This window comes from Paraburkholderia sp. 22098 (assembly GCF_052045935.1).
In the GTDB taxonomy this organism is placed as follows: Bacteria; Pseudomonadota; Gammaproteobacteria; order Burkholderiales; family Burkholderiaceae; genus Paraburkholderia; species Paraburkholderia caledonica.
Genome location: NZ_JBQEPV010000001.1, coordinates 1 through 810,353, shown reverse-complemented (window position 1 = coordinate 810,353; position 810,353 = coordinate 1). Strand labels below are relative to the sequence as shown.

At 62.1% G+C, this 810,353-nt stretch carries 698 protein-coding genes, 5 tRNA genes, 1 rRNA gene, 7 pseudogenes and 4 riboswitches; of the genes and pseudogenes, 348 read left to right on the top strand and 363 right to left on the bottom strand.

Annotation, left to right across the window (positions count from 1 at the left end; translation table 11 throughout):
- The 3 genes from ACTJLB_RS03555 to ACTJLB_RS03545 all read right to left on the bottom strand — a co-directional run.
- Positions 1–203 (bottom strand): 16S ribosomal RNA (locus tag ACTJLB_RS03555); the annotation flags it as partial.
- Between the two features lie 457 nt (positions 204–660).
- Positions 661–1,932 (bottom strand): SGNH/GDSL hydrolase family protein, encoded by a 1,272-nt coding sequence (locus ACTJLB_RS03550; RefSeq protein ID WP_440782492.1) that lies wholly within the window; start codon positions 1,930–1,932, stop codon positions 661–663.
- Positions 1,933–2,051: 119 nt separating this feature from the next.
- Positions 2,052–3,677, bottom strand: coding sequence for an NAD(P)/FAD-dependent oxidoreductase (locus ACTJLB_RS03545; RefSeq protein WP_204522502.1), 1,626 nt, complete (start codon positions 3,675–3,677; stop codon positions 2,052–2,054).
- 213 nt (positions 3,678–3,890) lie between these two features.
- Between ACTJLB_RS03545 and paaA the strand changes: the two genes are divergently transcribed.
- The 8 genes from paaA (at position 3,891) to ACTJLB_RS03505 (ending at position 10,169) form a co-directional block, all read left to right on the top strand.
- Positions 3,891–4,889, top strand: a complete 999-nt coding sequence (gene paaA / locus ACTJLB_RS03540; protein ID WP_020070841.1) for a 1,2-phenylacetyl-CoA epoxidase subunit PaaA — start codon at positions 3,891–3,893, stop codon at positions 4,887–4,889.
- 39 nt (positions 4,890–4,928) lie between these two features.
- Positions 4,929–5,213 (top strand): 1,2-phenylacetyl-CoA epoxidase subunit PaaB, encoded by a 285-nt coding sequence (gene paaB, locus ACTJLB_RS03535; protein ID WP_020070840.1) that lies wholly within the window; start codon positions 4,929–4,931, stop codon positions 5,211–5,213.
- Positions 5,214–5,221: 8 nt separating this feature from the next.
- Positions 5,222–6,025, top strand: a complete 804-nt coding sequence (paaC, locus tag ACTJLB_RS03530) for a 1,2-phenylacetyl-CoA epoxidase subunit PaaC (protein ID WP_440782491.1) — start codon at positions 5,222–5,224, stop codon at positions 6,023–6,025.
- A 16-nt stretch (positions 6,026–6,041) separates the two neighbouring features.
- Positions 6,042–6,593: a 1,2-phenylacetyl-CoA epoxidase subunit PaaD gene (gene paaD / locus ACTJLB_RS03525; RefSeq protein ID WP_288828470.1), complete on the top strand. Its 552-nt coding sequence runs from the start codon at positions 6,042–6,044 to the stop codon at positions 6,591–6,593.
- A gap of 1 nt (position 6,594) precedes the next feature.
- Positions 6,595–7,683: a 1,2-phenylacetyl-CoA epoxidase subunit PaaE gene (gene paaE, locus ACTJLB_RS03520; RefSeq protein ID WP_087752438.1), complete on the top strand. Its 1,089-nt coding sequence runs from the start codon at positions 6,595–6,597 to the stop codon at positions 7,681–7,683.
- A 141-nt stretch (positions 7,684–7,824) separates the two neighbouring features.
- The gene (locus tag ACTJLB_RS03515; protein WP_131320007.1) at positions 7,825–8,640 is read left to right on the top strand and encodes a DUF1835 domain-containing protein; all 816 of its coding nucleotides are present in this window, start codon (positions 7,825–7,827) and stop codon (positions 8,638–8,640) included.
- A 10-nt stretch (positions 8,641–8,650) separates the two neighbouring features.
- Complete coding sequence (locus ACTJLB_RS03510) at positions 8,651–9,262, top strand: TetR/AcrR family transcriptional regulator (protein WP_020070835.1); 612 nt, start codon at positions 8,651–8,653, stop codon at positions 9,260–9,262.
- Positions 9,263–9,500: 238 nt separating this feature from the next.
- Positions 9,501–10,169: a GNAT family N-acetyltransferase gene (locus ACTJLB_RS03505; RefSeq protein WP_020070834.1), complete on the top strand. Its 669-nt coding sequence runs from the start codon at positions 9,501–9,503 to the stop codon at positions 10,167–10,169.
- 86 nt (positions 10,170–10,255) lie between these two features.
- Here ACTJLB_RS03505 and ACTJLB_RS03500 read toward each other — a convergent pair whose 3' ends face one another.
- On the bottom strand, positions 10,256–10,753 hold the full coding sequence (locus ACTJLB_RS03500) for an Lrp/AsnC family transcriptional regulator (RefSeq protein ID WP_020070833.1): 498 nt from the start codon (positions 10,751–10,753) through the stop codon (positions 10,256–10,258).
- Between the two features lie 173 nt (positions 10,754–10,926).
- On the opposite strand from ACTJLB_RS03500, the gene hppD reads away from it, so the two are divergent.
- Positions 10,927–12,024, top strand: coding sequence for a 4-hydroxyphenylpyruvate dioxygenase (gene hppD, locus ACTJLB_RS03495; RefSeq protein WP_020070832.1), 1,098 nt, complete (start codon positions 10,927–10,929; stop codon positions 12,022–12,024).
- Between the two features lie 158 nt (positions 12,025–12,182).
- On the opposite strand, the gene ACTJLB_RS03490 is transcribed toward hppD, so the two are convergent.
- Complete coding sequence (locus tag ACTJLB_RS03490; protein ID WP_027805065.1) at positions 12,183–12,380, bottom strand: hypothetical protein; 198 nt, start codon at positions 12,378–12,380, stop codon at positions 12,183–12,185.
- 347 nt (positions 12,381–12,727) lie between these two features.
- On the opposite strand from ACTJLB_RS03490, the gene ACTJLB_RS03485 reads away from it, so the two are divergent.
- Positions 12,728–16,327 (top strand): indolepyruvate ferredoxin oxidoreductase family protein, encoded by a 3,600-nt coding sequence (locus ACTJLB_RS03485; RefSeq protein WP_440782490.1) that lies wholly within the window; start codon positions 12,728–12,730, stop codon positions 16,325–16,327.
- Between the two features lie 148 nt (positions 16,328–16,475).
- Here the strand turns inward: ACTJLB_RS03485 and ACTJLB_RS03480 are convergent, their stop codons facing one another.
- Positions 16,476–18,758 carry an NADP-dependent malic enzyme gene (locus tag ACTJLB_RS03480; protein ID WP_440782489.1) on the bottom strand — a complete coding sequence of 761 codons (2,283 nt, stop codon included), beginning with the start codon at positions 18,756–18,758 and terminating at the stop codon, positions 16,476–16,478.
- 277 nt (positions 18,759–19,035) lie between these two features.
- The gene (locus ACTJLB_RS03475) at positions 19,036–20,268 is read right to left on the bottom strand and encodes an MFS transporter (RefSeq protein ID WP_440782488.1); all 1,233 of its coding nucleotides are present in this window, start codon (positions 20,266–20,268) and stop codon (positions 19,036–19,038) included.
- Positions 20,269–20,678: 410 nt separating this feature from the next.
- On the opposite strand from ACTJLB_RS03475, the gene ACTJLB_RS03470 reads away from it, so the two are divergent.
- Complete coding sequence (locus ACTJLB_RS03470; protein ID WP_020070827.1) at positions 20,679–21,365, top strand: orotate phosphoribosyltransferase; 687 nt, start codon at positions 20,679–20,681, stop codon at positions 21,363–21,365.
- Positions 21,366–21,455: 90 nt separating this feature from the next.
- Here ACTJLB_RS03470 and ACTJLB_RS03465 read toward each other — a convergent pair whose 3' ends face one another.
- Positions 21,456–22,145 (bottom strand): response regulator, encoded by a 690-nt coding sequence (locus tag ACTJLB_RS03465; RefSeq protein WP_020070826.1) that lies wholly within the window; start codon positions 22,143–22,145, stop codon positions 21,456–21,458.
- 366 nt (positions 22,146–22,511) lie between these two features.
- Between ACTJLB_RS03465 and ACTJLB_RS03460 the strand changes: the two genes are divergently transcribed.
- From ACTJLB_RS03460 to ACTJLB_RS03435, 6 genes are all read left to right on the top strand, one after another.
- Positions 22,512–23,114 (top strand): YbhB/YbcL family Raf kinase inhibitor-like protein, encoded by a 603-nt coding sequence (locus ACTJLB_RS03460; RefSeq protein ID WP_087752442.1) that lies wholly within the window; start codon positions 22,512–22,514, stop codon positions 23,112–23,114.
- A gap of 207 nt (positions 23,115–23,321) precedes the next feature.
- Positions 23,322–23,894, top strand: a complete 573-nt coding sequence (locus tag ACTJLB_RS03455) for a flavodoxin family protein (RefSeq protein ID WP_204522512.1) — start codon at positions 23,322–23,324, stop codon at positions 23,892–23,894.
- A gap of 207 nt (positions 23,895–24,101) precedes the next feature.
- Positions 24,102–25,049 (top strand): N-acetyl-gamma-glutamyl-phosphate reductase, encoded by a 948-nt coding sequence (gene argC, locus ACTJLB_RS03450; RefSeq protein WP_408126941.1) that lies wholly within the window; start codon positions 24,102–24,104, stop codon positions 25,047–25,049.
- Positions 25,050–25,538: 489 nt separating this feature from the next.
- Entirely contained in the window at positions 25,539–26,960 is a 1,422-nt protein-coding gene (locus ACTJLB_RS03445) for a DUF2957 domain-containing protein (RefSeq protein ID WP_440782487.1), read from the top strand.
- 98 nt (positions 26,961–27,058) lie between these two features.
- The gene (locus ACTJLB_RS03440; protein WP_440782486.1) at positions 27,059–28,303 is read left to right on the top strand and encodes a DUF2957 domain-containing protein; all 1,245 of its coding nucleotides are present in this window, start codon (positions 27,059–27,061) and stop codon (positions 28,301–28,303) included.
- 167 nt (positions 28,304–28,470) lie between these two features.
- Positions 28,471–29,295 (top strand): OmpW/AlkL family protein, encoded by an 825-nt coding sequence (locus ACTJLB_RS03435; protein WP_440782485.1) that lies wholly within the window; start codon positions 28,471–28,473, stop codon positions 29,293–29,295.
- Positions 29,296–29,545: 250 nt separating this feature from the next.
- Here the strand turns inward: ACTJLB_RS03435 and ACTJLB_RS03430 are convergent, their stop codons facing one another.
- Both ACTJLB_RS03430 and ACTJLB_RS03425 read right to left on the bottom strand, forming a co-directional pair.
- Positions 29,546–30,193: a LysE family translocator gene (locus tag ACTJLB_RS03430; protein WP_440782484.1), complete on the bottom strand. Its 648-nt coding sequence runs from the start codon at positions 30,191–30,193 to the stop codon at positions 29,546–29,548.
- Positions 30,194–30,260: 67 nt separating this feature from the next.
- Positions 30,261–31,130, bottom strand: coding sequence for an NAD(P)-dependent oxidoreductase (locus ACTJLB_RS03425; RefSeq protein ID WP_020070818.1), 870 nt, complete (start codon positions 31,128–31,130; stop codon positions 30,261–30,263).
- 133 nt (positions 31,131–31,263) lie between these two features.
- On the opposite strand from ACTJLB_RS03425, the gene ACTJLB_RS03420 reads away from it, so the two are divergent.
- Complete coding sequence (locus tag ACTJLB_RS03420) at positions 31,264–32,052, top strand: Mut7-C RNAse domain-containing protein (RefSeq protein ID WP_131320026.1); 789 nt, start codon at positions 31,264–31,266, stop codon at positions 32,050–32,052.
- A gap of 79 nt (positions 32,053–32,131) precedes the next feature.
- Positions 32,132–32,410, top strand: coding sequence for a hypothetical protein (locus tag ACTJLB_RS03415; protein WP_020070816.1), 279 nt, complete (start codon positions 32,132–32,134; stop codon positions 32,408–32,410).
- A gap of 219 nt (positions 32,411–32,629) precedes the next feature.
- On the opposite strand, the gene ACTJLB_RS03410 is transcribed toward ACTJLB_RS03415, so the two are convergent.
- From ACTJLB_RS03410 to ACTJLB_RS03385, 6 genes are all read right to left on the bottom strand, one after another.
- Positions 32,630–32,842 carry a hypothetical protein gene (locus ACTJLB_RS03410; RefSeq protein ID WP_020070814.1) on the bottom strand — a complete coding sequence of 71 codons (213 nt, stop codon included), beginning with the start codon at positions 32,840–32,842 and terminating at the stop codon, positions 32,630–32,632.
- Positions 32,843–33,065: 223 nt separating this feature from the next.
- Complete coding sequence (locus ACTJLB_RS03405; RefSeq protein WP_020070813.1) at positions 33,066–33,818, bottom strand: IclR family transcriptional regulator domain-containing protein; 753 nt, start codon at positions 33,816–33,818, stop codon at positions 33,066–33,068.
- Positions 33,819–34,056: 238 nt separating this feature from the next.
- Positions 34,057–34,308: a hypothetical protein gene (locus tag ACTJLB_RS03400; RefSeq protein WP_087752449.1), complete on the bottom strand. Its 252-nt coding sequence runs from the start codon at positions 34,306–34,308 to the stop codon at positions 34,057–34,059.
- A complete protein-coding gene (locus ACTJLB_RS03395) occupies positions 34,305–34,529 on the bottom strand; it encodes a hypothetical protein (protein WP_440782483.1) in 225 nt (74 codons plus the stop codon). The genes ACTJLB_RS03400 and ACTJLB_RS03395 overlap by 4 nt, the downstream gene beginning before the upstream one ends.
- A 576-nt stretch (positions 34,530–35,105) precedes the next feature.
- A complete protein-coding gene (locus tag ACTJLB_RS03390) occupies positions 35,106–35,798 on the bottom strand; it encodes a DUF2242 domain-containing protein (RefSeq protein WP_310066071.1) in 693 nt (230 codons plus the stop codon).
- Positions 35,799–35,991: 193 nt separating this feature from the next.
- Entirely contained in the window at positions 35,992–36,645 is a 654-nt protein-coding gene (locus ACTJLB_RS03385; RefSeq protein WP_440782482.1) for a lytic transglycosylase domain-containing protein, read from the bottom strand.
- A gap of 323 nt (positions 36,646–36,968) precedes the next feature.
- Between ACTJLB_RS03385 and ACTJLB_RS03380 the strand changes: the two genes are divergently transcribed.
- A complete protein-coding gene (locus ACTJLB_RS03380) occupies positions 36,969–37,229 on the top strand; it encodes a DUF6723 family protein (RefSeq protein WP_027777025.1) in 261 nt (86 codons plus the stop codon).
- Between the two features lie 140 nt (positions 37,230–37,369).
- Here ACTJLB_RS03380 and glmS read toward each other — a convergent pair whose 3' ends face one another.
- The 5 genes from glmS to ACTJLB_RS03355 all read right to left on the bottom strand — a co-directional run bounded on the left by glmS (position 37,370) and on the right by ACTJLB_RS03355 (position 42,998).
- Positions 37,370–39,187 (bottom strand): glutamine--fructose-6-phosphate transaminase (isomerizing), encoded by a 1,818-nt coding sequence (glmS, locus tag ACTJLB_RS03375; protein WP_020070807.1) that lies wholly within the window; start codon positions 39,185–39,187, stop codon positions 37,370–37,372.
- A 61-nt stretch (positions 39,188–39,248) separates the two neighbouring features.
- A complete protein-coding gene (glmU, locus tag ACTJLB_RS03370; RefSeq protein WP_440782481.1) occupies positions 39,249–40,610 on the bottom strand; it encodes a bifunctional UDP-N-acetylglucosamine diphosphorylase/glucosamine-1-phosphate N-acetyltransferase GlmU in 1,362 nt (453 codons plus the stop codon).
- Positions 40,611–40,739: 129 nt separating this feature from the next.
- Positions 40,740–41,714: a tRNA 2-thiocytidine(32) synthetase TtcA gene (gene ttcA, locus ACTJLB_RS03365; RefSeq protein WP_131320034.1), complete on the bottom strand. Its 975-nt coding sequence runs from the start codon at positions 41,712–41,714 to the stop codon at positions 40,740–40,742.
- A 3-nt stretch (positions 41,715–41,717) separates the two neighbouring features.
- A complete protein-coding gene (locus ACTJLB_RS03360) occupies positions 41,718–42,113 on the bottom strand; it encodes a dihydroneopterin aldolase (protein WP_408413534.1) in 396 nt (131 codons plus the stop codon).
- Between the two features lie 66 nt (positions 42,114–42,179).
- Positions 42,180–42,998, bottom strand: a complete 819-nt coding sequence (locus ACTJLB_RS03355) for an SDR family oxidoreductase (protein WP_440782480.1) — start codon at positions 42,996–42,998, stop codon at positions 42,180–42,182.
- A gap of 13 nt (positions 42,999–43,011) precedes the next feature.
- Between ACTJLB_RS03355 and ACTJLB_RS03350 the strand changes: the two genes are divergently transcribed.
- Together ACTJLB_RS03350 and ACTJLB_RS03345 are read left to right on the top strand one after the other, a co-directional pair.
- Positions 43,012–44,202: a class I SAM-dependent methyltransferase gene (locus ACTJLB_RS03350; RefSeq protein WP_440782479.1), complete on the top strand. Its 1,191-nt coding sequence runs from the start codon at positions 43,012–43,014 to the stop codon at positions 44,200–44,202.
- Positions 44,203–44,218: 16 nt separating this feature from the next.
- Complete coding sequence (locus ACTJLB_RS03345) at positions 44,219–44,413, top strand: DUF2905 domain-containing protein (protein WP_020070801.1); 195 nt, start codon at positions 44,219–44,221, stop codon at positions 44,411–44,413.
- 76 nt (positions 44,414–44,489) lie between these two features.
- Here ACTJLB_RS03345 and ACTJLB_RS03340 read toward each other — a convergent pair whose 3' ends face one another.
- The 4 genes from ACTJLB_RS03340 to ACTJLB_RS03325 form a co-directional block, all read right to left on the bottom strand.
- Entirely contained in the window at positions 44,490–45,722 is a 1,233-nt protein-coding gene (locus ACTJLB_RS03340; RefSeq protein ID WP_440782478.1) for a multifunctional CCA addition/repair protein, read from the bottom strand.
- The gene (locus tag ACTJLB_RS03335; protein ID WP_440782477.1) at positions 45,719–46,372 is read right to left on the bottom strand and encodes a glutathione S-transferase family protein; all 654 of its coding nucleotides are present in this window, start codon (positions 46,370–46,372) and stop codon (positions 45,719–45,721) included. The genes ACTJLB_RS03340 and ACTJLB_RS03335 overlap by 4 nt, the downstream gene beginning before the upstream one ends.
- Before the next feature lie 31 nt (positions 46,373–46,403).
- Positions 46,404–47,357, bottom strand: a complete 954-nt coding sequence (locus tag ACTJLB_RS03330; RefSeq protein WP_440782476.1) for a complex I NDUFA9 subunit family protein — start codon at positions 47,355–47,357, stop codon at positions 46,404–46,406.
- 81 nt (positions 47,358–47,438) lie between these two features.
- Positions 47,439–49,406 carry a transglycosylase SLT domain-containing protein gene (locus ACTJLB_RS03325; protein ID WP_440782475.1) on the bottom strand — a complete coding sequence of 656 codons (1,968 nt, stop codon included), beginning with the start codon at positions 49,404–49,406 and terminating at the stop codon, positions 47,439–47,441.
- 77 nt (positions 49,407–49,483) lie between these two features.
- Here ACTJLB_RS03325 and ACTJLB_RS03320 point away from each other — a divergent pair, with 77 nt between their 5' ends.
- Positions 49,484–50,026: a 5-formyltetrahydrofolate cyclo-ligase gene (locus ACTJLB_RS03320; RefSeq protein ID WP_440782474.1), complete on the top strand. Its 543-nt coding sequence runs from the start codon at positions 49,484–49,486 to the stop codon at positions 50,024–50,026.
- Positions 50,027–50,123: 97 nt separating this feature from the next.
- Here the strand turns inward: ACTJLB_RS03320 and ACTJLB_RS03315 are convergent, their stop codons facing one another.
- Positions 50,124–50,636 (bottom strand): winged helix DNA-binding protein, encoded by a 513-nt coding sequence (locus ACTJLB_RS03315; protein ID WP_027777014.1) that lies wholly within the window; start codon positions 50,634–50,636, stop codon positions 50,124–50,126.
- A gap of 201 nt (positions 50,637–50,837) precedes the next feature.
- On the opposite strand from ACTJLB_RS03315, the gene pxpB reads away from it, so the two are divergent.
- The 6 genes from pxpB to ACTJLB_RS03285 all read left to right on the top strand — a co-directional run bounded on the left by pxpB (position 50,838) and on the right by ACTJLB_RS03285 (position 57,374).
- Positions 50,838–51,491, top strand: a complete 654-nt coding sequence (gene pxpB, locus ACTJLB_RS03310) for a 5-oxoprolinase subunit PxpB (RefSeq protein ID WP_440782473.1) — start codon at positions 50,838–50,840, stop codon at positions 51,489–51,491.
- Complete coding sequence (locus ACTJLB_RS03305; RefSeq protein WP_440782472.1) at positions 51,488–52,540, top strand: biotin-dependent carboxyltransferase family protein; 1,053 nt, start codon at positions 51,488–51,490, stop codon at positions 52,538–52,540. The genes pxpB and ACTJLB_RS03305 overlap by 4 nt, the downstream gene beginning before the upstream one ends.
- 97 nt (positions 52,541–52,637) lie before the next feature.
- Positions 52,638–53,390 (top strand): 5-oxoprolinase subunit PxpA, encoded by a 753-nt coding sequence (gene pxpA, locus ACTJLB_RS03300; RefSeq protein ID WP_440782471.1) that lies wholly within the window; start codon positions 52,638–52,640, stop codon positions 53,388–53,390.
- A gap of 244 nt (positions 53,391–53,634) precedes the next feature.
- Positions 53,635–54,384, top strand: coding sequence for a DUF969 domain-containing protein (locus tag ACTJLB_RS03295; protein WP_020070791.1), 750 nt, complete (start codon positions 53,635–53,637; stop codon positions 54,382–54,384).
- Positions 54,381–55,337: a DUF979 domain-containing protein gene (locus ACTJLB_RS03290; protein ID WP_440782470.1), complete on the top strand. Its 957-nt coding sequence runs from the start codon at positions 54,381–54,383 to the stop codon at positions 55,335–55,337. Before ACTJLB_RS03295 ends, ACTJLB_RS03290 begins: the two co-directional genes overlap by 4 nt.
- A 222-nt stretch (positions 55,338–55,559) precedes the next feature.
- A complete protein-coding gene (locus ACTJLB_RS03285) occupies positions 55,560–57,374 on the top strand; it encodes a tetratricopeptide repeat protein (RefSeq protein ID WP_440782469.1) in 1,815 nt (604 codons plus the stop codon).
- 13 nt (positions 57,375–57,387) lie between these two features.
- Here the strand turns inward: ACTJLB_RS03285 and ACTJLB_RS03280 are convergent, their stop codons facing one another.
- The 10 genes from ACTJLB_RS03280 to ACTJLB_RS03235 all read right to left on the bottom strand — a co-directional run bounded on the left by ACTJLB_RS03280 (position 57,388) and on the right by ACTJLB_RS03235 (position 68,502).
- Complete coding sequence (locus tag ACTJLB_RS03280) at positions 57,388–58,560, bottom strand: TraB/GumN family protein (RefSeq protein ID WP_440782468.1); 1,173 nt, start codon at positions 58,558–58,560, stop codon at positions 57,388–57,390.
- Entirely contained in the window at positions 58,553–59,572 is a 1,020-nt protein-coding gene (locus tag ACTJLB_RS03275; RefSeq protein ID WP_020070787.1) for a peptide ABC transporter ATP-binding protein, read from the bottom strand. The genes ACTJLB_RS03280 and ACTJLB_RS03275 overlap by 8 nt, the downstream gene beginning before the upstream one ends.
- On the bottom strand, positions 59,569–60,573 hold the full coding sequence (locus tag ACTJLB_RS03270; RefSeq protein WP_027777007.1) for an ABC transporter ATP-binding protein: 1,005 nt from the start codon (positions 60,571–60,573) through the stop codon (positions 59,569–59,571). Before ACTJLB_RS03270 ends, ACTJLB_RS03275 begins: the two co-directional genes overlap by 4 nt.
- Complete coding sequence (locus ACTJLB_RS03265) at positions 60,574–61,491, bottom strand: ABC transporter permease subunit (RefSeq protein WP_440782467.1); 918 nt, start codon at positions 61,489–61,491, stop codon at positions 60,574–60,576.
- Between the two features lie 6 nt (positions 61,492–61,497).
- Entirely contained in the window at positions 61,498–62,508 is a 1,011-nt protein-coding gene (locus tag ACTJLB_RS03260) for an ABC transporter permease subunit (RefSeq protein WP_006052552.1), read from the bottom strand.
- A 150-nt stretch (positions 62,509–62,658) separates the two neighbouring features.
- Positions 62,659–64,287, bottom strand: coding sequence for an ABC transporter substrate-binding protein (locus tag ACTJLB_RS03255; protein ID WP_440782466.1), 1,629 nt, complete (start codon positions 64,285–64,287; stop codon positions 62,659–62,661).
- Between the two features lie 317 nt (positions 64,288–64,604).
- A complete protein-coding gene (metF, locus tag ACTJLB_RS03250) occupies positions 64,605–65,435 on the bottom strand; it encodes a methylenetetrahydrofolate reductase [NAD(P)H] (RefSeq protein ID WP_027777004.1) in 831 nt (276 codons plus the stop codon).
- 11 nt (positions 65,436–65,446) lie between these two features.
- Positions 65,447–65,800, bottom strand: a complete 354-nt coding sequence (locus tag ACTJLB_RS03245) for a phage holin family protein (RefSeq protein ID WP_006052549.1) — start codon at positions 65,798–65,800, stop codon at positions 65,447–65,449.
- Between the two features lie 147 nt (positions 65,801–65,947).
- Complete coding sequence (ahcY, locus tag ACTJLB_RS03240) at positions 65,948–67,369, bottom strand: adenosylhomocysteinase (RefSeq protein ID WP_020070781.1); 1,422 nt, start codon at positions 67,367–67,369, stop codon at positions 65,948–65,950.
- A gap of 32 nt (positions 67,370–67,401) precedes the next feature.
- A riboswitch (S-adenosyl-L-homocysteine riboswitch) is annotated at positions 67,402–67,539 on the bottom strand.
- 153 nt (positions 67,540–67,692) lie between these two features.
- Positions 67,693–68,502 carry a glycosyltransferase family 2 protein gene (locus ACTJLB_RS03235; RefSeq protein WP_440782465.1) on the bottom strand — a complete coding sequence of 270 codons (810 nt, stop codon included), beginning with the start codon at positions 68,500–68,502 and terminating at the stop codon, positions 67,693–67,695.
- Positions 68,503–68,689: 187 nt separating this feature from the next.
- Between ACTJLB_RS03235 and ACTJLB_RS03230 the strand changes: the two genes are divergently transcribed.
- Complete coding sequence (locus ACTJLB_RS03230) at positions 68,690–69,640, top strand: LysR substrate-binding domain-containing protein (protein WP_440782464.1); 951 nt, start codon at positions 68,690–68,692, stop codon at positions 69,638–69,640.
- A 66-nt stretch (positions 69,641–69,706) separates the two neighbouring features.
- Here ACTJLB_RS03230 and ACTJLB_RS03225 read toward each other — a convergent pair whose 3' ends face one another.
- The gene (locus tag ACTJLB_RS03225; RefSeq protein ID WP_440782463.1) at positions 69,707–71,569 is read right to left on the bottom strand and encodes an OmpA family protein; all 1,863 of its coding nucleotides are present in this window, start codon (positions 71,567–71,569) and stop codon (positions 69,707–69,709) included.
- A 195-nt stretch (positions 71,570–71,764) separates the two neighbouring features.
- Positions 71,765–73,417: a GMC family oxidoreductase gene (locus tag ACTJLB_RS03220; protein WP_440782462.1), complete on the bottom strand. Its 1,653-nt coding sequence runs from the start codon at positions 73,415–73,417 to the stop codon at positions 71,765–71,767.
- Between the two features lie 475 nt (positions 73,418–73,892).
- Between ACTJLB_RS03220 and ACTJLB_RS03215 the strand changes: the two genes are divergently transcribed.
- Positions 73,893–75,602 (top strand): isovaleryl-CoA dehydrogenase, encoded by a 1,710-nt coding sequence (locus ACTJLB_RS03215; protein ID WP_440782461.1) that lies wholly within the window; start codon positions 73,893–73,895, stop codon positions 75,600–75,602.
- Between the two features lie 94 nt (positions 75,603–75,696).
- Positions 75,697–77,115 carry a coniferyl aldehyde dehydrogenase gene (locus ACTJLB_RS03210; protein WP_440782460.1) on the top strand — a complete coding sequence of 473 codons (1,419 nt, stop codon included), beginning with the start codon at positions 75,697–75,699 and terminating at the stop codon, positions 77,113–77,115.
- Positions 77,116–77,149: 34 nt separating this feature from the next.
- Here the strand turns inward: ACTJLB_RS03210 and ACTJLB_RS03205 are convergent, their stop codons facing one another.
- The 5 genes from ACTJLB_RS03205 to fliE form a co-directional block, all read right to left on the bottom strand.
- Positions 77,150–77,509, bottom strand: a complete 360-nt coding sequence (locus ACTJLB_RS03205; protein WP_440782459.1) for an EscU/YscU/HrcU family type III secretion system export apparatus switch protein — start codon at positions 77,507–77,509, stop codon at positions 77,150–77,152.
- Complete coding sequence (gene fliK / locus ACTJLB_RS03200) at positions 77,509–78,981, bottom strand: flagellar hook-length control protein FliK (RefSeq protein WP_440782458.1); 1,473 nt, start codon at positions 78,979–78,981, stop codon at positions 77,509–77,511. Before fliK ends, ACTJLB_RS03205 begins: the two co-directional genes overlap by 1 nt.
- A gap of 67 nt (positions 78,982–79,048) precedes the next feature.
- Entirely contained in the window at positions 79,049–79,375 is a 327-nt protein-coding gene (locus tag ACTJLB_RS03195; protein WP_013589910.1) for a flagellar protein FliT, read from the bottom strand.
- Positions 79,372–79,806: a flagellar export chaperone FliS gene (gene fliS / locus ACTJLB_RS03190; protein WP_027805060.1), complete on the bottom strand. Its 435-nt coding sequence runs from the start codon at positions 79,804–79,806 to the stop codon at positions 79,372–79,374. Before fliS ends, ACTJLB_RS03195 begins: the two co-directional genes overlap by 4 nt.
- 239 nt (positions 79,807–80,045) lie before the next feature.
- A complete protein-coding gene (gene fliE / locus ACTJLB_RS03185) occupies positions 80,046–80,396 on the bottom strand; it encodes a flagellar hook-basal body complex protein FliE (protein ID WP_027776992.1) in 351 nt (116 codons plus the stop codon).
- A gap of 236 nt (positions 80,397–80,632) precedes the next feature.
- On the opposite strand from fliE, the gene fliF reads away from it, so the two are divergent.
- The 14 genes from fliF to ACTJLB_RS03115 all read left to right on the top strand — a co-directional run bounded on the left by fliF (position 80,633) and on the right by ACTJLB_RS03115 (position 94,465).
- A complete protein-coding gene (gene fliF, locus ACTJLB_RS03180) occupies positions 80,633–82,432 on the top strand; it encodes a flagellar basal-body MS-ring/collar protein FliF (RefSeq protein ID WP_440782457.1) in 1,800 nt (599 codons plus the stop codon).
- Positions 82,422–83,417 carry a flagellar motor switch protein FliG gene (gene fliG, locus ACTJLB_RS03175; RefSeq protein ID WP_027776990.1) on the top strand — a complete coding sequence of 332 codons (996 nt, stop codon included), beginning with the start codon at positions 82,422–82,424 and terminating at the stop codon, positions 83,415–83,417. Before fliF ends, fliG begins: the two co-directional genes overlap by 11 nt.
- Entirely contained in the window at positions 83,404–84,087 is a 684-nt protein-coding gene (gene fliH, locus ACTJLB_RS03170) for a flagellar assembly protein FliH (RefSeq protein ID WP_440782456.1), read from the top strand. Before fliG ends, fliH begins: the two co-directional genes overlap by 14 nt.
- Positions 84,081–85,745, top strand: coding sequence for a flagellar protein export ATPase FliI (gene fliI, locus ACTJLB_RS03165; protein ID WP_440782455.1), 1,665 nt, complete (start codon positions 84,081–84,083; stop codon positions 85,743–85,745). The genes fliH and fliI overlap by 7 nt, the downstream gene beginning before the upstream one ends.
- 2 nt (positions 85,746–85,747) lie before the next feature.
- Positions 85,748–86,197, top strand: coding sequence for a flagellar export protein FliJ (gene fliJ, locus ACTJLB_RS03160; RefSeq protein WP_027776987.1), 450 nt, complete (start codon positions 85,748–85,750; stop codon positions 86,195–86,197).
- Positions 86,198–86,257: 60 nt separating this feature from the next.
- Entirely contained in the window at positions 86,258–87,823 is a 1,566-nt protein-coding gene (locus ACTJLB_RS03155; RefSeq protein ID WP_440782454.1) for a flagellar hook-length control protein FliK, read from the top strand.
- Between the two features lie 790 nt (positions 87,824–88,613).
- Positions 88,614–89,111 carry a flagellar basal body-associated protein FliL gene (gene fliL, locus ACTJLB_RS03150; protein WP_020070763.1) on the top strand — a complete coding sequence of 166 codons (498 nt, stop codon included), beginning with the start codon at positions 88,614–88,616 and terminating at the stop codon, positions 89,109–89,111.
- Positions 89,112–89,175: 64 nt separating this feature from the next.
- Positions 89,176–90,174: a flagellar motor switch protein FliM gene (fliM, locus tag ACTJLB_RS03145; RefSeq protein WP_006050937.1), complete on the top strand. Its 999-nt coding sequence runs from the start codon at positions 89,176–89,178 to the stop codon at positions 90,172–90,174.
- Entirely contained in the window at positions 90,167–90,634 is a 468-nt protein-coding gene (gene fliN / locus ACTJLB_RS03140) for a flagellar motor switch protein FliN (protein ID WP_440782452.1), read from the top strand. The genes fliM and fliN overlap by 8 nt, the downstream gene beginning before the upstream one ends.
- A complete protein-coding gene (gene fliO, locus ACTJLB_RS03135; protein WP_440782451.1) occupies positions 90,631–91,242 on the top strand; it encodes a flagellar biosynthetic protein FliO in 612 nt (203 codons plus the stop codon). Before fliN ends, fliO begins: the two co-directional genes overlap by 4 nt.
- Positions 91,242–92,075, top strand: coding sequence for a flagellar type III secretion system pore protein FliP (gene fliP, locus ACTJLB_RS03130; RefSeq protein WP_020070759.1), 834 nt, complete (start codon positions 91,242–91,244; stop codon positions 92,073–92,075). Before fliO ends, fliP begins: the two co-directional genes overlap by 1 nt.
- Before the next feature lie 58 nt (positions 92,076–92,133).
- Entirely contained in the window at positions 92,134–92,403 is a 270-nt protein-coding gene (fliQ, locus tag ACTJLB_RS03125) for a flagellar biosynthesis protein FliQ (protein ID WP_011490196.1), read from the top strand.
- A gap of 40 nt (positions 92,404–92,443) precedes the next feature.
- On the top strand, positions 92,444–93,226 hold the full coding sequence (gene fliR / locus ACTJLB_RS03120) for a flagellar biosynthetic protein FliR (RefSeq protein ID WP_020070758.1): 783 nt from the start codon (positions 92,444–92,446) through the stop codon (positions 93,224–93,226).
- A gap of 657 nt (positions 93,227–93,883) precedes the next feature.
- A complete protein-coding gene (locus ACTJLB_RS03115) occupies positions 93,884–94,465 on the top strand; it encodes a type VI secretion system amidase effector protein Tae4 (protein ID WP_440782450.1) in 582 nt (193 codons plus the stop codon).
- 480 nt (positions 94,466–94,945) lie between these two features.
- Here the strand turns inward: ACTJLB_RS03115 and flgL are convergent, their stop codons facing one another.
- The 12 genes from flgL to flgB form a co-directional block, all read right to left on the bottom strand.
- Positions 94,946–96,169 carry a flagellar hook-associated protein FlgL gene (gene flgL / locus ACTJLB_RS03110; RefSeq protein ID WP_440782449.1) on the bottom strand — a complete coding sequence of 408 codons (1,224 nt, stop codon included), beginning with the start codon at positions 96,167–96,169 and terminating at the stop codon, positions 94,946–94,948.
- Positions 96,170–96,179: 10 nt separating this feature from the next.
- On the bottom strand, positions 96,180–98,153 hold the full coding sequence (gene flgK / locus ACTJLB_RS03105; RefSeq protein ID WP_440782448.1) for a flagellar hook-associated protein FlgK: 1,974 nt from the start codon (positions 98,151–98,153) through the stop codon (positions 96,180–96,182).
- Positions 98,154–98,328: 175 nt separating this feature from the next.
- On the bottom strand, positions 98,329–99,099 hold the full coding sequence (locus ACTJLB_RS03100; protein ID WP_440782505.1) for a flagellar brake protein: 771 nt from the start codon (positions 99,097–99,099) through the stop codon (positions 98,329–98,331).
- Positions 99,100–99,461: 362 nt separating this feature from the next.
- Entirely contained in the window at positions 99,462–100,466 is a 1,005-nt protein-coding gene (gene flgJ / locus ACTJLB_RS03095) for a flagellar assembly peptidoglycan hydrolase FlgJ (protein WP_020070754.1), read from the bottom strand.
- A 12-nt stretch (positions 100,467–100,478) separates the two neighbouring features.
- Positions 100,479–101,660 (bottom strand): flagellar basal body P-ring protein FlgI, encoded by a 1,182-nt coding sequence (locus tag ACTJLB_RS03090; RefSeq protein ID WP_027776978.1) that lies wholly within the window; start codon positions 101,658–101,660, stop codon positions 100,479–100,481.
- A gap of 2 nt (positions 101,661–101,662) precedes the next feature.
- Positions 101,663–102,361 (bottom strand): flagellar basal body L-ring protein FlgH, encoded by a 699-nt coding sequence (gene flgH / locus ACTJLB_RS03085; RefSeq protein WP_027776977.1) that lies wholly within the window; start codon positions 102,359–102,361, stop codon positions 101,663–101,665.
- A gap of 49 nt (positions 102,362–102,410) precedes the next feature.
- A complete protein-coding gene (flgG, locus tag ACTJLB_RS03080) occupies positions 102,411–103,199 on the bottom strand; it encodes a flagellar basal-body rod protein FlgG (protein ID WP_102636020.1) in 789 nt (262 codons plus the stop codon).
- Between the two features lie 101 nt (positions 103,200–103,300).
- The gene (flgF, locus tag ACTJLB_RS03075) at positions 103,301–104,059 is read right to left on the bottom strand and encodes a flagellar basal-body rod protein FlgF (protein WP_020070750.1); all 759 of its coding nucleotides are present in this window, start codon (positions 104,057–104,059) and stop codon (positions 103,301–103,303) included.
- 20 nt (positions 104,060–104,079) lie between these two features.
- On the bottom strand, positions 104,080–105,588 hold the full coding sequence (locus ACTJLB_RS03070; RefSeq protein WP_440782447.1) for a flagellar hook-basal body complex protein: 1,509 nt from the start codon (positions 105,586–105,588) through the stop codon (positions 104,080–104,082).
- Positions 105,589–105,630: 42 nt separating this feature from the next.
- On the bottom strand, positions 105,631–106,362 hold the full coding sequence (gene flgD / locus ACTJLB_RS03065; RefSeq protein WP_440782446.1) for a flagellar hook assembly protein FlgD: 732 nt from the start codon (positions 106,360–106,362) through the stop codon (positions 105,631–105,633).
- A gap of 11 nt (positions 106,363–106,373) precedes the next feature.
- Positions 106,374–106,799 carry a flagellar basal body rod protein FlgC gene (gene flgC / locus ACTJLB_RS03060; RefSeq protein ID WP_027805057.1) on the bottom strand — a complete coding sequence of 142 codons (426 nt, stop codon included), beginning with the start codon at positions 106,797–106,799 and terminating at the stop codon, positions 106,374–106,376.
- Positions 106,800–106,901: 102 nt separating this feature from the next.
- A complete protein-coding gene (flgB, locus tag ACTJLB_RS03055; RefSeq protein WP_027776972.1) occupies positions 106,902–107,393 on the bottom strand; it encodes a flagellar basal body rod protein FlgB in 492 nt (163 codons plus the stop codon).
- Between the two features lie 216 nt (positions 107,394–107,609).
- On the opposite strand from flgB, the gene flgA reads away from it, so the two are divergent.
- The 4 genes from flgA (at position 107,610) to ACTJLB_RS03035 (ending at position 111,076) form a co-directional block, all read left to right on the top strand.
- The gene (flgA, locus tag ACTJLB_RS03050; protein WP_440782445.1) at positions 107,610–109,187 is read left to right on the top strand and encodes a flagellar basal body P-ring formation chaperone FlgA; all 1,578 of its coding nucleotides are present in this window, start codon (positions 107,610–107,612) and stop codon (positions 109,185–109,187) included.
- A gap of 153 nt (positions 109,188–109,340) precedes the next feature.
- Positions 109,341–109,694: a flagellar biosynthesis anti-sigma factor FlgM gene (gene flgM / locus ACTJLB_RS03045; RefSeq protein ID WP_440782444.1), complete on the top strand. Its 354-nt coding sequence runs from the start codon at positions 109,341–109,343 to the stop codon at positions 109,692–109,694.
- A 94-nt stretch (positions 109,695–109,788) separates the two neighbouring features.
- The gene (locus tag ACTJLB_RS03040) at positions 109,789–110,235 is read left to right on the top strand and encodes a flagella synthesis protein FlgN (RefSeq protein WP_440782443.1); all 447 of its coding nucleotides are present in this window, start codon (positions 109,789–109,791) and stop codon (positions 110,233–110,235) included.
- Between the two features lie 430 nt (positions 110,236–110,665).
- Positions 110,666–111,076, top strand: coding sequence for a type II toxin-antitoxin system HicB family antitoxin (locus ACTJLB_RS03035; RefSeq protein WP_027776967.1), 411 nt, complete (start codon positions 110,666–110,668; stop codon positions 111,074–111,076).
- A 72-nt stretch (positions 111,077–111,148) separates the two neighbouring features.
- Here ACTJLB_RS03035 and ACTJLB_RS03030 read toward each other — a convergent pair whose 3' ends face one another.
- The 20 genes from ACTJLB_RS03030 to flhD all read right to left on the bottom strand — a co-directional run bounded on the left by ACTJLB_RS03030 (position 111,149) and on the right by flhD (position 133,363).
- Positions 111,149–111,883, bottom strand: a complete 735-nt coding sequence (locus tag ACTJLB_RS03030) for an RNA polymerase sigma factor FliA (RefSeq protein WP_020070741.1) — start codon at positions 111,881–111,883, stop codon at positions 111,149–111,151.
- Between the two features lie 28 nt (positions 111,884–111,911).
- Positions 111,912–112,781 carry a MinD/ParA family ATP-binding protein gene (locus ACTJLB_RS03025; RefSeq protein WP_440782442.1) on the bottom strand — a complete coding sequence of 290 codons (870 nt, stop codon included), beginning with the start codon at positions 112,779–112,781 and terminating at the stop codon, positions 111,912–111,914.
- Positions 112,774–114,765, bottom strand: a complete 1,992-nt coding sequence (flhF, locus tag ACTJLB_RS03020; protein WP_440782441.1) for a flagellar biosynthesis protein FlhF — start codon at positions 114,763–114,765, stop codon at positions 112,774–112,776. The genes ACTJLB_RS03025 and flhF overlap by 8 nt, the downstream gene beginning before the upstream one ends.
- A gap of 360 nt (positions 114,766–115,125) precedes the next feature.
- Complete coding sequence (flhA, locus tag ACTJLB_RS03015; RefSeq protein ID WP_027776964.1) at positions 115,126–117,228, bottom strand: flagellar biosynthesis protein FlhA; 2,103 nt, start codon at positions 117,226–117,228, stop codon at positions 115,126–115,128.
- On the bottom strand, positions 117,225–118,430 hold the full coding sequence (gene flhB, locus ACTJLB_RS03010) for a flagellar biosynthesis protein FlhB (RefSeq protein ID WP_087754259.1): 1,206 nt from the start codon (positions 118,428–118,430) through the stop codon (positions 117,225–117,227). Before flhB ends, flhA begins: the two co-directional genes overlap by 4 nt.
- Positions 118,431–118,647: 217 nt before the next feature.
- A complete protein-coding gene (locus tag ACTJLB_RS03005; protein ID WP_440782440.1) occupies positions 118,648–119,964 on the bottom strand; it encodes a DUF3443 domain-containing protein in 1,317 nt (438 codons plus the stop codon).
- A 15-nt stretch (positions 119,965–119,979) separates the two neighbouring features.
- Positions 119,980–120,516, bottom strand: a complete 537-nt coding sequence (locus ACTJLB_RS03000; RefSeq protein ID WP_204522551.1) for a DUF2844 domain-containing protein — start codon at positions 120,514–120,516, stop codon at positions 119,980–119,982.
- Positions 120,517–120,776: 260 nt separating this feature from the next.
- Positions 120,777–121,487 carry a protein phosphatase CheZ gene (gene cheZ, locus ACTJLB_RS02995; protein ID WP_440782439.1) on the bottom strand — a complete coding sequence of 237 codons (711 nt, stop codon included), beginning with the start codon at positions 121,485–121,487 and terminating at the stop codon, positions 120,777–120,779.
- 1 nt (position 121,488) lies between these two features.
- Entirely contained in the window at positions 121,489–121,884 is a 396-nt protein-coding gene (gene cheY / locus ACTJLB_RS02990; RefSeq protein ID WP_006050905.1) for a chemotaxis response regulator CheY, read from the bottom strand.
- A 59-nt stretch (positions 121,885–121,943) separates the two neighbouring features.
- A complete protein-coding gene (locus ACTJLB_RS02985; RefSeq protein WP_027776958.1) occupies positions 121,944–123,032 on the bottom strand; it encodes a protein-glutamate methylesterase/protein-glutamine glutaminase in 1,089 nt (362 codons plus the stop codon).
- Positions 123,033–123,037: 5 nt separating this feature from the next.
- Entirely contained in the window at positions 123,038–123,835 is a 798-nt protein-coding gene (cheD, locus tag ACTJLB_RS02980; RefSeq protein WP_440782438.1) for a chemoreceptor glutamine deamidase CheD, read from the bottom strand.
- Positions 123,832–124,764 carry a CheR family methyltransferase gene (locus ACTJLB_RS02975; protein ID WP_020070729.1) on the bottom strand — a complete coding sequence of 311 codons (933 nt, stop codon included), beginning with the start codon at positions 124,762–124,764 and terminating at the stop codon, positions 123,832–123,834. The genes cheD and ACTJLB_RS02975 overlap by 4 nt, the downstream gene beginning before the upstream one ends.
- 201 nt (positions 124,765–124,965) lie before the next feature.
- Positions 124,966–126,852 (bottom strand): methyl-accepting chemotaxis protein, encoded by a 1,887-nt coding sequence (locus tag ACTJLB_RS02970; protein WP_440782437.1) that lies wholly within the window; start codon positions 126,850–126,852, stop codon positions 124,966–124,968.
- Between the two features lie 42 nt (positions 126,853–126,894).
- Entirely contained in the window at positions 126,895–127,425 is a 531-nt protein-coding gene (locus tag ACTJLB_RS02965; RefSeq protein WP_020070727.1) for a chemotaxis protein CheW, read from the bottom strand.
- Between the two features lie 63 nt (positions 127,426–127,488).
- A complete protein-coding gene (cheA, locus tag ACTJLB_RS02960; RefSeq protein ID WP_440782436.1) occupies positions 127,489–129,771 on the bottom strand; it encodes a chemotaxis protein CheA in 2,283 nt (760 codons plus the stop codon).
- An 87-nt stretch (positions 129,772–129,858) separates the two neighbouring features.
- Positions 129,859–130,236 (bottom strand): response regulator, encoded by a 378-nt coding sequence (locus ACTJLB_RS02955; RefSeq protein WP_020070725.1) that lies wholly within the window; start codon positions 130,234–130,236, stop codon positions 129,859–129,861.
- Positions 130,237–130,321: 85 nt separating this feature from the next.
- Positions 130,322–131,329, bottom strand: a complete 1,008-nt coding sequence (gene motB, locus ACTJLB_RS02950) for a flagellar motor protein MotB (RefSeq protein WP_440782435.1) — start codon at positions 131,327–131,329, stop codon at positions 130,322–130,324.
- Positions 131,330–131,348: 19 nt separating this feature from the next.
- Positions 131,349–132,209: a flagellar motor stator protein MotA gene (gene motA, locus ACTJLB_RS02945; protein WP_006050895.1), complete on the bottom strand. Its 861-nt coding sequence runs from the start codon at positions 132,207–132,209 to the stop codon at positions 131,349–131,351.
- A gap of 227 nt (positions 132,210–132,436) precedes the next feature.
- Positions 132,437–132,997 carry a flagellar transcriptional regulator FlhC gene (gene flhC / locus ACTJLB_RS02940; RefSeq protein ID WP_440782434.1) on the bottom strand — a complete coding sequence of 187 codons (561 nt, stop codon included), beginning with the start codon at positions 132,995–132,997 and terminating at the stop codon, positions 132,437–132,439.
- Between the two features lie 45 nt (positions 132,998–133,042).
- Positions 133,043–133,363: a flagellar transcriptional regulator FlhD gene (gene flhD / locus ACTJLB_RS02935; protein ID WP_006050893.1), complete on the bottom strand. Its 321-nt coding sequence runs from the start codon at positions 133,361–133,363 to the stop codon at positions 133,043–133,045.
- Positions 133,364–134,065: 702 nt separating this feature from the next.
- Between flhD and ACTJLB_RS02930 the strand changes: the two genes are divergently transcribed.
- Positions 134,066–135,130, top strand: a complete 1,065-nt coding sequence (locus ACTJLB_RS02930; protein ID WP_440782433.1) for a glycosyltransferase family 4 protein — start codon at positions 134,066–134,068, stop codon at positions 135,128–135,130.
- A 313-nt stretch (positions 135,131–135,443) separates the two neighbouring features.
- On the opposite strand, the gene ACTJLB_RS02925 is transcribed toward ACTJLB_RS02930, so the two are convergent.
- Positions 135,444–135,746, bottom strand: a complete 303-nt coding sequence (locus ACTJLB_RS02925; protein ID WP_006050891.1) for an H-NS histone family protein — start codon at positions 135,744–135,746, stop codon at positions 135,444–135,446.
- 294 nt (positions 135,747–136,040) lie between these two features.
- Here ACTJLB_RS02925 and aqpZ (ACTJLB_RS02920) point away from each other — a divergent pair, with 294 nt between their 5' ends.
- Together aqpZ (ACTJLB_RS02920) and ACTJLB_RS02915 are read left to right on the top strand one after the other, a co-directional pair.
- Positions 136,041–136,781, top strand: a complete 741-nt coding sequence (gene aqpZ, locus ACTJLB_RS02920; protein WP_440782432.1) for an aquaporin Z — start codon at positions 136,041–136,043, stop codon at positions 136,779–136,781.
- 465 nt (positions 136,782–137,246) lie between these two features.
- Positions 137,247–137,558 carry a PXPV repeat protein gene (locus tag ACTJLB_RS02915; RefSeq protein ID WP_440782431.1) on the top strand — a complete coding sequence of 104 codons (312 nt, stop codon included), beginning with the start codon at positions 137,247–137,249 and terminating at the stop codon, positions 137,556–137,558.
- Positions 137,559–137,687: 129 nt separating this feature from the next.
- On the opposite strand, the gene ACTJLB_RS02910 is transcribed toward ACTJLB_RS02915, so the two are convergent.
- Positions 137,688–138,509, bottom strand: a complete 822-nt coding sequence (locus tag ACTJLB_RS02910) for a Cof-type HAD-IIB family hydrolase (RefSeq protein ID WP_408421229.1) — start codon at positions 138,507–138,509, stop codon at positions 137,688–137,690.
- Positions 138,510–138,635: 126 nt separating this feature from the next.
- On the bottom strand, positions 138,636–139,526 hold the full coding sequence (locus ACTJLB_RS02905) for a BadF/BadG/BcrA/BcrD ATPase family protein (protein ID WP_440782429.1): 891 nt from the start codon (positions 139,524–139,526) through the stop codon (positions 138,636–138,638).
- 136 nt (positions 139,527–139,662) lie between these two features.
- Here ACTJLB_RS02905 and ACTJLB_RS02900 point away from each other — a divergent pair, with 136 nt between their 5' ends.
- Positions 139,663–140,259 carry a DNA-3-methyladenine glycosylase I gene (locus ACTJLB_RS02900; protein ID WP_440782428.1) on the top strand — a complete coding sequence of 199 codons (597 nt, stop codon included), beginning with the start codon at positions 139,663–139,665 and terminating at the stop codon, positions 140,257–140,259.
- 373 nt (positions 140,260–140,632) lie between these two features.
- Entirely contained in the window at positions 140,633–141,058 is a 426-nt protein-coding gene (locus ACTJLB_RS02895) for a hypothetical protein (protein ID WP_440782427.1), read from the top strand.
- A gap of 162 nt (positions 141,059–141,220) precedes the next feature.
- Here ACTJLB_RS02895 and rpsU read toward each other — a convergent pair whose 3' ends face one another.
- A complete protein-coding gene (rpsU, locus tag ACTJLB_RS02890; protein WP_006050883.1) occupies positions 141,221–141,433 on the bottom strand; it encodes a 30S ribosomal protein S21 in 213 nt (70 codons plus the stop codon).
- 359 nt (positions 141,434–141,792) lie between these two features.
- The gene (locus tag ACTJLB_RS02885) at positions 141,793–142,734 is read right to left on the bottom strand and encodes an aldo/keto reductase (protein WP_440782426.1); all 942 of its coding nucleotides are present in this window, start codon (positions 142,732–142,734) and stop codon (positions 141,793–141,795) included.
- A 267-nt stretch (positions 142,735–143,001) separates the two neighbouring features.
- On the opposite strand from ACTJLB_RS02885, the gene ACTJLB_RS02880 reads away from it, so the two are divergent.
- The 13 genes from ACTJLB_RS02880 (at position 143,002) to ACTJLB_RS02820 (ending at position 156,156) form a co-directional block, all read left to right on the top strand.
- A complete protein-coding gene (locus tag ACTJLB_RS02880) occupies positions 143,002–144,147 on the top strand; it encodes a flagellin (RefSeq protein ID WP_440782425.1) in 1,146 nt (381 codons plus the stop codon).
- A gap of 156 nt (positions 144,148–144,303) precedes the next feature.
- Positions 144,304–145,809: a flagellar filament capping protein FliD gene (gene fliD / locus ACTJLB_RS02875; protein ID WP_440782424.1), complete on the top strand. Its 1,506-nt coding sequence runs from the start codon at positions 144,304–144,306 to the stop codon at positions 145,807–145,809.
- Positions 145,810–145,812: 3 nt separating this feature from the next.
- Positions 145,813–146,127: a flagellar protein FliT gene (locus tag ACTJLB_RS02870; protein ID WP_440782423.1), complete on the top strand. Its 315-nt coding sequence runs from the start codon at positions 145,813–145,815 to the stop codon at positions 146,125–146,127.
- A 263-nt stretch (positions 146,128–146,390) separates the two neighbouring features.
- Positions 146,391–148,754 (top strand): O-linked N-acetylglucosamine transferase family protein, encoded by a 2,364-nt coding sequence (locus ACTJLB_RS02865; RefSeq protein ID WP_440782422.1) that lies wholly within the window; start codon positions 146,391–146,393, stop codon positions 148,752–148,754.
- Complete coding sequence (locus ACTJLB_RS02860; protein ID WP_440782421.1) at positions 148,751–149,902, top strand: DegT/DnrJ/EryC1/StrS family aminotransferase; 1,152 nt, start codon at positions 148,751–148,753, stop codon at positions 149,900–149,902. The genes ACTJLB_RS02865 and ACTJLB_RS02860 overlap by 4 nt, the downstream gene beginning before the upstream one ends.
- Positions 149,899–150,939: a ketoacyl-ACP synthase III gene (locus ACTJLB_RS02855; RefSeq protein ID WP_440782420.1), complete on the top strand. Its 1,041-nt coding sequence runs from the start codon at positions 149,899–149,901 to the stop codon at positions 150,937–150,939. The genes ACTJLB_RS02860 and ACTJLB_RS02855 overlap by 4 nt, the downstream gene beginning before the upstream one ends.
- Positions 150,940–150,950: 11 nt before the next feature.
- Complete coding sequence (locus tag ACTJLB_RS02850) at positions 150,951–151,178, top strand: acyl carrier protein (RefSeq protein WP_440782419.1); 228 nt, start codon at positions 150,951–150,953, stop codon at positions 151,176–151,178.
- A gap of 10 nt (positions 151,179–151,188) precedes the next feature.
- Positions 151,189–152,253 carry a ketoacyl-ACP synthase III gene (locus ACTJLB_RS02845; protein ID WP_440782418.1) on the top strand — a complete coding sequence of 355 codons (1,065 nt, stop codon included), beginning with the start codon at positions 151,189–151,191 and terminating at the stop codon, positions 152,251–152,253.
- Positions 152,250–153,014: an SDR family NAD(P)-dependent oxidoreductase gene (locus ACTJLB_RS02840; protein ID WP_440782417.1), complete on the top strand. Its 765-nt coding sequence runs from the start codon at positions 152,250–152,252 to the stop codon at positions 153,012–153,014. The genes ACTJLB_RS02845 and ACTJLB_RS02840 overlap by 4 nt, the downstream gene beginning before the upstream one ends.
- Positions 153,014–153,646 (top strand): acetyltransferase, encoded by a 633-nt coding sequence (locus tag ACTJLB_RS02835; RefSeq protein WP_440782416.1) that lies wholly within the window; start codon positions 153,014–153,016, stop codon positions 153,644–153,646. The genes ACTJLB_RS02840 and ACTJLB_RS02835 overlap by 1 nt, the downstream gene beginning before the upstream one ends.
- Before the next feature lies 1 nt (position 153,647).
- Complete coding sequence (locus ACTJLB_RS02830; protein ID WP_440782415.1) at positions 153,648–154,739, top strand: aromatic ring-hydroxylating oxygenase subunit alpha; 1,092 nt, start codon at positions 153,648–153,650, stop codon at positions 154,737–154,739.
- A 25-nt stretch (positions 154,740–154,764) separates the two neighbouring features.
- Positions 154,765–155,343 (top strand): class I SAM-dependent methyltransferase, encoded by a 579-nt coding sequence (locus ACTJLB_RS02825; protein WP_440782414.1) that lies wholly within the window; start codon positions 154,765–154,767, stop codon positions 155,341–155,343.
- A gap of 9 nt (positions 155,344–155,352) precedes the next feature.
- The gene (locus tag ACTJLB_RS02820; RefSeq protein WP_440782413.1) at positions 155,353–156,156 is read left to right on the top strand and encodes a phytanoyl-CoA dioxygenase family protein; all 804 of its coding nucleotides are present in this window, start codon (positions 155,353–155,355) and stop codon (positions 156,154–156,156) included.
- Positions 156,157–156,263: 107 nt separating this feature from the next.
- Here ACTJLB_RS02820 and ACTJLB_RS02815 read toward each other — a convergent pair whose 3' ends face one another.
- Positions 156,264–157,274, bottom strand: coding sequence for a sodium:calcium antiporter (locus ACTJLB_RS02815; protein ID WP_440782412.1), 1,011 nt, complete (start codon positions 157,272–157,274; stop codon positions 156,264–156,266).
- A gap of 89 nt (positions 157,275–157,363) precedes the next feature.
- A riboswitch (yybP-ykoY riboswitch) is annotated at positions 157,364–157,544 on the bottom strand.
- Between the two features lie 311 nt (positions 157,545–157,855).
- Between ACTJLB_RS02815 and ACTJLB_RS02810 the strand changes: the two genes are divergently transcribed.
- Entirely contained in the window at positions 157,856–158,995 is a 1,140-nt protein-coding gene (locus tag ACTJLB_RS02810) for a tyrosine-type recombinase/integrase (protein ID WP_440782411.1), read from the top strand.
- Positions 158,996–159,081: 86 nt separating this feature from the next.
- Here ACTJLB_RS02810 and pglZ read toward each other — a convergent pair whose 3' ends face one another.
- From pglZ to ACTJLB_RS02750, 12 genes are all read right to left on the bottom strand, one after another.
- Positions 159,082–161,277 (bottom strand): BREX-2 system phosphatase PglZ, encoded by a 2,196-nt coding sequence (pglZ, locus tag ACTJLB_RS02805; RefSeq protein WP_440782410.1) that lies wholly within the window; start codon positions 161,275–161,277, stop codon positions 159,082–159,084.
- Positions 161,274–164,972: a hypothetical protein gene (locus tag ACTJLB_RS02800; RefSeq protein ID WP_440782409.1), complete on the bottom strand. Its 3,699-nt coding sequence runs from the start codon at positions 164,970–164,972 to the stop codon at positions 161,274–161,276. The genes pglZ and ACTJLB_RS02800 overlap by 4 nt, the downstream gene beginning before the upstream one ends.
- A 40-nt stretch (positions 164,973–165,012) precedes the next feature.
- Positions 165,013–168,693: a BREX-2 system adenine-specific DNA-methyltransferase PglX gene (pglX, locus tag ACTJLB_RS02795; RefSeq protein WP_440782408.1), complete on the bottom strand. Its 3,681-nt coding sequence runs from the start codon at positions 168,691–168,693 to the stop codon at positions 165,013–165,015.
- Entirely contained in the window at positions 168,690–172,892 is a 4,203-nt protein-coding gene (pglW, locus tag ACTJLB_RS02790; protein ID WP_440782407.1) for a BREX system serine/threonine kinase PglW, read from the bottom strand. The genes pglX and pglW overlap by 4 nt, the downstream gene beginning before the upstream one ends.
- A gap of 90 nt (positions 172,893–172,982) precedes the next feature.
- Entirely contained in the window at positions 172,983–173,897 is a 915-nt protein-coding gene (locus tag ACTJLB_RS02785) for a WYL domain-containing protein (protein ID WP_440782406.1), read from the bottom strand.
- Positions 173,898–174,082: 185 nt separating this feature from the next.
- On the bottom strand, positions 174,083–174,403 hold the full coding sequence (locus tag ACTJLB_RS02780; RefSeq protein WP_440782405.1) for a hypothetical protein: 321 nt from the start codon (positions 174,401–174,403) through the stop codon (positions 174,083–174,085).
- Between the two features lie 108 nt (positions 174,404–174,511).
- Complete coding sequence (locus tag ACTJLB_RS02775; RefSeq protein ID WP_440782404.1) at positions 174,512–175,543, bottom strand: hypothetical protein; 1,032 nt, start codon at positions 175,541–175,543, stop codon at positions 174,512–174,514.
- Positions 175,540–176,493 (bottom strand): recombination directionality factor, encoded by a 954-nt coding sequence (locus ACTJLB_RS02770; protein WP_440782403.1) that lies wholly within the window; start codon positions 176,491–176,493, stop codon positions 175,540–175,542. Before ACTJLB_RS02770 ends, ACTJLB_RS02775 begins: the two co-directional genes overlap by 4 nt.
- Positions 176,494–176,520: 27 nt before the next feature.
- Positions 176,521–177,519, bottom strand: coding sequence for a YqaJ viral recombinase family protein (locus ACTJLB_RS02765; RefSeq protein ID WP_440782402.1), 999 nt, complete (start codon positions 177,517–177,519; stop codon positions 176,521–176,523).
- A gap of 104 nt (positions 177,520–177,623) precedes the next feature.
- The gene (locus ACTJLB_RS02760) at positions 177,624–178,595 is read right to left on the bottom strand and encodes a DUF932 domain-containing protein (RefSeq protein ID WP_440782401.1); all 972 of its coding nucleotides are present in this window, start codon (positions 178,593–178,595) and stop codon (positions 177,624–177,626) included.
- Positions 178,596–178,743: 148 nt separating this feature from the next.
- Positions 178,744–179,085, bottom strand: coding sequence for a hypothetical protein (locus ACTJLB_RS02755; protein ID WP_440782399.1), 342 nt, complete (start codon positions 179,083–179,085; stop codon positions 178,744–178,746).
- Positions 179,086–179,115: 30 nt separating this feature from the next.
- Positions 179,116–179,274 carry a hypothetical protein gene (locus ACTJLB_RS02750; RefSeq protein WP_440782398.1) on the bottom strand — a complete coding sequence of 53 codons (159 nt, stop codon included), beginning with the start codon at positions 179,272–179,274 and terminating at the stop codon, positions 179,116–179,118.
- 411 nt (positions 179,275–179,685) lie between these two features.
- Here ACTJLB_RS02750 and ACTJLB_RS02745 point away from each other — a divergent pair, with 411 nt between their 5' ends.
- The 3 genes from ACTJLB_RS02745 (at position 179,686) to ACTJLB_RS02735 (ending at position 183,035) form a co-directional block, all read left to right on the top strand.
- The gene (locus ACTJLB_RS02745; RefSeq protein ID WP_440782397.1) at positions 179,686–181,707 is read left to right on the top strand and encodes an AAA family ATPase; all 2,022 of its coding nucleotides are present in this window, start codon (positions 179,686–179,688) and stop codon (positions 181,705–181,707) included.
- Positions 181,708–181,818: 111 nt separating this feature from the next.
- The gene (locus ACTJLB_RS02740) at positions 181,819–182,163 is read left to right on the top strand and encodes a hypothetical protein (RefSeq protein WP_440782396.1); all 345 of its coding nucleotides are present in this window, start codon (positions 181,819–181,821) and stop codon (positions 182,161–182,163) included.
- Positions 182,160–183,035 carry a hypothetical protein gene (locus ACTJLB_RS02735; protein ID WP_440782395.1) on the top strand — a complete coding sequence of 292 codons (876 nt, stop codon included), beginning with the start codon at positions 182,160–182,162 and terminating at the stop codon, positions 183,033–183,035. Before ACTJLB_RS02740 ends, ACTJLB_RS02735 begins: the two co-directional genes overlap by 4 nt.
- On the opposite strand, the gene ACTJLB_RS02730 is transcribed toward ACTJLB_RS02735, so the two are convergent.
- From ACTJLB_RS02730 to ACTJLB_RS02705, 6 genes are all read right to left on the bottom strand, one after another.
- Complete coding sequence (locus tag ACTJLB_RS02730) at positions 182,978–183,484, bottom strand: hypothetical protein (protein WP_440782394.1); 507 nt, start codon at positions 183,482–183,484, stop codon at positions 182,978–182,980. The two genes, ACTJLB_RS02735 and ACTJLB_RS02730, sit on opposite strands and share 58 nt — an antisense overlap.
- A gap of 45 nt (positions 183,485–183,529) precedes the next feature.
- Positions 183,530–184,741 (bottom strand): SIR2 family protein, encoded by a 1,212-nt coding sequence (locus ACTJLB_RS02725; protein ID WP_440782393.1) that lies wholly within the window; start codon positions 184,739–184,741, stop codon positions 183,530–183,532.
- Between the two features lie 120 nt (positions 184,742–184,861).
- Positions 184,862–186,025: a hypothetical protein gene (locus tag ACTJLB_RS02720; RefSeq protein ID WP_440782392.1), complete on the bottom strand. Its 1,164-nt coding sequence runs from the start codon at positions 186,023–186,025 to the stop codon at positions 184,862–184,864.
- Between the two features lie 923 nt (positions 186,026–186,948).
- A complete protein-coding gene (locus ACTJLB_RS02715) occupies positions 186,949–188,811 on the bottom strand; it encodes a DUF3987 domain-containing protein (protein WP_440782391.1) in 1,863 nt (620 codons plus the stop codon).
- Between the two features lie 46 nt (positions 188,812–188,857).
- Entirely contained in the window at positions 188,858–190,021 is a 1,164-nt protein-coding gene (locus ACTJLB_RS02710; RefSeq protein ID WP_440782390.1) for a hypothetical protein, read from the bottom strand.
- Positions 190,022–190,071: 50 nt separating this feature from the next.
- Positions 190,072–190,296: an AlpA family phage regulatory protein gene (locus ACTJLB_RS02705; protein WP_440782389.1), complete on the bottom strand. Its 225-nt coding sequence runs from the start codon at positions 190,294–190,296 to the stop codon at positions 190,072–190,074.
- Between the two features lie 257 nt (positions 190,297–190,553).
- On the opposite strand from ACTJLB_RS02705, the gene ACTJLB_RS02700 reads away from it, so the two are divergent.
- From ACTJLB_RS02700 to ACTJLB_RS02670, 7 genes are all read left to right on the top strand, one after another.
- Positions 190,554–192,716 carry a KAP family P-loop NTPase fold protein gene (locus tag ACTJLB_RS02700; RefSeq protein ID WP_440782388.1) on the top strand — a complete coding sequence of 721 codons (2,163 nt, stop codon included), beginning with the start codon at positions 190,554–190,556 and terminating at the stop codon, positions 192,714–192,716.
- A 624-nt stretch (positions 192,717–193,340) separates the two neighbouring features.
- Entirely contained in the window at positions 193,341–193,970 is a 630-nt protein-coding gene (locus ACTJLB_RS02695) for a cysteine hydrolase family protein (protein ID WP_338943897.1), read from the top strand.
- 45 nt (positions 193,971–194,015) lie between these two features.
- Positions 194,016–194,642: a cysteine hydrolase gene (locus tag ACTJLB_RS02690; RefSeq protein WP_440782387.1), complete on the top strand. Its 627-nt coding sequence runs from the start codon at positions 194,016–194,018 to the stop codon at positions 194,640–194,642.
- Between the two features lie 230 nt (positions 194,643–194,872).
- A complete protein-coding gene (locus tag ACTJLB_RS02685; protein WP_338943901.1) occupies positions 194,873–195,385 on the top strand; it encodes a winged helix-turn-helix transcriptional regulator in 513 nt (170 codons plus the stop codon).
- A 786-nt stretch (positions 195,386–196,171) separates the two neighbouring features.
- The gene (locus ACTJLB_RS02680) at positions 196,172–199,993 is read left to right on the top strand and encodes a hypothetical protein (RefSeq protein WP_440782386.1); all 3,822 of its coding nucleotides are present in this window, start codon (positions 196,172–196,174) and stop codon (positions 199,991–199,993) included.
- 15 nt (positions 199,994–200,008) lie between these two features.
- Positions 200,009–201,712 (top strand): phospholipase D-like domain-containing protein, encoded by a 1,704-nt coding sequence (locus ACTJLB_RS02675; RefSeq protein ID WP_440782384.1) that lies wholly within the window; start codon positions 200,009–200,011, stop codon positions 201,710–201,712.
- Position 201,713: 1 nt separating this feature from the next.
- Positions 201,714–209,159: a hypothetical protein gene (locus ACTJLB_RS02670; RefSeq protein WP_440782383.1), complete on the top strand. Its 7,446-nt coding sequence runs from the start codon at positions 201,714–201,716 to the stop codon at positions 209,157–209,159.
- A 706-nt stretch (positions 209,160–209,865) separates the two neighbouring features.
- Here the strand turns inward: ACTJLB_RS02670 and ACTJLB_RS02665 are convergent.
- Positions 209,866–210,606, bottom strand: coding sequence for a hypothetical protein (locus tag ACTJLB_RS02665; RefSeq protein WP_440782382.1), 741 nt, complete (start codon positions 210,604–210,606; stop codon positions 209,866–209,868).
- Positions 210,607–210,956: 350 nt separating this feature from the next.
- A tRNA-Arg gene (locus tag ACTJLB_RS02660) sits at positions 210,957–211,032 on the bottom strand.
- Positions 211,033–211,325: 293 nt separating this feature from the next.
- On the opposite strand from ACTJLB_RS02660, the gene ACTJLB_RS02655 reads away from it, so the two are divergent.
- The gene (locus ACTJLB_RS02655; RefSeq protein WP_440782380.1) at positions 211,326–212,252 is read left to right on the top strand and encodes a c-type cytochrome; all 927 of its coding nucleotides are present in this window, start codon (positions 211,326–211,328) and stop codon (positions 212,250–212,252) included.
- A gap of 132 nt (positions 212,253–212,384) precedes the next feature.
- On the opposite strand, the gene ACTJLB_RS02650 is transcribed toward ACTJLB_RS02655, so the two are convergent.
- Positions 212,385–212,954: a hypothetical protein gene (locus ACTJLB_RS02650; protein ID WP_440782379.1), complete on the bottom strand. Its 570-nt coding sequence runs from the start codon at positions 212,952–212,954 to the stop codon at positions 212,385–212,387.
- Positions 212,955–213,115: 161 nt separating this feature from the next.
- Entirely contained in the window at positions 213,116–215,224 is a 2,109-nt protein-coding gene (locus ACTJLB_RS02645; RefSeq protein WP_440782378.1) for a UvrD-helicase domain-containing protein, read from the bottom strand.
- A gap of 406 nt (positions 215,225–215,630) precedes the next feature.
- Between ACTJLB_RS02645 and ACTJLB_RS02640 the strand changes: the two genes are divergently transcribed.
- From ACTJLB_RS02640 to ACTJLB_RS02605, 8 genes are all read left to right on the top strand, one after another.
- Positions 215,631–216,680, top strand: a complete 1,050-nt coding sequence (locus ACTJLB_RS02640; RefSeq protein ID WP_440782377.1) for an oxidoreductase — start codon at positions 215,631–215,633, stop codon at positions 216,678–216,680.
- 182 nt (positions 216,681–216,862) lie between these two features.
- A complete protein-coding gene (locus ACTJLB_RS02635) occupies positions 216,863–217,213 on the top strand; it encodes a hypothetical protein (RefSeq protein ID WP_440782376.1) in 351 nt (116 codons plus the stop codon).
- A gap of 81 nt (positions 217,214–217,294) precedes the next feature.
- A riboswitch (glycine riboswitch) is annotated at positions 217,295–217,394 on the top strand.
- A 42-nt stretch (positions 217,395–217,436) separates the two neighbouring features.
- Positions 217,437–217,589: riboswitch (glycine riboswitch) on the top strand.
- Between the two features lie 80 nt (positions 217,590–217,669).
- Positions 217,670–218,788, top strand: a complete 1,119-nt coding sequence (gene gcvT, locus ACTJLB_RS02630) for a glycine cleavage system aminomethyltransferase GcvT (protein ID WP_440782375.1) — start codon at positions 217,670–217,672, stop codon at positions 218,786–218,788.
- A 78-nt stretch (positions 218,789–218,866) separates the two neighbouring features.
- On the top strand, positions 218,867–219,247 hold the full coding sequence (gene gcvH, locus ACTJLB_RS02625) for a glycine cleavage system protein GcvH (RefSeq protein ID WP_020067442.1): 381 nt from the start codon (positions 218,867–218,869) through the stop codon (positions 219,245–219,247).
- 159 nt (positions 219,248–219,406) lie between these two features.
- Positions 219,407–222,343, top strand: a complete 2,937-nt coding sequence (gene gcvP / locus ACTJLB_RS02620; protein ID WP_204522575.1) for an aminomethyl-transferring glycine dehydrogenase — start codon at positions 219,407–219,409, stop codon at positions 222,341–222,343.
- 116 nt (positions 222,344–222,459) lie between these two features.
- Entirely contained in the window at positions 222,460–223,590 is a 1,131-nt protein-coding gene (locus ACTJLB_RS02615; RefSeq protein WP_440782374.1) for an alginate lyase family protein, read from the top strand.
- 27 nt (positions 223,591–223,617) lie between these two features.
- Positions 223,618–225,006 carry an L-serine ammonia-lyase gene (locus ACTJLB_RS02610; protein WP_440782373.1) on the top strand — a complete coding sequence of 463 codons (1,389 nt, stop codon included), beginning with the start codon at positions 223,618–223,620 and terminating at the stop codon, positions 225,004–225,006.
- A gap of 278 nt (positions 225,007–225,284) precedes the next feature.
- Positions 225,285–227,003 (top strand): thiamine pyrophosphate-binding protein, encoded by a 1,719-nt coding sequence (locus ACTJLB_RS02605; RefSeq protein ID WP_440782372.1) that lies wholly within the window; start codon positions 225,285–225,287, stop codon positions 227,001–227,003.
- Between the two features lie 96 nt (positions 227,004–227,099).
- Here ACTJLB_RS02605 and ACTJLB_RS02600 read toward each other — a convergent pair whose 3' ends face one another.
- Complete coding sequence (locus ACTJLB_RS02600; protein WP_027776926.1) at positions 227,100–228,248, bottom strand: branched-chain amino acid ABC transporter substrate-binding protein; 1,149 nt, start codon at positions 228,246–228,248, stop codon at positions 227,100–227,102.
- A 170-nt stretch (positions 228,249–228,418) separates the two neighbouring features.
- On the bottom strand, positions 228,419–232,357 hold the full coding sequence (gene putA / locus ACTJLB_RS02595; protein ID WP_440782371.1) for a trifunctional transcriptional regulator/proline dehydrogenase/L-glutamate gamma-semialdehyde dehydrogenase: 3,939 nt from the start codon (positions 232,355–232,357) through the stop codon (positions 228,419–228,421).
- A 303-nt stretch (positions 232,358–232,660) separates the two neighbouring features.
- On the opposite strand from putA, the gene ACTJLB_RS02590 reads away from it, so the two are divergent.
- Entirely contained in the window at positions 232,661–232,831 is a 171-nt protein-coding gene (locus ACTJLB_RS02590) for a hypothetical protein (RefSeq protein ID WP_167455745.1), read from the top strand.
- Positions 232,832–233,221: 390 nt separating this feature from the next.
- Here the strand turns inward: ACTJLB_RS02590 and ACTJLB_RS02585 are convergent, their stop codons facing one another.
- Entirely contained in the window at positions 233,222–235,468 is a 2,247-nt protein-coding gene (locus tag ACTJLB_RS02585; RefSeq protein ID WP_440782370.1) for a primosomal protein N', read from the bottom strand.
- Between the two features lie 475 nt (positions 235,469–235,943).
- Positions 235,944–237,044, bottom strand: a complete 1,101-nt coding sequence (gene hemE / locus ACTJLB_RS02580) for a uroporphyrinogen decarboxylase (RefSeq protein ID WP_440782369.1) — start codon at positions 237,042–237,044, stop codon at positions 235,944–235,946.
- 217 nt (positions 237,045–237,261) lie between these two features.
- Here hemE and ACTJLB_RS02575 point away from each other — a divergent pair, with 217 nt between their 5' ends.
- Positions 237,262–238,059: a transporter substrate-binding domain-containing protein gene (locus ACTJLB_RS02575; RefSeq protein ID WP_440782368.1), complete on the top strand. Its 798-nt coding sequence runs from the start codon at positions 237,262–237,264 to the stop codon at positions 238,057–238,059.
- Positions 238,060–238,960: 901 nt separating this feature from the next.
- On the opposite strand, the gene ACTJLB_RS02570 is transcribed toward ACTJLB_RS02575, so the two are convergent.
- The 26 genes from ACTJLB_RS02570 to ACTJLB_RS02445 form a co-directional block, all read right to left on the bottom strand.
- Positions 238,961–240,691 (bottom strand): AMP-binding protein, encoded by a 1,731-nt coding sequence (locus ACTJLB_RS02570; RefSeq protein WP_440782367.1) that lies wholly within the window; start codon positions 240,689–240,691, stop codon positions 238,961–238,963.
- Positions 240,692–240,926: 235 nt separating this feature from the next.
- On the bottom strand, positions 240,927–241,352 hold the full coding sequence (locus tag ACTJLB_RS02565; RefSeq protein ID WP_020067428.1) for a F0F1 ATP synthase subunit epsilon: 426 nt from the start codon (positions 241,350–241,352) through the stop codon (positions 240,927–240,929).
- A gap of 160 nt (positions 241,353–241,512) precedes the next feature.
- Positions 241,513–242,907, bottom strand: coding sequence for a F0F1 ATP synthase subunit beta (atpD, locus tag ACTJLB_RS02560; protein WP_020067427.1), 1,395 nt, complete (start codon positions 242,905–242,907; stop codon positions 241,513–241,515).
- 126 nt (positions 242,908–243,033) lie between these two features.
- Positions 243,034–243,918, bottom strand: coding sequence for a F0F1 ATP synthase subunit gamma (gene atpG / locus ACTJLB_RS02555; RefSeq protein WP_020067426.1), 885 nt, complete (start codon positions 243,916–243,918; stop codon positions 243,034–243,036).
- Between the two features lie 139 nt (positions 243,919–244,057).
- Positions 244,058–245,599 carry a F0F1 ATP synthase subunit alpha gene (gene atpA, locus ACTJLB_RS02550; protein WP_020067425.1) on the bottom strand — a complete coding sequence of 514 codons (1,542 nt, stop codon included), beginning with the start codon at positions 245,597–245,599 and terminating at the stop codon, positions 244,058–244,060.
- Between the two features lie 56 nt (positions 245,600–245,655).
- Positions 245,656–246,195, bottom strand: coding sequence for a F0F1 ATP synthase subunit delta (locus tag ACTJLB_RS02545; RefSeq protein WP_027776918.1), 540 nt, complete (start codon positions 246,193–246,195; stop codon positions 245,656–245,658).
- Between the two features lie 2 nt (positions 246,196–246,197).
- On the bottom strand, positions 246,198–246,668 hold the full coding sequence (locus ACTJLB_RS02540) for a F0F1 ATP synthase subunit B (RefSeq protein WP_027776917.1): 471 nt from the start codon (positions 246,666–246,668) through the stop codon (positions 246,198–246,200).
- A 139-nt stretch (positions 246,669–246,807) separates the two neighbouring features.
- The gene (atpE, locus tag ACTJLB_RS02535) at positions 246,808–247,077 is read right to left on the bottom strand and encodes a F0F1 ATP synthase subunit C (protein ID WP_007180033.1); all 270 of its coding nucleotides are present in this window, start codon (positions 247,075–247,077) and stop codon (positions 246,808–246,810) included.
- Between the two features lie 81 nt (positions 247,078–247,158).
- Entirely contained in the window at positions 247,159–248,010 is an 852-nt protein-coding gene (gene atpB / locus ACTJLB_RS02530) for a F0F1 ATP synthase subunit A (RefSeq protein ID WP_440782366.1), read from the bottom strand.
- Between the two features lie 156 nt (positions 248,011–248,166).
- Positions 248,167–248,706 carry an ATP synthase subunit I gene (locus ACTJLB_RS02525; protein ID WP_440782365.1) on the bottom strand — a complete coding sequence of 180 codons (540 nt, stop codon included), beginning with the start codon at positions 248,704–248,706 and terminating at the stop codon, positions 248,167–248,169.
- Positions 248,707–249,289: 583 nt separating this feature from the next.
- Positions 249,290–250,177 carry a ParB/RepB/Spo0J family partition protein gene (locus ACTJLB_RS02520; protein ID WP_128596046.1) on the bottom strand — a complete coding sequence of 296 codons (888 nt, stop codon included), beginning with the start codon at positions 250,175–250,177 and terminating at the stop codon, positions 249,290–249,292.
- 18 nt (positions 250,178–250,195) lie between these two features.
- Positions 250,196–250,987 carry a ParA family protein gene (locus ACTJLB_RS02515; protein WP_020067419.1) on the bottom strand — a complete coding sequence of 264 codons (792 nt, stop codon included), beginning with the start codon at positions 250,985–250,987 and terminating at the stop codon, positions 250,196–250,198.
- Between the two features lie 78 nt (positions 250,988–251,065).
- A complete protein-coding gene (gene rsmG, locus ACTJLB_RS02510) occupies positions 251,066–251,749 on the bottom strand; it encodes a 16S rRNA (guanine(527)-N(7))-methyltransferase RsmG (RefSeq protein WP_440782364.1) in 684 nt (227 codons plus the stop codon).
- Positions 251,746–253,704 carry a tRNA uridine-5-carboxymethylaminomethyl(34) synthesis enzyme MnmG gene (gene mnmG, locus ACTJLB_RS02505; protein WP_440782363.1) on the bottom strand — a complete coding sequence of 653 codons (1,959 nt, stop codon included), beginning with the start codon at positions 253,702–253,704 and terminating at the stop codon, positions 251,746–251,748. Before mnmG ends, rsmG begins: the two co-directional genes overlap by 4 nt.
- A 161-nt stretch (positions 253,705–253,865) precedes the next feature.
- A complete protein-coding gene (locus tag ACTJLB_RS02500) occupies positions 253,866–254,618 on the bottom strand; it encodes an ABC transporter ATP-binding protein (RefSeq protein WP_440782362.1) in 753 nt (250 codons plus the stop codon).
- An 11-nt stretch (positions 254,619–254,629) separates the two neighbouring features.
- Positions 254,630–256,414 (bottom strand): branched-chain amino acid ABC transporter ATP-binding protein/permease, encoded by a 1,785-nt coding sequence (locus tag ACTJLB_RS02495; RefSeq protein WP_440782361.1) that lies wholly within the window; start codon positions 256,412–256,414, stop codon positions 254,630–254,632.
- Positions 256,415–256,418: 4 nt separating this feature from the next.
- Positions 256,419–257,474: a branched-chain amino acid ABC transporter permease gene (locus ACTJLB_RS02490; protein ID WP_027776909.1), complete on the bottom strand. Its 1,056-nt coding sequence runs from the start codon at positions 257,472–257,474 to the stop codon at positions 256,419–256,421.
- A 200-nt stretch (positions 257,475–257,674) separates the two neighbouring features.
- Entirely contained in the window at positions 257,675–258,835 is a 1,161-nt protein-coding gene (locus ACTJLB_RS02485; protein ID WP_440782360.1) for an ABC transporter substrate-binding protein, read from the bottom strand.
- A 397-nt stretch (positions 258,836–259,232) separates the two neighbouring features.
- Positions 259,233–260,399: an ABC transporter substrate-binding protein gene (locus tag ACTJLB_RS02480; RefSeq protein ID WP_440782359.1), complete on the bottom strand. Its 1,167-nt coding sequence runs from the start codon at positions 260,397–260,399 to the stop codon at positions 259,233–259,235.
- Between the two features lie 516 nt (positions 260,400–260,915).
- Complete coding sequence (locus tag ACTJLB_RS02475) at positions 260,916–261,887, bottom strand: branched-chain amino acid ABC transporter permease (protein ID WP_440782358.1); 972 nt, start codon at positions 261,885–261,887, stop codon at positions 260,916–260,918.
- Positions 261,887–262,771, bottom strand: a complete 885-nt coding sequence (locus ACTJLB_RS02470; protein WP_020067410.1) for a branched-chain amino acid ABC transporter permease — start codon at positions 262,769–262,771, stop codon at positions 261,887–261,889. The genes ACTJLB_RS02475 and ACTJLB_RS02470 overlap by 1 nt, the downstream gene beginning before the upstream one ends.
- 166 nt (positions 262,772–262,937) lie before the next feature.
- Positions 262,938–264,152 carry an ABC transporter substrate-binding protein gene (locus ACTJLB_RS02465; protein ID WP_214878014.1) on the bottom strand — a complete coding sequence of 405 codons (1,215 nt, stop codon included), beginning with the start codon at positions 264,150–264,152 and terminating at the stop codon, positions 262,938–262,940.
- A 55-nt stretch (positions 264,153–264,207) separates the two neighbouring features.
- A complete protein-coding gene (locus ACTJLB_RS02460; protein WP_087752410.1) occupies positions 264,208–264,966 on the bottom strand; it encodes an ABC transporter ATP-binding protein in 759 nt (252 codons plus the stop codon).
- A complete protein-coding gene (locus ACTJLB_RS02455; protein WP_020067407.1) occupies positions 264,963–265,742 on the bottom strand; it encodes an ABC transporter ATP-binding protein in 780 nt (259 codons plus the stop codon). The genes ACTJLB_RS02460 and ACTJLB_RS02455 overlap by 4 nt, the downstream gene beginning before the upstream one ends.
- A 323-nt stretch (positions 265,743–266,065) precedes the next feature.
- The gene (locus ACTJLB_RS02450; protein ID WP_440782357.1) at positions 266,066–267,778 is read right to left on the bottom strand and encodes a GMC family oxidoreductase; all 1,713 of its coding nucleotides are present in this window, start codon (positions 267,776–267,778) and stop codon (positions 266,066–266,068) included.
- A 101-nt stretch (positions 267,779–267,879) separates the two neighbouring features.
- A complete protein-coding gene (locus tag ACTJLB_RS02445; RefSeq protein ID WP_440782356.1) occupies positions 267,880–269,418 on the bottom strand; it encodes a CoA-acylating methylmalonate-semialdehyde dehydrogenase in 1,539 nt (512 codons plus the stop codon).
- Positions 269,419–269,572: 154 nt separating this feature from the next.
- Here ACTJLB_RS02445 and ACTJLB_RS02440 point away from each other — a divergent pair, with 154 nt between their 5' ends.
- Entirely contained in the window at positions 269,573–270,472 is a 900-nt protein-coding gene (locus tag ACTJLB_RS02440) for a LysR family transcriptional regulator (protein ID WP_440782355.1), read from the top strand.
- Positions 270,473–270,714: 242 nt separating this feature from the next.
- Positions 270,715–271,251: a class IV adenylate cyclase gene (locus ACTJLB_RS02435; protein WP_440782354.1), complete on the top strand. Its 537-nt coding sequence runs from the start codon at positions 270,715–270,717 to the stop codon at positions 271,249–271,251.
- Between the two features lie 27 nt (positions 271,252–271,278).
- Here the strand turns inward: ACTJLB_RS02435 and ACTJLB_RS02430 are convergent, their stop codons facing one another.
- On the bottom strand, positions 271,279–271,770 hold the full coding sequence (locus ACTJLB_RS02430) for an Lrp/AsnC family transcriptional regulator (RefSeq protein WP_020067402.1): 492 nt from the start codon (positions 271,768–271,770) through the stop codon (positions 271,279–271,281).
- Positions 271,771–271,862: 92 nt separating this feature from the next.
- A complete protein-coding gene (locus tag ACTJLB_RS02425) occupies positions 271,863–272,087 on the bottom strand; it encodes a DUF3717 domain-containing protein (protein ID WP_020067401.1) in 225 nt (74 codons plus the stop codon).
- 170 nt (positions 272,088–272,257) lie between these two features.
- Here ACTJLB_RS02425 and ACTJLB_RS02420 point away from each other — a divergent pair, with 170 nt between their 5' ends.
- Together ACTJLB_RS02420 and ACTJLB_RS02415 are read left to right on the top strand one after the other, a co-directional pair.
- Positions 272,258–272,944, top strand: coding sequence for a response regulator (locus tag ACTJLB_RS02420; RefSeq protein WP_013590077.1), 687 nt, complete (start codon positions 272,258–272,260; stop codon positions 272,942–272,944).
- A 132-nt stretch (positions 272,945–273,076) separates the two neighbouring features.
- A complete protein-coding gene (locus tag ACTJLB_RS02415) occupies positions 273,077–274,579 on the top strand; it encodes a sensor histidine kinase (protein ID WP_440782353.1) in 1,503 nt (500 codons plus the stop codon).
- A 62-nt stretch (positions 274,580–274,641) separates the two neighbouring features.
- On the opposite strand, the gene ACTJLB_RS02410 is transcribed toward ACTJLB_RS02415, so the two are convergent.
- The 7 genes from ACTJLB_RS02410 to mnmC form a co-directional block, all read right to left on the bottom strand.
- Positions 274,642–275,172 (bottom strand): SET domain-containing protein, encoded by a 531-nt coding sequence (locus ACTJLB_RS02410; RefSeq protein ID WP_027804522.1) that lies wholly within the window; start codon positions 275,170–275,172, stop codon positions 274,642–274,644.
- 276 nt (positions 275,173–275,448) lie between these two features.
- Positions 275,449–276,561, bottom strand: coding sequence for an NADH:flavin oxidoreductase/NADH oxidase (locus tag ACTJLB_RS02405; protein WP_027776895.1), 1,113 nt, complete (start codon positions 276,559–276,561; stop codon positions 275,449–275,451).
- A 195-nt stretch (positions 276,562–276,756) separates the two neighbouring features.
- The gene (locus ACTJLB_RS02400) at positions 276,757–277,470 is read right to left on the bottom strand and encodes a glutamine amidotransferase (protein WP_088176207.1); all 714 of its coding nucleotides are present in this window, start codon (positions 277,468–277,470) and stop codon (positions 276,757–276,759) included.
- Positions 277,471–277,596: 126 nt separating this feature from the next.
- Complete coding sequence (locus tag ACTJLB_RS02395) at positions 277,597–278,235, bottom strand: MarR family winged helix-turn-helix transcriptional regulator (RefSeq protein ID WP_027776893.1); 639 nt, start codon at positions 278,233–278,235, stop codon at positions 277,597–277,599.
- A 537-nt stretch (positions 278,236–278,772) separates the two neighbouring features.
- Positions 278,773–279,888 carry a YbdK family carboxylate-amine ligase gene (locus tag ACTJLB_RS02390; protein ID WP_020067395.1) on the bottom strand — a complete coding sequence of 372 codons (1,116 nt, stop codon included), beginning with the start codon at positions 279,886–279,888 and terminating at the stop codon, positions 278,773–278,775.
- A gap of 98 nt (positions 279,889–279,986) precedes the next feature.
- Positions 279,987–281,192 (bottom strand): cation:proton antiporter, encoded by a 1,206-nt coding sequence (locus ACTJLB_RS02385; protein WP_440782351.1) that lies wholly within the window; start codon positions 281,190–281,192, stop codon positions 279,987–279,989.
- Between the two features lie 875 nt (positions 281,193–282,067).
- Positions 282,068–284,047 (bottom strand): bifunctional tRNA (5-methylaminomethyl-2-thiouridine)(34)-methyltransferase MnmD/FAD-dependent 5-carboxymethylaminomethyl-2-thiouridine(34) oxidoreductase MnmC, encoded by a 1,980-nt coding sequence (mnmC, locus tag ACTJLB_RS02380; RefSeq protein ID WP_440782350.1) that lies wholly within the window; start codon positions 284,045–284,047, stop codon positions 282,068–282,070.
- Between the two features lie 413 nt (positions 284,048–284,460).
- Here mnmC and ACTJLB_RS02375 point away from each other — a divergent pair, with 413 nt between their 5' ends.
- Positions 284,461–284,739 carry an HU family DNA-binding protein gene (locus tag ACTJLB_RS02375; RefSeq protein WP_006050811.1) on the top strand — a complete coding sequence of 93 codons (279 nt, stop codon included), beginning with the start codon at positions 284,461–284,463 and terminating at the stop codon, positions 284,737–284,739.
- A gap of 140 nt (positions 284,740–284,879) precedes the next feature.
- On the opposite strand, the gene ACTJLB_RS02370 is transcribed toward ACTJLB_RS02375, so the two are convergent.
- On the bottom strand, positions 284,880–286,205 hold the full coding sequence (locus ACTJLB_RS02370; RefSeq protein WP_440782349.1) for a GTP-binding protein: 1,326 nt from the start codon (positions 286,203–286,205) through the stop codon (positions 284,880–284,882).
- Between the two features lie 242 nt (positions 286,206–286,447).
- Entirely contained in the window at positions 286,448–286,894 is a 447-nt protein-coding gene (locus ACTJLB_RS02365; RefSeq protein WP_087752400.1) for a lytic transglycosylase domain-containing protein, read from the bottom strand.
- A 516-nt stretch (positions 286,895–287,410) separates the two neighbouring features.
- Between ACTJLB_RS02365 and gspD the strand changes: the two genes are divergently transcribed.
- The 3 genes from gspD to gspF are packed head-to-tail and all read left to right on the top strand — an operon-like array spanning position 287,411 to position 292,540.
- Positions 287,411–289,762 (top strand): type II secretion system secretin GspD, encoded by a 2,352-nt coding sequence (gspD, locus tag ACTJLB_RS02360; RefSeq protein ID WP_440782348.1) that lies wholly within the window; start codon positions 287,411–287,413, stop codon positions 289,760–289,762.
- Entirely contained in the window at positions 289,759–291,318 is a 1,560-nt protein-coding gene (gene gspE / locus ACTJLB_RS02355; protein ID WP_440782347.1) for a type II secretion system ATPase GspE, read from the top strand. Before gspD ends, gspE begins: the two co-directional genes overlap by 4 nt.
- Positions 291,319–291,322: 4 nt before the next feature.
- The gene (gspF, locus tag ACTJLB_RS02350; RefSeq protein WP_027776886.1) at positions 291,323–292,540 is read left to right on the top strand and encodes a type II secretion system inner membrane protein GspF; all 1,218 of its coding nucleotides are present in this window, start codon (positions 291,323–291,325) and stop codon (positions 292,538–292,540) included.
- A gap of 77 nt (positions 292,541–292,617) precedes the next feature.
- Here the strand turns inward: gspF and ACTJLB_RS02345 are convergent, their stop codons facing one another.
- Positions 292,618–293,031: a type II secretion system protein N gene (locus ACTJLB_RS02345; RefSeq protein WP_440782346.1), complete on the bottom strand. Its 414-nt coding sequence runs from the start codon at positions 293,029–293,031 to the stop codon at positions 292,618–292,620.
- 157 nt (positions 293,032–293,188) lie between these two features.
- Here ACTJLB_RS02345 and gspG point away from each other — a divergent pair, with 157 nt between their 5' ends.
- The 8 genes from gspG to ACTJLB_RS02305 all read left to right on the top strand — a co-directional run bounded on the left by gspG (position 293,189) and on the right by ACTJLB_RS02305 (position 299,227).
- Positions 293,189–293,653, top strand: coding sequence for a type II secretion system major pseudopilin GspG (gene gspG / locus ACTJLB_RS02340; protein WP_020067385.1), 465 nt, complete (start codon positions 293,189–293,191; stop codon positions 293,651–293,653).
- A gap of 89 nt (positions 293,654–293,742) precedes the next feature.
- Complete coding sequence (locus tag ACTJLB_RS02335) at positions 293,743–294,234, top strand: GspH/FimT family pseudopilin (RefSeq protein ID WP_440782504.1); 492 nt, start codon at positions 293,743–293,745, stop codon at positions 294,232–294,234.
- 1 nt (position 294,235) lies between these two features.
- Positions 294,236–294,649: a type II secretion system minor pseudopilin GspI gene (gspI, locus tag ACTJLB_RS02330; RefSeq protein WP_020067383.1), complete on the top strand. Its 414-nt coding sequence runs from the start codon at positions 294,236–294,238 to the stop codon at positions 294,647–294,649.
- Positions 294,627–295,304 (top strand): prepilin-type N-terminal cleavage/methylation domain-containing protein, encoded by a 678-nt coding sequence (locus ACTJLB_RS02325; protein ID WP_440782344.1) that lies wholly within the window; start codon positions 294,627–294,629, stop codon positions 295,302–295,304. The genes gspI and ACTJLB_RS02325 overlap by 23 nt, the downstream gene beginning before the upstream one ends.
- A gap of 1 nt (position 295,305) precedes the next feature.
- On the top strand, positions 295,306–296,484 hold the full coding sequence (gene gspK / locus ACTJLB_RS02320; protein WP_440782343.1) for a type II secretion system minor pseudopilin GspK: 1,179 nt from the start codon (positions 295,306–295,308) through the stop codon (positions 296,482–296,484).
- A 28-nt stretch (positions 296,485–296,512) separates the two neighbouring features.
- The gene (gspL, locus tag ACTJLB_RS02315; RefSeq protein WP_440782342.1) at positions 296,513–297,925 is read left to right on the top strand and encodes a type II secretion system protein GspL; all 1,413 of its coding nucleotides are present in this window, start codon (positions 296,513–296,515) and stop codon (positions 297,923–297,925) included.
- Complete coding sequence (locus ACTJLB_RS02310; protein WP_440782341.1) at positions 297,922–298,425, top strand: type II secretion system protein M; 504 nt, start codon at positions 297,922–297,924, stop codon at positions 298,423–298,425. The genes gspL and ACTJLB_RS02310 overlap by 4 nt, the downstream gene beginning before the upstream one ends.
- Positions 298,426–298,447: 22 nt before the next feature.
- Positions 298,448–299,227 (top strand): type II secretion system protein N, encoded by a 780-nt coding sequence (locus ACTJLB_RS02305; RefSeq protein WP_440782340.1) that lies wholly within the window; start codon positions 298,448–298,450, stop codon positions 299,225–299,227.
- 152 nt (positions 299,228–299,379) lie between these two features.
- On the opposite strand, the gene ACTJLB_RS02300 is transcribed toward ACTJLB_RS02305, so the two are convergent.
- Together ACTJLB_RS02300 and ACTJLB_RS02295 are read right to left on the bottom strand one after the other, a co-directional pair.
- A complete protein-coding gene (locus ACTJLB_RS02300; RefSeq protein WP_440782339.1) occupies positions 299,380–300,981 on the bottom strand; it encodes an efflux transporter outer membrane subunit in 1,602 nt (533 codons plus the stop codon).
- A gap of 213 nt (positions 300,982–301,194) precedes the next feature.
- Positions 301,195–301,560, bottom strand: coding sequence for a hypothetical protein (locus ACTJLB_RS02295; protein ID WP_440782338.1), 366 nt, complete (start codon positions 301,558–301,560; stop codon positions 301,195–301,197).
- 259 nt (positions 301,561–301,819) lie between these two features.
- Between ACTJLB_RS02295 and ACTJLB_RS02290 the strand changes: the two genes are divergently transcribed.
- Together ACTJLB_RS02290 and ACTJLB_RS02285 are read left to right on the top strand one after the other, a co-directional pair.
- A complete protein-coding gene (locus ACTJLB_RS02290) occupies positions 301,820–302,362 on the top strand; it encodes a MarR family winged helix-turn-helix transcriptional regulator (RefSeq protein WP_440782336.1) in 543 nt (180 codons plus the stop codon).
- A gap of 136 nt (positions 302,363–302,498) precedes the next feature.
- Positions 302,499–304,085, top strand: a complete 1,587-nt coding sequence (locus ACTJLB_RS02285) for a DHA2 family efflux MFS transporter permease subunit (protein ID WP_440782335.1) — start codon at positions 302,499–302,501, stop codon at positions 304,083–304,085.
- A gap of 19 nt (positions 304,086–304,104) precedes the next feature.
- Here the strand turns inward: ACTJLB_RS02285 and ACTJLB_RS02280 are convergent, their stop codons facing one another.
- The 4 genes from ACTJLB_RS02280 to ada all read right to left on the bottom strand — a co-directional run bounded on the left by ACTJLB_RS02280 (position 304,105) and on the right by ada (position 308,883).
- Positions 304,105–304,617 (bottom strand): hypothetical protein, encoded by a 513-nt coding sequence (locus tag ACTJLB_RS02280; RefSeq protein WP_440782334.1) that lies wholly within the window; start codon positions 304,615–304,617, stop codon positions 304,105–304,107.
- Positions 304,618–304,843: 226 nt separating this feature from the next.
- Positions 304,844–306,460, bottom strand: coding sequence for a glutamate--cysteine ligase (gene gshA / locus ACTJLB_RS02275; RefSeq protein ID WP_440782333.1), 1,617 nt, complete (start codon positions 306,458–306,460; stop codon positions 304,844–304,846).
- Between the two features lie 333 nt (positions 306,461–306,793).
- Positions 306,794–307,711, bottom strand: a complete 918-nt coding sequence (locus ACTJLB_RS02270; RefSeq protein ID WP_440782332.1) for a DNA-3-methyladenine glycosylase family protein — start codon at positions 307,709–307,711, stop codon at positions 306,794–306,796.
- The gene (ada, locus tag ACTJLB_RS02265) at positions 307,708–308,883 is read right to left on the bottom strand and encodes a bifunctional DNA-binding transcriptional regulator/O6-methylguanine-DNA methyltransferase Ada (protein ID WP_440782331.1); all 1,176 of its coding nucleotides are present in this window, start codon (positions 308,881–308,883) and stop codon (positions 307,708–307,710) included. The genes ACTJLB_RS02270 and ada overlap by 4 nt, the downstream gene beginning before the upstream one ends.
- Before the next feature lie 392 nt (positions 308,884–309,275).
- Here ada and ACTJLB_RS02260 point away from each other — a divergent pair, with 392 nt between their 5' ends.
- Positions 309,276–309,701, top strand: coding sequence for a VOC family protein (locus tag ACTJLB_RS02260; RefSeq protein WP_440782329.1), 426 nt, complete (start codon positions 309,276–309,278; stop codon positions 309,699–309,701).
- A gap of 46 nt (positions 309,702–309,747) precedes the next feature.
- Here the strand turns inward: ACTJLB_RS02260 and ACTJLB_RS02255 are convergent, their stop codons facing one another.
- Positions 309,748–310,302 (bottom strand): YaeQ family protein, encoded by a 555-nt coding sequence (locus ACTJLB_RS02255; RefSeq protein WP_027776868.1) that lies wholly within the window; start codon positions 310,300–310,302, stop codon positions 309,748–309,750.
- A gap of 143 nt (positions 310,303–310,445) precedes the next feature.
- Positions 310,446–311,423, bottom strand: coding sequence for a LysR family transcriptional regulator (locus ACTJLB_RS02250; RefSeq protein WP_440782328.1), 978 nt, complete (start codon positions 311,421–311,423; stop codon positions 310,446–310,448).
- Between the two features lie 149 nt (positions 311,424–311,572).
- Here ACTJLB_RS02250 and ACTJLB_RS02245 point away from each other — a divergent pair, with 149 nt between their 5' ends.
- From ACTJLB_RS02245 to ACTJLB_RS02225, 5 genes are all read left to right on the top strand, one after another.
- Complete coding sequence (locus ACTJLB_RS02245) at positions 311,573–313,021, top strand: aldehyde dehydrogenase family protein (protein ID WP_440782327.1); 1,449 nt, start codon at positions 311,573–311,575, stop codon at positions 313,019–313,021.
- Between the two features lie 136 nt (positions 313,022–313,157).
- The gene (locus ACTJLB_RS02240) at positions 313,158–314,162 is read left to right on the top strand and encodes an arabinose ABC transporter substrate-binding protein (protein ID WP_204522603.1); all 1,005 of its coding nucleotides are present in this window, start codon (positions 313,158–313,160) and stop codon (positions 314,160–314,162) included.
- Positions 314,163–314,255: 93 nt separating this feature from the next.
- A complete protein-coding gene (araG, locus tag ACTJLB_RS02235) occupies positions 314,256–315,818 on the top strand; it encodes an L-arabinose ABC transporter ATP-binding protein AraG (RefSeq protein WP_440782326.1) in 1,563 nt (520 codons plus the stop codon).
- 119 nt (positions 315,819–315,937) lie between these two features.
- Positions 315,938–316,942 (top strand): L-arabinose ABC transporter permease AraH, encoded by a 1,005-nt coding sequence (gene araH, locus ACTJLB_RS02230; RefSeq protein ID WP_020067363.1) that lies wholly within the window; start codon positions 315,938–315,940, stop codon positions 316,940–316,942.
- Between the two features lie 50 nt (positions 316,943–316,992).
- Entirely contained in the window at positions 316,993–318,726 is a 1,734-nt protein-coding gene (locus ACTJLB_RS02225; protein WP_440782325.1) for an IlvD/Edd family dehydratase, read from the top strand.
- Positions 318,727–318,996: 270 nt separating this feature from the next.
- Here ACTJLB_RS02225 and sap1 read toward each other — a convergent pair whose 3' ends face one another.
- The gene (gene sap1 / locus ACTJLB_RS02220) at positions 318,997–319,335 is read right to left on the bottom strand and encodes a surface attachment protein Sap1 (RefSeq protein WP_020067361.1); all 339 of its coding nucleotides are present in this window, start codon (positions 319,333–319,335) and stop codon (positions 318,997–318,999) included.
- A gap of 502 nt (positions 319,336–319,837) precedes the next feature.
- On the opposite strand from sap1, the gene ACTJLB_RS02215 reads away from it, so the two are divergent.
- The gene (locus tag ACTJLB_RS02215) at positions 319,838–320,017 is read left to right on the top strand and encodes a hypothetical protein (RefSeq protein WP_088176051.1); all 180 of its coding nucleotides are present in this window, start codon (positions 319,838–319,840) and stop codon (positions 320,015–320,017) included.
- Between the two features lie 96 nt (positions 320,018–320,113).
- Here the strand turns inward: ACTJLB_RS02215 and ACTJLB_RS02210 are convergent, their stop codons facing one another.
- Positions 320,114–320,539 carry an HIT family protein gene (locus ACTJLB_RS02210; protein ID WP_440782324.1) on the bottom strand — a complete coding sequence of 142 codons (426 nt, stop codon included), beginning with the start codon at positions 320,537–320,539 and terminating at the stop codon, positions 320,114–320,116.
- 138 nt (positions 320,540–320,677) lie between these two features.
- A complete protein-coding gene (locus ACTJLB_RS02205) occupies positions 320,678–321,205 on the bottom strand; it encodes an Lrp/AsnC family transcriptional regulator (protein ID WP_027776864.1) in 528 nt (175 codons plus the stop codon).
- Positions 321,206–321,354: 149 nt separating this feature from the next.
- On the opposite strand from ACTJLB_RS02205, the gene mdeB reads away from it, so the two are divergent.
- Both mdeB and ACTJLB_RS02195 read left to right on the top strand, forming a co-directional pair.
- Positions 321,355–324,090 carry an alpha-ketoglutarate dehydrogenase gene (gene mdeB / locus ACTJLB_RS02200; protein ID WP_440782323.1) on the top strand — a complete coding sequence of 912 codons (2,736 nt, stop codon included), beginning with the start codon at positions 321,355–321,357 and terminating at the stop codon, positions 324,088–324,090.
- Between the two features lie 114 nt (positions 324,091–324,204).
- Positions 324,205–324,549 (top strand): ecotin precursor, encoded by a 345-nt coding sequence (locus tag ACTJLB_RS02195; protein WP_440782322.1) that lies wholly within the window; start codon positions 324,205–324,207, stop codon positions 324,547–324,549.
- 91 nt (positions 324,550–324,640) lie between these two features.
- Here ACTJLB_RS02195 and ACTJLB_RS02190 read toward each other — a convergent pair whose 3' ends face one another.
- The 3 genes from ACTJLB_RS02190 to mnmE form a co-directional block, all read right to left on the bottom strand.
- Complete coding sequence (locus tag ACTJLB_RS02190) at positions 324,641–324,802, bottom strand: hypothetical protein (RefSeq protein WP_020067355.1); 162 nt, start codon at positions 324,800–324,802, stop codon at positions 324,641–324,643.
- Positions 324,803–325,045: 243 nt separating this feature from the next.
- Complete coding sequence (locus tag ACTJLB_RS02185; RefSeq protein WP_440782321.1) at positions 325,046–326,257, bottom strand: tyrosine-type recombinase/integrase; 1,212 nt, start codon at positions 326,255–326,257, stop codon at positions 325,046–325,048.
- 169 nt (positions 326,258–326,426) lie between these two features.
- Positions 326,427–327,821 (bottom strand): tRNA uridine-5-carboxymethylaminomethyl(34) synthesis GTPase MnmE, encoded by a 1,395-nt coding sequence (gene mnmE, locus ACTJLB_RS02180; protein WP_440782320.1) that lies wholly within the window; start codon positions 327,819–327,821, stop codon positions 326,427–326,429.
- 369 nt (positions 327,822–328,190) lie between these two features.
- Here mnmE and ACTJLB_RS02175 point away from each other — a divergent pair, with 369 nt between their 5' ends.
- Positions 328,191–328,598, top strand: a complete 408-nt coding sequence (locus tag ACTJLB_RS02175; protein ID WP_027804514.1) for a transcriptional regulator — start codon at positions 328,191–328,193, stop codon at positions 328,596–328,598.
- Positions 328,599–328,712: 114 nt separating this feature from the next.
- Here ACTJLB_RS02175 and yidC read toward each other — a convergent pair whose 3' ends face one another.
- The 4 genes from yidC to rpmH form a co-directional block, all read right to left on the bottom strand.
- A complete protein-coding gene (gene yidC, locus ACTJLB_RS02170) occupies positions 328,713–330,371 on the bottom strand; it encodes a membrane protein insertase YidC (protein WP_440782319.1) in 1,659 nt (552 codons plus the stop codon).
- 30 nt (positions 330,372–330,401) lie between these two features.
- A complete protein-coding gene (yidD, locus tag ACTJLB_RS02165) occupies positions 330,402–330,632 on the bottom strand; it encodes a membrane protein insertion efficiency factor YidD (protein WP_440782318.1) in 231 nt (76 codons plus the stop codon).
- 112 nt (positions 330,633–330,744) lie between these two features.
- Positions 330,745–331,242, bottom strand: a complete 498-nt coding sequence (locus tag ACTJLB_RS02160) for a ribonuclease P protein component (protein WP_440782317.1) — start codon at positions 331,240–331,242, stop codon at positions 330,745–330,747.
- A gap of 14 nt (positions 331,243–331,256) precedes the next feature.
- Positions 331,257–331,391: a 50S ribosomal protein L34 gene (gene rpmH / locus ACTJLB_RS02155; RefSeq protein WP_004198824.1), complete on the bottom strand. Its 135-nt coding sequence runs from the start codon at positions 331,389–331,391 to the stop codon at positions 331,257–331,259.
- 383 nt (positions 331,392–331,774) lie between these two features.
- Here rpmH and dnaA point away from each other — a divergent pair, with 383 nt between their 5' ends.
- From dnaA to ACTJLB_RS02100, 11 genes are all read left to right on the top strand, one after another.
- The gene (gene dnaA, locus ACTJLB_RS02150) at positions 331,775–333,394 is read left to right on the top strand and encodes a chromosomal replication initiator protein DnaA (protein ID WP_440782316.1); all 1,620 of its coding nucleotides are present in this window, start codon (positions 331,775–331,777) and stop codon (positions 333,392–333,394) included.
- A 227-nt stretch (positions 333,395–333,621) separates the two neighbouring features.
- Positions 333,622–334,725, top strand: coding sequence for a DNA polymerase III subunit beta (gene dnaN, locus ACTJLB_RS02145; protein ID WP_020067348.1), 1,104 nt, complete (start codon positions 333,622–333,624; stop codon positions 334,723–334,725).
- Between the two features lie 113 nt (positions 334,726–334,838).
- Positions 334,839–337,310, top strand: coding sequence for a DNA topoisomerase (ATP-hydrolyzing) subunit B (gyrB, locus tag ACTJLB_RS02140; protein ID WP_440782315.1), 2,472 nt, complete (start codon positions 334,839–334,841; stop codon positions 337,308–337,310).
- A 488-nt stretch (positions 337,311–337,798) separates the two neighbouring features.
- Positions 337,799–340,903, top strand: a complete 3,105-nt coding sequence (locus tag ACTJLB_RS02135) for a type VI secretion system Vgr family protein (protein WP_440782314.1) — start codon at positions 337,799–337,801, stop codon at positions 340,901–340,903.
- Between the two features lie 42 nt (positions 340,904–340,945).
- Positions 340,946–341,308 (top strand): hypothetical protein, encoded by a 363-nt coding sequence (locus ACTJLB_RS02130; protein ID WP_440782313.1) that lies wholly within the window; start codon positions 340,946–340,948, stop codon positions 341,306–341,308.
- 7 nt (positions 341,309–341,315) lie between these two features.
- Entirely contained in the window at positions 341,316–341,852 is a 537-nt protein-coding gene (locus ACTJLB_RS02125) for a hypothetical protein (protein WP_440782312.1), read from the top strand.
- Between the two features lie 16 nt (positions 341,853–341,868).
- Positions 341,869–346,608 (top strand): RHS repeat-associated core domain-containing protein, encoded by a 4,740-nt coding sequence (locus ACTJLB_RS02120; RefSeq protein WP_440782311.1) that lies wholly within the window; start codon positions 341,869–341,871, stop codon positions 346,606–346,608.
- A gap of 2 nt (positions 346,609–346,610) precedes the next feature.
- Positions 346,611–347,060: a hypothetical protein gene (locus tag ACTJLB_RS02115; protein ID WP_440782309.1), complete on the top strand. Its 450-nt coding sequence runs from the start codon at positions 346,611–346,613 to the stop codon at positions 347,058–347,060.
- Positions 347,061–347,076: 16 nt separating this feature from the next.
- On the top strand, positions 347,077–347,364 hold the full coding sequence (locus ACTJLB_RS02110) for a PAAR domain-containing protein (protein WP_392392803.1): 288 nt from the start codon (positions 347,077–347,079) through the stop codon (positions 347,362–347,364).
- 248 nt (positions 347,365–347,612) lie between these two features.
- The gene (locus tag ACTJLB_RS02105) at positions 347,613–350,297 is read left to right on the top strand and encodes a type VI secretion system Vgr family protein (protein WP_440782308.1); all 2,685 of its coding nucleotides are present in this window, start codon (positions 347,613–347,615) and stop codon (positions 350,295–350,297) included.
- A gap of 70 nt (positions 350,298–350,367) precedes the next feature.
- Complete coding sequence (locus tag ACTJLB_RS02100) at positions 350,368–352,620, top strand: hypothetical protein (RefSeq protein WP_440782307.1); 2,253 nt, start codon at positions 350,368–350,370, stop codon at positions 352,618–352,620.
- A gap of 16 nt (positions 352,621–352,636) precedes the next feature.
- Here ACTJLB_RS02100 and ACTJLB_RS02095 read toward each other — a convergent pair whose 3' ends face one another.
- Positions 352,637–353,623 (bottom strand): formylglycine-generating enzyme family protein, encoded by a 987-nt coding sequence (locus tag ACTJLB_RS02095; protein ID WP_440782306.1) that lies wholly within the window; start codon positions 353,621–353,623, stop codon positions 352,637–352,639.
- Positions 353,624–354,420: 797 nt separating this feature from the next.
- On the opposite strand from ACTJLB_RS02095, the gene eat reads away from it, so the two are divergent.
- The 3 genes from eat to eutC are packed head-to-tail and all read left to right on the top strand — an operon-like array spanning position 354,421 to position 358,080.
- A complete protein-coding gene (gene eat / locus ACTJLB_RS02090; protein WP_440782305.1) occupies positions 354,421–355,824 on the top strand; it encodes an ethanolamine permease in 1,404 nt (467 codons plus the stop codon).
- 43 nt (positions 355,825–355,867) lie between these two features.
- A complete protein-coding gene (locus ACTJLB_RS02085; RefSeq protein ID WP_020067336.1) occupies positions 355,868–357,262 on the top strand; it encodes an ethanolamine ammonia-lyase subunit EutB in 1,395 nt (464 codons plus the stop codon).
- Entirely contained in the window at positions 357,259–358,080 is an 822-nt protein-coding gene (gene eutC, locus ACTJLB_RS02080) for an ethanolamine ammonia-lyase subunit EutC (RefSeq protein WP_440782304.1), read from the top strand. The genes ACTJLB_RS02085 and eutC overlap by 4 nt, the downstream gene beginning before the upstream one ends.
- Before the next feature lies 1 nt (position 358,081).
- Here eutC and ACTJLB_RS02075 read toward each other — a convergent pair whose 3' ends face one another.
- Positions 358,082–358,477 carry a DUF779 domain-containing protein gene (locus tag ACTJLB_RS02075; protein ID WP_440782303.1) on the bottom strand — a complete coding sequence of 132 codons (396 nt, stop codon included), beginning with the start codon at positions 358,475–358,477 and terminating at the stop codon, positions 358,082–358,084.
- A gap of 71 nt (positions 358,478–358,548) precedes the next feature.
- Positions 358,549–360,069 (bottom strand): aldehyde dehydrogenase, encoded by a 1,521-nt coding sequence (adh, locus tag ACTJLB_RS02070; RefSeq protein ID WP_020067333.1) that lies wholly within the window; start codon positions 360,067–360,069, stop codon positions 358,549–358,551.
- 344 nt (positions 360,070–360,413) lie between these two features.
- Here adh and ACTJLB_RS02065 point away from each other — a divergent pair, with 344 nt between their 5' ends.
- Positions 360,414–361,475 (top strand): helix-turn-helix domain-containing protein, encoded by a 1,062-nt coding sequence (locus ACTJLB_RS02065; RefSeq protein WP_440782302.1) that lies wholly within the window; start codon positions 360,414–360,416, stop codon positions 361,473–361,475.
- Between the two features lie 38 nt (positions 361,476–361,513).
- Here the strand turns inward: ACTJLB_RS02065 and ACTJLB_RS02060 are convergent, their stop codons facing one another.
- Entirely contained in the window at positions 361,514–363,895 is a 2,382-nt protein-coding gene (locus ACTJLB_RS02060) for a heavy metal translocating P-type ATPase (protein WP_440782301.1), read from the bottom strand.
- On the opposite strand from ACTJLB_RS02060, the gene cadR reads away from it, so the two are divergent.
- The 5 genes and pseudogenes from cadR to ACTJLB_RS02035 all read left to right on the top strand — a co-directional run bounded on the left by cadR (position 363,894) and on the right by ACTJLB_RS02035 (position 368,480).
- Positions 363,894–364,325 (top strand): Cd(II)/Pb(II)-responsive transcriptional regulator, encoded by a 432-nt coding sequence (cadR, locus tag ACTJLB_RS02055; RefSeq protein ID WP_440782300.1) that lies wholly within the window; start codon positions 363,894–363,896, stop codon positions 364,323–364,325. The genes ACTJLB_RS02060 and cadR overlap by 2 nt on opposite strands.
- A gap of 44 nt (positions 364,326–364,369) precedes the next feature.
- Positions 364,370–364,570 (top strand): hypothetical protein, encoded by a 201-nt coding sequence (locus ACTJLB_RS02050; protein ID WP_020067328.1) that lies wholly within the window; start codon positions 364,370–364,372, stop codon positions 364,568–364,570.
- 35 nt (positions 364,571–364,605) lie between these two features.
- Positions 364,606–366,009, top strand: coding sequence for an ATP-dependent RNA helicase DbpA (dbpA, locus tag ACTJLB_RS02045; protein WP_440782299.1), 1,404 nt, complete (start codon positions 364,606–364,608; stop codon positions 366,007–366,009).
- A gap of 401 nt (positions 366,010–366,410) precedes the next feature.
- Positions 366,411–367,565, top strand: coding sequence for a pyridoxal phosphate-dependent aminotransferase (locus tag ACTJLB_RS02040; protein WP_440782298.1), 1,155 nt, complete (start codon positions 366,411–366,413; stop codon positions 367,563–367,565).
- A gap of 120 nt (positions 367,566–367,685) precedes the next feature.
- Positions 367,686–368,480, top strand: a pseudogene (locus tag ACTJLB_RS02035) (ABC transporter substrate-binding protein).
- 87 nt (positions 368,481–368,567) lie between these two features.
- On the opposite strand, the gene ACTJLB_RS02030 reads toward ACTJLB_RS02035, so the two are convergent.
- The 5 genes from ACTJLB_RS02030 to ACTJLB_RS02010 form a co-directional block, all read right to left on the bottom strand.
- Entirely contained in the window at positions 368,568–369,638 is a 1,071-nt protein-coding gene (locus ACTJLB_RS02030) for an MBL fold metallo-hydrolase (RefSeq protein ID WP_440782503.1), read from the bottom strand.
- A gap of 77 nt (positions 369,639–369,715) precedes the next feature.
- Complete coding sequence (locus tag ACTJLB_RS02025; RefSeq protein WP_440782297.1) at positions 369,716–370,369, bottom strand: peroxiredoxin; 654 nt, start codon at positions 370,367–370,369, stop codon at positions 369,716–369,718.
- A 285-nt stretch (positions 370,370–370,654) separates the two neighbouring features.
- A complete protein-coding gene (locus ACTJLB_RS02020) occupies positions 370,655–371,341 on the bottom strand; it encodes a Fe2+-dependent dioxygenase (protein WP_440782296.1) in 687 nt (228 codons plus the stop codon).
- Between the two features lie 94 nt (positions 371,342–371,435).
- Positions 371,436–373,649: a TonB-dependent receptor gene (locus ACTJLB_RS02015; protein WP_440782295.1), complete on the bottom strand. Its 2,214-nt coding sequence runs from the start codon at positions 373,647–373,649 to the stop codon at positions 371,436–371,438.
- Positions 373,650–374,015: 366 nt separating this feature from the next.
- Positions 374,016–374,091, bottom strand: a tRNA-Lys gene (locus tag ACTJLB_RS02010).
- Between the two features lie 199 nt (positions 374,092–374,290).
- Between ACTJLB_RS02010 and ACTJLB_RS02005 the strand changes: the two genes are divergently transcribed.
- Positions 374,291–374,695: a PaaI family thioesterase gene (locus tag ACTJLB_RS02005; protein WP_020067285.1), complete on the top strand. Its 405-nt coding sequence runs from the start codon at positions 374,291–374,293 to the stop codon at positions 374,693–374,695.
- Between the two features lie 33 nt (positions 374,696–374,728).
- Complete coding sequence (locus ACTJLB_RS02000) at positions 374,729–375,592, top strand: patatin-like phospholipase family protein (protein WP_440782294.1); 864 nt, start codon at positions 374,729–374,731, stop codon at positions 375,590–375,592.
- Here ACTJLB_RS02000 and ACTJLB_RS01995 read toward each other — a convergent pair.
- Positions 375,589–376,602, bottom strand: coding sequence for a D-2-hydroxyacid dehydrogenase family protein (locus tag ACTJLB_RS01995; protein WP_087752321.1), 1,014 nt, complete (start codon positions 376,600–376,602; stop codon positions 375,589–375,591). The two genes, ACTJLB_RS02000 and ACTJLB_RS01995, sit on opposite strands and share 4 nt — an antisense overlap.
- A 373-nt stretch (positions 376,603–376,975) precedes the next feature.
- Between ACTJLB_RS01995 and ACTJLB_RS01990 the strand changes: the two genes are divergently transcribed.
- Positions 376,976–378,844 carry a phosphoenolpyruvate carboxykinase (GTP) gene (locus ACTJLB_RS01990; RefSeq protein WP_440782293.1) on the top strand — a complete coding sequence of 623 codons (1,869 nt, stop codon included), beginning with the start codon at positions 376,976–376,978 and terminating at the stop codon, positions 378,842–378,844.
- A gap of 343 nt (positions 378,845–379,187) precedes the next feature.
- The gene (locus ACTJLB_RS01985; protein WP_440782292.1) at positions 379,188–380,291 is read left to right on the top strand and encodes a LysR family transcriptional regulator; all 1,104 of its coding nucleotides are present in this window, start codon (positions 379,188–379,190) and stop codon (positions 380,289–380,291) included.
- A 155-nt stretch (positions 380,292–380,446) separates the two neighbouring features.
- On the opposite strand, the gene ACTJLB_RS01980 is transcribed toward ACTJLB_RS01985, so the two are convergent.
- The 3 genes from ACTJLB_RS01980 to dprA all read right to left on the bottom strand — a co-directional run bounded on the left by ACTJLB_RS01980 (position 380,447) and on the right by dprA (position 385,073).
- Entirely contained in the window at positions 380,447–383,116 is a 2,670-nt protein-coding gene (locus tag ACTJLB_RS01980; protein WP_110405524.1) for a DNA topoisomerase III, read from the bottom strand.
- A gap of 249 nt (positions 383,117–383,365) precedes the next feature.
- A complete protein-coding gene (locus ACTJLB_RS01975; protein ID WP_020067279.1) occupies positions 383,366–383,743 on the bottom strand; it encodes a thioredoxin family protein in 378 nt (125 codons plus the stop codon).
- Between the two features lie 67 nt (positions 383,744–383,810).
- Positions 383,811–385,073 carry a DNA-processing protein DprA gene (gene dprA, locus ACTJLB_RS01970; protein WP_440782502.1) on the bottom strand — a complete coding sequence of 421 codons (1,263 nt, stop codon included), beginning with the start codon at positions 385,071–385,073 and terminating at the stop codon, positions 383,811–383,813.
- A 245-nt stretch (positions 385,074–385,318) separates the two neighbouring features.
- Between dprA and def the strand changes: the two genes are divergently transcribed.
- The 14 genes from def (at position 385,319) to ACTJLB_RS01900 (ending at position 398,002) form a co-directional block, all read left to right on the top strand.
- Positions 385,319–385,822 (top strand): peptide deformylase, encoded by a 504-nt coding sequence (def, locus tag ACTJLB_RS01965; RefSeq protein WP_214878176.1) that lies wholly within the window; start codon positions 385,319–385,321, stop codon positions 385,820–385,822.
- A gap of 37 nt (positions 385,823–385,859) precedes the next feature.
- Positions 385,860–386,846 carry a methionyl-tRNA formyltransferase gene (gene fmt / locus ACTJLB_RS01960; RefSeq protein WP_440782291.1) on the top strand — a complete coding sequence of 329 codons (987 nt, stop codon included), beginning with the start codon at positions 385,860–385,862 and terminating at the stop codon, positions 386,844–386,846.
- Positions 386,847–386,959: 113 nt separating this feature from the next.
- Positions 386,960–387,601 carry a LysE family translocator gene (locus ACTJLB_RS01955; RefSeq protein WP_440782501.1) on the top strand — a complete coding sequence of 214 codons (642 nt, stop codon included), beginning with the start codon at positions 386,960–386,962 and terminating at the stop codon, positions 387,599–387,601.
- Between the two features lie 104 nt (positions 387,602–387,705).
- On the top strand, positions 387,706–388,563 hold the full coding sequence (htpX, locus tag ACTJLB_RS01950) for a zinc metalloprotease HtpX (RefSeq protein ID WP_440782290.1): 858 nt from the start codon (positions 387,706–387,708) through the stop codon (positions 388,561–388,563).
- A gap of 182 nt (positions 388,564–388,745) precedes the next feature.
- The gene (gene rsmB, locus ACTJLB_RS01945) at positions 388,746–390,185 is read left to right on the top strand and encodes a 16S rRNA (cytosine(967)-C(5))-methyltransferase RsmB (protein WP_440782289.1); all 1,440 of its coding nucleotides are present in this window, start codon (positions 388,746–388,748) and stop codon (positions 390,183–390,185) included.
- Positions 390,182–390,781, top strand: coding sequence for a DUF4390 domain-containing protein (locus ACTJLB_RS01940; RefSeq protein WP_020067272.1), 600 nt, complete (start codon positions 390,182–390,184; stop codon positions 390,779–390,781). Before rsmB ends, ACTJLB_RS01940 begins: the two co-directional genes overlap by 4 nt.
- On the top strand, positions 390,771–393,185 hold the full coding sequence (locus tag ACTJLB_RS01935; protein ID WP_440782288.1) for an ATP-binding protein: 2,415 nt from the start codon (positions 390,771–390,773) through the stop codon (positions 393,183–393,185). Before ACTJLB_RS01940 ends, ACTJLB_RS01935 begins: the two co-directional genes overlap by 11 nt.
- Positions 393,186–393,878: a response regulator transcription factor EsaR gene (esaR, locus tag ACTJLB_RS01930; RefSeq protein WP_440782287.1), complete on the top strand. Its 693-nt coding sequence runs from the start codon at positions 393,186–393,188 to the stop codon at positions 393,876–393,878.
- Between the two features lie 95 nt (positions 393,879–393,973).
- Positions 393,974–394,049, top strand: a tRNA-Phe gene (locus tag ACTJLB_RS01925).
- Positions 394,050–394,429: 380 nt separating this feature from the next.
- On the top strand, positions 394,430–395,161 hold the full coding sequence (gene queC, locus ACTJLB_RS01920; protein WP_440782286.1) for a 7-cyano-7-deazaguanine synthase QueC: 732 nt from the start codon (positions 394,430–394,432) through the stop codon (positions 395,159–395,161).
- Positions 395,162–395,232: 71 nt separating this feature from the next.
- Positions 395,233–395,865, top strand: a complete 633-nt coding sequence (queE, locus tag ACTJLB_RS01915; RefSeq protein WP_020067267.1) for a 7-carboxy-7-deazaguanine synthase — start codon at positions 395,233–395,235, stop codon at positions 395,863–395,865.
- A 9-nt stretch (positions 395,866–395,874) separates the two neighbouring features.
- Complete coding sequence (queD, locus tag ACTJLB_RS01910) at positions 395,875–396,318, top strand: 6-carboxytetrahydropterin synthase QueD (protein WP_027776811.1); 444 nt, start codon at positions 395,875–395,877, stop codon at positions 396,316–396,318.
- A gap of 203 nt (positions 396,319–396,521) precedes the next feature.
- Positions 396,522–397,304, top strand: coding sequence for an HpcH/HpaI aldolase family protein (locus ACTJLB_RS01905; RefSeq protein ID WP_440782285.1), 783 nt, complete (start codon positions 396,522–396,524; stop codon positions 397,302–397,304).
- Positions 397,301–398,002, top strand: coding sequence for a tetratricopeptide repeat protein (locus ACTJLB_RS01900; protein ID WP_020067264.1), 702 nt, complete (start codon positions 397,301–397,303; stop codon positions 398,000–398,002). Before ACTJLB_RS01905 ends, ACTJLB_RS01900 begins: the two co-directional genes overlap by 4 nt.
- A 125-nt stretch (positions 398,003–398,127) precedes the next feature.
- Here the strand turns inward: ACTJLB_RS01900 and rodA are convergent, their stop codons facing one another.
- The 5 genes from rodA to ACTJLB_RS01875 all read right to left on the bottom strand — a co-directional run bounded on the left by rodA (position 398,128) and on the right by ACTJLB_RS01875 (position 404,642).
- Complete coding sequence (rodA, locus tag ACTJLB_RS01895; protein WP_020067263.1) at positions 398,128–399,276, bottom strand: rod shape-determining protein RodA; 1,149 nt, start codon at positions 399,274–399,276, stop codon at positions 398,128–398,130.
- A gap of 10 nt (positions 399,277–399,286) precedes the next feature.
- Positions 399,287–401,689: a penicillin-binding protein 2 gene (gene mrdA, locus ACTJLB_RS01890; protein WP_440782284.1), complete on the bottom strand. Its 2,403-nt coding sequence runs from the start codon at positions 401,687–401,689 to the stop codon at positions 399,287–399,289.
- 141 nt (positions 401,690–401,830) lie between these two features.
- Complete coding sequence (mreD, locus tag ACTJLB_RS01885; protein WP_020067261.1) at positions 401,831–402,343, bottom strand: rod shape-determining protein MreD; 513 nt, start codon at positions 402,341–402,343, stop codon at positions 401,831–401,833.
- Positions 402,340–403,446: a rod shape-determining protein MreC gene (gene mreC / locus ACTJLB_RS01880; RefSeq protein ID WP_087752310.1), complete on the bottom strand. Its 1,107-nt coding sequence runs from the start codon at positions 403,444–403,446 to the stop codon at positions 402,340–402,342. The genes mreD and mreC overlap by 4 nt, the downstream gene beginning before the upstream one ends.
- Before the next feature lie 152 nt (positions 403,447–403,598).
- Positions 403,599–404,642 carry a rod shape-determining protein gene (locus tag ACTJLB_RS01875; protein ID WP_004189550.1) on the bottom strand — a complete coding sequence of 348 codons (1,044 nt, stop codon included), beginning with the start codon at positions 404,640–404,642 and terminating at the stop codon, positions 403,599–403,601.
- 376 nt (positions 404,643–405,018) lie between these two features.
- Here ACTJLB_RS01875 and gatC point away from each other — a divergent pair, with 376 nt between their 5' ends.
- From gatC to ACTJLB_RS01850, 5 genes are all read left to right on the top strand, one after another.
- Positions 405,019–405,318, top strand: coding sequence for an Asp-tRNA(Asn)/Glu-tRNA(Gln) amidotransferase subunit GatC (gatC, locus tag ACTJLB_RS01870; protein ID WP_027776807.1), 300 nt, complete (start codon positions 405,019–405,021; stop codon positions 405,316–405,318).
- A gap of 180 nt (positions 405,319–405,498) precedes the next feature.
- Positions 405,499–406,986, top strand: a complete 1,488-nt coding sequence (gatA, locus tag ACTJLB_RS01865) for an Asp-tRNA(Asn)/Glu-tRNA(Gln) amidotransferase subunit GatA (RefSeq protein WP_440782283.1) — start codon at positions 405,499–405,501, stop codon at positions 406,984–406,986.
- A 5-nt stretch (positions 406,987–406,991) separates the two neighbouring features.
- Positions 406,992–408,467 carry an Asp-tRNA(Asn)/Glu-tRNA(Gln) amidotransferase subunit GatB gene (gatB, locus tag ACTJLB_RS01860; protein WP_440782282.1) on the top strand — a complete coding sequence of 492 codons (1,476 nt, stop codon included), beginning with the start codon at positions 406,992–406,994 and terminating at the stop codon, positions 408,465–408,467.
- Positions 408,468–408,641: 174 nt separating this feature from the next.
- Positions 408,642–409,478 carry a PPK2 family polyphosphate kinase gene (locus tag ACTJLB_RS01855; protein ID WP_440782281.1) on the top strand — a complete coding sequence of 279 codons (837 nt, stop codon included), beginning with the start codon at positions 408,642–408,644 and terminating at the stop codon, positions 409,476–409,478.
- Positions 409,479–409,534: 56 nt separating this feature from the next.
- Positions 409,535–410,314, top strand: coding sequence for an exodeoxyribonuclease III (locus tag ACTJLB_RS01850; protein WP_440782280.1), 780 nt, complete (start codon positions 409,535–409,537; stop codon positions 410,312–410,314).
- Positions 410,315–410,404: 90 nt separating this feature from the next.
- Here ACTJLB_RS01850 and ACTJLB_RS01845 read toward each other — a convergent pair whose 3' ends face one another.
- From ACTJLB_RS01845 to argB, 7 genes are all read right to left on the bottom strand, one after another.
- The gene (locus ACTJLB_RS01845; protein ID WP_440782279.1) at positions 410,405–411,682 is read right to left on the bottom strand and encodes a M48 family metalloprotease; all 1,278 of its coding nucleotides are present in this window, start codon (positions 411,680–411,682) and stop codon (positions 410,405–410,407) included.
- A complete protein-coding gene (locus tag ACTJLB_RS01840) occupies positions 411,679–413,073 on the bottom strand; it encodes an AmpG family muropeptide MFS transporter (protein ID WP_440782278.1) in 1,395 nt (464 codons plus the stop codon). Before ACTJLB_RS01840 ends, ACTJLB_RS01845 begins: the two co-directional genes overlap by 4 nt.
- 14 nt (positions 413,074–413,087) lie before the next feature.
- On the bottom strand, positions 413,088–413,696 hold the full coding sequence (gene metW, locus ACTJLB_RS01835; protein ID WP_020067251.1) for a methionine biosynthesis protein MetW: 609 nt from the start codon (positions 413,694–413,696) through the stop codon (positions 413,088–413,090).
- The gene (metX, locus tag ACTJLB_RS01830; protein WP_027776801.1) at positions 413,693–414,838 is read right to left on the bottom strand and encodes a homoserine O-succinyltransferase MetX; all 1,146 of its coding nucleotides are present in this window, start codon (positions 414,836–414,838) and stop codon (positions 413,693–413,695) included. The genes metW and metX overlap by 4 nt, the downstream gene beginning before the upstream one ends.
- A 336-nt stretch (positions 414,839–415,174) precedes the next feature.
- The gene (gene slmA, locus ACTJLB_RS01825) at positions 415,175–415,843 is read right to left on the bottom strand and encodes a nucleoid occlusion factor SlmA (protein ID WP_440782277.1); all 669 of its coding nucleotides are present in this window, start codon (positions 415,841–415,843) and stop codon (positions 415,175–415,177) included.
- Complete coding sequence (locus tag ACTJLB_RS01820) at positions 415,810–416,613, bottom strand: pyrimidine 5'-nucleotidase (RefSeq protein ID WP_440782276.1); 804 nt, start codon at positions 416,611–416,613, stop codon at positions 415,810–415,812. Before ACTJLB_RS01820 ends, slmA begins: the two co-directional genes overlap by 34 nt.
- A 125-nt stretch (positions 416,614–416,738) precedes the next feature.
- Positions 416,739–417,638, bottom strand: a complete 900-nt coding sequence (gene argB, locus ACTJLB_RS01815; protein WP_013337747.1) for an acetylglutamate kinase — start codon at positions 417,636–417,638, stop codon at positions 416,739–416,741.
- Between the two features lie 261 nt (positions 417,639–417,899).
- Here argB and ACTJLB_RS01810 point away from each other — a divergent pair, with 261 nt between their 5' ends.
- The gene (locus ACTJLB_RS01810; protein ID WP_033379526.1) at positions 417,900–418,124 is read left to right on the top strand and encodes a cysteine-rich CWC family protein; all 225 of its coding nucleotides are present in this window, start codon (positions 417,900–417,902) and stop codon (positions 418,122–418,124) included.
- Between the two features lie 68 nt (positions 418,125–418,192).
- On the opposite strand, the gene ACTJLB_RS01805 is transcribed toward ACTJLB_RS01810, so the two are convergent.
- Positions 418,193–419,815: a tetratricopeptide repeat protein gene (locus tag ACTJLB_RS01805; protein ID WP_440782275.1), complete on the bottom strand. Its 1,623-nt coding sequence runs from the start codon at positions 419,813–419,815 to the stop codon at positions 418,193–418,195.
- Positions 419,816–419,924: 109 nt separating this feature from the next.
- On the opposite strand from ACTJLB_RS01805, the gene ACTJLB_RS01800 reads away from it, so the two are divergent.
- On the top strand, positions 419,925–421,235 hold the full coding sequence (locus tag ACTJLB_RS01800; RefSeq protein WP_087752299.1) for an ATP-binding protein: 1,311 nt from the start codon (positions 419,925–419,927) through the stop codon (positions 421,233–421,235).
- Positions 421,232–421,774 (top strand): response regulator transcription factor, encoded by a 543-nt coding sequence (locus ACTJLB_RS01795; RefSeq protein ID WP_007179684.1) that lies wholly within the window; start codon positions 421,232–421,234, stop codon positions 421,772–421,774. Before ACTJLB_RS01800 ends, ACTJLB_RS01795 begins: the two co-directional genes overlap by 4 nt.
- Positions 421,775–421,877: 103 nt before the next feature.
- Here ACTJLB_RS01795 and hslU read toward each other — a convergent pair whose 3' ends face one another.
- From hslU to ACTJLB_RS01750, 9 genes are all read right to left on the bottom strand, one after another.
- Positions 421,878–423,224 carry an ATP-dependent protease ATPase subunit HslU gene (hslU, locus tag ACTJLB_RS01790; protein ID WP_020067244.1) on the bottom strand — a complete coding sequence of 449 codons (1,347 nt, stop codon included), beginning with the start codon at positions 423,222–423,224 and terminating at the stop codon, positions 421,878–421,880.
- Positions 423,225–423,233: 9 nt separating this feature from the next.
- Positions 423,234–423,770: an ATP-dependent protease subunit HslV gene (gene hslV / locus ACTJLB_RS01785; protein WP_020067243.1), complete on the bottom strand. Its 537-nt coding sequence runs from the start codon at positions 423,768–423,770 to the stop codon at positions 423,234–423,236.
- Between the two features lie 319 nt (positions 423,771–424,089).
- Positions 424,090–424,509 (bottom strand): RNA polymerase-binding protein DksA, encoded by a 420-nt coding sequence (dksA, locus tag ACTJLB_RS01780; RefSeq protein WP_012431412.1) that lies wholly within the window; start codon positions 424,507–424,509, stop codon positions 424,090–424,092.
- Between the two features lie 594 nt (positions 424,510–425,103).
- A complete protein-coding gene (locus tag ACTJLB_RS01775) occupies positions 425,104–426,201 on the bottom strand; it encodes a CobW family GTP-binding protein (protein ID WP_020067242.1) in 1,098 nt (365 codons plus the stop codon).
- A gap of 179 nt (positions 426,202–426,380) precedes the next feature.
- Positions 426,381–427,583 carry a class I SAM-dependent rRNA methyltransferase gene (locus ACTJLB_RS01770; RefSeq protein WP_440782274.1) on the bottom strand — a complete coding sequence of 401 codons (1,203 nt, stop codon included), beginning with the start codon at positions 427,581–427,583 and terminating at the stop codon, positions 426,381–426,383.
- A 91-nt stretch (positions 427,584–427,674) separates the two neighbouring features.
- Entirely contained in the window at positions 427,675–428,598 is a 924-nt protein-coding gene (gene xerC, locus ACTJLB_RS01765; protein ID WP_440782273.1) for a tyrosine recombinase XerC, read from the bottom strand.
- Positions 428,599–428,641: 43 nt separating this feature from the next.
- A complete protein-coding gene (locus ACTJLB_RS01760; RefSeq protein WP_440782272.1) occupies positions 428,642–429,370 on the bottom strand; it encodes a DUF484 family protein in 729 nt (242 codons plus the stop codon).
- Positions 429,371–429,464: 94 nt separating this feature from the next.
- On the bottom strand, positions 429,465–430,328 hold the full coding sequence (gene dapF / locus ACTJLB_RS01755; protein WP_440782271.1) for a diaminopimelate epimerase: 864 nt from the start codon (positions 430,326–430,328) through the stop codon (positions 429,465–429,467).
- A gap of 129 nt (positions 430,329–430,457) precedes the next feature.
- Positions 430,458–431,342: a lipid A biosynthesis lauroyl acyltransferase gene (locus tag ACTJLB_RS01750; protein ID WP_214878101.1), complete on the bottom strand. Its 885-nt coding sequence runs from the start codon at positions 431,340–431,342 to the stop codon at positions 430,458–430,460.
- A gap of 273 nt (positions 431,343–431,615) precedes the next feature.
- On the opposite strand from ACTJLB_RS01750, the gene metK reads away from it, so the two are divergent.
- Entirely contained in the window at positions 431,616–432,806 is a 1,191-nt protein-coding gene (gene metK / locus ACTJLB_RS01745; RefSeq protein WP_020067236.1) for a methionine adenosyltransferase, read from the top strand.
- A 212-nt stretch (positions 432,807–433,018) separates the two neighbouring features.
- Here the strand turns inward: metK and ACTJLB_RS01740 are convergent, their stop codons facing one another.
- Complete coding sequence (locus tag ACTJLB_RS01740; RefSeq protein WP_440782270.1) at positions 433,019–433,390, bottom strand: hypothetical protein; 372 nt, start codon at positions 433,388–433,390, stop codon at positions 433,019–433,021.
- Here ACTJLB_RS01740 and ACTJLB_RS01735 point away from each other — a divergent pair.
- Together ACTJLB_RS01735 and ACTJLB_RS01730 are read left to right on the top strand one after the other, a co-directional pair.
- Positions 433,389–433,610: a hypothetical protein gene (locus tag ACTJLB_RS01735; protein WP_440782269.1), complete on the top strand. Its 222-nt coding sequence runs from the start codon at positions 433,389–433,391 to the stop codon at positions 433,608–433,610. The two genes, ACTJLB_RS01740 and ACTJLB_RS01735, sit on opposite strands and share 2 nt — an antisense overlap.
- A gap of 260 nt (positions 433,611–433,870) precedes the next feature.
- On the top strand, positions 433,871–434,632 hold the full coding sequence (locus ACTJLB_RS01730) for a phytanoyl-CoA dioxygenase family protein (protein WP_440782268.1): 762 nt from the start codon (positions 433,871–433,873) through the stop codon (positions 434,630–434,632).
- Positions 434,633–434,710: 78 nt separating this feature from the next.
- Here the strand turns inward: ACTJLB_RS01730 and ACTJLB_RS01725 are convergent, their stop codons facing one another.
- The gene (locus tag ACTJLB_RS01725; RefSeq protein WP_027776789.1) at positions 434,711–434,917 is read right to left on the bottom strand and encodes a DUF3185 family protein; all 207 of its coding nucleotides are present in this window, start codon (positions 434,915–434,917) and stop codon (positions 434,711–434,713) included.
- A 212-nt stretch (positions 434,918–435,129) separates the two neighbouring features.
- Here ACTJLB_RS01725 and mgrA point away from each other — a divergent pair, with 212 nt between their 5' ends.
- The gene (gene mgrA, locus ACTJLB_RS01720) at positions 435,130–436,173 is read left to right on the top strand and encodes an L-glyceraldehyde 3-phosphate reductase (RefSeq protein ID WP_440782267.1); all 1,044 of its coding nucleotides are present in this window, start codon (positions 435,130–435,132) and stop codon (positions 436,171–436,173) included.
- Between the two features lie 61 nt (positions 436,174–436,234).
- Here the strand turns inward: mgrA and ACTJLB_RS01715 are convergent, their stop codons facing one another.
- A complete protein-coding gene (locus tag ACTJLB_RS01715; RefSeq protein ID WP_020067230.1) occupies positions 436,235–436,420 on the bottom strand; it encodes a hypothetical protein in 186 nt (61 codons plus the stop codon).
- A gap of 308 nt (positions 436,421–436,728) precedes the next feature.
- Positions 436,729–437,934 carry an MFS transporter gene (locus ACTJLB_RS01710; RefSeq protein ID WP_440782266.1) on the bottom strand — a complete coding sequence of 402 codons (1,206 nt, stop codon included), beginning with the start codon at positions 437,932–437,934 and terminating at the stop codon, positions 436,729–436,731.
- A 445-nt stretch (positions 437,935–438,379) separates the two neighbouring features.
- Between ACTJLB_RS01710 and ACTJLB_RS01705 the strand changes: the two genes are divergently transcribed.
- The 3 genes from ACTJLB_RS01705 (at position 438,380) to ACTJLB_RS01695 (ending at position 440,706) form a co-directional block, all read left to right on the top strand.
- Positions 438,380–438,592, top strand: coding sequence for a hypothetical protein (locus ACTJLB_RS01705; RefSeq protein ID WP_006050502.1), 213 nt, complete (start codon positions 438,380–438,382; stop codon positions 438,590–438,592).
- Positions 438,593–438,690: 98 nt separating this feature from the next.
- Positions 438,691–439,716 (top strand): serine/threonine protein kinase, encoded by a 1,026-nt coding sequence (locus tag ACTJLB_RS01700; protein ID WP_440782265.1) that lies wholly within the window; start codon positions 438,691–438,693, stop codon positions 439,714–439,716.
- 249 nt (positions 439,717–439,965) lie between these two features.
- Positions 439,966–440,706 (top strand): PepSY-associated TM helix domain-containing protein, encoded by a 741-nt coding sequence (locus tag ACTJLB_RS01695; RefSeq protein WP_020067226.1) that lies wholly within the window; start codon positions 439,966–439,968, stop codon positions 440,704–440,706.
- A 53-nt stretch (positions 440,707–440,759) separates the two neighbouring features.
- Here ACTJLB_RS01695 and ACTJLB_RS01690 read toward each other — a convergent pair whose 3' ends face one another.
- The 16 genes from ACTJLB_RS01690 to ACTJLB_RS01615 form a co-directional block, all read right to left on the bottom strand.
- Positions 440,760–441,782: an XdhC family protein gene (locus tag ACTJLB_RS01690; protein WP_020067225.1), complete on the bottom strand. Its 1,023-nt coding sequence runs from the start codon at positions 441,780–441,782 to the stop codon at positions 440,760–440,762.
- A complete protein-coding gene (locus tag ACTJLB_RS01685) occupies positions 441,755–442,363 on the bottom strand; it encodes a CoxG family protein (RefSeq protein WP_087751722.1) in 609 nt (202 codons plus the stop codon). The genes ACTJLB_RS01690 and ACTJLB_RS01685 overlap by 28 nt, the downstream gene beginning before the upstream one ends.
- Positions 442,354–443,616, bottom strand: coding sequence for a vWA domain-containing protein (locus ACTJLB_RS01680; protein WP_440782263.1), 1,263 nt, complete (start codon positions 443,614–443,616; stop codon positions 442,354–442,356). Before ACTJLB_RS01680 ends, ACTJLB_RS01685 begins: the two co-directional genes overlap by 10 nt.
- Before the next feature lie 5 nt (positions 443,617–443,621).
- Entirely contained in the window at positions 443,622–444,509 is an 888-nt protein-coding gene (locus ACTJLB_RS01675; protein ID WP_440782262.1) for an AAA family ATPase, read from the bottom strand.
- 173 nt (positions 444,510–444,682) lie between these two features.
- On the bottom strand, positions 444,683–445,480 hold the full coding sequence (locus tag ACTJLB_RS01670; protein ID WP_440782261.1) for an FAD binding domain-containing protein: 798 nt from the start codon (positions 445,478–445,480) through the stop codon (positions 444,683–444,685).
- 22 nt (positions 445,481–445,502) lie between these two features.
- Positions 445,503–447,890 (bottom strand): xanthine dehydrogenase family protein molybdopterin-binding subunit, encoded by a 2,388-nt coding sequence (locus tag ACTJLB_RS01665; protein ID WP_440782260.1) that lies wholly within the window; start codon positions 447,888–447,890, stop codon positions 445,503–445,505.
- Between the two features lie 10 nt (positions 447,891–447,900).
- Positions 447,901–448,443 (bottom strand): (2Fe-2S)-binding protein, encoded by a 543-nt coding sequence (locus tag ACTJLB_RS01660; protein ID WP_440782259.1) that lies wholly within the window; start codon positions 448,441–448,443, stop codon positions 447,901–447,903.
- Between the two features lie 168 nt (positions 448,444–448,611).
- A complete protein-coding gene (locus ACTJLB_RS01655) occupies positions 448,612–450,003 on the bottom strand; it encodes an amino acid permease (RefSeq protein ID WP_020067217.1) in 1,392 nt (463 codons plus the stop codon).
- Positions 450,004–450,195: 192 nt separating this feature from the next.
- A complete protein-coding gene (gene rqpR / locus ACTJLB_RS01650) occupies positions 450,196–450,852 on the bottom strand; it encodes a response regulator transcription factor RqpR (RefSeq protein ID WP_088176113.1) in 657 nt (218 codons plus the stop codon).
- Positions 450,853–450,862: 10 nt separating this feature from the next.
- Positions 450,863–451,723: a sensor histidine kinase gene (locus ACTJLB_RS01645; protein WP_440782258.1), complete on the bottom strand. Its 861-nt coding sequence runs from the start codon at positions 451,721–451,723 to the stop codon at positions 450,863–450,865.
- 417 nt (positions 451,724–452,140) lie between these two features.
- On the bottom strand, positions 452,141–452,911 hold the full coding sequence (locus ACTJLB_RS01640; RefSeq protein ID WP_020067214.1) for a ferredoxin--NADP reductase: 771 nt from the start codon (positions 452,909–452,911) through the stop codon (positions 452,141–452,143).
- 578 nt (positions 452,912–453,489) lie between these two features.
- Positions 453,490–454,455: an ABC transporter permease gene (locus tag ACTJLB_RS01635; RefSeq protein WP_020067213.1), complete on the bottom strand. Its 966-nt coding sequence runs from the start codon at positions 454,453–454,455 to the stop codon at positions 453,490–453,492.
- Between the two features lie 19 nt (positions 454,456–454,474).
- Positions 454,475–455,551, bottom strand: a complete 1,077-nt coding sequence (locus tag ACTJLB_RS01630; RefSeq protein WP_440782257.1) for an ABC transporter permease — start codon at positions 455,549–455,551, stop codon at positions 454,475–454,477.
- On the bottom strand, positions 455,541–457,193 hold the full coding sequence (locus ACTJLB_RS01625) for a sugar ABC transporter ATP-binding protein (protein WP_440782256.1): 1,653 nt from the start codon (positions 457,191–457,193) through the stop codon (positions 455,541–455,543). Before ACTJLB_RS01625 ends, ACTJLB_RS01630 begins: the two co-directional genes overlap by 11 nt.
- Positions 457,194–457,385: 192 nt before the next feature.
- Entirely contained in the window at positions 457,386–458,417 is a 1,032-nt protein-coding gene (locus ACTJLB_RS01620) for an ABC transporter substrate-binding protein (RefSeq protein WP_087751714.1), read from the bottom strand.
- Between the two features lie 109 nt (positions 458,418–458,526).
- Positions 458,527–459,579 carry a LacI family DNA-binding transcriptional regulator gene (locus ACTJLB_RS01615; protein WP_087751713.1) on the bottom strand — a complete coding sequence of 351 codons (1,053 nt, stop codon included), beginning with the start codon at positions 459,577–459,579 and terminating at the stop codon, positions 458,527–458,529.
- A 342-nt stretch (positions 459,580–459,921) separates the two neighbouring features.
- On the opposite strand from ACTJLB_RS01615, the gene ACTJLB_RS01610 reads away from it, so the two are divergent.
- Positions 459,922–460,905 (top strand): aldose 1-epimerase, encoded by a 984-nt coding sequence (locus ACTJLB_RS01610; RefSeq protein WP_440782255.1) that lies wholly within the window; start codon positions 459,922–459,924, stop codon positions 460,903–460,905.
- Between the two features lie 84 nt (positions 460,906–460,989).
- Here ACTJLB_RS01610 and ACTJLB_RS01605 read toward each other — a convergent pair whose 3' ends face one another.
- Together ACTJLB_RS01605 and ACTJLB_RS01600 are read right to left on the bottom strand one after the other, a co-directional pair.
- Positions 460,990–461,787 (bottom strand): endonuclease/exonuclease/phosphatase family protein, encoded by a 798-nt coding sequence (locus ACTJLB_RS01605; RefSeq protein WP_020067207.1) that lies wholly within the window; start codon positions 461,785–461,787, stop codon positions 460,990–460,992.
- Between the two features lie 109 nt (positions 461,788–461,896).
- Positions 461,897–462,454 (bottom strand): hypothetical protein, encoded by a 558-nt coding sequence (locus tag ACTJLB_RS01600; protein WP_440782254.1) that lies wholly within the window; start codon positions 462,452–462,454, stop codon positions 461,897–461,899.
- Positions 462,455–462,745: 291 nt separating this feature from the next.
- On the opposite strand from ACTJLB_RS01600, the gene ACTJLB_RS01595 reads away from it, so the two are divergent.
- The 3 genes from ACTJLB_RS01595 (at position 462,746) to ACTJLB_RS01585 (ending at position 465,536) form a co-directional block, all read left to right on the top strand.
- Entirely contained in the window at positions 462,746–463,723 is a 978-nt protein-coding gene (locus ACTJLB_RS01595) for an AAA family ATPase (protein WP_440782253.1), read from the top strand.
- A 242-nt stretch (positions 463,724–463,965) separates the two neighbouring features.
- Positions 463,966–465,072 carry an NAD(P)/FAD-dependent oxidoreductase gene (locus ACTJLB_RS01590; RefSeq protein WP_020067204.1) on the top strand — a complete coding sequence of 369 codons (1,107 nt, stop codon included), beginning with the start codon at positions 463,966–463,968 and terminating at the stop codon, positions 465,070–465,072.
- Between the two features lie 152 nt (positions 465,073–465,224).
- Positions 465,225–465,536, top strand: a complete 312-nt coding sequence (locus ACTJLB_RS01585; RefSeq protein ID WP_020067203.1) for a high-potential iron-sulfur protein — start codon at positions 465,225–465,227, stop codon at positions 465,534–465,536.
- A 256-nt stretch (positions 465,537–465,792) separates the two neighbouring features.
- Here the strand turns inward: ACTJLB_RS01585 and ACTJLB_RS01580 are convergent, their stop codons facing one another.
- Entirely contained in the window at positions 465,793–467,331 is a 1,539-nt protein-coding gene (locus tag ACTJLB_RS01580) for an amidase (RefSeq protein ID WP_193611000.1), read from the bottom strand.
- Between the two features lie 207 nt (positions 467,332–467,538).
- Positions 467,539–468,237: a dienelactone hydrolase family protein gene (locus tag ACTJLB_RS01575; protein WP_440782252.1), complete on the bottom strand. Its 699-nt coding sequence runs from the start codon at positions 468,235–468,237 to the stop codon at positions 467,539–467,541.
- Between the two features lie 305 nt (positions 468,238–468,542).
- Between ACTJLB_RS01575 and ACTJLB_RS01570 the strand changes: the two genes are divergently transcribed.
- Positions 468,543–469,643, top strand: a complete 1,101-nt coding sequence (locus ACTJLB_RS01570) for an NAD(P)H-dependent flavin oxidoreductase (RefSeq protein WP_440782251.1) — start codon at positions 468,543–468,545, stop codon at positions 469,641–469,643.
- Positions 469,644–470,087: 444 nt separating this feature from the next.
- Positions 470,088–471,233 carry a branched-chain amino acid ABC transporter substrate-binding protein gene (locus ACTJLB_RS01565; protein ID WP_020067198.1) on the top strand — a complete coding sequence of 382 codons (1,146 nt, stop codon included), beginning with the start codon at positions 470,088–470,090 and terminating at the stop codon, positions 471,231–471,233.
- Positions 471,234–471,338: 105 nt separating this feature from the next.
- Here ACTJLB_RS01565 and ACTJLB_RS01560 read toward each other — a convergent pair whose 3' ends face one another.
- On the bottom strand, positions 471,339–472,550 hold the full coding sequence (locus ACTJLB_RS01560; protein ID WP_440782250.1) for an MFS transporter: 1,212 nt from the start codon (positions 472,548–472,550) through the stop codon (positions 471,339–471,341).
- Between the two features lie 235 nt (positions 472,551–472,785).
- On the opposite strand from ACTJLB_RS01560, the gene ACTJLB_RS01555 reads away from it, so the two are divergent.
- The 3 genes from ACTJLB_RS01555 (at position 472,786) to ACTJLB_RS01545 (ending at position 475,685) form a co-directional block, all read left to right on the top strand.
- A complete protein-coding gene (locus tag ACTJLB_RS01555; protein ID WP_440782249.1) occupies positions 472,786–473,448 on the top strand; it encodes a HugZ family protein in 663 nt (220 codons plus the stop codon).
- A 397-nt stretch (positions 473,449–473,845) separates the two neighbouring features.
- Positions 473,846–474,148 (top strand): H-NS histone family protein, encoded by a 303-nt coding sequence (locus ACTJLB_RS01550; RefSeq protein WP_020067195.1) that lies wholly within the window; start codon positions 473,846–473,848, stop codon positions 474,146–474,148.
- 298 nt (positions 474,149–474,446) lie between these two features.
- Positions 474,447–475,685: a cation diffusion facilitator family transporter gene (locus ACTJLB_RS01545; protein ID WP_440782248.1), complete on the top strand. Its 1,239-nt coding sequence runs from the start codon at positions 474,447–474,449 to the stop codon at positions 475,683–475,685.
- Positions 475,686–475,835: 150 nt separating this feature from the next.
- Here ACTJLB_RS01545 and ACTJLB_RS01540 read toward each other — a convergent pair whose 3' ends face one another.
- From ACTJLB_RS01540 to ACTJLB_RS01530, 3 genes are all read right to left on the bottom strand, one after another.
- Positions 475,836–476,294, bottom strand: a complete 459-nt coding sequence (locus ACTJLB_RS01540) for an Lrp/AsnC family transcriptional regulator (RefSeq protein ID WP_006050474.1) — start codon at positions 476,292–476,294, stop codon at positions 475,836–475,838.
- Between the two features lie 90 nt (positions 476,295–476,384).
- On the bottom strand, positions 476,385–477,014 hold the full coding sequence (locus ACTJLB_RS01535) for an exonuclease (protein WP_440782247.1): 630 nt from the start codon (positions 477,012–477,014) through the stop codon (positions 476,385–476,387).
- The gene (locus ACTJLB_RS01530) at positions 477,011–477,655 is read right to left on the bottom strand and encodes an MBL fold metallo-hydrolase (protein ID WP_027776755.1); all 645 of its coding nucleotides are present in this window, start codon (positions 477,653–477,655) and stop codon (positions 477,011–477,013) included. The genes ACTJLB_RS01535 and ACTJLB_RS01530 overlap by 4 nt, the downstream gene beginning before the upstream one ends.
- A gap of 644 nt (positions 477,656–478,299) precedes the next feature.
- On the opposite strand from ACTJLB_RS01530, the gene ACTJLB_RS01525 reads away from it, so the two are divergent.
- Positions 478,300–478,905: a septal ring lytic transglycosylase RlpA family protein gene (locus ACTJLB_RS01525; protein ID WP_408413667.1), complete on the top strand. Its 606-nt coding sequence runs from the start codon at positions 478,300–478,302 to the stop codon at positions 478,903–478,905.
- Positions 478,906–479,041: 136 nt separating this feature from the next.
- Here ACTJLB_RS01525 and rsmI read toward each other — a convergent pair whose 3' ends face one another.
- Positions 479,042–479,920, bottom strand: a complete 879-nt coding sequence (rsmI, locus tag ACTJLB_RS01520) for a 16S rRNA (cytidine(1402)-2'-O)-methyltransferase (RefSeq protein ID WP_440782246.1) — start codon at positions 479,918–479,920, stop codon at positions 479,042–479,044.
- Between the two features lie 25 nt (positions 479,921–479,945).
- Between rsmI and ACTJLB_RS01515 the strand changes: the two genes are divergently transcribed.
- The 6 genes from ACTJLB_RS01515 (at position 479,946) to ACTJLB_RS01490 (ending at position 483,742) form a co-directional block, all read left to right on the top strand.
- On the top strand, positions 479,946–480,428 hold the full coding sequence (locus tag ACTJLB_RS01515) for a YraN family protein (RefSeq protein ID WP_440782245.1): 483 nt from the start codon (positions 479,946–479,948) through the stop codon (positions 480,426–480,428).
- A 238-nt stretch (positions 480,429–480,666) separates the two neighbouring features.
- The gene (locus tag ACTJLB_RS01510; protein ID WP_020067187.1) at positions 480,667–481,254 is read left to right on the top strand and encodes a phosphoheptose isomerase; all 588 of its coding nucleotides are present in this window, start codon (positions 480,667–480,669) and stop codon (positions 481,252–481,254) included.
- A 25-nt stretch (positions 481,255–481,279) separates the two neighbouring features.
- Positions 481,280–482,071 carry a BON domain-containing protein gene (locus ACTJLB_RS01505; protein WP_440782244.1) on the top strand — a complete coding sequence of 264 codons (792 nt, stop codon included), beginning with the start codon at positions 481,280–481,282 and terminating at the stop codon, positions 482,069–482,071.
- Complete coding sequence (locus tag ACTJLB_RS01500; RefSeq protein ID WP_088176127.1) at positions 482,068–482,418, top strand: c-type cytochrome; 351 nt, start codon at positions 482,068–482,070, stop codon at positions 482,416–482,418. Before ACTJLB_RS01505 ends, ACTJLB_RS01500 begins: the two co-directional genes overlap by 4 nt.
- A 63-nt stretch (positions 482,419–482,481) precedes the next feature.
- A tRNA-Ala gene (locus ACTJLB_RS01495) sits at positions 482,482–482,554 on the top strand.
- A gap of 432 nt (positions 482,555–482,986) precedes the next feature.
- Positions 482,987–483,742, top strand: coding sequence for a hypothetical protein (locus tag ACTJLB_RS01490; RefSeq protein ID WP_440782243.1), 756 nt, complete (start codon positions 482,987–482,989; stop codon positions 483,740–483,742).
- Between the two features lie 41 nt (positions 483,743–483,783).
- Here ACTJLB_RS01490 and ACTJLB_RS01485 read toward each other — a convergent pair whose 3' ends face one another.
- The gene (locus tag ACTJLB_RS01485; protein WP_440782242.1) at positions 483,784–484,392 is read right to left on the bottom strand and encodes a Tar ligand binding domain-containing protein; all 609 of its coding nucleotides are present in this window, start codon (positions 484,390–484,392) and stop codon (positions 483,784–483,786) included.
- A 1,270-nt stretch (positions 484,393–485,662) separates the two neighbouring features.
- Here ACTJLB_RS01485 and ACTJLB_RS01480 point away from each other — a divergent pair.
- Complete coding sequence (locus tag ACTJLB_RS01480) at positions 485,663–486,412, top strand: glucose 1-dehydrogenase (RefSeq protein ID WP_440782241.1); 750 nt, start codon at positions 485,663–485,665, stop codon at positions 486,410–486,412.
- Positions 486,413–486,775: 363 nt separating this feature from the next.
- On the opposite strand, the gene ACTJLB_RS01475 is transcribed toward ACTJLB_RS01480, so the two are convergent.
- Positions 486,776–488,590 carry an L-lactate permease gene (locus tag ACTJLB_RS01475; RefSeq protein WP_440782240.1) on the bottom strand — a complete coding sequence of 605 codons (1,815 nt, stop codon included), beginning with the start codon at positions 488,588–488,590 and terminating at the stop codon, positions 486,776–486,778.
- Positions 488,591–490,336: 1,746 nt separating this feature from the next.
- Here ACTJLB_RS01475 and ACTJLB_RS01470 point away from each other — a divergent pair.
- The 5 genes from ACTJLB_RS01470 to ACTJLB_RS01450 all read left to right on the top strand — a co-directional run bounded on the left by ACTJLB_RS01470 (position 490,337) and on the right by ACTJLB_RS01450 (position 496,595).
- A complete protein-coding gene (locus ACTJLB_RS01470; RefSeq protein ID WP_408285300.1) occupies positions 490,337–490,570 on the top strand; it encodes a hypothetical protein in 234 nt (77 codons plus the stop codon).
- Between the two features lie 302 nt (positions 490,571–490,872).
- Entirely contained in the window at positions 490,873–492,411 is a 1,539-nt protein-coding gene (locus ACTJLB_RS01465) for a sensor domain-containing diguanylate cyclase (RefSeq protein ID WP_440782239.1), read from the top strand.
- 84 nt (positions 492,412–492,495) lie between these two features.
- Positions 492,496–493,158, top strand: a complete 663-nt coding sequence (locus ACTJLB_RS01460; protein WP_440782238.1) for a DUF2239 family protein — start codon at positions 492,496–492,498, stop codon at positions 493,156–493,158.
- 397 nt (positions 493,159–493,555) lie between these two features.
- Entirely contained in the window at positions 493,556–495,121 is a 1,566-nt protein-coding gene (locus ACTJLB_RS01455) for a methyl-accepting chemotaxis protein (RefSeq protein ID WP_440782237.1), read from the top strand.
- A gap of 166 nt (positions 495,122–495,287) precedes the next feature.
- Positions 495,288–496,595, top strand: a complete 1,308-nt coding sequence (locus ACTJLB_RS01450) for a solute carrier family 23 protein (RefSeq protein ID WP_440782236.1) — start codon at positions 495,288–495,290, stop codon at positions 496,593–496,595.
- Between the two features lie 67 nt (positions 496,596–496,662).
- Here the strand turns inward: ACTJLB_RS01450 and ACTJLB_RS01445 are convergent, their stop codons facing one another.
- Complete coding sequence (locus ACTJLB_RS01445) at positions 496,663–498,312, bottom strand: Na+/H+ antiporter (RefSeq protein WP_088173252.1); 1,650 nt, start codon at positions 498,310–498,312, stop codon at positions 496,663–496,665.
- A 456-nt stretch (positions 498,313–498,768) separates the two neighbouring features.
- Between ACTJLB_RS01445 and ACTJLB_RS01440 the strand changes: the two genes are divergently transcribed.
- Complete coding sequence (locus tag ACTJLB_RS01440; RefSeq protein ID WP_020067163.1) at positions 498,769–500,037, top strand: sensor domain-containing phosphodiesterase; 1,269 nt, start codon at positions 498,769–498,771, stop codon at positions 500,035–500,037.
- A gap of 44 nt (positions 500,038–500,081) precedes the next feature.
- Positions 500,082–500,786, top strand: coding sequence for a copper homeostasis protein CutC (locus ACTJLB_RS01435; RefSeq protein ID WP_440782235.1), 705 nt, complete (start codon positions 500,082–500,084; stop codon positions 500,784–500,786).
- A 97-nt stretch (positions 500,787–500,883) separates the two neighbouring features.
- Here the strand turns inward: ACTJLB_RS01435 and ACTJLB_RS01430 are convergent, their stop codons facing one another.
- The 11 genes from ACTJLB_RS01430 to ACTJLB_RS01380 form a co-directional block, all read right to left on the bottom strand.
- On the bottom strand, positions 500,884–504,471 hold the full coding sequence (locus tag ACTJLB_RS01430) for an indolepyruvate ferredoxin oxidoreductase family protein (RefSeq protein ID WP_440782234.1): 3,588 nt from the start codon (positions 504,469–504,471) through the stop codon (positions 500,884–500,886).
- A gap of 394 nt (positions 504,472–504,865) precedes the next feature.
- The gene (locus ACTJLB_RS01425; RefSeq protein ID WP_440782233.1) at positions 504,866–507,271 is read right to left on the bottom strand and encodes a two-partner secretion domain-containing protein; all 2,406 of its coding nucleotides are present in this window, start codon (positions 507,269–507,271) and stop codon (positions 504,866–504,868) included.
- Positions 507,272–507,323: 52 nt separating this feature from the next.
- Positions 507,324–509,039: a ShlB/FhaC/HecB family hemolysin secretion/activation protein gene (locus ACTJLB_RS01420; RefSeq protein ID WP_440782232.1), complete on the bottom strand. Its 1,716-nt coding sequence runs from the start codon at positions 509,037–509,039 to the stop codon at positions 507,324–507,326.
- Positions 509,040–509,161: 122 nt separating this feature from the next.
- On the bottom strand, positions 509,162–510,121 hold the full coding sequence (locus ACTJLB_RS01415) for an ion channel (protein ID WP_310356462.1): 960 nt from the start codon (positions 510,119–510,121) through the stop codon (positions 509,162–509,164).
- Positions 510,122–510,359: 238 nt separating this feature from the next.
- Complete coding sequence (locus ACTJLB_RS01410; protein ID WP_020067159.1) at positions 510,360–510,605, bottom strand: hypothetical protein; 246 nt, start codon at positions 510,603–510,605, stop codon at positions 510,360–510,362.
- Between the two features lie 59 nt (positions 510,606–510,664).
- A complete protein-coding gene (locus tag ACTJLB_RS01405) occupies positions 510,665–510,895 on the bottom strand; it encodes a hypothetical protein (protein ID WP_020067158.1) in 231 nt (76 codons plus the stop codon).
- 131 nt (positions 510,896–511,026) lie between these two features.
- Positions 511,027–511,938 carry a carbohydrate kinase family protein gene (locus ACTJLB_RS01400; protein ID WP_020067157.1) on the bottom strand — a complete coding sequence of 304 codons (912 nt, stop codon included), beginning with the start codon at positions 511,936–511,938 and terminating at the stop codon, positions 511,027–511,029.
- On the bottom strand, positions 511,935–513,218 hold the full coding sequence (locus ACTJLB_RS01395; RefSeq protein WP_087751691.1) for an AGE family epimerase/isomerase: 1,284 nt from the start codon (positions 513,216–513,218) through the stop codon (positions 511,935–511,937). The genes ACTJLB_RS01400 and ACTJLB_RS01395 overlap by 4 nt, the downstream gene beginning before the upstream one ends.
- The gene (locus ACTJLB_RS01390; RefSeq protein WP_020067155.1) at positions 513,215–514,201 is read right to left on the bottom strand and encodes a LacI family DNA-binding transcriptional regulator; all 987 of its coding nucleotides are present in this window, start codon (positions 514,199–514,201) and stop codon (positions 513,215–513,217) included. Before ACTJLB_RS01390 ends, ACTJLB_RS01395 begins: the two co-directional genes overlap by 4 nt.
- Positions 514,202–514,460: 259 nt before the next feature.
- Entirely contained in the window at positions 514,461–516,317 is a 1,857-nt protein-coding gene (locus ACTJLB_RS01385; protein WP_440782231.1) for an EAL domain-containing protein, read from the bottom strand.
- A gap of 311 nt (positions 516,318–516,628) precedes the next feature.
- Positions 516,629–517,654, bottom strand: a complete 1,026-nt coding sequence (locus tag ACTJLB_RS01380; RefSeq protein ID WP_020067153.1) for a bile acid:sodium symporter family protein — start codon at positions 517,652–517,654, stop codon at positions 516,629–516,631.
- 571 nt (positions 517,655–518,225) lie between these two features.
- On the opposite strand from ACTJLB_RS01380, the gene ACTJLB_RS01375 reads away from it, so the two are divergent.
- The 4 genes from ACTJLB_RS01375 to icmF all read left to right on the top strand — a co-directional run bounded on the left by ACTJLB_RS01375 (position 518,226) and on the right by icmF (position 525,010).
- Complete coding sequence (locus tag ACTJLB_RS01375; RefSeq protein WP_020067151.1) at positions 518,226–518,681, top strand: hypothetical protein; 456 nt, start codon at positions 518,226–518,228, stop codon at positions 518,679–518,681.
- Positions 518,682–519,258: 577 nt separating this feature from the next.
- Entirely contained in the window at positions 519,259–520,344 is a 1,086-nt protein-coding gene (locus ACTJLB_RS01370) for a porin (protein WP_020067150.1), read from the top strand.
- Positions 520,345–520,552: 208 nt separating this feature from the next.
- Positions 520,553–521,488, top strand: coding sequence for a LysR family transcriptional regulator (locus tag ACTJLB_RS01365; protein WP_020067149.1), 936 nt, complete (start codon positions 520,553–520,555; stop codon positions 521,486–521,488).
- 123 nt (positions 521,489–521,611) lie between these two features.
- Positions 521,612–525,010: a fused isobutyryl-CoA mutase/GTPase IcmF gene (icmF, locus tag ACTJLB_RS01360; protein WP_440782230.1), complete on the top strand. Its 3,399-nt coding sequence runs from the start codon at positions 521,612–521,614 to the stop codon at positions 525,008–525,010.
- 87 nt (positions 525,011–525,097) lie between these two features.
- On the opposite strand, the gene ACTJLB_RS01355 is transcribed toward icmF, so the two are convergent.
- Positions 525,098–526,057: an NAD(P)H-dependent flavin oxidoreductase gene (locus ACTJLB_RS01355; protein ID WP_288827027.1), complete on the bottom strand. Its 960-nt coding sequence runs from the start codon at positions 526,055–526,057 to the stop codon at positions 525,098–525,100.
- A 288-nt stretch (positions 526,058–526,345) separates the two neighbouring features.
- Here ACTJLB_RS01355 and ACTJLB_RS01350 point away from each other — a divergent pair, with 288 nt between their 5' ends.
- Positions 526,346–527,236, top strand: coding sequence for an alpha/beta fold hydrolase (locus tag ACTJLB_RS01350; protein ID WP_440782229.1), 891 nt, complete (start codon positions 526,346–526,348; stop codon positions 527,234–527,236).
- Positions 527,237–527,246: 10 nt separating this feature from the next.
- Here ACTJLB_RS01350 and ACTJLB_RS01345 read toward each other — a convergent pair whose 3' ends face one another.
- Positions 527,247–527,717, bottom strand: a complete 471-nt coding sequence (locus ACTJLB_RS01345; RefSeq protein WP_440782228.1) for an Lrp/AsnC family transcriptional regulator — start codon at positions 527,715–527,717, stop codon at positions 527,247–527,249.
- A gap of 113 nt (positions 527,718–527,830) precedes the next feature.
- Here ACTJLB_RS01345 and ACTJLB_RS01340 point away from each other — a divergent pair, with 113 nt between their 5' ends.
- The gene (locus ACTJLB_RS01340) at positions 527,831–528,730 is read left to right on the top strand and encodes a DMT family transporter (RefSeq protein WP_440782227.1); all 900 of its coding nucleotides are present in this window, start codon (positions 527,831–527,833) and stop codon (positions 528,728–528,730) included.
- A 374-nt stretch (positions 528,731–529,104) separates the two neighbouring features.
- Here ACTJLB_RS01340 and ACTJLB_RS01335 read toward each other — a convergent pair whose 3' ends face one another.
- The 6 genes from ACTJLB_RS01335 to ACTJLB_RS01310 form a co-directional block, all read right to left on the bottom strand.
- Positions 529,105–530,034, bottom strand: coding sequence for an MBL fold metallo-hydrolase (locus ACTJLB_RS01335; RefSeq protein ID WP_440782499.1), 930 nt, complete (start codon positions 530,032–530,034; stop codon positions 529,105–529,107).
- 5 nt (positions 530,035–530,039) lie between these two features.
- A complete protein-coding gene (locus ACTJLB_RS01330; protein WP_020067142.1) occupies positions 530,040–530,525 on the bottom strand; it encodes a MaoC family dehydratase in 486 nt (161 codons plus the stop codon).
- Positions 530,522–530,749 (bottom strand): DUF1289 domain-containing protein, encoded by a 228-nt coding sequence (locus ACTJLB_RS01325; protein ID WP_440782226.1) that lies wholly within the window; start codon positions 530,747–530,749, stop codon positions 530,522–530,524. The genes ACTJLB_RS01330 and ACTJLB_RS01325 overlap by 4 nt, the downstream gene beginning before the upstream one ends.
- A gap of 4 nt (positions 530,750–530,753) precedes the next feature.
- Positions 530,754–531,275: a YbaK/EbsC family protein gene (locus tag ACTJLB_RS01320; RefSeq protein ID WP_310065895.1), complete on the bottom strand. Its 522-nt coding sequence runs from the start codon at positions 531,273–531,275 to the stop codon at positions 530,754–530,756.
- 61 nt (positions 531,276–531,336) lie between these two features.
- A complete protein-coding gene (locus ACTJLB_RS01315) occupies positions 531,337–532,263 on the bottom strand; it encodes a hydroxymethylglutaryl-CoA lyase (protein WP_440782225.1) in 927 nt (308 codons plus the stop codon).
- A gap of 76 nt (positions 532,264–532,339) precedes the next feature.
- Positions 532,340–533,281 carry a 2-hydroxyacid dehydrogenase gene (locus ACTJLB_RS01310; RefSeq protein ID WP_440782224.1) on the bottom strand — a complete coding sequence of 314 codons (942 nt, stop codon included), beginning with the start codon at positions 533,279–533,281 and terminating at the stop codon, positions 532,340–532,342.
- A gap of 309 nt (positions 533,282–533,590) precedes the next feature.
- Between ACTJLB_RS01310 and ACTJLB_RS01305 the strand changes: the two genes are divergently transcribed.
- Both ACTJLB_RS01305 and ACTJLB_RS01300 read left to right on the top strand, forming a co-directional pair.
- A complete protein-coding gene (locus tag ACTJLB_RS01305; RefSeq protein WP_408188587.1) occupies positions 533,591–534,193 on the top strand; it encodes an RBBP9/YdeN family alpha/beta hydrolase in 603 nt (200 codons plus the stop codon).
- Between the two features lie 190 nt (positions 534,194–534,383).
- The gene (locus ACTJLB_RS01300; protein ID WP_440782223.1) at positions 534,384–535,409 is read left to right on the top strand and encodes a sulfate ABC transporter substrate-binding protein; all 1,026 of its coding nucleotides are present in this window, start codon (positions 534,384–534,386) and stop codon (positions 535,407–535,409) included.
- A gap of 86 nt (positions 535,410–535,495) precedes the next feature.
- Here the strand turns inward: ACTJLB_RS01300 and bioB are convergent, their stop codons facing one another.
- From bioB to ACTJLB_RS01275, 5 genes are all read right to left on the bottom strand, one after another.
- On the bottom strand, positions 535,496–536,599 hold the full coding sequence (gene bioB, locus ACTJLB_RS01295) for a biotin synthase BioB (protein ID WP_440782222.1): 1,104 nt from the start codon (positions 536,597–536,599) through the stop codon (positions 535,496–535,498).
- A gap of 35 nt (positions 536,600–536,634) precedes the next feature.
- Entirely contained in the window at positions 536,635–537,363 is a 729-nt protein-coding gene (gene bioD / locus ACTJLB_RS01290; RefSeq protein WP_440782221.1) for a dethiobiotin synthase, read from the bottom strand.
- Complete coding sequence (bioF, locus tag ACTJLB_RS01285) at positions 537,360–538,544, bottom strand: 8-amino-7-oxononanoate synthase (RefSeq protein WP_440782220.1); 1,185 nt, start codon at positions 538,542–538,544, stop codon at positions 537,360–537,362. The genes bioD and bioF overlap by 4 nt, the downstream gene beginning before the upstream one ends.
- A complete protein-coding gene (bioA, locus tag ACTJLB_RS01280; RefSeq protein WP_440782219.1) occupies positions 538,544–539,905 on the bottom strand; it encodes an adenosylmethionine--8-amino-7-oxononanoate transaminase in 1,362 nt (453 codons plus the stop codon). The genes bioF and bioA overlap by 1 nt, the downstream gene beginning before the upstream one ends.
- A gap of 558 nt (positions 539,906–540,463) precedes the next feature.
- Entirely contained in the window at positions 540,464–540,829 is a 366-nt protein-coding gene (locus ACTJLB_RS01275) for a hypothetical protein (RefSeq protein ID WP_204522707.1), read from the bottom strand.
- A gap of 326 nt (positions 540,830–541,155) precedes the next feature.
- Here ACTJLB_RS01275 and ACTJLB_RS01270 point away from each other — a divergent pair, with 326 nt between their 5' ends.
- Together ACTJLB_RS01270 and ACTJLB_RS01265 are read left to right on the top strand one after the other, a co-directional pair.
- Complete coding sequence (locus ACTJLB_RS01270) at positions 541,156–541,290, top strand: hypothetical protein (protein WP_310065887.1); 135 nt, start codon at positions 541,156–541,158, stop codon at positions 541,288–541,290.
- 695 nt (positions 541,291–541,985) lie between these two features.
- Positions 541,986–542,573, top strand: a complete 588-nt coding sequence (locus ACTJLB_RS01265) for a M35 family metallo-endopeptidase (protein ID WP_440782218.1) — start codon at positions 541,986–541,988, stop codon at positions 542,571–542,573.
- Between the two features lie 773 nt (positions 542,574–543,346).
- Here ACTJLB_RS01265 and ACTJLB_RS01260 read toward each other — a convergent pair.
- The 8 genes from ACTJLB_RS01260 to ACTJLB_RS01225 all read right to left on the bottom strand — a co-directional run bounded on the left by ACTJLB_RS01260 (position 543,347) and on the right by ACTJLB_RS01225 (position 552,187).
- Positions 543,347–544,636: a dienelactone hydrolase family protein gene (locus ACTJLB_RS01260; protein WP_087751676.1), complete on the bottom strand. Its 1,290-nt coding sequence runs from the start codon at positions 544,634–544,636 to the stop codon at positions 543,347–543,349.
- Positions 544,637–545,277: 641 nt separating this feature from the next.
- On the bottom strand, positions 545,278–545,745 hold the full coding sequence (locus ACTJLB_RS01255) for a YchJ family protein (RefSeq protein WP_440782498.1): 468 nt from the start codon (positions 545,743–545,745) through the stop codon (positions 545,278–545,280).
- 15 nt (positions 545,746–545,760) lie between these two features.
- Complete coding sequence (locus ACTJLB_RS01250; RefSeq protein ID WP_088173228.1) at positions 545,761–546,897, bottom strand: acyl-CoA dehydrogenase family protein; 1,137 nt, start codon at positions 546,895–546,897, stop codon at positions 545,761–545,763.
- 12 nt (positions 546,898–546,909) lie between these two features.
- Positions 546,910–547,587: an SDR family oxidoreductase gene (locus ACTJLB_RS01245; protein WP_440782217.1), complete on the bottom strand. Its 678-nt coding sequence runs from the start codon at positions 547,585–547,587 to the stop codon at positions 546,910–546,912.
- Between the two features lie 46 nt (positions 547,588–547,633).
- A complete protein-coding gene (locus ACTJLB_RS01240) occupies positions 547,634–548,842 on the bottom strand; it encodes an acetyl-CoA C-acetyltransferase (protein WP_440782216.1) in 1,209 nt (402 codons plus the stop codon).
- Positions 548,835–549,611 (bottom strand): carbonate dehydratase, encoded by a 777-nt coding sequence (gene can / locus ACTJLB_RS01235; protein WP_020067124.1) that lies wholly within the window; start codon positions 549,609–549,611, stop codon positions 548,835–548,837. Before can ends, ACTJLB_RS01240 begins: the two co-directional genes overlap by 8 nt.
- Positions 549,612–549,705: 94 nt before the next feature.
- Positions 549,706–551,553 (bottom strand): bifunctional isocitrate dehydrogenase kinase/phosphatase, encoded by a 1,848-nt coding sequence (gene aceK / locus ACTJLB_RS01230; RefSeq protein ID WP_408413692.1) that lies wholly within the window; start codon positions 551,551–551,553, stop codon positions 549,706–549,708.
- A gap of 220 nt (positions 551,554–551,773) precedes the next feature.
- Complete coding sequence (locus ACTJLB_RS01225) at positions 551,774–552,187, bottom strand: MerR family transcriptional regulator (protein ID WP_020067122.1); 414 nt, start codon at positions 552,185–552,187, stop codon at positions 551,774–551,776.
- Between the two features lie 125 nt (positions 552,188–552,312).
- Between ACTJLB_RS01225 and ACTJLB_RS01220 the strand changes: the two genes are divergently transcribed.
- Entirely contained in the window at positions 552,313–553,383 is a 1,071-nt protein-coding gene (locus ACTJLB_RS01220) for an MBL fold metallo-hydrolase (protein ID WP_408419552.1), read from the top strand.
- Between the two features lie 85 nt (positions 553,384–553,468).
- Here ACTJLB_RS01220 and ACTJLB_RS01215 read toward each other — a convergent pair whose 3' ends face one another.
- Positions 553,469–555,055 carry an ABC transporter substrate-binding protein gene (locus tag ACTJLB_RS01215; RefSeq protein ID WP_440782214.1) on the bottom strand — a complete coding sequence of 529 codons (1,587 nt, stop codon included), beginning with the start codon at positions 555,053–555,055 and terminating at the stop codon, positions 553,469–553,471.
- Between the two features lie 30 nt (positions 555,056–555,085).
- Between ACTJLB_RS01215 and ACTJLB_RS01210 the strand changes: the two genes are divergently transcribed.
- A complete protein-coding gene (locus ACTJLB_RS01210; protein WP_440782213.1) occupies positions 555,086–555,211 on the top strand; it encodes a hypothetical protein in 126 nt (41 codons plus the stop codon).
- 98 nt (positions 555,212–555,309) lie between these two features.
- Here ACTJLB_RS01210 and ACTJLB_RS01205 read toward each other — a convergent pair whose 3' ends face one another.
- From ACTJLB_RS01205 to argS, 5 genes are all read right to left on the bottom strand, one after another.
- Positions 555,310–556,128 (bottom strand): cobalamin-binding protein, encoded by an 819-nt coding sequence (locus ACTJLB_RS01205; RefSeq protein ID WP_440782212.1) that lies wholly within the window; start codon positions 556,126–556,128, stop codon positions 555,310–555,312.
- A 3-nt stretch (positions 556,129–556,131) separates the two neighbouring features.
- On the bottom strand, positions 556,132–556,905 hold the full coding sequence (locus ACTJLB_RS01200; protein ID WP_310065880.1) for an SDR family oxidoreductase: 774 nt from the start codon (positions 556,903–556,905) through the stop codon (positions 556,132–556,134).
- A 16-nt stretch (positions 556,906–556,921) separates the two neighbouring features.
- A complete protein-coding gene (locus ACTJLB_RS01195) occupies positions 556,922–557,560 on the bottom strand; it encodes a thiol:disulfide interchange protein DsbA/DsbL (RefSeq protein WP_020067117.1) in 639 nt (212 codons plus the stop codon).
- Between the two features lie 186 nt (positions 557,561–557,746).
- Positions 557,747–558,574: an SPOR domain-containing protein gene (locus tag ACTJLB_RS01190; protein ID WP_087751023.1), complete on the bottom strand. Its 828-nt coding sequence runs from the start codon at positions 558,572–558,574 to the stop codon at positions 557,747–557,749.
- A gap of 61 nt (positions 558,575–558,635) precedes the next feature.
- Positions 558,636–560,438 (bottom strand): arginine--tRNA ligase, encoded by a 1,803-nt coding sequence (argS, locus tag ACTJLB_RS01185; RefSeq protein ID WP_288827055.1) that lies wholly within the window; start codon positions 560,436–560,438, stop codon positions 558,636–558,638.
- Positions 560,439–560,870: 432 nt separating this feature from the next.
- Between argS and ACTJLB_RS01180 the strand changes: the two genes are divergently transcribed.
- The gene (locus ACTJLB_RS01180) at positions 560,871–561,197 is read left to right on the top strand and encodes a DUF1840 domain-containing protein (protein WP_020067113.1); all 327 of its coding nucleotides are present in this window, start codon (positions 560,871–560,873) and stop codon (positions 561,195–561,197) included.
- Between the two features lie 175 nt (positions 561,198–561,372).
- Here the strand turns inward: ACTJLB_RS01180 and ACTJLB_RS01175 are convergent, their stop codons facing one another.
- The 7 genes from ACTJLB_RS01175 to ACTJLB_RS01145 form a co-directional block, all read right to left on the bottom strand.
- Positions 561,373–561,579 (bottom strand): acid-shock protein, encoded by a 207-nt coding sequence (locus tag ACTJLB_RS01175; RefSeq protein WP_440782211.1) that lies wholly within the window; start codon positions 561,577–561,579, stop codon positions 561,373–561,375.
- A 173-nt stretch (positions 561,580–561,752) separates the two neighbouring features.
- Complete coding sequence (metH, locus tag ACTJLB_RS01170; protein ID WP_310066124.1) at positions 561,753–564,479, bottom strand: methionine synthase; 2,727 nt, start codon at positions 564,477–564,479, stop codon at positions 561,753–561,755.
- A 76-nt stretch (positions 564,480–564,555) separates the two neighbouring features.
- A complete protein-coding gene (locus tag ACTJLB_RS01165) occupies positions 564,556–565,626 on the bottom strand; it encodes a homocysteine S-methyltransferase family protein (protein WP_020067110.1) in 1,071 nt (356 codons plus the stop codon).
- Positions 565,627–566,019: 393 nt separating this feature from the next.
- On the bottom strand, positions 566,020–566,277 hold the full coding sequence (locus tag ACTJLB_RS01160) for a BTH_I0359 family protein (RefSeq protein WP_013337859.1): 258 nt from the start codon (positions 566,275–566,277) through the stop codon (positions 566,020–566,022).
- A 118-nt stretch (positions 566,278–566,395) separates the two neighbouring features.
- The gene (locus tag ACTJLB_RS01155; RefSeq protein WP_088173219.1) at positions 566,396–567,184 is read right to left on the bottom strand and encodes an alpha/beta fold hydrolase; all 789 of its coding nucleotides are present in this window, start codon (positions 567,182–567,184) and stop codon (positions 566,396–566,398) included.
- 200 nt (positions 567,185–567,384) lie between these two features.
- The gene (locus tag ACTJLB_RS01150; RefSeq protein ID WP_440782210.1) at positions 567,385–568,659 is read right to left on the bottom strand and encodes a DUF3108 domain-containing protein; all 1,275 of its coding nucleotides are present in this window, start codon (positions 568,657–568,659) and stop codon (positions 567,385–567,387) included.
- A 61-nt stretch (positions 568,660–568,720) separates the two neighbouring features.
- A complete protein-coding gene (locus tag ACTJLB_RS01145) occupies positions 568,721–569,632 on the bottom strand; it encodes an IclR family transcriptional regulator (RefSeq protein ID WP_440782209.1) in 912 nt (303 codons plus the stop codon).
- A 161-nt stretch (positions 569,633–569,793) separates the two neighbouring features.
- Between ACTJLB_RS01145 and ACTJLB_RS01140 the strand changes: the two genes are divergently transcribed.
- The 6 genes from ACTJLB_RS01140 to rfaE2 all read left to right on the top strand — a co-directional run bounded on the left by ACTJLB_RS01140 (position 569,794) and on the right by rfaE2 (position 576,230).
- Positions 569,794–570,777, top strand: a complete 984-nt coding sequence (locus ACTJLB_RS01140; RefSeq protein WP_087751018.1) for a fumarylacetoacetate hydrolase family protein — start codon at positions 569,794–569,796, stop codon at positions 570,775–570,777.
- 123 nt (positions 570,778–570,900) lie between these two features.
- Positions 570,901–572,169, top strand: a complete 1,269-nt coding sequence (locus ACTJLB_RS01135; RefSeq protein WP_440782208.1) for an ABC transporter substrate-binding protein — start codon at positions 570,901–570,903, stop codon at positions 572,167–572,169.
- 36 nt (positions 572,170–572,205) lie between these two features.
- Positions 572,206–573,057 (top strand): enoyl-CoA hydratase/isomerase family protein, encoded by an 852-nt coding sequence (locus ACTJLB_RS01130; RefSeq protein WP_440782207.1) that lies wholly within the window; start codon positions 572,206–572,208, stop codon positions 573,055–573,057.
- A 119-nt stretch (positions 573,058–573,176) separates the two neighbouring features.
- Complete coding sequence (locus ACTJLB_RS01125) at positions 573,177–574,055, top strand: PhaM family polyhydroxyalkanoate granule multifunctional regulatory protein (protein ID WP_440782206.1); 879 nt, start codon at positions 573,177–573,179, stop codon at positions 574,053–574,055.
- 587 nt (positions 574,056–574,642) lie between these two features.
- On the top strand, positions 574,643–575,515 hold the full coding sequence (locus ACTJLB_RS01120; protein WP_027780097.1) for a ferritin: 873 nt from the start codon (positions 574,643–574,645) through the stop codon (positions 575,513–575,515).
- Positions 575,516–575,747: 232 nt separating this feature from the next.
- Positions 575,748–576,230, top strand: coding sequence for a D-glycero-beta-D-manno-heptose 1-phosphate adenylyltransferase (gene rfaE2, locus ACTJLB_RS01115; protein WP_440782205.1), 483 nt, complete (start codon positions 575,748–575,750; stop codon positions 576,228–576,230).
- A gap of 122 nt (positions 576,231–576,352) precedes the next feature.
- Here the strand turns inward: rfaE2 and ACTJLB_RS01110 are convergent, their stop codons facing one another.
- From ACTJLB_RS01110 to ACTJLB_RS01100, 3 genes are all read right to left on the bottom strand, one after another.
- The gene (locus ACTJLB_RS01110) at positions 576,353–576,592 is read right to left on the bottom strand and encodes a hypothetical protein (RefSeq protein ID WP_020067099.1); all 240 of its coding nucleotides are present in this window, start codon (positions 576,590–576,592) and stop codon (positions 576,353–576,355) included.
- Positions 576,593–576,671: 79 nt separating this feature from the next.
- Entirely contained in the window at positions 576,672–577,514 is an 843-nt protein-coding gene (locus tag ACTJLB_RS01105; RefSeq protein ID WP_440782203.1) for a type III pantothenate kinase, read from the bottom strand.
- Positions 577,511–578,425, bottom strand: coding sequence for a biotin--[acetyl-CoA-carboxylase] ligase (locus ACTJLB_RS01100; RefSeq protein ID WP_408484496.1), 915 nt, complete (start codon positions 578,423–578,425; stop codon positions 577,511–577,513). Before ACTJLB_RS01100 ends, ACTJLB_RS01105 begins: the two co-directional genes overlap by 4 nt.
- A 119-nt stretch (positions 578,426–578,544) precedes the next feature.
- Between ACTJLB_RS01100 and ACTJLB_RS01095 the strand changes: the two genes are divergently transcribed.
- From ACTJLB_RS01095 to ACTJLB_RS01050, 10 genes are all read left to right on the top strand, one after another.
- Positions 578,545–579,678: an MlaE family ABC transporter permease gene (locus tag ACTJLB_RS01095; RefSeq protein WP_020067096.1), complete on the top strand. Its 1,134-nt coding sequence runs from the start codon at positions 578,545–578,547 to the stop codon at positions 579,676–579,678.
- A complete protein-coding gene (locus ACTJLB_RS01090; protein ID WP_088173211.1) occupies positions 579,675–580,553 on the top strand; it encodes an ABC transporter ATP-binding protein in 879 nt (292 codons plus the stop codon). Before ACTJLB_RS01095 ends, ACTJLB_RS01090 begins: the two co-directional genes overlap by 4 nt.
- Positions 580,554–580,578: 25 nt before the next feature.
- Positions 580,579–581,541 carry an MlaD family protein gene (locus ACTJLB_RS01085; RefSeq protein WP_020067094.1) on the top strand — a complete coding sequence of 321 codons (963 nt, stop codon included), beginning with the start codon at positions 580,579–580,581 and terminating at the stop codon, positions 581,539–581,541.
- Positions 581,542–581,571: 30 nt separating this feature from the next.
- Positions 581,572–582,213, top strand: coding sequence for an ABC-type transport auxiliary lipoprotein family protein (locus tag ACTJLB_RS01080; RefSeq protein ID WP_020067093.1), 642 nt, complete (start codon positions 581,572–581,574; stop codon positions 582,211–582,213).
- Positions 582,214–582,244: 31 nt separating this feature from the next.
- Positions 582,245–583,408, top strand: coding sequence for a VanZ family protein (locus ACTJLB_RS01075; RefSeq protein ID WP_408198068.1), 1,164 nt, complete (start codon positions 582,245–582,247; stop codon positions 583,406–583,408).
- A gap of 183 nt (positions 583,409–583,591) precedes the next feature.
- Positions 583,592–583,915 carry a (2Fe-2S) ferredoxin domain-containing protein gene (locus ACTJLB_RS01070; RefSeq protein ID WP_027804480.1) on the top strand — a complete coding sequence of 108 codons (324 nt, stop codon included), beginning with the start codon at positions 583,592–583,594 and terminating at the stop codon, positions 583,913–583,915.
- 8 nt (positions 583,916–583,923) lie between these two features.
- On the top strand, positions 583,924–584,568 hold the full coding sequence (locus ACTJLB_RS01065) for an alpha/beta hydrolase (protein WP_020067090.1): 645 nt from the start codon (positions 583,924–583,926) through the stop codon (positions 584,566–584,568).
- Positions 584,569–584,902: 334 nt separating this feature from the next.
- A complete protein-coding gene (locus ACTJLB_RS01060; RefSeq protein WP_440782201.1) occupies positions 584,903–586,132 on the top strand; it encodes a D-alanyl-D-alanine carboxypeptidase family protein in 1,230 nt (409 codons plus the stop codon).
- Positions 586,133–586,144: 12 nt separating this feature from the next.
- Entirely contained in the window at positions 586,145–587,095 is a 951-nt protein-coding gene (locus tag ACTJLB_RS01055; RefSeq protein ID WP_440782199.1) for a D-amino acid aminotransferase, read from the top strand.
- The gene (locus ACTJLB_RS01050) at positions 587,067–587,336 is read left to right on the top strand and encodes an HP0495 family protein (protein ID WP_020067087.1); all 270 of its coding nucleotides are present in this window, start codon (positions 587,067–587,069) and stop codon (positions 587,334–587,336) included. The genes ACTJLB_RS01055 and ACTJLB_RS01050 overlap by 29 nt, the downstream gene beginning before the upstream one ends.
- A 9-nt stretch (positions 587,337–587,345) precedes the next feature.
- Here ACTJLB_RS01050 and ACTJLB_RS01045 read toward each other — a convergent pair whose 3' ends face one another.
- The gene (locus tag ACTJLB_RS01045) at positions 587,346–588,323 is read right to left on the bottom strand and encodes a transcriptional regulator GcvA (protein ID WP_020067086.1); all 978 of its coding nucleotides are present in this window, start codon (positions 588,321–588,323) and stop codon (positions 587,346–587,348) included.
- Between the two features lie 98 nt (positions 588,324–588,421).
- Here ACTJLB_RS01045 and ACTJLB_RS01040 point away from each other — a divergent pair, with 98 nt between their 5' ends.
- The 3 genes from ACTJLB_RS01040 to lipA all read left to right on the top strand — a co-directional run bounded on the left by ACTJLB_RS01040 (position 588,422) and on the right by lipA (position 590,568).
- Entirely contained in the window at positions 588,422–588,748 is a 327-nt protein-coding gene (locus ACTJLB_RS01040; RefSeq protein ID WP_020067085.1) for a DUF2917 domain-containing protein, read from the top strand.
- 73 nt (positions 588,749–588,821) lie between these two features.
- Positions 588,822–589,547 (top strand): lipoyl(octanoyl) transferase LipB, encoded by a 726-nt coding sequence (lipB, locus tag ACTJLB_RS01035; protein ID WP_440782197.1) that lies wholly within the window; start codon positions 588,822–588,824, stop codon positions 589,545–589,547.
- Positions 589,548–589,560: 13 nt separating this feature from the next.
- Complete coding sequence (gene lipA / locus ACTJLB_RS01030) at positions 589,561–590,568, top strand: lipoyl synthase (RefSeq protein WP_020067083.1); 1,008 nt, start codon at positions 589,561–589,563, stop codon at positions 590,566–590,568.
- Positions 590,569–590,781: 213 nt separating this feature from the next.
- Here lipA and ACTJLB_RS01025 read toward each other — a convergent pair whose 3' ends face one another.
- Entirely contained in the window at positions 590,782–591,465 is a 684-nt protein-coding gene (locus ACTJLB_RS01025) for an HAD family hydrolase (RefSeq protein ID WP_440782195.1), read from the bottom strand.
- Between the two features lie 207 nt (positions 591,466–591,672).
- Between ACTJLB_RS01025 and ACTJLB_RS01020 the strand changes: the two genes are divergently transcribed.
- Complete coding sequence (locus ACTJLB_RS01020) at positions 591,673–593,340, top strand: Na/Pi cotransporter family protein (RefSeq protein ID WP_087751008.1); 1,668 nt, start codon at positions 591,673–591,675, stop codon at positions 593,338–593,340.
- A gap of 29 nt (positions 593,341–593,369) precedes the next feature.
- Here ACTJLB_RS01020 and ACTJLB_RS01015 read toward each other — a convergent pair whose 3' ends face one another.
- Entirely contained in the window at positions 593,370–594,140 is a 771-nt protein-coding gene (locus ACTJLB_RS01015) for a DeoR/GlpR family DNA-binding transcription regulator (RefSeq protein WP_087751007.1), read from the bottom strand.
- Between the two features lie 317 nt (positions 594,141–594,457).
- On the opposite strand from ACTJLB_RS01015, the gene ugpQ reads away from it, so the two are divergent.
- The 8 genes from ugpQ (at position 594,458) to ACTJLB_RS00975 (ending at position 604,559) form a co-directional block, all read left to right on the top strand.
- Positions 594,458–595,222: a glycerophosphodiester phosphodiesterase gene (ugpQ, locus tag ACTJLB_RS01010; protein WP_440782192.1), complete on the top strand. Its 765-nt coding sequence runs from the start codon at positions 594,458–594,460 to the stop codon at positions 595,220–595,222.
- Between the two features lie 162 nt (positions 595,223–595,384).
- Positions 595,385–596,497: an ABC transporter substrate-binding protein gene (locus ACTJLB_RS01005; RefSeq protein WP_087751005.1), complete on the top strand. Its 1,113-nt coding sequence runs from the start codon at positions 595,385–595,387 to the stop codon at positions 596,495–596,497.
- A 133-nt stretch (positions 596,498–596,630) separates the two neighbouring features.
- A complete protein-coding gene (locus tag ACTJLB_RS01000) occupies positions 596,631–597,569 on the top strand; it encodes an ABC transporter permease (protein ID WP_440782190.1) in 939 nt (312 codons plus the stop codon).
- The gene (locus ACTJLB_RS00995; RefSeq protein ID WP_020067076.1) at positions 597,566–598,357 is read left to right on the top strand and encodes an ABC transporter permease; all 792 of its coding nucleotides are present in this window, start codon (positions 597,566–597,568) and stop codon (positions 598,355–598,357) included. The genes ACTJLB_RS01000 and ACTJLB_RS00995 overlap by 4 nt, the downstream gene beginning before the upstream one ends.
- 33 nt (positions 598,358–598,390) lie before the next feature.
- Positions 598,391–599,461, top strand: coding sequence for an ABC transporter ATP-binding protein (locus ACTJLB_RS00990; protein WP_020067075.1), 1,071 nt, complete (start codon positions 598,391–598,393; stop codon positions 599,459–599,461).
- A 377-nt stretch (positions 599,462–599,838) separates the two neighbouring features.
- Positions 599,839–601,119: a dicarboxylate/amino acid:cation symporter gene (locus ACTJLB_RS00985; protein WP_027804477.1), complete on the top strand. Its 1,281-nt coding sequence runs from the start codon at positions 599,839–599,841 to the stop codon at positions 601,117–601,119.
- A 61-nt stretch (positions 601,120–601,180) separates the two neighbouring features.
- The gene (locus ACTJLB_RS00980; protein WP_440782187.1) at positions 601,181–603,190 is read left to right on the top strand and encodes a sensor histidine kinase; all 2,010 of its coding nucleotides are present in this window, start codon (positions 601,181–601,183) and stop codon (positions 603,188–603,190) included.
- 16 nt (positions 603,191–603,206) lie between these two features.
- Positions 603,207–604,559 carry a sigma-54-dependent transcriptional regulator gene (locus ACTJLB_RS00975; RefSeq protein WP_440782185.1) on the top strand — a complete coding sequence of 451 codons (1,353 nt, stop codon included), beginning with the start codon at positions 603,207–603,209 and terminating at the stop codon, positions 604,557–604,559.
- Between the two features lie 145 nt (positions 604,560–604,704).
- On the opposite strand, the gene ACTJLB_RS00970 is transcribed toward ACTJLB_RS00975, so the two are convergent.
- A complete protein-coding gene (locus ACTJLB_RS00970; protein ID WP_027780122.1) occupies positions 604,705–605,238 on the bottom strand; it encodes a TlpA disulfide reductase family protein in 534 nt (177 codons plus the stop codon).
- Between the two features lie 216 nt (positions 605,239–605,454).
- Between ACTJLB_RS00970 and ACTJLB_RS00965 the strand changes: the two genes are divergently transcribed.
- The gene (locus ACTJLB_RS00965) at positions 605,455–606,162 is read left to right on the top strand and encodes a hypothetical protein (protein ID WP_440782183.1); all 708 of its coding nucleotides are present in this window, start codon (positions 605,455–605,457) and stop codon (positions 606,160–606,162) included.
- 332 nt (positions 606,163–606,494) lie between these two features.
- On the opposite strand, the pseudogene ACTJLB_RS00960 reads toward ACTJLB_RS00965, so the two are convergent.
- Positions 606,495–606,974: pseudogene (locus ACTJLB_RS00960) on the bottom strand (ATP-binding protein); the annotation flags it as partial.
- A 948-nt stretch (positions 606,975–607,922) separates the two neighbouring features.
- Between ACTJLB_RS00960 and ACTJLB_RS00955 the strand changes: the two are divergent.
- Together ACTJLB_RS00955 and yfcF are read left to right on the top strand one after the other, a co-directional pair.
- Positions 607,923–608,177, top strand: a complete 255-nt coding sequence (locus ACTJLB_RS00955; RefSeq protein ID WP_440782181.1) for a hypothetical protein — start codon at positions 607,923–607,925, stop codon at positions 608,175–608,177.
- A gap of 153 nt (positions 608,178–608,330) precedes the next feature.
- A complete protein-coding gene (yfcF, locus tag ACTJLB_RS00950; protein WP_440782179.1) occupies positions 608,331–608,963 on the top strand; it encodes a glutathione transferase in 633 nt (210 codons plus the stop codon).
- Between the two features lie 749 nt (positions 608,964–609,712).
- On the opposite strand, the gene ACTJLB_RS00945 is transcribed toward yfcF, so the two are convergent.
- Positions 609,713–611,965: a two-partner secretion domain-containing protein gene (locus tag ACTJLB_RS00945; protein ID WP_440782177.1), complete on the bottom strand. Its 2,253-nt coding sequence runs from the start codon at positions 611,963–611,965 to the stop codon at positions 609,713–609,715.
- Between the two features lie 362 nt (positions 611,966–612,327).
- Between ACTJLB_RS00945 and ACTJLB_RS00940 the strand changes: the two genes are divergently transcribed.
- Together ACTJLB_RS00940 and ACTJLB_RS00935 are read left to right on the top strand one after the other, a co-directional pair.
- Positions 612,328–612,483, top strand: a complete 156-nt coding sequence (locus ACTJLB_RS00940) for a hypothetical protein (RefSeq protein WP_440782176.1) — start codon at positions 612,328–612,330, stop codon at positions 612,481–612,483.
- Positions 612,484–612,507: 24 nt separating this feature from the next.
- A pseudogene (locus tag ACTJLB_RS00935) lies at positions 612,508–612,747 on the top strand (Rid family hydrolase); the annotation flags it as partial.
- 929 nt (positions 612,748–613,676) lie between these two features.
- Here the strand turns inward: ACTJLB_RS00935 and ACTJLB_RS00930 are convergent.
- The gene (locus ACTJLB_RS00930) at positions 613,677–616,073 is read right to left on the bottom strand and encodes a PAS domain S-box protein (protein ID WP_440782174.1); all 2,397 of its coding nucleotides are present in this window, start codon (positions 616,071–616,073) and stop codon (positions 613,677–613,679) included.
- 175 nt (positions 616,074–616,248) lie between these two features.
- Here ACTJLB_RS00930 and ACTJLB_RS00925 point away from each other — a divergent pair, with 175 nt between their 5' ends.
- Positions 616,249–616,407, top strand: coding sequence for a hypothetical protein (locus ACTJLB_RS00925; RefSeq protein WP_440782172.1), 159 nt, complete (start codon positions 616,249–616,251; stop codon positions 616,405–616,407).
- Positions 616,408–616,483: 76 nt separating this feature from the next.
- Complete coding sequence (locus ACTJLB_RS00920; RefSeq protein ID WP_440782170.1) at positions 616,484–616,744, top strand: hypothetical protein; 261 nt, start codon at positions 616,484–616,486, stop codon at positions 616,742–616,744.
- A 409-nt stretch (positions 616,745–617,153) separates the two neighbouring features.
- On the opposite strand, the gene ACTJLB_RS00915 is transcribed toward ACTJLB_RS00920, so the two are convergent.
- The 3 genes from ACTJLB_RS00915 to ACTJLB_RS00905 all read right to left on the bottom strand — a co-directional run bounded on the left by ACTJLB_RS00915 (position 617,154) and on the right by ACTJLB_RS00905 (position 619,177).
- Positions 617,154–617,957, bottom strand: a complete 804-nt coding sequence (locus ACTJLB_RS00915) for a transglutaminase-like domain-containing protein (protein WP_440782168.1) — start codon at positions 617,955–617,957, stop codon at positions 617,154–617,156.
- An 81-nt stretch (positions 617,958–618,038) separates the two neighbouring features.
- Positions 618,039–618,275 (bottom strand): hypothetical protein, encoded by a 237-nt coding sequence (locus ACTJLB_RS00910; RefSeq protein ID WP_440782166.1) that lies wholly within the window; start codon positions 618,273–618,275, stop codon positions 618,039–618,041.
- Between the two features lie 446 nt (positions 618,276–618,721).
- Entirely contained in the window at positions 618,722–619,177 is a 456-nt protein-coding gene (locus tag ACTJLB_RS00905) for a DUF2934 domain-containing protein (protein ID WP_440782164.1), read from the bottom strand.
- 400 nt (positions 619,178–619,577) lie between these two features.
- On the opposite strand from ACTJLB_RS00905, the gene ACTJLB_RS00900 reads away from it, so the two are divergent.
- Entirely contained in the window at positions 619,578–619,895 is a 318-nt protein-coding gene (locus ACTJLB_RS00900) for a hypothetical protein (RefSeq protein ID WP_440782162.1), read from the top strand.
- Between the two features lie 390 nt (positions 619,896–620,285).
- Here the strand turns inward: ACTJLB_RS00900 and ACTJLB_RS00895 are convergent, their stop codons facing one another.
- Positions 620,286–620,492 (bottom strand): hypothetical protein, encoded by a 207-nt coding sequence (locus tag ACTJLB_RS00895; RefSeq protein WP_440782160.1) that lies wholly within the window; start codon positions 620,490–620,492, stop codon positions 620,286–620,288.
- A gap of 110 nt (positions 620,493–620,602) precedes the next feature.
- A complete protein-coding gene (locus ACTJLB_RS00890; RefSeq protein ID WP_440782158.1) occupies positions 620,603–621,016 on the bottom strand; it encodes a type II toxin-antitoxin system HicB family antitoxin in 414 nt (137 codons plus the stop codon).
- A gap of 770 nt (positions 621,017–621,786) precedes the next feature.
- Here ACTJLB_RS00890 and ACTJLB_RS00885 point away from each other — a divergent pair.
- A complete protein-coding gene (locus ACTJLB_RS00885; protein ID WP_440782156.1) occupies positions 621,787–622,923 on the top strand; it encodes a sensor histidine kinase in 1,137 nt (378 codons plus the stop codon).
- 70 nt (positions 622,924–622,993) lie between these two features.
- A complete protein-coding gene (locus ACTJLB_RS00880; protein WP_440782155.1) occupies positions 622,994–623,338 on the top strand; it encodes a hypothetical protein in 345 nt (114 codons plus the stop codon).
- A 210-nt stretch (positions 623,339–623,548) separates the two neighbouring features.
- Here the strand turns inward: ACTJLB_RS00880 and ACTJLB_RS00875 are convergent, their stop codons facing one another.
- Complete coding sequence (locus ACTJLB_RS00875) at positions 623,549–623,755, bottom strand: hypothetical protein (RefSeq protein ID WP_440782153.1); 207 nt, start codon at positions 623,753–623,755, stop codon at positions 623,549–623,551.
- 421 nt (positions 623,756–624,176) lie between these two features.
- Positions 624,177–624,365 (bottom strand): hypothetical protein, encoded by a 189-nt coding sequence (locus ACTJLB_RS00870; protein ID WP_440782151.1) that lies wholly within the window; start codon positions 624,363–624,365, stop codon positions 624,177–624,179.
- Positions 624,366–625,049: 684 nt separating this feature from the next.
- Between ACTJLB_RS00870 and ACTJLB_RS00865 the strand changes: the two genes are divergently transcribed.
- Both ACTJLB_RS00865 and ACTJLB_RS00860 read left to right on the top strand, forming a co-directional pair.
- On the top strand, positions 625,050–626,105 hold the full coding sequence (locus ACTJLB_RS00865) for an alpha/beta fold hydrolase (RefSeq protein ID WP_440782150.1): 1,056 nt from the start codon (positions 625,050–625,052) through the stop codon (positions 626,103–626,105).
- A gap of 218 nt (positions 626,106–626,323) precedes the next feature.
- Positions 626,324–626,572, top strand: a complete 249-nt coding sequence (locus ACTJLB_RS00860) for a hypothetical protein (RefSeq protein ID WP_440782148.1) — start codon at positions 626,324–626,326, stop codon at positions 626,570–626,572.
- On the opposite strand, the gene ACTJLB_RS00855 is transcribed toward ACTJLB_RS00860, so the two are convergent.
- Positions 626,569–626,712: a hypothetical protein gene (locus ACTJLB_RS00855; RefSeq protein ID WP_440782146.1), complete on the bottom strand. Its 144-nt coding sequence runs from the start codon at positions 626,710–626,712 to the stop codon at positions 626,569–626,571. The genes ACTJLB_RS00860 and ACTJLB_RS00855 overlap by 4 nt on opposite strands.
- A gap of 515 nt (positions 626,713–627,227) precedes the next feature.
- On the opposite strand from ACTJLB_RS00855, the pseudogene istA (ACTJLB_RS00850) reads away from it, so the two are divergent.
- A pseudogene (istA, locus tag ACTJLB_RS00850) lies at positions 627,228–628,455 on the top strand (IS21 family transposase).
- Positions 628,452–629,318: an IS21-like element helper ATPase IstB gene (gene istB, locus ACTJLB_RS00845; protein ID WP_440782144.1), complete on the top strand. Its 867-nt coding sequence runs from the start codon at positions 628,452–628,454 to the stop codon at positions 629,316–629,318. Before istA (ACTJLB_RS00850) ends, istB (ACTJLB_RS00845) begins: the two are co-directional and overlap by 4 nt.
- A 146-nt stretch (positions 629,319–629,464) precedes the next feature.
- On the opposite strand, the pseudogene ACTJLB_RS00840 reads toward istB (ACTJLB_RS00845), so the two are convergent.
- From ACTJLB_RS00840 to ACTJLB_RS00830, 3 genes and pseudogenes are all read right to left on the bottom strand, one after another.
- Positions 629,465–629,563 (bottom strand): annotated as a pseudogene (locus ACTJLB_RS00840) (integrase); the annotation flags it as partial.
- A gap of 258 nt (positions 629,564–629,821) precedes the next feature.
- Positions 629,822–631,111, bottom strand: coding sequence for a group II intron reverse transcriptase/maturase (gene ltrA, locus ACTJLB_RS00835; protein ID WP_440782142.1), 1,290 nt, complete (start codon positions 631,109–631,111; stop codon positions 629,822–629,824).
- Positions 631,112–631,660: 549 nt separating this feature from the next.
- The gene (locus ACTJLB_RS00830; protein ID WP_440782496.1) at positions 631,661–632,404 is read right to left on the bottom strand and encodes an SDR family NAD(P)-dependent oxidoreductase; all 744 of its coding nucleotides are present in this window, start codon (positions 632,402–632,404) and stop codon (positions 631,661–631,663) included.
- A 159-nt stretch (positions 632,405–632,563) separates the two neighbouring features.
- Between ACTJLB_RS00830 and ACTJLB_RS00825 the strand changes: the two genes are divergently transcribed.
- Both ACTJLB_RS00825 and ACTJLB_RS00820 read left to right on the top strand, forming a co-directional pair.
- Entirely contained in the window at positions 632,564–632,959 is a 396-nt protein-coding gene (locus tag ACTJLB_RS00825; protein ID WP_440782140.1) for a VF_A0006 family four-cysteine protein, read from the top strand.
- A gap of 602 nt (positions 632,960–633,561) precedes the next feature.
- Positions 633,562–633,669, top strand: a complete 108-nt coding sequence (locus ACTJLB_RS00820) for a tannase/feruloyl esterase family alpha/beta hydrolase (RefSeq protein WP_440782138.1) — start codon at positions 633,562–633,564, stop codon at positions 633,667–633,669.
- 1,132 nt (positions 633,670–634,801) lie between these two features.
- Here ACTJLB_RS00820 and ACTJLB_RS00815 read toward each other — a convergent pair.
- Together ACTJLB_RS00815 and ACTJLB_RS00810 are read right to left on the bottom strand one after the other, a co-directional pair.
- Positions 634,802–635,776: pseudogene (locus ACTJLB_RS00815) on the bottom strand (YifB family Mg chelatase-like AAA ATPase); the annotation flags it as partial.
- 126 nt (positions 635,777–635,902) lie between these two features.
- On the bottom strand, positions 635,903–636,157 hold the full coding sequence (locus ACTJLB_RS00810) for an accessory factor UbiK family protein (RefSeq protein WP_020067052.1): 255 nt from the start codon (positions 636,155–636,157) through the stop codon (positions 635,903–635,905).
- 466 nt (positions 636,158–636,623) lie between these two features.
- Between ACTJLB_RS00810 and ACTJLB_RS00805 the strand changes: the two genes are divergently transcribed.
- From ACTJLB_RS00805 to ptsP (ACTJLB_RS00775), 7 genes are all read left to right on the top strand, one after another.
- Positions 636,624–636,962, top strand: a complete 339-nt coding sequence (locus ACTJLB_RS00805) for a P-II family nitrogen regulator (protein WP_006048089.1) — start codon at positions 636,624–636,626, stop codon at positions 636,960–636,962.
- 45 nt (positions 636,963–637,007) lie between these two features.
- The gene (locus ACTJLB_RS00800) at positions 637,008–638,501 is read left to right on the top strand and encodes an ammonium transporter (protein WP_020067051.1); all 1,494 of its coding nucleotides are present in this window, start codon (positions 637,008–637,010) and stop codon (positions 638,499–638,501) included.
- Between the two features lie 248 nt (positions 638,502–638,749).
- Positions 638,750–640,039: a glutamate--cysteine ligase gene (gene gshA / locus ACTJLB_RS00795; protein ID WP_013586995.1), complete on the top strand. Its 1,290-nt coding sequence runs from the start codon at positions 638,750–638,752 to the stop codon at positions 640,037–640,039.
- A 177-nt stretch (positions 640,040–640,216) separates the two neighbouring features.
- Complete coding sequence (gshB, locus tag ACTJLB_RS00790; RefSeq protein WP_087750998.1) at positions 640,217–641,173, top strand: glutathione synthase; 957 nt, start codon at positions 640,217–640,219, stop codon at positions 641,171–641,173.
- A 342-nt stretch (positions 641,174–641,515) separates the two neighbouring features.
- Positions 641,516–642,004 (top strand): PTS sugar transporter subunit IIA, encoded by a 489-nt coding sequence (locus tag ACTJLB_RS00785; RefSeq protein ID WP_440782133.1) that lies wholly within the window; start codon positions 641,516–641,518, stop codon positions 642,002–642,004.
- An 80-nt stretch (positions 642,005–642,084) separates the two neighbouring features.
- Complete coding sequence (locus ACTJLB_RS00780) at positions 642,085–642,354, top strand: HPr family phosphocarrier protein (protein WP_020067048.1); 270 nt, start codon at positions 642,085–642,087, stop codon at positions 642,352–642,354.
- A gap of 248 nt (positions 642,355–642,602) precedes the next feature.
- The gene (ptsP, locus tag ACTJLB_RS00775; protein ID WP_020067047.1) at positions 642,603–644,351 is read left to right on the top strand and encodes a phosphoenolpyruvate--protein phosphotransferase; all 1,749 of its coding nucleotides are present in this window, start codon (positions 642,603–642,605) and stop codon (positions 644,349–644,351) included.
- A 72-nt stretch (positions 644,352–644,423) separates the two neighbouring features.
- Here the strand turns inward: ptsP (ACTJLB_RS00775) and ACTJLB_RS00770 are convergent, their stop codons facing one another.
- The 3 genes from ACTJLB_RS00770 to gpmA all read right to left on the bottom strand — a co-directional run bounded on the left by ACTJLB_RS00770 (position 644,424) and on the right by gpmA (position 647,959).
- Positions 644,424–645,182, bottom strand: a complete 759-nt coding sequence (locus ACTJLB_RS00770) for a HesA/MoeB/ThiF family protein (RefSeq protein ID WP_440782131.1) — start codon at positions 645,180–645,182, stop codon at positions 644,424–644,426.
- Positions 645,183–645,256: 74 nt separating this feature from the next.
- Positions 645,257–646,834: a S41 family peptidase gene (locus ACTJLB_RS00765; protein WP_020067045.1), complete on the bottom strand. Its 1,578-nt coding sequence runs from the start codon at positions 646,832–646,834 to the stop codon at positions 645,257–645,259.
- A 378-nt stretch (positions 646,835–647,212) separates the two neighbouring features.
- On the bottom strand, positions 647,213–647,959 hold the full coding sequence (gene gpmA, locus ACTJLB_RS00760; protein WP_440782128.1) for a 2,3-diphosphoglycerate-dependent phosphoglycerate mutase: 747 nt from the start codon (positions 647,957–647,959) through the stop codon (positions 647,213–647,215).
- A gap of 136 nt (positions 647,960–648,095) precedes the next feature.
- On the opposite strand from gpmA, the gene ACTJLB_RS00755 reads away from it, so the two are divergent.
- From ACTJLB_RS00755 to ACTJLB_RS00735, 5 genes are all read left to right on the top strand, one after another.
- A complete protein-coding gene (locus ACTJLB_RS00755) occupies positions 648,096–648,521 on the top strand; it encodes a rhodanese-like domain-containing protein (protein ID WP_027777762.1) in 426 nt (141 codons plus the stop codon).
- Complete coding sequence (gene grxC, locus ACTJLB_RS00750; RefSeq protein WP_020067042.1) at positions 648,518–648,778, top strand: glutaredoxin 3; 261 nt, start codon at positions 648,518–648,520, stop codon at positions 648,776–648,778. Before ACTJLB_RS00755 ends, grxC begins: the two co-directional genes overlap by 4 nt.
- Before the next feature lie 150 nt (positions 648,779–648,928).
- Positions 648,929–649,399, top strand: a complete 471-nt coding sequence (secB, locus tag ACTJLB_RS00745; protein WP_027804472.1) for a protein-export chaperone SecB — start codon at positions 648,929–648,931, stop codon at positions 649,397–649,399.
- 21 nt (positions 649,400–649,420) lie between these two features.
- Positions 649,421–650,419, top strand: a complete 999-nt coding sequence (locus tag ACTJLB_RS00740; RefSeq protein WP_440782125.1) for an NAD(P)H-dependent glycerol-3-phosphate dehydrogenase — start codon at positions 649,421–649,423, stop codon at positions 650,417–650,419.
- Between the two features lie 115 nt (positions 650,420–650,534).
- Complete coding sequence (locus ACTJLB_RS00735) at positions 650,535–651,083, top strand: O-acetyl-ADP-ribose deacetylase (RefSeq protein WP_027804471.1); 549 nt, start codon at positions 650,535–650,537, stop codon at positions 651,081–651,083.
- Here ACTJLB_RS00735 and trmL read toward each other — a convergent pair.
- Together trmL and ACTJLB_RS00725 are read right to left on the bottom strand one after the other, a co-directional pair.
- Positions 651,056–651,526 carry a tRNA (uridine(34)/cytosine(34)/5-carboxymethylaminomethyluridine(34)-2'-O)-methyltransferase TrmL gene (gene trmL / locus ACTJLB_RS00730; RefSeq protein ID WP_288824647.1) on the bottom strand — a complete coding sequence of 157 codons (471 nt, stop codon included), beginning with the start codon at positions 651,524–651,526 and terminating at the stop codon, positions 651,056–651,058. The two genes, ACTJLB_RS00735 and trmL, sit on opposite strands and share 28 nt — an antisense overlap.
- Before the next feature lie 18 nt (positions 651,527–651,544).
- Positions 651,545–652,330: a ComF family protein gene (locus ACTJLB_RS00725; protein ID WP_440782123.1), complete on the bottom strand. Its 786-nt coding sequence runs from the start codon at positions 652,328–652,330 to the stop codon at positions 651,545–651,547.
- A gap of 83 nt (positions 652,331–652,413) precedes the next feature.
- On the opposite strand from ACTJLB_RS00725, the gene ACTJLB_RS00720 reads away from it, so the two are divergent.
- From ACTJLB_RS00720 to ACTJLB_RS00685, 8 genes are all read left to right on the top strand, one after another.
- On the top strand, positions 652,414–653,379 hold the full coding sequence (locus tag ACTJLB_RS00720; protein ID WP_310065849.1) for a methyltransferase domain-containing protein: 966 nt from the start codon (positions 652,414–652,416) through the stop codon (positions 653,377–653,379).
- A 346-nt stretch (positions 653,380–653,725) separates the two neighbouring features.
- Positions 653,726–654,199: a DUF2244 domain-containing protein gene (locus ACTJLB_RS00715; RefSeq protein ID WP_020067035.1), complete on the top strand. Its 474-nt coding sequence runs from the start codon at positions 653,726–653,728 to the stop codon at positions 654,197–654,199.
- A gap of 73 nt (positions 654,200–654,272) precedes the next feature.
- Positions 654,273–655,907, top strand: a complete 1,635-nt coding sequence (gene coxB, locus ACTJLB_RS00710; protein ID WP_088173191.1) for a cytochrome c oxidase subunit II — start codon at positions 654,273–654,275, stop codon at positions 655,905–655,907.
- Between the two features lie 43 nt (positions 655,908–655,950).
- Complete coding sequence (gene ctaD / locus ACTJLB_RS00705; protein ID WP_020067033.1) at positions 655,951–657,564, top strand: cytochrome c oxidase subunit I; 1,614 nt, start codon at positions 655,951–655,953, stop codon at positions 657,562–657,564.
- Positions 657,565–657,676: 112 nt separating this feature from the next.
- Positions 657,677–657,811 (top strand): cytochrome oxidase small assembly protein, encoded by a 135-nt coding sequence (locus ACTJLB_RS00700; RefSeq protein ID WP_020067032.1) that lies wholly within the window; start codon positions 657,677–657,679, stop codon positions 657,809–657,811.
- 44 nt (positions 657,812–657,855) lie between these two features.
- A complete protein-coding gene (locus tag ACTJLB_RS00695) occupies positions 657,856–658,470 on the top strand; it encodes a cytochrome c oxidase assembly protein (RefSeq protein WP_020067031.1) in 615 nt (204 codons plus the stop codon).
- Positions 658,471–658,501: 31 nt separating this feature from the next.
- A complete protein-coding gene (locus tag ACTJLB_RS00690) occupies positions 658,502–658,711 on the top strand; it encodes a DUF2970 domain-containing protein (RefSeq protein ID WP_087752569.1) in 210 nt (69 codons plus the stop codon).
- 128 nt (positions 658,712–658,839) lie between these two features.
- The gene (locus ACTJLB_RS00685; RefSeq protein ID WP_020067029.1) at positions 658,840–659,697 is read left to right on the top strand and encodes a cytochrome c oxidase subunit 3; all 858 of its coding nucleotides are present in this window, start codon (positions 658,840–658,842) and stop codon (positions 659,695–659,697) included.
- Between the two features lie 166 nt (positions 659,698–659,863).
- Here the strand turns inward: ACTJLB_RS00685 and ACTJLB_RS00680 are convergent, their stop codons facing one another.
- Complete coding sequence (locus tag ACTJLB_RS00680) at positions 659,864–660,073, bottom strand: twin transmembrane helix small protein (RefSeq protein ID WP_020067028.1); 210 nt, start codon at positions 660,071–660,073, stop codon at positions 659,864–659,866.
- A gap of 111 nt (positions 660,074–660,184) precedes the next feature.
- Between ACTJLB_RS00680 and ACTJLB_RS00675 the strand changes: the two genes are divergently transcribed.
- The 5 genes from ACTJLB_RS00675 to ACTJLB_RS00655 all read left to right on the top strand — a co-directional run bounded on the left by ACTJLB_RS00675 (position 660,185) and on the right by ACTJLB_RS00655 (position 664,301).
- Complete coding sequence (locus ACTJLB_RS00675; RefSeq protein ID WP_440782122.1) at positions 660,185–660,901, top strand: SURF1 family protein; 717 nt, start codon at positions 660,185–660,187, stop codon at positions 660,899–660,901.
- Positions 660,902–660,971: 70 nt separating this feature from the next.
- Positions 660,972–661,634, top strand: a complete 663-nt coding sequence (locus ACTJLB_RS00670) for an SCO family protein (protein WP_288824643.1) — start codon at positions 660,972–660,974, stop codon at positions 661,632–661,634.
- Between the two features lie 23 nt (positions 661,635–661,657).
- Positions 661,658–662,767 (top strand): COX15/CtaA family protein, encoded by a 1,110-nt coding sequence (locus tag ACTJLB_RS00665; protein ID WP_440782121.1) that lies wholly within the window; start codon positions 661,658–661,660, stop codon positions 662,765–662,767.
- A 6-nt stretch (positions 662,768–662,773) separates the two neighbouring features.
- Positions 662,774–663,679: a heme o synthase gene (cyoE, locus tag ACTJLB_RS00660; protein WP_020067023.1), complete on the top strand. Its 906-nt coding sequence runs from the start codon at positions 662,774–662,776 to the stop codon at positions 663,677–663,679.
- Positions 663,680–663,683: 4 nt separating this feature from the next.
- The gene (locus ACTJLB_RS00655; RefSeq protein ID WP_020067022.1) at positions 663,684–664,301 is read left to right on the top strand and encodes an SCO family protein; all 618 of its coding nucleotides are present in this window, start codon (positions 663,684–663,686) and stop codon (positions 664,299–664,301) included.
- A 32-nt stretch (positions 664,302–664,333) separates the two neighbouring features.
- Here the strand turns inward: ACTJLB_RS00655 and ACTJLB_RS00650 are convergent, their stop codons facing one another.
- Positions 664,334–664,624, bottom strand: a complete 291-nt coding sequence (locus ACTJLB_RS00650) for a YciI family protein (protein WP_087752564.1) — start codon at positions 664,622–664,624, stop codon at positions 664,334–664,336.
- 269 nt (positions 664,625–664,893) lie between these two features.
- Here ACTJLB_RS00650 and ACTJLB_RS00645 point away from each other — a divergent pair, with 269 nt between their 5' ends.
- Entirely contained in the window at positions 664,894–665,706 is an 813-nt protein-coding gene (locus tag ACTJLB_RS00645; protein WP_440782120.1) for a MetQ/NlpA family ABC transporter substrate-binding protein, read from the top strand.
- Positions 665,707–665,712: 6 nt separating this feature from the next.
- On the opposite strand, the gene ACTJLB_RS00640 is transcribed toward ACTJLB_RS00645, so the two are convergent.
- Positions 665,713–666,639 carry a bifunctional helix-turn-helix transcriptional regulator/GNAT family N-acetyltransferase gene (locus ACTJLB_RS00640; protein ID WP_087752563.1) on the bottom strand — a complete coding sequence of 309 codons (927 nt, stop codon included), beginning with the start codon at positions 666,637–666,639 and terminating at the stop codon, positions 665,713–665,715.
- 369 nt (positions 666,640–667,008) lie between these two features.
- Here ACTJLB_RS00640 and ACTJLB_RS00635 point away from each other — a divergent pair, with 369 nt between their 5' ends.
- The 5 genes from ACTJLB_RS00635 (at position 667,009) to nagE (ending at position 674,434) form a co-directional block, all read left to right on the top strand.
- Positions 667,009–667,743 (top strand): GntR family transcriptional regulator, encoded by a 735-nt coding sequence (locus ACTJLB_RS00635; RefSeq protein ID WP_020067018.1) that lies wholly within the window; start codon positions 667,009–667,011, stop codon positions 667,741–667,743.
- Between the two features lie 112 nt (positions 667,744–667,855).
- Positions 667,856–668,959 carry an N-acetylglucosamine-6-phosphate deacetylase gene (nagA, locus tag ACTJLB_RS00630; RefSeq protein ID WP_440782119.1) on the top strand — a complete coding sequence of 368 codons (1,104 nt, stop codon included), beginning with the start codon at positions 667,856–667,858 and terminating at the stop codon, positions 668,957–668,959.
- Positions 668,952–669,959 carry an SIS domain-containing protein gene (locus ACTJLB_RS00625; RefSeq protein WP_088173184.1) on the top strand — a complete coding sequence of 336 codons (1,008 nt, stop codon included), beginning with the start codon at positions 668,952–668,954 and terminating at the stop codon, positions 669,957–669,959. The genes nagA and ACTJLB_RS00625 overlap by 8 nt, the downstream gene beginning before the upstream one ends.
- A gap of 38 nt (positions 669,960–669,997) precedes the next feature.
- On the top strand, positions 669,998–672,562 hold the full coding sequence (ptsP, locus tag ACTJLB_RS00620; protein ID WP_440782118.1) for a phosphoenolpyruvate--protein phosphotransferase: 2,565 nt from the start codon (positions 669,998–670,000) through the stop codon (positions 672,560–672,562).
- Between the two features lie 72 nt (positions 672,563–672,634).
- Positions 672,635–674,434, top strand: coding sequence for an N-acetylglucosamine-specific PTS transporter subunit IIBC (gene nagE, locus ACTJLB_RS00615; RefSeq protein WP_440782117.1), 1,800 nt, complete (start codon positions 672,635–672,637; stop codon positions 674,432–674,434).
- 341 nt (positions 674,435–674,775) lie between these two features.
- On the opposite strand, the gene rpoH is transcribed toward nagE, so the two are convergent.
- Positions 674,776–675,711 carry an RNA polymerase sigma factor RpoH gene (gene rpoH / locus ACTJLB_RS00610; RefSeq protein ID WP_020067013.1) on the bottom strand — a complete coding sequence of 312 codons (936 nt, stop codon included), beginning with the start codon at positions 675,709–675,711 and terminating at the stop codon, positions 674,776–674,778.
- Positions 675,712–676,070: 359 nt separating this feature from the next.
- Here rpoH and ACTJLB_RS00605 point away from each other — a divergent pair, with 359 nt between their 5' ends.
- Together ACTJLB_RS00605 and ACTJLB_RS00600 are read left to right on the top strand one after the other, a co-directional pair.
- A complete protein-coding gene (locus ACTJLB_RS00605; RefSeq protein WP_440782116.1) occupies positions 676,071–676,634 on the top strand; it encodes an acyloxyacyl hydrolase in 564 nt (187 codons plus the stop codon).
- A 43-nt stretch (positions 676,635–676,677) separates the two neighbouring features.
- Positions 676,678–677,061: a nuclear transport factor 2 family protein gene (locus tag ACTJLB_RS00600; RefSeq protein ID WP_020067011.1), complete on the top strand. Its 384-nt coding sequence runs from the start codon at positions 676,678–676,680 to the stop codon at positions 677,059–677,061.
- Between the two features lie 3 nt (positions 677,062–677,064).
- Here ACTJLB_RS00600 and ybiB read toward each other — a convergent pair whose 3' ends face one another.
- Entirely contained in the window at positions 677,065–678,039 is a 975-nt protein-coding gene (gene ybiB, locus ACTJLB_RS00595; protein ID WP_020067010.1) for a DNA-binding protein YbiB, read from the bottom strand.
- A gap of 226 nt (positions 678,040–678,265) precedes the next feature.
- Between ybiB and ACTJLB_RS00590 the strand changes: the two genes are divergently transcribed.
- Both ACTJLB_RS00590 and maiA read left to right on the top strand, forming a co-directional pair.
- Complete coding sequence (locus ACTJLB_RS00590) at positions 678,266–678,964, top strand: fumarylacetoacetate hydrolase family protein (RefSeq protein WP_408484462.1); 699 nt, start codon at positions 678,266–678,268, stop codon at positions 678,962–678,964.
- A gap of 25 nt (positions 678,965–678,989) precedes the next feature.
- The gene (gene maiA / locus ACTJLB_RS00585) at positions 678,990–679,634 is read left to right on the top strand and encodes a maleylacetoacetate isomerase (protein ID WP_020067008.1); all 645 of its coding nucleotides are present in this window, start codon (positions 678,990–678,992) and stop codon (positions 679,632–679,634) included.
- A gap of 93 nt (positions 679,635–679,727) precedes the next feature.
- On the opposite strand, the gene ftsY is transcribed toward maiA, so the two are convergent.
- Positions 679,728–680,918, bottom strand: a complete 1,191-nt coding sequence (gene ftsY / locus ACTJLB_RS00580; RefSeq protein ID WP_440782115.1) for a signal recognition particle-docking protein FtsY — start codon at positions 680,916–680,918, stop codon at positions 679,728–679,730.
- A 242-nt stretch (positions 680,919–681,160) separates the two neighbouring features.
- Here ftsY and rsmD point away from each other — a divergent pair, with 242 nt between their 5' ends.
- From rsmD to ACTJLB_RS00565, 3 genes are all read left to right on the top strand, one after another.
- The gene (gene rsmD, locus ACTJLB_RS00575) at positions 681,161–681,775 is read left to right on the top strand and encodes a 16S rRNA (guanine(966)-N(2))-methyltransferase RsmD (RefSeq protein ID WP_087754775.1); all 615 of its coding nucleotides are present in this window, start codon (positions 681,161–681,163) and stop codon (positions 681,773–681,775) included.
- A gap of 112 nt (positions 681,776–681,887) precedes the next feature.
- Positions 681,888–682,403: a pantetheine-phosphate adenylyltransferase gene (gene coaD / locus ACTJLB_RS00570; protein WP_288824630.1), complete on the top strand. Its 516-nt coding sequence runs from the start codon at positions 681,888–681,890 to the stop codon at positions 682,401–682,403.
- A gap of 63 nt (positions 682,404–682,466) precedes the next feature.
- The gene (locus ACTJLB_RS00565; protein WP_440782114.1) at positions 682,467–682,724 is read left to right on the top strand and encodes a YfhL family 4Fe-4S dicluster ferredoxin; all 258 of its coding nucleotides are present in this window, start codon (positions 682,467–682,469) and stop codon (positions 682,722–682,724) included.
- Between the two features lie 66 nt (positions 682,725–682,790).
- On the opposite strand, the gene hisC is transcribed toward ACTJLB_RS00565, so the two are convergent.
- The 8 genes from hisC to ACTJLB_RS00525 form a co-directional block, all read right to left on the bottom strand.
- Positions 682,791–683,870, bottom strand: coding sequence for a histidinol-phosphate transaminase (gene hisC, locus ACTJLB_RS00560; RefSeq protein WP_440782113.1), 1,080 nt, complete (start codon positions 683,868–683,870; stop codon positions 682,791–682,793).
- A 115-nt stretch (positions 683,871–683,985) separates the two neighbouring features.
- Entirely contained in the window at positions 683,986–684,588 is a 603-nt protein-coding gene (pth, locus tag ACTJLB_RS00555; protein WP_440782112.1) for an aminoacyl-tRNA hydrolase, read from the bottom strand.
- A 149-nt stretch (positions 684,589–684,737) separates the two neighbouring features.
- Positions 684,738–685,355 carry a 50S ribosomal protein L25/general stress protein Ctc gene (locus ACTJLB_RS00550; protein WP_020066979.1) on the bottom strand — a complete coding sequence of 206 codons (618 nt, stop codon included), beginning with the start codon at positions 685,353–685,355 and terminating at the stop codon, positions 684,738–684,740.
- Positions 685,356–685,518: 163 nt separating this feature from the next.
- On the bottom strand, positions 685,519–686,475 hold the full coding sequence (locus ACTJLB_RS00545) for a ribose-phosphate pyrophosphokinase (protein WP_006048037.1): 957 nt from the start codon (positions 686,473–686,475) through the stop codon (positions 685,519–685,521).
- Positions 686,476–686,522: 47 nt separating this feature from the next.
- A tRNA-Gln gene (locus ACTJLB_RS00540) sits at positions 686,523–686,599 on the bottom strand.
- A gap of 52 nt (positions 686,600–686,651) precedes the next feature.
- Complete coding sequence (gene ispE, locus ACTJLB_RS00535; RefSeq protein ID WP_440782111.1) at positions 686,652–687,533, bottom strand: 4-(cytidine 5'-diphospho)-2-C-methyl-D-erythritol kinase; 882 nt, start codon at positions 687,531–687,533, stop codon at positions 686,652–686,654.
- A gap of 60 nt (positions 687,534–687,593) precedes the next feature.
- Positions 687,594–688,226 carry a lipoprotein insertase outer membrane protein LolB gene (gene lolB, locus ACTJLB_RS00530; RefSeq protein WP_020066976.1) on the bottom strand — a complete coding sequence of 211 codons (633 nt, stop codon included), beginning with the start codon at positions 688,224–688,226 and terminating at the stop codon, positions 687,594–687,596.
- A complete protein-coding gene (locus tag ACTJLB_RS00525; RefSeq protein WP_020066975.1) occupies positions 688,226–690,067 on the bottom strand; it encodes a tetratricopeptide repeat protein in 1,842 nt (613 codons plus the stop codon). Before ACTJLB_RS00525 ends, lolB begins: the two co-directional genes overlap by 1 nt.
- An 87-nt stretch (positions 690,068–690,154) precedes the next feature.
- Between ACTJLB_RS00525 and mutM the strand changes: the two genes are divergently transcribed.
- A complete protein-coding gene (gene mutM, locus ACTJLB_RS00520) occupies positions 690,155–690,985 on the top strand; it encodes a bifunctional DNA-formamidopyrimidine glycosylase/DNA-(apurinic or apyrimidinic site) lyase (RefSeq protein WP_087754768.1) in 831 nt (276 codons plus the stop codon).
- Between the two features lie 6 nt (positions 690,986–690,991).
- The gene (mutY, locus tag ACTJLB_RS00515; RefSeq protein WP_440782110.1) at positions 690,992–692,140 is read left to right on the top strand and encodes an A/G-specific adenine glycosylase; all 1,149 of its coding nucleotides are present in this window, start codon (positions 690,992–690,994) and stop codon (positions 692,138–692,140) included.
- Positions 692,141–692,163: 23 nt separating this feature from the next.
- Here the strand turns inward: mutY and ACTJLB_RS00510 are convergent, their stop codons facing one another.
- The 11 genes from ACTJLB_RS00510 to kdsD all read right to left on the bottom strand — a co-directional run bounded on the left by ACTJLB_RS00510 (position 692,164) and on the right by kdsD (position 701,630).
- The gene (locus ACTJLB_RS00510) at positions 692,164–692,799 is read right to left on the bottom strand and encodes an LON peptidase substrate-binding domain-containing protein (protein ID WP_027804463.1); all 636 of its coding nucleotides are present in this window, start codon (positions 692,797–692,799) and stop codon (positions 692,164–692,166) included.
- A gap of 39 nt (positions 692,800–692,838) precedes the next feature.
- Entirely contained in the window at positions 692,839–693,732 is an 894-nt protein-coding gene (rapZ, locus tag ACTJLB_RS00505; protein ID WP_020066970.1) for an RNase adapter RapZ, read from the bottom strand.
- A gap of 103 nt (positions 693,733–693,835) precedes the next feature.
- Positions 693,836–694,804: an HPr(Ser) kinase/phosphatase gene (gene hprK / locus ACTJLB_RS00500; RefSeq protein ID WP_007179412.1), complete on the bottom strand. Its 969-nt coding sequence runs from the start codon at positions 694,802–694,804 to the stop codon at positions 693,836–693,838.
- Between the two features lie 139 nt (positions 694,805–694,943).
- Entirely contained in the window at positions 694,944–695,459 is a 516-nt protein-coding gene (locus tag ACTJLB_RS00495) for a PTS sugar transporter subunit IIA (protein ID WP_027804462.1), read from the bottom strand.
- Positions 695,460–695,785: 326 nt separating this feature from the next.
- Positions 695,786–696,142, bottom strand: coding sequence for a ribosome hibernation-promoting factor, HPF/YfiA family (gene hpf / locus ACTJLB_RS00490; protein ID WP_020066967.1), 357 nt, complete (start codon positions 696,140–696,142; stop codon positions 695,786–695,788).
- A 171-nt stretch (positions 696,143–696,313) separates the two neighbouring features.
- Complete coding sequence (locus ACTJLB_RS00485; protein ID WP_020066966.1) at positions 696,314–697,828, bottom strand: RNA polymerase factor sigma-54; 1,515 nt, start codon at positions 697,826–697,828, stop codon at positions 696,314–696,316.
- 178 nt (positions 697,829–698,006) lie between these two features.
- The gene (gene lptB / locus ACTJLB_RS00480) at positions 698,007–698,792 is read right to left on the bottom strand and encodes an LPS export ABC transporter ATP-binding protein (protein ID WP_020066965.1); all 786 of its coding nucleotides are present in this window, start codon (positions 698,790–698,792) and stop codon (positions 698,007–698,009) included.
- On the bottom strand, positions 698,789–699,460 hold the full coding sequence (gene lptA / locus ACTJLB_RS00475; RefSeq protein WP_310356667.1) for a lipopolysaccharide transport periplasmic protein LptA: 672 nt from the start codon (positions 699,458–699,460) through the stop codon (positions 698,789–698,791). The genes lptB and lptA overlap by 4 nt, the downstream gene beginning before the upstream one ends.
- Positions 699,461–699,490: 30 nt before the next feature.
- Positions 699,491–700,090 carry an LPS export ABC transporter periplasmic protein LptC gene (lptC, locus tag ACTJLB_RS00470; RefSeq protein ID WP_020066963.1) on the bottom strand — a complete coding sequence of 200 codons (600 nt, stop codon included), beginning with the start codon at positions 700,088–700,090 and terminating at the stop codon, positions 699,491–699,493.
- Positions 700,087–700,647: a KdsC family phosphatase gene (locus ACTJLB_RS00465; protein ID WP_020066962.1), complete on the bottom strand. Its 561-nt coding sequence runs from the start codon at positions 700,645–700,647 to the stop codon at positions 700,087–700,089. The genes lptC and ACTJLB_RS00465 overlap by 4 nt, the downstream gene beginning before the upstream one ends.
- Complete coding sequence (gene kdsD, locus ACTJLB_RS00460; RefSeq protein WP_027804461.1) at positions 700,647–701,630, bottom strand: arabinose 5-phosphate isomerase KdsD; 984 nt, start codon at positions 701,628–701,630, stop codon at positions 700,647–700,649. The genes ACTJLB_RS00465 and kdsD overlap by 1 nt, the downstream gene beginning before the upstream one ends.
- A 185-nt stretch (positions 701,631–701,815) precedes the next feature.
- Here kdsD and ACTJLB_RS00455 point away from each other — a divergent pair, with 185 nt between their 5' ends.
- The 5 genes from ACTJLB_RS00455 (at position 701,816) to purU (ending at position 707,003) form a co-directional block, all read left to right on the top strand.
- Entirely contained in the window at positions 701,816–703,819 is a 2,004-nt protein-coding gene (locus tag ACTJLB_RS00455) for a monovalent cation:proton antiporter family protein (protein ID WP_027804460.1), read from the top strand.
- A gap of 75 nt (positions 703,820–703,894) precedes the next feature.
- A complete protein-coding gene (locus tag ACTJLB_RS00450; RefSeq protein WP_027777807.1) occupies positions 703,895–704,461 on the top strand; it encodes an adenine phosphoribosyltransferase in 567 nt (188 codons plus the stop codon).
- A gap of 58 nt (positions 704,462–704,519) precedes the next feature.
- Entirely contained in the window at positions 704,520–705,134 is a 615-nt protein-coding gene (locus ACTJLB_RS00445) for a LysE family translocator (protein ID WP_027804459.1), read from the top strand.
- Positions 705,135–705,186: 52 nt separating this feature from the next.
- On the top strand, positions 705,187–706,038 hold the full coding sequence (locus ACTJLB_RS00440; protein WP_088173170.1) for an NUDIX hydrolase: 852 nt from the start codon (positions 705,187–705,189) through the stop codon (positions 706,036–706,038).
- 95 nt (positions 706,039–706,133) lie between these two features.
- Positions 706,134–707,003, top strand: a complete 870-nt coding sequence (purU, locus tag ACTJLB_RS00435; RefSeq protein ID WP_020066956.1) for a formyltetrahydrofolate deformylase — start codon at positions 706,134–706,136, stop codon at positions 707,001–707,003.
- 76 nt (positions 707,004–707,079) lie between these two features.
- Here purU and ACTJLB_RS00430 read toward each other — a convergent pair whose 3' ends face one another.
- Positions 707,080–708,345 carry a PepSY-associated TM helix domain-containing protein gene (locus ACTJLB_RS00430; protein WP_440782107.1) on the bottom strand — a complete coding sequence of 422 codons (1,266 nt, stop codon included), beginning with the start codon at positions 708,343–708,345 and terminating at the stop codon, positions 707,080–707,082.
- A gap of 384 nt (positions 708,346–708,729) precedes the next feature.
- On the opposite strand from ACTJLB_RS00430, the gene ACTJLB_RS00425 reads away from it, so the two are divergent.
- Positions 708,730–710,853 carry a TonB-dependent siderophore receptor gene (locus ACTJLB_RS00425; protein ID WP_440782106.1) on the top strand — a complete coding sequence of 708 codons (2,124 nt, stop codon included), beginning with the start codon at positions 708,730–708,732 and terminating at the stop codon, positions 710,851–710,853.
- Positions 710,854–710,911: 58 nt separating this feature from the next.
- Here the strand turns inward: ACTJLB_RS00425 and ACTJLB_RS00420 are convergent, their stop codons facing one another.
- Positions 710,912–711,997: an AI-2E family transporter gene (locus ACTJLB_RS00420; protein ID WP_020066953.1), complete on the bottom strand. Its 1,086-nt coding sequence runs from the start codon at positions 711,995–711,997 to the stop codon at positions 710,912–710,914.
- Positions 711,998–712,030: 33 nt separating this feature from the next.
- The gene (gene uvrA, locus ACTJLB_RS00415; RefSeq protein WP_020066952.1) at positions 712,031–714,904 is read right to left on the bottom strand and encodes an excinuclease ABC subunit UvrA; all 2,874 of its coding nucleotides are present in this window, start codon (positions 714,902–714,904) and stop codon (positions 712,031–712,033) included.
- 392 nt (positions 714,905–715,296) lie between these two features.
- Here uvrA and ACTJLB_RS00410 point away from each other — a divergent pair, with 392 nt between their 5' ends.
- Positions 715,297–716,490 carry an MFS transporter gene (locus tag ACTJLB_RS00410; RefSeq protein WP_440782104.1) on the top strand — a complete coding sequence of 398 codons (1,194 nt, stop codon included), beginning with the start codon at positions 715,297–715,299 and terminating at the stop codon, positions 716,488–716,490.
- A gap of 168 nt (positions 716,491–716,658) precedes the next feature.
- Complete coding sequence (locus tag ACTJLB_RS00405) at positions 716,659–717,192, top strand: single-stranded DNA-binding protein (protein ID WP_425181405.1); 534 nt, start codon at positions 716,659–716,661, stop codon at positions 717,190–717,192.
- Between the two features lie 67 nt (positions 717,193–717,259).
- Here ACTJLB_RS00405 and ACTJLB_RS00400 read toward each other — a convergent pair whose 3' ends face one another.
- Positions 717,260–718,060: a hypothetical protein gene (locus tag ACTJLB_RS00400; RefSeq protein ID WP_087754758.1), complete on the bottom strand. Its 801-nt coding sequence runs from the start codon at positions 718,058–718,060 to the stop codon at positions 717,260–717,262.
- Positions 718,061–718,365: 305 nt separating this feature from the next.
- Between ACTJLB_RS00400 and ACTJLB_RS00395 the strand changes: the two genes are divergently transcribed.
- Positions 718,366–720,018: a methyl-accepting chemotaxis protein gene (locus ACTJLB_RS00395; protein WP_087754757.1), complete on the top strand. Its 1,653-nt coding sequence runs from the start codon at positions 718,366–718,368 to the stop codon at positions 720,016–720,018.
- A 146-nt stretch (positions 720,019–720,164) separates the two neighbouring features.
- Here ACTJLB_RS00395 and ACTJLB_RS00390 read toward each other — a convergent pair whose 3' ends face one another.
- From ACTJLB_RS00390 to ACTJLB_RS00360, 7 genes are all read right to left on the bottom strand, one after another.
- Positions 720,165–720,974, bottom strand: a complete 810-nt coding sequence (locus ACTJLB_RS00390; RefSeq protein ID WP_087754756.1) for a c-type cytochrome — start codon at positions 720,972–720,974, stop codon at positions 720,165–720,167.
- Positions 720,971–722,596, bottom strand: coding sequence for a b(o/a)3-type cytochrome-c oxidase subunit 1 (locus ACTJLB_RS00385; RefSeq protein WP_440782103.1), 1,626 nt, complete (start codon positions 722,594–722,596; stop codon positions 720,971–720,973). The genes ACTJLB_RS00390 and ACTJLB_RS00385 overlap by 4 nt, the downstream gene beginning before the upstream one ends.
- The gene (locus tag ACTJLB_RS00380; protein ID WP_087754754.1) at positions 722,583–723,164 is read right to left on the bottom strand and encodes a cytochrome C oxidase subunit II; all 582 of its coding nucleotides are present in this window, start codon (positions 723,162–723,164) and stop codon (positions 722,583–722,585) included. The genes ACTJLB_RS00385 and ACTJLB_RS00380 overlap by 14 nt, the downstream gene beginning before the upstream one ends.
- Positions 723,165–723,166: 2 nt before the next feature.
- Positions 723,167–723,343: a hypothetical protein gene (locus tag ACTJLB_RS00375; RefSeq protein WP_020066944.1), complete on the bottom strand. Its 177-nt coding sequence runs from the start codon at positions 723,341–723,343 to the stop codon at positions 723,167–723,169.
- Between the two features lie 30 nt (positions 723,344–723,373).
- Positions 723,374–724,708, bottom strand: coding sequence for a c-type cytochrome (locus ACTJLB_RS00370; RefSeq protein ID WP_440782102.1), 1,335 nt, complete (start codon positions 724,706–724,708; stop codon positions 723,374–723,376).
- Positions 724,705–725,406 (bottom strand): c-type cytochrome, encoded by a 702-nt coding sequence (locus tag ACTJLB_RS00365; protein ID WP_392392913.1) that lies wholly within the window; start codon positions 725,404–725,406, stop codon positions 724,705–724,707. The genes ACTJLB_RS00370 and ACTJLB_RS00365 overlap by 4 nt, the downstream gene beginning before the upstream one ends.
- 451 nt (positions 725,407–725,857) lie before the next feature.
- Complete coding sequence (locus tag ACTJLB_RS00360; RefSeq protein ID WP_440782101.1) at positions 725,858–726,745, bottom strand: LysR family transcriptional regulator; 888 nt, start codon at positions 726,743–726,745, stop codon at positions 725,858–725,860.
- 94 nt (positions 726,746–726,839) lie between these two features.
- Between ACTJLB_RS00360 and ACTJLB_RS00355 the strand changes: the two genes are divergently transcribed.
- The 8 genes from ACTJLB_RS00355 (at position 726,840) to ACTJLB_RS00320 (ending at position 738,330) form a co-directional block, all read left to right on the top strand.
- The gene (locus tag ACTJLB_RS00355; RefSeq protein ID WP_440782100.1) at positions 726,840–728,390 is read left to right on the top strand and encodes an MFS transporter; all 1,551 of its coding nucleotides are present in this window, start codon (positions 726,840–726,842) and stop codon (positions 728,388–728,390) included.
- Positions 728,391–728,675: 285 nt separating this feature from the next.
- Positions 728,676–729,398 (top strand): response regulator, encoded by a 723-nt coding sequence (locus tag ACTJLB_RS00350; RefSeq protein ID WP_440782099.1) that lies wholly within the window; start codon positions 728,676–728,678, stop codon positions 729,396–729,398.
- A 138-nt stretch (positions 729,399–729,536) separates the two neighbouring features.
- Complete coding sequence (locus ACTJLB_RS00345) at positions 729,537–730,226, top strand: response regulator (RefSeq protein ID WP_440782098.1); 690 nt, start codon at positions 729,537–729,539, stop codon at positions 730,224–730,226.
- Between the two features lie 110 nt (positions 730,227–730,336).
- On the top strand, positions 730,337–730,981 hold the full coding sequence (locus ACTJLB_RS00340) for a response regulator transcription factor (protein ID WP_204522759.1): 645 nt from the start codon (positions 730,337–730,339) through the stop codon (positions 730,979–730,981).
- Positions 730,982–731,219: 238 nt separating this feature from the next.
- The gene (gene aqpZ / locus ACTJLB_RS00335) at positions 731,220–731,966 is read left to right on the top strand and encodes an aquaporin Z (protein WP_288824572.1); all 747 of its coding nucleotides are present in this window, start codon (positions 731,220–731,222) and stop codon (positions 731,964–731,966) included.
- 53 nt (positions 731,967–732,019) lie between these two features.
- Positions 732,020–736,450, top strand: coding sequence for an ATP-binding protein (locus ACTJLB_RS00330; protein WP_440782495.1), 4,431 nt, complete (start codon positions 732,020–732,022; stop codon positions 736,448–736,450).
- A 351-nt stretch (positions 736,451–736,801) separates the two neighbouring features.
- The gene (locus tag ACTJLB_RS00325; protein ID WP_087754746.1) at positions 736,802–737,236 is read left to right on the top strand and encodes a CHRD domain-containing protein; all 435 of its coding nucleotides are present in this window, start codon (positions 736,802–736,804) and stop codon (positions 737,234–737,236) included.
- A gap of 131 nt (positions 737,237–737,367) precedes the next feature.
- Positions 737,368–738,330, top strand: coding sequence for an alpha/beta hydrolase (locus tag ACTJLB_RS00320; RefSeq protein ID WP_440782097.1), 963 nt, complete (start codon positions 737,368–737,370; stop codon positions 738,328–738,330).
- On the opposite strand, the gene ACTJLB_RS00315 is transcribed toward ACTJLB_RS00320, so the two are convergent.
- A complete protein-coding gene (locus ACTJLB_RS00315) occupies positions 738,300–739,142 on the bottom strand; it encodes an EcsC family protein (RefSeq protein ID WP_440782096.1) in 843 nt (280 codons plus the stop codon). The two genes, ACTJLB_RS00320 and ACTJLB_RS00315, sit on opposite strands and share 31 nt — an antisense overlap.
- Positions 739,143–739,281: 139 nt before the next feature.
- Here ACTJLB_RS00315 and ACTJLB_RS00310 point away from each other — a divergent pair, with 139 nt between their 5' ends.
- Together ACTJLB_RS00310 and ACTJLB_RS00305 are read left to right on the top strand one after the other, a co-directional pair.
- Positions 739,282–740,877: an MDR family MFS transporter gene (locus ACTJLB_RS00310; RefSeq protein ID WP_440782095.1), complete on the top strand. Its 1,596-nt coding sequence runs from the start codon at positions 739,282–739,284 to the stop codon at positions 740,875–740,877.
- 29 nt (positions 740,878–740,906) lie between these two features.
- A complete protein-coding gene (locus tag ACTJLB_RS00305) occupies positions 740,907–741,410 on the top strand; it encodes a MarR family winged helix-turn-helix transcriptional regulator (RefSeq protein WP_440782094.1) in 504 nt (167 codons plus the stop codon).
- A 93-nt stretch (positions 741,411–741,503) separates the two neighbouring features.
- On the opposite strand, the gene ACTJLB_RS00300 is transcribed toward ACTJLB_RS00305, so the two are convergent.
- Positions 741,504–742,781 (bottom strand): amino acid deaminase, encoded by a 1,278-nt coding sequence (locus ACTJLB_RS00300; protein ID WP_440782093.1) that lies wholly within the window; start codon positions 742,779–742,781, stop codon positions 741,504–741,506.
- Between the two features lie 166 nt (positions 742,782–742,947).
- Here ACTJLB_RS00300 and ACTJLB_RS00295 point away from each other — a divergent pair, with 166 nt between their 5' ends.
- The 3 genes from ACTJLB_RS00295 (at position 742,948) to ACTJLB_RS00285 (ending at position 745,783) form a co-directional block, all read left to right on the top strand.
- The gene (locus ACTJLB_RS00295; protein WP_204522763.1) at positions 742,948–743,838 is read left to right on the top strand and encodes a MurR/RpiR family transcriptional regulator; all 891 of its coding nucleotides are present in this window, start codon (positions 742,948–742,950) and stop codon (positions 743,836–743,838) included.
- Positions 743,839–743,841: 3 nt separating this feature from the next.
- Positions 743,842–745,323 carry an N-acyl-D-amino-acid deacylase family protein gene (locus tag ACTJLB_RS00290; protein WP_440782092.1) on the top strand — a complete coding sequence of 494 codons (1,482 nt, stop codon included), beginning with the start codon at positions 743,842–743,844 and terminating at the stop codon, positions 745,321–745,323.
- Positions 745,324–745,396: 73 nt separating this feature from the next.
- Entirely contained in the window at positions 745,397–745,783 is a 387-nt protein-coding gene (locus tag ACTJLB_RS00285; RefSeq protein ID WP_020066927.1) for a RidA family protein, read from the top strand.
- A gap of 56 nt (positions 745,784–745,839) precedes the next feature.
- On the opposite strand, the gene queF is transcribed toward ACTJLB_RS00285, so the two are convergent.
- From queF to ACTJLB_RS00255, 6 genes are all read right to left on the bottom strand, one after another.
- Complete coding sequence (gene queF, locus ACTJLB_RS00280; RefSeq protein WP_310356722.1) at positions 745,840–746,664, bottom strand: NADPH-dependent 7-cyano-7-deazaguanine reductase QueF; 825 nt, start codon at positions 746,662–746,664, stop codon at positions 745,840–745,842.
- A complete protein-coding gene (locus tag ACTJLB_RS00275; RefSeq protein WP_020066925.1) occupies positions 746,661–747,563 on the bottom strand; it encodes a 5'-nucleotidase in 903 nt (300 codons plus the stop codon). The genes queF and ACTJLB_RS00275 overlap by 4 nt, the downstream gene beginning before the upstream one ends.
- 22 nt (positions 747,564–747,585) lie before the next feature.
- On the bottom strand, positions 747,586–749,151 hold the full coding sequence (gene ilvA, locus ACTJLB_RS00270; protein WP_374726862.1) for a threonine ammonia-lyase, biosynthetic: 1,566 nt from the start codon (positions 749,149–749,151) through the stop codon (positions 747,586–747,588).
- A gap of 64 nt (positions 749,152–749,215) precedes the next feature.
- Positions 749,216–749,587, bottom strand: coding sequence for a hypothetical protein (locus ACTJLB_RS00265; RefSeq protein WP_020069618.1), 372 nt, complete (start codon positions 749,585–749,587; stop codon positions 749,216–749,218).
- 37 nt (positions 749,588–749,624) lie between these two features.
- Positions 749,625–749,801 (bottom strand): hypothetical protein, encoded by a 177-nt coding sequence (locus ACTJLB_RS00260; protein WP_165572790.1) that lies wholly within the window; start codon positions 749,799–749,801, stop codon positions 749,625–749,627.
- Positions 749,802–749,839: 38 nt separating this feature from the next.
- Positions 749,840–750,061, bottom strand: coding sequence for an MARCKS-like protein (locus ACTJLB_RS00255; protein WP_408413385.1), 222 nt, complete (start codon positions 750,059–750,061; stop codon positions 749,840–749,842).
- A 491-nt stretch (positions 750,062–750,552) separates the two neighbouring features.
- Between ACTJLB_RS00255 and ACTJLB_RS00250 the strand changes: the two genes are divergently transcribed.
- The 18 genes from ACTJLB_RS00250 (at position 750,553) to ACTJLB_RS00165 (ending at position 773,208) form a co-directional block, all read left to right on the top strand.
- Positions 750,553–754,647, top strand: coding sequence for a DUF3683 domain-containing protein (locus ACTJLB_RS00250; RefSeq protein WP_020069621.1), 4,095 nt, complete (start codon positions 750,553–750,555; stop codon positions 754,645–754,647).
- Between the two features lie 34 nt (positions 754,648–754,681).
- Positions 754,682–755,110, top strand: a complete 429-nt coding sequence (locus ACTJLB_RS00245; protein ID WP_020069622.1) for an HIT family protein — start codon at positions 754,682–754,684, stop codon at positions 755,108–755,110.
- Between the two features lie 78 nt (positions 755,111–755,188).
- On the top strand, positions 755,189–755,602 hold the full coding sequence (locus tag ACTJLB_RS00240) for a gamma-butyrobetaine hydroxylase-like domain-containing protein (RefSeq protein WP_440782091.1): 414 nt from the start codon (positions 755,189–755,191) through the stop codon (positions 755,600–755,602).
- A 67-nt stretch (positions 755,603–755,669) separates the two neighbouring features.
- Positions 755,670–756,401 carry a bifunctional demethylmenaquinone methyltransferase/2-methoxy-6-polyprenyl-1,4-benzoquinol methylase UbiE gene (gene ubiE / locus ACTJLB_RS00235; protein WP_020069624.1) on the top strand — a complete coding sequence of 244 codons (732 nt, stop codon included), beginning with the start codon at positions 755,670–755,672 and terminating at the stop codon, positions 756,399–756,401.
- A gap of 37 nt (positions 756,402–756,438) precedes the next feature.
- The gene (locus ACTJLB_RS00230; protein WP_087750880.1) at positions 756,439–757,428 is read left to right on the top strand and encodes a Tim44 domain-containing protein; all 990 of its coding nucleotides are present in this window, start codon (positions 756,439–756,441) and stop codon (positions 757,426–757,428) included.
- 165 nt (positions 757,429–757,593) lie between these two features.
- A complete protein-coding gene (locus ACTJLB_RS00225; RefSeq protein ID WP_020069626.1) occupies positions 757,594–758,238 on the top strand; it encodes a ubiquinone biosynthesis accessory factor UbiJ in 645 nt (214 codons plus the stop codon).
- 15 nt (positions 758,239–758,253) lie between these two features.
- Positions 758,254–759,831 (top strand): ubiquinone biosynthesis regulatory protein kinase UbiB, encoded by a 1,578-nt coding sequence (ubiB, locus tag ACTJLB_RS00220; RefSeq protein WP_020069627.1) that lies wholly within the window; start codon positions 758,254–758,256, stop codon positions 759,829–759,831.
- A gap of 19 nt (positions 759,832–759,850) precedes the next feature.
- Entirely contained in the window at positions 759,851–760,474 is a 624-nt protein-coding gene (locus tag ACTJLB_RS00215; RefSeq protein ID WP_440782090.1) for a methyltransferase domain-containing protein, read from the top strand.
- Positions 760,475–760,709: 235 nt separating this feature from the next.
- A complete protein-coding gene (locus tag ACTJLB_RS00210; RefSeq protein ID WP_440782089.1) occupies positions 760,710–761,090 on the top strand; it encodes an FmdB family zinc ribbon protein in 381 nt (126 codons plus the stop codon).
- Between the two features lie 72 nt (positions 761,091–761,162).
- Entirely contained in the window at positions 761,163–761,816 is a 654-nt protein-coding gene (locus ACTJLB_RS00205; protein ID WP_020069630.1) for a DUF502 domain-containing protein, read from the top strand.
- A gap of 76 nt (positions 761,817–761,892) precedes the next feature.
- Positions 761,893–763,692, top strand: coding sequence for an aspartate--tRNA ligase (gene aspS / locus ACTJLB_RS00200; protein WP_027777846.1), 1,800 nt, complete (start codon positions 761,893–761,895; stop codon positions 763,690–763,692).
- A gap of 221 nt (positions 763,693–763,913) precedes the next feature.
- Positions 763,914–764,399 (top strand): dihydroneopterin triphosphate diphosphatase, encoded by a 486-nt coding sequence (gene nudB, locus ACTJLB_RS00195; protein ID WP_027804890.1) that lies wholly within the window; start codon positions 763,914–763,916, stop codon positions 764,397–764,399.
- The gene (gene clsB, locus ACTJLB_RS00190) at positions 764,396–765,655 is read left to right on the top strand and encodes a cardiolipin synthase ClsB (RefSeq protein ID WP_440782088.1); all 1,260 of its coding nucleotides are present in this window, start codon (positions 764,396–764,398) and stop codon (positions 765,653–765,655) included. The genes nudB and clsB overlap by 4 nt, the downstream gene beginning before the upstream one ends.
- Before the next feature lie 318 nt (positions 765,656–765,973).
- Entirely contained in the window at positions 765,974–766,573 is a 600-nt protein-coding gene (locus tag ACTJLB_RS00185) for a TetR/AcrR family transcriptional regulator (protein WP_020069634.1), read from the top strand.
- A 117-nt stretch (positions 766,574–766,690) separates the two neighbouring features.
- Positions 766,691–768,478 (top strand): acyl-CoA dehydrogenase C-terminal domain-containing protein, encoded by a 1,788-nt coding sequence (locus ACTJLB_RS00180; protein ID WP_087750875.1) that lies wholly within the window; start codon positions 766,691–766,693, stop codon positions 768,476–768,478.
- Between the two features lie 115 nt (positions 768,479–768,593).
- A complete protein-coding gene (locus ACTJLB_RS00175; RefSeq protein ID WP_408170457.1) occupies positions 768,594–771,029 on the top strand; it encodes a 3-hydroxyacyl-CoA dehydrogenase/enoyl-CoA hydratase family protein in 2,436 nt (811 codons plus the stop codon).
- A gap of 76 nt (positions 771,030–771,105) precedes the next feature.
- Positions 771,106–772,305, top strand: coding sequence for an acetyl-CoA C-acyltransferase (locus ACTJLB_RS00170; RefSeq protein WP_020069637.1), 1,200 nt, complete (start codon positions 771,106–771,108; stop codon positions 772,303–772,305).
- Between the two features lie 132 nt (positions 772,306–772,437).
- Positions 772,438–773,208, top strand: coding sequence for an enoyl-CoA hydratase (locus tag ACTJLB_RS00165; RefSeq protein ID WP_440782087.1), 771 nt, complete (start codon positions 772,438–772,440; stop codon positions 773,206–773,208).
- An 8-nt stretch (positions 773,209–773,216) separates the two neighbouring features.
- Here ACTJLB_RS00165 and fdhD read toward each other — a convergent pair whose 3' ends face one another.
- Complete coding sequence (gene fdhD, locus ACTJLB_RS00160; RefSeq protein WP_440782086.1) at positions 773,217–774,056, bottom strand: formate dehydrogenase accessory sulfurtransferase FdhD; 840 nt, start codon at positions 774,054–774,056, stop codon at positions 773,217–773,219.
- A gap of 124 nt (positions 774,057–774,180) precedes the next feature.
- On the opposite strand from fdhD, the gene ACTJLB_RS00155 reads away from it, so the two are divergent.
- A complete protein-coding gene (locus tag ACTJLB_RS00155) occupies positions 774,181–774,657 on the top strand; it encodes a nitrate reductase associated protein (protein ID WP_392392640.1) in 477 nt (158 codons plus the stop codon).
- Positions 774,658–774,913: 256 nt separating this feature from the next.
- Positions 774,914–778,024 (top strand): sensor domain-containing protein, encoded by a 3,111-nt coding sequence (locus tag ACTJLB_RS00150; RefSeq protein WP_440782085.1) that lies wholly within the window; start codon positions 774,914–774,916, stop codon positions 778,022–778,024.
- 78 nt (positions 778,025–778,102) lie between these two features.
- Here ACTJLB_RS00150 and ACTJLB_RS00145 read toward each other — a convergent pair whose 3' ends face one another.
- Entirely contained in the window at positions 778,103–778,717 is a 615-nt protein-coding gene (locus ACTJLB_RS00145; protein ID WP_408413393.1) for a glutathione S-transferase, read from the bottom strand.
- A gap of 158 nt (positions 778,718–778,875) precedes the next feature.
- Between ACTJLB_RS00145 and ACTJLB_RS00140 the strand changes: the two genes are divergently transcribed.
- A complete protein-coding gene (locus tag ACTJLB_RS00140; protein WP_440782084.1) occupies positions 778,876–779,796 on the top strand; it encodes a LysR substrate-binding domain-containing protein in 921 nt (306 codons plus the stop codon).
- Positions 779,797–779,909: 113 nt separating this feature from the next.
- Here ACTJLB_RS00140 and ACTJLB_RS00135 read toward each other — a convergent pair whose 3' ends face one another.
- Positions 779,910–780,305 (bottom strand): acyl-CoA thioesterase, encoded by a 396-nt coding sequence (locus ACTJLB_RS00135; protein WP_087750867.1) that lies wholly within the window; start codon positions 780,303–780,305, stop codon positions 779,910–779,912.
- Between the two features lie 309 nt (positions 780,306–780,614).
- Between ACTJLB_RS00135 and ACTJLB_RS00130 the strand changes: the two genes are divergently transcribed.
- A complete protein-coding gene (locus tag ACTJLB_RS00130) occupies positions 780,615–782,504 on the top strand; it encodes an ABCB family ABC transporter ATP-binding protein/permease (RefSeq protein WP_087750866.1) in 1,890 nt (629 codons plus the stop codon).
- 60 nt (positions 782,505–782,564) lie between these two features.
- Here the strand turns inward: ACTJLB_RS00130 and murU are convergent, their stop codons facing one another.
- Both murU and ACTJLB_RS00120 read right to left on the bottom strand, forming a co-directional pair.
- A complete protein-coding gene (gene murU, locus ACTJLB_RS00125) occupies positions 782,565–783,272 on the bottom strand; it encodes an N-acetylmuramate alpha-1-phosphate uridylyltransferase MurU (protein ID WP_408484400.1) in 708 nt (235 codons plus the stop codon).
- 9 nt (positions 783,273–783,281) lie between these two features.
- Positions 783,282–784,394 (bottom strand): aminoglycoside phosphotransferase family protein, encoded by a 1,113-nt coding sequence (locus tag ACTJLB_RS00120; protein ID WP_440782083.1) that lies wholly within the window; start codon positions 784,392–784,394, stop codon positions 783,282–783,284.
- Positions 784,395–784,615: 221 nt separating this feature from the next.
- On the opposite strand from ACTJLB_RS00120, the gene ACTJLB_RS00115 reads away from it, so the two are divergent.
- The 4 genes from ACTJLB_RS00115 to rsmA all read left to right on the top strand — a co-directional run bounded on the left by ACTJLB_RS00115 (position 784,616) and on the right by rsmA (position 790,329).
- The gene (locus tag ACTJLB_RS00115) at positions 784,616–786,982 is read left to right on the top strand and encodes an LPS-assembly protein LptD (protein WP_088173135.1); all 2,367 of its coding nucleotides are present in this window, start codon (positions 784,616–784,618) and stop codon (positions 786,980–786,982) included.
- 67 nt (positions 786,983–787,049) lie between these two features.
- Positions 787,050–788,414, top strand: coding sequence for a peptidylprolyl isomerase (locus tag ACTJLB_RS00110; RefSeq protein ID WP_020069649.1), 1,365 nt, complete (start codon positions 787,050–787,052; stop codon positions 788,412–788,414).
- A gap of 5 nt (positions 788,415–788,419) precedes the next feature.
- Entirely contained in the window at positions 788,420–789,430 is a 1,011-nt protein-coding gene (gene pdxA, locus ACTJLB_RS00105) for a 4-hydroxythreonine-4-phosphate dehydrogenase PdxA (protein ID WP_408161733.1), read from the top strand.
- Between the two features lie 68 nt (positions 789,431–789,498).
- Positions 789,499–790,329, top strand: a complete 831-nt coding sequence (gene rsmA, locus ACTJLB_RS00100) for a 16S rRNA (adenine(1518)-N(6)/adenine(1519)-N(6))-dimethyltransferase RsmA (RefSeq protein WP_440782082.1) — start codon at positions 789,499–789,501, stop codon at positions 790,327–790,329.
- Positions 790,330–790,445: 116 nt separating this feature from the next.
- Here the strand turns inward: rsmA and ACTJLB_RS00095 are convergent, their stop codons facing one another.
- Positions 790,446–791,372 (bottom strand): DMT family transporter, encoded by a 927-nt coding sequence (locus ACTJLB_RS00095; protein ID WP_440782081.1) that lies wholly within the window; start codon positions 791,370–791,372, stop codon positions 790,446–790,448.
- Positions 791,373–791,740: 368 nt separating this feature from the next.
- On the opposite strand from ACTJLB_RS00095, the gene ACTJLB_RS00090 reads away from it, so the two are divergent.
- From ACTJLB_RS00090 to ACTJLB_RS00080, 3 genes are all read left to right on the top strand, one after another.
- Positions 791,741–792,853, top strand: coding sequence for a porin (locus tag ACTJLB_RS00090; protein ID WP_204522783.1), 1,113 nt, complete (start codon positions 791,741–791,743; stop codon positions 792,851–792,853).
- A gap of 122 nt (positions 792,854–792,975) precedes the next feature.
- Positions 792,976–793,362, top strand: a complete 387-nt coding sequence (gene gloA / locus ACTJLB_RS00085; RefSeq protein WP_020069654.1) for a lactoylglutathione lyase — start codon at positions 792,976–792,978, stop codon at positions 793,360–793,362.
- Between the two features lie 40 nt (positions 793,363–793,402).
- A complete protein-coding gene (locus ACTJLB_RS00080; protein ID WP_088173131.1) occupies positions 793,403–793,801 on the top strand; it encodes a DUF4440 domain-containing protein in 399 nt (132 codons plus the stop codon).
- A gap of 76 nt (positions 793,802–793,877) precedes the next feature.
- Here the strand turns inward: ACTJLB_RS00080 and ACTJLB_RS00075 are convergent, their stop codons facing one another.
- The 7 genes and pseudogenes from ACTJLB_RS00075 to ACTJLB_RS00045 all read right to left on the bottom strand — a co-directional run bounded on the left by ACTJLB_RS00075 (position 793,878) and on the right by ACTJLB_RS00045 (position 800,837).
- Positions 793,878–794,765, bottom strand: coding sequence for a M48 family metallopeptidase (locus ACTJLB_RS00075; protein WP_204522784.1), 888 nt, complete (start codon positions 794,763–794,765; stop codon positions 793,878–793,880).
- Positions 794,766–794,809: 44 nt separating this feature from the next.
- Complete coding sequence (locus ACTJLB_RS00070) at positions 794,810–795,568, bottom strand: lysophospholipid acyltransferase family protein (protein ID WP_087750857.1); 759 nt, start codon at positions 795,566–795,568, stop codon at positions 794,810–794,812.
- Positions 795,569–795,608: 40 nt separating this feature from the next.
- Positions 795,609–796,163 carry a D-glycero-beta-D-manno-heptose 1,7-bisphosphate 7-phosphatase gene (gmhB, locus tag ACTJLB_RS00065; protein ID WP_027777871.1) on the bottom strand — a complete coding sequence of 185 codons (555 nt, stop codon included), beginning with the start codon at positions 796,161–796,163 and terminating at the stop codon, positions 795,609–795,611.
- A 10-nt stretch (positions 796,164–796,173) separates the two neighbouring features.
- Positions 796,174–798,276: a glycine--tRNA ligase subunit beta gene (gene glyS, locus ACTJLB_RS00060; RefSeq protein WP_408127404.1), complete on the bottom strand. Its 2,103-nt coding sequence runs from the start codon at positions 798,274–798,276 to the stop codon at positions 796,174–796,176.
- Between the two features lie 15 nt (positions 798,277–798,291).
- On the bottom strand, positions 798,292–799,299 hold the full coding sequence (gene glyQ / locus ACTJLB_RS00055; protein WP_084690169.1) for a glycine--tRNA ligase subunit alpha: 1,008 nt from the start codon (positions 799,297–799,299) through the stop codon (positions 798,292–798,294).
- Positions 799,300–799,445: 146 nt separating this feature from the next.
- Positions 799,446–800,447 (bottom strand): annotated as a pseudogene (locus ACTJLB_RS00050) (FMN-binding glutamate synthase family protein); the annotation flags it as partial.
- Between the two features lie 132 nt (positions 800,448–800,579).
- The gene (locus ACTJLB_RS00045) at positions 800,580–800,837 is read right to left on the bottom strand and encodes a helix-turn-helix domain-containing protein (RefSeq protein WP_084465179.1); all 258 of its coding nucleotides are present in this window, start codon (positions 800,835–800,837) and stop codon (positions 800,580–800,582) included.
- Positions 800,838–802,188: 1,351 nt separating this feature from the next.
- On the opposite strand from ACTJLB_RS00045, the gene ACTJLB_RS00040 reads away from it, so the two are divergent.
- The 4 genes from ACTJLB_RS00040 to ACTJLB_RS00025 are packed head-to-tail and all read left to right on the top strand — an operon-like array spanning position 802,189 to position 806,875.
- Positions 802,189–803,742, top strand: a complete 1,554-nt coding sequence (locus ACTJLB_RS00040) for a hypothetical protein (RefSeq protein WP_440782080.1) — start codon at positions 802,189–802,191, stop codon at positions 803,740–803,742.
- Positions 803,743–803,752: 10 nt separating this feature from the next.
- Entirely contained in the window at positions 803,753–805,828 is a 2,076-nt protein-coding gene (locus tag ACTJLB_RS00035; RefSeq protein ID WP_440782079.1) for a hypothetical protein, read from the top strand.
- A complete protein-coding gene (locus ACTJLB_RS00030; protein WP_440782078.1) occupies positions 805,821–806,369 on the top strand; it encodes a hypothetical protein in 549 nt (182 codons plus the stop codon). Before ACTJLB_RS00035 ends, ACTJLB_RS00030 begins: the two co-directional genes overlap by 8 nt.
- Positions 806,366–806,875 carry a hypothetical protein gene (locus ACTJLB_RS00025; RefSeq protein ID WP_440782077.1) on the top strand — a complete coding sequence of 170 codons (510 nt, stop codon included), beginning with the start codon at positions 806,366–806,368 and terminating at the stop codon, positions 806,873–806,875. Before ACTJLB_RS00030 ends, ACTJLB_RS00025 begins: the two co-directional genes overlap by 4 nt.
- 52 nt (positions 806,876–806,927) lie before the next feature.
- Here ACTJLB_RS00025 and istB (ACTJLB_RS00020) read toward each other — a convergent pair whose 3' ends face one another.
- Positions 806,928–807,746, bottom strand: a complete 819-nt coding sequence (istB, locus tag ACTJLB_RS00020) for an IS21-like element helper ATPase IstB (protein WP_440782076.1) — start codon at positions 807,744–807,746, stop codon at positions 806,928–806,930.
- A complete protein-coding gene (gene istA, locus ACTJLB_RS00015; protein ID WP_440782075.1) occupies positions 807,743–808,789 on the bottom strand; it encodes an IS21 family transposase in 1,047 nt (348 codons plus the stop codon). Before istA (ACTJLB_RS00015) ends, istB (ACTJLB_RS00020) begins: the two co-directional genes overlap by 4 nt.
- A gap of 81 nt (positions 808,790–808,870) precedes the next feature.
- On the opposite strand from istA (ACTJLB_RS00015), the gene ACTJLB_RS00010 reads away from it, so the two are divergent.
- Entirely contained in the window at positions 808,871–809,596 is a 726-nt protein-coding gene (locus ACTJLB_RS00010; RefSeq protein ID WP_440782074.1) for a tyrosine-type recombinase/integrase, read from the top strand.
- Positions 809,597–810,239: 643 nt separating this feature from the next.
- On the opposite strand, the gene ACTJLB_RS00005 is transcribed toward ACTJLB_RS00010, so the two are convergent.
- A partial coding sequence (locus ACTJLB_RS00005) for an integrase core domain-containing protein (RefSeq protein ID WP_440782493.1) occupies positions 810,240–810,353 on the bottom strand: 114 nt, incomplete at its 5' end.

Sequence of the window (810,353 nt, the reverse complement as noted above, 5' to 3'; positions counted from 1 at the left end):
AGGATCCCCCGCTTTCCTCCGCAGAGCGTATGCGGTATTAATCCGGCTTTCGCCGGGCTATCCCCCACTACAGGACACGTTCCGATGTATTACTCACCCGTTCGCCACTCGCCACCAGGATTGCTCCCGTGCTGCCGTTCGACTTGCATGTGTAAGGCATGCCGCCAGCGTTCAATCTGAGCCAGGATCAAACTCTTCAGTTCAAACCTGTTACTGTTTTCGGTTGTTTTACCAACCGGTCGCTCACTCAACGTACTGACGAAGTGTTTAACCATCTCTCGATGACCAAACCTTCCTTTCATTACTGTGTGAGACTTGATACTTTCGCTTTGCGCCAGACCCCGAAAGGCCCGGCTCGCGTCGCGCATCAAGCGCCCACACTTATCGGCTGTTAGTTTTTAAAGATCGATCCGCTCACGCCGCGCTGCCCTACCACACCTACCCGGCACCGCTTCGTTCTGCGTCGCTGCATCTGCAGCAGAGAAACGAGATTATGAAGACTCTCTTCTGTTTCGTCAACTAGTTTTTTTCGCTTTCGCTTAAAACCTTGTTGACTCAACCGCCGCTAGTTTCCGCCGCGGCCCCCGTTCACAAACGAGGAGGCGAATCATAGGTCACTCACAGCCTCATGGCAAGGGTGGCGATAACTTTTCGGCGGACTTATTTGCGCGCCGAATTCAGTAGCGCCTCGACAGGCACCGCGCCGGCCATGGCAGCGTATCCGGCGTCGCTCGGATGGATGTGATCGCCGCTATCGAACTTGCCCTGAAGACGATCCGGTTGCGCCGCATCGCGCAGCGCGGCGTCGAAATCGACTACGCCGTCGAAAGCATGGCTCGACCGGATCCATTCGTTCACCGCAAGGCGAATACTTTCCCGCTGCGGTGGGAGCGACGCGGGCGTCAATGTTCCGCCGAACACCTTTACTCCCGCGTGTCGCGCCGCTGCAATCACCCGCTGGTAGCCCGCAATCAGGTCGGCCGCGGTCACCGAAGCATGCGGGGAGTCGCAATCGAGACCGCTACGTGCCGGCATGGCCGCGAAATTGATGTCGTTGATGCCGATCAGCACAATGACTGCCTTGACGCCCGGCCGTTCGAGCACATCGCGGCCAAAACGCGTCATTAGCGCGTCGCCATAGCAGGGCGAATCGTTCAGCAACCGGTTGCCGCTGATGCCCAAATTAACCACCGCCGTCGACCGGTTCCCCGAAGTGGCCAACCGGCGGGCGAAAACGTCGGGCCATCGCCGATTCTGGTTCAGGCTGGAGCGCATGCCGTCTGTGATCGAATCGCCGATTGCCGCAATTGCGGTCGCTTCAGGCGCCGCGTCCACCGACAACGCCGTCGCCCATACATATTGAGTGAAGCGCGCGCGAAACGCCTCTGCGCCCGAGTCCGCCGCATGGTTGCCCGGCGCCGAAACGTAATTGAGCTGGTTGGCAACGCGATGCCATGCCACGATCCGCTGTTCCGGACCCATGAACGCACTGATTGAATATGGGGCGCCCGCGTCGATGTCCATCGCAATCGGATCGCTGTCCAGTTCGCGGCCTGGCGGTACGCTCACGGCGCCCCTTCCATTGAACGTCACGCGCGCGCCGCCGTTTGCGGAAGCCGCCGCGCCGCCAGCGGACCGCGCGATGCGCAGGTCCTCGATCACGAGCGGCGTCTTACCGTACTCGTTACTGAGGTGAATTCGCGCAGACTTTCCGGACAACGTCGGATAAACGATCTGACGGACAGTGCGCCCAGCCACTTCCGGCGCACGGTACAGCGGCGGCAAATCGGACCGCTGCGGAATGGGTTGCAGCGCCGTAGCCCAGGCGGTGACCCAATGCGCCGGGGCATCGCCGGCAGCGGCGGTGGATGAAACGGCAAACTGGCAAAGCAGGGCCGCGCCGCATGCGGCGGCGAAAGAACGAATGGTCATTCCGGTGTCTGGCTCGAAGCAAAACGGGCATTGTGCACGATCGGACCGCCCAACGCGGCGAGCAGTGTCACCGCGGCAACCGCAGCGCGCGCCTCGCAGCCAGCAGCGGCCCGACTCACTTACAACGCCGCTTTCGCCCCGGTCATTTTCAAAGCAAGCGCCTCGGCGACTTCGATCCCGTCGATCGCGGCCGAATAGATGCCGCCGGCATAACCTGCGCCCTCTCCGGCCGGATAAAGACCCTCGACGTTCATGCTCTGGTAGTCATCCCGTCGACGCACCCGAATTGGCGACGAGGTCCGCGTCTCCACCCCCGTCAACACAGCGTCGTGCATCGCAAAACCGGCGATCTTCTTGTCCATTTGCGGCAGCGCTTCGCGAATTGCCTCGATCACGTAGTCCGGCAGAGCCGTGCTGAGATCCGTGGGATGTACGCCAGGCTTATAAGACGGCACCACGGAACCCAGCGACGTGGACGGCCGCCCAGCAATGAAGTCGCCGACCAGTTGGCCCGGCGCCATGTAGTTGCCGCCGCCGAGCTCGAACGCCCGCTCTTCCCACTTGCGCTGGAACGCGATGCCGGCAAGCGGGCCTCCGGGGTAATCGTCCGGAGTAATGCCCACGACGATCCCCGCATTCGCATTGCGCTCAGCGCGCGAGTACTGACTCATACCATTCGTGACCACGCGTCCGGGCTCGGACGTCGCCGCGACCACGGTACCGCCCGGGCACATGCAGAAGCTGTACACCGCACGCCCGTTGCTGCAGTGGTGCACGACCTTGTAGTCCGCGGCGCCCAGCTGCTTGTGGCCCGCAAACTTGCCGAACCGGCTGCGGTCGATCAAACCCTGCGGATGTTCGATCCGGAATCCCAGTGAGAACGGCTTCGCTTCTATATAGACGCCGCGTTCGTGCAGCATGTGGAATGTATCGCGCGCGCTGTGTCCAACGGCCAGCACGACATGATCGCAGCGCAGCGTTTCGCCCGTCGACAGCTTCAGCCCGCGCACTTTCCCCTGGTCGATGTCGATATCGTCCACGCGCGTCTCAAAGCGCACTTCGCCGCCCAGCTCGTGAATGGTCGCGCGCATCTTCTCGACCATGCTCACCAGGCGGAACGTGCCGATATGGGGCCGGCTCAGATACAGGATGTCTTCCGGCGCGCCGGCGCGAACGAACTCGTCCAGCACTTTGCGGCCATAGTGTTTCGGGTCCTTGATCTGGCTGTAGAGCTTGCCGTCGGAGAAAGTGCCCGCACCGCCCTCACCGAACTGCACGTTCGATTCCGGATTCAGCACCGACTTGCGCCACAGTCCGAAAGTGTCTTTGGTGCGCTCGCGCACCGCCTTGCCTCGTTCGAGAATGATCGGCCGGAATCCCATCTGGGCAAGGATCAGCCCCGCGAAAAGTCCGCAAGGGCCCATGCCGATCACCACGGGACGCGGCGTCGCGAGTTGCGCCGGCGCCTTTGCGACAAAACGGTACGTCATATCCGGTGTGAGCCCGCAGTGCGGCACGTCGGCGATTCGCTTGAGCGCGGCCGCTTCGTCCGCGACTTCCACGTCGACTATATAGGTGAGCTTGATGTCGGCCCGCTTGCGCGCGTCGTGAGCCCGCCGGAAAACCGTGTATCGGACGAGCCCGTCGTCAGGCACGCCGAGTTCCGCGAGGCGCGCGCGGACCGCGGCTTCGAGCGCGCTCTCGGGGTGATCGAGCGGGAGTTTGATTTCGCTGAGACGTAACATGAGTACCGAGGATGCAGGAAGGCCGCGAATCGCGGCCAATTCGCAATTTTATAGGTTAAGCGTCGGCCCGGGGACCCGCCGCCCGCCGAAACGTCTTCGTGCAACTACGCCGCCGCCGTGGCGATGCCCCGCTCGTCCCAAAAAAATCTATTAACCGACCGGTCGGTTGGTTTATACTGTTCGCACCAGACAACTCCCGCAAAGAGAGTCCCCATGTACACGCAATCCCTGGATATTCCCGGCAACGTCGCTTCGCTGGACGCTGGCGCGACGTCGCCCGAGCAGACCCAGTTCGACGCCGTGATGGCCGCCGACGGCAAGATCGAGCCGCAAGACTGGATGCCCGAGGCTTACCGCAAGACCCTGGTGCGCCAGATTTCGCAACATGCGCATTCGGAGATCGTCGGCATGCTGCCGGAAGGCAACTGGATCACGCGCGCACCGAGCCTCAAGCGCAAGGCGATCCTGCTCGCCAAAGTGCAGGACGAAGCGGGCCACGGTCTCTATCTATATAGCGCAGCGGAAACGCTCGGCGTCTCGCGCGACCAGCTGGTTGCGGCGCTGCATTCCGGCAAAGCGAAGTATTCGAGCATCTTCAATTACCCAACGCCCACGTGGGCCGACGTCGGCGTGATCGGCTGGCTGGTCGACGGCGCGGCAATCATGAACCAGATTCCGCTGTGCCGTTGCACGTACGGCCCCTACGCCCGCGCGATGATCCGCATCTGCAAGGAAGAGTCGTTTCATCAGCGCCAGGGTTTCGACGCGTTGATGGCGATGATGTCGGGCACCGAAGCTCAGCGCGAGCTCGTCCAGCAGGCGGTGAACCGCTGGTGGTGGCCGGTGCTGATGATGTTCGGGCCGAGCGACAAGGACTCGATCCATAGCAATCAGTCGTCGAAATGGGGCATCAAGCGCATTTCGAACGACGACCTTCGCCAGAAATTCGTCGACGCCACCGTCGATCAGGCCAAGGTCCTCGGCGTCACGCTGCCCGACCCCGACCTCAAATGGAACGAGGCGCGCGGCCATTACGACTATGGCGACATCGACTGGGAAGAATTCTGGCGCGTCGTGAACGGCGACGGCCCGTGCAACCGCGAGCGTCTCGGCACCCGCGTCAAAGCTCATAACGAGGGCGCCTGGGTCCGCGAAGCCGCCCTCGCCCACGCCGAAAAGCAGCGCCAGCGCGCACAACAGCACGCCGCCTGACAAGCGCGGCACGCCCGGCAAAGAATCAGGAGATCAGGAATGAACAAGGAATGGCCAATCTGGGAAGTCTTCGTGCGCAGCAAGCAGGGACTCGACCATAAGCACTGCGGCAGCCTGCACGCCGCCGACGCGCAAATGGCGCTGCGCATGGCGCGCGACGTCTACACGCGCCGTCAGGAAGGCGTGAGCATCTGGGTCGTGCCGTCTTCGGCGATCACGGCGTCCGCACCGCAAGACAAGCCCGAACTGTTCGACCCGGCCGGCGACAAGATCTATCGCCATCCGACGTTCTACACGCTTCCCGACGAAGTCAACCACATGTAAGCGCGGCCATGACCATCACGCCTGAACATCTGCAATACGTGCTGCGCCTCGCGGATACCGCGCTGATACTCGGTCAGCGCAATAGCGAGTGGTGCGGCCACGGCCCGATTCTCGAAGAAGACATCGCGCTGTCGAACATGAGCCTCGATCTGATCGGCCAGGCGCGCCTGCTTTACACGCACGCGGCCTCGCTCGAACAGCAACTCACCGGCAAGACGCGCACGGAAGACGATTACGCGTACTTTCGCGCCGAGCGTGAATTTACGAACTACACGCTCGCCGAACTGCCGCACTGCGGTCCGGTGTCGGCTACCGCGCAAGTCGAGAAGGACTACGCGGTCACGATCGTCCGCAACTTTCTGTACTCCACGCTGATGGCGCATCTGTGGACTGCGCTCACGCAATCGACGGACGCCCAGCTTGCCGCGATCGCGTCGAAGTCGATCAAGGAAGCCAGCTACCACGTGCATCACGCGAGTGAATGGCTGATCCGCTTTGGCGACGGCACAGAGGAATCGCATCGGCGCGCGCAGGCTGCGCTGGACTATCTGCTGCCGTACACGCGTGAGTTCTTCAGCACCGACCCTGTCGAAGAGACCATCGCCACCTTAGGCATCGGCCCGCTGACCGCAGATCTCGAAGCCGCCTGGCTCGACGACGTTCGCGCGACGCTCGAGCAAGCCACGCTCACGCTGCCCGAAGCAGTCAAGCACATCACGACCGGTAAGCACGGCGAGCATTCCGAGCATATGGGCTTCGTGCTGGCCGAAATGCAGAGCCTTGCTCGCCAGCACCCCGGCGCCACCTGGTAATACGGGCCATTCGACGATGACGACCTCGACTACGACGCAACGAGCCGACGCATCCGTCCAACGCGCGTGGGCCGTGCTCGAAGCGGTGCCCGATCCGGAGATTCCGGTGGTGTCGATTCGCGAACTCGGCATATTGCGCGACGTCCGGCGCGCCGAGGACGGCGCACTCGAAGTCGTGATCACGCCGACCTACTCCGGTTGCCCGGCAATGTCGCAGATCGCGGAAGACGTCGCGCATGCGCTCGACGTCGCGGAACTCAAACCGTACCGGATCTCGACCGTCCTCGCGCCCGCATGGACCACCGACTGGATGACGCCCGACGCCCGCGAAAAACTGCGCGCTTACGGCATTGCGCCGCCCACGGGCAATTGCGGGTCGGCGGCCGGACCTGCCGGCGTACAGGAAAAAGTACTGCGCTTCGTGCCGCGCGCGCTGCCCGCGCCGTCCTGCCCAAGGTGCGGCTCGGCGCATACGGAACGACTCGCGCAGTTCGGCTCGACCGCTTGCAAAGCCTTGTACCGCTGCATCGACTGCCGCGAACCCTTCGACTACTTCAAACCATACTGATATGGCCACTCCGCAATTCCATCCGCTGCGTATCCGCGAAGTGCGGCCAGAAACCGCCGACGCCGTCTCGGTCGCGTTCGAAGTTCCCGTGGAACTGCGCGAGCTTTATCGCTTCACGCAGGGCCAGTTCGTCACGCTGAAAACGCATATCGACGGAGAGGAAACGCGCCGGTCGTATTCGATCTGCGTGGGCGTCACCGACTACGACCGCGACGGCGAACTGCGCATCGGCATCAAGCGCGTGCGCGGCGGGCGCTTCTCGAACTTCGCTTTCGATACTTTGCAGCCGGGCCACACGATCGACGTCATGACGCCCGACGGCCGCTTCTTCACCCATCTGAACGCGGATCACGGCCAGCAGTACGTCGCCTTCGCGGGCGGCTCGGGCATCACGCCGGTGCTCGCGATCATCAAGACGACGCTCGAGTTGGAACCGCGCAGCACCTTCACGTTGATCTACGGCAACCGCAGCGTGGACCAGATCATGTTCGCGGAAGAGCTGGAAGACCTGAAGAACCGCTTCATGAACCGCTTCGTGCTCTATCACGTGCTGTCGGACGACCTGCAGGACGTCGAACTGTTCAACGGCGTGCTCGACCAGCAGAAGTGCGCGGCGTTCCTCGACAGCCTCGTGCCGGCGGATTCCGTCGACGAAGCGTTTATCTGCGGTCCCGGGCCGATGATGGACGCCGCCGAAGCCGCGCTGAAAGCTGCGGGTGTGCCGTCCGAAAAGGTGCACGTGGAACGCTTCGGCTCGCCGCTGCCCCAGGCGGGCGTGCCGCCCGTCGAAATCACCGAAGACACGCCCGCTGCGGACCTCGAAATCGTGCTCGACGGCAAGCGCCGCAAGCTGCGTCTGCCGTATCAGGGCGTGAGCGTACTCGACGTCGGTCTGCGCGCCGGCCTTGCGCTGCCGTATGCATGCAAAGGCGGCGTCTGCTGCACGTGCCGCGCCAAAGTGGTTGAAGGCGAAGTGCGGATGGAAAAGAACTACACGCTGGAAGAGCACGAAATCCGCGACGGCTTCGTGCTGACGTGTCAGTGCCATCCAGTCAGCGACCGCGTGGTGGTGAGCTACGACGAGCGTTGAGCGTGATTGGGACTTGATGCCGCGAAGCTTTGAGCCGTTCCGCGATCCGCTTACACTAGGGGCCGCTTGCAACCGGACCGTTGAGTCCGTCTTGCGAGCGGCCCCTTTGGCAATTGCCCAACAAGAATCCACTCACGGCCGATGAGCACCATCCATCTCACCAACGGCGATGTCGCCGCAGAATCATTGCGCACCGCGTTGCGCGAAGTGGGACGCAACGATCGCGTGCACGCACTGCGCGACGATCTGGCGGTCGGGCCGCTACGGGGCATCGACGACGGTCCCGAAGTGCGCGCCGCTTTCTGGGACCGCGTGAGCACCGACACGAAGCGCGACTTCCTTCGCGAGTTCCGTGAGCACGCTGCAGCGCTACAAGCCATTGCGCGCGAAGACGCAAACCTGGTGGTCTGGCATGGCGAAAGCGCATCCGATCAATTGATGCTTCGTCGCGTGTGCTATTACCTGCGCAACAATCCACAGCGACTGAACGAAGTGCGTCTGTCGATTCGCGACCTCACCGACGCCGGCGCCTGGGCGCATAGCCGCAGGGACCGCGCGACGTCCGTCGGCATGTTCGCGCCGGCCGTTTTGCAAGCGCGTTTGCCCGACGCGGCACCCATTTCCGTCTTGCGGATCAGCCGGCTCGCGCTGGAGTGGCAGGAAGCCAAACATGCGAACGGCGAAACGCGACGCTGGCGCGACAACACGTTCACGAGCGGCAGCTTCGCCGATCTCGACGCGCTGATACTCGAGCACGTCACCGTGGACTGGCAACCCGCCGCCCGCGTGGCCGCCGAGGTGATGACCGCTGAGTTGGGGTTTCTTGTCAGCGACAGCATCGTGCTCTGGCGCTTCCGCGAAATGGCCGCGACCCGCCGCATCAGGCTGCGCGGCGACGCCAACGCATGGCGCACGCTGGAACTGTGCGCAGCGCTCGCACCTTGCCCACACCAATAACTAGACCATCATGGCCCGCACCCGAGCCCCCGACCACGAAACGCAGCGCGAACAGATTCTCGAACTGGCGGCAGCGAAGTTCGCACAGACGAGCTATCCGAGCACGTCGATGTCAGATCTCGCCGCAGCGAGCGGCACGTCGAAAGCGCGCCTGTATCACTACTACGCGAGCAAGGAAGCGATCCTGTTCGATCTACTCGACCGTTACACCAAACGGCTGATGCTGATCATTGCGGAGGTCGAAGGCGCGAGCCAGCGCCGCGGCCTGACTGAGCGCGAGACGTTCGCGGAATTGATCCGCGCCTTTCTTTCCGAATACGAAACCTCGCACAGCCGGCATGTTGCGCTTCTGAACGACGTGAAATATCTCGTCGACGCGCAGCGCGAGGTGATCCTCAACCGCCAGCGCGATGTCGTAGCCGCGTTCGCGCGGCAACTGGCGCGCGCTTATCCGGAGCGCGCCACGCGCGAGAACCAGACCGCGCTCACGATGATGGTGTTCGGCATGATCAACTGGACGTTCACCTGGCTTAAACCAGGCGGGCGCATGGGCTACAGGGAATTTGCGGAGCAGGTTGTGGCGATGGTCGATCACGGGCTGGGCTCGGCGGCCGTGAAATAGCGTAGGACAGCGCTCTGCGAACTGAAATCCGCCTAAGTTGCGTAGGTGCGACAACACGCACGAACGCTCGTTCTTTTTAATTTTTTGTTGATTTTCAAATACTTAACAGCCAAGCACAGCAAGTTTAGACAGCAGCCTCCAAGTTTGGTACGGGTTTTCCCTAGTGCCGGATTCGCATATCCGTTACAATCGTTTTTGCGGTGCAACAACGCCGCACGATCACAAGGAGAACCTGACCATGAACCTGATTACACCCCGCGCCGCCGAACCGATCGTCGCGCACGATCGCGCGTCGCTGCCAGCCGGTCGTGCACCTGCTCTGGTTCGTGAACTCACTGCGATCGACCGTGAACGCCTGCTGGCTCACTTTCTCACGCTAGACGAAGACGACCGCCTGTTGCGCTTTGGGCAAATCGTGCCGGACCACGTTATCGAGAATTACGTGCGCGCAATCGATTTCACGCGCGACACCGTATTCGGCGTGTTCGACGATCAGCTGCAGCTCACCGGCGTCGGTCACCTCGCCTACCTGCCCGCCGAAGGCGACAAGCGTACGGCGGAGTTCGGCGTGTCCGTGCTCGAAAGCGTGCGCGGCCAAGGTATCGGCTCCAAGCTGTTTGAGCGCGCTGCAATCCGCAGCCGCAACACGCATGTCACCATGCTGTACATGCACTGCCTGTCGCGCAATTCGACCATGATGCATATCGCGAAGAAAGCGGGCATGAAGATCGAGTACGCATATGGCGAAGCGGACGCCTATCTGACGTTGCCGCCGGCCGATCAGACCAGCATCATTACGGAGATGCTGCAGGAACAGGCCGCTGTGTTTGACTATGCGCTCAAACGTCAAGCTCGGCGTACTTCGAAACTGCTGGAAAGCTTCATGCCGACAGCCGCCGCAGCGTGAATGTTCGGCCGCAGCGGGCGAACATGAAAAAGGGCAGCCTCAGGGCTGCCCTTTTTGCTTCCTGCGTGGAACTGCACTAGCGGGACTTATAAGATCGGCAACGCGGTCGTCTCCTTGATCTTTTCGAGCGAAAAGCTCGTCTTCACGTCAATCACCGACGGGTGATGCAACAGCTGGTCCTGCACGAAGCGCGAAAAGTGCGCCATGTCTTCCACTTGTACGCGCAACAGATAGTCCATGTCGCCAGTCATAGCGTGACAAGCCACCACCTCCGGCCATGCCTGAACGGCCGCACGGAAAAGATCCGCGTGCGTCGCGTCCCCGCGCGGACTCAGCGCCGGCCCGCCGCGCTTTTCCAGCCGCACATTGACGTACGCGAGCAGATCGAGCCCCAGGCGCTTGGCATCCAGCAACGCAACATAGCCGCGGATCACGCCGCTCTCTTCGAGTCGCCGTATGCGTCGCAAACATGGACTCGGCGAGAGATTGATCCGCTCGGCAATTTCCTGATTCGATAGCCGGCCGTTCTCCTGAAGAATCGCCAGAATACGCCGGTCGATCGCGTCTATCTCTATATCGGCCACTTTCTGCCTCGCGCTCCTCATTTGGAGCTAGAAAATAGCGCGAGCGTAGCTCGACGCGATTAAGTTCGCAAGTTTTCGCCGCGAAGCCGCCTTTACACTTGCGTCATTCGGTCGCGGCGCAACATCCGTAGCCGCGATACCGGCGCGACGCGCCCTCGACATGGAGACAGACAATGCAGGTTGCAACTTGGGAAAATCCGGTCGGCACTGACGGCTTCGAGTTCATCGAATACACCGCACCCGATCCGAAGGCGCTGGGCAAGCTTTTCGAGCAGATGGGCTTTACCGCGGTTGCGCGGCATCGCCATAAAGATGTGACGCTATACCGGCAGGGCGACATCAACTTCATCGTCAACGGTGAGCCGGATTCGTTCGCGCAGCGCTTTGCGCGCTTGCACGGCCCGTCGATCTGCGCGATCGCCTTCCGTGTCCAGGACGCGGGGAAAGCCTACCGGCAGGCGGTCGAAAAAGGCGCATGGGGCTTCGACAACAAAACCGGCCCGATGGAACTGAACATCCCCGCGATCAAGGGCATTGGCGACTCGCTGATCTATTTCGTCGACCGTTGGCGCGGCAAGAACGGCGCAGCGCCGGGCAGCGTCGGCGATATCGATATCTACGACGTCGACTTCGAGCCGATTCCCGGCGCGAATCCTAACCCCGTCGGTCACGGCCTGACGTATATCGACCACCTCACCCACAATGTGCACCGCGGCCGCATGCAGGAATGGGCTGAGTTCTACGAACGCCTGTTCAACTTCCGCGAAGTGCGTTACTTCGACATCGAAGGCAAGGTAACGGGCGTGAAGTCCAAGGCAATGACGTCGCCGTGCGGCAAGATCCGCATTCCTATCAACGAGGAAGGCTCCGAAACGTCCGGCCAGATCCAGGAATACCTGGACGCCTACCGCGGCGAAGGCATCCAGCACATTGCGCTCGGCAGCAACGACATTTACCGCACGGTTGATGGGCTGCGGGCGGCGAACATCTCGCTCCTCGACACGATCGACACGTATTACGAACTGGTCGATCGCCGCGTGCCGAATCACGGTGAACCGCTCGACGAATTGCGCAAGCGCAAAATCCTGATCGACGGCGCGCCGGACGACCTGCTGCTGCAAATCTTCACCGAGAACCAGATCGGCCCGATCTTCTTCGAGATCATCCAACGCAAGGGCAATCAGGGTTTCGGCGAGGGCAACTTCAAGGCGCTGTTCGAATCGATCGAGCTGGATCAGATTCGCCGCGGCGTGGTGCAGGACAAAGCGTGACTTCGTGACGCCGAGGCTGTGAACCGGCCGTGAGTCAGATTGCGCACCGATCAAACGAAAAGGGCGAGGATCGTACGATCCTCGCCCTTTTCGTATTCGCCGCCGCTCGACTTCAAGCGACGGCGGGTCAGTCAGCAATACGCCGCATTAGCAGCGCGTCAGGAATTCTGGTCTTTCTTCTCGGATGCGCTTTCGCGCGCGGTGCGATTGATGGCGATGCGCGCGGGCGCAACGACTGCCGTACGGCTAATGACGCTCGACGGCGCTCCCGTGCTCGCGTTCGAGCGAACCGGCGCACTGATTGCGAAAAATGCGGCCGACACCATCAGGAAGGTCTGGATATTTCTAGTGTTCATGCGTACTCCTTTTCTAACTGCCCTGTTGTCCTGAAGCGCCACAACATGCAGCGCGTTACACAGACATTACTCACAGGTGCGCTGTTAGACAGACTTGTCGGCTGCGGTTCCGCGAAATTGTAGCTTTTACAGCTTGTTACACCGGTTCCCTCAAGCGTCGGGTGAAGTTCGCGCAAGCGGGCGCAATGTCGCGAGTCGCAGCACCGCGATCGACCGCTGCGGCGGGTTTTTACCAGTGCTACCATCACTTAAAACAAGTCAATATGGCGACCCCGGCCCTACGCATTCACAAGATGCCGCGGCCCATAAGTTTTGGCGATCCCAAACTGGGTGGAGGAGTACACATAATGAATGCCCCGCTAGACGCAGGTCAGCGAGCCTCGCTCGAAGCCGCTCTATCTTCCGTCACGCTCGACGACAAATACACCCTCGAACGCGGCCGCGCGTACATGAGCGGCATCCAGGCGCTGGTGCGTCTGCCGATGCTGCAGCAGGAACGCGACCGCGCCGCCGGACTCAATACGGCCGGGTTCATCTCCGGCTACCGTGGATCGCCGCTCGGCGGCCTCGACCAATCTCTGTGGAAGGCGAAACAGCATCTCGCCTCACATCAGGTCGTGTTCCAGCCCGGCGTCAACGAAGACCTCGCGGCAACCGCCGTCTGGGGTTCGCAGCAGGTGAATCTGTACCCAAGCGCCAAATACGACGGCGTGTTTTCGATGTGGTACGGCAAAGGCCCGGGCGTCGACCGTTCAGGTGACGTCTTCAAGCACGGCAACTCGGCAGGATCGTCGCGGCACGGCGGTGTGCTGGTGCTCGCCGGCGACGATCACGCAGCCAAATCTTCAACGCTCGCGCATCAGTCGGAACACATCTTCAAGGCCTGCGGCCTGCCGGTGCTCTTCCCGTCGAACGTTCAGGAATATTTGGACTTCGGCCTGCATGGCTGGGCGATGAGCCGTTACTCCGGTCTGTGGGTCGCGATGAAGTGCGTGACCGACGTCGTCGAGTCGTCGGCTTCGGTCGACATAGACCCGCACCGCACGCAGATCATTCTGCCGGAAGACTTCGCGATGCCCGAGGGCGGTCTGAACATCCGCTGGCCCGATCCACCGCTCGTGCAGGAAGCGCGTCTGCTCGACTACAAGTGGTACGCGGCGCTCGCCTACGTGCGTGCAAACAAGCTGGACCGCGTCGAAATCGATTCGCCGCATGCGCGCTTTGGCATCATGACCGGCGGCAAAGCGTATCTGGACGTGCGCCAAGCGCTGACCGACCTGGGTCTCGACGACGAAACGTGCTCGCGCATCGGCATACGGCTATACAAAGTGGGTTGCGTCTGGCCGCTCGAAGCCCAAGGCGCGCAAGCCTTCGCTCGCGGCCTCGACGAAATTCTCGTGGTCGAGGAAAAGCGCCAGATTCTCGAATACGCAATCAAGGAAGAGCTTTACAACTGGCCTGACGCGCAGCGTCCGCGTGTGTTCGGCAAGTTCGACGAAAAAGACGGCGCGGGCGGCGAATGGTCAGTGCCGATGGGCAACTGGCTGCTGCCGGCGCATTACGAACTGTCGCCCGCGATCATCGCAAAGGCGATCGCCACGCGGCTCGACAAGTTCGACCTGCCCTCCGACGTCCGCGCCCGGATTGCCGCGCGCATCGCAGTGATCGAAGCGAAGGAAAAAGCGCTCGCGCGCCCGCGGGTCGAAGTCGAGCGCAAGCCGTGGTTCTGCTCCGGCTGCCCGCACAACACGTCGACCAATGTCCCGGAAGGCTCACGCGCAATGGCCGGCATCGGCTGCCACTACATGACGGTGTGGATGGATCGCAGCACGAGCACCTTCAGTCAGATGGGCGGCGAAGGCGTCGCGTGGATTGGCCAGGCGCCTTTCACGAACGACAAGCACGTGTTCGCCAATCTCGGCGACGGAACCTATTTCCACTCCGGCCTGCTGGCAATTCGCGCGGCGATCGCTTCGAAAGCGAACATTACTTACAAGCTGCTCTATAACGACGCCGTAGCGATGACGGGCGGTCAACCGGTCGACGGCGTGCTGACCGTGCCGCAGATCACCCATCAGCTGGCCGCCGAAGGTGCGACGAAAATCGCGATCGTAACGGACGAGCCTGAAAAATACTCGGGCAACGTGGGCCTCGCGCCGGGCATCGACATCCACCATCGCGACCAGCTCGACGAAGTGCAGCGTCAACTGCGCGAGATTCCGGGCACCACGATTCTGATCTACGACCAGACCTGCGCAACCGAGAAACGCCGCCGCAGGAAACGCGGCGCGTATCCGGACCCGGCACGCCGCGTGGTGATCAACGAAGCGGTGTGCGAAGGTTGCGGCGACTGCTCCGTGAAATCGAACTGCCTGTCAGTCGAGCCGCTCGACACCGAATACGGCACGAAGCGCCAGATCAATCAGTCCACGTGCAACAAGGACTTTTCCTGCGTGAACGGCTTTTGCCCGAGCTTCGTGTCCGTAGAAGGCGGTCAGTTGCGCAAGCCGAAAGCGGCGTCGGGCATCGTCGCTGATGCTATGCCGCCGGTGCCGGAGCCCACACTCCCGTCGATCGCACGGCCCTACGGCGTGCTCGTGACAGGTGTGGGCGGCACGGGCGTCGTAACAATCGGCGCGCTTCTCGGCATGGCCGCGCACCTGGAGAACAAAGGTGTCACCGTGCTCGATGTCACGGGCCTCGCGCAGAAAGGCGGCGCCGTGATGAGCCACGTGCAGATCGCGAACAACCCGGGCGATATCCACGCCACGCGCATTGCAATGGGCGAAGCGAGTCTCGTCATCGGTTGCGATGCAATCGTCACCGCCAGCGACGAATGCGTGTCACGGATGCAAGCCGGCCGGACCCGTGTCGTGCTGAACAGTGCACACACGCCGACCGCCGAACTCATCAAGAACCCCAACTGGCGCTTTCCGGGCAGCAGCACTGAAGCCGACGTTCGCGCGGGCGCGGGCGACGAATGCGTCGATACAGTCGACGCCAATCATTTCGCAGTGGCCTTGCTCGGCGACGCGATCTACACGAACCCGTTCGTGCTCGGTTATGCATGGCAACGTGGCTGGGTGCCGTTGACCTATCAGTCGCTGATGCGAGCTATCGAGCTTAACAATGTGCAGGTCGAGAAGAACCGCGCGGCATTCGAATGGGGTCGGCGCGCGGCGCACGATCCGGTAGCACTGCGCAAGTACGCGCAATCGCAAGGTCAGGCGGGCGCGTCCGACACGCCGAGCGGCAAGATCATTTCCCTGCACACGCCGAAGGCGCTCGACACGCTGATCGACAAACGCGCGACTTACCTGGCAGCATGGCAAAACGACGCGTACGCAGACCGTTACCGCGCGCTCGTATCGCAGGTGCGGGTGGCCGAGTCGGCGCTCGATTCGATCGACGGCCAGTTGCCTCTGACCGAAACGGTCGCGAAGAATCTGCACAAACTGATGGCCTACAAGGACGAATACGAGGTCGCGCGCCTGTACAGCGACCCTGCGTTCATCGAAAAACTCAAGGCCAGCTTCGAAGGCGACTGGAAGCTGCACATTCACCTCGCGCCGCCGATGTTCTCCAAAAAGGACGCCCACGGTCATCTGATCAAGAAGAAGTATGGTCCCTGGGTGTTCGGCGCGATGCACGTGCTGGCGAAGTTCAAGTTCCTGCGCGGCACCGCGCTCGATGTGTTCGGCAAGACAGAGGAGCGTCGCACCGAACGCGCGCTGATCGGCGAGTACGAAGCCCTGGTGCGGGAACTGATCGGCGGGCTGACCGTGCAGAATCGCGACCTGGCGGTGGAACTCGCGAATCTGCCGGACGGCATCCGCGGCTTCGGGCACATCAAGGAGAACAACCTGAAGGGTGTGCGCGTGAAGTGGAACGAGTTGCTGACGCGCTGGCGCTCACCGCAAGCCGGAACGACGCAGCACGCAGCCTGATCGCCGTGTTGACTGCGGCGAGCGCTGCGCTCGCGCTGAACGCATAAAAAAACGCCACGGAATCTCTCTTTCCGTGGCGTTTTTATTTTCGCGGCGCTAGTCACCCACACGCCGCGAGAAGGGAGCGCCCCAACGGGCGCCGCTTCGCTTACTTGCTGTTCACCGACTTGCGCGCGTTTGCCGAAGCCACCGCCGTCATGTTGATGATCCGACGCACGGTTGCGGCCGGCGTCAGCACATGCACCGGCTTCTCAGCTCCAAGCAGGAACGGGCCGACCGTCACGCCGTCGCCGCCGACCATCTTCAACAGGTTGTACGCGATGTTCGCCGCTTCCACGTTCGGCATGATCAGCAGGTTGGCTTCGCCCGAGAGCGTCGTGCCGGGGAACGCAGCCTTGCGGACCATTTCCGACAGCGCCGCGTCGCCGTGCATCTCGCCGTCGATTTCGAGCGTAGGCGCACGTTCCACGATCAGCTTGCGAGCCGCGGCCATGCGTTGCGACGACGCAGACGGCGCGCTGCCGAAGTTCGAGTTCGACAGCAGCGCGACCTTCGGCGTGATGCCGAACTTCTCGATTTCGCGCGAAGCCAGCATGGTCATGTCGGCGAGTTGCTCGGCCGTGGGCGTTTCGTTCACGTACGTATCGCAGATGAACAGATTGCGGCCCGGCAGCATCAGCAGATTCATCGCGGCGAAGTTCTGCACGTTATCCGCCTTGCCCAGCACCTGCTCGATGAACTTCAGATGCGTGTGGTACTGGCCGATCATCCCGCAGATCATGCCGTCGGCTTCGCCGAGGCGCACGAGGATCGCGCCGATCAGCGTGTTGAACTTGCGCATCGCGGCTTTCGCGACGTCCGGCGTTACGCCTTCGCGCGCACCCAACTCGTGGTACGCCTGCCAGCATTGCTGATAGCGCGGATCGTCTTCCGGATCGACGATCTCGAAGTCTTCGCCACACCGGAGCTTCGAACCCATCTTCTTCAGGCGCATCTCGATCACCGACGGACGGCCGACGAGAATCGGTTTGGCGATCTTTTCCAGCAACACGAATTGCGCGGCGCGCAGCACGCGCTCGTCTTCACCTTCGGCGAACACGATGCGGGCCGGCTCCGACTTCGCCGCCGCGAAAACCGGACGCATCACCATGCCCGTGCGGTAGACGGTGGTGCCGAGTTCTTCGCGATATGCGTCCATGTCCTTGATCGGACGGGTCGCGACGCCCGAATCCATTGCCGCTTGCGCGACGGCCGGCGCGATTTTGATGATCAGACGCGGATCGAACGGCTTGGGAATCAGATACTCGGGACCGAATTCGAGCGAGTGGCCTTCGTACGCCTTTGCGACTTCATCGCCCTGATCGGTTTCTTCGGCGAGTTCGGCAATCGCGTGCACGCACGCGAGCTTCATTTCTTCCGTGATCGTGGTCGCGCCCACATCGAGCGCGCCGCGGAAAATGAACGGGAAGCACAGCACGTTGTTGACCTGGTTCGGATAGTCCGAACGGCCCGTCGCGATGATGCAGTCCGGACGCACTTTCTTCGCCTCTTCCGGGCGGATTTCCGGCTCGGGATTGGCCAGCGCGAGGATCAGCGGCTGCGTGCCCATTTCAGCGACCATCTCCGGCTTCAGCACGCCCGCGCTCGAGCAGCCGAGGAACACGTCCGCGCCGCGAATGGCGTCAGCCAGCGTGCGTGCTTCGGTGCTCGCGGCATAACGTTCCTTAGACGGATCGAGATTGCCGCGACCTTCGTAGATCACGCCCTTCGAGTCGACGACGAGAATGTTCTGCTTCGACAACCCGAGGTTCACCAGCAGATCCAGACACGCGATCGCCGCGGCGCCCGCACCGGAACACACCAGTTTCACTTCGTCGAGCTTTTTGCCGACTACCTTCAGGCCGTTCAGAATCGCCGCGGACGCGATGATCGCCGTGCCGTGCTGATCGTCGTGGAAGACCGGAATCTTCATACGCTCGCGCAGTTTCTTCTCGATGTAGAAGCACTCGGGCGCCTTGATGTCTTCCAGGTTGATGCCGCCGAGCGTCGGCTCGAGCATCGCGATGGCTTCCACCAGCTTGTCCGGATCGGACTCGGCGAGTTCGATATCGAACACGTCAATCCCGGCGAACTTCTTGAAGAGGCAGCCCTTGCCTTCCATGACCGGCTTCGCGGCGAGCGGACCGATGTTGCCAAGACCGAGCACGGCTGTGCCGTTCGTGATCACACCGACCAGGTTGCCGCGCGAGGTGTACTTCTGCGCGTCGAGCGGCTCGTCGTAGATTGCCATACAGGCTGCGGCCACGCCCGGCGAGTATGCGAGCGACAGGTCGAGCTGATTGGATAGCGGCTTGGTCGGCGTGACCGAAATCTTGCCGGGCTTCGGGTTCTGGTGATATGCGAGGGCGCTTTGCTTCAGTTGTTCGTCCATTTTTTGCCTGCGAGACGTAAGAAATTGGGCCGGCACACCGCAACGTTGGCGTCGCTTGGATCTATCGAATGGATAATCGACCGAGGCGATTTTCGCGTGCGCCGGTTAGGCGCGGCGTCGGTCCTCGGCGGAGGGCAGGACGGTGCGGAGTGCTACGCGGGTCGGTTAGTGTACACCCCGCAGGTGTCGATGCACTGACTGGTTAACACCGCTCGCCATTGGCGAAACGCCCGCCAGTCATGCTGCGGCGCCGCATTTGCGCAGGCGCGGCAGCCGGCTATTCGAGCTCGGCGCCGCGCCGTTCGGGGATCAGGAACAAAGTTGCGAGCACATCGAGTAGGTAGATCGACGCGAGCGACAGCAGTGCGGCGCCAAACGAATAGCGCGCGGCCAGAGCGCCCACCGCGACCGGCCCAAAGCCGCCAACCGCCCGGCCGACATTGAAGAGCACGTTCTGCGCGGTCGCACGCGCATCGGTGGGATAAAGCTCGGAGATCAACGCGCCGTAGCCGCCAATCATTCCGTTGACGAACACGCCCATCGCCGCGCCGCCGATCAGCAATGCCGCTGGCGTTGTGAGATGCGCGTAGACAAAAACCATGACGACCGCCCCTGCCTGATAGAACAGAAACGCAGGCTTGCGACCGAAACGATCGGCGGCTATGCCGAACAGCCAGATGCCGCACGCCATGCCGATCACCGTGGCCGCCGTCCACACGCCCGATTTCGTCAGCGAATAGCCAAAGGTCTTCGACAGATAGCTCGGCAGCCAGATCATCAGCCCGTAATAGCCGAAGTTCTGCACCGAGCATAGGATCGCCACACCGAGGCTCGCGCGCGCCGTGCGTGTGTCGGCTATCAGCAGCTTCAGCGGCAACTTGCGCATGCCGCGTGCGACCCGCTCGGTGAAGAGCGCCGGCTCTTCGACGCGCCGCCGCACGAAGAACGACACCACGGCAGGCAGCAGCCCGAGCGCGAACATGCCGCGCCAGCCGATAAGCGGCAACAGAAGCGGCGTCAGCAATGCGGCCGCCAGTACACCGAGTTGCCAACCAAGGCCCACATACGACGACACTCGCGCGCGCTGCGACGCCGGCCAAGCTTCGGCCACGAGTGTCATGCCGATGCCGAACTCTCCCCCAAGTCCGATGCCCGCAATGGTCCGGTAAGCGAGCAAGTCGGTATAGCCTTGCGCGAGTGCGCAGAGGCCCGTGAAAACCGCGAACACGAGGATGGTCCAGGTGAGCATGCGCACACGGCCCCAATAGTCGCTCAGCACGCCGAAGATCAAACCGCCGGCTACCGCGCCGATCAACGTCCACGTGACGAGTGAGCCGGCCTGTGCAGAACTGAGGTGGAGGTCCGCCGCGATCACCGGCAGCATGAAACCGAGGATCAGCAGATCGAAGCCGTCCATCGCATAGCCGAGCACCGATGCGATCAACGCACGGGCGGCGTAACCGTTCCGGGCGGTGGCGGGACTGTCGGCGGCAGAGGAGGCGGGCGTCATGGAAGCGATCCGAATTTCGGTGTAAGGACAGCGGCGGCCGGCGGCCGGCGGCCGAGAAATTCGCGTGAGTGTAAAGGCGCGCAAAGCCGCTCACAAGCTAGCCAAAAAGCCAGCCGGTGAAGCGCGAGATCGCGCCGTGACGTCAGGTAGAAAGCCCCGCCAGGCCCTCCCGCTGAACGCCTGCCCAGCGCTTTGGACGCCGCGGTGGCCGTTGCGGTTCTGGACGGCCGCGCCGACGGCCTCCTCGGAAGGGTCCGTTTCGGGTAAAATGTCGGCCTACGCGCGCAGCAAAAACCGGCCGGCATCCACTGGCTGGCTGCATATTCCGCCCAGTACGGCGCGGCATATCCCGCTTGCTGCGCCACCGGGCTTAGCGCCCGCTTCTCCCGCTCATACCCAAGGATCCGCCCATGACAGGCTTCGATCGCCAGACGATCTCCGACACCACCGCCAAGATGCTGCTTGAAGTACAGGCAGTGCACTTCAACGCGGAGAAACCGTACATTTTCACGTCCGGCTGGGCGAGCCCGGTTTATATCGATTGCCGCAAGCTGATTTCCTACCCGCGCGTTCGTCGCGGCCTGATGGAAATGGCGGAAAGCACCATTCTGCGCGACGTGGGTTACGAGCAGATCGACGCGGTGGCGGGCGGTGAAACCGCCGGCATTCCGTTCGCGGCATGGCTGTCCGACCGCCTGATGGTGCCGATGCAATACGTGCGCAAGAAGCCGAAGGGCTTTGGCCGCAATGCGCAGATCGAAGGTTTGTTGACCGAAGGTCAGCGTGTACTGCTCGTCGAAGATCTGACCACCGACAGCCGCAGCAAGATCAACTTCATCAACGCGCTGCGCACTGCGGGCGCGACGGTGAATCACTGCTTCGTGCTGTTCCACTACAACATCTTCAAAGAAAGCGTCTCCGTGCTGAAAGACATCGACGTCGATCTGCACGCGCTCGCTACGTGGTGGGACGTGCTGCGCGTCGCCAAGGAAAACAAGTACTTCGACTCGAAGACGCTCGACGAAGTCGAAAAATTCCTGCACGCACCGGCTGAATGGTCGGCGGCGCACGGCGGCGCCACGTCAACGCCCCAGTAAGCGTCACTGCGCAATACCGCTCGAATAAAAAGGCCGCCTGTTTTTCACAGGCGGCCTTTATCTTTTTGCGGCAAAAATAGCTGCGAATGGTTAAGGCGGGTCGCCCCCATTTCCCGCCGAATGCGACGACAAATTCAGCAAGCCATTGCTTTGCGCGTACTGGAACAACTCCGAATCGCGGTCAATGCCGAGCTTGCGCATCGCCGTGTTCTTCTGTGTACTGATCGTCTTAATGCTGCGATTCAGTTGCTCGGAGATTTCCTTGATGGTCATTCCCGACACGAAGAGCCGCACGACTTCAAGTTCGCGCCTGGATAACATCACCTCGTCGCTCTTGCCGCCGGCATTCATGCGCAACGCGTCGAGCGACGCCTTCACCGACGGGCTCATGTATTCGAGGTTGCGGCTTACGTGCTGCACCGCGAGCCCGATATGGCTCAGATCGTCCGACTTGTTCACAACCGACGTCACGCCGAGCTCTCGCAAGCGTTGCAGCAGCGCGGCGTTCTCCAGCATCGTCAGTACGACGATGGGAACCTTGGCAAAGTTGCGGCGCAGGTAGCCGATCAACGGCAAGCCGTCGCCGAACTGGCCGCCCGGCATCGCGAGGTCGGTCACGAGCACGTCGCACTCAACCGTTTGCAGGATCTTGATCAGTTCCGTCGACTGCCGCGCACGCGCGACCACCTGCATCCCGGGAAACTTGAGCAAGGCCTGTTCTGCGCCGAATAGGATTACTGGATGATCGTCGGCGATGACGACCTTGACTGCCTCTTGCATTGCCCGTACCTCGACAGGAAAACCCCTCTCCAAAACTTCAGACATGCTTTTTATTCTTAATGTTTACGCTACCTAATGGGAACACGGGCCAGTGCACGCGAAAATTCTTCCGACTATAGCCGATTTTTAGGGCCGCAATCCGGTTAGGCACAACAATGATGCATCGTAGAGCTAATGTTAGACTTGATTCGACCTTCGGGCACAAAATAGGGACAATAATCAGCGCGAGTCAGTCAGCTCGCGCCCTCGCAGCAACCTTGTGCTGCATAGGATCCGAGTAAGCGCTTTGCGTAAAGTCGAGCAGGTGCGAAGCGCCAGGCTCACCGACAGCAACAGCCCCTCTGGTCGACACAGGAGAACCGGCACATGCGCTTGCGTTGCCTGGTTGTTTCGTACGCTTCACCGTTTCGCCGCACGCCGTTTTTTGTCTGCGCCACACTGAGCCTCGCGCTCTGGCTTGTGCAGGGGCCACGCGCTTTCGCCCAAGGCGCATTCTCGCTGACCAGCGCCAGCTTCCGGGCCGGGGGCACAGTCAATACTCCGCAAGTTTTCGATCAGGGCGACTGCAAGGGCGGTAACCGCTCCCCGCAATTGACGTGGCATGACGCGCCGGCCGGAACGCGCGGTTTTGCCATCACCATGTTCGATCCCGATGCCCCGGGCCGCGGCTGGTGGCATTGGGCCGTCGCAGGCATCCCGGCGACTGTCGCGAGCCTGCCTGAGAACGCGAGCGCTTCCGGCTTTCTCAGGAAACTCGGCGCGGTGGAATCCCGCAACGACTTCGACACGGACGGCTATGGCGGCCCCTGCCCGCCGCCCGGTAAACCGCACCGCTACGTGATTACGGTGTATGCATTGAACACCGCGGACCTGCGCCTCGCGCAAGGACGACCCGCGCTGATGTTCGATCACGAGATCGGCACGGCGGCGCTCGGCAGCGCGAGGATGGTGGTGAATTACGGTCGATAGCGCGGCGCACGTCGAAGGCTCCTGTCGGCAGGGAGGCCGATTGGCGTATGGCTTGCATGCGCATCCGACGTACCGTGTGCGTTCTGTTATCCACGCGGGTTTATACGCTTTCAGGCTGCACACGTTAGGGCCACCAGCACTGCATCGGGCCGCCAACGCATCGGCATCGTGCGTCGTTCAATTACCTCTTCTTTGCGGGAGCGTCTTATGTCGAAGATCGTCATCGTTTATCACAGCGGCTACGGCCACACGAAGAAAGTCGCCGAGTCCGTGCTCGCCGGCACGCAGGAGGCGGGCGCAGAGGCGAAGCTCCTGCCGGTCGGCGACATCGACGAAGCTGCGTGGGCCGAACTCGCCGCCGCAGACGCGATCATCTTCGGCGCGCCGACGTACATGGGCGGACCGTCCGCCGACTTCAAGAAGTTCGCCGACGCGAGCTCAAAGCCGTGGTTCGGTCAAACCTGGAAGGACAAGATCGCGGCCGGCTTCACCAACTCGGCGACGATGAACGGCGACAAGTTCCTGACCATCCAGTACTTCGTCACGCTCGCGATGCAGCACGGCATGATCTGGGTGGGCACCGGTTTGATGCCGTCCAATACCAAGGCCGCGACGCGCAACGACCTGAATTACGTCGGCGGCTCGACCGGCGTGCTCACGCAGTCTCCGGCGGATGCGTCGCCGGAAGAGGCGCCGCCTGCAGGCGATCTGGAAACGGCGCGCCTGTTCGGCGCACGCGTCGCCCAAGTGACAGCCCGCTGGATATCCGCCGCAGGCTAATACATCGCGTTGGCCGGTTCGTCGCGCGGTGCCTGCTTGCTGCGCCGCGCCTGCGTCATGCCGCTGTCACCTTGAGCGAGCATCGTCGTTTTTCTGCTGTTTTTGCGCCCGTTTCCAGCGCTTTCGCACGCGCGCGGCGATGAGGTTTTAAAATGGCGTTTTCGCGCGGCCTAGCGCGCCGTTTTCAAAGAAGCCAGTGAGATCGAGATGAGCACGAAAGTTTTTGTCGACGGACAGGAAGGCACGACCGGCCTGAAGATTTTTGAATACCTGTCGCAGCGCGCCGACGTGGAGATTCTGCGCATCGACGAAGCGAAGCGCAAAGATATCGAGGAGCGTCGTCGTCTCATCAACGCGTCGGACGTGACGTTCTTGTGCCTGCCCGATGTTGCGTCCCGCGAATCGGCCTCACTCGTTGAGAACGAGCGCACGGTTCTGATCGATGCCAGCACCGCGTTCCGCACGTCCGCAGACTGGGCTTACGGACTGCCGGAACTTGCCCGTTCGCAGCGCGAGCGCCTGCGCACAGCCAAGCGCATCGCCGTTCCCGGCTGTCACGCATCGGCTTTTGTGCTGGCCATGCGCCCGCTCGTGGACGCGGGCGTGGTCGCGCCTGACTTCGACGCGCACGCTTATTCGATCACCGGCTATAGCGGCGGCGGCAAAAAAATGATCGCCGACTACGAAGCCGGCGGTAATGCGAAGCTCAAGAGCCCGCGTCCTTACGCGCTGGGTCTCACGCACAAGCATTTGCCGGAAATGGCGGCGCACACCGGGCTGACGTCGGCGCCGATCTTTACGCCGATCGTCGGCGACTTTTACAAGGGTCTCGCTGTCACCACCTACTTCTCGCCGCGCCAGTTGGCGAGGAAGACCACGCCGCAACAGGTGCAGGCACATCTCGCCGAGTACTACGCCGGTGAAGCGTTCGTGCGCGTCGCGCCGTTCGACGCCGAAGCGAATCTCGACAGCGGTTTCTTCGACGTTCAGGCGAACAACGACACGAACCGCGTCGATCTGTTCGTGTTTGGCACGGCGGAGCGCTTCGTGACCGTGGCTCGCCTCGACAACCTGGGCAAGGGCGCTTCGGGCGCGGCGATTCAATGCATGAATCTGGCAATCGGCGCGGATGAGGAAAGCGGTTTGAAACGCTAACAAGGTTAAATAGCGGCATCGATTTGCCGTTTGTCAGCTTTGCGAAAGCCGGTCTCAAGAGACCGGCTTTTTTTGTTTTAAAAACCCCTCCGCTGAAACATTTATTTACAGTTATTCGAACCGGGCTCCCGTTATTTGAATCCGCGGAATCACGAGTTGAATTTTTCGGGTAACTCTTCCCCGCCCGTCATTCGATCAGCATAGTTTTCCGCATAGGGAAACTCCGGATTTTTTGTCGAACGATCGTTCGCAGATCATAGAGCCATTTTGCTCTCAGGCTTACCTGGCAAGGGTGTGCCGCCGAGCAACGAAGCGTGCTTTCGCGTCCAACTCACGTTTTTGTTTAAAAGCGCCGCTTGCGCCCACTCACTGCGTGCATAGCCAAAATGCCGTTGTTTGAATCGGCTTTTTTAGACGGCTCATTCAATTGACAGGCGTTAATCGCGCAGCGAAATTAGCTCGCACAAATACATGAAGGGAGACAACAGTATGGCGGACGCCATTATTCGAGGCCTGGCAATGGCTATTGCCACGACGCCTTTACTAATAGCTTGCGGCGGCGGCAAAGCCGATAATCCCGGCCCGATCAACTCGCCGCAATGCTCGGATTCCAGTTGCGGCGTGCAGGGCCCGCCTGCTTCGAACAGCACTGCGGCTGCGCTCTGTCCCGCCACCGCCGACATCGTCAAAAGCACGTTCCTCGGCGGGGCCGGCAGCGGCGAGGTGGTGCAGATCAACATTGACGCCACTGCGATGACCTACACGCTCAAGTGGCTCGAGTCGCCGATTCCGCTGCGCACCGGCACAGTGACACCCACGCGAGCCGGCACCCAGATCACCGGCGCGGTGATTCACCCGCCCACCGGCACGCTGCCAACCGCTGAACAAACACGCTGCGCGTTCATTCTCGGCGCGGGCACCGGCACCGCGGCCGGCGACGGCCAGCCCTACACCACGCCCGGCTTTGCTAACAACCCGAATCCGCCGATGATCTTCGTCGGCCAGGGCGTGGCGGGCGGCGGCATCCCGGGCGCGACGGTCCAGTTCGACGGATTGTCGATTCCGCTCATCGGCTCGGGCATCGGCGCGGTGCCGAACCGGCATTTCGACTTTTACCCGTTCCTCGGCTTCGCGAGCACGACCACCGACATCACGAAACTGCCGGGCACGTACAACGGCTTGCTGTATCACCTGGCACCGTCGGGCAATTACTCGACGGTCGCGACCAACACCGTCGAAACGTTCGACGCAAGCGGCACCTGCACGAGCAGCAACACGGCCAATCCGAATTACTCACCCAACGCCGGCGGCTGCCTGACCACCGGCAACCCGTTGACGCTCAACAGCAACGGCTACTTCGACAGCCAGCAGGCGCCGCAGATCGTGCAGCAGTTTCAACTCCCGCTGGTCGGCGCGACCGGCAAGTCGGGGACCGCGCACATGATTCTCGGCCAGGTGAACGGCGCGACCGTGCCGCTCGTCGTGCGCACCGGCTTCATCAACCTGGGGACTGCGCCGCTTCATCTCGACGCCAAGGTCGACGACGAGTCCGGTATCGCGATGCTCGCCGCGGCAACGCCGCTCGCATCCGGCGGCTTCGACGGCGGCTACGTCGGCGCCGATTCGAACTTCAAGTACACGGCGACGCTGATCCAGGGCGCGGTCGGCACGTTCATCAACCCGAGCACTTCGGCGGGCGAAAGCGGCTTCGGCCTCGGCTACGGATTGCCGAGCCCCGGACTCGTCGGCGTGCAGGACGCCAAAGGCAAGACCGGCTTCGCGATCGCCTCGGGCGGTTTATACGCGATCGAGATCCAGGGCGCGGAGAACGACGGCATCGCATCGACGTCGGCGAATGCGGACACGCCCAGCACGCCGTACTTCGGCATAGGAGCGCAAATCAGCAAGTAGCGGGGAAGCAAACCCAGTTGGCAGGACGAGACATAAAAGAGCAAGCGGTGGCTGGACTGGGAGCCGGCCACCTACAACGAAAAAATTCTGGAGGCGATATGAAATGGAGATTCCTGTCGGTGCTCGCACTTGCGGCACCGTTACTGGCGGCATGCGGCGGTGGTGGCGGCGGCGACGGACCAATGACGGAAGTTCGACTGTGCCCCGCGTCGCTCGACTACAGCACGGTGTACACAGGCGGCGGCGGTGACGGCGAACTGGTCAAACTGCAACTCGACACCGCAAAGATGACGTGGCAGGTGACCTACGTCGAATCTCCGATTCCCGCGACCACCGGCACCGTCGTCCCAACGCGTGCGGGTCAGGTCGCGAGCGGCACACTGACCCAGGAAACGCTGCTGCCGACCAACAAGCTGAACCAGTGCGCGTTCCGCCTGAACGGCGCGAGCCTCGATCCGAACCGGCCGGCACGGATCTTCGTCGGCGAGGGCGTTGCGGGCGGCACGATTCCAGGTGCAGAAATTTCATTCGGTGGCATTCTCGGCGTCGGCGCCGTACCGGACACGAAGTTCCCCTACTACCCGTTCATCGGGTTTTCGTCGATCGAAACCGACATCACGAAGGTGGCCGGCTCCTACAACCAGCTTGGCTACCACCAGGTGCCGTCGCAGAATTTTGCGCCCGTCGCCGTGGATACGAAAATCACAATCAACGCCGACAGCACGTGGACCGAGTGCGACAACTCCGGCGTCAACGCGGGCAAATGCCAGCAGCCGGGCAGTAACTTCGCGCCGGCGGCCGACGGCAGCGGCGCATTCCAGACCAATAACTTCCAGGGACAGGCGAAGCCCACGCTCGCCACCACGCCGAAAGCTCGCGGCTACATGATCGTCGGCAGGCTGCGCAACCAGTTGGTGCCGATTCTCGTGCGCACCGGCGCGGCGAACTCGTCGGTCACGGTGCCGCAAAACGGCGCGCTTGGACCGTACGCGGACGACGAATCAGGCATCTCGATTCTCTCGCCGCAGAGTCCGATAGCGGTCAACTCGCAGAACGGCGAGTACATCGGCGTAGACAGCCAGTTCGACTATCGCACGACCGCACTGGCAGGCACTCAGGCGACGCTGCTCGATCCGTTCAACGCGTCGCAGGCCTCGCTTGCTACCGCGCTGAATCTCGACTTCACGCAAACAGTGCCGGGCGTAGTCACAACGACGCATGTCGGCGCATCCACGGGCAATACGGCGACCGGAAAGATGATTTTCACGGGCGGCGTATTCGGCTACCTGGATCTGACCAACGCGGCCTCGCCGTACTTCACGATCGGCGCCTTCGTCCAGTAACGGGCACGCCCGCGCCGTCATTACGCAATGGCCTTTGCGCCGAGGTCGCCGCCCGCTCCTGCAGCGCGGCGGCCCGGTTAGCGACGATCATGCGCGCCGGCCTTGCGGCCTGCGCCATCGCTCGACGCGCGCCTCGCGCCTGACGAGCGCCCTAGAGGAGCAACAACATGAAAAAAATCTGTCTCGCGATGCTGGTCGCGTGCCTGTCCGCCAGTGCGCACGCACAACATGCGGGCGACAACGTCGCCGCGCTCGGCTGGTTTCACGTCATGCCGCAGGATTCGAGCACGCCGCTGACCACCCATGTCGCGCCCACGCCGATCAACACGCCGCTGCGGTTGCCAAGTTCGTTCACCTCAGAAGGCACAAGTCTGTCGACGAACAACGCCGACACCGTCGGCCTTGTGTTCAGCCATTACCTGACCGATCACATTGCCGTGACGACGGTGGCGGGCGTGCCGCCTGTGTTCAAGATCTACGGGCACGGCACGATCAGGCCGCCAGGACCGGCCGGCGCGCTCGGCCAGCAGGACATCGGCGATCCGCAGGTGAATCCGATCGTAAAGAGTGTGCGCCAGTGGAGCCCGGCGCTGCTCTTCCAGTACTACTTCAATGCGCCGACGGCTAAATTCAGGCCGTTTGTGGGCGTCGGCGTGTCGTACAACTGGTTTTCGGACATTCAGCTGAGCCCGAACTTCGTGCAATCGACGCAGGAGAACCTTGGCGCCATCCTCGCCGCGGGCGCGGGCAAACCGGGCAAAACCCAGGTGTCGGCGAAGGCGTCGTCCTCGTGGGCGCCGGTGTTCAACGCGGGCCTCGCGTACAACATCACGGAACATTGGGGCCTGGTGGCCTCAGTGACCTACATTCCGCTGAAGACGACGTCGTCGGTCATTATCAAAGCCGCGGACGGCACGGAACTGGGCGTCTCGAAAGCCGAGCTCAAAGCTGACCCGATCATCTCGTTCCTCGCGGTCTCGTATAAGTTCTGACACAAGCGACGCGCGACCGAGCCGGCCCACTGCGTGCGGAGAGCCGACTTTTTGCTTGTAGGGACAGAAGGAATCCGAGGCAAAAAAAAGCCCGCCTAAGTTGGCGGGCTGAATCCATATCAGAGGAGACATGGAGGAGACAAGACAAACTATAGCAAAAGGTTTGGTGCGACGCAACATCAAAATCAGGGTTGTCCCCTCTTGTTGCAGTTTCGCCACATGTGCTTGGACAGGCCGGAACACGCCGCCGTCAGTGCCGCACTAACGCCATCATCGCGCCAAAACCGACGAAAACACCGCCCGTCAGGCGATTGAACATTCGCGCGACACTGCGGCTCTTCAGACGACTGCCGATGCGCGTGCCGAATCCGGCGTAGACGAAATACCAGCTCACCTCGAGAACGGCGAACGTCGCCACCAGAATGCCGAACTGCGGCAGCTTGGGCAGCGAGGCGTCGATGAATTGCGGCAGCAGCGCCGCGGCGAACAGAATCGCCTTCGGATTGCTGCCCGACACCAGAAAACCGTTGCGAAACAGCGCGAAAGGCGAGCGGACCGGTTTCGCGGTCCGGTCGTCGGCATTGGTCGCAGCTTCGGTCGCCGCGGTTTCGTCGGCGGGCGCGCGCCACGCCTCGATGCCTAAATACACCAGATACGCCGCGCCGATAAAACGCAGCGCGTTGAAGAGAGCCGGCCACGCTTCGAGGAACACGCCGAGCCCCGCCGCCGACACCGCCAGCATCAGCACCAGCGCCGACAGACATCCGGCCATCGTGGCGCCTGTACGGCGCAGGCCGTGCCGGGCGCCGTGCGTCATGACGAGCAACATGTTCGGGCCCGGAATGGCGCACACGACAAAGACAGTGGCGGCAAACAGCCACCAGGTATGCAAACTCATGACATCACCGCAAAAGGTTGGGCAACTAGTGAACGTGAAGCGGCACCGCCTGTGCGGGCCGCGTTGATCAACGGCCGGCGCGGCGGGCCGCCACCTGGCCCAGCACCGCGAAATCTTTCTCGCCGTCGCCATGCGCGACTGCCTCCAGCAGGCTGTCCCGAACGACGCTCGCGATTGGCAGCGGCGTCGTGACTGCGTCGGCTGCGGCAAGCGCCAACCGCAGGTCTTTCAGCCCCAAGCGCGCCTTGAAGAGCGCCGGCTCGTAGCTCTGCTCCGCGATCATCTTGCCGTAGCCTGCGTAGACCGGGCCGGGGAAAATCCCGCTCGTGATCACGTCGAGGAAATCCTGAATCGCGAGGCCATGCCCCGACACCAGCGCGGCCGCTTCGCCCAGCGTCTCGACCGCCGCGCCAAGCATGAAGTTGGCGGCAAGCTTGATGACGTTCGCCTGTTGCGGCAGCGAACCGATGCGCCAGGTTTTCTGCCCGATCGCGTCGAAAACGGGCTGCACGCGATCGATCGACTCCGCAGGCCCGCCGGCCACGATCGTCAGTTTGCCGGCGGTGGCCACGTCCGGCCTGCCGAGCACCGGTGCGGCAACGTAATTGACGCCGCGCGACGCATGCGCGGTCGCGAGTTCTTCGGCGAGCGCAACTGAGATCGTCGCCATGTTCACGTGAATCAGGCCACGCGGCGCATGCTCCAGCAGCGATGCCGTTACGACCTCGCGCAACGCGGCGTCGTCGGCGAGCATTGAAAACACGGCGTCGCCGGCGAACGCTTCGGCAGGCGTCGCGACGAGTCGCGCGCCAGCGTCTACGAGAGGCTGCGCGCGTTCCGGCGAGCGGTTCCATACACGTACCTGATGCCCTGCTTTCAGGATGTTTGCAACCATCGCGGCGCCCATCTCGCCGAGACCGATAAAACCGATGTCCATCTGAGGCTCCGTCTTCTAAAGAACTGGAAGTAAAGCACACCCGTGGGACATATGCAGGAAAACGACGCAACCGCGGCGCGCAACCGGGCATGTCACTGCGGCACGCAACGGCGCACGGTGCGATACTTCTGCGATGGTCACCGCGACTTTCCGCTTCTATGAGGAGTTGAACGATTTTCTCGCCCGGCCGCTGCGCCGGCGAGCGTTCGCCTACGCATGCGCGCGCGACGCCACGACGAAACACGCAATTGAAGCGCTCGGCGTACCGCACACCGAAGTGGAACTGATCCTCGTGAACGGCGAGTCGGTGGGATTCAATCATCCTCTCGCCGAGGGTGATCGCATCGCCGTCTATCCGAAGTTCGAAGCGCTCGACATCCGCCCGCTGCTGCGAGTGCGCGAACGGCCGCTGCGCGTAGTGCGCTTCATCGCCGACGCGCATCTGGGCGGCCTTGCCCCGCTGCTGCGCCTGGCGGGATTCGATACGCTCTACGACAACCACTATCCCGACGCGGATATCGAAGCACTCGCCGCCGCCGAGAACCGCATCGTCCTCACCCGCGACCGCGAGCTATTGAAGCGCCGCTCGATTACGCATGGCTGCTACGTCCGCACGCTCCGTCCGCGCGAGCAGTTGCGCGAAGTGTTCGAACGGCTGGATCTGGCGGGCAGCGCGCAGCCGTTCCGTCTATGTCTGATGTGCAACGCACCGCTGCGGCGCATTCCACGCGACGAAGTCGGCGATCGCGCGCCCGACGGCGTGCTGCAGCGGCATAACCAGTTTGTCACTTGCGACGTGTGCCGCCGCGTATTCTGGGAAGGCACGCACTGGCAAAGAATGCGCGCGCTGATGGACAGCGTGGCCGCAGCGCCGGTCGATGCCGACGCTCGCGATGCAGATGCGTCGGCCGCCTCGCCTTGACGTGCAACGCCGTTCGCTCGCGCGACGCAACGCGCGGTGCGTACAATGCGGGATTACTTATCTGGCAGAGGCCTGACGTATGGCGATGAAAAAGACCGACCTTGAAAAGAACAAGGCACTCAAGCTGAACAATGCAATGAAGCAGTCCACGGCCGAACGCTTCGGCAAGGCTTCGGCTGCGGAGCCGAAACTGGATCGCCGCGAGCAGCGCAAACTGGATCAGGCGCAAGGTCTCGTCGCGTTCGCATGCAAGCTGAACGGCGACCTGGTTGCCGAGCTGAAAGAGCGCGCCGCGACGCATCCCGAAGGGATGACCGGACTACTGAACGAAGTGATCAAACGCGGCCTCGCGGGCTAAACACCGCTACCGCGAATGCGCGGCGCGGTATGCGAGCGCGCTCGGCGAAGATCGCTGCGAAGCGTTGAGACCTGTGACAAACGCGACCTGAATACAAAAAGGCCAGAGCAGAAGCTCTGGCCTTTTTGCTTGCGACGCCTGCATCGAACCCGCATGACAAGCGCCGATCGTGCGGCGCGTGCAGCAGGCGAAGCGGCTCGCCTGACGAAGGGCGCCAGCTTAGTTCTGCGTGCCCTTGTCGTTCGTGCCGGCAGCCGACGCTGCTGCAGCAACCGGAGCGCGCTTGCCGTGCGTCTTCAGCTTCTTCACGTGATGCTTCTTCGGTGCGCTAGCAGCAGCGGCCGGAGCGGCTGCGTCCGATGCTTGTGCGAAAGCTTGAACCGAAACCAGCGCGATCGATGCTGCTGCGAGCGAGACGATAACTTTTTTCATGTGTTGTTCCCCAAACCTCAACGACTGAGTCAGTGTGAATGAAATAACTGCGCGGTGAAGCAGGGAGCGCTACAGGCGCCTTACCGCTTCCCGCGGGAGAGTATTACCTGGCGTAGGCGGTTTGTCATGCGCAAAACGGGATATGTATTTTCCGGGAGACAGCTGGCTTTCGAGCCGCTTTCGCTCATAAACAGCCGATATCAGGGATATCCCTTAGCTCTTCTTACACCAGGTTGCGCAGCAGGCTAGCGGTCTCGAGCAGCGTCGGCAGAACGCGGTGCAGCGCCGCGTTCGCCGACTCCTGACCGATCGGCATGCTCACGCTAATCGCCGCGACGACGGTGCCGTGCCGGTCGCGCAGCGGCACCGCGACGCCGCGCACACCGAGTTCCAGTTGCTGGTCCGTAACCACATAACCGTTGCGCCGAATCTCACCGAGCACTTCGCGCAGCCGTTCGATGGTGGAGTATGTGTGCGGCGTGAACACTTTGATCGGATACGACGCGAGCCATTGTTCGATGTTCTCCGGCGCCTGGAACGCCAACAACACCAACCCCGCGGACGATAACGGCGCCGGCGCGCGCGAGCCGAGAACGAAGCCGACCGCCATCGCCCGGTTCACACCATTACGGGCGACGTAGACAACGTCGTGTTCGTCGAGAATCGCGACGAGCGCCGTCTCCTGAAGCGTCGCCGTAATCCGTTGAAGGAACGGCTGCACCGTGCGCGGTAAGCGCGCGGAGTCGAGATAGGACTGCCCTAGCCGCAACACGCGTGGCGCGAGCCAGAAGAGCTTGCCATCGGTGTCGACGTAGCCGAGTTCGCGCAGTGTCAGCAAATAGCGGCGCGCCGCCGTGCGCGACAAACCGGCGCGTCCGGCTACCGCGGTCGGCGTCATGCGCGCGTGCTCTTCGTCGAATGCCTCGATGATCGCGAGCGCCTTCGCGGCACCGGCGATCCAGTCTTTGTCGTCCATCGGGTTGCCTGGGATTCGGGCTGCGAGCGAAAGCTCTGCCGGCGGCTCATTTCGGTCTAGCCGCTGGCGCCGTTCGTCGCGTGATTGTGCCCGAAGCCGCCGCACTCTCGCGCGATTGGCGCGCGCGAAGCATTGGATCAGACGATGGTGAGCCTTGCGGTTGCATGACCCGGCGCTTCAACGAGCACCGGAACGTGGGATAAACGCGGTGGGAAAAAGCGGCAGGCTAGGTGCGCCGTCAAGCGGCGCGCGGATGCGCGTACAGGTGCCTTGCATCGCCGGTGGGCGGGAATACGCACCAGCAGCCGTCGTCGTGACGAAAGAAGAACAGAGCGCGCGAGCCTGATTCCGCCGATGTCTCCACGCGCACGTAGCGCCGGCCGCCATCGCGGGTACGACTGAATTCGGTGACGTGCACGGCCGCAGACGGAGCGGGCGCCAGCCATTTCTCGACGAGAAAACGCAACGACTGTTCGCTCGAGGCTCTCATGATCCGCTCCGGGCCGGCTTGCTCTCGCGAACCTCGCGGGTCGTATCGGCGCTTTCATTGCCTTCGTCGCGTTCGTGACTCTCTTCCAGCCCCGCATCGCGCTCGGCCGATGCGATCGCGATTTCCCGGTTGGTAGCCGCCGCCCGCAACGTGCTGCAATGGGCCGCATGCCTGATATCCGATAGAAGACGGACCAACTGTCGTGCTGTTTTGCGTTTCATCCGACACCCCCCGCACTGCACCAAGAACCTCAGAAACCACTTTAACTCTATGCCCGGATCGGGCATTTACCAACCTGTTTTGGCTAAATAGCAACGGTCGCGCTGCAGAAAGAGAGACGCAAACTTCGTTCCGCCTGCCTTACTCTGCGCGCGACGGTGCGTGCGATCTGTACGCTCGCGAGCCCTCGGTTGCACTAGAGGCCACGCCTTGCGCACCCCTGATGCGACCGGGCGCTCCACTACTTATCCACAGCGGCCTTTGCATAACGTAGGGATAGCGCATGGAACAGCCTGTGCGCGAAATCTTGATAAAAAGGAGAAGGCGTGGCCGACGTGAAAAGTTATCCCGGCTTTGTAGATTTTCTACAGAGAAGAGCCCCACAGTTATCGCGACCGCATTACTTTGATCTAACGGAAGAATTCGCGGTTATCCACAGAGAGGACTAACCCTTGTTAACTACTACTACATATGTATACGTCTTAAGTAAAAGACCTAGGAGAACTGCGGCTGCGCGCTGGTTTTGCGGGCTGCAGCCGCATTGAGCGGCGACAGCCCGACGACTTATCCGGCCTGACTCAGCGTACTAAGGCCGCTTCGCTCGCCGGTTGCACAGAAGCGGCTTTGCCGATCGGGTCCGCGATGTCGGGCGAAGGCGAAGGGGTAGGCGCCGCTGCCTCGACCGGCACCGGCAGCAGATGTGTCTCGATACGGTCGCTGACGACAGGCTCAGTGCGCACCACGGTCTGCAGATAGTGGCCGACGAGACCAAAGAATCGGTCGTAGAACTTGCCCGAGGGAATCGTCTCGCTAGAGATCTTCACCATCGCGTCGCTGTTCGAGCGGATCGGCAGTGACAGCGAACCGAGCACACTCAATCCGACACTTGCCGACGTGTCGCTCTTCTTCAAAGCGAAGCCGTTCTGCACGGCGTTCACATAGACGATGCTGCTACTGCTCGCCTCTTCGCCCGGCGTGCACACCACGTGAAATTCGACGACCACGTGGGTGTCGCCGGTGGGCTGGAAGTTCTTCGTGCCGTCGACGGTATCGTTGCGGGTCATCGTCGTCAGATAGCCCTGGCTCAACAAGGCTCGACGCGCAGCTTCACATGTGTCCGTGACGCTCGAGTTGAAATTGCGCGCATAGGGGCTCGCGCCGGTTTCGAATAGCTCTTGCTGGAATTTGGGCGTCGGCGCGCTGCTGCAGGCGGCGAGGATCAGCAGGCCGCACAGCGAGGCCGCAGTGGTCTTTAGAAGCGAGGTGGACATGGTCAATCAGAAACGCTGCGTGAATGCGAAAGAAATCGCACAGGAAACGCATTGTAGAGCGGTTGTCGCCGGTGCGTAAAAAGCGTGCAGCGAATCGGCCGACGCGCGACTTGCACCGTCTTTCACCGTGCGTCCAGCGATGCTGCCAACCGTCGTCCCGCGCAACGAGGCTGCGACGAAGAAGAGTGGACGTTCAGTTGGACGTTGTGGGAAGTGCCGCCGACGTTACCGCCCTGCTTGGGCCCGCGCCGCCAGCACTGGACGCTGGAACAGTGAACGCATCGGACCAGTTGCCGGATGCCGGGCAACCGTCGGACGTGCGAGCGTTGCAGGAGGCCGTTCGGCCGTCCGAATTTTTGGCGGAGTCTTGAGGTGTCGCGACGCCGGCAAAATCGCCCGCACGCATGCTGACTTTTTGCGCGTAGGCTTGCGAGCCGCCGTAGCTCTTGAGCGCGGCGTTCATATCGCCGTTAGCCGAGCGCATGTAGCCGTACAGAATCGCGGAGCCGGCTTCGATATTGGCCGTCGGCTCGGTGAGATCCTTCACATTTCTCAGAAGCCCGCGATGAGCGCTCGGCACGACCTGCATCAGCCCGGTCGCGCCGTTGGCGCCCTTGGCCTTTTCCTTGAAGCGCGACTCGATCGAGATAATCGCCAGCAGTAGCGCCGGCGGTAACGAGTATTTCGATGCTGCGGATTGCACGGCGTCGGATATCTTTGCCGCCTTCTCCTTGGCGAGACCGAATTTCTGCGTCAGATAGACGGACATGCGGTCGCCGTTCTCCTCAGCCAGCGCCGATTGGGCGAGGCCGAGCGAAAGCAGTATCAGGCAAAGTAACCGACTCATGGCATAGGTCTGAGGAAAAAGTTTGCGCATTATAACCCTGCCTTAAAAATAGGCATCGGTCGGCTAAATGCGGGCTCTTACGCGTAGACGCTGCCCGGGAGAGCCTATGTCCCGTGGCTGTATGTGCCGGCGGTCCGATTGCACGCTGTGTGTCCAAACGCAAAAGGTGATCCGTTAGTTGCGATTGATGACGTCTGCGTGCTCCTCGTCGCACACGTTGGAACGTGAACAGCCTCGCTTCCGCGGATTTGAGACAATGACGGTCGCCGGCGATCTTCCGTCCGCGACAATCGCAGGTTAATCGAACACGAGATGTCCTCAGCATGAGCAAGACCGCATTTATTCCCAGCGTCCCCGCAGCATCGGAGGACGATTTCGAAATATCGGCGAAGTCCAAGCTCGCGGGCTACCGGCGTTTCTACGGCGTATTGAAAGTCGTTCGAACGACCGACGGCCGTGTGCTGTTCCCGTTCGATGGCGCACCGGAGCTCGGCCCGTATCCAACGAAGCTGGAGGCGGTCGCAGCCGCGCAGGTCTACGGCGAACACATCGCGTTGTCCGACCTCGCCCGGCCGGAGTTGTGAGCCCAAACGGGCGCTGACGAGCCTCGCGGGTCGCCATCAAGGGCAGAGGCTGTGCAAACAAAAAAGCGCCGGCTATATAGCCGGCGCTTTTGTCTGGTGCGCTACCTCAATCTACAACCACAAAGCTCCGCCAACCCCTCTTACTCCACCGTCACCGACTTCGCGAGATTCCGCGGCTTATCCACGTCGGTGCCTCGCGCGCAAGCCGTGTGATACGCCAGCAACTGCAGCGGCACCACGTGCAGAATCGGCGACAACAGACCGTAGTGCTCCGGCATCCGGATTACGTGGATGCCCTCGTCGTTGACGATCTTCGTATCCGCGTCGGCGAAAACATAGAGTTGGCCGCCACGTGCGCGCACTTCCTGGATATTCGACTTGAGCTTTTCGAGCAACGCGTCGTTTGGTGCGACAGTCACGACCGGCATTGCCTCGGTGACGAGGGCAAGCGGCCCGTGCTTCAGTTCGCCAGCCGGATACGCCTCGGCGTGAATGTAGGAAATTTCCTTCAGCTTCAACGCACCTTCGAGCGCGATCGGATAATGCATGCCGCGGCCGAGGAATAGCGCATGTTCCTTGCGCGAAAACTCTTCCGACCACGCGATGATCTGCGGCTCGAGCGCCAACACGCTGTTCAGCGCGGCGGGCAAATGGCGAAGCTGTCGCAAGTATTCGGTTTCCTGCTCCGGGCTCACGCGCCCGCGCTGCTTCGCGAGCGTGACGGCCAGCACGAACAGCGCAACCAGTTGCGTCGTAAACGCCTTGGTCGACGCAACGCCGATCTCGCGGCCCGCATGCGTGAGAAACGCCAATTCGGTTTGGCGCACCATCGCGCTGGTGCCGACGTTGCACACGGCGAGCGTATGCCGATGCCCAAGCGCCTGCGCATGCTTGAGCGCTGCAAGCGTGTCAGCGGTTTCGCCGGACTGCGATATCACGACCACGAGCGACCTGGGATTAGGCACCGACTCGCGGTAGCGATACTCGCTGGCTATTTCCACCTGCGTCGGGATCTTGGCGATCGACTCGAGCCAGTATTTCGCGGTGAGCCCCGAGTAGTAGCTCGTGCCGCACGCGAGGATCAGCAGATTGTCGATATCCGCGAACACGTTCCCGGCACTTTCGCCGAACAGCGAGGCTTCGAACGAATCCGATTGCGGGATCGTGTCGGAGATCGCGCGCGGCTGCTCGAAGATTTCCTTTTGCATGAAGTGACGGTACGGGCCAAGCTCCACGGCGCCGCCGTATGCCGCGACCTGACGCACCTCGCGGCGCACTTCGTTGCCCTCGCGGTCGGCAATACGCACGCCCTCGAGCGTCAATTCGCAGACATCGCCTTCTTCCAGAAAAATGAAGCGCTCCGTGCTGCCCGCGAGCGCAAGCGCGTCGGACGCAAGGAAGTTCTCGCCGTCGCCGAGTCCCACCACGAGCGGCGAGCCCTGCCGCGCGCCCACCACGGTATGCGGCTGGTCTTTATGCAGCACCGCGATCGCATAGGCGCCGTGCAGTTGCGCGACCGCCTCGCGCACAGCCGCAAACAGATCGCCCCGATAAAGGCTGTGAATCAGATGCGCGATAACCTCTGTATCGGTCTGCGAGACGAACGTGTAACCCTTGTCACGCAACGTTTCGCGCAACGATTCGTAGTTTTCGATGATGCCGTTGTGTACCAACGCGAGCGCATCTTTCGAAAAGATCGGGTGAGCATTGTCGGTGACCGGCGCGCCATGCGTAGCCCAGCGCGTATGGGCAATACCGGTGATGCCGCCCAAGTGGCTGTCGCGTACCTGATCGTCGAGATCGGCGACGCGCGCCACGCTGCGAGCGCGCGCCGGGCCGCCCTCACCCAGCACGGCAACGCCGCAAGAGTCGTAGCCGCGATATTCGAGGCGCCGCAGTCCTTCGATCAGGACGGGGACGATATTACGTTGCGCTGCCGCGCCAACAATGCCGCACATGGTCTGTTCCTCGTTCAGTGCTGGAAGCTTGCAGGGCGCACGTCGCCCCGCGGCCGTTCCATCAACTCTTCTTTTTAGTCGGGCGTACGTAGCCCGTCTTGCTGGTTTGCGTCTTGTCGTTCAGGACCAGCGAGTCTGCCTCGACGTCCTTCCAGACCGTGGTGCCCGCCGCGATCGTCGCGCCCCGCTTCACACGCACCGGCGCAACCAGTTGCGTGTCTGAACCGACGAAAACGTCGTCTTCGATGATCGTGCGGGATTTGTTCGCGCCGTCGTAATTGCACGTGATGGTGCCCGCGCCGATATTCACTCGCGCGCCGATATCCGAGTCGCCGATATACGTGAGGTGATTGGCTTTCGAGCCGCGGCCGAGCACCGCGTTTTTCACCTCGACGAAATTGCCGACATGCGATTCGTCGTGCAACGACGCGCCCGGTCGCAACCGCGCATAAGGCCCGAGCACGACATTCGCGCCGACTTCCGCGCCTTCGATATGTGTGAACGCATCGATCCGTGTACCCGCGCCGATGGTCGCGTTGCGGATCACGCAGTTCGGCCCGACCGTCACATTATCAGCCAGCGTTACGCGGCCTTCGAATACGCAGTTCACGTCGATCGACACGTCGCGGCCGCACTCCAGCGTGCCGCGCACGTCTACGCGCGCCGGATCGGCAAGCGTCACGCCGGACACGAGCAGCGCGTCAGCCACGTTGCGCTGATGAATCCGCTCCAGCTCGGCAAGCTGCTGCTTGCTGTTCACGCCCAAGGTTTCCCATTCATCCTGAGGCTGCGTGGTGACGACTTCGAGGCCCGCTTCAATTGCCATTTCGACCGCGTCGGTCAGATAGAACTCGCCTTGTGCGTTGTCGTTCTTCAACGCGGCGAGCCAGCCCGCAAGACGCTCGGTGGGTGCAACGATAATGCCCGTGTTGATCTCGGCAATCAGAAGCTGATCGGCGTTCGCGTCTTTCTGCTCGACGATGCGGGACACCTTGCCCTGCGAATCGCGCACGATGCGGCCGTAGCCGCTCGGGTCGGCAAGCGTCACCGTGAGGACGCCGTAGCCATGCTGCCCGGCGCGTTCTACCAGCGCCCGCAGCGTGTTTGCACGCGTGAGCGGCACGTCGCCGTAGAGCACGAGCGTGGGCACGGACGGATCGAGTAGCGGCAAAGCCTGTTGCACCGCGTGGCCCGTTCCGAGTTGCTGTTCCTGCACGGCGAACTGCACGTCGGGCGCGGCAACGGTTTTGCGGACCAGGTCCGCGCCGTGACCGATCACCACGACGAGCCGCGTGGGCTTCAGTGTGCGTGCAGTCTCGATGACATGGGCGAGAAGCGGCCGGCCGGCCAGGGGATGGAGCACCTTGGGAAGCGCGGACCGCATGCGCTTACCGGTGCCTGCCGCCAAAATCACGATGTTCATGGCGTCGGCATATAGACGGAGTTTGGAGCCGTCGATTCTATCATGCACGCACTTGTCAAAATGACCGCGAAAGCGGCCATTTCGCGAGCGAAAGCCCGCACACAGACGCCATTTTTGCGAGCGTTCGAATCAAAGATCGTCGAACTGGACAATCGAGATCGGCCGCGCGGCGCCAAGCGGCGCGCCGTTATCGGCGTCGGTCGAGCAAGGTTCTTCGTCGAATGCGATGTCGCCTTGCGGATCGGCCTCGCCGGTCGCGCGCAGGCCCGCGAACGGAAACAGCTTGTGATCCATCAAGTGCGACGGCACCACATTCGACAACGCGTTGAACATATTTTCGATGCGTCCCGGAAAGCGCTTTTCCCAATCGCGAATCAGCGCCTTCATCTCAGCGCGTTTCAGATTCGGCTGGCTGCCGCACAAATTGCACGGAATGATCGGAAATTCACGCAATTCCGCATACTTTTCCAGATCGGTTTCCTTCACGTAGGCGAGCGGACGGATCACGATGTTCTTGCCATCGTCCGATTGCAGCTTGGGCGGCATGCCCTTCAGCTTGCCGCCGTAGAACATGTTCAGCAGCAACGTTTGCAGAATGTCGTCGCGATGATGGCCGAGCGCGATCTTGGTCGCGCCCAGTTCGCCCGCCACACGATAGAGAATGCCGCGCCGCAATCGCGAACACAGCGAGCAGGTGGTCTTGCCCTCGGGCACGAGCCGCTTGACGATGCTATACGTGTCCTGATTTTCGATGTGAAACGGTATGTCGAGCTGCTTCAGATACTCGGGCAACACGTGCTCGGGAAAGCCAGGCTGCTTCTGGTCCAGATTCACCGCAACGATGTCGAAGTTGATCGGCGCGCGCTCGCGCAGCCGCATCAGCACGTCGAGCATCGCATAGCTGTCCTTGCCGCCCGACAGGCAGACCATCACCTTGTCGCCGTCCTCGATCATGTTGAAGTCGCCGATTGCCTCGCCGACCTGGCGCGCAAGCCGCTTGAAGAGCTTGTTGTTCTCGTACGCTTCCTTCTGCTCGCGGCGCGTGAGCGGCGACTTTGGACGGGTCGCGGGCGTGGTGTCGTCAATGATTTCCGGAGCATTCATGGCTCAATCCTCTTTGATGCGGAAAACTTCGACGCCCACCGCGTCGCAGTCGGGATAAACATCCGGCTTTTCTGTCGAAACGCGCGCGGCCCGCACTTGCGGATGTGCGAGCATGGCCTTGACGAGGTCATCGCACAGCGTTTCCTGCAAGTGAATGTGGCCTTGCTCGACGCGGCGCGAAATGGTCGAACGCATGAAGTCGTAGTCGACCACTTCATCCAGTTTGTCCTGCACCGGCGTGGAAAGCGCGAGCGGCACGAACAGTTCGACGTTGATGACGACGCGCTGTTCGCCGCGCTTCTCGAAGTCGTGCACGCCAATGTTGATGTGCACTTCGTAATTGCGCAGAAAGAGCCGGCGGCAGTCGGCGAGCCGGGGATGCGAAAGAGCGGCAAACATGTTCGTTCCAGTCCAAAAGAGCGTGGGGGCACGCAAAGGGCGCTTCAGACGCCCATTAGAAACCCATTAAAAACCCGTTAGAAACATCACGTCGCGCGGCAGCGGCACGAGGTGCTGCCCGCCGTCGACCACCAGCGTCGTTCCTGTGACGCCGGTTGCGTCCGCGAGATACAGTGCGGCGGCCACAATATCCTCCGGCCGCGACGCACGGCCCAAAGGCGTAACCCGGTGAGCGGCCGCGAAGCTCTCCGCCGTTTGATCGGCGGATTGCATCGTCAGACCAGGCGCGAGTCCGACTACACGCACTTTCGGCGCCAACGCCTGCGCGAGCGCGATCGTGGCTGTCTGCAATGCCGCCTTCGACAGCGTATACGACAGGTAGTCCGGATTCATGTTGTACAGCTTCTGGTCCAACACATTGATCACGACGCTGCGCTGCGCTTCGTCGACAAGCGCGGCTTGCGGCGTCGCGTCGAACAGCATGCGAGCCAGCACGAGCGGCGCGCCGAGGTTGATCGCGGTCAGCTTCAGCAGCAGTTCGTAGCCGACGTTGCGAGGCGTGTCTTCTTGGAAACTCGACGCATTGTTGACGATGCAAACCGGCCGGCCGAGCGCCGCGGTGCAGGCGGGCAACAGGGCCGCGACCTGAGCCTCGTCGCTCAGTTCCGCATGCAAGGCCACCGCGCGGCGGCCCATGCGTGCGATCTCCGCGACCACTTCTTCGGCTTCCCCTCGCGACGCGCCGTAATGGACGGCCACGTCCCAGCCCCGCGCGGCAAAGCCGAGCGCGAGCGAACGTCCGATGCGGCGCGCGGCGCCGGTAATCAGGACGACACGCGGCGTTTCGGGCTCGCGGGCGGCGGCGGTGTCGATAGAAGCGGTCATTTACAATGCGGGAATGAATCCGAAAGCTCACCAACCCGATAGTTTACCTGCTCCCGGCCCGAGCGCGCTTGCGCAGTCCGAAGCGCTCGTCGCGCTCATTCGAGCGGAGCTTGAAGAGGCCGGCGGCTGGTTGCCGTTCGATCGCTATATGGAGCGCGCGCTGTACGCGCCCGGACTCGGCTACTACAGCGGCGGCGCCCGCAAGTTCGGCTTGCGCGGCGACGACGGCAGCGACTTCGTCACGGCACCCGAACTGTCGCCGCTCTTCGCGACCACGCTGGCGCGTCCCGTCGCCGAAGCGCTGCACGCAAGCGGTACGCGCAACGTGATGGAGTTCGGCGCCGGCACCGGCAAACTCGCGGCCGGGTTACTGAACGCGCTCGCCGCGCTCGGTGCCGAATTCGACAGCTATTCGATCGTCGATCTGTCGGGAGAATTGCGTGAGCGTCAGCGTGAAACCATCGAAGCCGTCGCGCCTTTACACGCGGGCAAAGTGCGCTGGCTAGACGCACTGCCGGAGCGCTTCGAGGGCGTGGTGATCGGCAATGAAGTGTTGGACGCGATGCCGGTGCGGCTTTTTGCTTCCGTGGACGGCGACTGGCGGGAACGCGGCGTTGCGTGGCGCGACCGGTGGTTCGCATTCGAAGACCGCCCGGTTTCCGCAACCGCCGATATGGCATTGCTGTCCGAAATCGACACGACCGGCGGCGACTACCTCGCCGAAACGCACGACGCCGCGCGTGCCTTCACGCGCACCATCTGCACGATGCTCACACGCGGCGCGGCGTTTTTCATCGACTACGGTTTCCCGCGTCACGAGTACTATCATGCGCAGCGCGCGCAGGGTACGCTGATGTGCCACTACCGGCATCGCGCGCATGGCGATCCGTTTGTCTATCCTGGCTTGCAGGACATCACCGCGCACGTGGAGTTCACCGGTATCGCCGAAGCCGGCGTTGAAACCGGAGCCGACCTGCTGGGCTTCACGTCGCATGCCCGCTTTCTGCTGAACGCCGGCATTACGGATGCGTTATCCGAAATCGATCCCGCCGACACAGCGCGCTTTTTGCCCGCGGCGAACGCGGTGCAGAAGCTGTTGTCGGAGGCCGAAATGGGCGAGCTATTCAAGGTGATCGCGTTCTCGCGCGGACTGGAAGACACGCTGCAGGCGTTTTCCAGCGGCGACCGGTCGCACACGCTGTAATGCCGGGGTACGCACGATGATCCGCTGGCTGTTGACTACTTTCGTTGCCCTCGCGGTACTGTCGGCTTGCTGGCCGTGGCTTCGAAAGCTCGGCATTGGACGAATGCCCGGCGACGTCAGCGTGCGTCTGTTCGGACGCGAATATCACTTTCCGTTTATGTCGACGTTGTTGCTGTCGATGTTGCTGTCGCTTATCGCGAGGCTCCTGTAAAGCCGCGCGCGGTTGATTGCGACAGCTCGCAAAGTTTTTTCACGAACGCCGTCGGTACAGTACCGCGCCGTTTCGCTCACTCGAGCGCCGCGGCCACAGCACGCACGCGTTCTTGATGCACGGCGTCCTTGATGCCGGCCGGCGCCTCGGCGAGCCGTTTGGCGACGGCGCCCGCATCCACGCCCCGCGCGGCGACGAGCGCGACTCGCAAGCGCTCCGCCTGCGGATACTCCCGCGCTTCGAAACCGAGCCGGCCACGCGCGTCGGCCTCGCACGCCTGCAACGCTTCTGCGAAACGCGAAGGCTTGCGTATCGCGTCGCAGCGCTCGAGCAGCCTCACGAGCGCTGCGGCGCCCATTTCCGTCACGCGATGGATGTTGCCGTGTTCGCGCGCCACCAGCACCGCGAGGTCGCGACACTCGTTCGGAACACGTAAGCGCTCGCACAGAGGCTTGAGCAGATCCACGCTGCGTCCTTCGTGGCCGATATGCCGCGGCAGAATATCTTCGGGCGTGGTGGCTTTGCCGAGGTCATGCGTGAGCGCGGCAAACCGCACGGGCAGCGCATAACCCTGCTGCGCGGCGTGGTCGAGCACCATCATGACATGCACGCCCGTATCGACTTCGGGGTGATAGTCGGCGCGCTGCGGTACGCCGAACAGCGCGTCGATCTCCGGCAGAATCCGCACCAAAGCGCCGCAATCGCGCAGTACTTCGAACATGCGCGACGGCTTCTTCTCCATCAATCCGCGCGACACCTCCTGCCACACGCGTTCGGCGACGAGCGCGTCCACTTCGCCGTCCGCCACCATCTTTCGCATCAGCGCGAGGGTCTCAGGCGCGACCGTGAAATCGGCAAAACGCGCGGCGAAGCGCGCAATCCGCAAGATGCGCACCGGATCTTCGAGAAACGCGTCGCTGACGTGGCGGAAAAGCTTCGCCTCCAAGTCGCGCTGACCGCCGAACGGATCGATCACCGGGCCTGTGAGTTCGCCTCCCGGACGCACCTCGCGAGCCATTGCGTTGATTGTCAAGTCGCGGCGCGCAAGGTCTTCTTCGAGCGTCACGTCTGGCGCGTAGAAGAACTGGAAGCCGTGATAGCCTGCCGCGGTCTTTCGCTCTGTACGTGCGAGCGCGTACTCCTCGTGCGTCTGCGGATGCAGGAACACGGGGAAGTCCTTGCCTACCGGGCGGTAGCCCTGCGCGACCATTTGCTCGGGTGTCGCGCCGACCACCACGTAATCGCGATCCTGAACCGGCACGCCCAGCAATTCGTCGCGAATGGCGCCGCCCACTGCATAGATATTCATCGGCATTCGTCTAGATACGCAACGGCGTGCGTCTCGCTGAGCGCGTCGTCCATCCAGGCTTTCACGGCGGGCACGGCCATGACCCGTCGCATATATGCCGACGACGTCTCCGACAACGCCGGCTGCCACGTGTTGAAGCGCATGACCACCGGCGCGTACATTGCGTCCGCAATGGTGAACTCGCCGAACAGGAAAGGACCGCCATATGTGTCCAGACAGTCGCGCCAGATCGCCTCGATACGCGCGATGTCGGCCAGCACACCCGGCGTTGCATTCTTGCCGGGGAACGACGCGCGAATGTTCATCCACATATGCGAGCGCAACTCGCCGAAGCCGGAATGCATCTCGGCGCTCACACTGCGGGCATGCGCACGTGCCGCCGTGTCGCGCGGCCAGAGCGCGTGCTGAGGAAAGCGCTCGGCCAGTGTCTCGGCAATTGCCAGAGAATCCCATATGGCAAGGCCCGCGTCGTCGATTAAACAGGGGATCTTGCCGGGGCCCTTCGGCGCATGAGCCAGCACGGCAGCGTTGGTGCCGGGCTGGTTCAGATGAATCAGGATTTCGTCGAACGCAATCCCGAAATGCTTGAACAGCAGCCACGGACGCATCGACCACGACGAATAGTTCTTGTCACCAATAAGCAGCTTCATGCGGGTTCGTATGAGGAAGAAGTAAAGAGGTTCAGCGCCCCGCGCTCGCGCGAAACGCATCGAAACGCGAGCGTGCCGACGCCCCGCTCAGATAGACCGGCGCGATGGTTTCGAGGCTGGCCGGCTCGAGACCCAGCTCGGGTGCGAGCGGCCGGCTCAGCACGTTATCGACTTTCATCGAGTCGAGATTGTCGCGTGTGAGGACAGGTTCACCGGGTGCCATTTCGAAGGTCATTGCCTGCATGCGCGCCAGCATTTGCGGCAAACGGATGATGCTCGCATGCTTGCCGATCACATCGCCGCAATATTTGACCAGCTCTTCGAGCGAATAGACGCTCGGGCCACCAAGCTCGTAGGTCTTGCCGCTGGCCGCATCGAGATCGAGCACGTTCACGATCGCCTTCGCGACGTCGCCGACATAGACCGGCTGGAATTTCGCGTCCGGCATTGCGAGCGGAATCACCGGGAAGATGCGCTGCAAGAAAGCGAACTTGTTGAGAAATTGGTCTTCCGGACCGAACACGACGGACGGCCGAAAAATCGTCCACGCAAGATTCGACGCGTGCACGGCTTTCTCGCCATCGCCCTTCGAGCGCGCGTACATGCTCGGGCCGTTGGAGTCGGCGCCGAGCGCGCTCAGATGAATTAGCCGATGCACGCCCTTACCTTCGCAGGCCGCCGCAATTTTGGTCGGCAGTTCGACATGAGCGCGCGCGAATTCCGGACCGTATGGCGTGCGGCGCTTACCGTGCAGCGTGCCGACGAGATTGATCACACAGTCGGTTTCCTCGACAAAGCGAGCGAGTTGAACTGGATCGAAGACGTCGGTCTCGATCACGTCGATAGGAAGCAGCGTGAGGTGGCGCGCGTTATAGCGTCGGCGTGTGGCGATGCGCACGTCTTTGCCCATTTCAACGAGGGCGTTGACGAGATGGCTTCCGATGAAACCGGAACCGCCAATGATCGCAATGGCTTTGTGTCGCATTTTCGACTCCCTGGTGGAAGCCGCGGCAACGGCTGGCGTGGCGCACCGCTGCCTCGCACCGAGGCAGCGGCGGCACGGCGCTTACGGTGCGATGTAACCCAGACGCGCCTTCAGCGATTGCGGACGGCCTTCGAACAATGCCGCGTAGTAGACCGTGTTGGACAACACATTCTTCACGTAGTCACGCGTTTCCTGGAAGGGAATCGCTTCGGCGAAGATCGCGCCTTCGACCGGATACTGCAACGTCTGCCGCCAGTTACGCGGACGGCCCGGCCCGGCGTTGTAACCTGCGGTGGCCAGCACGGCGGAACCATCGAACTGATTGTAGATCATCGACAGGTAGTTCGTGCCCAGCAGGATGTTGGTGTTGATGTCGTTCATCTGCTCGCGCGAAATCGGGCCGAGGCCGATCTTCTTTGCGACGAGTTGCGCGGTGCCGGGCATCAGCTGCATCAAACCGCCCGCGCCGACTTCGGAGCGCGCGTTAATGATGAAGCGCGATTCCTGGCGGATCAGCCCGTACGCCCATTCCACGTCGAGGCCGCTCGACTGCGCATCCCGTTCGACGATGTCGCGGAACGGCGACAAATAACGCAGCGAGAAATCGTGTTCGGTTTTCGTGCGGTCGGCGGTGTTGACGGTGCGGTCATACAACTGGATACGGCGCGCGTATTCGGCGGCGGCGAGCAGCTGACGGTCGCTCATGGTGCGCAGCGGCCAGTTCCATTCGCGATTGCCTTCGAGCCGCAAGTTCAGCGCGTAGAAGCGCTGCGCCAGATCGAAACCAGGTGTGTTGCCGGCCTGCTGGACTTCGGAATCGGTCACCATGGTTTTCGGCGGCACCGAAATCTTCTGCCCGAGTTCTTCAGCGGCCAGTTGCCCGTAGAAGTTGAAACCCTGGGAGATGGACTCGAATTCCTGGTTGGCCGTGGTCGTGTCGCCGGCCTGCTTGAGCGCACGGGCATGCCAATAGACCCACGACGGCTGATTGCGCAGCGCCACCGGCATCTGCTCGATCGACCAGCGCACCATGTTCCAGTCTCCGGCGAGGAGCGCGGTGCGCGTGCGCCATTCATACGCGGGGTTCGAGAGCGGCGCGTTTGCCGACAGCCTGTACCAGTCGGTTGCGCTCGGCATCTGTTTGGCCGCCGCCTGATAGGCAATGGTGCCCCAGCCGATGGCGCGTTCGGGCGAATTCAGCGACGGCGCGACAGACGCGAACGTGGCCGCGGCCATGGCCGGATCGTTGCGGGCCATGCGCGTGATGGCGAGCAGCGCGAGTTGATGCGATTGCGCATCGGGGCTGACACCACGCGCGAGCAACAACGGCGGCGTACTGGTAGCCTGGCCGAACAGCACCGGATCGGGCGCCTGGTCGCCCAGCGCGTCGACCAGCTTGCTGCCGGTATTCGGATAGTTCTGTTCGTAAGCGAGTCGGATTTGTTGCCAGATGTCGTCGGTGCTGAACTGCTGGTTCACGCCGAGCACCGTGATGAGATCGACGCAGCCGTCGCCGTACCATTTCGGATCGACGAGCAGCGCGCGCGCCGCGTCCGCGACATTCTCGCCGCGCGACGCACGCGATTCGAGCGCGTAGCACTTGACCTGCGTATCGTCGTTCAGCACGAAGCGCGCATATTGCTGGTCGAAGTTGCGCCAATCGTGGCGCGTGCCGAGCACCGTGAGGTAGTCGTTGCGCATGCGGTCGGCGATCGCCTGGCCGTCGTACTTCTGCAGGAACGCGAGCACCGGCGCGTCTGGCGCGTCGACGCGCGCATGGCCGCCGGAATCGAAGAGCTGCGGCTTGATCTGGAAGTACTCCAGATACGAAGGCGCCGGATAGCTCGGGATCATGCTCGCCAACTGCACTGCACGAGCCGCGTCGTTATTGCGGGCGGCCTCGCGCAACTGGACGAAAATCTGATCGTCGTTGGTGAGCTGCGAAATGGGAAGAGGCTTGACGGCTGATGCCGTGCTACATGCGACGAGCGCCGCTGCGGCTAACGCCATGCCGGCCGCGCGATATACTCGATAAAGACTTTTTGACATCGTTGTTTCTGGAGCGCGAATTGAACCCAAGCATAGCATGCAACCCTGTCGCGGAATCGAAAAAGGCGCTGCGTCGAATGCTATTGGAAGCAAGGCTACAAGCGGCTTCCGAGCCGACGAACAATGCCGCGCTCGGACGCTGCATTCTCGATGCGCTCAAGCATTTCGACGTGCAAAGCGTCGGGTTCTACTGGCCGCTCGCAGGGGAATTCGATGCGCGCGCAGCGATCTCCATCTGGCTCACGGGCAGCACGCAACGCGAGGCCAGCCTGCCCATCATCAAGGAACGCGGGCTGCCGCTCGAGTTCCACGCATGGTCGCCGGACACGCCGATGAAGATCGGCCACCACAAGATCGCGGAGCCCACCACAGGGCGAATGGTAACGCCCGAGCTACTGCTCGTTCCCTGCGTGGGTTTCGATGCCGACGGCTACCGGCTCGGTTATGGCGGCGGCTACTACGACCGTACGCTCGCCGGCTGGCCCGGCGCGAAGCGGCCGATCACGGTGGGTGTGGCATATGAAGCATGCCGCACCTCTGCACTGAAGCGCGAGGAGCACGACATCCCGCTCGACATGATCGTGACCGAAGCGGGGCTTCATGCGCGGACCGTCGGCTAGAAGCGTCTGAAGAGCGAGCGGTAACACACCGCCTGGCGCGGCTCGCACACAGCGAGGGAACTCATGCCGCGCGAGTCCGCAACTCAGCGCCTCACGTTTATAACGACGCCGCCGCGCGCGCGGCTGTGTCGTACATCCCAGACGCGTTTCTCATCAATTGCGCCGCGTCGCCGATCTGTTCGTTGGTGAGGCCGCTTTCCTTCAGCGTCGAGATGAGGCAACTCTCGCGCACCTCCCGATACTTCAGACACAGCGCACGGCCCGCTTCCGTCGCCGAAAAAAACACTTCCTTGCCGGTCTTTTCGCTTTTTACATACCCTCTAGCTACGAGCTTCTTCAACGCATAGGTCGCGACGTGCGTATCTTCTATGTTGAGGACGAAGCAGATGTCGGCCAGTTTTTTGCGGCGCTCGCGATGACTCACGTGATGCAGCAGCGAGACCTCGATTGCGGTCATGTCCTTTTCCCCGGCCGCCGACATGCAGCGCACCATCCATCGGTTGAATGCGTTGCCGGCCATGATGAGCGCGTACTCGAGCTCGGACAGTTCCGCGCTCGTGTCCGACACGAGATGTTCGGACGAGACGATCTTGGTGGGATGCCGCGACATGTGAATTTCTCAGGAAAACGGGATGGAGAGTGTCGGGAGTGTACGACGAGCGGCTCACGGCGGCGAGCCTGGCGAAAACTCTTATTGAGAAATTGTTGATATTTTATTGACAATGTATGCTTCAAACGTCGCGTAGCCATGCCTCATGGTTTCTGACGGCGTTCAACGCAGAACTCTTCGACTTCTTCGGGTCTTCAAGCCATGAGCCAACCCAGAATCTTTCCGCTCGGCGACGCCGCGCTTGTCTGCGAGGCGCCCCCGCCCGCGACGCTGGAGTGCCAGCGCCGCGTGTGGGCGGCTGCCGAAATGGCGCAGCACTGGCCTCATGTGCTCGAAGTCGTGCCGGGCATGAACAATCTGACGCTCGTGTTCGATCCCGTCGAAGCCGACCGCGACGCGCTGACGACCCGGTTGCAGGAGGCCTGGCAAGCAGTCAGCGCAACGCCCGCGCCGGGCCGCGAAGTCGAAGTCCCGGTTCAGTACGGCGGAGAGTTCGGCCCCGACCTCGGTGCAGTGGCGAACCACACTGGCTTGAGCGTGCGCGAGGTGATCGAGCGGCATTCGGGTGGCGAGTACGTGGTCTTTTTCCTCGGCTTCCAGCCGGGCTTTGCCTACATGGGCGGACTGGAAGAGGCGCTGCATACGCCGCGCCGCGCGTCGCCCCGACTCGAAGTGCCGGCCGGTTCGGTCGGCATCGGCGGCGAGCAGACGGGCATTTACCCGGCCACGTCGCCCGGCGGCTGGCAACTGATCGGCCGCACTGAACTGCCGCTGTTCGACCCGACGCGCCGCCCGCCCACCTTGTTGCAGCCGGGCGACCGGGTGCGCTTCACGATTGCGGGGATACACGCATGATCGACGTGATTCGCGCAGGTCTGCTGACCACGATTCAGGACCTCGGCCGTCACGGCTACCGGCATCTGGGCGTCGCGATGGGCGGGGCGCTCGACCGCCTGTCGCTGGAAGTCGGCAACCGGCTCGTCGGCAACCGGCCCGACGCCGCAGGTCTCGAAATCACCTTCGGCCCCACCGTGCTGCGCTTCCTGCGCGCGACGCGAGTGGCCATCACCGGCACTGAATTCGGCGCGACGCTCGACGGCAAGCCGGTCTACTCGTGGTGGAGTCTGCCTGTGAAGGCCGGCCAGGAGCTGGTACTGAACGCGGCGAAGCGCGGCATGCGCGGCTACGTGTGCATAGCGGGCGGCATCGACGTATTGCCGATGCTCGGTTCGCGCAGCACCGACCTTGCGGGTCACTTCGGTGGGCTCGGGGGCCGGGCGCTGCGCGACGGCGACCGCCTGCCAGTCGGCGCGCCGCCGCAGCGCGCTCAGGTCGGCTTCTCTCCCGAGGCGCCGGAGTTCGGCGTCAAAGCGCCTGCCTGGTGCAAGTTCGTGCTCGTGGACGAACCGCTGCGGCGCGGCCGTCATCCGACAGGCGTGCCCTGGGCGGTCCCGATTCGCGTGTTGCGCGGCCCCGAGTACGAAAGTTTCACCGAAGAAGCACATGAGTCTTTCTGGTCCGACGAGTGGCTGGTCACGCCGAACAGCAACCGCATGGGCTACCGGCTCGCCGGCACGGAACTGAAGCGCAAAGTCAAAGCGGATCTGCTGTCGCACGCGGTGCTGCCGGGCACGATCCAGGTGCCGCCGAACGGCCAGCCGATCGTGCTGATGAGCGACGCACAGACTACCGGTGGCTATCCGAAGATCGGCGCGGTCATTCAGGCCGACCTGTGGAAGCTCGCCCAGGTGCGGCTGAATGCGGCGGTCCGTTTCATTCCGACCACACCCTACGAAGCGCGCCACGCGTTACTGGAAGAGCGGACCTATTTGCGGCAAATCGACGCCGCCATAGCAATGCATGAAGAACGTTGCGCACGGCAGATGACCGCCGCAGCGTTGTGACAATGACCGCCCCCAAGCCTGGCGCGTCGCGCCCGACCTGTCGAGGGGCAAGAAAACTTGGGGCAGCCCGGCGTTTTCTTGAGAGTAGAGGAACATCATGGAAATCGATCTGAACGCCGACCTCGGCGAAGGCTGCGGCTCCGACGAGGCGCTGCTCGACCTCGTCAGCTCCGCGAATATCGCGTGCGGCTGGCACGCGGGCGGCGCCAACGCCATGCGTGACTGCGTGCGATGGGCGGTACAAAAAGGCGTGTCGATCGGGGCGCATCCGAGCTTCAACGACCCGGAGAATTTCGGCCGCAAGGAGATGGACTTGCCGGCGGCCGACATTTACGCGGGCGTGCTGTATCAACTCGGCGCACTGTCGGCAATCGCGCAGGCCGAGGGCGGGCGCATCGCCCACGTGAAGCCGCACGGCGCTCTTTACAACCAGGCCGCGCGCGACGCGAAGATCGCCGACGCGATCGTTTCGGCCGTGCATGACTTCGATCCGTCGGTCGCGGTTTTCGCGCTTGCCAACAGCGGTCTCGTGACGGCCGCGCGCAACGCGGGGCTGACCGCCATCGAAGAAGTATTCGCCGATCGCGGCTATCGCGCCGACGGTTCGCTCGTGCCGCGCAAGGAGCCCGGCGCGCTGCTCGAAGATGAAGACGAAGTGCTCCAACGCACGCTTGCAATGGTGCGCGAGCAGCGGGTGCGCGCCGTCGACGGTCAATGGGTGCCGCTCAACGCGCAGACCATTTGTCTGCACGGCGACGGCCCGCATGCGCTCGCGTTCGCGCGGCGCATCCGCAGCGCGCTCCAACAGGCCGGTATCGAGGTGCACGCGGCCGGCGCAGCAAGCGTCTGAAGTACGCGCCGCCGCATCCCGGTCATGTCCTGAACGCCCCGCTACATGCGGGGCGTTCGCCAGGTGCGAGAGGTTATGCAGAGATTTGCAGTACCCGCAGTCGATTCATCGCAGTGAATGCAGGTGCAGTGCGTAGCAACGCGGCCATCAAGAGCCGCGGCAACAAAACGGCGCGCGGATCGCCACGCGCCGGCCCATGTTAGCCGTCACAAGCGGCAACGTTGAAACCTGTTTGGAGATCCAGATGCAGACAACAGTCAGTCTATGGCCGCTCATCGGCGTGGCCGTCATCATCGTTGGCTTTTTATTGCGGTTCAATCCGATGCTGATCGTGGCAGTCGCCGCAATCATCACCGGGCTGGCCGCGCATTTTCCAGTCGAAAAAATCCTCGCCGAAATCGGCACTGGCTTTATCAAGACGCGCAACATTCCGTTGATCATTCTTCTGCCGCTCGCGGTAATCGGCCTGCTGGAACGGCATGGCCTTCGCGAGCGCGCGCAGACGTGGATCAGCGGCATCAAGGCTGCCACGGCCGGGCGCCTCCTGATTGTTTATCTGCTCGTGCGCGAGCTGACTGCGGCAGTCGGGCTGACCGGGCTCGGCGGGCATCCGCAGATGGTGCGCCCGCTCATCGCGCCGATGGCCGAAGGTGCAACCGAAACCCGCTTCGGCAAGATCAGCGACGCCGTGCGTTTCAAGCTGCGGGCGTTTTCAGCGGCAACGGATAACGTGGGCCTTTTCTTCGGCGAAGACATTTTCGTTGCGTTCGGTGCAATCGTGCTGATGACCACCTTCCTGAAGGAGGCAGGCATCATCGTCGAGCCGATCCACGTCGCGGTCTGGGGCATTCCCACTGCAATCTGTGCATTCCTGATTCACGGCTTCCGCCTGTATCTGCTTGACCGCAAGCTCGACCGCGAATTGCGCGGCAACGCCCACGCGGGCAATGCCACCGTATCGTCGACGCAATCCGCTGCAGGAGACAAAGCATGACCCTCTCGATTACTTATCTCTTCTGGCTGCTGGGCGTGGTGCTGCTGATCGTCGGCGGCATGATCGTCATGGACAAGGAACATCCGCGCCGTCTGACGGCCGGCGGCTTCTGGATTCTCTATGCACTGATCTTTCTGATCGGCGACAAACTGCCGCCCGCAGTGGTCGGCGTCGCGGTGATCGTGATGGCGCTGATTGCCGGCTTCGGCGGCGTCACTGCGGGCAAGCCGCGAGTGCTGTCGCTCGAAGCGCGCAAGGCGAGCGCCGCGCGCCTTCGCAACAAGCTGTTCGTGCCCGCGCTGACGATTCCCGTGATCACCGTGATCATCACGTTGTCGGCGAGCCACCTCGTGTTCGGCGGCGTTCCGCTGATCGAGAAGGCCAACGTCACGTTGATCGGCTTTGGCATCGGCTGCGTGATCGCGCTCGCGATTGCGTGCGTGCTGACGCGCGACACCGTCGGGCAGTCGATGAAAGAAACGCGCCGCCTCGTCGGCGCGCTCTCCTGGGCCGCCGTGTTGCCGCAAATGCTCGGCATGCTCGGCCTCGTGTTCTCGGACGCGGGTGTCGGTAAAGCCGTCGCTCACGTGACCACCGCGTATATCAGTCTCGACTACCGGTTCATCGCAGTGGCCGTGTATTGCATCGGCATGGCGCTCTTCACGATGGTCATGGGCAACGGCTTCGCCGCGTTTCCGGTCATGACGGGTGGCGTCGGCGTGCCGATTCTCGTCGGCGTGTTCCATGGCAATCCCGCCGTGATGGTGGCAATCGGCATGTTCTCCGGCTACTGCGGCACGCTGATGACGCCGATGGCCGCGAACTTCAACATGGTGCCGGCGGCCTTGCTCGAACTGCCGGATAAGAACGCCGTTATCAAGGTCCAGATACCTACCGCGCTGACCTTGCTGGTGGTGAACATCTTCCTGCTCAACTTCCTGATGTTCATGTAGAAGCGTTCGCAAAAGCGTCCGTAAAAGCAGCAATTTCCGATGTGTCGCGCGACGCTTCCGCGTCACATCGGCGAAGCACCTCAAACAGGAAAAACCTGCAAGGGAAATAGGATGCGTCCGAGCGTCGGTCCGTGATGCCGACCATAAGATGCTGGTCCGTCTCCTATCCACACCGGCCGGCGCGTGCAATGCGCGCCGCCGGAGCCTTTCCCGCAGGTTTCCATGGAACGTCAACCTCAGCGCACCGGCGCGCATACCGCGCCGCCGTCAGCGAGCATTACCTCGCTCCTGAATGCCGCGCTTGGCGCGCATCAGGCCGGCCGGCTCGACGCCGCCGATTCCGTCTACCGCGAAATCCTGGCGCTCTCGCCAACAAATTCGCAGGCTTTGCATTATTTCGGGGTACTGCACTATCAGCGCGGGCAGTACGCGGACGCCGCTGCGCTAATGAGCAACGCGCTCAAATACGACCGTCACGACGCCGCCTGCTGGAGCAACCGCGGACTTGCCGCCGCCGCGCTCGGCCATCTCGACGAAGCCACCATCTGTTACGACCAGGCGTTGCAGCTACAACCCGATTTCGCCGACGCGCGTAACAACTTCGGCACCGCTTTGCAGGCGCAGGGCGCGTTGAACGAAGCGGTCGAGCAGTACCGGCTTGCAATCGCGTCGAACCCGGCACTGGTCGATGCCCATCTGAATCTGGGCACAGCGCTCGGCAAACTCGGGCGTTTCGCGGAAGCCCTGGCGTGCTATCGCGACGCGTTGCGAGTCGATCCTGCTTCAGCGGAAGCGCACTTCAACGCGGGCAATGCCTACACAGCGCAGGGCGAGCGCGAGGCGGCCGTCGCGAGCTTTGAGCGCGCGCTCGCGTTGCGCCCAGATTACGCAGAGGCGCACGTCAACCTCGGTAGCGCGATCGGCAAGCATGGCGACTATGCGGGCGCGGAGTCGCACTACCGTCGCGCGGTTGCAATCGCGCCGAATCCGACCAACCTGGTGTGCCTGGGCGGCTCGCTCGGCGCGCAGGGACGGCTCGACGAAGAGGAGACGTTCTATCGCGAAGCGCTCGCCCGCGATCCGCATTACGCCGACGCCCATCAAAACCTTGCCTGGCTGCTGCTCAAGCGCGGCGATTTCAAGCAGGGTTGGGCCGAGTTTGCGTTGCGCTGGCGTAAGAGCGACCACGAAGCGCTCGCGATTCCGGGCGTGGCCGAATGGCGCGGCGAACCGCTCAACGGGCGTCGTCTGTTGATCGTCGGCGAGCAGGGTTTTGGAGATCATTTCCAGTTCCTGCGTTTTGCGCGCTTGCTGCACGAACGCGGCGCCACAGTAGACGTCTGCGTGCGAGAGCCATTGCTGAGTCTTGTTCAACGCATGCCGGGCGTACACAAAGCGTTCAGCGGAAAACCGGAGCAGAACTACGCGCAGCAGAACTACGACTTCTGGGTGCCCATGACGAGCTTGCCGTCGTGCCTCGGCACCGAGTTGTCCACCATCCCGGCCGAAGTGCCGTATGTGTTCGCGGACCACGCCAAGGTCAAAGCCTGGCGCAAGAAACTGAAGAAAACCGGCGATGCGAAGCGCAGAGCGGGCTTCGTGTGGGCGGGCAGTCCGGCGTTCGGCAACGACCGCTATCGGTCAATGGCGCTGGCCGACTTGCACGCGCTCGCCGATGTCGCCAATGTGGACTGGTATCCGTTGCAGAAGGGTGCGGCGCACGCGCAACTCTCATCTGCTCCACAGGCCTTCCGCACGCACGACTTCAGCGGTGAGTTGAGCGATTTCGAGGACACCGCCGCGCTGATCATGAACCTCGATCTGGTGATCGCTGTCGACACCGCCGTCGCGCATCTGGCCGGCGCGCTCGGCAAGCCGGTGTGGCTGCTGCTGCCGGCGAATTCAGACTGGCGCTGGCTTGAAGAACGGAGCGACTCGCCGTGGTATCCGGGAATGCGGCTGTTTCGGCAAAAGGTACTGGGCGAATGGGCGGAGGTCGTGAAGGAAGTGATCAGCGCGATCGATCCCGCGCCGTAGATCGCGCATCGCTTCATCCCGCGTCCACCACGAACCCATGTTGTCGCAGAAGCTGCAGAACACCTTTGCGGCCACCCAGATGCAACGCGCCAATCGCCACGAACACCGGTTTGTTCGGCGCGGCGATCTGCAGCATGCGCGAGACGAAGCGCCGGTTGCGTGCGTACACGATCCTGTCGTCTATCGAGTTGGACACCTGCTTGTCGCGCGCCAGCTTTTCGGTTTTCGCGGCCTCCCAGGCGGCGATTGCATCGGCGTCGCCAACACGCCACAGGCGGTGCAAGGTCCGCACGTCCTCGACGTTTTGCGCGGGCGTCTGCATCAGATCCTGCGCGAGCATCTCGCGTTGCTGGGCGAGCGTGAGCCCGGTGAAGGCGCGCATCTGCTGCGGCAGGGTTTCGAGGCCGATGATCTTGCCACGCGTGCGCAGATATACGTTCTGCAACTGCGCTTCAGTGCCGTACTCGGTCTGCAAGCCGGCGCTGAGCGAATCGTAGGTTTCGACCAGCAACGAAGCGAGCCAGGGGCGCATCTTTTTGATTTCATCCAACGCCGCGGGATTGCCGCGCAGACGAAACGCGAGCTTGCGCCATAGCGGCTCCGGCAAGAGGCCAGGAAGGCAGTCGCGGCGGCACACGCCGTACTTGGAAACATCGTCTTGCGAAACGAGTAGCTCGTCCGGCGAAAGTTCGAGCGCAAGCGTCGGCGAAGCAGCCAACGCGCCCATGATCGGCGGACGAAACGGCTGAGCCGGCGGATAATCGGCGGGATCGCCCACGTGCAGCGTGCCCAGCACGTAGATGGTGGTAGCACCGCGAGTCGCGACGTAGAACGGCATACGCGCCGGTTGCAGGCGCACGGGTCCGCTCGCAGTCGTGCCTGGCGTGGCAGGCGGGGGGTTGAAGCCAGGCAGCGCGGCGCGCGGCTCCGACGGCGCGTGCGGCACCGGCAATGCGGGACGCACACCTTGCGTGGTTGAATTGACGCCAGCCGTGGGCGTATTGGCGGCGGCGCCGGCAGCATGCGCGCGGTCGATAAGCGCTGCGGAGAAATACAGAACGGAACAAACGCCGACGAGCGCGGCACCGGTCAGTGCACGCGCCCGCAAGCTTCGCATGAAGGCAGCGCGGCGGCCGCCTTCACGCGAGCGGCGCGCAAGACGACGCGCCGCCAGCGCATCAGGCATCCACGTCCCCCACCTCCTCGGCGCGGTGACACGACACCTGACGTCCATCCACTTCACGCAGCTTCGGCTCTTCGCTGCGGCAACGGTCGATCACATAGGGGCAGCGCTGATGAAACGTGCAGCCCGAAGGCGGATTCAGCGGCGAAGGCATCTCTCCCTGCAGTTTGATCTTGATCGTGCGATCCGCCTCGAAGATCGATGGCGTCGCCGACATCAACGCGCGCGTGTAGGGATGCCGCGGCTTCGAGAAAATCCGCTTCTTGTCGCCAAGTTCTGCCACGCCGCCGAAGTACATCACCATCACGTCGTCGGCAATGTGCTCGACCACTGACAGATTGTGCGAGATGAACACATAGCTCGTCTTGAACTCCTGCTGCAGATCCATGAAGAGATTCAGAATCTGCGCCTGGATCGACACGTCGAGCGCCGACACGGGTTCGTCGGCGACAACGATCTGCGGGTCGAGAATCATCGCGCGAGCAATTGCCACGCGTTGACGTTGACCGCCCGAAAACATATGCGGATAGCGCTTCGCATGTTCCGGACGCAGGCCGACGGTGCGCATCATTTGAGCGATACGTTCCGCGCGTTCGGTTACGCTCAGTTGGGAGTTGATCGCGAGCGGTTCGCCGAGCGTCTGCTCCACGGTCTTGCGCGGGTTGAGCGACGCAAACGGGTTCTGAAACACCATCTGCACGCGCCGCCGCAGCGCCGCGATTTTGGCGTGATCCGCGCCAGCCACGTCTTCACCGTCGATCAGCAAACGGCCCGCGCTGGGCGCTTCGATCATGGTCAGCTGGCGCGCGAGCGTCGACTTGCCGCAACCGGATTCGCCGACCACCGCGAGCGTCTTGCCGCGCTCGAGCGCGAACGACACGCCGTTGAGCGCTTTCACCGTGCCCGTTGCAAACATGCCGCGTTTGACCGTGTAATAGCGCGCGAGCTTGTCGGCGACCAGCACGTGATCGCCCGCATGGTCCGACTGGCGCCGCGTTTCAGGTACTGCGTTCATCGTGCGCCTCCATGTGTGTGAACGTTCGCGTCGCCGCTCAGGTTCAAGGGTTTGATGCAGCGCACGCGCGCCACTTCGGCGTGACCTTGCATGGGCGCGAGCGCGGGGCGTCCCTTGTTGCAGTCGTCGACCATGTACTTGCAGCGCGGTGCAAACAGACACCCTTTCGGGCGATCGTCGCGTCCCGGCACCATGCCCGGCAAAGCAGCGAGTCGCACGGCGCCCACGTTATGCTCGGGAATCGCGGCCAGCAACGCTTCCGTGTACGGATGATGAGGCGCGGCGAAGATATCCGGCACCTTGTTCGTCTCGATCACCTCGCCAGCGTACATGACCGCGACGCGCTGCGCGACCTCGGACACCACCGCGAGATCGTGCGAAATCAGCACGAGCGCCATGCCGCGCTCTTTCTGCAAGCGCATCAGCAGTTCCATGATCTGCGCCTGGATCGTAACGTCGAGCGCGGTGGTCGGCTCGTCGGCGATCAGCAGTTTCGGGTTGCAGGCAATGGCCATGGCGATCATCACGCGCTGGTTCATACCGCCCGACATCTGATGCGGAAACGCGCCAATGCGGCTCTTCGCGTCCGGAATGCCGACCTGATCGAGCAGTTCGAGCGCGCGCTTGTCGAGCGCGGCGCCGCGCAGCCCTTCGTGCAGCTTCAGCACTTCCTTGATCTGGTAGCCGACCGTGTAGCTCGGATTCAGACTCGTGAGCGCGTCCTGGAACACCATCGCGATATCTTTGCCGATGATCTTGCGGCGTTCCTTCGCCGATGCCTTCAGCAGATCGCGGCCGTTGAACGTGATTTCGTCCGCCGTGACCTTGCCGGGGGCGTCGATCAGCCCCATCAACGCCATCATCGTTACGCTCTTGCCCGAGCCCGATTCGCCGACAACGCCGAGCACTTCGCCCGGCGCGACGTCCAGATTGATCCGGTCGACCGCCGGTAGTCCGTTGAAGTTGACCGCCAGATTGCGGATGGTCAGTAGATTGTCCATTTATGCCATCCGTTTCAGTTTGGGATCGAGTGCGTCGCGCAGCCCGTCGCCGAGCAGATTGATGGCGAGCACCGAGATCAGGATGGACAAACCAGGCATCGTGACGATCCACCATGCGCTGTCGATATAGTCACGCGCCGAGGCCAGCATGGCGCCCCACTCTGCCGACGGCGGTTGCACGCCGAGGCCGAGGAAGCCGAGCGCGGCCGCATCCAGAATCGCCGACGAGAAGCCGAGCGTTGCCTGCACGATCAGCGGCGCGGTGCAGTTGGGCAGCACTTGCGAGAACATCAAACGCAGCGTGCCGGCGCCCGCCACCCGCGAGGCCGTTACGTATTCCTTCTGCAACTCGCCTTGCGCCGAGGCGCGCGTCAAACGCACATAGCCCGGCAAAGCGACGATCGCGATCGCCAGCATCGTATTGACGAGGCCCGGACCGATGATCGCGACCACCGCAACCGCGAGCAACAGCGACGGCAATGCGAGCAGCACGTCCATGATGCGCATGATCGGGGTGTCGGCCCACTTCTCGAAGAATGCCGCGATGAGGCCGAGCACAATGCCCGGAATCAGCGCGAGCACCACCGACACAAAGCCGATCCAGAACGACAGCCGCGCGCCGTACATCAAACGCGAGAGGATGTCGCGGCCGGCTTCATCGGTGCCGAGAACGAACCGCCAGTTGCCGCCTTCGAGCCACGCAGGCGGAATCTTCACGAAGTCGCGGTACTGTTCGATCGGGCTGTGCGGCGCGATGAGCGGCGCGAAAATCGCCACGACGATAAGCAGCAGAACGACGATGCCGGCGCCAACCGCACCGCGATTGCGCGAGAAATTCGCCCAGAATTCGCGAGCGGCAATCGCGCGGCCGCTGGGCGGCGTCACTGCTGTGGGAACTGTGTTTTGTATGTCTGCCATGCTTGATCACCTCGTATGGCGAATGCGCGGATTGAGCACGCCGTACAACAGATCGACGACGAGGTTCACGAAGATCACCAGAGTGGCGATCATCAGGATACCGCCCTGCACGACCGGATAATCGCGGCGGCCAATCGCATCGATCAGCCACTTGCCGATGCCCGGCCACGAGAAGAGTGTCTCCGTCAATACCGCGCCCGCAAGCAGCGTACCGACCTGCAAACCGATCACCGTCACCACCGGGATCAACGCATTGCGCAATGCATGAACGACGATCACTCGCCCCGGCGACAAACCCTTCGCGCGCGCGGTGCGGATGTAGTCTTCGCGCAGCACTTCGAGCATCGACGAACGAGTCATGCGCGCGACGACCGCGAGCGGGATCGTTCCGAGCACGATGGCGGGAAGAATCAGATGGCTCAGTGCGGACTTGAACGCGCCTTCGTCGGTGGACATCATCGCGTCGATCAGCATGAAGCCGGTCACGTGCGGAATGTCGTATTCAACCGCGATGCGGCCCGACACCGGCGTCCAGCCAAGCTTGACCGAGAACACCATGATGAGGATCAAGCCCCACCAGAAGATCGGCATCGAATAGCCGGTCAGCGCGGTACCCATCACGCCGTGATCGACCGCCGTGCCGCGCCGGAGCGCCGCGAACACGCCTGCCGGCAAGCCGACGATCAGCGCAAACAGCATCGCGCAAATCGACAGTTCAACGGTCGCGGGAAAGCGGGCGAGAAATTCGCCCATGACGCTCGTGTTGGTAATGATGGAAGTGCCGAGATCGCCGTGCAGCGCGCGGCCGATGTAGTGGACGTATTGCATCGGCAGAGGCTCGTCGAGCCCTAACCGGTGCATAGCCGCGGCATGCATCGCCGGATCGACGCCGCGCTCGCCCATCATCACTTCGATGGGGTCGCCCGGTATCAGGTGAATCAGCGCGAATGCAAGGATCGTGATGCCGATGAACGTCGGTATCACCATGCCGATGCGGCGCAAAACAAAGCGGAACATGGTTCGTCCCTATGGTCTTGATGAAGAAAAAACGCAACCGGCGACGAGGGCTTGTGACCCCGGTCGCCGGACCATTTCGACCAGTTTTCTAACCGTGCGAAAAGCGTACTGCGCGAATTTTACGGCTTGCCTGACTCAATATCGGGCGCCTTACTTGACGCTGACGCCGTCGAAGCGAGCGTAGCCGAGCGGCTCGATACGCATGTCGACCACCTTCTTGCTGACCGGCTGGTAGACCGTCGAGTGAGCGATCGGCGAGAACGGCAGTTGCTGCGCGAAGATCTGCTGCGCCTGCGTATATGCCGTCGTGCGCGCGCCCTGGTCGGACGTCGAGCGGCCCTTCTGGATCAGATCGTCGAACGGCTTGTAGCACCACTTCGAGAAGTTGTTGCCGTTCACCGCGTCGCAGCCAAGCAGCGTGCCGAGCCAGTTGTCCGGATCGCCGTTGTCGCCCGTCCAGCCGATCAGCATCGTGTCGTCCTCACCAGCGTGGGCGCGCTTGATGTACTCGCCCCACTCGTACGTGACGATCTTCGCCTTGACGCCGATCTTGGCCCAGTCAGCCTGGATCATTTCCGCCATCAGACGTGCGTTCGGGTTGTATGCGCGTTGCACCGGCATCGCCCACAGCGTGATGTCGAAGCCGTTCGGATAACCGGCCTTTGCGAGCAGCGCCTTGGCCTTATCCGCGTCGTACGATGCGCCCTTCAGGTTCTTGTCATAGGACCATTGGGTCGGCGGCATCGGGTTCGTGGCGGCCTGGCCTGCGCCCTGGTACACGGAGTCGATGATCGCCTTCTTGTTGATCGCCATGTCGAGCGCCTGACGCACTTCGACCTTGTCGACCGGCTTGTGCGTCACGTTGTACGCGAGGTAGCCCAGGTTGAAGCCAGGCTGCGACGGCATCGCGAGGCTCGATTCGGCCTTCAGCGGTGCGATATCGGCAGGGCGCGGATAGCTCATCACCTGGCATTCGTCGCGCTTCAGTTTCTGCACGCGCACGCCGGCGTCCGGCGTGATCGAGAAGATCAGCTTCGAGATCTTGACCGCATTCGGCTTCCAGTATTCGGGGTTGCCGTCGAAACGGATGGTCGCGTCTTTCGTATAGCTGCGGAAGATGAACGGACCCGTGCCGACCGGGAACTGGTTGATGTCGGCGGCCTTGCCGGCCTTCAGCAACTGATCGCCATATTCAGCCGACAGAACCGACGCGTATTCCATGGCCAGGTTCTGGATGAACGGCGCGTTGACTTCTTTCAGCGTGAACTTGACCGTGTACGGATCGACCTTTTCGACCTTCGTGATCAGCTTGTCCAGACCCATGTCGGTGAAGTACGGGAACTGCACCGGGTAGGCCTTGTGGAACGGCTGGTTCGCGTCGAGCATGCGCTCGAAGGTGAAGATGACGTCATCCGCGTTGAATTCGCGCGTCGGCTTGAAGAACGACGTGGTCTGGAACTTCACGCCATGACGCAGATGGAACGTGTACGTCTTGCCGTCCGCGGAAACGTCCCACTTTTCGGCGAGACCCGGCTCGACCTTGGTGCCGCCACGCTCGAACTCCACGAGGCGGTTATAGACGGTGAACGTATTGGCCGTGAAATCGGTGCCCGTGGTGTATTGGGCCGGATCGAAACCCGCAGGGCTGCCTTCTGAGCAGTAAACGAGTGTCTTGTTCGGAATCTCGGCGCGCGCGCTTTGCGCACCCACCATCGATGCCGCTGCAGCTGCGACGAGCGTCGTAACACGCGCGGCGCGCAACAGGTTGTTTTGCTTCATGTTTCCTCCAGGTTCGGGGCTGGCTGACGCCAGCGTAGCGCGATATTACTGAGCTTTCCCCGGTGTCACAAGCAGAGGAAATTATCCGCCACGCCGCAGCCGGCGCGCCTGCGCGGATATTTCGAGACCTCTTTCGAATGACTTTCAGAGTAGGCCATCGCGGCGATTCTTGTGGAATCGTTTCGAGTTGTTTTGATTGGAAATGTGGGAAAAGTGCTGGGAAGAGACAATTCGCCAGAGCCGCCGCGCATGAATCCGCACGGCGGCCTGGGACAACAATCGGCAACAAAAGCCAGCACCGGCGACGACTCAGCGGTTTAACCGCCAAGGCGTTCGCAGATTGCCGTGGTCGCCGCAGCGCCGTTGAGCGTATAGAAATGCAGACCCGGCACCTTCGCGCTGATCAGACGCCTGCACAGGTCCGTCACCACGTCGAGCCCGAATGCGCGAATCGACTCGCGGTCGTCGCCGAAACTCTCCAGCCGGCGCGCGATCCAGCGCGGCACTTCGGCGCCGCACATCTCTGAAAAGCGCATCAGCTGCGAAAAGTTCGTGATCGGCATGATGCCCGGCACGATCGGCACGTCGACGCCGAGTTTCCTGGCGTCATCGACAAAGCGGAAATACGCGTCTGCGTTGAAGAAGTACTGCGTGATTGCCGAATTGGCGCCAGCCTTCACCTTGCGAGCGAAGTTTTCGAGATCGTGACGCGGCGAACGCGACTGCGGATGATATTCCGGGTAGCCTGCCACCTCGATCCAGAACCAGTCGCCGAACTCGGCGCGGATAAAGCTCACCAGTTCAGACGCATAACGCAACTCGCCGACTTCGCCCATGCCGGACGGCAAGTCGCCACGCAGCGCGACGATATGGCGAATGCCATGTGCGCGGTACTCGTTGAGAATCGCGCGCAAGCTCTCTTTGGACGAGCCGATGCACGACAGATGCGGCGCCGCCTCGAGCCCTTCCTTCGCCATATCGACGACGGTATCGAGCGTGCCTTGTTGCGTCGAGCCGCCTGCGCCAAACGTGACGGACACGAACTTTGGCTTGAGTAAAGCGAGTTGCGCACGCGTTGCGCGCAGCTTGTCGACGCCTTCCTGCGTTTTCGGCGGGAAGAATTCGAATGAAAGTTCGATCGGGTTCATGGTTCAGTATGTCAACCGAGACTGCGGTTGCCGAAAATGAGCGCGGACAGCAGCCATGACACGATGCTATACAGAATCGAGCCGAAGAACGCCGACCAGAAACCCGACACTTCGAAGCCCTTCAGCAGCGACGCGCACAGCCAGAAGCACAGCGCATTGACCACCAGAATGAAGAGTCCGAGCGTGACAATCGTGACGGGCAGCGTCAACAGAATCAGCACCGGCCGAAGGACCGTGTTGATCAGTCCGAGCACGACCGCGACGATCAACGCGGTGCCGAAGCTGCGGATATGAATCGACGGAACGAGGTAGGTGATGATCAGCAGCGCCAGTGCGTTGATCAGCCAGGTCAGCAGAACGGTCATGTAAAGCTCCTTGCAGGCAGGATGTCCGTTGAACGAAAAGGCAGGCATGGCGAGCAAAGCGGCGCCTAAGCGCCGCCCGGTCGTCACACCATCATGTTTTCAGGCTGCCCTCGGGCTTACGCGCGAAGGGCATACCGGAACGCGTACTTAGTAGCGGTAGTGGTTCGGCTTGAACGGACCATTCTTGTCGACCCCGATGTAGCCCGCCTGCGCGTCCGACAGCACGGTCAGGTTCGCACCGATGCGCGCCAGATGCAGACGCGCAACCTTCTCGTCCAGATGCTTCGGCAGCACGTACACGCGGTTCTCGTACTTCTTGCCTTGCGTGAACAGTTCGATCTGCGCAAGCGTCTGGTTCGTGAACGAGTTGGACATCACGAACGACGGGTGGCCCGTCGCGCAGCCCAGATTCACGAGGCGGCCCTCAGCCAGCAAAATCACGCGCTTGCCGTCCGGGAAAATGATGTGGTCGACTTGCGGCTTGATGTTGTCCCACTGGTACTGACGCGTCGAGGCTACGTCGATTTCCGAATCGAAGTGACCGATGTTGCACACGATCGCGTTGTGACGCATCGCCTTCATGTGATCGTGGTTGATCACGTGGTAGTTGCCCGTTGCCGTGACGAAGATGTCGGCTTTGTCGGCCGCATATTCCATCGTCACCACGCGGTAGCCTTCCATCGCCGCTTGGAGTGCGCAGATCGGATCGATTTCGGTGACCCACACGGTTGCGCCGAGACCGCGCAGCGACTGTGCGCAGCCCTTGCCCACGTCGCCGTAACCCGCCACCACAGCGATCTTGCCCGCGATCATCACGTCGGTCGCGCGCTTGATGCCGTCGACGAGCGACTCCCGGCAGCCATACAGATTGTCGAACTTCGACTTGGTGACCGAGTCGTTGACGTTAATCGCCGGGAACGGCAGGCGGCCTTCTTTTTCCATCTGATACAGACGATGCACGCCGGTCGTGGTCTCTTCCGTCACGCCCTGGATATGCGCTAGACGCGTGGAGTACCACGTCGGGTCGGCGTCCAGATGACGCTCGATCGACTTGTACAGCGCGACTTCTTCCTCGTTGGTCGGCTTGGCGATCACCGAGCGGTCTTTCTCGGCCTTCGAGCCGAGGATCAGCAGCAACGTCGCGTCGCCACCGTCGTCGAGAATCATGTTCGCGAACTCGCCGTTCGGCCATTCGAAAATGCGGTGCGAGAACTCCCAGTATTCGTCGAGTGACTCGCCCTTGAACGCGAACACCGGCGTGCCGGCCTTGGCGATTGCCGCAGCGGCGTGATCCTGCGTCGAGAAGATATTGCACGATGCCCAGCGCACGTCCGCGCCGAGCGCGGTCAGCGTTTCGATCAGCACGCCGGTCTGGATAGTCATGTGCAGCGAACCTGCGATTCGCGCGCCCTTCAGCGGCTGCTGCGCCTTGTATTCGTCACGCGTTTGCATGAGACCGGGCATTTCCGTCTCTGCAATGGTGAGTTCCTTGCGGCCCCAGTCGGCAAGCGACATGTCGGCAACGATGTAATCCTGGGAAGCTTGGGAATCGATAACTGCGGCGTTCATCACGCCCTCCTTTCTAAATAGTGACTAGAAATTTGACGTGAGCGCGGTTCGATGCGGTGGACAGGAAAGCGCAATGCGCATCCATCCTTCCGATTGAAGCCTTCGAGCCTGGCGGGCGGCCGGCGAATATATGCTGATTCGCGGTACCCGTCGCAACGCTCCTCGAAGACGAACGGCGATTGTAGCAAATCGAGATGGCTTCGGGGCGTGAGGATCGGTTTGCGGTGGGCTCTTGGGGGCGGGCCTATTCGGGTGGCGTTGCCGGGCCGTTGGGTCGTGTCGTCTGTTGCGACGGCGTCAGGCAGCCGGCGTTTCGCGCTGGGTTACAGAGCGGCCGCGCCGCCTGCCGCGTGCGCGCCAGCTTCGGCGGTCATCTGCGCGCCGTGCAACTGGACGATGCCCGCTCGCGCTCTGTCGAGAAACTGCCTTGAAAAGCGGAAAGCATCGGCGACGTCGGCGGGATCGGGCGTCAGCCAGCCGAACGCAATGCGGAAGTAGCGCTCAGCGTGGATGCCCGGGTGGTAATGCATGCGCACGCGCTTCGCGTCCGCGAGCCGTGGATTGCCGAAAAGCTCGCGGAGCGCCCACGAAAATGCGCCGTCCTCGCCACCGATACGGCGAAACGCGTCATCCATAGGAAAGCCGCCGAGCGCCCCGTACGCCGCCCGACGCACGATGAGACTGCTCGGCACCGTATTGCTGAGCGTCGCCGCGTGCTGGGCGAAGTCCCGGTGACCGGTGATTTCGCGAGGAAAACCCATGTACTCGACGTCGAGGCGCACCGACACCTGTTTCGGGTCCCCCGCGAGGAACGCGCTTGCGGCAGCCAACGCGCCGGGCAGGTATTCGTCGTCGGCATCAAGAAAGGCGAGCAGATCGTGCGACGCATGCAGCGCACCCCAATTTCGCGCCTGCGCTGCGCCGCCGTTGCAGGGCATACGCAGCAGCGCGACGCGCGGGTCGGTCCGCGCGTACCGAAGGACGAGGTCGGCGGACGAGTCGGTGGAGGCGTCGTCCACGACGATGATCTGCGCCGCCTCCGGCTGCAGCCGGCAGCTTTCGAGAGCCCGGGCAAGCGTCAAGGCGCCGTTGTAGCAAGGAATAACGACGGAAATCGGTTGAGCGCGTGTCATGGGCAGAAGCTGTGGCGGGCGGCGGGAGCGGCAAAACCGGCGATAGTAGCGCGGGCGCCGGATGGCCCGTCTTGAAATCGAGGGCTGCAGGCGCGCCGTCTGCCAGCCTGCTTCATTGACCTCGCCGCTATAAATTTGATGACTTACAATGTCCGGATTCATTCCAATATGGAATCCGGAGCCGATCGTGGAACTGCGTGCGCTGCGCTATTTCGTCGAAGTCGTTCGTCAGCAGAGCTTCACCGTCGCCGCCGAGCAGATGTTCGTCACCCAACCGACCATCAGCAAGATGGTGAAATCGCTCGAAGACGAGATCGGCTCCCCGCTACTGCTGCGCGACGGCCGGCAGATGGTGCTCACCGACGCCGGCCGCATCGTTTATCAGCGCGGCCAGGAAGTGCTCGCTGCGCACGCGCAGCTGCAGGCCGAACTTAACGACCTCGGCACGCTCGGTCACGGCGAACTCACCATTGGTATTCCGCCGATGGGCGGTTCGCTCTTCACGCCGGCTATCGCCACGTTCCGCCAGCGCTACCCGAAGATCGAACTGAAGCTTTTCGAGCAAGGCTCCCGCGCGATCGAAACCGCGCTGATCAACGGAGAGCTGGAACTCGGGGGCGTTCTCCAGCCGGTGGACCCCGACAATATCGACGTGCTGCCGATCACGCGCCAGTTGCTCTGGCTCGTCGCACGCGCCGGCTCGCGATGGGACGAGCTTCGCGTAGTGCCGCTCGCCCAACTCGCGGACGAACCGTTCGTGTTCTACGGCGAAAGCCTCGCGCTCAACGACGTGGTGCTCGGCGCCTGCCGCAGCGCGGGATTCGCGCCGACTATTGTCGGACGTAGCGGACATTGGGATTTCATGGCGGCGCTCGTGCTGGCCGGCGTCGGCATTGCGTTGCTGCCAGCGCCCTATTGCCGGCGACTGGATGCCGCTCAGTTCACTTGCCGGCCGGTCGCCGAGCCGGAAATTCCCTGGGAAATGGCGATTGGCTGGCGCCGCAATGGGTATCTGTCGCATGCCGCGCGCGCGTGGCTCGACGTGGCGCGCGAGACGCTACCCGGCCGGGCCGGCGACGATCTGATGCTCGGCCTGACAGGCATTGCCGCGCCGCTTCAAACTCCGCGTTCCGGATGACAACGCGCCGCCCGGCGCGTCACGGGGGGCGTGTCGCTCACGCATCTGCAAGCAGCGTCTAACTCATTACTGTGCAACGAACTCGATCCGGCGGTTGGCAAAGCGTCCGCTGGCGGTGTCGTTGGACTGAATCGGATGCGCCTGGCCGTAGCCTTGAGCACTCAGCGAATCTGCCGGAGCGCCGGTTTTGACGAGGTACGTGCGAACCGCCTCGGCGCGCTGCTTCGACAGTTGCAGATTGGCCTGTTCGCCGCCCACGTTGTCCGAGTATCCCGCTACTTCGAGCTTCGCCGCCCGGCCGTTGCGCGCGCACGCGTTCAGCACGCGCGCGGACTGGTTCAGGTCTTCCGCTGCCGACGTGGGCACATGCGCGCTCGCGCTCGTGAAGTTGATCACTTGCAGGTTCAGCACCTTGGCCACATCGGCTGCGGCGCACGTAGCACCGGGTGCGAGCAGTGCCTTGATTGCACTGCGAAAGTTCGCCGCTGCCTGCTGGATCGCGTTGTCTGCGTCGAACGTGCCGATCTCATAGGGAGCACCGAACAGCGATTTCAGCGTATTCAGCCAGCCGAGCTTTGCGTTGGCGGCCGCGCCGCTCAGTTCGACGTGCGTGCCGTCCAGTCTCAGTTCCGCACCCGGCACGCTCATCAGCGGCATCAGGCCGTCGAGGCGCGGGAGCCAGCCAGCGGGCTTCGTTGCCGGATCGACGGCGATGTTTGCGGCGTAGTTGTACTGGCCGAGGCGCTTCGTCAGTTCGTCCACGAGCTGGGTTTTTTCTGCTTCACTGCCGACCGTCGCCGTGAGCGTTGGCTTGCCGCTTTCGCCGACCGCGAAAGCAAGCTGGCTGTCTTTCGTCGGCGGTACGGCCACGGCCGGCTGACGCGCGGCGCTAGTTGCGCTGGCGGCGCTTGCTGTATTCGTGGCACTTGCGCCGCTCAATGAGGCTGAACCCGCACCCGCAGCCGAGGCAGAAACCCCGGCCGTAGAACTCGCGGCACCGAACGCGTCAACCGCACCTGCTGCATTAGACGCTGCGGAATCGCTAGACGCCGCCACCGCAGCAAGCCCACCTGACGCCGCAACCGGCGCGGAAGCCGTTTGCGCGTCGGCAGACCGGTCCGCGCCCGAAACCGCCGACCCACCGCTCCACTGTCCGCGCGGGAAGCCGCCCGGAAACATATAGACGAGCGCCATTGCGGCGGCAATGATCGCCAGCAACGGCCACCACAGCCACGAGTGCGAGCGGCGTTGTTCGCCGACCACCGCGTCCGCCGGTACCTGGACCGCGGCAGTGACTTCCGGCGCGGGCTTTGCCGCTGGCGTGGGCTGCTCGATATGCGCCGACACGGCCTTGAGTTGAGCGAGCACGCTGCCGGCGAAAGCGCCGACGCTGCCCAAGCCGAGCGCGGCAAGCAGACGATCGTTCAGATACGGTGCGATGAGCGGCATCTGATGGCCCAACAGCGCAGGCAACTGACTCACATTGCCCTGGCTTTTGAGCAAGTGCTGTTTCAGCACGCCGAGCATGGTTGCACCGACGATACCCGTAATGGCATGCGTCGCGTGCGCCGGCACGCCGGTTTGTGCGGCGACTTCGTCGCTGAGCGACTCGGCACGGCGGTCGAGCGAACGTTCGAGCAAACCGCGCCCCGCGCTTTCAAGTTCACTGACGCCGCCCGTACTCCCCGTCAGATGCGGCAACTGCTCGGCGATTCTCGCGTTCACGTCGGGCGAGACAACGGTGGCGAACAGGGAGCGTGCGCCTTCGAGCGTCGCAGCCCTCTGCATCAGACCGGCGAGCAGCGCGGGCGCGGCCGTGCTCATCACCGAGCGCGCCGCCTCAGGAGGCAAGCCGATGCGCGCTCCAAGCTGCCCGACTACCTCGTCTGTCAACGCCGACTGAATCGCGTGAATCAAGTTGATGCTCATGCCTTCGCTTCCTTGAGTTTCCGGACTCGCCACCTGACGCGCCCGTTTTTGCGCGGCGATTATAGGCAGCGGGAAATCTCATAAACGGAATGGCACAATTTATGACGATTTAGACGACGTTTGGCCGACTTATCTCCTATTTGACATCGAGATGCTGTTTATTCGACTTGAGCGAGAAAGCCCACGGAGTCGGTTTCATACCGCGTTGCCCGCGGGCGCCACGGCGGCGGCCTGAACTGTCGCCGTCTGCGGCTGTCGACGGCTTGCCGCGATCAAGTCCGCCGCGCGTTCGCCGATCATTACCGTGGGCGCATTCGTATTGCCGCCGATCAGCGTCGGCATCACCGATGCATCGACGATTCGCAGCCCGGTGACGCCTCGCACGCGCAGTTGCGGATCGACCACGGAGCCCGCGTCGCCGCCCATCCGGCAGGTGGCGACCGGGTGATAGATCGTGTCCGCATGGCGTGCGATGGCCTCGCGCAATTGCGAGTCGGTCTGGCCCGGCCGCGTGTAAAGTTCGCGACCGCCGTGCAGCGCGAGCGATGGCGCATCGAGTATGCGCCGCGCCATCTGCACGCCTTCCACAAGCAGATCGAGATCGCGTGAATCGCTGAAAAAACGCGGATCGATCACGGGAGCCGTGCGCGCATCCGCGCTTGCGAGCGTCACGGTGCCCCGGCTGAATGGCCGCAGCACGCATACATGCAGCGAATAGCCGTGCCCCCAATGCATATGACGGTTGTGATCGTCGACGAGCGCCGCGCAGAAATGCAGTTGCAGGTCGGGCCGTTCGAGCGTCGGCTTGCTCTTGAGAAAACCGCCCGCCTCCGCGACGTTGCTCGACAGCATGCCGCGTCCATGCCGGCAAAAGGTGACGAACTGCGGCACCATTCGCGCGATGCCGCGCACCGAAAAGCCCGTCGGCTCGATCGACGACACGCGCTTGTTGATGGTGAAGTCGACGTGATCGATCAGGTTCTGCCCGACTTCCGGCGCATCGTGCAACACCTCGATGCCATGCGCCTGAAGATGTGCGGCCGGCCCGACGCCGGAGCACATCAACAGTTGCGGCGAATTGAAGGCGCCTGCCGCGACGACGACTTCCGCGCGCGCTTTGAGCGTTTCCCGGCGACCGCCGCGCACGACTTCGACGCCGCAGGCGCGCTTCTGCTCGAACACGATGCGCAGCGCCGTGGCATCCGCGATGGCATGCAGATTGGCACGCTCGCGGTCGTAGACATACGCGCGCGCCACGCTGCAACGGCGCCCGTCGCGCTGCGTGACCTGATAGAAGCCGATTCCTTCCTGGTCCGGGCCGTTGAAATCGTCGTTCGGTTTGTAGCCGGCTTCCATCGCGGCCTGTACGAACCGCCTGGAAAACGGATTGCGGTAGCGCAGATCCGACACGGTGAGCGGGCCGCTGTCACCGTGCCACGCGTCGGCGCCGCGTTCGTTGCCCTCGGCCCGGCGGAAATACGGCAGCACGTCGTGCCAGGACCAGCCGTCGCAGCCCAACTCCGCCCATTCGTCGTAATCGAGCGGATGACCGCGCGTGTAGATCATCGCGTTGATCGCACTCGATCCGCCCAAGCCACGCCCGCGCGGCTGATAGCCCTGGCGTCCGGCGAGACCCGGCTGCGGCGTGGTCAGATAGCCGTAGTTCGTTTTGAGCTTGTTCGGCACGACGGCCGCCACGCCAACCGGCATATTGACCAGCAGGTTGCGGTTCGTGTGCGGCCCCGCTTCGACGAGCGCAATCGTCGCGTCGGGACAGTCGTCCGCAAGACGGCTTGCGAGCGCGCAACCGCCCGAGCCGGCGCCTACGATGATGTAGTCGTATTCCATCGCTCCTCCTGATCGCCCACGTTGCTCGCGGACCCTGTCTCGTGCACACTTGTCTACGTGTGTTTCACCGGCATTGTAGGGAGCGTTGTGTGACCGCGGCGGCTTCGCGTCAGAGCGATTACTCTAAACACAGGCGGCGCAGCGACCCTATGATGGAAGTCCCACACGCGCCCGCCGGACGGGCGCGCGGAGCATTCAAACAACGTTCGCGGACGTCGCGCTTTTCCCGCGCGGCAGACACGCAGCGGTCAAACGTCGCAGCGCCGATTTGTGCCGCCGACACGTCCGCGAAGGCGGCGACCGACCGCGACGAACGAGATCAAAAACGTGCCACGAGGGAGCCGCCGATGGGTCATCAATGAGCCGTGGACGACCTTTTAGCGGAACGCGCACGAGCGACGCAAAGGCCACCCACCGCGCGATGACCCGCACACGGGCAAACCGCCGTCGAACTCACGGCGAACGGAGACAGCAGATGCAACGCCATAGCTTCGGCCAGACCCACGAGGTCACCAACCAGGTCCCGCCGCTCGCGGACTACAACCTGTTTTCAAGCGACGCTGCACTCTCGGCCGCGCTCGAACGCGACGGCGCCGCGTGGCATCGCGATACCTTGCTGCGGCACGGCGCGGCACTCACCACGCCCGAGACGCTCGCGCTCGCCGAACTTGCCAACCGGCACACGCCCGAGCTTTCCACGCACAGCCCGCGGGGCGAGCGCATCGACGCGCTCGAGTTTCATCCCGCGTGGCATGAACTACTATCGCTGCTGCGTCGCGAGGGGTTGCACGCGTTGCCTTTTTCCGATCCGCAGCCCGGCGCGATGGTCGCGCGCTGTGCAGGATATTTTCTGCATGCGCAGATCGAATCAGGGTCTCTTTGCCCGTTGACCATGACGTTCGCCAGCATTCCGGTATTGCAGCGCGAACCGCAATTGTTCGAGACCCTTCGCGAGAAGCTCTACGCACGCGAGCACGATCCACGCGACTTGCCGCTCACGCAAAAAATCTCCGCGATGATCGGTATGGGCATGACCGAAAAGCAAGGCGGCTCGGACGTGCGCAGTAATCAGACGCAAGCGCGTGCGATCGCCGCCGGTGGCCGCGGCGGCGCCTACGAACTCGTGGGCCACAAGTGGTTCTTCTCCGCGCCGCAATGCGACGCACATCTCGTACTCGCGCGCACGCACGATCACGCCGGTCTTTCGTGCTTCTTCGTGCCGCGCTTCGCACCCGACGGCAGCAAGAACGCGGTGCAGATCCAGCGTCTGAAAGACAAGCTCGGCAACCGCTCGAACGCCAGCAGCGAAGTCGAATTCCTCGATGCGTTCGGCATCATGATCGGCGACGAAGGACGCGGCGTGCCGACCATCATCGAAATGGCGAATTACACGCGGCTCGATTGCGTGATCGGCAGCGCAGCGCTGATGCGCGCGGCGCTCGTGCAGGCCATTCACCATTCGCGCCATCGCAGTGCATTTGGCCGCAACCTCGTCGATCAGCCGTTGATGCGCAACGTGCTCGCCGACCTCAGCCTGGAATCAGAAGCGGCGACCGTGCTGTTCATGCGGCTCGCCCACGCGTTCGAGCAATCCGCGGATGCAGATTCGGCAACGTCTGCCGCGAACCCGGCGGAAGCATCCGCCGAGCGCGCGTGGCGGCGCATCGTGACGCCCGCGGCAAAGTACTGGGTCTGCAAGCGCACGCTCGAATTTACCGGCGAGGCAATGGAGGTGTGGGGCGGCAACGGCTATGTCGAAACCGGTCCGATGGCGCGCTTTTATCGGGAAGCGCCCGTCAACTCGATCTGGGAAGGCTCAGGCAACGTGATGTGCCTCGACGTGCTGCGCGCGATGGAGCGCGAGCCTGAAGCGGCGCAAGCGCTCTTCGCACAGTGGCAAGCGGATTCCGCCGCGGATCCGGCGTTGAGTGCCGCGCTCGGCAAGCTCGCCGCGACGCTCAATGGTCCTGCCGAAGATCGCGAAGCGTCCGCGCGGCGCATCGCGCAGCAGATCGTATTGATCGCGCAGGCCACGTTGCTCATCAAGCATGCGCCCGCTGCTGTCGCCGAGGCTTTCACCGCCACGCGTCTCGGCAGCGGCTGCGGCGAAAGCGGCCGGGTCTACGGCACGCTGCCGGCCACGTTCGATCATGCGGCCATCATCGAGCGGGCTTTTCCAGGCTGATGCCCGGAAGCCGCAGCAACCGGCAGCAACCGGCAGGCAACGACACAGACAGGCGCGGCGCGACCGCACATCTTTCATCAGGGAGTGGTGAACAATGAAAAACGATCTGCCCGAGGTCGCCGCGCTGGAGGCGTTGCTTCACGATCAGCGTCACGCCTGGTTGCGTGCGCCGTATCCGTCATGGGAAACGCGCGCGGCGCATCTCAAAGCGCTGCGCAAAGTCCTGCTCGAGAACCGCGATGCGCTCGCCGATGCGATGAATGCCGACTTCGGCAATCGCGCGAAACAGGAAGTGTTGCTCGCGGAATTTCTGTTGGTAAAGGAGGAAATCGACGCCGCGCTGCGGTACGGCAAGCGGTGGATGAAGCCGCAGCGCCGCAGCACCAACAAGTGGTTACTCCCGGCCCGCGCGAAGGTGGTGCCGCAGCCGCTCGGCGTGGTCGGCATTATCGTGCCGTGGAATTATCCGGTGCTGCTCGCCGCTGGACCGCTCATCAGCGCGCTGACCGCCGGCAATCGCGCGATCGTCAAGATGTCCGAATTGACGCCGCGCACGTCGGCATTGTTCGAGCAGTTGATCGGCCAGACGTTTGCCCGCGATCACGTTGCTGTAGTGAACGGCGACGCCGCGCTCGCCGCCGCATTCAGCGCGCAGCCCTTCGATCATCTTCTTTTCACCGGCTCGACGAAAATCGGTCACGAAGTGATGCGCGCCGCCGCCGAACATTTGACGCCGGTTACGCTGGAACTCGGCGGCAAGTCGCCGGCGATCATCGGCGAGCATGCGCGGTTCGACAATGCCGTAGACAACCTCGTCGCCGGCAAGACGCTCAATGCCGGGCAAACCTGTATCGCGCCGGATTACGTGCTGGTGCCGCGCGGCAAGGAACAGGCGTTCGTCGAGCGGGCGCGCAAGCGGATGGCGAAGATGTATCCCGGCTTCGCGCACAACCCGGACTACACGTCGATCATTTCGGCGCGCCACTTCGCGCGCCTTCAGCGTCTCGCCGACGAAGCGCAGGCCGCCGGCGCGCAACTGCATCCGCTGACCGACGGCGCGCCCGACGCCGCGAGCCGCCGCTTTCCGCCTATCGCTGTCACTCACGCGCCGCAGGACTGCGAACTGATGCAGGAGGAAATCTTCGGCCCGCTGCTACCTGTCGTGCCGTACGACACGCTCGACGATGCGATCGCGTGGATCAACGCCCGGCCACGCCCGCTCGCGCTTTACCTATATGCGGACGACGCAGCCACCATCGAACGGGTCACGCACGAAACCATTGCGGGCGGTATGGCGGTCAACGAAACGCTGATGCATCTGGCGTGCGAAAGCCTGCCGTTCGGCGGTGTCGGAGCAAGTGGAATGGGCGCGTATCACGGCTACGAAGGCTTCGTGACTTTCTCGAAGATGAAGCCCGTACTGACGCAAGCGCGACTGAACGCGCGTGCATGGATTGCGCCGCCGTACGGCAGGCGCGTCAACGCGATGCTGAAGCTGATGATGCGGTTTTGAGCGACGCCAACTGCGTGGCTTCGCCGGACGGTGCCTAGCGCGTGCCTGTTGCACCCTCGATATCGACCGCGACCACGTCAGTGACATCGTCCGCGCCGGTGCGGCCGCCGCCCGGCGCGGGCTGCGCCGGCTCGCTTTCCAGCCGATGCAGCCACGCCAGCAGTTCCGCCACCGCCTGATAGAGCTGCGGCGGAATGCGCGCGTCGAGGTCCACCTGCATCAGCAGTGAGACCATTTCGGGCGCTTCGTGCACATAAAGCCCGGCTTCCTTCGCGCGCTGCACGATCATCTCGGCGAGCATGCCGTAGCCCTTGGCGATCACGCGTGGCGCCGGATCGCCGCCTTGTGCGTCGTAGACAAGCGCAGCCGCGCTGCGGCGATGTTTGCGGCTCATCACATGTCCCAGTCGAAATCGTCGAGCGGCGCGGTAGAGGCGTTCGACGCGTGCGGTGCGCGGCGGCTCTTTCCGGCGGCAGCACTTCCCGGCGCCCCCGATGCGGCAGACGCAGCAGACGCGGCGGCGTCCGTCCGATTCGCCGCCGAGGCCGAGCGCGCATACGCGGACGCCGCTGCCTGAGCCGCAGCCGCGGCGCCCGCTGCCGCCGCGCCGGTGGCGGGCGCGCCGCCGCCGATCTCGCGAATCGTCAACCCGTTCAGCTGGATGCCCGCCGCCGCGAGCCGCTGGCGAAAACTTTCGCCCTGCATCGCGAGACGCGCCGCGCCGCCGGGGCTCGCCTGCACGCGCGCGACGAGGCGCATGCCGGTCAGCGTCAATTCGGCGTCGACGGTGCCGAGCGTCGGCAGCGACAGCGTAAGGCGCGTCCGCCACGGCTGATCGTCCTCGCTATCCGCGCCGCCGCCGCTGCGGTCCCACTCGTCGCCTTCCTGTTCGATGGTCCAGTCGAGCTTCGCGCCGGGCCATGCTTCGCCGGTCCAGCGGAACTGGCCGGTTGCGAGCAGATCCAGTTGCTGGCGCACGAGCGGCACCGTCGCGGGATGGACCGCGGCGGCCTGCGGATTCTGCTGCGAGCCGGCGTCAGCCGCTGGGGAGGCAGCGTTATGCAGTCCCGCATGGGGCGTCTGGCCGTTCAGGTCGGATAAGGAACTTGCCAGCACTTCACCGGCGACGAAGCGCGCGGCCTGCACAGTGTCGATCGACGGCATCGGGCGGCCGGCGGTGTTGGCTGCATTCGGGTTCGCGGCATTCGCGCTGCCGGCATCGGCCGCGCCGCCTGCGGCGTGCGGCGTGGCGCCCATGCCTTGCCTCGCGGCAGCTTGCGCGGACGACGCGTCGCCCCCGTCGGTTGCCCAGTTCAACGGCAATTGCGCGGAGGCGGCGACGAGCTTGTTCTGTGCTTCGCCCGCGAGTGTCTCAGGGGAGCGCTGGCCGCTCAGCCATTGCGCGAGGTGTGCTTCGTAGAAAAGACCGCTGTCGCCGACCGTGTGTGCGAGCGCGGCCGCCAGCGCCGCCACCGGCACCTGGGCCGCGGCGACATTGGCCGTGGCCGTGGAAGCCGCGGCGTTGGAAGCGGTATTGGAAGGAGCAGGCGCGTCGAAGAGCGGCAAAGCGCCCACCTCGACGTCGAGTGCGGGAGCAGCGGGCCAGATCGGTAACTGCCCGACGATCGCGGGCGTCGCCTCGCCGCCGGAGCGGACGATCGCGTTGAGCGTCAGTGCGACGGCGGACAGCGCGGTCTGCGCGGAAGGCTGCGGCGCAGCAGGAGCGGCCGGAGCCGACGTTGCCGGCGCGGTCTCGACGTCGGCCGCGCCCGTCTGGGCGGTGGCCGCGCTGCCGGGGGCAATGTTGAGCAGGCTGTCGACGCGGGTCGCGAGGAGCGATGCGACGGCCGTGTCGATTCCGTTCATGCCGATTCCTTGATCACATTGGCGTCAACGCGCTCAATTCACACAATCAGACGCCTTGCGGCCACCCTCAGCGCGCCCCGTACAGCTCCTTGAGCACCCGGGACGGCCGGCCGCCGAACAACGCCGACAATTTGGCGAGGCTCGGATTGGCCAGGTCGCGGATCGCGGCGTCGTCGGCGAGGATTTGCCGGATCAGCGCGTATTTGCGCAGGCGTTCCGTCTCGTCGAGTTTGACGCCCGTCTCCGCCTCTTTCAGCGCGTCGACGAGCAGCCGGTATTCATCCTGCAAGTGGACCAGATCGTTCCACAGGGCGCGTCGGGCAGCCATCAGCATGCGGCAGGACAACGCTGCAATGGCCTCGTAGCGGGCAAAGTATTCTGCGTTCGATGTCATCTCATGCTTTCCGCGACCGGCTGAGCAGCCATCCGCGCTATCTCCGGGGCAATCCCGATCCATGCCTCTTCGAGCGTGGCCAGCAGGCCATCGACTTCGACCAGCATGGCCTCGCTCTCTTTTATGTTGGCTTCGAGCAGCCGACGCGACATATAGCTATATAGCGCGTTCAGCCGCTGTGCAATCTCACCGCCCACCTCAAGGTTGAGCGACTGTTGCAGCCCGCTTTCGACGATCTGAATCGCCTTGCCGATCGCCTCTCCACGACCGGGTACATTGGCCTGCTGCAAATGCATCCGCGCTTGCGCGATTGCCTGCCGGGCCCCCTGATACAACATCACGATCAGACGATGCGGACTCGCGCCCATCACCCCTGTCTCGACGCCCACGCGTGCATACGCATTGGCTCCAGAGTGTCCTGGGGAAAACATCGGCGCTCCTCCTCAAATGCAACTACGGTTGGTCGTGGCAGCCCATCGCGATGCGTAAGCGCACCCCGATTCATGCCTGTATCTGGTTATCGGATACGCAGCGAGAAAGCTTTAGGCCGGTGTAAGGAGGATTAAGGGGTGCAGGTTGCGCGCGCCCCCAGGGGCGGCGCGGCGTGGGTCACGCGGGCAGTTGCAGCCGGGCGGGCGGAACATTCTTGCCGCCGTGGCCGCAGCCTCGATCAGACCTGCATCTGCATGATGTCGTTATAGGCGGACACCAGCTTGTTGCGGACCTGCAGGCCGAACTGGAAGCCGACGTTCGCCTTCTGCATGTCGACCATCACGTCGTTCAGCGAAACGTTCGACGCGCCAAGCTCGAACGCCTGCGATTCGCCGACCGCCTTGGTCTGATCGCCGCTGATCTTGTCCAACGAAGCCTTCAGTGCCGACGCAAAACCGCCGGCCGTAGCCGCACCGGACTCACCTGCGGCCGAAGCGCCGGCAGCGGCGGTGCTGCCGCCGGCGGCCTGCGCCGCCATCGACTGCAATTGTTGCAGCGCCGACGAAAGCGCGTTCACGGGCAAAGTCATGTTCTCTCCAGGAATGACGAGCGGCACGACCAAACCGTACCGATCTGGACGAAAGCATAGCAGCGGGCTCTCCTGGAAAGCCCCGAAACTAGGGGGGAAACCCGGCTCTATTCAAGCAATCGGGCGCGCCTGCCGTGCGGATAATTTCAGTCGTGAAAGTATCTGTCCATACTCCCGCCGAGCCTCGGTGCGGTTGAGCGGCAGAACGCAAAAGGCTTCCCGGAGAAACCCGACGCATGGATTCGTCAGCCAACTCTTTGATCAACCCCGACGCCCGCATGGGCCTCGCCGGCGCACAGCCCGGCGCGGCAGCGGCGGGCGCCGGTCAGCCCGGCGGTAACGCAGACCTGGGCGGCCTCGGTGGCGGCCTCGGCGGCAATTTCGGCCAGCGCCTGTCAGGCCTCGCGCAAATGCGCGGCAACCCGCGCGCCCCGTTGATTTTCGCGGTGGCGCTGCTTGTCGCCGTGGTGGCGGCCCTGTTTCTGTGGTCGCGCGCCCCGGACTACAAGGTGCTTTACAGCAACTTGTCCGACCGCGACGGCGGCGCGATCATCACCGCGCTGCAGCAGGCCAACATTCCGTACAAGTTTTCCGAGTCGGGCGGTGCGATCCTCGTGCCGGCCGAACAGGTGCACGAGATGCGGTTGCGCCTCGCATCGCAAGGCCTGCCGAAGAGCGGCTCGGTCGGCTTCGAACTGATGGACAACCAGAAGTTCGGCATCAGCCAGTTCGCCGAGCAGATCAACTATCAGCGCGCGCTGGAAGGCGAGCTGGAACGCACGATCGAATCGGTTTCGTCGGTCAAGTCGGCCCGCGTCCATCTGGCGATTCCGAAGCCTTCCGTGTTCGTACGCGACAAGGAAGCGCCGTCGGCGTCGGTGCTCGTCAATCTCTACCCGGGCCGCGCGCTCGACGAAGGTCAGGTGCTCGCGATCACGCACATGGTGTCGTCCGCGGTGCCGGAAATGCCGGTCAAGGGCGTGACCATTCTCGACCAGGACGGCAACCTGTTGACGCAACCGTCGGTTGGCGGTGGGCTCGACGCGTCGCAACTGAAGTATCGCCAGCAGATCGAGCGCAACACGCAGCAGCGCATCGACGCGATTCTTGCGCCGCTCTTCGGCGCCGGCAATGCGCATTCGCAAGTGAGCGCCGACATCGACTTCTCGCGCACCGAACAAACTTCTGAGAACTACGGCCCGAACGGCAACCCGCAACAGGCGGCGATTCGCAGCCAGCAATCGAGCACCGCGACGGAAATGTCGCAAGGCGGCGCGTCGGGCGTGCCGGGCGCGCTGTCGAATCAGCCGCCGCAGCCCGCCTCCGCGCCGATCAATGCGCCCAATGGCGCGAGCGGCGGCGTGACGACGACGCCCGTCAGCGATCGTAAGGACATGACCACGAACTACGAGCTCGACAAGACCGTGCGTCATCTCGAGCAGCCGATGGGCGGCATCAAGCGTCTGTCGGTGGCCGTGGTGGTCAACTATCTGCGCGTGGTCGACGGCAAGGGTCACGCGACGATGCAGCCGGTCACTGCCGACAAGCTCGCGCAGGTCAACCAGCTCGTGAAGGACGCGATGGGCTTCGACGCGCAGCGCGGCGACTCGGTCAACGTGGTCAACAGTCCGTTCACCGCCGACGTCGACCCGAATGCGGACCTGCCGTGGTGGCGCACGCATGACATGCTGGCTCTGTACAAGCAGATCGCGACGTATCTCGGCATTGGCGCCGTCGCCCTGTTCCTCTACTTCGTGATGGTGAAGCCGGCGCTGCGCCGCGCCTTCCCGCCGCCGGAACCGGTCGTCGCCGCGGCGCTGCCGTCGCCGGACGAGCCGATCCTGCTCGACGGCATCCCGACCGCCGAACGCGCCAACGGCACCGTCGAAATCGACTCCGGCGACAGCGAACTGCTGGCGCTGGAAAACGCGAAACACAAATATGAGCGGAACCTGGAGTTCGCACGCAGCATCGCGCGCCAGGATCCGAAGATTGTTGCAACAGTCGTCAAAAATTGGGTGACCGATGAGCGCTGAAGGCGTAATGAAGAGCGCGCTTCTGCTGATGTCGATCGGCGAGGAAGAAGCCGCGCAAGTGTTCAAGTTCCTTGGACCGCGTGAAGTTCAGAAGATCGGCGTCGCCATGGCCGCGATGAAGGCCGTGACGCGCGACGAGATCGACGTGGTGCTGCACGAGTTCGTGCGCGAGGCGGAAAAGCACACCGGCATGTCGCTGGACTCGAACGAGTACATCCGTTCGGTGCTGACAAAGGCGCTCGGCGACGACAAGGCCGGCGCGATCATCGACCGGATCCTGCAAGGCAGCGACACCAGCGGTATCGAAGGCCTGAAGTGGATGGACTCGCCGGCCGTCGCGGAACTGATCAAGAACGAGCACCCGCAGATCATCGCGACGATTCTCGTTCACCTCGACCGCGATCAGGCGTCGGAAATCGTCGCGTGCTTCACGGAGCGTCTGCGTAACGACGTGCTGTTGCGAATCGCAACGCTCGACGGTATCCAGCCGGCCGCGCTGCGCGAACTCGACGACGTGCTCACACACCTGCTGTCGGGCAGCGACAACCTGAAGCGCAGCCCGATGGGCGGCATTCGCACGGCGGCGGAAATCCTCAACTTCATGTCGAGCAACCACGAGGAAGGCGTCATCGAGAACGTCCGCCAGTACGACGCGGAGCTCGCGCAGAAGATCGTCGATCAGATGTTCGTGTTCGAGAACCTGCTCGACCTGGAAGACCGCGCGATCCAGCTGCTGCTGAAGGAAGTCGAATCGGAGGCGCTGATCATCTCGCTGAAGGGCGCAGCGCCTGCACTGCGTCAGAAGTTCCTGTCGAACATGTCCCAGCGTGCAGCCGAGCTGCTCGCCGAAGACCTCGACGCGCGCGGCCCGGTTCGCGTCTCCGAAGTCGAGACGCAACAGCGCCGCATCCTGCAGATCGTGCGCAATCTGGCAGAAAGCGGCCAGATCGTGATTGGCGGCAAGGCGGAAGATGCATATGTCTAATCGCAACTCCACGGCAAAGGAAAGCCTCTCGGCCTACCAGCGCTGGGAGATGGCCTCATTCGATCCGGTGCCGCCGGCACCGCCCACGTCCGAGATCGACGAAGCGGCTTTCGAGGCCGAGCTCGAGCGCCTGCGCGAAGCCGCGCACGCGCAGGGCATCGCATCCGGCCACGTGGCGGGCCAGGCGCTCGGCTATCAGGCGGGATACGACCAGGGCCACGCGCAAGGCTTTGAACAAGGCCGAAGCGAAGCGCGCGAGGAAGCTGCGCGACTCGCCGCGCTCGCCGAAACCTTCAAGGCCGCGCTCGACGGCGCGCAAGGCGCCATTTCGGAGACGCTCGTCGCGCTCGCGCTCGATATCGCGCAGCAGGTGGTGCGCCAGCACGTGCAGCACGACCCGACCGCGCTGATCGCCGCTGCCCGCGAGGTGCTCGCGGCGGAACCGGCGCTGATCGGCGCGCCCGCGTTGATCGTGAGTCCCGCCGATCTGCCGGTGGTCGAAGCGTATCTGATGGAAGAACTGCAAACGCGCGGCTGGACCGTGCGCACCGATCCGGCCGTCGAGCGCGGCGGCTGCCGCGCGCTGGCCGGCAGCGGCGAGGTGGACGCCGGCATCGATACACGCTGGGAACGCGTTGCCGCGGCGCTTGGCAAAGTGAGTACATGGTGAAACCGACGCTCGAGGAAATCCGCGCAAGCGACCTGACGCCGCTCGAACGCGAGCTGGCGCTGGCGTCGTTCGGCGCCGAGGCGCTCGCGGACGCGCCGTTCGCGGACGCAGTCTCGACCGCCGCGACGGCAGCTGACCCGGGTCATGCTCATCCGGTGACGGGTGCGGCCGCGAGCCGCGAGTCCGCGCCGGCTGCGGGCGCTGGTCTCGGTGCGAGTCCGGCCGCCGCGAAAGCAGCAAGCGCCGTGGCTCCTGCTGCGTACGATCCCGCGCTCGACAGCAATCCGCATATGCAAGCCTGGCGCGGCCGGCTCGACGCACTGCGCGCGCGCAACGCGATCGCAAAGCCGATGCGCGCTTGCGGACGCCTGACGCGCGCCGCCGGTCTCGTGCTCGAAGCGGTTGGATTGCGCCTTTCGGTAGGCGCCGAAGTAATGATCGAACTGCCGTCGGGCAGTTCGCTGCCGATGGCTGAAGCGGAAGTTGTCGGCTTCTCCGGCGACAAGCTGTTCCTGATGCCCACCACCGAAGTGATTGGCCTGCTGCCCGGCGCGCGCGTCTATCCGCTCGAAAGCGCGCCGATCGCCGATCCGATGGCGGGCGCGAAGCGTCTGCCGGTCGGCTGGGAACTTCTCGGCCGCGTGCTCGATGCGTCCGGCCGCCCGCTCGACGGCCTCGGCCCGCTCGGCGCGCATGCCGATGCGCCGCTGTCCGCGCCGGTCATCAATCCGCTGAACCGGGAGCCGATCCATAAGGTGCTCGACGTCGGCGTGCGCGCGATCAACGCGCTTCTGACCGTGGGACGCGGCCAGCGCATGGGACTGTTCGCAGGCTCGGGCGTCGGTAAATCGGTGCTGCTGGGCACGATGGCGCGCTACACCAGCGCCGAAGTGATCGTGATCGGCCTGATCGGCGAACGCGGTCGCGAAGTGAAGGAATTCATCGAGCAGATTCTTGGCGAGGAAGGCCTGGCGCGCTCGGTCGTGATCGCCGCCCCGGCCGACGTTTCACCGCTTCTGCGGATGCAGGCCGCCGCCTATTCGACATCGCTCGCCGAATATTTCCGCGATCAGGGCAAGCACGTGTTGCTGCTGATGGATTCGCTGACCCGCTACGCGATGGCGCAGCGCGAGATCGCGCTGGCGGTGGGCGAACCGCCCGCGACCAAGGGCTACCCGCCTTCTGTGTTCGCGAAGCTGCCGGCGCTCGTCGAACGAACCGGCAACGGCCCGGCGGGCGGCGGCTCGATTACCGCGTTCTACACCGTGCTGACCGAAGGCGACGACCAGCAGGACCCGATTGCGGACTCGGCGCGAGCCATTCTCGACGGCCACATCGTGCTGTCGCGCTCGCTCGCGGAAGCCGGTCACTATCCGGCCATCGACATCGAAGCGTCGATTAGCCGGGCAATGACCGCGCTGATCGACGATAACCATCTGGACAAAACGCGTATGTTCAAGCAGATGCTGTCGCGCTATCAGCGCAACCGCGATCTGATCAACGTTGGTGCTTATTCGAGCGGACGCGACGCGTTGCTCGACCGCGCCATCGCGCTTTATCCGCGGATGGAAGCCTTCCTGCAGCAAGGCTTCCGTGAGTGCGCGAATTTTGAACCGAGTATCGAGATGCTGGACGCGCTGTTTGCCCAAGGAGCCTGACGATGGCGAAACACTTTCCGATCAAAACGTTGATCGGGCTCGCGCAAGACGATGTCGACGCCGCCGCGCAGCGTCTGGGCCGCGCACAGCGCGAGCGTAACGAAGTGGAGGCGCAGCTTCAGTCGCTCGTGCAGTACCGCGACGAATACCACGCGCGTTTCACGGCCACCGCCCAGGCGGGCATGCCCGCCGGCAACATGCGCAATTTCCAGGCGTTCATCGACACCCTCGACGCCGCCATCGAACAGCAGCGCAACCTGCTCGTGACTGCCAATGCGCGAGTCGAGGCGGCGAAGCCCGACTGGCAGCGTCAGAAGCAAAAGCTCGGCTCGTATGAAGTGCTGCAGGCGCGCGGTGAAGCGGCCGAGGCCAAGACCGTGGCGCGGCGCGATCAACGCGACGCCGACGAACACGCTGCACGAATTCTGAGGATGCGCGCCGAAGGCGCCTGACGCCCGCGCGTCCCTCCACTGACTGAACACCGCACCCTTTGACGGATTGACAGGACACTTATGTCGCTTCTTCCACAGATCGGATCGCTGCCAGGTTCTACCGGCAGCACCTCTACCAACGGTTCGAACAGCGCCGCGGCGCTGGCCGCCGCAAGCGCGAAACCGTTCTCGCAAACCCTGCAGCAAAGCATCAGCTTGCAGAACAGTGCGGCTGCAAGTGCGGCTGCAAGCGCGGCTGCAAGTGCGGCTGCAAAATTCAACGCGAGCGCGAGCCAGTCGGTCGCGACGCCGACACCTTCCCCGACGTCGGCGGATGCTTCGCAGGCGTCGTCGTCGAGCGTGCACGACGCGCCGCCGCCGGACGATTCCGCAACTAAAAACGCCGACGACGCGAGCAGCGACACCAAGGACAGCACCGCGTCAGACGCATCGGCGTCTGCGCCGGCGGACAAGCCGCAACAGGCATCGACGGACAAGACGGGGGCCACGCCTGCGAAGTCGACCAACACCGCCAACGCGGCGAGCAGCAGCGACGCAAGCACGGCGGCGGCAGCCGCAGCGGCTCAGGCGCAAGCCCAGGCCCAGGCCGATGCCAGCGCTGCGGCCGATGCGGCCAACGTGAACATTCCCGCAGCGACGGATGCCGGCACGACCGCAGCCGGCGCGGCCACCGACGCCACTACGGTCGGCCTGCCCGGCAAGAAGGCGCCGACCGATCCGCAGTCGCTGCAGGACGCGTTGCAGGCGGCTCTGGCGGCGCTCGCGAACGGCCAGGCCGTGGTGCCATCGCAGGCGCTGGCAAGCGGCGCGGCGGCGGCTGCGGCGGCGAACGGACTGGCGAGCGCGAACGCGTCGCTTAACGACACAGACAGCAAGACGCTGGAAGCCGGTCTCTCCGGCGGCGGCAAAGGCTCCGCAGCCGGCCGCGGCGCATTGACGACGACCGCGACCGCGGCAGATCCGACGGCGGCTGCGTCGGCTGCTTCCGCGGCGGCGGCGGGTGCGTTGGCATCGGCGGGTGCGGCAGGTGCACAGGCCGACGATCTGGCGGCATTCAAGAACGCAGCCGACGCGGCGAGCGCAGCGCTGGCCGCGTCGCAGGCAGCCGCGAACGCAGCCAGCACGACGGCCGCCGTGCAGACGACCGGCAATGCGGGCGCGGCTGCAGCGGCAAATGCATTGGGACCTCAGGTCGGCACGACCGACTGGGAGGAAGCGCTGAGCCAGAAGGTCGTGTTCCTGTCGAACGCCCATTCGCAGAGCGCCGAGCTGACGCTGAACCCGAAGGATCTCGGACCGCTCCAGGTTGTACTGCAGGTCGCCGATAACCATGCGCACGCGTTGTTTGTTTCGCAACATCAGCAGGTACGTGAAGCCGTCGAGGCAGCTTTGCCGAAATTGCGGGAGGCGATGGAAGCCAACGGCATCGGACTCGGCAGCGCGAGCGTCAGCGACGGATTTGGGCGCCAGGGCGGGCAGCAGCAGAATGCCGAGTCGGGGCGCTCGGGCTCTGGAAGCCGCTCTACGGCGGGTAGTGGAGGCGGTATGGGCGGTGCGGCTGGTGCCGGCGTGACGGCGGATGTTGCCGTGCGGCGCAGCGTCGGTTTGGTCGATACCTTCGCCTGACGGTTTTTTTCGCCGGTTGTGGCTTTGTTTCGTGCTTGTTTTCGGGCTGTTGGCCTTTCCTTGATATCGCGGTGGTCTATCGGCGTTGCCCCTGTGCGGGGCGGCACTTACTTTCTTTGCATGCCGCAAAGAAAGTAAGCAAAGAAAGCGGCTTTACACCGCTAGCTCATAAGTGGGTCCCCTGGCTTGGAGGGGGTAGTGGTGCATCTGGAATCCGTGCTCTCGCACACTCCCCGCCGGTGACAAGGCAGTCATACCTCCCGCCTCGCACTCCGTGCTCGCCGGAAAGGCCCGCTTCAAACAACCCGCTCAAGGCTAGCAGTAAGGTCATTGGCTTGCCTCGTTGCGGATTGGGAGTCTTGGGGAAACGCCCGACGGTTTAAAGAACGACCGCTGGGGCGCGCGCAGCGCCGCCGGAAGAACGACTGCCTTGTCACGAGCGCCGAATGTGCGACAGCACGGATTCCAGATGCACCACTACCGGTTGCGGGCCACGGCGCCCGCTTATGAGCTGGCGGTGTGAGCCGCTTTCTTTGCTTACTTTCTTTGCGGCATGCAAAGAAAGTGAGTGCCGCCCCGCACAGGGGCAACGCCAATAGACCACCGCGAATTCAAGGAAAGGCCAAAAAGAAACAAAAACCTATCCACAAAACGCCCCAGCAAAAAGCACCGCCCCGCCGGGCCAAAAACTAGAGATAGCCCGCATTAACCCTTCTGTTCGGCCCATCGCGCCGCAAGCAAATCAACAACAATCACTATCACCAGCACTAACGGCAAGCAAGCAAACCTCATGGCTACCACTCCCGCAAATCAGCAAGCCGCGCCCGCGTCTCCGGGCCCCTTGAAGCGCATCATCCTGATCGCCCTCATCGCTATCGTCGCCGCCGGTGGCGCCGGCGCAGGGGTGTGGTTCTTCATGTCCAAACGCGCTCCGGCCGCCGCCACCGCAGCTGCGCCGGCTCCGGCTCCCGCTCCGACGTTCTTCCCGCTCGAATCGATGACGGTCAACCTGCAGTCGGACGACGGCCAGCAGCACTTCCTGCGTATCGGCCTGACGCTCAAGCTCACCGATCCGAAGACGCCGCAGGAACTCACCGAACACATGCCGGAAATCCGCAGCCGCATTCTGCTTGCGCTGTCGAACCATCATCCGGATGAACTCGCTCCGCTCGAAGGCAAGCACGCGCTTTCCACCGAACTGCGGACGCTGATCGAGCAACCGACCGACAAGGGTGCCGCTCCGATCCATGTCCAGGACGTGCTGTTCACCGAATTCGTCGTGCAGTGACGTCGTTGTGACGCTGTCCCGCACTGCCATCATCAACCGTCACGGTATGCACGAGGAATAAGGAATGGGCCACGAAGAGTTCATGTCCCAGGAGGAGGTCGATGCCCTCCTCAAGGGCGTAACCGGCGAGTCCGACTCTGAAGCCGAGCAGAGCGAACGTGTAGGCGTACGCCCCTACAACATCGCGACGCAGGAACGCATCGTCCGCGGCCGGATGCCCGGCCTCGAAATCATCAACGACCGCTTTGCGCGCCTGTTGCGCGTCGGCATCTTCAACTTCATGCGGCGTTCGGCGGAAATCTCCGTCGGTCCGGTGAAGGTGCAGAAGTACAGCGAGTTCACCCGCAACCTGCCGATCCCGACCAACCTGAACCTGGTCCATATCAAGCCGTTGCGCGGCACGTCGCTGTTCGTGTTCGACCCGAATCTGGTGTTCTTCGTGGTCGACAATCTGTTTGGCGGCGACGGACGTTTTCATACGCGTGTCGAAGGTCGCGATTTCACGCAGACCGAGCAGCGCATCATCATGAAGCTGCTCAACCTGACGTTCGAACACTACGCGGCGTCGTGGAAAAGTGTGCGTCCGCTGCAGTTCGAGTACATGCGCTCGGAAATGCACACGCAGTTCGCCAACGTCGCGACGCCGAACGAAATCGTCATCGTCACGCAGTTCTCGATCGAATTCGGCACGACTGGCGGCACGCTGCACATCTGCATGCCGTATTCGATGATCGAACCGATCCGCGACATTCTGTCGTCGCCGATTCAGGGCGAGGCGCTCGAAGTCGACCGCCGCTGGGTCCGCGTGTTGTCGCAACAGGTCCAGGCGGCGGAAGTCGAACTGACGGCCGACCTCGCGCAAGTACCGATTACGTTCGAACAAATCCTGAACATGCGCAAAGGCGATGTTCTGCCGATCAACATTCCCGAGCACATCACGGCCAAAGTCGACGGCGTGCCGGTGATGGAATGCGGCTACGGAATTTTTAATGGTCAATACGCGTTGCGCGTGCAAAAGATGATCAGCGCAGCCGACACGATGAAGGAAGGTGGATATGAGTGATCTGAACGCAAAGCCCGCGGACGAGCTGACCGCCGCCGCCGCGCAAGTGGCCGCCGACGCGGCGAGCGCGGAAGACGAAGCAGCGCTGGCCGACTGGGCGAGCGCGCTCGCCGAGCAGAACGACAACCCGAGCGAAGTCAGCGCCAGCACGGCCGGCGTGTTCCAGCCGTTGTCGAAAGTCGCGTCGACCTCGACGCGCAACGACATCGAGATGATTCTGGACATTCCTGTCCAGATGACCGTCGAACTCGGCCGCACCAAGCTTGCAATCCGCAACCTGTTGCAACTCGCGCAAGGTTCGGTGGTGGAGCTCGACGGCATGGCCGGCGAACCGATGGACGTGCTGGTCAACGGCTGCCTGATCGCCCAGGGCGAAGTGGTGGTGGTGAACGACAAGTTCGGTATTCGCCTGACCGACATCATTACGCCGTCAGAACGTATCCGGAAGTTGAATCGATGAAAACCGCAGTCCGCCGCGCCGTGTTCTCTGCGTCGCGTCACGTCATCTCCCGCGCAATTGGCGCAGCGCTGTCGGCAACGGCGTCGTTCTGCGCACCGCTCGCTGCACACGCAGCCGACATGAACGCGGTCAATAACGCAGCGAAGATGGCGTCGAGCGTCGGCGCGGGCACTGCGGTTCCGGCGCTTGGCGTCGGCGCGGTATTGCAGACGATCGTCGGCCTCGTCGTAGTGATCGGTCTGGTGTTCGGATGCGCGTGGCTTGCGCGCCGCTTCGGCTTGCAGCCGGGCAGCCGCAGCGGACTGGTGAAGACAATCGGCGGTGCGTCGCTCGGCGGCAAGGAGCGCGTGGCGGTGGTCGAAATCGGCGATACGTGGCTCGTGCTCGGCGCCGCGCCCGGCAACGTGCGTCTGCTTCATACGATGCCCGCGGGATCCGTCGCGGTCGACACGATCGGCAATGCCCAGGCGGGCACGCCAGGCGTAACGGGCAGTAGCAGCGCGGCAGGCAGCACCGGATTGCCGGGCAGCTTCGGCCAGCGGTTTCGCGACGCCTTGAAGGGCGAAGTGAGCAAACGTTTCAACGGGCAAGGCAACGGGGTTCGGTAATGCAGTTCAGTCTTCAATCGGCGCCTGGCGCGCCCTCCACCCGGACCTCGCGCGCCGCCTCTGCAGTGCTTCGCGGTTTGCATCGCGCCGCGCCCGTCGCGTCGCTGGTCGTGCCTGTGGCGCTGTTCGCGCTGCCGACGCTTTCATTCGCGCAAACCGCCGGCTTGCCGGCCTTCAACACGAGCCCGGGCCCGAACGGCGGCACTACGTATTCGCTGAGCGTGCAGACGATGCTGCTGCTCACGATGCTGTCGTTCCTGCCTGCGATGGTGCTGATGATGACGAGCTTCACGCGCATCATCATCGTGTTGTCGTTGCTGCGCCAGGCGCTCGGCACGACGACCACGCCGCCTAACCAGGTGCTCGTCGGTCTTGCGCTTTTTCTGACGCTGTTCGTGATGTCGCCCGTGCTCGACAAGGCCTACACCGACGGCTATAAGCCCTTCTCCGAAGGTACCGTTCCGATGGAGACGGCGGTGAGCCGCGGCCTCGCGCCGTTCAAGACGTTCATGCTGCGTCAGACGCGCGAAAGCGATCTCGCACTGTTTGCGCGAATCTCGCACGCCGCGCCGATGCAAGGCCCGGAAGACGTGCCGCTCTCGCTGCTCGTACCTTCGTTCGTCACGAGCGAACTGAAGACCGGCTTCCAGATCGGCTTCACGATCTTCATTCCGTTTCTCATCATCGACATGGTGGTGGCGAGCGTGCTGATGTCGATGGGCATGATGATGGTTTCGCCCGCAACAATTTCGCTGCCGTTCAAGCTGATGCTGTTCGTGCTCGTCGACGGCTGGCAACTGCTGCTCGGTTCTCTTGCGCAGAGCTTTGTCTAAGTTTGCTCGCGCAGTAGCCCCTGTTTTTAACGTTGTGCCAGTTTCCGGTTGAATCGCCATGAATCAAGAATCCGTCATGACACTCGCGCACCAGGCCATGTACGTCGGCCTGCTGCTCGCCGCGCCGCTTCTTCTCGTGGCGCTGGTGGTCGGACTGGTGGTGAGCCTTTTCCAGGCTGCCACGCAGATCAATGAATCGACGCTGTCGTTCATTCCGAAGCTGCTCGCTATCGCGGTCACGATGGTGATCGCCGGTCCGTGGATGCTCACCACCATGCTCGACTACCTGCGCCAGACGCTCACCAACATTCCGACGCTCGTCAACTGAGCGCCGCGATTTTCTCCCTGCATCGAGCCCCGCCGCCGCCATGTTTTCCGTCACCTACGCGCAACTGAACGCCTGGCTCACCGCGTTTCTGTGGCCGTTCGTGCGGATTCTCGCGCTCGTCGCGACCGCGCCGGTGCTCGGCAACCGCTCGCTGCCGCTGCGCGTGAAGATCGGCCTGGCGGCTTTCGTGACGATCATCGTCGCGCCCACGCTCGGCGCGCTGCCGCAAGTCACGGTGTTTTCCGCTGAAGGCGTGTGGATCATCGTCAACCAGTTTCTGATCGGCATTGCGCTCGGCATGACCATGCAGATCGTTTTTCAGGCGATCAGCGCGACCGGCGACTTCGTCGGCCTCGGCATGGGCCTTGGTTTTGCGACTTTCTTCGACGCGCAGGCGAGCAGCTCGAGCCAGGTGCTGTCGAGCTACATGAATACGATCGCGATGCTCGTGTTCCTCGTGATCGACGGTCATCTTCAGATGGTCAGCGCCCTGCTCGCGTCGTTCAATTCGCTGCCCGTGTCGGCAAATATTCTCGGCTCGCCGGGCTGGCGCACGCTCGCCAATTTCGGCAGCACGATTTTTTCAGCAGGATTGCTGCTCTCTCTGCCGGTCGTCGCCGCCCTGCTGATCACCAACCTCGCGCTCGGCATTCTTAACCGCGCGGCGCCGCAGATCGGCGTGTTTCAGATCGGCTTTCCGCTCACCATGCTGATAGGTATGCTGCTTTTGCAATTGATGATCCCGAACATGATTCCGTTCTTCGGGCGACTCTTCGCGGTGGGCATCGACCAGATGGGGCGGGTCGCGCTGGGATTCAGGTAGCGACACGTGCGCCTCCGTGATCCGCGTCGAAGCGATCGAGGGCGTTGGCCTGGAGTATGTAGCCGCTCCCTTGGGAGAACCAATGACTTTGAAGCCGACCGTGATGGTCGGCTTTTTTTCTGCGAAGGGAATACACGTTGTGAACGTCCGAATCGGTGCGCGTTGAGTAGTAATCCGCAGAAACAGGCGCATGAAACTTTTGAACTTCATCAACCGGATAAGTGTTTTCTCTGTTTTCGGAGTCATCTGATATAGCCGTCGGCCAGTCTTGCCGGGTAATGCGGTGCGGCGTCAACGGGAACTACTGTTGTCTCTCGCTGCAACCAAGACCTATTCCAGACTGGAGACTTGAAGATGCGGGAAAAGCACGATCACACGACGTATCTGTTTGCGACGATTGATGTGACCTTCGTCGCGGTCCGCGACTATAAGCCGCTCATGCTGCATGGCTCGCGTTGTCGCGGCCAAGCGCGGGCCGGCGCCGCTTTGGTGCGTACGACTGACATTGCACACTCTGCAAAATCATGATGCGTCGCATCGCCGTGGTGGGCGACTTGGCAACAATGCGGAGTTGCCGAGGTCCACACCGATACGGCCGACGACTACACCCTCTATTGGGACGACGAAGCTTTGGCGAGGCAGCAGGACATTTGAATAATGCCTAACAACAGAACGGTGGTTACAACTAACTCCACCCCGAATTCGATCAGAGAAGTGCAGTTGAGAGCGCTGACTTTCCAGGAACTATGGTCTGCCTATCCAGACGAAGAAGACCCTTTCATTGACCCGAAAACCGGCAGGGTGCCTGAATACGCTGACAATCAGTGTGCGATCCGGATGAGCATTACGCTTCACAATGTCGGAGTCGAAATGAATTCGTTTCGTGGCGAAGGCCAGATTCGAATAGGCGGTAGGCGAACGGCCCTTCGTGCTCGAGAAATGGCGGACTGGCTTAAGTTACGCCCGATTGCCGGACTACGCTTGCCTGAAGCCATCACGGGAGCGGATTGGCAAGGAAAGGTGAAAGGACGTACCGGTATCGTTTTTTTCTCCGGTTACTGGGCCCGAGATACAGATAGCCTCGGGCAGACGAGCGGTGACCATATCGACCTATGGAACAAGGACACGCTGACATCGCCCGGTCCCGGAGGGCGGATAACTTCATTCTTCAGATTCCGCATCGGGCTTTCTACCGCGTGGTATTCGGATCTTGGAAAGGCCAAGCAGATTCTGTTCTAGGAAATCAAATGAAGCGTGCCGGGTTGTCCTTACTCTATCTCGGCGTTGGCCTTTTATCGTCATGGCAATTCGCTGCGCTCGCTAGCAGGCTCGCGCAAGGATTGTCATGGCCGCTAATATCTACTCGCTGGCACGGATGTTGGGACATTGAACACTGCATTGTCCCGTGGTGGGGCTATGCGATTATTGGGCTATTTATCGTTGGACCCGCAATTGGGTGGAGTATCGTTGGGTTCTTGCTCGGACGAACGATCACCCTTTACCGGTTTGTGGCGTCGGCAATAGTTCTGGCGTTGGCGACCGTCGCTTTCTACGCGGCCTTTTATGCCGCCGTCTGGCCGTAAGGTCAGTTGACATACAAAGCATCAAACGCAGGAACCAGCAGTGCAGACACGGCGGGCCGCAAAGCGACAGATGCTTGCGCGGCCCGCGTTTGATTCTTAACAGATTCGCCCTTCTTTAAACCGACCCACTCGCCAATCAGTTCAAGTACTGAAACAACGACATATTCTGGATCTTCACGAACGCCTGCTGTGCCGCTTGCAACGCGTTCTGTGCCAGCGTGTATTTGCCGACCGTCTTGATCAGGTCTGTCTGCGTCAGGTCTGACAGGTTGCTGGCCGTTTGCAGCGTATTGGTCTGCGTGACCGCCTGCAATGCCTTGACCTCCTGCGAGCGGCCACCCACAGTCGCTTGCGCGGTCGTGATGTTGTTCATCGTGTTCTCGAGCTGCGTCATGCTGGTCGTGAGCGCGCTCTGAAAGCTCGCCGTCGACGCACCGCCCGAGATCGGCGACTGCAGCGTGCTGATCAACTGGCTCAGGTTCGCGAACACATCCATGCTGCCCTGGGTCGCGGGAGTCACCGAGAAGCTGTCGCCCGCGTTCGGCGCGCCGCTGATCGTCACCGACTGGCCGCCGAGCGTGATCGCCGTACCTGCCGTGAAGGCTTGCGGTGCGCTCGTCGTAACTGCGCCGGTCGCCGGATTCGTCTGGCTCACGGTGTAAGTCGTCGACGACGTAAAGTTGATCGCGTATTTGTCGGCGTTCGTCGGATCGGTCGGGTTGTTCAGGCTCACGGTGCTGATGACGCCCGTGCCCGTGTTGCCCGTGGTCGCCGCCGGCACCGCGCTCGTGCCGATAGGCGCGACACTGCTGAAGATCGAAATGCCGGTGTCGCCGGTCTGCACGACGTGCGAGTCGGTGATCTGCACCGCGGGCGTGCCGGTGTCGCCCGAATACGTGACCACGCCGGCTGAAGTCGTCGTGTACGGCTGCGCGCTGCTTTGATAGCCGGCGAACATGTAGTTGCCCTGCGGGTCCGTCGAGTTCGCGAGCGTGATCAACTGGCTGCGCAAGCTTTGCAGTTGCGTCGCGATGGAGCCGCGATCGCCGTTGTTGAGCGAGCCGTCGCCAGCGCGCAGCACGAGCGTGTGGATACTTTGCAGTACGTCGCTGACGCTGCCGAGCGTCGTGTCTTCGAGCTGCAGCGACGCAAGCGCCGTGTTCTGGTTGCTCGTGTACTGCGCGAGACTCGTGGCGGTCGAACTCAACTGCACGGCCTGTGCCGCGCCGAGCGGATTGTCCGACGGCGTCGCAAGGCTCACGCCGCTCGAGATCTGGGCGTAAAGCTGCGACAATTGAGCTTGCTGATCGCTCATCGTCGCCACGTTCATGGTGAAGTACTGCGTGCTGGAGATGCGCATGTTCAACGCCTCACTGGAAGATGCCGAGCAGCGTCTGGAACAGGGTCTGCGCGGTCTGAATGACCTTGCTGTTCGCCTGATAGAGCTGCTGATACTGAAGCAGATTGGCTGCTTCCTCGTTGATGTTGACGCCCGAGACGGACTGCTGCGCCGTGGTGATCTGCGTCACCAGCGAAGCCTGCGCCGTGCTCGAAGTCTGAATCTGATTCGTCTGGTTGCCGATGTCGTTGACGTAGTTCGCGTACGCACCCGTCAGCGTGACCGTACCGCCGTCCATCGATTTCGCCGTCGACAGGTTCGACAGTGCAAGCGCGTTGCGGCCGTCGTTGTTCGCGCCGGTGTTCGGCCCGATGGTGAACTTGTCGCCGGCAGCGGGCACGCCGCTGATCGTCACCGACACCTTGTTCATCTGGCCGGCGGTCGTGTTGTTGATCGTCAGACTCGCGCCGTTGCTCGACGAATACGGCACGACGGTCGTCGCGCTCGTGATCGAATAAGTGGTCGCGGGCGACCCCGCCACGGTCACCGTCGAGCCGACCGGGAAGCCGGTGAGACCAGTGCCGTCGTAGGTCAGCGTGGTCGTCGAGTTCGGCATCGTGTAGCCCGCCGCGACCGTGCCCTTCGTGATAGCGCCGGTGCCGGTGTTGGTCGACGCTGCCGCGCCGAGAACCGGCGTTGCGGCCGCGATCGCCGAGGCGTCGGTCGTTGCAGTTGCAAAGCTGTTCAACGCGCCGCGAGTCGGCTGAACCGTGAACGAGTCACCGGCGTTCATCGTGCCCGTGGTCGAAAAGTTCAGGCCGTTGATCGGCTGGCTCAGATTCGTCGCAGAGCCCACCACGCCGCCCGTCGAATTGTCGGTCAACGTATAGGTGGTGCCGTTGAAGGCGAGCGTGTAGTCGCCGGTGGTCGGCTGCGCAGGATTTGCGAACGACACGTTGAGTGACGCATTGCCGGTGTTCTGCGTGTTCGCATAGACGGTCGGGCCGCCTACCGAGAACAGGGCACCGCCCTGCACGCCCGCGAGCGTGATGCCGAGCGCGTTCTGCGCGTTGACCTGCGACGCGAAGCTCACCGCAATCGCGCCGAGTTGCGCTTCTGCAGGATCGAGCGTCTGGCTGCGGAATGCGACGAGACCGCCGAGCGTGCCGCCCTCGATCTTGCTGTCCGGCAAGTCCTGCGGCGCGGCGGCAGGGTTTGCGCCCGCCTGGCCGAGATACTGCACGGACAGTTCGCTGGAGTCGCCAGTCGAAGGCGTGGTGCCCAGATTGAAGCTGTTGCCGCCCGACACGAGCGGCTGGCCATTGCTCATGAAGACGCCATAGCTGCCATTGCTGTTCACCACCTGCACGCCGATCAGTTGCGACAGATTCGACACGGCGAGATCGCGCTGATCGAGCAACTGGTTCGGCGGCTGGCCTTGCGTGCTCGCGGCGGAAATTTGACCGTTCAACTGCGCGATCTGCTGCGTGTAGCTGTTGATCTGCGAAACGGTGTTGCTCAGTTGCGTGTTGACGCTCTGGCGCAGCGCGTCATATTGCTGGCCGGCGGCGTTGATCTGGTTCGCGAGTGTCTGCGCGCCGCTCATCGCCGTCTGACGCGTAGCGAGGCTCGAAGCGTTGTTCGAGACGTTCTGCATGCCCGTGAAATAACTCGTGACCGCGCTGGCAATACCGGCAGTCGGGCTGCCGATCAGATTGTTCAGTTGCGAGATCAGCGTGTTGTAGGTCGCGAGCGAGCTGCTGGACGACTGCGCGTTGTTAAGCTGGGTCGTCAGATACTGGCTGTATTGGCGAGTCACCGTGACGGTCGAGACGCCGTGCGGCAGATAGCCGGAGCCCGTGTATTGTCCACCCGCTTCCGCGAAGACCGGCGTTTCAATGGTATAGCCGGGCGTCGACGCGTTGCTGATGTTCTGGCCGGTCGTCGTGAGTCCCCACTGGGCTGCATTCAGTCCGCTGAGGCCGAGATTGATGAGATTGGACATGCGTCATCCTGAAGGGCGACACCACACATGCCGCCGTGTTGCTTGAACTTAGTGTTTAACGGCTTTCGCGACGGAAAATTGAGGCCATTCACGACGCTTGCGAGAGTTTGTTTCAACGTTTGCGAGGCCAATGCGCCGGGCCTTCGCCGGCGCGTCATGTCTGGTCCGCGCGCTGTCAGCGAACCAGCGAACGGCGCTTCATTTCGAGTTGCGTGATGAGACGCTGCAGCGTGTTCTCCGCGTTGCCTGGCAACGTCAGAAAGCGGAAACCGAGCTGATACCGCTGGGTGCCGTTCGGCAGCGCGAGCGAGCGATGCGACACGAGCTGCAGATCGAGCGAGAGGCGGCCCAATCCGCCGAGCGACAATTCGCAATCGTCGAGACGCGTGCCCATGGGCAGTTCGGCGACGCGTTCGTCGGAAGTGCGCATGCCGACGCCGCCCAGCGAGAGGTCATGCACCTCGAAACGGAACGAATCGCCTTCCGGCAGACGACCGCTGCACACGTACGGATCGAGAATCGGTGCGTCGACACGGAAATACTCGCGTCGCTGCACGTAGTACAGCACTTGCGGAAAGTCGGCTTCGAATGCCGGCATTCCCTCGTAACGCGTTTCGCGCGGCGTGCTGGTGACGAACTCCATGCGCACGCCCTCGGGCGCCGCGTGGAACTGACAGCTCGACGCCGCAAGCAGACCGCGGTTCTGATCGGACAACGCGCCCCAGTCGAACGTGAAGGTGCGTCCGCGCACGTCGACGTCGAGCAGGCGCGTAACGAGCTGGCCGCCAGCATATTGAACGGTAAGAAAATCGCCCCGATTGACGAGGTTGCGCAATTGAACGCCGATTTCGAGCGGATTGCGGCGGCCAAAATCGAGTGCACTGTCGTCCAGCGGAACGTGCGGCTGAAGCGTGTCGGTTTGGCCGTTCGACTGATTGGTTTCCATGGGCTTGCCGGTATGCATGTTCTTGCGGGTACGTGCCAGAGCTCCTGACGGGGCTTTCACGCGGTCTCTCATTCCCGGCCGCGGCACGCACATTCAACCGGACGTGAACGCTTCCGGTATGGGGTCTAACGGATTAGCGGCAGTATCGAGCCAAAATTTAGGGGCGACTAATAATAAATTTAAAATAATCCGCGCAAACGTTAAAGCCCCGGTAACTCGCCGATAACGCGTCTTTAAATCGCCCGCCGTTTTTTTGCCGTGTGTTTGTCGCGTGTTTGTGGCTTGTACGTCTGTTGTTCGACGCGCCCCGCAAAACCGCTTCACGCGGCCAATCCGCGTCGAGCGGCCACATTCACGCCCGCTTAGCCCATCTTTTGCATGATGGACATCAGTTTTTTCGCGTAGTGCGGATCCGTTGCATAACCGGCGCGCTGCATGCCGGTCGCAAAACCCTTCACGTCGTGCGCGGAATTGATGACCTGCGCGTATCGCGGATTGCCCTTCAGCATGCTCGCGTAGTCGGTCATGGCTTCCTGATACGAATCGTATGCACGGAATTTCTCGACCACGCGCTGCGGCTTGCCGTTCACATACTCGGTGGTGAGCGTGGAAACCGTCTTGCCGGTCCAGTCCTTGGTCGCCTTGATGCCGAATACGTTGTGGCTCGTGCTGCCGTCAGCCTTTTTGATTTCGCTCTTGCCCCAGCCCGATTCCAGCGCCGCCTGGCCGATGATGAAGCGCGCCGGAATGCCGGTCGCCGCGCTGGCAGCCTGCGCAGGAGCGGCGAGCTTGTCGACGAATGCGTCGACCTTCGGCGAGCTGCCGTCACCCTTCAACGGCGGCGTCAGCGCGCTGTTGGCCGAGTAGCCCTTGCCCATCGCGAGCTGGCCGTTCGCCTGCGCATTGCCGTAGGCCTTGGCCAGCGCGTTGAGCGCCGCGGTCTGGCCTTCGTCGCCGCCGCTGCCGCCGCCGAGCGCGTTGGCCATGCCGGCGAGTCCGCCCGCGCCGCCTGCTCCGTTCGGGCCGCTCACTTGCATGCCCTGGTTGCGCATCAACTGCTTGAGCATCGCATCGGCCACACCGATGCCCTTCTGCGACATCTGCTGCGACAACTGCTGATCCATCATCGACGTAAACGTCGCGCTGTCGTGCGAGTCGAACGGGCCGTCCTGCGGCGTCGCATCGCGCATGCTCTTCAGCATCATCTGCGTGAAGACAGCGTCGAACTGCTGCGCAGCCACCTTCATGCCGGCTTGCGGCGACGCCTTCGCCTGCGCGCTCAGCTTCGCGAAACCCTGCACGTCGAGCGCGAAGCGCTGGCTAAGATCGTTCGCCGCGGCGGCGGAATTGGTCGTATCCGAATTCATCTGCTGTCGTCCTTAGATGATTTCCAGGTCGGCGCGCAAAGAGCCCGCCGCTTTCATGGCCTGCAGGATCGACATCAGATCCGCGGGCGTCGCACCCAATGCGTTGAGCGCCTTCACCACGTCGGCGAGGTTCGCGCCGGCGGTTACGAGCTTCAGCGCGCCGTTGTCCTGCTTCACCTGAATCTGCGACTGCTTCGCCACGACCGTCTGGCCGTTCGAGAATGCGCCCGGCTGGCTCACCACCGGCTGCGTATTGATCACGACCGACAGGTTGCCGTGCGCGACCGCGCAGTTCTGCAGCGTGACCATCTGGTTCATCACGATCGAGCCGGTGCGCGCGTTCAGGATCACCTTCGCTGCGGCCTGCGCCGGCTTCACGTCGAGATTCTGCAGTTGCGCCATGAAGGCGACCTGCTGTTCGGGATCGGTCGGCGCGCGCAATTGAATCGTGCGGCCGTCGAGCGCCGTGGCCGTACCGCCGCCGAACGCGTTGTTCACTGCCGCCACCACGCGCTGCGTCGTGTCGTAGTCCATTTCGTTCAGGTCGAGCTGCATCGTGCCGGCTTGCGACACCGACGTCGGCACCGAGCGTTCGACGATCGCGCCGCCGGCAATACGGCCGGCAGCAAGCGTATTGACCTGTACCTTGCTGCCGTTGGCGCTCGCGCCAGCGCCGCCAACGGCGAGATTGCCCTGGCCGAGTGCGTACACCTGGCCGTCCGCGCCCTTGAGCGGCGTGAGCAGAAGCGTGCCGCCGCGCAGGCTCTTCGCATTGCCGAGCGAGGACACGGTCACGTCGATCTGTTCACCGGGGCGTGCGAACGGCGGCAGTACCGCCGTCACCATCACCGCGGCAACGTTCTTCAACTGAACGTTCGACAGCGACGATTGCGAGTTGCTCGAACCGGCGGCCTGGTTGTTGATCGAGATGCCCAGGTTCGCCAGCATGTTGGCGAGCGTCTGCGTGGTGAACGGGGTCTGCGTGGTCTGGTCGCCCGTGCCGTCGAGACCGACGACGAGGCCGTAGCCGATCAGCGGATTGTCACGAACGCCCTGGATCTGCACGAGATCCTTCAGGCGCTCGGCGTGCGCGGGCGTCGCCGCCGGCAGCGCCGCGCAGGCGAGCGCGACGAAAGCCAGCGCCCGGCCGATGCGGCCGGCTCGCGCGAGAAAGCGGAAAGAAACAGTACCCATGATCACCACGGCGACACGTTGAGGAAGAAGCGTTGCAGCCAGCCCATGTTTTCCGCCTCGTCGAGATAGCCTTTTGCCGAATACTCGATCTTTGCGTCGGCCACCTGCGTGGAGTACACGGCATTCAGACTGGAGATCGTGTTCGGATTCACCACGCCCGAGAAGCGCACGAACTCGTTGCCCTGATTGATGAGCATCTGCTTTTCACCGCTTACCATCAGGTTGCCGTTCGGCAGTACACCGGTCACCGTCACGGTGATCGTGCCGTTGAATGTGTTCGACGCGTTGGCGCCGCCGGTGCCGCTGAACACGTTCGCACCCTTGGCGCTCAGACTCGCCCTGCCGAACAGTCCGGCAAGGAAGCCCGCCGTCGGCACCGCCAGGTTGGTACTGCCCGAGCGATTTGCATTGGCACCCGAGGACTTCGTCGCGTTGACGTTTTCCTGGATGACGATGGTCAGGATGTCGCCGACATTTCGCGGACGCTGATCTTCGAACAACGGCCGGCCCGCGTAACCCGGGTTGTAGATCGAGCCGGGCGACTGCGCTTGCGGCGGCATCGGCGGCAGCGCCGTCATCGGCTGCTGCGTGATCGGCTGCTTCGGCACGAGGCCGCAACCGCCGAGCGCCACGAGCAGCGTGAGCTGCGCGAGCGCGACGGCAGTACGCGAATGAACCGGATTACGAGTGAAGTGCGACATCTTGATTACCGCCTGATTTACAGCCTGTTAATTACCCGTGACTTCAGCGTCAGACTTGCATCTGGCTGAGCGTCTGCAGCATCTGGTCGGACGTCGTCACGGCCTTGCTGTTGATTTCGTAAGCACGTTGCGTCTGGATCATGTTCACCAGTTCCTGCACCACGTTCACGTTCGATGCTTCGACGTAGCCCTGATTGAGCGTGCCCGCGCCGTTCAGGCCAGGCTGTGCAACGTTAGGCGCACCCGACGACGCCGTTTCCGCGAACAGGTTCTCGCCCTTCGCATCCAGACCGGCCGGGTTGATGAAGGTCGCGATCTGCATCGAGCCGAGCTGCTGGCTGTTGGTCGAGCCGGCGACGGTAATCGACACCACGCCGTCGCTGCCGATGGTGAGCGAAGTCGCGTTGTTCGGCACCGTGATGGCCGGGATCACCTGATAGCCGCTCGACGTCACGAGCTGGCCCTGCGCGTTGGTCTGGAACGAGCCGTCGCGCGTATAGGCGGTCGTGCCGTCGGGCATCTGCACCTGGAAAAAGCCCTGGCCGTTAATGGCGACGTCTTTCGAATTGCCGGTCTGCTGCAGGTTGCCCTGCGTGTACAGACGCTCGGTGGCCACCTGTTGCACGCCGGTGCCGAGCTGGATGCCCGACGGCAATTCCGTTTGCTGCGTCGAGTTCGCGCCCGGCTGGCGGACGGTCTGATACAGCAGATCCTCGAACACTGCGCGCGATCCCTTGAAGCCGTTGGTGCTGACGTTCGCGAGGTTGTTCGAGATGACGTCCATCTGCGCCTGTTGCGCATTCATGCCGGTGGCGGCGATATAAAGCGAGCGATTCATATTCCTTCTCCTATGTCGACCGGAGTGCCTCCGGTTCCATGCAAGGCACTGACTCTGGTCCCATGCAACATGGTGGCGGGCCGGCACGAGCCGGCGGCCTGTTAGCTAAAGCTGAGCAACTGGTTAGCCGACTGATCGTTCTTGTCGGCGCTTTCCAGCAGCTTGGTCTGCATCTGGAACTGGCGCGCGTTCGTGATCATCGAGACCATCGCGCTGACCGGATTCACGTTGCTCCCTTCGAGCGATGCAGGCGCGACCGTCACGGCCGGGTCGGCGTCGGCGGGATTGCCGTCGGCGGTGCGAAAGAGGCCGTCGTCGCCGCGCGTCATGGTTTTCGGATCCGGGTTGACCAGCTTCAGCTGATCGACCGTCACCACGGCGGTCGGCGGATCACCCGGTGTGAGCGCCGACACGGTGCCGTCCCGACCGATGGTGATCTGCGCACCCGGCGGCACCGAGACCGGCCCGCCGTTGCCGAGCACCACCTGGTTCGTGGCGTTCACCAGCTGGCCGTTCTGGTCGATGTGCAGATTGCCTGCGCGCGTGTAGGCCTCGCCGCCGTCAGTGGTCTGCACCGACAGCCAGCCCGGACCTTCGATAGCGACATCGAGAGGATTGCCCGTCTGCTGGATCGGGCCGGGCGTGTAGTCCGCGCCCGGCGTCGACGACAGCACGAAAGTGCGCGTGGTGTTGTCGTTGATCGAACTGCCGTCGCCGAACGCCATCGGCACGGCGCGGAAAGTCGCCAACTGCGCGCGAAAACCAGTGGTCGATGCGTTCGCGAGATTGTTCGCAACGATTGCCTGCTGTTCGAGCGCTTGCGTGCTGCCCGACATCGCGGTGTAGATCAGCCGATCCATGATGGGTCCGTCCTGCTCGCTTACAGGTTGATGAGCGTCTGGTCGACGGTCTGCTGCGTCTTGATCGTCTGCGCGTTCGCCTGATAGTTGCGTTGCGCGGTGATCAGGTCCACGAGCTGGCTCGTCAGATCGACGTTCGAGTTTTCCACGGCGCCGCCTTGCAGCACGCCGTGATTGGTCGAGCCCGGCGCCGAAATCTGCGCGGCGCCCGATGCGTCGGTCTGCTGGAACTCGTTATTGCCGAGGTTCACGAGACCGTTCTGGTTCGCGAAGTTCGCGAGCGCGATCTGGCCGAGCGCGGCCGTCTGCTGGTTCGAATAGTTGCCGGTCAGCGTGCCGTCGGCGCCGATGCTGAAGCTCGTCAGCGTGCCGGCCGGGAAGCCGTCGGGCTGCAGCGAATTCACGCCGTTCTTGCCGCCGTACTGCGTGGTGCCGCCGATATTCAGCGTCAGTTTCTGAGGCGTCGCCGAACCGTCGGTAGTCGGCACCGAGAAGTTGAAGACGAACGGCGTGGCAGTCGCCGCGCCGGAAGCGTCGGTCGTGCCGAGCAGCGTGCCCGACGAGTTGAAGTTCGCATGGCCGACGAGCGACGCCGTGCCGGTCGAGACGCCGGCATACACGTCCCACGTGCCGGCGGCCGTCTTGGCAAAATACATGTTGACCGTCTGCGAGCCGCCGAGCGTGTCGTACACCGTGGTGCTCGTCGAGTAGTTGTACGTCGTCGAGCTGTTCTGGTTGAACGCCACGGGAGTCGGCGTGACGCTATAGCTGTCGCCCGTCGCCGGCACGCCGTTGAACGTGATCGTCTGGCCGTTGCCGAGCGAAATCGGCGAGCCGGCCGTGTACGTGCCGGTCGTCGACGTGCCGAGCGTCGTGTCGGTCACCGTGTATGCCGTCGCGCTGGTGAACGAGACGGTGTAGTTGTCCTTGTTGGTCCCCGACGCCGTGTTGGTGATCGTCGCGCCGGTCGTGCTGAGCGTACCGGTGTTGGTGCCTCCTGCGGTGACGGTCGGCGTGCCGAGCATCAGCGGGTCCTGCGCATTCAGGTTCAGGCCAGCTGCGATGTTGGTCGTCGCCTTGGGCGCGATGTTCGCGGTCGGCACGCTAAGCGGCACGGTCTGCGCGGTATTGATGATGCCCGAGCTGTTGGCCGCGTAGCCCATCAGTTGCAGGCCTTGCGAGTTCGTAATGAAGCCGTTCTTGTCCAGCTGGAACACGCCGTTACGCGAGTACACGAGCGAACCGTTGTTCGACAGCTGGAAAAAGCCGTTGCCGTTGATGGCGACGTCGAGTGCCTGGTTCGTGCTGGTGATCGTGCCTTGCGAGAACTGCTGCTGCACCTGGGCGAGCTTGGTGCCGATACCGACCTGGTTGCCGACAGCCGTCGCCACCGAATTGGCGTACATGTCGGCGAATTGCGCCGCGCCGCTCTTGAAGCCAACCGTATTCGCGTTGGCAATGTTGTTGCCGATCACGTCGAGATCGCTCGACGATGCGGACAAACCACTCAAACCTTGTTGGTAACCCATGACGGTCTCCCTGTCTGGAAAGTCGTAACTGACTGAATCGAATTAGAGGATCGCGGCCACGCCCGTCAGCCCGACAGTCGAGCCGTTCGAGAGCACGAGGCCCGGCGTACCGTTGTTCTGCATGACGACGCTTTGCACCGTTGCGCCTGTGAGCGTGGTGGCCGTCGCTTGCTGGCCGTTGATCGTGCCGACCGCGCTGATCGTGTACGTGCCGTCGGGCAGCGCATTGCCGGCCGAGTCGGTCGGCGTCCAGCCCACCGGAATCGTGCCCGCCGACTGCTTGCCGAGGTCGATCGTGTTGACGATCTGGCCTGCCGAGTTCTTCACGACCACCTGCAGGTCGCTCACCGAGTTCGCGAGTTGCACGCCGAACGCGCCGGCCTTGCCGCTCGCGACCGACACCGAATTGCCCGGCGCGAGCACGGTCGAGCCGATCAGCAGCGCCGCTTGCGACTGCTGGCCCGCCGACATCTGCGTCGCGAGCGAGCTCAACGTCGTGTTCAACTGGCTGATGCCCGACACGGTGTTGATCTGGGCGAGCTGCGAGGTCATCTGCGAGCTGTCCATCGGATTGGTCGGATCCTGGTTCTTCAACTGCGCGACGAGCAGGCTCAAAAAGGTGTTTTGCAGATCGGTCGCCGAAGTGCCCGACGTGCCCGATGTGCCGCCCGTCGAACTGCTCGAGCCCGAGGCACTGTTCGTGCCGTTCATCGTATCGAGCAGCGTTTGCGACACGGTCGTGCCGTTGTTGCCGATGGTGGTGCCAGTAGTCAAGGGGGCTCTCCTCAGGTTCCGATCGTGAGCGTTTTCAGCATCAGGGTCTTGGCGGTGTTCAGGGTCTCGACGTTGGCCTGGTACGAGCGCGACGCCGAAATCATGTTCACCATTTCCTGCACCGGGTCGACGTTGGGCAGCGTCACATAGCCGTCAGCGTTGGCCGCCGGGTTGCCGGGGTCGTAGGCGGTTTTCATCGGCGTCGGGTCGTCGACCACGCCGGTGACCTGCACGCCGCCAACCTGCTGGCCGGAGCCGCTGCGCGCGCCGCCGAGCGGTGCAACGCCGAACACGACCTGCTTGGCCTTGTACGGCTGGCCGTCCGGGCCGGTGGTGCTGTCCGCGTTGGCGAGATTCGACGCCGTCACGTTGAGCCGTTGCGACTGCGCGGACATCGCGGAGCCTGCAACACCAAATATGTTCATCAAAGAAGGCATGTTTGCTGACCTTTCCCGCCGGTTCGAACCGGCTTCAAGTTAGTTCCCGTAGCGATTGTTCTTGCGTACTGCGTGTTTCTTTGCGTGCAGACCGTTACCCGGTTACGAGCCCGACTGGATCGCCGACAACATCGCCTTGATCTGGCTCGACAGCATCGTCATGCCAGATTCGAAGTGCAGCGTGTTGTCCGCGAACTGAACGCGCTCGGTGTCGATATCGACCGTGTTGCCGTCGAGCGCGGGCTGCGTCGGAACGCGGTATTGCAGGTTGCCGTAGTCGTCGGGCCTGCCGCCCGCCGGGCTCAGCGTCGATTTGCCGGACATGTGGCCCGGCGTGGTCGACGCCATCGACATTCCGCTCGTCACGCCGGCCGGCTGCGCCATCGGCAGCGTCGCGGTGTTCGACGCCGTATGCGCGGCCACACCGGTCTTTTTCAGCGCGCCCGCGAGCGACGACGCGAAGTCGACGTCGCGCGCCTTGTAGCCGGGCGTGTCGGCATTGGCGATATTCGACGACAGGAGCTCCTGGCGATAAGCGCGCACATCGAGCGCTTCACGTCCAAAGGCGAATTCGGCATCGAGTTTGTCCAGCATAAGAATCTCCGGAGAACGGTCCCGAGGCTTCCCGTGCGCCTCGCGTGAGGACCGCATCAGACGGGAAGACCTTTTTGCATGAGGTGCATCTTATGGGCCGAGTGCAAGCAGCAATCGGACGAATAACCGGGAAAGGGGGCTTCTATTCAACGTTTGCGCAAAGGGGGCTCTCAATAGAATGCAAGGCGTACCAAATGCATTCGATGGAGAACCGCAATGGACCAGCACACTTTCGATCCGACGCACCGCGCGCAACGCGCGGCGGCGCATCGCCTGTGTGCGGCTGCGCTGCGCGTCGCCGCGCGGCTCCTGTTGAGTTCGTCGCTGGGCGTGCCTAGTGCCGGCGCCGCCATGCTTTGCGCGCCTGCCGCCGCCATGTTGATCGCCAATGCCGCGCACGCCGGCGAGGCGGACGGTCCCATCGTGATTGCCGGTCCAAACGAAAAGGACCCAGCGGCACTGACCGAGCTTGCCGAGCATATGCAGGCAACGCCCGCGAAACGCGCCGGCTCTGCGGCGACCCTCGCCGCCGCCACCGCGCAATCGCTGACGCGCGGTTCGACTACGCGCGACGCCGATCCCTTCAGCCGCGCCGCCAACGCAAGCGGCTCGATCGTCATTGCGGGCTCGGGCGAAGCGCCGGCCGCGCCGCAAATGATCCGCACCAGTTTCAAGCCCGACGCGAACGGCGTCGTGACCATTCCTGCGCCGGGCCGTGCGGGTTCTGCCGCGATGAACGGAACCAACGCAACGAGCGCAGCCAGCGTCGATGAGATGCCGGCCTCCCGCCGTGTCGTTCCGGTCGTCGTGACACCGGCGCCGCAAGCGAACGGCGTGCGTCAGGCCGCCGGCGTTCAGTCGGTGGCGGCCAACGCGCCGACCAGCGCGGCGGCCAGCGCGACGGGTCGTGCAGCGGCTGCGGCGTCGCAAGCGTTGGGAGCATCGGCAACCGACTCGTTCGACACGCTCGCTTCGCGTGGCGAGCCGCCCCAACTCGGCGCGGACGGCAAGCTCATCCCGGCGCGTTCGAACGCGCCCGCCAATTCAACTCGTGCCGCTGCGGCGTCGCCGACGGCGCGCGTGGCCGCGACGCGGCCCATCGCGGCAGCGCCGGCACCCGCACAGCAGAATCAGCGTGCAGCAGCGCCAGCGCAGCCCGAGCCGCTGCCCGGCCAGCAAGACCCGGAAGCGATCCGCGCGACCGCGCTCGCGTTCCTGCAGCAGCAGTCGGCCGGATTGCCGGGGAAAGTGGACATCACCGTCGCACCCGCGTTTCCACGCGGTCTTGCGGCCTGCATGGTGCTGGAGCCGTTCATGCCCAGCGGCGCCCGCCTGTGGGGCCGCGTAACTGTCGGCGTGCGTTGCGCGGGCCAGCGTCCGTGGACCATCTATCTGCAGGCGCGCATCTCGCTGCACGCCACCTACTACCTCGCCGGCCGCGCGATGTCGCCAGGCGAGGTGCTGACGGCCGCCGACCTCGTCGCGCGCGAGGGCGATCTGACGGGCTTACCGCAAGCCATCGTGACGGACCCGTCGCAAGCGGTCGGCTCTGTCACGTTGACACGCGTTTCCGCAGGCATGCCGCTGCGCCGCGATATGCTCAAGAGTGCGTCGGCGGTGTCGATCGGACAAACGGTGCGCGTGGTCGCCGCCGGTGAAGGATTCGCGATTTCGTCGGAAGGCAGCGCGATGAACAATGCGTCGCCGGGTCAGCAGGTCCGCGTGAAGACGCCCAATGGTCAGGTTATCTCGGGCATCGTCAAGGACGGCGCGACCGTGGAGATTCAACTGTGAGCCGCGGGCCGTCCGGGCTGGCGGCCGGTCCGCATGCGTGCGCCGTTTCAGGGCCGGATCGTATTGACAGACAAGGGAAAAGCAGCAGCGATTGCGCTAAAGTTTTGATCGACGCCTGCCGTTATCAGGATCAAATCGTTCAGGAAGCCAATCGTGAAAGTCGATTCCAAAACCAATTCGAATCTGCCGACGTTGAAAGACGGCGTGTCCCGCTCGCAACAAAGCGACGCGGCGACGGCCCACACCGGCGCGCAGACCGCGAGCACGGCCTCGCAAGCCACTCCCAGCAGTTCGGGCGACGCCAGCGTCAGCCTGTCGGGCCTGTCGCAACACCTGCGCAGCCTCGCGGCGTCCGGGTCGGCCGACATCGATACGGCGCATGTCGAGTCGATCAAGCAAGCCATCAAGGACGGCACGCTGCAAATCGACTCGGGCAAGATCGCCGACGGCGTGCTGAGCACCGCACGCGAACTGTTGCAAAGCAAAACCCCGTCGACCGGCAATTAATCGACGCATCGAAGTACGGTGAATGGCCGGGCGGCGTTCGACAAACCCGACTCGCGGATCATCCGCGAGCCGTCGTTTTCAGCGAGTTGTTGAGATGAAAGACGCCCTGCTTGCCACCCTCATCGAAGAGTATTCCGCCGTCGAGGCGTTTGCCTCCGTTTTGACGCTGGAGACCAAGGCATTGACCGCCTTGTCGCCGGTCGAACTGCTGCCGCCGGTCATCGACAAGAAAACCGAACTGATCGGCGAGCTCGCGCAGCTCGAAATCCGCCGCGACGAACTGCTCGCCGGCATGGGTTTTCCGGCCGGTTGGGCCGGCATGGAACTCGCGGCTAGTACAGACGAGCGGCTCGCCGCACAGTGGTCGCTGCTGCAAAAAGCCGCCGAGCGAGCGCGGCGCTTCAATACGAGCAACGGCGAACTGATTCGCGTGCGCATGGACTACAACCAGCGGGCGCTCACGGCGTTGCAGGTGGCGTTGCCGCAAAAGGCCAACTTCTATGGCCCGGACGGACGCATTCCGGCGCGCGCAGCGGTGTGATGCCGGATGACGCTGGCGCTCAGCTTCAGCGTCTCCTGCTCGCTACTGTGAATCGGCTTATCGCGATGCGGGCCTCGCATTGTTTTGAGGTGTTCGACACCAACGCCTGACTCGCCCGCAACTTCATGACGCCCGGCTAGCTCGGCGCAGCAATGCCGTCGACTCAAGCAGCCTCGCGTGAACAGAAGGGTTCGTCGTCTCGACGAGCCCTTTTTGTTTTCTGCCTCCTCGCCCTGCTCTTTCCGCCTGCCGCAGCCATTCGGCCAGGTGGCGCGAATCCGTCGCGCACGATCAAATCTCCTCTTTCCTAACGAAGTTTTTCCGTGCTAGCAGGCGTGCCGACGCATCGCGGCGAGCGGAAGCTAACTTCATCTAGCGAGAGTGTGTAATCGTGTGTATGATTCGAGGAGTGCAATATGAACAGACTGAAATGAAAAATCTGATCTTCCCGATCGCAATCGAGGCGGGCGACGCACAGCACGCGTTCGGCGTCGTCGTGCCGGATATTCCGGGCTGTCACTCGGCGGGAGATTCGCTGGAAGAAGCTTACGCGAACGCAAAAGAAGCGATCGAGGCGCATCTGGATACGCTGCTCGACGAAGGCTTGCCGATTCCCGAAAGGCTGACGCTAGACGAGCATCGGCGTAATCCGGACTACGCGGGTTTCACGTGGGGTTTCGTGACAACCCGGAATATTCCCGCGCTGAAGAAGGCGGTACGCATCAACATTTCGTTACCCGAAGCGCTGGTGCATGAAATCGACGAATACGCGCAGGCGCGTGGCATGTCGCGTTCCGCTTTTCTCGCGCTCGCGGCCGAGCATGAAATGGCGGACGCATGACGGAAGGCGCGAGTAACGCCCTCGCTTTACAACTCAGTGCCCCGCTGAGCGCCAGCTCACGAGGCAAGCCGCTCAGGTTGCCTCGGCGTTCGCCCACGCCATCTCGCGCAAGCGCGTGCGCAAACGCGCTACCGCCTGGCTGTGCAACTGACACACGCGCGACTCGCTGACTTCCATCACCGCGCCGATTTCACGCAGGTTCATGCCGCGCTCGTAGTAGAGCGACATCAGCAACTTCTCGCGTTCCGGCAAGCGGTCGATCGCCTCGACCAGCGCCGAGCGCAGACTGTCGTCGAGCAGTGCGGAAAGCGGGTCCGAGTGATCGACACAGTAGCGGTCGAGAAACGGCTCGTCGTCTGCAGAGCGGTCGAAGTCTTCGTAGTAGATCAACTGGCTTCCGTGCAGATCCTGCAACATCGACTGATACTCGTCGAGTGGCATGTCCAGGTGTTCGGCAATCTCGGTTTCGCTCGCCGAGCGGCCCAGATTCTGCTCCACCTTGTGCACGGCCGTCTCCACTTCTCGCGACGTGCGTCGCAAGCTACGCGGCAACCAGTCGTTGCTGCGCAGTTCGTCCAGCATCGCGCCGCGAATCCGCTGGCTCGCGTAGGTTTCGAACTGCGCGCCCTGATCTTCCTTGTAGCGACTCGCGGCATCCAGCAAGCCAATCATGCCGGCCTGAATCAGATCGTCGAGATCGACGCTGGCCGGCATTTTTGCAACGAGCTGCAAGCCGAGTCGACGCACCAGCGGTGCGTACTTCGTCAAAACATCGGCTTGGGAAATCTTTCCCTGAGCGTTATACATCGTGCTCCCCTTGTCCTTGTGCCGCCTCTCAGGCGTGCTGCGCAGACGGTTGGTCGGCGTGTTGCGCCGCTGTAACTGCCGCAGGCGCCATCCATGGCGTTTGCGACGACATCGCTGGCCGCATCGGCCAGTACTGCAATTCGGCTGCGAGGTGGCGGAAGTCCCGCGCTGCCGGTGTCGACGGAAATGCGTCGACGACACAACGCGACAACTCCTCGGCTCGCGCCATCCGCGGATCCGCGGCAATGCAACCGGCGTCTTCCAGCGCCACCGCGAGGTAACGCCCGGCCACGCCGGCCAGATTTGCAAAAGCAGTGCGCGCGTCTTCCACGCTCTGCACGTGGTTCACCAGCACGCGGAACTGCGCGATGGCGTGCGCGTAGTGCAGGCGCTTCATGCACGCATACGCGTCGGTGATCGCCTGTGCGGCCATGCGCGTGACGATCATCACGTCATGAGCCTGCATCGCGAGCGCCGAAAGGTGGCCTTGCTGATCCAGTTGCGCGTCGATCAGGACGATGTCGGCCGAACCGTGCAGCACCACGCCGAACTGCGCCGCGCTAAAGCCTTCGCGATGCGCACGTGAGGCGGCGAGCACCGAGAAGCCGAGCGCGTGGCGCAAAGCGGCTTCGTCGAGCGTCATCTCGCCGCGCATCACGGCGGCAAAGTTGCCCGCGCCGCGCACACTGCCGAGCATCGCGCTCACTGACTTGTCGCCCACGCACTCGTCGATCACGAGTACATCCTTGCCCTGCTGCGCGAGCGCCACCGCAAGGTTCATCACTGTCGCCGTACAGCCGGCGCCAAGTGAGCCGCCCGTCACCGCAATCACGCGCGAGCCGCTCCGCGCGAGAAGGCGCCGCAGTCCTTCTGCCTGATCGGAGACGAGCTTATCCAAAGCGGACCTCGTGCAATTCGGCCGTCGAGCGCGCGGACAACGCGGACAACAATGCCGGAACATCGTCGTCATGCGGCACGAATGGCGAGTGATCGCGCGGAATGCAGAACGCGCTCTTGATCAGAAAACGTTTTGTCGCGACGTACAGGTTCTCCGGCACTTTCTGACCGGTCGACACGTAGTGCACCGGCAGCTTGTAGCGGATCACCGTATCGAGCACGCCGCCCAGGTTGGTCGCCTCGTCGAGCTTGGTCAGAATGCAGCCGGCGAGCGGCTGTTGATCCGGTCCGCGCTGATAGGCCTGCACCACTTCATTGAGTGTGTCGCCGTGGCTCGTTGCGTTGAGCAGCAACAGGCGCTGCACGGGCTGGCCCGCACGGCTCAGCATCGCGATCTGCTCGGAAACAAGGCGATCGCGCTGGCTCATACCGATCGTGTCGATCAGCACAATGTGCTTGTTGCGCAGTTCGGAGAGTGCGAGTTGCAGGTCGGCGCTGTCTTTCACCGCGTGAACCGACACGCCGAGAATCTTGCCGAAGATGCGCAGTTGTTCATGGCCGCCGATCCGGTAACTGTCGGTGGTGAGCAGCGCCACTTTGCTGGCGCCAAAACGCATCACACAGCGCGCCGCGAGTTTTGCGGTGGTCGTCGTCTTGCCGACGCCCGTCGGGCCCATCAGCGCAAAGACGCCGCCGCGTTCCATCAACGTGTCTTCGTCTTCCATGACCGGCAGGTTCGATGCGAGCACCGAGCGCACCCAGTCCATGCCGTCGTCCATGTTATCGACTTCGTCGGGCAGGTTTGCGACCATCATCTGCACGAGCTGCGCGGAAAAGCCCGCAGCGAAGAGATGTTTGGTGAGCGACGCGTGCGCCGGATTCCGGCGCTGACGATCGCCCCACATGAGTCCGGCGAACTGTTCCTCCATCATGCCGCGCATCGAAGAAAGCTCGTTCATCACGGTTTCTTTGACGACCTGCTCCATGCGCGCCTTGATCGCTTCAGCGACAGCAGCAGGCGTGCGCGAGTCGTCGGTCGGCGGCAGCGTGGTCGGTGCGGCCTTCTGCGCGGCGCGCCGTGCGGCGACCTGCGCGGCTTCGCGAGCCCAATCTGGCGTGTTGTCTTCCTGCGACGCGGCAGCCTTGCCCGGTTCCACGGCAGCGCCAAGACCCTTGGCCATCGCGGCGGCCGGCGTCATCGCGCCCGGACGTGCGGTGTATTCGCTTTGCGGCTCGTGGTCAGCGGCGATGCGCCGGGCGTGATCGATCAGCCAGGGATTCGATTCGGCCATCGTACGCGGCGCGTGGAGGTCCGAGGCCGGTGCTGTAGAGCCGGACGGCACGCCGGCGGCCTTCAGCAGATCGGCGCGAATGTCTTCGTTCAAACGAGCAACGGCTGCGCGTGCGCTCGGCTGTCCGACGTGAATCTGTTGCGGTTGCGGCGCCGACGCGGGCTTCGTGGCCATGGCCGGGGCACCCGGCAATGCGGTCTTGCGCGAGTCGGCCTGGCCGGCCGACGCCTTGGCTGCGTTCATCGCGGCACTCATGGCGGCGCTCGGAACGACCTTCGCAGCGGGCTGTGCATCGTGACTCGCGGCCAGCGCCGCGTCGGCGAAGCTGCCCGTCGTTTCAGTACCGGCTTCCGGGCTCGCGCCGAACACCGACGAGAACACGTCCGGCATGCCGCTCGCGTACGGATTCACCTGTATCGGCTGCGTGGCGGACATTGCGCGCGGCGCATTCAGCGCACCCGGCGCGGGCTGCGCAGCCGCTGCATTCGTCGATGCGAATTGCGCTGAGCTCGCGTCTGCGCGCGGAGCCTTCGGCGTGATTGCCGCGAGGTCGCTGTCGGCCAGGGCGACGATTTCGACGCTGCCGTCGTCCATCGTTCGATTGGACAGCACGACCGCGTCGGCACCCAGCGCTTCGCGCACGAGACGCAGTGCGTCGCGACTGGTAGCACCGATAAATTTACGAATGTTCAAGCTGGACCCCCGATGAGGTATACGGACTGACGGACCGGCAACACACCGCTTCCCATTGAGATCATTATTGCGAAACGTAACGACCGACGATCGGTGGATAAGGGCTGTTAAACGTGGGTAATTCGAACGATGGACGGATGCCGCGATTCGCAGCTCCTGCATCTATCGAATGACCGCGGCCGGACGAGCGCTTCGGGGTCACGCAGGCGAAGCATGGACGAGCCAATACGTCGGCGGTACGAAAAGTCAGGCGCGGAAATGAAAACCGGCGCCTGGGGCGCCGGTCAATATGCCGGTCGTTGTCGAGCCGGGAAGCGAAACGCAACTTGCCGATCGCAGTCGCGCTCGTCGAACGCGACTTTAACCGTGCGCGCCGATCAGATTCACGACCTTGATGTTGCGTGTGTCGGGCACTTCCGCATACGACAGCACCTTCAGTTGCGGCAGGCTGCGGCGCAGGAAGCGCGCGAGCATCGGCCGCAATGCATGTTGCACGAGCAACACCGGCGCGAGCCCAAGGTTCTGCTGGCGATTCATCGCCTTCTGCGTTTCGTTCATCAGCGTATGCGCGAGGCCAGGCTCGAGACCCGGGTTGGAACCGGTCGAAAGCGCCTGCGAGAGCACGCGTTCGAGATTCGAGTCGAGGCCCATCACCTGCATGTCGCCGGTGCCTGGGAACCACTGCTGCGTGATCGCGCGGCCAAGCGCGAGGCGCACGGCGGCGGTGAGATCGTGTGCATCGGTGATCTTCGGCGTGTGTTCCGACAATGCTTCGAGAATCGTGCGCATGTCGCGGATCGGCACGCCTTCTTCCAGCAGATTTTGCAGCACCTTTTGCAACGTGGTGAGCGGCAACGTCTTCGGCACCAGATCGTCGACGAGCGACGGCGTGTCTTTCTGCATCCGCTCGAGCAGCGCCTGCACTTCGCGGCGACCGAGCAGTTCGGACGCATGCGTGACCACCAGATGATTCAGGTGCGTCGCAACGACCGTGCTCGAATCGACCACCGTGTAGCCGTAGACCTGCGCCTGTTCGCGCAGATTGGTGTCGATCCAGATGGCCGGCAGACCGAATGCAGGGTCTTGCGTCGGCGTGCCCGGCAGCGCAGCGGAAACCTGGCCGGGGTTGATCGCGAGCCATTGACCCGGATACGCCTCGCCGACGCCCACTTCCACGCCCTTGAGCGCGATGCGATAACCGTTCGGACGTAATTCCAGGTTGTCGCGAATGTGAATGACAGGCGGCAAAAAGCCGATTTCCTGCGCAAACTTCTTGCGGATGCTTTTGATCCGCTTGAGCAACTCGCCGTCGGAATTTTTGTCGACGAGCGGAATCAGCCGGTAGCCCACTTCGAGGCCGAGCGTGTCGATCATCGTCACGTCGTCCCAGCTTGCTTCGGCGTTTTCGATCGGCGTTACGGCTGCCGGTGCGACATCCACGAGCGCGGTCGTGTTCTTGCGTTCTTCGGCGCGCTTTTTCATCGTGCGGCCGAGCTGGATCAAACCGCCGCCGAGAATCAGAAACGCGAAGTGCGGCATGCCCGGAATCAGGCCCATCAGCACGAGAATGCAACCCGTGATCGCCAGCACGCGCGGATTCGTGAAGAGCTGCCCGGTGAGCTGTGTGCCGATGTCTTCGTTCGTCGCGACACGCGACACGATCACACCGGCAGCGGTCGAAATCACGAGCGACGGAATCTGCGCGACCAGGCCGTCACCGATGGTCAGCAGCGTGTAGTTCTTGCCCGCCGACGCGAAGTCCATGCCGTGCTGAACCATCCCGACGATCAACCCGCCGAAGATGTTGATCACCATGATCAGCAGGCCGGCAATCGCATCGCCGCGCACGAACTTGCTCGCGCCGTCCATGGAACCGTAGAACTCGGCTTCCTGCGAGACTTCCGCGCGACGCTTGCGCGCCTGTTCTTCGTTGATGAGACCGGCGTTCAGATCGGCGTCGATCGCCATCTGCTTGCCGGGCATCGCGTCGAGCGTAAAGCGCGCGGACACTTCCGCGATACGCCCCGCGCCCTTCGTGATCACCATGAAGTTGATGACCATCAGAATAATAAAGACGACGATACCGACCGCGAAGTTGCCGCCCACGAGGAAGTGGCCGAACGACTCGATCACCTGGCCGGCCGCGTCAGGGCCCGTGTGGCCTTCGAGCAGCACGACTCGCGTCGACGCAACGTTCAGCGACAGCCGCAGCAAGGTCGAGAACAGGAGCACGCTCGGGAAAGCGGCGAAGTCGAGCGGCTTCATCGTGTACATGCTGACGAGCAGCACCATCACGGAAAGCGCGATATTGAAGGTGAACAGCAGATCCAGCAGGAACGGCGGCAACGGCAGAATCATCATGCCGAGGATCATGCAGATCAGCACCGGGCCGGCTAAGGCGCGTAAATTGGTGCCGCTCAAGGCATCGGGCCGTCGAGCGAGGAAACCGGCGCGAGCGTTCATGCGGAGGCTCCGTTATCGTTAGCGGGGTTAAGCGTGTCGGCGGCTTCCTGATCGGCTTCTTCATCCGATACACCGCCCTTGTCGAGTTCAGCGGGCACGTCGAGCTCGGTCGGTGCGACCGGCACGTCGCCGCCGTCGGTTTTGAAGCGCCGCAACTGGTACACCCACGCGAGCACTTCGGCGACCGCGCCATAAAGCTGGCCGGGAATCTCGCGATTCAGTTCGACGTTGTGATACAGCGCGCGGGCAAGCGGCGGCGCTTCGAGCAGCGGCACGTTGTTTTCGGCGGCCAGCTCGCGAATCCGCGCGGCCACCAGGTTCACGCCCTTGGCGACCACCTTCGGTGCGCGCATCTCGCCGTCCGTGTATTGCAGCGCGACCGCGAAGTGCGTCGGGTTCGTGACCACGACGTCGGCCTTCGGCACTTGCGTCATCATGCGGCGGCGGGCAATTGCGCGCTGCTGCTGGCGAATGCGGCCTTTCACGTGCGGATCGCCTTCGCTTTCGCGGTGCTCGCGCTTCACTTCTTCCTTGCTCATGCGCAGCTTCTTGTGGAACTGCCATAGTTGATACGGCACATCCATCGCGGCCACGACGAACATGCCGGCCACCGTCATGCCGCAGCACACGGCGATCAGATGCACGGTGTTCGCAAGCGCAAGGTGCAGCGGCTGCGTGGCCAAGGCGAGAATTTCCTCGCGTCGATTCCAGATCGCGGTGCCGCCGATCACGCCCACCACCAGCGTCTTCGCGAGCGACATGACAAGCTGGATAGGTCCGTTGATCGAAAAGATCTTGCCGAGGCCGGCGATCGGATTGAGACGGTCGAACTTGGGCTCGAGCCCTTTCGCCGATAGTTGCCAGCCGCCCAGCGCCATTGGCGCGAGCAAGGCCGCGGCACCCGTGACCGCGAGAATCGGCAGCAATGCGGCGAGCCCTTCGCGGCTGGCGGCGCCTGCGCCGATCAACATGCGACGCGTCTCGAAAGCGGACGCGTGATCGAAAGTGAAGGCCGCGCGCAGCATGCCCTGCAAATGTTCGCCGATACTGCCGGACATGCCCCACACGCCGAAAAAGCCCGCCGCGAGCAGCGCGAACGTCGACAGCTCCCGCGAACGCACGATCTGCCCTTCCTCGCGCGCTTTCTGCAAGCGCCGGGGAGTGGCTGATTCGGTTTTTTCGAGGTCGCTTTCCTCTGCCACAAAGCTCTCCAGTCGGCCGAGGCACAACGCCTCTTTCCAGTGAGAGCGATTATTCCCGCTCGGCGCAAGCACCGATCGGCGGATAAGGAAGGGGAAACGGGGGCTTTTCGGGGGATGGGCAAGCGCGGCGTGGACCCGCGCGAGGCCGAAAAAAGAAACGCCTGCGGGGGCTCGCGCAGGCGTTGTGGACAGCCGTCAGGCTTTGCGTGGCGGCAGGTTAGCTTGCGTAAGCCACGAAAGGCGCCTGTGTCGCGCCGATCGGTCGCAGGTCGAAGCCGTGATATACGTGGCGTCCGTAGAAGAACGGCAAGCCGAGGTCGAATGCGGCGAGACCGCCGACCTGACCCGCCAGATCGTTGAACGCGTAGTTGGTGCCGTTGCCGAACAGCGTCGACGCACTGACGATGCCGATACTGGCCGTCGCCTTGACGTTGTTCAGGCCGGCCAGCGTGATGGAACGGGTTTGCGCGGTGGACGGGCAGTAGAAGCCCGAGAAGTTGCTGCCGCACAACGTGAGCGAGCTATCGCTGAAGAAGTAGCCGTTCGAGCCCGAATCCAGGAACGCCGTCACCGTGTTGCCGTTGAACACGCTGTTGGTCAGATCGCCGAAGTTATCGGTCGTAAAGGTCTGTGCCGATCCGAGTGCATTGTTCGACTGCGTGCCGATGCCGAACACCAGTGTGCCGGTGGCCGACGGCGCGCCGCTGTTCGATATGGGCGGCATCTGCACGATCACACCGTTGTTGTCGACGGGGAATTTGGCGACCGGATTGGCCACCTGATTCGCCAGCGCAACCGCGGTACGAGTGCAAGACGTGCCGTTCGGACACGCGAAGTAATTGCTGTAGGTCGACGCCGTGGACGCATTCGCGCACGTGGCGCCGCAATCATAAAGCGCGGTGCCGATGCCGATGATGCCGTTCGCGCCGAGGTCGCTCGCCGTGTTTTCCGCCGAGCCACTGCCGCAACCGGCTGACGGCACGGTGCTCGCGTCTTTATCGCCGATCACCTGGATTGGAACCGCCGATGTCGTGGTTTCGCCGCCGATGGTGACGGCCGCGGTACGCACGGTGCCCCACGTATAGCCGTCGGCGAACGTCGCGCATTCGGCAAGCTGAGCGCCGCCCGAGGTTGCGGTGACCGGCAATGCGGCTTGCATCGCCGCATTCAACGCCCCGCCGACGATGCGCAGGCCGAACGAGCCCGTGTCGACCTGAATGTTGTTGATGGTCTGGCAGGTCGTGGTGCCGGGCGCGCACAGCGTCACGCTGATCGTGGGTATGTTGATCACACCCGTGGCGCCGTGGGCGACCGTAATCGGCACGGTGTTCGCGGCGGTCGCGGCGATCGGCTGCTGGGTCGGGCTGGCCGGCAAGGAGCCGCTGATCTGACTGCCTGACGAGCCGCCGCTGGAACTGGAACCGCCGCCGCCGTCGCCGCCGCCACCGCACGCAGCGAGCGCCGATACCAGCGCGACAGTCGCCACAACCTGCATCCAGTTCTTGAGTTTCATCGCAATATGCATGGTTCGCATCGTTCGTCCTCGCCGTTACTGGATGTCTGAGCTGCTGACGCCGGCTGGCAGCGCGGGCGGCAGCCATGCACGGCCGCTGAAAGCGCCCATGTGACCGCCGGACTGCACGACGAGCGTGCTCTGATCCACCGCAACGGGCCCACGAGCGCCGCCGCGCGCAGCGCGCGCCGCCTTCACACCCGCGACGTACTGCGGAAAGTAACTACCGAGCATTTCATTCAGATCGGGCATTTGCGGACCGCTCCACGCAATGCCGAACACGGTGCCGTCAGCGGACAGATACTCGCGCACCACCGTGCCGTTGCCGAGCGTGGTTTCGCGAACGGTATAGGACGCGGAAGCCGAAGCCGAAGATGCCGCACCGGATGCCGAGCGCATCACGGCGTTTGCCGAGGTGTCGGCAGGCTGGAACTTGCGGGACGAAACCGACGCATCTGCCGGAGGCGACATTGGGGCGCCGCCGAGCGCCGCGTGAGCGGACTGCACGGCCGTCAACGAACAGGGCAAAACAAGCGCCGTAACCACACCGGCGCGACGTACACGACTCCACATAACGAGACTCCTCCCTGGCTGCTAGCCGGCGCATGCGCATGCAACCGTCTGCAAATAGGCAAATCATAGGGCACGGACCGGGCCGCAATACCGAGGAATACCTCGTCGTGCAGGCCTCTGGTGATAGCGTTCACCTTCGGCCGCGCCGCTGCTTGACCTCGTAGTATGCCTGTGGTTTGTGTCGATAGACAGCACTCGCGCGCGGGAGCGCGCCTTGCTATTCATACTGGCTGGCCTCGCGCCGCAAGGGCGCGGACCGCTCAGAAACCGAGGCTGGCGAGCAGATCGTCGACCTGCGACTGGTCCTGCACGACGTCGGTCTTGCCTTCCGGATTGATCTGCGGACCGTTCAGCAGATGCTCGGGGCTGCCGGTCGGAGATGCTTCGGCGACCAGCGCCGCAGCATGCGCCGCGAACTGCTCGCGCCGCTCGAGCGCGATGTTTTCGACGAGCACGCCGAGCAACTGCTGCTCGATCAGGTACACGACGTCAGTGATCTTTTTGATCACCTGACCGGTCAGATCCTGGAAATCCTGCGCCAGCATGATCTCCATGAGCTGCGAATTGGTCGCCGTGGTTGCTGCGGGCACGCCGCGCAGGAATTCGCGCGTATCGTTCATCAGCGCGCGCACTTCCGCGCGTTCGATCGGCGCCGCGTACCATTGCTCCCAACGCGCGTCGAGTTCGCCGGCGTCTTTCTGCAACTGTTCCTGGATCGGCTTCGCCACATCGATCGAGCCCAGCACGCGCTCGGCGGCCTGCTCGGTCATGTTCGCGATGTACTTCAGACGGTCGCGTGCATCGGGTACGGCTTCGGCCGCGCGCTCGACATGCTTGTCGAGGCCCAGCTCGCGCATCGAATCACGCAGCGTACGTGTCAGTTGTCCAATGCGGGCAAGAATGCGGTCTGACGCGAAGTCGCCGCTCTCGTTGACCGCTTCAGCGCCTTGTGCATTGGTCGGCAGGTTCACATCAGCTCCCGGTCTTGGCCATCTTTTCGAGAATCTTGTTGAGCTTCTCGTCCAGCGTCGCGGCCGTGAACGGCTTTACGACATAACCGCTCGCGCCGGCCTGAGCCGCCGCGATAATGTTTTCCTTCTTCGACTCGGCCGTCACCATCAGCACCGGCAGGTGCTTGAGGTTGGCGTCGGCGCGGATCTCCTTGAGCATGGCGAGACCATCGAGGTTCGGCATGTTCCAGTCGGAGATCACGAAGTCGTACGTGCCGCCGCGCAAGCGGGCGAGACCGGCCTGGCCGTCTTCGGCTTCGTCCACGTTGCCGTAGCCCAGCTCTTTCAGGAGGTTGCGAACGATCCGGCGCATCGTCGGAAAATCGTCAACAACCAGAAACTTCATTGCCTTATCCATTTGATTCCCTTTACTTGATTCACGGTGCGGCGTGTGACCGCCTCAATTCGAACGGCGCATCATACCCGCTGAACGCGATCGCCCATCGACGCAAGCCGCGCCATTACGCGCCGGCACATATCCGGCAGCGACGCGATTTCGTCGGCCGCGCCCAGCGCAATCGCTTCACGCGGCATGCCGAACACGATGCAGCTCGCCTCGTCCTGCGCAAGGGTGTAAGCCCCTGCCTTTTTCATATCCAGCAGACCTGCGGCGCCATCGCGCCCCATTCCTGTCAGGATCACTCCGACCGCATTCTTGCCCGCGTGCTGCGCGGCGGAACGGAAGAGCACGTCCACCGAAGGACGATGCCGGTTCACCGGCGGATCATCCGACAGATGCGCGATGTAGTTCGCACCGCTACGGGCAAGCAGCAGGTGAGCGTGGCCTGGGGCGATATACGCATGTCCCGGCAGCACACGTTCGCCATGCTCTGCCTCTTTAACGGTAATCCGGCACAAACCATTGAGGCGTTGCGCAAAAGATTTTGTGAAACCCGGCGGCATATGCTGCGCGATCAGCACTGCCGGTGCATCCGGAGGCAGCGGCACGAGCACTTCGCGGATGGCTTCCGTGCCGCCCGTCGACGCGCCGACGATGATCAGCTTCTCGGTACTCAGCAGCGGATTGTTGAAAAGCGGCGCCGCGCCGACAGGCGCATGTCCGGCGGCAGCCGGCGCATGATGCACCGGCGCGGCCTGGCGCACACGAGCGCGCGCCGCGGCGCGAATCTTGTCGGCGAGCTTTTCCGAATAGTCGAGCATGCCGTCGCGAATGCCGACCTTCGGCTTCGTCACGAAATCGACCGCGCCGAGTTCCAGCGCGCGCAGCGTGATTTCGTTGCCGCGCTCGGTCAGCGAGGACACCATCACGACCGGCATCGGACGCAAACGCATCAGCTTCTCGAGGAAATCGAGACCGTCCATGCGCGGCATTTCGACGTCGAGCGTCAACACATCGGGGTTGTGCTGCTTGATGAGCTCGCGCGCGACCAGCGGGTCGGGAGCGGTTGCAACCACGGTCATGTCCGGCTGGCTATTGATGATTTCCGTCATCAAGCTGCGGATCAGCGCCGAATCGTCGACGCACAATACTTTGATCTTTTGCACAGCGCTCACGCCTCCTCTGCGGTTCTGGCGTTTGTTGAATTAGTCGGGCGCGGGGTCGAGCCGAACAGTTCGATGCGCGATCTTGGCGCGCCCGCGCCATTCGCTGTTGTGCTGCCTGAGCCGTTGCCCGAGCCACCGCTTGAGCCAAACAGTTCGATCTTCGGCTTCGTGGCAGCTGGCGCTGAAAACAGTTCGACCCGCTTTCTCGCGGCGGCAAGCCGCTCGGCGCGCGCTTCGGCGGTTTGCCGCACGAGCGCCTGTTCGCGCTCGGCCACACCCGGGTCCTGCTGCAGACGCAGCTTCTTCACCATGACCTGACCGGTGCGCGGCATGAATGCCACCTTGCGCGGATGCGAGCCCTGCAAATCCTCTGCGACGATGCGAATTTTTTCGAGCGCGAGATAGCGGCGCACGAATTCCGAATTGCGATCGCCGATGTTGATCGTCGTCATGCCCGCGAGCACTGCGCCGCCGCCGAACACCTTCGCTTCGAAACGGTCGCGCCGACCGCCCGCCTTGATGAGTTCGTTGATCAGCACTTCCATCGCATAGGCGCCGTAGCGCATCGAATCGGACGCGGGCTGACCGACTTCCGCGCCGTCGTCGGGCAACATGAAGTGATTCATGCCGCCTATGCCGGCCGTGCGGTCCTGAATGCAGGCCGCGACGCACGAACCGAGTACGGTGACGAGCACCATGTCGTCGTGCGTGGTGTAGAACTCGTTCGGCAACAGCTTCACGCCAGGGCGTTGGAAGTGGTTGTCGTAATAGAGATTGGTCGCGATAGGCAAGGCGCTGCTCATACCGTCACCCCGCTCGTCGCCGGCGTGCGTGCCGGTGCGCGCGCGCCTGCAGCATCGCGCGTCAGTTCATAGACGGTCTGGCCGCGCAGCTTGAAAGCCTGCGTGACGTAGGTGAAGTTTTCCGAGTGGCCTGCGAACAGCAGGCCGCCCGACTTCATCAACGGCTCGAAGCGGCTCAGCACCTGAGCTTGCGTCGGCTTGTCGAAATAGATCATCACGTTGCGGCAGAAGATCGCGTCGAACTGCGTGCGCAACTGGTAGTCGCGGTCGGTGAGGTTCAATTGCTCGAAGCGCACCATCGCACGCACTTGCGGACGCACCTTGACCATGCCCGCATGCGCGCCCGTGCCCTTCAGGAAAAAGCGCTTGAGCCGCTCGGGCGAAAGGTGCTTCACCTGGTCGAACTGGTACATACCGGCCTCGGCTTTCGCGAGCACTTGCGTGTCGATGTCGGTCGCGAGCACCGTGGCCTGACGCGCGCCGGTCTCCCCGAGCGCTTCGATCAGCGTCATGGCGATCGAATACGGCTCCTCACCAGTCGAGGCCGCCGAGCACCACACCGAAACCGGCTGCGCGCGGCGCGGCACGAAATCGGCCAGGATCGGAAAGTGATGCGCCTCGCGGAAAAACGCGGTCAGGTTCGTCGTGAGCGCATTCGTGAATGCTTCCCACTCGGCGGGATCGTTTTCCGCTTCGAGCAGATCGAGGTATTGCTTGAACGAGTCGAGGCCACGGGCGCGCAGCCTCCGGGCGAGACGGCTATACGCCATATCGCGCTTGTGATCGGAGAGCGAGATGCCGGCGCTGCGGTGAATCAGCTCGCGAATGCGTGTGAAGTCCGCCGACGTGAAATCGAAATCACGTCCCTGTTCGCCGGATCGGACCGGTTCTGCCCGGTCGGTGCGTTGCTGTGCGCGCGTTGCCATCATGAAAGTTCCTGCCTGCGATACGAGCCATCACGCTTGCGCGACGGAACTGCCGGCGAGCAAGGGACTGTTTTTGCGGGGTCGCGCCCGCCCGCAAGTTTCACTACCCTGCAGTCGGCCCGCGACACGCTGTAGGAGCGTGCTCCGATGATTCGCGCCACATGGAGCGAGATACCGAATGACTGCATGTTTCTTCGTCATTTCTTAAAACGTTTCCCAGTCCGCGTCAGAGCCCGCCGACGCTACGCTGGCGGCAGCCGGCCGTGGTGCGGGTACGAGTGCCGCGGGCGGCGTCTTCGGCTTGAGCGCCGGTTCGACGCGCGCCGCGCCTGCTTCGTGATTGCCCGAAGCGGAAGCGGTGCCGCCTGCCGTTACTGCATTTGCCGTTGCTGCTGCGCTTGTTGCTGCGCTTGCTGCTGGATTTGCTGCGGGCTGCGCCGGTCGCGGTGCGCTCTTCGCGACTGTCTTGCTCTTGCTGACCGCTGCCCGCGCCTTCACCTGCGGCTCGGCCTGCGCGGCGAAACTGCGAGCCGGGCTGCTGGCGACTTTCCAGCCGCTCAGCACCGCTTGCAACTGACGCGTCTGATCTTCGAGCGACCCTGCCGCTGCCGCCGCTTCTTCGACGAGCGCGGCGTTCTGCTGCGTCACCTCGTCCATCTGCACGACCGCGCGATTCACCTGTTCGATGCCGCCCGATTGCTCCTCGGACGCCGCGCTGATTTCGCCCATGATGTCGGTCACGCGGCGCACGGCCTGCACGATCTCGTCCATCGTCGTACCGGCACGTCCGACGAGTGCCGAACCGCTTTGCACCTTGTCGGTCGAGTCGCCGATCAGTTCCTTGATTTCCTTCGCGGCACTCGCGCTGCGTTGGGCAAGGCTGCGCACTTCGCCGGCCACGACCGCAAAGCCGCGGCCCTGTTCGCCGGCACGCGCCGCTTCCACCGCCGCGTTCAGCGCCAGAATGTTGGTCTGGAATGCAATGCCTTCAATCACGCCGATGATGTCGACAACCTTGCTCGAACTGCTCGCGATGTCCTGCATCGTCGTGACGACCTGGCTCACCACCTCGCCGCCGCGCGTCGCGATGTCGGACGCGTTCACAGCGAGCTGACTCGCCTGGCGCGCATTCTCGGCGTTCTGGCGCACGGTCCCCGTGAGTTGCTCCATGCTCGATGCGGTTTCCTGCAACGAGGCGGCTTGCTGCTCGGTACGCTGCGACAGATCGGTGTTGCCCATCGCGATTTCGCGCGCGCCGGTGTCGATCGACTCGGTGCTGCTGCGAACCGCGGTGACCATCGACGCCATGCTTTCCTGCATCCGTTTGATGCCGGCAAAGAGGCGGCCGATTTCGTTGCGGCTTTTAACCTCGATCGCTTCCGACAGATCGCCCGCGGCAATCCGCTCGAAGCATTCGGTTGCGTCCTGAAGCGGCTGCACGATGAGGCCGCGCAGCGCGAAACGCAGACCGATCACGAGCAGCAGCGCGAGTGCGGCGAACGCGACGATCAGCGTCGTCATCAACGAGATGTTCGACTGCGCATCGGCCTGCTGCTCCACCGCCTGTTGCTGCAAGCTCTTGATGACCACCGACGCCGCGTTGTCGTACGAGACGAACATCGGGCTGATCTTCGTATCGGCGATCGCGTGGTACGCGGCCATATCGTTTGCTCGCAACGCCGCGAACTCCGGCTCCATGCCGTCGCCCACGAGCGCCTTGCGGCGCGCGAGCAGTTCGTCCATCTGCGCCTGGTCGACGCCGGTCTTCGGCGCGTCGACGTAGGTCTGCCAGTTTTTGTTGCTGAAGCCGTACAGCTCCACTGCGCGGTCCAGAACCTTCCTGGCCGTTTCAGTGTCGCCAGCGGCTGTCAGCGCGGTAAAGCGGTCCAGCGAAACACGCGAGCGCAGCAGGTATGCCGAAGCGTCGTCGAGCGCATGAATCGCCACCAGATCGCCGCGCGCGATGCGGTCGAGCGACTTGCTCGCGCTGCCGAGCGCCGTCAGCCCAAGCACGCCGACCACCATGGTCAGCGCGACGAGAATGATCCCCACTAGCGTGAGCGATGTGCGAATCGACCACCTGCTTAGCATTTCAATGCTCCCTGTCACTAACTTTTCTGAACGCCGCGGCTATTAGACGCCGAGCGTTTCGATGAGCGCCATCTCGCGGCTCGTCATCAGCTTCTCGATGTCCATCAGGATCAGCATGCGGCCGTCGACGGTGCCGAGACCCGTGAGGTACTCGGTCGTCAGCGTCGCGCCGAATTCCGGCGCCGGCATGATCTGGTCGATGGCAAGCGTCAACACGTCGGACACGCCGTCCACCACCATGCCGACCACGCGATGCGCGACGTTCAGGATGATCACGACGGTCTGATGGTCGTACTCGACGCGGCCCAGATGGAACTTGATGCGCATGTCGACGATCGGCACGATGATGCCGCGCAGATTGATGACGCCCTTGATGAACTCGGGCGCATTCGCGATGCGCGTCACGTTGTCGTAGCCGCGGATTTCCTGCACCTTCAGAATGTCGATGCCGTATTCTTCGGCGCCGAGCGTAAAGACGAGGAATTCCTGACCGCCGGCGTCGGCCTGCTGCGCATCGCGGCGACCATTCGTCGCGTTCGCGACGCTCGAATTGATGGATTGAACTTCTGCCACGTTAGCCCCCAAACGGTTGGGATAAATTAAGTTGAGTGAGTGTTACGGCGAATTTGACGGACATCATGCGAGACTCATTGCGCCGTGCGCATTGCGCGACTCGCGGTTCAGCGCCGCCACGTCCACGATCAGTGCGACGCGGCCGTCGCCGAGAATGGTCGCTGCGGAAATGCCGCGCACCTTGCGGTAGTTCGTTTCGAGGTTCTTCACGACCACTTGCTGCTGTCCCACCAGTTCGTCGATCAGCATCGCAAAGCGACGCCCTTCGGTTTGCATGATGGTGACGATGCCTTGGGTCGGCTCCTGCTTTGCTCCGTCGACGTTGAACACTTCGTGCAACGCGACGAGCGGCAAATATTCACCACGCACGCGCACCACGCGCTCGCCGTTGGCGACCGTGTAAATGTCCTCGGCTTGCGGCTGCAGCGACTCCATCACGAAGTTCAGCGGCAGAATGAAGATCTCGTTGCCGACCTTGACGGACATGCCGTCGAGAATCGCCAGCGTGAGCGGCAGAACAATGCGGGTGGTGCTGCCCTTGCCGGCGTGCGACGTGATTTCCACGTGACCGCCCATCGACTGGATGTTTCGCTTCACCACGTCCATACCGACGCCGCGACCCGACACGTCCGTGACCTGCTCCGCCGTCGAAAAGCCCGGCAGGAAGATGAGGTTCCAGACTTCCTCGTCGGTCATCGTCTCGCTGACCTGCATGCCCTGCTTCGCGGCCTTCGCAAGAATCTTGTCGCGGCGCAGACCGGCGCCGTCGTCGCTGACTTCAATCACGATGTTGCCGCCGTGATGCGCCGCCGACAGCACGAGCTGGCCGGTCGAAGCCTTGCCCGCCGCGCGCCGCGCTTCCACGGTTTCGATGCCGTGGTCGAGACTATTGCGCACGAGGTGGGTCAACGGGTCGATGATCCGCTCGATCAGGCTCTTGTCGAGTTCGGTGGCTTGACCGAAGGTGACGAGTTCCACTTCCTTACCGAGTTTGGCCGCGAGATCGCGCACGAGACGCGGGAAGCGGCTGAACACGTAGTCCATCGGCATCATGCGGATCGACATGACGGCTTCCTGCAGATCGCGCGCGTTGCGCTCGAGCTGCGCCATGCCGTTGAACAGGCGATCGTGCAGCGCCGGATCGAACGTGCTGGTGGTTTCCGCAAGCATCGCCTGCGTGATCACCAGTTCGCCGACCAGGTTGATCAGCTGATCGACCTTTTCGACGCCCACTCGAATCGAGCTGCCTTCCGCGCCGCCTGCCGCCGCTGCCGGACGTGCGGCCTTGCGGTCCTGCTCGCCGGCTGCCGCGGCAGCGGAGGCCGGTGCGCTGGCCGCAGGCGCTTGAGCCGCTGCAGGAGCCGGAGCTGCCTTGGCGGGCTCGGCGGCGGGCGGCGGAGCAGGTTGCGCGACCGTCGCGGCAGGCGCCGCGGGTGCTGCGGTATTTGTGGCGGCCGAAGCCGCCGGTGCTGCTTGCGCCGGAGACGAAGGCTCAGCGTCGGGCGTTCCAGGTTCGCCTTGCTGAGCACCGTCCGCCGGTGCGGTTCCGCGGCCGATCGAGATCTGACTTTCGTCGATCACGAAACAGCACACGGCGATGATGTCGTCGGACGTAACATCGGTCTGAAGCCACAGCGTCAGATCGCCGCCGCTCTTGACCTGCCCGACGATATTGCCCAGGTTACCCAGCTCTTCGGCAAGGAGTTCCTGGTCCTTCTCATCAACGCCCCGTAGCGTAATTTTCAGATGCGGACCGGCGGCGTCGTCCGCGTCGCCGGTTCCTTCGGCTTGCCCGGTCTGTGCCGGTTCGCCGTCATTCCATTCGCCCGCCGCCTGCACCGCCTGTTCGACGACGTGTTCCGGCGGACTGCCTTCTTCTACTGTTGCGAATTCCTCGATCGGCGCGGCCACCGCGACTTCAACCGGCGCTGCAGCAGCCGGCGCAGCCACGCCGCGGCTTTCCGCGTGCAACTGTTCGAGCTTCGCGCAGATCGCCTTCGCAACCGCCGCGTCGGGCTCTGCGCTCGCGCGGTAGTCGGCGAGCTGGCCCGACAACACGTCCTTGGTTTCGAGGAACGTGTCGATCATGTCCTTGCGCAGCACGAGTTCGTTGTTGCGCGCACGGTCGAGCAGCGATTCGAGGATGTGGGTCGTCTCCGTCAAGGCTGTAAAGCCGAACGTCGCCGCGCCGCCCTTGATCGAATGTGCCGCGCGGAAAATTGCCGCGAGGTCTTCGGGGTCTGGGTGCGCGATGTCCAGATTGAGCAGCAACTGCTCCATCTGCGCGAGCAGTTCGTCCGCTTCGTCGAAGAACGTCTGATAGAACTGAGTGATGTCGAGTGTCATGCTTGGGTCACCGCGAGAGTTCCTGTCTAGGCTTGGGCTACCGTGCCGCAGCGTCGAGAGCTTCTATAACTTGTCTAAGGTTGATGCTTATGCCTGATCTGGCTCGGCCAGCGCCGCCACCAGTTCAGTGAGCATGTCGGGATCGAGCGGCTTTTCGATCCAGCCGGTCGCACCTGCTTCGCGCGCCGCGGCTTTGAACGACTCGCCCGATTCCGTCGTCAGGACGAGGATGGGCGTCGCCGTGTAAGCCGGATTGCCGCGCAGTTCGGAGATCAGATCGAGGCCGGTCTTGCCCGGCATGTGCTGATCGGTCAACACCAGGTCGAACCGCACGGCGAGCGCGTTTTCGAGCCCTTCCGCGCCGTCCGCGGCGAGCGTCACCTCATAGCCGGCCGCCGTCAGCGTCGCGGAAAGAATCTGCCGCATCGATGCCGAATCGTCGATTGCCAGGATATGCCTGATCATGAAAACCTCGCTGCACTTACGCTATGTGTCGCCTCGCTTTTCCGCGCCAGTGAGGCGCATGGAGCAGCGGGACGACCGCCTTCTGTTACTGAGCCGCCGGCGCTACCGCCGGTACCTTGGGCGCGGCCGTCGCCGGCGGCGCCAGTTTTTGCAGCAGCGGCTTCGAGCCGGCTGCATCGTCCGACAAGGTCGTCGTAGTAGAGTCGTCGTGGTCGAGCGCCTCCTCTGACTTCCTGTTCAGAACGATGATGCTGATGCGGCGGTTTTCCGGATCCATCGCGTCCGCCTTGTTCAGGTTCTGCGTCGACGCGAGGCCGAGTACACGCATTACCTTTGCTTCGTCCATGCCCCCGGCGATCAGCTCGCGGCGCGACGCATTCGCGCGGTCCGCGGACAGTTCCCAGTTGCTGTAGCCCTTCTCGCCGCCCGCGTACTGCGCGGCGTCGGTGTGTCCTTGCACGATGATGCGGTTCGGCACATCGTTCAGCGTGTGGCCAATTTCGCGCAGAATGTCGCGCATGTACGGCTCGACCTGATCTCTCGCGGTCGCGAACATCGGCCGCTTTTGCGAGTCGACAATTTCGATGCGCAAGCCGGTCAGCGTCGAATCGATTCGTATCTGCTGCTTGAACTGGCGCAGCACGGGATTCGCTTCGATCGCGGCCATCAGCTTCACTTGCAGATCGTGCAACCGGACCTGCTCGCGTCGCTCCAGTTCACCTTGCAACTGCTTCAGCGAGTCTTCGCTGCTGTGCGAGACCGTGCGCTCGGCGCGATTGTTCGTACCGTCCGTTGCGCGCGTCACGCCTTGCGCGTCGGTCGAGATATCGCGGCCGCCGCCCTTCAGAATGCTCGAGTCTTCCGCGCTGCGGTCGCCGCCCCACAGCGTGATCTTCAACGGCTGGTTGAAGTACTCCGCGATGCCTTTCAACTGCACCGTGGACGCCGAGCTCAGCAGCCACATCAGCAGGAAGAACGCCATCATCGCGGTCATGAAGTCCGCATACGCGAGCTTCCAGGCGCCGCCGTGGTGGCCGGCCTTCTTCGGCGCGGCGCGCTTGACGACAATGGCGCGGTCTTTGTCCTTGCTCATCGGTTCGTTCCCGGCGCCCTTACTTGGCCTTCACGCGGCGCACGTGCTCTTCGAGCTCGGCGAACGACGGACGCTCAGTCGAGAAGAGCACCTTGCGGCCGAACTCGACGGCGATCGCCGGTGCATAGCCATTCAGGCTCGCGAGAATCGTCACCTTGATGCACTGGAACATCTTGGTCGACTCGGTCACGCGCTGTTCGGCGACGCTCGCCAGCGGCCCGATCAGCCCGTACGAAAGCAGAATGCCGAGGAACGTGCCGACCAGCGCCTGCGCAATCATCTCGCCGAGTACCGCCGGCGGTTTGTCGGCGGACGCCATGGTGTGCACCACGCCCATCACCGCGGCCACGATACCGAACGCCGGCATTGCGTCGCCCACCTTGTTCAGCGCATGCGCGGGCGCTTCGCCTTCCTGGTGATGCGTCTCGATCTCCTCGTCCATGAGGCTTTCGATTTCGAACGCATTCATGTTGCCGCCCACCATCAGGCGCAGATAGTCGGTCAGAAACTCGATGATGTGATGGTCAGCGAGAATCTTCGGATACTGCGTGAAGATCGGACTCTTCGACGGATCGTCGATGTCCGCTTCCAGCGTCAGCGTGCCTTCCTTGCGCGCTTTGGCAAGCAGGACGTAAAGGAGCGCCATCAGCTCCATATAGACGTCCTTGTTGTACTTCGCGCCCTTGAACAGGGTCGGAATGACGCGCAGCGTTGCCTTGATCGTCTTCATCCCGTTTCCGAGGATGAACGCGCCTACGCCGGCGCCGACGATCATCAGCACTTCAACGGGCTGCAACAGCGCGCCGAGATGGCCGCCTTCCAGCGCGTAACCGCCGAAGACGGACAAAAGCGTCACGAGTGTTCCCACGAAAATCAGCACTGCGGAGCCCTCACAAAGAAGCGACGGTGACCGTCGTTAAACTGGTTTACGGCAACGCACCAGAAAACTTTGACGGAAAAGCGGCTAGCCGCGCCGGTGTAAACCAGAGGCGGGCGCGGCCAGTGAGAGACGTGATGCGCGAGGCCCGGCGCGGTAATCAGCCTGGCGGCAGCGCCCAGTGGGCGGGGAGATGGACGAGGGCCACACTGCGGCGGCCCGCCTGGCGGTCAGGCGGCGAGCGCAGGGAGGCTCTCGCGGGCGCGGGCGTCCGCGACTTTCTTTGTCTTACCGGCGCGCGAAGGCGGCTGGCAAAGCCCGCAGACAAAGCCGTGTTTCGGGTCGTGAGCGTGTGCGACGAAATGTCCGCCGCAGCGGCAGCAAGGCGTGATCTGCAGCATCCCCGAATCGAAGAAACGCACGAGCGTCCATGCGCGCGTGAGGCTGAGCACGGGTTCGTCTTCGTGCAACTGCACGTGTTCGAGATAAAGCCGGTAGCTCTTCACGATCGACTGGATCGTCGCGCAGCCGCCATGGTCGGCCATGAAGCGGTAGATGTTGTAGAACAGCGAGGAGTGAAAGTTCGGCTGCCACGTCATGAACCAGTCGGTCGAGAACGGCAGCATCCCCTTGGGCGGGGAGACCCCTTTCAGTTCCTTGTACAGCTTGATGAGCCGGTCGCGCGACAGGCTGGTTTCCGCCTCGAGCAGTTGCAGACGCGCGCCGAGTTCGATCAGTTCGATGGCCAGGGTGATTTCCCTGACTTCGAGCACCACGCTTTTATAGGCCATCCGCTTACGTTCCCGTCCCGATTGCTTGCCTTGTGCGGACCGCCATCAGCCGAGTTGCTCGACAGGCTGGCTTGCCATCAGGATCGCGGAGTGCGCCTGCGCAACGGCGCTGGATTTGCCCTTGTCCGCGAGCGCGGACAGCACGGCGTGATCGTCGAAACGGAAGCGGCACAGCACCTGATTGGACGCCGCCAGCTTCACGGTCTGCGCCAACGAAAGGTTGGCGAGCACGTCGGCCAACTGGTCCGAAATCCCCATGCGGAACATGCCCATCGGCTTGTCTTCGCGGAGCAGGCGCTGCGCGAGCAGGAGATAAGACAGGTTGACTTCTCTGATCTCATTGAGCATTTCGCTTGTCGCGCTCATGATTCCCCCGGGGTGTATCTGGCTGGTCAGGCCGTTACGGAAACGTTTGCTCGAACGCGCGCAGTCAAACCGCGCCGGTCGGCTCGTTTGTAGTCTTGCGAGCATTGTCTCGAAAGGGGGGGCGAAACGAAATCGGACAGACACCCAGCTTGTTTGACGGATTGATCCGTCACTCATGTAGGAGTTTTTCCTACAGCGCTGTGTTTTAGGGTTCGGTTAAGCAGATTAACGGGCACGGAGTTCAGGGCCGTTATGCGCGGTGAATCGCGACCTCTCCGAGGACGTGCGAAGCGGTGAGCAGGTTAAGCAGTCGAGCCGCACCGTTCAACGGTGAGCCGGATTATAAGGCGTTTTCACCGCCCCGTATTATTTCGGACTTTGCGGTCGCGGGCTCGCCGCTTGCTGTAACGGAGCGCGGCGGCTCGAGGAACGTTCGTCATCCCCCGCCAGAGCCAGTCTGAAAGCGCCGGAAGCCTGCCTGAGCGTGTGTAACGGCTCGTGTTTCGCGCTGTAACAAGGTTAAGCGTTTGAAAAATAACTCGAATTGGCGCGGCCGATCCCGATAATGAACCTAAGGGATAACCCGATGCAGATTCGGAGCACCCCCGGGCGGCGGCTACCGCGCCCAACCGTCCGTCAGGCATTCGCTCCTCGCTCTATCCGAGCGCCGCTGTGCGAAGCCGTACTCAACAGGAGAAACGCATGCGAATCGCACAAATTGCGCCGCTGTATGAAGCAGTCCCGCCGAAACTGTACGGTGGCACCGAACGTGTCGTGTCCTACCTCACCGAGGCACTGGTGGACGAGGGCCACGACGTCACGCTGTTTGCGAGCGGCGACTCGGCGACCTCCGCGAAGCTCGACGCGTGCTGGCCTCGTGCGCTGCGCCTCGATCCGACGATTCGCGACGCGCTGGCCCCCCATATCCTGATGATGGAAAAGGTGCGCCGGGTCGCACACGAGTTCGACGTGCTGCACTTCCACCTCGACTACATGCCGTTCCCGCTGTTTTCGACAATGGACACGCCGTTCGTGACCACGCTGCACGGCCGCCTCGACCTGCCTGAATTGCAGCCGGTGTTCGACGCGTTCCCGGGCGCGCCGGTCGTATCTATTTCCGATTCGCAGCGCCTGCCGCTGCCGCAGGCAAACTGGTTGAGCACGATCTATCACGGACTGCCCGAGCAGTTGCTCACGCCGCAGGCGCACAAGAAGCCGGAATACCTCGCGTTCCTGGGCCGGATCTGTCCGGAGAAGCGTGTCGACACCGCTATCAAGATCGCTGCACAGAGCGGTTTGCCGCTGAAGATCGCGGCCAAGGTGGATAAGGCCGACCAGGACTACTTCAAGCGCGAGATCGAGCCGCTGTTGTCGCAAGCGCATGTCGAGTTCGTCGGCGAGATCAACGAAGCGCAAAAGCCCGAGTTCCTGTCGGGTGCCAAGGCGCTGCTGTTTCCGATCGACTGGTCCGAGCCGTTCGGGCTCGTCATGATCGAGTCGATGGCGTGCGGCACCCCGGTGATCGCGTTCAACCGCGGCTCGGTGCCGGAAGTGATCGACCATGGCGTGACCGGCTATATCGTAGAAGACGTGCAGGGCGCGGTGGCGGCGCTTCAACGTCTCGACGAGTTGTCGCGCAGCGAAATCCGCGCGCAGTTCGAACGCCGTTTCAGTTCGAAGACGATGGCCCGCAACTACGTTGACGCGTACTCGGCGCTGGTCGAGGCCTCGCGTCGGCCGATGCTGCGCCACGTTGCGGTGGGCTGAAGCATGGTGAGCCTGAAGATGGCGGCGCGACCAGGATACTGGTGCTTTTAACGGGCCAGTACTCCGCAGCCATCCAGGTTCACATACCTGAAGCGCTTTTCGATTGACGCGCGGAACGCAGGTATTTTTTCCACGTGAATCGTTTGCGCAAACGGTAACTCGGACTTATCCCGCTTCATTTACAGAAAAGCCGCCTCTCAAAGGCGGCTTTTTTAATGGCGATGTGGATGCGCTTCCATGTCCGATTAGAACAGCCCACTAAACCCGGACTCGCGCCGATCCTTCAATTCGCTTTCGTTCGCTCGCGAACGACTCAGCTTGCACCAATCAAAAAGCGTTCACGGTTCTTGCCGACGATCCACTTGGGCGGTTTTCCGCGGCCGCTCCAGGTATTACCTGTTTTCGGGTCTTGATATTTAGCCGGCAGCGGCGCCTTCTTGGGCGGGCGTCCGCGCTTGGCGGCCACTGCAAAGCCGAGGTCCTGTGCAGTCAGGCCGTATTCGGCGATTTTTTGGCGGATGTCGGCTATCACATTGTCGATTTCCGTACGGCGGGCTTCTTCTGCTTGTGCCTGCAATTTGGCGATCTGCGCCTTGAGGTCTGCATATTGAGACATTCCGGTTCTCCCCTTTTAGATCTCATTCGCTTCGCAGACTAACTGTAATTATAAAAATTCGCAATGGATAACATTACTGATTTAGGACGGTATCTTCTGATAATTATTAAGGTTGATGAATTGCAAAACGGCTTTATCCCGGAATAATCGGTAATGCCGCCCGGCATTGACAATTCTTGACACCCGATTGGCGAGTCTTTCCCTAGAATTGGGCGCTCAAAGGCACGCGCCCGCCCGGAGCGTGCGCCCAGAGTCCGTGCTTTCAGAGCATCAACTATTTTAGGATTACCAATCATGCAGTTGTCAAAGCGCCTTGCTGCCGAGTTGTTCGGTACCTTCTGGCTCGTGCTGGGAGGCTGCGGCAGCGCTGTCCTGGCCGCAAACTTTGCCGGTCCGGTGCATGGCCTCGGCATCGGCTTCGTCGGCGTGTCGCTCGCGTTCGGGCTGACGGTGCTGACCATGGCGTTTGCAATCGGCCACATTTCAGGCTGCCATCTGAACCCGGCAGTCAGCGTCGGCCTGACGGTGGCCGGCCGCTTCCCGGCTCGCGACCTGCTTCCGTACATCGTCGCGCAGGTGGTCGGCGCCGTGCTGGGCGCGGCGGTGCTGGCATTGATCGCCTCGGGCAAGCCCGGCTTCGAACTTGTCGCGAGCGGTTTCGCGAGCAACGGTTATGGCGAGCGCTCGCCGGGCCACTACTCGCTCGCCGCGGCATTCGTCTGCGAGGCGGTTATGACGGGCTTCTTCCTTTTCGTGATCCTCGGAGCGACTGACAAACGCGCACCGGCCGGTTTTGCGCCTATTGCGATCGGCTTATGTCTGACGCTGATTCACCTTGTCTCGATTCCGGTGACGAACACCTCGGTCAACCCGGCGCGCTCGACCGGCCCGGCGCTTTTCGTCGGCGGGGCTGCGGTGGATCAGTTGTGGCTGTTCTGGCTCGCGCCCATCATCGGCGCCGTCATTGCTGGCGTGCTGTATCCGCTGGTGGCAGAAAGCCGCGACGGGAACGCGCGGAAGCTGGCTTTGGACTAGCCGGAACAGGTTGGCTGGGGGTTCGAACGGGCGCTACGGCGCCCGTTTTTTATGAAGGCGCTGTTCCGGGGAGGTCAGGCAGCAGCTTCCGCAGTATTTATAGATGCGATCTTCGCGGACGTTTCACGCCCGGCCATCTCAGCGGATTCGTCGAAAGGTCCAGATTAATCCGTTATACAGATGTAAGCCGGGATTACGCGCCATGCCGGCAAACGCCTGCCTTAGTCGCCGCTAATTCGATGCGCGCGCCGCTTGCCTACCCTAACGCCCCGCTGCGACAGGCTTTCCGTTGGATGAGTGGCGCCGATCCGGCACCGAGCAGCCGCGAGTGGATGCTTTCAAGCCCTGCGACGATGCTTGCAGTCCGTAACATCTGGTCGCAGTACTCATGAGGCGCAATGCGTAGATTGAACCTGTGCGACAAACACTCGTCGCTTCACAGCAGGCTCTTGGATGGAGAACAACATGAAACGCATCGTCACTCAATTGCTGGTTGCCGCAGGTCTCGCAGCAGGCGCATGCGGTGTAGCGCAAGCACACACGGATCTGAACATCGGGCTGTCGCTCGGCGCGCCGGTCTACACGCGCCCGGCGCCGGTCTACGCAGCAGCGCAACCGGTGTACTACGGCAGTAGCGGCTGGGGCCATCGCTACGATCGCGGCGACTATTATCGCGGCGACCGCCGTTACGAGCACGGCTGGAATCGGGACGACCGCCGTTGGGGCCACGACGACCGGCGCGATCACGGCGACCGCCGTGGCGGATGGCGCGACTAATGGTTACGACTAGTGATTCGGACTAGTAGTTAAGTCGGCAACGAGAGCCGGAGAGCCTCCGGCATGCAGTCAACCGGCCCGCATCTGCCATCGTGCGATGCGGGCCGGTCACATTCAAGGCTCCGGTCGTCAGGCCGTCAGTTCGTCGTCGAGTGAAAACAGCTTGCGCAAGTGATGTGCGACGCCCGCCTCGAAATTGTTGCCGATACGCGGCACGTTCGGCAGCCGTGTAATCAGATCGGGATTCGCGTTGTTCATCATGAAAGGATGGCCGGCCGTTTCGAGCAGGTCGATATCGTTCATGTTGTCGCCGAAAGCCACGCAATGCGCAGCGTCCACGCCCACGCGCTCGAGCACGATTTGCAACGCCCGCCCCTTCGAGACATTCGCCGTCATCACCTCCAGGCAGTCCGGCAGCGAATATGTCACATACAGCGCGTCGCCGAACTCGCGTGCGAGATTGTCCGCGACCGTGGCCAGATCCGCCGGATCGCCGATGTAAAGAACCTTGGCGATATCGACGCCGTCGTGCGCGAGAAGTTCGGCGACTTCATAGGTGAAGCCGGAATCCTGATGAAACTTCAGCAGCTCCGGCGCGTCCCGGTCGATCAGCCACGCCTGGTCGGCGAACAGGTTGACGATGACGCGACCGTGCTCGCCGACAATTCCGGGCTGCACGAGACGTTGCACGATGGCGGGCGGCAGGTCGTCGGCGTGGATCACAGTGTTGTCGGGCGCATGGATTCGGGCGCCGTTCGACGTGATCAGGTACGGCTTGATGCCGAGAATGTCGCGAATACCCGCGACGTCGCAGAAATGGCGGCCCGTTGCGATCACGAATTGCACGCCGTCGCTTTCCAGCTTGCGCACGGTGGCGACCGTGAACGGGTCGACCTGATGGTCGGCATTGAGCAGCGTGCCGTCGAGATCCGTGGCGATGACTTTATACATAGTGAGCAGGCGAGCAGCGTGGAAGGCGCTATTTTACCGTCGATGACGAGATGGGCCCCGAACGCGTGCCGCCGGCATTGAAGGCGCGACGCCCGCGCCCACGCCGGACGCCGGTCAGACAATGGCTCACGCGTTGCCCACTAGCCGCGCGGCTTCACGCTGCGCCAGCTGCAAACCACCATGCGCGGAGTCGGACAACGGTTCGCGCAGCCGTGCCTGATAGATCTGCGGCACATACTCGCGCAACGGCGCCCCGAGCCCGCCACACAAGGCTATAGGCAATGCCCCAGATGGATCGAGCGCGGCAATCATCTTGCCGATCTGAAGCCCCGCTTCGCCGAGCAGCCGCGCGGCGAATGGATGCGCGCGGTGCGCCACCACGATTCGTGCGAGGCTCGCATAGGCGGTCTGATTGGCTTCGCAAAGCCACACGACTAGCTCATCGCGATCACGTGCGCCGACATGGGCGAGGAGCGCCTGCGCGAGGTCGTCGTTCGGCCCCCGTCCGTCCAGCGCGTGCTGTGCGTGAACAATGGCTCGCACTCCGAGCCAGGCGCCACTCGCTTCGTCACCCGACGGAAAACCATAACCGCTGACGGTCCGGTATTGGCCGTCGTCCCGGTCGGCCGCCGCAGCGACGCTGCCCGTGCCAAGCGCGACAATCACGCCATACGCGCTGCCATGCGCGCCAAGCAATGTTGTGTACGCGTCGCTTTCCACGGCGAGCGCGGCCAAAGCTGGCGCCTGCGCGAGAAATGCCGCCAGCCAGTCGCGATTGTTCACGCCCGCGAGGCCGCAACCCAGTAAGCAGCGCGACCAGTCGAGCGCGGCGCCCGCCTGCGCGAATGCGTCGGCACAGCCAGCCGCGATTGCCTGCCACGCACGTTCGACGCCCAAGCCCAGACCCGACGGCCCACTTGCCGCCTGCGCCAACTCGCGCCCGTGCGCGTCGGCCAGCACGATGCGTGTGCCGGTGCCGCCGCCGTCAACGCCGATCAGAAATAGGTCTTCGTTCATTGGGAGAGGTGCGTTTCGTGGGAAATGTGCATAGCGTGGCAGGTCTGTTTCGATCCGGCAATTGGCCGAACGGCTAGCTTGCGACGCCCAAGCGTTCCGCTATGCTGGCGAGCGATATGACTACCGGGAGCGCCAAATGACACAACGATGCAATTGGGTATCGAGCGAAGCGCTCGCACAGTATCACGACACCGAATGGGGCGTGCCGTCGCGCGAGGACCAGCATCTTTTCGAAATGCTCGTGCTGGAAGGCGCGCAAGCCGGACTCTCGTGGTCGACGATTCTCAACAAGCGAGCGGGCTACCGGCGCGCGTTTGCCGAGTTCGATATCGACAAGGTCGCGCGCTTCACGCCGCAGCACGTCGACACACTCGTGGCGGACGAAGGCATCGTGCGCCATCGCGGCAAAATCGAGGCTGCCATCATCAATGCGCGCGCCGTGCAGCAGATCCGGGCGGAACACGGATCGCTCGCCGCCTTCATCTGGTCTTTCGTCGACAACACGCCGATTCAGAACGAGTGGGCGTCGTACAAGCACGCGCCGGCATCGACGGAAGTTTCCGATGCACTCAGCAAAGCGTTGAAGCGCTATGGCTGCAAGTTCGTCGGCTCGACCATCTGTTATGCGTTCATGCAGGCGGTCGGCATGGTGAACGATCACGAACTGACCTGTATGTGCCGCGCGCGCTGCGCCGCGCTCGGCAAGAAGGGACGGACTCGCAAGGCCGGTTAGCCGCGGGGACTATCCGATGACGGTGCCGGGCGCGTGGGAGGCGGCGCACGCCTGCCTGCATGGTCCTCGCGCACCGGTCGAAACCGTTATCCGGTAAAGCCCTGCTGCGCTTATCACGGGCGCCGGTCGTTATACGGTTATGAGCGCCGCCGTGTTTGTGGCAGCCAGTTGCGATTAGAGCCTGCTTGTGCCTGCTTGTGCCTGCTTGTGCCTGCTTGAGCGCCGCCTGAGTCACGCTGCAAGGCCGCGGGCAAAGCCCGGAATTGAAGGCTTTTCGCCATGCTAGTCGGGGCTTGGCCAACGAACGCAGGCTGGATACTGGTATCAGACGCTCATCAACGAGTAACCACCGCGCAGCATCGTGAGACCAACCATGAAGACCCTTACCTTTCTCACCCATCAGGATATTTTCGACCGGGCCGTGAGCCACCTTTTCGGCCAGAAGCGCGCAGCACTACTGCCACGCGGAGGTGGCGCCTACCGCGGCTATTGTGGCGGCTGCCCTGTCGGCAACTTCATCAAGCTGCGCGACTATATGACGGCTATGGAAGGCGTGCCCGTGCGCTATATCGGCAAGACGCCCGTGGCGGCGCCTGCGTATATGGACGTCGGCGTGGCAGCGCTGAGGAAAGCGCTGCTGCGTTCCCGCATCAATGTGTACGATCAGGCCACCGTCGATCTGCTCAGTTGCCTGCAAAACGTGCACGACGTTTTTGGCACGTGGGAATGGGACGAGCGCCTGTACTCGATCGCGCGTCAATTCGGGCTCTCCGTACACAAGTTGAAGAGCGCAGCCTGACCACGCGCGAGGTGTCGTCTGGCGACGCCTGAGCGCGGCGCAGGCCTGCTTCAACACGGTAAAGCCGCGTCAATGCGGCCACAAAGTGCGACCACAAAGCAAAACGGCGGTGTGGCTTCTTTCGAAGCTCACACCGCCGTTATGACGTGCCGAGAAGCTTGCTTAGTGCAGCTTCTTCGGCAGCATCTGGCTGCGCAGGCGCTTGTGCAGGCGCTTCACAGCAGCAGCCTTCTTGCGCTTACGTGCCGTAGTCGGCTTTTCGTACGATTGGCGCTCACGCAGTTCTGCGATCAGGCCGTTCTTTTCGATTGCGCGACGAAAGCGGCGAATCGCCACTTCGAACGGCTCGTTTTCCTTCAGAAGAATCGTCGTCATGTAATTCCTAACTCAATCACTTGATATGGGTTGATTGCGTGGCGGAGACCGCTCACGCGCCGGCCCTCCGGTCGTTTCGATTCATGGCCAGTAACAGGCAAACGCGGGAAGAACCCGGCCAAACCACGAATGAAACGAGAGGCAAAGCGGCCACGGAGGCCGGAAAAGAGAGGTGCGGAGCTCACCGCGGAACGCGGACAGACGTACTGCAAAGCCGCGTCTGCTGCCGTTTCGCCAACCTTTCACCAACGGACAACCGATGACGAAACAGGCAAAGATCTCAATTCACTCCCGATGATATCAGGAAACTCTCCATGCTACCAGGGGTTTAGGGATTACGCCAGGCCATTGCGGGCGATTCATGCGCTCGCATCGTCCAGTTCACGGATGTCGGTACTCGTGAGCGTCAGATGAACCGCGGCGACAAGGCTTTCCAGCTGCTGCAGCGACGTCGCACTCGCAATCGGCGCCGTCACGCTCGGGCGCGCGATCAACCATGCCAGCGCGACGCTGGCCGGCGTGCTGCCATGCCGCGCCGCAACGCGGTCGAGCGCCGTGAGAATTTGCAAACCACGTGGGTTCAGATACTTTTCGACGCGGCTACCTCGCGCCTTATTGGCGAGATCCTCCCGCGAACGGTATTTTCCCGAGAGGAATCCGCTCGCGAGACTCCAATATACGACCACCCCCAACTGATGGGCCAGCGCAACCGGCTCGATGTCGGTCTCATATTCAGCCCGGTCGTACAGATTGTATTCCGGTTGCAACACCTGATACTCCGGCAGCCCGTGCTGACGGGACACGGCAAGCGCCTCCTCGACGCGCGCACCGCTGTAGTTGGACGCACCAATCACTCGCACCTTGCCGGCTTCAATCAGCCGCTGGTACGCGCCGAGTGTCTCGGCAAGCGGCGTTTCGGTGTCGTCTTCGTGGGAAAAGTAGACGTCGATGTAATCGGTCTGCAAGCGGCGCAGCGAGTCTTCGACCGCCGCTTGAATGTTCGCCGCCGACAGGCCCTTACGCTGCGGATGCTTCGCCACTTTAGTCGCAAGCACGATTTTGTCGCGCTTGCCGCTTTGCCGGAACCACTTTCCGATGACGGTTTCGGACTCGCCGCCCTGATTGCCGGGCGCCCAGGCGGAATACACGTCGGCCGTATCGATGAAGTCCAGTCCGGCGTCGACGAAGGCATCCAGAATCGAAAACGACGTCGCTTCATCGGCGGTCCAGCCGAATACATTGCCGCCGAACATAAGCGGTGCCACTTGCAATTCCGAGCGTCCAATGCGGCGTGTTTGCATGATTTCTTCCGGCTTTATTCACAAGAGAAAAAGAGAATACGCCGCCTTTTCAAATCGTGCAGCGCACCCATGCATTGCACCGCAAACCCTTGTCGGGCGGGGCACGCAAGCCTCGCCCGCGATAGCGATTGCAGCCCGATAAAAGAAAGTCCCTCAAGTTTTTTTTAGGGGGGCCGTCAACCTTCACTGAGGCGGCCAGCAATGAACGAGTGCTTCCGCCGATGCCAACGTGGCGTATTGGGCTCAGGCTTATTTAGGAGATTTTCCATGCTCGGAATCAATAGCAATATCAACTCGCTGGTTGCACAGCAAAACCTCAACGGCTCGCAAAGCGCCCTGTCGCAAGCTATCACCCGCCTGTCGTCGGGCAAGCGCATCAACAGCGCGGCTGACGATGCAGCAGGTCTGGCGATCTCGACGCGTATGCAGAGCCAGATCAACGGCCTGAACCAGGGCGTGTCGAACGCAAATGACGGCGTGTCGATGATCCAGACCGCATCGAGCGCGTTGTCGTCGCTGACTTCCAGCCTGCAACGTATCCGCCAACTGGCCGTGCAGGCATCCACTGGTTCGCTGTCGTCGAGCGACCAGGCCGCACTGCAGAAGGAAGTGTCGGCGCAGATCGCTGAAGTGAACCGTATCGCGTCGCAGACGACGTACAACGGCACCAACATTCTGGACGGCTCGGCAGGCAGCGTGTCGTTTCAGGTAGGCGCGAACGTCGGTCAGACGATCAGCTTGGACCTGAGCCAATCGATGTCCGCAGGGAAGATCGGTGGCGGTCTCGTGCAAACGGGTCAAACGGTTGGCACGATCGCCGTCAGCCTTTCGGCTGCGGGCGCATATACCAGCTCGGGCGCAACGATCACGTCGATCAACGTGCTGTCGGATGGCAAGGGCGGCTACACGTTCACGGACCAGAACAACACCGCGATCTCGTCTGGCGTGGCAAGCGCGATCTTCAGCGCAGGCACGGCTGCAGGCACGGGCACCGCCGTCACGACGCTGGCACTGAGCTCGGGCGCGCTTCCGACGACCGGCGCTGCATCGTCGGCAGCAATCGCAGCTGTAAACCAGATCAACGCGATCAACGCGCCGCCGACGGTTTCGGGTCTCGACATCAGCACGGTCACGGGTGCAAACGAGGCGATGGTCTCCATCGACAACGCGTTGCAGACGGTCAACACGCTGCAAGCTGCACTCGGCGCGGCGCAAAACCGCTTCTCGTCGATCGCAACCTCGCAGCAAGCGGAATCGACCGACCTGTCGTCGGCACAGTCGCAAATCACGGATGCCAACTTCGCACAAGAAACGGCAAACCTGAGCAAGGCGCAAGTGCTGCAGCAAGCTGGTATCTCGGTGTTGGCGCAAGCTAACTCCAACCCGCAGCAAGTTCTGAAGCTCCTGCAGTAAGGGCAGCCGCGGTAGAGGCGATGCGCCGCGCGCGAGCCGGCGCATCGCCAGATTGAAAACGCCGGGAGGCATGCCTCCCGGCGTGCGTTTCCGCCTTCCAATGATGTAGCATCACGCACCACCTGATACAGATTTCCAGACGCCGGGAGCCTCTGCATGTCCACGATCTCAACCTCGTCTTCTACGGCTAGCGCAAATTCGGCGCTGCAGTCGGCCGCTCAATCGATCATCAGCGGCTCGACGGGCAATTCGTCCATGGACGTGTCCACGCTCGTCACGGCACTCGTGAACGCGAAGATCGCCGGACAAGCTTCGGCTCTCGCGGCAAAACAGACGGCCGACAACACGACCCTCTCCGGATACGGCGCGCTGAGTTCCGCGCTGAGTGCGTTGCAGTCGGGCATTACCAACCTCGCGAACGGCACGACGCTGGGCACGTTCTCGGCAACCGCCAGCGGTACCGGGCTGACCGCGACGGCCGGTGTCGGCGCTGTGGCTGGCGCCTACTCTGTCAACGTCACCCAGATTGCGAGTTCGCAAGCCTTGTCGTCGGCGGCCTTTGGCGCCACGACGCAACTGGGCACCGGCACGCTGTCCATTTCGGTCGGCGGCAAGTCGATGGACATCAACGTCGACAGCAGCAATAACACGCTTTCCGGCATCGCCGCGGCAATCAACGCGAACAGCAGCAACCCGGGCGTGACGGCGACGATCGTCACCGGCACGGACGGCGCTCACCTCGTGCTGCGTGCCGCCAGCTCCGGCGCGGCCAACGTCATCAACGTCTCGACCAGCAACGTCACCAGTGACACCGGTCTGTCGAGCCTCGGCGTCGCGTCGACTGCGAGCACGACGGGCGGCACCTCGACTATCGTGTCGGCCAAGTCGTCCCAGGCCTGGACACAGAGCGGCTACGCGCAAGACGCCGAATTTACGATCGGCGGCATCGCGGCGAGCAGTTCGAGCAATTCGGTGACGAGCGCAATTGCGGGCGTGACAATAAATCTGACGGCCGCATCGGCCGGCACCACGCAGACGCTGACCGTTGCGCAGGACACCACCGCGCAGAACACCGCAATCAATAATTTCGTGAGCCTCTACAACACGGTCGTAACGACGATGTCGGCGCTCACGTCGTACACCAGCGGCGCGTCGTCGCAAGGGCCGTTGCTCGGCGACTCGACGTTGCAGACGGTCAAGAACACACTGGCCACGATCATCGGCGGTTCGGTCGGCTCGGGCAGCACCGGGACGACACTAGCGTCGATCGGGATCACGCTGAAGGACGATCCCGCCGACGGCACGATGGTGGTCGACAATAACGCGCTGAACACGGCGCTGACGAGCAGCCCGGCCACGGTCGCGTCGCTCTTCAACTCGACCAACGGTATCGCCAAGCAACTGAACAGCAGCATCACCACGTTTACGCAGACTGGCGGCATCATCGATACGCGCAACACCGCGCTGAATGCCGACCTCGCCAGCATCACCAAGCAGCAGTCAGCGCTCGCCGACTACACAACGCAGTTGACGAACCAGTATCAGGCTCAGTTCACCGCCCTGAACACGCTGATGGCGACCATGAACAACAACTCGCAATACCTGACCGCGCTATTCGGCGGCACGAACAGCGCCGGCGCGCTGGCGACCAACAAGAGCTAAGCCATGAAGGCGCATGACATGAACCAGATGGAATTGGTCGAACGCGTGCTGTCCATTACGCGGCAAATCGAACAGGCGGCTGCGCTCGCCGACTGGCCAGAAGCGGCCCGTCTGACGGAAATGCGCTCGCCGCTACTCATGACGCTTACCGCCGATCAGGCGCCTGCCGCGCTCGACATGATCCGCCAGATTCAGGCCATCGACGCAGCGCTCGTCGCCGACGCCGCACTCACGCAGCAGGAACTGCACGTCGAGTTCGAAGCGGCGATTGGCCGCGCCAAGGCGGCAGGCGAATATCAGCGGATGGCCCGCCTGTAAGATGCCAGGAAGCGTCCAGCCTGACGCTGCCACGCCCCGAAAAGCCGGCTCCCCCGGCCAGCCCGACAACAACAAGAAGTCCGCGCCGAAGTGAGGCGCGCTTGCTTCCTCAGCCCGCCTCATGCGGGCTTTTTTCTTGCCTGACGGCTTTCCGCACCCTCGTCCATACGCTAAACAGACGGCCTTTTCACCGTCATCTCCGCGCATCGGAAAGCTGTGCCCAGCAGCACAATTTCCTCCATAGACGATTCCGCGCCGAGACCATGACTCTCCTGTACGAACAGCCATCTGCTGAAATTTTGACGCCCGAGCAACAACTCGAGCTGGACATGGCGCTCGTGTTGCAAACCGCGCTCGATCATCACCACAAGGGCGAGTTCGACGATGCGCAAGCGCTTTATCGCGTCATTCTCGACGCCACGCCGAATCGCCCGGATGTGATGTACAACCTGGGCGTGCTGCTCGGTCAGACGAAGCGCGTCGCAGACGCCTTGCCGCTCTTCGAGCAATGTCTCGGTCTGCAACCGCATAACGGCCAGTACTGGGCGGCTTACATCAGCGCGCTGATCGACGCAGGCGAAACTGCCGCTGCGTGGCTAGCGCTCGAGATGGGCCAGAAGCAGGGCTTGAGCGGCCCGGCGGTGGACGGCCTGATCGTTCGCATGGCGAATCCGGATCAGACCGTGCAAATGTTTCCCGTGGCGACGGCAAAATCGCAGTCGCCGGAAGCCGCGCCGCCCCAAGACGCGCCGGCCGCCAGAACGAACATTGCTGCGGGACGTCGCATCAGTCAGCAGGAAACCAGTCGCTTCACGTCGCTGTATAACAAAGGCAATATCGCCGAGGCGGTGAAACTCGCCGAGTCGCTGACCCAGCGTTTCCCAGCCGACGGCAACTCATGGCGCTGGCTGGGCATCGCGCTGCACCGTCAGGGCCGCTACGACGACGCGCTCGTGCCATTGCGCAAAGCCGCCGAACTCATCCCCGAGGAACTGGAAACCCGCACCGTACTCGCGGATACGCTGCGCCTGAAAAACATGCTTGCGGAGTCGGAGCGGGAATGCCGCGCGATCGTCGCGATCAATCCTGACAGCGCCGAAGCGCAGCGCATTCTTGGCATCGTGCTGGTTCACCAGGGACGCGTGGCCGAAGGCCTCGCCGCCTCACGGCGGGCTACCGAACTGGCACCCCACAGCGCCTCCGTGCATAGCTCGCTCGGTGTCCTCCAGCTCGATCTCGGTCTGGTTGAAGAGGCAGAGCAATCGTTCCGCACCGCTCTGCAAAAAGACCCGAAAGACGCCATCGCGGCGAACAACTATCTGTTCGCGCTATCGCACAACCCCGCGATCCAGCATGACAAGCTGTTCGCCGAGCACACCGCTTTTGCGCGTCAACATGAAGATCCTGTCCGCGCGCAGTGGCCGAATCATTCGAACAAGCGTTCGCCGGATCGTAAGCTGAAGATCGGCTTCGTTTCAGGCGACCTGTTCCGCCATGCCGTCGCGTCGTACCTGCTGCCTATCATGGAGCATCTTGCCAAGGACGATAGCCTGTCCTTGCATGTGTACAGCAACCACATCGCTGAAGACGACTATACGCAATTGCTGCGCAACTGCGCCGACTCGTGGCAGCAGATCACTGGCATGCCGGACGCAGAACTGGCCAACAAGATCCGCAACGAACGCATCGACATTCTGTTCGATCTCTCCGGGCACACGGGCCGCAACCGTCTGCTGACCTTCGTGCGCAAACCCGCACCGGTCCAGGTGACGTGGATGGGTTATCCCGGCACCACGGGCCTGAGCGCAATGGACTACTACCTGGTGGACAAATACGGTGTCCCGTTCGGTGCGCCGGAAAGTCAGTTCTCCGAGAAGATCGTCCATCTGCCTTCGAGCGCGACGTTCCTCCCCGAGAAGAGCGCGCCGCCAGTCAACATTCTGCCGGCCATGCATAACGGCCACATTACGTTCGGCAGCTTCAACCGGCTGAACAAACTGCGCCGCGACGTGATCGCCTTGTGGGCTGAATTGCTGCGCGCGTTGCCGAACGCAAAGATGCTGCTCGGCGCCATCGCCAACGATGACGACGAACAGATGCTGATCGACTGGTTCACCGCCGAAGGCATCGACCGCGAGCGTCTCACCTTCCGCCGTCGCTCGAGTATTCCGGTGTATCTGCAACAGCATTTTCATGTCGACATCTGCCTGGACACATTTCCGTACACGGGTTCCACCACGGTGCTGAATTCGTTGTGGATGGGCGTGCCGACGTTGACGATCGCAGGCAGCACGCTGGCAAGCCGCGCCGGCACCACATGGATGTCGCACGTCGGTCTCGAACAATTCGTCGTCGCGAACAAAGAAGAGTTCGTGGCGCGCGGCGCGGCGCTAGCGTCCGACATTCCCGCACTCGCCGAAATCCGCACGAGCCTGCGCGAGCGCTGCGCCGCGTCAGCGGCGTTCCGCCCGGACGTGGTCGCGGCGGGCGTCTCGCGCGCGTTGCGCATCATGTGGCAACGGTGGTGCGCCGGTGAGTCGGCCACTGCCTTTGAAGTTTCGATGGACGACATCGGCGATATGGTCAATCAGGCGCCGGCGTTGGCAGATAAAGGGGACACGAAGTGAACGCACCTTTGCCGCTGCGCGCGGTCGAGCCGCAGGTCGATGAGCGTATTTATGTCACTCAGCCTCATCTTGCGCCGCTCGAAGAGTTCATCCCGTATTTGCGCCAGATCTGGGAGAGCAAGGTACTCACCAACGGCGGGCCGTTTCACCAGCAATTCGAAAACGAGCTGTGCAAGTATCTGGGCGTGCGACACCTTTCGCTGTTCACGAACGGCACGCTCGCGCTACTTACCGCGCTTCAGGCGTTGCGCGTGACGGGCGAGGTGATCACGACGCCCTATTCGTTCGTCGCGACCGCGCATTCGCTAGTGTGGAACGGCATTAAACCGGTTTTTGTCGACGTCGACCCGGACACGCTGAACCTCGATGCCGCGAAGATCGAAGCCGCCATCACGCCGCAGACCACCGCCATCATGCCGGTGCACTGTTACGGCAAGCCGTGCGACGTCGAGGCCATCCAGAAGATCGCCGATAACTACAACCTGAAAGTGATCTACGACGCCGCGCACGCATTCGGCGTGCAGACCGACACGGGCAGCGTGCTCGGGCATGGCGATCTGGCGGTGCTAAGCTTTCACGCCACGAAGGTGTTCAACACCTTTGAAGGCGGCGCGATTGTTTGCCAGGACGCCAAGACGAAGCAGCGCATCGACCATCTCAAGAATTTCGGTTTCGTCGACGAAGTGACCGTGGTGGCATCGGGCATCAACGGCAAGATGAGTGAGATCAACGCCGCGTTTGGCCTGTTGCAGTTGCAGCACATCGACGGAGCACTGGCGCGCCGCGCGCAGATCGACGCGATCTATCGCGAGCGGCTTCGCGACATTCCCGGCATTCGTTGCCTGCCGAAAGGCGGCGAAAAGGTGGCAAATCACTCGTACTTTCCGATTCTCGTCGGGCCGGAATTCCCAGTGAGCCGCGACGTGCTGTACCAGAAGTTCCGCGACCACGACATCTACGCGCGCCGCTACTTCTACCCGCTGATTTCCGATTTTCCGATTTATCGCGGGCTGCCGTCCGCGCGCAGAGAAAATCTGCCTGTCGCTCATGCGGCCGCCCAGCAGGTGCTGTGTCTGCCGATATTCCCGGCACTCACCGACGGCATGCTCGATCGCATCATCGGCATCATCGCGGATTGCCGGTCATGACGCCCTCGGGTCAATCTGGTCGGGTGCAGGCGCGCATCCTCGATATCGCCGGATACCTGCCGGAGCAGGTCCTGACGAACGAAGAGCTTGCGTCGCTTTACCCCGAATGGTCGGCGGACAAGATCCTGGCCAAGACCGGCATTCGCCAGCGGCACATCGCATCGGCCGAACAAACCGCCGCGGACCTCGCGTACGAAGCGGCACGCAACCTCTTCGCCCAGAACGCAGTGAGCGCGCAGGACATCGACTTTGTGATTCTGTGTACGCAGGCGCCTGATTACGTGCTGCCGACTTCCGCCTGCCTGTTGCAGAACCGGCTCGGCATTGCGACCCATGCTGGCGCGCTCGACATCAACCTCGGATGTTCCGGATATGTGTACGGGCTTTCGCTCGCCAAGGGTCTGGTCGAAACCGGCGCTGCCCGGTGCGTGCTGCTGCTGACTGCCGACACCTATTCGAAATATGTCCATCCGCTCGACAAGAGCGTGCGCACTCTGTTCGGCGACGGCGCGAGCGCGACAGCGATCATTGGCTCGACAGACGGCAACGGGTCGATCGGCCCATTCGTGTTCGGCACCGACGGCCGTGGCGCGGGCAACCTGATCGTCAAAGCGGGATTGTTTCGTGAGCCGAAAAGCGTCGGCAGCGCAATGGAGAAAGAAGACGAGTCCGGCAATGTGCGCACGGACGAGCATCTGTACATGAACGGCGCCGAGGTGATGGCCTTCTCGCTTTCGGAGGTGCCCAAAGCAGCGAGGTCGCTTCTCGAGAAGGCCGGCATGGACCGCGAGGAAATCGACTTCTTCGTGCTGCATCAGGCAAACCGTTTCATGCTCGAAGCGCTGCGAAAAAAAATGAAGGTCCCGGAGAGCAAATTTCCGATCGTCATGGAGCAGTGCGGCAACACCGTGTCGTCTACGGTTCCGCTAGCACTGAAACAGATGAAGGACGACGACATGCTGCGGCGTGGCAGTCGATTGATGTTGTTGGGCTTTGGCGTCGGCTACTCATGGGCCGGCTGCCTTGTAAATTACTAGTAGGAGCAGACATGGAACACTTTTACGAAGGTATGGCCGAAATCCTCGAGATCGACGCAAGCCTCGTTACGCCCGAGCTCGATTTGCACGAACACAACTGGGATTCGCTCGCGGTGGTATCGACGATTGCGCTCGTCGACGACTGCTTTAACGTGATGTTGAGCGGCCAGGCGTTGAATAACTGCAACACCATTGCCGATATCGAAGCGCTGATCAGCAGTGCGAAGAAGGCAGCCTAAGGAGTCAAGCATGAGCTCGCCGGACTTCATCGCAGGCCGCGAATTACGCACGCAATGCGCCCGCATTGCCGGTGTGGTGTCGTGCGTGCCGTCAAAGCAGGTGGATAACGACCACTTTGCGGAAAGGTTCGACGCGTCGGCCGTCCGTGATGTCGTCAAGATGATCGGCGTGAACCGGCGCCGTTGGGCAGACGCGCAAACAAGCGCCGGGGACCTGTGCCGCAAGGCCGGCGAAAAGTTGCTGGCCGGCCTCGGCTGGCAGGCGGACTCCATCGACGCGCTGATCTTCGTTTCGCAAACGCCCGATTACCGCTTGCCCGGCACCGCCTTCGCGTTACAGGCGGATCTGGGTTTGCCGGTTTCGTGCCTCGCGCTGGATATCAATCTGGGTTGCTCCGGTTATCCACAGGCGCTGTGGCTTGGCATGAACCTGATTCAAACCGGCGCGGCCAAACGCGTTCTGCTGGCAGTAGGCGACACCATCAGCAAGCTGGTCGATCCGGCCGACCGCTCCACCGCGTTGCTGTTCGGCGACGCCGGCACGATGACCGCGCTGGAAGCATCGCAAAGCGATGCGGCCGCGCATTTCATCATCGGCGCGGACGGCAAGGGCGTGCGCAATCTGATCGTGCCCTCGGGCGGCTTCAAGTCTTACGACACAGCCGCCGACGAACGCATGGCGGGCAAATCGGCGGAATGCCTGTTCATGGACGGCGGCGAAATCTTCAATTTCACGCTAAACGCAGTGCCGAAACTCGTTGCGCGCACACTCGAAATTGCCGGCCGCGACAAGGAAGCTTACGACGCGTTCCTGTTCCATCAGGCCAATCTGTTCATGCTCAAGCATCTGAGCAAAAAGGCGGGGCTGCCGGCCGAACGGGTTCCGACCAATATCGGTGAATACGGCAATACGAGCTGCGCGTCGATTCCGCTGCTGATGACGACAGAGCTGAAAAGCCGCTTGAAAGAAGACACGCTGCAAGTGGGCATGTTCGGCTTTGGCGTCGGCTATTCGTGGGCATCCGCGGCGCTCGAAGTCGGCCCGCTGGCTATCGTGGACACCATAGAAACATGACTCTGTTCTCAAAAGACTGCCTCGCCGGCGGTCTCTACCTCGTCACCGGCGCGTCGTCCGGCATTGGCCAGGCGAGTGCGGTACTGATCGCGAGCCTGGGCGGACGCGTTATTGCGGCTGGACGCGACGAGGCTCGTCTTCAGGCGACGCTCGAGAGGCTCGAAGGAAGTGGTCACGCCACGGCCGCCGCATCGCTCAATGACGCCGATCAGACCGCCGAATGGGTGAGCCAGCTAGCTCAGACGCACGGCACCTTTGCCGGCGCATTTCATGCAGCTGGCGTCGAGTTGATCCGTCCCGCGAAGCTCACGAAGCAGGAACAACTGCAACAGGTGTTCGGCAGCAGCCTTTATGCGGCGTTTGGCATTGCTCGGGCAGCCAGTAAAAAGGATGTGATCGCAAATGGCGGCTCGCTGGTTTTCATGTCGTCGGTGGCGGGGACGACCGGCCAGGCAGGCATGACCGCCTATTCCGCGGCTAAGGCGGCGATCGACGGAATGGTTCGCTCGCTCGCATGCGAAATGGCTCCGCGGGCTATTCGCGTCAACTCGATCGCAGCTGGTGCGGTACATACCGCGATGCATGACCGCCTGACGAGCGGTAGCCCCGACGAAGCGTTGGCCGCTTACGAAAAGAGCCATCTGCTCGGTTTCGGCGAAGCGGGCGACGTTGCGCAATCCGCGTTGTTTCTGCTGAGCGGCGCGAGCCGCTGGATTACTGGCACGACGCTCGTCGTCGACGGCGGATACAAGGTCCGGTGATGACGAAGCGATTGATCGTGGCCGGCTGCGGCGCCTTCGCGCGCGAGCTGATCAACTGGGCGCAAGATGCGGCGAACGCCGGTAGCGGTCCGGCCATCAGCGGGTTTCTCGACGCCAGTCCAGCAGCGCTTGAAGGCTACTCGTACCGGCTCGAATGGCGTGGCGATATCGACGACTACCGCGCACAGGATGGCGAAGCCGTCGTAGTCGCCATCGGCGATCCTGCAGCCAAGCGAGACGTGGTCGCGCGCCTGCGCGAACGTGGCGCCGTGTTTGCGACACTCGTGCATCCACGCGCTGTCGTCGCGCGCTCCGCCGTTTTGGGCGAAGGCGTGGTGGTGTGTCCTCAGGCGGTGATCTCGGCTGACGCCCAGGTGGGCGATTTCGTCGCGATCAACGTGCTGTCGAGCGTCGGCCATGACGTCAAGCTAGGCGCTTACTCGACGCTGAGTTCGCACGTGGATCTGACCGGCTACGTGCAAGTCGGCGGAGGCGTGTTCTTCGGCAGCGGCGCGAAAATCCTGCCCAAGGTCAAGATCGGCGCGCGCGCGAAAGTAGGTGCCGGCGCAATCGTTATGCGCTCTGTGCCGGAAGACGCCGTGGTGTACGCCGCTCCGGCCAGGAGGCTGTGAAATGACACTGGATCGGCAGCTGTTCGATGAATACTGGCATCTGGCGTGTCATCGGCGCGAGCTTGCCAACGACGGCGATTTCATCAAATTCGACAGCGTGTCGGGCGAAGTCGTGCTCTTCAACGATAACGGCGATCTCGTCGCGTTCGACAATGTGTGTCCCCACCGTGGCGCGCGAATCTACACGGACGCGCACGGCAATCGGCCGGCAACCTGCGGCTATCACGGCTGGACTTATAAGAACGGCGGCGTCATCGTGCCAGAAAGGCAACGCTTCAAGTCTTGCGACATCGACCGCGCGCGCTTCGCCACGTTAAAGGTGGATTGGTGCGGCGATTTCGTGTTCTTCGCCATCAAGCCGCGCATGCGCTTATATGAGCAGTTGGGAAAGACCGCCGAAACTCTCGAGAACATTTCTTTCAATGTGGATCGCCGCGTCGATCTGAACCGTTACGACTACGAATGCTATTGGCCGCTCGCGGTGGAGAATGCACTCGAGCCGTATCACATCGCGGCGGTCCACACGGAAACGCTTGCCACATTGCAACTTGCCGACGGCGAAAATGTGTTCGACGGCGCGAACTCGATCTGGTACGCGCCGCTCGGCAATTCGCGCGTGGCGAGCCAATTGAGCCGTCTGCGTAAGCTGTTCGACATCGACTACCAGTACGAGGGATATATGAGCCTGTATATCTTCCCGTTCACGATGATGTCCTCGACGTACGGCTACTCGTATTCGCTGCAAAACTTTTTCCCGTCTTCAGATGGTTTGGACCGTACGCACTTCACGAGCCGTCTGTATGCATCGAATACCGCGAATGCAAATTCCGCGCAAATGCTCGGTTCGTTCTTCGAATCCACTATCCGGATGAACCGACAGGTGTTCCAGGAAGACCACGAAGTCTGCAAGCTGCTTCCAAAAGAAAGCTGGTCGAGCAATGCGCTTCGCTTTCCGTCCGATGCAGAGGCGAAGATCGACCATTTCAGGCAATCGTGCCGGACGTTAAGCAAAGCGCGTCTTGCCGTAGCGCACCCGATTCAAACATCGATCGACGAAGACCTTTTGGCTTGCACGGCCCGCACTGTCGATTGAAGCCTATATCCAGCGAGAGTTCACTATGGCCACGCCATCAAAATTCGACAACGACACGTTCCCGCTCACCCGAGAACATATGGATGCCTTCGTGCGGCGGACCGCCGACCGGCTTCCCGAAGAGACGGGCAAGCTGCTCGAAGTCGGCCCGCAAGACCGCTCACTGGTGCGCCAGTGCTTCACCAATTTCAGCGTCGATACGTTCGACGTAGTCGACACCTACAAGCCGACGATCGTCGGCGACATCACAAAAGTCAATGCGGCGATTCCAGAAAGCGCGTACGACGTCGTGGTGTGCATGGATGTAATCGAACATACACTCAATCCATTCGATACCGTCAAAGAGATTCGTCGCATTCTCAGGCACGAAGGTCACCTGATGATTTCCGCGCCGCTGAACTGGCGCATTCACGGACCGTCGCCGGATTGCTGGCGCATTACCGAGCACGGCTGGAACGTTCTGCTGCGCGACTTCGATATCGTCGAAATAGACATTCTGGAATCGCCGGAGCGAGAACTCTTTCCGCTGAAGTACAACGTGCTCGCGAAGTGCAACAAATTCAAAAACACGCAGGATAACGAACTGACGTTCCGGTTCATCTAGAGTTTGAACATGAAAATAATCCCGGCATCCGTCGAGGCGGTCATCGATCAGATCGCTTCCGAAACGTTCAACCCCGGCGTATTCAAACAGACCGGCGTATTCGTAATGCGCAATGCGATTCCGCAAGCCGTCGTTAAGGAATGGCAAGCGGAATGGCAGGCCTTCTATGATGCGCAACTGGCCGAAAGCCGCGCCGTCAACAAGGCGAATCCCGTTTCGCTCACTGAGCAATTGCCGCCGAAGCTCGCCGTAATGTACAAGGAGCCGGCTTTCTCCAAGGTCTGCAAACAGGTGTTTGGCGAGCATGTGGCGCTCTATAACCACCGCTTTGTGATAAAGGATAAGTTCAGTTCGAACAAGGTGTTCCTGCATCAGGATAGCTGTTATCACCTTGGCAACCTGAACAAATGCAGCCTGTTCGTGCCGCTTAGCGAGGTGAACGCGGATAACGGCGGCATGACGTTTTACGCGGGTTCGCACAAGCTGGGCGTGCTCGGCGACGCCGGAGAGATCAATCCCGAGAGTTTCGATTTTGAATGGCCGAAAATCACACCCGAATTGAATCCGGGCGACTTCGTGATCATGAACAGCGCGCTGTGGCACGAGTCCGGCCCGAACGTATCGGGCATTAACCGCATTATGGCCGACACGATCGTGCAACCCGCCGACGATCCTACCGGCAAGGATCTGCTCTGCGGTGAATGGCAGACCGACATCTTCTATTCGACGACGAACTACATCCGCTTTTTCGCAAATTCGCGCGTGTTAAAGCTCATCAAGTACGAGAAAGAGCGCGCTGCCGCAGCAGCGTGACCGGCGGTTCGCAGTTTGTCGGCTGAAGCGCCGCCCTCGAATGGCGATGACGCGCCGGTGGCGCGGCGCGCGGCGGCCGTCACCACTCGGCGCTCGCCACACGAGGGTCAGCGATTTAGCGTAATCGCCAGATAAGCCACATAAAGCGCACCGCACACGAGCAGCGCCCACACCGGCGCGCCGCGCTCCCGCGCGTTGATCCGCAGCCACGCCGCTGCGCCTAGCGTGATGACGATGCCCGTGACAACCTCGATTCGCGGCGTCCACGGCGTGAGAAGGATGCCGATCGCCGGTAGCAACGTGCCCTGAAACACCATTGCACCGGTGATATTGCCGAACGCCAGCGTGTCCTTGCCGCGGCGAATCCACAAAATGCTGTTCACCTTCTCCGGCAGTTCGGTGGCGATCGGGATGATCAGCAGTGAGAGCAGCAGCGGCGAGACGCCGAACGCCTCGGACACGCCACGAACGCCATGGATGAAACCTTCGGCGCCCCACACCAGCAAGGCAACCGCGAGCGCCAGCTGGATGGCGATCGTCGCCAGGTTGGTCGACACGCCGAGGCGCGCCAGCATCATCTTGCCCGGCGCCTCCGTGCCGTGGCCGGCATCCACGAGACTGTTCGACGCGCGGAAAGTCGCCACCACATAGGCGACGTAGACGCCCACGAGTGCAATGCTGAAGAGCGCGCGGACGATTTTCTGCTCGTGCGGCACATACATGGCCGCGGCCGCCAGCAGGAACGCGAAAAGGAAATAGTTGAGGTCGCGCGTGAAACCCGAGCGTTCGGGTGCGACGCGTCCGCCGATGCCGCGTGAACGCAGAACCGCGAGCGTCATGAGGAAGGTGGACAGCGTGGAAAGCATCAGCGGCGCGCCGAGGATGGCGCCCACACCGATTTCCTCATTGACGGCATGATCAGCCGTGCCGCCGACGATTGCGATCAGCGGCACCAGCGTCTCCGGCAACGCAGTACCCACCGCCGCAAACAGCGAGCCGGTGACGCCTTCCGAGATTTTGAGGCGCTCGCCGAGATGTTCGAGCGCGTTGGTGAAAAGCTCGGCCGCCACCAGAATGACGACCAGCATGACAGCCAGTTCGATGACAAGACCGGTCATGCACGGCTCCCGTCGACGGGAAACGCGCGGCGCGGCGCATGGTGCAGGAGAAAATTGGGTAGGGGACAACGTGATTTCACAGCGGCTCCGCGGTCGGACGTTAGACGAACCAATGACGCACCGCCACCCGTCCGACCAGAACGAAGCAATGCGCCAATGGTCTCGCCAAACCGACCCGGTCGAACGCGCCATGACCTGTCAGGTCAAGTATGTTGACGCGCTCTCCTTCATGCGATGCGTGAAGGAAGGCTACTCCCCAGTGACCGGGGGATTCTAGCGGGAGTGAGCACAACGGACAAGCCTGGGGACGAGGCGCCGAATGGCGCAACATTGCGCGCGCGGGAAATAAAAAAGGGCTTAGGCGTTGTTTGCCTAAACCCTTGATTCGGAGCCAATGTTATTGGCGCGCCCGGCTGGGATCGAACCAGCAACCCCTGCCTTCGGAGGGCGGGAAATGCCATCAAACGGCATCACACCCCGTCCAAAAAAATAATCAACCTATTGATTTTTAACGAAAACATGTCCATTGAAATTCAATCACAACCAAACTAGAATTTCCGTACATTTTCCGTACGAAGATCATGAGCACCTCCATCACGACAAAGACCGCCCGCGAAAAGCTGGCGCCACGGCGCGAACCCTACTTCTCACGTATCCAGTCCGGCCTGTATATTGGTTTCCGTAAGCTTTCTGAAGGTGAAGGAACATGGGTCGCCCGCCGGCGAAGCGAAACGGGGAAGCAGGAATACCGGGCGCTCGGAACCTTCACAAACTACGACGATGCGGTGAAGGCCACGCTCGAATGGGTCTCGTCGTTGGATGCTGGGGTATCGAGCAAGAGCTTCACCGTAAAGGATACGTGCGATCACTACGTCCAGCATCTCGGGCTTCATAAGGGTACCAAGAGCAAGGCCGACGCCGAAGGGCGGTTCAAACGGCTTGTCCATGACAAAAAGATTGCAAAAGTCGATCTCTCTAAACTTCGTACCTCTCACCTGAAGGACTGGTTGACAGAGCAACTTATCGGATGCGAAGAAAATGCCGAGGACGAGGATGACCTGCGTCGGGCAAAAGACACTGCGAATCGGAATCTGGCGTCCTTAAAGGCGGCCCTGAATCTAGCTCTGCGTGATCGGTTAGTCGCGACCGACGCTGGATGGAAGACCGTCGCCAAGTTCAAGGACGTTGGCCGACGACGACAGTCATTCTTGCCGAGCGATCAGCGTGCGGCCTTGGTCGCGGCATGCGCCGAAGACATCCGCCAACTCGTCAAGGCAATGCTCTTTACAGCAGCCCGCCCTGGCGAACTTGCCAACGCTTGCGTCAAACACTTTGACCGGCAACAGGGAACGCTCGCGCTCGACGGAAAGACTGGCTATCGGGTGGTCTCCCTTGCGTCAGTTGCTATACAGTTTTTTGAGGAACAGACTAAGGACAAGATTGCCAACGCCTCGATCTTCGCAACCGAATACGGTCAACCGTGGAACAAGGATTCGTGGAAGAAGCCCTTCAAGAAGGCTGTCGAGGCTGCAAAGCTTCCGCCATCAGTTGTTATGTATTCGCTCCGACACACAGCTATCAGCGAAATGATCGCAAACGGCATCGACAGCTTCGAGGTTGCGAGAATGGCCGGGACGTCTACCGAAATGATCGACAAGCACTATGGTCATCTACGACACGACAGAATGCGCGCGAAGCTTGACGCCATTGCCATTCTGTAACCTGGAAGCGCTCAGTCAGGCGACTGTGGAAGTGGCACCGCCTGATCGCCACCAATCTTGGCGAACATTTCGCACGTCCACCTCGATCATCCCTGCCACCAGTCGGGAGCCACTTCGTCTCGAACGCTCCAACCATCGACAGCTTTGTTTCCATAGCGGTAGGTGGTGATCGGAACTAGCGCTTCAGCCGGCGCGCAGCCACCGTGGTAGCCGTTCCGTTTGCTCGCGTATCGCAACTTGCTGCTCCATGCCAGGACAACTTCATCCATGCCGCTGGCGGCTCTGACTCGATTGCCCTTCAACGCAATCTCCCCTGGGTAGGACTCCAGACTTGGTTCGCGCCATCGGGCATTGGGGCTTGCCCCCTGCATGACCGTATCTTGGTCAAGTACGTGGCCGTGATCACTGGTGAACACTACAGCACGTTCGGAGGAACGTGCTTCTGCTAGCAGTGCATCTAAACCCTTAAACTGCGCAATGTCCCAGCGCAGCCGCAGTTGGTCAGACTTCATCAAATGATCGTCCACTGCATTGATAACGACAGCGACGACTCGTTGCCGAGTGTCGCTCAGGGCGGTTCTGAGATCGTCTGAAAGGGCGACACCAGAAGTATCGAGCAGATCTCTCTTGTGAAAAATCACCGGCGGCTTGCCCGCGACAGACGGGGCAACGAGCGCCGGATAGGCGCTGAACGCCGCCCGTTCCGTTGATGCCGATCCAGCGCAAGCGGTACCACAAAGCAGCGACGTCCTAGAGGCTTCTGTTGTCGACGGCAACATAGCCAGCAAAGTCGAACAGGCCCCTTCTGCGCGCTTGAACTGGACCCAACCCTGCTCCTTTAGACTGTGATGCAGCTCCAGAAAAACAGGGATACTCATTCCGTCCACAACGATGAGCAAGCTCCGCCCGGCCACCGCAACCGGTGCAACGCATTTGTCGAGGGCGTTCTCGATCGAAATCAAGGACGTGCCATTGGGCTGATCAGCCGCCAGCGACTCAGCGAAACGCTGGTCGAATAATTCTCTGCGAGTCCGAGTTTTTTCTCGGAGCAGGCCATAGGCGTTCGCCAAGTCTGCAGAATCGTCGCCTTCCAGCAGCACGGTTTGCGCCCAGTCCACCCAGGCGATCTCATTCCGATACTGCTCAGACAGCGCGTTTAATGATGACGGAAAATCGCTGGCCGTTTGCGTCAGCCAACTGACCAGGCGCACCGCCATCTTGCATCTGAGCTCAGAGCGACTGCTCACGACTGGGCCTCGGTGCGCCATCATGCGCCCGAACTGGAGAATGGCCTCCGGCAAATTGAGGTCGTTCAGCGCGGCAGCAAAAGCCCTAGTCTTCTCGCGCAGGGCAGCATTTCCATACCTTGCGTGCGCGGCCAGTGACTCGGCTTTGAGTTGCGTCACCAACGATTCATAGCGCGCAACCTGCTGTTGTTGGGTGGCTTCGGGGGCGCGATCAAACCAAGCGTCAGCTGCTCTGGCCAGTTGATGACTCGTGTGTGTCGCAATCGTCAATCCATTGAACAAAACTTCCAGCCGGGCTGCGACCTTGGCCCTGCTGGATTCCGAACCAGTGGTCTTGTCTTCCAAGGCTTCACAAAGCATGGCGATTGCGACCAAATCGTCGGCGCTCCCTGTATCGATGGCCGCAAAAACGAAGCTCACCAACTCGCCGAGCGCTTCTCGAAGGCGTTGAACCGTTTCTTGACGCGCAGTATCGTCCAACGCCTTAAATTGCTCACGCCGTTGGGCATCGCCGGCCCACTTCAATAGGTCAAGTTCCGTCGGTGGATACGACTCGAAGCCCAATACAACTCTGAACAGCTCTTTCCAAGCCCGATCCTGGTCCAAAACGAGTGACCGGACAGGGGCATAGCCCTCTGCTGGCATGTAGCGCACAAGCATTTCAGCCAGCCAGCGATGGCGAACCAAACGCGGATCAATGTGCGCCGCCCGGAAGAGAGCCAGCACGGTTTGCCAGAGGTCGTGTGTGATGGCGCGTCGCTTGGCGCAACGTGCCAGTACGTCGGAGCCTAGCTCACTCTCGTCTCCCGCAAATAGCAACACGACCGGCGTCGTGCTGACAGCATGGCGGCGCATCGCGTCGCGAACGGCTAAAGGGGAACTGCAGGCCGAGACTGGCCAGCTCTCAGCGTTCACATCCACCGCTGCGCCATCGAAGGCATCCAAGGGCAGCCGCAAAAGGATGAACCTTGCTGGTGGGTCCGCCTCGTGCGCCTGCTTCGCCTGAAGACTGATCTGATGTGCCGGGACCTTCATTCCTGTTCCCGGATCACGATATGAATGTCCACACTGACGTCGCCGAGCCCCTCAAGTAGCGTCCGCGCGTCGGCCAGTGCCTGCAGGGCATCGGTCTTGATCAATCTGGCGTGCTCAATTCGCTGAGGAGCCTTCATGCCGTGCTCCGGTTCCGGCTCCGGAGTAGGTTGAGGCTGCGGGCTAGGCGGTGTCGCCCGATTGGCGACATCGGCCATCAGTGCTCCCGCATCGCGCTCAAACTGCGCAACAGCAGCTGGCAGTCCGTCGACGTATTCGTAGCGGAGCACCGCATGCGCGAGGCTTTCGAGAATCTGATTGGCCCGTGGCGCAAACTCACTGCCGCCGTTTGCAATCGAATGCAGACTGTTGACTAGATAGTGTTTGGCCTCAACACGCGCCAGCGCCTGGACGCCACCTAGCACGGCCTTTGCTTCGGCGATTTCCTCGGCACTGAAATCAAGCCGGGATACCAGATTGACGAGGTCGATTTCCGAGCCGCGGGACTCCATTGCAGCGAACCAATCCCTGAGCCGCATGGCCCCAGTCTTGCGCAGGGCAGGCTCTCCCTTGGCCACGACATCCGTCTGCACCAAGGTCATTAATTGGTCAACCACGCGCAGATAGTTCAGCAGATGGGCTGCCGTGTCGGCGACGCGCTTGCGCGCGGCACGCGAAAACTCCACCAGCCCGGGTGCTGACCGATAAAGTGTGGCCATCGACGGGTCCAGCATTTCGCCTGCAAGTTTGGTCGCCTTGTCCCATTCCGCCACTGTCGGCAAGGGCTGCTCGCGCACCTCGCATTCGTTCGGCACGTTGCCGATCTCGCCTTTGAACGGTTGACCGAAGCGGTACAAGGAGCGATTGCTCTTGGCCAGCCAGGTCAAGATTACAAGGTCTTGCAGGTCTTCACGGAGGCCGCGTCGATCGGGCAAGTCCAGCCAGCGGCGGAGGTCGGTCACCGTGGGCTCGCGCCCTGCCTGCTGCGCAATCTGTCTAGCAAAATGCTGTGACCAGTCGTCCCGCAGCTGCAGCGCGGCCTCGCCGACCTCGGCCAGATCGAGCCTGGGTGCTATGCGCTTGGCGTCGTCCCGCAGCGAGGCTTCGAGTTCGACACGATGGGCGGGCTTCTGAGCCGCCAGCACCATCAGATCAGCGAGGCGTTTGACCGCGATCGGGCGTGGTTCGGCGTCAAAGTGCGGGTGGGCCGGAAATTCGTAGTCCAGCGCTTGCTCGGCGAGCTTTTCGAACGCATCTTTGAAGTTTGCCGCCACAGGTGGCCGCAAGATCAAGGAGGGGTCCAGGCTGAAGTAATGCTCGTCGACCGTTTGCGCGGGGTCCAGTGCTTCCAGGGCGACGCTGTTGAGCCCATAAGCCGTGTACAGGCAGTTGCGAATAAACTGGCGCAGTTGGTCGCGCTGGTTAGTGAGCAGCACACGCGCTTGCTCGCGATCCGTCTGCGACAGCTGGCTAGCGTATTGGTCCAGGTTGTTGCCACGCAAGACGAAGTTGATGACCACCAAACGGCCCAACTGGTCCTGTGTATTGGGGGAAAGGAACGACGGCAGCCACACCATCGAGCGGCCGACTCTGCCTTCGTTGAGGAATCCGTTGATTTTGGCCACGTCGTCCTGTGGGCCATGCTCGGGTTGGTGGTCAAACGGGAAATCGATCACGACGCGCCACGTTCCTTCACGTCCCTTGAGGGTGTCGAAGGACTGCTCACGGACATTGCCAAACAGAATCTCCGCGCCGCGCCGCGAGCCGCGCCAGCTGATTTCCATCTCAGGCGGCAGCAAGCTGGAACCTGCATCGGCCAAACCCAAGCCATCGGTGATCAACTGTCTGACTTCCGCCTGACGGTTGCCCTGCGTGTCAAACACCATCGCATTGGCTAGGATGGCGTCGGTGTCCACCTTGGCCACTTCGACGGACACGATCGGATTCAGCGAATCGTCCGCAATCTTGATTTCACCGGCCTGACCCGCCCAGCGCTTGAGCTTAGTCAGCACAGTAACGCCCTCGCTGCCGGGCACTGGCGTACGAATCGTGCCATGGTTCAGCGCCGCCAGCTTTGTTGGCGTTAGATTCTTCAGGGCTTCGACTTCGGGCACAAGCGCCGCTAATACCAGAGTCTTCAGCAACCGCGCGTCGTTCTGCAAGGCGGCTGCCTTCCTCGGATCGGCCTTACCAGACTCGATGTCTTCCCAAGCTACGCCGTGCTGGGTCTCCAGAATCGGCAACAACCGCCGCCGCCAGAGCTGCTTGGCCTGTTCGAAAAAGAGCTTGATGCCATGGGTGAAAGGCTCGTCCCCTTCGGCAATCACGTCAAACAGATCGCCGACCGGGATGACGTCGCCAATCTCCAGCGTGTCGGCCTTGTCCACTAGCATCTGCTGCATTAGCTTGAGCGCCGTGCGCTCTCGCTGCAACATCGACGAAACAGCGATCAGTGTCTGAATCAGCGCAGGCGTGAAGGGATAAAGGTCCTGAAGCATCTGCTGATCGCCATCGCGAGTCAACAGGGTTTGCAGCACTTCGGGTTGGCTGCCCAGCAGCTTGTTGATCGCACCCTTGAGCAGCGCATCTTCTGCGGGCCCGCGCGTGCGCAGCAGTCGTTTCTTGGCAATCTCTGGAAGGTTTCGGTCTTCCAGATTCACTTTGTCGAAACGGGCCTCCCAATACTGCAGCGTATCGGCAAACGACAACTGCTCGGCACCAGGCATGTGCTCACCGACCAGTTCGCGCAGATCACGTTGGCGGGCCATGAAGCTGATGATGGGTGTCGGGCGGTCAGCGTTGCTCGACTCGACCAGCTTCGCGACCTTTTGGCCTTCACGGGCAATCCAAGCCACATCTGCCGCGCGGCTAGCCAACCACAGGATGAACTCGTCCAGGAAAAGGATGATGCCGTCGTAGCCGAGTTCCTTAGCGTGGTGCGACATCGCCGATAAGCCGTCGTCCAGCGAGGTATACATCTCGCGCTGCGAGGCGGAATAATGGCTCACGCTGCCGTAGAACGCGCGTGCCAAAGCACCAACAAGTTTGAATCTCTCAGGGCTGCCGGGGGGCACCTTCAGGGCGGCCTCGAAGCGCGCGGCGGCCCAGGTCTGCGTGACACGCCCCCAGCCACCGCCGCCAGTGGCCGCGCCAGTTGCGCCATTCAGAGCGCGAAAAAAGACTTCGTCGCCCATCTGGGTGCGCAGCTTCTGTGCATCGTTGAGCATACCCTCGCTCTGATAGAAACCAGGGCTCGGCGCCTCAGGGTGCAAACGTGCGATGAGATCTGCGTAGCCCGAGAAGAGCGCCGATTCCAGCGTCTCGGCATTGATCATGTGGTATGGCACGACCAAGAACTTTTTGCCCTGCGTCCAGCCGTTGTGCTTGGACACAACCGGGGCCAACTCGGGCTTACCACGGGCCGTGGCGTCGCCGCGCAACACCAGTGACAAGATGGCCATGAAGTGGCTCTTCCCGGAACCGAAACTGCCATGCAGGTACGCGCCCTTGCTCATTCGGCTGTCGATCGCGCCCTTGACCACCCCAAGCGCCTGGTCGAAGCACTTCACCAACTGGGGCGTGGCGATATAGTCGCGCACGGTTTCCGCTGGGGCATTCAAGCCCTCCGTCAGGCGGAGAACAAAGTCGCCCTGATGGACCTGCTCTGGCAGGTCAAATATCTCGCGTAGTTTTGGCACGTTGTTGTGTTTCCCTCGAATTTAGTCAAGCAAATCAGACCTAGGCTGCCGTGCTGGCCCGTCTGCCGCGTGTGCGGCGGATGGGAGCCTGGAGTTGCCAAGCGCGCACTGCGCTCAGCGTCAGCCCGTGCTGCGCCAACTGCGCATCGAGCAAGCCCTGCAAATAGTCGCCGGTGCTCATACCCAGATCATCATCGACCTCTGGGTGCCATTGGTGCACCCACGGCAGAAGCTCGTCTAGACCGGCTAGCGCTCGCATCAAACGCTCCGCATCAGCGCCTTCGCGTTGCAATATCTCGTACAGGTAGCCCGTCAGAGCCAAGGCGCGAGCCTTAGCGTCATAGCCGGCCCAAAGCAGCATCGGGCTTCCGGCGTCGTTACTACGCTCGAAGCCCGGGAAACAAACAAAGCGCTCCTTGGGAACGTCAAGGGCACCGCGCAACTTCCAGTACACACCTTCGCGGTAATCTTCTTGCTTGTACTTCGGCGGAACAGGAATAACGCCCACTTCTGCGGCTTTACGTCGCGCCTGCTCTTCCTTGGTCACCTCCATCGGCTCATCAGCCAATTTCGAGGCCACCTCCGCGTCGATCGCATCTTCGCGCCTCTGCATCAGCCAGGTATTCCGCCAGACGGCGCGCTTGCGCAAACCGCTTTCGCTGTAACGCAGTGCATCCAAGTAGGGCACGCTGGCCTGCTGGACGAGCGCCACGACCGTCGCATGGGCGTCGCTGCCGCTGCCTGCATACAAATCCAAAGCGCGTCGGAATTCCTCGTCACTAGACAAAGCATCGACAAGCTCGCGAACCGCCCGTAGTTTGGGCGCCGGATGTGCATCGCGTCGCCACAGGTCCGGTGCTTCTAGACGATTCAACAGCCATTGTTCGAGAGCGGCCTTTTCCAGCGTTTCCCACTCGTCAGATGCCCAACGACGCTTGCACTCTGGACGCTCGATCAGCGCCAGATCGCGCGAGCGGCGGATTACTGCGATGCGCCTTTCGACCAACGCACGATAGTCGGCAGGCCAATGCGCAGGAACCGACGTAGTGGAGCGTGACCTGTGTCGCTCGAACCAGGTTGTGGTCGCGGTCCCTGCCGCGCAGTCCTGCGCCAGCGCAATTTCAAACGCTCGCTCGCCAAGTTTTACATGAGGAAGATCACCAATAAATCGAAGATCTTCATCGAGAAGACCATAGATCCGATACGTTTCCCAGTCGAGCTCTTCCTGCAAAGCGATCATTTTCGCGCGAGTTTCCTCCAATGAATCACGCACGGCGTCCAAATCTTGACGACTAGGAATCGGCGACCTGATCGTCTCAGTAGGAAGCTGCTTGGTGTATTTGCTGGCCAAATCATCAATTAGCCTCGCGGTCTCAACGGGAAACTCGTCTGGCAGAGGAAATTTGCCAAGCCCAGTTGATGTGAATTCGTAAAAATCTTCAAAGGCATCCGTTCTTTGCCGAGCACCGTGCTGATCAACGGTACTTCCTTTGTTATGAAATACTTGCTTAGCCCAGAAGCACGCCAGCGATGAATTCAAAATCCCCAGTATTCCGAAATAGTGCTCTTCAGTTGCGCTGGATTGAAGTTTAATTACAGGAGCGGACCGATTGAATACTTTTCCGCCACGATCCAATACAAAATGGTTGTGGGTCGCAACGAATGCGTACGTGATGGTTAGCGGAGTTCTTAGTTTTGCCGAATAGAGTTCTTGCCACTCGTACCATGACAAGCCACGCTCAAGCATCGGCGTCCCGAAACGTTTTCGCTTGGACAGGTTGGTTCTATACGACCACAGAAAGCGGTGCGTACTTGGATTACTATCGAGTGACTGCAGATTGAATTCATTGTCATATATCCAAACTGCGGTAAGACCTGAGGAAGTCCAGTCTCGGACAAGATCTCCAGTCACAAGCTGCCGGACGGCTTCAATTCCGTGGCGCTCGGCGACACCCTGTTCTCCGAGCAGGTAAACGTCATCTTCGCCCGTAACGCTGACGATTCCCATTTCGTCCGAGATGGCACTGAGCTTACCAGCGGCAACTTCTTCGATTTGGTTTTTCAGTTCCGACGCCCCTCCGCCACCAATGCTCCAGGGATGTCTCGCAAACGACGAGCGCTCAGTATCGGTGACGCTAATCCATTCGGATTCCGAATCCCGCTGATCTATTTGGTTAAGAATCGCCTGCCAGACTATTCCTTGCGCAGGGTCGACTGGAGTCGACGGTTCTCCCTTGATTCCCATTACCGCACGAATGACGTTACTTGCAGGAGGGCGTGTCCTTCCAAACATAATTACAGTTGGAGTTCCATGTCCCGGGATGTACGCGCCAGCAGTATCAATTACGTGTGTGAGATCCACTACGGGGAAGAATGCTTCAACAAGCTTTTTGCCAAATTCACGCTTCATGAAGGCATTGCCAACAATCAAGCCCACATACCCTGCACGCTGTGCGTTGTCGAGCGGCTTGGCCAAGGCCCAGAATCGTTCGCAAAATGGTGCGACGAGGGCGTACTTACCGTGGCAGCTGGAGAATCGCTCTCGATACAGGGCCGAGACGGCGCGATCCTTAACAGCGATGTACGGTGGATTGCCGACAACCGCCGCATATTTGCGGGCCAGAATCCCATTGGTGGCGGTCAGATCTTCAGCCGCAAACGCGTGACGATATAAGTGGTCAGCGGCCGTAGCCAAGTTCTCTTGCGGGGTGTCCAGCGCGAGAGAAACCTGTGCCCCTGTGTAGTCACGCTGATCGAAACCGTGCAGCAGGCTGTCTCCCGTCTCGATGTGCAAATGGAAATCTGGAGCGAGCCGCAATTTTCGGACGCTCGCCATCTTTAGTGCAGCGATCAACAGGCGGAACCGCGCAATCGCCACTGCGTAGGGGTTGAGGTCAATGCCCGCGATGCGGTCCAGCGCCTCCTGCAGGGCTAGATTGACGTTGTCTGGGCGCTTGCGCAGCCAGCGCGGGGCTAGGCGCTCAAAGGCGCCGAGCAAGAAGTGCCCCGAACCACAAGTGGGGTCGATCAGATCAACTTCTTCCAAGGCGTAGATATCGAGCGCCGGGGTAAGGGTGCGGTCCAGGATGAACGACTCGACAAATTCTGGCGTCTGCAACAGCGCATAGCGTTCGCGGGCGGCCTCGGACAAGTCTTGGTAAAGGTCACCCAAAAAGCGCGTGTTCCAGTCGGAGTCGGCAAAATCGTGCACAAGCGCGCCACTGTCCGCGTTTGTGGCGCGAAAAAAGCGCACCAGTTGTTTGCCCATGTCGGCAGACACCGGGGCAAGCAGCAGGCTGCACTGAACTTTCGAGACGTCCGACAGCCCTGGCAGACGCCCGGCCACGGCAAACACGTCACGCAGGTAGTCGTTGTCGGACGCGGTGGGGTTTTGCAGGTAAAAGGCCTCCTGCCTTGACACTGCGGATTGCCCACGACTGTCGGTTCCGGAAATCAACGGGGCGTCGAGCAGATCATTGTCTTCGCAGAAGCGCACGAACACACAGGCAAGCACCCACGCCACCGCCGATTGCGTGAATTGGGATTCAGCCCAAATGGCCACGTCTTCTGATGTACGCCCGGCGTCACGCGCGGCCTGCCATTCGGCGGTGAGGCGCGACCTGTAGTCGCTGTTGTTGGTAAGAAAGCGTTGCCTTAGGTCAGCCTCAAGGTCTCGAACCTGGAGCTTGAGGTCCGCCAGCAATTTGGGGCGATTGATCATGTTGGTTTTGACTTCGTGCTGGTCGTGGAGGTGGCGCTATCGCGTGTGCGGTGGGCATTGTCAAGCCAAGCGCGCGGGATGCGACCGTAATCGGTAGTGTTGATGGTGACCGGAACGGCTTCACCATCCAGTACGGGACGGTTGTCGGGCGTTAGCGGACTCGCAAGCAAGGCAATCAGCGGCGGGCGCTTGCCAAACATGCAAGCATCGGCGAGCCTGGCGAACAGGGACATCTTCTGCCAGCGTGCCGCCAGACCAAGGTTCACCAATAGGCCTGGTTGGTCGTCTTGGAGTAACTGTGATTCAACCTTGGACCAGACTTCGCCGAGAACGGTGGCGAAGTTCTGCGAATCCACCGAACCTGCGGGCGCGGCATCGGCGGCTAGGAGGGTGTTCCAGTCTACTTCCCATTCCTTGGCTTGCGCCTCAAACTGTGTGAGCACGACCTCGTCGAAATCGATGACTTTCAGTCCAAAGCGCTGCGTTAGCTCACGCTGAGCAATCGCGAGGCCCTTGGGGTCGACGGACAAGGTAAGCAATTTGCCGCTGCTCAAGGCGTGCTTGATGCGCTCGTCGATCTGCAGAGCCGCCTGCACGTCCGGTGCCGTCGCTGTGCGCGGGCGGTTGTTGGTACCAAGGCGGCCGATCTGCGTGGTACCTGAAATGATGCCCGTTGAATAGTGCGTGACGAAGGCGCGCTTGACACCGTCCCACTTCACCTCCAAGCCAGCGTCCTCGAGCAGTCGCTCCAGTTCTGTAGGGCCGGGCAGCGGCGCAGCTTCAGGGTAGCGAGCGAAAATCCGGCGCCTGATTGTCTCCAGATCGAACTGACGCAAACCGAGCAACGAGTTGGTGGCCAATTTGACGGCGCGCGCAGCAGACAGCTGGACTGGGTAGAACTCCAGACGTGAGGACAAAGCCGCCTGTCGGGCACAAGCGGCGGCCAGACGGATCAGTCGCTCGGAGCTCAATCCCGCATCGCCAGCAGGTGGCGGTATGCGGGCCAAGATATCGGCCACCTGTTGCGACGACGGAAGGGGGTCTTGTTGGGCCAGCCGGTCCGCTGCTTCGCCCAAAAGCACGGCGTAGCTGGCTCGGACCTCAGGAGCGGAAGGGAATAGCCCGGCCGCACCGCTACTGGCCAAGGTCGCGACCACGAGATCGTCAACTTGTGGCGTCTCCACTAACGGGCGAACGTGGGCGGCGCGCGTCACCAGTTGCCAGCGAGCTGCTTGCTTGGTGCGCTCGACGGTGATGACGGCCCGTGTCAGGGCTTCGGCCTCGCTGTATCGGGCCGCGCCTGTTTGCACGCTCCCACGTCGGGCCAGCAGTGCGGCAGCAATTTCGGCAACGGTCGCAATGCCGCCCAAACCGGCCAACACGAGGGCCACGTCGTCTCGCAGATGGGTGATCTCTGGCTGACGCGACATCCGCTCAACCATCGACTGCAACAAGTCCTCGTGTAGCGGCGAGGTGCATGGCTGCGAGTTCAAGCCGAGCCATCTCTCCAGTACCTCGAGCTGGGCTTCCTCCCCTTTCTTGGGCACAAGCAAGGCGGCTGCGGCATCCACCGATAGTTTGGCTACTGTGGTATCTGCAGGCTGATCATCCTTGGCTGCGCCACCGCTGAACTGGTGCCGCAGCCGATCGGCAATTTGATGCAGTTCACGTGCTACAGCCAGTGCGATGCCCCGGTGCCTGTAGAGCCGATTGCGAGGTAAATCGGCCAGATCCGCCGCAGTAGCCAGCTCATCGCGGCCGATTCGGTCGAGCAGTTCGAGGTGACGCGAATCCAACTCCAACGATTCGAGGGGCGTGCCCGGCTTGATCCCCCCCGCTGCAGGTTCTTCGCCGAAAGACAGCTGATTTTGTGGAGGTTGCGTCGTATGCGTCGTGACAGGACGCGAGACGTTCTCGAATACCTTGCGCCATTGACGCAACATCTGCTCAGCGTTGTCAAAACGCTTGCGATGATCGCGGGCCAGCGCCCGGCTGAAGAAGTCGAGTGCCTGCTTGCGAATCGACGCGTCAAAGCGCTCGGAGTCGAGAACAATTTCCGACTTCAGGGTCGCCGGGTCGGCGCTGCCATCGCCCCATTCCGGAAGTGTGCCGGTGGCCATCTCGTGCAGGGTGAGCGCGCAGGAGTAGCGCTCGGCATAACCATCCCACATCCCGCGTTTGCGCAAGAACGGGTCCATGTATACCCGTGTGCCTGCGTTCAGATCGGTAGCAGGCACCCCCGCCAGGGAGAAGTCAAACAGCGTGAGGGTAAGTCGCTTGCCTGTTCCCGGGCGAATACCAATGTTGTCTGGCTTGATGTCGCGGTGCGGTACGCCCTCGCGCTCCAAGTATTCCACAACAGAAATCAGCTCTTCGCCAAACCGCTGCAGCAGGTCCAAACCCAATCGACCCTCTTGACGCAGGCGTTCACCCAGCGTTTCATCTCCCGCCGAGGACAGGAACAAGGTCGCCAGACCAGCAATTTCGAAACGCTCAAAACACTGGACGATATTCTGATGGGGCTGAAGTCTGACCAACGTCTCGGCTTCCTGCTTGAGTCGATCGTTGTACTCCGGCTCCAACGCAATCTTGAAGACACCCTGACGCGGTTGTCCCGCGCTCTTCCGCCGTACCTCCAGGGCGAGGCTGGTACCACCCTTGCCCAGTCGACGCAGGACTTCAAAGCCCTTGAGTTCATTACCAGTGTTGGCCTCTAGGGGCGACGCCAAGGGGGACACCGGTGCGGTCAGAGCGTCTTCAAGCGCCTCCTCGGCCTTGTCGAGCGCAGTCAGGAATTCATTGGTCGAGCTGAATCGATCATCGGGCGATGGCCATGTAGCAAACTGGATCAGCTCCTCGATCTCGGCCAAACATCCGTTGACCATCGCCGACAAAGTGAGTCCTGGGCCCTGTTCGCACTTGACGACCAACTCATCGCCGCTGACGGCCGGCGGCTCACCGGCGAGCACGAAATATGCGATGGCACCAAGCGAGAACAGGTCCAGCTTGATGGCATCCGGCCGGGGCGCGTTCCGTGCTTCGGGCGCGAGGTAGATCTCTTGAGCCACTCGGTCTGAGAGCATTTCGACATGGAGTGTGCCCGTCGTCTCGCTCTCGGCCTCTTGCAACTGGCGGGTCGCGATCTGCCAATCGAAGAGCGTGACGTCGAACGAATTGGTACCGACGGTCCTGACCATGATGGTCTGCGGCGACAGGCCCCGGTGGTAGAGCCGATAGCGGTGCGCCGCATCCAGCGCTTCGGCAATCGCGCGCACGAGCTTCAGCCGTTGCGAGAGATCGAGTTGTTCGCCTTGAGCCCGAATGAAGTGGTCGAGCCGTTGAAGCCCTTCCTCGTACTCGAAGATCAGGGCCGGCCCATGTTCACTGTCAATGAAGTCGGACGCGCGCAGGATGCCCGGATGACGTATTCCCTCAAGCAATTGAAACTCTCGGCGAGCCGCGTCGGCCAGCACAGCGCGTTGTGCGGCGTTAAGCGTGCGCTTGGCAGTGTAAAGGCGGACTCGTCGCCTGAGGTTGTTCAGCGATACGTGCTTGGCCAACCAATCCTGGTGAAAGTCCGTCTCTGCGATGACCTGTTCGAGCTGGTAGTCACCCACACGCCGGCTTTGCTGCGGCGGACGAATGCCAACGATTTCCAGCGCCCGGTTGATGGACGTCGCCAGATCGCGATCAATGGGCTGAGCGTTCGCGACCGGGGCCGTCTCATCGAACAGTTTGCGGGCAATGTCTGCACGCAGATGCACGTTCTCGCGCGCGGGACCGGTAAGCTTGCAGCGTTGCGCGGGGTCCGACAAAAAAACCAGAGACTGGATGTAGGGTGTGCGCCGCTTCTGGACAGTCAGTTGCTTGCGCAGAAGCGACGCGAGCTTCTTCGCCTTGCGGTTGGTCAACAGCAGGGGATTATCGTCGAAGTACTCTCTCGCGCCGTCCCGCCAGACCCAGGTATGCGAATCGCCGCCGACTTCGCCTGGTCGGCTCTTTATCTCGACAAGAAAGATGCTATAGCGCGAGACGATTAGTAGATCAACTTCGTTGATGCTCCCGTCGTCGGCGATAAACTCAAAGTTACTGTACGCGCGGAACGGTTCGCGGTTCGGCAGCGCACGCTGAACAAAGTCGAGTGCATCCTGCTCCCAAGGGAACTGAGACGGCGAAATCGTCTTCCAGCGGCCACTCATTGACAAACTCCTTCTACGCTGGAGACCTTAGCGGGACGACCCGGACGTGTCGTGTCGAGCCTTCCTTTGTTGTTTGGTAGACGAGTCATATCAGTCGCAATCTTGTTCTGGCTCGACGGATTCCGGACTTTCATAGCCCGGGGCCAGTACTGCGCTTCGGACGCCATACAGCGCCAAGTGATTTCTGAGCCAGAGTCTGTACTCAGGGCCATTCAATTTGTGGGTCGGGGAACAGTCCACGCCCCACTTGCACAGGAAGTAGCCGGCCATCGCTGCGCGCAACTTCATCTTCAAGACGCCGCGCTCCATGCTGTAGTCCATCTCGGAGATTTCGGGATGCGGCTGATCGGGATGCGGGACAAGATCCAATTCCAGTATCCGGGTCCACTGGATGTCCTGATCGCTGGCCTCGTGGGGTGCTGGCTTCTCGCCCTTTAATACCCGCGGGCTCCTAATACGCGTGATCACGAAGTCGCGGAACTGCTGTGACTTCCGGTCGAAGGCGCGAACGTACCAGCGAAGCCCGTTGTCGATTAGGGCGAAGGGAACGATCTCGCGTTGCGTGCGTCCGCAGGAGATCGAGTGGTACTCAATCTTGAGCCCACATCCCCGATGAATTGCGCGCGTGACGCTAGCCAGAACGTCCAGATCCGGCTGTGTGAGCCGCGAGGCAGGTCCGTTAGTGACCCAAGCCGCGATACACCTTGGCTCGCCATCCCCGAAACCTTGCGTAAGCCATGCCAATACTCGCTCTGTGGGGAAGTCGAATATTGGTCGAAAGCCGTCGCCCAAGACGTACGCCTTCAACTTAGGGTCATAGTCGATGTTGCCGGGTGCCCGCTCTTTGTACAGGGCGAGGTCCCGTGTAGCAGCAGCCGACTGAATGGCGAACCTAGAGGCCAAGTCTTGACGACGAATCTCCCCGATGAAACGGACTCGCAACTCCACAAATGCAAGGCGATCACGCTGCGCTTGGTTCAGACCGGCAAATTGTTCGATCACCATCAGTGGCGACTCATTCGAATTGTGCGCATCGTTGGCAGTGCATTGCTACTTCGGATGCGCATCTTAACTCTTCGAGCGACACTTATCCATCGCATTTTGATTAGGACCAGCCTCAAGCGGGCGAGCCCTGCAAAAAAAAAGAGCCTTAGGCAGCCGCAAGAGCGTGTTCGCTCTTGCTCGCTGCCCTACGTTACGTCCCACCACCATGAAGAGTCGTCGGGCACCAGAATGGACGTGGATGACCGATCCCATTCCGTGATGATGCGGACGCTTTGTCCGGTGGGCAAAGCATAGCTTGACAGTAGCCGGAGGCCTGCTTCAACCGACAGGTCATTCTGTCGACGATCACTGTCAGACAGGTCGCCCCAGTCGCCACTCACGTGCCGTAGCAGCAGCTCGACGGGCGAGACGTTGGCGGCACGCAGGACCCGCAGCGCGGCCTGCGTCACGAAGATGCGACCGGGTAGGAAACGCGGCCGGAAAAAGTGGATGGAAGGTAAATTCATGTTGGTTTCTCCAGAAAACAGGCGTGCGCCAGCCTCCGTCAGAGCCGGATGCGAGGCGGTGGAAACGAGGAAAATGTGGGGAAGGATGAAACCGGCGCGACGCCCTGCCTATGCCGTTGCGCTACGTTCGGCAAGTTGGCGGCGCAATGCCGCCGCTCTCGCCTGCGAACAGCTTAGATGCCGCCGAATGTCAGCCACGGTGGCTCGCACGCGACCTGCGGCAACCTCCATGGCAAGCCGCGCCAACTCAGCATCGGGCGCGTCGTCTACAGCGAGCACATCACAATCATGGACGGCGACGTGAGCAGCAGGGGCCGATTCGTAACTGGCCGTGGCCGGTTCTCTGACCGGCTTCGTGACGGACGCCATGACTGGCGTTGTGACTTGCGGCACGACGGGTACGGCCACCTCCGGTGAAATGATGGACGTCCCCGTGACTGCGTGACGTGACTCAAGCGCGAGCGCCCACAGTAGGCAGGCCACGCCTTCCAGTACGGCCGCGAACATCACGCCTACAAGCAGATCGAGTTGTGCGACGCCCGTACCGAGCAATGCGGCGAGCCGCGCCGTGACGGGATCAGCCCGTAGCCAGTCACGCAGCGCCGCGACTCGGTCATCCGTCGCCTGACGACGGCGGATGTCCTCGGCTTCGGCGTCGAGCGCGCCTAGCCTAGCTGCAAGCATGACGCGCCGCGCGCGGACTGACGAACAGTCACGGGGACAACGTTGCACCAGCGCGAACTGGAGTTGACGCGTCACCGCCACCCGCTCGGCCGTGACAACCGTTAGATTGCGACCGGATGCGGACGGCGCGATCGGCACGGCTGAGGTAGCGGTTTGCGCGCGCGCCTCGCCCGCGTGTTGCTGCGCGAGCAGAAAGAACGTCGCGTGTCCGTAACAGGCACTCGCGATACAGGCCGCCCACAATGCGGCGGCCACGGCACGCACGACAGGCGACGTAGCTCGTACCAACGCTGGCAGTAGGTGCGCGCAGACAACCAGCACGACGCCAAGCGCGATCCAAACTAGGCGCTCCGGCAGCGTGCCGCCGCGCTGCCAGCCCGCCAGCACCGACAGACTCAGCGCCGTTCCTGTCGCCACAACAGCCAGCGCAAACGCCCAGCGAGAAGTGAACGTCATGCGGCCTCTCCGTCCAGCAGGGCCGCCTTTCGCACCAGCCGGTCGCGCAGCGACGGGCGCGAGTCCGCTGCGTCAGCTGCTTCAGACGGTTGTGACTGCGCTGGACCGCCGGCTGGTGGATGGCCGGACGTCGAGCCGTCCAGCTTGTCGCTGCCCGGATAGAACTCCTCGGCCACGGCCATACTTTCCTCGGGGCTGTCCTCAAATGCGCCGTTTGCAAAGCCAAGACGCGCAGCGGTATCGAGCGCCGACTGATCGAAGCCCGCTGCCTTGCGACGCGCGTCCAGTTCACGCGCCTGCGCAATGGCGTCCTCCAGCGTGCTGCCCGCGCGCACACCCAGGTCCACGTAGTAGATCGCCGAGCGGTAGCTCTGTGTCGTGGACTTGCCGCGCAACTTCAGTTCCAGTGGCAAACACGCGAGCAGTCCGCCCGACACTGCACCGAAGTAATGCAGGCGCGCGGCGAGCGTGCGGATTGAGTTGTACGAGGTCGTGCGGAGGATGAAAGAGCCCAGCTCGTCATCGTCACCGATGGTCACATTCAGACGCGCGTAAGGCTTGCAGCCGCCCTGCTTTCCGAATGCACAACCGTCCGGCGATGCGCACGGCTGATGCTGGACGCCCTCTCGGGTCATCCGCATACACGTCTCACCGTTGCCTACACACACCGGTCGTCCGGTGTCGCGATCAAAGAGGCTATAGTCCGCGCGCAGGTTCAGGTCCGGGTCATTGAAGAGCATACGCACGGGAATCGCGCGCAGCTTACCCGTCGTCGCCTTGCGCAGCGTTTCGTTCAGTGGGTGCAGCATCCAGCCATCGCGCCCTTGGACCTGCGTCGTCAATGTGAACTGGTCATCCTTTTCCGGCAGACGCTTGCCGTTTTTCTCGACAACTCTTCCAATCGAGATACGCCCGACAACGGGCGGCGTAATCGCAAGTCCTTTGAGCATGGTAATTCTCCTGTATGTCAACGTGCCTCAGACCGAGACAAGGAACCGGCGTGAGCCGGGTTTCGTGATGGCGTACTGCAAGGCAAAGGCCGGGTGATCGGCAACCAGGCGCTTCACGTCTACTGCAGCGGAATCCCTGCTGCGTTTGAACGAGACCTCGCCCGTCTCAAAGATCGCGCGCGACGCGTCACCCATGGCCTGCAGGATCGTCTGCTTGAGCAATGCTTCTTGCGCCTCCTGCCTGTCGATCGCAGCGCGCACGGCCACCAGATCAGCGAACACGGCTGATAGCCGCCCGTCATCCGTAAAATCCACGGTGCGCGCATCGCCTGGATACAGGCATCGCAATGCGCGATCCGCCGATTCCGATCCGTCCGCCGGCGGCGGTGTGTCGCTCGTGACGTACTGCCAGAACTGCGCTTCAAGCGGGATGAGCCGCGCAATCAGTGCTTCGTCTCGTTCGATGCGATGGATTTCGAGCTTCTGGCCGCATAGCAGCACGGCGACGTGAGCCACACGCTTGCCTGTCACGGCCAGCTGGTGCTGCACTTGAAGCTGTACGTACTCGGGCACGCCCTCGCGCCAGTGACGCGCACCGAACTCGCCAGCCGTCTTGCATTCGAGGATCTGCACGTCCAGCACCCCGATGACTTCCCGATCGAGATTGGCGAGCATCCACGGGATCGTCGGATGCTGAAGCACCGCATTGACCTTGCGTACTCGGTTGCCGGTCTGGTGCGTGTAGGCGGCAGCGACAATTGGTTCGAGCAGCGCGCCCCAGTACACCGGCTCGGTCGTATCGTGCGGATCAGGTTTTGCGAGCGTCGCGTCCCTGCCCGTCTTCTCGAGCCACAGTTCCAGTTGGCTCTTGTACGGATTCAGCCCAACGGCTGCTGCCGCGTCCGAACCGCCAATGCCCGTTCTGCGGACCTGCAACCAGTCGGTGCGGCTCAGGTTGCGGGTCTCAACGAGGCGTAATGCGGGTGACGTCCTCGCGAACTGCTCATCGCGTATCGCTTGTGGCATGTCATGCTCCTGACGGCATAAGGCCCGGCGAGCAACTGCTCAACCGGGCCTGCGTAAATGAACGGAATGGAAAATCGTGAGCGGCGGCAGACGACCGTGCGGAATCAGACAACGAGCTTGAGCGCTTCATCCCACGCCTTCTGCTTGAGCGCAGCGCCTGCGCCGAACCACGCGGCGTCGCGCCTGTGATCGTCGCTGCGTGCGCGCCGCTGGTGATCAACGTACTCGGTGACGCTGTTCAGCAGCCCCCAGGCGGTGTCCGTTGCCGAGGCGTATTCCGCGCCCTTGCCCTGTCCGTTGTAGAGTGCCTGTACGGCTTTCACCGCACTGTCGTTGGTCGCCGCCACGGGACGGTCGGTGGTGCTGCCCGGGTGATAAGTCAGCACACGCTTGAAATACGCTTCCGCCGATTCCGTGCTGACCTTGCGTTCGGAGAGCGCTTTCATGCGCGCCATGAAGCCATCCCACGACGAGATCGCGATGCCCAGTTGCCGCTTGACGGCCTGTGCGTCGAACTGGCTGCGGTGCGGGACTTTGACCGCGCCCGTGCTGTCGCCCAGCGCGATAGCGAGCGTGTTGTTGCAGACGACGCGCACCGACGTGAACTGCGCGGTGGTGGCCAACGTGCCGTCGCAGGCGGTCGCGAGTAGCAGGTAACCGTTCACGCGGTCACGGCCCTTGAGGGTGGCGCTCTGGCCGGTCTTTGCCAGCGCCCAGAACTTGCGCCCTTCCTTGAGCACGCCCGCCGTCTCCAGTTCAAACCCGCCCACTTCCGTGAGGTCGCGGTAGAACTCCAGGATCTCGGACGGCTGCACCACCTGGTAGCGGCTGGAGACGACCGAGAGCGGCGCTTTCGTGTCCGAGCGGTACAGCACCTTCTGTTCGGGAAACGCGTGGATGGAACCCAGGTTCGCTCCGGCGCTACCGGACACAAAGCGCACTTCGGTTTCCTCGATGCGCCAGTTCATGCCGGCCTGCTTCGCCCACACTTCGAGCGGCTGGTTCTGCGCAAGCTGGTTACCCAAGCCATGCCACGGGGTTTCATTGACGTAGGCCATTGTCTGGACGAGATGCATGGTGAACTCCTGTAAATGGATGAACGCACACAGCCCGGTTGCAACCGGGCTGCATGACAAGGTGGAAGATGGACAGACGGGAAAAGAGAGAAACCGGCGTGCAGGGCGCACGCCGATGACAGCACGACAAACGAAATGGCGCGCGTGGCTAGCGATACCCGGGGCTGAACGTGTGCCCACACGAACGGCATCGACAGTTGTCGAGCACGTTCGAGTCGATCACGTCACCAACGGCGACGCCCGTGGCACAACCGGCGGCGGCACCGAGCAAACCGGCGATCACCGCGCCTGCAATGCCGCCCACCACCACACCGGCGGGTCCGGCGAATGCGCCGACCGTCGCACCGACGGTTGCACCGGCCTCCGCGCCCGAGAGTGCAGCGCCCGCGCCACTCGCCGCACCGGCCACCGTGCCGATGGCGCCGCCGACCTTCTTCGCATAGTGACGCGTCTCGACGCGCGTGGATTCACAGATGGGACACTGGATCATTGGAAGCACCTCCGTGCAGGCTGGAGCCGTTCAGGCGGCACGCGCCATCGGTGCACGACCGGCGGCCTTGAGCCGGGCGATGTACGTCAGCATGGCTGCTGTGGACAGCACGGCGGTGGCAAAGACGATGGCAAACGCGATGAGGGTATCGATGGGGGAATTGATGGGGGAATTGATGGGGGGCATCATGACTGGCTCCATGTTAAGTACGCGGTGAAATGGCGTGACGACGGGCAGAACCAGCGACAGGCCTGGTTCTGCTCTTGGAAGTGATATAGGTTTCAGATTTTTTTGAATCGAGGTGCGAACGGCATAAAGCCCGAAGACGTGTGCCTTCGGGACAGGTTGCAAGAAGTAGCAAAAAGCCCGTCAGGAAACAGGCTGTTTTTTAGGGTTCGCAATAGGCCACAAGCGCCGTGAGAAGACAACACCAAAGATTTATTTGAGTCGTCCTGCCATAGCAGTGCGCGCATCACGCTGTGTGCGACGTAACAGCAGCCAACGACGATTACCGGTCGCAGTCGCGGTGTAGACTACGGCGAACATATTTGCTGTATCGCCTTCATCAAACAAACTGAAACCAACAACGGAGGGCTTTCCGTGAAGCTGGAGTCATTTCGGGTTCGCAACTATCGCTCCATCAACGACAGTGGGGAAATTTCAGTCTCCCGGATCACAGCCCTTCTGGGCAGAAACGAAAGCGGCAAGTCAAATCTGTTGCGCGCGCTATACAGTCTGAACCCCGATGAAGGTTTCGAGGCACTGAGCCCTATCAAGGATTTCCCCCGACACCGGCGCCTTGAAGAATGCACGAATGACACGCCGGTTCTTTCGACCACGTGGACGCTGGACGAGGACAACCGAACGGCGCTCCTGGCTGTTTTGCCACGTGCCACTGAAGTAACGAAGGTCAACGTAGAGCGAACCTACCATTCGAGAAACGTCAGCTTTCCGGAGCTTGGGGCAATCACGTTCGATGAATCCCACATCCGTAGCCAGGTGAAAAAGGTCGCGGCGGCCGTTCGTGCCGTCGCCCAGAAGCAGGAAACTCCGGCGACATTGGAAGGCCACGCGGACTCATTTGAAGCGGCCGTCTCCGTGATGAAAGAGTCTAAGGCGTGGGCGGCCGACGCGACGACGGCAGCAAGAGCCCTTCGTACGGCTTTGGCCGGGGCCGATGCTGAACTGACCGATAAGCAGGAGGAGGTGCTCTCCGAACTCGAAGAACTGGCGAAGGACATTACGGGTGATGATGCTGCCAGGCAGAAGGCCCAGGAATGTGTCATTCAGGCGCTGCCCATCTTCATTTACGTTGACGAGTATCCTGAACTCGACGGCCACCAGAACATCGCTGACTACTTGCAGCGCAAGTCGATCAGCCAACGAAGCAACGCTGACAAAAACTTCGAAAAACTTTGCAAGGTGGCGGGACTAAAGCCTGACGAGCTTCAGCGCCTGCTCGGACAGAACGACCACGAAACGCGAAATCAGTTGGCAAACCGCGCCAGCGCTGTCGTCACGGGCGAGATCAAGCGACTGTGGAAGGATCGCGCGCTGAAAATTCGTTTCAATCTCGATGGCAACCACCTGGAAACGCTCATTTCTGACCCGACGGCGACGTACGATGTGGAAGTCAATCTCAGTGACAGAAGCCGTGGCTTCCAGTGGTTTTTCGCCTTCTACATTACGTTCTCCGCAGACACCAACGGTGGGGACGCCGAAAACGCGGTGCTGCTGCTCGACGAACCCGGCCTGTATCTGCACGCGAAATCGCAGTCCGACCTGCTGCGCCACTTTGAGCATGACTTTTCGAACCAGATCCTCTACTCGACGCACTCCCCATTTATGGTGCCAACGCACGCGCTTGACTCGGTGCGTACCGTCAACATCACAGAGAATGCTGGGACAACCGTCACGAATGACCCCACGGGGGACGCCCGAACATTGTTCCCGCTACAGGCGGCATTAGGTTATGACCTCGCGCAAAGCCTGTTTGTCGGCCCCAACAATCTGGTTGTCGAAGGCGTCACGGACTTCTGGATCATCAGTGCCGTCAGCGCCTACCTGAGTGAAACGGGCAAGACAGCACTTAAGGCTGACATCACCTTGACGCCTGCTGGCGGTGCGCAAAAGGTTTCGTACATGGTGGCCCTGTTGACATCGGAATCGCTTAACGTCCTCGTGCTGCTCGACGCCGAGCGTGACGCGAGAGCCACCAGGGATGAACTGCTAAAGAGCAAACTCATTCATAACCACAATGTCGTCTTCGTGTCAGAAGCGTTTTCGGCGCCCCCGAATGAAGCCGACATCGAAGATCTGTTAGACGCTTCCGTATACGAGGCTCTGGTGCGAGAAGCCTATAGCGCCGAACTGAAGGGCAAGACGTTGAAGCTCAATGAGCGCGTTCCGCGAATCGCACGACGCATTGAAGCTGGATTGGACGAACTCGGCATTCCGTTCCACAAGACGCGACCCACGCGCCTGTTTCTCAGGAAAATGGCATCCGAGCCGGACTCCGTTCTGCCGGCAACGAGCGTTGCGCGCTTTGAGGCGCTGTTTGCCCTTATCAATGAGCGGCTGGACAAGCATGTCGCAAAGAGCCCGCAGCCATTTCAGATGTAATTGAAGTTCGCCCCCGGCGATTTCTCTTCCGCATGTTGCAACTTGTCCGCCAGTTCGCCCGAGATATGCTCACGCTACGGTTCAGGCGATGCGCCTTGACCGGCGCTCGCCGTGACGGCACGATTCAAGCACGCCTTCGAAGCTCGTGTAGAAGACGAACTGCCACCGCCCCTCAATATGGATACTGCCGCGCTGCGAGACATCTTGCGTCCGATCATGGGCGAGCTGAAGGATCGAGTCACCCATGACACCCTTCCGGCGCTCTGCACGGATCTCGGCATGCCCGTTGTGGATGCCATTGGATCAAAACGTGACCAGTTGCACGCAAGCTTTGACGCCCTGTCGGATGCCGATCTTCTTGGCACAGCCCAGCAGGTGATCGAGCGTGGCTTCGTCACCCTCACCCACGCAATCGCATCCAGGATCTGCTGTGGATGGACGCTCGATGTCCTGTGATCTCGCTCCGCTTTCGCCGCGAACTTGCCCGATCACTTCAACAGATACCACTGTACGGCGATGCGCGCCGCTTTAACGATTTGTTGCAAAAGTTGTGGATTATTGAGGACGACCCGTGGGCCAGTCTGCTGGAACGACAGGACAACAGCCTGGCGGCCGAGATTGATCGCCACGTCTTTCGTAACCCGGACGACTGGACTGTGGACTACCTCTTCGAACAGTTGGGTGCTTACGACGCGCCCGATCCACGATTCGTGCGATTCATCGAAGGCATGGCGACCGGGGAGGTCCAGCCTGACATCACCGACCAGTGGGGATTCGTCGAATGCGCCAACCGCGTCTTAAGTCAGTGCGGTGCGCAGCTTCGGGAGATCGGTGTCAAGAATGGCTATCCGGAATACTCACTAGTATCGCTGTATGCGCCGTCAGGCAATCGCCCCAAGAACATTATCTTTGCGTCTGCCAGCAAGCCCGATCTGCGCTTTCGCGATGCACTCAATAACGACATCGAGATCGTCACCAATGCGGACCAGGTACTTGTCTACGATCGGCCCATTGGTAATGACGGCCTAAGCTGGCAGGCATTGCAAGCGTGGTGGAGCGAGCTACAGGGCACCGACAACGATGACGAGGCCAAAAGCTCGCTCTACCGGCGACTCAAGAGCATCCTGCCCGACAATTCGCCGCCGCAACGTCTGTTATTCGTCTCGTTTTTCAAGGCGTTCGGCAAGGCGGTCCCCCACCTTCCCGCACTGCTGCCCGAAGTGTGGTTGCATGGGACCCGCAAACGGTGCGAGAGCGGGGCGTGGATGCCCTACTGCGCTTTCGCATGGACTTTCTGCTGCTGCTTCCGCATGGCATACGCATCGTGATTGAGGTCGATGGCATGCACCACTATGGCGACCCCGATACCCATCAGGCTGATCGGCACCGATATGCGCAGATGGCTGCGGGAGACCGGGACCTGAAACTGGCGGGATACGAGGTCTATCGATTTGGCGCGTCCGAGTTGCTTGGAGACCACGCAGAAGCCAGCGCCGTGTCGTTTTTTTACAAGCTGTTTCGGCGATACAACCTGACGTGGTGAAACGATCATCGTCTGCAGCTCGCCCCGCAGGTCGGTCCAGAACGAGCGGAAAATGACGCGGCACGCAGCATTCCAGTGTCCGCCACGCACTCTGACAAGCAGCGAGCGGCGTTGTTGAGCGAGCCGGTCGCCTACGTCGCCAATCACTGCATCGCCATCAAGTCCAGTCCAAACGCTTGGCAAGGCTGAGCAGGCGACTCGCGCAGACGATTGGGCGTTGAATTCGTCGTTCATCACCGTTTGCTCTCCCGTCTCCGCGCTATCGCCCGAACGGTACGCTTATGCGCCGATCGCCTGCATCGCGTCACGCAGGGCTTGTGGCTCATTGAGGAACGACTGAAAGCCGTCGGCCCAGACAGCCGCTGTTTTATTGGCATCCACGGTCCAGCCGCTCAGCGCCTTCAGCGCACTGCCCGGCAAGTCGTAGAGCTTGATGCGCAGATCGTGGATCAGCGAAATCTCCCGATCTTGGTAATCAAAGTGGATGGCGCTATACAGGTCATCCACGTCCCCGTCCCAGTAGCCGACGTAGAGAATGGGCACTTGGGGTTTGGTACGACGCACGGCCTTGAGCCAAGTGTTCAGATGCAGATCCGCCAAACCACTGCCGAGCACAAAAATCACGTCCGCTTCCATCGCATCGCGGCTCAGGGCCGAGTAATAGAACGTGTACGGTGTGCGCTGAAGCCGACCCAGCTTGTCCAGTCCGGTAATGATGGCGCTGCGCGTAATCTGCGTGCCATCCATTCGGGCATCGCCGCTGCTGGTGGACATCGCATACTTGAGCGCGTCCTCGCGTGCTGGATACCAGGCAATGTCGCCGATCTCGTGCTGACCGCCGGAATGAGGAAACCCCATGTGGATCGAGCCGTGCACGTGAAAGAGGGCCGGCGTATTCCAATGAGACCAGAAGGCCGTCGCGTCAAAATCCGCGTGGTCGCCATGCGATTGCGTAAAGCCCGTGAAATATCGATCGTTTGTCGCCTGCCCGACGAAATCGTCGTAATTTGTCGAATAGACGCGCGGCAGGTACGCCATCTCCTCAAGCCCGGCAAAGAACCGTGCCAAGGGCTCAAGCGGCTTCTTGGGTGCTTGACAGACCGCCGACACTTCGCCGTAGATGCAGTCGATCATCGTCCTGGCAGCGGCACGCAACGCCAGCGGCTCGTACGATTGTGTCGCTTCCAGGAACGGCGCCATGACAGGTTTGAACTTAGCGACAGCGCCCGGCGTGACGTGCAGTGCATCCAGCTCGTGCAGCACGTGGTAAATCCGCTCGAAGTGCGCTTCGCCCGGATTGCCGTAGTAGGCGAGCAATTTGCCAGCGACATCCAGGTACGCGTCCGTGCCACCAATTCGCTGACAGTATTCGTCGTTGCGCACTGTCGCTTCAATGATCTTGCCGAAATCGGACGTCACTGGAATGCCGTACTCGACCGATGCCCCTGCGCCAACGACGACCAGTGCCCGGCGCTTGCTATGCTGCTCCATACGCTCCCCGTTACTCGATATGTGGAGCGCGATTATCACTTGCAAGGCCACACACCGACAGGCAACAGCACTCGCGGGAAGGGGCCGAGCTATATGTTGCAATAGGCGTGCGCCCAATGCCTAGCGCCCCGTCGTCAGCGTCCGTGCTCGTGCCGTCGGCTTCGCCCGCACCATCTGGTCATCGCCCGTGGCGAGATACCAGACGACGTAATTGACGAAGGTGGCGACCTGCATCGCATCGGAGCAGTCGAGGGCGTCAATCGCCCACTGCCCACGTGCCCGGATTGCTTCACGGTCGGGCCGCCCGTGGCAATCGTAGGTGAGTCCCTGCCCGCGTGTGACACGCCGCCAGCGTTCACCCAAGCCGACTTTGAGCGCCTCCAAGTGTGCCTGCGTCAAGCCTCTGGCATCCATCAGAAAGACGCAGTGGAAGTGATTAGCACGATGCCAGCCGCCTTGCTCCAGCTTGCAGACGTAGCCGACCATGCGTTCGAACAGATGTTTGTCGGCACCACGCTGGTTGTCGAAAAAACTGTCACGATCGGCCATCGCGCGTGCTGTATCGATGCGTGCGCGTGTCTCAGCTCTGCCATGTACCACCGACGCATCAAAAGGCACCTGTAGCCAGAAGCCCTCCTGGCTGACCGCCCAGCCCATGCGTTGCAGCGCATCGTCGCCATGGAACGCGTATTCGGCGTAGTTCAGATCGAGGCGGATGGGCACCAGCGCCGGATACAGGGCAGTGAGTGCCGTCAGATAGCGGCGGATCGTCGCCTCCTGATCGTCCAGGTTGGACCGCCAGCCGGAGAGCGACTTCTTCACACCCCGACGCACCGCTTCCATACGCAGCCCGTTCACAAAGTTGTTGTAGAGCTTGGCCACCCTCGCCTTGTCGTCCACGCGCGGCTCACCGTACCCGCACACCTGGGCAAACGGATGCTGGCTAAAGCAGTCAAAGAAGAGCTGATAGTCTGCGCGATACGCATAGCCCGGCCAATACAGGTCCATCCAGTCACCGCACTGCTGCACGAAGCCGGCGAGGCTCCGGTAGTCGGAGAGCACTTTGGGATTGCGTACCGCACGCTCCCGGCCCCACTCGTCACGGATGTCAAAGGGCACCTGATCGGTTTCCAGCACGCTGTCGAGAAAGCTCTCCAGCTGTTGCATCAGCGACCGGTGTTCTCCAATCTCCCAATACCTGACAGGACCAACCGATGCCTGATGGCCTTGCCATGCATCAGATCCGAATCCGTACTCCCCAAGGGTTCCCCATGCATTGCTCATTTTGAAATCTCCGTTATTGGACATTTCATTGATGGAGCTGATATTTTTTCACCAAGGAACAGGGAATCTTGTTTTCGCACATTATTGCATGTTCACTGCTGCGAGTTGATCCAGCCTACGCGCTCATGACTTACGCATGAGCGCTGTCTCTAGCAACACTTAAGCATTCGTTCTTTATGCGCAGAGATACCATTCCTTTACAGCCTCTTTGCATCCATTCTCTTATACCATCTTTTTTACCCATCAATATTCCTTTTCCATACTCCCAAATACTTAGAAATATGCCAGACTATCTTAATATAGAGAGATACCAAAAACCAACACAAGACAATCAGGTGATTCGACGTGATTTACACGCTATTCACGACACATGTTTTCACAGAACACACGCAAATCAAGGCTTTTAAACGTAAATCCAGATTACGGAATTATCCCGAATCAATCATTTATTCATTGCCCGCCAGTACGTTGATTGGGGCATTGAGTTATCCCTCGAATTCCATTGATTAATCTGGCCGATTACCTGCCCATTCTTGCGGTTGAGCTTGATGGTTAAACCTTACGTCCGGATGCGACTGTGGACCGTCGGTCACATCGTGAAAAAGCCCGCTAATCAGGTAGTCCGGCCGCCATGACTTCACGGCGCGCCCTCAAAAGCGCACCTAGATGGTGCAAACGCCATCAGTGAATGGATGTGGGTACCGCCGACTACGCGGCTACAACTGCTACGGTAGCAACTGTAGCGAACGTAGCAGGCAAGATTTACCTTCCCTTGTTAAGCAATCTAGCGGTTCGATGAGGGGTTAGAGGAATGTGAGGTAGGACGATCGAGCGGTGATGTGCAGCTGAGGATGGGACGATGGAATAAGAAAAGCGCGTCCGATCATCTCAGAACGCGCCGTTAATTTTGATAATGCTGGGATTCAACCCTGTCTTAATTGAATTGACATACTCACGGGACCCAAACCCGCTTCTTCTGCGCTTTCCAGAAAACGCTGCTTGATTGCGCGAATTTCTAGCGTATCAATTTCCATCACATTGGGCGGCACCTGTGGCACAAACTCGCCAGGCTCTTCTGCCACTAGCGGCGAAACATTATTATCAAAAACTGCCGGCGTGTAGTTCTGGGGAACATCGAACTGGGGTGGAATGGGCGTTCGTGTCATATCAAAGACTGAACGCGGCCCGGGTGCCGGGTAATTCTGCCCATTAAACTGCGCACCCGACCAACCCGGCGGCATGCACGACGGTGCAATATAGCCCGGATTCACGCCCTGCATTGCGCGTTGAGTTTGGAAGTTCGGTTGATGAAAATTGTTTGCCATATACGCCGGATAGAAAATAATACGCCCGCCTTTTTTACCGGGTCGCGTTGCAATCTCCCCTCGATACAGAAGCCGATTAATGGCGGCGCTCAGCAGTTGAGGATCGCTCCGGATCGGCGAGTAATTATTCAGATCACGCTCTGAATAGCGCCCACGCGTGAGCTTCGAGTATTTCCATGCATTCGCGTATGCATCCTGAAGCCATTCCAGCAGCTTTTGCGCGGCCTCGCTGTGCTGTTGCTGCTCCGACGGCGCGAAGCGCGTAAACATCCGCATGAACTCGTCCACATACCACTCGCACAGCACAATCGCGCGCGCCATCGCTTCCGGCGACACATCGCCCGGCTGCCCGTCGAAGTAGTGAAACAGTGCAGCCAGACGCGCGGCGTGCTCGCCGAGCTTCCGGAAAAACGACTTGACGTTGTCAGAGTCCGGGCCACAGATGAGATGGGTATTGACCGCCTCCGTGAACAGCTTCCAGTAGTAGCGGGCGCCTTCTGACAGTTGCAGGTTCTGGCGCTCCTGCGGCGCTGGAACGGGCTGAGTCAGGATGTCCGCGACACGCGCGTTGAACCGGTCGAGCTTCGGTTCCGGCGCATCTTCAACAGCGGTTTGCCGACCCGGACAGTCGAAGCTCACGGGAAAAGCCGGCAGAAAGCGCGCCAGCAGCCCCGTGCCGAACGCTTCTTCGCCACGATTCTTCATATACGCCAGGAAACGTTCCTGCTGGAGCACGACGGAGACGGTCAACCGTGGACTCGTAGGCCGGCGGTTGCCACTGACCAGCGCAACCGGTCTGTCCTCGCCGCTCCAGTAGCCACTCAGCAAGGCGGGCATGCTGAACGTCGGCCCGTTCATCACGGGCCCGGCTTCCGGCGACAGGATGCCGACGGCACTGTGGGCGACCAGCATGTCTCGCAGCCCCTGCGGCGACAAGTCAGCGAAGCGCAACTCACGCTGCGAAGGCGGCACCGGCTTGTTCTTTTCATGCAGGAGGCGCTGCTCCTGAATGACGCGTGAGGCCTCCGTACCCAGGCTCGCGTCAAGATATGCCTTTGACAGCCGACGCTCATCGTCACGCCAGATCTTCATTCTTGCCTGGAAGTCCGGCATGTTGTCCGCCGCCGCTTCCTTCAGCTTGAGTTCGAGCGCAGTGACGGCACGCAGAAAGCGCTGCTCGACCAGTGACTTACCGCCGCTGGAATTACTGACGGCCAGCAGGAAGAGCGCGCATGGTGCCGGAGGAAAGTTCGGGCACTGAACATTGACGAAGTGCTGACCGACCAGTGAAACGGTCGCCAGTGCGGCGTGAGCGGCGAGCTGTACCGACACGTTGAGACCCGTGCTCACCTCCAGCACCGCGTCGCCTATCAGCGACGGCAGCACACGCGCCGGGTAGACGCCTTGCGGGCCTGGTGGCTCGTAGCCGTATTGACCATTCGAGTATTCGACTATCGGCACGCCTTGCCCTCCCATTGAATGACAGTCTTCATGCTTGCACCTGGTCCTATGTCGTACCGAAACGGGCGAGATACAGCCGGTTCAGGTTGCCCGCCTTTGGCTGTCCGCAACGCAGAAACTTGCGGATTGCGTCCTGCGTGGGCTTCAGATGTCCGGTCACGACCGCGTCACGGATCTTCTCGAGCAACTGGTCGTCTTCAGAGACGACAGCGCTGCTCTCGCCATACGCTTCACTCACTGGGGCAACCGTCGACGCGACCGGCGGGCATTCGTTGGTCCGCCCCGGGCTATCGGAAGCCGGGATACCGTTAGTCGGCGCGACAGCTTCGGGCTCCGGCGCGAGCGCCGCCCGGTCGGACGCGACCGGTGCGCGACTCGCGACACGACCCGGTGCGACCGACACCATCAACCAGCCAATGATGGCTGCGCCTTCGAGCACGACCGCACATGCGAACGCCATCAGCAGATCAAGACCGCCTTCGGTCGTGCCAAGCCAGGGCGCAACCTGCGAGGCGACCGGGTCGGCACTTAGCATGGCGCGCATCGCTTCATTGCGATCGGCCTGGTCGTGCAGCCGGTCCTGTTCGGCTTCGCGACGCTTTGCCTCGTCCGCCTCAGTCCTGAGTGCGACCAGTTGGGCAGCGAGGCTCGTCTGACGCACTTTGAGGCTCGGGCAGTCCCCGATGCAGCGACGCGCGTCGGCACGCGCCAGATCGGCGCTCACCTGCGCGACGTCTCGCGCGATATCGGTGAGCGTGCGGCCAGGCGGGCGCACCGGGCTTGCTGGCGTGACGATGACCGGAGCCAATGCCGCCCGCTTCTCGCCCGCGTGCCGCTGCGACACCATGAAGCACGTGAGCTGGGCGTAGAGCACGACAACCAGTGCGATGCCCCAGAGTACGCAGGCACAGACGCGCGCAGGTACCCGCAGGCTGCGCCAGCCGACAGGCAGCAGGTGCACGTAGAGCACGGCCACTGCGCCGAGCGCGATGTTCATCGCGCGTTCGACGGGCAGGCCACCGCGCAGCCAGCCGGCGTAGGTCGCGATGCCGAGCGACACGGCCGTCGCCGCCGTTGCCCCCAGCACAGCGAGCACGCGAAGCGCACAGAGCCAGTGGATCATCTCGTGCACACGCAGCTTGAGACGGGAGCGTTGAGGAGCATGGCGGTATTCGCCCTCTTCGGAGATATAGCGCTTATCGGCGTTCATTTGGTTGGCCTCTGTTTGCGTAGGGTTCACTTCGGGATTTCTCACGCTGCCTATGCCGCGCCGACCAGCGGACGGCTCGTGAGCCACGCATCGAGGTCTGATTCGAGCCAGCCGATCGAGCCTGCGCCAAGACGGATCGGCTTCGGGAAGCTCGCGTCGAAATACTTGCTCGCGGGGTTGATCTTGTAATAGATGGAGCTGCGCGAGAGCCCCGTCTTTTCCGTAACCTTCTTGAGACGCAAGACTGCCGAGCGTTGAACTTGGGTGATAGTCATCGAAAGACTCCTTTGAGAATGTTTGGCTTCGATGACGCGAGTTTAGAAACGCTCGGACGCAGAAAAAACGCGGTTTGATTGCAAACAGGGTATGAGATGTGAACCGGCCCGAGCGTTGATGGACAAGGCTGCGCCGGGGATGATCCCAAACCGCAGCGGTCCTCGCGCCAGAGAGACGACTACGCGGCACGGCGCGGTCACCGGGGCAAGGCACTGCTAATATGGCCAGCTACCGCGTCCCGAACTCAGAGTCGCCAATGGCCGAACAGCCGCTTTACAACGACCACCCGATCGAAAAACCGGGCGAAGATCGCTTCGGTGTTGATCCTTTTGCCTGCGCCCTGGCCGCGAGTGTTCGCAAGATGCAGTCGCCCCAAGGAACGGTGATCGGTCTCAATGGACCGTGGGGTTCTGGCAAGAGCAGCGCGGTCAATCTATGCAAGCATCATCTGGCCGAAGCAGTGACAGCCCAGGAGCTTGTCATCATCGACTTTGCGTGCTGGTGGTTCAGAGGCGAAGATGCACTTGCACTCGCCTTCTTCCGGGAGCTGTACGCTGGCCTTGGTCCGAGTCTCGGCGACAAGGTCAGGAAAAAGCTTCCAAAGCTCGGAGCGCGACTGCTTCGTGCTGGCGCGCTCGTCGGGAAAGTCGCCGAAGCCGCAGGCGCAGTGATTGCCGGGGGCATCGCTGAGAAGGGCATGGAGTGGCTCGCAGGGCTCATCGAGCAAGACGAAAGTGTCGAGGCACTTCACGCCGAGCTGTCGAAGGCCTTGCGAGAACAGAAGAAGCGGTTTCTCATCGTCATCGACGACATCGACCGGCTTTCACCTGACGAGGCCTTGCTGATCTTCCGGCTGGTCAAGTCCGTCGGGCGTTTGCCGAACGTCATTTACCTGCTGGTTTATGACCGCCCGCTTGCCGAGAAGATCGTCAGCGACCGCTACCCTTCGGAAGGCCCTCACTACCTTGAAAAGATCGTGCAGGCTGCATTCGAGATACCCGATCCGTCGGCGCTCGATGTTCAGCAACATCTGCTGTCGCTGATCGAATCGATTTGCGGCGCCCCCGCAGAGGTGGACATGGTCCGCTTCATGAACATCTTCTACGAAAGTATCTCGCCGAAGATGCGAACTCCGCGCGATGTCATACGCTTTACCAATTCGCTGAGCGTGTCATGGCCGGCCGTAGCCGGCGAAGTGGATCGCGCCGATTTCCTCGCGCTGGAGATGCTTCGGCTGTTGCATCCCACGATATATCGCGTCATTCGGCAGAACAAGGAACAACTGAGCGGCAGTGGAACCGGTGAGGATCGCGAACGCAGATCGGCAGCGCAGCACTTCAACGAGCTGTTCTTCGGCCCTGCGTCACCGCCCGAGAACGACCCGGTGCGACGACTGCTGATGCGGCTTTTTCCGGCACTGGAGTCCGCCTGGGCAAATATGGGTTACGGTGAGGGGTTCGCAAGGCAGTGGGCAATGAGCCGCCGTGTGTGTTCCCCCGACCATTTCGACTCGTACTTCCGCTTCTCGATCGGCGACGACGTGCTCACGAGCACCGAGCTTGACGTGTTCCTGGCACGCGCCGATGACATGGGGTACGTGAAGACCACGTTTCGCCACGCCGTAACCGTGGCCCGGCGTTCGGGCGGCACCAAGGCGGCCGTATGGCTGGGCGAGTTGACAACGCATGCTGAGCGCGTCGACCGTGGCAAAGTTGAAGCGCTCCTGACGGCGTTATTCGAGATCGCCGACGAAATCAACGTCGAAGCTGATGCCGCAAAAGGTTTCGGCATGCGCAACAACGAACTGCGTCTGCACTGGCTGCTTCGAGCCTTAACGAAAGAGCGCACGTCGCTCGAAGAACGCTCCGCAATCCTCCGGCGGGCCTGCGATACGGCCTCGCTGGGTTGGCTTGCCGACTTCACACGTTCTGCGTGGACCGACTATCACCCAAGCGAAGACGCGCAACGAGAGCCCCCGGAGAATTGCCTGACCACTGAAGCAGACGCGGAGCATCTGCGCTCCCTCTTGCGTTCGCGAATCGAAGCGGCAGCAGCGGATGGCACCCTGCTCGCGCACCGAGATCTGTCCTTTCTCTTGCATTGGTGGCTAGACCTGACTACCGACGACGGTGCCGCCGTTCGAGCATGGACATCTGCAGCGTTCGCGAGCGATATGGGCGTCCGACAACTCGCCAGGGCGTTCACCTCGTACGGCTGGTCCCAGGGCATGGGCTTTGGAGGGATGGGCGACGTCGTCGCGAAGCGCGTGACAAGCGTCAGACCCACGAGCATGGCCAGATTGATGGACTTGGATGCGTTCCGGATGCGCGTCGAATCCGTTGCCGCCGCAGGCGCGAGTCCTGAAGTCCGGGAATTCCTGGAGGCCTGGCAGCGCGCCGATCAGGGCACGCGCGACTAGACTGCCTGCACGCCCAACAACGCTGAACGACTGTCTCAGAAACGACTGTTGTTCACGACGAGACGAGAGCAGTGCGATTCTCCAGAGCGGGCGTTCGATGCCATCCAGTTGAAAAGCAGTTCCCGCTCAACACCGAGATTGCCGGCGCAAGGTACCTTTGGGTGTATGAGTCCGGCCGTCATCGGATAGACAACGTCAGATCCGGCGAAGGCTGCTCCACCATGCAGGGGCGAAAGTCGGCACCCGACCCGTTTCTGCCACTGAGGCTCTCGCTGACGTTATGGCCGCTTTCAGTCCTACAACGGCCACAAGGGAGATTTTCCCTACGCACTGCCGCGCGCAAGCGCATGAAAACCCGGTCGGACCCTTGGGGCGCCTCCTACATTTCCTACCGGTCGGCGCGCTTGCGCCAGCATGCTTCGGAACGAAAGCCCAGTCGACTATTTTTTTTGTTACTTCAATTTTTGAAGTAACATGCGCCTTACGGATCTGCCGATGACTGGAACGTTGAAGGGCTCAACGTCCGGGAGATCACCCGTCTGATCGTGACACGGGAAAGGCCGCGGCTCCCAAAGAGCGTTCTTCATCGTCGAGCGCACCCTCAACCGCAAGAAGGAGCTTTTTATGGCAATCCGAACCTACCCGACCGATGTGTCCGCACTCGTTCTAGTCGATGTGCTGAACGATTTTCTTGCCGAGGACGGGAAGATCAACAGCCTGATTCGGGACCAGATCGAAAAAGTAGGCTTGATCGAAAATCTGGTACGTCTTTTAGCGGGAGCACGAGCCGCTTCTCTTCCGATCTTCTATGCGCCACATGGCCTGCACGAGCACAGTTTTGATGATGTGAAGTACGTCCCAATGCGAATGCAAGGGGCAATGCAGAATCACATCTTTTGGGAGGGCGAATATGGTTCCGACTTCTATGAACCGTTGCGTCCTCATGACGGCGACATCGTCGTCGGGCGCCATCGCACATTCAACGCGTTCATGGGAACGGACCTCGATGCACAACTGAAAAAGCGCGGCATAGAAAAAGTAATCCTGGCGGGTTTGACGTCGCATACCTGCGTCGAAGGGACGGGCCGACATGCGACCGAGGCTGGCTACCATCTTACGTTCCTGAAGGATGCCGTCGCGGAATTTACCCCCGAGGCGCACAACCTGGCGGTCGAGATTTCATATCCAACTTTTGGGCACGAGGTGCTCACCGTTGAGGAATTCCTCGCGTCAGTGCGCCAATCCGGTCAGTGAAAGCCCGCCGCCCCGTCGTTTCACATTCGCCCTAAAGGAGTTGCCATGTCCGCATCCAGTTACGAACACGACCAGACAGCATTGCTGATCGTAGATCCCTACAATGATTTCATGAGCGAGGGCGGAAAGCTTTTCAACGCAATCAAGGAGACGGCCGACGCGTCGCATATGTTCGACAATCTTCGGCTCATTATTCCGCGTGTGCGTTCGCTGGGAATCCAGGTGTTCATTGTTCCGCATCATCGTTCGTGCCCGGGCGACTTCGATCATTGGCAGCACATCAACATGTTCCAGAAGGCGGGATTGCCGACGAAGGCGTTTGAAGCGGGGAGTTGGGGTGGCGAGTTTCATCCCGAGTTCGGTCCGCAGGAAGGCGATGTCGTCGTCAAGGAACATTGGGCGCAAAGTGGCTTCGCCAACACCGACCTGGATCTTCAACTCAAGCAGCACGGCATCCGGAAAATCATCCTGGTCGGTCTCATTGCGAACAGCTGCATTGAGTCTACTGGTCGTTTCGGCATGGAACTGGGCTATCACGTGACACTTGTAAAGGACGCAACGGCGGCATTCAGCCATGAAGGAATGGTGGCTGCCGAGACGAACGGACCGATGTACGCTCACGCCATTCTGACGACCGAAGAACTGCTGTCGAGGTTGCGGCCGGCGCCGTGACCCGACGAGTCGAACCATTGCCGGCCATCCGTGAACCACGTCGGACCGGATCCGCGCCCGCTTCTGACCCACTTCTCACGGTCGGCACACCGGAACCCCAGATCGGACTGAGCCGCATAGCTTCATTATGAAGGGACATATAATGGAGCAAATGTAGCTTGAAACAGTCGTTGCCTTCGCCGTGACATGCGCGGGCAAGCAGATTCATGCGGTCGATCTAGGGGGCAGCAATGAGTTGGGACGAAGTATGCGACAGCGTTTGCCCAATCGCGCGATCGCTCGCCGTTGTGGGAGATCGTTGGACGCTGCTGATTCTTCGTGAGCTGGCGATGGGCACGCGCCGGTTCGACGAAATTCAGGCGCAAACCGGCATGTCATCCTTCCTCTTGTCAACCCGGCTGAAGCGTCTCGAGAAAGATGGTGTCGTTGAGCGACGGCCATACAGCGACCGCCCACCCCGGTTTGAGTACCATACAACGGAAAAGGGGAAGGACCTCGATGGGGTGCTGCTCCTGCTACGGGCCTGGGATATGAAATGGGGACGTGGTGCGGACGAAGAGCCCGCGGTCCATATGGTCCATAAGCGAACCGGGAAAGTGATCGACGCCGCGTGGCGTCCTCCTGCGACCGGAAAGCCTTTCTCCTTCGACGACGTCAATTCAACCGTCAGTTCAGCGTTCGCGGCTGAACGGGAAGCCAGACAGACGGCGTTTCTTGCGGCGAGGCGCGGTGACGATTCGTGACGGGCCTTTATCGCGGCTTAGCGATCGTTCTTCCAGGGCGCCGCGCGGACCTGCACGATGCGTTTGCTGACATCAAGGTCATCGATGGGCGAACGACAGAATGGACCTGTAGCCGATTATTGGGTTCTTGCGTGAAACGTCAGCGCGGCCCGCTGCCGCCATGCGGATCATTGCTGCCCTCGCGCTCGCTAACGAAGCGGAGCGGTCGCATCATGTCCACGCCACGGACTTGAGAATGGCGGTCATGCCGGTCTCGGAAGTCGGCGGGCGACCTGACCAGCGCCAGCCCGCCCATGCTGAAGTTCCGTAGACGACCCGATCCGGCCAATGGATGCCCCATCCCTGCAATGGTGGCTTCTAAACTTCAAACGGTCATCCGTAACCTCGTGGCGACCCTCTAGCGTACTAACGGACTGAACGATAAAACGACGAATGATCGACTAGGAAACAGATAATCGGATGGCGGTCAGCTTGACTTGATAAATACTTTCACCCTCGCGCGTCCGATTCAATGGTAGCCCCCACTTTAAGCCTGCTAGGAACGGCCATTGTTGGCGACTCCTGCCTACATTGCGCGGTCTCAGACTTCATCATGCGCCTCATCGTCAACCAAACTTGTCTGTGCGCCGTCCCACTGAAGAACGCGATTTTCATCGGTGAAATCACTATGAAAGGTTTCGTCACACATCTCCTAACCTAGCTTGACACGACCGTTCTTCGAGAAGGTTGCCGATGGGACCTGAGCGCGTAGCTATGATGAGTCTCGGCGTTGAGGATGGCACGCCCATGCTCCACGTACAGCCGCCGCTCGCGACGGGCATGCATTTGCGCTGGGCTTTCGAACGCGAGCTGGGTTTTCCTTGGTGGGGCTTCTATCTTTTCCGCCGGCCGTCATCGCGCGAGGGTGAACGGACCTGCCTTTCGCGTTTTCTGGGCGAGGCGCCGCGCGACGGAAACGCGACGGTGCTCACGCTTCCCGCGGGCACCCTTTCCAGCGATCTCCCCCTGCGCGCCACGGACGAATTCCCCGAGCCAGGGCTCTCCGAGATCGATCTCGGTGGTGGACGCGGACGGCTGCAGATGACGCTGCCGCAAGGGAAGGCGGCCACAGAGACGCAGGTCCGTATCGGCATCCGTCGGCAACGTGAGTGCGTTGATTTCCGTCCCGTCCTGCGGGCGCCAGCCGCCAATCCGCTACGCCTGCAGGGTCTCGTGCTGGAGATCGACTTTACGCCGCAGCACCCTTCGCTGATCTTTCCCGCGCTGCGCCTGGAAAATGGCGTCGTGCAGGGCGGCCTCCGCGTGACGCGAGCTGCGGTGGTGCATTTCGATGATCCCGTGACCGAGGCGCGGCTGCTGGTTGCGGCCGAGGCCGGAGGCGCCAAGGCCACCGCGTATGCCACCGACGGCGCGGTGGTGGCGTCGGCCGCGCTCGGGCGGCGCGATGTGGGCACGGTGGAACTGGTGCTCGCCAGCGACCGGCCGATCGTCCGCGTGGTGCTGGAGAGGGGCCGCGGCGCCATGGCCCTGCTCCAAGTCTGTCGCAGCGGCCAGAACGGGGAGGCCGTCAGCCTGAAGGTCGTGGCGCAGCGCGGACCAATGCCAGTGGCGAGCGCACTCGCGACGGGGAAGCGAGGCGAGGTCGTCGACGTTACGCTTGAGGCGGATCAGATCGATCGGGTCCAGTTCCTGCCCGCCGACGGCGCGCACCTGCCCGAAGCGGCGTTGGTCGACCTCTGCTACGTCGTGCCTGTCGCCGACCGGCGTTCTGGATGGCAGCCTCTGCCGGATTGCCCGCAGCCGCTGGCCCTGCCCGTTTTCCATCCGGACTATCCGGCTTCGGGCAAAGCGGCCATCGATCGCGACGCCAGTGAGAACGTCGCTCTGCCCCGGATCCACTATGGCAACCCAGCCGAAAGCGCAGGTCAGCCGTTCACCGATCTGCACGACTGCTTGGTTCGTCTGGTGCAGGGCGGCCCCGTCGGCCCCGGCATGGCCGATCCGTCGCGCGCGCAGGACCTAGCGGCGGACGCGCCGCCGCCAGGAAGTCCGGAGCCGCCCGAGCTCACTGCGATGCACCCGCTTGATCTCGTGCTGCTCGCCTCGCTTAATCCCGCGGCGGCGCAGATGCTGGGGCTTTACTTCATCGATCGCGCGCTGCATGCCGGGGAACGCTTCGATTATCTGGTGATCGGCGATTGGAGCGGCGTGGCGCATGGCGATGCACACGCGGCGCTCGGACAGTGGATCGCCGGCACGGCGGGCTATGAGGGCTACATCCTGCCGAACAAGCAGGTCGGGCCCGTCCCGCCGCTAGCACCGCCGGATGACCCTCGCGCCTATAGCCTGCCGGCGAGCGGGTCGTTTTCCGCGCTCGGCTCGCCGGACGCGCCGCCGGTGGTGGTCGGCCTCGTGGGCCTGCACTGGACGGTGCCGACCGATCCGTCCGGCCCGTTGCTGCCGCAGAGCCCGGTCATGTATCACCTCTGGCGCGAGGCGCTGGGCGACGCCGACGCGCCTGCCGCCGATCCGGCGCTGGGGGATTGGCTGACCGATCATGCGCCCATCTTGGTAGGCACGCCGATCCTCGACGCCTTCGCCACGCCGCAGCGGCCGGCCGACTGGCCCGATCTCGCCATGCACCGGATCGACGCGATCGCAGGCGAAGGCTGGTACGCCTATCGGGTCAGCGGGATGGACATCTTCGGGCGAATCAGCAGCCCGTCGCCGCGCACGCCTTGGCATCAGTGGGCGCCCCCGCCCGACCCGCTGCCCTGGTATTACCAGCAGCCGCCCGGCGACCGTGCGATCCATAGCGAGGCCATACGCATCCTCGACAAGACCCCGCCCCCACCCCCAGCAGGTGTGGAGGCGGCGGCGCTCGATCCGGCCGACCCTTATCTCGTGGCCGATGCATCCTATACGGCGTGGCGCACGGGCTTGCCGCGGGCGGTTCGCGACACGCTGGTGGGGCTGCGCGTGACTTGGCGCTGGACGGTCTCCCAGATCCGTCAGGCTCCCGACACGCGCGAGTTCCGCATCTATTTCAATCCGGGCGGCTCCGCACCGCTCCCCGATGCGGGTGCTGCTGCCAACTGGCAGCAGCGCGTCCATGTCGTAGCATATGAGCAGGTGACCAGCGTCGCACCCAACGGAGACCGGCTCTATCGCCTGTTCCTGCCCGTGCAGAACCCGCAGGTGTTCGCCGATGGGGTGCCGCTGGCGCCCAGCGTGGCCGATCCCATCAGCTATGCGCACGTGGGTGTCTCGGCGGCCGACGGCGCGCCGCACAGCCCGGACGACGTCAGGTGGGCCGCGAGCCCGTTCGGCAATCGCGCAGGCAATGAAGGGCGCTTTGGCGTGCCCGCAAAGATCTTCCGCGTTCTGCGCCAGGCACCTCGGCCGCCGGTGCCGCCGGCCGATGCGGAGAAGGTGTTCGCCACCGCGGCCGACTATCACGGCCAATCCTTCTACACGTACCGATGGGTGCCACAGCCACATCTGAAGGCGCATGTCCTGCGGGCGATGGACAATTCCCTGTTCGCAGCCGACCGCCGGCATCGCCCGCGCCCCCCGCTTGCCCCTGACACGGCCGGCATCTTCCCCGACCAGACGGTGGAACCCCGCTGGGACGCGACAAAGCGCGGCCAAGTCGCGGACGAGCTCAACGCGCTGAACGGCTTGGGCGACCGTGCTGCGGCGACGGCCTATCGCGCGCTCTCCAACGACGCGTTGCGAGTGCTGGCGGGCCTGCCCGGCAATGAGGAGGCCTTCGTCCAAGTGACGGTGCAGCCGCTCGACCCGGGCGATCCGGCGACCGCCAATCACGTCGGGCCCGATAACCCACCGGATTTTCCGATCGATCCTGCGTTGCGCCGCTACCTCGACACTCTGGATGGTCGCGGCACCAACCGCTATTTCTATCGCGCCGTCTATGTCGATGGGGCGCACAACAGATCCGCGCCCTCGCTCTCTGGGCCGCCGATCTGGCTGCCCAACGTCGTGCCACCCCGTGCGCCAGTGCTAACCAGAGCCGTGGGTGGCGAGCGGCGGATCGAGCTGGCTTGGGCCTCCAACCGAGAACAGGACCTCGCCGCCTATCGCGTCTACGGCACCGACGATCCGGCCGCGTCGCGTGACCATCGCGCTATGAGGCTGCTCGCGACGATTGCTGTCGGCGCGGGCGATCCGTCGGCGCGCCCGGCTAGCCTGAACTGGGCGCACGAGGACCTGCCGGGGCTCGTCAACCGCTGGTATGCGATTACGGCCGTCGACGTCGCGGACAATGAGAGTGCGGACTCACGAATCGCCTGCGCCCGCGCGTTCGACGAGGCATTGCCTGTCGTCCCGCCGCTCACCGCCGCCTGGACCGCGGCAGTCCCGCCCGCCCAAGCGCAGGTGAGCTGGTCCGCGATCGACGAGGCGCGGCTGGAACGGCGCGTGGCGGGCAGCCTGCAATGGGATCCGGTGGGCGACTGGCGACCGCCGGGCGCGTACGACGAGGCGATCGCGCTCGATCCATCGCTGTCGTGGCGGCTGCGGCTCAGGGTCAGGAAATATACTGGTGCGCTGGTCGTCGGGCCGACGGTGCCGCTCAACCATCTTTAGCGGGAAGCAAGGACCATGCCTGGTATCGACGCGCTGAGAGCCAAGTATTTCGCCGCACCCGCCGACCTAGCGCCAAATGACGCAGGCTTTCCCTTCGAATCCTCGGGCAATATTGTGAAGACCTTGCCCGACGGCGGCGCCTATTTCGGCGCGCTGCGCACGGAGGTGGATGCGCTGAAGGCCCCCGGCGGCTCGGGCAAGTTCTTCTATTTCAGCAACTGGCTGCTGACCCTATTGGATGGTCAGGGCGGGGAGGTCAAGGCCGGGAGCGGCTTCACCAGCTGGAACACAGCGCTCGTCAAGCCATCCTTCGCCTTCAGGCTCGACGACGGCAGCGGCGCGGTCTTCCCGCCCTTCATCGACGAACTGGCGGAGATGGCCGCGAACGGGACGGACGTGCGTGCGCTCGTCTGGGTCTCACCGCTGCTCCTCTCCTATCAGGATGCGGCCGACCGACAGGCCGACATCTACTCCAACAATGCGCAGGGTGCGCTCAGCATCGACGCGCTGCGCCAGAAGCCGGGCCTCGCCAACAAGGCCTGCCTCAACACTCTGGCCCATCCGCTGGGCGCGATCCACGCCAAGATGGTGGTGTGCGGCGATGCGAACGGCGGCCGCGCCTATGTCTCGGGCCTCGACTTCGACCTCAGCCGCGTTGATATCGACACCCATCCTCATGCGGCTACGGGCGGGTGGCACGATGCCGGCATCCGCATCGATGGCCCCGGCGCGATGGGAGCCTACGGCGCCTATCGCACGATCTGGAACGAGCTCATCTCCTGCAAGCAGGAGACGTTCCGCATCGGCGGCAAGCGTATCGATAATTACGTGGAGGGCACGCCCGCTATCCCGAACTCGCCGCCCTTTGCGGCACCCGGCGGCGGCACGGCCTCGGTCCAGATACTGCGTACCGTGCCGCAGATGAACTTCGCCTTCGGCAGCACCGACCGAGTGCCTGTGGGCTGCTTCAAGCGCCTCGTTTCCGGCTTTCGCCGAGATCCCTGGAAGGCCGCGCCCAACGGTATCTTCGCCTTCAAGGCCTCGCTCGAGAAGGCGATCGGCAACGCCGAAAACTATATCTACGTTGAGGACCAAGGCTTCTGGGGCGCGCCCATCATGGAATGGCTGCGCGACCGGCTGGCGGCACGGCCCCATCTCAAGCTCATCATGGTGCAGCGCGCCGATCCGGCCGACGGGCCGGGCGCGGTCCACTATCTAACCAACGCCATCAACCACCATCTGGGCAGCGCCGGTGTCAACATGGACGGGCAGGTGGCCTTCTACGCGCGCGTCGACAATGTGGTGATGCACAGCAAGTCGTGGATCATCGACGACGAATTTCTGATCGTCGGGTCCGCCAACGCCTTCCGTCGCTCGCTCTACATGGACGGCGAGGTGTCGGTCGGCGTGATCGACGACAATCCGGGGCCGTCCAACGCCGCCGTCACCTATCGCCGGCAGCTGTGGGGCGAATATTGCGGCCTGCATGCGGTTGCGGACCGCGCCGTGCTCAATGACATCGACGCTGCGCTCAAGATCTGGGACCTGAACTGGGGCGGCGCAGGCGCGGCGCCCGCCGCGCTCCAGTCCGTGTTCAAGCGCCGCCGCGTGCCCTTCGAGATCGGCGCCGATCCCGACCAGTGGCCCGCGCTCGACCTCTCGCCCCTGCCGGACGTCCTGTACGACCAGGTCGACGGCGATTCGCGTCTGGAATATTGACGTGACCGAGCAGATCTTCATCCCCGTCCAGCAATATCTGGAGAGCCTCTGGCCGGCATCGATCGTCGAGCTGCCGAAAGTCGAGGCTTTCGAGCATGTCTGGATGGAGCCGCTGAACGTCCAGACAAATCCTGACATCACCGTCGCCACAGGACTGCTGTTCGAGACGAGCGTCGAGCTCGGCGTGCCCGGTCTCGACGCGGTGAAGCTCGTGATCGCGCCATCGGGCACTGCCACGAGCTTCATGCTGAAGTTCCAATCCGCGCCCATGCCGTCCATTTCCCTCGTGTCGGTGCCGGTTGCGCTCCGGCTGCACGGGGACCTGCTGCGCGCCGCGCGGAAGGGCGCACCGGATTCAAACGGGGTCGAGGTGTGGGAGGTCGATCCGACCAGGCCGTTCGTCGACATCCAGCTCGCCGACGTCACGTTGACGTTCGATTTCGACGGCAACATCAGCGTGCAGGCCGGCTTTTCGATCGACCTACCGCCGGTGATGATCGGCGACAGCGGCATCGCCATCGAGGCGCAGGACATCGGCATCTTCCTCGACAGCACGGCTCCGCCCCCCGGCAAGCCCGCCGGATGGAAGGGCGTCCATATCGCACATGGGGCCGTGCACCTGCCGGCCGGCCTCTCCGGCAGCGTGGGCACGCTCTCCATGGACGATGCTTTCATCGGCAACGGCGGCTTCTCCGGCAGCGTGGCGGTGGATTTCGCGCCGGCGCTGTCCACCTCCCTGTTCGGAATGGACGTGACCCTGGTACACGCCGGACTCGCCTTCACCCAGAATGCCCTCACGGGATCGGACATCCGCGGCACGCTAGCCCTGCCCTTCTTCGATGCGCCCGTGGATATCTCAATCGCGCTGGGGCTGGACGGCAGCTTCGCGGTGGCGCTGGGCGGCGGCAACGGGCTGGTGACGCTCACGAAACCAGGCATCATAGAGCTTTCGGTCGACAGCCTTGGCTTCGCGGTCGACAAGGGGCGTTTCGTGGTGCGCCTGAGCGGCGGGGTGCGTCCGCTGCTCGGCGGGCTCGACTGGCCGCAGGTGGAGGTGCGAGAGTTGTCGATCGACAGTGACGGCCATGTCCACATCGACGGCGGCTGGCTCGACCTGCGGGACGGCTATCATCTCAACCTCGCGGGCTTCGGCTTCGAGATCACGCGGCTGGGCTTCGGCAGCACGGACGACGGCGCCCGCTGGTTGGGCTTCAGCGGCGCCCTTAAGCTCGTCGACGGCATGAGCGCGGGGGCGAGCGTTGAAGGTCTCCGCGTCTCCTGGTACGACGACGGCCGGCCTCCCGCGCTCACGCTCAACGGCGTGGGCGTGGAGTTCGTGGTGCCAGACGTACTGCGCTTCCAAGGAGAGGTCTCGATGCGGGACCTACCGGGCGGAGTGCGGCGCTTCGACGGCGCGATCAAGCTACAGCTCACCACGTTGGACATGGAGATCGATGGGCAGTTGGTGGTCGGAACCGCCGGCGGCCGCAGCTTCTTCGCCATCTATCTGGGCGCGGAACTGCCGGTCGGCATCCCTCTCTGGACTACGGGCCTCGGCCTCTACGGAATCGCCGGCCTCTTCGCGCTCGAGATGGAGCCGGACAAGGCGCCGGACGAGCCTTGGTATGGCGTCGCCCCGGGCGAGGGATGGTACAAGAAACCGCAGGTGGGCGTCACCGATCTCGTCAAGTGGCGCAACCAAGCCGGCAGTCTGGGCCTGGGTGCCGGAGTCACCCTCGGCACGCTGCCCGACAACGGCTTCACCTTCGCGGGCCGAATGCTGCTGGCGATTGTCTTCCCTGGACCGATCCTAATGATCGAGGGAAAGGCCAACCTGCTCAAGGAACGCTCCGCGCTCTCGGACGACCCTCTGTTCCGCGCCCTGGCAGTGATCGACGGACGCGAAGGCACATTCCTGGTCGGCCTGGATATCGACTACAAGTTCGCCGACGCCGCCGAGCTGATCGAGATTAGCGGCGGCATGGAGGCCTTTTTCAGCTTCCATGATCCTATGGCTTGGCACCTGTACCTTGGCGAGCGCGACCCACGCGAGCGCCGTATCCGGGCCGAGATCTTCAAGCTGTTTGAATCCAACGCCTACCTGATGCTGGACGCGCACCAGCTTGGAACGGGCGCCTTCGTGGGCTATGACGGCCACTGGACGTTTGGTCCGGTACGCGCCTCGCTGGAGGCGTGGATCGAAGGCAACGCCGGCCTCCCCTTCAAGCCGCCGCATTTCCACGGGGACCTGTGGTTGCACGGCCGGGCCGAATTGCGCGTGTTTGGCTTTGGCTTTGACATCAGCGCGGACGCGCGTGCCGCGTCCGAGGTGTTCGATCCTTTCCTCATCAAGATGGATGTGTCAGCACATCTCGGCCTGCCGTGGCCGCTACCCGATTTCGACGTGAGCATTACGCTCCAGTGGGGGCCCGAGCCGGTTAGGCCGCCGCTGCCAATGCCACTCAAGGACGTGGCGATCGGGCACAACAAGGTCACGACGACATGGCCGCTGCCACGCACCGTCGCGCCGGCCCTGCTGGCTCCCAACTACGATCCGGACAACGACGGCTTCCTGGGCGATCCCGACCAATCGCCTGCCACGGTCGCCGCCGCCCCCCCGCCACCAAACGCGCCGGTGATCCCGCTCGATGCGCGTCCACAGATCAGCTTCGGCCGCAACGTCAACGACGACGCGCTAGTCGGCATCAATCCTCAGCCTGTCTTCCCGGACGCGCACCCCGACCCGGGCTGGGAGTGGATCGGCGATCCTGCCCGCAACGAGGGCCCCGTGCGCATCCGCACTGCGATCCGCGAAGTGGTGCTCGACCGCTGGCAACCCGTCTCCGCCACTTGGGCCGCCGTCGCCCGGAGGGGGCCGGGCAACAACGAGCCGGGCGTGCAGCTGCTCTATGGCGCGTGGGCGCCGATGCCCCAATTGCCTGGCGGCGCTCCCGGCGCCGCGGCTCCGGCAGCCCAAACCAAGCTTTCGCTCTGGTCACGCTCCGCGTTTGACTATCTGCGCCACAGCAGCGCCGAATGGTCCGACTGGTGGACGGCCACCATGGCCGACTACCCCTGCGTGCCGATCCCACCGGACGAGGAGGTCTGCTGCTACCTCAGGGATTTGGCACCTGGATCATATCCCCGGTCACCCTGGCGCTGCCCCGGCCATCCGGAGTTTGCGCTGGGCTGGCCCTACCCCGTCCGGCCGACCGCTCAGGCCAGCGCCGATGACACGATGCTCTGCTTCCCGGAGGACAGCGAGGCCGAGCTTCGTCTCGGGCGGAGCGTGAAGCGCGTTCGCCTGTTCATTGCGACTCAGAGCCGCGGCGACGGCCGACGGCAATGCCTAGACTTCGGCGGCACGCCGCAGCGCACGGCGCCCAACCCCTATGTAGTGGACGGCCTGACCATCACCGTTCGCGATTTTAACGGTGCCACCCCGCCCAACGTCCAGCTGATCCAGACAGGAACCGGCCAGATCGGGCTGGACCTGCGCTACGCCGCCGACGTCGTTCTGCCAGCTACTGCTGATGCCGTCTCCTTGACCATCCGCGTCGGTGGCGGACGGGTGGAGATAACCGCGCTTCGCGACGATGGCGTGACCGTCGACCGAATCGCGTCCGCAGCGACCGGCCAGCAGACGCTGATGCTGTCCGGCGACCGGATCGCCCGAATCGCGATCAGAGCACCGTCTGGCGAGTCGCTGCTCTTTGAGATCTGCGCGATGCGACGGAGTAGCGGGCTGCAGATAGTCGGCATCGATCATGAGGGGCGCGAGTCTGGCTCTGCAACGCTCCAAGGCGGCGTTGCAGAGCTCGACGGGCGCGATCTCGCCTCGGTCCGCATCCGCGGCGAGGGGCTGCCCTTCTGCATCTCCGGCTTCTGCGTGGTGGTCGGCCTGAGCAAGGACGAGCAGCTGCGGCGCGAACAGATGAGCCAGCATCTCCTAGAAGAGACCGCGCACTGGCAGGCCGCCGGCGACGTGCTCCTGCCCTATACACAATATCGGCTGCGTATCGTCACCACTCTGGAGACGCGTGGATTCGCCTACGATCCCACCTTCAACACCACGCGCGAGCACACCGAGTTCAGCTACTTCCGCACGTCCGGACCGCCGGGACTGGCCGCGCTCAGCCAGCCGATCGCGTCGCAGGCGCCCGCGGAAGCCGCTGCCGCCCTTGCCGACCTTACCCTCTATGTCCGGCAGACCACGCCGCCCACCGTGCCCGGCGCGGGGCAGAAGCCGGCTCTGCCCCGGCCCGTCTATCGTGCCTACGATGTCGGAGTGGATTTCAACGAGGATTATGTCGATCTGCTCTACCGGCTGAGCGGGCGGGACCTCAACATCTACCTTTTCGACAGCAACAACCGGCCCGCGCGCGATATCTTCGGCAAGCTGCTGGTCGCACCTACTAGCTGGAGCCGGGCCGAGACGCTGGCCCTGAGCCGGACCGACACGAGTTGGGTCGATCTCGTGAACGCCAGCACCTGCGCCAAGATCGAAGGGAACAAGATCGTCAAGCCGCGCAAGCTGCGGCTGGAAGGGCAGGTGCTGCTGGCGGACACTCGCTACGAGGCGCGACTGATCCCGCTGCTGCTGCACGAGACCTTCGCCGACATGGGCCTCGGCCAGAGCGCGATCGGCACGGGCGCGCCGCTGCCCGGGCCCGGCGGCGGCTGGGTAGTGGCCGACGCCGGCGCTAGCGACGCGCCATCGCACTGGACGATCGTCCAGGATGGCATGCCACCGACGCGTTACGTTGAGCAGCAGTCAAACATCTGGGGCGGCCCGGACATCGCGACCAACCCGACCAATCCGGGTACCATCCTGCTCCGGGCGTCCGATCCGGCGCTACCGCCCGACCATCCCGACCAGCCGGCCAACTGGACCGACTACCGCATCACGGCGGTTCTCCGTCCCGTCGACAATGACGCGATCGGCCTCGCCTTCCGCTACCGCGACGCGGACGAGCACTATCTCTTCGCCATGGATCGCGAGCGATCGTACCGCCGGATCGTCCGGGTGGCGGGCGGCACCTACACGATCGTCGCGGCAGAAGGTACAGGCTACCCGTCCGATGCGGACCTGACGATCACGATCGAGGTGGTCGGCGCCCGCATCCGCGTCTACGAGGACGGCGGCCTGCTGTTCGACGTCGCCGATGGTGCGCACCCGACCGGCGGTATTGGCCTCTATTGCTGGGCAATGCAGGGCGCCCGCTTCGCCGATGTGCGGGTGGACGACCTGCGCGCCGCGGCTCCGGTCGTCTACCACTTCTCCTTCACCACCTCGCGCTTCGCCGACTTCTTCCACCAGATTGGCAGCGGCTCAGGGCGGACGTGGCGCGCGACGCTGGCCGACGATGCCGGGCTCGCCGCGGGCGTCGCCGCCGCCTTGCCCTGCGCGGGCCTACCGGCGGCCATCGCCGATAGCGAGTGGCGCGCCTACGCCACCCTGGCCGAGAAGATCGTCGGGCCCGCAGCCCGCCAGGACACAGATCGAATGGAGGCGACCGCCGGCATGCTGGCGGGCGGCGTCCCCGCGGTGTTGCTCCGCACAGCCGAGCCGATCGACTGGGCGCGCACGACGCTGGCCGTGCACCGCGCGGCCGGGGCCGGGCCGGCCTTCGCCGAGCCGGCCGACGCCGTGCCCGCGACCGCGCCCATCCGCATCGCCGACTGGTCGCCCGCGCCGGCCGGCCCGCCCACACCTGCGGGAGAATCGGTCACCCTGCTGCTGGACGAGGATGCAGATCCGGACGGCTGGCGCGTCCAATACCGCACCCTCGCCAGCGCCGATGCACCGGACCTGCCGGACGGCCAGTTGCTGTTCGAGGATCCTTTCCTGGGCATCGTCGAGTCGGCGGAACATGCGGAAGCACAGCTCTTCGATCCGCCGCTCACAAGCCTCGCCGGCTTTTCGGTCAAGAACCCGCCGGCCAGCCCAATCAACGTTCCGTCGCAATGGTCGGCGGCGGGCGGGATCGTAAAGCAGGTGCGGCTCACCGGGACGCCCGCGGCACTGGGCGGCGCGCCCTTCGCCATGCTGGGCACTCACCTCGTCTCGAACACCGCCTTCCACGATGCGCGCATCGAGGCCGTGCTCCGCAGCGCGCCAACCAGCGGCGCCTTCGGCATGGTCTTCCGCTATGTCGACGAACTCAATTACTACCGCTTCTCGCTCTCCACCACGACCGGCCGCCGGCTGATCCGGCGCAAGGGTGGCGTGATCACGTCGCTTTGGAACGACAATGGCGCGGTCACTGCCGGCGCCGATCATGCGCTGGTGATCGACACCGTCGGCGGCGCGATCCGGGTAACGCTCGACGGCCTCGCCATCTGCGCGGTCCGGGACACGGCGATCGGTGGCGGCCAGGTCGGCTTCTACACCTGGCGCTGCAACGGCGCCTCGTTCCGCGCCTTGGACGTGCATCAACTGAACCAAGTAGTAGGAGGCTGGACGATCGTCGAGTTCGGCAATCTCGCGGTCGGCTCACTCTGGCGGTCGGAAGGCGCGGCGCTGAAGCAGGTGGCGCCGATCGCGCCCACGCCCGTCATCGATCCCACCGTGATGGGCAGCTACGCCGTTGCCGGGGACGGTGCCTGGACGGACGTGCGCGTCAAGCTGCGCATTGTTGCGGACCCTGCCGATGCGTCGGGCGTGGCGCTCCGGTGGCAGGGTCCGGACGACCATGTGCTGCTGCTGCTGGACAGCCGTAGTGGTCACGCCAAGCTGCTGCGCCGATCGGGCGGCATGCTCGCGATCCTCGGCGACAGGGCGGTGCCGTTGGTCGCAGGACAACGGTCCGACGTGGTGCTGGAGGCGATTGGAACGCGCTTGCGCGCCTGGCTCGACGGGGCGCCGCTGTTCGACGTCCATGACGCAAGCCTCGCCTCCGGATCGGTGGCGCTCTTCGCTGCCGCGACCGGCGGCGCGGGCTTCGCGCGGCTGCGGGTGGAGAGCGCACGGCCGGACTGGCTTCCCTATGCGACCCTGACGGGGGTCGGCCTGCGAGCCGCCGGTCGCCGCTTGCGCCTGTTCGCGGGACGGGAGGCAGATGTAACGGCGCCGTCCGTAACCGGTGAGGTGTGTTCCTATCAGAACTTCCTAGCCGGCGACACCGCGGGCATCCGCCTTCCAGCCGAAGGCGTGGACCTGCGCCTGCTTGATCCTTCGGGTGCCATCGCGCATGCACGACGGTTCGCACCCGACGAGGCGTTCGTTCCCGCGAGCGTTTCAACGCTGCGCGCTGCGGATGGAACCGGCCTGATCATGATGGAGAGCGATGCCGCCGCACCTGGCGGCACACAGCTCAGCCCCGGAATCTATCGTCTAACCTGGCTGTATCGCCGAGACAACAGCATTGCCGTTCCCGGTAGCGGCATCCTCAGCGAGCATGGCGACACGGGGTCGGAAACGGCCACACTCGACGTCTATGTGTAATTGTTTGATTTTTTTTGCAGAGCGTCATACGAGTGGTGCCATTGCGCACCTGCCGCATAGCCTCCGTTCAGCGCGAACACGAAAAATTTAAGAATCCCACCGCGGTGACGAAAATCCGGAGTCTACATTTCGCCGCGACGGATGTCGCGACCTCGCCGCCCGGGGCTCGTGTAGAGCACTGCGAGCAGCGGGCTCAGCAGCAGGATCCACATCGGATGGAGCGCCTAGAATTGCGCGGCGCTTCACGTGAACAGCTCGACGCACGCGACCGTGAGTGACGGATCGACATTGTACGGCGCGACAGCGGGAGCGACATCGACATCAGCTGATAAAGTGCAAAGAACGGGAGGGCTTGCAGCGTCAGAATGAGCGCAGCCACGAGGCCTGCGCGCTCGCTCTCGTCACAGCGCGATCGCAAGAATTCCTGCCGCCGACGTCAACACGCACAGGCACGACAATCTGCGCAGACCGCGCACGTGCGGGAAAAACTCGGTGCTTGGGCACACCGAGTCTTAGATCGTGCGGAATGAAAGCGAACAGTTTTGCGATGACTGAATCGATTCGCGTTGACGATCGTGAATGTCGCGTGCCAAACGCGCAGCGGTCACTCATTTGACACTTGCCCCAAGAGCTGGATGTCCGGAACTGGCCGAACTGAGACCGACGACTGACACCGTCTGTCAAATCAAGTCCAGACTTCTACCCGTTAGATCATCTTGCCGGTACTGGCTGTGGCGGCGCCTTTCTTCTTCGAGTTCTTCCTCTGAGGAAAGAACATCGCCGCTTCGGGCATGCCGGCCAGCCACCCGTCAATCGTCTTGCCGGCCTGGTCGGGGCTCATCTGGAGGCCTCGCCTCTTGGCAAACCGCAACGTGACGTCCTTGATGGTCTTCACGGCATGGTTACGCGACTGCCAGCCTTTTTGCGGTGGCTGCTTCTTCTTCACCATCTTGTACGCAAATTGCCTGACGGGCTCAAAGAGCTTGTCCCTGCCGCTCGCCCCGAGCACCCCCGCTGCCCGCTTGACCGAAGCAATGGTACTTTCGCGTGCCTCCTCAATGCCCTTGCTTGAGATCGCCACGCCAGCCCAGTAGCGGGCATCCGCCAACAGGGACCAGGCCAGTTCCGCGTCGCCAGCCTTCATCGCCCGCATCCCGCGCAGACAATAGGCACTTCCGACAATGATGGGACCGTACGGCGTTTGCGCTACCCAATCTGGCCCTTTGGCCCGGTCCTCTGCGCTCGCGCAAGACATGACAATTTCAATCGGCTCCTCGATGGACGGATCGTCGTTCACGGCGACAGGCGTCAGGATCTGGCTAACAAATTCCTCCCCACCGGTTCCCGGTTTGAGGTGCATGTAGCAGTTGCCAATGTTTGAGAGCGTGATGTCGAAATACCATTTGAGATCGCGCTCGCGACGCGGCGGTCGGTATACGGTGTTCATGCGACTTCTTCTACCTGATGGAATCAATGATCGTGTTGCCCGCGCCAAGATCGCGACGGCACCTTGCTCTAAGGGACGCCGGAATCATACGCGTCACTCGTTTATTGGACAGGGTCTGCTGATGTAGCGACATCAGCCTCGTCATTGCAACGTTAGGTCCGAGTCTGAAGTGCGCTCACCCGTGCTGGCAGCCACCGGGGCGGCGACGAGAGAAAAGTAGCTGGGGGGAGGAAGAGCGGAGGCCGGCCTGCTCGAAAGACTGTATTCAGAGGGGTTTTCCGTACAATTTCCGTACGACCGCAGAACAACTTCGAACCGCGATTTTAAGACCTTGTATTTACGGCATTTTTTGGCGCGCCCGGCTGGGATCGAACCAGCAACCCCTGCCTTCGGAGGGCAGTACTCTATCCATTGAGCTACGGGCGCTTTGACACAAGAAACGCGAAAGCGCGGCAAACTGAGCGGATGCGGCGCCAAAGCAAGACCGAAAGGATACCCGGTTTCCGCCATACCGTCCACCGGACGGCCTTCGGGCCCGTCTCCCGTGGTTTCGCGCACCTTTGCAGGACTTCGCGCGATGCGGGTAAACGCCTGCTGAACAGCACGCCGCGGCCCTCGCCGCCGCAGAAAGCTTGCGTCTATAATCGTCCGTGGCCGATCAAGAACAAGAAGTTGCCGTCGCGCTGTACCGCTCACACACCCACGGAGACGAGACAAGCATGAGCGAAGCACCACACGGAGCCCCGATCAAAACCCCAGGACAGCTCATCGCCGCGGTCATCGCCGGGTTTGCTGTGCCGATCATCATCATCGTTCTGCTGGCCTATTACGTCGACAATTCGACGCGCACGGGCGCCGGCACCGACAGTCTCTCCCAAGCCGAGGTCAGTGCCCGCATCAAGCCTATCGCTCAGGTCGACATTCGCGACGCCAACGCGCCGCGCGTCTACAAGACCGGCGAAGAAGTCTACAAGGCGGTGTGCTCGACCTGTCACGCGTCCGGCGCGGCAGGCGCGCCCAAGTTCACCAATACTGCCGACTGGGCACCACGCATCTCGCAAGGCTTCGACACGCTGCTGCATACGGCGCTCGCCGGTAAAGGCGCGATGCCGCCACGCGGCGGCACGAGCCCGGACGACTACAGCGACTTCGAAATCGCTCGCGCCGTGACGTACATGGCGAACAATTCCGGCGCAAGCTTCGCTGAACCGGCGCAACCGGCATCGGGCGCGGCGGCCGCGTCCGGCGCAGCTGCCGCTTCTGTCGCGGCCGGCGCTTCCGGTGCAACGGCTGCCGCCGGCGCTTCCGACGCGGGCGCGGCACAAGCCGCCGCCGCAGTGGCGGCAATGGCGAGCGTCCCGCAAGCTGCAGCGCCCGCATCCGGCGCCACGCAAAGCGCAGATGCATCGCAAGCGGGCAAGGCCTTGTACCAGCAGGTGTGCCAGGCATGTCACGCTGCCGGCGTGCTCAACGCACCCAAGTTCGGCGACAAGGAAGCGTGGGCGCCGCGCCTGAAAGAGCCGATGGACACCGTCTACAACTACGCGCTGCACGGCAAGGGCGCGATGCCGCCCAAAGGCGGTTCGAACGCCTCGGACGCGGACGTAAAGGCCGCCGTCGACTACATGGTCAGTGCCGCGAAGTAACGCCAACCAGCGCGCATTGATCGCGCGCGAAGGCAATTTCGCGCCGCTTATCCGACAACTCAATCCCTGCACCGCAGCCACGCGGGCAGGGATTTTTTCATGCTCGACGGATTCTTGCGCGCGAATGTCGCCTTATTGCTCGCCCACGGGACGAGCGAAGGCGTCGACAAACGAGAGCGCCGGCGTCCTGCGTGCAAGCTCGATGAAACGCGCGTGCAATTCCGCCGGCGGCAGCCACGGATAACTCAAGCCTTCCTGCAACGCGTCGAGCAGCGCGCCATCTACATCGGGCACGACGTCCATGCGTGCGATGTGAATATGAAAGCGGCTGACAGCGGGCGTCTTATCGAAAGTCCAGCGGTAGACGCCGTGGCCCACGCGCAACGCGCCGGCGGCGGGTTCACGCATCAGCACGAGCCACGGCAGCGCATCGATCACACCGTCGCACACCTTCAGCGAGTCGCACAAGTAATACGTGCGGCATCGCGTGTACGTCGCGCCGAAATCGGTGACGAGCGTCTTCGTGATCGCGTCTATGCCGACCGTGCGCGCGGGGAAGGTGATTGTCGACGTCGCAAGAGAAATGGTGAGTTCGGCGTCGGGAGCGAAAGCATCCGGCATGCGTTGCGCGCGCGTGTTGTCTTTCGCGTCGATGTAGGCTTCGAGGGCGCGGGTGTAAGGCGCGAGCGTCGGCGAGGTCATGCGGCGGTCTCCAGTTGGCGGGCTCGAAGGTGCGCAAACATTCGCGAAGGTACACGACCGTGCGACCGACCAGCCGCGCCACTGTAGCGCGCCTCTCCACAAAAACCGGTGAGGCACCTGAGATCAGCGGGGTCTTGCCGCGCACACGCCAACCGCGGTTTTCAAGGCTTCTGCAGCAGCGCCTTCAGACTTGCGAGCCGGTCTTTCGGCGACATCGGTGCCTCTTCGGGCGTCGGCGGCGGCGCGTCGTCGAGCAGCATTTCGGGGATGAATCGCGACGGCTCGCAAACCACCGTCTCCCGTGCGCGCTTGCGCTTTTTGCACCAATTCAGATGCAGACTGCGTTGCGCGCGCGTGATCGCGACATACATCAAACGGCGCTCTTCCTCGATGCGCGCGTCGTCGATCGGCTCGTCGTCCGCGCCGCCTCTGTGCGGCATGATTCCTTCTTCGACGCCCACCAGAAACACGTGCGGATATTCGAGCCCCTTCGATGCGTGCACGGTTGAGAGCCGCACCGCGTCTGGGTCTTCCTCGCGGCCTTCGAGCATGGACATCAGCGCGACCGTCTGGATGAGGCCGAGCAGGTTCTTGCCCGTGTCGCCGAAGCCGTCCGCGGTGTCGTAGCCGGTTGCCTCGTGATTGCCCGAACCAGCGGATTCATCCGAGCCTTGGGGCTCCGCCTTCGTGCCCTTGCGCTTCAGCCATTCGATGAACTCCAGGACGTTCTGCCACTTGGATTGCGCCTGACGTTCGTCGAATGCGTCGTACAGATACGCTTCGTAGTGGATCGCATCCATCAACTCGTCGAGCAGTGTGCCGGCCGCGTCCTTTTCGGCGCGGTCGGTGAGGCGCTGCATGAAGTCGCAGAACACGCGCATCGGTTCGATCTGACGCGGCGACAAGCGCGCTTCAATGCCGCCCATATACACCGCCTCGAACAGCGAGACCTTCGCTTGACCCGCGAACGACCCGAGTGCTTCGAGCGTCGTGTTACCGACACCGCGACGCGGCGTGGTGATCGCGCGGATGAACGCGGGGTCGTCGTTAGCATTCGCAATCAGCCGCAAGTACGCGCAAATGTCCTTGATTTCAGCTTTATCGAAGAATGACTGGCCGCCTGACAGCACATACGGAATCCGCTCGCGGCGCAGCACCTGTTCGAAGATGCGCGCCTGGAAGTTGCCGCGATAGAGAATTGCGTAGTCGCGAAAATTCGCACGTCGCTCGAACTTGTGCGCGGACAGACGAAACACTACGGACTCGGCTTCGTGCTCTTCGTCGTTGCACGGCGTGACGGTGATCGAATCCCCCATGCCGTGCTCGGACCATAGCTTCTTTTCGAAAAGCTTCGGGTTGTTCGCGATCACGTTGTTGGCGGCCGTGAGAATGCGCACGGTCGAACGATAGTTCTGCTCGAGCTTGATCACATGCAGCTTCGGAAAATCCTTGCCGAGCTGCGCGAGGTTCTCGAGCGTCGCGCCGCGCCAGCCGTAAATGGCCTGATCGTCGTCGCCCACCGCCGTGAAAGCCGCGCGCGGGCCGGCCAGTTGCTTGAGCAGTTCATACTGGCAGGCGTTGGTGTCCTGATACTCGTCGATCAGCAGATAACGCAGCTTGTTTTGCCAGCGGTCGCGCACCTGCTCGTTGCTCGCGAAGAGTTCGGCGGGCAGGCGGATCAGATCGTCGAAATCGACCGCCTGGTACGCGTGCAGCGTCGCCACATAATTGCGATAGACGATCGCCGCCTGGTGCTCGTCTTCATTCGCGGCAATCGCGATTGCCTGCTCGGGCATGATGAGCCCGTTCTTCCACAGCGAAATGATCGACTGGATCTTGCGGATAAAGCCCTTGTCCGTCGATCCGACCTGCTCCTGGATCATGCCGAAGCAGTCGTCGGAATCCATGATCGAGAATTGCGGCTTGAGGCCGACGTGTTCGGCTTCCTGCCGCAGAATCTGCACGCCGAGCGAGTGAAACGTGCACACCGTCAACTGATTGACGGGTACTTTGCGGCCTTCCTTGCCGGGCGTGGTCAGCGTCTTGCCTTCGAGCAGTTTTCCCACGCGCTCGCGCATTTCCGCCGCGGCTTTATTCGTGAACGTGACCGCCGCGATGTGGCGCGGCTCGAAGCCCTTTGCCTCGATCAGATGCGCGATTTTCTGCGTAATCACGCGCGTCTTGCCGCTCCCTGCGCCGGCGAGTACGAGACACGGCCCGTCAAGGTAACGGACCGCTTCATTTTGAGCGGGATTCAGGCCTGCGGACATCGTCTGTGGATGGGGTAGTGCGGGTTGAAAAGCGGCTGTTCAGACGGAGCACTCGAACGCGCCGTTTGATCGCGGCGCTTGAGGCGCCGCAGCGCAGTATTGCCGGTCGCGAAGCCGGCGCATGCCGCGCGGCGCGCGCTCAGGGAATAGATGCCACGCGTTGCGAGGCTCGCCCGGCGCGCCTCGGTTGGCGCGAGAGGAGCGATGTTAACACGGATGAAATCGGCGGACAGATTCGCTCGACGAATCGCGCGGATGAACCGGCGGCCGCCGCGCGGCGAGAAGAGGCGGAGCTTCGGCGCCTGGCCCGGCGGCGCAATCCGCGTCCCGGCCATGCCACAATGACGGCGTTGCGCGCCGCCGCCGCGGTGGCAAAGCGGCGCGCCGTTTTTGCAGGAAGACACGCATGTCCGCATCGCTGAAAATTGGATTGATGGGTTACGGATTCGCAGGCGCGACGTTTCATGCGCCGGTGATCGAGCACTGCGGCCGCGCCAGCGTCGCCGCCATCGCGACCGGCAGACCCGAGACCGCGCTCGCCGACTATCCGCACGCGAAAGTGGTGGCCGATCTCGACGCGTTGCTCGCGCTCCCGGAGATCGACTGCGTGGTTATCGCCACGCCGAACGACACGCACTTCGATCTCGCGCGACGTACGCTCGAAGCAGGCAAGCATGTGGTGGTCGACAAGCCGGTCACGCTCAGCGCCGCCGACGCTCGCACGCTCGCGAACATTGCACTCGCGCGGGGCAAGCTGTTCGTGCCGTTTCACAACCGTCGCTGGGACGGCGATTTCATGACCGTCCGCGATCTGCTCGCGAGCGGCGAGTTGGGACGCCTCACGCACTATGAATCGCATTTCGACCGGTTCCGGCCCGAAGTGCGTCAGCGTTGGCGCGAGGAAGCGTCGCGCGGCGGCGGGCTGTTGTTCGATCTCGGACCGCACCTGATCGACCAGGCGCTGGCGTTGTTCGGCGCGCCGCAGACAGTGTCCGCGACCGTGCGCACCCACCGCGACGACGCGAGCGCTCCTGATTACGTACATATCCAGTTGGGCTACGGGGAGTTCGAAGTCGTGTTGCACGCTAGCGCGCTGACGGCGATCGTCGCGCCGAGGTTCGCCATTCACGGCACGCGCGGCAGTTACGTGAAGTACGGGCTCGACACGCAGGAAGACCAGTTGAAAGCCGGCTTGCGTCCGGGCGACGAGGGCTTCGCGGCCGGCAATGCCGCAGGCACGTTGCGCGTGCTGGATGGCGACCGCGAAGTGGAGCGCGAATTGCCGACGCGCAATGGCGATTATGCGGGCTTCTACATCGCGCTCGCCGAGGCGGTCCAGCACGGCGTGAAATTTCCGGTGAGCCCGCAAGATGCCGTCGACGTGATGACCATCATCGAACTCGCGGCGCGCAGTTCCGACGAAGGCGTCCGGCTGCCGTTCCAGCGGGTTCGTTGAACGGCGTTACAGGCTATTCAGCTGTTGCCGGCGCGGCGCAAAATGCTGCGCCGGCAAAACTGACAAACCGGAAAGCAATATAACGTTACAAAAGAGCGGGCCGTCCGGGTCAGCGCTCGTATGCCGTGATCCGTTGCTACGCCTGCAGCACCGCAAAACCACAACGACTTCACGGAGAGTTCATGTCACGTCCCATCCGCGCCCTCGCCGCATGCGCATTGCTGAGTTCGCTCGCCGCCTGCGTGGTAGCGCCGCAGAGCGAGCCGGCGCCGCGCCCGAGCCCGCAACAGATCGCCGATAAACGCCTGCATCAGGTCGACGGCCGCATCGACAATCTGAGCCGCCGTATCGACAATCGCGTCAATCAAGGCTATTACCCGCCGCCGCAAGGCGATGCGTTGCATCATCGGCTGGATGTGATCCGGCGCGAGGCGCACGAAATGGCCGGACAACATGGCGGCGGCTTATCCCCCGACGAACAGCGCGTGCTGAACCAGGAACTGGACGGCGCGGCGCATGCGATCGGCGAATGAGAGCGAATCAGGGCGAACGAGGACGAATGACGGCGAATAAGCCGTTCATTTGACAAGGCTCCGGCCCTCGCGTACATTCGCCGCACGCGTCGGGAGAGCGCGCGGGCCGCTGATTTTCGCAGGCCGCGCCGCCGAAGGGGCACACCCGCAAACTCTCAGGCAAAAGGACCGAACGCGTCGAAAGACCGGCCGGCACGTAACACACGCAACATCAAGGCGCCGTTTTTCGCACTCTGGAGAGCGGCAGTAGCCGTCTGCATCGCAATGTCGTGCAGATCCGGCAAGCTGCCCACCGAAGGGGCGCGCGTTCCGCCGTGACGAATCAACGTCGCCGCGGCAGCGCAATCTCTCAGGTATCGAGGACAGAGGGGCCATGCAGAACCACGCTCGCAGCCAGCAGGCCGCGAGGCGCGGCTCTGCATGGCCTTTTTTGTTTCGCGAGACGCCCGAGGCCCCATGACCGAACTCAAACACACTCCGCTCAACGCCACCCACCGCGCGCTCAACGCTCGCATGGTCGATTTCGGCGGCTGGGACATGCCCGTCAACTACGGCTCGCAGATCGACGAACACCGCGCCGTGCGTACCGACGCCGGCATGTTCGACGTCTCGCACATGTGCGTCATCGACTTCACCGGGGAACGCGTGCGCGCGTTCTTCGAACATGCGCTCGCCAACAACGTCGCGAAGCTGCAAACGCCTGGGCGCGCGCTGTACTCGTGCCTGCTGAACGCCGACGGCGGCGTAATCGACGACCTGATCGTCTATTACTTCAGCGAAGATCATTTCCGCGTGGTGGTCAACGCGGGCACCGCCGACAAAGACATCGCGTGGTTCAAGCAGCTCAACGAAGGCGGCTTTGGTCTGACTATCACGCCGCGGCGCGATCTGGCGATCGTCGCCGTGCAAGGTCCGAACGCGCGTGAGAAGGTTTGGCAAACCGTACCGGCCATCCGCTCTGCCACCGAAACACTCAAGCCTTTCAATGCCGCGCGCGTCGAGGCGACGCCGTTCGGCGAATTGACCGTTGCACGCACCGGGTACACCGGCGAAGACGGTTTCGAGATCATCGTCCCGGCAGATCACGTCGTCGCTTTGTGGGATGCGCTGCAAGCACAAGGCGTGCGTCCCGCGGGTCTCGGCGCGCGAGACACGCTGCGTCTCGAAGCCGGCATGAACCTCTACGGCCAGGATATGGACGACAACATCTCGCCGCTCGACGCCGGCCTCGCATGGACCGTCGACCTGACCTCCGCGCGCGACTTCGTCGGCAAGAACCGGCTGGAGGCGGACGGCTCGCGCGCGGCGTTCGTCGGTCTGATCCTGCTGAAGGAGAACGGCAAGGCCGCAGGCGTGCTGCGCGCGCATCAGAAGGTCGTCACGCCGCACGGCGAAGGCGAAATCACCAGCGGCACCTTCTCCCCGACCATGCAGGAATCCATCGCCTTCGCGCGGGTGCCGAAAGGCGTGCAACCTGGCGACACGGTTCATGTTCAGATTCGTGACAAATCCGTGCCCGCAAGCGTGGTAAAACTGCCGTTCGTGCGCAACGGCAAAGTACTCGCAGTGAGTTGAACCATTGTTAGCAGTCGGCGCGTGCGTCCTTTTCCCAGTCTTTAGTCCATATCGAATCACACCGCATAGGAGCATCCGATGAGCATCCCGGCCGATCTGAAATACACCGAATCGCACGAGTGGGTCCGCACCGAGGCGGACGGCACGCTGACGGTCGGCATCACCGACCACGCGCAGGAAGCGCTTGGCGATATCGTCTTCTTCGAAGTGCAGGAACTGGGCAAGACCGTCACGGCAGGCGACACGGTCGCCGTAATCGAATCGGTGAAAGCCGCTTCGGATATCTACGCGCCGGTTTCCGGCGAAATCATCGAAGCGAACACCGCCGTTGCCGACACGCCCGATTCGGTCAACAGCGCCCCGTATGAAAGCTGGCTCTTCAAGATCAAGCCGGCCTCGGACGCAGCGCAGGATCGTTTGATCGACGCCGACGCGTACTCGAAGTCGATCGGCGCCTGATTCACTTTTATATAACCCGACAGGTGCGGCGCGTCCCTCGTGAAGCACGCAGGACCGCGCCGTGAAGAAAGTCCCTTTGGGACGCTCCTTCAGGAGACCTTGCGCACAGCGCCAGGTTTCGAACGGTCCAGCACGGACAGCCGCACCGCCAGGAACACCATGAAGCTCGAACACCCGGATCGTCTGATGAACCGCACTCCTCTCTCGCTCGCCGCGCTCGAAGTGCATGACGCCTTCGCTGAACGGCATATCGGCCCGGATGCGGCCGACCAGGAAGCGATGCTCGAAGCCTTGGGCTTCGCGTCGCGCGCCGCGCTGATCGACGCCGTCATTCCAAAGACGATCCGCCGCACCGAACCGCTGCCGCTCGGCCCCTTCGCCCAGCCTAAGAGCGAAGCTGAAGCGCTCGCCGCGCTGCGCGAACTCGCGGATAAGAACCAGGTGTTCCGCTCGTACATCGGGCAGGGTTACTACAACGCCCACACACCGACCGTGATTCTGCGTAACGTGCTCGAGAATCCCGCGTGGTACACGGCGTACACGCCGTATCAGCCGGAAATCTCGCAAGGCCGCCTCGAAGCGCTGCTGAACTTCCAGCAAATGATCGTCGACCTGACAGGTCTCGCGATCTCGAACGCGTCGCTGCTCGACGAAGCCACCGCCGCAGCTGAAGCAATGACGCTGCTGCAACGCGTGGGCAAGCCGAAGTCGAACGTATTCTTCGTCGCCGACGACGTGCTGCCGCAAACCATTGAAGTGGTGAAAACGCGCGCCACGCCGGTCGGCATCGAAGTGAAAGTGGGTCCCGCAGCGGAAGCCGCGAACGCAAATGCATTCGGCGTGCTGCTGCAATATCCGGGCGTGAACGGCGACGTGCGGGACTATCGCGCGCTGACCGAGGCGATCCACGCAGCGGGCGGCCATGTGGTGGTTGCCGCCGACCTGCTCGCGCTGACCGTGCTGACGCCGCCGGGCGAGTGGGGCGCGGACGTGGCCGTCGGCAACACGCAGCGTTTCGGCGTGCCGGTCGGCTTCGGCGGCCCGCATGCGGCCTACCTCGCCGTGCGCGACGAATTCAAGCGCCAGATGCCGGGCCGTCTCGTCGGTGTGACCGTCGACGCGCAAGGCAATCCCGCGCTGCGTCTCGCGCTGCAAACGCGCGAACAGCACATTCGCCGCGAGAAAGCGACGTCGAACGTATGTACGGCGCAAGCGCTGCTCGCGATCATGGCCAGCATGTATGCGGTGTACCATGGCCCGCGCGGTCTCAAGACAATCGCGTTGCGCGTGAACCGCATCGCCTCGTTGCTCGCCGAAGGTGCGAAGCAGCTTGGCTATACGCTCGTCAACGAAACGTTCTTCGATACGCTCACTTTCGACACCGGCGCGCGCACGCAAGCGTTGCACGACGCGGCCAAAGCGAAGCGCATCAATCTGCGCCGCGTGAGCGACACCCAAGTGGGCGTGTCGATCGACGAAACAACGTCGCGCCGCGATCTCGGCGATCTGCTGGCTGTGTTCGCCCAGGCCGCAGGTGCGAAAGACGCGCCGCAAGTCGACACGCTGGACGCCGCGATCACGGCGTCCAGCACGGCGTCGGTGCCGGCTGCGCTCGAACGCACGAGCGCGTATCTCACGCACCACGTATTCAACCGTCATCATTCGGAAACGGAAATGCTGCGCTATTTGCGCAGCCTGTCGGATAAGGATCTCGCGCTCGACCGGTCGATGATCCCGCTCGGTTCGTGCACGATGAAGCTGAACGCGACGTCGGAAATGCTGCCAGTCACGTGGCCCGAGTTCGGTCAGATTCATCCGTTCGCACCGGCTGAGCAAACCGTCGGCTACCGCGAAATGATCGATCAGCTCGAAGAGATGCTGGTCGCCGCAACCGGCTACGCAGCGGTTTCTCTGCAACCGAACGCGGGCTCGCAAGGTGAATACGCCGGCCTGTTGATCATCCACGCATATCACGCGTCGCGCGGCGAAGCGCATCGCAACGTCTGCCTGATTCCCGCGTCGGCGCACGGCACGAACCCGGCGTCGGCGCAAATGGCCGGCATGCAGGTCGTGGTCGTCGCGTGCGACGCGCAAGGCAACGTCGACGTCGAAGATCTGAAGAAGAAGGCCGACCAGCACGCCGACAAGCTTGCGGCGATCATGATCACGTATCCGTCCACGCATGGCGTGTTCGAACAGAATGTCCGCGAAATTTGCGAGATCGTGCATGCGCGCGGCGGTCAGGTCTATGTGGACGGCGCGAACATGAACGCGATGGTCGGCTTGACCGCGCCGGGCCAGTTCGGCGGCGACGTGTCGCACCTGAATCTGCACAAGACGTTCTGCATTCCGCACGGCGGCGGCGGACCGGGCGTCGGTCCGGTTGCGGTCGGCGCGCATCTCGCGCCGTTCCTGCCGAACCAGATTTCGTCGGGCTACGAACGCGCGCCGAACGGCATTGGCGCAGTGTCGGGTGCTCCGTACGGCTCGGCGTCGATCCTGCCGATCTCCTGGATGTACATCGCGATGATGGGCGCGAAAAATCTCACCGCCGCGACCGAGACCGCGATCCTCAATGCGAACTACGTCGCGAAGAAACTCGCGCCGCACTATCCGGTGCTGTACTCGGGCCCGGGCGGACTCGTCGCGCACGAGTGCATTCTGGATTTGCGTCCGATCAAGGAAACCAGCGGCATCACTGTAGACGACGTTGCAAAGCGCCTCGCCGACTATGGCTTCCATGCGCCCACCATGAGCTTTCCGGTGCCGGGTACGTTGATGGTCGAGCCGACCGAATCGGAATCGAAAGAAGAACTCGACCGGTTCATCGAAGCGATGATCGCAATCCGTAACGAAATTCGCGCTGTGGAAGAAGGCCGCTCGGACCGGGAAGACAATCCGCTGAAGCACGCCCCGCACACGGCTGCAGTCGTCATCGCGGACGAGTGGAAGCATGCGTACGCGCGCGAAACCGCCGCCTACCCTCTGCCCACGCTGATCGCGAAGAAGTACTGGCCGCCGGTCGGCCGCGCGGACAACGTCTATGGCGATCGCAACCTGTTCTGCTCGTGCGTGCCGGTTGCGGATTACGAGTAACACCCGGCCGCCGCCGCGCGCCGCCCGCAGCCTGTCGCGTGCGGTGCGCGGTTCTGTCGCTGGAGGCCGCAAACGGCTAACATCACACACCGAATCAGCCCAACGAGGAGTTTCGCATGGTGCGAAAGGTGCGATTGATGCAAAGCCCGGCCGGGGCAACGGGAGTCCCAACATGGCGGCACGCATGCGCATGCCTGCTTGCCGGCGCAGCGGTGTTGCTGCCGCTTCGCCATGCGCAGGCGGCAATGAATTTTTGCGCAGCGCCCGCCTGGCAAACGAGCGAGCGCACGAATGCCGATCCCGGCGTCAAGGCATTGGTGAGCAATGTGCTCGCGCATCTGAACGACAAGCCTCACGCGCTAGCCAAAGTGCACACGGAAGGCACGCTGCCGCACGAGGGCATCTACGACCAGAGCGTTGAAGCCGAGAAAGATCTCGACCTGTTGCGAGACGCGGCGCTCGCCTGGCGCGCCACCAGCGACGACCGGTATCTGAAGCTCGTCGATCGTTTGCTGTACGCGTGGGTCACGACCTATCAGCCGAGTTTCAATCCGATCGACGAAACGCACTTCGAAGGGCTGATCCTCGCGTACGACATGACCGCGAGTGCGCTGCCTGTGAAAACGCGTAACGCGTCGATGGCGTTTCTGACGAAGCTCGCGAACGGCTACATCGCCGACATCGACGACCAGCCGCGTCCTTTGAAGGGCACTTACCGGAACAACTGGCAAAGTCACCGGATCAAACTGATAGCCATGGCGGCCTTCACGCTCGACAACCGCAAAATGATCAATGCGGCGCAGCGTCTCTTTGCCGAGCATATTGGCGACAACATCGAGCCGGACGGCTCCACGATCGATTTCAGCGAACGTGACGCGCTGCACTATGTCACTTACGATCTGCAGCCGCTCGTTACCGCAGCGCTCGCCGCCCGCCGGCACAACCGCAACTGGCTGCCGGAGAAGGGTGCGAACGGCGCGTCGCTGCAAGCCGCGCTGAACTGGCTCTCGCCGTACGCGGAGGGCAGCAAGACGCACGAGGAATTCGTGCATTCGAGCGTCGCATTCGACGCAAAACGTCGCGAAGCCGGCTTGCCCGGCTACTCGGGTCAGTGGGATCCGAAGAACGCGACGGAACTGTTTCATCTGGCGGCGCGTCTTGACGGACGCTATACGCCGATTGCGCTGCGGCTCGCGCCGACGCCACCCGCGTGGCTCGCCGTGTGTTTGCCGATGCCGGCGCGCTAAACCAACTTTTATCAGCAGGGAGCAGTAATGGCAGTCAGCGTGTTCGATCTCTTCAAAATCGGCATTGGTCCGTCAAGTTCGCATACGGTCGGGCCGATGCGCGCGGCGCTGATGTTCGCCCAAGGGCTCGAACGCGATGGGCTGCTGCCGAACACCGCGTCGGTGAAAGTCGACCTTTACGGGTCGCTCGGCGCAACAGGCAAAGGGCACGGCACGGATCGCGGCGTAATGCTCGGTCTGATGGGCGACGCACCCGACACGGTCGACCCCGACACGATCGCGCAACGGCTGGAAGCGGTGCGCACCACGCGCAAGCTTGCACTGCTCGGCACGCATGACGTGCCTTTCGTGCAGAAGGATCACATCTCGTTCTACCGGCAAGCGCTGCCCGAACATCCGAACGGGCTCAAGCTGCGCGCGTTCGACGCGCAAGGCGAGACGCTGCGCGAATCGACGTATCTGTCGGTAGGCGGCGGCTTCGTGGTGACGGCCGGCGCACCGAACACCAAGGTTCTTGCCGCCGTCGACCAATTGCCGCACTCGTTTCGCACCGGCAACGAATTGCTCGCGCTGTGCGGATCGACCGGCAAAAGCATTGCGCAATTGATGTGGGAGAACGAGCGGGTCTGGCACACCGAAGAAGAGACGCGTGCGGGCCTCCTGAAAATCTGGGACGTGATGCAGTCATGCGTGTCGCGGGGCTGCGGCATCAACAATCCGGATGCGGACGGCAACTTGCCCGGTCCGTTTCAGGTGAAGCGCCGCGCGCCGCAGTTGTATCGAGCGCTATCGGGCAACCCTGAGCTTGCGCTGCGCGATCCGCTGTCGATGATCGACTGGATCAATCTCTACGCAATCGCGGTCAACGAAGAAAACGCCGCCGGCGGCCGCGTCGTCACCGCGCCCACCAACGGCGCCGCCGGCATCATTCCCGCGGTGCTCCATTACTACACGCGGTTCATGCCCGGCTCGAACCAGCAAGGCGTGATCGACTTCCTGATGACGGCGGCTGCGATCGGCATTCTGTACAAGTTGAACGCGTCGATTTCCGGCGCCGAAGTCGGCTGCCAGGGCGAGGTCGGCGTCGCCTGCTCGATGGCTGCCGGCGCACTCGCCGCCGTGATGGGCGGCACGCCGAAGCAGGTCGAAAACGCGGCGGAAATCGGTATGGAGCACAACCTCGGGCTGACGTGCGATCCGGTCGGCGGCATGGTGCAGATTCCGTGCATCGAGCGCAATGCGATGGCGTCGGTGAAGGCCGTCAACGCGGCGCGCATGGCACTGCGCGGCGACGGCAGTCATTACGTGTCGCTCGATTCGGTCATCAAGACCATGCGCGAAACGGGCGCGGATATGAAGACGAAGTACAAGGAAACGTCGCGCGGCGGTTTGGCGGTGAATATCGTCGAATGTTGATGCTTGACTGCAGGATGTCCGTTGCTGATCGTTGGTCGGCAACGCGGCGTGTTGCGAAGTGAACGAGACGCGGGCCCCAGGGTCCGCGTTTTTATTTGCACGTTTGCACGTTTGCACGTTTGCATGTTTGCTAGCCGCGCCCGCTGTGTGAGCGCCCGTTGCGCTGCGCCGTGACACCGGGTGCGCTCCCAGCGTAAGCTGTCGGGGCGCCGGTCGGCCGATCACGCAGTCGATACCGACGCAACCGCACTCATGCACTGTCTGGAGGCCTCATCGCAATGTCGCAGCCGAATGCTCCCGTTTCCGAAACTGCCGCCGCTCGAACCACTGGCGCGCGCCTCGTTGTCGACGCTTTGCTCACCCACGGTGTCGAACGTGTCTTCTGCGTGCCCGGTGAAAGTTTTCTCGCCGTGCTCGATTCATTGCACGACGAAACGGAGCGCATCCGGACCATTGTCTGCCGTCACGAAGCGGCGGCCGCGAACATGGCGGAAGCGATCGGAAAGCTGACCGGGCGCCCGGGCGTCGCGCTCGTCACGCGAGGACCGGGCGCGACGCACGCATCGATTGGTGTGCACACCGCGTTTCAGGACTCCACGCCGATGATCCTGCTGATTGGTCAGTGCGCGCGCGAGCATCTCGATCGCGAGGCTTTCCAGGAGATCGACTATCGGCGCATGTTCGGTCAGATGGCGAAATGGGTCGCGCAGATCGACGATCCGAAGCGCATTCCCGAATATCTGAGTCACGCGTTCTACACGGCGACTTCCGGTCGGCCGGGGCCCGTGGTGCTGTCTTTGCCCGAAGACGTGTTGAGCGATGAATGCGACGCCGTACCGGGCGCGCCGCGATATCAGCGCGTGGCTGCGTCGCCCTCAACCGCGCAGATCGACAAGCTGCGCGAATTGCTGGAGAGCGCGCAACGGCCCATGGTGATAGCAGGCGGAAGCGGTTGGACGCCCGCGGCCTGCGCGGACTTGCAACGCTTCGTCGAGAACTGGCAATTACCGATCGGCCTTGCGTTCCGCTTCCAGGACACGCTCGACAACGAGCATCCGAACTATGCCGGCGATGTGGGACTCGGCATCAATCCGGCGCTGGCCCAGCGTATCCGCGATGCCGACCTGCTGCTCGCGCTGGGTCCTCGCCTTGGCGAAGCCACGACGAACGGTTATACGTTGCTCGACATTCCGAAGACGAAGCAGACACTGGTTCACGTACACCAAGGCGCGGAAGAGTTGGGGCGGGTGTATGCCGCCGATCTGCCCATCGTCTCCGGCATGCCTGAACTTGCGGCAGCGCTCGCGGCGTTGGAGCCCTCCGCCCGCACGCTGACGTGGGCGGGCGCGGCGGAAGAAGCGCATCGCGCGTATCTGGAGTGGCGCAAACCTCGGCCCATTCCAGGCGACGTACAAATGGGCGAAGTGATCCAGCAACTCCGCGCGCATCTTCCGGATGACGCAATACTCACCAACGGCGCCGGCAATTACGCGACGTGGTTGCACCGGCACTTTTCGTATCGCCAATACCGCTCTCAACTTGCGCCCACGAGTGGCGCGATGGGCTACGGCGTACCGGCGGCGATCGCGGCGAAGTCGCTGTATCCGCAACGCGCGGTGGTGGCGCTGGCGGGCGACGGCTGCTTCATGATGGCCGCGCAGGAACTCGCGACGGCGATGCAATACGACCTGCATGTGCTGTTCATCGTCGTGAACAACGGTCACTTCGGCACGATCCGCATGCATCAGGAGCGCCACTATCCGAATCGCGTACACGGCACGGGGCTCACGAATCCGGACTTCGCGGCATTCGCCCGATCGTTCGGCGCGCACGGCGAAACCGTTGAACGCACCGAAGATTTCCTGCCGGCGTTGCAGCGTTCATTGGCGGCGAAATGCGCGGCGGTGATAGAGATTCGTATGCCGCAGGAGGCAAGCACGCCCGGCGCGACTTTGGAGCAGATTCGGGAGCAGGGGAGGAAGTTGCGCGGTGAATAAGCGCAACGGTGTGGGGCAAAGCGCCTTCTACGACAATCCATAAAAAACCCCGCCGAAGCGGGGTCTTTCAAGATCGGATGATCCGCAAAGAAAGGCTTACTTGCCGCCCACGCTTTGCAGGGTCGTCCACTTGCCGTCGACAACCTTGTACAGCGTGATGCCGCCGTTCTTCAGATCACCCTTCGCGTCGTACGAGAGGTTCGACGACGTCACAGCCGGCATCGACGTCTTGGCTAGCACCGGCAAGTACTTGGCGGGGTCCGTCGAGTTCGCCTTCTTCATTGCTGCGAACATGGCCATTGCGCCGTCATAAGCGTACGGCGAGTACGTTTGCACGTCTTCGTTGAAACGCTTCTTGTACTTGGCGACGTAGTCCTTGCCGCCCGGCATTTCTTCCAGCGGCAGGCCGGCGAGCGATGCCACCGTGCCGTTCGCTGCGTCACCCGCGATCTGGATGAACGTCGGCGTGTGAACCATTTCGCCGCCCATCAGCGGCGCCTTGATGCCGAGCGCCTTCATCTGCTTGACCATGGGTGCTGCTTGCGAATCCGCACCGCCGTAATAGATCAGGTCCGGATTGGCTGCCTTCAGCTTGGTCAGGATCGACTTGAAGTCCACGGCCTTGTCGTTCGTGTATTCACGATCGACGATCGTGCCGCCCGCTGCCTTCGCCGCCTTCTCGAACTGATCCGCCAGACCCTGGCCGTAAGCCGTGCGGTCGTCGACGATCACAATCTTCTTCACGCCAAGCGTCTTGACCGCGAACGTGCCAGCGACCGAACCTTGCTGCGTGTCGGACGTCATCATACGGAACGTGGTCTTGAAACCTTGTTGCGTGTATTCAGGCGCCGTTGCCATTGCGATTTCGGGAATGCCAGCGTTCGCGTAGATGCGCGAAGCCGGGATCGTGGTGCCCGAGTTGAAGTGGCCGAGCATGCCCTTGATGCCGTCGTCCACCAGCTTCTGCGCGACGGTGGTGCCGGTGCGCGGGTCAGCCTGGTCGTCTGCCGAGTCGAGTACGAAGCGAACCGGCTTGCCGCCGATCACCGGCTTCGTCGCGTTCATGTCTTCCACAGCCAGCGTGATGCCGTTCTGGAAGTCTTTGCCGTAGTGCGCCTGCGCGCCCGTCATCGGACCGGCGAAACCGATCTTCACGTCATCCGTCGATTGAGCGTTGGCCGTCCCCGCCAGCGACATCGCCGCAACCAGTGCTGCGCCTGCCAGCTGTGTCATCTTGTGTTGCATATCTTCTCCTTGGTACCAGGTGTGGATGGAGCGGCTTTCGGGATCGCCGTTACCGCTTCCGTTCTAATGACCGCCCCCAAATCCTGGCGCATCGCGCCAGGTCCCCCGAGGGGGCGCAAGAAAACTTGGGGCGGCCCTCCGTTTTCTTGCCACCAATCGATGAGGTTCGCTCAACCGATCGTCATCAAATTCGCATTACCACCAGCAGCTGCCGTATTCACGCTGACCGAGCGCTCCGTCAACAGACGCTCGAGCGCGTAGTCTTCGTCGCCGCTCTCCAGCGCGCGCGACGCGACACCTTGCACCGACACAATCGGTCCGGGACGCTTCGCGACTTCCTTCACGAGCGTCAGCAGTTCGTCGCTGTCGCCTTCGAACAATACGGCGTCGAACGGCGTCTCCGCGTTCTTGCGCACGCTCGCATAAGACTTCAGCGATGCGGGCAACTGCGTCACCAATTGTTCACCAGCCGCGCCTTCGAACAGCGCTCGATTTCCCGTAGCCAGCACGGCCGCAAACTGCGCGCGCGCACCGCTCGCGGTCGATGCGATACACAACACCGTGCCGCGCGCACCCAGCGTGTAAGTGTTGCGCTCGCCAGTCGGCCCCGACAGGACCGCAGTTGCACCAGCCGGCATATGCGACAGATAACCGTCGCAACGCGCAGCAAGTTGCGGCTCGCGCTCGGCAATCAGCCAGTCGCGCAACGCAGTCAACGCGGCGGACGGATTGTCGCCTTTTTCGGCTGCTTGCGGTACATCTACGATCAGCGCCTGTGCGAGCGACTTCGGCAAGCCTGCCGGACGCGTCGCGAGCAGACGCTGCAGATACAACGCGCCGCCAGCCTTCGGCCCGGTGCCCGACAAACCTTCGCCGCCGAACGGCTGCACGCCGACCACCGCGCCGATCACGTTGCGATTCACATAGATGTTGCCGACATGCGCGCGGCTAATCACATGGGCAATCGTTTCGTCGATGCGCGTATGGATACCGAGCGTCAGGCCATAGCCCGTCGTGCGGATCTGCTCGAGCAGCGTGTCGAGCTGGCTGCGGCGGTAACGCACCACATGCAGCACGGGCCCGAACACTTCGCGCTTCAATTCGTCGATGCTGTCGAGCTCGATGAGCGTCGGCGGCACGAACGTGCCTTGCGCGCATCCCTCCGGCATCGGCAGTTGCTCGACCTTGCGACCCTTCTCACGCATTGCCGCGATATGCGCGTCGATGCCCCGCTTCGCGTCAACGTCGATCACCGGGCCGACGTCGGTCGACAAGCGATCCGGATTGCCCACCGTCAGTTCGCGCATCGCCCCCGTCAGCATTTCGAGCGTGCGGTCCGCAACGTCGTCCTGCAAACAGAGAACGCGCAGCGCCGAACAACGTTGACCGGCCGAATCGAACGACGACTGCATCACGTCCGCCACCACCTGTTCGGCGAGCGCCGACGAATCGACGATCATCGCGTTCTGACCACCTGTTTCGGCGATCAGCGGAATCGGTTTGCCTTCCGGATCGAGACGGCCCGAGAGAGTCTTGTTGATGAGACGCGCGACTTCGGTCGAACCGGTGAACATCACCGCACGGGTGCGCGGGTCGGCGACGAGCGCGGCACCGACTGTTTCACCATCGCCCGGCAGCAGTTGCACGGCGCCGGCAGGCACGCCGGCTTCGCGCAGAATGCGCACGGCCTGGGCGGCGATCAGCGGCGTTTGCTCAGCCGGCTTCGCGAGGACGGTGTTGCCGGCTGCGAGCGCGGCGGCCACCTGGCCCATGAAAATCGCGAGCGGGAAATTCCACGGGCTGATACACACGACAGGTCCAAGCGGACGATGCGTGTCGTTTGAAAATTCGCTGCGAATCTGGGTCGAGTAGTAACGCAGGAAGTCGATCGCTTCGCGAATTTCCGACACCGCGTTCGCGAGCGATTTGCCCGCTTCGCGCACCACGAGGCCCATCAGCGTATGCATCTGCGCTTCGAGCAGATCGGCGGCACGCGCGAGGCAATCGGCACGCGCTTCTACGGGAGTTGCCTGCCAGATCGGCGCTGCTGCAACCGCGTGCGTCAATGCGGCGCTCACATGTTCCGCGCTCGCTTCGACCACCGTGCCGACGAGGTCGCGATGGTCCGCCGGATTGCGCACGTCGCGCGCATTGCCCAGGACGATCTGATCGTCGGCCAGCATCGGCGCGGCGCGCCACGGATGATTCGCGCTCGCCAGCAACGCCGACGACAGCGACGCGAGACGATGCTCGTTCGACAGATCGAGACCCATCGAGTTGAGACGCTCCGCGCCGTACAGATTGCGCGGCAGCGGAATCTTTGCGTGCGGCGCGCCGAGCGGAACGATCTTCGACGCTTCTTCGACCGGATCGGCGATCAGATCCTGGATCGCGACGTTTTCATCGGCGATGCGATTGACGAATGACGTGTTCGCGCCATTCTCCAGCAGACGTCGCACGAGATACGCGAGCAGCGTTTCGTGCGTGCCGACCGGTGCATACACGCGGCACGGACGGTTCAGCTTGCCTGCGGACAACGGGCCCGTCACTTCTTCGTAAAGCGGCTCGCCCATGCCGTGCAGACACTGGAACTCGTACTGACCGGGATAGTAGTTGTTGCCCGCGAGGTGATAGATCGCCGACAGCGTGTGCGCGTTGTGCGTGGCGAATTGCGGGTATACCGCGTCGGGCGCGCCGAGCAGCTTCTTCGCGCACGCGAGATACGACACGTCCGTATAGATCTTGCGCGTGTAGACCGGATAGCCTTCGAGGCCGTCCACTTGCGCACGCTTGATTTCGGTGTCCCAGTACGCACCCTTCACGAGGCGCACCATGATGCGGTGACGGCTGCGGCGCGCGAGGTCGACGATGTATTCGATCACGAACGGGCAGCGCTTCTGATAAGCCTGCACCACAAAACCGATACCGTTCCAACCGGCTAGCTCCGGATCGAAGCACAGCGCTTCCAGCAGATCGAGCGAGATTTCGAGGCGGTCGGCTTCTTCGGCGTCGATGTTCAGGCCGATGTCGTAGCGGCGCGCGAGGATCGCAAGCGAACGCACACGCGGCAGCAATTCGCTCATCGTGCGCTCCTGCTGCGAGCGCGAGTAGCGCGGATGCAGCGCGGAGAGCTTGATCGAGATGCCCGGACCTTCGTAGATCCCGCGGCCGCCGGCTGCCTTGCCGATCGCGTGGATCGCCTGCTCATACGACGCGTAGTAACGCTGCGCGTCGGCTTCGGTCGTGGCGGCTTCGCCAAGCATGTCGTACGAGTAGCGGAAACCGCGTGCTTCGTATTTGCGGCTGTTCGCCAGCGCTTCCGAAATGTTCTCGCCGGTGACGAACTGCTCGCCCATCAGGCGCATCGCCATGTCGACGCCCTTGCGAATCAGCGGCTCGCCGCCCTTGCCGATCAGCCGCGTCAGCGCCGACGAAAGGTTCGTCTCGCTGTTGGTCGTGACCAGCTTGCCGGTGATCATCAAGCCCCAGGTCGCGGCGTTGACGAACAGCGACGGCGCCTGACCGACGTGCGATTTCCAGTCGCCCTTGCTGATCTTGTCGCGGATCAGCGCGTCGCGCGTTGCGCGATCGGGAATGCGCAGCAAGGCTTCGGCGAGGCACATCAGTGCGACACCTTCCTGGCTCGACAGCGAGAATTCGTGGATCAGCCCTTCGACGCCGCCGCCCTTACTCTTGCCGCGCAGCGTTTCGACGAGCTTCGCGGCGAGCGCTTGCACGTCGCCCGCCAGGTTGGCCGGCAAGCGCGCCTGACCCAGCAGGAACGGCACGCATTCCGGCTCCGGCCGGCGATAAGCCGCCGTGATTGCCGCGCGCAACACCGATTGCGGTTGCACGTTTTGCGCGAAATCGAGGAACGGGTGCGCCGCACCGTCCTCGTCCGGTTCTACCGATGCGCCGTCAGCCATGTCGGCGGCACCTGCCACGCCCGACAGTTCCGGCGGCAGTTGTCCCTGCTCGATCTTTTCCAGGTACGCAAAAATCGCCTGCTTGATCAGCCAGTGCGGTGTGCGTTCGAGGCGGGTGGCCGCATCTCGCAGCCGGGAACGCAGGAGGTCGTCGACCTTGACGCCAAGGGTGGTGCTAGCCATGTTTCCTTCTTCGGATACCAGACGAAATGCTGGCGAAAGACAAAAGTTGGCCGAATCGTACGCCTCCCAATAAAAAGGTGCAACCGGCACAGCGAAACGGTTGCACCTCGCTCAATCCCTTGCCTGCCGGGGCTTTTCGGCGAGTTCTCGTCAGAGCGCGAACGCCGGTAAGGATCGGTATTTTCCCTGGCCAGATTTCTTTTCTTCGAGCCCTTATCAAACCGGCGGCCGCGCCGTTATAGAGGACATAGCGGCCGCGGGGTCATGCGCGCACAAAAACGGTACGGGGTGAGGACAAGCGAAATGGAAAAGTGGCTGGTCGTATTGGGCATCTGGGCGATGTGCGCAACCTGCGCTGTGCTGTTTATCCGCGGCGCGACCGGCGGCTCAGACAAACGCGATGCGTCCGAAGGTCGGGGACGTGCGACGTCGGCCGCATCATCCGGTGACGCGCAGGCGGCATTGAACGATTGAGCGCAGAGGCGGCGCGATTAGCCGCTCGGTGTGTCCCGATGCCTGGCCTTGGCTGGCTTGCCGCAGGCGGGTGACGGCGGGTTCGCCAAGGTCTGCCGGCCGTTGCTGCCGGGAAGTGAGAAGTGAACACTGTGAGATCGACCATGCTCTGTTCCAGCGACTACAGATCTTCCGCACGCTATCGGCAACTCGCGGCACGCGGCGCGCACGTTTCGTCGCGGGCATCGGCGGTGTTGGGTACGCGGACACGCACGCGCGCCGCGACTTCTGCCGCAAGTTATTCGAACACAGTCCGAGCGCGGGCCCGGAGCGCGCGCAGCCGCTGTCGATAGTAGTGATTGTTGGCTGACCTGAGTTCCGCCGACGCAAACCGGGAGCAGAGACGCCTGCTCAAATATCGAGCGGGTCGACTTCGAGGTTCCAGCGGAGCACACCTTTCAAACCGCGCAATAACGGCTGCCACGCGCGCAACGTGGCCTGCAGCGCCGCGCGCGACGCACTTTCTATCAACAACTGCGCGCGGTGGACGTGCATCACCTTGACGATGGTGAGCGGCACTGCGTCGTACACGGTCACGCGTTCGGCGGCTGCAATGCCCGTCAGTTCAGCCGCGGCCTGCTGCAGAAAAGCCAGCGCAGCCTCGAGCGTGCGGCCTTCCGCCCTCAGCAACGCCTGATACACGAACGGCGGCAAATGCGCGTCGCGCCGCTCGGCCAGCGTCGAATTGGCGAAGCCAACGTAATCATGGCGCCCAAGCGCGTGATAAAGCGCATGGCGCGGATAACGCGTCTGCACCAGCACCTCGCCTGGCAAGCCTGCGCGCCCGGCGCGGCCGCTGACTTGCATCAGTTGAGCGAAGAGGCGTTCGCTTGCTCGAAAGTCATGGGAAAACAGTGCGGTGTCGGCGTTGAGCACGCCAACTAGCGAAACGCGCTGGAAGTCGTGTCCCTTTGCGATCATCTGCGTGCCGACCAGAATGTCGACTTCGCCCGCGTGCACGTCGGAAAAAAGCGCCTGCGCGCTGCCTTTGCGGCGGGTGCTGTCGGCGTCGATGCGCAGCACGCGAGCGCCGGGTACCGCGCTCGCGAGCGTTTCTTCGACGCGCTGGGTGCCGCGCCCCATGGGTGCAATGTCGACATTGCCGCACTCGGGACATGCGCGCGGAATTCGCGACTCCCAACCGCAGTGATGACAGCGTAGCGCGCGCTCAGGTTTATGCAGAACGACATACGCGCTGCAACGCGGACAACCGGCGACCCATCCGCAGGCATCGCAAGCGAGCTGCGGCGCGTAACCACGACGGTTCAGAAACACCAGACTCTGTTCGCCGCGCTCGAGCCGGGTCTTCAGCGCGGCAATTAATGGACCGGACAATCCTTCCACTGAAGCGCGTCCGCGCCGCCGCTCGTCCTCGAGATCGATCAGGCGCACCGTGGGCAGCACTGCATCGGCGACCGCCCGGCGCGACAGGGTAAGCCGCTTGTAGCGCCCCTGATCCGCCTGCCACCAGCTTTCGAGCGACGGCGTGGCCGATCCCAGCACGACCGGCAGGCCAAGCTGCTTTGCACGGTAGATGGCCAGGTCGCGCGCCGAGTAGCGAAGCCCTTCCTGCTGCTTGTAAGCCGGGTCGTGCTCCTCATCCACGACGATGATGGCGAGCCGAGGTAGCGACGCGAGCACCGCGAGGCGCGTGCCCAGTACGATGCGCGCGTGGCCCGCATGTGCTGCGAACCAGTTGCGGGCGCGCTCTCCCTCGGCGAGACCGCTGTGCAACGTGACGATGGCTGAGTCCGCAAGCGCCGCGAAGCGGGCGCGAAAAGCCGCTTCGAACTGCGGCGTCAGGTTGATTTCGGGAACCAGCACCAGCGCCTGCGCGTCTGCATTGGCCGCAAGAATCTCGGCGAGCGCGCGTAGATAGACTTCCGTCTTGCCGCTTCCCGTCACGCCATGCAACAGGAACGGCGCGAAGCCGTGCGCGTGGCGAATGGCTTCGACGGCGTCGGCTTGTTCGTCTGTGAGCGTAGGAAGCTTCTGCGGCGGCGCCGGCGTGGCCGCGGCGGCCGGGGGCGCCGCGGCGGCATCGACCACGTCTAGCGCGACCCAGCCCTCGGCTTGCCATGCGGCGAGCGTGGAGATAGCTTTAGGGTGCAGTCCGCGGGCGTCGGCGGCGCTCAAAAACTCGCCGGCGGATAGCGCCTGCGCCAGGTTCCGCAGCGCCGTTGCGCGCGCCGGCAGAGCGTCGGGCAACGCCGTGCGGCCTTCCGACGTAAGCCTGTAGCGCTCTTCCGGCGCGAGCAGCCGTGACCAGCGCGAGGCGTCGCGCAGCGCCTGCGGCAGCGCCGGTAACGCCACTTCGCCAAGTCCGCGTTGATAGTAATCGGCAGCAAAGGCAGCTAGCGCGAGCCATTCAGCCGACAGCGGCGGGCATGCGGTGCAAACGCCGTTCACCGACCGAAGACGATCGGCGGGAACCTCACTGTGATCGGTCACTTCGCACACGAGGCCTACCACGTCGCGTTTGCCGAACGGCACGCTAACGAGCGTTCCCGGTACGGGCAACTGCGCCGAATCGCAACGATAATCAAACAGGGTCGGCAGTGGATGGTCCAGTGCGACGCGGACGAACGCTTCACTCATTCGGCTGCGCAGAGGCTGGCAAGGGCGGATGGCGTCATTGCGCCGCAGGTGGCAGTCGAGATTGCCCCACTCTGGGGCGAGCCGCCGAAGTTAAAGTAAAGCTTCAATTTCGCCGCTAAGTTTTGGATTCCGCTGAACAATTGCTCTCGACCCCGGCTGCCTGTGGATAACTTTGTTGAGAACTTCGCTTTGAAAGCCCGGAAACCGCGCCGCAGCGGCGTTCTGTGGGGTTCCGCACACTTCTTCGGGAAGCCGCCAAACCCTTGCCACGTAAGGCCGAGATCAAATAAATGCGCGTTCTGCAAGGGTCAGGACAGGACTAAAGCTTCTACCGCGCCGCAGCGTGATAAATGTGTATAAGTCAAGTCTTGACAACTGCGAGACCGCCATCTGACGGCCCGCACGGTGCGAATTTTTCCTGGGTGGCAGAGCCCGGCGCGCTGCATCGCAACATAAAACGGCAAGTATTACAGCATTAAGCCGGTGCGCGCGTGCCGCTGCGAATGGCGCGGCTATGACGATGGACCTCGTCGACGAGTTCCGCTACGTTTTCCGGCGGCGTGAATTGCGAGATGCCATGACCCAAGTTGAAGACGTGGCCCGGATGATTTCCGAAGCTGTCCAGCACGGCGCGCGCTTCCATGCGGATCGCCGCTGGCGGCGCGAACAAGACGGACGGGTCGATGTTGCCTTGCAAAGCCACCTTCGAGCCTACCCGTTCGCGCGCCCTGCGCAGATTGACCGTCCAGTCGAGACCGACGGCGTCCACGCCAATGTCCGCAATCTCATCGAGCCACAGGCCACCGCCCTTCGTGAACGTGATCACCGGCACTTTGTCGCCCTCGTGCTCGCGCTTCAGTTGACTGACGACCTGCTGAATATAGTGCAGGGAGAAGCGCTGATACGCGCCGTCCGCGAGCGCACCGCCCCACGTGTCGAAAATCATGACGGCTTGTGCGCCCGCCTCGATCTGTGCATTCAGATAAGCGGCAACCGAATTCGCGTTGATCTCGAGAATGCGATGCATCAGATCGGGACGTGCGTACAGCATGGACTTGACCGTGCGGAAGTCCGCCGAGCCGCCGCCTTCGACCATGTAGCACGCCAGCGTCCACGGGCTGCCCGAGAATCCGATCAGCGGCACGCGTTGGCGACCTTGAGCATCGGTCAGCGCAGTGCGGATCTCGCGCACTGCGTCGGTCACATAGCGCAATGTAGCGTCGATGTCGGGCACCGCGAGTCGCGCCACATCGTCTTCTGTGCGCACAGGGCGCGCAAACGTCGGCCCCTCGCCCGTGACGAACTCCAGACCCAAGCCCATTGCGTCGGGCACGGTCAGAATGTCGGAAAACAAAATTGCGGCGTCGAGCGGATAGCGCTCGAGGGGCTGCAACGTGACTTCCGTTGCATACGCGGGATTTTTGGCCAGCCCGAGGAAGCTGCCGGCGCGAGCCCGCGTGGCGTTGTATTCCGGCAGGTAACGACCCGCCTGCCGCATCAGCCAGACAGGCGTGTAGTCAGTGGGCTGGCGCAGCAGCGCGCGCAAAAAGGTGTCGTTCAGTAGTTTATGGGCCACGTTGCGTGCGACTAGGAGCAAAGGGGCATTTTACCGGACAGCGCGCGCCGCATCCTGCTTGATGCGGCCAATAACTGTGATTCGTGGACGGTTTGAAGTCCATTTTCCCGGTCGACGGGGAGCGGCGCAACCTGGTCAAACGGCCAATGTTCAAGCGGAAAGCTCCTGGCTATTATCCAGCGGCTTAACCATAACAAAGCACAATCAAGGAGACTCAATGAATAAGGCAGCAGTCGCATTGTTAAGCGTCCTGACAGGCGCGCTCATGTACACCGGCGCGGCGCAGGCGCAAGCATCGGCCACCACATCGACACTTTCCCGGCTCGACGAAATCCCCGCCCGCGGCACGTTGCGCGCATGCACGACCGGCGACTACAAACCGCACTCGTTCTATAGAGCCGACGGTCAGTTCGAGGGGATCGACATCGATATGACCGAATCGCTGGCTAAGTCGCTCGGCGTCAAAGCGGAATTCGTCAAGACTTCGTGGTCGAACCTGATGAACGACTTCGTCGCCAAGTGCGACATCGGCGTGGGCGGCGTTTCGCCGACGCTGGAGCGGCAAAAGCGAGCCTTTTTCACCCAGCCGTTTATGGTGGACGGCAAGACGCCGATTGTCCGATGCGACGACGTCGACAAATACCAGACCGTCGCACAGATCGACCAGCCGGGAACGCGTGTCATCGTTAATCCGGGCGGCACGAACGAACGGTTCGCAAAGCAGTTCTTGTCGCATGCCTCGATGACTGTGTATCCGGACAATGTGACGATCTTCAAGCAGATCCTCGCCGGCAAAGCCGACGTGATGGTGACCGACGCGTCGGAGACCCTGCTGCAGCAAAAGCTGAATCCCGGCCTGTGTGCCGTGCATCCCCAGAAGCCGTTCCAGTACGGGGAGAAAGCGTGGCTGCTGCCCCGCGGCGATGTCGCGTTTCAACAGTACGTTGATCAGTGGCTGCATTTCGCGCGCGCGACGGGCGAATATCAAGCCGTGCTCGACAAGTGGCTCAAGTGAGGTATTCCGCTCGGCCGCGTTTCTTTCCCGCCGTGATTGAGGAAGGTCTGCGGCCGCGCCGCAATATATAGCGACGGTTTGGCGATCGCATCATGTAACGGCGGCTCCGGAAAGCCCGGCAAGAGGTAAACAACGGTGACCGCCGACTGAATTCGTGAACCGGCCCTTACATTTTTGAAGGTTGCGCGGCGGATATTGCGCCGCACTCAACTGCGCCAACCACTGCGCCCGCTATTTTCTGTACCGCGAAGCAGTTGTAACAACAATGGTTTATTGTCAGAAAGATGAAGACGCAACTATTTCATGCGGAATCGACTTAACACTTTATGCGGCGCTATGCTTCGCGAATATCATTAAACGGTCGTATTAAATTGCCGCGTAGTCATCGGTATATATTACTTTCTAAGGCCTTGAATTCCGCAATAAATCCCTCAGCGCCTTATCTGGCGGGCGTTACAACCTGAAACACTTTGTTACGGCGCTTCTTTGTTAATTCGCCCACAATGCCCTCAACGGTTTCAACACGGATGTGGCTGCGTGCATGGTGTGAGCGGATACGATGCACTTGCCGGTCGGCGTATGCCGAAGCCCTGTAAAGGGGCATCCCTGCTGGGACCGTAGTCGACGCCGGGTCGTCGTCTCAGTCGGTTCCTACATTGGTCTCCTCGCGCTAACCCCGTAGCGTGTGGTTTTTAGCGGGCTCCAGGCCCGCTTTTTTTTCGTCCAGCCAAACGTTTGCGCAGTGCAAGATGGCATGTTTTACATGCTTTTAAGCGCAATTTGCTGTTTGGCGGTGTACACGGCGGTTGGCGTCTGCAGCACGTCGCTGCGCGGGCCCGCTCCCAGGCAGGTCACCGCGTATTGCGTACGTAATGCGCACTTATGGCCTGGCCGAGGCACGTCAGGCCGTCTTCCCTTCCTGCAACTTCAGTTCGCTGATCATGCGCTCACGCATGACGAACTTCTGCACTTTGCCTGTCACCGTCATTGGTAGCTCGTCGACGAAGCGGATGTACTTCGGCACCTTGTAGTGCGCTATCTGGCCATTGCAGAACTGCTGGATCTCCTCGGCTGTCGCCTGTTCACCTGGACGCAGGACAATCCACGCGCACACCTCTTCGCCGTATCGGCTGTCCGGCACGCCGAAAACCTGCACGCTCTGAATCTTCGGGTGGCGGAAAAGAAACTCCTCAATCTCGCGCGGATAGATGTTCTCGCCGCCACGAATCAGCATGTCCTTGAGGCGACCGACAATGTTGCAATAGCCCTCAGCGTCGAGCGTAGCGAGGTCGCCTGTGTGCATCCAGCCGTCGACGATACTTTCACGCGTTTTCGCCTCGTCGTCCCAATAGCCTTGCATCACGGAATATCCGCGCGTGCAGAGCTCGCCGGTCTCGCCCACCGGCACGATGTTGCCTACGGGATCGACAATCTTAACTTCGAGGTGCGGCTGAATGCGGCCGACGGTGGTGGTGCGCTTGTCGAGCGGATCGGTGGTCGAACTCTGGAACGACACCGGGCTAGTCTCTGTCATGCCGTACGCGATTGTGATTTCGTTGAGGTGCATCCTCGACACGACTTTCTTCATCGTCTCGATCGGGCACGGCGATCCCGCCATGATTCCAGTGCGCAGGCGTGAGAGGTCGAAGGAGGCAAAGTCCGGGTGATCCAGTTCGGCTATGAACATGGTCGGCACGCCGTGCAGCGCCGTGCACTGCTCTTGCGCGACGGCCGCGAGTGTCGCGGCAGGGTCGAATGCCTCGCCCGGAAACACCATGTTCGCGCCCACAGAGACGCACGCGAGCACCGCGAGCACCATGCCAAAGCAGTGATATAGCGGGACGGGAATGCACAGCGCGTCCTGCTCGCTCAGATTCATGGCCATCGCGATATAGCGCGCGTTGTTGACCACGTTGCTATGCGTGAGCGTCGCCCCTTTCGGATTGCCCGTTGTACCGCTGGTGAACTGGATATTGATCGCCTCGTGGCACGAGAGCGTCGCGCCGATCTCGTCGAGTTTCGCGACATCGAGCGTGGCGCGCCCTTGCTCGATCACGTCCGAGAACGTGAGCATTCCGGGCGTTTCCGTGTCGCACATACGAATCACGTAGCGCAAATCAGGCAGTCGCGCCGCGTGCAGATCGCCGGGCGCGTGCGTAGCAAGCTCGGGCGCGAGTTGCTGCAGCATTTCGAGGTACATCGACGTCTTGAAGCGCTCCGCCGCGACAATCGCCTTGCAGCCCACCTTGTTCAGCGCGTATTCCAACTCCGCCAGGCGGTAAGCCGGGTTGATGTTGACCAGCACCGCACCAATGCGCGCGGTCGCGAACTGTGTCAGCAGCCACTCAACCCGGTTTGGCGACCAGATGCCGACGCGGTCGCCCTTCACAATGCCCAGCGCCAGGAACCCGGCGGCCAATATGTCGACTTCGTCGGCGAACTCCTTCCAGGTCCACCTGATCTGCTGCTCACGAAAAACCACCGCAGGCCGGTCGGGAAAGCGCTCGGCGGTGCTGCGCAAAAACTCGCCGATCGTCGCTTCGCTCAACGGAATCTCTGTCGACCCGCGGACATACGAGAGTCCGTCTTTCGGTTCTATGATTGCGCCTTCGCCTGACACTTGCGTTGCCATGGTGCTGTCTCCGTGAGCAAATCGCCCTATTGAAATGAATTTGAAACCGATTGTGCCACCGGCGGTCGCTCGCGCGGCATCAAGTCTTACCCGCAGCGGCCCGGCGTATTGGATGGCTGTCCCTTGCTTGCGCCGGATTGGACGGCCTTACAATCTCGGTTACCTTTCCGTAAACGTCAAGTGAAGGATAAAAAAAGGCAGCCACGTGGGCTGCCTTTTCTCTGGTACGTGTTGCTTAGCTCTGACCGCGCAGTTTGCGCAGACGCTGGATCGCAGCAAGCTGAGCCGTCGCGTACGCCAGCTCCGCCTGGGCGGTCGCGTATTCGAGGTTCGAGCCCGTGTTCTGCAGCGCTTCTTCCGCACGTTTGCGCGCGTCTTCGGCTTTGGCTTCGTCGAGATCCTTGCCGCGAATTGCCGTGTCAGCGAGAACCGTCACTGCACCCGGCTGGATTTCGAGGATGCCGCCGGCGACGAACACAAACTCTTCTTCGCCGTTCTCAGCTTCGATGCGCACTGCCCCCGGACGGATCCGGGTGATGAGCGGCGTGTGGCCCGGCAGAATGCCGAGTTCACCTGCTTCGCCCGGCAGCGCGACGAACTTCGCCTGGCCCGAGAAGATCTGCTCTTCCGCGCTGACGACGTCTACTTTAATGGTTGCCATAAGTGTCGACTCCTGTGGCGACCAGGGTTAGCGCTTTAGCGCTCGCTCTGGCCCCGTGCAAGGCTGGGTTAAGCGTAGTGAGAGGCACCGGCTTTGCGGATAACCACCGTGTGGAAGTCATCGCGCGCGAGGCCGGCGCCCGCTTCGTTACACCCGACCTTTACTGGATCTTCTTGGCCTTTTCGAAGGCTTCGTCGATCGTGCCGACCATGTAGAAGGCTTGTTCCGGCAGGTGGTCGCATTCGCCTTCAACGATCATCTTGAAGCCGCGGATCGTTTCCTTCAGCGGAACGTACTTGCCCGGCGAACCCGTGAACACTTCAGCAACGTGGAACGGCTGCGACAGGAAACGCTGGATCTTACGAGCGCGCGCCACGGCGAGCTTGTCTTCCGGCGCGAGTTCGTCCATGCCCAGAATCGCGATAATGTCGCGCAGTTCCTTGTAGCGCTGCAGCGTTTGCTGCACGCCGCGCGTGATCGAGTAGTGCTCTTCGCCGATCACGTTCGGGTCGATCTGACGCGAGGTCGAATCGAGCGGGTCCACTGCCGGGTAGATACCCAGCGAAGCGATGTCACGCGACAACACGACGGTAGCGTCCAAGTGGCCGAAAGTCGTAGCCGGCGACGGGTCGGTCAAGTCATCCGCAGGGACGTACACGGCCTGAACCGACGTAATCGAGCCGGTCTTGGTCGACGTAATGCGCTCTTGCAGCTTGCCCATTTCTTCAGCCAGCGTCGGCTGATAGCCCACTGCCGACGGCATACGGCCGAGCAGTGCCGACACTTCAGTACCGGCCAGCGTGAAACGGTAGATGTTGTCAACGAAGAACAGCACGTCGAGGCCTTCGTCACGGAAGTGCTCAGCCATCGTCAGGCCGGTCAGCGCGACGCGCAGACGGTTGCCCGGCGGCTCGTTCATCTGGCCGTACACCAGCGCGACCTTGTCCAGAACGTTCGAGTCCTTCATTTCGTGATAGAAGTCGTTCCCTTCGCGGGTACGCTCGCCAACACCGGCGAACACGGAGTAACCACCGTGTTCCTTAGCGATGTTGTTGATCAGTTCCATCATGTTCACGGTCTTGCCGACGCCGGCGCCACCGAACAGACCCACCTTACCGCCCTTGGCAAACGGGCAGATCAGGTCGATAACCTTGATGCCGGTTTCGAGCAGTTCGGTCGACGGCGACAGTTCGTCGAACGCCGGAGCCTTCTGGTGAATGCCGCGAACCACGTCCGAGTTGATCGGACCGGCTTCGTCGATCGGACGACCGAGAACGTCCATGATACGGCCGAGCGTCGGCTTGCCGACCGGCACGCTGATCGGATTGCCAGTGTTCTTGACGACCGTGCCACGACGCAGACCGTCCGATGCACCCAGACAGATGGTACGGACAACGCCGTCGCCCAGCTGTTGCTGGACTTCGAGGGTCAGTTCCGAACCTTCCAGAATGAGCGCGTCGTAAATCTTCGGCATGTCCGAACGCGGGAATTCCACGTCGATCACCGCGCCGATGCACTGTACGATCTTGCCTTCTACCAAAGCAGTAGTACTCATCGCTTTTCCTTTAGATACTCAATTCTTCACTCGCGCAAAGGCGCTGTTTCGATGGAATCGCCCAGACCGGTTGCCTGGACGGTGCGCCGCACGGGCGCACGCAAGGCGACACGCTGACCATGAAGGTCAGACGGCCGCCGCGCCACCGACGATTTCCGACAGTTCTTTCGTGATCGCGGCCTGACGGCTCTTGTTATACACAAGCTGCAGTTCGTTGATGACCGTCTTCGCATTGTCCGAAGCGGCCTTCATTGCGACCATACGGGCCGACTGCTCCGACGCCATGTTTTCCGCGACGGCCTGATAGACCAGCGCCTCGACATAACGCACCAGCAGTTCGTCCACCACTGCCTGTGCATCCGGCTCGTAGATGTAGTCCCACTGGGTGGTCGGCGTGGCGCTCTGCTCGTCCTTGCGCTCGAACTGATCTGCCGCCAGCGGCAACAGTTGCTCGATCACCGGCTCCTGCTTCATCGTGTTGACGAAGCGCGTGTATGCGAGATACACCGCCGAAACCTTGCCTTCCGAGTACAGGTCGAGCTGGACTTTCACCGCGCCGATCAGCTTTTCCAGATGCGGCGTATCGCCCAGATGCACGACATTCGACACCACCTTGGCGCGCAAGCGGTTCAGGAAGCCCAAGCCCTTGGTGCCGATCGCAGTTGCTTCGATCGTCTTGCCCTGGCCTTCCAGTTCCTTGAACTTCTGCAGCGCTGCACGCAGCACGTTGGTATTCATGCCCCCGCACAGACCTTTGTCGGTCGTGACGAGGATGATGCCCGCCGTCTTCGCGCCTTCGTTCGACACCATGAACGGGTGACGATACTCGGGGTTCGCACGGCTCATGTGCGCAGCGATATCGCGGACCTTGTCGGCATACGGGCGAGCAGCGCGCATGCGCTCCTGAGCGCGGCGCATCTTCGATGCGGCCACCATCTCCATCGCTTTCGTGATCTTGCGCGTGTTTTGCACGCTCTTGATCTTGCCGCGAATTTCCTTCATTCCAGCCATTGCTTGCTCCTTGTCGGCCCGAGTGAGTGCTTCAACGCTTACCCGGGTCCCATGCAAAGCGATCGAAACAGCGCGGGAGCATTCGCATGCGGCCCGCGCCGCTTCAAGGTCCGTTTATGCCTTGCGGATCACTCGCAGATCAATAAGCGCCGGACTTCTTGAAGTCTTTGACGGCCGTGTGCAGCAGGCCTTCGTCGTCCTTCGAGAGTTCCTTGTTGTCTTCGACGCGCTTGACCAGGTCAGCGTGGCTCGACTTCAGATATTCGCGCAGGCCCTTTTCGAACGGCAGAACTTGCGACACTTCCAGATCGTCGAGGTAGCCGTTGTTCGCGGCGAACAGCGAGATAGCGAGTTCCCACACTTGCAGCGGCTGGTATTGCGGCTGCTTCAGCAGTTCCGTCACGCGGCGGCCGCGCTCCAGCTGCTTGCGGGTTGCTTCGTCGAGGTCCGATGCGAACTGCGCGAACGCTGCCAGTTCACGATACTGCGCGAGGTCGGTACGAATACCGCCCGACAGCTTCTTCACCACCTTGGTTTGAGCCGCACCGCCGACGCGCGACACCGACACACCAGCGTTAATTGCCGGGCGGATACCTGCGTTGAAGAGGTCGGTTTCAAGGAAGATCTGACCGTCGGTAATCGAGATCACGTTCGTCGGAACGAATGCGGTCACGTCGCCTGCTTGCGTTTCAATGACCGGCAATGCCGTCAGCGAACCGCTCTTGCCCTTGACTTCGCCATTGGTGAACTTCTCGACGTACTCTTCCGAGACACGAGCAGCACGTTCCAACAGACGCGAGTGCAGATAGAACACGTCGCCCGGATATGCTTCACGGCCCGGCGGACGGCGCAGCAGCAGCGAAATCTGACGGTATGCCCAAGCCTGCTTGGTCAAGTCGTCATAAACGATCAGCGCGTCTTGACCGCGGTCACGGAAATATTCGCCCATCGTGCAGCCGGCGTACGGTGCCAGGTACTGCATGGCAGCCGATTCCGACGCCGAAGCGGCGACGACGATCGTGTATTCGAGCGCGCCGGTTTCTTCCAGCTTGCGGACCACGTTCATGATCGACGAAGCCTTCTGGCCGATCGCGACGTAGATACAGAACAGGTTCTTGCCCTTCTGGTTGATGATCGCGTCGACTGCGACTGCGGTCTTGCCGCACTGGCGGTCGCCAATGATCAGCTCGCGCTGGCCGCGGCCAACCGGCACCATTGCGTCGATCGACTTCAGACCGGTTTGAACCGGTTCCGAAACCGACTTACGCCAGATCACGCCCGGAGCGATCTTTTCGATCGCGTCGGTTTTCTTCGCGTTGATCGGGCCCTTGCCGTCGATCGGGTTACCCAGCGCGTCGACCACCCGGCCGAGCAGTTCCGGGCCGACCGGCACTTCCAGAATGCGGCCCGTCGTCTTGACGATGTCGCCTTCCGAAATGTGCTCGTACTCACCCAGAATCACGGCGCCGACCGAGTCGCGCTCGAGGTTCAGCGCGAGACCGAAGGTGTTGCCCGGGAATTCGAGCATTTCGCCCTGCATCACTTCCGACAGGCCGTGAATACGCACGATACCGTCGGTCACGGAGATCACGGTGCCCTGGTTGCGAACGTCTGCGCTCGCTTCAAGGCCCTGGATCCGGCTCTTGATCAGCTCGCTGATCTCAGAGGGATTGAGTTGCATTATTCGCTCCTGATAGTCAATTCTGTTGCGTGCCAGCCGCTTCAGCGCGAGGCGCTTCAGGCCGTCAGAGCCGTTTGCATGCTGGCAAGCCGCGCGCGGACCGAGGTATCGAGCACTTCGTCGCCGACCGTCACGCGTACGCCGCCGATCAACGACGAGTCGATCTCGACCGTCGGCTTCAGCTTGCGTTTGAACTTGCGTTCGAGACTTGCGACGAGGTCGTTCAACTGCGCGCCCTCAAGCGGGAATGCACTGACGATCAGCACATCGGCCGCCCCTTCGCGGGCGTTCTTCAACTCTTCGAACTGCACGGCGATTTCCGGCATCAATTGCAGGCGATGGTTGTCCACCAGCATTTGCACCAGATTCTTCGCTTGCGCGTTGTCCTTGAGCGGCGACTTGACCGCAGCCAGCAGCAGTTCGCTGACCTGGGCGCGGCTTACTTTCGGGCTCGAGGCGATCGACAGCACTTCGGGCAGACGCGCAACCTGTGCCAGCTCCTGCACGAGCGTGGACCAGGCGGCGATGTCACCAGCTTCGGCCACGCCAAACAGCGCTTCTGCGTACGGACGGGCGATGGTTGCAAGTTCGGCCATGATCAGAGCTCGGCTTTCAGTTGATTCAGCAGGTCAGCATGCGCTGCCTGGTCGACTTCGCGCTTCAGGATCTGTTCAGCGCCCTTCACGGCGAGCGCGGCGACTTCACCACGCAGCGTTTCGCGCGCCTTCACGACTTGCTGCTCAGCGTCGGCCTTCGCTTGCGCGATGATGCGAGCGGCTTCAGCCTGTGCTTGAGCCTTGATTTCGTCAGCGACTGCCACAGCGCGTTTTTCGGCGTCAGCGATACGCTGCTGACCGTCGTTGCGTGCCTGAGCAAGTTCCTGGTCGACGCGCTTGTGAGCGGCTGCCAGTTCTGCCTTGCCCTTTTCTGCAGCCGACAAACCGTCGGCGATCTTCTTCGAGCGCTCGTCGAGGGCGTTGATCAGCGGCGGCCACACGAACTTCATCGTGAACCACGCGAGGATCAGGAACACGACCATTTGCGCAAACAGGGTTGCGTTGAGATTCACGGTGTTTCCTTAAACGTTGCTAGTTCGGAAAAGTGAAACGGCAAGGCGCTCATCGATTCTGTATTCGATCAGCGCCTAAGTGCCCGTTCCGCCCTGCGCCTTTACCAGTTATAGCTCAGGCGCAAACTTCCGAGGAACCTCAGCCTGCCAGCTTCGACAGCAGCGGGTTCGCGAACGCAAACAGCATTGCCACACCAACGCCAATCAGGAACGCCGCATCGATCAGACCAGCCAGCAGGAACATCTTCGTTTGCAGCGGGTTCATCAGTTCCGGCTGACGAGCACATGCTTCGATGTACTTGCCACCCATCAGGCCGATACCGATACAGGCGCCGATTGCACCCAGGCCGATGATGATGCCGATACCGATGGCGGTCAGACCCTGGATGTTGGCGATGAAAGCTTGCATGATCACTCCTTTGTGAAAAGTCTTTTAGAACTGGTTGGAACTGGGATTTGAAAAACTACGATTCTTTAACGACTGCGCGGTTTAGTGCGTGTCGTGTGCCTGGCCGATGTACACCAGCGTCAGCATCATGAAAATGAACGCCTGCAGCAGAACGATCAGGATGTGGAAGATTGCCCACACGCTGCCGGCGATCACGTGGCCGATGAAGCCAAGCACCGTCGTGTCCGCGCCGAAGCTCCAGATGCTGCCGAGCAGGGCAATCAGCAGGAACAACAGTTCGCCCGCGTACATGTTGCCGAACAGCCGCATGCCGAGCGAGACCGTCTTCGCGACGAACTCGATGATGTTCAGTGCAAGGTTCGGGATCCACAGCAGCGGATGCGCGCCGAACGGAGCGGACAGCAGTTCGTGCACGAAGCCGCCGGCGCCCTTGATCTTGAAGTTGTAGTAAATCATCAGCACGAACACACCGAGGGCGATGCCGATCGTGCCGTTCAGGTCGGCGGTCGGAACGATGCGGTGGTGCGGGATGACTTCGGACAGACCAAGCCAGCCGATCACGTGGCCCGGCAGGTCGACAGGAATAAAGTCGAGCGCGTTCATCAGCGCAACCCAGACGAACACCGTCAGTGCCAGCGGCGCGATGAAAGTACGCGTGCCGTGGATCATCGACTTCGATTGATCCTCGACCATCTCGACCAGCATTTCGATCGCACATTGGAAACGGCCGGGTACACCGGACGTTGCCTTGCGTGCAGCCATGTGCAGGATGAAGATGGTGGCCAGACCGCAAACGATCGACCAGAAAAGGGTGTCCAGATTCCACACGTGGATGTCGAAAATCGACGTCTGGTGTCCGGTGGAAAAGTTCTGCAAGTGGTGCGCGATGTACTCGGACGGATCCATTGCGCGCGTGCCTTCGCTAGCTGCCATATCGTTAAAGCCACCCAAATTGTCGAAAATCGTCTGAGGCCGCCCCGCCGCAATGCTGTATTGCGGGAACGCGCCGGGTGCGGACCCTGTCTTATCCGCACGCTGTCGCCGGCGCCTCGCGCCGGCTTTTGAATCTTGCTGTTACCTGTTGCCTCTTCAGCGCCACGCCAAAGCGATCCAATACGTCTTGAGCGCGATGAGATAAGTCACGAGCAGCGGAACCCAGCGTACGTCGTGATACCAGAAGGCGATGGCTACAAACATCGCGATCGTTGTCCCCATCTTGAGCGCTTCGCCGATCATCCAGCTCATTGCTGTTTCGGCGCCGCTCAGCGTTCTCAGCCGCGCCGCGAACAATGCGGCCGGCACCCAGCATATCGCCCCTCCCAGGAACGCGGACAGCGCAGCAGCGCCCGGCGGCTCATAGAACAGCCACCATACCAGCGTTGCGCCTAGGGACAAGACCATTTGCGCTGCCACGACCCTTAAAGGAGTGACGCGCGATGGACGGTTCACACTGGGACCAAACAGCTTTTCAGCCTCAGCCCGCGTGAGCGGAACGATATTTTCCTGCTCGGTGTCCCACGGTTCGTCATGCGCGACTTGCTGAGCGGTAGACGCCTCTGAAACGCTGCGTTTTTCGCGGTGCCCGTCTCGCCCATTTTTCGGCGCTTGATTCGACGTTTTGACCGCCATCGCAGTGTTCCGAAGTCTCGTTCCGGTCAGCCAGCTTTCGCTGCGCTTACGGGGTTGCCGTGCAATTAAATCCGGGCGATTGTAAGCGATAGTTGCAGGCAATTCAAGACTTTAGGCCGTTCAATAAACAGTGCGAAACGACTCCTCGCAATGCGGAAAAGGCTTCCGACGAATGGTCAGCCTGTCAACTGTAAGGCGGTCTTGCAAATGTAAAATGTGCGCGTTCGTTGGACTGCTTTTCGTGTCGTCAAGCTGACGCGCAACGGTCGGAGCAGTCGTGTCGAAAACGCAACAGCGCATCATGAGCCGGCCAGCCAACGCGACGAGTCGCCTCCCCTTGCAGACTGCTCGTTACGCCCACGCTGCAGCTTGCGCGCGTAGAGCGCGTGCTGTGCCATGGCCGACCAAGTGCCTATTGAAGAAACGAAATTAGTTAGGATTCCCTAGATATGAGGTCTGCACTCCGCTGCCCCAAATCGGCGTCCGGCCGAGACCCCGGGTTCAACGCCCAGAAGTGCAATCGAGCGGCGCTCGACCATCTTTTCCGTGCCGCTCACCCGATGGATATCCGACCGTCAGAAGCTCAAGCCGTGGCGTTGCCGCGCAGCCGCACAAGAATACCCTCGAGCGCGTCCAGATCGCCGAAATCGACCAGTACCTGACCGCGGCCGCGTCGGCCGAGCTTGATTTTGACGGTTGCTGCCAGCAGATCGGACAGTTCTTCTTCAAGCCGTCTCGTGTCGCGGCCGCCGTCCGGATTGGCGCGCGCCTTGACCGCGGGAGCCGCCTTCGTGGTCGCCGTCACCAATTTCTCGGTTTCGCGCACGGACATCCGCTTGTTGACGACTTGATTCGCCAGCGTGATCTGCGTCGCTGCGTCGACCGCCAGCAGCGCGCGCGCATGCCCCATGTCGAGGTCGCCGGCGAGTAACATGGTTTGAACCGGTGTCGCGAGGTTGAGCAGACGCAGCAGGTTCGACACGGCACTGCGCGAGCGACCGACCGACTCGGCGGCCTGCTCGTGCGTGAAGTTGAATTCGTCGAGCAAACGCTGAATGCCTTGCGCCTCTTCCAGCGGATTCAGATCCTCGCGCTGGATATTCTCGATCAGCGCCATCGCGGCGGCGGCCTGGTCGGGCACGTCCTTCACGAGTACCGGGACTTCTTCCAGACCGGCAAGTCGAGCCGCGCGGAAACGCCGCTCGCCCGCGATGATCTCGTATTTGTCCGCCGACACCGGCCGCACAAGGATCGGTTGCATCAAGCCTTGTGCACGTATGCTGGCGGCCAACTCCTGCAGCGCGCCTTCGTCCATGCGCGTGCGCGGCTGATATTTGCCCGCCTGCATTTTGCTGAGCGGCAACACATTCGGCGCGCCTTCAATCACCACCGCCTCGGTGATGTCGGCGCTGCCGCCGAGCAACGCTTCCAGGCCGCGGCCCAATCCCTTCTTTCTTGCTACTGCGTTCATCGTGCTTCCTCGATCCACTTAGGATGCTTGGGGCGCGTCATTCAGTGCGCGCACCCGCTCAATCATTTCCGCGCCGAACTGCACGTAGGCTTGCGCGCCACGCGACGCCCTGTCGAACACCACGCCCGGCAGCCCATAGCTGGGCGCCTCGGCGAGGCGCACGTTGCGCGGAATCACCGCGTCGAACACCTTGTCGCCAAAGTGCTCCTTCAATTGATCGGAGACCTGCTGCTGCAGCGTGATCCGCGGGTCGAACATGACGCGCAACAAGCCGATCACTTTGAGGTCGCGATTCAGATTCGCATGCACCTGTTTGATGGTGTTGACCAGGTCGGACAGTCCTTCGAGCGCAAAGTACTCGCACTGCATGGGAATCACGACGCCATGGGCCGCGCAGAGGCCATTGAGCGTCAGCAGCGACAGCGCGGGTGGACAGTCGATCAACACGAAGTCGTATTCGCTTTCAACTGTCGCAAGCGCGACCTTCAACTGTCGCTCGCGGTTCTGCACGCTGACCAACTCGACTTCCGCTCCGGCAAGTTCGCGGTTGGCCGGCAGTACGTCGTAGCCGACGGCTTCGGGACGCATCCTGGCATCAGCCACCGAGACCCCGTCAACCAGCACTTCATAGACGGTGTTGGCGCACGCTGCCTTGTCGATGCCGCTGCCCATTGTGGCGTTGCCCTGCGGGTCCAGGTCGATAAGAAGGACTCGCTGTCCCTGCGCTGCCAGGCTGGCCGCCAGATTGACTGCCGTCGTCGTCTTACCGACTCCGCCTTTCTGGTTCGCAACGCAGAAAATTTTTGCCATCGTTGGAATGTCCCTTTGCTGCTTGAAGAAGTGATTACGTCGTCTATTTGGAATGGCGTCGTGCGCGAGTGAGAGCGGCTAGCCGCCCTCATCCACGAGAACCGTGACGAGGTGGCGCTCGGCGTCGAGGAACGGCACGTCGAGGCGGACGATCTCCTTCACGTGGGCACCCGCGGGCAACCGCCCGATTTCGTCATCGGGCCGCACGCCCTTCATCGCGAGAATGGCGCCCTGCTCTGCCACCAGATGACGGGCCAGTGTAACGAAATCGGCGAGCTCTGCGAATGCTCTGGACACGATTACGTCGAACTTTGCCGACACTTCGGCGCCCGGCCGCAGCGTTTCCACACGCCCGGTCACGACCGAGAGGTTCGTCAGACCAAGTTCAGCCTTCGCCTGAGCCTGGAAGGCCGTTTTCTTGTGGACGATGTCATTGACGGTTACGCCCCAGTCTGGGCGGACGATCGCCAACACAATGCCAGGCAAACCGCCGCCCGAGCCGACGTCCAGCACCGTGCCCGGGTTGCGCTGCGCGAGGTGCGGCACGATCGAAAGGGAGTCGAGTATGTGTTGAATCAACATCTGGCGCGGATCGCGAATGGCCGTCAAGTTGTAGACAGCATTCCACTTCGCGAGCAGCGCCACATAGTCGAGCAGTTTGCCCAGTTGCGTATCGCTTAACTCGAGTCCGAGTTCGCCTACGCCATCGGTGAGAAGTTGGTACAGCGCCTCCCGGTCAGCCCCGCCCCTCTTGACTGTCATTGCACCACCGGCTTGTTATCCGGGTCCGGTGCGGCCGTCTTTGCAGGACGACGACCCAAGCCACGCTTGAGATGAACCATCAGCAGAGAGATGGCCGCCGGAGTGATCCCCGATATGCGCGACGCCTGACCGATGGTTTCAGGACGAAATTGCATCAATTTCTGCCGGGCCTCGAACGACAGACCTCGCACTTCGGCGTAGTCCAGACCTTCCGGGAGACGCGTGCTTTCGTGCGCTTCATTCCGCTCTATTTCGTCCGCCTGCCGGTCAATGTAGCCCTGATACTTGATACCGATCTCGATCTGCTCCTTGATCTGAGCCAGCAGTACGGGATCGTCGGCTAATGTTTCCGGTGCAGCGCACGCGCCGCTTCGCAATGCTGAGACTCCGTCGTAAGTTACGCCGGGTCTGCGCAGCAAGTCGGCGAGGCTGTATTCGTGGTCGATTGGCTTGCCCAGCAACGCCGTCGCTTCATCCGCCGACAGAGTTTTCGGGTTCACCCAAGTCGTGCGGAGCCGCTCTGTTTCACGTGAAACAGCATCGCGCTTGCGGCTGAATGCATCCCAACGCACATCGTCAACGACGCCAAGCTCGCGGCCAATCTCCGTCAGCCGCATATCGGCGTTATCTTCACGGAGACTCAGTCTGTACTCCGCCCGGCTCGTGAACATGCGGTAAGGCTCTGAGACGCCGCGAGTCACGAGATCGTCAACCAGCACGCCCAAGTAGGCTTGGTCCCGACGCGGGCACCACGCTTCCTTGCCCTGAACGAACAGGCCAGCGTTGATACCGGCCAACAGGCCTTGTGCCGCCGCCTCTTCATAGCCGGTGGTGCCGTTGATCTGCCCCGCGAAGAACAAGCCGTTGATCACTTTGGTTTCCAGCGACGCCTTGAGCCCACGCGGATCAAAGTAATCATATTCAATCGCGTAGCCGGGACGCAGGATATGCGCGTGCTCCAAGCCGCGCATGGACCGCACGAGTTCAAGCTGTACATCGAACGGCAGGCTCGTTGAGATCCCGTTCGGATAGAACTCGTTCGTGGTCAGCCCTTCCGGTTCCAGAAAGATCTGGTGCGATTCCTTCGACGCGAAGCGGTGAATCTTGTCCTCGATGGAAGGGCAATAGCGTGGCCCCACCCCTTCGATCACGCCCGTGTACATTGGCGAGCGATCCAGCCCGCCCCGGATAATGTCGTGCGTGCGCTCGTTGGTATGCGTGACCCAGCACGGGACTTGGCGCGGATGCTGTTCAGCGTGGCCGAGAAACGAAAAGACCGGCACTGGGTCGAGATCGCCAGGCTGTTCCTCGAGTTGCGAAAAGTCGATGGTCCGACCGTCAATTCGCGGCGGCGTACCGGTCTTCAGGCGCCCTTGCGGCAGTTTCAATTCCTTCAGACGCGCCGACAACGACACAGCCGCAGGATCACCAGCACGACCGCCGGTGTAGTTGTTCAGTCCTACGTGGATCTTTCCGTCGAGGAAGGTGCCCGCCGTCAGCACCACGGCCCGCGAGCGAAATCGGATTCCCACTTGCGTAACCGCGCCGACCACGCGGTCGCCCTCAACCATCAGATCGTCCACGGCTTGCTGAAAGAGCCACAAATTCGGCTGGTTTTCGAGCCGGTGACGGATCGCTTGCTTGTAGAGCAGCCGGTCAGCTTGCGCGCGAGTCGCGCGCACAGCCGGGCCCTTCGAGGAATTAAGGATACGGAACTGGATTCCGCCCTCGTCCGTCGCTGCGGCCATAGCACCGCCGAGCGCATCGACTTCCTTGACCAGATGACCCTTGCCAATGCCGCCAATGGACGGATTGCAGCTCATCTGACCGAGCGTTTCGATGTTGTGAGTCAGCAGGAGCGTCTTATTGCCCATGCGCGCTGAGGCCAAAGCGGCCTCGGTGCCGGCGTGGCCGCCGCCGACGACGATTACGTCAAATTCTGTGGGAAAAAGCATCGCGGATCTCACGCCAGATCGTCGCGTGAGCCTTCAAAGGAAAAAGTATGGGCGAATTATAACGGGTTCGGTTTCGGCCCGAATTAGGCCGAATCGCCAAGCAATAAAAAAGCGGCGTGTTTCACGTGAAACACGCCGCTGAAAACTGCCGGTGAGTTTGGCTAGGCCGCCTTTTTGGCTAGCCCAAGATAGGTTTCGATAACTCGAGGATTTTGTGCCAAATCCGACGCCGCGCCCTCCAGCGCCAGTTCACCCGTCTCAAGAACGTAACCGTAGTCCGAAATCTGCAGAGCCGCGCGAGCGTTCTGCTCGATTAGAAGCGTCGCCACCCCGGTCTGACGCAAAGCGCTGATGATGTGAAAAATTTCTTTCACGATCAGAGGCGCGAGCCCCAAGCTAGGCTCGTCCAGCATGAGCAAATCCGGCTTGCCCATCAAAGCACGCCCGACCGCGAGCATCTGCCGTTCGCCACCGGACAACGTCCCGGCTGCCTGCTTGCGGCGTTCCTTCAGACGCGGAAACAGCTGGAACACCGGCTCGATCTGGTCAAGAAAGTTACGCTCGCCCGCTCGCTTGCGCCGATAGGCGCCGAGAACCAGGTTGTCCTCCACACTCATGGACGCGAAAAGCTCACGCTTCTCAGGCACCAGGCACATGCCGCGAGCGACGCGCTTCTCCACCGGCACAGCACTGACGTCCTCGCCCTGATACATAACCGCGCCCTTGGCATGACCAGTGGTCGGCAAAGCGCCCATGATGGCGTTGAGCAGCGTGGACTTGCCCGCACCATTCGGGCCGATTACCGAGACAATTTGCCCGGCTCGCACCTTGATGGCAGCGCCGTGGAGCGCCTCGACCTTGCCGTATCGGACAGACAACCCGTTCACGTCGAGAATGGGTGCAGCTGCATTCATGAGGTTCTCCATTACTCCACTCCGCCAAGGTACGCTTCGAGCACCGCCGGGTCCTGCTGCACTTCCTGCGGCAAGCCTTCGGCGATACGCGTGCCGAACTCCATCACAACCAGCCGATCAGTCAGATTCATCACGAAATCCATATCGTGCTCGACGAGCAGCACGCTCATGCCTTCCGCCTTCAAGCGACGCAGCAAGTCGGCCAGTTGGAGTTTTTCCTGATACCGCAGGCCGGCTGCCGGTTCGTCCAGCAGCAGCAAGGTAGGATCGCAGCACAGCGCACGAGCGATTTCCAAGATCCGCTGCTGACCCAACGCCAGGCTTCCGGCTTCGTCGTACATGTGCTGTTCAAGGCCGACGCGGCGAATCTGGCGGGCGGCCTCCGCCATCAAACGCGCTTCTTCCACGCTGTTCAAACGCACGATGCTTCGCCAGACGCCCGCATGCCCACGCAAGTGCGCGCCAATCGCGACGTTCTCCAATACCGTCATGCTGGGCAGCAGCTTGACATGCTGGAAGGTGCGGCCAATTCCCCGTTTGACGATTTCACGTGAACTAAGCGCGTCGATGCGCTCGCCGCGGAACGTGATCTCGCCGCTCGTCGCCTGAAGCACACCGGTCACCAGATTGAACGTGGTCGATTTGCCGGCGCCGTTTGGCCCGATCAGGCCAATGATCTGCCCCGCTTTGACTTCGAAGCTCACGTCGTTCACTGCGACCAAGCCGCCGAATTGCTTGCGTGCCTTGTTGACCGTCAGCAGGTTTTCACCGCCCGTCGGCTTGCTGCGCTGCGGCAAAGCTTCCGCATGATCCGGCAAATGTGCACGCGGGCCGCGCGGAAAAAAGCGCGCGACGAACGGCCACACGCCTTGCCGAGCGTATTGCAGTAACAGCACCATCAAGATGCCGAACACGATCACTTCGAAGTTGCCGTTCTCGCCCAACAGCTTGGGCAGCAGCGTCTGCAGATAGTCCTGTAACACGGTGAGGATTGCCGCCCCGAGCACCGCGCCCCAGACGTGCGATACACCGCCCACCACGGCCATGAACAGGAATTCGATGCCGTGATTCAGACCGAAAGGCGTCGGGTTCACCGCGCGCTGCAGGTGCGCATACAGAAAGCCGGAAACCGACGCCAGCACTGCGGCGTAGACGAAAATGACGACGCGCATCCACGCCGTATTCACACCCATCGCTTCCGCCATCATGCCGCCGCCGCGTAAAGCGCGAATGGCCCGCCCCGGACGGCTATTCAGCAGATTCTGCACAGACACGACCGCGCCGAGCACGACCAGCCAGATCAGGTAATAGATATGACGGCCGGACTCGAGATCGATACCGAAAACATTCAGCACTGGAATTCCGTTGATGCCGTCGTACTTGCCGAGCATCTCCAGGTTACCGAACAGATAGAACAGCGACAGCCCCCAGGCGATCGTGCCAAGCGGCAAAAAGTGGCCGGAGAGGCGCATGGTCACGAGGCCGAGAATCAGCGCGATCAGCGCCGTCACCAGCACTCCGGCGATCAGCGCAAGCCAGGGCGATACACCGAAGCGCGTCGTCAGATATGCAGTTGCATACGCGCCGATGCCGACAAACGCGGCTTGCCCGAAACTCGTCATCCCGCCGATGCCGGTAAGCAGCACCAGCCCGATTGCCACGATCGAATAGAGGCCAATGTAGTTCAGCAGCGTGACCCAGTACTCGGGCACGTGAATCGGCTGCGGCAACACCGGCAAGGCGAACAGAACGACGAGGAATAGCCAGAAGAACTTGTTTTTCATGATCCGTTTCATCGCTTCACTCCTCGTCCTCTTCCGCGTGCGGGCTGGCAAGACTGCGCCATAGCAACACCGGGATAATCAGCGTGAACACGATCACTTCCTTATAGGCGCTCGCCCAGAACGACGAATACGACTCCAGCAGGCCGACGAGGATCGAGCCCGCCGCCGCCAGCGGATAGCTGACGAGCCCGCCGATGATCGCCCCCACGAAGCCCTTCAAACCGATCAGGAAGCCCGAGTCGTAGTAGATGGTAGTCAACGGTGCCACGAGGATTCCGCACAGCGCGCCGAGGCCCGCTGCGAGCGTAAACGCGAGGCGCCCCGCTTGCGTCGTGCCGATGCCGACGAGGCGCGCACCGAGCCGGTTCACCGAGGTGGCACGCAACGCCTTGCCTGAAATCGAGCGGTCGAAGTACAGATACAGCGCGCCGATCAGTACAACCGCCGTCCCAACGACCCACAGGCTTTGCCCCGAAATCGACAGGCTGCCGACGTTGAACGTCGCGTCCGAAAACGCCGTGGTGCGCGAGCCTTCCGCGCCGAACATCACGAGGCCAAGACCGACCATCGCAAAGTGCACCGCCACCGCGACGATCAGAAGCAACAACGTGGTCGCTTCGGCGATCGGTTCATACGCGAGCCGGTAAACGAACGGGCCCATCGGAATCACGATCAGCAGCGTCAACGCGATCTGCGCGATCATCGGCAGTGGATGCAGGAAGACGCCTTGGGTAAGCGCGTACACCGCAACCGGGAACAGCAGATACTTGCCGACCAGCAAAGCCAGCGTGCGAGCCGCATGGCGGCGCCGCTCGGCGTGCCGTACGAGCCCCGCCACTTCGACCACGAAGCACGCAGCTCCCATTGCCATCAACAGCCAGCAGGTGGCCGGAAATTTCTGTGTTTGCAACGCGGCGAGCGTAAGCGCGCCATACGAAACAAACTCGCCCTGCGGGATAAAGATCACCCGCGTCACGGAGAACACCAGCACCAGCGCGAGCGCAAGCAACGCGTAGATAGCGCCCGTGGTGATGCCGTCCTGCGCGAGGATCGCCGCAATTGATAGATCCATACTTCCTCGTCCTGAAGCGTCGAAATCGAAACTGGAAACAGTCGTGGCGGCGCAACCCGCAGCCGTCCATCGAACCGCAATGCCTGAAAGACGACCGCCGCGCTGGAGCACGGCGCGGCGGTCGGTGCCATTGTCGTCGAACACAATGGCAATGCGGCGTCATATGCCGCACTTTGCGAGAGGCGCGTACCGCTTTTGTATTAGTCGTTCTGCAGCTTCCACTTGCCGTCGACGATCTGCACGATCACGCGTGCGCGCTTGTCGAGGCCGTTGTGGTCGGTTGTCGTCGTGTTCATGATGCCGTGCGAGACCGGCAGTTCCTTGATGCTTTCGAGCGCGCCGCGCAGTGCCACACGAAATGCCTCGGTGCCCGGCTGTGCGGTCTTCAGCGCTTCGGGAATGGCACGCTGCAGCATCTGGCCGGCGTCCCATGCGTGACCGCCGAACGTCGCGACCGAACCTGCGCCATACGCTTTCTCGTACGCAGCCTTATAAGCGAGCGAGGACTTCTTCACCGGATTCGATTCGGGCAATTGATCGGCGACGAGGATCGGACCAGCCGGCAGAATCTCGCCTTCGCAGTCCTTGCCGCAAACGCGCAAGAAGTCGTTGTTGGCCACGCCGTGCGTCTGATAAACCTTGCCCTTGTAGCCGCGTTCCTTGAGCGTCTTCGCCGGCAGCGCCGACGGTGTACCCGAGCCCGCAATCAACACTGCGTCGGGATTGGCGCCCATTGTCTTCAGCACCTGGCCGGTCACCGACGCGTCCGTGCGATTGAATCGCTCGTTGGAAACGATCTTCAGATTGTGTGCGTTTGCCGCAGCCGTAAATACGTTGTTCCAGCTGTCGCCGTATGCATCCGCGAAGCCGATGAAGCCCACCGTCTTCACGCCGTGATGCTCCATGTAATCAGCAATCGCGTCGGCCATCAGACTGTCGTTCTGCGGCGGTTTGAAGGCCCACGCACGCTTCGCGTCCATTGGCGAAATGATCGCGGCAGACGCGGCGAGAGAGATCACCGGCGTCTTGCCCTCGGAAGCAGGATCGAGCATGGCCAGAGAATTCGGTGTGACTGTCGAGCCGATAATCGCGTCGACGTGGTCTTCGTCGATCAGCTTGCGCGTGTTCTGCACGGCCTTGCCGGTGTCCGATGCATCGTCGAGGATGATGTACTGCACCGTTTTGCCGCCGATCTCCTTCGGCAGCAACGCGATCGTATTCTTTTCAGGAATCCCGAGCGATGCAGCCGGCCCCGTGGTGGATAGCGTTACGCCGATCTTCACCTGAGCGATGGCGGCGCCCGCGCCGCACATCAACGCCATCGCGATGCCGGTGCGTACCCATTGTTTTGTCTTTGTCATTGCAAGTCTCCAAACGCTGCGAAGCGCGTATCTGTTATCCGACTCGTGGGCCGGGTGTCTGAATCTAGTTATCGGATCCGGGCGTGCCAAGCATGGTTTTCCCTGCCGAACACGCATGCCTTCTCCGTCTTTTATGTCACTCCCTGCTGCCTGCCGTCACTGCCTGCTGCTGTCTGCTGCTGCGATTCCTGAGTGCCACGCCGAACCGGCGGACACGAAACACTAACATGTTAGTAGTATTGCGTTGTGCATCGTTGACGGTCAATAGACTGCAACGCAAATGCGGGTTTGTCCTGAAGCCGCATAGCCACATGTCTCGCGCGACGCGGGCAATAAAAAAGACGCGTCGGACTGCACGCGTCTTTTGTTATGAGGTCCCCTATCGCTTTGCCTTCGCTCAGTCGCCGGACAACTTCCACTTGCCGCCGACAATCTCCACCATGACGCGCGCCCGCTGATCGAGACCGGCATGGTCGTTCGCGCTCATGTTGAAGATACCGTGCGACGCCGGCAGCTCTTTGGTTCCTTCGAGCGCTGCGCGCAGCGCCTCGCGGAACGCCGGCGTACCGGGCTGGCCTTTCTTCAGGGCGAGCGGAATAGCGCGTTGCAGCAGCAGGCCAGCGTCCCATGCGTGACCGCCGAAGGTGGAGACGGAGCCGGCGCCATAGGCGGCTTCATACGCCCGCTTATAGGCGAGCGCGCTCTTCTTCACCGGATTCGAATCGGGCAGTTGCTCAGCAACGAGCAGCGGGCCGGCGGGCAGATAGGTGCCCTCGCAATCCCTGCCGCACACGCGCAGAAAATCGTTATTCGCGACGCCGTGCGTCTGATAGTACTTGCCCTTGTAGCCGCGTTCGCGGAGCGTTTTCTGCGGCAACGCGGCAGGCGTACCCGCGCCGGCGATCAACACCGCGTCCGGGTTCTGCGACACGATCTTCAACACCTGACCCGTGACGGAAGCGTCGTTACGTGCAAAGCGCTCGTTCGCGACAACCTTGATCTTTGCCAGATCCGCGGCCTTGCTGAACTCCTTGAACCAGCTTTCACCGTAACCGTCGGAGAAGCCGATGAACGCCACCGTCTTCACGCCATGGTTGGACATGTGCTGTGCGATGGCGGTAGCCATGAGAATGTCGTTTTGCGGCGTCTTGAACACCCACGCGCGCTTGGCATCCATCGGCTCGACAATGCTGGCCGCAGCCGCGAGCGAGATTACGGGCGTCGTGCTCTCAGCGGCGACGTCTATCATGGCAAGCGAATTCGGCACAACGGTTGAGCCGATCAGCGCGTCGACATGGTCTTCGCTCGTGAGCTTGCGGGCGTTTTTGACGGCCTGAGTCGAATCAGTCGCGTCGTCCAGCACGATGTATTCGATTTTTTGACCGGCCACTTCCTTTGGAAGCAGCGCGACGGTGTTCTTCTCCGGAATGCCTAGCGATGCGGCCGGGCCCGTTGCCGACACGGTGACGCCGATTTTCACATCTGCAAATGCATGGCTGCTCCATGCAGCCGAAATGCCCGTGGCGACCAATGCCGCACTGATCCAACGCAATGCCGACTTCATCCCGCTCCTCTATGCCCCGTTAAAACAATTCAGATTAAATTCGCGATTTAAATCCCGACCCAGCGGTCGGTGAATAAGGAGTGTAGCGGACCCGAGCCGCACGCGGCAAGCACTTTGCAGAGTGGCCGCGTGGGAATTGAGCAGTTATCGGAGACATAAAATTCGTCACCGATTTAGCGAAGGAATTGAACGAGGCAATTCAGAAAATCAAAATAAAAAGCGCTGTTGGATATCAATCCAACAGCGCTTTCGTGTGGGCACTTAGTGCCTCATGTCTCCTCGTTCTCCACCTGCAAATTCGTGGTGCATCAGAACTGCATGAAGGTTAAACGAGCACCCCATGTGCCACAACTAGCAATTACCCTAGTGGTGCACTGCGGCACTGAATTGGGGCAAGTTTAACCGGTGATGCGGCGCGATACGTAAAAATAAGGGCTCAAGCGGTCTGCGGACGTCATACTGCATAGCAGCGAAATTAGATCGGACGCCGAAGCAGTTATTCGTGTGACCGCTTTCTCACGCGCGCAGTGGCCGCACACGCGCGATGATTTCGCCGACAATCCCGCGCCTGAATGCGAGCACGCACGCAATAAAGATCACGCCCGTCACGATCGTTACAGACTCACCCAGCGAACGGAACCACTCGATGCCTGTTGTCGAAGCTAGCGCGCCCCCAATATCGCCGAGCCGATCCTCGAGTGCGACGATCAGTGCCGCGCCGAGCAGCGGTCCGAACAACGTGCCCATTCCGCCGACAAGCGTCATCAGCACCACGAGGCCGGACATGGTCCAGTAAGCGTCGCTCAAAGTCTCGAAGCCTTGCACCACCACCTTCAGCGAGCCCGCGAGTCCCGCGAGTCCGGCCGACAGAATGAACGCCAGCAACTTGAAGCGATCCGTATCGTAGCCAAGCGACACCGCGCGCGGCTCGTTCTCCTTGATTGCGACCAGCACCTGACCGAACGGCGAATGCACGATCCGCACGATCAGCAGGAAGGCGAGCACCATCACCGCCAGCACCACGAAGTACAACGCCACATCCGACGAAAGATCCAGCACGCCAAAGAGCTTGCCGCGCGGCACGCCTTGCAGGCCGTCTTCGCCATGTGTGAACGGCGCTTGCAGGAACACGAAGTAGACCATCTGCGCGAGTGCGAGCGTCACCATCGCGAAATAGATGCCTTGACGCCGGATCGCGAAGATGCCGACGATGAAGCCGAGCAGTGTCGCCGACGCCGTGCCGGCAAGCACACCGAGCTCGGGCGAGAAGCCGAGCGTCTGCATCGCATAGCCCGTGATGTAGCCGGCCGAGGCTAGAAACATGGCGTGCCCGAACGAGAGCAAGCCGGTGTAGCCAATCAACAGATTGAACGCGGCCGCGAAAAGCGCAAAGCACATCACCTTCATTACAAAAAGCGGATAGATGCCGAGCACGGGCACCGCGAGCAGCACCAGCAGCAGCAAACCGTAGAGTACTTTTCTCTGCATCATTTTTCCTTGCCGAAGAGACCCGCCGGACGCACGAGCAACACGAGCGCCATGATGACGAACACGACGGTCGCCGACGCTTCCGGATAGAACACGCGAGTCAGCCCTTCGATTACGCCGAGCATCAGTCCGGTGAGAATCGAACCCATGATCGAACCCATTCCGCCGATCACCACTACCGCGAACACGGTAATGATCATCGGTTGGCCCATCAGCGGCGAAACCTGGATAACCGGCGCGGCCAGTACGCCGGCGAACGCGGCGAGCGCCACGCCGAAGCCGTAAGTGAGCGTGATCATCAGCGGGACGTTGATGCCGAACGCCTCGACCAGCTTGGGGTTTTCAGTCCCGGCGCGCAGATAGGCGCCCAGTCGCGTCTTCTCGATCACGAACCACGTCGCGAAGCAAACAATCAGCGAGGCCACCACCACCCACGCGCGATAGTTCGGCAGGAACATGAAGCCGAGATTGGTCGCGCCCGAAAGCGCGGACGGCACGTCGTAGGGCTGGCCCGACGAACCATAGATAGAACGGAACACGCCCTCGACGACGAGCGTGAGCCCGAACGTAAGCAACAGTCCATACAGATGATCGAGCTTGTAAAGCCAACGCAGCATCGAGCGTTCGATTGCGACGCCGAACAGGCCGACGATCAGCGGTGCGAGCACGAGCATCGCCCAATACGGCACGCCGAAGTATGAGAAGCCCATCCACGCGAGCATCGCGCCGAGCATGAACAACGCGCCGTGCGCGAAGTTGATCACGTTCAGCAAGCCGAAGATCACCGCAAGACCAAGACTCAGAATCGCGTAGAACGAGCCGTTCACGAGCCCGAGCAGCAACTGGCTCAACATCGCGGGAAGCGGAATGCCAAAGATGTCCATTGAAGCCTTAACCCATCGTCAGGGTGAGATCGGTTGTGCACGATCCGGCCGGCACGCGACAAGCGCTCATGACGCCCGCCGCGCACGGCATATGAAAAGAACCGGAACGGACGGCTGCCCGCCCGCGCGCGGACAGCCAGCCGTCAGTCAGCTCTTCAACCCGCGTTTATTTCCACAGTGCGCAGCGGGTTTCCGACTTCGTCGTGAACGCCTGCTCGCCGGGAATCGTCGCGGTGATCTTGTAGTAGTCCCACGGCTCTTTCGACTCTGCCGGCGTCTTCACCTGCATCAGGTACATGTCGTGGATCATGCTGCCGTCCTGACGGATGTAGCCCTTCGCGTAGAAGTCGTCGATCTTGGTCTTTTTCAGCTGTGCCATGACCTTGTCGGCGTCCGTCGAACCGACTGCCTGCACGGCCTTCAGATAATTCATCGTCGCCGAGTAGTCGGCGGCTTGCAGACTGGACGGCATCTTGCGCATTTTGTCGAAGTAGCGCTGTGCCCACTTGCGCGTGTTCGCGTCCTTGTTCCAGTACCAGCTATCCGTCAGCACAAGGCCTTGCGTGGTTTCGAGACCAAGGCTATGCACGTCGTTGATGAACATCAGCAACGCAGCGAGCTTCATGCTCTTCGTAATGCCGAATTCTTTCGCGGCCTTGATCGAGTTGATCGTGTCGCCGCCCGCATTGGCGAGACCGAGAACCTGCGCCTTCGACGACTGCGCCTGCAGCAGGAACGACGAGAAGTCCGACGCCGACAATGGATGACGCACCGTGCCCAGCACCTGCCCGCCGCTCGCCTTCACGACGTCCGACGTGTTCTTTTCGAGCGCCTTGCCGAATGCGTAGTCGGCGGTCAGGAAGTACCACGTCTTGCCGCCCTGCTTCACTACTGCGGAGCCCGTGCCCTTCGCGAGCGCTGTGGTGTCGTACGCATAGTGAATCGTGTACGGCGTGCATTGCTCGTTGGTCAGCGTGTCGGCGCCCGCCCCGATGCTGATGTAGACCTTGTGCTTCTCGCCGGCGACGGTGTTCATCGAAAGACCCGTTGCCGAGTTCGTGCCGCCGACCAGCAGATCGAGACCTTCGCGATCGAACCATTCGCGTGCACGCGAAGCGGCGATATCGGCCTTGTTCTGGTGATCCGCGTACAGCACCGTGATCGGCTTGCCGTTCACCTTGCCGCCGAAGTCCGCGACGGCCATGCGAATGGCTTCAAGGCCACCCTGACCGTCGATATCCGCATACAACCCCGACATATCCGTGATGAAGCCGATCTTTACCGCATCGTCAGCCGCTTGCGCGCTGCTCATCGTGATGGCGGCGCCGGCGGCGACCGCGAAACAAACTGAAGCAAGCCGCGCGAGTGGGTTCTTTTTCATTCCTGTCTCCTGGTTCATCGCTTGTGGTTATCAGAGGCAATCGGGCGCGCGCTGTCTATACGCCCAGTAGATCGTGCAGTGTCGGCATCTTGCTTTCGAGTTCGCTTGCCCCGAAGTGCTCGACGATCGCACCGTGCTCCATCACATAGAAGCGGTCGGCAAGCGGCGCGGCAAAGCGGAAATTCTGTTCGACCATGACGATCGTGTAGCCGCGCGCCTTGAGGGTCACGATCATGCGCGCGAGCGCCTGCACGATGACAGGCGCCAGTCCTTCCGAGATTTCGTCGAGCAGAAGCAGACTCGCGCCGGTGCGCAAGATACGCGCGACAGCGAGCATCTGCTGTTCGCCGCCGGAGAGCCGCGTGCCCTGGCTCATCCGGCGCTCCTGCAAGTTCGGGAACATCGAATAGATTTCTTCGAGCGACATCATGTGCGCCTTGTCGCCAACGGGCGGCGGCAGCAGCAGATTTTCTTCGCACGAGAGGCTCGAAAAAATCCCGCGCTCTTCGGGGCAATAGCCAATGCCGCAATGCGCGATGCGATGCGTGGGCAGGTTGATCGTTTCACGTCCGCCGATGCGTATCGAACCCGTGCGCCGTCCGGTCAGGCCCATGATCGCGCGCAATGTCGTGGTGCGCCCCGCGCCGTTGCGGCCAAGCAGCGTGACAACCTCGCCGCGGTCCACCGTCAGATCGACGCCGTGCAGAATATGGGACTCTCCGTACCACGCCTGCAGACCCGCGATCTCCAGCGCGGGCGCACCCGCTGCGGTGCCGCTCACTTCGAGGCTTTCGCGCTCGGCAATTGTATTCATGCGTGGGCTCCGGCGAGCGCCGCGTCGGCACTGCCCATATAGGCTTGCATCACGAGCGGATTCTTCGACACTTCTGCATAACTGCCTTCGGCGAGCACTTCACCGCGTTGCAGAACAGTGATGGTGTCGGAGATGCCTGCGATCACATTCATGTTGTGCTCGACCATCAGAATCGTGCGGCCGCTCGATACTTTTTTGATCAGCGCCGTGACGCGATCGACGTCTTCATGACCCATGCCTTGCGTCGGCTCGTCGAGCAGCATCAGCTCAGGCTCCATCGCGAGCGTGGTGGCAATTTCCAGCGCGCGCTTACGGCCGTATGAGAGTTCGACGGTCAACACGTCGGCGAAATCAGTCAGGCCGACCTGCGTAAGCAGGTCCATTGCGCGGTCGTCGAGCTGGCGCAGCGTGCGCTCGCTCTTCCAGAAATGGAACGCGGTGCCGAGCGAACGCTGCAACCCGATGCGCACATTCTGCAATGCCGTCAGATGCGGGAACACAGCGGAAATCTGAAAGGAGCGGATGATGCCGCGCCGCGCGATCTGCGCCGGCCGCTCATTCGTGATGTCCTCGCCGTTGAAGACAATCTGGCCCGCTGTCGGCTCCAGGAACTTGGTGAGCAGATTGAAGCAGGTGGTCTTGCCTGCTCCATTGGGGCCGATCAGCGCATGGATCGAGCCACGGCGCACGCGCAGGTTCACGCCGTTCACGGCAATGAAGCCTTTGAACTCACGAGTGAGGCCGCGCGTTTCGAGAATCGTATCGCCGAGAATCATGTTCCCTTCCATACGGAGTAAGGCGAAGCACTACGATCTTACGCGCGAAGCTCTGCGCGACTTTTTGGACGGCGGCACCCCGTGCTCGCTCGTTGGCGTGGTGCACCAATCCGGACGGTAATCCTTGGGGCAACACGCAGCATGGCTGCCATTGTCGCGCCAATGATGCAGCGCATTCATTGGGATTTGCACTTAGTGGATGACGCGTGTGAGCGATTGCGCACCGTCGTCTCCAACTGGAGACAGGCGCGCGCAGATAAACCTGCGACACAAGCACGGCAACGCGAGACCCGCAAAGCGTACCGCGCTCGTCACCACACGTGTTACACAGCGGACATCGACACGGCCTGACCCGCATGCGCGGCAAGCCTGCCCGCCACGCGCGCACGGCGATCCTCGCGGATCATGTCGCTCGCGCGCTCGGCGATCATCAAGGTTGGCGAGTTGGTATTGCCCGATGTGATGGTAGGCATGACCGATGCGTCGACCACGCGCAATCCGTCGACACCGATAACTCGTAGCCTGTTGTCGACGACCGCGCCGGGATCGTCGGTCGTGCCCATTCTGCATGTGCCGACCGGATGGAAGATCGTCGTGCCGACAAGTCCTGCCGCACGCTGCAGTTCTTCCTCGGTTTGATATTCGATGCCCGGCAATATTTCCCGCGGCTGATAACGGGCCAATGCCGGTGCCGCGGCAATGCGACGCGTGAGCCGCAACGCGTTTGACGCGACATGACGATCGTAATCGGTGGATAGATAGTTCGGCGCGATCAACGGCGGCGCAGCGGCGTCTGTCGATTCAATATGAATGCTTCCGCGCGAAGTGGGCCGCAACTGGCACACCGACGCCGTAAATGCATTGAACCGATGCAGCGGTTCGCCGAAGCGATCCAGCGAAAGAGGCTGTACATGATATTCAAGGTCCGGGCGCGTGAGCGAGCGATCGTCTGGGTCCGACTTCGCGAATGCACCGAGTTGCGACGGTGACATCGACATCGGGCCGCTTTGAAAAAGAGCGTACTGCACGCCGATCATGAGCTTGCCCCACCAATGCGCGGATGCGGTATTGAGTGTGCGAACACCGTCGACCTGATACGCCATGCGCAATTGCAAATGGTCCTGAAGATTTTCGCCGACACCGCGCAGATCGTTGACTACCTCGATACCAAGGTTCTGCAACCGCGCACCGTTACCAATGCCGGAGAGCTCCAGCAATTGCGGCGAGTTGACTGCGCCTGAGCTCAATATCACTTCGCAACGGGCTTTGGCAAAGTACTCCGTTTCGTTACCGCGGTATTCGACGCCCGTGCAGCGGCGTCCGTCGAATACCACGCGCTGTGTGTGAGCGCCGGTGATGATGGTGAGGTTTTGGCGTTTCATCGCGGGGCGCAAAAATGCTTTGGAAGCATTCCAGCGAATACCCCGCTTCTGATTGACGTCGAAGTAACCAACGCCCGTGTTGTCGCCGCGATTGAAGTCGTCGGTGGCAGGAATGCCGGTCTCTTGCGCGGCCTTCGAAAACTCTTCGAGAATCTTCCATTTGAGGCGCTGCTTCTCCACGCGCCACGGTCCGCCGGCACCATGCGATTCGCTCTCGCCCGAGTAGTGATCTTCGCTGCGTTTGAAAACCGGCAGCACGGAATTCCACGACCATGACGCGTCGTTCGTGACCCGCGCCCACTCGTCATAATCTTCACGCTGGCCGCGCATATAGATCATTCCGTTGATCGACGAACTCCCACCGAGAACGCGGCCGCGCGGATACGAAAGCGCGCGGCCGTTCAGGCCCGGTTCCGCCTGCGTTTTATAGAGCCAGTCAGTACGCGGATTGCCGATGCAGTACAGATACCCGACCGGCACATGAATCCAGTGATAGTCGTCTTTGCCACCCGCTTCGAGCAGCAACACTTGCACATCCGGATCTTCGGTCAGGCGATTGGCGAGCACGCAGCCCGCTGTCCCAGCGCCGACGATGATGTAGTCGAATTCGCCTTCGAGACGCCGCCCGGAAGACGCGGCTTGCGCGTTGCTCATTGTTCCGTCTCCTAATCATTTTTCCCGGCCTATGTGGGACCGGTTTTTATCGATGCCTTCGGCGCGACAGCATCGCCGCTGCCGAAGGCCAACGTCTCTCATTACTTTGCAACCGGCATGGTGAATTCAGCACCCTTCGCGATACTGTCAGGCCAGCGCTGCATGATGCTCTTGTAGCGTGTGTAGAACCGCACGCCTTCCTCGCCGTAAGCGTGGTGATCGCCGAATAATGACTTCTTCCATCCGCCGAACGAATGCCACGCCATCGGCACGGGAATCGGCACGTTGATGCCGACCATGCCGATCTGAATCTGCCGCGAGAAGGCGCGCGCAATGCCGCCATCCGACGTAAAGAGCGACACGCCGTTGGCAAACTCGTTGGCGTTGATCAATTCCACCGCGGACGCAAAGTCCGGCACGCGTACCACGCATAGCACAGGTCCAAAAATCTCCTCGCGATAAATCTTCATATCGGTCGATACATCGTCGAACAACGTACCGCCGAGAAAGAACCCTTTGTCGTGACCGTCCACTCGATGACCGCGGCCGTCGACCACGAGCTTCGCGCCCGCCTCGATGCCCGCTTCGATATAGCCGATCACTTTCTCACGATGCACGGCGGTCACCAACGGTCCCATTTCGGCGGCCGATTCCATGCCGTTCATAATCTTCAGGCTCTTCACGCGAGGCGTGAGCCGCTCGATCAGTTCGTCAGCGATATGACCCACCGCAACGGCGACGGAAATCGCCATGCAGCGCTCGCCAGCCGATCCGTATGCGGCACCGATCAAGGCGTCGACGGCCTGGTCGAGATCGGCATCCGGCATGACGACCAGGTGATTCTTGGCGCCGCCCAATGCCTGCACGCGCTTGCCGTGCTTCGTGCCTTCCGTGTGAATGTACTCGGCGATCGGCGTGGAGCCGACAAACGAAACAGCACTTACGTCGGGATGCACGAGCAGCGCATCGACCGCGACCTTGTCGCCGTGCACGACGTTAAAGACGCCGTCCGGCAAGCCGGCTTCCTTCAGTAGTTCCGCGAGACGGTTCGACGCCGACGGATCGCGCTCCGAAGGCTTGAGCACGAACGTGTTGCCGCAAGCTATCGCGACCGGGAACATCCAGCACGGCACCATCATCGGGAAATTGAATGGCGTAATGCCGGCGACCACACCGAGCGGTTGACGCAGGTTCCAGTTGTCGATGCCACCGCCGATCTGGTCCGTGAAGTCCGTCTTCAACAGATTCGGAATGCCGCACGCGAACTCGACCACTTCAATGCCGCGCATCACCTCGCCCTTCGCGTCGGAGAACACCTTGCCGTGTTCGCGCGTGATCAGTTCCGCGAGCTCGTCGTGATGGCGGTCGAGCAATTCCTTGAACTTGAATAGCACCCGCGCCCGCTTGATCGGCGCGGTCTCGCTCCAGGCAGGAAACGCGGCGTAAGCGGCGGCGACCGCGGCATCCACTTCGGCGACGCTTGCCAGCGGCACACGTGCCGCAACGTCACCCAGCGCGGGATTGAAAACGTCGCCGAAACGGCCGCTCGTTCCATCAACCGCCTTGCCGTTGATGAAATGGGTCAGCGCGCGTGTGCCGGCGTCCGCGCGGACACCTTCTTCCTGATATGTCTCGCTCATGTTCTGTCCTCTCGGTGGTGGGCCATTCACAGATGGCTGCTGAGACTCTTCCGCCAACACACTGGCGTGCTCAAACGCCAGCGTAAGGCGCTTCGCCCCGCGAAATCCAATGAGTAATGCTCAACCGGACCATAAGCGGCGTTAATATCAGTGGATGGATCTCACTCTGCTACGCGCATTCGTCACGGTTGCACGCGAGGGCAACCTCACGCGTGCTGCGGTGCAACTGCATCTGACCCAGCCGGCCGTTAGTCTGCAAATCAAGCATTTGCAGGAGGCGCTAGGCGTGATGCTGTTCACGCGGACCTCGCACGGACTCTCGCTGACCCGCGACGGCCAGGCGCTTCTGCCACACGCCGAACGTGCGCTGGCCGCGGCGGGCGACGTGCAACGAGCGGCACAATCGCTGCGCCAGGAAGTGCGCGGACGCTTGCGCATCGGCACGATTCTCGACCCCGAATTTCTGCGCCTCGGGGGTTTCCTCAAGCAACTGGTGGAGACGTGGCCGCACATCGAAACTGCTTTGCGGCACGGCATGTCGGGCTGGGTGCTCGATCAGGTCCGCGCAGGCGAACTGGACGTCGGCTACTACATTGGCGTGCCCTCCGAAGACGACGCGCGCGATGGGCCCGCCTTCCACACACTGACGCTTACGCAGTTCCAGTACCGCGTGCTCGCGCCCGCCGGCTGGAGAGACCGCGTGAAAGGCGCGCGCGACTGGCGCTCGCTCGCCGCCTTTCCGTGGATCTGGACGCCGCCCGCTTCCGCCCATAACCGCTTGCTGTCTCGCGCTTTCGGGGAGGCAGGCGTGAAACCGGTGAAGGTCGCGGAGGTGGATCAGGAGCCGTCAATGCTGGATCTCGTCAAATCCGGCGTGGGCCTGACGCTCGCGCGCGACGCAATTGCGATCGCCGAAGCTCACGCGCACGCGTTGACCATCGTCGAAGGCATTACCGTGTCCACGCAACTGAGCTTCATCACGCTCGACGAACGCAAGGACGAGCCGGCGATAGCCGCCGCGCTCAAGCTCATCGAACAGCAATGGACCGGCTGAACGCTTTGCAGCTGCGATATGAGCGGTCCTCATGACAGCATGAGCGCGAATTCCGCCGGAGCATGACGGGCTTAAACCGCGGCGTCACGCAGTTTTTGTTAGATTGACGGTTCTCTCACGCGCGCACGCCGTTGGCAGCCGCCCTCACCGCTTTCGTTCCAACCGACTCTGTCCTTCCCGGCAGCTTGACGCCGCTCGCAGCACAAGCCGCCGACCACTCAATTCTTCGACAGGAGCCTGACATGGCACGCAACATCGAAATAAAAGCCCGCGCGCAACATTTCGAGCAACTGCGCGAACGCGCGGCGCAACTCGCGCCGGACACGCCTTTAATCTTCCGCCAACAGGATTTTTTCTACGACGTACCGCGCGGGCGCCTCAAGCTGCGCCAGTTCGACGACGGCACGCCCGCCGAATTGATCTTCTATCAGCGTGACGACCGCGATGGGCCCAAGGCGTCGTACTACACGCGTAGTCCTGTGACGAATCCCGAAGCCATGCACGCGCTGCTTGCCACTGCGTTGACGACGCGCGGCATCGTGACCAAGGAGCGGCACGTGTATCTGGCAGGGCGCACGCGCATTCATCTGGATCGCGTCGACGGTCTTGGCGATTTCGTGGAACTCGAAGTAGTGCTCGCGCAAGACGACAATGAGGAAGACGGTCAGGCCGAAGCGCACGCGATGTTCGCGAGCCTCGGCGTTCCGGAATCGGACCTGGTTGCGGTCGCGTACGTCGACTTGTTGAGCCCGGACAGCGCGGGGAAGCAAGTCGCGTAAACCGCGCGCGCGGCCACCGTGTGTGCGTCAGGCGGCGGCCGTTCCCGGCGAAAGGTGGCCAAGCGGCAATGGCCCGTTGCGCTTGAACGTGGTGAGTACGATGTTCGAGCGCACGCTGTCGACGCCCGGCACGCGCATCAGCTTCTTCATCACGAAGGTGGACAGATAGTTCAGATCGGGCGCGACGATGCGCAGCAGATAGTCGGCGTCGCCTACCACCGCATGGCATTCGAGCACTTCGGGCAAGGTGTCGATCTGCTGCTGGAATTGCTCGATGATCGAATCGCCATGATGCTTCAGCTTCAGGCTCGTAAAAGCCGTCACGCCAAGGCCCAGTTTCTCCGGCCGCAACACCACCCGATAACCGTCCACCACGCCGATCTGTTCCAGCCGCTGCAATCGCCGTCCGATTTGCGACGGCGACAACGGCACCTGTTCCGCCAGTTGCTGATGCGTTGCGCGCCCGAAGCGCTGCAGTACGTCAAGGAGTGCAAGATCGAAGTGATCGAGTTCTAGCATGTAGGGAATTTCATCGACTGTATTACCGCGTATTAAAGAATTCGTCGTATTGAAAGGGCTTTGCAGGCGACGCGGGGCTCAAACCTTCAGTTCTACAGGCTATTCTTAAGGCGCACGTAAGAATCCCACGCTTGCTGCGCAAACGCGTCCAAACCATCACGCGTGAGCGTGTTCTGACGCTGTACAATCAGGAGCGCATACGGCTTGGAGAGCGCGCTTGCCTCCTTGCACAGAACGAGTTCGTCTCCGCTCGAAGGTGAGCGGGCGCGCCAGAAGTTGATCGCGGCTTCCAGTTCGTGAATGCTGATCTCGGACATGGCTTCGATTACCGGTGTGCGCCAGCAGGCTGCTCGACAACTGCTTCGTGGCCGGTTACGCCAGTTGGGCACAGCCACACCACGCGCGGTCCGTGTAGCAGATCTGTGCAGCAGGCGCCCCGGCGAACCGCTTGCCAAACGCCTAAACCCATTGTACTTGAGCGAAATCCATGCGACTCCTTCTGATCGAAGATGACCGTCCCATCGCGCGCGGCATCCAAAGCAGTCTCGAACAAGCCGGCTTCACCGTCGACATGGTCCACGACGGCATTTTCGCCGAACAGGCCCTCACGCAAAACCGGCACGAACTGGTGATTCTCGACCTCGGCTTGCCGGGCATCGACGGTATGACGCTGCTATCGCGCTTCCGTCAGAGCAATCGCCACACTCCGGTGATCATTCTCACCGCGCGTGACGAACTGAACGACCGTGTGCAAGGCCTGAATTCCGGCGCCGACGACTACATGCTAAAGCCGTTCGAGCCCACCGAACTCGAAGCGCGTATTCGCGCAGTCATGCGCCGCAGCGGCCCGCACGGCGACATGCCGCGTCCGGAAGTGTCGCTGGGCGGCGTGCGTTTGTCGGGCGTCGATCGCCGCATTTTCAACGACGACAAGCCGCTCGAACTGTCGCCGCGCGAATTCGCCGTGCTCGAAATGCTGCTGCTGCGCCACGGCCGCGTGGTCAGCAAGGCGCAACTGCAAGACCACCTCACGCATTTCGGCGGCGATCTCGGCGACACCGCAATCGAGGTCTATGTGCACCGTGTGCGCAAAAAGCTCGAGAACTGCCGTGTCGAAATCGTCACGGTGCGCGGCTTCGGTTATCTGTTGCAGGAAATCCGCCAGGCCGCATAATCGTCGTGACGGCCGCAATTCGATTGCGGCCCGACGGCGCCGGGCCGGCGCAGCGCACTGCTTGCGCGATTCGCCGGCATCCGGCGAAACTTCACGGCGCGTTGCGCCTGCACTCTTCCCGCGCGTTCGATCATGCCCCAGCCGGCCGCCAATAGTCTGCGCCGCACGCTGCTGCGGCGCCTAGCTGCTCCTCTTTCGCTGCTCGCGCTCATGAGCGGCCTGATCGCCTACTGGCTCGCGTGGCAGTACACGCAGCACGTGGTCGACCGCTCGCTCGCCGACCTCGCGACCGCCATCTCCAAGCAGATCCAGATTGCCGGCCCCGAAGCACGGATCACCGTTCCGCCGCTCGCGCAGGCCATGTTCTCGGATCCGGTCGAGCATCTCGTCTATCGGATCAGCAATGGCGAAACCGAAATAGCGGGCGATAAGAGCCTTCCGCTGCAAGGCACGAGCGTTCGGCGCATGCATTACGCGTATGTGTTCGAAACCCAGCACCAGGGCGTCACCGTGCGCGTTGCGCAAGTGCGGGTTGATCAGCCGGTCGGCAATCCGATCGTCGTCGAAGTCGGGCAGCCGGTGCATCACCGTTTTCGTATTGCGGCCGAATTCCTCGTCGCCATCATGATGCCGCTGCTGTTGCTGCTGCTTGCCGGCTGGGTGATCGTGTGGCGAGTGGTCAATCAGCAGCTCAATCCGCTAACGGATCTCGCAGACTCGCTGAACCGGCAAACTCACACGTCGCTAGAACCCGTGGACGAAACCTATGTGCCCGTCGAAATCCGGCCGCTGACTGGCGCTGTGAACGCGTTGCTTGACCGGCTGAAAACCGCGCTCGACGGCCAACGCAAATTTATCGCCGATGCCGCGCATCAGTTGCGCACGCCGCTCACCGCCGTCAAGCTGCATGCGGAGCAGGCGGCCACCGCCCGCGATCCCCGGCAAACGCTCGCAGCGGTGCGCGAATTGCGTGCTGCTGCCGACCGCGCGGTGCGTCTGTCGAATCAGTTGCTGTCTCTGGCGCGCGCCGAACCGGCCGAGCAGGCTGCACGCTTTGTGAACGTGGATATGGCCGCGCTCGCGTTCGACACCGGCGCGGAATGGGTGCCGCGCGCATTGACCTCGCACATCGACCTCGGTTTTCAGCGGCTCGACGACCCGACCAACGACCATCCGTTGATCGCGCGCGGCAATCCGGTTCTGCTTCACGAAGTGATCGCGAACCTGCTGGATAACGCGCTGAAGTATGTGCCGCCGTCGCGCTTCGATGGCGGGCGCATCACGGTCACGGTCTCGCAAACTGTGATCGACGACGTCCGCATGGCCGAAATCGTCGTCGAAGACAACGGGGCGGGCGTGCCTCACACGCAGCAAGCGGATCTCTTCAAGCGGTTCTTTCGCGGCGACGGCCAGAGCGATAACGGTGTTGACGGCGGCGCCGGTCTCGGCCTCGCGATCGTTCACGACATCATGGCGTTACATCACGGCAGCGTGCATTACGAGGACGCATCGGAAGGCGGAGCGCGTTTTATCGTGCGTATTCCGCTCGTGCATGCCGCCGTTCCGGCCGGCCTGAAAGACGACGTGCAGCGCCACGAAAAAAAACCGGCGCATTCAGCGCCGGTCGATATGTAGCAGTGCGTCTGCTGAACGGGTTGCCTCGCCGTCATTCGAATGACGAACGGGCAACTCGGGCGCTACTTCTTTTTGGCCTTCTTCGCCACTTTCGTTGATTTCGCCGATTTAGCAGACTTGGCTGTTTTGGCCGCGCCTTTCTCTTTCTCGGGCGGTGCGAGCATCGTGCCGCGGCATTTGCGCGAGCCGCAACGGCATTCGTATTCCTTCTTGAGCTTCTTGGTCTGACGCGCGTCGATCACGAGGCCGTAGTCGTAGAAAATCTCCTCACCCTCGGCAATGTCGCGCAGTGCGTGCACATACACGTGACCGTCGATCTCTTCGGCTTCGCAGTTCGGCGCGCACGAGTGGTTGATCCAGCGCGCGCTGTTGCCGTTCACCTTGCCGTCGATCACCTTGCCGCTGTCGAGCGCGAAGTAGAACGTGTGGTTCGGTTCGTCAGGATTATGCGGATGACGGCGCAACGCTTCTTTCCAGGAAATCCGCTCGCCCTTGTATTCGATTAGCCGCTCGCCGGCCGCGATCGGTTCGAGCGCAAACACGCCTTTGCCGTGCACACCTGAACGACGCACGGCGATCCTGCGTGAACTCATTGAATGAATCCTTGTGAAGAACTGGGGATGAAGTCCGGCAGCCGTCGGAAAACGCCCGCGTCTGACGCGCTGATTTTTTCTGGCGCTGATAGCAAACGCGGCGCCCTGCGAGCGCCGCGTCGACTTGCGACGCTCATGCGCCACATCCGGCATCCTACACGCTCAAGACGGCTTCGTTCAACCGTCAAAAACGTATGGCCGCATCGTGCACTTGCGGTGGTCTCGTGATGGCCTCGTAATGCCGGCGTTATGCCCGCGTCATGGCGATGTGCGGCTTCATCTTTGTCCAAACGAAATCTCGCCAAACAGCGCCTTTTGCTCTCGCGGTTGTGAGCGCCAGTACTGCGGAGGCGCTTCAACCGTCGCGCCAAGTTGCGCCGCGGCGTGCCACGGCCAGCGCGGGTTATACAGCAGCGCACGGGCCAGCGCGATCAGATCGGCGTCGCCCTCTTCGATCAGTTGCTCGGCATGAAGCGGATCTGTGATGAGTCCGACGCCGATGGTCGTGAGGCCGGTCGCTTTTTTGACGGCCTTCGCGAACGGAATCTGATAGCCGGGTTCAAGCGGGATCTTCTGCAATGGCGACACGCCTCCGGACGATACGTCGATCCAGTCGCAACCACGCTTTTTCAACTCCTGCGCAAACGCGATCGTGTCTTCGAGCGACCAGCCGCCTTCGACCCAATCCGTCGCGGACACGCGCACGCCAACTGGTTTGTCGGCGGGAAACGATGCGCGCACGATGTCGAAGATTTCCAGCGGAAAGCGCATGCGGTTTTCAAGCGAACCGCCGTAGTCGTCGTCGCGTTGGTTCGCAAGCGGTGACAAAAACTGATGCAACAGGTAGCCGTGAGCGGCATGCACTTCCAATGCGTCGATACCGAGGCGCGCCGCGCGGCGGGCCGATGCGGCAAAGGCTTCACGAATGCGGTTGAGCCCCGGTGTGTCGAGCGCCAGCGGCGGCTCTTCGCCCGCCTTGTGCGGCAATGCCGAAGGCGCGTGCGGCAACCAGCCGCCTTGCGATACGGGAATCAACTGACCGCCTTCCCACGGCGCCTGGCTCGACGCCTTGCGACCCGCATGCGAAAGCTGCATTGTCACGTTGATATGCGAATGCTTGCGAATCGCGGCGAGCACCGGCGTGAGCGCAGCTTCAGTGGCGTCGTCCCATAGACCGAGATCCGCCGGCGTAATGCGGCCGTCCGGCTCCACGGCCGTCGCTTCGATGCACAACATGCCGGCACCGGATAACGCAAGACTGCCAAGGTGGATCATGTGCCACGCGGTAGCCTCGCCGCGTTCGGCCGAATACTGGCACATCGGCGACACTACGATGCGATTCGGAAGCGTCACGCTACGCAGCGTGAGTGGAGAAAATAGCGCGCTCATGGATCACCGCCCAGTTAAAACCCGAGAGCGAACGAGCATAGCACCGCAGGTCGTTTGCTGCAGGCAACGAGGTGTCGATAACGGTCGGCGTTGAGACTGCCGATCGTGTACAGGCGGTCAGACAGACGGGACGCTCGAGCCACCGCTCGGACATGGCAACGCGGCGCCAGCTTCAATCCCGAGATCTGCTCCCGCTCAGGGCTTACGTTCCACCTGATCCAGCCATTCGCCGAACATGCGACAAGCGGCGGCTTCCAGAGCCGGGCCGAATTGCGCAGTCTCCGCGCGCAACTGGCGTGCGTCGATGCCATGGCCGACGAGCTCACCGGCGTTGCCGATCAGCCAGGGCTCGAAACGGTCAGCGCGAATCTCGGGATGACATTGCAACGCGAGCACATGGTCGCCCCATGCGAACGCCTGGTTTTCGCACGCGCTCGTGGATGCAAGACGCGTGGCGTTGGCGGGCAGATCGAAGGTGTCGCCATGCCAATGCAGCATGGATGTCTGAGCGCCATCGAGATGACGCACCGGCGATGCGCGTCCGGCATCGGTCAGCGTGAGCGGCTCCCAGCCAAGCTCGACATGACCCGCGGGATAGACCCGCGCCCCGAGCGCACGCGCGATCAATTGCGCGCCGAGACAGATGCCGAGTGTAGGCAGCCCCGCCTCGATGCGTTTTTCGATCATCGAGAGCAGCGGCACAAGGGTGGGATAAAGCGCGTCGTCGGTGGCGCTGATCGGGCCGCCGAGCACCACCATCAGCGATGGCGAGACGGGATTCGGCGCTTCGATGCGCGCAAAGCCGACGTCGAGATAACGGACGGGACGCCCACGCTCGCCGAGCACCAGTTCGAGACTGCCCAGATCTTCGAAGTACACATGGCGAATGGCCAGAACTTCCTGATTCATCAGCCTCTCACTTCGCGGTTGACTGGAGACCTGCCGCTACGCGGCGCCGAACGGCTGGGCGGGCGGCGAAGGCCGCCTGCCGGAGCCGGCTTTGCAGTGTAGCGGATTGTCAGGAAAGCAGCCGCCTTATTGGGCGAAGATCTTCCAGGTCTTTTTCTGCGTAGCGGCGTCAGCGGTTTCATGCACCGCGCAATCGAGACGCAGGTCCGTGTCCGCCATGTTCAGATCGAGAAGCGCGCAGTGATGCGGCGTCTTTTTCGGATTCTTGCTGGGCTCGAAATGCGTGCAGCTCAGGCACATGCGGTGGGGCGGAATGTGGCCTTGCGCTTCCAGTTGATGGACCGTCTTGAGCAACGTGCGGTAGAACATGGCTTGCTCGTCGTCGCGCAAGGTGCCGACTGCCTTGGCCAGAAAGTCCGGCCACTGCGCAGCGCGCTTGGCGGCTGTGCGGCCACGAGCGGTCAGGCGGACAGCGAGCGCGCGGCCGTCGTCGAGTGCACGGCGCTTTTCGACAAGCCCCTTGGTTTCAAGCGTGCTGACGGCGTCGCTCGTGGTAGCGGCGGTCAACGCCGTTTCACGCGCGATTTCTCCGAGCCGCATCGGGCCCTTTCGCTGCATCAACAGAACCAGGATTTCGCCCTGCGTGGGCGTGAGACCCGCGCCCTCCGCCCACTCCCAAGCCTGGCTTCGCATGGCCGTGCTCAGTCGCAAGAGACTGTGGGTGACTCGCCCGGTTGCCTGTTCTCCGTATACGCCTTCGCTCATAATCTTCGATTCGTTTATTTACAGCTTTTGTGCGGTGCCGGCCTTATTTGCCGGGAACGCCCGTAGCCTGTGTGGGGTAGCCCCGCCCAAAACAGGACGAGACGGATTCGACTATCTCAAAAATTCACCGCCTTGCAAGCCAAAGCAGTTAAGACGACATTCTATGCGAGAGCGGCGAATCGTACAGCTAAGTTATCCCATGCAAGTTGTGGATAACCATGGGACAACATGGGGGAATACATGTGCGCCGATTCTTGATAAGCGTCGGCTGCAAGTTTACCGGTCTTAAGTTGTCCTCGTTTACCGCCGCCCGCGCACTGCTCAACGGCCTACTTATGGTTTACGCAGCGCCTTGACTTTGCAGGGAATTATTCAGTTGTCCACAGCCCGTGGCAATGCTTGTTAACTACTACTACGTATGTATACGTACAAATTCGAAAAACCTTAAGGGCCCCGAACTGGAAAATTTAATTACGAAAAAAAACCCGCCGACGGCGGGTTTCTTACGTTTGAATACGAAGCGCGCCCCGCGCCTCGTTATGCTCGCCACTTCAGACACTGCTGGCGAACCGCCTCATGCAGCGACTTTTCCTCTTCGACCACGCCTCTGAGCCACGTTGCGTCGTTGACCTGGCCGCGCGCAATCGTGCCGATCTCGGCCAGCGCATGGCCCGAAGCCAACGCCTCTCCGTGCGGTGCGATCAGATCGAGCGTTTCCAGAATGTCTTCGGCAATCGTCTTGCGTTCGCCGGTTTGCGGATTGATGCAAGTGCCCGCAAGTCCGAAGCGGCATGCCTCGAAACGGTTGAACGTGTAGACGAGGTAGTCGTCTTCGTGCGGAGTGATCGGCTTGTCGAGCAACAGATGGCGCGCGAGCGTCTGGATGTAGCACGCAATTGCCGCCGCGCGATCCACCGACAGCGGCGTATCCATCACGCGTACTTCGATGGTGCCGAAGCCCGGCTTCGGCCGGATGTCCCAGTAGAAATCTTTCATGCTGTTGACGACGCCGGTATGGACCATCTTCGAGAAGTATTCCTCGAAACTGTCCCACGTCAGCACGAACGGCGCGCGGCCCGAGAGCGGAAAAGCGAACACGGAATTCAGGCGTGCCGAATGAAAACCGGTGTCCACGCCCTGCACGAACGGCGACGATGCCGACAATGCAATGAAGTGCGGGATGAAGCGCGACATGGAATGCAGAAGGAACAGCGCGCTGTCCGGATCGGGGCAGCCAATATGTACGTGCTGGCCGAACACCGTGAACTGCTTGGCCAGATAGCCGTACAGCTCCGAAAGATATTGAAAACGCGGCGTGTCCACGATCTGCCGCTCGCTCCATTGCTGGAAAGCGTGCGTGCCGCCGCCGCATAGGCCGACGTTCAGATGATCGGCTGCCGAAACGAGCGTGTCGCGGATCTTGCGCAGATCGGCGAGCGCCTGTTCGTGCGTCGTGCATATGCCGGTGGACAGCTCGATCATGCTCTCGGTGATTTCCGGCGTAATGTTGCCGGGGATCTTCTGATCCTTGACGAGGCGCAGCAGATCCGAGCCGGCTTTGGTCAGATCATAGTCATGCGTATTGACGATCTGCATCTCGAGTTCGACACCGAAAGTAAACGGCTTCGAATCGATGAAGGGTTCGAGTGACATAGCGTCCCCTGAGTGAGGTCGGCCAGGCAGTTGTCAGGTGCCCAGCCGTTTATTTGAGCGAATATGTGGATTAATGCGCGGCCGAAAGCGCTAAACGCTTATTCTTCGCGCCGTTCGGCGACCAGCGCGAGGCTGCGATACACGAGCCATGGCCCGAGAATTTGCAGCACGACGATCGAACACATGACGATCGCCCGGAGTTGCGGATCGAAGTTCGGGTAGAGGTTGTACGTGTCGTCTACGAGCAAATAGGCCAGTGCCGACATCGGCGACAACGACAGACCGAGCGCCACGCCCTGCTTCCAGTTCAGACCGCTCGGCTTCGCAAAGGCGAGCACGCCTACAAGTTTCGCGACAAGACGCGCAACAATCAGGCCCAGCGCGGCCACACCGCCGAGCGCAATATCTTTCCACTCGAACGACGTCAGCGTCAGCACGAACAGAATCACGGTGAGAAGCCACCCGGCGGTGCCGAAATGCTGAGGCCACAATTGCGGCCGCGCCTCCAGATTTTTCACAATAATGCCCGCGGCGAGCAGCGCGAGAATCGTCGACAGCTTGAAGAGATGCGCGACGGCGATCGCGAGCAGCACGAGGCCAAAGAGCGCGACGAACGAATGCTCGTCCTGCATGTTCATCCGGCGATAAAAGAACGTACAGGTGCGCGCGAGCAGATACGCGAGCACCAGCGAGCCTGCGAGCAGATAAAGCGGCTGAAGAATTGTCGCAAAGACGTTGCCGTAGGCTTCCTGATGCAACCAGCTCGATACCAGTTTTTCGATCACCACCGCATACATGCTGTTCAACGCAGTGAGCGTCAGCAAACGCTGCGTGACCTGACCTTCCGCGCGCAGCTCGGTCTTGAGCTGAATCACCATTGCAGGCGACGTCGCCATGGCGATCGCAGCGAGCACGGTCGCGACCATGAGCGGCACGTTCAGGAAAAGCAGCACCGGCAGAACCAATGCGAACGTCAGCGTCGCTTCGGCGACGCTCGACATGACGAGCCACGGGTTACGGCGGATCCAGCGCAAATCGAGCCGGCTCCCCAGTTCGAACAGCAGCAAGCCGAGCGCGACATCGAGCAACGGCCGCGCGGCCTTGGCCGATTCGGCGTCGATCACACCGGATCCCGCCGCGCCGGCAATCAGACCGATGACCGCATAGCCGGAAATACGCGGCAAGCGCCACGCGCGATAACAGAGTTCGCCGCATAAACCCGCGGCAAGCAATGCGAGCCCCGCCCAGAAAATGGCGTCGGGTGCGAGCGGCCACGCGGGGAAAAATGAAAACGCCGAATTCATCGTTATGGGTTCTCCTTTGCAGCAACGGCAGATGACACGAACCGGCGCAAACCGGCGCGAACGCCGGCAAGCGGGTGCGCGCACAAGGCGCTCACTTTCGCAAACGATTCGCGTGATCCGCGTTGCGAGTTTTTCAACGAGCAGATGATTCGAACGCGCCGCAGTCGCAGGGAGCCGGCGCATTCAGGGGTGCGGCCGTAGCAACCAGCACGGCACGGTGAAAGAACGCCGTCGACGTTGAATCAGAGTCTGATTGAACGGCACCGTTCCGTTGTTGCGGGTACTGCGGAAGCAGGCACCACGCGGAAAAGAACGGCGATTGTGCCATAGCTTTTTCAGCTTCAACCGAAAAGACGCCAACATGCAGGCAAAACGGTAAAAACATACTTTATCTTGCCGACGTGTGGAAAAAGCGACCGTTTTTCCCGCTCACTTTGGACTCATCGCCGACGGCGTTGCGACACATGCCGACGAAGTTTGCGCCGTCGGCATGTGTTTTTCAGGACAGTGATTAGACAGAGTCGCAACCGCCCCGGGATGGTTGGGTGTGGGCGTCAGTGCGTGAATCGGCTCGGGCCTTGCTGTTTACGTGTTTACTGTATGTATACGTAGTAACAGTTAACAAGCGCCGCCCGATTCTGTGGATAACCGACGTTTACCGAAGTAAATCAGCGCCTTGCAAACTTCATAACGGCAAGCACAGCGTGTGCGATGGCAGCGCGTATACGAGGGTAACTTTTCGCGGATTTCGACGGCGGTCGAGTTACCCCGTTTACATCCACAACGGTTCCACACGAGTTGCGCAGGTAAACAATGCGGTTATCCACAATTCCCGGTGGATAACCGGCCGCACTCAGACGACTCACTCAGAGCGGTTAACTGGCGATGCTTCCCTGCCGCAACGCGCGCAACAGAAAGCGCGCGGGGTCGATGTCTTCAGCGAGATCGCGCTCCAGCGGCCAAGGCTCGCCTTCTATCTGCGAGGCGATCAGTTCCGCGCCAAGCGCCGCCCACACGAGACCACGCGAGCCATAGGCGAACGCGCTATACAGGCCTTCCATGCGCGGCAAATCGAGCGGCCATGCGCCGCGCAAGCGCTCGGCGTCGCGCGTGGCGAGCGCTTCATCGGCGACGTTGCCGATCATCGGCATGCGGTCGCTCGTCACGCAGCGAAATGCGACTCGACCGGCGAGCGCTGCGGGATCGGCACTCGCGGCAATATTGGCGAACGCGGGCAGCATCTGCGCAACGCGCTCGATATTTTCCAGATGACCGCCTGGCCGAAGCGACGTGTCGGCGTCGTCGAGTTCATACGTGGCGCCCGTCAGCGTGACACCGTTGGGCAGCGGTATCGCGTAGCCGTCGCCGATAACCGGCAACCCGAGCGAGGGCGCCGAGTCCGCGGGCAGCAAAGTGAGTTGCCCGCGTATGCTGCGAGTGGGCGCATGCTGCAACCCGGCGATACGAGCCGCATCGTGTGCGCCGGCGATGACGACAACCGGCGCGCGCACCAGCTCTTCGCCGCTGGAATCGAAGACGGTCCACTTGCTACCCGAGCGCTCGACGCGTCCTACATCCACGCCAAAGCGCCGTTCGAGCAGATCGCCCGCCGCCGCGCACTGCGCGGCACAAAGCGATGCCGGATCGATCCAGCCGCCGTGCGGAAACAGCCAGCCGCCCCGCGCGAACGGCACGCCGGCGAGTTTTTGCGCATCCGCGGCCGAGACCGGCGTGACGAACTCTGGCGGATAGCGCAACGCCGAGATGGCTTCGCTCATGGAACGCGCTTCGTCGTCGTTTTCGGCGATCTGCAGCAGACCCGGCGCGCCGCGCGACGGCGCGTAACTGAGCCGTTCGAGCGCTGCCCAGCGCCTGAGCGCGTAAAGAAAGCCGGCACGCGTGACGCGCGAAGCGACGCTGTCGTCGCGCGAAATCATTGGATGGAACACGCCGGCCGGATTGCCCGACGCGTCTTGCGCGACCGACGCGTGCCGTTCCAGCGACGTCACGCGCCAGCCGCGAGCGGCGAGCCGCTCGATCACCGAGCATCCCGCCAGACCGGCACCGATCACGACCGCATGCCGCTCGCCGTGCGCGAGTGGTCCGACCGGCGACGGCGGTTCATGACGGCGAACGCGCCACCGCGGCGCGAAGTGGCCGACCAGCATGGCCCGTTTCCAGCCGAAGCCTTCGACCTTGCGATACTCGAAGCCGCACTGGGTTAGCGCGCGCTTGATGTCGCCGGCACTGCTGTACGTCGAGAAAGTCGCCCCCTCGCCCGCAACCCGCGCCAGCGACTTGAAGATAGCGGGCGTCCAAAGTTCGGGGTTTTTCGCTGGCGCGAAGCCGTCCAGGTAGAACGCGTCGGCGCGCAAGCGCAGGGTCTGCAAGCTTTGCAGGGCGTCGCCGAAAGCCAATGTGAGGACCACGCGTCCGTCTTCGAACTCGATCCGATGCGTGCCTGGCACGAGCATCGGCCATTCGTCCGCGAGCGATTGCGCGAGCGCTGCTATCGCCGGATCGCCGATGGTCGCGGCGTAAGCCCGACGCAGATCGGCGAGCGTGAACGGATGTTTTTCGGTGGATACGAAATGGAGTCGCTCGCAACGCGACGGATCTGCGCGCCAGGCAGCCCAGGTCACCAGGAAGTTGATGCCCATGCCAAAGCCCGTTTCCAGCACGGTGAAGATGCGCCGTCCTTGCCAGCGTCCGGGCAGCGCATTTCCGCGCAGAAACACATAGTCGGCCTGTTCCAGGCCGCCGACGGCGCTGTGATAGATATCGTCGTAGAGGGGCGAAAACGGCGTGCCGTTGTCCCGGAACGAGAGGACGGCGGGGATTAGCGGATCGGTCATGCGTGACGCAAAGTGACGCCCGCGGCGAGCGGGTCGAACGTTACCGCCGGCGCGCGGCTCGCCGGGCGGCGAAGAAGACGCGCTGAACGTTGGCAAAAACCAACGTCAAAGCCCCGTCCGTGCTGGGTTTCGGCGCTCGCGGCGCGGCCAGATACGCAAAAAGTACCGTTTCCTTGCTGTATCTGTTCTAAAACCGCGTAATTCTTCGAAACCCTTGTCCTGATTGGGTTTGCGCTGCGCTATCATAGCAAGCGCCGCGAGAGGAGCGGCAGCACGGCCGACGGACACTTGCTGTCCGGCGCTTTCGATCCGGAGGGGCTCCGGAGCCGCAGCTGCTTAACGGCGTGGCGCGCGCACGTATAATCGGCGCGTTCGCGCTGTTCGTGTCAACCTAAACTCAGAAAGGAACCTTAATGAACAAACAGGAACTGATCGACGCCGTCGCAGGACAGACGGGCGCCAGCAAGGCTCAAACCGGTGAAACGCTGGACACGTTGCTTGAAGTGATCAAGAAGTCTGTGTCGAAGGGCGACGCGGTCCAGTTGATCGGCTTCGGCAGCTTTGGTTCGGGCAAGCGCGCAGCGCGTACGGGTCGCAATCCGAAGACGGGCGAAACCATCAAGATTCCGGCCGCAAAGACCGTCAAGTTTACGGCTGGCAAGGCGTTCAAAGACGCAGTCAACAAGCGCTAAGCAGATTACTGCCAGGCAGTTGACACCCGCCAACGGCGGGTTTTTTTTCGTCTGCGCTCCGCCTGTAAGGGTTTCGTGAGACGGGCGCGGTGATGTGCCGCGCCCCGCGTCGCGGCTTTCACGCTAATACGAGAGGCCGCTCAGTCGTGGCGATGCTCGTCGTCGCCGTGACCGTGGTCATGGGCATGGTCATGACCGTGGTGGTCATGGTGATCGTGATCGTGATCGTCTTCGTCGAAATCCCACGCTGGGAACGGGTCCGCGAACTGCTGCCAGCGTTGCGGTTCCAGCGCGTACTCGGCGTCGGTGAGAAGGCACGCGTCGAATTTCGCGGACCACAGCGCCGGGTCGATGCCCACACCGATCATCACCAGTTCCTGGCGACGGTCGCCGATGCTTGTATCGTCCGGCGCGCCGTACCAGTCGGCGGCAATTTCAGCGGCCAGCTCGTCGTCGGCTTCGGGCCATTCACTGCGGTACTGGGCCGCCCACCACATGCCTGCGGGACCGTGCCGGCATGCGCCGCCCGCTTGAGACAGCGAACCGGCGATGTCGTTACGCGTCGCGAGCCAGAAAAACCCTTTGCTGCGCAATACGCCTTTCCACTCCTCGTGCAGCAGGGCCCACAGCCGTTCCGGATGAAACGGACGACGCGCGCGATAGACGAAGTTGCCGATGCCGAACTCGTCCGCTTCACTGTGATGGCTATGCGCGTGCTCATGTTCATGGCCGTTAAGCGCCGCGAGCCAGCCAGGCGTGCTCGATGCCTCGTCGAAATCAAAGCGGCCCGTGTTCAATACCAGATCCAGCGGCACGGCGCCGAAGCGGCTGACCACCTGCACCGCCCGCGGATTGATTCGCGCGAGGATGCGTTGCAGCCGTGTGAGTTCGTCGGCGCTGACGAGATCGGCCTTGTTCACCACGAGCACGTCGCAGAATTCAATCTGCTCGACCAGCAACTCGACGAGCGTGCGGTCGTCCTCGTCCGTGGCGGCAATGCCCCGTTCGGCAAGCGCATCTGCGGAGCCGTAATCGCGCAGGAAGTTAAATGCGTCGACCACCGTCACCATCGTATCGAGCCGCGCCACGTCGGATAGCGACGCGCCGTCGTCGTCGACGAACGTGAATGTTTCGGCGATCGGCATGGGTTCGGCCACGCCGGTCGACTCGATCAGAATCGCGTCGAAGCGTTTTTCCGCGGCGAGGCGTTTGATCTCGACCAGCAGATCGTCGCGCAGCGTGCAGCAGATGCAGCCGTTCGACAATTCGACCAGCTTCTCTTCGCTATGCGAAAGCGCGGCGGCGTCTCGTACTAGCGTCGCGTCGATATTGACGGCGGCCAGATCGTTGACGATCACGGCGACCCGCAAGCCGGCGCGATTCGCGAGAATGTGGTTCAGGAGCGTGGTCTTGCCGGCGCCCAGAAAACCGGAGAGCACGGTGACGGGCAATGGCGGCTGGTTCATCGCAGTACGGAAAAGCTGGAAATTGGAGGGCTTGCCGGGCGCAGCATTGCTGAGTGAGCGTCGAAACGGGGACGACGCTCGAGCGCCGACGGCAGCACGAAGCCGCATTGTGCATCAAATCCGGGAAGGTAAGCGGACGGCGGCCGCGAGGCGGCTATGGACCGGGCCGATCTGCTTGCCGCTGAGAGTGCCGATCAACAAGCCGACCAACGTGTTGCTCAGCGCCCTACTCAACAAGCCACTTAACGCGCAGCCGGCATCAGGTTCCATTTGCGCAGAATCGCGGCGATCTGTTGCGCGTACTTGTCGCGCAACGAGGGCGTCTCCGAGTGATACGCACCGATCGCTTGCCACGTATTGCCGTACTTGTTCATCTGACGGCGCAGATGCCAGGCCGCGATATAGACGTTCTTGCACGGCTCCATCAGCGTGCCTTGCGAGATGCCGTATTGCGCAAGCGTGGGCAAGTGAATCGAGTTGATCTGCATGACGCCGTAATCGGTCGAACCATTCGCATTCTTATGCTGCGCGTCCGGCCGATTGTGCGACTCCTGCCACGCGATCGCGCGCAGGATCAGCGGATTGACCTTCTGATATTTCGCTGCCTCGTCGAAACAATCGGCGCGCGCCGGCCCGGCTAGTGCCAACAAGGTAATTCCTGCCAGGGCGGTAACGAGAGATCGATTCATCGGTCAAGCTGACGTGGCAAAACCGCAAGGGTAAGGCTTCGTAATGCATTGCGTCGGCCATTGTTCAGACGCAGGAAGCCGGAAACCGCACTCTGGTCGGGCGTTGACGCAACGTCCGGGAAAACCCGCGTTGGCAACAGCGAACCGGCGGCTCGAACGGCTCGTATGATACCGGCAGGCCGATACCCGTCAAGTTGGCTAACAGACATAAGAGCGCGGATCATGAAGTCCCGGCGCGGTTTCAGTGCTTATCGGTTGCCTTTCAATGTCCCGACGAAGCGAGCGGATCCTGGAGGAAACTCTCGGCGCCTTTCCATTTGTGACAAATCCGACATGAAAAACTGTTACTGTTCACTTTTTTCGGACATTGGATGGCCAGCATTTTAGGGCGGGATTCCGCCCACCTGGCCCGCCAGCAGACCGACAGACCGGCGCTCTGCTCCCATGTCCGCGCTGCATGACCGCCGGCGGCTCGAGCTGCCGGCATCGACATTACATTCCATGAGAAGAAATCGTATGGCTTTGCGTCGCGTCGCAACGGCGTTGCTGGTGGCTGGACTGATCACTGCGCAGACGGCGGACGCACAGGTGACCCTCAACTTCGTCAACGCCGACATCGACCAGGTGGCCAAGGCGATAGGCGCTGCCACCGGCAAGACGATCATCGTCGACCCGCGCGTCAAAGGTCAGTTGAATCTCGTGTCGGAAAACGCAGTGCCCGAGGACCAGGCGCTGAAGACGCTGCAATCCGCGCTGCGCATGCAGGGCTTCGCGCTGGTACAAGACCACGGCGTATTGAAAGTCGTGCCCGAAGCGGACGCCAAATTGCAGGGCGTGCCGACCTATGTTGGCAACGCGCCGACTGCGCGAGGCGACCAGGTCGTCACGCAGGTATTCGTGCTGAAAAACGAGTCGGCCAACAATCTGTTGCCGGTGCTGCGCCCGCTGATTTCGCCGAACAACACGGTGGCCGCTTACCCCGCCAACAATACGATTGTCGTGACCGACTACGCCGACAACGTGCGGCGCATTGCGCAGATCATTGCCGGGGTCGATACGGCAGCCGGCCAGTCTGTGTCGGTCGTGCAACTGAAAAACGCCAACGCACTCGACATTGCCGCGCAGCTGAACAAGATGCTCGACCCGGGCGCGATCGGCAGCACGGACGCGACGCTCAAAGTGTCGATTACCGCCGACCCGCGCACCAACTCGCTGCTGATCCGCGCGTCGAACGGCGCGCGTCTTGCCGCCGCGAAAACGCTCGCGCGTGAACTCGACGCGCCCACCAGCATGCCCGGCAACATGCACGTCGTGCCGTTGCGCAACGCCGAGGCGACCAAGCTCGCGAAGACGTTGCGCGGCATGCTGGGCAAAGGCGGCGAAAGCGGCTCGTCGGGAGGAACGAACGAGGCGAATGCCTTCAATCAGAACGGCGGCGGTGGGCTGGGTGGCAACAATTCGACGGGCACCTCCGGCACTCCTCCGTTGCCGTCGGGCGGGCTCAACAGCAGTTCCATGTCCTCGCCGATGGGCGGCTCCGGTGCGGGCGGCTATGGCTCGAACAGCGGCAATTCTTCGGGCGGGCTGCTCGGCGGAGACAAGGACAAGAACGACGACAATCAGCCGGGCGGCATGATCCAGGCGGACGCCGCGACCAACTCGCTGATCATCACCGCGTCGGAACCTGTGTACCGCAATCTGCGCACTGTGATCGATCAGCTCGACGCGCGCCGCGCGCAGGTCTATATCGAAGCGCTGATCGTGGAACTGAATTCGAACACGAGCGGCAATCTCGGCATTCAGTGGCAGGTCGCGAACAACTCGCTTTTCGCGGGTACCAACCTCGCAACCGGTTCGAGCAACAGCATCATCAACCTGACGGCGGGCGCCGCGGCGGCCGGAGCCACAGGCGGTCTCGCCACGGCGCTGGCAACGCAAGGCGTGCAACAGGGTTTGAACATCGGCTGGCTTCACAACATTTTTGGCGTGCAGGGTCTGGGCGCATTGCTGCAGGCGCTCTCGCAGACCGCCGACGCAAACGTGCTGTCCACGCCTAACCTGATCACGCTCGACAACGAAGAAGCGAAGATCGTCGTCGGCACGAACATACCTATCCAGACGGGTTCGTATTCGAACTTGACGAGCGGAAATGCAAGCTCGGCTTTCAACACCTACGACCGCGTCGATGTGGGCCTGACGCTGCACGTCAAACCGCAGATCACCGACGGCGGCATCCTCAAGCTGCAGCTCTACACGGAAGACTCGGCGATTGTGAACGGCACGACCAACGCATCGACGAACCCGGCCGGCCCGCAGTTCACCAAGCGTTCGATCCAGTCGACGGTGCTCGCGGACAACGGTGAAATCATTGTGCTGGGCGGTCTCATGCAGGATAACTACCAGGTCAGCAACAGCAAGGTGCCGCTGCTTGGCGACATTCCGTGGATCGGCCAGCTGTTCCGCTCGGAGCAGAAGAACCGCAACAAGACGAACCTGATGGTGTTTCTGCGCCCCGTGATCATTAGCGATCGCGACACCGCGCAGGCTGTGACGTCCAACCGTTACGACTATATTCAAGGTGTGCAGGGCGCCTACCGGCAGGACAACAACCTGATGAAGGACAAGGACGACCCGGTGGTTCCGCCGATGCCCGTCGGCCCGAGCCAGGGCGGATCGCCGTTGAATCTGTTCGATCTCGACCAGATGCGCCGTCAGCAGATGCAGCCGCCTCAGCCACATTCGTCCGCGCCGCAGCCGAATAACGGCACGCCCTACCCGGCGCCCGCCGCCCCTGCGGTGAACGGCGCCGTGCAGAGCAACCCGGTGCCGGTTGCGCCGTCCACCGCATCGCCAGGAGTTCAGCCGTGAATACGCCGTCCATGCCGCCGTCAGCCTCAACGTCGCCGGCATCGTCGCGGGCTGCCGGAGTTGCATCGGCGGCAATGACAGAGCACGCCGATCATGGGGAGCGCGCGGCGCCGTCGGCGATCGCCGCGAGGCTCGTGCCCTATGGCTTCGCACGCAGCGGCCAGATCCTGGTCGCGCATCAGCACGCCGACAGCCTCGAAGTGTGGATCAGCGAGCGTACGAGTGAAGCCGCGCTCGCCGAAGTGGCGCGCAATTTCGGCGCGGTGTCCGTGGTGCGTATTCCCGCCGACGAACTCGCACAGGCGATCAACCAGGCCTATGCGCGCCAGGACGGCAGCGCGGCGCAGGTGGTCGGCGAAGTGGAAGGCGAAGTGGATCTGTCTCGCCTCATGCAGGACATTCCCGAGGTGGAAGACCTGCTGGAATCCGAAGACGATGCACCGATCATCCGCATGATCAACGCGCTGCTCACGCAGGCGGCGCGCGAACAGGCGTCGGACATTCACATCGAGCCGTTCGAAACGTCATCGGTGGTGCGTTTTCGCGTGGACGGTACGTTGCGCGACGTCGTGCGTCCGAAGAAAGCACTGCACGGCGCGCTGATTTCGCGGATCAAGATCATGGCGCAGCTCGATATCGCCGAGAAGCGTCTGCCACAAGACGGCCGTATCACGCTGCGCGTGGGCGGCCGTCCGGTCGACGTGCGCGTGTCGACGCTGCCGACTGGCCACGGCGAACGCGCGGTGCTGCGTCTGCTCGAAAAGGACGCGACGCGCCTGAATCTCGAAGCGCTCGGCATGGGAGCCGACACGCTCGGCAAGTTCGACAAGCTGATCGGCAGGCCGCACGGCATCGTGCTGGTAACGGGCCCGACCGGCTCGGGCAAGACAACCACGCTATACGCGTCGATGTCGCGGCTCGAAACGGCGACCACCAACATCATGACGGTGGAAGACCCAATCGAATACGACCTGGCGGGCATCGGCCAGACCCAGGTGAACGAGCGGATCGGCATGAACTTCGCGCGCGCGCTGCGCTCGATTCTGCGTCAGGATCCGGACATCATCATGATCGGTGAAATCCGCGACCTCGAGACCGCGCAGATCGCGGTGCAGGCTTCGCTCACCGGCCACCTCGTGCTGGCTACGCTGCATACCAACGACGCCGCGTCCGCCGTCACGCGTTTGACCGACATGGGTGTCGAGCCGTATCTGCTCGCGTCGTCGCTGCTAGGTGTGCTGGCGCAGCGGCTCGTGCGGCGTTTGTGCCCGGTTTGCCGCGAAAAGCGCGTCGAAGAAGACGGTCGCGTGCATTGGCATCCCGTCGGCTGCGACAAATGCGGCCAGTCCGGTTATGCAGGCCGCCGTGGCGTATATGAACTGCTGCTGATCGACGACGAAATCCGCACGCTGATTCACCGCAATGCATCCGACGCGGACATCCTCGCGGCAGGCCGCGCGCAAGGCATGCTCACGCTGCGCGAGGACGCGGAGCGCTGGCTCGCTTCGGGGCTGACGTCGCTTGAAGAAGTGATCCGCGTGACGGGCGGAGCATAAGCGCATGCCGGCATTTCGTTTTGAAGCGATCGACGCGGCGGGCAAGGCGCAAAAAGGCGTGCTCGACGCCGACAGCGCGCGCGGTGCCCGCACCAACCTGCGCTCGCAGGGGCTCACGCCGCTTGTAGTCGAACCCGCTGCCACACGCACGCGCGGCGAGCGCAATCAACGTCTGTCATTGGGGCGGCGGTTGTCGCAGCGCGAGCAGGCAATTCTCACGCGTCAGCTGGCCAGTCTGCTGATTGCCGGCCTGCCGCTCGACGAAGCGCTTTCGGTGCTCACCGAACAATCGGAGCGCGACTACATCCGCGAGCTGATGGCTGCGATTCGCGCGGAAGTGCTCGGCGGTCACTCGCTTGCGAATGCGCTGACGCAGCATCCGAAAGACTTTCCCGAGATTTATCGCGCGCTGGTTGCAGCCGGGGAACATACCGGCAAGCTCGGACTCGTTCTGTCGCGGCTGGCCGACTACATCGAGCAACGCAACGCGCTCAAGCAAAAAATCGTGCTCGCGTTCACGTACCCGACCATCGTCACGATCATCGCGTTCGGCATCGTCACGTTTCTGTTGAGTTACGTGGTGCCGCAGGTGGTCAACGTGTTTGCGAGCACCAAGCAGCAACTGCCCTTCCTCACCATCATGATGATGGCGCTGTCCGGTTTCGTGCGGAACTGGTGGTGGGCTGTGCTGATCGCGGTGGCGATTCTCTTTTATGCAGTGCGTTCGACGCTGAGACAAGCCGGCCCGCGCCTCGCGTTCGACCGGTGGCTGCTCACCGCCCCGCTACTCGGCAAACTCGTGCGCGGCTACAACACGGTGCGTTTTGCGAGCACGCTCGGCATTCTGACGGCGGCCGGCGTGCCGATTCTGCGCGCGTTGCAGGCCGCGGCTGAAACGCTCAGCAATACGGCCATGCGCGGCAACATCGACGACGCGATCGTGCGTGTTCGTGAAGGTACATCGCTCTCGCGCGCGCTCGGCAATACGAAGACGTTTCCGCCGGTGCTGGTTCACCTGATCCGTTCGGGCGAAGCAACCGGCGACGTCACGACCATGCTCGACCGCGCGGCCGACGGCGAAGCGCGCGAACTCGAACGCCGCACGATGTTTCTGACGAGTTTGCTGGAGCCGCTGCTTATTCTGGCGATGGGCGGCGTGGTGCTGGTGATCGTGCTGGCGGTGATGCTGCCGATCATCGAGTTGAACAATCTGGTGCAGTAAGGGCGGCGCCTTTGTGCCGGCGGCCGTGCTGCGGGTCGATGCGAAGCGGCGTGCGTGTCGCCCCGCTCTGCTCCGTTTTAGCGAACGTAGATCGTAGGACCTGCCGCGTTGGCTGGCAGGAATACTTCGGAATGCGCGCCATTGCGGTCGATAACGATCGAACGGGCGCGGACTTCGGAGAGTTTGGCGCCTTGCATCAGTGTGCTGCCGAGCGATACCGCATGCGGAGGTTCGCCGCCCACGCTGACGATGGCCGCGGCGCCTTCACGCAAAGCAAGAATGCCGAACAGATGCACGTCCTGGTTGGCGGTGCGCGTGAGCTGGCCGCCGAAGAGCGTGGCGGCCTGGTCGGTCGAGACCTGCGCGTGCGCGGCGGCTGCGGGCAACGGTGCGCCCGACGTCGTGGTGAGCGTGATGATCCAGTAGGTCAGCGTCGCGCAGAACACGGCGAACAGCGCAAGCGACAGAAGGCGGATTTGGATGGCGTTCATGCGCATCATTGTACGGACTATTGTGAAAATTGCGTTGGGTTGAAACCCCGCGATTGCATGACATTAAAATGACCGGCCGGGCGTGTTCAATGGCACCGAAAGTGCTGAACGCGAATCCCGCTCAGTCGAAAATTCACCTGAAAAGAGGTAGCAAGCTATGCAACTGTCGACCACTCGCCGCACAGCAATCGCGGGTCCGCGCAGCCGTCGTCAACGCGGCTTTACGCTGATCGAAATCATGGTCGTGATCGCGATTCTCGGCATCCTGGCCGCGTTGATCGTGCCTAAAATCATGAGCCGTCCGGACGAAGCGCGGCGCGTCGCCGCGAAGCAGGACATCGGCACCGTGATGCAGGCGCTCAAGCTTTATCGTCTGGACAACGGCCGTTATCCGACTCAGGAGCAGGGCCTGCGCGCATTGATCGAAAAGCCGGCCACCGATCCGGTCCCGAACAACTGGAAAGACGGCGGCTACCTTGAACGTCTGCCGAACGATCCGTGGGGCAACGGCTACCAGTATCTGAATCCCGGCGTGCACGGCGAGATCGACGTGTTCAGCTACGGCGCGGACGGGAAGGCGGGCGGCGAAGGCAATGACGCCGATGTGGGCTCGTGGCAATAGACGACAGCAACGCACGCGTGACGATCGAGCCGCCGCTCGTCTCGACCCGCACGGCTACGCACGCGTGTAGCCGCCGCAGTTCGGCTGCATTGAGCGAAAAAAGCGGAAGAAACGCGAGCGCCGGCCGTCGACACGCGGCGGGTTTCACACTGCTGGAAATGATGGTGGTGCTGGTGATTGCAGGCTTGCTGGTGTCCTTGACCGCATTGACGATGACGCGCAATCCGCGCACCGATCTGAACGAAGAAGCGCAACGTCTCGCGTTGCTGTTCGAGTCGGCCGGCGACGAAGCGCAGGTGCGCGCGCGTCCCATCGCATGGCAACCATTGGACGGTGGCTTCCGGTTCGACATGCGTACGGAAGACGGCTGGCGTCCGCTGCGCGACGATCTGCTGAAGCCCCGTCAGTGGGAAGGCGGCGTGACCGGCGTGACGATCGACTATCCGGGTTCGAGTTCGCAAGCGAGCCGTGTTGTATTCGGCACCGAGGCGATCGACGTGCCGGTGCGCATCACGCTTTTCTCCGCTGCGGGGCGCGCGACGATCGTCGGCACCGGCAACGGCCGCTACGAGGTTCACTGACATGCGTCGTTGCAGCAGCACGGCGGCGCGCAAGGCCGCTAACCGCCAGCGCGGTTTCACGATGATCGAGGTGCTGGTCGCGCTCGCGATCATCGCAGTGGCCCTCGCCGCATCGTTGCGCGCGGTGGGCAGTCTCGCGAGCGGCGAAGCCGATCTTCATCGGCGCCTCCTGGCTGGCTGGAGCGCGGACAACACGCTCGCGCAATTGCGTCTTACGCATGCATGGCCGAACGTCGGCTCGACGAGCTTCGATTGTTCGCAAGGCAATCTGCAATTGATCTGTACCGAGCATGTAACGTCGACGCCAAACCCGGTGTTTCGTCGCGTGGAAGTCATGGTGACGATGCCTGGGCGTTCCGGCAACCTCGCCCAGATGGTCACGGTGGTCGCGAATGAAAACAACCGTTCGCTCTGAGCACCGCCGCCGTTCAGGCGCGCACGGCTTCACGCTGATCGAGCTGCTGGTCGCGATCGCGATCATGGCGGTGATCGCGGTGTTGTCGTGGCGTGGACTCGACCAGATCATTCGCGGCCGGCAGACCATTACTAATGCAATGGAAGACGAGCGGGTCTTCGCGCAGTTGTTCGACCAGATGCGTATCGACGCACGTCAGGCCGCCTCGGACGACGAATCCGGCCAACCCGCAGTGTCGCTCGCGGGCGGCGGCTTGCAGATCGTGCGGCAATTGACCTTGCCCGGCGCTGCGCCACGTTTGCAGGTCGTGCGTTACCGCGTCACCGAAGGACGCGTGATCCGCTATGCGTCGCCGCCGCTTGCGAGCGTCGGCGATTTGCGCTCGGCGCTGCGCGGCGGCGAAAGCGAAGGATGGACCGGCTTGCCTTTGATGGGCGGCGTCGGCGCGATTTCGGCGCGCCTCTACGTACCGAGAGTCGGCTGGACGACGCAGATGAAAGACGTGCAGGGCGCGATCACGGAGGCCGACAATAACCTGAAGGTGCCGCAGCTCGGCAATGCGCCGTTGCCGCGCTCGGTGACCGGACTTGAAGTGAGCGTGGGCGCGAAGTCGCTCGCGCGCCCCATCACTCGCGTTTTTCTGATCGGAGAATGACATGAGATTCTCCTGGCTTCATGCGCGACGTTCTGCCCTTTATTCGGCCTCGATCGATGCCTCGCGTGGCCTGACGCAACGTCGGGCAATGCGATGCGGACACGGCCGCCAGGCACAGGGACGACAGCGCGGCGCGGCCATCATCAGCGCGTTGCTCGTGGTGGCGCTGTCGGCCATTCTGGTCTCCGGCATGCTGTGGCGCCAACAGGTGCAGGTTCGCCGAATCGAGAATCAGCGCCTGCTCGCGCAGGCCCAATGGGTCTCGCGCGGTGCGCTCGACTGGACGCGTCTGATTCTTCGCTCTGAAGGCGATACTTCCGCAGGCATCACGTATCTGGGCGGCGTGTGGGGCGTGCCGATCGCCAAGACGAGACTTTCCGATTTCCTCGGCCAGATCGGCGAGGTGCGGGCTCAGCAGGGCGCCGCCACCTATCTGTCGGGATCGATTGAAGACGCGCAGGCCAAGTTCAATCTGCGCAACCTGGTTGCGAGCCCCGCGCCCGGGGTCATGCAACTGGACACGGAACAGATCGGCGCATACCAGCGTCTGCTCGTGTCGCTCGGCTTGAGCGGCCAGCTCGCTAAAAATACCGCCGTGCAAGTGCGTGCGAGCCTCGCACAGTCGGCAACGCGTTTTCAGACTGTCACGTCGACGTCCGGTACGACGGCGACGGCGCCCATTCAAGGCGGCGCAACGAGCGGCGGCTTTACGGACAAGCCCGGTATCGAAGAGGGCGACGACAGCGCGGCGCACGCGCCGTTGCAAATGACCAGCGTCGACTCGCTGCTCGACATTCCCGGCTATACGCCGGAGATGGTCGCCCGCTTACGGCCCTTCGTCACCGTGCTGCCGACGGTGTCCGCGGTCAACATGAACACGGCCTCCGCGGAGGTCATCGCCGCGATTGTGCCGGGTATGAGTCTGTCGTCCGCGCAGGCATTCGTCGCGCGCCGGCAGACGGTGTTTTTTCATAATGCCGGCGACGTGCAGCTTGCTTTGCGCGGCGCGGGTGCGCAGATCGTCTCAGTCGATCCGAATCAGTATGACGTCAATACGAACTACTTCCTGATTCACGGGCGCGTGCAGCACGAGCGCGCCGAGGTGGATCGCACGACGCTCGTCTATCGCGATGCTTTGACTCACACTACACGTATCGTGCGGGTGCAAGACCAACTATGAACAACGCCTTTCCAGAAGAGAGTGGCCTTTGAGCACGCTGATCGTCTTATTGCCGCCGCGTGATCCGGCGGTGCCGTCGCAGGAATGGCAACTGCCGGACTTGCCATTCGTGCTGCTCGACAAGTCGGGACGCACGCAGCGCGCCGGCCGCTCGGCGCTTGCGCTGCTGCCGCGCGCCACGTCGACGGTGCTGATGGTTGCCGCGCGCGACCTGCTGATGATGCCCGCCACGCTGCCGCCGCTGCGCGGCCCGAAGCTGCGCCAGGCATTGCCGAATATCGTCGAAGATCAACTGATTCAGGACCCGCAAACCTGCCATATTGCCGTCGATTCGCAATCGGCCGCGGGCGGTCGTCAAATGCTGGCGATCATCGACCGTGGATGGTTCCGCTTCATCTACGAAGCTTTTTCCGCAGCCGGCCACCGGAGTCTGCGCGCCGTGCCGGTTACGCGTTGTCTGCCGGAAGCAACGTTGTCCGCCGTGCCGGCCGAAGTCGCCGAAACCGTGAGTGCGACCGAGACCGCCATGGCGGGCGCGTCGCTCGCAGACGCTGCGCCGGTGCCGGGTGCGGCCGACGTCGCGCCCGACGCTTCACCCGAAATCGTGCCGATGGTAGCGGCGGTGCTCGGCACGGTGGTTCAGACTGCGCCCGCAATGCTGCTGGAAGGCGCCGTCGAAAGCGGCATGCCGCGCCTGGAGCTGGCAATTGCCCGCGGCGCGCAAGGCGAAGGCCTTGCCGTGCCTGCAAATGCGGTTAACGCGACGCTTGCCGCGCTCGCCGGCGCAACGCCGGTTTCGCTCTATATGCTGACTGAGGTTCCGGGCAACGAGCCGAGTCTTGGTGCGAGCAGTCCGGCACGTCTCGGCGCGCTCGTGCACGGCGCGAGTCCCCTGCCCTTCGAGCAGCTTGCGCGCCGCGCGCTCACATGCCGCTTCGATCTCTGCCAGTTCGAATTTGCGTCGCAGCCGTGGCGGCTCGACCGCGCGACGCTGCGCCGTTTGCGCCTGCCGGTGCTGCTCGCGCTCGGCGCGCTGGTGGTCGCCATCGTCGGTGCAAATGTGCAGTGGTTGATGCTTTCGCGTCAGCGCGACGCGATCAGCACGCAGATGACCGAGCTTCTGCTGACCACCTTTCCGAAGACGACGGTCGTGCTCGATGCGCCCGATCAGATGTCGCGTCAGTTGCAGCAACTGCGCGTGGCCGCCGGTGAGCTTTCGCCGGGCGATTTTCTGTCGCTCGCCGATGGCCTCGCGAGGTCGCTCCCGCCTGTGCCGGTCAACGGCATCGCCGCGCTCGATTATCACGACCGGCGTCTCGACGTTACCTTCAAACCCGAAGTGAAGCTCGACCCGGATTTCGCCAAACGCCTTGCGCGTAATGGACTGAGCGGCGCGATCGACAGCAACACCGGCAAGTGGACCATTAGGAACGGACAATGAAAGCTGAACTTGCGCAAACCTGGGCGGGCTTCTGGTACCAGCGAACCGATCGCGAAAAAGCGTTGCTGACGTGGGGCGGCGGCGTGCTCGCAGTGGTGATCGCGTGGTCGGTGTTGTGGGCGCCGGCGCAGGAGGGCCGCGCGCGTCTGCGTGAATCGCTGCCCACCTTGCAGCGGCAGCTTGCGCAGATGACCGCGCAGGCCAACGAAGCGCGACAGCTTTCGGCGGCGGCACAGGGCGTTGCGCCGACCGGCGGTGCGCTGAAGGACGCGCTCACCGCGTCGCTGGGCGATCATGGGCTTGCGGCCACGCAAGTGCAGGTGATCGGCAACGCAGTGCAGGTGCAGATGAAGAACGCGTCGTTTCCCGCGTGGACGGCGTGGGTCGACGACGTGCGCCGCCAGTTCAAGGTGCAGGTTTCCGAGGCGCACGTGACCGCGCTGAAAGAAGACGGCCAGGTGGATGTCACTGCGTCGTTGCAGCCATCCACGGCGAAATGACCGCGCTGTCACGGGATCTCGCATGACTTACTGGATGCGGCGCCTGCGCGCCGTGCTGCCCTGGGTGCTGGTCGCGGTCTTTTCGAACGCCGCCGTGATGCTCGCGCTATTACCCGCTGCGTGGATCACGCCGCAATTTGCCCGCCAGAGCGGCGGCCATGTGAACCTCGTCGATCCGAGCGGTTCGCTGTGGCACGGCTCGGCTACGTTGATGCTGGCGGCCGGCTCCGACATGAGCGCCGCGACGCTGCTGCCGGGACGGATCGAATGGCGCACGGCGTTCTGGCCGCTTTTCACCGGCCGTGTGCGCATGACCATGCGCCATAGCGAGGCGATGCCCGATCCGATTACCATCGACGCGACGCCGCGCAGCGCGAACGTCACGCCGGGCACGATCGGCGTCCCTGCTTCGCTGCTAAGCGGTCTGGGCGCGCCTTTCAACACGCTGGATCTGCAGGGCGACGTGCGGCTTTCGTGGTCCGACTGGCGCAGCTTCAACCGCGAGGCGTTCGGCCAACTGACAGTCGCGCTGAGCGACGTGAGTTCGCGCGTATCGCCGGTGAAGCCGCTCGGCTCGTACCAGCTCGTGTTCCAGGCGGAGGGCGTCTCGTCGACGATCGAGTTGCGCACAATCAAAGGCCCGCTGATGCTGAACGGCCGAGGTGTCGTGTCGCCGGCTTCCACGTCATTTCACGGAACGGCGACGTCCGCGCCCGAGGCTCGCGACAATCTCGCGGGACTGCTGAATTTGCTGGGACGGCCGAGCGGACCGGACACCGTCACGTTGTCTTTCGCTCATTGAGCGCGGTTTGGCGCGGCAACGGGGAAGCCGCGCTTACGTTCAGCCGTGCGAGTTCTCAGACAGAATGAAAAAGAGGCATGCCCGGCTCCGTTAGCCGCTCATGCCTCTTTCGTATTTCAGCGCCCTGTCGCGCTTGCTCACGCCCGCGAGTGCTATTTGCTTTGCGCTTGTATCTGCGCCTGAGCGGGCATTGACGTCTGCGGGTCATCGCGCCGTGCAACCGGCGTCGCCGGTGACGTGGATGGCGCTGGCAATGGCGCTGGTGCGGCTACATCGCCGGTTTCGCGGTTCATCTGGGTGACGTCCCAGCCGCCGCCCAGCGCCTTGACCAGACCGACCGACGACACCATCCGTTGACCTGCGATGGTCTGCAGCTTCTGTTCGGCCGTGAACGCCGTGGTTTGCGCGGTGAGGACGTTCACGAATCCCACCGTGCCGGCCTTGTATTCGTTCGTCACGATGGCAAGCGCCTGGCGCGCGGATTCCACGGCCTGCTGCTGCACCACGATTTCCTGTTCAAGGATGCGCTGCGACGCGAGGTTGTCCTCGACGTCCTGGAACGCGGTCAGCACCGTTTGGCGATAGGTCGCGACGTTCTGGTCATAGGCCGCCCGGGCGGCTTCGGTTTGCGCGCGGCGCAGGCCGGCGTCGAACAGGGTCGCCGCGAGTTGCGGGCCGACGGTCCAGAAGCGTGACGGCGCGGTCAGCAGTTGCGAGAACAACGAACTCTGGAAGCCGCCGCTCGCCGACAAAGTGAGCGACGGGAAGAAGGCGGCAATTGCAATGCCGATCTGTTCGTTGGCCGCCGCAGCCTTGCGCTCCGCCGACGCGATGTCGGGCCGCCGCTCCAGCAGCGCGGACGGCATTTGCGCGGGCACGGCGGGGGGCGTTGCGGTGAGCGGCATCGGCGGAATTGAAAACGTGGAAGCCGGTTCGCCCACGAGCACCGCGATCGCGTGTTCGTCCTGCGCGCGCTGAACGCCGTTGTCGATCGCGGCGGCCTGCGCCGATTGCAGCTGCGTTTGCGCCTGAATGACATCCGAGCGCGCGGCCACGCCCGCGGCGTACTGGTTCTGCGTGAGTTGCAGCGAGCGTTGATAGGCAGCGACGGTTTCGTCGAGCAGCTTCTGGTTCGAATCGAGCGAGCGCAGCGCGAAATACGTCTGCGCGAGCGTGGCCTGCGCGGATAGACGCGCGTTGGCCAGATCGGCGGCGGCGCTTTGTTGGCCCGCCTTCTGCGCATTCACGGAACGACCCACCGAGCCCCATAGATCGGGTTCCCAGCTGGCGTCGAGTTGCAGGTTGTAGCTGTTGATGACGCCCGAGCGGTTGCTCCCGCTCGCTGCTACCGCATTCGACGAAACACCGCTGCCGGAGCGCGTAGCGCCCGCGGACAAGCCGACCGTAGGGAAATATGCCGCGCGCGCCTCACCGACCAGGGCTCGGGCCTGACGGTACGCAGCCGCAAATTGGGCGACGGTCTGATTCGCGGCGTTCAGCTTCTCTTCGAGCGCATCGAGCTGCGGATCCTGATAGACGGTCCACCATGCGCCGCGATCCTGCTGGTCCGATGGTTGCGCGACTTTCCAGCCGGGTGCGGCTTCCTTGTACGAGGCGGGAATCTCGGCGTCTGGACGCTTGTAATCCGGACCGACCGCGCACGCGGCCACGAGGCCCGCGACGGACACAGCTACCGCGAGGGTCAGGACGCGCGGCGCAAAGGTCCGCGCGGACGAGATTCGGTCAGACTGCATGCATTGATTTCCTTCTGGACGCCGCGATGCCGCCGATGACGGCGCCGGCCGGTATGGTTTGCCGGTATGTTAGCGTAAGAGCCCGCTGGGCGCGGGAAACAGAAAGGTTAATGCGGCGAGCGATGTAGGTGTGTTACTGACGGTGTCGCGAAGGTTACGCGCTGTTACTGGCGAGTGGCTTGGCTTTCGATGAAAGCGGCGAAGCGGCCGCTGTCACGCCCGCGAGTCGACTCGCGATTCCGCCGATGCGGGCTTGCGCGCGAGCTTGCCCGCAGCTGCCCGACATGGAGCGTCGCCGCGAGATTGGCAGGCGCTCGCCGGGTTGTGCGCGGGGGCGGCAGTGCCGACCAGGCGCACCGGCTCCGCTGCGATTTCGACAGATGCGCTGCTCGAACTCTTGCGCCCGCGCCGATGCTCGACCCACGCCAGAATCGCGACCCCTACCGATCCGCCGGGCAGTACAAACAACACTGCAAACAGCGCGAGCTTCCACCAGCGATGCGGGCCCTGGAAGCTATGCAAAGCTGAATCGGTCAATGAGCGGCCTAAACCGCCGAGGGTATTTTTCAGGTACAGCATGGGAGGAACATCCTTGGGTCACGCCGCATCGACGGCGGACAAAAAAGCGGTCAGAACATGGTCTCGGGTGGCGCGGAACGCGTAACTCGTTGCTTCGTATAATATTGACTATGCAAGTAAATTTCAAGATACTGATGCGCGATGTGTGGGTGCGCTGTTGTTTTTTGGCTGTTCCTTTGGGGCGGGCTACGAGAATCGCCATTGATCTTCCTGCTTAGGCAGCTAAACTTCGCCTGCCCAGCGATGTTCCGGATACAAGATGACAGACGGCCCCTACAAAGCAGATGAAATCCAGCTCGAGTCCAGTCTCGGCTACTACCTGTCGAAGGCTCGTAACGTGCTGGTTGAGCGCACCGACCGCGCGGTTAAGCCGCTAGGCCTGACCGCGCAGCAGATCGGCGTCATTCTGATGCTGGCGGCGGGCCGGGCGAACACGCCGTTCGAGTTGTCTCGCGTGATGTCGTATGACAGCGGGTCGATGACGCGTCTTCTGGACCGACTTGAAAACAAGGGCTTCGTGTCGCGCACACGCAGTGACGCTGATCGACGCATGATCAAGCTAGAACTGACGCCGCGCGGTCACGACGCGGCGCGGCAGTTGCCGGATATTGGCGCTGCGGTGCTGAACGAACAGTTGCGCGGCTTCACCGCCGCCGACCTTGCCACGCTGATCGATCTGCTTGGCCGTTTTATTGCCAACGGCGTCGATCCGGATTCGAGCGCTGATTGCGGATTGTGCTCGCCGGATGAATTGGCCGACGAGCCGCTTCACGATTCATCGCCGAAAAACGGCAAGCGGTAGCTGGGGCGCGCACTACAGGGCTGTACTGCGCATATATCTCTGTCTGGGCAGAGTGTGATGGTGCATATATGCGCGACGGCTGAAACGACGCGATAAACGTGGCACAACAATCTTTTCCGCGCTGAGGAGAAAACCTATGGACGCTGCGGCTTCCAACGCTACGGGACCGGCGGCCCAACCCGCCACTCCACCCGCAGCCGAACCTGCGCCGCTAACGGGCGGCGCGCTCGCGCTGCTGACGGTGGGCCTCGCGCTCGGCACCTTCATGGAGGTGCTGGACACGTCGATTGCCAACGTGGCCGTGCCGACCATCTCCGGCAGTCTCGGCGTGGCGACCAGCCAGGGCACGTGGGTGATCTCGTCGTATTCGGTGGCCTCGGCGATTGCTGTGCCGCTCACAGGATGGTTGGCGCGGCGCGTCGGCGAAGTGCGGCTCTTCACGCTGTCCGTGCTGCTCTTCACGATCGCCTCGGCGCTGTGCGGTTTCGCGCAGAATTTCGAGTCGCTGATCATGTTTCGGCTGTTTCAAGGCCTTGTGTCCGGGCCGATGGTGCCGCTTTCGCAGACCATTCTGATGCGCTCGTATCCGCCGGAAAAACGCGGGCTCGCACTCGGGCTTTGGGCGATGACCGTCATCTGCGCGCCGATCTTCGGGCCGGTAATGGGCGGCTATATCACCGACAACTACACGTGGCCGTGGATCTTCTACATCAACGTGCCGATCGGCCTTTTCTCCGCGGGCTGCGCGTTCGTGCTGCTGCGCGGCCGGGAAACGAAGACCACGCAGCAGCGTATCGACGCGGTCGGTCTCACCTTGCTCGTAATCGGCGTGGCGTGCCTGCAGATGGTGCTCGACCTCGGCAAGGACCGCGACTGGTTCAACTCGACGTTTATCGTGACGCTTGCAGTGATCGCGGTCGTGTCGATTGCGTTCATGCTGGTGTGGGAGATGACCGAGAAAGAACCCGTGGTCGACCTTTCGCTGTTCAAGGACCGCAACTTCGCGCTTGGCGTGCTGATCATCTCGTTCGGCTTCATGGCGTTCTTCGGCTCGGTGGTGATATTCCCGCTGTGGCTGCAAACCGTGATGGGCTATACGGCAGGCCTCGCCGGTCTCGCCACCGCGCCGGTCGGCTTACTCGCCCTCGTTCTCTCGCCGATGATCGGCAAGAACATGCATCGGTTGAATTTGCGCGTGGTGGCGAGTTTCGCGTTCATCGTGTTCGCGTTCGTGTCGTTCTGGAACTCGACTTTCACGCTCGACGTGCCGTTTAACCACGTCATCTGGCCGCGTATCGTGCAGGGCATCGGCGTGGCGTGCTTCTTTGTGCCGATGACAACCATCACGCTATCGAGCGTATCCGACGAACGGCTCGCAAGCGCGTCGGGTTTATCGAACTTTTTCCGGACCTTGTCGGGGGCGATCGGAACTGCGATCAGTACGACGTATTGGGAAAACGACACGATCCGCCATCATGCGATGCTGGTCGACAACGTGAACGTCTACACGCCGAATACGAATGCGTACACCGATGCACTCGCCGGCGTCGGCTTTTCCGGTGGCAGCATTACCGCGCAGCTCGAGCAGGTGGTGACTGCGCAGGCTTATATGCTCGCCACGAACGACTTCTTCCGCATATCGTGCGCGGCGTTCCTCGTGCTTGCGGTGCTCGTGTGGATCACCAAACCGCGCAAAGGCGTCGGTCCTTCCATGGGACATTGACCGGCGCGCAACGCTTTGCTCATTGACTTACGGCTTCGCCAGTCGTCGGCGCCACCGACTGCCCTTGCAACGCGTCGGGATGCATGGCGGTGGGTGCGGGCTGCGACGGCTTCACATCGGGTTTCTGTGTACCCGCAGCGGCGCCTCGAACGTATTGCTTGAAGTCGGCGCCCGCTTCCCATGGGTTGGGCGTGCAGCCAAGCGATCCATCGCAATGTGCGGCGAAGCCGATCGTCGCGGTGCCGTCGGGGTTTGCGGTCCGGGTGATCTGATATGCCAGCGCGCGTTTGCCGCCATCGGGGCCGGCCGTCTGAATCAGCGTGTCGGTCGCGGATTCGACTTTATATTTTGAGTTGTTCGTGCCCCACGTCTGCGCGCGCTGCCACCAGAGGTCGCACTGAGCTTTGTTCGAACAGGTCAGGGGCGTGGTTGCTATCTGCATAACGTCGGGATCGACTTGTCCTTGCGTTGAACATGCGGTCGCGGCAACCGCCGTCGCAATGCACAGTGCGGGCAACAGACTTTGCTTCATCACGTTGATCCTCCCTCTCGCTAGCATGTCGTAATAGTTTGGACCGTTACGCGCGGAGGGCGTTTCCTCTACGTCAAAGAAACGTCGAAGTCGTGAACGTTTTGCCGACGCGCCCGCTGTTGTCCGCGTCGATGACGTAGCCGTTACCGCGCATGCACCGCGCAATAAAAAAAGCGGCTACTCGAGCCGCTTTCGCACGTTGCTTCGCGCACGTGAGCCGGTTCGCTCAGACGCTGAAACGATTCAACGTATACGCCCGATAAGCGGCAACAAATGCATCGAACGAGCCTACTTCTTCGCGTTCGAGCTTTGCCTGCTCCTCGAGCGATTGTTTGGCCAGTTCTGCAAACTCCTTGGCCTCGCCCGGCTCCAGCGGACGCGCGCGGAAGTAGGCCCCGTGCGCTTCGCTTTGTTCCAGACCGAATTCGAGGAAGCTCTGCTGCTTGTCGCGCATCGTCTGCAACACCCGCGCCGATGGCGTAAGCGACGGATCGGCAAGCTTCGCCCGCTGAACGGCAACCGAGCGCGCGTGCGCGTCGCCGCCCTGCAGTGCGTCGAGCGTGGCTGCCGCGGCTTCGATCTTGACGAATAGCTCTTCGGCCCACTCGACCATCGCGACCGGATGGCCGTCACGGATCAGTTCGAGGCCGGGCTTGCGCCCTTCGGTCGTTACGCGCGCGAAGTTCTGGTTGGCCTCCGCGTAAGGCTGCGGCGGCAATGGCGCGCTGTCGTCGAGCGCGCACACGAGCAGATAGGCGTCCAGAAAGCGTGACGTCTCCAGAGAAATACCAACCGGCTCGAATGGGTCGATGTCCATGCAGCGCACTTCGACGTATTGCACGCCGCGCGCGGCCAGCGCGTGCAAAGGACGCTCGCCGGGGTACGTCACGCGCTTAGGACGGATCGTCGAGTAAAACTCGTTTTCGATCTGCAGCACGTTCGTGTTGATCTGCACCCACTCGCCGTTTCGCTGCGTACCGATTGCCTCGTATGCCGGATACGGTTGGCTGACGGCCTTCGCAAGCGCGTCGAGATAACCGGGCAGCGTGTCGTAGTCGGCATGCAGCGCCGCTTGCGCGGTGGTGTTCGAGTAGCCGAGATCGCTCATGCGCAGGCTGGTTGCATATGGGCGGTACAACGTGTCTGCGTCGAAGGTTTCCAGCGTATGTTTGCGCCCGCGCAAGAAGCGGCGATCGAGCGCCGGCGACGCGCCGAACAGATACATCAGCAGCCAGTTGGTGCGGCGGAAATTTCGGATCAGCGCGAGATAACGATCCGACTGGAAATCGACGGCGCTCGCGGTGGATTGCTGATCCGCATGCAATAGCCGCCAGACTTCCTCGTTCAGCGAATAGTTGTAGTGGATGCCAGCAATGCACTGCATCGTGCGACCGTAACGCAGCGCAAGGCCGATGCGATACACGTACTTCAGCTTGCCAATATTGGAGGTGCCGTAGTTCGCGATTGGAATGCCGTCGTCGGTATCGGGCAAGAGGCCGGGCATCGAGTTGTTCCACAGAATCTCGTCGCCGAGTTCTGCGTACACAAAGCGATGCAGCCGGTCGAGCTTATCGAGCGTCAGCGCGACGTCCTGCTCGGCCGGCGTAATCAGTTCGAGCAGCGCTTCGGAATAGTCGGTGGTCAGCGAAGGATGCGTGAGCGCCGATCCAAGCGCGCGCGGATGCGGCGTCAACGCGAGTTCGCCATTGTGCTTCACGCGCAGGCTTTCTCTTTCTATGCCGCGCAGGCCATGCAGCAGCGCGTCGCGTTGCGGGCCAGAAGTCAGCACGGACAGGCGGTGCGAGAACGCGTCGGTCGTGCGGGATTGTGTGGTGTTTGGCATTGATGCGAGTCGGGCGTTGTCGGCCGCCATGTGCCGCTTTGCTGCTCGCTGGCAGCAGCGTGCGGTCGACAACGTTCGGCGGAATTTTCAGTAGCGGGCACTTTAACATCTCGCCACGGCGCCTGCTTGAGGCCGCCTCGGCGGGATGTTCCGGCCGGTCTGACCGACTGTTTTCACGCCGGATTCGCGAATCTGGCCACGGGAATTCGGGGTATTTCGGTATTGCGGCGGTAGGGTTTGTAACGGGCGGCGTCGCGTGTCGCACGCGCGGTCGATGCGGCGCGACGGAGCGGCCTGGGCGTGTCGCCAACCTCCGCGAACCAGCAAGTGCAGCTAGCCGCCACGCGCGGCACCGGCGCGGTCCGCTACTTCATTCCACAGATGCATCGCCGCGTAAGCGCGCCACGGTCGCCATGCATCGGTGCGTGCGCGTTGCTGCGTCGCCCGAACGAGCGACGGATCGCGCGCCGAGATCGACTGCATCAACACGAGGTCGAGCGCAGGCCACGCGTCGGCATCGCGCCACGCGCGCATCGCGACGTACTCGACCGTCCACGGGCCGATGCCCGGCAAGGCGAGTAATTCCGTGCGCAGGCTGTGCGCGTCGGCGGTCGCGCTGTCGAGCGGCACGTCGCCGCTCGCGACGGCGCGCGCGAAACCCTGCAGCGCCGCGACGCGTTTGCCCGGCATGCCGATTTGCGCAAGATCGACTGTTGCCAGGGCGTCTGGCGTCGGAAAACGCCACGCGGTGCTTGCGTGCGGATGCCCTTCGATACGCTCGCCCGCTCGCTGTACCAATCGTCCGATGATGGTTGTCGCGGCCTTCACGCTGATCTGCTGGCCGACGATCGCACGTACCACGAGTTCGAAGCCGGACCACGCACCCGGCACGCGCAGACCCGGCGCCGCTTCGATCAGCGGCGCGAGCCAAGGGTCGGCGGCCAGGGCGGCGCCGATTTTCTTCGCCTCGGCGTGCAGATCGAAGATCCTCGCGATGGGTGTTGCAAGCGCATCGGCGTGACGGCTCACCGGTCCCTCGATGCTTGCAACGAGACAGCGCTTGCGTGGATGCTGGCGCACGCTGAGCGTGCCACTGTCGCCGTCCCGTTCGATTGCGCGGCGATAGGCGCCGTCTTCAACTGTCTCGACGCCGGGCGTCGCCCGTCCGCCGAAAAAGCGCAGCAGGCGCGGCCAGTCGAACGGCGATTTGTACGGCAGTTCCAGGGTTGCGACTTCGTCAAGCGTGCTCACGCGGCGTGGTCCAGTTTGGTAGCGACGGTTTCAATAGGACCCGTCTGGGAATGGCTGGGTTCATCTGCGGAAACGTTGCGCGCGTGCTCTGCTTCGTTATCGAGAAGAGCAGCCTTGCGCGGCAGGCCCCAGCGATAGCCCGCAAGCGCCCCGCCCTTTTGCACGACGCGATGACACGGAATGGCGAGCGCGACCGGGTTCGTCGCGCACGCGCTCGCCACGGCGCGCACGGCGCGCGGCGCGCCGACCGCCTCGGCGATCTCGGTGTAGCTGCGCGTCTGGCCATACGGGATGCGCCGCAGCGCGTCCCACACACGCTGCCGGAAGGCGGTCGCTGCAATATCGAGCGGCAGGTCGAAGTCCTGACGCGTACCGCGCAGATACGCGTCGATCTGAGCGATGAACGGTGCGAGCCGCTCGGGATCGTCGAGCAGAGCCGCGTTGGCGAATTCGCCGCGCAATTCATCGACGAGGAAGGCGTCGTCGTCGCCAAAACCGATTTTGCAGATGCCTTTGTCGGTCGCGGCCACCAGCACGAAGCCGAGCGATGTTGGCGCGCTCGCGTACCGGACCGTCAGTCCCGCACCCTTGCGGCGATATTCCGACGGCGCCATGCCCAATTCCGCCGATGCGCTGTCGTACATCCGCGAAGGCGAGTTGAAGCCGGCGTCCAGCGTCGCACGCGTGACGTCCGCGCCACTTTTGAGCGCGTCGCGCAACGCGGCGCCGCGTTGCGCGGCCTGGTACTGCCGCGGCGACACGCCCACCACGCGCTTGAACAGCCGCTGAAGATGAAACGGGCTCACGTGCACGGCGTCGCTCAATTGGGCGAGCGTGAGACGTTGCTGCGGATCGGCGTCGAGCGCGGCGCACGCGCGGTTTACGATCTCCAGTTCGCGCGGCAATCCGCCCGGCTGGCAGCGCTTGCAATCGCGGAAGCCCGCAGCGCGTGCGCCGCCGGCGTCTGCGAAGAAGGCGACATTCTCGCGACGCGGCTGGCGCGAAGCGCAGGACGGACGGCAGAACACACCCGTCGTCTTCACGCCGTAGAAGAAAGCGCCGTCCGCGAGCGGATCGCGGCGAGTGACGGCTTCCCAGCGGTCGTCGTCGGAATTCCAGATGGCGGTGTCGGCAGTGAGGCTAGTGTCAACAGGCTTGTCAGCGCGGTTCATGATGGTCCCGGATAGGTGCTCTCGATGCTCACCAATGTAGGCCGCATGCCGACACACTACGCTCCGGTTCTTGCTGTGTCATTGCGGTTCCTCGATGGCGGGCGGCTGCTGAACCCCCGCCAGGCGCTCGTTTCGCCGCAGAGTGCGACAAATTTGCACGATATCGGGTTTTCCCTTAAAAGTTATTGCGTCGCACCAACCCCGTGTGTATATTAGTACCTGTCTCCTCCATGTCTCCTCCTGATATGGATTCAGCCCGCTCCAAGCAGAGCGGGCTTTTTTTCGTCTGTACGTTCTGCATCTGGCCCTCACCGTAAGGCTTCCAGAGCCGCCGCTTTCTCATAAACTGGTGGTTCATCCGTTCCGTAAGCCGGCCAGAGGAAACGTTCCAAATGAAAATCCATATTCGCGAGATCGACCACGTGGTGATTCGGGCGTCGAATGTCGAGGTCATGGCGCGCTTCTACTGCGAGGTACTCGGTTGCAGCCTCGAGAAGGAGCAGCGCGAGCTGGGTCTCACGCAGTTGCGCGCGGGCCGCTCGCTGATCGACCTGCTGCAGGTGGGCGCGAAGCTTGATCGCCCGGAAAACGGTGCGGCCGGCGCAGGGCGAAACATGGATCACGTGTGTTTGCGCGTGGAACCGTTCGAAGTAGACGCGCTCAAGGCGCATCTCAGCGAACACGGCGCACGGCTTGGCGAGCAGGCGCTGCGCTACGGCGCGGACGGCTATGGCCCGTCGCTGTATCTGTTCGACCCGGAGGGCAACATGGTCGAACTGAAAGGGCCGCCGGAAGCGGCGCGGGTTACGTCGCTTTAAAGGTGAGCCCCAAAGTCAGCCGCGAGTCGCTGACGTTGCAGACGTCTCAGCCGTTGGCGGGCGCCTTCAACACCGTCCACTCGATTTTCACCGCGTCGGCTTCCGCGCTGCCGAGCCACGCTTCGCCGTCCTGTACCGTGCATTGCAGCCGCATCGTGCGTTCCGCAAGCGCGCCCAACTCCGCCGCGACGTTCTCGCCAAGCGACCAGACCGTCACATTGCGCATGCGCTCAACCTTGTTGCGCACGCCCTGCCACCAGATATCCGAAGTACGTCCGCCGTACGCGATCACGATCACGTCGTTCGAACGGCCGCTCGCCTTTGCGATGCGCCGCTCGTCGGGCTGGCCGACTTCGATCCACGTTTCGATCGCGCCGGTCAGATCTTTTTGCCACAGATCGGGTTCGTCGACATCCGACAATCCCTTGCAGAACTCGAGCCGTTCCTGCGCAAAGAGCGCGAACGCGGCGACGCGGACCATCATCCGTTCGTCGGTTTCCGACGGATGACGCGCGATGGTGAGCGAATGGTCGGCGTAATAGTGCCGGTCCATATTGGCGATCTGCAATTCCGCCTTGTAAATCGTCGATTTGAGAGCCATGCCGTTGCTAAACCAGACGCTCGCTCCAGCGGAGCGAACCGAAAATGAGTCGTCGACGGCGCGCTGCCGTCTTCCGTGTTTGTTGTACATTTTGTCTCCCTCCCGTGCCGTCCACCGGCCACCACATAGACGGGAAGAAGCATTTAACGAGCCAAGGCCTGCTCTGCGGGTGCGCCATAAACCTCGCCGGCCGCCTCGCGCAACGCGTCGAGCACCACTGAGGCCGCGGGAGAAAGCAGGTGCGACTGGCGCGTGATGATACCGAATGTGTCCATCCTGCACGGTAAATCAATCGGCAAGCGCTTCAACACACCGTACTGTTGGTACTGACGCGCCACTTCGTCGGGCAAAACCGCCAACATGTCGCTCTGGAGCAGCAAACTGGAAATCGCGAGGAAGTTGTTGGTGTTCACCACGTTCTGCGGCGGATTCAGGCCGATCTGCGAAAACATCAGGTCAAAGCGATGCCGCAAAACACTGCCCGGCGGATGCAATACCCAGCTCGCGTTGACAATGCCGCGCAGCGTCAGGCCCGCTTCGTTTTCCAGAGGATGGCCCGGCCGCGCGACCACGCACAGCGGTTCGTCGGCGAGCGGTTCGTAGCGAACTTCGGTTTTGAACTGGTTCTGGCGCTCGAGCACGCGGCCGATCATGATGTCGAGCTCACCTTCGGCAAGCCGCGGCAGCATCACATCTGACGTTTCGACTTCCGCCCAGATCTGCAACTGCGGATAACGCTCCTTCACACTCGAGATGGCGCGCGGCACCATGGTGGCAGCCGCCGCTGCGATCACGCCGATACGCACCTGCCCGGCGAGTCCCGCGCGCAGCGCCGAGATTTCGTCGTGGGCGTGGCTGAGATTGGACAGCACCATGCGTGCGTGACGGATCATGACCTCGCCGTACAGCGTTGCATGCATGCCGTGCGGCGTTCGGTCGAAGAGGCTCACGCCGAGCATGTCTTCGAGTTCTTTCAGCAGGCGGGAAGCCGCCGGCTGCGTCATGCCCAGCACGTCGGCGGCGCGACGCACGTTGCCCTCTTCTTCCATTGCGGCGAGCAGCAACAACTGCCGCGTCTTGAGTCGCGCACGGACGAACCAGTTCGAGTAGCTACGCGTCATCGCCTGTCTCCGAAACCATATTTTTGGATTGGCTCAATCATGCCATACCGAAATTGTTATCGGGGTAGCTCAAAAAGGGATTGGAAAGTTATTGCCCGCACTCATACCATTCGTGGACTTTAAGCTTCTCATGTGGCGCCTTTCCGTCGATGAACCGCGATCCGCTCGTCCCGCTCGTTGCCAGCCCGCTGCGCCATTACATCAATGGCGGATGGGAGACGGGTGCGACCACAGGTGTCTCGCTCAATCCGTCGGATCTGGACGAACCCGTCGGCGAATATGTCCGCGCCGACGTCCGGCAAACCGATAGCGCGATTGACGCAGCAAGCGCCGCCTTCCGCGAGTGGTCGCTCAGTTCGGCGCAGCGTCGCGCGGACGCGCTGGACGCGATCGGCAGCGAAATGCTGGCGCGCCGCGACGAACTCGGCCGACTGCTTGCGCGCGAAGTCGGCAAGACATTGCCCGAGGCGTTGGCCGAGGCCACGCGCGCAGGTCAGACGTTCAAGCTCCTCGCCGCCGATGCACAGCGCGCGTATGCCGAACCGCTTGCGTCGGCGCGCGCGGGCGTCGAAATCGACATGACGCGCGAACCGCTCGGCGTGGTCGGCATCATCGCGCCGTGGAGCGCGCCGCTCGCGATCGCTGCTGCGAAAATCGGCGCAGCGCTGGCGCACGGCAATTGCGTGGTCTACAAGCCGGCTGAATCCACGCCGGCTTGCGCAGCGGCGCTCGCGTCGATCGTGAGCCGCGCCGGTTTGCCGGCGGGCGTCTTCAATCTCGTGATGGGCAGCGGCCGGCAGGTCGGCGCGCGAATCGTCGCTCATCCGCTCGTTGCGGCGATCAGCTTCAGCGGGTCGGCGGAAACCGGCACGCGCGTGCTGCAAGCCGCCGCCGCGCGCCAGGCGCGCGTGCAACTGGAAATGGGCGGCAAGAATCCCTTTGTCGTGCTGGCCGACGCCGATCTCGACAGCGCGGTCGATGCCGCATTGACCGGCGCATACGGGTCGACCGGTCAGCGCAGCACGGCGGCGGCGCGGTTGATCGTCGAACGCTCGATGTTCGAGCCGTTCGTCGACGCATTGCAGACGAAGCTCGCCAGGCTCACCGTGGACCATGCGCTCAAGCACGGCGCGGACATGGGCCCGGTAGCGAACGCCGCGCAACTCGAACGCGATCTCGACTACGTGGAAATCGGCAAGCAGGAAGGCGCGCAATTGCTGCACGGCGGCCGTCAGCTGGAACGTGCCACGCGCGGCTACTTTTTCGAGCCCGCGCTGTTCGTCGGCGAGCCGGAACATCGCATTGCGCGCGAGGAAATCTTCGGGCCGCTCGCGGTCGTACTTCGCGCCGACGACTACGAACACGCGCTGCATCTCGCGAACGACACCGCTTATGGTCTATGCGCCGGCATCTGCACGCGCTCGCTCAGCCGCGCGCGGCATTTTCGCCGTCACGTGCGTAGCGGTCTCGTCACGATCAATCTGCCGACCACGGCCGTGGAGCACCACGCGCCCGGCGGCGGGCGCAAGGCGTCCGCGTATGGCTCGACCGACGCAGCATTCTGGACGGCCGTGAAAACGGCCTACGTCGCGAGCTGATCGTGAAGACCTTTTTGCACGCGGCCGCCCGCCTCGATCCCGTCGCCAAGTTTTTACGCCCCGGCTAACGCCGCCGCGTATCGCCTCGCTGCACATAAACGAAATCAATGCAGCTTTTCAACCTCAGGAGACAGACATGACCAGCAAGCTTCGCCGTTTGACGCTAACCGCGATCGCCGCCGCCGCAATCGCCGCGCCGTTCGCCGCCCAACTTTCCGCGCACGCGGACCAGCCGCTCAAAGTAGGCTTCCTCGTGAAGATGCCGGAGCAGGCGTGGTTTATCAACGAACAGAAGGCCGCGACTGCGCTCGGTCAGAAGGACGGCTTTTCGGTGGTGAACATCGGCACGCCGGACGGCGAGAAAGTGCTGTCCGCGATCGACAATCTCGGCGCCCAGGGCGCGAAGGGTTTCGTGATCTGCGCGCCTGACGTGCGTCTCGGACCGGCCATTCAGGCGCGCGCCAAGCGCTACAACATGAAGTTCGTCACCGTCGACGATCAACTGGTCGATTCCAGCGGCAAGCCGCTCGCCAATGTGCCGCACCTCGGCATGTCCGCGTTCAAGATCGGCAACCAGGTCGGCCAGGCAATCAGCGACGAAATGAAGCGCCGCGGCTGGAAGCCCGAGGAAGTCGGTGCACTGCGCATCACGAACTACGAACTGCCGACCGCGAAACTGCGCACCGACGGCGCGACGGAAACGCTGCTCGCCGGCGGCTTCAAGAAGGAAAACATTTTCGACGCGCCGCAAAAGACGACCGACGACGAAGGCGGTTTCAACGCGTCGTCGCCGGTGTTGGCCAAGCATCCAAACATCAAGAAGTGGGTGATCTTCGCGCTCAACGAGGAAAGCGTGCTAGGCGGCGTGCGTGCTACCGAGCAGCTGCATATTCCGGCGGCGGACGTGATCGGCGTCGGCATCAACGGTGCAGGCGAGGCATTCGCCGAGTTCCAGAAGAAAGAGCCGACGGGCTTCTACGGCACGATCGCCGTCAGCTCGACGATGCACGGCAAGGAGAGCACCGAGAACCTCGTGGAGTGGATCAAGGACGGCAAGCAGCCGCCCGCCGATACGCAGACCACCGGCAAGTTGATGGTGCGCAGCAACTGGCAGGACGTGCGTAAAGAACTCGGCATCTAAGCCGCGTTCGACTTTGCACGCGGCGGGCCGCGCCTCGCATTTGCCTGACGCGAGAGCGGCCCGCACAGCTTGTCCACCATTGAGGTTTTTTTGATGACGTCCTCACACACTGCGACATCCCCTGGCGGTGCCGACGCGCCGCTACAGACGCCCTCGCCTGTGCCCGCTTCGACTGAGCCGTATCTGCAACTCGACGGCATCACCGTGCGCTTTCCCGGCGTGCTCGCGCTCGACCAGGTGTCGCTCGAAGTGCGTCGCGGCGAAGTGCACGGCCTCATGGGCGAAAACGGCGCCGGCAAATCGACGCTGCTCAAGGTCCTGTCCGGCGTGAACCAGCCGGCGGCGGGCACGTTGTCGCTCGATGGCGTGGAGCAGCAGTTCGCCACGACGAAGGCGGCAATCGCAGCGGGTGTCGCGATCATCTATCAGGAACTGCATCTGGTGCCGGAATTGACGGTGGCCGAAAACCTGATGCTCGGCGCGCTGCCCAACCGCTTCGGTGTGCTGGACGAAAAGGCGCTCGTCGCGCGCGCGGTGCGCGAACTCGAACGCCTCGGCGAAAAAATCGATCCGTCGCAGCAGGTGAAAAATCTGTCGATCGGTCAGCGTCAGATGATTGAAATCGGCAAGGCGCTGATGCGCGATGCGCGCGTGATCGCATTCGACGAACCGACCAGTTCGTTGTCGTCGCGCGAGACTACGCAGCTGTTCCGGATCATTCGCGCGTTGCGTGCCGAAGGCCGCGCGATCATCTACGTCACGCATCGGATGGATGAAGTCTACGAACTGTGCGATCGCGTCACCGTGTTTCGCGACGGCCGCCGCATCGACACGTTCGACGCAGGCGAAGGCCTCGACCGCGACCGTCTGATCAGCTGCATGGTGGGCCGTTCGATCGCCGACGTGTACGGCTATCGCACGCGCGATGTCGGCGACGTGCAACTCGACGTCAAGGGATTGATGGGACCGGGCCTGCGCGAGCCCGCTACATTCTCGGCACGCAAAGGCGAAATCGTCGGCTTTTTCGGGCTTGTCGGCGCCGGGCGCTCGGAACTGATGAAGCTCATCTACGGCGCGGTCAAACCCACGGCCGGCGACATCACGCTCAAAGGCAAGCAGGTGCGCTTCGCCACGCCGCGCGACGCAGTGCGCGCAGGCGTCGCGCTGTGCCCCGAAGATCGCAAACAGGAAGGCATTGTTTCGATCGCTTCGGTTTCGGACAACCTCAACATCAGTTGCCGCCGGCACTTCAGCCGCTTCAACGTGCTGAACGGACGCAAGGAAGCGCAGACCGCGAAAGAGTTCATCGGCAAGCTCGCGATCAAGACGCGCAACGGCGAGACGCCGATCGGCACGCTCTCGGGCGGCAATCAGCAGAAGGTGATTCTGTCGCGCTGGCTCGCCGAAGACATCGACGTGTTCCTGATGGACGAACCCACGCGCGGCATCGACGTCGGCGCGCGCAGCGAAATTTACGGTCTGCTGTATGGGCTCGCGGACGCGGGACGTACGGTGATCGTGGTGTCGAGCGATCTTGCCGAAGTAATCGGCGTGACCGACCGCGTGATCGTAATGAAGGAAGGCCGCCTGGTCGGCGATCTGCCGAAAGCACAGGCGACACCCGATGCGCTCATCAAGCTCGCGCTGCCTCGCTAGAACACATGCTGGCCCCAGGCGCCAGACAAATGAAGGCCCCTGAAGAACGCACCTGAACCGAAAGCAACTGAATCGCGCCGTCGAACCGAACCACGCGGCATTGAAACGGAACACACATCATGCACACACCATCGACCGACCCCTCCACGCCAGCCGTCGCTTCCGCGGGCTTGAGCGCGCGCGCCGCGCGGACCTGGGATCTGATCAACAAGTCCGGCATCGTGATGGTCTTCATCATCCTGTTCGCGGTGCTGTCGTTCACCGTGCCCGACTTCTTGAGTTCACGAAACATTCAGGGCCTGCTGCTTTCCGTCACGCTGATCGGCTCGATCTCCGTGACCATGATGTTCGTGCTTGCGCTCGGCGAGGTCGATCTGTCGGTCGCGTCGATCGTGGCGTTCGCGGGGGTCGTGGCATCCACGTTGATCACCGTGACGCATAGCGTACTGCTCGGCGTTGCCGCAGGCGTGCTGGCAGGCGGCGCGGTAGGCCTCGTGAACGGCGTGCTGGTCGCGCGCTACAAGATCAATTCGCTGATCGTCACGCTCGCGATGATGGAAGTCGTGCGCGGCCTCGCCTTCATCACGTCGAGCGGCGACGCGGTGATGATCTCGGAAGAACGCTTCTTCGACCTGGGCGGCGGCTCATTCCTCGGCATTTCGTATCCGATCTGGAGCAACATCATCGGCTTCGTGGTGTTCGGTTTCCTGCTGAAGAAAACCGTGTTCGGCAAGAACGTACTGGCGGTCGGCGGCAACAGCGAGGCGGCGCTGCTCGCAGGGCTGCCCGTCACGCGCATCAAGATCACCGTGTTCGTGCTGCAAGGGCTCGTCACCGGCTTTGCGGGCGTGATGCTTGCGTCGCGTATGAGTCTCGGCGATCCGAAGACGTCGGTCGGTCTCGAACTCGGCGTGATCTCCGCGTGCGTGCTCGGCGGCGTGTCGCTGACGGGCGGCGTCGCGACGATTTCCGGCGTGCTGGTGGGCGTGCTGATCATGGGTTCCGTGCAGGACGCAATGAGCCTGATGAACGTGCCGACTTTTTATCAATACCTGATTCGCGGCGGGATCCTGCTGCTCGCGGTGCTGTTCGACCAGTTCCGTCGCAGCAAGCGCGTGCACTGAGCGTGCAATGACGCGCGCCCTGCCCTACATGTTTGCCAACAGGAGATTTCATGGCTGATTCCAACCAGACAAAAAAGCGGCTGCGCAGCCAGGCGTGGTTTGGCCTCAAGGACCGCGACGGCTTTCTGCATCGCTCGTGGATGAAAAACCAGGGCATTCCGCACGATGAATTCGACGGACGTCCGGTAATCGGCATCTGCAATACATGGTCGGAACTGACGCCCTGCAACGCGCATTTTCGCGAGCTCGCGGAGTACGTGAAAAAAGGCGTGCATGAAGCGGGCGGTTTGCCGCTGGAGTTTCCGGTGATGTCGCTCGGCGAGACCAATTTGCGACCGACGGCCATGCTGTTTCGCAACCTGGCTTCGATGGACGTCGAGGAATCGATTCGCGGCAATCCGATGGACGGCGTGATTCTGCTCGTCGGCTGCGACAAGACTACGCCTGCGCTGCTGATGGGCGCGGCGTCGTGCAACCTGCCCGCGCTCGCGGTGTCGGGTGGCCCCATGTTGAACGGCCGGTTCCGCGGCAAGCATATCGGCTCGGGCACAGGCGTGTGGCAGATGTCCGAGGAAGTGCGCGCCGGTTCGATGACGCAGGAAGAATTCACCGAGGCGGAGTCGTGCATGAACCGCTCGCGCGGCCACTGCATGACGATGGGCACGGCGTCGACGATGGCTTCGATGGTCGAATCGCTCGGCATGGGCTTGCCGCACAACGCCGCCATTCCCGCGGTCGACGCACGACGCCAGGTGCTCGCGCATCTGGCCGGCCGGCGCATCGTCGACATGGTCCGCGAGGATCTGACAATGGACAAGATTCTCACGCGCCAGGCCTTCGAAAACGCAATCCGCACGAACGCGGCGATTGGCGGCTCGACCAACGCCGTCGTGCATCTGATCGCGCTCGCGAAGCGCATTGGCGTGGAGCTTTCGCTGGAAGACTGGGAGCTTGGCTCCAACGTGCCGTGTCTCGTGAATCTGCAACCGTCAGGCGAATACCTGATGGAAGACTTCTACTACGCGGGCGGTTTGCCGGCGGTGCTCAAGCAACTGGGCGATCAAGGTCTGCTGCATCGCGAGGCGCTGACCGTGAACGGCAAGACGATCTGGGACAACGTGCGCAATGCGCCGAACCACGACGAGAAAGTCATCACCACGTTCGCTGAGCCGTTCAAGCCGAAGGCGGGCATTGCGGTCCTCAAGGGCAACCTGGCGCCAAACGGCGCGGTGATCAAGCCGTCGGCGGCCACTGCGGAACTGCTGAAGCACCGAGGCCGAGCGGTCGTGTTCGAAAACATCGAAGAACTGCACGCGAAGATCGACGACGAGTCGCTCGACATCGACGAAAACTGCATCATGGTGCTCAAAGGCGCGGGGCCGAAAGGTTATCCGGGCTTCGCCGAAGTGGGCAATATGCCGTTGCCGAAAAAAGTGCTGCAAAAGGGCATTACTGACATGGTGCGTATTTCCGACGGACGCATGAGCGGCACAGCGTACGGTGCGGTGGTGTTGCACGTGTCGCCCGAAGCAGCCGCGGGCGGTCCGCTGGCGTTCGTGCAGACCGGCGACATGATCGAGCTGGATGTCGAAGCGCGACGCCTGCATCTGGATGTGAGCGACGACGAACTCGCGCGCCGGCGCGCCGCGTGGCAGGCGCCCGAGTCGCCGAAGCGCGGTTACTACAAGCTCTATGTCGAGCACGTCCTGCAGGCGGATCAGGGCGCGGATCTCGATTTCCTGGTGGGCTCCAGCGGCGCGCCGGTGCCGCGCGACTCGCACTGAGCGGCGCGAGTCGTTCGAAGAGTTAAACGGTTGTTCCTGCGCTTTGCGAGAAGGCGTGCTGCCGATGCGGTTCCACATAACCGCATCGGCTTTTTTACGCGTCGCGCGTGCATGTCGCACAAATAAAAATCGGCCGGACATTTTTCAATGTCCCGCCGATTATTTTTAGCACAAGCTCACAGTCTCCGGCGTTTGAAGCCAGAGCACTCACCTGAACGCACGTCGTTCCGGCAATTCGCCGAAAGTGTTCGCACTCAGTGTTCTATAAGATCATTGCTTGATGAAGCGATCGTTCGCCCATAGGCCTTGCGTGTCGCTATTGCTGGCATTCACGAACTCGAAGTCGTGACCGACGACACGCACGACGCGGAAGCTCGAATTCTCCGGCGTCGAAACGCATTGATACCCGGAGAAGAACTCCTGCATTTTCTGCTGTTCACCGGCTTGCGCGTGCTCATTAACGGCGTCTAGCTTGTCTTTTGACAAACAGCCGTACGAGTTGGCTTTGAACTGAATGGTTTGCTGCGGCTTGATCATGACGTCTTGCGCCTGAACACTTGCGGCAGCCAGACTTGCAACGGCGAAAACAAGGGCGAGTCGAGTTTTCATATGTTCCTCCGGGTGCGGGCCGAATGCTCAGGTTAGCTATGTATTTAACTCCATCGTCTAGCCCGCACCTTGCACTTTAGGAGAACGTGCAAGAACCACAAGCACATCTTGTGTGCGGTCGCAACAGTGGCAGATTGTCGCACCGTGCGCGTCGTATGACGGATGGTTCGGCAACGCATCACAGACGCGGGATTAAACGGGATAACTAAGCGACTTTTCCCACGCACGGCTTTAACCAGTAATGCTTTGCGGGCCGCATTAGCGTTAACGCGATAATCGATTTAAGCGATTTATTAGTAACCTTCGGCGCGCTTGGTGCATTGCACACAAAGTCGTTTCGCCGGCTTGTTAGAGCGGTCGATATAACGGTGTAAATGCAGAAGATAAACGATGCCAGGCACCGCTGAGCTTTATGCGCCGCACCTGGACGACGACTGGCCGGCATTGCAGGTACGTGCGGTGCTCTAGAATAAAACCATGCAACGTGAGAACGGAGGCCGCCGTGCTCGAGAACCTGATATTGGGCGTTTTTCTCGTCCTGCCGCTGCTGATCGTCGCGTTTCTTTTCTCCGACGAATTGTGGCAGGAACACCGGCATCTGCACGACACGCGCCCCATGCAAGCAAGACCGCGTCGCGTCGACTGGCGTCATCCGCTGCGCCGCTCGCGGCATCGGCTGTAATGCGGCGCTCGTGCGCTGCCGTCAGCGCACTCTACGAGCGCGCCGCGTGTCACTGAAGATCGAAAACGGACCGAAAACGGACCGAAGACTCGCGGCTCAGTCCGCTCGCCAATGCGCGCGAATGCGTTTGGCCAGCGCTTCGAGCGTGTCCGCGTCCGCGACGTCGCGCGCATGCATGCGTAACGGCTGACCCTTCCAGCGCGGAATCACGTGAAAGTGCACATGCGGCACCGTCTGCCCGGCAGCCGCTCCATTGAACTGGCCGATGAACACGCCGTCCGGACGCAACGCCGCGCGCACGGCGATGGCAAGCTTTTGCGTCATGCGCATGCATGCGACCGTCGCCGCGTCCGACAGGTCGAAGATCTCCGCAGCCGCTTCCTTCGGCACGACGAGCAAATGGCCGTCGGCTTGCGGCATCAGGTCCATGAAGGCGAGCGCGGCATCGGTTTCCGCGACCTTGATGCATGGTAGCTCGCCGCGCAGAATCTTCGCGAAGGGATTGCTGTCGTCGTAGTTCATCGCTTTTTCTCCTGATTTCTGTTGCACGCTTGCCGCGGGGAAGGTTTGACGATCGCCGTCGTGCCTATTGTCGGCCGCCACTATTACAGCAGCCCACCACTTTGGCCGAAGCGAAACGAAGCAAGGCGCGGTGACGCGTCAGCGCCAGTCGGTCGCCACGTCGTCCGGGTCGGTCAGCGTCAATCCAGACGACGGCAGCGGCAGCGCCGTCTTATACCGCACCTGCTTGAGTGCAAAGCTGGAGCGGATGTTGGAAATGCCGGGAATCTTCGTCAAATGATCGACGATGAAGCGCTCCAGAGTCTGCATATCGGGCATCACCACGCGCAGCAGGTAGTCGGCATCGCCCGTCATCAAATAGCACTCCATCACTTCAGGGCGCTCGGAAATGGCCTGCTCGAAACGCAGCAGCGCGTCCTCCACCTGTTTTTCCAGACTTACCTGAATGAACACGTTGATGCGTAGCCCGAGCGGCTCGGGGTTCAGCAGGGTGACCTGTTGTTTGAAGAGACCGAGCTTTTCGAGCGCGCGCACGCGATTGAAGCACGGCGTGGGCGAGAGATTTACCGAGCGCGCCAGGTCGGCGTTAGTGATGCGCGCGTTTTGCTGCAACTGGCTCAGGATACCGATGTCGATACGATCGAGCCGTCTGGTTGGCGTGGTCATAGATGAAATATTCCGTAAGCGAGGCGAAATCCGGAATAACTAGCCTATCGCAGCGCGCGATTGCAAGCAAATGAGACGCTCATTTTGCGGGCTCGTAAGTACCATTGACTCACTCGATCTTGAACCGACGTGTCGATGCGGGAGTGGCCATGACGGATTTGTCCAGCGGTAGTGAGCAGGTGCGGAGCCTCGGCGTTCAGCGCACGGAGGCGGCGGACGCCGATCCGCAGGAAACAGCGGAGTGGCTGGAGGCGCTCGACGCTGTCGTCGAGCACGTGGGCCGCGAGCGCGCGCAGTTTCTGTTCGACCGGCTGGCCAGTCATGCGGTGTCGCTCGGCGTCGAATCGGCGCGTACCAACGTCACGCCATACCGCAACACGATCGCGCCCGAAGATCAGCCGCGCTATCCGGGCAATCTCGAACTTGAGGAGAGGCTTGCCGCCGCGCTGCGCTGGAACGCGCTCGCAATGGTGGTGCGCGCGAACAAGGCGTACGGCGAACTCGGCGGCCACATAGCGAGCTATGCCTCGGCGGCCGATCTGTTCGAAGTCGGCTTCAACCATTTTTTTCGCGCGTCGATGCCGGGGGCGGGCGAGGGCACGGGCGATCTGGTGTATTTCCAGCCGCATTCGTCGCCGGGTGTGTATGCGCGTGCGTATCTGGAGGGTTTTCTCTCCGAGGACAATCTGCGGCATTACCGTCGTGAGATCGGCGGGCCGGGGCTCTGTTCATATCCGCATCCGTGGCTGATGCCGGACTTCTGGCAGTTTCCCACCGGCTCTATGGGCATTGGCCCGATCAATGCGATTTATCAAGCGCGCTTCATGCGCTATCTCGCGAATCGCGGCCTCGCGCTCACTGAAGGCCGCAAGGTGTGGGGCTTTTTCGGCGACGGCGAAATGGATGAGCCGGAGTCGACCGGCGCGTTGTCGCTGGCCGCGCGCGAAGGGCTCGACAATCTGGTGTTCGTCATCAACTGCAACCTGCAGCGTCTGGATGGTCCGGTGCGCAGCAATGGCCGGATCATCGACGAACTGGAGGCGCATTTCGTCGGCGCCGGCTGGAACGTGATCAAGGTGATCTGGGGCTCGGACTGGGATGCGCTGTTCTCGCGCGACCACAGCGGCGCTTTGCTGCGCGCGTTCGCGAATACGGTCGACGGCCAGTTCCAGACTTTCTCGGCGAACGACGGCGCGTACAACCGCGAGCGCTTCTTCGGCCAAAACCCGGAATTGGCCGCGCTCGCCGCACAACTGAGCGACGAGGATATCGACCGCTTGCGGCGCGGCGGTCACGACGTGCGCAAGCTGCATGCGGCTTACGCAAAAGCGCTCGCGCATCGCGGTCAGCCGACCGTGATCCTCGCAAAGACGATGAAAGGCTTCGGCATGGGCACGGCTGGCCAGGGCCGCATGACCACGCATCAGCAGAAGAAGCTGGATTTCGACGACCTGAAGGCGTTTCGCGACCGGTTCCGTTTGCCGCTCACGGACGCGGACGTCGAACAGGTGAAGTTTTACAAACCCGCGGAAGACAGCCCGGAAATGCAATACCTGCATGCTCGCCGGGCCGCTCTCGGAGGCTATCTGCCCAGAAGGCGGAGAGTTGCATCGGAGGGGCTGATCGTTCCTCCGATGTCCTCCTGGAGCCAGTTCGCGCTCGATTGCAACGGCCGCGAAATGTCTACGACGATGGCGCTCGTTCGCATGCTGACCGCGCTGCTGAAAGACGCGGGTCTCGGCCCACGCGTCGTACCGATTGTCGCCGACGAGGCGCGCACCTTCGGCATGGCGAACATGTTTCGTCAGGTCGGCATCTACTCGCCGTTGGGTCAGCTTTACGAGCCGGAAGACCTCGGCTCGATGCTCTACTACCGCGAGGACACGCAAGGACAGATTCTGGAGGAGGGGATTTCGGAAGCGGGCGCGGTGTCGTCGTGGATCGCGGCCGCGACGTCGTACAGCGTGCACGACCTGCCGATGCTGCCGTTCTACATCTACTACTCGATGTTCGGTTTTCAGCGGATCGGCGATCTCATCTGGGCGGCGGCTGACCAGCGCGCACGCGGTTTCCTGATCGGTGCGACGTCGGGCAAGACGACGCTCGGCGGCGAGGGCTTGCAGCATCAGGACGGCACGAGCCATCTGGCGGCATCGACCATTCCGAACTGCCGCGCGTACGATCCCGCGTTCGCTTACGAAGTCGCGGTAATCGTCGACGAAGGGATGCGGGAGATGGTCGAGCGTCAGCGCGACGTTTTCTATTACGTCACGGTGATGAACGAGAACTACGCGCAGCCGTCTGCACCGGGCGGCGATGTAGCTGCAGTGCGCGAAGGCATTCTGAAGGGCATTTACCCGCTCGCCGCCGGTGCAGAAAAAGGCGTGCGGGCGCAGATTCAATTACTCGGCGCCGGAGCCATTCTTGGCGAGGTCATCGCCGCGCAGCGCATGCTGAAGGACGACTGGCAGATCGACGCCGCGGTGTGGAGCGTGACCAGCTTCAGCGAACTGCAGCGCGACGGCATGGCGGCGGAGCGGCTTGCGCGTTACGGCGATGCATCGTCGCCCGCGCCTTACGTCGCGCGAGTGCTGGGCGAGTCCGAGGGGCCGATCGTCGCGGCAACGGATTACGTTCGCGCCGTGCCCGAGCTGATTCGCGCATACGTGCCGCGCCGCTACGTGACGCTCGGCACGGACGGTTTCGGCCGCAGCGATACACGCGAGGCTTTGCGAGAATTTTTCGAGGTGGATCGCAAGGCGATCGTCATGGCCGCGCTCAAAGCGTTGACAGACGAAGGCGTGCTCGAGGGGCGCGTTCTGAGCGATGCGCGCCGGCAGTATTACGGCGATGCGCCGGTGCAAGCGGCGTCGTGGGAGCGTTGACTCGAGCAGCCGATGGTGGTGGTTACACAGGTAATGTGTCGTTACCACTTGCAGCATCTATTTCTGCGCGCGTAGCCGACAATTCGTTCCATGCCTGAACGGCGGGAGCGAAAAATGAAAAAGTTAGCGGTGGCATTGGTGATGGTGGGCAGCCTGAGTGTCGCGGGGCAAGCGTCGGCTCATGGCCATGGGAATGGCGGCGGCGATGTAGTGGGGGCACTGATCGGCGGCGCGGTGCTGGGCGCGGTCGTGACGTCGATATTGAATCCTGCGCCGGCGGTGGCCTATCAACAACCGGTCTATGCGCAGCCTGTCTATGCACAGCCGGTGTACCAGCCGGCACCGGCCTATGCGGGCCCGCCCCCGGGCTACTGCTACGATCAGTACCAGCGCGGCTATGTGGCGTGCGGAGCGCCGCAACAGCAGTACGAATATGGTGAGCCTGCGCCCAGGTGGTAAGTGGTAGGCGCGCCCCAACTGCACGCCTGCAGACGGAAAGGCCGTCGCTCACTGCGACGGCCTTTTGTTTTGACGCTGCAAGGCGCGGGCTTTAGTGCCTGTGATGCAGCCACTCGGCGTAATGCGTATCGAGCCAGCGCTCGAGCTTTTGCGGTCCCGCCTTGTGGTGATAGCGGGAGGCCGCCCAGATTGCCCCGCCGACCAGCAGCATCACAGTCGGCCCAAGCAGGTAAGCGATCAACGATTCAGACATGGCAGCCTCCACGAAAAGGTTGCATCGTTGCTCCAGTGTAGGCGATCAGTCGCAGGAGAGAAGCGCCGCGTGATGCGAGGGCACGGCTTGGCGCTTTTGCGCTAATGGCGATGTATTAATAACCTCGTGAACTGCGCTCGTTTTCTTTCTAGCGTAGCAGCTTGTAGTAAGGTGCCGTGTCTTTGTGTACCTAAAATTGCAGGCCGCGAGCATTTCACCTTTACGTGCGTCCTGCTCCCTCGATCAGCCCGCGCCCACGGCTCTTTTCCGCGCTGCGCCGAGCTCTGCATCGACGAAATCCGCCCATTGCTGCGCGATTTGGCGCTGCTCGGCCGGATCGGATTCGGGCTTGCTTAGCGACTCGCTTTGTCGCGTTTGCGCTGATGTTTTGTCCTGTTGTGCATGCTCGGTCATCTCGCGCAGATGCGCCCACGCCGTTCGACGGAAGTCGTGAAGAACGAAATGTTCGACTTCCAGGCCAAGCGCCTTCACCGCCTGATTGAGCGTGCTCTTTGCAATCGGCCGGTCGTCGCCCCTCACGCTCGGAAAGACGAAGGTTTTGCTTGCTCGCGTGCAATGCAACTGTTGCAGCATCGCCACCGCTTGCTGAGGCAGGTAGACGAGCCGATCCGCATCTTGAGGAAGACGCGCAGCGGAGATGCGCCACAGCGCGCGGTCGAGATCGAACTCGTCCCACGTCGCCTCCACGAGGTCCGATTTGCGTACCATCGTCAGCACCAGCAGGTGCAGCGCTATCTTGAGCGGCTGTCGGATGCTCGACGTTTCGATCGATTGCAGCATGGTGCCGATTTCCTCGCCGGAAAGCACGCGGGTGCGGCTTTCAAAGGTGGCGATGGAGCGCGCCGGCACGACTTCCGCCGGGTTCGCGGTTGCCAGCTGACGAGCAATCAGATACTCGTAGAGTCGCTTGATGACGTTGCGAGTATGCAGCGCCATCTTCGGCGAGCCGCGGCTTTTGATCGCCTCGCAGATGGCGACGACGTGCTCCGCGGTCACCGCCTTGACACGCATGCCGCCGATCGCGGGCAACACGTCTTTGTCGAGCGCGCGGCGCGTGGTGCGTCGATATTCATCCGACTTCCCGGCCATCTCGGTCGCCATATAAAGCTCGGCTGCTTCACGCAGCACGTCGGCTTTCGCTTCGGCCCCGCGGTCGCGGCGCGCGGTGGCGACGGGCGAAATGCCTTGCGCGACGAGCTCCGCGTACTTCTGCGCCTTCGCTCGGGCAACGCGCAGCGAAATCATCCGGTAGTCGCCGATGGTCGCAAGCGGCTGGCGCTTGCCGTTCAACGAATAGCGGAAGCGCCAGACCTTCGTGCCCGTGGTCATCACTTCGATCACGAGGCCGTTGCCGTCGGCGACGCTGTAGCGGGCGGCGCGCGGTTCGAGTGCGCGTATCTGGGATTCGGTGAGCGGGGCGGCTAGGCGAGGCATGCTGTAGTGGCTGGTATGCGACAGGGCGAGTTTAAACTGTCTGCGTTTGTGTACCAAGCCCGAGCGGTTTTATTGGTCTACAAAGTACGTTGATCCGTTTTGGTCGTGCCGCGTTCAAGGGCTCATGGTCGCGGCTTACAGCGTTCTAAGGCGGCATACTTGCCCGCTTCTATTTGCCGATGCAAAACCTGCTGAAAATCACTCCCAGAAGATCGTCGGAACTGAACTCTCCGGTGATCGAGTTGAGCTGGTCCTGCGCGAGTCTCAGTTCTTCGGCGAAAAGATCCAATGCCTGCGAGTTTTGATCGGCATGCGCGGCGGCCGTCGCAAGGTGATCCTGCGCGGCGCGCAACGCAATCAGATGACGCTCGCGCGCGAGGTAGACGCTCTCCGCGCCTGCCTGCCAACCGGCAATGCGCAGGAGTTCGTCGCGCAACAAGCTCACGCCGTCGCCTTGTTTCGCCGACAGCCGGACTTCGCTCAGGTCGAAATCGGCATCGAGCGCGCGAGCCTCCGGCGGCAAGCCGACAAGGTCCGTCTTGTTCAGCACGCGCACGACCGGAACGCCGCTCGGGAAACGCGTGGCGATGGTTTCGTCTTCGACAGTCATGCCCGTGCGCGCGTCCAGCAGATGCAGCACCACGTCCGCGCGCTCGATCTCGCTCCACGTCCGCGCAATGCCGATTTTCTCGACTTCGTCTTCGGTATCGCGCAGGCCGGCGGTGTCGATCACGTGCAGCGGAATGCCCTCGATCTGAATGGTCTGGGCGACCTTGTCACGAGTCGTGCCCGCAATCGGCGTGACGATGGCGAGTTCAGCGCCGGCAAGTGCGTTGAGCAACGACGATTTGCCGACGTTCGGCTGACCGGCCAGCACCACGGACAATCCCTCGCGCAACAGCGCACCTTGCCGTGCCTCGGCGAGCACGTGCGCGAGGCGCTCCCGAATGCGCGTGAGCTTGCCGCGGGCGTCGGCAGCTTCGAGGAAATCGATCTCTTCTTCGGGGAAGTCGAGCGTTGCCTCGACCAGCATGCGCAGCGTGATTACTTCTTCGACCAAAGCGTGGATGTCGCGCGAAAACGTGCCGTCGAGCGAACGGCCTGCTGAGCGCGCAGCGGCCTCGGTGCTCGCTTCGATCAGATCGGCTACCGCTTCAGCCTGCGCGAGGTCCAGCTTGTCGTTCAGGAATGCACGGCGGGTGAACTCGCCTGGCTCGGCGAGCCGCAGGCCAAATCCGCGCCCTGCATCAATGCAACGTTGCAGCAGCAGTTGCAGCACGACGGGGCCGCCATGACCTTGCAACTCCAGCACGTGTTCGCCGGTGTACGAATGCGGCGCCGGAAAGTAAAGGGCAATGCCGCGATCGAGCGCGTTGCCGCCGTCGTCGAAAAAAGGCACATAGCTCGCGTGACGAGGCGTGAGTGCTTGTCCGGTCAGCACCTGCATCAGTGGCTGCGCCGCGGCCTCGCCCGCGCGTCCGAAAGAAATGCGCACGACGCCGATGCCTCCCCGGCCGGGCGCGGTGGCAATGGCGACGATCGGATCGGAGTCGGTGGTCAGCATGAGTGAGGCGGCGAAATCGGAAGAGTGGGGCAGGGCGGCGCGGACATTTCCGGGGCGCCGGGCATTGTAACGCGGGCCATGCGCCGGCCGGTCTCCCCGTCGCCTGACGACCAGAACGGGCCTTCTAGGTCTTCGTTGAGATTGATCCTAAACAAGCTAGGATTTTTACTTGATGAATAGGACGGATCTGGACTCAGCCAAAACACGGCGCCGTGCAAGCGCACGTCCTGTATGGAAAAGTCGCAAAAATTGACATTGCGCTGGATCGCCGATGCGCCGCGGCGCGCAAGCTAAAATTATCTCAAATACGTTCAACATGAGCCTGATCAGTTGTCAACTGGGAGGACGCTGAATTGCACAATCTGGCCCATGCCAACCCCGAAAGAAAAAGCTGCCTTCTCGAAGAGGCTGAAGGAAACATTGGAGCCGCTGAAGATTCGCGGCGGGACCAAGCTCGCCGAACAGTTCAACCTTCGCTATCGCGGTGACCGTCCAGTGACTCCACAAACCGCGCACAAGTGGCTCACGGGTACGACGATCCCAAAGCCCGACAAGTTGCGCACGCTTGCCGAATGGTTGAATGTGAAGGAGCATTGGCTGCACTACGGGCCTTCGCCCGGTGCGAGCGCCAGACCGATGGCCCGCGGCGAGAAGTATCCGCCTTCGCAGGAAACGATCGAACTGGCTTCGAAGATCGAGTCGTTGACGCCGAAAGACCGTTTTCTCGTCGAAGAAATGATTGGGCGCTTCTACGGTGAGGATACCGAAGAAGAGTAGCGCGTGCGCCGTCTGTCCACGCGGATCACATGAAAAAAGCCGCCCGGTTCGTTTGAACCGGGCGGCTTCGTTTTTGCAGATGAGTCGACTTGCCCTCAGCGTTTCATGCAGGTGTCAGGCCGGCTTCGCCTTCGACTGACCCATCATGCGCGTGATGTAGTACTGCTGCGCGATCGACAGCACGTTGTTCACGACATAGTACAGCACCAGACCGGCCGGGAAGAAGAAGAACATGACCGAGAACGCAATCGGCATGAACATCATCATCTTCGCCTGAACGGGGTCCGGCGGCGTCGGGTTGAGCTTCGTCTGCAGGAACATGGAAACAGCCATCAGTACCGGCAGGATGAAGAACGGATCCTGCTGCGACAGATCGTGAATCCACAGAATCCACGGCGCGCCGCGCATTTCGACCGACGACAGCAACACCCAGTACAGCGAGATGAACACCGGAATCTGCACCACGACCGGCAGACAGCCGCCGAACGGATTCACCTTCTCGGTTTTGTACAACTCCATGAGCGCGGCATTCATCTTCTGCGGATCGCCCTTGAAGCGTTCGCGCAGCGCCTGCATACGCGGCGTGATCGCCTTCATGCGCGCCATGGACTTATAGCTTGCGGCCGACAGCGGGAAGAACACCGCCTTGATCAACAGCGTGAGCAGCACGATCGCCCAGCCCCAGTTGCCGACGTAGCTGTGGATCTTTTCGAGCAGCCAGAAAAGCGGCTTCGCGATGATCGTCACCCAGCCGTAGTCCTTCACCAGTTCGAGACCCGGCGCGATGCCTTCGAGCATGCGCTCTTCTTCCGGACCGGCGAAGAGGCGCGCGGACACGTCGACCGTCTGACCCGGCGCGATGGCTGCGACCGGCTGCTTAACGCCGACACGATAGAGCGTCGGATCGATCTTCTCGACGTAGATGTCGCGCTTTACGCCCTGCTGCGGAATCCATGCCGACGCGAAGTAATGCTGCACCATCGCGATCCAGCCGTTGTCGGCTTGCTTCGTGAAATCTTCCTTGTTCTTGTCGATGTCGCCGAACGTCATCTTCTGGAAGTGGTGCTGGTCGGTGTAGACAGCCGGGCCGATGAACGTGTGCGAGAAGCGCGGCGTTTCCACCGGCTGGTCGTCACGCACCAGTTCCATATAAACCGACGGGCTCACCGGCGTGGTGCCGACGTTCTGAATCTTCGTATCGACGCCGATCACGTAGCTGCCGCGGGTGAACGTGTAGGTCTTGATGACCTTCAGTCCGCCCTTAACCGGCGACTCGAAGCTGAGCTGGAACGATTTGGCGTCGCCCGTCAGGTCGTGCGGCTGGTTGGGCAGCGGCGTGTAGATGTCGTTGTGATTCGGGAAATCGCCGCCGAGCAGACCCGTACGCGCCAGATACGTGTGATTCGCGGTGCGGTCGAATAGCGTGATCACGAGATCCGGCTGCTTGCCGTCGCCTTGCTTGACGAGCGACAGCTTCGACAGGGTGCCGCCGCGGGTGTCGATTTCGCCGTTATAGACGTCGGTGCTGAACTTGACGAGTTGCGATTGGGTCGCCGCCGGCGTGTTGGCCGGCGCTGCCGCGTTGGTGGCCGGCAAATCGGCGGGCTGGGTTCCCGGCGTCGTGGTTCCCGGTGCGGCGCTACCGACCGTCTTGGTCGGCGTGGCGCTCGGGAAGAACATCGACGGGCGTCCGTGGTCGCGTTGCCAGTTGTCGAACAGCATGACCGCTGACATGAAGAAGATGACCCATAGGACGGTGCGTTTGATATCCATGCGTTGTCTCAGTGTCGATGGAACGGCGCGTCAGCGCTTTTCAGAAGTGGGAGGCGGGACGAGATCGATGCCGCCCGCGGAAAACGGGTGGCAACGGCAAACACGCCTGGCGGCGAGATAAGTCCCGCGCGCGGCGCCATGATACTGGATTGCTTCGCGCGCGTAATCAGAGCAGGAAGGGTAAAAACGGCACCGATTGCCGAGCATTGGACTCACGGCAAGCTTGTAAAAACGCAGTAAAGCGATGAGTACCGTTTGCATGGCTCGTGCGGCCGGACAGCGCCGCGCAACGTGAAGTACCGGACGACACCCGCTGTTCAAGGCTGCCGGAGCTTCTGCAGCCTGAGCGAAAAAGCGGGCAGTCACCTGAGCGTCATTCCGTCTTGGGCGCGTCCGCGGGCGGCGCCTGACGACGGGCAATTTCGCGTGCTGCCTTGTCGAGCAACGACTCGATTTCACTGCGGCACAGCGCCTTTAGCGGCGGCGACGCGGCACTCGGCAAAGCCTTTTTGTCGAAGCGCGTGTGCAAACGCAGCAGCACGTCCCAACCGCCGAATTCCGCGCGACGCACCCGAAAGGCTTCGCGCGCGACTCGACGTACCAGATTACGCGTGGCCGCGCGCGGCGCATACTTCTTGCCGATCACGAGGCCGAGGCGAGCCTCGTTGCCGGTAGGCCGGCCGTACACGACGAAGTGCGCAGTGCGGCGCCACGGGCGCAAACGAAAAACGGATGAAAATTCATCCGTTTTCAGTAGCCTTGCGGCTTTGGGGAAGGCGGCTTGCGCTCGCAACGGTACCGAGCCCTGCTGCGGCGCCTCTGCCGGTCCCGCTTCGCCACCGGCCTTGCCCGGTACGGACAGAGCGCGCAATCCGCTCGCCTGCCTTAGATGGCGAGGCGCTTGCGGCCCTTCGCGCGACGTGCGTTGATGACCTTGCGGCCGCCAGCGGTCTTCATGCGAACGCGGAAGCCGTGGGTACGCTTGCGACGGGTAACGGAAGGTTGGTAAGTACGTTTCATGTTGCTCTCACTTGATCGAAAAAAAACCGCGCGATCATCGCTGAAAGCGCAATGGCCGGAGGTTTGCTGAATTGGTTTTCGCGGAACCCGCTATTTAAACCCGTTTTTCGTTGACCGTCAATACTTTAGCCCGTGCCGTCCGGGCGCGCGGTGTGTTTGCGGAGTTGATCCGTCCCTGTGGATAACTCACTTCCGGCTCCCGTTTGGCGTTAGAATCTCGCCTTACTTCCCAAAAATGATGCACGCCGCTCCGGCTCGCTTGCCCGCAAATCCTTTGTGGCACAGGCGCCTGGGGCTGTTACGCCTGGCTGCTTCGGGCCTTGTTGCGTGCGCGCGACGGGGGCAGCGGCGAACCTCGTGCACACCATAACGACAGCAACTCGATGAACGAATTCTGGCAACACTGTTCCGCATTGCTGGAGCGTGAACTCACGCCCCAGCAGTACGTGACGTGGATCAAACCGTTGGCCCCGGTCGCCTTCGACGCCGCTGCGAACACGCTCAGCATTGCCGCGCCAAACCGCTTCAAGCTCGACTGGGTCAAGAGCCAGTTCTCCGGCCGCATCGCGGATATGGCCCGCGATTTCTGGCAAACCCCGGTCGACGTGCAATTCGTACTGGACCCCAAAGCCGGCATGCGCGCCCCTGCGGCAGCCGCGCCGGCTGCGCCGCGTCCGGCATCGGCGCCGCACTCAATGGGCGGCAGCGCGGGCAACGGCGCCGCCGTGGACGCGGCCGTTGGCGCCGTACAAGCGGCGCACGCCGCGCGCGCGAACGGCGCTAACAGCGCCATGGCGAACCTCAACGCGAACGCCCGCGCGGCAACTGAGCACAATGCAAACGCTCGAGCCGCTCCCGAAGATTCCGCCGACCTCGACCTGCCGAGCCTCGACGCAAACGAAGCTGCGGCCGCGCGCCGCACATGGCGTCCGGGCCAGAGCGCGAACTCCAATGGCAACGGTGACAACGACTCGATGTACGAGCGTTCCAAGCTGAACCCGGTCCTGACTTTCGACAACTTCGTGACTGGTAAGGCCAACCAGCTGGCGCGTGCAGCGGCGATTCAGGTCGCGGACAATCCCGGCATCTCGTATAACCCGCTGTTCCTGTACGGCGGGGTGGGCCTCGGCAAGACTCACCTGATCCACGCAATCGGTAATCAGCTTCTGATGGACAAAGCCGGCGCGCGGATCCGCTACATCCACGCGGAACAGTACGTGTCGGACGTCGTGAAGGCGTACCAGCGCAAGGCGTTCGACGACTTCAAGCGCTACTACCACTCGCTGGATCTGCTGCTGATCGACGATATCCAGTTCTTTTCGGGCAAGTCGCGCACGCAGGAGGAATTCTTCTACGCGTTCGAGGCGCTGGTCGCGAACAAGGCGCAGGTGATTATTACCAGCGACACGTATCCGAAGGAAATTTCGGGTATCGACGACCGTCTTATTTCGCGATTCGACTCCGGCTTGACGGTGGCGATCGAGCCGCCCGAACTCGAGATGCGTGTCGCGATTCTGATGCGCAAGGCGCAATCGGAATTCGTGAGCCTCAACGAAGACGTGGCGTTTTTCGTCGCCAAGCATCTGCGCTCCAACGTGCGCGAACTCGAAGGCGCGCTGCGCAAAATTCTGGCGTACTCGAAGTTCCACGGCCGCGAAATCACTATCGAACTGACGAAAGAAGCGCTGAAAGATCTGTTGACGGTGCAGAACCGCCAGATCTCCGTGGAGAACATTCAGAAGACCGTGGCGGACTTTTACAGCATCAAGGTTGCGGACATGTATTCGAAAAAGCGGCCAGCGAACATCGCGCGGCCGCGGCAGATCGCCATGTATCTCGCGAAAGAGCTCACGCAGAAGAGCTTGCCGGAAATCGGCGAGTTGTTCGGCGGACGCGACCACACCACGGTGCTGCACGCGGTGCGAAAAATTGCCGACGAGCGCAGCAAGGACGCTCAACTAAACCACGAGCTGCACGTGTTGGAGCAAACGCTGAAAGGCTGAGCGGCGCCGACGGAAAAATCGACCTGTTTATCTCGTAACTCGCCCCCATTTTAGTGAGGCGGTTCCTTTTTCAGGCACAATACAGGTTTAACCGCCCGGCGGCCGCGGGCGGATTTCACGCCGTGACGGGCGCTGCGTGGCGCCGGCGGGGAGCTGCGGTTGCGTGCCGGAAAAATGCCCAAAAGGGCTGAAAGGCGCGTGGGCCGTTATATCAACGAAGGAACTCTATGCAACTGGTCAAGACCGAACGCGATAACCTCCTCAGGCCGCTGCAAACCGTGAGCGGCATCGTCGAACGCCGCCATACGTTGCCGATCCTCGCCAATTTGCTGATTACCAAGAACGGCCCGGACGTGTCGTTCCTGTCGACCGACCTGGAGTTGCAGATCACCACGCGCGCCGATTTCGGCGTGGGCGGCGATTCGGTGGCGACCACGGTGGCAGCACGAAAGCTCCTCGACATTCTGCGCGCCATGCCCGACGGCCAGGTCACGCTTACGCTGAATGACAAGCGTCTGACGGTGCAATCCGGCAAGAGCCGCTTTGCACTGCAAACGCTGGCTGCAGACGAGTTCCCAACGGTCGCGCAAGCTAAAGACTACGGCGCGAGCCTCGTGGTTCCGCAAAAGACGTTTCGCCAGTTGCTCGGCATGGTCCATTTTTCAATGGCGCAGCAGGACATTCGCTACTACCTGAACGGCATGCTGCTGGTAGTAGACGGTGACCAGTTGATGGCGGTGGCAACCGACGGCCATCGCCTCGCGTTTTCGTCGATGAAGATCGAAGGCGCGTTCGCGCGCCAGGAAGTCATCATTCCGCGCAAGACGATTCTCGAGTTGCAGCGTCTCCTGGAAGACATCGACGACACGCTGAACATCGACATCGCGCAAACGCAGGTGAAGTTCACGTTCGGTCAGGTCGAACTGGTGTCGAAGCTGGTTGAAGGAAAATTCCCCGACTTCCAGCGTGTGATTCCGAAGTCGCATAAGAACCAGTTCGTGATCGGCCGTGAAGAACTGCAGCGTTCGCTGCAACGTGCGGCGATTTTGACGTCGGACAAATTCAAGGGCGTGCGCTGCATTATCGAGCCGGGCCAGTTGAAGATCATGTCGACCAACGCCGATCAGGAAGAGGCGCAAGAAGAACTGGAAATCGCGTACGACGGCGACAGCGTCGATATCGGGTTCAACGTCACGTATCTGCTCGACGTGCTCGCGAACCTGAAGGTCGACATGTTGCAAGTGAGCCTTGGCGATGCCAGCTCCAGCGCGTTGATCACGATCCCCGAGAACGACGAATTCAAATACGTCGTGATGCCAATGCGCATCTAACGCGTCCAAAAACCAGAACACACCAAGGGGCGCAGCGCCCCTTTGGCGTTTTTATGGCATTTTGAAAAGTCCCGAGCAGCAACCCAGCAGTAATGCAGAACCGGAAAAAATCCATGACTGAAACGAACAATACGCAACCCGACAACAGCTACGGCGCCTCGTCCATTCAGATCCTCGAAGGTCTGGAGGCGGTGCGCAAGCGGCCGGGGATGTACATCGGGGATACATCGGATGGCACTGGTTTGCACCACCTCGTGTTCGAAGTGCTCGACAACTCGATCGACGAAGCGTTGGCCGGATACTGCAACGACATTCAGGTGATCATTCACGCTGACAACTCCATCTCGATCACCGACAACGGCCGCGGCGTGCCAACCGGCCTGAAGATGGACGACAAGCACGAGCCGAAGCGCAGCGCCGCCGAAATCGTGATGACCGAACTGCATGCCGGCGGCAAGTTCGACCAGAACAGCTACAAGGTGTCGGGCGGCCTGCACGGCGTGGGCGTGTCGTGCGTGAACGCATTGTCCGCATGGCTGCGTCTCACGGTTCGCCGCGACGGCAAGAAGCACTTCATGGAATTCCACCGTGGTGTGCCGCAGAATCGCGTGATCGAAGAGATCGGCGGCGTCGCGGTGTCGCCTATCCAGGTGGTGGGCGAGACCGAAAATCGCGGCACCGAAGTGCATTTCATGGCCGACGAGACGATCTTCGGCAATGTCGAATATCACTACGACATTCTGGCCAAGCGGATTCGCGAGCTGTCGTTCCTGAATAACGGCGTGCGGATTCGCCTGACCGATCAGCGTTCGGGCAAGGAAGACGATTTCGCGTTTGTCGGCGGCGTGAAGGGTTTTGTCGAGTACATCAACAAAACCAAGAGCGTGCTGCACCCGACCATTTTCCACGTGAGCGGCGAGAAGGACGGCGTGGGCGTGGAAGTGGCAATGCAGTGGAACGACAGCTACAACGAAAACGTGCTCTGCTTCACGAACAACATTCCGCAGCGCGACGGCGGCACGCACTTGACCGGCTTGCGCGCAGCGATGACGCGCGTGCTGAACAAGTACATTGCCGATCACGAAGTCGCGAAGAAAGCGAAGGTCGAGACGTCGGGCGACGACATGCGCGAAGGGCTTTCGTGCGTGCTGTCGGTGAAAGTGCCGGAGCCGAAGTTCAGCGCGCAGACGAAGGACAAGCTGGTGTCGTCCGAAGTGCGCGCGCCGGTGGAAGATGTGGTCGCGAAAGCGCTAGAAGAATTTCTCCTCGAGACGCCGAACGACGCGAAGATTATCTGCAGCAAGATCGTCGACGCAGCGCGTGCTCGCGATGCGGCTCGCAAGGCGCGTGAGATGACGCGTCGCAAGGGCGTGCTCGATGGCGTTGGTTTGCCGGGCAAGCTCGCGGATTGTCAGGAAAAGGACCCGGCGAAGTCGGAGATTTACATCGTCGAGGGTGACTCGGCAGGTGGGTCGGCGAAGCAGGGCCGCGACCGGAAGTTTCAGGCGATTTTGCCGCTGCGCGGCAAGGTGCTCAACGTGGAGAAGGCGCGTTACGACAAGCTGCTCTCTTCGGAGCAGATCGTGACGCTGATTACCGCGTTGGGTTGCGGTATCGGCAAAGAGGATTACAACCTCGACAAGCTGCGTTATCACCGCATCATCATCATGACCGACGCTGACGTGGACGGCGCGCACATCCGGACGCTGCTGCTCACGTTCTTTTATCGGCAAATGCCGGAGATGATCGAGCGCGGGTATATCTATATCGCGCAACCGCCGCTGTACAAGATCAAGGCAGGTAAGGACGAGCGGTATCTGAAGGACGAGAACGAGGTGAATGCGCACATTCTGAAGCTCGCGTTGCAGGGCTCGGAATTGTTGCCGTCTGAGAATGGCACGGCAATTACCGGCGATGCATTGGGCGAATTGGCGCGTGCTTATCTGCTTGCGCAGGCGGTGGTCAACCGGTTGAGCAGGCTGTATGACGCGGGCGCGCTTGAGGCTGTGATGGATGGCGTCGTCATCGATCTGTCTAGCGAAGATGCCGCTGAGGCTTCGGCCAAAGCGCTCGAGGCTAAGTTGCGGGACGACGCGCTGAAGCCCGAAGTCACCGTTACGACGATGTATGACCCGGTCCGCGAATTGCGCTCGCTGCGCGTGGCGAGGACGCATCACGGGAATCAGAAGGTGTCGGTGCTGGACGAAGAGTTTCAGCTGACGGCCGATTATCAGCAACTGGTCAATACCGCTAATACATTCAAGGGATTGATTGGTCCTGGTGCTGTTATCAAGCGCGGTGAGCGGAGTATGGCTGTTAGCGACTTCAAGTCTGCGATGAAGTGGTTGCTGGCCGATGCCGAGCGTAACGTTTCCAAACAGCGTTATAAGGGGCTTGGTGAGATGAATCCTGAGCAGCTTTGGGAGACGACTATGGATCCGGCTGTGCGTCGTCTTCTTCGTGTGCAGATTGAGGATGCTATTGCGGCTGATGGGATCTTTACTACGTTGATGGGGGATGATGTGGAGCCGCGGCGGGCTTTCATTGAGTCGAATGCGCTTAGGGCGGGGAATATTGATGTTTGAGGTTGTTTTTGTCCCGTCGTCGTGTGCCACTAAAAGCTGAAACCTGTGCTACGTAAGTAAAAAATCATTGCCACGGAGGGTGAAAAGCTCCGATGGATGTAGAAAGCAAACGCCCGGCTAGTACGGGCGTTTTGCTTTGGTCTGCCGCCCGACGCATCCCGGCTAGTGGCGCCTGTCCTCGAGCGTCAAAAATACGGTTTTTCCATTCTGTATTTGAGCAGCAGACAGCAGTGCTCTGCCAGAAGGCATGACCCTTAGACAAGCTTTGCATTAACTCGCAAACAGACAGCCGCAACAAAAAGCATTTCCAATCGAAGACGACGCCGTTTGTACCGACATTCAACTCAAACCGATGCGCACCAGGAAATTGCTACCTGGACCGCTCGCGATTTAACATTTGTTTTTTAATAAGTGATTGCGACCAACGTAAGGTTCTATGTATTATCGCGCGATAGCGCGGGGGCGCGAATTGCATAAGAAGAGGCAGTATGGGCGCGCAGGACATAATCGCGGCGATAAAAGGCGGGTTGTTGCAAAGTGACCGTCTTCTCAAACTCGATACGTCACTTGGCGAGAATACGCTTTTGCCGCAAAGGCTGGTTGGCCAGTCCCGAATTGGTCGCGATTATGAATTTACGCTCGACGCGGTATCCACGAGCGACAGCATCGAACTCAAAACGCTGATCGCCCAACCCGTAACGCTCTGGATCCAGCAGACTGACCAGTCCTACGCCCCGCACCACGGTTATGTCCATACGGCCCGCCGTTTAGGTTCCGATAGCGCAATTACCAGCTACCAGATCGGGTTTGTCTCATGGATGCATTTCCTGCGATTCCGGAAAGACGCGCGAATCTGGCAGGATAAAGCGGTCGATGAGATTCTCACCGATGTATTCAATATGCATGCGCAGGCGCAAGGCGCTTTCCGTTTTGCGCTCGCCAAGCCATTGCCACCGCATTCCTTCTGCGTTCAATACGAAGACGACTGGAATTTCTGCCACCGCCTGATGGAAACCGAGGGGCTGTTCGGTTATTTCGAGCAGGCCACCGACGGTAAATCCCACACGCTCGTGATTACCGACGATATTGGTAGCCTTCCCGCATTGTCGGCGCAACCGGTGCAGTTCTACCGCTCGGGCACCAACAGCGAAACGGACGCGTTCGTGCAGTGGAGCGGCACGCGCACGCTTCAGAGCACGACACTCACGACGCGCACGTTCGACTACAAGTCACCGTCTTCATCGGCCAATCCGAAGGGCACCACAGTCCCCACGCTGGGTACGCAGGGAGATCTGCCGCAGCAGGCGGAGGTGTACGAGTACACGGGCGCGTACACGTACGCGCAGCAGGAGCGCGGCGACCAGCTCTCGAAGGTCAGGATGGAGGAGTGGGAGTCGCGCGCGAAGCGCTTTCACGGCGCGGGCGCGGTGCGTCGGGTCGATGCGGGCCGCTGGTTCGAGCTGGATAACCATCCGGCGCACGGCAGCGGCAGTGCAGAGGAGCGGCAGTTTGCGGTGATCGCCGTCGAATGGGTGGTCGAGAACAACCTGCCGGTCTCATCGGGAACAACTGACTTTCCGCACAGCCTCAGGCAGCGGATCGCTGCGGCCCGCGCCGCGCATGGCGCGGACAGCACGCTGATCGTCAACGCAAGCGACGGAAGCGAAGGCTTCTTCCTCGCCACCGTCGAGGCGCAACGTCGAACGGTGCCGTTCCGCAGCCCGCAGGAGCACCTCAAGCCGAAGATGCACATGCAGACAGCGACGGTCGTGGGTCCGACGAACGAGGAAGTCTTCACGGACTCGCTGAACCGCATCAAGGTGCAGACGCACTGGGACCGACTGAATCCGGGCGACGAGAACGCGTCGTGCTGGCTTCGGGTGGCACAGTCGGACACCGGGGGAAACTACGGAGCGGTTCACGTTCCGCGCATCGGCGAAGAAGTGATTGTGTCGTTTCTGGACGGCGACTGCGACCGGCCGATTGTCACGGGCCGGGTCTATAACGGCGCCAGGACACCAAGCTGGCATTCGAACGGAATTCTTTCAGGCTACAAGTCAAAGGAATATCAGGGCAGCGGCTACAACCAGCTAGTGATGGACGACGCGACCGGCCAAAATCGCGTGCACCTTTACAGCACGAGCGCAAACTCGCACCTGCACCTGGGCTATCTGATCGCACACAGCGACAATACGCGCGGCGCCTATCTCGGCAGCGGCTTTGACCTAAAGTCAGACGCGTACGGCGCGGTGCGGGCGGCGCAAGGACTGTACGTATCGACGCATCCGACCAACGGCACAGAAAGCCAGCCGTTAGATGCGCACGGGGCCAACACACAGTTGGTCAACTCGGAAAGCGTGATCGAGGCGCTTAGCCAGGCAAGCGAGACGCATCAGGCGGAAAGCCTCAAGGACGGTCACGACTCGCTCAAAAAATTTACCGATGCGACACAAAGCAGCGTGTCGGGCGCAACGGATAGTGGCGGCAATACCGCAGGCGGCGGCACGGGTGCCGCGAACGCATTCAAAGAGCCGATCATGCTGTTCGCGACGCCAGCGGGCATCGCGATGTCGACACAGAAATCCGCGCATATTGCGGCGAACGAGCATGTCAATCTGGTGAGCGGCCAGAGCACGCACGTCGCGACCGGCAAGTCGCTGCTTGCTAGCGTCAGCGAGAAAATTAGCCTGTTCGTTCAGAACGCCGGGATGAAACTATTTGCCGCGAGGGGCAAGGTCGAAGTCAAAGCGCAGTCCGACAACGTCGAATTGACCGCTCAAAAAACACTCAGGTTGTTGTCCGCAACCGAAAAAATCGAAGCGGCCGCGGATCAGGAGATTTTGTTGACCAGCGGCGGTGCGTACATCCGGATTAAAGGCGGGGACATCGACATCCACGCGCCCGGCATGGTCGATGTCAAGGGCGCGCAGCATAGCTTCAATGGACCGACGAGCCAAGGGTATCCGCTGCCGTCGGCGCGTCCCGACCAACCAGGACAGCTTGAATTGCTCCATCAATACGCGAACGGCGAGCCGGTCAAAGGTGGCCAGTTTTCGGTGCTGGACGCCAACGGCGGACTCCTGCGACAAGGTGCGCTGGATGCGAACGGCCGCATGACTGTCAGCGGTTTGCCGCCGGGCGTCGCACAAGTGCAATTTGGCAATGACCCGCGCGATCCATCCCAGCCGGCCAACTATTTCAAAAGCACCAAGTGGCCGATCGAACCGCTTAGCGCTTCGGGCGACAGCGCTGCCGCTTCTCAAATGGCTTCTTTCCTGCCGGGTGCCGCCGATGCCACGGGCACGGCGGCCGGAATCGCCGGTGCGGCGACCAGCGCAATCGGCACGGCCGCAGGCGGTGCATCGCAACTCGGCAGTCTCGCTAGCATGGCTTCACAAGGGACCACCGGGCTTGCATCAATGGCAAAAGGTCAGGCAGCAGGGCTCGCTCAGAGCGCGCTCACAAAGGCATTGCCATCGGAAGCAAGCGCTGCGCTTTCGCAGGCAAGCCAGGCTGCCAGTGCCGCCAAGCAAGTCAGCAGCATTGCGCAATCGGCGCGTAGCGCGCTGCCGGCAATCAAGGGCGTCGTCTGATTCGATGCCGATCGTTCAACTTTGAATAAATACGCTCCGACTATGAAGAGAGCAGTCTATCTCGCACTTGCGTTGATCATCACTTCGACCGCGTTCGGCGCAACCGAACTCAAAACGTCCGCTGCCGCCATGGCCTCGCAATACGCGAGCGACGCCGACGCTGCATCGAAATACACCGATAAACGGCTCGCACTGACCGGCAAGTTGCTGTCGCTCGATTCCGGTCTGACCGACAACGTAATCGGCAAGCTCGGCGAAGATCCGGACACCGCCGTGCGTGTGACTTTTGCCGATAAGGCAGGCATCGATAAGATCCGCTCCCGCATCGGCAAAACGGTGACGCTGCATTGCGTTGGCGCGTTCTCGACCAGCTATCCGGCGGCGACCGACTGCAAGGTGAAGTAAGTCCGCGATGAAAATCATTCAGGCATTCATGTGTGCGGCGTGCAGCGTCGTGATCGCCGCAAGCGCACACGCCCAGTCGACAACCGATTTACGGACAATCGCCCGTTTCGTCGAGTGCAAGCTCGACGCGCGTGAGATCGATAGTTTCATCGGCCGAGTCGACAACGGCGGGGTGCCCGGTCTGACGAGCCAGCCGCCGGAAGAAAAGGCCGTGGATCTGGCGTGGAAAACGCAGAAGCCGATCCAGGCGTGGGGCACAACGTCGAACCTCGTGTCGATTGTCTCGCCAAGGCAAATGCTGCTCGCCATTCCCGCAACTGAAGGCGAAGAAATCAGCATTGCCAGGCAATGGGCTGCGCATATCGGCGGCATGAGCGAAGGAGCCGGCACTATTTCACTGCGCGAGAACGCTCAATGGCGAGGCGTCGACTACCGCAAGACGGTCGGCAAGAAGGAAGTCAGATTGCTTGTCGATCAGCAGGAAAGCCCGGGATGGATTCTGCTCGGATGCGGATACGACAATCTCTTTATCAATTGCAACTAAACGGACCTGATCCAGCATGAGCGCAGCCGCTGCCGAGACCACCGCCGTTGTCCGAACCGAAGTCGCCATCGCACCGCTCGTCACTATCGCGAAGGAGGACGTCGGTTCCGCGCTCGAGCAATTCGATGCGTGGCTCAAGAGCGTCAGCGACGGCTACATTACGCTCGATCGCGTCGAGCAACTGGCGAACTACATTCCCGTCGTCTCGAACATTCTGTCTGCGATCGACGTCGTGATGGACATCAAGCGGCTGATCGAAGCGGAGTCCAAAGACTTCTTCGACTATCTGAATCTGGGCATCGACCTGATCGGCGTCATTCCGCTGCCGCCGGTGATGGGTGAGTTTCGCATGGGTGCGCGACCGCTGATGAAGCTGGCCCGCGAGGAACTCGCGAAAAGCGCAAAGGCCGTTGCAGAAGGCGGAGCACAGATGATCGCCGATACGGTCATCTCGGTGCTGGTGGCGCACATCAGCGCGAAGTTTGCCGGCGACATCGAAAAATTCATTCAGGAGGTGCAGGCCAAGCTCGCGCAGATGCTCAATGATTGTGCGGATCATGCGAAAAAGCTGCTCGAAGGCCTTGCGCAGATTTTTGAAGGTGCGGCGACAGGCAAGCTGTTCGACACGTCCGGCAACTATCGCGCGGCCGACAGACATCTGGAGCAAGTCGGCGACGGCTTTGCCGCCCATGATGCAAGCAAGGTTGCGGAAAACCTGTGGTCGTATCTGAAAGACGGCACCAAGGTACTCGTCAAGGACGCGGCGAACCTCGCCTCCCGCGCAGCAAATGAGATCTCGCCGTCGACCAATCAGCGGCTCAGGCAGATGGCCGCAGACGCACGCCATGCGATTCCGATGGTGACGGAGAAGATCAAAGGGCTGAACAGTGCGGATGTGGGCGGCCTGATCTGGATGCTCGACGCGCTCATGACAGCCGTGCGTAAATGGAAGGAAAAGCAGAAGCATAAGCAGGTTGTCGGCATCAAGCCGGCGGGCAAGGTTGAAGCCGAACTGAAGAAATCCGAAGGCGAACTGGAGACAATCGGCACGCAGGCGAAGGCGAAGCATCCGGGGCCGAGTGACTGCAAGAGCTGTGGTCTGGGCCGCAGCGGCGGTTCGATCGGCTATGCACTTGGCGACGAGCGCTTCGATCACGAAGACTTCGTGTTGCCCGGCGCCATGCCGGTAGTCTGGCGACGTACTTACCGGTCCTTCCTGTCTGCCTACGACGACAGCAATCTCGGCGCGCGCTGGATCACCTCGTACACTACGCGCTTCGATATTCACCCGGCCAAGCTTGTTTATCACGATCCGAGTGGACGTAGTCTCGACTATCCGCTTCTCAAGGCGGGCGAGACACACGACGATCTCGCCGAAGACCTCACGCTCGCGCAACTGGACGACCGATGGCTTACGCTCACGCGCGGACATGAACTGCTCGAAGCATATGAAAAGCGCGGCGACGCTTTTCGTCTCGCTTTCCTGAAGGACCGCAGCGGCAGTCAGGTCACGTTGGACTACGACGATGCACATCGGCTCACGCGGCTGATTACTGCGCAAAACATCGTCGTGTTTTCACACGATGAAGGCGGCCGTCTTGTCGAGGCGGTGGAGGTTGACCAGGAAGGCGAACGGATCGGCACGCTGGTGCGTTATGCGTACGATCAGCATGGCGACCTGATTGCGGCAACCGACCGCCACGGCAATCGTCGTGAATATGCATACACGCATCACCTCGTGACCCGGTACACGGATCGCACCGGCCGCGGCATGAATCTGGAGTGGGAAGGGTCCGGGCCCAAGGCAAAGTGCGTGCGCGAATACGCGGACGACGGGAGCTACGACACTCGCCTCGCGTGGCATCCAGACATTCGTCTCGTCGATGTGACTGATGCCCTCGGCAATGTGACGCGCTATTACTTCGATATCGACGGTTACACGTATCGAATCATTTATGCGGACGGTCTCAATGAATGGTTCTATCGCGACGCCCAACATAATCTGACGCAGCACATTTACCCGGACGGCAGCGTCGAACGGTTCATCTACGACCAACGCGGCAACCTGATCGAGCAGGTTCGTCCGGACGGCAGCGTGATACGCATGGAGTATGACGCGAAGGATCAGATGACAGTCATCATCGATCCGCACGCGTACCGCTGGACGCGGGAATACGACGACAGCGGCAATGTCGTGGTGCAGGTGGATCCGCTGGGCCACAAGACCCAATACAGTTACAACGCTCAAGGCCAACCAGTCACGATCGTCGACGCGAAAGGCGGGGCAAAAGCACTCGCCTATGACGCTGCTGGGCGCCTCGCCAGCTATACCGATTGCTCGGGAAAGACGACGCAGTGGACCTATGATGGACAAGGCCGGCTGCTCGAGAGCAAGGATGCAGGCGGTCGGAGTGTCGTCTATCGTTATGGCAGCAATGGCCAACTGGCTTCGGTTCAATCCGCTGCGGGAATCGAAAAGCTGGAATACGACGCCGAGGGCCGGCTCCTGGTACATACGGATCCGTTGAACCGCGTTACGCGCTACGGATACGACGCAGCCGGGCGGATCGCGAATCGACGCGATGCATCGGGCGAACTCCTGACCTATCGCTATGACCGGGCCGGACGCCTGAGCGCGCTCACTGATTCGAATCACGCGACTTATCAGTTCCATTACGATCCGGTCGGCCGACTCCTCGAAGAAATTGCCTTCGACGGGATGACGACCCGGTACACCTACGACGCGGCGACTGGCCAGCTTCAAACCGTCGATGAAGCGGGACAAACGACGCAACTCGAATACGACAGCGGTGGACGCCTTGCACGACGCGTCGCGGGTGCAAGCGACGAGCGCTTCATGTATGACGGAAGTGGCCGTCTGATCGATGCGCAGAATGCAATCAGTCGGGTGCAGCACTTCTTCGATCCAGTCGGCAATCTGGTCCGCGAACATCACGCGCAGCAGCTGTTCGATGAGCGCCGCAGCTTCGTTTGGCGGCACGAATACGACGAGATCGGCACGCGTGTCAAAACCGTGCGCCCGGATGGTCACGTCGTCGACTGGCTGGTTTATGGCACGGGCCATGTCCACGGCTTGCAGATCGACGGTCAGGAACTGATTCAGTTCGAGCGTGACGACCTGCATCGAGAAACGCAGCGCACGCTATCGAACCGGATCGCGCAGAACACGCGTTACGACCCGGTCGGAAGGATTGAGTCGCAGGCGCTCAGGCGTACCGGCGCACCCGCTCCGATTGTGGCACGCCGATATCAGTATGATGCCGTGGGTCAGCTCAAGGAGATTGACGACAGCCGGCAGGGGCTGACTCGTTACCAGTACGACCCCGTCGGGAGGCTGATCGAAGCGGTAAGCCCTTTTGCGACCGAGCGCTTTGCTTTCGATCCTGCAAGTAACATCGTCGATCCGGGCAACGCTGCACAGGCGCGCACTGCGGGCGGGCAACAACTAAGCACCCTGCCTGCGCTTACCCCCAAGGTCCTGGGCAATCTGCTCAAGGATTATGCCGGCACTCACTTTACCTATGATGCCCGTGGGAATCTCATTACGAAGCGCTCACCCGGCGCCGAACAACGCTATGAGTGGGACGAGTTCAACCGGATGACAGCCGCGAGCGTCGCGGAGCCGGCACGCCGTCACGAGGCACGCTACTTCTACGACGCATTCGGACGCCGTATCGGTAAAGAGGTCGACGGTACACGCACGATGTTCGGCTGGGACGGCGACACGTTGGCGTACGAAAGCGCCGACGAACGTAGCACGCATTATGTTTATGAGGCCGGGTCGTTTGTGCCTCTGGCGCAGTTCGTCTCCGCCCCAATCAAAGGCATTGCTACCCCCGATTGGAAGCAGACCGATCGCTACGCGCCGGAAGACGATCCGCTCCTGAAACATGTGAGTCCGCCTTCCTCGGCGCACGTTCTCTATTACCACTGTGATCAGCTTGGCACGCCGCAGTTGCTCACCGATGAGTTCGGTGAGGTCGTGTGGGAAGCCCGTTACAAGGCGTGGGGCGAGGCTCGTGATGTAATCGCACGCGTTTCACAGGCGACGGCCAATGCCGCTCGCAATCCGATTCGCTTCCAGGGTCAGCACTACGACGAAGAAACGGGCCTCGCATACAACCGGCACCGATACTACGATTCGAGCACGGGACGATTCACGTCCAAAGATCCCATCGGACTGCTGGGCGGTGGGAATGTCTACCAGTACGCGCCGAATCCCACCGGTTGGATCGATCCGCTGGGGCTCAAGAAGAAAGCGCAAACGCCGAACAAGGATTGTTGCCAGAAAGATCCGTGCGCGGGAAAGGATCCCGCCGCGCAGGCGAAAACGTGGCAGGGTTCGGCGCCGTACTACGGGGTCGACTCCTATCAAAACACGGTACTTAAACGGGGCACGGTGCTTTATACGCTCTACCCATACGCTGCTCCTGAAAAAATCGCGACTGCGTTGCCCGGAAATTATTTTTCAGACGCGCGCACCGTATTGAGCAGCAGCGGCTCAGCGCGGGAGTACAACGATCTGACTCAGGTCGCACACTCTGGAAACTGGCCGAAGGGTCGACCGATGAGATCTCAACTCCGCGCCTTTGTGCTGACCAAAGACATTTGTGTCGCGAAAGGCAAGGCAGCCGCCAATTCGAATCTCGGTAAGGGCGGTGGTACGCAATACTTCGTTGCGGATCAGGATAAGAGTAGCCTTGTCGGCGGCAATGTATTGAAATTTGGGAGTTAATAATGTCGGGCACCTTCAATTTTGCAACTGGCGAGCTGGATGTCGGCACGGGCCTGGTGCTCGCGCCTGGCCGTACAACGGTGGCGGATGTGATCGGGGCCGGCTGGAAAGCGCTGGACGCTCGCAATGGCTGGGAAACGTTCAGCGTCGACGAGATAATTATTTGGGGGCACTCCTTTGCGGTGGGGGCGCGTTTTTATGAAGGAAGATTTGCGGCTATCGATTGGCTTTGGAATGACGGAAGCATTCGTAAGCAGGACTGGTCGGCGACTGATGACGACTTGGTCCGCGAAAAAAAGACCTTGGCAAAACTGATCATGAAGGAGGCGCAAACGACGCGCGTTGCAACTTCACAAGGCGTCGATTCGTTCGTCTTCAACTGGGGGACGATATCGGTTCGCGCCGACCCGCGGTCGATGATGGTCACGCTCACCATTGCATATACCGAGTAACGACAACACCCGAACCATGAAACGATATCTGATCCTGAACGGCGATAAAACGACCGCTAACGGCGTCGTTCAAGCCGTGCCAACCACTATCCAATTGAGCGATAAAGACGTCGCCCATGAAGGGGATCCGGTCGCGTGCCCCGCTTGCAATACAACGGGGAAAATCCAATGCGACGGGCCACGTCAGGTTATGACCGCGCCGGACGGAAGGCATGCCGCTTTAAGTGACGATCTATGCATTTGCGGCTGCCATCCGCCGCCGCGACTGGTGTCCTCGCAGCAGATGATGTCTGTCGATGCCTAACCAAACACTCATTCTTTCGCCGTTGACTTAGTGCGCATCGGGCGAGTCATTCCGCAAAAGCCAAGAAGTATCTCTTCCGCCGCATTTACTGGTGTGCATGTTGTTTTTACCGGTTTCTTACGCACCTCAAATTGAGGAAAGAAGCTTCGATTTAACATTTGTCTTTGATTATTTATTGCGACCAGTGCGTAATCTTTGTACTATCGCGCGATAACGCGGGGCGCAAAATTGCATAGATAAGAGGCGGTATGGGCGCGCAGGACATTATCGCGGCAATCAAAGGCGGTTTGTTGCAAAACGACCGTCTGCTAAGACTGGACACGCCATTGGGCGCAAATGTCCTTTTGCCGCAACGGCTGGTGGGACAATCTCGGCTCGGCCGCGATTTTGAATTCACGCTGGACGCTGTTTGCACAAACGACAATATCGAACTCAAGACGCTGATCGCGCAGCCGGTCACGCTGTGGATCCAGCAAACCGATCAGTCGTATGCTCCGCACCACGGTTATGTCCATACTGCTCGCCGTCTAGGGTCCGATAGCGCGATTACCAGCTATCAAATCGGTTTTGTCTCCTGGATGCATTTTTTGCGCTTCAGAAAAGATGCGCGTATCTGGCAGGGCAAACCGGCCGATGAAATCCTTACCGACGTATTCAATATGCATCCTCAGGCGCAGGGCGCATTCCGTTTCTCATTGCGCAATGCCTTGCCGCAGCGCTCGTTTTGCGTCCAATACGAGGACGACTGGAATTTCTGTCATCGACTGATGGAAACGGAAGGGCTCTTCGGCTATTTCGATCAGGCCGCCGACGGCAAATCACATACGCTCGTCATTACCGACGATATCGGCAGTCTGCAACCGCTGTCGCCACAAACCGTCGACTTCTACCGTTCGGGCACAAACAGCGAAACCGATGCCTTCGTTCAATGGAGCGGCACGCGCACGCTGCAAAGCACGACTCTGACGACCCGCACGTTCGACTATAAGGCGCCGTCATCGTCTGCTAATCCGAAGGGTACGACGATCCCGACGCTGACCACGCAGGGGAATCTGCCGCAGCAGGCCGAGGTGTATGAATACACCGGCGCCTACACGTACGGACAACAGGACCGCGGCGATCAACTGTCGAAGATTCGTATGGAAGAGTGGGAGTCGCGCGCGAAGCGTTTCCACGGCGTAGGCGCGGTGCGTCGCATCGGCACCGGCCGCTGGTTCGAACTGCAAAACCATCCGGAGCATGACAGCGGCACTCAGCAGGACCGGCAGTTCGCGGTGGTCGCGGTGGACTGGATCGTCGAGAACAACCTGCCGGTCTCGAGCAGCGCGACGGATTTCCCGCATAGCCTGAAACAGACAATCGCCGCAGCGCGGGCACAGCACGCAAGCGACTCGTCGCTGCTCATCAAGGCGGCAGACGGCAGCGAAGGCTTCTTCATCGCGACCGTCGAAGCACAGCGCAAGGCCATCCCGTTCCGCAGTCCGTTCGAGCATTTCAAGCCCGAAATGAACATGCAGACTGCGACCGTGGTTGGGCCGCAGAATGAAGAGGTCTTCACGGATTCATTGAACCGGGTCAAAGTTCAGATGCACTGGGACCGTCTGAATCCAGGTGACGAGAACGCGTCGTGCTGGATGCGTGTATCGCAATCGAATGCAGGTAGTGGATACGGCGGCGTGCATGTGCCTCGTATCGGTGAAGAGGTGATCGTTTCTTTCCTCGATGGCGACTGCGACAAACCGATCATCACCGGGCGCGTCTACAACGGTGCGAAGACACCAGACTGGCATTCCAACGGCATCCTGTCGGGCTACAAATCGAAGGAGTACCAGGGCAGCGGCTACAACCAGATGGTGATGGACGACGCCACCGGCCAGAACCGTGTCCAGATGTATAGCAGCAGTGCGAACTCGCAGCTCCACCTGGGCTATCTGATCGCGCAGACCGGCAACTCGCGAGGTGCGTACCTTGGCAGCGGCTTCGATCTGAAATCCGATGCATACGGCGCGATCCGGGCGGCGCAAGGCATGTACGTGTCGACGCATCCGTCCACGGGCGCGTCGAGTCAACCTCTGGACGTGCGCGAAGCAAGCAGTCAGTTGGTCAATTCCGAAAGCGTGATCGAGGCGCTCTCGCAGGCAAGCGAAACCCATCAGGCAGAAAGCCTGAAAGACGGTCACGACTCGCTTAAGTCCTTCACGGACGCAACGCAGAACCGCACCATGGGGACCGCCGGCGATGGCGGCAACACAGCCGGGGGCGGCACTGGCAGCGCAAACGCGTTTAAAGAACCGATCATGCTGTTCGCGGCACCGGCTGGCATTGCAATGTCCACGCAGAAGTCGGTGCAGACCGCAGTGAGCCAGCATGTCAACCTCGTGAGCGGCCAGAGCACGCACATTGCAACCGGCAAATCACTCCTGGCAAGCGTCAGCGAGAAAATCAGTCTGTTCGTTCAGAACGCTGGCATGAAACTGTTTGCCGCGAAGGGCAAAGTAGAAATCCAGGCGCAGTCCGACAACATCGAAGTCACCGCCCAAAAAAGCCTAAAGCTGATATCGGCGACGGAGAGGGTCGAGGTAGTCGCCAAACAGGACATTCTCTTGACGAGCGGCGGCGCCTACATTCGGATCAGAGACGGAAACATTGAAATCCACGCGCCGGGGAAGATCGATATCAAGGGCAGCAGCCACGCTTTCGCCGGCCCTACCAGCCTTTCGAGCAAACCGCCGGCACTTCCATCCGGCGAAGGCCCTTACAACGAGCAGTTCAAGATTCACGACAAACACACTGGCGACCCCGCTCCTTATGTGCGCTACCGCGTCGAGACTGCGGAAGGCAAAGTGTTCGAGGGCATGACTGATGAACAAGGCCTGACCTCCCGCATCATGACAAGCGCGCCAAGCGCGCTGAAAGTTTTCCTCGACAGCTGACTCTGGCCGAAGAGCGCGCGCATTCCGTGAACGCGCTCACTCATTTGCCCATTCAAGCAGACCGACATTCATGAACGCTCCGAGCACAAGCCACACACCCGATGGCAACGGCACCACTAACACGACACCCAACAGTCTCGTGCACGTGCCGCACGATCCGGCGCCCATGCTTTACTTCCGGCCCGAGACCGGCGAATTCATTCTCGTGCCGGCGGAGGATGTCAGCGGTCTGCAAAGCGAATGTAATCTGCTGCACGATCGCGTCGACAAATTCCACAAGGCCAATCAAAAGCTCGATGTGGCACTGAAGGCATACGCCACGGATGTGCAGAACCACATGTCCGATCCACGTGCCGGTGAAGCGTATAAGGCCGCCGTCGACGACGCGCTCAAAGAGCGCGAGGCTGCACACAAGGCGCTCAAAAAGGAGCTGGAACCGCTCAGCAAGCTGGATAGCAAAGACCTTACCATGGTCGAGTTGATCCCGATTCATATCGATGGCGATGGAAAGAAATCCGTCAAATTCGCCAAGTACAAGCTTCACTACGTCCGCTCGAATAAGATTAAGCCGGGCTGGCATAAATTCGGTCCGACCGCCTTCGAAGACATGAAGGGGCGCAAGGAAGAAAAAGAAACCGGTGCGAAAAGCTTCATCAAAAAGAATGCGAATGGCAAGTACAAGATCGATGTCGACAAGCTGCAGGAAGGGGTGTTGATCAGCCGCGAGAGCAGCATCAAGTCGCAGTTGTACGAAAAGACCAAGGTGTCCTCCGAGATCGTCGAGAAGCACGTGACCGGGACGCTGTTCGCGTGGGCGGAAGAGTGGAACAAAGATCTCACCTATAGCGCCGGTGCGGAAGAACCGGCTGAACGTGGCGAAGGCGAGAGGAAAGAAGCTGAGAAACCGAAGCAGACCGCCTTCGGCAACAACGTTAGCATCGAGGCCAAAGCGCAATTGATGCGATATCTGGCGGGCGCGGGATTGGACACCGAGTGGCAACCGCAAAAGGGCCGCGTAGCGATCAAGGCGTCGGCGCAAGCCGAATTCGCCATTGCCGAGGGCAAGGTCTCCGGCGCCTTCTATTACCCGGACATCGCCGGCTGGATGTGGAGCCTGGACGGCGATGACGGTAAGCCCTATCCGCTCGGCGCAGTCCGATTCAAGTGCGAATTGGGTTTGTCAGGGATGGTGGGTGCGAGCATGGTCGCGCAGTTAGGTGTGGTCGTTGACTATCGCGATGAAAAGCGTAGGGACTTAGGCCTGTACGGCGCCGCAGTCGATAACCCCACCACCAGGCAACGCGAGATCAAGGTAGGCGGCAAGCCAGTCGATCCAAGCGCAAATGTCGATCTCGACGTGTTTGCCGGTGCACGTGCGGACTTGTCGCTGGAAGGAGCCCTCGAGTGGATGGAGCCCGCAAAGCAAGGCCCCAGTGGCAAATACAAGCCGTTTGCCAAGGTGGGCGATACGGTCACCGCAATGGCGGGCGCCGGACTCACCTGCATGCTTGACGTCAGCTACGCGGCAGGCCGTTTCAGAATTAAAGCGAAAGCAGGACTGTGCCTCGGCGTGGGAGCGAAAGGCGATATCGAGGTTTCGGTCGACGCGCTGCGTATCGCCGAGTTCTTCAAGTGGTTCTTTTATCAGCTATATCACGCGAATTTCAAGCGGTTGAAGTTTGTCGAAACGACCGCCTTTAACGCCTTCTCGCATATTCAGGTGATGGTCATTCAAGGCATTCAGGATCTGTCCTCGACCGTCGGGCAGGAAGTCGATGAGATAAACAGGCTCTTCACCGATCTCATCGAAGAATACGAGAAAGAGGCAGCACGCGTGGAATTGATGAACCGTGTACTCGCCAATCCTTGGATGTTGCAGTACGCGACGCCTGAAGCGAAAGGCATCATGATCTATCAGTTGACTCGCCATTGGTACGCGACTGATGGCATCGATATGTCCAACCACAAATACGGTCGCTGGTATGGGAATCGAAAGGACGCCGTCAAGCAGGTCCTCAGATGGTCACATACCAAACACGATCTGGACAATGTGGTGCAGCACATCCATCCGCAGGGACGCACCGGCGACATTACAGTGCGGCGGCGACAGCTAAAGGAATTCCTCGAGATGTCGCTGACGAGTGCTCCAGCGGGAGACGCAAAAGAAATTGACGACTACTACGACAGCCTGCAGGCGATGCTGAAAGTCGATCCTACACCGGGCTATGCCGTCGCGCAGGTAGACTCGAGCGATTATCGGTTTCAGACCGCCGTGGGCAGACACCCTTTCTATGACAACATGCCCGAAATGCGGGTGGTGTGACCACGTGGCGCGAAACTCATAAAGGGTTTGTCTTTTGCACCGCGCAACGGAACGTCAAAGTGACAGCCGTGGGTCCTAACGTGCGCCCGTCCTTCGTTTTGACCACGTAACCCGCCGGCGGCGCCTTGTAGCGGTAAACCGTCATGGCGGTTTCCGCGTTGTCGCCTTCCGCGCCGCGAATCACTTTCATGGTCCCGCTCGCAGGTCCTGTGGGATTCCTGGCAGGCGAGTGTTCATAGTAGTCGGGCGCAAACCAGTCGTTGACCCAGTCACGACCGTCGACACCGATATCGTAAAGACCCAAGGCGTTGGGCGGATATTTGCCGATCGGGTAAATATATTGCGAGACGGCCGAGTCAGGCGTGTATTTTTGTTCAACCGTATCGGCGGATGGCACGTTGTGATCCGGTTCATACTTGCCGTTGTTCGTTCCGAAAATCACCGGCTTGCCACCTGAACGGGCGGAGTATTCCCATTGCGCTTCCGTGGGCAGGTCGATAGGTACGCCGCTTTGCTTGCCAAGCCACTCGCAGTAGTCCTTTGCCATTTGCCAAGGTACGCCCGCAGGGTTGCCGGCAACCTTATAGGGTTGGTCGGCTTTGTCTTGCGGCCACGATGGTTTGCCGGTCGCTGTGATATAGACATCAAGATCTGCGTACGTGACTTTGTACTTGCTGATCGAAAAACTATCTAGCGTTACGGGGTGAGCTGGTTTGTTTTCCTGCTGCGACGTATAAGGGAGTTTTTCCGCCGTCACTTGTGGGCCGAAGTCTCCCATCGTGAATGTTCCGCCTTTCACGAAAATCATATCGGCAAGCGATTTTTTGACGAGTGCGCTGACTTGGGGAGATTGGCCTGTCTGGCTGCATGCGGGAAAAGAAAATGCAAATACCGTCAGCGGGAGAGCTGTAAGCTTAAAGAACTTTGGCAATGGCAAATGCATGCGGTCAAACTCCGGGCGAATAGTGAATGGATTATAAGTTCGATCTGGGTCCTTCGACATTTTCAATTGCAACAAGTCGGCAAAAGGGGGCCCCCGGTGTCGAAACAGAGCACTGAAAGACTGGCATCCACGGAGCGCTAATGTTTGATGAGGAGTGTTGGTGTTCAGGAGGCTTACTATCGCAGTAGAAGTGAACGTTATTTGCCTGGCTGACGTTGCTCCGCGCCACTACGACACAGCTAAGCCACCGCCACAGCGTCTTTGTACTCTGCTTGAACGTCGTGCCGATCGTCGTAGAAGGCTCAAGCATTTCAGCGGACTCGACTAGAGCGTACGGACACGAGATCGGCCGCCCGGTAGAAGCACACGCATCTGATCGCGTCCGCCTTGAAATTCCTCGCAGTCTCACGAACTGATGCAATGCGCATCAAAGAAGTTATCCCCACCGCCCTCTGCACAACCTATGTAAAAGCCCGTTCACACGTTGTGGGGCGAACTTTGATAAATAGTCCTCGCGGGGAGCCGCACCAAAACTTATCCCCGACTCGAACCCGCGGCCCACGGTTACCGCCCAAGGTTATCGCCCCTGTAACGTCGTGATTCCCAACGCAGTTTCACACTTATCCACAACCATCAACGCGCCTTGTTAACTATTACTACATATACACATACAAAGATTATAAAAACCAGAGACGGCGCGCACTCATCTCCAGCAACCCCCTCCAACCCACCCCCCAACTTTGCCGAATTTCGATACCACCTCGAATAATGGCTCACTACCATCGGCGAAAGCCTGCCTGCCCACACACCGCAAAGCCTTGCGGCGTCGAGCAGGAGGCAAACTCACGGAGCGCCCGATGAAATCAGAGTCCAGCGGTCAGCACGTCGGTAAAGTCACGCATCACGAGTTGAAGCAGACGCTCGGCACCTGGCAGCTATGGGGCATCGCAGTTGGCCTCGTGATCTCCGGCGAATATTTTGGCTGGAGCTATGGATGGGCGAGCGCGGGTACGCTCGGCTTCGTCGTCACGGCGATCTTTATTGCCGCGATGTACACGACCTTCATTTTCAGTTTCACCGAACTCACTACGTCGATTCCACACGCGGGCGGACCGTTCGCATACGCGCGTCACGCGTTCGGTCCGACCGGCGGTTATCTGGCCGGCGCGGCGACGCTCGTCGAATTTGTGTTCGCCCCGCCGGCCATTGCGCTCGCAATCGGCGCCTATCTGCACGTGCAGTTTCCTGGCCTCGAGCCGAAACACGCGGCAATGGGCGCGTATCTCGTCTTCATGGCGCTGAATATCGTTGGCGTGCAGATCGCGGCGGCTTTCGAGTTGTGCGTGACGTTGCTCGCGATTTTCGAACTGCTCGTCTTCATGGGCGTCGTATCGCCGGGCTTCCAGTGGTCTAACTTCACGAAAGGCGGATGGGCCGGCGCGGATACATTCAGCATGGGCTCGTTCAACGGCATGTTCGCGGCCATCCCGTTCGCGATCTGGTTCTTCCTCGCGATCGAAGGCGTTGCAATGGCCGCGGAAGAAGCGAAAAACCCCAAGCGCTCGATCCCCATTGCCTACGTCGCCGGCATCCTGACGCTCGTCGTGCTGGCCATCGGTGTAATGGTGTTCGCAGGCGCGGCCGGCGACTGGACCAAGCTGTCGAATATCAACGATCCGTTGCCTCAAGCGATGAAGTTCATCGTCGGCGAACACAGCGGCTGGATGCACATGCTCGTGTGGCTCGGCCTGTTCGGTCTGGTCGCGTCGTTTCACGGGATCATCCTCGGCTATTCGCGGCAGATCTTCGCGCTGGCGCGCGCGGGCTATCTGCCTGAGTGGCTCTCCAAGGTACATCCGCGTTTCAAGACGCCGCATCGCGCGATTCTGGCCGGCGGCGTGATCGGCATCGCAGCGATCTACAGTGACGAACTGATCCAGTTCGGCGGCCAGACGCTCACGGCGAACATCGTGACGATGTCCGTGTTTGGCGCTATCGTGATGTATATCATCAGTATGTTGTCGCTTTTCAAGCTGCGTCGCACAGAGCCGAACATGGAGCGTCCGTTCCGCGCGCCACTGTTTCCGCTGTTCCCGGCATTCGCGCTGGTCGCCGCGGTGATCTGTCTGGCGACCATGGTGTACTTCAACTTTCTGGTGGCAGTCGTGTTCGCAATCTTCCTGGCGCTAGGCTACGTCTATTTTCTGTTGACGCGCCATCAACGCGAGGCCGCCCCGGCGGACGCATGGCTCGAAGAATGACGGATGAAGCCGCTGCGCGCGCAGCGGCGCTGGAGTCGTAAAAATGAGCTACACGGAGACAATCGGCAGCCGTACCTATCGCTTCGCCGATCTGAAAACACTCATGGCGAAGGCGAGCCCACAACGCTCCGGCGATCAACTCGCAGGCGTCGCGGCGGCGAGCGAAGAGGAGCGCGTGGCCGCGAAGATGGCACTCGCGGAAGTGCCGCTACGCACGTTCCTCAACGAAGCGCTGATTCCGTATGAAAGCGACGAAGTCACGCGTCTCGTCATCGACGATCATTCGCCGCAGGCGTTCGCCGAGATTTCGCATCTGACGGTAGGCGACTTTCGCAACTGGCTCCTGAGCACAACGACGAATGCCGACGCGCTTACGCGCATCGCCGCCGGCCTCACGCCTGAAATGGTCGCGGCCGTGTCAAAGCTAATGCGCAATCAGGACCTGATCGCAGCGGCGCGCAAGCGTCCGGTGATCACGCGCTTTCGCAACACGGTAGGCTTGCCGGGGCACATGTCGGTGCGTTTGCAACCGAATCATCCGACGGATGACGTGAAGGGCATCGCAGCCTCGATGCTCGACGGCCTCATGTACGGCTGTGGCGACGCGATGATCGGCATCAACCCGGCCAGCGACAATCTTGCGGCGATCACCAGACTGCTGGTGATGGTCGATGAATTCCGGCAGCGCTACCAGGTGCCGACACAATCGTGCGTGCTGACGCACGTCACCAATACGATCGCCGCCATCGAAAAAGGCGCGCCCGTCGACCTCGTGTTTCAATCGATTGCAGGCACCGAAAAAGCGAACGCCGGTTTCGGAATTTCGCTCTCGCTGCTTCAGGAAGCGTATGAAGCGGGGCTGTCGCTCAAGCGCGGTACTGTAGGCAACAACCTGATGTACTTCGAAACAGGGCAGGGCAGTGCATTGTCGGCGGACGCGCATTTCGGCGTCGATCAACAGACTTGTGAAGTGCGCGCCTATGCGGTTGCGCGTAAGTTCAATCCGTTTCTCGTGAATACCGTAGTCGGATTTATCGGCCCGGAATATCTGTACGACGGCAAGCAAATCACGCGCGCGGGTCTCGAAGATCACTTCTGCGGCAAGCTGCTGGGCGTGCCGATGGGTTGCGACATCTGCTACACGAATCATGCGGAAGCCGACCAGGACGACATGGACAATTTGCTCACGTTGCTCGGCGTGGCAGGCATCAACTTCATCATGGGCATTCCGGGCGCAGACGACGTGATGCTCAATTATCAGAGCACCTCTTTCCACGATGCACTCTATGTGCGCGATGTTCTCGGCTTGCGCCGCGCACCGGAGTTTGAAGAATGGCTTGAGTCGATGCAGATCGCCGACGCGCGCGGCGCATTGCTGAGCGCGTCGACACAGCAACCGTTGCTGGAAGGCGTGCGCGACTGGATGGGTATCGAATGAGCGACTCTGTCGACAAGAACCCTTGGAATGCGCTGCGCCAGTTCACCAACGCGCGCATTGCATTGGGTCGAGCAGGCAACAGCCTGCCGACCGCGCCTCTACTCGCGTTCAATCTTTCGCATGCGCAAGCGCGCGACGCCGTGCATCATCCGCTCGATACAGACGCATTGCACGCGCAACTGCGTGCGCAGAACTTCAGAACGCTGGATGTGCACAGCGCTGCGCCCGACCGCGAGCACTACTTGCGGCGTCCCGATCTTGGCCGGCGCTTATCCGAAGAGAGTCGCGCAGCGCTCGCGCAATTACCCGACGAGTCGCCCGATGTAGTGTTCGTGATTGGCGATGGTTTGTCGGCGTTTGCCGCGTCGAAACAAGCCGTTCCGTTGCTGCAAGCCGTCACTCCGCAACTCGTGGATTGGACGATCGGTCCAGTCGTCGTCGCGCGGCAGGCACGCGTTGCACTCGGCGACGAGATCGGCCAGTTGCTGAATGCAAAGATCGTCGTAATGCTGATCGGGGAGCGGCCGGGTCTCAGCTCGCCGGATAGTCTCGGCATCTACATTACACACGCGCCGAAAGTGGGCTGCAGCGACGCACAACGCAATTGCATTTCAAACGTGCGTCCCGAAGGACTCGACTATCCGCTTGCCGCCCACAAACTACATTATCTGCTGACACATGCACGGCGGCTGGGTGTCACCGGCGTGGGCCTGAAAGACGATAGCGACGCATCGCTGCCGGGCGCGGCTGCAGCAACCGCAATCAGCGCTGAGGCCACACCAGGCGCAAACCCGAACCCAAATTCAACTGCGAGCTGACTCACGCATCGACGCGCTGTACAGGATGCGCTTCGAGCCACGCATTCTCGTCGTCGTCGAACAAGCGCGAACGCGTCAGAAATCGCAGACCGCTTGGCCGCTCCAGAGAGAACATGCCACCGTTGCCCGGTACCACGTCGATAATCAACTGCGTATGCTGCCAGTACTCGAACTGTGAATCGCTCATGTAAAACGGCACGCCTGCCAGGGTGCCGAGTTTCACGTCGGACGAACCGACCATGAATTCGCTCTGCGGAAACAGCATAGGTGCGCTGCCGTCGCAGCATCCGCCGGATTGATGAAACAGCACCTCGCCATGTTCCGCGCGCAACGAGTCGATCAACTGGATAGCGGCAGGAGTTGCAATCACGCGCGCTGCTTCTTTTCCGTCGGTCATCGTACCCTCGCTTAAACACAGCGAGCCGCACAATGCGGCCCGCTCTGCAATTGACACTTCACCGCGAACGTCTAAAAGAAACCGAGCGGCTTCTCGCTATAGCTGACGAGGAGGTTCTTGGTTTGCTGGTAGTGGTCGAGCATCATCTTGTGATTTTCCCGGCCGATGCCCGATTGCTTGTAGCCACCAAACGCCGCGTGCGCCGGATACGCGTGATAGCAATTGGTCCACACCCGGCCCGCCTGGATCTGCCGGCCAAAACGATAAGCACGCGTGCCGTCGCGAGTCCAAACGCCGGCGCCCAAACCGTAGAGCGTATCGTTGGCGATCTCGAGTGCTTCCTCTTCGGTCTTGAACGTGGTCACTGAAACAACCGGCCCAAAGATCTCTTCCTGGAAGATGCGCATTTTGTTGTGACCGCGAAACACGGTCGGCTTGACGTAATAGCCTTTGCTCAACTCACCGCTCAACGTGTTGCGCTCGCCGCCAATCAGACACTCGGCGCCTTCCTGCTTGCCGAGATCGACATACGACAGAATCTTCTCCAACTGTTCCTGCGAAGCCTGCGCACCAATCATTGTCCGCGTGTCGAGCGGGTGGCCTTGCGTGATGGCCGCGACGCGCTTCAATGCTCGCTCCATGAAACTGTCGTAGATCTTTTCGTCGATCAGCACACGCGACGGACACGTACATACTTCGCCCTGATTGAGCGCAAACATCGCGAAGCCTTCGAGTGCCTTGTCGAAGTAGCTGTCGTCCTGATTCATCACGTCGGCGAAGAAAATATTGGGGCTCTTGCCGCCGAGTTCGAGCGTGACAGGAATGATGTTCTGACTCGCGTATTGCATGATGAGGCGGCCGGTCGTGGTTTCACCGGTGAAGGCGATCTTCGCGATGCGCTTGCTCGATGCCAGCGGCTTGCCCGCTTCCAGACCAAAGCCGTTCACCACATTCAGCACGCCCGCGGGCAGCAGGTCCTGAATCAGCTCCACCAGTACGAGAATCGAGGCGGGCGTTTGCTCTGCCGGCTTGAGCACGACACAGTTGCCCGCCGCGAGCGCAGGCGCGAGTTTCCACACGGCCATGAGGATCGGGAAATTCCACGGGATGATCTGGCCTACCACGCCGAGCGGTTCGTGAAAATGATATGCAACGGTGTCGTCGTCGATCTCGGAGATCGAGCCTTCCTGAGCACGCACCGCGCCGGCGAAATAGCGGAAATGGTCGATGGCAAGCGGAATATCGGCGGCCATCGTTTCGCGCAGTGGCTTGCCGTTGTCGATCGTTTCAGCAACGGCGAGACGCTGCAAGTTCGCTTCCATTCGGTCTGCAATGCGGTTCAGAATGTTCGCGCGATCGGTTGTCGAGGTTTTGCCCCAGGCCGCTTTAGCGCGGTGCGCTGCGTCGAGCGCAAGTTCGACGTCGGCCTCGCGCGAACGTGGGATCGAGGTGAACGGCTCGCCTGTTATCGGCGATACGTTGTCGAAGTACTCGCCCCCTGCGGGCTTCACCCATTCGCCGCCGATAAAGTTCGCATATTGCTTCTTGAAGGGGAATTCGGTCGTCAGAAACTGCATCTCCGCGTGATTCATCTGTGTGCTCCTCACATGTCTGAATGGGCAATAGCCGGCGCGACGTTGCGCTCGGTTGCAATCCGTTGAAATCGGCCGCGTCACCGTAGAGCCAGATCTATGCCAATGCACCTGGCTGGTGAGCCGTGCACGCGCAGCAGGCGCCGGCGCACCGGGGCGCGTGTTTTGGCCTCTAGTCAACGGAGGGTGGCGCGTCGTTTCTGATCAACGCGGTTGTTGCTGTTCACGAATTGAACAGCGGCGCGGTGCATGCCGAGCCAGTTACTGCAGTAAGCGGGCGTGTGCGATCGGCATGGGACTTGCCTTGTTTTTCACTCTTCGATACTCCATTGCGCGGATTCGCCATGACGATCGGAACCCTCAGCAGCAACCCGGCGAGCGCCGTGTGCGCAAGCGCCACGCTCGTGGCGCAGCCAAGCTTTTGCGTGCAGACCCGTGTCGCCCACGACGCAGACGAACAGGCCCGCAATCTCCACGGCTGGCACCAGACGTACGATCAGTTGACGGCGGGAAGCTTTGTCGGCGGTTTGACGGAGTTGTGCCTCGATCATATGCAGGTGTTTGTTGAAACAACGAGTCACACCTTGAGGCAAACGTGCGAAGTGCAGAAAGACGCGTACTGGTTCGGTATTCCGACGTGCCGCGTGGGCTCCGGTCGCATCGACGCGCAAATCATCGGCGGCGACGCGCTCGCCTTTCGTCCTGGTGGAATCGAGTTCGAACTGCTGACGTCGGCAGGCTACGAGATTTTCGGTGTGGTCGTGAAGGGAGAGATGTTGCGTCGCTACGCGGCGGACGTGGAACGCGTGAGTCTTGTCGAGCCAATGCCGGGTACCGAGGTCGTGACGGTCGGCATGGCCCGCAAGGAGCGTATGTGCGCTTTGCTGCGCGAGCTTCTCGCACCTGGTGCGGCGAGCGCTGCGCCGTTGTCGTCGGCGGCGCGGGAGAACCTGCAGGCGTCGGTGCTGGCGGAACTGTTCGACGCTGGCGCGTTGCCGGCTTCTTGTGAACCGACGGCAATGCCGGCACGTGCGCGCCGTCAGTCGATTGTCTCTGACGCGCGCGACTATGTGCTCGCCAATCGCGATCGCGCGGTCGGCGTGCCGGAGCTTTGCGAACGTCTGCATGTGAGCCGGCGTACGCTGCAATACTGCTTTCAGGATGTGCTCGGTATGGCGCCGGCAACCTATGTACGAGCGATCCGCCTGAACGGCGCGCGCCGCGATCTGTGCAATGCGTCGCGGGACTGCCGCTCGGTGCAGGACGTGGCGGCGGCCTGGGGCTTCTGGCATATGAGCCAGTTTGCAACCGATTACCGCAAGCTCTTCGGCATGCGGCCCTCGGATACGTTGAAGGCTGCGATTGGCACTCAATCCGTCGCGAGCAGCCGTTCGTCTGCGCACTAGTTGCGTCACGGCGTCACGGCGTGACGCGTTGCGCGTTGCTATTTGCGCAGCAAGCGCAACCCGTTGGCCACTACAAGCAGACTCGCGCCAACATCGGCGAAAACAGCCATCCACATGGTGCCGAGACCCATCACGGTCAACACCAGGAATACGCTCTTGATGCCGAGCGCGAGCGCGATGTTCTGCACCAGCACGCCATGCGTCGCTTTGGAGAGGCGGATGAAGAGCGGGATCTTGCGCAGGTCGTCGTCCAGCAACGCGACATCGGCGGTTTCAATGGCCGTACCGGTTCCCATCGCGCCCATCGCAAAGCCAATGTCGGCGCGTGCAAGCGCGGGTGCGTCGTTGATGCCGTCGCCCACCATGCCAATCTTCGCGCCCTCGGCCGACCACTGCGCGATGGCGTCGAGTTTGTCTTGCGGCAACTGATTGCCGCGGGCTTCGTCGATACCGACTTGCTTTGCGATTGCAGCAGCGGTATGCGGATTGTCGCCGGTGAGCATGGCCGTGGCGACGCCAGCGCGGTGCAACTCGGCAATGGCGGCGGAGCTTGTCTCCTTTACCGTATCCGCCACTGCGAACAGCCCGAGGACGCGCCCGGCGTCGCTCAACAACACCACCGTCTTGCCTTGACGTTCGAGCGCGCCGAGCCGCGCTTCAAGTGAAGGCGAGCACTGCCCGAGTTCTTCAGCAAGCCGATGATTGCCCAGCCAGTACGTCACGCCGTTTATCTCGCCGCGCACGCCGCGTCCCGGGAGCGCTTCGAACGAATCGACAGTGAGGTTGCCCACGCCGTCGTTCTTTGCCGCCGCCGCGATTGTCATCGACACAGGATGATCCGAGCGCGCCGCAAGACTCGCGGCAACCGTGCGGCAACGTGCGGCATCGGCGTCGGCATCGCCGAGCATCGCGAAATCGGTTTGCACCGGTTTGCCGTGCGTGATCGTGCCGGTTTTGTCGAACGCCACGCGGGTCAGCTTGCGCCCTTGTTCCAGGAAAGTGCCGCCCTTGACGAGAATGCCCTTGCGCGCGGCGGCGGCAAGACCGCTGACGATCGTTACCGGCGTGGAAATCACGAGCGCGCACGGACACGCGATCACCACCATCACCAGCGCCTTGTAGATCCACGCTTGCCACAATCCGCCGAAAAAAAGCGGCGGCACGAGCGCCACCAATAGAGCAACGGCGAGCACACATGGCGTGTAGACGCGCGCGAACTGATCGACGAAACGTTGTGTGGGCGCTTTGGTGCCTTGCGCCGCTTCAACCGCGTGAATGATGCGCGCAAGCGTCGTGTTGCTGGCCGCCGCGGTCACCCGATAGTCGAACGAGCCGGTCTGGTTGACGGTGCCTGCGAATACGGCATCTCCAATGGTCTTGTCCACCGGCAGACTTTCTCCCGTGATGGGCGCCTGATCCACGCTAGAACGCCCTGCAACGATTTCTCCGTCGAGCGCAATCCGTTCGCCCGGCTTCACGCGAACCAGCGCGTCCGTCGCGATCGCGTTGAGATCGGTGAGGCGCCACGTGCCGTCGGGTTGCAGAACGCTCGCCTTTTCGGGCGTGAGCTGCATCAGCCCCTGGATTGCATTGCGGGCGCGGTCGAGCGACTTTGCTTCGATCAGTTCGGCGACGGTGAAGAGCACCATCACCATCGCCGCTTCAGGCCATTGGCGCAGGATCAATGCGCCGGTCACGGCAATGCTCATCAGCGCGTTGATGTTCAGGTTTCCGTGGCGAATGGCGAGCCAGCCCTTGCGGTACGTTGTCAGGCCGCAGGAAGCGATCGCGATGATCGCAAGACTTGCTGCCATCCAGGCGGGCGCGCCGAGCCAGCCTGCGGCCTCTGAAGCTGCCGCGGCGACGCCCGCGAAAGCAAGCGGCCACCAAGGCTTCGGCTGTCGAGGCGCGACCGGTTGAGTGCGCTGTTCAGCGCCTTGCTGCGAAGACCGTGAATCGGGACCCGCGATCTCCGGCGTGAAGTCGAGCGAACGAAGCGCGGTGAGAATCGAGTCGAGCGCGCCGTGCGCGTGCACGACGGTCAATACGCGCTGCATCAGATTGAACTCCATGCTGCGAACGTCCGGCATGCGACTGAATTTCTTGCGGATCAGCGCTTCTTCGGTCGGGCAATCCATTTGCATGATGCGGATCGCGGTGCGCACGTCGTCGCCGATCGCTTCGGACGGCCGCAACTGTGCCTCCAACTGCGCGGGGGCATGGGCCGAGGCGCCGCAACAGCCTCCATCCGCATGGTCATGTCGATGCTTTTCGTGGTTATGGGCGCAAGCGTCGCGCTGTGTGGCGGTTGCGGCATTTGCCTCGTGAGCGTGCGGCATGGTGGCTTCCTCGTTCGATTTGTGGTCTAGTAAACACCTTGAAGCCACTACAAGGTCAAGGCCGGTCTCGGGAGGGTCCATGAAAATCGGCGAATTGGCGAAAATCGCCCATTGCACGACCGAAACGATCCGTTTCTACGAGAAGGAAGGGCTATTGCCCGAAGCGGAGCGCACGGAGGCCAATTACCGCAGCTATACGGCGAAGCATGTCGAGCGGCTGCGCTTCATTCGCAACTGCCGCGCGCTCGACATGACTCACGACGAAATCCGCGCGCTGCTGCGTCTCACCGACGCGCCGGGTCACGGCTGCCGCGGCATCAATGATCTGATCGACGAGCATATTGCCCACGTCGATACTCGCATCGACGAACTGCATCAACTCAAGGCGCAACTGCGCACGCTGCGTGAGCAATGCCACGGCGAACAGGCCGTCGAAGACTGCGGCATCGTTCAAGGTCTCAGCGACATGGACGTGAGCGCGCCGCGTGCGCGGCACACCCATCTCGGTTGATGCGTCCAGTCGAATCAATAATCGAATCCAGTTGGAGAAGCAACGTGTTCACATGTAGAAATCAGTCCTGCGGCGCACAGTGGGATCAGTCGGACGTCGTCATCAAGAACGAGGGACAGGGTCTGCTATTCCGCTGCCCGATGTGCGGCGCGCGCAATTATGTCGAGCGCTTCGAAGGGGACGACGGCTCGGTGCTGTACGAGCAGATGGAAGGCCGCCCCTTTCCCGGCCCCGTCGCCGAATAGTTCCCAGGCCCCAAGCCGATAACGAGTCACCATCTATGAATAGTCCCACCACCGCCGGCGCTCCGTTTAGTGAGTTACCACTGCCGCCCGCCGCGCTCGCGAATCTCACGCAACTCGGCTACGTCGAGATGACGCCGATCCAGGCCGCGAGCTTGCCGATCGCGCTCGCCGGCCACGATCTGATCGCGCAGGCGAAAACCGGCAGCGGCAAGACCGCGGCGTTTTCACTGGCACTGCTCGCGCGTCTGGACGCACGCAACTTCGCCGTGCAGGCCATGGTGCTATGTCCGACGCGCGAACTCGCCGATCAGGTCACGCAGGAGATTCGCCGTCTCGCGCGCGCGGAAGAAAACATCAAGGTGCTGACCTTGTGCGGCGGCACGCCAATGCGTCCGCAAACCGCAAGCCTCGAACACGGCGCGCATATCGTCGTCGGCACGCCGGGCCGCATCATGGATCACCTTGAGCGCGGCAGTCTGCCTTTGCAGTCGCTGAACACACTCGTGCTGGACGAAGCGGACCGCATGCTCGACATGGGTTTCTTCGACGACATCGCAACAGTCGTCAAACAATGCCCTAAAGAGCGGCAGACGCTGCTGTTCTCGGCGACCTACCCTGAGGGCATCGTCAAGCTCAGTCAGCAATTCCTGCGAAATCCGAAGGAAGTGAAGCTCGCCGAGCGGCACGACAATACGAAGATCCGTCAACGCTTCTATGAAGTGACCGAAGACGAACGTTTGCATGCCGTCGGCCTGCTGCTGAACCACTATCGTCCGGTGAGCACGCTGGCGTTCTGCAACACCAAGCAGCAATGCCGCGATCTTCTGGACGTTTTGCGCGCCCAGGGTTTTCATGCGCTCGCGCTGCATGGCGAACTCGATCAGCGCGAACGCAATCAGGTGCTGATCCAGTTCGCGAACCGCAGCTGCTCGGTGCTGGTCGCGACCGACGTCGCCGCGCGCGGCCTCGACATCGCGCAACTGGAGGCGGTAATCAACGTAGACGTCACGCCCGATCCGGAAGTGCATGTGCATCGGATTGGCCGCACGGGGCGCGCCGATCAGGAGGGCTGGGCATTGAGCCTCGCGAGCATGAACGAGATGGGGCGTGTCGGCAGTCTCGAGCAGGCGCAAAAGCGCGAAGTCGAATGGCATAAGCTGTCTGAACTGACCGCGGCCAGCAACGAGCCGCTATTGCCGCCGATGGAAACGCTGCAGATTCTCGGCGGCCGCAAGGAAAAAATCCGCCCCGGCGACGTTCTCGGCGCGCTGACCGGCGAGGCGGGTTTCGCCGGCTCCCAGATCGGCAAGATCAATGTGACCGAGATGTCGACGTATGTAGCGGTCGAACGCAGCGTTGCGCGAGACGCCGTGCGCAAGCTGAGCGCGGGCAAGGTGAAGGGCAAGAAGGTCAAGGTCCGCTTGATGGACGACGCCTGATCCGGCGGCGAGGTGGCGAGGGCGGCGCGTCGGCATAGCGATGCTGACCGCTCCCGCCGTGACCATTGCTGCGGCGCATTCGCTCGAACCAGTTGTCGCGCTGGCCGCTTTCTACGCTGCGCCCGCGACTGCTAGTGCATCACCTCCGGTCATACCTACAGGACGTTCGTCTTCGGCCGCAGGTGGGTCCTTCTCCCGTCGAACATCCTGTGCGGCCGTTTCCGAGGGCTCGCGCGCCTTCGGGCATGCCATGACATAAACGCATGCCGCGCATGACAAAGTTTCGATTGTGACGGTTCTTTGGCTGATGCCTAATCACTCAACCGGCACTCGACTGGATTGTTCGGCCGCGCGATCCGCGCCCGCCAGTCCGCCGCCGGATGGAGACAGGGAGAAGCCTTATGCAGAGCGCTACGCAAGCCCGCTCGAAATTGCCTGACGTTGGCACGACAATCTTCACAGTAATCGGTCAACTGGCCGCACAACACGATGCGCTGAACCTGTCGCAGGGCGCGCCGAACTTCGCGCCGGACGCGAAGCTGGTAGACGGCGTCGCGCAGGCGATGCGCGACGGCCATAACCAATACGCGCCGATGGCCGGCATCGCGGCGTTACGCGAAGCGCTCGCCGACAAAGTGCAAACGCTCTACGGCGTGCGCTACGACCCAGCGAGCGAGGTCACGGTGATCGCGAGCGCGAGCGAAGGCCTTTATTCGACAATCAGTGCGCTGGTGCACCCAGGCGACGAGGTGATTTACTTCGAGCCTTCGTTCGACAGCTATGGGCCGATCGTCCGGTTGCAAGGCGCGACGCCCGTGCCGATCAAACTGTCGCTGAGCGATTTTCGTGTGAACTGGGACGAGGTCGCCGCCGCGATCACGCCGAAGACTCGCATGATCATCATCAACACGCCGCACAATCCAACCGCGACCGTGTTCAGCGAAGCCGACGTCGCGCGATTGAAGGCGATCACGCGCAACACGGACATTGTGATTCTCGCCGACGAGGTCTACGAACACGTAGTGTTCGACGGCGCTAAACATCAGAGCATGGCGTGCCATAGTGAATTGGCGGAACGTAGCGTCATCGTGTCGTCGTTTGGCAAGTCGTATCACGTCACCGGCTGGCGCGTAGGCTATTGCCTCGCCCCCGCCGAACTGATGAACGAGATTCGCAAAGTGCATCAGTTCATGGTGTTTTCCGCCGATACACCAATGCAGTACGCTTTCGTCGACGCCCTGTCCAATCGCGAGAGTTACCTCGGCTTGTCCGCGTTCTATCAGCAAAAGCGCGATCTACTCGCGCACGCGCTTTCCGGATCGCGCTTCGAGTTGTTGCCGAGCGAAGGCAGCTTCTTTATGCTCGCGCGCTTTCGCGGATTCTCCGATGAGAGCGACAGCGATTTCGTGTTGCGCCTGATTCGCGATGCGCGCGTCGCGACGATTCCGCTGTCCGCGTTTTACAGCGACGGCACTGATTCGGGCCTGATTCGCCTGAGCTTTTCGAAAGACGACGCTACGCTGATCGAAGGCGCGCGCCGTTTGTGCGAGATCTGAAACTGCCTGCACATCGGCCGCGCTGGCGGTGTATTTTGAACGCAGTATGATCGTCGCGCCGTATTACATCCACACGAAGCGTGCTTGCACTACAACGAAACTAAAGAGAAGGGACCTGCTATGAAACTGCTCAAGCCTCTTTTGGCGCTGGCCTGCGCATTCGCATCGGTGGCGGCCTCGTCTGCTGCCGTTGCCGCCGATACATCGACGCTGCGTTTCGGGCTCGAAGCGCAGTATCCGCCGTTCGAATCCAAAGGTCCTAACGGCGAATTGCAAGGTCTCGATATCGACGTCGGCAATGCTGTGTGCGTCGCTGCGCATATGACGTGCAAGTGGGTCGAGACGTCGTTCGACGGTTTGATTCCGGCGCTGCAAGGCCGCAAATTCGACGCGATCAATTCGGCGATGAACGCAACGGACCAGCGCCGTCAGACGATCGATTTCACCACGGTTGTCTATCGCGTGCCGACGCAACTGATCGCAAAGCGCGACAGCGGTTTGCTGCCCACGCCCGAAGCGTTGAAAGGCAAACGCGTGGGCGTGTTGCAGGCGTCGATTCAGGAGACGTTCGCGAAGGCGCATTGGGAACCGGCTGGCGTCACCGTCGTCCCGTATCAGGATCAGAACCAGGTGTACACGGACCTCGTCGCGTGACGTCTCGACGCAACGCTCGTGCTGGCGCCCGCGGGCCAAACCGGTTTTCTGTCGAAGCCCAACGGCAAGGACTACGCGTTCGTCGGTCAGCCGGTGCGTGACGACAAGATTCTGGGCAGCGGTATCGCATACGGCATCCGAAAAGGCGATACGGCGCTGCGCGAGCGGCTGAACGCGGCGATTGCAAAGGTGCAGGCCGACGGCACCGTCAAAACACTCGCGGCGAAATACCTGGGCGATATCGACATTTCGGCGAAGTAACCGCTGCGGGTCTTGGCTCGCGTACTGCGACGTAGCGCGTGCGCGAGTCGCAACGCCGGAACGTATAGAAGAAAATTGCTGCGCGAGCTACATCCCGGCGTTTTCAACGACGCGGCCTTCCGCGCGCCAACGCAGCATGCCGCCCGCGAGATTCGCGACGTCGTTGAATCCTGCTTGCCGCAGTATTACCGTGGCTTGCGCAGAACGGCCGCCCGCACGGCACACCGCAACGATCGGACGCTCTTGCTTAAGCTCACTCGCACGCGCGGCGAGATCGCCAAGGGAAATGAGCTGGGCCGCGGGAATGCGGCCGAGTGGTCCGTTGAATTCATCGGGCTCGCGAACGTCGACGATCTGCACAGAGCGGAGATTGTCCTCGAGCCATTGCGGACTGATTTCCCAGATGCCCGCAAAGGTGTAGGCGAGCGGCGCCCACTCCGGTTCGGCGGTCTGTGTCGGGTCGCTCGTGGCGACGCCGCACTTGAGGTTCGCCGGCACCGCAATGTCGATCTGCTTCGGATGCGGCAGACGCAGGTTCGTTACGTACCCCACAAAATCGTCTTCGCATAGCTCACCGCCGAGGCGCGGATTGAAACGCCGCTCTTCGCCGACACTCGTGACCGTTAGGCCGCGATAGTCGTGGGCAGGGTAAAGCAGGCACGTGTCCGGCTGAATGAATATCTGGTTCTGGACGGAGCGGAACATCGCGTGCGCGTCGCCGTGCTGAAAATCGGTGCGGCCCGTGCCTCTTATCAACAGGCAATCGCCGGTGAACATCATGCTGCCGTCGTCGAGCGCGAGGCTGATGCAGCCATTTGTGTGACCAGGCGTCGCGCGAACTTCCAGATGGCGCGAGCCGAACACGCATTGCTCGCCATGGTTCAGATACCGGTCGGCGCCTTGCGCGCCGCTCGCAGCCGATATCGCAATCTGGCTACCTGTGCGCCGTTTGAGTAGCCACGCGCCCGTCACGTGATCGGCGTGCACGTGCGTGTCGATCGTGTACAGCAGATGCAGCCCGAGTTCCTCGATAAGCGCGGTATCGCGGCGCACCTGCTCGAAAACCGGATCGATAAGGATGGCCTCGCGCGTAGCGCCGTCGGCAAGAAGATAGGTGTATGTCGACGATTGCTGGTCGAATAGCTGCCGGAAGATCAACACGATTTTGCTCCGTGGCCCGCGTCGTCGAAAAAGACCAGGCGCATGCAATGCGCCTGGTTCATTGCACTGCAAAACTACTGCGGCTGTGTGACGAATCGCAGATACGGCTTCACGGTCTTGAATCCTTCGGGGTACTTCTTCATTGCGTCATCGTTCGAGACGGATGTCGGAATGATCACATCGTCTCCGGGCTTCCAGTTCACGGGCGTCGCCACCGTATGTTTTGCGTTCAGCTGCAGCGAATCGAGCAGACGCAGTACTTCGTCGAAGTTGCGCCCTGCGCTCATTGGATACACCAGCATCGCCTTGACCTTCTTGTCCGGTCCGATGATGAACACCGAGCGTACCGTTGCGTTGTCGGCTGCGGTGCGCGTGCCGCCGCTCGCGTTCGGGTGAATCATGTCGTAGAGCTTCGCGACATTCAGGTCCGCATCGCCGATGAGCGGGTAGTTGACCGCGTGGCCCTGCGTCTCTTCGATATCCTTCACCCAGTTCTTGTGATCGCTGACGGGGTCGACGCTCAGACCGATGATCTTCGTATTGCGCTTGTCGAATTCGGGTTTGAGGCCGGCCATATAGCCAAGCTCAGTGGTGCATACCGGCGTGAAATCCTTTGGATGCGAAAACAGAATCACCCAATGGTCGCCGATCCATTCGTGGAAATGAATCGTGCCTTCGGTGGTTTCGGCAGTGAAATCGGGGGCTTCTTCTCCAAGTCGAATCGACATCGTCTTCCTCCATGAGGGTGCGCCGGGCACCGATGCCGCTCGTCGAGGAGGCGGTCCCCGGGCTGCCTGAGCGTTCCATCAGGCAATTGCTTGTCTCACATCTGCCTCCTGCCAGTTGGACTGTATTTGCGCGGGAGGACCATGCGAACGCAGCGAATGCAGAGTGTTTCGCTGGATGCTGCGATGCCGAAATACCGATGCGCTACGCGTCGCGCTTAAAGCGTAGGACAAAAATGCGCGCCGCTCTAGCCAGCTTGCAGGACAAATCCGCCGTTTAGTACGACTTTACGTATCGCTCCACATGCGCAGCAGGTTGTGATAACAGCCGACGAGCGTGCGACGCGCGGCATCGTCCGCGTTCGACGCGTTCAGACGCTGGATCGCGCCGTCCATGTCGAACAGCATCGCGCGCCGCGTATCGTCGCGCACGAGGCTTTGCGCCCAGAAGAAGCTCGACACGCGCGCGCCGCGCGTGACGGGCCGCACCTGGTGGAGACTGGTGCCGGGATAGACGATTGCATGACCGGCGGGCAACTTCACTTCCTGTACGCCGAAGGTGTCTTCGATCAGCAGTTCGCCGCCGTCGTACTCGTCGGGCGGCGTGAGGAAGAGCGTGACCGAGACGTCTGTGCGTACGCGCGCGCCGCTGCCGGGCACGAGACGAATGGCGCCGTCCACATGACTGCCGAAATGCATACCGCCTTCATAGCGGTTGAACAGCGGCGGATAGACCTTGTTCGGCAGCACCGCGCTGATAAAGAGCGGGTGCCGCTCGAGCGCCGCGATGATCCGGTCGCCCATTTCCAGCGCAATCGGCGAGCCTTCCGCGATCTGCTGATTACGCTTGACTGGCGCGCCCTGATAGCCGGCCGTCGCGCGGCCGTCCACCCACGCGTCTGTCGACGCTTCGAGATGCGCGCGCATGGCGGCGGCGTCGGCGGGGCTGAATACGTCAGGTATCGAGACAATCATGGTTGGACTTTCCTGCGAAACCGCGCGCTTTCCCGCTGCCTGACGGAGCGGCAAAGCGCGCGGCGTGAGTGACGTTGGTCGCTCGTTCCGGCGATCAGAAGAACCGGTAGTTTAACGTCGCGAGGAACGTGCGGCCGTTGCCTGGCACCGCGCGTCCGCCGTCGGACGGAATCAGCGCGTCGTAGTAGTTTTTGTCCGTGAGATTCAGCACGTTAAACTGGACGTCGTACTTTTTCGCGTGATAAGCGGCCATTGCATCCCAACGCGTGTAGCCGCCGACCTTCACGAAATTGTTGTTCGCGGCATAACGCGACGATGTGTAGATCGGGCCGCCGCCGATTTCCCAATGCGGCGTGAACGCATACGTCGTCCACAACGTCAGCATGTTGCGCGGCGTGTTCGCTGGCGTCTTGCCGGTCGTGCCGTCTAGCGCCTTCAGGATCGTCGCGTCCATGTACGTGTAACCGCCGAACACTTGCCATTTGTCGGTGATGTGGCCCGCAAGGCCAAGCTGATAGCCACGTACGCGGACGTCGCCGTCGAGCGTGTAACTGCCGTCCGCATTGAGCGTGCGCGCGTTCGTCTTCTCGATGTTGAAGAGCGACTGGGTGACGGACAGGCCGCCGCCCAGCAGATCCCACTTGGCGCCGACCTCATACGACTTGTTGTGCTCGGGCGGCAGGCTCTGCGTGTTGTTCGTGAGCGTGAGCGCTTCGAGCGAAGGATTAAACGACGTACCGTACGACACGTAGTAGGACTGCCAGTCGGCCGGCTGCCAGATCACGCCGCCGCGGACGCTCGTGAAGTAGTTCGTTTGGGTGGCGTATGAAGGCGCATTGATCGAGTTATGAATCGACGCTTCGTAACGGTCCCAGCGAAGGCCGCCCACGATCTTCCAATGTTCGCCGATGGACACCGTGTCGTTCGCGTAGATGCCGACGCCGTTCGCGCTCGACTCCGCAAGGTTCGTCGCGACGGTTTTCGCGTTCGACGGGCGCGTCGTATAAGTCGGGTCGACGAGCGGCACGATAGCGATCGTGTTCGCCGGCAGGCCCGGCGTGGTGGTGGCGAAACTCTGATTGCTGTACGTCTCGTGGCTCAGATCGACGCCCGCGACGACATCGTGCTTGATGAAGCCGGTGTTGAACTTGGCCTCGACGTCTGTCGAGTTGTAGACCGAGTGGTCGTTGATGTTGCGGTCCTTGCCCTGCAGCTTCACGAACAGTCGCGATGGATCGATCGTCGTGTAGTTGCCGTTGGTCAACGCCGTCGAGGTGGGCAGCGGACCTGTGAGCACCGACGCCGCGTTCGTCGCGCGTGCTTCCGTGCTGTAGTGGCTGAACTGGGTCTGGTTGCGCAGCTTGAGGTTGTCGTTGAAGCGGTGTTCGATGCGGGCGTTCAGTGTCTGCACGTCCTGGATGGTGCGGTCGTCGGTGAAGCCGTAGAACGTGCCGCGATTCACCGGCGCGGGATGACCGTTGAGCGCTGGAATGCCGTAGTCGGGCTGATCGCGGTTGTGCTGGATCAGCGCGGACAGCGTGATTTCCGTGGGCGTGCCGATGCCGAATTTCACTTCGGGTGCGACGCCGTAGTCCTTGCTCTTCATCACGTCGCGCGACGAGCCCAAGCTTTGGCCGAACGCGTTGATCCGGAATGCGGACGTCGATGTGATCGGCGTGTCCAGGTCGACCGTCGTGCGGTAGCGGTCGTGCGTGCCGCCCTGCAGGGAGACATCGGCGCGTGGTTTGAGCGTCGGTTGCTTGCTGACCTGATTGATGACGCCGCCCGTGGAGCCGCGCCCGAAGTACAGGGACGACGGGCCATACAGCACGTCGATCGATTCGAGGTTGAACGTGTCGCGATAGTACTGGCCACGATCGCGGAAGCCGTCGAGGTAGATGTCGGTGCGCGCCGAAAAGCCGCGCAGGTTGATGTTGTTGCCGATCTGCCCGCCTTCAGCGGCACCGATCGTGATGCCGGGCACGTTGCGTAGCGCGTCGGTGAACGAACTTGCGGCCTGCGATTGCAGCACGGCCTTCGGCACCACGACCGCCGCTTGCGGAATGTCGCGCAGCGCGGTCGGCACTTTTGCGCCGACGCTGGAGACGTCAGGCGCGAAGTCCGCGGACCGACTGTTTTGGCCCGTCACCTTGACGGTGGGCAATGTGGCGCTTTCCGCGCTTACGCTCGACGCGGAGGCGGGAGACCCCGGTTGGGCGCCGGTCGCGGGCGTTGCGGTCGATTGAGCGTAGAGCGGCGTCGCGAACGCGACCAGAACGGCCGCCGCGAGAGGCGTGTTTCGGAACATCGATAACCCTGTCGTTGTCGCTATTTTTCTGATTCGACGGATGCCAGCGCCCGTGCGGCACCGACAGGCGGTCTGCCTGCCCGAGGAGGTGATGGACCCATCGTCTTGTTCTCAAATGAGAATCAGTATCATTACACGGATGATAATAGTTCGCAATAATTCGTTACGCATGGGAAATTTTTTTGCGGGCGGATTTGGGTGCGGCGTTGGGCGCGGCGAGGCGGTGGGCGGGCCGGCCGGTCGGGGAAGTCCTGCTTTCCGGTGTTTTCGACAGAGAGGTGCGAGGCGCTACCGCGGTCTATCCGCGCGCGCCTCAGCAAACGAAAAAGGCCGGTTAGCTTTCGCTAACCGGCCTTTGAAATTCTTTGGTGGGGCGTGAGTGACTCGAACACTCGACCTACGGATTAAGAGTCCGCTGCTCTACCAACTGAGCTAACGCCCCAACAGAAGCGAAATTATGCAGCATGTTCCATCCATTGCCAAGCCCCTTTAGCAGATTTCTTAAAAATACCGCTTCGATCCAATAGAGTCCTCGCTCGCCAAAACGGGCGCCCGCGAGAACGCGCCGCCTTCGGCGTCCCGGTATCATGTCGCGGACACTCGCCGCTTCTGCGCAGCGCGGCTTTCAACGGGGAATTGCCATGGATGACAAAGAGATCACCGAATTGCTCGACCGCGTCCTCGCGCCCTGGGTCCGTTCGCTGACGCTGACCCCCGTCAAAGTCGACGCGGACAGCGCCACGCTTCGCCTGCCTTTTTCGGGCGAACTGCGTCATTCAGGCGGCGTCATCTGCGGGCAGGTGTTCATGGCGGCGGCCGACACGGCGATGATCGTCGCCATTTCGGCCGCGCTCGGCGGCTTTAAGCCGATGACAACCGTGTCGCTCAACATCAGCTTCATGCGTGCTGTGCGCAACGGCGATGTGCTGATCACCGCCCGCGTGCTGCGTCTCGGCCGCAATCTCGTGTTCGGCGAAGTCGAGCTGCTGGACGAGACCGGCAATATGGCCGTTCACGCAACCACGACCTACGCGTTGCTCGCATAAAACGCGCGCCAGACAGCACTAGAGGGTATCGAGATGTTCGATCAGGTTGTGTTCGCGGGCGGCGGCAATCGTTGCTGGTGGCAGGCGGGTTTCTGGGACGTCGTGCAGCCGGAGTTGCGCATTCGTCCACGCGTGATCGCCGGCATTTCCGCTGGCGCCGCGACCGCGTGCATGCTCTACACGCGCGACTCACAGTGGGTCATGCGCTACTACGAAGACGCGCTACGTCACAATTCGCGCAACGCCTATTGGGGCAACCTGCTGCGCGGCGAATCGGTGTTTCCGCATTACCGCATCTACCGTCAGGCGTTGCTCGACATTTACGGTGAGAAGTTTTCATCACTCGCGCAAGCGCCGGAAATTCGCATCGGCGTTTCGCATCTGCCGCGCTGGCTGGGTGCGCGCAGCGCGGTGGTGGCCGGCCTGATCGCGTACAACATCGAAAAATACGTGCGTAAGACGCTGCACCCTACGCTGGGCCAGACGCTTGGTTTTCATCCGGAATTCGTGCGCGCGCAAGATTGCGCGACCGTCGAAGATCTTGCGGACTTGATCCTCCAGTCGTCGAGCACGCCACCCTTCACGCCGGTCTTGCGGCGCAATGGCCGGCCGGTGCTCGACGGCGGATTGGTCGACAACGTGCCCGTCGGCGCGCTCGACGCCGACGCGCCCGGCAACGTACTCGTGATGGTCACGCGTCTCTATCCGCGGCCGCAAATGTTCGTCGTGCCTCACGGCGCGCAACAAAGGCTATACGTGCAGCCATCGCGCAAGGTGCCCATTTCGAGCTGGGACTACACAAGTCCTTCGCAGATGGTGCATGCATACAACCTCGGCCGTGCTGACGGCGAGACGTTTCTCCAACGCATCCCCGATCTGCTGGAAATCGCCGCTTAACGCCGGCGTCCGCCCTGCAATGCTTCGGGATTTGCCACGCTGGCGGTATCGCCGGCGTCGAAAGCCAGGATGTTCTTGAACGCCGCGCTGAAATAAAGCTCGTAGCTTTCGCGCTCGACATAGCCGATGTGCGGCGTGCAGATCACGTTCTCCATGCGCAGCAGGCTGTAGCCCTGCAGAATCGGCTCGCTTTCATACACGTCGATTGCGACCATGCCCGGACGGTTATGCGAAAGCGCATTGACCAGCGCGTTCTCGTCGAGCAGTTCGGCGCGGCTCGTGTTCACGAGCAACGCGGTCGGCTTCATGCGCATCAGGTCTTCCTGCTTGACGATGCCGCGTGTGTCGTCATGCAAACGAAGATGCAGCGACAGCACGTCGCTCTGCTCGAACAGCGCTTCGCGGCTCTCGGCCACGCCATAACCATCCTCGCGAGCGGCTTCGCGCGAATGCTCGCGGCCCCAGATCAATACGTTCATGCCGAACGCCTTGCCGTAGCCGGCGACGAGCCGCCCGATCTTGCCATAGCCCCAGATGCCCAGCGTCTGACCGCGCAACACCTGACCCAGCCCAAAATTCGGCGGCAGTGCCGAGGTCTTCAGCCCCGACTGCTGCCAGGCTCCTTGCTTAAGGTTCGCCACGTATTGCGGAATGCGCCGCTGCGCCGCCATGATGAGAGCCCACGTGAGTTCCGCGGGCGCGATCGGTGAGCCGCTGCCTTCCAGCACGGCAATACCGCGTTCCGTACAAGCGCCGAGATCGATGTGATTGGATACCTTGCCCGTCTGGCTGATCATGCGCAAACGAGGCAGTTTATCGAGGAGTTGTGAGCTAATGCGAGTGCGTTCCCGAATCAGAACAAGCGCGTCGACCTCCGAGAGACGGCTCGCCAGTTGGCCGAGTCCGCGGACGGTGTTATTGAAAACTTTGACCTCATGGTCGGCCAGTAATTGAAAGCAGTCGAGCTTGCGAACGGCGTCCTGATAATCGTCGAGGATGGCAATCTTCATGGTATGTGTCTTGCATGGCACCAGGTTGGTGCGGAACGGAATGTTATGCTGACTGTCCCATCATGTGACCCAGGTCACATGGCGGTCTGGCTGATTGCCTTACCGTAGAAGCTGCCGCATAGAACGACAGCGTGACGGCAAGGCCGATTGACATCGTTTTTAACAGTTTGTTGCGTGTTGAGGCAAGCCGCTTTACAGACGGTTGCAACGCCTGTCCAGCGCGTATCGGCCCAACAGACTGTGTTGAAGCCCGTGATGACCTGCGCAATTGCGCGTCGGTTCGTAGAACTGGCGCAACCAATTAAATGCCTCTCGCATGCAGCATCGCCGGGCTTGTACCGTTTTCCTATTCACTACAAACGGAGACAAGTCGATGAATCATCCATCATTCGAAGGACAACCCACAGTCAAAGCGTCAGTAGAAGCGCCCGCGTGGGTCAAACATCGAAAACTGATCGACTGGGTCCAGCGCGTTGCCGCTATGACCAAGCCGGATAAGATCGTCTGGTGCGACGGATCGCAGGAAGAGTATGACCGTCTGTGCGCACAGATGGTCGAAGCCGGCACGCTCAGAAAGCTCAATCCCGCCAAACGTCCCAACTCATATCTCGCGTGGTCCGATCCTTCCGATGTCGCGCGTGTCGAAGATCGCACGTTCATTTGTGCGCAACGTCCGGAAGACGCAGGACCGACTAACAACTGGGTCGCGCCGCAAGAAATGCGCGAAACGCTCGATGGCCTGTTCGACGGCGCGATGCGTGGCCGCACCATGTATGTGGTTCCGTTCTCCATGGGCCCGCTGGGTTCGCCGATCGCGCATATCGGCGTCGAATTGAGCGACAGTCCGTATGTGGTCACCAACATGCGCATCATGACGCGCATGGGCCGCAAGGTGTACGACGTGCTCGGCGAAGACGGCGAGTTCGTGCCGTGCGTGCATTCGGTCGGCGCGCCGCTCGAGGCAGGTGCGAAAGACGTGCCTTGGCCGTGCAACCCAACCAAGTACATCGTCCATTTTCCCGAGTCACGCGAAATCTGGAGCTATGGCTCCGGTTATGGCGGCAACGCGTTGCTGGGCAAGAAGTGCTTTGCGCTGCGCATTGCATCGACAATGGGCCGCGACGAAGGCTGGCTTGCCGAGCATATGCTGATTCTCGGCGTGACTTCACCTGAGGGACGCAAACATCACGTGGCGGCGGCGTTCCCGTCGGCGTGCGGCAAGACCAACTTCGCGATGCTGATTCCGCCAGAAGGGCTGAACGGCTGGAAGATTTCCACCATCGGCGACGATATCGCGTGGATAAAACCAGGCAAGGACGGCCGTCTGTACGCGATCAATCCGGAGGCAGGCTACTTCGGCGTGGCCCCCGGCACGAGTGAGAAGACCAACTTCAACGCAATGGCCACGTTGAAGGAAAACGTGATTTTCACCAACGTGGCGCTCACCGACGACGGCGACGTCTGGTGGGAAGGCATGACCGACGAACCGCCCGCGCACCTGATCGACTGGCAAGGTAAAGACTGGACGCCGGCGAGCGCGAAAGAGAGCGGGCGCAAGGCCGCCCATCCGAATGCGCGCTTCACGGCGCCGGCGTCGCAATGTCCGTCTATCGACGCGGACTGGGAAAACCCGGCGGGCGTGCCGATCGACGCGTTCATCTTCGGCGGTCGCCGGTCGACCACGGTGCCGCTCGTCACAGAGGCGCGCAACTGGGTCGAGGGCGTCTACATGGCGGCGACCATGGGCTCCGAGACCACCGCCGCGGCCGCCGGGCAACAGGGCGTCGTGCGGCGCGATCCGTTCGCGATGCTGCCGTTCTGCGGCTACAACATGAGCGAGTACTTCGGCCATTGGCTGAAGACGGGCGAGCGCTTGCAGCAGATGAACGCGAAGCTGCCGAAAATCTTTTGCGTCAACTGGTTCCGCAAGGGTGCCGACGGCAAGTTCGTCTGGCCGGGCTTCGGCGAAAACATGCGCGTGCTTGGCTGGATGGTCGGCCGCATCGAGGGCACCGCGCAGGGCGAAGAGCATGCGTTTGGCACGTCGCCGCGGTACGAGGACGTCGACTGGAGCGGTTTGGACTTTAGCCGCGAGCAGTTCGAACAAGTCATCTCCGTCGACGACGCAGCCTGGCGCGCTGAACTCGCGCTTCATGCAGAACTCTTCGACACGTTGCAGCAAGGCTTGCCGCCGGCATTGACGCAAGCCAAGACTCAATTGGAGAGCAAGTTGGCCGCCTAGCCATGTGAGTGGTCACTATCAATTGGAGGCCGCCTTCGGGCGGCTTTTTTGCTTTTTGTCCGTGTCGGCTGCGAAACACGGTGCGCGAACCGGCGCCGCGCGCGAGCCGTGTCTATTCGCACAACCGCCTGTCCCAAGCTGCGCCGCAGCACGTTTGTTTCCGTTTGCGGAACAATCGACATTCGCGCCCCACATTAGGGCGCACAGTCGCACGAAAATTGACGAAATTTCCGCTTTTGCGGGCAACTTCTGCACGATTGCGCGAGTCGTAGGAGAATCCCTAGTTCGCTTCCACTGGTTATCACCAATTGTCAGGAAGCCGTAACACGGCAGGAGTTGTCATATGGACCATTTGCAGTCGATGCGAGTTTTCGTCAAGGTGGCGGATCTCGGCAGTTTTGCCCGCGCCGCGAGCGCGATGGATATTTCCAACGCAGTTGCCACCCGTCACGTTGCCGACCTGGAGGGGCGTCTAGGCACGCGGCTGCTCAACAGAACAACTCGCAGCTTGTCCCTGACCGAGTCGGGTCAGGTTTATCTCGAGCGGGCGCGCCAGATTCTCGACGAACTTGAAGACGTCGAGCAGATGGTGGTCGCGCGAAATCACGAGCCCGTCGGCACCTTGAGGATCGTCGCGCCGGTGGTGTTCGGCCTGCACAATCTGGCTCCGGTGCTGCAGACGTACGCGGAACGGTATCCAAAAGTCATTCCGGACGTGACGCTGGTCGACCGTCAGGTCGATCTGGTGGAAGAAGGCTTCGACGTGGGTGTCGTCATTGCCCGGCAAATGCGCAGCGCGAGCATTGTCACGCGGCGTCTGACCACGGGCTGCATGACCGTGTGCGCAACGCCTGCGTATCTGGAAAAGCACGGCACGCCTACGCGTCCCGAGCATTTGCTGGAGCATCCGTGCCTGAGCCTGCCGTCGGAATATTGGGGCGACGAGCGCGTATTTACTGGCCCGGAAGGCGAAGTGCGGGTGCGTCCGTCGAACGTGATCGTGGCAAACAATACGGAGATGCTGCGTCAGTTTGCGCTGCTCGGCATGGGCATTGCGATTCTGCCGAGTTACCTGATCGGCCGCGACATGACGCGCGGCAGGCTGGTGCGCTTGCTCGGCGACTACCGTTTGCCGCAAGTCGAGATCAATATCGCGTATCCGAGCCGCCGTCACTTGCCCGCGAAGGTGCGCACGTTCATCGATCACCTGGTCGAGCATTTCAGCCAGACGCCGAACAGCTTGCTCGGCGAACAGTGGATCAAAGACGGGGTCGGGCGGCCGGCATCGCAGACGTCATTCGAAGCGGCGGATTCGTCCATGCCGCCCGAAGCCTTCGATGGCGCCGAACCGCTGTCGCGACTGCTGGACAGCGAGCTGTCACCGGTGCCCAAGACGTTGGCGAAGACTTCGAACCGCACGCGGCTCTCGGCGTTGACCCCACTGTAAAGGCGCCGTTCGAGAGTCCAGGCCGCGCAAATACAAGCGCGTTCGGCAAGGCGTGAAAAAAGCGCGGTCACCGTTGGTGATCGCGCTTTTTTATCGTCAACTCGAATCGGGCGGGCAGCGGCGCAGAGACCGTGCACGCCCGCTTCGTCGCCCAATCAGGAGCCCGTCTTTCGAGCCGCCGTCTTTTTGGCTGGCGCCTTCTTTGCCGCAGCGGTTTTGGTTGCCGGCGCTTTCTTCGCCGCGGCCTTTTTCGCCGCCGGCGCTGCCTTTACCGCGACCGTCGCGTCGCCTTCGTCCGATTCGATCTCTGTTCCAGCCTTTGCGGCTGACTTTGCCGCGGCGGTCTTTGCCGCCGTCTTGGCCGAAGGCTCTTTCTTCTCGAATTCGAAGCCGATTTTGCCGTCGTTCTGCTTGACGAGGAACGCCTTGAAGTTACGGCCGGTGCGCGACGACTTGAAGTTGGTCAGCAAGTCGGTGCGGCCTTCTTCGAGCAGCTTCGCCATCTGCTCGCGGGCGATCTCCTGCTGCAGGATCACCTTGCCCGAGCGGAAGTCGCAAGTTTTCGGGCTCGCGACCGAGTTCTCGCAGACGTAGCTCATGCCGTGCTCGAACACGCGGCCCTTGCACTTAGGACATGCGCCTACCGATTCCTGGTCGGAGAAGTCAGGCGGTTCGCCGTCTTCGCCGCCCGCGTCCTGACCAAAGTCGAACTCGAGCTTGTAGTTCTTGATCTCGTCGTCAAGTGAAAGCTTGAGAATCGCCGAGAACGGACGGCCCATCTTGCTGCGGAAACCCGACAGCGGACCGATCGTCTTGTTCTTCAGCAGTTCCTCGACTTCCTCGATCTCGAACTGGCGGCCGCCGGGGATTTTCGAAATCGAGAATTCGCACTTCGAGCACGCGAAGCGACGGTAATTCTCCTTCACCTGGCCGCCGCAGTGCGGACACGGCGTTTGCAATGTCGCGTAATCGCCGGGGATTGTGTCGGAATCGTATTCTTTTGCTCGCTTGACGATGGTCTGCGTCATGCGGGCAATTTCCTGCATGAATGCGTCGCGCGGCAGGTTGCCGCGTTCCATTTGCGACAGCTTGTATTCCCACTCGCCCGTGAGCTCCGGCGCGGTCAATTCCTTCACACCGAGCCCGCGCAGCAGCGTCATCAACTGGAATGCCTTCGCAGTTGGAATCAGATCGCGGCCTTCGCGGATCAGATACTTCTCACCAAGCAGACCTTCAATGATGGCGGCGCGCGTGGCAGGCGTACCGAGCCCCTTTGCGGCCATTGCCTCGCGCAACTCGTCGTCTTCCACGAGCTTGCCCGCGCCCTCCATTGCGGACAGCAACGTGGCTTCGTTGTAGCGTGCAGGCGGTTTCGTCACGAGTTGCTGGGCGGCGATCTTGTCGGTCTTGACCTTCTCGTCCTTCTGCACCGGCACGAGGTTGGCATCTTCACCGCTGATTTCGCGACCGTACACCTGCAACCAGCCCGGCTCGACCAGCACCTTGCCTTCGGTCTTGAAGTGATGACCGACCACTTCGGTAATGCGGGTGGTCACTTTGAATTCCGCTGCCGGGAAAAACACCGACAGGAAGCGCTTCACCACCAGATCGTAGAGCTTCTGTTCCGGCTCTGACAGATTCTTCGGCGCCTGCAGCGTGGGGATGATTGCAAAGTGGTCGCTGATCTTCGAGTTATCGAAGATGCGCTTGTTCGGCTTCACCCAGCCCTTGTCGAGCACCTGCTTGGCGAACGGGAGATAGTTGTTGCTCTCCTTGAGCATGCCGAGCGTCTGCTTGACCGTATCCATATAGTCTTCGGGCAACGCGCGCGCGTCGGTCCGCGGATAGGTCAGCACCTTGTGCTTTTCGTACAGCGCCTGCGCGAGGCCCAGCGTGTTCTTGGCCGAGAAGCCAAAGCGGCCGTTCGCTTCGCGCTGCAAGCTCGTGAGGTCGAAGAGCGCCGGCGACAACTGCGTGGACGGCTTCGATTCCTCGCTCACCGTACCGATCTGGCCGCGACATGCGGCCACGATCGTCTCGGCCGCGGGCAGCGCCCACAGACGCGAGTCGCGCTTTTCCGGGTCGAACTCGTCGCGCTTGAACTTCGGGTCGAACCAGCGGCCCTCGTAGAAACCGGCCGCGCAGACGAACTCCGCTTTCACTTCCCAGTAGTCTCGCGGCACGAAGCGGCGAATTTTCTCTTCGCGTTCGACGACGATAGACAACGTTGGCGTTTGTACCCGACCGACCGTGGTCAGGAAGAAGCCGCCGCCCTTGCTGTTGAACGCGGTCATCGCACGGGTGCCGTTGATGCCGACGAGCCAGTCGGCTTCCGAGCGGCAGCGTGCGGCGTCGGCGAGCGGCTGCATTTCTTCGTCGCTGCGCAGACGCGCGAAGCCGTCACGGATGGCGGCCGGCGTCATGGATTGCAGCCACAGACGCTGAACCGGCTGTTTCGCTTTCGCGTGTTGCGCGATGAGACGGAAAATCAGTTCGCCCTCGCGCCCCGCGTCGCATGCGTTGATGAGGCGGTCGATGTCCTTGCGCTTGAGCAGCTTGGTCAGCACCTTCAGGCGCGACTCGCTCTTGGCGATCGGATTCAGATCGAAATGCGGCGGAATGACGGGCAGGTTGGCGAAGCTCCACTTGCCGCGTTTGACTTCGTACTCGTCGGGCGCGGCGATTTCCAGCAGGTGACCCACTGCCGAAGAGAGCACGTACTCGTCGCTCTCGTAGTATTCGTCATGCTTGGTAAAACCGCCCAAAGCGCGCGCGATGTCGTTCGCGACGGAAGGCTTTTCGGCGATGATCAGTGCTTTGGACATGACTCGATGTGAGGTTGGTATATCCGGGTTGGTGGCCTTGAGCGCGCCCTTCTGGCGCGACCCTCGTTTGCGACCTTGCGACCCATTAACGACCGCTTTATAGCACACGGCGCGAACGCGGCGTGTCAACTGCCATAAAAGCGCGCCATCAAAATTGCGCGCCCGGCAACTGACCGGGCCGCGTCAAACATGCACCGCGCCGGCCGCAATGCCTGCGCCGTAACGGCGCGTACAGGCGGCCGTTCGCTCTTACGCGACGGTCAGCGCGGGCCGCAATTTCGGCGCGCCGCTCACGCCTGGCAAGGCGGTCAAATCCGACAACATCCGCTCCACGATCGCTGCCTGCGGCAAAACGGTGCCGAAGAATCGCGTCGTTACTGAGTCTTCGATCAGGATGGTGGGAAAATTCTCGACATCGAGATCGTCGAAGCGATCAGCATGCGTTTCGATGTCGATCCATGCGAAACAGATTTCCGGATGCCGCTCGGCCAGCTTGTCGAACGCCTCCTGATACTCGCGACAGGTCCCGCACCATTGCGCACACAGGCAGGCAACGAACAGCGTGTCGGGCTCGTTGACGCGCTCGGCGATCCGGTCTTGGTCGGTGTCGAGATTCAGCGCGGGCATGGTGGTTCCTCAGGTGCTTTGTCGGATGCTTTGGCGCGAATGTAGCATGGCCAATCCGGGAAAGTGGTCAAGCTGGGTCAAAGCAGCTCGCGGCGGCCCGGCCTCGGCTCGCACGGGTGTAACGCCCGCCGGGCAGCGCGCTGACCTCGCCGGCCAGTTCCAGCTGCAGCAACGTGGTTTGTAGAACGGCGTAGTCCATCTCGGTGCGCGTGGCCAATATTTCAAGGGGCGTTGGGGCGTAACCGAGGGCGGCGAGCAGCCGCTGGGCGTCCGGGTCCCGGCAGCCGGTCATGTCAGGTGCCCGCGCTGGTGCCGGTGCCTGCGTCGACTCTTCACTCTGCGCACGAGCGGTTGCCGCACTGGCGGATGCAGCGGAGCAGGCTGCCTGCGTTGCCGCCCCATCCCGCCGGGTGCCTGGCCGAACGGGCGCGGTTTTCACGAAGCCCAATTCCTCCAGAACCTCGTCTGGCGTCTCCACGAGCTTCGCCCCCTGCTTGATCATGCGATGACAGCCGCGCGACAGCGGCGCGTGGATCGAGCCCGGCAACGCGAAGATATCGCGGCCCATCTCGTTCGCGAGGCGCGCCGTGATCAGCGAGCCGGAACGCATGGCCGCCTCCACGATCAGCACACCGCTCACGAGCCCGGCGATCAGCCGGTTGCGCTGCGGAAAGTTGGCGGCGCGTGCGGGGGTGCCGAGCGGCCATTCCGACAGAATGGCGCCTTGCATCGCGATTTGCCGGGCGAGAGCGTGGTGCGCAGCCGGGTAGACGAGATCGGCGCCGGTGCCGATTACGGCGACCGTGCTGCCGATGCCCTCGAGCGCGCCCCGGTGAGCTGCTCCGTCAATGCCTTGCGCGAGCCCCGACACGACCGTGACGCCCGCCGCCGCAAACGTCCGCGCGAACCGTTCGGCGTCTTCCATGCCTTGCGGCGTGGCGCTGCGGCTGCCCACCAGCGCGACGGCTCGTGTATGCAACAGTTCCAGCCGGCCCTTTATATATAGCAACGGAGGTGGATCGGGCATGGTGAGGAGGGCCGGCGGATAGGCCGGGTCGTCGAGCGTAACCAGATGGTTGCCCGGAAGCTCGCGCCATGCGATTACCGCGTCGAGCTGAGCGTCGAATTCAGGGCCGGTGGGAGCAAGGGCGGCCCGTGCCGCAGCCTCGCCGGCGATCGCGGCGAGCGTTTCATGGTCCTGCTGGAGAATTGCTTCGGGCAACCCGAAGGCGGTCAGCAGCAGGCGCAGCGCCGCGGGTTTCAGCCCCGCGGCGAGAGAAAGCCGCAGCCACGCGGCGAGTTCGATATGGGTTGCAGGCAAGGTGTGCATTGCGGGGCGATCCTCGTGCAGGGCCAGCGGGCAGGCGGGCGCCATGCTAAAATTTTCATCATCCGAAATAACTGCGGCGCCGCGCCCACCCGCGCGGGCTCGTCGTCTGGCGCATCTGGCGCGTTGAATCGAACCGGTTCGACACCATCTATCGTGTGCGTATTGCGACGGGCCGACAACCTGGCCGAATGGCCAACGTGAGCCCTCACACGGCTAGCGGCGTCGAAAAAATCACACTCGAAATCATGGCTTTACTGAACATTCTCAATTACCCGGACAAGCGCCTGCACAAGGTCGCGAAGCCGGTCGAACAGGTCAACGACCGCATCCGCCGTCTCGTCGCGGACATGGCCGAGACCATGTATGCGGCGCCCGGCGTTGGCCTTGCGGCCACCCAGGTGGACGTGCACGAGCGCGTGATCGTGATCGACGTGTCAGACGCGCATGATCAACTCCTTGCTTTCATCAATCCGGAAATCGTCTGGTCCAGCAGCGAGAAAAAGCTGTCGGAAGAAGGTTGTTTGTCGGTGCCGGGCATTTACGACAACGTCGAGCGCGCCGAGAAAGTGCGCGTGCGTGCCCTGAACGAAAAGGGCGAAACCTTCGAAATGGACTGTGAGGGTTTGCTCGCCGTGTGCATCCAGCACGAAATGGATCACCTGATGGGCCGCGTGTTCGTCGAGTATTTGTCGCCGCTGAAGCAGACGCGCATCAAGAGCAAGATGAAAAAGCTCGCCCACGCAATGTAATGCGCGTTCATTCCGCTTCCTGCTTTCGCCCCCGTTCATGAGCCATTCGTTGCGTGTTGTCTTTGCCGGTACGCCGGAATTTGCGTCGGCCGCGCTGGCCGCAATTCACGACGCCGGTTTTCCGGTGCCGCTCGTGCTGACGCAGCCCGATCGCCCGGCCGGGCGCGGCATGAAACTGCAGGCGAGCCCGGTCAAGCGCTACGCCGAGGAACATGGGCTGGCCATCGCGCAGCCTCCGTCGCTGCGCCGGGAAGGGAAATATCCGGCCGAGGCCGAAGCCGCCATCAACCTCCTGCGCGCCACGCCGCACGACGTGATGGTGGTTGCAGCCTACGGCCTGATCCTGCCGCAGGAAGTGCTCGATATCGCGCCGCTTGGCTGCATCAACATCCACGCGTCGCTGTTGCCGCGTTGGCGCGGCGCGGCGCCGATCCATCGCGCGATCGAAGCAGGCGACGCTGAAACCGGCATCACGTTGATGCAAATGGATGCCGGTCTCGACACCGGCGCCATGATCTCCGAGGTGCGCACGCCGATTTCCGCGAACGAGACCACCGCCACGTTGCACGACCGCCTCGCCGAACACGGCGCGAAGCTGATAGTCGCGGCGCTCGTCGAACTGGAGCGCAATGGCAAGCTGACCTCGACGCCGCAACCCGCTGAGGGCGTGACTTACGCCGAAAAGATCGGCAAGCACGAGGCCGCGCTCGACTGGCGCCGCCCGGCTTCGGTGCTCGCCCGCCAGGTGCGTGCGTTCGATCCCTTTCCAGGCAGCGTGGCCACGCTCGAAGACGGCACGTCGATCAAGATCTGGGCGGCGGCGCCCGAGCCTGCACAAGACGGGAATGCGCCCGGCACGATCACCAGCGTTTCCGCCGAAGGGGTCGTCGTGACCTGCGGCGACGGCGCGCTGCGTCTCACACAATTGCAGAAGCCCGGCGGCAAACGTCTGCCGGTACGCGAATTCCTCGCGGGCTTCGCGCTGGCTGCGGGGCAGCGCTTCCAGCTTCCCGAAGCAAAGTAACACCAGTCGGCGGCCCCTGAACATCGTCCGTTTGGCCGATGCTCAACGGCCCCGCCCGACAGTCGCCGCGCGTTAAAATCCTCCATGCAAACGCTCATGTTCCGAGGATCCTCATGTTCGGCATCACCCATTTCGAATTTTTCGTCGTCGCGGTCTTTCTGCTGAATGTGACGCCCGGGCCTGACACGGCTTATATCGTCGGGCGTAGCGTCGCGCAGGGCCGCGGCGCGGGGCTTATGTCCGCGCTGGGAATATCGGCCGGGTGCTGCATCCATTCGCTAGCGTGTGCGTTCGGCTTGACCGCGCTGCTCGCCGCGTCGGCCACGGCGTTCACTGTCATCAAGTTTGTCGGTGCGATCTATCTGATTTATCTCGGCGTGCGCCTCATCTTCGCGAAACCTGCCGAAGACCAGGCCCGCGGCGAAGCGCGCGGGGCGGGTGCTCCCAAGTCGCTGCGCCAGCTGTTCCTGCAAGGCTTCTGGACAAACGTACTGAACCCCAAGGTCGTGCTTTTCTTCGTCTCTTTCTTTCCGCAGTTCGTTACCGCCGGCACGGATCACAAGGCGCTCGCTTTTCTCACGCTGGGCGCCGTATTCGTCGTGATGAGCATGCTGTGGAACAGCTTTGTCGCCTGGATCGCCGGTAGTGTCACCCGGCGTTTCTCCGGCAAGCCGTCGGTGAAGAAGTGGCTGGACCGCGGCGTCGGCAGCGCCTTTGTCGGCCTGGGAATCAAGCTCGCCACCGCATCGAGGTGATTGAATTTTCCGCGCGCGCCCATATCTAACATTTAGCTTACAATCAGGCGCCGCGGCGATGCGGCATGGAAATGAACCCCGCATTAGGGCAAGGAGTTGCAGACATGTTCAATTGGGTCAAAACCGCGATGTTGATGGCCGCGATCACGGCCCTTTTCATCGTGATCGGCGGAGTGATAGGCGGCACGCGCGGCATGACGATCGCGCTCGTCATTGCTCTCGGCATGAATTTCTTTTCGTATTGGTTCTCGGACAAGATGGTGCTGCGCATGTACAACGCGCAGGAAGTCGACGAAACCAGCGCGCCGCAGTTCTACCGCATGGTGCGCGAGCTTTCCACACGCGCCGGCTTGCCGATGCCGCGCGTGTATCTGATCGACGAAGACGCGCCCAATGCGTTCGCCACCGGCCGCAATCCGGAACATGCAGCGGTTGCCGCGACCACCGGGATTCTGCGGGTGCTGTCCGAGCGCGAAATGCGCGGCGTGATGGCACACGAACTGGCGCACGTGAAGCACCGCGACATTCTGATTTCGACAATTTCGGCCACTATGGCCGGCGCGATTTCCGCGCTCGCGAACTTTGCCATGTTCTTCGGCGGCCGCGACGAAAACGGGCGTCCCACGAACCCGATCGCCGGCATTGCGGTCGCGCTGCTCGCGCCTATTGCCGGTGCGCTGATCCAGATGGCGATCTCGCGTGCGCGCGAATTCGGAGCGGATCGTGGCGGCGCGCAGATTTCCGGCGACCCGCAAGCGCTGGCTTCGGCGCTCGACAAGATTCATCGTTATGCGAGCGGCATCCCGTTTCCTACAGCCGAGCAGCATCCGGCCACCGCGCAGATGATGATCATGAATCCGCTCGCGGGCGGCGGTATCGCGAATCTGTTTTCAACGCACCCGGCCACGGAAGAGCGCATCGCGCGCCTGATGGAAATGGCCCGAACCGGGCGCTTCGAATAACGCGTATGCGCATTGCATGACCAAAAAAGGCGAGTCTCCCGACTCGCCTTTTTTATTTCGCGTCAGCGCGCGCTTCCGCTCCCGCCGTGGTGCAGGGGCCGGTGCCGGGTCCGTTAGCCGCGCCACGCTACAATGTGTGTTCATTGTGTCGCGCGTACCGCACGGCCTGCCTTTGCCTTCCCATGAATCTAAAGCCTTCTTCGCGTTCTGCTTCTTCGTCGGCGCGTCCGCGCGAATCCCGTTTGTCCGTGCTGCATCTCGCGCCGGAATCGCTTGGCTTTGCGCTCGACTGCGCAGCGCAAGCGGTTGGCGCCGTCCGCCTCGGGGCAGCTTTGCCCGCCGCGTTGCAATCTGTTTTCGTGTCTGCGCCCGAGGGTAGTGCGGCCGCTGCGCGCGGCGCGGTGCAGGACATCGCCTATCGCACGATGCGCCGTCTCGGGACTGCCGAATGGTTGATCGCAAAGCTCGTCAAAAAGGCGCCGCCGCCGCACGTCGGTCATGTGCTTGCCTGCGCGATCGCGCTTCTGATCGACGACGAAGCCAGTGCAGCCTACACGCCGTTCACGGTGGTCGACCAGGCCGTGAGCGCGATCTCGGCGCGTCGCGAATTCTCGTTCGCCAAGGGGCTTGTCAACGCCGTTCTGCGCAACTTCCTGCGCGAACGCGAGGCGCTGCTCGAAGCGGCGCAGAACGATGAAGTCGCGCGCTGGAACTACCCGTCATGGTGGATCGACTCGGTCAGACGCGCATGGCCGGACGCATGGCAGGACGTGCTCGCAGCCGGTAACACGCAAGGTCCCTTGACGCTGCGTGTGAACGCCCGTCATTCAACGGTTGATGCGTACCTGCAGGTTCTCGAGCAGCATCATATTGCCGCGAGCAAGGCCGGCGAATACGCGGTGAAGCTCGCCACGCCCATGCCCGTCGACCGCATTCCCGGTTTTAGCGAGGGCGTGGTTTCGGTGCAGGACGCAGGCGCTCAACTCGCCGCGCAACTGCTCGGCGTGCGTGACGGCATGCGCGTGCTCGACGCCTGCGCGGCGCCCGGCGGCAAGACCGGGCATCTGCTGGAACTGGCGAATCTGCAACTGGTCGCGCTCGAAAGCGATGCGACGCGCGCGCGGCGCATCGGCGAAAATTTGCAGCGCCTGAAGCTCCAGGCGGAAGTGCGCATTGGCGACGCGGGCACGCCGTCGAAATGGCATGACGACATCGATCAGCCGTTCGACCGCATTCTCGCCGACGTGCCGTGCTCGGCGTCGGGCATCGTGCGGCGTCATCCGGATATTCGCTGGTTGCGCCGCGCCTCCGATATTCCCGCGCTCGTCGACGAACAGCGGCGCATTCTCGACGCGCTGTGGCCGCTCGTGAAGCCAGGCGGTGAAATGCTCTACGTTACGTGCTCGATCTTTCCCGAAGAAGGCGAGTTGCAGGCGCAGTGGTTTGGAAACAAGCACCAGGATGCGGTACGATTGGACGCGCCGGGGCAACTTTTACCTACGGTCGCCCGCGCGCCCGCCGACACATCGGCCGGTTCCCATGCCGGAGAATTCGCTGACATCAGCACCGGCGCGAACTCAGACCACGACGGATTTTTCTACGCGCGCTTTCAGAAACGGTGACCATCAAACGCTTCTTCCCGCTTCGGCTCGCTGCCGTGCTTTGGGTCGCGCTGGCCGTCTGGCTTGTCGCGCCCGGCGCGGCGTACGCCGACTCGATTGCCGTGCAGCGCGCTTCCCTGCAAGCCGACAACACGGGTTGGAGCCTGGACGCGCGTTTCGACTTCGAGTTGAACAGCAATCTCGAAGACGCCGTGAATAAAGGCATCCCGCTGTACTTCACTACCGACTTCGAGTTGAGCCGGCCGCGCTGGTACTGGTTCGACGAGCAGCCGGTGAACGTGTCGCAAAGCCTTCGCCTGTCGTTTCAGCCGCTCACGCGCGAATATCGCGTGTCGAGCGTGTCGTCTGGCGGTTTGCAACTCGGCTTCACGACGCTTAAAGATGCGCTCGCGGTCATCAAGCACGTGACGTCATGGCACGTGATCGACCGCAACGAAGTGCATGCCGGCGAGACGTACAACGCGTCCGTGCGCATGCAACTCGACATCGCATTGATGCCCAAGCCGTTCCAGATCGACGCGGTCAACAACCGCGACTGGAATCTCGCTTCCGAATGGAAGCGCTTTACTTTTACGGTGACCGAACGTGCTAAATAAAGTGCGCTCCGCCACCAGTGTCAGCAGCATCGTCGTGCGCGTGCTGGTTTCCACCGTCGCCGTGACGGCTGTGTTGCTGCTCGTGCTGCTCGCCGCGGCAAGCGCGAACACCGAATTTTTCGACCGCTATTACCAGTGGCTTTATGCCGCGAATCTCGTGGTCGCGATGATCTTTCTGCTGGTGGTGGCGACGCTCGTCATCATCATCATTGCGCGATTACGAAAGGGTAAGTTCGGCACGCGGCTTCTCGCAAAACTCGCGTTCTTCATGGCGTTAGTCGGCGTGGTGCCGGGCGGCATCATTTATGTCGTCTCGTATCAGTTCGTGTCGCGCAGTATCGAGTCGTGGTTCGACGTGAACGTCGAAACCGCGCTCACGTCCGGTCTGAACCTCGGGCGCGGCATGCTCGACGCGTCGCTGTCCGATCTGCAAACCAAGGGCCGGCTGATGTCCGAGCAGCTCGCGAGCGCCGACGCCGCGGGTACGACGCTCACGCTGCTGCGTCTGCGCGACCAGTTCGGCGTGCAGGACGCGACGATCGTCGAGCCCACGCGCAGCATGTCCGGCGCAACGCCCGACATGCATGTGGTCGCGCAGGCATCCAGCAATTACGCGTCGCTCGTACCGAACGATTTGCCTACGCCGCTCATGCTCGACCAGGCGCGCGGACGCGGCTACGCGGCAATAGAAGGCGAAGTCGACGGCGATCCTCGCGCTCACGGCAGCAAGGGCGCCCTGCGACTACGTGTCGTGCAGCGTATTCCCGACTCGAACGCGTCGCTGTTGCAGCCCACTGAACGCTTCCTGCAACTCACACAGCCAGTGTCGCAATCGCTCGCCCGCAATGCCGATGCTGTGCAGCGCGCGTATCGCGAGTATCAGGAGAAAGCGCTCGGACGAACCGGCTTGCGCAAGATGTATATCGGCACGCTGACGCTCGCGCTCTTTCTAGCCACGTTCATTGCGATGATGCTCGCGCTCGCGCTCGGCAACCAGCTCGCGCGGCCGCTGTTCCTGCTCGCGCAGGGCACGAAGGAAATCACTGAAGGCGACTACACGCCGAAGCGCGAAATCAAATCGCGCGACGAACTCGGCTTTCTCACGCAGTCGTTCAACGCAATGACGCGGCAATTGTCCGAGGCTCGCGCGGCGGTCGAAAACAATCGCATCGCACTCGAGCATTCGAAGGCGTATCTGGAAAGTATTCTCGCGAACCTCACTGCGGGCGTGTTCGTGTTCGACCGCCAGTTCCGGCTCACCACCGCGAATCGTGGCGCCGAGCGCATCTTCCGTCAGCAGTTCCAGGAGGTGCTGGGCTCGGCGCTCGAACAGATCGGCGTGCTGAGCGAATTCGGCGGCATGGTGCGCAAGGCGTTTGCCGATCGCGAAGCGGCAAGCGGCGACGGTCACGACGACGGCGGCCACTGGCAGCAGCAGTTCTCGGTGCAGGTGGCCGGCGAAAGCGAGCCTCTCACATTGCTCGTGCGCGGCGCGCGCCTCGTGTCCGCGACCGATCGCGACGCCCAGGACATGCAAACGTCGGGCTATGTCGTGGTATTCGACGACATCTCGGACGTCATTTCCGCCCAGCGTTCCATTGCATGGGGCGAGGTCGCGCGGCGGCTCGCGCATGAGATCAAGAATCCGCTTACGCCGATCCAACTCTCGGCCGAACGTCTGCAGATGAAGCTCGCCGACAAGCTGTCGCCGTCGGACGCAGATGTACTCAAGCGCGGCGCGACCACAATCGTGAACCAGGTCGCGGCGATGAAGCAGATGGTCGACAATTTCCGGGACTACGCACGCACGCCTCCTGCCGTGCTGGCGCATCTGCAATTAAACGATCTCGTGACCGAAGTGCTGACGCTGTATGGCATAGAGGAAGGCAAGGGTGCGATTCATGTCGAACTCTCCGCGTTGCCCGCGATTCGCGGCGACGCAACGCAATTGCGCCAGGTGATTCACAACCTGCTGCAGAATGCGCAGGACGCGGTGGCGGAGATCGAGCGCCCGCGTGTGGTGCTCGAGACGAGGACAGTAGAATACGGAGACCCCGACGCGGAAGGCAAGGCACGCGTCGCGGTACGTCTGACAGTGTCGGATAACGGACCGGGCTTCCCAACGCGTATCCTCACCCGTGCATTCGAGCCTTACGTCACGACCAAGGCGAAAGGCACGGGCCTGGGTCTTGCGATGGTCAAGAAGATCGTCGACGAACATGGCGCGCGCATCGACATTCGAAACCGCCTGAAAGCGGGCGATGTCATCGAAGGCGCGCAAATTTCGATTCTCTTCCTTCAACTGGCAGACGACGCCGCGGCTCCCGAAGCGGGACCGCGTCCTGCGCACGGCAGTACGTCGCAGGGAAAGACAAAAGCAACAGTGCAGACAAAGGCAGCGTAAATGGCAACCATCCTGGTGGTAGATGATGAAATGGGCATCCGGGAATTGCTCTCGGAGATCCTGAGCGACGAGGGGCATGTCGTGGAGGCAGCGGAAAACGCGCAGCAGGCGCGCGAATTCCGTTTGCGTCAGGCGCCGGACCTGGTGCTGCTCGACATCTGGATGCCCGATACCGACGGCGTGACGCTGCTCAAGGAATGGGCTGCGCAAGGGCAGCTCACGATGCCGGTAATCATGATGTCAGGCCACGCGACGATCGACACCGCAGTCGAAGCGACGAAGATCGGCGCGCTGAATTTTCTCGAGAAGCCGATTGCGTTACAGAAGTTGCTGAAGGCTGTCGAGCAAGGCCTTGCTCGTGGCACTGCGGCAGTTGCGCCGGGCGGCACCGCCGCCAAATTGACGTCGCCGATGAATTCTTCGGCGGTGGCCTCGGCGGCGGCATTGCCAATGCTCTCCTCAGCCGACGGCTCGGGCAGCGGTGTGCTCGCGGCGCAAACGGCATCCATCTCGTTCGACATCCCGCTGCGAGATGCGCGCGATGCGTTCGAGCGCGCGTATTTCGAGTATCACCTCGCGCGCGAAAACGGCAGCATGACGCGCGTCGCGGAAAAGACCGGCTTGGAGCGTACGCACTTGTATCGCAAGCTCAAACAGCTCGGCGTCGATCTCGGGAAGAACAAAGGCGAGTGAGCACCGCGTTACGCGCGCGGATTTCACCTCCCGACATTTTTTCGGGAAGGGGCTTGCCCAGCGAATGACCCTTTGATATCATTTCGTTCTTCGTTGGCCCGGTAGCTCAGTTGGTAGAGCAGCGGATTGAAAATCCGCGTGTCGATGGTTCGATTCCGTCCCAGGCCACCAGGATTCAGCCCCAGGAAATCGCAAGATTCCTGGGGCTTTTCCTTTTGCGGTGAGCTTTCTTTGCGTCAGTGCTCGCCGGTAGTACGTCGGGGCGCGCCGGGCGAGGTTCGGCATCGCGTGATAAAATCGCGCAAGTTCAAGCACTTGCATGCGAGTGCGTCGCCCGCCGAATTCGTTCAAGGGCCCGCGGCCGAGCCGCGATCCGCACCGAACCCCTCGCCCGACGATCAACGGTATAAGCGCCCAGCGACTTTGCAGGCCGAAGGCGCGGCCTATACTGCTTTGGGCCGGCAGCAGTGCCGGCTCGCGTCGCGCCGCGTTGCTTGCATGGCGCACCTCGCGCAGCGCGACGCGGCACTCATCATTCACGGAGTTTCACGGTGATCCGCAAAGACGCTAAACGTAGCGCTCTGGTGCTGTTTTCCGGCGGCCAGGATTCCGCCACGTGCCTCGCATGGGCACTTGAACGTTATGAAACGGTTGAGACGCTCGGCTTCGACTACGGTCAGCGGCACCGCGTCGAACTCGAATGCCGCGAAGGCTTCCGCAATGCAGTAGTGCGTACGTTCCCGGCCTGGAGCGAGCGCCTCGGCGACGATCACATGATCGATCTGTCCGTGCTCGGCGCAATCAGCGACACGGCCATGACGCGCGAGATCGAGATCGAGGCCACGGCCAACGGTTTGCCGAATACGTTCGTGCCCGGCCGCAATCTGATGTTCATGACGATCGCGGCGGCCATCGCTTATCGGCGTGGTTTGCAGGTCTTGGTCGGCGGAATGTGCGAGACGGATTTCTCGGGCTATCCCGATTGCCGGGACGACACCATGAAGGCTTTGCAGGTCGCGCTGAATCTCGGCATGGACACGCGCCTCCTGCTCGAGACTCCGCTGATGTGGCTCGACAAGGCGGACACGTGGCGCCTCGCGCATGAGCTAGGCGGCGAGGAACTGGTGGAACTGGTGCGCATAGAGACGCATACCTGTTATGTCGGCGAACGCGCGGAATTGCACGCATGGGGATTCGGCTGCGGCGAATGCCCGGCCTGCCGCTTGCGCAAGCGTGGCTACGAAGCCTATCTCGCCGGTGAAAAGGTAACCGAGCCGGTTTGAGAAAGTCGCGGCGCGGCGGGCTTCGATAGTAATTTTTAGGTACACAAGTATAAATCTAGGCAGAAGGCAGCATGACGTACGCGGTCAAGGAAATCTTCTATACGTTGCAAGGCGAGGGCGCGAATGCCGGGCGTCCGGCTGTGTTTTGCCGCTTCGCCGGCTGCAATCTGTGGTCGGGCCGCGAGGAAGACCGCGCCGAAGCCGTCTGCCGGTTCTGCGACACGGACTTCGTAGGCACGGACGGTGAAAATGGCGGCAAGTACCGCACGGCCGAAGACCTCGTGCAAATGATCGCGTCGCAATGGCCCGAAGGCGAGGGTCAACGCTTTGTCGTGTGTACGGGCGGCGAGCCGATGTTGCAGATCGACCAGCCGCTGGTAGACGCGCTGCATGCGGCCGGTTTTGAAATTGCGATTGAAACGAACGGCTCGTTGCCGGTGCTCGAAACGATCGACTGGATCTGCGTGAGCCCGAAGGCCGACGCGCCTCTCGTCGTCACGAAGGGGAACGAACTGAAGGTCGTGATCCCGCAGGACAACCAGCGCTTGTCCGACTATGCGAAGCTCGACTTCGAGTATTTCCTCGTCCAGCCAATGGACGGCCCGTCGCGCGACATCAACACCAAGCTCGCGATCGACTGGTGCAAACGCCATCCGCAATGGCGCCTGTCGATGCAGACCCACAAGTATCTGAATATTCCCTGATTTGCCGTGCTGACGATTACACGAAAACTCGAATTCGACGCGGGTCACCGCATTCCCGATCACCGCAGCCAGTGCCGTAATCTGCACGGCCATCGCTATGTGATCGAAATCACGCTGCAAGGCGATCTGGTCGACACGGAGGGCGCGCCCGACCGCGGCATGGTAATGGACTTCGCCGACGTCAAGTCGCTCGCCGTCGAACATCTCGTCGACAAGTGGGATCACGCGTTTCTCGTCTATGAAGGCGACACGCAGGTGCGCGGCTTCCTCGAGACAATGGCGGGCCACAAGACCGTGGTGCTCGACCGCATTCCGACTGTGGAAAACCTCGCGGCTGTAGCGTTCGACATTCTCGCGAACGTTTATGACGCGCACTATGGCGTGAATCTGCGCCTCCACAAGCTGCGTCTGTACGAAACGCCGAATTGTTGGGCCGACGTGGTTCGCGACTAACCCTCACACGCGTTACGCGGGCCAACCGCCGCGTTATTGTCACGGTATGATCGCTCCGATAACCACACGGAGCGAGACATGCCGGTCACCGCAGTGCGTTGCAGCAGCCAAACGAGCCGTCGGCGTTCGAGCCTGGCTCGCCTGACGAGCACGCTTCCCCTTGTGTCAGGCAATCAAGTCGGTCATCGTCACGGAGCGTGGCGATGAGCACCTTCACCAATCCCCTCAAGCAACGTCTTAAAGAAGCCGATCCGCTGTTCGGACTATGGCTGTCGCTCGGCAGCGATTCCGCCGCTGAGGCACTCGCTCACGCCGGCTTTGACTGGCTGCTGATCGATATGGAGCACGCGCCCAACGACAGCGGCGACGTGACTTCGCAATTGCGTGCGATTGCCGCCGCGCATCTGCCGAGCGAACCGGTGGTACGCGTACCGGCGAGCGAGGGCTGGCTCGTCAAGCGCGTAATGGACGCTGGCGCACGCACGCTCATGTTCCCCAATATCGAGTCCGCCGAAGAAGCTGCGCATGCGGTGCGCCTCACGCAATATCCGAGCGCCGAGGCGCTCGATGGTCTGCGCGGCGTCGCTGGTGTCGTGCGGGCCGCCGCCTACGGCATGCGGCGCGATTACGTGCAAACGGCCAACGCGCAAATCGCGACCATCGTGCAGATCGAGTCGGCGCGCGCCCTCGACGAGGTCGACGAGATTGCAGCGACGCCGGGCGTCGACTGCCTGTTTGTCGGACCCGCCGATCTCGCCGCGAGCCTCGGTCATCTCGGCGATTCGAAGCACGCCGATGTACAAGCGGCCATGGCGCGCATCGTCAGCGCCGCGGACAAGGCGGGCATTGCCGCCGGCATTTTTTCAATGGACGTCGCGAGCGCAAGGCAGCATCGCGATGCCGGTTTTCGTTTTGTCGCTCTGGCCGCCGACGTCATGTGGATGTTGCGCGCAACCCGCCAGGCGCTGCAGGAGGTGAGGTCATGAAGTGGATGGTGCAAGGCGTTGTCGCTCGCATGTTGATTACAGCGGCGTTGACCACGGGCGTCGCAGCGCATGCTCAGGATCGTCTCGCGAAGCCGAACGATCCCGAGACGCAAACTGCTGTCGCCGACTACAACGCAGGCAATTTCGGTGCGGCGCTTGCAGAGTTCCGCAAGGCCGCCGAGCGCGGCAGCCGGCTTGCGCAGTTCAATTACGCGATGATGTTGCTCAACGGTGAAGGCACCGCGGTCAACGTCGACGAAGGCAAGAAGTGGTTGCGCAAGGCCGCCGACGCGAACATGTCGCACGCGCAATATGTGTACGGCAAGATGTATGACGATGGCGAGTTCGTCGGCCGCGATCCGGTCGAGGCGCACCGCTGGTTTCTGAAAGCCGCGCAGCAAGGGCACGTGCAGGCCGAGCTTGCGCTCGCTAATCAGTTCCTCGATGGGCGGGGCACCGATCGGGACAACCAGCAGGCGTTCGTCTGGTACAAGAAGGCTGCCGAGGGCGGCGATATGACCGCGCAGTACGTGACAGGCTCTTTCTACGAACGCGGCGGCGACGGCGTCGACAAAAACCTCAACGTGGCGCGGGCTTATTACGCGGCTGCAGCCGCGCAAGGCGATCCGGCGGCGCGCTTGAAGTATCAGCAACTGAGCGCGCAGCTGCGGGACCACAAGGAAGTGAAACCGCAATAACGAGAAAGGGCGCATCTGATGATGCGCCCTTTCTGCATTTCAACTTGCGGTGCGGCTTGCTTGCAGTCCGCTTTGCAGTTTGTCTCGCAGCTAATCGAAGCCGCTTCTTTCCATCAGCTCACCGGCTAGCTCTGCATCAACCGCTTCTGTCGCGCAACGCTCATGATCAGGCCGATGGCGACGCCAAGCGTCGTCAGCGCGGTGCCTCCGTAACTCATGAATGGCAGCGGCACACCGACCACCGGCAAGATGCCACTCACCATACCGATATTGACGAACGCGTAGGTGAAGAACGCCATTGTCAGAGATCCTGCAAGCAGGCGTCCGAATAGCGTCGCGCCGTTGGCGGCGATATACAACCCGCGCGCGATCAGCAACATGTACAGCGTGAGCAGCACGACGCCGCCCGCGAGCCCGAATTCCTCGGAGAACACAGCGAAGATAAAGTCAGTGTGTTTCTCGGGGATGAACTCCAGATGCGCCTGTGTGCCCTTCAGCCAGCCCTTGCCGAGCGGGCCGCCGGAGCCGATCGCGATCACCGCCTGGATGGTGTGGAAGCCCTTGCCGAGCGGGTCGGAAGTCGGGTCGAGCAGCGTGCAGATGCGGTGCTTCTGATAGTCGTGCATGAGCGGCCACTGCACTTCCGGCTGGCAGATCTTGTCCTGAAACGCCGCAATCGAGCCGACCGCGATCACGCCGGCAATCAGCACCGGCACGATTAGTTTGAAGCTCAAACCCGCAAAGTAAATCACGAAGAAGCCGGCTGCGAAAACGAGCACGGCGGTGCCCAGGTCGGGCTGTTTAGCGATCAACCCCACAGGCACGGCAAGAATCACCAGCCCGACCAGAAAGTCGTACCAGCGCATCACGCCTTCGCGCCGCTGATAGTACCAGGCGAGCATCAGCGGCGTCGCGATCTTCATGATCTCCGACGGCTGAATCACCACGCCGACATTGATCCAGCGCTTCGCGCCTTTGCGCGTGAGACCGAAGAGCGCCACGGCAACCAGCAGCGCGATCCCGAATGTATAAAGCGGGACTGCGAAGCGCATCAGCGTGGTTGGCGGAACGTTGGCGAGCGCCCACATCAGCACGAACGTCAGCATGATGTTGCGCAACTGGTCTTCCACGCGGCCCGGTACATCGAGACTCGCGCTGTACAAGGTGACGATGCCCACGCACAGCAGCAGAAACACCACCAGTGCGAGCGGGCGGTCGAAGCCTGCGAACATCCGCTTGATGCGGTCGATCCAGGCGCGCTTGTCGAATTGCATGCCTTTCTCCTTACTCGTCGATGCCGCCGGTAACCGGCTGGCGTGGCGAGGTGGCTTGAGCGCCGTTATCGCGCGATGGATCGCGCAGCGTGCTGGTTCCGGAGCGGGCAGCGACTGGTGCCGGCTCGCTCGCCGGTCGCGGTTGACGTGGGGCCCCCGATTTGCGGGGCGCGGAGCTCTTTGCTGCCGAGGCGGGGGTGCCCGCAGTGGCCGAGGCCGGTAGCTTTGGCGTGGTCGCGGTCGCCGCCGTTGATGCGGACGACTTCGATGTCGACGTGACGGCAGACGCCGCAGCCGCTCCAGACGCAGCACCTGCGCCCGATGCCCGGTTCGCCGCCGCGGCCGCGGTCGACGCAGCAGCTGCGGCTGACGCCGCTCCGGGCATCGGCAGCGCTGTGAAGCCCGCAGCGATCCTGACCGGCTGCCCGGCTTCCTGCGGCGCCGGCGCACCGCCGACTTCCGGCGCGGACGCGTCCTCGGTCGCCGACGCCGCCGCTGCAACTGCCGCAGCCTCCGCGCCCGGCTTGTTCTTGCCGACCAGGTAGTAGTCCAGCACCTTACGCGCGATCGGGCCGGCCGCCTCGGCGCCCCAGCCGCCGTTCTCCACGATCAGGGCGAGCGCGATTTTCGGTTGCTCCGCCGGTGCGAAAGCGATGAAAAGCGCGTGGTCGCGCAAGTGCTCCGCAATCGCATGGCCCTTGTAGTTCGCGCCTTGCAACGAATACACCTGCGCCGTGCCGGTCTTGCCCGCGGCGACATACGGCGCGCCGATGAACAGCTTGGACGCCGTGCCGTTCGTGATGACGCCTTCCATCGCGCGTTTGATGATGTCGATGTCGGACTGCTTCACCGCGATTTTGTCGCTCGGATCGCGCACGACGGGGCGCGTGCCCTTGGTGATCGGATTTTCGATGTCGCGCACGAGGTGCGGCTTCATCACGATGCCGTTGTTGGCGAGCGTGGCCGTGGCGTGCGCGAGTTGCAGGATCGTGAACGAGTTGTAGCCCTGGCCGATGCCGAGGCTGATCGTTTCGCCTTCGTACCAGCGTTGCTGCTCGGGCTTGCGGTAGGCCTTGCGCTTCCATTCCGTCGAAGGCAGGATGCCGCGCGCCTCGCCCGAAATGTCGATACCCGTGATCTGGCCGAAACCCCACGGTTTCATGAAACCGGCAATGGCGTTTACGCCCAGATCGTGAGCGAGCATGTAGAAGTATGTGTCGTTCGACACGACGATCGCGCGGTTCATGTCGACCCAACCCTGACCCGAACGCACGTCGTTGCGGAATGTGTGACCGCCGAAAGTGTAGGAGCCGGGGTCCTGGAAACCCCAACCCGGCGTGCGTTTGTGCAGCGATAGCGCGGCCAGCGCCATGAACGGCTTATACGTCGAGCCTGGCGGATAAGTGCCGTGCAGCGGCCGGTTCAGCAGCGGATGGTCGGGCGAGTTGTTGAGTTCGTCCCAGGTCTGCTGGTCGATGCCGTCGACGAACGAATTCGGGTCGAAGCTTGGCGCGGAGACGAACGCCAGCACGTCTCCGGTGGCCGGCTCGATAGCGACGAGCGCGCCGCGGCGGCCCGCGAAGGCCTGCTCGGCAACCTGCTGCAAACCAATGTCGAGCGACAGCACGAGGTTGTTGCCCGGCGTTGCCTGCGTGCGCGACATTGTCCGCACGGGCCGCCCGCCGGCGGTGACTTCGACTTCCTCGAAACCCGTCTGGCCGTGCAACTCGGTCTCGTAACTTTGCTCGACACCGATCTTGCCGATGTAGTCGGTGCCCTTGTAGTTGTTTGCGTCCAGACGCGGATCGTAGTGTTCGGGATCGCTGTCGTTCTGATCGCTCGCGTCGTCGATACGATCCTGGTCGCGCTGCGAGATGCGGCCAATGTAGCCGATCACGTGCGCCGCTGTCGGCCCGAGCGGATATTGGCGGAACAGGCGGGCGCGCACCTCCACGCCCGGAAAACGGAAGCGCTGCGCGGTGAAGCGCGCGACTTCGTCGTCGGTCAGGCGGGTGCGGATAGGCAGACTCTCGAAGTTTTTCGAGTCTTCCTGCAGCTTCTTGAAGCGGCGCCGGTCACGTGCGTCGATCGACACGACCGAGGCCAGATCGTCGATCACTGTTTCAAGCGGCGCGCCCAGCTTGGACGGCGTGATTTCGAGCGTGTAGGCCGAGTAGTTCTTGGCCAGCACCACGCCGTTACGGTCAGTGATGATGCCGCGGTTCGGTACGATCGGCGCGACTGAAATGCGGTTTTCGTCGGCTTGCAGCGAGTATTTGCTGTAGTGCCACACCTGCAGGAACAGAAAGCGAAAGCCGATCAGCCCGAAGCAGACGAACACGAACAAGCCCGCCGCCGCGACCCGCAGGCGGAACTTCGAGAGCTGTTGCTGAGTGTCCTTGAATTCGGTCATGCGATTCTGCAAAAGGCCGGGCGACGGCCATCATGAGTGTGCGCCTGATCCGGCCTGAACCGGAAGGCATGAAGAGCGATGGGCGTCGAACGGGCAGAAAAGATGAGTTCCATGAGGACCGCCTGCGCGCTCGACGCCTCGTTAAATTGGCCGCGTGTCGTCGGGGTCGGCTGGCCGGCGTTGCGGCATCAACAGCAGCAGGCTCGCGACGGGCCACAGCGCGGCTTCGACGAACCCGTCGATCAGATAACCCCAGCCGGGAAATGCCGCGCCCGTCAGCAGACGGATGACGAACGGCACCAGTTGGGCGATCACCAGCAGCGGCATGACGGCGAAAGTCTGCACACCGAGCGACATCCACAGGACGCGGCGATGGATCGTGATCGCGCCATACGACAGCAGCGTGTACGCGAGCGCATGCTCGCCCAGCAGGCTGGCGTTGTGCACGTCCATTAGCAGACCCAGGAAAAACGCGATGCCCATGCCGACCTTGCGCGGCTGATGCACGTTCCAGAACAGCAGCACGAGCGCGACGAAGTCGGGCACGCCGATCAGGCGCCCCCACGGCATCAGATTCAGCAGAAAGGCCGCAGCGAGGCTGAACGCGATGAAGTATGGATTGACCGGCTGCAGAATATATTGCGGACGGTTCATGGCTTCACCCCCGGCGCGGCTTGGGGTCTGGCTTTTTCGACGGCGGCGGGTTTCTTTGACGCAGCGGGCTTCTGGTCGGCGGGCGCCGCTTTACCTGCCTGGCCAGGCGCGCTCGCCGCGGGCTTAGTGGCGTTCTTGTCAGCGGCCGGCTTTTCCGCTGGTTTGGCGGATTTGTCGGCGGCGGCCTTGCTGTCTGCCGCTTTCGCGCTCTTCTTTGCCTTCGCGTCTTTAGCGGACAACTCCGGCTCTTCGGCTGGACGCGGCGGCACGTCGGCCACGTAGTGCAGCACCAGCAACTGACGCGCGCCGCGTACCGGCGCGATAGGCAGGCAGATGACGCGCGCAAATGCAGTGTCCGCCTGTTTATCGACGCGGACCACCTTGGCAACCGGCAGCCCCGGCGGATACACGCCGTCGAGCCCGCTCGTGACGAGTTCGTCGCCCGTCTGGACGTCGGCGCTGATCGGCACGAAGCGCAGATCGAGCGTGTCGCCCTTCGGCGTGCCGTAGATCACGCTTCGCAAGCCCGTGCGAACGATCTGTACTGGCACAGCCTGGTCTTTGTCGGTGAGCAGCGTCACTTCGGCCTGTAGCGGGAACACGCGGGTAACCTGGCCGATCACGCCGTCTTCGTTGACGACGGGCGAACCGTTCTGAATGCCTTGCTGCGCGCCGCGGTTGATGACGACCTTCTGCGTGAACGGATCGCGTGTGTCGTACTGGATTTCCGCAGGCAACGATTGCGTGGTCGCACGTTGCGAAAGCTGCAGCAACGCGCGCAAATGGGCGTTTTCAGCGGACAGCTCAGCGGCCGTGTTCGCCTGCTGTGCGAGCTGAAGGTTCCTGGTGTGCAATTTTTCGTTGTCGCTGCGCAGCGTGGCGCTGGTCACGGCCAGATCGGCGGCGCCCATGAAGACGTCGCGCGGCACGAGCGCCGCGCGTTGCAACGGATAAAGACCCGCGCCGAGCACGCCCCGAACGATTTCGAGCGTTTTGAAGCGTGCGTCGGAGATCAGCAGAGCCAGCGCGAGCACGACGAAAAACAGCAGTCGGGCGAGAGCAGATGGGCCTTGCTTGAACAGGGGCGGCGGACTGTATTCCATGGTCGGCGCCGGGGGCGTAAGCGGTTGGGTGAGGCGGCGGCGCGCTGGAAACGCGGGTTCAGCGCACGGAGGCTGGTTGGCCCAGCCAACGGCAAATCGGCCCACCAGGGGCCGTTTGCCAGATCCGCGCTACTGACATCGATCTCGCTCGCTTACTCGTACGAGAAGATGCTGCCGAGCTTGTCCATGCGCTCGAGCGCCATGCCCGAGCCGCGCACGACGCACGTTAACGGGTCTTCAGCGACGAGCACCGGCAGACCGGTTTCTTCGGCGAGCAGGCGGTCCAGATCGCGCAGCAGCGCGCCACCGCCCGTCAGCATCATGCCGCGCTCGGCGATGTCCGCGCCCAGTTCCGGCGGCGTTTGTTCGAGCGCAATCTTGACCGACGAGACGATCTGGTTGAGCGGATCGGTCAGTGCTTCGAGAATTTCGTTGCTGGAGATGGTGAAGCTGCGCGGGATGCCTTCCGACAGATTGCGGCCCTTCACTTCCATTTCCTTCACTTCGGAACCCGGGAAGGCCGAGCCGATTTCCTTCTTGATGGCTTCGGCTGTTTGCTCGCCGATCAGCATGCCGTAGTTGCGGCGGATGTAGTTGACGATAGCCTCGTCGAACTTGTCGCCACCCACGCGCACGGAGCCCTTGTACACGATGCCGCCGAGCGAGATCACGCCGACTTCGGTCGTGCCGCCGCCGATGTCGACGACCATGGAGCCGGTCGCTTCCGACACCGGCAAGCCGGCGCCGATTGCGGCGGCCATGGGTTCTTCAATGAGATACACCTGCGAAGCGCCTGCGCCGTGAGCCGCTTCCTTGATGGCGCGGCGCTCGACCTGGGTCGAACCGCACGGCACGCAAATGATGATGCGCGGCGACGGCGAGAACATGCGCGACTCGTGAGCAGTTTTGATGAACTGCTTGATCATCTGCTCGGTCACCGTGAAGTCGGCGATCACGCCGTCCTTCATGGGGCGGATCGCCTCGATATTGCCCGGCACCTTGCCAAGCATCTGCTTGGCTTCCTTGCCGACTGCCTGAATGGTTTTCTTGCCGTTGGGACCGCCTTCCTGGCGGATCGAAACCACCGACGGTTCATCGAGAACGATGCCTTTGCCACGCATGTAGATGAGCGTGTTGGCGGTGCCTAGATCAATCGCCAGATCGTTGGAGAAGTAGCTGCGCAAAAAACCGAACATTCAAAATCCTGTCTCGCTTGGGGCCGGCCCTCGCAACGATGCGCAGGGCGGCAGCGGAAAAAAATAACAGCTTCAACCGGGCGAAGCGGCGCCACCGGAACTTGAAGCTGCGAGGGAGTCTACCGGAGGCCGAAGCAAGGCCGAGTCAGAAATATCCGAACTATCTTTACGAATTGTCCAGAAAGGCCTTGGTAAGTCGGTCCGGGTTTGGGTCGAACGCGTAATGATACCTTATAATTTTGGATGTTTTGAAGGAAACGGACGGCACTTTTTGCCGCCGCTGGCCCCTTTTTCGAGGTCATCCTCCCGCGTCGTAACCCACTGTCGCAGCGCTCTTTTCGCGCTGCGGCGGTCTGCCACTTTTTCCGGTGACTGCATGGCTTTGACCCTGACCGATGTTAAGCGCATCGCGCATCTCGCGCGGCTCGAACTGGCCGACGCCGACGCCGAACACACGCTTGCCCAGCTCAACGACTTTTTTGGCCTCGTCGAGCAGATGCAGGCGGTCGATACCACAGGCATCGCACCGCTTGCCCATCCGATCGAACAGATCGAAGACGTCGCGCTGCGTCTGCGCGACGACGCGGTGACCGAAACGATCGAACGCGAAGCCTTTCAGCGTCCCGCGCCGGCCGTGCAGGACGGTCTGTATCTCGTGCCGAAGGTGATCGAGTAAGACCCGCATGGCGAGCCCCCGCGCAGCCCGCGGGCAGAGCGCCGGGAAACAGCATGCCGTTTCCCGGGCGGCCCTCGCGGTCGCTGCTGGGAGCCCACCCCGGCCGGGCTCGCCGGCGCGCAATCGAACGCCCTTACGGCAGCGTGAACCGCGCTGCCGCGCTTTCCAGGACAAAACGCAATGCATGAAAAAAGTCTGACCGAACTGCGCGCCGCACTGGCGGCGAAGGAATGCTCCGCCGTCGAACTGGCGCAGCTTTATCTGAAGCGCATCGACGCGGCCAATAGCCTGAACGCTTTCATTCAGGTCGACGCGGACCTGACGCTCGCGCAGGCAAAGGCCGCGGACGCGCTGCTTCACGCGGGGCACGGCGGTCCGCTGACCGGCCTGCCCATCGCGCACAAAGACGTGTTCGTCACCAAGGGCTGGCGCTCCACCGCCGGCTCGAAGATGTTGGCGAACTACGAAAGCCCGTTCGACGCAACGGTGGTCGAGCGTCTGCAGAAGGCGGGCATGGTTTGCGTGGGCAAGACCAACATGGACGAATTCGCGATGGGCTCGTCCAACGAAAATTCGTACTTTGGTCCCGTACAGAACCCGTGGGATCGTCAGGCCGTGCCGGGCGGCTCGTCGGGTGGTTCCGCGGCGGCGGTCGCCGCGCGCCTCGCGCCCGCCGCGACCGGCACCGACACCGGCGGCTCGATCCGTCAGCCGGCGTCGTTCTCGGGCATCACCGGCATCAAGCCTACGTACGGCCGCGTGTCGCGCTACGGCATGATCGCGTTTGCATCGTCGCTGGATCAGGGCGGCCCGATGGCGCAGAGCGCCGCCGATTGCGCCACGCTGCTCAACGCTATGGCCGGCTTCGACGAGCGCGATTCGACGAGCCTCGTGCGGGACGACGAAGACTACACGCGCTATCTCGGCCAACCCTGGAAACAGGACGGCGCCGGCAAGCCGCTCGCCGGGCTGCGCATCGGCCTGCCGAAAGAGTATTTCGGCGCGGGTCTCGCCGACGACGTGCGTGCTTCCATCGACGCCGCGTTGAAGGAATACGAAGCTCTCGGCGCAACGCTCGTCGAAGTGTCGTTGCCGAAAACCGAACTGTCGATCCCGGTCTATTACGTGATCGCGCCGGCGGAGGCGTCGTCGAACCTGTCGCGTTTCGACGGCGTGCGCTTTGGCCATCGCGCCGCGGAATATCGCGATCTGCTCGACATGTACAAGAAGTCGCGGGCCGAAGGTTTCGGTCCGGAAGTGAAGCGTCGCATCATGGTCGGCGCTTACGTGTTGTCGCACGGGTATTACGACGCGTACTACCTGCAGGCGCAGAAAATCCGCCGCATCATCGCGCAGGACTTCCAGGAAGCGTTCAAGCAGTGCGACGTGATCATGGGACCGGTCGCGCCTTCGGTGGCGTGGGATTTGGGCGCGAAGGGCGACGACCCGGTGCAGATGTATCTCGCCGACGTCTACACGCTGTCGGTGAGCCTCGCCGGTTTGCCCGGCATGAGCGTGCCGTGCGGCTTCGGCGCGGGCGCGAACGCGCAGCGCCCCGTGGGATTGCAGATCATCGGCAACTATTTCAATGAAGCCCGGATGCTGCAGGTGGCCGACGCGTTCCAGCGCGCGACCGACTGGCACCGTAAAGCACCGGCAGGAGTGTGAGCACCATGACCAAGCAATGGGAAGTCGTGATCGGTCTGGAGACCCACGCGCAGCTGTCCACGCAATCGAAGATTTTCTCGGGCTCTCCGACGCAATTCGGCGCCGCGCCCAACACGCAGGCGAGCCCCGTCGATCTCGCCTTGCCGGGCACGTTGCCGGTGATGAACCGCGGCGCTGTAGAGCGCGCAATCCAGTTCGGCCTCGCAATCGGTGCAACGGTCGCGCCGCGCAGCATCTTCGCGCGCAAGAATTATTTTTATCCCGATCTGCCGAAGGGCTATCAGATCAGCCAGTACGAAATTCCTGTCGTGCAGGGCGGCCAGGTGACGATTCAGGTGCCGGCCAACGAGAAAGCGGGTAAGGAAGCGTATTCGAAGGTCGTCAATCTCACCCGTGCGCATCTGGAAGAAGACGCAGGCAAGTCGCTGCACGAAGACTTCGCGGGCATGACGGGCATCGACCTGAATCGCGCGGGCACGCCGCTGCTCGAAATCGTCACCGAGCCTGAAATGCGAAGCGCGGCAGAAGCCGTCGCATACGCAAAAACGCTGCATACGCTCGTGACCTGGCTCGGCATCTGCGACGGAAACATGCAGGAAGGATCGTTCCGTTGCGACGCGAACGTGTCGGTGCGTCCGGTCGGTCAGGCGGAGTTCGGCACACGCGCCGAGATCAAGAACCTCAACTCGTTCCGCTTCCTGGAAGAAGCGATCCAGTACGAGGTGCGCCGTCAGATCGAACTGATCGAAGACGGCGGGACCGTGGTCCAGGAAACGCGTCTATACGATCCGGACAAGCGTGAAACGCGTTCCATGCGCAGCAAGGAAGACGCGCACGATTACCGTTACTTCCCCGATCCCGATCTCATGCCGCTCGTAGTCGACGCGGCGTGGGTCGCGCGCGTGAAGAGCGAAATGCCGGAGTTGCCCGAAGCGATCCAGCGGCGCTTCGTGTCGCAGTACGGCCTGACGCCGTACGACGCGAACGTGCTCACGTCGAGCAAGGCAATGGCCGCGTACTACGAAGCGGTAGTCGTCAAGCTCGGCGCAGGCAACGCCAAGGTCGCGGCGAACTGGCTGATGGGCGAGGTGTCGTCGCAGCTGAATCGGGAAGGCCTCGATATGGCGGACTGCCCTGTGTCGTCCGCGCAGCTGGCGTTGCTGCTGCAGCGCATTGCAGACGGCACGATCTCCAACAAGATCGCAAAGGAAATTTTCCTCGCGATCTGGGAAGAGACGGCTACAGACGAAGCCGCCGCCGACCGCATCATCGAAGCGAAGGGTTTGAAGCAGATCTCCGACACGGGCGCGCTCGAAGCGATCATCGACGAAGTGCTCGCTGCCAACCAGAAGTCGGTTGAAGAGTTCCGCGCGGGCAAGGAGAAGGCATTTAACGCGCTGATCGGTCAGGCAATGAAAGCGACGAAGGGCAAGGCCAATCCGGCGCAGGTCAACGAGCTGCTGAAGAAAAAGCTGTCGTGAGCCGGAGCGTGGCTGAAGCTGAAGTGAAGTGCAGTTGAAGAGAAAATACGGCTGAAGCGCTCGCGCTTTGGCGACAGCGGGCTGTTGCCGGAAACGAAAGTTGGAGGCAACGGCCCGTTTCATTTCGCGGCCGCGCTTTTGCAAGCCGCTGAACGCAGATCACGGAGTGTGTTGATGGCGAAGCAACCCGAACTCGACGATTTCCGCGTACCTTATTTCGAGACCAAGAAAAACGACAAGTTTTCGCTCGACGATTTCGATCCCGCTGCAAAACCTTTTTCGACGGGATCGAAAGACACCGACCGCGAGCGTCTGTCGGAAATCGGCGCGAAGCTGGACAGCTTGCAGGAATGCCTGCACGCGCAGCAGAAGCGACGCGTGTTGCTCGTCCTTCAAGGCATGGACACGAGCGGCAAGGACGGCACGATTCGCGCGGTGTTTCACGAAGTCGATCCGCTCGGTTTGCGGATTGTGCCGTTCAAGGCGCCGACGCCCGTGGAACTCGCGCATGATTTTCTCTGGCGCGTTCATTCGCAGGCGCCTGCTGCCGGCGAGCTAACTATCTTCAACCGCAGTCACTACGAAGATCTGCTGGTGCCGACCGTCCTCGGCTCGCTCGACGAGGACGCGTTCAACGTACGTTGCCGACACATCCGGCAGTTCGAGGAGCTGCTCGCCGACAGTTGCACGACAATCGTCAAGTGCATGCTGCATATTTCGAAAGACGAACAGCGCGCGCGCCTGCAAGCGCGGATCGACGACCCCACCAAGCACTGGAAATTCGACGTCTCCGATCTCGACGCGCGCAAACAATGGGACAAGTATCAGGCCGTGTATCGCGACGCCCTCGCCGCGACTTCCACCGAATACGCGCCGTGGTACGTGATTCCCGCCGACTCGAAAACGCATCGCAATCTGATGGTCGCCGAACTGCTGTTGCGTACGTTCGAAGGGCTAAAGCTCGAATATCCGCCTGCGAAAGAATCGCTGAAGGGCGTCGAGGTCGAGTGACTTTCGCCGTTCACCCCGAACGAATCTCATAAACGAATTGAAGACAAAGGAACGACATGTTGCGTGTGATTACCGCCAACCTGAACGGCATCCGCTCAGCGGCGAAGAAGGGTTTTTTCGACTGGTTTGGCGAGCAGAATGCCGACGTGCTCTGCGTGCAGGAAATCAAATGTTCGCAAGACGACATGACGCCGGAATTCCTCGCGCCGCACGATTTCACCGGCTATTTCCAGCACGCCGTGAAGAAGGGTTATAGCGGCGCGGGCGTCTATACGCGTCACGAGCCGGACGAAGTCGTGATTGGCTTCGGCAGCGAGGAGTTCGATCCGGAAGGACGCTACGTCGAACTGCGTTTCGGCAAGCTGTCGATCGTGTCGGTGTATGTGCCGTCAGGGTCGAGCGGTGAGGAGCGCCAGCAGGCCAAATACCGTTTCATGGACGAGTTCATGCCGCATCTCGCGGAGCTTGCCCGCGAGCGCGAAGTGATCGTGTGCGGCGACGTGAACATCGTCCACAAGGAAATCGACATCAAGAACTGGAAGAGCAACCAGAAGAATTCGGGTTGCCTGCCGGAAGAGCGCGCATGGCTCACCAAGCTGTTCGACGAAGTCGGTTACGTGGACGTATTCCGCACGCTCGATCAGCGTCCGGAGCAATACACGTGGTGGAGCAATCGCGGACAGGCGTATGCGAAGAACGTGGGGTGGCGGATCGACTACCAGATCGCGACGCCGGGCATTGCGAGCAAGGCGAAACGCACAGACGTGTTTCGCGACATCAAGTTCAGCGACCACGCGCCGCTGACGGTCGACTACGACCACGACGTGAAGAAGTGAATTTCGTGTTCGCCGTCGGGCGGCTGGAACATGCGTGGCTCGATCGTGAGCAACGTCTGACGCGACGCGTGCGGAATTGCTCGAGCCGTCTTAATCGCGTGCGAGCTTGCGGCGCGGGCGGCCCATGCCGGCGTAGTCCGGGAGCGCATCCACGGTCTTGCCAATGGCTTTCGCATAGAGCGGCAGCATATCGGGCAAGCGCTTGATGATGTCCTCGCGGCGGGCCGGCGTGTACGGGTGCACGTAGATGAAGCCCTGCTCGCGATTGCTGCGCGTGGCCTGAGCGAGTTTGTCCCAAAGCGTGACTGCCGCACGCGGATCGAAGCCCGCGCGAGAGGCAATGTCGCTGCCGATCACGTCGGCTTCGGTCTCGTCAGTGTTTTCGTACTTCATTTCGAGCAGGCGCGAGCCGATGCCGAGCGGCGCCATGCCGAGATCCGCAAGACCGAATAATTGTGGAATCGTGCCCGACGAATTGAGCTGGCTCGCCTGCAATTGACCGAGGCGCTCCCGTGCATGTTCACGCAGCGCATGCGCGATCTCGTGGCCAATGAGCATGCCGAGTTCGTTGTCGTTCAGATGCGCGCGGTCGAGCAGCCCACCGTACACGACAATCTTGCCGCCTGGCAGGCAGTACATACGAACGTCGGTTGAGCGCACCACGGCGACGTCCCACTTCCAGCCCTTGGCCCGCTCGTTCCATTTGAGCGAGTACGGCACCATCTTGTCCACAATCGAGCGCACACGTGTCACATGCGCGTCAGTGTCGCCGTACAGGCGGTTTGCATGCTCCGCGCCGTACGCGATCTGGCTGAACTCTTCTGCGGCTTGTGCCTCGAGCACCGGCGACGGCACCAGGTTACGGAACACAAGATAGCCGCCGAAGCGCAATTGATTGTTCGGGCTGTACGGCGCCGACGCGCCCGCTGCGGGTTTCGTCGCGCTAGTGGGCGAAGACGTTGCGGTCGGGGTTCGGGCGATAGCGGGCGGTTGCGCCGATGCGCCGGGCGACGTGCCTGCGGCCTGCCCGCCCCCGGAGGCTGTTGCGTTGGCCGCGCTGCTTGCGGCCGGTGTCGCGGAGGTGGCGCTTTCCGCACCGGCGGACGGTGCTGCGGATTTTGTGACCGGCGCCGGCGATGCCGCCGTTGTTGCATTAGCGGACGTGCCGGCGATGGCACTGCTACCAGTAGCCGGGGCCGCTGCCGCGGGGGACGCTGCCGCGGCAGCATAGGCGCTGGAGGGCGCGGCGGCACTCACCAGGCCCACAAAGCCAAGGCTCAACGCCGCACGCAACGCGCCGCGGCGGGCCTTGCACCACGCAGCGCGCGAGTCCGGCGACGGCAACCGCTTCGGGAGACACGCCTTCACGACCTGTCTCTCCACGGCGCAATGCGCAACAGGAGCAGCATGCCCGGCAGGGCCAGCGCCGTGCAGACAATGAAGTAGTCGAACCAGCCGATCTTTGCCACCACGTAGCCGCTCGCCGCCGAAGCCAGCGTGCGCGGCACCGAAGCGAGACTCGTGAAGAGCGCGAACTGTGTGGCCGTGTAGCGCGGATCCGTGGTGCTGGCGATGTACGCGGTAAAAGCCGCCATCGTGAGACCGGTAGAGAAGGTTTCGAAACCGTAGACCAGCGCGAGCGCGACCGAGCGCGGCTCGAGTTGCACTGACCAGTCGACGCCGATGAAGGCGAGCAGCCGCGTCGTGCCTTCGCTGATCCACACTGCGATGTCATAAACAGCCGTCAAACCGGGCGAGGCGGGTCCGAGATGCGCGAGCCATGCGAAGCCGAGCGTGGACACCATCTGAAGGATGCCGAAGATCCACAAGCCTCGCCCAATGCCTATTTTCATCAGCCAGATGCCGCCGACGATTCCGCCCGCGAGACTCGCGCCGAACGCCGTGGTTTTCGCGATCACGCCGATCTGCGTGCGCGAGAAGCCGGTGTCGAGGAAGAACGACGTGGACAACGTCGTTGCCATCGTGTCGCCGAGCTTGTAGAGGAAGATGAAGCCGAGCACGAACAGCGCGCCGCGCCAGCCGTCACGTTCGAGGAATTCGCGAAACGGCTGCACGATCGCTTCGCGCAGATTTTTGGGCGGCGTGCCGTGCACTTCGGGTTCGCGCACAACGAGCGTCATCACCATACCGGGCACCATGAACGCGGCGGTCACCATGAACACGGTAGTCCACGGCAAATGGTCCGACAGAATGAGCGCGAGCGACCCTGGTACTAGCGCTGCGATCTTGTAGGCATTTACGTGCACCGCGTTGCCAAGGCCTTGCTGCGTGTCGCTTAGCAACTCACGCCGGTATGCGTCGATCGAAATATCCTGACTTGCGCCGAAGAATGCGACCAGCGCCGTCAATGCCGCGACGGTCCAGATCGAGTCGCGCGGCGAAACAAAGCCCAAGGTTGCGATGGCGCCCGCGACCAGAATTTGCGTGACGAGCATCCAGCCGCGCCGTCTGCCCGGGCGCCAGCCCGGAAAGCGCGGGACGTAGCGGTCCATCAACGGGGCCCAGATGAATTTCCAGGTGTACGGGAACTGGATCAGCGCAAAGAGGCCGATTTCCTTCAGATTGACGCCTTCGGAGCGTAGCCACGCCTGCACCAGGTAGACGAGCGTGAACAGCGGCAGTCCCGACGTAAAGCCGAGAAAGACGCAGATCAGCATGCGCGTATTAAAAAACGCGCGCCAGCCGGGATGTTCTTCGTGAGCGGTAAGTGCAGGCGCCTCGTGCGGCGGGTTCGACATGTGGATAACTTGCGTTAGCTTTTCTTGACGCGATAGACCGCAAGACTACCACGCCAGTTCACCCCCCATCGCACCGTCTGACCGTCGTGCAGCACCACGCGGTCCAGAATTTCGATGCCGACTTCGGGCGCGAGCGCCTCGAAGTCCTTGATGGTCAGCACCCGCACGTTCGGCGTGTTGTGCCATTGATAAGGCAGTGACTTCGACACCGGCATGCGTCCCTGCAGCACGGAAAGACGGTGCGCCCAGTAGCCGAAGTTCGGGAACGACACGATACATTCCCGGCCGACCCGCACGGTCTCGCGCAAAATCGCGGCGGTCTGGTGAATGGTTTGCAGTGTCTGCGAAAGAACCGCGAAGTCGAAGCTGCCGTCTTCGAAGAGGCGCAGGCCGTCTTCCAGATTCTGCTGGATCACGTTGACACCGTTTTGCGTCGCGGCCAGCACGCCCGCGTCGTTGATCTCGATGCCGTAGCCTTGTACGTCCAGTTCCTCGGTGAGCAGCGACAACAGCGAGCCGTCGCCGCAGCCGAGATCCAGCACCGTGGCGCGCGGTTCGACCCAGCGGGCGATCGCGCGAAAGTCCGGGCGCAGCGCCAGATAGTCCAGAGCTCGCTGGTTCATGCGTTCACCTCGTTCGCAATGCGTTCGTAGTAGGCGCGCATCAGGTTGTGATAGCGCGCGTCGTCGAGCAGGAAGGCGTCGTGACCATGCGGCGCGTCGATTTCCGCGTAGGTGACGGTTCGCTTGTGATCGAGCAGCGCCTTCACGAGTTCGCGCGAACGGGCCGGCGCGAAACGCCAGTCGGTTGTGAAGCTCGCGATCAGATATTTCGCCGTTGTATGGGCAACGGCCGCTGTCAGATCTCCTTCGAAGGCTTTGGCCGGATCGAAGTAATCGAGCGCGCGCGTGATCAGTAGATAGGTGTTGGCGTCGAAGTAGTCGGCGAACTTGTCGCCCTGATAGCGCAGATACGACTCCACCTCGAACTCAACGTCGAAATTGAAGTTGTATGCGTCGAGCGCGCCCTCGGCGCGGCGCAGCGACCGGCCGAATTTCTCGGCCATGTCGTCGTCCGACAGATACGTGATGTGGCCGATCATCCGTGCGACACGCAAGCCGCGCTTCGGCTTCACGTTATGCGCATAGTAGTTGCCGCCGTGGAAGTCGGGGTCCGACAGGATCGCCGAGCGCGCCACCTCGTTGAACGCAATGTTTTGCGCCGACAACTTGGGCGTCGATGCCACCACGATGCAATGCCCGACCCGCTCCGGATACATCATGCTCCACGCGAGTGCCTGCATGCCGCCCAGGCTGCCGCCCATCACAGCGGCAAAGCGTGTAATGCCGAACTGATCCGCGACGCGCGCCTGCGCGTTCACCCAGTCTTCCACCGTGACCACGGGGAACGTCGCGCCGTATGGATTGCCGGTGGCAGGATCGATGCTCATGGGACCCGTCGAGCCGAAGCACGAGCCGAGGTTGTTCACGCCGATCACGAAGAACCGGTTGGTGTCGAGCGGCTTGCCGGGGCCGACCATGTTGTCCCACCAGCCTATGTCTTTCGGATTGTCCGCATAGACGCCCGCGACGTGATGCGACGCGTTCAGCGCATGACACACGAGTACCGCATTGCTGCGCGCGGCGTTGAGCGTGCCATAGGTCTCGACCATCAGGTCGTAGCTGGCGAGCGAGCTGCCGTTTTGCAGACGCAGCGGCTCGGTGAAATGCATTTTTTGTGGAGCGACGATACCGATCGATTCCATTCATTCCGCCATTTGACAAAGACAGGGCGGCTAGACGGCGTCGGCAAAGCACGGAGGAAGAGACTTGTGCGCGGCTGACGACCTCTTTAGCCGCATTTATAGTGAACCGCGGAAATCTTCCACTGGTTCGCGCGCCCGCAATCGAGTCAGCAAATCGGCGCGTACTAGGCTTTCACAACAGGAATTCACACACGTATTCAGACGTGTTCCGAAGCGCGGCATGAGAAGCTGGGAAGCGATTTCCGGAGACAATCAGGGCCGCGATCAGGCGCAAAGTATAGCGGAAATTCTCACGCGGCAGCGTCTGACTCCCCGTGGCGCGCCTTCTTCAGCGGACTACTGAAGGATCACTCGCAATTGGGAATCCGCGTCGGCGGCCGGCATGCGCACGAAGCCGCTGCGAACGAACCGATGCCAGCGGCCGATGATATAGCTGAGCAGCAGGCTTGCCCTCACGGCCGGATCGTAGTCGGCCGGAAGGGGCACCGGCGGCGCGTCTTGAGCGGACGCATCGGCGTTCGTTGCGGCTAAGCGCAGACATTGCTTTAACGAAGCTTCCACGCGCTCGAGCATCTGATTGACGCGCAGGGTCAGCCGTTCATGTTCGCCGACCAGCGCCTCGCATGTGAGTACCCGGGTCATGCCAGGATTTTTCGCGGAGAAATTCAGCAGCATCAATGCGATTGCGCGCGCCTGCAGCACACCGCTCTCTTCCCTGTCGACAATCTGATTGATCAATCCGAAGATGGTCTGCTCGATGAACTCGATTAGCCCTTCGAACATTTGCGCCTTGCTGGCAAAGTGCCGATAAAGCGCGGCTTCGGACACGCCGAGCCGTGCCGCAAGCGCAGCCGTGGTGATTTTTTCGCTCTTCGGCGCCTCAAGCATGGAGGCGAGCGTCTGGAGAATGTGCACGCGGCGCTCGCCCGGTTTCAGGCGCTGCCCGCGCAGCGCAGCGGGTTCGTGTTCGGCTAGGGCTTCGTCAGGCTTGTCGATCGGCTGCATGGCTGTCGTCCCGTCTGCTGGCGCTTCACTCGAACCGAGCGGGTGCTCAGTCGTAGCGATTTTAACGAACGAATGCTGCGATCAACATAATGCGGCCGGCCTGTACCCGGCAGCCGGGTGGGCACGCCGTCCGCGTGAGGCTTACGCGGCAGATGGCCGGTAATCCACACGGTGCGGATGCCGAGGCGCCGGTAGTTCTTCAGGTGCGAACGCGTGTCTTCGACGAGGATCACGTCTTTCAGCGACACATGAGCGTCGCGCATGGCCTTGCGCAACATCGCGTGGTCGGGTTTTGCGCGCCAGCGGCGCCGGTCGCGCATGTGCTCGATGGCGATCACCTCCTCGAACAGACGCTCGATGCGAAGTTGCGCCAGCACCGCGCGCGCGTACGCTTCGGGCGCATTGGTCAGCACGATCTTGCGGCCGGGCAGCGCCGCAACGAGACGCGCGACGCCGCGCTCGTGACGGACCATAGAGCCGAGGTCGGGGAACGTGTGCACGACCTTCAGGAAGTCGGTTGCGTCGAGTGGATGATGGCGCGTGAGACCCAGGAGCGCAGCGCCGTAGCGCTCGGTGTAGCCGGTGCGCAGACGGTTGGCTTCGTCGAGCTCGACCTGGAGCGCGTCGATGATGTACTGCGTCATCGCCTGATTGATTGCAGGGAAGATGGCGTGCGACGCGTGGTGCAGCGTGTTGTCGAGATCGAACAGCCAGACCGGACGGCCGCCTGCGATGTGCGGACGGCGGCGTCGGGAAGTTGGAGTGCGCATGGTCAGTAGGGCCGTTCAGGCCGCAGCAATCGTCGCGCGGCGGCCGTACGTTGCCGGATTGTTGCCGCAGCGCACATAAGGCGCGCCGGTTTGGCGTGCCTTATGTGCCGGGCGGGGGACCGCAATCAATGCGAGCGGATCATCGTGCCGAACGGCTGCTCGGTGAGAATTTCCAGCAGCACCGAATGCTCGATACGCCCGTCGATAATATGCACCGAGCGCACGCCGCTCTTGGCCGCGTCCAGCGCCGACGAGATTTTCGGCAGCATGCCGCCGGAGATCGTGCCGTCGGCAAACAGGCCGTCGATTTCGCGCGCTGACAGGTCGGTGAGCAGATTACCTTCTTTGTCCATCACGCCGGGGATGTTCGTCATCATCACGAGCTTTTCGGCGTTCAGAACGACCGCCAGTTTGCCCGCGACGAGGTCGGCGTTGATGTTGTACGACAGGCCGTCTTCGCCGAAACCGATTGGCGAGATCACCGGAATGAATGCGTCGTCCTGCAGCGCCTTCACAACCGCGGGGTTGATGGCTTCGACTTCGCCCACCTGGCCGATGTCGACGTACTGACCGGGATTGTCGCGGTCGGGCATCAGCATCTTGCGCGCGTGGATCAGGCCACCGTCTTTGCCGGTCAGACCGACCGCGTGGCCGCCGAAGTGGTTGATCAGCGTAACGATGTCCTGCTGCACTTCGCCGCCGAGCACCCATTCGACGACTTCCATCGTCTCTTCGTCGGTGACGCGCATGCCTTGAATGAACGTGCCCTGCTTGCCGACTTTCTTCAGCGCCTGGTCGATTTGCGGACCGCCGCCGTGAACGATGACCGGATTGATGCCGACCAGCTTCAGCAAAATGACGTCGCGTGCGAATCCCTGCTTCAGCCGCTCCTCCGTCATGGCGTTGCCGCCGTATTTGATGACCACGGTCTTACCGTGATACTGGCGAATGTAAGGCAGCGCCTCGGCTAGGATTTCAGCCTTCAGGGTGGGCGCAATCTGCGAAAGGTCGGGAAGCTCGGACATGGCGGCAGGCTCGGGCACGGAACAGTTAAAACACGGCGAATTGTACAGGACTGGCGCGCTGCAACAGGGTTTTCGACACGCGCGCTCGGGGCACGCAGCCGGTGTCTGCGCACGGCGCGAGTGCTGTTTGCAGCGCCAGCCGACGACCGAGCGTACCGCGCCTCGCGCGCACCTGTGAACTAGCCGAATGGACGACTCACGGCCGGACGCCGGCCGTGGCATTATTGGCTCGTCGATGCTTCGCGAGGCCATCTGCCTGCCATGAAACCATCTGCTTCCCGCCCGCAAGGCAGCGCGCGTTGCCCGCGCTGCGGTAACGCGTTCGACTGCGCGATGCATGCAGAGCCTTTCGACTGCTGGTGCCGCGAAATGCCCGCACTGCCGCGCGACCGGCTGGACCCGGCCGGCCGTTGCCTTTGCCCGGAATGTCTCGTAGCGGAGATTGCGAAAGCGGCCCAAGCCGAGCCTGGTGCCAATCCGCCGTGAGGCTGCCGTGACAGCGCCGCGACCGTCGCCGGGCTGCGGGCGGAGCCGCGGCTGGCTTCAGTGGCCCGTCAGGCCGCGCGGCGCCGGGTAGCGAGCGCATTGAGGTCGCGGGCCACCGCCTGGAGCACCGGATCCCAGTTGCCGAATTCTTCCTGCCGGTACAGCGTCGCGCCGGGATACCACGGACTGTCGCGGCGACCGGTCAGCCAGACCCAGTGGGGATTGACGTCTAGCAGCACCCACGTCCGCTGTCCGAGCGCGCCGCTCAGATGCGCAGCCGACGTGCAAACGCTGATAACAAGATCGAGCCCGCCGACAAAGGCGGCTGTGTCGTCGAAGGTCGAAAATTCGGCGGTGTAGTCGGCGAACGGAAGGCCTGCGGCGTTGGCCGCGCCGACATCCGCAACTGCACCGGGTTGCAGCGAATAGAACGCTACGTTCTGAATGCCGCCGAAGTGTTTCGCATAGCGTTCCCAGCCCACCCGCCGGAACGGATTGCGCTGATGACCCTGGCTGCCGGTCCACGTGAGTCCTACCCTGAGCCTCGACTCGCCGGCAAGCCGTTGCTGCCAGCGCTGCACAGCAGCGGGGTCCGCATACAGGTAAGGCGTGGTGGCGGGAATGGTCGCCTCGCGCGTGCCGAAGATCAACGGCAGGCTCATCAATGGAATCTCGAAGTCGAAAGGCGGCAGCGATTCGACGCCGCCGCCCGCCGAGTAGTGGTCGACATGCCCGCCGAGACTGCGGGCGAGCAAGGCGCCCATTTGCGGAAACGAATTCCATGCGAGGCGGCCGCCTTCGCGATGCACATGCTCGCCCAGCATCGGAATGTAACGGCTGAACTGCAACACATCGCCCATGCCTTGCTCGCCCCACACTAGCAGCGTTTTGCCCGCAAGCGGCTCGCCGCGCCAGGTGGGCGCGGGCAGCGCAGGACGATTGCCGCGCAGTTCGGACGAACCGCTCCAGCGCGCTTCATGCGACTGCCAGCCGTTCGCATAATCGCCGCTCATGAGTTGCAGCATCGCGAGGTTCGAACGCATGCTGGCGTCAGTGGGCGCGAGCGCGCAAGCGGTTTTCGAGGCTTGTGCCGCCTCGGCCCAGCGTTGCGCTTCACGTAGTGCCAGCGCATAGTTGTTGTGGGCGAGGGGACTAAGCGGTGCGCACTGGACGGCTCGCGCGCCCGCTTCAAGCGCGCGAGATGCATCCATATTGTTGCGATAAGCGTTCGACAGGTTGGTCCAGCTGTTGCCGTCGTCAGGTTGATCCTGGAGCGTATCTTCGAGCAACTGAATCTGTTCGCTCAGCTCGCCGTGCGTGACCGCAAGTGCGCCGGCGAGATTGCAGCGGAGCGACGGCAATGAGGGGTTCAGTGCGAGCGCGCGGCGATATGGAGCGATCGCTTCGTCGTGACGGTTCGCCATTTGCAATGCGTAGCCGAGACGAAAATGCGCGTCGGCGTTGCTTGCTTCGAGTTGCGCAATAATGGCGGCCAGTTCGATTGCATCGCCGTGGCGTTGCTGCTCGATCAAAGCGTGGATGTGCGAGGCGAGCGACGCGTTGTCGAGAGAGTGGAGTTGCGCCGCGGCGTCGAGCCATGGCGTTTCGAATTCCGCAGCGCCGTGCTTTCGGGCTGCGGCGGCTTGCCGCATGAAGTTAAGGAAAGCTGACGACATGTCAGAGGTGACCATGGATAATTGGCTGCCGAACGACCGGCTCCGTGCACTAACAAGGAAAGCTATGGTATCGCCGTGCAGCAGCGAGATGATTCGGAAGCGTCCGAACGGGTAAACTGAAGTCATGCATCGTATAACCAACACGGGCCGGGTCAATCTGGGCCATTTGTTCTGGCTGCGCAGCCTCGCGATCATCGGTCAGTTACTGACAATCGCGTTCGTGCAGATATTTATCGGCGTGCATTTGCCGTTGCCGGCCATGCTGCTGGTCATCTCACTCGAAGTGCTCTTCAACGGACTCACGTGGTGGCGCGTCGCGCAGCAGCGCCCTGAGTCGAACATGGAGCTGTTCGGTCAGATCTGGGTCGATCTCGGCGCGTTGTCCGCGTTGCTGTTTTTGTCTGGCGGCACGACCAATCCGTTTGTTTCGCTGTACCTGCCGTCGCTCGCCATTGCTGCGGCTGTTTTGCCGTGGCAACTGATGGCGTGGCTCGCCGCATTCGCCGTGGCCTGTTACGCGGTGCTCGGCTTCGACTCAGTGCCGTTGAATCTCGACAACCCCGCGAACCTGTTCGACTACTATCGCGCCGGCATGTGGGTCAACTTCATGGTGAGCGTCGGTCTGATTGCATGGTTCGTCGCGCGCATGTCGCGAGCCCTGCGGCTACGTGACGCAGCGCTCGGAGAAGCGCAGCAGCGCTTGCTTCACGACGAACGCGCGGTCGCGCTTGGCGTGCAGGCCGCTACCGTCGCTCACGAAATCGGCACGCCTCTGTCTACAATTGCGATGCTGTCCGAAGAACTGCGCGACGCGGCACGAACCGATAAAGGGCTCGCGCCGTACAAGGCCGATCTCGAATTGCTCGAACAGCAAATGGGTTTGTGCACGTCGGCGCTTGCCAGGTTGCGCAGCCGCGCAACGACCGCGACGAACCGTCAGCCTGTCGACGAATGGCTCGAGTCGTTTGCCGAGCAGTGGCGCTTGCGTCATCCGCATGTGAAGTTCGAGCGGATCGGCACGCCGCCCGCCGATGTCAGTCTCGACGACACGGTTGCCGTCAGCCAGATTCTGACGATTTTGCTCGACAACGCCGCGCGTGCGAGCCGCGATCACGTCACGTTGTCGTGCGCGTTGACGGTGCGCGGCGATCAGGTCGAATTCGAAGTATGCGACGCCGGCCCCGGCATTCCGGCCGCGCTGCGCGGCTCGCTCGGCGCGGTGCCGGTCGAGAGCACGCAAGGCGGCCACGGCGTCGGCTTGTATCTGGCTTTTTCGGCGGCGGCGCGCCTCAAAGGCTCGATCGAATTGACCGACGTCAGTTCGATCAAGCCGCGTGGCACGCGTGCGGTTTTGCGGTTGCCGCTCACCGAGCGAAAAATATCCGGCACGGGCCGTCAAGGCGCCGCACCATCCAACACGGAGAAACAGGCATGAGCGAAATGAATTTTCTGGTGATCGACGACGACGAGGTGTTCTCCGGCATCCTCGCACGTGGCCTGACGCGCCGCGGGTACACCGTGAGCGAAGCGCACAACGCGGACGAAGCGATCAAGCTGGCAAACCAGCAAAAATTCAGTCAGATCACGGTGGACCTGCACCTCGGCAACGACTCCGGCCTCACGCTCGTCGCACCGCTACGCGATTTGCAGCCCGACGCTCGCATGCTGGTGCTGACGGGCTATGCGAGCATCGCCACCGCGGTGCAAGCGGTGAAAGACGGTGCGGATAACTATCTGGCAAAGCCTGCCAACGTCGAAACGATTCTGTCGGCGCTGCAAAGCGAGGCGAGCGCGTTGCAGGCGGAAGAGGCGATCGAGCACCCCACGCCGTTGTCTGTCGCGCGGCTCGAGTGGGAGCATATTCAACGCGTGCTCGCCGAGCATGGCGGCAATATCTCGGCCACCGCGCGCGCTTTGAACATGCATCGGCGGACGTTGCAGCGCAAACTCGCGAAGCGGCCAGTCAAGCAGTAAGCGCGGCTTTATCGCTGATATTGTGTAAAAGAAAACGGGCTGCCTTTTTACAGGCAGCCCGTTTTTGCGTTCGTTCAACGCTTCATGTGACTACGTCACTACGTCACAGCACGTAACGCGACAGGTCTTCGTCTTCGGCAACTTCGTTCAGCGCGCGATCCACATAGGCCGCGTCGATTTGCACCGTGTGGCCGGAGTGATTGCCGGCGGAGAACGACACTTCTTCGAGCAGCTTTTCGATAACCGTATATAGACGGCGTGCGCCGATATTCTCGGTCTTTTCGTTCACCGAATAAGCGATTTCGGCGAGGCGGCGAATGCCGTCGTCGGCGAATTCGAGGTGCACGTCTTCTGTGGCGAGCAGTGCCTGATATTGCTTGACGAGGCTCGCGTCCGTCGACACCAGGATCGACTCGAAGTCCTTCACAGACAACGAATCCAGTTCCACGCGAATCGGAAAGCGCCCTTGCAGTTCGGGAATCAGATCGCTCGGCTTCGCCAGATGGAACGCGCCGCTCGCGATGAACAGAATGTGATCCGTCTTCACCATGCCGTACTTGGTGTTGATGGTGGTGCCTTCCACGAGCGGCAGCAAATCGCGCTGCACGCCTTGACGGGACACTTCGCCGCCGCCTGCCTCATTGCGCGACGCGATCTTGTCGATTTCGTCGAGAAACACGATGCCGTTCTGCTCGACGTTCTGAACCGCCTTGGTTTTCACCTCTTCGTCGTTCAGCATCTTGCCGGCTTCTTCGTCGGTGAGGACCTTCAGCGCTTCCTTCACCTTCATCTTGCGGCGCGTTTTTTTGCCTCCGCCGATGTTGGCGAACATCGAACGGATCTGCTCGGTCATGTCTTCCATTCCCGGCGGCCCCATGATGTCCATGCCGACTTGCGGCTGTTCGACGTCGAGTTCGATCTCCTTGTCGTCGAGCAGTCCTTCGCGCAGGCGCTTGCGGAACGTCTGACGAGTGGTGCCGCCTTCGTCGGCGGTATCAGTGGCACTCGAACTGGAGCCGAAGCCAACCGGACGCGCGCTCGGCAGAAGGATGTCGAGAATGCGGTCTTCGGCCTGGTCTTCAGCCTTGGTTCGCACCTTGCGCATTTCCGATTCGCGAGTCTGCTTGACCGATATCTCGATCAGATCGCGCACGATGCTGTCGACGTCGCGGCCCACGTAGCCCACTTCGGTGAATTTGGTGGCTTCGATCTTGATGAACGGCGCGTCCGCGAGCTTGGCCAGCCGCCGCGCAATCTCGGTCTTGCCGACGCCGGTCGGTCCAATCATCAGAATGTTTTTCGGCGTGATTTCCTGACGCAGCGGGTCTTCTACCTGCTGACGGCGCCACCGGTTGCGCAGCGCTACGGCCACCGCTTTTTTCGCGCGGCCTTGGCCGATGATATGTTTGTCGAGTTCCGAGACGATCTCGGCAGGGGTCATGGTGCTCATCGTGGGTCCTTACTCGATCGTCTCGATGACGCGGTTATGGTTCGTGTAGATGCACATGTCGCCGGCTATCTCCAGCGACTTTTCCACGATCTCGCGAGGCGACAACTCGGTGTTGTCGGCGAGGGCTTTGGCGGCGGCTTGCGCATATGCGCCGCCCGAACCGATCGCGCAGATGCCGCCTTCGGGATCCAGCACGTCGCCGTTACCGGTGATGACGAGCGTGGTGGTCGCGTCCGCCGTAATCAGCATGGCTTCGAGACGACGCAGCATGCGGTCGGTGCGCCAGTCTTTTGCGAGCTCCACCGCGGCTCGCGTGAGGTTGCCCTGATGCTTTTCGAGTTTCGCTTCGAAGCGGTCGAGCAGCGAAAATGCGTCGGCCGTGCCGCCTGCGAAGCCGACCAGCACCTTGCCGTTATAAATGCGCCGGACCTTCTTCGCACCGCCCTTCATGACGATGTTGCCAAGCGTCACCTGGCCGTCGCCGCCGAGCGCGACCTTGTCGCCGCGGCGCACGGAGACGATCGTCGTGCCGTGAAATTGCTCCATATGCGTTCCTCTTTGCAAAGCGGGTAGGACGCGGCGGCGGGATGCGCCACCGCATGAATCCTGGAAGCGGACGGCGCGCGACGCCTGTAGTGCTGGCGGTCGGCGCGCTCGTACAGCGCATGTCCGGTTTATTTTAGGGCTTGCGCTGTCATATCAAGAGCCGGCAAACGGCATAAGACAAAAAACGTGACTTCGCAGGATAACGTGCCCGCGTGATGTGCGAGATTCGCGCGCAAAAGAAAAAAGGCGCACGGATCACCGTGCGCCTCTCGACGAAGCAGCGTTTGTTGGCGCGGCGCCGAAGCCGCGCCGCCGGCGTTCAGTCGCCGAACAGCTTCTGGCGCAGTTCGCGGCGCTCCTGCGCCTCGAGCGACAGCGTAGCCGTGGGCCGCGCGAGCAGACGCGGAATGCCGATCGGCTCACCGGTTTCTTCGCACCAGCCGTAGTCGCCAGAGTCGATGCGCGCGATCGACTGCTGCACCTTCTTCAGCAGCTTGCGCTCGCGGTCGCGCGTGCGCAGTTCGAGAGCGTGCTCTTCCTCGATCGTTGCGCGGTCGGCCGGGTCCGGCACGATCACGGTCTCGCGCAAGTTCTCGGTCGTCTGGCCGGCATTGCGGAGAATGTCCGCCTGCAGCTGTTCGAGCTTGTTCTTGAAGAAAGCGAGCTGATCCTCATTCATGTAATCCTTGTCGCTCATCTTCAGGATTTCGGCTTCGGTCAAGAGTCGTTTCGTCGTCATCTGGCTTACTTCTTCAATGTGAGGCAAAACTCTGCATAGTGCCCGCACTTTCGTATTGCCCGCAAGGCGCCTGGGACGCGGAGCGCAGGGCGGACACGGACGATGGGCTGTCGTGACGCCGGAGCGTCTCTCGCCCAACTCGGGCGTCGTAACGCCAATGCGGGGCCGAACTCCTCTGGAAACCGATTCTCAAATGCTCCTGAGGTATTGCTCCCGGGCACCAACCTTGTCAGGCGGCGGCGGGCACTGTCGGCGTGTTCCCCGGATTAGATTTTCCGGCGCCGCTTCAGGCCCGGCGCGCACTATTCACTGACCGCGCACTGACCGGGCAAATCGTTCTCATTCTCCAGTGGGCACGTATTGTAACTGAATCACAATCCGGCACCGCAACTGGTGGAAATCCCTCTGCGGCGCACCGGTATCCCGAAAATATAACGCGCGAACGGTCAAAAAGCGATGGTCGTGCACGCATTAATACAGCAGGGTTTTCACGCGCTTTTCACACGTGTGCGCCAGCGCACATTTCACGGCGGCAATTGCGCCGCCGCGTCATGCTTTTTCTGCTGACTATTGCCTGAATGCCGACAACGTCGTTCAGGCGAGACAGGCGTCCAAACCGTCTGTAATCAGGTCTTGCGGCAATTCGATACCGATAAACACCATCTTGTTGGTTTTCTTCTCGACCGGCTGCCATTTCGCCGCGAGATCGCTGCCCATCATCTGATGCACGCCCTGGAAGACGACTTTGCGATCGACGCCCTTCATGTACAGCACGCCCTTGTAGCGCAGCAGCCGTTCGCCGTAAATCTGCAGAATGCCGCCGAGGAAGTCTTCCAGCTTGTTCGGATCGAACGGACGGTCGTTGCGGTACACGAACGACTTGATTTTGTCGTCGTGATGCGCGTGATGATGGTGCGCGTGATCATGGCCTTCGTGATCGCAATGGCCATGGTCGTGATCGCAGTTCGCATGATCGTCGCCATGAGCGTGCGTATGGCCGTGCTCGTCGTGCGCGTGCGCATGGCTATGCGCGTGTTCGTCTTCAACGAGGAAGTCCGGATCGATCTCGAGCTTCGAATTCAGGTTGAAACCGCGCAGGTCGAAGATCTCCTTGATGTCCGCTTCGCCGAAATTGACGACCTTGATCGCGGCCTTCGGATTCATGTGCAGCAGACGGTGGCGCAGATCGGCAAGGTGCTGCTCGTCGACGAGATCGGCCTTGGTGATGAACAGGCGGTCGGCGAAACCGACCTGGCGTTGCACGACTTCATGCTCGTCCAGCTGATGGTTCGCGTGCTTGGCGTCGACCAGCGTGATGATCGCGTCGAGCAGGAATTCGCTGGCGATCTGATCGTCCATGAAAAAGGTCTGCGCAACGGGGCCCGGATTTGCGAGGCCGGTCGTTTCGATGACCACGCGGTCGAAATCCAGCTTACCCGACTGCTTTTGCGCGGCCAGGTCGCTGAGCACCCGAGACAGGTCGCCGCGGATCGTGCAGCAGATGCAGCCGTTGCTCATCTGGATGATCTGCTCGCTCGTGTCCTGCACGAGAATTTCGTTGTCGATGTTTTCTTCGCCGAACTCGTTCTCGATCACGGCGATCTTCATGCCGTGCTTTTCATTCAGGATGCGCTTGAGCAGGGTGGTTTTGCCGCTGCCGAGAAAGCCGGTCAGGATAGTGACTGGGATCATGTTGTTCGCCTATATGGTCGTGAAACGATGCGTATGCATAAGCGGGCGCGGCAGCCTCGCGGCGCGCGGCCCGTCTAGCCGGTTATTGAAACATATCTGTCAAGCCGGCGCTGGCAGGCGGGATTGAAAGCCCTCGCCGCGCACGCCTCGGCGCGAAATAACCCTGAATCTATAGGCGATCAGGCGATTTGCAACAGCAGGCCTTTCAGGTATTCACCTTCCGGGAATGCTGTGAGCAACGGATGATCCACCCCGGCGCCGAGGCGCTTGAGGATGCGCGCGTCGACGCGTGCATCGGCGGCGGCGCTCGACACGATCTTCTGGAACAACTCGGAATCGATCGCGCCGGAGCACGAATAGGTGAACAGCAGGCCGCCCGGGCGCAGCAATTTGAGGCCGGTCAGGTTGATGTCCTTGTAAGCGCGCGACGCGCGGTCCACGTGTTCACGCGAAGGCGCGAATTTCGGCGGATCGAGCACGATCAGGTCGAAGCGCTCGCCCTCGTCGTGGAGGCGGCGCAGCGTTTTGAACGCGTCGGCGTCGAGCCAGGTCGCGCGTTCGGCGTCGAAACCGTTTGCCGCCACGTTCTGCTGGGCGAGCGCCAACGCTTCGCCGGACGAATCGATCGAGACCACGCGCTTCGCGCCGCCTTTCAGCGCCGCCAGCGAAAAACCGCCGGTGTAGCAGAAGCAGTTCAAGACGTCGCGATCCTGCGCGAGCTGCTGCACGAGCAGGCGGTTGTCGCGCTGATCGACGTAAAAGCCGGTTTTATGGCCATTACGCACGTCGACGTGATAGCGCACGCCGTTCTCGCTCGCGATCAGCGTGTCCGAGGGCGGCTCGCCCGCCAGCACGCCGGTCGTCTGTTCGAGCCCTTCCTTCTGACGAATCGACACGTCCGAACGCTCGTAGACGTTCGGACAGCCGGTCGCGTCGACCAGCGCCGCAACGATCGCCTCCTTCCACGCCTCCACGCCGGCCGCCATGAATTGGCACACGAGCTGGCTGCGCTGGCCTTCGTCTTCGGCGACATAGTGATCGACGATCAGCCCCGGCAGGCCGTCCGCTTCGCCGAAAATGAGCCGCACTGCGCCGGTGTCGTGAACCATGGTTCGACGGTGCGCCAGCGCACGCTGCACGCGGCGCTTGAAAAACGCATGATCGATCGGTTCGCTTTCGTCGAAGCTCCACACGCGGGCGCGGATCTGCGAGTGTGGGCTGTACGCGGCGCGCGCGAGAAACCGGCCGTCATGGGCGCGCACCAGCACAGTCGCGCCGGGCGCGGGATTGCCGTCGACCCGGTCGATCGCGTTCGCATAGACCCACGGGTGGCGGCGCAGCAGCGATTTATCTTTCGACGGTTTGAGCGTAACGATATTCATCAGGATGTCAGCGAGAGCAAAAGGCCGCGCGGCTTGCTGCGCACGCGCGACGGATGAGGCGAAGGCGGAGACCGAAAGCCGCAAAGCGGCGTCAGTCGCGTTTTTTGGCGCGCGGATGCGCCTGATCGTAGACGTGCGCGAGATGCTGGAAGTCGAGCCCGGTGTAGACCTGCGTCGCCGTGATGCTCGCGTGCCCGAGCAATTCCTGCACGGCGCGCAGGTCGCCGCTCGACTGCAGCACGTGCGTGGCGAACGAATGCCGCAGCACGTGCGGATGCACATTAGCGGGAATGCCGGCCACAAGGGCCGCGCGCTTCACGCGCTCGCGCACCGCGTTCGGCGACAGCCGGTTGCCGCGCGCCGACAGAAAAAGCGGATGCGGGTCGTGCTTTACCATCTGGTCGCGCACTGCCAGCCACGCGTTGAGCGCGTCGAGCGCCTTGCTGCCGACCGGCACGATACGGCGCCGGTTGCCCTTGCCGAGCACTTCGACTTCGGCGGAATCGAGCTTGAGCCAGCCCGCCGAGCGATAACCGTCGCCGTCGGCGAAACGGGCGTCCAGACCGACGAGTTCCGCGAGACGCAGCCCCGACGAGTAGAACAGTTCAAGCATGGCGTGATCGCGCAAACCTTCCGCCGATGCGGCGGGCGGGCTTTCCATCAGGCGATTGGCGTCGTCGACGGACAGTGCCTTGGGCAGCGTCTTGGCCTGCTTCGGCGCGCGCACGGTGGCGACCGGATTGGCGGGCAGATCGACGCGGCCGGCGAGCCAGCGGTAAAACGCGCGCCATGCCGACAAGCGGTGACTGATCGAGCGGGCCGTCAGTCCGCCGGCATGCGCGCGCGAAACGGCGCCGCGAATGTCGACGGCGGTAAGGCTTTCCAGCGGCCGGCCCTTGGCCAGCAGCCGGAGTTCTTCGAGTTCGTGCGTGTAGCCGCGCAAGGTATGGGCCGACAGCCGCCGCTCATGTTCGAGATTCGACAGATAGGCGGCGATGGGATCGGCTTCGGTCACGGTTGGCTTTTTAACCGGCGGTTGACGCGTGGCGCTCGCTGAATCAGCGCGGCAGCAGACGGCTGAGCGCCGCGCTCGCGAGCCCGCCGATCTGCGTGAGGAAGTCGGTCGCCATGCCTTCGTGGAAGCGCCGCGCATCCGCCGAGCCCATTACCAGCAGGCCGAAAGCCGGCGCTTCTTCCTTGCCCTCCGGATCGCGCAGCGCGAGAAGTGCAATCGACTCCGTCACATGCGCCGACTCGGGCGCGGCGCCGCCCGACGTGTGTTCGTCGGCCGCGCCGGTTGCGCCGGTCGCAGGCACCAGCCATTGCGCCGCTTCGAAACCCGTGTTCGCGCCGCAATAGGGGGCGGTCAGGCTGTTTGCAAAAATGCGTACTTCCTCGCCGACGTGGCGCGCGAAGTCCGCCTGGGCGTACGGCTCGGCGACGTCCCAAACGCGCAACGCGGCCTGCGGCACGTCGAAGATGTCGCGCAAGCCGTTGGCGATCGTGCGCGGCAGCGCGTACGAGTCGCGCTCGGACATGACGCGGATCGTCCAGCGATTGAAGCGCGAGGCGATGCTGTCGTTTTCGTGGCCGTAGCGCAGCAGTTCGGCAAGCCGGCGCTCGAGATGCTTGTTCTTGTCTCGCAACATTTCCATTTGCCGCTCCTGCAGCGACACCGCGGCTTTGCCGTGCGGGTTCGCGAGGCGAATGGTCGCGAGGATTTCCGCGTGTTCGGCGAAGAATTCGGGGTTGGCGAGCAGGTATTCGGCGACTTCGCGATCGTTCATGGTTTCGGCTGTAGGACTACGGGACGACGCCTTCATGCGACGCGTCGGTCAAAAGAGGTTGTGCACCAGTCATGCGCGATGGAACTGGAGGCGTTCAATCGGCCAGTTCGATCTCGCCCTGAAAAACGGTTGTGGCGGGGCCCGCCATCAGCAAAGGCTCGTTTTGCTGCTTGCTGTCCCATGAGATGGTGAGCTTGCCGCCATGCGTATGGACGAGCACGGGCGCGTCGAGCAGTCCGCGGCGAATGCCCGCTGCGACCGCCGCACAGGCGCCCGTGCCGCATGCCAGCGTTTCACCGGCACCGCGCTCATACACGCGCAGTTTGATTTCGCTGCGACCGACGATTTGCATGAAGCCAGCGTTGACCCGCTGCGGAAAGCGCGCGTGCCGCTCGATCACAGGACCTTCGACGAGCACAGGGAATTGCTCCACGTCGTCGACCACTTGCACGGCGTGCGGATTGCCCATCGACACGACCGAAATCCAGCGCGTGGTGCCGTTGATGTCGAGCGGCCATAGCGTGTCCGCGCCTTCCCGGCGCCCTTCGAGACCTTTGGTAGCGAAAGGCACGCGTTCCGGGTCGAACACCGGCGCGCCCATATCGACCAGCACTTCGCCGTTTTCCTGCATGGTCAGCGTGATCGTGCCGTTCTGCACCTGCACGCGCACGCTGCGCTGATCGGTGAGGCCCGTGTCGCGGACGAACTTCACGAAGCAGCGGGCGCCGTTGCCGCAATGTTCGACTTCGCCGCCGTCGCAATTGAAGATGCGATATCTGAAATCGACGCCTTCTACCGTCGGCTTCTCGACTAGCAGAAGCTGGTCGGCGCCGACGCCAAAATGCCGGTCCGCAAGCGCGCGCACCTGCGCCGGCGTGAGGTTGACCGGTTGGGTGTAGCCGTCGAGCACGACGAAGTCGTTGCCCGCGCCGTGCATTTTGGTGAATTTCAGTTTCATCACGCTATTGTAAGTGACGCGCCCAGAAGTAAGCCAAACCGGTGAGCCAAGTCGGTGAGCCGAACGGGTGAGCCGAACGGGTGAGCCGAACTGCGCGTTGCTTCCGCGCTCACTAGCCGGCAACCGATTTCAATACACGCTCGGCACGCCGGGCGGCCGCGTCTTGAAACGCTTGTGGACCCAGTAGTACTGCTCGGGCATCAACGGAATCTGTTCTTCGAGGAAAGCGTTCATGCGCCGCGCATCCGCTTCGTCGTCGCCGGTCGGATAGTTGTCCCACGGCTTGAACACCTTCAGGCGATAACCCTTGTAATTAGGCAGCACTTCGCCGATGAACGGCACGACTTGCGCATGACCGACTTTCGAAAGACGCCCGACGGCGGTCAGCGTGCAGGTCGGCACGCCGAAAAACGGCACGAACGTTGAATTGCGCGCGCCGTAGTCCATATCGGCGCCGAGCATGACCGGTTTGCGTTCGCGCAACCAGCGCAGCACGATGCGCGCGCTGTCGGCGCGGCTTGCCATGTCCGCGCCGAAACGCGCGCGGGCCGCCTTGGCGACTTCTTCCAGCTCCGGATTCGACATCGGCTGATAAAGCGAGCCGCAACGGCGCTTGAGCGAGTAATTGAGGAAGATCGAGCCAGCCTCGATGCCGACGAAGTGAAAGCCGAGAAAAAGCGTGGGCGGCAGATTCGGGTCGGTCAAATCGATCGCGCTGTCGAGCTGAATGAGCTTTTCGAGTTTCCTGGCGGAGCCGAACCATTGCACGCTGCGTTCGAGGTAACTGCGGATCGCGTGACGGAAATGCTTCTGCGCGACTTCTTCGCGCCGCTCGTCGCTCCATTGGGGGAAGCACAAGCTCAGGTTGATATGGACGATGCGCTTGCGCCGGCTGGGAATCTGATACAGCAGCCAGCCGAGTCCGTCGCCGAGACGGGCGATGAGACCATACGGCAGCAGCGCGAAAAGTTTGAGCAGGCCGATCGCGAGCCGGGCTCCAAGGCGGCTCAGCATGTGGCCTCCGTGGAGGCGCTTTGCGGGACGGGATTCAGGAAAGCGAAGAGGTGGACGTGATACCGCACTCGTGGGCACTCTGTGACAATCAATGGAAGTCGCTATAATAAGGGCTTCGCCGAGTTAATAGACAACTTGCGGGGCGAAGCCGGGCGGTGCGATCCACGTGATATGCGCCTGCCGGTAAGGTAATCCGCTAAAGCGTCGCCGCTTCAGACTCCCGAAGCTGGCTACGTGAAACTCAACCGTAACCACAAAACAGGAGTCTGCAACGTGGCAAACGACTATTTCTTCACCTCCGAATCCGTTTCCGAAGGCCATCCCGACAAAGTCGCTGACCAGATTTCGGACGCGATTCTCGACGCCATCCTGACGCAGGACAAATACTCGCGCGTTGCCGCGGAAACGCTGTGCAACACGGGTCTCGTGGTGCTCGCGGGCGAAATCACCACGACCGCCAACGTCGACTACATCCAGATCGCGCGCAACACGATCAAGCGCATCGGCTACGACAACACCGACTACGGCATCGACTACCGCGGTTGCGCGGTGCTCGTCGCGTACGACAAGCAGTCGCCGGACATCGCTCAGGGCGTGGACCGTGCACACGACAACAACCTCGATCAGGGCGCGGGCGACCAGGGTCTGATGTTCGGTTACGCGTGCGAAGAAACACCTGAATTGATGCCGTTGCCGATCCACCTGTCGCATCGTCTGGTCGAGCGTCAGGCGAACCTGCGCCGTGACGGCCGTCTGCCCTGGCTGCGTCCGGACGCGAAATCGCAAGTCACCGTGCGCTATGTCGACGGCAAGCCGCACTCCATCGACACCGTGGTGCTGTCCACGCAGCATTCGCCGGACATCGACCTCGATACGCTGCGCGAAGCCGTGATCGAAGAAGTCATCAAGCCGACGCTGCCGGCTGAACTCATCAAGGGCGACATCAAGTTTCTCGTGAACCCGACCGGCCGTTTCGTGATCGGCGGTCCGCAAGGCGACTGCGGTTTGACGGGACGCAAGATCATCGTCGATACGTACGGCGGCGCGGCGCCCCACGGCGGCGGCGCGTTCTCGGGCAAGGATCCGTCGAAGGTCGACCGTTCGGCTGCTTACGCTGGCCGTTATGTCGCGAAGAACATCGTGGCGGCCGGTCTTGCATCGCGCTGCCTGATTCAGGTGTCGTACGCAATTGGTGTGGCGCAACCGACTTCGGTCATGGTCAACACGTTCGGCACGGGCCGCGTTTCGGATTCAACGATCACGCGCCTCGTGCAGGAGCATTTCGATCTGCGTCCGAAGGGCATCATCCAGATGCTCGACCTGCTGCGCCCGATCTACGAGAAGAGCGCGGCTTATGGTCACTTCGGCCGCGAAGAGCCGGAATTCACGTGGGAAGCCACCGACAAGGCTCTTGCGCTCGCGGAAGCTGCCGGTACGGAACCGGTCGCCGCGCTGGCCGATTAACGCTAGCTGCACGCGTCTTTAATACGAAAAACCCCGCCGGCTTGCGCCGCGCGGGGTTTTTTATTGGCCGTCGATTGTTCGGCGGTTCGGCGCGGACAAAGGGCGATGCGTCGGCATCGCGCGTGGCTTGAGCGCTGGTGTGCTCTAAACCGTCCGACGCCGCCGCGTTGCAGCTAGCGACGCGTGATGTTTAGCGGCTCGCTAGCGGCGCTTTAGCGGCTCGCAAACGCGAACGCAAACCAGCCCGTGCTGCCGTTCGTCGACATCCGGCGGGGACGGCGGCTCGCGCTTTGCGCCGGCACGGCGACTGGCGCGCGCTGCTTCGAGCTCAGACGCAGCGGTGTCGGTTTGCGCAGGAGAGTGCGCAGTGAGAAGCGGCGCGAACCGCCGCGTGTGCGCAGCGCCGAGAAGAACGTATTGAACCAGGTGCGAATGCCGTCGACCGCTCGGGCATCGCGCCATTGTTCGCCTAAAGCGCGCGTGCGCGTGGCGTGGTGACGCAGAGCGCGCACTACGTGGCGGCGCGCGGGGCGGGCCGCTTTGAGTGCGGCTCGGGTAAAACGGGTGCTCAGAAGAGTATGCATGGCTTCACAGGTAGGCAACGTGTCGCGCGGTCAGATGTGCGCCGATAGCAGCACCAAGCATGCCAATGGCGGCATCGCGATCGACTGCGCGGGAGCCCGGGATTCGATGGAAAACTGCGCGGCGGACAGCCGGGCGGGCCTTGATGGCCGGTGCAGCGCGCAAACAGGCGGGAATAGCGATCAACATGCGAGCAGGCTACACGTGATTCGTGACGTCTGAAAGTCGGTTTTTACCCTGCGGATACGGGTTTTCACGAGGGTGCATGAAGCTTTGAGACGGACATTGCTCCCACCCTTCGCGGACGATTAGCGTGCGCCGCTGCCCGGGAAATGTGCGGCGCCATCGCGAGCCGCATGCAAACAGTGCGCAAATGGCCGGGTTGCATCAAGTTCATCGCAACGTGCGACGTCAAACACCGGGCGATATGATCGCGCCCGTTTTACAATCGAACATCGGTTTGTCGACGGTCACGGAACACCATGTCATTTCATTCGAAGAAAGAGCAGATTCAAGCATTGCGGGAGCAGGGCTTCGTCGTCGTGCCTGGCCTCGTGCCGGTCGAGCGATGCGAGGAGATGAAGCGGGTCGCGCAACGTCAGTTGAACGAAGCCGCGGCGCCGGTCGAGTTCGAAGCGGATTTGCAGTACCCCGGAGCGCCGTCTTCCCGGCATGCGCCCGGCGGCAAGAGCGTGCGGCGATTGCTCGACGCGTATGCCCGCGATCGCAGTTTCGCCGAATGGGCAACTGCGCCGGAAATTCGCGGGTGGATGGAACTGTATTTCGGTGAGGAGCCGCGCCTGTCGCGCGCCCATCACAATTGCATGATGACGAAGCATCCGGCGTACGGCAGCTTGACTGGCTGGCATCGTGATGTGCGCTACTGGTCGTTCGAGCGCGACGATCTCGTTTCGGTATGGCTCGCGCTAGGCAACGAAACCGTCGACAACGGCGCGCTATGGTTCGTACCTGGATCGCACACGGCTGCATTCACGGGTGAACGCTTCGACGACGCGAAGTTCTTCCGCTCCGATCTCGAGGAAAACCAGGCATGGATTCGCGCCGCCGTGTCACCGGAACTGAAAGCCGGGGACGTGGTGTTCTTTCATTGCAATACGCTGCATTCGGCCGGCAAGAACATCAGCGATCAGGTGAAGTTCTCGCTCGTGTACACATATCACGGCGCGAGCAATGTGCCATTGCCGGGCAGCCGGTCAGCGGCGAAGCCTGAAATCGCGTTCTGACTTTTCGGCGCTTTTCAGCGCCTTTTTGTCGTCTTTTGGTCGTTTTTTGTTGCCACCCAGGCCTGCGCCGCTGTTCGCCTAGCGCTTGCGGCCAGACAGGGCGATGCCCGTTATTCCCGCGAGCGTCGCCACCACGCCGCCTACGATCAGCATGATCGCCTTGTTCGACGGTGAACCTGTAAAGACGCGGGACACGTCGCTGCTGACCGAATTAAACGCCTGCCCGCCGAAATACAGCAACAGAATGCCGCCGACAATCAACGCGATTGAAATCGCTTTCGTCATTTAACGCTCCATAAGCTCGAACGGCGAAAGTGTAGGGGACCCGCAAGCAGTCGTCCATCCTGCATATTGGGCGTCTGCACGCATCCCGTCGATTGGCTACCATATCGGTCTGACCGCACATAAAAACAAACCCACAGCAGCACGCCTCCCGCAGCATGCGATTGCCCATGCCCGCAGATTACCGGGCGACATCACCATCAAGGACACCAGCAATGGCTTACGAAGCAGCTTCAGAACGCTATTCGGACATGCAATACCGCGTGTGCGGCAAATCAGGTCTCAAACTTCCCGCGCTGTCGCTCGGCTTGTGGCACAACTTCGGCGATACGACGCCGCTCTCGACTCAACGCGAAATTCTGCGCGCCGCGTTTGATGTTGGCATCACGCATTTCGATCTCGCGAACAACTACGGGCCGCCGTATGGCAGCGCCGAAACCAACTTCGGCCGCCATTTCAAGGACGACTTCAGACCGTATCGCGACGAGCTGCTGATTTCGTCGAAGGCCGGTTGGGACATGTGGCCCGGTCCGTATGGACAAGGCGGCGGTTCGCGCAAATATGTGCTCGCGAGTCTCGACCAAAGTCTGAAGCGTATGGGCCTCGACTACGTGGACATTTTCTATTCGCATCGTTTCGATGCGCGCACGCCGCTCGAGGAAACCGCCGGCGCACTGGCGAGCGCGGTGCAGCAGGGCAAGGCGCTTTACATCGGCATTTCGTCGTACTCGGCGAGCAAGACGCTCGAAATGGCGAAGCTGCTCGCCGAATACAAAGTGCCGTTGCTAATTCATCAGCCCGCGTACAACATGCTCAATCGCTGGATCGAACAGGATCTGCTCGACACGCTCGAACAGGTCGGTGCGGGCACCATTGCGTTCACGCCGCTCGCACAGGGTCTGCTCACCGGCAAGTATCTGAACGGCGTGCCGCAAGACGCGCGGGTCAACAAGCCGGGCGGCGGTTCGCTGAAAGAGGAGCATTTGAGCGCGCAGAACATCGAGCATGTACGCAAGCTGAACGATATCGCTCAGCGTCGCGGACAAAGCCTCGCGCAAATGGCGCTTGCGTGGGCGTTGCGCGATCCGCGCGTGACCTCGGTGCTGATCGGCGCGAGCCGTGCCGAACAGGTGCGCGAGAACGTCGGCGCGCTGAAGAACCTCGCGTTCTCGAAAGAGGAACTCGCGGAGATCGACCGCTATGCGACGGAGGGCGGCGTCAACTTGTGGGAAAAGCCGTCGACGGATCAGGCGGTCTGATTCCGGCGGGGCTGCCGCCATCCAACTGAAAAACGAAAGCCGCCGATCAGGCGGCTTTTTACTATACGAGCGCGGGCAAGCCTTCGACCAGCACGACTGCGAACATTACGCCGAGCAGGGCGCCCAGCACGCGCAGCGCGTTGTGCCGCAATTCCGTCTTGCAAGGAAGCGCGCCTACGAACAATGCCCCGGCGAGCGCCATCGGAATGACCAGAATGAAATCGCCGATCGTGAAATAGGTCGTCATACTCGTCTCCTTTTCTATTGGCGGCGTAATGAGCGGGTCTCGTTCAGAGTCGCACGCTGCAACGCTCGATTTGAGTATAGGTGACGGTGGAGGCGGCGTAGGCGCGTCCGGTACATCCAGGAGGTTTATTCGCAATCCGTAGAACCCAGTCGCCGCAAGGATTCGCGCGATTGTCGCGACGCAGCAAACCCCGTCAGAAACTGTGAAGCGTTTGCTTACGCGCGGCTTACTTTTTCCGGAATTCCAATGCAATGCGAATCACCGGCCGAACTGTGCGATGGAGGCAGTCGCACATTCGCGGAGCAAGCTCAGGCCTGGTCGAGCCGCCGTAACCTCAGCGTCGCCAGCACGCCGATCGCGAGCAGTGCGAAGACCAGTCCAGCAACGCCGTTCCATCCATAACCGGCCCACATGTGGCCGCCGTACGAGCCGACCAGGCTCGAGCCGATGTAGTACGCAAGCAGATACAGCGCGGCCGCCTGGCCTTTCGCCTCTTTGGCAAGTCGCCCGACCCAGCCGCTCGCGACGGCGTGCCCGGCGAAGAAGCCGAACGTCACGCATGCGATCCCGCCGACAATCGCCGAAAGTGGACTCAACATGGTGAGTGCGAGTCCCAGGGCCATCAAAAGCAGGCTTGCCGTCAGCACACGAGCGCGGCCGAACGTGTCAGCCATGCGCCCCGACCACGGCGAGGCGATCACGCCCGTCAGATACACCACGAAGATCGCGCCGATCTCGGTTTGACTCAACCGGTACGGTGGCGCGAGCAACCGGTAGCCAATGTAGTTGTACAGCGTGACGAAGCTGCCCATCAGCACGAAGCCAAGCAGGAACAACATGGGCAGACCCGGCCGCCTGAATTGCCTGACGAGCGCGCTGCGATGATGCGTGAAGCCCAGCCCGCGCCGCGGCACGAAATGGCGCGACGGCGGTAGCAGTGAGCGAAACGCGAGCATCGACAGAATGCCGAGCACGCCAATGGTTCCGATTGCAACGCGCCATGAAAACAGATCGGCGACGATGCCCGTAATCACGCGCCCCGCCATCCCGCCGATTGCCGTGCCGCCGACGTAGAGGCCCATTGCAAGACCGAGGCCGTCCGGGTGCACTTCTTCCGCGAGATAAGCCATCGCGACGGCCGGCACACCGCCGAGCGCGAGACCTTCGAGCGCGCGCAGCACGAGCAATTGGTGCCATTGCGGCGCGATCGACACGCCGATGGTGAGGAGCGCGGAGACGGTGAGCGACATCGTCATCAGCTTGTGACGGCTCCAACCTTCGGAGACGAAGCCGGCCATGAAGATGGCGACTGCTAGCGCTGCTGTCGTGAACGAGACAGTAAGACTGCTTTGCGCGGGCGTCACGTTGAATGCCGCTGAAAACGACGGCAGCAGCGGCTGCACGCAATAGAGCAACGAAAACGTGGCGTAGCCCGCGAACAGCAACGCAATGCTGGCGCGCCAGTAAGCACGGGTGCCGCGTTCGAGATAAGGCGTGTCGGAGGTATTGGGCACGGCAGAAAGCAAAGAGCAGAAGGCGGAACGAAGCAGATGAACAACCGGCAGCGATGTATCAGGCGCGGCGCGATGGCGGCCGTCACGCGCGAGACGACGCTCGTGCAAAACAGTTAAGGATACGCTGAAAATGGCGCCTGCGTGCGCCGCAACGCACGCGTCGCGCAGACGCCGCACGTTTTTGATATCTCTGCCCACGAGGGTTTATGATGGTCTCGTCGCGATGCCGCGCGTCTCGACGAATCAAGCGAAACGACGGGTGAAGCGCCCTCAGTTCCCGCTTTCCAAGGCCCCGCAAAACGGGAACAATGACTCGAAGCTCTCACGCGTATTCACGCGCAGCTGTTTGGGTGCGTACGCAACGTTACCGGCGAAGCGGCGCTTTTATCATCACCTTGACCGGCGCGAACTTATAAAGCCGGCTATGGGAGAACGGGGAAACATCATGCAAATCGGTTCCATTGTCCGATCAGTGCATATCGCCGTGCCGCAGGGCGCGCGCGGAATCGTCATGCGCATTCTCGGCGACATGGCCATGGTGGCGTGGTATGCCGGCGAGCCCGGCGCTTCGCCGCAACTGAACACTGAACCCTTTTTCCTCGAAGACCTTATCGACACCGGCGAACTCGTGCGTCCGTCAAGCGCGCAGATGCATTGAAGCGATTACCGTTTGGCGCGTCTGTCGCGTGACGGCAGACGCGTGCCCCATGTTCACTCGCACTCGTCTTTGACGGCGGCGCGGCGCACAATGCGGGCATGAACGACATTCTCGATACACAGGACGGCGCAGACCGCGCCGTGCCTTTCGCCCGGCTCCAGCCGGAAATCGTGCTCGACGCGCTCGACAGCGTGCTCGCCACAGTCGGCGTACGTACCGACGGCCGTATGTTGCCGCTCAACAGCTACGAGAACCGCGTGTATCAGGTGGGCGTCGAAGACGGCCCGCCCGTCGTTGCGAAGTTCTATCGTCCTGAGCGCTGGAGCGACGCCGCCATTCTCGAAGAACACGCGTTCGTTGCCGAACTGGCCGCGCGGGAGATTCCCGCTGTGCCGGCGCGTGCGTACGAGGGCCGCACGCTGCATACCTTCGATGGTTTCCGTTTCTCGATCTTCGAGCGCCGCGGCGGACGCGCGCCCGATCTCGACCGGCGAGCTACGCTTGAATGGCTTGGGCGTTTCATCGGCCGCATTCACGCGGTTGGGCAGACGCAAGACTACACGGAGCGTCCCACGCTCGACAGTCAAACGTTCGGCTATGAACCGCGCGATTTCCTGCTCGCGCACCGCTTCATACCCGACGACGTGCGCGCTGCCTGGGAAACTGTCGTCAATCTGGCGCTGGAAGGCGTGGAGCGTGCATTTGAGCGGGCCGGCGAGATCCGCATGCTCCGCATGCACGGCGACTGTCATCCGAGCAACGTGTTGTGGACCGACTCGGGCCCGCATTTCGTCGACTTCGACGACAGCCGCATGGGTCCGGCCGTGCAGGACCTGTGGCTGCTGCTGCCCGGCGAGCGCGCTGAGGCATCGCGCGCGCTGGCGGATCTGCTCTCCGGTTACGAAGACTTCTGCGACTTCGAGCCGCGTGAACTGCATCTGGTCGAAGCGCTGCGCACACTGCGGCTGATTCATTACCAGGCGTGGCTCGCGCGCCGTTGGGACGATCCGGCGTTTCCGGCAGCGTTTCCGTGGTTCAACACGCAACGTTATTGGGAAGATCGCATCCTCGAAATGCGCGAGCAACTCGGCGCGATGCAGGAAGGGCCTTTGTGGCCGGTGTGAGCTTTTTGCCGCGATTGAGCAAAAGCGCCAGTTGTGTAATGATAGCCATTCTCAATTGAAGGGCATCGCCAGCTTCCTGTCACATTTCTCCTCCTCTGTGACTGCCAGCCAGCCTTTCAACAGGACGGCTCTGGACCGCAAGCCGGAGCTGTCCGCTCTCTCCCTCAGAAATTCCGTCGCCGCCCGTCTCTGAGCGCGCTCCTGTCTGCGCGCGGTCGGCGGCTCAACCTGCCGTGCCTGGAGCATGATGTGAACGCGCCTGATTCGATCGATATGAAACCTGCTGCCAATGGCGCTTCGCGATATGTCGCCCATGAACAGCGGCCCGGCCATCATCTGATGGACGACGCAGAGCAGGCGGCACGGCGTCAGCGTTCGCGGCGCGCGAACTTCATTAAGTGGCTGCGCAAGGTGCATGGCTGGGTTGGCTTGTGGGGCGCGGTGCTCGGACTCCTGTTCGGCGCAACCGGCTTCCTGCTGAACCATCGCGCGGGGCCGATGAAGGTATCGACCGGACAACCGCAGGTCGAAGAATTGCAAATGGCCGTGCCCGAAAAGCCGTTTCATTCGCCGATGGACATGGCGAAGTGGCTCAAGGGCGAACTGAAGATCGACGGTAAGCCTGGCAGGATGAAGCGCGAGCCGGCGCATCCCGTGGCTTGGGGCGATCGCAGCACGATTCAGCCCGAGTTCTGGCAGATTGCGTTCGCCGCGCCCACGCAGAACGTGCAGGCCGAGTACTGGGTCGGCAACGGCTTCGTCGCGGTCAAACGCACGCAGAATTCCTTCCTCGCGACGATGACCAATCTGCACAAGGGCGTGGGTTTGAGCATCGGATGGATGCTGCTGGTCGATACGATTGCCGGCTCGCTGATCCTGCTTTCGCTGACCGGCGTGCTGTTGTGGACCGAACTGAACAAGCGCCGTGTGGTGGGCGTGGTGCTGATCGGCGGATCGGTGATTGCCGCCGTGGTTTGCGGAATGATGTAAGCCGCCGGGCGTCGCGCCAGCCATGTGGCTGAACGCCCGGGGTGTTCAGACGACTACGCGCTGCAGGCTTCCCCGCCGGACGCCGCAATCTCGCGCGCTGCCTTCGCACCCTCGACCTGAAGCAGTGTGGGCAACGAAACGCCGTTTTTCGCCGCCGTCACTTCGGCGAGAATCGACACAGCAATTTCAGGCGGGGTGCGGCTGCCGATATAAATGCCGACCGGCCCATGCAATCGCGCCAGTTCCGTGTCGCTCAGGTCGAACTCTTTGAGCCGCTCGCGACGCGCCTGATTATTGCGCCTCGAACCCAGCGCGCCGACGTAGAACGCCGGCGTCTTGAGCGCTTCCATCAATGCCAGATCGTCGAGCTTCGGGTCGTGTGTGAGCGCAATGACCGCGCAGCGCTCATCGAGCTTCATGTCGAGCACGGTGTCGTCCGGCATGGTCCGCACGATCTTCGTGCCGGGGATGTTCCACTCTTCGGTGTACTCCTCGCGCGGGTCGCAGACCGTTACCTGATAGTCGAGACCCACTGCAATATTGCACAGATAGCGCGACAACTGTCCCGCGCCGATCACGAGCATGCGGTAACGCGGACCGTGAATCGTCAATAGACGCTCGCCGTCGAAAAGCACGCCGTCTGTCGCGAGCGCTTTGCCGAGCCGCGCCTCACCCGAATTCATGTTCAGTTCGCGCGCCACGAGGCGGCCTTCTTCCACGGCATTGCAGAGTTCGGCGATACCGCTTTGCGGCGTCAACGGTTCGAGCACCAGTTGGATCGTGCCGCCACAAGGCAGTCCGAAGCGATGCGCCTCTTCTGCCGAGATGCCGTATTTCACGGCCTCGGGATGCGCCTGCTCGATGCCCCGCTGCCGCACGCGATCGATCAGGTCGTCTTCGATGCAGCCGCCCGACACCGAGCCGACTACGAGTCCGTCGTCGCGCACCGCGAGCATCGCGCCCTCGGGGCGCGGCGACGAGCCCCACGTTTTCACCACCGTCACCAGTAGCGCGCGATGTCCCTCTTCCAGCCAACGTGCACTGGATTTCAGGACTTCGAGATCCACGCTGTCCATGATTTCTTCCTCTTCGTTGCATCGCCGCCGGACTCGCCGTCCGCGGCCTCGGTCGATGCCGTATTGTGCCCCTCCGCGTCGGCGGCTGCAGCGCCGCCGGCATCTTCAGGGTTTTCATCGCTGACGGCACCGGCGCCTTCGCCATCGAATCGTGCGCCGAAGCGCTTGAAAAACTCGCCGGCGATCTTGCGCGCCGCGCCATCGACGAGCCGCGAGCCGATCTGCGCGAGCTTCCCGCCGACCTGCGCGTTCGCGGTGTAGCTGAGCTTCGTCGCTGCTTCGCCGTCGGCTTCGAGCGTGACTCGCGCGTTGCCCTTCGCGAAGCCAGCCGCGCCGCCCTGGCCTTCGAACACGATGTTGTACGCGTTGGGCGCGTCGATATCGGTCAGTTGCATGCGGCCTTTGAAGCGCGCCTTGACCGGGCCGACCGCGGCGCTCAACGCCACCAGGTACGCATTCTCGCCGTCCGGGTCGATGCTTTCGCAGCCCGGAATGCAGGCGCGCAAAACCTCGGTGTCGTTCAGTGCATCCCACGTACGCTGCTGCGAAACCGGCAGCGTATGAGTTTCGGTCAGTTCCATGGACTTGCTCCTGCGGTTGACGTGGCAGCAACTTCCCGACGCGGCGCGCGCGTGAGTTGCGCGAGGTCGCGGCCGAATGCGGCCAGGCTGTCTAGATTATGAACCGGACGATGCGCGTCGACGTAGGGCAGGATCGCCTGAACGCCGCGCGCCTTCGGAGAAAAGCCGCTGAAACGCAGCAGCGGATTAAGCCATACGATACGGTGCGCGAAGCGACGCAGGCGGGCCATTTCCATCTGGAGGACGTCGATCGCTTCGTGATCGAGGCCGTCGGTCACGAGCAGCACCGTTGCGCGACCAGTCAGCACGCGCCGCGCCCAGCGCCGGTTGAATTCAGCGAGCGCCGCACCGATTCTCGTGCCGCCCGACCAGTCGACGACCTGTTCGGTGAGCGCGGCAATCGCCACATCCGGATCGCGCTCGCGCAATGCGCGGGTCGCGTTGGTAAGGCGTGTGCCGAACAGAAAAACCTGCAGGCGTTCACGCGACTGCACGAGCGCGTGGCAGAAATACAGCACCGCGCGCGAATAACTGCTCATCGAACCGGATATGTCGAGCATCAGAACCAGCGGCGGCTTGCGCTCGACCACCGCGCGATATTTCCACACGGTCCAGTCGCCGCCCGCGCGCACCGCCTGCCGCGCACTCGCGCGCAGGTCCGCATGCGTACCATGCGACGCGGCCTTGAGGCGGCGTGTCGGCTCCTTCGCAAGCGGCAGACGCTGAGCGCGGATCAGATGGCGCAGCGTGCGCCATTCATCGGCGGAGAGGGTGTCGAAATCGCGATGACGCAGCCGCTCTTCCGCGCTGAAGGTGACGTGCGCGCGCAATTCCTGCCGCTCGGTTTCCTGCGGGCTGTGCGTGTGCGGCGAGGGCGGCGCGCGGACCGCCAGCGCGTCGGCGAGACGGTTATTGCGTCTTGGCGGCGGAAGGCCGTCGCGGACCTTCGGCAGAAGCAGCGCACGCAGCTTCCCTTCCCAATCCGGATCCCGCCAGAACAGATCGAATGCGGCATTGAAAAGCTCGCGCTCGTCGGGCGCGGAGACGAGCGACGCGGCTAGCGCTGCGCGCACGTCGTCGCGGCGGCTCAAGTCGATCCAGTGCAGCGCGGCGAGCGCATCGACGGCGTGTGCGGGCGACATCGGTAGGCCCGCGCCGCGCAGCACGCGCACGAAATGCACCACGTTGCGAGCGAGCGTTGCCGGTCCGGCAGGAAGCGGCGCTGTCTCGTCTGCGGAGGGTGGCGTCGTCATGCCCGCTACCCCGGCGCGGCGAGACACTGCGCGATCTGGTCCGCGTCGACACGCGCCAGATCGTCCTGATACTTGAGCAGTACACCTAGCGTGTTCTGCACCGATTGCGGATCGAGTTCCGTGACCGACAGTGCTTCGAGCGCGCGGCACCAGTCGATTGTTTCGGCGATACCCGGCGCCTTGAACAGGTCCATGCCGCGCAGACGGTGCACGAAATCGACCGCGCGCCGCTGCAACTCCGCCGATGTCTTCGGCGCACGCGCCGCGACAATTTCAAGTTCGCGATCGCGCTCCGGATAGCCGATCCACTGATAGAGACAACGGCGTTTCAACGCGTCGTGCACTTCGCGCGTGCGGTTCGACGTCATCACGACGAGCGGCGGTTGCGTTGCGCGCACGGTGCCGTACTCGGGAATCGACACCTGGAAGTCGGAGAGCAGTTCGAGCAGGAACGCTTCGAACGGTTCATCTGCGCGGTCGATTTCGTCGATCAGCAGCACGCGCCGCGCGCCCGGATGATTTTCGTCGGGCATCAGCGCTTGCAACAACGGACGCTTGAGCAGGAATTCGCCGCGATACAGGGTGTCGTTATCGGGCCGTTGACCGGCGGCTTCCGCGAGACGCAACGCCATGATCTGACGCGGATAGTCCCATTCGTATAGCGCGCTGGCCGTGTCGAGCCCTTCATAACATTGCAGCCGCAGCATCGACGTATCGAGCATGCCGGCGGCGGCCTTCGCAAGTTCCGTCTTGCCGACGCCCGGCTCGCCTTCGACGAACAACGGCCGGTCCATACACAGCGCGAGATACAACGCAGTCGCAAGCTCGCGGCTCGCGAAGTAGTTCTGAGCGGCGAGTTGCGCGAGGGTGTCGTCGATTGAAACGGGGTGCATGGCGTTCCTGAATCTGCGCGCTGTCTGCTCGTCAAATGCAGCGTCAATGAAACGTGAAGCGCGTTCGTTGCGCGATATAGCATGCGCTGGCGAATGCGAGCGACTGACGTGTGCGAGCGACTGACGTGCGCGAGCTACACGCTCGACACGTCAGCAGCCAATAGCAAGCAAGACTAAGCGTTTGCCTTCGCTACCGCTCGCGCCGCCAGAACGGGGATCAGATGCGCGCGATACTCGGCGCTCGCGTGCATGTCGTCGTTCAGATTCGCCGACGGCACACTGACCGCTCGCGCCGACTCCGGCGTGAAGTTCGCCGACAACGCGCTTTCCAGTTCGGGCACGCGAAAGACAGACGCCGCCGCGCCCGTCACCGCAACACGCACGCCGCTAGCGAACTTCGCGACGAACACGCCGACGAGCGCGAAATGCGACGCCGGATTGCGGAATTTCTCGTAGGCGGCGCGCTCGGGAACGGGAAATTCAACGGAGACGATCAACTCGTCCGGCTCCAGTGCCGTCTCGTACATGCCGACGAAAAAGTCGCTCGATGCAATGCGCCGACGCTGCGTGACGATGGTTGCGTCCAATCCCATTGCAGCAGCTGGATAGCACGCGGCGGGATCGTTGTTGGCAAGCGAGCCCCCCAGCGTGCCGAGCGCGCGCACCTGACGGTCGCCGATGTGCGCGGCGAGATCCGCGAGCGCCGGCGACACGCGCCGCAACTCGGCGTGATCGGCTACATCGGCATGGCAGACGGCCGCGCCGATCGTGACCAGATTTGCGTCGACGTCGATCGACTTGAGCGCGGGAATGCGCGTCACGTCGATCAGTTGCGAGGGCTGCGCGAGACGCAGCCGCATGGTGGGCAACAGGCTCTGACCGCCGGCGAGAAACTTGGCGTCGCTGTCGGCAGAAATGGCTGCGGCGGCCGCTTGCGGATCCGTCGCGCGTTGATACTCGAATGAATACATGTCGAATGCTCCGCTCAGGGTCTCAATGGGCTGCCTGCTTGGCGGCGTGAATCGCCGACCATACGCGATGTGGCGTTGCCGGCATTTGCAGATCGGTCACGCCCAAGGGCGCGAGCGCGTCGATGATCGCGTTGATCACCGCCGGCGGCGAACCGATCGCGCCCGCTTCGCCACAGCCTTTGACGCCGAGCGGATTGTGTGTGCACGGCGTGCCCTTCGCGGTTTCCACGGTGAAGTCGGGAAGGTCCGACGCATGCGGCATTGCGTAGTCCATATACGAGCCCGACATCAGTTGACCGCTCTCGTTGTCGTACACGCAGCGTTCGAGCATGGCTTGCCCGATGCCTTGACCGAGTCCGCCATGAACCTGGCCTTCCACGATCATCGGATTGATCACGTTGCCGAAATCGTCCACCGCGGTGAACTGCTGGATCCGGCACACGCCGGTATCCGGATCGACTTCCACTTCGCAGATGTACGCGCCCGATGGATAAGTGAAATTGCTCGGATCGTAGAACGCGCTTTCTTCGAGGCCGGGTTCGAGCACGTCGAGCGGATAGTTGTGCGGCACGTAAGCAGCGAGCGAAATTTCGGCGAAGGCCTTGGTGCGATCCGTGCCCGCGACCCGGAACACGCCGTCTTTGAATTCGATGTCTTCCGCCGCGGCTTCGAGCAGATGCGCGGCAATTTTCTTCGCCTTGGTTTCGATCTTGTCGAGCGCCTTCATGATCGCCGAGCCGCCCACCGCGATCGAGCGTGAGCCATACGTGCCCATGCCGAACGGAATGCGGCCGGTGTCGCCGTGCACGATCTCGACGCTTTCGAGCGGAAGACCGAGCCGGTCCGCGACCACTTGCGCGAAGGTCGTTTCGTGACCCTGGCCGTGACTATGCGAGCCGGTGAACACGGTGACCGAACCGGTCGGATGCACGCGAATCTGCCCGACTTCGAAGAGGCCCGCGCGAGCGCCCAACGCGCTGGCAATATTCGACGGTGCGAGTCCGCATGCTTCGATGTAGCACGAGTAACCCAGGCCGCGCCGCTTGCCGTTCCGTTCGGATTCCTGCCTGCGCGCTTCGAAGCCTTTCACATCGGCGAGTTCGAGCGAGCGCGCGAGGATCGTCTCGTAGTCGCCGGTGTCGTAGGTGAGGCCGACCGGCGTCGCATAAGGAAATTCGCGGATGAAATTGCGGCGGCGAATTTCTGCCGGATCGAGCTTCATCTCGCGCGCGGCGGTCTCGACCAGACGCTCGACAACATAGGTCGCTTCCGGACGGCCCGCACCGCGATACGCATCGACGGGAACGGTGTTGGTGAAAACGGCTTTCACTTCCGCGTAGATCGCGGGTGTCGCGTACTGACCCGCGAGCAGCGTCGCGTAGAGGATGGTCGGCACGCTCGAAGCGAACGTAGACAAATACGCACCCATGTTCGCGATCGTGTGAATGCGCATGGCGAGGAACTTGCCGTCGGCATCCATTGCCAGCTCGGCTTTCGTCACGTGGTCGCGGCCATGCGCATCCGACAGGAAAGCTTCCGAGCGTTCGGCGGTCCATTTCACGGGGCGGCGAATTTTCTTCGACGCCCATGTCAGCGCGACGTCTTCCGCATACAGGAAAATTTTCGAACCGAAGCCGCCGCCGACGTCCGGCGCGATCACGCGCAGTTTCGACTCGGGCAACGACAACACGAAAGCGGCCATGAGTAGACGCTCGACGTGCGGATTCTGATTGGCGACGTAAAGCGTGTAGCTGTCGTCCTGCGACGAATAGCTGGCATTCACGGCGCGCGGCTCGATCGCGTTCGGCACGAGGCGGTTGTTCACGATGTCGAGCGTCGTGACGTGCGCTGCTTTGGCGAAGGCGGCGTCGGTCGCGGCTTTGTCGCCGTGGCCCCAGTTGTAGCAGACGTTGTCCGGCACTTCGTCGTGAACGGCCGGCTGGCCTGCATCGGCTGCATGCGCGGTATCGACCACAGCGGGCAGAACGTCGTAATCGACTTCGATCAGTTCGGCGGCATCTTTCGCGGCCTTGATCGAATCGGCGATCACGAGTGCGACCTGATCGCCGACGTGTCGCACTTTCGTATGCGCGATGATCGGATGCGGCGGCTCGTTCATCGGCTTGCCGTCGGTGCTGTGGATCAACCAGCCGCACGGCAGGCCGCCGACGTTTTCCGCGGCCATATCCGCGCCGGTAAAGATCGCGACCACACCCGGCGACTGTTTCGCCGCGGTCGTGTCGATGCTGTTGATCTTTGCGTGCGCGTGCGGCGAGCGCAGGAACACTGCGTAGGTTTGCTGAGGTAGCAGGATGTCGTCGGTGTACTGGCCGTTGCCGGTCAGAAACCGGTAGTCTTCCTTACGTTCGACGGAAGCGCCGATCAGGCTGTGAGTTTCGGGTGCGTTCATCGTCGGCTCCTCAGGCGGTGGCCGCTGCGTTGGCGTTTGTCGATGCATTCGCATCGGCATTTGCGGTGGCGTTGGCTGTGCCGGAGGACTTCATCCCTTCGGCGCCCTCGAGCACTGCCTTGACGATGTTGTGGTAGCCAGTGCAGCGGCAGAGATTGCCGTCGAGTTGCGTGCGGACGTCTTCGCCGGTGAGATCTGGCTGACGCTGCACGAGCGAGATCGCGCTCATCACCATGCCGGGTGTACAGAAGCCGCACTGCAGGCCGTGACAGTGTTTGAAGGCGGCTTGCATTGGATGCAGCGCGCCGTCTTTGGCGAGGCCTTCAATGGTGGTGATCTGCGCGCCGTCCGTCTGGGCCGCGAGGATATTGCAGGATTTGATTGCGCGGCCGTCGAGGTGGACGGTGCATGCGCCGCATTGGGCCGTATCGCAGCCGACGTGCGTGCCGGTGAGCCGGAGTTGATCGCGAAGGAACTGCACAAGCAGGGTGCCGGGCTCGACTGAAGCGCTGATGGGCGCGCCGTTCACCGTCAGACTGATGCTGATCGCCATGAAGTCGTCTCCTTATGGGGTGAAACCGGACCGTTTTGTTTTCGCCTTCAGCCTGCCTTCATGGGCCCGATTAGGGTGCTGCGGTTTTTATGAGTCTGCCGAAAAGTAAAGCACAAATCGGGCGGGCGCGCTATGAGGGGTTTTTTGCCCGCCCTCAGCAACCACCCGTTATCTGGCCAGATGCGACCGACGCCGCGAGTAGCCAAAATAAATCACCATTCCGATCAGAAGCCACACTACAAAGGCGACCCACGTCACAGCTTGCAGATTCGCCATCAAAAACACACACGACGCGACGGCGAGCACCGGCACTACCGGCACACCCGGGCAGCGAAACGCCCGTGGCAATTCAGGATGCGTCTTACGCAAGACGAGAACCGCAATCGACACCATCGAGAATGCGGCGAGCGTGCCAATGTTGATCAATTCGGCCAGCACATTCAGCGGCACGAGCGCCCCGATCAGCCCGAAGAAAATGCCGACGAGCCATGTGGTGAAAAACGGCGTCGCGAAGCGCGGATGCACGCGCGAGAGCCGCGCGGGCAGCAAGCCGTCGCGCGACATCGCGAAGATCACGCGGGTCTGGCCGTAAGCCATCACGAGAATCACTGTGAGCATGCCGAGCACCGCGCCAAGGTCGATAAAGCCCGCCACCCATTTTTGCCCCGCGACCTGCAATGCGTACGACACCGGATGCGAAATGTTCGCGAACTGCGCCGACGGCACGATGCCGGTCACGACCGCCGCGACCGCCACGTACAACACCGCGCACACGCCGAGCGACGCAATGATGCCGATGGGCAGATCGCGCTTCGGGTTCTTGACCTCTTCGGCGGCGGATGACACCGAGTCGAAGCCGATGAACGCGAAGAACATCACCGCCGCCGCGCCGAACACGCCGTTCCAGCCGTTCGGCATAAACGGATGCCAGTTGGCCGGCGTCACGTGAAATACGCCCACGGCGATCACCAGCAGCACCACGACCACCTTGATCGCGACCATGATGTTGTTGATCCGCGCGGATTCGCGCACGCCCACCGACAACAAGGCGGTAATCGCCATCATCACGAGGAACGCGGGCAGATTGAAGAGCGTTTCGTGACCAGGCAGCGCGCCGGGCGCCGCCGTCAGTGCGACGGGCAGCGAGACGCCAAAGCCCGACAGCAGCGATTGCAAGTACCCCGACCAGCCAACGGACACAGCCGAGGTGGCGAGCCCATATTCGAGCATCAAATCCCAGCCGATGATCCACGCGGCCAGTTCGCCGAGCGTCGCGTACGAATAGGTGTAGATGGAGCCCGCGACCGGAATGGTCGACGCGAACTCGGCATATGCCAGCGCGGCAAAGCCGCAGGCCACGGCGGCGATCAGAAACGAGACCATCAGCGCAGGGCCTGCCTGCACGGCGCCCGTGCCCGTGAGCACAAAAATGCCGGTGCCGATGATGGCGCCGACGCCGAGAAACGTGAGGTCGAGCGCGCCGAGCGCTTTTTTGAGGCCGGCATTCTGAGCGCTCGTCGCGATCATGTGCTCGACGCTCTTTTTGCGGAAGAGGGACATTGGCGGGGGTCTCCAGTAGTGCACGCGCGTCGCGCGCCGAATGTCGAGGAAACCCGCAATTTTAGCGGATGCGCGCCCTATGCACCTTTTTGGGACGCGCTATTGGACTGCCGTGATCGCCGGTTAATTGCTCAACGTCGGAGTAGCGACGAAAGCGAGAAAGAACCGGCAAGAACGATAACAAGCCGCGGTTCAGCCCGCCATCGCCGGATTCAGGTCGACGAGGCGGTTGCTCATCACGTAGAAAGTGAGTTCCGCGTTGTTGCGCAGCTTCATCTTCTCGAGCAGACGGGTGCGGTACACGCTCACCGTTTTCACCGACAGCGACAGTGCTTCGGCGATGTCGGTCAGCCGTTTGCCCGAAGCGAGCATGCACAGCGTCTGGTATTCACGATCGGAGAGCTTTTCGTGCGGCAGCTGTTCGCCGTCGAACGAGACGTAATCGGCCAGCGCCTCCGCCATCGCCGGGCTCACATACTTGCGGCCCGCAGCGACCTGCTGGATCGCGCCGATCATCTGCGCGGCGTCGACGGTCTTCGACAGATAGCCCGCAGCGCCGGCCTTCAGCGCGCGCACCGCATATTGGTCCTCGCGGTACATCGAGAACATCAGCACCGCCACGCGCGGCGCCTTGCGCTTCAGGCGCTTGAGTACTTCCACGCCGTTCATGTCCGGCAGCGAAATGTCGAGCAACACCACGTCGTAGCTCTGGCTGGCGACGGCGTCGAGCGCTTCGGCGCCGGTCTGCGCCTCGGTGACCTCGCGCGCCACGCCGCGGTCGAGCAGTAATTGACGCACGCCCTGGCGGACCACGGCGTGATCGTCGGCGAGCAGGATGCGCAGACTCATGACTGCTCGCTCACGATTGCACCGCCCGCAGTCCGGCGGCGTACCCGTCCGCGAGCATTGCGTCCCACGCGAAGCGCGCGCGCACGAGCGTGCCGCGCGAGCTTTCGCCGCTGTTACTGCGCGAACCGTCGTTCTTGTCGCGCCGTGCAGTCACGCGCAGCGTGCCGTCGAATGCGGCGCAACGCGCCTTCATTCCGCTCAGGCCGAAATGGCCGCTGCGCCGCTGGGCGTTGCGCGAAACGCCGATGCCGTCGTCGCTGACTATTAGCGTGAGATGGCGGCGGCTTGTCTCGATGCGTACGTCGGCGGATTGGGCGCGTGCATGTTTGGCGATGTTGTTGAGCGCTTCCTGCGCGACGCGAAACACGGCTAGCGCCGCGTCGCCGGGTAGCCGCGTGAGACGGACGTCGGCCGCGCAGACGAAACTCGTGCGCAACTGCGTGCGCGCGGCGAAATCACCGGTCCATTGCGAAAGCGCGCCGACGATGCCCGCTTCCAACGCCGGTGCGTGCAGTTCCGCCACAGCCTGACGCGTTGCAGTGCAGACGGCGTCGAGCGAACGGTTCGCGACGGCGAGCGCGGCCGAGCATTGTGCGGGAGCGTCGGCGGGCAACCATGTTTCCACGCCGGCGAGCGCGAAGCGCGTGGCGGTCAACTCGGCGCCCACGCCGTCGTGCAGTTCGCGCGCAACGTGCCGGCAGGCCGCTTCCTGAGCCCTGACGAGTTCCGTGGAAAGCTCACGCACTCGAGCGCGCAGCCGCGCCAGTTCGCGCTCAGCCGACGCAGCGGTTTCACCGCTCGCGTCGAAACCGCCGCGCAGCAACGGCGTTGGCGAATGGGCGGTTAATCGGACGACAGTCGACGTATCCATGACTTTCTCTCAGCAAGCGGCGCGGACAACGACAGAGTGGCGCATCGGCGCCGCAAAAACGAAAGAATGCATAAGGTCTCAGTACACCCCGGACGGTCCGTATCGGAAAAAGCGCGAGGCAAATTCACTACCGCAAACGTAACGAAATTTACATTCAGTAACAAGCGGGGCGCACCATGAGCGACAACAAAGTCCACCGCCGGTGCGCCGCGATCATATCTTAAAAAGACGAAAAATACAGGCGCACCAAGGGTTAGCGCGAATATTGACAGCAATGACTGACCTCGGTCACGAGCGCTTTTGTAGGAAGAATTCCGACATTAAACGTCAAATGTGTGACGCCTAATTGTAACCACGAAAAAAAAGGAGCCAGAAGGCTCCTTTTACTCGACTTGCGGCGCGGCCGCGACAGTCGTCTTAACCGACAAACGCTTTTTCAACCACGTAGTGGCCCGGCGCGTTGTTGCTGCCTTCCTGGAAGCCCAAGTCGTCGAGCAGTTTGCGCGTGTCGCGCAGCATGTGCGGGCTGCCGCAGAGCATCACACGGTCGTCTTCGAGCGAGAAGCCGGGCACGCCGAGGTCGGCGAACAGCTTTTCGGTTTCGATCAGTTCGGTAATGCGGCCACGGTTCTGGAACGGCTCACGCGTGACGGTGGGGTAATACAGCAGCTTTTCCTGCACCAGTTCGCCGAGGTGCTCGTGCGCCGGCAGGTGGTCGGTGATGTATTCCTTGTATGCCAGTTCGTCGACGAAACGGCAGGTGTGCGTGAGAACGACGCGCTCGTAACGGTCGTAGATGTCCGGATCTTTGATGATCGACATGAACGGCGCGAGGCCCGTGCCCGTGGACAACAGCCACAGCGTCTTGCCCGGCAGCAGGTTGTCGGCCATCAGCGTACCGACCGGCTTTTTGCCGATCAGCACCTGGTCGCCCACCTTCAAATGCTGCAAACGCGACGTGAGCGGGCCGTCCTGCACCTTGATGCTCAGGAATTCGAGATGTTCTTCGTAGTTCGCACTTGCGAGGCTGTAAGCGCGGATCAGCGGCTTGCCATCGACTTCCAGGCCCACCATCGTGAACTGGCCGTTTTCGAAACGGAACGACGGATCGCGCGTGCAGGTGAAGCTGAAAAGCGTATCGGTCCAGTGATGGACGCTCAGGACGGTTTGTGAATTGAGGTTGCTCATGGCTTCTTGGATAGTGCGAAAACAAAGGCGGCCAGTCGTTCAAGCCGGCCGGCACGGCAAGGGCGATGCTGCGCTCACCCGCGAACGGGAAGTGCGCGCAATCCATTATTTTACCGCGCCCGCAGCCGATGGGCCGTGGCGCGGGCGATAGGGCGCGACAAATACAGAGACAAGCGCCGCCAGAAGCGCGGCCAAAAGCAGTGCGGCTGGCACCGATACAGCAGTCCAGGCGACGGTTATCGGCCTGCGGTCATCGAGCGGATTACTGGTTTGAAAGCGCCCGCGCCTGATCTGGGTGAGATCTAAGTCCAATCGGCGGCGGGAAAACCTGGCGTGATGGCAGCCGCGCTTCACCACGGGTACGGCGATGAGCGAACGCCGCGCAGGGCGGTCGCCATTGGCTGTCGGCTTGCGCCGGGTAGGTGCGCCGCGCGGCCAACATTTTCGGGATAATACCGAAACCTGCCGTGCGGCGCAGCATAGACCCTGCCGATAAAGCAGGCAAACGCGTCAGAAAAAAGCCGCTTGGAGCGGCCTGGCGCCAGCTTGGCGCCGCGCTCTGGCCCGTCGACCGCCGCCTAACTCTGCGCGGCTGCCTCGATCCGCTTGTTGCCCCGCTGCTTCAACACTCTTGCTTGCAAGACGATGACGAGCAGCAGAAACACGCCCCGAATCACCGATTGCCAGTACGCCGACAAGCTGATGAACCCGAGGCCGTTCTCGAAGTTCAGCAGATTGAACACGAGGCCGAGCAGCAACACGCCGGCAATCGTCATCGCAATCGAGCCTTCTCCGCCCGTGAGCAGCGTGCCGCCGAGCACCACTGCGGAGATCGCGAACAACTCCCAGCCGACGCCCTCGTTCGGCTGCCCCGCGCCGAACTGCGCGGCCAGGATCACGCCCGCCATGCCGGCAAGCAGGCCGCTGACCGCGTAGGCCATTACGAGCGTGCGGTCCACGTTCAGGCCCATCAGCCGCGCTGCTTCCTCACTTCCGCCGATAGCGAGCGAATGGCGCCCGAAGCGCGTGCTGCGCAGCGCAAGCCAGCCGGCCACGGCGACCAGCGCGGCGACGATCCCGGGAATCGGCAAGCCGAACAGATCGCCTTGGCCGAAATTCGCGAAATTCGAATCCGACGCGATCGACACTGCATCGTTCTTGCCGAGCAGCAACGCGACGCCGTGCGCGCCGAGGCTCGTCGCGAGCGTCACGATGAAGGGCAGAATCTTCAGCCGCGTGATGATGACTCCATTCAGCACGCCGACGGCAAGCCCGGCCGCGCAACCCGCGACCACGGCGACCCAGCCTCCGTGCGCGCTCGCCAGTGCCGCCACGACGCTCGACATGGCCGCAACCGTTCCCACAGACAAGTCGATGCCGCCCGTGATGATCACGAACGCCATGCCGACCGAGATCAGCGCGAACATCGAGTTGTAGCGCCAGAAGGAAGTGATGTTGTACGCCGACGCGAAATGCTCGTAGCGCACGAGGCCGAGCACGACGAGCGCAACCAGCGCGAGCAGGATAGGCAGATTCTTTTTCATCGCGATAAGGTTCCTGGCGTTAGCGCGAGCGCCGCTGCACGTACACCGCGGCGACGATAATGCCGGCCTTCACCACCAGCGCGGCTGCATCGGGAATGCCGTGCGCGAGCAACGTGTAGCGCAGCAACTGGATGATCAACGCGCCGACCAGCGTGCCGCCGATAAACGCCTTGCCGCCGGTCAGCGCCGTGCCGCCAACCGCCACCGCGGCGATTGCATCGAGTTCGATGCCGAGCCCGACCACGTTCGCATCCGACGAAGAATTAACGGAGATCGAAATCAGCCCGGCCAGTCCGGCCAGCGCCGCACACAGCGTGTAGGCGATCAGCTTGACGTGCGCCGTCGGCACGCCCGACAGATAAGCCACCTTCTCGTTGCCGCCGGTGATCAGCAGATACTGACCGAACAGCGTCTTGCGCACGACCCACGCGAATGCGACCACCAGCGCGAGCATGAGGAGCACCTGGAACGGCACGCCCGCGACCTTGCCAAGCGCAATCCACTGGAAGGCCGGCGTATTGAACGCCTGCAGGCTGCCGTCGGTGACGACCTGGGCAATGCCGCGTCCGGCGATGAAGAGGACGAGCGTCGCGACAATCGGTTGAACGGCGAGCCTTGTTACCAGCAGTCCGTTGAAGACACCGCACAACGCCGCGGCCAGCACCGGCAGCACAAACGCCAGCGCGATGCCGCCGGGTCCGGGTATGTTGAGGAACAGCATCGGTGCGAGCGCGCCCGAGATGGCCATCGAAGCGCCGACCGACAGATCGATGCCGCCTGTCGCAACCACGAGCGTCATGCCGATGCCGACGATCACGATCGTCACCACTTGCGTGAGATTCACGTTGAACGTCTGTAGCGACCAGAAATGCGGCGTGAAGATCAGGTTGAACAGCACCATCGCGAGCAGCACGATCACTTCTCGTTGCATCGCGAGGCGCCGCCAGTTGCGCATGCCGGTGGCTTGGGACGCGCGCGGCGCATTTGCCTGTGAACTTGCCTGCTGAGGCGACGCTTCGCCGCCGGTTTGCGGTCTTGCTTCCTGCCCGGCCTGCGGCTCGCTTTGCAAAGACTCCGTGTCCAGCTTAAACGCCATGACGGTCGCCCTCCAGCGCGGCTTCGATATGAGCGGCACTCGCCGTCTGTGCCGCTTCGGCCAGTTGCGAACTGCTGTCGCCGCCGTACGCGATGGCGTCCATGATCGCGCTCTCGCTCATTTCGGCGCCGTTCAGTTCCGCGACTGTCCGGCCGTCGCGAATCACGACCGCGCGGTCGGCCACCGCCGTCAACTCTTCCAGTTCCGAAGCGGACATGAGCACGGCGAGTCCCGCGTCGCGCAATTCGCGCACGATCTTCGCGACATCCGCCTTCGCACCCACGTCGATGCCGCGCGTCGGTTCGTCGAGCAGCAGAAGCGACGGCTCGGCGGCGAGCCAACGCGCAAGCAGCACTTTCTGCTGATTGCCGCCCGACAGCTCGCGGATAGGTTGATCGGCAGAGCGCAGCTTGATGCCGAGCGACGCAATGAAGCGGTCGACAATCGCCTGCTGTTTCTTTACATCGACTATGCCGTTTTTGGTCAGCGTGCGCAGACAGACGAGCGTGAGGTTGTCGCGCACCGACAGTTCCGGAACGATGCCTTCGGCCTTGCGGTCTTCGGTCAGATACGCGAGACCGCGCGCGATTGCGTCTTGCGGCGATTTCAGCGTCACCGTTGCACCGTCGATCGAGACCGACCCGCGTTCCAGCGGATCGGCGCCGAACATCAGCCGCATGGTTTCCGTACGTCCTGAACCGAGCAGGCCCGCCAGGCCCACGGCTTCGCCCGCATGCACTTCGAGCGAGACGTCGCTCACTTTCGGATGCGCGCCCAGAGCGCGCGCGGCGATGGCCTGCTTGCCGCGTCGTGCGAGATTCGCTTCGCGTGCCGTGGGATCGTCGTGCACGACGGCAGCGAGCGTACGGCCGAGCATCGTCGTCACGAGTTGCAGTTTGTCCATCTCCGCCATCGTGCTTTGCGCAACGGTCTGACCGTCGCGCATCACCGTGACGCGGTCGCACAACGCATACAGTTCGTCCAGCCGATGCGACACGAAGATCACCGCCCGCCCGTCGTCCCGCAGCTTGCGCACCACGGTGAATAGCAACTCCACTTCACGTTCGTCGAGCGAAGAAGTGGATTCGTCCATGATGACCATCTTCGCGTCGGAAGAAACGGCGCGCGCGAGTGCCACCATTTGCTGAATGGCGGTCGAATAGCGACCCACCGGTTTCTTCACATCGATATGCAAGCCGAATGAGTCGAGTAGTGCGGCGGCGCGATGCTGCACGGTGCGCCAATCGATCAGACCGAAGCGGCGCGGCTCGCGGCCAAGAAAAATGTTCTCGGCCACCGAGCGGAACGGCACCAGGTTGATTTCCTGATAGATCGTGCTGATACCGGCTTCGCGTGCCTGCTTCGGCGTGCGGAAATCGACTTCGCGGCCCTCGAAGCGCACGCTGCCCGAGCCGCGCCGATAAGCGCCGGTCAGGATCTTGATCATGGTGGATTTGCCTGCGCCGTTCTGGCCGATCAGCGCATGGACTTCGCCCGCCGCGACGCTGAGATTCGCGCCGCGCAACGCGGGCACGCCACCGAAGCTGATGCCGATGTCCTGCATCTCGAGCAGCAGCGGACGTGTAACTGGAGACTGCGAAGGCTGCGGGGAGTGCGGCTTGTGCATGCCGGATTGCGTCACAGGTGTCCTCCTGATGCGCGTACAACGCTCGGCGCTTTGCGCCTGATCATCTTACGCTGCATAAAAGCGAAGCGACGGTCCGTGCTTCACGGGCGCGTCGCTTCGAACCCTTCCGTCATCGGCTTGCAGAGGAGACTGCTTCAAGCCGGAGACTTCTTGCTGCCTGGTTGGCGAGCACCGCCAGCAACACGGTCAATAGCCGTATTGCATGCTCTGCTGCACGTTGCTCTTGTCGTAGAAACGGTCCGACACCTTGACCCAGGTCGGGATCTTTTCACCTTTCGCATAACGCTGAGCGACGTCGCAGGCGAGCGGCCCGAAGAACGGGCTCGACTGCACGCTCGCGCCCAGTTCGCCGGCGGCGATGGCGTCGAGTCCGCCCTTGGTGCCGTCGATGGTGACGATCTGGATGTCTTTGCCAGGCTGCTTGCCCGCCGCCTTGATCGCGGCGATCGCGCCGAGCGCCATCTCGTCGTTGTGCGCGTAGACGGCGGTGACGTCCGGATGGGCCTGCAGCAACGTTTCCATCACTTGACGGCCTTTGTCGCGCGCGAAGTCGCCGCTCTGCGACGCGATGATCGTCATGCCCGGATTCTTCGCGATGATTTCGTCGAAGCCCTTCTTGCGATCATTCGCTGCGGATGCGCCTGTCGTGCCTTCGAGTTCGATGATCTTCGCCTTGCCGCCCGTTGCCTTGACGAGCCAGTCTGCGGCGCGATGACCCTGATCGATGAAGTCGGAGCCGATGAACGTGATGTAGTCGCGGCCCGCGACGGCCACCGACTGATCGACGTTACGGTCCACCAGAATCACCGGAATGCCGGCCTTTTTCGCCTGAAGCACGACGGGAGCAAGCGGTTTTTCTTCGCGCGGCGGGAACACCAGCAGATCGACGTGCTGCGCGATCATGCTTTGAATGTCGGACACCTGCTTGGAGTTGGAGCCGTTGGCGTCGGTCATCACGAGCTGCCAGCCGCATTTCGCGGCCACTTCCTTGAAGCTGCGTGTTTCCGCGAGACGCCACGGGTTGTTGCTTTCGGTCTGCGCGAAGCCGACCTTGAGCGGAGTCTTGCCGGGCAGTTTCGGCAACGCGTCGTCCGCGTGCGCCGCGATCGCACCAAGACCCGCGCCTAGACCGACTGCCAGAGCCAGCAGCGAACCCGCCAGCGGACGAATCTTCTGCGTGCGCGCATTCCTGCGCGCCTCTTTGTTGAGCAACGCCATGTCTTCCTCCAGTACCTGGTGAGGTGTATTTTGCTTTTTGATTTTGCTTTCGCCCGACAACTTTGCCACGACCGGACGCGTCGATTATTTCACCGTGAATTATTATCGGTCAATCACTAATAATATTAGTCATGGGATTTTTTGCCTCGGTAATTACCCGCACTGAAGCACGTTCGACCAGCGGTCCGTCGAGCTTCACCATGCGGTGCCGCACCGGTGCGCCGGCTGCACGGTTGTGCTCTTCCTGAAGCAGCGTTTCGACGGCCCAACGTCCCAGTTCGTAGTTCGGCAGCACGACCGTGGATAGCGGCGGGTGCGTATGGCGGGCGATTTCCTGGTCGTCGTAACCCAGCACGGAGACGTCGTCGGGAACGCGGAGGCCGAGCTGCTTTAGCGCTTCGATCGCGCCGATCGCGGTCAGGTCGTTCGCACAGAAAATCGCTGTCGGCGGATTGGGTTCGCGCATCAGGGAAAGCGTCAGCTCGAAGCCGAGTCCGGAGCTCCAGTCGCCGTCGCGCACCAGTTCGGGCGCGTACGGCAGATCGGCCGTTGCCAGCGCGGTGCGATAGCCTTTGAGCCGGTCTTTCGATGCATCCTGCCACGGCTCGCCGTTGATATAACCAATTCGCCGATGTCCCGCTTGCAGCAGATAGTCGGTGGCCAGATGACCGCCCGCGACTTCGGCCGGCACGACCGACGAAAAGCCGCTGTCGCCCGTGTAGCAGTTCAGCAGCACGGTCGGCACGCGGGAGAGCGCGGCTGGCGGCGTCACCTTGCGCGTATAGACGGTCGCGTAAATCACGCCGAGTACGTGCGGGTTCGACAACGTTGTGTCCAGCACCTGCTTTTCGATGTCGGCGTTGCCGTGCGTCGAATAGACCGCCAGCATCTTGCCGCTCGCGTAGGCCGCGTCGCGCGCGCCGTCAACATTGACGACCGGATGCGGGCTCGTGGAGATTTCGTCGGCGAGATAGACGATCAGATTGCGTTCGTCGCTCGAAGCCGCGACCGGCGCGCGCGGTGCAAGCCGGTAGCCCAGGTCGTGCGCGGCCTTGAGAATCTTCTTGCGGGTATTCTCGGAAAACTTCGCGCCGGTCGCGTTGTTGAGCACCAGTGAGACAGTCGATTGCGACACGCCAGTGAATTTGGCGATGTCGGTCATGGTGGGACGGCGTTGAGTCGATTTTTTCATTGTGCGGGCCGCGCGGCAGCGGCGCTAAAGCGAAGACATGCTGAACATTCCGTGCTGACGGTACCACTAATAATATGCGCACGGCAACGCGCGCTAACCCGTCACGGTGGGCCCAGGTGGCGGGATGTTTCGAAGTGGCACGCATCCGAATTATTACTAATAATATTGACCGGCGTGTCATGGCATGCGATTCTGCGACGCGCGGACCTTGATCCGCACGGGCCGCGCAGAGTGCGCGGTACATCGACGCCAACAGGGTCCGCGCTGTAGCCGTTAGCCGTCTTCGCGCGATGCCACGTTTTCTCTCTCCACATGCCCGACGTTTCCGCCAATCCCAAGCTGCCTGCTGCAACCGAACTGGCATGGCTCGACGATCCTTCCATCGCGCCGCAGCTTGTCACGCTGACGGCCGGCACGCTACGGCTCGTGATCGCGCCTGCGATTGGCGGCGCGCTGGCTGCTTTCTACGAGAGCACGGCGAACGGCCCCCGGCACTGGATGCGGCCCGCTTCGCACGCCGCATTCACCGAGCGGGACCCGTTGCGCATGGCGAGCTTTCCGCTCTTTCCGTATTGCAACCGGATTCGCAATGCGCGCTTCGAATTCGACGGCGCCATAGTCGATCTCAGCGGTAACGACCCGCGCTTTGCGCACGCGCTGCATGGCAATGCGTGGCGACGTCCGTGGCAGGTTAGCGCGTTGACGCAAAATTCGGTGGACCTGCATTTCGAGCACGAACCCGATTCGCGCATTGCCGGCGATTGGCCATTCCGGTATCGCGCGCGGCAGCGCATCGAACTCAGCGATCAGGCGTTGCGCATCACGCTGTCGGCGCAAAACCTGGCGGGGCGGCCGATGCCGTTCGGCATGGGACATCATCCGTACTATCCGCGCACGCGGCAAACGCGCATCTACGCAGATGTAGCGGCAATGTGGCACGCCGACGCTCACGTGCTGCCGACGCATCTTGGTCCGCATCCGGCTGTCGATGCATTGCGCCGCGACGGTCTCTCGCCGGATGCTTTCGATCTGGACAACAACTTCGCAAACTGGGCGCGCGAAGCAACGATTGCATGGCCCGACGAAAGCCGTCAATTGACGATGACCGCCGAGGCGCCGTTCGACCATATGGTGATTTTTGCGCCCGCCGACGACTCGCAGCTATGCGTGGAACCGGTGACGAACACGACCGATTGCTTCAACGCGTCCGGTCCGCGCGAGCATGTCGGCGGCTGCGTGCTGCAGCCGGGCGAGGAACTCTCGGCTACGGTGACGTGGACGCCTAAACGGATGTAGCTGCTTTGGGCGCGGAGTCTGGCAGGATTAAAGAAAAGGGGCGGTCGCACCGCCCCTTACAACTTCAATTTCACCTTCGCGCCGTCATTCGACGCGCAACCGCGCCATGTACGGCAGGTGATCGGAGAGCCACGCGGTCTCCTGCGTCGGTTGAATCCACTCGATCGGCTTCATGCCGCGAATGAACATTTTGTCCAGCGCGAGGGCCGGCGAAAAGGCCGGGAACGTGCGGCCGGATTCGCCGAGCAGCGTCGCGACTTCGTGCAGGCCGTGTTCGCCGAAAAGCGGCACCGAGTCGTTGCGCCAGTCATTAAAGTCACCGGCCAGCACAAGCGGCCCGTCCGGCGCTTCTTTCGCGATCCAGTGGGCGATCCAGTTCATCTGACGCAAGCGCGCCGAGCGCGTAAGGGCAAGGTGCGCACACAACAAGGTGACCGAGTGCCCGCCGAACGTTGCGCGCGCGACAAGCAGGCCGCGTTTTTCAAAGCGATGCGCGGAGATGTCCCAGCGTCCGCCGAGATCGAGCGGATGCGGCGACAGGATCGCATTGCCGTGTCGCCAGGACGGTTTGAAGACGTTCGGCCCAAGCGCGATTTCGAGTTCGAGCGCCCGCGCGATTTCGGTAGCCTGGCAATGCCAGACATCGCTTAGCGGATCGGCAACCGGTGCGCCGAAACTGCTCCCCAGCACCGGCGACGGCATGCGCCGCGCCATGGCTTCCTGGAGAAAATAGGCGTCGGCCTGGGTCGACTGAACCCAGCGCTGCATGGCCTGCCAGGCCTGAAAGCCGAGCGGCGTTCTCCCTTTGTGAAGGTTCCAGCTCACCGCCACAAAATCTTTGGGTGCTGTGCTTTCGCGGATCAATTCTTCGGGGTTTCGCATGCCGCGTTATCCACGTGTTCTGTTTTCGGGGCTTTGATTATTCGTGCGTTGTTCACACAACGTTCAGGTTGGCTCTTCAGCTTCGCTTTTCAACCCTTTGCCTTGCCGCTCAGTTCGTAGCGTTCGCGCCACTTGCGCCACTCGTGGCACTCGCGGCACTCGCGCCTGCCGCCTCACTTGCCCCGTTAGTCAGGCTCGCGCGGACGCGATAGACCAAGTTCGGATCTTTGGCGACGATCGTCCAGCTTGCCGATTGACCCGCTGCCACTTTCAGACCCGGGTGGCTCGCGCTCACCTGACGCGGCTGCGGCGGCAGTTTGCAGCCGGTGTCCGTTTGCCGCGCGGCGGAGTCCTCGAAAGTTTCCTGCGCCTCGATGGACAGCGTGACCTCGTTACTGTCCGCCTGCAGCGGCGACACGGTTAGCGTCCGGGCGAGGTCGATGCTGCCGGCCGGCCGATCCTTGCAGCCGACGTTATGCTGAACCACCTTGTGATGCGTATCCGTGCGCGCCTGGCCAACCGTGGTCGTGCCTTCGAACGTGTCGATCTGCTGACCGTCGCGCAATACTTGCAACTCCCATTGAACAACCGGCTGCGGCGGCCGTTGTTGCGCGTGTGCGAGCAACGAAGTGCCAAGCAGCACGGCCACGATACTGGTTTTCCACATAAAGCAAATCTCCGGTGACTGCGTCCGGCAGCGTTGTCAGATGGCCATCTTACGCCTGAAGAGCAGAACGCTTTTCTGACAGGTTAAACGGGGCCGGGTTCAGCAACAATGCATTTCCGGTTGGGCCGGTAATCCGGACGGCGCTTCCCGCGCCCGTCTCAAATGACCGGCTGTTAGCAGCAGAGCCGCGCGACTGCTGGCTTGCGTGCCGATTTGTCCTCGTTAAACTGAACCTGAAACGGCGCCCGCCTGGGGTGCCGCCGAGCAAGGCCAGCCAGAACGGGGTGAGCAATGACAACAGCAATGGTCAAACAGGAAATCGCCGTCGCATCGTTCAGTCAGGTGTACGACCTCGATCAGGTCGAGGCCGCTCTGAACGATCTCGGTGAAGGCGCCAACGACGCGCTGCGTACAACCTACGAAAAGATGCTGAAAACCGGCAATCTGCGCTTCTGCGTCAAGCCGAACCGCATGCCGTCTATCGACGATCTGATCGACGCACTGCCGAACTTTGCCGACCCGCTCGACGACATTCGCAAGCAGGTCGCCCTGTGTCTCGAGACGGAAGACCGCCTCGAACTGATGCCGATCCTGCTGCTCGGCGACCCCGGCATCGGCAAGACGCATTTCGCGAAGCAGTTAGCGCGCCTGCTCGGCACGGCCTACCACTACGTCGCGATGAGTTCGTTGACGGCTGGGTGGATTCTTTCCGGCGCGTCGTCGCAATGGAAAAATGCGAAGCCGGGCAAAGTGTTCGACGCGCTTGTGAACGGCAGCTATGCAAACCCTGTTATCACCGTCGACGAAATCGACAAGGCGACCGGCGACTCGCAATACGATCCGCTTGGCGCGCTGTACGCGTTGCTGGAGCACGACACGGCGCAGACTTTCATCGATGAATTCGCTGAAGTTCCCATCAACGCCGGCCATGTAATCTGGATCGCCACAGCCAACGACGAGCGCTCGATTCCCGAGCCGATCATGAACCGGATGAATGTGTATGAAATTCCGCCGCCGGACCGTGACGGCGCGCGCCGGATCGCGCAATCCATCTACGCGGAAATCCGCGGCGCACACAACTGGGGTCTGCGTTTTCCTGAACAGATTGGAGAGGGTGCCTTGGAGGCGTTGAAGAATGCGTCGCCACGCGAAATGCGCCGCGCGATTCTGAACGGCTTCGGCGCTGCGCGGGTCGACGGGCGCGACGAGATCGGCGGCGGCGACATCCGGCTCGACTACGGCAACCGTCGCAGACCGATCGGCTTCTAACGTTCCTGCGCGCTCCTCTGCGCTCCAGTGCGCTAGTTCCGGCGCCGATGTCCGCGTGACGCCGCCTCGGGAACCACGGAGGGCATCAACCTCTGTGCGGCGTCGTACAATTCCACGCAGCGGGTTGCGAAACGGCAGTGCGTTCGCCAGCGAGCGGTGTAAGACGCTCGTTGGCTGCATGCTGGCGTCATCTATATTGGTGAACGAGGCGGCGCGCGGCGAAGTTGGCTGCGTCGAGGGACATGGACCAAATCGAATGTGTCGTAATCGGCGCGGGCGTGGTCGGGCTCGCGGTAGCGCGCGCCCTCGCGGCGCGCGGGCGGGAAGTGATCGTGCTGGAAGCGGCCGAGGCCATTGGCGTAGGCACGAGTTCGCGCAACAGTGAAGTGATTCACGCGGGCATCTACTATCCACGCGGTTCGCTCAAGGCAACGCTATGCGTGCGAGGACGCGAGATGCTCTACGACTACTGTGTCGAGCATAACGTGCCACATTCGCGCTGCGGCAAACTGCTTGTGGCGACGTCGTCCAATCAGATTCCGCAGCTGGAAAGCATCATGCACAAGGGCCGCGAGAACGGCGTGCTCGACCTGATGCGTATTACCGGCGACCAGGCGCAGGCGCTCGAACCGGCGCTCGAATGTGTGGCGGCGGTCTTCTCGCCGCAGACCGGCATTGTGGACAGTCATCAGCTGATGCTTGCGTTGCAGGGCGACGCCGAGCGCGATGGCGCGGTGTTCGCGTTCCACTCGCCGGTGGAGGCAATCGAAGCGAGTAATGGCCGCTTCATCATCAAAGTGGGCGGTGACGCGCCGGCCACCATCAGTTCGGCTTGCGTGATCAACAGTGCGGGCCTGCACGCGAACGCGCTGGCCCGCAAGATCCGCGGACTCGACGCGCGGCACGTGCCGCCGCTTTATCTCGCGCGCGGCAACTACTTCGGTATCTCGGGGCGCGCACCGTTCAGCCGGCTGATTTATCCGATGCCCAACGAAGCGGGACTCGGCGTGCATCTGACAATCGATCTTGGCGGCCAGGCGCGCTTTGGTCCCGACGTCGAATGGGTCGATGCAATCAACTACGACGTCGATCCACGGCGCGCCGAATCTTTCTACGCGGCGATCCGCGCGTACTGGCCCGCGCTTCCCGACAATGCGTTGCAGCCCGCCTATGCGGGCATCCGTCCCAAGCTGTCGGGTCCGGGCGAGCCTGCCGCCGACTTCGTGATTCAGGGGCCCGCCGCGCATGGCGTGCGCGGACTGGTCAATCTGTTCGGCATCGAATCGCCGGGACTGACTGCTTCGCTCGCGATCGCGCAACGGGTCTGCGAGTTGAGCGGGCGCGCGTGAGGGCGGCTGCGTCTGCCGCCATGCTGCGTCAATTCGTACCGATTCGCTTATCTCTATCATTTGAGCCGTCACGCACGGCGGCTTCATTGCTATGCTTGGGGACCGCTGTCGATAGAACGGCGATCAGTTCAATATAAATGGAGTGAGTCCCCATGAAAGCTTCCCGTCGTACGTTTTTGATCACCAGTATCGGTGTTGCCTCATCGCTCGCGCTGTCCCGCCAGGCGCTCGCCGATGCGCCGAAGGTCGCCGAGAGCGATCCGACCGCGCAAGCGCTCGGCTACAAGGAAGACGCCAGCAAGGTCGACAAGGCGAAGTTCGCCAAATACGCGCCGGGCCAGGACTGCGGCAATTGCAGTTTCTATCAGGGCAAGGCGGCAGACCCGTACGCGCCGTGCCCGATGTTCGCCGGCAAGCAGGTCGCGGCCAAGGGTTGGTGCAGCGCATATAACAAGAAGGCGTGAACACGTGCTTCACATGTCGTGCTGACATGTGAAGTGAATAGCGCTGCAAATATTGCGGCGCACGTTCAATGACCTGTCACTTGGGCGTCTGCCGCCATGCGCGGCAGACGCCCTTTTTGTGGCTTCACCGCGCGGACGCATATTGACGCTTACACAGAACATCACGGGACACTTTCCGGAGGTGCGATATCCGCATGGCGTTGGCGCCGGGCGTGTCTCAGCTGCTGAGCCCGAGTCGAACATCAACTGCGCCCGCCTAGCTGCGCGCTTTGATAAGCGGCGGCCGCTTGTCGAACCAGGGACGCGCCGCTTCCAGTTGCGCGGCGAGGCGCAACAGCGTCGCTTCTCCACCGTCGCGCGCGGCAAACTGCACGCCAACCGGGAGCCCACGTGCATTCCAGTAAAGCGGTATCGACATAGCCGGCTGGCCGCTCAGATTGAACAACTCCGTGCAGCCTGCCCACGCAAATGCTTTATTCGACGCTTCGGCAAGCAGCTTCTTGAGTAGCGGCTCAAGCGGCATCGCGCTGACGGCGCGCATTTGCATGCGTTCCGTCGAAGTCGGCTGCATCTCGCCGATCTTGATTGGCGCGCTCGCAAGCGTCGCGCATAGAATCACGTCGTAACGCTGCAGCAGACCCGTCAAACGTTCGGTGATGCGGCGCTGTTCTTCGAGCGCAGCGGGCAAGCCGCGTTCACCGAGCTTGCGGCCCACGTGCGCCATCACCCACGTCGAGATTTCGAACTCGTCGCGCAGCGGTTTGCGCCCGGTGATGCGCTCGGCGTTCAGCACGAGATCTTCCGCGGTGACGGACCAGAGCGTGAGAAACGCGTGTCTGACGGCCGCGAAATCGATGCCAAGCGAAATCGGCTCGATGTTATGACCAAGCGAACTCGCGAGTTGCGCGGCGTCCTCCAGTGCGGCGCGCGCATCGGCGGAGAGGGACGGCGCGAGCATCGGCTCGGTGACGTAAGCGATGTTCAGCGGTTTGCACGGCTCGCGGCTCGCGCCGAGAAACGTGCCGGGCGCGCCGAGCGGACGGTCGGCATTGCCAGCAAGAAGGTCGAGCAATACCGCGCTGTCGCGCACGCTGCGCGATACGCCGTGATCGATGCCGAGTTCGCCGGCCGTCACTGCGGCGGGCATGCGCGGCACGCGTCCGCGCGACGGCTTCAGTCCAAAGAGCCCGCAGCACGATGCAGGAATGCGGATCGAACCGCCGCCGTCCGACGCATGCGCAAGCGGCACGATTCCGGCGGCGACTGCCGCTGCCGCCCCGCCGCTGGAGCCGCCCGGCGTATGGTCGAGATTCCACGGATTGCGGCAGGCGCCAAACAGTTCGGGCTCCGTATAAGGCATCTGGCCCAGCTCGGAAGTGCTCGTCTTGCCGAAGATGTTCAGCCCTGCGGCCCTGGCAAGCGCGACCACTGGCGCGTCGTCGCCGGGAATGAAGTGACGGTAGTGGCGGCTGCCCATTGTCATGCGCAGTCCTGCAACGGGAGCGCCGAGATCTTTGATCAGATACGGCACACCGGCGAGCGCAGTCTGCGCGCTCGGCGTCGTTCCGTTGCTGCCGGCATCTGCGGGATTCGCTCCGTTCGTCATGCTTGCGTCGTAACGCGACGCGCGTTCGCGGGCCGCGTCATAGTCCTTCAGCACGATCGCGTTGATCGCGGGATTGACCGCCTCGGTGCGCGAGATCGCTGTGTCGATCAACTCACGCGCGCTCGCTTCGCGAGTTCGCACCAGTTCGGCGAGGCCGATGGCGTCATGGGCAAGATAGTCTGATAGCACGACGGAAGAGCCCTCGTTGCCGAATGTTGAATACCGGATATTCATGCGCGCCGGCGGCTGCGGCAAACAGGGCGCCGCGATATTCGAGCCGCTCATGGGCGCGCACAAAAGAAGACGGCGCGCTGGCGACGCGCCGTTCTTGACAGGGTAGCCGACTTACGCGCAGACGTGAAAAGCCGCGCGTATCGTGCCGACTATTGGCTTGACTTAAGCACGCTCGCCGAGGAACGTCAGCGTGCGGCCATGTGCGAGCGCCGAAGCGCGCTGGTTATACGACGCACGGTCCCAGCAGTTGAAGCCGTGATCGGCATTCGGATAGATGTGGAACTCGGTATCCGTGCGACCCGCGAAGCGCTCCTGAATCTGTCCGACGGCCGACAGCGGAATGTGCTCGTCGAGTTCGCCGTAGTGAAACTGCATCGGCACCTTGATCTTTGCGGCTTCGTCGAGCTGATTCTGGATGCCGCCGCCGTAATAGGCGACTGCGGCGTCCACGCTGCCTCGCGCCGCCGCCATATATGCAAGGCGTCCGCCGAAGCAGAAGCCGATGGCGGCGATCTTGCCGGTGACTTCGGGCATCCCGCGCAGTGCCGCGGCAGCGGCGCCGATGTCGTCGGCGGCCTCGTTCGCGTCGAGCTTTTGCATCAGTTCGATGCCCTTGGCGCGGTCGGCGCCTTCATACGTCAACTCGACGCGCGGCTGCACCCGCCAGAACACGTCCGGGGCGAGCGCGATATATCCGTCTTGCGCGTACTGATCGGCGACCGAACGAATGTGGCTGTTCACGCCGAAAATTTCCTGGATGATGATGACGGCCGGTCCCTTGCCGCCTTTGGGCAACGCGAGATAGCCGCCGAACGTGTCGTTGCCGGCAGGGATGTCGATCCATCGGGAAGTGGTGCTCATGATGTTCTCCATAGTCGCGCGTTGCGCGCGAGGTGAGTCTGCGGATTGAGTCCAGGTCAACGCAAGAGGCTCGAATGCCTGAAGCGGGCGGTCAGTTTGCCATCAAACGAACGCCGTTGCAGGCAGGGGTCCGGCAGCCTTGCGCGCAGCCTTCGGAAGCCGTGGCGACGCGCCTTCGGATGGCAATCTCGTAAGGCGATTGAAACGTTCTCGATAATTCATTTTTCCGTTGCGCGTGGTGCCGGTAGAGTCCACGGTAGTGGTTCGCCGTAATGAAGAGCGGGTCGCGCGAAGGAGAATCGATCATGGGTGAAGTCAATTTTGTGACGCCGTTTGCCGAGCGTTTTGAAATGCGGGTGCCGGTCGTCCAGGCGCCGATGGCGGGCGCGACCACGCCGGAGCTGGTGGCCGCAGTATCGAATAACGGCGGCCTGGGGACGCTGGCGGGCGCGGCGCTGTCGCCGGAGAAGATTGCAACCGATGTCGCGGCGATTCGCGCGCTCACCGATCGTCCGTTCGGGGTCAACCTGTTTGTACTGGAACCGGCCTCGCCGGACGACTCCACAGTGCGCCGCGCGCTCGAAGCAATCGACCCGGTGCGCGCGGATCTCGGCTTGCCGCCGGGCCGGCCGCTCGAACGCTATGCGCCCGATTTTCGTGCGCAACTGGAGGCGCTGATCGAGTCGCGCGTGCCGGTGGTCAGCTTCACTTTCGGAGTGCTGTCGAGCGAGGACGTCGCGCGGCTTCATGCCAACGGTCAGTATGTAATCGGCACCGCGACGCACGTCGCCGAAGGTGTCGCGTGGCGTGACGCCGGCGCCGATGCAATCGCCGCGCAAGGATCGGAGGCAGGCGCGCATCGCGGTACGTTCATCGGCTCATTTGAAGAAGCGCTGGTCGGCACGATGGCGCTCGTACCGCAACTCGTCGATGCAACCGGGCTGCCGGTGCTGGCTGCGGGCGGCATCATGGACGGACGCGGGATCGTCGCCGCGCTTGCGCTCGGCGCACAAGCCGCCGTGATGGGCACCGCGTTTTTGACGAGCCGCGAGAGCGCTATACCGCAGGCATGGAAAGAGCCGCTGCGTTCTATCACGGACACATCGACTTCAGTGACGCGTGCAATCACAGGCCGTCACGCCCGCGGCATACGTAATCCGCTGATGCAGCGTTTGAGCGATACGCCGCAGAACATCGCGCCGTATCCGGTGCAGAACGCATTGACGCAAGAGTTGCGTCAGACGGCCGCCCGCGCGCAGAACGGCGACTATCTCTCGTTGTGGTCGGGGCAGGGCGCACCGTTGGGCCGTGCGCGACGCGAAGACTTCGGCGCTGCTGAACTGATGGAGCAACTCGAGCAGGAATGGCGTGCGGCAAGCGCGCGTATTGCGGCATTCGGGCGCTGATCGGCATGAGTCAGGCGTGCATCGCCCCCGCTTGCGATGCACGTCGTTTTCACAATCAAAAGCCGCTCGAAACTTATTCGAACCATTAACGGTTTAACCCGCTAAAAGCTTGAGACCGGGTTCCTCAATGAACGCTTTACATAGCGGAAACCCGCATGGGCTGGAGTTCTCCGGCCCGCCATGCAAGCCGGAAACGGTCGCTGTTGGATAAACGCTATTAGTGTTCATCCCACTTCCTCAAAAAAGTCCCACAAATTAATTTGATAGCCTACACTTGCGCGCAAGTACGGGTCGCCGCCTGCCACAAACAGTCCGGCGAACGTGCTGGCCAAGTGCATGAACGATGCAACCGGCGTGGTCGTCCACGGGACTGAGCGACACGTGTAGGGGAAGCGGGGGCACAGGGCGATTACGTTGTTTTTGGGACCGAAACTGGAGACTTACATGAACATCAAGATTCAAAAGCTGTTGCCGATCAGCGCTGCGGCGATGCTGTTCGCGACGTTGGCAACATCGGCTGCGGCTGACACGGTCGTCAAGATCGGTCACGTTGCACCGTTGACTGGCGGTATCGCTCACCTGGGGAAAGACAACGAAAACGGCGCTCGCCTCGCGGTTGAAGAAATCAACGCGAAGGGCCTGACGATTGGCGGCCAGAAAATCACGCTGCAACTCGACGCACAAGACGACGCAGCCGACCCGCGTACCGCTACGCAGGTCGCGCAGAAGCTGGTCGACGATAAAGTCGTCGCAGTGGTCGGCCACCTGAACTCGGGCACGTCGATTCCGGCTTCGAAGATCTACAGCGATGCAGGCATCGTGCAGATCTCGCCGTCGGCAACGAACCCGGCCTACACGCAACAAGGTTTCAAGACGACGTACCGCGTCGTCGCAACTGATGCGCAACAAGGTCCGGCACTGGCTAACTACGCAGCCAAGGGTCTGAAAGTGAAGAGCGTCGCGATCGTCGACGACTCGACCGCTTATGGCCAGGGTCTCGCGAACGAATTCGAAAAGACCGCAAAGTCGCTGGGTCTGAACGTGATGTCGCATGACGCGACGAACGACAAGGCTGTCGACTTCCGCGCAATTCTGACGAAGATCAAGGGTGAGAATCCTGACGCCATCATGTACGGCGGCATGGACGCAACCGGCGGCCCGTTCGCGAAGCAAGCCAAGCAGCTCGGCCTGCGTGCGAAGGTGCTGGCAGGCGACGGCGTGTGTACCGACAAGCTGTCCGATCTGGCCGGCGACGCAACCGACAACATCGTCTGCTCGGAAGCCGGTATGGCGCTCGAGAAGATGGAAGGCGGCCCGGCGTTCCAGGCAAAGTATCTGAAGCGTTTCGGCCAGCCGATCCAGATTTACGCTCCGTTCACGTATGACGCGGTGTACATCATCGTCGACGCAATGAAGCGCGCTGGCTCGACCGATCCGGCGAAGATCCTGGCTGCAATGCCGAACACCGACTACAAGGGTGTGATCGGCCAGACGACCTTCGATTCGAAGGGCGACCTGAAGCACGGCGTGATCTCGCTGTACAACTACAAGTCGGGCAAGAAGACGCTGCTCGACGTGGTGAAGATGTAAGAGCGCATGTACGCGGGCAGCTTGCGCTGCCCGTGAACGCATGATTAAAAAAGGCACGCGTACCGTCAGGTCGCGTGCCTTTTCTTTTGATGCCGCGCGTTGTTGCTAGATTTTCAGGCGTCGCAGTACTTTCGGGCCCGCGAACGCAATCAACGCACAACACACGGCGACAACGGAAAGCCCGATCGACAGATTGGTCACCTGCGCGACTGCACCGATCACCACTGGCCCGAACAGCAGCCCGAAATACGCGAGCCCGGCGACGTGCGCGAGGCCTTCGGCTGCGTGAATGCCCTTTACGCTCGCCGCGGCCGCGAACAGCACTGGCATCATGTTGGCCAAGCCGAGGCCCATCAAAGTGAAGCCGACTAGCGCGGCGACCGGCGTCGGCAGCAGGAGCGCGCCGATCATTCCCGCGAGCGCGAGCGTTGCGCTGCCCATGACGAGTTGCGGAGCGCCGAAGCGTGCGCGCACGGCGTCGCCGGCAAAACGGGCCGCCGCCATGCCGCCGGAAAACGCGGCATACGCAGCGCTCGCGAGCGCGGGCGTGGCGAGGACGACGTCGCGCATATAGACGGTCGCCCAGTCGTACATTGCGCCTTCTGCGATCAGCGCGACGAGCGCCATGGTGCCGAGCGCCCACAACGCCGGCGAGCGCCAACGATTGGCGCGCGGCGTCGCGGAATCCGGATGATCGTCGTGCGGTACATGCGGCAACACTGCCGGACACGCGGCGATCAGCACCAGTGCGCTGACGGTGGCTGCCAACGCCAGATGCACGGCCGGCGCCATGCCGTGCGCGAGCAGCGCGCCGCCCACCGCCGCACCGAACATCCCGCCGACGCTGAACATGCCGTGCAACGACGACATGATCGGCTTGCCCAACGCTTTCTCAACGGCGCTGGCCTCAGCGTTCATGGCGACATCGAGCGTGGCCATGCCCGCGCCGAACGTTGCCAGCACGATCAGCAAAAGCCAGTAATACGGCACCACCAGGATCAATGCGGCGCAGACCGCCATCACGAGGCCGCCGGTCAGGCAGGCGCGGCGTGTGCCGACACGCGCGATCCACGACGCATTGGCGGCCATCGCGCCGATCGAGCCGCCGGCGACGGCGAGAAGCGCCAGCGACAGCAATGCTGGACTAAGCTGGAAACGGTCGCGCACGGTTGGCACGTGCACACCCCACGACCCGTACACCATCCCGGCGATGAAAAACACTGCCATGGTCGCAATGCGGGCTCGCTGACGAACTGTGTAGGACAGGTCTCGGTGAGCGGCGGGGATGGCGGCGAAGTCGGGAGAGCGATCGGACACGGAAGTCTCGTGGAGAAAGATGCTGGGAGAAAGCGCACTGAAAGCGAATTTCCGATTCTAACCAGGCACGCTGTCTTATGCTTGAAGCGCTCAAGACCATGAAAGCTTGCGTCTGGAGGCGATCGACGCCGACTGCAAGCGCTGGCGCCGGCCCTAGGCGATAGCTCAGGCGTCCCCCGTGCAACTGCGCTTTCGGGGTCTCAGGCGAGCAGAGATCATTCAACAAGGAAAGCAATTGAACATTCCCGCACAAGCGCCATTGCACCTGCTGCATACCTCCGCCGTCGGTACCCTCGCGACGCACGCTCGCCAGCCGGAAGGTTTCCCTTATCCCTCCGTGCTGCCATTCGCGCCAGACGCGCGCCACCGGCCTACGATTCTGGTGAGTCGGCTCGCGGAGCATACGCACAACCTGCATGCGGACCCGCGGGCCGGCTTTCTCGTTGTCGACGCGCCCGAGGGCGACGTCCTCAATGGTCAGCGCGTCACCTTGCTGGGAACGTTTGAACCGGTCGATCCGGCGCCGGAGCTCGTCGCGCGCTATCTGCGCTATCACCCTGACGCGGAGCGCTACCTCGTTCTCGGCGACTTTACGTTCTGGACCATGACGCTCGACCGCCTGCGCTATATCGGCGGGTTCGGTGCGATGGGGTGGCTTGGCGGCGACGAACTGGACCCGCTGCCCGCGCTGGAATCCGATCAGGAAGAAGCACTCATAGGTGAATTCACCGATGCGTTTTTAAACCGATCCGGTTATCAGCTCATCGGCGTGGACCGGTATGGCGCTGATTTAAGAAAAGATGGGCTTCGCAAACGTTTTCCATTCGACAGCGGAATGCCAGATCGGGAAACCTTGCACGTGGCGCTAGAAGATTGCATGAGGCGACAAACAAATTAGGCGTTTATTGCCGATTGCCAAAGACCTTATCGCAGAAAAGACGGCGGGAAAGTTCTATCGCAATATGTTACGTGGTCTCATATCAAAGCTTTCATGAAATGACATGTTCGGCCGTTGAAACGTATCTTAATTTTCATCTGCTGATAATTAATCCCATAATTACCGACACGACAAGGCCTTCCGCTGCAAAATGCGGGCATGGCCAAATGAAAGGGAACACGTGGACACCGCGCCAAACGGAAAGTTTTTGAAACGAAGAAGTATTAGTTTCACGCCGATGCATTTGTAGTCTTTCTATTTTGTGTTAATCTCGCGTTCAAATTCCGAGGCATGAACACCTTCAAAGGGCAAGCTGGCTTAAGACTGGCAGTCGTTAATTCAAACCACAAGGGAACCTATGTCTTCCTACAAGGAACTACTCGCGCAGCGAGAGAAGCTTGAAAAGCAGATCGAAGAGGCTAAGTCGCGCGAATACGCGGAAGTGCTGAACGAAATCAAACAGAAAATGGCCGACTACGGCATCTCGCTTAGCGAACTGGGCGGCGGTCGCGCACCTAAAGGCGCCAAAGCCGCGCGTCCGCGCGCGGGCGTTGCACCGAAATATCGTGACCCGGAATCCGGCAGCACGTGGTCCGGACGCGGCAAACCGCCGCGGTGGATCGCCGGTCTCGATCGTGAGAAGTTTCTGATTCAAAAGTAATTCCCTCGGAATTACTCAGATGTAAATGGCTGCCCCATTAAATGTAATACGAATACGAGCCGGACGCCTAAGCGCTCCTGCCTCGTCATGAAAGGTCGCGTGCTGTTCAGAACGCGACCTTTTCATTGTCGCGTCTAAGTCGCCCAAAAAATTGCCGCATGTGGTGGTTCGCGTAATTGGAATGCGAATGGTTTTCGTTTTCATAAGCGGCTGATTTTTATGGATGTTTTTCGAGTCAACGCAGTTTAAGAAGGCCCGGCGGGTAGAATGTAGGCATTGAACTTCTGCTTTCTTCAAGATGCCCTCCGCCGCCGTTGAGTCCGCCGAGAAACACCGCGTCGCGCGCAAAAGTACGTTTGTCAGTATTGCGCTGAATGCCGTATTGATGGCGCTGCAAATCGCCATCGGCGTGTTCGCGCACTCACAGGCACTCGTGGCCGACGGCATCCATTCTCTTGCCGATCTGATTTCAGATTTTGTCGTGCTGTTCGCCAATCGGCACAGCGGCGCAAAGCCGGATGCGGATCACAATTACGGGCATAGCCGTTACGAAACGGTCGCTTCGTTATTTCTTGGCGCGCTGCTCATTGCAGTCGGCGTCGGCATGTTGTGGCGTGCCGGCACTCGCCTCGCCGATGTCGACAACATTCCGGCCGTTCATCTGAGCGCTCTGTTCGTGGCAGTGCTCGTGCTCTTTTCCAAAGAAGGACTGTTCCGCTACATGCTGCGCGAGGCGCAGCGCGTGCGCTCGGCCATGCTGATTGCGAACGCGTGGCATGCGCGCTCGGACGCGGCATCGTCGCTGGTGGTCGCGCTCGGTATTCTCGGCAGTCTCGCCGGCGTGCGGCTGCTCGATCCCATCGCTGCCGCAATCGTCGGTTTCATGGTGGCGCGTATGGGCTGGATGTTCGGGTGGGACGCGCTGCAGGATCTGTCGGACCGCGCGCTGGACGAAGCCGCCACTGCCGACATGCGCGCACTGTTGCTGTCGACGCCGGGCGTGCGCGACGTCCACGAACTAAGAACGCGAAAAATGGGCGACTTCGCGCTCGTCGACGCACATATTCTGGTCGATCCGCTGATCTCGGTGTCCGAAGGGCATTACATCGCAGAGAGTGCACGCCTGCGTGTGTTGAGCGACAACCGTGTGCTCGACGCGCTGATCCACGTCGATCCCGAGAACGATGCGGTTGCGCATCCGCCGGTCGGGTTGCCTTCGCGCGAGCGGATCGTTGCCGACGTGAATGCGGCATTGGCGACGGTCGGTCTCAAGGCCGCGGCGGTCAACATTCATTATCTGAGCACCGGGCTCGACGTCGAAGTCGTACTGCCCGCGCAGTCTTTGCGCGATGACGGCCGGGAGAGCATGGGGGCGCTTCAACGTGTCGACCTCGCCGCGCTCAAGCGCCGCCTTGGCGCGCGCAAGCTCGATTTACTGCGTGAAGTCGACACGCCGTCGGCGCAAAGCGGTTCGCCGACGCAGGCCGGCGCGGGTGCGGATCGTCACAAGAGCACGGTCCCGCACGGCACCAGCTAAGGCGCGAGAGGATGCAACTCGACGCGACGCGTCGAATGCCGTTGCAACCTTCGTTGAACGAGCCACCGCACGCAGCCGCACCGTTTTGTGCTGCAACTAAACGGCTTGCGGCTATCCAACGCAGCGAACCTCAGCGCACGTCCGCGCATATCACAGCGGTAGTTGCGTATCGAATTTGATTTCGCGCAGCACGACGCTCGTGCGTACCTGAGCAACCGCTGGAATCTTGAAGATGCGTTCGTGAAGGAACGTGTCGTACGCCTTGATGTCCGGGGCGACGATCTTGAGGATGTAATCGGACTCGCCGGTGGTGCTGTAGCACTCAGTCACTTCCGGGCAAGTGGCGATTTCCCGCTCGAACTGTTCGACGCCGCCTTCGGTATGACGCGTGAGGTGAATGTGCGCGAGCGCGCACACGTGCAGCCCCAGTTTTTCGCGATCCAGTAGCGCCGTGTAGCGCTGGATCACGCCCGATTGCTCCATGTCCTTGATGCGCCGCCAGCATGGCGTGCTCGACAGACCGACCTGGTCGGATATTTCTTGCACCGAGCGGCGTGCATCCAGCTGCAAAAGGCGCAGGATTTTTTGAGAGAACGTATCGAGTGTCAACTGCGCCTCCGTTGGCGTCGCCGTATCACCGCATGGTAGAGGGCGCGAAAACGAAACGCAATGCAAAACGGCCTGAGCGAGGGAGATTACCTAATTTGCCGGTTCCTCAGCGGGATTTTGTCCTGACGCGTCCCCTTCTACGCCGCCCGCCGAGCCTGCCGCCTGCATTGCGCGCAGATCCTTCAGCATGTTGCAGAAAAGCGCGCCCTGCTCGATAGCGTCGTCTAGCGCCACATGGGTATGCGGATGTTCGTCGAACCAGTGTTTCGGAAAGCGCGGCTTGATGTTCTTGCGATACGGCAAGCCGGTCATTGCGAACGCGAGTGTCTTGATGTCGAGCGCCGACCACGAGAACGGGCAACGGCCGACAAAGCGCATCATGTACCAGAACATGTAGGTGAAGTCGAAGCCGGCCGGCATCGCGACGAACACCGGTTTGCCGGGCAGCGCCTCGACCCAGTCGACATACGCCGCGAGCGCGGCCTCCGGACGCTGCAAGTCCTTCCGGCACGCTGCCCAGGCTTCCGGCTGCGTCTTCCACCACGCTTCTTGCACGGGATGCGGCGCGGCGCCTTCGAGCAACTCCAGATTCGCGGAGAACGTGGCGATGAGTTGCTTGTCTTCCGTATAGGCCGCCGACGCGAAGCTCAGCATCGAATGCGGACCGGGAATCGGGCCGTCCGCTTCGACGTCGGTGCTGACATAGATTTCGCTGCTCATGCGACGACTCCGTCGGCAACATAGGGATTGCTACGCCGCTCCGCGCCGAAGGTCGACGTCGGACCGTGGCCCGGGACAAAGGTGACGTCGTCGCCGAGCGGCCAGAGCTTTTCGCGAATCGAGCGCACCAGATCCGCATGATTGCCGCGCGGAAAATCCGTGCGGCCGATCGAACCCGCGAACAGCACGTCGCCGACCAGCGCTAGCCGATGCGCACGGCTAAAGAACACGACGTGGCCGGGCGTATGCCCGGGGCAGTGATAGACCTCGAGCGTCTCGTCGCCGAATTGCACGGTGTCGCCATTGTCGAGCCAACGATCGGGCTCGAATGCGTCGGCTGCCGGAAAGCCGAACCGCGTGCTCTGATCGGGCAGTTTGTCGAGCCAGAAGCGTTCGTCGGGATGCGGGCCTTCGATCGGCACTCCGTAATGCGTGGCGAGTGTCTTCGCACCTGCGCAGTGGTCGATGTGACCGTGCGTCAGGAAGACTTTCTCGACGCTCACGTTCTGGCGCGCGATCTCAGCCTGAATGACGTCCAGATCGCCGCCCGGATCGACGACGGCCGCGCGCCCGGTTGCCTCACAAACGAGCAACGAGCTGTTTTGCTGGAACGGCGTGACGGGGATCAAAGTGACTTTCATGAATGACGGCGCCGCGGGGAAAACGTTGATTGTACCGGCGTCTCGACGCGCCGCGCCGACGTTCGCCGGCGCCCGCGAATGCTTGCGGCGCAGCGTTTTGTCTGCTCATTCTTGCAGCAATGGTGAAGATTCATCAAGGTTTTCAGTCGCTTAGCAACACAGCATTCTGTTTTGGGTATAATGGACCCCATGCACGAGGAATCGTGCTGCCACAAGGCGATGCGTCCCTATCACAAATAGGAGCGCGGATCGCCACTCAAGTATGGGCTGTCGCGGTTTTGGACGGCCATCAGGTATCGAGCTTTCGATGCACACGTCTTGCCCAGCCAGGCGCCACGCGCCTGCTATGACTCTTACGGTCGTGACGCTGGGTGGGGCCTACGCCGCCGTTCCTGCACGCTGAGTCTCGCGCGCAAGAACGTGTTTGCCACGTTCGATGGCGGCATGTGGGGTCTGGTCAGGCTGCCGGGGACAGGTTGCGCCAGACGTGAAAATTAACCGTGCGGTAGCGGCTGAATGAGCCGCATCCGGGCTTTGACGTTCTGCGCTCGTCTGCGCGGCGCGTTGTCGTCCTTTGCCGCCGGAGTCGCAGGCAACACGCTCAACTACGCGTGATGCGGCTCGACAATTTGATTGCACGTCTTATGAAAACTCGGTTATCCCGTAGTCTGGGGACACTTTTTGCCTTTTTTGTGCTGGCCGGTTGCGCCACGCCGCCGGGCGTCGACAACAGTGTCGCAAGCGCCGTGCCGCTCCGCACAAAGAACACGCAAGCTGCGTCTTTCGGACCGCAAGCCTACGGCAGCGCGCCGGCGTCCGCCGATGCTGCCGCGCAAGGGCCATCGCTGGCAGATGCAAAGCCTCTTTCGGATGACAGTACCGGTGCTTCGGACTTTCATCAGACCGGACGCGCCTCCTGGTACGGCCGCGGCTTTCATGGCCGCCGCACCGCCAATGGCGAGCGTTACGACATGCACGCGCTGACCGCCGCGCATCGCACGCTGCCGCTCGGTTCGTATGTGCGAGTGACGAATCCCGCCACTTCGCGTTCTGTCGTCGTGCGGATCAACGACCGCGGCCCGTACGCTCGCGGCCGCGTGATCGATCTGTCGATGGCGGCAGCGAATGTTCTCGATATGCGCCACGCGGGCACCGCGCGCGTGAAAATCGAAGGTGTGACGCAGGACGAAGCGCGCCAGGCGCGTGACGAAACGCTGGCGTCCGATTCGGGTCCGATCGCGCAGAAGTAATAGGCGCAGGGCGCTGTTTGCGTCGGTCGGTATGGCGAGCTACGTCCGCCTGCAGAAAAAAGAAGGGCCGCTCATGCACATGGGCGGCCCTTTTTGTTTGACCTTTGCTGTTGCGTGTAAGGCGCTGCCGTTTCTCTCAATCGTCTTCTTTCTTGAGCGCCAGTGCGCGCGTGTACAGCGCGTTGCGCGACGCGCCGGTGATCGACGCCGCGATCCTGGCCGCGCTGCTCACCGTCAACTCCTCCAGCAACATCTCGAGCAACGCGTCGTGATCGTGTTCGCCGGCCGTTTCCTGCTGCGCGCCTTCGACCACCAGTACGAACTCACCGCGTTGGCGGTTTGGATCGCCGGCGAGCCACGTTGGCGCTTCGGCCAGGGTGCCGCAATGCAAGGCTTCGTGTAACTTCGTCAGTTCTCGCGCGATGAGCAGCTTGCGCTCGCCGCCCCAGGCATCGGCCAAAGCCTGCACTGTTTCGACGATGCGGTGCGGCGCTTCGTAAAAGACCATCGCGTGCGGATGCTGCGCGAGGGTTTGCAGCGCGGCGGCGCGGGCTTTAGGTTTCGGCGGAAGGAAGCCGAGGAACGAGAACGTCGAGACCCAATCCCCCGCCGCGCTCAGCGCAGTGGCAAGTGCACTCGCGCCCGGCAGCGGAATCACTGCGAAGCCCGCTTCGCGAGCTGCATCGACGAGCTTTGCGCCCGGATCGGAGATTCCAGGTGTGCCCGCGTCGGACACATAGGCCACGCGCTCGCCTGCTTGCAAATGCTCGACGATGCGTTGCGCGGCGGCTCGCTCGTTATGTTGATGAACCGCGATGAGCGGCTTCGAGATGCCATAGCGCGCGAGCAACTGACCGGTGTTGCGCGTGTCTTCCGCGGCGATGCGGTCTACGAGTCCGAGCACATGCAGCGCGCGCAGCGTGATGTCGGCGACGTTGCCGATCGGCGTGGCCACCACATACAGCGCGGCGGCGGGGTACTGCTGTCCTTGCGCGAGTTCAGAGAGAGGAGTCATGAGGCAGAAAACGCAAACGGACGGAATGAGGCCGTCATTGTGCCACGCAGCGCCGCGCGTTCCGCCCGGCGCGAGGAATGCCGACGCGTCGACGAAGAAGCCGAACGCAAGCGTCGCCATAACGAACAACTTTTCCGGACAGGCGGGGTCCAAACTCGTCGGCGCGGCGTTCGAGTTGCGTGCGCAGGAGTTTTTGCAGCGTCAGCGTTTGCGGTTCGTGGCGCGTAATGTGTGCTGCCGCGGCGGGGAAATCGATCTCGTGATGCGCGAGCGCGATGGCGCGCTTGTATTCGTCGAAGTTCGTGCGCGCGCGCAACGCAAGTATGGCGGCGCGGCTGCGAGCATCGGTTGGCAGAAGCGGCAACGAATCGTGCGCGCAGCGCAGCACTATCTTGCGACTCAGCGTTCGGATTCGCGGGATCAGCCTGCTTGCCGCTTTGACGTGATTGCGTTCGAAGCGGGGCGCCTCGTCTGGTTACGCGATGCTTTCCGCGCCGACGAAGTGTGACGCAATTGCGCGGAGAACATGGGTTAGTGCGATAAACTTGCGCTCGCGTGCGAGCTACGGGGCGAAATGGTGAGATTTCAGCGTGCTTCACAGCGCATTTTGCGAGGTGTCGAAACGCACACGGTTCGTTGCGCTCAAAGTTCAGTGGAGCGCTATTGCTTGCAGCAAGACTTCATTCATACAACTTCACAACACGGCCGCATGTCGCGGCTTATTCGCGGTAGAAGATAGAGACTCGATGTCAGTCGAACGCATTCAACAACACTTCCGCGATAGCGCGGCAGTCAAACTCGAAGCTTTGGAAACCTTGTCGATGCCGATTGCCGCAGCAATCGACACGATGTTTGCCGCGCTTGCCAATGGCAACCGTATTCTTGCGTGCGGCAATGGCGGTTCCGCAGCGGACGCGCAGCATTTTGCCGCTGAACTGATCGGCCGCTTCGAACGCGAGCGGCCTGGCTTGCCGGCCGTCGCGCTCAGTACCGATACGTCGGTACTCACCGCCATCGCTAACGATTATTCGTTCGAGCAGATTTACTCGAAGCAGGTGTGGGCATTGGGCCAGCCGGGCGATGTCCTGCTCGCGATCAGCACGTCGGGCAATTCCGCGAATGTGATTGCTGCAATCGAAGCCGCGCACGAGCGCGAGATGATTGTCGTCGCGTTGAGTGGAAAGGGCGGCGGACGCATGCAGGAAGTATTGAGCGATACCGACATCCACGTGTGCGTGCCGTCAGATCGCACCGCGCGCATCCAGGAAGTGCATTTGCTGACCATCCATTGTCTATGCGACGGCATCGATGCCATGTTGCTGGGCGAAGACTGAGATTGATCCGAAGGAGAGCTAGTTGATGAGCGTATTCCGCGTCAAGAAGACACTGGTGAGAACCGTGCTGGTGGTTGGGTTTGCGGCGGGGTTGTCCGCGACGTTGCAGGGTTGTTTTCTCGCCGTTGCGGGCGCGGCGGGCGGCGGCGCGTTGATGGCGACCGACCGGCGCACAATTGGCGCGCAGACCGAGGACCGCGAAATCCAGGTGAAGGCGCTTTCGCAGATCAGTCAGAATCTGCCGGATTCGGCGCACGTCAACGTGACGGTATTCAACCGCCGCGTGCTGCTGACCGGCGAAGTGGCAGGGGATGCGTCCAAGCAGCGCGCCGAGAGTATCGTGCGTGGTTTGAACAACGTGAATACGATCGTCAACGAACTCACGATCATGCCGGCGAGTTCATTCTCCTCGCGCACGAATGACACGTATCTCGAGACGCGCGTGAAAACCGCGCTGATCGCCGAGAAGGATATTTCGGCGAACGATTTCAAGGTCGTCGCCGAGCGCGGTTCCGTGTATCTGATGGGCCTCGTCACGATGGACGAAGGCAATCGCGGCGCGGACGTCGCCAGCCGGGTGCCGGGCGTTACGCAGGTCGTGAAGGTCTTCCAGTACATCCAGCCGCAAGAGGCAGCGGCGGCAAATGCGGCTGCGGCGTCAGCGCCTGTTGCCGCGTCGCAGCCGGACGCTGCCGCGGCGACGGTTGGAACGATTCCTGACTCGTCGGTTAGCGCGAGGCCGCTCGAGCAGCAGGCGCCGGCACCGGTCACGAACTCGAACGCGGTGCATCCTGGCAATCCTAAGGCGCCGCAATGAAGCTCGGGGTAGTTGGCGTTGTTATCGCTTCTTTGATGTTCGGGGCGGCGAGCTTGTTTGTATCGACGGCCTACGCGGCCGATATGCCGAGCGGTCAGCGGGTCGCTAACGCCAATGCCTGCATGGGATGCCATGCGGTGGATCGCAAACTGGTCGGTCCGTCGTTCCAGCAGATCGCCGCGAGGTACAAAGGCGACGCGCAGGCTCCTGCGAAGTTGGCGCGCAAGGTGAAGGACGGCGGCTCGGGTGTGTGGGGCATGATTCCGATGCCCGCGCATCAGTCGATGAGCGATGCGGATATTCGCGCGGTGGTCGATTGGGTGCTTGCTGGGGCGCCTTCCAAGTGAGTTTTTGCCGGGTTGGTGGCTTGGCAAAACGGAAAATGCCTGTGCTAGAATAATTTGCACGTTGGGGGGGTAGCTCAGCTGGGAGAGCGTCGCGTTCGCAATGCGAAGGTCGGGAGTTCGATCCTCCTCCTCTCCACAAATAGAATCAAAGGGTTACAGGTGTTTTGCCTGTAACCCTTTTCTGTTTCTGTGGCCCGTGTAACCGCTGTGTAACCGGATTTGCTCCTACTCGATCCATCTCAATCCATGTGCCGGATGGGGGTGCGTCGGTCTCGTTTGCTGGTCCTCGCGCGGCATGGAGTGGGACGCTGCCGGTGAGCGCGGCTACCGAGTTTTGCGGTCCATGCCGGAACATCGCGTTTGTACTTTCCGTGATGCGCATCGCGTCGACTCGATTACAGGGCGCTGAGGTTGTAACGTGAGGCACGAGTCCGAGTCTGTGTGTATCCATTGTTCCGGCACTTGCCCGCGCGTGTTCGAGGGCTGTCGCCCGCGGCGACGCGATAGAATCGCGCGATCACGGCAGCGGACGGCTGTCGAAGAAAAATCGACGTAGCGCTACGGGGTTATGACGAACGCCAAATCACCACAACAACGCATCGCTGCCGCAAGGCAGCTTTATGTCGTATTGAGGGAGTATCTCGATCGGCCAACCTGGACGCCGATCGAAGGGGCGCTCATTCTGTCGGGCTTGCACGGACCGGCAGGATGTACAGAATTCCCTCGTGAGGCAACGGGCCTTGACGGCAGGCCGTTTAAGGGCGATGTCATCGATCGTTGGATCAAGGCTCGCGAAATCATGCGGCTATGGGAATGGCGCTGCCGGGATGATGAGGAAAGCGGTGCCATTACGCCGACTCAGCTTGAGCCCTACGAGTTCATCGAATGGTGTCAAGATCTCGATGTCGAGACAGATTGGATGCGCCTGATTTTTGACGTCATCAGTCGCGGCAAGGTGCAAGCAGATCAACCGGATTTGATTCCACTTGCTGTTGCCGAATATGCTGCCCAGGCAGTAGAGACGATCGGCGCAATCCACGTCCTTGCAGGACAGGTGCCGAGCGATTCATCAGTGAGCGCGCCGGTACCGACGAAGGTAGATAAGAGCGCGGCGCGCGTTCCGATGCCGATTCCGACAAACCGCGATCACGTGTCCACCGATGAATTAGCGGCCATTCTGGCTATTGCGCCTCAATCGATCCGAAAGCGTTATTCCTCGGACGGCAGCTACCTCGGCATCAGGCCGACGAAGCTTCCAAACCGCCGATTGCTTTGGCCGGTAGCAGATATCAAGAGGCTATTGAGCGGCGGTGGCCTTCTGTAGGGTGATCGTACGGCTTCTTCATCCTGCTTGTGAATGGGGCTTCACACGGGAGCGATTGCCAAGGCACACACCGCCAAGAGCCTGAGGACGATGGTGAGCAGCATCGTCTTCTGCTCCCGGGCGATGCCCTCCTGCACGAGCCTCGCGGAGTCTTCGGCCTGGAACTGGGACAGTTTTGCGGTTGCATCGCTGAACGTCGCATAGAGCTTTGGAAGCGTCACGTAGGCAAGCGCGCTCGACGATTGCGTGTCCGACGACTTAAGAGCGCTCATCAACGGTTCGATGCCTTTGTTCAACAAGTTATCGCGGGCGTGCGCGACGTCTGCGGCAAGACGCTTCTCGTCGTCACCGGCCGGAAAAGCCGTGTAGCTTGTCCATGCGCGGTCGGACTCGCTAATCAATGCGGTGGCGGACGCGAGAGTCGTGGCGCTCGCCACGGCCTGGCCCGCCGTCACGCGGTCCAGTTGCAAGCGTGCCCGCGCGATGTCTTCCTGTTGCGCGAGTACGGCCATCACGGTAGGCACGTTTTCCGACGCGCTTGCGAGGGCATCGTTAGTCGAATGAATGCCATAGATGCCCGCCACGCCGATAACGGCTAGGAGAAAGGCCAATGCGAAAAGGGTGGCAGCGAGGAGGGTGCGGATTTTCATTGTTATGAACCTCAGTTGTGGGGTGGATATGTGACCGCTTAACGGCATCCGTGTGACGCCCCTGAGACAAGAAAGCCAAAAATAGCTTCTTGTGAAACTATTGAAAGCGGCGGTGGGGTGCCCGACCTCAAATGCGCTTATTTCATCGCCTAGGCCCCTGGGAAAACCGCGAACAGCATGGCCAAACACCGCAGGACGCCGGGAATTCGGTTCGGCCTTTCCGTACCGGGAGGACGTGATCAGCGAAAGTGCCTGGAGAGGCGGCAACGGAAACCGCCGGGGACGATTGCAAAGCCGTGACAATGTGATCGGGGGCCCGCGAAGGAAACCCCGGCGGGCAAAAGTGACGATGGGACAGCGTCGGAATTGTCTTCTTGCCCAGGCCTCAAGAATTAACCGCGGCTGCCGTAATCCGTGTCACCAGGTGGGCTGATCCCTACCGGGTGTGTGGTTGGGTCTTGGGCCAACGCCGGCTAGCGGCGTTGGTTTTTTTTGGGCTACGCAGTAGGGGCGTCGGTTCGCTGAGCTGAGACGTTAGACAGGACACGTTACCACCGGTCGCGGTCCGGCTGGCCCATTGGTTAACTAGTTCGTAGTCCTCTGTCGGTCATCTGCGGCGCATTGCATGTAACTGGAACGTCTATCGAGAGACTGATAGCTAGCGCGATTTCCAAGGACCTGCCCCAAGTGTCGAGCGTCTGTTTGCGGCCGACTGCCCCTAGCACGTCAGACCATAGTGACCCTGAAAGGACCTTTGCCATTCCGAACAGCAGGCGTCAAGTGTCAGGGGAGCGCGGCCAGCAGACGTTAAAGAACCAGCTTGATACCCGAGATTGGACCAAGAGATTCGCGGTTTTACGATGGACGCCATTGGTCGCGTTTGCTTGCGTACTCTGTGAACGGGCACAGTCACTTCTGGACTTGTGGGTTAGGAGCCGACTACTCGAATCTGTCGCCGTGAGCGCACGCGTCACGGCGTGTTTCCGGCGAAGAGACCACCTCAGTTACGTTGATTACAAGCGTCGGGCCGTCGCCAACGTATTTGGTTTGGCGCGTGGTCCCTAGCGACATATCGATAGCATTTTGATTATTCGTTTGAGCCGACGAGTGTATTCGTCGCCACCTACTATCTTCCGCAATGCCCCGCGCCTAAAGTCGGTTCTTCCCCACCCAACCGATGTCAACGGTTACGGGAGCCGCTAATCCTTAGCGACTGAACAGAGCTTGAGAACAGGCCTGCTCCAGTCAACACATTCAATCAAGGACTGACATGACGAAACTATCGGGAAAGATCGCCGTAATCACGGGCGGAAACAGCGGCATGGGCTTGGCAACGGCGCAACTCTTCGCTAAGGAAGGAGCGAATGTCATCATCACGGGACGCCGCCAGAAGGAGCTGGATGAAGCGGTGGAAAGCATCGGTGCTAACGCGGAAGGCGTGCTGGGCGATGTCTCCAGGCTGTCGGATCTGGACAAACTTCACGACCACGTGAAAGCGAAATACGGTCGCGTGGATGTCATCTTCGCGAACGCAGGTTTGGGTTCGCTCGCACCGATCGATCAGGTAACGGAGGCGCAATTCGATGAAACCTTCAACGTCAACGTGAAGGGTACTTACTTCACGGTGCAGAAGCTTCTTCCGCTGGTGCCAGACGGTGGATCGATCATTTTGAACGCATCGATTGCATCTTCCAAGGGTATGGAAGCGTTCAGCGTTTATTCGGCTACTAAAGCTGCGGTGCGTTCGTTGGCACGTACGTTGACGACGGACCTCAAGGCACGCAAGATTCGTGTGAATGCGATCAGCCCGGGTCCGATAGATACACCAATCTTCGGCAAGACTGGCCTTACCGAACAAGAAATTGAAGGCTTTAAGTCGGGCATTGCTTCGCAGGTGCCACTAGGCCGCATTGGTCTCCCGGAAGAAATCGCCAAGCCGGCTTTGTTCCTTGCATCCGACGATAGCAGCTATATCTCGGGCATCGAACTAACCGTCGATGGCGGTATGGCACAAGTCTAAGAGTGCGCGGCAGAAGGGCGGCATCGGCTTTAGTCAGCGATGCCGCATATTGCGTTGACGGTGAGATTGCCTTACCCGACGGAAACCGAATAGCGTAGTTAAAGATGGCATGGATGTTGCGTCCGATACGACGAACACTCAGACGATGGCTCTGGCGCAATGGCACATGCGTTCCAGGTAGTCACGGACCGGCTTACCGAAAACCCGGAGAGCGAAGCAAATTTGTCACAAAAAAAGCGAGAGTAATGCCGAAGCGTCGCCCGAAACTGCCGTTCGGGCACTTCCCGGAGCGCCGGATCGACCATGCCCGTCTCCTTGCGATTGTTCGAGAATGAAGACGATCGCTGACTTGGCTCTGGCCATTCATTTGCCGGCGGGCGGTAGGGGAATCATCCCCGGGAAGACATACGCCTGCAACATGGCAATCACACCGATCACCGCCGCGCCACCGATCGAATGAAAGAACACAGTGCGGAAAATCGGTCCAAGCGCAAATGACCGCTCCTTCGGATCGTCGTAGCAGGCGGCGCACGCGACCATGATGGATTGAGCGTCGATCATCTTGCCCATTACGCCGCCCGTCGAGTTTGTCGCTACGATCAGGATGGGGTTAAGGTTGAGTTGCTCCGCCGTGATGCGCTGCAAGCTGCCGAAGAGGGCGTTTGACGCCGTGTCGGAGCCCGTTAGGAATACACCGAGCCAGCCCAGGTACGCCGCGAAGAACGGATAGAGAACCCCGGCACCCGTGAATGCAAGACCGAGGACTGCATCGGTGCCAGAGTAGCGCGTCAAGAATCCAAGGCCCAGCACTTGGGCAATCACCAGCACCGGGATCTTCATCCTGCGCATGGTCTGCATGAAGGCGTCCTTCCATTGCGTTGCGTTTAGCCTGAGTACGAGACCGGAAAGCACTGCTGCGACAAAAACGCCTGTGCCCGCCGCGGACAACCAGTTGATCGTGAATCGGGCCGCCTCCGGTTTGGCGTTGACGGGTACGACGGGCGGCATCCGTTGCACGAGGTTATGCAGCGCGGGCATGTCCCAGACAGGCAGCGACAGCGAACCCTTGAGCGGCGAGCCGAGCAGCGTCGTGGAAAATGTGACTTCGGCAAACAGGTTGTTGAGGAACTTCTTGAACTCCGGTACGCCCCACAGTGCACAACAGGCGATCAGAATCACCCACGGCATCCAAGCATAGGCGGTTTGGGCGGCTGAGTACCTGTACTTCCACTCCGTGCTTTCTGTCGTTCCTATTGCTGTGCTCCTGCCCGCTCGCGCGAGTGCCTCACGTTCGGAGCGGAGCAGGAAGCGTGTCTTCGGGTGCCAGATAAAGCGCAGGAACAGCGCCGTGCAGATTACCGAAAAGACGCCGGATACCACGTCGGTCATCAGGTGGAGCGCGCTGCTCCCGGAAGCGTAAAACTGCATGAGCGCAAACGATCCACCCGCGCACAGCATCGCCGGCCAGACTTCGAAGACTTCCTTCCATGACCCGCCTTCCATCTTCACGAACGTCGCGACCAGCCAGAAGGGCACGAGAACCGATACGAACGGTAACTGATGTCCCGCCATCGCGGAAAGCGTGACCTGATCGAGTTCGCTCACGGCCGCCAGCGTAACGATCGGCGTGCCGATCGCGCCCCAGGCGACGGGCGCGGTATTGGCGAGCAGGTTCAGCACGGCGGACTGAAATGGCTTGAAGCCGAGGCCCACCATCACAGCCCCGGCGATCGCGACCGGAGTCCCGAATCCCGATGTGCCTTCGATGATTGCGCCGAACGAGAACGCGATCAAGACGCACTGCAGCCGCCGGTCGAATGAAATGTGGACGATCGACTCCTTGACGATCTCGAACTTGCCGGTCACGACGCTCATCGTGTACAGAAACATTGCGGCCAGGACGATCCAGATGATTCCCAGAAATCCAGAAAGGGAGCCGAGCGCAAAGGCCGAGGCCGCCGTCACCACTGGCATCCTGAAAACGAGACACGAGATAATGAAAGCGGCGACGACACCGAAAAAAGCCGCGTAGGGTGCCGAGATACCCAAATGCACGTTGCCCTGCGCATCGCGGTGGCGGTGCAAAGCAATGAAATAGAGTAGCGTCAGAATCGGGATCGCGGCAATGACCGTGGAAAGGAATGGATTGCCCAACGGGTCATAGGTCTGCTGGAACATGGTTTTCCTTTTTTATCTGAGGATTCGCGCCTTGCTCCTTGTCCATTCGAGGTTTCACAGCGACTGTGACTTCGAGAGCGCGAGAGGAACACTAATTCCTTACAGATTTACGACTGATATCTGGAGGTATAGCGGGCGCAATCGTCGATTTCAAGTTTCGCGGCTGCCACGACGTGTGCTTATGATGTACATGTACAGGATTTCGGATACCGATGCGCAAGCAATCAATGGCACAAGCCCCTGACGTCGGACCGCGACACAAAGACGCCCCAATGAGTGCCTCCCCGGTTTAGAAGCCGTATGGACTGCAGACGAACTGCTTGAAAGCGTTGCCAGCGTCCCTTTGGCGGTCCCGACGCCGTCAACGGCCCGTGTCAACGGCGAAGCCGATGTTGGCGTTTCAGGAGCGATTGGCGGCAACGGGTCGCAACCAGAAGTCGCAGTAGGATCGGTACCGAGGGCGGGCGGCAGCGCAGGTTAGCTGCCCCGCCACTACCGCTAGTCCACCGGCAGGAGGATACATTGCCCTGGGCGCGGATTTTGGTTCACCGTCGGTAACGGTCTTCCACCCCGACCACGCTCGCACTTGTTGTTGCCTTTACTCGACGATGCCGGCCAGATCCTCGATGTCCTTCTGGACACGCGTCCGTGCCTGTCGTACGGCGGCATCAGGTATGTTGGCAACGAGTGGGGGGCATAAACGCTCAACCCTTGAATCCGGCTTCGAATTGCACCCATGCTGCATGCGCGCAAACACCGGAAGCCTTTCGTACGATGTTCACCGTTACGTCGTTGTGCGTCGCTTGCCATGTTTGCGGGTGTACTGAAAACGGCTTAACAGTGGTTGGTACAGTACGCTTCCTCAGCTTGGGATGCTTCTGGTTTGCCCTCTTTGCTGACGAGGCAGTCGTTCCCGGCCGCAGGGACGTCTGCCGCATGCGGCAGCGTGTCGCTAGCTATTTGCTGGGTCGCCCAAGGTCGGTGATCTGCCGAACGGGGAGCGCGGCATCGGTACACCATCCACAAAAGCACTCGCACAGCGCACAGCGAACTCGTATGCACAGTTTTGGCTTGCGAACTGCCCAAGATCACCCAATGAGGTGGATTCGCCGTCTTCCTTCAAAATACAGGCGCGGGCTACGAACGTGTTTCCGCGCCTTATGGTCGACGCCTGAATCGCTGCGCCACGGTGAAATAGAACCATTGAACGCCCTCCGGTCGTAGAGTATGGAAAGGGTATTGTAATGTTGTCATTTTGCGCGTGGTGACTGTTACCTTTCCGCAGAAGGCGCTTAAGTGTGATGATAGACTATGCGCAAGCTGACAATAGAGACCGCGGCACCCTCAAATCGCACGGTTATGTGCGTCCGGAGGTCTGAAAAGAACTGGAGCAAAATATTTCACACATGAGGGCAGAGTCTATACTGTAAGAAATCTGTAATTTTTTAGCGGTATCAACACTATGCCGCCCGGGGTTAAGTGCGCGTGGAATATGCCGGCACAGGGAGCGAGGGGACTCCCGCACTGTCGATGTGACGGAATCGGACGAAATATTTCGCATAAATTGGGACTCGATTGTCCACGAGCGGAGATGTCGGGCTTCGGATCGACGTCGGTGATCCAAAAATTCTTTTTCGAGGTGAGATATCAGTACAGCCGATTTGCTCGGTTGACAACGCCTCAGCCGTTACTCATGCGCCGCCCGAGTGCCTCTTACAGTCCCTGTGCCATGCTGAAGGTGTAGCCATGCCGAAAATCTATTGGAAGCTGGAGAGGGCCGCGTTCTCGCTCGTCGTGCTGCTGGCACTTGCATGTTTCGGATTCCTCATATGGCAGAAGAATCCCGAAATGACGTTGGCGATTCAGACGGGCAGCGAGATGCTGATGCCGAACAGTGAACATGTGCTCGGTTGCATGGTGCCGGATCAAGGTGGTTGTGAGCGGCTGTTGAACGAACTGAAAACACCGGACAAGAGCTGATTGGCGCGAACAGGAGTGTTCGGCGTGTTGCTTACGGTGACCTGAATACGCAGGGTAATCCCGGGGTGATCCATTACGGACTTCTCATGAAATCCGCATAGAACATAGCGTCGGGTCCGCCGCGTAAGCGATTCACAAGCGCCTCCGCAAGCGAATCGCAAGCGCCTCATAAACGCGCACTAGGCACTAAAAACCCGTCTTTTCGATCCTTTGGGTAAGGATGACCTCTGTTACGCTACGGGTTCGCCATACGCGATCCTCTATGGACGCGTCTCTTCCTCCTTTCGCGCGTGAGACCGCGCATGCCCAAACCGAACTCAATGGTCACGCGTCGTCCGAACATCATCATTGCGATTAGTGGCGTGCTGGCCAGCGCGATCCTCGCCATTGCAGTGTGGGTGCTGGCGCAGATGCACGATGACGCGTTGCGGCGCGCGCAAGACTCTGTGTTCAACGTCTCGCTGCTGGTGGAGCGCGACGTGTCGCGCAATCTGGAGATCTACGACCTGTCGATACGCACGGTGATCGAAGGGCTCAAGCAGCCACGCGTGCTTGAGCTGGAGCCTTCGCTGCGTCAGATGGTGTTGTTCGACGGTTCGGCATCCGCGAAAGACATGGGCTCGATTCTCGTGATCGACGAAACCGGCTATATCAAGTTCGATTCGCAGTCCGTCACGCCGCGCCATGTTTATCTCGCCGACCGCGACTACTTCAAGGTGCATCGCGATTCGCCCAACGTAGGTCTGTACGTGAGTCACCCGTTCATGCCGCGTGCAACGGGCACTGACATGAGCATCGGCTTGAGCCGGCGCATTTCGCGGCCGGACGGTAGCTTCGGCGGCGTGGTGGTCGGCACCATGCGGCTGAAATATTTCCGCAGCCTCTTCAACGGGATGAATCTCGGCGCCGGCGGTTCAATGGCTCTCATGCTAAGCGACGGCACGATGCTGATGCGGCGTCCGTACGATCCAAAGACGATCGGCATCAATCTGACGGGTACCTCCAACTATTCGCGCTTCGCCGCGCAGCCGAGCGGCGACTTCTTCGGCACCGCGGCAATCGACGGCGTCGAACGCTGGTACGCGTTTCGCCATATCGACATGTATCCGCTGATTCTCGATGTCGCGCTGTCCACGCGCGACATCTACGTCGGCTGGCGGCGGCGGGCATGGATCATCGGCTCGCTGATCGGCGCGCTCGATCTCACGCTGATCGCGCTTGCCGTGCTGTTCGCGCAGCAGATGCGGCGCCGTCTTATCGCCGAGGAAGAGTTGCACAGGCTCGCGCGAACGGACGGTCTCACGGGCATGGACAACCGCCGCACCTTCGAGGAAGCCGCAGAGAAAGAATGGCGCCGCGCGCAGCGCAACGACGGATCGCTTGCCATGCTGTTGATCGACGTCGATAGTTTCAAGGGCTTCAACGACCTGTACGGGCACTCGGCCGGCGACGACGCGCTGATCGCGGTAGCTCGCTGCATCACGCACGAGGTGCGGCGTCCCGGCGACACGGCGGCGCGCTACGGCGGCGAAGAGTTCGCCGTTCTGCTGCCGGACACCGACGAAGCGGGCGCCCTCTGCATCGCAGAGAAAATCCGCGCAGCGGTCCAGGCACTCGCGCTCGGGCATGTCGCGAGCTCGCACCATGTGTTGACGATAAGTATCGGCGTAGCCACGACGCAAGGCGAGGCGTTCACGACGAGCCGCGCGCTCGTCAACGCGGCAGACCAGGCTTTGTATGCGGCCAAAGACGGCGGCCGCAACCGCGTCGTGTCGCACCCACCTGTAGGAACCTGCGCGTCGGCAACGAGCCGCGCTTTCACGGTGGTGGCCGGCCATTGAGTTCCTGCAAATATTATCCGGGTAATATGTTGCTTTCTAATTTAACCCGGATATAATTCGACAACTTCCCAATCGGAGTTTGTCGTGACCACGCATCGCCCCACCAGCACTACCAGCACCACTTGCACGGCCTTCGAAGGCCATCGCCTCATCGCCTCGGGCGAGTTGCCCGCAGTCGCGATTGCCGTCAAGGGGGTGATCGAGCGAGGCGAGCAAGCGCCCATTCTCGTTTTCGACGACGCCACGGCCGCCCCGGTCGAATTCGATCTGCGTGGCACTGCCGAAGAAATCGTCGCGCGCCTGGTTCGCGAGTCGTCCGCTGTTCATCCGCACAACGATGCAAGCAACCATGCAAACAGCAACGCAAGCAACGACGACGCCGAGCCCGACACCCCACGCGGTCGCGGGCGCCCCAAGCTGGGCGTCGTCGCGCGCGAAGTCACCTTGTTGCCGCGTCATTGGGACTGGCTGAACGCGCAGCCGGGCGGCGCGTCGGTCGCGTTGCGCAAGCTCGTGGAGACGGCGCGCGGAACTGGCGAGCAGCGCGAGCGCAAACGTGCGGCGCAAGAAGCGGCGTATCGGTTCATGACGGCGGCAGCCGGCAACCTGCCGGATTACGAGGACGCCACTCGCGCGCTCTATGCAGGCGATCAACCACGCTTCGAAAAGAAAATCGCCGGATGGCCCGAAGACGTCCGCGCCTACGCATTGCGGCTCGCCGGCAACGCGTTCGAACGGCCAATGTGACTCGCATCAAACGCGGCGCACAGGCGAAAAAAAACCGCTCACACTCGTTCGAGCGTGAGCGGAAAAGTCGGAGAGTTAAAACAACATCGCATGCGCTACATGAGGTCCACGCAGCAGGAGAAGTCTAAGAGGCGAATGAACACGCTTCTATCGGACGAATCTCAAACGCGCGCCTTTACGTTCATCACGGTGCCGTCTACCAGGCATTCCTTACATTATCCTGTCCCGCTTATTCCAGGCATTTATCGCTTCAGGTCCACGCCGTCAGCGCCGTAAAAGGAAGGTGAGCGCTGCCGCGCCTCCACGTCCTGCATGCATGACTCATCGCAACGAGTCGCCACATGCTTGCGACGGAGCAGCAGCGGGCATTCCGTTGTGACTTCCGAAGGATGTTCAAATGAAGTGGTTCGACCGTATGACCGTGTTCAGGAAACTGCTGCTGGCCTTTGCCGTTGTGATTGGATTTTGCGTGGTGATCGGCGGCACTTCGCTGAAAACGCTGTCGTCGATGCATGACATCACCGATGCGATCTGCGACAAATACATGGACGGCCTTTACTGGCTGGAAGAGGCGAACCGCCACAAGATCGACGCCGACCTCGCCGCCGCAAATCTCGGCTACGTGAAAGACGATGCGGGGCGCCAGAAGCTGAAGGACAGCATCGTCGGCTCGCTCAGGCTGATGCATCAGGGCTACGATCAATACCGCGCGACTATCGTCACCGCAAAAGGCCGCCAGATGTTCGACGACGTGCTGGGCAAGTCGGCGGAGTGGGAAGCTATCGTGCATCAGCAGATCGGACTCGCGCCGATTCCTGCCGGCGTCGACAACGACGAACTCGTGCGCCGCGCGATTGCGTCAAGCGAGGCATTGCGCGATCGCATCACGGCGTTGATCGACTATCGCCGTCAACAAGGCAACGACGCGCAGGCGGAAGCAGCCAGCGAATATCAGCGCATGCGCGTTGCGATGGTCGCGCTGGTGCTGGGTGCGATCGCCGCGGGCGGCCTGCTTGCCGCGATGATCGCGCGGCGTTTGTCGCGTCAGTTGGGCGGCGAGCCGGACTACGCAATGCAACTCGCCAACCGTATCGCCGACGGCGATCTCAGCGTGCGCGTCGAGACCCGTGCCGGCGACACGCACAGCATGCTCTACGCGCTGCGCAACATGCGTGAGCGGCTCGCCACGATCGTGTCGGGCATCAGCGAATCGAGCGAATCCATTCTGACCGCGTCAGGCGAGATTGCACAAGGCAACACCGACCTCTCGCAGCGCACTGAAGAGCAGGCTGCAGCTTTGCAGCAAACGGCGTCGAGCATGCAGCAACTAACTTCGACGGTGAAGCAGAACGCCGAAAACGCGCAGCAAGCGGGCGGCGTCGCGCAGGGTGCATCCGAAGTGGCCGCGCGCGGCAGCGGTCTTGTCGACGATGTCGTGGAAACGATGCGCGAACTGGCGGCCGGCTCCAAACGCATGACCGATATCATCGCGGTGATCGAAGGCATCGCGTTTCAGACCAACATTCTGGCGCTCAACGCAGCGGTCGAAGCGGCACGCGCCGGCGAACAGGGGCGCGGTTTCGCGGTCGTCGCGGGCGAAGTGCGCTCGCTTGCCCAGCGCAGCGCGGTGTCGGCGAAAGAGATCAAGGAACTGATCGAAAGCTCGACGGCACGCGTGGGCAGCGGCGCGGAACTCGCCGAGCGGGCCGGCCAGACGATGGCTGAAGTGACTCAGGCGATCAGACGCGTGACGGACCTGATGGGCGAGATTTCGTCGGCGTCGCAGGAGCAAAGCACGGACATCGAGGGCGTGAACCGCGCCGTCGCACAAATGGACGACGTGACCCAGCAGAACGCCGCGCTCGTCGAGCAGGCTGCGGCGGCGGCCTCGTCGATGGCGGATCAGGCGAGACAGCTGCAGCAAGCGGTGACTGCGTTTTCGCTCGAAGCGACGCGGGGCTGACCGGATTCACGTCATCGCGCGACGTGCCGTTTCAACTGACTGCACGCCATCTTGTTCACGCTTGCCACCTCCAATGGCACTCCGTACACTCGCGCGTAATTCCCGCACGGCGTTTGTTTTTTGCGCCGTCGTCATGAAAAACGCCGACTAGAGGAGAACCCCCGCGATGGCCGATTCCTATTTCCCCCGCTGGCGCGCACAGCCAGACGCCGTCGAGGGGCGCATCGTCGGCACCGACGAGCGCCTCGCGTGGCCGCAGATGTTCGCGATGGGCATTCAGCACGTCGTCGCCATGTTCGGCTCGACGGTGCTCGCGCCGTTGCTGATGGGCTTCGATCCGAACCTCTGCATTTTCATGTCGGGCATCGGCACGCTGTTGTTCTTCGTGCTGGTCGGAGGCCGCGTACCGAGCTATCTCGGTTCGAGCTTCGCGTTCATCGGTCTCGTGATCGCAGTCACGGGTTACGGCGGCCACGGGCCGAATATGAACATTCCGCTCGCGCTGGGCGGCATCATCGCGTGCGGCGTGGTGTACGCGATCATCGGGCTAATCGTGTCGGCGGTCGGCACGCGCTGGATCGAAACGCTGATGCCGCCGGTCGTGACCGGTGCGATCGTCTGCGTGATCGGTCTGAATCTCGCACCTATCGCGGTGCGCGGCGTGAGCGGCAGCAACTTCGATTCGTGGATGGCGCTGGTCACCGTGCTGTGCGTCGGCGCCGTTGCCGTGTTTGGGCGCGGCATGCTGCAGCGTCTGCTGATTCTGGTCGGCTTGCTGATGGCGTATGTGATCTACGCAATCGTGACGAATGGCCTCGGCATGGGCAAGCCCATCGACTTTTCGATCGTGGCCAACGCTGCGTGGTTCGGTATGCCGCACTTCACGGCGCCTGTGTTCGATATGCGGGCCATGACGTTGCTCGCGCCGATCGCGGTGATTCTCGTCGCTGAAAACCTCGGCCATATCAAGGCGGTAAGTGCAATGACGGGGCAGAACCTCGACCGCTATATCGGCCGCGCATTTCTCGGCGACGGGATCGCGACAGTCGTCTCGGGTTTCGCCGGCGGCACGGGCGTGACGACGTACGCTGAAAACATCGGCGTCATGGCGGTGACCAAAATCTATTCGACGCTGGTGTTCGTCATTGCCGCGCTGATTGCGCTGGTGCTGGGCTTTTCGCCGAAGTTCGGCGCGGTCATCCAGACCATTCCCGGTCCGGTGCTCGGCGGCGTTTCGATTGTGGTGTTCGGTCTTATCGCGGTGACGGGCGCGCGCATCTGGGTCGTCAACAAGGTCGACTTCTCGGACAACCGCAATCTGATCGTGGCAGCTGTCACGTTGGTACTCGGCGCAGGCGACTTCTCGCTGAAGCTTGGCGGCTTCGGTCTTGGCGGCATCGGCACTGCGACTTTCGGCGCGATCATTCTCTACGCGCTGCTCAGAAGGAAGCCGGCGCAAGGCCCGGTGGCCTGACGGTTTTGGCGGCGGCGCGCGTACCTTCAGGCGAGGGACGCCGCCGCAACTCGAGCAGTAGCCGACTTCACTTCCTGCGCGCGGTCAGCGCCGTCTCCGACAGATCCACTTCGCGCATGAGCTTGTTGAACGTCTCGTCGTTGATGGCCTGACTGCTGCGCAAGCTAAGGAGCACCTGACGCTCCGCGCGCATCGCCGAGAGCTTCATGCGAAATTCCAATGCGTCGGCGCGCCGTGCCATTTCGCGCGGTTCCCGCTCCTCGCCGAGTGCGGCGAGCCGGCGACGATAAATGTCCATCACGCGCGCGGTGACATCGGCCGCATATGCCGAGGCGGATTCGTCGAGGTTCGCGCACTCCTTATCATGCACGTCGTCAACAGCACGAATGGCGGCTTGCGCGGCCATCACACGTGCCAGCGTTTCTTCCGCAGCATGCGGGTCTTTGCCGCGGCGCCATCCGCGCAATAGCAGCGGCAACGCGAAGACAGCGACGACCAGCGACAACAGGATCACGCCCGATGCGATGAATATCGCGAGGTCGCGCCCAGGCAACGGTGCGCCGTCCGGCAGCATCTCCGGCAGCGACAACACGCCTGCCAATGTCACAGCGCCGCGCACGCCTGCGACTGTCGTGACCCCCACCGTGCGCAATCCCGGCACCGCGTTCGCGACGCCCTGGCGCGCCGCGCCGCGGCTCGCGAACCAGCGCAGCAACCAGACCCACACAAAGCGCATTGTGTAGAGCGCCGCCGCAACGGCCGCGATGTAGCCGATCAGCAGCCCGACTTGCGCGTTGCTCGTTTCATGCGCATCGAGCAGCGCGCGTCCGAGAATGTGCGGGAACTGAAGCCCCAGCAGAATGAACACCATCCCGTTGAAGACGAACTCGATCATGGTCCACGTACTGCTCGCGCGCACTCGCGATGCCACCGGCCCGGACGTCGCAAGCGTCGTGTAGTTCATCATCATGCCGGCCGCGACCGCTGCGAGAATTCCCGACAGTTCAAGGCGTTCTGCGATCAGGTATGCGGCGAATGGAATCAGCAACGTCATGATGACGCCGGGCGCAGGGTCGCCCTCTTCGGCGAGATTCAGAAAGCGCACCGCGATAAAGCTGAAGAGCCAGCTCACCGCTGCGCCCGTTGCGAGACCGCCCGCCGCGATGATCACGAAGCTGATCGACGCGTCGCGCAATGAAAAGACACCGGTGAGCGCGGCGGCAATCGCGAACTTCAGCGCGACAAGGCCGGAGGCGTCGTTCATCAACGCCTCACCTTCCAGGATGTGCATGAGCCTGCCTGGAATCTTGCCCTTGCCCGCGATGCCGGAGAGTGCGACCGCATCGGTCGGCGACAACACGGCGGCAAGTGCAAACGCGACGGGCAGCGACATCGACGGTACCAGCGCATGCACGAAGTAGCCGACGGCGAGCACCGTCATGAACACAAGGCCGAGCGCGAGCATCAGGATCGAGCGGCGCGCCATGAAAAATTCGCGCTTCGGAATGCGCCAACCGTCCGCGAACAGCAGCGGCGGAATGAACAGCATCATGAAGATTTCCGGATCGAACGTGACGTGCAATCCGAGCTTCGGCCAAGCGAGCATCGCGCCGATTGCGATCTGAACCAGCGGCAACGGCAATGGCGCGAGGCGGGTCACGACACCCGACCCGGCCACGGCAAGCAGAAGAATCAATACGGTGAAGACAATTTCCATCGGTACGAGACTTGGGAAGATAACGGAGAGGCGGACAAAGGTTTTTGCGCCGGCGCGTCGCACCTCGTAAGGCCCGCGCGCAAGCGGCATATGGCGCGTCGGCGTGCGCCGCGCGGCGCAGCGCGGGCGCCATGCGTAGACCGCGAGTTTAGCTTGTGAGTTTGACCTGCGCAGCGTGACCGCGCCGCGCAGCGTGCTTAGCGACTCCGCGAGGGCCGCTTCGCGTTCCGCAAGATCAGCTAATCGTCGCTGCACGCTAAAGGTGCGTCCGCGCCCTGCCGTGGCGCACGTGCGATGCCGCCGGTGCAATCTTTCACGCGAGTTACACGGCTATGTGCGCGAGCGCGCGCATGGAGCTTGCTTAAGCCATATCGATGACGCACATTTTGGAGCAATGGCGCCGTGGGTTGTTCGCACCCGCGTTCGACCGGCCCGGCTCTCGCGTGAGAGGATTGCATGACGATTGCGCAACAGGAAAGGACGGCCAGCGCGCGCCACGGTTTCGACGTCGAAATGACGTCCGGCCTGGAACGCTTCTCGGTGCAGCACGGCGAGCTGACGCTCACGAGCGTGTTTCAACCCATCTTCAGTCTGTCGCATATGCGGGCGGTCGGCTATGAAGGCTTGCTGCGCGCGCACGACATGCTCGACCGGCCGGTTTCGCCGCTCGACGTGTTCGGCGAGGCGGCGCGCGTGGGCGATGTGTTGCAGTTGGACCGTCTCGCGCAGACGCTGCACCTGGAAAACTTCAAGGTGCTAGGCGCCGAACGCGAGTGGCTGTTCCTCAACGTGCACCCCGGCGCGCTCACCGATCCGTATCTGTCCGCTGCATTACTGGCTACGCTCAAGCGCCTCGGCTTGTCTCCCAGGCGCATCGTGCTCGAAGTGCTCGAGCAGCGCGCTGAAGATCTGGAGCGTCTCGCGGATGCCGTACGCCAGTTCCGCGAGCGCGGCTTCCTGATCGCACTCGACGATTTCGGCGCGGGACATTCGAACGTCGAGCGCATCTGGCAATTGAATCCGGACATTGTGAAGCTCGACCGCATCATGCTCTCGCACGCGGCGCATCGGGCCGACATGGGAACGATTCTGCCAGGCCTCGTCGCGTTGCTGCATGAAGCAGGCAAGCTTGTGCTTGTCGAAGGCGTGGAAACGGAACACGAGGCGCAAATGGCGCTTGCCTGCAACGCCGACTTCGTTCAAGGGTTTTTCTTCGGACGCCCGAATCCGGGGGCGGCCGACGCAACGCACGCGGCGACCTGCATCGGCGAGCTAACCGAACGTTACCGCGATCAGACGGAAGCACACGAGCGCCGCACCGCGAGCCGCCTCGCTCCCTATCTGCGCGCATTCGAACGCGCGGCCGAGCGGCTTGCTGCAGGCGAGCCGCTCGAAGAAGTGTGCTGGAATTTTCTCGCGCTCGATCACGCCGCGCGCTGCTTTCTGCTCGACGCGAAAGGGCGCCAAGCGGGGCGCAACGTCGTGCTGCGGGCCGATCGCGCGGCGCATGAAACGCGCTTCCTGCCGCTTGCCGATGCGCAAGGCGCGAACTGGCTGCGTCGTCCGTATTTTCGCGATGCAATCAACTCGCCCGAGCGCGTGCATGTGACGCGTCCGTATCTGTCGATCAACGAAGCGTTGCCGTGCGTGACGTTGTCGGTGGCGACGCGCGTCGGGGCGCAGACCTGCGTGCTGTGCGGCGACATCGACTGGATCGACGAATAGCGCTTCTGCGATGATGTCGTTTTCAACGACACCCGGCTGCGCTCATGTCCGTTCTACTCGAAGTCATTGCCACTACTGTTGCCGACGCACGGCTCGCCGCGCAAGCGGGCGCCGACCGGCTCGAACTCGTGACCGCGATGGGCGAGGGCGGGCTGACGCCGAGCATCGGCCTGATCGAAGCGGTGGTCGATGCGGTCAGCATTCCTGTCAACGTGATCGTGCGCCCTCACAGCCGTTCGTTCGTCTACGACGCCGACGACTTCGCGGTGATGCTGCGCGACGTGCAAGCGGTGAAGGCGGCGGGCGCGAACGGTGTGGTGATCGGCATGTTGAACGCGAACGGCGAGATCGACCGCGAACAACTTGCGCGTGCGATCGACGCCGCCGGTGATCTCGCGATCACTTTCCATCGTGCGTTTGACGAAGCTCTCGATCAGCAAAAAGCGCTAGACGTGCTGCTCGGTTTCGATGCAGTGACGAATGTGCTGACCTCGGGCGGCAAGCCCTCGGTGCTCGATGCCGAAGCGACCATTCGCGAACTGGCGCGCCAGGCGGCGGGGTCGCGCTGCACGGTGCTGGCAGGCGCGGGTCTGACTGTCGATGCAGTTGCGGGCTTCGTGAGCAGGACGCGAGTCGAAGCGGTGCACTTCGGGTCGGGCGTCCGCGCGGGCGGTAACGGGCTCGCCCCGGTCGAAAGCGCAAAGGTCGCGCAGGTGAGGGCATTGCTGGATGCCGAGGCGAAAAGCTAGCGCGCGGGCTGAATCGCCAGGCAGAAAAAAAGCCGCTACGTGCATGTGCACGAGCGGCTTTGTTGTAGGCGTCGGCAAGGCCGGTGCCTCGTAGCCCTTACTTCGCCACTACCACGGGAATGCCGCGCAACTGCCCGGCGCCTTTCACTTCCTCCAGCGATTTTTTAACCGACGCTCCCGTCGCCGCTTCGATCTGCAGACGCGCGACGAGATCGCGCTCGCCCCGCTTCACGCCCGCGAGATTCGCGAGCTTTACATGGCCATAACCGCGCACACGGGCATGCAGATCGGCGAGCTTCGCGACGTCGTCGAGATTGTCGGCGTTAAGCTTGGCAAGCGCTCGCTGCAACGTGGTTTCGTAGTCGTCCGCGAGTTCGTGCTCCATTTTGCGCTCGAGCGTGCGGCCAAACGGGTCGAGCATCGTGCCGCGAAGGCCGCGCACCTTGGCGAGTACGCCGAGGACCGGCCACATCCATTGGCCAAAGGTTTTCTTCGTCGGATTCGCACCCGAATGCGCGCGCGTGAGTGCGGGCGGCGCGAGGTTGAAGTTGATGCCGAAGTCCTTGCCGGCCACGCCTTCGAATTGCGCCTCGAGTGCTTCGCGGAACGCGGCATCGGTATGCAGGCGCGCAACTTCGTATTCGTCTTTCACTGCCAGCAGACGATAGAACGTCGTAGCCACCGCACGCGTTACGCGTTCACTGTTTGCGCCGATCGCGCTTTCCGCGCGACGCGCAGCATCGACCAGCGCACGATAGCGCTTCACATAGCTTGCGCCGCCGTAAATCTGCAGACGGCCTTCGCGATGCGCAATCAGTTCGTCGAGCGTATCGACGCGCACCGTCTGCTTCGCGGCGTGCCGCGCCTGCCACAGCGATTCGAGCGCGGCCAGGTCTTCTGCAGCGAGCCGTCCGATGGAGAACGCCAGTTGATTCATCTGCACGGCCACGTTGTTCAATTCGATTGCGCGCATCAACGCGCCGAACGACACGGGCACGAGACCAAGCTGCCACGCATAACCGAGCATCAGAATGTTAGCGCCGATAGTGTCGCCGAGAAAACGCGTGGCGAGCGCCTGCGCGTCGCAAGTCGACATGCGCTCGCTGCCGGCTGCATGGCGCATCTTGTCGATCAACGCGTCGGCATGCAGCGTGGCGTCCGGGTTCTGCACGAACGTCGCGTTCGGAATGGCATGCGTGTTGACGGCGATGCGCGTGCGGCCATGACGCACCGTCTGCAATGCATCGGCGCTCGCGCCGACCACCATGTCGCAGGCGAGCAGCACGTCCGCTTGCTGCGTGTCGATGCGAACCTGGTTGAGCCACTCGTCGCGCGCGGCAAAGCGCACGAACGACAACACCGAGCCGCCCTTTTGCGCAAAGCCCATGAAGTCGAGCACCGACGCGCTCTTGCCTTCCAGATGCGCAGCCATGCTGATCAATGCGCCGACCGTCACGACGCCCGTGCCGCCGACGCCCGTCACCAGGATGTCGTACGGTGCGGCATCGAGCTGCGTCGCAGGCAGCCGCAACGCGTTGATGCGTTCAGCCAATGCTTGCGGATCGAACGCGGCGCCCGCGGCTTTTTTCAGCTTACCGCCTTCGACGGTCACGAAGCTCGGGCAAAAACCGTTCACGCACGAGTAGTCTTTATTGCACGACGATTGATCGATGCGACGCTTGCGTCCCAACGCGGTTTCGACCGGTTCAACCGACAGGCAATTGGACTGCACGCCGCAATCGCCGCAGCCTTCGCAGACTTCTTCGTTGATGAAAAGGCGCTTGTCGGGGTCGGGGAATTCGCCCTTTTTGCGGCGACGCCGTTTTTCTGCGGCGCACGTCTGGTCGTAGATCAGCACGGTCACGCCGTCGGTGTCGCGCAACTCGCGCTGCACGGTGTCCATTTCGCTACGGTGATGGAACGTCGTGCCCTTCGGGAAAAGATCGTGATGGCCGTCGTATTTCTCCGGCTCGTCGCTGACCACCACGAAGCGCGATACGCCTTCCGCTTCCACCTGACGCGCGATCTGCGGCACGGAGATGCTGCCGTCCACGGGCTGGCCGCCCGTCATCGCGACGGCGTCGTTGTAGAGAATCTTGTACGTGATGGTGGCTTTCGCCGCGACCGCCTGACGGATCGCGAGAAAACCGGAGTGAAAGTACGTACCGTCGCCGAGATTCTGGAAGACGTGGCGCGTCTTCGTGAACATCGAATGCGACGCCCAGTCCACGCCTTCTCCGCCCATCTGAATGAGGCCGGTCGTGTCGCGCTCCATCCACGAAGCCATGAAGTGACAGCCAATGCCTGCGTGTGCAATGGAGCCTTCGGGTACTTTCGTCGACGTGTTGTGCGGACAGCCCGAGCAGAAATACGGCGTGCGCTTCACGCTGTCCGCGGCGTTGGAGAGAATTTGCGGCGCGACCAGATCGACTACACGCTCGCGGCGATCCAATGCGGGCTTGTGCTTCGCGAGCCAGTTGGCGAACACGGGCAAGATGCGCGAAGGCCGCAATTCGCCGAGCGACGAGAGCAGCATGCTGCCGTCTTGCGCCTGCTTGCCGATCACGGCCGGCCGCGCGCCTTGCGTGCGGTTGTACAGATAGTCCTTGATCTGCTGCTCGATGACGGGGCCCTTCTCCTCGATCACGAGCACTTCGGAAAGCCCTTCGACGAACGTGTCGATGCGCGTCATTTCCAGCGGGAACGACAGGCCGACTTTGTAGATGCGCACACCGGCCGCGTCGAGATCGGCGACGGTCAGGTCGAGGCGGCGCAACGTTTCCATCAGATCCAGATGCGCCTTGCCGCATGTGACGATGCCCACGTTCGCATGCGGGCTCGGCGCGATCCATTTGTCGATGCTGTTGGTTTTGGCAAAGTGACGCACGGCGTCGAGCTTCGCGTGCATGCGCGATTCGATGGTGAGGCTCGGCAGATCGGGCCAGCGATTGTGCAGGCCGCCCGACGGTGCTTCGAAATCCTCCGGCGCGCTCCAGTCGGTCCGCAGCGCATCCAGATCGACCGTCGAACCGGATTCGACTGTTTCGGAGATCGCCTTGTAGCCGACCCACGCGCCCGAAAACCGCGACAGCGCCCAGCCGTACAGCCCGAATTCGAGCATGTCCGCAATGTTCGACGGATTCACGACCGGCATGTGCCACGCCATCATCGCAAAGTCGCTCTGATGCGGCATCGACGAAGACACGCAGCCGTGATCGTCGCCGGCTACCACCAGTACGCCGCCGTGCGGCGACGAGCCGTACGCGTTGCCGTGCTTCAGCGCGTCGCCCGCGCGATCCACACCGGGGCCCTTGCCGTACCACATGGCGAACACGCCTTCGACGGTGCGCTCCGGGTCCGCTTCCACGCGCTGCGTGCCGAGCACGGCGGTGCCGCCGAGTTCTTCATTGATAGCGGGCAGGAAGCGAATATCGCTCGCGCTGAGCAGTTTCTTCGCTTTCCACAATTGCTGATCGACCATGCCGAGCGGCGAACCCCGATAGCCGCTGATGAAGCCCGCGGTGTTCATGCCGCGCGCGCGGTCGAGCGAGCGTTGCATCAGCGCGAGGCGCACCAGCGCCTGGGTGCCGGTCATGAAAATCCGGCCGCGCGTTGCGGTGAGATTGTCGGACAGCTTGTAGTCGGAAAGAGCGGGCGTGCCGTCGATGGGCAGGCGAGCGGTCATAGGTGAGTCTCCAATCCCATACGTGATGGATGCTGTTTGTATCTTCGGCGCGCGTCCTCGGGCAGACGTGGGGGGCCGCAGCGAAAGAGACTCTATTTTTTAGCGCCAATCGGAGTGGATTTTTTCTACTTTGCTTTGACGTCGGCGAATGAGCGCGAGGAGCGCCCGGTTTTAAGCCTCTTTTGAGATAGATATGCCACGCGAACGGGGGATTCGGGTATGCCCTGGTGCGTCGGGCGGTGTGCTGCACGCATCCAGGCAGACACGCTGATGCATGTTTTGACGGGGTGTCGAAACATATCGGGCGGCGGCACGCATTGCTGCATGACGCCGCCCGTGAGTTAATCGCTCGTGCCTTTGTTAGCGCATGGCGACGCCCAGTCAGATGCGCGGCTTAGACCGGATTGTTGACGAACGCGTAGAAGTAGCCGTCAGGGCCGTAGAAGCCGTTGTACTTGCGCAGGTCCGGCGAGTCGAGCGAGATGCGCACGTAGCCCGGAGGCGGAACGAAGCTCGACGGTTGCGGTTGCGTTTGCGGCTGCGGCTGCGGCTGCGGCTCGACCGGCGGCACGTAGCCACCGTTATTGCCGCCGCCCGCAACGCGAATGTCTGCCGAGACCGGTGCCGAAATCGTACCGCCGACGTTCGACAGGGAGCCTGCCGTGCCGCTCAGCGTGGTGCTCGACGTGATCGAACCGTTGTCGTTGGTCAGTTTCCCGTCGACGTTGATGACCGCCTCGCGCTGCGCCGAGATCGCGCCGCCGGTGTTGTCCAGCGAACCCGACTGAAAGCTCGCAGCGCCCGCCGACTTCATGCGGCCGTTGCCGTTCAGCACCTGTTGTGCGCTGACGTCGAGCATCTGTCCGGCGTTGAAACTGGCGCCCCGATTGTCCAGCGTGCCTGCGCCGACATGCAGCGTGTTCTGCGCGCTCAACGCGCCGTTCGCGTTCGCGAACGTGTCCATGGCATTAACGCGCGCGTCGCCGCCGGAACTCAGCGTGCCCGAGTTATCCACGCGAGTCGCGTTGATATTGAGCAACTGGCCGGCGCTCACAGTCGTGCCCTGGTTGGCGATGGTGCCGCCTTGCAGCGTCACCGTGCCGCCGCTTACGCTGCCGCCTGAGAGCGTTACCTGGTTGCCCGCGAGCATTCCTTCCATCGACGCCTCGACGATGCCCTTATTGGTCAGCGACTGGTCCGCGTTCATGCTCACGCCGCTGCCCGCAATCTTGCCGCTGTTCGACAACGTGCCACGCGTGGTCAGGCTGACGCGCTCGGCGCTGAGCGTGCCCTGATTGTCGAGCGTCTGCATGGCGTTGCCGTTGATGGATTGCGTTGCCGTGACCGAGCCGGCGTTCGTCGCGTTCACGCCGCCGAACTGCACCGTCTGGCCGGTCAGCTTGCCGTTCGCCTGGTTCGTGAACGTGTCTGACGCGTTGACGCTGACCGCGCCGGTGGAAGTCAGCGTGCCGGTGTTGTCAAAGCGGGTCGCGCTCACGTTGAGAGACTTCGCGGCGCTCACCGTGACGCCCTGATTCATGACCGTGCCGCCTTGCAGCGTCACCGTGTCGCCTTTCACACTGCCGCCCGAAAGCGTCAGGCGGTCGCCGGCCAGCGTTGCGTCTTGCGTGGCTTCGACGGTGCCGGTGTTGACGAGCGACTGATCGCCGCCCAGACGCACGCCTGCTCCCGAGATCTTGCCGGTGTTCGATAGCGTGCCGCGCGCGTTCACCGACATGCTGTCGGCCGTCAACGTGCCGCTGTTGGTCAGCGCCTGCATCGCCGAAGCATTGAGCGTGCGCGCAGCTGCGATCGAGCCGTTGTTCGTCAGATTCGCGCCGTTCACGTTGACGTCGGTTGCCGCCTTGATACTGGCGGGCGCGCCGATCGTCACGTCGCCATTGGCCCCCACGCTCACGCTGCCGGTCAGCGAGTTCAGCGCGCCGTTGTCGCGCACGCCGACACCCGCTTCGGTGCCGATCAGACGCACGGCGCCGTCGCCATACATGCTGCCGAGCGATTGCACGTCGATTGCCACTTGCGGCGCGGCGCCCGTGCCCGCTTGCGCGGCTGCCGATTTGGACGCGTAGTCGACGCGATTCGCGCCTGCAATTGCGTCGATCGTCTTGCCTTGCACCTTGCCGTTGATGGTCATCGCGCGTGCAATCAAATCGACCGCGCTTGCCGACCCGCTCAGGCCATTGCCGTCGACGGCAATGGTGCCCTGCTTGACGTCGAGCGTGCCCAGCGAGCCGTCGTCTTTCAGCGTCGGCGTGCCGGTCGCAAGCGTGACCCGCGGCGCGTTGAGAAAGCCGCAGCCCGAGCAGGTGATGCCGGCCGGGTTCGCGATCACGAGGTTGGCGCCCTTGCCGGCGACTTCGGTCGTGCCGAGCAGTTGCGTCGGCGAGCCGGATGTGACCTGCATCAGGACGACGCTCGCGCCTTTCTGACCGAGCGCGGCGTTGGCCTGTACCGCGCCGCCGATCTGCGTCTGCGCGGCTTGCGTAGCGTTATTGATGATCACGCCGCCGGTTCCGACGTTGTACTGCGCGAAGCGGTTGTTCGACACGCCGGCCGCATTGGGCGCGACGATGTTGACGACCTGCGTGCCGTTGCCGGAGGTGCCGAAAGTCGGGCGCGACGCGGCGCTCGAGTCGACGGTTATGGCGAGATTGGCTTGCGCGCTCGCGACGAGCGGTTGCATGCCGAATGTGCACAACGCCGCGAACGCGCTGGCGCGTGCAGCAAACCACAAGTTCCGGTTGTTGCCGTCCACCAGACGAGGGTCAATTTTCTGCATTGTTGTTTCCTCTACATTAACAAAAGTACAACTAACAAATAGGAAGCCTCGTTCAGATCAGCGCGCTGATTTGTACGAGTACGGTGGGCGATCCGCTCGGAAAAGCCTTCGGCTTGTAGAGTGGCCAGCCGACGGAGACGTCGTAGTTGACGCCCGCCGACAGGCGATTCTTCGGCGCAAGGCTGCCTCTCGCGCCCACCGCCATTCCTACCAGGGTGTCACCCGCCAGGTACCGCGTCGTCGGCCCTTGTACGCGTCCGGCGTCGAGCCCCGCGTATAAGGCTTGCACGCCGTAGGACGTCGGCGCGTACCAGTCGAGTTCGTTCGATACGGTCCAGCCGTTTTCGGCCGCGAGCGTTGCCTGCTGGTCGAAGCCCCGTACGGCATAGCGAGTACCGATCGTAAAGTAGTCAGGGGCGGTAACCCGGGTGCGCGCGTTCTGCCTGGTCCAGCCAAACTGGTACGAGAACGGTTGATTGCCGACCCGAAACGGCGCAAGCACGTTGAGCGACGCGGTGACGATCTGCTCGCGGCCGTTGAACGCGCTGTCGCCGAGTACGTAACCCGGCTGACGCGAGATGCCCGGCAGCGTGTCGCGCCAGCCGACCGACGCGTCTATCTGCGCGCGCCCGATGTAATGACGATGCGACGCGCCGACTTCGTAGCCGTATACGTCGCGGTCCTGCACGTCGATCCACGTGTTGTTCACATAGTGATGATTGAACGCGCGGTAAAAGCGCGCGCGCAATTCCGTGCGGGACTTCGCGCCGCGCTGCACGACGCCTGACAGTTTGATGCCCGCGCCTTTCTGCTCGCCCGTGAATTGCGCGGCGCCGGAGGCGAACGCCTGTGTTTGCAGATAACTCGCGCGATAAGCGTCAATCGTGAGCATCGCGTAGCCGAAAGGCACGCTGTACGACGCGGCGGCCTGGTTTTCTCCCTTGCCGGGTGCGCCACGGTTGGCGTTGGTGAGACCCGATACCTGCAACTGGTCGTATTGATAGAAGGGCGAGTCGACAGTCAGCGCGCCGAACAGCTCGTTCTTGCCGGTGGCAGTCTGGCCCGCATTGTCGTAGCCAGCCGCGATGCGCCAGCGTCGCCCGGTGCCGGCGTGCAGTACGAGGTCGGATTCGCCGGCGCCAATGCCCGGCGCGATGTCGAATCGCGCGTCCGCCTGCGACGGCAGACGCCGGATGTTTTCCAGCGCCTGGTCGATCGCGCGCTGGTTCAGGAGCGTACCCTCGCCGGACGGCAACGTACGCGCGATGTCGCCGATCGCTTCGCCCTCGGTGCGTATCGCGCCGACGCGGCCCGGCACGACGTCGAGCTGAAGCGTGCCGGAGGCGAGCGATTGCTCGGGCACGGCGACACGCGTGGTCACATAGCCATAGCCGATCAGTTTATTGGCGACGCTGTCCTGCACGATCTTCAGACCGTCCGCGCCGACACACTGACCCTTGACCGGCTCGACGAGACGGTCGAGCGAATCGAGCGGATTGTTCGTAATCCGGATTTTTTCGATTTCGAAGCAAGGCGACTGCACCGGCAGATGCGCGAGATCGACGCTCGTCGCGCGCGGCGCGTCCTCGTTCAGCGCGTTGCCGAGCGAGCCATTCGTCGCATTGGCTTCAAGCCGTTGCTGTTGTGCGCGCTGCGTGTCGTTGCCCGGCAGGACGTTGATCAGCGATGCGTTGCTTTGGGCGAACGACGGCAGCCCGTAGAGGGCGAGTGAAGCGGCGGCGAAAGTGGCTTTACGGCGATGCTGCATGGCGGCGTTCTTGGGCAACGAAGCCGCGCAGCATAGACAGTATGAATCTGAAAATCTAGCGAAAGGATTCCGAAATGCTTATCTCTTTTTCGGTTTTTATATTTTTAACAGATACGCTGTTTTTATGAACGAATACCCGTCGCAACAGGCGCTTCATCCAGCGGCACGATCTCGTCAAAATGCGAATAGTCGATATGGCTCACGCCGTCCCGTTCGCTCATGATGTCGACAAAACGGTGCTGCCAGTAGATCTGATCGCATGTCCACATGTGGCGCGCCTGCATGGTCTGCGACGTCGATTCGTCGACGCCTTCAAGCGTGAGCAGCAGCGACGTGTCGCTTGCTTTTAGCGTCTCGGCGGTCTCGCCGAAAAGCGGACTTGTTTCGTCGATCACATGCATGATGCTCCAGCCGAGCTTGAAGACCGGATGCTGGTCGCGCACGAGTGTGAGGTCGTAAAGCTTGCGCAGCGTATAACCTTCTGGAGTCGTTTCGCGACGCATAATGCGCAGCCGTGCATGTGCTTCGGCGATCACGTTCTGACGCCCGTTGGCTGAGCGGACCATCAAGGTCATGTGACCGTCGAGCGGCCGGATGATTGCGTAGCGGGCGAACATGATCTTCGCGTGCGGACGCGAGAAGCGCGCGAAAATCAGCCCCGTTGCCAACGCAATGCTCGACATACCCACGAAGATTTCAAGCGTCGCGATCCAGTGCGCGTACACCGTTTGCGGATGCATGTCGCCATAACCGACCGTGGCCAGCGTTTCGACGCTGAAGAAAAACGCGCCGCCGAAGCCCGGCGGATACTGGTTGGCAATGGACGCGTTGCCGAGCATATAGAGCGCGGCGAATGTGGTGTTCAGCAACAGGAAGATCACCGCGAGGCTGACGAAAAACATCGGCCAGCGCACCACCAGCGCGCGGTGATAAAGGTCCTGCCAGAATCGCGTCGGCATGCCGTGCGCGATCACCACGCGGTCGTCGAGGCGCAGTTCGCGGCTGCCGCGCGAAGGGCTATTTTCTGCGCTGACTTTCTCGCGTCCGATGCGGGCAAAACGGTCCGACGGTTCAGTAGCCATCGCGTACTCGTGGAGATGAAAACGGCGCAAGCGTAGCACGCGGCCTCGCTCGCGGAGCGCGATCTTCAGCGCGTCGAACTGGAGCGAAAGAAGGCGTGCGTTTTCTGCGCCGTGGCGGTGCGGCGGGGCGCTTCCGCAGCATTTGGAATCGCGTGAATGCCGCGTTCAAATGCTGTGTGCGATGCCTGCTAGCGGTGACGCAAGCGCTAACGCCGGCACGGACGACCTGCGCTCTGCTTTAAGGAAATGCTCGCGGCTTCGGAATGCCTGCGCCGTGCTCGATGTCGTCGACGGCTTGCTGGTGTGCCGCAGCGATGGCTTGTGCTTCGTCGGCGTAACCGTTGTCGCCGCCGATGGTCGTCCACGGTTTGACCGCTTTCTCCCGATGCCTGATTTCGTATTCCGAGTCCCAGCGCGCGCCGCTGAGTTCGATTGGGCGGACGTGAATCGAGTACACGCCGTAGAGGAAGAGCTGCTCAACCATGATCGCCTCCGACCATTGCGTTCAGGTGGCGCGCCGCAAGATGCGCCGCGCCGGTCTGCCTAGAGTTCGATTTCCCCGAGTATTCGATGAGCAAGCGCCTTCGCTTCTTCCAGCGCCTCGCCCGGTGTGGACGAGGTAGCTTCGACTTCATAGACCGTGGTTTCCTGGTCCTGGCTCGCCTCGCCTTCGTCGCGCGCGAGTGTGACTACGCCCTGCCAGGTGTCCGCGCCGACCTCTCTCACCGTTGCAGTGGCCGTGTAGATGCCTTTGGTGTAGGTGATGTCCTCCATGGCGTCGCTCCTTGTTCCAAAGGTTCCGGTGATTTCATCCTAGCACGGCAATGACGCTTCGGCTGAAGCCCCGTGGCGCGCCGCCTCGCGACGACGCGCGCCTGTCCAACCGGAAAGATAACGCCCGCGCGTTACAGCAGCGCGACGACTTCATCGAGCGACGGCGCATGCGCGCCCGCGTGCCGGCAGGCTGCCGCGCCGGCCGCCAATGCGAACGCCAGATGCTCCGGCCACGCACGCTGCGAAGCGGTCATCAGACTGAACAGCAAGCCGCCGATGGACGCATCGCCGGCGCCGACCGTATCCACCACCTCGACGCGCGGCGGTCGCGCCTCGAAAGTCGCCGCGCCGTCGATCAGCACAGCCGTTTCCGGTCCACGGGTGACGAGTACGGTGGCGGCAGGATTCATCGCGCGCAATTGGGCAAGCGCATGCGCTTCGTCGTCGGTCTTGAAGAGCAGGCGCAGGTCCTCGTCCGATACCTTGATGAGGTCGGCGAGCGCCGCCATTTTGCGTAGCGTGGGTTCGTACCCGTGCTCCATCAGATTCCGGTAGTTCGGGTCGAAACTGATCTTCACGCCGCGCGAGCGCAGTTCGGCGGCCAACGCGGCGAGCGTGTCGCCGAGCGGTTGCCGCACGAGACTGATGCAGCCGAAGTGCGCCCACTTCACCTGCTGCATCCAGCCTGCCGGCAGATGCGCGGGATCGAAGGCGAGATCGGCGCCGTTCTCGCCCATGAAAAAGTAAGCAGGCGGATGCGTGCGATGAACAATCGCGAGCAAAGGCGGGCGCTCCACGCGCTGCATAAAGCGCATGTCGAGCCCTGCCGCGACGCTCGCGTCCCACAGTTCGTCGGAGAAATTGTCGACGCCGAGCGAGCCCGCGCAGGCGGTCGGCAAGCCGAGCCGCGCGACGCAACGCGCCACGTTCCAGCCTGCGCCGCCCGGACGCGATAGCCATTGCGAGGCGCCCGTGCGCACGAGATCGGTGAGGATATCGCCCGCCGAAACGAAGACGGGCAGTTCGTTGGACACGTGGCTCATTTTGCGTGCTCCGTGGAGACGGCCGCGGCGGTCGAGCCGTCGGCCAGCGCGTGCGTCAGCACCTCGTAGCATGCGCCCATGGTGTGATAGTCGGTCTTGCCGGCCGGACTCTTTTCGTCGCTGTATTTGCGGTTGTCGCAGGTGAGGATGCGATACCACGCGCCGTATTTATGATCGACGAAGTGCGCCCAGCTATAGCGCCAGATCTCGTCGTACCAGTCCCAGAAGCGCTCGTTGCCGGTGCGCTTGCCGAGCAGCGCGGCGGTCGCGAAAGTCTCCGCCTGCACCCAGAAGTACTTGTCGTGGTCGCACACAGTGCCGTCCGGGCCGAAGCCGTAATACAGGCCGCCATGGTCTTCGTCCCATGCGTGCGTCATCGCGGCGTCGAACAGTTCGATTGCGCGCGGCAAGAGCCAGGGCAGCGGACGATAGCGCTCGAGGATCAGCAGCAGCTTCGCCCATTCCGTTTGATGCCCGGGCTGGAAACCCCACGGACGGAAAATGTTCGAGCTGTCTTCCTCGTTGTAATGCCAGTCGACCGACCAGTCCGCGTGAAAGTGCTCCCACACGAGCCCTTGCGACAGCTTTGCCTGACGCAGCGTGATGTTCGACGCCACGCGCTCGGCGCGGTCCAGATACACGAGATGGCCGGTCGCTTCGTGCGCGGCGAGCAAGGCCTCGGTGGTGTGCATGTTCGCGTTTTGCCCGCGATACGAACTCACACGCCATTCGGGCGATGCTTCGTCGGCGTAGAGACCGGCGGCGGCGTCCCAGAAGCGATGCTCCATCAATTCGAACGTCGCGCCGATCATCGGCTTGGCTTCCTCGATGCCGGCCATCGCCGCATGCGAGTACGCGAGCAGCACGAACGCGAGGCCATAGCAGTGGCGCGTGGCGTCGAGCGTGCGCTTCCTGCCGTCGCTCCATTCGATTTCCCAGTCGTAACCTTCGTGCTGCCCGTCCCAATGCGCGTCGCGCAGAAATTGCAGGCCGTGGCGCGCGTATTCCAGATGTTTCGGGTCGCCGAACTGCCGATACGCCATCGCGTAGTTGAAGACGTAGCGGCAGCTGCTCACCAGATGCCGCGTGGTTTTGTCGTAGACGGAACCGTCGTCGCGGAAGAAATGGAAAAAGCCGCCGCTCGAATCGAACACATTGGGCGCGTAAAAGCGCAGCGTGTCCTCGACATGGGAGAGCAGAAACTCGCGGCTGCGAAAGCTGGCGACGGCCGGCACGGCAGGCGCGCCGTTGGCGGAAGGAGGCGTAGCGGATAGCGTCATGGCGTTTTCACCAAAGTACTGGCACGGGCAATGAGATGAACGGGCACGCGGACTTCTGTTTCGGCCGGCGCGTCTTCGAGCAGCAATTCCACGCCGCGGCGGCCGAGCGCTTCCTTGTCGACCGCAATGGTGGACAGCGGCGGCGTGGCGTGAGCGGCGGCAGGAATGTCGTCGAAGCCGATAATGGCGATGTCCTCCGGCACGCGCACACCGCGCGCGAAACAGGCGCGCAGCGCCGCGAGCGCGGCAGCGTCGTTGTAGGCAAACACGGCGTCTGGGCGTGGGCCGGGCGCATCGAGGAGTTGCTGCATCGCCCGGGCCGCGCCGCTGTCGGGATCGAGTCCGGCGTCGATCGTGACTTCGAGCGACGGGTCGAATAAAAGTCCCGCTTCGAAAAATGCACGCCGATAACCGAGTGCGCGCTGCGCGATGCTGAAGTGCGCGAGCGATCCGCCGATGAACGCCACCCGCTTGCGCCCCTGTTCGAACAGATGCCGCATGGCAAGCGCGGCGCCGGCCGCGTTGTCGAGATTCACCGAACGCAATCCCGGCGCCCAGAGATCGATCAGCACAAGCGGACGCTGCATGGCGACGAGCGTGGCAAGCGTCTCCGGCTCGACGAAGCCGGCAATCGCTACGGCGTCGGGCGCATGCAGGCGCATCTGCTGGATGACGTCTTCAGTGGGCCCGGCGGTTAGCACCGACGGCACGATTCCGCGCTCCCGGCAGGCGTCTTCCACGCCATGCAAGACGTGCGAAAAGAATGGGCTGACGGCGAAGTTGTTGTGCTGGCGGTGCAGCAGAAACGTTAGACGGCGGATGCGCGGACGCAATTGGCCCGCGTCATAGCCGAGTTCGCGCGCGGCCTCGACCACGCGCACGCGTGTGGCCTCGGACAGGCCCGGCTGGTTTTTCAGTGCGCGGGACACGGTGCCGATCGACACGCTGGCCGCACGCGCGACGTCGCGGATGGTTATCGCCATCGAAGCAGGCAGCCGTGACAGGGCGGCCGCACATGTTTGGGTCCGGGCGATTGTATAGTAAAACGGCCGTCAAACAGCTTTGTAGGGTCGCCAATAGCACCCGTAAATACCCGTAGTTGTTGGTATTTTTTGTATTTTGTTGTTTAGTAAAATTGCTAAACACATGCACTTTTCGCGCGACCCGGTCTGTCCCGAGCGTGCGCAATGGCGTTAGCCGAGCTTCGGAATGCGGTGTTTCAAAACTGTCGGCGCAATGTCGTCAATCGGCGGACGTCGCCGCGGCTTCTGACTGCCCACGCAACAAGGCCACGCTTTCTTCGGCGTCGATCAGCACGAATCCGCTTGGTTCGAGCTTCGCGCGCCGCTTGGCCAGCGCCGCGACCGTGGCAATCTCCTCGCTGTTATAGAGCGACGCGCCGCCGGTCGGCTCAGGCTCCACGCGCACGCAACCAATTGCCATCGTGACGAAGCCGAAGAAGGTCGGGTTGCCACGCCGGTCTTCGCCGTGAATGCCGCCGGCCAGACGGTCGGTTGGCGCGTAGAAGCGCTGCGCGCCCTCGTTGAATACGTGAATCGCGCGCAGCACGCGCTCGCGCCAGTCGTCGCTCTGGAACAGGATGAGGAAGTCGTCGCCGCCCACGTGACCGAGAAAGTCGCGCGTCGGATCGCAGACGTCGGCGAGCACCGCAGCGGCGAACTTCAATACCTCGTCGCCTTGCCAGTAGCCGTATTGATCGTTGAAAGGCTTGAAGTGGTTCAGGTCCACATAGCAGGCGTAGAAGCCGGCGTGATTGCCGACGAGCCGCGCGATGTGCGAACTGATCGGGATGTTGCCCGGCAGGAACGTCAGCGGGTTAGCGTAACGCGCCGCTTCAATGCGGACCTCGGTTACCGCGCGCACGAGGTTCTCGCCAGTGCCGAGTCCCGCGTACTTGCCGTTTTCGGTGATGACGAAGCCATCGGCGAGATAGCGCTGATCGTCGCTTGCGAGGAGCTTGGCCATCTGCTCGACGGTCATCGATTTCTCTATCACCACGGGCGAGGCGTTCGCGAATAGCAGACATGGCCGCTTGCCGAACAATTCGCGGTGATACGGCAACGCGTAACGGTCCATGAAGCTGCGGCGGTTGATCAGCGCAACCGGTTCGTCATGCTCGACCACGGCGACCGCGTGCAGATCGGGCAGACGGTTGAAGAGTTCCAGCACGTCGTTATTGGTTGCCTGGCGCGGCAACGCGGGCGCGTGCACGAGCATCTTCTCCGAAGCCATGCCGCCCGACGGCGACGCGCCGCCGAGCGTGCGGGTCGCCTCGGGAAACACGGCGATGTGGCCTGCGCGCAAGGCGTCGCGGGCGTCGTCAGTGACTTTGCTTGCCGGCTGCGCATGCGGACGGCCAAAGAAAAAGCCTTGCCCGCAGCCGATTCCCATGTCGCGCACGACGATCAGATCCGCCTCGTTCTCGATGCCTTCGGCGACGAGGCGCGCGCCGCTTGCGCTCGCGAAGTGCTGCATTGCGCGAACGGCCTCGAACTTCAGGGGATCGCACGCGATGTCGTGAATGAAGAAGCGGTCGATTTTCACGACGTCCGGTTGGAGTCGCACCCACAGATTCATGCTCGCGTTCGCGGTGCCGTAATCGTCGAGTGCGAACTGCGCGCCTGCCGTGCGTAACGAAGCGATCACCGGCAGAAAACTCCCGACGTCGGGGATCATGCTCTGCTCCGTCAACTCGACCACGATGCGCTGTGGATCGACGCCGCGATGGCGCAGCAGCGCGAGTGTGTCGTCGGGTACGGCGGCCAGACGCCGGAGCGCACCTGCGCTGAAGTTCAGGAACAGCTTGCCGTCGTAGCCGAGTCTCGCAAACGCGTCGATACAGGCGCGCGCGGCGGCCTGTTCGAGTTCGATCGTGCAGCCTTCCACGAGCGCTTGCGAGAAGAGCGCGAATGGCGTCTCGAGCGATGTGCCGGCCGGCCCGCGAATCAGGCCTTCGTAGCCGAGAATCGCGCCGTCCTCGAAGTCGATGATCGGCTGGAATACGGCGGACAGATCACGCCGGGCAATCAGGTCCTCGATGCGCGGCGCAGCGATTCCGGAGGGCGAGCGAAGTTGCATGGCAGGTTGACGTAGCGATGGACCTTCGGCTTATCGACCTGCGCTGCGGAGAATTAAGTGAACTTTTAGTGAAGCGTTGCACTGGTGTGGTGCGTTTGCGCCGTGGTGAGTCATCGCGCGCGGTCGCGCGCGGGTTGGAGGCGCTTCAAGAAGTTGGCCAGGAGGCGCCCAGGAAACCGCCTATGCCATCTGGCCGAGGCGACAACCCTCGCCGATGAGCGTGAAATAACAAAAAGCCGCGCAAGGCGGCTTTTGGAAAACGACGCTCAGGGAGGGCGCTTATGAATGTCCTATTTGCATTGCGCGCGTATTCAACGGCGGGCGACGGCGGCAGCGGCTCGCTCGCGCGAGGCGGCGCGGGTTTCTCCGCTGGTGTCGCGGGCGCCCCAGCGTTGCGCGAGCGCGGCGCAGACCATCAACTGGATCTGGTGGAACAGCATGAGCGGGAGAACGACCGCGCCGACCGCCTGCGAGGCAAAGATGACTTTGGCCATGGGCACGCCGGCGGCGAGGCTTTTCTTCGAGCCGCAAAAGATGATGGTGATCTGGTCCGCGCGACTGAAGCCGAGCCGCTTGCTCACGAAGATCGTCATGCCCAGCGCGAGCGCGAGCAGCACCACGCTGATGAGCAGCACACCGCCCAAAGCGGAGAGCGGGATCTGATGCCACAGGCCTTCGGTCACGGACTCGCTGAACGCGCCATACACGACCAGCAGAATGGAACCTTGATCGACGAACTTCAGCACGCCGCGATGCCGCTCGATCCACTTGCCGATCAGCGGGCGCAGCAGTTGTCCCGCCACGAACGGGACCAGCAACTGCAACACGATATTGCCCACGGTGTGCCAAGGAGAGCTACCGCCCGCCGCCTGGTTCGTGACGAGGACGCTGACGAGTGCGGGGGTGATGAAGATGCCGAGCAGGCTCGAGGCCGACGCACTGCAAACCGCGGCCGGAACGTTGCCTTTGGCGATGGACGTGAAGGCGATAGAGGACTGAACCGTCGACGGCAACGTGCAGAGGAAGAGGATCCCGGCGTAGAGCGCAGGCGTGACAAGTGGCGACAGGAGCGGTTTAAGCGCGAGGCCGAGCAGAGGAAACAGCGCGAACGTGCTGAGCAGTACGACCAGATGCAGACGCCAATGCGTCGCGCCCGCAACAATCGCTTCCCGAGAAAGCTTCGCGCCGTGTAGGAAGAACAGCAGGCCGACCGCAATGTTCGTCACCCAGTCGAACCCCGCGGCGGCCTGACCGTGAACCGGCAGCAGGCTGGCGAGTATCACCGTGCCTACCAGGCACAGGGTGAAGTTATCGGGAAGCAGTTTCGGGCGGGCCATGTCGGATTCTCGAAATCGGTGATGCGGGATTGCACGCAAGGCGCGTGCGCGAAAGCGCTGTGGCGTCGGTGCTATGGAAAACCCCTATTGTCCGTCTAAACCGATTGAAACGGCAAATTCATTTGCCGAATTGATTGATGAGTCCGGTGCATTTTCGCTCGAGCGACGATTGCGGTTGTGAACCACCGGTCGTTGAGTGCGCACACCTCGGAGATGCGTGCTCCAGTGAGTCTGCGCCGCCCACTTATTCATCGCGATTCGGCGACAGTTTGCATCGTTGCTTTTTCGCCTTTCGCGAAGGCGTTCCCATCAATCCACTGCCGCTTTTAAGGCGGTTTTAGCAAGGGTTGTGTCGTAGAAAAACGCCGCAGTAACAACGTGTTACAAGAGCAGGCGAGGCCTAACACTTTTTGGCTCGACACCCTCTGCCGGTGACCATAAATTACCGATCAAAGGCCGTCGGGATGCTCTGCGCTGCGACCTGTCCGCAGCGCCCGCGCCAGTCCCTCAACAAGTCCATCGCAGCTCGAACGGTGGGCTTCAGGCAAGTCTTCGGGCAAGTGAGTCACTGGTGGACGGGTTGTCGAGAACGAAGCACCTGGCGTGGGGCGCGGTAATCGTCGCGCTGTGCTCGTTCGCCTATGCAAAAGGGCCGGGCATGCCACACGGTGGCGCGAGCTTCGGTGCTGACAGCTATGGTCACGGCAATTACGTGAACCGCGACGTTGGTCGCAACGTCGAGCGTGGCCTCGACCCCTCCGGCGCGCCGGGCGCGGGCATGCATCGCGTCGCCGGACCCGGGGCTTATCCAGGCGACGGCCGCGGCGGCATACCGTACATCGGTGTCATTCAACCGGTTAGCGCAGAGTCGCGCCCCGGACAGCGGCCGCAACCCAACGCGCCGGTTCGCTCGGGGTCGATCCGGGCCGACGTCGCCCGCTATAACGAAGAACGCGGTGCACTGCGCGCTGTTCAGCGCCAGGGCGACGACAGCCGCCCGCCCGAAAGTTCTCCGTACCGGAACTAGGCTCGGAACCAAGCCCGCCTGGGCTCCACGTTGAATCAATCTCCCCAGCAGATCCCCGGCGCCGGTTCCCACCGCGTTCACTCCTCGGCAACACCCGTTGCCCCAAGCTCCCTTAATTACGCGCCTTTCAATTGGCTTAGTGCGCGCATTACGTTTTAACTCACCTCAAAACCCCGCGCGGAATGTGACGTTTCGACGCCACACTTTTTTGAAAACACTCGGCAGCAGACCGTCTCCCGTCGTCAAATTTGGGCGGTTATGCGGCGGCGCGTCATCAGCATGTCATTTGAAGCGTTATCGGGCGCCTTGCGCATAGCGCGCGCAGCTTCGCGCGGCCCGACGCGTCTGTCGCGGTGCCGCGAGCATGTGCGAGTGAAGGTCTGTAGCAGGCCGATAAGCGACAAAACTAATCAGACCGATATACCCGCAATAACCAGCGATATTTTTGTTCATAAAAATGGTCCGCAAAGATGGTCCCCGCCCAGATTGGCTCGACGATCGAACGGACAACAACAATGGTTCGCGCGAGCTTGCCCTTTCGCAAGCCACACCCCTTTTGACAAAGACTGGAGAATCCATGAAAACAGGCATCAGCCGTGCGCTGAAGACCACCCTTAAGGCAACCGCGTGTGCCGCTTTGCTGGCCAGTGCATCGTCTGCTTTCGCGCAGTCGAGCGTGCAACTCTACGGTCAGGTGGACGAATGGGTCGGCGCGCAGAAATTTCCCGGCGGCAAGACGTCTGTGCAGGTGTCCGGCGGCGGGATGTCGACGTCGTACTGGGGCTTGAAAGGGGCTGAGGATCTGGGCAACGGCTACAAGGCGATCTTTACGCTGGAAGGCTTCTTCCGCGCGCAGAACGGCCAGTACGGCCGCTTTACCGGCGACACGATGTTTTCGCGTAACGCGTACGTCGGTATCGAATCGCCGTACGGCACGGTTACGGCCGGCCGGCTGACCACCGAACTGTTCGTGTCGACGATCCTGTTCAACCCGTTCATCGACTCCTACGTCTTCTCGCCGATGGTCTATCACGTGTATCTCGGGCTCGGCACGTTCCCGACTTACTCGACCGATCAAGGTGTGACCGGCGACTCGGGCTGGAATAACGCGGTCCAATATCAGTCGCCGAATTTCAACGGCCTGTCGGCGAGCGCAATGTATGCGCTGGGTAACACGACGCAGAACGGCGCGAAGAAGTGGAGCGGCCAGGTTCTGTATTTCCACGGCCCGTTTGCCGCGACCGCGGTTTATCAGTACGTGAACTTCAACAACACGCCGGGAGACCTGGGCAGCTTCGATTCCTCGGGCGTGCCGGGCCTGAAGGCGCAGAGCGTCGCGCAAGTTGGCGTCTCGTATGACCTCAAGTATGTGAAGCTGTTCGGCCAGTACATGTACACGCACAACGACCAGACGCTGACGAGCTGGCACGTGAACACCGCGCAGGGCGGCGTCACGGTGCCGGCGGGTCCGGGCTCGGTGATGGCGTCGTACGCTTATTCGCGCGACGGCGGCGGCTTCGACCAGACGCGCCAGACCGCGGCGATCGGTTACGACTACCCGCTGTCCAAGCGCACCGACGTGTACGCGGCTTACCTGTACGACCACATCAGCAGCCAGTCGAGCGGCAATACGTACGGCGTCGGCTTGCGCGCGAAGTTCTAGGCGTCGCCGCGTAGCTGAACTGGCCGGCGGGCGGCGACTGCCGCGCGCCTCGCCCCATGCTCACAACCTCCAAAGCCCGCGTTCCTCACGGAACACGGGCTTTGGTCTTTTCCGACTTCTGACGCGACTCCGGCCAGTCGTTTCGCCATCGGCTCTTTGATAAACCGGGCAAAATAACGCCGATTAATTCCTATAGCGAGCGATTCGGATGGACACCCTCGTCAGCATGAAAGTGTTCCGGCAAGTGGTCGAGGTGGGCAGCTTCGTGGGCGCGGCTGAACGGATGGAGATGTCTGCGGCAATGGCGAGCAAGCATGTGATGCATCTCGAACAGCAGCTCGGCGCGCGTCTGCTGAACCGCACCACGCGCCGCGTCGCGCCGACCGAGGCGGGCCGCGAATACTACGAGCGCCTGAGTCAGGTGCTCACCGAACTCGAGGAAGCGGAGCAGGTCGTCGGTGCGGCGAGCGTCGTGCCGCAAGGGCGCTTGCGGGTGTCGTCGCTGTCGGCATTCGGGCTGAGTCACGTAATGGCCGCGGTCGCCGACTACGCCGCGCAGTATCCGCAAGTCACCGTCGACATCACGTTGTCGGACCGCGTGGTCGAGCTGATCGACGAAGGCTTCGACGTCGCGATCCGCGCTTCGCCGAGCGGCCTCAAGTCGTCGTCGCTGATCGCGCGGCAGATCGCGATGGCGCATCTGCTGCTGTGCGCGTCGCCGGAGTATCTGCGCCGGCGCGGTACGCCGAAGACGGTCGCCGATCTTGCGCGCCACAACATTCTGCAATACACGGGCGTGTCGGCGCTCGACGTCCTGCAAGCCACCGGCGAAGCCGCGCGCGTGCGCCTGTCCGGCAATCTGATCGTCAATCATCTCGAGGCGCAGCGCGTGATGGTGCTGCACGGTGCGGGCATCGCGCTGCTCGGCACCGAAGTGATCGGCGCCGATCTGGCAGAAGGGCGCCTCGTGCCTGTGCTCGTCGATGAAGTGCCGCCTCGCGAGTTGCCGATCCATGTGGTGTACGCGAGCCGACGCCATTTGTCCGCGAAGGTGCGCTCGTTCGTGGACTTCCTCGCGGAGCGGTTTGCGAACGAGTCGCTGTGGCCGTCGCTCGAACAGATCGAGGCGCTGGCCGTGAGATAGCGCTCTGGCAAAGCCCGTTGGCAAGCGCCCCACGCCGCAAACCGCCGGAGCCGCGCCCATCCGTTTCGTTATACTGGTTGCCAGCACCCACACACGCAAACAGCGTAACGATCTGGGGGAGACATGACCGATCTGTCCACGCCGCAGCGCGCCGCCAGCCACGAGCTGCCCGCCGGCCGGCGCTTGCGCTTCGTCACCGCCGCAGCCCTGTTCGACGGCCACGATGCGTCGATCAACATCATGCGCCGCATCCTGCAAGCGAGCGGCGTCGAAGTCATCCATCTAGGCCATAACCGTTCCGTTGATGAAGTCGCGACCGCCGCGCTCCAGGAAGACGCGGACGGCGTCGCGGTGTCGAGCTACCAGGGCGGCCATAACGAATACTTCCGCTACCTGGTCGATCTGCTGCGAGCGCGCGGCGGTGAGCGCATCAAGGTGTTCGGCGGCGGCGGCGGGGTGATCGTATCCGACGAAATCGTCGCGCTGGAAAACTACGGAGTCGAAAAGATCTATTCGCCGCACGACGGCCAGCGGCTTGGCCTGCAAGGAATGATCGACGACATGATCGCGCGCTGCTCGGCAGCGGCCCGCGAGGACGCCACAGCGCGGACCGGCGCAGTCGGCGAATGGCTCGCCAGCGTGACCGGTCAACCTCTGTTGCACCTGCGTTCGAGCGCGCAGGTAAGGGACGAAACAAGCAGCGCCGGTTCGCGCGACGCGAGTTCGCTCGTGTTCCGCCGGCTCGCTCAACTGATCAGTGCATTCGAGACGGGCGGCGCCGCGTCGTCGAAGCGTGCGGAGTTATCGGCTCTTACTCAGGCAGAGCAGATCCCCGTGCTCGGCATTACCGGCACGGGCGGCGCGGGCAAATCGTCGCTTACCGACGAACTCATCCGCCGTTTCCGGCTCGATTACGGCGACACGCTGACCATCGCCGTGCTCGCCATCGACCCGTCGCGCCGCAAGTCCGGCGGCGCGCTGCTCGGCGATCGCATCCGCATGAACGCAATCGGCGACTGGGGCGGCGGCGCACGCGTCTATATGCGCTCCATGGCGACGCGCGAGGCATCGAGCGAAATCTCCGACGCACTGCCCGACGCGCTGATGCTGTGCAAGGCGGCCGGCTTCGACCTGATCGTCGTGGAAACGTCAGGGATCGGTCAGGGCGACGCGGCCATCGTGCCGTTCGTTGACGAATCGCTGTATGTCATGACGCCCGAATTCGGCGCGGCCAGCCAGTTGGAGAAGATCGACATGCTCGACTTCGCCGACGCCGTCGCGATCAACAAGTTCGACCGCAAGGGCGCGCCAGATGCGTTGCGCGATGTCGCGAAACAGGTGCAGCGTAACCGCGCCGACTTTGCGAAATCGCCCGAGGCAATGCCGGTGTTCGGCACGATCGCTTCGCACTTCAACGACGACGGCGTGACCGCGCTTTACCAGTACATCGCCGAAGCGCTGCGCAAACACGGCCTGCGCTCAGGAGGCGGCCGTTTGTCGGTTGCCGCCGACGTGCGCTTTTCGAGCGGCCGTCATGCGATCGTGCCGCCTGCGCGCGTGCGCTATCTCGCGGAAATCGCACAGACCATCCACGCTTATCGCGAGCGGGTCGATCAGCAAGCCGGCGTTGCGCGCGAGCGCTGGCAACTCGTGGAAGCGCGCCGGATGCTCGGGGAGGCGAGCGCAGACGCGCACGATGCAGACGATGCGCAAGCCTCGCTCGACGCGCTCATCGAGCAACGCACCACTGCGCTCGGCGAGCACGAGCGCAAACTGCTCGACGCGTGGCCGCAAACTGTCGCCGCCTACTCGGGCGATGACCACGTGGTCCGCATTCGTGACCGCGAGATACGCACCGCGCTCACGGCCACGACCTTATCGGGTACACAGCTGCGCAAAGTCGCGCTGCCTAAATTCGTCGACCACGGCGAGATTTTGCGTTGGCTGATGCTCGACAATCTGCCGGGTTACTTTCCGTTCACTGCAGGCGTCTTTCCTTTCCGCCGCGAGAACGAAGACCCGACGCGAATGTTCGCTGGAGAAGGCGATCCGTCGCGCACCAACCGGCGGTTCAAGCTGCTGTCCGAGGGCATGCCGGCCAAGCGTCTTTCGACCGCGTTCGACTCGGTCACGCTCTACGGCGAAGAGCCGGACGAGCGCCCCGACATCTACGGCAAGGTGGGCAACTCGGGCGTATCGGTCGCGACGCTCGACGACATGCATGCGCTCTACGACGGCTTCGATCTGTGCGCGCCGCAGACGTCGGTGTCGATGACGATCAACGGCCCGGCGCCGACCATACTCGCCATGTTCTTCAACGTCGCGATCGATCAGCAGATCGCGCGCCAGGCACAGCAACTGGGCCGTGCGCTGAGCGAGGACGAACTCGCCGAGACGCGCCGCATGGCGTTGGAGAACGTACGCGGCACGGTACAGGCCGACATTCTGAAAGAGGACCAAGGCCAGAACACCTGCATTTTTTCGACCGAGTTTAGCCTCAAGGTGATGGGCGATATTCAGGCGTATTTTGTCGAACACCGCGTGCGCAACTTCTATTCGGTGTCGATCTCCGGCTATCACATTGCCGAAGCCGGCGCGAATCCGATCTCGCAACTCGCCTACACGCTCGCTAACGGCTTCACGTATGTCGAGGCATATCTGGCGCGCGGCATGTCGATTGACGACTTCGCGCCGAATCTGTCGTTCTTCTTTTCCAACGGCATGGACCCGGAATACACGGTGCTCGGCCGCGTTGCCCGGCGCGTGTGGGCGATCGCGATGCGCGAGCGTTACGGCGCGAACGAACGCAGCCAGAAGCTCAAGTATCACGTGCAGACCTCGGGCCGTAGCTTGCATGCGCAAGAAATCGACTTCAACGATATCCGCACCACGCTGCAAGCGCTGATCGCCATTTACGACAACTGCAACTCGCTGCACACGAATGCGTTCGACGAAGCGATCACCACACCCACCGAGGAGTCGGTTCGACGCGCGGTGGCAATCCAGTTGATCATCAACCGCGAATGGGGGCTGGCGAAGAACCAGAATCCGAATCAGGGCAGCTTCGTGATCGACGAACTGACCGATCTCGTTGAAGAAGCGGTGCTCGCCGAATTTGACCGGCTGACCGAGCGCGGCGGCGTGCTCGGCGCAATGGAGACCGGTTATCAGCGCGGGCGCATTCAGGACGAGTCGATGCTGTACGAGCATCGCAAGCATGACGGCTCGTATCCGATTGTCGGCGTAAACACGTTTGTGAGCGCGAAGCCGCACGAAGCGCCGACGCCAATTGCGCTCGCCCGCTCCACCGAAGAAGAGAAGCAAAGCCAGTTAAAACGTCTGCGGGATTTCCAGGCGCGGCATCGCGACGCCGCACCGGCCGCGCTCGAGCGTCTGCAGCGGGCGGTGATCGACGACGAAAACGTCTTTGCGGTGCTGATGGATGTGGTGCGCGTGTGTTCGCTTGGGCAAATCACGCACGCGCTGTTCGAAGTGGGCGGGCAGTATCGTCGGAATATGTAGCGAGAGCGGCGGACTGCAGGCGGGCTGCCGCGGCGTCAGCGAGCGCCTGCAAGCAACCCCCGCAACCGCCCGCAACCCTTGGCGAAGTCAGCGCCGGATACCGAGTCGCGCCTTGGCGTCGTCGTATTCCTTCGACAGACGCTCGACCAGTTCGCTTACGCTCGGCACGTCGTCCATCAGGCCGACGCCCTGGCCCGCGCCCCAGATGTCTTTCCACGCCTTCGCCTTGTCGTTCGCGAAGTTCATCTTGGTTTTGTCCGATTCGGGCAGCGCGTCCGGATCGAGCCCGGCGTTGACGATGCTCTCGCGAATGTAATTGCCGTGCACACCGGTGAACAGGTTCGTGTAGATGATGTCCGACGCGGTGGAGTTGACGATTGCCTGCTTGTAGCTGTCCACCGCGTGCGCCTCTCTCGTCGCGATGAAGCGCGTTCCCATGTACGCAAGGTCGGCGCCCATGGCTTGCGCGGCGAGAATGGAGCCGCCGTTCGCAATCGATCCCGACAGCACGATCGGGCCGTCGAAAATGCGCCGCACTTCGCCGACCAGCGCAAACGGCGAAGTAGTGCCCGCATGGCCGCCCGCGCCCGACGCAACCAGAATCAGACCGTCCACTCCCGCTTCCAGCGCCTTCTGCGCGTGCCGCAGATTGATCACGTCATGCAACACGATTCCGCCGTAGCTGTGCACCGCATCGACAATCTCGCGCGCCGGCGCGCGCAGGCTCGTAATGAAGATGGGCACCTTGTGCTCGACGCAGACCCGCACGTCATGTTCGAGCCGCGTATTCGACTGATGGACGATCTGGTTGACGGCAATCGGTCCGATCACCGAGTCGGGATTCGCCGCCTTATGTTCGGCGAGTTGCGCCTGCAATTGCGTGAGCCATTCGTCGAGCAGTTCGGCAGGGCGCGCATTCAGCGCGGGGAACGAACCGACGATACCGGCCTTGCACTGCGCCAGCACGAGCTCCGGATAGCTGACGATGAACATCGGCGAGGCGACGACAGGCAACGCCAGATTTTGTAGAACGGCGGGCAATGCCATAGTGCGGGTCTCCTGATTGACTACCGGTGCGCAAAGCGCCCGGCTGTTGATGAGTGTAGCGGCATGCGGCTTGCACCGTGGCGAAGCTGACAGCCCGCGCACAGGCCACTTGAACGTTTAAGAACGATCGTTCGATTATAGGGCAAGCGTGTGCTTTGCGTTCGCCGGTTCGTTTAGAACGGTTCGAATGAGTGTTCGGGTTCTATGCTTTGCGTGGGGTGTCCCACGCGGTCCGGACACATTGAGCTTTTACAATGCACTGACTTCAAACGACGAGAGACGCCGGCCATGGCCTTCGAGAATTTCACGCCTTTTCGCGTCGCCGCGGGCGATGCAGATATCTTCGGAGTAAAGGGCGGAGCCGGGCCGCCGCTTCTACTGCTGCACGGCCATCCGCAATCGCATCTGATCTGGGCGCGCTGCGCGGATCAGCTGGCTCAGCACTTCACGGTCATTGCCACCGATCTTCGCGGCTATGGCGCATCGGCAAAACCGCAGAGCGACGCCACGCATGCGCCGTATTCGAAACGCACCATGGCCGCCGATCAGGTCGCAGTGATGCGGCACTTCGGGTTCGAGCGCTTTCTCGTCTGCGCGCATGACCGCGGTGCGCGCGTCGCGCATCGCATGGCGCTCGACCATGCGGACGCCGTCGAACGTCTGATGCTGCTCGACATCGCACCGACACTGGCCATGTACGAAGCGACCGACCGCACCTTCGCCACGCATTATTTCCACTGGTTCTTCCTGATTCAGCCGGAGCCGCTGCCCGAAACGCTGATCGGCGCGAACCCGGCCGCTTATGTCGATGCGGTCATGGGAAGCCGTCACGCAGGTCTCGCGCCGTTCGACCCGGCCTCGCTCGACGCCTACCGCTCGGCGCTCGCGCAACCCGGTGCGGTGCATGCAATGTGCGAGGACTACCGCGCGTCGGCGAGTATCGACCTTGAGCACGACCGCGCGGACATCGAGCGCGGACAGAAGATCGCCTGCCCGTTGCGCGTGTTGTGGGGCGACAAGGGCGTGATCGAAAAGTGCTTCGACGCGCTGGACGAATGGCGTCACGTGGCGCGCGACGTGAGCGGCCGTTCGCTGTCTTGCGGCCACTACATACCCGAAGAGGCGCCTGACGAACTGGTCGCCGAAATGCTGTCCTTCTTCGAAGCGCTCGAAAAGTAGCGTTGCCCGCCTAACCGAGCGGCGGCAGGCGCCGCGCGATGGGCGTCGATTTGACGATCGCGCTGCTGGTCTCCGCCCGCTCGGCGACCTTCGACAGAATCTCGTCGAGGTGCTCAATCGAATGCAGATAGAGGCGGCAGATGAAGCAATCGTCGCCCGTCACTTTGTCGCATTCGACGAACTCCGGAATTCGCCGGATCACTTCTTCCACCAGATGCAACTGGCCGGGTAAAGGCTTCACGCGCACGATGGCTTGCAGCGTGAAGCCCAACGTGCGCGGATCGAGCTGGACGGTGAAGCGTTCGATCACGCCTTGCGCTTCCAGCCGTCGGATGCGCTCGGCCGTACTCGGCGCCGATAGCCCGACGAGGCGAGCAAGTTCGCTGACTGGACGGCGCGCGTCTTCGGCGAGCGCGGCGAGGAGCGCGCGGTCGGTTTCGTCGAGCGCTGCAGGCGCGGGCTGTGCAAGGCGTTTTGACATGACGGCCTTCGATTATTAGGTTTGATCGCGATATTGCTTAAGTTTAGCCATGTATTCGGGACAGCGGATTATCTACACTGCTCGTCAGGCAGAATTGAATCGAGGATCGGATCATGGCTTCAAACGAAATCCGGCGCGGCGCGGCGGAGATGAGCATTGCAATGCTGATGTCGGGCACGATCGGCTGGCTGGTAGTGTCGTCGCAGCAGAGTCCGTTCAACGTCGTGTTTTTCCGCTGTATTTTCGGCGGCGCAACGCTCGCGCTGGTGTGCGCCGTGCTCGGTTTCTTCAGGCGCAAGCTGTTCTCGTGGAAGATGCTCGGGCTCGCGTTGCTCGGCGGCGCGGCGATCGTCGCGAACTGGGTGCTGCTGTTCGCCGCCTATTCGCGCGCATCGATTTCGATGGCGACGGCCGTCTACAACACGCAGCCGTTCATGCTGGTGGCGCTCGGCGCGCTGGTGTTTCGCGAGCGCATCAGCGCGTCCACGGTCGTGTGGCTGCTGATCGCATTTATCGGGCTCGTGTTTGTCGTCAAGGTCGAACCGGCCGTACTGGCGGTGCCGGGGCAATATCTGGTGGGTATCGCCTTTGCGGTGGGCGCGGCAGCAATGTATGCGGTTTCCTCGATTATCACGAAGCGCCTGAAGGGCACGCCGCCGCATCTGATCGCGCTGATCCAGGTCTTGCTCGGCGTGGTCATGCTGGCGCCGTTCGTGCGTTTCGACGCGCTGCCCGCCACTGGCGCGCAATGGGTCGAACTGATCGTGCTGGGCGTCGTGAACACCGGCCTCATGTATGTGTTGCTGTACGGTGCCATCCAGAAGCTGCCAACCTCCATGACCGGTGCGCTGTCATTCATTTATCCGGTGGTGGCGATCATCGTCGATCGCGTTGCGTTTGGTCAGGCATTAGCCTGGATTCAGGTGCTGGGCGCGGTGCTGATCCTCGTTGCGGCTGCGGGCGTCAATCTTGGCTGGCGCATCGTGCCGCAAAGGCGCGTGCCGTCCGTCTGAGCGCCGCGCGTCCGGCCAACGCGGCAAGCCGCAATGCTATGGATTGCAAACCATATGCGTGGACGTTTGGTCATATCAGCGGACCAATCTCGCCAGGCTCGGCGCGGCTGCCGTTGCTTTCAGACCGCATGCGGGTCAACGGCCGGCGTCAAGCGTCTGTAGGGAAATCACCGATGCGGTCAAAAATCGCGCGCGCGTATCATTCGACCAGACGCTGATCACGTCCGACAGAATTTCCGCCGCTCGCCTTTATTGGTCGAGCGGCTTTCTTTTTGTGGCGGCGGTTTTTGACGCGCCAAAGCTGGCGCGCTTGCCAACGCGCATGCTCCGGCTACCAGTGGCCGGACTTCGACCACTTCAAGCAACGTAGGCGCTTACGCCCGTTGCGCCGAGCGCGCGACGATCTGCTCGCCATCCACCATCAGCGGTCCGTTTCCGGCAGCCAGTTCATCGACGATCGTTTTGACGAGTGCGGGCCATTCACCACGCGGCTTCAGCATTGAGGCGGCCGCATGCATGACCGCCGCGTCGTCGAGCATTTGCAGCAGCGTCGCAAAACTCATCGAGCGGACGTCGAGCAGCTTGAAGACAATCAGCACCTTGAGCGCATTCTTCGCATTGCGTGCCGGGTCGGCGCGCAACCACGCCACGCGGGAGAAAGCCCGGTCCAGCGCCTGTCCCACGTTCGTGAACGGTGCGCCATGGCCGGGAATCACAAGGCGCACGTCGAGTGCTGCAATGGTTTCGAGCACCGCCTGCTCCTCCGCGAAGCCGCTTTCGCCTTCGAGTTCCGGAAAGATGACGCCGAAGCCGTTTTCCCACAGCGCGTCGGCACTGATCAGGACGCGTTCGTCAGCGCAGTACAGCATCAGCGAATGAGGATCGTGGCCGGGCGCGCCGAGCACCTGCCAGTCGAGTGCGCCCAGGCGCAGCGTTGCGCCCGGTGCGATGGTGCCTGTGAAACCGAAGCGCTCGCAGGTCTGCGCGGTCGCACGGAAGCTCAGACGCGTCTCGTCCCAGTTGCTCACGGCGCCGGCTTCGGAAGCGGGGATGAGCGTGCGGCACGGCCACGAAGACTGCAGCAGCGCATTGCCGCCGCAATGGTCGGAATGCAGATGTGTATTGACGATCAGATCGAGCGGCCGCTCGCCGAGCGCCTGCTGGACGAGGGCCAACGTTTGCTGCGCATGCGTCGCGTAACCGGTGTCCACGATAGCGGCGCAGTCGTCGTCGACGAGCAGCACGTTGTTCGACGAAAGCCAGCCGCGCTCGAAGACGCGGATCGATGCAGGCAATGCGGGCAATGCGTTCATAGCGTGCCCGTGCCCGAGTCGGCTGCTACGCCTGCGTTCACGGATGCCTCGGCTTTCGGCATCACGAGAATGGTCGACGTGCCGACCACTGCGACTTCACCGCGCTGGTTCCTGACCGAGCCCTCGAGGTGCGTCAGGTCTCCGTTCAGGCTCGGCTTCCAGTAAGCGTCGCGCACGCGCCAGGTCATGGTGAGCGTGTCGCCTGCGTGCGCGGCCTTCTTCAGCTTGATATCGAAGTCGAGTCCGAGTGGCTGCGCGTAGGTCGAAAAATGCGTCGCGAGCAGCGCCATGAAGTGAGCGGTGGGCTGTGTGCCCGACGCGATGAGACCGCCGAAGCGGCTTTGCGCCGCATAGGCTTCGTCGTGATGCAGCGGGTTCATGTCGTTGACGAGCGTTGCGAACGACTTCACCGAATCCACGGACAAGGTGAGCGTCGAGCTGAACGTCTCGCCGATGGTGACAATGCGCGGCGGCGCGTTCATGGCTGCACCTTTGCCTGGCCTGCGATCAACCGGGCGCGGCGGGCCTCCAGTTCGTTCCACACGGCGCGCTTCTCGTGATCGTCGTAGATCGACCAGCCGGCGATTTCGTCGATGGTGCGCAGGCAACCTTCGCACCATCCGGTCGACGCATTCATCCGGCACACGTTGATGCACGGCGACGGCACGCCGCCAGCATCGGTTGCTTTGTTGATTACCACTGTCATCGCGTCAGGCCGTTTCGCGCAGCGCCACGTCGACTACCGGCGCGCCCGTCAATGCAATCAGCTCCTGGGCGCTCAGATTGAACACCGCATGCGGGTGTCCGGCGGCCGCCCACAGGCTGTCCAGCGCGAGCAGGTCTTCATCGATCAGCGTGACCGGCTCGACCGCATGACCGACCGGACACACGCCGCCAATTGCATAGCCGGTCTTTTCGCGGACGAACTTCGCGTCGGCGCGGCCGATGTCGCCGACCTGCGCCGCCACCTTCTTTTCATCGACGCGATTCGCGCCGCTTGCGACCACCAGCACCGGCGCATCGTCTTCGCGACGGCGAAACAGGATCGACTTTGCGATCTGCGCGACTGAACAGCCAAGGCCGGCGGCGGCTTCGGCTGAAGTCTTGCCAGTCTCCGGCAGCATGACGATCCGGCCACTGTGTCCGCGCTCGCGCAGCAGTAGTGCAACGCGGCGTGCAGAGTCCGGTAATGCGGTGAGATCGTCCGGGTCGAGAGAAGCGTGGTCCGTCATCGTGTCAGGTCCTGATAGTCTGGTGTCCGGCAATGTCTTGAGGAAGATGTTCGACGCAGGCTCAAACGCAGTTGGCCGCTTCGCTGCGCGCCTTCGCAAGCAGCGCCTTGCCCGCGCGCGAAACGTTCGGCCGACCGATCGACGTGGAAATGAAATCGCCGATTGCCACGACTTGAGCAAGGTCGATGCCGGTCTCGATACCGAGGCCGTTCATCAAATACAGCACGTCTTCGGTCGCGACGTTGCCGGTTGCGCCCTTCGCATACGGACAGCCGCCGAGCCCCGCCACCGACGCGTGATAGATCTCGATGCCTTCCTGCAGCGCCGCGTAGATGTTGGCCAGCGCCTGGCCATACGTGTCGTGAAAGTGCCCGGACAGACGCTCGCGCGGAAACACCTGCGTCACCGCTTCGAAGACTTCGCGCGTGCGCTTCGGCGTGCCCACGCCAATCGTATCGGCGACGTCGATTTCGTCGCAGCCGAGCGCTGCAAAGCGCTGCACCACGTCGACCACCGACGCGACCGGCACCTCGCCTTGATACGGACAACCGAGCGCACACGACACGCTGCCGCGAATGCGCAGGCCGTGCTCCTTGGCTGCCTGCGCGACCGGCGCGAATCGTTCGATACTTTCCGCGATGCTGCAGTTGATGTTCTTCTGCGAGAACGCTTCGCTCGCGGCGCCGAAGATCACGATCTCGTCCGCGCGCGCGGCAAGCGCGCCTTCGAAGCCGCGCAGATTAGGCGTGAGCACCGAATAGATGGTGCCGGGGCGGCGCTCGATGCCGGACATGACTTCCGCGCCGTCGGCCATCTGCGGCACCCATTTGGGCGACACGAACGACGCCGCTTCGACGTTGCGAAAACCCGCTGCGGAGAGCCGGTTGATCAGTTCGATCTTCGTGGCGGTCGGCACGAACTCCTTCTCGTTCTGCAGGCCGTCGCGCGGGCCCACTTCGACGATCTTCACTTGCTTCGGTACGGCCATGATTGTCTCCTCATACACAGTAGTCGATTGGAGTTGGCGGTTTGGCACCTGCTCCTGCTCATGCAATTCGACGATTTCAATATCCGCGTTCGATGTCCACCACGCCCCCGACCGCTTCCCCACGCTCCAGCGCCAGCATTTTTTCCGCGATCTGCGCGACGCTTTCTTCGCGCAACGTTAGCGCGGAGATGTGCGGCGTAATGGTGATGCGCGGCTCCTGCCAGAACGGGTGATCGGCGGGCAACGGTTCCTCGCGGAACACGTCGAGCGTGGCCGCGGCCAATTGACCGCTTGCCAGCGCGTCGAGCAGATCTGCTTCCACGAGATGCGCACCGCGTGCAACGTTGATCAGATACGCGCCACGTTCAAGCCGCGAAAACGTGCGCGCGCCGAGCATGTCGGCGGTATCCGGCGTATGCGGCAGCAGATTCACGAGCACCTTCACGCCGTCGAGAAACGCGTCGAATTGCGCAGCGCCAGCAAACGTAGTGATGCCTTCGACCTGCCGCACGCTACGGCTATAACCGCGCACCGGCATGCCGAACGCGGCGACAGCTTGTGCGACATGTGCGCCGAGCACGCCGAGACCGAGCACACCCACCGTGAACGTCTCGCGCGGATGCGGATCGAGTACTTGCCAGCGACCCTCGCGTTGCAGCGTCTGATATTCGTCGAAACGCCGCAGATAGCGCAGCACCGCGTGCGTTACGTATTCGGCCATTTGCGGCGCCATGCCGCTGTCTTCGAGACGGATCAACTGCGCGTTAGCGGGCAACGTGCCGGGCTGCTCGCGTTCGAGCGCGAGGATCGCGTCGACGCCCGCACCCAGATTGAAGATCGCCCGCAGATCGGTGCGGCCGGCCAGCATGTCGCGAGGCGGGCGCCATACGACGGCAAAATCGGCGGGCGCGGTGTCGCCGGGCTGCCATTCGCGCAAATCGGCCTCCGGCAGCGCACGGGCGAAGTCGTGCAGCCAGGCGGCGGCTTCGGCGTTCGGCATGTAAAAGAGGATTTTCATGCGGCCTCGCCGCTGGATGCGCGATCGCGCCGTTTCGCGCGAGACGCGCGGCAGCATGGCTGCGAGGCTTCCGGCGGCTGCGGCACGGCGCACGACGCTGGCAACATGAGGGCTCCTCCTTTTATGGATAGGCTTCATTCTACTTTTTCGCCGGCAATCCCGCGCGGTTGCGCACGACCGTGCGCGTCGCAGACCCGTGTGCCGCCCGTTGCTGTGATCCACTCCATAAACAAAGCACAAAAACTTGGTTCGTCCACGCGTCGCACGGCGGGACAATGGCCTCCCGGTTTCCCGTAGCGAGGGACAGACATGCTTTCATGCACGACAGCGCCGTGGCCGCCGCGGCTCGTGACCGTTCCCGGCCTGCACGGCAGCGAGGGCGCACATTGGCAAACCTGGCTTGAGCGTCAGTTCGCGCGGTCGTTGCGCGTCGAGCAGGCCGACTGGGATGCACCGGACGTCGCAGGTTGGGCGAACTCGCTGCGCGAACTGCTCGCGCGTGAACGGGGGCCGTTCGTGCTCGCCGCGCATAGCTTCGGCTGCCTCGCGACTGCGCACGCGTTGCAGCAGGCGTCGTATGCCAACGAGGTAGTCGGCGTGCTGTTCGTTGCTCCCGCGAGCCCGCAGAAATTCGCTTCCGCCGGACCGTTCGAGGCCAGGCGTGTCGGCGTTCCGTCCATTCTGATCGGCAGTGAAACCGATCCGTGGATGCCGCTCGCCGGCGCTCGCGAACTCGCGCAGCGCTTCGGCAGTGCGTTCGTCAATCTCGGCGACGCAGGGCACATCAACACCGCAGCCGGGTTCGGTCCGTGGCCGAGGGCGAAGTATTTCGTCGACACATTGGTGCATTGCGCGGCGCCGCTGCGCTTTCGCGACGAAGCGTTCGAGGTTGGGCAGCAGGCGCTGGTTTGACGCGCTGGTTCTGGCCCGTTTGTTCGGCAGACCTGTTCGGCTTCTCATCGTGCGCCGCTCGATGCCCGGCATGCGACGACCATCGCGCGCCCCGACTTCGGCCTCGGCGCGCACAGGCGATCCGCTAGAATCCCGCTTCACGCTGCGCAATTGCGCGGCCACAGGTTTTATCATCGATAGCGGGGACAACATGGCATACAGGACGGGGACAACGCGCTGGCTGGCGGCCGGTTTTACGGCAGCCGCGCTTGCGCTCGGTAGCGTGTCGGCAGCGCACGCGGAGACGTCGTTGATGAACGTGTCGTACGACGTGACGCGCGAGTTGTACAAGGACATCAATGCCGGCTTCATCGCCGCGTACAAACAGAAGAGCGGCGAGAGCGTATCGATTCGCCAGTCGCATGGCGCGTCGAGCGCGCAGGCGTTGTCGGTATTGCAAGGTTTGCAGGCGGACGTCGTGACGATGAACCAGCCGAACGACATCGACCTGCTCGCGGAAAAGGGCCAACTGGTCCCCGCCAACTGGCGTACGCGTCTGCCGGACGACAGCGCACCGTACACGACCACGATGGTGTTCCTCGTGCGCAAGGGCAATCCGAAGCGCATCAAGGACTGGGATGATCTGGCGAAGCCCGGCGTGCAAGTGGTGATCGCGAATCCGAAAACTTCGGGCAACGGGCGTTATACGTATCTGGCCGCATGGGGATACCGCAAGCAGCATGGCGGCAGCGACGCACAGGCGCTCGACTTCGAAAAAGCGATCTTCAAGAATGTGCCGGTGCTCGACACGGGCGGCCGCGGCGCAACGACGACGTTCACGCAGCGCGGCATCGGCGATGTGCTGGTGACATTCGAAAACGAAGTCGCGCTGATCAATACCGGCGTGGGCGCGGGCAATTTCGAAGCGGTCTATCCGTCGGTGAGCCTGCTTGCGGCGCCGCCGGTATCGATCGTCGACAAAGTGGTCGACAAGCGCGGCACGCGCAAGGAGGCGCAGGCTTACCTGGACTATCTATGGTCGCCGGCCGCGCAGGAGATCATCGCCCAACATCATCTGCGTCCGCGTGACAAGAACGTGCTCGCGAAGCACGCCGCCGAATTCAAGCCGATCAAGACATTCACCGTCGAAGAAATGTTCGGCAGCTGGCAGAAAGCGCAGCAAACGCATTTCTCGGACGGCGGAACGTTCGATCAGATCATCGTCGACAAGAAGTAACTTTTCGGACTGAAGATAAAAAAGGCCGCTTCATATTGAAGCGGCCTTTTTCATTGCGCGGCATTTATAGCGCGCGGTCAGTGTACTTAGTTCGTCGCGGCCTGTGCCGGTTGCTCGTGTTCGCAACCATGCTCGCAGCCGCTTTTATCGAGCGGCATGTGCTGCGCGGCTTCGGCGCGAATGCCGAGGCGTTCGAGTAGCTTGCGGTCTGCTTCCGCTTGCGGATTGCTCGTGGTGAGCAACTGATCGCCGTAGAAAATCGAATTCGCGCCTGCGAGGAAGCACATTGCCTGCAACGCTTCGTCCATCTGCTCGCGACCGGCCGACAGGCGCACCATAGCGCGCGGCATGGTGATGCGCGCAATCGCAATCGTCCGAACGAATTCGAACGGATCGATCGATTCAGTGCCTGTCAGCGGCGTGCCTTCCACTTGCACCAGATTGTTGATGGGCACCGACTCGGGGTACGGGTCCATGTTCGCCAGTTGCGCGATCAGGCCCGCACGTTCGCGGCGCGACTCGCCCAGTCCGACGATGCCGCCGCAGCACACGTTGATGCCGGCGTCGCGCACGCGTTCGAGCGTGTCGAGACGGTCCTGATAAGTGCGCGTCGAAATGATCTGGCCGTAGAACTCCGGCGACGTGTCCAGGTTGTGGTTGTAGTAGTCGAGGCCTGCTTCGCGCAGTTGCTGCGCCTGATGCGTTTCGAGCATGCCGAGCGTCACGCAGGTTTCCAGACCCATCGCCTTCACGCCGCGAATCATCTCCTTGATCGGCTCGAGGTGCCGGTCTTTCGGATTGCGCCACGCGGCGCCCATGCAGAAGCGCGTCGCACCGTTTTCCTTGGCGGCCTTCGCGGCGGCGAGCACTTCGTCGACCGGCATCAGCTTGTCCGCTTGCAGGCCCGTATCGTGATGCACGGACTGCGGGCAGTACGCGCAATCTTCTTCGCAGCCACCGGTCTTGATGGAAAGCAGTGTCGACAGTTGCACCGTGTTCGCATCGAAATGTTCGCGATGCGTTTGCTGCGCGCGAAACATCAGGTCGTTGAACGGCAGTTCATACAACGCGACGATATCGGCAACGCGCCAGCGCGCGAGCTGCTTCCCCGCTGCATCGACATTGGCATTTGCATTGGAGTCGCTGGCGGCCGTTTCAGCACGCGCGGGGGCGATGTTCAGTTGCGTCATGTGTTCAATCCTCATGAATGGATGTGTTGGTTGATTCAGCGCTGCGCGTCACGCAGCGTCTGCAATAGCCGGTTGATGTCGAGTTGATCAGCCGCGAGTTCCGGCGCCGTTGGGCGCAGATGCGGCACGATGCCGAGCAACGGCGCGCCGTGTTCACGTGCGAGATGCTCGCGGATAGACGCGATGTTTTCGTCGGGGAAAGTCATGTCCGGGTCGACGCGATTCGCTACCCAGCCAGCAAGCGTAAGCCCGCGCGCGGCGATGGCCTCAGCGGTGAGCAACGCGTGGCTGATGCAGCCGAGGCGCATGCCGACCACCAGCACGACCGGCAGCTTCAGCGCGACGGCGAGATCGGCGGTGTCATGTGTAGCGGTCAACGGCACGCGGAAACCGCCGACACCTTCCACGACCACCACCTCGGCGCGCGTCAACGCCTGCGCATGGCAAGCGACGATATGGTCGATATCGAGGGCGACGTTCTCCAGCGCAGCCGCGATATGGGGCGCCGCGGGTTCCTTCAGCAGATACGGCGTGCGCATCGCGGGCGGCAGCAGCACGGTCGAAGCGGCGTCGAGCTGATCCGCGTCTTCGTTATGCAGTTCGCCGTTCAGTTCGAACGCGCCCGCAGCGATCGGCTTCATCGCGGCGGCTTGCAGACCTTCGCGCGCGAAACCGCGCAACAGTGCGCAAGAGACGAACGTCTTGCCGATTTCAGTATCGGTGCCGGTGACGAATAGCGACAGGGCAGAGTTCGCGGCGGTCATATGGCTTGCGCTCCTGCATCTTGCAAGCCCGCTTCCAGCCGGTCGAGATCCGCCTGCGAATGCGCGGCCGACAACGATATGCGCAAGCGCGATGTGCCGGTGGGCACGGTCGGCGGACGGATTGCGGGAACCCACAGACCGGCGCGGTCGAGCGAGGCCGCAATATTCAGCGTCGCCTCGTTCGCGCCGATCACGAGCGGCTGCACGGCAGTGTGCGAATCGACGGGAATCCACGGCGTGCTTTTGAGCATCGCGCGCGTGCGTTCGATCAATTGCCGCAAATGCGCGCGGCGTTCATCTCCTTCATTGCCGCCGATTATGCGCAGACTCGCCGAAACCGCATGCGCTGCCGCGGGCACGGATGCCGTGGTGAAAATATAAGGACGCGCGCGCTGTACGAGCCATTCGATCACCGTCTCGTGCGCGGCGACGAACGCGCCCGACACGCCCGCCGCCTTGCCGAGTGTGCCGATGGAAATCAGATTCGGCGAACGCAACGCGGCGTCTGCGACGGCGCCGCGGCCTTGCGGACCGAGCACGCCAAAACCATGCGCGTCGTCGACGATCAGCCATGCGCCATGCTGTTCCGCGAGTTCCAGCAGACGCGGCAGCGGTGCGATGTCGCCGTCCATGCTGAACACCGTGTCGGAGACGATCGCTTTCACATCCGCGTCCGACGCGTCGAGCATCGCGCTCAGCGCTTCCATATCGCAGTGCGGATAGATCTGCACGTCTGCCCGCGATAAACGGGCGCCGTCGATCAGCGACGCGTGATTCAGTGCGTCGGAGAAGAGCGTCGTGCCGCGGCCCGCGAGCGCGGTGAGCGTCGCCAGATTCGCCATGTAGCCAGTGCTGAAGTAGAGCGCACGCGGCGTATCCACGAATCCGCCGACGAATTCGGCAAGGTCGTCTTCGAGCTGCGCATGCGCGCGCGAGTGGCCGCCAAGCAGATGCGAACCGCCGCTGCCCGCGCCGTAGCGTTGCGCGCCTTCGGCAATGGCCGCGATTAGTTGCGGATGCGCGGCGAGCCCGAGATAGTCATTGCTCGCAAAGCCGATGATCTCGCGGCCGTCGACCGTCATGTGCGCGGCGCAGGGCGTGTCGGCCGTGCGGCGTCGACGGCGCAGGCCGCGTTCGTCGATTTCCTTCAGCCCCTCTGAGAGTCTGTCGAGAAGATGCATTAGCAGACCTGCGCGAGCGTTGCTTCGAACGTTTCGCGAGTGCGCGAGGCGAGCAGCGCGAGTTCGTTGTCGTCGAGAATGTATGGAGGCATCAGATAAACCGTGGTCGAAATGGGGCGCAGCAGCAGTTCACGTTGCAACGCGTTTTCGAAGAAGCGGCGCGAGAATGTTTTGGCATGCTGAGGGTTTTCGATTACCGCGTCGAAGGCGACGATGGTGCCGCATTGCCGCAGGTTGCGCACCTGTTCATGCTCCGCGAGCGGCGCGAGCGCAGCCATCAGCTTTGCCGACTTTTGCGCGTTGGCTGCGAGCACGTTGTCGGTCGCGAATAGATCGAGCGTGGCGAGCGCGGCGCGGCACGCGAGCGGATTGCCGGTGTACGAATGCGAGTGCAAGAAGCCGCGAGCGGTGTCGTCGTGATAGAAGGCTTCGAAGATTTCGTCGCGCGAGAGCACGATGGAAAGCGGCAGATAGCCACCGCTTATACCTTTGGAGAGGCACAGAAAGTCCGGCCAGATGCCAGCCTGTTCGCACGCGAAGAAGGTGCCCGTGCGTCCGCAGCCAACGGCGATTTCATCAGCTATTAGATGCACGCCATATTGATCGCACAGCGCGCGTAGGCCGGCGATATACGAAGCGTCGTGCATGGCCATGCCGGCTGCGCACTGCACGAGCGGCTCGACGATCAGCGCCGCGATCTTCGTGGCGCGGGCTTCGAAGAGCGCGCGTACATGGTCGAGCGCGCGACGTGCGACATCCGCAGCCGTCTCACCTGGTTTCGCAAGACGCGCGTCGGGTGACGCGACGACGTGCGCGTTGCGGATCAGCGGGTCGTAGGCGTCTTTGAACAGCGCGACGTCGGTCACGCCGAGCGCGCCGATGGTCTCGCCGTGGTAGCTGTTCGCGATGCAGACGAATTCCTGCTTGTCGGCGAAACCGCGATTGCGCCACGAGTGGAAGCTCATCTTGAGCGCAATTTCGACTGCCGATGCGCCGTCCGACGCGAAGAACGCGTGACCCAGCGTGCCGTGTGTGAGCGCACCGAGGCGCTCCGCGAGTTCGATCGCGGGTTCGTGCGTGCAACCGGCGAGCATGGCGTGCTCGAGCGTATCGAGCTGGTCCTTGAGTGCCGCGTTGATGCGCGGGTTTGCGTGGCCGAAGAGATTCACCCACCACGAACTGATCGCATCCAGATAACGATGGCCGGCGCGGTCGTACAGCCACGCGCCTTGACCGCGCGAGACCGGCACGAGCGGAAGGCGCTCGTGGTGCTTCATCTGCGTGCAGGGGTGCCAGACCGCGCGCAGGCTGCGGGCCACCCAGTCTTCGGTCGATATTGACGGTGTTGCTGAATTTTCCAAGAGGTACTCCAGAGAAGCTTTTCTTGCTGCTGCCGTGATTGGTTTTTATAGTTTTTCCGGGCGCGGCGCGTGCGCGTTGGCGACGCTGCGCGCAGCCCTCGGCTAGCGTGCGGGGTCGAGATTAGCGGTTTATTTGGGCCTTTGCACTAGGCCTTTGACCGTGCTTTTCGCTGGCCGCCGCGGGGTTCAGCGGTGTTCGCGACAGGTGATTTGCGTTTGAATCTGAAGCTGGCAAATCGCCGGAGTTGACGACGGCAAAGTAATTGGGGGTAGTGGGCGAGATTCGGAGGAAGGGGGACGAGCGGGGAGATGTGACGGGCTTGCTGGCAGCTACGAGTGATGGCGGACCCGTGGCCTCACTGATTGCCTTCAGCACGTCAGGCGGTTTCGGCCGCGCGGCCTTTCTGGGTTTGTTGCGTAGGGCGTCTTTGTGGTTCGCGAGCGGTGTCTGCTTCACTTCGCGGGCAACTCCCGTATCCCCGTTCTGCTGCGTCGTCGAAGTCATCGCGTGTGCGCACGCCTGTGACAATTCAGGAGGGGATACATGGCCCCACTTTTTTAACGTCGCGACGCCCGGACGCCCAGGCCGATCTCATCAGCCGATGTGCCAACGGGAGTGCGACAGGTTTGTACCTCTGCGCATTCGTTCCTCCTGATGCGACTCTCGTTGATTTCTGATACGCAAATCACCTTGCCGCATGCATCAAACCAGTCGACATGCAGGCGACCAGTCAGCAGGCCGGAATTGTTGATCGCCGCACCGATGACCTGCGCCTCGAAACCGAGGCGGCAATTTTGATGATCAGCGTCTATTACAAACTGCATAAGGGGCCATGCACACGCATGCGCGCGGCACATGATCGCCAGGCAGTTGCCCGGCGGGATCGAGTTTTGGGGGGAGTCTCTGTGGGTTGGATATGCCATGCACTTTTCGGAGTTATCCGATTCCAGCCGCCTCTAGCGGAGACTAAAGATGTTCGGCGAGTTATAGCCGTAGTTGGCTGACCGAGAGCCGGTTGCGTGGCCGGCCGGGTGTATCCGCACAAAGTAAGGATATTCAAATGTTGCATGAGCAGGAACGTAAAAGCACTAAGTACGCTCTCGGCATGATCGGAGCGCGGACCGAGCGCGGCCGATGTGCCACAAGCGGAAGTAAATTGCGCGTCTGCGAGTGTCCCGCCACAGATGTTGGTGACGCTGTGACGTATGGCGACGGCAGCGACGCAGTCATCCTGGACGGCGGAGGCAGCGTGTCTATCTATGCCGGCAACCCCGTTGCGCTTGATAACGGCGACGTGATTGACGATGGTCCGCATCGCGACATGCGCAGTTCCACCGTGTTCGTTCCCGTGAACGAGCACGGCGCCGAACTGACTCGCCAGTGAGGGGGCAATCATGTTGCGTCGTATTGCAGTCGTTGGCGATCAACTCGACACAGGCGGGCATGTCGTGCATTACGAAGGTCGGATGTGTACGTGCGCCGATGGAGGCCATCAGGTCGCACTTATAGGCGGCGCCGCGTACTGCGAACAATGCAAGAGCATAGGCGCAATTGCAAAAACCGGAGGCCCGCGCCGCGTCAACTTTATGGGCGAAACAGCCGCGCACGGCGACGTTGTTCTGTGTAACTGCGCAACGCCGCCCCGAATCATTGCGACGCTCGCAGGCGAGTCATGGTGCGATGACGGTGCGCCCGACGCATCGCCTTTCCCCGCGCGAGTGTCGGAATCCGTGATTCGGCCACATACGCTGCACGACGAGCAGTTTGCGCTTACCGATTCGACAGGCCGCCCCCTCGTGGGCGTGCGCTATCGTGTTCGCCTCAACGAGGCAACCATTGCGAGTGGTGTCACGGACGCGAGCGGAAAGACGCAGCGCATATCTACTGACGGGATGAAGCGCCTCTATTTCGACGTGGCGCAATCACTTGGAGACGGTGAATATTCTGACCGACAGTAGCGGACCGCGATCAGATCAGCACAGGCCTTCAACTACGAATAGACAATTGAGAATGCCAGAAGACACCAAATGGATAACGGTCCACGATACTGCCTGCACTAATACGAGCCCCGATTCGTGCGTGGACGTGGTTCTTGATCCGACGCCGATCTGCTCGAATATGACCAACAGGGAATTTAGGGACGTGTTTGTTTCGAGCCGCGCCACGGCCGTAACGTTGACTCATAATCGCATTAAGTCGCTTGCCCGATGGGATTACAGCGAGCAAGCGCGCGCAAAGAAATGGTTCGGAAGTTCAAGCGAAGAAGTTCGCGCCGCGATGACGGTCGGCCTGCCCAAATTGCTTGATGTAGTCCGGAATTTGAAGCCCGAGAACGTGATCAGATGGGACCAGCAGAGGCAACGAAACATTACTTGCACGGTATTTCCCGACAATGGTTCGACTGACGCTGCGGTATGCAAGCCAGACAGCGCCAGGCGCATCATTGCAATCTATCCGCACTACTGCACATCGCCGGAGGCGCAATTGTGGAAGGGTAACAAAGTGTTCACACTCATTCACGAGTGTACACATTTCACAGACGTGTTCGACTCAACGGACGACATGTACGGCATCAGTGTGGGATTGTCGCTGTGGGCGCAAACCAACCCTGGAAAAGCGATCAAAAACGCTGACAGTATCACCTGCTATGTCGGCTTTGAAGACTAGGCGAAATATGCGCAAGAGGTTGTCGTTTTCGAAAGCCGCGACTCTTGTGTTCGCGTCCTGGATCGGACTCGCGACTCACTATGGATATGCGTGCACTATCTCGGAAGACATGGCAGATAGCTTGCCACTGAACTCCGTCGAGATACCGAATGCAGATCGCATGAGAATTGCCGACATGGTAATAGCGGCACGTGAATGGCCGGACGTTGAAATTCGCGGAATCGTATATGCCGGAGGGTATATTGAGGAACGCGACCCAAGTACGGTCGCAGATCAGAGGGCGTCGGCGTTGCGGGCTTATCTAATTCAACTTGGAGTTAGGGAAAGCAACGTTTGGGTGGATAAGAGAACCATTAAGCATCCTGACGTTGATCGAGCGGGAAACAAGACACTGAATCAGATCGCCGTGACATTGGTCCCGATATGCGCCGGAGGTTGTGAACGCCTTTGCAACGATCAGCGTGTTTCACCGAACAGCAAGATCATTAAGTAGGCTTGCACCCGAGCAGCGGACGCAACTCCTTTTAGGTCATCGAAAGGTGATGGCACCTCAGCCTGGACGTTTGGTCTTCACGATGGAAAGTGCAGCCACTTCGCTGGGTTGGCAGCACAGAGGAATGCAAGAAAGGCCCACCAAGCGGGCCTTTAAGAAATTCAAACGAGGGGCAGCAAAGAACAGGCAGACGCCTTGAGAACGTTGGCGGTATCTAAAAACCGATACCCTACTTATGCCCTAAACCGCTGCGCATCTGAACCAGAACCCAATCGCAACATCACTCGCGACTGGCAATAGCCCGCCGTGCTTCGTCGGCAGAAGATCCGGACCCGCCGGTGGCACCACTATCCGCCGTCCGCGAACCTTGATCGCCCCAGACGACAGAACTATCGACGGCATACAACCGGCACGGCGCGGAACTCTGTTTCTGGCAATTAGCAATCGCGACCGACATCGGATCGTCGCCGCCCTCGGCCCACGACCATGCGCCCGTGTCGGACACCGCAAATGCGCGGCTCGGATACTGATGCAAGAAGTTGCGATAGCCGTTGCGTCCAGCTTCGTCGACATAGGGCACCGCGTCTACGGCATCTACTGAAGCAAAGCCGCTTGCTTTGGGCGCCGAAGGATCCGATACCCGGTACTGCACGCCCGTGGGCATGCCGACGCGGGCGAGGAAGGCCTCGACGGCCGGCCACCACACATGCACGCCGTCGCGGTCGCCGACGAGCCGATGTGCGTCGTTCTTGTAGCTGCCGTAGTCGACCATCTTCGCGCTTGCGCCGTGCGCTACGTACGCCGAGTACATTCCGGCCACGAGTGGCGCATTCCACACTGAGTCGTTGTCGCCGTACATCCACAGCGACGGCACTTTCGTTTTGTCGCCATACGCGCCGAATGCGCGCGTCAGGTTGCCCTGCCAGTCGCCGCACGCGTCCTGCCGCAAGCCGCCCGAAAAGTTGATCAACGCGCGCACGCCCGGTGCGGCCTCGGTGCCGTAGGCCAATGTCGCGAGACCGCCGTGTGACGTGCCGGCCACCACGATGTGTGACGCGTCGACGTAGGGCTGCTTCGACATGTAGTCGACGGCGGCCGCAACATCGCCGGCCTGTGACATGCCGTTGCGTTCGACGTCGCAACCGTCCTGATGATAGACGCCGCCCGACTGGCCAAAACCCTGGCGGTTCGGTGCTACGACCACATAGCCGCGGCGCACGAATTCGCGCGCGAGCGGCAGCGGGTCGCTGCGCTCCTGCATACGCGGATCGCCGGGAATCTTGCCGTGATTGAAGACGATCATCGGGAACGGGCCTGCGCCGTCCGGCTTGTAGACCGTTGTCTGAAGCGTGATGTCACCGTCGGCATCGACGGGTATGCGGATAATCTGTTGATTCAGGCGCGCGGTGGGCAGATAAACGTCGTCCTGGAGCGCGATGCGCGGCACCTGCGCGCGGGCGAGGGGTCCGGGCTGGGCGTCCGCGAGCGGATTCGCCTGAGCGACTGCGACAGCGCACGTGGCCGCTGCACAAATCACCGCACACTTCGTAAGGACCTTGCTCAACACCATTCACGCACCTGCCTGAAAAGACTGCCTGGACATCTCATGTCCGTTCATCGAAACACGCGGCCGACATTCGCCTTTCGTGCACGTTTGCGACAAACAAAAAGATGCTCACGTACGCATTGCGCGAAGCGCACGCACGTCAATCGAGATCGCACGGGATAAACCCAACGGCCGACGCGACCCCACGCGCCGATGATGAACGCCACGTCTGCCGCCGGGCGCCGCAGCCGTAACCGTTTCTATCTGGTTATCGGCCGAGCGCCGGCGCGGCTTGCGGAACCCTTACCAACTGGTCCTCGCATCGCGGCGTCACGAAGCAACGACCTCATCCTGGCACGACAATTTTGTTTTGTGCAATCAAGGAGAACCCGCGACGAAAAAATTGCTGCATCGCGCGAGGGCTTGCATGGCGGGCGTGGACTCGGCGCGGCGCGCGCTGGGGGCGGCGGCAGATGGGCCCTTGAGGGTCCTTGGGCAGGCGCTGGCAAGCCGTTGCGCGGCACCGCAGCGCGCCAGGTGAGCAAAGGTAAGGCGAGGCCTGTGGCGCCGAGCCAACGGAAGAAAACGACGCTTCTATGGGGCCATATGCGATGGCGCCGCATTATCCGCAGCCGCGCGGCCAGATAATAGAAAGGCGCTGAAAGCTACTCGCTTACATCGCCGTCGACGTAGAGCCAGCGTCCTTCGTCGTTGCAAATGAAGCGGCTCAACTCGTGCAGCCTGTGCGCGCGGCCCGCAACCTTGTATCTGGCGACGAATTCGACCGTCGCGTGACGCGGATCGATCTCCGCGAACGTCTTGATCTGCAGTCCGAGCCAGCGAGGAGCGTCGGGCGCCGACACGTCGTCGTCCAGATCGGCGGGGCAGGTTTGCGGCGCCCAGGTCGCGCGCAAATAGTTCGTTGCGCCGACAACATAAGCGCTGTAACGCGAGCGCATCAGTTCCAGTGCGCGCGGCGCGACCTCGCCGCCGTCGATGTAACGACCGCAGCACTGCTCGAAGCGCGGCGCTCTTGCGGCGCTCGCCTGGCTCGGAACCGCGCCGCCGCATGGGCAGTCGGCGGGCCGCTGCGCGGACGACTTGTGACTGTTTTTCGAACTCATCGAAGTCATCAAACTCATCGAACCCTAGCCGAGACCGCGCGCGATCAATATTTTCTGAATGTCGCTCGTGCCTTCGTAGATCTGGCACACGCGTACGTCGCGATAAATCCGCTCGACCGGAAAGTCGCTGAGATACCCGTAGCCGCCGTGGATCTGCAGCGCCGCCGAACAGATCCGCTCGGCAGCTTCCGACGCAAACAGTTTCGCCATAGCGGCTTCCGTAAGACACGGTTGACCGGCGTCCTTCAGCGACGCCGCGTGCCAGATCAGCTGACGCGCGGCTTCCAGTTGCGTCGCCATGTCGGCGAGGCGGAATTGCACCGCCTGGTGCGAAAAAAGCGGCTGACCGAAGCTCTCACGCTCTCTTGCATAGGTCAGCGCGGCCTCGTACGCGGCGCGAGCCATGCCGACGCTTTGCGCAGCGATGCCGATGCGCCCGCCTTCGAGCCCCGACAGCGCGATGCGATAACCCTCGCCTTCCGCGCCGATCAGATTCGCGGCCGGCACGCGGCAGTCTTCGAAGATGATTTGCGCAGTGTCCGACGAATGCTGGCCGAGCTTGTCTTCGACTCGCGCGACCACGTAACCCTTGCTGTCGGTCGGCACGATAAACGCGCTGATGCCGCGCTTGCCCGCCGCCTTGTCGGTGACTGCCATCACGATCGCAACGTCGCCGTTTTTGCCGCTCGTGATGAACTGCTTGACGCCATTCAGCACGTAGGCGTCGCCGTCTTTGTCCCGTGTAGCGGTGGTGCGCAGCGCCGACGCGTCGGAGCCGGCTTGCGGTTCGGTCAGACAGAATGCGCCGAGCATTTCGCCGCGCGCGAGCGGCGTGAGCCACTCACGCTTTTGCGCGTCGTTGCCGTAAGTCAGCAGGATGCTGCATACGGGGCAATTGTTCACGGAGATCGCCGTGGATGTCCCGCCGTCGCCCGCGGCGATTTCCTCGAGAATCAGCGCGAGCGCGAGCGCGTCCATGCCGGCGCCGCCGTAGGTTTCGGGCACCAGCACGCCGTATGCGCCAAGTTCCGCGAGTTGACGGTGAACGTCCTTCGGGAACGTGCGCTCGCGATCCCACGTCGCCGCGTACGGCGTGACTGCTTCGCGCACGAATGTGCGCAGCGCGTCGCGGACCATCAGGTGGTCCTGATCAAGCACCATGAGCGTGTCTCCTCACCATTCCAGCGGCGTGCCGTCGTATTGATAAAAGCGGCCATTGAACGCTTCGCGCGACGCGGCGGCCTGCTTGAGCACCTCGCGCATGCCGGCGACGCTGCGCGCGGGGTCGATCGCCGCCTGCGCGCCGCCCATGTCGGTTTGCACCCAGCCGGGATGCAATGACACACACGTGGCGCGCTGCGCGTCGAGCGACGCGAGTTTGAGCGCGTCGTTCAACGCCGCCTTGCTCACGCGATACAGCCAGCCGCTCGTGCCGCTCGTTTCACCGATGCTGCCCATCTTGCTCGAAATCACCGCGAGCACGCCGCCTGATTCTTCGACGAGCGGCAGCAGGATCGGCATCAGCTGCATCGGGCCGCGCACGTTGGTGTGCATGACATGGTCGAAGTCTTCGGCGGTGATGGTTTCGATGCCTTCGGTGCGCGGGCCGTACACGCCCGACACAACGATGGCAAGGTCCACATGCTCGCCATCGAGCTTCCAGCCGAGCGCGGCGATATCCTCCGGCTCGGTCACGTCGACGGAATAGGTTTGCGCGCCATGCTGAGTGAGGGTGTCGAGCGCGGCGCCGTCGCGCGCGGTGGCGAGCACCCGCCAGCCACTATGTTTGTACTGCCGGACAAACTCCTGGCCGATGCCGCGCGATGCACCGACGATCAACACTGTCTTCATGATTCACCTCAGACCAAGTGACACGCTTGAACGTACGTACTACGCGTCAAATCAGTTCGATACCCATTGCAGTCGCTTCGCCGCCGCCGATGCACAGCGTCGCGACGCCGCGCTTACCGCCGCGCTGTTTCAGCGCGCCGATCAGCGTGACGAGAATACGTGCGCCCGATGCGCCGATCGGATGGCCGAGCGCGCATGCGCCGCCGTGCACGTTGACCTTGTCGTGCGGCAGCTTGTGCTCTTTCATCGCCGCCATGGTCACCACGGCGAACGCTTCGTTGACTTCGTACAGATCGACTTCGTCGGCGCGCCAGCCGTTCTTCTCGAACAGCTTGCGAATCGCGCCGACCGGCGCAGTGGTGAATTTCGCCGGCTCCTGCGCGAAAGTCGAGTGGCCGACCACGCGCGCAATCGGCGTGACGCCGAGACGCTTGGCCGTCGATTCGCGCATCATCACGAGAGCCGCGGCGCCGTCCGAAATCGACGACGAGTTCGCTGCCGTCACCGTGCCGGTTTTGCTGAATGCGGGCTTGAGCGTCGGGATCTTTTCGAGGTTCGCCTTGAACGGCTGTTCGTCACGATCGATGGTGACTTCGCCTTTGCGGCTCTCAACCTTCACCGGTGCGATTTCCCACGCGAACGATCCGTCTTCGTTCGCGCGCTTCGCGCGGTTCAGCGATTCGACGGCGAATGCGTCCTGCGCGTCGCGCGTGAAGTCGAACGAAGCCGCGCATTCTTCCGCGAACGTGCCCATCAGGCGGCCTTTTTCGTACGCGTCTTCGAGGCCGTCGTAGAACATATGATCGATCACCTGGCCGTGACCCATGCGCATGCCGCCGCGCGCCTTCGGCAACAGGTACGGCGCATTCGTCATGCTCTCCATGCCACCCGCGACGATCACGTCCACCGAGCGGGCGGCCAGCATGTCGTGCGCGAACATCGCCGCGCGCATGCCGGAGCCGCACATCTTGTTGACCGTAGTGCTGCCGGTTGCAAGCGGCAGGCCGGCGCCGAGCGCGGCCTGGCGTGCGGGCGCCTGGCCGAGGCCGGCCGGCAGCACGCAGCCCATCACCACCTCGTCGATCTGCTCGGGCTTGAGGCCCGCGCGTTGAACCGCAGCTTCGATCGCCACCGAGCCGAGTTGCGGCGCCGTCAGCGACGCGAAATCGCCTTGGAACGCGGCCATCGGCGTGCGCGCCGCGCTCACGATTACAACTGGATCAGCCGTTGTGCCGTTCATTTTTGTCTCACTCATGTTTTAGCTCCTTGATCACACCTTCGACGATAGCCGGCACGTCGCCAAGCTGGGCCGCATCGGCGGCGACCACGTCGTTGTCCGCCTGATGCGCGCGGCTTGCCGACACGGCGGCGACGCAGCGCTGGTAAGTTTCATCGAGCGCGGCCGCGTTATTGATCGTCATGCCGAGGTCGCGCACCTTGCCGTCGTGCACGCCGTACGCCCAGCCGTGCACGGTCAGTTCCTGGCCGCGCGCCCATGCATCGTTGATGATGGTCGTGCGGCACACGTTCACCACTTGTTCCAAAGCGTTCAGTTCGACGAGACGCCGGTGACGCGCCTCGCCGAGCGGCCATTCGTCGAGCAGCGCGGCATGCTTCGTCCGCACGTCCTGCACGTGATGCAGCCAGTTATCCGCGAGACCCACGCGGCGGCCGTGCAATGCCGCGCCCACGCCCGAACAGCCATAGTGGCCGACCACCATGATGTGCTTGACCTTCAGCAGATCCACCGCGAACTGGATCACCGACAAACAGTTCAGATCGGTATGCACCACTACGTTTGCGATGTTTCTATGCACGAACACTTCGCCCGGCGGCAAGCCGATGATCTGGTTGGCCGGCACGCGCGAATCGGAGCAGCCGATCCACAGATACTCGGGCGTCTGCTGATGCGCAAGGCGCGAGAAGTACTCGGGATCTTCGGACAGTTTGCGGGCAACCCACGCGTCGTTGTTGTCGAACAGATGAGCGAGCGGGTGAGCGGGGTTGGAAGCGTTAGTGTTCATAAAGCGTCTTGGCGGTTATTCGACCGTTTGAGCGGCCGGGTCGTTACGTTAGATTCGGTGTCGTACGAGCGTCATTCATGCGGCGTGCGAGCCGCTATGCGACTCTTACGCTGCGCTCGTTCTCTGGCGCTTGCGCGGCGTCCTGAGCATTCGGTGCGTTGGATGCCGTATCGGCAAAGCGTTCCGGGTAGCGGATGCAGAAGCGCACGTTGCTGTCGTACGGGAAAAAATCGGGCAGTTCGCCTTTCAGTAGATGGTCCTTATGCTTTTGCCACAGCGCGGGATCGAAGAAGTCGGCGTGATGCTGCAGGAACGAGCGGCGCACGCGTGGGTCGCCGAGCAGGAAAGTGCCATACGTCTCCGGGAAAATGTCGTGCGGGCCGACCGAGTACCACGGCTCGCCTGACATTTCGTCTTCCTCGTTACGCGGCGCGGGCACCGCTCGCACGTTGCAATCGGTCAGATATTCGATCTCGTCGTAGTCGTAAAACACGACACGGCCGTGGCGCGTTACGCCGAAGTTCTTGTACAGCATGTCGCCGGGGAAAATGTTCGCCTGCATCAGTTCTTTTACCGCGTTGCCATATTCCTTGATGCCGTGATCGACGTCGTTGTCGCTGCCGTTTTGCAGGAACAGATTGAGCGGCACCATGCGACGTTCGATGTACATATGGCGAATTACGAGATTGTCGCCGTCGTATTCGAGCAGCGACGGCACTTCCTTTTCCAGTTCGCGCAGGAGCGCTTCGTCGAGTCGCGAAAGGGGCAGCGCAACGCTCGAATATTCGAGCGTGTCCGCCATGCGGCCCAGGCGGTCGTGCCGTTTCACCAGCTGATACTTCTCCTGGATCTTCGCGCGCGTAGTTTCTTTCGGCGGCGGGAAGTTGTCCTTGATCAGCTTGAACACATACGGAAACGAGGGCAGCGTGAACACCAGCATCACGAGCCCTTTGATGCCCGGCGCGATGATGAACTGATCGCTCGAATGCGACAGGTGATGCAGCAAGTCGCGATAGAACAGATTCTTGCCCTGCTTCTGCAAGCCGACTGACGTGTAGATCTCGGCCTTCGGTTTGCCCGGCATGATAGTGCCGAGGAATTCCACATAAGCGGACGGCACTTCCATATCGACCAGGAAGTACGAGTGCGAGAAGCTGAAAATGATCAGCAACTGTTCGCGCTTGAGCAGCACGGTATCCAGCGCGAGCAAGCCCGGCTGCACGTGGCGCAGCGGCACCGCGAACGGCAGCAGCATATCGCCGTTGATAATTCTGCCGACGATATACGCCGACTTGTTTCGGAAGAACAGCGACGAAAGCACATGAATCTGGAAGTTCGGCGCTTCGTCGAATGTACCGAACGAGTCGTGAATGGTCTGCATCACGCAGCCGACGTCGCGCGTCAGATCTTCGAACGGCGGCTCCAGCTGGAAGTTCGTGACGATGCGCTCGAGCGTGGCGGCGAGGCCATCCTTGCCGGGATAGTACGCACGGTAGGTAGGCTTTGCCGCGGGTTCGTCGTTCTCGATGTATTCCGTCGAGATCGCCGGGCGCACGAAGATGAAGTCGTTGTTGAAATACGAGCGATGCAGGATTTTGCAGCAGACGGAATTGAAGAACGTTTCCGCGCACTCGGGCTGACGATGCGTGGTCAGCAACCCAATGTAGTGCAGCTTGATCTGCTGCCATACTTCGCTGTCGATATTCTCCGCGTCGTACTCGTCTTCGAGCAGCGCGACGCATTCTTCCACGCGATCGTCGTATGAAGTAATGCGCTCGCGAGCCAGCTTTTGCAGACCGTGCCAGTCGCCGCTTTCGAACAGCGCCTTGGCGTGGATCGCCGCGTCGCGAAAGATCCGGTAGTGCCGGTTGAATCCTTCGAGCAGCGTTTCCGCGACGTCAAAGCCGATTTGCGACGACAACAGTTTGGGGAAGTGATTCATGTCGACCGTGCATTCGTCTCATGTCGTGAAGACACCCGTGATTGTATCGTTCGAGTGCGCCTTCGACGCATTGCGCCAACCGGTTGATGACCCGCCGCCACCTGAGCGTTGCAGGGCACTCGCCGACTTTTCCGACTAACTCCGCTCAATGCTCCTGTTCCGCATCGTTACACGGCTCAACTTGCGGCAAAAAACTGCTGGGCGGCGGTTCTCCGCCCGCTTACGCGGGCTTGGCTTCACGTGCCTTGTGCGTGCCGTTCTCGAGCAGCGCCCGCGCCTGAGCTTCATATTGCGCGAGGTCTTCGAGCGTCGCGTTCAGGTCTTCCAGTTGACGCTCCAGCACGTCGCGATGACGCGCGACCGTGGCGAGAAACGCTTGCAGTTGCGGCACCGTGTCAGTTGGCGATTCATAGACGTCCAGCAGATCGCGAATCTCGGAGAGCGTGAAACCAAGCCGTTTGCCGCGCAACGTGAGCTTGAGCCGCGTGCGGTCGCGGCCCGAGTAGACGCGCCGCAAGCCGCTCGAACCTTCGCGGCTCGGCGAGAGTAAACCCTGATCTTCGTAGAAGCGGATCGCGCGCGGTGTGACGTCGAACTCCCGCGCGAGCTCGGTGATCGTGTATTGCGTGTTCATCGGGACATTCAGTAACCGGGCAAAAAATCGGATTGAACGATAGAATCGACGTTTACGTTATCGTCAACTTGGGTTGAATGCAACCTGCGGCAAGTACGCGGAACGCGTGGAGGAAGACATCCGAAATGAATGCGCTCGAACATCAACTCGACTATCCGTTCAAAGACACATTGCCCGAACCCGGCCACGCGCAGGAAGTCGTACCCGGCGTCTTCTGGGTGCGGATGCCGCTGCCGTTTGCGCTCGACCATATCAATCTCTGGCTGCTGCGGGATCAGATCGACGGTCAGGACGGATGGACGGTGGTCGACTGCGGAATCGCGTCCGACGCGATCAAGGAGAACTGGGAGACGGTGTTCGAGTCCGTGCTCGGCGGTTTGCCGGTGCTGCGCGTGATCGTCACGCATTGCCACCCGGACCACGTCGGTCTCGCGCACTGGGTTTGCAGCGGCGGTGACAAGAAGCGCTGGGACGCCCGCCTATGGATGACGCTCGGCGAATACATGCAGGCTCGCGTGATGGCGGCGGGCGACGGCTCGAACGCGGGCGGCGAGGGCGCTGCGCGCCACTTCGCGCTGCATGGCGTGACCGACGAGGCGTCGCTCGACAAGCTACGCAGCCGCCAGAGCTATTACGCGAACCTGGTGCCTGAAGTCCCCGACCAATACCGACGCTTGCGCGAAGCGGATGCCGTCAGGATCGGTGGCAAGACGTGGCGCGTGGTGACGGGCTTCGGTCACTCGCCGGAGCACTGCGCGTTGCATTGCGAGGAGATCGGCGTGCTGATCTCCGGCGATATGGTTTTGCCGCGCATATCGACGAATGTGTCGGTCTTCGCGATGGAACCGGAGGGCTCGCCGCTCGCGCTGTATCTGGAATCGCTTGCGCGCTACGAAGCAATGCCCGAGGACACGCTCGCGCTGCCCTCGCATGGCAAGCCGTTTCGCGGCGTGCGTACGCGCGTGAGGCAGCTGCGCGAACATCACGACGCGCGTCTCGCCGAAGTCCGCGAGGCGTGTGCGCAAAAGCCGCAAAGCGCGGCAGATATCGTTCCGCTAATGTTCAAGCGCGAGCTCGATATCCACCAGTTGACGTTCGCGATGGGCGAGGCGCTCGCGCACTTGCATCTGCTGTGGCTGGCGGGCGCGCTAAAGCGCAGGCTGGATGCGGATGGAGTGATGCGCTTTTCGGCGTGATGGTTCGCCAAGTTTGAGACGTCGACAAAAAAGCCCGGGGCTTTCGCCTCCGAGCTTTTTTTACGCTTCAGAGCGCAGCGAGTGACTACTGCACGGCCACCGTTCCAAAGTTCTGTCGTCCAAACGGACTCACGTGATAACCGCTCACGTTGGTTCGCGTGATAGCCGCGGCAGTCGGATAGCCGAGCGGAATCCACAGCGCCTGATCGTGGATGATCTGCTGCGCGGCCTGATACGCTTTCGCGCGTTTGGCCTGATCGGGCGTGGACTTGCCGTCGGCGATGAGCTTGTCGAGATCCTCATTGCAGAAGCGCGCGAAGTTGATGCCCGACTTCACCGCGTTGCAGCTAAAGAGCGGCGACAGGTAATTGTCCGGGTCGCCGTTGTCGCCGGCCCAGCCCATGAATAGCGAATCATGCTGGCCCTGCTTGGCCTGCTTGATCAGTTCGCCCCATTCGATCACTTTCACGTCCGCCTTCACGCCGATCTTGGCGAAGTCCGCCTGAAGCAGTTCGGCGCCGGCCTTCGGACTCGGATTCAGCACGCTGCCGTTCGGGCGTACCCAGATCGTCGTTTCGAAGCCGTTCGGATAGCCCGCGTCGGCGAGCAGCTTTTTGGCCTTCGCGGGATCGTACGGCCACGCCTTCACTGCCTTGTCATAGCTCCACGTATTCGGCGGATACGGATTGACCGCCGGCGTCGCGGTGTTGTCGAAGACGGTCTTCAGATACGTGGTGCGGTCGAACGCCATGTTCAAAGCGGCGCGCACTTTCTGATTGTCGAGCGGCTTTTTCTGCGTGTTCAACGCGACGAACGCGGTCATGAATGCAGGCGTTTGCACAATGGCGAGCGACTTGTCGCCCTTTGCGTCGGCGAGATCCTGCGGCTTCGGCGACAACGCAATCTGGCATTCGCCCGCCTTCACCTTCTGCGCGCGCACCGTGGCGTCTGGCGTAATTGCGTAGATCAGACGGTCGATCTTCGGTTTCGTGCCCCAGTAGGACGGATTCACGTCATAACGGATCACCGCGTCTTTCGTGTAGCTCTTCAGTTCGAACGGACCTGTGCCGATAGGCTTCGAGTTCAGATCGACCTGCTTGCCGGCCTTGAGCAACTGATCCGCGTACTCGGCGGAATAGATCGAGGCGAAGCCCATGGTGAGGATCGACACGAAGGTCGCGTCCGGTGCATTCAGTTCGAACTTGACGGTGTTGTCGTCGACCTTGCTGATCGACTTGATGAGCTTCGGCAATCCCATCGACTGAGCATGCGGGAAGCCGCTCGCGCCCGCCACCTTGTGCCACGGGTTACTGTCGTTCAGCATGCGGTCGAACGTGAAGACGACGTCGTCGGCGTTCAGCGGCCGGCTCGGCTTGAAGTAGTCGGTGGTCTGAAACTGCACGTTCGGGCGCAGGTGGAACGTGTAGGTGAGGCCGTCCGCGCTCACGTCCCATTTGTCGGCCAGCGACGGCACCACTTTCTTTGCGGCTTCGTCGTATGAGACCAGCGAATTGAAAATCACGTCAGCCGACGCATTCGTCGTGACGAGCGAGTTGAACTGCACGACATCGAAGCCGTCGGGGCTCGACTCGGTGCAGACGGTCAGCGGTTTGGCGAGCACGAGCGCGGGCGCTGTGAACAGTACGGCGGCTGCGAGCAGTTTGAAGCGCATAAGATCTCCGATAACAAGCGCAGTCAGGCAGTGCGTCTGGTTTCTGGTTATGTTCCGTTGACGGGCGACGGCGGCGTGGCCGTCGACTTCATTTTGATACGTTTCCAGCGCTCGCGCATGACCGGCATCAGTCGGGACCACCTGGTGATCGACTGACGGACCAGGCGCGCGCCGGCCTTCGCGAAAGCTTATCGAAGGGCCGTTGCGACGACAACAACATAATCCGCATATTCATATGGAGTCGCGCCGCGCGCTCATGCGGACCAGGCCTGCTTCACTAGATAAGCGATGCCGTCGATAGCGCGCGCGCCGTACCACGACACCATCTCGCCATCGATCAACTCAATGCGCTTGCCGGCCATTCGCGGATCGCTTTTGAGCGCATCGCAATGTGCTTGCGTGAAGCGATATGGCTCGCTTGAAAGCAGAATACGGTCGACGCCGGCAAGCCACGGCGAGTGGTCGAAATCGAGCGCCGGATAGCGGGCCGCGCCCGCGGCTCCGCCTTGCAAGTCGGGCAGCGTGTGCCAGTTCACGAGGCGCAGCATCGCGGAAATGTAAGTGTCGCGCGCGACGGTCATCCATGGTTCGCGCCAGATCAGATACAGCACGTTCTGCGCAGCAAACGCGCGTGAGGCGGCCTCGTGCAGACGCGCTTCAAGCATTGCGGCGAGACGCTGCGCTTCTTTATCCCGATCGAAAATCGCGCCCAGCAGCGCGTAGAGCGAAAGGTTATCGTGCGGTGTCTGCGGATGCGTGACGACGACGTGCGGCACGAACGCGCGCAACTGTTCGACGGTGTGGCGCTCGTTCTCGTCGATATTGACGATCAGATGCGTAGGTTGCAGCGCACGAATCGTTTCGATATTCACCGCTTTCGTGCCGCCGACCTTGGGCACGTTGCGAACCTTGTCGCGCGGATGCACGCAGAAGCCGGTGCGTCCGACGATCTGCGGTTCGAGGCCGAGAGCAAACAGCAATTCGGTGATGCTCGGCACCAGCGAGACGATGCGCGCGCCGGCACCCGCTTTCTCGTGCGCGACGCCGGTTGCATCGACTGCACGCAGTGACATGATTTACTCGGCGACGGCGCGCGGCTTGCGCGGCGCGCGTTCGAACACGCGGTCATAGAGCCAGCGCGGCGCTATATGCAGCAGCATTGCCACGACGCGCATCTGCCAGGGGAACACAGCGTAAGCCGTGCGACGCTCGATCGCACGCGCCGCCTTGGCGGCAAAACGATCGGCGTCCATCAGGAAGGGCATGCTGTACGGATTGTGCGCGGTCATCGGCGTGCGGACATAGCCAGGAGCGATCGTGACCACGCCGACGCCGAGCGGACGCATCTCGACGCGCAGCGCTTCGAGATACTTCGCCGCCGCGGTTTTCGACGCGCTGTACGCACCCGAGCCGGGCAAGCCGCGCACGCCTGCTACGCTGGCAATGCCGACCAGCGTTCCGCGCCTGGCCGCGATCATGGGCGCGGCGAACGGCTCGAATGTGGCGACCACGCCGAAGTAGTTGACGTCCATCACTTCGCGGAACGTGCGCAGATCGCCTTGTCCGGTGACCGCGCCGCGGCTCACGCCGGCATTGGCGATTACGATGTCCGGCACGCCGTGCTGCGCGATGAATTGCGCGGCGGCATCGGCGAGCGCCTCGGCGTCACGGACGTCGACGGAATAGATGGAAATGGGGTTCTGCGGATGAGACCGCTGGAAGGCAGCAAGGGCGTCGCCGCGGCGGGCTACCAGGCCGAGAATCGCGCCGCGCCGCGCATATTCGGCGGCGAGCGCGAGGCCGATTCCACTTGACGCGCCGGTAATGAAAACTTTCAACGGTGAGCTCATTCCGGCGCCTCGGGTTTTACATCTTCTTTGCGCGAACCTGCTGGACCAGGTAGTCGAGCACCTGCACGGTGCCAGGCAGGCTGTTGGTGGCGGCCGGGCCGGTTTCATACTTGCCCTGGACTGCGATAGTCGGCACGCCGTCGATCTTGTAGTCCTCGAGCAGCTTCTTGTCTTTCTGCAACGCGCTTTGCGTCGAGAAAGAGTTGTACGCGTCCATGTACTTCTTCGGATCGACGCCGTTTTTGGCGAGGAATTTGGCCTGATCTTCGGGCGTCAGCAGATAGTTTTTATTGACGTGGATTTCGTTGAAGACTTTCGGCGTGAGTTGTGTGGCGAGACCCAGTGCGTCGAGCGCGTGATACATCTTGGAATGCGGAATGAAGTCGTCGCGGAAGGCAACCGGCACGCGCTTGAACACCACGTCGGCACCTTGCTTCTTCACCCATGCTTCAAGGTACGGGTTGAATTCGTTGCAGTGCGGGCAGCCGTACCAGAAGAATTCGGTGACTTCGATCTTGCCGGCGGGCACGTCGGTGGGCTGCGCGCTCGGCAACACCGTGTAGTCCTTGCCCGCGACCGGCGCCGTCGGCGATGCGTGCGCCGTGGCTGCGACGAGCCCCAGCGAGAGGAACAGAATGCTCAGCAGTTTTTTCATGTTTTGTTGACCCAGGTAGGCGTAAAACAGTGGCGCCACGCAAATGCCCGTCACCGTTTTTAAAGTCGGCGTTCGACGGTTCTATCGTCCGTCGTGCTCAATCATGCTTATCTTGCTTGCGATTCCTGTGACAGGCGCCGCACACCGATAGTTTGGCGGCGGCGCAGCCGGCGGATCGCTCGCTGTTTATTGTTTGGTGAAACGGATGACCGCTGTGTCCACGCCCGCGTCCGACAGGCGCTGACGGTTCGCGTTCATGTCCTCGAACTTCGAAAACGGTCCGATACGTACGCGATAGTACGTGACACCGCCCGCATCGCGCTGCGTGACCTTCGACTCGAATCCCTGGAACGCGAGACGCGCGCGTTGCTGTTCGGCGTCGGCAGCGGTCTTGTACGCACCCACTTGCAGGAAGTAGCCGGTGTTCGCGTCGCCCGGCGCCGGGGCTGCGCCCGAACCCGGTTTGCCGTTTGCGGCCGTGGCCGACGACGTGCTTTTCGGCGCCGAACCCGCGGCCGTGGCCGCCGGCGCGCTGGTGGCTTGCGGCTTCTTCGCGGGCGCGGCGGCGGTGGTGCTGCTGCCGTTATCCTGAGCCGGCTTCGGAGCGACCGCGGTGCCGTTCGCGTTGGCGTTCGGATTATTGCCGATGGTCGGCGGCACTTCGATGATCTGAGGCTGTTCCAGCATGCCCGACTGCGTCTGCGAGTTGGTCTGGCCAGGCGCGGTATTGGGCGGCGCGGGTTGTGCCGCTTGCGGCACCGGCTGCCCCGGCGTCTTGCCTTGCAGCGGACGGTTCGGATCGTATTGCGCCTGGCTCGCGCTCGAATCGGATGCAGCAGGCGGCGCCACCTTCGAGACGAACGGCGTAGGCGCACGGGTGATATAAAGCGCCACCACTACCGCGATCGCAAGGCCGACGATCAGGCCCAGCACGATGCCGAGAAAAGTGCCCCCGGTTTGTTTCGATTGCTTTGTTGTGCGGCGTGGTTTTGCCATCGTACGAATTACCTGCAAAAAGAATCCTGGAACGGCCGCCGATTATAACGACGGCCGCATACATGTTGCGCCGGAGGACTTACATCTTGACTGGAGCGGAGACGCCGATGATCGCAAGACCGTTGGCGAGCACCTGACGCGTGGCCGCCAGCAGCGCGACGCGTGCATTGCGTTCGGCGGCATCGTCGACCAGCACGCGCTCGGCTCTGTCATTGTAGAACGAGTGGAATTCCCCGGCGAGGTCGCGCAGATAGAACGCGACCGCGTGCGGCGCGAGTTCGTCGGCGGCATGTTGAAGCATGTCCGGGAACTCGGCGAGCTTGTTCAGCAAGGCCATTGAGCGCTCGCTCGTGAGCGGCGCGAGGTCGACGCTGGCAAGCGCGCTTTCGTCAGTACTTTGATCGCCGCTGTAGCGGGCCTTGCATTCGGCTATCACGGAGCAGATCCGGGCATGTGCATACTGCACGTAGTGCACGGGGTTTTCGTCATTTTGTTTCAACGCGAGGTCGATGTCGAAGACGAACTCCGTATCCGCCTTGCGCGAAATCAGGAAGAAGCGAACAGCGTCGCGGCCACGGCGAATCGTTTCTTCGTCGATCAGATCGACAGCGGCTTCGGAGCCCGGCGTCGCGCCGCCCGACCATTCGATCAGATCGCGCACCGTCACATAGCTGCCCGCGCGCTTCGAGATCTTCACCTCTTCGCCGTTGCGCATGACCGTAACCATCTTGTGCAGCACGTAGTCCGGGTAACCTTTGGGAATGCCGATGCCGAGACCTTGCAGGCCGGCGCGCACACGCGCGATCGTGCCATGGTGATCGGAGCCCTGAATGTTGATGACCTTCGTGAAGCCGCGTTCCCACTTCGCGACGTGATACGCGACGTCAGGCACGAAGTACGTGTACGTGCCGTCGGTTTTGCGCATGACCCGGTCTTTGTCGTCGCCGTCGTCGGTCGTGCGCAGCCAGAGGGCGCCTTCCTGCTCGTAGGTCTTGCCCGCGGCGATCAGCGCCTGCACGGTCTTCTCCACGCGGCCTTCGGTATAAAGCGACGACTCCAGATAGTACTGGTCGAACTTCACGCCGAACGCCTGCAAGTCCATGTCCTGCTCGCGGCGCAGGTACGCGACCGCGAAACGGCGGATCGCGTCGAGGTTTTCGACGTCGCCCGCGCCGGTGACGGGTTCACCGTCGCTCGCCGATACCGTGACGCCGTTCATATAGTCTTTCGCGATGTCGGCAATGTACTCGCCGTTGTACGCCGAAGCGGGCCAGCCTTCGTCGCCCGGAGCGAGACCGCGTGCGCGCGCCTGGGTGGACAGCGCGAGCGTTGCGATCTGCACGCCGGCGTCGTTGTAGTAGAACTCGCGATGCACGTCCCAGCCTTGCGACGCGAGCACGTTCGACAGCGCGTCGCCGAGCGCGGCCTGGCGGCCGTGGCCGACGTGCAGCGGTCCCGTCGGGTTCGCCGACACGAATTCGATGAGCACATGCTTACCGGCGTCGCGTTGCGAGCGGCCATACGTTTCTTTCTCGGCGAGCACGGCGGCAATCACGGCCTGCTTCGCCGTGGCGGCGAGGCGCAGGTTGATGAAGCCGGGACCGGCGACTTCCGCGGCTTCAATGAGTCCGCGCGCTTGCGGCTGCGCGAGCAGCGCGTCGACGATCTGTTGCGCGAGCTGGCGCGGATTGGCGCGCAGCGGCTTGGCGAGTTGCATCGCCACATTGCACGCGACGTCGCCGTGGGCGGCGACTTTGGGTCGCTCCAGCGCGATGGTGGGCGACACGAACGCGGCTTCGGCCGCACCTTGCGTGGCAAGAGCTACCTGCTTCACCGTGTCGGCGAGCAGTGTTTCGAGAGTATGTTTATGTGCGGGCAGCATGCTTGTTGCGAGTCCAGTGAGGCAATCCGGTGATGCGGAAGAGGCGCCGGCCGCGCGGCAGGCACGGCCGATTCGTCAGAAGCGTGGAAAGCGGCGGTTCGCTCGTCAACGCGTCGGCATGACGGACGCGCCATCGGGCACGCTGCCTGCAACACAATAAGCGCGTTGCGCGGCGCCCTGCAACGGCATGGGCGCGGCGGCATGCAGGCGCGAACCGGCCGGGCTGGCTGCGCCGCTTGCACCTGTGCGCGCGGCGCAGCGAGGCGCGCTTTTCCGTCCAGACGGATTTTAGCAGGTGCTAATATGTTCAATCAGATGCCCAGCAAGGGCCGATGCCGCCGCGTCTCTTTGGCGAGCTAACGGAGCGCGCGCTGACGGCTGCATTGAGCGCCGCTCGCGCGTCAATCGAACATAACGAAAAAGGGAACAGTCATGCTGATTACTTTCAAATGTCGCGCTTGCCCAGACGTGATCATGCTCAATAATCTGGCACAGCATCTGGTCGGCATTGTCGGCAAACGTCTGGGTGAACGAGGCGTCATTACTCACGACGAACTCGCAGACGCTATCACCAAACTCGAAGCGGCCATCACCTTCGACAAGCAGGAACGCGCCGAGCACGACGGCCATTTCCACGAAGGCGAAGAGGGCCACGAGCATCACGAGATTCCGCCTGGACTCGCACAGCGCGCTTACCCGTTCCTCGACATGCTGCGCGCCGCGCAAAAAGAGAACGCAGACATTGTCTGGGGACTGTGATTCTCGCGAGCGAGCCACGCCACTGCGATCGGCTCGCGAGGGATATGCGCGTGCTGTATTTGCCGTAGACCTGATGCCCGGCGGCCCGCGCCTCATGTCTGAATGAAAGAAGAGCCCGCTCGACGCGGGCTCTTTTTCGTTGCGAGGCCGAAAGCGCTGTGGCCGTGCAGCCTGCTTACTGACTGGCGGCTGCCGGAGCGACTGCGGGAGCTGACTCACCTTTCTTCATTTTTTGCTTCTTCGGTTTCTTGACGTGTTTGACCGTGGGCGGGGAGTACGAGCTGACCGCGCTCGAACCGCCGGGAGCGGCAGTTTGCGCGAGCGCCGCCGAAGCGCCCGCGGCAAGCGAAACAGCAGTCAATAACAGCACCAGCTTCTTCATAGGATTTTCTCCGTCGACGGTTGCAATTAGTTAAGCCGACGCGTTTTAGCCGCGTCTGGCGGGTCAAGCCGCCTCAGTCTACAAAGCCGAAAATTACGTTGCCGCAAATATTCAGTCTTTCTCGCCGGATATAGTGGGTTTCCCGCCACGCCGGCAGATCGGCTCTCACCGGCTTAGAGCAACGGCGCCAACGCCCGCTCGGCATCCGCCTTCGAAAGAGACATTCGCTGTGCGTAATCTTCCAGCTGGTCCTGGCCGATCTTGCCCACCGAGAAATACGTGCTGTCCGGATGCGCGAGATAGAAGCCGGAGACGCTGGCCGCCGGCAGCATGGCAAGCGATTCGGTCACGCTCATGCCGATGTCGCCCGCTTGCAGCACCTCGAACATGTCACGCTTCACCAGATGGTCCGGGCACGCCGGATAGCCGGGCGCCGGGCGAATGCCGCGATACTTTTCCGCGATCAGGTCGTCGCTCGACAGGTTTTCGGTGTTGGCGTAACCCCACAGGTCGCGCCGCACCCGCGCATGCAGCGCTTCGGCAAAGGCTTCGGCGAAACGGTCGGCAAGCGCCTTCAGCATGATTGCGCTGTAGTCGTCGTGATCCTTTTCGAACTGCTTTTCCTTCACATCGACGCCGAGACCCGCCGTGACCGCGAACATGCCGATGTAGTCCGCCACGCCCGAGTCTTTCGGCGCAATGAAGTCGGCTAGCGAACGGTTCGGACGCATCACGCCGTCTACCACCGGTCGCACGCTTTGCTGCCGCAGGTTGCGCCAGGTGAGCGCGACTTCGGTGCGCGATTCGTCCGTGTAGATTTCGATGTCGTCGTCGTTGACCGTGTTGGCGGGCAGCAGCGCGATCACGCCGTTTGCCTGCAGCCAGCGACCCTGGATCAGACGCGCGAGCATCGACTTGCCGTCGGAAAACACGCGCCGCGCCGATTCGCCGACGATCTCGTCGTTCAGAATCGCCGGATAAGGACCGGCGAGGTCCCAGGTCTGGAAGAACGGCCCCCAGTCGATGTAGTTGGCCAGCTCGTTCAGATCGAAGTTCTTGAACACGCGCCGGCCGATGAACTTCGGCTTGACCGGCTGATAGCCTTTCCAGTCGATCGGCGTTTTGTTCGCGCGGGCTTCGGAGAGCGAGACCATAGGCAGCGCCTTTTTGTTCGCGTGCTGATTGCGAATGCGCTCGTAGTCGGACTTCAATTCGTCGAGATACTTTGTCGCGCCTTCGTCAGACAGCAGACTCGACGCGACGGACACCGAACGCGACGCGTCAGGCACATACACCACGGGGCCTTCGTAATGCGGAGCGATCTTCACTGCGGTGTGCACGCGCGAGGTGGTCGCGCCGCCGATCAGCAGCGGAATCTTCTTCACGCGGAAGTAGTCGTCGCGCTGCATTTCCGACGCGACGTAGGCCATTTCCTCGAGACTCGGCGTGATCAGTCCGGAGAGTCCGATGATGTCCGCGCCTTCGACCTTCGCCTTCGCGAGAATGTCGTTGCACGGAACCATCACGCCCATGTTGACCACTTCGAAGTTATTGCACTGAAGCACCACCGACACGATGTTCTTGCCGATGTCGTGCACGTCGCCCTTGACGGTCGCAATGACGATCTTGCCCTTCGCACGCACGTCGCCGCCCGCAGCCGCGAGTTGCTTCTTTTCTTCTTCGATGAACGGGATCAGATGCGCAACCGCCTGCTTCATTACACGGGCCGACTTCACGACCTGCGGCAGGAACATCTTGCCCTGACCGAACAGGTCGCCGACGATGTTCATGCCGTCCATCAACGGGCCTTCGATCACGTTGATCGGACGGCCGCCTGCGGCCGCGATCTTCGCGCGCACTTCCTCGGTATCTTCGACGATGAAGTTCGTAATGCCGTGCACGAGCGCATGCGACAGGCGCTTCTCGACCGGCTGATTACGCCACTCCAGGTTCTCTTCTTTCTTTGCGGCGCCGGTCTTGAATTTGTCGGCGATTTCGAGCAGGCGGTCGGTGCCGTCCTGGCGACGGTTCAGGACCACGTCTTCAACGCGTTCGCGCAGTTCCGGATCGAGGTCGGCATACACGCCGAGCTGCCCGGCGTTGACGATGCCCATGTCCATCCCGGCCTGAATTGCGTGATACAGGAACACGGTGTGAATCGCCTCGCGCACCGGATCGTTGCCGCGAAACGAGAACGACACGTTCGACACGCCGCCGCTCACCTTCGCGTACGGCAGGTTTTCCTTGATCCAGCGCGTCGCGTTGATGAAATCGACCGCGTAGTTGTTGTGTTCTTCGATGCCGGTGGCAATCGCGAAGATGTTCGGGTCGAAGATAATGTCTTCCGGCGGAAAGCCCACTTCGTTCACGAGGAAGTCGTACGAGCGCTTGCAGATCTGCGTCTTGCGCTCGAACGTGTCGGCCTGGCCCTGCTCGTCGAAAGCCATGACGACGGCGGCCGCGCCGTAGCGGCGAATCAGGTTCGCGTGATGGCGGAACGCTTCTTCGCCTTCCTTGAGCGAGATGGAGTTGACGATCGCCTTGCCTTGCACGCACTTCAGGCCAGCTTCGATCACTTCCCACTTCGACGAGTCGATCATGATCGGCACGCGCGCGATGTCCGGCTCCGACGCGATCAGATTCATGAAGCGGACCATCGCCGCTTTGGAGTCGAGCATCGCCTCGTCCATGTTCACGTCGATCACCTGCGCGCCGTTTTCCACCTGCTGGCGCGCGACGGCAATGGCTTCGTCGAACTGGTCGTTCAGGATCATTCGTGCGAACGCCTTCGATCCTGTCACATTGGTTCGTTCACCAACGTTGATGAAAAGCGTCCCGGACGTGACGTTGAACGGCTCTAGGCCGGCAAGGCGCATGGTGTGATCTGTCATGGCGTATATGCGAGTCGATTGCGTGCGTTAGGTGCGGCTCGGTTGCGTCTGCGGTGCGTCTGCGTTGCGTCTGCCTGGACGCCGCTTAAGCGGCGTCGCGATACTGCGTCGGCCATTTGCGCGGCTTCACTTCGGCGAGCGCCTTCGCTATCGCCGCGATGTGCTCCGGCGTCGTACCGCAGCAGCCGCCCGCTATGTTCACGAGACCCGCTTCGGCGAATTCCTTGAGCAGTCCGGACGTGTCGGCCGGCAATTCGTCGAATCCCGTATCGCTCATTGGATTCGGCAAGCCTGCGTTCGGATAGCACGACACATACGTGTCGCAGAGCTTCGCAAGTTCGGCGATGTAAGGGCGCATCAACGCCGCGCCCAGCGCGCAGTTCAAACCGAACGTGAGCGGCTTTGCATGCCGCAGCGAATTCCAGAATGCTTCGACGGTCTGACCCGAGAGAATGCGCCCCGAGGCGTCGGTGACCGTGCCGGAGATCATGATCGGCAAACGTTCGCCGGTGTTTTCGAACAGTTCGTCGAGCGCGAAAAGCGCGGCCTTCGCATTGAGCGTGTCGAAGATCGTTTCGACGAGAAACAGGTCCGCGCCGCCTTCTAGCAGCGCCTTTGCCTGCTCGTAATAGGCCGCGCGCAATTCGTCGAACGTGACGTTGCGTGCGCCGGGATCGTTCACGTCGGGCGAAATGCTCGCGGTCTTCGGCGTCGGTCCGATCGCGCCTGCTACGAAGCGCGGCTTGTCGGGCGTCGAATACTTGTCGCATGCGGCGCGCGCGAGCTTTGCCGACTGCAGATTCATTTCGACTGCAAGCGCTTCCATGCCGTAGTCCGCCTGCGCGACCGTGGTCGCGCCGAACGTGTTCGTCTCGATGATGTCGGCGCCAGCAGCCAGATACTGCTCGTGAATCTCGCTGATGATCTGCGGCTGCGTGATGGACAGCAGTTCGTTGTTGCCTTTGATGTCGCGCCCGTAGTCCTTGAAACGCTCGCCGCGATAGCGCGCTTCGTCGAGCTTGTAGCGCTGGATCATCGTGCCCATTGCGCCGTCCAGAATCAGAATGCGCGACTTGAGCAGCGCGGGCAGCGCCGTGCCGCGGGTATAGGCGAGCTCGGGACGGACGGGCTTGGCAGTTTGGGCAGGCTGGTTCATGGCGGACAAGGGCTTGCGCCGGCTTTTTCGGGAACCAGTCATTGTAGCCGTAGCCGGGCTAATTCGCCGGGCGCGGGCGGCGCGGCGCTGACTGGATGTCGCGGGAAGCGCAATTCACGTCGGGACAAATGCCCTAAGAGACCGCGCAACGCACGACTGCGCGCGAATCCCACTGAACGACACCGCAACCCGAGCGCAGCACGTCGCGGCGAAGGGACACCACAAAAAGAAAAACGGTTCAGCAGGCTGAGCCCACTGAACCGCTTTCATCATTGCCGACCATCTTGTAGAGGCCGCCGAAGGTGCCGGACGGCGTGGTCGATATATGTCGCCAAATACGTTGAAAACTGTACAAACGGTCCTGCCGCCGAGAACGTCGGCGTGACCTTAAGGTCAGTGGAGGATTACCGGCTGATGCATCAGGCTGTCGAACTGGCCGAGGAATTCGTCGACTTCGTCTAGCGACGGTTCTTCTTCGATCAGCTTTTGCACGTTCTCGCGAAACCGCGCCGCCATTGCACCGTCAATGTAAATTTCACGCTGCATGTTTTTGTCGACGATCTCGTAGCCACCCGATTTCATGGCCAGCGGGCCTTCTTGCGGCGGAAATTCGACGACACAATAGTTAGGGCTGTTGTAGATCATTTGCATGGCGACACTCCTTATTTCCGTTGGCTCCTGGCCATTCCTGCGCCATACGTGGAGCTTATGGTGTGGAATTCAAGGGGTGGGTCCGGATTGACGCTTGTAAAAGTTCCGAACCTACCGGTTAGACCGGCCTTTCAAGAAACGTTTCAAGCAGTGCGGCAAAACGTTGAGACTGCTCGACTGGCGCAAGGTGAGCGGCGTCGAGCAATTCGAAGTGAGCGCCTTCAATGGCATCTGCTATCTCCTGACTAGCAGCAGGCCGCGTGCCCGTATCGTGGCGCCCTGCCACGACCAGGGTTGGACAGTGAATCGCTCCCAGCTTACCGCGTACGTCGAACTCGCGCAGCGCTTCGCACGCCATGGCGTAGCCTTCTGGCAACGTGCGGGTCAGCGCCTCGTGGATAGGCTCCACTGCTTCGGGATGCGCGACCCGAAAATGCTCGGTCAGCCAGCGTTCGAGCGTTGCGGCCGCAAGCGGCGCCATGCCGTCCCGGCGGGCGCTGGCGGCGCGTTGGTCCCATGTGGCGCGGGCCTCGGGCGGATTCGCGGCAACGCTGTCGGCAATGGTGAGCGAGTCCACACGGGACGAGTGGTCAAGCGCGAACTGCTGCGCGATCATGCCGCCCATCGACATACCTACGAGGTGCGTGCTCGGCGCACCCAGCGCATCGAGCAGCGCGGCAAGGTCGCCGGCAAGATCGCCAACCGAGAACGGCTCTTTTGACAATTCCGTTTGGCCGTGACCCCGCACGTCGTAGCGCAGAACCGTATAGTCGTCGCGAAAATAGCCTGCGAGCTGGTCCCACACGGACAGATCGCCGCCAAGTTGATGAATGAACGTAAGCCAGGGGCCGCCGCCTTCATTGCTCAGCACGTAGCGCGTCTCGATTCCGTTGATGTTCACTTGCATGCGGGCTCCTTCAAGGGGATCGCAGTGGAAGAATTGGTCGAGGCCTGACGTGTATGCGCATATACGCAGATACGTATGCGGCCCGCCAACGGTTGCATCAGATGATGCAGAGTCGGCATCGAGACGGAAGTTTCGCGAGTATGTGCGAGGCACTATTCGAGTGCATGCCCGCATCGCCGCCGGTGCCGGCGGGCTTTGTATCAGGGCTTGATGTTGCCGGAAGTGTCGTCGGCACCGGTCGAATTGACAGGCGGGCCTGGCGGAGATGCCAGCGGCGCGGCTGGCGCTGCGTCGGAGGCGGCTGTCGGCGCGGCTGAAGGGGAGGCAGCCGGCGACATATCGGACGAGCCCGCGTGGTTATCGACACTGATCTTGCCGCGCCACACCAGTTCGAACTGCGTGCCGTTCGGCTCCGTCTGCACGAGTCGCGCGGGCAGCCAGCCGAGCGAAGGCGCGAGCCATACGTCGATGCGGCGCTGGTCGCCCTGGCGGCGCGGCAGCCGCTTGAAATGGCGCGTTTGCACGTAGCCCTGCGCGGTGCGGATGGTTTCATCGCCAATAGTCTCGACCGGCCAATTTTCACCACTATCGCTGTCTATCACGAAAAACTGGCGCGTCACGCCCGGCTTGTAGGCATCGGGGTCGCCGCGCACCAGGCTCGCCAGTTGCATGATCATGCTGAAGCGGTCTTGCGCGCCGTCGGGCAATGGCAGTGTGGAGGGTGTTCGCGTGAAGGCGATCTTTTTGTCGGCGCGGTTGAAGATGGAAACATCTTCCACGCGGCGACCGCGCTTTTCCACGTATTGCTCGGGAGCGAGGCCGAATGCATCAATACGGCCATGGCTCGAATACACGAAGGTGCCGACAAAAGGTAAGGGCACCGAAACCACCATTTCGTAACTTTGCGCGCTGCTGGTCCAATGGATCGTGCCCGGCTGGTTTCGCACGCCGTTGTAAAACGTGTCGTACTGGAGTTCGCCGGACGGCGGGACCGAGAACTTGACGCCCGGCGGCGCTGGCGCGGCCGGCGCTGCGCTTGCCGTCGCGCTTGCGGGCGTGGAGTTTGCGGCGCTCGCCGGCGTCACGTTTGCGACAGGCGCGCTGGCGGAGGTGTCCGATGCGGCGATAGCGGCGTCGGCGGTAGGCTTCTCGGCCGGTCGCAACGCGGTCAACACATGCTCGCGCGGCTTGCCAGCGACGGGCTTGCGTTTTGGCTCGGGCGTGGGCGCAGCCGGGGCCGTGGCAGCCGGATTGCGCTCGATACGTTCCGGTTTGAGAAGCGCAACCTGCACTGGGACATGTTCGTCGTCGGATGGATTCAGCGTCGCGCGGTGGCGCTCGACCCATTGCGCGGCGATCCAATGAAGAACGCCGACCACGAGCAGGACCGCGATCCAGCGCCACGTACGCCAACGGACACGCGGCTCGTCAGCGAGCGTCAGATCGGGCTGGCGTGCGGTGGAAGGTAGGGCCATCGGCGATTGAATGCGTGCAGTGCGGGCGCAAAGTGCGAATGAATGGATGCGGCAGCGAGCCTCAACGCGGCGTCGGACTATACCCCAGCTCGTACGACAGCTTTTGCGCACATTCACGCAGCGCCGTGTCGATTTCGCCGCCCCAGCCAATGTCGAACGCGCCTTCGTGACCAAGTGCGACGAGGCCGAGCGCCAGTTCGCCGGTCGAATCGAATACCGGCATGCAGAACGCGTGAATGGTCGGCAGCAACATGCCTTCGACGCGCGCCGCTTCATGCTCGCGCACGTCCGCCAGCACCCTTTCGACTTCTTCGCGGGTACGCGGCACGCCCAGGTGCGACGAGCGGCGGGTGTCGGCCAGTTCGCGTTCCAGCATCGCGCCGGTCTTGCCCGCGGGCAGATAGGCCGCGAAGAGCAGGCCCGTGGCGGAACTGAGGAGCGGCATCACGTCGCCGAGTTTCAACGACGCCTTCGCCGGATGGCTCGATTCCATCCAGTGAACCATGGTCGGCCCCTGATTGCCCCACACGGCGATGCCCACAGTCAGGTCGAGCCGGTCGCGCAGTTCGGCGAGCGCGATCCGCGCGAGCTTCACGCCGTCGGCGCGAGCAAGCCGCGCGAGTCCGAGTTGCAACGCGAAGCCGCCCAGTTCGTATCGACCGGAGAGCGGGTCTTGCGACACGACGCCTAGACGTAAAAAGCTCACCAGATAGCGGTGCGCTTTCGCGGGGCTCATGCCGGCGCGCTGCGCGAGATCGCGCAGCATCATGGCGCGCGGTTCGCGGGTCAGCACGTCGAGCAGCCTGAAGCCGACTTCGATCGACTGGATGCCCGAGCGCAGCTTTTCCTCGCCGGCGTCGGCTGCGTCGGCAGCGTCGGCGGTTTCGGCGGCCTCGTCGTCGATGTCGGATGCTTCGGCGGCGTCGGCGACCTCGCGGTTAGGAATTGCGCCGGAGCGGGCAGTGTTCGGCATGAGCAAGGCGCGCGAAGCGCGTTCAGAAGCGGTGAAAGAAAGCCGGCCGCAGAGCCCTTGCGATACGCCTGACAGGGGTTTCGGCAAGGCGGGCTTGGGCTGCGCCGATTCACCATCGTAGAATAGATTCCCTCTATCGTCACTAACCCGGTTCATCATCCATGAAACTTGCCACGCTGAAAGACGGCACGCGCGACGGCCAACTGATTGTCGTGTCCCGCGACCTGCACACGGCGGCCGTTGCCGACGCGATCGCGCCCACGTTGCAACGCGTGCTCGACGACTGGACCTTCTACGCGCCGCAACTGCACGACCTGTACGACGCGCTCAATCAGGGGCGCGCGCGGAATACGTTTTCGTTCGACGCAAGCGACTGCATGGCGCCGCTGCCCCGCGCTTTCCAATGGGCGGACGGATCGTCGTATGTGAATCACGTCGAACTCGTGCGGCGCGCGCGCGGCGCGGAGATGCCGCCCGAATTCTGGACCGATCCTCTGATGTACCAGGGCGGCAGCGACGACTTCATCGGTCCGAAAGACGACGTGGTCTGTGCATCCGAAGCGTTCGGCATCGACTTCGAGGCAGAAGTTGCGGTTATCACCACGGACGTGCCGATGGGCGCGACGCCCGAGCAGGCGCTCAAAAGCGTGCGTCTGATCACGCTCGTCAACGACGTGTCGTTGCGCAACCTGATTCCCGCCGAACTCGCGAAGGGCTTCGGGTTTTTCCAGAGCAAGCCGGCCTCTTCGTTCGCACCGGTCGCCGTGACGCCCGACGAACTCGGCGAACACTGGCGCGAAGGCCGCGTGCACCGGCCGATGATCGTCCATTGGAACGGCAAGAAAGTCGGCCAGCCAGACGCCGGCACGGACATGGTGTTCCACTTCGGCCAGCTGATCGCGCACGCTGCGAAAACGCGCAATTTGCGAGCGGGCGCGATTGTCGGGTCGGGCACGGTCTCAAACAAGGACGCAAAGCGCGGCTATTGCTGTATCGCCGAAAAACGCTGCCTCGAAACGATCGAGCATGGCGCGCCGCAGACCGAGTTCATGAAGTACGGCGACACGGTGAAGATCGAAATGTTCGATGAAGCGGGCAAGTCGATTTTCGGCTCCATCGAGCAGAGCATCGCACCGCTCGACTGAAGCGGTACGGCGCATCGTCCGAAAGGGTTTCGCCCGATGCCGCTGCCATCGCGCGCCGCTACACTGACTGGCGCGGCGGCATCGGCGGTACATCAAAACGAAAAACTCATGTGAGGAGACACCATGCGGCGAGCTGGATCGATTGACGCGGGATTGGGGAGCGCATGCGCGCGTGGTCTGAATGCGAGCGCATGGCTGGAGGAGCGGGAAGAACTGAATCTGAGCACGCGGCTCGCCAGAGCTGCGGCTCGTGTCGCCGCATTGTGTACGGCGCTTGTATGCCTGTCGCCCGCGGCGGCGTTGGCTCAGGTGAAGATCGGGCTCGTGCTCTCGCTGACCGGGCCCGCCGCGTCGCTCGGCATTCCCGCGCGCGATACGGCGACGTTGTTGCCGAAACAGATCGGCGGCCAGAGCGTCGAATACATCGTGCTCGACGATGCGTCGGACACGACCCAGGCTGTCCAGGACACCAAGAAGCTGATCTCCGAAAATCATGTCGACGCGATCATCGGTTCGTCCATCACGCCCAACTCGCTGGCAATGATCGACGTGGTCGCCGACGGAACTACGCCGATGATCTCGCTTGCGTCGTCGGCGAAAATCATTGAACCCGTTGATGCCAAGCGCCATTGGGTCTTCAAGACTCCGCAAACGGATGCGATGATGGCTTCGGCAATTACCGAGCATGCAAGCACACGCGGAGTGAAAACTGTCGCGTTCATCGGTCAGGCCGATGCGCTCGGCGAGACCTTCTACGCCGAAGTCGCGAAGTTCGCGCAGCTTCATCATATGCAGATGGTGGCGAGCGAGCGGTTCAATCGCACCGATCCGAGCGTGACGGGGCAGGTGCTGAAAATCCTCGCAACGCATCCCGATGCAGTGGTGGTGGGCGCGGCCGGCACGCCCGCGGCGTTACCGCCGAAAACACTGCGCGAACGCGGCTATAAAGGGCTGATCTATCACAACCACGGCGTGGGCAATAACGACTTCCTGCGCGTGTGCGGCGCCGATTGCAACGGCACCTTCCTGCCAGCAAGCCCGGTGCTGGTCGCGGCGCAATTGCCCGCCGATCATCCGGCGAAGCGCCTCGCGCTCGATTACATCGCGCGCTTCGAAGCGCTGCGTGGGCCTGGCAGCGTCTCGGCATTCGGCTCCTACACGTGGGACGCGGGCATGTTGCTCAGCCACGCCGTGCCAATCGCGTTGAAGACAGCCGCGCCCGGCACGCCGGAATTTCGCCGTGCGTTGCGCGACGCACTCGAAGGCACGCGCGGTCTCGCGGATACCAACGGCGTCGTCAACATGAGCGCCGGGGACCACCTGGGGCTCGACCAACGAGCGCGCGTCATGGTCGAAATCAGCAGCGGCAAATGGGTTTATCAGCCGCGTTAAGCGATGCGCGCATCACGCACACACGGACCGATCACCATGACTGAACAACCTCACACCAACGATGCGTTCTACGCACGTTACCAGTCGCTCAAGTTGCATCGGCGTCCGCACGGCGTACTCGAAGTGGTGATGAGCGGCGAAGGCGCGAACAGAAGCGCGCTTGCTACCGCCGACGCGCGCATGCATTACGAACTCGCGGAAATCTGGCGCGACATCGACCGCGATCCCGACACGCGCGTCGCTATCATTCGCGGCGAGGGCAAGGGCTTCTCGGCGGGCGGCGATCTGCAACTGGTCGAAGACATGGCTACCGACTTCGACGTGCGCGCGCGCGTGTGGCGCGAGGCTCGCGATCTGGTCTACAACGTCATCAACTGCAGCAAACCGATCGTCTCGGCGATGCACGGTCCGGCCGTCGGCGCGGGTCTGGTCGCGGGTCTGCTTGCCGATATTTCGATCGCGTCGAAGACGGCGCGCATTATCGACGGTCACACACGGCTCGGCGTAGCCGCCGGCGATCACGCGGCGATCGTCTGGCCGCTACTGTGCGGCATGGCGAAGGCCAAGTACTACCTGATGCTGTGCGAGCCGGTGAGCGGCACGGAGGCGGAGCGCATCGGACTCGTGTCGCTTGCGGTCGACGAAAACGATCTGCTGCCCAAAGCATTTGAAGTCGCGCAGAAACTCGCGCACGGTTCGCAAACCGCGATCCGCTGGACGAAGTATGCGTTGAACAACTGGCTGCGCTCGGCAGGGCCCGCTTTCGATGCGTCGCTTGCGCTGGAGTTCATGGGATTCGCCGGGCCGGACGTGCGTGAGGGCGTGACCTCGCTGCGCGAGCGGCGTGCGCCGGATTTCGGCGGCGTAGACCCTTGGCGCGCACCGTAACGGATGCAGCGCGATTCGGATGTACCGCGCTGTATGATCGGCTTCAGGCGCGCTCGATGCGCGCTCTGGTTCGCGTTTTTCTTTCCGCGCTTTTTTGTTAATGCAGCGAGGCGACAAGCATGACTGACACATCTGGTTCAACGCCGCCGTTCCCTGGCTTCCCCGGTTTTCCGCCCGCCGAAATGCTCGAACGCATGTGGGGCATGATGCGCATGTCGCCGTTCGGCTCCGCGTTCTCCGGCGCACCATCGGGCGCGGGCATGGGTCCGTCGCTGTCGATGATGTCCGACATGATGGCGCCGCTTACCAACGTCGAAGAACTCGATAAGCGCATCACCGACATGCGCGCGGTTGAGCAATGGCTCAAGCTGAACCTGAGCATGTTGCAATCCGCGATTCAGGCGCTCGAGGTGCAGCGCGCGACGCTTGCTACGCTGCGTGCATTCGGCGCGTTTGCACAGCAATCGATGAGTCAGCCGGCGGCGGCAGCGTCGCCAGCGCCGGCCCCCGCGCCGAGCCCGTCGCCGAGTCCGTCGCCAACGAGTGGCTGGCCTCACCCGGAGCCGGCGGCTTCGGCTGAAAACTCGGCTACCGCTGAAGCGTCGGGCGACGAGGAGGGCACACCTGCCACTCCGCCATTCGACGCATCGGCATGGTGGAACCTGCTGCAATCTCAATTCAACCAGATCGCGCAATTCGCGATGACTCAGCCGACCGCGAGCGCCGCGGGAGCGGCCGAGAGTGGCGGCGCGCAAGGCGAGACTGACGAGGACGCTGCCGACGAGGCGAGCGAGGCAGTTGGCGGGGCGACCGATGTACCGCGACCATCGCCCGAGGACGAAGCCGCCGCAGCATCTGCAAGTTCGGCTGAAGGCGCTGGATCTGCTGACCAGTCTGCGGCGAAGCGGCCGACGGCGAAGCGCGCGCCGTCAACCACAAAGCGCGCAGCGGCCGGTACGGCCAGCAGCGGGTCGAAGCCGCCAAAGAAATCCCTGTGACAACGTGCAGCGGGAGGCGGGGGCTGCCGGGCCAATTGTCGGGGCAACTGGGCAGAAAAATCGCCGGCTGTCACCGTTTTGACCCCGTCGCAAGCCACACTCCGCCGATTGCACAGTCGTTGAGACAGGTCAACCAGGCATCGGAATTGCGTCCGCTATCGCGCGGGTTTGAGGAAGTCAGCGTGCTATCATTGGAAGGCATTTGTTTGGTTTTGGGCGTGCGCTGAAAACAACCAACCAGCCGCCCAGGCTCCATTCACCGCCGGCATCACCGGCGCAGGGCTGGGCGGTGCGGTTTTCATCGCAAACTGGCTCGACCTCAGGCATAGGGTATCCCTCACCCATGGTTGGCCGCGCAATGCGTGACCCGAGCGTGTAACTTTGCGTTAGCCGCTCCTCGCGCGAGCGCCCGGACTTCTTCGCTGCCCGTGCATCCAGGCGGTCGGTTACCGCGTAAAATTGAAGGCTTGGCCGGCGAACGGCGCGGCATTCGGGTACGGCACCCGGCGCGTTTCGTTCGTGGTCAGGAAAGTGCTACACGTAGTAGTGACAGACACACACAGTATGTGCAGAACAGGGGTGGGACTATGAACACCATGCTTTACCCGGAACTTTATAAATCGCTCGAATCCGTTCGATGGGACATGGAGAAAGACATTCCTTGGGACAAGTTCGATGCATCGCTATTGACCGACGAGCAGGCCGCGACGATCAAGATGAACGCGATCACCGAATGGTCGGCGCTGCCCGCCACGGAAATGTTTCTGCGTGACAACCATCACGACAGCGATTTCTCCGCGTTCATGAGCGTGTGGTTCTTCGAAGAACAGAAGCATTCGCTGGTGCTGATGGAATATCTGCGCCGCTTCAAGCCGGAAATGTGCCCCACCGAAGAAGAGCTGCACGCCGTGCGCTTCGAATTCGACCCGGCGCCGCCGCTTGAAACGCTGATGCTGCACTTCTGCGGCGAAATCCGCCTGAATCACTGGTACCGCCGCGCTGCCGAATGGCACACCGAGCCGGTCATCAAGCACATCTACGAAACCATCTCGCGCGACGAGGCGCGGCATGGCGGCGCTTACCTGCGCTACATGAAGAAAGCCATGGTGCAAACCGGCGACATCGCGCGAGCCGCTTTTGCAAAGATCGGTGTGCTGATGGCGTCGGCGCGTCGCACCGAAAAGCCGTTGCATCCCACGAATCTGCACGTCAATCAGGCATTGTTCCCGCGCGACACGATCCAGTCGCGCCTGCCCGATCCGGAATGGCTCGAACGCTGGCTCGACGAGCAGATCCGCTTCGACGACGGTTGGGAAAAGAAGGTTGTCGAGCGCATTCTGCATAACCTGTCGCTGCTGTTCGAGCGCACGTTCACTACCGCGCAGGAACTGAACCGTTATCGCAAGGAAGTGGTGACGCGGCTGCAGGCCGACCAGAAGTCGGCCGAACAGCCGGCTTGAATGGAGCCTCGTGAATCCGGGTTCGCGGGTCGCGCATGATGCGAAGCTAGCGCCGCGCTCCGGTTCGGCGCTTTAAAACGGTCCGGCAGGCGCGAGCTTGCCGGACCGTTTTGTTTAATTTGCGCCTGATTTCGATGCTCGCCCTTATGCTTGACCAGTCTGCGTGAGCGTTATGCTCCACGTTGCATACGCCGTATCGCGACGGCAAATCTCTGTATCTTCCATATCCCAAATGGCCGCTATTTTCGAACGCAAGATTTTGACTCGCGACGCGCTGGTCGCGCTGCGCCCTTCGCTGAACGAGCCGGTCGTATTTACAAACGGCGTGTTCGACATCCTGCATCGCGGGCATGTGACCTATCTCGCGGATGCCAAAGCGCAGGGCGCTTGCCTGATCGTCGGCGTGAACAGCGACGCGTCGGTCCGTATGCTCGGCAAGGGCGATGACCGGCCGATCAACAACGAAGCCGACCGCATGGCTTTGCTCGCGGCGCTGGAGAGCGTCGACTACGTGGTTTGCTTCGGGGAAAAGACGCCTGTCGAATTGATCTCGGCGCTACGTCCGGATGTGCTCGTCAAGGGCGGCGACTACGACATGGACACGTTGCCGGAGTCGGCCATCGTGCGCGGCTGGGGCGGCAAGGCCTTGGCAATTCCGTTCGAGCATGACCGCTCGACGACGGCGCTGCTCAAGAAGGTTCGTACGCAAGGCTAAGCACAAGCGGGCGAGCACGGCGCAAAGTCTGTATGGCCTAGGCTCGCGCTTGCACAGTTAGATGCGCCCCCCGACGCGCCGCTGCAATATCCGGCTCCAACTCTCAGCTTCAATTTTTCGCTTTATTGCGGCAACGCCGACGCCGCAATCGGCGCGACCGGTGCCGCCGCGCCGACAACAGCCTGATCAGCGGCGTCCGTGGCGGTGACCGGGCGCACCTTCAACCAGTCCGGATGGACTTCACGGCTCAGGTGATTGGGTTCGCGCCCGCTCGCGGTGGGCGTCGGGCCGAACACGCCGCGCACTGCGACGAATGCCAGAAGGTTGGCCAGGAACAGTATGGCGATCAGCCAGCGCAGCATCGTTATATTTTCCCTTCCAGAAGTTGACCCGCCGATGTGGTTCAGATGCGAAGCTCAGCCATCACATCCGGACGGTGTTCTACACGCCGTGTTCCGAAGCGCGCTCGGAAGCTATCAGTGCAAGCCCAGACAAAACCAGTGAATCGTGGCGAGTATGCGGTACTTTCAGTGCGCTCGCCACTTCGTCTGCAGCGCCGCCGCCGACCACGAGGCGCACCGGCACCTGCCATTCGTCCGTCAGGTCGCGCCATGTCCGCTCGACGAGTCCCGCTTGTGCCAGCGTGCAACCGGCAGATAGCGAACGCGGCGTATCCGTCGCGAAGAACGGGCCGCGTCGGGTTGCGTCCTGCTTATCAGCGGAACTCGCCAGAAGGCCGCGCGCGGCGTTAGCGTCGAGCGTCGGCAATTGAGCCGTGTGCTCGCCGAGCGAGCGCATCATCAATGTCCAGCCTGGCGCGATGAGTCCGCCCACGAAGCGGCCGTCCGCGCGCAACGCCTCAAGCGTGGTCGCGGTTCCGAAGGTCGCAATGAGCAGATGCTCGCCAGGAAATGCCGCGTGCGCGCCGATCATGCCGGCCCAGCGGTCGCTGCCGAGCGCGTGCGGCGTCGTGTATGCGTTGGTTACGCCGCATTGCTGCTCGCGTGCGCGAATCGTGGTGAGCGGCAGATGCGGCCATTGCGCGTCGACCAACGCAGCGATTCGCTCACCAGCGGCATCGCCCGCGACGTTCGATAACCATGCGCCGCGAGGCGCCGGCAAGTTCGCCCACTGAGTCGCCCCTTCAGTAGCCCATTGAGCCTGATCAACGCCGCCATGTGCAAGCGCGCCACCGGCGATCTGCGTGCCGTCAGCCTCGACCATCGCCCATTTGACGCGGCTATTGCCCGCGTCGATCAAAAGATGACGCGCGCCGCTCGTCATGCAGCACCGTCGGCGAGACGCAGCGACACGTCGCCGGTCGCGATGCTCTGCCGGCCCGCGTCGGTATCGAGCAACAACTGGCCGCGCTCGTCGACGCCCGCAGCGACGCCGCGCGTAACTTCCGCGCCCTGTTCGAGCAGCACGACCTCGCGGCCGGCGTACGCATGCATTGCGTTCCAGCGCGCCTGAAACGGCGCGAATCCTTCCGCGCCAAAGCGCTGCAAGGCGGGCTCCAATGCATTGAGTTCGGCGGCGAGCGTATCGGTGAGGTTCGCGTTGGGCAGCGCGCGCTGCAGCGCGGTCGGTGCCGTGCCGCGCACCTGCGGCTGCGACCCGGCGTTGAGCGCGCCGATTTTCGCGGCGAGTTCGTCGGCGCCCTTCACGTTGGTGCCGATGCCGATCACGACGGCGCTCGCGTCCTCCGTACTCCAGGCGGTCTCGATCAGGATGCCGGCGAGCTTGTCGCCTTCGAGCAGTATGTCGTTCGGCCACTTCAGCGCAATCTGGCCGGGGCCGGCGACAGGCAACGAGCGCAGTCCGTCGACGAGCGCCACGCCCACCGCGAGGCTCAATCCCGCCAGTCCTTCTAGCGGACGCGGCAGCACGCAGGCGACCGAAAACAGCAGCGCATTACCCGGCTCCGCGTACCACGGACGCCCGCGGCGGCCGCGTCCGGCGGTCTGCAGGTAAGCCACCCGCACGATCGGCCGCGGCAGCGCGCCCGCCTTGCGCGGCAGCGCCTTCACGCGGGACATGAGGTCGGCGTTGGTCGAGCCGGTTTCCTCGACGATTTCGATCGGCCAGTCATGCGCATGCGCGCCGAAAAGAGCGACGGCGCGTTCACGGTCGATACGCCAGTCGGCTGCGTTCGCGGCAGCGGCCGGTCCTTTGGGAGGAGTGGAAGCGTTCATGTCCCATATTGTAGCGACAGCCTGTAGCGACAGCGAACCGCCTGGGCCCGCCAGCGCGGTCGATCCGCTGCGCGTTCGTTACAATGGCCGCTACTCCGATAACCACATTGCAACGATCCTTGAACTACGACACTCCGCCCGGCCTTGAAGTCGCGGCTGGCAGCCAAGGCAAGATCGTCCGGCTCTCGGGCCAGTGGACGGCGCTCGCGCTCGCGCGCGACCGCGCCACCGGACATGTGATACCGCAACTGCGTTCGCTCGAAGGCGCCGAAGGCATCGGCCAGTGGGATCTATCGCGCATCGACCGGATGGACCACGTCGGCGGCCAGGCGCTGTGGCGCGTGTGGGGCCACAGAATGCCGCCCGACACCGAACTCACCGACACGCAGCGCGATATCTTCGAGCGCATTGCGTTGCTCGACACCGTGCGCGAGACGGCGGAGCCGGTCGTCAGATTCGATCCGTTCACGCGGCTCGGCCTCGGGCTGTTTTCGTTCTTCGAGCATTTATACGGCGGCGTGGCTATGCTGGGTCGCGTCGTGCTCGATCTGCTGGCGATCGCGCGCAAGCCCGCCCTCACGCCGTGGACTGAAATCTCAGCGAATATCTACAACGCCGGCACCAGGGCGCTGCCCATCACCGCGCTGGTCGCGTTTCTGATCGGCATCGTGCTGAGCTATCTGTCCGCGCAGCAACTGAGGCTCTTCGGCGCCAATCAGTACATCGTGAATATTCTCGGGCTCTCGGTGATCCGCGAACTCGGGCCGGTGCTCTCGGCGATTCTGGTGGCGGGCCGCTCCGGCTCGGCAATCACCGCACAGATCGGCGTGATGCGTGTGACCGAGGAACTCGACGCCATGCGCGTGATGGGCATTCCGCACGGTCTGCGGCTCATCCTGCCGCGCGTGGTGGCGCTCGGCGTGGCGATGCCGCTACTCGTGATGTGGACGAACATCATTGCGCTGAGCGGTGGGGCGCTCGCCGCGAAGATCGTCCTCGGCATCGACATGAGTTATTTCGCGCGCGCGTTGCCCGGCGTCGTGCCGGCCGCGAACCTGTGGATCGGTCTGGGCAAGGGCGTCGTCTTCGGAATGCTCATCGCGATCGTCGGCTGCCACTTCGGGTTCCGTATCAAAGCCAATTCGCAGAGTCTCGGCGAAGGCACGACCACTTCGGTGGTGACGTCCATCACGATCGTGATTCTCGCGGACGCCGTGTTCGCGATTCTGTTCCAGAACGTGGGGCTCGGATGATCGCACCGCTAACTCAGGCCGTACGCGGCCAGCCGATGCCTTCCATCGCCGAGCCGGTGATCGAAGTGATCGACGTCACGAAGCGCTATGGCCGCAACATAGTGCATCAGCATGTGAATCTGGACGTGAGGCGCGGCGAGATCGTGTCGATCGTCGGCGGGTCGGGTTCGGGAAAGACCACGCTCGTGCGGCAGATTCTCGGGTTGGAGCGGCCGACTTCGGGAACCATCAAGCTATTCGGCGAAGACCTCGCGACCATTTCGCCCGAAACCGCGCTGCTGATGCGCAGCCGCTCCGGCATGCTGTTTCAGCGGGGCGCGCTGTTTTCGTCGCTGTCGGTGTTCGACAACGTCGCACAGCCGGTGCGCGAACTCGGCAAGGTGCCCGAAGACCTGCTGCGCGACATCGTCATGCTGAAACTGGAGATGGTCGGGCTGCCGTGCAAGCACGCGTCCAAAATGCCGTCGGCGTTGTCCGGCGGCATGATCAAGCGCGTAGGCATTGCGCGCGCGATTGCGCTCGAACCCGAACTGCTGTTTCTGGACGAGCCGACCGCCGGGCTCGATCCGCAAGCGTCCGACGAGTTCGTCGAACTGATTTCGGCGCTGCATCGCGCGCTCGGCTTGACGGTCGTGATGGTCACGCACGATCTCGACACGATGGTCGCGCTTTCCACGCGCGTGGCCGTGCTGGCGGATCGCAAGGTGCTGGTCGCCGCGCCTGTGGAGGAAGCGGCCGGCGTCGATCATCCGTTCATCCGCGAATATTTTCTCGGCTTGCGCGGGCGCCGCGCCTTGCAGGCGTTGCCGCCCGAGCGCCGCGCAAAGCTGCCGCGCGCGGCGCTCGAGCCGGCATCGTCCGAATTGCCGCTGTGAATCAGGGAAACTAGGGAACCTGGCAATGGAAAACAAATCGCATGCGTTCTGGGCAGGACTCTTTACGGTCGTCCTGCTGGCCGCGATTGCAACGGCGGCTTTTTTGTTCAATGTCGACCGCGCGGTGCGTGTGCCGTACGATCTCATTGCGCGCACCAACGTAACGGGTCTTTTTACCGACGCGGCCGTGCGCTACAGAGGGCTGGACGTCGGCAAAGTGCAGTCGATCAAATTCGACCGCGATCATCCGGGCCAGATCCTGATCCGTATTCTCGTCGACACGCATGCGCCGATCACGCATTCCACGTTCGGCAGTCTCGGCTTTCAAGGCGTGACGGGCATTGCGTTCATTCAGCTCGACGACACGGGGCGCGATCCGTCGCCGCTCGCCTCGTCGGCGAAGCAGGTTGCACAGTTGCCGATGCGTCCGGGCTTGCTCGACCAATTGCAACAACGCGGCGACGTGTTGTTGAAGAAACTCGAAAAGGTCACGGACGACGTCGACAATCTGTTGTCGCAGGAAATGGTCGACCAGTTGCACGGCACGGCGGCCAGCATCCAGAAAGCCGCCGACGGCGTCGCCACGCTCACGCAGCAGATGGCGCCGGTGGCCGGCAAGCTGCCCGCCACCATCGACAAGCTGGATAGCACGCTCGTCTCGACGAACCAGTTGATCACGAGCCTGAATCGTGCGGACGGTCCGTTCGAGACCAATCTGAACAAGGTGGGCACCGCGGCTCAGCAAGCGGGCGACGCGCTCACCGCGATGAACGGCTCATTGCAGGATCTGTCGGCGCGGGTCGGTTACGACACGTTGCCGCGGGTCAACTCGCTTGCTGAAGACGTGCGCTCCGCCGCGCGCTCCGTGGACCGCGCCGCCGACACGTTCAGCACCAGCCCGCGCAGCGTGCTGTTCGGTGCGCCGGCGGCGGCGCCGGGGCCCGGCGAGGCCGGTTTTACGTGGCCTGCCGCGCGCGCCGCACAATGAATCTGAAGGTTTGAAGAAAGGAACATCGTCATGTCACGCTCCATTCACCGCTTGTTGTCCTCGCGTGCCGCGCGCACGGGCGCTGTTTGCGCGACGCTGCTTGCGCTCAGTCTGCTGGCGGCAGGCTGCTCCAGCACGCCGGCCGCGCTCGCGGACATTCGCTACGACTTCGGGCCGCCGAAGCCTGCAGCGTCTGCGGGCACGCAATCGGCGGTCAAGGTGCTCGACGTGAGCGCGCCGGAAATGCTCCAGTCCGACAAGCTCGTGTACCGGCTCGGCTATGCCGACGCGCAGCAGTTGGCCGCGTACGCGAACAGCCACTGGACGATGCCGCCTTCGCAGTTGCTCACGCAACGTCTGCGCGGCGCGCTCAGTTCTCGCGGCACGGTGCTGACGGGCGCCGACGGCGTCGCCGCGCCCGTGCTGAAGGTGGATCTCGGCGAGTTCGAACAGGTCTTCGACAGCCAGTCGCAAAGCCATGCAGCGGTGACCGCGCGCGCCACGCTGACGCAAAACGGCAAGGTGCTGGGTCAGCGAACCTTCATCTCCAGGGCGCCGTCGAGTACCGCCGACGCTGCAGGCGGCGCGCAAGCGCTCGCCACCGCCAGCGACGACCTCGTCGCGCAAATCGCCGCCTGGCTCGGCGTTCAGGCGCTGGTCGCCGCGCAATGACCGGCGCGCAGCGCACGCAACGGAGCGCTGCATGAGCGAAAGATCGTGGCTGCGCCGTCCGTCGGTGCTTTCGCGGCAAGCGCTGCTGCTGTACACCGTGCTGATCGTCTACGGTTCGTGGTATCCGTTTTCAGGTTGGCGCTCGCTCGGTCTCACGCCGTTCGCCTTCCTTTCCGATCCGATGCCGCAGTATCTGACGGCATTCGATGTCGTCACGAATGTGCTCGGCTATATGCCGTTTGGCGCGCTAATGGTGCTTGCGCTCTATCCGCGCTGGCGCGGGCCGCTCGCGGTCGCGTTGGCTTTCGTGCTCGGCGGCTTGCTGTCGGGCGTGATGGAAGCCGTGCAAACGTATTTGCCGACGCGGGTCGCGTCCAACCTCGACCTCGCGGCCAACGCGCTCGGCGCGCTGCTTGGCGCGGCGATCATGTCGCCGGCTACGGGCGCGCTGCTCGACCGCGGGTTGCTGCGACGCTTGCGGCTCATGTGGTTCCACCGCGAGAGTGCCGCGCTCGCGTGTCTTGTCGCGGCCTGGCCCTTTGCGACGATGTATCCGTCGCCGCGTCTCTTTGGGCTCGGTAACTGGCCGCGCGCGCTGTGGACGCGAGTCGATTCCACGACGCAAGATGCCCTGTTCGCGTGGACGCCGGCCGGCTGGCACGTCGGCGCATGGCCCGCGTGGGTCGCTGCCTGGCTGCCTGACGATGCCTGGGAAGCCCTCATCACCACGCTCAATCTGTTCGCCGCGCTTGCGCTCGCGTCGTTGACGATACGCCGTCATGCGCCGCGCGTGCGGCTGTTGCTGCTATTTATCGTCGTGGCTCTTGGAGTGAAGGCGGGCGCTACGTTCTTGCAGTCGCAATCGGGCCTCGCCTTCGACTGGGCGACGCCCGGCGGGCTCGCGGGCATCGGCTGCGGCGCGGCGCTCGGGCTCCTGGCGCTGCGTCTGCGGCGCAGATCGCGCACCGCGCTGGCGGCGGGCGCACTCGTCGTGACGCTCGTGTTCGTCAACCTGTTGCCGGTGAATCCTTATTTCGATGTCGTGCTGGCCGACTGGCGGCAAGGACGTTATCTCCACTTCAATGGCCTCGCGCGCTGGCTCGCGTGGGTGTGGCCGTACGCGGCGCTCGTGTGGCTAGCGTTCGTCGTCGAACGCGTTTGGCTCAGGCGGCGCACGAGGCTTGAGTCGAAGTAGGCACTCCTGCAGCGTCAGCGATGCTGGCCTCTTGCTCGCTATAATCGTTCGCAAGCGGTCCTTCGCAAGCGACCTCCGCAAGCGGTGCGGCCAACGGCTCCTCCGCAACAAAGCGCGCGCCGCTGCGCCCGACTGCCTTCTGCTGCACTATTGCTCTTCTGACAGCCTCGCTCTTCGTACAACATGGACTCCTTCTACAAGTACCACGTCTTCTTCTGCCTCAATCAGCGTGAACCGGGCGCAGAGCGCCCGAGTTGCGCGAACTGCAATGCGCAGGCAATGCAGGAATACGCGAAGAAGCGCGTGAAGAAACTCGGCCTCGCCGGCCCCGGCCAGGTGCGTATCAACAAGGCAGGTTGCCTCGACCGCTGCGAACTCGGCCCGGCGCTCGTCGTCTATCCGGAAGGCGTCTGGTACACGTATGTCGACGAGAGCGACATCGATGAAATCGTCGACTCGCATCTGGCGAACGGCAAGGTTGTCGAGCGTCTGAAGATCGATCAATAGGCGCCGCGATGAACGCACATACGAAGAAGTATCTGATCGACGGCCCGGTAGGCAAAATCGAGGTCGCGCTCGATCTGCCCGACGAGACGCGCGAAAACGGCGCGGCGCCGCGCGGCATTGCGCTCGTCGCGCATCCGCATCCGCTCTTTGGCGGCTCGATGGACAACAAGGTCGCGCAGACGCTCGCACGCACGCTCGTCCAGTTGAACTACGTAACGTATCGTTCGAATTTTCGCGGTGTCGGGCAAACGCAAGGTGAGCATGACGCGGGCATCGGCGAGCGCGACGATCTGCGTGCGGTGCTCGACCACATGCGCGCGCAACCGGGGCACGCCGATCTGCCATTGGTGCTGGCAGGCTTCTCGTTCGGCACTTTCGTAATGTCGCATGTGGCCGCAAAGCTGCGCGACGAAGGCAAGGAGATCGAGCGGATGGTGTTCGTCGGCACCGCCGCGAGCCGCTGGGACGTGGCGCCCGTACCGGAAAATACGCTCGTGATTCACGGCGAGACTGACGAGACCGTTCCCATTCAATCCGTTTACGACTGGGCGCAGCCGCAGGAATTGCCCGTGGTGGTGATTCCGGGCGCAGAGCATTTCCTGCATCGCAAGCTGCATATCCTGAAGCGGATCATCGTCGACGCCTGGCGGTAAGTTGCCGCGCGGCGCGCGTTTTCCGGGGTACAGGTACGCGCAAACGCCTGGCTATTCACCAGTCATTGCGCGAAGTTCGGGGAATACCACGCGTATAATGGGCGCTCTTTTTTGGGCGCAGCACGGCCTGTCCGGCAGTTCGCGCGACGCGTAACTTCTTTTCACGCGCGCAGCGGTGCCGGCTACGAGTGTGCTGCGCGAACCGATCGCGTGGCCGGAAGTCCAATGGGCGCTCAAGCCGTTACGTTTAGTCGTCACGGCCAGTCGCTCGCCGACCGGCTCTTCCAAACTCTGCGCCCTGCGCGCGTTGAATATATCTGCACGAACCGACCCTATGCGTTTTTCCACCTCCGGCCGCACGTCTTTTCCCTCCGTTGCAAGTTTTGTTTCTCCCACGCTAAGCCGCGTATTGACGCTCGGCGTCGTGCTGCCCGCCACGCTGGCGGCCAGCACTGCGTTCGCGCAAGTGCCGCCGCCGGCGGTGAATGCGCGTTCGTGGGTGCTCGTGGACGCGACCAGCAATCAGGTTCTGGCTTCGGGCAATCCCGATGAGCGCGTGGAACCGGCATCGCTCACCAAGCTGATGACTGCGTATCTCGTCTTCGAAGCACTGCAAACGAAGAAGATCGCAATGGACCAGACGGTGACGCCGAGCGAAGCGGTGCGTCGCGTGCGCACCGACGAATCGCGCATGTTCGTGGAGGCAAACAAGCCCGTGACCGTGCACGATCTGGTGTACGGCATGATCGTGCAGTCGGGTAACGACGCCGCCATCGCGCTGGCCGAACTGGTGGGCGGCAGCGAAGCGCAGTTCGTCAACATGATGAACACCGAAGCACAGCGCCTCGGCATGAAAAACACGCATTTCGCCGATGTGAACGGCATGCCCGACGCGCAGCACTACACCACGGCTGGCGATCTCGCGGTGCTGTCGGCGCGTCTGATCCGCGACTTCCCTGACTACTACAACATCTTCTCGGTCAAAGAGTTCACGTACAACAAGATCAAGCAGCCGAACCGCAACCGTCTGCTGTGGATCGACCCGACCGTCGACGGTCTGAAGACCGGCCATACGCAAGCCGCCGGCTACTGCCTGATCGCGAGCGCGAAGCGCTCGCTGCCGGGCACGCAGGACGCCTCGCGCCGCCTCGTCTCGGTCATGATGGGCGAGACGAAGGAACACGACCGCGTGCAGGACAGCCTGAAGATGCTGAACTACGGCTACTCCGCGTACGACACGGTGCGCCTCTACAAGGCGAGCCAGGTGGTGGGCACGCCGCGCGTCTACAAGGGTGCGCAAGACTCGGTGCAGATCGGCGTGAAGAGCGATCAGTACATCACCGTGCCCAAGGGCATGGCCGACAAGGTGAAGCCGCAAATCGAGCAGATGGATCCGCTGATCGCGCCGATCGCGAACGGTCAGCAGGTCGGTACCGCGAAACTCGTCGCCGACGGCAAGGTGCTTGCACAGTTCCCGATCGTCGCCTTGCAGGCCGTGCCGCAAGCCGGCGTGGTGGGCCGCGTGTGGGATTCGCTGATGCTCATGTTCAACAAGAAAAAGTAAACACGGATCGCAATGACCGCTCTTCCTGATGTTTCGCTCGAGCCGATCGTTTATCTGAACGGCGAAGTGGTGCCTTTGTCCGAAGCGCGCGTGCCGGTGCTCGACCGCGGCTTTATTTTCGGCGACGGCATTTACGAAGTCGCGCCGCTATATGCGCACGCGGCCGGACGCACGGCTTTCCGCTTCGAACAGCATCTGGCGCGTCTGTCGCGTTCGCTCGAGAAGATCGGCATTGCCAATCCATTCGACAATGCAGGCTGGCGCGCGTTGATCGAGCGCGTGGTCGCGGCCAACGAAGCCGAGGCCGGTCTTGCCGCCAGTCAGGATGCGATCGCCTACATTCAGGTCACGCGCGGCGTCGCAAAGCGCGGCCATGCGTTTCCCGTGGGCGTCCAGCCAACGGTATTCGTCATGGTTACGCCGCTCCATCTGCCCAATGCTGCCCAACGCGCGGAAGGCGTGCGTTGCGTCAGCGCGGAAGATCGCCGCTGGCTCAATTGCGACATCAAGTCTGTGTCATTGCTCGGCAATGTGCTGATGGCGCAATACGCCGCGGAAAACGACGCGTTCGAGACGGTCCAGTTCCGCGATGGCGTGTTGACCGAAGGGTCGTCGTCGAATGTGTGGGTGGTGAAGGGCGGAGCATTGATCGCGCCGCCGCGCAGTCACAAGATTCTCGAAGGCATTCGTTACGGGCTGATCGAAGAGCTGTCGGCGGAATGCGGTATCCGCCTGGAAGTGCGTGAGATCGCCGAAGCCGAAGTGCGCGCAGCCGACGAGATCATCATCAGCTCGGCCACCAAAGAAGTGCTGCCTGTCACGCAGCTGGACGGCCAGCCGGTTGGCAGCGGCAAGCCGGGTGCGGTGTTTGCGGCGCTGTATGCAGCGTATCAGCAAGCCAAGGCAAAAGAGGCGCAGCAGCAAGGAGCAAAAAATGAATCCGGCGAACGAATCACTAATTGAGTATCCGTGCGATTTCCCGATCAAGATCATGGGCAAATCGCACCCCGAGTTCACCGAGACGATCGTCACGGTGGTCCGTCAGTTCGACAGCGAAGTCGACGCCTCGCGCGTCGAGACGCGTCCGTCCAGCGGCGGAAACTACACCGGGCTGACGGTGACGGTGCGCGCCACTAGCCGTGAACAACTCGACGATATTTATCGGGCGCTCACCGGGCATCCCATGGTCAAGGTCGTGCTTTAAGGCGTTCCACTACGGCGCGACGCGCAATGCGTCCGCCGCGTCCGCTTTCCGGCCCGCGCTTGCGGCCGAGCCGGCCTCGCAGGCCCGGTCGAACAACAGCTTGAACCGTCCCACCTCCGCAAAGACCCAGTCCCTGAACGCCTTCACCCGCGCTGTTTCCAGCATTTGCGGCGGGCAGATGAAGTAGTACTGCCACGGACTCGGCCCGTCCACATCGAACAACCGCACGAGTCGGCCGGCCGCAATCTCATGCATGGCGAGCGAGCGGCGCGTGAGCGCAATTCCTTGACCGTCGATTGCCGCCTGCAACAGGTTCGACGAATCCTGATACAGCACGCCGCGCTTTGGCTCCGGCCATTCGGTAAGTCCCGCGGCGTCGAACCATGGCCGCCATAATTCGTCGTCGGAACGGAGCAGAGGAAGCTTCGCCAACTCGGCGGGCGTTTTCGGCAGGTTGCCACCGTTGAAATTCGGCGCGCATGCCGGGAAGAAAATTTCCTCGAGCAACAGTTCGGAGTAAAGCCCCGCATATTTTCCGTAGCCGAAACGGATTGCCACGTCGACGTCGTCGCGCGCGAAGTCTGTGAGCGCGTTTGTGGACAACAGTTCGAGGTCCCATTGCGGGTGGGCTTCGATAAAGCTGCCGACGCGCGGCGTGACCCACCGCGCCGCAAACGACGACAGCATGGACACCACGAGCCGCCGCTCGCGGTCACCGGCACGGAGTTCGCGCGTGGCGTCGGACAATGCGGTGAGCGCAGAGCGCACGTGGTTGGCGTAGCGCCTGCCCGTTTCTGTCAGCCGCACGCGCTTGCCGTCGCGGGCGAACAGCGACACGCCGAGTTCTGCCTCCAGGGCCCTGATCTGATGGCTGACAGCGCCGTGCGTGACGAAAAGTTCGTCGGCGGCGCGCGAAAAGCTCTCGTGACGGGCGGCAGCTTCGAAGGCTTTGATCGCATTCAACGGCGGCAGATGGCGCAGCTCCATCGTAATATTTCTCACATAGAGGTGAAAATTGATCGTTTTGCGTAACCCCTTGCTACGCCTACGATTGTAGCCATGAAACGACTTTTGGCGAGGGCATTATGCGAGAAGTTTCCTCTAGCATCGCGTATGAAATCCACGGTGGCGAAACGCTTCCCCTGAAGGTGGCCCGCAGCACGAAGCTGGTCGTGCGCGGCGGCGCGGTTTGGGTAACACGCAGCGACGACACCGAAGACTACTGGCTGCAACCCGGCCACACGCTGAGATTGCGACGCGGCGAACGGCTGTGGATCAGTGCGGAAGGCACACCGCGCGCGACGATCGCGTTTTCAGTGCCCACGCGCTGCGACGAGCGCGCCCTTAACTGGTTTGCGCGAGTCGTCGAACGTTGGGCGGCGCGGATGCGCGGCGGCTGGCGCACCGTTTGATGGCGGGTGCCCCGGCAGCGGGGCGCGGCGACTCCCGGCGGGAATCGCCGGATTTCGGTAAACTGCGTGGATCATGTCCGTCCCGCCGGTTTCTTCTTCCCCAATGCCCGCCGCGGCGCCGCTCGTGCTGCGCTGGCGCGGCAGCGAACTCTACGAAGCCAGTTTCGATGCGATGCGCGCGTTCACCGACGCGCGTACCGTCGACACTCCCGACGAAATCTGGCTAGTCGAACATCCACCCGTATTTACGCTTGGCCAGGCCGGCGATCCGGCACATCTGCTGGCCGCCGACAGCGCTATTCCTCTGGTGAGAGTCGATCGGGGCGGGCAGATCACGTATCACGGTCCGGGGCAGGTGGTTGCCTACCTGCTGCTCGATTTGAGGCGTCGCAAGCTGATGGTGCGCGAGATGGTCACGCGGATCGAGCAGGCCGTGATCGACACCCTTGCGGCGTATAATCTCGCCGGAGAACGCAAGGCGGGCGCGCCCGGTATCTACGTCGCGCCCGGGCCGCACGCCGGGTTGCATGCCGGCGCAAAGATCGCCGCGCTGGGCCTCAAAATCCGCAACGGCTGCAGCTATCACGGCATTAGCCTGAACGTGAAAATGGATTTACGGCCGTTTCTGGCCATTAACCCTTGCGGCTACGTGGGGCTCGAAACAGTCGATATGGCAACGCTAGGCGTTGTGGCCGGCTGGAACGACGTGGCCCACACCCTTGCAGCGTGCCTCACCGCAAACCTCGACGGCAATCCCGCGGCCGTCGCCCAACCGCAGGCCGGTGCGCTCACCGCCTGACTGGACCGAACGAATGACTGACGTTACCGCGAACCTCGCAACTTCTCCCGTGCCTGAAGGCGTGCCGGCATCCGCCGCTGCCTACGACGCCACCGCGAAGCAGAAGGCGCAAGCCAAAACCGCCCGCATTCCTATCAAGATCGTTCCGATCGAAAAGCTGAAAAAACCGGACTGGATTCGCGTCAAGGCGGCGACCGGCAATTCGCGCTTCTACGAAATCAAACAGATTCTGCGCGAGCACAATCTGCATACGGTGTGTGAGGAAGCGAGCTGCCCGAACATCGGCGAATGCTTTGGTAAGGGCACGGCCACGTTCATGATCATGGGCGACAAGTGCACACGTCGCTGCCCGTTCTGCGACGTGGGGCACGGCCGCCCGGACCCGCTCGATCCGGAAGAGCCGGCAAATCTCGCGCGCACTATTGCCGCGTTGAAGCTCAAGTACGTGGTGATCACGAGCGTGGATCGTGACGATTTGCGCGACGGCGGCGCGGCGCACTTCGTCGAATGTATCCGTCAGACGCGCGAGTTGTCGCCTGACACGCGCATTGAAATTCTGACGCCGGATTTCCGTGGTCGTCTGGACCGTGCGCTCGGCATTCTGAATGCCGCACCGCCTGACGTCATGAATCACAACCTCGAAACGGTGCCGCGTTTGTACAAGGAAGCGCGCCCGGGTTCCGACTACGCGCATTCGCTCAAGCTGCTCAAAGACTTCAAGGCGCTGCATCCGGACGTCGCGACCAAGTCGGGCCTCATGGTCGGTTTGGGGGAAACGGAAGAAGAGATCCTGCAGGTCATGCGCGATCTGCGCGAGCACGATGTGGACATGCTCACCATCGGTCAGTATCTGCAGCCTTCCGAACACCATTTGCCGGTGCGCTCTTATGTGCACCCCGACACCTTCAAGATGTACGAGGAAGAGGCGTACAAGATGGGCTTCACGCACGCAGCGGTGGGCGCTATGGTGCGCTCCAGCTACCACGCCGACTTGCAGGCGCATGGAGCCGGCGTAGTGTGAGTGTCAGGTGACTGATCGGTCAGGTTGAAGAAAACCCGCACGTGTTGCGGGTTTTTTATTTCACGGTGGGCAAGCGCCTGATCACCGTAGTACCGCCGGCTCGAACAAAAACTATATTAGTTTGGCTAACGAATAATCAGACGCGGGAATTGAGGTCGCCACCATCGCGGTCACGACCCTTTACGGCCACATCGACATTGCACCAAGCGTGCGTCAGCTGAAAAGTTCGATGACAGGCCAGCCTCGCTCATTCGCGATCGCACGCAAACGCGAATCGGGATTCGTCGCGACCGGATGCGTGACGCGTTCGAGCAGCGGAACGTCGTTGATCGAATCGCTATAGAACCAGCTTTGAGGAAAGTCATTCAAATGGTGGCCAAGCGAAGCTAACCAGCTTTCCGTGCGCGCGATCTTGCCTTCACGGAAAGTCGGAACGCCCACCGACGCACCCGTGAAGCGGGCAAGCGGATCATCACCCTCCGTACCCAATTCGATCCCGAGAAGATGCTCGAAGCCGAGCGCCTTGCCGATAGGCGCGGTAACGAACACGTTCGTTGCGGTGACAATGCAGCAGAGGTCGCCCGCCTGAATATGACGCTGCACCAGTTCACGTGCGGCCGGCAGGATCGCCGGCGTGATCACTTCCTGCATGAATTGCGCATGCCACGTGTCGAGCTGTTCGCGCGAGTGGCGAGCGAGCGGCGCCAACGTGTAGTCCAGATAGGCGGCCATGTCGAGCGTACCGGCCACGTACTGCCGATAATATTCGTCGATGTCTTGCGCATGGCGCGCCGCGCCCTCTATGCCGAGTCCAGCGATAAAGTGAGCCCACGCCTGGTCGCTGTCGAGCGGCAGCAACGTGTGGTCCAGGTCGAACAGCGCGAGATTGCGGCTCATCCGTTGTCCTCGTGACAGGTGGTGGTGGCGTCACATGAACGGCACAGACGGTCACGCGACGATCCTCATCGTTGGCCGAGCGTATATTTAAAAGCACAAAATTACAATAAGGCAAAAATGTGCAACACTACTGTCATATACGCCCCGGGTGTCGTACGCGCGGCATACGGTTCGGGTCATGGCAGCAGAGAATAAGAGCAGTGCCTTATGTTGATTCTCCTTAACCTTCTCGCCGGCGTGGCACTGCTTGTCTGGGGCTCGCATATCGTTCGCACCGGCATCCTGCGCGTACTCGGCGCAGATCTGCGCAGCATCCTCGGGCGAAGCACCCGCAGTCGTTGGCGAGCATTCCTGTCGGGAGTGGGCGTTACCAGTCTCGTCCAAAGCAGCAACGCCACGGCGGTCATCGTCACGTCGTTTGCCGCGCAGGGGCTCCTGCCGCTGACCAGTGGTCTTGCGATCATGCTCGGCGCCGACGTCGGCACCGCGCTGATGGCGCGAGTTCTTACCCTCGATCTATCCTGGTTGTCGCCAATCCTGATCCTGTTCGGCGTGCCACTGTTCCTGTCGCGCAAGCAGACGCGCACAGGCCAGGCCGGCCGTACGCTGATTGGTCTCGGTCTGATTCTGCTCGCGCTGCATCTGATCGTAGAGGCCGCGCAGCCCATGATGCAAGGCGCAGGCGTGCGCGTGATGTTCGGCGCATTGACCGGCGACACCATGCTTGACGCGCTAGTGGGTGCGGCCTTTGCAATGCTGTCGTATTCCAGCCTCGCGGCCGTGCTGCTCACGGCCACGCTTGCGTCGTCGGGCGTCATTTCGTTGAAGGTCGCGTTGTGCCTCGTGATCGGCGCGAACCTCGGCAGCGGCATGCTGGCGTTGCTTGGCACCGTGGCGCAGAACGCGGCGGCGCGACGGCTCGCTTTGGGCAGCTTCGCCTTCAAGCTGGCGGGCGCGATGCTGATCCTGCCGTTTGCACCGCTGCTCGCGCGCGGACTGCCGGTGCTGATCGCCAATCCGCGTGAAGCCACCGTGGGTTTTCATCTGATCTACAACGCGCTGCGTTGCTGCGCATGCCTGTCGCTGATCGATCCGGTTGCGCGCGTCTGCGTGCGGCTGCTGCCTGACCGGCCCATGCCGAACGGCGAACTGCGGCCGCTGCATCTGGACGAGGCCGCGTTGTCCACGCCGACGCTTGCCCTCGCGCATGCGGCGCGCGAAGTGCTGCGTATCGGCGACATCGTGCGGGCCATGCTCGACAACGTGGCGGAGCTGATTCATCACAATCATCTCGACAAGGCGCGTGAAACGATCCGCATGGACGACGACGTCGACGAACTCTACGCAGCGGTCAAAAACTACCTCACGTTGATCTCACGCGAGCAGTTGGATGAAGCTGACAGCCGCCGATGGACCGACATCATTTCGCTGACTATCAACCTCGAGCATGCGGGCGACATCATCGAGCGGATAGTGGGAGATATCGAGGAGAAGAAGATCGCTCACCGCCTGTCGTTTTCCGAAGAAGGACTCGGCGAACTGGACGATCTGCAGACGCGGCTCGTCAGTAATCTGCAACTCGGTCTATCCGTATTCCTGAACAACGATCTGCGCTGTGCCGAACGTCTACTCGCAGAAAAAGAGCGTTTCCGCGATCTGGAGCGCGCGTATTCATACAGGCATCTGGACCGGCTCACGGGGCAGACGCTACGCAGCATTGAAACGAGCGCATTGCATCTGGATCTGATCAGCGACATGAAGCGGCTCAATTCGCTGTTCTGCTCGACGGCTTATCCGGTACTCGACGCCGCCGGCGCATTGCATGACACGCGTCTGCGCAAGCGCGCGCTCGATACGATGCATGTGAAGGAATGAGCGGCACGCGTGGCGTGCAGCATGACGCTTCAGGCCAGCACGACCTCTTCGAGCTTCTTTTTTAGCGCCGGGAAATCGGCGGCGTCTGCGGCCTTCTTGTTGGTGACGAGCACGTCTATCCGTTCCACCGGGCAATACGAGATCCGGCTGCGCTGACCAATCTTGCTGTAATCCGCAAGGATCACGACACGGTCGGCATTCGCGACCATAGCGCGCGCCACTTCGGTTTCGGCGTGGTCGTAGTTCGTCGCGCCATGCCGGTGATCGACGCCGACCGGCGACAGCAGCGCGAGATCCGCCCGATAGCGCTGAATATCGAGCACGGTGGTGGCCCCCGTGGTTGCCATTGCGCGGTCGCTGATCGTGCCGCCGAGCAAAATCACTTCGTTGCCCGCATCGGCCTGTTCCGCTGCGCCGCGCAGCTTCAATGCGACGTCGATCGAATTAGTGACGATGGTCAAATTGGCGAGCTTCGCGAGCTCTTCCGCAAGTGCGGCGGTCGTCGTGCCCGCGTCGATGAACAGCGTCTGGCCGCTCGCGATCAAGCCGGTCGCCGCCTTTGCAATCGCCGTCTTGGACTTGACGCGCATGTGCGCGCGCTCGGCGATCGGCGCTTCGTCGGCGGGTTTGATGGCGCCGCCGTGTACCCGCCGTAATTCACCGAGCGCTTCGAGGTCGAGCAGATCGCGCCGGACCGTTTCGCGCGACACGCCAAGGTCCGCCATGATCCGTTCGGTCGACACCCGATGGAGCGTCGACACCAACGCGCGTATTCTCTGATGACGGTCTTCCTGCCACATGCATTTTCCTTGGATGCGAAGGCGCTCGCACAACGTGTCTTAGTCAGTGACATCGTGGACACGAATGTGTGTCCAGACGATGTCAAGGCTACTACTTTAGCCGCATTGTGTTGTATTTTTTTGGCAGCTTGCAAGTTTGTGTATTTGACTTTAGCCTTCGCAAATCGAAGCGCCGCGCTCGTTCGAAACTCGAATGTTCGAAAGGCAAAGTCTGATCTGTTCTTTCGTGCATTAGCGTGGCGCTTTTTGACAAGACCGCATGCGTTGAAGTGCTTCAATGCACTCTCCGCTTTCTTCAGGGTGAAAGGTGACCGGACGTGGGAAACGGGATCGATCATGCATCACCTGCAGACTGGCCATATCCGCCGCTCGTCGCGCACCGCTGCGGCGGCACGCTCGCGCCTGAGAACACCTTAGCGGGATTCGACGCCTGTGTGCGCTACGGCTACCGCATGGTCGAGTTCGACGCCAAGCTTTCCGCCGACAACGAACTGTTCCTGCTGCACGACGACACGCTCGAGCGCACGACCAACGGCTACGGCGCTGCTGCCGACTATACGTGGGCGCAGCTCGCCATGCTCGACGCGGGCGCCTGGTACGGTCCGCAATTCGCAGGCACTCGCCTGCCGACGCTTGCCGATGCAGCAGCCCGTTGCGCGCGCGACGGCATCGCGGCGAACATCGAAATCAAACCCTGTCCGGGCCGTGAAGAGATCACCGGCCGCCTCGTTGCGGACGGTGCGCTCAGGTTGTGGCAAGGGCAAACGCCGCCGTTGCTGTCGTCGTTCTCTTTCGACGCCCTTGCAACTGCGCGCGACGCGGCGCCTTCATTGCGGCGCGGCATGCTGTTCGAGGAAGTGCCCGCGGACTGGTTGCGTATCGTGCGCGAGCTCGAGTGCGCGTCCTTGCATGCGAGCCATCGTTATCTGACGGAGCAACTCGTCGGCGAAATCCGCGAGGCCGGACTGCATGTGCTCGCATACACGGTGAACGATCCGGCGCGCGCGCAATTGCTTGCGCAGTGGGGCGTTGACATGATTTGTACAGATCGCATCGATATGCTGCAGCACGACATGCTTTGAGCTGTGAAACCGGCCAGAGCAGGGCGTGAGTGTGCACGCAGGCACGCGAAGGCGGCCGCAAAGGCCGACCAGGAGCGCACGCAATGGCGCAGGATTAACGCCGTTGAAGTCGAACTAGAAATTTTCCAAACGTAGCAACTTCGGCAGAGGATGGGGAAAACTATGAACCGCACCGTGTTAGCTCGCATACTTTCGATGTCGGCCGCCGCGGGCGTCGCAGCCGCCGGCGCGAGCAGCGCTAGCGCCGCGCCGCTCGACGCACTGATCGCCGCCGCGAAACAGGAAGGCCAGCTTACCGTGATCGCGTTGCCGCACGACTGGTGCAACTATGGGCAACTCGTCGCGGGTTTCCAGAAGAAGTACGGCATCAAGATCAACGAGCTGAATCCCGACGCGGGCTCCGGCGATGAAGTGGAAGCGATCAAGGCGAACAAGGGCAACAAGGGTCCGCAAGCGCCCGACGTGATCGACGTGGGTCTGTCGTTCGGCCCGAGCGCGAAGGCTGAAGGGCTGCTGCAGCCGTATAAGGTCTCTGCGTGGAACTCGATTCCCAAAGAATCGAAGGATGCCGACGGCTACTGGTACGGCGACTACTACGGCGTGCTCGCGTTCGAAGTGAACGCCGACATGATCGACAAGGCGCCGTCCGACTGGAGCGACCTGCTCAAATCAGACTACAAGAACGCAGTGTCGCTCGCGGGCGATCCGCGCTCCGCGAATCAGGCGATTCAGGCGGTGTACGCGGCGGGTCTTGCGCAAAGCAAGGGCGACGCGAGCAAGGCGGACAAAGCCGGCCTCAAGTTCTTCGCCGACCTGAACAAGAGCGGCAACTTCGTGCCGGTGATCGGCAAGGCCGCGTCGCTCGCGCAAGGCACGACGCCGATCGTCGTCCGTTGGGATTACAACGCGCTCGCCGATCGCGACACGCTGAAGGGCAACCCGAAGGTTCAAGTGGTGATCCCGAAAACGGGCGTAGTCGCAGGCGTCTATGTGCAGGCCATCAGCGCTTATGCGCCGCATCCGAACGCAGCCAAGCTGTGGATGGAATATCTCTATTCCGACGAAGGCCAGATCGGCTGGTTGACCGGCTATTGCCACCCGATGCGCTACAACGAACTGGTGGCCGCGAAGAAAGTGCCGCAGGCGCTCCTCGACAAGTTGCCGCCGCCGTCGTCGTATAAGAACGTCGTGTTTCCGACGCTCTCGCAACAGGACGCGTACAAGGAAACCATCACGAAGCATTGGGACGAAACGGTCGGCGCGAACGTCAAGTAAGCGCTGCTTCGACGTTTAGCGCGAGGTCGTACACGCCGCGCGCGTCGTCCCAGTCGGACGGCGCGCGCCGTTACCCAGAGTGCCGGACATGCCGGCGATGCGGCCAATGCGGGGAATACCCAAAGGGTGAGCTATGAGCGCTTCATCGGATGCTGGATCGGTGCAGCCGGATTTGCTGGTACCGCCTGTGCCCACTCCAACGCCGCGCGTCGACGGTCCGGGCCGCGCGTCGCAGATGCTGGCCTGGATCGGCGTCGTGCCGTTCTTCACTTTCGCGCTGCTGTTCCTGATTCTGCCGACGGGCTTTCTGATGATCGGCGCGTTCCAGGATTCGCAAGGTCACTTCACGCTCGCCAACCTGCGCGACCTGCTTCAGCCGTCCGTGCTCGACGCTTACTGGATCAGCTTCAAAGTCAGCGCGGCGTCCGCGGCGGGCGGTGCGCTGATCGGCTCGCTGCTCGCGTGGGCGGCGGTGCAGGGCAAGCTGCCGGGCTGGATTCGTCCGACGTTGATGACGTTCTCCGGTGTCGCGTCGAACTTCGCGGGCGTGCCGCTCGCGTTTGCTTTCATCTGCACTTTGGGACGCGTCGGACTCGTCACCGTGTTGTTGAAGAAGTATCTCGGCTTCAATCTGTATTCGACGGGCTTCAGCATTCTCAGCTTTTCGGGGCTCACGCTGACCTACCTGTACTTCCAGATTCCATTGATGGTGCTGATCGTCACGCCCGCGCTCGACGGTCTGAAACGCGAATGGCGCGAAGCATGCGATTGCCTCGGCGGCACCGCGTCTCAGTACTGGCGCTACGTCGCGCTGCCGGTGCTATGGCCGAGCGTGCTGGGCGCGACGCTGCTGCTGTTTGCCAACGCGTTCGGCGCGGTCGCCACCGCTTATGCGCTGACCGGCAGCTCGTTGAACATCGTGCCGATTCTGCTCTTTGCGCAGATTCGCGGCGACGTCATGCACAACCAGAATCTCGGCTACGCGCTTGCACTCGGCATGGTGCTCGTCACGGGTCTTTCGAATGGCGGTTATATCTGGCTGCGCTCACGCGCTGAAAGGGGCCGCCGATGAAAAGCCAGTCGCGCGTGGGAGCGTGGACCGCAATGGTGGTCGGTTCCCTGTACTTCCTGATTCCGCTGATCGCCACCTTCGAGTTCAGTCTGCGGATGAAGCGTGGCACATATAGCTTCGAAGCCTACAGCGTGGTGCTCGGCGATCCGCGCTTTCAGGCCTCGTTTGGTTATTCGATTCTGATGGCGCTGCTGACGATCGTCGTCGGCATATTGCTCGTTGTGCCGACCGCTTACTGGGTACAACTGCGCTTGCCGAAGCTGCGGCCGGTCGTCGAATTCATTACGCTGTTGCCGCTCGTGGTGCCGGCTATCGTGATCGTGTTCGGCTATCTGCGCATCTACAACAGCAGTTCGATTCTGCCGCTCACGAGCAACGAGCGCGCGACCGATCTGCTGTTGGTGTTCGGCTACGTGACGCTGTCTCTGCCGTACATGTACCGCGCGGTCGATGCGGGCCTGCGCGCTGTCGACGTGCGCTCGCTCACCGAAGCCGCCGAGTGTCTCGGCGCAAACTGGCCGACGATTCTCTTTAAGGTGATCTTTCCGAATATCCGCTCGGGCATTCTGTCGGGCGCGTTTCTCACCTTCGCGGTGGTAATCGGCGAATTCACGCTGGCGAGTCTGCTCGATCGGCCCGCGTTCGGTCCTTACCTGCAACTGATCGGCGCGAATCGCGCGTATGAGCCGTCGGCGCTTGCGATCATCGCGTTCATGATTACGTGGGCGTCGATGGGCTTGATCCAGGTGTTCGGCTCGGCCCGCGCGTTGAGCGGTCAAAAGGTTTGATGCAATGAGCTTGATCCACTGAGGCAGCGAATCATGGCATTTCTCGAGATCGAAAATCTGCACAAGTCCTTTGGGACGAACATCGCGTTGCATCACTTCGACATGAAGATCGAGCGCGGTGAGTTCATCACGTTCCTTGGACCTTCCGGCTGCGGCAAAACGACCGTGCTGCGGATGATCGCCGGCTTCGAAACGCCGACGCGCGGCGTCATCCGGCTCGATAACAAGGACGTCACGCATCTTCGTACGCGGCAGCGCAAGGTCGGCATGGTGTTTCAGTCGTATGCGCTGTTTCCGAACATGACGGTCGCGGAGAACATCGGCTTCGGGCTGAAGATCACGCACCGGCCGCAGGCGGAAATCAGCCAGCGCGTAGAAGAGATGCTGCACCTGATCAAGCTGCCGCAGCTCGGCGGCCGCTATCCGTGGCAACTGTCGGGCGGCCAGCAGCAACGCGTGGCGCTGGCGCGCGCGTTGGCCGGCAAGCCGCAGGTATTGTTGCTCGACGAGCCGCTGTCCGCGCTCGACGCGAAGATTCGCATTTCGTTGCGGCAGGACATTCGCGCACTGCAGCGCGAACTCGGCATCACGTCGATTTTCGTTACGCACGATCAGGAAGAGGCGTTGTCGATTTCCGACCGCATCGTCGTGATGAACGAGGGGCGCGTCGAGCAGATCGGCTCGCCTTCGGAAATCTACAACTATCCTCGCACGCGTTTCGTCGCGTCGTTCGTCGGCACGCTGAACATTCTGGCGGGGCATGTGATCGATCCGGCGACCGGCAAGATGGTCGTGGACGGCCAGGAGTTGACCACTACGCAGGAACTGCCGGCCGGCGATGCGGGCAAGAAGCGTCTGCTTGCGCTGCGCCCCGAAGCGATCGTGCTCGAACCGGCGGCGCCTGGCCGCAACACACTGAGCGCGACCGTCGAAGAAGTGAATTTTCTCGGCGCGGTGGTGCGGATCAGGACGCGCGTGAAAGACGCGGTGATTTCTCTCGACGTGTTCAACGATCCGAATCGCGGTTTACCCGAGCGAGGTCAGCCGGTGTCGCTCGGTTTCTCGCATGAGAATCTGCTGGTACTCGAAGAGGGCGGCGCTTAGGAAAACGGCAAAGCCCCCGCCAGTAAAGGCTTCGGGTTTCCCCTGAGCTGCTGCCGAAGCGAATTCCGGTTTTCCCGACGCGGGCCGTCCGGATTTCCGGAATCTCGGATGGCACTTGCGATTAGGCGCAAGAAAACCTATAAAAATCAAAGGCGCGCGGCCTGCCTCAAGCTGGCATCGACCTTGCGAAATAGATAACGCGGCCGCAACGGTCCGACAACTAAAGCAAGGAGACAACGATGTCCGATTTCCCTTTCCGGTACTTCTGAATTCGTCGTCTTGTCGCGGCCTAATGCCGTGCACAGGCGTGACGATCATTCGTTCGCATGATGCGCAGCGTGGCAGGCCATAGGCTCACCCACATCGCAGGAACCATCGTGAAGAAACCTATCCACAAAGTGCTGTACGTCCAGGTGATCGTGGCGATCATCATCGGTATCGCGCTCGGACATTACTATCCGAATCTCGCCGTCGACATGAAACCGCTCGGCGACGGCTTCATCAAGCTCATCAAGATGGTGATCGGGCCGATCATCTTCTGTACGGTCGTGACCGGCATTGCCGGCATGGAAGACATGAAGAAGGTCGGGCGCGTCGGCGGCAAGGCGCTGCTGTATTTTGAAATTGTCTCGACGTTTGCGCTGGTGCTCGGCCTGATCGCGACGCACGTGCTGAAGCCGGGCGTCGGTTTCAATATCGACCCCGCCACGCTCGACGGCAAGGCGGTCGCTTCGTACGCCGCCAAGGCGCACGGCCAGACCACGGTCGACTTCCTGATGCACCTGATTCCGGACACGCTCGTCTCCGCGTTTGCACAGGGCGAGATTCTGCAGATCCTGCTGATCGCGCTGCTGTTCGGCGCGGTGCTCGCCACAGCCGGTGAGAGGGGCAAGGTCGTCACGAACTTCATCGAAGGGCTCTCGCATGTGCTGTTCGGCATCGTGCGCATCATCACGAAGCTCGCGCCGATCGGTGCGTTCGGCGCGATGGCGTTCACCATCGGCAAGTACGGTATCGGCTCGCTGCTGCCCATGCTGAAGCTGATCGGCACGTTCTATCTGACGTCGATCGTATTCGTGGTGGTCGTGCTCGGCATCATCGCGCGTGCGGTGGGCTTCAACATCCTGCGCTTCATTGCGTACATCAAGGAAGAGATGCTGATCGTGCTCGGCACGAGCTCGTCCGAAGCCGCGCTGCCGCAACTGATGCTCAAGCTGGAAAACCTCGGCTGCTCGCGCTCGGTGGTGGGTCTCGTGGTGCCGACCGGTTATTCGTTCAACCTCGACGGCACCAACATCTATATGACGATGGCGGTGCTGTTCATCGCCCAGGCGACGAACACCGACCTCACGTGGGCGCAGCAGCTCACGCTGCTGGCAGTGACGATGCTGACGTCGAAGGGCGCGAGCGGCGTGACGGGCGCGGGCTTCATCACGCTCGCCGCAACGCTGGCCGTAGTGCCGACCATTCCGCTTTCGGGCATGGTGCTGATTCTCGGTATCGACCGCTTCATGAGCGAATGCCGTGCGCTGACGAACATCGTCGGCAATGGCGTGGCGACCGTGGTCGTGTCGGCGTGGGAAAAGGAACTGGACCGCAACAAGCTGAACTCGGCGTTGCGCGGCGACGTGCCGGTCAAAGAGCCGGCCGGCGTTTAAGCCGGGCATCGACGCTCATTGTCTGAAAACGCGTGACGTTTGCGGCCGCGGACACCAGCACATGCAACCGGTGACTGCGCGCCCAACCGAAGTGCCGTCGGCCGGGGAAGCTCGCGCCGACCGCGCTTCGCCTTATGCCACAATATCCGATCACACCTCATCGGATATTGCCAACGTGACGCGCCGTCTGCTGATCCTCTTCGCGCTCGTCGCCGGGCTCGTCGCGGCGTGCGGGCTCACCTACAGCGTCGCGTGGCAAAGCGGAATCGACAGCTTGCGGCGCAATGCCGCCGGGCGCGTCGATCGCACCGCCAGTTCGCTCAAGAGCACACTTGAGCGCTATGAATCGCTGCCGTATCTGCTCGCCGAGCATCCCATCGTGCAGGACGTGCTGGTCGATCCGTCGCCCGCCAACGTCCAGCGCGCGAATCTCTATCTCGAAGATTTGAACCGCCACGCGCGCGCAACGGTGACCTACATCATTCCGCTCGACGGCTATTGTGTCGCCGCGAGCAACTGGCAAGGGCCGGGCAGTTTCATCGGCGCGGGCTATCTGTTCCGCCCATATTTCGTCGATGCCATCAAAGGCCACGTGGGCCGCTTCTTCGGCATCGGCACGATCTCGCAGGCGCCGGGCTATTACATTTCGCAGCCGGTGCGTCGTGAGGGAAAGATCGTCGGCGTGGCGGTCGTCAAACTCGATCTCGAATGGTTTCAGGGCGCGGACGCATACGAGCCGCTCCTCGTCACCGACGATCACGGCGTGATCTTTCTGTCGTCCGTGCCCGCATGGAAATATCACACGATACGGCCACTGTCGGGCCAGGTTGCCGATTCCATCTATCAGGCCCGACAGTATGCGCAGCAGCCTATTGCGCCGCTGCCTGTGACGATCGAGCGCAAGCTCGAAGGCGACGCGCAGATCGTGCGCGTCGGCGGCGGACGCTACGCGCCTCGCTATCTCGCATCGCGGCGCGGCATGGGCGAACCCGACTGGCATCTGATTACCATGGCGCCCGTTAGCCCAGTCGACGCTGACGCGCGCAACGCGACCATCGTGACCGGCTTCGGCTATGTGTCGCTCGTATTGCTCGCGTTCTACTGGAGAATGCGCCGGTCCCGCGTGCGCGAGGTGATGCGTAGCCGCGCGCTGCTGCAAAAGGCGTACGCCGAATTGAACCAGCGCGTTGCGGAGCGCACCGCGGATCTGTCGCAAGCGAACGAGCAATTGCAGAAGGAAGTGGCCGAACGCACGCGCGCCGAACAGGAATTGCGCGCCGCGCACGACGAACTCATTCAGGCGAGCAAGCTCGCGGCGCTCGGTCAGATGGCGGCCGGCATCACGCATGAACTGAATCAACCGCTCGCGGCATTACGCGGATTTTCGGACAACACGCGCGTGCTGCTTGAGCGCGGCGACCAGGCATCGGCGCGGGAGAACCTCGAAGCGATCGCGGCGCTCACCGAACGCATGGGCAAGATCACCAATCAGCTGAAGCTGTTCGTGGGACGCGCGCGGCCGCGCAGCGCGCGCGCTTCGGTCGTGCGAGCGCTGCGCAATGCCCTCGCGCTGTTGCAACAACGTCTGAAGGGTGTCGAACTCAACCTCACGTTGTTCGACGCGGAAAACGGCACGCGCGTGCCGCTCGATCTCGCCGACGATCATGCCGAACTGGTAGCCCACTGCGACGATCTGCGTCTCGAACAGGTGCTGATCAACCTGCTCGGCAATGCGCTCGATGCGACCGCCGACATAACTCCGCCGCGCATTTCCGTGCAGATTGAAGTTGCTGCGGACAGCCTGTCGTTCGCAGTCAGTGACAACGGCCCCGGCATTGCCGAAGATGTGTTGCCGCGCCTGTTCGAGCCGTTTTTTACCACGAAGGAAATGGGCCAGGGACTTGGGCTCGGGTTGGCGATTTCGTCGTCGATCGCGCGTGATTGCGGCGGCACACTCGTGGCGCGGAATGTGGCGAACGTCCCGAACGGCGGTGCATTATTTGTACTGACGCTGCGCCGTGCGCGCGTGCAGACGAGTCACACCGCGGACCCGCTCACCACGGGTTCGTGAATCCGATGAGAACAACATGCTGAACGACGGCTTGCAAGTGCTGTATATCGAAGACGACGAACTCGTGCGGCGCGCCAGCGTGCAGAGTCTGCAACTGGCGGGCTTCAACGTGGTCGGTCATGCGTCGGCGGAATCGGCGGCGAAGTCGATCAGCGCCGACTTTTCAGGCGTGATCGTCAGCGATATCCGCCTGCCCGGCGCGAGCGGCCTCGATCTGCTCGCGCAATGCCATGAGCGCGCCCCCGACGTGCCGGTGATTCTCGTGACCGGTCACGGCGATATTTCGATGGCGGTGCAGGCGATGCGCGACGGCGCTTATGACTTCATCGAAAAGCCGTTTGCTTCTGAGCGCCTGATCGAAACCGTGCGGCGTGGGTTGGAGCGGCGCAAGCTCGTGCTGGAAAACCTCGCGCTGCGCCGCGAGCTTGCCGGGCAGAGCACGGTTGCGCCGCGGATCATCGGCCGCAGTCCGGCAATCGAGCAGGTCCGGCGGCTGATTGCAAACGTCGCGCCGACCGATGCGTCCGTGCTCATCAACGGGGACACCGGCGCGGGCAAGGAATTGATCGCGCGTAGTCTGCACGAGTTGTCGCCGCGGCGTGACAAGCCGTTTATTGCGGTCAACTGCGGCGCGTTGCCGGAGCCGATGTTCGAGTCGGAGATGTTCGGCTACGAACCGGGCGCCTTCACCGGTGCTGCAAAACGCCGGGTCGGCAAGCTCGAACACGCGTCGGGCGGCACGTTGTTTCTCGACGAAATAGAAAGCATGCCGCTTGCGTTGCAGGTGAAGCTGCTGCGCGTGTTGCAGGACGGCGTGCTCGAACGCCTCGGCTCGAACCAGCCGATTCGCGTGAATTGCCGCGTGGTCGCCGCGGCAAAAGGCGATATGGCGGAACATGTCGCCGACGGTTCGTTCCGTCGCGACCTGCTATACCGCTTGAACGTGGTGACGATCGCGCTGCCGCCGCTTGGCGAGCGGCGCGAGGACATCGTGCCGCTTTTCGAACACTTTCTGCTGGACGCGGCCGTCCGTTATCAGCGTCCCGCACCGATTCTCACGGACCGTCAGCGCGCGAGCCTGATGCAGCGCGAGTGGCCGGGCAATGTGCGGGAGTTGCGCAATGCGGCGGATCGCTTCGTGCTCGGCGTCGCCGACGACCCCGTCATGTCTTTCGGCGACGAAGGCGCGCAGCCGCAGCCGCTGAAGGAGCGCGTGGAGCAATTTGAACGGGCGGTGATTGCTGAGGCGTTGGAGCAGAGCGGCGGCGCGGTGGCAATCGCGGCGGACCGGCTGCAGCTTGGCAAAGCGACGCTTTACGAGAAGATCAAACGCTATGGCCTCGCGGCCAAAGGGGACGGGGACAGGTGAAAAAAGAAACGCCGGCAATTCACGCCGGCGTTCTTCATTGGGCTTTGGGTTTGGCTTTGTGGCTTGGACTCGGATCGGTTGATCCGGGCGCCTGGCGTTACTTTCAGCACCGAGGCTCAGTCAGCCGTCGTGGCTCTCGCCCGGCTCAAGCAGCGTTCAGTGCCTTTTCCAGCAGCTGGTCGAGTTCCGCGAACTGCGGCTCGCCGACATAGCGCTTCAGAATCTTGCCGTCCTTGTCGACCAGGAAAGTGGTCGGCGTAAGCTGGACGTTGCCGAACTGCTTCGCGGCCGAGCCGTCGTCCATGGCGACCTTGAACGGCAACTGACGCGTCTGCGTGTAGTTGGTCACGTACATGGGCGCGTCGTAGCTCATGGCCACCGCGACGAATTCCAGCCCTTTACCTTTGAAGCGGTTATACGTCTGGACCATCTGCGGCATTTCCTTCATGCATGTATCGCAGCTCGTCGCCCAGAAGTTGACCAGGTAGACCTTGCCTTTCAGATCGGCAGTCGAGACTTTCTGGCCCGAGAGCAGCGTGAAAGTCGCGTCGGGCACGCGCTGTTGGCCGGCAAACGCAAAATAGCCAGCCACGCCGATCGCAATCGCCACGACGGCGGCGATCACGTAGCGAAGCGGATTCGTGCGCCTGACGGCGGTGGTCGACGTGATGGTGCTCATGAACGGAACCTCGGAAATCGCGAAATGGCGTGGGACAGCGCGTGGGCCGGGGCTTTGCGCCCGCTGCCCCATAGCGTGGGTATTGTAGTCCTATTCGAGCCAGGCGGCAGCGAGCGCCCGCACCGGGCGCATGCCTCGCGCGGGCTGCGGCCGATTGTGGCCGATTCCCCGGCCGCGTGCCGCTTCCGCTGACGCTTCTCAAGCTGCCAGCGGATAATGTCGCTTTATGCTCACGTCATTGGCCCGCTTCCCGGGCGCCTTGTTCCCATGCTCCAGATCGTTTTTCGCGTTTCCCCTCTGTTCACCCAACTTCTTCCGCGTCTTGTTTCCGGCTTCGCCCGCAATCGGAATACAGCGGATCAGAAACCGCCCGTGGCTTCGCGCGCGCATTCGGCCGTCCGCGCGGGGGCTTGCGCGCTCGCCATTGGCGCGGCTCTGAGCGGCTGCTCGCCGACTTTCGACTGGCGCACGATCATGAATAACGACAGCGGCTACACGATCGACCTGCCGGCCAAGCCGGGGAATGATCAGCGCGCCGTACAGATAGACGGAGCGCCGATGCAAATGGCCATGCAAACGGCCGAAGCCGGCGACGCCGTATTCGCGGTCGGCACGATCACGCTGCCCGACGAAAGCGAGGCGACGCAACGCAAGGCGCTCGACTTTCTGCGTACCGGCCTGGCGCGCAACGTCGGCGCGCAACCGGATGCGCACGCCGTGCAGATTCCACTCGCGGCCGGCGGCAAGGTGCTGGGTCTGGAAATGAAGTTGAGCGGGCAAGCCGGTTCAGACCACGAAAAGCGCACCGTTTATGCGCGGCTGGTCGCGCGAGGGCGTCATGTGTATCAAGCCGCGATCATCGCTTCACAGCCGTTGCCGCAGGAGCAAGTCGACCAATTTTTTTCGTCTTTCCAGCTGTATTGAAAGCGGTAGTTTTGGCCGATTCAACGCGCGGCGGATCCATTTGTGCAGTGAAAGTTCCGTCGCAGCTTTGCACGCTAATTCTCGGTTTTCGTTGAAGTTTTCCACTTGTCCGCGTGTCCTGTGGATAACTCTGTTGAGAAGTCCCGCTTTTTTCGCGCAGATGCCCGCCCCATGGGCATTTCGCCTGTCTGCGCGCCCGTCGGCCCGAATAAAAAACTGTTTTAAATCAACGATCTTGCTCGAAAGGCTTCTATGTACCTTTCAGATGTTTCTAAATTTATCTGGAACGCGCGCATGTGCATAAGTCAAGTCTTGACAGCATATTTTTCTCCTCACCCAGAGCCAAAAGCGCGTCGATACTGAACGGCCTCGCCGACCTGTGCAGCGCTCGGCATGCTCGTGCCCGCGAGGTCCGCAATGGTGCGCGCCACCTTCAACACGCGGTAGTAAGCGCGGGCCGACCAGCCGAAGCGCTCCCCGGCCTCGCGCAGTAGCGCTTCGCCGGCTGCGTCGGGCCGGCAGACGGCGTCCACCTCTTTTCCACTCAACTCGCGGTTGGTTTTGCCTTGCCGCGCCAATTGACGCTCGCGTGCGACGTTCACCCGGCTCGCGATAACCGCGCTCGTCTCGCCAACGGCGTTTGACCGCGCGGAAAGCTCCGCCGACGTGAGCGCAGGCACTTCGAGTTGAATGTCGATGCGATCGAGCAGCGGCCCGGACAGCTTGCGCAGGTAGCGCGCCGCGATGTCGGGCGTGCAGCGGCAACGTCCGTTCGGATCGCCGCGCCAGCCGCAGGGACATGGATTCATCGCTTAGGTTTGCAAGGAAAAAATAGACCAAGTTGTACCTGGTAGCTCGACGGTTTCGCTTCTAGAGGTCTTGTTACCTTCTTACCAAGGCAAGCCGGCTCAGCCGGCGCGTCAGTCGTCAAGTGTGTGCAACTTGGGTACCGCCCGCAGGGCGGCTGTCCACGCCCTTGTGGTGTGGGCAGCCAAGTTGTGCACACGGGGAATGACAGAAGCGTCGGTTATGCGGGCGGCTGCGGTATCCGTTTTGAGCAGCGCTCAATGTTGCATTGCGTTGTGTAAAGGGCAGGACCGTTAACCGGCGCGGCTTTCGAAACCTTCCTCGCCGCGTGCTCCGTAACGGCAGGAAAGCCGTTGCATAAATTGAAAATCGAAGCGCCGATGACTGGACCGAGGAGCTCGGTGTTTCGCCGTCCGTCCAGTACTCGCCACCGACCATCGACGGATATGCAGCCGCCGACAAAGCGAGCCTCCACGTACCCTACGGGCTGGGCGGCCGACGAGAACAGGGCGAAGTGGCGGATTCGGGCACGGCACGCAGTCTAGCTGCAGCCGCAATTTCCCGCGCTGTAAGAGACGGAACATCTCCAAAATTGAAATCACAACGCTCAAAAGCCGACGGTGGTGACTGACAGCAATGGGTCGATCAGCGCCTCGGACGGACACCAACGCATGACTGCCTGTCGACTGCAGGCAGACCGAATCGGTGAGACCAGGGTAGCCAAAAAATCAACGACATAATTATCAATTTCTGCGCCGCGCACATGGACCACGATGCGAACTGGCGAGACCGGCCGGATTCGATCCGGTATTCGTGAGACTGTCAGGACAGGAATCGTCTCAGTTCGGCCAGGAACGGCCACTCGCCGCCTGCGTAAAATCGTCAACAATTCGCGAACCGAAAGAAATGGCCGGAAGGACGGTATTGGGTGACGAGGGCGTTAGGCTACCTTCATGAAGTGTGGTATTTGCCCGGACGAGCGTGGCAAATATCTTCCTGCATGCATCCCGCATGGACCGGACGGAGACGCCGCTCGGCGGCTCAACGAGCCAGGCAGTGAATGGGTATGGACGTTCTGGGCATCGTCACATATCCAGGCGATGAACATTTACTACCAGTTCGTCGGCTACGGAAAATATAGCGCCCGCTACGACGACGAACGGCTTCCCTATTCGCAAGCTATGTATGAACGCCAAGCCGCTTGCTGAAAACGAGAATGACCGTCGTCCTCGGTTGTGCGCGACGCAGTGCGGCCAGGATCGGTCATTCGACATCAGGCCCAAGATCGCTAACAATCGACCAGCGCCTCGTCCGGCTCGAGTTCATCGAGCCGCAAATCAACCAATTGTCAGGATCGCGCCATGCTTGAGAGCACCCTTCGTTTGTATGCCGATACACAGTTCGCAAGCCCGTATGCGATGTCCGTGTTTGTGGCCCTCCAAGAGAAACGATTGCCTTTTGAGCTGTTCCCGGTGGACCTCGGGACTGACGCGAACCATGAAGAGAGCTACGCCGCTAAATCATTGACTCAGCGCGTGCCCACATTAACGCATGGCGCTTTTGCGCTTTCCGAGTCATCGGCGATCACTGAGTACCTAGACGATACTTTCGCTGAGACGCTCGTTTATCCACAGGACCGACATCTCAGGGCTAGGGCACGCCAACTCCAAGCGTGGCTCAGAAGCGACCTGATGCCCATTCGTCAGGAGCGCTCGACGGAGGTCGTGTTCTACAAAAGGCACGCCCCGCCTCTTAGTGCCACGGCGCAGCTCGCGGTGCAAAAGCTATACTTTGCGGTGGATCGGCTTCTCTCAAGGGATGCATCGAACCTGTTCGGCAATTGGTGCATCGCCGACACCGATTTGGCCTTGATGCTAAATCGTCTCGTCATGAATGGCGATGACGTCCCCGCAAAGTTGGCGTCGTACGCAGCGCGTCAATGGGAACGAGCGTCAGTGCAGCAGTGGGTCATGCTGGACCGGCCTCAGCTTTGACCACGGGCGCAAGCGGCAGAACTTCCCTGTGGGACGACAGTCGGCCAGAATTGGACACTCGACGGGAATCCCGGAATCGTAAACAATCAGGCGATGGACCAAGAGATGCCGTTAAATTCAAATCACGGCCAAATCCTGTCCCAACGCACGGACCCCATCCGCCAAACAGAATGGCCTGGACGCCTCCACCTCAAGGCAAGAGCAATGCGCCAACGTGGTTAAAGACGAGCCTTACTCCGCTCTATCGTTTGCTGTGCGGACTTCTGGTACTAGGCGCGCTTGTCCTCATTGTGATGCAAGTATTTGACGTTCCGATTCCGTTCGATACGCCTCGGATGTTTTCGCTATTTATCCTGGCCGGGGGCGTGCTCGTGCTCACGGACGCCTTGCGGACTTGGCTTTTGCGCCTGCCTATCCCGACCCGATACTCCCAACCGGTGGCATATGGCTATCCAGGATGGCGTGGCTTTCTCCAAGCCCAGTTTGCTACAGGATGTTTCCTGTTTTTCTTCGGTGCGCTGCTGCTCCTGCTTTGAGTCGCAAACGTCGCCGAGTCTAATGGCCGCTTTGTAGAAATATCGTTTCCTCTTATGGGTCGCGCGCTGTCGATCGCCACCCCGCGACATTCGCGGTGTATGCAGTTCGCATAAGTCGATGAACGGCCAATCAGAGCCGGTCGCCGTCGGGCTCGGTTGGGTGGGGAAGGGTGGCGTGATTCCGCGTAGTGATCCCACCGCAACGTGTTCGGCTCAATGTTCAACCTGCCAGCGCAGCACCGGATGCGTGGCGCCTGCCGGCATCGCCCACGCGCCATCGTTGCCGAAGCTCCAGCCCACGAAGCTCCTGGGGTCACTCATCTGCGCGGTGGTCAGTCCGTTCGAAGCGGGCAGATTGCCGCCGCTTTCCGCCTGTCCTGTCGTTTCCTTATTCCAGTAGACGTCGCTGCCGAGTCCGGAGCAGTATTCGCAGACTCCGCCAACGGTGACAAGATTGAACGCAGAGACTTTGCCGCTCGCAAAAGACTCCGTGACCGTCCCGTTCCCGTGGTGGATGAGGCCGCCAGACGAGCCGCGCGATTCGTTCGCCGCGACGATGCCGGTAGCGTAAGACTGGGTGATCGTCCCTTCGTTGTCGAACACCAGCCCGCCGCCGCCCGAGTCGGCGTAGACGGTGGCGTTGCTGCCGGAACGCGCGATCATGCCGTAGTTCGTGCCGACGAGTCCGCCGATTGTCGCGCCCGACGCGTTGCTGGACCCCGACACGTAGCCGGAGGTGAACGTATTGACGATCAGGCCGTAGTTGCTCATGGCCAGGATGCCGTCGGGCTTATACGACGGCGCGTAGGTACCCGACACCGCATCGAGGATATTCACGTCGCGCACCACGCCGTTTGCAGCGATGTCGCAGAAGACCGCGTCGGTGTCGGGCTTAATGTGTGACACGCTGTGCCACATGCCGTCGAATTGCCCGCTGAACTGCACCTTGCTCGCGAAGCCGAGCGTCTTGAACGCGTAACCCGTGGCGTCGATGTCGTGGCCCAGCGCGTAGTTGCCGCTCATATCGCTCTCGATGTTCTGCAGGTCCTGCACCGTATTGACCAGCTTGTAGTCTGTGATCTGCGTAACCAGTCCACTGTAGTCGGGTGCCACCCACGCACTGTTCGCGAGCAGGGTGCCGGGCGAATAACTGCCGTTCATGTCGTAAAGCGCGCTGACCGTGCCGGTGCTCTGCGACCAGTCGATGGTGCCGTTGTTCGTGATGCTGCCGCCGTTGTTCACGCTCGCTGCGTCCGCGCGCAGTGTCAGCGCGCCGCTGCCCTGGTTGCTCAACGTGACGCCCGGGCTGACCGTCAGGCTATGCGCTGCGTTCAGCGCGAGCGATGCGCCGCCGGTCCATTGAATGCTTTGGTCCGCGACGAGGTCACCGCTCTGGCCGTTGGCGCCTGTGGTAGTCATCGAAATGGATGTGCCGTCGTTGAGGCTGCGCGTGAAAGAACGCGACGCGCCGTTGTCAAACGTGTACGCGGGCAGCGTGACGTTCCACTGGCCCGCGACTACCTTCGCGAAGTCGCCCCAGAACGTGAAGAGACCCGTGTCCATATCGACCGTGCCGCCTTTGCCGTCGGCGTTCTTCGCGGCGATGTTGCCTGCGAGAATCACCTGTCCTTTCGGACCCGCGACGAGCCACACGTGACCGTCGCGCACGGCCGTCCCGGTCGCGCGCAGCACGTCGGCGTTGCCGGCCAACGCATAGATGTTGCCGTCGACGGCCTGCAGATTCACCTGTGCCGCTTCAATCGCGCCCGTGTTGACGATCGCGCCACCGCTCGCGGTCTGCACGAACATCTGCTGCGAGCTGGACGAGTCCTGCAACAGCACCTTGTTACCCACCGCGATCTCGGCGGTGCCGTTCGGCGCGCTGATGTTGCCGTAGTTGTCGACTTCGCTCGCGGCGATCAGCAGCACGTCGCTGTTCGTCGAGCCGATGTTGCCGAGATTCACCACGCGTTGCGTCGACTGGCCGGAAAACGTCAGCGGGCCGCCGGCCATGAACGACGCGTTGTCGGTGTCGAGTGTGGAGGCAACGAAGCGACCGCCCGTCGTGACCACGCCTTGCGGTCCGACCACTATGCCTTGCGGATTGATCAGGTAGATGCTGCCGGTTGCGTTCAGCTTGCCGAGGATCATCGACGGCGTGCCGCCTGTCACGCGATTGAGCGTCGCGCCGTTGCCGTTGTCGATGTTGACGGTGTTGTTCTGGCCAACCGAAAAGCGGTTCCACTCGATCACTCCGCGCGTTGAGCCCGGCTGGGTGACAGTGAGCGTATCGCCGGACGTTGCAATGGAGCCGCTGCGGCTCACATAGGCGCCGCCTTGCGGCAGGATGCCAGCCGCGACCACCGGCGCGGCGCACGAAAGACCGAGAAGGGAGACGATGACGGAGACAGCAGGTAGCCTGCGCGCACAGTGGGGCGCACGCATTGACAATGTATTGGGCGACATCGCTTCCTTTCCTATAAAAGGATTGGCATGCCACTCGGCCCGGCGGTCTGTTCAAGGTGTGGCCTCAGAAGCATACTCATAAGTGGACCACTTAACTAACAACAAACTCTCAGCATTCCGCGACGGCATACACTGCTTTTGCGCCGTCGCAAAGTGCGTCCCGGCTCGGTGAGGGTGAGCAATGTGCAGTGCATGGCAGCGTAGCCGACAGCCCGTCCTAACGTCTTGCGCTGGTCGGCCAATCCGGGACGTTCAGTCGGACGCGGCGAATGGCCGCTTCAGTGAGTATCTGAGGCGGTCAAGCGTGTATTTGCGTCGCCGTGAAATTCAGTCGCCTTTCACAATCAGGATGGAAACCTTGTATGACCGACAAAGAGATCATCGTTCCGCATGGAATGGAACAGATTGTTGAACGAGCGGGCTATGCGCTGGCCGTCAAAGTGGGAACAGCTGTGTTTTGTGCTGGGCAAGTAGGCCACACACCTGAATTTGACGTTATCCGCGATCCTGAGGCGTAGTTTCTCGCGTGCTGGGAGAATCTCAAGGCACTTCTATATGCAGCGGGCTGTACGTTCGACGACGTTGTCGATATGACGACATTTCACTTGGAAATGAGCACGCACATGTCTGTGTTCCGCGAGGTTAAGAATCGGGTCTTTCCCCTTGGCAAATGTGCATGGACTGCCATTGGGGTATCGGAGCTCGCACATCCAGGCCTGCTGGCAGAAATCAATTGCGTCGCGATACAACGAAGCTGCCTAAGGCGAGACCGTCCGTTGTAGGTTCGGGTGCCGCCGTCCGCCGCCACTCATCGACCGTCCCAGTTGGGTTGAGTGGGGAAGTTATCCGTCCAAGGCGATGCGTTGCTGTGCGCTTCCGATGGACTTCCGGGCTCGGCCGAGAGGGAGGGAACATCGGTAATGATCCGCAGGCTCAACGCAATAAGCGGCATCGCTGACTAAAGCCGATGGTGCGCCTGCCCTGTGCTCTTGGACTTGTGTCAAACCGCCATCGGCGGTTAGTTCGATGCCCGAGCCATAGCTGGTATCGTCGGATGCACGCAACAAAGCCGGTTTGGCGATTTCGTCCGGGCGAACAGCAGCCTGCCCGAGACCGCATACTGTGTCCACCGTAGCGGGGGCCGTCAGGGCTTTGATCAGGGTAACCCAGGTTGAGAACACCGGAAGACGGCAGGCCCACTTGCCCCGGATCTTTGACGTATGGCCAGACCGGAGCGGCGGCAGTCGCGAGTACGGCGACAGCTGCGGCTATAACCTTGTGTCGGGGCGTGGACCGCTGCTGAAAAAGGCGTCATGTGCATTGGAGAAAGAGTCGCAAGTACGGCGGGCGCCACTAAGACGCCTGCCGGGGCCTCGGTTCTGGCGGCGGCATGCGGGATCTCATGAGCCCCGGACGCTTTTGCGTTTAGTCCCACAGCGGTGTTTGTCATCGTTGCAGCAAGCGTTGCCCAATTGACACACATCACGCACTCGAGAAGCGTCCCTGACACTCGAGGCGAGATTTGAATTGCACGGCTGTTCGGGCTGTTTTGGTGCCGTCGCCTCGCCTCGATTTGGCCGTGAGCCATGTGTCTTTCGCTGCCGTCGTTACCACGACTGACGAAGAGGCTTCTACCACTCGTTTGGTGTGGCCTGGATGTGAGGCGCCAACGGGACCGGGTGCATTTACTTGTCGCGCCGGTCGTAGCAGTTTAGCCGCCACCGGTACGATGGCCGGCCTGCTGCCCGTCAGCGGGCTGCAGCGCAGCGCGCAGTTGTTCAAGCGTAAAGGGCTTACGCAGCGCCGACCATTCGAAGCCGTGCGCCTCGTCCTGCGGGACAGCGTTTCCCGAAGCAAAAATAATCGTGAGCCGCGGGCGGATGGCAGACGCGCACCGGGCCAGTTCGGTGCCCGACATGTCGGGCATGACGACGTCAGTAAACAGGACGTCAAAGTCATTCCCGTCAAGGATGTTCAGCGCCTGCGCCGCGCTTGCTGCGGGTTGCGGACGCATCCCGATCAGCATCAGTAGTTCGCACGTCGCGTCGAGCGACGCGACGTCGTCATCGACGACCAGGATGCGCAGGCCGTTCCCGCTTTGGGCTGACGCTTGCGCGTCGCCAGGACGGGCGTCGCCCGGACCGCTTCCGTCCGCTTTGGCATCGCTGTTGCCGAGCACCTGCCGCACCTTGGACGCGAGCTGCTGGCGGCTGTATGGCTTGCTCAGCAGCTCCACGCCCGGGTCCAGTCGCCCACCGTGCACGATCGCGTTCTGCGTGTAGCCCGATGTAAAAAGGACCTTCAGCCCCGGCAAAATCTGCACGGCCCTTCGAGCCATTTCCGGACTGCGCAGCACGCCGGGCATCACCACGTCTGTGAACAGAAGATCGATGTGCACGCCGCTCGACACGATGGTCAGCGCCTGTTCGGCGTTATTGGCCTTGAGTACCGCGTAGCCGAGGCCGGAGAGTAGTTCGACGACGGTCGACTGCACCTTCAGATCGTCCTCAACGACGAGAATCGTCTCGCTGCCGCGCTTCAGCCGGCCAGGCGCGGCAGGCCGGGTGTCAACCGCCGCCCCGGTGGACCGGGGCAGATAGATCCGGACGGTTGTTCCCTCGCCGATCTCGCTGTACAGGCGGATGTGGCCGCCGCTCTGCTTGACGAAGCCGTAGGCCATGCTCAGACCCAGCCCGGTGCCCTGACCCTCCGGCTTGGTGGTGAAGAACGGGTCGAATGCACGCTCCATCACTTCCGGGCTCATGCCGGCTCCGGTGTCCGTCACGGCCAGCATCACATACTGCCCAGCCGCGACGTCGGGGAATGCCAGCACATATTCGTCGTCGAGCGTGGCATTCGATAGCTCAAGAGTGAGCTTGCCGCCGTCGGGCATGGCGTCGCGCGCATTGATCGCCAGATTCAGGATGACGTTTTCCAGGTGATGCGGATCGACGGTGGTGTTCCATAGCCCACCGGCAACGACCGACTCGATCTCGATCGTCTCGCCCAGCGCCCGCCGGAGAAGATCGTCAAGTGCGCGAAGCTGACGCGCGGGATTGATGACAACCGGAGCCAGAGGCTGCTGGCGACCGAACGCAAGCAGCTGGGATGCGAGCTTGGCACCGCGATCGACCGCGTCGATTGCGTTGCCGAGCCGCTCGGCGCTCCAGTCGTCGCGACCATGCCGGCTTTCAAGCAGTTCCAGGTTGCCTCGCAGTACCTGAAGGACATTGTTGAAGTCGTGCGCCACCCCGCCCGTCAGTTTCCCGAGCGCTTCCATCTTCTGCGCCTGGAACAATGCGCTCTGCGTTTGCTCAAGAAGCTCGCCCGCGCGCCGTCGCTCAGTGATGTCCCGCGTGATTTTTGCGAACCCGACGAGCTCGCCGTCCTCGTAGATGGCATCGATGACCACGTGCGCGAAGAAATGGCTGCCGTCGCGCCGCACCCGCCAGCCCTCGGCCTCGAACCGGCCCTCCCGCCTCGCTGTCTCGAGCCCCCTGAAAGGGACACCAGCGCCCACGTCCTCGGGGGTGTAAAAGCGCGAAAAGTGCGAGCCGATGATCTCGCCCTCGGTATACCCCTTGATGCGCCGCGCTCCCGCGTTCCAGCTCGTGATATGCCCGTCAGGCGAGAGCATGAAGATGGCGTAGTCGGTGACGCCCTGAACCAGCAGGCGGAAGTTCCGTTCGCTTTTAAGCACGGCGTCGTGAACCGCCCTCTTGTCACTGACGTCGCGAATCACCTTGCCGAAGCCAATCAGCTGGCCCTCGCTGTCGCGTAGCGCCGTCATCACGACGTTGGCCCAAAACGTCGTTCCGTCCTTGCGCAGCCGCCACCCCTCCGTCTCATAGCGTCCTGTGTTCGTCGCCGCCCGGAGCGCCGTCTCGGGCGCACCCCCGGCCCGGTCGGCCTCGATAAACAGGACAGAATATGGCTGCCCTATAATTTCCTCGGACCGGTAACCCTGGATGCGTTCGCCGCCGGGGTTCCACGTCAGGACAATGCCATCGGGCGAGAGCGCGAAGATGGAGTAGTCGTCGGTGGATTCAGCCCATAGCTGGAGCCAGGCGGAGCTGAATCCTGCCGGTCGCGAGTCAATGTCCTTCATGTGTCTGTGATCATGTTGGTCCTTCCTAACGCGCGTCGTACGAAAAAGAGAAGATGGCAGCAAGAATTGCACCTACGTGGTGCGCATAGTGAAGGTCGCGTTCAACGGCCTGTGTCTCATCCGGTCGGAAGAGTTCACGCGTTGGACCGCCGTCGGGACTATACCCTCATGAGCCATGCGACTGCCGCTGTTTACCCCGGCCAACATCGAAGCGATTCTCGCTGAATGGGATCTTTTGCCGCCGCATTGCTGCCTGCCGCGCACGGAATGTCTAACCCTTGAGTTGCGGGACCATGCCAAGCAGATCCTCGAGGCGATCGCCACTGGAACTTGACCGCAAGCGACGGGTAGAACGACGAGGAGCAGCCGGTCGAGATAGACCTTAAGTTTTATGCCTGAACGCGAACGGAATGGAAAAGCCATCAATCGACTCCACCGTTATGCTGCGCCAGGCGTATCTGGTCATGTTTGAGTATCTTGAACGGGAGCAGGAGCGTCTCGATGGGCCCGAAGCACCAGGCGCGTTTCTCAGTAACTTTGCGCTGTCGGGCGAACGGAATGGACAGAGATCACCGATAGATGCCGCAGTTTTTCCAGCGTGGGTTGCGGATGCCGCATGCAGCTCTATAGGGTGGGAAGAGGCAACGATTCGTTGTCCCATCGTGCTGTGACCGAGGTTGTCAAGCATTCTTTGAACCGCCATCTTCGACAGCGACGAAGCACCCGTCGCTCCCGGAATGATCTCGGCAATCAGCTTCTCAAGATTGACGCCCTCGGCGGCGACCCCGTCGAGAGAGCCAATCTTGTGTTTGAGCTTTGGTTCCAAGACTGCGCCGTTCGCATGGCAGGCACATCTCACCAGTTCGTCGTTGCGTGCCTTTCGTCATACTCGCGTCGGCCGTCACGTTTCTTGCCAATCACCAGACGGCTCTTGAGGCCTTTCTTCCCTCTCCCACAGACGAGTTACTCCGTCGCTCTTGCCGGGTCATCCGGCCAAGTGGGGTGCGCCGATGTGGGCGAGATCCACCGCGTGTTGAGAGCTTCGTATAAATGCACCTGACAGTCAATGTAATCCAGCGCTCACTCCTGATCGCATTGCACCTCGAAGTGCGTCAGCACGGCGGGCCCGAAAGCATTACTGATCGCGACGTCGGCGGCGTCGCGGCCGTATGCCATCAACACGCGCCCGATTCGCGGTGCGTTGTTTCGCGGGTCGAAGATCTGCCAGCTGTCACCCACGTAGGCTTCGAACCATCCGGCGAAATCCATCGGTGCAGTAACGGGCGGCAAGCCCACGTCGCTGATATAGCCGGTGCAGTAACGCGCCGGAATATTCATCGCACGGCATAGGGTGACGCCCAGATGCGCGAAATCACGACATACGCCCTTACGTTCGCGATAGACGTCCGACGCGGTTTTCGTTGGCCGCGCTTCCCCGTAGTCGAATTCAATGTGTTGATGCACGAAATCGCAGATGGCGAGCACAGTGGGCAGTCCCGGCGCGCATTGGCCGAAAAGCCGCCATGCGGTCTCGACAAGCAGGTCAGTTTCGCAATAGCGGCTGCCCAGCAGGAAAACCAGAGTGTCGTCGGGCAACTGCTCCACCGGGCGTCCCCACCCGCCGCCGGAGCGGGTTTCCATCGCGCTCGAAACACTCAGCAGCGCCGTCGTACGCAGTCCCAGACGCCCGACGGGCGCGACGATCCTGCTGCACAGATTGCCGAACAGATCACGGTACTGGCTAATCGGCACCGGGGGATCGGTGACAAGCAGATCCGCAACGATAATGTCCTTCGCGTGCGAGAAATGCGTGTTTAACATCAGCATCATCGGCGTGGGCTGGGAGCACTCGTACGACAGTTCGTATCCGACGCGAAGCTTCATGATTCCTCCTGAGTTCACCCAATCCGGGGAGCGCCAATGCGATACGTCGAAATGCACCTACCCGAGAAAACGCGGATTCCCTCAATCGACTGGCCCCAGCAATAAGTCGATCGCGGCCTGGCCGGCTATTTCTGCCACCAAGTACGCCCAGCGCTCAGTGAAGGGACCGTTGCGCAGCGCAATGCGCCCTCCCCGTGCGCCGAGCACTTCAAGGTTGGTGCCGCCTTTTATCTGGAAAGACACGTTAAACGTGTCCTCCGCGGCCGGCGTCAATTCGACATAAATCTCAAAGCCACGGTAGTCGATCGTTCGGTGCATGAAAACCTCCAGCCATCCGCGTCTTTTTTTCGACGGGCTGGTTGCTTCGTTTTTATCTGTCGGACAGGCGTTACGCTATCCGCGTCGCGTTCTTCCGTCTGTTTCTTGAGTCACTGTCTTGTGTGCGGCCCGTTGAAACGGCGCGGCAGCTACGCTCCACGAAGACGGCCACGCTGAAAGGGAGGTCTGTGAAAAGATCTCCGTTATGGTTGTCGGGCCGGGACGACGCCCGCAGTGCCGCGATTGTCCTGCTGTGGCTGCCACCATTGATGGCCTGTCCCTCGCCGGCCTTTTCAGACTCGTCCCGCGGAGCGTTTTCTCTGGCCGGCGCGGCTTGTGGTGCCATGCGATCGATCCCCGCTACTAGCACACAAGTCGGATTTCCGCAGTCGTCAGCGCCTGCCTTTCGAATTCCACTGCGCGCTGAACCAATTGACATCTTGCGATTACAGCGCCTCGAAGTGGCGCACCCGGTTCCAGTATTCGTCAGCGCGTCCGTCAGGACGCCCTTCCTGTTCCCAGAGCACATGCGCCCGCTCGCGCAGATGCTGTTCCAGTGCGCGCTGCCAGTATTCATTAGCGCGGCCTGCAGGGCATCCGTCCTGCTCCCATAGAAAGTACGCACGCTCGCGAACCGTCTGCTCGAGCGCTGCTTTTGTTTCCGAACTGCCTGCCACGTCGTCGCCATACGGCGCCATCTGCCCGCCTCGGCTCACGTGCTTCCTCGCGGACAGGCTGCCAAGTTCTGCGTCGGAAACGAGCCGGCCGTGGGCGGCCGCCTCGAGCGCTTTTGCTTCGTACGCCGCGTCGTTCACCTCATCACCGGATTGCTCCAGTGTGATGGGATAGGTATGGATGACGACGCCGCTGCCATCCAGTACGTCGATCAATCGCTCGGCCATGATTCGTTCTCCCTTCCATTCGCCGGACCTTCGCCGCCGCTCCTTCAAAAGAAGCGGTCTGAACGTCACCGTTGCGCAGGTCGGAAATGCAACAGCCTGCAACCACGTTACCACTAATCTGAGCAGCGCGGGACCTGATAGCTCGCGGCACGCGCCGGGGCGGCGTCCCCTGTTTCGGGAAACCACGTGACGCCGGCCCGGAACGAAGGGCCCGAACAGATATGACGACGCTGGCATGAGTTGAACAATGCCGGTAACGGAGTATCGGTTCTGCTCACCGCCTGCTTCTGGCGCGCCAAAGTCCGGCGGAGTTTGGCAACCATGAAACATGTAACGGGCTAATAGTTGATGATTCTCGCGGACAGCAGACTACACTTAAGAAAAGCTTCGGGAGCATCACATGATCGACTCTACCCCGCAGAGTACCTTCAAAGGCCTTCCGCTCACGCGCGAGCAGGACGCAGAAGTCAGGCATTACATAAAAAGGAAGAAGCAGCGCGGCGAGCCGTGGGACACCCCCGAACTGCAAGCCATACTTGAAGACATGCTGGCCCCTCTGGATGACGACGAAGCAGAAGCCGGCGCCGCTTTCGAAGAAGCGAGATCAGCCGCGGAGCGCGCGACGGCGTCTGTTGACGAGACAATGGAGCCCATCGAGGCAGGCGAGGAACGCAATGCCGCCATGGAAGCCGAGGGAATGAAGCGGCCGAGGCAATGATTCGCAACCGCGCCCGCAACGTCGTTCGTTCAGCCGCGGGGTTAAACGTGCATAGACCTGTTTGATACGCGCAATTTTCTCGAATCGACAGATACCTGCGTAGCAAAGAGCCTCGCGCCGTACTCTGTGAGAGTCAGATATAAAAGGAGATCACCATGAGCAAAGCCCACGACGCAAAAAAGGCGGAGAAGAAAGTCGCAACGAAAACGCCGAAGGAAAAGAAAGACGCGAAAAAGTTGAAAAAAGAGGCTTCAAAGCGCCAGTGATTCGCAACGGCAAGAACGCCGCTGCTTTTAGTGTTAGCCCCAGCGGCGCATTTGCCATCGGCAGGTCATGTTGTTCTGCTGCCGTTGCTGCAACAACGCTGAGTCTCCTGTCTGCCACCCATGGTCAGGGCCGCACAAGGCCGCTTCGAGCACCCAGCCATTTTCTTGCAGAGCGCATCCATTGCCTCGGTGCCCCTCCTACCGTGTTTTCCATCACCGGCGATTTGTTTTCAGGCGCGACTGGCGTGTCGTTCTCCGCGGCTTTCGCCGCAGCCTGTCTCTGTCGTCTGCTATCTGCCAGCTCTTCCGCATCGACCTGGTCATCAATCATGGAGAACTCCTCATATGCTGCAAACCGGCTCATCACCGATTGGTTGGTATCGCCTTCGATGAGCCGACGACGTGCCACTGCGTACTACGGTTCGACTTTGCGGTCAGGGTCTACGAGACCCGCCCTTCGTCCTCGTTTGCGAGTTCGTGGACGGCGGCCTGCGTGAAGAACATGGAGCGCGTCGAGCGACGTACTTTCGCCGCAGCATCGACCCGGTGCAGCAAGCTCTCCGGCAGACTGAACTGAACACTAACGGCTTTCGAGGTGACCCGTGTCAGATTGATCTCGATGAACATCCAGATGCCCTGACCATCGTCCATCTCGAGCGATTGCAATTCCGCCGTACTGCACGTGGGGGCGGGGATGAGCTGCTCGCTGCGGTCGTACATCAGTTCGACGACTTCCTGTGCGTTGCGTTTCAGTTCATCAAACGAATGACCGTGGGCAACAGCGCGGGGAAGATCGGGGAAGCTGGCACGAAAAACGGTATCGTCGTCCCGGTTCACATAAAACGGATATTGCATGACTTGCTCCACTCAGTTAAGTGGCGACTCCCAGGCGGTTTTCATAATTCGGTTTCCTGAGTATTTCGCCGACAATGTCTTTGGCCAATCGCCTCGCACGCTCAATGGCTTCGTTCACGGTGGCGAGACTTGACGCGGCGGACACCGGCGCATCGCACCATTCGAAATGGCTGGACGAATGGCAATCCGTACAAACTGCTCCGGCCCTCTGGCGTACGGATCGCGATGCGGAATAGCGGGTGAGAGTAGGCACGCGGTTCGCGCACTCTGTACTCGGCGTGGCGTGTCACGACGGGACGTTCCCCCGGCGGTGCCCGTCGACATGAGCCGAAGCCTGTCCGACGCGAGATGCGCGGCCGCTTGCGGCTGCATCCATTCACCATGCGCTCAATGCAGCCGGAAAGCAAACTAAATCGCGGCGTTGCGAGGGAACGTGCTCGGCCAGGGTGCCCGTCGAAATCGCCGTGTGCAGTAAAGGTTGCCATTGGAAACGGCTTACAGGGTCAGCCAGCGCTTAGCCGCGAGCCAATGGGATCAAGGTATTTCTTTTGCCTATGGATGGCGTAGGATGAAAGCGCCGTACCGTAACGCCGCTCTTCTAACCTGATTTCCTCGGACAGAAAGAGCGGTATCCACCGGCCGGCAGGCGTCACCGTTTCATTCAGGTGTCGTACGGGCACCTCCGGCAAAGAGCGCTGCGATTTCCGGTCCGTGCACGCCACGCCAGGTCCCTGGTTCGACAACCGGCATGCACCCGTGCAGGAGGCACCATGCTTCACACGTTTCTAGCAAATAACCGCGATGAACTTATTTCGCGATGCAGGACCAAGGTGGCACAGCGGCCCACGCGCGGCGCATCCGTTCTACAACTCGAAAACGGCGTTCCTCTGTTTCTCGAACAACTCATCGATACGCTGCGCATCGAGCAAACGAATCGCCCGGCAGACAGCGTGACCGTCTCCGGCGCTGCGGGAGGTAATGTAGGACGGTCGGAGATTGGGGAGTCGGCAGCCCAGCATGGCCACGAGTTACTGCGGTTGGGGTATTCGGTCGACCAGGTCGTCCACGACTACGGAGACCTATGTCAGGCCATTACCGACCTGGCACATGAACGCGATGCGCCGTTTTCCATCGACGAGTTCCGCACGTTGAACCGCTGCCTGGATAACGCCATCGCCGATGCCGTCACGGAGTTCAGTTATCAGCGAGATTTCCGGGTTGCTTCGGAACACGCGTTGAAGGAAGGCGAGCGCCTGGGGTCCTTCGCCCACGAACTTCGCAACTTCCTGCACACTGCGAAGCTTGCATTCGCGGCTGCGAAAGCGGGTAATTTGCCCCTGTTTGGCGCGACTGGCGCCGTGCTGGAGCGGAGCCTGACGGGTATGGCGAAACTCATCGACCATTCAATAGATGACGCTCGCAATCCCTCCGGCGATGACACAAAATGGACGCTGTTTTCCCTTGCCGAGTTTATCAACGAAACGAAGCAGGCGGCCAACCTGGCCGCGCAACTACGCGGCTGCGGCTTCGTGGTAACGCCAGTCGATCCTCAGCTTGCTGTCAGTGGCAACCGCGATCTCCTCTATTCTGCGCTCGGCAATCTCGTCCAGAACGCCTTCAAATTCACTCATCGACATTCCGACGTCACACTGAACGCCTATGCCGTCGCCGACAGGATTCTCATCGAAGTGAAGGATCATTGCGGCGGGCTGCCACCGGGCAAGGCAGAACAGATGTTCGTTCCGTTCACCCAGTTCGGACCAGACAAATCCGGGCTTGGGCTCGGCCTGTCCATCGCCCGCCGGAGCATCGAACTGAATGATGGCGTTCTGAGCGTCCGCGATGATCCGGGCGTCGGCTGCGCATTCACGATCAGTCTTCCACGGCACGCGCTAATGAAGAAATAACCGAGAACAAGGCAGCGTGCAGGTGAGCTTTGCGCAAAAAACGAATCCCTCGCTGAACAGGTAAGCACTGGTGCTGCGTAGCAGCACCAGCCTTCATCGCGTCGGCCTCGCCGAGTATCCGGGTTACCAGCTCCCTGGCGCGCTTCGATCGCCATACCTTCACACGGCGCCGCAGGGTGCGCAGCTGCGCGCCGGAATTCATCGCGGGCGCCATGGCGACGAGACGCTCATGCAGCTTTTTCGCCGTGATGTCGAGCTCGGTTTCAAGCCATTGCTGTATTGTCAGCCAAGTATGCTCGAACGGATCTTCCCGGCTGCGCCAGGTGTGAGGGACGCGCGGCTTTCGGTGATGCGTTGGCCTTACCTCGCCGTCCTGCCACGCTGTCCCAAGGCTCGCAAGGAAATCCGCGACTAGGTGTTTTTGCCTCCGCCGGCGCCGTGCTGGATTCGCCGCAGTGCGCGACGTGCTGCTGCGCTTCGCGCTTCCGGCTCAAGAGGTCCAGTGGGTTGAGCGTGCGAAACTGCGCACGTTGTCTGCGTTTGGTTGCCTCTGGCACCGACGCCGAACGCAGGGGTAACAAATTACATGAGGCAACGGGCACCGCTCGGTAGCAAAAATCTTAAGTCAATGCGCCGGTTTACCGACCACCATCTTGGCCGGTCGATCGGGATGATTGTCGGTCGTTATCCGGTCATGGTTGTCGCTCCTTGTTGTTGATTGTCGCTGGATGATTGTCGGCGCCTGCTGTTCTGTTTGTCGCTGGCGGTGCGACGACGATAGCTTTCGACATTCATCATCGACCACGGCAACGATTTCATTGAGATTGACCATATATATTCGACCGGATCGCGACCCGTAGACCACTACAGCTTCAGGCTAATGTGACGTCGGTGAACGTGGTATGGGACTTTCGTCCATCAGCAATCTGCTGAAATCTTTGAATACCGCCTCAGACAACTTGAAAGTCGTTAGCTGGCCGAAGGGCGGCTCACTTATCGCGAGCAGACGCACGCCAAGGACCGTTCATGGCAGACGTCTTCGCCGACGTAGTGGACCGAGATCGACGCTATTCGGTCACTTGATCCTGAAATGTGCGCAGTCCACTATCGAGTGAAAATACAACGGTCGTAGGAGCAGTTATACAGGGGTGAGACGCGACGGTAGTGACTGGTTCCGGTGCCACCGTGGCGAAGATCGTCATCGGCGGGAAGTTCGTGCCGTTCGCGGTCCCGACTCAGTGGAAAATATCGAGTCAACGCGCGGTCACGTCGAAAGCGACTATTTCGTATCCAGAGTCGGCGTACTTATGCGCCGCTTCTTCCGCTTCTTCGCGGGAAAGAAAGCGCTTCGCTTCTTTCATCTCCGGCGCGAGGCCAATGTCGCCATCCTCCGCGCTGCAAAGAAATTTTTCGCCGGTTTTCACAACGTAAGCGCGGGTCATTTTCAACCTCCAGGAATTCGGCGAACGGCCATTCAGTCTAGCACTGCGCGGGCGACGGCGAGCGTTGTCGTGGCGGTCGATCTGAAATATGAGGAGCCGAACCCGACCCTCATTGGACTACCGGCACATCAAGGCATCACTTGCTCTTCACGAAGTGCAGCAGACGTTCATCAGGCGACGGTTTGCTGACGGGTCATCGGCCGTTGCCAAGGTCCCAGCGGACATCGCCAGTGGGCAGCGTCAGGGCGCTTTCCTGTCGTCCCCACATGGAATGCCGCGAACGGCAGCCTCCATGCAGTGAACACGTGCTGCCATCGCTGGACGCCCAGTAATTTCTGAACCGAATGTCACCGCATGATCGCGGCGTCGGCCTTTTCGTCCACAGATAAGCCGATGGGTCTGAACCGTTGATCGACGAGGCCTCAGATTGCTTGTGTGACACGTATCGATTGTATAAGGCGCGCCTCGCGATGCCCCAAAGTGACCCGTATCACGGCTGACACGTCGAGTGGCATCGCAGTTTCAGGTGGCGGCATGATCGTTGCGCGGAAAAATTGGGAAAACCCGTTGTTTTGGCCGCGCGAATCGGCGCAGACGAAATCATCGAACACTCACGTTGCGGCAGGGCGGGCGATCTTCTCCTGAAGTGGATCGTCTTCGGCCCGTCGCCATTCCGGAGAAATCATGCGCCGCTCGTTGAACAAAGTTGCCTTACCCACTAAGACCCTTGTAGCACTTGCAGCTGCAGCGACCGGCGCAGCTATCAGTGCCCTATGGGTCGAGCATCGCGCCCGCAAAGCTGAACGCGACGACCCGCCCGTCGGCCGCTTTGTCGAAGTGGATGGCGTACCGGTCCATTACGTCGACAAGGGCACCGGGCCCGCCGTCGTGCTCCTGCATGGAAATGCCGTACTGTTGCAGGATTTCATCGCCAGCGGGTTAATCGACCAGTTAGCCAAGCGGTACCGCGTAATTGCGTTCGACCGCCCCGGCTTCGGGTACAGCGGCCGGCCACGCGACCGACTCTGGACTGCCACGGCTCAGGCAGCACTGATTCGACAGGCGCTCGTGCAAATCGGCGTCCACCAGCCCGTGGTGCTCGGACACTCCTGGGGCACGCTCGTCGCGCTGGGTATGGCGGCCGACGCTGCGGCAGACTTACGCGGTCTCGTGCTTGTTTCCGGTTACTACTTTCCGACTGCACGCGCCGATGTAGCGCTCGCCGCGCCGGCAGCGCTTCCCATCATGGGCGATGTCCTGCGTTACACGGTTTCGCCCTTGGCCGGCCGCATGATGTTGAAGCGGACCGTCCAAGCGATGTTCTCCCCGTTGCCCACGCCAGCCGACTTTTTCAACTTTGTCTCTCGGGAAATGATCCTTCGTCCCGTGCAGATCAAAGCGGAGGCCGAGGATGCCGCGTTCATGATTCCCGCCGCAGCACGATTCAGCGCCATTTATCCGGAGCTCAAGTTGCCGATCAGCATCTTTGCGGGAGAGGATGACAAGGTCATTGATCCCCAAGCGAATTCTGTGCGATTGCATCGCGAAATCGCACATAGCACGCTCGTTATCGCGCGTGGAGCGGGCCACATGGTGCATTACGCAGTCTCCGCTGAAATTGTCGAGGCGATCGACCTCATGAGCGCTGGTCAACAGTCCGTGGAACCCGGCGACAGGCAAGCCGCCAGTGACGAGAGGTCGGCGGCTGAGAGGTCGCCGGTCACGCCGGCGGAAGCATAACCCAGAGTTGCTCGCGCCCACGCTTTCCTTGCCCAGTATTAACAGGGAGGCTTGCAGGAACGACAAGCAGCGACGACAGCGAACGGCGACAACTGGCCGAACGCGATCCGATGCTGAATGGATCACCCATCTTTCAACCGGATTTCCTCAGGTACAGGCAGTGCGCAGGCAGGAGATCCAAGTGGATCAGATGGTCCGCTACCACCACTGGAGGGCATATGCCTAAATCGACATCTGATGACAATCATCGGCCTGAAGACGGCCTGCCAGAACAGTCCGGCACTGCAGCACCCATGTCAGATGAGAGCGCGCAACGCGCACTGGATGGGGGCGATCATCAAAAGATTGACCGCGCCCTAGACGAGCTTGACGTCTCCACCACGGAATCAGGTAAAGACCAGTCGGCGAAGCCGGACACCGAAGGGTCGAATTCCTCCAGCAAGAATCTCGACGAACAGGGCGATTAGCTATCGGCTTCGGCCGGTTCGAACGCCGGCGAGCGCGGCAGGCACACGATGAAGCGGGTGCCGCTCGCCGACCAGGCAACGCCGATTGTTCCCTGATGCGCGAGAACAAAGCAGCGGCAGATGTACAGACCCAAGGCCATCCCGGCCGCCGCACCGCGCCGCCCGAGCCGACACGGCTGAGCGGATCAGACGGTGCGGGTAATGCGCGATCGGAAATGGGATTAACTTCGTTGGACACGGCCAAGGTCATCTGCCCATCCTGAGTACCGGCTTCAACGACGACGGTGCTTGAACCGTAACACACCGCGTTCGTAAGCAGGTTCCCCAGTAATACTGCAGTGCCGCCAGGAGAAGTTCGCTGTCAGCGACGCAGCACCGTCGCGCGCAACGCGCCGAACTTCCCGAGCACATCGTTGATGTCAAAGCCCTAGGCTAAACAGTCTTCGGCGTGTACGCGGGCGATGCAGTCAAAATCTGACTCCGGAGCCTGCTGTCAGCGTCGGATAGATACTCCCCATTTTCGTCGAAGTAATTTTCCCCAGTTTTCATGAGTGCAGTGCGCGGCAAGGATACCCGCGCCGCACCGACTGATCACCGACCATATCGCCCTTGAGATCCGTCCTGGGGGGTGTCGGTGGTCGAACTGGGAGAAGTGATGACGATTCTGGAACTGCACCGGCAGGGGCTGAGTATCTCTGCCATCGCCGCTCGACTGAACATGGATCGCAAGACGATTCGCAAATACATCAAGGATGGCGTTCAGGCGCCACGCTACGGCCCGCGTGCGCCGCGACCGTGTGTAGTCGACCCGTTCGTCAGCTATGTGACCGAACGCGTACGCACGTTCCCGGAACTCAGTGTTGAACGGTTGCTGCGCGAGGTCCGGGCGATGGGATACAAAGGTGGCCGTACCGCACTGGGCGATCTGGTGCGCGAGGTTCGGCCGCCGCGCCAGCGCGGCTTCGAAGTACGCTTCGAGACTGCCGCCGGCCATCAGGCGCAAGTTGACTTCGCGCACTTCAACGTTGAATTCGACGACGCACCGGGCCAGCGCAGGTCGATCTGGCTCTTCTCGATCGTCCTTGGCCATAGCCGGTATCTCTGGGGCCGCTTCGTTGAGCATCAGGACCTGCAGACGGTACTGCGCTGCCACATGGAAGCATGTCGAGCATCTGGGTGGCGTGCCGCGCGAGATTCTCTACGACCGGATGAAGACCGCAGTTCTTGGCGAGCTTGAGAAGCACATCGTCTACAACGCGAAGCTGGTCGCGTTTGCGCAGCACTACAGCTTCGCTCCACGTGCATGCAAGGCTTACCGGGCCAAGACCAAGGGCAAGGTTGAACGCCCCTACCGTTATATCCGGCAGGACTTCTTCCTGGCACGCCGCTTCCAGAATCTCGGTGACATGAACCGTCAGTTGCGCGAGTGGTTAGACACCGTCGCCAATGTCCGCCTGCATGGCACCACGCATCGTGTGGTCGCCCAGCACTTCAGCGAGGAGCGGCCAGCGTTGCAAACGTTGCCCGCTGGAACGTTTAACGGTGTGATCCGGCTCGAGCGGCGCGTCAGTCATGAAGGGCTCGTATCCGTCGGCGGCAACTACTACAGCGTGCCTGACCGTACCCGCAAGCGCACGCTCGACGAGCACAGCCTGGCTCACGAGATCCGCATTTACGAGGACGGAGAACTGCTGGCCGTTCATCCTGTGCTCGAAGGTCGTCGACGAACATCGCTGCTGCCAGGGCATCGCCGCTCACACGCGCGTCAGAAACAGCCGGCCCAGCATGTCGCGCCATTGCCGGCGACGCCGGTTGCGCGTCGCCCGCTGGCGTTTTATGACCAGGTGGCCAAACGCCTGGCCGGTGCCGGGAGGCCTGCATGAACAGCATGCCATCATCGACACTCGAACGGATTCGCCGATACCTCGTTGGCCTGCGCATGCCTCGTGCGCTCGAAGCACTGGATGCCACCATGAAGCGTTTCGAGCAAGGCGACAGCTCCATGATGGAGGTGCTCGAGACGTTGCTGGGCGAGGAGTTCACCGCACGTGAAACCCGGCGCATCAAGATGGCCCTGCAAACTGCGCGGCTCGGTACGATCAAGACGTTGGGTGGATACGACTTCAGCTTCCAGCCGAGCCTGGACCGCGATCGGATCATGGCACTCGCGCAACTTGAGTTCATTGAGCGGCGCCAGACCGTTCACTTCCTGGGTCCTCCCGGAACAGGAAAATCGCATCTTTGCGTCGCGCTTGGCGTCGAGGCCGTGCGCGCCGGCAAGAGCGTCTACTTCGGCACGCTTGCCGAAATCGTTGCCTCGATGGCCAAGGCCGAACGCGAGGGGAATCTCACGCAACGTGTGCGATTCCTTGCGCGAAACAGCCTGCTGATCGTCGACGAAATCGGGTACCTCCCGATCGGCTCGAACGGCGGCAATCTGTTCTTCCAGCTCGTGAATGCGTGTTACGAGAGGTGCGCCATCATCCTCACTTCCAACCGCAGCTTCGGTGAATGGGGTGAGGTGTTTGGCGATAGCGTGGTCGCAGCGGCACTGCTCGATCGCCTGCTGCATCACGCCATCGTGGTGCAGATCGAGGGTTCGTCGTATCGCCTGCGCGAGCACGCCGATCTGCTGCCCGACCATCTGCGCAACCGGTCGTCCTCCCTGAACCCCTTGCCGGCCGAACCCGCTCGGCGGCGACCGGGCCGTCCCCGTAGGAGCCCGCCTGATCACGAGCCCGGCTGATCACCGTTCGCAAAGGATGGGGAAATTTACTTCGACACTTCTGGGGAAATTGCGCCCGACGTTGACACCTGCTTATCACCGCGGGACTTGTCCACTTCCGCTGCGTATCCTGCGGCTCGCGCATGTCGTGAGCGATTGCCGAGACCCGCCCAGATCTCGCGGAGCTTCAACGGAGGCTTCTGCCCGGTCAGCCTCCCCTTGTTCCACGGCACCCGACGAGCGCCGGGAGAATTAAGCGCTTCCATGACAATCTCCTCTTCAAAGAAGGGAGATCGATTTTGCGCTTGGTGCAGTGGTCAATCTTCGGTAGAGTCGAGATGTGGCGCGGTAGCAGTAGGTTCGGTTTGTCTGTTGCCGCCTCTTTCGTCTGGCGGTGCCAGAATAACCTCGCCCTAACCCCGTTTCCACACCCCGCTCATCGAACCGGACATGCAGATCTCCCGCATCCGGCTCTCGGACAGGACATCACCTTCACACACGGCAGGTTCACAACCATGGACCAGTCAGACGCACGAGACCGAAGTGCCCGTAGAGGTGCTGGGAAGGATAAGTCCCGCCCCGCGACGTCGAACCTTGTACTTGTTGCGTAACCACCGACGCAACCGCGTAGCGGTGTAGCTGTCGAGCGCCCGATACGCGCGTCTGTCCGAGCCTACCTTGAAGTAGTTCGCCCAGCCGCGCAGCGTGCGGTTCAACCTGCCCACCAGCTCCGTGGTCTCTTGCCACACCGTCTTGAGGGCGGTCATCGCATGAATCTTTTCGACCATGCGCCGGATACTCTTCTTCGACGGACGCATGCCCATACGGGCCTGGCCAGTCGTCGCTGAGTACAGCCGCCCAAACGTATAACCCAGGAAGTCGAATTCGCCTTCCGGCACCTTGCAGATTCGCGTCTTCTCCTCGTTGACCGTCAGCTTCAGTTTGTCCATGATCTCGCGCATTCGTGACAAGGCTTCCTCAGCCTTCCCTTTCTTGCACAGGATCACCGGATCGTCCGCGTAGGTCACGATTCGACTGCCAAGACTGCGCTGAAGTCCGAGCTTCTTCCATGCCAGCACAAACCGGCGCACATATATATTCGCCAGCAGTGGTGAGATGGGTGAGCCTTGCGGAATGCCACGTCTGCTGTCTTTGGCCTCCGTCGTACGTTTCTTCCGGCCTCGATCGTCGGTTTCTTCAACGGGGCATTCCAGCCACATCCTGATCAGATGCAGCACGCGCCGATCGACGATGCGTCGCGCAAGCGACAGCATCAGTTCGGCGTGTGGAATACTTCCGAAGTAGTCCGCAAGGTCGGCATCAACAACGTCCGTTTGCCCTGCAGCCGTTCCTCCACCTCGATCACCAGCTTGCTGGGCGTTTCGCCCCGGGCGGTAAGCGTACTGCTCTGATGGAAGGTCCGCTTCGAAGATCGGTTCGAGCACCAGCATCGCTGCTGTCATGCACACCCGATCACGCAAGGTCGAGATGCCCAGTGGCCTCAGCTTGCCATTGGCCTTCGGGATAAACACTCTTCTGATAGGGTCCGGCCGGTAACTCTCCTGCCTGAGCGCAAGCGCCAGTTCGCCGAGCCACTTCTGCACCCCGTACGCTTCGATCTCCGCGAAGTCCTGCCTATCGACACCCGGCGCGCCCCTGTTCGAGCGACACTGGGCGTACGCATGTGCCAGCACATCCTCACGGTAGACCTTGTCGTACAGAGCGTAAAAGCGGTACCCGGCTTCTGCCTTCGCTTTCGCGTGTAACGCCGTCTGCAGCTTCTGAACACTGATCGGAGTTGATAGGTTGCCCAATCTCCAGGTCCCTCACTACGTGTTGCGTTTGTCTTGAACTGAGGCCCCTTCCCTCCACCGGCATTACCCGGCTTCAGCAGTACTACGGGCCTCTCCGTCATCCCAAGGCGCCCGGCCTGTCCCTCGCGGGGGTCCGGTTGGTCATCCCTGACCACGCCGAGGGACTTCCCGTGTTGCGTACGCTTTCCTTGTGTACATGCTGTCGCCACTACCCCGGCGCAGCGACTGGGCGTCCAGCCTGCTCATTCACCCAGCCGTATCAGCCTTCCCCGATAGGGGTGTCGGGTCGGCCTGCGCATCGACCTTTTCGAGGTTTGCTCGGCGTTCACTCGCGTTACGGCCTGCACACTCGCGCTGTCACCAATTTGTGACACGCATCACCGAAGGCTTCAGCCACTTCGTTGCCTCCATAGCTGCTCCGGTTGCTTCCGGCTGGAGCATTTGCCGGGCGGGGCTGCACCCGCTGGAAAGCGCCACCTTTTCACGGCGCACACCCTGAGCGGCCCTTCCCATTCCCCCCAAAGCAGCCGGTCGCTCATCTCGCGCTTGCTATGTGAGATTCAACCCGCCGTCCGATAGCAGAATTTCTCCGGTCAGGTAGTCCGAAGCGACCAGCATCGCGACGGCTTGAGCAATATCTTCGGGACTCGCCGAGCGGCGCATTGGGGCCCGTGTTTTCCACAGATCTCGCGCTTGCGTCCAGTCTGCGGTCAATGGCGTGTCCACCAATCCGGGAGCAACACCATTTACTCGAATATCGGGTCCAAGGGATAGTGCCAGCAAACGGGTCATGTGGTTCAGGGCAGCCTTAGCGGCCGAGTACGGAATTGACGCGCCCTTAGGCCGAACACCTGCATGGGAACTGATGTTGATCACGCTACCAGGGCGGCCTCGCCGAGCTGCTTCACGTAAGGCTGGTTCCGCTTCAGCTATCAAACGAAACGGGGCGATTACGTTGACCTCGTGCAGCTCTCGCCAAATAGCTGGTGTAGCTGCGGCCAGATTCGCATGGGGGATAACACGGCTGATCCCGGCATTGTTGATGAGCACGTCGAGTCGCCCCCAAGCCGCGACAGCTTCGCGGATAAGTCGCACTCTGTCCATGTCTTCGGCTAAATCGGCCTGTACGTATATTGCGGAACCGAGTTCACGGGCCATCGCTTGCCCTGTTTCCGCCGAATTACGCGAATGTAAGACAACTGCGAATCCGTCACTTGAGAGCCGCCGAGCGATGGCAGCGCCGATGCCGGAAGTTGAACCAGTGACAAGAGCCACAGGACGCTGAATGGTCATAGACACTTCGATTGGTTTAAAGACCGCCTGATTGTCACCAATCTCGGACAGGCTGTCCAATGACCGATCCTGGCCGATCCCGGAAGCACAGCTGATGTGCGATCCGGCCGCTGATGATTGCACGCAGCACGAGAGTCGTTTCAGCATGCCGTGGGTGGGATGCGCCTTGCTTTGATAAACTTTTGTCAAAGCCTAGGTGAAACCATCCCAAGTAAATTACAGATTGAGAGCTTAGCAATGCCCATAAGCGTTTTACGGATGCATGCCGCCCGAGCGGCAATATGCCTTTCAGGTTTGGTAACGATGCATCCTGCATTGGCCGATAGCGGTTCCTCATATGACGAGTGTTTGCTTGTCGGGTTGCGCGACGCCCGTAGTCAAGTCGCCTCGAACTACATTCAACGGTCATGCTACGCGCTCTATAGAAATGACGAGATGCTGCTCCCGCGTGAGCGGGCTTATCACGAATGCATTCTTCAAAATATGCCTGGAGCTAGAGAGCAATTCGCGATTATGAGGATCAATGCGGTATGCACGCGGCGAGGGGGGCTTTAAGAAGGTGGGTCGACGGTGGAGAAGGATCGCCAATTCGCGCGGCCAAGTGCAACTCCGAAGATTGTCGACATAGAGGCGGTCTCGTCGAGTGCCCCTTCATGGCCGCACCTTGCCCGACGGTCGTGCGCGGCGTCACGGCGGGCGTGCGTTGCATGCAGGAGGCATAACGCGACCCACAGCGGATAGTCGCTGCTAGACAGAACGGACATTGGCCTGATCTACTGATCTACTGATCTACCCAAAGGTTAGCGAACCTGTCAATCTCCGTACGGGTACTAACGGCTTGGGCCTGAAGCAGATCGGCATCGACAATGACCTGCAATCGATCGCGCAATTCGTTGCTTCGGGTAAGAAGCTGATCTCGGGCACGACAATGGCGATGGCCTATTGTCGCCAAACGAGCACGAAAGAAATGATGTGAAGATGACTGCAATCGCTCAAACGATGGGATTGTCTGATCCGACGACTAACACCAGGTTTTTCCTGGCGCCTGCGAACATGCATGGCGCAGGCCAAGACGTCACGCAGATTGATTGGCCGGGAGCAATTATAAAGTGGGTCGAACGAGGAGAGGCGCCTACCAACTGACTTACACTTTCCCAATGAGCGCGACTGCTTCACGCAGTCTACCTGTCTGCCTTTATCCCAAGGCGCCGCATTACAATGGCAGCGGCGATATAACTTCCGCGACTAACTACACTTGCACGTAACTTCAACGCCTCAATAGGCACAACACGCAAGAACAGTTGCAGATACATGGGAAGGCTCACAATCCGGGGCCTTCTTCTCATTTTCGCCAGCGCATTGCGGATTCACGACCGGTCGCATACCGGTTCGCAACCTGGCGAGACGACGAGTATTGCCGGAAGCGCAGCTCTACTGCCGTCCGCCGGTAACCGTCAGCCCTAGGACTCCGTAGTTTTAACGTGACTGACGGTTCCAAATACTTTTCGGGTGGGTGGATTTGGTATTGCAGGGATCGGGTTTGCCCATCTGAATCCTAGCATGTGGCTTGAAAGAAAATTCGTGAAAGTTCGCCACTGATGCCTCAAAGTTGTCAGCCTAGTTCCCTTGGCAACTCCAGATTTAAAGAAGTGCCCAAAGAAATCCAGTATTAGGCTCCCTACCTCATTGGGATTGCTGAAATTTAAGTTTGGATGTTGCGTGCAATGATCGATAAAACCTTGAATTGCGGGAACCCTTTCGTAACGCCCCCCGCTATACCAGGTTTGTGTCGCGAAAAATAAATCTCGTGTAAAGTCTGGTCCGAAAATTTGCCAAATGCGCCAAAGTCTTAGATGCATAATTTGACCGGATTTGTTTTCAATCGACCATCCCTGCCAGAACTCTGCTTGGCCCCGATCAATCGAAAGGCAATTGTAATAGTCTACGCGCCGACGGAACGCGTCTGACCAACTGTTGCGATTGGACGTGGTCGGATACCGAATGATGAATTGTGGCGGGAGTGCTTGCCGTAGAACGCTCAGCGCATGCCAGGGTTTGGCTGCTGGAGCGAGGAAGATCACGCTGAATGATGCCGCTGCGAACTCATTAAGCCACGCGGAAACTTCCTCGACACTGCACGTGGACAGATCTACCTTGGCGATTTCGCAAAGGCATTGAAATCGTAGGACGGCCGCATTGACGACCGTCCGGCGGCGCACGTTTGGATGAGCCATCTCTACAATGGCCTTTGGAAGTAGGGTCAAATCATAGCCATCAAAGCATCGGGGGATCGTGACAAGTCGCATAACCTTTATCCATCGGAGTTAGTTGGAAAAAGCCTATGTTTCAATGACTTGCTGATTATGCCAAAAGGACCAAGAAAGACTAATTCGGTTACTCGTCGAGAAAAAGCACGCCAAGGTGAGCCAGCGTGATCTCACCCGGCTGCGGAGGGTTGCGCCCGCCGACCAGCGCTGCTGCGCTCGACGAATGATGTGGCGCGCGAAACGGCCGTCGGCGCCATTGCGAGGGCGAGAACCCCGTGCGGCTTGCAGAGAGCAAGGCTGCCGAACTGAGCGCCTCGTCGTCGGTCATGGGTGGCAGCAGACCGGGCAGGCGGGCGGCGAGCATGGACTTGCCGGCTCCGGGCGGGCCGATCAGCAGCACGTGATGTCCGCCGGCCGCGGCGACTTCGAGCGCTCGGCGCGCGCCGCGCTGGCCGATCACGTCGCCCATGTCGGGCACGGCCGCAGGCGTGAACTGTGCGAGGTCGGGTGCGGCGACCGGATAGAGGCGCGCTTCGGGCGCGTCGGCCAGATGAGCGCACAGCGACGGCAGATCGCTCGCGCCATACACATCTACGCCGGGTACGAGCGCCGCCTCGGCTGCGCTTGCGGCGGGCAGATAGAGCTGCGGATTGCAGTGCGGCGGCGCGCGCGTGGCCATGCATTCAGCGGACGTTTCGCCCGCTGCCGCGCTGCGCGCGGTGCCACACGCCATCGCGAAAGCGCCGCGCATGGGACGCAGCGCGCCCGTCAACGACAACTCGCCGGCGAACTCACGATGAAGCAGCGATTCCACGGGAATCTGGCCGCTTGCCGCGAGAATGCCCAGCGCGATCGGCAGATCGAAGCGGCCGGATTCCTTGGGCAAGTCTGCGGGAGCAAGATTGACGGTGATGCGCCGCACCGGAAAGTCGAAGCCGCAGTTCTGCAGGGCCGCCCGCACGCGCTCACGGCTTTCGCGGACTTCCAGATCGGGAAGTCCGACGATCGAAAAAGATGGCAACCCGTTCGCGAGGTGCACCTCGACGGTTACTTCGGGCGCGCGGCCAGAGGCCGGCGCGCGACTGCGCACCACGGCAAGCGACATGTTTTCTCCCGTCGGACGGTGCGCGACTAACGCGCTCCAATCCCCTTAATACGCTGATGACGTCACGGCTCGCTTGCCTGTGATGTGCAGCTAGATGCAGCTACTGCGCTGCCAGAACGGCAAGCGTCAGGAAGTCTGCGTGACCGGAAGTTTCTGTTCGAGCTCTGCGACCCGACGCTCCAGTTCTTCGAGACGCGCGCGCGTTCGTACGAGCACTTGCGTCTGGGTATCGAATTCCTCGCGCGTGACGAGATCGAGCTTGGAGAAGCCCTGCGACAGCATGGCTTTCACATTGCGCTCGACGTCTTTGGCCGGCGAATTCTTGAACAGCTCGCTCATGCGCGCCTGAATGTCGTTAAAAACATCGTTCGGTTGTTTCATGGTGTTCCCCTTGGTGCACAAAAAATGTGCAGCGTTTCATTACGTCTGTGCCTCGCATCTGACGATGCGCTGTGTTGGTGCGCCGGCCTTTTCAACTCACGACGGCGTGAGCCCCTTTGGTGCGCGTTTCCTGTTTCGGAACCTGCGGACACTCTAGCAACGATCCCTGCACCGCGCCACCGGGCGGGGCGTGCATTAGCCATTCGGACAAGAGCGGCCGAGCCGCTCGCAAAGCCCGCGCGGGCGCAGTTTGACACAACATGGCATATGAGTTGCTTTTACTGCCCCGCGCGCACTGCCGGCACCATTTTCCGGCAGCGAAACGAGACCACGCGGACGGTTACGAGTGCCAGCCAGGCTTCTGCATACGGAACGCAGACGGATTGAAGCAGGGCTGCAACGGGTTCGGAAAACGCGTTACGCAAACGGGTTACGCAACGGGTTACGCAACTAAGCGAGGGATTTCATGAAACTCATCACCGCAATCATCAAGCCGTTCAAGCTCGATGAGGCGCGCGAAGCCTTGTCGGCGATCGGCGTCTCGGGCATCACGGTCACAGAGGTCAAGGGGTTCGGCCGTCAGAAGGGCCATACGGAGCTGTATCGCGGCGCTGAATACGTCGTCGATTTCCTGCCGAAGGTGAAGATCGAGGCCGCTGTCTCGGACGACATCGTCGATCAGGCGATCGAGGCGCTGGAGCGCGCGGCACGCACCGGCAAGATCGGTGACGGCAAGATCTTCGTCACGCCGATCGAGCAGGTGATCCGGATTCGCACCGGTGAGACCGGCGCGGACGCTCTGTAACACCAAAAGATAGCGACACAGATAAGCGACAAGAGGAAACGAAAGATGCGCAAACTATTGATGTCCCTGCTGATGGCCGGTTCGCTTCTCGCGGGCGGTGTCGGCGCCGCGCTCGCGGACGACGCGTCCGCTCCCGCAGCCGCCTCGGCCGCTACTTCCGATACGGCAAGCGCGCCGGCACCGGACGCGTCGGCCGCCGCGGCAGCTTCGGCACCCGCGGCTGACGCATCGGCTGCACCCGCAGCGAGCGCCGCCGCCGCACCCGCGGCATCGGACGCCGCGCCGGCCGCACCGACCGCGCCGTTCTCGGTCGATTCGTCGAAAATCAATTCGGGCGACACCGCCTGGATGCTGACCTCCACCGCGCTCGTGCTGTTCATGACGATCCCGGGTCTGGCGCTCTTCTACGGCGGCATGGTCCGCAAGAAGAACGTACTCGCGACGCTGATGCAAAGCTTCGCGATCACCTGCCTCGTGACGATCATCTGGACGGTGGTGGGCTACAGCCTCGCGTTCACGCCGGGCGGCTCGTTCATCGGCGGGTTCTCGCGCGTCTTCATGGCCGGCATGAACTACATCAAGGGCGACAAGGCCACGACGCTGACCGTCAGCCACCTGGCCCCGACGATCCCGGAAACGGTCTACTTCGTCTACCAGATGACGTTCGCGATCATCACTCCGGCGCTGATCACCGGTGCGTTTGCCGACCGTATGAAGTTCTCGGCGATGCTGGTGTTCATGGCGCTGTGGTCGATCATCGTCTACTCGCCGATCGCGCACATGGTCTGGGAACCGACCGGCTGGCTGGCTAGCGCAGGCGTCCTCGACTTCGCGGGCGGCACGGTCGTGCACATCAACGCCGGTATCGCGGGTCTGGTGTGCTGCCTGGTGCTCGGCAAGCGCGTCGGCTACGGCAAGGAAGCGATGGCTCCGCACAACCTCACGCTGACGCTGATCGGTGGCGCGATGCTGTGGGTGGGCTGGTTCGGCTTCAACGCGGGTTCGGCAGTGGCGGCAGACGGCCGTGCCGGTTTCGCGATGTTCGCAACGCAAGTAGCAACGGCAGCCGCGGCGCTCGCCTGGATGTTCGCCGAATGGGCGGCCAAGGGTAAGCCTTCGGTGCTCGGTATCGTGTCGGGCGCGGTGGCTGGTCTCGTGGCGATCACGCCGGCTTCGGGCTTCGTCGGTACGCTCGGCTCGCTCGTGATCGGTATCGTGGCCGGCGTAGTCTGCTTCTGGTCGGCAACGTGGCTCAAGCACAAGCTCGGTTACGACGACTCGCTCGACGCGTTCGGCGTGCACTGCGTCGGCGGTATCGTGGGTGCGCTTCTGACTGGCGTGTTCGCGGTCAAGGACATCGGCGGCTTCGACGGCAGCGTGCTGCTGCAAGCCAAGGGCGTGCTGACGACGCTGATCTACAGCGGCGTGGTGAGCTTCATCCTGTTGAAGATCATCGACATGACGATGGGTATCCGCGTGACGGAAGAGCAGGAACGCGAAGGCCTGGACGTCAGCCTGCACGGCGAACACGTCGAATAAGGAAGTGGCTTGACGAGCCCGTGCTCCCGGGCTCGATGAATCAGGAACAAGCACGAAACAAGCACAGCGCTTCGGCCCGCCTTCATGGCGGGCTTTTTTCTTGCTCGCTATCTTGTTAACAGTTCTTTTTCCTGTCTATCATTGCGATAGAGACAATGCATTCTGGCTAGCTTGCGAATGGAGAAAGCGTCCCCAAATGGGCAAAGCATTTGCTCTACAATCTTTTTTCTCCAGTCTGCGAGTGATCAATGGTTCCGCACCTAGTTACGGCGTTAAACGGCCCGCTGCTCGATCTTGAGCGGAAGATCCTCGACGCCACTCCCGCAATCGAACGCTGGTTCCGCCTCGAGTGGCAGGAACACACGCCGCCGTTCTATTGCTCGGTCGATCTGCGCAACGCAGGTTTCAAGCTTGCCCCGGTCGACACCAATCTGTTTCCCGGCGCTTTCAACAATCTGCCCCAGGAAGTGCTGCCGCTTGCCGTGCAGGCCGCCATGGCGTCGATCGAAAAAATCTGCCCGGACGCCAAGAACCTGCTCGTGATTCCCGAGCGCCACACGCGCAACGCGTTTTATCTGGAGAATGTCGCCCGGCTGGCCGCGATCATGCGCCAGGCCGGCTTGAACGTGCGTTTCGGCACGCTCGACGAAAGCATCAACGGACCCGTCACCATTGCGCTGTCCGACGGGCAGAAACTCGTGCTCGAACCGCTCGAACGCTCGCAGCGTCGCCTTGGGCTGAAGAATTTCGACCCGTGCTCGATCCTGCTGAACAACGACTTGTCGGGCGGCATTCCGCCGGTGCTCGAGAATCTGCACGAGCAGTATTTGCTGCCGCCGCTGCATGCCGGCTGGGCTGTTCGCCGCAAATCGACGCACTTCTCGTGCTATGACGACGTGGCGAAGAAGTTCGCGAAGATGGTCGAGATCGATCCCTGGATGATCAACCCCTACTTCGCACATGTGGAGGGCGTGGATTTCCAGGAGCGCACCGGAGAGGAAGCGCTGGCCGATGCGATCGACGGCGTACTGAAAAAGATCGCCAAGAAGTACCGCGAGTACGGCATCTCCGAAAAACCGTATGTCGTCATCAAATCGGACGCGGGCACTTACGGCATGGGCGTGATGACCGTGCACGACGCGTCGGAAGTGGCCGCGCTCACCAAGCGCGAGCGGGCGAAGATGGCCGCCACGAAAGACGGCCTGGAAGTGCACGACGTCATCGTGCAGGAAGGCGTGTACACGTTCGAGCGCATTGGCGAAGAAGTGGCGGAGCCGGTCGTCTATATGATCGACCGGTACGTGGTGGGTGGTTTCTACCGTGTGCACGGCAGCCGCGAGCGCGATCAGAATCTGAACGCGCCGGGCATGCACTTCGTGCCGCTCGGTTTCGAGCACACGGCGCTGCCCGATGCGCACGCCAAGCCCGGCGCGGCGCCGCCGAACCGCTTCTATATGTATGGCGTGGTGGCGCGGCTCGGGCTGTTGGCCGCATCGGTCGAGCTGGAAAAGACCGATCCGGAAGCGATCCAGGTTTAAGCTCGGCCGCGCGAGGGCGGCCTGCATGATGCGCGGCGGCGCGCATGCCGCCCGCGCCGTTTTCACCGACGACATTCGCGCTCGACTTCACTCGTAAATTCACGCGCAATTTCAAGCGCAGTTACACGCGCAGTTATACGATCAACGCCATGCCCAGCAGGGCGCAACGGGACCTTCATGGACATTCTTTTCATCGCCGATCCGCTTACGCAGTTCAAGATCTACAAAGACTCTACTTACGCGATGATGGCCGAGGCCGCGCGCCGCGGTCATACGCTGTACACGTGCGAGCCGAAGCATCTGGCGTGGACGGGCGGCGACGTCGAAGCAAACGTGCAGCGCTTTGCGATCACCGGCGACGTGACTGACCTGCATCGCGATGTCTGGTACGCGGCGGAAGCCGCCGCGCCGCGCGCGCTCAAGAGTTTTAGCGCGGTGGTCATGCGCAAAGACCCGCCGTTCGACATGGAATACGTCACGTCCACGTGGCTGCTCGAAATGGCCGAGCGCGCCGGGGCACGCATCTTCAACAAGCCGCAGGCGATCCGGGATCACTCGGAAAAGCTCGCCATTGGCGAGTTCGCGGAATTCGTCGCGCCCACGCTGGTAACACGCGACCCGGCGCGACTCCGGGCATTTCACGAGCAGCACGGCGACGTGATTCTGAAGCCGCTCGACGGCATGGGTGGCATGGGCGTATTCCGCGTGAAGCCCGATGGCATGAATCTCGGGTCGATCATTGAAATGCTGAGCCACGACGGCACGCGTTCGGTGATGGCGCAGAAGTTCATTCCCGAGATCAAGGACGGCGACAAGCGCATTCTGCTGATTGGCGGCGAAGCCGTGCCGTACTCGCTCGCCCGCATTCCGCAAGGCAACGAGGTGCGCGGCAACCTCGCGGCGGGCGGACTCGGCGTGGCGCGTCCGCTGACCGATCATGACCGCAAGATCGCCGACACGCTCGCGCCGGTGCTGGCGGCGCGCGGTCTGCTGCTCGTCGGCCTGGACGCGATCGGCGACTGGCTCACGGAAGTCAACGTGACGAGCCCAACGTGCTTTCGCGAGATCATGGATCAGACGGGCTTCGACGTAGCGGCGATGTTCATCGACGCACTGGAGCGCGCGGCGGGTTGAGCGGTCGTCCTTGAATGTCGGCGGCGGCCCCCCAAACTACGTGACAGGATCAGCATCACGTCCGCTCAGAGCAGGACGCCGGCTTAGGCCCCAAAACGGGCCTGCTACAATGCCCGCTCTTCGCATCCGTTTCTGGCAATAGGCTCTTGCACCGGGCCATCGGCACGAATCGCGGACCTGGAACGAGCGGATTCAGCGTGCGCCGGCACGGCGTCATGCTTGTGATTCCGCTCATGAAGTGGTGCATTCCCGGCTCTCATGGCCCACGGCCGGCCGAGAGCGCGAGCGTTTCGGACAGGTTCCGATCCACGTTTGGGGCCGTCTTTTTGCAGTAAGGCTGACATGGCAGGCATTCTGATCATTGCGCACGCTCCGTTCGCCACCGCGTTGCGCGACTGTATTTCGCATATCTACGGTGGCTTGCCGGCTCGCATCGGCGTGATCGACGTATCGCCCGATTGCGATCCCGCACAAATGGTTTCTTTCGCCGAGTCGGAAATCGCGCGTTTGAAAGAAGAGAACGGCGCGCTCGTGCTCACCGATATGTTCGGCGCCACGCCCGCGAACATTGCGGGGCGGCTTGCCTCGGTGCCCGACGTGCGCGTGCTGTGCGGCGTCAATTTGCCGATGCTCGTGCGCGCGGTCTGTTATCGCGCCACGCCGCTCGACACACTGGTGGACAAAGCGCTCGCCGGCGCGACCAAGGGCGTTCATGCAATCGGCCCGGCAACGCCCGTGCCCGCTGAGTCGTCGGCGGCCTCGGCCGACTGTCTGCCCGCGTTGCCTTGCGACGCGGAACTCGTCCAGAAGGCTGGGCCAGCAGGCCTGTAGCGCATCGCATTGCAACTGCATAACTACTGACTGGCAGTTTCACTTTCACAACAACACTTACCAGCGCTTCGGACCATCACATGCTGCAACAGGAAACGACTATCGTGAACAAGCTGGGGTTGCACGCGCGCGCGTCGGCCAAGTTGACGCAACTGGCGGGCAACTACCAGTCGGAAATCTGGATGAGCCGCAATGGCCGCCGTATCAATGCGAAAAGCATTATGGGCGTGATGATGCTGGCCGCGGGTATCGGCAGCACGGTGTTGATCGAAACAGAAGGTCCCGACGAAAAAGAAGCGATGGACGCACTGTTGAAACTGATCGCTGATAAATTTGGCGAAGGTCAGTGAACTTGCGAATCGATATACCGATGAGTGAAGCGCCGCGGCTGTCCGCGGCGTTTTTTTTAGCGCGCGACAATACGCGGATCTCTTCGGCGAATGCAATGATGCATGGAGCGCAACGACTACGGTCTTTCGTGCTGCATTGCACACAGCATTCACGCACGTGCGCGACGGCGTGGAATTTATAATGACGACGAGAGTCTGAGAGCACTGCAGCGGTTTGCCGCGGCATCACACAACTAGAGGAGGTGCGCGTGTCGTTCACGCTGCATGGAATTCCCGTGTCACGCGGTATTGCCATCGGGCGAGCCTATCTGATCGCCCCGGCTGCACTTGACGTAGACCACTATCTGATCGAACCCGCGCAAATCGAGAGCGAGGTCGAGCGATTTCGCGCGGCCCAGCAACGCGTGCATGAAGAACTCGATGCGCTGCGCGCCGATCTCGCCGCGGACGCGCCCAGCGAAATGGGCGCTTTCATCAACGTACATTCAATGATCCTGAACGACGCAATGCTCGTTCAGGAAACCATCGACCTGATTCGCACACGCCGCTACAACGTGGAATGGGCGCTGACCGAACAGCTCGAACGGCTCTCGCGCCATTTCGACGATATCGAAGACGAATATCTGCGCGAGCGCAAAGCCGACATCGAACAAGTGGTGGAGCGCGTGCTGAAGGCGCTGGCGGGCGCGTCGGGCTCTCTGGTGAATGGCGTGCATGGTGCATGCGACGAAATGATCGTGGTCGCGCACGACATTGCGCCTGCCGACATGATGCAGTTCAAAACGCAAACGTTTCAGGGTTTCGTCACGGATCTCGGCGGGCGTACTTCTCATACGGCTATCGTCGCGCGCAGCCTGGGCATTCCGGCGGCGGTCGGCGTGCAGCACGCGAGCGCGCTGATTCGCCAGGACGACCTGATTATCGTCGACGGCGACCACGGCATTGTGATCGTCGATCCCGCGCCGATCGTGCTGGAGGAATATTCATACCGGCAGAGCGAAAAAGCGCTTGAGCAGCGCAAGCTGCAGCGCCTCAAATTTTCGCCGACGCAAACGCTGTGCGGCACGCGTATCGAACTGTGCGCGAACATCGAGTTGCCGGAAGATGCGCGCGCCGCGGTCGACGCCGGCGCGACCGGTGTTGGCCTGTTCCGCACCGAGTTCCTGTTCATGAATCACAAGCACCGCATGCCCGAAGAGGAGGAGCAGTTCGAAGCCTACCGGCGCGCGGTCGAGTTGATGAACGGTCTGCCGGTCACGATTCGCACGATCGACGTAGGCGCCGACAAGCCCCTCGATTCGATGAGCGGCGGCGACGGTTACGAAACCGCGGCGAACCCCGCGTTGGGGCTCAGGGCAATTCGCTGGAGCTTGTCCGAGCCGCAGATGTTCCTCACGCAATTGCGCGCGATTCTGCGCGCGTCGGCGTTCGGCACGGTGAAGATTCTGGTGCCGATGCTCGCGCATGCGCAGGAGATCGATCAAACGCTGGACCTGATCCGCGAAGCCAAGCGTCAGCTAGACGATGCCGGGATTGCGTACGACCCGAACGTGCAGGTCGGCGCGATGATCGAGATTCCGGCCGCGGCCATTGCGTTGCCGCTCTTTCTCAAGCGGCTGGATTTTCTGTCCATCGGCACCAACGATCTGATCCAGTACACGCTCGCTATCGACCGGGCGGACAACTCGGTCGCGCATCTGTACGATCCGCTTCATCCGGCGGTTCTGCATCTGATCGCCTTCACGTTGCGCGAAGCGAAGCGAGCGGGGGTGCCGGTATCGGTGTGCGGAGAGATGGCGGGCGACCCGAGCCTGACGCGTCTGCTGCTCGGCATGGGCCTCACCGAGTTTTCAATGCATCCGAGTCAATTGCTCGTGGTCAAGCAGGAAGTCTTGCGCTCGCATTTAAAAACGTTGGAGAAGCCGGTGGCAGATGTGCTCGCTTCGTTCGAACCCGAAGAAGTGCAAGCAGCGCTTAAGCGCGTGGCGCAAGCCTGATCGACAACGCCTGCTCTGAATGAAAAGCGCCGCACATGTGCGGCGTTTTTCATTTTGGCTTCGTTCGTCGGTTCAAGGCAGGTGGGGTTGTCCGCATACCGGGCAATCGGGCTGACGCGCAATGCGCATGGTGGTCCACTCCATTCGCAGCGAATCGAGCATGGTCAGCCGGCCGATAAGCGGCGTGCCGATTTCGCCGATGACCTTCAGCGCTTCCGCTGCCTGCATCGAGCCAATGATGCCGACCGTCGGCGCAAACACGCCCATCGTCGAGCACGCGACTTCCTCGAACGGCTGGTCTTCGGGGAATACACACGCGTAGCACGGCGATGCTTCACTGCGGAAGTCGAACGTGCTGATCTGGCCGTCGAAGCGCAACGCGGCGCCCGACACCAGCGGTACGCCATGCTTCACGCAGGCGCGATTGATCGCGTGGCGCGTGGCGAAGTTGTCGGTGCAATCGAGTACCACCGTGGCGGCCGGCACATGACGATCGAGCCACGCGTCGTCAACGCGTTCGGCCACCGCGTTCACTGTCACTTCGGGATTGATTTGCGCGAGCGTGTCGCGGCCGGACTCGACCTTCTTGCGTCCGACCGACGCGCTGACATGCAGGATCTGCCGCTGCAGATTGGTGAGATCGACTGTATCGGCATCGACTAGCGTCAAGCGTCCGACGCCGGCCGCCGCGAGATACATCGCGGCAGGCGAACCCAGTCCACCCGCGCCGACAATGATCGCGTGCGCATCGATAAAGCGCTGTTGCGCCTCGATGCCGATTTCGTCGACGAGAATATGGCGGGAATAGCGAAGGAGTTGATCGTCATTCATGAGGGGCCAGCGTGTCTTCTTCGCTGCGTGTCTTCACGGCGACTTGCGCCGCGAAGACACGTGAGTCGTGCTGCTTACTTGCTCTGCGTAGCCGGTGCGGATGCCGGCGCAGCACCCGACGCGCCCGGCACCGGTTGCGTCGGCTTAACCGCGACCGGCGCGGACGCTGACGTGGCCGGCTTGTTCTGCGCGAGACGGCGCTCGGTCAGCGACTTCGATTCCTGGACCGGCTTGCCTTCGAGCTTGTTCAAGGCTTGGGCCAGCATGAAGTCGTCGGCGGAACCGAATTCGACCGGCTTGCGCTCGCGATCTTTCTGGCGCTGTTCCGGCGTCTTCTTGTCGTTCTGCTCTTCGAGCTGACGCAACTGGTCCATGCGATCCTGCTCGCGCTTCTCGGCTTCCTTCTTCTCGTTCGGGTCTTGCGTGTTGGCAAGGTGATTCGAGTAGTCGACTTCGCGCGTGACCAGTGCGTCGTCCGGATCGCCTTCCGCGTACTGATCGACCGCGATGTCAGGACGGATGCCCTTGTTCTGGATAGAACGGCCGCTCGGCGTGTAGTAATACGCCGTGGTCAGGCGCAGCGCCGTGTCGGCGGTCATGGGTCGCACGGTCTGCACCGAGCCCTTGCCGAAGGTCGTCTTGCCGACGATCAACGCACGATGCTGATCCTGCAGCGCGCCCGCGACGATCTCCGATGCCGACGCCGAGTAGGCGTTGGTCAGCACGATCATGGGCACGGTCTTGAAGATCGGCGCTTCGTCTTTCAGCGGGTCGGAGTCGAAGGACTGCAGACGGTAGTTGTCGTAAGTGTCGCGATAGACCTGCTTCGAATCCGGAATCTGCCCGTTGGTGGACACGACGACCGAGTTCGGCGGCAGGAACGCGCCGGCCACGCCGACCGCGCTTTGCAGCAGACCGCCGCCGTTGTTGCGCAGGTCGAGCACGAGACCCTTCAGATTCGGCTGCTGACGCGCGATGTCCTGCAGCTTGGCGGCCAGGTCCGGCGTGGTGCGTTCCTGGAAGCTGGTGATACGCACATACGCGTAGCCCGGCGCGAGGATCTTCATCTTGACCGACTGCACCTTGATGAGCGCTCGCGTCACCGTGAGCGGGAAAGTGCGGTCGTCGGTCTTGCGGAAGATCGTGAGCGTGACCTTGGTGCCCGGCTCGCCGCGCATCTGCTTGACCGCCTGGTCGAGCGTCATGCCGCGTACGGGCTTGTCGTTGATGCGCGTGATCAGGTCGCCCGGACGAATTCCGGCGCGGAACGCGGGCGTGTCTTCAATCGGCGAGATCACCTTGATCAGGCCGTCTTCCGACGAAATTTCAATGCCGAGGCCCGCGAAGCGACCTTTGGTCTGCTCCTGCAGTTCCTCGTAATCGGTCTTGTCGAGGTAGGACGAATGCGGGTCGAGGCTCGACACCATGCCTTTGATTGCGGCGGTGAGAAGCTTTTTATCGTCGACAGGTTCGACGTACTCGTGCTTGATCTGCCCGAACACTTCGGCAAACAGCCTGAGCTGGTCCAGCGGCAACGGAGTGGCGGCGGCGCTGGCGGGCTGCTGGGCCGAGGCCGAGAGTTGCAAAGTGGCGAATACACCGGTAGCAAGGCCCGCGGCGATCAGGCCGATATTTTTCAGGTTCTTTCGCATAGAGTCTGTTGCGGTCGGAAGCGCGTGGCAGCGTCGATAGAGATGGGGACGGACAAGTATAACTGCACACCCGCCAACTCAGGGCGCGGCGCAGGCAATCGTGATTCGACAGCGCGAAGCGTGCCGGGTTCGGCGCAACGCACGCGCGACGTCGAAGTAATGTGCGGTAACAGTGGAAGTGGATCGCGATGAGAATGGCCGCGATCGAGGAAAGCGGACCGCGCTGACCGGTACGTCTTGCCGGTCGGCGTGGTCCGTTTGTGACGCGCCGCGGCGCTTGCGGTCACCGTCGCCGCAACGATCTTTAACAAAGAAGCGCTGCGATGCGGCGAAAGTCAGCTACGTTGCCGTCACGCTGCAACTGGCGGCGCAGCGGAATCAGCCCGCCTTGCCTTGCTTCGCGACTGCGGCCTGCGCCTTCGCGATCGCTTCCTGGTCTCCCAGATAGTAGTGCTTCAGCGGCTTCAGGTTCTCGTCCAGTTCATAGACGAGCGGCACGCCGTTCGGAATATTGAGCCCGACGATGTCCTCGTCCGAGATGTTGTCGAGGTACTTCACCAATGCGCGGATCGAGTTGCCGTGCGCCGCGATCACCACCTTGCGGCCCGACTTGATGGCCGGCGCAATCGACTCGTTCCACAGCGGCAGCACGCGCGCCACCGTGTCCTTCAGGCACTCGGTGAGCGGCAGCTGTTCGCGCGGCACCTTGGCGTAGCGCGGATCGTTGTACGGCGCGCGCTCGTCCGAAGGTTCGAGCGCAGGCGGCGGCGTGTCGTAGCTGCGGCGCCAGACCAGCACCTGTTCGTCGCCGAATTTCGCTGCGGTTTCGGCCTTGTTCAGACCCGACAGCGCGCCGTAGTGACGCTCGTTCAGACGCCACGAATGCACGACGGGTATGTACATCTGATCCATCTGATCCTGCACATGCCACAGCGTGCGAACGGCGCGTTTGAGCACGGACGTGTAAGCGATGTCGAACGAATAGCCGGATTCCTTCAGCAGCACGCCCGCCTGCTGCGCTTCGCGGTTGCCCTGTTCGGTGAGGTCGACGTCGACCCAGCCCGTGAAGCGGTTTTCCTTGTTCCACGTCGATTCGCCGTGGCGGATGAGAACGAGTTTGTACATAAGATTGCCGGTCGGTAGTAAGGAAGCGGTAAGCGCTGCCCGGCGCACGTAGAGGAGCGCCGCCATCGCGTCAGACGCTTATTTTATAATGCCCGGATTGCCCTTTCCGATTTCTCTCTTTTTCGGCGGATCTTCCGTGAAGTTTTTCACTGATTACACAAACCTTGTCCTCATTGCGATCGTCCTCATCTCCGGTGGGTTGCTGCTGTGGCCGACCATCAGCCGGCGCGGCCGCGGTGGCCTGTCGGCCGCCGAAGCCACGCAGTTGATCAATCGGCGCAATGCGGCGGTCATCGATCTGCGTCCGCCGGCTGACTTCGCCAAAGGGCATTTGCCCGCGGCACGGCACCTGGAATTCGCCGAGTTGCAAGCAAAGGTCGCGCAACTGGTGAAGAATAAGAACAACCCCGTGCTGCTGGTTTGTCAGACCGGCCAGCAGTCGAACAAGGCGGCGCGTATCGTGCAGGATGCGGGATATGCGGAAGTCCACGTTCTGGAAGGCGGCGTCGACGCCTGGCAGAAAGCCGGCATGCCGGTTGTGAAACAAGGAGTAGCCAAGTGAACAAAGTGATCATGTACAGCACGCAGGTGTGCCCGTATTGCCAGATGGCCGAACGTCTTTTAAAGTCGCGCGGCGTCGAGAATATCGAAAAAGTACTGATCGACAAGGACCCGGCCCGTCGTGAGGAGATGATGACCCGGACCGGTCGTCGCACGGTGCCGCAGGTGTTCATCGGCGAGACGCACGTCGGCGGGTATGACGATCTCTCCGCGCTCGATCGCGCGGGCGGTCTGACGCCTCTGCTGGCAGCCGCCTGAATTCTCGCGCCGTTGGGCGCGGGAAGCGGCGGGTGAAATACAAGCCGGCGCATCGTCGCCCCGCGAGGGCAGGCGGCGCGCCGCAACTATCTGGCGACCCGTGACTTCATGGGCCGCCGCTACGCATATCTATCAGGGAATCACTCAATCATGTCCGACGAGAACAACCAGCCGTTCTTCAACATCCAGCGCATTTATCTGAAGGACATGTCGCTCGAGCAGCCCAATTCGCCGGCCATTTTCCTCGAGCAGGAAATGCCGTCGGTGGAAGTGGAAGTCGACGTGAAGGCCGAGCGCCTCGCCGACACCGTGTTCGAAATTCTCGTGACGGGCACCGTGACGGCCAAGGTGTCGGACAAGGTTGCGTTCCTGATCGAAGCCAAGCAGGCAGGCATTTTCGACATTCGCAACATTCCGGCTGAACAGGTCGATCCGCTCGTCGGCATTGCGTGCCCGACCATCCTGTTCCCGTACCTGCGCTCGAACATCGCCGACGCCATCACGCGCGCCGGTTTTCCGCCGATTCACCTCGCCGAAATCAACTTCCAGGCGCTCTATGAGCAACGCCTCGCGCAGATGGGCGGCCAGGACGGCGCAGCGCAAAACGGCGTCACGCATTAAGTGTCGCAGGCAGTGCCGGCTATGAAGGTTGCTGTCCTCGGAGCCGGCGCATGGGGCACAGCCCTCGCCGGCCATCTGGCCGTCAGGCACGACACGCTGTTGTGGGCGCGCGAGCCCGCGCTGGTCGCAGATCTCTCCGCTTCGCACGAAAACGCCCGCTATCTGGCGGGCGTTGCCTTGCCGTCGGCGCTTCGCTACGAAGCGGACCTGAACGCAGCGCTCGACCACGCGCTCGCCGACGACGCGCTATGCGTCGTGGCCACGCCCGTGGCCGGACTGCGCGCCCTGTTCCAGTCGATGCGCGATGCGGGCAAAGTGCCCGCGCATATCGTGTGGCTCTGCAAAGGTTTCGAGGCGGAATTGCAGTTGTTGCCGCATCAGGTGGTTGCGGCCGAGCTGCCCTCGCACGGCAGCAATGGTGTGTTGTCGGGGCCGAGTTTCGCGCGTGAAGTCGGCCAGGGCTTGCCGGTTGCGTTGACCATCGCGAGTGCTTCGGCGGTCTGTCGCGAGCGCACGGTTGCGGCGTTTCATCACGGCGCGATGCGCATTTATACGGGCGACGACATCGTCGGCGTAGAAGTGGGCGGTGCGGTGAAGAACGTGCTGGCGATTGCAACGGGAATCGCCGACGGTCTGGGTCTCGGCCTGAACGCGCGCGCAGCGCTGATCACGCGCGGACTCGCAGAAATGTCGCGCCTCGGCGTGACGCTCGGCGGTCGCGCGGAGACGTTCACCGGTTTGACGGGGCTCGGCGATCTGATTCTCACCGCGACCGGCGATCTGTCGCGCAACCGCACGGTCGGCGTGCAGCTTGCCGGAGGCCGTTCGCTTGCCGATATTCTCGGCGGCCTGGGCCATGTGGCCGAAGGCGTGCGTTGCGCGCAAGCGGTTCTCGCGATCGCGCGTGCTCATGCAATCGACATGCCGATCACCCAGGCGGTCTGTGCCGTGCTGTTCGACGGCGTTGCGCCGCGCGACGCCGTCAGCGCCCTGCTGCGGCGCGATTCGAAGGCCGAATAAGCCGCCCTGGTTTCCGGGCGCGCTGCCTGTCAGCCGTTTGGCGTGTAACAACGCTGAACGGCTGTCTGCACCCGCTGTCCATCGTCTATCGACGCTACGGATCAGCGAGGCTCATATGCTCAATATCGGTGGTTGCACGCTGGAGGCACGCGTGGCCGACATCACGACTCTCGACGTCGACGCCATTGTCAATGCAGCGAATACGTCCTTGCTCGGCGGCGGCGGTGTGGACGGCGCGATTCATCGCGCTGCAGGCAAGGAATTGCTGGGCGAATGCGAAGCGCTTGGCGGCTGCGCCACAGGCGACGCGAAGCTCACGCGCGGCTACCATCTGCCGGCGCGCTATGTGATTCACGCGGTGGGCCCGGTCTGGCGCGGCGGCACGCATGGCGAGGCCGATCTGCTGGCTTCCTGTTATCAGCGTTCGCTCGAGGTGGCGCGCGAGGCGAACTGCGCGAGCATTGCATTCCCCGCGATCAGTTGCGGCATCTACCGTTTTCCTGCCGATGAAGCAGTTCGTATCGCGGTCCAAACGGTAATCGAAAATCTACCTCGCATGCCGCAACTCGAGCAGGTGATCTTCGCCTGCTTCGATCACGCGATGTTCGAGCGTTATCAGGCGGAGTTGCAGCGCCGTCAGGCGCCGCCGTCGAAACCTGTTTGACGCCACGCTTCGAACACCACGATCGCGACGGTATTCGACAGGTTCAGGCTGCGGTTGCCGGGACGCATCGGCAGGCGCACGCGCTGTTCGTTCGGAAACTGTTCGAGCACCGAGTCGGGCAAGCCTCGCGTTTCCGCGCCGAACACGAACCAGTCGCCCGATTGGAACGCGTGCTCGTGAAAGCGGCCCGAGCCGCGCGTGGTGAACGCGAACATGCGCGACGCATCCGGCGACTCTTTCGCGATGAAGGCGGCCCAGTCGGCATGCACGTTCATTTGCGCGTATTCGTGATAGTCGAGACCGGCGCGGCGCAGCTTGGCGTCGTCGAGCGGAAAGCCGAGCGGCTCGATCAGATGCAGCCGCGCACCCGTGTTGGCGCACAAGCGGATGACGTTGCCGGTATTGGGCGGAATTTCCGGTTCGACAAGAACGACGTTGAACATAGAGTGATCAGGTAGAAACTAGTTTTTCGGTGTGCGCAGTGCGACGAAGTTCGTGACGCGCCGCGCACCGGCTGCCTTCAGCGTGCGGGCGAGCGCTTCGAGCGTTGCGCCGGTCGTCATTACATCGTCGACAATGCCTACGTGCAGTCCTTCGACTCTGCCAGCAAGCTGGAATGCGCGGCCCACGTTGAGGCGGCGCGCGTCGAGATCGAGCCGCGACTGCGGCGCGGTGTCGATCACGCGGCGCACCAGAGTCGGGTCGGCCGGCACCTTCAGCGAGCGAGCCAGCGCTCTGGCGATCTGCCATGCCTGGTTATAGCCGCGTTCTCTAAGACGCCGGTCTGCGAGCGGTACCGGAGCGATGACATCGGGGCAGTCAGACGGCTCTTGCCAGGTATCTTGCGCGAGACGGGCAAGACGCCGCGAGAATTCGCGCGCCAGCATCAACTGGGCGCGAAACTTCAGGCCGACTGCGAGCGCGTCGAGCGGCGCGCGATAGTCGGCGAGCGCGAACGTTGCGTCGAACGGCGGTTTTTCGGCGACGCAATCTGCGCAGCGATAAGACGCGTGCTGTTCCCTTCGCGTGAAAGTCAGCGGCACGGCGCAGACACAGCAACGCAACGCACTCTCATTCCAATAGGATTCGTCGCAAAAGAGGCACAGCGTGCTGTGCGACAAATTGCCGCACAGAGCGCACGCGTTCGGTAGGATTGCGTGCATTGCATGCGGCCACGCCGAACGCACGCCGCGCGCGAATCGCGTGAACGGACTGGCTGACGACGAAAAATATGCTCGGAATGTCATGCACTGGCGACCGCAAGGGCCGTTCGCACTGAAGCGGAGGAAGCGAACGAGTATACTTCGGGCTCTACGCCAGCACGACACCCATGTCCCCAACTTCCGCTCAATCAGGCCGTCCGGCCTACGATTCCCAGCGCCTCAGGCGGATTTTCGACCGCCGTGCAACGACTTTCGACGACGTCGCCTTCCTGCCGCGCGAGATCGCGCAGCGCATGCGCGAGCGTCTCGATTACATCAAGGTCGCGCCGGCAAGCGTGCTTGATGCCGGTTGCGGTGCAGGCGAAGACATTCCTGCATTGCGTGAGCGCTTTCCGGAAGCGCCGGTGTTCGGCTCGGACCTGTCGCGCGGCATGCTCACACGCGCGCTGCGCCACGATTCCGGCGATACGAGCTGGCGGCGCTTCTTGCCGGCCACGCTGGGCAAGGCGCTTGGCGCACGCGGTCCGCGCTTCGCGCAGGCGGACTTTTCCGCGCTGCCTTTCGCGGCTGGTGCCTTCGAATTCATCTGGTCGAATCTCGCACTTCACTGGCACTCGCGCCCTGACCTCGTATTCCCTGAGTGGCAGCGCGTGCTCAAGGTGAACGGGCTGCTGATGTTCAGTACCCTCGGACCCGACACCCTGAAAGAGTTGCGCGGCGCATACGCCGAAGTGGAAGCGGCGCACGGTGTCGGCTCGCGCAAGCATGTGATCGACTTTGTCGACATGCATGACCTTGGCGACATGCTGGTCGAAAGCGGTTTCGAAATTCCCGTGATGGACCAGGAAACCATCACAATCACCTATAAGTCGCCCGAGTCGCTGCTCGCGGACGTGCGCCGTTGGGGCGCATATCCGTTCGAGCGCGAAGAGTCGTCGGGCGCGGCGGCACGGCGGTTGCACAGAGCGTTGCTGGCAGCGCTCGAAGCGCGTCGGCGCGGCGACGGAACGATTGCGCTGACCTTCGAGGTGATCTACGGACACGCATGGAAAGCGGTGCCGCGCACGACGGCGGAAGGACACGGCATCGTGCGAATAGAGGACATTGGGCGAGGCTCGTCGAGGAATCGCTAAAGAGGTAAAGAGGACATCTGTTATGTCTGAAATTACCGCTTTCAAAGACGTGCAAAAGGTGCGGCAAAACGGCGCGGAGGCTTGTCGCGCCTGGCTTGTGAGGCGGTCGGGGCTTGCTTGTGGATGCTATGGATCGCGCCTATAATGCGTCAGTTTGTCGCCCGGAGTTCCCACATTTGGGGCGGCAGGCCCGAGGCACGGGCTGCAACACGAGTTGGCGCGGTGGCGGTTGGGCGGCCGGAATATGGTCGCGGGTTGAGGTCACTGTGGGGCATTGCAGGCGGCCGTTGGTGGCGCGTTGTTGACGACTTGGTGACGCGTTGTTGACGTTCGGCGGGAGGCAGCGATGGATGCATCAGATCTGCTGGCGGATTCAGAACCGGTCCTGAAGGACTGGACCATGAAACGCAACTGCTCCATGTCGCCGCGGCAGTTCGTGTGTTTCTATGTGTCGCTCGCGTTGTTCTCGTTGGCAATTGCTTTCATGCTGGTTCTGGTCGGCGCCTGGCTGGTGTTGCCGTTCACCGGTATCGAATTGCTGGCGGTGGGCGTCGCGTTTGCCATGTATGCGCGCCACGCTGTCGATTACGAACGCATCCGGTTGTTTCAGAACCGGCTTGTAATCGAACAGGTGAGCGCCGAGCAGGTCACGCAGTTCGAGTTCAATCCGCGCTGGGTGCGGATCGAGGCTGGCGCAACACCGCGTGATCAGATCAAGCTGGTCTCGCGCGGCGAGACGATCATGATCGGGCAGCATCTCGCGCAGCACCGGCGCGCGCAGTTCGCCCGCGAGTTGCGTATCTGGCTCGCGCGTTGTTAGGCGCATCCGGTCATGAGGCGTTCACGGGGAGCGCGGGCAGCCCGTCACGGGGTCAGCGGGGTCGAGGGTTTGAATGGAAATTTTGGGTAAGGAAGCTATGAAAACAATCAAGCGAGCGCTCATGGGCGTGCTGGCGATGAGCGGACTGCTTTTCGCCGGTGCCGCCCTGGCAGTGGGCGATGTTCCGGGCGGCCCTGCCGTCAACGAGATCAATCTCCAGCCGCCTGCGACTAAAATCGCTGAGGAGCTCTACAGCCTCCACACGTTCATGCTGATTCTTTGCACGGTGATTTTCATCGGCGTGTTCGCTGTGATGTTCTATTCGATCTTTGCCCACCGCAAATCGAAAGGCCACAAGGCTTCGAATTTCCACGAAAGCACCACCGTCGAAATCATCTGGACGATCGTGCCGTTCGTCATCGTCGTGCTGATGGCGTTGCCGGCCACCAAGACGGTTGTCGCAATGAAGGACACGACCAATGCCGACGTCACCATCAAGGTCACGGGCTACCAGTGGAAGTGGGGTTACGACTACGTGAAGGGTCCGGGCGAGGGCATCAACTTCCTCTCCACGCTGGCCACGCCGCGTGCCGAAACCGACGGCCGTCAGCCGATTTCCACTACGTATCTGCAAGAAGTCGACAATCCGCTGGTCGTGCCGGTCGGCAAGAAAATCCGCATCATCACCACCGCCAACGACGTGGTCCACTCCTGGTACGTGCCGGCTTTCGGCGTGAAGCAGGACGCGATTCCTGGTTTCGTGCGCGACACGTGGTTCAAGGCTGACAAGGTCGGTACCTTCCGCGGCTTCTGTACCGAACTCTGCGGCAAGGAACACGCGTTCATGCCGGTGGTGGTCGAAGTGCTCTCCACCGACGACTACGCGAAGTGGGTCGACACGCAGAAGAAGAAAATGGCCGCGGGTCAGGACGATCCGAACAAGACTTATACGATGGCCGAGTTGATGGAGCGCGGCGGCAAGGTTTACGCAGCGAACTGCGCGGTCTGCCATCAGCCTACCGGCAAGGGCGCGGGCGCATTCCCGGCGCTCGACGGCAGCAAGGTTGCGAACGGCGCGATTGCAGAGCACGTCAGCATCGTGTTGAAGGGCAAGAACGCAATGCCTTCGTGGGCACCTACGCTGAACGACGTAGAGATTGCCTCGGTAGTTACGTTCGAACGTAATTCGTGGGGTAACCACACCGGCGACATTCTCCAGCCGAAGCAGGTTGCAGACGCCCGTAACGGCAAACTGCCGGAAGGCGGCAACCATCTGGCCGACGCAGGCGCGGCGGCGAGCGGCGCGGAAGCGGCGTCGGGTGCTGCGGCTTCGGAAGCATCGGGCGCGCAGGCAGCGTCCGCGGGTTCGGAAAGCGCGGCGGCATCGCAAGCTGCATTGCCGGCGAGCGTCTACTTCGACACCGGCAAGAGCACGCTGCCGGCCGACGCAAAAGCGGCGGTTGAAGCAGCTGCGGCTTACGCGAAGGCGCATCCGGACGCGAAGTTCACGCTGTCTGGCTTCACCGACGCCAGCGGTTCCGCGGACACGAACGCGAAGCTCGCAAAGAGCCGTGCGGAAGCCGTGCGCGACGCGTTGAAAGCAGCCGGCATCGCCGAAGACCATATTATTTTGAAGAAGCCGGAAACGATCACGGGCGGCAGCGACGCGAAAGAAGCCCGGCGTGTTCAGATCAGCCCGGCTGCCTGACGTGTCACGGTCAGCACCGCAGTATTCGCTTTAGGAGATTGTCATGTCTAGCATCGGACACGATGTAGTCGCGGGCCACGAGCACGTGCACGGCGACCATGCCCACGAAACGCCGCATGGCTGGCGTCGTTGGCTGTTCGCAACCAACCACAAGGACATCGGTACGCTGTACCTGATCTTCTCGTTCACCATGTTCCTCTCCGGGGGCGTGATGGCGCTGATGATTCGTGCCGAATTGTTCGAGCCGGGCCTGCAGATCATGCGCCCCGAGTTCTTCAACCAGTTGACCACCATGCACGGGCTGATCATGGTGTTCGGCGCGATCATGCCGGCGTTCGTCGGCTTCGCGAACTGGATGGTGCCGCTGCAGATCGGCGCATCGGACATGGCTTTTGCCCGCATGAACAACTTCAGCTTCTGGCTTCTGCCGGTGGCGGCTGTTCTGCTGGTCGGTTCGTTCTTCTCGCCGGGCGGCGCAACCGCCGCGGGCTGGACGCTGTACGCGCCGCTGTCCACGCAGATGGGCCCGGGTATGGACTTCGCGATTTTCGCGGTCCACCTTATGGGCGCTTCGTCGATCATGGGCGGGATCAACATCGTCGTGACGATCCTGAACATGCGCGCGCCCGGCCTCACGCTGATGAAAATGCCCATGTTCGTCTGGACGTGGCTGATCACCGCGTACCTGCTGATCGCCGTGATGCCGGTTCTGGCTGGCGCGATCACTATGGTGCTGTTCGATCGCCACTTCGGCACGTCGTTCTTCAACGCGGCGGGCGGCGGCGACCCGGTCATGTACCAGCATATCTTCTGGTTCTTCGGGCACCCCGAGGTGTACATCATGATCTTGCCGGCGTTCGGGATCGTGTCGCAGGTCATTCCGGCGTTCTCGCGCAAGCCTCTGTTCGGCTATAGCTCGATGGTGTACGCAACGTCGTCGATCGCGATTCTGTCGTTCATGGTCTGGGCGCACCACATGTTCGCAACCGGCATGCCGGTAACGGGCCAACTGTTCTTCATGTACGCGACCATGCTGATCGCCGTGCCGACTGGCGTGAAGGTGTTCAACTGGGTCGCTACGATGTGGCGCGGTTCGCTGTCCTTCGAGACGCCCATGCTGTTCGCGGTCGGCTTCCTGCTGGTGTTCACGTTCGGCGGCCTGTCGGGCCTGATGCTCGCCATGGCGCCGCTCGACATCCAGTATCACGGTACTTACTTCGTGGTCGCGCACTTCCACTACGTGCTGGTGGCGGGCTCACTGTTCGCGTTGTTCTCGGGCTGGTACTACTGGGCGCCGAAGTGGACCGGCTGGATGTACAACGAAACGCGCGGCAAGATTCACTTCTGGGCGTCGATGTTCTTCTTCAACCTCGCGTTCCTGCCGATGCACTTCGTCGGTCTCGCAGGCATGCCGCGTCGCTACGCCGACTATCCGGCTCAATTCACCGACTGGAATCAGGTGATTTCGATCGGCGCGTTCGGCTTCGGTCTCGCGCAGGTGTACTTCCTGTTCGCGGTGGCGTTGCCTGCGTATCGCGGCGGCGGCGACCACGAAAAAGCGGGCGACAAACCGTGGGACGGCGCAACGGGCCTCGAGTGGACCGTGCCGAGCCCGGCTCCGTTCCACACGTTCGAAAACCCGCCGACCGTCGAGTAATCGTCGTTTAGCGAAGTAGCCGGTTCCGTGGCGACGTGATTGCGTCGTCGCCCGGACCGGACGGCCGTGAAAGCGCGGCAATGGCAGTAATCAGGTATTCAGAAACTCGAGCATGACGCGCAATTCACAGGAAAGACGTACGCCGGAGCAGATTCGGGCGAGCAACAGGCGGATAGGTCTTGTGCTGCTCGCAATCGCAGCGGTATTTTTCGCGAGCGTCATCATCAATCAGGGTTGGTTTTCCTGACGGAACCGGTCCAGGTGTAGTTTGCAGGTTTGTTGAGGATTGAGATGTCGACGCAACCGCCGGCTCAGGCCGATCGCTCTTTCAACCGTTCGATGCTGGTCAAGCTGTTCGTCGTCGCGTTGATGATGTTCGGTTTTGGTTTTGCGCTCGTGCCGATGTACCGCGCGATCTGTCAGATCACTGGCATCAACAACCTGGTGCAGCGCGATGCAACGGTGCGCGAGGCGAAGAATACGCAGGTCGACATGAGCCGTACGGTTTCGATCGAATTCGATGCGAACGCGCGCGGCCCGCTCGGTTTCAAGCCGGAACAGCGCAGCATGGACGTGCATCCGGGCGAAGTGACAACGGTGATGTACGAGGTGAGCAACGAACAGGCGCGCACGATCCAGGCGCAAGCCATTCCGAGCTACGCGCCAAAGCAGGCAACTGAGTACTTCAAGAAGATCGAGTGCTTCTGTTTTACGCAGCAGACGTTGACGGCGAATCAGACGAAGCGGATGCCGGTCGTGTTCGTCGTCGATCCGAAGTTGCCGAAAGACGTGAAAACGATCACGTTGTCGTACACGTTTTTCGAGTTGAACACGCCGGCAACGGCGAAGGTCGGAAGCGCGGCGCTCCCGGCCGAGACGGCGGCAACTGCCGCCAATCCCGCCTGACGGCTCATGCCGCCGGCGAAGGAAGACAACAATGAGCGATAACAGCGGCGGCCCGCGCAAAAGCAGTTTCGGCCAGTCGATGAAGGCGGTGTTCTGGTCGTTTTTCGGCGTGCGCAAGCGGCGCGATCTTGAAGCCGACGCAACGCAACTGAACCCGGTGCACGTCATTATCGCGGCGTTGATCAGCACGGCGATTTTCATCGGCGTGCTGATTCTGGTGGTACGCGCGGTGGTGGGTTGACATTGCGCATGCATGTGGTACGGGCGTAGCAACGCCCACGAATTAGAGTGAAGCGGTGCGGTACACACGCGCCGCCGAAGATGCAGCCGGAGCTTCCGGAACAACTGGACTGAAGTGGAGAATCAAGAATGAGCGGTCAAAACGAGAGCCCGTACTATTTCGTACCGCATCCGTCGCGGCACCCGATCAGCGCCGCCGCTGGGTTGCTGGTCATGCTCGGATCGCTTGCGGCGTGGATCAACGAACATGACTGGGCGCCGATCGGCGTTGTCGTCGGCCTGTTGTGGCTGCTCTTTACGTTGTGGCACTGGTTTGGCGACGCGATTGCCGAATCCGAAGGCGGCATGTACGGCAAGAATGTCGACAAGTCATACCGCTGGAGCATGAGCTGGTTCATTTTCTCTGAAGTGATGTTCTTCGGCGCTTTCTTCGGCGCGCTCTTCTACGCACGCGCAATCGCGCTGCACGAACTGGCGAGTCTCGATTACAAACTGATCTGGCCGGATTTCTCGGCGGTGTGGCCCAACAACGGTCCCGCGTCGCTCGTGTCGACCTTCAAGTCCATGACGCCATGGCCGGTGCCGACCATCAACACCGCGCTGCTGCTTTCGTCGGGCGCCACGCTCACGGTCTCGCACCACGCACTGCGTGAAGATCATCGCAAGAAGGCCATCATCTGGCTGGCAGCTACGCTCGTGCTGGGCGTGTGCTTCCTGTTCTTGCAGGGCTTCGAATATTTCCACGCGTATAACGAACTGAACCTGACGCTGGCTTCGGGCGTGTACGGCTCCACGTTCTTCCTGCTGACGGGCTTCCACGGTTTTCACGTGTTCCTCGGCGGCACGATGCTCGCGGTGGTGCTGGTGCGAATGATTCGCGGCCACTTCACTGCGGAACACCACTTTGCGTTCGAAGGCGCGGCCTGGTACTGGCACTTTGTGGACGTCGTTTGGCTCGGACTCTACGTCGTCGTGTACTGGCTGTAAGACTGATTGGCCCGCGCCGCGGCCGGCTATACCGGAACGCGTGGGGGCCGTCGCGCAGCGTCCATCGGAACACCGCGCACGCGTAGTGAGCAGGATTGATGAAGCGCCGCCCTCGACCCCGTCAGGGCGGCGTTTTGTTTATAGCGCAGTGATGGTGACGCGAGGCTCAGCGCCCGTACGGAATGCCGGTTGAGTGAATCCAGCCCATCCAGTACGCAAAGAGGATGAAGAGGAACAGCGAGATCGAAAGTCCGACTCGCGTGGCGAGCGACCAGACCATCCGCTTGGTTTTGCCCTTGTCATGCATCATGAAGTACAGCGCCGACACCATGCTGGCGATGATCAGGACGAAGGCGATGGGAACGAGAATGTGCATGGAAGCTGCTGAAACGGAAAAGCGCGAAGGCAAGGTGATCATTATCTCACCGCGCGCCGGCGTTTGCCCCACGTTCGCCAGCCCGTTCAAGCCGCACCTGGAGTGTCGTCGATGAAGATCCGGATCGTTCCCGCGCTGCTGATCCTGCTCGTGGTCGCGGTGACCTTGCGACTCGGCTTCTGGCAGCGCGACCGCGCGCATCAGAAAGAAGCACTCGAGGCACGCATCACGCAGTTCGAGAACGCGCCCGCGCAACCGGTCACCAGCGCGCCGGTCGCATTGAAGGACATCGAATTCCATCGCGTGAAAGCGCGCGGCACGTTTGTCGCTGACAAGGTCGTGTACCTTGATAATCGTCCGTATAACGACCAGCCGGGCTTTTACGTGGTGATGCCTTTTAAACTCACCGGCGGCGGTTATGTGCTCGTCAATCGGGGCTGGTTGCCGCGTAACATCAATAATCGCGAGACGATCGCGCCGTACACTACGCCCCAGGGCGAAATCGAGATAGAAGGAATTGCGCGTGCGGATGCGTCGCGTGCGTTTGAACTGGGGCAGGGCGGATCGGCCGCGCATCAGGCGATTCGCCAGAATCTCGACGTCGCCGCGTATGCCGCCGAGACCGGACTGCCCTTGCAATCGTTCGTGATCCAGCAATTGAACGACGACGGCGACAAACTCGTGCGCGACTGGCCGGCTCCAACCAACGGCGTCGAGCGCAACTACGGCTACATGTTCCAGTGGTGGGGCATGGCGGTCGCGGCTTTGGCCTTCGGCCTGTACGCCGCGCGCCGCGCGGCCAGAAAACAGCAGGCGCCCATCGTGTGATGTGGCGCGTGCCCGGCGCGGCTCTCCACGACCTGGGCGAGCCGCACAAATTATTGAAAGAGGTTATGTAGTGTCGACGCCATCTCCCCGTTCGCAGCAAGCCCGCAAACCGACCGCCGCCAAGCCGATGCCCGGTCAGCCCAACGGCAAGGGCTCCTGGGAGCGCGGCCGCTGGATTCTGCTGCTGCTCGCGATCGTCTGCGCGGCGCCCATTGCCGTGTCCTATTTCATGTACTACGTGGTGAAGCCGAGCGGCGGCAGCACCAGTTACGGCACGCTCGTCGAACCGCAGCGGCCGATTCCCGAGTCGCTCGTCGTCACTGGCGAAGACGGCAAGCCGCTCAAGCTCGCCACGTTGCGTGGCCACTGGCTGCTGGTCTCCGTCGACGACACCGCCTGCGACAAAGCGTGCGTGACGAAGCTCTACTTCATGCGGCAAATCCGCGCGGCACAGGGACCGGAACGCGAGCGCGTCGTAGAAGTGTGGCTGCGGACAGGTGCGGGCAACGTGGCGGACGTGATACAAAAGGCTTATCCCGACACCAACATGCTGCTTGCCGATCCGGCGCAGGTGTCGGCGTGGCTGCCGACCGCGAACGGCACCAAGGTCACCGACCACATCTATATGGTCGATCCGAACGGCAATCTGATGATGCGTTTCCCGAAAGATCCGAACCCGAGCAAGATCAAGGGCGACGTGACCAAGCTGCTGAAATGGTCGAGCATCGGCTGATGCCGCAACCAGGGTAATAGAAGATGTTCGTACTGCAATTGGGTCTCATCGGCTTGTGTATTGCGTTGTTGCCGCTGTCTTATGTGTGGGTCAAGGCCGACGACAACAAATTCCGCAAGCTCGTGTGGCTCACCACTTTCCTCACGCTCGACCTCGTGATGTTCGGCGGCTTCACGCGTCTGACCGACTCGGGGCTCGGCTGCCCGGATTGGCCCGGCTGCTATGGCACGTCGTCGCCATTTATCGCGCATGCTGCGATCACCGCCGCGCATCAGGCGATGCCCACCGGCCCCGTCAGCATGACCAAGGCATGGATCGAAATGATCCACCGCTACTTCGCGATGGCGATCGGCGTGCTGATCATCGCGCAGACGGTGATTGCATGGACCGCGCGCATCAAGCGGCGTCCGCTGCACGTGTCGCCCTGGTGGCCGACTTCGCTGCTGCTGCTGATTCTCGTGCAAGGCGCGTTCGGCGCATGGACGGTGACAATGAAGCTGCAACCGGTCATCGTGACGACGCACTTGCTGCTCGGTCTCGCGCTGCTGGGCACACTCGGCTGGCTCGCCGCGCGCCAGACGCCATTGCCTGCGTATGAGCCGGAAGCCGCGCGTTGGCGCGTCGCGGCGGTCGCGGGTCTCGTGCTGTTGATTGTGCAGATCGCGTTGGGCGGCTGGGTCAGCACGAACTACGCGGTGCTCGCGTGTACGGATTTCCCTACCTGCAACGGCCAATGGGTTCCGCCGATGGACTTCTCGCACGGTTTTCACCTGTGGCGTGCGCTCGGCATGACAAGCAGCGGCGACATGATCACGCAAGATGCACTGGTAGCGATTCACTGGACGCACCGCACCTTCGCGCTCGTGGTCGTCGGCTACCTCGTGTGGTTCGCGCTTCAATTGCGCCGCTTCGAGTCGCTGCGGCGTCCCGCGAACGGCGTTTTGCTGGTGGTGCTGATCCAGTTCGTCACCGGATTGTCGAACATCGTTCTGCAATGGCCGCTGCCAATTGCGGTAGCTCATAACGGAGGCGCGGCGATCCTGTTGCTCCTGCTCGTTATGTTAAACTTTCGAATCGCTTTTAGCCGTCCCGGCCGCGCCGTGTTGCCTGCGCGCGATGCCGCGCCAGCGTGACCCCACATGGACAGCACAACACTCCCTCATACGCCCGGCAGCCGGATCTCGCAGTACATTGCGCTGACCAAGCCGCGCGTCACGCAACTTGCCGTGTTCTGTGCCGTCATCGGCATGTTTCTGTCGACACCCGGCATGGTGCCCTGGACCGTTCTGATTGGCGGCACCGTCGGCATCTGGCTGCTCGCCGGTGCGGCGTTTGCAATCAACTGCCTCGTCGAACAAAAAATCGACGCGAAAATGCGGCGCACGTCGTGGCGTCCGTCGGCGCGCGGCGAAATTACCACTACGCAAATTCTGCTGTTCTCGGCCGTGCTCGGCGGTCTCGGCATGTGGACGCTTTACACGTTCGCCAATCCGCTGACCATGTGGCTCACGCTCGCCACGTTCGTCGGCTATGCCGTCATCTATACGCTGCTGCTCAAGCCGGCCACGCCGCAGAACATCGTGATCGGCGGCGCGTCGGGTGCGATGCCACCGGCGCTTGGCTGGGCCGCCGTCACCGGTCAGGTGCCGGGCGACGCATGGATTCTCGTGCTGATCATTTTCGTGTGGACGCCCCCGCACTTCTGGGCGCTCGCCTTGTACCGCCGCAAAGATTATGAAAACGCCGGCTTACCGATGCTGCCGAACACGCACGGCGAAAAGTACACGCGGCTGCATATTCTGTTGTACACAGTAATTCTGTTCGCCGTGACTATGATGCCGTTCATCTCCGGCATGAGCGGCGTGCTCTACCTCGCAGCGGCTGTGGTGCTCGGCGCGGTGTTTCTCGCCTACGCGTGGAAGATCTACCTCGAGTACTCCGACAATCTGGCGCGCCGGACCTTCCGATACTCGATCGTCTATCTGTCGCTGCTGTTTGCCGCGCTGCTGGTCGACCACTATGTGCGCGTTGTGATCGGCGCGTAATACCATGCTCAATACCCGCTTCGCGCGTGCGGCGCGTGCCGCTGTGATTGCCTGCGCGCTCGGCAGCGCATTGTTCGTGGCGGGCTGCGGCAAGCAGCCGCCAGCGTTCCAGAACCTGGACTTGACCGGCAATACCCAGTTTGGAAGCAACTTCTCGTTGCCTGACACGTCGGGCAAGATTCGCACAATGGCGGATTACAAAGGCAAGGTCGTCGTGCTGTTTTTCGGCTACACGCATTGCCCGGACGTTTGCCCCACCACGATGGCCGAGCTCTCACAAGCGCTGCAGCAACTCGGTCCCGAAGACGCCAAGCGCGTTCAAGTATTGTTCGTCACCGTCGATCCTGAGCGCGACACTGCCGCCCTGCTTGGGCAATACGTTTCCGCGTTTAATCCGACCTTCGTAGGCCTGCGTCCCGCTGACGAGGCGCAGCTGAAGAAAGTGGCGAAAGACTTCCGCGTCTACTACGCGAAGGTGCCCGGCAAGACCCCCGACAGCTACACGATGGACCATACGGCGGCGAGCTATGTGTTCGACACTGAGGGCAAGCTGCGCCTTTTCGCGCGCGACGGCCAGGGCGCCGCGCCTTGGGTGCACGACATCAAGCTACTGCTTGACTGACGTCGTGCTGTACATAAAAGACCTGCTCAAGCTCAAACCGGCATCGGCAAATTCAATCCCGGCGCAAGCCGTGTCGTCTTGAACTCGGTCACCTCGTAACGCGCGAGCTTCTGCACAGCGAACGGATCGGTTGCGAGGATCGCATCCAGCCTGTCACGCTCGATGCGCACCGCCAGAATGATGCCGCCGTCGCGCGGCACTTTCGGTCCTGCGGCCACGAAAACACCTGCTTCGAAATGCGTGGTCAGGAACGCACGGTGCGCTTCCAGCGCGTCGTCGATTCGTTCGAGTGAAGCGGTATAGATCAGGTTGATGACATACATGGGCGTCCTCGCAGGAGATTGAACGTACCGCGGATGCTCGCGGCAACGTTTCGAATTATCAGCCACAGCGTGGCGCTTCGCCGCCCGATCGCGCTTCGCATACCTATATGTGATTGCTGTATTTCACATCTCGCACCGCATATGAGACGATTTACGGTCCGGCCGGCGGCGCGCTCTGAACCCGCGGCTACCTGCGTGTCATCAGTGCCCGCGTCCGGCTATCACCCGAATCTCATGCAAACGATTCGATTAGAAACAGCGAGAATTACATGCAGCGCAGAAATATCCTCAAAGCCCTCTCCGCAGTGATCGCCGGCGCGGCGATCGTCACCAGCCTCGGCGCTCATGCCGACGACAAAGTCATCAAGGTCGGCACCATCGGCGGCCCGGACGCGCAGATCTGGGAAGTCGTCACCAAGGTGGCAAAGCGTGAAGGCCTGAACGTGAAGGTCGTCGAATTCAACGATTACGTGCAGCCGAACGCCGCGCTCGACGCAGGCGATCTCGACGCCAACAGCTTCCAGCATCAGCCGTATCTCGACAGCCAGATCAAGCAGCGCGGCTACAAGATTGTCAACGCAGGTCTCACCTACATCTCGCCGCTCGGCATCTACTCGAAGAAGCTGAAGTCGCTAAAGGATTTGCCGCAAGGCGCGAAGGTCGCTGTACCGAACGATCCGTCAAACGAGAACCGTGCGCTGCTGCTCCTGCAAACGCAAGGCGTGATCAAGCTGAAGGCCGGCGCGGGCACGAACGGCAACAATGCGACCGCGCTCGACGTCGCTGAGAATCCGAAGAAGATCAAGCTGGTCGAACTCGATGCCGCGCAATTGCCGCGCTCGCTTGCCGATGTGGACGCAGCCGCGATCAACACGAATTTTGCGCTTTCCGCCGGTCTGCAGCCGACGAAAGACGCGATTGCGCTCGAAGACATTCACAGCCCGTACGCGAACCTGATCGCGGTGCGCACCCGGGACAAGGACAAGCCGTGGGTGAAGAAGCTGGTTGCAGCGTATCAATCCGAAGACGTGCGCCAGTTCATCAAGACGCAGTTCAAGGGTTCGGTGGTGCCGTCGTTCTAACGCGGCTTACAGCCCCAACTCCCACCGCTCGATCATCAGATCCTTGCCGAAACGGCGCTCCGGCGCCGTGCTGACGAGTTCGAAACCGGCGCGCTTGCACAGGCGCCGCGGCTCTTCCAATGCGCTGGCCGTGGTCAGCGTTAGTCTCGTGTAACCCGCGCGCCGCGCGAACCGCGTTGCTTCGGTCATCAAGCGTGTGCCGATGCCAAGACGCTGCACGTCCGGTTCGACCCACAAGAGGCGCACGCCGGCCACCGTCGTTGACACGGCGACGATGCACACCGCGCCCACCACCATGCCGTTGTGATCAGCGACGACGCACGTTTCGCGAATGCTATCGTTGCGTTGCGTGTAGTCGGCGACCACGCGCGCAAGCAGCCCTTCGAACGATCCGTCCCAACCATATTGCGCCGCGAACCATTGCGCTTGTCGATGCACGAGCCAGCCGCATTCGCCGGGGCGCGGCGCGCGCAGTTCGATGGCGCCCTGCTGCGGCTTGTCGCCGAGCAGTCGTTCGATAAGGTTCATCGCGGCAATCAACTGCTCCTGTGAGCCCGCGCCGAGTCCGCCGAGCAGGTCCAGTACTTCCTCAACAGCTGCCGAGTCGAGCGGTGCATAGGCTGCGTGGCCGTGGGCCGTCAGTTCGATTAGCGACTGGCGCGCGTCCGTCTCGGACGGCCGTCGCGTAATCAGATTGCGACGCTCGAAACTGGTCAGCAAGCGGCTCAGATAACCGCTGTCGAGTCCAAGCGCGCGGCCGAGCGCCGACGCCGTCTGCGCGCGTCCGCGCGACAGTTCGTGCAGCACGCGCACCTCCGTCAGCGAGAACGTGCTGCGAGCCAGGCGCTCGTGCAGAGCGCCGATAAGCCGCGTGTAGAAGCGATTGAAATGGCGGACTGCCTGGGCCCGTCGCAGCGTCTCGGAATCGGTCAAATGCTGATCTCCCGTTCTTTTTATGGATTCGCATACCACTATATTGGAACGCGCCTTCCTTAACAAAATCATGCATTTGGCATAAGCCGCGCGGGGTTCGAAAACGGACGAACGTGCACTCTTTCAGACCACGCGAACTGGTTCGTAATTGGGCCTGCTACACGCTGAATTCGTCTCGAATACGGGTAAATCCTGGGCTCTCCGAACCTGCATGCGGACCATGTTCATCGGCCGCTCTGGCTTGATGGACAAGGCTTTGCGCCCGGTCATACCGACATAGAACCAGTTCGTTGACTGGTATTATGTTGGTTATATAATGGGCTCTCCTTTTTTGCAGGTCGATCCTTCCGCCACTGCCGCCGGAGCGCCATGGAAACTCGCTGGTCCGCACTCATGCCTGACGCTCGCAACGTCACGCCGCTGTATTTGCAGCTCGCGCGCAATCTGGCGACCGCGATCCATTGCGGGGTGTGGTCGGCAGGTGAAGCGTTGCCTTCGGAGCGGACGCTCTCGGACGCAATCGGCGTGTCGCGCATTACCGCGCGCAAGGCAATCGAACTGCTGGTCGAGCAAGGGCTTATCCGGCGCGCCCGGGGCGCGGGCAGCTTCATCACACCACGCGTCGAAGATCCGCTGTCGCGGCTCACCGGCTTCACCAAGAAGATGCAGCAGCGTGGCTTCCGTCCGGACTCGGTTTGGCTCGAGCGCGATATCCGCGCTGCCAATCGGGAAGAGCTGGTGCGCCTCGGTTTGTCGCCCGGCGCGGCAGTGGCGAGCCTGCGCCGGCTGCGCCGCGCGGACGGCATCGTGATGGCGGTCGAGCACTCGGCGCTTCCGGTCGCGATCGTTCCCGATCCGCAGGCAATCGGCGTTTCGCTTTACAGCTATCTGGAGCAACGCGGCGCAGCGGTTGTGCGCGCGTTGCAGCACTTTCGCGCGGTCAACGCTTCGAGCGAGATCGCTTCCCTCATGGATATCGAACCGCGCTCGGCGCTGCTGGTCATTACCCGTATCGGGTATAGCGCCGACCAGCGCGCAATCGAATTGACCGACACCTATTGCCGCGACGACTACTACGACTTCGTCGCTGAATTGCGGACCTGAGCGCCGCATCCAGGTGGGGCACACGGCCGCGTAAGCCGCGCGCCCGCGCCCCGCACCGCGCGCTCAGGCGCGATTGAGCCACACCCCGTATCACGCCTTGCAAGAGAGACTCATGCTGACCGGAAACATACTCACCACCGACGGGTGGATTCACGGCACGCTCGAATTCGAAAACGGCCGCATCACGGCGGTTACCGGCGAGCGCGTCGATCCCGCGACGAACGACGCGCCGTACATCCTGCCTGGCTTTATCGACCTGCACGTGCACGGCGGCGGCGGCGCCGACGTCATGGAAGCCGGCAACGCGATCGAAACCATCACACGCACCCATGCGCGCTACGGCACGACGAGTCTGCTGGCTACCACCATGACCGCGCCGCGCGACGAACTGATGAGCGTGGTCGCCGGTCTCGGCGACGTCGCGCGCGTGCGCACACCAGGCTGCTCGCGGGTGCTCGGCGTGCATCTGGAAGGGCCTTACATCAACCCTGGCAAGCTGGGCGCGCAGCCCGATGCGGCCGTCTCCGCCGTGATGGACGAAGTGCTCAAGTATCTGTCCATCGCGCCGATCCGCGTAGTCACGCTGGCGCCTGAAATTGCCGGCCATATGGACATCATCTCGGAGATGGCGGCGCGCGGCGTGCGCGTGCAGCTCGGCCATTCGCTCGGCACTTACGACGACGCCGTTGCCGCGCTCAAACATGGCGCGTGCGGCTTTACGCATCTCTTCAATGCGATGTCGCCGCTGCATCACCGCAATCCTGGCCTCGTCGGCGCGGCGCTCGCGCATGCTGAATTCGCCGAAATCATTCCCGACCTGCTGCACGTGCATCCGGGCGCGATCCGCGCCGCACTGCGCGCGATTCCGCGTCTGTACGTGGTCACGGACAGCACGTCGGCGACCGGCATGCCCGACGGCGAGTACCGCCTGGGCAGCCAACACGTAACGAAGTGTCTCGGCGGCGTGCGTCTCGCCGACGGCACGCTCGCCGGCAGCACCCTGACCATGGATCAGGCGCTGCGCAATCTGGCGTCGATCGGTCTGCCGATCGCCGATGTATCAAACCGTTTGTCGCGCTACGCCGCCGACTACCTCGGCATCGAAGACCGCGGCCGCATCGCGCGCGGTGCATGGGCCGACGTCGTCGTGTTCGATCGTGAACTGGCGTTGAGCGCGACATACGTCGAAGGAGAAGCAATTGTCGAATATGCTTAAAGAGGCGTTGGCGTCCGCAGAAACGGTCGCCGCGCAACTCACGGACACCTCGCGCGTCGAGGCCCTGGCCGCCCGGCTCGCGCAGCAACCCCGCCATGTCGCGTTGACGGTCGCGCGCGGCAGTTCCGACCATGCGGCGAGTTACTTCGCAAGCCTGACGATGAGCCGCCTCGGCGTGCCGGTCGCGTCGCTGCCCATGTCGGTCGCGACGCTCCAACAGGCGCCGCTACAGGTTCGCGATCAGCTTGCACTGGCGTTCTCGCAGTCGGGCAAAAGTCCTGACCTGGTCGGCACGATGCAGGCGTTGCGCGAGGCGGGCGCGTTGACCGTTGCCGCAGTCAACGCACCGGCTTCACCGCTCGCCGACGCGTGCGAGTGGCATCTGCCGCTCGTCGCCGGTCCTGAACTGAGCGTTGCCGCCACCAAGAGCTACATCGCGATGCTCTCGATTTCCGCGCAACTGGTTGCGCATTGGCAGCGCGATCCGGACTTGCTGGCTGCGTTGAACACGCTGCCCGACGCATTGCAGACCGCCGGCAAGCTCGACTGGTCGAAAGCCGTCGACGAACTGCGCGGCATCGAACGCATGATCGTGATCGGCCGCGGTCTCGGCCTTGCCATCGCGCAGGAAGCCGCGTTGAAGCTGAAGGAAACCTCCGGCATTCAGGCAGAAGCGTTTTCTAGCGCGGAAGTGCGGCACGGTCCGATGGAACTGATTGACCGCGACTATCCGTTGCTGGTGTTCGCACCGCGTGGGCCGGAGCAGGCTGGTCTGCTGCAACTCGCGCGCGACATGCAGGCTCGCGGTGCTCGCGTTTTGCTTGCCGCTCCGTCCGATGTACCCGAAGCGACGCTGCCGCTCGCTACCACCGCTCACGCGGCGCTCGATCCGATCGCCGCCATTCTGTCCTTTTACGTGATGGCCGCGGGCCTTGCGGCCGCGCGCGGGCGCAATCCCGATGCGCCGCGCCATCTCAACAAAATCACCGAAACTCACTGACGAGAAATCAGATGCGACGTGTCGAGGAGTCCCGTTTAATGAGCCATTCTGAAGGCCATATTGTTTTGCTGGCGCCGATGACCGGTCCGGTCGTGCCGCTCGCGAACGTGCCCGACCCGGTGTTTTCGGGCGGCATGTTCGGCGACGGGATCGGCGTCGATCCGCTCGAGGGCCGACTCGTCGCGCCGTGCGAGGGAACCGTCACCCACCTTGCACGCACCGGCCACGCTGTGACGCTGGCCACGGCGGAGGGCGCCGAGATTCTGCTGCATATCGGTATCGACACTGTCGAGCTGAACGGCAAAGGCTTCGCGCCAATGATCGAGCAGGGCGCACACGTGCATGCCGGCGACGTGCTGATCGAGTTCGATCAGGATCAGATCGCCTTGCATGCGCCGAGCCTTGTTTCTGTCATCGCTATAGCCAACTCCGACGCGTTCGAGATCGTCGAGCGCGCGCAGGGCGGCATGCTGAAGGCGGGTGAAACGCCGCTGTTGTTGCTGCGTCCTCGCGACGGTGCGGCGGCCGACGCGTCTCGTCAGTTGAGCGCAACGAGCGTGACTGAAGAAGCGCGCGCGCAAGTCACACTGGTTCACGCGGGCGGCCTTCATGCACGGCCGGCAGCGCGTGCGCGTGAAGCGGCGCGGGGTTTCGATGCGCGTGTCGAGGTGCGTTACGAGGGGCGCAAGGCGGCAATCGAAAGCGTGGTTGGACTGCTGGGACTCGGCGCGGGTCAAGGCGCGACGGTGGAGCTACTCGGTGTGGGTCCGCAAGCCCGCGCCGCTGTAGACGCGATCGCTGACGAACTGACGCGCGAGGCGCACGGCGAAGTCGAAGAGAAGCCTGCGCGGCAGAGTTCGCCCGCGCCGCAAACCGTGACACCGGCGGCGGGCGAGACTCTCGCGCCGAACACGCTCGCCGGTGTCTGCGCGTCGCCGGGCGTGGCGATTGGCAAGCTGGTGCGCTGGGACGACGCGGACATCGATCCGCCTGAACAGGCAAGCGGCACGTCGGCTGCGGAAAGCCGTCTGCTCGACAAGGCGATTGCGACCGTCGACGCCGACCTCGGCACGACGGTGCGCGACGCGTCGCAACGCGGCGCGGTCGGTGAGGCGGGCATTTTCGCGGTGCATCGCGTGTTGCTTGAAGACCCCACGCTGCTCGACGCCGCGCGCGATCTGATCAGTCTCGGCAAGAGTGCGGGCTTTGCGTGGCGCGAAGCGATTCGCGCACAGATAGCTATCCTTACTAATATCGAAGACGCGTTGCTCGCCGAACGTGCCGCCGATCTGCGCGACATCGAGAAACGCGTGCTGCGTGCGCTCGGCTATACGAATGCCGCCGCGCGCACGCTCCCGGACGAAGCAGTGCTCGCCGCGGAAGAGTTCACGCCATCCGATTTGTCCGCACTGGATCGCTCGCGTGTCACGGCTCTCGTGATGGCGCGCGGCGGTGCGACGTCGCATGCGGCGATTCTCGCGCGGCAAGCGGGCATTCCCGCGCTGGTCGCTATGGGCGATGCGCTGTATGCGATTCCCGACGGCACGCAGGTCGTGGTGAACGCGACCACCGGTCGGCTGGAATTTGCCCCCACGGAGCTGGATGTCGAACGCGCGCGGCTCGAACGCAGCCGCCTTGCGGGTGTGCGCGAAGCGAATCGCCGTACGTCGCAGGAAGCTGCGGTCACGGCCGATGGCCGCGCGATCGAAGTCGCCGCGAACATCGCGACGCTCGACGACGCGAGAACCGCCGTGGAAAACGGCGCGGACTCGGTCGGCCTGCTGCGTACCGAACTGCTGTTCATTCACCGTGCAGCCGCGCCGACCACGGACGAGCATCGGCAGAGCTATCAAGGCATTGTCGACGCATTGAGCGGCCGCACCGCGATCATCCGCACGCTCGACGTCGGCGCGGACAAGGAAGTCGATTACCTCACGCTGCCGCCGGAGCCGAACCCCGCGCTCGGCTTGCGCGGTATTCGCCTCGCGCAGGTGCGCCCCGATCTGCTCGACGATCAGCTGCGCGGTCTGCTCTCTGTAAAGCCGTTTGGCGCCGTGCGCATTTTGTTGCCCATGGTGACCGATGTCGGCGAGCTGATTCGCATCCGCAAACGAATCGACGAATTTGCTCGCGAGCTGGGCCGCACAGAGCCGATTGAAGTCGGCGTGATGATCGAGGTGCCGTCGGCGGCGCTGCTGGCCGATCAACTGTCGCAACACGCGGACTTCCTGTCGATCGGCACGAACGACCTGACGCAATACACGCTTGCCATGGACCGCTGTCAGGCCGATCTCGCCGCACAGGCCGACGGTCTGCATCCGGCTGTGCTGCGGCTGATCGCCGCGACCGTGCAAGGCGCGAGCAAGCATGGCAAATGGGTCGGCGTATGCGGTGCGCTAGCGGGCGATCCGCTTGCGATGCCGCTGCTTGTCGGCCTCGGCGTAACCGAGCTTTCGGTGGACCCGGTTTCGGTGCCGGGCATCAAGGCGCGGGTGCGCAACCTCGATTATCAACTGTGCCGTCAACGCGCCCAGGATGCGCTGGCGCTCGAATCGGCGCAGGCGGTAAGAGCAGTAAGCCGCGAAACGTGGCCGTTGGACTGAACCCCGCACGGTTCGCAACGCTACATAACTCAACGACGTTCGTCGACAACGAGACAAGGATTGGAGGTATCAATGGATGGGAATCCGTTTTTGAAGATTCAGCGCCTGGGACGCGCGCTGATGCTGCCTATCGCGGTGCTGCCGGTTGCCGGCCTGCTGCTGCGCCTCGGCCAGCCCGATGTGTTCAACATCAAGATGATCGCCGACGCCGGCGGCGCGATCTTCGACAACCTGCCGCTGCTGTTTGCAATCGGCGTGGCGGTCGGCTTCGCGAAGGACAACAACGGCGTCGCCGGTCTCGCGGGCGCGATCGGTTATCTGATCGAAGTCGCGGTGATGAAGGACATCAACGACAAGCTCAATATGGGCGTGTTGTCGGGGATCGTGGCGGGTGTCGTGGCCGGCTTGCTGTACAACCGCTACAAGGACATCAAGCTGCCGGACTACCTGGCGTTCTTCGGAGGGAAACGCTTCGTGCCGATTGTCACGGGCGTGGTCTGTCTCGCGCTCGGCATTCTGTTCGGCTATGTATGGCAACCGGTGCAGAGCGTGATCGATACAGCCGGCCATTGGCTGACCACGGCGGGCGCGCTCGGCGCATTCGTGTTCGGCGTGCTGAACCGGCTGCTGCTCGTGACGGGTTTGCATCACATCCTGAATTCGCTGACGTGGTTCGTGTTCGGCACCTTCACGCCGCCGGGCGGCGCCGCCGTGACGGGCGACCTGCATCGCTTCTTCGCCGGCGATCCGACTGCCGGAACGTTCATGACGGGCTTTTTCCCGGTCATGATGTTCGGCTTGCCGGCCGCATGTCTCGCCATGTTCCATGAAGCGCCGAAAGAGCGCCGCGCGATCGTGGGCGGTCTGCTGTTTTCGATGGCGCTTACGTCGTTTCTGACGGGCGTCACGGAGCCGATCGAGTTCAGCTTCATGTTTCTCGCGCCGGTGCTGTACGTGATCCATGCGCTGTTGACGGGTCTTGCCCTCGCGATCTGTTCGGCGCTCGGTATTCACCTCGGCTTCACGTTCTCCGCGGGCGCGATCGACTACGTGCTGAACTACGGTCTTTCGACCAAGGGCTGGCTGGCCATTCCGGTCGGCATCGTGTATGCGGTGGTGTACTACGGCCTGTTCCGCTTCTTCATCCGCAAGTTCAACATGGCGACGCCGGGCCGTGAACCCGCCGCTGCCGACGAACAAGTCGATTCGTTCGCGGCCGGCGGTTTCGTTTCGCCCGTGGCAGGCGCTGCCGTCCCGCGCGCGCAGCGTTATATCGCGGCGCTCGGCGGCGCGGCGAATCTCTCGGTGGTGGATGCGTGCACGACGCGTCTGCGTCTGTCCGTGGTCGACTCCGGCAAGGTGTCGGAGAACGAACTGAAGACCATCGGCGCGCGCGGCGTGCTCAAGCGCGGCGCGACGAACGTACAGGTCATTATCGGACCGGAAGCGGACATCATCGCTGATGAAATTCGGACTGCGATGGAGCGGGGCGGCAACGATGCCGGTGTGGTGAAGCCGGCTGCCTCCGCTGCTGCGCCGGCTGCGGTTTCGACTTCGGCTGCACCTTCGGCGACGGTGGGTGGTGCTTCGGCTGCCGCAAATGGTCCGCTCGATCCCGATCCATTGCGCTGGCTCGCGGTGTTTGGCGGCGCCGGCAACGTGAAGTCGCTCGACGCCGTGGCGGCGACGCGTCTGCGTATCGTCGTTCAGGATCCGTCGGCGGTGGATCGTCAGCGTCTCGCGACGCTCGACACAGCGTGGGTTGCGGCGGATACGTTCCATATCGTCGTCGGCGATGCGGCGCGGCGTTACGCGGAAGCACTGGCAACGCGCATGCCGGCCAGCGGCGGCGCGGCACCTTTGCCTGCGTGACCGACAGGCGTGGCGGCGAAGCGCTCAAGGCGCTTCATGCCACGCGATGCGGCGATGCGGTTAGCGCGGGTCCACCGAGCGCCCGACCAGCAGCGCAATAAGAAAGCGGCACCTCGATCCGAGGTGCCGCTTTGCGTTTACCGGCGCCATGCCGGACAAACTACTCGTTAGCGTGCGGTACGCCGACCCTTCTCCCGTAGCCGGCGCGCGTGCCCATTTGCCGCAGCCCGGGAACGGCGCATAAAAAAAGCCCCGCCGTCTTGCGAGGCAGGGCTTCGGACTTCAGCGCTTCTTTTCGGGCTAACCGGCTTACACCACGCCGCTCTGTCCGTTGACGAGCGTTACGCGTATTCGGTCAGCGCACCGCGCATCTTCTTCATTGCGCTCGCTTCGATCTGACGAATACGCTCAGCCGATACGCCGAACTCGTCGGCCAGTTCGTGCAGCGTCGAGCCGCCCGAACCGTCGTCTTCCACTTTCAGCCACCGAGCTTCGATGATGCGGCGGCTGCGGGCGTCGAGTGCCTCCAGTGCCGTCGCGATACCGTCGCTTTGCAGCTTGTCGCGTTGACGCGAGGCCAGTACCGCGGTCGGCTCGCTGTGCGAGTCGGCGAGATACGCGATCGGCGCATACGACTCTTCGCCGTCTTCAACCTGGCCTTCCAGCGCGATGTCGCCGCCGGAGAGGCGCGTTTCCATCTCGGCTACTTCTTCGCGCTTGACGTTCAACTCTTTGGCGAGACCTTCGATCTCGTCCGGCGTGAAAGCGCCCAAGCCTTGTTTATGGCTGCGCAGGTTGAAGAACAGCTTGCGCTGCGCCTTCGTTGTGGCGACCTTCACCATGCGCCAGTTGCGCAAGATGTATTCGTGGATCTCGGCCTTGATCCAATGCATGGCGTACGACACGAGACGTACGTTCTGCTCCGGATCGAAGCGCTTCACGGCCTTCATCAGGCCGATGTTGCCTTCCTGGATCAGGTCGGCGTGCGGCAGCCCATAGCCCAGATAGTTGCGCGCGATCGAGACGACCAGCCGCAGGTGCGACAGCACGAGGCGGCGTGCAGCCTCGAGGTTGTCGTGCTCGCGGAATTCTGTGGCGAACTGGCGTTCTTCTGCCGGCGTCAGCATCGGAATCCGATTTACGGCCTGGATGTAGGCGTCGATGTTGCCCAGTTGACCGGGCAGCAGGGAGGAATGCGAGAGCGCCAGCGCACCTGCCGGAGCGGCCTTAGCCGACGACGGGCTCAGAGTACTCGGAAGGGTCAATGCATGGCTCACGTTTAAAACTCCTTTGGAATCAGGCAAAAGCTTGTTCAGGTAACGACTCCAGCGTTGGATGTTAGCACTCTCGATTTCCGAGTGCTAATACTTAGAGCCCATAGGGGCATCCAAGTTCCGTTGTTTCCTATTGAATTTCGACTTTCAATAGCCATCATACTCGCCTTCGGCGGCCAGCGCTGGTGCCGTAGAAATTACCTAACAAACACCATTCACTCTCACTTTCGACCGATTTTTGCGCTTTATGATGTATGTAATTGCGAAAATTTAAGTTTCTTAACAGGATCCACCGCCTTCAGATTGTCTTTAGAATACGCAAACTGTTACAGAATGTTCAACTTGCTGAGCTTGGGTATCAGATGGACAACAAAAAGAATGTCTTCCGTGGTCTGGCTCTAAATGCTACGTGCGCGGCTCTGCTGCTCACTCTTTCCGGCGTTGCCGCCGCCGATCAGTTCGGAGTCCAGGTCACCGGAGCTCTGGGGGATCATCATGTCAAGAAACTGGACCTCGGGCTCGTGTGGGACCCGAATCTCACGTGGTGGCAGATCGGCGACTGGCATTTCGCGCTGATCGGCGAGGCCCATGTTGCCTGGTGGCACACGAACGAAGGCAATGTGCATGAGAACATCGGCGAGATCGGTGTGACGCCTATCATTCGCTTCATTAAAGGATCCGGATCGATCCGGCCTTTCGTCGAAGCGGGCGCGGGTGTGCGCTTGTTGTCGAGCCCGAGAATTTCTTCCACTTTCACACTGTCCACTGCGTTCCAGTTCGCCGATATGGCGGGTGTGGGCATGCAGTTCGGCGCCCATCAGCAGTACCAGGCGGGCTACCGCTTCCAGCATGTTTCGAATGGCGGTATCAAAGAGCCGAATCCTGGTATAAATTTCCACCAGCTATACCTGCAATATAACTTCTGACGACCGTGGCCGCGTCTGGCTCACCGGTGCAAGGGGCTGAGCAATGGCGGCAAAGACAATCGAGGCGATCCGCGGGCTGGAACGCGAACGCTTCCGCGCGATGGTCGACGGCGACGGTCAATCGCTCGACGCGCTGCTCGCAGAGAACGTGAGCTACGTGCACACGAACGGCAAGCGCGAGACGAAGCGGCAGTTCATCGACGGCATTACCGCCGGGCGCCGCCGCTATCGGCAAATTGAAGTGCAGTCGCAAGATGTGCTGCCGGTCGGCCGCGAAACCTGCGTCGTGACCGGTCGCGCGCTGATCGAGATGGAAGCGAATAGCGGCGCACTGCTTTTTCCCATCGCCTACACGGCAATCCACACGCAGGAAGACGGCCAGTGGCGCCTCATTGCATGGCAGGCGACGCGTTGCGCGATTGAGTGAGCTTCAGTGCGCGGGCGTTCTAGCGACGTCGGCAATCAACTCGACTTGCCTCTCTATCGCGCTTGGCACCGGTGCCTCGCCGCGCAGCACTGCGCCGATCCATGCCGCTGTCGTCGCGGCATCGCGCGCTTCGGGCAACTCGACCTCAGGTGCGTCGCGCGACGAGCGTTCATGCGGCACTCGCGTTTCGCAGATCCCGTCGTGCAGCCAGTCCACCTGCACCTGACGCCGGGTGTCGGCGACCGCTTCGCCCTCCGTGCCGCGCGCGAGCAAAGCGCCGCCGGCCGCCGCGTCGGGATGGCTGCTAAATAGCTGCGTGAGGCTGTCCCGATACGGCGGATGCGTGTAGTTCACGAGACGCAGCCCGGCGGGCGCGAACGGCTGCAGAATCTTGACGAGCGTATGCGTCGAATTGCGCACGCCCATGCGCCGGCGCAGCCCGAGCAGACGTGCAAGCTTTGGCGCGAGCACGTCGATCGGCGCAAACGCGAGACGGCGCTCTGCGAGGCCGTCTTCAATGTCGTCGTGCGAGGTCGCGTGCGGTATCCGCAGATGCGTGAAAATTTCGGCGCTCGTCACGCGACCGGGATCGTCGGTGATGCCGTGCACGAGGACCGGCACCCCTTCACGCGCCAGCAACAGCGCAAGCAGCGGCACGAGGTTCGGCTGTTTGCGCGCGCCGTTATAGCTGGGGATCGACACGGGCCGGAACTCGCCGGGACGCAGATGAACCGGCTCGAACGACGCATGGGCGCCCGCCAGCATCGCCGCGAGTTCGTCGGCGGTTTCACCTTTCACACGATAAGCGAGCAGCACCGCGCCCAGTTCCAGTTCACCGACGCGGCCGTCGAGCATAGCGGTGTAGAGCGCGCGCGTATCGTCGGCGGTGAGCGCGCGGGCTCCGTTCGGCCCGCGGCCGATTTCCTTGATGAAGCGGGCACAGGGGAACGGGTTGGCGGTATCGGCGGAGTCTGTCATGAGCGCAATTGACGTGCTGGCGTGCCGCCGTCGGGACGGTACGCCACGGTATTCAAGGGACGTTATCTGGTGTGAGTATCGCATCTATAGCCGTCCGGCGAGGCGCGCGCACTGACGCACCGCTCTCCGGAACCCTTGCCTGACTTGCGCGCGTCGCCTTCTACCGCGCGTTACACTCGCTGTTTTATCGCCGCACTGCGGCTCATATCGAAGAACGGAGAACCGGATGAGTTACGTATTTGCACCGGCGCCGGTGGTCGCAGTGCCGGTTGTCGGGTCCAGCGAGCAGTTCCCTGTGCGTCGCATTTATTGCGTCGGCCGCAATTACGAGGCGCATGCCCGCGAGATGGGTCATGATCCCGACCGCGAGCCGCCGTTTTTCTTCAGCAAGCCGGCAGATGCCGTCCTGTATGTACCGCCGGGCGAAACCGGCGAGTTTCCGTATCCGACGCTATCTAAGAACGTCCACTTCGAAATGGAGCTCGTCGCGGCGATCGGTAAAGGCGGCAAAAATATCTCTGCGGACAGCGCGCTGGATCACGTCTACGGCTACGCGCTCGGTCTCGACATGACGCGCCGCGACCTGCAGGCCGAGGCGAAGAAGCTGGGTCGTCCGTGGGACACCGCGAAAGGTTTCGATCAATCCGCGCCGCTCGGCCCGATTCATCCGGTGTCGAGCGTCGGCCACATCGGGAAGGGCGCGATCTGGCTGTCTGTGAACGGTGAGGAGAAGCAACGCTCGGACGTGTCACAGCTGATCTGGTCGGTGGGCGAAACCATTGCCTACCTTTCGACTTTGTTCGAGTTGCAGCCGGGCGATCTGATTTTCACCGGCACGCCCGAAGGCGTCGGCGCGGTGGTGAAGGGCGATCTGATGAAAGGCGGCGTGGACGGACTGGGCGAATTCAGCGTGCACGTCGTCTGAAGCAGTTTTGGGAGGAGACAACGACATGAAGCTCTACAGCTATTTTCGCAGCTCGGCGTCATATCGGGTGCGGATCGCGCTCAACGTGAAGAACCTGCCGTACGAGTATGTGCCTGTGCATCTCGTGCGAGACGGTGGCGAGCAGCTAAAGCCGGAATATCGCGCGGTCAACGTGGACGGCATCGTGCCCACGTTGATCGACGGCCATGAGGTGATGCCGCAGTCGCTCGCCATCATCGAATATCTGGAGGAAACGCATCCCGAGCCGCCGCTTTTGCCGAAGGCGCCCGCCGACCGTGCATATGTGCGCTCGCTCGCGTTGCAGGTGGCGTGCGAGATTCATCCGCTCAACAATCTGCGTGTGCTGAAGTATCTGAAACACACGCTGCGCGTGGAGAATGACGCGAAAGACGCTTGGTACCGGCACTGGGTGGACACCGGCTTTGCGACGCTGGAGGCTCACCTGGCGAGCGACGGGCGCACCGGCAAGCTTTGTTTCGGCGACGAGCCGACACTCGCGGACGCGTGCCTGATCCCGCAGGTGTTCAACGCGCAGCGCTTCAACGTCGATACGTCGAAATATCCGACCATCCAGCGCATTTACGACCACGCGATGCAAATCGACGCATTCGCGCGCGCCGCGCCCGGCGTGCAGCCAGACGCCGAATGAGCCACACCGCGTTGCCGGTGTAAAAAGGGCACTCCGAAGAGTGCCCTTTTTTGTGACTTGCCGGCGAGGCGCAGATAGTGGCGTGGCTTCCGCTTACCCGCCTAGCAACGCGTCGGAGAACTCTTCAGCGCTGAAAGGCTGCAAGTCCTCCACCTTTTCGCCAACGCCGATGAAGTACACCGGGATGGGTCGCTGCCGCGCGATGGCTGCAAGAATGCCGCCCTTGGCCGTTCCGTCGAGCTTGGTGACGATCAGGCCGGTCAAGCCGAGCGCGTCGTCGAAAGCCTTGACCTGCGCAAGCGCGTTCTGCCCGGTATTGGCGTCGATCACGAGCAACACCTCGTGCGGCGCGCCGTCCTGCGCCTTGCCGATCACGCGCTTGACCTTGCGCAGCTCTTCCATCAGATGCAACTGGGTGGGTAGACGGCCGGCTGTGTCCGCCATCATCACGTCGATCTTGCGCGCCCGCGCGGCGCCGACCGCGTCGAAAATCACGGCCGCCGGATCGCCGCTTTCCTGCGACACCACGGTGACGTTGTTGCGTTGCCCCCAGATTGCCAACTGCTCGCGCGCGGCGGCGCGGAACGTGTCGCCGGCGGCAAGCAGCACCGACTGGTTGAAACTCTGCAGATGCTTGGCGAGTTTGCCGATGCTCGTCGTCTTGCCCGCGCCGTTGACGCCCGCAATCATCATGACGAGCGGCTGCGCGCGTCCGAGCATGAGCGAGCTTTCGAGCGGCTTGAGCAACTCGACGAGTAGCGTGCGCAGCGCCGTCTTGACCTGTTGCGGCTCCGTAAGACGCTCGGTGCGTACCTTCTCGCGCAGCGCTTCAAGCAGGAATTCGGTCGCGTCGACGCCCGCGTCGGACATGAGCAGCGCGGTTTCCAGCTCTTCGTAAAGATCCTCGTCGATTTTGGTGCCGACGAAAATGCCGGTGAGGCTCGAACTGGTCTTCGACAAACCGGTTTTCAGGCGAGTCAGCCACGAGCGTTTCGCGCTCGCATCCTGCAACGGCGGAGGCACGATTTCGACGGTCTCGAGCGTCGATTCCTCGAAATCGGGCTGGGGTTGCGGTTCGGGCGCGGCGGCGGGCGGCGACACGATGCTCGCCGGCACGCTGGCACTTGCGGCATTCGCGGCCGGCCCGGCTTTCGCGGGTACAGGCGGCTCGGTCGGCGCTTCTGCAGCCGGCTCGTCAAGCAGCCCCTCAGGCGCGATTTGCGATTCGTCTGGCGCGTTTTCGGACTCTTTCGAACCCTTGAATCGTTTGAAAAAGCTGAACATGATCTGGCGTGGTGAGAGCGCGCGCCGATGCGCGCGGCCGGTACAGCACCGGCGAAAGCGGCAGGCAGCGTTGCGATGCGGGATGCAAGGCGCTGGAAGCCGCACATTTTATCAGGCGCGCCGTCGCACGTTGTATAGGCCGAACGGCCAGGCTGGACGCGCCGCGCCCCTGTGGTAACGTTGGCGCTCCGGTCCGCTTGCTTCGACGCAGCGGACACTTCTGTCAACGCAATCGAAACTGCATGCCCCGTTCAGCCTCTTCCCGCGCCCATGGCGCTTCGTCTAAAGGCGGCAAGCCGCACGCCATCCGGATTATCGGCGGCGACTGGAAACGCACGCCACTGCCCGTGCTCGACCTCGACGGCTTGCGCCCCACGCCGGACCGGGTTCGCGAAACGCTGTTCAACTGGCTCGGGCAACGTCTGGACGGTCAGCGTTGCCTCGATCTCTTTGCCGGTAGCGGCGCGCTCGGCTTCGAAGCGGCGTCGCGTGGCGCCGCACGGGTACTGATGGTCGAGCGTAACTCGCGAGCGGCGAGCCAGTTGCGGGCCAACCAGGAACGACTCGGGGCGCGCATGATCGAAATTGCCGAGGCCGATGGTTTGCGTCTTGCTGCGAGTTTGCCGCCCGGTTCGTTCGACGTGGTATTCCTCGACCCGCCGTTTGGCTCGGATGTACTGGACAAAGCGCTCGGGCTCGCGGCTCCGCTCGTGAGCAGCGACGGTTTCCTGTATGTAGAAGCCGGCGTAGCGATCGAGCCCGGCGCGAACGAAGCTCTTGCCGGGTGGGAAATCGTCCGGCAGGGCAAAGCGGGCGCTGTCCACTTCCATTTGCTGCAGCGCGAAAATGAGGAATAATGCGCCTTCCATAACAAGCGCCGGACGGTTTGCCGTCACGCGTGCGGCCGGTGCCAAATGCGTCGCGTGGACGCTTTGACGTGCCCATCTGTCTGAAGAGAGGAGAAGTCTCATGGTAGTCGCCGTGTACCCGGGCACGTTCGATCCGCTAACGCGCGGTCACGAAGACCTCGTTCGGCGCGCGTCGAGCATCTTCGACACGCTGGTGGTCGGCGTCGCCGACAGCCGCAACAAGAAGCCGTTCTTTACGCTCAAGGAGCGGCTCGATATCGCTCACGAAGTGCTGGGCCATTACCCGAATGTTCAGGTCATGAGCTTCAAAGGGCTGCTCAAGGACTTCGTTCGCAGCAACAACGCGCGAGTGATCGTGCGCGGGCTGCGCGCCGTGTCCGACTTCGAGTATGAGTTCCAGATGGCGGGCATGAACCGCTATCTGTTGCCCGACGTCGAAACCATGTTCATGACGCCGTCCGATCAGTATCAGTTCATTTCGGGCACGATTGTGCGCGAGATCGCTCAGCTGGGCGGCGACGTGAGCAAGTTCGTTTTCCCGTCGGTCGAAAAATGGCTGAAGGAGAAGGTTGCGGCGTTGGACCCGGATAACGGTGCTCCGGCGGCGCAGCCGTAACCGGCGTAAACTGTCGGTTTGACGGATCAAAGCCGGCTGCGGCCGGCGCGAAGTGAGAGAAGTATGGCCCTGATGATTACCGACGAGTGCATCAATTGCGACGTATGCGAGCCCGAGTGCCCGAACGACGCGATTTCGATGGGCCCGGAAATCTACGTGATTGACCCAAAGAAGTGCACTGAGTGCGTCGGTCATTTCGACGAACCGCAGTGCATTCAGGTGTGCCCGGTCGAGTGCATTCCGCGCGATTCCGAGCACCTCGAAACGCCGGAAGGCTTGATGGCGAAATACCACGCGCTGCAGGCGGCAAAGAGCGCGTGATGTTCTTGCGGTGAAAACGTGAAGCGGCGAGGCACGGTCCTCGCCGTTTTTTTTGCGCAGATCCGCTCAGCCGATGTAAGCGCTGAATATGTCGCGCAATGCGTCGAGAAGAATGCCGCATTCGGCGTCGGTACCGACCGAAATGCGCAGGTGCTGGTCGATTCTCGGTGCGTTGAAGTGGCGCACGAAAATCTCCCTTTCACGAAGGAGAGACACGAGCATTGCCGCGTCGTAGGCTTCATGACGCGCAAACAGCAGATTAGCGGCCGACGGCACGACGTCGAAGCCTAGCGCCGTTAGTCCCGCGCTCAATCGCTCGCGGCTTGCAATTACCTTTGCGCAGGTGTCGCGAAACCACCGGTCGTCTTCGTAAGCCGCGCGGGCGGCGACTTGTGCGAGGCGGTCGAGCGGATACGAATTGAAGCTGTCTTTTACCCGATTGAGCGCGTCGATCAGCTCCGCGTTGCCAAAGGCGAAGCCGACGCGCATGCCTGCCAGCGAGCGCGACTTGGACACTGTCTGCACGACGAGCAGATTCGGATAGCGATCGATCAGTCCGATCGCCGATTCGGCGCCGAAGTCCACATAGGCCTCGTCGATTACCACAACGGAATCCGCGCTTTTCTTTACGAGGCGCTCAATATCGGCGAGCGGCAACGGACGTCCGGTGGGCGCATTCGGATTCGGAAACAGGATGCCGCCGTTCGCAATGGCGTAGTCGTCGACGTTGATCGCGAAACTGTCGTCGAGCGGAATCGTCTGGTAGTCGACCTCGAAAAGCCTCGCGTACGTGGGATAGAAGCTGTACGTGATGTCAGGGAACAGCAGAGGCTTGTCGTGCTTCAGCAAAGCCTGGAAGATGAGCGCAAGCACTTCATCTGAGCCGTTGCCCGCAAACACCTGATCCGCACGGATGTCGTGATAGGCGGCGACCGTTTCGCGCAACTTGAACGCGGTGGGGTCCGGGTAGCGGCGCAGCGACTCGCCGGCGTCGCCGAGTTCCTGACGAATCGCCTCGAGCACGCGGGGCGACGGAGGGTAGGGATTTTCGTTGGTGTTCAGCTTGACCGGATGGGCGAGCAGGGGCTGTTCGCCCGGCACATACGGCGTCAGACGGTGAACAATGTCACTCCAGTATCGGCTCAAAGCGCTCTCCTATCGTTGCAACGCGGTTGATTGGGGTGGGCGCTCCGGCCGCTCTTGCTGCTCTGGCACGAAGTCGCGCTGCTTCATCCCAACTTGCGCCGCCGAGCAACACAGCTTAAGAATTGCGATGCAGTTGCATCATTGCCCGTTCAAGCTCGCCTTTGATGATCTGCGGCATGACTGCCAACGCGCGCTCAATGGACGCGTCGATCACGTCTTGCTCTTCACGCCGCGGCGGTTTCAGCACGTAGTTCGCGACGTCGGGCTTGGCGCCCGCACGCGCAATTTCGGGAATCAGGTCGCGTGGATGCCCGATGCCGATGCGCAGCCGCCAATATTGCTGCGACGACAAATGCGCGGTGATGTCCTTCAAGCCATTATGTCCGCCGCTCCCCCCGCCGAGCTTGAGCTTGACGCTGCCGGGCGGCATGTCGAGTTCGTCGTGCGCGACGAGTATCTCGTCGGGAAGAATCTTGAAGAACTGCGCCACCGCAACGACGGACTGACCCGAGCGGTTCATATAAGTCTGCGGCTCCAGCAGATGCACTTCCTCGCCGTGGAGTCGCGCCTTCGCGTAAAAGCCATGGAAGCGCCGCTCATCGCGCAGCGTCGTGCCCGCCTCGCGCGCCAGTTGATCCACCAGCCAGAAGCCGGCGTTATGGCGCGTCGCAGTGTACTCGGCGCCCGGATTGCCGAGGCCGACGATCAGCTTGATCATGATTGAGTGGGTCCATCTGGCCCGCAAGCCAAACGCGGCCGGGCCGAAATAACCGAAAAAAAACCCGCCGGGGCGAACCTCGGCGGGTCACATCGATCGTCTCATTGAAACGGATCGAGAGGATTACTTGCTCACTGCGCGAGGCGCACTCAAGCAGCCGGCGTTTCGCCTTCACCAGCGGCGGCGTCGCTTTCGGACACTGCGCCAGCCGGGATCGTTGCAGCAGCGACCACCGGGTTTTCTGCTTCGACGTGAGCAACCAGCGATACGCCTGCCGGCAGCGGGATGTCTTTAGCGTGAACCGATTGACCAGCTTCGATCTTGGCCAGGTCGACTTCAATGAATTCAGGCAGTGCCGACGGCAGGCACTCGATTTCCAGTTCATTGACGACGTGCGAGATCACCGCGCTCGCCAGCTTCACAGCCGGGTTGCTTTCCTGGTTCATGAAGTGCAGCGGCACCTTGGTGTGCAGCTTCTTCGATGCGTCGACACGCTGGAAGTCCACGTGCAGCACGAGCTGACGGAACGGGTGATATTGCACGTCGCGCAGCAGAACCTGTTGCGACTTGCCACCAACTTCCAGATCGAGGATCGACGAGTGGAAAACTTCTTTCTTCAGCGCGTGCCACAGCGCGTTGTGGTCCAGTTCGACCAATTGCGTTTCAGCACCAGCGCCATATACGATGCCCGGGGTCTTGCCCGAGTTACGCAGGCGGCGGCTCGCACCCGTACCTTGCAAAGAACGCTCGAAAGCGACAACTTTCATTTTGAATCTCCAATGCACTGCCCGCGACCAGGCAGTAAAAACGGGGCCCGCAAGCCGTTATGGCTGAGGCCCCAGAGCTGCGGCATGAACCTTCGTTCGTTCACGCCGATTGTGCAAAAGCGCGTGTGTCGCATAGAGCGATACACCGCGCCTTCGCAAATACTTAACTTTCAGCGAACAGCGACATGACCGAATCGCCGCGGCGGATCCGCGAGAACGTTTCGGCAAGCAGTCCGGCGCTGGTCAACGAACGGATCTTCGCGCACGAGCGGGCTTCTTCACCGAGCGGAATCGTGTCCGTAACAACGAGTTCGTCGAGTGCGGATGCGGCAATGCGCTCGCCGGCGCCGCCCGACAGAACCGGGTGAGTGGCATAAGCGAAAACCTGCTTCGCGCCACGTTCCTTCAAAACCTGAGCCGCCTTGCAAAGGGTGCCGGCAGTGTCGACCATGTCGTCCATGATCACGCAGGTCCGGCCTTCCACTTCACCGATGATGTTCATCACCTCGGCAACGTTCGCCTTCGGGCGACGTTTGTCGATGATCGCGAGGTCGCAGTTCAACTGCTTCGCCAATGCCCGGGCACGCACCACGCCGCCGACGTCCGGCGAGACGACCAGCAGGTTCTCGTAGTTCTGCTTGCGCAGATCGCCGAGCAGCACAGGCGTAGCGTAGATGTTGTCGACGGGGATGTCGAAGAAGCCTTGAATCTGGTCGGCGTGCAGATCCATCGTAATGATCCGCTCGACGCCTGCGATTTCCAGCATGTTCGCCACGATTTTCGCCGAGATGGCGACGCGCGCCGAACGAGGGCGGCGATCCTGACGTGCATAACCGAAGTAGGGGATGGCTGCCGTGATCCGACCGGCCGATGCGCGCTTGAGCGCGTCGACCATGATCATCAGTTCCATCAGGTTGTCATTCGCCGGTGCGCACGTGGACTGCAGAACAAAGACGTCTTTGCCACGCACGTTTTCCTGAATCTCGACTTGGATTTCACCGTCCGAGAAACGGCTAACCATTGCTTTGCCGAGGGGAATACCGAGGATTTTGACGACTTCCTGTGCAAGCGCGGGATTTGCGTTGCCAGTAAAAACCATCAGGCCGTCATGGCTGCTCATCGTGCACCTGCTTCAGGCTGGGGGCGAGGGGAAATGCGAGAAATTATTGGCAGGGGAGAAAGGATTCGAACCTTTGCATGCCGGAATCAAAATCCGGTGCCTTAACCAGCTTGGCGACTCCCCTACACTAACTTTGAGCTCCGCCGAACGTGGAGTTTCGTTCGACGATGCAAAACTTATGACGCGAAAGCAAAGAGTGGATGTTGTTCCAGACTGGCGGCCACTGCGCTGTTCCATTCGCCTGGCAGTTTAGCTTGCACCGCTTCTGCTTCAGCTTTACTACGGAACGCTGCAAAGACACTTGCACCAGATCCGGACATCCGCGCCGGCGCGACGTTTTCAAACCATCGCAGCACTTGCGCTACTTCCGCGTACTTTCCGACGACAACCTGCTGCATGTCATTACGGCCAAAGCTCTCTGGCCATTCAGTGTTGCAGCTAAGTTCTGCAGGAAAGTCCGTAATTGTGAGGGCTTTTGAATCTCTTGTCAACGCTTTTTCGGAAAAAATCGCTGCAGTCGGAACATGAACCCTCGGCGTCACTACCAGGAAATGACGCGGCGGCAATTGTACAACGTCTAAAGCTTCGCCGACACCCTGGGCAAACGCATTTTTTCCAAAAACAAAAAATGGCACATCGGCGCCGAGCTTCAATGCCAGCGCCTGCAATTCCAGCCGCGGCACGTTCAATTTCCAAAGCTGGTTCAGCGCGAGCAGCGTGGTGGCGGCGTCCGAACTGCCGCCGCCAAGCCCTGCGCCCATAGGCAGGCGCTTTTCGATTTCGATGTCGACGCCTTCCGGCGAGCCTGTATGCGCTTTCAGAAGCGTGGCGGCGCGCACGGTGAGGTCGTGTTCGGGGGGCACGTCGGCGATTTCGGTGCTACGCGTGATGAGGCCGTCGGCGCGACGCCTGAAGTGCAGCGTGTCGCCCCAGTCGAGTAACTGGAAGACCGTTTGCAGCGTGTGATAGCCGTCCGGCCGGCGCCCGGTAATGTGCAGAAAGAGGTTGAGTTTCGCTGGCGCGAGGCAATCGCGCAGCGAGTCGGTCGTTTCGATCATGTCGAGGCTGCATGCGCCGAGGTGGCGCCGAATAAGCGGCAAGAGCGCGAGACGCGCGTTTTACTGGTCCAGTACAAGCTTGATGTCGAGCGGCGGCTCCGAGCGCGTCAGATTCACCCGCTTTACGCCAGTAGCCGGCGCTTCGGCGTAGGCAAGATAGTCGATCGTCCAGCCGTCCTGAGTGATTTCCTTGAAGCGCGACGGCTGTTCCGGGTCCCGTTCCGTTTTGGCACGCGAGGTGGGTGCGGGCGAAGGCTGCAGCCAGTAACGCAATCCCTCGACGGGAAGTGCGAAGCCGAGCGCGTTCTGCATCAACGTGGAGACGTTGTCAGCGGTGAGCGGTTGGCGGTTCGGCAATTCAAGCGTGGCCGAAGCCGGCGACGACGTGACGATCGCGAGCGTCTGCCCAAGCGGATTGCGCAATTGCAGGGTCACCGTGTCGCCCGTTTCCTGCCACGAGAAATTGCCGTACGCGTTGCGCTGCTGGCCGTTCTGATCGTTGTACTGGACGGCGAAACGGCCCTGGTAAGCACGGCTCGTTTGCGCGGTCACCGCGGTCGCCGCATTCGACGTGGACGGTCCCTGCGGCTTCACCGAGGCGCAGCCAACCAGTGTCACGACGGCCGCTGCAGCGAGACCGAGCGCCGCGCGACGCGGCGCCCATGAGAAAGAATTGAAACGGGAAATACGCATCAAAGATCGTTCACCTGAAGACGTTGTAGCGTTTTGACGAGCGTTTCGTTGTTGGGTTCGAGCTTGCGAGCTTCGCGGAAAGCGGCGCGGGCCTGATCCTGATCGCCGGCTTTCCACAGCACCTCGCCGAGGTGCGCGCCGATTTCAGCGTTCGGCTGAATGTCGTAGGCCTTGCGCAGAACCTTGATAGCGTCCGACGTGTTGCCCATGCGGTACTTGACCCAGCCGACGCTGTCCATGATGAACGCGTCGTTCGGCGCAAGCGACGACGCCTTCTCGACCAGCTTGTCCGCTTCCGCTAGACGCTGATTGCGATCGGCAAGCGAATAGCCAAGCGCGTTGTACGCCTGGGGATTGTCTGGTTGCGTCTGAATGAGCTTGCGCAACTGCGCTTCCATGACGTCGAAGTGGCCGTTCTTCTCGGCCGCCATGGCGTAGTCGTAGCTCAGATCCGGGTCGTCCGGAAATGCCGCTGTGGCTTGCTGCAGGCGCGTTTCCGCCTCAGGGTAGCGCTTCGCGTCGAACAGGATGGCTGCGTCGGTGCGTGCGACCAACGCCTGGTCGCGCGGATCGGCCGGCCGCAGATTGGCCAATTGGCGGCGCGCGTCGTCAGGCTTGCCTTGCTTCGCGAGCAACTGCGCGCGCGTGATCTGCGCGGGCATGTACTGCTGGCTCGACGGCGAAATCTTGTCGAGCCAGTCGGCGGCGGCCGCTTCGTTCTTCTGTTCGAGCGCCAACTGCGCCAGATAGATATACGCTTGCCCCGCATCCGCACCAGGCGTTTTCTCGGCTTGCTGCGCGTACTGCGTGAGATACGTCTGCGCCTCGGCGAAGTTCTTCTGCTGGATCTTGATGAGCGCGAGCGCCATGAGCGGCGTGAGGTCGTTCGCATTCGCCTTGTGCATGATCTCGAACTGCTTTTGCGCGTCGTCCAGGCGGTCGCTTGCCAGATACATTTGCGCAAGCGCGAGACGCGCGTCATGCGACTTCGGGTTTTGCTGCACGTATTTTTCGAGCGACGCGATTCCTTCCTTGCGTTCCTCGGGGCCCATTTGCGACAGCATCAACGCGGCGGGCAAATAGTCAGGCTTAAGCGCAAGCGCCTGTTCCAGCGACTTGCGAGCACCCGGCGCGTCATTGGAAACCAGTTGCTGACGTGCGACGGCCAGCTGCGCTTCCGGCCGGTTCATATCGTTCTTCAGCAGGTCCTGCAGCACATGCAGGCCGCCGATGCGATTCGGTCCGCGAGAAATCAGCAACTGGAGCGCAAGAATTGCGCTGCCGCGATTCTGCGCGGGCACCTTCTCGAGTTCGCGCGCAAGCAACGGCGCTGCGTCATCGGGCTTGCCTGACAGTACCAGCAGCGACGCGTCGAGTTGTGCGGCGCGCTCCGAGCCCGGCGCATACTGCTGCCACAATTGCGCGGCGGCCAACGCGTCCGACGGACTTTGCGCGGCCAGCGCGATTTCAGTGGCTCGCTGCGCCATGCGCGGATCGTGCGTGTCACGCGCAAGCGCGAGGTATGTCTGATAAGCAGGCGCAGGCTGATTACGCTGCAACGCGACTTCGGCGGCGAGCACCTGGAATACGATCTGGCTCGTCAGTTGCACGTTCGGCAGCGCTTTCTGTTCTTCCGCTGACGGCGGGCCGAGCGGGTCGGACAGCGTGACCGAGGTGTCGTCCGACTCCGGCGATGGGTCCTGCGCGTGCGCGGGCAGCGCGGCGAACGCCCAGAGCGCGAGCGCGGCCACACCCAGCGAGCGCCGCGCGGACACTGCGTGCGGCACGCGGGACGCGCTAGCCGGGCGCTTCGAAAACAGCTTCACGAAGGACAAGTTCATGGAAATCCGTTCAATGTTTCGGACGATTGTAACGCGCTCGCTACAATACGCGCACAACCACTCACGCAAGTTGCAGACCAGTTAGACATGCCAGAGCTGCCAGAAGTTGAGGTTACCCGACGAGGGATCGAGCCGTATGTGTCCGGCCGCAAGGTGCAGCGCGTCGATGTCCGTACGCCTGCGCTGCGGTGGCCGATTCCCGCGGACCTTGCGAAGACCTTGCGAGGGCACGTCGTGCGCAACGTCGAGCGGCGCGGCAAATATCTGCTGTTCGAAATCGACGCGGGGTGGTTCATCGTGCATCTTGGCATGACGGGCACACTGCGTGTGTTGCGTCATGTGCCGCATCCTCCGGCCGCGGCAAAGCACGACCACGTCGACTGGATTTTCGACGATTTCATTCTGCGCTTCCGCGATCCGCGACGCTTCGGCGCGGTGTTGTGGCATCCGCGTGAAGCCGGCGACGTGCTCGAGCATCCGCTGCTTGCGAGTCTTGGCGTTGAGCCGTTTTCTCCCGCATTCTCAGGCGCGCTCATGCACCGGCTCACGCGCGGGCGCAAGGTGTCAGTGAAGCAGGCTCTGCTGGCCGGCGAAATCGTGGTCGGCGTGGGGAATATCTATGCGTCCGAAAGCCTCTTTCGCGCGGGTATCCGGCCCACCATCGCGGCCGGCCGCGTCTCGCTCGTACGCTACGGGTTGTTGGCCGATGCAGTGCGCGTGACGCTGGCAGCGGCGATCGAGAAAGGCGGCAGCACGCTGCGCGATTTCGTCGGCAGCAATGGCGAAAGCGGGTACTTCCAGCTCGATTATTTCGTCTATGACCGTGCGGGGCAGCCGTGCCGCGTGTGCGGCACGCCGATCAGACAGATCGTGCAAGGTCAGCGCTCCACTTACTTTTGTCCCACCTGTCAGCGCTAATTTTCAATGCCTTCCCGCTTAACTCCGAAGTCCGGTCCGCGTTCCGCGCCGTCCGCCGCGCCTGCTGTATCCACGGTGCCCGCATCTGCACTGACGTCCGGGTTTGCCGCCCGGCTGATCGCATGGCAGCGCATGCATGGGCGCCATGATCTGCCATGGCAGAACACGCGCAATGCCTATCGCATCTGGCTGTCGGAAATCATGCTGCAGCAGACGCAAGTGTCGACGGTGATTCCGTACTACGCGAAGTTTCTCGCGCGCTTTCCGGATGTTGCCGCGCTTGCCGCGGCTCCTGTTGATGACGTCATGGCGCTGTGGGCCGGCCTCGGCTATTACACGCGCGCCCGCAATCTGCATCGCTGCGCGCAGGCGGTCGTCGAGCGGCACGGCGGCGCGTTCCCGGCTTCGGTGGACGAACTCGCGGAACTGCCCGGCATCGGGCGTTCGACGGCGGCGGCGATCGCGTCGTTCGCGTTCGGCGCCCGCGCGACGATTCTCGACGGCAACGTAAAGCGTGTGCTCGCGCGAGTGTTCGGCGTCGAAGGATTCCCCGGCGAGAAGAGGGTCGAGAATGCCATGTGGACGCTGGCTGAATCGCTGCTGCCGTCGAATGCATCGGACGACGAAGTCAGCGCGTACACGCAAGGTCTGATGGACCTCGGCGCCACATTGTGCGTGCGCGGAAAGCCCGACTGTTTGCGTTGTCCGTTCGCCGCCGACTGTGTTGCGAACGTGACGGGACGTCAGCGCGAACTGCCGACCGCGCGTCCGAAGAAAGCGGTGCCGACGCGTCGCACGTGGATGCTCGTGCTGCGCGACGGCGACGCGGTCATGCTCGAAAAGCGCCCGCCGTCCGGTATCTGGGGCGGCCTGTGGAGCTTGCCCGAGGCTGCGGACGAAGCGGCACTCGCCACGCGAGCGCGCGAGTTCGGCGGCGACGGCGCAGTGTCGCCGCTCGCGCCGCTCACGCATGTGTTCACGCACTTCAAGCTGGAAATAGAGCCACGGCTTGCAGAGTTCGATCGCGGTGTCGGCGCTCTCGCGGCGTTACGCGATGCGGACACGGCTTGGGTGTCGGTGACCGACCTCGATTCTTTCGGCGTGCCCGCGCCCGTTCGAAAGCTTCTGGAGAGTCTGCGGGGTTCGCTGATCTGAGCGGTCACGCTCAGAGTCGCTTCTTACAGCAGTTGATGCTGTTGCATGTAGTGATGAACCACGTCGATGCGCGCGCCGGCATCCAGCATTTCCATGAGTTTCTGCCGCGCTTTTAGTGCGATCGGCAGTACTTCGGCGAGACGGTTGGACACCCACGACGGGTCTTCGAGTCTGAACGGTTCCGCGAACGGCAAGCTTTCCGGGTCGCGCTCCTGGATCGTAGCGATGATGCGCTCCAGCACTTCCGCGCACGCGCCGAACTTGGCGAGTTGCTGGTTACCTTCTAGCGGCCGGTCTTCGCCGAGCGGCTCGGCCATACCGACCAGCAAACCGCTGCTTTCCACACGATGCGACAGCAGCCGGAAGCGCCGCGTGCCGCGCGCGCGAATCAACAGCATGCCGAAGGTCTCAACGTCGCATTCTTCAATTTCGGCGAGGCAGCCGATTGATTCGGGCACCGAAGGCTCGTGTTCCCGCGCGACCTCGGCGCCGCTTTTCAGCAGGCACACGCCGAACGGCGTCTTTTCGCGCAGGCAGTCGCGCGCCATATCGAGGTAGCGCGCTTCGAAGATTTTCAACGGCAGAATGCCGTCAGGAAACAGAACGGTATGCAGCGGGAACAGCGGCACATCGGCGAGCACAGTAGAAGTAGAGGACATGGCGCAACGCTTCGAGTTAAGGCCGCGCGATGCGGCCGGTTAAGCCACTAACTTCGATGACGCCCCGGCGTCGACCGGTGCGTCGCGATGCCGCACGATTACATTCGCTGTATTGGCGAGACGCGCGGCAAGCGTCTCCGCAATGAACACCGAGCGATGTTGGCCGCCCGTACAACCAATCGCGACTGTCAGATAACTGCGATTGTCGTCGCGGAAATGCGGCAGCCATTTGGCGAGAAACTTCTCTATATCGTCGATCATTTCGTGAACGACCGGCAGCGCGTCCAGGAAATCGATCACCGGTTTGTCGAGACCTGTCAGCGGGCGCAACTCATGGTCGTAGTACGGATTTGGCAGCGTGCGTACATCGAACACGAAATCGGCGTCGAGCGGCACGCCGCGTTTGAAGCCGAACGACTCGAACATCAGCACGAGACCTGCATGCTCCTGCTCGATAAAACGCTTCACCCACTGGCGCAGCACGTTCGCGCGCAAGTTGCTCGTGTCGATCTGATGGCCGAATTCGGCAAGTCCCGCGACGAGCTCACGCTCGCGTTCAATTGCCTCCGCGAGCGACGTGAGCAAGCCGACATCTGCGTCATGCGCGGTTGAGCCCGACAACGGATGACGGCGACGCGTTTCCGAAAAGCGCTGAATCAGCGACTGCGTGCTCGCGTTGAGGAACAGCACCCGCACGTCGTGAGCGCGCGAGAGGTCGCGGATCATCGCGGGCATGTCGTCGAGTGACGCACTCGAGCGCGCGTCGATCGCGACCGCGAGGCGGTCATTTCCGTCTTCGGCGAGGTAGGAGGCGAGTTCGGGCAAAAAGCGCGGCGGCAAATTGTCGACGCAGTAATAGCCCGCGTCCTCAAGCGCGTTGAGCGCGACGGATTTGCCAGAGCCGGATATGCCGGTGATGAGGATTATGCGCATGGAGTCGTGGAATCGGTCCGTTTCATCATAGCATCTGACTGCTCTCGCGCGTACCTGCAACCGGCCATGGGCGTGGGCTGCAAGTACCCGATGTACGACCGACTCAGATCAGTTTGCCGGGAAACTGACTATCCGGGTCCTGCATGGCGAGGCGCTGCCGGTCCATGAAGTCACGCAGCGTGTCGATGCCGCGCAATTGCAGAATGGTATTGCGCACTGCGGCTTCGACCAGCACCGCGAGGTTGCGGCCTGCGGCCACCTGAATCGTGACCTTGCTGATGGGCAGGCCGAGCACGTCGACGGTTTGGCTCTCCAGCGGCAGCCGCTGGAATTCACCGTCAGGACGGCGTACCAGTTGCACGATCAACTTGAGCTTCATTTTCCGGCGCACGGCGGTTTCACCGAAAATCGTCTTGATGTCGAGCAGCCCCAGGCCGCGCACTTCCAGCAGATTTTGCAGCAGCGGCGGGCAGCGCCCTTCGACGAAGTCCGGACCTAGCCGGACGAAGTCGACGGCGTCGTCGGCGACGAGGCCGTGGCCGCGGCTAATGAGTTCGAGACCGAGCTCGCTTTTGCCGAGACCCGAGTCGCCGGTGAGCAGCACGCCCATGCCGAGAATGTCGAGAAACACGCCATGCAACGTGGCGCGCGGCGCGAGAATGCGCGACATGTAGAGGCGCAGGCTGTCGATCACCGCGGCCGCCGACATCGGCGTCGTAAAAAGCGGTGTGGACGAGCGCGTGCAGCGAAGCACCAGTTCCGGCGGAGCCGCGACGCCGCCCGCCACCACGAGGAAAGGCGGTTCCAACGCAATCAGTTCGGCCATGTGGCGCGAGCGGTCTTCGTCGGTCTGGCGCTTGTAGTAGTCGATTTCGGCGTCGCCGAGCACCTGGATCCGGTTCGGGTGGATCAGGTTCAAGTGGCCGACGAGGTCGGCGCTCGACGTGGCATTGGCGACCGATTCTGAAGAAAAGCCGCGCTCCCAGCCTTCATGCCCTGTCAGCCAGCTTAGCTTCAGCGTGGCGGCGTTATCGTCGAAAATGCTCTGGGCGTTGATGCTGGACGTATCCATGAGTCAGTGACTCCAGTGTTGGCCGCTTGCCGGGCAAACCGCCGGCCACGCTAACGCGGGCCGTGCGCCGAGCCTGACTATATCCGCACGCGGGCGGTGGGACGTGCGGATAGGCGGCGTGCGGATGACCGCCGCTGCATCAAGGTTGCCACTGAGTGAGCAGGCGATGCAATGATTCGCGGTCTTCTTCCGTATGCAGGCGCTCGCGGGCCTCGCGATCGGACAAAAGTTGCGCGATTTCCGAAAGGATTTCGAGGTGCTGCTGCGTGGCCTGTTCAGGCACGAGCAGGAAGATCAGCAGCGAGACCGGCTGGCCGTCGGGCGATTCGAAGGGAATGGGTTCGGCCAGACGGACAAACGCGGCGAGCGGCTGCTTGAGTCCTTTGATGCGGCCGTGCGGAATCGCGACGCCTTCGCCAAGCCCTGTCGATCCGAGGCGCTCGCGCGCAAACAGATTGTCGGTGACCGTGCTACGGGCGATGCCGTTCTGGTTCTCGAAGATGAGGCCCGCTTGCTCGAACACGCGCTTTTTGCTGGTGACCGATAGTCCGACGACGACGTTCTCGAGGGGAAGAAATTTGGCTAAACGATTCATGTTGACAGGCGAAAACGTGGCCTGGGTTCTCCTCGCTGGGGCGATTGATTGGCGTTCCATTCGTTTGATGCTCACCGCGATGTGCGTTGGAGTCCGAAAGCACAGTACTCCGGCAGACCGCGTGCATGCGACCTAGACCCCGATGGTAACCGGAACATTATAGAACAGGGCGACGGCGTATGGTGCGGCGCGCCATCAATGCTCAATAGGTTCTTTTTTCAGGGCGATTCGCGCTGCGGCGACCTTGAGGATCGTCCGGTGGGAACCGGCAAGCAATCGGCAAGCAATCGACAAGCATTCGGCAAACCAACCGGAATCCCAACGAAAAACCGCCCGAATGCGGGCGGTTGAGGTGAAGCGAAATGAAGTAAGTCTTCTAATTTCGCTTACTGCGGCGGCACGTCAAGTTGCGGCGCCGGTTGATACTTGATCGCTTCGTGCTGATGGCCTTGTAGGCGATCCTTGTGACGTATCACCTGCCGGTCGAGCTTGTCGATCATGAGATCGATCGCAGCGTAGAGGTCGCTGTCACAGCTCTCGACAAAAATGTCCTTGCCCTTCAGATGCAGGTTGATTTCAACCTTTTGCCGCTTGTCCTTTTCCTTGTGGTTGTCGACCGAGAGGACCACACTGCCGTCGATGACCTGATCGAAATGTCTTAGCACCCTATCCAGTTTGGTGATCACGTATTCGCGCAACGCAGGCGTTACTTCGAGGTGGTGTCCACTGATCTGCAGATTCATAGTGCTTCTCCAAGCTAATGGCCGCTTGGTCCGCACGATGACGTAGGTCCGGTCGATCTGTCGGCTTGCCTGAGTCGCCCCCCGGTGACTGACTTCTGGCAGGTCGCATCGGCCGGCCTGCCCGCCAACTTGCGGAGCGGCCGGTAAATGCCCGCCACGGAAGGCGACGGGCTACAGAGACTTGCGCAGGTTGACTGCCGGAATCCTGAGTGCTTCGCGATACTTCGCGACGGTGCGCCGTGCGACCACGAAGCCCTGTTCCGCCAGCAGTTCGGCTATGCGGCTGTCTGAAAGAGGCGTTTTTGCGTTTTCCGCTCCTATCAGTTGCTTGATGAGCGCGCGAATGGCCGTGGAAGAGGCCGCGCCGCCCGTGTCTGTCGAAACATGCGATCCGAAGAAGTACTTGAACTCTAGCGTCCCGAACGGGGTGAGCATGTACTTACCGGTTGTCACACGCGAGACAGTCGACTCGTGTAGGCCCAGCGTATCAGCAATTTCCCGCAAAACCAAGGGGCGCATAGCAATTTCGCCGTGCACAAAAAAGCTCTTCTGGCGCTCCACAATGGCCTGCGCGACGCGCAGGATTGTTTCGAAACGTTGCTGAATATTCTTGATGAGCCAGCGCGCTTCCTGCAGTTGCTGGCGCAACGAACCGCTGCCCGGATCGCCGCGGTTGTTGCGCAGAATATTGGCGTACAGGTGATTGATGCGCAGCTTCGGGACCACTTCGGGATTGAGTTCAGCCTGCCAACCTTGGGCAGTCTTGCGCACCATGATGTCCGGCACCACGTAGTCCGCTTCGGCCTTGCCGTACGCTGCGCCGGGGAACGGTTCGAGCGAGCGGATCAGCATGTGCGCGTCGCGCAGGTCGTCGTCGTTTGCTTTCAGATGCTTGCGCAGACGCGTGAAATCGCGTGCGGCCAGCAGTTCCAGATAATGGGCAACAATTTCGAGCGCGAGCGTTCGCGTGGGCGAGGGCGGCAGCCGCAATAGTTGCAGCTTGAGACACTCGGAGGCGGAGCGTGCGCCTACGCCCGCCGGGTCGAAGCTATGCAGCAGCGCGAGCGCGGCATTCAGTTCGTCGAGGTCGACTTCGAGTTCTTCGGGCAGATCCGCGAGCACTTCGTCGAGCGTGGCGGCAAGGTAGCCGTCGTCGTCTAGCGACTCGATCAGGAAGGTGATCAGCGCCCGGTCACGCTGACCAGCCTGCGTAACGCGCAATTGCGCCATCAGGTGATCGCGCAGCGAAGTACTCGATTCGTGAATTTGCAGCGGGGGTAGATCGTCGTCGTCGGAGGCGTTGCCGGAGCGGCCGTAGTCGTCGAGATTCCATTGCGACGCGTCGCCGTTGCTGTCGCCCGAAAGGCCGTTGTACTCGTCTACGCCTTGCGGCTCGCCGTTTTCCGCGCGCTCACTGCTGCTGGACGATGACGAGCCGTTGCCGCCCATCTGGTCGGGTGGCGCCGACGAACTGGGCGCCTGGGTAATCAGCGAACCGTCGGCCGCCACGCGAAGCGGGCTCGCGATCCAGTCGTCCTCGTTCTCGAGGAGCGGATTCTGCGAGATCGCGGTTGCCACTTCCTGCTGCAGTTCGAGCGTGGACAGCTGAAGCAGCCGGATGGACTGCTGCAGTTGCGGGGTCAACGCAAGATGCTGCGATAGGCGGAGTTGGAGGCTGGCTTTCATGGCAAGTTCAGATTCATTGTAGAGAGTTTGCCACGACCGCGATACCTTGCGAATTCGCAATTACGCTGCGCCGCTCCCGGCGACGCCGGGAGCGGGCCGCCCGCGACAGGAGCAGGCCCGGGCGCTTGCCACCGAAGAATCGGCAAACGCGCGTGGCGCCGCCGATTCCCGCGAGCACTTACATGCGGAAATGCTCGCCCAGATAGACGCGCCGCACGCTTTCGTTTTCGATGATTTCGCTCGGCGCGCCGGCGGCCAGCACGCTGCCGTCGCTGATGATGTAGGCGTGATCGCAGATACCGAGCGTTTCACGCACGTTGTGGTCGGTGATTAGCACACCAATATTGCGTTGCTTCAGAAATTTAACGATCTTCTGGATTTCGAGCACCGCAATCGGATCGACGCCCGCGAACGGCTCGTCCAGCAGAATGAAGCTCGGATTGGTGGCGAGCGCCCGCGCGATTTCCACCCGGCGGCGTTCACCGCCCGACAGCGACAACGCAGGATTGTCGCGCAAATGCGAGATTTGCAGCTCGTCCAGCAAAGCTTCCACGCGGCTCGTGATTGCGTCTTTTGTGAGGCGCTTGCCGTTGTCTTCGTGCTGCAATTCCAGCACCGCGCGAATATTCTGCTCGACGGAAAGCTTGCGGAACACCGAAGCTTCCTGCGGCAGATACGAGAGCCCGAGCGAAGCACGCTTGTGGATCGGCAACAAGCTGATGGACTTGCCGTCCAGATCGATTTCGCCTGCGTCGAGCGGCACGAGGCCGACGATCATATAAAACGACGTGGTCTTGCCCGCGCCGTTCGGCCCGAGCAGCCCGACCACTTCGCCGCTTTTCACGTCGAGCGAGACGTCTTTGACGACTGTGCGGGAACCGTAGCGCTTCTTCAGATTGCGTACGACCAGCGAACTACTGGTGCCGGCCGGCTTGCGATTGGGGAGGGACGCGGAGGTGCTCACTGATTCGGCGCTCCCTGAATCGTGGTGGACGGCGCGAGCGTGGCCGACGCACCGTTCAGCGGCGCCGCGCCGCCGTTACGCGGCGAAAGCATCGCGCGCACACGGCCGCTCGGGTTGCCCGGTCCCGCGACGTCCTTGCCTGCCTTCGCGGTATAGAAGTCCTTTTGGCCGTCATATGTAATGACGCTGCCGTGCACCTGGTCCATCACCGTGGAAAGGCCTTGCAGACGCTTGACGGTCGCATTCGTGGTGAGGGTGGTCAGGTCCTGCTTGCCGTCGTAGTCGATACGAACGGCCGTGCCTTCGATGTATTCATCGAGACCTTCGCGCTTCTGACGGAAATACGACAGATTGCCGCCGGTCGAGGTGCCGGTTGCGTACTGATAGCCCTGCGGGTCTTGCGTCACGTCGACACGGTCGGCCTTGATCACGATCGTGCCTTTGGTCGCGACCACATGGCCGGTGAAGATGTTGACCTGTTTGAGGTCGTCGTAAGTCATGTTGTCCGCTTCGATATTGAGCGGCTTGTCCTTGTCGGCGCGGTCTGCGTGCGCAAGCGGCGCGAAGCCGGCGAGCGGCAACGCGATAATCAGCGCAGCAAGTCCGGCGCGGCACGCGGACAGGGTTCGCGAGCGGCCGGTATGAAAACGGGGGAACGATTCGTTCATGCAGTCACGCCTGGAATGGATTTACCCGGGTTACTTGGGCGAGCTGCCGCCGGCGTCGGACGCGGCGATCGCGCCTTTCACATTGCCGAAGAGCTGCATCACCCGGGTGACGTTGTTGTAGTTCATGCCGCTGGCAGTCATTACGGAGACGCCGCGCTGAAGTTTAACCGGCTTTTCCGTCTCGATCACATCGTCGTTGACCAGCACGCGGAAATGCTCGGAATCGGCTTGCATCTGCGGGTCGCCATAGCCTGGCGCGCGCAGGATGCGTGCGTTGCCATACAGGTCGACGATGGACGCGTCACCGTTGACCTTGCCGGTATCGCCGGTTGCAGTGACGATCGGCTTGCCCGGCTGGAACGCGCGCATCGCGGGCTTAACGAGATCGCTCAGTTCGTCGTCTTCGTAGTGAACGAGCGACTGCGCGGTCAGGCGATATTGCGTCGAGCCCGACTGATCGAGTTCGGAAACCGAAAAGTTGTCGGCGAAGTAGTCGGGCGTGTGCTCCTTCGGACGCACCGCACCTTCGTTTTGCCGCGGCAACGTGGCTTGCAGAAGCCACCACGTGATGCCCGCGAGAGCGGCCATCGCGACGAGCGGGATCAGCGAAGTCAGGCGAAACTGATTCATCCGACGAGGCCCCGCTGTTCGCCGCTACAGGCGGCTGCGAGCAGCGCCTCGTACTTGTGCTGGGCGCGCAACAGCGTGTCGCACACTTCGCGGGCCGCGCCGTGGCCGCCGCGCGCCTCGCTGACCCAGTGGGCTCGCGCAATCACTTCAGGATGCGAATTAGCCGGTGCGGCCGCGAAGCCGACCTTCAGCATCACGCCGAGATCGACCCAGTCGTCGCCCATGTAGCCGCATTGTTCCGCACTCATGCCGGTCGCCTGGAGCAACTCCGCGAACGCCTGCGGCTTGTTCTCGATGCCCTGATACACGTGCGTGATATGCATTTCTTTCGCGCGCGCGGCGACGATGCCCGACTTGCGCCCGGTGATGATCGCCGTTTCAATGCCGGCCTGGCGCAGCAGCTTCATGCCGTGGCCGTCCATGGAATTGAAAGCCTTCATCGTGTCGCCTTCCGCCGTGAAGAGCAGCCCGCCGTCGGTCAGTACGCCGTCGACGTCGAAAATCATCAGCTTCACGCGGCTTGCGCGTTCGGTAGCGGTAGGGGGCGCGACGGCCATCAGATCACCTTTTTCGAGAACAGGTCGTGCATGTTGAGTGCGCCGATGAGCTTGCCCGCTTCGTCGACGACCAGCATCTGATTGATGCGATGGCGCTCCATCAGTTCCACGGCTTCCACTGCGAGATGATCCGGGCCGATGGTGCGCGGGTCGGCAGTCATGACCGAAGCGATCGACAGCGCGCGAAAATCGCCGTCACGCTCCAGCACGCGGCGCAAGTCGCCGTCGGTGAAAATGCCCTTCACGCGGTCTTCGCTATCGACGATCGCGGTCATGCCCATGCGCTTGGCCGTCAACTGGAACAACGCGTCGCGAACGGTCGCTTCGGGCGTGACCTTCGGCACCTGGTCGCCCGTGCGCATGACGTCGCTGACATAAGTAAGCAGGCGCCGACCGAGTGCGCCGCCCGGATGCGAGCGCGCAAAGTCGTCGCGGCCGAAGCCACGCGCGTCGAGCACGGCGACCGCGAGCGCGTCGCCGAGCGCGAGCGCCGCCGTGGTGCTCGCTGTAGGCGCAAGATTCATCGGACAGGCTTCTTTCGCTACGGCAGAATTCAGATGGACGTCGGCCAGTTTCGCGAGGCTCGACGACGGGCGGCCGGTCATTGCAATCAGCTTTGCGCCGATCCGCTTGATGAGCGGCAGAATTGCCACGAGTTCTTCGGTTTCGCCGGAATTGGACAACGCGAGAAATACGTCGTCGGCGGTGACCATGCCGAGATCGCCATGACTCGCTTCAGCAGGATGCACGAAGAACGCCGGTGTGCCGGTGCTGGCCAACGTGGCCGCGAGCTTGCGGGCCACATGCCCGGATTTGCCGATGCCCGAGACCACAACGCGCCCGCGGCAACCCATGATGAGTTCGACCGCGCCGACGAAGGCGCCGTCGAGTTGATCGCGAAGCGCGCGCACGGCGTCCGCTTCGATGTCGAGCACGTCACGAGCGAGCGCAAGTGCCCGGTCGCCATTGATTTTCGCTATCATTCGCGAAGTATAGCAAAGGCGCTTGTTCGCCGCGCCGGGCCTGCTGTGCAAAGCCGCTGCCTTCATCGGCCCCTTCAACGGCCGCTTTATCGCCCCCTATAACGGCCCCTCAACTTTGTCGCACGGCGTGTTGCGTGCGCGGTTCCGCTGACGAACGAGGACGCTTCACTCATGCGTTTTTGCCGATGATTTCCCCGCTCGAAATGACGCTTTTCCTGCTGCTGGCCTCGGTCGCGGGCGTGGTGATTTTTCGCTTTCTGAATCTTCCGCCGATGCTCGGCTATCTGAGCGTCGGCATCGTCGTTGGGCCGAATGCGTTGGGCCTCGTTCCCGATTCCGTGGGCGCGCAGAACCTCGCGGAGTTCGGCGTCGTGTTCCTGATGTTTTCGATCGGCCTCGAGTTTTCGCTCGCGAAGCTGCGCTCCATGCGCCGGCTCGTGTTCGGTCTTGGTCTATTGCAGGTGTTGGGCACGATCGCGATCGCGGTCACGCTCGGTTTCGTGTTCGAGCGTTGGGTGCATATCAAATGGCAAGCGAGCGTTGCGCTCGGCGGCGCGCTGGCGATGTCGTCGACGGCGATTGTCAGCAAGATGCTCGCGGAGCGGCTCGAGATAGAAACCGAGCATGGCCGCAATATCTTCGGTGTGCTCCTTTTCCAGGATCTCGCAGTGGTGCCGCTGCTGATCATTATCTCGGCGCTGGGCGGCGATTCGAAAGACCTCGTCAACGCGCTCGGCGTCGCGGCCATCAAGATCGTCGTCGCTTTGTCGCTGCTGCTGATCGTCGGACAGCGTTTCATGACGCGCTGGTTCAATGTGGTCGCGCGGCGACGCTCGCAGGAACTGTTCATTCTCAATCTGCTGCTCGTGACGCTCGGCTCGGCGTTCATCACGGACAAGTTCGGGCTGTCGCTCGCGCTGGGCGCGTTCATCGCAGGCATGTTGATCGCGGAAACGCCGTACCGGCATCAGGTGGAAGAAGACATCAAGCCGTTTCGCGACGTGCTGCTCGGGCTGTTCTTCGTCACAACCGGCATGCTGCTGAATCCGCGCGTGATCTGGGAGCATCCGCTGATCGTGCTCGGCTTCCTGATTGGTCCGATCCTGTTGAAGGCTGTCATGATCACGGGCCTTTCGCGTCTGTTCGGCGCGTCGCCGGGCGTCGCCATGCGCACGGGTATCGGCCTCGCGCAAGCGGGCGAGTTCGGCTTCGTGCTGCTGAATCTGATTCTCGACAAACATCTCGTCGACGCCACGCTGCTGCAGGCAATTCTTGCGGCGATGCTGCTCTCGATGCTCGCCGCGCCGTTCCTGATCCAGAACGCGGACCGTATCGTGCTGCGGCTGTCTTCGACTGAATGGATGATGCAGTCGTTGCAAATGACGCGCATCGCCACGCAGAGCCTGAAGCAAAGCGGCCACGTGATCATCTGCGGCTACGGGCGCTCCGGGCAGAACCTTGCGCGCATGCTCGAACACGAAGGTTTGTCGTATGTCGCGCTGGACCTCGACCCGGACCGCGTGCAGGCGGCAGCCGCCGCGGGCGAGTCTGTCGTGTTCGGCGATGCGGGCCGCCGCGAATCGCTGCTCGCGGCCGGCATCCATCGCGCCGCGGCGATCGCGATCACGTATGCGAACACGCCGTCGGCATTACGCGTGCTGCACAACATCCACGAACTGGAACCGACGCTGCCGGTGATCGTTCGTACCGTCGACGACGCCGATCTGGAAAAGCTGCTGGCCGCCGGCGCGACAGAGGTGATTCCCGAAATCGTAGAGGGGAGCCTGATGCTCGCTTCGCACACGCTGGTCGTGATGGGCATACCGATGCGCCGCGTGGTGCGCCGCGTGGAAGAAATGCGCGACGAACGTTATGCGCTGCTGCGCGGCTATTTCCACGGCGCCGACGACATGGACGACGACGACGGCCACGAACAGGTGCGGCTACAATCGGTCCCGGTCGACGAGAACGCCGACGCGGTTGGCCGTACGCTCGCGGACCTGGGTCTGTACGAACTGGGTGTCGAAGTGACGGCGATTCGCCGTCACGGCATTCGCGGCGTGGAGCCGGACCCGTCCACCAAGCTGCGCGCGAGCGACATTGTCGTGTTGCGCGGCTTGCCCGAACAGTTGGCGCAGGCCGAGGAGCGGCTCTCGAAACACCGCCGCGCGGGCGCCGCCGCGGCGTAGCGATTGCTGCACGGTTCGTGCGGCTGCACCAATTCAGCTTTTCATTGGACCTGTCGAGGTCCATCCGGAGACATCATGTCAAACGCGCTCGCGAGCGCGCCGCTCGATGCGGCCGACTACATCAAGAGTCATATTCGCACCGTGCCCGACTGGCCTCAGGCCGGCGTGCAGTTCCGCGACATCACGCCGCTGCTTCAGGAGCCGAAGTCGCTGCGGGTGCTGATCGACCTGTTCGTGCAGCGTTATATCGACGCGAAGCTCGACTACATTGCCGGGCTCGATGCGCGTGGTTTCATCATCGGGCCAATTCTTGCGTATGAGTTGAATCTGGGCTTCATTCCGATTCGTAAGGAGGGCAAACTGCCCTACAAGCGCGCGTCGCAATCTTATGAACTCGAATACGGCACGGCCACCGTCGAGATTCACGAAGACGCGTGCAAGCCGGGCGACCGCGTGGTGATCATCGACGATCTGATCGCAACCGGCGGCACGATGATGGCCGGCAAGATTCTGCTCGAGCGGCTCGGCGCGATCGTCGTGGAAGGTGCGGCGATTATCGACTTGCCTGAACTCGGCGGCTCGAAACTGCTCGCCGACGGCGGGCTGTCGCTCTATACGGTGACGAGTTTCGACGGTCATTGAGCGCGCGGCAAACTCGCCGCTGCGCGCTTCATCCTGTGCAATAAGGAACGTAACAACGATGCCCAACTTCATGTTGTTCCTTGCCACGTCGATTGCGATCACGATGGCGCCCGGTCCGGACAATCTGCAAGTGCTCGCGCGCGGCATCTCGCAGGGCCGTGCGGCTGGTCTCGTGGCCGCGCTCGGCTTTGCCGCGGGCATCACGTTTCACACGACGCTCGCCGCACTCGGCGTGGCAGCGCTGCTGCGCTCCTCGCCGTTCGCTTTCCAGGCGATCAAGCTGGCCGGCGCGGCGTATCTCGTCTGGATCGGCGTCAAGGCGCTGCGCAGCCAGGGCCTCGCGACCGCACACGAACGTGCGCCGCAACCATTGATGGCCGTGTTCCGCCAAAGCGTGCTCGGCAATCTGCTCAATCCGAAGGTGACGCTGTTCTTTATCGTATTTCTGCCGCAATTCGTGCAGCCGCACGGCGCGCAAAGCGTCACCGTGCAAATGCTCGAACTCGGCGCGCTTTTCATGTTGCAGACCGTGGCGGTGTTTTCTCTGTTTGGCGTGTGTGCAGGGATTATCGGCGGGTGGTTGAAGCGCCGGCCGCGTGTGGGCGTGTGGCTCGACCGGCTTGCCGGCGCCACCTTCATTGCGATCGGGATTCGAGTCGCGTTGCGTGACTGATCTGACTCACCGCCGTTTGCCACCGCTTGCCGCCGACAGTTTGGAGTTTCGAATGAGTTTGCCTTGCCTCATTGCCGCGCGCCGCTTCGACGTTGCTGCGCACCTGCCGTTCTACATCGACAGCGACCAGGTCGGCTGGATTCGTTCGAGCGATGTGCGATTGCTCGCGCGTTGGCCCGACGTATTCGACATCGACGATGCGCGCGTGAACCTCGCGCCGTCGTTCAACACCGTTGATTTGCGGAGCGCGGCGCTCGGTTCGGTGATCGGCGCGCTTGCCGCCGAAGGCCGCATTCCCGGCTGGCGCAACGAGACCTATGCGATCCGCAATGCGTTCGACGCGCCGCCGCTCGCCTACATCGAACGTGCGGCGTCGCGCTTTTTCGGCACGCTGACCTACGCGGTGCATCTGAACGGCGTCGTAGAATATGCGGACGGCGGCGCGCCGAAATTATGGATCGCGCGCCGCAGCGACACGAAGGCGACCGATCCCGGCATGCTCGATAACGTAGTGGCGGGCGGAATCGGTTGGGGTTTCGGCGTCGAGGCGACGATCGTCAAGGAGTGCTGGGAAGAAGCCGGCATTCCGGAAGAGATTGCCGTGCGGGCGGTGGCGGGCCGCACTGCGTATGTGTTGCAATCGCTGCCCGAAGGCACCCAGGCCGAACAGATCTTTATCTACGACCTCGCGCTGCCGGCGGACTTCGCGCCGCGCAATCAGGACGGCGAAGTCGGCGAGCACCGGCTTGCGCGCATCGACGAAGTGGCGCGCTGGATCGAGGAAGGCGCAATGACGGTCGACGCGAGTCTTGCCACGCTGGATTGCCTGCTGCGCCGCCGCTGGATCGACGAAGAGGCATGCGCGGGAATCGAAGCGTTGTTCGCGCCGCCCGTGCTCGCGTAAGCACGTCATCGCGGACCTTGCCAAAGCGCCTTGCGCCGCACACCATACAGCAACACCGAACAAACCACGCATTGAAGAAGGGAGTCACCCAGGTCATGTCGACCGATCACAGCTTTATCCTCAAACTGTCGTGCGCCGATCGGCCCGGCATTGTTCACGCCGTGTCGGGCTTTCTGTTCGAGCGTGGCAGCAATATTCTCGACTCCGCACAGTTCGGCGACAGCCGCACCGGCGAGTTCTTCATGCGCGTGCATTTTCAGCAGGTGGGCGGCGATCCGGGGCTCGAGGCGCTGCGTGTGTCCTTCGGGGCGCTCGCCGAGCAGTTCGGCATGAGCTGGGAATTGCACGATGCATCGGTGAAGCCGCGCGTCGTCATCATGGTTTCGAAAATCGGGCATTGCCTGAACGACCTGCTGTTCCGCTACCGTACCGGTCAGCTGAACATCGAGATTCCGGCGATCATCTCGAACCACAAGGAGTTTTATCAGCTCGCAGCGAGCTATGACATTCCGTTTCATCATTTCCCGCTGCTGGGCGGCACGCCCGAAGCGAAGGCCGCGCAGGAAGCGCGCGTGCTCGAAGTGATCGACGAGCATCAGGCGGATCTCGTCGTGCTCGCGCGCTACATGCAGATTCTGTCGCCGAAGCTGTGCGAAGCGCTTGCGGGTCGCGCAATCAACATTCATCACTCGTTTCTGCCGAGCTTCAAGGGTGCGAAGCCCTATTACCAGGCGTTCGATCGCGGCGTGAAGTTGATCGGCGCAACGGCGCATTATGTGACGACCGATCTGGACGAAGGTCCGATCATCGAGCAGGAAGTTGAGCGCGTGGACCACAGCATGACGCCGGAGCAGTTGACGGCGATCGGCCGCGACGTCGAATGCGTGACGCTGGCGCGTGCGGTGAAATGGCATGTCGAGCACCGCGTGGTGCTGAACGGTAGCAAGACGGTGGTGTTCCGTTAGAAACGGGTGAGGGCTTGCCGCAGCGGCATCCTTTAGTGAAGCTCCGCTTCATTTGCCGCTGCGCACAGGTACCGGTTTATTCGGGCGCGACGTTTGGCTCAGGACTTGCCGGTGCTCTGCCGGCGTCCCTGGTCACTGGCGCTTTGTGCATTCTCTGCGCGTTCTGCGATGAGCGGCGGCGCGCATTCAGCTTCTTCAGCCAGATCAGCAGCCCGGTCGCGCTCAGCACGGCGACCGCGATGCCGACTGCGCTAATCACGATCCGCCCGCCAAGGCCGAGGATGCGTCCCGAGTGCAGCGGAAACTGCACCTGCATGAAGACGTCGCCCGCTGTGCCTCTGCCCGGAATCTGCTGGCCGAGCAGCTTGCCGGTTGCCGCGTCCCAGTACATCCACGGGTTGCCGAGGCCCATGTCGCCGTGATCGTTGCCGGTCTCATAGAAACCGACGCCGTACGCATGCAGGAATTCCGCGTAATAGATGCCCCCCGGAGGCGCTTGCAGGTGCTGCGTTTTGCCGGCTTCTTGCGCCAATTGCAGGACGCGCTCGCGGGTGAGCAGGCTGTCGCCGGGCTTCGGCGCGCGAAGAATTTCCGGGTTGTTGATCGGGTCCGGCGTGAGCGTCGAAAACATCGAGACGATGGGACGCACAACGGGTGACGCGAGGTTCATCGACACCGACGTCACCGCGACGATCATCAGCAGTCCCCAGATCCACACGCCGCCCGAGCGGTGCAAGTCGAACGTGAGCGCGTAGCCGCCGCGCCCGAAACGAAACGCGAACGACTTGCGCCACGCATTGAGGTTCGGAAACGACAGGCACAGCGCAATTGCGCTATCGAACAGCCAGACGATCCCGACGATGCCCATCAGCCAGACGCCTACGTCGATGCCGCCGGTGAACGGCAAATGCAGCGTGTAGTGCAGCTTGTAGATGAACGGAATCAGGTCGATCCTCGCAAGCGAAAATGCGCCCCACTGCCGCTGACCCTGAATCTTGCCGGTGGCGGGATCGACGGCGATCTGGTTGAAGTCGAGCTTGTACGGCTCACGCGTGACGGGATCGGTGCGCGGAAGCACCATCATCTGCAGCGTATGACCGGGCTCTGCCGCGAGCGGCAGATACGTCACTTGCAAGCGCGGATCGGCGGCTTCGACGCGTCGCGCGAGTTCCAGGCCGGACAGAGCCGGCCCTTCGGTGCGCGCCTTGAAAAACGAAGGATTGAGCGCGGCATCGAGCTCGTGATCCCACGCGATGATCGCGCCGGTCAGTCCCGCGACGAACAGGAACAGCGCAGTGGCGACACCAAACCAGCGATGCAGACGGACGAGCTGGCGCCTCATGGGCGTACCGGAAACGCGAAGCGGAGTTGCAGACGACGGATCACAGCGGTAGCAAAGTTGTAAATGGGAATTGTTCGCATCTTATGCGATGCGTGTCGTAAGCCGCAAGTTCCTTGAAAGTTCGGCGGGTCAGCGGCGTTGATCGCGTTCCGGGCGGCTCGACTAACCGGTGCGCGATGCCGCGCCCGGTAAGGCTTGCGAAGGCACCTCACAGCGTGCCTGCGACAAAATGTCGCATCTTCACCCTTACAATTGGCGAAGTTTTTCGGCATTATCCCGTCCCGTACAAATAGTAATGATTCTCATTTGATGAAATGAGATAGAGAAACGGGATCGACAATGAAGAAACACAGCGGGGTAGGACGTTCACGAAAGAGTCGCGCAATGCACCGGTTGCACTGGGCCGCGTGCCTGGCATTAACAGCAAGTCAGGCCGCGCTGGCGCAGCAGGTGCCGCCGCCAGTCGCGTCTTCGGAGAGCGGTGAAAACGCGTTGCCGGCCGTCAAGGTCACGGCGGCACACGACACCGCCCAGCATCTGAAAGAGGACGTCGGCAGCGGCGCACTCGGCACCCGCTCGCAACTCGATACGCCGTTTTCGACCACCGTCGTGACCAGTGAAGAGTTGCAGGATCGCCAGCCGTCCAAACTCGGCGACGTGTTTGCCACCGACGCCTCCGTATCCGACAACGGCAACGCCTACAACGCGTGGGCCACGTATCTGACCGTGCGCGGCATGCAGCTCGACTGGCAGTCGGGATTCAAGATCGACGGCATGCCGTTCAACAGCTATGGCATCACGATGCCCTACGAGCAACTCGAAAAAGTGGAACTGCTCAAAGGGTTGACCGGCTTCATGTACGGATTCGGCGCGCCCGGCGGCGTCGTCAACTACGTGACGAAAAAGCCGCCCGTCTCGACGACGCCAGTACGCAGCGTCGACGTCGGCTACTACACCGACGGTGTATGGACCGAGCACGCGGACCTTGGCGGTCGCGTGGGTCCGGACGGCATGTTCGGCTATCGCCTGAACGCCACACACGAGGAAGGCAAAACCTATAACGACGGCAACGTGCGGCGCGATTCGGTTTCAGTCGCACTTGACGCCCGCATCACGCGCGACCTGAAGGCGACCTTCGGCGCGTTATATCAGGAGCGCCATTCGACCGGCATTACGGGCGCGATCTCGACGGCGCAATACACCGGCACTGGTCTGCCGCACACGATAAGCGGCGGCACCGGCGACCTTTCCGGTCCCGACCAGCATCTGAACACCAATCTGCAGCTTTACACCGCCGGCCTGCAGTACAACCTCGGCCCGGACTGGACGCTCAACGCAAGCTACAGCTACAGCAAGAGTTCGCGTGACCGCAACGAAAGCACGTACTACCTGCTGAACGGCGCGGGCGATTACACCGACAGCCGCTTCGCCGGCAAGGAAGGCCATCAACTGAGCCTGTGGCAGGTGTCGGCGGAAGGCCACGTGAAGACGGGACCCTTCCAGCATCAACTGGTATTTGGCGCAGCCTATCAGCGTCAGACGAACGACTACGGTGCGAACAGCTTCTTCGGCCAGATTGGCACGGGCAACATCTACCAGCCGAACACCAACACGTTCGGCGGCGCGTCCAACTACTACACATACCGCGACAGCGACATCACGCAGAAAGCGCTCTTTGCCAGCGATACGATCGCGTTGACGCAGCGCTGGTCGGTACTCGGCGGCGTGCGTTACACGAACTACGAGCAGCACGGTTACTCGACGGCCGGCGCGACGACCTCGACCTATAGCCAGAACGGCGTTTTGACGCCTACCGTCGCGCTGATGTTCAAGCTCGCGCCGACCACGACGTTGTACACGAGCTATGTCGAGTCGCTCGAAGCGGGCACCGTCGTCGGCGATACGTATGCGAATCGCGGTGAACTGCTCAAGCCTTTGCGCAGCAAGCAATACGAAGTGGGCGTCAAAACCGAGCAGGGACGCTGGAGCGCGACGGCTGCCTTGTTCCGCATCGAGCGCGGCGCGGCCTATGCGAATAGTGCGAACGTCTATACGCAAGACGGCGAGTCGATCTTCCAGGGTGTCGAGATGGGTGGCGATGTGCGTCTCGGCCGCAACTGGAACGTGGGCGGCGACCTGATGTGGATCAACACGAAGTACGAGCGCGGCGCGGCCAATAACGGCAACCGCGTGGCGGGCGCGCCGCAGTTTGTGGTTGCCGGCCATGCGACTTACTCGGTGCCGTACGTGCCGGGGCTGCGCATCGGCGCGGACGCGAAGTTCACGGGCAACACCAATGTGCGTCCGGCGGACAATCTGAATGCGCCGGGCTATTTGCTGGTGAATCTGGGCGCGAGCTACGCGACCCGCATCGCCGGCTATGACGTGACGTTCCGCGCGGCAATCGACAATCTGCTCAACCGCCGCTATTGGGAGTACCAATACGCCGATTACGTGACGCCGGGCGATCCTCGCACGCTGTCATTGAACGCGCGCATCGACTTCTGAGTACAAAAAAACGGCACCGCGGTGCCGTTTTCTTTGCATTCTCCAACGTACAACTGGATCAAACCAGCCGCAGATAGATCAACTCGCGCTTGATATACGCGTAGAAGATCGGCGCTGCGACCACGCCGGGCAGACCGAAAGCGGCTTCCATGACGAGCATTGCCACGAGCAGTTCCCAGGCGCGCGCCTCGATCTGTCCGCCGACGATCCGCGCGTTCAGGAAGTACTCGAGCTTGTGAATCAAAATCAGAAACGCGAGCGACATGACCGCCGCCGGAAAGCTCACCGACAGCGCCACCGCAACGATGATCGTGTTCGAGATCAGATTGCCGATGACCGGCAGCAAGCCGACGATGAACGTGACCAGTACCAGCGTTTTCGAAAGCGGCAACTGATCGTGGAAGATCGGCAGAAACAGCAGCAGGAAAATGCCGGTGAACACCGCGTTGATCGCAGAAATTTTCACCTGCGCGAATACGATGCGGCGGAACGCGTCGGCAAAACGGGTCACGCGCGTGACGAACGCGGTGGACAGCGGCAGCCGGTGCATGTGTTGTTGCGCACTCACCGCGATAATCGCACCAATGATCATGCCGATCAGAATGTGCGTGAACGCGCGCGCAGCGCTCTTGCCGCTTTGCTGCAGCATGTTGGCGTGCGTCTGCATCAGCTCGGCGGCTTTGGTCTTCATCTGCTCGGTGTCGACCGGCAGCGAACTCGCGATGAATTGCGGAATCCGCCCGCGCGCCTGATCGATCAACTGCATGGCCTGGTCGAGCAGCCTCTGCACACTGGGCACGTCGTTCTCGAAGTGCTCGATGATGCCGAGCGTGAGGCCCGTGAGCGCGCCTACGATCACAGCCGACAGAAACACCACCGCGAGCCAGCGCGCCCGCTTGCTGGACATATGACGCTCGATGCGCGGCGCGATCGTATGCACCAGCTGAAACACCAGCAGCCCGGCGAGCAGGGCGCCGAGCAGCCGGAGTTCGATCACCGCCCACATGCCGAACAGCATCAGCACGTAACTGCCGATCTCGACTGCCGAGAGCTTCGGCAGGCTCATGTTGCTGGTCAGCCTGACCGGGCGTGGACGTAGGTCCTCAACTTGCCCGTCTTCGCGCGCCTGATTCCGCTTGGCCATGGCTTATCCGTCTCCAACCCGTGTTGTGCAGCGTTACTTTTTACTGGCCGCGCGCTTGAGCAGGGGCGCCAGATATCTACCGGTAAAACTTGCTTTGGACTTCGCGATCTGCTCGGGCGTGCCTTGCGCGATGATCTGGCCACCGCCCGCGCCGCCTTCCGGACCCATGTCGATGACCCAGTCCGCAGTTTTAATTACATCGAGATTATGCTCGATGATCACGACGGTATTACCCTGGTCGCGTAACCGATGAATAACTTCGAGCAGCAGCGCAATGTCATGAAAGTGCAACCCGGTCGTGGGTTCGTCGAGAATGTATAGCGTGCGACCCGTATCGCGCTTGCTCAGTTCCAAAGATAGTTTGACCCGCTGCGCCTCGCCGCCCGACAAAGTGGTGGCGGACTGGCCCAGCCGGATATAGCCGAGGCCGACGTCGAGCAGGGTTTTCAGCTTGCGCGCGACGACCGGCACCGGCTTGAAGAACTCGTACGCATGCTCGACCGTCATGTCGAGCACCTCGCTGATGTTCTTGCCTTTGTACTGCACGTCCAGTGTTTCGCGGTTGTAGCGCTTGCCATGGCAGACGTCGCACGGCACGTAGACGTCCGGCAAAAAGTGCATCTCGACCTTCAGCACGCCGTCGCCCTGACAGGACTCGCAGCGGCCGCCCTTCACGTTGAACGAGAAGCGGCCCGGGTCGTAGCCGCGCTCCTTGGCGGCGGGAACGCCCGCGAATAGTTCCCGGATCGGCGTGAAAAGGCCCGTATAAGTGGCCGGATTCGAGCGCGGCGTGCGGCCGATCGGCGACTGGTCGACGTTGATGACCTTGTCGAAGTGCTCAAGACCCTCGATCGACTCATACGGCGCCGGCTCGGTGGAAGAGCCGTACAAATGATGCGAGACCGCGTGATACAGCGTGTCGTTGATGAGCGTCGACTTGCCAGACCCCGAAACGCCGGTCACGCACGTAAGCAGACCGACCGGCAGGTCGAGTGTGACGTGCCGCAGATTGTTGCCGTGCGCCTCGACGATGCGTAAATGCCGCTCGTCCGGGTCCTTGCGCTCGTCCGGATACTCGATGGTGCGCGCGCCGGACATGTACTGCCCCGTCATGGAGGCGGGGTTGCCCTGCACCTGTTTGGGCGTGCCCTCGGCGATCACCATGCCGCCGTGCTCGCCGGCGCCCGGACCCATGTCGACCACGTAGTCGGCCATGCGGATCATGTCTTCGTCGTGTTCAACGACGATCACCGAGTTGCCCAGGTCGCGCAGATGCTTGAGCGTGGCGATGAGCCGGTCATTGTCGCGCTGGTGCAGGCCGATGGACGGCTCGTCGAGCACGTACATCACGCCGGTCAGACCCGAGCCGATCTGCGACGCGAGGCGAATGCGTTGCGCCTCGCCACCCGACAGCGTTTCGGCGCTGCGTTCCAGCGACAGGTAATCGAGCCCGACGTTGTTCAGGAACATGAGCCGTGCGACGATCTCTTTCACGACCTTGTCGGCGATCTCGCGCTTCGAGCCTTCGAGCCGCAGCGTCTGAAAATAGCCGAGCGCGTCGCGCAATGGCCAGCCGCTGATTTCGTAGATGCCGCGCGCGTCGCCGTCCGTGCCGATGCGCACAAAGCGCGCTTCCCGGCGCAACCGCGTGCCCGCGCAGGCGGGGCACGGCTGATTGTTCTGATACTTCGCAAGCTCTTCACGCACTGCGGCTGAATCCGTCTCGCGATAACGCCGCTCCAGATTCGGGATGATGCCTTCGAACACATGCTCGCGGACCGACGTGCGGCCGCGCTCGTTGATGTACGAGAACGGAATTTCCTGCTTGCCCGAGCCGAACAGCAGGATTTTGCGGACTTTTTCAGGCAGGTCTTCGACGGCAGTGTCGATGTCGAAGTCGTAAAACGCCGCCAGGCTTTGCAGCATCTGGAAGTAAAACTGGTTGCGCCGGTCCCAGCCCTTCACCGCGCCTGCCGCGAGCGACAGCGACGGATGCGCGACCACCCGCTTCGGATCGAAGAAGGTGATCTGGCCGAGGCCGTCGCATTCCGGACACGCGCCCATCGGATTGTTGAACGAGAAGAGCCGCGGCTCCAGCTCCTGCAGCGAGTACGAGCAGATCGGACACGCGAACTTCGAGCTGAACAGGTGCTGCTTGTCGGTGTCCATTTCGAGCGCGATGGCGCGGCCGTCGGCGAGACGCAGTGCGGTTTCGAACGATTCCGCAAGGCGCTGCTTCATGTCGGGCCGCACCTTGAGGCGGTCGACCACGACGTCGATAGTGTGCTTGTCGTTCTTCTTCAGCTTGGGCAGGGAGTCGACTTCATAGATCTTCGCCGCGCCTTCATTGGCCGTGCCGCCGCCCGAGCGCACGCGAAACCGGATGAAGCCCTGCGCCTGCATCTCCTCGAACAACTCGACATGCTCGCCCTTGCGGTCGGCGACGACCGGCGCGAGGATCATCAGCCTGGTTTCTTCCGGCAGCGCGAGCGCCGCGTCGACCATTTGCGACACGCTTTGCGCTTCGAGCGGGATTTCGTGATCCGGACAGTAAGGCGTGCCGACCCGTGCGAACAATAGCCGCAGGTAGTCGTGAATTTCGGTGACGGTGCCCACTGTGGAGCGCGGATTGTGCGACGTGGCCTTCTGCTCGATCGAGATCGCCGGCGACAGACCTTCGATCAGATCGACGTCGGGTTTTTCCATCAACTGCAGGAACTGGCGTGCGTAAGCGGACAGGCTTTCGACGTAGCGCCGCTGTCCTTCCGCATACAGCGTGTCGAACGCGAGCGACGATTTTCCCGAGCCGGAAAGACCGGTAATTACGACGAGCTTGTGACGTGGTAGGTCGAGATTGACGTTCTTCAGGTTGTGGGTGCGAGCCCCACGAATACGGATTTGTTCCACGGATTTATTCCATGAACTGCGGAAAGAGGAAGAGGCTAAACCTGCTACTATAACGACTTTTCAAGGCCGCCGTTACGGCTGCCTGACGGCCCGAACAGGCCTGAACAGCGCCTCAGGCAAGCTGTAAGAACGCGGTTCAGCGCTAGCGGGAAAAGGTCTAACTGGGGCCGTTTCCGGCAAGTACAAGGCGCCGCGAAGCGCGCCGCGGCCGCAAAGGCGCGAGAGCCGAAGGGTCAGGAGTGCGGTCAGCGCGGAGCGGGAACGCTGCAGGCTGCCCGGTTGGCTCAAGCGGCAGTGCCGCACCGTCTGCGGGCCGTCCCATGGAAAGCCGTCCGGTCGTGGCGCCCCGGTGCCCCCGGTGCGTCACCCAGCTCATTCAAAGAACGCTTCCGATGTCCAATCCGTCTGCCACCTCTTCACGCATGAGCGCGCCTGAACTGCGCGCGACCGTGTCGCTTGCCGCCATCTTCGCGCTGCGCATGCTCGGGCTCTTCATGATCATGCCGGTGTTCTCGATCTACGCGAAGACCATTCCCGGCGGCGAAAACGTGCTGCTCGTCGGCATCGCGCTGGGCGCTTACGGCGTGACGCAGTCCATGCTCTACATTTTCTACGGCTGGGTCTCCGACAAGATCGGCCGCAAGCCGGTCATTGCTGCGGGCCTGCTGATCTTCGCGCTCGGCAGCTTTGTCGCGGCGGGCGCGCACGACATGACGTGGATTATTGTCGGCCGCGTGATTCAAGGCATGGGCGCGGTGTCGTCCGCGGTGATTGCCTTCATCGCCGATCTGACTGCCGAAGAGCACCGCACGAAGGCGATGGCCATGGTCGGCGGCAGCATCGGCATTTCCTTTGCGGTGGCGATTGTCGGCGCGCCGATCGTTTTCCATTGGGTCGGCATGACCGGTCTTTTCACGCTGGTGGGCGTCTTCTCGATTCTCGCCGTCGGCGTGGTGCTGTGGGTCGTGCCCGATGCGCCGAAGCCCGTGCATGTGCGGGCGCCGTTCGCCGAAGTACTGCACAACGTCGAGCTGCTGCGTTTGAACTTCGGCGTGCTCGTGCTTCACGCCACGCAGACGGCGTTGTTCCTCGTCGTGCCGCGCATTCTCGAAGCCGGCGGCCTGCCGGTCGCGTCGCACTGGAAAGTGTATTTGCCGGTCATGGGCTTGTCGTTCGTGATGATGGTGCCCGCGATCATCGCCGCTGAAAAGCGGGGCAAGATGAAGATCGTACTGCTCTCCGCCATCGCTCTTATCCTGATCGGACAGTTGTTATTGGGCGTGGCTCCGCATACGATTCTGAGTGTGGCGGCCATCCTTTTTGTGTACTTTCTGGGCTTCAACATTCTGGAGGCGTCGCAGCCTTCGCTGGTGTCGAAACTGGCGCCGGGCAACCGCAAGGGCGCGGCAGCCGGCGTGTACAACACCACACAGTCCATCGGTCTTGCGCTGGGTGGCATGATCGGCGGCTGGTTGCTCAAAGCGGACGGTCAGAGCGCGGTCTTCTTTACTTGCTCGGGGCTCGTCTTTTGCTGGCTTATAATCGCCGCAAAGATGAAACAGCCGCCGCGTAAAGCGTCCTCGTGACACGCGCGGAACACTCGCAGAACATACGCGGCGACTCGGGCGTGTCCCGGCATCACCCAGAACTCACCCGGCGGCGGGCAGAGACACACTTTTGATCTCGGGCCGGTCAGGCGTGAGAGGCGAACTGTGTTGCCGGGCCGCCCGAAATGGAATCAACAGGAGAAACTCATGGCATCCGTGAACAAGGTCATTCTCGTCGGCAATCTCGGAGCCGATCCGGAAGTCCGTTATCTTCCGAGCGGCGACGCAGTGGCGAATATCCGCCTTGCAACGACGGATCGGTACAAGGACAAGGCGTCCGGTGAAATGAAGGAAGCGACCGAATGGCACCGCGTGTCGTTCTTCGGCCGCCTCGCCGAGATCGTCTCCGAATACCTGAAGAAGGGATCGTCGGTCTACCTCGAAGGGCGCATTCGCACCCGTAAGTGGCAGGCGCAGGACGGCACCGACCGTTACTCGACGGAAATCGTCGCCGAACAGATGCAAATGTTGGGCGGCCGTGGCGGTTCCATGGGCGGCGGCGACGAAGGCGGCTACAGCCGTGGCGAGCCGTCGGAGCGCAGCGGTGGCGGCGGCCGTGCTATGTCGGGTGGCGGTTCGCGCGGCGGCAGCGGTGGCGGCGCGAGCGGTGGTGGCTCCAGCCGTCCGAGCGCACCGGCCGGCGGCGGCTTTGACGAGATGGATGACGATATTCCGTTCTGACCACCCGTACCACAAGACCAGCAAAAAACCTCGCGTCCTCAGCGGGGTTTTTTCTTTTCAGCAGTCGTCACCGCCTCAAATGCTCCAGCGCATCGCGCATCGGCAAGCTGGAGATCATGATCGGCCCGGTGAGCGGCGTGTCAAGATCGACGATTACATAGATCGCCGACGCAATCGACACAGCCCCAAGCGAAATGGTCACGAGCGCCAGCGCATTGCGAGGCGCGATGAGCCCGAAGCTCAGAAATATCACGCACAGCCAGAACGTCAGCGTCTTGAGGAAGGGCTGCGAGATGGAGCTGTGCGCTTCCTCGATAATCTTCCAGCGCGCATCCACCACGCGGCGAAATTGAGTCAGGCCGTCGTCGAGCGCGTGCTGTTGCAGCGGATCACGCGCGCGCAACTGCCGCAATTGCCGGCCCACCGACGTCAGCATTTCGCCGAGCCGCACGTTTTCCAGCTTCTGCGAGTTGTCCGGCGAGCCGAGGTGGGTGGGGTAGTCGCCCGTAGGAGCCGGTTCGTTCGGCCACGTCGATGCAATTGCCGCGGCCGTGTAGACGCGCAAGAGGTTGCGCGCCGGTTCGGTGTCGCTGCCGTAATCCCTCAACGTCGTGTCCAGTTCGATGATGTCGGCGGCAAAGGTGCGCAAGTCATTTGACGCCGTGTCGAAGCTGGATTTCGCCGACGCGGTCATCAAACCGAGCACCAGTGCGGCAAACGTCACGAGCATGCCGATCACCAGTTGCACGAGTTGCACTGTCTCGTGTGCCTTGTGCTCCTCGGGCAGGAGCGGGCGCACCCACACGCCGATGCCGGTGGTCGCGAGCAGGAGAATGAAAACCACCAGAGCCGAGCCTATTTCGGACATAGAAGTGCTCCTATGACATTTGCATCGACTGCCAACCGGCTTAGGTAGGACGCCTGATACTCGGCAGTCCCGCTATCGCCGGCGTTCGGGCGGCTTCGCGCCGCTTGTAATTTGGTGTGACGCAAAAGCGTACGCCATCCACCATAAAGTTTTTAGCAATTCAGCCGTAGTCCCTATCTGTGGCATTCGCTTAAATTTTGACAAAAACGGTTGCGGACCATGCCAAATGGGCTGGGCGCAGCATGCATGGCCGATGCGTATTTCACTGAAAATTCGGTCAGGCGGCCCAAATGGAGACTAGCCCGATGCTGAAAAATCTGTCGATTCGCAGTTGCCTTACCCTGATGATCGCGTTCTTTGCCGCCGCCCTGCTGCTGGGCGCTGCAGCCGGGCTTCTGTCGCTGCGCTCGAGCAACGCGTCCCTGCAACAGATGTACACCGTGGACACGCCCGCCGTCGCCGATCTCGAAGGCAGCGCCGGCCAGCTGTTGCGCCTGCGCCTCGCACTGGCCACTTATGCGTCGCTCGTCGACCTCAACGACCAGGACGGCGCAAACGCTGTGCTCAAGCGTTTTGATCAGTACCAGAAAGCATCGAATGAACGGCTTGCCCACTATGTGAGCCGCGCGAGCGCCGAGGCCGACGAGCAGCGCCTCATCAAGGATATGCAGGACAAGCGCGACACGTTCCTTCGCGAGGGTGTCGAGCCGGCGTTGGCCGCACTCAAGGCGGGCGACCGCACCGCGTTCCAGCAATTGCAGGCGAAGAAGCTGCCGTCTCTGTACAGTTCGTTCGAAAAGGCGATGCTCGCGCTCGAACAGTTGCAATTGGACCACGCCGAACAGCGCTATCAGAGCGCACAGGCCCTCTTTTACGCGATCTGCGTGACGGTGGCGATCGGCATCGGCATCTCGCTGCTTGGTTCGTTGCTCGGTCGCGCGGTGCTGGTGCGCGCAATCGTGAGTCCGGTCGATGCCACCATCGCCCAGTTCCAGCGGATCGCCAACGGCGACCTGACCGGGCAGATCGTCGTCACGAGCAGCAACGAAATGGGCCGCCTCGCCGCCGCGCTGCGCAAGATGCAGGAGTCGCTGATCGCGACGGTGAATTCGGTGCGTCAGGGCACCGAATCGATCGACAGCGGCGTAAGCGAAATCGCCGCGGGCAATACGGATCTGTCACAACGTACCGAAGAACAGGCGGCGTCGCTGGAAGAAACGGCAGCGAGCATCGAGCAGCTCACGTCGACGGTTAAACAGACCGCGGACAACGCGAAGCAGGCGAGTTCGCTTGCGCAGGGCGCGTCGACGCTTGCCGCTCAGGGCGGCGAATTGACCGAGCAGGTGGTAGGCACGATGCACGAGATCGTCGACGACTCGCGGCGCATCGCGGATATTGTCGGCGTGATCGAAGGGATCGCATTTCAGACGAACATCCTTGCGTTGAACGCGGCAGTCGAGGCGGCTCGCGCCGGCGAGCAGGGCCGAGGCTTTGCGGTCGTCGCGAGCGAGGTGCGTTCGCTGGCCCAGCGAAGCGCTGCAGCCGCGAAGGAAATCAAGGCGTTGATCGAAGCGTCGACTACGCGCGTCGAGAACGGCTCACAACTGGTCGAGCGCTCGGGCTCGACGATGACCGAGATCGTCCAGGCCATTTCGCGAGTCAGCTCGATCATGGGCGAGATCGCCGCAGCCGCGACCGAGCAGAGCACCGGCATCGACCAGGTCAATCTGGCCGTCGCGCAAATGGACGAAGTGACGCAGCAGAACGCCGCGCTGGTCGAACAAGCCGCGGCCGCGGCAAGCTCGCTGGAGGAGCAGGCGAGAAGGCTCACATCGGCCGTGGCAGTGTTTCAGACGGAAGGCGGTTCGTCGTCGCGGGGCCTGGCCGGCTCGCGCAACGGTCAGAGCGCTGCAACGAAACGTGCAGCGAACGGCGCGGACGAACTGGTTGTCGCTTGATACGTTCGCGGGCGGCGTTGCGTTAGGTTCGTGGCGCGTGTAGTGAGGCGGTAGTACGCTGCATCTCACCGACGGTTGGGCGCCGCGCCCTGCCCCGCGCGCCCCAGCGAACCACAGTGCACCGCGCTGCGCCCAAATCAATCGCTCTACTGCATACCCGCGTAGTACTTCGCGACACTATCAATTTCCGCCGATGTCATCTGCCGCGTGACATTGCGCATCTGCTCGTTGATGTCGTTGCGGCGTGCGCCAGAAGCAAACGCCCGCATCTGCGCCGCAAGGTAAATCGACGATTGGCCGCCAAGCCACGGCGCCGAACCCTTGCGATCCAGTTGCCCGTGACATGCCGCACATGGCGCGATGTTGCGCTGCGGATCGCCCTGCATCGCCAGCCGCACTGCGTTCGCATCGGGCGTGCTGCCGGTGGGCGCAACTTCTGCGGCCGGACCGCGTGGCAGCGACGCGTAGTAAGCCGCGAGATCGTGCAGGTCCTGATCGCTGCGAGCGGCGACGATCGGCTGCATTACCGCGTTCTGCCGCACGCCCTGTTGATAGTCGCGCAACTCCTTGTAGACGGCGTCCGCATATTGCCCGGCCAGCGCGGGCGCCGTGACCTGCACCGTACCGAGCACGCCGTGACACATCGAGCATTTCTGCGTGGCGAGGGTCGCGCCGCGCCCGATCGAATCGGCGTCGGCCCGCACGCGACGCAGCGGCGGCAAGACGACCACGTCGCTCGGTGCCCGGCCTGCAATGTTGGTACCGCTGTACCAGCTCGACGGCGCGCCCGCAGCGCTGCAGATCGTCGCCCATAAGCTGCGGTTCGCGAATGCGCTATTCGCCGAAGGCAGCCAGATGAAACCTATCAGCATCGACACGATGGCCAGCGCGAGCGTGCCGGCCACGCTTACCGTGAACCACGGATTTCGCAAGCTGAAGACGCGTTCCTGGTTCATCGCTGTGCTCCAACTACCACCGCGGGTACGGACGTCTGCGGCAGCTTGAGCAATTGGACGATGGGCACGCTGTAGTTGACGACGGTCAGGCCGATCATCAACGCGACCCACAAGCCGAAGCTATTGAGCGCGGCGGGCACGCGTTCGACCGGATGCACCGCGCTCGCGAAACGGAAGCCTTGCTGCGGAACCGCCGGCCCGAACTGCGACTTCGCGAGAATGTAGATGAAGAGCGCGCCCGATATGGCGAGAACCATTCCGCCGACCGCCGACATGCTGACCCAGAACGCCTGCGATTCGAGGCCAGGCATCTTGTAGTCGTAGTAAGCCATGCGGCGCGGCGCGCCGAGCAGGCCGACGTAATGCCACGGCAGCGTGACCACCAGCATGCCGATGAACCACAGCCACAGTTGCGTGCGCACCAGCTTCATCGACACCATTGCGCGACCGGTGAGTTGCGGCCACAGTTCATAAGCAATCGCAAAATACATGATGACGATTGCGCCGCCGAAGATCAGATGGAAATGTCCGGTCACCCACTGCGTGTTGTGCACGGTGGTATTCAACTGATAGCTCATGTTGATCAGACCTCCGGCGCCGCCGAGCCCCAGCATCACGAACGAAAACGCGACGACGAGCATCATCGGGTTCTGCCAGGGCAAAGCGGTGAGCCAGCCGAACGCACCCTTGCCGCCGCGCAGCCTGCCGGCAATTTCCACCGACGCGCAAATCGTGAACACCGTCAGCAGCGTGGGCACGGACACCATCCCCGTGAATACTGCGTGCAGGAACTTGAAACCGGAGCCGATCTGCGGATCGGCGAACAGATGGTGGATGCCGATCGGCATAGCGAAAACGAGGAACAGGATGAACGATACGCGCGCCATCGAATCGCTATAGAGCCGCCCGCCGATGGCTCGCGGCACGAGCGTGTAGTACGCGATATAGGCGGGAATCAGCCAGAAGTAGACGATGGCATGCAGCGTCCACGAGAAGAGGACACGTGACAGGCCGGCGTCGATCGTATTCTTGAGACCGAAAGCAACCGGCAGAATCTGAAGCAGGATTTCGAGCGCCGCGCCGACCGCCGTCCATGCCCATAGATATGCGCCGGCGACATTGGCGAACATCGCGAGCGGCACCGGCTTTCCGGGGTTCGCGCGCCGCCATATGGCGAGGTTCACGTGCATCAACGCGACCCAGATCCACGAGCCGACTACCACTAGCACCACGCCGAGATAATAGAAGGGACTGCCGATCATCGGCGGATAGAACGTGTAGAGCACCGAGGCCTTGCCGAGTGCTACGGGCACCATCGCCATCACCGCGCCGACCGCCAGCATGATGAAGGCGGCCCATGCCCACTTCAGGCCCGCGAGGCGCTGCGCGAGCGCAAGCTCGACGATTGCGTAGCCAAAACCCATCGACACCAGAGTCGGCATCACGTAGGCCATTACTGAACCGTGGGCGGTGACTGAGCGGTAGTACAGCTCGGGGTCGCCGATCCACGGCGCGAGTGGACTGCGCACGAGCATCTGCCAGGCGCCGAGAAACAGCGCGACGATAAACGCGATGAAGGCGAGCCAGAAATGCGCGAGAACGAGTCGCTTAGCGTGAAACACAGCTCAGCCTCCGTGATTGTCGGGCCTGCTCGAAGAAGGCGGCTTTGTCGATCACTTTGACATGCGCCCACATGGCCTGATGGCCGAAGCCGCAGAACTCGTGACAGGGCATGGTGTGATCGGCGGGCGCGTCGAAGCGCGTGTTCAACGTGGCCACGTAGCCGGGCACGACCATCGTGTTGATATTGGTGTTGGTGACGAGCAGACCGTGCACGACGTCCGCGCTGGTGGTTCGGATCGTGATCGGAGTGTCGGCGGGCACGAGCAGACATTGCGGTGTGAACGAGTACTGCTGCGCGATAAAACGCACGACCACGGAGCCGTCGGGTTCAACTGCGCTGCCCAGATTGTCTTCGACGAATTCGCCCGACAGTTGCAGACGGGACGGGTCGATTGTTTCCACTCGCGATGGCGGCATCATCGCCCAGTGGAGCCCCGAGTACACGATCACGGCCAGCATCAGCACGATCAGCGCGCCGACGAAGATCGCCCAGCGACGCTCGGCGCGTAGCGCGACGGTGTGGCCGCTGCCCGGTTGGTGTTGGGAGTCGGGGGAATGAGTGGACATGATCAGTGCACGACGCCGCGCGGCAGAAACACGAGGAAGTAGAAGCCGAACCAGATCGCCATGACGATCAACGTGGCCACGCCTGCGACGGCGATCGCACCATGCGGACCCGCGACGACCACGCGTTCTACTTCGTCGTCGGTGGGAGGGAGCGCGGCGCGCGTATCGTTAGCTTCCATCTAGGGCTTCTCCTGTTGCCGGTGCGGCGGCTAGTGCAGCGGCGCTTTGCGCAGTTCGTTGACATCGCGGGCGGTGACCGGCGTCCCATGATTGCCCCACGCTGTGCGGATATAGGTAATGACGGCGGCCGCGTCGGTGTCGTTCAGTTCCTGCGCGAAAGGCGGCATGCCGTAGGGCTCCGGATTACGCTTCGTGCCAGGCGGGAAGCCGCCGTTCAGCACGATGCGGATGGGATTGACCGCGGAGTTCATTTCGATCGACTGGTTGCCTGCGAGCGGTGGATAGTGCTGCAACTGTCCTTCGCCTTTTGCGCCATGACACAGTGCGCACTTGTCGGCGTAGATCTTTTCACCGAGCGCGAACACGTTGGTGCCGGTCGGGGCGGTCGGCCCGGACTTGCGGCCGCGATTGTCCGGCAACGTCTTGAGGTATACCGCCATTGCCTTGACGTCTTCGTCGGTCATGTATTGAAGGCTGTGATAAGTGACTTCGGCCATTGGGCCGTACACTGCGCCGCGATCGGAAATGCCCGCTTGCAACAGGTCGACGATGTCCTTGATGCTCCAGTCGCCGAGTCCGCCGTCCTTGTCGGAAGTGAGCGACGGCGCGTACCAGTTCTGCACCGGAATCAGCCCGCCGGCAAACTGCTCGCTTTGTGACGAACCGCCGAGCATGTTGATCTTCGTGTGGCACATCGTGCAGTGCCCGAGCCCTTCGACGAGATACGCGCCACGATTCCATTCGACGGAGCGGGTCGGATCGGGCTTGAATTCGCCTTCGCGGAAGTACAGCGTGCGCCAGCCATACAGCAATTTGCGCTGATTGAACGGGAAGCGCAGCGTGTGCTTGCGATTCGGCGTGCGCACTGGCTCGACCGATTTCAGGAAAGCGAAGATCGCGTTGGAGTCTTCACGCGTGACCTTCGTGTACTGCGCAATCGGCATGGCGGGATAGAGCAGCTTGCCCTCGGGCGTGATGCCGGTGCGCATCATCCGGAAGAAGGCGTCCTCGCTCCAAGTGCCGATGCCGTACTGCGCATCTGGCGTGATGTTCGGCGAGTAGAGCGTGCCGAACGGCGTGTCCATCGCGAGGCCGCCGGCGAACAGCCTGCCGCGCGGCGCGGTGTGGCAGGCCACGCAGTCGCCCGCGCGCGCAAGATATTCGCCGCGCTTGACGACGTCCGTGCGGTTGTCGACGGAGGTATTGGCCTTGGCTTCGGTGGTGCTGTCGGCGGCGCGAGCTTCGGTGACAAGCGAGTGCAGTGGCGCGCTGCCGGTCACCAGCGCTGCGGCGCCAACAAGTAGCAGGAGCGAGAGGTGCAACTTACGTGAGAGCACGCGCAGCGAACGAAGTGTCGTTTTCATTGCGGTTGGCTCCCGCATGCGAGAGGCAAGCGCTCCGCAGACGCCGGCACAGGCCGCGGGTCGGCTGGACGCGGTTGCCGCGCAAGCCAGGTCGAGACGGCGGTGATGTCCTTGTCGGTCAGCTTCACGGCGATTGACCGCATGCAATCCGGCGCGAGCGCGTGACGCGTGCCGGAGCGCCAGGTTCCCATCTGCCCGGCTATGTAGCTCGCATGCAAACCGAGCAGGCCGGGAATGCCAGGTTGCTGCCCCGTCATGCGCGCTCCGTGACATGCGATGCACGCGGGAATCTTGCGCGCCGGGTCGCCCTGCATGACGAGTCGCTGGCCCGCGGCGAGCACGGCGGGCGCGACGTTCGATTGATCGGCATTGGGATAGGGCGGCTGCAAATCGGCGAAGTACTGGCTGATCTTGCGCAGATAGTCGTCGGGGAGAAACGCGACCAGATAACCCATCGGCGGATAGGTGCGGCCGCCGTCGCGAAACGCTGTTAGCTGATTGAACAGATACTCGGCCGGTTTGCCGGCGATGCGCGGAAAGTAATCGTTGTTGAGGCCCTGGCCCTGCACGCCATGACAGGAGGTGCAGGCGCGCACGCGTTCGTCCATGGCCGAGGGCATCGGGCCGGGCGCGCTGGTAGCCGCGAGCGCCGCGCCGTTCCATAAGACGTAAAGCACGAACAGAAGCGCAAATCCCATAGCTCTACGATGCACGTCGGGCCTCGCTGGGGAACGTTCTTTTGTCGATCTGCTTCGCCCGCATTGACGACTGGATTCGCTTCCAGCGTGGTTCGCCATGCTCAGCGGGTCTACCTTTTTTCTCTATCGCGACAGCGCAAACGGCAATGGAAGGGCACTTATTGTGGATGGCGAAACGTCGGTTCGCCGCTGCGATTCAATGGCTCGTCAAAGAACGCGTTGACACACGTAAGCGCGAAGGACGGCAGCTTTCCCGTTGCTGGATCGACGCTTTGATGTCCGACTGCATATGGCAGACGGCAGCAATCCATTCGGAGCGTCAATGACGAAACAATAAGGCTGGCTGACTTCGTCTCTGATCATCATAGGCGGCGTTCAGAACGCTTTCAACACTTCTATTCACGCCGCATGCAAATGGACGTTAGCGCGCGAATGTGATGGTCTGATGTGCTTAATTGAAGAGCCTCGTCAACGCGGTGCGCGCATTGGTCACACGTTCGCTCTCGCCGATCCGCCCGGGCAGCAAATGAAACTCGACGGCGGGCAATGCGGGTAGGCCAATGCCCGGTGGGCATGCGACTACACCTGCTCCAATCGACGATTCGTTCAGGCACGAGATGCCGAGTCCAGCCTTCAACGCGAGTTGCAATCCGGCTACGCCCGAGGCGGAATGCGACACGACATAAGACACCTTGTTTTCGTCGAGCAGCTTCACGACGAAGCGCTGCAACTGGCAACTCGAGGGCAACAGCACCAGTTGATACGGTGCGACCGGTCGCGGGCTCGCATCCGATGCGCTTGCCCACAGCAATTTCTCGCGCCGCACGACGGTGCTCTGCGCGCTGCTGCGCCCGCTCGACGCGCGAGAGTTGCCCGTGACGAGCCGCAACGAGAGGCCGATGTCGAACGATGCGTCGTCGCCGGCGCTGCTGTCGATCACGGCACTCGGCAGCACGGTGACATGTAGCTTCAGACGCGGGTGCTGCTCGGAAAACGTCTTGAGGATGCGAGCGATGTCGTGCGGGCGGTAGTAGTCGGTGATCGCGATGCGCAGTTCGCCGTCGAGCGAACGGCCCTGGAGGTCTTCGAACGCCGCTTCGCTCATCGCGATGATGCGCCGCGCGTGCTCCAGCAGGCGGCTGCCCGCGGGAGTCGCGCTCACGCCCTGCTTGCTGCGCACGAAGAGCGGCTGGCCTGCACGCTCCTCAAGTTTTTTCAACTGCTCGCTCACCGACGATTGCGACAGGAACACGCGCTCCGCGCCCGCCGAGACGCTGCCCGACTCGGCGACGGCGACGAAGGTCCGTAGTTGCGTCAGCTCGAATCCGCGCTGGCTCATGTTTCGTTATACCCGATGGATGGCATCTGTATTTCCGGCTTTTCCGATGGAAGGCGCCGCCGTAGCATACCTCCGAATTCATTGCGGAGGAAACATGGAAAACGCACTACGGGCAGGCGGCCAGATAACGGGCGGCCTGACGGCGAGCCACCGGTGGAAGGTATTGGGCGTGGGCTTTGCCGCCAACGCGAGCTTTTCGGCCGCATTCTCGGGTATTCCGACCACGGCGGTTTACTTGCGCTCGGGTTATCACCTCGGCAATGAAGGGCTCGGGCTTGTGCTGGGCATGCTCGGCCTGGGCATCGCGGTGAGCGAATTGCCGTGGGGACTCTTGACGGACCGGTGGGGCGACCGTCGCGTGCTGCTGCTGGGTCTGCTTTCCACCGCCGCGGCGCTGGCCGGCTTGGCGTTGTTCGCGGCACCGTCCGGATCGCATGTGCCTCGCGTGACGACGCTTGCGCTCGGGCTGTTGCTCGTGGGTTTGCTCGGCGGCAGCGTCAACGGTTCGAGCGGCCGCGCGGTCATGGCGTGGTTTCGCGAGGGCGAGCGCGGACTGGCCATGAGCATTCGCCAGACGGCTGTCCCCGCAGGTGGCGGACTCGGCGCGCTGTTGCTGCCGGCGCTTGCAACGAGATTCGGTTTCGTGAGTGTTTATGCGTTGCTGGCGCTGAGTTGCGCGATAACCGCGGCATTGGCATGGCGCTGGTTGCATGAGCCGACGTATGTGGAGAATGGCGATGCCCGCGCGGCGTATGTCGGCGGTGGACATGGGGCGAACGGGGAGGGCGGTGTGGGCGGTGGCAGTGGTGTGGACAGTGTGGGCGGTGCGGGCGGTGTGGGCGGTGTGGGCGGTGCGGGTGGTGCGAACGGCACAAGCGGCACAAGCGGCACAAGCGGCACAAGCGGCGCAAGCGGCGCAAGCGGCGCAAGCGGCGCAAGCGGCGCAAGCGGCGCAAGCGGCGCAAGCGGCATTAGCAGTGCAAACGACATTAACGGCGCACATGCCCGGAGCCGCTCGCCGCTGCGTGACGCCCGCATCTGGCGCGTAGCGCTCGGCGCGGGCGCGCTTTGCGTGCCGCAACTCGCCGTGATCACCTTCGGAACCGTGTTCCTCCATGACTTCGGGCGCTCCGACGTGCTGACCATCAGCGTCGCAATGGCCACGGTCCAGGCAGGCGCCGCCATCGCTCGTGTCTGGAGCGGCCGGTGGACGGATCAGCGCGGCAATCGCCGGGCATACATGCGCGGCTGCAGTCTGCTGACTTCCGCGCTATTCGCGGCGCTCACTCTCATGAGCGGTGTGGCCGCCGTGCAGCACACCCCAACGCCAATGACGACGATGTTTCTCGTGCCGGTGATCGTGCTCGGCGGGGTGAGCGCGTCTGCCTGGCACGGCGTCGCCTTCACCGAACTCGCGACGCTCGCCGGAACGAGCCGCGCCGGCACTGCGTTGGCGCTCGGCAATACCTGCGTTTTCCTCTCGCTCTTTCTGACGCCGCTCGCGATTCCGCCGCTGCTATCGCTCGGGTCATGGCCGATGGTGTGGGCGGTGACAAGTCTCTGTGCGTTGATTGCGCTGCCGGTTTTTCCGCGCGCATTGCGCGAGGTCGGCACGAGCGCGCCGCGCGCCTGTGACACGGCTTGACGATTGCCGGCGCGCGCGAGGAAGTTTTGCGCGACGTTTATCGAAATGCCGCGCGGGCCAAGGTTAATTCAGACGTGATTTTTCCGCGAACCTGGGCGCGCCGATTTTCTCAATTTATTCATTTTGAATAATTGGGGGCTTTTGTTGTCCGTGCACCGTAATTGCCGGTGAATTCAACACTTGATTCGGAACACTCCGATTTTCGTTACGCGCACCACGGTGATTTTATGGTCCCGTCGACGCGCGATGGTTAGAAACGATTGCGCGTCGACGCAGGTGCGGAGCATGTCGATTTGTCCTGCGCATCTGACGACTATTCCTACAACAAACGAGATCAATCTAGTGAACCTCCGAATCATTCTCGCGGATGATCATCCATTCGTTCTGCTTGGCGTTAGAGCTATGCTCGAAACCAGAGCCGGTGTCGCCATCGTCGGCCAGGCCGCGAGCCCGACGTCGTTAATCAAACTGCTGCGGCGCACGCCATGTGACGTGCTGGTCACCGACCTGTCGATGCCTGATCCCGGCGCCGCGGTGGAAGACGAACTGAACCTGATCCGGCAGATCCATGCCGAGTGGCCGCGACTGCGCATCGTCGTCATGTCGACGACGACCAATTCTGCGTTGCTCCGGGTCCTCGCATCGGAGCGCGCCGTGAGCTTGCTCAGCAAAACCGAATCCATGCACGAGTTGTGGCGTGCGATCGAGCAGCATGTAAGCAACGAGCCATACATCGGCAACTCAATCGCCGCACTTCTCGCAACGCCGCGCGAAGTTGGGTACGAGCGGCCGCCCGCACTACCTCTGTCGGTAATGCAGAAGACGATCGTCAGGATGTTCGTCGACGGACACTCTATTGCTGAAATTGCGGCCACTCTCGGATGTCATCGCCGCACCGTTAGTCGGCAAAAGCGTGAAGCAATGGTAAAACTTGGCGTTACTAATGATCCTGGTTTATTCTCGTGCGTTCGAGCTGGTGAAATTCTTAAATTTGAATCGCATATCTAAGTAAATTAATTGGCCGAGTTATTGAAGTTATTTCGGAGCGATCTTATGTTTAACGCCGCCACGATGTCTGATGATGGGGCAGGGCCGGTCGGGAGTGAGATGGTGATAGGGAGTCAGGATATGGAGGAGAGATAGACGATGGGCGACACCGCTGAAATAAGCATGCCGGTCCGGGCGATCATCGCGGACGATCATCCGCTCGTCCTGTTTGCAATCGAGAACTTGATGGGCGGTTATCAGAATATGGAGGTGGTCGGCCGCGCGACCGATGCAACCGATCTCTTTGCGGAGGTCGACCGAACCGGTTGTGACCTGGTGCTCATGGACCTCTATATGCCAGGCGGCGCAGATGGCAGTGGGATCGACGCGGTGCGGCAGTTCAGGAGCCGTTACCCCGACGTGGCCCTCGTCGTGCTCACCATGGAAACCGAGGCAGCAGCGCTGCAAAGCGTGATCTCGCTCGGCGTTCACGCGCTTATCAGCAAGCGTGACCGCATCGACCTGATTCACGTGGCGATCATCACCGCGCTCGCGGGCGAATGCTATCTTGGGCCGGCCGTGCGCGCGGTCATTGCGGACGCCACGGCGATGCAACGGCTCGACTTTGTTCGTTCGGTGTTGTCGCGGCGCGAGCTTGAAGTGTTCACGCAGTACGCGTCGGGCTTCGGTGTTACCGAAATTGCGGGGCGGCTGGGGCGCAGCGTGAAGACAATTAGCGCGCAAAAGTGCACCGCCATGCGCAAGCTGGCGTTGCATAGCGACGCTGAACTATTTCGCTTTGCGGTTGAGCACGGCGTTGTAACCGAGGCCCGCGCCGAAGGGCGCTGAAGAACACACGAGGTCGCGCCGGGCCGGCGTGACAAACATAAGATGTGTTGGCGTTGTCCGGGGAAAGTACATCTTGTACTGGACATGCCAATCGATAAGACAACAAAAATATGACAGACAAGATACGCGTCATCGTGGCGGACGACCACGACTGCGTTCGCGCCGGCGTGAGGAGGTTGTTGTACGCCACGCCGCATATCGAAGTTGTTGGCGAGGCCTGCAACACGCATGACCTTGCCGAACTGCTCGACGTCTGCGAATGCGACATCGTCATCTCCGACATTGGCATGCCGGGTCTGGACGGAGCGAGCAACGCTGTTCCTTTCCTGCGTCGGGTATTGAGAGGGCATGCGCATCCCGCTGTCGTTGTGCTCACCATGATCTGTCATGCGCATATGCTGTCGGGCCTGCTGCATCTTGGCGTCAGCGCGATAGTCGATAAGCGCGACACGACGGCCGCATTGATCGACGCAATCCAGGCAGCGTTGACGGGAGACGTGTATCTGTCGGAGCAGGTGCGCGTTGCGATGGAAACGACTGACACTCCGCCGCAACTGCGCGCCAGCGTTTTGAGTGCGCGCGAATGGGAGATCTTCCAGCTCTATGTGCAGGGCGTCGCGGTACACGAAATCGCGAAGCGGTTACAGCGCAGCGGTAAGACGATCAGCACTCAGAAGCGTACCGCAATGCGCAAGCTAGGCCTCGAAACGGAGTCCGATCTTATTGTCTACGCACGGCAGATTGGCTTGATTTAACACTCGGTAACGCTGCGCATATATACCGGCAACTCACGGTCCCGAAATTAGGACTCTTCCGATTGGTTGGGAGACCTTGCCACTCCATAGTTCTGAATTAGCTTCGGCTTTTGCTGACGTGGGCCTCATTAGAGCACTTATGTCTTGAGACCACGCCGCGCAAAGCTGGGGAAGTTCAAGCAGATGTTCGCGGAAATTGCGTAGCGCCGTGCGCTTCGCATAGCGACAGGGAGGCGGTATGGCCGTGCTAGGTAAGCGGTTGTTGGTCGAGAGCGTGGGTACGGCATGGCTGGTGTTCATCGGCTGCGGCAGCATCGTATTGAACACCGGCGCCGTTCAGCAAGGCTACGGAGTGCTCGAGGTATCACTCGCGTTCGGTCTCGCGCTTGCCACCGCGAGCTACTGGTTCGGCGAGACGTCGGGCGCTCACTTCAATCCCGCTGTCACGGTAGGTTTCACTGCCGCACAACGCTTCCCGGTCAAAGACCTGCTGCCCTATATTGCCGCGCAGATTGTCGGCGGGGTCGTTGCCGGAGCGCTGCTCGTCTATGTGGCGAGCGGCCGGCCGGGCTTCGAAATCGGCGCGAGCGAATTCGCGGCCAATGGCTTTGGCGATCACTCTCCTTCCGACTATCAGTTGCACTCGGCGTTGGCCATTGAATTCGTGCTGTCGTTTGCATTTGTCATGGCGAGCCTTCTCGTGGCCGCACGGTACGAGACAAAGCCGGGCGGACCGATGGTCGTCGGCGGATGTCTCGCGCTCGTCTACCTCGTGTCGATTCCGGTCACCAACGGTTCGGTCAATCCGGCCCGCTCCACGGCGCAAGCGCTGTTCGTGGGTGACTGGGCGCTAGACCAACTGTGGCTCTTCTGGGCGGCGCCAATGTCTGGCGGCGTCGTCGCCGGCTTCGTGTTCTCGTTCCTCAGTGGCAGGTCCGACCAGGCAGCAGCAACGCTTGCCGATGGCCACAGCGAAGCCGCGTGAGTTGTGCCGTGACGTTTTTCTCATTCTTTGCCACACGGTTCCAACGCGCTGCGATAGCGCGCGTGCGGCGGCGCGTGTCGGTGTGCGTGCTGGCAGGGCTCTCCTTATTGGCCGCGGCTCAAGTGGCGGCTGCCGGCCACGCTTTCGTGGAGTCCGGTGCCAACCGGGTCGTTAGTGCCTTCCCAGAGAAGCTGACCGTCGGCGTACTTGCGAATAGCTGGTTGCCGTTCGACGCGCTGCAAAACGGGCAACTCACAGGACTGAGCATCGACTATCTGCGTGCACTGGTTGGGCCGGCTGTTGCGATCGAAGCGAAGCCATATCCCGACATGCCGCAGCTACTTGCCGCCGCCTGCGCGGGCAACGTCGATCTGTTGATGAGTCTCGCGCGGACGCCGGAGCGGGAGCGCTGTGTCAGTTTCACCGCGCCGTATTTTCGAGCGTCCACCTCAACGGTTGTACGCAGGGACGGCGACATATACGAAGGACCGGCGCGTCTTGCAGGCGCGTCCATTGCAATAGAGAAGGGCTTTGCGCTTGAGCGCTCGTTGCGCGAGCGCTTCCCGCGCGCCCGCATTAGCGTGTTCACATCAACGCACGCGGCGCTCGCTGCCGTCGCCGATGGCGACGCGGACGCATATATGGGTTTCACACCAGTCGTCGAATATGCGCTCGCAACAGAAGAGTTCCACAGTCTGCGCGTTGCATTTGAGGAAAGCACTCGCTCCGCTGAACTGCGCTTTGGCGTGCCGCGTAGTCAGGTGGCGTTGCGTGACCGGCTGGACCGCGCGTTAGCCTCGATGAACCAGACCGACGACACGGCGATTCGGGTCCGCTGGCTCTCAGGCAGTTTCGATGCAAAGCCGGAGCCTGCCACATCCCGTCTCGAATTGACGCAGCAGGAGCAGGCGTGGCTTCGTTCGCTTCCGCCGTTACAGGTGGGCTTCGACAACAACTGGCCGCCATTCAGCTATGTCGACGCGTCGGGGCGTCCTGCCGGCGTGACCGCCGACTACCTCGCATACCTGAGCCGCACGCTGGGCGTCGTGTTCAACCGCGCGCGGCAGCCCGACTGGCCATCCGCGATCGACGCGTTCCAGCGCGGTGAACTGGCGATTCTCACCACGGGCTCGAGTAACGACCCGCGTCTCCAGAAGGCACGTCATACCCGTGCGTACGAAAGCTATCCACTGGTAATGGTGGGTCGCGACGACGAGCCGGCCGCCCGCTCACTCAACGATTTCGCCGCGCGGCGGGTCGTGGTGTCGTCACACATTGCCGGGGTCGACCCGCTCGCATTCCAGCGCATTCCGAAAGATCACCTGGCCATCGTTCCAAGCCTTGACGACGCGCTGCGCATGGTTGCTTCCGGGGAAGCAGATGTCGTCGTGGAAAACGTGGCAGCCGTCGACATTGTGCTCAAGCGGCAATACGCCGGTGTGCTGAAGGTCGTCGGCACAGTGGGCAAATCCGACGCCCTCGACTTCGCTGTGCGTCCGGACCTGGGTCTGCTCGCCGATCTGATCGACCGCGCGTTGCTAGCAATGCCGCCAGCGGAAAAGCAGCGCATCCGGCAGAAATGGGTGACCGGCGACACGCCGGCAGGCGGTACATGGAGCGTTTCCGCGGTGCGCCTGCTACCTGTGCTGATCGGCATCGCCTCGGTCCTGCTCGTTACATTGCGCGCCTATCTGCTTTTGCAACGCGAAGTCAGGCGCCGCAAGGAGACCGAGCGCGAACTCGCGCTGCAGCTGAATTTCCAGGAAACGATGATGAAGATGGTGCCCTATCCGCTGGTCGCCCAGGATCTGCAAGGCCGCTATATCGCAGTCAATGGCGCGTATGAGCGAGCGTGCGGGCTAAGCCGCGAGGCGGTTATCGGACGCAGCACGATGGAGGTTCACACATGGGGGGAGGCCAACAGCCGGGTACTCGCCGATATGACCCGCGACCTGCTGCGAGGCGGCGACATGGCCCAGGTCGAGCTGCAGTTCGAGTCCCGTGCCGGAGATGTGCGTCACGGGCTTTTCTGGACGAGCATCTGCCGCGGCAACGACGGAGAGCCGGTTTGCGTACTCGGCACCATGGTCGACATCACCAACATACGGCGTGCCGAGATGCGTGCGCGCGACACCGAGCGAAGGCTCTTCGACGTCACGCGCTCCTTGCCGGCCGTGGTGTTCCAACTGCGCCGCACCTCAGACGGTGCTTATTCGTTTCCTTACATCGGTGGGGACGCGAAGCTTTTGCTCGGACACGGCAACGGGGTCGCAGGCAGCCGCGATCATGTCGACTTCGACCGTATCCACGAGCAAGACCGTTCGTTCGTCATTGCGGAACTCGAGCGCTCGGCTCGTCTTGAAACGCCGGTACTGATCGAATTCCGCATGCGCTGCCATTCGAACGTGAAGTGGGCGCGAGCGCAACTCGTGCCGCGTCGCGAGGCGGACGCAAGTGTCGTTTGGAGCGGCTACTGGGTCGACGCGAGCATCGAGCATGCGCGCGCCGAAGAACTTGCCCGCGCGCGAGATGCGGCTGAAGCGGCGTCGCGTGCGAAAGACGACTTCTTCGCAATGATGAGCCACGAAATCCGCACCCCTATGAACGGTGTACTCGGGCTTGTGGAAGTGCTCGAGCGCACGCCGCTCAACGCGGATCAGGGCGAAATGCTCGGCATGATCCACGAGTCGGCGGGCGCGCTGCTGCAAATTCTCGACGACCTGCTCGATTACTCGAAAATCGACGCGGGACGGTTGACCATCGAAGCAGAGCCTATCGACCTGCGCGAACTGGTCGACAACGCGGTCGGCTTGCTAGCGGGCCGCGCGCATGAGAAGGGCCTGAAAGTGAGGGTGAATATTGGATCGGACGTGGCGGCCACGCTGCGAGGCGACAGCGTGAGATTGCGTCAGGTCCTGTTCAATCTGCTCGGCAATGCGATCAAATTCACTCCCGAAGGTCAGGTAGATGTGAGCGTGGCGTTGCTCGCGCAAACGGGCGACGTTCAGACAATCGAGATGGTCGTCGAGGACACCGGCATCGGCATAGCGGCGGACGTGCAGGCGAAACTGTTCGAGCCGTTCGTGCAGGCGGAGTCGTCCACCACGCGCCGCTTCGGCGGTACGGGCCTTGGCCTCACCATCTGCCGCAAGTTGATCGAACTGATGAACGGCTCGCTCACGCTCGACAGCGAACTGAACCGCGGCACGCGCATGACGGTGCGGCTCAGCATGCCCGTCGAGACGCAGCGTTATTCAGTGAGTGGTTTGCGCGGCAAGCGCTGTCTCGTGGCGACTAACGACGCACGAGTCGGTCAGGCTCTCGTCGACTTCGGAAAAGCGCTGGGATTGGAGCTGCGCCGGGTTTCGGCCGACTTTGCGCAGTTACGTTGCCGCGCCGCGCTAAGCGGCGTGGATCTGCTGTTCGTGAGCGAGGACGTGGTGCTGCCCGCCAACGTCACAGGCAAGGTCCGTGTGATATCCCTCACCGAAAAGCCGAAGCCTACCGGTTACCGCATTCTCGAAGACAACGTTCGCCTGAGCATCAATCCGATATCGTGGCGCGGACTCGGTGCTGCGTGTGCTGCGGCCATGACGGGCCTTCAGTCCGCGCCGGCGCTGTCGGTCAGCCTGCCGCGCACGCATGAAAGCATCACCGCGCCGCCGGACCGGGAGCGGGCGATCGCGAGCGGCCGCCTGATTCTCGTCGCTGAAGATCATCCGGTGAATCAGGAACTCATTCGCCATCAACTGGCGCTGCTCGGTTTTGCGTGCGACGTCGCGAACGACGGCGCCGAAGCGCTAGCCGCGCTCGAACACACCAGTTACGGATGTCTGATCACGGACTGCCATATGCCCAACGTATCTGGCTATGAATTGACGCGGCGTATCCGTGAGCGCGAGCGCGAGCAAGGCCGCTCAGACCGTCTGCCGATTCTGGGTATCACCGCCAATACGGCGCCTGAAGATCTGAGCCTCTGCCGCGAGGCAGGCATGGACGACAATCTGGTCAAGCCGACGCGCCTCGCGACGTTGCGTGAATACCTGAGCCGCTGGTTCGGCACTGACAGCGCCTGGCAGGCGGCACCCGCAGATAACGCTGATATCCAGGAGCCGACAGACTCGTCGGCCGCGGGCGCCTCGGCCTTCGTTCCGGTCGACCTGAATCAGATGACGCAATTGTGGGGCAGTGAATCGACGGTCAAGGCGTTGCTCGATTCGTTCGTTTCTTCAGTACGCGAAGACATTCAGGCACTGTCGTTGTTGCTGGAAGACGCGGACACGTTGCGCGTGCGCGAGTGGCTTCACCGGGTAGCAGGCGCGGCGAGCGTACTGCAATACCCGCCGCTCATCAGCGTGCTCGACGAATATCGCCGCGATATCTCGGGCGCGCCCGAGCGCGTGCGCCATAACGGACTCGCGGTGATCGACAAATGCAACGCGATGCTTGACGGCATCGAACACCAGGCGGCATTGCTCGCCTGAGCGCGGCCATTAGCCGGATCGACGCCCAAAGCAGTGCTGCTCGCAACCGCACCGCAATCGACGGACGAAAAAAAACGCGGCCGAAGCCGCGTTAAAGATTTGGAGACATCCCTCGATGAAGGAGTCACTTCTCGCGAGCCCAAAGCATACTCGGGAAAACGCGGATGATTCAGTGCAGAATCTGCAAATAATTGTTTGGGAAATCGTTACAAGCGAAATCAACGGCGCGATTAGACGCGCAGACCGGCGCGTCGTCCGCCATGAACGTCTTTCGAAGATTTGCACTAGTATGTGATGGCTTCGCGCGCGGCCGAGGTGTCGGCGCGGCGGCGCATCTAGTCGGAGAAGACCATGATTACGCTAAAAAAACTCAACCTGGCTGTGGTGTTGTGGGCCCTAACGGCGGGTGTCGCGTTCGCGGACACGGTCGCGCTAAAAGCGGCTCTCGAGCCTTCAAGCGAAGTGCCGCCGCGTGTAAGTCACGGACATGGCACGCTGAACGCAACGTTCGATACGTCGACGAAATCCCTGCAATGGACTGTCAGCTACGAGGGCCTCAGCGGCCCGGTAACTGCCGCGCATTTTCATGGCCCGGCGCCGGTCGGACAAAATGCAAAAGTCCAGGTGCCGATCGACAAAGGCGCGCTCGCAAGTCCAATGAAAGGGTCTGCCGCCCTCACCGAGCAGCAGGTAACCGATCTGATGGCGGGCCAGTGGTACTTCAACATTCATACCGCGCAAAATCCGACGGGTGAAATCCGCGGGCAAGTCATGCCCGCCAACTAGGTCAGAGAATCCCTGAAGCGGCGCGTCGCCAACGCGTCGTCGCGGTCTTCAGCAAAATTAGAAGCCGCCGTCCACCGGCATGGCGGCCACGCACGTACCATGGTGGGACATTTCCCAGGGAGGATGTCCCAATGAGTTGGCAAAGCGTAGTCGCGTGCTGGTTTTTGCGCAGGCAGTTTCGCCCTCAAACCCTGAAGCCGCATATCGATGTCGAGAAAGCGCGCGCATTGACCGCGAAGCGAGCCTGGTCGCCGGACGTGCCCCGTGGCTGGCGTCTTCGGGAACTGGACGGTGCGGACGGCAAACCGCTGCGTGGCGAATGGATCGAGCGCTCGGGTGAGCCCGCAATTGGCGCGCGACCCACGGTGCTGTATCTCCACGGCGGCGGCTATTACTTCTGCTCGCCGCGCACCCATCGCTCGATCGTCTTCGGCCTCGCAACCCGCGCAAACGCGCCGGTCTTTTCGCTCGACTACCGCCTCGCGCCTGAACATCGCTTTCCGGCCGCACTCGACGATGCCACTGCCGCCTATCGTCACCTGATTGCCGAAGGCACGGCACCCGAATCGATTGTGATTGCCGGCGATTCAGCAGGCGGCGGTCTTGCGCTCGCTACGCTGGTCGCACTGCGCGACGCGGGCGATCCGCTGCCCGCAGGCGCCGTGCTGTTCTCACCGTGGACCGACCTCGCGGCAACAGGCGCCAGCATTGTCGACAACGACGGCGCCGATCCCATGTTCAGCGGACCGGCAATTGCGAAAGCAGCGAAAGTCTATCTGGGCGATATGCCTGCCACGCATCCGTATGCGTCGCCGGTTTATGCGGACCTGCGCGGCTTGCCGCCGCTCTTCATGATGGCGGGCAGCACCGAGGTGCTGCTCGACGATTCGCGGCGCGTGGCCGCTAACGCGCGCGCGGCCGGCGTCGATTGTGAACTCGAGGTGTGGAAGAAGATGCCGCATGTGTGGCCGATCTTCGCGCCGTTCATCCCCGAGGCGAACCGGGCGCTCGATCGCGCGGCGGCCTTCGTTGGACGCGTGACGAGCCGCGCGGCCAATGCGGCTCAGGTATACAGGGCGACGTCGATAGTCTGATAGGCGGCCTTCACCGTCTGCTCGCCGTACTGCCGTTCGAGCCGCCGCACGGTGAAATGGCCATGTGCGACCTGCTGGAAGTGGTCGATAAACACGGTGTTGACCATCGCGCCGAGCACCGCGCCGATCGCCGGAATGGACTTCGCGGCGATCTGTTCGCTCACCTGCACCGAGAAGCGAGCGGCGATCGAGTGCAGCAGGCGCAGCAATGCGGCCGAGCCGTGTGCGGTGAATCCTTTCGTTGCCATTTCGGACGACGCTTTCGACACCGCCTGCGCCAGCGCGCCGCGCATGATGAAGTAGCCGAAGTCGGCGTCGTCGTCCGAAGCGGATGTGCCGCCCATGCCCAATACGGTCAAACACTGCAGTTGGGTGTCGACTGCCGTCAGATCCTCGCCCTCGCTGCGCGCAATATCGCAGATCGAGCGGAACATCAGCGTGGTGGTCACGGGCAACTCGACGGGTAGCGCAAAGAGGCCGAATGCGCCGCCCGCTGCGCCGGTCGTAGCGACCGCGAACTTGTGCAGCAAGTTGCTCGGTTTGTCCGGTACAAGCAAGGGCGATGCGCTGTCGCGCCGGCCGAGAGTGCGCATCGCAATCGACAGACATTTGCGCAACGCCAGTTCGGTCGCGTCCGTGACCTTTTCGTTCGCAAACGCCGGCATGCGCGAAATCAGCTTCTCCAGTGGCGCCCCGACGATGCTTGCCAGTTTCATTGCCAGCGCTGGACTTTCCAGTTCGTGTTTCGCGCGCCGCAGCGCGCGGAGGTCCTCGTCGGACAACGATTGTGTTGCGAGCGAACTCGGCTGCATGTGCCTCCCTGGCGTCGTTTAATGTGCGTTTTTCAGTCGATCCGGGGCGCCGCCTGGCGCGCCGGATCGTCCTGCTTAGAGCGCGAACGCATGGTATGATTCCCAATCGTTTGACGAGTCAACTGTTGCTCCATCAAAAATGGCCGTTCACACCGCAGCCCACCATTCGAGTGGGCAAGTCTTACCGTTCCGGGAATCGCTTCTGGCGATGCTCGGCATCTCGTTTGTCACCATGCTGGTCGCGCTCGACCAGACTGTGGTCGGCACCGCGCTGCCTACGATCGTCGCCGAACTCAAGGGTTTCGAGCTTTACGCGTGGGTCGCGACGTCGTATCTGCTCACGTCGGTGATCACCGTGCCGATTTTCGGGCGCCTCGGCGACTATTACGGACGCAAGCCCTTCGTGATCGCGTCGATCATCGTGTTCACCGGCGCGTCCGTGTTGTGCGGCGTCGCGAACAACATGCTGTTTCTCGTGCTCGCTCGCGGCTTGCAGGGCATAGGCGGCGGCATGCTGGTCGGCACCGCCTTCGCGTGTATCGCCGACCTCTTTCCGGACTCCGTCGTGCGTCTGCGCTGGCAGGTGCTGATGAGTTCGGCATTCGGCATTGCCAATGCAATCGGCCCATCGCTTGGCGGCTTCCTGACGCAGTACTACGGTTGGCGCTCTGTGTTCTACGTAAATCTGCCGGTCGGCCTGCTGTCGCTGTTCTTCGTGTGGCGTTTCCTGCCGCATCTGCGACATGTGGAGCATGAAGGCAAGATGCGGCTCGACTGGCCCGGCGCCGTGCTGATCGCGGTGGCGCTCGGCTCGCTGCAACTGTTCGTCGAATTGCTGCCGAAGCATGGGCTCACATTGAGCGCATGCGCGTTGCTCGTGCTGAGCATCGCCTCGGCGTATGCACTGTGGCAATGGGAGAAACGCTGCCCAACGGCAATCCTTCCCGTCGACATGTTCCGCAATCCGAGTCTCGCCGCGCTATTTACATTGGCGGTGCTCGGCGGCTTCACGATGTTCTCGCTGCTCTTCTACGCGCCGCTGCTGTTCCAGGGCGGCTTTGGCATGTCGCCGAAGGAAGCGGGCCTCGTCATCACGCCACTCGTCGTGTTCATTACGATCGGCAGCATTGCCAACGGGCGCGTCATTTCGCGCGTGCGCAATCCGAATCTGATGCTGTATGTCGGCTTCGCGCTGCTCGCGCTCGCGTGTCTGGGCGTGGTCATCGCAACGCGTTCCATGCCGCAGTGGCTACTCATGTCGTTCATGGTGCTCGGCGGGCTCGGCCTCGGTTTTGTTATGCCGAACCTGACGATCTTCGCGCAGCAGACGGCCGGTCGCGAGCATCTCGGCATTGCAACGGCGCTACTGCAATCGCTGCGGATGATCGGCGGCATGATCGGTACGGCACTCACCGGCACGCTGGTCAGCCATATGTACGCGAGCGGCGTGCGCAGCGCGCTCGACAGCGAGCGCGCATCGCAATGGTTCACGGACCTGGGCGATCCACAGATTCTGATCAATCACGAAGCACAGGCACGCTTGCTGAGCGAACTCGCACAAGCCGGGCATAACGGCGCCATGCTTCTGGAAAGCGCGCGCGAAACGCTCGTCGCCGCAATTCATTTAGGTTTGGCGATGGCGGCAATCATCGCCGTGGTGTCGGTATGGCAAAGTCGCCGTGTTCCGCCGATCAAGCTTCAGCGCAAGCTGGAGCCGGTGATTCACGCCGACTGATTTCAGCTTTTGAGTTTCACTGAACCATCATGGAAGAACAGGACCGCATAGCCGTCATGCAGCAATTTGGACGCACGTACCGTACGTTCATGTCGGCGTTCGAGGCGCAAGTCGGCCACCCGCTGCCGCGCTGGCGCATCATGCTCGCGCTGCATGAGCAGGCGGGCGAGTCGTCGCAGAAGAGGCTTGTGGAGCGCTTGCGAGTCGATCCTGGCGCATTGACCCGCCAGTTAAAAGCGCTCGAAGGATTGGGCTGGATTGCGCGCAGCATGGACTCGCGCGATAACCGCGTGACCAACGTACGCCTGACCGAAGCGGGCCTGTCCGCAACCGAAGCGAGCTTGCCGCGCCGCAACGCCTTTTTGCACGACACAATGGCCGCGCTGCCGGACGATGCGCTGAACGCGCTGTCCGGCGCGCTGAAAATGCTGGAGGCGAGAATTGGCGAAGTGGTGTCCACGACGAACGCCGGAGAAACAGCCGGCGACGTCACTGCTGACGACAGCCAACCGCCCGTGAAGCAACGTGCTTGACGGTTGTCGATTGACGCAGCGAGCAGGGCGTTAAGAGCACAAGCGGCGCGTCCCAACCCAACGCCGCTCGCCGCTCGCGAAACACCAGAACAATCAGAAGAAGGTTTCGATCACCTCGGTGACGCGATAAGCGGAGTCGAGCACCAGCACCTGGCGCCACTTATCAAAAGTCAGGCACGGGTGCGAGATGTCGAACGCGATCATGTCACCGACTTTCACATCGGCGCCCGCGGGAATCCGCAAGTACGCGTGCTGATCCATCAGGCCGAAAACCTCCCAGCCTTCGCTCGCCGCTATGTCGCGCGGCGCCGGATTGCCCGGCCGATAATGGCGGGCCGGTTCGGGCAGGCCCGCGTCGAACGCGGAGTCACGCTTGCCTAAACCGATGATTGCGCGATCCGGTTCGGGAATCGACTGCACATAGGCCCACAATTGCAAAGCAGGCAGCAAGCCTTCGCCCATCTTTTTCGCGACCGGATTGCGCGCGAAGATATCCGTCTGCGCCTTGCGGTAAATGCCGACGTCATGTGTCAGATAGCAGCCGGGACGCAGCACGACCTCGACCTTCCCGGTTTCCGACGCCTTCACGAATTCCTCGGCGACCACGTCGTACCATGCGGAACCCGCGCCCGACAGGATAGCCGGCGTGCGATCGAAACGTCCTTCGTCGAGGAGCGCGCGTGTGACCGCGCCCGCGCTTTGCAGAAACTCGCGGACTTCGTGTTCTTCCTTCAGCACGCCTTCGTATAGCTCAACGCCGGCGAGCTTGAGCACGTCGGGATAACGCGCGATTGCTTCAAGCACCGCGTTGCGCTGCGCTTCGTCGCGAACGCCAGTGCGGCCGCCCACGACGCCGAGTTCGAGCAGCACTTGCAATGGCTTTTTCACCGACGTGAAGAACTGCCCCAACTGCTCGACGCCATCAACTGAATCGACAAGGCAAAAGAACTCGAAGTCCGGGTCGCTCAGCAGCTCGGCGACCATCATCATGTTGCGGCGGCCCACCAGCTGATTCGCCATCAGCACGCGCGAGACGCCACCGTGATAAGCCGCGCGAACCTGATGCGCGGTGGCGAGCGTGATGCCCCACGCGCCGGTTTCCAGCTGACGGCGGAACAGTTGCGGCGCCATGGTCGTCTTGCCGTGCGGCGCGAGCTTGACGCCGTATTCGGCAACGAACGCCTGCATCCAGTTCAAATTGTGCTCGACGCGATCGGCGTAAAGCACAGCGGCGGGCAGGCTCACGTCTTCGTTCAGCAGATTCCACTCGAGACGCGCAGCATCTGTGAGCTGGATGCTGGCGCCCGGAACCATGCCCAAGCCCTTGCTATAAGGATCAATCGTGGCGCCCTGATAGTTTGTAACTTTCATGTCTCCTGCTCCATCGTCCGGTTAAATTGAATCGAAGTTGACTTTAACATGTTACCGAAAGTACGATGGGCGAAGAAATGTTATTTAGTACCAAGCCAGACCCGCACTCGCGCTGTGATTTACCTGCAGCCATTGCGAGCCTTGGCGCGGTGATCCCCGGGCTGCAATGAACTCAACCGCCGAACCGCTGGCATTCGACATCGTCGCGCGCATCGCCGAATGCGCGCCGGGGTTGCGTTCGGCTGAACGCAAGGTCGCCTCGCTGATCCTCGACGATCTGATGAGCGCATCCCGCGCCAGCATCGGCGCGCTCGCGCAGCAGGCGCAGGTGAGCGTCGCGACAGTCACGCGGTTTGCCAAGGCGGTGGGCTGCCGCGACGTCCGCGAGTTGAAGCTGCGGCTCGCGCAGGCGGCCGCGGTGGGTCAGCGCTTCTTGCAGCCGGGAACCGCGAACGACGCGCCCGAGCACATCGCAACCCGCGTGTTCGACGAACTGCAGACAGCGCTCGCGCACAATCATCAACTGTTGCGCCAGGCGCCGCTTGGGGATGCCGCAGCAGCGCTGCGGGCCGCGCGCATGATCTATGTGTTCGGCATGGGCGGCGGCTCGACCGCGCTCGCCGACGAAATGCGTTTTAGACTGGTGCGGTTGGGCCGGCCCGCGGCCACTTATCAGGACGGCTTGTTGCAGCGCATGGTCGCGAGCACTGTGTCGCGCGACAGCGTCGTGATCGCGCTGTCCACCACGGGCCGCGTGCCGGAGATGGTGGAGAACTGCAAAATCGCGCGCAGCTATGGCGCAACGGTGATCGCACTGACCGCCCCGGCATCGCCGCTGGCGAAGCTGGCCGACTGGGTCATCCCGATCGTCGCGTTTGAGACAGACTTCATTTACAAGCCGTCGTCGTCGCGTTACGCAATGATGATGGCACTCGATGTGCTCGTCACCGAACTTGCCGTCAGCCAGGGTGACGAGAGCCGCGAATTGCTACGCCGCATGAAGCACGCGCTCGACACGCACCGCGGCGGCGGCGATCGACAACCGTTAGGAGACTGATTCATGCACTCGCATCCCGAAGCCGCCGACACGCTGATCGTCGGCGCGCAACTGTATGACGGCACAGGCGCGCCGCCTGTCGAGCGCGACGTCGCGGTCCGCGACGGGCGCATCGTCGCGATCGGCAATCTGTCGAACTGGCTCGCCGAAGAAGTGATCGAGGCCGAAGGCCGGGCACTGGCGCCGGGTTTCATCGACGTTCATACGCACGACGACACGCACGTGATCCGCTCGCCGCAAATGCTGCCGAAGATCACGCAAGGCGTGACGACGGTGATCGTCGGCAATTGCGGCATTAGCGCGTCGCCGGTTGCGCTGAAGGGCGATCCACCCGACCCGATGAATCTGCTCGGCGAGCGCGACGCGTTCCAGTACCCGAGCTTCGCGGACTACGTGAAAGCCGTGAACGCGGCGCGTCCGGCAGTGAATGTCGGCGCGCTGATCGGGCACACCGCGTTGCGCAACAACCAGATGGACCGGCTCGACCGCGCGGCCACGCCGCAAGAGATCGAAGGCATGCGCGCTCAACTCGAAGGAGCGCTGGCCAACGGCGCGCTCGGGCTGAGTTCGGGACTCGCCTACGGCTCCGCGTTCGCCGCACCGACCGAAGAAGTCATGGCGCTTGCCGAACCGCTTGCCGCCGCCGGCGCGCTGTACACCACGCATATGCGCACGGAGTTCGACGCGATTCTCGACGCCATGGACGAGGCGTATCGCGTGGGCCGTCACGCGCACGTGCCGGTGATCATCTCGCATCTGAAATGCGCGGGGCCGTCGAACTGGGGACGCAGCACCGAAGTGCTGAACTCGCTCGAAGGCGCGCGACGCATGCAGCCTATCGGTTGCGATTGCTATCCGTACAACCGCAGTTCGTCGACGCTCGACCTGAAGCAGGTCACCGGCGACATCGACATCACGATTACGTGGTCGGAACCGCATCCGGAAATGGCCGGCAAGCTCGTCAAAGAGATTGCGGCCGAGTGGGGCGTCACGCAGCAGGAAGCGGGCAAGCGCCTGCAACCCGCGGGCGCCGTCTATCACAACATGTCCGAGGAAGACGTGCGGCGCATCCTGTCGCATCCCGCGACAATGGTCGGCTCGGACGGCTTGCCGAACGATCCGCTGCCGCATCCGCGCTTGTGGGGCGCGTTTCCGCGCGTGCTCGGCCATTACGCGCGCGACGCCGGTTTGCTGCCGCTCGAAGAAGCGGTGCGCAAGATGACGAGTCTGTCGGCGCGGCGCTTCGGCCTTGCGCAACGTGGCGAGGTGCATATCGGCTATCACGCCGACCTCGTGCTGTTCGACCCGGCGAAAGTGCGCGACGCGGCGACGTTCGAAAAGCCGCAACAGGCGGCCGACGGCATCGACGCAGTATGGGTGAACGGCGTGCTGACTTACCGCAACGGCGAAGTAACGGGCGAGCGCGCCGGACACTTCGTCGCGCGCGGCGCGGCGTCGAAAGGCGACGCGCAGGGCGCATTCTGATTATCCGATCGAACGATCTACCATGGCGCGCGCCGCAACGAGCACGCGCGCCCGACTTTTAAGGAGCATGACGATGAAGCGATATGGCGTTGAAGGCGGGAAGGGAACGGGCGGTCAGCATATGCCGTTTGCGCGTGCAGTCGAGGCGGACGGCTGGTTGTTCGTTTCCGGGCAAACGCCGATGGAAAACGGCGAAGTGATCAACGGCGGAATTGTCGAGCAATCGCACAAGGCGATCCAGAACGTATTCGCGATTCTGAAGGAAGCGGGCTACGGCGCCGAGCATGTGGTCCGCTGCGGCGTGTGGCTCGACGATCCGCGCGACTTCGCGTCGTTCAACAAGGTGTTCCGCGAATACTTTGGCGACAATCCGCCGGCGCGCGCATGTGTCGTTTCGTCGATGGTGATCGACTGCAAGGTCGAAGTGGATTGCGTCGCATACAAGAAGCCGACGGCTTGAAGCATCAGGTCTGCCGCGGGCGCGTGACTGAGAACCCGCGGCGATAGCGTGCTTGCTTACTGACGCGCGAGCCGCATGTTGTCCGGCATCGGCAGGTTGTAGTTGGTGCGGAACGGGTTGATATCCAGCCCGCCGCGCCGCGTATAACGCGCATAGACCGCGAGCTTGACCGGCTTGCATGCCTTCAGCACATCGATAAAGATTTTCTCGACGCACTGCTCGTGAAAACCCGTGTGATTACGGTACGAGATGATGTAGCGCAGCAAGCCCGCGTGATCGATCTGCGGGCCGACGTAGTGAATCTGCACGCTGCCCCAATCGGGTTGGCCAGTCACCGGACAATTCGACTTCAACAAATTCGAAAACAGCGTCTCCTCGACAGGCGCTTCGTCTAACGCCGCTTTCAGCAGCGAGGCGTCAGGGTGGTAGACGTCCGTGTCCAGGTCCAGACGGTCGAGCGACATGCCCTCGAACTCTTCCATCTGCAATTTGCCGAAATCGTGCGGCGCAGTCAGATGAACCGAAACGGTCGCGCCGCAAGACGCCGATACGTCGCGCTTGATCGTGTCGCGCACCACGTCGATCGACTCAAACGCGGTCTGCGCGAACGAGCCGAGATAAAGCTTGAACGACTTCGACTCGACGATGTTCGGCGACTCGGCGGGCACGAAAAAGGTCGCCACCGCGATTTGCGGTTTGCCGCGCTGATTCAGCCACGACAATTCATACGCGTTCCAGATGTCCGTGCCGAAGAACGGCAGTTGCGTGCCAATGCCGATCGCGTCGCGTGCGTTGCTGCGCGCAATCGGAAAGAGCAGCGAGGCGTCGTACTGTTCGGTGTAAGTGGAAGCCTTACCCAGCGGTGATTGTTCGGGTGTCATGATGCATTCACGATGCCACTCAGCACGTGCCCGGTCGCCGTCACGACGCGGGCCGATTCGCAATGGCCAATTTGGTCGTCGAAGAAAAAGTCCGGCTCGAACTCGCGCAAAAATGCGCTCTTGTCGAGGCCGCCGAGGAACATCGCTTCGTCGATTTCGATGTTCCAGGCCATCAGGGTTCGGATCGCGCGCTCGTGCGCGGGCGCCGAGCGGGCCGTCACCAATGCCGTACGAATATGCATGGGCGCGGCTTGATCCGCGAGTTTTTGCAGCCGGTGAAGCGCTTCGAGCAAGGGTTTGAGCGGCCCGTCGGCGAGCGGCAAATCCTTGTTGTGCGTCTCATGGCCGACGAACGCCCGCAGGCCGTCCTTCTGAAAGACGCGCTCGGCTTCGTCGGAGAACAGAACCGCGTCGCCGTCGAAAGCAATGCGGATTTCGTCCGGATACTTACTCGCCATTTTCGCCGATTCCGGCAGGACGCGTGCAGCGGGGAAACCGGCGGCCAGCGCGTCGCGCACGTCGTCCTGATTAGCTGAGAGAAACAGCGACGCGTTCAAGGGCTTCAGATATCCGAACGGCGCACGGCCGCGCGTGAACACGCCGCGCTCGATAGCGAGCCCATGTTCGCGGCACGAATGAAATGCCCTCAGTCCGCTGATCGGATCGCTGCGCGACAGGATCACCACTTCCACATGATGACCGCCTGTGTTCAACGCGAGCAGTTTGCGGATCAGAGGAAACGCTACGCCGGGTTTGGCGGGCACGGTCAGCCGGTCGCGCTGCAGCGCTTCATAGGTCTGCAGGTCGCCTTCTTCGTACACGCGGTTCTCTTCCTCGAAATCGAAGAGTGCGCGCGACGATATCGCCACCACCAGTTTGTCGACAAGCGAGAGAGCCATGTGCGCGTTCTAATCCAGAACTTCAGGCAAGAAACAGCCGATACACCGGATTGTGCGTCTCTTCCCAATGCGGATAACCGAGCGTGGCGAGGAAGCGCTCGAACTCCGCGTTGTCCGTCTGCGGCACCTGGATGCCGACGAGAATCGAGCTATAGTCCGCGCCCTGATTGCGGTAGTGGAAAAGGCTGATATTCCAGTCAGGCGCCATCGACGAAAGAAACTTCATCAGCGCGCCCGGCCGCTCGGGAAACTCGAAGCGGAATAGCCGCTCGTCGTGCGCGAGCGGCGAGCGGCCGCCGACCATGTAACGAATGTGCTGCTTCGAGAGTTCATCGAACGTCAAATCGACGGTGGCGAAATTGTGCGCCTCGAAGGCGCCCGCAATCTGCGCCGATTCGCTGCGGTTCCTGATCTGCACGCCCACGAAAATGTGCGCGGACTCGGCCTGCGCGATCCGGTAATTGAATTCCGTGACGCTGCGCGTGCCCACCAGTTCGCAAAAGCGCCTGAAGCTGCCGCGCTCTTCGGGAATCGTCACCGCGAACACCGCCTCGCGCGCTTCGCCCACTTCCGCGCGCTCGGCCACGAAACGCATGCGGTCGAAGTTCATGTTCGCGCCCGACGTAATCGCGATCAGCGTCTGGTTCTCGATCCCTTCGCGCTCCGCATACTGTTTGGCGCCCGCCACAGCGAGCGAGCCCGCCGGTTCGAGCACGCTGCGGGTGTCCTGAAAGACGTCCTTGATCGCGGCGCACAGCGCGTCGGTGTTCACGAGCAGCACGTCGTCGAGATATTCGCTGCACAGGCGGAACGTTTCTTCGCCGACGAGCTTCACCGCGGTGCCGTCGGAGAACAGGCCGACTTCGTTTAGCGTGACGCGCTCGCCGGCTTTCAGCGATGCGGCCATCGCGCACGAGTCGTCGGTCTGCACGCCGATCACCTTGATCTCGGGACGCACCGATTTCACATACGCCGCGACACCCGCCGCGAGTCCGCCGCCGCCGATCGGCACGAAGATCGCGTGAATCGGGCCCTGATGCTGGCTCAGGATTTCCATGGCAACCGTGCCTTGCCCGGCGATCACATACGGATCGTCGAACGGATGCACGAAGGTCAGCCCGCGCTCTTCCTGCAGTTGCACCGCGTGGCCGTAGGCATCGCTATACGATTCGCCGAACTGCACGACCTCGACGGTCGGGCCGCCATGCGCGCGCACCGCGTCGACCTTGACCTGCGGCGTGGTGACCGGCACCACGATGATCGCCTTCACGCCCATACGCGCGGCAGAGAGTGCCACGCCCTGCGCATGATTGCCCGCCGACGCGGTAATCACGCCGCGCGTGAGCGCCTCGGCGGGAATGTGCGCCATCTTGTTGTACGCGCCGCGCACCTTGAACGAGAACACCGGCTGGTTGTCCTCGCGCTTCAGATAGACCGGATTGCGCAGGCGCGCCGACAGTTGCGGCGCGCGTTCGAGTTCGGTCTCGCGCGCCACGTCGTAGACGCGCGCGGTGAGGGTTTTCTTCAGATAGTCGTGGGAGGCCATGCGGGTGGCGCGATGCGCTTTGGAAGGCGGAAAAGCATCAATGATAGCGCCAACGCCGAATGCACTGCCCTCACGGGTCGTCGGGCCGCGCCCCGTCGCGCGCGGCCTAGAAAATATGCGGCGGCCTGCCGTCGGTGAGTTCGCGCGGCAGCGGTTCGTCGAGTTGCCATTCGACGTGCGGCAGCGCGAACAGGTCGCCGTGAAATTCGACCGGGCCTTCGCTCGTGAAAAGGCCATCGAGATAATCGAAGTTCAGCTGCGATGAGACGGCGCGCAACGCCGCGTCGACCGAATGCGACGGTTGCAGATCGAGCGGATCGACGTCGAGCCGCACGGTGTAGCGGTCGCCTTTCGTTTCCATGGCGCCGACGTCGATCAGCTTGCCGTCCGGGTTTTGCGCAATGACGCGCTCGCCGTTGGCAAACAGCCTGAACGTGGCCCGAAGCGCCGCGGACGCGGCGGGTTGCTTGGTTGCCATCGCGATTCTCCTTGTGATTTCGTGTCGCAGATGTGATTCAGCCGGCTTCCCCGACTTCCTTCGGGTCGGGCAGGTTCGTGCCGCCACCGGGCTTGGGCGGAGCGGGTTCGTTCCTGGCCGATTGCTTCTGTTCGTCGGAGAGACGCCGGTCGCCGGCAGTCGGGTCGTTCGGCGTTTGGCGCGGCGGCGTCGGGCGGGCGGATTCGCTGGTCATCATGGGCTCCTGGTTGTGTCGATCGGTGAAAGTCGTGCTCAGTCCGGCGAGCGCGTGCGGTCGGCGTCGCTTTGCGTGCCGGGCGGCGTGCCGGGTTTCGTGTCGGGGCCCGCGTCCGGTGCGACGTCTTCCAGGCGTTGGGTCCCGGATTCCCCGTCGCGCCGGTCGTCCGAGCCGTCGCTGGGAATGTTCTCGGTATGGCCGGGCACCGGTTGTTGCTCGATATGCTCGGCGTTCTTCATGTCGGGGTCGGACATCATGAGCCTCCGTGGATCGCTGGTTTCCTGTAGCCGACCAGCATCCGGCATGCCGCGTTCTTTGCGTTCGTCGGCATCTTCTGGCTGATGGTGACAAAAGTCGCCTGATCGATAGAAAACCATCGACGCCGCGCGGCCCGCGCCGCAGCGCGGCTTGGGCGCCGTCGAACCCGCCGCGCTCGCATTTCCACCTGCAACGCGTGGCGGGCCGATGCGGTAGAATTCCATTTTGGAATAAGGATCGGAAGATGCACTGGCAGCCTCGGATCGCCCACTTGATGCCCGCCCCGCGTGAGTCTTGTCCCGCGGCGGAGCGTCATGTCCGCCACGCACGATCGTGTAGCTGTATCTGAGCGCCGCGAAGCGACCGACGTGGGCAAGCCGTCGGTGGCGCTTCGCTCCCCAAGAAGATTTCCAAGCATTGCGCCCCACGCGCACCGTCAGCCGGCGCCTCGCCATGAGCGCGCAGGACTGACCCACCGAGTCGTCCAAACATGAACGCACCTCAAGTTTTCGATCCGCACGGAGCCGCCGCTGCGGTGGTCGCCGATCCCGAAGCGCGCCTGCGCGAAATTCCCTACAACTACACGTCGTTCTCCGACCGCGAAATCGTCATCCGCCTGCTAGGTGACGACGCATGGGCGGCGCTTGCCGAACTGCGTGCGGAACGCCGCACCGGCCGCTCGGCGCGCATGCTGTACGAAGTGCTCGGCGACATCTGGGTGGTGCGCCGCAATCCGTATTTGCAGGACGATCTGCTCGACAACCCGAAACGGCGCGCAATGCTGATCGAGGCGTTGCATCACCGTCTGTCGGAGATCGAGAAGCGCCGCCGCGCCGATCTGACGGAACATGGCGATGAAGCGGGCGTCGACCGTGCCGCGCGTGTCGAAACGTTGGTGCAGGCCGCGCGCCGCGCCGTCGACGAATTCGAAAGCGAGTTTCAGAAGACTTACGATCTGCGCCGCCGCGCAACGAAGGTGCTGGGCCGCGTCACCGAAAAAGACAACATCAAGTTCGACGGTTTGTCCCGCGTTTCGCACGTGACCGACGCGACAGACTGGCGCGTCGAGTATCCGTTCGTCGTTCTCACGCCGGATACCGAAGCCGAGATTGCCGGCATGATCAAGGCGTGTTTCGAGCTCGGGCTGACGGTGATTCCGCGGGGAGGCGGCACCGGTTACACGGGCGGCGCAGTTCCGCTCACGCCGTTCTCGGCCGTCATCAACACCGAAAAGCTCGAACAGCTCGGCGCGGTGGAAATGACCGAACTGCCGGGCGTCGACCGCAAAGTGCCGACCATTTTCTCGGGCGCAGGCGTGGTGACGCGGCGCGTGACCGAGGCGGCCGAGCAGGCCGGGTTCGTGTTCGCCGTCGATCCGACCTCGCTCGACGCATCTTGCGTCGGCGGCAACGTCGCGATGAACGCGGGCGGCAAGAAAGCGGTGTTGTGGGGCACGGCGCTCGACAACCTCGCCTGGTGGCGCATGGTCGACCCGGAAGGCAACTGGCTCGAAGTCACGCGTCTGGATCACAATCTGGGCAAGATTCACGATATCGAGGTCGCGCGTTTCGAACTGAAATGGTTCGACGGCAACCATGCGCCGGGCGAGAAGCTGCTGCGTACCGAGTCGCTCGACATCAAAGGCCGGGTGTTCCGTAAGGAAGGGCTCGGCAAGGACGTCACCGACAAGTTCCTGGCCGGCTTGCCCGGCGTGCAGAAGGAAGGCTGCGACGGTCTCATCACGTCCGCACGCTGGGTGCTGCACAAGATGCCCGCGCATACGCGCACCGTCTGCCTTGAATTCTTCGGCCAGGCGCGCGAGGCGATTCCGAGCATCGTCGAAATCAAGGACTACCTGTTCGAAACGTCGAAGCAGGGCGGCGCGATTCTCGCCGGTCTCGAACACCTCGACGAGCGTTATCTGCGCGCGGTCGGCTATGCGACCAAGAGCAAGCGCAACGCGTTTCCGAAGATGGTGCTGATAGGCGACATCGTCGGCAACGACGCGGACGCGGTCGCGCAAGCCACGTCCGAAGTGGTGCGCATGGCCAACGGCAAGAGCGGCGAAGGTTTTGTCGCGGTGAGCGCCGAGGCGCGCAAGCGCTTCTGGCTCGACCGCAGCCGTACCGCCGCAATCGCAAAGCACACGAACGCGTTCAAGATCAACGAAGACGTGGTGATTCCGCTCGACCGCATGGGCGAGTACACGGACGGCATCGAGCGTATCAACATCGAGTTGTCGATCAAGAACAAGCTCCAACTGGTCGACGCGCTGGAAGCGTTCTTCCAGGCTGGCAAGCTGCCGCTCGGCAAGAGCGACGACGCCAATGAAATTCCAAGCGCGGAACTGCTGGAAGACCGCGTTCAGCAGGCGCTGGATCTGCTGAAGCGCGTCCGCACGCGTTGGGAATTCCTGCGCGACAAACTCGATCTGTCGCTGCGTGAAGCGCAGCACTATCTGGTCGGTCTGGGCTACGAAGCGCTCGCGGAGAAATTCGCCGACCGTGTCGACGCGCAAACCGGCGCGACCGTGTTCGACGTCACGCAGGACCGCACCATCCGCGTGTCCTGGAAGCAGGAGATTCGCGCCGAGTTGCGGCAGATCTTCAACGGCGGCGAGTTCAAGCCGATCCTCGACGAAGCGCAGGCGATCCACAAGCAGGTGCTGCGCGGCCGCGTGTTCGTCGCGCTGCACATGCACGCGGGCGACGGCAACGTGCACACGAACCTGCCAGTGAACTCGGATAACTACGAGATGCTGCAGGACGCCCACACGGCGGTCGCGCGCATCATGAAGCTCGCCCGCTCGCTCGACGGCGTGATTTCCGGCGAGCACGGCATCGGCATTACCAAGCTCGAATTCCTGACCGACGACGAAATCGGCGAATTCCGCGCGTATAAACAGCGCGTCGATCCGCATGGCCGCTTCAACGCGGGCAAGCTGCTCGAAGGCGCCGATCTGCGCAATGCCTACACGCCGAGCTTCGGCCTGATGGGCTACGAATCGCTGATCATGCAGCAGTCCGACATCGGGGCGATTTCCGAGTCCATCAAAGACTGCCTGCGCTGCGGCAAGTGCAAGCCGGTGTGCGCGACGCACGTGCCGCGCGCGAACCTGCTGTACAGCCCGCGCAACAAGATTCTCGCGACTTCGCTGCTGGTCGAGGCGTTCCTGTACGAGGAGCAGACGCGCCGCGGCGTGTCGATCAAGCACTGGGACGAGTTCAACGACGTCGCCGATCACTGCACCGTGTGTCACAAATGCGTGACGCCGTGCCCGGTGAAGATCGACTTCGGCGACGTGACCATGAACATGCGCAACCTGCTGCGCAAGATGGGCAAGAAGAAGTTCAATCCGGGCAATGCGGCCGGCATGTTCTTCCTCAACGCAACGAATCCGCAGACCATCAACCTCGCACGTACGGCGATGATGGGTATCGGCTACAAGGCGCAGCGCCTCGGCAACGACGTGCTGAAAAAGTTTGCGAAGAAGCAGACGGCGCACCCGCCCGCAACCGTCGGCAAGCCGCCGGTCACGCAGCAGGTGATCCACTTCATGAACAAGAAGATGCCGGGCAATCTGCCGAAGAAAACCGCGCGCGCGTTGCTCGATATCGAGGACAACAAGATCGTCCCGATCATCCGCAATCCGAAGACGACCACGGCCGACACAGAAGCGGTGTTCTACTTCCCCGGTTGCGGTTCCGAGCGGCTCTTCTCGCAAGTCGGCCTCGCGACGCAGGCCATGTTGTGGGAAGCGGGCGTGCAAACGGTGTTGCCGCCGGGCTACCTGTGCTGCGGCTATCCGCAGCGCGGCTCCGGGCAGTACGACAAGGCCGAACAGATCGTCACCGACAATCGCGTACTGTTTCACCGTGTAGCCAATACGCTGAACTACCTCGACATCAAGACGGTGGTGGTGTCGTGCGGCACGTGTTACGACCAGCTCGCCGGTTATGAATTCGACAAGATTTTCCCGGGCTGCCGGATCATCGACATTCATGAGTTCCTGCTGGAAAAGGGCATGAAGCTCGACGGCGTGAACGGCGTGCGTTACATGTATCACGACCCTTGCCACACGCCGATCAAGACGATGGATCCGGTCAAACTCGTCAACTCGCTGATGGGTTCGGAGAAAGACGGCTACAAGATCGAGAAGAACGATCGCTGCTGTGGTGAGTCGGGCACGCTCGCGGTTACGCGTCCTGACATTTCGACGCAGGTGCGTTTCCGCAAGGAAGAGGAAATCCGCAAGGGCGCTGCGAAGTTGCGCGGCATTCCTCTGCTCGCTGAAGCCGGCGCGAACGCGATCAACCCGGCCAATGCATCGGCCGGCACGGCGGGCGCGGCGAACGGCTCGGTGCTGAAGGCCGGCGACGGTCCGCAGCCCAAGGGCGCCACCGACGTGAAGATCCTGACGAGCTGCCCGTCCTGCCTGCAAGGCTTGTCGCGTTACAACGAAGACGCGGGCATCGAGGCGGATTACATCGTCGTCGAAATGGCACGTCACGTGCTCGGAGAAGACTGGATGGTCGACTACGTGCAGCGGGCGAACAATGGCGGAATCGAGCGCGTGCTGGTTTAATGGCACGACTGACGATTTTTGCCTGAGGACGACGATGGACTGCGTTTTTTGCCGTGAAGATGGCGGCGATGTGCTGTGGCAGGACGACACCTTGCGCGTCGTCCTTGCCGACGAACACGATTACCCGGGTTTTTGCCGCGTGATCTGGAATGAGCATGTGGCGGAGTTCTCTGACCTCGACGCCGCTGGCCGCGATCGCGTAATGAAGGCTGTGTACGCCGTGGAACGCGCAATGCGGCGCATCCTGCAGCCGGCCAAGGTGAACCTCGCGAGCCTCGGCAACCAGGTGCCGCATGTGCACTGGCACGTCATTCCGCGTTTCTCGAACGACGCGCATTTCCCGCTGCCCATCTGGGCGCCGCGTCAGCGCACGGTGTCCGAGGCAATGCTTTCGTCACGCCGCGCACAAGCCACCCTGTTGCGCGAAGCGGTGCGGCAGGAAATCGAACAGGCTCTTGGCTGAGCGCCACTAACCATTCCTTCGCGCCGCGCCGTTTCAAAGGCGACTTGTGGTGCGGCGGCGCTTTCTAAAGAGGCCATGATGAGCGGATTGACTCCCGATACTCCGGTGCCGACCGGCGTCGTCGTGCATTCCAAGTCGCGCGTGCTGGAACTGCAGTACGCAAGCGGCGAATCGTATCGGCTGCCGTTCGAACTGCTGCGCGTGTATTCGCCCTCGGCGGAAGTGCAGGGCCACGGCCCCGGCCAGGAAACGCTGCAAACCGGCAAGCGCAACGTCACGATCACGATGATCGAGGGGGTGGGCAACTACGCGATCCAGCCGACATTCTCCGACGGGCACTCCACCGGCATCTATTCGTGGGACCTGCTCTACGACATGGCGCGGCGCCAGGACGAACTCTGGCGCGCGTATCTCGACAGACTGGCGGCGGCGGGCGTCGACCGCGACGCGCCAATGCCTTCACCTGGCGCTGCGCACGGCCACCGTCACTGATACGATTCGCCTGACCCGCTGCACTGATGCGGCGCAACATTTCAGAATACGCGAAAGGACAAGCGCGATGAGCAAAACCCACTTCGGCTTTCAATCGGTCGACGAACAGGAAAAGGCGCAGAAGGTGGCGGGCGTGTTCCACTCGGTTGCCGCCAACTACGACTTGATGAACGACCTGATGTCGGGCGGATTGCACCGGGCGTGGAAGATGTTCACGATCGCCCAGGCCAACGTGCGGCCGGGCTACAAGGTGCTCGACATCGCGGGCGGCACGGGCGATCTGTCCAAAGCATTTGCAAAGCAGGCCGGCGAAACCGGCGAGGTCTGGCACACGGACATCAACGAATCCATGCTGCGCGTCGGCCGCGACCGTTTGCTCGACAAGGGCGTGATCACGCCGGCGCTGCTCTGCGACGCCGAGAAGATCCCTTTCCCGGACAATTACTTCGACGTCGTGACCGTGGCATTCGGCTTGCGCAATATGACGCATAAGGACGTTGCGCTGGCGGAAATGCGCCGCGTCCTGAAGCCGGCAGGCCGTCTGCTCGTTCTCGAATTCTCCAAGGTATGGGATCCGTTGAAAAAAGCCTACGATGTCTATTCGTTCAAGGTCTTGCCGTGGCTTGGCGAGCGCTTTGCGAAAGACGCGGAAAGCTACCGTTACCTCGCGGAATCGATCCGGATGCATCCGGATCAGGAAACCTTAAAAACAATGATGGAACAAGCCGGCCTTGATGGCGTCAAATATTACAATTTGTCAGCTGGCGTGGTAGCTTTACATGTGGGGACCAAATACTAGGGTTCCTAACCCATCGTTTTTAAAGGAAAGTGCCAAAATGTCCGATTCAGCCGTGTTATCTCCCCGTAAGGTGAAGCGGTCGCTGGCGAGACGAATCGGACTGATCGCGATGGTCGGCCTGATCGTGGCCGGCTCCGTCGCCTCGCTCGATGCGGAAGCTCGCCGCATGGGCGGTGGCCGTAGTTTTGGCCGTCAGTCGAACACCGTTCAGCAACAGGCTGCGCCGTCGCAGCCTTCCCCGTCCAATCAGGGCATGCAGCGCGCGCAACCGGCGCCCGCGCCTGCGCCGGCTCCTGCCCCGCAACCTAACCGCTCGCGCTGGCTCGGTCCGATCGCGGGTCTGGCGGCCGGTCTCGGTATCGCAGCACTGCTGTCGCACTTCGGTCTGGGCGGTGCGTTTGCTGGCGCAATGGCCAATATCATCGTCATTGCGTTGCTCGCCATGGTCGGCATCTGGCTGATCCGCCGCTTTATGGGCCGCAAGCGCGATACGTCGCAGCCGGCTTACGCGGGTCAGTCGCCGTCGCTGAATTCGGGCGCCACGGGTTACACGCAGGAGCCGCGCTACAGCGCGCCGCCTACGGGCTCGTATCTCGAACCGCAGGGCAATCCGCTGACCACGCCGTCCATCAATACAACGCCGAGCGTGCCGGCGGGCTTCGATTCCGAAGCGTTCCTGCGTAACGCGAAGGTGTACTTCGTGCGTCTGCAGGCCGCGTGGGACGTCGGCAATATCGACGATATCCGCGAATTCACCACGCCGGAGATGTTCGCGGAGATCCGCGTCGACCTCGCTTCGCGCGGCGCCGAAACGAATCAGACAGACGTCGTTCAGCTCAACGCCGACCTGTTGGGCGTGGAAGAACGTGCGAACGAATACTTCGCGAGCGTGCGCTTCTCCGGCCTGATTCGCGAAACGCCGGGTGCGGCGGCGCAGCCGTTCGTCGAAGTGTGGAACCTGTCGAAAGCGAACCGTCCGGGCGAAGGCTGGCTGCTGGCAGGCATTCAGCAGCTCGCGCAGCATTGAGATGGCGCGGGCTCGCGGCGCTGCTTGCCCCGCGTCCGCGTGCAACGTTGGCCCGCGGCCGGCCCGCAGTTAGCCGTTCAGCCGAGCAAGCCGCGAAGCGAACGGACGTTACAATAGGAACCCGCGCGAGCACTCGCTTGCGCGGGTTTTTTCTTGCCACTTTCAATGACCCTCGCCGCCAAGCCTTTCGCTGCTGCTGTCAATCATCTGCTCGCCCGCGAATCGTGGGCCCGTGAGCGCCTCGCCCCTTATGCGGGCAGGACCGCCAGACTGTCGTCGCCACCTGTCGTGCTGATGCTGCTGGTGCAGCCGGACGGCTATCTGACTACGCTCGGCGCAAGCGACGCCCAACAGTTCGACGTGACCATTTCGGTTCCGTCCGACGCGTTGCCCGCGTTCGTGCAGGGCGGCCAGGCGGCTGTCATGAAACACGTGAAGATCGAAGGCGACGCGGAGTTCGCCACGGTCATTGCCCACCTCGCCGAGCATTTGCGCTGGGAGCCGGAGGAGGATCTGGCGAAGCTGATCGGCGACGGCCCCGCGTGGCGGGTTGCGTCGATCGTGCGCACGGTCGGCGAACATGTCCAGCGCACCGGCCGCAATCTGCTCGATACGGCCACCGAGTATCTGCTCGACGAGAATCCTCAGCTCGTGCGCCGCGCCGCGCTGCAAGATTTCAACGCCGAGCTGGCACAGGCCCGCGACGCGTTGGCGCGAGTGGAAAAACGTATCCAGCGTCTTGAACAGAAGGTCGAAGCCCACGGCGCAGTTGTGCCGGGCGGCGCCGCCACGTTGCGCGGCACGCGCTAGTCACCGGGCACAACCATGCGTTTTCTGCGTTTCCTCAAGATATTTTTCACGGTTATCCGCTTCGGTCTCGACGAGATGATGCTCGGCCGCGTCAACGACCGGCGCGTGCGCATGCTGCTGCGTATCACCACGATCGGCCGCAAGTTCGACGCGCCGCCCGGCGTGCGTTTGCGGCTCGCACTTGAAAGCCTCGGGCCGATCTTCGTCAAGTTCGGGCAGGTATTGTCGACGCGGCGCGACCTGTTGCCGGTCGATATTGCCAACGAACTCGCGAAGCTTCAGGACCAGGTGCCGCCGTTCGATTCGGCGGTGGCGATAGGGCTGGTCGAGAAGTCCTTGGGCGCGCCGGTCGACGTGCTGTTCGACGATTTCGAGCGGGTGCCTGTGGCGAGCGCATCCATTGCGCAGGTGCACTTCGCGACGGTGAAGGCCGGACAGCATGCGGGCAAGGCCGTCGCTGTGAAGGTGCTGCGTCCGAACATGCTGCCCGTTATCGATTCGGACCTCGCGTTGCTGCGCGACATCGCCGTGTGGGCCGAGCGTTTGTGGGCGGACGGCAAGCGCCTGAAGCCGCGCGAGGTGGTCGCTGAGTTCGACAAGTACCTGCACGACGAACTCGATCTGATGCGCGAGGCGGCCAACGGCAGCCAGTTGCGCCGTAATTTCGCCGGGCTCGATCTGCTGCTCGTGCCGGAAATGTACTGGGAGTTTTGCACGCCAACCGTGCTCGTCATGGAGCGTATGGTCGGCGTGCCGATCAGCCAGGTGGATACACTGCGGGCGGCGGGCGTGGATATCCCGAAGCTGGCGCGCGAAGGCGTCGAAATTTTCTTTACGCAGGTGTTCCGCGACGGCTTTTTCCACGCGGACATGCACCCCGGCAACATTCAGGTGAGCCTCGATCCGGCGCATTTCGGCCGTTATATCGCGCTGGATTTCGGGATCATCGGGGCGCTGTCGGACTTCGACAAGAACTACCTCGCGCAGAATTTCCTCGCGTTTTTCAAGCGTGACTACCACCGCGTCGCAACGCTGCATCTGGAATCGGGCTGGGTGCCGCCGACCACGCGCGTGGAAGAACTCGAAAGCGCCATTCGTGCTGTATGCGAGCCGTATTTCGACCGCGCGCTGAAGGACATCTCGCTCGGTCAGGTGCTGATGCGTCTGTTTTCTACGTCGCGTCGCTTCAACGTCGAAATTCAGCCACAACTGGTGCTGTTGCAAAAGACCATGCTCAACGTGGAAGGGCTCGGCCGATCGCTCGACCCCGAGCTGGATTTGTGGAAGACGGCAAAGCCCTATCTCGAGCGCTGGATGAATGAGCAGATCGGCCTGCGCGGCTGGTACGAGCGGCTCAAGATCGAGGCGCCGCAGTGGAGCAAGACGCTGCCACAGTTGCCGCGGCTGATCCATCATGTGCTGGCCGAACGCCACGATCACGGGCGGGTCGGCAACGACGACATGATCCGGCAGATCCTGCTCGAACAGAAGCGTACTAACCGGCTGCTGCAGGGCTTGCTGCTGTTTGGCGTAGCGGTCGGCGTCGGCGCGGCGCTTGCGCGAGTGGTCCTCGCGCTGGCCTACGGCAGCTAATGAGTTTGCGAGGCACGTGATGAGCGACACGACCCAATCCCCGGTCCCCGATTTTGAAAACCGTGATCCGAATTCGCCGGCGTTCTGGAACGAGCGGTTCGAGCAGCATTTCATGCCGTGGGATCAGGCGGGTGTGCCGTCGGCGTTTCAGTCGTTTGCGAGCCGGCACACCGGAAAAGCGGTGCTGATTCCGGGTTGCGGCAGCGCATATGAAGCGGCCTGGCTGGCAGAGCACGGCAGCCCGGTTCGGGCGATTGATTTCTCGCAGGCAGCGGTTGCGGCGGCGCGGGCGCAATTGGGCGAGCAACATGCAGAACTCGTGGAAGAAGCCGATTTCTTCACCTACGAGCCGCCGTTCAGGCCGGCGTGGATCTATGAGCGGGCGTTTCTCTGCGCGTTGCCGTTGGCGCGGCGCGTCGACTATGCGCGTCGAATGGCGGATCTGTTGCCGGCGGGCGCGCTGCTCGCCGGATTCTTCTTTTTCGGCGCGACGCCGAAGGGGCCGCCGTTCGGCATCGAGCGTGGCGAACTGGAAGCGCTGCTGACGCCGTTTTTCGAACTGCTCGAAGACGAACCCGTGACCGATTCGATCGCCGTATTCGCGGGGCGCGAGCGCTGGCTGACCTGGCGCCGCCGCGCGTGAGCGTGGCGCGGCGGGATTTGGCGGGCGACTATAGCGGCAACTGGAAGCGGCTACGTGCGAGACATATACCCGCTTCCGGCGTCAAAGCGGCCCTTGATTTTCCCGGTAGCCGCCCTCATCTGGCGCATCGGCGGTCGCGTCGGACGCTTATCCCCAAAATGCGGGGAGCGTTATCGTTTGCGGCTATAATTCAAGGCTTTGCAAGCGTTTACAAGATTTCAGTAGGGAACAGGTCATGCCGATCTACGCTTATCGTTGCGAGTCATGCGGCTTCGGGAAAGACGTGCTTCAGAAGATGAGCGACGCCCAGTTGACGCAATGTCCCGAATGCGGGAAAGACACTTTTCGGAAACAGGTTACGGCCGCAGGCTTCCAGTTGAAGGGCTCCGGTTGGTACGTGACCGACTTCCGCGGCGGCAATGGCGGCACGAGCGCGCCGGCGAAGGCGGACGCAGACGGTGCGTCCAACGGCAGCCCGGCCGGGGCTGCCGCACCTGGCGGCAATGGCGCCGCGAAATCCGACACGGCCACGGCCAGCAGCGCAGCCGCCACGCCGGCCGCGCCCGCTGCGGCGCCGGCGGCTAGCACAGGCGCTAGCAGTTCGGGCAGCGCCTAGTGGGACTGCCGCCCTCGCGGGCGGTGCACACGCCGCGCAGCGCTTTCGCGGCGCGGCTTTCTGGCGGTACACATGACGACGAAAAAAACGACGCTCAAATCGGTGTTTCTGACTGGCCTGCTGGTGCTGGTGCCTTTGGCCATCACACTGTGGGTGCTCGGTCTGATCATCGGCACGATGGACCAAACGCTGTTGCTACTGCCGCGCGCATGGCAACCGGAGCGTGTGTTCGGCTTCCGTCTGCCGGGTCTCGGCGCGGTGCTGACACTGGCATTCATCTTTGTCGTCGGGCTGCTGACGCAGAACTTCGTCGGGCAGAAGCTCGTGAAGTGGTGGGAAGTCGTCGTCGCGCACATTCCCGTGGTCGGACCGATCTACACGAGCGTCAAGCAGGTGTCCGACACGCTGCTGTCGAGCAGCGGCAACGCCTTTCGTAAGGCGCTTCTGATCGAATATCCGCGCCGTGGCTCCTATACGATCGCGTTTCTCACCGGCATTCCGGGCGGCGACGTGATCAATCACCTGAAGGAAGATCACGTCAGCGTCTACGTGCCGACTACGCCGAACCCAACGTCCGGCTTCTTTCTGATGGTGCCGAAGAGCGAAGTGATCGAACTCGACATGACCGTCGACGCCGCGCTCAAGTACATCGTCTCGATGGGCGTGGTGGCGCCGTCCGCGCCGCCGGCGCCGGTGCGCCGCACGACAGTCGAGCCTCCGCTGTAATGCCGGCGCGCAACGTTTCACGCAGTGTTCAGCTGCGGCGCGCCGTTCAACTAATGCAAAACGAAAGTCAAACATCATGTCGATGAGATCTGAATACTGCGGTCTGGTGACCGAAGAACTGCTGGGCCAAACCGTCTCGCTGTGCGGCTGGGTAAGCCGCCGCCGCGACCATGGCGGCGTTATCTTCATCGACCTGCGCGACCGCGAAGGCCTCGTTCAGGTCGTCTGCGACCCGGACCGCGCGGAGATGTTCAAGGCCGCCGAAGGCGTGCGCAACGAATTCTGTCTGCAAATCAAGGGCGTGGTGCGCAGCCGTCCGGAAGGCACGACGAACGCCGCGCTGAAAAGCGGCAAGATCGAAGTGCTGTGCCACGAGCTGATCGTGCTGAACGCGTCGATCACGCCGCCGTTCCAGCTCGACGACGACAATCTGTCGGAAACGACGCGTCTTACGCATCGCGTGCTGGACCTGCGCCGTCCGCAGATGCAGCACAACCTGCGTCTGCGCTACCGTGTCGCGATCGAAGTGCGTAAGTATCTGGACGCGCAGGGCTTCGTCGACATTGAAACGCCGATGCTCACCAAGAGCACGCCGGAAGGCGCTCGCGACTACCTGGTGCCGTCGCGCACCAACCCCGGCCAGTTCTTCGCGCTGCCGCAATCGCCGCAACTCTTCAAGCAGCTCCTGATGGTCGCGAACTTCGATCGCTACTACCAGATCGTCAAGTGCTTCCGCGACGAAGACCTGCGCGCCGACCGTCAGCCGGAATTCACGCAGATCGACTGCGAAACCTCGTTCCTGTCGGAACAGGAAATCCGCGATCTGTTCGAAGCGATGATCCGTCACGTGTTCAAGGAAACGATCGGCGTCGAGCTGGACGAGAAATTCCCGGTTATGCAGTATTCGGAAGCCATGCGCCGCTTCGGTTCGGACAAGCCGGACCTGCGCGTAAAGCTCGAGTTCACCGACCTGACCGACGCGGTCAAAGACGTCGACTTCAAGGTGTTCAGCACGCCGGCCAACACCAAAGACGGCCGCGTCGCGGCGATCCGCGTGCCGAAGGGCGGCGAGCTTTCACGTGGCGACATCGACAGCTACACGGAATTCGTGCGCATTTACGGTGCCAAGGGTCTCGCGTGGATCAAGGTCAACGAAGTGGCGAAGGGCCGTGACGGCCTCCAAAGCCCGATCGTCAAGAATCTGCACGACGAAGCGGTCAAGGCGATCATCGAGCGCACCGGCGCGCAAGACGGCGACATTATTTTCTTCGCGGCGGACCGCGCGAAGGTGGTGAACGACAGCCTCGGCGCGCTGCGCCTTAAGATCGGCCACTCGGAATTCGGCAAGGCAAACGGCCTCGTCGAATCGGGCTGGAAGCCGCTGTGGGTGGTCGACTTCCCGATGTTCGAATACGACGAGGAAGACAACCGCTACGTCGCCGCGCATCACCCGTTCACGAGCCCGAAAGACGAGCACCTCGAGTATCTGGAAACGGACCCGGCGCGCTGTCTCGCAAAGGCATACGACATGGTGCTGAACGGCTGGGAAATCGGCGGCGGCTCGGTGCGTATTCATCGTGAAGAAGTGCAGAGCAAGGTGTTCCGCGCGCTGAAGATCAACGCGGAAGAAGCGCAAGCCAAGTTCGGCTTCCTGCTCGACGCGCTGCAATACGGCGCGCCTCCGCACGGCGGCATCGCGTTCGGCCTGGACCGCATCGTCACGATGATGGCCGGCGCCGACTCGATCCGCGACGTGATCGCGTTCCCCAAGACGCAGCGCGCGCAAGACTTGCTCACGCAAGCGCCGAGCGAAGTGGACGAGCGCCAGTTGCGCGAGTTGCACATCCGCTTGCGTACGCCGGAACCGAAGGCGTAATCGAGGCGACCCGCGGCTGCCTGTGAACGGCAACGCGGGCTAGCACGCAAGCTGGCATAAGCAACATCGAGCAAGAAACGCTTGATGAAATAGCAAAACGAGAAAGGCGCGTCATGCGCCTTTTTTGCTTTTTGCGTTACAGTCCATGCAACAGCTTCTGCTCGCTCATTGGACCACTCGCCGACATGTACCGCGCAAGCGTTGCGCCCAGTTTTCACGCCATGCCGAAACCGCCAAAGATCCCGCAGTCCGTACTTGTCGTCATTCATACGCCCTCGCTCGACGTGCTGTTGATCGAGCGCGCCGATATTCCGGGCTTCTGGCAATCGGTGACGGGTTCCAAAGACCGGCTCGATGAGCCGCTCGCCGAGACGGCGATCCGTGAAGTGGCCGAAGAAACGGGCATCGTGATCGGCAGCGCACTGGTGCCGGAGAGCGCCTTGTTCGACTGGCAATACTCGATCGAGTACGAGATCTATCCGCAGTTCCTGCATCGTTACGGCGAAGGCGTGATCCATAACACCGAGCATTGGTTCAGCGTACAAGTGCCCGAACAGCTCGAAGTGACATTGGCGCCGCGCGAACACACCGCATTTCTCTGGCTGCCATATGAAGAGGCGGCGTCGCGTTGTTTCTCTTCGTCGAATGCGGATGCGATTCTGCAATTGCCCAAGAGGCTGCGCGAGCGTTCGGAGTCTCGCGCATGAGCGTCGGCGGCGCACGCCGCTTCGCCCGCCTGCGGCAATCGCTGCTCGGCCGCCGCTATTGGCAGCGCTACCGCTTCACGAGCGGCAACGACGTCAAGCTGCTGCGCTCGGGCGGCGAGTACTTCAGCGCGCTCATCGAGCGCATTGATGCCGCGGAGCGCGACGTCGTTCTCGAAACCTACATCTTCTGCAACGACGAGGCCGGCCAGTCGGTCGGCGCAGCGTTGCTGCGAGCGGCGGCGCGTGGCGTGCGCGTGCGAGTGATTACCGACGGCATCGGCACTGCGCGCCTGTCGATGTTCGACGAGTGGGCCAGCGCGGGCATCGAGCATCGGATCTACAACCCGCATATCTTCGGGCGCTTCGGTTTTTCGCGCACGCACCGCAAGCTGGCCGTGATCGACGATCAGTTCGGGTACTGCGGCGGCATCAACATCGTCGACGATTACGAGAACGACGGCGAACGGCTGCCCTATCGACGCTGGGATTTCGCGGTGGAATTGCACGGGCCGGTGGTTAACGACATCCGCGAGGCCTTTGAAGTGCAATGGCGCCGGATTCGCGTCGGACATCGGCCGCTCGATTCGTTGGAGCCGGATCTGACTCCGAAGACGGCATCGTCCCTCGGCAACCTGAGACGTCGCCGCCGGCGCCGCAACGAGGAGTTGTGGGCGGGCGGCGAACCCTGCGTCGCCTTCGTCGCACGCGACAACCTGATCAATCGCCGGGCGATCGAAAAGGCGTATCTGACGGCGATCGGCCAGGCTCGCCACGAGGTGCTGCTGGCGAACCCGTACTTCATGCCGGGCCGCAAACTGCGGCGCGCGCTGGTATATGCGGCGCGGCGGGGCGTGGTGGTGAAGCTGATCATCGGGCGCAAGGAATTCAAGGCGCTCGATTACGCCGTGCCGTTTCTCTATCGCGCGTTGCTTCGAGCAGGCGTGCAGATCGCCGAGTACGAGAAAACCCTGCTGCACGGCAAGGTCGCGGTGGTCGACTCGAACTGGGCGACCGTGGGTTCGTCCAATCTCGACGCGCTGAGCCTGATGCTCAATAACGAGGCTAATGTCGTGCTGGTAAACGATCCGTCGATCGACGCGCTTCGCGAGGCGATTCTGGTCGCCTTCAAGGACTCACGGCGTATCGACGAAGCGCACTACGATGCGCGTCCGGCCGGCGAGCGCCTGCTCAACTGGCTCGCCTACACGACCTACCGGGCGGTGATGAAGGTGCTCACGGTGGGCGGCTACGATTGAAGGGGCGCCAACGCAACACAGACGCAATGCCAACATGGCGCCCCGCCCCTTCCTGATGGCGGCCTTTGTACGGCATCATGCCGGCCTTACGACGAAAACGGCAACGGAAGCAGCAATCAAACGGGTGTCCCCTGAGCAACAATTGCCTCAAGGCGAACCCCTCTAAAAAATCAGCTTCCTCCGATTGCCAGATGCCGCAGAATTGAAACCTGGTTAGAAACCGGTTTCTAATAAAGTCCTTGTTTCGCGGACGGCGCCACTCAATAATAGTACGGCCGTTCGATTTTCATTTCGGTCACATTAGAACGGTAAAAAGCTATGCGAAAAGGCGAACAGACGCGAGTCGCGATTCTCGATGCAGCACTTGATCTCGCAAGCCGCGACGGACTTGAAGGTCTGACGATTGGCCTCCTGGCCGAGCGCATGCAGATGAGCAAAAGCGGTGTGTTCGCGCATTTCGGATCGCGCGAAGACTTGCAGGTTGAAGTGGTGCGCGAATATCACCGTCGTTTCGAAGACGAAGTGTTCTTTCCGAGCCTGCGCGAACCTCGCGGACTGCCGCGCTTGCGAGCGATGATTTCCCGCTGGATCGAGAAGCGCATTCAGGAAGTCACGACCGGGTGCATCTACATCAGCGGCGCCGTCGAGTACGACGACCGCGCGGATAGCCAGGTGCGCGAGCAACTTGTGTCGAGCGTGACGATCTGGCGCGCGGCGCTGACTCGCGCGATTTCGCAGGCGGTAGAGGAAGGGCATTTGCGTGCCGATACGGACCCGCAGTTGATGCTCTTCGAACTGTACAGCTTCACGCTCGGCCTGCATCACGACGCGCGCTTCCTGCATCTGCCGGATGCGGTGCGTCTCACGTGGGCCGCGCTGGAAAAATTGATTGTTTCGTATCAGAGCGAAAGCCGTTAGTGCAAACCGCGGCAAACCGCGAAACCTGAACAAGGTTCGGCGGCGAGAACGCGAACAACATCCGCGTGACGCACTTGCGCTAACGGCCTGGCTTCTTGTCAAACTTTGGAGAGAGTCATGGGACAGTACGCCGCGCCGCTGCGCGACATGCAATTCGTGTTGCACGAACTGCTTAACGTCGAAGCCGAGATCAAGCAGATGCCGAAGCACGCGGATCTCGACGCGGAGACGATCAACGCCGTGCTCGAAGAGGCCGGCAAGTTCTGCTCCGAAGTGTTGTTCCCGCTCAATCACAGCGGCGACCAGGAAGGCTGCACGTACGTCGGCGACGGCGTCGTCACCACGCCGAAAGGCTTCAAGGAAGCCTATCAGCAGTATGTGGAAGCTGGCTGGCCGGCGCTTGGCTGCGATCCGGAATACGGCGGCCAGGGGCTGCCCGCGTTCGTCAACAACGCGTTGTACGAAATGCTGAACTCGGCAAATCAGGCGTGGACCATGTATCCGGGTCTCTCGCACGGCGCCTACGAATGTCTGCACGCACACGGCACGCCCGAGCTGCAGCAGCGCTATCTGCCGAAGCTCGTTTCCGGCGTATGGACCGGCACGATGTGTCTGACCGAACCGCATTGCGGCACCGATCTCGGCATTCTGCGCACCAAGGCCGAGCCGAACAGCGACGGTTCGTACTCGATCAGCGGTACGAAGATTTTCATCTCCAGCGGTGAGCACGATCTCGCAGAGAACATCGTCCACCTCGTGCTCGCGCGTTTGCCGGATGCACCCAAGGGCACCAAAGGCATTTCGCTTTTCATCGTGCCGAAGTTCGTTCCGAACGAAGCCGGCGAGCCGGGCGAACGCAATGGCGTGAAGTGCGGCTCCATCGAACATAAGATGGGCATTCACGGCAACGCGACCTGCGTGATCAATCTCGACAACGCGAAGGGCTGGCTCGTCGGTGAGCCGAACAAAGGCCTGAACGCGATGTTCGTGATGATGAACGCGGCGCGCCTTGGCGTCGGCATGCAGAGTCTCGGCCTCACCGAAGTTGCGTATCAGAACTCGCTCACGTACGCGAAAGAGCGTCTGCAGATGCGTTCGCTGACCGGCCCGAAGGCGCCCGAGAAGGCCGCCGATCCGATCATCGTCCACCCTGACGTGCGTCGCATGCTGCTCACGCAGAAGGCCTATGCGGAAGGCGCGCGCGCGTTCTCATACTGGTCCGCGCTGCACATCGACAAGGAGCTGTCGCACGCCGACGAAGCGGTGCGTAAGGAAGCCGCCGATCTCGTCGCGCTGCTCACGCCGATCCTGAAAGCGTTCCTGTCGGACAACGCGTTCGAAGGCACCAATCACGCGATGCAGATTTACGGCGGCCACGGCTTCATCGCCGAGTGGGGCATGGAGCAGTACGTGCGCGACGCGCGTATCAACATGATCTACGAAGGCACTAACGCGATTCAGGCGCTCGACCTGCTCGGCCGCAAGATTCTCGGCGACATGGGCGCGAAGATGAAGAAGTTCGGCAAGCTCGTCACGGAGTTCGTCGAAGCGGAAGGCGTGAAGCCGGAAATGCAGGAATTCATCAACCCGCTCGCCGACATCGGCGAAAAGGTGCAGAAGCTGACCATGGAAATCGGCATGAAGGCCATGCAGAACCCGGACGAAGTCGGCGCCGCTGCCGTGCCGTACTTGCGCACTGTCGGCCATCTCGTGTTCTCGTACTTCTGGGCGCGCATGGCGCGCATCGCGCTGGACAAGGAAGCGTCGGGCGACCCGTTCTACAAGGCGAAGCTCGCCACCGCGCGTTTCTACTTCGCGAAGCTGCTGCCTGAAACCGCCATGACGATCCGTCAGGCGCGCGCAGGTTCGAAGCCGCTCATGGAAGTCGAAGAAGCGCTGTTCTAAGCCATCTCACGGAACGCGTCGCGCTTGTTCGAACAGCGCGACGCGTTCGCCAGTCACACATGTCGCGAACCAGCCGACACATTCGCGACACCGCATAACTCCCCGGAGGAACGACGTGAGCAATCTGATCATTCGCAAGGTAGCCGTGCTCGGCGCCGGCGTGATGGGCGCGCAGATCGCCGCGCACCTGATCAACGCCAAGGTGCCCGTACTGCTGTTCGACCTGCCCGCCAAAGAAGGCCCGAAGAACGCGATCGCGCTGAAGGCGATCGAGAATCTGAAGAAGCTGTCGCCGGCGCCGTTCGGCGTGAAAGACGACGCGCAATACATTCAGCCGGCGAATTACGACGACGACATCGAGAAGCTTGCCGAATGCGACCTCGTGATCGAAGCGATCGCCGAGCGCATGGACTGGAAGCACGACCTGTACAAGAAGGTGTCGCCGCATATCGCGCCGAACGCGATTTTCGCGACCAACACGTCGGGCCTGTCGATCACCGAACTCTCGCAAGGTTTCGCGGACGAGCTGAAGGCGCGCTTTTGCGGTGTGCACTTCTTCAATCCGCCGCGCTACATGCATCTCGTCGAACTGATTCCGACCGCGACGACGCGCCCCGAAATTCTCGATCAGCTGGAAACGTTCCTGACGAGCGTGGTCGGCAAGGGCGTCGTGCGCGCGAAGGACACGCCGAACTTCATCGCGAATCGCGTCGGCATTTTCTCGATTCTCGCCGTCATTACCGAAGCCGCGAAATTCGGCCTGCGTTTCGACGAAGTGGACGACCTGACCGGCTCGCGTCTCGGCCGTGCGAAGTCGGCCACGTTCCGGACCGCCGACGTGGTCGGTCTGGACACAATGGCGCACGTCATCAAGACGATGCAGGACAACCTGAAGGACGATCCGTTCTTCCCCGTCTACGAAACGCCGGCCGTGCTCGCCGAACTGGTGAAGAAGGGCGCACTCGGTCAGAAAACCGGCGGCGGCTTCTACCGGAAAGAAGGCAAGGCGATCAAGGTGCTCGACCCGAAAACGGGCGACTACGTGGATGGCGGTGCGAAGGCGGACGAACTGGTCGGCCGCATCCTGAAGCGCCCGCCGGCCGAGCGCCTCAAACTGCTGCGCGAATCGCAGCATCCGCAGGCCCAATTCCTGTGGTCGATTTTCCGCGACGTGTTCCACTACATCGGCGTGCATCTGGAATCGATCGCCGATAACGCGCGCGACGTCGACCTGGCAATTCGCTGGGGCTTTGGCTGGAACGAAGGCCCGTTCGAAGGCTGGCAGACGGCGGGCTGGAAGCAGGTCGCCGAATGGGTGCAGGAAGATATCGCGGCGGGCAAGGCGCTCTCGAACGTGCCGCTGCCGTCGTGGGTGCTCGACGGCCCGGTCGCCGAGAAGGGCGGCGTGCATACGAACGAAGGTTCATGGTCGCCCGCTTCGAAGACTTTCGTGCCGCGCTCATCGCTCGGTGTGTATGACCGGCAGGTGTTTCGCGCACCGCTCGTCGGCGAAACGGCTGCTGACCCTAAGACCTACGGCAAGACGCTATTCGAAACCGACGCCGTGCGCGCCTGGGTGGACGACCGCGCCGGCGAAAACGACGTGCTGATCGTGTCGTTCAAGAGCAAGATGAACACGATCGGACCGTCGGTGATAGACGGTCTCACGCAGGCAATCGAGCTCGCTGAGAAAGAGTACAAAGGTCTCGTCGTATGGCAGCCGACATCGCTGAAGCTCGGCACGCCGGGCGGCCCGTTCTCCGCGGGCGCCAACCTTGAAGAAGCGATGCCCGCGTTCATGATGGGCGGCGCGAAGGGCATCGAGCCGTTCGTGAAGAAATTCCAGCAAGGCATGCTGCGCGTGAAGTATGCGAGCGTGCCGGTCGTTTCCGCGGTATCGGGTATCGCGCTTGGCGGCGGCTGCGAGCTGCTGCTGCATAGCGCGAAGCGGGTCGCGCACATCGAAAGCTATATCGGTCTGGTGGAAGTCGGCGTGGGTCTCGTGCCCGCGGGCGGCGGCCTGAAGGAAGCGGCGCTGCGCGCAGCGGAAGCCGCGACGCAAGTCGGCGCGACCAACGACCTGTTGAAGTTCGTGCAGAAGTCGTTCGAAAACGCGGCGATGGCGAAGGTCTCCGCCTCCGCGCTCGATGCTCGCGCAATGGGTTATCTGAAGCCGTCCGACACGATCGTCTTCAACGTGTTCGAGCTGCTCGACGTCGCGAAGAAAGAAGCGCGCGCGCTGGCCGGCGCGGGTTATCGTCCGCCGCTGCGCGTCACGCAAGTGCCGGTCGCCGGACGTTCGGCGATCTCGACGATCAAGGCTTCGCTCGTGAACATGCGCGACGGGCGCTTCATCAGCGAGCACGACTTTGTGATCGCAAGCCGTATCGCGGAAGCCGTGTGCGGCGGCGACGTGGAAGCAGGCAGTCTCGTCGACGAAGAATGGCTGCTGCAACTGGAGCGTCGCGCATTCGTGGATCTGCTGGGCACGCAAAAGACCCAGGAACGGATCATGGGCATGCTGCAGACCGGCAAGCCGGTGCGGAATTGAGCGACTAGCGCAAATACATTTGCATGGGGCGGGAGTAAGCGCGAAAGCGTCACCGCCGCCTACATCGGAGCTTCAAATGACAAAGCAATTGCAAGACGCATACATCGTCGCCGCGAGCCGTACGCCGATCGGCAAGGCGCCGCGCGGCATGTTCAGGAATACGCGCCCCGACGAACTGCTGGTTCACGCGATCAGATCGGCCGTTGCGCAGGTGCCTGGTCTGGACACCAAGGTGATCGAAGACGCCATCGTCGGCTGCGCGATTCCCGAAGCGGAACAGGGCTTGAACGTCGCGCGGATGGGCGCATTGCTGGCCGGTTTGCCCAATTCGGTCGGCGGCGTCACGGTGAACCGCTTCTGCGCGTCGGGCTTGACCGCGCTGGCTATGGCTGCGGATCGCATCCGCGTGGGTGAATCGGACGCGATGATCGCGGGCGGCTGCGAATCCATGAGCATGGTGCCGATGATGGGCAACAAGCCGTCGCTGTCGCCGCACATCTTCGATCGCAACGAAGACGTCGGCATCGCGTACGGCATGGGCCTGACCGCGGAAAAAGTCGCCGAGCGCTGGAAGATCAGCCGCGAAGCGCAAGATGCGTTCTCGGTCGAATCGCATCGCCGCGCAATCGCTGCGCAGCAAGCCGGCGAGTTCAACGACGAAATCGCCGCTTACACGATCACCGAACGCTTCCCCGATCTGGCCACCGGCGAAGTGCGCGTCAAAACGCGTGAAGTCGCGCTCGACGAGGGCCCGCGCGCGGATACCTCGCTCGAAGGTCTCGCGAAGCTGCGCACGGTGTTCGCGAACAAGGGCTCAGTGACGGCGGGCAACAGTTCGCAGACGTCGGACGGCGCGGGCGCGCTGATTGTCGTGTCGGAAAAGATCCTGAAGCAATTCAATCTGACGCCGCTCGCACGCTTCGTGAGCTTTGCGGTGCGAGGCGTGCCGCCGGAAATCATGGGCATTGGGCCGAAGGAAGCGATTCCCGCCGCGTTGAAGGCTGCGGGTCTCAAGCAGGACGACATCGACTGGATCGAGCTGAATGAAGCGTTCGCCGCGCAGTCGCTCGCGGTGATTCAGGACCTCGGTCTCGATCCGTCGAAGATCAACCCGCTCGGCGGAGCGATCGCGCTGGGTCATCCGCTTGGAGCGACGGGCGCGATTCGTGCGTCCACGGTCGTGCACGGTCTACGCCGCCGCAACTACAAGTACGGCATGGTGACGATGTGCGTGGGCACGGGCATGGGCGCAGCCGGCATTATCGAGCGGCTGTGACCCAGTCCCCGCCGGTGTTAGCGGCAAGCCGTTAAGGCGCGCAGAACGGTTCGCAGGCTTGCCGCTTGCGAACCGTTTTCGCATTCGCAGCAGCAGTTTTCCAGCAGTTTCCGCAGCAGTCGAGGAGACAAAATGACGACGGATATTCTGGTCGAGCGCGCAAATGGCGTGCTGACAATTGCCTTCAACCGGCCGGACAAGAAGAACGCAATCACGGCCGCGATGTACCAAACGATGGCCGACACGCTGGTGCGGGCGCAAGGCGACGCGTCGGTGCGCGCGATCCTGATTCGCGGCAGCGCGAACATCTTCAGCGCCGGCAACGACCTCGAAGACTTCATGAAGTCGCCGCCAATGGGCGAAAACGCGCCGGTGTTCCAGTTCCTGCGTGCAATCAGTTCGGCCGAGAAGCCGGTGGTCGCGTCAGTGGCGGGACCGGCGGTGGGCATCGGCACAACGCTGCTGCTGCATTGCGATCTTGTCTATGCCGCCGACTCCGCGAGCTTCTCGCTGCCGTTCGCGCAACTCGGGTTGTGCCCGGAAGCGGCGTCGAGCCTGCTGCTCGCGCGTGTCGCCGGCTACCAGGCAGCAGCCGAGAAACTGCTTCTTGGCGAGGCATTCGACGTCGCCGAGGCACAGCGCATGGGCTTCGTGAACCGCATACTCCCGGCTGCGGAAGTCGATGCGTTCGCGGCATCGCAAGCAGCGAAGCTGGCCGCGCTGCCGGCGTCGTCATTGCGGGTGACGAAGAGCCTGATGAAGCGCGCGAGCCACCAGGAACTGCAAACGCAGATGTCGGAAGAAGCCGTGCATTTCGGCAAGATGCTGATCGCGCCCGAAGCGCGCGAGGCGTTCAAGGCGTTCTTCGAAAAGCGCAAGCCTGACTTCCGGCAATTCGACTGAGCGGCTGCTCAGCTTTGTGACGGCTGCGCCGTGTCGTAATCGACGTAGCTGGTTTCACGGCAGAAGCTGACGAGCCGCACGCCCGCCTTGCGGGCAATCGCAATTGCAAGCGACGAGGGCGCCGAGATCGTCGCGACCATCGGCACGTCGACGCGAGCAGCTTTGCGCACGAGCTCATAACTCGCGCGGCTCGACAGGAACACGAAGCCCTCTTTCGTATCCACGCGATCGAGCACGAGTTGGCCGATCAGTTTGTCGAGCGCATTGTGGCGGCCCACGTCTTCGAACGCATAACGTATTGCGCCCGCCGCGTCGCACCATGCGGCGGCGTGCAAGCCGCCCGTGAGACGCGTGAGCGCCTGATGCTGCGGCAACTCGCGAGCGGCGCGCGCAATCGCGTCCGGTGCGAGCCGCTGCAGAAAGCCAGTGTCCGGCACGCGTTCGGGTTTCAGATCGAGCAGGTCGATGCTTTCTATGCCGCACACGCCGCAGCCGGTGCGGCCGGCGAGCGCACGGCGCTTTTCCTTCAGCGCGACGAACGCCTGCTGCACGACCTGCAACTGCACTTCGGCGTGCGGCAATTCGCCGTCGTCATGCAATTCGACCTCGATGTCCTGAATGTCGCTGCCGCGCGCGACGATTCCTTCCGAGATTGCGAAGCCCACCGCGAACGCTTCGAGGTCGCGCGGGGTGCACATCATCACCGCATGCGAAATGCCGTTGAAGACGAGCGCGACCGGCCACTCCTGACCGACGTGGTCGGTGACCGTTTCGACCGCCGCACCGCGATGACGGTGCACCTGACGCTCCACCGCGCCTGGCTGGCCGGTTGTTTCCAGTTCGTTCAAGCTGATTCACTCCATTTATGCTGCGTGCGCACCGTACCGGACTGCGCCGCCGGTGTGCGAATAAGGTTCTAAAATACCTCAAGCCGGGCTTGTGCGTTGCCCGTCAACAATGAGGAACACTGTCATGGGACTCAACGAGGCACCGCTGCTGTTCAACTTCGAGGTGAAGTCGTCGGAGAATTTCACTTACATCCCGATGTCGGTTCGCTTCAATCTCGATCGTTTCGGCCTGCGCATTTCGCTCGCGCAGTGGCAAATGCTGCCGCTCGAAGACCGCAAGCTGCTCGCGCGTTTCCCCGTCGAGGAGGACGCGGAGATCGAGCCGAACTTCGATCACGCGCTGTTCGAAATGCTGCGCACTCACGCGAACGTCGAGCCGGAGTGGTTCACGCCTGACGAGGCGCCAGCCTGGCGCGACACGGACGGCGTGCCCGAGAGCGTACTGCGTCAGGCGAAACAGGCCGGCCTGGCGGCGCCGAGCGCCGCGCTGTGGGCGCAGCTCGATCCGTTCAAGCGCTACGTGCTGGCCAAGCTTTCGCGCAAGCAGGAGATCAACCACGACTTCATCCCGGCGATGAAGGAATTTGGCGCTGCCGGCTAGGAGCGGCCGGCTAGGTGCGGCCGGCTAGGCGCTGCCGGCTAGGCGCGGCCGGCTAGGTGCGGCCGGCTAGGCGCGGCCGGCTAGGCGCTGCCGGCCAGGTGCGATCACCGAAATTTTTTTCACTCCCAACCCTCAACCTGTTCCGAACGCTGCCGTTATCCATGGGTTGGCGCGTAAAAGACTCGCATCGATGCGGCCGGACGCATCGGAAGCGGCCTCGCGCTCCCGCCTGAAGAACGATCGACGTTCGGAACCCATGACCCATTTCATCTCGAAGCGGCTGCTGATCAATATCGCGGTCGTAGCCGCCGCGCTCGGCGCAAACGTGTTCGTCGCGTATTTGCAGATCGGCGGGCAGCGCGATGCCGACGCCCGCATGCTGCATTCGACGCATGTTCGCCAGAGTCTCGACGCCTACCAGACGGCGCTCGACGCCGGCCTCGCCGCGCTCGCCCGATTCGAAGCGTCCGCTGAACCGTCGCCGGGAAACGCCGCCGCGACGATGAGCGCTACGCTCGCCAGTCTCCAGCGCGAATTGCGCGACGAGCTTGCCGATGAGCCGGCGATGCTCGCCACGCTGGCGCAGGTCGACGCCGACAGCCGCGCGCTGCAACGCGACATCGACGACGCGTTGCTGGGCCGCGATGCTGCCGAGCCGGCTGCGTCACGCGCATGGGCGGCGGCGTCGTATATGCATGTCGGGCTCGGGCTGCAACGTGTCGAAGCGGGCCTCGCCGCGCTGCGTGACGCCGAAAACCGCGCGTTCAAAGAGTCGCTCGCGGCTTCGACGAAACGGGCGAAGCACGCCATGTTCATGTTGGTGGTGACCATGATCGCGGGCAGTGCGCTCCTCATTTTCACTTTCGGTATGCGCGAAAGCAGTGCGCGCAAGAAGCTGCACAGCGCGCGGGCGCTTGGCCGCAACGACGAGCGTTTTCGCAGTCTGTTCGACGATCATCCGGTACCCATGTATATCTTCGACCGCGAGACGCTGCGCTTTCTCGCCGTCAATTCTGCGGCGATTCAGCAGTACGGCTATTCGGAGGCCGAGTTTCTCGACATGACGATTCGCGCGATCCGGCCGAATGTGGAGATCGCGCGCCTCGAGTCGCACCTGCAGCGCGCCGACAGCGTGCAGCACGGCCGCACGATGGCGGGCATCTGGCATCACCGGCGCAAGGACGGCTCGACTATCAGCGCGGACATCTCGTATCACGCGCTGAATTTCATGGGACGCGCCGCGTTTTTCGTTCTCGCCGACGACGTCACCGAACAGATCAACGCCGAAGCCGAGGCGCAGCGTTCCAATCAGATGCTCGAAGCGGTGATCGACAACATTCCGCAGCGCATTTTCTGGAAAGATCTGGAGTCACGCTATCTGGGCTGCAACATGGCGTTCGCGCGCGACGGCGGGCTCTCGTATCCAGAGCAGGTGGTCGGCAAGAGCGACGCCGACATGCCGTGGCGCGCCTTCGCCGAACTGCTGAGCGCGCACGACAAGGAAGTGATCGACACCGGCGTGCCGAAGATGAACTTCGAAGTCGACATGGTGATCGACGGCGTGCATCGCACGACGGTGACGAGCAAGCTGCCGTTCACCGACGGCGAAGGCCGCGTGATCGGCGTGCTCGGCTCATACACCGACATCACGGAGCGCAAGCGCGCCGATCTCGCGCTGCGTCTGCAAAGCCGCGCGCTCGACGCGAGCGTCAACGCAATTCTGATCACGGCGCCCTCGCCGTCGGGCAATCTGATCGAATACGTGAATCCGGCGTTCATGCGGATCACAGGCTACGATCCCGCCGAGGTGATCGGCCACGATTGCCGGGTCTTGCAACGCGACGATCGCGAGCAGGAAGGCGTTGCGTCGATCCGCAAGGCGCTCGCCGCGAATCGCGAAGTGAGCGCGGTGGTGCGCAACTATCGCAAGGACGGCGCGCTGTTCTGGAATCAGTTGTTCATTGCGCCCGTGCCGAACGCGGAAGGCGTGATTACGCATCACATCGGCGTGATCAACGACGTCACCGACCTGATGCGCTATCAGGAACAGCTCGAATATCAGGCCAACTACGACAGCCTCACGCGCCTGCCCAACCGCAATCTGCTGCGCGACCGTCTGCAGCACGCGCTGATCGTCGCGCAGCGTCAGCACAAGGGCGTGGCCGTGGTGTTCATGGACCTCGACGGTTTCAAGAACGTCAACGACAGCCTGGGCCACAGCGTCGGCGATCGGCTGCTCGGCGTCGTGGCGGAGCGGCTCGCGCGCTGCACTCGCACGAGCGATACCGTCGCGCGACACGGCGGCGACGAGTTCGTGATCGTGATGACGGACACTGTCGACGAACAATCGCTGATTGCGTGGATGGAGCGCGTGCGCGCTTCGATTTCGGAGCCGGTCTGGCTCGACGGCACGGAACTGTACGTCGGGTGCAGCATGGGCGCGAGTCTTTTCCCGCAAGACGGCGACGACGCCGAAACGCTGATGAAAAAGGCGGACCTCGCGATGTATCGCGCGAAGGACATGGGCCGCAACACGTTCCAGTTCTATCAGCCGGAGATGAACGCGAGCGCGGGCGCGCGTTTGAATCTCGAAAGGCGCTTGCGCCGCGCGCTGCGCGACAACGAATTCCTGCTGCACTATCAGCCGCAGGTCGATATCGACAGCGGACAGATCGTCGGTACCGAGGCGCTGGTGCGTTGGAGCGATCCTGAAGTGGGGCTCGTGCCGCCGTCGTCGTTCATTCCGGTTGCCGAGGAAAGCGGTCTCATCGGCCCGCTGTCCGAGTGGGTGCTGCGCGAGGCGTGCCGTCAAAACAAGGCCTGGCAAGACCTCGGCTTGCCGCCGGCGCGTGTGTCGGTCAACCTGTCGGCGCGTGTGTTCCAGCAGCGCGATATTGCAAAACAGGTCATGCAGGTGCTCGACGAGACCGGCCTCGAGCCGCAATACCTCGAGCTGGAACTGACCGAGAGTGCAATCATGCGCAACGCCGAAGAAGCGGTGTCCATGCTCAACGAGCTGCACGCGCTCGGCATTGGCCTTGCCATCGACGACTTCGGCACGGGTTATTCGAGCCTCAGCTACCTGAAGCGTTTTCCAGTGGACCGGCTGAAGATCGACCGCTCGTTCGTGTCCGACATCGGCATATCCGGCGACGACGAGACGATTACCTCGGCCATCATCGCGCTCGCTCATTCGCTGAAGCTGCAGGTGATAGCCGAAGGCGTCGAAACGTCGGCGCAGCTCGACTTCCTGAAGGAGCGTGCTTGCGACGAGATGCAAGGCTTCTACTTCGCGAAGCCTTTGTCCACCGAGGCAATTTACGACTTGATGCAAGGCGGCGCGGCGCGCGAACTCGCGCTGGTTTGAATGCGGCGGCGGCGCGGGCGGTCGCTGCTGCTCTCGGTCGATCGCGCTACACCTATGCCTGCGTTAGCGACGCCGACCTCACACTGCCGGCGTGCTCGCGAAAACCGGCAACTGCTCCGCCGCAGCCGAAAATGCCTGCAAATGCGGATGTGCGCTGGCGCTCACGATCTGCGGCAGCATTGCCTGGGTGAAGTTCCACGCGACCGCGAGCGTCACTTCCGCCGCGCCGAAGCGCTCCGCCTCGGTTGGCAACGGCGCGGCCGCGGCTTCCTGTTCGAGTTCGGCATACGCGGCGAGCATCTGCCCGCGCACCCGCTCCATCCACGGCTCGTGCTGCTTGTCCACCGGCCGCAGATTGCGTTCGTAGACGATCTGCACCGTCTTGTCGCACGCGGCGAGCGAGAGGCCCGTCAGACGCGCGGCGCGCAGGCAGTCGTCGGGACTGGACGGAAATAGCCGCTGCCCGGAACCGGCGAGCGACGCGAGATATTGAAGGATCACCGTGGAATCCATCACCGTCTTGCCGTTGTCGGCGACGAGCGTCGGCGCCTTGACCACCGGGTTGATGGCCGCGAACTGGTCGTAGGTACTGAACACGGAAATGGGCGCGTGTTCGAAATCCAGCTTCAGCATCTTCATGCAGATAGCCACCCGGCGCACGTAAGGCGAGTCCAGCATTCCGATCAGTTTCATATTGCTCCCGTTAGAAGTTCTATCGCGATGCGCGGGCGCTCGCGGTGGCGTGCATCTGGCCGCCGGTGCAGTATGGTGCGCGTCAGGGCAATAGATTAAGCATCTCCGAGCGGCAGAAAAAGCGAAATTAATCGACGGTTTACGTCAGAATCTCTTACATGAAACCGATCCCGCCTTTGACCGCTCTGCGCTGCTTCGAGGCCGTCGCCCGGCTGGGCGGCGTCACCCAGGCCGCGCGCGAGTTGCATGTCACGCATTCGGCGGTGAGCCAGCAGATCAAGGTGCTCGAAGATGTAATGGGCGTCGCGCTTTTCGTACGCGAGGCGCGCGGGTTGCGCCCAACCGAAGAAGGCCGCCTTTACGCACTCGATATACGCGCGGCGCTGCGCGACATCACACAGGCCACGCGACGCGCGCAGGCTCGTCCGCATGACAGCGAACTGGTGATCGCGACGTTGCCGTCGTTCGCGCAGCATTGGCTCGTGCCGCGTCTGCAGAGCTTTCGTGAAGCGCATCCGTACTATCGCGTGCGTCTTGCCACCGGCTTGCAACTCGAAGACTTGCGCACCGGCGTGAGCGATATCGCCATTCGTATGGGGCAGGGCCATTGGCCCGACGTCGCGCAGCAGAAATTGTTCGACGATGAAATGGTCGTGGTCGCGGCGCCGCATTTTGCGCTCGAGCCGAATGGCCTCTTTCCCGTCACCGCCGAAGACGTGGTCGCGTGTCCGCTGATTTCGAGCCCCGACGCACCGTGGGGCGACTGGTGCGAAGCGGCGAAGGTCGCGCAGCCGGTTGCCGCGCGCATGGTGTTGTCCGCGAACGACTCGAACGTGGTGATCAGCGCGGTGTTGCTGGGCCAAGGTGTCGCGCTGGAGCGGCGCAGTCTCGTCTCGCATGCGGTGAGCCGGGGCGAACTGGTGCAGATCACGTCGATTCGCGTGCCTTATCGCTACCCGTACTGGCTCGTGTGGCAGCAACGCGAAACGCTCACTGCCCAGCAGGCGCATTTTGCGCAGTGGATAGAAGGACAAGTCGACGCGTATCTGCGCGCCGATGGTGCGTTAGCGTCTCAATAGCGGCGGGCGCCGGTTCGTGATTGCGCAATACGTGCGCCATACGTGCGCCATACGTGCGCGATACATGCGCTATTGAGCGCCGGCATGCAGTGCCTCAATGAACCCGGTCGAGTTCAATCGAGTGCGGGCAGCGCGCGCGGACGGCGGTCGCTGTCGGTAGCGACGTAGGTGAGAATCGCCTCGGTTACCTTCACGAGATCTTCTGTGAGGCTCATACGTTGCGCGTAGACCTCGACGGAAACGGTGACCGACGTATTGCCCGTTTTGACGATGTCCGCGTAAAAGCTCAGCAGATCGCCGACGAACACTGGTTGCTTGAACACGAACGAGTTGACCGCGATGGTCGCGACACGTCCATTCGCGCGGCGGCTTGCCGGAATCGAACCGGCAATATCCACTTGCGCCATGATCCAGCCGCCGAACACGTCGCCGTGAACGTTCGCGTCCGACGGTTGCGGCATGACGCGCAGTGCGCAAGGCTTTTGCGGGAGTTGGAGAATATCGGTCATTGGTACCCTGGAAACGCGTGTTGATCTGTTTGGCTTTGTCGACTGGGCCAGCAGGTGGACTACGCGGCAACCGCTCCACGCAAGCTGCGGACATCGCCAGACGGCAAGCCCGCTCGGTCAACCTTCGACCGGATGCCCGGATAGCCCACGAAAAGCGGCGCCGGCCGGCTTCTGCGACAATAGGAAGATCAGGAATTGTACGGGAAAGCGCCCAGCGAGGTTGCGCCACCAGGCAACGTGCCACGTGCACACAATGGCCGGCGTACCGCTGTGAACTCCGGCATTTCCACCTCCTCCCCAGCCGAATCCATGCGCCGCTCGCTTCCGTCAGAACCCTCGCCCATCTCCACCCAACCGCGCAACGACTGGCAGACCATCCTGTCGCTGCTGCCTTACCTTGCGACCTACAAGTGGCGCGTGATCTTCGCGCTCAGTTGCCTGATCGGCGCGAAGATCGCCAATCTTGGCGTGCCGATCGTGATGAAGCGTATCGTCGACAGCCTGGCGTCGGTGCAGCATCTGACCGCACTCGGCCGCGCGCACGATTCGCCGGGCATCGTGCTGCTCGGCGGCGTCGGCCTGCTGGTGGTCGCGTATGCGGTGGTCCGGCTTTCTACTTCGCTCTTCACCGAACTGCGGGAAATCCTGTTTTCGAAAGTGACCGAAAGCGCGGTGCGGCAGCTTGCGCTCAAAGTGTTCCGGCATCTGCATGGCTTGTCGTTGCGCTTTCATCTGGACCGGCAAACGGGCGGCATGTCGCGCGACATCGAACGCGGCACGCGCGGCATCACGCAGCTCATCTCTTATTCGCTGTACAGCATTCTGCCGACGCTGGTCGAAGTCGGGCTCGTGCTTGGGTTTTTCGTCGTCAAATACGAGGCGTATTACGCGGTGGTCACGTTCGTGGCTCTCGCGGTGTACATCGTGTTCACGGTGAAGGTGACCGAGTGGCGCACGCATTTTCGCCGCACGATGAACGAACTCGATTCGAAAGCGAACTCGCGCGCAATCGACTCGCTGCTGAACTATGAGACCGTCAAATATTTCGGCAATGAAGAGTGGGAAGCGAGCCGCTACGACGAAAATCTGAAGCGCTATCGCACGGCGGCCATCAAGTCACAGCGCTCGCTGTCGGCGCTGAATTTTGGACAGCAGGCGATTATCGGCACGGGGCTCGTGTTCATTCTGTGGCGCGCGACCGAAGGCGTGATGGCCGGACGCCTCACGCTCGGCGATCTCGTGCTGATCAACACGTTCATGCTGCAGCTTTATATTCCGTTGAATTTTCTCGGCGTGGTCTATCGGGAACTGAAGCAAAGCCTCACCGACATGGACCGCATGTTCACGCTCCTCGGAGCCGCGCAGGAAGTGCCGGACCTTCCCGACGCGCCCGCGTTGCAGGTGAGCGGCGCGCAAGTGCGCTTTGACCGGGTGAACTTCTCATACGAACCGGCGCGGCAGATTCTGCACGACGTGAGCTTTACGATTCCAGCCGGCACCACCACGGCGGTGGTCGGCCATAGCGGCTCGGGCAAGTCGACGCTCGCGCGGCTCATGTTCCGCTTCTACGACCTGGACCGCGCGACGGGCGGCGCAATTACTATCGACGGTCAGGACATTCGTGACGTGGCGCAGGCTTCGCTGCGTGCTTCGATCGGCATCGTGCCGCAGGACACGGTGCTGTTCAACGATTCGATCTACTACAACATCGCCTATGGACGGCCGTCCGCGACGCGCGACGAAGTAATCGCGGCGGCGCGCGCCGCGCACATTCATGAGTTCATCGAAGGACTGCCGAAAGGATATGACACGCCCGTCGGCGAACGTGGGCTGAAGCTCTCGGGCGGCGAGAAGCAGCGTGTCGCGATCGCGCGGACCATCCTGAAGAACCCGCCGATCCTGTTGTTCGACGAAGCCACGTCGGCGCTCGACTCGCGTTCGGAGCGCGCCATCCAGCACGAGCTCGATCAGATCGCACGCGAACGTACGACGCTCATCATCGCGCACCGGCTTTCGACGGTGGTACACGCACAGCAGATCATCGTGATGGACAAGGGGCGCATTGTCGAGCGCGGCACGCACGCCGAACTGTTGCGCGCGAATGGCCTCTTCGCTCAGATGTGGGCGTTGCAGCAGCAACGCGCGGCCGAAGCCCCGGAGTCGGCGGAAATTGTGGGGGCGGGCAATGGCGAGGCGTGAAGCGACTGGCGGCGCGCGTATGGCGCCGCGCACCCCGAGCGTGCCCTCGCGCGGCGTCGCTCAGCGCTCGACCAACCGCTGATTCAGCGCCTGAAGCTGCGCCGGCGTTCCGACGTTTTCCCACAGGCCTTCGTATAGCTCGCCAGTCGCGAGACCGCGCGCGATCGTCTCGCGGTAGTACGGCTTGAGCGCGCGCCGCGTACCGCGCGGGAGATCGCGGAACATGCGCGTGTCGTAGAGCCCGATATTGCCGAACGTGAAGCGCGGCTCGGCGTCGAGCGACAACACGCCGTCCGTGAGCGCAAAGTCGCCGTTCGGATGGAACGCCGGATTCGGCACCATGACCAGATGCATGCCCGGCTCCGCCAGCGACTTCATTGCCTGAGCATGCGCATTCAATGCGCGATAGTCGAAATCCGCGTACACGTCGCCGCTTACTGCGAGGAACACCTCGCTCACGCCGTTATCTTCGATAAGCGGCAGCGCGTTGACAATGCCGCCCGCCGTCTCGAGCGCTTCGTGCTCGGGCGAATAGCGCAACTGCACATGCCAGCGCGAACCGTCGCCAAGCGCGGCTTCGATCTGCTCGCCGAGCCACGCGTGATTGATGACAATCGTCTCGAAGCCCGAGCGGGCGAGCCGCTCGATCTGCCACACGATCAGCGGTTTGCCGCCTACTTCGAGCAAAGGCTTGGGGCACGCGTCGGTCAACGGACGCATGCGCTCGCCGCGGCCCGCGGCGAAAATCATCGCTTTCTTCAGAGACATTGTGTTGGGTCAGAACGTGTAGCCGACTTCGTTCGAGCGGCCTTCGAGATCGTCGAGCAGCTTCGCGAACGGACGCAGCGGCGCATAACGCTCGGCCACCTTGCGCGCATAGCCGATGAAGCGCGGCAGATCTTTCATGTAGTGCGGTTTGCTGTCGCGATAATTGATGCGGCAGAACAGGCCCAGCACCTTGATATGCCGTTGCAGTCCCATCCACTCGATCTGGCGGTAGAACTCTCCAAAATCGGGATCGACGGGCAAGCCGGCTTTCTTTGCGCGCTCCCAGTAGTACACGAAGCAATCTAGCTCGAACTCCTCGTCCCAACTGAGGAACGCGTCGCGCAGCAACGACGCGACGTCGTAGGTAATGGGGCCGTACACCGCGTCCTGGAAGTCGAGCACGCCGGGATTGGCCTTGGGACTTGCTTCGCTCGCCGCGTTCGGCGCGGCGCAGACCATCAGATTGCGCGGCATGAAATCGCGCAGCATGAACGCTTGCGGCTGCGCCCGCGCGCTCGCTATCAGCAACGCGAACGTGCGGTCGAGCAGGCCGCGGGTGTTGTCGTCCACCTCGCGGCCAAGGTGCCGGCCGATGAACCACTCGGGCATCAACTCCATCTCGCGGCGCAGGAAGGCTTCGTCGAACGGCGGCAGCACGTCTTCGCGCGACGTGAGCTGCCAGCGGATCAGCGCGTCGAGTGCGTCGCGCATCAGCGTGCGGGCGCGGCGCGGGTCGTTGTCGTTTTGCGCGGCGGTGAGTGCGCCGAGGTACGACTCGGTGCCCAGGTCGGTGACGAGCATGAACCCGGCGTCGAAGTCGGTCTCCAGCACGCGCGGCACGTGCACGCCGGCGTCGCCGAGCAGATGCGCGACCTGCACGAATTCCCGGCACTTTTCGGGCGGAGGGGCGTCGACCGCGATCAGCGTGCCAGAGCTTTCGCCTTGCGCCGCCTTACCGGCGAGCCGGAAATAGCGGCGAAAACTGGCGTCGGACGAAGCCGGTGCGAGCGTGCCGAGATCGAGCGAATAGCGCGCCGCGTGGCTTTGCAGCCAGGCTTCGAGCAGTTCGAGGCGGCGGTCGGCGGGGAGGTGTGTGAAGTCTTGGGAAGGGGGCAGCGTCATGAAAACCGGCGGCAAATTCAGGGGGGCAACGTCTTGCCATATAATACCCCACGACTTTTTTGACGCGACTCACGCCAGCTTTCGCGTATTCCGCTTTACCGCCCGCCTCACCGTTCGAAGATTGTAAATATTGATGTGCAGCCGACTGTCACGGTCGTGGTGTGCAGGCGGTGGATCGTGACTGCAGAAGCTGACGGACGGGCCGATTCGCCAAACGATACATGCCGCCTAGACAGCTTTCCCAAACGATTCCCTCTTGTGCCGCGGTGCCGCGCAAAAGGCGGCTCGTCGCGGCGTTGATCGCCGTTCCGGGTCTCATGCCCGCGCTCGCTCACGCCCAACTGGCGGGCGAGGCCGCGCAGCCGCAGCCCATCGACCCGCCCTGGGGTATGCAGCTCGCCCCGCAACTCGAAGATCATGTGCTGCAGCCGGGGCAGAAGCCGGCCACGTTCGTCCTCGGCGATTCGACCAACGGCACGACCGATCAGGACATGGCCGTCAAGGGCTCGGCTGAAGTGCGCCGCAATACTGTCGTGATCAAGGCCGACGCGCTGCATTACGATCAGGACACGGACATGGCCGACGCATACGGCCAGGTCCGCATGAACAACAACGGCACCACGTTCGCCGGACCGGAAGCGCACATGCGCGTGGATTCGAGCGAAGGCTTCATGACCGCGCCGAAGTACCACTTCAACGTAACGGGCGGCTCGGGCAGTGCGGAGCGCGTCGACCTGCTCGATAACGAGCGCTCGGTGTTCACCAAGGGTACTTACACCGCTTGCGCGTGCGCGGACGATCCGGCGTGGTACATCAAGGGCAGCGAATTCGACTTCGACACCGGCGCCGACGAAGGCGTGGCCCACAACGGCGTGCTGTTCTTCCAGGGCGTGCCGGTTTTCGCGTCGCCGTGGCTGTCGTTTCCGCTGTCCGGCGAGCGGCGCAGCGGTATCCTGCCGCCCACGTTTTCGCTCAGTTCGACGAACGGCTTCGAACTGTCGGTGCCGTATTACTTCAACATCGCGCCAAATCGCGATCTGACGGTCACGCCGCGCATCATTTCGAAGCGCGGTGTGCAGTTGCAGAGCACGTTCCGCTATCTTTCGCCTACGTATTCCGGGTCGATCTCCGGCGAGTTCCTGCCGGACGACCGGCTGACCAAGACGAACCGCTACGCGCTGTACATCCAGCACAACCAGAACTTCGGCAACGGGTTCGGCGGCTACATTTACTACAACAAGGTTTCGGACAACACGTATCCGGAAGACCTGTCGTCGTCGGTCAATCAGTTCATGAACGGCACCCAGCTCCTGTATCAACAGGAAGCCGGGTTGACGTATAACAACGGCCCGTGGTCGGTGCTCGCGCGCGAGCAGCACTGGCAGACGCTGACGCCGTCGGTCGCGCCGTATGGCCGCGAGCCGCAGTTGAACGTGAAGTACTCGAAGTACAACGTGGGTGGGTTCGACTTCGGCGCCGAAGCGGACTACACGAACTTCCGCATCACGACCGCGGACATGACCGAAGGTCAGCGGGTGCTGTTCAACCCGTACATTTCGTACTCGGTCGTCGGGCCCGGCTACTTCGTCACGCCGAAGGTGCAATGGCATTTCGCGTCGTATAACCTGCGCAACATCAGCGGCGACGTGCCGGTCGGGACGCCGAAGAATTTCACCGAATCAATCCCGACGCTGAGCTTCGACACGGGGCTCATTTTCGACCGTTCGGTCCGGCTCTTCGGCGAGGATTACATCCAGACGCTCGAGCCGCGTCTGTACTACGTGTACACGCCGTATCGCAATCAGGAGTCGGCGCCGCTCTTCGACACCGCCGAATCGGACTTCGGGCTCGCGGAAATCTTCACGCCGAACACGTTCGTCGGCAACGACCGCATTGCGGACGCGAACCGTCTGACCGCGGCCATCACCACGCGCTTCATCAACCCGGCAACGGGCGACGAACGCGCGCGTTTCGTGATCGCGCAGCAGTACTACTTCCAGGATCAGCGGGTCACGCTGCTCCCGAATCAGACGAGCACGCAAGCCACGCATTCGGACCTGATCGTGGGCGCGTCGCTCAAGCTCGGGGCTGGTTTCGCGTCGGAAACCGCGTTCCAATATAATGCCGACAACAATCAGCTGGTCAAGACGAGCGTCGGTTTCGGGTTCAGTCCGGCGACCGGCAAGGTGCTCAACGTCGGGTATCGCTACACGCGTGCGAACACCACGCTGGAAAACCAGCCTATCAATCAGGTACTGGTGTCGGGGCAGTGGCCGCTCACGCATCGGGTATTCGGGGTCGGGCGGTTCAATTACGATCTGGGCGGGCATCGGATCGTCGACGGGCTCGTGGGCTTGCAATACGACGCGGACTGCTGGACGCTCGGCGCGGGTATCCAGCGTTACGCAAACGGCCTGAATACGTCGGGGCAGCATCAGTCGAGCACGCGTTTTCTCGCGCAGTTGACGTTCAAGGGCTTGTCGAGCGTCGACAACGGGCTGATTTCCGCGTTCCGCAGCAGCGTGGCGGGCTACACGCCGCTGCCGCCTCCGCCGCCGCCCGAGTCGCGGTTCATCAATTACGAATGACGCTCGCCCGGTCGTTCATCGAATGCGAAAAGACGGGCCAGGCGTGCCCGACATCATTGGAGTATCTGTGGCAATCATGAAAAAGCTTCGCTTGGCAACGCTCGCGGCAGGTCTTGCCGCCGCGGCGTCTTTCCTGTCGGTTGCGCCGGTACAGGCGCAGGCGCTGGGCGGCAACCGCGGCGGCCAGACCGTCGACACGATCGCCGCAGTGGTCAACAACGGTGTCATCACACGGCGCGAGCTCGAAGAGCGCGTGGGCCTGATTACCCGGCGTCTGAGCCAGCAGAACGCCCCGATTCCGCCGGCCGATCAGTTGCGTCAGCAGGTGCTCAACCAGATGGTGCTGGAGCGCATCCAGTTGCAGAAGGCGAAAGAAGACGGCATCAATATCGACGACGCAGCGGTGCAGAAAACGCTCGAGCGGCTCGCACAGGCGAACAACCTGTCGCTCGACGTGTACCGCTCGCGGATCGAGGCGCAAGGCGTGCCTTGGGCCACGTTCACGAGCGACGCGCGCACCGAGCTCACGCTTTCGCGTCTGCGTGAAAAGGAAGTGGACAGCAAGGTCACGGTGTCAGACGCTGAAGTCGCGAACTACATCGCCAGTCAGCGCGGCCCCAATGCCGGCGCGACGAGCGATCTGCACATGCAGCATATCCTGCTGAAGGCGCCGCTGAACGCGCCGCAAACGGATATCGAAGCGGCCCAGAAGAAGGCCGAGGCATTGCTCGCCGAAGCCAAGGGCGGCGCCAACTTCGAGAAGCTCGCGAAATCGAATTCGCAGGCGCCGGACGCATCGAAGGGCGGCGACATGGGTTTCGCCGCGCCGTCAAAGCTGCCGCCGGAATTCGTGAAGGCCGCGTCGGCATTGCGTCCGGGGCAGGTCAATCCGGAAGTGATCCGCACCAACGACGGCTTTGAAGTCGTGCGCCTCGTCGACCGTCGCAGCGGTCAGGGCACGAGTTCGGACGCGCCGAAGCTCGTGCAAACGCACGTGCGGCACATCCTGCTGCGCGTGGGCGACGGCATGTCCGAGCCGCAAGCGCGCCAGAAGCTGCTCGAAATCAAGAAGGAAATCGCTGCGGGCGGCGACTTCGCGAAGTTCGCTCACACGTATTCGCAAGACGGTTCTTCGTCGCAAGGCGGCGACTTGGGCTGGATCAGCCCCGGCGAGACTGTGCCCGAATTCGAACGCGCGATGAACACGTTGCAGGACGGACAGATCAGCGACCCGGTGCGCAGCGAATACGGCTATCACCTGATTCAGGTGCTGGAACGCCGCGAGTCTGAAGGCTCCATCGCACAGCAAATGGATCTCGCGCGCCAGGCCATCGGTCAGCGCAAGGCGGAGCAGGCTTACGCCGACTGGCTGCGCGAACTGCGCGACACCGCATACGTCGAAGTCAAGCCCGACCTGTCTCGCGTTCAATAAACCTCATGAATTCCGCCGCCCCGTCAGCCAGCTTGCCGTTGCAGATCGCGATCACGACGGGCGAACCCGCCGGCGTCGGTCCCGAGCTGACCGCGCAGGCGCTTGCGGGCGCGGCGGCACACTGGCCCGGCGCGCGGTTCACCGTGCTGGGCGATGCGGCTCTTGTCGCCGAACGGGCGCGCTCAGTCGGCGTAGATTGGCCGGCGCTCGTGGCCGACGCGTCGCACATTCAGGTGCAGCATCGGCCGCTCGGCGCGCCGGCTGTGGCGGGCAAGCTCAACGCGGCCAATGGACGCTACGTGCTGGATCTGCTGGATAGCGCGATCGACGGCGCAATGGCCGGCACATTCGACGCGATCGTTACCGCGCCGCTGCAAAAGAGCACCATCAACGACGCAGGCGTGCCGTTCACCGGCCACACCGAGTATCTCGCCGAGCGCACGCGCACGCCGCGCGTGGTGATGATGCTGGCGGGCACCGGCGAGCGTCCGCTGCGAGTTGCGCTCGCCACCACGCATCTGCCGCTGAAGGACGTTTCGTCCGCGCTTTCGGTGGAGGGCATCGTCGAAACGCTGCGTATTATCGATCACGATTTGCGGCATCATTTTGGGTTGCCCGCGCCGCGCATTCTCGTCACGGGTTTGAACCCGCATGCCGGCGAGAACGGTTATCTTGGTCGCGAGGAAATCGACGTGATCTCGCCGGCGCTCAAGCTCGCGAACGGTGAAGGTATCGACGCGCGCGGTCCGTATCCGGCGGACACGCTGTTTCAGCCGCGTTATCTGGACCAGGCCGACTGCGTGCTCGCGATGTTCCACGATCAGGGCTTGCCGGTGCTCAAATACGCGACGTTCGGCGAAGGCATTAACGTCACGCTGGGCTTGCCGATCATCCGCACGTCGGTCGATCACGGTACTGCGCTCGATCTCGCCGGCACGGGCCGCGCCGATGCGGGCAGCCTGATCGCCGCCATCGACACGGCCGTTCTCATGGCGCAACATCGCCGCGCGGGCTGATTCAACGTCGCATCGGCGCCTCGCGCGTAATCATTTCCAGGCAGTTTTCTTTCTTTAGCGTTTCTTCGATGTCCACCAGCAGACAGCAGCAGGGCCGGCACCAAGGCCATATCGCGCGCAAGCGTTTCGGGCAGAACTTTCTGGTCGACATGGGCGTGATCGATTCGATCGTCGACGTGATCGGGCCGCAGCGCGGCCAGCGCATGGTCGAAATCGGGCCGGGGCTCGGCGCATTGACCGAACCGTTGATCGAGCGTCTCGCGACGCCCGAGTCGCCCTTGCACGCGGTCGAACTGGACCGCGATCTGATCGGGCGTCTGAAGAACAAGTTCGGCGAGCTGCTCCAGCTGCACGCCGGCGACGCACTCGCGTTCGACTTCGGCTCGCTCGCCGCGCCGGGCGACGAGCCGTCGCTACGCATTGTCGGCAACTTGCCGTACAACATTTCGAGCCCGCTGCTGTTTCATCTCACTGCGTTTGCGCACCGTGTGATCGACCAGCACTTCATGCTGCAGAACGAAGTGGTCGAGCGGATGGTGGCCGAGCCAGGCACCAAGGCCTTCAGCCGTCTCTCGGTGATGCTGCAGTACCGCTACGTCATCGACAAGCAGCTGGACGTGCCGCCCGAGGCATTCCAGCCGCCGCCCAAAGTCGATTCGGCAATTGTGCGAATGATCCCGTATGCGCCGCACGAACTCACGCCCGTGGACCAGCGCGTACTCGGCGAAGTGGTGACGGCGGCTTTCTCCCAGCGTCGCAAGATGTTGCGCAATACGTTGGCTGCGTTGCGCGATACCGTCGATTTCGACGCCATTGGCTTCGACCTCCAGCGCCGCGCCGAAGACGTGCCGGTGGCCGAATACGTGCGCGTCGCGCAGATCGTGGCGGGTAAGCGTTAATCGGTGGGCGTGGGGGTTAGAGCGCTGGGGTTTCGTGGGGTGAAGCGTCGGTAGGAGTTCCGAGCCGTTAAGCCGGGAGTTCAGGCGCAATGGTTACGGACGAAAGCTTGAGCCGCTCACCGCTTGCCCGGCGCATTGACCAGCGCGATGCCGGTCAGCACAAGTGCTGCGGCCATCAGAAACCGCAAGCTGAATGACTCGCCGAGCAGCAGCACTCCGAAGGTGACCCCGAACATCGGTGTGAGAAACGAGAACACCGACAGGCGCGAGGCGACATAGCGCGTGAGCAGCCAGAACCACACCAGATAGCTGACGAACGCGACCACCACCGCCTGATATGCGAGGCTCGCGATCGCCAACGGCGTAACCGTGTCCACGTGTGCCTCGCCGAACGCAAGCGCCAGCGCGAGCAGCACCACGGCGGATACCGCCAGTTGATAGAAGAGCGTCTTGCTTGCGCTGGAGTGCGCAAGCCGCGTCGCACGCACCACCACGGTCGTCGCCGCCCAGGCAATGCCTGCGAGCACGCCGAGTGCGTCGCCGGCTACAGCGGCCAGCGACGCGCTGCGCGCCGTTGCGCCATGCAGGAAGCCATCCGCGAAAGCCAGCGCGATGCCGGCAAAAGCCACGAAAATGCCGAGCCATTGAGTGCGCCGCATCCGCTCGCCATCGACGAACCAGTGCAAGCCCAACGCCGTAAAGCAGGGTGCGGTGTAGAGAAAAACCGCCATGCGCGACGCGCTCGTGAGTGTGAGTCCGAGGAAGATGCACACGAACTCGGCAGCGAACAGGACGCCCGCCAGCAGACCAGCGCTCAGCGTGCCGTCGTCGCGGAAAAGCGGCGTGCCACGCGAGCGCGCCCAGGCCCAGACCAGCAGCGTGGCGATCGCCGAACGCAAGCCCGCCTGGAAAAACGGTGGCAACGCGGCGTTGGCGCTTTTGATCGCCACTTGCTGGAATCCCCAGATCGCGCACAAGCCGACCATCAGCAGGATGGCGAAGCCATCGGGGGCGCGGCGCGTGGGAAGGGCAGTGGTGCTCATGGCGTTGTGGTGACGAAAAGGGCAGGACGGGGTTGTCCGGCGCAGCGCGTACGATACCAAACCCGCCCGCGCGTCCATTCGATGACCCCACCGCCTACGCGTGCTTCCGACAAGTCGCAAGTCATTTGCGAATTCCGGGAGGCGTGCGCAACTCCCGCGCAACACCTCGCGCAACATCTATTTCTTACCATCCTGATTTCGCGCTAAGGTTCGACGACATGTTCTGTCGGTACTTTCGTACGCGCTGCGTCGCGGAATCGGGCTTCAGCAGCTTCAGTCGCTTCAGTAAGAAGCCGGCCACCGGGCGATGCGTCGCGTGAGCAGACAAACTCCATCCGCGCAAAGCGGAGCCTGTACGAGGAAACGGCATGAAGACCCTCAGCAGAGGCGCGGCGGTCGTGGCGTTGGTATCGTTCGGTTGTCCAGTTGCCCAAGCTCAATCGAGCGTGACGCTTTACGGCGTGGTCGACGAGAGCGTGCGCTACCTGACGCATGCCAACAAAGCGGGCGACTCTTCTCTCGGGCTGGGCACGGGCGGCATGACGCAAAGCCGCTGGGGGCTGAAAGGCGTCGAAGACCTTGGCGGCGGGTGGTCCACCTTCTTCAAACTCGAAAATCGCCTGTACATCAACAGTGGACAGAGCGATCCGACCTTGCCGTTCTTCAACGAAGCGCAGGTCGGTGTGCGCTCCACTTCCTACGGGCAGGTCATTTTGGGCCGTCAGTACAACGTGATGATCGAAGGCATCACGGTAGGCGGTTACGGCAGCAATCCGTGGATTCCTTACGACTTCAGCTTCCAGCCCGAGGTGACGATGACGGGCGGCATCTGGACCAGTAATCAGGTGCAGTATCAGGCAAAGTACAACGGCTTGAGCTTCGCGGCGGGCTACGCGTTCGGCGGCAACGCCGGCAATTCGTACGGTAGCCAGATCGGCGCGGCGGCCGCTTATGCGCCCCCGGGAGGACCGTTTACCGTCGGCGGCGCGTACGAGGAGTCGAAAGACTCGGTCAACGGAGCCTCGGCCAAAGCGTGGACATTCGGCGGCTCGTACACGTGGAACAAAACGCGCTTTGCGCTGGGTTACATCGTCAATCGGGCCGACGCCGGTTTCTCAACTTTCGCGAACGGACCGTTTACGGCTGCCGCGCTGACCGCGCTGAAATACACGGACTTTTCGCGACGACGCATGTTCATGGGCGGTATCACGCAGCAGGTGGGCGACGCCTGGCACCTCGCGGCCAACGTCTGGCGCACGCTGCAGGACGGCAAGACCGCGGCCAAAGACGGTTCGGCATGGCAATATCAGCTCGTCGCGGACTACAACCTGTCAAAGCGCACTGACGTGTATGTGGAAGGCGATTATTCGCTGTATCGCGGCGATCTGATCGGCGCGCAACTGCAAGGCGTGAATGGCGTCGGGCTCGCGCAGAAAGGCTCGCAAATCGGCTTGATGGCGGGGCTGCGGCATCAGTTCTGACATATCGGTGCAAGGCGGCGCGGCGCGCGCTCCACGCCGCCCGCTGCGCGCCGGCGTCCCTGCAACGACGGTCGATTCCGGGTACATTTACGGTCTCGACATCAAGCAACAGGGAGTACACGATGCGCCTGCTTCACACCATGCTCCGGGTCGGCGACCTGGACCGTTCGATCGCGTTCTACACCGAACTGCTCGGCATGAAGTTACTGCGCCGCGAAGATTATCCGGACGGCAAATTCACGCTGGCGTTCGTCGGCTACACGGACGAGCGCGACGGCACTGTCATCGAACTGACGCACAACTGGGACACGCCGGCCTATGACCTCGGCAACGGCTTCGGGCATCTCGCCGTCGAGGTGGAAGACGCCTATGCAGCATGCGACAAAATCAAGGCGCAAGGCGGCACGGTTGTGCGCGAAGCGGGGCCGATGAAACACGGCACCACCGTGATCGCATTCGTCACCGATCCGGACGGCTACAAGATCGAGTTCATCCAGAAGAAAAAATAAGCGCCGGCGCCTGCGAGCCGGGGTCTCATTCGCTCACGTCATGAACAACAACAATCCCTACTTCAACGAACTTGATGCGATCCACGTCGAAATCGAGGCCTTGTTCGACGGTTCCGCGGACGACCTCGCGCTCGAACGGATCATGGCGCGCTTCGCGCCGCAGTTCACGTTGATCATGCCGTCCGGCGCCGCGCTCGATCGCGCCGCGCTGCGCGAGACGTTCGCGAGGCTGCGCGGGGCGCGGCCAGGCTCGCAGATCGACATTCGCGACAGGGAGATCGTCGTCGAATATCCGACTGGCGCGGTCGTGAAATATCGCGAGTATCAGCGGGACAATGCGGGCAATGCGAACGTGCGGCGCTCAACCGCAGTGATGGACGTCGACGCGCAAGGCAAGGTGACGTGGCGTCATCTGCATGAGACGTTTTGCACGGAGTAGGTCGCGCGGCGTTGATCACTGTCCACACCGCGTCGGCCTCTCACGGCACTGCGGCAAGCGGGACAAAACGCCGGCTCTAGAGCGTCGGCAGCAGTTCCGGCGGATGCGACTTCAGCGTCTGCCGCGCTTCGCGGAATTCCGGAAAAATCGATTCAACCGTTTGCCAGAAGCGCGGGCTGTGATTCATTTCCCGCAGATGCGCCAACTCATGCGCGACGACGTAATCGATGATGGAAAGCGGAAAGTGAATCAGCCGCCAGTTCAGGCGAATCTTGCCGTCACTCGAACAACTACCCCAACGCGTGGCCGCTGAAGAGAGCGCATACGCGCGATAGTTGACGCCCAGCTTCTCCGCGTAAATAGCGAGGCGCTCGCCGAACACACGCTTCGCTTCGGTCTGCAACCAGCCTTGCACGCGGTCCTTGATCTGCTGCGGGTCCGCTTGCAGAGGCAGCGGCACTTGCAGGGCGGAGTCGGTCGCGCTAAATGCGAGCGTGCCTTGCGGCGAGCCGAGCGTTACGCGCACCGGCTGCCCGAGATAGGGCACCTCGGCGCCGTCTTTCCAGTCGACCTTCGGCAACGCGCGCTGTTCGACGCGCGTTTGCCATTCGATCAGCTTCGTGAAAATCCAGCGCTGTTTTTCGGTGATCGCGGTTTCGATATCGGCGAGCGTGACCCAACGCGGCGCAGTGATCGTTAGACCGGTGCTGTCGATTGCGAAGCCGATCGAGCGGCGCGCCGAACGCTTGAGCGCGTAATGCAGCGTGCGCGACCCGATGACGAGACTGCGCAGCTTGCTGCCGTCTGGTGCAAGGGGCACCGCGGGCTGCTGACCCTGAGGCGTTGCCGAAGGCGCGGACGGTGATGGGGACGACGAAGTCGACCCCGGCTCTGCGAAGAGCGGGAGATCGAGTTGCCGGTTATCGAGCGCCGCAGCGGGCTGCGGCGTAGGAGACTTCTGCATCGGATTCGGCTTCGCGCAAGTACGCCTTCGAGGGCGTGGGCGCGTCAGATAGGTGCGGCGGCGGAACTGCTTCCCGCCGCGCGATACGCAGTAGGATCGATGCGACGCATTTCAGCTTCGATCCACTGTTCGACGCGCGTGTTCACTTCGTCGGGCGTGAGCCCCGTGGTCTCGATCGGCTTGCCGATCGACACTGTGACTATACCCGCATATTTGATAAACGAGTTGCGAGGCCACACGCGTCCGGCGTTGTGCGCGATCGGCACGACCGGCGCGCCCGTTGCAATCGCAAAACGCGCACCGCCGGTTTTGTACTTGCCCTGCTTGCCAGTCGGCGTGCGTGTGCCTTCCGGAAACATGATCACCCAGGCGCCTTCCGCCATGCGCGCCTTGCCTTGCCTGATCACCGATTCGAACGCGTACTTGCCTTCTTTACGGTCGATATGAACCATCTTCAGGAGGCCGAGCGCCCAGCCGAAAAACGGCACATACAGCAACTCGCGCTTGAACACGTAGCACAGCGGTCGAGGCATCAAGGCGGGAAACGCCAGCGTTTCCCATGCCGATTGATGCTTCGACAACAACACCGCCGGACCGTTGGGCAGGTTCTCCATGCCCTCGATCTTGTAGCGGATACCGTTGAGCCAGCGCACCGCGTTGAGCGTTGCGCGGCACCAGCCGGCGGCCATCCAGTAGCGGCTATCGGCGCGCATGAACGGGAACGCAATGAAGCACGCGGTCGCGTACGGCACCGTGAACACGATGAAGTAAATCAGCAGCAGCAAAGAACGAATGAAGCGCATCGGCGTGGTCAGTAAGGGGTGGGGACTCGCGTGGTACGCATCACTCTTGAGCGTCGGCGAGGAAGTCGAGCGCGAACGCTCGCAGGTCGTCGTGGACGACGGTGCCATCCGGCAGGCCGCCCGCCGTGAGCGTCTTGCGGCCTTTGCCCGTGAGCACCAGATGAACCGGGTGGCCGAGCGCCGCGCCCGCTTGCAGGTCGCGCATCGCGTCGCCGACCACCGGCGTGTTTTCCGGGTCGACCTCGAAACGCTCGTTGATCATCTTCAGCATGCCGGGCTTCGGCTTGCGACATTCGCAGTGGTCCTCCGCCGTGTGCGGGCAGAAGAACACCGCGTCGATGCGCCCGCCTACGGACGCCGCCATGCGATGCATCTTGAGGTGCATTGCGTTGAGTGCGTTCATGTCGAAGAGCCCCCGGCCGATGCCCGACTGGTTCGTTGCGACCGCCACGCGATAGCCCGCCTGGCTGAGACGCGCAATCGCTTCGAGCGAACCCGGCAACGCGACCCACTCGTCCGGCGACTTGATGAACGCGTCGGAATCGGCGTTGATCACGCCGTCGCGGTCGAGGATCACCACTTTTTTGGTCGGCATGGCGTGCGGCTCAGGCGGCGAGTCGGGAAATGTCGGCGACGCAATTCATCTGCTGATGCAGCGCGCCGAGCAACGCCAGACGATTCGCGCGCAGCGCCGGATCTTCAGCGTTGACCATTACGTCGTTGAAGAACGTGTCGACCGGTTCGCGCAACGCGGCAAGCGCGGTAAGCGCGCCCGTGTAATCGCGTGCGGCGAGTTGCGACTGCACACGCGGCGCTACCTGCTCCAGCTGCGCATGCAAGGCCTTTTCCGCCGGCTCGAAGAGCAGCGTGACCTGCACGCCGCCGGTGGCGGTCGCGCCTTCCGACTTCTTCAGGATGTTCGAGATGCGCTTGTTGGCTGCCGCGAGCGATGCCGCTTCCGGCAATGCCGCGAACTCGCGTACTGCATCGAGGCGCGCGACGATATCGTCGAGACGCGTCGGGTTGAGCGCGAGCACCGCGTCGATTTCGCCCGGCGCGTGACCGCGTTCGCGCAACAAACCACGCAGACGATCCATGCTGAAGTCGTAGATGGCTTGCGTCGAATCTACGACGTTCGGCACTGCGGCAAATTGCGCGTAAGCGGTGCGCAGCAGTTCGACGAAGTCCACGGCCAGTTGCTTCTCGACCAGAATGCGCAGCACGCCGAGCGCGTGGCGGCGCAACGCGAACGGGTCTTTCTCGCCGGTGGGTTGCAGACCGATGCCCCAGATGCCGACCAGCGTTTCGAGCTTGTCGGCCAGCGCGACGACCGTGCCGGTTGCCGTGCCCGGCAACGCGTCGCCGGAAAAACGCGGCTGATAATGTTCCGAGCATGCGAGCGCGACTTCTTCCGGCTCGCCGTCGTGGCGGGCGTAGTAGGTGCCCATCGTGCCTTGCAACTCAGGAAACTCGCCGACCATGTCGGTGATCAGATCGGCCTTGGCCAGACGCGCGGCGCGCCTGGCGAGCGCCACGTCCGCGCCGATCAGTCCGGCGATCGCGCCGGCCAGCGCTTCGACGCGCTCCACGCGTTGCAGCGCCGAGCCGAGCTTGTTGTGATACACGACGTTCGCAAGCAAGGGCACGCGGTCGGCGAGCGGCTTCTTCTTGTCCTGCTCGAAGAAGAATTTGGCGTCGGCCAAACGCGGGCGCACCACACGCTCATTGCCTTCGACGATATCGCCAGGCGTGGACGTTTCGATGTTCGACACGATCAGGAAGCGCGAGCGCAGCTTGCCGTTCTCATCCGTCAACGCGAAGTATTTCTGGTTCGTCTGCATGGTGAGGATCAGACATTCCTGCGGCACTTGCAGGAATTCGTCCTCGAAACGGCATGCGTAGACCACCGGCCATTCGACCAGCGACGTCACTTCGTCCAGCAGCGATTCAGGCATCACGACCTGATCGCCGTCGGCGTGCGCAAGCAGATGCGTGCGGATGGTTTCCTTGCGGTCGGCGAAGTTCGGTACCACACGGCCTTTGTGCATCAGGGTGTCGGCATACGAATCCGCGTGCTGAATCTGCACGAAGCCTTCGGACAGGAAGCGATGACCCAGCGTGGTGTCGTCTGCGTCGATGCCGAGCGCACTGACCGGAACGATCTGCTCGCCATGCAGCGCGGTCAGGCGATGCGCCGGCCGCACGAACTGCACGTTCGTGCCGTCGGGGCGCTGGTAGGTCATGACCTTGGGAATGGGCAACTTGGCGAGCGTTTCGTCGAGCGCAGCCTGCAGGCCTTCTGCCAGCGTGGCGCCCGGTGCGGCGTAGCGCAGGAAGAAGGCTTCGGCCTTACCGTCCTGCGCGCGCTCCAGGTCGTTCACTGAAAAGTCGGGGAAGCCGAGCGCGGCGAGCTTTTTCGCGAGCGGCGCGGTGGGCTGACCGTCTTTATCGAGCGCGACGGAAACCGGTAAAACTTTTTCGCGCACATGCTTTTCCGGCGCAACCGTACGTACGTTTTTGATCGTGACAGCGAGGCGGCGCGGCGTCGCATAACGCTCGAATGACAGCTCGCCTTCGATCAGATCGCGCGCCGCGAGGCGCTCCGCAATACCTTCCGCGAAGGCGTCGCCGAGACGGGCAAGCGCTTTCGGCGGCAGTTCCTCGGTCAGCAGTTCGACCAGCAGGGTAGCTTGATGGGATTGAGTCATTTCTTGATGTTCTCGTCAGTCCGGGTCGATCTTGCGTTCGACTTTCAGCGGCGGCGCCCACGCGGGCATGGCGGCGTCCTGCTCGTCGGTGGTGAGGCCGGGCACGGCGTGCACCGGATTGCCGAGCATCGGGAAACCGAGCTTCTCGCGTGAATCGTAGTAGGCCTGCGCGACCAGGCGCGACAGCGCGCGAATCCGGCCGATGTAGGCTGCGCGCTCCGTGACCGAGATCGCGCCGCGTGCGTCGAGCAGATTGAATGTGTGGCCTGCCTTCAGCACGAGCTCATAGGCGGGCAGCGCGATCTGCGCTTCGATCATGCGCTTCGCTTCGGCTTCGTAGCTGTTGAAGAACGTGAACAGAAGGTCGACGTTCGCGTGCTCGAAGTTATACGTGGACTGTTCCACTTCGTTCTGGTGGTACACGTCGCCATAAGTGAGGCGGCGCGTTTCCGGGCCGTTCGGGCCTTGCTCCTCCCACTCGGTCCAGACGAGGTCGTAGACGTTCTCGACCTTTTGCAGATACATCGCGAGGCGCTCGAGACCGTACGTGATTTCGCCGAGCACCGGCTTGCAGTCAAGGCCGCCGACCTGCTGAAAATACGTGAACTGGGTCACTTCCATGCCGTTCAGCCACACTTCCCAGCCGAGTCCCCACGCGCCGAGCGTGGGATTTTCCCAGTCGTCTTCGACGAAGCGCACGTCGTTCTGCTTCAGGTCGAAGCCGAGTGCTTCCAGCGAGCCGAGATACAGATCGAGGATGTTCTCCGGCGCCGGCTTCAGCACCACCTGATACTGGTAGTAATGCTGCAGGCGGTTCGGGTTCTCGCCATAGCGGCCGTCTTTCGGGCGGCGCGACGGCTGCACGTAGGCGGCGCGCCACGGTTCCGGGCCGACCGCGCGCAGGAAAGTGTGGACGTGCGAGGTGCCCGCGCCGACTTCCATGTCGATCGGTTGGAGCAACGCGCAACCCTGCTTATCCCAATAGGATTGCAGTGTCAGAATGATTTGCTGAAACGTGAGCATGAAGTGCCTTTCGGGCATGAGGCCGCGCCGCGAGCGCGTGAGCGCGCGAGGCGGCCGTGGAGCGAAGTGCTAAACCTGCGATTTTAACGGAAAGGCGGGGGGGCGTCCGGTTTTGGGGAGGGACTGGCAGGACCAGCGGCGCTCCCTCACGCCACCGCCAACTCCGCCTTCGGCGAAAACGAATCGCTTTGTGCGACCGGCCACCACTTCTCATACAACGAGTAGCGGTATTTCCCGTTGAGCAGATCGTCCGGTTCGAGGTACTTGAGCAACTCGGACATCAACTGCACCTCATGCGACGACACTCGCCGCACGAAGTGATGCGCGCGCAACTCGGCGGGATGCTTCAACCCGGCGGCCTGAATGATTTCCTTCAGCGCATGCAGCGTGTTGTGGTGGAAGCTGAACACGCGGTCGGCCTTGTCCGGTACGACGAGCGCACGCTGGCGCACTGGGTCTTGCGTCGCGACGCCGGTCGGGCAGCGTCCCGTGTGGCAGGTTTGCGCCTGAATGCAGCCCACCGCAAACATGAAGCCGCGGGCCGCGTTGACCCAGTCCGCGCCGATCGCGAGTGTCTTCGTGATGTCGAACGCGGTGATCATCTTGCCGCTCGCGCCGATGCGAATCCGTTGCCGCAAGCCGATGCCGACCAGCGTGTTGTGCACGAGCAGCAGGCCTTCCTGCAACGGCACGCCGACGTGATCGGTGAACTCGAGCGGCGCTGCGCCCGTGCCGCCTTCCGCGCCGTCTACTACGATGAAGTCCGGCAGAATGCCCGTCTCCAGCATCGCCTTGGCAATGCCGAAAAATTCCCACGGGTGCCCGATACACAGCTTGAACCCGGTCGGCTTGCCGCCCGATAACGTGCGTAAGCGGTCGACGAATTCGAGCAGCCCGCGCGGCGTCGAAAACTCCGAGTGCGTGGCCGGCGAAATGCAGTCGCGGCCCATCGGCACGCCGCGCGTCTCCGCAATTTCAGGTGTGATTTTGGCGGCCGGCAACACGCCGCCATGACCCGGCTTCGCGCCTTGCGACAGCTTGACCTCGATCATTTTTACTTGCGGTTCGGCCGCCTGCTTCGCGAATTTTTCCGCGCTGAAGGTGCCGTCGTCGCTACGGCAGCCGAAATAGCCCGACGCGATTTCCCACGGTTCTGCGCCGTAATCTACCTATATTCGCACGTAGGAACCTCGTGGAACGGGGAGTCTTGACCATTAGGTTGCGAATAACGTTATCCGCGACTTTGCCTTCGTCGGGACCGTCAAATTGACCACCCGCGATTACACATCGGAAGGCGCCGGAAACAGGGACCTAGGATTGAAGTCAGGGTTCAGCAGATGCCAAGCAGCGATGCCGAGCCCGCTGGCAACTTTCTCTAGGCTATCTAGGGTGATGTTCCGCTCACCACGTTCCAGTCCCCCTATATAGGTGCGGTGCAGAGAAGCTCGGTCTGCCAATTCGTCCTGCTGCAAATTTAGATATGCCCGGGCAAGCCGGACATTTGTGGCAACAAGCGAGCGCAGCGAGGGAACTGACATGACCTAAACCGGTAAAACCAGGAAATTCAAGCGATAAATTCTGCCGTTTCGCATATCGACGCACGGCTCTATCACTCGACGAGCGAAGTGCCGCAATGCGCTCTCGCTTGGTGGTGCATAAATGTAGCACTCTCGCTTGGCTGGCGCATAAATGTAGCACTCTCGCTTGGAGATGCATAAATGCATCTGCATAAATGCGTCAGGGGTCGGAGATAAATTTACGTATCTTTTGATGACTATTCGTAGCAAATGACCTATAAATGCAAGCGTCCGGACGTATTGTGTGGGAGGGGCCACGTGCAAGCCCGAAGAACATGGCGACGAGGCAAACCGTGGGCGCTCCGCTGGTCAGCCGAGAACACGCCAGGTGTTGAGGTCGGAGACAAGGCTCGCTTCAACCTTACGTGCCTGACAACAGTTTTTCCTGTCCACTTAGCTCGGCGCATCGCGCAACCGGGAGCGATGGACTCTGCAGGTTGCTCGCCGGCGCCCGCTAGCAGTCATTTGTGCTCCCTTCACAAACTGGCCGCGGTCGCCGAGGGCAACGATACGTACCGCGCGGCGCTCGCGGGCAGAAGTAGTAAGGGGAAGATTGGGGCGCCCCGAGCTTGCACAGGCCCGAGCAGGCTGCCGCTGGCAGCCGGAGCGTTCAGCAACATTTCCGGCATGGGAAACGTTGTCCCTAGAACGCAATTTATCCGCGACTGTCTCGCTGATGCCGACGCAGCTCCGCGGTTTAGGCTGGTCGCGGAATCGAAAACACTGCTTGACATGCGCGGGCTCTCGACAGGGAGGCGGGATGCCGACGAAGCGGAGGTATAAGCGCAACTTGGCCGGTGCAGTCCCCGAGCCAATGATACGTACCCTCGAGGGAGGGCTCGTGTTCGAGGTGGTGGGCAAAGCAATGATTGACCTACGCTGCCTCACAAGTCTTTTCCCGGCGCCACTCGCACTTTGTATCGCAACAGTGCTTGCGCGCAGGTTTGCCCACTGCAGACCATCAACCATAAAAAACTACTGCTACTGCGCGAGGAAACTCGCCGCCTATGGGCAGCGCAACGACGACCATCGGAGTGCCTTAGCAAGAGGAAGCAGCGCCACACAGATTGGGTCAGCGAAAACGTGGCACGACCTCCTTCACGCGTACGCCGCGGAGCTACGATGCTCAGGGATAAGTGAGGCGCATCTTGGAACATGCATAAAACAGACGAACACTATCGCCAACTACCTCGTCGAAGCAGGTTTAGCTCCCTTGGTTTCTCTACCAGTGCAGCCCGCGGGGTGGCGGCAAAGAAGCCAACATAAGCCCGGCGTATTGGAGCGTATAGGAGGCCTTGAAGGACTCGACAAGGTGATGGAGAACATCCGGTCTTTGCTAGGCGAGCGGCAACTGGCGCTAGACTCGGACGAGCTTAAAAGCCTAACTCTCATCGGGCAGCGTCTGGCGACAGGAGTCGAACAGTCGGAAGATGCTGTCGTCGGCGCGATATCGCAAGGAACGCAAGAGCTGCTAAGCGGAATTCGCCAGGTCGCGGAGCAGAGGCTCAACCACATCATGACACGCAAGCGCGAAGCCGAAAGGCTTGTGGCCCAGTATGGAAACCCTCGCGCCACTCAGCTCTACGATGAATGGCTCAACATAAAAGGAATAGGTGGCAACACAAGCATTGAGCGGCACAAAATACTGGAGGAGCTTTTCCCATCGGGCAACCTGGATGAAGCCAACGCCAACTGGTTGGTCCTTATAAAGGAGCGGTTCGGGGGCATAGCGCCGCCTCCCACCCGACGAGGAATTCCAAAACGCTACGAGAAATGCTTCTTGCCATCGGTTGGCGGTCTGGTGGGAGCCGACGACATCACGTCAATCTCGGTTCCGGGTCTGGCGGCATGCTGCATCCTGTACATGGTGGATTCGTTAAGCAACGTATCGACCGCTCTTGAGCTAAGCGAGCAATGTATTCAACCTACGGACGACCCGCGTGTCCAACGTGTTCAGTCAATCAAGCCGAGAGCGGGATACGAAGCGATTATTACGGACTTCCAGGTGAATGACAGCAGTGTGCTGATTTCGGTGCCTCAAGCGATTCACTTCATCAAGGAGCAGACTGCCATCGTAAGAGCGAGATTGGGGCTTAGCGACGAATATCTCTTTGTTTGTGCGAAGAGAAGCAACGACGGGACGATTGCACCTTATGTATTGAACAGTGGCGCACTCCGTAACTGGCTCAATCTGATGATGGGCGGGAAGCGCAACGAAAAGCCGCTAGTCACCCCAAGCTCGATTCGTGTCTCCGGGCTGATGTACAGAACCCTGGAAAACGGTGGCGACGTTTTGATGACGCGCTTACACGCGCAGCACGCTCCGGGGACCGGAGACAGCGAACAATACGCCCGCAGCTATCCGGTAAAGTTGGTCTATATGTCGAAGGTGAGACATTTCACCAACTACCTGCAGAATAAGATTGTTTTCACTCACCTCGAGCTGAAAAACGCATTTGGACTTACCCAGACGGCAGCCATAAAAATGCTTGAGAAGGCCGAGCGTACCGGTTACGGCTTTGACTGCAAATCACCGTTCTCGAACTATCAACAGGCACCAGAGGGGAGCACGCGGTGTGGCGACGTCGGCGAACGCTGCCTCTCATGTCAAGGCGGAGTGTTCTACATCGATTTCGAGAACCTGGTGGATGTCCTATGCCTTCGTGCAGACCTGCTAAATCGGAGGGAAGACCTAGAGGCGAACGCCGCCGCAAAATGGGAGAAGGAGTACATACCTCTGCTTGCGTATGCAGAGGTCGTGATTGAGAAGGCGAAACGGAGTTCACACGCGGCAATTTTCCGCAAGGCTCAGCTCCACGTGGACGAACTGGCACGCAAGAACCTGCTTCCTAAATTCATCCTGTGAGGAGTGTCAAATGACGGCTTATCCGGAAACGTCGCTGGAAGCCACGAACGAATTCCCCTCGGTCGAGTGGCTAGAAGTGGACACCCACGAGCGAATGGTCATTCGCGAACCGAACGGTTTACGGATACCTATCCCCTTTAACAGATTGCTATCAGATGGGACCTTGCTGAGCCAGACGGTTAATTCTCGCTTCCATACCGCTATACGTCAGGTCGTATATTACTGTCGTTATGGCGTTCGCGATTGTTCGGTGACCAGTGGTCACACTCAACAGGCCATAGCTCGACAGCTTACGAGCCTCGCTAGCTGGATGGTGGGCGTGGGAATATATGACTTTGGCCAGCTAAGCATGACGCACATAACCAAATACTTAGCGGACGCAGCAAACGGATACGAGGCCCTTCTCAATGCTCCCCGCCGAGTCTTCGACTACATTAGCAGGAGAGTCGAGAGTGGCCTCGATATTAAGAACCTTTCGTTTTCTCAAGTAAGGAAAGAGGAGTTCGCTAGCAATCTGAAGTTTCCGCTAGCCGAAGCGATTTTTGAGGATATCAAATCACATTGCCGACTGCGTCCGTTCTCGGAGTATGAATTTAGGGAGCCTGCGCCCAACAAACCTGTGACCGGTACCTATGGCCCTGTCCGGTCAATCCAGTTGCTATACATACTACGCGAGTACTTGGACACGAGCCTCTCTTTTGACCCGTTTCCTGATGGCTTACCGGCCGACGCTAGGACGAATACTGAAGGCTACACACCCACCATCCCGGAGAGTGCGGCCTTGCACTTGTTGCAGAGCGCTGTCCATTGGGTCATGACAGTTGGACCTAAGTTGCTGGCCCTCTATCGCGCCCTGCGATGGAAAGGGAACATTCTGAGAGCGCCCGCGCGACAACGAAGGTTCGTGAGCTTGTTCAACGCCAAGTATGCCAATGCTATAGGATTTCATGTCGAGCGCGAAAGGACATCGGAACTAGGTCGCATGTACATCGTGCATGCGATCAAGAGGTTTTTGCCCATCGCATGTCTTATCGTGGTTGGAACCTTTAGCGCCCGGCGCCGTACGGAACTTCTGACGCTTCGCAAGGATGCCGTCAAGGGGACCAGGGAGTATGGATACTGGTTGGACACGTACATCGGTAAGACCAAGCGCAAGAACGACCTGATACCCATTCCTGAGGTGGCCGCATTGGCGCTAAAGCTGATGAACCGCTTCGGGACTCAAATCCGTGGTTCTGCCAACAAATTCGTATTCCTTGTCCACGCATACAAAGAGAAAGTGAAGATGGATAAGCGAATTGAAAGTGCCATGTTAGGGAAGCTCGACGAGAAGATAGATGCTTTTGCCAAAGTCACCGGAAATCCATACGTGCTGGGTCCCAAAGGGTGGGCGCCGTGGCATTACAGCTGTCACCAACTGAGGAAGCTATTCGCGATTCTGTACGTTTGGCGATACGACGCAGGTGACCTGAGCTCATTGAGCTATCATCTGCGACACTTCTCGCTTGAAATGACGCTGCGATATACAAAGGATAAGGAAATAATCAGATTGCTCGGCGGCGAGATGTTCCGACTGGCGGCGCGAAAGACACAGGCCATGCTTCAAGGTACTGTCCATCCGGCGGGTACATTCGGAAAGAAGCTTTTGCGGATGGTAGAGCGCCTTCGGCCCAAGATTGGGCTAGCCTCGGATGCTGACATGGAGCGTCGGTTGCTGCAGTTGATGAAAGAGACAGGAACTGCGCTGAAGGCAAATCCCTGGGGCTTCTGCGCTTGCAAGGCCGTGCCATCGAATATTCGTCGGGCGGCCTGTCAGCAGAAAGAGTGTCGCAGCGGCAAGTTAGGGAGTGATGGACGCCCGGACCATACGGGTTCTGACGAGGTGCGCTGCTCGGGTTGCCTTTTCTTCCTTACTGACGAGACCCGGCGAGCGCATTGGAAGGACGCAGAACAGAAAATTGAAGCGGGTCTGCGGAAGGAGATAAATCTGGCACCGCTTATGCGTGAACGCCTTGAGAAGCATTTAAGAAAGTTGCAGGGTTTCTCATCACAGGCGTTCGTGCAGAGAGGTCGGGAAAATGAATGAGACTCATCGACTTGGAAACGTAGCTCGCGCCGATGCTGTTGACAAAGCTCTGGAAGCGAAGAACGAAATTCTCAGACGGTACAGCGAAACAGGCGTTTCCGCTGGGGCATTCGTTCCGCGAAGCATGAAGCAGTACCGTCTCTGGGAGGATTCAGCGCTAGGGCTGATTCGTCTTGGTAGTCCGAACACTGTGAATCTGAAAGATTCAGAAATTGCCCGACGGGAGTTGATAGAAGAGGCTTCCCGTCTCGTCGCCAAACTGCGGGCGGCGAACACGAAACCACCGCAGCAAAAGCGCAAGCCACAGTCGGAGCTATATCTTCGTGACCAGAAGGAAATAAAGCGTTTAAACAAGCTGGTGCGCGGGATGGCTGCGACAATTCAACAACTCAAGAATGAGGCTGAGGCTGCAATTACGGGCCGTGACCAGATGTCCATCGATTACGCGAACCTGAAGCGCGAGATGGACAATCTCAGACGGTCAATTGGGAAATCATCCGGCCTGCGGCTCGTGGAATCCGACAATAAGGAAGTGCGATGAGTGAGGCAGCATCGCGCATCGTGCTTCTATTTTCGGACGACACTTGCTTATTGAATGGCGCTCGCTACCGCGATGTTCCTCTTTTGGTGACGGCCGCAGGCTTGCCCATCGAGCCTCCTAGCGGATGGTTTCGCCATCTTGCCAAAATGGGTAAAAGGCGAAAAGGCCTTAGGCAAACGGCTTATAACCTGCTGACGTTCTTGCGATGGCTGGAGTCGCCGACCAAAATGAACGAGAGAGGCGGGGTGGTCAAGGCGGGGGCCATATCATGGAAGCACGTTACCGACGATACGTTGCTGGAATACCGTTCGCATTGCCAAATAAAAGGTAACCAAGACAACACGGTTAACCACAAGCTTTCCGTGGTCTATCGCTTTTATTGGTGGGCGCAGGAGCATGGCTACGCTACCAATAGAATTGGCAACGGTACAACCTTAGAAGGTGAGCGGTACCCGATACAAATAAGAAGGTTTCAAGTCCGGGTGTCAACGGCACTCAGGAATTGATACAGTTTCCACCGGCATCGGCACTTCAGATTTGATACACCAGGTTGTAGTGTTATTGCGGTGCCGACCGCGTTCCATTGGCGGCGCTCTCCTTTGTTGTGGTCGATCGCTTCGTAACCAGTCCGGCGCGGCGCTTGTCGCGTAGTCGATAGCTCTCGCCCTGGATTGCTACGACGTGAGCGTGATGCAACAGCCGGTCGAGCATGGCGGCAGTGAGCGTTGCGTCATCGGCGAACGTCTGGTCCCATTGCCCGAACGGAAGGTTGCTGGTCACGATCAGACTGCCGCGCTCATACCGTTTGGCGATTACCTGGAAGAACAGGTTGGCCTGCTCACGGCTCATCGGCAGGTATCCGATCTCATCGATGATCAACAGCCGGTACGGGTTGACGAACCGTTTGAGCGCGTCTCCCAACTGATTCTGTCGATGTGCCGTGGTCAGTATCATCAGCAGGTCTGCTGCCGTGATGAAGCGCACCTTGATCCCAGCTTGCGTTGCTGCATACCCAAGTGCCATTGCAATGTGCGTTTTGCCTGTGCCACTCGGCCCGAGTAATACGACGTTCTCGTTTCGCTCCAGAAACGTCAGGCTCGCCAGTTCCTGAACCTGAGATTTAGGCACACCGCTGGCTGCTGCGAAGTCGAATCCGTCCAGGGTCTTGATCGTCGGGAAGCCTGCCAGGCGCGCAAACGTCGCGCGCTGTCTGACGAGCCGCGCTGTATGCTCGGCCTTCAATACCGATTCGAGGAACTCCGTCAGGTTCACCTCGTCGGCGATCGCCTTTTGCGCCAGGTGTGGCAGCGCGTCCGCGATGGTCGTGAGCTTCAGTTGGGCGCATAACTGCGCCACGCGTTCGTGTGCGATGTTCATGCGGCAACCCGAATCAGCTGGTCATATACGGACAGCGGGTGTTGTAGCGGAGCCAGCCAGTCGTGGAATCGCTCGCGCAGCTCCTGTCCGCCCGCCGGTGTCGTTGCTGGTAACAGCGCCGGATACGGTGGCGGCACGCTCTGCAAGGCCTTCTGCTCAATAAGCAGTTGCTCGCCTGGCTTCAACCGGGTCGTTCCATGTATCCGGACATGGGCAACTTCGCGTAGCCAACGCCAGACTTCAGTGTTGGCGGTCGTCACGTCCAGTTCGACGTTGGCCGCCTTGAACTGAGCGGCCAACGGAACGTAGAAACTGCGGCGCAAATATCCGTTCATCCGTTCGACCTTGCCTTTGGTCTTCGCGCGATAGGGCCGACAAAGCTCAGGCTGAAACCCGTAGTGCCGCGCGAAGTCCAGAAACCCTGGCTGGAAGCGGTGTTGCTTTGGACCGTACGCATCCCGCTCGATGACAACGGTCTTCATATTGTCGTAGAGCGCACGGCGCGGCACACCGCCGAACCAGTTAAAACAGTTGACGTGACACCTCAGCAAAGTATCGAGCCGCATGTCGGAAACGAATTCGACATAGGTCGCACGGCTATAGCCGAGAGTAGCCACGAACGCGAACAGATTCGCTCCTTTGCGCCTGCGGAACTCGACCCAGTCGACCTGCATCTGATCGCCCGCAGCAGTCTCGAATCGCACCAAAGGATCGGGCGCCGGTACAGGCCGTAATGTGGCAACGAACTTGCGCACGATTCTCTCGCCGCCGTCGAATCCCTGCGACTGAATCTCGCGCCACAGAACTGTCGCTGGAATCCAGTCTGGTGCCGCTGTCGCGATCCTTTCCCGTAGATAGGCTTCGAACGGTTTCAGTATCGACTCACGCGCAGTTGCCGCGGGCCGAAACTTCGGCGCGTCCTGCGCCGCCAGATACTTCCTTACTGTGTTGACCGAGCAGCCAACCTCACAAGCAATGGCACGCAGGCTCTTGCCCTGCTTGTGCAATATCCTGATCTGCATGTATCCCTCGTACGAGATCATCGCCGCTCAAAGCGGCCATTATCCCTTCGTCGAGGTGTATCAATTCCTCAGTGCCGACGGTGTATCAATTTACAGGTGCCGATGACACGGGGACGGTGGGGCATCAGCAGCGACATTTTGCTTGCTTGCCACGAGGGAGAAATACTACCGATACCGACCAACAAGGAGATTGACGACGCCTTCGTCAGGCTCGCGGGGAATCCGGACTACGGGATTCGTGTCAGGAACGTCCTGATGTTCAACTGGACACTGACAACCGGCATCCGACGCGCCGAGCTTGTACAACTCACACAACGACAACTACCCGGACTACACGCAATGCCCCGAGAAGATGGTTTGTGGGGAATTCAGGTCACGGGTAAAGGCGGGAAGGTTCGAACGGTATACGCGACCGATGACCTTGTTAGGGAGACTCGGTCATACATCGACAACGAGCGGAAGGGCGTTATCACCCAGCACTCCGCCTTATCCGGTCCCGCCGAAATCTTCTTGAGCCACAGGAGCGGCGAGCCAATTAGCGAGAGGCAGACAAACCGCATATTCAAAGATGCATTTGTCGACGCCGCCGCCAGGTTGCACACTCACCGTGTCAGGGCGAAGTTTGCTACGGACTTTGTCAACGAAAACGTCGACGCAGAAGTGGAAAGGGTGGGCATCCGGCACGTTCAGATTGAACTGGTACTTGACTCGCTCGCACAAGTCCTCGGACACGCTGACAAACGGACTCTGAGGCGGTACGTGATGAGCCGTTTGCGCTGGCATGCACTGCGCCTTGGAAAGCTCGACGGCGCCAAATCGTCAAAATAGTCTTCCACATGCGTCATTGCTGTAAGTGCTGTACCGGCCCAGCCGCGCCTGAGCGTCACGTATATAGTGGGCGCCGTTAGCCAGCGCGGGGTCAGATGTTGCGACGAGAGCATCGCGGCAGCGAAATAACGATTTCGCGAGATGCCCGCATTAAGCCCATCGCTAACGAATTCGCGTGCCGCTACCTTGACCTGCAAGAGCCTCTTGAGCTCTTGAAACTGTCTCCAAGGACCGTCTGTACACGAGCCAAACACCGCTTAGGCTGCTTCCGCCCCGCGCCCCAGCTTTACGATTCCGCGGTTTTGCGTTGGCGACAAGACATCGCTGTAAACTGGCTGTTCAGGTGCTTCCGACACAGAGAGCGAAGCTGCTGCCTTGTCATGGCGCAGATTAGCAGCAGGTCCGTACTGGCTGGCGCCTCGCGTAGCCCGGCGGCATGTCGGATTCGCGTTGCAACTCCGTGTGGCGTTTCGGCGCATCTAATGTAGCAGAAGACAAAGCGGGCAGCCTGCATTGCCTGATAGCAGTCAGGTAACGCTGACGGCTCAACCGGCACGACGCAGCAATCACCGTCGCAAGTTCTGCGGACCGGAAGTTGGGTCTCAGTGGACTTGCCCCTGCATGACCGGACATGCGGTCACGCTTAAGTTGATGAATTTGCTCGCTGGCGAAACTCGCGTGGTGAGCAGTATTTCAGGGCGCTGTGCGGATGCGATTCGTTGTAATGGTCAAACGCGATGGCCAGGTTCTGCAACGC

What these genes read in the sequence shown, in the direction of transcription:
- ACTJLB_RS03550 (WP_440782492.1), bottom strand. Translation starts at nt 1,932, where the DNA reads ATGACCATTCGTTCTTTCGCCGCCGCATGCGGCGCGGCCCTGCTTTGC.
- ACTJLB_RS03545 (WP_204522502.1), bottom strand. Translation starts at nt 3,677, where the DNA reads ATGTTACGTCTCAGCGAAATCAAACTCCCGCTCGATCACCCCGAGAGC.
- paaA (WP_020070841.1), top strand. Translation starts at nt 3,891, where the DNA reads ATGTACACGCAATCCCTGGATATTCCCGGCAACGTCGCTTCGCTGGAC.
- paaB (WP_020070840.1), top strand. Translation starts at nt 4,929, where the DNA reads ATGAACAAGGAATGGCCAATCTGGGAAGTCTTCGTGCGCAGCAAGCAG.
- paaC (WP_440782491.1), top strand. Translation starts at nt 5,222, where the DNA reads ATGACCATCACGCCTGAACATCTGCAATACGTGCTGCGCCTCGCGGAT.
- paaD (WP_288828470.1), top strand. Translation starts at nt 6,042, where the DNA reads ATGACGACCTCGACTACGACGCAACGAGCCGACGCATCCGTCCAACGC.
- paaE (WP_087752438.1), top strand. Translation starts at nt 6,595, where the DNA reads ATGGCCACTCCGCAATTCCATCCGCTGCGTATCCGCGAAGTGCGGCCA.
- ACTJLB_RS03515 (WP_131320007.1), top strand. Translation starts at nt 7,825, where the DNA reads ATGAGCACCATCCATCTCACCAACGGCGATGTCGCCGCAGAATCATTG.
- ACTJLB_RS03510 (WP_020070835.1), top strand. Translation starts at nt 8,651, where the DNA reads ATGGCCCGCACCCGAGCCCCCGACCACGAAACGCAGCGCGAACAGATT.
- ACTJLB_RS03505 (WP_020070834.1), top strand. Translation starts at nt 9,501, where the DNA reads ATGAACCTGATTACACCCCGCGCCGCCGAACCGATCGTCGCGCACGAT.
- hppD (WP_020070832.1), top strand. Translation starts at nt 10,927, where the DNA reads ATGCAGGTTGCAACTTGGGAAAATCCGGTCGGCACTGACGGCTTCGAG.
- ACTJLB_RS03490 (WP_027805065.1), bottom strand. Translation starts at nt 12,380, where the DNA reads ATGAACACTAGAAATATCCAGACCTTCCTGATGGTGTCGGCCGCATTT.
- ACTJLB_RS03485 (WP_440782490.1), top strand. Translation starts at nt 12,728, where the DNA reads ATGAATGCCCCGCTAGACGCAGGTCAGCGAGCCTCGCTCGAAGCCGCT.
- ACTJLB_RS03480 (WP_440782489.1), bottom strand. Translation starts at nt 18,758, where the DNA reads ATGGACGAACAACTGAAGCAAAGCGCCCTCGCATATCACCAGAACCCG.
- ACTJLB_RS03475 (WP_440782488.1), bottom strand. Translation starts at nt 20,268, where the DNA reads ATGACGCCCGCCTCCTCTGCCGCCGACAGTCCCGCCACCGCCCGGAAC.
- ACTJLB_RS03470 (WP_020070827.1), top strand. Translation starts at nt 20,679, where the DNA reads ATGACAGGCTTCGATCGCCAGACGATCTCCGACACCACCGCCAAGATG.
- ACTJLB_RS03465 (WP_020070826.1), bottom strand. Translation starts at nt 22,145, where the DNA reads ATGCAAGAGGCAGTCAAGGTCGTCATCGCCGACGATCATCCAGTAATC.
- ACTJLB_RS03460 (WP_087752442.1), top strand. Translation starts at nt 22,512, where the DNA reads ATGCGCTTGCGTTGCCTGGTTGTTTCGTACGCTTCACCGTTTCGCCGC.
- ACTJLB_RS03455 (WP_204522512.1), top strand. Translation starts at nt 23,322, where the DNA reads ATGTCGAAGATCGTCATCGTTTATCACAGCGGCTACGGCCACACGAAG.
- argC (WP_408126941.1), top strand. Translation starts at nt 24,102, where the DNA reads ATGAGCACGAAAGTTTTTGTCGACGGACAGGAAGGCACGACCGGCCTG.
- ACTJLB_RS03445 (WP_440782487.1), top strand. Translation starts at nt 25,539, where the DNA reads ATGGCGGACGCCATTATTCGAGGCCTGGCAATGGCTATTGCCACGACG.
- ACTJLB_RS03440 (WP_440782486.1), top strand. Translation starts at nt 27,059, where the DNA reads ATGAAATGGAGATTCCTGTCGGTGCTCGCACTTGCGGCACCGTTACTG.
- ACTJLB_RS03435 (WP_440782485.1), top strand. Translation starts at nt 28,471, where the DNA reads ATGAAAAAAATCTGTCTCGCGATGCTGGTCGCGTGCCTGTCCGCCAGT.
- ACTJLB_RS03430 (WP_440782484.1), bottom strand. Translation starts at nt 30,193, where the DNA reads ATGAGTTTGCATACCTGGTGGCTGTTTGCCGCCACTGTCTTTGTCGTG.
- ACTJLB_RS03425 (WP_020070818.1), bottom strand. Translation starts at nt 31,130, where the DNA reads ATGGACATCGGTTTTATCGGTCTCGGCGAGATGGGCGCCGCGATGGTT.
- ACTJLB_RS03420 (WP_131320026.1), top strand. Translation starts at nt 31,264, where the DNA reads ATGGTCACCGCGACTTTCCGCTTCTATGAGGAGTTGAACGATTTTCTC.
- ACTJLB_RS03415 (WP_020070816.1), top strand. Translation starts at nt 32,132, where the DNA reads ATGGCGATGAAAAAGACCGACCTTGAAAAGAACAAGGCACTCAAGCTG.
- ACTJLB_RS03410 (WP_020070814.1), bottom strand. Translation starts at nt 32,842, where the DNA reads ATGAAAAAAGTTATCGTCTCGCTCGCAGCAGCATCGATCGCGCTGGTT.
- ACTJLB_RS03405 (WP_020070813.1), bottom strand. Translation starts at nt 33,818, where the DNA reads ATGGACGACAAAGACTGGATCGCCGGTGCCGCGAAGGCGCTCGCGATC.
- ACTJLB_RS03400 (WP_087752449.1), bottom strand. Translation starts at nt 34,308, where the DNA reads ATGAGAGCCTCGAGCGAACAGTCGTTGCGTTTTCTCGTCGAGAAATGG.
- ACTJLB_RS03395 (WP_440782483.1), bottom strand. Translation starts at nt 34,529, where the DNA reads ATGAAACGCAAAACAGCACGACAGTTGGTCCGTCTTCTATCGGATATC.
- ACTJLB_RS03390 (WP_310066071.1), bottom strand. Translation starts at nt 35,798, where the DNA reads ATGTCCACCTCGCTTCTAAAGACCACTGCGGCCTCGCTGTGCGGCCTG.
- ACTJLB_RS03385 (WP_440782482.1), bottom strand. Translation starts at nt 36,645, where the DNA reads ATGAGTCGGTTACTTTGCCTGATACTGCTTTCGCTCGGCCTCGCCCAA.
- ACTJLB_RS03380 (WP_027777025.1), top strand. Translation starts at nt 36,969, where the DNA reads ATGAGCAAGACCGCATTTATTCCCAGCGTCCCCGCAGCATCGGAGGAC.
- glmS (WP_020070807.1), bottom strand. Translation starts at nt 39,187, where the DNA reads ATGTGCGGCATTGTTGGCGCGGCAGCGCAACGTAATATCGTCCCCGTC.
- glmU (WP_440782481.1), bottom strand. Translation starts at nt 40,610, where the DNA reads ATGAACATCGTGATTTTGGCGGCAGGCACCGGTAAGCGCATGCGGTCC.
- ttcA (WP_131320034.1), bottom strand. Translation starts at nt 41,714, where the DNA reads ATGAATGCTCCGGAAATCATTGACGACACCACGCCCGCGACCCGTCCA.
- ACTJLB_RS03360 (WP_408413534.1), bottom strand. Translation starts at nt 42,113, where the DNA reads ATGTTTGCCGCTCTTTCGCATCCCCGGCTCGCCGACTGCCGCCGGCTC.
- ACTJLB_RS03355 (WP_440782480.1), bottom strand. Translation starts at nt 42,998, where the DNA reads ATGACCGCTTCTATCGACACCGCCGCCGCCCGCGAGCCCGAAACGCCG.
- ACTJLB_RS03350 (WP_440782479.1), top strand. Translation starts at nt 43,012, where the DNA reads ATGAATCCGAAAGCTCACCAACCCGATAGTTTACCTGCTCCCGGCCCG.
- ACTJLB_RS03345 (WP_020070801.1), top strand. Translation starts at nt 44,219, where the DNA reads ATGATCCGCTGGCTGTTGACTACTTTCGTTGCCCTCGCGGTACTGTCG.
- ACTJLB_RS03340 (WP_440782478.1), bottom strand. Translation starts at nt 45,722, where the DNA reads ATGAATATCTATGCAGTGGGCGGCGCCATTCGCGACGAATTGCTGGGC.
- ACTJLB_RS03335 (WP_440782477.1), bottom strand. Translation starts at nt 46,372, where the DNA reads ATGAAGCTGCTTATTGGTGACAAGAACTATTCGTCGTGGTCGATGCGT.
- ACTJLB_RS03330 (WP_440782476.1), bottom strand. Translation starts at nt 47,357, where the DNA reads ATGCGACACAAAGCCATTGCGATCATTGGCGGTTCCGGTTTCATCGGA.
- ACTJLB_RS03325 (WP_440782475.1), bottom strand. Translation starts at nt 49,406, where the DNA reads ATGTCAAAAAGTCTTTATCGAGTATATCGCGCGGCCGGCATGGCGTTA.
- ACTJLB_RS03320 (WP_440782474.1), top strand. Translation starts at nt 49,484, where the DNA reads ATGCTATTGGAAGCAAGGCTACAAGCGGCTTCCGAGCCGACGAACAAT.
- ACTJLB_RS03315 (WP_027777014.1), bottom strand. Translation starts at nt 50,636, where the DNA reads ATGTCGCGGCATCCCACCAAGATCGTCTCGTCCGAACATCTCGTGTCG.
- pxpB (WP_440782473.1), top strand. Translation starts at nt 50,838, where the DNA reads ATGAGCCAACCCAGAATCTTTCCGCTCGGCGACGCCGCGCTTGTCTGC.
- ACTJLB_RS03305 (WP_440782472.1), top strand. Translation starts at nt 51,488, where the DNA reads ATGATCGACGTGATTCGCGCAGGTCTGCTGACCACGATTCAGGACCTC.
- pxpA (WP_440782471.1), top strand. Translation starts at nt 52,638, where the DNA reads ATGGAAATCGATCTGAACGCCGACCTCGGCGAAGGCTGCGGCTCCGAC.
- ACTJLB_RS03295 (WP_020070791.1), top strand. Translation starts at nt 53,635, where the DNA reads ATGCAGACAACAGTCAGTCTATGGCCGCTCATCGGCGTGGCCGTCATC.
- ACTJLB_RS03290 (WP_440782470.1), top strand. Translation starts at nt 54,381, where the DNA reads ATGACCCTCTCGATTACTTATCTCTTCTGGCTGCTGGGCGTGGTGCTG.
- ACTJLB_RS03285 (WP_440782469.1), top strand. Translation starts at nt 55,560, where the DNA reads ATGGAACGTCAACCTCAGCGCACCGGCGCGCATACCGCGCCGCCGTCA.
- ACTJLB_RS03280 (WP_440782468.1), bottom strand. Translation starts at nt 58,560, where the DNA reads ATGCCTGATGCGCTGGCGGCGCGTCGTCTTGCGCGCCGCTCGCGTGAA.
- ACTJLB_RS03275 (WP_020070787.1), bottom strand. Translation starts at nt 59,572, where the DNA reads ATGAACGCAGTACCTGAAACGCGGCGCCAGTCGGACCATGCGGGCGAT.
- ACTJLB_RS03270 (WP_027777007.1), bottom strand. Translation starts at nt 60,573, where the DNA reads ATGGACAATCTACTGACCATCCGCAATCTGGCGGTCAACTTCAACGGA.
- ACTJLB_RS03265 (WP_440782467.1), bottom strand. Translation starts at nt 61,491, where the DNA reads ATGGCAGACATACAAAACACAGTTCCCACAGCAGTGACGCCGCCCAGC.
- ACTJLB_RS03260 (WP_006052552.1), bottom strand. Translation starts at nt 62,508, where the DNA reads ATGTTCCGCTTTGTTTTGCGCCGCATCGGCATGGTGATACCGACGTTC.
- ACTJLB_RS03255 (WP_440782466.1), bottom strand. Translation starts at nt 64,287, where the DNA reads ATGAAGCAAAACAACCTGTTGCGCGCCGCGCGTGTTACGACGCTCGTC.
- metF (WP_027777004.1), bottom strand. Translation starts at nt 65,435, where the DNA reads ATGAACCCGATCGAACTTTCATTCGAATTCTTCCCGCCGAAAACGCAG.
- ACTJLB_RS03245 (WP_006052549.1), bottom strand. Translation starts at nt 65,800, where the DNA reads ATGACCGTTCTGCTGACCTGGCTGATCAACGCACTGGCGCTGCTGATC.
- ahcY (WP_020070781.1), bottom strand. Translation starts at nt 67,369, where the DNA reads ATGAACGCCGCAGTTATCGATTCCCAAGCTTCCCAGGATTACATCGTT.
- ACTJLB_RS03235 (WP_440782465.1), bottom strand. Translation starts at nt 68,502, where the DNA reads ATGACACGCGCTCAACCGATTTCCGTCGTTATTCCTTGCTACAACGGC.
- ACTJLB_RS03225 (WP_440782463.1), bottom strand. Translation starts at nt 71,569, where the DNA reads ATGAGCATCAACTTGATTCACGCGATTCAGTCGGCGTTGACAGACGAG.
- ACTJLB_RS03220 (WP_440782462.1), bottom strand. Translation starts at nt 73,417, where the DNA reads ATGGAATACGACTACATCATCGTAGGCGCCGGCTCGGGCGGTTGCGCG.
- ACTJLB_RS03215 (WP_440782461.1), top strand. Translation starts at nt 73,893, where the DNA reads ATGCAACGCCATAGCTTCGGCCAGACCCACGAGGTCACCAACCAGGTC.
- ACTJLB_RS03210 (WP_440782460.1), top strand. Translation starts at nt 75,697, where the DNA reads ATGAAAAACGATCTGCCCGAGGTCGCCGCGCTGGAGGCGTTGCTTCAC.
- ACTJLB_RS03205 (WP_440782459.1), bottom strand. Translation starts at nt 77,509, where the DNA reads ATGAGCCGCAAACATCGCCGCAGCGCGGCTGCGCTTGTCTACGACGCA.
- fliK (WP_440782458.1), bottom strand. Translation starts at nt 78,981, where the DNA reads ATGAACGGAATCGACACGGCCGTCGCATCGCTCCTCGCGACCCGCGTC.
- ACTJLB_RS03195 (WP_013589910.1), bottom strand. Translation starts at nt 79,375, where the DNA reads ATGACATCGAACGCAGAATACTTTGCCCGCTACGAGGCCATTGCAGCG.
- fliS (WP_027805060.1), bottom strand. Translation starts at nt 79,806, where the DNA reads ATGTTTTCCCCAGGACACTCTGGAGCCAATGCGTATGCACGCGTGGGC.
- fliE (WP_027776992.1), bottom strand. Translation starts at nt 80,396, where the DNA reads ATGACTTTGCCCGTGAACGCGCTTTCGTCGGCGCTGCAACAATTGCAG.
- fliF (WP_440782457.1), top strand. Translation starts at nt 80,633, where the DNA reads ATGGATTCGTCAGCCAACTCTTTGATCAACCCCGACGCCCGCATGGGC.
- fliG (WP_027776990.1), top strand. Translation starts at nt 82,422, where the DNA reads ATGAGCGCTGAAGGCGTAATGAAGAGCGCGCTTCTGCTGATGTCGATC.
- fliH (WP_440782456.1), top strand. Translation starts at nt 83,404, where the DNA reads ATGCATATGTCTAATCGCAACTCCACGGCAAAGGAAAGCCTCTCGGCC.
- fliI (WP_440782455.1), top strand. Translation starts at nt 84,081, where the DNA reads ATGGTGAAACCGACGCTCGAGGAAATCCGCGCAAGCGACCTGACGCCG.
- fliJ (WP_027776987.1), top strand. Translation starts at nt 85,748, where the DNA reads ATGGCGAAACACTTTCCGATCAAAACGTTGATCGGGCTCGCGCAAGAC.
- ACTJLB_RS03155 (WP_440782454.1), top strand. Translation starts at nt 86,258, where the DNA reads ATGTCGCTTCTTCCACAGATCGGATCGCTGCCAGGTTCTACCGGCAGC.
- fliL (WP_020070763.1), top strand. Translation starts at nt 88,614, where the DNA reads ATGGCTACCACTCCCGCAAATCAGCAAGCCGCGCCCGCGTCTCCGGGC.
- fliM (WP_006050937.1), top strand. Translation starts at nt 89,176, where the DNA reads ATGGGCCACGAAGAGTTCATGTCCCAGGAGGAGGTCGATGCCCTCCTC.
- fliN (WP_440782452.1), top strand. Translation starts at nt 90,167, where the DNA reads ATGAGTGATCTGAACGCAAAGCCCGCGGACGAGCTGACCGCCGCCGCC.
- fliO (WP_440782451.1), top strand. Translation starts at nt 90,631, where the DNA reads ATGAAAACCGCAGTCCGCCGCGCCGTGTTCTCTGCGTCGCGTCACGTC.
- fliP (WP_020070759.1), top strand. Translation starts at nt 91,242, where the DNA reads ATGCAGTTCAGTCTTCAATCGGCGCCTGGCGCGCCCTCCACCCGGACC.
- fliQ (WP_011490196.1), top strand. Translation starts at nt 92,134, where the DNA reads ATGAATCAAGAATCCGTCATGACACTCGCGCACCAGGCCATGTACGTC.
- fliR (WP_020070758.1), top strand. Translation starts at nt 92,444, where the DNA reads ATGTTTTCCGTCACCTACGCGCAACTGAACGCCTGGCTCACCGCGTTT.
- ACTJLB_RS03115 (WP_440782450.1), top strand. Translation starts at nt 93,884, where the DNA reads ATGCCTAACAACAGAACGGTGGTTACAACTAACTCCACCCCGAATTCG.
- flgL (WP_440782449.1), bottom strand. Translation starts at nt 96,169, where the DNA reads ATGCGCATCTCCAGCACGCAGTACTTCACCATGAACGTGGCGACGATG.
- flgK (WP_440782448.1), bottom strand. Translation starts at nt 98,153, where the DNA reads ATGTCCAATCTCATCAATCTCGGCCTCAGCGGACTGAATGCAGCCCAG.
- ACTJLB_RS03100 (WP_440782505.1), bottom strand. Translation starts at nt 99,099, where the DNA reads ATGGAAACCAATCAGTCGAACGGCCAAACCGACACGCTTCAGCCGCAC.
- flgJ (WP_020070754.1), bottom strand. Translation starts at nt 100,466, where the DNA reads ATGAATTCGGATACGACCAATTCCGCCGCCGCGGCGAACGATCTTAGC.
- ACTJLB_RS03090 (WP_027776978.1), bottom strand. Translation starts at nt 101,660, where the DNA reads ATGGGTACTGTTTCTTTCCGCTTTCTCGCGCGAGCCGGCCGCATCGGC.
- flgH (WP_027776977.1), bottom strand. Translation starts at nt 102,361, where the DNA reads ATGTCGCACTTCACTCGTAATCCGGTTCATTCGCGTACTGCCGTCGCG.
- flgG (WP_102636020.1), bottom strand. Translation starts at nt 103,199, where the DNA reads ATGAATCGCTCGCTTTATATCGCCGCCACCGGCATGAATGCGCAACAG.
- flgF (WP_020070750.1), bottom strand. Translation starts at nt 104,059, where the DNA reads ATGGATCGGCTGATCTACACCGCGATGTCGGGCAGCACGCAAGCGCTC.
- ACTJLB_RS03070 (WP_440782447.1), bottom strand. Translation starts at nt 105,588, where the DNA reads ATGGGTTACCAACAAGGTTTGAGTGGTTTGTCCGCATCGTCGAGCGAT.
- flgC (WP_027805057.1), bottom strand. Translation starts at nt 106,799, where the DNA reads ATGCCTTCTTTGATGAACATATTTGGTGTTGCAGGCTCCGCGATGTCC.
- flgB (WP_027776972.1), bottom strand. Translation starts at nt 107,393, where the DNA reads ATGCTGGACAAACTCGATGCCGAATTCGCCTTTGGACGTGAAGCGCTC.
- flgA (WP_440782445.1), top strand. Translation starts at nt 107,610, where the DNA reads ATGGACCAGCACACTTTCGATCCGACGCACCGCGCGCAACGCGCGGCG.
- ACTJLB_RS03040 (WP_440782443.1), top strand. Translation starts at nt 109,789, where the DNA reads ATGAAAGACGCCCTGCTTGCCACCCTCATCGAAGAGTATTCCGCCGTC.
- ACTJLB_RS03035 (WP_027776967.1), top strand. Translation starts at nt 110,666, where the DNA reads ATGAAAAATCTGATCTTCCCGATCGCAATCGAGGCGGGCGACGCACAG.
- ACTJLB_RS03030 (WP_020070741.1), bottom strand. Translation starts at nt 111,883, where the DNA reads ATGTATAACGCTCAGGGAAAGATTTCCCAAGCCGATGTTTTGACGAAG.
- flhA (WP_027776964.1), bottom strand. Translation starts at nt 117,228, where the DNA reads ATGAACGCTCGCGCCGGTTTCCTCGCTCGACGGCCCGATGCCTTGAGC.
- ACTJLB_RS03005 (WP_440782440.1), bottom strand. Translation starts at nt 119,964, where the DNA reads ATGCGAACCATGCATATTGCGATGAAACTCAAGAACTGGATGCAGGTT.
- ACTJLB_RS03000 (WP_204522551.1), bottom strand. Translation starts at nt 120,516, where the DNA reads ATGTGGAGTCGTGTACGTCGCGCCGGTGTGGTTACGGCGCTTGTTTTG.
- cheY (WP_006050905.1), bottom strand. Translation starts at nt 121,884, where the DNA reads ATGGATAAGGCAATGAAGTTTCTGGTTGTTGACGATTTTCCGACGATG.
- cheD (WP_440782438.1), bottom strand. Translation starts at nt 123,835, where the DNA reads ATGAGCAGCGCCTTGCCTATCGCGACCAATCTCTATTACGACAACCAC.
- ACTJLB_RS02975 (WP_020070729.1), bottom strand. Translation starts at nt 124,764, where the DNA reads ATGATGGCAACGCGCGCACAGCAACGCACCGACCGGGCAGAACCGGTC.
- ACTJLB_RS02970 (WP_440782437.1), bottom strand. Translation starts at nt 126,852, where the DNA reads ATGCTAAGCAGGTGGTCGATTCGCACATCGCTCACGCTAGTGGGGATC.
- cheA (WP_440782436.1), bottom strand. Translation starts at nt 129,771, where the DNA reads ATGACACTCGACATCACTCAGTTCTATCAGACGTTCTTCGACGAAGCG.
- ACTJLB_RS02955 (WP_020070725.1), bottom strand. Translation starts at nt 130,236, where the DNA reads ATGATCAGGCATATCCTGGCAATCGACGATTCGGCATCGATGCGGCAG.
- motB (WP_440782435.1), bottom strand. Translation starts at nt 131,329, where the DNA reads ATGAGCAAGGACAAAGACCGCGCCATTGTCGTCAAGCGCGCCGCGCCG.
- flhC (WP_440782434.1), bottom strand. Translation starts at nt 132,997, where the DNA reads ATGGCCTATAAAAGCGTGGTGCTCGAAGTCAGGGAAATCACCCTGGCC.
- flhD (WP_006050893.1), bottom strand. Translation starts at nt 133,363, where the DNA reads ATGAGCGCGACAAGCGAAATGCTCAATGAGATCAGAGAAGTCAACCTG.
- ACTJLB_RS02930 (WP_440782433.1), top strand. Translation starts at nt 134,066, where the DNA reads ATGCGAATCGCACAAATTGCGCCGCTGTATGAAGCAGTCCCGCCGAAA.
- ACTJLB_RS02925 (WP_006050891.1), bottom strand. Translation starts at nt 135,746, where the DNA reads ATGTCTCAATATGCAGACCTCAAGGCGCAGATCGCCAAATTGCAGGCA.
- aqpZ (WP_440782432.1), top strand. Translation starts at nt 136,041, where the DNA reads ATGCAGTTGTCAAAGCGCCTTGCTGCCGAGTTGTTCGGTACCTTCTGG.
- ACTJLB_RS02915 (WP_440782431.1), top strand. Translation starts at nt 137,247, where the DNA reads ATGAAACGCATCGTCACTCAATTGCTGGTTGCCGCAGGTCTCGCAGCA.
- ACTJLB_RS02910 (WP_408421229.1), bottom strand. Translation starts at nt 138,509, where the DNA reads ATGTATAAAGTCATCGCCACGGATCTCGACGGCACGCTGCTCAATGCC.
- ACTJLB_RS02905 (WP_440782429.1), bottom strand. Translation starts at nt 139,526, where the DNA reads ATGAACGAAGACCTATTTCTGATCGGCGTTGACGGCGGCGGCACCGGC.
- ACTJLB_RS02900 (WP_440782428.1), top strand. Translation starts at nt 139,663, where the DNA reads ATGACACAACGATGCAATTGGGTATCGAGCGAAGCGCTCGCACAGTAT.
- ACTJLB_RS02895 (WP_440782427.1), top strand. Translation starts at nt 140,633, where the DNA reads ATGAAGACCCTTACCTTTCTCACCCATCAGGATATTTTCGACCGGGCC.
- rpsU (WP_006050883.1), bottom strand. Translation starts at nt 141,433, where the DNA reads ATGACGACGATTCTTCTGAAGGAAAACGAGCCGTTCGAAGTGGCGATT.
- ACTJLB_RS02885 (WP_440782426.1), bottom strand. Translation starts at nt 142,734, where the DNA reads ATGCAAACACGCCGCATTGGACGCTCGGAATTGCAAGTGGCACCGCTT.
- ACTJLB_RS02880 (WP_440782425.1), top strand. Translation starts at nt 143,002, where the DNA reads ATGCTCGGAATCAATAGCAATATCAACTCGCTGGTTGCACAGCAAAAC.
- fliD (WP_440782424.1), top strand. Translation starts at nt 144,304, where the DNA reads ATGTCCACGATCTCAACCTCGTCTTCTACGGCTAGCGCAAATTCGGCG.
- ACTJLB_RS02870 (WP_440782423.1), top strand. Translation starts at nt 145,813, where the DNA reads ATGAAGGCGCATGACATGAACCAGATGGAATTGGTCGAACGCGTGCTG.
- ACTJLB_RS02865 (WP_440782422.1), top strand. Translation starts at nt 146,391, where the DNA reads ATGACTCTCCTGTACGAACAGCCATCTGCTGAAATTTTGACGCCCGAG.
- ACTJLB_RS02855 (WP_440782420.1), top strand. Translation starts at nt 149,899, where the DNA reads ATGACGCCCTCGGGTCAATCTGGTCGGGTGCAGGCGCGCATCCTCGAT.
- ACTJLB_RS02850 (WP_440782419.1), top strand. Translation starts at nt 150,951, where the DNA reads ATGGAACACTTTTACGAAGGTATGGCCGAAATCCTCGAGATCGACGCA.
- ACTJLB_RS02845 (WP_440782418.1), top strand. Translation starts at nt 151,189, where the DNA reads ATGAGCTCGCCGGACTTCATCGCAGGCCGCGAATTACGCACGCAATGC.
- ACTJLB_RS02840 (WP_440782417.1), top strand. Translation starts at nt 152,250, where the DNA reads ATGACTCTGTTCTCAAAAGACTGCCTCGCCGGCGGTCTCTACCTCGTC.
- ACTJLB_RS02835 (WP_440782416.1), top strand. Translation starts at nt 153,014, where the DNA reads ATGACGAAGCGATTGATCGTGGCCGGCTGCGGCGCCTTCGCGCGCGAG.
- ACTJLB_RS02830 (WP_440782415.1), top strand. Translation starts at nt 153,648, where the DNA reads ATGACACTGGATCGGCAGCTGTTCGATGAATACTGGCATCTGGCGTGT.
- ACTJLB_RS02825 (WP_440782414.1), top strand. Translation starts at nt 154,765, where the DNA reads ATGGCCACGCCATCAAAATTCGACAACGACACGTTCCCGCTCACCCGA.
- ACTJLB_RS02820 (WP_440782413.1), top strand. Translation starts at nt 155,353, where the DNA reads ATGAAAATAATCCCGGCATCCGTCGAGGCGGTCATCGATCAGATCGCT.
- ACTJLB_RS02815 (WP_440782412.1), bottom strand. Translation starts at nt 157,274, where the DNA reads ATGACCGGTCTTGTCATCGAACTGGCTGTCATGCTGGTCGTCATTCTG.
- ACTJLB_RS02810 (WP_440782411.1), top strand. Translation starts at nt 157,856, where the DNA reads ATGAGCACCTCCATCACGACAAAGACCGCCCGCGAAAAGCTGGCGCCA.
- pglZ (WP_440782410.1), bottom strand. Translation starts at nt 161,277, where the DNA reads ATGAAGGTCCCGGCACATCAGATCAGTCTTCAGGCGAAGCAGGCGCAC.
- pglX (WP_440782408.1), bottom strand. Translation starts at nt 168,693, where the DNA reads ATGATCAATCGCCCCAAATTGCTGGCGGACCTCAAGCTCCAGGTTCGA.
- pglW (WP_440782407.1), bottom strand. Translation starts at nt 172,892, where the DNA reads ATGAGTGGCCGCTGGAAGACGATTTCGCCGTCTCAGTTCCCTTGGGAG.
- ACTJLB_RS02785 (WP_440782406.1), bottom strand. Translation starts at nt 173,897, where the DNA reads ATGGTGATCGAACAATTTGCCGGTCTGAACCAAGCGCAGCGTGATCGC.
- ACTJLB_RS02780 (WP_440782405.1), bottom strand. Translation starts at nt 174,403, where the DNA reads ATGAATTTACCTTCCATCCACTTTTTCCGGCCGCGTTTCCTACCCGGT.
- ACTJLB_RS02775 (WP_440782404.1), bottom strand. Translation starts at nt 175,543, where the DNA reads ATGACGTTCACTTCTCGCTGGGCGTTTGCGCTGGCTGTTGTGGCGACA.
- ACTJLB_RS02770 (WP_440782403.1), bottom strand. Translation starts at nt 176,493, where the DNA reads ATGCTCAAAGGACTTGCGATTACGCCGCCCGTTGTCGGGCGTATCTCG.
- ACTJLB_RS02765 (WP_440782402.1), bottom strand. Translation starts at nt 177,519, where the DNA reads ATGCCACAAGCGATACGCGATGAGCAGTTCGCGAGGACGTCACCCGCA.
- ACTJLB_RS02760 (WP_440782401.1), bottom strand. Translation starts at nt 178,595, where the DNA reads ATGCATCTCGTCCAGACAATGGCCTACGTCAATGAAACCCCGTGGCAT.
- ACTJLB_RS02755 (WP_440782399.1), bottom strand. Translation starts at nt 179,085, where the DNA reads ATGATCCAGTGTCCCATCTGTGAATCCACGCGCGTCGAGACGCGTCAC.
- ACTJLB_RS02750 (WP_440782398.1), bottom strand. Translation starts at nt 179,274, where the DNA reads ATGATGCCCCCCATCAATTCCCCCATCAATTCCCCCATCGATACCCTC.
- ACTJLB_RS02730 (WP_440782394.1), bottom strand. Translation starts at nt 183,484, where the DNA reads ATGAACGACGAATTCAACGCCCAATCGTCTGCGCGAGTCGCCTGCTCA.
- ACTJLB_RS02725 (WP_440782393.1), bottom strand. Translation starts at nt 184,741, where the DNA reads ATGGAGCAGCATAGCAAGCGCCGGGCACTGGTCGTCGTTGGCGCAGGG.
- ACTJLB_RS02720 (WP_440782392.1), bottom strand. Translation starts at nt 186,025, where the DNA reads ATGAGCAATGCATGGGGAACCCTTGGGGAGTACGGATTCGGATCTGAT.
- ACTJLB_RS02710 (WP_440782390.1), bottom strand. Translation starts at nt 190,021, where the DNA reads ATGAACGCCGATAAGCGCTATATCTCCGAAGAGGGCGAATACCGCCAT.
- ACTJLB_RS02705 (WP_440782389.1), bottom strand. Translation starts at nt 190,296, where the DNA reads ATGACTATCACCCAAGTTCAACGCTCGGCAGTCTTGCGTCTCAAGAAG.
- ACTJLB_RS02700 (WP_440782388.1), top strand. Translation starts at nt 190,554, where the DNA reads ATGGCCGAACAGCCGCTTTACAACGACCACCCGATCGAAAAACCGGGC.
- ACTJLB_RS02695 (WP_338943897.1), top strand. Translation starts at nt 193,341, where the DNA reads ATGGCAATCCGAACCTACCCGACCGATGTGTCCGCACTCGTTCTAGTC.
- ACTJLB_RS02690 (WP_440782387.1), top strand. Translation starts at nt 194,016, where the DNA reads ATGTCCGCATCCAGTTACGAACACGACCAGACAGCATTGCTGATCGTA.
- ACTJLB_RS02685 (WP_338943901.1), top strand. Translation starts at nt 194,873, where the DNA reads ATGAGTTGGGACGAAGTATGCGACAGCGTTTGCCCAATCGCGCGATCG.
- ACTJLB_RS02680 (WP_440782386.1), top strand. Translation starts at nt 196,172, where the DNA reads ATGCTCCACGTACAGCCGCCGCTCGCGACGGGCATGCATTTGCGCTGG.
- ACTJLB_RS02675 (WP_440782384.1), top strand. Translation starts at nt 200,009, where the DNA reads ATGCCTGGTATCGACGCGCTGAGAGCCAAGTATTTCGCCGCACCCGCC.
- ACTJLB_RS02665 (WP_440782382.1), bottom strand. Translation starts at nt 210,606, where the DNA reads ATGAACACCGTATACCGACCGCCGCGTCGCGAGCGCGATCTCAAATGG.
- ACTJLB_RS02655 (WP_440782380.1), top strand. Translation starts at nt 211,326, where the DNA reads ATGAGCGAAGCACCACACGGAGCCCCGATCAAAACCCCAGGACAGCTC.
- ACTJLB_RS02650 (WP_440782379.1), bottom strand. Translation starts at nt 212,954, where the DNA reads ATGACCTCGCCGACGCTCGCGCCTTACACCCGCGCCCTCGAAGCCTAC.
- ACTJLB_RS02645 (WP_440782378.1), bottom strand. Translation starts at nt 215,224, where the DNA reads ATGTCCGCAGGCCTGAATCCCGCTCAAAATGAAGCGGTCCGTTACCTT.
- ACTJLB_RS02640 (WP_440782377.1), top strand. Translation starts at nt 215,631, where the DNA reads ATGTCCGCATCGCTGAAAATTGGATTGATGGGTTACGGATTCGCAGGC.
- ACTJLB_RS02635 (WP_440782376.1), top strand. Translation starts at nt 216,863, where the DNA reads ATGTCACGTCCCATCCGCGCCCTCGCCGCATGCGCATTGCTGAGTTCG.
- gcvT (WP_440782375.1), top strand. Translation starts at nt 217,670, where the DNA reads ATGACCGAACTCAAACACACTCCGCTCAACGCCACCCACCGCGCGCTC.
- gcvH (WP_020067442.1), top strand. Translation starts at nt 218,867, where the DNA reads ATGAGCATCCCGGCCGATCTGAAATACACCGAATCGCACGAGTGGGTC.
- gcvP (WP_204522575.1), top strand. Translation starts at nt 219,407, where the DNA reads ATGAAGCTCGAACACCCGGATCGTCTGATGAACCGCACTCCTCTCTCG.
- ACTJLB_RS02615 (WP_440782374.1), top strand. Translation starts at nt 222,460, where the DNA reads ATGGTGCGAAAGGTGCGATTGATGCAAAGCCCGGCCGGGGCAACGGGA.
- ACTJLB_RS02610 (WP_440782373.1), top strand. Translation starts at nt 223,618, where the DNA reads ATGGCAGTCAGCGTGTTCGATCTCTTCAAAATCGGCATTGGTCCGTCA.
- ACTJLB_RS02605 (WP_440782372.1), top strand. Translation starts at nt 225,285, where the DNA reads ATGTCGCAGCCGAATGCTCCCGTTTCCGAAACTGCCGCCGCTCGAACC.
- ACTJLB_RS02600 (WP_027776926.1), bottom strand. Translation starts at nt 228,248, where the DNA reads ATGCAACACAAGATGACACAGCTGGCAGGCGCAGCACTGGTTGCGGCG.
- putA (WP_440782371.1), bottom strand. Translation starts at nt 232,357, where the DNA reads ATGGCTAGCACCACCCTTGGCGTCAAGGTCGACGACCTCCTGCGTTCC.
- ACTJLB_RS02590 (WP_167455745.1), top strand. Translation starts at nt 232,661, where the DNA reads ATGGAAAAGTGGCTGGTCGTATTGGGCATCTGGGCGATGTGCGCAACC.
- ACTJLB_RS02585 (WP_440782370.1), bottom strand. Translation starts at nt 235,468, where the DNA reads ATGAGTGAAGCGTTCGTCCGCGTCGCACTGGACCATCCACTGCCGACC.
- ACTJLB_RS02575 (WP_440782368.1), top strand. Translation starts at nt 237,262, where the DNA reads ATGAATAAGGCAGCAGTCGCATTGTTAAGCGTCCTGACAGGCGCGCTC.
- ACTJLB_RS02570 (WP_440782367.1), bottom strand. Translation starts at nt 240,691, where the DNA reads ATGGCAACGCAAGTGTCAGGCGAAGGCGCAATCATAGAACCGAAAGAC.
- ACTJLB_RS02565 (WP_020067428.1), bottom strand. Translation starts at nt 241,352, where the DNA reads ATGGCAACCATTAAAGTAGACGTCGTCAGCGCGGAAGAGCAGATCTTC.
- atpD (WP_020067427.1), bottom strand. Translation starts at nt 242,907, where the DNA reads ATGAGTACTACTGCTTTGGTAGAAGGCAAGATCGTACAGTGCATCGGC.
- atpG (WP_020067426.1), bottom strand. Translation starts at nt 243,918, where the DNA reads ATGGCTGGAATGAAGGAAATTCGCGGCAAGATCAAGAGCGTGCAAAAC.
- atpA (WP_020067425.1), bottom strand. Translation starts at nt 245,599, where the DNA reads ATGCAACTCAATCCCTCTGAGATCAGCGAGCTGATCAAGAGCCGGATC.
- ACTJLB_RS02545 (WP_027776918.1), bottom strand. Translation starts at nt 246,195, where the DNA reads ATGGCCGAACTTGCAACCATCGCCCGTCCGTACGCAGAAGCGCTGTTT.
- atpE (WP_007180033.1), bottom strand. Translation starts at nt 247,077, where the DNA reads ATGCAAGCTTTCATCGCCAACATCCAGGGTCTGACCGCCATCGGTATC.
- atpB (WP_440782366.1), bottom strand. Translation starts at nt 248,010, where the DNA reads ATGGCAGCTAGCGAAGGCACGCGCGCAATGGATCCGTCCGAGTACATC.
- ACTJLB_RS02525 (WP_440782365.1), bottom strand. Translation starts at nt 248,706, where the DNA reads ATGGCGGTCAAAACGTCGAATCAAGCGCCGAAAAATGGGCGAGACGGG.
- ACTJLB_RS02520 (WP_128596046.1), bottom strand. Translation starts at nt 250,177, where the DNA reads ATGAACGCAGTAGCAAGAAAGAAGGGATTGGGCCGCGGCCTGGAAGCG.
- ACTJLB_RS02515 (WP_020067419.1), bottom strand. Translation starts at nt 250,987, where the DNA reads ATGGCAAAAATTTTCTGCGTTGCGAACCAGAAAGGCGGAGTCGGTAAG.
- rsmG (WP_440782364.1), bottom strand. Translation starts at nt 251,749, where the DNA reads ATGACAGTCAAGAGGGGCGGGGCTGACCGGGAGGCGCTGTACCAACTT.
- mnmG (WP_440782363.1), bottom strand. Translation starts at nt 253,704, where the DNA reads ATGCTTTTTCCCACAGAATTTGACGTAATCGTCGTCGGCGGCGGCCAC.
- ACTJLB_RS02500 (WP_440782362.1), bottom strand. Translation starts at nt 254,618, where the DNA reads ATGAATGCAGCTGCACCCATTCTCGACGTGAACGGGTTGTCTGTCCGA.
- ACTJLB_RS02495 (WP_440782361.1), bottom strand. Translation starts at nt 256,414, where the DNA reads ATGAAACGGATCATGAAAAACAAGTTCTTCTGGCTATTCCTCGTCGTT.
- ACTJLB_RS02490 (WP_027776909.1), bottom strand. Translation starts at nt 257,474, where the DNA reads ATGGATCTATCAATTGCGGCGATCCTCGCGCAGGACGGCATCACCACG.
- ACTJLB_RS02485 (WP_440782360.1), bottom strand. Translation starts at nt 258,835, where the DNA reads ATGACAAAGACAAAACAATGGGTACGCACCGGCATCGCGATGGCGTTG.
- ACTJLB_RS02480 (WP_440782359.1), bottom strand. Translation starts at nt 260,399, where the DNA reads ATGAAGTCGGCATTGCGTTGGATCAGTGCGGCATTGGTCGCCACGGGC.
- ACTJLB_RS02475 (WP_440782358.1), bottom strand. Translation starts at nt 261,887, where the DNA reads ATGCAGAGAAAAGTACTCTACGGTTTGCTGCTGCTGGTGCTGCTCGCG.
- ACTJLB_RS02470 (WP_020067410.1), bottom strand. Translation starts at nt 262,771, where the DNA reads ATGGACATCTTTGGCATTCCGCTTCCCGCGATGTTGAGCCAGTTGCTG.
- ACTJLB_RS02465 (WP_214878014.1), bottom strand. Translation starts at nt 264,152, where the DNA reads ATGAAAAAGAACCCACTCGCGCGGCTTGCTTCAGTTTGTTTCGCGGTC.
- ACTJLB_RS02460 (WP_087752410.1), bottom strand. Translation starts at nt 264,966, where the DNA reads ATGAATACAATTGCCGAGCGCGAAAGCCTCGAAGTGAGCGGCACCGCA.
- ACTJLB_RS02455 (WP_020067407.1), bottom strand. Translation starts at nt 265,742, where the DNA reads ATGATTCTCGGCGATACGATTCTCGAAACGCGCGGCCTCACTCGTGAG.
- ACTJLB_RS02450 (WP_440782357.1), bottom strand. Translation starts at nt 267,778, where the DNA reads ATGAGCAACGCGCAAGCCGCGTCTTCCGGGCGGCGTCTCGAAGGCGAA.
- ACTJLB_RS02445 (WP_440782356.1), bottom strand. Translation starts at nt 269,418, where the DNA reads ATGAGCGAGACATATCAGGAAGAAGGTGTCCGCGCGGACGCCGGCACA.
- ACTJLB_RS02440 (WP_440782355.1), top strand. Translation starts at nt 269,573, where the DNA reads ATGGATCTCACTCTGCTACGCGCATTCGTCACGGTTGCACGCGAGGGC.
- ACTJLB_RS02435 (WP_440782354.1), top strand. Translation starts at nt 270,715, where the DNA reads ATGGCACGCAACATCGAAATAAAAGCCCGCGCGCAACATTTCGAGCAA.
- ACTJLB_RS02430 (WP_020067402.1), bottom strand. Translation starts at nt 271,770, where the DNA reads ATGCTAGAACTCGATCACTTCGATCTTGCACTCCTTGACGTACTGCAG.
- ACTJLB_RS02425 (WP_020067401.1), bottom strand. Translation starts at nt 272,087, where the DNA reads ATGTCCGAGATCAGCATTCACGAACTGGAAGCCGCGATCAACTTCTGG.
- ACTJLB_RS02420 (WP_013590077.1), top strand. Translation starts at nt 272,258, where the DNA reads ATGCGACTCCTTCTGATCGAAGATGACCGTCCCATCGCGCGCGGCATC.
- ACTJLB_RS02415 (WP_440782353.1), top strand. Translation starts at nt 273,077, where the DNA reads ATGCCCCAGCCGGCCGCCAATAGTCTGCGCCGCACGCTGCTGCGGCGC.
- ACTJLB_RS02410 (WP_027804522.1), bottom strand. Translation starts at nt 275,172, where the DNA reads ATGAGTTCACGCAGGATCGCCGTGCGTCGTTCAGGTGTGCACGGCAAA.
- ACTJLB_RS02405 (WP_027776895.1), bottom strand. Translation starts at nt 276,561, where the DNA reads ATGAGCGCGCTATTTTCTCCACTCACGCTGCGTAGCGTGACGCTTCCG.
- ACTJLB_RS02400 (WP_088176207.1), bottom strand. Translation starts at nt 277,470, where the DNA reads ATGAATCAGGAAGTTCTGGCCATTCGCCATGTGTACTTCGAAGATCTG.
- ACTJLB_RS02395 (WP_027776893.1), bottom strand. Translation starts at nt 278,235, where the DNA reads ATGAGCGAAGGCGTATACGGAGAACAGGCAACCGGGCGAGTCACCCAC.
- ACTJLB_RS02390 (WP_020067395.1), bottom strand. Translation starts at nt 279,888, where the DNA reads ATGTCACTCGAACCCTTCATCGATTCGAAGCCGTTTACTTTCGGTGTC.
- ACTJLB_RS02385 (WP_440782351.1), bottom strand. Translation starts at nt 281,192, where the DNA reads ATGAATTCGGCGTTTTCATTTTTCCCCGCGTGGCCGCTCGCACCCGAC.
- mnmC (WP_440782350.1), bottom strand. Translation starts at nt 284,047, where the DNA reads ATGACCGATCCGCTAATCCCCGCCGTCCTCTCGTTCCGGGACAACGGC.
- ACTJLB_RS02375 (WP_006050811.1), top strand. Translation starts at nt 284,461, where the DNA reads ATGAACAAACAGGAACTGATCGACGCCGTCGCAGGACAGACGGGCGCC.
- ACTJLB_RS02370 (WP_440782349.1), bottom strand. Translation starts at nt 286,205, where the DNA reads ATGAACCAGCCGCCATTGCCCGTCACCGTGCTCTCCGGTTTTCTGGGC.
- ACTJLB_RS02365 (WP_087752400.1), bottom strand. Translation starts at nt 286,894, where the DNA reads ATGAATCGATCTCTCGTTACCGCCCTGGCAGGAATTACCTTGTTGGCA.
- gspD (WP_440782348.1), top strand. Translation starts at nt 287,411, where the DNA reads ATGGCTTTGCGTCGCGTCGCAACGGCGTTGCTGGTGGCTGGACTGATC.
- gspF (WP_027776886.1), top strand. Translation starts at nt 291,323, where the DNA reads ATGCCGGCATTTCGTTTTGAAGCGATCGACGCGGCGGGCAAGGCGCAA.
- ACTJLB_RS02345 (WP_440782346.1), bottom strand. Translation starts at nt 293,031, where the DNA reads ATGAACGCCATCCAAATCCGCCTTCTGTCGCTTGCGCTGTTCGCCGTG.
- gspG (WP_020067385.1), top strand. Translation starts at nt 293,189, where the DNA reads ATGCAACTGTCGACCACTCGCCGCACAGCAATCGCGGGTCCGCGCAGC.
- gspI (WP_020067383.1), top strand. Translation starts at nt 294,236, where the DNA reads ATGCGTCGTTGCAGCAGCACGGCGGCGCGCAAGGCCGCTAACCGCCAG.
- ACTJLB_RS02325 (WP_440782344.1), top strand. Translation starts at nt 294,627, where the DNA reads ATGAAAACAACCGTTCGCTCTGAGCACCGCCGCCGTTCAGGCGCGCAC.
- gspK (WP_440782343.1), top strand. Translation starts at nt 295,306, where the DNA reads ATGAGATTCTCCTGGCTTCATGCGCGACGTTCTGCCCTTTATTCGGCC.
- ACTJLB_RS02310 (WP_440782341.1), top strand. Translation starts at nt 297,922, where the DNA reads ATGAAAGCTGAACTTGCGCAAACCTGGGCGGGCTTCTGGTACCAGCGA.
- ACTJLB_RS02305 (WP_440782340.1), top strand. Translation starts at nt 298,448, where the DNA reads ATGACTTACTGGATGCGGCGCCTGCGCGCCGTGCTGCCCTGGGTGCTG.
- ACTJLB_RS02300 (WP_440782339.1), bottom strand. Translation starts at nt 300,981, where the DNA reads ATGCAGTCTGACCGAATCTCGTCCGCGCGGACCTTTGCGCCGCGCGTC.
- ACTJLB_RS02295 (WP_440782338.1), bottom strand. Translation starts at nt 301,560, where the DNA reads ATGCTGTACCTGAAAAATACCCTCGGCGGTTTAGGCCGCTCATTGACC.
- ACTJLB_RS02290 (WP_440782336.1), top strand. Translation starts at nt 301,820, where the DNA reads ATGACAGACGGCCCCTACAAAGCAGATGAAATCCAGCTCGAGTCCAGT.
- ACTJLB_RS02285 (WP_440782335.1), top strand. Translation starts at nt 302,499, where the DNA reads ATGGACGCTGCGGCTTCCAACGCTACGGGACCGGCGGCCCAACCCGCC.
- ACTJLB_RS02280 (WP_440782334.1), bottom strand. Translation starts at nt 304,617, where the DNA reads ATGAAGCAAAGTCTGTTGCCCGCACTGTGCATTGCGACGGCGGTTGCC.
- gshA (WP_440782333.1), bottom strand. Translation starts at nt 306,460, where the DNA reads ATGCCAAACACCACACAATCCCGCACGACCGACGCGTTCTCGCACCGC.
- ada (WP_440782331.1), bottom strand. Translation starts at nt 308,883, where the DNA reads ATGAACCGCGCTGACAAGCCTGTTGACACTAGCCTCACTGCCGACACC.
- ACTJLB_RS02260 (WP_440782329.1), top strand. Translation starts at nt 309,276, where the DNA reads ATGAAAATCCATATTCGCGAGATCGACCACGTGGTGATTCGGGCGTCG.
- ACTJLB_RS02255 (WP_027776868.1), bottom strand. Translation starts at nt 310,302, where the DNA reads ATGGCTCTCAAATCGACGATTTACAAGGCGGAATTGCAGATCGCCAAT.
- ACTJLB_RS02250 (WP_440782328.1), bottom strand. Translation starts at nt 311,423, where the DNA reads ATGACGCGTAGCTACTCGAACTGGTTCGTCCGTGCGCGACTCAAGACG.
- ACTJLB_RS02245 (WP_440782327.1), top strand. Translation starts at nt 311,573, where the DNA reads ATGAACCGCGATCCGCTCGTCCCGCTCGTTGCCAGCCCGCTGCGCCAT.
- ACTJLB_RS02240 (WP_204522603.1), top strand. Translation starts at nt 313,158, where the DNA reads ATGACCAGCAAGCTTCGCCGTTTGACGCTAACCGCGATCGCCGCCGCC.
- araG (WP_440782326.1), top strand. Translation starts at nt 314,256, where the DNA reads ATGACGTCCTCACACACTGCGACATCCCCTGGCGGTGCCGACGCGCCG.
- araH (WP_020067363.1), top strand. Translation starts at nt 315,938, where the DNA reads ATGCACACACCATCGACCGACCCCTCCACGCCAGCCGTCGCTTCCGCG.
- ACTJLB_RS02225 (WP_440782325.1), top strand. Translation starts at nt 316,993, where the DNA reads ATGGCTGATTCCAACCAGACAAAAAAGCGGCTGCGCAGCCAGGCGTGG.
- sap1 (WP_020067361.1), bottom strand. Translation starts at nt 319,335, where the DNA reads ATGAAAACTCGACTCGCCCTTGTTTTCGCCGTTGCAAGTCTGGCTGCC.
- ACTJLB_RS02210 (WP_440782324.1), bottom strand. Translation starts at nt 320,539, where the DNA reads ATGAACTACGACGACAGCAATCCCTTCGCGAAGATTCTGCGCGGCGAG.
- ACTJLB_RS02205 (WP_027776864.1), bottom strand. Translation starts at nt 321,205, where the DNA reads ATGACCACGCCAACCAGACGGCTCGATCGTATCGACATCGGTATCCTG.
- mdeB (WP_440782323.1), top strand. Translation starts at nt 321,355, where the DNA reads ATGACGGATTTGTCCAGCGGTAGTGAGCAGGTGCGGAGCCTCGGCGTT.
- ACTJLB_RS02195 (WP_440782322.1), top strand. Translation starts at nt 324,205, where the DNA reads ATGAAAAAGTTAGCGGTGGCATTGGTGATGGTGGGCAGCCTGAGTGTC.
- ACTJLB_RS02190 (WP_020067355.1), bottom strand. Translation starts at nt 324,802, where the DNA reads ATGTCTGAATCGTTGATCGCTTACCTGCTTGGGCCGACTGTGATGCTG.
- ACTJLB_RS02185 (WP_440782321.1), bottom strand. Translation starts at nt 326,257, where the DNA reads ATGCCTCGCCTAGCCGCCCCGCTCACCGAATCCCAGATACGCGCACTC.
- mnmE (WP_440782320.1), bottom strand. Translation starts at nt 327,821, where the DNA reads ATGCTGACCACCGACTCCGATCCGATCGTCGCCATTGCCACCGCGCCC.
- ACTJLB_RS02175 (WP_027804514.1), top strand. Translation starts at nt 328,191, where the DNA reads ATGCCAACCCCGAAAGAAAAAGCTGCCTTCTCGAAGAGGCTGAAGGAA.
- yidC (WP_440782319.1), bottom strand. Translation starts at nt 330,371, where the DNA reads ATGGATATCAAACGCACCGTCCTATGGGTCATCTTCTTCATGTCAGCG.
- yidD (WP_440782318.1), bottom strand. Translation starts at nt 330,632, where the DNA reads ATGCAAACGGTACTCATCGCTTTACTGCGTTTTTACAAGCTTGCCGTG.
- rpmH (WP_004198824.1), bottom strand. Translation starts at nt 331,391, where the DNA reads ATGAAACGTACTTACCAACCTTCCGTTACCCGTCGCAAGCGTACCCAC.
- dnaA (WP_440782316.1), top strand. Translation starts at nt 331,775, where the DNA reads ATGAACGAATTCTGGCAACACTGTTCCGCATTGCTGGAGCGTGAACTC.
- dnaN (WP_020067348.1), top strand. Translation starts at nt 333,622, where the DNA reads ATGCAACTGGTCAAGACCGAACGCGATAACCTCCTCAGGCCGCTGCAA.
- gyrB (WP_440782315.1), top strand. Translation starts at nt 334,839, where the DNA reads ATGACTGAAACGAACAATACGCAACCCGACAACAGCTACGGCGCCTCG.
- ACTJLB_RS02135 (WP_440782314.1), top strand. Translation starts at nt 337,799, where the DNA reads ATGGGCGCGCAGGACATAATCGCGGCGATAAAAGGCGGGTTGTTGCAA.
- ACTJLB_RS02130 (WP_440782313.1), top strand. Translation starts at nt 340,946, where the DNA reads ATGAAGAGAGCAGTCTATCTCGCACTTGCGTTGATCATCACTTCGACC.
- ACTJLB_RS02125 (WP_440782312.1), top strand. Translation starts at nt 341,316, where the DNA reads ATGAAAATCATTCAGGCATTCATGTGTGCGGCGTGCAGCGTCGTGATC.
- ACTJLB_RS02120 (WP_440782311.1), top strand. Translation starts at nt 341,869, where the DNA reads ATGAGCGCAGCCGCTGCCGAGACCACCGCCGTTGTCCGAACCGAAGTC.
- ACTJLB_RS02115 (WP_440782309.1), top strand. Translation starts at nt 346,611, where the DNA reads ATGTCGGGCACCTTCAATTTTGCAACTGGCGAGCTGGATGTCGGCACG.
- ACTJLB_RS02110 (WP_392392803.1), top strand. Translation starts at nt 347,077, where the DNA reads ATGAAACGATATCTGATCCTGAACGGCGATAAAACGACCGCTAACGGC.
- ACTJLB_RS02105 (WP_440782308.1), top strand. Translation starts at nt 347,613, where the DNA reads ATGGGCGCGCAGGACATTATCGCGGCAATCAAAGGCGGTTTGTTGCAA.
- ACTJLB_RS02100 (WP_440782307.1), top strand. Translation starts at nt 350,368, where the DNA reads ATGAACGCTCCGAGCACAAGCCACACACCCGATGGCAACGGCACCACT.
- ACTJLB_RS02095 (WP_440782306.1), bottom strand. Translation starts at nt 353,623, where the DNA reads ATGTCGAAGGACCCAGATCGAACTTATAATCCATTCACTATTCGCCCG.
- eat (WP_440782305.1), top strand. Translation starts at nt 354,421, where the DNA reads ATGAAATCAGAGTCCAGCGGTCAGCACGTCGGTAAAGTCACGCATCAC.
- ACTJLB_RS02085 (WP_020067336.1), top strand. Translation starts at nt 355,868, where the DNA reads ATGAGCTACACGGAGACAATCGGCAGCCGTACCTATCGCTTCGCCGAT.
- eutC (WP_440782304.1), top strand. Translation starts at nt 357,259, where the DNA reads ATGAGCGACTCTGTCGACAAGAACCCTTGGAATGCGCTGCGCCAGTTC.
- ACTJLB_RS02075 (WP_440782303.1), bottom strand. Translation starts at nt 358,477, where the DNA reads ATGACCGACGGAAAAGAAGCAGCGCGCGTGATTGCAACTCCTGCCGCT.
- adh (WP_020067333.1), bottom strand. Translation starts at nt 360,069, where the DNA reads ATGAATCACGCGGAGATGCAGTTTCTGACGACCGAATTCCCCTTCAAG.
- ACTJLB_RS02065 (WP_440782302.1), top strand. Translation starts at nt 360,414, where the DNA reads ATGACGATCGGAACCCTCAGCAGCAACCCGGCGAGCGCCGTGTGCGCA.
- cadR (WP_440782300.1), top strand. Translation starts at nt 363,894, where the DNA reads ATGAAAATCGGCGAATTGGCGAAAATCGCCCATTGCACGACCGAAACG.
- ACTJLB_RS02060 (WP_440782301.1), bottom strand. Translation starts at nt 363,895, where the DNA reads ATGGACCCTCCCGAGACCGGCCTTGACCTTGTAGTGGCTTCAAGGTGT.
- dbpA (WP_440782299.1), top strand. Translation starts at nt 364,606, where the DNA reads ATGAATAGTCCCACCACCGCCGGCGCTCCGTTTAGTGAGTTACCACTG.
- ACTJLB_RS02040 (WP_440782298.1), top strand. Translation starts at nt 366,411, where the DNA reads ATGCAGAGCGCTACGCAAGCCCGCTCGAAATTGCCTGACGTTGGCACG.
- ACTJLB_RS02025 (WP_440782297.1), bottom strand. Translation starts at nt 370,369, where the DNA reads ATGTCGATTCGACTTGGAGAAGAAGCCCCCGATTTCACTGCCGAAACC.
- ACTJLB_RS02020 (WP_440782296.1), bottom strand. Translation starts at nt 371,341, where the DNA reads ATGATTGTCTCGATACCTGACGTATTCAGCCCCGCCGACGCCGCCGCC.
- ACTJLB_RS02015 (WP_440782295.1), bottom strand. Translation starts at nt 373,649, where the DNA reads ATGTTCCGAAACACGCCTCTCGCGGCGGCCGTTCTGGTCGCGTTCGCG.
- ACTJLB_RS02005 (WP_020067285.1), top strand. Translation starts at nt 374,291, where the DNA reads ATGGATGACAAAGAGATCACCGAATTGCTCGACCGCGTCCTCGCGCCC.
- ACTJLB_RS02000 (WP_440782294.1), top strand. Translation starts at nt 374,729, where the DNA reads ATGTTCGATCAGGTTGTGTTCGCGGGCGGCGGCAATCGTTGCTGGTGG.
- ACTJLB_RS01995 (WP_087752321.1), bottom strand. Translation starts at nt 376,602, where the DNA reads ATGAAGATTGCCATCCTCGACGATTATCAGGACGCCGTTCGCAAGCTC.
- ACTJLB_RS01990 (WP_440782293.1), top strand. Translation starts at nt 376,976, where the DNA reads ATGAATCATCCATCATTCGAAGGACAACCCACAGTCAAAGCGTCAGTA.
- ACTJLB_RS01985 (WP_440782292.1), top strand. Translation starts at nt 379,188, where the DNA reads ATGGACCATTTGCAGTCGATGCGAGTTTTCGTCAAGGTGGCGGATCTC.
- ACTJLB_RS01980 (WP_110405524.1), bottom strand. Translation starts at nt 383,116, where the DNA reads ATGTCCAAAGCACTGATCATCGCCGAAAAGCCTTCCGTCGCGAACGAC.
- ACTJLB_RS01975 (WP_020067279.1), bottom strand. Translation starts at nt 383,743, where the DNA reads ATGCCCGCGCTGAATCTCGACACCGACCAAGACCGGATCGCCGAGCGC.
- dprA (WP_440782502.1), bottom strand. Translation starts at nt 385,073, where the DNA reads ATGCACACCTTGCCTGCAACCCATATCGAACTCGCCGCGTGGCTGCGG.
- def (WP_214878176.1), top strand. Translation starts at nt 385,319, where the DNA reads ATGGCTTTACTGAACATTCTCAATTACCCGGACAAGCGCCTGCACAAG.
- fmt (WP_440782291.1), top strand. Translation starts at nt 385,860, where the DNA reads ATGAGCCATTCGTTGCGTGTTGTCTTTGCCGGTACGCCGGAATTTGCG.
- ACTJLB_RS01955 (WP_440782501.1), top strand. Translation starts at nt 386,960, where the DNA reads ATGTTCGGCATCACCCATTTCGAATTTTTCGTCGTCGCGGTCTTTCTG.
- htpX (WP_440782290.1), top strand. Translation starts at nt 387,706, where the DNA reads ATGTTCAATTGGGTCAAAACCGCGATGTTGATGGCCGCGATCACGGCC.
- rsmB (WP_440782289.1), top strand. Translation starts at nt 388,746, where the DNA reads ATGAATCTAAAGCCTTCTTCGCGTTCTGCTTCTTCGTCGGCGCGTCCG.
- esaR (WP_440782287.1), top strand. Translation starts at nt 393,186, where the DNA reads ATGGCAACCATCCTGGTGGTAGATGATGAAATGGGCATCCGGGAATTG.
- queE (WP_020067267.1), top strand. Translation starts at nt 395,233, where the DNA reads ATGACGTACGCGGTCAAGGAAATCTTCTATACGTTGCAAGGCGAGGGC.
- ACTJLB_RS01905 (WP_440782285.1), top strand. Translation starts at nt 396,522, where the DNA reads ATGAGCACCTTCACCAATCCCCTCAAGCAACGTCTTAAAGAAGCCGAT.
- ACTJLB_RS01900 (WP_020067264.1), top strand. Translation starts at nt 397,301, where the DNA reads ATGAAGTGGATGGTGCAAGGCGTTGTCGCTCGCATGTTGATTACAGCG.
- rodA (WP_020067263.1), bottom strand. Translation starts at nt 399,276, where the DNA reads ATGCAATTCGACAAGCGCGCCTGGATCGACCGCATCAAGCGGATGTTC.
- mrdA (WP_440782284.1), bottom strand. Translation starts at nt 401,689, where the DNA reads ATGACCGAATTCAAGGACACTCAGCAACAGCTCTCGAAGTTCCGCCTG.
- mreD (WP_020067261.1), bottom strand. Translation starts at nt 402,343, where the DNA reads ATGAACCGTCCGCAATATATTCTGCAGCCGGTCAATCCATACTTCATC.
- mreC (WP_087752310.1), bottom strand. Translation starts at nt 403,446, where the DNA reads ATGGAATACAGTCCGCCGCCCCTGTTCAAGCAAGGCCCATCTGCTCTC.
- ACTJLB_RS01875 (WP_004189550.1), bottom strand. Translation starts at nt 404,642, where the DNA reads ATGTTCGGTTTTTTGCGCAGCTACTTCTCCAACGATCTGGCGATTGAT.
- gatC (WP_027776807.1), top strand. Translation starts at nt 405,019, where the DNA reads ATGGCTTTGACCCTGACCGATGTTAAGCGCATCGCGCATCTCGCGCGG.
- gatA (WP_440782283.1), top strand. Translation starts at nt 405,499, where the DNA reads ATGCATGAAAAAAGTCTGACCGAACTGCGCGCCGCACTGGCGGCGAAG.
- gatB (WP_440782282.1), top strand. Translation starts at nt 406,992, where the DNA reads ATGACCAAGCAATGGGAAGTCGTGATCGGTCTGGAGACCCACGCGCAG.
- ACTJLB_RS01855 (WP_440782281.1), top strand. Translation starts at nt 408,642, where the DNA reads ATGGCGAAGCAACCCGAACTCGACGATTTCCGCGTACCTTATTTCGAG.
- ACTJLB_RS01850 (WP_440782280.1), top strand. Translation starts at nt 409,535, where the DNA reads ATGTTGCGTGTGATTACCGCCAACCTGAACGGCATCCGCTCAGCGGCG.
- ACTJLB_RS01840 (WP_440782278.1), bottom strand. Translation starts at nt 413,073, where the DNA reads ATGTCGAACCCGCCGCACGAGGCGCCTGCACTTACCGCTCACGAAGAA.
- metW (WP_020067251.1), bottom strand. Translation starts at nt 413,696, where the DNA reads ATGAACCAGCGAGCTCTGGACTATCTGGCGCTGCGCCCGGACTTTCGC.
- metX (WP_027776801.1), bottom strand. Translation starts at nt 414,838, where the DNA reads ATGGAATCGATCGGTATCGTCGCTCCACAAAAAATGCATTTCACCGAG.
- slmA (WP_440782277.1), bottom strand. Translation starts at nt 415,843, where the DNA reads ATGCAGCCGATCGACAAGCCTGACGAAGCCCTAGCCGAACACGAACCC.
- ACTJLB_RS01820 (WP_440782276.1), bottom strand. Translation starts at nt 416,613, where the DNA reads ATGCGCACTCCAACTTCCCGACGCCGCCGTCCGCACATCGCAGGCGGC.
- argB (WP_013337747.1), bottom strand. Translation starts at nt 417,638, where the DNA reads ATGTCCGAGCTTCCCGACCTTTCGCAGATTGCGCCCACCCTGAAGGCT.
- ACTJLB_RS01810 (WP_033379526.1), top strand. Translation starts at nt 417,900, where the DNA reads ATGAAACCATCTGCTTCCCGCCCGCAAGGCAGCGCGCGTTGCCCGCGC.
- ACTJLB_RS01805 (WP_440782275.1), bottom strand. Translation starts at nt 419,815, where the DNA reads ATGGTCACCTCTGACATGTCGTCAGCTTTCCTTAACTTCATGCGGCAA.
- ACTJLB_RS01800 (WP_087752299.1), top strand. Translation starts at nt 419,925, where the DNA reads ATGCATCGTATAACCAACACGGGCCGGGTCAATCTGGGCCATTTGTTC.
- ACTJLB_RS01795 (WP_007179684.1), top strand. Translation starts at nt 421,232, where the DNA reads ATGAGCGAAATGAATTTTCTGGTGATCGACGACGACGAGGTGTTCTCC.
- hslU (WP_020067244.1), bottom strand. Translation starts at nt 423,224, where the DNA reads ATGAGCACCATGACCCCTGCCGAGATCGTCTCGGAACTCGACAAACAT.
- hslV (WP_020067243.1), bottom strand. Translation starts at nt 423,770, where the DNA reads ATGGAGCAATTTCACGGCACGACGATCGTCTCCGTGCGCCGCGGCGAC.
- dksA (WP_012431412.1), bottom strand. Translation starts at nt 424,509, where the DNA reads ATGACGACGAAACGACTCTTGACCGAAGCCGAAATCCTGAAGATGAGC.
- ACTJLB_RS01775 (WP_020067242.1), bottom strand. Translation starts at nt 426,201, where the DNA reads ATGATCCCAGTCACTATCCTGACCGGCTTTCTCGGCAGCGGCAAAACC.
- ACTJLB_RS01770 (WP_440782274.1), bottom strand. Translation starts at nt 427,583, where the DNA reads ATGAATATCGTTACGCTCAAACCGTCGAAAGATAAATCGCTGCTGCGC.
- ACTJLB_RS01760 (WP_440782272.1), bottom strand. Translation starts at nt 429,370, where the DNA reads ATGAACGATCGCGAAGTCGCCGAATACCTGCTCGCCAACCCCGAATTC.
- dapF (WP_440782271.1), bottom strand. Translation starts at nt 430,328, where the DNA reads ATGAAACTGAAATTCACCAAAATGCACGGCGCGGGCAACGACTTCGTC.
- ACTJLB_RS01750 (WP_214878101.1), bottom strand. Translation starts at nt 431,342, where the DNA reads ATGCTGAGCCGCCTTGGAGCCCGGCTCGCGATCGGCCTGCTCAAACTT.
- ACTJLB_RS01735 (WP_440782269.1), top strand. Translation starts at nt 433,389, where the DNA reads ATGGCTTCACAGGTAGGCAACGTGTCGCGCGGTCAGATGTGCGCCGAT.
- ACTJLB_RS01740 (WP_440782270.1), bottom strand. Translation starts at nt 433,390, where the DNA reads ATGCATACTCTTCTGAGCACCCGTTTTACCCGAGCCGCACTCAAAGCG.
- ACTJLB_RS01730 (WP_440782268.1), top strand. Translation starts at nt 433,871, where the DNA reads ATGTCATTTCATTCGAAGAAAGAGCAGATTCAAGCATTGCGGGAGCAG.
- ACTJLB_RS01725 (WP_027776789.1), bottom strand. Translation starts at nt 434,917, where the DNA reads ATGACGAAAGCGATTTCAATCGCGTTGATTGTCGGCGGCATTCTGTTG.
- mgrA (WP_440782267.1), top strand. Translation starts at nt 435,130, where the DNA reads ATGGCTTACGAAGCAGCTTCAGAACGCTATTCGGACATGCAATACCGC.
- ACTJLB_RS01715 (WP_020067230.1), bottom strand. Translation starts at nt 436,420, where the DNA reads ATGACGACCTATTTCACGATCGGCGATTTCATTCTGGTCATTCCGATG.
- ACTJLB_RS01705 (WP_006050502.1), top strand. Translation starts at nt 438,380, where the DNA reads ATGCAAATCGGTTCCATTGTCCGATCAGTGCATATCGCCGTGCCGCAG.
- ACTJLB_RS01700 (WP_440782265.1), top strand. Translation starts at nt 438,691, where the DNA reads ATGAACGACATTCTCGATACACAGGACGGCGCAGACCGCGCCGTGCCT.
- ACTJLB_RS01690 (WP_020067225.1), bottom strand. Translation starts at nt 441,782, where the DNA reads ATGGACAGCGTGGATCTCGAAGTCCTGAAATCCAGTGCACGTTGGCTG.
- ACTJLB_RS01685 (WP_087751722.1), bottom strand. Translation starts at nt 442,363, where the DNA reads ATGGAACTGACCGAAACTCATACGCTGCCGGTTTCGCAGCAGCGTACG.
- ACTJLB_RS01680 (WP_440782263.1), bottom strand. Translation starts at nt 443,616, where the DNA reads ATGACGACGCCACCCTCCGCAGACGAGACAGCGCCGCTTCCTGCCGGA.
- ACTJLB_RS01675 (WP_440782262.1), bottom strand. Translation starts at nt 444,509, where the DNA reads ATGCACCCCGTTTCAATCGACGACACCCTCGCGCAACTCGCCGCTCAG.
- ACTJLB_RS01670 (WP_440782261.1), bottom strand. Translation starts at nt 445,480, where the DNA reads ATGTATTCATTCGAGTATCAACGCGCGACGGATCCGCAAGCGGCCGCC.
- ACTJLB_RS01665 (WP_440782260.1), bottom strand. Translation starts at nt 447,890, where the DNA reads ATGAACGCACCCGAAACTCACAGCCTGATCGGCGCTTCCGTCGAACGT.
- ACTJLB_RS01660 (WP_440782259.1), bottom strand. Translation starts at nt 448,443, where the DNA reads ATGGCGATCAGCATCAGTCTGACGGTGAACGGCGCGCCCATCAGCGCT.
- ACTJLB_RS01655 (WP_020067217.1), bottom strand. Translation starts at nt 450,003, where the DNA reads ATGTCCCTCTTCCGCAAAAAGAGCGTCGAGCACATGATCGCGACGAGC.
- rqpR (WP_088176113.1), bottom strand. Translation starts at nt 450,852, where the DNA reads ATGAGTCTGCGCATCCTGCTCGCCGACGATCACGCCGTGGTCCGCCAG.
- ACTJLB_RS01645 (WP_440782258.1), bottom strand. Translation starts at nt 451,723, where the DNA reads ATGGATACGTCGACTGTCGTCCGATTAACCGCCCATTCGCCAACGCCG.
- ACTJLB_RS01640 (WP_020067214.1), bottom strand. Translation starts at nt 452,911, where the DNA reads ATGAGCAACCTCAATTCACAAACCGTCCTGAGCGTCCATCACTGGACC.
- ACTJLB_RS01635 (WP_020067213.1), bottom strand. Translation starts at nt 454,455, where the DNA reads ATGAAAAAGAATCTGCCTATCCTGCTCGCGCTGGTTGCGCTCGTCGTG.
- ACTJLB_RS01630 (WP_440782257.1), bottom strand. Translation starts at nt 455,551, where the DNA reads ATGGCGTTTAAGCTGGACACGGAGTCTTTGCAAAGCGAGCCGCAGGCC.
- ACTJLB_RS01620 (WP_087751714.1), bottom strand. Translation starts at nt 458,417, where the DNA reads ATGGCGTTGCTCAACAAAGAGGCGCGCAGGAATGCGCGCACGCAGAAG.
- ACTJLB_RS01615 (WP_087751713.1), bottom strand. Translation starts at nt 459,579, where the DNA reads ATGACCGACATCGCCAAATTCACTGGCGTGTCGCAATCGACTGTCTCA.
- ACTJLB_RS01610 (WP_440782255.1), top strand. Translation starts at nt 459,922, where the DNA reads ATGCCCGACGTTTCCGCCAATCCCAAGCTGCCTGCTGCAACCGAACTG.
- ACTJLB_RS01605 (WP_020067207.1), bottom strand. Translation starts at nt 461,787, where the DNA reads ATGCGAAACCCCGAAGAATTGATCCGCGAAAGCACAGCACCCAAAGAT.
- ACTJLB_RS01600 (WP_440782254.1), bottom strand. Translation starts at nt 462,454, where the DNA reads ATGTGGAAAACCAGTATCGTGGCCGTGCTGCTTGGCACTTCGTTGCTC.
- ACTJLB_RS01595 (WP_440782253.1), top strand. Translation starts at nt 462,746, where the DNA reads ATGACAACAGCAATGGTCAAACAGGAAATCGCCGTCGCATCGTTCAGT.
- ACTJLB_RS01590 (WP_020067204.1), top strand. Translation starts at nt 463,966, where the DNA reads ATGGACCAAATCGAATGTGTCGTAATCGGCGCGGGCGTGGTCGGGCTC.
- ACTJLB_RS01585 (WP_020067203.1), top strand. Translation starts at nt 465,225, where the DNA reads ATGAAAGCTTCCCGTCGTACGTTTTTGATCACCAGTATCGGTGTTGCC.
- ACTJLB_RS01575 (WP_440782252.1), bottom strand. Translation starts at nt 468,237, where the DNA reads ATGAGCACCACTTCCCGATGGATCGACATCCCTGCCGGCAACGACACG.
- ACTJLB_RS01570 (WP_440782251.1), top strand. Translation starts at nt 468,543, where the DNA reads ATGGGTGAAGTCAATTTTGTGACGCCGTTTGCCGAGCGTTTTGAAATG.
- ACTJLB_RS01565 (WP_020067198.1), top strand. Translation starts at nt 470,088, where the DNA reads ATGAACATCAAGATTCAAAAGCTGTTGCCGATCAGCGCTGCGGCGATG.
- ACTJLB_RS01550 (WP_020067195.1), top strand. Translation starts at nt 473,846, where the DNA reads ATGTCTTCCTACAAGGAACTACTCGCGCAGCGAGAGAAGCTTGAAAAG.
- ACTJLB_RS01545 (WP_440782248.1), top strand. Translation starts at nt 474,447, where the DNA reads ATGCCCTCCGCCGCCGTTGAGTCCGCCGAGAAACACCGCGTCGCGCGC.
- ACTJLB_RS01535 (WP_440782247.1), bottom strand. Translation starts at nt 477,014, where the DNA reads ATGAGCAGCGAAATCTATGTCAGCACCGACGTCGAAGCGGACGGCCCG.
- ACTJLB_RS01530 (WP_027776755.1), bottom strand. Translation starts at nt 477,655, where the DNA reads ATGAAAGTCACTTTGATCCCCGTCACGCCGTTCCAGCAAAACAGCTCG.
- ACTJLB_RS01525 (WP_408413667.1), top strand. Translation starts at nt 478,300, where the DNA reads ATGAAAACTCGGTTATCCCGTAGTCTGGGGACACTTTTTGCCTTTTTT.
- rsmI (WP_440782246.1), bottom strand. Translation starts at nt 479,920, where the DNA reads ATGACTCCTCTCTCTGAACTCGCGCAAGGACAGCAGTACCCCGCCGCC.
- ACTJLB_RS01515 (WP_440782245.1), top strand. Translation starts at nt 479,946, where the DNA reads ATGAGGCCGTCATTGTGCCACGCAGCGCCGCGCGTTCCGCCCGGCGCG.
- ACTJLB_RS01510 (WP_020067187.1), top strand. Translation starts at nt 480,667, where the DNA reads ATGTCAGTCGAACGCATTCAACAACACTTCCGCGATAGCGCGGCAGTC.
- ACTJLB_RS01505 (WP_440782244.1), top strand. Translation starts at nt 481,280, where the DNA reads ATGAGCGTATTCCGCGTCAAGAAGACACTGGTGAGAACCGTGCTGGTG.
- ACTJLB_RS01500 (WP_088176127.1), top strand. Translation starts at nt 482,068, where the DNA reads ATGAAGCTCGGGGTAGTTGGCGTTGTTATCGCTTCTTTGATGTTCGGG.
- ACTJLB_RS01490 (WP_440782243.1), top strand. Translation starts at nt 482,987, where the DNA reads ATGACGAACGCCAAATCACCACAACAACGCATCGCTGCCGCAAGGCAG.
- ACTJLB_RS01485 (WP_440782242.1), bottom strand. Translation starts at nt 484,392, where the DNA reads ATGAAAATCCGCACCCTCCTCGCTGCCACCCTTTTCGCATTGGCCTTT.
- ACTJLB_RS01480 (WP_440782241.1), top strand. Translation starts at nt 485,663, where the DNA reads ATGACGAAACTATCGGGAAAGATCGCCGTAATCACGGGCGGAAACAGC.
- ACTJLB_RS01475 (WP_440782240.1), bottom strand. Translation starts at nt 488,590, where the DNA reads ATGTTCCAGCAGACCTATGACCCGTTGGGCAATCCATTCCTTTCCACG.
- ACTJLB_RS01470 (WP_408285300.1), top strand. Translation starts at nt 490,337, where the DNA reads ATGCCGAAAATCTATTGGAAGCTGGAGAGGGCCGCGTTCTCGCTCGTC.
- ACTJLB_RS01465 (WP_440782239.1), top strand. Translation starts at nt 490,873, where the DNA reads ATGCCCAAACCGAACTCAATGGTCACGCGTCGTCCGAACATCATCATT.
- ACTJLB_RS01455 (WP_440782237.1), top strand. Translation starts at nt 493,556, where the DNA reads ATGAAGTGGTTCGACCGTATGACCGTGTTCAGGAAACTGCTGCTGGCC.
- ACTJLB_RS01450 (WP_440782236.1), top strand. Translation starts at nt 495,288, where the DNA reads ATGGCCGATTCCTATTTCCCCCGCTGGCGCGCACAGCCAGACGCCGTC.
- ACTJLB_RS01445 (WP_088173252.1), bottom strand. Translation starts at nt 498,312, where the DNA reads ATGGAAATTGTCTTCACCGTATTGATTCTTCTGCTTGCCGTGGCCGGG.
- ACTJLB_RS01440 (WP_020067163.1), top strand. Translation starts at nt 498,769, where the DNA reads ATGACGATTGCGCAACAGGAAAGGACGGCCAGCGCGCGCCACGGTTTC.
- ACTJLB_RS01435 (WP_440782235.1), top strand. Translation starts at nt 500,082, where the DNA reads ATGTCCGTTCTACTCGAAGTCATTGCCACTACTGTTGCCGACGCACGG.
- ACTJLB_RS01430 (WP_440782234.1), bottom strand. Translation starts at nt 504,471, where the DNA reads ATGACCGCTCGCCTGCCCATCGACGGCACGCCCGCTCTTTCCGACTAC.
- ACTJLB_RS01425 (WP_440782233.1), bottom strand. Translation starts at nt 507,271, where the DNA reads ATGCAGAAAATTGACCCTCGTCTGGTGGACGGCAACAACCGGAACTTG.
- ACTJLB_RS01420 (WP_440782232.1), bottom strand. Translation starts at nt 509,039, where the DNA reads ATGCAGCATCGCCGTAAAGCCACTTTCGCCGCCGCTTCACTCGCCCTC.
- ACTJLB_RS01415 (WP_310356462.1), bottom strand. Translation starts at nt 510,121, where the DNA reads ATGGCTACTGAACCGTCGGACCGTTTTGCCCGCATCGGACGCGAGAAA.
- ACTJLB_RS01410 (WP_020067159.1), bottom strand. Translation starts at nt 510,605, where the DNA reads ATGGTTGAGCAGCTCTTCCTCTACGGCGTGTACTCGATTCACGTCCGC.
- ACTJLB_RS01405 (WP_020067158.1), bottom strand. Translation starts at nt 510,895, where the DNA reads ATGGAGGACATCACCTACACCAAAGGCATCTACACGGCCACTGCAACG.
- ACTJLB_RS01400 (WP_020067157.1), bottom strand. Translation starts at nt 511,938, where the DNA reads ATGAGCCACGTGTCCAACGAACTGCCCGTCTTCGTTTCGGCGGGCGAT.
- ACTJLB_RS01395 (WP_087751691.1), bottom strand. Translation starts at nt 513,218, where the DNA reads ATGACGCTATCCGCTACGCCTCCTTCCGCCAACGGCGCGCCTGCCGTG.
- ACTJLB_RS01390 (WP_020067155.1), bottom strand. Translation starts at nt 514,201, where the DNA reads ATGGCGATAACCATCCGCGACGTCGCGCGTGCGGCCAGCGTGTCGATC.
- ACTJLB_RS01385 (WP_440782231.1), bottom strand. Translation starts at nt 516,317, where the DNA reads ATGCAACTTCGCTCGCCCTCCGGAATCGCTGCGCCGCGCATCGAGGAC.
- ACTJLB_RS01380 (WP_020067153.1), bottom strand. Translation starts at nt 517,654, where the DNA reads ATGGCCCGCCCGAAACTGCTTCCCGATAACTTCACCCTGTGCCTGGTA.
- ACTJLB_RS01370 (WP_020067150.1), top strand. Translation starts at nt 519,259, where the DNA reads ATGAAAACAGGCATCAGCCGTGCGCTGAAGACCACCCTTAAGGCAACC.
- ACTJLB_RS01365 (WP_020067149.1), top strand. Translation starts at nt 520,553, where the DNA reads ATGGACACCCTCGTCAGCATGAAAGTGTTCCGGCAAGTGGTCGAGGTG.
- icmF (WP_440782230.1), top strand. Translation starts at nt 521,612, where the DNA reads ATGACCGATCTGTCCACGCCGCAGCGCGCCGCCAGCCACGAGCTGCCC.
- ACTJLB_RS01355 (WP_288827027.1), bottom strand. Translation starts at nt 526,057, where the DNA reads ATGGCATTGCCCGCCGTTCTACAAAATCTGGCGTTGCCTGTCGTCGCC.
- ACTJLB_RS01350 (WP_440782229.1), top strand. Translation starts at nt 526,346, where the DNA reads ATGGCCTTCGAGAATTTCACGCCTTTTCGCGTCGCCGCGGGCGATGCA.
- ACTJLB_RS01345 (WP_440782228.1), bottom strand. Translation starts at nt 527,717, where the DNA reads ATGTCAAAACGCCTTGCACAGCCCGCGCCTGCAGCGCTCGACGAAACC.
- ACTJLB_RS01340 (WP_440782227.1), top strand. Translation starts at nt 527,831, where the DNA reads ATGGCTTCAAACGAAATCCGGCGCGGCGCGGCGGAGATGAGCATTGCA.
- ACTJLB_RS01330 (WP_020067142.1), bottom strand. Translation starts at nt 530,525, where the DNA reads ATGAACGCGCCGCCGCGCATTGTCACCATCGGCGAGACGTTCAGCTCG.
- ACTJLB_RS01325 (WP_440782226.1), bottom strand. Translation starts at nt 530,749, where the DNA reads ATGACAGTGGTAATCAACAAAGCAACCGATGCTGGCGGCGTGCCGTCG.
- ACTJLB_RS01320 (WP_310065895.1), bottom strand. Translation starts at nt 531,275, where the DNA reads ATGACGGACCACGCTTCTCTCGACCCGGACGATCTCACCGCATTACCG.
- ACTJLB_RS01315 (WP_440782225.1), bottom strand. Translation starts at nt 532,263, where the DNA reads ATGGCCGTACCGAAGCAAGTGAAGATCGTCGAAGTGGGCCCGCGCGAC.
- ACTJLB_RS01310 (WP_440782224.1), bottom strand. Translation starts at nt 533,281, where the DNA reads ATGAAAATCCTCTTTTACATGCCGAACGCCGAAGCCGCCGCCTGGCTG.
- ACTJLB_RS01305 (WP_408188587.1), top strand. Translation starts at nt 533,591, where the DNA reads ATGCTTTCATGCACGACAGCGCCGTGGCCGCCGCGGCTCGTGACCGTT.
- ACTJLB_RS01300 (WP_440782223.1), top strand. Translation starts at nt 534,384, where the DNA reads ATGGCATACAGGACGGGGACAACGCGCTGGCTGGCGGCCGGTTTTACG.
- bioB (WP_440782222.1), bottom strand. Translation starts at nt 536,599, where the DNA reads ATGACGCAACTGAACATCGCCCCCGCGCGTGCTGAAACGGCCGCCAGC.
- bioD (WP_440782221.1), bottom strand. Translation starts at nt 537,363, where the DNA reads ATGACCGCCGCGAACTCTGCCCTGTCGCTATTCGTCACCGGCACCGAT.
- bioF (WP_440782220.1), bottom strand. Translation starts at nt 538,544, where the DNA reads ATGCATCTTCTCGACAGACTCTCAGAGGGGCTGAAGGAAATCGACGAA.
- ACTJLB_RS01275 (WP_204522707.1), bottom strand. Translation starts at nt 540,829, where the DNA reads ATGGCATATCCAACCCACAGAGACTCCCCCCAAAACTCGATCCCGCCG.
- ACTJLB_RS01260 (WP_087751676.1), bottom strand. Translation starts at nt 544,636, where the DNA reads ATGGTGTTGAGCAAGGTCCTTACGAAGTGTGCGGTGATTTGTGCAGCG.
- ACTJLB_RS01255 (WP_440782498.1), bottom strand. Translation starts at nt 545,745, where the DNA reads ATGACTTCGATGAGTTCGAAAAACAGTCACAAGTCGTCCGCGCAGCGG.
- ACTJLB_RS01250 (WP_088173228.1), bottom strand. Translation starts at nt 546,897, where the DNA reads ATGGTGCTTGATCAGGACCACCTGATGGTCCGCGACGCGCTGCGCACA.
- ACTJLB_RS01245 (WP_440782217.1), bottom strand. Translation starts at nt 547,587, where the DNA reads ATGAAGACAGTGTTGATCGTCGGTGCATCGCGCGGCATCGGCCAGGAG.
- ACTJLB_RS01240 (WP_440782216.1), bottom strand. Translation starts at nt 548,842, where the DNA reads ATGAGTGAGACAAAAATGAACGGCACAACGGCTGATCCAGTTGTAATC.
- can (WP_020067124.1), bottom strand. Translation starts at nt 549,611, where the DNA reads ATGAACACTAACGCTTCCAACCCCGCTCACCCGCTCGCTCATCTGTTC.
- aceK (WP_408413692.1), bottom strand. Translation starts at nt 551,553, where the DNA reads ATGAATCACTTCCCCAAACTGTTGTCGTCGCAAATCGGCTTTGACGTC.
- ACTJLB_RS01225 (WP_020067122.1), bottom strand. Translation starts at nt 552,187, where the DNA reads ATGAACACGCAATACACGATCACCGAGCTCGCGCGGGAGTTCGACGTC.
- ACTJLB_RS01220 (WP_408419552.1), top strand. Translation starts at nt 552,313, where the DNA reads ATGAATGCGCTCGAACATCAACTCGACTATCCGTTCAAAGACACATTG.
- ACTJLB_RS01215 (WP_440782214.1), bottom strand. Translation starts at nt 555,055, where the DNA reads ATGCGCTTCAAACTGCTCGCAGCCGCCGTACTGTTCACAGCGCCCGCG.
- ACTJLB_RS01205 (WP_440782212.1), bottom strand. Translation starts at nt 556,128, where the DNA reads ATGTCACTGCGTGCAGTCGATGCAACCGGCGTCGCGCACGAGAAAGCG.
- ACTJLB_RS01200 (WP_310065880.1), bottom strand. Translation starts at nt 556,905, where the DNA reads ATGAGCTCACCGTTGAAAGTTTTCATTACCGGCGCGTCAAGTGGAATC.
- ACTJLB_RS01195 (WP_020067117.1), bottom strand. Translation starts at nt 557,560, where the DNA reads ATGAAAAAACTGCTGAGCATTCTGTTCCTCTCGCTGGGGCTCGTCGCA.
- argS (WP_288827055.1), bottom strand. Translation starts at nt 560,438, where the DNA reads ATGCTGCCCGCACATAAACATACTCTCGAAACACTGCTCGCCGACACG.
- ACTJLB_RS01180 (WP_020067113.1), top strand. Translation starts at nt 560,871, where the DNA reads ATGCTGATTACTTTCAAATGTCGCGCTTGCCCAGACGTGATCATGCTC.
- ACTJLB_RS01175 (WP_440782211.1), bottom strand. Translation starts at nt 561,579, where the DNA reads ATGAAGAAGCTGGTGCTGTTATTGACTGCTGTTTCGCTTGCCGCGGGC.
- ACTJLB_RS01165 (WP_020067110.1), bottom strand. Translation starts at nt 565,626, where the DNA reads ATGAACCAGCCTGCCCAAACTGCCAAGCCCGTCCGTCCCGAGCTCGCC.
- ACTJLB_RS01160 (WP_013337859.1), bottom strand. Translation starts at nt 566,277, where the DNA reads ATGCAAATGATCTACAACAGCCCTAACTATTGTGTCGTCGAATTTCCG.
- ACTJLB_RS01155 (WP_088173219.1), bottom strand. Translation starts at nt 567,184, where the DNA reads ATGCAAGTGAACATCAACGGAATCGAGACGCGCTACGTGCTGAGCAAT.
- ACTJLB_RS01150 (WP_440782210.1), bottom strand. Translation starts at nt 568,659, where the DNA reads ATGGCCCTACCTTCCACCGCACGCCAGCCCGATCTGACGCTCGCTGAC.
- ACTJLB_RS01145 (WP_440782209.1), bottom strand. Translation starts at nt 569,632, where the DNA reads ATGCCGAACACTGCCCGCTCCGGCGCAATTCCTAACCGCGAGGTCGCC.
- ACTJLB_RS01140 (WP_087751018.1), top strand. Translation starts at nt 569,794, where the DNA reads ATGAAACTTGCCACGCTGAAAGACGGCACGCGCGACGGCCAACTGATT.
- ACTJLB_RS01135 (WP_440782208.1), top strand. Translation starts at nt 570,901, where the DNA reads ATGCGGCGAGCTGGATCGATTGACGCGGGATTGGGGAGCGCATGCGCG.
- ACTJLB_RS01130 (WP_440782207.1), top strand. Translation starts at nt 572,206, where the DNA reads ATGACTGAACAACCTCACACCAACGATGCGTTCTACGCACGTTACCAG.
- ACTJLB_RS01125 (WP_440782206.1), top strand. Translation starts at nt 573,177, where the DNA reads ATGACTGACACATCTGGTTCAACGCCGCCGTTCCCTGGCTTCCCCGGT.
- ACTJLB_RS01120 (WP_027780097.1), top strand. Translation starts at nt 574,643, where the DNA reads ATGAACACCATGCTTTACCCGGAACTTTATAAATCGCTCGAATCCGTT.
- rfaE2 (WP_440782205.1), top strand. Translation starts at nt 575,748, where the DNA reads ATGGCCGCTATTTTCGAACGCAAGATTTTGACTCGCGACGCGCTGGTC.
- ACTJLB_RS01110 (WP_020067099.1), bottom strand. Translation starts at nt 576,592, where the DNA reads ATGCTGCGCTGGCTGATCGCCATACTGTTCCTGGCCAACCTTCTGGCA.
- ACTJLB_RS01105 (WP_440782203.1), bottom strand. Translation starts at nt 577,514, where the DNA reads ATGACGAGCGGCGCGCGTCATCTTTTGATCGACGCGGGCAATAGCCGC.
- ACTJLB_RS01100 (WP_408484496.1), bottom strand. Translation starts at nt 578,425, where the DNA reads ATGAACGCTTCCACTCCTCCCAAAGGACCGGCCGCTGCCGCGAACGCA.
- ACTJLB_RS01090 (WP_088173211.1), top strand. Translation starts at nt 579,675, where the DNA reads ATGATCGCACCGCTAACTCAGGCCGTACGCGGCCAGCCGATGCCTTCC.
- ACTJLB_RS01085 (WP_020067094.1), top strand. Translation starts at nt 580,579, where the DNA reads ATGGAAAACAAATCGCATGCGTTCTGGGCAGGACTCTTTACGGTCGTC.
- ACTJLB_RS01080 (WP_020067093.1), top strand. Translation starts at nt 581,572, where the DNA reads ATGTCACGCTCCATTCACCGCTTGTTGTCCTCGCGTGCCGCGCGCACG.
- ACTJLB_RS01075 (WP_408198068.1), top strand. Translation starts at nt 582,245, where the DNA reads ATGAGCGAAAGATCGTGGCTGCGCCGTCCGTCGGTGCTTTCGCGGCAA.
- ACTJLB_RS01070 (WP_027804480.1), top strand. Translation starts at nt 583,592, where the DNA reads ATGGACTCCTTCTACAAGTACCACGTCTTCTTCTGCCTCAATCAGCGT.
- ACTJLB_RS01065 (WP_020067090.1), top strand. Translation starts at nt 583,924, where the DNA reads ATGAACGCACATACGAAGAAGTATCTGATCGACGGCCCGGTAGGCAAA.
- ACTJLB_RS01060 (WP_440782201.1), top strand. Translation starts at nt 584,903, where the DNA reads ATGCGTTTTTCCACCTCCGGCCGCACGTCTTTTCCCTCCGTTGCAAGT.
- ACTJLB_RS01055 (WP_440782199.1), top strand. Translation starts at nt 586,145, where the DNA reads ATGACCGCTCTTCCTGATGTTTCGCTCGAGCCGATCGTTTATCTGAAC.
- ACTJLB_RS01050 (WP_020067087.1), top strand. Translation starts at nt 587,067, where the DNA reads ATGAATCCGGCGAACGAATCACTAATTGAGTATCCGTGCGATTTCCCG.
- ACTJLB_RS01045 (WP_020067086.1), bottom strand. Translation starts at nt 588,323, where the DNA reads ATGGAGCTGCGCCATCTGCCGCCGTTGAATGCGATCAAAGCCTTCGAA.
- ACTJLB_RS01040 (WP_020067085.1), top strand. Translation starts at nt 588,422, where the DNA reads ATGCGAGAAGTTTCCTCTAGCATCGCGTATGAAATCCACGGTGGCGAA.
- lipB (WP_440782197.1), top strand. Translation starts at nt 588,822, where the DNA reads ATGTCCGTCCCGCCGGTTTCTTCTTCCCCAATGCCCGCCGCGGCGCCG.
- lipA (WP_020067083.1), top strand. Translation starts at nt 589,561, where the DNA reads ATGACTGACGTTACCGCGAACCTCGCAACTTCTCCCGTGCCTGAAGGC.
- ACTJLB_RS01025 (WP_440782195.1), bottom strand. Translation starts at nt 591,465, where the DNA reads ATGAGCCGCAATCTCGCGCTGTTCGACCTGGACCACACGTTGCTGCCG.
- ACTJLB_RS01020 (WP_087751008.1), top strand. Translation starts at nt 591,673, where the DNA reads ATGTTGATTCTCCTTAACCTTCTCGCCGGCGTGGCACTGCTTGTCTGG.
- ACTJLB_RS01015 (WP_087751007.1), bottom strand. Translation starts at nt 594,140, where the DNA reads ATGTGGCAGGAAGACCGTCATCAGAGAATACGCGCGTTGGTGTCGACG.
- ACTJLB_RS01005 (WP_087751005.1), top strand. Translation starts at nt 595,385, where the DNA reads ATGAACCGCACCGTGTTAGCTCGCATACTTTCGATGTCGGCCGCCGCG.
- ACTJLB_RS01000 (WP_440782190.1), top strand. Translation starts at nt 596,631, where the DNA reads ATGAGCGCTTCATCGGATGCTGGATCGGTGCAGCCGGATTTGCTGGTA.
- ACTJLB_RS00995 (WP_020067076.1), top strand. Translation starts at nt 597,566, where the DNA reads ATGAAAAGCCAGTCGCGCGTGGGAGCGTGGACCGCAATGGTGGTCGGT.
- ACTJLB_RS00990 (WP_020067075.1), top strand. Translation starts at nt 598,391, where the DNA reads ATGGCATTTCTCGAGATCGAAAATCTGCACAAGTCCTTTGGGACGAAC.
- ACTJLB_RS00980 (WP_440782187.1), top strand. Translation starts at nt 601,181, where the DNA reads ATGCAACCGGTGACTGCGCGCCCAACCGAAGTGCCGTCGGCCGGGGAA.
- ACTJLB_RS00975 (WP_440782185.1), top strand. Translation starts at nt 603,207, where the DNA reads ATGCTGAACGACGGCTTGCAAGTGCTGTATATCGAAGACGACGAACTC.
- ACTJLB_RS00970 (WP_027780122.1), bottom strand. Translation starts at nt 605,238, where the DNA reads ATGAGCACCATCACGTCGACCACCGCCGTCAGGCGCACGAATCCGCTT.
- ACTJLB_RS00965 (WP_440782183.1), top strand. Translation starts at nt 605,455, where the DNA reads ATGTCGCTTTATGCTCACGTCATTGGCCCGCTTCCCGGGCGCCTTGTT.
- ACTJLB_RS00955 (WP_440782181.1), top strand. Translation starts at nt 607,923, where the DNA reads ATGAAGTGTGGTATTTGCCCGGACGAGCGTGGCAAATATCTTCCTGCA.
- yfcF (WP_440782179.1), top strand. Translation starts at nt 608,331, where the DNA reads ATGCTTGAGAGCACCCTTCGTTTGTATGCCGATACACAGTTCGCAAGC.
- ACTJLB_RS00945 (WP_440782177.1), bottom strand. Translation starts at nt 611,965, where the DNA reads ATGTCGCCCAATACATTGTCAATGCGTGCGCCCCACTGTGCGCGCAGG.
- ACTJLB_RS00940 (WP_440782176.1), top strand. Translation starts at nt 612,328, where the DNA reads ATGACCGACAAAGAGATCATCGTTCCGCATGGAATGGAACAGATTGTT.
- ACTJLB_RS00930 (WP_440782174.1), bottom strand. Translation starts at nt 616,073, where the DNA reads ATGAAGGACATTGACTCGCGACCGGCAGGATTCAGCTCCGCCTGGCTC.
- ACTJLB_RS00925 (WP_440782172.1), top strand. Translation starts at nt 616,249, where the DNA reads ATGCGACTGCCGCTGTTTACCCCGGCCAACATCGAAGCGATTCTCGCT.
- ACTJLB_RS00920 (WP_440782170.1), top strand. Translation starts at nt 616,484, where the DNA reads ATGGAAAAGCCATCAATCGACTCCACCGTTATGCTGCGCCAGGCGTAT.
- ACTJLB_RS00915 (WP_440782168.1), bottom strand. Translation starts at nt 617,957, where the DNA reads ATGAAGCTTCGCGTCGGATACGAACTGTCGTACGAGTGCTCCCAGCCC.
- ACTJLB_RS00910 (WP_440782166.1), bottom strand. Translation starts at nt 618,275, where the DNA reads ATGCACCGAACGATCGACTACCGTGGCTTTGAGATTTATGTCGAATTG.
- ACTJLB_RS00905 (WP_440782164.1), bottom strand. Translation starts at nt 619,177, where the DNA reads ATGGCCGAGCGATTGATCGACGTACTGGATGGCAGCGGCGTCGTCATC.
- ACTJLB_RS00900 (WP_440782162.1), top strand. Translation starts at nt 619,578, where the DNA reads ATGATCGACTCTACCCCGCAGAGTACCTTCAAAGGCCTTCCGCTCACG.
- ACTJLB_RS00895 (WP_440782160.1), bottom strand. Translation starts at nt 620,492, where the DNA reads ATGATTGATGACCAGGTCGATGCGGAAGAGCTGGCAGATAGCAGACGA.
- ACTJLB_RS00890 (WP_440782158.1), bottom strand. Translation starts at nt 621,016, where the DNA reads ATGCAATATCCGTTTTATGTGAACCGGGACGACGATACCGTTTTTCGT.
- ACTJLB_RS00885 (WP_440782156.1), top strand. Translation starts at nt 621,787, where the DNA reads ATGCTTCACACGTTTCTAGCAAATAACCGCGATGAACTTATTTCGCGA.
- ACTJLB_RS00875 (WP_440782153.1), bottom strand. Translation starts at nt 623,755, where the DNA reads ATGGTCAATCTCAATGAAATCGTTGCCGTGGTCGATGATGAATGTCGA.
- ACTJLB_RS00870 (WP_440782151.1), bottom strand. Translation starts at nt 624,365, where the DNA reads ATGACCCGCGCTTACGTTGTGAAAACCGGCGAAAAATTTCTTTGCAGC.
- ACTJLB_RS00865 (WP_440782150.1), top strand. Translation starts at nt 625,050, where the DNA reads ATGCGCCGCTCGTTGAACAAAGTTGCCTTACCCACTAAGACCCTTGTA.
- ACTJLB_RS00860 (WP_440782148.1), top strand. Translation starts at nt 626,324, where the DNA reads ATGCCTAAATCGACATCTGATGACAATCATCGGCCTGAAGACGGCCTG.
- ACTJLB_RS00855 (WP_440782146.1), bottom strand. Translation starts at nt 626,712, where the DNA reads ATGGCCTTGGGTCTGTACATCTGCCGCTGCTTTGTTCTCGCGCATCAG.
- istB (WP_440782144.1), top strand. Translation starts at nt 628,452, where the DNA reads ATGAACAGCATGCCATCATCGACACTCGAACGGATTCGCCGATACCTC.
- ACTJLB_RS00830 (WP_440782496.1), bottom strand. Translation starts at nt 632,404, where the DNA reads ATGACCATTCAGCGTCCTGTGGCTCTTGTCACTGGTTCAACTTCCGGC.
- ACTJLB_RS00825 (WP_440782140.1), top strand. Translation starts at nt 632,564, where the DNA reads ATGCGCCTTGCTTTGATAAACTTTTGTCAAAGCCTAGGTGAAACCATC.
- ACTJLB_RS00820 (WP_440782138.1), top strand. Translation starts at nt 633,562, where the DNA reads ATGAGCGCGACTGCTTCACGCAGTCTACCTGTCTGCCTTTATCCCAAG.
- ACTJLB_RS00810 (WP_020067052.1), bottom strand. Translation starts at nt 636,157, where the DNA reads ATGAAACAACCGAACGATGTTTTTAACGACATTCAGGCGCGCATGAGC.
- ACTJLB_RS00805 (WP_006048089.1), top strand. Translation starts at nt 636,624, where the DNA reads ATGAAACTCATCACCGCAATCATCAAGCCGTTCAAGCTCGATGAGGCG.
- ACTJLB_RS00800 (WP_020067051.1), top strand. Translation starts at nt 637,008, where the DNA reads ATGCGCAAACTATTGATGTCCCTGCTGATGGCCGGTTCGCTTCTCGCG.
- gshA (WP_013586995.1), top strand. Translation starts at nt 638,750, where the DNA reads ATGGTTCCGCACCTAGTTACGGCGTTAAACGGCCCGCTGCTCGATCTT.
- gshB (WP_087750998.1), top strand. Translation starts at nt 640,217, where the DNA reads ATGGACATTCTTTTCATCGCCGATCCGCTTACGCAGTTCAAGATCTAC.
- ACTJLB_RS00785 (WP_440782133.1), top strand. Translation starts at nt 641,516, where the DNA reads ATGGCAGGCATTCTGATCATTGCGCACGCTCCGTTCGCCACCGCGTTG.
- ACTJLB_RS00780 (WP_020067048.1), top strand. Translation starts at nt 642,085, where the DNA reads ATGCTGCAACAGGAAACGACTATCGTGAACAAGCTGGGGTTGCACGCG.
- ACTJLB_RS00770 (WP_440782131.1), bottom strand. Translation starts at nt 645,182, where the DNA reads ATGAATGACGATCAACTCCTTCGCTATTCCCGCCATATTCTCGTCGAC.
- ACTJLB_RS00765 (WP_020067045.1), bottom strand. Translation starts at nt 646,834, where the DNA reads ATGCGAAAGAACCTGAAAAATATCGGCCTGATCGCCGCGGGCCTTGCT.
- gpmA (WP_440782128.1), bottom strand. Translation starts at nt 647,959, where the DNA reads ATGTACAAACTCGTTCTCATCCGCCACGGCGAATCGACGTGGAACAAG.
- secB (WP_027804472.1), top strand. Translation starts at nt 648,929, where the DNA reads ATGTCCGACGAGAACAACCAGCCGTTCTTCAACATCCAGCGCATTTAT.
- ACTJLB_RS00740 (WP_440782125.1), top strand. Translation starts at nt 649,421, where the DNA reads ATGAAGGTTGCTGTCCTCGGAGCCGGCGCATGGGGCACAGCCCTCGCC.
- ACTJLB_RS00735 (WP_027804471.1), top strand. Translation starts at nt 650,535, where the DNA reads ATGCTCAATATCGGTGGTTGCACGCTGGAGGCACGCGTGGCCGACATC.
- trmL (WP_288824647.1), bottom strand. Translation starts at nt 651,526, where the DNA reads ATGTTCAACGTCGTTCTTGTCGAACCGGAAATTCCGCCCAATACCGGC.
- ACTJLB_RS00725 (WP_440782123.1), bottom strand. Translation starts at nt 652,330, where the DNA reads ATGACATTCCGAGCATATTTTTCGTCGTCAGCCAGTCCGTTCACGCGA.
- ACTJLB_RS00720 (WP_310065849.1), top strand. Translation starts at nt 652,414, where the DNA reads ATGTCCCCAACTTCCGCTCAATCAGGCCGTCCGGCCTACGATTCCCAG.
- ACTJLB_RS00715 (WP_020067035.1), top strand. Translation starts at nt 653,726, where the DNA reads ATGGATGCATCAGATCTGCTGGCGGATTCAGAACCGGTCCTGAAGGAC.
- coxB (WP_088173191.1), top strand. Translation starts at nt 654,273, where the DNA reads ATGGAAATTTTGGGTAAGGAAGCTATGAAAACAATCAAGCGAGCGCTC.
- ctaD (WP_020067033.1), top strand. Translation starts at nt 655,951, where the DNA reads ATGTCTAGCATCGGACACGATGTAGTCGCGGGCCACGAGCACGTGCAC.
- ACTJLB_RS00700 (WP_020067032.1), top strand. Translation starts at nt 657,677, where the DNA reads ATGACGCGCAATTCACAGGAAAGACGTACGCCGGAGCAGATTCGGGCG.
- ACTJLB_RS00695 (WP_020067031.1), top strand. Translation starts at nt 657,856, where the DNA reads ATGTCGACGCAACCGCCGGCTCAGGCCGATCGCTCTTTCAACCGTTCG.
- ACTJLB_RS00690 (WP_087752569.1), top strand. Translation starts at nt 658,502, where the DNA reads ATGAGCGATAACAGCGGCGGCCCGCGCAAAAGCAGTTTCGGCCAGTCG.
- ACTJLB_RS00685 (WP_020067029.1), top strand. Translation starts at nt 658,840, where the DNA reads ATGAGCGGTCAAAACGAGAGCCCGTACTATTTCGTACCGCATCCGTCG.
- ACTJLB_RS00680 (WP_020067028.1), bottom strand. Translation starts at nt 660,073, where the DNA reads ATGCACATTCTCGTTCCCATCGCCTTCGTCCTGATCATCGCCAGCATG.
- ACTJLB_RS00675 (WP_440782122.1), top strand. Translation starts at nt 660,185, where the DNA reads ATGAAGATCCGGATCGTTCCCGCGCTGCTGATCCTGCTCGTGGTCGCG.
- ACTJLB_RS00665 (WP_440782121.1), top strand. Translation starts at nt 661,658, where the DNA reads ATGTTCGTACTGCAATTGGGTCTCATCGGCTTGTGTATTGCGTTGTTG.
- cyoE (WP_020067023.1), top strand. Translation starts at nt 662,774, where the DNA reads ATGGACAGCACAACACTCCCTCATACGCCCGGCAGCCGGATCTCGCAG.
- ACTJLB_RS00655 (WP_020067022.1), top strand. Translation starts at nt 663,684, where the DNA reads ATGCTCAATACCCGCTTCGCGCGTGCGGCGCGTGCCGCTGTGATTGCC.
- ACTJLB_RS00650 (WP_087752564.1), bottom strand. Translation starts at nt 664,624, where the DNA reads ATGTATGTCATCAACCTGATCTATACCGCTTCACTCGAACGAATCGAC.
- ACTJLB_RS00645 (WP_440782120.1), top strand. Translation starts at nt 664,894, where the DNA reads ATGCAGCGCAGAAATATCCTCAAAGCCCTCTCCGCAGTGATCGCCGGC.
- ACTJLB_RS00635 (WP_020067018.1), top strand. Translation starts at nt 667,009, where the DNA reads ATGGAAACTCGCTGGTCCGCACTCATGCCTGACGCTCGCAACGTCACG.
- nagA (WP_440782119.1), top strand. Translation starts at nt 667,856, where the DNA reads ATGCTGACCGGAAACATACTCACCACCGACGGGTGGATTCACGGCACG.
- ACTJLB_RS00625 (WP_088173184.1), top strand. Translation starts at nt 668,952, where the DNA reads ATGCTTAAAGAGGCGTTGGCGTCCGCAGAAACGGTCGCCGCGCAACTC.
- ptsP (WP_440782118.1), top strand. Translation starts at nt 669,998, where the DNA reads ATGAGCCATTCTGAAGGCCATATTGTTTTGCTGGCGCCGATGACCGGT.
- nagE (WP_440782117.1), top strand. Translation starts at nt 672,635, where the DNA reads ATGGATGGGAATCCGTTTTTGAAGATTCAGCGCCTGGGACGCGCGCTG.
- ACTJLB_RS00605 (WP_440782116.1), top strand. Translation starts at nt 676,071, where the DNA reads ATGGACAACAAAAAGAATGTCTTCCGTGGTCTGGCTCTAAATGCTACG.
- ACTJLB_RS00600 (WP_020067011.1), top strand. Translation starts at nt 676,678, where the DNA reads ATGGCGGCAAAGACAATCGAGGCGATCCGCGGGCTGGAACGCGAACGC.
- ybiB (WP_020067010.1), bottom strand. Translation starts at nt 678,039, where the DNA reads ATGACAGACTCCGCCGATACCGCCAACCCGTTCCCCTGTGCCCGCTTC.
- ACTJLB_RS00590 (WP_408484462.1), top strand. Translation starts at nt 678,266, where the DNA reads ATGAGTTACGTATTTGCACCGGCGCCGGTGGTCGCAGTGCCGGTTGTC.
- maiA (WP_020067008.1), top strand. Translation starts at nt 678,990, where the DNA reads ATGAAGCTCTACAGCTATTTTCGCAGCTCGGCGTCATATCGGGTGCGG.
- ftsY (WP_440782115.1), bottom strand. Translation starts at nt 680,918, where the DNA reads ATGTTCAGCTTTTTCAAACGATTCAAGGGTTCGAAAGAGTCCGAAAAC.
- rsmD (WP_087754775.1), top strand. Translation starts at nt 681,161, where the DNA reads ATGCCCCGTTCAGCCTCTTCCCGCGCCCATGGCGCTTCGTCTAAAGGC.
- coaD (WP_288824630.1), top strand. Translation starts at nt 681,888, where the DNA reads ATGGTAGTCGCCGTGTACCCGGGCACGTTCGATCCGCTAACGCGCGGT.
- ACTJLB_RS00565 (WP_440782114.1), top strand. Translation starts at nt 682,467, where the DNA reads ATGGCCCTGATGATTACCGACGAGTGCATCAATTGCGACGTATGCGAG.
- pth (WP_440782112.1), bottom strand. Translation starts at nt 684,588, where the DNA reads ATGATCAAGCTGATCGTCGGCCTCGGCAATCCGGGCGCCGAGTACACT.
- ACTJLB_RS00550 (WP_020066979.1), bottom strand. Translation starts at nt 685,355, where the DNA reads ATGAAAGTTGTCGCTTTCGAGCGTTCTTTGCAAGGTACGGGTGCGAGC.
- ACTJLB_RS00545 (WP_006048037.1), bottom strand. Translation starts at nt 686,475, where the DNA reads ATGAGCAGCCATGACGGCCTGATGGTTTTTACTGGCAACGCAAATCCC.
- ispE (WP_440782111.1), bottom strand. Translation starts at nt 687,533, where the DNA reads ATGATCGAAACGACCGACTCGCTGCGCGATTGCCTCGCGCCAGCGAAA.
- lolB (WP_020066976.1), bottom strand. Translation starts at nt 688,226, where the DNA reads ATGCGTATTTCCCGTTTCAATTCTTTCTCATGGGCGCCGCGTCGCGCG.
- ACTJLB_RS00525 (WP_020066975.1), bottom strand. Translation starts at nt 690,067, where the DNA reads ATGAACTTGTCCTTCGTGAAGCTGTTTTCGAAGCGCCCGGCTAGCGCG.
- mutM (WP_087754768.1), top strand. Translation starts at nt 690,155, where the DNA reads ATGCCAGAGCTGCCAGAAGTTGAGGTTACCCGACGAGGGATCGAGCCG.
- mutY (WP_440782110.1), top strand. Translation starts at nt 690,992, where the DNA reads ATGCCTTCCCGCTTAACTCCGAAGTCCGGTCCGCGTTCCGCGCCGTCC.
- ACTJLB_RS00510 (WP_027804463.1), bottom strand. Translation starts at nt 692,799, where the DNA reads ATGTCCTCTACTTCTACTGTGCTCGCCGATGTGCCGCTGTTCCCGCTG.
- rapZ (WP_020066970.1), bottom strand. Translation starts at nt 693,732, where the DNA reads ATGCGCATAATCCTCATCACCGGCATATCCGGCTCTGGCAAATCCGTC.
- hprK (WP_007179412.1), bottom strand. Translation starts at nt 694,804, where the DNA reads ATGGATACGTCCAGCATCAACGCCCAGAGCATTTTCGACGATAACGCC.
- ACTJLB_RS00495 (WP_027804462.1), bottom strand. Translation starts at nt 695,459, where the DNA reads ATGGAACGCCAATCAATCGCCCCAGCGAGGAGAACCCAGGCCACGTTT.
- hpf (WP_020066967.1), bottom strand. Translation starts at nt 696,142, where the DNA reads ATGAATCTGCAGATCAGTGGACACCACCTCGAAGTAACGCCTGCGTTG.
- ACTJLB_RS00485 (WP_020066966.1), bottom strand. Translation starts at nt 697,828, where the DNA reads ATGAAAGCCAGCCTCCAACTCCGCCTATCGCAGCATCTTGCGTTGACC.
- lptA (WP_310356667.1), bottom strand. Translation starts at nt 699,460, where the DNA reads ATGAACGAATCGTTCCCCCGTTTTCATACCGGCCGCTCGCGAACCCTG.
- lptC (WP_020066963.1), bottom strand. Translation starts at nt 700,090, where the DNA reads ATGAATCAGTTTCGCCTGACTTCGCTGATCCCGCTCGTCGCGATGGCC.
- ACTJLB_RS00465 (WP_020066962.1), bottom strand. Translation starts at nt 700,647, where the DNA reads ATGGCCGTCGCGCCCCCTACCGCTACCGAACGCGCAAGCCGCGTGAAG.
- kdsD (WP_027804461.1), bottom strand. Translation starts at nt 701,630, where the DNA reads ATGATAGCGAAAATCAATGGCGACCGGGCACTTGCGCTCGCTCGTGAC.
- ACTJLB_RS00455 (WP_027804460.1), top strand. Translation starts at nt 701,816, where the DNA reads ATGATTTCCCCGCTCGAAATGACGCTTTTCCTGCTGCTGGCCTCGGTC.
- ACTJLB_RS00450 (WP_027777807.1), top strand. Translation starts at nt 703,895, where the DNA reads ATGTCAAACGCGCTCGCGAGCGCGCCGCTCGATGCGGCCGACTACATC.
- ACTJLB_RS00445 (WP_027804459.1), top strand. Translation starts at nt 704,520, where the DNA reads ATGCCCAACTTCATGTTGTTCCTTGCCACGTCGATTGCGATCACGATG.
- ACTJLB_RS00440 (WP_088173170.1), top strand. Translation starts at nt 705,187, where the DNA reads ATGAGTTTGCCTTGCCTCATTGCCGCGCGCCGCTTCGACGTTGCTGCG.
- purU (WP_020066956.1), top strand. Translation starts at nt 706,134, where the DNA reads ATGTCGACCGATCACAGCTTTATCCTCAAACTGTCGTGCGCCGATCGG.
- ACTJLB_RS00430 (WP_440782107.1), bottom strand. Translation starts at nt 708,345, where the DNA reads ATGAGGCGCCAGCTCGTCCGTCTGCATCGCTGGTTTGGTGTCGCCACT.
- ACTJLB_RS00425 (WP_440782106.1), top strand. Translation starts at nt 708,730, where the DNA reads ATGCACCGGTTGCACTGGGCCGCGTGCCTGGCATTAACAGCAAGTCAG.
- ACTJLB_RS00420 (WP_020066953.1), bottom strand. Translation starts at nt 711,997, where the DNA reads ATGGCCAAGCGGAATCAGGCGCGCGAAGACGGGCAAGTTGAGGACCTA.
- ACTJLB_RS00410 (WP_440782104.1), top strand. Translation starts at nt 715,297, where the DNA reads ATGTCCAATCCGTCTGCCACCTCTTCACGCATGAGCGCGCCTGAACTG.
- ACTJLB_RS00405 (WP_425181405.1), top strand. Translation starts at nt 716,659, where the DNA reads ATGGCATCCGTGAACAAGGTCATTCTCGTCGGCAATCTCGGAGCCGAT.
- ACTJLB_RS00400 (WP_087754758.1), bottom strand. Translation starts at nt 718,060, where the DNA reads ATGTCCGAAATAGGCTCGGCTCTGGTGGTTTTCATTCTCCTGCTCGCG.
- ACTJLB_RS00395 (WP_087754757.1), top strand. Translation starts at nt 718,366, where the DNA reads ATGCTGAAAAATCTGTCGATTCGCAGTTGCCTTACCCTGATGATCGCG.
- ACTJLB_RS00390 (WP_087754756.1), bottom strand. Translation starts at nt 720,974, where the DNA reads ATGAACCAGGAACGCGTCTTCAGCTTGCGAAATCCGTGGTTCACGGTA.
- ACTJLB_RS00380 (WP_087754754.1), bottom strand. Translation starts at nt 723,164, where the DNA reads ATGTCCACTCATTCCCCCGACTCCCAACACCAACCGGGCAGCGGCCAC.
- ACTJLB_RS00375 (WP_020066944.1), bottom strand. Translation starts at nt 723,343, where the DNA reads ATGGAAGCTAACGATACGCGCGCCGCGCTCCCTCCCACCGACGACGAA.
- ACTJLB_RS00370 (WP_440782102.1), bottom strand. Translation starts at nt 724,708, where the DNA reads ATGAAAACGACACTTCGTTCGCTGCGCGTGCTCTCACGTAAGTTGCAC.
- ACTJLB_RS00365 (WP_392392913.1), bottom strand. Translation starts at nt 725,406, where the DNA reads ATGGGATTTGCGCTTCTGTTCGTGCTTTACGTCTTATGGAACGGCGCG.
- ACTJLB_RS00360 (WP_440782101.1), bottom strand. Translation starts at nt 726,745, where the DNA reads ATGAGCCAGCGCGGATTCGAGCTGACGCAACTACGGACCTTCGTCGCC.
- ACTJLB_RS00355 (WP_440782100.1), top strand. Translation starts at nt 726,840, where the DNA reads ATGGAAAACGCACTACGGGCAGGCGGCCAGATAACGGGCGGCCTGACG.
- ACTJLB_RS00350 (WP_440782099.1), top strand. Translation starts at nt 728,676, where the DNA reads ATGTCGATTTGTCCTGCGCATCTGACGACTATTCCTACAACAAACGAG.
- ACTJLB_RS00345 (WP_440782098.1), top strand. Translation starts at nt 729,537, where the DNA reads ATGGGCGACACCGCTGAAATAAGCATGCCGGTCCGGGCGATCATCGCG.
- ACTJLB_RS00340 (WP_204522759.1), top strand. Translation starts at nt 730,337, where the DNA reads ATGACAGACAAGATACGCGTCATCGTGGCGGACGACCACGACTGCGTT.
- aqpZ (WP_288824572.1), top strand. Translation starts at nt 731,220, where the DNA reads ATGGCCGTGCTAGGTAAGCGGTTGTTGGTCGAGAGCGTGGGTACGGCA.
- ACTJLB_RS00325 (WP_087754746.1), top strand. Translation starts at nt 736,802, where the DNA reads ATGATTACGCTAAAAAAACTCAACCTGGCTGTGGTGTTGTGGGCCCTA.
- ACTJLB_RS00320 (WP_440782097.1), top strand. Translation starts at nt 737,368, where the DNA reads ATGAGTTGGCAAAGCGTAGTCGCGTGCTGGTTTTTGCGCAGGCAGTTT.
- ACTJLB_RS00315 (WP_440782096.1), bottom strand. Translation starts at nt 739,142, where the DNA reads ATGCAGCCGAGTTCGCTCGCAACACAATCGTTGTCCGACGAGGACCTC.
- ACTJLB_RS00310 (WP_440782095.1), top strand. Translation starts at nt 739,282, where the DNA reads ATGGCCGTTCACACCGCAGCCCACCATTCGAGTGGGCAAGTCTTACCG.
- ACTJLB_RS00305 (WP_440782094.1), top strand. Translation starts at nt 740,907, where the DNA reads ATGGAAGAACAGGACCGCATAGCCGTCATGCAGCAATTTGGACGCACG.
- ACTJLB_RS00300 (WP_440782093.1), bottom strand. Translation starts at nt 742,781, where the DNA reads ATGAAAGTTACAAACTATCAGGGCGCCACGATTGATCCTTATAGCAAG.
- ACTJLB_RS00295 (WP_204522763.1), top strand. Translation starts at nt 742,948, where the DNA reads ATGAACTCAACCGCCGAACCGCTGGCATTCGACATCGTCGCGCGCATC.
- ACTJLB_RS00290 (WP_440782092.1), top strand. Translation starts at nt 743,842, where the DNA reads ATGCACTCGCATCCCGAAGCCGCCGACACGCTGATCGTCGGCGCGCAA.
- ACTJLB_RS00285 (WP_020066927.1), top strand. Translation starts at nt 745,397, where the DNA reads ATGAAGCGATATGGCGTTGAAGGCGGGAAGGGAACGGGCGGTCAGCAT.
- queF (WP_310356722.1), bottom strand. Translation starts at nt 746,664, where the DNA reads ATGACACCCGAACAATCACCGCTGGGTAAGGCTTCCACTTACACCGAA.
- ACTJLB_RS00275 (WP_020066925.1), bottom strand. Translation starts at nt 747,563, where the DNA reads ATGGCTCTCTCGCTTGTCGACAAACTGGTGGTGGCGATATCGTCGCGC.
- ACTJLB_RS00265 (WP_020069618.1), bottom strand. Translation starts at nt 749,587, where the DNA reads ATGGCAACCAAGCAACCCGCCGCGTCCGCGGCGCTTCGGGCCACGTTC.
- ACTJLB_RS00260 (WP_165572790.1), bottom strand. Translation starts at nt 749,801, where the DNA reads ATGACCAGCGAATCCGCCCGCCCGACGCCGCCGCGCCAAACGCCGAAC.
- ACTJLB_RS00255 (WP_408413385.1), bottom strand. Translation starts at nt 750,061, where the DNA reads ATGATGTCCGACCCCGACATGAAGAACGCCGAGCATATCGAGCAACAA.
- ACTJLB_RS00250 (WP_020069621.1), top strand. Translation starts at nt 750,553, where the DNA reads ATGAACGCACCTCAAGTTTTCGATCCGCACGGAGCCGCCGCTGCGGTG.
- ACTJLB_RS00245 (WP_020069622.1), top strand. Translation starts at nt 754,682, where the DNA reads ATGGACTGCGTTTTTTGCCGTGAAGATGGCGGCGATGTGCTGTGGCAG.
- ACTJLB_RS00240 (WP_440782091.1), top strand. Translation starts at nt 755,189, where the DNA reads ATGAGCGGATTGACTCCCGATACTCCGGTGCCGACCGGCGTCGTCGTG.
- ubiE (WP_020069624.1), top strand. Translation starts at nt 755,670, where the DNA reads ATGAGCAAAACCCACTTCGGCTTTCAATCGGTCGACGAACAGGAAAAG.
- ACTJLB_RS00230 (WP_087750880.1), top strand. Translation starts at nt 756,439, where the DNA reads ATGTCCGATTCAGCCGTGTTATCTCCCCGTAAGGTGAAGCGGTCGCTG.
- ACTJLB_RS00225 (WP_020069626.1), top strand. Translation starts at nt 757,594, where the DNA reads ATGACCCTCGCCGCCAAGCCTTTCGCTGCTGCTGTCAATCATCTGCTC.
- ubiB (WP_020069627.1), top strand. Translation starts at nt 758,254, where the DNA reads ATGCGTTTTCTGCGTTTCCTCAAGATATTTTTCACGGTTATCCGCTTC.
- ACTJLB_RS00215 (WP_440782090.1), top strand. Translation starts at nt 759,851, where the DNA reads ATGAGCGACACGACCCAATCCCCGGTCCCCGATTTTGAAAACCGTGAT.
- ACTJLB_RS00210 (WP_440782089.1), top strand. Translation starts at nt 760,710, where the DNA reads ATGCCGATCTACGCTTATCGTTGCGAGTCATGCGGCTTCGGGAAAGAC.
- ACTJLB_RS00205 (WP_020069630.1), top strand. Translation starts at nt 761,163, where the DNA reads ATGACGACGAAAAAAACGACGCTCAAATCGGTGTTTCTGACTGGCCTG.
- aspS (WP_027777846.1), top strand. Translation starts at nt 761,893, where the DNA reads ATGTCGATGAGATCTGAATACTGCGGTCTGGTGACCGAAGAACTGCTG.
- nudB (WP_027804890.1), top strand. Translation starts at nt 763,914, where the DNA reads ATGCCGAAACCGCCAAAGATCCCGCAGTCCGTACTTGTCGTCATTCAT.
- clsB (WP_440782088.1), top strand. Translation starts at nt 764,396, where the DNA reads ATGAGCGTCGGCGGCGCACGCCGCTTCGCCCGCCTGCGGCAATCGCTG.
- ACTJLB_RS00185 (WP_020069634.1), top strand. Translation starts at nt 765,974, where the DNA reads ATGCGAAAAGGCGAACAGACGCGAGTCGCGATTCTCGATGCAGCACTT.
- ACTJLB_RS00180 (WP_087750875.1), top strand. Translation starts at nt 766,691, where the DNA reads ATGGGACAGTACGCCGCGCCGCTGCGCGACATGCAATTCGTGTTGCAC.
- ACTJLB_RS00170 (WP_020069637.1), top strand. Translation starts at nt 771,106, where the DNA reads ATGACAAAGCAATTGCAAGACGCATACATCGTCGCCGCGAGCCGTACG.
- ACTJLB_RS00165 (WP_440782087.1), top strand. Translation starts at nt 772,438, where the DNA reads ATGACGACGGATATTCTGGTCGAGCGCGCAAATGGCGTGCTGACAATT.
- ACTJLB_RS00155 (WP_392392640.1), top strand. Translation starts at nt 774,181, where the DNA reads ATGGGACTCAACGAGGCACCGCTGCTGTTCAACTTCGAGGTGAAGTCG.
- ACTJLB_RS00150 (WP_440782085.1), top strand. Translation starts at nt 774,914, where the DNA reads ATGACCCATTTCATCTCGAAGCGGCTGCTGATCAATATCGCGGTCGTA.
- ACTJLB_RS00145 (WP_408413393.1), bottom strand. Translation starts at nt 778,717, where the DNA reads ATGAAACTGATCGGAATGCTGGACTCGCCTTACGTGCGCCGGGTGGCT.
- ACTJLB_RS00140 (WP_440782084.1), top strand. Translation starts at nt 778,876, where the DNA reads ATGAAACCGATCCCGCCTTTGACCGCTCTGCGCTGCTTCGAGGCCGTC.
- ACTJLB_RS00135 (WP_087750867.1), bottom strand. Translation starts at nt 780,305, where the DNA reads ATGACCGATATTCTCCAACTCCCGCAAAAGCCTTGCGCACTGCGCGTC.
- ACTJLB_RS00130 (WP_087750866.1), top strand. Translation starts at nt 780,615, where the DNA reads ATGCGCCGCTCGCTTCCGTCAGAACCCTCGCCCATCTCCACCCAACCG.
- murU (WP_408484400.1), bottom strand. Translation starts at nt 783,272, where the DNA reads ATGTCTCTGAAGAAAGCGATGATTTTCGCCGCGGGCCGCGGCGAGCGC.
- ACTJLB_RS00120 (WP_440782083.1), bottom strand. Translation starts at nt 784,394, where the DNA reads ATGACGCTGCCCCCTTCCCAAGACTTCACACACCTCCCCGCCGACCGC.
- ACTJLB_RS00115 (WP_088173135.1), top strand. Translation starts at nt 784,616, where the DNA reads ATGCCGCCTAGACAGCTTTCCCAAACGATTCCCTCTTGTGCCGCGGTG.
- pdxA (WP_408161733.1), top strand. Translation starts at nt 788,420, where the DNA reads ATGAATTCCGCCGCCCCGTCAGCCAGCTTGCCGTTGCAGATCGCGATC.
- rsmA (WP_440782082.1), top strand. Translation starts at nt 789,499, where the DNA reads ATGTCCACCAGCAGACAGCAGCAGGGCCGGCACCAAGGCCATATCGCG.
- ACTJLB_RS00095 (WP_440782081.1), bottom strand. Translation starts at nt 791,372, where the DNA reads ATGAGCACCACTGCCCTTCCCACGCGCCGCGCCCCCGATGGCTTCGCC.
- ACTJLB_RS00090 (WP_204522783.1), top strand. Translation starts at nt 791,741, where the DNA reads ATGAAGACCCTCAGCAGAGGCGCGGCGGTCGTGGCGTTGGTATCGTTC.
- gloA (WP_020069654.1), top strand. Translation starts at nt 792,976, where the DNA reads ATGCGCCTGCTTCACACCATGCTCCGGGTCGGCGACCTGGACCGTTCG.
- ACTJLB_RS00080 (WP_088173131.1), top strand. Translation starts at nt 793,403, where the DNA reads ATGAACAACAACAATCCCTACTTCAACGAACTTGATGCGATCCACGTC.
- ACTJLB_RS00075 (WP_204522784.1), bottom strand. Translation starts at nt 794,765, where the DNA reads ATGCAGAAGTCTCCTACGCCGCAGCCCGCTGCGGCGCTCGATAACCGG.
- ACTJLB_RS00070 (WP_087750857.1), bottom strand. Translation starts at nt 795,568, where the DNA reads ATGCGCTTCATTCGTTCTTTGCTGCTGCTGATTTACTTCATCGTGTTC.
- gmhB (WP_027777871.1), bottom strand. Translation starts at nt 796,163, where the DNA reads ATGCCGACCAAAAAAGTGGTGATCCTCGACCGCGACGGCGTGATCAAC.
- glyS (WP_408127404.1), bottom strand. Translation starts at nt 798,276, where the DNA reads ATGACTCAATCCCATCAAGCTACCCTGCTGGTCGAACTGCTGACCGAG.
- glyQ (WP_084690169.1), bottom strand. Translation starts at nt 799,299, where the DNA reads ATGCTCACGTTTCAGCAAATCATTCTGACACTGCAATCCTATTGGGAT.
- ACTJLB_RS00045 (WP_084465179.1), bottom strand. Translation starts at nt 800,837, where the DNA reads ATGTCAGTTCCCTCGCTGCGCTCGCTTGTTGCCACAAATGTCCGGCTT.
- ACTJLB_RS00035 (WP_440782079.1), top strand. Translation starts at nt 803,753, where the DNA reads ATGACGGCTTATCCGGAAACGTCGCTGGAAGCCACGAACGAATTCCCC.
- ACTJLB_RS00030 (WP_440782078.1), top strand. Translation starts at nt 805,821, where the DNA reads ATGAATGAGACTCATCGACTTGGAAACGTAGCTCGCGCCGATGCTGTT.
- ACTJLB_RS00025 (WP_440782077.1), top strand. Translation starts at nt 806,366, where the DNA reads ATGAGTGAGGCAGCATCGCGCATCGTGCTTCTATTTTCGGACGACACT.
- istB (WP_440782076.1), bottom strand. Translation starts at nt 807,746, where the DNA reads ATGAACATCGCACACGAACGCGTGGCGCAGTTATGCGCCCAACTGAAG.
- istA (WP_440782075.1), bottom strand. Translation starts at nt 808,789, where the DNA reads ATGATCTCGTACGAGGGATACATGCAGATCAGGATATTGCACAAGCAG.
- ACTJLB_RS00010 (WP_440782074.1), top strand. Translation starts at nt 808,871, where the DNA reads ATGACACGGGGACGGTGGGGCATCAGCAGCGACATTTTGCTTGCTTGC.